This window comes from Mesonia maritima, assembly GCF_042433895.1.
GTDB lineage: Bacteria > Bacteroidota > Bacteroidia > Flavobacteriales > Flavobacteriaceae > Mesonia > Mesonia maritima.
Genome location: NZ_JBHLUA010000012.1, coordinates 115,343 through 931,547, shown reverse-complemented (window position 1 = coordinate 931,547; position 816,205 = coordinate 115,343). Strand labels below are relative to the sequence as shown.

755 protein-coding genes, 9 tRNA genes and 1 pseudogene (1 of these 765 only partly in view) are annotated in these 816,205 nt (G+C 34.0%); 385 read left to right on the top strand and 380 right to left on the bottom strand.

The features are described 5' to 3' along the window. The 34 genes from ACFFGL_RS11095 to ACFFGL_RS10930 form a co-directional block, all read right to left on the bottom strand. Positions 1–8,957, bottom strand: an 8,957-nt coding sequence (locus ACFFGL_RS11095) for a DUF6443 domain-containing protein (protein ID WP_378928449.1), incomplete at its 3' end; no start/stop codon positions are given. A gap of 114 nt (positions 8,958–9,071) precedes the next feature. Further along, on the bottom strand, positions 9,072–9,830 hold the full coding sequence (locus tag ACFFGL_RS11090; RefSeq protein ID WP_309726026.1) for a hypothetical protein: 759 nt from the start codon (positions 9,828–9,830) through the stop codon (positions 9,072–9,074). 4 nt (positions 9,831–9,834) lie between these two features. Further along, the gene (locus ACFFGL_RS11085; RefSeq protein ID WP_309726028.1) at positions 9,835–11,559 is read right to left on the bottom strand and encodes a hypothetical protein; all 1,725 of its coding nucleotides are present in this window, start codon (positions 11,557–11,559) and stop codon (positions 9,835–9,837) included. Positions 11,560–11,741: 182 nt separating this feature from the next. Beyond that, positions 11,742–12,368, bottom strand: coding sequence for a hypothetical protein (locus tag ACFFGL_RS11080; protein ID WP_309726030.1), 627 nt, complete (start codon positions 12,366–12,368; stop codon positions 11,742–11,744). 26 nt (positions 12,369–12,394) lie between these two features. Then, on the bottom strand, positions 12,395–13,261 hold the full coding sequence (locus ACFFGL_RS11075) for a cadherin repeat domain-containing protein (protein WP_309726032.1): 867 nt from the start codon (positions 13,259–13,261) through the stop codon (positions 12,395–12,397). A gap of 29 nt (positions 13,262–13,290) precedes the next feature. Further along, positions 13,291–15,186: a T9SS type A sorting domain-containing protein gene (locus ACFFGL_RS11070; RefSeq protein WP_309726034.1), complete on the bottom strand. Its 1,896-nt coding sequence runs from the start codon at positions 15,184–15,186 to the stop codon at positions 13,291–13,293. 7 nt (positions 15,187–15,193) lie between these two features. Next, positions 15,194–20,230 (bottom strand): PKD domain-containing protein, encoded by a 5,037-nt coding sequence (locus ACFFGL_RS11065; protein ID WP_309726036.1) that lies wholly within the window; start codon positions 20,228–20,230, stop codon positions 15,194–15,196. A gap of 39 nt (positions 20,231–20,269) precedes the next feature. After that, entirely contained in the window at positions 20,270–25,783 is a 5,514-nt protein-coding gene (locus ACFFGL_RS11060; protein WP_309726038.1) for a hypothetical protein, read from the bottom strand. A 5-nt stretch (positions 25,784–25,788) separates the two neighbouring features. After that, positions 25,789–26,415 carry a hypothetical protein gene (locus ACFFGL_RS11055; RefSeq protein ID WP_309726040.1) on the bottom strand — a complete coding sequence of 209 codons (627 nt, stop codon included), beginning with the start codon at positions 26,413–26,415 and terminating at the stop codon, positions 25,789–25,791. 24 nt (positions 26,416–26,439) lie between these two features. Beyond that, entirely contained in the window at positions 26,440–26,952 is a 513-nt protein-coding gene (locus ACFFGL_RS11050) for an OmpH family outer membrane protein (protein WP_309726042.1), read from the bottom strand. Positions 26,953–27,501: 549 nt separating this feature from the next. After that, positions 27,502–27,969 carry a hypothetical protein gene (locus tag ACFFGL_RS11045; protein WP_309726044.1) on the bottom strand — a complete coding sequence of 156 codons (468 nt, stop codon included), beginning with the start codon at positions 27,967–27,969 and terminating at the stop codon, positions 27,502–27,504. Continuing rightward, on the bottom strand, positions 27,962–28,924 hold the full coding sequence (locus tag ACFFGL_RS11040; RefSeq protein WP_309726046.1) for a phage tail protein: 963 nt from the start codon (positions 28,922–28,924) through the stop codon (positions 27,962–27,964). Before ACFFGL_RS11040 ends, ACFFGL_RS11045 begins: the two co-directional genes overlap by 8 nt. Then, positions 28,908–29,435, bottom strand: a complete 528-nt coding sequence (locus tag ACFFGL_RS11035) for a hypothetical protein (RefSeq protein ID WP_309726048.1) — start codon at positions 29,433–29,435, stop codon at positions 28,908–28,910. The genes ACFFGL_RS11040 and ACFFGL_RS11035 overlap by 17 nt, the downstream gene beginning before the upstream one ends. Continuing rightward, entirely contained in the window at positions 29,436–30,656 is a 1,221-nt protein-coding gene (locus ACFFGL_RS11030) for a hypothetical protein (protein WP_309726050.1), read from the bottom strand. It abuts the gene before it with no gap. Continuing rightward, a complete protein-coding gene (locus ACFFGL_RS11025) occupies positions 30,625–32,538 on the bottom strand; it encodes a type II secretion system protein GspD (RefSeq protein ID WP_309726052.1) in 1,914 nt (637 codons plus the stop codon). Before ACFFGL_RS11025 ends, ACFFGL_RS11030 begins: the two co-directional genes overlap by 32 nt. Beyond that, positions 32,531–33,925 (bottom strand): GspE/PulE family protein, encoded by a 1,395-nt coding sequence (locus ACFFGL_RS11020; protein ID WP_309726053.1) that lies wholly within the window; start codon positions 33,923–33,925, stop codon positions 32,531–32,533. The genes ACFFGL_RS11025 and ACFFGL_RS11020 overlap by 8 nt, the downstream gene beginning before the upstream one ends. Before the next feature lie 3 nt (positions 33,926–33,928). Then, complete coding sequence (locus ACFFGL_RS11015; RefSeq protein WP_309726055.1) at positions 33,929–34,429, bottom strand: hypothetical protein; 501 nt, start codon at positions 34,427–34,429, stop codon at positions 33,929–33,931. A 1-nt stretch (position 34,430) separates the two neighbouring features. Next, a complete protein-coding gene (locus ACFFGL_RS11010) occupies positions 34,431–34,865 on the bottom strand; it encodes a type IV pilin protein (protein WP_309726057.1) in 435 nt (144 codons plus the stop codon). A gap of 32 nt (positions 34,866–34,897) precedes the next feature. Beyond that, positions 34,898–36,037, bottom strand: a complete 1,140-nt coding sequence (locus ACFFGL_RS11005; RefSeq protein ID WP_309726059.1) for a type II secretion system F family protein — start codon at positions 36,035–36,037, stop codon at positions 34,898–34,900. Between the two features lie 3 nt (positions 36,038–36,040). Beyond that, positions 36,041–36,418: a hypothetical protein gene (locus tag ACFFGL_RS11000; protein WP_309726061.1), complete on the bottom strand. Its 378-nt coding sequence runs from the start codon at positions 36,416–36,418 to the stop codon at positions 36,041–36,043. Positions 36,419–36,500: 82 nt separating this feature from the next. Further along, entirely contained in the window at positions 36,501–36,854 is a 354-nt protein-coding gene (locus tag ACFFGL_RS10995; RefSeq protein WP_309726063.1) for a hypothetical protein, read from the bottom strand. Further along, positions 36,851–37,927, bottom strand: a complete 1,077-nt coding sequence (locus ACFFGL_RS10990; RefSeq protein ID WP_309726065.1) for a hypothetical protein — start codon at positions 37,925–37,927, stop codon at positions 36,851–36,853. The genes ACFFGL_RS10995 and ACFFGL_RS10990 overlap by 4 nt, the downstream gene beginning before the upstream one ends. A gap of 2,139 nt (positions 37,928–40,066) precedes the next feature. Continuing rightward, positions 40,067–41,011 (bottom strand): hypothetical protein, encoded by a 945-nt coding sequence (locus ACFFGL_RS10985; protein ID WP_309726067.1) that lies wholly within the window; start codon positions 41,009–41,011, stop codon positions 40,067–40,069. Further along, a complete protein-coding gene (locus tag ACFFGL_RS10980; protein WP_309726069.1) occupies positions 41,004–44,300 on the bottom strand; it encodes a hypothetical protein in 3,297 nt (1,098 codons plus the stop codon). The genes ACFFGL_RS10985 and ACFFGL_RS10980 overlap by 8 nt, the downstream gene beginning before the upstream one ends. Next, positions 44,290–44,970, bottom strand: a complete 681-nt coding sequence (locus tag ACFFGL_RS10975; protein ID WP_309726071.1) for a condensin complex protein MksE — start codon at positions 44,968–44,970, stop codon at positions 44,290–44,292. The genes ACFFGL_RS10980 and ACFFGL_RS10975 overlap by 11 nt, the downstream gene beginning before the upstream one ends. Continuing rightward, positions 44,943–46,262: a hypothetical protein gene (locus ACFFGL_RS10970; RefSeq protein WP_309726072.1), complete on the bottom strand. Its 1,320-nt coding sequence runs from the start codon at positions 46,260–46,262 to the stop codon at positions 44,943–44,945. Before ACFFGL_RS10970 ends, ACFFGL_RS10975 begins: the two co-directional genes overlap by 28 nt. A 12-nt stretch (positions 46,263–46,274) precedes the next feature. Next, positions 46,275–48,086 carry an ATP-dependent helicase gene (locus ACFFGL_RS10965; protein WP_309726074.1) on the bottom strand — a complete coding sequence of 604 codons (1,812 nt, stop codon included), beginning with the start codon at positions 48,084–48,086 and terminating at the stop codon, positions 46,275–46,277. 1 nt (position 48,087) lies between these two features. After that, positions 48,088–50,172 (bottom strand): ATP-dependent nuclease, encoded by a 2,085-nt coding sequence (locus tag ACFFGL_RS10960; RefSeq protein WP_309726076.1) that lies wholly within the window; start codon positions 50,170–50,172, stop codon positions 48,088–48,090. Between the two features lie 227 nt (positions 50,173–50,399). After that, the gene (locus ACFFGL_RS10955) at positions 50,400–50,888 is read right to left on the bottom strand and encodes a hypothetical protein (protein WP_309726078.1); all 489 of its coding nucleotides are present in this window, start codon (positions 50,886–50,888) and stop codon (positions 50,400–50,402) included. Positions 50,889–51,042: 154 nt separating this feature from the next. Then, positions 51,043–51,285, bottom strand: coding sequence for a helix-turn-helix domain-containing protein (locus ACFFGL_RS10950; RefSeq protein ID WP_309726080.1), 243 nt, complete (start codon positions 51,283–51,285; stop codon positions 51,043–51,045). 205 nt (positions 51,286–51,490) lie between these two features. Beyond that, positions 51,491–51,883: a hypothetical protein gene (locus ACFFGL_RS10945; RefSeq protein WP_309726082.1), complete on the bottom strand. Its 393-nt coding sequence runs from the start codon at positions 51,881–51,883 to the stop codon at positions 51,491–51,493. A 1-nt stretch (position 51,884) separates the two neighbouring features. Next, a complete protein-coding gene (locus ACFFGL_RS10940) occupies positions 51,885–52,760 on the bottom strand; it encodes a relaxase/mobilization nuclease domain-containing protein (RefSeq protein WP_309726084.1) in 876 nt (291 codons plus the stop codon). Then, positions 52,732–53,067, bottom strand: coding sequence for a plasmid mobilization protein (locus ACFFGL_RS10935; protein ID WP_309726086.1), 336 nt, complete (start codon positions 53,065–53,067; stop codon positions 52,732–52,734). Before ACFFGL_RS10935 ends, ACFFGL_RS10940 begins: the two co-directional genes overlap by 29 nt. A 319-nt stretch (positions 53,068–53,386) precedes the next feature. Then, entirely contained in the window at positions 53,387–53,677 is a 291-nt protein-coding gene (locus ACFFGL_RS10930; RefSeq protein WP_309726088.1) for a helix-turn-helix domain-containing protein, read from the bottom strand. A 319-nt stretch (positions 53,678–53,996) separates the two neighbouring features. On the opposite strand from ACFFGL_RS10930, the gene ACFFGL_RS10925 reads away from it, so the two are divergent. The 4 genes from ACFFGL_RS10925 (at position 53,997) to ACFFGL_RS10910 (ending at position 56,331) form a co-directional block, all read left to right on the top strand. Next, the gene (locus ACFFGL_RS10925; RefSeq protein WP_309726090.1) at positions 53,997–54,743 is read left to right on the top strand and encodes a hypothetical protein; all 747 of its coding nucleotides are present in this window, start codon (positions 53,997–53,999) and stop codon (positions 54,741–54,743) included. 3 nt (positions 54,744–54,746) lie between these two features. Continuing rightward, entirely contained in the window at positions 54,747–55,241 is a 495-nt protein-coding gene (locus ACFFGL_RS10920; protein ID WP_309726092.1) for a hypothetical protein, read from the top strand. A 4-nt stretch (positions 55,242–55,245) separates the two neighbouring features. Continuing rightward, positions 55,246–55,797: a hypothetical protein gene (locus ACFFGL_RS10915; protein ID WP_309726094.1), complete on the top strand. Its 552-nt coding sequence runs from the start codon at positions 55,246–55,248 to the stop codon at positions 55,795–55,797. 75 nt (positions 55,798–55,872) lie between these two features. Then, positions 55,873–56,331: a hypothetical protein gene (locus ACFFGL_RS10910; protein WP_309726096.1), complete on the top strand. Its 459-nt coding sequence runs from the start codon at positions 55,873–55,875 to the stop codon at positions 56,329–56,331. Between the two features lie 88 nt (positions 56,332–56,419). On the opposite strand, the gene ACFFGL_RS10905 is transcribed toward ACFFGL_RS10910, so the two are convergent. Then, on the bottom strand, positions 56,420–56,992 hold the full coding sequence (locus tag ACFFGL_RS10905) for a GIY-YIG nuclease family protein (protein WP_309726098.1): 573 nt from the start codon (positions 56,990–56,992) through the stop codon (positions 56,420–56,422). Positions 56,993–57,186: 194 nt separating this feature from the next. Further along, on the bottom strand, positions 57,187–57,741 hold the full coding sequence (locus tag ACFFGL_RS10900) for a hypothetical protein (RefSeq protein ID WP_309726100.1): 555 nt from the start codon (positions 57,739–57,741) through the stop codon (positions 57,187–57,189). A 57-nt stretch (positions 57,742–57,798) separates the two neighbouring features. Between ACFFGL_RS10900 and ACFFGL_RS10895 the strand changes: the two genes are divergently transcribed. Then, the gene (locus ACFFGL_RS10895; protein WP_309726101.1) at positions 57,799–58,026 is read left to right on the top strand and encodes a helix-turn-helix domain-containing protein; all 228 of its coding nucleotides are present in this window, start codon (positions 57,799–57,801) and stop codon (positions 58,024–58,026) included. Between the two features lie 345 nt (positions 58,027–58,371). On the opposite strand, the gene ACFFGL_RS10890 is transcribed toward ACFFGL_RS10895, so the two are convergent. From ACFFGL_RS10890 to ACFFGL_RS10870, 5 genes are all read right to left on the bottom strand, one after another. After that, a tRNA-Asp gene (locus ACFFGL_RS10890) sits at positions 58,372–58,445 on the bottom strand. 86 nt (positions 58,446–58,531) lie between these two features. After that, entirely contained in the window at positions 58,532–59,461 is a 930-nt protein-coding gene (locus ACFFGL_RS10885) for a DUF58 domain-containing protein (RefSeq protein WP_309726103.1), read from the bottom strand. A gap of 94 nt (positions 59,462–59,555) precedes the next feature. After that, positions 59,556–59,873 carry a thioredoxin gene (gene trxA / locus ACFFGL_RS10880; RefSeq protein ID WP_309726105.1) on the bottom strand — a complete coding sequence of 106 codons (318 nt, stop codon included), beginning with the start codon at positions 59,871–59,873 and terminating at the stop codon, positions 59,556–59,558. Positions 59,874–60,069: 196 nt separating this feature from the next. Next, entirely contained in the window at positions 60,070–64,458 is a 4,389-nt protein-coding gene (dnaE, locus tag ACFFGL_RS10875; RefSeq protein WP_309726107.1) for a DNA polymerase III subunit alpha, read from the bottom strand. A gap of 238 nt (positions 64,459–64,696) precedes the next feature. After that, the gene (locus tag ACFFGL_RS10870) at positions 64,697–65,704 is read right to left on the bottom strand and encodes a DUF6252 family protein (protein WP_309726110.1); all 1,008 of its coding nucleotides are present in this window, start codon (positions 65,702–65,704) and stop codon (positions 64,697–64,699) included. A gap of 143 nt (positions 65,705–65,847) precedes the next feature. Here ACFFGL_RS10870 and ACFFGL_RS10865 point away from each other — a divergent pair, with 143 nt between their 5' ends. The 3 genes from ACFFGL_RS10865 (at position 65,848) to ACFFGL_RS10855 (ending at position 67,737) form a co-directional block, all read left to right on the top strand. After that, the gene (locus ACFFGL_RS10865; RefSeq protein WP_309726112.1) at positions 65,848–66,417 is read left to right on the top strand and encodes a 30S ribosomal protein S16; all 570 of its coding nucleotides are present in this window, start codon (positions 65,848–65,850) and stop codon (positions 66,415–66,417) included. A gap of 16 nt (positions 66,418–66,433) precedes the next feature. After that, entirely contained in the window at positions 66,434–66,958 is a 525-nt protein-coding gene (gene rimM, locus ACFFGL_RS10860; protein ID WP_309726114.1) for a ribosome maturation factor RimM, read from the top strand. 65 nt (positions 66,959–67,023) lie between these two features. Continuing rightward, complete coding sequence (locus ACFFGL_RS10855) at positions 67,024–67,737, top strand: tRNA1(Val) (adenine(37)-N6)-methyltransferase (protein ID WP_309726117.1); 714 nt, start codon at positions 67,024–67,026, stop codon at positions 67,735–67,737. Here the strand turns inward: ACFFGL_RS10855 and ACFFGL_RS10850 are convergent. Beyond that, positions 67,734–68,138 (bottom strand): hypothetical protein, encoded by a 405-nt coding sequence (locus ACFFGL_RS10850; RefSeq protein WP_309726119.1) that lies wholly within the window; start codon positions 68,136–68,138, stop codon positions 67,734–67,736. The genes ACFFGL_RS10855 and ACFFGL_RS10850 overlap by 4 nt on opposite strands. Before the next feature lie 187 nt (positions 68,139–68,325). Between ACFFGL_RS10850 and ACFFGL_RS10845 the strand changes: the two genes are divergently transcribed. The 4 genes from ACFFGL_RS10845 to ACFFGL_RS10830 all read left to right on the top strand — a co-directional run bounded on the left by ACFFGL_RS10845 (position 68,326) and on the right by ACFFGL_RS10830 (position 72,180). Then, the gene (locus ACFFGL_RS10845; protein WP_309726121.1) at positions 68,326–69,504 is read left to right on the top strand and encodes an acyl-CoA dehydrogenase family protein; all 1,179 of its coding nucleotides are present in this window, start codon (positions 68,326–68,328) and stop codon (positions 69,502–69,504) included. Positions 69,505–69,883: 379 nt separating this feature from the next. After that, entirely contained in the window at positions 69,884–70,666 is a 783-nt protein-coding gene (locus tag ACFFGL_RS10840) for a DUF3050 domain-containing protein (RefSeq protein WP_309726123.1), read from the top strand. After that, positions 70,659–71,024, top strand: a complete 366-nt coding sequence (locus ACFFGL_RS10835; protein ID WP_309726125.1) for a hypothetical protein — start codon at positions 70,659–70,661, stop codon at positions 71,022–71,024. The genes ACFFGL_RS10840 and ACFFGL_RS10835 overlap by 8 nt, the downstream gene beginning before the upstream one ends. 106 nt (positions 71,025–71,130) lie before the next feature. Beyond that, the gene (locus tag ACFFGL_RS10830; RefSeq protein WP_309726127.1) at positions 71,131–72,180 is read left to right on the top strand and encodes a transporter; all 1,050 of its coding nucleotides are present in this window, start codon (positions 71,131–71,133) and stop codon (positions 72,178–72,180) included. A 60-nt stretch (positions 72,181–72,240) separates the two neighbouring features. Here the strand turns inward: ACFFGL_RS10830 and ACFFGL_RS10825 are convergent, their stop codons facing one another. The 9 genes from ACFFGL_RS10825 to ACFFGL_RS10785 all read right to left on the bottom strand — a co-directional run bounded on the left by ACFFGL_RS10825 (position 72,241) and on the right by ACFFGL_RS10785 (position 78,819). Beyond that, positions 72,241–72,573: a 2Fe-2S iron-sulfur cluster-binding family protein gene (locus ACFFGL_RS10825; RefSeq protein WP_309726129.1), complete on the bottom strand. Its 333-nt coding sequence runs from the start codon at positions 72,571–72,573 to the stop codon at positions 72,241–72,243. 7 nt (positions 72,574–72,580) lie between these two features. Further along, entirely contained in the window at positions 72,581–73,642 is a 1,062-nt protein-coding gene (locus ACFFGL_RS10820) for an NAD(P)/FAD-dependent oxidoreductase (RefSeq protein WP_309726131.1), read from the bottom strand. Between the two features lie 87 nt (positions 73,643–73,729). Continuing rightward, positions 73,730–73,981 carry a NifU family protein gene (locus tag ACFFGL_RS10815; protein WP_309726133.1) on the bottom strand — a complete coding sequence of 84 codons (252 nt, stop codon included), beginning with the start codon at positions 73,979–73,981 and terminating at the stop codon, positions 73,730–73,732. A 5-nt stretch (positions 73,982–73,986) separates the two neighbouring features. Next, entirely contained in the window at positions 73,987–75,123 is a 1,137-nt protein-coding gene (locus ACFFGL_RS10810; RefSeq protein ID WP_309726135.1) for an Mrp/NBP35 family ATP-binding protein, read from the bottom strand. Between the two features lie 164 nt (positions 75,124–75,287). Next, on the bottom strand, positions 75,288–75,620 hold the full coding sequence (locus tag ACFFGL_RS10805; protein WP_309726137.1) for an MGMT family protein: 333 nt from the start codon (positions 75,618–75,620) through the stop codon (positions 75,288–75,290). After that, the gene (locus ACFFGL_RS10800; protein ID WP_309726139.1) at positions 75,613–76,242 is read right to left on the bottom strand and encodes a LysE family translocator; all 630 of its coding nucleotides are present in this window, start codon (positions 76,240–76,242) and stop codon (positions 75,613–75,615) included. Before ACFFGL_RS10800 ends, ACFFGL_RS10805 begins: the two co-directional genes overlap by 8 nt. Before the next feature lie 9 nt (positions 76,243–76,251). Beyond that, on the bottom strand, positions 76,252–76,926 hold the full coding sequence (trmB, locus tag ACFFGL_RS10795; protein ID WP_309726141.1) for a tRNA (guanosine(46)-N7)-methyltransferase TrmB: 675 nt from the start codon (positions 76,924–76,926) through the stop codon (positions 76,252–76,254). Between the two features lie 94 nt (positions 76,927–77,020). Beyond that, the gene (locus tag ACFFGL_RS10790) at positions 77,021–78,136 is read right to left on the bottom strand and encodes a sensor histidine kinase (protein ID WP_309726142.1); all 1,116 of its coding nucleotides are present in this window, start codon (positions 78,134–78,136) and stop codon (positions 77,021–77,023) included. Further along, positions 78,136–78,819, bottom strand: coding sequence for a response regulator transcription factor (locus ACFFGL_RS10785; RefSeq protein WP_309726145.1), 684 nt, complete (start codon positions 78,817–78,819; stop codon positions 78,136–78,138). Before ACFFGL_RS10785 ends, ACFFGL_RS10790 begins: the two co-directional genes overlap by 1 nt. A gap of 191 nt (positions 78,820–79,010) precedes the next feature. Here ACFFGL_RS10785 and ACFFGL_RS10780 point away from each other — a divergent pair, with 191 nt between their 5' ends. From ACFFGL_RS10780 to ACFFGL_RS10765, 4 genes are all read left to right on the top strand, one after another. Next, positions 79,011–81,806 (top strand): TonB-dependent receptor, encoded by a 2,796-nt coding sequence (locus tag ACFFGL_RS10780; protein WP_309726147.1) that lies wholly within the window; start codon positions 79,011–79,013, stop codon positions 81,804–81,806. A gap of 41 nt (positions 81,807–81,847) precedes the next feature. Next, positions 81,848–83,764, top strand: a complete 1,917-nt coding sequence (locus ACFFGL_RS10775) for a hypothetical protein (RefSeq protein WP_309726149.1) — start codon at positions 81,848–81,850, stop codon at positions 83,762–83,764. A gap of 159 nt (positions 83,765–83,923) precedes the next feature. Beyond that, the gene (locus ACFFGL_RS10770; RefSeq protein WP_309726151.1) at positions 83,924–85,624 is read left to right on the top strand and encodes a T9SS type A sorting domain-containing protein; all 1,701 of its coding nucleotides are present in this window, start codon (positions 83,924–83,926) and stop codon (positions 85,622–85,624) included. Positions 85,625–85,708: 84 nt separating this feature from the next. Next, positions 85,709–86,686: a LuxE/PaaK family acyltransferase gene (locus ACFFGL_RS10765; protein WP_309726153.1), complete on the top strand. Its 978-nt coding sequence runs from the start codon at positions 85,709–85,711 to the stop codon at positions 86,684–86,686. Between the two features lie 160 nt (positions 86,687–86,846). Here the strand turns inward: ACFFGL_RS10765 and tyrS are convergent, their stop codons facing one another. Continuing rightward, entirely contained in the window at positions 86,847–88,142 is a 1,296-nt protein-coding gene (tyrS, locus tag ACFFGL_RS10760; RefSeq protein WP_309726154.1) for a tyrosine--tRNA ligase, read from the bottom strand. A gap of 81 nt (positions 88,143–88,223) precedes the next feature. Between tyrS and ACFFGL_RS10755 the strand changes: the two genes are divergently transcribed. Continuing rightward, on the top strand, positions 88,224–89,234 hold the full coding sequence (locus ACFFGL_RS10755) for an SDR family oxidoreductase (protein WP_309726156.1): 1,011 nt from the start codon (positions 88,224–88,226) through the stop codon (positions 89,232–89,234). Here the strand turns inward: ACFFGL_RS10755 and ACFFGL_RS10750 are convergent. From ACFFGL_RS10750 to ACFFGL_RS10740, 3 genes are read right to left on the bottom strand one after another with little or no spacing between them, the layout of a single operon-like run. Then, positions 89,231–89,692 (bottom strand): DUF4296 domain-containing protein, encoded by a 462-nt coding sequence (locus tag ACFFGL_RS10750; RefSeq protein ID WP_309726158.1) that lies wholly within the window; start codon positions 89,690–89,692, stop codon positions 89,231–89,233. The two genes, ACFFGL_RS10755 and ACFFGL_RS10750, sit on opposite strands and share 4 nt — an antisense overlap. A gap of 1 nt (position 89,693) precedes the next feature. Further along, complete coding sequence (locus tag ACFFGL_RS10745; protein WP_309726159.1) at positions 89,694–91,034, bottom strand: dihydroorotase; 1,341 nt, start codon at positions 91,032–91,034, stop codon at positions 89,694–89,696. Positions 91,035–91,046: 12 nt separating this feature from the next. Continuing rightward, positions 91,047–91,781: a polyprenol monophosphomannose synthase gene (locus ACFFGL_RS10740; protein ID WP_309726161.1), complete on the bottom strand. Its 735-nt coding sequence runs from the start codon at positions 91,779–91,781 to the stop codon at positions 91,047–91,049. A 55-nt stretch (positions 91,782–91,836) separates the two neighbouring features. Between ACFFGL_RS10740 and ACFFGL_RS10735 the strand changes: the two genes are divergently transcribed. After that, on the top strand, positions 91,837–92,538 hold the full coding sequence (locus ACFFGL_RS10735) for a DUF4271 domain-containing protein (RefSeq protein ID WP_374708743.1): 702 nt from the start codon (positions 91,837–91,839) through the stop codon (positions 92,536–92,538). Between the two features lie 32 nt (positions 92,539–92,570). After that, positions 92,571–93,317: a uroporphyrinogen-III synthase gene (locus ACFFGL_RS10730; RefSeq protein WP_309726163.1), complete on the top strand. Its 747-nt coding sequence runs from the start codon at positions 92,571–92,573 to the stop codon at positions 93,315–93,317. 75 nt (positions 93,318–93,392) lie between these two features. Here ACFFGL_RS10730 and pckA read toward each other — a convergent pair whose 3' ends face one another. Then, positions 93,393–94,991 carry a phosphoenolpyruvate carboxykinase (ATP) gene (pckA, locus tag ACFFGL_RS10725; protein WP_309726165.1) on the bottom strand — a complete coding sequence of 533 codons (1,599 nt, stop codon included), beginning with the start codon at positions 94,989–94,991 and terminating at the stop codon, positions 93,393–93,395. Positions 94,992–95,066: 75 nt separating this feature from the next. Further along, positions 95,067–95,456, bottom strand: coding sequence for a DUF423 domain-containing protein (locus tag ACFFGL_RS10720; protein ID WP_309726167.1), 390 nt, complete (start codon positions 95,454–95,456; stop codon positions 95,067–95,069). Positions 95,457–95,528: 72 nt separating this feature from the next. Here ACFFGL_RS10720 and ACFFGL_RS10715 point away from each other — a divergent pair, with 72 nt between their 5' ends. Next, the gene (locus ACFFGL_RS10715) at positions 95,529–96,899 is read left to right on the top strand and encodes a saccharopine dehydrogenase family protein (RefSeq protein ID WP_309726169.1); all 1,371 of its coding nucleotides are present in this window, start codon (positions 95,529–95,531) and stop codon (positions 96,897–96,899) included. Between the two features lie 71 nt (positions 96,900–96,970). Here the strand turns inward: ACFFGL_RS10715 and ACFFGL_RS10710 are convergent, their stop codons facing one another. Together ACFFGL_RS10710 and ACFFGL_RS10705 are read right to left on the bottom strand one after the other, a co-directional pair. Then, positions 96,971–97,663, bottom strand: a complete 693-nt coding sequence (locus ACFFGL_RS10710) for a zinc metallopeptidase (protein WP_309726171.1) — start codon at positions 97,661–97,663, stop codon at positions 96,971–96,973. A gap of 237 nt (positions 97,664–97,900) precedes the next feature. Next, positions 97,901–100,924: a leucine--tRNA ligase gene (locus ACFFGL_RS10705; protein ID WP_309726173.1), complete on the bottom strand. Its 3,024-nt coding sequence runs from the start codon at positions 100,922–100,924 to the stop codon at positions 97,901–97,903. A gap of 142 nt (positions 100,925–101,066) precedes the next feature. Between ACFFGL_RS10705 and ACFFGL_RS10700 the strand changes: the two genes are divergently transcribed. From ACFFGL_RS10700 to truB, 4 genes are all read left to right on the top strand, one after another. Further along, entirely contained in the window at positions 101,067–101,945 is an 879-nt protein-coding gene (locus ACFFGL_RS10700; RefSeq protein ID WP_309726175.1) for a cell division protein FtsX, read from the top strand. A 33-nt stretch (positions 101,946–101,978) separates the two neighbouring features. Then, complete coding sequence (locus ACFFGL_RS10695; RefSeq protein ID WP_309726177.1) at positions 101,979–102,248, top strand: DUF3098 domain-containing protein; 270 nt, start codon at positions 101,979–101,981, stop codon at positions 102,246–102,248. Further along, entirely contained in the window at positions 102,248–103,036 is a 789-nt protein-coding gene (locus ACFFGL_RS10690; protein WP_309726178.1) for an undecaprenyl-diphosphate phosphatase, read from the top strand. Before ACFFGL_RS10695 ends, ACFFGL_RS10690 begins: the two co-directional genes overlap by 1 nt. Positions 103,037–103,218: 182 nt before the next feature. After that, the gene (gene truB, locus ACFFGL_RS10685; RefSeq protein ID WP_309726181.1) at positions 103,219–103,923 is read left to right on the top strand and encodes a tRNA pseudouridine(55) synthase TruB; all 705 of its coding nucleotides are present in this window, start codon (positions 103,219–103,221) and stop codon (positions 103,921–103,923) included. A 14-nt stretch (positions 103,924–103,937) separates the two neighbouring features. Here the strand turns inward: truB and ACFFGL_RS10680 are convergent, their stop codons facing one another. The 3 genes from ACFFGL_RS10680 to ACFFGL_RS10670 all read right to left on the bottom strand — a co-directional run bounded on the left by ACFFGL_RS10680 (position 103,938) and on the right by ACFFGL_RS10670 (position 105,434). Then, positions 103,938–104,135 carry a hypothetical protein gene (locus tag ACFFGL_RS10680; RefSeq protein WP_309726183.1) on the bottom strand — a complete coding sequence of 66 codons (198 nt, stop codon included), beginning with the start codon at positions 104,133–104,135 and terminating at the stop codon, positions 103,938–103,940. A gap of 74 nt (positions 104,136–104,209) precedes the next feature. Beyond that, on the bottom strand, positions 104,210–104,767 hold the full coding sequence (locus ACFFGL_RS10675; protein ID WP_309726185.1) for a hypothetical protein: 558 nt from the start codon (positions 104,765–104,767) through the stop codon (positions 104,210–104,212). A 37-nt stretch (positions 104,768–104,804) separates the two neighbouring features. Next, the gene (locus ACFFGL_RS10670; protein ID WP_309726187.1) at positions 104,805–105,434 is read right to left on the bottom strand and encodes a thioredoxin family protein; all 630 of its coding nucleotides are present in this window, start codon (positions 105,432–105,434) and stop codon (positions 104,805–104,807) included. Between the two features lie 73 nt (positions 105,435–105,507). Here ACFFGL_RS10670 and ACFFGL_RS10665 point away from each other — a divergent pair, with 73 nt between their 5' ends. Genes ACFFGL_RS10665 through ACFFGL_RS10655 form a run of 3 tightly spaced genes read left to right on the top strand, consistent with a single transcriptional unit; the run spans position 105,508 to position 107,368 of the window. Continuing rightward, positions 105,508–106,074: a DNA-3-methyladenine glycosylase I gene (locus ACFFGL_RS10665; protein WP_309726189.1), complete on the top strand. Its 567-nt coding sequence runs from the start codon at positions 105,508–105,510 to the stop codon at positions 106,072–106,074. A 15-nt stretch (positions 106,075–106,089) separates the two neighbouring features. Continuing rightward, positions 106,090–106,674: a hypothetical protein gene (locus ACFFGL_RS10660; protein WP_309726191.1), complete on the top strand. Its 585-nt coding sequence runs from the start codon at positions 106,090–106,092 to the stop codon at positions 106,672–106,674. Next, positions 106,655–107,368, top strand: a complete 714-nt coding sequence (locus ACFFGL_RS10655; protein ID WP_309726192.1) for a DUF2490 domain-containing protein — start codon at positions 106,655–106,657, stop codon at positions 107,366–107,368. Before ACFFGL_RS10660 ends, ACFFGL_RS10655 begins: the two co-directional genes overlap by 20 nt. A 2-nt stretch (positions 107,369–107,370) precedes the next feature. On the opposite strand, the gene aat is transcribed toward ACFFGL_RS10655, so the two are convergent. The 3 genes from aat to ACFFGL_RS10640 form a co-directional block, all read right to left on the bottom strand. Then, positions 107,371–108,009 (bottom strand): leucyl/phenylalanyl-tRNA--protein transferase, encoded by a 639-nt coding sequence (aat, locus tag ACFFGL_RS10650; RefSeq protein WP_309726194.1) that lies wholly within the window; start codon positions 108,007–108,009, stop codon positions 107,371–107,373. Positions 108,010–108,219: 210 nt separating this feature from the next. Continuing rightward, the gene (locus ACFFGL_RS10645) at positions 108,220–108,597 is read right to left on the bottom strand and encodes a DUF3127 domain-containing protein (protein ID WP_309726196.1); all 378 of its coding nucleotides are present in this window, start codon (positions 108,595–108,597) and stop codon (positions 108,220–108,222) included. A gap of 18 nt (positions 108,598–108,615) precedes the next feature. Then, positions 108,616–109,488: a flavin reductase family protein gene (locus ACFFGL_RS10640; RefSeq protein ID WP_309726197.1), complete on the bottom strand. Its 873-nt coding sequence runs from the start codon at positions 109,486–109,488 to the stop codon at positions 108,616–108,618. A 111-nt stretch (positions 109,489–109,599) separates the two neighbouring features. Between ACFFGL_RS10640 and ACFFGL_RS10635 the strand changes: the two genes are divergently transcribed. Further along, positions 109,600–110,751, top strand: coding sequence for a sensor histidine kinase (locus ACFFGL_RS10635; protein ID WP_309726199.1), 1,152 nt, complete (start codon positions 109,600–109,602; stop codon positions 110,749–110,751). Here the strand turns inward: ACFFGL_RS10635 and ACFFGL_RS10630 are convergent. The 3 genes from ACFFGL_RS10630 to ACFFGL_RS10620 are packed head-to-tail and all read right to left on the bottom strand — an operon-like array spanning position 110,748 to position 114,437. Beyond that, positions 110,748–111,137: an HIT family protein gene (locus tag ACFFGL_RS10630; protein WP_309726201.1), complete on the bottom strand. Its 390-nt coding sequence runs from the start codon at positions 111,135–111,137 to the stop codon at positions 110,748–110,750. The two genes, ACFFGL_RS10635 and ACFFGL_RS10630, sit on opposite strands and share 4 nt — an antisense overlap. A 43-nt stretch (positions 111,138–111,180) precedes the next feature. Beyond that, a complete protein-coding gene (locus tag ACFFGL_RS10625) occupies positions 111,181–112,287 on the bottom strand; it encodes an ABC transporter permease (RefSeq protein WP_309726203.1) in 1,107 nt (368 codons plus the stop codon). Between the two features lie 5 nt (positions 112,288–112,292). Beyond that, on the bottom strand, positions 112,293–114,437 hold the full coding sequence (locus ACFFGL_RS10620; protein WP_309726205.1) for a carboxy terminal-processing peptidase: 2,145 nt from the start codon (positions 114,435–114,437) through the stop codon (positions 112,293–112,295). A gap of 233 nt (positions 114,438–114,670) precedes the next feature. On the opposite strand from ACFFGL_RS10620, the gene surE reads away from it, so the two are divergent. The 5 genes from surE to ACFFGL_RS10595 are packed head-to-tail and all read left to right on the top strand — an operon-like array spanning position 114,671 to position 119,426. Next, positions 114,671–115,453: a 5'/3'-nucleotidase SurE gene (surE, locus tag ACFFGL_RS10615; RefSeq protein ID WP_309726207.1), complete on the top strand. Its 783-nt coding sequence runs from the start codon at positions 114,671–114,673 to the stop codon at positions 115,451–115,453. Continuing rightward, positions 115,446–115,736 carry a hypothetical protein gene (locus tag ACFFGL_RS10610; RefSeq protein ID WP_309726208.1) on the top strand — a complete coding sequence of 97 codons (291 nt, stop codon included), beginning with the start codon at positions 115,446–115,448 and terminating at the stop codon, positions 115,734–115,736. The genes surE and ACFFGL_RS10610 overlap by 8 nt, the downstream gene beginning before the upstream one ends. Before the next feature lie 6 nt (positions 115,737–115,742). Next, entirely contained in the window at positions 115,743–116,855 is a 1,113-nt protein-coding gene (lpxB, locus tag ACFFGL_RS10605) for a lipid-A-disaccharide synthase (protein WP_309726211.1), read from the top strand. 16 nt (positions 116,856–116,871) lie between these two features. Further along, complete coding sequence (locus tag ACFFGL_RS10600) at positions 116,872–117,369, top strand: C40 family peptidase (RefSeq protein WP_309726213.1); 498 nt, start codon at positions 116,872–116,874, stop codon at positions 117,367–117,369. Between the two features lie 29 nt (positions 117,370–117,398). Then, complete coding sequence (locus ACFFGL_RS10595; RefSeq protein WP_309726215.1) at positions 117,399–119,426, top strand: ComEC/Rec2 family competence protein; 2,028 nt, start codon at positions 117,399–117,401, stop codon at positions 119,424–119,426. 22 nt (positions 119,427–119,448) lie between these two features. Here the strand turns inward: ACFFGL_RS10595 and ACFFGL_RS10590 are convergent, their stop codons facing one another. Genes ACFFGL_RS10590 through ACFFGL_RS10575 form a run of 4 tightly spaced genes read right to left on the bottom strand, consistent with a single transcriptional unit; the run spans position 119,449 to position 125,588 of the window. Continuing rightward, entirely contained in the window at positions 119,449–119,994 is a 546-nt protein-coding gene (locus ACFFGL_RS10590) for a thioredoxin family protein (RefSeq protein ID WP_309726217.1), read from the bottom strand. 50 nt (positions 119,995–120,044) lie between these two features. Further along, positions 120,045–121,820, bottom strand: coding sequence for a peptide MFS transporter (locus ACFFGL_RS10585; RefSeq protein WP_309726219.1), 1,776 nt, complete (start codon positions 121,818–121,820; stop codon positions 120,045–120,047). Positions 121,821–121,837: 17 nt separating this feature from the next. After that, on the bottom strand, positions 121,838–123,403 hold the full coding sequence (locus tag ACFFGL_RS10580; RefSeq protein WP_309726221.1) for a peptide MFS transporter: 1,566 nt from the start codon (positions 123,401–123,403) through the stop codon (positions 121,838–121,840). A gap of 7 nt (positions 123,404–123,410) precedes the next feature. After that, entirely contained in the window at positions 123,411–125,588 is a 2,178-nt protein-coding gene (locus tag ACFFGL_RS10575) for a S9 family peptidase (protein ID WP_309726223.1), read from the bottom strand. A gap of 179 nt (positions 125,589–125,767) precedes the next feature. Here ACFFGL_RS10575 and ACFFGL_RS10570 point away from each other — a divergent pair, with 179 nt between their 5' ends. Beyond that, entirely contained in the window at positions 125,768–127,072 is a 1,305-nt protein-coding gene (locus ACFFGL_RS10570; RefSeq protein ID WP_309726225.1) for a hydroxymethylglutaryl-CoA reductase, degradative, read from the top strand. Further along, on the top strand, positions 127,065–127,982 hold the full coding sequence (locus ACFFGL_RS10565) for a GYDIA family GHMP kinase (protein ID WP_309726227.1): 918 nt from the start codon (positions 127,065–127,067) through the stop codon (positions 127,980–127,982). Before ACFFGL_RS10570 ends, ACFFGL_RS10565 begins: the two co-directional genes overlap by 8 nt. A gap of 65 nt (positions 127,983–128,047) precedes the next feature. On the opposite strand, the gene ACFFGL_RS10560 is transcribed toward ACFFGL_RS10565, so the two are convergent. The 8 genes from ACFFGL_RS10560 to ACFFGL_RS10525 all read right to left on the bottom strand — a co-directional run bounded on the left by ACFFGL_RS10560 (position 128,048) and on the right by ACFFGL_RS10525 (position 136,589). Further along, entirely contained in the window at positions 128,048–130,168 is a 2,121-nt protein-coding gene (locus tag ACFFGL_RS10560; RefSeq protein WP_309726229.1) for a SurA N-terminal domain-containing protein, read from the bottom strand. A 100-nt stretch (positions 130,169–130,268) separates the two neighbouring features. After that, positions 130,269–131,123, bottom strand: coding sequence for a hypothetical protein (locus ACFFGL_RS10555; RefSeq protein WP_309726231.1), 855 nt, complete (start codon positions 131,121–131,123; stop codon positions 130,269–130,271). Positions 131,124–131,164: 41 nt separating this feature from the next. Beyond that, entirely contained in the window at positions 131,165–132,454 is a 1,290-nt protein-coding gene (locus ACFFGL_RS10550; protein WP_309726233.1) for a hemolysin family protein, read from the bottom strand. After that, on the bottom strand, positions 132,454–132,645 hold the full coding sequence (locus ACFFGL_RS10545; protein WP_309726235.1) for a hypothetical protein: 192 nt from the start codon (positions 132,643–132,645) through the stop codon (positions 132,454–132,456). The genes ACFFGL_RS10550 and ACFFGL_RS10545 overlap by 1 nt, the downstream gene beginning before the upstream one ends. Next, complete coding sequence (lptC, locus tag ACFFGL_RS10540; protein WP_309726237.1) at positions 132,645–133,211, bottom strand: LPS export ABC transporter periplasmic protein LptC; 567 nt, start codon at positions 133,209–133,211, stop codon at positions 132,645–132,647. Before lptC ends, ACFFGL_RS10545 begins: the two co-directional genes overlap by 1 nt. A 3-nt stretch (positions 133,212–133,214) precedes the next feature. After that, on the bottom strand, positions 133,215–134,603 hold the full coding sequence (locus ACFFGL_RS10535; protein WP_309726238.1) for a hypothetical protein: 1,389 nt from the start codon (positions 134,601–134,603) through the stop codon (positions 133,215–133,217). A gap of 19 nt (positions 134,604–134,622) precedes the next feature. Then, positions 134,623–135,861 carry an OmpP1/FadL family transporter gene (locus ACFFGL_RS10530; protein WP_309726241.1) on the bottom strand — a complete coding sequence of 413 codons (1,239 nt, stop codon included), beginning with the start codon at positions 135,859–135,861 and terminating at the stop codon, positions 134,623–134,625. Continuing rightward, a complete protein-coding gene (locus tag ACFFGL_RS10525) occupies positions 135,861–136,589 on the bottom strand; it encodes a type III pantothenate kinase (RefSeq protein WP_309726243.1) in 729 nt (242 codons plus the stop codon). The genes ACFFGL_RS10530 and ACFFGL_RS10525 overlap by 1 nt, the downstream gene beginning before the upstream one ends. Positions 136,590–136,690: 101 nt before the next feature. Between ACFFGL_RS10525 and ACFFGL_RS10520 the strand changes: the two genes are divergently transcribed. Then, a tRNA-Phe gene (locus ACFFGL_RS10520) sits at positions 136,691–136,763 on the top strand. Between the two features lie 147 nt (positions 136,764–136,910). Here the strand turns inward: ACFFGL_RS10520 and ACFFGL_RS10515 are convergent. Then, a complete protein-coding gene (locus tag ACFFGL_RS10515) occupies positions 136,911–140,237 on the bottom strand; it encodes a LamG-like jellyroll fold domain-containing protein (protein WP_309726245.1) in 3,327 nt (1,108 codons plus the stop codon). A 292-nt stretch (positions 140,238–140,529) separates the two neighbouring features. Beyond that, on the bottom strand, positions 140,530–142,533 hold the full coding sequence (locus ACFFGL_RS10510) for a cytochrome-c peroxidase (protein WP_309726246.1): 2,004 nt from the start codon (positions 142,531–142,533) through the stop codon (positions 140,530–140,532). A 230-nt stretch (positions 142,534–142,763) separates the two neighbouring features. Between ACFFGL_RS10510 and ACFFGL_RS10505 the strand changes: the two genes are divergently transcribed. From ACFFGL_RS10505 to ACFFGL_RS10490, 4 genes and pseudogenes are all read left to right on the top strand, one after another. Beyond that, positions 142,764–143,177 carry a response regulator gene (locus tag ACFFGL_RS10505; RefSeq protein WP_309727147.1) on the top strand — a complete coding sequence of 138 codons (414 nt, stop codon included), beginning with the start codon at positions 142,764–142,766 and terminating at the stop codon, positions 143,175–143,177. Positions 143,178–143,287: 110 nt separating this feature from the next. Further along, positions 143,288–143,587, top strand: a pseudogene (locus tag ACFFGL_RS10500) (ATP-binding protein); the annotation flags it as partial. A gap of 6 nt (positions 143,588–143,593) precedes the next feature. After that, positions 143,594–143,914: an Hpt domain-containing protein gene (locus tag ACFFGL_RS10495; protein WP_309726248.1), complete on the top strand. Its 321-nt coding sequence runs from the start codon at positions 143,594–143,596 to the stop codon at positions 143,912–143,914. A 339-nt stretch (positions 143,915–144,253) separates the two neighbouring features. Beyond that, complete coding sequence (locus ACFFGL_RS10490; RefSeq protein ID WP_309726250.1) at positions 144,254–145,096, top strand: universal stress protein; 843 nt, start codon at positions 144,254–144,256, stop codon at positions 145,094–145,096. Between the two features lie 53 nt (positions 145,097–145,149). On the opposite strand, the gene ACFFGL_RS10485 is transcribed toward ACFFGL_RS10490, so the two are convergent. Next, entirely contained in the window at positions 145,150–145,500 is a 351-nt protein-coding gene (locus ACFFGL_RS10485) for a toxin-antitoxin system YwqK family antitoxin (protein WP_309726252.1), read from the bottom strand. Between the two features lie 215 nt (positions 145,501–145,715). Here ACFFGL_RS10485 and aspS point away from each other — a divergent pair, with 215 nt between their 5' ends. From aspS to ACFFGL_RS10455, 6 genes are all read left to right on the top strand, one after another. After that, positions 145,716–147,461, top strand: coding sequence for an aspartate--tRNA ligase (gene aspS / locus ACFFGL_RS10480; protein WP_309726254.1), 1,746 nt, complete (start codon positions 145,716–145,718; stop codon positions 147,459–147,461). A 63-nt stretch (positions 147,462–147,524) separates the two neighbouring features. Further along, positions 147,525–149,297 (top strand): chloride channel protein, encoded by a 1,773-nt coding sequence (locus ACFFGL_RS10475; protein ID WP_309726255.1) that lies wholly within the window; start codon positions 147,525–147,527, stop codon positions 149,295–149,297. 13 nt (positions 149,298–149,310) lie between these two features. After that, positions 149,311–149,556 (top strand): hypothetical protein, encoded by a 246-nt coding sequence (locus ACFFGL_RS10470; protein WP_309726257.1) that lies wholly within the window; start codon positions 149,311–149,313, stop codon positions 149,554–149,556. A 106-nt stretch (positions 149,557–149,662) separates the two neighbouring features. Further along, complete coding sequence (locus ACFFGL_RS10465; RefSeq protein ID WP_309726259.1) at positions 149,663–149,857, top strand: cold-shock protein; 195 nt, start codon at positions 149,663–149,665, stop codon at positions 149,855–149,857. A 337-nt stretch (positions 149,858–150,194) separates the two neighbouring features. Then, entirely contained in the window at positions 150,195–152,519 is a 2,325-nt protein-coding gene (locus ACFFGL_RS10460) for a M20/M25/M40 family metallo-hydrolase (RefSeq protein ID WP_309726261.1), read from the top strand. Beyond that, entirely contained in the window at positions 152,516–153,322 is an 807-nt protein-coding gene (locus ACFFGL_RS10455; RefSeq protein ID WP_309726262.1) for an NAD(P)-binding domain-containing protein, read from the top strand. The genes ACFFGL_RS10460 and ACFFGL_RS10455 overlap by 4 nt, the downstream gene beginning before the upstream one ends. 259 nt (positions 153,323–153,581) lie before the next feature. Here the strand turns inward: ACFFGL_RS10455 and ACFFGL_RS10450 are convergent, their stop codons facing one another. The 3 genes from ACFFGL_RS10450 to ACFFGL_RS10440 all read right to left on the bottom strand — a co-directional run bounded on the left by ACFFGL_RS10450 (position 153,582) and on the right by ACFFGL_RS10440 (position 156,820). Continuing rightward, entirely contained in the window at positions 153,582–155,651 is a 2,070-nt protein-coding gene (locus tag ACFFGL_RS10450) for a M13 family metallopeptidase (RefSeq protein WP_309726264.1), read from the bottom strand. A gap of 64 nt (positions 155,652–155,715) precedes the next feature. Beyond that, complete coding sequence (locus ACFFGL_RS10445; protein WP_309726266.1) at positions 155,716–156,198, bottom strand: nuclear transport factor 2 family protein; 483 nt, start codon at positions 156,196–156,198, stop codon at positions 155,716–155,718. A gap of 1 nt (position 156,199) precedes the next feature. Next, on the bottom strand, positions 156,200–156,820 hold the full coding sequence (locus ACFFGL_RS10440) for a hypothetical protein (protein ID WP_309726268.1): 621 nt from the start codon (positions 156,818–156,820) through the stop codon (positions 156,200–156,202). Between the two features lie 134 nt (positions 156,821–156,954). On the opposite strand from ACFFGL_RS10440, the gene ACFFGL_RS10435 reads away from it, so the two are divergent. After that, positions 156,955–157,905, top strand: a complete 951-nt coding sequence (locus tag ACFFGL_RS10435) for an NAD-dependent epimerase/dehydratase family protein (RefSeq protein ID WP_309726270.1) — start codon at positions 156,955–156,957, stop codon at positions 157,903–157,905. A gap of 156 nt (positions 157,906–158,061) precedes the next feature. Here ACFFGL_RS10435 and ACFFGL_RS10430 read toward each other — a convergent pair whose 3' ends face one another. From ACFFGL_RS10430 to ACFFGL_RS10420, 3 genes are read right to left on the bottom strand one after another with little or no spacing between them, the layout of a single operon-like run. Further along, on the bottom strand, positions 158,062–158,436 hold the full coding sequence (locus ACFFGL_RS10430; RefSeq protein WP_309726272.1) for a response regulator: 375 nt from the start codon (positions 158,434–158,436) through the stop codon (positions 158,062–158,064). A gap of 7 nt (positions 158,437–158,443) precedes the next feature. Further along, positions 158,444–160,468, bottom strand: coding sequence for a PAS domain S-box protein (locus tag ACFFGL_RS10425; protein WP_309726274.1), 2,025 nt, complete (start codon positions 160,466–160,468; stop codon positions 158,444–158,446). Further along, positions 160,428–160,763 (bottom strand): hypothetical protein, encoded by a 336-nt coding sequence (locus ACFFGL_RS10420; protein WP_309726276.1) that lies wholly within the window; start codon positions 160,761–160,763, stop codon positions 160,428–160,430. The genes ACFFGL_RS10425 and ACFFGL_RS10420 overlap by 41 nt, the downstream gene beginning before the upstream one ends. 120 nt (positions 160,764–160,883) lie before the next feature. On the opposite strand from ACFFGL_RS10420, the gene ACFFGL_RS10415 reads away from it, so the two are divergent. The 6 genes from ACFFGL_RS10415 to arsM all read left to right on the top strand — a co-directional run bounded on the left by ACFFGL_RS10415 (position 160,884) and on the right by arsM (position 165,246). Then, complete coding sequence (locus ACFFGL_RS10415; RefSeq protein WP_309726278.1) at positions 160,884–161,219, top strand: arsenosugar biosynthesis-associated peroxidase-like protein; 336 nt, start codon at positions 160,884–160,886, stop codon at positions 161,217–161,219. Positions 161,220–161,298: 79 nt separating this feature from the next. Next, on the top strand, positions 161,299–162,357 hold the full coding sequence (arsS, locus tag ACFFGL_RS10410; RefSeq protein ID WP_309726280.1) for an arsenosugar biosynthesis radical SAM (seleno)protein ArsS: 1,059 nt from the start codon (positions 161,299–161,301) through the stop codon (positions 162,355–162,357). Positions 162,358–162,374: 17 nt separating this feature from the next. Then, positions 162,375–162,857, top strand: coding sequence for a rhodanese-like domain-containing protein (locus ACFFGL_RS10405; RefSeq protein ID WP_378928403.1), 483 nt, complete (start codon positions 162,375–162,377; stop codon positions 162,855–162,857). Further along, positions 162,858–163,466 (top strand): TIGR04282 family arsenosugar biosynthesis glycosyltransferase, encoded by a 609-nt coding sequence (locus ACFFGL_RS10400; protein ID WP_309726286.1) that lies wholly within the window; start codon positions 162,858–162,860, stop codon positions 163,464–163,466. Beyond that, on the top strand, positions 163,463–164,281 hold the full coding sequence (locus tag ACFFGL_RS10395) for a purine-nucleoside phosphorylase (RefSeq protein WP_309726288.1): 819 nt from the start codon (positions 163,463–163,465) through the stop codon (positions 164,279–164,281). Before ACFFGL_RS10400 ends, ACFFGL_RS10395 begins: the two co-directional genes overlap by 4 nt. After that, positions 164,278–165,246, top strand: coding sequence for an arsenosugar biosynthesis arsenite methyltransferase ArsM (arsM, locus tag ACFFGL_RS10390; RefSeq protein WP_309726289.1), 969 nt, complete (start codon positions 164,278–164,280; stop codon positions 165,244–165,246). The genes ACFFGL_RS10395 and arsM overlap by 4 nt, the downstream gene beginning before the upstream one ends. A gap of 160 nt (positions 165,247–165,406) precedes the next feature. On the opposite strand, the gene greA is transcribed toward arsM, so the two are convergent. Next, entirely contained in the window at positions 165,407–165,883 is a 477-nt protein-coding gene (gene greA, locus ACFFGL_RS10385) for a transcription elongation factor GreA (protein ID WP_309726291.1), read from the bottom strand. 117 nt (positions 165,884–166,000) lie between these two features. Here greA and ACFFGL_RS10380 point away from each other — a divergent pair, with 117 nt between their 5' ends. Next, on the top strand, positions 166,001–166,432 hold the full coding sequence (locus ACFFGL_RS10380; protein WP_309726293.1) for a hypothetical protein: 432 nt from the start codon (positions 166,001–166,003) through the stop codon (positions 166,430–166,432). 3 nt (positions 166,433–166,435) lie between these two features. Here ACFFGL_RS10380 and ACFFGL_RS10375 read toward each other — a convergent pair whose 3' ends face one another. The 4 genes from ACFFGL_RS10375 to ACFFGL_RS10360 all read right to left on the bottom strand — a co-directional run bounded on the left by ACFFGL_RS10375 (position 166,436) and on the right by ACFFGL_RS10360 (position 171,735). Continuing rightward, positions 166,436–167,443: an MBL fold metallo-hydrolase gene (locus tag ACFFGL_RS10375; protein ID WP_309726295.1), complete on the bottom strand. Its 1,008-nt coding sequence runs from the start codon at positions 167,441–167,443 to the stop codon at positions 166,436–166,438. Between the two features lie 9 nt (positions 167,444–167,452). Further along, positions 167,453–168,355 (bottom strand): helix-turn-helix domain-containing protein, encoded by a 903-nt coding sequence (locus ACFFGL_RS10370; protein ID WP_309726296.1) that lies wholly within the window; start codon positions 168,353–168,355, stop codon positions 167,453–167,455. 72 nt (positions 168,356–168,427) lie between these two features. Next, on the bottom strand, positions 168,428–169,186 hold the full coding sequence (locus ACFFGL_RS10365) for an SDR family NAD(P)-dependent oxidoreductase (protein WP_309726298.1): 759 nt from the start codon (positions 169,184–169,186) through the stop codon (positions 168,428–168,430). Between the two features lie 149 nt (positions 169,187–169,335). Continuing rightward, the gene (locus ACFFGL_RS10360; protein ID WP_309726300.1) at positions 169,336–171,735 is read right to left on the bottom strand and encodes a TonB-dependent receptor; all 2,400 of its coding nucleotides are present in this window, start codon (positions 171,733–171,735) and stop codon (positions 169,336–169,338) included. Positions 171,736–172,027: 292 nt separating this feature from the next. Between ACFFGL_RS10360 and ACFFGL_RS10355 the strand changes: the two genes are divergently transcribed. After that, on the top strand, positions 172,028–174,604 hold the full coding sequence (locus ACFFGL_RS10355; protein WP_309726302.1) for a hybrid sensor histidine kinase/response regulator: 2,577 nt from the start codon (positions 172,028–172,030) through the stop codon (positions 174,602–174,604). Positions 174,605–174,753: 149 nt separating this feature from the next. Here the strand turns inward: ACFFGL_RS10355 and ACFFGL_RS10350 are convergent, their stop codons facing one another. The 8 genes from ACFFGL_RS10350 to ACFFGL_RS10315 all read right to left on the bottom strand — a co-directional run bounded on the left by ACFFGL_RS10350 (position 174,754) and on the right by ACFFGL_RS10315 (position 180,681). Further along, complete coding sequence (locus ACFFGL_RS10350; RefSeq protein WP_309726304.1) at positions 174,754–176,097, bottom strand: sigma-54-dependent transcriptional regulator; 1,344 nt, start codon at positions 176,095–176,097, stop codon at positions 174,754–174,756. Positions 176,098–176,221: 124 nt separating this feature from the next. Further along, positions 176,222–176,533, bottom strand: a complete 312-nt coding sequence (locus tag ACFFGL_RS10345) for a hypothetical protein (protein WP_309726306.1) — start codon at positions 176,531–176,533, stop codon at positions 176,222–176,224. Positions 176,534–176,723: 190 nt separating this feature from the next. Next, on the bottom strand, positions 176,724–177,128 hold the full coding sequence (gene arfB, locus ACFFGL_RS10340) for an alternative ribosome rescue aminoacyl-tRNA hydrolase ArfB (RefSeq protein WP_309726308.1): 405 nt from the start codon (positions 177,126–177,128) through the stop codon (positions 176,724–176,726). After that, positions 177,125–178,630 (bottom strand): DUF4301 family protein, encoded by a 1,506-nt coding sequence (locus tag ACFFGL_RS10335; RefSeq protein WP_309726310.1) that lies wholly within the window; start codon positions 178,628–178,630, stop codon positions 177,125–177,127. The genes arfB and ACFFGL_RS10335 overlap by 4 nt, the downstream gene beginning before the upstream one ends. After that, on the bottom strand, positions 178,627–179,199 hold the full coding sequence (locus tag ACFFGL_RS10330; RefSeq protein WP_309726312.1) for an ATP-binding protein: 573 nt from the start codon (positions 179,197–179,199) through the stop codon (positions 178,627–178,629). The genes ACFFGL_RS10335 and ACFFGL_RS10330 overlap by 4 nt, the downstream gene beginning before the upstream one ends. After that, complete coding sequence (gene pnuC, locus ACFFGL_RS10325; RefSeq protein ID WP_309726314.1) at positions 179,160–179,792, bottom strand: nicotinamide riboside transporter PnuC; 633 nt, start codon at positions 179,790–179,792, stop codon at positions 179,160–179,162. The genes ACFFGL_RS10330 and pnuC overlap by 40 nt, the downstream gene beginning before the upstream one ends. Then, a complete protein-coding gene (locus ACFFGL_RS10320; RefSeq protein WP_309726316.1) occupies positions 179,776–180,036 on the bottom strand; it encodes a thiamine-binding protein in 261 nt (86 codons plus the stop codon). The genes pnuC and ACFFGL_RS10320 overlap by 17 nt, the downstream gene beginning before the upstream one ends. A 3-nt stretch (positions 180,037–180,039) precedes the next feature. Further along, positions 180,040–180,681: a 4'-phosphopantetheinyl transferase family protein gene (locus ACFFGL_RS10315; RefSeq protein ID WP_309726318.1), complete on the bottom strand. Its 642-nt coding sequence runs from the start codon at positions 180,679–180,681 to the stop codon at positions 180,040–180,042. Between the two features lie 63 nt (positions 180,682–180,744). Here ACFFGL_RS10315 and ahcY point away from each other — a divergent pair, with 63 nt between their 5' ends. Next, a complete protein-coding gene (ahcY, locus tag ACFFGL_RS10310; protein WP_309726321.1) occupies positions 180,745–182,061 on the top strand; it encodes an adenosylhomocysteinase in 1,317 nt (438 codons plus the stop codon). 149 nt (positions 182,062–182,210) lie between these two features. Here the strand turns inward: ahcY and rpmA are convergent, their stop codons facing one another. From rpmA to ACFFGL_RS10295, 3 genes are all read right to left on the bottom strand, one after another. Beyond that, entirely contained in the window at positions 182,211–182,471 is a 261-nt protein-coding gene (gene rpmA / locus ACFFGL_RS10305) for a 50S ribosomal protein L27 (protein WP_309726323.1), read from the bottom strand. A gap of 27 nt (positions 182,472–182,498) precedes the next feature. Beyond that, complete coding sequence (gene rplU, locus ACFFGL_RS10300; protein ID WP_309726325.1) at positions 182,499–182,996, bottom strand: 50S ribosomal protein L21; 498 nt, start codon at positions 182,994–182,996, stop codon at positions 182,499–182,501. Between the two features lie 105 nt (positions 182,997–183,101). Then, the gene (locus ACFFGL_RS10295; protein WP_309726327.1) at positions 183,102–183,584 is read right to left on the bottom strand and encodes a DUF4199 domain-containing protein; all 483 of its coding nucleotides are present in this window, start codon (positions 183,582–183,584) and stop codon (positions 183,102–183,104) included. A 183-nt stretch (positions 183,585–183,767) separates the two neighbouring features. On the opposite strand from ACFFGL_RS10295, the gene ACFFGL_RS10290 reads away from it, so the two are divergent. Then, positions 183,768–185,093 (top strand): M16 family metallopeptidase, encoded by a 1,326-nt coding sequence (locus ACFFGL_RS10290; protein ID WP_309726329.1) that lies wholly within the window; start codon positions 183,768–183,770, stop codon positions 185,091–185,093. A 20-nt stretch (positions 185,094–185,113) separates the two neighbouring features. Next, positions 185,114–187,180: a M16 family metallopeptidase gene (locus ACFFGL_RS10285; RefSeq protein WP_309726332.1), complete on the top strand. Its 2,067-nt coding sequence runs from the start codon at positions 185,114–185,116 to the stop codon at positions 187,178–187,180. Between the two features lie 75 nt (positions 187,181–187,255). On the opposite strand, the gene ACFFGL_RS10280 is transcribed toward ACFFGL_RS10285, so the two are convergent. The 6 genes from ACFFGL_RS10280 to mutY all read right to left on the bottom strand — a co-directional run bounded on the left by ACFFGL_RS10280 (position 187,256) and on the right by mutY (position 192,214). Continuing rightward, positions 187,256–187,621 (bottom strand): hypothetical protein, encoded by a 366-nt coding sequence (locus ACFFGL_RS10280; protein WP_309726334.1) that lies wholly within the window; start codon positions 187,619–187,621, stop codon positions 187,256–187,258. Between the two features lie 71 nt (positions 187,622–187,692). Next, entirely contained in the window at positions 187,693–188,592 is a 900-nt protein-coding gene (locus ACFFGL_RS10275) for a DMT family transporter (RefSeq protein ID WP_309726335.1), read from the bottom strand. Positions 188,593–188,670: 78 nt separating this feature from the next. After that, the gene (gldD, locus tag ACFFGL_RS10270; protein WP_309726337.1) at positions 188,671–189,282 is read right to left on the bottom strand and encodes a gliding motility lipoprotein GldD; all 612 of its coding nucleotides are present in this window, start codon (positions 189,280–189,282) and stop codon (positions 188,671–188,673) included. Further along, on the bottom strand, positions 189,279–190,613 hold the full coding sequence (locus tag ACFFGL_RS10265; RefSeq protein WP_309726339.1) for a gliding motility-associated protein GldE: 1,335 nt from the start codon (positions 190,611–190,613) through the stop codon (positions 189,279–189,281). The genes gldD and ACFFGL_RS10265 overlap by 4 nt, the downstream gene beginning before the upstream one ends. Positions 190,614–190,632: 19 nt before the next feature. Next, complete coding sequence (locus ACFFGL_RS10260; RefSeq protein ID WP_309726341.1) at positions 190,633–191,112, bottom strand: single-stranded DNA-binding protein; 480 nt, start codon at positions 191,110–191,112, stop codon at positions 190,633–190,635. A 40-nt stretch (positions 191,113–191,152) separates the two neighbouring features. Further along, the gene (gene mutY, locus ACFFGL_RS10255) at positions 191,153–192,214 is read right to left on the bottom strand and encodes an A/G-specific adenine glycosylase (protein ID WP_309726342.1); all 1,062 of its coding nucleotides are present in this window, start codon (positions 192,212–192,214) and stop codon (positions 191,153–191,155) included. A gap of 136 nt (positions 192,215–192,350) precedes the next feature. On the opposite strand from mutY, the gene ACFFGL_RS10250 reads away from it, so the two are divergent. From ACFFGL_RS10250 to ACFFGL_RS10240, 3 genes are all read left to right on the top strand, one after another. Further along, positions 192,351–192,641, top strand: a complete 291-nt coding sequence (locus ACFFGL_RS10250) for an HU family DNA-binding protein (RefSeq protein ID WP_309726343.1) — start codon at positions 192,351–192,353, stop codon at positions 192,639–192,641. Positions 192,642–192,927: 286 nt separating this feature from the next. After that, complete coding sequence (locus tag ACFFGL_RS10245; protein ID WP_309726344.1) at positions 192,928–194,466, top strand: Rne/Rng family ribonuclease; 1,539 nt, start codon at positions 192,928–192,930, stop codon at positions 194,464–194,466. Positions 194,467–194,622: 156 nt separating this feature from the next. Next, a complete protein-coding gene (locus ACFFGL_RS10240) occupies positions 194,623–195,057 on the top strand; it encodes a regulatory protein RecX (protein WP_309726345.1) in 435 nt (144 codons plus the stop codon). A 1-nt stretch (position 195,058) separates the two neighbouring features. Here ACFFGL_RS10240 and ACFFGL_RS10235 read toward each other — a convergent pair whose 3' ends face one another. From ACFFGL_RS10235 to ACFFGL_RS10150, 18 genes are all read right to left on the bottom strand, one after another. Continuing rightward, positions 195,059–196,252: a PepSY-associated TM helix domain-containing protein gene (locus ACFFGL_RS10235; RefSeq protein WP_309726347.1), complete on the bottom strand. Its 1,194-nt coding sequence runs from the start codon at positions 196,250–196,252 to the stop codon at positions 195,059–195,061. Between the two features lie 57 nt (positions 196,253–196,309). Then, positions 196,310–197,533 carry a DUF4374 domain-containing protein gene (locus ACFFGL_RS10230; RefSeq protein ID WP_309726349.1) on the bottom strand — a complete coding sequence of 408 codons (1,224 nt, stop codon included), beginning with the start codon at positions 197,531–197,533 and terminating at the stop codon, positions 196,310–196,312. Between the two features lie 55 nt (positions 197,534–197,588). After that, positions 197,589–199,919: a TonB-dependent receptor gene (locus tag ACFFGL_RS10225; protein WP_309726351.1), complete on the bottom strand. Its 2,331-nt coding sequence runs from the start codon at positions 199,917–199,919 to the stop codon at positions 197,589–197,591. A 196-nt stretch (positions 199,920–200,115) separates the two neighbouring features. Then, the gene (locus tag ACFFGL_RS10220; protein ID WP_374708748.1) at positions 200,116–200,997 is read right to left on the bottom strand and encodes a cupin-like domain-containing protein; all 882 of its coding nucleotides are present in this window, start codon (positions 200,995–200,997) and stop codon (positions 200,116–200,118) included. 8 nt (positions 200,998–201,005) lie between these two features. Then, positions 201,006–201,860, bottom strand: a complete 855-nt coding sequence (locus tag ACFFGL_RS10215; protein WP_309726355.1) for a cupin-like domain-containing protein — start codon at positions 201,858–201,860, stop codon at positions 201,006–201,008. A 19-nt stretch (positions 201,861–201,879) separates the two neighbouring features. Beyond that, the gene (gene bioB / locus ACFFGL_RS10210) at positions 201,880–202,974 is read right to left on the bottom strand and encodes a biotin synthase BioB (protein WP_309726357.1); all 1,095 of its coding nucleotides are present in this window, start codon (positions 202,972–202,974) and stop codon (positions 201,880–201,882) included. An 87-nt stretch (positions 202,975–203,061) separates the two neighbouring features. Next, a complete protein-coding gene (locus ACFFGL_RS10205; RefSeq protein WP_309726359.1) occupies positions 203,062–204,225 on the bottom strand; it encodes a beta-ketoacyl synthase N-terminal-like domain-containing protein in 1,164 nt (387 codons plus the stop codon). A 239-nt stretch (positions 204,226–204,464) separates the two neighbouring features. Then, the gene (bioA, locus tag ACFFGL_RS10200) at positions 204,465–205,730 is read right to left on the bottom strand and encodes an adenosylmethionine--8-amino-7-oxononanoate transaminase (protein WP_309726361.1); all 1,266 of its coding nucleotides are present in this window, start codon (positions 205,728–205,730) and stop codon (positions 204,465–204,467) included. Next, complete coding sequence (gene bioD / locus ACFFGL_RS10195) at positions 205,730–206,350, bottom strand: dethiobiotin synthase (RefSeq protein ID WP_309726363.1); 621 nt, start codon at positions 206,348–206,350, stop codon at positions 205,730–205,732. Before bioD ends, bioA begins: the two co-directional genes overlap by 1 nt. Continuing rightward, entirely contained in the window at positions 206,347–206,760 is a 414-nt protein-coding gene (locus ACFFGL_RS10190) for a putative signal transducing protein (RefSeq protein ID WP_309726365.1), read from the bottom strand. The genes bioD and ACFFGL_RS10190 overlap by 4 nt, the downstream gene beginning before the upstream one ends. Next, a complete protein-coding gene (locus ACFFGL_RS10185) occupies positions 206,757–207,899 on the bottom strand; it encodes an aminotransferase class I/II-fold pyridoxal phosphate-dependent enzyme (RefSeq protein WP_309726367.1) in 1,143 nt (380 codons plus the stop codon). Before ACFFGL_RS10185 ends, ACFFGL_RS10190 begins: the two co-directional genes overlap by 4 nt. 3 nt (positions 207,900–207,902) lie before the next feature. Next, on the bottom strand, positions 207,903–208,310 hold the full coding sequence (mnhG, locus tag ACFFGL_RS10180; protein ID WP_309726369.1) for a monovalent cation/H(+) antiporter subunit G: 408 nt from the start codon (positions 208,308–208,310) through the stop codon (positions 207,903–207,905). Then, complete coding sequence (locus ACFFGL_RS10175) at positions 208,303–208,605, bottom strand: cation:proton antiporter (RefSeq protein ID WP_309726371.1); 303 nt, start codon at positions 208,603–208,605, stop codon at positions 208,303–208,305. The genes mnhG and ACFFGL_RS10175 overlap by 8 nt, the downstream gene beginning before the upstream one ends. Next, a complete protein-coding gene (locus ACFFGL_RS10170) occupies positions 208,602–209,072 on the bottom strand; it encodes a Na+/H+ antiporter subunit E (protein ID WP_309726373.1) in 471 nt (156 codons plus the stop codon). The genes ACFFGL_RS10175 and ACFFGL_RS10170 overlap by 4 nt, the downstream gene beginning before the upstream one ends. A 4-nt stretch (positions 209,073–209,076) precedes the next feature. Next, the gene (locus tag ACFFGL_RS10165) at positions 209,077–210,588 is read right to left on the bottom strand and encodes a proton-conducting transporter transmembrane domain-containing protein (protein WP_309726375.1); all 1,512 of its coding nucleotides are present in this window, start codon (positions 210,586–210,588) and stop codon (positions 209,077–209,079) included. Beyond that, the gene (locus ACFFGL_RS10160; RefSeq protein ID WP_309726377.1) at positions 210,585–210,938 is read right to left on the bottom strand and encodes a Na+/H+ antiporter subunit C; all 354 of its coding nucleotides are present in this window, start codon (positions 210,936–210,938) and stop codon (positions 210,585–210,587) included. The genes ACFFGL_RS10165 and ACFFGL_RS10160 overlap by 4 nt, the downstream gene beginning before the upstream one ends. Positions 210,939–210,940: 2 nt before the next feature. After that, complete coding sequence (locus ACFFGL_RS10155) at positions 210,941–211,354, bottom strand: Na+/H+ antiporter subunit B (RefSeq protein WP_309726378.1); 414 nt, start codon at positions 211,352–211,354, stop codon at positions 210,941–210,943. 12 nt (positions 211,355–211,366) lie between these two features. Then, positions 211,367–213,679, bottom strand: coding sequence for a putative monovalent cation/H+ antiporter subunit A (locus ACFFGL_RS10150; protein WP_309726381.1), 2,313 nt, complete (start codon positions 213,677–213,679; stop codon positions 211,367–211,369). Between the two features lie 185 nt (positions 213,680–213,864). Here ACFFGL_RS10150 and ACFFGL_RS10145 point away from each other — a divergent pair, with 185 nt between their 5' ends. From ACFFGL_RS10145 to ACFFGL_RS10120, 6 genes are all read left to right on the top strand, one after another. After that, positions 213,865–214,419, top strand: coding sequence for a DUF2975 domain-containing protein (locus tag ACFFGL_RS10145; RefSeq protein WP_309726383.1), 555 nt, complete (start codon positions 213,865–213,867; stop codon positions 214,417–214,419). A 1-nt stretch (position 214,420) separates the two neighbouring features. Continuing rightward, entirely contained in the window at positions 214,421–214,927 is a 507-nt protein-coding gene (locus ACFFGL_RS10140) for a DUF2975 domain-containing protein (protein ID WP_309726385.1), read from the top strand. A 2-nt stretch (positions 214,928–214,929) separates the two neighbouring features. Next, a complete protein-coding gene (locus tag ACFFGL_RS10135; RefSeq protein WP_309726386.1) occupies positions 214,930–215,136 on the top strand; it encodes a helix-turn-helix domain-containing protein in 207 nt (68 codons plus the stop codon). Between the two features lie 34 nt (positions 215,137–215,170). Beyond that, positions 215,171–216,115 carry a DUF4421 family protein gene (locus ACFFGL_RS10130; RefSeq protein ID WP_309726388.1) on the top strand — a complete coding sequence of 315 codons (945 nt, stop codon included), beginning with the start codon at positions 215,171–215,173 and terminating at the stop codon, positions 216,113–216,115. A 19-nt stretch (positions 216,116–216,134) separates the two neighbouring features. Then, positions 216,135–216,890 carry a DUF4974 domain-containing protein gene (locus ACFFGL_RS10125; RefSeq protein WP_309726391.1) on the top strand — a complete coding sequence of 252 codons (756 nt, stop codon included), beginning with the start codon at positions 216,135–216,137 and terminating at the stop codon, positions 216,888–216,890. 87 nt (positions 216,891–216,977) lie between these two features. Beyond that, a complete protein-coding gene (locus tag ACFFGL_RS10120) occupies positions 216,978–217,886 on the top strand; it encodes a hypothetical protein (RefSeq protein WP_309726393.1) in 909 nt (302 codons plus the stop codon). A 54-nt stretch (positions 217,887–217,940) separates the two neighbouring features. Here ACFFGL_RS10120 and ACFFGL_RS10115 read toward each other — a convergent pair whose 3' ends face one another. The 5 genes from ACFFGL_RS10115 to ACFFGL_RS10095 form a co-directional block, all read right to left on the bottom strand. Further along, on the bottom strand, positions 217,941–218,219 hold the full coding sequence (locus ACFFGL_RS10115; protein ID WP_309726395.1) for a hypothetical protein: 279 nt from the start codon (positions 218,217–218,219) through the stop codon (positions 217,941–217,943). 74 nt (positions 218,220–218,293) lie between these two features. Next, the gene (gene atpD / locus ACFFGL_RS10110; RefSeq protein WP_309726397.1) at positions 218,294–219,805 is read right to left on the bottom strand and encodes a F0F1 ATP synthase subunit beta; all 1,512 of its coding nucleotides are present in this window, start codon (positions 219,803–219,805) and stop codon (positions 218,294–218,296) included. A 126-nt stretch (positions 219,806–219,931) separates the two neighbouring features. Further along, entirely contained in the window at positions 219,932–221,779 is a 1,848-nt protein-coding gene (gene glmS, locus ACFFGL_RS10105) for a glutamine--fructose-6-phosphate transaminase (isomerizing) (RefSeq protein ID WP_309726399.1), read from the bottom strand. Positions 221,780–221,781: 2 nt separating this feature from the next. After that, complete coding sequence (locus ACFFGL_RS10100; protein ID WP_309726401.1) at positions 221,782–223,338, bottom strand: DUF4270 domain-containing protein; 1,557 nt, start codon at positions 223,336–223,338, stop codon at positions 221,782–221,784. Next, positions 223,319–224,143, bottom strand: coding sequence for a glycogen/starch synthase (locus ACFFGL_RS10095; RefSeq protein WP_309726403.1), 825 nt, complete (start codon positions 224,141–224,143; stop codon positions 223,319–223,321). Before ACFFGL_RS10095 ends, ACFFGL_RS10100 begins: the two co-directional genes overlap by 20 nt. Here ACFFGL_RS10095 and panC point away from each other — a divergent pair. The 6 genes from panC to ACFFGL_RS10065 are packed head-to-tail and all read left to right on the top strand — an operon-like array spanning position 224,127 to position 230,151. Beyond that, on the top strand, positions 224,127–225,107 hold the full coding sequence (gene panC, locus ACFFGL_RS10090) for a pantoate--beta-alanine ligase (protein ID WP_309726405.1): 981 nt from the start codon (positions 224,127–224,129) through the stop codon (positions 225,105–225,107). The two genes, ACFFGL_RS10095 and panC, sit on opposite strands and share 17 nt — an antisense overlap. A 16-nt stretch (positions 225,108–225,123) precedes the next feature. After that, positions 225,124–225,471 carry an aspartate 1-decarboxylase gene (gene panD, locus ACFFGL_RS10085; protein ID WP_309726407.1) on the top strand — a complete coding sequence of 116 codons (348 nt, stop codon included), beginning with the start codon at positions 225,124–225,126 and terminating at the stop codon, positions 225,469–225,471. 2 nt (positions 225,472–225,473) lie between these two features. Beyond that, positions 225,474–226,442 (top strand): lysylphosphatidylglycerol synthase transmembrane domain-containing protein, encoded by a 969-nt coding sequence (locus tag ACFFGL_RS10080; RefSeq protein ID WP_309726409.1) that lies wholly within the window; start codon positions 225,474–225,476, stop codon positions 226,440–226,442. 39 nt (positions 226,443–226,481) lie between these two features. Further along, complete coding sequence (locus ACFFGL_RS10075; protein ID WP_309726411.1) at positions 226,482–227,624, top strand: alpha/beta hydrolase; 1,143 nt, start codon at positions 226,482–226,484, stop codon at positions 227,622–227,624. A 3-nt stretch (positions 227,625–227,627) separates the two neighbouring features. Then, positions 227,628–228,989, top strand: coding sequence for a DNA repair protein RadA (gene radA, locus ACFFGL_RS10070; protein ID WP_309726413.1), 1,362 nt, complete (start codon positions 227,628–227,630; stop codon positions 228,987–228,989). Positions 228,990–229,020: 31 nt separating this feature from the next. Then, a complete protein-coding gene (locus ACFFGL_RS10065; protein ID WP_309726415.1) occupies positions 229,021–230,151 on the top strand; it encodes a M23 family metallopeptidase in 1,131 nt (376 codons plus the stop codon). A gap of 108 nt (positions 230,152–230,259) precedes the next feature. Here ACFFGL_RS10065 and ACFFGL_RS10060 read toward each other — a convergent pair whose 3' ends face one another. Further along, complete coding sequence (locus ACFFGL_RS10060; RefSeq protein WP_309726417.1) at positions 230,260–231,198, bottom strand: OmpA/MotB family protein; 939 nt, start codon at positions 231,196–231,198, stop codon at positions 230,260–230,262. A gap of 11 nt (positions 231,199–231,209) precedes the next feature. Continuing rightward, positions 231,210–231,974: an exodeoxyribonuclease III gene (locus tag ACFFGL_RS10055; RefSeq protein WP_309727148.1), complete on the bottom strand. Its 765-nt coding sequence runs from the start codon at positions 231,972–231,974 to the stop codon at positions 231,210–231,212. A gap of 128 nt (positions 231,975–232,102) precedes the next feature. On the opposite strand from ACFFGL_RS10055, the gene ACFFGL_RS10050 reads away from it, so the two are divergent. The 3 genes from ACFFGL_RS10050 to ACFFGL_RS10040 all read left to right on the top strand — a co-directional run bounded on the left by ACFFGL_RS10050 (position 232,103) and on the right by ACFFGL_RS10040 (position 239,135). Continuing rightward, positions 232,103–235,513, top strand: coding sequence for a hypothetical protein (locus ACFFGL_RS10050; RefSeq protein ID WP_374708744.1), 3,411 nt, complete (start codon positions 232,103–232,105; stop codon positions 235,511–235,513). A 72-nt stretch (positions 235,514–235,585) separates the two neighbouring features. Beyond that, positions 235,586–236,362, top strand: a complete 777-nt coding sequence (locus ACFFGL_RS10045; protein ID WP_309726420.1) for a LamG domain-containing protein — start codon at positions 235,586–235,588, stop codon at positions 236,360–236,362. Between the two features lie 121 nt (positions 236,363–236,483). Further along, on the top strand, positions 236,484–239,135 hold the full coding sequence (locus tag ACFFGL_RS10040; protein ID WP_309726422.1) for a BspA family leucine-rich repeat surface protein: 2,652 nt from the start codon (positions 236,484–236,486) through the stop codon (positions 239,133–239,135). Positions 239,136–239,188: 53 nt separating this feature from the next. Here the strand turns inward: ACFFGL_RS10040 and ACFFGL_RS10035 are convergent, their stop codons facing one another. From ACFFGL_RS10035 to ACFFGL_RS10025, 3 genes are read right to left on the bottom strand one after another with little or no spacing between them, the layout of a single operon-like run. Continuing rightward, positions 239,189–239,419: a hypothetical protein gene (locus ACFFGL_RS10035; RefSeq protein ID WP_309726424.1), complete on the bottom strand. Its 231-nt coding sequence runs from the start codon at positions 239,417–239,419 to the stop codon at positions 239,189–239,191. A gap of 6 nt (positions 239,420–239,425) precedes the next feature. Then, positions 239,426–240,970 (bottom strand): glycine--tRNA ligase, encoded by a 1,545-nt coding sequence (locus tag ACFFGL_RS10030; RefSeq protein ID WP_309726426.1) that lies wholly within the window; start codon positions 240,968–240,970, stop codon positions 239,426–239,428. 48 nt (positions 240,971–241,018) lie between these two features. Further along, positions 241,019–241,900, bottom strand: a complete 882-nt coding sequence (locus ACFFGL_RS10025; protein ID WP_309726428.1) for a hypothetical protein — start codon at positions 241,898–241,900, stop codon at positions 241,019–241,021. Between the two features lie 62 nt (positions 241,901–241,962). Between ACFFGL_RS10025 and ACFFGL_RS10020 the strand changes: the two genes are divergently transcribed. From ACFFGL_RS10020 to ACFFGL_RS09970, 11 genes are all read left to right on the top strand, one after another. After that, positions 241,963–242,643 (top strand): ComF family protein, encoded by a 681-nt coding sequence (locus tag ACFFGL_RS10020; protein ID WP_309726431.1) that lies wholly within the window; start codon positions 241,963–241,965, stop codon positions 242,641–242,643. A gap of 41 nt (positions 242,644–242,684) precedes the next feature. Then, positions 242,685–244,298 carry an Ig-like domain-containing protein gene (locus ACFFGL_RS10015; RefSeq protein WP_309726433.1) on the top strand — a complete coding sequence of 538 codons (1,614 nt, stop codon included), beginning with the start codon at positions 242,685–242,687 and terminating at the stop codon, positions 244,296–244,298. A gap of 397 nt (positions 244,299–244,695) precedes the next feature. Continuing rightward, positions 244,696–248,709 carry a two-component regulator propeller domain-containing protein gene (locus ACFFGL_RS10010; protein ID WP_309726434.1) on the top strand — a complete coding sequence of 1,338 codons (4,014 nt, stop codon included), beginning with the start codon at positions 244,696–244,698 and terminating at the stop codon, positions 248,707–248,709. 641 nt (positions 248,710–249,350) lie between these two features. Beyond that, complete coding sequence (locus ACFFGL_RS10005) at positions 249,351–250,670, top strand: T9SS type A sorting domain-containing protein (RefSeq protein WP_309726436.1); 1,320 nt, start codon at positions 249,351–249,353, stop codon at positions 250,668–250,670. A gap of 161 nt (positions 250,671–250,831) precedes the next feature. Then, positions 250,832–251,344 carry a hypothetical protein gene (locus ACFFGL_RS10000; RefSeq protein WP_309726438.1) on the top strand — a complete coding sequence of 171 codons (513 nt, stop codon included), beginning with the start codon at positions 250,832–250,834 and terminating at the stop codon, positions 251,342–251,344. A gap of 579 nt (positions 251,345–251,923) precedes the next feature. Then, positions 251,924–253,138: a T9SS type A sorting domain-containing protein gene (locus ACFFGL_RS09995; protein WP_309726440.1), complete on the top strand. Its 1,215-nt coding sequence runs from the start codon at positions 251,924–251,926 to the stop codon at positions 253,136–253,138. 49 nt (positions 253,139–253,187) lie between these two features. Further along, on the top strand, positions 253,188–254,453 hold the full coding sequence (locus ACFFGL_RS09990; protein WP_309726442.1) for a T9SS type A sorting domain-containing protein: 1,266 nt from the start codon (positions 253,188–253,190) through the stop codon (positions 254,451–254,453). 44 nt (positions 254,454–254,497) lie between these two features. After that, complete coding sequence (locus ACFFGL_RS09985; protein WP_309726444.1) at positions 254,498–255,040, top strand: hypothetical protein; 543 nt, start codon at positions 254,498–254,500, stop codon at positions 255,038–255,040. Between the two features lie 142 nt (positions 255,041–255,182). After that, positions 255,183–255,587, top strand: coding sequence for an outer membrane protein (locus tag ACFFGL_RS09980; RefSeq protein ID WP_378928495.1), 405 nt, complete (start codon positions 255,183–255,185; stop codon positions 255,585–255,587). Positions 255,588–255,648: 61 nt separating this feature from the next. Beyond that, positions 255,649–256,215: a hypothetical protein gene (locus tag ACFFGL_RS09975; protein WP_309726445.1), complete on the top strand. Its 567-nt coding sequence runs from the start codon at positions 255,649–255,651 to the stop codon at positions 256,213–256,215. A gap of 84 nt (positions 256,216–256,299) precedes the next feature. Further along, on the top strand, positions 256,300–257,475 hold the full coding sequence (locus ACFFGL_RS09970; protein WP_309726446.1) for a hypothetical protein: 1,176 nt from the start codon (positions 256,300–256,302) through the stop codon (positions 257,473–257,475). Between the two features lie 439 nt (positions 257,476–257,914). Here the strand turns inward: ACFFGL_RS09970 and ACFFGL_RS09965 are convergent, their stop codons facing one another. Beyond that, the gene (locus tag ACFFGL_RS09965) at positions 257,915–258,691 is read right to left on the bottom strand and encodes an amidohydrolase (protein ID WP_309726448.1); all 777 of its coding nucleotides are present in this window, start codon (positions 258,689–258,691) and stop codon (positions 257,915–257,917) included. 316 nt (positions 258,692–259,007) lie between these two features. On the opposite strand from ACFFGL_RS09965, the gene ACFFGL_RS09960 reads away from it, so the two are divergent. The 3 genes from ACFFGL_RS09960 to ACFFGL_RS09950 all read left to right on the top strand — a co-directional run bounded on the left by ACFFGL_RS09960 (position 259,008) and on the right by ACFFGL_RS09950 (position 261,204). Further along, the gene (locus ACFFGL_RS09960; RefSeq protein ID WP_309726450.1) at positions 259,008–259,739 is read left to right on the top strand and encodes a ferritin-like domain-containing protein; all 732 of its coding nucleotides are present in this window, start codon (positions 259,008–259,010) and stop codon (positions 259,737–259,739) included. Between the two features lie 42 nt (positions 259,740–259,781). Beyond that, the gene (locus ACFFGL_RS09955; RefSeq protein ID WP_309726452.1) at positions 259,782–260,627 is read left to right on the top strand and encodes a ferritin-like domain-containing protein; all 846 of its coding nucleotides are present in this window, start codon (positions 259,782–259,784) and stop codon (positions 260,625–260,627) included. A 112-nt stretch (positions 260,628–260,739) separates the two neighbouring features. Next, complete coding sequence (locus ACFFGL_RS09950) at positions 260,740–261,204, top strand: CBS domain-containing protein (RefSeq protein WP_309726454.1); 465 nt, start codon at positions 260,740–260,742, stop codon at positions 261,202–261,204. On the opposite strand, the gene ACFFGL_RS09945 is transcribed toward ACFFGL_RS09950, so the two are convergent. Together ACFFGL_RS09945 and metG are read right to left on the bottom strand one after the other, a co-directional pair. After that, a complete protein-coding gene (locus ACFFGL_RS09945) occupies positions 261,201–262,103 on the bottom strand; it encodes a histone deacetylase family protein (RefSeq protein WP_309726456.1) in 903 nt (300 codons plus the stop codon). The two genes, ACFFGL_RS09950 and ACFFGL_RS09945, sit on opposite strands and share 4 nt — an antisense overlap. A 10-nt stretch (positions 262,104–262,113) precedes the next feature. After that, positions 262,114–264,174 carry a methionine--tRNA ligase gene (gene metG / locus ACFFGL_RS09940; protein ID WP_309726458.1) on the bottom strand — a complete coding sequence of 687 codons (2,061 nt, stop codon included), beginning with the start codon at positions 264,172–264,174 and terminating at the stop codon, positions 262,114–262,116. Between the two features lie 99 nt (positions 264,175–264,273). Between metG and ACFFGL_RS09935 the strand changes: the two genes are divergently transcribed. Next, on the top strand, positions 264,274–265,173 hold the full coding sequence (locus ACFFGL_RS09935; protein WP_309726460.1) for a S66 peptidase family protein: 900 nt from the start codon (positions 264,274–264,276) through the stop codon (positions 265,171–265,173). 11 nt (positions 265,174–265,184) lie between these two features. Further along, positions 265,185–265,544 (top strand): YraN family protein, encoded by a 360-nt coding sequence (locus ACFFGL_RS09930; RefSeq protein WP_309726462.1) that lies wholly within the window; start codon positions 265,185–265,187, stop codon positions 265,542–265,544. On the opposite strand, the gene ACFFGL_RS09925 is transcribed toward ACFFGL_RS09930, so the two are convergent. Together ACFFGL_RS09925 and mfd are read right to left on the bottom strand one after the other, a co-directional pair. After that, positions 265,533–266,177, bottom strand: coding sequence for a helix-turn-helix domain-containing protein (locus tag ACFFGL_RS09925; RefSeq protein WP_309726464.1), 645 nt, complete (start codon positions 266,175–266,177; stop codon positions 265,533–265,535). The genes ACFFGL_RS09930 and ACFFGL_RS09925 overlap by 12 nt on opposite strands. A gap of 87 nt (positions 266,178–266,264) precedes the next feature. Continuing rightward, positions 266,265–269,648 (bottom strand): transcription-repair coupling factor, encoded by a 3,384-nt coding sequence (gene mfd / locus ACFFGL_RS09920; protein ID WP_309727150.1) that lies wholly within the window; start codon positions 269,646–269,648, stop codon positions 266,265–266,267. Between the two features lie 109 nt (positions 269,649–269,757). Between mfd and ACFFGL_RS09915 the strand changes: the two genes are divergently transcribed. The 3 genes from ACFFGL_RS09915 to ACFFGL_RS09905 are packed head-to-tail and all read left to right on the top strand — an operon-like array spanning position 269,758 to position 272,312. Further along, positions 269,758–270,153, top strand: coding sequence for a DoxX family protein (locus ACFFGL_RS09915; RefSeq protein WP_309726466.1), 396 nt, complete (start codon positions 269,758–269,760; stop codon positions 270,151–270,153). A gap of 3 nt (positions 270,154–270,156) precedes the next feature. Then, a complete protein-coding gene (locus ACFFGL_RS09910) occupies positions 270,157–270,933 on the top strand; it encodes an SDR family NAD(P)-dependent oxidoreductase (RefSeq protein ID WP_309726468.1) in 777 nt (258 codons plus the stop codon). Positions 270,934–270,956: 23 nt separating this feature from the next. Continuing rightward, the gene (locus tag ACFFGL_RS09905; RefSeq protein WP_309726469.1) at positions 270,957–272,312 is read left to right on the top strand and encodes a dihydrolipoyl dehydrogenase family protein; all 1,356 of its coding nucleotides are present in this window, start codon (positions 270,957–270,959) and stop codon (positions 272,310–272,312) included. Positions 272,313–272,473: 161 nt separating this feature from the next. Here ACFFGL_RS09905 and ACFFGL_RS09900 read toward each other — a convergent pair whose 3' ends face one another. The 10 genes from ACFFGL_RS09900 to ACFFGL_RS09855 form a co-directional block, all read right to left on the bottom strand. Further along, on the bottom strand, positions 272,474–273,259 hold the full coding sequence (locus tag ACFFGL_RS09900; protein ID WP_309726471.1) for a tryptophan-rich sensory protein: 786 nt from the start codon (positions 273,257–273,259) through the stop codon (positions 272,474–272,476). Positions 273,260–273,268: 9 nt separating this feature from the next. After that, positions 273,269–273,907, bottom strand: coding sequence for a ligase-associated DNA damage response endonuclease PdeM (gene pdeM, locus ACFFGL_RS09895; protein WP_309726473.1), 639 nt, complete (start codon positions 273,905–273,907; stop codon positions 273,269–273,271). Between the two features lie 8 nt (positions 273,908–273,915). Further along, positions 273,916–274,377 (bottom strand): protease complex subunit PrcB family protein, encoded by a 462-nt coding sequence (locus ACFFGL_RS09890; protein ID WP_309726475.1) that lies wholly within the window; start codon positions 274,375–274,377, stop codon positions 273,916–273,918. 85 nt (positions 274,378–274,462) lie between these two features. After that, positions 274,463–276,937, bottom strand: a complete 2,475-nt coding sequence (locus ACFFGL_RS09885) for a ligase-associated DNA damage response DEXH box helicase (RefSeq protein ID WP_309726477.1) — start codon at positions 276,935–276,937, stop codon at positions 274,463–274,465. Positions 276,938–276,940: 3 nt separating this feature from the next. Further along, positions 276,941–278,536 (bottom strand): ATP-dependent DNA ligase, encoded by a 1,596-nt coding sequence (locus ACFFGL_RS09880; protein WP_309726479.1) that lies wholly within the window; start codon positions 278,534–278,536, stop codon positions 276,941–276,943. Next, the gene (locus tag ACFFGL_RS09875; RefSeq protein ID WP_309726481.1) at positions 278,537–279,556 is read right to left on the bottom strand and encodes a ligase-associated DNA damage response exonuclease; all 1,020 of its coding nucleotides are present in this window, start codon (positions 279,554–279,556) and stop codon (positions 278,537–278,539) included. It abuts the gene before it with no gap. A 203-nt stretch (positions 279,557–279,759) separates the two neighbouring features. After that, positions 279,760–280,476: a DNA repair protein RecO gene (gene recO, locus ACFFGL_RS09870; RefSeq protein WP_309726483.1), complete on the bottom strand. Its 717-nt coding sequence runs from the start codon at positions 280,474–280,476 to the stop codon at positions 279,760–279,762. Then, a complete protein-coding gene (porZ, locus tag ACFFGL_RS09865) occupies positions 280,476–282,773 on the bottom strand; it encodes a type IX secretion system anionic LPS delivery protein PorZ (protein WP_309726485.1) in 2,298 nt (765 codons plus the stop codon). The genes recO and porZ overlap by 1 nt, the downstream gene beginning before the upstream one ends. Positions 282,774–282,931: 158 nt before the next feature. Next, entirely contained in the window at positions 282,932–284,275 is a 1,344-nt protein-coding gene (gene gdhA, locus ACFFGL_RS09860; protein ID WP_309726487.1) for an NADP-specific glutamate dehydrogenase, read from the bottom strand. A gap of 183 nt (positions 284,276–284,458) precedes the next feature. After that, on the bottom strand, positions 284,459–285,601 hold the full coding sequence (locus ACFFGL_RS09855) for a cystathionine gamma-synthase (protein WP_309726489.1): 1,143 nt from the start codon (positions 285,599–285,601) through the stop codon (positions 284,459–284,461). A 94-nt stretch (positions 285,602–285,695) separates the two neighbouring features. Between ACFFGL_RS09855 and ACFFGL_RS09850 the strand changes: the two genes are divergently transcribed. Continuing rightward, the gene (locus tag ACFFGL_RS09850) at positions 285,696–286,496 is read left to right on the top strand and encodes a DUF3298 and DUF4163 domain-containing protein (protein ID WP_309726491.1); all 801 of its coding nucleotides are present in this window, start codon (positions 285,696–285,698) and stop codon (positions 286,494–286,496) included. Positions 286,497–286,549: 53 nt separating this feature from the next. Then, positions 286,550–286,903: an arsenate reductase family protein gene (locus ACFFGL_RS09845; protein ID WP_309726493.1), complete on the top strand. Its 354-nt coding sequence runs from the start codon at positions 286,550–286,552 to the stop codon at positions 286,901–286,903. On the opposite strand, the gene ACFFGL_RS09840 is transcribed toward ACFFGL_RS09845, so the two are convergent. Then, entirely contained in the window at positions 286,904–287,383 is a 480-nt protein-coding gene (locus ACFFGL_RS09840) for an acyl-CoA thioesterase (protein ID WP_309726495.1), read from the bottom strand. A gap of 135 nt (positions 287,384–287,518) precedes the next feature. Here ACFFGL_RS09840 and ACFFGL_RS09835 point away from each other — a divergent pair, with 135 nt between their 5' ends. The 5 genes from ACFFGL_RS09835 (at position 287,519) to ACFFGL_RS09815 (ending at position 291,693) form a co-directional block, all read left to right on the top strand. Next, positions 287,519–288,385 (top strand): YicC/YloC family endoribonuclease, encoded by an 867-nt coding sequence (locus ACFFGL_RS09835; protein WP_309726497.1) that lies wholly within the window; start codon positions 287,519–287,521, stop codon positions 288,383–288,385. Next, positions 288,385–288,957, top strand: coding sequence for a guanylate kinase (gene gmk / locus ACFFGL_RS09830; protein WP_309726499.1), 573 nt, complete (start codon positions 288,385–288,387; stop codon positions 288,955–288,957). Before ACFFGL_RS09835 ends, gmk begins: the two co-directional genes overlap by 1 nt. A 6-nt stretch (positions 288,958–288,963) precedes the next feature. Next, the gene (gene nadD / locus ACFFGL_RS09825; protein WP_309726501.1) at positions 288,964–289,551 is read left to right on the top strand and encodes a nicotinate (nicotinamide) nucleotide adenylyltransferase; all 588 of its coding nucleotides are present in this window, start codon (positions 288,964–288,966) and stop codon (positions 289,549–289,551) included. A gap of 219 nt (positions 289,552–289,770) precedes the next feature. After that, positions 289,771–290,775, top strand: coding sequence for an NAD(P)H-dependent glycerol-3-phosphate dehydrogenase (locus tag ACFFGL_RS09820; protein WP_309726503.1), 1,005 nt, complete (start codon positions 289,771–289,773; stop codon positions 290,773–290,775). A 21-nt stretch (positions 290,776–290,796) separates the two neighbouring features. After that, positions 290,797–291,693 carry a DMT family transporter gene (locus tag ACFFGL_RS09815; RefSeq protein ID WP_309726505.1) on the top strand — a complete coding sequence of 299 codons (897 nt, stop codon included), beginning with the start codon at positions 290,797–290,799 and terminating at the stop codon, positions 291,691–291,693. 17 nt (positions 291,694–291,710) lie between these two features. Here ACFFGL_RS09815 and ACFFGL_RS09810 read toward each other — a convergent pair whose 3' ends face one another. The 9 genes from ACFFGL_RS09810 to ACFFGL_RS09770 form a co-directional block, all read right to left on the bottom strand. Further along, positions 291,711–292,151, bottom strand: a complete 441-nt coding sequence (locus ACFFGL_RS09810) for a DinB family protein (protein WP_309726507.1) — start codon at positions 292,149–292,151, stop codon at positions 291,711–291,713. 42 nt (positions 292,152–292,193) lie between these two features. Next, entirely contained in the window at positions 292,194–292,589 is a 396-nt protein-coding gene (locus ACFFGL_RS09805) for a hypothetical protein (RefSeq protein ID WP_309726509.1), read from the bottom strand. A 3-nt stretch (positions 292,590–292,592) separates the two neighbouring features. Beyond that, positions 292,593–292,763, bottom strand: a complete 171-nt coding sequence (locus tag ACFFGL_RS09800) for a hypothetical protein (RefSeq protein ID WP_309726510.1) — start codon at positions 292,761–292,763, stop codon at positions 292,593–292,595. Continuing rightward, complete coding sequence (gene pheS / locus ACFFGL_RS09795; RefSeq protein WP_309726512.1) at positions 292,764–293,786, bottom strand: phenylalanine--tRNA ligase subunit alpha; 1,023 nt, start codon at positions 293,784–293,786, stop codon at positions 292,764–292,766. Positions 293,787–293,848: 62 nt separating this feature from the next. Continuing rightward, positions 293,849–295,021: a PepSY-associated TM helix domain-containing protein gene (locus ACFFGL_RS09790; protein WP_309726514.1), complete on the bottom strand. Its 1,173-nt coding sequence runs from the start codon at positions 295,019–295,021 to the stop codon at positions 293,849–293,851. A 52-nt stretch (positions 295,022–295,073) separates the two neighbouring features. After that, the gene (locus ACFFGL_RS09785; RefSeq protein WP_309726516.1) at positions 295,074–296,273 is read right to left on the bottom strand and encodes a DUF4374 domain-containing protein; all 1,200 of its coding nucleotides are present in this window, start codon (positions 296,271–296,273) and stop codon (positions 295,074–295,076) included. 71 nt (positions 296,274–296,344) lie between these two features. Continuing rightward, positions 296,345–298,675 (bottom strand): TonB-dependent receptor, encoded by a 2,331-nt coding sequence (locus ACFFGL_RS09780; RefSeq protein WP_378928364.1) that lies wholly within the window; start codon positions 298,673–298,675, stop codon positions 296,345–296,347. 129 nt (positions 298,676–298,804) lie between these two features. After that, complete coding sequence (locus ACFFGL_RS09775; protein ID WP_309726521.1) at positions 298,805–299,482, bottom strand: hypothetical protein; 678 nt, start codon at positions 299,480–299,482, stop codon at positions 298,805–298,807. After that, positions 299,479–299,841 carry a hypothetical protein gene (locus ACFFGL_RS09770; RefSeq protein ID WP_309726523.1) on the bottom strand — a complete coding sequence of 121 codons (363 nt, stop codon included), beginning with the start codon at positions 299,839–299,841 and terminating at the stop codon, positions 299,479–299,481. Before ACFFGL_RS09770 ends, ACFFGL_RS09775 begins: the two co-directional genes overlap by 4 nt. A gap of 49 nt (positions 299,842–299,890) precedes the next feature. Between ACFFGL_RS09770 and ACFFGL_RS09765 the strand changes: the two genes are divergently transcribed. Next, complete coding sequence (locus ACFFGL_RS09765) at positions 299,891–300,403, top strand: CvpA family protein (RefSeq protein WP_309726525.1); 513 nt, start codon at positions 299,891–299,893, stop codon at positions 300,401–300,403. Between the two features lie 43 nt (positions 300,404–300,446). Here the strand turns inward: ACFFGL_RS09765 and can are convergent, their stop codons facing one another. The 12 genes from can to ACFFGL_RS09705 form a co-directional block, all read right to left on the bottom strand. Beyond that, positions 300,447–301,085, bottom strand: a complete 639-nt coding sequence (gene can / locus ACFFGL_RS09760; RefSeq protein WP_309726527.1) for a carbonate dehydratase — start codon at positions 301,083–301,085, stop codon at positions 300,447–300,449. 12 nt (positions 301,086–301,097) lie between these two features. After that, entirely contained in the window at positions 301,098–302,678 is a 1,581-nt protein-coding gene (locus tag ACFFGL_RS09755; protein WP_309726528.1) for a SulP family inorganic anion transporter, read from the bottom strand. A gap of 86 nt (positions 302,679–302,764) precedes the next feature. Continuing rightward, positions 302,765–303,067 carry a hypothetical protein gene (locus ACFFGL_RS09750; RefSeq protein ID WP_309726530.1) on the bottom strand — a complete coding sequence of 101 codons (303 nt, stop codon included), beginning with the start codon at positions 303,065–303,067 and terminating at the stop codon, positions 302,765–302,767. Positions 303,068–303,135: 68 nt separating this feature from the next. Beyond that, entirely contained in the window at positions 303,136–303,888 is a 753-nt protein-coding gene (locus ACFFGL_RS09745; RefSeq protein WP_309726532.1) for a tetratricopeptide repeat protein, read from the bottom strand. A 2-nt stretch (positions 303,889–303,890) separates the two neighbouring features. Continuing rightward, positions 303,891–305,657, bottom strand: a complete 1,767-nt coding sequence (locus ACFFGL_RS09740) for a BatD family protein (protein ID WP_309726534.1) — start codon at positions 305,655–305,657, stop codon at positions 303,891–303,893. Beyond that, the gene (locus ACFFGL_RS09735; protein ID WP_309726535.1) at positions 305,658–306,533 is read right to left on the bottom strand and encodes a tetratricopeptide repeat protein; all 876 of its coding nucleotides are present in this window, start codon (positions 306,531–306,533) and stop codon (positions 305,658–305,660) included. It abuts the gene before it with no gap. After that, positions 306,508–307,557 (bottom strand): VWA domain-containing protein, encoded by a 1,050-nt coding sequence (locus ACFFGL_RS09730; protein WP_309726537.1) that lies wholly within the window; start codon positions 307,555–307,557, stop codon positions 306,508–306,510. The genes ACFFGL_RS09735 and ACFFGL_RS09730 overlap by 26 nt, the downstream gene beginning before the upstream one ends. Further along, entirely contained in the window at positions 307,558–308,568 is a 1,011-nt protein-coding gene (locus ACFFGL_RS09725) for a vWA domain-containing protein (RefSeq protein WP_309726539.1), read from the bottom strand. Continuing rightward, positions 308,568–310,211, bottom strand: a complete 1,644-nt coding sequence (locus ACFFGL_RS09720; protein WP_309726540.1) for a DUF4381 domain-containing protein — start codon at positions 310,209–310,211, stop codon at positions 308,568–308,570. The genes ACFFGL_RS09725 and ACFFGL_RS09720 overlap by 1 nt, the downstream gene beginning before the upstream one ends. 1 nt (position 310,212) lies before the next feature. Continuing rightward, entirely contained in the window at positions 310,213–311,079 is an 867-nt protein-coding gene (locus ACFFGL_RS09715; protein WP_309726542.1) for a DUF58 domain-containing protein, read from the bottom strand. 80 nt (positions 311,080–311,159) lie between these two features. Further along, positions 311,160–312,164 (bottom strand): AAA family ATPase, encoded by a 1,005-nt coding sequence (locus ACFFGL_RS09710; protein WP_309726544.1) that lies wholly within the window; start codon positions 312,162–312,164, stop codon positions 311,160–311,162. A gap of 134 nt (positions 312,165–312,298) precedes the next feature. Further along, complete coding sequence (locus ACFFGL_RS09705; RefSeq protein WP_309726546.1) at positions 312,299–313,099, bottom strand: DUF4382 domain-containing protein; 801 nt, start codon at positions 313,097–313,099, stop codon at positions 312,299–312,301. Between the two features lie 192 nt (positions 313,100–313,291). Between ACFFGL_RS09705 and ACFFGL_RS09700 the strand changes: the two genes are divergently transcribed. From ACFFGL_RS09700 to ACFFGL_RS09685, 4 genes are all read left to right on the top strand, one after another. Next, positions 313,292–314,044 carry an SDR family NAD(P)-dependent oxidoreductase gene (locus tag ACFFGL_RS09700; protein ID WP_309726547.1) on the top strand — a complete coding sequence of 251 codons (753 nt, stop codon included), beginning with the start codon at positions 313,292–313,294 and terminating at the stop codon, positions 314,042–314,044. A 6-nt stretch (positions 314,045–314,050) separates the two neighbouring features. After that, positions 314,051–315,184 (top strand): ATP-binding protein, encoded by a 1,134-nt coding sequence (locus tag ACFFGL_RS09695; RefSeq protein WP_309726549.1) that lies wholly within the window; start codon positions 314,051–314,053, stop codon positions 315,182–315,184. An 89-nt stretch (positions 315,185–315,273) separates the two neighbouring features. Then, positions 315,274–315,999 (top strand): metallophosphoesterase family protein, encoded by a 726-nt coding sequence (locus ACFFGL_RS09690; RefSeq protein WP_309726551.1) that lies wholly within the window; start codon positions 315,274–315,276, stop codon positions 315,997–315,999. A gap of 29 nt (positions 316,000–316,028) precedes the next feature. After that, entirely contained in the window at positions 316,029–316,592 is a 564-nt protein-coding gene (locus ACFFGL_RS09685; RefSeq protein ID WP_309726553.1) for an autotransporter domain-containing protein, read from the top strand. Between the two features lie 65 nt (positions 316,593–316,657). Here the strand turns inward: ACFFGL_RS09685 and amaB are convergent, their stop codons facing one another. Next, entirely contained in the window at positions 316,658–318,211 is a 1,554-nt protein-coding gene (gene amaB, locus ACFFGL_RS09680; RefSeq protein WP_309726555.1) for an L-piperidine-6-carboxylate dehydrogenase, read from the bottom strand. 61 nt (positions 318,212–318,272) lie between these two features. Continuing rightward, positions 318,273–318,815, bottom strand: coding sequence for a 3-hydroxyanthranilate 3,4-dioxygenase (locus tag ACFFGL_RS09675; RefSeq protein ID WP_309726557.1), 543 nt, complete (start codon positions 318,813–318,815; stop codon positions 318,273–318,275). A 213-nt stretch (positions 318,816–319,028) separates the two neighbouring features. Here ACFFGL_RS09675 and ACFFGL_RS09670 point away from each other — a divergent pair, with 213 nt between their 5' ends. From ACFFGL_RS09670 to ACFFGL_RS09645, 6 genes are all read left to right on the top strand, one after another. Continuing rightward, positions 319,029–320,084, top strand: coding sequence for an isoaspartyl peptidase/L-asparaginase family protein (locus ACFFGL_RS09670; protein ID WP_309726558.1), 1,056 nt, complete (start codon positions 319,029–319,031; stop codon positions 320,082–320,084). A gap of 105 nt (positions 320,085–320,189) precedes the next feature. Next, positions 320,190–320,678 (top strand): GbsR/MarR family transcriptional regulator, encoded by a 489-nt coding sequence (locus ACFFGL_RS09665; RefSeq protein ID WP_309726560.1) that lies wholly within the window; start codon positions 320,190–320,192, stop codon positions 320,676–320,678. Positions 320,679–320,688: 10 nt separating this feature from the next. Further along, positions 320,689–321,822: an efflux RND transporter periplasmic adaptor subunit gene (locus tag ACFFGL_RS09660; protein ID WP_309726562.1), complete on the top strand. Its 1,134-nt coding sequence runs from the start codon at positions 320,689–320,691 to the stop codon at positions 321,820–321,822. A 26-nt stretch (positions 321,823–321,848) separates the two neighbouring features. After that, positions 321,849–324,983: an efflux RND transporter permease subunit gene (locus ACFFGL_RS09655; RefSeq protein WP_309726564.1), complete on the top strand. Its 3,135-nt coding sequence runs from the start codon at positions 321,849–321,851 to the stop codon at positions 324,981–324,983. A 10-nt stretch (positions 324,984–324,993) separates the two neighbouring features. Then, positions 324,994–326,394: a TolC family protein gene (locus ACFFGL_RS09650; RefSeq protein WP_309726565.1), complete on the top strand. Its 1,401-nt coding sequence runs from the start codon at positions 324,994–324,996 to the stop codon at positions 326,392–326,394. A gap of 112 nt (positions 326,395–326,506) precedes the next feature. After that, positions 326,507–327,337, top strand: a complete 831-nt coding sequence (locus tag ACFFGL_RS09645) for a phosphatase PAP2 family protein (RefSeq protein ID WP_309726567.1) — start codon at positions 326,507–326,509, stop codon at positions 327,335–327,337. 86 nt (positions 327,338–327,423) lie between these two features. Here ACFFGL_RS09645 and ACFFGL_RS09640 read toward each other — a convergent pair whose 3' ends face one another. From ACFFGL_RS09640 to ACFFGL_RS09590, 11 genes are all read right to left on the bottom strand, one after another. Then, complete coding sequence (locus ACFFGL_RS09640; RefSeq protein WP_309726569.1) at positions 327,424–327,897, bottom strand: CYTH domain-containing protein; 474 nt, start codon at positions 327,895–327,897, stop codon at positions 327,424–327,426. Positions 327,898–327,933: 36 nt separating this feature from the next. Beyond that, positions 327,934–329,397: an MltF family protein gene (locus tag ACFFGL_RS09635; protein ID WP_309726571.1), complete on the bottom strand. Its 1,464-nt coding sequence runs from the start codon at positions 329,395–329,397 to the stop codon at positions 327,934–327,936. A gap of 80 nt (positions 329,398–329,477) precedes the next feature. Continuing rightward, entirely contained in the window at positions 329,478–330,152 is a 675-nt protein-coding gene (locus ACFFGL_RS09630; protein ID WP_309726573.1) for an NAD(P)H-binding protein, read from the bottom strand. Between the two features lie 59 nt (positions 330,153–330,211). Further along, positions 330,212–331,282 (bottom strand): PA0069 family radical SAM protein, encoded by a 1,071-nt coding sequence (locus ACFFGL_RS09625; RefSeq protein WP_309726575.1) that lies wholly within the window; start codon positions 331,280–331,282, stop codon positions 330,212–330,214. A 76-nt stretch (positions 331,283–331,358) separates the two neighbouring features. Then, positions 331,359–332,906: a hypothetical protein gene (locus ACFFGL_RS09620; RefSeq protein WP_309726576.1), complete on the bottom strand. Its 1,548-nt coding sequence runs from the start codon at positions 332,904–332,906 to the stop codon at positions 331,359–331,361. Positions 332,907–332,979: 73 nt separating this feature from the next. Beyond that, a complete protein-coding gene (locus ACFFGL_RS09615) occupies positions 332,980–333,762 on the bottom strand; it encodes an enoyl-CoA hydratase/isomerase family protein (RefSeq protein WP_309726578.1) in 783 nt (260 codons plus the stop codon). Then, complete coding sequence (locus ACFFGL_RS09610) at positions 333,759–335,219, bottom strand: sensor histidine kinase (protein WP_309726580.1); 1,461 nt, start codon at positions 335,217–335,219, stop codon at positions 333,759–333,761. The genes ACFFGL_RS09615 and ACFFGL_RS09610 overlap by 4 nt, the downstream gene beginning before the upstream one ends. 55 nt (positions 335,220–335,274) lie before the next feature. Then, positions 335,275–335,814, bottom strand: coding sequence for a CopD family protein (locus ACFFGL_RS09605; RefSeq protein WP_309726581.1), 540 nt, complete (start codon positions 335,812–335,814; stop codon positions 335,275–335,277). Positions 335,815–335,827: 13 nt separating this feature from the next. Next, positions 335,828–337,204, bottom strand: a complete 1,377-nt coding sequence (locus tag ACFFGL_RS09600) for an MATE family efflux transporter (RefSeq protein WP_309726583.1) — start codon at positions 337,202–337,204, stop codon at positions 335,828–335,830. A 1-nt stretch (position 337,205) separates the two neighbouring features. After that, entirely contained in the window at positions 337,206–338,240 is a 1,035-nt protein-coding gene (gene hemH / locus ACFFGL_RS09595) for a ferrochelatase (protein WP_309726585.1), read from the bottom strand. Positions 338,241–338,317: 77 nt separating this feature from the next. Then, a complete protein-coding gene (locus ACFFGL_RS09590) occupies positions 338,318–339,214 on the bottom strand; it encodes a helix-turn-helix domain-containing protein (RefSeq protein WP_309726587.1) in 897 nt (298 codons plus the stop codon). A gap of 207 nt (positions 339,215–339,421) precedes the next feature. Between ACFFGL_RS09590 and hemA the strand changes: the two genes are divergently transcribed. The 18 genes from hemA (at position 339,422) to ACFFGL_RS09500 (ending at position 356,077) form a co-directional block, all read left to right on the top strand. Next, a complete protein-coding gene (gene hemA / locus ACFFGL_RS09585) occupies positions 339,422–340,678 on the top strand; it encodes a glutamyl-tRNA reductase (protein WP_309726589.1) in 1,257 nt (418 codons plus the stop codon). Further along, positions 340,679–341,596 carry a hydroxymethylbilane synthase gene (gene hemC / locus ACFFGL_RS09580; RefSeq protein WP_309726591.1) on the top strand — a complete coding sequence of 306 codons (918 nt, stop codon included), beginning with the start codon at positions 340,679–340,681 and terminating at the stop codon, positions 341,594–341,596. Then, complete coding sequence (locus ACFFGL_RS09575) at positions 341,596–343,341, top strand: TrkH family potassium uptake protein (RefSeq protein ID WP_309726592.1); 1,746 nt, start codon at positions 341,596–341,598, stop codon at positions 343,339–343,341. Before hemC ends, ACFFGL_RS09575 begins: the two co-directional genes overlap by 1 nt. Positions 343,342–343,349: 8 nt before the next feature. After that, entirely contained in the window at positions 343,350–344,054 is a 705-nt protein-coding gene (locus tag ACFFGL_RS09570) for a potassium channel family protein (protein WP_309726594.1), read from the top strand. Next, positions 344,032–344,682, top strand: coding sequence for a uroporphyrinogen-III synthase (locus ACFFGL_RS09565; protein ID WP_309726596.1), 651 nt, complete (start codon positions 344,032–344,034; stop codon positions 344,680–344,682). The genes ACFFGL_RS09570 and ACFFGL_RS09565 overlap by 23 nt, the downstream gene beginning before the upstream one ends. Next, positions 344,675–345,703: a uroporphyrinogen decarboxylase gene (gene hemE, locus ACFFGL_RS09560; RefSeq protein ID WP_309726599.1), complete on the top strand. Its 1,029-nt coding sequence runs from the start codon at positions 344,675–344,677 to the stop codon at positions 345,701–345,703. Before ACFFGL_RS09565 ends, hemE begins: the two co-directional genes overlap by 8 nt. Continuing rightward, positions 345,704–346,195, top strand: a complete 492-nt coding sequence (locus tag ACFFGL_RS09555) for a DUF6973 domain-containing protein (RefSeq protein ID WP_309726601.1) — start codon at positions 345,704–345,706, stop codon at positions 346,193–346,195. Further along, the gene (gene hemF / locus ACFFGL_RS09550) at positions 346,185–347,087 is read left to right on the top strand and encodes an oxygen-dependent coproporphyrinogen oxidase (RefSeq protein WP_309726603.1); all 903 of its coding nucleotides are present in this window, start codon (positions 346,185–346,187) and stop codon (positions 347,085–347,087) included. The genes ACFFGL_RS09555 and hemF overlap by 11 nt, the downstream gene beginning before the upstream one ends. Before the next feature lie 51 nt (positions 347,088–347,138). Then, positions 347,139–347,492: a four helix bundle protein gene (locus ACFFGL_RS09545; RefSeq protein ID WP_309726605.1), complete on the top strand. Its 354-nt coding sequence runs from the start codon at positions 347,139–347,141 to the stop codon at positions 347,490–347,492. A 34-nt stretch (positions 347,493–347,526) separates the two neighbouring features. After that, a complete protein-coding gene (gene hemB, locus ACFFGL_RS09540; RefSeq protein WP_309726607.1) occupies positions 347,527–348,516 on the top strand; it encodes a porphobilinogen synthase in 990 nt (329 codons plus the stop codon). A 111-nt stretch (positions 348,517–348,627) separates the two neighbouring features. Beyond that, positions 348,628–348,918, top strand: a complete 291-nt coding sequence (locus ACFFGL_RS09535) for a hypothetical protein (RefSeq protein ID WP_309726609.1) — start codon at positions 348,628–348,630, stop codon at positions 348,916–348,918. Between the two features lie 135 nt (positions 348,919–349,053). Continuing rightward, positions 349,054–349,506, top strand: a complete 453-nt coding sequence (locus ACFFGL_RS09530) for a hypothetical protein (RefSeq protein ID WP_309726611.1) — start codon at positions 349,054–349,056, stop codon at positions 349,504–349,506. Between the two features lie 251 nt (positions 349,507–349,757). Further along, complete coding sequence (locus tag ACFFGL_RS09525; protein WP_309726612.1) at positions 349,758–350,882, top strand: hemolysin family protein; 1,125 nt, start codon at positions 349,758–349,760, stop codon at positions 350,880–350,882. Further along, the gene (locus ACFFGL_RS09520; RefSeq protein WP_309726614.1) at positions 350,863–351,342 is read left to right on the top strand and encodes a methylated-DNA--[protein]-cysteine S-methyltransferase; all 480 of its coding nucleotides are present in this window, start codon (positions 350,863–350,865) and stop codon (positions 351,340–351,342) included. The genes ACFFGL_RS09525 and ACFFGL_RS09520 overlap by 20 nt, the downstream gene beginning before the upstream one ends. A gap of 41 nt (positions 351,343–351,383) precedes the next feature. Next, positions 351,384–352,523 (top strand): serine hydrolase domain-containing protein, encoded by a 1,140-nt coding sequence (locus ACFFGL_RS09515; protein ID WP_309726616.1) that lies wholly within the window; start codon positions 351,384–351,386, stop codon positions 352,521–352,523. Positions 352,524–352,756: 233 nt separating this feature from the next. Continuing rightward, complete coding sequence (locus tag ACFFGL_RS09510) at positions 352,757–353,470, top strand: 3'-5' exonuclease (protein ID WP_309726618.1); 714 nt, start codon at positions 352,757–352,759, stop codon at positions 353,468–353,470. Continuing rightward, a complete protein-coding gene (locus ACFFGL_RS09505) occupies positions 353,471–355,141 on the top strand; it encodes an ABC transporter ATP-binding protein (protein WP_309726619.1) in 1,671 nt (556 codons plus the stop codon). Between the two features lie 54 nt (positions 355,142–355,195). After that, on the top strand, positions 355,196–356,077 hold the full coding sequence (locus ACFFGL_RS09500; protein WP_309726621.1) for a sterol desaturase family protein: 882 nt from the start codon (positions 355,196–355,198) through the stop codon (positions 356,075–356,077). A gap of 125 nt (positions 356,078–356,202) precedes the next feature. Here ACFFGL_RS09500 and ACFFGL_RS09495 read toward each other — a convergent pair whose 3' ends face one another. From ACFFGL_RS09495 to trhO, 7 genes are all read right to left on the bottom strand, one after another. Beyond that, positions 356,203–356,859: a CoA transferase subunit B gene (locus ACFFGL_RS09495; RefSeq protein WP_309726623.1), complete on the bottom strand. Its 657-nt coding sequence runs from the start codon at positions 356,857–356,859 to the stop codon at positions 356,203–356,205. Positions 356,860–356,862: 3 nt separating this feature from the next. After that, positions 356,863–357,564 carry a CoA transferase subunit A gene (locus tag ACFFGL_RS09490; RefSeq protein ID WP_309726625.1) on the bottom strand — a complete coding sequence of 234 codons (702 nt, stop codon included), beginning with the start codon at positions 357,562–357,564 and terminating at the stop codon, positions 356,863–356,865. Between the two features lie 113 nt (positions 357,565–357,677). Then, positions 357,678–360,020: a penicillin-binding protein 1A gene (locus ACFFGL_RS09485; RefSeq protein ID WP_309726627.1), complete on the bottom strand. Its 2,343-nt coding sequence runs from the start codon at positions 360,018–360,020 to the stop codon at positions 357,678–357,680. 11 nt (positions 360,021–360,031) lie between these two features. Continuing rightward, on the bottom strand, positions 360,032–360,517 hold the full coding sequence (locus ACFFGL_RS09480; protein ID WP_309726629.1) for a gliding motility lipoprotein GldH: 486 nt from the start codon (positions 360,515–360,517) through the stop codon (positions 360,032–360,034). Continuing rightward, positions 360,510–361,676: a PSP1 domain-containing protein gene (locus tag ACFFGL_RS09475; RefSeq protein ID WP_309726631.1), complete on the bottom strand. Its 1,167-nt coding sequence runs from the start codon at positions 361,674–361,676 to the stop codon at positions 360,510–360,512. Before ACFFGL_RS09475 ends, ACFFGL_RS09480 begins: the two co-directional genes overlap by 8 nt. Before the next feature lie 144 nt (positions 361,677–361,820). Further along, positions 361,821–362,153: a hypothetical protein gene (locus ACFFGL_RS09470; RefSeq protein ID WP_309726633.1), complete on the bottom strand. Its 333-nt coding sequence runs from the start codon at positions 362,151–362,153 to the stop codon at positions 361,821–361,823. Positions 362,154–362,169: 16 nt separating this feature from the next. After that, complete coding sequence (gene trhO / locus ACFFGL_RS09465) at positions 362,170–363,201, bottom strand: oxygen-dependent tRNA uridine(34) hydroxylase TrhO (RefSeq protein ID WP_309726635.1); 1,032 nt, start codon at positions 363,199–363,201, stop codon at positions 362,170–362,172. 365 nt (positions 363,202–363,566) lie between these two features. On the opposite strand from trhO, the gene recA reads away from it, so the two are divergent. From recA to ACFFGL_RS09445, 4 genes are all read left to right on the top strand, one after another. Then, positions 363,567–364,580, top strand: coding sequence for a recombinase RecA (gene recA / locus ACFFGL_RS09460; RefSeq protein WP_309726637.1), 1,014 nt, complete (start codon positions 363,567–363,569; stop codon positions 364,578–364,580). Between the two features lie 140 nt (positions 364,581–364,720). Next, positions 364,721–365,140 carry a hypothetical protein gene (locus ACFFGL_RS09455; protein ID WP_309726639.1) on the top strand — a complete coding sequence of 140 codons (420 nt, stop codon included), beginning with the start codon at positions 364,721–364,723 and terminating at the stop codon, positions 365,138–365,140. Between the two features lie 15 nt (positions 365,141–365,155). Beyond that, positions 365,156–365,707, top strand: a complete 552-nt coding sequence (locus tag ACFFGL_RS09450; RefSeq protein WP_309726642.1) for an RNA polymerase sigma factor — start codon at positions 365,156–365,158, stop codon at positions 365,705–365,707. Further along, the gene (locus tag ACFFGL_RS09445) at positions 365,704–367,176 is read left to right on the top strand and encodes a hypothetical protein (protein WP_309726644.1); all 1,473 of its coding nucleotides are present in this window, start codon (positions 365,704–365,706) and stop codon (positions 367,174–367,176) included. The genes ACFFGL_RS09450 and ACFFGL_RS09445 overlap by 4 nt, the downstream gene beginning before the upstream one ends. 53 nt (positions 367,177–367,229) lie before the next feature. On the opposite strand, the gene ACFFGL_RS09440 is transcribed toward ACFFGL_RS09445, so the two are convergent. Further along, positions 367,230–367,967 (bottom strand): lysophospholipid acyltransferase family protein, encoded by a 738-nt coding sequence (locus tag ACFFGL_RS09440; RefSeq protein ID WP_309726646.1) that lies wholly within the window; start codon positions 367,965–367,967, stop codon positions 367,230–367,232. Between the two features lie 171 nt (positions 367,968–368,138). Between ACFFGL_RS09440 and trpS the strand changes: the two genes are divergently transcribed. After that, a complete protein-coding gene (gene trpS, locus ACFFGL_RS09435; RefSeq protein ID WP_309726648.1) occupies positions 368,139–369,107 on the top strand; it encodes a tryptophan--tRNA ligase in 969 nt (322 codons plus the stop codon). Between the two features lie 52 nt (positions 369,108–369,159). On the opposite strand, the gene ACFFGL_RS09430 is transcribed toward trpS, so the two are convergent. Genes ACFFGL_RS09430 through dprA form a run of 3 tightly spaced genes read right to left on the bottom strand, consistent with a single transcriptional unit; the run spans position 369,160 to position 371,360 of the window. Continuing rightward, on the bottom strand, positions 369,160–369,756 hold the full coding sequence (locus ACFFGL_RS09430) for a hypothetical protein (RefSeq protein ID WP_309726650.1): 597 nt from the start codon (positions 369,754–369,756) through the stop codon (positions 369,160–369,162). 6 nt (positions 369,757–369,762) lie between these two features. Beyond that, the gene (locus tag ACFFGL_RS09425; RefSeq protein WP_309726652.1) at positions 369,763–370,215 is read right to left on the bottom strand and encodes a hypothetical protein; all 453 of its coding nucleotides are present in this window, start codon (positions 370,213–370,215) and stop codon (positions 369,763–369,765) included. Positions 370,216–370,262: 47 nt separating this feature from the next. Next, positions 370,263–371,360 carry a DNA-processing protein DprA gene (gene dprA, locus ACFFGL_RS09420; RefSeq protein ID WP_309726654.1) on the bottom strand — a complete coding sequence of 366 codons (1,098 nt, stop codon included), beginning with the start codon at positions 371,358–371,360 and terminating at the stop codon, positions 370,263–370,265. Between the two features lie 94 nt (positions 371,361–371,454). Between dprA and ACFFGL_RS09415 the strand changes: the two genes are divergently transcribed. From ACFFGL_RS09415 to ACFFGL_RS09390, 6 genes are all read left to right on the top strand, one after another. Then, positions 371,455–372,438 carry an HU domain-containing protein gene (locus tag ACFFGL_RS09415; RefSeq protein WP_309726655.1) on the top strand — a complete coding sequence of 328 codons (984 nt, stop codon included), beginning with the start codon at positions 371,455–371,457 and terminating at the stop codon, positions 372,436–372,438. A 100-nt stretch (positions 372,439–372,538) separates the two neighbouring features. Further along, positions 372,539–373,051 (top strand): acyl-CoA thioesterase, encoded by a 513-nt coding sequence (locus ACFFGL_RS09410; RefSeq protein WP_309727151.1) that lies wholly within the window; start codon positions 372,539–372,541, stop codon positions 373,049–373,051. A gap of 14 nt (positions 373,052–373,065) precedes the next feature. After that, positions 373,066–374,400: an MATE family efflux transporter gene (locus ACFFGL_RS09405; RefSeq protein WP_309726657.1), complete on the top strand. Its 1,335-nt coding sequence runs from the start codon at positions 373,066–373,068 to the stop codon at positions 374,398–374,400. 92 nt (positions 374,401–374,492) lie between these two features. Continuing rightward, positions 374,493–375,608, top strand: coding sequence for a vWA domain-containing protein (locus ACFFGL_RS09400; RefSeq protein ID WP_309726658.1), 1,116 nt, complete (start codon positions 374,493–374,495; stop codon positions 375,606–375,608). A 15-nt stretch (positions 375,609–375,623) separates the two neighbouring features. Then, entirely contained in the window at positions 375,624–377,087 is a 1,464-nt protein-coding gene (locus ACFFGL_RS09395) for a magnesium chelatase (protein ID WP_309726660.1), read from the top strand. A 97-nt stretch (positions 377,088–377,184) separates the two neighbouring features. Further along, complete coding sequence (locus ACFFGL_RS09390) at positions 377,185–377,403, top strand: hypothetical protein (RefSeq protein WP_309726662.1); 219 nt, start codon at positions 377,185–377,187, stop codon at positions 377,401–377,403. Here ACFFGL_RS09390 and ACFFGL_RS09385 read toward each other — a convergent pair. Beyond that, on the bottom strand, positions 377,400–378,041 hold the full coding sequence (locus ACFFGL_RS09385) for a 2OG-Fe(II) oxygenase (RefSeq protein WP_309726663.1): 642 nt from the start codon (positions 378,039–378,041) through the stop codon (positions 377,400–377,402). The genes ACFFGL_RS09390 and ACFFGL_RS09385 overlap by 4 nt on opposite strands. 248 nt (positions 378,042–378,289) lie before the next feature. On the opposite strand from ACFFGL_RS09385, the gene ACFFGL_RS09380 reads away from it, so the two are divergent. After that, positions 378,290–378,739, top strand: a complete 450-nt coding sequence (locus tag ACFFGL_RS09380; RefSeq protein WP_309726665.1) for a 6-pyruvoyl trahydropterin synthase family protein — start codon at positions 378,290–378,292, stop codon at positions 378,737–378,739. 147 nt (positions 378,740–378,886) lie between these two features. After that, positions 378,887–379,639, top strand: a complete 753-nt coding sequence (locus tag ACFFGL_RS09375; protein ID WP_309726666.1) for a UDP-2,3-diacylglucosamine diphosphatase — start codon at positions 378,887–378,889, stop codon at positions 379,637–379,639. Positions 379,640–379,706: 67 nt separating this feature from the next. Here ACFFGL_RS09375 and ACFFGL_RS09370 read toward each other — a convergent pair whose 3' ends face one another. From ACFFGL_RS09370 to ACFFGL_RS09350, 5 genes are all read right to left on the bottom strand, one after another. Further along, positions 379,707–380,471 (bottom strand): lipocalin family protein, encoded by a 765-nt coding sequence (locus ACFFGL_RS09370; protein WP_309726668.1) that lies wholly within the window; start codon positions 380,469–380,471, stop codon positions 379,707–379,709. Between the two features lie 143 nt (positions 380,472–380,614). Further along, positions 380,615–380,953, bottom strand: coding sequence for a DUF6686 family protein (locus ACFFGL_RS09365; RefSeq protein ID WP_309726670.1), 339 nt, complete (start codon positions 380,951–380,953; stop codon positions 380,615–380,617). Between the two features lie 58 nt (positions 380,954–381,011). Continuing rightward, positions 381,012–381,215, bottom strand: coding sequence for a hypothetical protein (locus ACFFGL_RS09360; protein WP_309726671.1), 204 nt, complete (start codon positions 381,213–381,215; stop codon positions 381,012–381,014). A gap of 271 nt (positions 381,216–381,486) precedes the next feature. After that, positions 381,487–383,178, bottom strand: coding sequence for a single-stranded-DNA-specific exonuclease RecJ (gene recJ, locus ACFFGL_RS09355; RefSeq protein ID WP_309726673.1), 1,692 nt, complete (start codon positions 383,176–383,178; stop codon positions 381,487–381,489). Between the two features lie 4 nt (positions 383,179–383,182). Further along, entirely contained in the window at positions 383,183–385,105 is a 1,923-nt protein-coding gene (locus tag ACFFGL_RS09350) for an AAA family ATPase (protein ID WP_309726675.1), read from the bottom strand. 136 nt (positions 385,106–385,241) lie between these two features. Between ACFFGL_RS09350 and ACFFGL_RS09345 the strand changes: the two genes are divergently transcribed. Beyond that, a complete protein-coding gene (locus tag ACFFGL_RS09345; RefSeq protein WP_309726676.1) occupies positions 385,242–385,646 on the top strand; it encodes a hypothetical protein in 405 nt (134 codons plus the stop codon). Between the two features lie 191 nt (positions 385,647–385,837). After that, the gene (locus tag ACFFGL_RS09340; RefSeq protein ID WP_309726677.1) at positions 385,838–386,233 is read left to right on the top strand and encodes an ankyrin repeat domain-containing protein; all 396 of its coding nucleotides are present in this window, start codon (positions 385,838–385,840) and stop codon (positions 386,231–386,233) included. A gap of 54 nt (positions 386,234–386,287) precedes the next feature. Here the strand turns inward: ACFFGL_RS09340 and rsmI are convergent, their stop codons facing one another. Beyond that, positions 386,288–386,959: a 16S rRNA (cytidine(1402)-2'-O)-methyltransferase gene (rsmI, locus tag ACFFGL_RS09335; RefSeq protein WP_309726678.1), complete on the bottom strand. Its 672-nt coding sequence runs from the start codon at positions 386,957–386,959 to the stop codon at positions 386,288–386,290. Next, a complete protein-coding gene (locus ACFFGL_RS09330; protein WP_309726679.1) occupies positions 386,959–387,990 on the bottom strand; it encodes a hypothetical protein in 1,032 nt (343 codons plus the stop codon). The genes rsmI and ACFFGL_RS09330 overlap by 1 nt, the downstream gene beginning before the upstream one ends. A 101-nt stretch (positions 387,991–388,091) precedes the next feature. Between ACFFGL_RS09330 and ACFFGL_RS09325 the strand changes: the two genes are divergently transcribed. The 8 genes from ACFFGL_RS09325 (at position 388,092) to ACFFGL_RS09290 (ending at position 397,405) form a co-directional block, all read left to right on the top strand. After that, entirely contained in the window at positions 388,092–388,727 is a 636-nt protein-coding gene (locus tag ACFFGL_RS09325) for a thymidine kinase (protein WP_309726680.1), read from the top strand. 3 nt (positions 388,728–388,730) lie between these two features. Next, on the top strand, positions 388,731–389,837 hold the full coding sequence (gene alr / locus ACFFGL_RS09320; RefSeq protein ID WP_309726681.1) for an alanine racemase: 1,107 nt from the start codon (positions 388,731–388,733) through the stop codon (positions 389,835–389,837). Between the two features lie 46 nt (positions 389,838–389,883). Further along, positions 389,884–390,312 (top strand): large conductance mechanosensitive channel protein MscL, encoded by a 429-nt coding sequence (mscL, locus tag ACFFGL_RS09315; RefSeq protein WP_309726682.1) that lies wholly within the window; start codon positions 389,884–389,886, stop codon positions 390,310–390,312. 178 nt (positions 390,313–390,490) lie between these two features. Continuing rightward, positions 390,491–391,477, top strand: a complete 987-nt coding sequence (locus ACFFGL_RS09310) for an aspartate-semialdehyde dehydrogenase (RefSeq protein WP_309726683.1) — start codon at positions 390,491–390,493, stop codon at positions 391,475–391,477. 154 nt (positions 391,478–391,631) lie between these two features. Then, positions 391,632–391,898, top strand: coding sequence for a hypothetical protein (locus ACFFGL_RS09305; RefSeq protein WP_309726684.1), 267 nt, complete (start codon positions 391,632–391,634; stop codon positions 391,896–391,898). Positions 391,899–392,103: 205 nt separating this feature from the next. Then, complete coding sequence (locus tag ACFFGL_RS09300; protein WP_309726685.1) at positions 392,104–394,509, top strand: TonB-dependent receptor; 2,406 nt, start codon at positions 392,104–392,106, stop codon at positions 394,507–394,509. 17 nt (positions 394,510–394,526) lie between these two features. Beyond that, on the top strand, positions 394,527–395,096 hold the full coding sequence (locus ACFFGL_RS09295; RefSeq protein ID WP_309726686.1) for a hypothetical protein: 570 nt from the start codon (positions 394,527–394,529) through the stop codon (positions 395,094–395,096). 152 nt (positions 395,097–395,248) lie between these two features. Then, complete coding sequence (locus ACFFGL_RS09290; RefSeq protein WP_309726688.1) at positions 395,249–397,405, top strand: prolyl oligopeptidase family serine peptidase; 2,157 nt, start codon at positions 395,249–395,251, stop codon at positions 397,403–397,405. 152 nt (positions 397,406–397,557) lie between these two features. Here the strand turns inward: ACFFGL_RS09290 and ACFFGL_RS09285 are convergent, their stop codons facing one another. Together ACFFGL_RS09285 and ACFFGL_RS09280 are read right to left on the bottom strand one after the other, a co-directional pair. Continuing rightward, positions 397,558–398,475: a M28 family metallopeptidase gene (locus ACFFGL_RS09285; RefSeq protein ID WP_309726689.1), complete on the bottom strand. Its 918-nt coding sequence runs from the start codon at positions 398,473–398,475 to the stop codon at positions 397,558–397,560. 2 nt (positions 398,476–398,477) lie between these two features. Beyond that, on the bottom strand, positions 398,478–399,110 hold the full coding sequence (locus tag ACFFGL_RS09280) for a hypothetical protein (RefSeq protein WP_309726691.1): 633 nt from the start codon (positions 399,108–399,110) through the stop codon (positions 398,478–398,480). Between the two features lie 96 nt (positions 399,111–399,206). Here ACFFGL_RS09280 and ACFFGL_RS09275 point away from each other — a divergent pair, with 96 nt between their 5' ends. After that, positions 399,207–400,172, top strand: a complete 966-nt coding sequence (locus ACFFGL_RS09275) for an ABC transporter ATP-binding protein (protein WP_309726693.1) — start codon at positions 399,207–399,209, stop codon at positions 400,170–400,172. A gap of 2 nt (positions 400,173–400,174) precedes the next feature. Here the strand turns inward: ACFFGL_RS09275 and ACFFGL_RS09270 are convergent, their stop codons facing one another. The 8 genes from ACFFGL_RS09270 to pdxA form a co-directional block, all read right to left on the bottom strand. Continuing rightward, a complete protein-coding gene (locus tag ACFFGL_RS09270) occupies positions 400,175–400,627 on the bottom strand; it encodes a transcription elongation factor (RefSeq protein WP_309726695.1) in 453 nt (150 codons plus the stop codon). After that, positions 400,614–401,318, bottom strand: a complete 705-nt coding sequence (gene mtgA, locus ACFFGL_RS09265; RefSeq protein ID WP_309726697.1) for a monofunctional biosynthetic peptidoglycan transglycosylase — start codon at positions 401,316–401,318, stop codon at positions 400,614–400,616. Before mtgA ends, ACFFGL_RS09270 begins: the two co-directional genes overlap by 14 nt. A gap of 57 nt (positions 401,319–401,375) precedes the next feature. After that, entirely contained in the window at positions 401,376–402,734 is a 1,359-nt protein-coding gene (gene accC, locus ACFFGL_RS09260; RefSeq protein WP_309726699.1) for an acetyl-CoA carboxylase biotin carboxylase subunit, read from the bottom strand. Between the two features lie 88 nt (positions 402,735–402,822). Beyond that, positions 402,823–403,335: an acetyl-CoA carboxylase biotin carboxyl carrier protein gene (gene accB / locus ACFFGL_RS09255; protein WP_309726701.1), complete on the bottom strand. Its 513-nt coding sequence runs from the start codon at positions 403,333–403,335 to the stop codon at positions 402,823–402,825. Positions 403,336–403,358: 23 nt separating this feature from the next. Continuing rightward, a complete protein-coding gene (locus tag ACFFGL_RS09250) occupies positions 403,359–404,354 on the bottom strand; it encodes a beta-ketoacyl-ACP synthase III (protein ID WP_309726703.1) in 996 nt (331 codons plus the stop codon). A gap of 213 nt (positions 404,355–404,567) precedes the next feature. Further along, a complete protein-coding gene (gene rpmF, locus ACFFGL_RS09245; protein WP_309726705.1) occupies positions 404,568–404,765 on the bottom strand; it encodes a 50S ribosomal protein L32 in 198 nt (65 codons plus the stop codon). A gap of 12 nt (positions 404,766–404,777) precedes the next feature. Beyond that, on the bottom strand, positions 404,778–405,320 hold the full coding sequence (locus ACFFGL_RS09240; protein WP_309726707.1) for a YceD family protein: 543 nt from the start codon (positions 405,318–405,320) through the stop codon (positions 404,778–404,780). Between the two features lie 71 nt (positions 405,321–405,391). Beyond that, entirely contained in the window at positions 405,392–406,441 is a 1,050-nt protein-coding gene (pdxA, locus tag ACFFGL_RS09235; protein ID WP_309726709.1) for a 4-hydroxythreonine-4-phosphate dehydrogenase PdxA, read from the bottom strand. A gap of 166 nt (positions 406,442–406,607) precedes the next feature. On the opposite strand from pdxA, the gene ACFFGL_RS09230 reads away from it, so the two are divergent. Then, positions 406,608–407,207: a riboflavin synthase gene (locus ACFFGL_RS09230; protein ID WP_309726711.1), complete on the top strand. Its 600-nt coding sequence runs from the start codon at positions 406,608–406,610 to the stop codon at positions 407,205–407,207. Positions 407,208–407,312: 105 nt separating this feature from the next. Here ACFFGL_RS09230 and ACFFGL_RS09225 read toward each other — a convergent pair. Then, positions 407,313–407,386: transfer RNA gene (locus ACFFGL_RS09225), tRNA-Ile, on the bottom strand. 54 nt (positions 407,387–407,440) lie between these two features. Next, positions 407,441–407,845 carry a methylmalonyl-CoA epimerase gene (gene mce, locus ACFFGL_RS09220; RefSeq protein ID WP_309726713.1) on the bottom strand — a complete coding sequence of 135 codons (405 nt, stop codon included), beginning with the start codon at positions 407,843–407,845 and terminating at the stop codon, positions 407,441–407,443. Between the two features lie 105 nt (positions 407,846–407,950). Here mce and rbfA point away from each other — a divergent pair, with 105 nt between their 5' ends. Beyond that, entirely contained in the window at positions 407,951–408,346 is a 396-nt protein-coding gene (gene rbfA, locus ACFFGL_RS09215) for a 30S ribosome-binding factor RbfA (RefSeq protein ID WP_309726715.1), read from the top strand. A 1-nt stretch (position 408,347) separates the two neighbouring features. Continuing rightward, on the top strand, positions 408,348–409,550 hold the full coding sequence (locus tag ACFFGL_RS09210) for an ABC transporter permease (protein ID WP_309726717.1): 1,203 nt from the start codon (positions 408,348–408,350) through the stop codon (positions 409,548–409,550). A gap of 34 nt (positions 409,551–409,584) precedes the next feature. Here ACFFGL_RS09210 and dusB read toward each other — a convergent pair whose 3' ends face one another. Then, on the bottom strand, positions 409,585–410,580 hold the full coding sequence (gene dusB / locus ACFFGL_RS09205) for a tRNA dihydrouridine synthase DusB (RefSeq protein ID WP_309726719.1): 996 nt from the start codon (positions 410,578–410,580) through the stop codon (positions 409,585–409,587). Positions 410,581–410,625: 45 nt separating this feature from the next. Next, on the bottom strand, positions 410,626–413,040 hold the full coding sequence (locus ACFFGL_RS09200; RefSeq protein WP_309726721.1) for an outer membrane beta-barrel family protein: 2,415 nt from the start codon (positions 413,038–413,040) through the stop codon (positions 410,626–410,628). A gap of 178 nt (positions 413,041–413,218) precedes the next feature. Between ACFFGL_RS09200 and lepA the strand changes: the two genes are divergently transcribed. Next, positions 413,219–415,015 carry a translation elongation factor 4 gene (gene lepA / locus ACFFGL_RS09195; RefSeq protein ID WP_309726723.1) on the top strand — a complete coding sequence of 599 codons (1,797 nt, stop codon included), beginning with the start codon at positions 413,219–413,221 and terminating at the stop codon, positions 415,013–415,015. Between the two features lie 64 nt (positions 415,016–415,079). Here lepA and ACFFGL_RS09190 read toward each other — a convergent pair whose 3' ends face one another. After that, entirely contained in the window at positions 415,080–415,355 is a 276-nt protein-coding gene (locus ACFFGL_RS09190) for a hypothetical protein (RefSeq protein ID WP_309726725.1), read from the bottom strand. 129 nt (positions 415,356–415,484) lie between these two features. On the opposite strand from ACFFGL_RS09190, the gene ACFFGL_RS09185 reads away from it, so the two are divergent. Further along, complete coding sequence (locus ACFFGL_RS09185; protein WP_309726727.1) at positions 415,485–416,246, top strand: YebC/PmpR family DNA-binding transcriptional regulator; 762 nt, start codon at positions 415,485–415,487, stop codon at positions 416,244–416,246. On the opposite strand, the gene ACFFGL_RS09180 is transcribed toward ACFFGL_RS09185, so the two are convergent. Then, positions 416,243–418,138: a cation:proton antiporter gene (locus tag ACFFGL_RS09180; RefSeq protein ID WP_309726728.1), complete on the bottom strand. Its 1,896-nt coding sequence runs from the start codon at positions 418,136–418,138 to the stop codon at positions 416,243–416,245. The two genes, ACFFGL_RS09185 and ACFFGL_RS09180, sit on opposite strands and share 4 nt — an antisense overlap. 176 nt (positions 418,139–418,314) lie before the next feature. On the opposite strand from ACFFGL_RS09180, the gene ACFFGL_RS09175 reads away from it, so the two are divergent. The 10 genes from ACFFGL_RS09175 (at position 418,315) to ACFFGL_RS09130 (ending at position 427,978) form a co-directional block, all read left to right on the top strand. After that, positions 418,315–419,178 carry an MBL fold metallo-hydrolase gene (locus tag ACFFGL_RS09175; RefSeq protein WP_309726730.1) on the top strand — a complete coding sequence of 288 codons (864 nt, stop codon included), beginning with the start codon at positions 418,315–418,317 and terminating at the stop codon, positions 419,176–419,178. A 9-nt stretch (positions 419,179–419,187) separates the two neighbouring features. Then, positions 419,188–420,858: a S8 family serine peptidase gene (locus tag ACFFGL_RS09170; RefSeq protein WP_309726732.1), complete on the top strand. Its 1,671-nt coding sequence runs from the start codon at positions 419,188–419,190 to the stop codon at positions 420,856–420,858. Positions 420,859–420,863: 5 nt separating this feature from the next. After that, positions 420,864–422,735, top strand: coding sequence for a M1 family metallopeptidase (locus ACFFGL_RS09165; protein ID WP_374708745.1), 1,872 nt, complete (start codon positions 420,864–420,866; stop codon positions 422,733–422,735). A gap of 63 nt (positions 422,736–422,798) precedes the next feature. Then, on the top strand, positions 422,799–423,167 hold the full coding sequence (rnpA, locus tag ACFFGL_RS09160; protein WP_309726734.1) for a ribonuclease P protein component: 369 nt from the start codon (positions 422,799–422,801) through the stop codon (positions 423,165–423,167). A gap of 5 nt (positions 423,168–423,172) precedes the next feature. After that, the gene (locus ACFFGL_RS09155; protein WP_309726735.1) at positions 423,173–424,795 is read left to right on the top strand and encodes a S41 family peptidase; all 1,623 of its coding nucleotides are present in this window, start codon (positions 423,173–423,175) and stop codon (positions 424,793–424,795) included. A gap of 7 nt (positions 424,796–424,802) precedes the next feature. Beyond that, positions 424,803–425,003 (top strand): hypothetical protein, encoded by a 201-nt coding sequence (locus tag ACFFGL_RS09150; protein ID WP_309726737.1) that lies wholly within the window; start codon positions 424,803–424,805, stop codon positions 425,001–425,003. Next, on the top strand, positions 424,981–425,463 hold the full coding sequence (locus tag ACFFGL_RS09145; RefSeq protein ID WP_309726738.1) for a nucleotidyl transferase AbiEii/AbiGii toxin family protein: 483 nt from the start codon (positions 424,981–424,983) through the stop codon (positions 425,461–425,463). Before ACFFGL_RS09150 ends, ACFFGL_RS09145 begins: the two co-directional genes overlap by 23 nt. After that, positions 425,459–426,277: a DUF1853 family protein gene (locus tag ACFFGL_RS09140; protein WP_378928492.1), complete on the top strand. Its 819-nt coding sequence runs from the start codon at positions 425,459–425,461 to the stop codon at positions 426,275–426,277. The genes ACFFGL_RS09145 and ACFFGL_RS09140 overlap by 5 nt, the downstream gene beginning before the upstream one ends. Before the next feature lie 98 nt (positions 426,278–426,375). Continuing rightward, entirely contained in the window at positions 426,376–427,191 is an 816-nt protein-coding gene (locus ACFFGL_RS09135) for a DUF547 domain-containing protein (RefSeq protein WP_309726740.1), read from the top strand. A 115-nt stretch (positions 427,192–427,306) separates the two neighbouring features. Next, positions 427,307–427,978: a TIGR04283 family arsenosugar biosynthesis glycosyltransferase gene (locus ACFFGL_RS09130; protein ID WP_309726742.1), complete on the top strand. Its 672-nt coding sequence runs from the start codon at positions 427,307–427,309 to the stop codon at positions 427,976–427,978. A gap of 75 nt (positions 427,979–428,053) precedes the next feature. On the opposite strand, the gene ACFFGL_RS09125 is transcribed toward ACFFGL_RS09130, so the two are convergent. The 5 genes from ACFFGL_RS09125 to ACFFGL_RS09105 all read right to left on the bottom strand — a co-directional run bounded on the left by ACFFGL_RS09125 (position 428,054) and on the right by ACFFGL_RS09105 (position 432,638). Beyond that, complete coding sequence (locus ACFFGL_RS09125) at positions 428,054–429,592, bottom strand: SulP family inorganic anion transporter (RefSeq protein WP_309726743.1); 1,539 nt, start codon at positions 429,590–429,592, stop codon at positions 428,054–428,056. A gap of 301 nt (positions 429,593–429,893) precedes the next feature. Next, positions 429,894–430,334 (bottom strand): GNAT family N-acetyltransferase, encoded by a 441-nt coding sequence (locus tag ACFFGL_RS09120; protein WP_309726745.1) that lies wholly within the window; start codon positions 430,332–430,334, stop codon positions 429,894–429,896. A 12-nt stretch (positions 430,335–430,346) separates the two neighbouring features. Continuing rightward, entirely contained in the window at positions 430,347–431,264 is a 918-nt protein-coding gene (locus ACFFGL_RS09115; protein WP_309726746.1) for a cation diffusion facilitator family transporter, read from the bottom strand. 11 nt (positions 431,265–431,275) lie between these two features. Then, complete coding sequence (gene rpiB / locus ACFFGL_RS09110) at positions 431,276–431,707, bottom strand: ribose 5-phosphate isomerase B (RefSeq protein WP_309726748.1); 432 nt, start codon at positions 431,705–431,707, stop codon at positions 431,276–431,278. Between the two features lie 769 nt (positions 431,708–432,476). Continuing rightward, complete coding sequence (locus tag ACFFGL_RS09105) at positions 432,477–432,638, bottom strand: hypothetical protein (RefSeq protein ID WP_309726750.1); 162 nt, start codon at positions 432,636–432,638, stop codon at positions 432,477–432,479. Between the two features lie 231 nt (positions 432,639–432,869). On the opposite strand from ACFFGL_RS09105, the gene rnr reads away from it, so the two are divergent. The 3 genes from rnr to ACFFGL_RS09090 are packed head-to-tail and all read left to right on the top strand — an operon-like array spanning position 432,870 to position 436,484. After that, positions 432,870–435,071, top strand: a complete 2,202-nt coding sequence (rnr, locus tag ACFFGL_RS09100) for a ribonuclease R (RefSeq protein WP_309727154.1) — start codon at positions 432,870–432,872, stop codon at positions 435,069–435,071. Between the two features lie 2 nt (positions 435,072–435,073). Beyond that, a complete protein-coding gene (locus tag ACFFGL_RS09095) occupies positions 435,074–435,751 on the top strand; it encodes a head GIN domain-containing protein (protein ID WP_309726752.1) in 678 nt (225 codons plus the stop codon). Between the two features lie 46 nt (positions 435,752–435,797). After that, entirely contained in the window at positions 435,798–436,484 is a 687-nt protein-coding gene (locus ACFFGL_RS09090; protein ID WP_309726754.1) for a LysE family translocator, read from the top strand. Between the two features lie 131 nt (positions 436,485–436,615). On the opposite strand, the gene ACFFGL_RS09085 is transcribed toward ACFFGL_RS09090, so the two are convergent. The 4 genes from ACFFGL_RS09085 to ACFFGL_RS09070 form a co-directional block, all read right to left on the bottom strand. Further along, positions 436,616–436,686 (bottom strand) — tRNA-Cys (locus ACFFGL_RS09085). Between the two features lie 52 nt (positions 436,687–436,738). After that, the gene (gene folB / locus ACFFGL_RS09080; protein WP_309726756.1) at positions 436,739–437,095 is read right to left on the bottom strand and encodes a dihydroneopterin aldolase; all 357 of its coding nucleotides are present in this window, start codon (positions 437,093–437,095) and stop codon (positions 436,739–436,741) included. A gap of 27 nt (positions 437,096–437,122) precedes the next feature. Beyond that, positions 437,123–437,893 carry a hypothetical protein gene (locus tag ACFFGL_RS09075; protein WP_309726758.1) on the bottom strand — a complete coding sequence of 257 codons (771 nt, stop codon included), beginning with the start codon at positions 437,891–437,893 and terminating at the stop codon, positions 437,123–437,125. Continuing rightward, positions 437,880–439,175, bottom strand: coding sequence for an APC family permease (locus ACFFGL_RS09070; RefSeq protein WP_309726760.1), 1,296 nt, complete (start codon positions 439,173–439,175; stop codon positions 437,880–437,882). The genes ACFFGL_RS09075 and ACFFGL_RS09070 overlap by 14 nt, the downstream gene beginning before the upstream one ends. A gap of 165 nt (positions 439,176–439,340) precedes the next feature. Here ACFFGL_RS09070 and ACFFGL_RS09065 point away from each other — a divergent pair, with 165 nt between their 5' ends. From ACFFGL_RS09065 to ACFFGL_RS09045, 5 genes are all read left to right on the top strand, one after another. After that, positions 439,341–441,017: a glutamine--tRNA ligase/YqeY domain fusion protein gene (locus tag ACFFGL_RS09065; protein ID WP_309726762.1), complete on the top strand. Its 1,677-nt coding sequence runs from the start codon at positions 439,341–439,343 to the stop codon at positions 441,015–441,017. Between the two features lie 106 nt (positions 441,018–441,123). Next, positions 441,124–441,498, top strand: coding sequence for a YtxH domain-containing protein (locus ACFFGL_RS09060; protein WP_309726763.1), 375 nt, complete (start codon positions 441,124–441,126; stop codon positions 441,496–441,498). Between the two features lie 10 nt (positions 441,499–441,508). After that, complete coding sequence (locus tag ACFFGL_RS09055; RefSeq protein ID WP_309726764.1) at positions 441,509–441,907, top strand: phage holin family protein; 399 nt, start codon at positions 441,509–441,511, stop codon at positions 441,905–441,907. 11 nt (positions 441,908–441,918) lie between these two features. After that, positions 441,919–442,149 carry a DUF6327 family protein gene (locus ACFFGL_RS09050; RefSeq protein WP_309726765.1) on the top strand — a complete coding sequence of 77 codons (231 nt, stop codon included), beginning with the start codon at positions 441,919–441,921 and terminating at the stop codon, positions 442,147–442,149. Between the two features lie 149 nt (positions 442,150–442,298). Beyond that, the gene (locus ACFFGL_RS09045; protein ID WP_309726766.1) at positions 442,299–445,139 is read left to right on the top strand and encodes a M16 family metallopeptidase; all 2,841 of its coding nucleotides are present in this window, start codon (positions 442,299–442,301) and stop codon (positions 445,137–445,139) included. 68 nt (positions 445,140–445,207) lie between these two features. Here the strand turns inward: ACFFGL_RS09045 and ACFFGL_RS09040 are convergent, their stop codons facing one another. Both ACFFGL_RS09040 and gltX read right to left on the bottom strand, forming a co-directional pair. Further along, positions 445,208–446,212 carry an SPFH domain-containing protein gene (locus tag ACFFGL_RS09040; RefSeq protein ID WP_309726767.1) on the bottom strand — a complete coding sequence of 335 codons (1,005 nt, stop codon included), beginning with the start codon at positions 446,210–446,212 and terminating at the stop codon, positions 445,208–445,210. A gap of 119 nt (positions 446,213–446,331) precedes the next feature. Continuing rightward, positions 446,332–447,852 (bottom strand): glutamate--tRNA ligase, encoded by a 1,521-nt coding sequence (gltX, locus tag ACFFGL_RS09035; RefSeq protein WP_309726768.1) that lies wholly within the window; start codon positions 447,850–447,852, stop codon positions 446,332–446,334. 125 nt (positions 447,853–447,977) lie between these two features. Between gltX and ACFFGL_RS09030 the strand changes: the two genes are divergently transcribed. The 7 genes from ACFFGL_RS09030 to ACFFGL_RS09000 all read left to right on the top strand — a co-directional run bounded on the left by ACFFGL_RS09030 (position 447,978) and on the right by ACFFGL_RS09000 (position 456,707). Beyond that, on the top strand, positions 447,978–448,703 hold the full coding sequence (locus ACFFGL_RS09030; protein WP_309726769.1) for a class I SAM-dependent methyltransferase: 726 nt from the start codon (positions 447,978–447,980) through the stop codon (positions 448,701–448,703). 163 nt (positions 448,704–448,866) lie between these two features. After that, positions 448,867–452,316, top strand: a complete 3,450-nt coding sequence (locus ACFFGL_RS09025; RefSeq protein ID WP_309726771.1) for a DUF4175 family protein — start codon at positions 448,867–448,869, stop codon at positions 452,314–452,316. Next, complete coding sequence (gene ybeY / locus ACFFGL_RS09020) at positions 452,309–452,728, top strand: rRNA maturation RNase YbeY (RefSeq protein ID WP_309726773.1); 420 nt, start codon at positions 452,309–452,311, stop codon at positions 452,726–452,728. The genes ACFFGL_RS09025 and ybeY overlap by 8 nt, the downstream gene beginning before the upstream one ends. A 10-nt stretch (positions 452,729–452,738) precedes the next feature. Then, on the top strand, positions 452,739–454,610 hold the full coding sequence (gene mnmG / locus ACFFGL_RS09015) for a tRNA uridine-5-carboxymethylaminomethyl(34) synthesis enzyme MnmG (RefSeq protein WP_309726775.1): 1,872 nt from the start codon (positions 452,739–452,741) through the stop codon (positions 454,608–454,610). 31 nt (positions 454,611–454,641) lie between these two features. Then, positions 454,642–455,181: a hypothetical protein gene (locus ACFFGL_RS09010; RefSeq protein ID WP_309726777.1), complete on the top strand. Its 540-nt coding sequence runs from the start codon at positions 454,642–454,644 to the stop codon at positions 455,179–455,181. Then, positions 455,174–456,025 (top strand): class I SAM-dependent methyltransferase, encoded by an 852-nt coding sequence (locus ACFFGL_RS09005; RefSeq protein WP_309726779.1) that lies wholly within the window; start codon positions 455,174–455,176, stop codon positions 456,023–456,025. Before ACFFGL_RS09010 ends, ACFFGL_RS09005 begins: the two co-directional genes overlap by 8 nt. A gap of 181 nt (positions 456,026–456,206) precedes the next feature. Beyond that, positions 456,207–456,707 carry an OmpH family outer membrane protein gene (locus tag ACFFGL_RS09000; protein ID WP_309726781.1) on the top strand — a complete coding sequence of 167 codons (501 nt, stop codon included), beginning with the start codon at positions 456,207–456,209 and terminating at the stop codon, positions 456,705–456,707. A gap of 52 nt (positions 456,708–456,759) precedes the next feature. On the opposite strand, the gene ACFFGL_RS08995 is transcribed toward ACFFGL_RS09000, so the two are convergent. After that, positions 456,760–457,908 carry a DNA polymerase III subunit gene (locus tag ACFFGL_RS08995; protein ID WP_309726782.1) on the bottom strand — a complete coding sequence of 383 codons (1,149 nt, stop codon included), beginning with the start codon at positions 457,906–457,908 and terminating at the stop codon, positions 456,760–456,762. A 90-nt stretch (positions 457,909–457,998) separates the two neighbouring features. Here ACFFGL_RS08995 and ACFFGL_RS08990 point away from each other — a divergent pair, with 90 nt between their 5' ends. Genes ACFFGL_RS08990 through ACFFGL_RS08980 form a run of 3 tightly spaced genes read left to right on the top strand, consistent with a single transcriptional unit; the run spans position 457,999 to position 461,773 of the window. Next, the gene (locus ACFFGL_RS08990) at positions 457,999–459,180 is read left to right on the top strand and encodes a phosphoglycerate kinase (protein ID WP_374708746.1); all 1,182 of its coding nucleotides are present in this window, start codon (positions 457,999–458,001) and stop codon (positions 459,178–459,180) included. Between the two features lie 43 nt (positions 459,181–459,223). Continuing rightward, on the top strand, positions 459,224–460,777 hold the full coding sequence (locus ACFFGL_RS08985; protein WP_309726784.1) for a lytic transglycosylase domain-containing protein: 1,554 nt from the start codon (positions 459,224–459,226) through the stop codon (positions 460,775–460,777). 21 nt (positions 460,778–460,798) lie between these two features. Next, entirely contained in the window at positions 460,799–461,773 is a 975-nt protein-coding gene (locus ACFFGL_RS08980; protein WP_309726786.1) for a DUF4837 family protein, read from the top strand. 79 nt (positions 461,774–461,852) lie between these two features. Here ACFFGL_RS08980 and ACFFGL_RS08975 read toward each other — a convergent pair whose 3' ends face one another. After that, the gene (locus ACFFGL_RS08975) at positions 461,853–462,050 is read right to left on the bottom strand and encodes a twin-arginine translocase TatA/TatE family subunit (RefSeq protein ID WP_309726788.1); all 198 of its coding nucleotides are present in this window, start codon (positions 462,048–462,050) and stop codon (positions 461,853–461,855) included. 117 nt (positions 462,051–462,167) lie between these two features. Between ACFFGL_RS08975 and ACFFGL_RS08970 the strand changes: the two genes are divergently transcribed. From ACFFGL_RS08970 to purD, 17 genes are all read left to right on the top strand, one after another. Further along, a complete protein-coding gene (locus ACFFGL_RS08970; protein ID WP_309726790.1) occupies positions 462,168–463,046 on the top strand; it encodes a M23 family metallopeptidase in 879 nt (292 codons plus the stop codon). 6 nt (positions 463,047–463,052) lie between these two features. Next, positions 463,053–464,543: a GH3 auxin-responsive promoter family protein gene (locus ACFFGL_RS08965; protein WP_309726792.1), complete on the top strand. Its 1,491-nt coding sequence runs from the start codon at positions 463,053–463,055 to the stop codon at positions 464,541–464,543. Positions 464,544–464,555: 12 nt separating this feature from the next. Then, positions 464,556–466,235 (top strand): DUF6909 family protein, encoded by a 1,680-nt coding sequence (locus ACFFGL_RS08960; RefSeq protein ID WP_309726794.1) that lies wholly within the window; start codon positions 464,556–464,558, stop codon positions 466,233–466,235. Further along, positions 466,232–467,215, top strand: a complete 984-nt coding sequence (locus ACFFGL_RS08955; RefSeq protein WP_309726796.1) for a hypothetical protein — start codon at positions 466,232–466,234, stop codon at positions 467,213–467,215. Before ACFFGL_RS08960 ends, ACFFGL_RS08955 begins: the two co-directional genes overlap by 4 nt. Before the next feature lie 199 nt (positions 467,216–467,414). Continuing rightward, positions 467,415–468,173: a 3'(2'),5'-bisphosphate nucleotidase CysQ gene (gene cysQ, locus ACFFGL_RS08950; protein WP_309726798.1), complete on the top strand. Its 759-nt coding sequence runs from the start codon at positions 467,415–467,417 to the stop codon at positions 468,171–468,173. A 75-nt stretch (positions 468,174–468,248) separates the two neighbouring features. Further along, positions 468,249–469,793: a D-glucuronyl C5-epimerase family protein gene (locus tag ACFFGL_RS08945; protein WP_309726799.1), complete on the top strand. Its 1,545-nt coding sequence runs from the start codon at positions 468,249–468,251 to the stop codon at positions 469,791–469,793. A 60-nt stretch (positions 469,794–469,853) separates the two neighbouring features. After that, the gene (locus ACFFGL_RS08940) at positions 469,854–471,170 is read left to right on the top strand and encodes a flippase (protein ID WP_309726800.1); all 1,317 of its coding nucleotides are present in this window, start codon (positions 469,854–469,856) and stop codon (positions 471,168–471,170) included. A 243-nt stretch (positions 471,171–471,413) separates the two neighbouring features. Continuing rightward, entirely contained in the window at positions 471,414–472,610 is a 1,197-nt protein-coding gene (locus ACFFGL_RS08935; protein ID WP_309726801.1) for an oligosaccharide repeat unit polymerase, read from the top strand. Further along, positions 472,600–473,664: a glycosyltransferase family 4 protein gene (locus ACFFGL_RS08930; protein WP_378928311.1), complete on the top strand. Its 1,065-nt coding sequence runs from the start codon at positions 472,600–472,602 to the stop codon at positions 473,662–473,664. Before ACFFGL_RS08935 ends, ACFFGL_RS08930 begins: the two co-directional genes overlap by 11 nt. After that, positions 473,651–474,163, top strand: coding sequence for an acyltransferase (locus ACFFGL_RS08925; RefSeq protein ID WP_309726802.1), 513 nt, complete (start codon positions 473,651–473,653; stop codon positions 474,161–474,163). The genes ACFFGL_RS08930 and ACFFGL_RS08925 overlap by 14 nt, the downstream gene beginning before the upstream one ends. A gap of 1 nt (position 474,164) precedes the next feature. After that, the gene (locus tag ACFFGL_RS08920) at positions 474,165–475,013 is read left to right on the top strand and encodes a sialate O-acetylesterase (RefSeq protein ID WP_309726803.1); all 849 of its coding nucleotides are present in this window, start codon (positions 474,165–474,167) and stop codon (positions 475,011–475,013) included. A 3-nt stretch (positions 475,014–475,016) separates the two neighbouring features. Further along, on the top strand, positions 475,017–476,270 hold the full coding sequence (locus ACFFGL_RS08915; protein WP_309726804.1) for an O-antigen ligase family protein: 1,254 nt from the start codon (positions 475,017–475,019) through the stop codon (positions 476,268–476,270). Next, positions 476,251–477,399 carry a hypothetical protein gene (locus ACFFGL_RS08910; RefSeq protein WP_378928308.1) on the top strand — a complete coding sequence of 383 codons (1,149 nt, stop codon included), beginning with the start codon at positions 476,251–476,253 and terminating at the stop codon, positions 477,397–477,399. Before ACFFGL_RS08915 ends, ACFFGL_RS08910 begins: the two co-directional genes overlap by 20 nt. 88 nt (positions 477,400–477,487) lie before the next feature. After that, a complete protein-coding gene (locus ACFFGL_RS08905; protein ID WP_309726806.1) occupies positions 477,488–478,186 on the top strand; it encodes a WecB/TagA/CpsF family glycosyltransferase in 699 nt (232 codons plus the stop codon). An 84-nt stretch (positions 478,187–478,270) separates the two neighbouring features. Next, entirely contained in the window at positions 478,271–479,260 is a 990-nt protein-coding gene (locus tag ACFFGL_RS08900) for a UDP-glucuronic acid decarboxylase family protein (protein WP_309726807.1), read from the top strand. A 2-nt stretch (positions 479,261–479,262) separates the two neighbouring features. Continuing rightward, complete coding sequence (locus tag ACFFGL_RS08895; protein WP_309726808.1) at positions 479,263–480,618, top strand: undecaprenyl-phosphate glucose phosphotransferase; 1,356 nt, start codon at positions 479,263–479,265, stop codon at positions 480,616–480,618. A gap of 267 nt (positions 480,619–480,885) precedes the next feature. Beyond that, positions 480,886–482,160 (top strand): phosphoribosylamine--glycine ligase, encoded by a 1,275-nt coding sequence (gene purD, locus ACFFGL_RS08890; protein ID WP_309726809.1) that lies wholly within the window; start codon positions 480,886–480,888, stop codon positions 482,158–482,160. A gap of 3 nt (positions 482,161–482,163) precedes the next feature. Here purD and ACFFGL_RS08885 read toward each other — a convergent pair whose 3' ends face one another. Continuing rightward, positions 482,164–482,394, bottom strand: a complete 231-nt coding sequence (locus ACFFGL_RS08885; protein WP_309726810.1) for a DUF6341 family protein — start codon at positions 482,392–482,394, stop codon at positions 482,164–482,166. Between the two features lie 171 nt (positions 482,395–482,565). Here ACFFGL_RS08885 and ACFFGL_RS08880 point away from each other — a divergent pair, with 171 nt between their 5' ends. The 6 genes from ACFFGL_RS08880 (at position 482,566) to ACFFGL_RS08855 (ending at position 487,165) form a co-directional block, all read left to right on the top strand. Further along, the gene (locus ACFFGL_RS08880; protein WP_309726811.1) at positions 482,566–483,489 is read left to right on the top strand and encodes a DUF6427 family protein; all 924 of its coding nucleotides are present in this window, start codon (positions 482,566–482,568) and stop codon (positions 483,487–483,489) included. Continuing rightward, positions 483,486–484,127, top strand: a complete 642-nt coding sequence (locus tag ACFFGL_RS08875; RefSeq protein WP_309726812.1) for a hypothetical protein — start codon at positions 483,486–483,488, stop codon at positions 484,125–484,127. Before ACFFGL_RS08880 ends, ACFFGL_RS08875 begins: the two co-directional genes overlap by 4 nt. Continuing rightward, positions 484,124–485,122 (top strand): DNA adenine methylase, encoded by a 999-nt coding sequence (locus ACFFGL_RS08870; RefSeq protein ID WP_309726813.1) that lies wholly within the window; start codon positions 484,124–484,126, stop codon positions 485,120–485,122. Before ACFFGL_RS08875 ends, ACFFGL_RS08870 begins: the two co-directional genes overlap by 4 nt. Positions 485,123–485,127: 5 nt before the next feature. Beyond that, positions 485,128–485,736, top strand: coding sequence for a DUF4254 domain-containing protein (locus tag ACFFGL_RS08865; protein ID WP_309726814.1), 609 nt, complete (start codon positions 485,128–485,130; stop codon positions 485,734–485,736). Positions 485,737–485,891: 155 nt separating this feature from the next. Beyond that, on the top strand, positions 485,892–486,983 hold the full coding sequence (locus tag ACFFGL_RS08860) for a glycosyltransferase family 9 protein (protein ID WP_309726815.1): 1,092 nt from the start codon (positions 485,892–485,894) through the stop codon (positions 486,981–486,983). After that, positions 486,983–487,165, top strand: coding sequence for a hypothetical protein (locus tag ACFFGL_RS08855; protein ID WP_309726816.1), 183 nt, complete (start codon positions 486,983–486,985; stop codon positions 487,163–487,165). The genes ACFFGL_RS08860 and ACFFGL_RS08855 overlap by 1 nt, the downstream gene beginning before the upstream one ends. Before the next feature lie 244 nt (positions 487,166–487,409). On the opposite strand, the gene ACFFGL_RS08850 is transcribed toward ACFFGL_RS08855, so the two are convergent. Beyond that, entirely contained in the window at positions 487,410–488,462 is a 1,053-nt protein-coding gene (locus ACFFGL_RS08850) for a ferredoxin--NADP reductase (protein ID WP_309726817.1), read from the bottom strand. A gap of 170 nt (positions 488,463–488,632) precedes the next feature. Between ACFFGL_RS08850 and ACFFGL_RS08845 the strand changes: the two genes are divergently transcribed. The 24 genes from ACFFGL_RS08845 (at position 488,633) to ACFFGL_RS08730 (ending at position 509,760) form a co-directional block, all read left to right on the top strand. Then, the gene (locus ACFFGL_RS08845; protein ID WP_309726818.1) at positions 488,633–488,971 is read left to right on the top strand and encodes a PadR family transcriptional regulator; all 339 of its coding nucleotides are present in this window, start codon (positions 488,633–488,635) and stop codon (positions 488,969–488,971) included. After that, positions 488,968–489,582, top strand: a complete 615-nt coding sequence (locus tag ACFFGL_RS08840) for a hypothetical protein (protein WP_309726819.1) — start codon at positions 488,968–488,970, stop codon at positions 489,580–489,582. The genes ACFFGL_RS08845 and ACFFGL_RS08840 overlap by 4 nt, the downstream gene beginning before the upstream one ends. Then, positions 489,579–490,199, top strand: a complete 621-nt coding sequence (locus ACFFGL_RS08835; RefSeq protein ID WP_309726820.1) for a hypothetical protein — start codon at positions 489,579–489,581, stop codon at positions 490,197–490,199. Before ACFFGL_RS08840 ends, ACFFGL_RS08835 begins: the two co-directional genes overlap by 4 nt. Continuing rightward, on the top strand, positions 490,196–490,888 hold the full coding sequence (locus tag ACFFGL_RS08830; protein WP_309726821.1) for a hypothetical protein: 693 nt from the start codon (positions 490,196–490,198) through the stop codon (positions 490,886–490,888). The genes ACFFGL_RS08835 and ACFFGL_RS08830 overlap by 4 nt, the downstream gene beginning before the upstream one ends. Next, positions 490,888–491,595: a hypothetical protein gene (locus ACFFGL_RS08825; protein WP_309726822.1), complete on the top strand. Its 708-nt coding sequence runs from the start codon at positions 490,888–490,890 to the stop codon at positions 491,593–491,595. Before ACFFGL_RS08830 ends, ACFFGL_RS08825 begins: the two co-directional genes overlap by 1 nt. A gap of 31 nt (positions 491,596–491,626) precedes the next feature. Then, positions 491,627–492,256: an outer membrane beta-barrel protein gene (locus ACFFGL_RS08820; RefSeq protein WP_309726823.1), complete on the top strand. Its 630-nt coding sequence runs from the start codon at positions 491,627–491,629 to the stop codon at positions 492,254–492,256. 59 nt (positions 492,257–492,315) lie between these two features. Further along, a complete protein-coding gene (locus ACFFGL_RS08815; protein ID WP_309726824.1) occupies positions 492,316–493,788 on the top strand; it encodes a DUF5687 family protein in 1,473 nt (490 codons plus the stop codon). 21 nt (positions 493,789–493,809) lie between these two features. Continuing rightward, positions 493,810–494,505 carry an ABC transporter ATP-binding protein gene (locus ACFFGL_RS08810; RefSeq protein ID WP_309726825.1) on the top strand — a complete coding sequence of 232 codons (696 nt, stop codon included), beginning with the start codon at positions 493,810–493,812 and terminating at the stop codon, positions 494,503–494,505. A gap of 184 nt (positions 494,506–494,689) precedes the next feature. Next, the gene (gene porW / locus ACFFGL_RS08805; RefSeq protein WP_309726826.1) at positions 494,690–497,212 is read left to right on the top strand and encodes a type IX secretion system periplasmic lipoprotein PorW/SprE; all 2,523 of its coding nucleotides are present in this window, start codon (positions 494,690–494,692) and stop codon (positions 497,210–497,212) included. 14 nt (positions 497,213–497,226) lie between these two features. After that, a complete protein-coding gene (locus ACFFGL_RS08800) occupies positions 497,227–497,646 on the top strand; it encodes a bactofilin family protein (RefSeq protein WP_309726827.1) in 420 nt (139 codons plus the stop codon). Continuing rightward, the gene (locus ACFFGL_RS08795) at positions 497,603–497,836 is read left to right on the top strand and encodes an AtpZ/AtpI family protein (protein ID WP_309726828.1); all 234 of its coding nucleotides are present in this window, start codon (positions 497,603–497,605) and stop codon (positions 497,834–497,836) included. Before ACFFGL_RS08800 ends, ACFFGL_RS08795 begins: the two co-directional genes overlap by 44 nt. Next, a complete protein-coding gene (locus tag ACFFGL_RS08790) occupies positions 497,836–498,234 on the top strand; it encodes a DUF6168 family protein (RefSeq protein WP_309726829.1) in 399 nt (132 codons plus the stop codon). Before ACFFGL_RS08795 ends, ACFFGL_RS08790 begins: the two co-directional genes overlap by 1 nt. Positions 498,235–498,342: 108 nt before the next feature. Continuing rightward, the gene (gene atpB / locus ACFFGL_RS08785; protein WP_309726830.1) at positions 498,343–499,455 is read left to right on the top strand and encodes a F0F1 ATP synthase subunit A; all 1,113 of its coding nucleotides are present in this window, start codon (positions 498,343–498,345) and stop codon (positions 499,453–499,455) included. 23 nt (positions 499,456–499,478) lie between these two features. Further along, positions 499,479–499,676, top strand: a complete 198-nt coding sequence (gene atpE / locus ACFFGL_RS08780) for an ATP synthase F0 subunit C (RefSeq protein WP_121666151.1) — start codon at positions 499,479–499,481, stop codon at positions 499,674–499,676. A gap of 92 nt (positions 499,677–499,768) precedes the next feature. After that, a complete protein-coding gene (locus ACFFGL_RS08775) occupies positions 499,769–500,269 on the top strand; it encodes a F0F1 ATP synthase subunit B (RefSeq protein WP_309726831.1) in 501 nt (166 codons plus the stop codon). A 2-nt stretch (positions 500,270–500,271) separates the two neighbouring features. Further along, a complete protein-coding gene (atpH, locus tag ACFFGL_RS08770) occupies positions 500,272–500,817 on the top strand; it encodes an ATP synthase F1 subunit delta (protein ID WP_309726832.1) in 546 nt (181 codons plus the stop codon). Positions 500,818–500,866: 49 nt separating this feature from the next. After that, positions 500,867–502,447, top strand: a complete 1,581-nt coding sequence (gene atpA / locus ACFFGL_RS08765; protein ID WP_309726833.1) for a F0F1 ATP synthase subunit alpha — start codon at positions 500,867–500,869, stop codon at positions 502,445–502,447. A 61-nt stretch (positions 502,448–502,508) separates the two neighbouring features. Beyond that, positions 502,509–503,372: an ATP synthase F1 subunit gamma gene (atpG, locus tag ACFFGL_RS08760; protein WP_309726834.1), complete on the top strand. Its 864-nt coding sequence runs from the start codon at positions 502,509–502,511 to the stop codon at positions 503,370–503,372. Positions 503,373–503,463: 91 nt separating this feature from the next. Beyond that, positions 503,464–504,891, top strand: coding sequence for an oligosaccharide flippase family protein (locus ACFFGL_RS08755; protein ID WP_309726835.1), 1,428 nt, complete (start codon positions 503,464–503,466; stop codon positions 504,889–504,891). A 4-nt stretch (positions 504,892–504,895) separates the two neighbouring features. Continuing rightward, positions 504,896–505,327: a dUTP diphosphatase gene (gene dut, locus ACFFGL_RS08750; protein WP_309726836.1), complete on the top strand. Its 432-nt coding sequence runs from the start codon at positions 504,896–504,898 to the stop codon at positions 505,325–505,327. 28 nt (positions 505,328–505,355) lie between these two features. Continuing rightward, a complete protein-coding gene (locus ACFFGL_RS08745) occupies positions 505,356–506,369 on the top strand; it encodes a sugar phosphate nucleotidyltransferase (RefSeq protein ID WP_309726837.1) in 1,014 nt (337 codons plus the stop codon). Between the two features lie 7 nt (positions 506,370–506,376). Beyond that, positions 506,377–507,753, top strand: coding sequence for a tetratricopeptide repeat protein (locus ACFFGL_RS08740; RefSeq protein WP_309726838.1), 1,377 nt, complete (start codon positions 506,377–506,379; stop codon positions 507,751–507,753). A gap of 4 nt (positions 507,754–507,757) precedes the next feature. After that, the gene (locus ACFFGL_RS08735) at positions 507,758–508,540 is read left to right on the top strand and encodes a DUF4292 domain-containing protein (RefSeq protein ID WP_309726839.1); all 783 of its coding nucleotides are present in this window, start codon (positions 507,758–507,760) and stop codon (positions 508,538–508,540) included. Next, complete coding sequence (locus tag ACFFGL_RS08730) at positions 508,537–509,760, top strand: murein hydrolase activator EnvC family protein (protein WP_309726840.1); 1,224 nt, start codon at positions 508,537–508,539, stop codon at positions 509,758–509,760. Before ACFFGL_RS08735 ends, ACFFGL_RS08730 begins: the two co-directional genes overlap by 4 nt. Here ACFFGL_RS08730 and ACFFGL_RS08725 read toward each other — a convergent pair whose 3' ends face one another. After that, positions 509,761–510,981, bottom strand: coding sequence for a hypothetical protein (locus tag ACFFGL_RS08725; protein WP_309726841.1), 1,221 nt, complete (start codon positions 510,979–510,981; stop codon positions 509,761–509,763). A gap of 116 nt (positions 510,982–511,097) precedes the next feature. Between ACFFGL_RS08725 and ACFFGL_RS08720 the strand changes: the two genes are divergently transcribed. Then, positions 511,098–511,925, top strand: coding sequence for an alpha/beta fold hydrolase (locus tag ACFFGL_RS08720; RefSeq protein ID WP_309726842.1), 828 nt, complete (start codon positions 511,098–511,100; stop codon positions 511,923–511,925). 54 nt (positions 511,926–511,979) lie between these two features. Here ACFFGL_RS08720 and ACFFGL_RS08715 read toward each other — a convergent pair. The 8 genes from ACFFGL_RS08715 to ACFFGL_RS08680 all read right to left on the bottom strand — a co-directional run bounded on the left by ACFFGL_RS08715 (position 511,980) and on the right by ACFFGL_RS08680 (position 524,127). Continuing rightward, positions 511,980–512,053: transfer RNA gene (locus ACFFGL_RS08715), tRNA-Ala, on the bottom strand. A 55-nt stretch (positions 512,054–512,108) separates the two neighbouring features. Continuing rightward, on the bottom strand, positions 512,109–513,560 hold the full coding sequence (locus ACFFGL_RS08710; RefSeq protein WP_309726843.1) for a potassium/proton antiporter: 1,452 nt from the start codon (positions 513,558–513,560) through the stop codon (positions 512,109–512,111). A 31-nt stretch (positions 513,561–513,591) separates the two neighbouring features. After that, positions 513,592–514,533: an NADP-dependent oxidoreductase gene (locus ACFFGL_RS08705; protein ID WP_309726844.1), complete on the bottom strand. Its 942-nt coding sequence runs from the start codon at positions 514,531–514,533 to the stop codon at positions 513,592–513,594. A 9-nt stretch (positions 514,534–514,542) separates the two neighbouring features. Further along, the gene (locus ACFFGL_RS08700; protein WP_309726845.1) at positions 514,543–515,385 is read right to left on the bottom strand and encodes an alpha/beta hydrolase family protein; all 843 of its coding nucleotides are present in this window, start codon (positions 515,383–515,385) and stop codon (positions 514,543–514,545) included. 2 nt (positions 515,386–515,387) lie between these two features. Then, complete coding sequence (locus ACFFGL_RS08695; protein WP_309726846.1) at positions 515,388–518,114, bottom strand: PD-(D/E)XK nuclease family protein; 2,727 nt, start codon at positions 518,112–518,114, stop codon at positions 515,388–515,390. 69 nt (positions 518,115–518,183) lie between these two features. Next, the gene (locus tag ACFFGL_RS08690; protein WP_309726847.1) at positions 518,184–519,554 is read right to left on the bottom strand and encodes an OmpA family protein; all 1,371 of its coding nucleotides are present in this window, start codon (positions 519,552–519,554) and stop codon (positions 518,184–518,186) included. 117 nt (positions 519,555–519,671) lie between these two features. After that, a complete protein-coding gene (gene kbl, locus ACFFGL_RS08685) occupies positions 519,672–520,868 on the bottom strand; it encodes a glycine C-acetyltransferase (protein ID WP_309726848.1) in 1,197 nt (398 codons plus the stop codon). 31 nt (positions 520,869–520,899) lie between these two features. Next, a complete protein-coding gene (locus ACFFGL_RS08680) occupies positions 520,900–524,127 on the bottom strand; it encodes a UvrD-helicase domain-containing protein (protein ID WP_309726849.1) in 3,228 nt (1,075 codons plus the stop codon). A gap of 102 nt (positions 524,128–524,229) precedes the next feature. Between ACFFGL_RS08680 and ACFFGL_RS08675 the strand changes: the two genes are divergently transcribed. Further along, positions 524,230–524,838, top strand: coding sequence for a superoxide dismutase (locus tag ACFFGL_RS08675; protein WP_309726850.1), 609 nt, complete (start codon positions 524,230–524,232; stop codon positions 524,836–524,838). 226 nt (positions 524,839–525,064) lie between these two features. Here the strand turns inward: ACFFGL_RS08675 and ACFFGL_RS08670 are convergent, their stop codons facing one another. After that, the gene (locus tag ACFFGL_RS08670; RefSeq protein ID WP_309727157.1) at positions 525,065–526,963 is read right to left on the bottom strand and encodes an amidophosphoribosyltransferase; all 1,899 of its coding nucleotides are present in this window, start codon (positions 526,961–526,963) and stop codon (positions 525,065–525,067) included. A gap of 60 nt (positions 526,964–527,023) precedes the next feature. After that, a complete protein-coding gene (locus tag ACFFGL_RS08665; protein ID WP_309726851.1) occupies positions 527,024–527,950 on the bottom strand; it encodes a PfkB family carbohydrate kinase in 927 nt (308 codons plus the stop codon). Between the two features lie 585 nt (positions 527,951–528,535). Between ACFFGL_RS08665 and ACFFGL_RS08660 the strand changes: the two genes are divergently transcribed. Further along, positions 528,536–528,670 (top strand): hypothetical protein, encoded by a 135-nt coding sequence (locus ACFFGL_RS08660; protein WP_309726852.1) that lies wholly within the window; start codon positions 528,536–528,538, stop codon positions 528,668–528,670. Next, positions 528,667–529,248: a hypothetical protein gene (locus ACFFGL_RS08655; protein WP_309726853.1), complete on the top strand. Its 582-nt coding sequence runs from the start codon at positions 528,667–528,669 to the stop codon at positions 529,246–529,248. The genes ACFFGL_RS08660 and ACFFGL_RS08655 overlap by 4 nt, the downstream gene beginning before the upstream one ends. A 405-nt stretch (positions 529,249–529,653) precedes the next feature. Here ACFFGL_RS08655 and ACFFGL_RS08650 read toward each other — a convergent pair whose 3' ends face one another. Next, the gene (locus ACFFGL_RS08650) at positions 529,654–530,295 is read right to left on the bottom strand and encodes a ribonuclease H family protein (RefSeq protein ID WP_309726854.1); all 642 of its coding nucleotides are present in this window, start codon (positions 530,293–530,295) and stop codon (positions 529,654–529,656) included. Next, the gene (gene purN / locus ACFFGL_RS08645) at positions 530,295–530,897 is read right to left on the bottom strand and encodes a phosphoribosylglycinamide formyltransferase (protein ID WP_378928292.1); all 603 of its coding nucleotides are present in this window, start codon (positions 530,895–530,897) and stop codon (positions 530,295–530,297) included. The genes ACFFGL_RS08650 and purN overlap by 1 nt, the downstream gene beginning before the upstream one ends. 142 nt (positions 530,898–531,039) lie before the next feature. Here purN and ACFFGL_RS08640 point away from each other — a divergent pair, with 142 nt between their 5' ends. From ACFFGL_RS08640 to ACFFGL_RS08615, 6 genes are all read left to right on the top strand, one after another. Continuing rightward, positions 531,040–531,276, top strand: a complete 237-nt coding sequence (locus ACFFGL_RS08640) for an acyl carrier protein (RefSeq protein WP_093141106.1) — start codon at positions 531,040–531,042, stop codon at positions 531,274–531,276. Positions 531,277–531,288: 12 nt separating this feature from the next. Beyond that, positions 531,289–532,542 carry a beta-ketoacyl-ACP synthase II gene (gene fabF / locus ACFFGL_RS08635; RefSeq protein ID WP_309726856.1) on the top strand — a complete coding sequence of 418 codons (1,254 nt, stop codon included), beginning with the start codon at positions 531,289–531,291 and terminating at the stop codon, positions 532,540–532,542. 11 nt (positions 532,543–532,553) lie between these two features. Beyond that, positions 532,554–533,291 (top strand): ribonuclease III, encoded by a 738-nt coding sequence (rnc, locus tag ACFFGL_RS08630; protein WP_309726857.1) that lies wholly within the window; start codon positions 532,554–532,556, stop codon positions 533,289–533,291. 89 nt (positions 533,292–533,380) lie between these two features. Next, complete coding sequence (locus ACFFGL_RS08625; RefSeq protein WP_309726858.1) at positions 533,381–533,863, top strand: IPExxxVDY family protein; 483 nt, start codon at positions 533,381–533,383, stop codon at positions 533,861–533,863. Next, positions 533,863–535,293: a pyruvate kinase gene (gene pyk, locus ACFFGL_RS08620; RefSeq protein ID WP_309726859.1), complete on the top strand. Its 1,431-nt coding sequence runs from the start codon at positions 533,863–533,865 to the stop codon at positions 535,291–535,293. Before ACFFGL_RS08625 ends, pyk begins: the two co-directional genes overlap by 1 nt. 203 nt (positions 535,294–535,496) lie before the next feature. Next, positions 535,497–535,988 (top strand): hypothetical protein, encoded by a 492-nt coding sequence (locus tag ACFFGL_RS08615; protein ID WP_309726860.1) that lies wholly within the window; start codon positions 535,497–535,499, stop codon positions 535,986–535,988. Here ACFFGL_RS08615 and dinB read toward each other — a convergent pair. From dinB to ACFFGL_RS08590, 5 genes are all read right to left on the bottom strand, one after another. After that, positions 535,967–537,064 carry a DNA polymerase IV gene (gene dinB, locus ACFFGL_RS08610; protein ID WP_309726861.1) on the bottom strand — a complete coding sequence of 366 codons (1,098 nt, stop codon included), beginning with the start codon at positions 537,062–537,064 and terminating at the stop codon, positions 535,967–535,969. The genes ACFFGL_RS08615 and dinB overlap by 22 nt on opposite strands. A 65-nt stretch (positions 537,065–537,129) precedes the next feature. Then, a complete protein-coding gene (locus ACFFGL_RS08605) occupies positions 537,130–537,786 on the bottom strand; it encodes an HD domain-containing protein (RefSeq protein ID WP_309726862.1) in 657 nt (218 codons plus the stop codon). Between the two features lie 79 nt (positions 537,787–537,865). Continuing rightward, entirely contained in the window at positions 537,866–538,858 is a 993-nt protein-coding gene (locus ACFFGL_RS08600) for an acyl-ACP desaturase (protein ID WP_309726863.1), read from the bottom strand. A 3-nt stretch (positions 538,859–538,861) separates the two neighbouring features. Continuing rightward, complete coding sequence (locus tag ACFFGL_RS08595) at positions 538,862–539,605, bottom strand: lysophospholipid acyltransferase family protein (protein WP_309726864.1); 744 nt, start codon at positions 539,603–539,605, stop codon at positions 538,862–538,864. A gap of 148 nt (positions 539,606–539,753) precedes the next feature. Further along, complete coding sequence (locus ACFFGL_RS08590; protein ID WP_309726865.1) at positions 539,754–540,164, bottom strand: BrxA/BrxB family bacilliredoxin; 411 nt, start codon at positions 540,162–540,164, stop codon at positions 539,754–539,756. 215 nt (positions 540,165–540,379) lie between these two features. Between ACFFGL_RS08590 and ACFFGL_RS08585 the strand changes: the two genes are divergently transcribed. Then, on the top strand, positions 540,380–541,123 hold the full coding sequence (locus tag ACFFGL_RS08585; protein ID WP_309726866.1) for a TerB family tellurite resistance protein: 744 nt from the start codon (positions 540,380–540,382) through the stop codon (positions 541,121–541,123). Positions 541,124–541,255: 132 nt separating this feature from the next. Here ACFFGL_RS08585 and ACFFGL_RS08580 read toward each other — a convergent pair whose 3' ends face one another. Together ACFFGL_RS08580 and ACFFGL_RS08575 are read right to left on the bottom strand one after the other, a co-directional pair. Beyond that, positions 541,256–541,720 carry a thioredoxin family protein gene (locus tag ACFFGL_RS08580; RefSeq protein WP_309726867.1) on the bottom strand — a complete coding sequence of 155 codons (465 nt, stop codon included), beginning with the start codon at positions 541,718–541,720 and terminating at the stop codon, positions 541,256–541,258. A 3-nt stretch (positions 541,721–541,723) separates the two neighbouring features. After that, the gene (locus ACFFGL_RS08575) at positions 541,724–544,072 is read right to left on the bottom strand and encodes a TonB-dependent receptor (protein WP_309726868.1); all 2,349 of its coding nucleotides are present in this window, start codon (positions 544,070–544,072) and stop codon (positions 541,724–541,726) included. A gap of 92 nt (positions 544,073–544,164) precedes the next feature. Between ACFFGL_RS08575 and ACFFGL_RS08570 the strand changes: the two genes are divergently transcribed. From ACFFGL_RS08570 to ACFFGL_RS08560, 3 genes are read left to right on the top strand one after another with little or no spacing between them, the layout of a single operon-like run. Next, positions 544,165–544,821 (top strand): metal-dependent transcriptional regulator, encoded by a 657-nt coding sequence (locus ACFFGL_RS08570; protein ID WP_309726869.1) that lies wholly within the window; start codon positions 544,165–544,167, stop codon positions 544,819–544,821. Position 544,822: 1 nt separating this feature from the next. Beyond that, positions 544,823–545,647, top strand: coding sequence for a ZIP family metal transporter (locus tag ACFFGL_RS08565; protein ID WP_309726870.1), 825 nt, complete (start codon positions 544,823–544,825; stop codon positions 545,645–545,647). A 17-nt stretch (positions 545,648–545,664) separates the two neighbouring features. Beyond that, positions 545,665–546,105, top strand: a complete 441-nt coding sequence (locus ACFFGL_RS08560) for a hypothetical protein (RefSeq protein ID WP_309726871.1) — start codon at positions 545,665–545,667, stop codon at positions 546,103–546,105. Here ACFFGL_RS08560 and ACFFGL_RS08555 read toward each other — a convergent pair. From ACFFGL_RS08555 to ACFFGL_RS08540, 4 genes are all read right to left on the bottom strand, one after another. Beyond that, positions 546,102–546,242 (bottom strand): FeoB-associated Cys-rich membrane protein, encoded by a 141-nt coding sequence (locus ACFFGL_RS08555; RefSeq protein WP_309726872.1) that lies wholly within the window; start codon positions 546,240–546,242, stop codon positions 546,102–546,104. The genes ACFFGL_RS08560 and ACFFGL_RS08555 overlap by 4 nt on opposite strands. Before the next feature lie 6 nt (positions 546,243–546,248). Then, positions 546,249–548,348, bottom strand: coding sequence for a ferrous iron transport protein B (gene feoB / locus ACFFGL_RS08550; RefSeq protein ID WP_309726873.1), 2,100 nt, complete (start codon positions 548,346–548,348; stop codon positions 546,249–546,251). A 2-nt stretch (positions 548,349–548,350) separates the two neighbouring features. Beyond that, positions 548,351–548,581 carry a FeoA family protein gene (locus ACFFGL_RS08545; RefSeq protein ID WP_309726874.1) on the bottom strand — a complete coding sequence of 77 codons (231 nt, stop codon included), beginning with the start codon at positions 548,579–548,581 and terminating at the stop codon, positions 548,351–548,353. A gap of 76 nt (positions 548,582–548,657) precedes the next feature. Then, positions 548,658–549,335: an SCO family protein gene (locus ACFFGL_RS08540; protein WP_309726875.1), complete on the bottom strand. Its 678-nt coding sequence runs from the start codon at positions 549,333–549,335 to the stop codon at positions 548,658–548,660. Positions 549,336–549,496: 161 nt separating this feature from the next. On the opposite strand from ACFFGL_RS08540, the gene rseP reads away from it, so the two are divergent. The 11 genes from rseP to ACFFGL_RS08485 all read left to right on the top strand — a co-directional run bounded on the left by rseP (position 549,497) and on the right by ACFFGL_RS08485 (position 563,292). Then, complete coding sequence (rseP, locus tag ACFFGL_RS08535; RefSeq protein WP_309726876.1) at positions 549,497–550,834, top strand: RIP metalloprotease RseP; 1,338 nt, start codon at positions 549,497–549,499, stop codon at positions 550,832–550,834. 84 nt (positions 550,835–550,918) lie between these two features. Then, positions 550,919–550,992, top strand: a tRNA-Asn gene (locus ACFFGL_RS08530). Positions 550,993–551,237: 245 nt separating this feature from the next. Continuing rightward, on the top strand, positions 551,238–552,434 hold the full coding sequence (locus ACFFGL_RS08525) for a site-specific integrase (protein ID WP_309726877.1): 1,197 nt from the start codon (positions 551,238–551,240) through the stop codon (positions 552,432–552,434). Between the two features lie 52 nt (positions 552,435–552,486). Then, a complete protein-coding gene (locus ACFFGL_RS08520; protein ID WP_309726878.1) occupies positions 552,487–554,970 on the top strand; it encodes a DEAD/DEAH box helicase in 2,484 nt (827 codons plus the stop codon). Between the two features lie 397 nt (positions 554,971–555,367). Next, positions 555,368–556,237, top strand: a complete 870-nt coding sequence (locus tag ACFFGL_RS08515) for an AAA family ATPase (RefSeq protein ID WP_309726879.1) — start codon at positions 555,368–555,370, stop codon at positions 556,235–556,237. Further along, positions 556,212–557,213, top strand: coding sequence for a DUF3871 family protein (locus tag ACFFGL_RS08510; protein ID WP_309726880.1), 1,002 nt, complete (start codon positions 556,212–556,214; stop codon positions 557,211–557,213). Before ACFFGL_RS08515 ends, ACFFGL_RS08510 begins: the two co-directional genes overlap by 26 nt. Positions 557,214–557,323: 110 nt before the next feature. Then, the gene (gene dndC, locus ACFFGL_RS08505) at positions 557,324–558,688 is read left to right on the top strand and encodes a DNA phosphorothioation system sulfurtransferase DndC (protein ID WP_309726881.1); all 1,365 of its coding nucleotides are present in this window, start codon (positions 557,324–557,326) and stop codon (positions 558,686–558,688) included. Next, positions 558,685–560,769: a DNA sulfur modification protein DndD gene (dndD, locus tag ACFFGL_RS08500; RefSeq protein WP_309726882.1), complete on the top strand. Its 2,085-nt coding sequence runs from the start codon at positions 558,685–558,687 to the stop codon at positions 560,767–560,769. The genes dndC and dndD overlap by 4 nt, the downstream gene beginning before the upstream one ends. After that, positions 560,753–561,145 carry a DndE family protein gene (locus ACFFGL_RS08495; RefSeq protein ID WP_309726883.1) on the top strand — a complete coding sequence of 131 codons (393 nt, stop codon included), beginning with the start codon at positions 560,753–560,755 and terminating at the stop codon, positions 561,143–561,145. The genes dndD and ACFFGL_RS08495 overlap by 17 nt, the downstream gene beginning before the upstream one ends. Before the next feature lies 1 nt (position 561,146). After that, positions 561,147–562,823, top strand: a complete 1,677-nt coding sequence (locus ACFFGL_RS08490) for an ATP-binding protein (RefSeq protein ID WP_309726884.1) — start codon at positions 561,147–561,149, stop codon at positions 562,821–562,823. Continuing rightward, positions 562,810–563,292 (top strand): hypothetical protein, encoded by a 483-nt coding sequence (locus ACFFGL_RS08485; RefSeq protein ID WP_309726885.1) that lies wholly within the window; start codon positions 562,810–562,812, stop codon positions 563,290–563,292. The genes ACFFGL_RS08490 and ACFFGL_RS08485 overlap by 14 nt, the downstream gene beginning before the upstream one ends. Before the next feature lie 24 nt (positions 563,293–563,316). On the opposite strand, the gene ACFFGL_RS08480 is transcribed toward ACFFGL_RS08485, so the two are convergent. Genes ACFFGL_RS08480 through ACFFGL_RS08460 form a run of 5 tightly spaced genes read right to left on the bottom strand, consistent with a single transcriptional unit; the run spans position 563,317 to position 569,181 of the window. Further along, positions 563,317–564,096 carry a hypothetical protein gene (locus ACFFGL_RS08480; RefSeq protein ID WP_309726886.1) on the bottom strand — a complete coding sequence of 260 codons (780 nt, stop codon included), beginning with the start codon at positions 564,094–564,096 and terminating at the stop codon, positions 563,317–563,319. After that, on the bottom strand, positions 564,080–564,571 hold the full coding sequence (locus ACFFGL_RS08475) for a hypothetical protein (protein WP_309726887.1): 492 nt from the start codon (positions 564,569–564,571) through the stop codon (positions 564,080–564,082). The genes ACFFGL_RS08480 and ACFFGL_RS08475 overlap by 17 nt, the downstream gene beginning before the upstream one ends. Continuing rightward, positions 564,571–566,760: an ATP-binding protein gene (locus ACFFGL_RS08470; protein WP_309726888.1), complete on the bottom strand. Its 2,190-nt coding sequence runs from the start codon at positions 566,758–566,760 to the stop codon at positions 564,571–564,573. The genes ACFFGL_RS08475 and ACFFGL_RS08470 overlap by 1 nt, the downstream gene beginning before the upstream one ends. Position 566,761: 1 nt before the next feature. Then, positions 566,762–566,977, bottom strand: coding sequence for a hypothetical protein (locus tag ACFFGL_RS08465; protein ID WP_309726889.1), 216 nt, complete (start codon positions 566,975–566,977; stop codon positions 566,762–566,764). A 2-nt stretch (positions 566,978–566,979) separates the two neighbouring features. Continuing rightward, a complete protein-coding gene (locus tag ACFFGL_RS08460; RefSeq protein WP_309726890.1) occupies positions 566,980–569,181 on the bottom strand; it encodes a DEAD/DEAH box helicase family protein in 2,202 nt (733 codons plus the stop codon). Between the two features lie 300 nt (positions 569,182–569,481). Here ACFFGL_RS08460 and ACFFGL_RS08455 point away from each other — a divergent pair, with 300 nt between their 5' ends. The 3 genes from ACFFGL_RS08455 (at position 569,482) to ACFFGL_RS08445 (ending at position 571,407) form a co-directional block, all read left to right on the top strand. Then, positions 569,482–569,874, top strand: a complete 393-nt coding sequence (locus tag ACFFGL_RS08455) for a hypothetical protein (RefSeq protein ID WP_309726891.1) — start codon at positions 569,482–569,484, stop codon at positions 569,872–569,874. Between the two features lie 91 nt (positions 569,875–569,965). Next, on the top strand, positions 569,966–570,400 hold the full coding sequence (locus ACFFGL_RS08450; protein ID WP_309726892.1) for a JAB domain-containing protein: 435 nt from the start codon (positions 569,966–569,968) through the stop codon (positions 570,398–570,400). A gap of 242 nt (positions 570,401–570,642) precedes the next feature. Next, entirely contained in the window at positions 570,643–571,407 is a 765-nt protein-coding gene (locus tag ACFFGL_RS08445; protein ID WP_309726893.1) for a hypothetical protein, read from the top strand. Here the strand turns inward: ACFFGL_RS08445 and ACFFGL_RS08440 are convergent. Further along, a complete protein-coding gene (locus ACFFGL_RS08440; protein WP_309726894.1) occupies positions 571,404–571,619 on the bottom strand; it encodes a helix-turn-helix domain-containing protein in 216 nt (71 codons plus the stop codon). The genes ACFFGL_RS08445 and ACFFGL_RS08440 overlap by 4 nt on opposite strands. Before the next feature lie 75 nt (positions 571,620–571,694). Between ACFFGL_RS08440 and ACFFGL_RS08435 the strand changes: the two genes are divergently transcribed. The 6 genes from ACFFGL_RS08435 to ACFFGL_RS08410 all read left to right on the top strand — a co-directional run bounded on the left by ACFFGL_RS08435 (position 571,695) and on the right by ACFFGL_RS08410 (position 574,874). Continuing rightward, positions 571,695–572,177, top strand: a complete 483-nt coding sequence (locus tag ACFFGL_RS08435) for a hypothetical protein (RefSeq protein WP_309726895.1) — start codon at positions 571,695–571,697, stop codon at positions 572,175–572,177. Next, positions 572,165–572,644: a hypothetical protein gene (locus ACFFGL_RS08430; RefSeq protein WP_378928279.1), complete on the top strand. Its 480-nt coding sequence runs from the start codon at positions 572,165–572,167 to the stop codon at positions 572,642–572,644. The genes ACFFGL_RS08435 and ACFFGL_RS08430 overlap by 13 nt, the downstream gene beginning before the upstream one ends. A gap of 25 nt (positions 572,645–572,669) precedes the next feature. After that, positions 572,670–573,116 (top strand): hypothetical protein, encoded by a 447-nt coding sequence (locus tag ACFFGL_RS08425; RefSeq protein ID WP_309726897.1) that lies wholly within the window; start codon positions 572,670–572,672, stop codon positions 573,114–573,116. A 10-nt stretch (positions 573,117–573,126) separates the two neighbouring features. Further along, complete coding sequence (locus tag ACFFGL_RS08420) at positions 573,127–573,534, top strand: hypothetical protein (RefSeq protein ID WP_309726898.1); 408 nt, start codon at positions 573,127–573,129, stop codon at positions 573,532–573,534. A gap of 62 nt (positions 573,535–573,596) precedes the next feature. Further along, on the top strand, positions 573,597–573,980 hold the full coding sequence (locus ACFFGL_RS08415; RefSeq protein ID WP_309726899.1) for a hypothetical protein: 384 nt from the start codon (positions 573,597–573,599) through the stop codon (positions 573,978–573,980). Positions 573,981–574,232: 252 nt separating this feature from the next. Continuing rightward, entirely contained in the window at positions 574,233–574,874 is a 642-nt protein-coding gene (locus ACFFGL_RS08410) for an SDR family oxidoreductase (RefSeq protein WP_309726900.1), read from the top strand. A 54-nt stretch (positions 574,875–574,928) separates the two neighbouring features. On the opposite strand, the gene ACFFGL_RS08405 is transcribed toward ACFFGL_RS08410, so the two are convergent. The 8 genes from ACFFGL_RS08405 to serS form a co-directional block, all read right to left on the bottom strand. After that, positions 574,929–575,315: a VOC family protein gene (locus ACFFGL_RS08405; protein ID WP_309726901.1), complete on the bottom strand. Its 387-nt coding sequence runs from the start codon at positions 575,313–575,315 to the stop codon at positions 574,929–574,931. Between the two features lie 6 nt (positions 575,316–575,321). Further along, positions 575,322–576,269: a 2-hydroxyacid dehydrogenase gene (locus tag ACFFGL_RS08400; protein WP_309726902.1), complete on the bottom strand. Its 948-nt coding sequence runs from the start codon at positions 576,267–576,269 to the stop codon at positions 575,322–575,324. Between the two features lie 2 nt (positions 576,270–576,271). Then, positions 576,272–576,670, bottom strand: coding sequence for an acyl-CoA thioesterase (locus tag ACFFGL_RS08395; RefSeq protein ID WP_309726903.1), 399 nt, complete (start codon positions 576,668–576,670; stop codon positions 576,272–576,274). A gap of 256 nt (positions 576,671–576,926) precedes the next feature. After that, a complete protein-coding gene (mgtE, locus tag ACFFGL_RS08390) occupies positions 576,927–578,279 on the bottom strand; it encodes a magnesium transporter (RefSeq protein ID WP_309726904.1) in 1,353 nt (450 codons plus the stop codon). Next, positions 578,263–579,129 (bottom strand): 16S rRNA (adenine(1518)-N(6)/adenine(1519)-N(6))-dimethyltransferase RsmA, encoded by an 867-nt coding sequence (gene rsmA / locus ACFFGL_RS08385; RefSeq protein ID WP_309726905.1) that lies wholly within the window; start codon positions 579,127–579,129, stop codon positions 578,263–578,265. Before rsmA ends, mgtE begins: the two co-directional genes overlap by 17 nt. Further along, positions 579,122–579,433: a DUF4286 family protein gene (locus tag ACFFGL_RS08380; RefSeq protein ID WP_309726906.1), complete on the bottom strand. Its 312-nt coding sequence runs from the start codon at positions 579,431–579,433 to the stop codon at positions 579,122–579,124. The genes rsmA and ACFFGL_RS08380 overlap by 8 nt, the downstream gene beginning before the upstream one ends. 57 nt (positions 579,434–579,490) lie before the next feature. Beyond that, positions 579,491–581,275: a tetratricopeptide repeat protein gene (locus ACFFGL_RS08375; protein ID WP_309726907.1), complete on the bottom strand. Its 1,785-nt coding sequence runs from the start codon at positions 581,273–581,275 to the stop codon at positions 579,491–579,493. A 48-nt stretch (positions 581,276–581,323) separates the two neighbouring features. Next, on the bottom strand, positions 581,324–582,595 hold the full coding sequence (serS, locus tag ACFFGL_RS08370; RefSeq protein WP_309726908.1) for a serine--tRNA ligase: 1,272 nt from the start codon (positions 582,593–582,595) through the stop codon (positions 581,324–581,326). Between the two features lie 275 nt (positions 582,596–582,870). Between serS and ACFFGL_RS08365 the strand changes: the two genes are divergently transcribed. Then, positions 582,871–583,434 carry a helix-turn-helix domain-containing protein gene (locus ACFFGL_RS08365; protein WP_309726909.1) on the top strand — a complete coding sequence of 188 codons (564 nt, stop codon included), beginning with the start codon at positions 582,871–582,873 and terminating at the stop codon, positions 583,432–583,434. Positions 583,435–583,438: 4 nt separating this feature from the next. On the opposite strand, the gene ACFFGL_RS08360 is transcribed toward ACFFGL_RS08365, so the two are convergent. From ACFFGL_RS08360 to ACFFGL_RS08340, 5 genes are all read right to left on the bottom strand, one after another. Further along, the gene (locus ACFFGL_RS08360) at positions 583,439–584,767 is read right to left on the bottom strand and encodes an HTTM domain-containing protein (RefSeq protein WP_309726910.1); all 1,329 of its coding nucleotides are present in this window, start codon (positions 584,765–584,767) and stop codon (positions 583,439–583,441) included. A gap of 6 nt (positions 584,768–584,773) precedes the next feature. Continuing rightward, the gene (locus tag ACFFGL_RS08355) at positions 584,774–585,694 is read right to left on the bottom strand and encodes a bifunctional riboflavin kinase/FAD synthetase (protein ID WP_309726911.1); all 921 of its coding nucleotides are present in this window, start codon (positions 585,692–585,694) and stop codon (positions 584,774–584,776) included. An 18-nt stretch (positions 585,695–585,712) separates the two neighbouring features. Continuing rightward, the gene (gene pth / locus ACFFGL_RS08350; RefSeq protein WP_309726912.1) at positions 585,713–586,342 is read right to left on the bottom strand and encodes an aminoacyl-tRNA hydrolase; all 630 of its coding nucleotides are present in this window, start codon (positions 586,340–586,342) and stop codon (positions 585,713–585,715) included. A 74-nt stretch (positions 586,343–586,416) separates the two neighbouring features. Beyond that, positions 586,417–587,067: a 50S ribosomal protein L25/general stress protein Ctc gene (locus ACFFGL_RS08345; protein ID WP_309726913.1), complete on the bottom strand. Its 651-nt coding sequence runs from the start codon at positions 587,065–587,067 to the stop codon at positions 586,417–586,419. A 29-nt stretch (positions 587,068–587,096) separates the two neighbouring features. Next, the gene (locus tag ACFFGL_RS08340) at positions 587,097–588,038 is read right to left on the bottom strand and encodes a ribose-phosphate pyrophosphokinase (protein ID WP_309726914.1); all 942 of its coding nucleotides are present in this window, start codon (positions 588,036–588,038) and stop codon (positions 587,097–587,099) included. Positions 588,039–588,251: 213 nt separating this feature from the next. On the opposite strand from ACFFGL_RS08340, the gene ACFFGL_RS08335 reads away from it, so the two are divergent. From ACFFGL_RS08335 to ACFFGL_RS08295, 9 genes are all read left to right on the top strand, one after another. Next, positions 588,252–588,333: transfer RNA gene (locus ACFFGL_RS08335), tRNA-Leu, on the top strand. A 363-nt stretch (positions 588,334–588,696) separates the two neighbouring features. Further along, positions 588,697–590,484 (top strand): ParB/RepB/Spo0J family partition protein, encoded by a 1,788-nt coding sequence (locus tag ACFFGL_RS08330; protein WP_228249775.1) that lies wholly within the window; start codon positions 588,697–588,699, stop codon positions 590,482–590,484. Between the two features lie 111 nt (positions 590,485–590,595). After that, positions 590,596–592,335, top strand: a complete 1,740-nt coding sequence (locus ACFFGL_RS08325; RefSeq protein ID WP_228249774.1) for a hypothetical protein — start codon at positions 590,596–590,598, stop codon at positions 592,333–592,335. Between the two features lie 734 nt (positions 592,336–593,069). Beyond that, a complete protein-coding gene (locus ACFFGL_RS08320; protein WP_228249773.1) occupies positions 593,070–593,414 on the top strand; it encodes a single-stranded DNA-binding protein in 345 nt (114 codons plus the stop codon). A 75-nt stretch (positions 593,415–593,489) separates the two neighbouring features. Then, on the top strand, positions 593,490–593,870 hold the full coding sequence (locus tag ACFFGL_RS08315) for a DUF6876 family protein (RefSeq protein ID WP_228249772.1): 381 nt from the start codon (positions 593,490–593,492) through the stop codon (positions 593,868–593,870). Positions 593,871–593,881: 11 nt separating this feature from the next. After that, the gene (locus ACFFGL_RS08310; protein WP_072316413.1) at positions 593,882–594,079 is read left to right on the top strand and encodes a hypothetical protein; all 198 of its coding nucleotides are present in this window, start codon (positions 593,882–593,884) and stop codon (positions 594,077–594,079) included. A gap of 445 nt (positions 594,080–594,524) precedes the next feature. Continuing rightward, positions 594,525–594,923, top strand: a complete 399-nt coding sequence (locus tag ACFFGL_RS08305) for a BfmA/BtgA family mobilization protein (protein WP_228249771.1) — start codon at positions 594,525–594,527, stop codon at positions 594,921–594,923. Between the two features lie 37 nt (positions 594,924–594,960). Continuing rightward, positions 594,961–595,992, top strand: coding sequence for a MobB family relaxase (gene mobB / locus ACFFGL_RS08300; protein WP_228249770.1), 1,032 nt, complete (start codon positions 594,961–594,963; stop codon positions 595,990–595,992). Between the two features lie 4 nt (positions 595,993–595,996). Next, a complete protein-coding gene (locus tag ACFFGL_RS08295) occupies positions 595,997–597,577 on the top strand; it encodes a type IV secretory system conjugative DNA transfer family protein (RefSeq protein WP_228249769.1) in 1,581 nt (526 codons plus the stop codon). Between the two features lie 2 nt (positions 597,578–597,579). On the opposite strand, the gene ACFFGL_RS08290 is transcribed toward ACFFGL_RS08295, so the two are convergent. Continuing rightward, positions 597,580–598,980, bottom strand: coding sequence for a hypothetical protein (locus ACFFGL_RS08290; protein ID WP_228249768.1), 1,401 nt, complete (start codon positions 598,978–598,980; stop codon positions 597,580–597,582). A gap of 54 nt (positions 598,981–599,034) precedes the next feature. Here ACFFGL_RS08290 and ACFFGL_RS08285 point away from each other — a divergent pair, with 54 nt between their 5' ends. Genes ACFFGL_RS08285 through ACFFGL_RS08275 form a run of 3 tightly spaced genes read left to right on the top strand, consistent with a single transcriptional unit; the run spans position 599,035 to position 604,606 of the window. Further along, complete coding sequence (locus tag ACFFGL_RS08285; RefSeq protein ID WP_228249767.1) at positions 599,035–599,322, top strand: helix-turn-helix domain-containing protein; 288 nt, start codon at positions 599,035–599,037, stop codon at positions 599,320–599,322. A gap of 5 nt (positions 599,323–599,327) precedes the next feature. Next, positions 599,328–600,578 carry a type II toxin-antitoxin system HipA family toxin gene (locus ACFFGL_RS08280; protein ID WP_228249766.1) on the top strand — a complete coding sequence of 417 codons (1,251 nt, stop codon included), beginning with the start codon at positions 599,328–599,330 and terminating at the stop codon, positions 600,576–600,578. A 14-nt stretch (positions 600,579–600,592) separates the two neighbouring features. Then, positions 600,593–604,606: a hypothetical protein gene (locus ACFFGL_RS08275; protein WP_228249765.1), complete on the top strand. Its 4,014-nt coding sequence runs from the start codon at positions 600,593–600,595 to the stop codon at positions 604,604–604,606. 423 nt (positions 604,607–605,029) lie between these two features. Here the strand turns inward: ACFFGL_RS08275 and ACFFGL_RS08270 are convergent, their stop codons facing one another. The 9 genes from ACFFGL_RS08270 to ACFFGL_RS08230 are packed head-to-tail and all read right to left on the bottom strand — an operon-like array spanning position 605,030 to position 612,243. Continuing rightward, a complete protein-coding gene (locus tag ACFFGL_RS08270) occupies positions 605,030–605,395 on the bottom strand; it encodes a hypothetical protein (RefSeq protein ID WP_228249764.1) in 366 nt (121 codons plus the stop codon). A gap of 7 nt (positions 605,396–605,402) precedes the next feature. Continuing rightward, positions 605,403–606,242, bottom strand: a complete 840-nt coding sequence (locus ACFFGL_RS08265) for a DUF4138 domain-containing protein (RefSeq protein WP_228249763.1) — start codon at positions 606,240–606,242, stop codon at positions 605,403–605,405. A 31-nt stretch (positions 606,243–606,273) separates the two neighbouring features. After that, complete coding sequence (traM, locus tag ACFFGL_RS08260; RefSeq protein WP_228249762.1) at positions 606,274–607,203, bottom strand: conjugative transposon protein TraM; 930 nt, start codon at positions 607,201–607,203, stop codon at positions 606,274–606,276. Further along, positions 607,184–607,807, bottom strand: a complete 624-nt coding sequence (locus ACFFGL_RS08255) for a conjugal transfer protein TraK (protein WP_228249761.1) — start codon at positions 607,805–607,807, stop codon at positions 607,184–607,186. The genes traM and ACFFGL_RS08255 overlap by 20 nt, the downstream gene beginning before the upstream one ends. 11 nt (positions 607,808–607,818) lie before the next feature. Continuing rightward, the gene (locus ACFFGL_RS08250) at positions 607,819–608,661 is read right to left on the bottom strand and encodes a hypothetical protein (RefSeq protein ID WP_228249760.1); all 843 of its coding nucleotides are present in this window, start codon (positions 608,659–608,661) and stop codon (positions 607,819–607,821) included. Between the two features lie 2 nt (positions 608,662–608,663). Then, positions 608,664–609,239: a conjugal transfer protein gene (locus ACFFGL_RS08245; protein WP_228249759.1), complete on the bottom strand. Its 576-nt coding sequence runs from the start codon at positions 609,237–609,239 to the stop codon at positions 608,664–608,666. A gap of 4 nt (positions 609,240–609,243) precedes the next feature. After that, complete coding sequence (locus ACFFGL_RS08240) at positions 609,244–611,646, bottom strand: TraG family conjugative transposon ATPase (RefSeq protein ID WP_228249758.1); 2,403 nt, start codon at positions 611,644–611,646, stop codon at positions 609,244–609,246. Continuing rightward, entirely contained in the window at positions 611,633–611,917 is a 285-nt protein-coding gene (locus tag ACFFGL_RS08235; protein ID WP_228249757.1) for a hypothetical protein, read from the bottom strand. The genes ACFFGL_RS08240 and ACFFGL_RS08235 overlap by 14 nt, the downstream gene beginning before the upstream one ends. 38 nt (positions 611,918–611,955) lie before the next feature. Further along, on the bottom strand, positions 611,956–612,243 hold the full coding sequence (locus tag ACFFGL_RS08230; RefSeq protein ID WP_031428457.1) for a hypothetical protein: 288 nt from the start codon (positions 612,241–612,243) through the stop codon (positions 611,956–611,958). A gap of 189 nt (positions 612,244–612,432) precedes the next feature. Between ACFFGL_RS08230 and ACFFGL_RS08225 the strand changes: the two genes are divergently transcribed. After that, positions 612,433–613,092, top strand: a complete 660-nt coding sequence (locus ACFFGL_RS08225; RefSeq protein ID WP_121665210.1) for an N-acetylmuramoyl-L-alanine amidase family protein — start codon at positions 612,433–612,435, stop codon at positions 613,090–613,092. A 129-nt stretch (positions 613,093–613,221) separates the two neighbouring features. Here ACFFGL_RS08225 and ACFFGL_RS08220 read toward each other — a convergent pair whose 3' ends face one another. Further along, positions 613,222–614,265, bottom strand: coding sequence for a PepSY-associated TM helix domain-containing protein (locus ACFFGL_RS08220; RefSeq protein WP_121665209.1), 1,044 nt, complete (start codon positions 614,263–614,265; stop codon positions 613,222–613,224). Between the two features lie 12 nt (positions 614,266–614,277). Continuing rightward, positions 614,278–616,629 (bottom strand): TonB-dependent receptor, encoded by a 2,352-nt coding sequence (locus ACFFGL_RS08215; protein WP_121665208.1) that lies wholly within the window; start codon positions 616,627–616,629, stop codon positions 614,278–614,280. Between the two features lie 185 nt (positions 616,630–616,814). Between ACFFGL_RS08215 and ACFFGL_RS08210 the strand changes: the two genes are divergently transcribed. From ACFFGL_RS08210 to ACFFGL_RS08195, 4 genes are read left to right on the top strand one after another with little or no spacing between them, the layout of a single operon-like run. Further along, positions 616,815–617,189 (top strand): ArsR/SmtB family transcription factor, encoded by a 375-nt coding sequence (locus tag ACFFGL_RS08210; protein ID WP_121665207.1) that lies wholly within the window; start codon positions 616,815–616,817, stop codon positions 617,187–617,189. Continuing rightward, positions 617,186–617,788, top strand: coding sequence for a mercuric transport protein MerTP (gene merTP / locus ACFFGL_RS08205; protein ID WP_121665206.1), 603 nt, complete (start codon positions 617,186–617,188; stop codon positions 617,786–617,788). The genes ACFFGL_RS08210 and merTP overlap by 4 nt, the downstream gene beginning before the upstream one ends. A 1-nt stretch (position 617,789) precedes the next feature. Further along, on the top strand, positions 617,790–619,136 hold the full coding sequence (locus ACFFGL_RS08200; RefSeq protein ID WP_228249755.1) for a dihydrolipoyl dehydrogenase family protein: 1,347 nt from the start codon (positions 617,790–617,792) through the stop codon (positions 619,134–619,136). 12 nt (positions 619,137–619,148) lie between these two features. Next, a complete protein-coding gene (locus ACFFGL_RS08195) occupies positions 619,149–619,355 on the top strand; it encodes a DpnI domain-containing protein (protein WP_228249754.1) in 207 nt (68 codons plus the stop codon). A gap of 75 nt (positions 619,356–619,430) precedes the next feature. On the opposite strand, the gene ACFFGL_RS08190 is transcribed toward ACFFGL_RS08195, so the two are convergent. The 33 genes from ACFFGL_RS08190 to ACFFGL_RS08030 form a co-directional block, all read right to left on the bottom strand. Beyond that, a complete protein-coding gene (locus ACFFGL_RS08190) occupies positions 619,431–620,093 on the bottom strand; it encodes a P-loop NTPase family protein (protein WP_228249753.1) in 663 nt (220 codons plus the stop codon). Then, on the bottom strand, positions 620,077–620,829 hold the full coding sequence (locus ACFFGL_RS08185) for a hypothetical protein (protein WP_228249752.1): 753 nt from the start codon (positions 620,827–620,829) through the stop codon (positions 620,077–620,079). The genes ACFFGL_RS08190 and ACFFGL_RS08185 overlap by 17 nt, the downstream gene beginning before the upstream one ends. Positions 620,830–620,832: 3 nt before the next feature. Further along, positions 620,833–621,117: a helix-turn-helix domain-containing protein gene (locus ACFFGL_RS08180; RefSeq protein WP_228249751.1), complete on the bottom strand. Its 285-nt coding sequence runs from the start codon at positions 621,115–621,117 to the stop codon at positions 620,833–620,835. A gap of 297 nt (positions 621,118–621,414) precedes the next feature. Continuing rightward, on the bottom strand, positions 621,415–622,263 hold the full coding sequence (locus ACFFGL_RS08175) for an RteC domain-containing protein (RefSeq protein WP_309726915.1): 849 nt from the start codon (positions 622,261–622,263) through the stop codon (positions 621,415–621,417). 170 nt (positions 622,264–622,433) lie between these two features. Next, positions 622,434–623,357 (bottom strand): LuxR C-terminal-related transcriptional regulator, encoded by a 924-nt coding sequence (locus ACFFGL_RS08170; RefSeq protein WP_309726916.1) that lies wholly within the window; start codon positions 623,355–623,357, stop codon positions 622,434–622,436. A gap of 8 nt (positions 623,358–623,365) precedes the next feature. Then, on the bottom strand, positions 623,366–623,845 hold the full coding sequence (locus tag ACFFGL_RS08165; RefSeq protein WP_228249748.1) for an asparaginase domain-containing protein: 480 nt from the start codon (positions 623,843–623,845) through the stop codon (positions 623,366–623,368). Positions 623,846–623,880: 35 nt separating this feature from the next. Then, positions 623,881–624,048, bottom strand: a complete 168-nt coding sequence (locus tag ACFFGL_RS08160) for a hypothetical protein (RefSeq protein ID WP_228249747.1) — start codon at positions 624,046–624,048, stop codon at positions 623,881–623,883. Between the two features lie 271 nt (positions 624,049–624,319). Then, complete coding sequence (locus ACFFGL_RS08155; RefSeq protein WP_228249746.1) at positions 624,320–625,138, bottom strand: universal stress protein; 819 nt, start codon at positions 625,136–625,138, stop codon at positions 624,320–624,322. 55 nt (positions 625,139–625,193) lie between these two features. Further along, positions 625,194–625,550, bottom strand: a complete 357-nt coding sequence (locus ACFFGL_RS08150; protein ID WP_228249745.1) for a SpoIIAA family protein — start codon at positions 625,548–625,550, stop codon at positions 625,194–625,196. 22 nt (positions 625,551–625,572) lie between these two features. Beyond that, positions 625,573–625,749, bottom strand: a complete 177-nt coding sequence (locus ACFFGL_RS08145; protein WP_228249744.1) for a hypothetical protein — start codon at positions 625,747–625,749, stop codon at positions 625,573–625,575. Positions 625,750–625,758: 9 nt separating this feature from the next. Then, positions 625,759–627,075 (bottom strand): APC family permease, encoded by a 1,317-nt coding sequence (locus ACFFGL_RS08140; RefSeq protein ID WP_228249743.1) that lies wholly within the window; start codon positions 627,073–627,075, stop codon positions 625,759–625,761. Between the two features lie 3 nt (positions 627,076–627,078). After that, entirely contained in the window at positions 627,079–627,258 is a 180-nt protein-coding gene (locus tag ACFFGL_RS08135) for a hypothetical protein (RefSeq protein ID WP_228249742.1), read from the bottom strand. Positions 627,259–627,261: 3 nt separating this feature from the next. Continuing rightward, on the bottom strand, positions 627,262–628,260 hold the full coding sequence (locus ACFFGL_RS08130; protein WP_228249741.1) for a sodium:calcium antiporter: 999 nt from the start codon (positions 628,258–628,260) through the stop codon (positions 627,262–627,264). A 54-nt stretch (positions 628,261–628,314) separates the two neighbouring features. Further along, the gene (locus ACFFGL_RS08125) at positions 628,315–628,944 is read right to left on the bottom strand and encodes a lipoprotein signal peptidase (RefSeq protein ID WP_317206070.1); all 630 of its coding nucleotides are present in this window, start codon (positions 628,942–628,944) and stop codon (positions 628,315–628,317) included. Positions 628,945–628,987: 43 nt separating this feature from the next. Beyond that, the gene (locus ACFFGL_RS08120) at positions 628,988–629,779 is read right to left on the bottom strand and encodes a cation transporter (protein ID WP_228249740.1); all 792 of its coding nucleotides are present in this window, start codon (positions 629,777–629,779) and stop codon (positions 628,988–628,990) included. A 78-nt stretch (positions 629,780–629,857) separates the two neighbouring features. Then, positions 629,858–631,246 (bottom strand): Na+/H+ antiporter NhaA, encoded by a 1,389-nt coding sequence (gene nhaA, locus ACFFGL_RS08115; RefSeq protein ID WP_228249739.1) that lies wholly within the window; start codon positions 631,244–631,246, stop codon positions 629,858–629,860. Between the two features lie 39 nt (positions 631,247–631,285). Next, positions 631,286–632,689 carry a dihydrolipoyl dehydrogenase gene (lpdA, locus tag ACFFGL_RS08110; protein WP_228249738.1) on the bottom strand — a complete coding sequence of 468 codons (1,404 nt, stop codon included), beginning with the start codon at positions 632,687–632,689 and terminating at the stop codon, positions 631,286–631,288. Positions 632,690–632,859: 170 nt separating this feature from the next. Then, positions 632,860–633,438, bottom strand: a complete 579-nt coding sequence (locus ACFFGL_RS08105) for a DUF305 domain-containing protein (RefSeq protein ID WP_013073449.1) — start codon at positions 633,436–633,438, stop codon at positions 632,860–632,862. A 179-nt stretch (positions 633,439–633,617) separates the two neighbouring features. Further along, complete coding sequence (locus ACFFGL_RS08100) at positions 633,618–634,265, bottom strand: DUF2231 domain-containing protein (protein WP_228249737.1); 648 nt, start codon at positions 634,263–634,265, stop codon at positions 633,618–633,620. A 195-nt stretch (positions 634,266–634,460) separates the two neighbouring features. Continuing rightward, a complete protein-coding gene (locus ACFFGL_RS08095) occupies positions 634,461–636,890 on the bottom strand; it encodes a multicopper oxidase domain-containing protein (RefSeq protein WP_228249736.1) in 2,430 nt (809 codons plus the stop codon). A 134-nt stretch (positions 636,891–637,024) separates the two neighbouring features. After that, a complete protein-coding gene (locus ACFFGL_RS08090) occupies positions 637,025–639,013 on the bottom strand; it encodes a heavy metal translocating P-type ATPase (protein ID WP_228249804.1) in 1,989 nt (662 codons plus the stop codon). Positions 639,014–639,035: 22 nt separating this feature from the next. Then, positions 639,036–639,395 (bottom strand): SpoIIAA family protein, encoded by a 360-nt coding sequence (locus tag ACFFGL_RS08085; RefSeq protein WP_228249735.1) that lies wholly within the window; start codon positions 639,393–639,395, stop codon positions 639,036–639,038. Positions 639,396–639,530: 135 nt separating this feature from the next. Further along, a complete protein-coding gene (locus tag ACFFGL_RS08080) occupies positions 639,531–639,971 on the bottom strand; it encodes an MgtC/SapB family protein (protein WP_228249734.1) in 441 nt (146 codons plus the stop codon). Position 639,972: 1 nt separating this feature from the next. After that, positions 639,973–640,863 (bottom strand): bestrophin family protein, encoded by an 891-nt coding sequence (locus ACFFGL_RS08075; protein WP_013073455.1) that lies wholly within the window; start codon positions 640,861–640,863, stop codon positions 639,973–639,975. 17 nt (positions 640,864–640,880) lie between these two features. Continuing rightward, positions 640,881–641,423: a hypothetical protein gene (locus ACFFGL_RS08070; protein WP_013073456.1), complete on the bottom strand. Its 543-nt coding sequence runs from the start codon at positions 641,421–641,423 to the stop codon at positions 640,881–640,883. Beyond that, positions 641,424–641,699, bottom strand: a complete 276-nt coding sequence (locus ACFFGL_RS08065; protein ID WP_041579171.1) for a zinc ribbon domain-containing protein — start codon at positions 641,697–641,699, stop codon at positions 641,424–641,426. Positions 641,700–641,748: 49 nt separating this feature from the next. Further along, positions 641,749–642,108 carry a SpoIIAA family protein gene (locus ACFFGL_RS08060; RefSeq protein ID WP_228249733.1) on the bottom strand — a complete coding sequence of 120 codons (360 nt, stop codon included), beginning with the start codon at positions 642,106–642,108 and terminating at the stop codon, positions 641,749–641,751. A 633-nt stretch (positions 642,109–642,741) separates the two neighbouring features. Then, positions 642,742–643,218 carry a Fur family transcriptional regulator gene (locus ACFFGL_RS08055; RefSeq protein WP_228249732.1) on the bottom strand — a complete coding sequence of 159 codons (477 nt, stop codon included), beginning with the start codon at positions 643,216–643,218 and terminating at the stop codon, positions 642,742–642,744. A 9-nt stretch (positions 643,219–643,227) separates the two neighbouring features. Then, the gene (locus tag ACFFGL_RS08050) at positions 643,228–643,644 is read right to left on the bottom strand and encodes a Fur family transcriptional regulator (RefSeq protein WP_309726918.1); all 417 of its coding nucleotides are present in this window, start codon (positions 643,642–643,644) and stop codon (positions 643,228–643,230) included. A 1-nt stretch (position 643,645) separates the two neighbouring features. Next, positions 643,646–643,993 carry a P-II family nitrogen regulator gene (locus ACFFGL_RS08045; RefSeq protein WP_228249730.1) on the bottom strand — a complete coding sequence of 116 codons (348 nt, stop codon included), beginning with the start codon at positions 643,991–643,993 and terminating at the stop codon, positions 643,646–643,648. Positions 643,994–644,085: 92 nt separating this feature from the next. Next, positions 644,086–645,321: an efflux RND transporter periplasmic adaptor subunit gene (locus tag ACFFGL_RS08040; protein WP_228249729.1), complete on the bottom strand. Its 1,236-nt coding sequence runs from the start codon at positions 645,319–645,321 to the stop codon at positions 644,086–644,088. 21 nt (positions 645,322–645,342) lie between these two features. Further along, on the bottom strand, positions 645,343–649,776 hold the full coding sequence (locus ACFFGL_RS08035) for a CusA/CzcA family heavy metal efflux RND transporter (RefSeq protein WP_228249728.1): 4,434 nt from the start codon (positions 649,774–649,776) through the stop codon (positions 645,343–645,345). Positions 649,777–649,912: 136 nt separating this feature from the next. Further along, the gene (locus tag ACFFGL_RS08030; protein WP_228249727.1) at positions 649,913–650,308 is read right to left on the bottom strand and encodes a hypothetical protein; all 396 of its coding nucleotides are present in this window, start codon (positions 650,306–650,308) and stop codon (positions 649,913–649,915) included. Between the two features lie 121 nt (positions 650,309–650,429). Between ACFFGL_RS08030 and ACFFGL_RS08025 the strand changes: the two genes are divergently transcribed. The 16 genes from ACFFGL_RS08025 to ACFFGL_RS07950 all read left to right on the top strand — a co-directional run bounded on the left by ACFFGL_RS08025 (position 650,430) and on the right by ACFFGL_RS07950 (position 667,922). Next, a complete protein-coding gene (locus ACFFGL_RS08025) occupies positions 650,430–650,846 on the top strand; it encodes an HYC_CC_PP family protein (RefSeq protein ID WP_228249726.1) in 417 nt (138 codons plus the stop codon). A gap of 142 nt (positions 650,847–650,988) precedes the next feature. Beyond that, on the top strand, positions 650,989–654,774 hold the full coding sequence (locus tag ACFFGL_RS08020; protein ID WP_228249725.1) for an efflux RND transporter permease subunit: 3,786 nt from the start codon (positions 650,989–650,991) through the stop codon (positions 654,772–654,774). Further along, positions 654,771–655,988: a TolC family protein gene (locus tag ACFFGL_RS08015; RefSeq protein ID WP_228249724.1), complete on the top strand. Its 1,218-nt coding sequence runs from the start codon at positions 654,771–654,773 to the stop codon at positions 655,986–655,988. Before ACFFGL_RS08020 ends, ACFFGL_RS08015 begins: the two co-directional genes overlap by 4 nt. Positions 655,989–655,990: 2 nt before the next feature. Beyond that, complete coding sequence (locus tag ACFFGL_RS08010; RefSeq protein ID WP_228249723.1) at positions 655,991–656,554, top strand: helix-turn-helix domain-containing protein; 564 nt, start codon at positions 655,991–655,993, stop codon at positions 656,552–656,554. Positions 656,555–656,621: 67 nt separating this feature from the next. Further along, on the top strand, positions 656,622–658,985 hold the full coding sequence (locus ACFFGL_RS08005; RefSeq protein WP_309726919.1) for a multicopper oxidase domain-containing protein: 2,364 nt from the start codon (positions 656,622–656,624) through the stop codon (positions 658,983–658,985). Positions 658,986–658,996: 11 nt separating this feature from the next. Beyond that, on the top strand, positions 658,997–659,185 hold the full coding sequence (locus ACFFGL_RS08000) for an SHOCT domain-containing protein (protein WP_228249722.1): 189 nt from the start codon (positions 658,997–658,999) through the stop codon (positions 659,183–659,185). A 78-nt stretch (positions 659,186–659,263) separates the two neighbouring features. Then, a complete protein-coding gene (locus ACFFGL_RS07995) occupies positions 659,264–659,584 on the top strand; it encodes a four-helix bundle copper-binding protein (RefSeq protein ID WP_309726920.1) in 321 nt (106 codons plus the stop codon). Positions 659,585–659,650: 66 nt separating this feature from the next. After that, positions 659,651–660,187, top strand: coding sequence for a DUF3347 domain-containing protein (locus ACFFGL_RS07990; protein ID WP_228249720.1), 537 nt, complete (start codon positions 659,651–659,653; stop codon positions 660,185–660,187). Between the two features lie 26 nt (positions 660,188–660,213). Next, positions 660,214–660,819 carry a DUF3347 domain-containing protein gene (locus ACFFGL_RS07985; RefSeq protein ID WP_228249719.1) on the top strand — a complete coding sequence of 202 codons (606 nt, stop codon included), beginning with the start codon at positions 660,214–660,216 and terminating at the stop codon, positions 660,817–660,819. After that, positions 660,820–661,272, top strand: coding sequence for a heme-binding domain-containing protein (locus ACFFGL_RS07980; RefSeq protein WP_228249718.1), 453 nt, complete (start codon positions 660,820–660,822; stop codon positions 661,270–661,272). Between the two features lie 194 nt (positions 661,273–661,466). Further along, on the top strand, positions 661,467–661,607 hold the full coding sequence (locus ACFFGL_RS07975; RefSeq protein WP_228249717.1) for a hypothetical protein: 141 nt from the start codon (positions 661,467–661,469) through the stop codon (positions 661,605–661,607). A 2-nt stretch (positions 661,608–661,609) separates the two neighbouring features. Then, the gene (locus ACFFGL_RS07970) at positions 661,610–662,836 is read left to right on the top strand and encodes a permease (RefSeq protein ID WP_228249716.1); all 1,227 of its coding nucleotides are present in this window, start codon (positions 661,610–661,612) and stop codon (positions 662,834–662,836) included. A 3-nt stretch (positions 662,837–662,839) separates the two neighbouring features. After that, the gene (locus ACFFGL_RS07965; protein WP_228249715.1) at positions 662,840–665,347 is read left to right on the top strand and encodes a heavy metal translocating P-type ATPase; all 2,508 of its coding nucleotides are present in this window, start codon (positions 662,840–662,842) and stop codon (positions 665,345–665,347) included. 17 nt (positions 665,348–665,364) lie between these two features. Then, the gene (locus ACFFGL_RS07960; RefSeq protein WP_228249714.1) at positions 665,365–665,859 is read left to right on the top strand and encodes a DUF305 domain-containing protein; all 495 of its coding nucleotides are present in this window, start codon (positions 665,365–665,367) and stop codon (positions 665,857–665,859) included. Between the two features lie 61 nt (positions 665,860–665,920). Then, positions 665,921–667,690 carry an efflux RND transporter periplasmic adaptor subunit gene (locus ACFFGL_RS07955; protein WP_228249713.1) on the top strand — a complete coding sequence of 590 codons (1,770 nt, stop codon included), beginning with the start codon at positions 665,921–665,923 and terminating at the stop codon, positions 667,688–667,690. Positions 667,691–667,751: 61 nt separating this feature from the next. Then, on the top strand, positions 667,752–667,922 hold the full coding sequence (locus tag ACFFGL_RS07950; RefSeq protein ID WP_228249712.1) for a hypothetical protein: 171 nt from the start codon (positions 667,752–667,754) through the stop codon (positions 667,920–667,922). Between the two features lie 3 nt (positions 667,923–667,925). Here the strand turns inward: ACFFGL_RS07950 and ACFFGL_RS07945 are convergent, their stop codons facing one another. Continuing rightward, positions 667,926–669,137, bottom strand: coding sequence for a site-specific integrase (locus ACFFGL_RS07945; protein ID WP_228249711.1), 1,212 nt, complete (start codon positions 669,135–669,137; stop codon positions 667,926–667,928). A 124-nt stretch (positions 669,138–669,261) separates the two neighbouring features. Here ACFFGL_RS07945 and ACFFGL_RS07940 point away from each other — a divergent pair. Then, positions 669,262–669,341: transfer RNA gene (locus ACFFGL_RS07940), tRNA-Leu, on the top strand. Between the two features lie 611 nt (positions 669,342–669,952). Here the strand turns inward: ACFFGL_RS07940 and ACFFGL_RS07935 are convergent. The 4 genes from ACFFGL_RS07935 to ACFFGL_RS07920 all read right to left on the bottom strand — a co-directional run bounded on the left by ACFFGL_RS07935 (position 669,953) and on the right by ACFFGL_RS07920 (position 673,389). After that, positions 669,953–670,375 (bottom strand): putative periplasmic lipoprotein, encoded by a 423-nt coding sequence (locus ACFFGL_RS07935; protein WP_309726921.1) that lies wholly within the window; start codon positions 670,373–670,375, stop codon positions 669,953–669,955. Between the two features lie 371 nt (positions 670,376–670,746). Beyond that, positions 670,747–671,178, bottom strand: a complete 432-nt coding sequence (locus ACFFGL_RS07930) for a hypothetical protein (protein ID WP_309726922.1) — start codon at positions 671,176–671,178, stop codon at positions 670,747–670,749. A gap of 185 nt (positions 671,179–671,363) precedes the next feature. Beyond that, positions 671,364–671,819, bottom strand: a complete 456-nt coding sequence (locus ACFFGL_RS07925; protein ID WP_309726923.1) for a hypothetical protein — start codon at positions 671,817–671,819, stop codon at positions 671,364–671,366. Then, complete coding sequence (locus tag ACFFGL_RS07920; RefSeq protein ID WP_309726924.1) at positions 671,809–673,389, bottom strand: hypothetical protein; 1,581 nt, start codon at positions 673,387–673,389, stop codon at positions 671,809–671,811. Before ACFFGL_RS07920 ends, ACFFGL_RS07925 begins: the two co-directional genes overlap by 11 nt. Positions 673,390–673,876: 487 nt before the next feature. Here ACFFGL_RS07920 and ACFFGL_RS07915 point away from each other — a divergent pair, with 487 nt between their 5' ends. From ACFFGL_RS07915 to ACFFGL_RS07885, 7 genes are all read left to right on the top strand, one after another. Next, a complete protein-coding gene (locus ACFFGL_RS07915; RefSeq protein WP_309726925.1) occupies positions 673,877–674,974 on the top strand; it encodes an adenylate/guanylate cyclase domain-containing protein in 1,098 nt (365 codons plus the stop codon). A 99-nt stretch (positions 674,975–675,073) separates the two neighbouring features. After that, positions 675,074–675,889 carry a DUF4349 domain-containing protein gene (locus ACFFGL_RS07910; RefSeq protein WP_309726926.1) on the top strand — a complete coding sequence of 272 codons (816 nt, stop codon included), beginning with the start codon at positions 675,074–675,076 and terminating at the stop codon, positions 675,887–675,889. Positions 675,890–675,929: 40 nt separating this feature from the next. Then, the gene (locus ACFFGL_RS07905) at positions 675,930–676,865 is read left to right on the top strand and encodes an endonuclease/exonuclease/phosphatase family protein (protein WP_309726927.1); all 936 of its coding nucleotides are present in this window, start codon (positions 675,930–675,932) and stop codon (positions 676,863–676,865) included. A gap of 81 nt (positions 676,866–676,946) precedes the next feature. Further along, complete coding sequence (locus ACFFGL_RS07900; RefSeq protein ID WP_309726928.1) at positions 676,947–677,135, top strand: hypothetical protein; 189 nt, start codon at positions 676,947–676,949, stop codon at positions 677,133–677,135. Positions 677,136–677,236: 101 nt separating this feature from the next. Then, positions 677,237–677,821: a HupE/UreJ family protein gene (locus ACFFGL_RS07895; RefSeq protein WP_309726929.1), complete on the top strand. Its 585-nt coding sequence runs from the start codon at positions 677,237–677,239 to the stop codon at positions 677,819–677,821. Positions 677,822–677,876: 55 nt separating this feature from the next. Further along, positions 677,877–678,311 (top strand): deoxycytidylate deaminase, encoded by a 435-nt coding sequence (locus tag ACFFGL_RS07890; RefSeq protein WP_309726930.1) that lies wholly within the window; start codon positions 677,877–677,879, stop codon positions 678,309–678,311. After that, complete coding sequence (locus ACFFGL_RS07885) at positions 678,308–679,900, top strand: S41 family peptidase (protein ID WP_309726931.1); 1,593 nt, start codon at positions 678,308–678,310, stop codon at positions 679,898–679,900. The genes ACFFGL_RS07890 and ACFFGL_RS07885 overlap by 4 nt, the downstream gene beginning before the upstream one ends. Here ACFFGL_RS07885 and ACFFGL_RS07880 read toward each other — a convergent pair. Both ACFFGL_RS07880 and ACFFGL_RS07875 read right to left on the bottom strand, forming a co-directional pair. Further along, the gene (locus tag ACFFGL_RS07880; RefSeq protein WP_309726932.1) at positions 679,897–680,094 is read right to left on the bottom strand and encodes a hypothetical protein; all 198 of its coding nucleotides are present in this window, start codon (positions 680,092–680,094) and stop codon (positions 679,897–679,899) included. The genes ACFFGL_RS07885 and ACFFGL_RS07880 overlap by 4 nt on opposite strands. A gap of 5 nt (positions 680,095–680,099) precedes the next feature. Then, complete coding sequence (locus ACFFGL_RS07875) at positions 680,100–680,675, bottom strand: MarC family protein (RefSeq protein WP_309726933.1); 576 nt, start codon at positions 680,673–680,675, stop codon at positions 680,100–680,102. A 145-nt stretch (positions 680,676–680,820) separates the two neighbouring features. Between ACFFGL_RS07875 and ACFFGL_RS07870 the strand changes: the two genes are divergently transcribed. The 6 genes from ACFFGL_RS07870 (at position 680,821) to ACFFGL_RS07845 (ending at position 689,895) form a co-directional block, all read left to right on the top strand. After that, on the top strand, positions 680,821–681,393 hold the full coding sequence (locus ACFFGL_RS07870; protein WP_309726934.1) for a DUF3109 family protein: 573 nt from the start codon (positions 680,821–680,823) through the stop codon (positions 681,391–681,393). A gap of 267 nt (positions 681,394–681,660) precedes the next feature. Continuing rightward, on the top strand, positions 681,661–682,638 hold the full coding sequence (locus tag ACFFGL_RS07865) for a ribonucleotide-diphosphate reductase subunit beta (protein ID WP_309726935.1): 978 nt from the start codon (positions 681,661–681,663) through the stop codon (positions 682,636–682,638). Between the two features lie 145 nt (positions 682,639–682,783). Next, a complete protein-coding gene (locus ACFFGL_RS07860) occupies positions 682,784–685,249 on the top strand; it encodes a ribonucleoside-diphosphate reductase subunit alpha (protein WP_309726936.1) in 2,466 nt (821 codons plus the stop codon). Between the two features lie 87 nt (positions 685,250–685,336). Then, positions 685,337–686,683: a deoxyguanosinetriphosphate triphosphohydrolase gene (locus tag ACFFGL_RS07855; protein WP_309726937.1), complete on the top strand. Its 1,347-nt coding sequence runs from the start codon at positions 685,337–685,339 to the stop codon at positions 686,681–686,683. Between the two features lie 138 nt (positions 686,684–686,821). Beyond that, on the top strand, positions 686,822–689,440 hold the full coding sequence (locus ACFFGL_RS07850; protein ID WP_309726938.1) for a T9SS-dependent M36 family metallopeptidase: 2,619 nt from the start codon (positions 686,822–686,824) through the stop codon (positions 689,438–689,440). Then, positions 689,437–689,895 carry a hypothetical protein gene (locus tag ACFFGL_RS07845; protein ID WP_309726939.1) on the top strand — a complete coding sequence of 153 codons (459 nt, stop codon included), beginning with the start codon at positions 689,437–689,439 and terminating at the stop codon, positions 689,893–689,895. The genes ACFFGL_RS07850 and ACFFGL_RS07845 overlap by 4 nt, the downstream gene beginning before the upstream one ends. Before the next feature lie 5 nt (positions 689,896–689,900). On the opposite strand, the gene dxs is transcribed toward ACFFGL_RS07845, so the two are convergent. Then, a complete protein-coding gene (gene dxs / locus ACFFGL_RS07840; RefSeq protein ID WP_309726940.1) occupies positions 689,901–691,670 on the bottom strand; it encodes a 1-deoxy-D-xylulose-5-phosphate synthase in 1,770 nt (589 codons plus the stop codon). 40 nt (positions 691,671–691,710) lie between these two features. Here dxs and ACFFGL_RS07835 point away from each other — a divergent pair, with 40 nt between their 5' ends. Next, complete coding sequence (locus ACFFGL_RS07835; RefSeq protein ID WP_309726941.1) at positions 691,711–692,151, top strand: nucleoside deaminase; 441 nt, start codon at positions 691,711–691,713, stop codon at positions 692,149–692,151. On the opposite strand, the gene ACFFGL_RS07830 is transcribed toward ACFFGL_RS07835, so the two are convergent. After that, on the bottom strand, positions 692,148–693,200 hold the full coding sequence (locus ACFFGL_RS07830; RefSeq protein ID WP_309726942.1) for a carboxypeptidase-like regulatory domain-containing protein: 1,053 nt from the start codon (positions 693,198–693,200) through the stop codon (positions 692,148–692,150). The two genes, ACFFGL_RS07835 and ACFFGL_RS07830, sit on opposite strands and share 4 nt — an antisense overlap. Positions 693,201–693,267: 67 nt before the next feature. Between ACFFGL_RS07830 and ACFFGL_RS07825 the strand changes: the two genes are divergently transcribed. After that, a complete protein-coding gene (locus ACFFGL_RS07825; protein WP_309726943.1) occupies positions 693,268–693,564 on the top strand; it encodes a Bor family protein in 297 nt (98 codons plus the stop codon). 52 nt (positions 693,565–693,616) lie between these two features. Next, a complete protein-coding gene (locus tag ACFFGL_RS07820; protein WP_309726944.1) occupies positions 693,617–693,814 on the top strand; it encodes a hypothetical protein in 198 nt (65 codons plus the stop codon). A 72-nt stretch (positions 693,815–693,886) separates the two neighbouring features. Here ACFFGL_RS07820 and ACFFGL_RS07815 read toward each other — a convergent pair whose 3' ends face one another. Genes ACFFGL_RS07815 through ACFFGL_RS07805 form a run of 3 tightly spaced genes read right to left on the bottom strand, consistent with a single transcriptional unit; the run spans position 693,887 to position 697,477 of the window. Beyond that, positions 693,887–695,701: a lysophospholipid acyltransferase family protein gene (locus ACFFGL_RS07815; RefSeq protein ID WP_309726945.1), complete on the bottom strand. Its 1,815-nt coding sequence runs from the start codon at positions 695,699–695,701 to the stop codon at positions 693,887–693,889. Between the two features lie 43 nt (positions 695,702–695,744). Then, positions 695,745–696,998 carry an aspartate kinase gene (locus ACFFGL_RS07810; RefSeq protein ID WP_309726946.1) on the bottom strand — a complete coding sequence of 418 codons (1,254 nt, stop codon included), beginning with the start codon at positions 696,996–696,998 and terminating at the stop codon, positions 695,745–695,747. Beyond that, a complete protein-coding gene (locus ACFFGL_RS07805) occupies positions 696,995–697,477 on the bottom strand; it encodes a GNAT family N-acetyltransferase (RefSeq protein WP_309726947.1) in 483 nt (160 codons plus the stop codon). Before ACFFGL_RS07805 ends, ACFFGL_RS07810 begins: the two co-directional genes overlap by 4 nt. A gap of 77 nt (positions 697,478–697,554) precedes the next feature. Here ACFFGL_RS07805 and fbp point away from each other — a divergent pair, with 77 nt between their 5' ends. Next, a complete protein-coding gene (gene fbp, locus ACFFGL_RS07800) occupies positions 697,555–698,565 on the top strand; it encodes a class 1 fructose-bisphosphatase (RefSeq protein ID WP_309726948.1) in 1,011 nt (336 codons plus the stop codon). A 147-nt stretch (positions 698,566–698,712) separates the two neighbouring features. On the opposite strand, the gene ACFFGL_RS07795 is transcribed toward fbp, so the two are convergent. Continuing rightward, positions 698,713–699,138, bottom strand: a complete 426-nt coding sequence (locus ACFFGL_RS07795) for a tellurite resistance TerB family protein (protein ID WP_309726949.1) — start codon at positions 699,136–699,138, stop codon at positions 698,713–698,715. A gap of 59 nt (positions 699,139–699,197) precedes the next feature. Then, complete coding sequence (locus ACFFGL_RS07790; RefSeq protein ID WP_309726950.1) at positions 699,198–700,361, bottom strand: T9SS type A sorting domain-containing protein; 1,164 nt, start codon at positions 700,359–700,361, stop codon at positions 699,198–699,200. Between the two features lie 184 nt (positions 700,362–700,545). On the opposite strand from ACFFGL_RS07790, the gene ileS reads away from it, so the two are divergent. Genes ileS through ACFFGL_RS07765 form a run of 5 tightly spaced genes read left to right on the top strand, consistent with a single transcriptional unit; the run spans position 700,546 to position 706,260 of the window. Further along, a complete protein-coding gene (gene ileS / locus ACFFGL_RS07785) occupies positions 700,546–703,953 on the top strand; it encodes an isoleucine--tRNA ligase (protein ID WP_309726951.1) in 3,408 nt (1,135 codons plus the stop codon). 3 nt (positions 703,954–703,956) lie between these two features. After that, complete coding sequence (locus tag ACFFGL_RS07780; RefSeq protein ID WP_309726952.1) at positions 703,957–704,346, top strand: TraR/DksA family transcriptional regulator; 390 nt, start codon at positions 703,957–703,959, stop codon at positions 704,344–704,346. Between the two features lie 50 nt (positions 704,347–704,396). After that, the gene (locus ACFFGL_RS07775) at positions 704,397–705,032 is read left to right on the top strand and encodes a hypothetical protein (protein WP_309726953.1); all 636 of its coding nucleotides are present in this window, start codon (positions 704,397–704,399) and stop codon (positions 705,030–705,032) included. Positions 705,033–705,065: 33 nt separating this feature from the next. Continuing rightward, positions 705,066–705,686 carry a lipoprotein signal peptidase gene (locus ACFFGL_RS07770; protein WP_309726954.1) on the top strand — a complete coding sequence of 207 codons (621 nt, stop codon included), beginning with the start codon at positions 705,066–705,068 and terminating at the stop codon, positions 705,684–705,686. A gap of 40 nt (positions 705,687–705,726) precedes the next feature. Beyond that, on the top strand, positions 705,727–706,260 hold the full coding sequence (locus ACFFGL_RS07765; RefSeq protein WP_309726955.1) for a hypothetical protein: 534 nt from the start codon (positions 705,727–705,729) through the stop codon (positions 706,258–706,260). Here the strand turns inward: ACFFGL_RS07765 and ACFFGL_RS07760 are convergent. The 4 genes from ACFFGL_RS07760 to ACFFGL_RS07745 are packed head-to-tail and all read right to left on the bottom strand — an operon-like array spanning position 706,257 to position 709,093. Next, positions 706,257–706,817, bottom strand: a complete 561-nt coding sequence (locus ACFFGL_RS07760) for a 5-formyltetrahydrofolate cyclo-ligase (protein ID WP_309726956.1) — start codon at positions 706,815–706,817, stop codon at positions 706,257–706,259. The two genes, ACFFGL_RS07765 and ACFFGL_RS07760, sit on opposite strands and share 4 nt — an antisense overlap. Before the next feature lie 2 nt (positions 706,818–706,819). After that, entirely contained in the window at positions 706,820–707,788 is a 969-nt protein-coding gene (locus ACFFGL_RS07755; RefSeq protein WP_309726957.1) for a succinylglutamate desuccinylase/aspartoacylase family protein, read from the bottom strand. A gap of 2 nt (positions 707,789–707,790) precedes the next feature. Further along, complete coding sequence (gene rimK, locus ACFFGL_RS07750; RefSeq protein WP_309726958.1) at positions 707,791–708,663, bottom strand: 30S ribosomal protein S6--L-glutamate ligase; 873 nt, start codon at positions 708,661–708,663, stop codon at positions 707,791–707,793. 4 nt (positions 708,664–708,667) lie between these two features. Continuing rightward, positions 708,668–709,093, bottom strand: a complete 426-nt coding sequence (locus tag ACFFGL_RS07745; RefSeq protein WP_309726959.1) for an ATP-dependent zinc protease family protein — start codon at positions 709,091–709,093, stop codon at positions 708,668–708,670. Between the two features lie 158 nt (positions 709,094–709,251). Here ACFFGL_RS07745 and uvrC point away from each other — a divergent pair, with 158 nt between their 5' ends. From uvrC to ACFFGL_RS07700, 9 genes are all read left to right on the top strand, one after another. Next, the gene (gene uvrC / locus ACFFGL_RS07740) at positions 709,252–711,048 is read left to right on the top strand and encodes an excinuclease ABC subunit UvrC (protein ID WP_309726960.1); all 1,797 of its coding nucleotides are present in this window, start codon (positions 709,252–709,254) and stop codon (positions 711,046–711,048) included. Beyond that, positions 711,049–713,295, top strand: coding sequence for a patatin-like phospholipase family protein (locus ACFFGL_RS07735; RefSeq protein ID WP_309726961.1), 2,247 nt, complete (start codon positions 711,049–711,051; stop codon positions 713,293–713,295). Positions 713,296–713,379: 84 nt separating this feature from the next. Next, positions 713,380–714,543, top strand: coding sequence for a homogentisate 1,2-dioxygenase (locus ACFFGL_RS07730; protein WP_309726962.1), 1,164 nt, complete (start codon positions 713,380–713,382; stop codon positions 714,541–714,543). A 116-nt stretch (positions 714,544–714,659) separates the two neighbouring features. After that, positions 714,660–715,823, top strand: coding sequence for a 4-hydroxyphenylpyruvate dioxygenase (gene hppD, locus ACFFGL_RS07725; protein WP_309726963.1), 1,164 nt, complete (start codon positions 714,660–714,662; stop codon positions 715,821–715,823). Between the two features lie 308 nt (positions 715,824–716,131). Continuing rightward, positions 716,132–716,911 carry a DUF3108 domain-containing protein gene (locus tag ACFFGL_RS07720; protein ID WP_309726964.1) on the top strand — a complete coding sequence of 260 codons (780 nt, stop codon included), beginning with the start codon at positions 716,132–716,134 and terminating at the stop codon, positions 716,909–716,911. Between the two features lie 148 nt (positions 716,912–717,059). Continuing rightward, on the top strand, positions 717,060–718,301 hold the full coding sequence (locus ACFFGL_RS07715; RefSeq protein WP_309726965.1) for a peptidoglycan DD-metalloendopeptidase family protein: 1,242 nt from the start codon (positions 717,060–717,062) through the stop codon (positions 718,299–718,301). Between the two features lie 147 nt (positions 718,302–718,448). Continuing rightward, entirely contained in the window at positions 718,449–721,094 is a 2,646-nt protein-coding gene (locus ACFFGL_RS07710; protein WP_309726966.1) for a TonB-dependent receptor, read from the top strand. A gap of 90 nt (positions 721,095–721,184) precedes the next feature. Then, positions 721,185–721,625 carry a hypothetical protein gene (locus ACFFGL_RS07705; protein ID WP_374708749.1) on the top strand — a complete coding sequence of 147 codons (441 nt, stop codon included), beginning with the start codon at positions 721,185–721,187 and terminating at the stop codon, positions 721,623–721,625. A gap of 77 nt (positions 721,626–721,702) precedes the next feature. Beyond that, positions 721,703–722,224 (top strand): hypothetical protein, encoded by a 522-nt coding sequence (locus tag ACFFGL_RS07700; protein WP_309726968.1) that lies wholly within the window; start codon positions 721,703–721,705, stop codon positions 722,222–722,224. A gap of 62 nt (positions 722,225–722,286) precedes the next feature. Here the strand turns inward: ACFFGL_RS07700 and ACFFGL_RS07695 are convergent, their stop codons facing one another. Further along, complete coding sequence (locus ACFFGL_RS07695) at positions 722,287–723,342, bottom strand: endonuclease/exonuclease/phosphatase family protein (RefSeq protein ID WP_309726969.1); 1,056 nt, start codon at positions 723,340–723,342, stop codon at positions 722,287–722,289. Between the two features lie 121 nt (positions 723,343–723,463). On the opposite strand from ACFFGL_RS07695, the gene ACFFGL_RS07690 reads away from it, so the two are divergent. Both ACFFGL_RS07690 and ACFFGL_RS07685 read left to right on the top strand, forming a co-directional pair. After that, positions 723,464–726,268, top strand: coding sequence for a carboxypeptidase-like regulatory domain-containing protein (locus ACFFGL_RS07690; RefSeq protein ID WP_309726970.1), 2,805 nt, complete (start codon positions 723,464–723,466; stop codon positions 726,266–726,268). 20 nt (positions 726,269–726,288) lie between these two features. Further along, positions 726,289–728,181, top strand: a complete 1,893-nt coding sequence (locus tag ACFFGL_RS07685) for a DUF5689 domain-containing protein (protein WP_309726971.1) — start codon at positions 726,289–726,291, stop codon at positions 728,179–728,181. A 72-nt stretch (positions 728,182–728,253) separates the two neighbouring features. Here ACFFGL_RS07685 and hflX read toward each other — a convergent pair whose 3' ends face one another. From hflX to ACFFGL_RS07660, 5 genes are all read right to left on the bottom strand, one after another. Continuing rightward, positions 728,254–729,486, bottom strand: a complete 1,233-nt coding sequence (gene hflX / locus ACFFGL_RS07680) for a GTPase HflX (protein ID WP_309726972.1) — start codon at positions 729,484–729,486, stop codon at positions 728,254–728,256. Positions 729,487–729,549: 63 nt separating this feature from the next. Further along, positions 729,550–730,695 carry a methionine aminotransferase gene (locus ACFFGL_RS07675; RefSeq protein ID WP_309726973.1) on the bottom strand — a complete coding sequence of 382 codons (1,146 nt, stop codon included), beginning with the start codon at positions 730,693–730,695 and terminating at the stop codon, positions 729,550–729,552. 85 nt (positions 730,696–730,780) lie between these two features. Beyond that, the gene (locus tag ACFFGL_RS07670) at positions 730,781–731,527 is read right to left on the bottom strand and encodes a succinate dehydrogenase/fumarate reductase iron-sulfur subunit (protein WP_309726974.1); all 747 of its coding nucleotides are present in this window, start codon (positions 731,525–731,527) and stop codon (positions 730,781–730,783) included. 54 nt (positions 731,528–731,581) lie between these two features. Beyond that, on the bottom strand, positions 731,582–733,585 hold the full coding sequence (locus ACFFGL_RS07665; RefSeq protein WP_309726975.1) for a fumarate reductase/succinate dehydrogenase flavoprotein subunit: 2,004 nt from the start codon (positions 733,583–733,585) through the stop codon (positions 731,582–731,584). Between the two features lie 12 nt (positions 733,586–733,597). Beyond that, positions 733,598–734,266: a succinate dehydrogenase cytochrome b subunit gene (locus tag ACFFGL_RS07660; RefSeq protein ID WP_309726976.1), complete on the bottom strand. Its 669-nt coding sequence runs from the start codon at positions 734,264–734,266 to the stop codon at positions 733,598–733,600. A 199-nt stretch (positions 734,267–734,465) separates the two neighbouring features. Between ACFFGL_RS07660 and ACFFGL_RS07655 the strand changes: the two genes are divergently transcribed. Genes ACFFGL_RS07655 through ACFFGL_RS07645 form a run of 3 tightly spaced genes read left to right on the top strand, consistent with a single transcriptional unit; the run spans position 734,466 to position 737,782 of the window. After that, a complete protein-coding gene (locus ACFFGL_RS07655) occupies positions 734,466–735,758 on the top strand; it encodes an aminopeptidase P N-terminal domain-containing protein (protein WP_309726977.1) in 1,293 nt (430 codons plus the stop codon). Positions 735,759–735,760: 2 nt separating this feature from the next. Then, positions 735,761–736,969, top strand: coding sequence for an Nramp family divalent metal transporter (locus ACFFGL_RS07650; RefSeq protein ID WP_309726978.1), 1,209 nt, complete (start codon positions 735,761–735,763; stop codon positions 736,967–736,969). Between the two features lie 39 nt (positions 736,970–737,008). Next, on the top strand, positions 737,009–737,782 hold the full coding sequence (locus ACFFGL_RS07645; RefSeq protein ID WP_309726979.1) for an alpha/beta fold hydrolase: 774 nt from the start codon (positions 737,009–737,011) through the stop codon (positions 737,780–737,782). Positions 737,783–737,826: 44 nt separating this feature from the next. On the opposite strand, the gene ACFFGL_RS07640 is transcribed toward ACFFGL_RS07645, so the two are convergent. After that, positions 737,827–739,143, bottom strand: coding sequence for an aspartate kinase (locus ACFFGL_RS07640; RefSeq protein WP_309726980.1), 1,317 nt, complete (start codon positions 739,141–739,143; stop codon positions 737,827–737,829). Between the two features lie 98 nt (positions 739,144–739,241). On the opposite strand from ACFFGL_RS07640, the gene ACFFGL_RS07635 reads away from it, so the two are divergent. Beyond that, the gene (locus ACFFGL_RS07635; protein WP_309726981.1) at positions 739,242–739,898 is read left to right on the top strand and encodes a hypothetical protein; all 657 of its coding nucleotides are present in this window, start codon (positions 739,242–739,244) and stop codon (positions 739,896–739,898) included. 29 nt (positions 739,899–739,927) lie between these two features. On the opposite strand, the gene thiL is transcribed toward ACFFGL_RS07635, so the two are convergent. After that, positions 739,928–740,986, bottom strand: a complete 1,059-nt coding sequence (gene thiL, locus ACFFGL_RS07630; protein ID WP_309726982.1) for a thiamine-phosphate kinase — start codon at positions 740,984–740,986, stop codon at positions 739,928–739,930. A gap of 237 nt (positions 740,987–741,223) precedes the next feature. Between thiL and ACFFGL_RS07625 the strand changes: the two genes are divergently transcribed. The 14 genes from ACFFGL_RS07625 to ACFFGL_RS07560 all read left to right on the top strand — a co-directional run bounded on the left by ACFFGL_RS07625 (position 741,224) and on the right by ACFFGL_RS07560 (position 750,642). After that, entirely contained in the window at positions 741,224–741,553 is a 330-nt protein-coding gene (locus ACFFGL_RS07625; protein ID WP_309726983.1) for a HesB/IscA family protein, read from the top strand. Between the two features lie 38 nt (positions 741,554–741,591). Then, positions 741,592–741,747 carry a four helix bundle protein gene (locus ACFFGL_RS07620; protein WP_309726984.1) on the top strand — a complete coding sequence of 52 codons (156 nt, stop codon included), beginning with the start codon at positions 741,592–741,594 and terminating at the stop codon, positions 741,745–741,747. A 49-nt stretch (positions 741,748–741,796) separates the two neighbouring features. Next, the gene (locus ACFFGL_RS07615) at positions 741,797–741,961 is read left to right on the top strand and encodes a four helix bundle protein (RefSeq protein ID WP_309726985.1); all 165 of its coding nucleotides are present in this window, start codon (positions 741,797–741,799) and stop codon (positions 741,959–741,961) included. A gap of 38 nt (positions 741,962–741,999) precedes the next feature. Beyond that, complete coding sequence (gene sufB / locus ACFFGL_RS07610) at positions 742,000–743,445, top strand: Fe-S cluster assembly protein SufB (RefSeq protein ID WP_309726986.1); 1,446 nt, start codon at positions 742,000–742,002, stop codon at positions 743,443–743,445. Between the two features lie 39 nt (positions 743,446–743,484). Continuing rightward, entirely contained in the window at positions 743,485–743,916 is a 432-nt protein-coding gene (locus tag ACFFGL_RS07605) for a hypothetical protein (RefSeq protein WP_309726987.1), read from the top strand. A gap of 10 nt (positions 743,917–743,926) precedes the next feature. After that, the gene (gene sufC, locus ACFFGL_RS07600; RefSeq protein WP_309726988.1) at positions 743,927–744,682 is read left to right on the top strand and encodes a Fe-S cluster assembly ATPase SufC; all 756 of its coding nucleotides are present in this window, start codon (positions 743,927–743,929) and stop codon (positions 744,680–744,682) included. A 33-nt stretch (positions 744,683–744,715) separates the two neighbouring features. Further along, positions 744,716–746,032: a Fe-S cluster assembly protein SufD gene (sufD, locus tag ACFFGL_RS07595; RefSeq protein ID WP_309726989.1), complete on the top strand. Its 1,317-nt coding sequence runs from the start codon at positions 744,716–744,718 to the stop codon at positions 746,030–746,032. 4 nt (positions 746,033–746,036) lie between these two features. Further along, the gene (locus tag ACFFGL_RS07590) at positions 746,037–746,681 is read left to right on the top strand and encodes an outer membrane beta-barrel protein (protein WP_309726990.1); all 645 of its coding nucleotides are present in this window, start codon (positions 746,037–746,039) and stop codon (positions 746,679–746,681) included. A gap of 3 nt (positions 746,682–746,684) precedes the next feature. After that, positions 746,685–747,911: an aminotransferase class V-fold PLP-dependent enzyme gene (locus ACFFGL_RS07585; protein ID WP_309726991.1), complete on the top strand. Its 1,227-nt coding sequence runs from the start codon at positions 746,685–746,687 to the stop codon at positions 747,909–747,911. Further along, positions 747,908–748,321: an META domain-containing protein gene (locus tag ACFFGL_RS07580; protein ID WP_309726992.1), complete on the top strand. Its 414-nt coding sequence runs from the start codon at positions 747,908–747,910 to the stop codon at positions 748,319–748,321. The genes ACFFGL_RS07585 and ACFFGL_RS07580 overlap by 4 nt, the downstream gene beginning before the upstream one ends. A gap of 3 nt (positions 748,322–748,324) precedes the next feature. Beyond that, positions 748,325–748,750 carry a SufE family protein gene (locus ACFFGL_RS07575; protein WP_309726993.1) on the top strand — a complete coding sequence of 142 codons (426 nt, stop codon included), beginning with the start codon at positions 748,325–748,327 and terminating at the stop codon, positions 748,748–748,750. A gap of 12 nt (positions 748,751–748,762) precedes the next feature. Beyond that, positions 748,763–749,089, top strand: a complete 327-nt coding sequence (locus ACFFGL_RS07570) for an SUF system Fe-S cluster assembly protein (protein ID WP_309726994.1) — start codon at positions 748,763–748,765, stop codon at positions 749,087–749,089. A 9-nt stretch (positions 749,090–749,098) separates the two neighbouring features. Further along, the gene (locus tag ACFFGL_RS07565; protein ID WP_309726995.1) at positions 749,099–749,605 is read left to right on the top strand and encodes a DUF2480 family protein; all 507 of its coding nucleotides are present in this window, start codon (positions 749,099–749,101) and stop codon (positions 749,603–749,605) included. A gap of 95 nt (positions 749,606–749,700) precedes the next feature. After that, complete coding sequence (locus ACFFGL_RS07560) at positions 749,701–750,642, top strand: DUF3078 domain-containing protein (protein ID WP_309726996.1); 942 nt, start codon at positions 749,701–749,703, stop codon at positions 750,640–750,642. A gap of 61 nt (positions 750,643–750,703) precedes the next feature. Here ACFFGL_RS07560 and ACFFGL_RS07555 read toward each other — a convergent pair whose 3' ends face one another. Genes ACFFGL_RS07555 through ACFFGL_RS07540 form a run of 4 tightly spaced genes read right to left on the bottom strand, consistent with a single transcriptional unit; the run spans position 750,704 to position 757,321 of the window. Next, positions 750,704–754,177, bottom strand: a complete 3,474-nt coding sequence (locus ACFFGL_RS07555) for an efflux RND transporter permease subunit (protein WP_309726997.1) — start codon at positions 754,175–754,177, stop codon at positions 750,704–750,706. Between the two features lie 3 nt (positions 754,178–754,180). Continuing rightward, positions 754,181–755,341 (bottom strand): efflux RND transporter periplasmic adaptor subunit, encoded by a 1,161-nt coding sequence (locus tag ACFFGL_RS07550; protein WP_309726998.1) that lies wholly within the window; start codon positions 755,339–755,341, stop codon positions 754,181–754,183. Between the two features lie 10 nt (positions 755,342–755,351). Beyond that, positions 755,352–756,719, bottom strand: coding sequence for a TolC family protein (locus ACFFGL_RS07545; RefSeq protein ID WP_309726999.1), 1,368 nt, complete (start codon positions 756,717–756,719; stop codon positions 755,352–755,354). Continuing rightward, positions 756,716–757,321, bottom strand: a complete 606-nt coding sequence (locus tag ACFFGL_RS07540; protein ID WP_309727000.1) for a TetR/AcrR family transcriptional regulator — start codon at positions 757,319–757,321, stop codon at positions 756,716–756,718. Before ACFFGL_RS07540 ends, ACFFGL_RS07545 begins: the two co-directional genes overlap by 4 nt. 134 nt (positions 757,322–757,455) lie before the next feature. Here ACFFGL_RS07540 and ACFFGL_RS07535 point away from each other — a divergent pair, with 134 nt between their 5' ends. From ACFFGL_RS07535 to odhB, 3 genes are all read left to right on the top strand, one after another. Further along, complete coding sequence (locus ACFFGL_RS07535) at positions 757,456–758,430, top strand: polyprenyl synthetase family protein (protein ID WP_309727001.1); 975 nt, start codon at positions 757,456–757,458, stop codon at positions 758,428–758,430. A gap of 124 nt (positions 758,431–758,554) precedes the next feature. Beyond that, a complete protein-coding gene (locus ACFFGL_RS07530; RefSeq protein ID WP_309727002.1) occupies positions 758,555–761,344 on the top strand; it encodes a 2-oxoglutarate dehydrogenase E1 component in 2,790 nt (929 codons plus the stop codon). A 30-nt stretch (positions 761,345–761,374) separates the two neighbouring features. Further along, entirely contained in the window at positions 761,375–762,667 is a 1,293-nt protein-coding gene (gene odhB / locus ACFFGL_RS07525; protein WP_309727003.1) for a 2-oxoglutarate dehydrogenase complex dihydrolipoyllysine-residue succinyltransferase, read from the top strand. 103 nt (positions 762,668–762,770) lie between these two features. Here the strand turns inward: odhB and ACFFGL_RS07520 are convergent, their stop codons facing one another. Next, complete coding sequence (locus ACFFGL_RS07520; RefSeq protein ID WP_309727004.1) at positions 762,771–763,208, bottom strand: retropepsin-like aspartic protease; 438 nt, start codon at positions 763,206–763,208, stop codon at positions 762,771–762,773. Positions 763,209–763,350: 142 nt separating this feature from the next. Here ACFFGL_RS07520 and ACFFGL_RS07515 point away from each other — a divergent pair, with 142 nt between their 5' ends. The 8 genes from ACFFGL_RS07515 to ACFFGL_RS07480 all read left to right on the top strand — a co-directional run bounded on the left by ACFFGL_RS07515 (position 763,351) and on the right by ACFFGL_RS07480 (position 768,578). Next, positions 763,351–764,121, top strand: a complete 771-nt coding sequence (locus ACFFGL_RS07515; RefSeq protein ID WP_309727005.1) for a TatD family hydrolase — start codon at positions 763,351–763,353, stop codon at positions 764,119–764,121. Further along, on the top strand, positions 764,118–765,146 hold the full coding sequence (locus ACFFGL_RS07510) for an asparaginase (RefSeq protein WP_309727006.1): 1,029 nt from the start codon (positions 764,118–764,120) through the stop codon (positions 765,144–765,146). Before ACFFGL_RS07515 ends, ACFFGL_RS07510 begins: the two co-directional genes overlap by 4 nt. A gap of 73 nt (positions 765,147–765,219) precedes the next feature. Beyond that, positions 765,220–765,307: transfer RNA gene (locus tag ACFFGL_RS07505), tRNA-Ser, on the top strand. Positions 765,308–765,382: 75 nt separating this feature from the next. Beyond that, positions 765,383–766,180: a MotA/TolQ/ExbB proton channel family protein gene (locus ACFFGL_RS07500; protein WP_309727007.1), complete on the top strand. Its 798-nt coding sequence runs from the start codon at positions 765,383–765,385 to the stop codon at positions 766,178–766,180. Between the two features lie 22 nt (positions 766,181–766,202). Continuing rightward, the gene (locus ACFFGL_RS07495) at positions 766,203–766,643 is read left to right on the top strand and encodes a hypothetical protein (RefSeq protein ID WP_309727008.1); all 441 of its coding nucleotides are present in this window, start codon (positions 766,203–766,205) and stop codon (positions 766,641–766,643) included. A 2-nt stretch (positions 766,644–766,645) separates the two neighbouring features. Then, entirely contained in the window at positions 766,646–767,260 is a 615-nt protein-coding gene (locus tag ACFFGL_RS07490) for an ExbD/TolR family protein (RefSeq protein ID WP_309727009.1), read from the top strand. Positions 767,261–767,282: 22 nt separating this feature from the next. Continuing rightward, positions 767,283–767,765: an ExbD/TolR family protein gene (locus tag ACFFGL_RS07485; RefSeq protein ID WP_309727010.1), complete on the top strand. Its 483-nt coding sequence runs from the start codon at positions 767,283–767,285 to the stop codon at positions 767,763–767,765. Positions 767,766–767,849: 84 nt separating this feature from the next. Then, positions 767,850–768,578 carry a porin family protein gene (locus ACFFGL_RS07480; RefSeq protein ID WP_309727011.1) on the top strand — a complete coding sequence of 243 codons (729 nt, stop codon included), beginning with the start codon at positions 767,850–767,852 and terminating at the stop codon, positions 768,576–768,578. Here ACFFGL_RS07480 and ACFFGL_RS07475 read toward each other — a convergent pair. Next, the gene (locus ACFFGL_RS07475) at positions 768,575–769,189 is read right to left on the bottom strand and encodes a hypothetical protein (RefSeq protein ID WP_309727012.1); all 615 of its coding nucleotides are present in this window, start codon (positions 769,187–769,189) and stop codon (positions 768,575–768,577) included. The genes ACFFGL_RS07480 and ACFFGL_RS07475 overlap by 4 nt on opposite strands. After that, complete coding sequence (gene rpoN, locus ACFFGL_RS07470; RefSeq protein WP_309727013.1) at positions 769,190–770,647, bottom strand: RNA polymerase factor sigma-54; 1,458 nt, start codon at positions 770,645–770,647, stop codon at positions 769,190–769,192. A gap of 147 nt (positions 770,648–770,794) precedes the next feature. Here rpoN and ACFFGL_RS07465 point away from each other — a divergent pair, with 147 nt between their 5' ends. Next, the gene (locus ACFFGL_RS07465) at positions 770,795–771,706 is read left to right on the top strand and encodes a carboxypeptidase-like regulatory domain-containing protein (RefSeq protein ID WP_309727014.1); all 912 of its coding nucleotides are present in this window, start codon (positions 770,795–770,797) and stop codon (positions 771,704–771,706) included. Positions 771,707–771,726: 20 nt separating this feature from the next. Here the strand turns inward: ACFFGL_RS07465 and ACFFGL_RS07460 are convergent, their stop codons facing one another. The 3 genes from ACFFGL_RS07460 to ACFFGL_RS07450 all read right to left on the bottom strand — a co-directional run bounded on the left by ACFFGL_RS07460 (position 771,727) and on the right by ACFFGL_RS07450 (position 774,830). Further along, entirely contained in the window at positions 771,727–772,569 is an 843-nt protein-coding gene (locus tag ACFFGL_RS07460; RefSeq protein ID WP_309727015.1) for an RluA family pseudouridine synthase, read from the bottom strand. Positions 772,570–772,652: 83 nt separating this feature from the next. Beyond that, a complete protein-coding gene (gene asnS / locus ACFFGL_RS07455) occupies positions 772,653–774,095 on the bottom strand; it encodes an asparagine--tRNA ligase (protein WP_309727016.1) in 1,443 nt (480 codons plus the stop codon). A 93-nt stretch (positions 774,096–774,188) separates the two neighbouring features. Further along, positions 774,189–774,830, bottom strand: a complete 642-nt coding sequence (locus ACFFGL_RS07450) for a hypothetical protein (RefSeq protein ID WP_309727017.1) — start codon at positions 774,828–774,830, stop codon at positions 774,189–774,191. Positions 774,831–774,868: 38 nt separating this feature from the next. Between ACFFGL_RS07450 and ACFFGL_RS07445 the strand changes: the two genes are divergently transcribed. Both ACFFGL_RS07445 and ACFFGL_RS07440 read left to right on the top strand, forming a co-directional pair. Further along, positions 774,869–775,468: a hypothetical protein gene (locus ACFFGL_RS07445; protein WP_309727018.1), complete on the top strand. Its 600-nt coding sequence runs from the start codon at positions 774,869–774,871 to the stop codon at positions 775,466–775,468. An 82-nt stretch (positions 775,469–775,550) separates the two neighbouring features. Further along, a complete protein-coding gene (locus ACFFGL_RS07440) occupies positions 775,551–776,084 on the top strand; it encodes a hypothetical protein (RefSeq protein ID WP_309727019.1) in 534 nt (177 codons plus the stop codon). An 80-nt stretch (positions 776,085–776,164) separates the two neighbouring features. Here the strand turns inward: ACFFGL_RS07440 and ACFFGL_RS07435 are convergent, their stop codons facing one another. From ACFFGL_RS07435 to rplM, 12 genes are all read right to left on the bottom strand, one after another. Further along, the gene (locus ACFFGL_RS07435) at positions 776,165–778,555 is read right to left on the bottom strand and encodes an efflux RND transporter permease subunit (protein ID WP_309727020.1); all 2,391 of its coding nucleotides are present in this window, start codon (positions 778,553–778,555) and stop codon (positions 776,165–776,167) included. Positions 778,556–778,615: 60 nt separating this feature from the next. Further along, positions 778,616–781,063 carry a DUF5686 and carboxypeptidase-like regulatory domain-containing protein gene (locus ACFFGL_RS07430; protein WP_309727021.1) on the bottom strand — a complete coding sequence of 816 codons (2,448 nt, stop codon included), beginning with the start codon at positions 781,061–781,063 and terminating at the stop codon, positions 778,616–778,618. A gap of 174 nt (positions 781,064–781,237) precedes the next feature. After that, positions 781,238–781,795 carry a ribosome recycling factor gene (frr, locus tag ACFFGL_RS07425; RefSeq protein WP_309727022.1) on the bottom strand — a complete coding sequence of 186 codons (558 nt, stop codon included), beginning with the start codon at positions 781,793–781,795 and terminating at the stop codon, positions 781,238–781,240. Between the two features lie 35 nt (positions 781,796–781,830). Continuing rightward, entirely contained in the window at positions 781,831–782,538 is a 708-nt protein-coding gene (gene pyrH, locus ACFFGL_RS07420; protein WP_309727023.1) for a UMP kinase, read from the bottom strand. A 109-nt stretch (positions 782,539–782,647) separates the two neighbouring features. Then, on the bottom strand, positions 782,648–786,304 hold the full coding sequence (locus ACFFGL_RS07415; RefSeq protein ID WP_309727024.1) for an ABC transporter permease/M1 family aminopeptidase: 3,657 nt from the start codon (positions 786,302–786,304) through the stop codon (positions 782,648–782,650). Positions 786,305–786,308: 4 nt separating this feature from the next. Beyond that, complete coding sequence (locus ACFFGL_RS07410) at positions 786,309–787,202, bottom strand: ABC transporter ATP-binding protein (protein WP_309727158.1); 894 nt, start codon at positions 787,200–787,202, stop codon at positions 786,309–786,311. Between the two features lie 204 nt (positions 787,203–787,406). After that, positions 787,407–788,342, bottom strand: coding sequence for a hypothetical protein (locus tag ACFFGL_RS07405; protein ID WP_309727025.1), 936 nt, complete (start codon positions 788,340–788,342; stop codon positions 787,407–787,409). Between the two features lie 293 nt (positions 788,343–788,635). After that, the gene (locus ACFFGL_RS07400) at positions 788,636–789,136 is read right to left on the bottom strand and encodes a hypothetical protein (protein ID WP_309727026.1); all 501 of its coding nucleotides are present in this window, start codon (positions 789,134–789,136) and stop codon (positions 788,636–788,638) included. A 121-nt stretch (positions 789,137–789,257) separates the two neighbouring features. Further along, positions 789,258–790,085: a translation elongation factor Ts gene (gene tsf, locus ACFFGL_RS07395; protein ID WP_309727027.1), complete on the bottom strand. Its 828-nt coding sequence runs from the start codon at positions 790,083–790,085 to the stop codon at positions 789,258–789,260. 100 nt (positions 790,086–790,185) lie between these two features. Further along, the gene (gene rpsB / locus ACFFGL_RS07390; protein WP_309727028.1) at positions 790,186–791,103 is read right to left on the bottom strand and encodes a 30S ribosomal protein S2; all 918 of its coding nucleotides are present in this window, start codon (positions 791,101–791,103) and stop codon (positions 790,186–790,188) included. 164 nt (positions 791,104–791,267) lie between these two features. Beyond that, positions 791,268–791,654 carry a 30S ribosomal protein S9 gene (gene rpsI / locus ACFFGL_RS07385; RefSeq protein ID WP_309727029.1) on the bottom strand — a complete coding sequence of 129 codons (387 nt, stop codon included), beginning with the start codon at positions 791,652–791,654 and terminating at the stop codon, positions 791,268–791,270. Further along, the gene (gene rplM, locus ACFFGL_RS07380; protein WP_309727030.1) at positions 791,655–792,110 is read right to left on the bottom strand and encodes a 50S ribosomal protein L13; all 456 of its coding nucleotides are present in this window, start codon (positions 792,108–792,110) and stop codon (positions 791,655–791,657) included. 252 nt (positions 792,111–792,362) lie between these two features. Here rplM and ACFFGL_RS07375 point away from each other — a divergent pair, with 252 nt between their 5' ends. Next, positions 792,363–793,550, top strand: a complete 1,188-nt coding sequence (locus ACFFGL_RS07375; RefSeq protein ID WP_309727031.1) for a hypothetical protein — start codon at positions 792,363–792,365, stop codon at positions 793,548–793,550. Positions 793,551–793,906: 356 nt separating this feature from the next. Here the strand turns inward: ACFFGL_RS07375 and ACFFGL_RS07370 are convergent, their stop codons facing one another. Then, positions 793,907–794,644, bottom strand: coding sequence for a DoxX family protein (locus ACFFGL_RS07370; protein ID WP_309727032.1), 738 nt, complete (start codon positions 794,642–794,644; stop codon positions 793,907–793,909). Positions 794,645–795,277: 633 nt separating this feature from the next. Here ACFFGL_RS07370 and ACFFGL_RS07365 point away from each other — a divergent pair. The 13 genes from ACFFGL_RS07365 to ACFFGL_RS07305 all read left to right on the top strand — a co-directional run bounded on the left by ACFFGL_RS07365 (position 795,278) and on the right by ACFFGL_RS07305 (position 808,317). Further along, entirely contained in the window at positions 795,278–796,114 is an 837-nt protein-coding gene (locus ACFFGL_RS07365) for a methyltransferase domain-containing protein (protein ID WP_309727033.1), read from the top strand. A gap of 266 nt (positions 796,115–796,380) precedes the next feature. Next, the gene (locus ACFFGL_RS07360; RefSeq protein ID WP_309727034.1) at positions 796,381–796,902 is read left to right on the top strand and encodes a hypothetical protein; all 522 of its coding nucleotides are present in this window, start codon (positions 796,381–796,383) and stop codon (positions 796,900–796,902) included. A gap of 119 nt (positions 796,903–797,021) precedes the next feature. Then, the gene (locus tag ACFFGL_RS07355) at positions 797,022–797,714 is read left to right on the top strand and encodes a tetratricopeptide repeat protein (RefSeq protein WP_309727035.1); all 693 of its coding nucleotides are present in this window, start codon (positions 797,022–797,024) and stop codon (positions 797,712–797,714) included. A 285-nt stretch (positions 797,715–797,999) separates the two neighbouring features. Continuing rightward, positions 798,000–799,385: an FG-GAP-like repeat-containing protein gene (locus ACFFGL_RS07350; protein WP_309727036.1), complete on the top strand. Its 1,386-nt coding sequence runs from the start codon at positions 798,000–798,002 to the stop codon at positions 799,383–799,385. Positions 799,386–799,891: 506 nt separating this feature from the next. Further along, a complete protein-coding gene (gene map, locus ACFFGL_RS07345; protein WP_309727037.1) occupies positions 799,892–800,656 on the top strand; it encodes a type I methionyl aminopeptidase in 765 nt (254 codons plus the stop codon). 135 nt (positions 800,657–800,791) lie between these two features. After that, the gene (locus ACFFGL_RS07340; RefSeq protein ID WP_309727038.1) at positions 800,792–801,628 is read left to right on the top strand and encodes a class I SAM-dependent methyltransferase; all 837 of its coding nucleotides are present in this window, start codon (positions 800,792–800,794) and stop codon (positions 801,626–801,628) included. Positions 801,629–801,777: 149 nt separating this feature from the next. After that, positions 801,778–802,302 carry a hypothetical protein gene (locus ACFFGL_RS07335; protein ID WP_309727039.1) on the top strand — a complete coding sequence of 175 codons (525 nt, stop codon included), beginning with the start codon at positions 801,778–801,780 and terminating at the stop codon, positions 802,300–802,302. A gap of 152 nt (positions 802,303–802,454) precedes the next feature. After that, entirely contained in the window at positions 802,455–803,111 is a 657-nt protein-coding gene (locus tag ACFFGL_RS07330) for a class I SAM-dependent methyltransferase (protein ID WP_309727040.1), read from the top strand. Positions 803,112–803,371: 260 nt separating this feature from the next. Beyond that, a complete protein-coding gene (locus ACFFGL_RS07325) occupies positions 803,372–804,961 on the top strand; it encodes a S41 family peptidase (RefSeq protein ID WP_309727041.1) in 1,590 nt (529 codons plus the stop codon). A 768-nt stretch (positions 804,962–805,729) separates the two neighbouring features. Continuing rightward, a complete protein-coding gene (locus ACFFGL_RS07320; protein ID WP_309727042.1) occupies positions 805,730–806,167 on the top strand; it encodes a hypothetical protein in 438 nt (145 codons plus the stop codon). Positions 806,168–806,296: 129 nt separating this feature from the next. Beyond that, entirely contained in the window at positions 806,297–807,211 is a 915-nt protein-coding gene (locus ACFFGL_RS07315) for a hypothetical protein (RefSeq protein ID WP_309727043.1), read from the top strand. A 38-nt stretch (positions 807,212–807,249) separates the two neighbouring features. Next, the gene (locus tag ACFFGL_RS07310) at positions 807,250–807,663 is read left to right on the top strand and encodes a cytochrome c oxidase assembly factor Coa1 family protein (RefSeq protein WP_309727044.1); all 414 of its coding nucleotides are present in this window, start codon (positions 807,250–807,252) and stop codon (positions 807,661–807,663) included. Positions 807,664–808,050: 387 nt separating this feature from the next. Continuing rightward, on the top strand, positions 808,051–808,317 hold the full coding sequence (locus ACFFGL_RS07305) for a hypothetical protein (RefSeq protein WP_309727045.1): 267 nt from the start codon (positions 808,051–808,053) through the stop codon (positions 808,315–808,317). 139 nt (positions 808,318–808,456) lie between these two features. Here the strand turns inward: ACFFGL_RS07305 and polA are convergent, their stop codons facing one another. After that, complete coding sequence (gene polA, locus ACFFGL_RS07300; protein ID WP_309727046.1) at positions 808,457–811,300, bottom strand: DNA polymerase I; 2,844 nt, start codon at positions 811,298–811,300, stop codon at positions 808,457–808,459. 191 nt (positions 811,301–811,491) lie between these two features. On the opposite strand from polA, the gene ACFFGL_RS07295 reads away from it, so the two are divergent. Both ACFFGL_RS07295 and ACFFGL_RS07290 read left to right on the top strand, forming a co-directional pair. After that, positions 811,492–812,715, top strand: coding sequence for a metallophosphoesterase (locus ACFFGL_RS07295; protein ID WP_309727047.1), 1,224 nt, complete (start codon positions 811,492–811,494; stop codon positions 812,713–812,715). Between the two features lie 63 nt (positions 812,716–812,778). Then, the gene (locus tag ACFFGL_RS07290; RefSeq protein ID WP_309727048.1) at positions 812,779–813,078 is read left to right on the top strand and encodes a thioredoxin family protein; all 300 of its coding nucleotides are present in this window, start codon (positions 812,779–812,781) and stop codon (positions 813,076–813,078) included. 23 nt (positions 813,079–813,101) lie between these two features. Here ACFFGL_RS07290 and ACFFGL_RS07285 read toward each other — a convergent pair whose 3' ends face one another. The 3 genes from ACFFGL_RS07285 to ACFFGL_RS07275 form a co-directional block, all read right to left on the bottom strand. Continuing rightward, positions 813,102–814,088, bottom strand: a complete 987-nt coding sequence (locus ACFFGL_RS07285) for a response regulator transcription factor (RefSeq protein WP_309727049.1) — start codon at positions 814,086–814,088, stop codon at positions 813,102–813,104. Positions 814,089–814,090: 2 nt separating this feature from the next. Beyond that, positions 814,091–814,510 carry a hypothetical protein gene (locus tag ACFFGL_RS07280; RefSeq protein WP_309727050.1) on the bottom strand — a complete coding sequence of 140 codons (420 nt, stop codon included), beginning with the start codon at positions 814,508–814,510 and terminating at the stop codon, positions 814,091–814,093. Positions 814,511–814,732: 222 nt separating this feature from the next. Further along, positions 814,733–816,205: the end of a DUF2723 domain-containing protein gene (locus tag ACFFGL_RS07275; RefSeq protein WP_309727051.1), read on the bottom strand. The gene runs 1,857 nt beyond the window's last position; only the last 1,473 of its 3,330 coding nucleotides appear in the window; its start codon lies off the right edge, out of view; it ends in the stop codon at positions 814,733–814,735.

The window sequence follows — 816,205 nt, the reverse complement described above, 5'->3', positions numbered from 1 at the left end:
AAGCCGTACCGGTAGTCCGGAGTGTTTGCATGGCGTCCTGGTAGGAGCATCCCGAAAGGATAGTAATCATTATAGGCTTTAACATCTGGGTTAAAATATCTCAAAGAACCTGATGATGCTAATTTAGGTATTTTTTTATCACTTACAACACTTAATACATTTCCAAGATGATTAGTAAGCTCATAACGTTTATCACCTGCCTTACGACGGTAAATTCTTTTACCTAAACGAGATGGAAATGGTGAAACTATCCAAGGATCTAAAGTTCCTACAAATTCCATGACGTTACCTCGCTCACTACGCGGAAATCCATCTCCTTCTCTTAAAGACCAATGGTCCTCGATGGTATTATATTCAGTAGTAAGACGATAGTGCAAGTCTTCTATTGCGAATGTGCTATGGGTATCTCCTAAAGTAGATAGCTTATAGGGATCTATAGCTTGGTTGCCTGTTTCTGTTATTTTTTTAGTAATTGAAAGACTTTCTTCTGGTAAATACTCCCGTTCATTAACTACCATAATCATATCTTCATTTTCAGGTGTATAGAGTGTCTCTAAGTGAAACCGTATACCTTTAGTTAGCATCTCCGTTTCAGAAAAACCACTAATATGAGGCAAAAACTCAGTATGTACCTCAATGGTTTCTCTATCTTTTTGAACAGATCGTGTAACTACATAAGGACGATAATCATTTCCAGTATTTTTAATATATAGTTCTAGTTCATTTCCTTGAATCTCTTCTCTTTCAGATATACTACTGAAAAATAAATTTCCTATCTGTATAGAATCATTTACTTGTAATGATTCTGTTAGTATAATATTACAATCTAATATATAATTAGCATTGGTTAATTGTGGCTCTCTTTCAAATGCAGCAGTAAACCATTCCCCTTTTAAGTTACTACCAACTTTCACATTAAAGTCTCCACTACGAATTATAATATCAGGCAGTATCTTCCCTATTCCATTAATGTGCTTTTGCTCTATACCTAAACGACTACTACCAAAAATATGGTGTTCTCTTGTATGCAAAGAGGTAAGACTGTAATTTCGTGAACTTTCATCTCTTTCTGATTCTGTCTCCAAAATACTCAGTACATTACCTTGTGCATCACGAGCATAGACTGTTCCTTTGGCTATTTCTTCAGTAGGATTAATTGTTCGTTTAGACACCCGATTACCCAGGCCATCATAAGTAAATTCTATAATTTCTTCTAAATTATCAAAGTTCATAGAACCGTACTTTAACACTCGTTTCACTTTACCATCCACACGCCACTCAATTCGTTGTCTCTCTGTACGATCTGTTGTAAGCTGCCCGATACGGTCATAAATATAATTATGACTCTGTATATCGGCAGAATTATATCCAACTCCTATTTCTGATTCTTGATCATCTATATCATTAGGAAAGGCACCATCGCCTATATTATCGTTTACCAATGTAAGTTGGTTATTATCCTCTTTGTAATGATATGAAAACGCATCCATTTCTATAGGATTACTCGAAGGATTTTGGGAGTTAAATACATTTCGAACCAAATCCTGTAAATTTCCATTACGATCATAATCATAAGAAGAATTGTAACTATCATAACTTATTGATGAGTTTTTGATAGCAATCGAATTCATTTTCTTAATACGATTTAATTGATCGTATTCATAATGGTTAAATTGTGTATTTAACAAGTTATCTTCACTTTCTCTCAAACTTGTAACCATTTGTTTGATATTCCCGTTATAAAGGTCTGCGGGATTTTGCGGAAAATTATCAGAAGCCCCAAAGGCGTTATTTATCATCCCTGAGTTTCTGGCGTTGTAATCACCATCAAAATAACCAAGTGAATACGAAAAAGCATCCCGAGCTACCATTTGGTTACCGCCACTATCACCATCATTACCTACATCATGACTTATAGGATCCGTTAGGTATTCCCCGTTAACGGTTTTTAGCCAACCCTGAAGTGTGTAAACATAATCCACCCCTTGAACTTGCCTCTCACCTAATACCATACGTCCTAAGGGACCATGCTCATAATAATTATAATCAGCATCTTTTTCCCAAATTACACCATCAGATGAAGTTTCTACTCCGGTAATACGATTATCGGCATCATAATCATACCGATGAATAAACTGATCATTCTTGCCTTTTTGATAAATTACCTGTTTTACATTTCCACTGATTAAATCATAGTCATAATTTACACGTTTTAAATGGCGGGTGCTATTATTGTTTCCTTTTAAATCCGGGTAATAGTTAACCATTTCTTTTACGTTACCATGGATGTCATAACAATAATAAATAGCATTATCAAAAGTGGTTGTTAAAAATTGCAAAGGGGTTATTTGGTCGTAATACAGTATTCCTGACACCCTATTCCGTAGGTTTTTTCGATCACAATTTTCAAAAATACAATTTCGTCGATACATAAAGGTGGAACATGGGCTGGGTGCAGGACGGTCATAATAAGTCTTGGTAACTTCTTTTCGAGTATAACTCCCTTGAAAGTCATTAAGAAGCTCTCCTGTAGATACATACTCTAAACGGCCATCATTTGTGATATCATAACGATTATTTGGAGGACGTATTTCACCAGCCTCTACAATACGACCTAAGTTATCGTAACGCGTATAGCTAAAACCTTCCGTGATTTTATATACAGTAAAATTAGGGTCATAAGCTTGAAAAACAGGCTTCTTAAGAACAGTTGCTGCTCTATATAGAGAAAAATCCATCCTTATAGGTTCATTAAATTTCCTTTCCTCAAGTTCAACAATAGGATTCCCTCCATTAAGGTACATACTTACATAACCATTGGCACGCTCTATAGCAATGGTATCACCTACCCTAAATCGTATCGCTTCATGTGTCCTTTCCCCATGGTCCAAAAATTCTAAGTATGTTTCACCACCTTCGGCACGACAATAAACGGCATACGATATATCTTGATAAGGCCTTTCCGGATTTATTACTTTATTGGAAGCGTATGAAATCCCTATATAACCTTCAAAATTTTCAACCATCCGCTCATCAGCAACAAATGAAAGACGACCGTTACCTTCTAATACATCACTACCATAAGCCCCGTGCCAACCATTAATATTTTTTACAATACTATTTTCAGTATCAAGAAATGTGTATGTCCCAGGGCTTTCTTCCGCAAATAGTAATTTAATCCAAAAATTTCGCTGATTATCATTTTGAGAAGCTATTATTCGCCCCAAATCATCATAAGCAAAACGCACTCTACCTCCATCAGGAGTAACTTGCTCCACCAATTGATTAAGAGAATTATAACGATACTGTGTTTCCATCGTATGATCAGGTAAGGCATTTGAGCTAGTGGTATTATTATTCCTTGCTTGTATAATCTGGTTTTGCACTCCGCCATCTAATTGGCTTTTTTCAAAACGTGATACTCCTTGGGGAGGAACAGTTTGATTAAGGTTCCCTGCCTGATCGTAATGGTATAAAGTATATTGATATTCCTTATCATCATAAGCCATCTCCAAAGTTTCTTGAACAGAAGACATAGCCGATGCTATGTAATCTTGCTTAAATTCTTCTTTTAATTTATCAATGTACGCACTATAAGCATCTTCCGCATAAGCACCTGTAACGTTAAATACAAACTCTTGACAATTGTTTAAATCATCTTCAAGAGGTTCTACATAGTGAGGAATCATAGGAGCTGGCACACAAATATTAAGTTGTTCATTCAGGTAGATTTCCACAAACTCCGGCCAAGATATTTGCCCTTCAGTAGTTACATATAATTCATACTCATCGATGACCGTAGGGTAATCGTTATACCCATAATTAAGTCCTGTTGCTCCAAACTCCCCAATACTTATAAAATAATCATCCGTTACATCCTGAACATTAAACTTAGTTAAGTAGTAAAGATAACCGTCAGTAATATAAGCAAAATTCATATTGCAAAAATACTTCTCTTCCAACGGATCAGGAATAGTTGTATAGTCATTTATACTACTAATTCCATTAACATAGTCCTGATATTTATCTGTACAGGAAATAGGAGCTACAGTCTGTGTAATACAAGCTGAACTGGAGTTAAAACAAGGCTCATAATCACATTCTAGAATAGTAACCTGCCAAGAATTTTTAGTGTTAAATCCAGTAACCTGTACGGTCATATAGGGCGTATCACTATTTTTCACAAAGGATAACGTCCCTGTATTGCTACAACCTGAGGTCGGAATAGGATAGGGATCAAAATAATTTGAGCCAGTTGCATTATAATTCACCGATTGCCCGGTAGGCTCAAAATTACTGGTTTGAGGGTTCCAATCATATTCATTTACATTAATCGAACCATAAGTATCTAATTGATCAAGAAGGCTACAGTCATCGCTAACAAAATAAGAGTCATCTTTCTTTTCTTCATCAAAGAAAACTTCAAACCTATCTGGATGAAAAACCCCGTCGTACGATAATTCAATAGTATTCCCCACATCATATCCAATATATACATCAAACTTATAGATACCTTTGGCATCATTTGCAAAAATAATATTATTACCACTTTCACAAGAATACAATGTATTTAAGTACTCACAATTTTCCTCTCCACCGGGTATATCAGAGTCATCAATAATTTCTCCAGGACCTGTATGTCCTCCGGAAGCAAGTCCACATTCCCCAACCCGGGCGATGGTGGTTCCCTGTAAAACGATTTCGGAAAAACCAGGCTGTATAGCACCTGACTGTAAATTCCGAACACGGGCCTTGACCATGAAATCATAGGTCAGGGCAACATTATCATAAGAACCGGGTATGTAATATACTTCCCGCATTTGGTCGATAATCCAACCATTACTATTTCCGTAATCGTTCCAAGTATAAGGTCCCGATAATATTAATTCCACCACATCATTTAAACTAGGGTTTTGAAAACCTATTGATAATAATTGTCCTGATGCATTTGTATTTACCTGGAGAGGACCAGAGTTAGGAAATACTCCCCCAAAGTCTTCAAATAAGTCCGGGCTAAAATAATATCCGGTAAAGGCAAAATTGGTATTGACAAAATTATAGAAGGAATTTCCTGATGTCGGAGGAATCGTGGCTAGCCCATTTAAAAAGAGTTCCATATCCCTAGCCATTGGACATTGCCCGGTACTGGTATAATGTGTATAATCCACCTGACTTTCTAAATCATCTGCTATGGTTTCATTATCATCCTCCGAATTATATAGAAAATCTATGGGAATATATCGTTTTTTCTTTTCGTTATATATATCAGCATTAGCATAATCACAAAGCTCTGTCGTAGGATTAATAGAATTTATGTAATTATCTATGGCTCCTTTAGCTTCATATGGTTGAATGACATCAGTAAGTTCCTCGGGAGAGGTTTCAACCTCAATACATTCATTATACCCTCCTTGCTCCATCGCATAAATGTTAAGCATAATGTATTGTACTTTTTGTTTTAAGGACAAGTAATTGCTCACATAAAACCTCCAAAAAGCCTCCTGTTGCTCTTCGGTTAACTGATCAATGTTATTGAACACTTGACCTGCAGAGGGAGGGGTACAGTTGAAATCTATACTATTACAAGCTACACTGATATAGCCTAATTGCCCAATCGTTTTATCAGAACCATCATACCCATTTCCTGCACCACTGCCCGAATAACCGCAAGAAGGTGAACCTGCCGCTAAAGCTTCACGCATAATACAATATTTCCAACCGCTATTGCCATTCGCCCCTGTAGGATCATCAGGATGATTGTTATTGGGATAAAAATAAGGATCTTCATGCAGGATACTAACAGTTGAATTGAAAAAGCCGATATCTTTAGCCTCCTGATAGGTAATATCTTGTAAAAACAGATCATATCCATCAGTATTCATCGTTGCACTTACAGAATTACCGCTATCAGGATCAGTATAATTTAAAACACTACTTAAACTACATAGCTCTTTAGAATATTCATAATAATGATATTCCGGGTGATAAATAACCAAGGATTCAGCCCAATGGTTTTCCCATACGCTTAGAAAATCATCAACATTTTCTAAAAATTGAGGCTCTACAAGCCATATTTGACTATCTTCAGTCCCTTCAACAGTTGCTCCATTTTGGATGGGCGGATCATATTCTTCATTAGTTATATCTATCAACTCAACTTCCACTTTTGCTACACTTCCATCTGTGTTATAATAATGTCCACTCCCCGGGGTATCATATAGATAATGGGAAGGGTTACGCCAATTCGGTTCTATATTAGAGTTATGGTAAAAGAGAGAGTTATTTTCATTAAACACGTTAGTCTCTGCTGCATCAACTTCCGTTACTGTTATCGGGTTACCATCTTCATCGACTACTTCATACGAAACACCATACTGTCCATTAGGCTGCATATCCGACAACATAAATGATAGCCCATTTGTACAAGAAGTAGTTTCAAAATTATCTGAACCATCAAAACTTACCCCGTCGACACTGCACGGCGCCATACAAATAGCTTTTAGTTCCTTCCATTGACTCTTCAATACAGATTCAATCAACTCCTGTTCTGTCTGATCCAGTTCAGACCACTCGGGATAGCCTGTATAATTTGCTCCTGTATGCAGTTGAATATAATCACTTTCCGTTGGCAATGGGTCTGTATTGGGGTTACCATTAACTAATGAATACAAACATTCTTCACAAGTATTAAAGCATCCTGAATCATCAATATCAAGATCCAAATCAATAAGGCAGCTGGCTTCTGCTGTGATTTTTTCAATATAATCGTCAGCAAAGTAATCTAGCGCTTCTTTATTAATTTCAAGTTTTTTTGTGATTCCAAAATTGCCAATATCAAATAACGGTAATCCGGTTTCTGCACCTATCGTTTTTGAAAACAAATGTGATGGGGAAGTTGGTATTAAGCTAAAAGGTGTCCCTGAGGCTGGTGGAGTGTAATTCCCAACAGTTATGGTCTCCGAACCACCGGGTACAAGTGAAGAATCACAAGGATCCGTAATGTTCAAAACCAAATCAAATACGTATGGATAACCTTCTCCAGAAGGAAGGCAGTTATTTCCATAGGCTTGGTCAGGCAAGGTTACGTCATAATCAAACTCATACTGTGTATTGTCAGCAACGCACACTTTTTGAGCTTCATAACGCCATTCATCTGTTAATGCCCCGTAATTACCCGTACTGTATGGATAATTTGTTGAGGAGTTTTGTCCAGGATCATTATTGAGCAAATTGACCGTAAAACGTTTATGAAGATTACTGTTAGACTCATCTTCAAGCCCTATAAGCATTTCTGGGTTATCTCCAGCGAGGGCAGTTGCTATGGTTTTTCCATGAGGATCAATATAGCTAACACTTACTTGCCCATTGGGATCAACCACCACATTTTTTTTATAGTGTTCTGCAAGCCCAACACTATATCCAAAAAGGCGATCGAGTTCTACCTGTTCCGGTGTGGCATAATAGTATTTCATTTCATGTCCTGACCCCAATTGATGATGGTAGCCCACACCACTTTTCCGGGAAATACGACCCGTATTATCCGGAGTATATTCTATTTGGGAAAAAGGAAATGCTTGCTCCCCATTACCCGGGTCTACAGCAGAAGGGGTCAAATCATTATAATCCCCGGTAGAATAATTCGGAGAATAATACTTTCCTGTTCCGGTTTCGGTACTTAAGCCCACAAGGTCAGGATCACATTCTTCTTCTTGATCCCAGTCAAAATCATAATGGCTATATCCAATAGTTGAATTCACATCAGAACTTTGATTAAAGTTGGGGTAATATCTAATTTCATTGTCTCCAGCGGGAACAGGGAGAATTTCTACCGCCGGACGTCCTTGGTTATCGTAAACGACTTCGCCTACAATAGCATTATCATCACTGTTGATTTTCGTCACGGTTTGCCGGTTACGAAGTGTTCCGTCAAAATAACTAACCACATCTTTTCGTTTTCCCTCTTCTGCATAACTTGCTTGAAATTGCCAGTTCTTACGGGGTTCTGTGTTTGATAGTGCAATATAGGTCCAATGACTGACTTTACTTGAATTTGATCCTTGGGAAGACCATGGGCCAAACCTTTTTACTGAAGTATTGCTCAAATGTACCCCAACCGGTCGTAACCGGTACACTAAGTAACCATTCGCATAAATATTTGGTATCCTATATTCAGTTTCTTTAGTATTGATACGTGTACTGTTCTGTCTAAATTCGTTGGTCGTTAAAGATATACTGTTTGCAGGTCGTGCTGAAGTTGACTGTGGATCACTATTATAATTATCAACCCAAGTCCATTCCACATCATAACTCAATGCGCCAGGGCTTGTCCCCCAATTCAGTTTAATTTCCTCGTCTACAAATGAACTCGATACACTAACTGGATTTTGGGAAAGTACATAAAAACGATTAACCCGAATACCCGTTTCCATCATTATATTTAAAGGGGTTCCGCTATATGTTTGTTGAGAATCCATATTCTCATAAGACACATCAGTAATGTACACATGAGCTCCCCTATAATTGGTGATTTCATATAATGCCAAATCAATAAATTCCCCTCCTGAACTATGAGGGTTGTATTCTACAGTTAACTTTCTGGTATGGGGAGAAGTTGTGGGTTGACCGTTAAACAATAAAGGAGCCACTGAAAGTTCAACTGTATAGGTATACCAAATATCCTGAGGAGGCTCGTTATGATCTACCCATATTTTTATATACGAATTTCCTTCAAGGGTTACGTGCCCTGATTGTGCATTTTCAGGATCATTGATTGTCAACAATTGATTACCGCTATGTACCGCATCTATTTGCGTAGCGTTGTACTCATTCTTGTCTAAAAAAAGCTCATTCTTCTGCCCTTTTGCCTCAAAAAAGACAAAAAGACATAGAATTATCAATACTACTAAATTATATTTTAAAGTAGTTATTTTTTTAAATTGGTTGGAAAAGTGAATCATGTTGATATATTTAAGTTCAACAATTTTGTTTGGTTATATATTATAAAACTAGGTGTAACCCCTTTCATGTTATTTTACTTTTTAAGCTACGTCATTCTATTTTTCAAATTCCTATCAACTTTTATTGTAAAACTCATAGGTCTTATATGTTTCTACCGGCTCAATATTTTCTTTTCGAATGCTTATATAAGTACTTATCTGTGGATGGTTATCTATTTTCTTTTTCTCACTTGTAAATTCCTTTATGGCTATTTCAAGAAATTTTCGTTCTGATGTTAGTTTTCCTTGTTCATCCCTTATATTTCCGGGAGCTACTAATTCCACAACCTGTTTTTCAACCTCATATGATCCTTTATCAAAATAAAAAGTTACCGAAGCATAAGGAAGTTGTGTGTATTTTGGAGCTATCAGTTTACAGGCCCATACTGTTCCTTCGTCTGATATTTCACGGTCTGCAAAAAACTTTAAATAGCTTTTCATATCTAGTGGATTATTTTCCAATCCTGCATTTGAAAGGGGCAAGTACTCCATGGCTTTTTCTTCATGGTTGACTTTTAAATAATATTTACTAGAAGTAATGAACTCTGTATTGTGTATTTTCAGGTACATATTCTGATATCCTTTAATTAACACCCCTTTATAACGCTCTATTTCAACGGGGTCTTCGGGACTGCGATAAAGCTTATATTGCAACATAGCTTTAAAAACCGGATGATTTTCATAAAAAGATTGTGACTTTTCCAATAGCTGTGTGACTTTCGGCAAATTCCCCTGAGCTGTCACTCCCTGCATATTAAGCATAAAAGCAAAGGTTAAAGCCATTTTATAAACCTTTGAATCTTTTTCTATTAAAAATCTAAAAAATAAAATCATCTAATTAATTTTGTATATTACTTAATTCCGAATTTCCTGAACGGGTTTCTTGTATAGTGTAAATTCCTCTCTCTGTTTCCTTTTTAATACGTATCAATCCACCCTCTTTATCATATTCGTAAAAAGTAGCATAATTATTTTCATCCAACTCGGCCATTAACTGTTGGGTTTGCTGGTCATATACAAACGATTTTAAATTACTGTTAAATGGGTGTATACGTATATCGTCAAAATAAGCCTCAACTCCATTTTCACCACTATTAACAAGATTTATTGCTATCCTATCTGTGTTTGAAGGAACCCTAAACTCCCCTACAATCCTTTGCCAACCATCTATTATATCTCCAGAAGGTCGAAATTTGATAGAATTAGAAAATGGAAAATCCACTCTCTCAAAACCTAAGCGTATATAAGTATCTTCATAAGATAAAGGAGGGGTGTTGTGCTCTTCCAACACCCACCCGCTTACTACATAACGCTCTCCGGGCACAGGGGTAAAAGAATCGCAGTCTTCGCATATACAAGGACATTCTTCTATAGTAATATCCCGGGTATAGGTAATGGCATTACAATTTGGATTATCATTACCCGCCAATGGTATAGTTACCTCAATAGTATAATCCCCAGGTTGCGAAAAGTTATGCGTTATGGAAGCAGCCGTCCCCGAGGCTTCTACGCTACTTCCACTAAGTATCCTCCATTGAGGTAAATCTTCTCCATAATAATCTTGAGTTGCACTAAAGGTAATATCTACTTCGGCACAAAAACCTTCTCCATAAGTATTAGCGGTTATGGCACTGTCTATTTCCGAACAAAGACCTTCAAAGAAAGCATAACCGTAATGTCCTGTCCGCGTACAATCTGCCACTTCAACCACTAATGTAATTTCATCACCTACAGAAACAAAATCAAATAAATCAATAGTATTGATGGAAGCTGGTTTATAACATATACTACCAGTGCAATTTATTCCCTCAAACCCAGCAGTAGCCTCAAATACAGAACAATCAATTTTAATCCCATTTTGATTTAAAATATACATCCTAAAATAAGGTTGCTCCTCTTTACAATGCCCAGGATCTTGTAAAGCTACAGCATAGCGATATGATAACAAACGATTTCCTTCAGTTACAGTGATATTTTTTTCTATCCTTTCTACCCACGCTCCTGCAACTCTATTGCCAATTCGAATCATGCTAGGTCCAAACTCATCTAAATTAAGATTCCCTATATCCCCATTATACATATCAGGGTTATTATCATATGGAATATCAAAAACCATAGACCCTCCTATACCACTTCCAAAATTCATACAGTTTGCTCCATTAAAGTTGGGTTCTCCATCTGAGTTACATTCACAAGTTTGACTATTACATTGAGCTGAAGGCCTTTCAACTCTTTTATAACACCATTCATTATTGAAGCCATCACTAAAATCAATGTTCCCGCAACCTGTCGAAGTAACAGGATCAGGTAAAGGATCTTGTAGCTCTAGATAATGTGCTGCTGTCAATGACTCCCGGTAAAGGGTCATTTTTTTATGTAAGTCAGCTTCTTTCACCCCATCGCTTAAAAACATTTCGCGGACTTTTTCCCGGTCAAAACTTATTTCTTCGTCGGAGTATACTTGGGCAGAAAGACTCTCGGGAGTAAGACTTAAAGTACCTTGAAGAAGCAAGGCTATAAACAACAGTTGTTGAATAAATGATTTTAATTTGGATATATCCATTTTTGGTCTTTTTTATGGTTAATTATATACCTTATTTTATTGTTTAACGATTTATTTACGAGTCTCTTCTGTATTATTCCCTGTTACCCTCATAAAGTAAACTCCAAGAGGCAACTCTTAATCTTTTGTGAGAAAAAAAGAACAATTTTCAATAATTGCGATGGCTTTATTTTTGCAAATCTTTATTCTGCACAATTTTTGTTATATATCTGTACAAGTTTTGGAAGCGTTAACAGCTTTAAGTCTTTTTTGATATACCTCATTGCAGGCTCACAGTCCTTAAAATATTTTTTGGACCTGCGTTTATATTTAGGACCTAAGCCAGTTCCTGATTTATGTATTATATAAGGCTCTTTATTGTCCTCCTGAACATAATATGAAAATATAGCATTACTTAAACTACCTTCGTTCTTAATCAGCAAACTACATTTATCATTTTCTATTACATAAAACTCTTGATACTTACGTTTTATCTTTATATATCTAATTCCTGAATAATTTGCTATTTTTTTGTTGCCGACAAACAACTCCCCTTGGGTATGTATAACTTTAATATCATCGATGTTCACGGCATTAGTTTTATCGAGGTATTCCTGTTTTTGTTTCTTACTGCGAATTCCAAAAAGAGAAAAACCTTTTGATTCTACCTTTTCTTTATAATATCTTAATTGTTCATTTTCTACTAAAAAATTACCGTCAGCAACTTCAAGTCTATCTCCATTTTTCATTTCTATAACGCCATATTGACTGTACGTACTAAGGCTTAAAAAAAAGACTATTAGTGATGCATATATTTTAATTAATTTCATTCGTTTAATTTTTGTTGTTAGTTAGTTTAGTTTTCAGTAAACCCAAAAGTTATATAAGGCATTATGATACCCGGGAATTCCATATTAGAATCAAAATAGGGCGTACTGACAATGGTAAAACCTCCTTCTGTAAACGGAAAATTTATAGATGTATCATCACTTTCAATTACAGGACCTATCTTCTCAGACCCAGTTGTGGCATTATTGCTTATTCTTTGTATAGTATATTTTTCATTTGCATTTATTGATACCGGAGTTATGCTAACATAATCTTGTACAGTTGTAGAGAATGTATGATTATTGTCATATAGAATATTTCCAGATGAATCAAGAATTCTAATTTGATATGCAAAATTGCTTGCTCCTTGATAGCCAATGCTACAAATTTCTCCATCTATATCCATTTTGAAGGTATAATCGTGAGTAATTAAATCAAGAGTATTTTCAAAGCTAAAATTGTCATTGGACACTAGATTTTGAAATAAGTTTTCAGTTTCAGCTTGAGATTGCTCACATTCGCTGGGTACATTAATAAGGTTGATTAAAATATTAGAGTTTGCCGTTGTTCCATTATTCTCAACTTGAGCAATAGCAGTTAAAGTAGGGTTACTATCAAAGTCAAATAACGATGCATCATTAACCGATAATTCTCCTGTATCTTCATTAATATTAAATGCTCCATCAGGGTTTTCTTCAATTAATGAAAATACAAGTTCACCTTGATTTGTGCTTGCTGTAATAGAGCCCAAGACTTGGTTAGCCTCTGGATTCTCATTTATTGTAGTTTCAAAATCTTCTACTGAAATTTCAATACTTTGATTGGTTGTATCATCATCACTGCTACAGGAAAATAAAAATGCTGTAATTAAGATAAGTGTAATTGTTTTTTTCATCTTTAGGTTAATTTTGGTAAGTTGTTTTTTTATTCTTTGATTACTTTAAAAGTTTGTTGATGACCTGAAGTGGAAATCCTTATAAAATATATCCCGGCAGGTAAAGCGGTTAAATCCAATACAGTGGAGTTCGCGCCCTTTTCAACGGATTGCCCAGATAAGGATATCCGTCCTGTAACATCATATACTTTTATATCATTTATAATCCCATCTATGTCTATATGCAATTCCCCTTTTGTAGGGTTGGGCCATAGCTTTATCTCGGTGTCTGCTGCTTTTTTAACTGCCATCCATTCATCTTCACAGCTCACTCCATCCTTGCCCAACTTCGCGATAAAAAAATCACTGGGGTTGGGACTCCTTTTGTCCATTTGAGGCACTACGGGATGGTTATCAAACAACCAAGGGCTTGTCATATAGCCCCCGACAACAACATTTCCTAGCTTATCCACGGCAAGCGCCGTGATTTCATCGTCATCGCCATACCCAGGCCCCAAGATATCGTAAATGTGTAAGGCTTCGCCTGTTGTCGTGTCCAAGTGGATTACTGCGGGATCAGCTCCATGTCCCGAAGGACGATTAAAATAAACATCGTCCCAATAATGTCCCCCGCCTCCAAAAGTACCATACCCCTGCCCTAGAAAAACTCCGTCTTCCCCTACGGCAATGCTTTCCCCTGCACGATTAGCCTCAGCAGGGTAACTTACCCAAAGTATTTGTCCATTATTATCAAATTTCATGCAAAAAGGGCCTCCTGTACCTGTTTCAAAAGCATGTCCTGCAAATTCGCAGTAATCATCAATTGCATCTCCTCCAAAATAAGAACCCACCACATAAACACTTCCGGAATCATCTATAGTTATATCCCTTAACCGAGGCCAGTTATTGTATATACCATTATGTTCATGCCACCAGGACACATTCCCGGTATCCCTATCAAAGGTGGCTAAATAATAAAGCCCAGTTACTTCTTGTCCGTCTATAATAGCTAAATTCCCTGGCGATCCAAAAGTACCCGCCACTATGTAATATCGTTCATATACAGGATCGTAAGTAAACCCTATTCTTCGGTTTGAAAAATAGGATATACCACCATGCATATCCATATCAAAACGGGTATAGCCCAAAAAGTTCCCGTTTTTGTCATAGCGTATTACTCCGACATCCCCGACTTGGGTTCCCGTTGGGGGGAAGTAATTGTCCTGAGCCACTATTGCCCCATTTTCCAAATTGGCATTGGGGGCAAGCACCACCATCCAATGAACTGTCCCATCCGGCTCCACATAAATCTCTCCGCTTGTTGCAGATTCTGGATCAACTGCACTGGTTTGAGGTTCTTTTAACCATTGAAAATTCCCTAAAGTGTCATATTTTACCAAAGAAAGGCTTTTTTCGCTTACTTCACTTTTAATACTGTCCTGATCATAATGTAGAGGGGTTCCTGTAGTACTTTGACGTACATTACCTGCTATGTAGACTCCTCCGTTAGCATCTACTCCTAATCCTTCAGCATAAATATCTCCACTCCCTCCTATACTTTTGTGCCAACGGAAGGTTCCATTACAGGTCGTGGAAACCAAATAGATACTCCGGTCGGTTCCAGAATCATTTCCATAAGTGGGAATAACAATCGTATCATTAGGAGTGTTTCCAAAAGTAGGATCCGTACCAGGAGAAGTTTCCCTTCCTATCTGGGCAACATAATAATAGTTGTTATGATCGTCAATTGAAATGTTATAAACCTTTTGGGCATGGTCGCTCCCGGTACTATTGTGAAGTGCCCTGCTACCCCCACCCCGGGTCGCCCAAGACCATTCGTAATCACCCTGTTGAGCAGAAAGGCCTTGAGGAAAGAGTAATACTGTTAATATTGAAATTAACGTTATTAGCAAACGTAATCTATTAAGGGGTGCTGTAAAGTCCATAGTTCAATTATTTCTTGATTAATAATTCTTGGGTTTTATACCCGTCCTTACTTTGCAACAGTACAATATAGGTGCCTGAGGAAAGACCGGAAAGGTCTATATCTACTTGTCCTTTATTATTGCTTACCTCTACTTTTCTTAAGGCTACACCTTTCAAGTTATACAGGGTTGCTGTTCCTCTCGAAACCGAAAGCTTCCCTAAATCATAATGCACTGTTGTTATGCGATCTGCCGGATTAGGGGATAAAGAAAATACTGATTCTACCCGTGTATTCTTAGGCATTCTTGGCAATGGTGCCGGAGGGAAATTCAATGTTTTCGATTGTTGGCAAAAAAGCTGTCCGCTGCGAAGCAACTGAACAGAAAGATTAGAAGAACCTCCTGAAAAGCCTGTATTGGGAATAAAATCTACCATAAATACCTGTGTTTGACCCCCTCCCAGTGTAATACTACCCGGAATATAGACTCCATCCGGCGAGTTTAACTGAAACGTTAGAGGGAAAGGATAGGGGTTGTTCAAAATAAGATGAACATTGTAAGACAAGAAAGGGTAATTATCTCCAGAATGAATATCCTCAACCCTTATTTCAAGTTCTTGTTCACAAGGTTCACAACCAGCCCCTGATGCATAAGAAACATTTAAAGGATCGCTGATTTGCTCACAAACGGTACCAAATAAATTTGTATCTAATTGCAATTGTAAATCTCCAATTGGATAGATATCTTCAGGGGGAACCATACCACTTCCAGAAGTACCGCTAGAATTCCATAACCACGCATAAGCATGAAAATCAGGTAGCGGGCCTATTACGTAGGAGGTATTAAGTTTTTCTCTTTCACAAGCCTCAATACAACCAGTTGGGAAAACCCACAAATGCTCGTCCGGGAACTGAGGTACCTGTATTTCCTTTGTAGTACTACACCCGTTTTCATTGATGTAAGTAACCCCTAATCTTCCACTACGATATATAGTGGTTTGTATACCTGCATCCCCATTCGTCCAACTATACGCACCATTAGAATCTGGATTGGTTATGGTCATGGTCACTTCAAAAGGATCACAGGCTACCTGAAACGCTACTTCTACACCAACTCCTCCGGGTTCAGGAGTCGGGAACACTTCTACTGTAAAATCCGTTTCGTTGGGGCAATCCCCCCCAACCTCTAAGGTATAAGTATAAACTCCAGTATTAGTGGGTGTTTCTTCTATTTCCAACGGAGTATTGACACTCCAAGGGGTAATCGAACTTCCATTGCGTAACCAACGTCGAGGGACTCCCTCATTGCTGGTAAACCCATTTAGTAAGTACGTTTCCCCTTCACAAACTTGACTAGGCCCGCTGATCAACACTTCTGAAGGACTTGTAAAACTTACTGAAACGGGCTCTTCCAACCAAGCTGAACAACCATCACTATCCGTGAGCCATAAATTGTACAGACCTGGAACAGTCGTTTGATAGGTGGGGCTGGTTGCCCCCGTAATTTCATCGCCATTAAACACCCATTGATAAGCAACCGGAAGATCACCTCCACCTTGAGGATCATAATCATACGATAATGTTACGGTTTCTCCTTTACAAACCGATCCTTCATGCCCCGTGATATCACCTATAAAGTTAGGTGCATTTACAGTTATTGGTTTAATAAATTCAGCAGAACATCCCCAAGGATCGGTAACGACAAGAGAAATAAGTGTAAGAGGAGATTCACCTAAAGTTACTTCTACCTGTTCCCTAGTATCTGTCGTTCCGTTAAACTCCCAAAGATAAGTGTCGCCTGGATTGGTATTGTCTGGAACCAAGTTAAAAGGTTCTCCTTTGCAAACCTCTGAAGGGATACTAAATTCTGCTGTAGGTGATGTCAAGTCTACCGATATTAAATTGGAGGTACAGCTGGGAAAATTACTCGCATTGTTGCCTATTTCCAACTGAAAGGTGTGAGAACCGGGAGGTACGTTGACTGTAATTTCATCTTCATAATTTGAAAAAGAAGTAGCTCCACTATCTACATAAAAAATGGTTTCATCAGGCGCATGTCCTGACACATAGGGAGAATCGTTATGGAGTGTAACATCATATCCTCCAATAATAGTATTACACGATATACTATAATCCAATTGAACCTGATGTGCCACCAATACGGATTCAGAAGCTCTTTTATTCCCACAATTCCATGATGCAAGTGCAGTGATTGAATAATTGCCAGGAAGACTAGACTCAAAAATAGCAGTATTTCCCGAAGAAGATACAAAATCAAGTCCTGAGCCAGGTTCCACACTCCAACTTATTTGATTGGGTAGCGAGGAATAACTAAAATTTACTTCTACGGTATCACAATCTACCCAGGAGGTACTATCAATTTCAATTGATTCATTACAAGAAGATGTTCCTCCGCCACATCCAAGTTTTCTAATACTATAAACAGAAGATGTATCTGAACATCCATTGGCACCAATAGCTTTTACTGTATAATTCCCAAATTGAGTAACCTGATAGGTTACTCCAGTACCTACAGGGGTTGCCCCCCCATTGCGATACCACTCCCAATTACCTACATTCACAATCCCACCAGTTTCAGTTGCCGTAAGTATCAAATTAGAGGGTATGTCAGATTCTTCACAATAGGTTACTGTTGGATCACTAGCCGATATTGTAGCCACCGGAGTAGGAATAACAGTAATTTGATGACTTTCAAAAGCCACATTTGTACATCCATCAGGTCCTTCAAGGGTAAGAGTCATATTGTAGTTGGTAGGTCCATTAACAATATTATCATAAGACAGATTTTGAAAAGTCCACTGAAAAGCTCCAGTAGAAGCAGGGTTCGTAAAAACTTGCCCATTACCAAAATCTAAAGTAGCCTCTTCAAAAGAACCAAGTTGCTGACTTCCGATATTAGCACTAAAATTAATCATGAAATTTTTACCAGCACAAATCTGAGAAGGTGGATTCCAACTAATAGTTGGAGAACCAGTTTTTTCGATTTCATAAGCATTAATATCAAACCATTCCCCACACCTTTGAACTCTCAACGTCAAAAACCCCGTAGTCGTTCCTTGTGATATTTCATGTATATTAACCAATACTTCAGGGGTATCCTGTCCTTGAACAATACTACCGAAATTTGAAGGATTAAAACCCCATTCGTATATATCTCCTTCCAACTCGTCAACCCTAAAATTGGCTTCCGTACTGGTACAAAAAGTAGTGGTATTAAGAACATTTCCAGAAATAGGCTCATAGTGTTCAATTTCCGTGTTCACCTCTATTAAAGGGAGGATACCAGAAACCAAAGGCGCTGATGGACAAAAAGGATTATTTTTCATAATGTACTGTACTGAAACAGTATAATTCCCAGAAGGATTACTGTCAAAAACAACCTCTGTTTCATCTCCTGTAGGGTTTCCGGTTATTTCTCCATTTTCAATCCCCCACTCTATAATATAGTCCTCTGGATTTACACCTGAATCTGTATTGGTAAACCCTATAGTATAAGTCATTCCCGGGCATACCTCCTCCGGTAAATCAAAATCTCCCTGAGGAGTAGACGGTGGATCTTGTACTAAAATAGTATAGGCTTCACCGGGACATCGGCTAGGATGATTAGCTATTAATAGATAATTACCGGGATTAGAGAAAGAAAAGATAAAATCTGCTCCGGTTTGTGTAGTTAGTACTTGCCCTGCATTGTTTTTTAATGTCCATTGTGTATTGGATAAAGGGTCAACAGTACTATATTCTACTTCTTCTTCTATACATATCTGTTTAGGTCCAGTAATTTCATGAGGTTCTCCTAATAGGTTTATAATAATTTCCCCGACCCCACTACATTGCTTCAACGTATTGTTATAAATTGCCTTAAGCGTAAATTGTCCTAAAGGTAAATTTGCATTTGGTGTAACTAATATTTCATTTCGTTGGTTACTATAAGTAAGGTATTGACTGTAATCAGCACCGCCCATATCAGTCAACACCCATTCAACCTCGGTAGTGGGCCACTTAGGAATACTATAACGATGTTGATTATCCCTACATATGGTTGGATCTCCCTGAATAGGAATTTTTTCTAATATAACCGGTACTTTTGCCTTGGTTGGTGTGGGGCATACTCCTGGGCATTCTTCTATTAAGTTAACCCAGCCAAACCCTGTGTGAGGATCGACGTCGTCCCATTGTACTTCAATAGACGGAGAACCTTGTCCGCTTAAAATAGTACCACCTTCTATCTCCCAACTAAAATTATCACAACCTTCCGATATTGCTTCATAACGTTCCACACTATTTTCACAAGTAACCGTCGGACAAGAAATTTCTGGAGGTGCTCCCCAATCCTTTACTGTTATTTTTATTTCATAAATATCAAAACAATTACATTCATTCCAAACCTTAAGTTTCACGGTATAAGTACCTGCTCCTGTATAAGTGTGTACCGGCTCAAAGGCAGTTGAAGTATTTCCATCACCAAAGTCCCAATGAAAGGCTACTAATTGTCCTCCAGAATTAGGGTAGGAAAGATTGGTAAAAAAGACCTCTTGGTTTACACAAGCATTTGCGTTATCAGGTTGAGGAGGTATCATAAATTTTGCCGTAGGTTTATCCAAAGTCTCTACACAGAGACCTCCCTCTACAACAGTACCATCATTCATCGTAACTGCCATGTGTACCATTGCATTAGCCCCAGCATTATTCCAATCAACGTCTATACCGAGCCCTCCAGGTTGTGTGGTGTAATTACCTCCTATTACAGACCAGTCCACAGATGAGATATTTCCCACATCACTCCCTGACACCCAATAGTGAGCTTCTGCCCCTTCACAGACACGGATACAATCAGTTTCTTCCAAATCTTCTAAAAGGCTTAGGTTTTCTCCCTCTTTCCTGTCATCATAAATAGAGCAGGCAGTTTGGTTCTCCCAACCAAGTTTAACATCATATTGTTGTTGTGCAAACAGGTTCGCCGGTTTTAAGCCAACTCCCCCTTGTAATATTAAGGCTATCAACAAAAACCTTTTTAGGAAAACGCGGATGTACTTTTTTGTTTTCATGTTCTTTGATTTTATAATTGGTTTAAATTAGATAATTTGTTATTCTGCAGGAGGTCCTACTGGACTACACTCCTCAAGGTTCTTTTTTATTTTTATATTACTTCCTGGACCAACTTTAATACTCTTAATGCCTGTATGCGATCGTTCAGTTGAGAGCTGTACCCCTGAGGCATCATGAAATCCAAAATGTGATTCTTCCTGACCGGTTGTTTCTTCATCGTAGTCTTCAAAACCATCATACCCCATCTCTGCATAACTACTATTGGAAGAAACTGCTACAGGAAGTGTATAACCATAACCATATTGTGCTGCAGAATAACGCCCCAAGGCATCCCTGTTCTCCAATTCTACACCAAAAGGACTGTATTGAGTAACTTCACTAGCATATGTCCATTTCTCTTCAGCATCAGGACTTTTTACCCACGCATCATTATCATAAACATAATAAGGTGTAAACTCATTGAAAAAGCCTTGATTCCTTACTCCTAAACCATCTCCTAAATTTCTACCTGTCAAGTAGGTATAAGAACGTACAGGCTTATAATCTCCCTTTATATTATAAATATATGGGTTGAGGCAAAGTTTATCCACATCATATATTTCATTTCCTTCAATATCACGTAAAAAACGATTTTTCGGGATATTAGCTTCACATTGTGAAGACCAGAAATCTGTATACTCTACCGCTGAAGCATTGACAACCCTAGGATTATCCGATACCGTTTCATTCATTTCAAAATCTTCTTTGCTTATTTGATTATCAGCAATTGGGTTTTTCATCAGTGTAACAGACGCCATAGAGGCACTTTGTATGTTTCGGAAACCGGATCGGTCAATATAAAAGTTCAAGGTGCTACTTTGATCAACAATTTCACCATTCCTATCCATTAGTTGTATTGCATTCTGTTGGGCATTAAAACCAACAACCCAGAACCTATCTATTCCATGAGGAAAGAAAGATTGTGCCACAAGCTCATCCCCTTCGGTAAAAATTTCCCGGAGATTGGAATACCCGGAAAGCTGATAATAAGATCCACTTTTTTGCAGTGTTCCCTTTATCCCGACATTATTGGTAGCTAACCCCATCCCCGGATTAGCCCAATAAGCTGGAAAATTAAGATTGTAATAGTTGTCTTTATATTCATTTGTTGTTTCAGTCAACAATACTTCGCCTGTTTGTGCATCCCAGGCCAAGTTTTTTGTAGAAACCCTTGCTCCAAGGTCATATGCGATTTTTTCAGTCATAATTCCTGTACGGTGAATTACTTTTGTGGTTGTTGCTGTTCTTAGAATATTTGTATGTTCTGCTGATTGAGGGATTGTACTGGGAACTACCCATACCGGAGGTATAAAAGGAACTGGTATGGCTACAACATTCCCTTGCATTCCAGACATATTGGTATAGGTATAGTTTTCATAAAAATCATTGACCACATCATAATGTACCCCCACTTCCCTGTCATTGATAACCTCTCCATTTTTAGTTATCATAGGGACATAATTATTCAGGTTTCCATTGGGGTTAACACTATATTTATATTCTGCTCCCGATATAAATTCTCCCAATTCACTATAGACCGACTGTCGTTTTTCTTTTCCGTTCATATCATTGGTCTGTACGACAAATCCTTGGGACAAGGTAAGTTCAGTATTAACTTTTACATTCAACCCTAAAAGTGAGCTCAACCCTTGTCCTATAACATCATTATCATTGGAATAAAAATTTCCCGGACCATCCAGTTCCGTATAATCCGCAATTGTTGGGAAATCTTTAGAAGTATAGAATTCGGTAACTACTTTACCCGTAGCATGCTTTTTAACTTTTAGTGTTTGTCCCCCTTCTTGCTTAACCCTTGACAAATTCTTAACACTAACACGAGAGTATGTCACTGTTGGAGAGGGGAAGAAAGATTCTCCAAAAGGTTTTTCTTTATAATTGACCTCACGCGGAGCCACCAAACTTTCATCTTTATTATAGAAAGGCTCTACAAACGGGTTCTCTTTACTCATGTTAGGTTCATAGGTAGCCACTCCCGAAGAACTACTGTCTTCCAAATTATATGAATATTCTTGCCCATAAAATTGTTTGTACCCCTCATTTGTAGAATACATCATCTTGTCCCAATTATCGTGCATTTCTATCTTTTGCACGCGTACACCGCCCCCCAATTTCCTATCGTTAGGTTCTAAAAGCCTAATCCATGATTTCTCAGGGACATATCGTTTTGCTATACGGCGTTGGTTTCGCAATTTGGCATTAGGTCCTCTAATAATTTCATCAATGGCTCCAAAATCCGATTTCAGTTGATTCATTATACTTTTTATAGACGTATTGGTGTATAAAGGCAGCCCATATACTTTTCGAGATAAGTACTTTTGCCCAAAATACCACCCTGCCTTGGAAATAGGGTTGACATTTTTCCCACCATTTATACCTCCCTCCAAATCGGAAAACTTCATAGGAATAGCTCCATAAAACTTTCCGTTACTAGCAAATGTTTTTAAAGAAAGTCCAGTATCTATTTTAAAATAGCCTTCAACATAATCAAAATCGTTGGGACTGTTTGAAGTATTACTTGCCTCTTTTGACATATTGAGTAGAAAACGAAAATAAATAGGCTTGTTATAATGTTCCCTAAGATATTTTTCCTTAAACTCGGCTTCTGATAGGGTACTGCTTTCCGGCAATTCAACAATTAAATATTTCGCATCATTTGAAAAGTTGCCGTGATTGTACAACAAATCGTCCCCCAAGTCAGCTGACCCGGGATTCTCACCCTCCCTTGCGACACCTGCTATTTTAAACATGCGCATCGGTTTCTTGTCCTGTACAAACTGATAATCATCTGTCTCATAGGTAAGGTCTATTCTACCTCCAGAAGGAAGATCTATGGATGTCAATGACCAAGCAGAGGCATATTGATCCTGAAGTTCTTTATCATCTTGCTGGACAAAAGGAAATTCCTGAGGGGAAAGTGGATTATTAAATATGTTATAATTATCTGCTTCATTCGGCTTATAATTTCCCCATATATCATAGGCTTTTAATGAGTAGTCTGGATTTAAACCTTCATAATTAAATTTATAAGGGGTATATTTTCCCATATAAGAGTCTTTATAGGTAAAGTAGAGACTCTTTAAGGTTAGTTTCCCTCCTTGTGAGCTATTGGGCACACCGGGACAAAGACTGTAATCATATTCAAAATGGGCAACTTTGATAGCTCGTTTAGCTAATGTACCTGTAGGAACAGTTTCCAAATTCCCATAATCAGACACGAGTTGATTAAATTCCTGTTTAGTATACAGGAATATCTTATCAATATTTTTCATATGCTTGTTTCCCCCTCCCGATTCTTTTCCATCAAGTCTGTCCTCTAACCTGAAATAAGCAACATGTGTTTTAGTTTCAATCGTATGGACATACTTCAACTCTTTCGTACCAGAAACAACAGAAGCCTTATCGTCTTTGGGGTTTGAATTTAACCCTTGATTGTATGAAGCTTTTCCGCTTTGATAGGGAATATTCCAATTATAGTTCTGATGCACAGTTTGGTAATTAAATTTAGTATAAGCCCCTAAGTCATCATCTGAAATTCCGTTTCCGGTTAAATCTTCATAATCTGCAGAAAGAATTCCTGTAAGTAAATAAGTATGTGCATAAGCCGGGGTTTTAATACTGTTAAAATAATGATCTACCCCATTACCATTCCCTATGATGTTATCTTGGTTATTATATGATATTGTTCCTTCATCAGGATGGTCAGGAGTCCCTTCAATGGCAAAAGTTTCTTCTTCTTTTTTTGTGTTATATACAGTTTCTCCATACAAGTATGTTGCCCCATTCGTCTGCATGATTTTATACCCCGCTATATGGTGGTTTTTTGCCAAAGAATGACTATTGTTTTCATTGATAAAAGGGTCATGTCCGGCTTCTCCAAATTGCACTGGTATTACCGACGTATTTCTAAGTTCCCGTTCTTCCCTTTTAATTGGCTCATTAATATTTATTTGTTGGTAACTTGGTGTCCCTAATGGAACATTGGGTGATTGCTCTTTTGCATAATAGATGTTTTCAGCATACCTTCCTGGAGCATGTGGCGTACCTCCAATACCTATTCGGACAGGTTTATTTCCTCCTAAACGATTGTCCAGTAAGTCAGCCTCGGGGTCTACAGTATATTCTCCAATTGTTTTGTAATATACCTGTTCGTATTCCAATGGAGTTGATTCCTCATCCGTTTCTGAGAAATATGAAGCTACTGGTGTTTTCCATTTTCCCGTTTGTGCAAACCCATCTGCCAAAGTTACATCCAACCCAACATGCCAGCCTGCACCCCCTTCTGCTTCCCCTCCAAAGCTATCACTACCACTTTGGTCTTGAACAAACTGGCTAAATACATGACCAACTTGTCCTCGAAAAGGGCGAAACATTCCTCCAATACCCTGTCCTTGAATTTGGTATATATCGTAAGTATAATTGGTAGGGGAAAGTGATAATGTATTTTTACTGATAACATCTTCCTTTTCCCTATTAAAGTCCAAAATTGCATTTTCAGGGGCTAGGTGTGTATTGTTATACCCAAAAGCTCTAGAATGGTTAACCCCATCTTTTATTTTTTGGGTAATACCAAACCCCGTAATACCAACCTCTGCATCAACCCCCCATGCATCCAACCCGAGCGAAACAGCAAAAGATAGATTGGAGTTTTTGTATGCGACTCGCTTTGCCGGCGTGAACGTATTGTTAACAAAAGAAATAGAGCCTTTTCCTCCTTGCGACCAATTAATCGTGTTTTTAATTTTTTTATCTGAGTTACTAAAGTTAACCCCCGAATTCATATTGAAAGATGTTAACCCCTGCCTTGAATTATACCCTACCCCAATTCCTGCCGATAGTCCTGTATTGAATTGATCATCATTACTAAGATCCTTACTGCTCAAACTAACCGAAGGACTTGCCGTAACACCGCTTGCGGTAGATGACGATAAACTGGCTCCTACACTTACATGATCTGTCAAGGCATAAGATACCCCATAAGAAGGTTGGAATCCAAGCCCTGTATAATTATTGTGTTGAACAGTTAATCCTGCAGAAACACCAAGTCCCATATCACCTAAACCAAAAAACTGAGGGTTAATATTAAAAGCTACCCCAACTGTCTTGTTTTCTTTCATATGATTTTTATATACCATTTCATCTCCCTTAAAATCATCAGGAACTCCTCTAACATCCCTGGTAATTTGACCAACATTCAAATTCCATCCCAATCCAACCCAAGATGCCTCCTGATCCATACCAACTCCAGAATCATAGGCCAAGTTTAACGGATAGCCCCCTACATCCATAACTGGTATATTATAATTAAAATCACCTGACGATAGATTTACCATGTCCGAGGTTCCTATAGGTGTAAAGGAATTGAACTCTGGTTGTGATGGCCCTCCTGTCAATGCATACATCTGTGTAGGCTGTACGACAGAAATAACCATTTGAATAGCTAAATAACTTGCAATAATCTTTGAAATTCGGCTGGTTCGAATCTTTTGTATCATCTTTATTATGTTTTTATGGGGTTTTCATCAAACTTAAATTTAAACAATCCATTATTATACAAATTGTCCTTATATAGTAATTGAATGTATTCGTCCTTTTCTACATTTCCGAAATAAAGTAGTATCCGGGTAAAAGGACTAATCTTAAAATGGCGTTCGAAATGAACACCACTACAGGGAATTGTGTCCCCTTTACTCGTTACTATTGCAAAGTCCTTATGAATGGTTGAAGACATATACATTACCGACTTTTGATAACTAAGCATGGTATAACGGTTTTCCAATAAGTCTTCTTCATCAGTATGCTCAAATTCGAACTCAATGATTCTTTCATTTTGATGGGCACGTAACAACGAATCAAGTGAAGACAAATCATTTTTTTCTCTATTTTTAAAAAAGTAGTAGGCCAATGGCACCTCTGTAGCTTTGTATTGAATGTCATTCACAAAGTGTGCAATGCTTTTTGATTTCCACCCATCTCCTTTTAAATGATAAAATTTATAGTCCTCATTCGCTGTCACCATTTGATTTTTCCGATCTGATTTACACGACACCAACACTATAACAGCTAACCATAATAGTCCGTTACCTATTATAAGCCTTAATTTTATATACTGATAATTATTATTCATATCTACAATACACTTCTTTTTGAATCAATTTGAATTTCCTTCATACCTATCGTTTGCGAACTTTATAAAAGCTTTTGTAACATCTAGTTTTTTTGCTGCATGCATAATGTTTCCATCCCCCCTTGTCCCTAGAATTAATTGATAATCATTCTGCTCACCAAACTCACGCATATAGGCATTAAGCCTATTCCAGACCTGTGCATTAACCTCTTTGGTATAACGCCTATTCATCTCATTCAATCGGTTGTTTTCCTTTATGAATTGTTTTTTCAAATCATCTCCGGAGGTAGCAGTAGATGCTTTTTTATTTAATAACGAAGCAAGACTATCTACATACTTTTTTTGATGTTTTAGCTGAGTATTACGGGATTTACTTAAGTCTTTGAACAAGTTAAATTCAGAAAAAACAATAGCATTGTCAACATATACCAACTTGGCATTATTTTTATCTGACAGTAAAAAAAACAAGAATACAGTAACTATTAATAGAGCAGAAAACCCTACTATATAAAAAAGAGATTTTTTAGAAGTTATCAATTTATTGATTTTTTAAGGTTATTTAGTTATATCCAAAAGCTATTTATCGGCACATATACCGACAAAATACCTCTTAATGACTTTCTTTTTTACTCACACTTTAGCTACAACAATCACTAGACATCTAAAAAACAATGATTATTTAACCAAAAACTTCACTTAGAGTAATCCAATAAAATTTTCCTCTTTAAATCAACTTTTAAACTTCTTGCCAAAGAATTGAGGTTAACAAAAAAATCATTTGCGACAGTGTAGTTTTCCTTTTTACAATATGTAAACAATCACTATATCGCTTGTTCCTTTCCCTCATTTTTTTAAACCGGCAGACAACATATTCTTTCTTCTGAAGAATTTTTATTTAACAACTATTAAATAAAAGTTCAAGACCGTTAAAATGGCTTTACAAATCGATGTTTATATACGATTTATCTATAAACAACAATACTAAAATATAAAACAATGTTAAAAATAACAAATTTTTAATCATGGTTTTTTTACTTATATTAAAAAATAAATTGTACACACCTCAAAACAAGACATTTAAATCGATTATTTTTTAACAAAAAAACGTTTTTCTTTATTTCTTAATACATAGATTGTATCTTCTGAGATATTTTTAACGAATAAGCCATAATTTTTATCCCCTTTTCGGATACGGACAATCTTACTGTCAATGGACAAAATCACTAGTGGTTTTTTATACTTTTCCCCCTGTACATATCCTAAATACTGGATTTCTGGCCATAGAGTTCTCTTTTTTTTCTTAACTTGTTGATCACGCTTCTTTTTAGGAGTAGATCGTTTTACATTTTTATAGGTATCTAAAAACGGATCTCTCTTTAAAATTGAGAGCTGAAAGGAATCCCGTTTGGTCGTTATTAACTCGTTTGAATATGACCCTGTGTTTAAAGTTACATTGGAAGAATCTTTCCGAACTACAAAAAATTTATATATGATAAGTGACCAAATAACAGTCAACACTATTATAAGAATTATATTTAATGTCCGTTTATTCACCGATTATGAATTTACCATTTTGATCAAAACCTCCAATGTTTCCAGCTTCATCTTCTCCTCTAACCCTCCAGTAATAGCTTCCGGAGTTCTCAAATGTTAGGTTTATTGAAGTAGGGGTAATCACATCCGAAATTATAATTGTTTGGAAATCTTGATCCGATGCAATCTCATAAAAACTTGAAACCGAAGAAACCACATTTCCAGGATCCGCTCCAAAAGTCCATGAAAATGAAATATCTTCACCTACTTCAAATTCCTCATCAAGATCAGGAGAAACAAGTGATGGCACAAGAGGTGCTTCGGTATCTATAAAAAAACCTCTCGAAAAAAAGTTGGTTTCACTGGTTTCATTGACAGCTTTTACCTGCCATTTATACTGGGCATCACTATCAATTACCACAGCATCTAATTCTAACGAGGTTGATTGTATTTCTTCCTCTAGGAATACCGTAATATCACCAGACCCGGTAACCTTTATTAGTTCAAACGTATAAGATATTGCACTTGGAATCGGATTCCATGTAAAAATAATTGTAGTATTATTAGTATAAATATTATCTGAAGGACTGGTTAGTATTAAGGTTTGGTTTGATAAGTTATCAGAAGGGGTTACTGTGAAAACCACAGGAAAAGTATAGGGGGTTTCATAAGCAAAGTTTTGTCCTTTTATCCTCCATTGATATGATCCTTCAATCAAAACTTCTGTAAATGGGTAAGTACTTACCGTAGTGTCCGTTACTAAATTGCTTTCCCGATACACCTGAACTCTGTAGCTATCTGCTCCTTCCAACCCCTCCCACAAAAACTGCACTGTATTTCCGGCAATGGAGTCTCCTTCTTTAGGGTTTAAGGTTATTATCTGATTATTCTGTATATCCTCTTCAAGGATATCATCACATGAATAGCCTAGACAGGCAATCATACTCATCAACAGTATCTTATTTATTTTTTTCATAGTTTTGAAATATAATATCATTGAACAATTCTTTCTTCATGCTTCTTGCCTCTTTTTTTACATAAAACTTAAGTGATGCTATACGTGCATGATCAAAACGCACATCAAATGCATATACTGCTTCGAGCAATTCCTGAAAACCTCCCTTTATCGTAACTTTATTTGAATAAATTGTAAAATATTCATCTCTGGAAACATGTGTATTGCCTATATTAGATAGGGTTACATTAAGTTTATTTTTCGACAGAAAGTTTAAAATCTCATTCTGTACAATTTCGGGTTTTTTTACTTTTTTACCAATGACAGCATCCAATGTTTTCAATTCATCCTTCAAGTATAATAATTCATTGTGAGCCTGATCCGTCCCCGCTATATTTTCCTTGGATTCCGAATAAAAGCTAACGGTTTCTATAGCTGTTTTAAAAGAACGTTTATAAGCTGTAATACCTAAAATAACGGCAATTAATATTACGGCATAAAATTTTTTCTTATTTGGAATATTCTCAAACATCTATAAAAAAAGGTTTAGGGTAAAAAAATAGTTGCTATTTTTATAGGTATATGAGTAAATTTCTGCTTTTTCAACCCAAGTCAGGGCCTCAATAATTGTCAACCAGTTATTTGCACTCCTATTAGTTGGTGCTAACCCCTTTATAACAATTTGGTTTGGCTTTATATTTATTTTCTTTTTTGCATCTATATTACCTTCAATCGGAAATACACTTAATTGCTCCAAAACAATATCATTTGGTATAGTTTTCATTAGGTCAGCCACATAGAAACTAATAAAGTTTGCTGATCCCAAACTGGAATTTTTAATTATGTTTTCTTTATATCTTTTATCCTTTTTCAATTTTATGAGTTGATCAGAGACCTGATTTTTTAACGTGAGTTCTTGTTGTATTTCAGCATTTTTTCCTGCATAAATAACGGTAATGGTATAACTTACCATCAATAATGTCAAAAAAACACCTAAAACAGTACCCCCAAAAAGTTTAAATGCTTTTCCGTAAGTAAATTCTTCATGGAGTTCTCTGGTTATTGCTTCATAGTTTGTAGAGCACCCTGTTTTATTCAAATATTGCATAAACCCAGAAAATGCAATAAGACAGTTTCCTACTATTTTCTCATCCCCAACCTCTAATTCAGGGGCAGGGCTAAAGTTATCATTTTTATGTATGGTTATGTTATTTGTTTCAAGGTGATAGTTCAGGTATGGTGTTTCTATGATTTCTATGTTTTTCAACAAGGAATCATAAACATCCAGTATAAATGGACCAATGAATGTATCGATAACCTGTAGCTTCTTTTCTTTTAAGTCAGTCAAAAGCACATCGAGTTCTCCTTTTCGGGTTACCGATACCAGAATATTTCCTTCATTTTGCTTTTCAAAAATATAAAATTCATCAGGATCTTTATCAAACAATACCTCTTTCAAGTAATTCGGTTGGTCAAGAACCTTTTTAGAAACTATTTTTGTTCCTGTTACCGATAGGACCACAGGGATTTTTTTATTTATTTTCTTTTCTAATACTTCATAAGACGACGCTTCTTGTTGATTTTTAATTTTAACCGTGCCTTTACTTTTATAAAGGTGAACTAGGTTATAGAACAACCGTTCTTTACCAATATGGATATGCAATGCATAAAATTCTTTTACAAAATAGGTATGTATAAAGTTCACAAACATCTCTTCTATATCAATAAATAATAGTCGGTTTAATAAAAACATGCAGTTTTGATTTTGACCGGGACTTGCCTTTACTGCTAAAAAACCATTTAATAATCGGTATTCTCGCCAATAAGGGTGTTCCGGTACCTGTATCCTGCTTATCAAGTTCATCCAGACCTCCTAATAAAATCATCTCATTATTTTTCACCCTGACCAACGACTGAAATTGTTGTGTCGCCCTATCAGGCGGGGCATTTTCTCCAGATCGACCTGTAAACGCACTTTTTTCTACATTGATAGTTAATGTAACTTGTTCATCTTTGGAAACACTAGGTTTGATAATTACACTTAAGTTAGCCTCAGTTGGTTTCCATTGACCAGACTGAAGTATATTGTCCGTAATTCCGGTATTAATCAATCGGTTAGTTTGCTCAAAATAATAACTTGTTTGCCCTATGGATACACTAGCTTCATGACCGTTTAACGTTGCTATCTTAGGGGTTGACTGGAGGTTAATAATGGAATTGCTCTCCATGGCTGATAAATTGGCATAAAAATTCTCTGAAACTTTGCCCAGATTGAAAATACCAAATCCATTAAAACCGTCAATTAAATCGTTGACGGATGCCGAATTTAAAGTCACATCTGTTGTAGGAAACAACACTCCTTCGGTTTTTACCTCTTTGCCATCCTCTCCTAGAATTGCCCGAAGACCTGTCTGCACATCATGTGATTTTTGATATTGTACGATAAGTACTTCTATTTGAATCAATGGGACTATTTTGTCTATCTCCCTGATATATTCTTTCAATTCTATGATTTTAGGAGCTGATCCCGATACGATCAAACCATTTAGCTCTACTACTTCTTTTACCTCAACATTTTCCGTTAATGCCTGGGGGAGTGTAGGCAATACTGTTTCCAGTGTTCTGTTTTCTAGTTGAATTAATTCCGTAGCCCTTAAACCCTCTGTATTTTGCTCCCCAATTAGATATAGGTCTTTTACTTTTTTATAGGTATATTTTTTACCTTTAAAAATATGACTTAATAAATTGTCAAACGTTATTTGATTGGCAAACAAGGTTGTTGTTTCATCACCCGGTTTATTATACATAAAATAGCTCACTCCCAACAAGTCTGCTGCTTGCATAATAATGCTGGTAAGATCTGATTCATAAGCTTTAATATTCAGGTAACCATTATCATTCCGTGTAACTTCAAGTATTCCTGAATTTGGCGTCATAGGAATATTGCCCTTTCCATTAGTGTTTATTTCTTGCCTACCTATTTTATCGTTCAACACGTCTTTTTCAAGAAAATAAAAGCCATTATCATTTTGGGTAACTGTTAATTGGTTGGATTTGGCCATCATTTCCAATACTTGGTCAAAGGGTCGGTTAAGAATATATGCAGAAACTTTCATATCCTTAACATCCGAAGCCAAAACAATATTTTTATTGGACAACTCAGTTATCTTTGCCGCAACTCTGGGCAATGAATCGTTTTTAAGTTTTACAGATAAAAAATCATTTTGGGAGTTATAGTTAATATCAATAGGCTCCGGTAGTTTTGGAGGCGCTTCAACTTCAACTTTCTCTTTTTTATTAAAGACAATAATATTATTTAAAAACTCAACTTCCAATTCATATTTCTGAATTAGAAATAAAAAAACATCTTTAACCTCTACATCATAAAAATTATTATTGATGATTTGGTTAAGCTTATTATCTACGCTGACATTCAATTGATGTTCATCTGCTATAGAGGCGATAAAATCATATAAAGTAAGTCCAGAAATATCAATCCTAACCTGTTCGGTTAAGCCCTTTTGGGAATTTGACAGTTCAATTAATTTATTTTCAATTGTTTTTATTCTTTCTGTTTGCGAAAAAACAAGTGTTGAAAAAAACAAGAACAATATTAGAAACGTTGGTTTAGTCATTTAATTGGGTATCTTCGATTAAAATAGAATAAACTTCTTCATATGTTGTAATTCCATCTTCAATTAACTTAAAGGCTTTATCTTTCAATGTATCATAGTTCAATTTTTGCTTACCTTCTTTTATAATGTCCACTACCTTTTGTGTTACAGGAATCAATTCATAAATAGCAATACGTCCTTTGTAGCCTGTATGGAAACAGCGATCACAACCTACAGGAAGGTAATGATACTTTAGTGCTGTTAATTTTTTAAATTTTTCAACATCGATTGTTTCTTTTACTTTACAATAATCACAAAGTTTCCTTACCAACCGTTGAGCGACTGAAACACGTAATGTTTCTGCTATTAAAAAAGAGGGAACCCCCATGTCAACAAGCCTTGAAATAGTGCCCAATGCCGAATTAGTATGTATGGTAGATAAAACAAGATGCCCTGTCAGGCTTGCCCTTATAGCCATTTGGGCAGTTTTTTCATCTCGTATTTCTCCAACCATTATGATATCGGGGTCCTGTCTTAAAAATGTTTTAAGAGCACTCGAAAACGTTAGGCCTACTCCTTCATTTAATTGCACCTGATTTATTCCCTCTAATGTATATTCAATAGGGTCTTCAATGGTAAGTATATTGGTATTTATTTTGTTCAATAGTTTTAATGTGGCGTAAAGGGTAGTCGTCTTTCCTGATCCTGTAGGCCCACTTATTAACACAATTCCTTTTGATGCATTAACCCCTTCCATATAAGCATCTTTTTCCTTTTCATTCATTCCCAACACATCTATGCTTAAATTAGTGGTATCCCTGCCCAAAATACGCATCACAATTTTTTCTCCATAAAGTGTAGGTAAAATCGACACCCTAATATCAAAATTGTCATAATGGATTCGTCCGTCTTGAGGCAGTCTTTTTTCAGTTATATTTAGTTTAGATTTTATTTTAATCTTATTGACAAGCTCTGGATAATCCTCTTTTTTTACTTTATAACGTTCTATTAACTTGCCATCAATCCTAAACCGGATTCTAGCCATATCCTTAAATGATTCAAAATGTATATCACTACTCCCTGTTGACTTAGCATCCCAAATTAGGTTTTCTAAAAAATCATTCCCGAGTTCAAAATCAGCTCCTTGGGCTTTGCTTCCCCCAGACCGATAATGCTTTGACAAAGCTTTATTGATTATATCATCATTAACCGGTTCAAATTCAATTTGATTTCCAAGAATCAGTTCCAACTCTTCGGGGGAGAGGGATGAATAAGTGCTTTGTTTTGCATATAAGTGAAGGGTACCTTTTTTAATTTCTTTAGGAACAACCCCATAATGATAGGCTATATTTGCCGGGACTAATTGCTGGCATTCGGTGGTCAGTTCTATCTCCTTATAAATGTCCAAAAGTTAAACCATTAAAAAGTTAAATTTATAAAATATTTCTTTCCCTAAACCCCATGAAACTATCTTCAGTAACATAAGTAAACAGGCTAGAATTCCTGCCAGTGGGATTAACCTTTGCTTCACATACTCTTTAAAAACCAACGAAAATAAAATTGCCAAAATCATTCCGGTAATAAAAAAAAGAATATAGCTATGTAAACCAAATAATGGTGTAATCGCAGCAAAAAACAATATATCCCCAAGACCTATGTGGTGACTAAAAGGGTCTATTATTTTTTTTTGTCTTATTGAAATATAACTCCATACCCCCCCCGTGACAACAACAACGAATAGAAATGGCCGTAAAAAGGCTAACAACTCTTTGTCAGTTATCCAAACCAATCCCAAGGCTACAAAAAAAATCCCAACAATCAGAAGGACATGAATTTCCCTATACTTAAAATCTTGATATACAATACCCCCTAACAAAACCAATAATAGTATATTTAATATCAAAAGTTCCATATCAATCTTTTACCACCTCTTTTAAAAGTTTGTTCTCATCTATTTCCCAAACATTAAATATACCATCCCCATCAAAATCCGATAGAGCAGTCGCTTTGGCTTTAAAACTATTGGTTTCGGCCTCAATAATTTCAATTCGATATACGGCCTGCCCTCCCTCTTCTATAGTTAAGGCAGGTTCAAATCCCAAGTCCTCAAAACTTGACGTATATTTTGAATATCGGTAAAAATGGCTTTTTTGCAAAGCATGTAGGTGATTGAGCATAGTTTGTGCTTCAATGGCTTTTGCTTGGCTGATAACTGATGTTTGATTGGGTAATACCATTAAAATCAAAATACCAATGATACATAATACCACTAAGATTTCTGTCATGGAATAAGCCTTTAAATAAAGTTTACGAAGCTTTCTATTTTTACAATTTAATCTTTTAAACATGACTTATATTTATTTTGAATTAATACTCTGAACTAATTTCCTCCAATTACTTCACTTAAATCAAACATCGGAGCATACATAGATATCATAATAACACCAACAATTCCACCAATTATTAAAATCAACAATGGCTCGATAACCGTCCCCATCACTTTTGTTTTATGGCTGACTTCCTCATCAAAATGATTAGCTAACCTGAGAAACATTGCATCCAACTGGTTTACCTGCTCGGCAACTTTTACCATAGAAATCAGGTTAGAGTCAAAAATATAAAATTTTGTTAATGAATTTCCAAAAGTTTGTCCTTTTTCAATGTCATATGCTATTTTATCAAGTGCTATTTCTATCGGATAAAAGCCTATCATCTTTTTTACTAAGTGTAATGATTCGACCAAAGAAGTTTTAGATACGAGCAAAAGTGCCATCGATTGACAAAAACGGGTAAGGTAAATCTCTTTTACAAGCTTTCCGAAAAAAGGAATTTTTAATACAACTCTTGAAGTAATCTTCTTATACATATTTTTATTCCTAACATATCGGTATAAGATAAACAATAAAAATAATGTAAGGATGAAAAATATAAAAAAGGTATTGAAATTATCTGATAAATAAATCACCGTTTTTGTTAGTGACGGCAATTCCTTGTCAAATTGGTTAAATACTGATTCAAATAATGGTACTACATAAGTCAACATAAAGTACAGCGTTCCGAAGGTCAGTACTAAAATAAATATTGGATAAGCAAGTATAGAAATGATTTGTTTTTTCAATTTAACTTTTCTTTCAAAATATTTCTGCAGCTCTTCGAGAGTAACATCCAACATTCGGGTTTCTTCTCCGATCTTTACACTAAAAATTTCATAGGAGGAAAATTGTTTAGTGACGCTCATAGCTTCATAAAAAGCTTTTCCTTTGACCACTTGTTGTAATAATGTATCGATAACCCCTCTTATAAAAGTGTTTTTTTGCTGCTCCTTAACAATTATAAGTGCTCCTTCAAAATCAATTCCAGCTTTTAAAAGTATACTTAAGTCTTTATAGATAAAGGTCTTCTTTTTATCACTTAGTTTTTTTGATAACGTCAATGACTTTTGCCAAAACCCCGTATTTTTCTTTTTAAAAGAAGGTTTCTTTTTATCTTTATTTTGTATGTAACTGACATCTATACCCACAAATCAATTATTCAAAAAGTTGGAGTAATAATTTTTATAAACGTATAATGGTGCGCTTTCACCATACAGTAGTGCTGAAATTTGCATTTCATCAACTAGTCTTAAACCATCACTATGTTTTTTCTGACCATTAACATAGCTCAATTGAACATCATTTGCCAGAATGGTGTCTTTGCTTACCAAAGACTCCCTAATCAGGTAATGCCCATCATATCTATATTCTACATTTCTCCCATCATAAAAATACACCTTAACTTTACTGTTACTAAAAGCCTTTACTTTTTCTGATATATAGAAATCCTCTTCAAGGGTTGTTTTAAAACTATTTAGTTTAAAATTTTCAGCTTCGGTCCTTACATATGTTTTTAAGTTATGTTCCATATAGCTATACGTTAAATAAACCACTGATACAATTATACCTATTAAAACCATGGTTATGACCGTCTCTAATATGGTATATGCTTTAATCATTAATTTTATGGTTCATTAAAAGTTCATATGTATATTTCTTATGTGCTGTCTTCACTAAAAAAGATATTTTTGAAAGCTTGAGGTTTTCTTGATAATCCTCTACTGTTTTTTCAATCGTATATGTTCCATATTCTTTATAGAAAGGAGCAATATCATTATTCATCCGAGTTTCATGAAGAAGTTCTGTTATTCTCCGCTGGATTATATATTTTTTAACTGGAGGGTCTCCATCGATTATATTCATGTAAACCATGGTTGCGGTAAGTATACAAATACTGATGATTACCATGGCAATAACCGATTCCGCAATTGAAGATGCTGTTAAGCTATATTTAGTAAATCTCATATTTTTTTTACAAAAAGTATTTCTTCTGAATCAAGAGGTTGGAAAAAAGAATCTTGAAAAAAAGAACCCGGCACCTTATCAACCAGTATATGTCCGTTGTATATCAAATTTTTATATGCTGTTGTAGTCGTTTTATGTACTAATGCTGAAGCAAAAACACTTCCGTTCACAATACCATAGAGAGATAATGTTCCATCACAATAAACCTCACCGGTCAACTCAGCTTTCTCCTTAATAAGAATCGTATTTTGTTTTTCCAAAGACAGCCCACCACCCTGCATAAAAACCAAACCTGAAAAAACAGATTCTCCCTCAAAAATTATGGATTTTTCCATAATATGGTTTGAACCAACAGTAATAATAGACGGATATTTTAAAACTACCTGAGGTTCAACTATTACTCCTTTAGAAGCAAAGACTTGTGCACTACCTTCAAAACCATTTTGAAAAATTATTTTTGGGGCTTCGAGAATAACATCCTCTAATATTACCGACGAAGAAATAATCAAGGTATCTTGGGATGTGACCATAATATTCCCTTTAAGCTTTAGGTTTTCCAACTTGGTATTGACTTCTATAACTTTTGTAATTTCATTAAATCCATTGATTACGCTATGTTCATTAATTTCATTAATATCTAATAGTTCATAATTTTCAGGGTATCCTATAGTCAACTCAGAGTGTTTCGGAAATACTTTCTGAGAATTGAAGACACTTCCGTTATGAATAGGCTTTTCAAAACTATTATTATCAATAGTAATTGTTTTCAAACCTTTTTTTGGAATAAAAATATCTCCATTGATGCGAGTTCCCCCTGAAATTTTAAAATCTTCATCATTATCCCTTAAATATAATGCAGGTGTATTCTTATTTCGTTTATTAGCCACAAGGAAATCTTGTCGTATACTATCCTTTTTAAGCGATGAAATTATTGTCAGTTTATCAAAAAAACCCCATTTTTCCTTCACAAAAACAGTTTCTATTTTTTCATTTGGAAACAAACGTATTTGTTTATATGATTTCAAATTTTCAAAATTCGCTTTGGCATAAGATGCAGCAGATTCATTATGCATAATTAATTTTTTCCTTAAATCAAAATAATTATTCAACTCAAGACTAAAGGAAAAAATCTGCATGATTATATAACAAAATATACCTACTAAGAGAAAAATAAACACTGCATATGCCAAGGACGCTGCTTTCAACATAACTTTAACTGTAAAACATTTATCAACATTAAAAATGTTGTTTTAATTAAATCACACAGACCTAACTTATTTCAACTTATAATCATTAGCTATACTATAAATAATTATGAACAATTTTATTACTGAGAATAACTACTAGAATTCAACTTTATAAATGTACAAAATAAATTTTACCCCCAGCAAACTAAAACCGTTAAGCATACAAAAAAACTTCACATTAATCCGTATTGCGGGGCGAGCTATCACATAGGACCGATTTCATACAAAATTAATATGATCTTCAGGCGACAACTTGTTATCGTTTAATTTGTTTTTTTAATCCAATTATCCATGCATATATTTATTATTGTACATTTAATAATACAGTTTTATTTGCTTGTCATTACGTATAGGTCTAATTCATTTTTAAGCGGATTTAGATTGTTTTTTTAGTATTTGATATTTGCCAAAATTTTTGAAGAAAAGCATTATCAATCGCCATTCAAAAAACTCACCCTCTCAACCACTAATTTGAGTAGGTTAAAGTTAAAACTTTAACTTTAAATCTGCGCGACCTCACCTTTCTTTTTTCTTTTAAAGCTTTTGAAACCACTTCTGTTTTAAAAGAAAATATATTTTTTCAGTGTCATATTCTCAAATTTATTATTTAGACTAATGGCTTATTTTTTGAGTATCTAAATCTATAATACCCTCTAGCCATCAAGCAAGCAAAGCTGCACTAGATAATGTACCGAGTTTTAGAAAGTTAAGTATTCGTATGCAGTGAATAGCTAACTGGAGTTAGAATTTAGAAAACCTCATCTTATTCTTTTGAATACGGAGAAATAAAAAGATCATTTACACCACTAAGCTTACCAAGAAACTCAAAAGTAAAACCAAAAAATACACAATCACATTATCTTTCACCACTGATGAGACATTAATAAACTTCACACTTCAATAAAATAGAAGTCCTAAGAAGTGGTTACAACCTATCAGGAACTGAGGAATTATTTTAAGTCAGTTTCTCAATATCTATAAAAAAAGATCAGACTATAAATAAGTCCTACTTCCAGTTATTTCAACTTACACATTTTACAGGACAGTATTGTAAGGGTTAAGCTTTTAAATCTATTTTCAACCTCAAATCGTTGCTTATTTATTTCTAAATTCAAAGTCAGTGTGCAACTCTATTAAATAGTTTAAAGCTTGATCTTTTTTAAACTTATGATCCAAACTCATAAATTGAGTCAATATCCCCTTATGCTTTCTTAAATAAAATATAATGATACCTCAAGACTTCTTCTTAGATTTAATAATCTAATTCATCGTCATTGAACTACCTGGGTCATCCCAACCTAATTCAATTTCTTTTCTTAAGTCTTTTATGACTTTTTCACGATAGATGCTGTGAAGTTTTAGGGCATCCCGTATTACCTCGCTACTGTTTTGTGATATTCTCCGAAAGCAACTTGCTTAGAGATATGTTCTTCTTGTTTTTTTGTGAAACTTATTTGCATACTAAAATAATTTTAATTCTTAAAAAAGTAGTTTTTAATTTATCCCTTTTATTTAAAAATACGCTTCAAAAAATAGATAATTAATATAGATTTTTTCTAAAAATATCAATGACAGAGCTTATCACTTGCGTCTTGAGTCTTAAATCTTTTGAAATTAAATCTTTTTTGTCGCTTGTTCAACAGGCATAATGTCAAGTGTTAAACTACCAAAAAATAGTCAATGTCTGTAAAAATTGAGGATTATTCTAGGTCAATTCATAAAGATCTAAAAAAAACTGAATTAAATTAAACAAAATAACAGTTTTTAAAATATTTAAAAGCGGGTGTTATAATTAGTAGATACACCAAGCTTAAGATCTCTGGTGCCGCGAGGCATGAGATTTCTCGCTTCTCTCCCACACAAATGAACAAACTAATTATTTACCTATAAGCAAAGTTAGCTTTTCGTGGTTTAGATTTATACTAAACATGTGCTATGTTTTTTTTGAAGTAATAATATTACCTTTTATTTTTGGATAATTTCTAAAATCATTGAGTGCAAATCATTAGATTCTTCTTCAATCCATTCTTCATTTTGAATTAAGTCCTTTATGAGTAATAACTCTTTTTTAGAAAAAATTTCCGCTTTTAAACCAGATGTTTTTTTTGTTAAATCCCAATGGCTATAGTGATAATCAATATAGGTACTTATTCTTTTATACTGTTCATTTGGATATAATAGCTGAATATCTTTGTTCCGCTCTTTAAGTTTAGCCTTTATTCTCGAATAAATTTGTAAACCAGCTAAATCCCAATCACAAGAATAATAGATTGGCTTTGAAAGTTCGAATTCATCTATATCATCAATAATGGCTATGTTATTTCCGCCAACGTACCACAATTTAGTTTGTGTTTCTTTGGCAATCCAAGGTTGCTTTAGAAATGATTTATTTTCGCACATTATGACAGCTTTAGGGTGGGTGTTATCGATTACCAATCGCCACTGGTTTTCTTTTTTATCTAGCGGAAATTGTGAGATATCCAAAATTTTAAAAACTGCTTTTCTTACACTCGTTCTATTTTTAAGATATTTTGAGGTGTCAAAAAACTCATTTGAGAAGTCTTCGATATTTGTTGGATTGCTCTTTAGTTCTGCTTTGTTTTCTGCAATTAGCATTAGGGTTTTTATGTCCTCAATTGTAAAAGCTTTGTTGGCGGTTGGCTTAATATCATTATCTATTAGAAACTTCTTAGCTTCTTCAAAGGATTTCTTGAATTCTTTTTCGTAGAACGTCTCAAATTTATCAGTAGAAACAATAACTTTTATGTTGTCTGGCTTTAAGTCTAGGATGCCTTTGTCGTGTATAAGGTAGTTGATGTAAGGATGGCCTTGAACTAAAGCCCTAGTTCTTTTATGCCGATACAGATCATCGAGAGCTTTTAATTCTTTCCAAGTAATATTTTTATTCATTATTTGATAGTGATTCTATGTATTGGTCAATGTCTTCAGTCACTTCATCAGAGAATATGCCGAGAGGTGGAACGAAGCTGTCAACATTTGCTAAATTGTTCTCGTTCATAATGTAGATATATTGATCGCTTTCCGTTATTTCGCCTGCGGTCTCAATTGCCATTGTAATAATTTGATATTTTTCTTTTTTTGCAAGTTCGTGTAGCATATCGTAATTACTTCCTAAACCTTCAGCTTCGTCAATTGGCATAATTTTTAATCCTTTTTTACCTTTTTCTTCAATTAATGACAATCTGGCTAGGCACAATAAAGCATTCGCCGCATATGTTTGACCGCTACTACCAGAATTAACCTCTTCGTTTCCGAGTTTTAACTCAAACACTAAATCAAAATAAGATTTTGGGTTCATTAAGTCTTCCGGTTCAACTTTGGTACTACCTCCAAGTTTTTGAAACGCTTTAATCATCATTTCGTTAATGTCAATTTCTTCTCGAAGTTCACTAAATAGACCTGTGTAATTCAGTTGATTATGCAGTTGTTTTCTAAACGTAGTAAGCCAGTTCTCCGGATAATGAATTGATTTTTTAGAAGTCAGTGATGCCTTATTTCCGCCAGTGATTCCTCTGTTTCCCTTTTTGAGATAGTTATCAATTTCATTAATTTTGGTAAGGTATCCTGTATAAACTTTATAGACATCATTAAATATGCTTCCCAATATTTCTACTTTTCTAGAACCAATTTCTTGAATATCCTGTGTCAGTTTGCTTAACCTTTCAACAATATCATTTTCAATTAAATTTTCATCAACTTTGGTAGTAGGAAATACAGTCGGTAAGAGATAATTTGCCAATTGCCCTATTGAAGCCGTTTCGTCATACGGAAGGTCTTCGGTTATAATCTTTAGGTATTGAATATATGCTTGTTGTGCACTATTAGCTTTTGTCTGCATAGAGCTATTACCGCCATCATCAGGGTTTGCAACTTCATCAATATTTTCATCAAACTTAATGGCTGATCTAAAAAGTTGTTCATTTAATTCTTTGGTTTCCTCTATTTGATCTTGTGCTAATGTGAGTTGTTCTTCCTTCTGCTGTGTATCTCTTTCCAGGTCCTTGATAGAATTTGAAACCTGATGCTTTAAGTCATACAGTTTCTGTTGATTAATAATGTCTTGGGTATGCGTTTTGAAAAATAAATTTTTATCAAAGTTCTTTTCTTTTAGGCTTTTTTCTTGTTCTGCCAGATGTTGTTCTTCAGATACAATTTTTTCCTCTAATAGTTCAGCATCAATAGAAGTCTCATCTTTAAAAAGTTCGGCCTGTAGTTGTTTAATTCTTTTCTGGTGGTTTTCTAGTAGGCTCTTTCTACTTGTAAATTCCTCATATTCCTTTTGTAATGAATTATATTGCTTGATGATGTTATTTTTGTCTTTGTATGCCCGCATATGAAGTTTAAAAGAATCTTCTGTAAGGCTTTTTATGCTACCGTCAATTTTGAAATTAAGTAATTCGTCTTTTCTTTTAAAAAGTCCAATGTGTTTTTCAAGATTACTGTACCCAAATAATGTTTTTTTAAGATGTTCTTCATTTTTCTTCTTAGCTATAACTCTGGACAATTTTTTTTGAACACCTTCTTTTAGTTTTGATAAGGATTTTATAATTTCATTTGGGTCTTCGACATTTAGAACTTGATGTTCTGAATACGTTATAAACTCATACACTCCATCCAGATTGAGCCAAAAACCGTGTTCGCTTTTATCCTTGATATTTGAATTTATATTGTGAAAAAGTTGTTCTGGAAAAGGGACATATCTATTGGAGTTTTCTTCTGAAGTTTTGATTTTACCATATTTTTGAAAGTAGGTTAAAACACTTTCAAGTATATGTGAGAGGGGAAATTCAAGATTATCTATAGCCCAATAGACCAAAGATTCAGAGTTGTTCAGGTCTGAAAATCTTGACAATGTTTGCAATTCATTTATTTCTTTTTCTAATTCCTCAATTTTTTTGGGATATGCTTTGCTTTCTTTATTGTAGTCAATTAACCAGTTGGATGTTTTAAAGACATCTAGAATATTATGAGCAGAAAGATAATCTGTGAATTCTTGTAAGGCTGATTTATTATTATCCTCTGCTCGTTGCGATGAAAACCATTCATTCACTTTTTCAATATCATTATCGTTGGAAACAAGCCATTTTTCTGCGACTTCAATTTGCTTTTTAGTATTGCTTATATATAAAAACTTGGTTTCAATGTCACTTTTGGAATCATCTTTCTTGGTTAATTGGGTAACTTTTTTCTTAGTATCCAACAGCTCTTTAAGGCTTTCTATTTTTAGTTTCAAAAATTCATTGTTGACAAATTGTAGTTCATTCTTTTTGAGATTTAGCTTCTCATCTATTTTGAGTTTATTGGCAGTTGTTTTCTTCTTAAAACTGTTCCAGTAACTGAATTTTTTTATTAGGTATTGCGCATAGACGGTTTTGTAGTTTTTTTGCTTTTCAAGTAAAGTTTTCAGTAAAACTTGCTTGTTATTTATTAGTTCTATTTCTTCAGAATACCTTTTGTGTTCGTGGAAGTCATTACTTATATTTTCAACTTCTTCATTGTACTTTTCAATTATTGCGTTTTTTTCGTCATCACCGAAAAGGAATTTTTTTAAATCCTCTGATTCTGTTTTAAAACCTTTTCCCCTTGAAAAAGACCTTAAGATATTTGCATATGTTTTGAGAGTTTCATCTTTAGTTAAATCTAAAGACAGGATTGAATTTTCATATATGATTTGATGGTAGTGCTTTCTTCTAAAAGATTTTATTCTGGCAAATTCAACCCTATCACAAAGATTCTTAAGTGTGTCAATCTTGTTGCCTATCAACAAATCCTTATTAAGGATAGGTTTGCTTAAAGTAGTTAAATTATCCCAATCATAGCCGTTTTGAATAATGAACATTTCAGCTGCATTACTCGTCCCTTCAATATAAACTCCAATGACAATGTATTTTTTTGGACTAATCTCAATATTCAGAAAAATATATCCTCTAGACGTTGAATGACCTTTTTGGGAAATCAACATTCCTTTGACATCTCTTTGCTTATTGCCTTCGGTCGCAGACTTAAATTCACTTGAACCAACAAGAACCAATTGTATCATATCTGCTATCATACTCTTTCCACTACCACTTTCTCCACTAAAGTCTGTTCTGTATGGGTGGAAAAGATAATCAGCATTAAAGTGCTGCTTAACCCCTATTGTAGATAAGCTATATATGCGTGGGTAATTATTCTGCATCTTTCATTTCCTTTATTAAATCATCAATACTTTCAATTTGCGGTTGGTAATTAATGCGCAAGCGTTCAAAGGATGGCATTACTTTAAATTTATCCTTCTCGTCCTCTTTTTCCCACATTAACCAGCCCAAATCCCCGAATTTTTCAAAAGACTTGGTAATTACTGTTTCAAATCTTTGGTCACTCAAATCTGTACTTTTATCGGAAGAATTATCGTTAATTAACTTTCTTAATGCATTTTTCTGTTCTTCATATTCTTCATATAATAAAGTAGTAAATTCAGATACGCTGTCCAGTTCGATGTTTCCGTCTAGCTTATACATTTTTAAGAACAACATTCCTATAATAATATATTCACTTTTTAAGTAATCTCGATTTTCAGAGGGCACTTTGCCTTTGCCATCTTCATTGAAGTTTAAATAGTAATAATTGTTAAAATCAGAACCTTCTTTTATAAGATTTAAGTTGAAAAAGTCTTTATAATAATCTTTAAGGGATTCGTAGTTCTCGGACTCGTTTAAAAACCTATATAGGTTCACATTTAAGGGGTATTCCCTTTGAATATGGATGCCACTTCTAAGCGTATAATCAAGCTTAGCGAAAATGCCTTTTGCCCTCTTATTGTTCAAAAAACTATACGTTTCTATTTTTTCTGAATTGTCATCTGCCATAAGGATATTCCTTTTTTTGCGGTATTGTGTATTGGTTCTTTTATGATATCTATGTTAAATTTATTTCTATATGTATTGTTCTTTCTTATAATATTATGGGCTGTTTTAACAGCGATTGTGAGTTGGTCTTCTTCTATAACTTTAAAGAAAAAAGGGGTAAATTCGAGAATACATATTGTTTCCAATTCTTTAAATGCCAAATTAGTCCAGTAACGTATCCTCTCTTTGTCCCGTTTCCATTTTAAGGTCTTTTTCAATAGTTCTTTTCTTTTATTGATATTGACCGTTCTCTCAATCACTTCGACAGGTAGTTTCGGGCTTATTTCCCTTATGGATATTACATTGAATCTAAGGTTGTGAGTTGTGGACTTCACAGCTAATTTGGAAAGATTATTAGGAAGCTGGATTTTTTTTGAGCTTCCTTCTCTAATTACAACTGATTGTTGTAGCAGGTAGTCAATAAATTTGTTTGTTTTTCTATCAAAATTCTTTTTGTTAAAATCATAAATGAATTCTCTAATTCGCGGCTTTATTTTTTCGATTCTTTTGCTTACTTGCTCTAACTGGCTTCTAGAATTATCGTGAAAATTTTGAACCCTATGAATATTTGAGATATAATTTTGCCCTTTGTTTTCTTCAAGAAGACCTAGTAAGAGGTCATCAATGTCATAGGAAATCTGAAATGCATTTCTTAGCTCAGAAGCTTGTTCCTTAATTACTTCTAAACGTATTTCAATACCTTTAAGAATATCGAGTACACCTTGGTCTTCAGAATTAATTCCTGTTTTAAAAGCCTTTACAGATTCATTAACCTGTTGATCTAATATTTCTATTTGCGAAGTAAGTTCGGGAAGTCTAATCTCAAAATGGTCTTCAATCCATTCATTAAAGTCTCTATTTTGCTCAATGTTTTCAGTGAGACTTTTGTGCAATTCAGCAAAGAACCGTTTAATTTTTGCTGGATTGTACTTTTCGATTAATCGCTTTTCTATATTCTGACAAAGCTCTAATCCGTATTTTTTAAACTGATAGGTTTTCTTAGTAGCATTTCGCCATAGGAAAGATTCTTGAAACCTTAGAATTATAGCATTATTTCTATTGTATTCTGTTCTTGGACTCTCATTGCCCTGGTCTTTAAAGACCTTGGTAATAGTTGATATTATATTTTCTTCTGTAAAGTCTTTATCCTTATATTTTGCATATAGAGACAAAAGAATCAATCCTTCATTTTTTTCTGGGATTAATTTTTCATATTGGTCTTTTGCTTCTCTATATAAATTGAAACTATCCATCCATTAAGCGATTTAAGGATTACCAATAGTTGAAACATTATTTTCTCCAAACCAACTTCTTATAGCTTTCATTGCTTGGGTTTCCATTTCGGATAATCCCAGAACAACTAATTTTTCCTTAGCCCTTGAACAAGAGACATAAAATAAATTTTTAGAGCGAAGCTTTCTCTCCGGTTTCTCCTCTGTATTATTGAAAAAGTTTTGAAAGTTATACATCTGCTTCCAAGAAGTATCATCAATTATTACGAGAACATTTCTATATTCTTCTCCTTTTGTACCATGCTTTGTTGAAAATACATTTTCGTTTTGTGAATGTTTAAATAAGTTTATTACTTCCTTGTACTGAAGTGAAATTAGAGTGTTAAAAAAGGCTGTGTCCTTAATTATTTTCTTTTTTTCATCTTCATCGTTGATGTCATCTAAATTAATTTTAGCTTTCTCAATGAGTTTTTTTGTACCTTGATTAAAAACTATGAGACCTTTGGATTCAACAAAATCTAATACGTCTTTTACTGTTTTGGACTTTCTTATTTTTATTAACTCATCAATCTTATCAGTTATTTCTTTTTTATCTTTATGATGTTTTAGGTTTGTTGATAAGGCACTATTTTTTTTCAAAAAAGAAATTAAATTCCCATAATCTCTTTTCTGATAGAATTTAATCAGATTCTCAATGCCTATTTCTCGTTCTATTGAAGTTTTTTTATCTATCGTTCCAACAAATAAAGTTGTTAAAGGATGGTCTCTTTTTAGTAATTTGTCGTTAGCCATTTGACCATATCTTTTAGAATAAACCTTATATAATTTGCCAAAGCCTCCTCTTTGAGAAACTCTACTATTAGCAATTATTAATATTTTATCATCACTATTTTTTCCAAAGTTCCACCCCTTATCTTCAAGCGTTTTTTTTACAAAATCATAGTTACTGTTCTTAATTGGAATTAATGATTTCTCATAATCAGTAATTTTTTGTTTATCTGCTCTAGGGGGGTAATTTTCACAGTTTATAAACTCAACACTTCCTAAAACAGTATCTTTACTTTCAGGAATTTCTTGTTTTATATTATCCCTTACATTGTTAAGCAGTTTTATTACTTCTTCGGAACTTCTATAATTTTCTTGTTTAGTAATTAAGGTAATTTTATCCTTATCCACATATTCCTGCAAAGAGCCAATACCCGTATCATAAATTTTTTGATAGGAATCGCCATAAAATCCAATTATCAGCCTGTCTTTATTTCGTTCTAACAAATAGTCAATTAATGAAATAACTGTATCTTCCGCAGTATCTTGATATTCGTCGATAAAGATATACGGGTATTTTGCAGCAATTATCGATGTGAGTAATTCATTTGCCCTAAACATTTTTTTAGACAGTAATATTAAATCATCATGTCCTACTTTTCCTTGTTCAAAATCACTAAAAACCCAATCATCGTATTCAACTGTATCAATTTCTTCCTGTAAATCTAGTAATGCAATTTTGTGAGGTTTTTCGTTATGCCTGTCTGTGTTAACATTATCAAATTCTATAACTAATTGTTTATTAAACGATTTTATACAATCCCAAAGAAACTCATGAATAGTTGATACAATAACTAAAGGGTTGTTTTGAATTCTTTCTATAATTTGATTTTTAGCGACATTTGTATATGTAATACAAACAATTTTTTGATTGTTATATTTCAGAGTTTTAGATTTACTTTGAAGTAAGTAATTTAATGTTTGAATTAATGCGTATGTTTTCCCAGAACCTGCACCTGCTTCCAACACAAAGCTATTCCTATCTATAATTAGCTGTTTAATTTTTTCGAATACTTCCATATCACTCCTCCTCATTAGAAATTACTGCTTCAACAGGTTCTTCTAGCTTTATTGGTTTTGCTAGCCACATTAGTCCTTCAGAAATATATTGGGGAACATTCCAGTTGCCATATTTATCTTCTGGAAAAGACATTAAATCAAAAGTAAAATTAGTTTTAGCACTTGAAGTTACAGGTGCCAAATCATATGCTGTTTCAGTATCTAATTTATCCAAACCTTTACTCATAAAAAGAGAAAATTCTTTTGCTGGTTTAAAGCTCGCATCATCAGGTTGAGGTTTTTTTGTCTTAAGAAAATCTAGATTAGCAATTATAAAAGCTTCTTCTAAACTTCTACCTATTTTACCATTCTCTTCTATTTGATATGCAACCCTTATTATTCTAGAGTCTATTTTATCTTTATCAGTAGTTTCAATTAATTCTGTTATAGTTGACTTTTTTGGCAACCAGTTTTTTAGCGTTTGATTAGAAGTCAATTCTCCATTCTTTCCGCTATTTACAGCACATTTTTCTCCGTTTACACTATCTATAGAATCAATATCTGTGATTATTAAGGTTTTTAAATTTAGGAACTCTAGTATTTCTTTAAATTTATGAGTATAAGCACCTCCTACTTCTAATATGCTAACATATTCTGTTACTAAATCAGGAACTACTTTTCTAATCATTTGCGGTAATAACATTCTTTCAGTAGTACCTTCTACAATTATAACTTTATCAGAAAAGAATAAATCTGATTTATGCAAGGTTAAATACTGGCGCAGAAATCGAGCAGTTTTTTTTTCCTCGGCTAATTCTAAAGTATTAAAGTCTTTAACTACAATTGTGTCATTAACTCTATTGAAATATCTTACACGTTTAAATCCTTTCTCTTTATCAATACCAGCTTCCGATAATATATGAGATGAATGAGAGGTAATAATTAGTTGCACAAAAATCCCATCTCTTTGAGCATCATTCACAATACCTTTGATTTGACTTATAAATACTTGCTGCATTTGAGGGTGCATATGGGCTTCTGGTTCTTCTATTAAAACCGTTAGAAATTCTGAAACTTTCTCTTCGTTTGAGTTTCTAAAATGTTCAATAAAACTGGCCAATTCTAAAACCATAAATATTAAGTTGCTGTAGCCTAGCCCGTTATAGCTTTCTGGCAAGTCTATTTCTTCTTGTTTGTAGTAATACTTAATATTATTTTTCATTACCGATTCAGAGTCAAATTCAGAAGCAATGGAAATTTTAGGAATCGTAATTGGCGTTTTAGCTCCAAACCTTTGCAGATCCTTTAGAATTTTATCTAGAACAGCATCATATTTTTCTTTTAATGTCTTTGAAATCTCTTTCAAAGAATTCTCTACTTCTTTAACATTATCATCAGTTCTGTCTCTTTCGTTATAATATTTTGAAAAACCTACCGCTAAAGTTTTATTACTATCAGACTTTTTATCATCTAATATTCTCATTGCTTTTATCTCCTGAAATAAGACTATTTTTTTAATCTTTTCTCTAAAACCTATATCTATTTCACGTATATATTCGGAATTAATATCTTTGGCAAAGCACTTTACTTTAAATTTTGATTTTATATTATCTTTTAAATACTTAAGGATATCTATTGTTTTATCTTCTCGGTTATGGAATGCTTCCAATAAACCAATAGAATTAATAGATTCAAATGAAAGTAAAACACAACCATCATTTCTGCTTTCATCCAAATCTGTAATGAACTCACTTAAATTAATTAGAGAATCTTTTAATTTATCATATTCAAACTCGATTTGTAATTGAATTTTTGGGAAAACTTTTCGAATGGCTTTTTCTATCTTTTCTTTTTCTCTTTCTAAAATGTCTGGATTTAGAGTTTTTTTATACTCGGAGTAAAGTCTTTTAAATTCACTGTAAGATGATTGAGAAAAATCTTCAAAAGACAATTTATCTTCGGAAGAAAGAAAAACTTTGATAACTTCTAATAATGATGTTTTTCCTGTATTATTCCTACCAACAACTAAGGTAATATCTTTTTCTAAATTAATAGATACATCTGATAGTAGTCTAAAATTGCGGACTTTTATGTTTTGAATTCTCATAATAATTAGAAATAAAAAGGAAATGAAATATGATTAGCTATTAAGTTTATAATGCTTATAGTTATTTTAGCACTCTAATATACAAATTATATAGTTGAACGATTACGGTTTTATATAACATCTTTTTGCGGGCTAATTATAACCCAAGAGATAATATTAGTGACTTTGGTATTGTTCTCTTTTCTTCTTGCGGTTACAAAGCCTAATTTGATTTTGCACTCTATTATTTATAATGCTTTTTCGCACAGTTTTAGCAATATCGCTTTTTCTTCAGTTGTTAGTATTTTAGCACGACGTTCTTTCTCTTTTTTTGAAATATGATTACCAACATAAGGGTTTAGTAAAATAGATTTTGATTTATCCAATTTGACCTGAACAATTCTATTTAATTCTCTTTCAAGTTCGTTTATCTTTTCTCGATCTCTTATCCGCAATTCTTTTTTTGAATCATATTTATCGAAATGGCAATAAAAATATTCATAATCATAATTTTCTGTATTGGAAATTGAATTTCTAATTTGAGAATGAACTTTATTGTAAGAAAAATGATTTCCTACTCTCGAAATTACAGGATTACAACCGTCTCGATTATCTCCTACTTTTCCTACATAAAAATAGTTTCGCTTATCCTTCTTTTTTGGTTTTGCGACAAAAATATATACTGCCCAATTTCTTTTAGTTGAGTGTCCAGGTATTTTGAAATATCCTAATTCCATATTGTTTTAAAAATTATAAATGAACACGTATATCATAATAGTCAAACAACAACTAGTAGATATTGCTATCAAATTTATATAACTAACTAAAAAGAAATTTATATTAAAATTGTAAGAATAGCATCTAAAAATCACTACAACTTTTTCTTAAAAGTTATTTATCAAATGACAAAAGTTCAGATGTGCTTATTTCAAAAGCATCAGCGATTCTTTTCATCATTGAAATTTTCATTTCTTGTTTTCCTAACTCGTATTTTCTAAGATTTTGAGCGTCGATATCAGCTTTAAATGCTATTCTCTCAATACTTAAGCCTTTCTCTTTTCTTAAAGCTCTAATATGTTTTCCGAACTCTATACAGAAAAGAGGTATTTCTTTTTTTTGTTTACGCTTTGACATAGTTCAAATAGGCATGCAAGCGGTCTTTTTCAACGAATTGAAAATAGCAGGTTGTTTTCTCAAGCTTTTTTATGTATTTACTCATATATCAAAAACAATCAAGCTGAGTGCTATTTATGAAAAAAGGGTTAGACTCTAAATAAAATCCAACCCCTGTTATTTTTTCAAACACTTTATGTGATAGTATCCTAATAAAATTATTGAGTCATATATGCCTCCAACCAAGAATAACTCCCACTATACTAAAAAGGATAATATAAAAAAGATACACAGCTCTTTTATAGGAAAGAGGGTCGAGTGTAATATGTCTTATACATTCAATTTCTGTGGGAATTTTACTTAAATAATGCTCCACACTACTATTATAATTATTCATTTCTTGGAGGTGACTTTTCATTAGTATACTGTGTGATTTCAAAACTTCAACGTGATTTACTAAATCTTCATAAACCTTATGAGAGACTTCTTTCATTTCACCTGTTATCTCGTTTAATTCCTTATTATCCTTTAGCAATTCTTTTTTCTCCTTTTCTTCCTGTTGCAAATAATCAATTAGTAAACTTAATTTTTGTTCGATATTTTTGATTTCTTTTTCCATATTAGAGAGTTTTTCCTTTACGTTTATTTTTTTTCTTTTTCTTTTTTCGGTTTAATTCTTCTTGTTCTTCGTGATATTGTGTTTGTTGAGAAGTTAAAAGCTCTTCTGCAGTCCCCAGAACTGTTTCTGTTAGATCTTTTAAACTCCTACTGGGCTCAATTAGATAATAAGAGTTTGAAATGTTTTGCTGATTTAAACTTAGCCGATCCTTAATACCTTGTAGACTGTATTCTCTCGCTATAGCGCTTCCTTTAACTTTTGCTCCGTTTGTCTTATTTATAAAAGAGATTCCTCTCCCCGTAAGTACTTTGTAATTTTTTTCAGACATCTTTCTTTTAAAACTTTTCAAATCCATACAATCCTGTAAAGCTTGCTCTATAAGAGTTTTCAATTCACTTTTCATTTCATTTTTATTTTCCCCTTTGATATTTGAAAGTTGTTGCAAACCATATTTTTTTTCCAATTTTCTACAGGTTTCCAGAGAACGCATTCCCGTACGAGTTGTTCCCAAAGCTTTTCCATCTCTCGTAATTCTATTGAGAGCAATATGTATATGTTTATGGTTCTGCGTGTCGGGATGGCGAATAGCTATCCATTGTTCAGCTTTTCCTTCAAAAAAACTTTCTATAAAATCACGACAAATCGTATCAAGTTTTTCATTATGAATTTTGTCCTTATTACCAAATGAAAGAATGATATGAAAGTTTTGTTTTTTACATCTTGAATTAAAAGATTGCCTTTTTTTAAATTCGTTGGAAATGTATTTAGGGGTAGAAATTGGCAAGACTTCATTGCTATCCATTACTAAATGTTTCTTATTAGTAAGGTAATTCATTAAGCCAGAAATGCTATGATTGAGTTTCACTTTTGCGATCATAATACTGATTGATTTTCTGTACGAGCTGTAACAGTTCATTAATTATTTCTTGAATTTTGAATTGTTCAGAAAGCTGAAATTTCTTCTTATATTTAATCAGCATCCAAAGGTTTCTTCCAATTATTGAAAGTTCGTTTTTTAGCTTTTCTGCTTGTTCATCTGGCTCCCATTTGATAGGAATGGGTTTGTTTAAAGTAGCTGAAATTACTACCTGTGTGATAGAGGTTTCATACTTTTTAGCTTTCATTTCAATGGCGGTTTTTTCAATTGCCGTCAGGCGTAATTGTATTCGATGATTTTTTTTCATTTGTATGAGCGTTAGCGAATAATCTTAGTTTTTGTACTCACGTTAGGGAGTGCAAAAACACCACTTGCTGCAACTAAAAGTTGCCCAAGCTTTATAAAAGCTTGTTTATTCCCTTTTTGTTTAAATAAAGTCCATTTTCGAAAACAAAATTCTTATTAGAACTTTTACCAAAGAGGTCCATAAAATTTTAAAAGGGAAAATTTATCAATGATTATTCAAGAGATTTTAAAATCGTAATTTTAGGTGCTATCTTCTTCTTTAAAAATTCAGTTTAAAAAAGTTTTCTGAATTTGCTTCTGAATAACAAAAGGGAAATAAATCACCTTTTTGAATCTATCATTTTATCGACATCGTCAGCTTTAAAGTAAACCCGACCTTCGATTCGAATAGGATGTAAAATTCCCTTTTTCTCCCACGCGTAAATGGTAGGTCGACTGGTTTTAAAAATTTTTAAAACTCGTGACATAGTGTAAAGTTTTTCCTTTTCCTCTTTTTGCGTTTTTTCTTCGCTCGATAATTTTTCAAATCGCATTTGTAATTCTTCATACCGTGTGAGTGGTATAAATTCCTGCATTCCTTTTTCCGTAACAAGCATTAATTTAGGTTTCATAATTCAAAATAATTTAATGTTAACTGATGTCAAATGTAGGAGCAAGTAATAGTGAAGAACAAATGTTAGGGAATTGTAAATTTCAATTCCCTAACATTTGGGTTTTTAAAATATTCGTGAGAAAAGCTATACCAAGGCTTCAACAATCTTATTCAGCTTAATTTCAAAAAAATATTAAAGATTTTTTTTTAAAATTAACATTTATTTATATGTTTGAATAAAATACAATTAATTGACATTCAAATATTAATAATATGTGTATTAAAGTAAAACTTAAACATATTATTGCTAAAAAATTATAAACAAAATAGTTGTTAAAATGAAAAATTACATCCCAAAAATTAAATTTAATCCTAAAGAAAAACCTAAAATTCTTCATCTCGATTCCATACGGCCAACAGGACCTTTTGGTCCTCAAAAAATTAAGTCTATCCTTTCTTTTATGGGTGCTCAAGATATGATTTGGAATGGAGTTACATTATGGGAAAGGAATGAGTTAACTCACTTCGATATCGCTTGTCTTCATTTCTTCTACCAAGTATTAGATCATTCTTCAGATTATGAGGAAGTTCTTTTAGAGAGTCTAAAAAATGAAAATAATCCTTTCTCTCAAAGAGGTAAAAGTGAAACCTATCAAGCGGTAGTTGATGAATTACTTATAGATCCTATAACAGGAATTAGACGATTCCAATTTGGTAATTATTTAAGTAGATATTTATCGCATACAGTATTTAGGCAAATAAATGATAAAGATGTGTCTTCATTTCTACAAGAAGGGAAAAATAGAAAAAGAAATTTCACTACTCATTATTTCGAATCGTATAATAATTGTGATGAGTATCATACCAAAATTTCGGACGAAGAATCACTTTTTTTAATTGAACTATTTCGAAAAAGATTTAATTATAAATCCACCTACTTACAAGAGTTAATGGTAGGGTTGGAGCTACAAGAAAGACCCAATTTATATAGAAAGAACTTAAATTTATATGCTAATGCTACTCAAGCAATTATCCAAAATGGGATGACTCAAAAATTAAATCAAAATAAAGGACCAAAATTATAATTCATGAAAACAGAAATTCAAAAACAAAAAGAAGAAGACGAGCTTAGAAAAACAATGTCACGAACATTAAATAATGAATCGGTCTGTTATTCTTTCAATGAAATGTTTGAGGCTCATGGGGAAGCTATTCGAATAATATATTTAAAAAAAATACTTCCAAAAAAATTAAGGATTTCTGCTCGAAAGGCAATAATCGTTTATTTAGAAAGAAAATTTGGAGAGAATTATCTCCGTTCTGATTTTACGTTAGATGAATTGATACGAAAAGTTAAGGTGCAGTATGACCTTACCGCGGCAGATAAAAGAAAGCTGAGGTACGTTGAACACGTCCATCCAACTTTTCCGTGTAATTTTTTTAAAGACGATATGAGGTCATTGAACGGTTATCATAAGGCTATTTGTGATATTATGATTTTAAAAATCGAACTGGAACTAGAAAGAAATGTATACAGATCAATAAATCAAATTGAAAAAGAAATCAAACAGTACAGAAATTAAACTTATGGATAAATCAATAAACAGGATAGATAAAAATGTAGAGTTGTTAATACAACGTTTACATCAAAATGATGCGATTATGCAGGAAGTAAGTGACTCTTTTAAAGGTGTCGACGTCAAGGAATTAAACAATCAACTAAAAAAATACAATGAAAATGTTATAAATGACCAAAATTTTTATGAGGAACTTTTAGAATTACAAGAGACTAATTTTGAGAAGCATAAAAAGCTAAAAAATTCTCTTCAACAACATATTGCAAATATACCTGAAATACCAAGTAAGGTACGCTATACTAGAGAAACTATTTTTGATAGAGATTCAAAAAAGAATTTAAAAAATATTTTATACTCAATTTCTATTACTACTATCATCGTGTTTTATGGTTTTAAATTTATTGAGCAAGCAAGTATAAATGGTAAGTATCAAATAGCATATGAACAACTTTATCATCATTCTTCTGAGGAAAAGCAAAATAAATTAAAAAATCGTTTAGTAGAAGCTGAAAATAAACATAGCTGGTATGAGAAAGCTCTCATTTATATCGAGAACTGGTAATTTTATTTTACATAATAGCGTTATTTATTTGCCGTACTATTCAAAAGTTTTACCTTGACAAAAAATTAGTTAGCTATGTTTACAGATGCAGAAATAGATTGGTTATACCGCGAATATCTTGACAATTATGAAGAACACGAAGATTATTACCAATTAGAAGAATATGCCGGTACAGATCTTTACCGGTATATTTTAAGTTATTTAAATAGCACTCATCCCAAGTGGAACACCAACAGTGAACTTGGTCGGTGTGCCGCAGCCGGTGTATTAAGCTTAATGATCAATTTATCTGAATATAAAGAAAAATATTCCCGAAGTGAATTGGAACAGGAAATAGAGTGTGAATATGAATCAATGAAGAGCTTTCATCAAAAGTGTTTTATCGATGAATGTTTAGAAAAAATAAGTAGGATTGAAGAAGAAAGCAAACACGTCCAGGGGCGTGATCCTATTGAAATTAATACCGACCAGTTTATTGAAAAAGCGAAGGAAAAGGTAATTTACAATTTTGAAGAACCTTTTCTAGCTCTTTAGATTATTTTCATAGGGTTACCTAAACTAATCAAAAAAGAAAGATGATCAATTCTTTTTTATGCTTCATTAAGCAAGTGGAATGAATGCTTTATATTTTAAAAAAATGCTGATAATCTTGGATTGGTTTATCTTTCCGATCAAAACCATTTCTGACTGCGTATTCGTATATAGCCTGATTATATATTTCTACTGCATTTAAATCGTTTTCGTTGCAATACTCAACAAGATCTTCTGCGAGTACACGAGAAAGTGATTTTAAGGTAAAATCTATAGGAAAATAAACTTTAGGGAGCTTATGATTATAAAACCCACAAGTATCAATTCCTTTGTAAATTTTATATTTCATTCCATAATCTTTCTGATCACTTATATATTGTAAGATTAAATTAAGGCAATTGTCTTGCCTGAACTCCTGCTTTCCTGCAAAATCAAAATCTTTGTTGAAATGATACTTAAAATCTAGGGTAATTTCTAAAAGATTTCTTTCTAATAATGTAATTTTTCTTTTACTAGAATTGGTGACTATCCTAGATTGATAATAATCAACATTAAATCCGGTCTTTTTTTCGATTTGAGATATTCGATAAATAAGGTTGGTAGTGACTCCGATTTTTATTTTTGTATGTTTTTTAAATTTTAGGATATAAAGTAATGTGCTCATGCTGGCGATTTTAAGGATTTATTATTTAAAAAGCGTGGAACTGAACTTGCTAATTCCAGAGGTATCGCCAGACACCTATCACTAAACAAGCACAGCCCACGCCATTTTGTAAGCTATCTATCTTGAATTTAATGATTAAATACTGGCGATATTCCGGAATCAATTCAAAATAAGACGCTATGTTATTTTAATTATTAATTCCAATCCACAGATATGTTTCTAATTTCGATTTTATATGTTTCTCGATCTCTATTTCCTCTTAAATTCAGTAAATAATAATTCAATTCTATATAGGATAATTGAGTGGTACCGGGAAGAACATTTTGAAATTCAATTTGCCCTTGAACTGGCACGCTAGTCGGTACTTTTACGCTCATCACTCCCCTATGAATCTGGTTCGGAGAATTAGGGAAAGTGGCCGATTTAAATTCAATTCCTTCCCCTAGAACATTATATGCTATGGGTTTTCCAGAGCCCACATGAAGATCAAACTCTTTATTTATAAGTTCGTGTTTTATTAAAAACTTGAGCGTGATAGTTTGTGAATCTGTAGACCCGGTTAAAGAAATAATTTTAAAATCTAAATCATCATTGCTGTTAACTATTTCTATATCTCCATTGACATTTAAGAGCTTGCAAGTGGAGTTAATCTCCTGTAAATATTCAATTTCGTTTTGTAGTTCTTCAGTGTTTTGAGCGTTTAGTAAAAAGCAAGCGCACAAAAAGACGGGTATAAAAATTCTCTTCATATAAATGACTTTTTTGTCATTACAAATATTAATAAAAATTTCCATTTTCCCAAATCAATGGGAGAACGTATTAAAAATATTGAGCTACTTGAAAAAATTGCTTTAAAGATTAAAGCATTACGAAATGAAAAAGGGCTAACCCAAGAAGATGTCTATAATGATCTCGGCATCCACATTGCCAGAATTGAAGCTAACAGGTCCAATATCACAGTTAGTACGCTTGCAGAAATCTGTAAGTATTTTTCTATTTCTTTGAAGGATCTTTTCGGGGAAATTGAAAACTAATATTCAAGTAAATAGATTAGGTAAAACTTGTATTAATAATTTACTGTTTTTACCATTTCCAATATATTCTCTTTTTTTTTACTCCTCTTATTCCAAACTTTGATAATTTACTTTTAAACAAACTAGTCTTTACTAGTTATATTTTCTGATTTCTTAAATGAATTTGAGGTCGAATTATTTAAAATTGCCGCACGTTTGCCGCACAAATAAAAAAAGCCTCTCCCTCTTACAGGAAAAGCTCTTCACCGGTTTAACCTACTTAAACCTTATGCCAAGCTTGGCTTGACACACAACACAACTTCGTAAAAAAAGCCTCAATTTTACAATTGAAGCTTTTTTATTTTGCGGTCTGGACGAGACTCGAACTCGCGACCTCCTGCGTGACAGGCAGGCATTCTAACCAACTGAACTACCAGACCGTTGCGTAATTGCGAGGGCAAATATACAAGAGTTTATAGTTTCCACAAATATTTTTTTCGCTTTTTTTCAAGTATTTTTTTCACCTTTACACAAACTTTTGACGTTCAATTAAATAAGTAGTTAAAATTTTATTGAAATTCTCGTGAATATCTACCGGCACGTACTTAATACCATATTGCATGCAACGCATTTTAAGTTCTGCAAAGTATTTTTTTATCTCTTTTTGATAATTCTCTTTCACATTATCGGCGTATAGGTTTATACTTTCGCCGGTTTCCACATCAATGTAGCGTTTGGGGGTATTTTCAAAATTGAAATTAAGTTCTCGTTTACTATCATAGGTATGAAAGAGAACCATTTCATGTTTATTGTATTTTAAATGTCGTAGAGCTTCAATTAAACGATCTTCCTCTTCTGAAGCTTGAAACATATCGGTAAATAAAAAGATTAACGAACGCCGCTTTATTTTTTCAGCAATTTGGTGTAAAAACGTGTAGGTTTCAGTAGTTTGTCGTTTAGGTGAATTACGTACAACATCTTCCAATTTTTTCAAAATCATTTGGTGATGACGTTCGCTTCCCTTTTCAGGTGCGTAATAATCATATTTATCGCTGTAAATACTTATTCCTACCGCATCGCGCTGTTTCTTTAAAATTTGCATAAGCGAGGCAGCAGCTAAAGCGGTAAATCCAATTTTATTCAAGTTATCTATGGATTGTTTTTGAAGTTCAGGATAATGCATCGACGAAGAATTATCTACAATAATGTGACAACGCAAATTAGTTTCTTCCTCATAGCGTTTGGTATATAATTTATCGGTTTTCGCATATAATTTCCAATCGATATGCTTGGTACTTTCACCATTATTGTAACTTTTATGCTCGGCGAATTCTGCAGAAAACCCGTGAAACGGACTTTTATGCAAACCAGAAATTAAACCTTCAACTACATTTTGCGCCAGATGCTCAATATTTGTAAAACCATCGCTTTTATTTACTTCTTCTCTTAACTTCATTTTTCAAAATTCTAAAACCAACGTTAAAGGTACTAAAATAAAAAAAGGTTTGACGCGAACGCCAAACCTTCAAGTTATTCAGTTTAAAAATATTTTATAGCAATTCGTCGATTGCTTTTGTATAAGCGTCTTTAGGAGAAACTCCAACTTGACGCCCTACCAATTCTCCATCATTAAAAATTAACACGGTAGGAATATTTCTAACACCATATTTTGCAGCAAATTCTTGGTTTGCGTCTACATCTAGCTTACCAACTACCGCTTTCCCATCATATTCCTTACTAATTTCGTCAATAATCGGTCCAACCATTCTACAAGGTCCGCACCAAGCAGCCCAAAAATCTACCAATACCGGTTTATCACTATTTAACACTTGCTCTTCAAATGTTGCGTCTGTTATTTCTAATGCCATAATTTTTAGTTTTTTAATATCACAAAAATAGATAAAATTTTTTAGTTGTGAGTAGCCATTTATATTGCATTAACCTATATAAAAATCGACTTACTTTATACGGGCGTTTCCTTCGCGCTGCTTCGGTCGGGCTATCCGCTTTTACGCTTCGTCCTTTCAGTCCTGCAGGGTAACCGCTTCTATCCCTAACGCAAAATTAACTTACCTTGTAATGCAATTGCTGACTTTCTAATTCATCCAAAAGTTCTTGAGAAATTTTCACTTTTTGTTTTCTACTCGGCATATGAAGTTTTATACGATCTTTTAATTCATACACTACAAAATTCAGCATATGATCGCCGGGATGAATTCTAAATAAATCCTGCAAACCATCAATATGCTTATCCTGTAAATCATCAATATCCAGCTGAATAGTCAATTTTTTAGCATAGGTTTCCATCACATCTTGCAACTGCTTAAACGAATTAAACTGAATCCGTGGATCACTTTTTCTACCGGTTTCTTTATTTGTCCAGCCTTCTTTTACAAAGACTTTCATATGAATAAAATTATTCGGCATTAAAAAGTGGCGATGTTTTAGATAATCTTCGCCAAAAATTTTAAAATCATACGATTCATTATAATCTTCCACCGTAAAAATTGCCCAACCTTTTCCAGTTTTACTAACCCGATGTTGAACATCACTAATTACACCACCTAAAGACAATTCTTTATTTAAATGATTTTCTAACTGACTAAAATCTGCTAACGTGCTGTTGCAAAAATATTTCATTTCCGCTTTAAAATCGTCTAGCGGATGACCGGAAATATAAATCCCAACCACTTCGCGTTCTTTACGAAGTTTTTCCATTGTTGCCCATTCATCACAAGGCGGAACTTGCGGCTCCGGAATTTGCACTTCGCTCGCTTCACCAAACAAACTAACTTGCGAAGAATTTTGACTCTCCTGAAATTTAGAAGCAAATTTTATAACCTTTTCTAGAAAAGTAATTCCGTCGCCTTCTTCGTGAAAATATTGTGCTCTATGTGTTGGCTGAAAACTATCGAAACCGCCTGCTAATGCTAAATTCTCAAAAGCTTTTTTATTAGCTGCTCGTAAATCGATACGTTTTGCCATATCAAAAATAGAACGGTAATGGCCGTCTTTTTTTCGGTGTTCTACAATAGTACGAACCGCGCCGCCACCAACTCCTTTAATCGCTCCCATTCCAAAGCGAACCGCGTTATTCTTATTTACCGAAAATTTATAGTACGATTCGTTTACGTCGGGTCCCAGTACCGGTAATTTCATCCGTTTACATTCTTCCATAAAAAATGTAACGTTCTTAATATTATTCATATTATTAGATAATACTGCTGCCATATATTCTGCCGGATAATGGGCTTTTAAATAGGCAGTTTGGTAAGCAATCCAAGCATAACAGGTAGAATGTGATTTATTAAAAGCATAACTCGCAAACGCTTCCCAATCTTTCCAAATTTTCTCTAGAGTTTCCCTTGCATGTCCTTTAGCTTCTCCTCCATTTAAAAATTTTGGTTTTAAAGTTTCCAATAAAGCAAAAATCTTTTTCCCCATCGCTTTTCGCAGCATATCGGCTTCACCTTTAGAGAAACCTGCTAATTTCTGAGAAAGCAGCATTACTTGCTCTTGGTAAACGGTGATTCCGTAAGTTTCCTGAAGATATTCTTCCATATCTTCAAGATCATAAGTGATTTCTTCTTTCCCGTGTTTTCTAGCGATAAAACTAGGAATATACTCCATGGGTCCCGGTCTGTACAAAGCATTCATGGCAATTAAATCTTCAAAAACAGTCGGTTTTAACGCCTGCATATGTTTTTGCATTCCTGGCGATTCATACTGAAAAATACCAACCGTTTCGCCGCGCTGGAAAAGTTCGTATGTTTTTTCATCATCAAGTGGAAAACTTTCAGGGTCTAAGTCGATATCGTGTCTTCCTTTTACAATTTTCACGGTATCTTTTATGAGCGTTAATGTTTTTAAGCCCAAAAAGTCCATTTTTAATAATCCGGCGTTTTCTACTACCGAGTTATCAAATTGCGTAACGTACAAATCTGAATCTTTCGCCACCGAGACCGGAACGTAATTAGTGATATCACTTGGTGTAATAATTACACCGCAAGCGTGAATTCCGGTATTTCTTACCGAACCTTCGAGAATTCGAGCTTGGTTTACGGTTTGCGCTTCTAAATCGTCTCCTTCTGAAATATTCAGTAATTCATTAACTTTATCTACTTCTTCACTTCTGAATTTTGCTTTGATTCCTTTTTCGTCTAAGGCGAAAATTTTATGCAATTTCGACATATCGGGAATCAACTTCGCGATACGATCGGCTTCATTTAGAGGCAAATCCAATACTCTGGCGGTATCTCGAATAGAAGATTTTGCCGCCATTGTTCCGTAAGTAATAATTTGCGCTACTTGATTTGCCCCATATTTTTGAATTACATAATCCATTACCCGACTTCTTCCTTCATCATCGAAATCGATATCGATATCGGGCATACTAACACGATCGGGATTTAGAAAACGCTCAAAAAGCAAATCGTATTTTATAGGGTCAATATTGGTGATTTTTAAGCAATAGGCTACCGCACTTCCCGCTGCCGAACCTCGACCCGGCCCTACGGAAACATCCATATTTCGAGCTTCGCGAATAAAATCTTCTACAATTAAGAAATACCCCGGATATCCTGTATTTTCGATAACGGAAAGTTCGAAATTTAAACGTTCAGCAATCGCATCAGTTATTTCGCCGTAGCGTTCTTCTGCTCCTTTAAAGGTTAAATGTTTTAGATAAGCATTTTCGCCTCGTTTTCCGCCATCTTTTTCATCTTCTTCATTTTTAAATTCTTCAGGAATTGTAAATGCTGGTAACAAAACATCTCTAGCAAGTTCAAAAGGTTCAACTTTATTTACTATTTCCTGAATATTAGAAATAGCTTCGGGCAAGTCCTTAAACAAGCCTTTCATTTCATCTGAAGATTTAAAGTAATATTCTTGATTTGGCAAACCGTAGCGATAACCTCTACCTCTACCGATTGGCGTAGATTGCTTTTCACCGTCTTTTATACACAATAAAATATCATGCGCATTCGCATCTTCTTTGGTAGCATAATATGTATTGTTACTGGCAATTATTTTTACATCGTACGTTTTTGCTAACCGGACTAAGGCTTCATTTACTCGATCTTCATCTTCTTGACCGTGACGCATTAATTCAATATAAAAATCGTCTTGAAAGGTTTCTTTCCACCACAAAAGTGCTTCTTCTGCTTGGTTTTCTCCGACATTTAAAATTTTACTCGGTATTTCTCCGTACAAATTTCCGGAAAGCACAATAATGTCTTCTTTATATTTTTGAATGACTTCTTTATCGATTCTGGGAACGTAATAAAATCCGTTGGTATAAGCGATGGAAGACATCTTCGCTAAATTATGGTAGCCTTTTTTATTTTTTGCAAGTAATACAATTTGGTATCCGTTGTCTTTTCTAGATTTATCGGTATGATTTTCACAAACAAAAAATTCGCATCCAAGAATTGGAGTTAGTGGTTTCTCTGAAAAATTTTCTCCGTTATCTTCAGCTTCTTTTTTACGTTCAGCAAGACTTTTATTGTATTTGCTAACTTCTGTAACAAAATGAAAAGCACCCATCATATTCGCATGATCGGTTAGAGCAACTGCCGGCATTTTTTCTTTTGCAGCTATTTTTACCAGATCGGGAACGCTAATGGTTGATTGTAGTATTGAAAATTGACTATGATTATGTAAATGCGCAAATTCTTGTTCTTCTAGAACTTCTATATTTTCCTGAATTTCTTCTTCGGAAATATCTTGCTCGGGTGTTTTTTTGGCTAATTGCGCACGAATTTTATCGGAAGCTTTCTTAAGATTGATATGTTTTAAGCCGATAAGTTGAATGGGCTGTGGATTTTCTTCCGAAAAATTTTCAAAATAATCGGGAGAAACGTCTAATTCTTCAGCGGTAAAAATGCGTTGACGAATTAATTCTAAAAAACAGCGTGTGGTTGCCTCTACATCGGCTGTGGCATTATGCGCTTCAGCAAAAGGTTCGTTAAATAATTTTTCGTGTAATTCTGTTAAGGTTGGTAATTTAAATTTTCCTCCTCTACCACCGGGAATTTGACATAATTGCGCAGTTTTTTCGGTACACGTATCTAGAACTGGTAATTCTGAAAGCTGATTTTCAACGGATTCTCGATAGAATTCGGCACCCATTATATTGATATCAAAACCAACATTTTGCCCGACAATAAATTTGGTTTTCGCTAAAGCTTCTTTAAATCTTTGTAATCCTTCGGCTAAAGAAATTCCTTCTTGTTCTGCTAATTCTGTAGAAATTCCATGAATTCTTTCAGCATCATACGGAATATTAAAGCCTTCAGGTTTTATGAGAAAATCTTCGTGCTCAATTAAACGACCCATTTCGTCATGCAACTGCCAGGCGATTTGTATAGCTCTGGGCCAATTTTCAGAATCGCTGATTGGCGCATCCCAACGCTTTGGTAATCCGGTAGTTTCGGTATCGAAAATTAGGTACATAGGTTTTATTTTTATAGCAGAATAGAACGTCTAAAATTAGAAAAAGATAAGAGTTTTAGAAAGCAAAGTTATCAACAAAAAAAACCATCTAGAAAAATCTAGATGGTTTTTGCAACACCTCTAAAATTTGGGGCAAAAGAGGTCAATTTTTAAAAAACGTGCCACTAAATACTTTATTGTGTGAAATAAAAAGACTTCAGTAAAAAACTGAAGTCTTTTTATATAAGATATTTTTCTTTTAGAATGTTAGGTCGAATGTTCCGTTGGTTAGCTCTAAATCGCCTCCATCGTTATTTGAAACTGTTCCATAGAAAGTTGCCATTAAACTTCCACTTGTATTTGTAGTTACATCACTTGTAAATGGAGTCGGCGCACCTGATGGTGTATAAACCGAAGTAAGTTTAATTTCAAAATTTTGTATCATATCTGCTCCAGTAGCGTTTTCATCTATTTCAAAATAAATAGTATAATCATTTGGTGCAGAGGTTTCGCCAGTTATTTTATAAACTCCTGTATCTAATACTACGCTTACTTCATCGAAGTCGATTGGTAAGTTTCCTGCGGTTACCGTAATATTTCCCTGTGCATTATTTCCAGGGCAATCTAATCCATCAAGAATTGCTTGCAAGCTTCCATCGTCATCGCCACAAGCTTCAATTTCATCTTCCAAGGCATTTTGGTAAGCTAAACAAGCAGCTTCAAAATTGCCGGAATCATTTGGGTCTGCGTCTTCGTAAGCTTGCTTTGCTTCTGCTGAAGTTGCTTGCGCTTCCACACAAGTTGCACCAACATTTATAGCGCCTGGATTGGTTAAAGGAATTTCAAAAAAGAAACCTTTATTGAAATTTAACGTATCCTCTTCGGTATCTTGAACTGCATCAAAATAAAACTCTCCAGAAAGTTTCCCTTGTTGAATTTTAGTGATTTGAATTTGGCCCATTCCATTAACTCCCGTAGTATAGAAATTTCCTTCTAAGGTTTGAAAAGTTGCTTCATTAGCGCTACCGCTACCTAAAGTATACGAGCCTATCTCTACTGAAGAAGTTTTTAAAGTTATGGTTTCAGAATCTGTTGCACCAGTAAAAGAAACCGATCCGTCGTCATTTATTGTTGCAGAGGTATTTTTGGTTCTAAAAAATTCACCATTTACTTCACCTTGAATACTTGGCGCATTGGTTTCAATTTCATCACTACAACTTCCTAGGGTTGATATTGCTACAAGAGCTAAAAGAAAAATTTTTTTCATAAGTTTCGGGATATCTTCACTATTTTTTCCATTACAAATGTAAAAGAAAAAATAATAATCTTTTTATTATAGATAAAAAAATATATACTATCTTTGCAGACTTATTAATAATCGGGGTCGGGAACCCCAAAATTTAATTTATTATGCCTGTAAAAATTAGATTACAAAGACACGGTAAAAAAGGAAAACCTTTTTTCTGGATTGTTGCCGCAGATGCGCGTGCAAAAAGAGATGGTAAATTCTTAGAGAAATTAGGAATTTACAATCCAACTACCAATCCTGCTACTATTCAACTTGATGTGGATAGTTCAGTAAAGTGGTTACAAAATGGAGCGCAGCCAACAGATACGGCTCGTAACATTCTTTCTTATAAAGGCGCTTTAATGAAAAATCACTTGGCCGGAGGTGTTCGTAAAGGAGCATTAACCGAAGAACAAGCCGAGGAAAAATTTAAAGCTTGGTTAGAAGAAAAAGAATCTAAAATTAACGCTAAGCGTGAAAACCTTAGCAAAGCTGAAGAAGAAGAAAGAGCAAAAGCTCTAGCTGCTGAAAAAGAAGTAAACGCTAAACGTGAAGCTGAATATAAAGCTGCACAACAAGAAGCAGAAGCTGCTGCGGTAACCGAAGAAGGTGAACCAGAAGCGAATGCTGAAAAAGAAGTAGATACTGAAACTGCAGACGAAGCTAAAGCAGAAGACAAAAAGTCTAACTAATTAAATTTTTCTAACGATGCGCAAAGAAGATTGTTTCTATCTTGGTAAAATCGTTAGTAAATTCAGCTTTAAAGGAGAGTTGCTTATCAAATTAGATACCGACGATCCTGAACATTATTTAGAAATGGAATCAGTTTTTGTTGATTATAACAAAAATTTGGTTCCATTTTTTATTGAAAAAAGCTCGCTTCAACGAAGTGAATTATTACGAGTTAAATTTGAAGACGTCGAAAATGAAGAAGATGCTGACGATCTTTTAAAGTGTGAAGTTTACCTTCCTTTATCTGAACTTCCGCCGCTTGGCGAAAATCAATTTTATTTTCATGAAATTATAGGTTTCGAAGTAATTGATCTCTCTTTTGGAAAAGTGGGTAAAATTACCGGAATTAATGATTCTTCCCCCCAAGCTTTATTTGAAATAGAACATCAGGATAAACAAGTTTTAATTCCTGTGAATGATGATTTTATTGATCATCTTGAAAAAGAAAATAAAAAAATTTTTACCAACGTTCCTGAAGGATTAATTGAAATGTACCTTTAGCCATCAATTATTTTTCGCAACTTCTTACCTGAAATTTCACTAATTTTCTTTATTACAATTTCCTTATGGCAAAACCTTTCCATTTTAAAGAATTTTCCATTCAGCAAGATCGTTGTGCGATGAAAATTGGCACCGACGGTGTTTTGCTTGGTGCTTGGACTTCGCTTGAAGGAAAACCAAATTCCATTCTTGATATTGGGGCAGGAACCGGAGTTATAGCCTTAATGATGGCACAACGCTCTTCAGCAGAACTTATTGATGCTATAGAGATTGATGAAAATGCATACGAACAATGCGTAGAAAATTTTGAAGAAAGCATTTGGAATGACCGCTTATTTTGTTATCACGCCAGTTTGGAAGAATTTGTAGAGGAAATTGATGAAACATATGATGTAATTATTAGCAACCCGCCATTTCACGAAGAGAATTATCAAACTCCAGATACGCAACGAAACAAAGCTCGCTTTACTGATTCACTACCAACTGAAGAATTATTAAAAAGTAGTGCAAAACTGTTAGCAAACAACGGAATATTAGCGATTATTATTCCACATCAACACGAAGAAAAATTCCTAAAAGAAGCTAAAAAACATAACTTATTTCCACAACAAATTACCCACATTAAAGGAAATGAAACCTCTCCAATTAAAAGAAGTTTACTGCAATTAGGAAAGAAAAAGCAAGAGTCAAAAAGCTCAACTTTAGTATTAGAAAAAGAACGCAACATTTATACCGAGGAATACCAAGCTTTAGTCCGCGACTTCTATCTCAATCTTTAAAAAATAGCCGTTAAATCGTTATAAACTTTCTGAATAAATCCCGGTTTTTTCGATTTGCTTAAATCAATTACCAAACCGCTCCATTTTTGTTGAAATTCTTCATCTGTAAGCTGAAAAGTTTTTCCTTCAGCAGTTGTAAACTCAATAAAAGATTCTTTTCGACAACCAAATACTAAGCGGTATGCGCCATCAATTAAAACATCGGCTATAAAACTTCCGGTAAGTAAATTAACTTGGCTATTCGGTAGTTTTTTAATGTTATTGTTCATTTTAAACATAGAAAGTGTATCTATCATCGCCATAAAGCCAGGATAATTTGAGTTTTTGCAATAACTTTCTCTAAGTTCACTAAGAAATTCTTTCCTTAGTTGTTTATCTTTAATTGTTTTTGGGGAAAACATATTAAATTATTTTAAGGTTGTTAATATTAAATTAAGAAATATCTAAAGTAAATCATTTTATTTCTTTCTCATTTCGTTTAAGTGTGTTTTTTTATAGACAAAATACATTTATTAAAACTCCTAAAAAGAATTTGATTCTCAAGCCGCTTTCTGTAACTTTACTTTTGAATTTGAAAAACAACACTTAATGAAAACCGACTTATTTCAAGCCCCGGATTATTATAATATAGACGATCTCTTAAACGAAGAACACCTCATGGTTCGCAATGCTGCGCGCGATTGGGTAAAACGTGAAATTTCCCCAATTATTGAAGATGCGGCACAAAAAGCTGAATTTCCTAAATCTATAATTAAAGGTTTAGCAGAAATTGGTGCATTCGGGCCTTATATTCCTGAAGAATATGGCGGTGCCGGACTCGACCAAATTTCTTATGGATTAATTATGCAAGAAATTGAACGTGGCGATAGCGGGGTTCGCTCTACAGCCTCTGTACAATCTTCTTTAGTAATGTATCCTATTTGGAAATACGGAACCGAAGAACAACGCAAAAAATATTTACCAAAATTAGCGACGGGCGAATTTATGGGAAGTTTTGGCTTAACCGAACCTGATCACGGATCGAATCCCGGCGGAATGACCACTAATTTTAAAGATAAAGGCGATCATTATGTATTGAATGGAGCAAAAATGTGGATTTCAAATTCGCCCTTTTGTGACATCGCCGTAGTTTGGGCAAAAAATGAAGAGGGAAGAATTCACGGATTAATCGTAGAACGCGGTATGGAAGGTTTTACTACTCCTGAAACGCATAATAAATGGTCGTTAAGAGCTTCGGCAACCGGAGAATTAATTTTTCAAGATGTAAAAGTTCCAAAAGAAAATCTGCTTCCAAATAAAAGTGGACTCGGAGCGCCACTTGGCTGTTTAGATTCGGCTCGTTACGGAATTTCTTGGGGTGCGATTGGTGCTGCGATGGATTGCTATGACACGGCTTTACGTTATGCAAAAGAACGTATTCAATTTGATAAACCAATTGCAGGATATCAACTTCAGCAGAAAAAATTAGCTGAAATGATTACTGAAATTACCAAAGCGCAATTATTAGCCTTTCGTTTAGGACAATTAAAAAATGAAGGGAAAGCCACTACAGCACAAATTTCGATGGCAAAACGAAATAATGTAGATATGGCGATAAAAATTGCTCGTGAAGCACGACAAATTTTAGGTGGAATGGGAATTACTGGAGAATACAGTATTATGCGCCATATGATGAATTTAGAAAGTGTAATTACTTATGAAGGTACACACGATATTCATTTACTAATTACTGGTGCAGACATTACCGGAATTCCGGCATTTAAATAAATTAATTACAAAAAATATCAAAAAAGGGCAGCGTTTACAGCGTTTGCCCTTTTTATATTTTTCACAACAACTTTTTTTGAGTTTTACTTTTTTCTTAGGAAAAACGCCTTCTACCCGTAAATAATCTACCGATTTTTTAATAAACTAACTCGAAGCAAGTCCACAAAGTATTCATTAGAAATAAATTTTTAATTTCAAGCTAGCCTACGAAGTATTAAAACCTTTGGCGTTGCCAATAAAATATGAGAATATCACAAACCATTCTTAAAGTTAAGGATAGATTTTTATAATTTCATCTTTTCTGACTTATGAAAGCGTTAAATTTTAGGCATTGCTTTAATTTACAAGTATTAGCACTTATTTTTGCACAAAAAATTTAATGCGTTTAGAAAATATTCATCAAGCTACCGAAGATCAACGAAATGCTTTACTCAAACATTCGCTCTATGAAAAAATTCAAAATCCGCGTGATTTGCAAATTTTTATGGAACATCACGTATTTGCAGTTTGGGATTTTATGTCGTTGCTGAAAGCGCTTCAAATTAAATTAACCAATACAGAATTGCCGTGGTTTCCTGTAGGAAATCCTGAAGTTCGTTATTTAATTAATGAAATTGTATTAGCTGAAGAAACCGATCTTAATTATTTTGGAAACCGCCAAAGTCATTTCGAAATGTATCTTGACGCGATGAAAAAAAGCGGATCAAACTTAAATCGCATTGAAGATTTTATTCAGCAAATTGAACACGGAACTGATATTTATTTGGTAATTGCTTCGAGTGAGCTCCCAATAAATGTGAAAAAATTTCTCAGTTTCACCTTCGATATTGTGTATTCAAATAAACCACATCAAATTGCAGCGGCATTCACTTACGGTCGAGAAAATTTAATTCCTGCAATGTTTTCTTCTATCATTGAAAAAATTCAGCAAAACTTTCCTGAAGAAGATTTAACGCTGTTTAAATATTATTTTGATCGTCATATTGAATTAGATGAAGATGAACACGGACCGATGGCTTTAAAAATGGTTGAAGAACTTTGCGGAAATGATGACCAAAAATGGAATGAAGCTGAAGAAATTTCACAACAGGCGTTAAACCAACGTATTTTATTGTGGAACGGAATTGAAGATGAAATCAATAAAAACCACGTAATTGCCTAAACTCAGTAGTTTATTTCTTTGCAGTTTATACCTGGTAGCGATGCTTCGACCGGCAGAACCTGTATTAGACTACCTTATTAATTATGATTATATTTCGAAGGTTTTATGTATTAATAAAGACAAACCCAAATTAAATTGTAACGGAAAATGTTACTTAATGCGTCAATTAAAAAAGCAGCAAGATTCTGAAACTCCAAAAAACCGCATTCAATTAGAAAATTATCCAATTGGTTTTATTGAAATACTTCAACTTTCTCCGCAAAATTTTATAGTCGAAGAAAAATCATTTCAATCGCATTACTTTAATTTCTATAGCTACTTAGCTGATTTATCTTTTTTTCATCCACCAAGTGTATAAAATATTTCGTTTTTAGAATAAATATTTTTTGCTCCAATCTTGAGCAAAATTCACATCCTTTAAATGGATGCAATTCAACTTATATAAATATTTACACACTTTTATCATGAAAAAATTTTTAAGTGCATGGCTTTTCATGCTCAGCTTTATAGGGTTTTCACAAGAAAATTCCACTTCACATTCAGATGATTTATGGACTTCTAGCAGGCCTGACGGTCACGCGCCAATTGGTGTAATGGGCGATCATTATCATCATAAAGGAGAATTTATGTTTTCCTATCGTTTTATGACTATGCAAATGAAAGATTTACGTTATCAAGATGAAGACGTGAGCAAAGATTTTGTTTATAATAATTATATGGTCACCCCGCAAAAAATGTTAATGAATATGCATATGTTAGGAGCGATGTACGCACCTTCTGACAAGTTAACGCTTATGGCGATGGGCAATTATATAAGTAATGATATGGATTTGCAAATGCAAATGACCAATAATATGGGAATGAACATGCGAAGTGATTTTACCACAAATTCAAACGGGTTTGGAGATGTTTCACTTTCTGCATTGTATCGTATTTTCAATAAAAATCAGCATAGTTTACATACGCAAGTCGGCGTTATTTTACCAACCGGATCTATTGAAAAGAAAGATGAAACGGCGATGTCTAACGAAAATAAGGTTATTCTACCTTATCCTATGCAAATCGGTAGTGGTTCATTTAGCACGCAATTAGGTTTAACCTATTTATGGCAAAAAGAAATGATTTCGGGCGGTATTCAAGGAAAAACTATGCTTCGCTTGAATGATAATAAAAATGATTATCGTTTAGGAAATCAATATAATGCTACCTCTTGGTTAGCACTAAAAGCAAGTGAATATTTAAGTTTCTCTGTACGAGGCGAAGTTTCATATACCGATGATATAAGTGGTAGGAATGAAGTTTTAAACCCGATGATGGTTACTACAGTGAACCCGAAAAATTACGGCGGATTTATTGCGAATTATGCGATAGGAGTAAACTTTTTAATTCCACAAAACGCATTAAAAAATTTACGCTTTGCTGCTGAAATAATTTTACCGGCTTATCAAGAACCAAATGGAATTCAACTAAAACAAAATTATACGTTGACTTTTGGAACTCAATATTCTTTTTAAGCCTTTACTAAAAAAAACCTCATCAAAATTGATGAGGTTTTTATTCAATATCTATTTTAATTACGATTCAGGAGCAAGTTTTACTACCAAACCTTCTAAGTCTTCTGTGATAGGAATTTGACATCCTAAACGGCTATTATCTTCTACATAAAACGCTTCAGCTAGCATGGCTTCTTCATCCATTTCCATTTCAGGTAATTCGTTTTCAGAAAGAATGTAACATTGGCAAGATGCACACATGGCCATTCCGCCACAAACGCCAATCGTTCCTTCCGGAGCTAACTCGAAAGAGCGTACAATTTCCATTAAATTCATTGCCATATCGGTTGGCGCTTGAACTTTATGCGTTTCGCCTTCACGATCGATAATTGTAATGTTAACTTCGTTCTCCATAGAAAAATTAATCAATCGCTTTAACAATAGCTTTTGGCGCTTCTTTTTTACTTCCGTCGAAACCAGTAACACCACCAACTGTAGTATATTTCATCACGTATTTCTTATCAGGGAAAATACGTTTGTAAGCACTTTGACACATTAAGGTTGCTTCGTGGAAACCACAAAGAATTAATTTTAATTTCCCCGGATAAGTGTTTACATCTCCAATGGCGTAAATTCCTGGAATATTGGTTTGATAATCTAAGGTATTATCAACTTTTATCGCGTTTTTTTCAATTTCTAATCCCCAATCGGCAATAGGTCCCAGTTTTGGAGAAAGCCCGAATAACGGAATAAAATGATCGACTTCTAATTCTATTTCTTCAGAAGCTTCATTATTTTTTCGAATTAATACCGACTCTAAATGCCCATTCCCGTTTAATTGATCGATTTCAGCAGGGGTAATTAAATTTATTTTTCCGAGATCTTTAAGTTCTTTAACCTTATCTACAGAATCTAACGCTCCTCTAAATTCATTTCTTCGGTGAACTAAGGTAACTTGCGAAGCGACATCAGCTAAGAAAATGCTCCAATCGAGTGCAGAATCACCGCCGCCGGCAATTACTACTTTTTTATTTCGATAAACTTCAGGATCTTTAATCATATAAGAAACACCGTGGTCTTCGAAATTTGCAATATTATCAATAGGCGGTTTTCGTGGTTCAAAACTTCCTAAACCACCAGCAATTGCTACTACCGGCGCATGATGTTTTGTTCCTTTATTTGTAGTGACGATAAAGGTATCGTCTTCTAATTTTTCAATCGTTTCTGCTCTTTCGCCTAATGTAAAACCTGGTTCAAATGGTTTAATTTGTTCCATTAAATTATCTACCAAATCTCCGGCTAACACTTCGGGAAAAGCGGGAATATCGTAAATGGGTTTTTTAGGGTAAATCTCTGCACATTGTCCGCCGGGTTGGGGCAACGCATCGATAAGGTGACATTTTAGTTTTAATAATCCTGCTTCAAAAACGGTAAACAGTCCTGTAGGACCGGCACCGATTATCAATATATCTGTTTTAATCATACCTAATTATTCGTCTATAAAAACAACAGTAAAATTAACTTTTTTAGTGCTAGTTAAAAATGACATTTGTCAACTTTCAGCAATAAATTAGCTTTCAATATTTACCACTTTTTGAATTTGCGGTGCATATTTTTTTATGGTCATTTCTACGCCAGATTTAAGCGTCATTTGGTTAACGCTACATCCTACGCAAGCTCCTTCTAATTGAACTTTTACGATATTGGTTTCCTCGTCTATTTCAATAAGCGAAATATCGCCGCCATCGCCGCGTAAAAAAGGTCTAATTTCTTCTAAGGCCTTCTCTACGTTATTTTTCAGTTCTTTATTCACTGTTGTCATAAGCTTTATTTTTTAACGGCACTACATCCTGCCATTGTAGTTATTTTTATTGCCTCGGTAGGCGGCAAGCTTTTATTTCTATCTACGGTTTCTTGCACCACATTTCTGGTAATTTCTGTTAATGCTTTAGCAATTGGCGTATTTTCTTGTAAAGCTGCGGGACGACCAATATCACCCGATTCTCTAATACTTTGCACCAATGGTAATTCTCCTAAAAATGGAATCTCTAAATCTTCTGAAAGTCGTTTAGCTCCTTTTTCACCGAAAATGTAGTATTTGTTATCCGGTAATTCTGCCGGCGTAAAATAGGCCATATTTTCAATTATTCCGATAATTGGTACATTTATACTTTCTTGTCTAAACATCGCTACTCCTTTTTTAGCATCGGCTAACGCTACATTTTGTGGCGTACTTACAATCACAGAACCTGTAATTGGAAGCGATTGCATGATGGAAAGGTGAATATCTCCGGTTCCCGGTGGAAGATCGACCAATAGAAAATCTAACTCACCCCAATCGGCATCAAAAATCATTTGGTTTAACGCTTTCGCTGCCATTGGTCCACGCCAAATTACCGCTTGATTTGGTTTCGTAAAAAAGCCAATCGATAAAATCTTTACTCCATAGTTTTCGATCGGTTTCATTTTAGATTTTCCGTCAACTGTAACGGATAAAGGTCTTTCACGCTCAACATCAAACATCATGGTTGCAGACGGTCCGTAAATATCGGCATCAAGCAAACCAACTTTAAAACCCATTTGTGATAAACTTACCGCTAAATTTGCCGTTACAGTAGATTTACCGACACCTCCTTTTCCAGAAGCTACGGCAATAATATTCTTTATTCCCGGAATTGGTTTTCCTTTAATTTCTGGAGCTTTATCTTTCTTTGGAGCGTCGACTTTAATATTAACTTTTACTTTAGCTTTTTTGTAAACATGTTCATGAATTGCCTTCATCACATCAACTTCAGCTCGTTTTTTAATATGTAAAGCAGGCGTTGCTAATTGTAAATCGACTACAACCTCATCACCAAAAGTGACAATATTTTTTACCACGCCACTTTCTACCATATTTTGACCTTCTCCAGATACGCTAATGGTTCCGAGTGCTTTGCGGATTTCATTTTTATCTAATTTCATCTATGCTATTTTTAATAATTGCTCAGCTAGAGCTTGTCATTTTTTGATATGCCAATTCTCTTACTTAGAATTATTCTAAAATGCAAATATAAGAGTTAAGTATGTAATTAAGAAGGGGATTAATTGAATTTATTGATAGCTGAAAAAGGCTTTCTAATATTAAGCTAGTCTTCTAAAATTGGTGGCTTCCAGAAATGTTTTTCAAAATCTTGAACCGTATTATTTCTCACCTCTATTCCTTCACTTTCTAAAAGCTGTTGCATCAAGTTTGTACCAGAAAAGTGGTGCTTTCCTGTTAAAATACCATTTCTATTCACCACACGATGCGCCGGAACATCTTCTAGATTAGCAGCGTTATTCATAGCATAACCAACCATTCGTGCACTTTTGGCAGAACCTATCGCTTTTGCAATTGTTCCATAAGTGGTTACTTTTCCGTAAGGAATATTGCGAGTAACTTGGTAAACTTTTTCGAAGAAATTATCATTTTTAGCCATTACAATAAATCCTGATAAGGGTAATAATTACCAGTAAGAGCATTAAACCAGCCATAAAATAATTCGAATATTTTGAAAAACGATTGGTGTGCTTTTCAATTTTCAGAAATGAAAGCACATAAATATAGAGTGTAGAAAATGTACCTAAAGCGGCGGCTAATGAAAAAATAATAACGCTTATAATATCATAATTAATATCTCCTTTCGCGTTAAAAGCAGTACTGATTACTACAAAATAAGGAACAGGAAAAACATTTAGCAATGCAATAGTAATACCGGTAAAAAAGTTTTTAGCTGAATTTCCTTTAGAAACTTTGTGCTTGTTTTTTTTATTTTTTCTTGCCGCAATAAAGAAATAAACACTTAAAATGAGAAATACAACTAAACCGGTTCGCAGTAAAATATTTCTAACATAAGGATGATTAAAAATATATTTTGCCATTAAAATAGCAATACAAGCTTGGCAAAATACAATTAACGAAGCTCCTAAAGCCACCCAAATTCCACTCTTTTTTCCTTTTTGAACGCAGGTTTTTGCAACAGTCATATTCACTAAACCCGGTGGAAAAACGCCGATTAATGCTGCAAAAAATGTAAAGAAAAAGAGTTTAGTTTCTTCCAAGAGCCTCCGTTATTTTACCCTAAATTGAATATAGGTTATTTTCTTATTTTGTTCAAGATACTGATTTTCGTAGAAAGTTTGAATACCTACCACTTCTTTTGGTGAATAATCGTTTTTATAAACATCGTGATTGGCATGTAAAATTTCATGACCTTCACCGTGTAACAAACCTAAAGTATAACCGTGCATAAATTCGCTATCGGTTTTTAAGTTTATGGTTCCTTCCAGGGTTAGAATTTTTTTGTATTTCTGAAGAAACTCAGTATTAGTTAAGCGATGTTTGGTACGTTTATATTTTATTTGCGGATCCGGAAAGGTAATCCAAATTTCATCGATTTCATTTTCAGCAAAAATCTGATCGATTAATTCAATTTGCGTACGAAGAAAACCGACATTCGGCATGTTTTCTTCTAAAGCAGTTTTTGCACCACGCCAAAATCGAGCGCCTTTAATATCGATTCCCAAGAAATTTTTATGCGGAAACATTTCAGCTAAACCGATGCTATATTCTCCTTTTCCGCAGCCTAATTCTAAAACAATTGGATTGTTATTTTTAAAAAAGTCTTGCGCCCATTTTCCTTTTAATGGAAATTTTTCTTCTACAATTTCTTTTCGTGAAGGTTGAATGACATTTTCAAAGGTTTCATTTTCTTTGAAACGTTTTAACTTATTTTTACTTCCCACGGCTTAACTTTAATATTTCGGTAAAATTAATTAAAATACTAAAGCTTGAAAATAAACCTACCGAGAATAGGGAAATTTTATTTTACAGCGCTCGCTAGAAGAATTTTAGGGAAGAATTATTTTTCTTAGTGGTTTCTTTTGGCTGTTCTTTGGGTTTGTCTTTGCTTTTTTCTTCTTTTTCTATCGTGAAAGAAAATTCGCTTCCGACGCCAAAATCGCTTTCTACATAAATTTTTTCATTATGCGCTTCAATAATATGTTTTACAATCGATAAGCCTAATCCGGAACCGCCTTCTTTTCGAGAGCCACTTTTATCTACACGGTAAAAACGTTCGAAAAGTCGGGGAATATTTTTTTGTTCAATTCCTTCGCCATTATCCGTAACGCGAACAATTACTTTATTTTTTATTAAATCTTCAATACTAATTTCTGTAGTTCCGTCACGTTTTCCGTATTTAATGGAATTTACCACCAAATTGGTAAGCACTTGTTGTATTCTATCTTTATCGGCATGCACCCAAATTGGCGTTGGATAATCGGTATCGAAGGTTAAGGAAATATTTTTTTTTGCGGCTTTCATTTCGAATAAATCAAAGACACTTTGAATTAAATCTACAATATTAAAACGTTCTTTATGGAGGTGAAGATCGCCGGTTTCCAGTTTAGTAATCATATCGAGATCGCGCACAATATAAATTAAGCGTTCTACGCCTTTACTGGCTCTATTGAGGTATTTTTCGCGAACGGCTTTATCTTTAATTGCGCCATCTAAAAGCGTTAAAATATAACCTTGAACGGTAAAAAGTGGGGTTTTTAATTCGTGAGAGACATTCCCCATGAATTCTTTTCGGTAATTTTCTCGAATTCGTAAGGCTTCTATTTCTAGTTTTTTTCCTTCAGCAAATTTTTCTACCTCTTTGGTTAAGGTTGCCATATCGGTAGTGATTTGATCTTGTTTTAAAGAGGAAGATTCGAGTAGTGAGACTTTATCATAAACCGCCTTTACGCGTTTATAAATAAAATGTTCAATACGAAGCTGAATGATTAAAAAAGCAAATACGTAACAAACAGCTGAAAAAATTAAAAGGTGATTCCAATTAAGGTTACCCGATAAATGTTGGTAAACCGCTACACTCGTACTTACAAATATTGTAATGAATAAAGAGGTGTAAAATGCAAATTTATATGATCGTTTAAATTCCTTCGCCATTAAATTACAAACTTATAGCCTACTCCTTTTACGGTTTTAAATTTATCGTCTCCTATTTTCTCACGAAGTTTTCTAATATGAACATCGATTGTTCTTCCACCAACGACTACTTCATTTCCCCACACATTATTTAAAATATCTTCTCGTTTAAATACTTTACCGGGTTGCGAGGCTAACAACGAAAGTAATTCAAATTCTTTACGCGGAAGAATTATCTCAGACTTCCCATTCAGAATCTTATATTCATCTCTATTAATGGTAAGATCGCCTATTTTTACAATATTTTCTTCAGCTTCTTCAGATTTTAACCGTCTTAACAGCGCTTTTACCTTACTCAATAATACTTTTGGTTTAATAGGTTTGGTAATATAATCGTCTGCGCCGGCATCGAAACCTGCTACTTGTGAATAATCTTCACCTCTTGCGGTTAAAAACGTAATGAGTGTATTTTCTAAACTCGGAATTTTTCTAATTTGTTCGCAAGCTTCAATACCATCCATTTCTGGCATCATTACATCTAATATAATAAGGTCTGGCGTTTTTTTCTTCGCCATCTTTACGGCCTGTACTCCGTTTTCGGCAGTTACTACTTGGTATCCTTCCGCAGTAAGATTGTACCCGATAATTTCTAAGATGTCCGGTTCGTCATCAACTAAAAGAATAGTAATGTCTTTAGTTTTCATAGTAATATGGTATTAATTTTTTGCGTGGTAAAAGTAAAGATAATATTAAAAAACCGAAGTTAACAAATCTGAAATACAGATAACATTCGTAACGTTTTCATAACAATAAAGGCAGGTACACTTAACGACCTCGTAACATCTATTGCATCCTTGTTAGCTTCCTTTGCAACGAAAAGAAAGTGACCAAACAAATGAAATTTTTAACCCTATTATTTTTAAGCATGTTAGCCACAGTTTCTTACAGTCAAGAAACCGGCTCTATTAAAGGCTCCTTATCAGATAAGGAAACCGACAATCAACCTTTACCGTTTGCCAACGTTGTCATAAAAGGCACAAGTAAAGGAACAACCACAGATTTTGACGGACTCTATGAAATTAATAATGTAGAGCCAGGAACGTACACTATTGTATTCAGTTTTGTTGGATACGAAACTAAAGAAATTCCTAACGTGGCAATTAAAGCCAACCAAACCACTACCGTGAATGGAAGTTTAGGAAGTAGTGCCGCAGCGTTAGACGCGGTAATGATTAAAGCTGTTGGAAGAAAAGATTCTGAAGTTGCCCTGCTCTTACAACAAAAAGATGCGGTAGATATTAAGGAAAGTATCGGCTCCCAAGAATTAGCCAAAATGGGAGTTAGCGATGCTGCTACAGCAACTAGTAAAATTTCTGGAGTTTCAGCAAGTGAAGGCTCTGGAGAAGTATATGTTAGAGGTTTAGGAGATCGTTACCTTTATACTACTTTAAATGGTTTGCCAATACCTTCTGATGATATTGAAAATAAGAATATAGATTTAGAGTTATTCCCGACCAGAGTGGTAGAAAGTGTTTCTATTAGCAAAACTTATTCTGCAAGTACTTCTGCAGATCAGGCTTCCGGTAATGTAAATATTGATTCTCGGTCGCTAACCGGAACCGAAGAATTAAATATTAGCACGCGATTAGGAATAAACACCAATGCAATGCAAGACGGAGTGCGTGATAATTTTAAACGTTCTCCAAATTCTGAAGATATGTCTTTTGGTTTTTATTCAAAGAATTTATCTTCTAAAAGAGCTTTAACTGAACAAACTTGGAACGCTCAAACTACTACCTTACCTATAAATTACCGCCACACCTTTAGAGCGGGTAAAAAATTAGGAGAGAATTTTAAAGTTTTCTTGACCGGATCTCAAACGAGCAATTACGAGTACCAAAGTGGTTTATTTCAGCAATATCAAAACAATTATTTAGATGATTATTTTAATGATATTGAGCGTTTTAAGAAAACTATAAATACTACCGGACTTATAGATTTAGGCTACAAATTTAATAGTAAAAATAACATTCGAGCTTTAAGCCTTTTTATTAATAAAGTAACTGACGAGGTTTATGAAGCGGGAAGAAACGGAGAGGGTTTTGTTTTTGAAGAAACCGATACCGATGAAGGACTTTCGCAATTTGTAAGAGACCAAAATATTAAGCAAACTCGCTTATGGGTAAACCAATTACTTGGGGAGCACAAAATTGGAGAATCAAACAACTTGGAATGGGGAATCGGATATAACCTTGTAAATGCAGATGAACCAAATCGTATCCGTAATGAAATTAACTTCAATGAGCAAGAAATCGAATTGGCGAGAATGGGCGGATATCAGCAACGAAAATCTTTGCAATATATCGATGACACTGAGTATAATGGACGTTTAAGTGATGAATTCAAAATTATAAACAAAGACTCATTAGGTTTATCTATAAAAGTAGGAGGAAATTATAGAAACAAGGAAAGAGACTTTAAATCACAATTTTTCGGTCTTTCTGAAACAGAAAAAGGATTTTTAAATCCGGCTTCATTAGACAATCTTTCATCAGTATTGACTCAAGAAAATATTGACAATGGCTACTTAATGCTGAATGAGCAAGGCGGAATCCCCGATACTTATAATGCAGTTTTAGAATCAAGAGGTGCATTTTTAACAACAAACTTTAAATTAAACAGATTCAATTTTAATGTAGGAGCACGTTTTCAAAAAGATAATATCGATGTAAAATACGATGTAGGAAATGCTCCAGGTGGTCGTAAAGGAGAAGTAAATAAAGTTTACGATAACATTTATCCAAGCTTAAATGTAAAATATTCTTTAAACGAAGAAAACAACTTTAGACTAGCGGGAAGTAAAACTATCACCTTACCGGAATTTAAAGAATTTGCACCGTTTGAATATGTAGACCCTACCGGTTTAGTAACAAGAGGTAATAGAGAGCTAGAAGCAAGTACAGCTTATAACTTAGATTTAAAATGGGAATTTTTCCCTACCAGTAACGAGCTTATTTCTTTAACCGGTTTTTATAAATTAATTGAAGAACCAATTAACAAAGCGCAAACCAGAAGTGCTTCGGGAGTGTTTTCTTATTTCAACTCAAGTAATGAAGGTAAAATCTATGGTTTAGAATTAGAAGCTAACATCAATATTTTAGAAGCAAATGTCGAGACTGAAGAAGGAATAAATTTAGATTTTGGAGCCAATGTTACTCGGATGTGGCATACACAAGATTTAAAAGAATTCACCAATGAACAAGGACGTGTAGTTAACACCTTCCGTTACAACAATAAAAAAGATGTTGGTCTTCAAGGAGCTTCAGATTGGATTTTAAATGCCTCTTTAAACTTTTCAACAAGTTGGGAAAATCCTTTTATAGCAAACCTTTCTGCTAATTATGCTTCAGATAAAATATTTGCACTGGGTCGAGCACCACTAGATCAAGAACAAAGTGATGTACTATATAACGATTCTATTATTGAAAAAGGCTTTGTGGTTTTAAACCTAACTATCACACAAGATCTAAGTGAAAATTGGACCTTAAGATTTACAGGTAAAAATTTATTAAACCCAGAAATAGAACGTACACAAAATGTTCGTCCAGCAGGAGGAACACAACGAACTGAAACGGTAAGCTCATATACGCGTGGAGCGGTTTTATCACTAGGCGTGAGCTACAATTTATAAACAAGAACCTTTTAATCAATTTTAATTTTAAATCAAAAACAATGAAAAAATCAATTAAAAACTTATCAGTTTTATTTTCGATTTTGTTATTAGCGGTTTTCGCAACTAGCTGTAACAATGATGACGATTCTTCATCAGACGATGATACTCCAATCGCAGAATCTGAACTTAACGGGTCTATCACAGAGGATATGACTTTAGACGCAGGAACAAATTACCAATTAACAGGTATTTTTAGCGTAGAGCCAGGAGCTAAATTAACCATTCCTGCAGGAACTCAAATTACTACCGAAACTGGAACAGATGTTTATATGGTTGTACAACAAGGTGCAAAAATCGATATCCAAGGAACAGCTTCTTCGCCAGTAAGAATGGCACCAGAAGGTAGTGGAACTTGGGGTGGTTTAGTTATCTTAGGTGAAGGTAAAACTACTGCCGGAGTAGATGCAACTGCTGAAGTTGGTGGTTTAATTTACGGTGGTAATAATAATGCAGATAACTCTGGATCAATTAAATATTTAGTTATCGAGCAGTCTGGAGCTCAAATTAACTCTGAGTCTCAGTACAACGGACTTACACTTTACTCTGTAGGATCTGAAACCGTAATTGAAAACATCGCGATTTTAAACGGTCAAGATGATGGTATCGAATTTTTCGGAGGTGCTGCAAACGCAACCAACGTTTACGTTGAAAACTTAGAAGATGACGCTATCGACTGGACAGAAGGATGGGAAGGAACATTAACAAACACGTATGTTCTTCACTCAATCGAAGGTTTCTCTACAGCTATAGAAGCTGATGGAACTAACAACAACCCAACCATTACAAACTTTACTGCTGTTTCTCAAACAGGTGGAACTGCATTACAATTTAAAGCTCAGTCTGGTGCAACAATCACTGGTTTATCTTTAAACGGATATGAGACTGCTTTAGATATGGCAAATGATGGTCCTCTAACTAACATCTCTATCAATGGTGAAGTTGCAGATCTTGATGCTACCTACACTGGTCCATCTACAGTTTCTCTTTCTGATTTTGATTGGATTGCAAATGCAAATATTGATAATATTTTAAATGGTGAAATTACTTCAGACGTAGAGTTAGATCCTTCTATAACTTATAGTTTACCTGGTATTCTTAGTGTTGAAGAAGGTGCAAGCTTAACAATTCCTGCAGGAACTAAAATTGTTACCGGAACTGGAACTGATGTTTATATTGCGGTTCAAAAAGGAGGACAAATTTTTATTGAAGGTACTGCTAGCAACCCAGTTGAAATGGGTCCTGATTCAAATGGAGTTTGGGGTGGTTTACTTCTTTTAGGAGAAGGTGTAACTACTGCGGGTGTAAACGCAACTGCTGAAGTTGGTGGTTTAATCTATGGTGGTGATAATAATGATGATAGTTCAGGATCTATTGAGTACTTAATCATTAAAAAATCTGGAGCTCAAATTAACTCAGAATCACAGTATAATGGTCTTACTTTATACGCTGTTGGAGCTAACACAACTATCGAGAACATCGCAATTATCGATGGTCAAGATGACGGTATCGAATTCTTCGGAGGTGCTGCAAATGCAACCAACGTTTACGTTGAAAACTTAGAAGATGACGCTATCGACTGGACAGAAGGATGGGAAGGAACATTAACAAACACGTATGTTCTTCACACTGAACCTGGGTTCTCAACTGCATTAGAGGCTGATGGAACTAATAACAATCCTAAAATTGTAAACTTTACTGCCATTTCTCAAGAAGGAGGAACTGCTTTACAGTTTAAAGCGCAGTCTGGAGCTACAATTACCGGACTTTCTTTAAGTGGTTACGAGACCTCTATTGATATGGCAAACGACGGTCCACTTTCAAACATATCAATTGATGGTAACATCGCAGATCCTACTTTAACTTATGAAGTAGCAGCAACTGTAGATGTAAACGATTTTAGCTGGGCAACAAACTAAAATTTAAAATCGTAATCATTTAGAATAGGTTGTTCTTTTTAGAACAGCCTATTTTTTTTGTGTATTATCAAAAAGTTAAGTCCCTAATATTTAAGAAATGCTATTTAAAAACACATCCCAAATGTTTATATTTGCATTATTAAATAAATAAAAATTGTTATGAAAAAAATTACGTTTTCAATTTTAATCTGTTTAATAAGCACTTTATCCTTCGGACAAGTGGTTATTAATGAGTTAGACTCAGACCAAACGGGTACAGATAATGCTGAATTTATTGAACTTAAAACTACAAATCCTAATACTTCATTAGATGGTTATGTCGTAGTATTATATAATGGAAGTAGTGATGAAAGTTATGCAGCATATGATTTAGATGGATATACTACAGATAGTAACGGGTTATTTATATTAGGTAATGGGACTATTGCAAACCCTGACATAAGCTTAGGCACATTACAAAACGGTGCAGATGCTGTAGCTATTTATTCTGGAGATGATACAGACTTTCCTAATGATACTCCTGTTACATCTACAAACTTAATTGATGCTTTGGTTTATGGAACTAGTGATAGTGACGATACAGAGTTACTTACTGGACTTAATCAAACTGTTCAATACGATGAGAATATTAATGGAAATAAAGATACCGAATCAATTCAAAGAGGAACTGGAGGTACATTTTGTGTGGGAAACCCTACTCCAGATGCAATGAATATTAACTGTTCTACAGTTTGTCCATTAAATATTACAATAGATAATGTTATCTGCGAGAGTATTTCAAGCGGTACAGACACTTATTCAGTTACTGCTTCATTTACTGGCGGAGGAACCGAAACATATTCTTATACATTTAGTGCCGGAAATTTAGATATGGTAAATTCTAATGATCCAAGTACAGATACTTCTGGACAAATTATTATTACAGGAATCCCTGAGGGAACCGATTTAGACTACACTATAACTAGCACTACTTGCAATATATCAGATAATATTACTTCTCCAAGTTGCCAGCCCGCTGTTCAAGTTTCTGACATCTCTGAATTGAGACTAGGTACAGTAGGTAACACTTACACCCTTACCGGAGAAGCAGTTATAACTTTCCAAAGAGAAACACGTAACCAAAAATATATCGAAGATAATTCAGCAGCAATTTTAATTGATGATGATGCAGGTATAATTACAACGACGTATAATGTAGGTGATGGAATTACAGGTATTACAGGAGAATTATCAGAATACAATGGCGTGCTTCAATTTGTACCGGAATCTGATCCTGGAGCTACTACTTCCACAGGAAATACTATAACTCCACAAATTATTACTCTTGCTGATTTCAACAACAATCCTAATGACTATGAATCTGAAGTAATTACTTTCCAAAATATCACTATTGCCGATATTACTGATGGAAACGGAACTTTTCAAGGTGGCGAAAGTTATGACATCTCAAATGGTAGCGAAACTTCCATTTTAAGAACAAATTTCTTTGATGCTGATTATATTGGAAACCAAATTCCTACAGGAACTATTAATCTTGTTGGTTTAGGAGCTGAATTTAATGGAACTGCACAAATTTATCCTCGTAATAGCAATGATATTGATGCAAATTTAGCAGTTGAAAATGCAACAATTTCTGAGTTTTCATTATATCCAAACCCAACTTCAACTGGAACGGTTCAAATAAAAACTGCGAAGAATACAGAAGCTGAAGTTGCTATCTTCAATATTTTAGGACAAAAAGTATTGGCTCAAAAATTAACTTCAAACGCTGTAAATGTTTCCACTTTACAAAGCGGAGTTTATTTAGTAAAAGTTATTCAAGACGGTAAAGCCACTACTAAAAAGCTTATCATCGAGTAATTTCTAAGAAAATTTACTATAAAAGCATCTCTTTCTAGAGGTGCTTTTTTTATTTTAATACTTTTGCGATATATATTTTCTTGAATGAATACTACTAACCTATTCTCTATTTCAAACGATAAAGATTTTGAAGAAAAAGCACTGGAAATTTTTCGTTTTCAATATAAAAATAATGAAACATACCAACGCTTTTCTTCGCTTCTTCATCGCAATCCAAAAAATGTAAAATGTCTTGAAGAAATTCCTTTTTTACCTATCGAGTTCTTCAAATCACACCAAATTTTATCTTCAAAAGAAAATATATCAGAAATATTTACGAGTAGTGGAACCACAGGTCAACAGCCAAGCAAACACTTGGTGACCGATATTGAAATTTATAAGAAAAGTTTTCGCACCGCATTCAAGCACTTTTATGGCGAAATAGAAAATTATTGTGTTCTTGCTTTACTTCCGTCCTATTTAGAACGAAAAGGCTCTTCACTCATTTATATGGCGCAAGATTTTATTGAAAAAAGTCGCTATCCCGAAAGCGGATTTTACCTAAATAATTTAAATGAATTAGCAGAAACCGTAAAAAAATTAGATGCTGAAGGAAAAAAAATACTTCTGCTCGGTGTTTCATTTGCGCTTTTAGATTTAATTGAAAAAAGCCAATTCAACTTAAAAAATACGATTGTCATGGAGACTGGCGGAATGAAAGGCAAAAGAAAAGAAATGATTCGCGAAGAATTGCACGCGCATTTAAAAAAGGGATTTGGATTAGATAAAATTCACAGCGAATATGGAATGACAGAATTACTTTCGCAAGCCTATTCCAAAGGCGATGGAATTTTCGAATGTCCACCACAAATGAAATTACTTATTAGAGATCCGGAAGATCCGCTTACCATTTTACCAAAACAAAAAAACGGCGGCATTAACGTAATCGATTTTGCAAATATAAATTCTTGCAGTTTTATTGCCACACAAGATTTAGGAAAACAAATAGCAGAAAATAAATTTGAAATTTTAGGTAGATTCGACCACAGCGATATTAGAGGTTGCAACTTAATGGCCTTGTAAAACCTTACGATTGTTATTCTTATGTTAAGATTATAAAAAAATGTAATAAATAGGGAACTTATACGTCTTATATAATGCTAAGATGAAGTTTTTTCATAATAGATTGGTTAGTTAGTTGGAGAATCCCGAGCTTTTTGCTCGGGTTCTCCTTTTTTTGGTCTTAGCTTATTTTAATAATATATGTATTTTTCTTCCCTTTATTTAAAATAATATATTTTCCATTTATTAAATCACTTTCAGTAATTGTATAGTCTTCTTTTACTTTTTCTTTATTAACTGAAACTGAATTTGCTTTTAAAGCTCTCCTCGCTTCACCATTACTTGGTAGAAAATTGGTTTCAGCAGAAAGCGCTGCAATCATATCTAAGCCTTCATCAACTTTTTCTTTGCTGATTTCTGCTTGAGGGACACCTTCAAAAACATCTAAAAAAGTTTTTTCGTCTAATTTCTTTAAATCTTCCGCAGTACTTTTTCCAAATAACACCTCCGATGCTTGTATCGCATTTTCTAAATCTTCTTTAGAATGTACCATTGTGGTAATTTCTTCAGCTAATTTTTTCTGAAGAATACGTAAATGTGGCTCCGCTTGATGTTCCTTTATCAAGTTTTCAATGGTTTCTTTTTCTAAAAAAGTAAAGATTTTAATATACTTTTCAGCATCTTCATCGCTTGTATTTAACCAATACTGGTAAAATTTGTAAGGCGAAGTTCGCTCTTTATCTAACCAAACATTTCCGCCTTCGGTTTTCCCGAATTTACTTCCATCGGCTTTGGTAATTAACGGACAAGTTAACGCGTAACCTTTTCCATTTCCAATTCTTCTAATTAATTCGGTTCCGGTAGTAATGTTTCCCCATTGGTCGCTTCCGCCCATTTGCAGCGTACAATTATGCGCTTTAAAGAGGTGTAAAAAATCATAACCTTGCACTAATTGATAAGTGAATTCAGTAAAACTCATTCCTTCTTTTGCTTCTGAAGAAAGGCGTTTTTTAACCGAATCTTTCGCCATCATATAATTCACGGTAATGTGCTTTCCAACATCTCGAATAAATTCTAAGAATGAAAAATCTTTCATCCAATCGTAGTTATTAACCAACACAGCCGCATTTTCATCTTTATTTGAAAAATCTAAAAATTTAGATAACTGTTTTTTAATTCCGTCTTGATTTTTCTTCAGAGATTTTTCATCTAATAAATTTCGCTCATTAGACTTTCCTGAGGGATCGCCAATCATTCCTGTTGCTCCACCAACCAAGGCATAAGGTTTATGTCCGCAACGCTGATAATGTGCCAAAAGCATTATCGGAACTAAACTTCCGATATGTAAAGAATCTGAAGTTGGATCGAACCCAATATAAGCCGATCGCATTTCTTCTTGCAAATGCTCTTCCGTTCCAGGCATTACATCATGTAACATTCCTCTCCACGTTAATTCTTCTACAAAATTTTTGGCCATTTTTCTAAATTTAATTTTAAACGAAAAGCAAAGATAGTAGAAATGAAAAATTTTCGATAGAGAAATACCTATATTTACGCTATGATTTTAGTAACGGGAGCTACAGGTTTAGTCGGTTCGCATTTATTGGCGAAATTAGTGCTGGAAGAAACGCCAATTCGAGCTTTATACAGAAGTGAAGAAAAAATTTCGCTTGCCAAAAAAGTATTAGCAACTTACTTTAAAGAAAAAACCGAAAAATATTTTTCTAAAATTGAATGGTTTAAAGCTGATATTACCGATATTCCTACTTTAACCGATGCTTTTAAAGGAATTTCTTACGTTTACCATTGCGCCGGTTTAATTTCTTATGATGTTCGCGATTATAAAAAACTTCGGAAAATAAATATTGAAGGAACCGCAAATGTGGTAAATATTGCACTTTCAAAAAATATAAAAAAGCTCTGCCACGTAAGTTCTATCGCCTCGTTGGGAGACGAAATTGGAACAAAAAAAATTACTGAAAACTCGCCTAGAATTAATGAGAATTTTCACGATAATTATTCCATTACAAAATACGGTGGCGAAATGGAAGTTTGGCGCGCTTCACAAGAAGGTTTAAGCGTTGTAATTGTAAATCCCGGTGTAATTATTGGCAACGGATTTTGGGATGCTGGCAGCGGATTGCTTTTTAAAAAAGTAGCCAATGGTTTACGTTATCATTTTCCGCTTACTACAGGTTTTGTTGGTGTAGAAGATGTAGTTAATATTATGCGGAAATTAATGCAAAGCGACCTTCAGAATGAACGTTTTATTATAATTAGCGAAAATTTATCGTTTAAAGAAGTTTTGCAACAAATTGCAGTAAGCATTCATAAACCGAAACCTACCAAACGCTTACACTCATGGATGGTTTTTCTAGGATGGATTTTTCAATCGCTGGGTAAATTTTTCTTCAACACTAAAAAAGAGCTTACTTCGCGTTCCATAAAAGCCATTTCCTCGCGTTCTTACTATTCTAATGAGAAAGTGAAAGAGAAATTAAATTACGAATTTCAACCGATTGAAAAGGTTATTCAAAAAACAGGAAAAGAATTTATCAGCGAAAATTAACTTTCATCTGAAATATTCTGAACGCTTTCCTTTAATTTAAGTTGAAGTGCATTTTTAATACTGTCTTGCTCTTTTTTTGCTTGAATGCTGTCTGTTTTTTCAGTACGTTCTGCATTCATAATCGAATCGAAATGATCTTTTTCTTTTTCTAAACGCTCTTTAACTTCATCGTAAATTGCTTCGTTTACTTTAAAATCTTCAGCGTAATAAGCCATACTTTGGGCAAGTTGCAAACTATCGATTTTATATTTTTCAAAAATCAACTCCTTTGCGTCCACTTCACGTTTATTGAATTCTCGCGTGCTGTAATTTTTTGTGGCTTCAAGTTTAGTGAGATCAAAAAGTACATCAACCATTTTTTTCTTTTCAATTAGGTTTTCGGGTTTTTCGGCGGTTTCCACATCTTGGCATGCCGTAAAACTCAACACTAATAGTAGTATGAAAAAAAATTGCTTCATGTTAACGGTTAAAAGTTAATTGTTCAGCGTTTTTAACATCTAATACTTTAAAGTTTTTGTATACCAATTTTCCGTTAACAAACGTGTGCGTAATTCTAGATTTAAACGTGGTTTTTTCAAAAGGAGACCAACCACATTTGTATAAAATATTATCTTTTTGAACGGTCCACGGCGCGTTTAAATCAACTAAAACAAGATCTGCTTTGTATCCTTTTTTAATGTAACCGCGTTTTTCTATTTGAAATAAAATCGCGGGATTATGACACATTTTTTCTACAATTTTTTCCAAACTTATTTTATCTCGATGATAAAATTCTAGCATCGCCGGAAGCGCGTGTTGCACTAATGGTCCGCCACTTGGAGCTTTTGTATATACGTTTTGTTTTTCTTCTTTTGTATGTGGCGCGTGATCTGTCGCTATTACATCTATTTTATTATCGATTACTCCTTTTAGCAAGGCGTCTTGATCTTTTTTGGTTTTTACCGCAGGATTCCATTTTATAAACGTTCCTTTTTCGTGGTACATTTCATCATTAAACCATAAGTGATGAATGCAAACTTCGGCGGTAATTTTTTTATCTTTTAAAGGTTTTTTAGAATCGAATAGACTTAATTCTTTTGCTGTAGAAATATGAAAAACATGCAAACGTGCTCCTGTTTTTTTAGCAAGTGCTACCGCTTTTGAAGATGACAAATAACAAGCTTCTTCGCTTCTTATTTTCGGGTGAAATTCTACCGGAATATTATCGCCATATTCTTTTTTGTATTCAGCTAAATTTTTCTGAATAGTTTCCTCGTCTTCACAATGCGCGACCACCATTACTGGCGAATTTTTAAAAATCTGTTCTAAAACCTTTTCATCATCGACAAGCATATTTCCTGTAGAAGAACCTAAAAATAATTTTAAAGCCGCTGTAGTTTTAGGATCTACTTTTTTAATTTCTTCTAAATTATCGTTTGTTCCGCCGAACATAAACGAAAAATTAGCGTAAGAAACTTTTTTTGCTAAATCGAATTTTTCCTGAAGTTTTTCAATTGTGGTAGTTTGCGGATTGGTATTTGGCATTTCTATAAAAGAAGTAATACCGCCAGCAACCGCAGCTTTTGAACCTGAGGCAATATCTTCTTTATGCGTAAGACCCGGTTCTCTAAAATGTACTTGATCGTCTATAATTCCCGGAAGTAGATGTTGACCTTCTGCATCTATAATTTGAACATCTTGAGATTTTGCGCTAATCATATCTGCAACATCAACAATTAAATCGTCTTCAATGTAAACATCGCCATTGGTAACTTTCCCTTCGTTTACGATTTTCGCATTTTTAATTAAAATCTTCTTCATTTACGTACTTCTTTATTCTTTTACCTCTTTCCCTATCAGGCTTTTTAATTTCATTTTTATTACACCAAAAACAGCTTCAGCAATAATATTACTACTTAGCTTCGATTTTCCGCGTGTTCGGTCTGTAAAAATTACCGGAACTTCTGTGATTTTAAATCCTAATAAATAGGCTTTAAATTTCATTTCTATTTGAAAAGCATAACCTATAAATTGGATGCTATTTAAATCTATTTTTTCTAATACTTTTCGATGGTAACAAACAAAACCTGCTGTAGTGTCTTGAATATCCATCTGCGTTATGGCGCGAACGTATTTTGATGCCAACCAGGACATTAATACACGATTCATTGGCCAATTTATTACATTTACACCCGTAATATAGCGTGAACCGATGCTAACGTCTGCCCCATTTTTTTTACAAGCGTTGTATAACCGAATTAAATCGTTCGGGTTGTGGGAAAAATCTGCATCCATTTCGAAAATATAGGTGTAATCGCGGTTTAATGCCCATTTAAAACCATGAATATAGGCAGTTCCTAAACCTGATTTATTTTTTCGAACTTCAAGATGTAATTTTTCTTTATACGTTTCTTGTAATTCTGTAACTTTTTCTGCTGTTCCGTCGGGTGAATTGTCATCGACTACTAAAAGGTGAAAGAGATGTTTTTGCGAAAAAACATTTCGGATAATTCGCTCTATATTCTCAATCTCGTTATATGTAGGTATAATAACAAGTCGTTTCGACATTCAGCTTTTTTGACACAAATGTAACTATTTTTAAGGTCTCGTATTCCATGTTTTTGTGCTATTTAATCCTTACCTTTGTGAAAAATGCAGATCATCGATATTGGAGGCAATTGGTCGAAATATTTTATCTAATGATTGGATTACAATTTTATTTCTTGTAATCCTTTTATTGCTAGTATTTTCTAAGCAATTTTTTGGAGAACGGTTTTATGATTTTTCCCGAATTTTATATTCAAATAAATATTTTACGTCGAATAAAAAATCGCTTCGTGTTCTTAATTTTTTCAGCTTTCAACTCTTTTTAGTCCATGCTTTACTTATAAGTTTGGGGCTATTTATTCTTATTTCTCAATCGAATTTTATTGAAACGACTTCAGCTAATTGGATATTATTTATTCAAATTTTTGTGCTTTATTCCCTTTTTATAAGTTCAAAATATTTTATTGAAAAAATAATAGGAACCATATTTTCTATCGAAAAACTCCTCGACAATTACCTTTTTTATAAAATTACATATAAAAATTTCCTTTCATTAAGCCTACTTCCTTTTTTAATTTTAAGCGTATATTCGTTTAACTTTCCTACACTATGGCTTATCATTATTGGCGGTTTATTAATTTTTGCCCATCTATTTATATTATTCAGTTATTATAAAAAACAGCAAAAAATAGTTTTAATGCATTGGTTTTATTTTATTTTGTACCTTTGCACACTTGAAATCGCACCCTATTTCATTTTATATAAAGTGATTACATAGTTGAACGCGATTTACTATAAAAAAGTGTGTATATGAAAGTGAAAACAATTTTAATTTCTCAGCCAGAGCCAAAGGTTGAAAACTCTCCTTATTTTGAATTAGAAGAAAAACAAAAAGTTAAGATTGATTTTATTCCTTTTATTCATGTTGAAGGGGTTTCTTCTAAAGAGGTAAGACAACAAAAAGTAGATTTATCACAATACAATGCTATTATTTTAACCAGCAGAAATGCGGTAGATCATTTTTTTAGAATTGCTGAAGAAATGCGTTATAAAGTACCCGATTCTTTAAAATATTTCTGCCAGAGTGAAGCGGTGGCTTACTATTTACAGAAATATGTGGTATATCGTAAACGAAAAATTTACGTAGGGAAACGAACATTTCCCGATTTAATTCCATTGATAAAAAAATACAAGAACGAGAAATTTTTACTTCCATCTTCAGACATGTTAAAACCAGCTATTCCAAAGCAGTTGGATAAAGCAGGAATTAATTGGAAACGAGCAGTTTTTTACAAAACGGTTGTAAGTGATCTTTCAGATTTAAAAGAAGTTTTTTATGACATTGTAGTATTTTTTAGTCCTAGCGGAATAAAATCATTATTTGAAAATTTCCCAGACTTCGAACAGAAAAATACCCGCATTGCTGTATTTGGAAATTCAACTATAAAAGCAGCAAAAGAACACGGTTTAACCGTAAACATTAAAGCGCCAACGCCAGATACACCTTCGATGACAATGGCGTTAGAAAAGTATATTAAAGCACAAAACAAAAAATAATATTGAAAAAAATTACATTATAAAAAAAGCCGATAAAAATTTATCGGCTTTTTTTATTCTTCTATTCTGAAGGAATTATTTTATTGGTCCACCCGCTAAAATTTCATCGTTCGCATACGATTCAAATTTTTTGAAGTTATCGTTAAAGAAACTCGCAAGTGTTTCCGCTTTTTTATCATAAGCAGTAGAATCGCTCCATGTGTTTCTAGGGTTTAAAACCTCTTTTGGAACATCTGGACACTCTTCTGGCATTTCTAAACCAAAAATATCATGCTTTTTAAAACTTACATTGGCTAATTTTCCGTCTAAAGCTGCTGTAATCATCGCTCTGGTAAATTTCAGTTTCATTCTAGAACCAGTTCCATAAGGACCGCCAGTCCAGCCTGTATTCACTAGCCAAACATTTACACCATTTTCTTTCATTTTTTTACTCAACATTTCAGCATAACGTGTAGGATGCAACGGCATAAATGGCGCTCCAAAACAAGCTGAGAAACTTGGTAAAGGCTCATCGATTCCTGCTTCTGTTCCAGCTACTTTTGCGGTATAACCGCTTATAAAATGGTATGCTGCTTGACCTGGCGTTAGTTTACTAATTGGAGGTAATACTCCAAAAGCATCGGCTGTTAAGAAAAATATATTCTTCGGATTTTCACCGATAGAAGGTTGTTGAATATCTTTAATATGGTAAATTGGATAACTTACACGTGTATTTTGAGTAATCGAAATATCATCAAAATCTATATCTCCGTTTTCATCTAAAACCACATTTTCTAAAATTGCCCCCGGTTTAATTGCATTAAAAATATCGGGTTCATTTTCTTTAGAAAGATTAATAACTTTTGCGTAACAACCGCCTTCAAAATTGAAAACTTTATTTTCTTTTGTCCATCCGTGCTCATCATCTCCAATTAATTTTCGAGCAGGATCGGCTGAAAGTGTGGTTTTTCCAGTGCCTGACAAACCAAAGAAAATCGCCGTATCTCCTTTTTTACCAATATTTGCTGAGCAGTGCATTGGCAAAGTTTTTTTATCGACAGGTAAAATAAAGTTAAGCGCAGAAAAAATTCCTTTTTTAATTTCTCCTGTATAACCTGTCCCGCCAATAAGTGCAATTTTTTTACCGAAATTTAAAATTGCAAAGTTATGCTGGCGTGTTCCATCTTCTTCAGGGTTTGCTTTAAATCCTGGAGCATTAATTACTAACCAATCTTCTTCAAAATTTTCTAATTCATCTTCGGTAGGTCTTAAAAACATATTATGAGCAAACATATTACTCCAAGGATATTCATTGACTACACGAATATTTAAACGGTACGCAGGATCTGCACAAGCGTAAGCATCGCGTACAAAAACTTCTTTTTCAGAAAGGTAATCGGTTACCTTTTTATATAGTTTATCGAATTTATCTTGTTCAAAAGGAATATTTATATTTCCCCACCAAACTTCATCTTTCGTTACTTCATCTTTTACAATAAAACGGTCTTGTGGCGATCTTCCTGTAAATTCTCCTGTTTTTATAGCTAAAGCTCCAGAACTGGTTTCAACTCCCTGACCCTTTTCAATAGTAATATTGTGAAGTTCTTCAGATGATAATTGATAATGAACAGTTGCGTTATTTATTCCGTAATCTGATAGCGATAACGTGTTTGTGGTTTGATTATTTGAAACCATATAAAATTTGAATTGTTGTGTTTGTAAAGCAAAAATATAAATAATAGCAAAGAAATAACGTATTCTACTTTGTTTTTATTTCTTTTTTAGTTTGGCAACCTTCACAATTAACAAAAACCAAGCAAAAATTAGTAGAAATCCGCCAATTGGAGTTAAAAACCCAATTGTTTTAAAATCAAAACTGCTTAGAGCATTAGTCGATAAAAAATAGATGGAACCCGAGAATAAAATTGTTCCGCTTAATAATAAATAAAAAAGAATATTTTTCGCTTTTGTAGTCAGAAATTTAAAACTCCCTAATAGTAAAGCGAATAAAGCATGGTAAAATTGATACCGAACTCCTACCTCAAAGGTGTTTATTGATTTTTCATTTATAAGTTGTGCTAAACCATGCGACCCGAATGCCCCTAAAATAATAGCAATAAAACCACTTACACTTCCTAAAATTAACAACTTTTGATGCATAATATATTTTTATAAACGATAATAAATTAAGTACTTTGAAGGTACACAAGCAAATTTAAGTTATTAATTTATATGAGAAATATTTTAATTATCGGAGCCGGAAAATCTACCTCAGCTCTTATTAAATACCTAAAAGAAAAAAGTGAAGCCGAAGATCTACAAATTACTATTGGAGATCTTAAGTTAGAAAACGCGCAAAAATTTGCCGGCGATCATAAACGAACCAAAGCCATAGCGCTTGATATTTTTAAAGATGAAGAGCGGCAAGCTGCTATAAAAAAAGCCGACATCGTTATTTCTATGCTTCCCGCGAGATTCCATATTGAAGTAGCGCGCGATTGTGTAAACTTCAATAAAAATATGGTGACCGCTTCGTATGTGAGCGACGAGATGCAAGCGCTCGATGAAAAAGTGAAAGAAAAAGGACTAACCTTTATGAACGAAATTGGCGTAGATCCTGGCATTGACCATATGAGTGCCATGCAAGTGATCGATAGAATTCGTGATAAAGGTGGAAAAATGCTTCTTTTTGAATCTTTTACCGGAGGATTGGTTGCACCAGAAAGCGACACCAATTTATGGAATTATAAATTCACTTGGAACCCGAGAAACGTAGTAGTTGCCGGGCAAGGCGGCGCTGCAGAATTTATTCAGGAAGGACAATATAAATACATTCCCTATCACCGATTATTTAGAAGAACAGAATTTTTAGAAATAGAAGGTTACGGTAAGTTTGAAGGCTTAGCTAACAGGAATTCCTTAAAATACCGAAGCGTTTATGGTCTGGAAGATGTAAAAACACTTTACCGTGGAACACTAAGAAGAATTGGTTTCAGCAAAGCCTGGAATATGTTTGTGCAACTCGGGATGACAGACGACACCTACACGATGCAAAATTCTGAAAATATGAGTTATCGGGAATTTGTAAATTCATTTTTACCGTATTCTCCAACCGATTCTGTGGAACTGAAAATGCGTCATAGTTTAAAAATTGATCAAGATGATTTAATGTGGAATAAGCTGGAAGAATTAGATATTTTTAATCCGAATAAAAAAATCGGACTTAAAAACGCAACGCCGGCGCAAGCGCTTCAGAAAATTTTAGAAGAAAAGTGGACACTCGCTCCCGATGATAAAGATATGATTGTAATGTATCATAAATTCGGCTACGAATTAAACGGAGAGAAAAAACAAATCGATTCGACAATGGTTCATATTGGTGAAGATCAAACCTATACCGCTATGGCAAAAACTGTAGGTCTTCCGGTGGCAATCGCTACCATAAAAATATTGAATAAAGAAATTACCTCACCAGGCGTTTTACGACCTATTCATAAAGAAGTTTATACGCCTATTTTAAAAGAACTTGCCGAAAACGGTATTGAGTTTAAAGAGAAAGAGCGTGAATACTTAGGCTATAATATAGATAATGTAGTCGGCTAATTTTCAAAAAATGGCTATAAAAAACCTCGTAAGTTTATTACGAGGTTTTTTATTTTACAAAGCTATTATTTTTAGTCTCTTCCTAAGAAAATACTGATAAAATATAGTAACGTTGCTAATGAACCAATTGCAGCAACTACATAAGTTCTTGCCGCCCATTTTAATGCATCTTCCGAACCTTTATATTCTTCTGGAGTCACAATATTTTCAGTTTTTAACCAAGCCAGCGCGCGATTACTCGCATCATATTCTACCGGAAGCGTAATAAAACTGAACAACGTTCCCATCCCGAACATAATAATTCCGGCTAATAACACCATTTGACCAACACCAACGGAAAACATTACCATTAAAAGCAATCCGCCCATAATGACAAACTGACTAAAACGTGAAGCAACACTCACTACCGGTACCAATGTACTTCGCATTTTTAACCAACCGTAAGCTTTGGCGTGTTGAACCGCGTGACCACATTCGTGCGCTGCAACAGCCGCTGCAGCAGCATTTCGATGGTTGTACACTGATTCACTTAAATTAATTGTTTTTTTAGTCGGGTGGTAATGATCGGTTAATTGTCCCGGCGTTGAAATTACTTTTACATCGGTAATTCCGTGGTCTGCCAACATTTTTTCGGCGACTTCTTTTCCGCTCATTCCGTTTTGCAAATGAACTTTCGAGTATTTTTTAAATTTACTTTTTAGCTTGTGGCTTACATACCAACTTGCGAGCATAATTAGCCCAATAAGCAAATAATATCCCATCATAATTTTTAATCTTTAAATCGTATAGTTGAATTGTATAAATCAAAAACCTCGCCATTTTGACAAGGTTTTATAAAGCGGTTATTTTGTCATTCTTTAGAATCTAGATCGCTATGCTGTTAGATATGAGAATTTAGATTAAATCGACGTAATTTTTCAAAATTATTGACTTAGATTTTATCTTCCCTTAATAGAATTTCCATTCTCCTTTCTCTTACAGCAAAGCGGTGTTACTTCTTATTATCCAACAATATTTACAATTTTACCAGGAACGATGATTACTTTTTTCGGTTCGCGGCCGTTGAGTTGTTTTTGGGTACGCTCATCTTCCATCACTATTTTTTCTATTTCATCTTTTGATAGGTCTAACGACAAATCAAGTGTAAAACGCATTTTTCCATTAAAGGAAATCGGGTAAGTTTTCGTGCTTTCTACCAAATGTTTTTCTTCAAATTTCGGAAAATCAGCAGTAGCAATACTTTCTGAATGCCCTAATTTACTCCACAATTCTTCCGCAATGTGGGGCGCATAAGGCGAAATTAAAACAGCCAAAGATTCTAAAATTTCTCGGCTGTTACATTTTTGCGCAGCTAATTCGTTCACACAAATCATAAAGGTTGATACCGAAGTATTAAAACTGAATTCTTCAATATCTTCAGTTACTTTTTTGATGGTTTTATGCAGTGTTTTTAAGGAATCTTTGGAAGCTGCTTCTTCTGAAACCGAAAATTCTTCTCCGTTATGGTAAAGTTTCCACAGCTTTTTCAAGAAATTATAAACACCCGTAATTCCTGCAGTATTCCAAGGTTTTGCTTGCTCTAGCGGACCTAAAAACATTTCGTACATCCGCAAAGTATCGGCGCCATATTCATTACAAATATCATCGGGATTAACGACATTGAATTTTGACTTCGACATTTTTTCAACTTCGCGACCGACTATATATTTATCATCCTCGTTGGTAATAAATTTAGCATCTTTAAATTCTGGACGCCAATTTTTAAAACCATCAGTATCTAATTCGTTAGAAGTATTCACTAAGGAAACAGCGGCGTGGATTGGGGTTAAATTTGAGTGAATATTTAAATCTATTTTAATAGAATTTTTAGCTAATTCATTTTTTATAAAATCAATTTTATTATCTAAAAAATTATTAATTGCATCAATAGTGGCTAAACCTGATTTTTCAAATTCCTCCTTGAATGTTTTAGATAAAAACAAGTTTGGGTCATTTAATTCCCTAAAAATAAAATTTTCTGTCTTTTCTATATTTAAAATATCTTCTTTTGGAATATTATTTTTTGATTCAAATTGAAAATCAATTCTATAAACAAAAGCACTTTCCCCTAAAATCATCCCTTGGTTGATAAGTTTTTTAAAGGGTTCTTCTACGGGTACCAAGCCGCGATCTTTTAAAAACTTGGTCCAAAAACGCGCGTATAATAAGTGGCCGGTTGCGTGCTCGCTTCCGCCTAAATATAAATCTACATTTTCCCAATACTTCATCGCTTCCACGGAAGCAAAAACTTCATCGCGCTTTTCATCTTCCATATACCGGAAAAAATACCAAGAACTTCCCGCCCAGCCCGGCATCGTGTTCAATTCTAACGGAAATACCGTTTTATCATCGATTAAATTATTGCTTACTACTTCATTTTTTTCGGAATCCCACGCCCAAACATCGGCTCTTCCTAATGGCGGTTCGCCTTCTTCGGTCGGTAAATACTTTTCGACTTCCGGTAATTGGAGCGGTAAATACTTTTCATCGATCATTTTTGGCATTCCGTTTACGTAATATACCGGAAACGGTTCGCCCCAATAACGCTGGCGACTAAAAACCGCATCTCGTAATCTATAATTGGTTTTTCCTTTTCCTTGACCGATTTTTTCTAATTCGAAAATCGCTCGTTTCAAGGCCTTTTTATACGGCAGGTCATTTAAGAAATCTGAATTTGTGAGTTTTGTATCGTCTTTTTCTGAATAAGCTTCTTCAGAAATATCAACATCTTTAAAAATATTTTTTATGGGAATATTAAAATGTTTCGCAAAATCATAATCGCGCTGATCGCCACACGGAACAGCCATAACCGCGCCAGTTCCGTAGCTGGCTAAAACGTAATCGCCAATCCAAATTGGGACGGGTTCTTTGGTGAATGGATGCTCGGCATAGGCTCCGGTAAATACTCCAGAAATGGTTTTTACATCAGCCATTCGTTCGCGCTCGCTACGTTTAGCAGTCGCTTCAATATAAGCTTCTACCGCTTCTTTTTGCTCGGGTGTGGTGATTTTTGAAACCAATTCATGTTCGGGCGCTAAGGTCATAAAGGTCACGCCAAAAATAGTATCGGGACGGGTCGTAAACACTTCAATTGTATCTTGATGATCGTTCACCTTAAAAGTTACCGACGCTCCGACAGATTTCCCAATCCAGTTACGTTGACTTTCCTTTAAACTTTCGGTCCAATCAATATCATTTAACCCTTGAAGCAAACGCTCTGCATAGGCAGAAATTCGCATACTCCATTGCTTCATTTTTTTTCGAACCACAGGGTAACCGCCACGTTCAGAAACGCCGTTTACAATTTCATCGTTCGCTAAAACAGTTCCTAATTGCGGACACCAATTCACTTCGGTTTCAGCTAAATAGGTTAAGCGATATTTTAGTAAAATTTCTTGTTGTTCTTTTTCTGAAAAAGCTTTCCAATCTTCCGCAGAAAATTCAGTAACATCCTCATCGCAAGCGGCTTTTACTTGGCTGTTTCCTTCCGAATTAAATAGTTCAACTAAATCAGCAATCGGTTTGGCTTTTCCTTCCGCAGCATCATACCAACTTTCAAAAAGCTGAATGAATATCCATTGCGTCCATTTGTAATAATTCGGATCGCTGGTGCGCACTTCTCGGCTCCAATCAAATGAAAATCCTATTTTATCAAGTTGCTCGCGATAGCGTTTAATATTGGTTTTTGTGGTAATTGCCGGATGTTGACCGGTTTGTATCGCGTATTGTTCTGCGGGCAATCCAAACGAATCGTACCCTTGCGGATGCAATACATTAAAACCTTGATGTCTTTTGTAACGCGCTACAATATCGCTGGCAATATAACCGAGCGGATGACCAACATGCAAGCCGGCTCCCGATGGATACGGAAACATATCGAGTACATAAAATTTCTCTTTATCGCTTTTATTAGAGGCTTTAAAAGTTTGGTTTTCTGCCCAATATTTTTGCCATTTGGCTTCTATCTGCTTAAAATTGTAGCTCATTTTCTGTATTTTTCGTAGTTACGAATGCTGAAATTTGATTCGCAAAAGTACTATTAATGTACGAAAGTGAAAAGTTTAGACGTTTTAAAGAAAAGAGTTCCGATTACTTTATTATTTTTACAAAAAATCACACGCGCTTTTTATGAGTTCTTCTTTTGAGAGATATCAGAAAAGACGGTTAATTTCGTCTTATTTTTCGGTTGTTATTAGTATTTCGCTCGTCCTTTTTTTATTAGGATTGCTAGGGCTTTTGGTGTTGAATACCAAAAAAGTTGCCGATCATTTTAAGGAGCAAATCGCTTTAACCATTTATTTAAAAGACACCGCGAAAGAAGTAGAAATTAATCAGCTTCAAAAAAGTTTAGCCTTAGCCGAATATACCAAAAGCACCAATTTTGTATCTAAAGAGGAAGCTGCCAAAGCGCACAGCGAAGAAATTGGCGAAGATTTTATGGACTTTTTAGGCTATAATCCGTTACAAAATTCAATCGATGTTTATTTTAATGCCGATTATGTTTCTGAAGTTCAGATAGCAGAAATTTCGCGTGATTTAACCGAAAAAAATTTTATAGATGAAGTAGTTTACGATAAACCGCTCATTGCTTTATTAAATGATAACGTAAAACGGATTAGTTTTTGGATTCTCGTAGTAAGCGGAATTTTCACGTTTATCGCCGTTCTATTAATCAACAGTTCCATTCGACTTTCGGTTTATTCTAAACGATTTACTATTAAAACCATGCAAATGGTTGGCGCTACAAAAGGTTTTATTAGACGCCCTTTTATTTGGAAAAGTATAAAATTAGGAATGATTGGCGCAATTCTCGCTTTATGCGGAATGGCCGGCGTTTTATATTACATCAATAAAAGTTTCCCAGAACTTAATTTATTAAGTAATCAAGTGCTGCTTGCTAGTTTGTTTGGAGCCGTTTTCTTACTCGGAATTATTATTTCTTGGTTAAGTACTTTTTTCGCCACCCAACGCTTTTTAAATTTGCAAACCGATGAACTTTACTATTAAATTATAGCTTTTATTACTTTTGAAAAAACAATTATGGGAGAACAAAAACGACGAGAAGAATTAAAACAAAAGCAAGAACCTTATTTTATTTTCGAGAGAAAAAATTTTAAAGTAATGCTTATCGGGTTAGCCGTAATTGCGTTAGGATTTATTTTAATGGCCGGCGGGGGAAGCGACGACCCCGAAGTATTTAACCCTGCAATTTATAACTGGCGAAGAATTAGACTTGCACCAATGCTTGTTCTAATTGGTTTCGGAATTGAAGTTTACGCCATTCTCTTAAATCCCGGTAAGAAAAAATAATGGATAGTTTAGACGCCCTATTATTGGGAATTATTCAAGGATTAACCGAATTTCTACCCGTTTCTTCCAGCGGTCATTTAGAATTAGGAAAAGCCATTTTAGGCGACACCAGCGTTCCTGAAGAATCGCTACTTTTTACCGTAGTTATGCATTTTGCCACCGCATTAAGCACGATCGTTATTTTCAGAAAAGATATTTGGAAAATCTTAAGCGGCTTGTTTCAATTTAAATGGAATGAAGAAACCAAATTTTCGCTAAAAATCATCATTTCCATGATTCCCGCAGCTTTAATCGGGGTATTATTTGAAGACGAATTAGAGCAACTTTTCGGTGGTAGCGTTCTATTAGTCGGTTTTATGCTCGTAATCACCGCATTATTACTTTGGTTAGCCGACAAAGCTAAAAACACCGAAAAAAAAGTAAGTTACTCCAACGCCTTTGTAATTGGTATTTCGCAAGCCATTGCACTTTTACCAGGAATTTCGCGAAGTGGCGCTACAATTTCAACTTCTGTTTTACTAGGTAACGACAAAACCAAAGCCGCCCGATTTTCATTTTTAATGGTTGTTCCGCTTATTTTAGGAAAAATCGCAAAAGATCTGTTAAGTGGAGAGTTAACGCATTCAGGAAATAATTCAGCACTTATTATCGGTTTTATCGCTGCATTTATTTCAGGACTTTTTGCATGTACGTGGATGATTTCACTGGTTAAAAAAAGTAAACTTCGCTATTTTGCTATCTATTGTTTAATTGTAGGAATTGTGGCCATTGCAGTAAGTTATAGCTAAGACTTGGGCATTCCCTACATTCCATTTCGGGTCGGGCTATTCGCTATATCTTTTTTATTTGTAAACACTTTTCGACTCCATAGAAAAGACAAATAAAAAAGGATGCCGCTACTATCCCTAACGCAAAAAATCATTTTGTAAATAAACCTGAAAACTTCATCTTTGAAACGAAATTTTAAACTATGACTCACTTTACCGCAGAAGATTTTAAAAACGGACAAATTCTCGTATTCGATAAACCTTTAGAATGGACTTCCTTTCAATTGGTAAATAAAGTACGTTGGTTAATTAAAAAAAACTGCGGAATCAAGAAAATAAAAGTAGGTCACGCAGGAACTTTAGATCCGTTAGCAACTGGCGTTTTAGTGATTTGCACAGGAAAATTCACTAAAAAAATTCCCGAACTTCAAGGGCAAGAAAAAGAATATACCGGAACATTTACTTTTGGCGGGACGACGCCATCTTACGATTTAGAAACCGAAGTCGACAAAACTTTTCCTACAGAACATTTAACTGAAGAAAAATTAAAAAAAGCCAGTGAAAAATTCACAGGCGAAATTGAACAATATCCGCCCGTTTTTTCCGCTTTAAAAAAGGACGGAAAACGTTTGTATGAATATGCCCGAAAAGGCGAAGAGGTAAAAATAGATCCGAGAAAAGTTACGATTTCTTCTTTTGAATTAACCCAAATTCGTCTTCCAAAAGTTGATTTTAAAGTGACTTGTAGCAAGGGAACTTACATAAGAAGTCTTGCTCACGATTTTGGAAAAGCAGTAGAAAGTGGCGCTCATTTATCTGCTTTACGCCGCACAAAAAGTGGCGATTTTCATATTGAAAACGCTTTAGATTTAGATACGTTTATAAGCAAACTTCCGAAGAAAGAATAGTTTAAAATTCCTATTTACTCAGAAATCTGCTTTAAAGATTTTGTTTTCAAGAAAAAGACAGCCATTAGTAGAAGTCCAATTCCAACTCCCATAGAAAGTCCTTTTTCTAGATCGGTTAACTTTAAAAAGTGAGCAGAAATTTGTGAGAGTGCCACCACACTTAAACCGCTTAGCAACAAAATAAAAGATTTCTTTTTAGTTCGTGAATTCATAAGATACTATTTTCAGTATAAGTATAAAAATGAAAAATTTGTTACTATTTTCCACCTAAACTTTCTAATCGATCTTAAAAACGTTTTCCTATAGAAACTCCAACACGTGGGAAAACTTCAATATCATGACTGTCGCCAAATAATCTTCCCGCGCCGGCATATATTTCACCTACATAATTGTTTCGCGTCATTAATTTGAAACCAACTGCAGCACCTAATCCAAAATTAGTAGATTCATCATCTACTTCATAACGTATATAAGAATAGTCACCATCTTCATAATAAGTATAGTAATATTCATCATAAATATCACGATAATGAACTACTGCTGCATTTCCTTCAATAAAAAATCCTGCGTTTGGTTTTTTACCAAAAAATAATCGGTAATAAGCTGTACCAATAAAACGGAGCGATAAATCTTCTGGGGTATCTAAAGCAGCTCCTATTGAAAGCCCAACACTTGTATTGTCTTCCAGAAAATATTCATAAGAAATTTCGGGAATTCCAACAACTGACATCGCTAAATTTATTTTAACCTCTTGATTTCCGTTAGCGATAGAATCGGTTTCATTTTGAGCCGAAGCAACGGAATAAAACATTACCCCAATTGCAAGTAAAAACAGTTTTTTCATGTTGTAGTTTGATAGTTGTTTTTTGGAAGATACCGCTTTAACCAAAAGGTTGCGCCTCCGTATATAAAATTTTTGTAATATCTTCTACAACTGTCTTTCCTTTATCTTTATTGTACCATAGCTGTAATTCTTCTTTAAAATCGGCATCTAAACTTCCGTGGTCTTTTTTGTATTTTTCTACCATTTTTGTAGCAGCTGAAGGTCGCGGACCCCAATCGGCTATAATTTTTTCTTCCGCTAAATCAATCATAATTAATTTCGGAATAGATTTTCCACCATTGGTGAGAAACTCATTCATTAATTTTTCGTGTTCGTCGCGCAACACAATTCTTAAATCAATATTTTTATTGAAAGAAGCCATTTTTTGTAGCACCGGTAAGATATGCGCGGCATCGCCACACCAACCTTCAGAAATCACCAACCAACCCATTTTTTTAGGAAAAGCTTCAATTTTTTCTTTTGCTTCTGGTGAAATTTTTAAAGTTTTCTCCCAACGTTTCATTCTACGTTGGTTTAACGACGAATACATGGTTAATTGTTCGCTTTGGTTGGCGCCGGTAGATTTATTTTCAGCTAAAAGAGAATCGATTAGATTTTTATATTCATCATACCGCATTGCTTGCTGAAATTCTTCCAGCACAAGTTGAATTAAAGAAACTGTTTCCATAAGGTTAATTTACTGCAAAGTGCCTAAAAATGGTTTAAAAACTTCCTACTTTAGATTCAAATATAAAATAAAAATGAAGAAGAAAAGATGCGGTTGGTGCGAAGGTGATAAACTTTATGAAACTTATCATGATGAAGAATGGGGAGTTCCGGTTTACGATGATAAAACCTTGTTTGAATTTTTACTGCTCGAAACTTTTCAAGCCGGTTTAAGTTGGATAACTATTTTACGAAAACGCGAGAATTTTAAAACCGCTTTTAATGATTTCAACCATGAAAAAATAGCCAATTATTCTGAAGAAAAAATTCAGGAATTACTAAATAATGAAGGAATTATCAGAAACAAATTAAAAGTAAGATCGGCCGTTACCAATGCGCAAGCTTTTATGAAAATTCAAAAAGAATTTGGCACTTTCAGCAATTATATTTGGGATTTTGTAGATGGAAAACCCATACAAAATAATATTACCGATTATAAAAAAGCACCATCAACTTCTGCCTTAAGCGACAAGATTAGTAAAGACTTAAAAAAACGCGGATTTAAATTTGTTGGATCTACTGTAATCTACGCGCATATGCAAGCTACCGGAATGGTAAACGATCATGAAGTTTCCTGTTTTCGCCACTCAGAATTAGCTTAAAGTTATTTAATAGTTATGAAAAAGTTATTTTTTATACTGCTAATTTTAAATAGTTTGAGTACTATTGCACAGCAAAAAAAATCGGAAAAAGAAGAACGAATTTCTAAAGATGAAATGCCTGAAAAAGCAATTCAATTTTTTAATGAAGTTCTTTTTGAGGAAACAAATACCTATCGGTTTTATTTTGAAACAGATGGCAAGCGAAAAAGTTATGAAACCAAGTTTAAGAAAAACAAAGTTGGTTATAGCATAGAATTTGGCGAAGATGGAAATTTACAAGATGTTGAAGTAACTGTTCCGTTAAAAAAATTGAATGCTGAAGTTAAAAAAAGAATAGAAAAATTTTTTAATGAACAGTATTCAGGGTTTAGAATTGAAAAAGTTCAGTTGCAATATCTTCATCAACAAAGTAAAAATGCTCAGGAAACTTATTCACGCGCCTCGAATATTTTTCAAAATAAACCCGATAATTACGAGATTGTTGCCAAAGTGAAAATTGATGGTAATAGAAAACATCTCGAAGTTTTGTTTGACGCTTCCGGTAATTTCATAAAAAAGCGAGAAATAGCGGAAAACTCTTATGATTATCTTATTTTCTAAAAAATTTAGATTTTTATTTTTCTTTCTAATCCTACTATTTGGAAAGCTTTCAGCTCAAGAAAATTTTAATGGATTTATAAATCCGGCAATCTCTGTAAGCATAAAAAATGAAACTCCTTGGTCGTATACTTTTGGTATCGCACGACGCGATATTGTTTTTACAGACATTGAAAATAAACGTAATTTTAGTGAAGAAGTAAAGTTTGAAGGACAATTTTTAGAACTTAATCATTTTACGAGTAGAAAAGTAGGTTTTTACGGAAAAGTGAGTGCGGGAATTCGCTATCGTTTTATTGAAACTTTTACCGGAAAACAAAATGAAACCCGTTTTATTGAACAATACGCCTACGGAAAAAAACTAAACCGATTTAAAATTGCACATCGGTTACGATTAGCACAACGTTTTCGGGAAAAAACTACCTTTAGAACGCGTTATAGATTTTCTGTTGAATTTCCTTTAAATGGTGATAATGTGGATGCTAAAGAATTTTTATTAGTAACCTCAGCCGAAGGTGTTTGGGAATTCGGAAAAGATGAACTCCCAAATTTTGGTGTTCGTTACAGTAATTATATTGGCTATAAAATTTTTGACAACGCGGTTATTAATTTAGGACTCGAATATCGTTACCGTAATTTTACCCAAAATCCTTACACGCAATTATTTTTAATTAGCGCATTAAAAGTTTCACTTTAAAACTAGGTTAAATAACTTAAAAAAGCTTCTCGACTTATTTCTTTTGCGCCTAAACTCGCCAAATGTTTCGTGTAAACTTGGCAATCGATAAGTTTTATATCTTCCTTTTTTAACTTATTTACTAAGGAAATAAAACCATATTTTGAAGCATTACTCACTTTTGTAAACATACTTTCGCCGCAAAAAAGTCGTTTTTCTTTCAGGTAAATTCCATATAAACCGCCAACCAGTTTTTTATTCTGCCAGACTTCTACAGAAGTTGCAAATCCTTTTTTATGAAGTTGAATATATGCTGAAATCATTTCTAAAGTTATCCACGTATCATCTTGTCCTTCTCGTTTTATTTCAGCACAATTTTTAATTACTTCTTCAAAATTCTGATTGTAAGTAATTTGAAAAAAATCCTTTTTAAAAAGCTTTTTCATACTTTTTGAAACCTTTAAATCTTCAGGAAAAAGAACCATTCGCGGATCTGGACTCCACCATAAAATTGGCTGATCTTTTTCATACCACGGAAAAATACCTTTTTGATAAGCCGCTAATAATCGTTCGGTAGATAAATTTCCGCCAACGGCTAAAAGCCCTTCCGCTTCAGCTAAAGATGGATCTGGGAAATCTTCAAAAGGTTGTAAAAAGTGCATTTATCTGATAAGTAAGCATTTATAATAAAAATAGAACTGAATTAGATTGGATATTAAAAATAATTTAATGACCTTTGAGTTACCCTTTTAAGATAACTATTTGTTCATCATTGCTTTTTTTTGAATTATTATAAAGGGTTAACTAAACACCACAATACGAAAATCCGACCCAGCCAGGTCGGATTTTTATTTATTATTGTTAATTTTCCTTTAAAAAGGTAAATCGTCGTGATCTTCTTCATTAAAATCTGAAGCCGGCTCAAATTGATCTGCAGCTGGTGGCGGTGGCGTATTTCCTTGTGAAGAATTAGGTTGTAAATTTTCGATTCTCCAACCTTGAATTGAATTAAAATATTTTGTTTCTCCTTGCGGACTTACCCATTCTCTTCCGCGTAAATTAATACCGATCTTTACCGGTTGCCCGACTTGGTAATTATTCAGCAAGTCACATTTATCTTGAATAAATTCTACCAAAATATGTTGCGGATATTGCTCTTCGGTAGTAACTACCATTTCGCGCTTTCTAAAACCGTTATTTCCAAAAGTTTTAGTTTCATCTATTTTTTTAATCTTTCCTTGTAACTCCATAATTCTATTCTTTTCTACCTATTTTTTTGCTAATAATAATTTCCAAGCGCTATCGACATCGTCTTTTTTCAAGTATTCTTGAGCGATGGCGTGAATTTTATCGTTAGAACTTTCTCTTATAAAATCTTCTAATTTATTCTCACTGATGTAACTTTTCACTTCATCAGCTTCCGGTTGTTTTTCAACATTTCCTAATTTCCCGAGATCGTTTCCGGTTAAAATATTGCTTTTTTTAATTGAAGTTGGAATGCTGTCAATTCCCATTCCCATAGAAGAAATCGGTTTTGGCACTTCAAACATTCCCATATTAGCACGAGAATACCAACTTCCGCCCATTCTAGCGACTTGATCTAATTTTTGTTGATCAATTTTCTTATTTTCATCTAAAACGGCTTCATTAATGTGCATTTTTATCACTTCACAAACCACTAAACTTCCCGCTCCGCCATCGTCGCCTAATGATACGATTTTTGTCACTTTACATTCAAATTGAACCGGAGATTCTGCCACACGAAATGGTTTAACTAAATCTGATTTTTGCATGGTTAATCCCGCTTTCTCAAATTCATTTACACCATCGCCATATTCGGTACTGGAAAGTGACATTTGCTGTACAATCTCATAATTTACCACATTAATTACTACTTCTTTTGTGGCTTGCACATTTTGTAGCGTATGCTTTTCTGAATTATCACGAATTCTTCTTACCGGAGAAAAAACTACAACCGGCGGTTTTGCGCTAAACATATTAAAGAAACTGAAAGGCGAAAGATTAGGCTCTCCTTTTTCATTAATTGTACTTGCAAAAGCAATTGGTCTTGGGCCAATACTACTTACCATTAAACCGTAAAGTTTTTGGGTAGGAATTTCTTTAGGATCTATTGAATACATTAAATTTTAATTTTCACAAAGATAACTATTAAGATAAGGAATGAAAAGTTAGAATTCGAGAATATTTTAAACCAAAAATATTTATCTTTAAACTCAATTTTATTCCAGCCTATGATTTTTAGTGGAGAGCGAAAATTTACCCGATGGTTTATACTTTTAGCCTCGCTCAGCATTGTAATTTTATTTTTATGGAATATCACAATTTTCTTCAGTAGAATAAAACAAGAAGAGCGTGATAAAATGGAAATCTGGGTGAGCGCGTATTCTGAAGTTGTCGGTAAAAGTCTAGACGATGATTTTAGCGAAGTAGCCATAACCGTTCTCGAGCGTAACACTACTACACCAATGATTGTTTACACGGTAAAAAACGATACGTACGATACGAGAAATATACCGAATGTAGAAAGCCAAGAGGAAATAAAAAAACTTGCACAAGAATTTGAATCGGAATATAAACCGATACCCATAACCATAACCGATGGCGAAGAATTACTAATGGTTATTTATTACGGAAATTCTAATCTTCTCAACAAACTAAAATATTTTCCGGTTGGTGTAGCAATCGTTGTTTTACTTTTTATTTTGATTCTGTATTATTTTTATGAGACTACAAAATCTAATGAGCAAAGCAAGCTTTGGGCAGGAATGGCTAAAGAAACGGCGCATCAAATAGGAACGCCGCTTTCTTCTTTAGTGGGTTGGACTGAAATTTTAAAAACTGAAAAAGTTGACCCCTCTTATATTATTGAAATTGAAAAAGATGTCGATCGCTTAAAAACCATTACCGAACGTTTTTCAAAAATAGGCTCTTTACCAACGTTAGAAAAAGTAAATTTAACCGAAGCCACCCAAAATTCTTACGATTACCTTTGTTCTCGAACTTCTAAACTTATTAATTTTTCAATTAATTTACCCGACGAACCCATTTTTGTTCAACTAAACGAACAACTTTTTAGTTGGACCGTGGAAAATCTGGTGAAAAATGCGATTGACGCTTTACGCGGAAAGGGTGACCTGAAAATTGATATTACACAAGACTCGAAAAATGCTTACGTTCATATTAGCGATACCGGAAAAGGAATTCCAAAAGGAAAATTCAAAAAAATATTTGAACCCGGTTATACTACCAAAAAAAGAGGTTGGGGTTTAGGTCTATCTTTAGCAAAACGAATTATTGAAGAATACCACGATGGGAAAATTCGGGTATTAAAAAGTGAATTAAACGAAGGCACAACTTTCGAAATTCAATTGAAAAAAGCTTAAAAATTTGCTTTAATTTCTTCAGCCAACGATTTAAATTCTTCTTCGGTTAATTTTACTTTATGCTGAAAAGTAGCGTCTTTCATTTCATTTAACGGAATTAAATGAACGTGAACGTGCGGAACTTCTAAGCCAATCACCGACATTCCAATTCTTTTGCAAGAAACCGTTTTTCTTAAGGCCAAGGCTACTTTACGAGAAAAAAGCATTAATTCTTGGTATTCTTTTTCAGATAAATCAAACAATTTATTTTCTTCTTTTTTAGGAATACAAAGCGTATGACCTTTCGCATTCGGATTGATATCTAAAAACGCTAAAAAATTATCATTTTCTGCTACTTTATAAGCAGGTAAATCGCCATTAATGATTTTTGTAAATATAGTTGCCATAATTTTTTTGATTTAGTTGAAATATATAAAAATAATTGAAAAATCACTTTACATCTAACGCATCTCTTAACGCGTTTCCGATAAGCATAAAAGCCATAACTAGACTCATAATCGCTAAGCCGGGTACAATTGCCAAATAAGCTTTTCCTAAAATAATATAACTGTAATGATCTTTTATCATTGAACCCCAACTTGGCATCGGCGGTTGCGCTCCTATTCCTAAAAAACTCAACCCACTTTCAATTAAAATAGCTGCGGCAAAATTTGCTGCAGAAATTACAATAACCGGCGCCATAATATTTGGTAAAATATGATTTTTTATTATTCTGAAATTTTTAAAGCCTAATGCTCTCGCAGCGGTAACGTATTGCATTTCTTTCACACTTTTTACTTGCCCGCGAACTACACGCGCAACTTCAACCCACATCGTTAAACCAACGGCTATAAAAACTTGCCAAAATCCTTTTCCTAAGGCTAGCGTAATGGCTATCACTAAAAGTAAAGTAGGAATTGACCACGTAACATTAATTAACCACATAATTGCGGCATCTATTTTTCCACCAAAATAACCGGCCAAAGCACCGAGAGAAATCCCGATGATAAGCGAAATAAAAACAGCCACAAACCCGATGGAAAGTGAAATTCGGGTTCCTATTAATACACGACTTAGTAAATCTCTTCCGTATTTATCTGTTCCTAATAGAAAGGTTTTCGATTGTATATATTTTTTTTCAATTTCTTTTATTGATAGTTTCGTCGGAAATGTTTTACTAACAACAAATTCTTTTGCTAAGGCTTGTTCTCTGTCTCCTGAATATGGAATTACGCTTAACGTGTCTGTTTTAAATTTATAGGATGAAATAGGAATTTCTGTACCTGAATTTTGCTCACCAAAAAACCACTCTTTAAACAAGTTTTCTTCTGAAATTTGTCCGGGAATTTTTAGCATTTCAACTTGAAAACCGGGTGGTTTTGAATGAATCGATAAATGCATCTGGTTTGCATTTTCTGAATCATCGGGTGCAATTAAATAAGCGAAAATTGCTAGAAGTGTACATAAAATGATGAATATAAAACTCAAAACGCCCCAAGTATTCTTTTTGAATTTTTGGAGCGCTAATTGAGCTAATGAATTTGTCTGTTGACGCATTCAGCTTACTTTTTTATATCTGCCATTTCTGACCTTCTAATATTGTTCTGTTTTAAATCTTCAAGCACGTTTACAGCTTCTTCAACGTACACATCTTTACTTAAACTTTTATGCCATCTCGAACGTTTTTCAGCTAACGTGGTATCTGTTTCGAACATTTCTTCTTCGTAAGGTAAAGAGGTAAAAGTTAAATCTGTGGTGTAATCTTGAATGGCATCGAAACGTTTTGCTTGCTTTTCATCTTCAGTAATTTTCTGCTTGTAATCCTCATAATTAAGCGAATATACATTTTCTTCACGTTGTTCTTTTATCCATTTCGCACTTTCATCGATCAACTTTAATTGTTCGCTTTTTTGCATGCGCTGTTTACTGCTTTCAATAGTTTTTCCGAAGTCTATATACCCATCCCATTTTTCATAATCTGCCGGCTCAATTTGATCCCAAGGCAATGGATTTTGCATATCACGTTCGCCAATATCAATATAACTATAACGATCTGGCACGACTACATCGCTCTCAACTCCTTTTAATTGCGTTGAACCACCATTTACACGGTAAAATTTTTGTGTTGTAATTTTTAACGCACCCATATCTCCAAAATCGCTGTTACGCATCCAACGGTTTAAATCCACTACATTTTGAACAGTTCCTTTTCCGTAGGTTTGTTTGCTTCCGATAATAATCGCGCGCTCATAATCTTGCATTGCCGCTGCTAAAATTTCTGATGCCGAAGCTGAAAGTTCATTTACCAGAATTACTAACGGACCGTCCCATAAAATAGAATCGTCTTTATCGTGAAGTACTTCTCGTTCATTATCGCCAGAGCGAACTTGCACAATCGGTCCTTCTTCAATAAACATTCCCGCAATATCGACCACGGTAGAAAGTGAACCACCACCATTATTTCTTAAATCGATAACCAATCCGTCCATATTTTGTTTTTTAAGACGAATAATTTCTTTTTTAATGTCTGAAGCCGCGTTTCTATTGCTGGCATCTTCCATATCGAAATAAAACTTCGGTAGATTTATTAACCCGTATTTACGATCATTTTTTTCTACCATTGTACTTTTTGCGTAGGTTTCTTCAATTTCTACGACATCTCTAACAATGGTTATATTTTCTACTGTTCCATCAACTTTTTTAACGGTTAAGGTTACTTTCGTTCCTTTTGGACCTTTTATTAAATCAACCGCATCATCTATTGGCATTCCCACAATGTTTACGGGTTCTGCTTCATCTTCTTGCTTTACTTTTTGAATAAGATCGCCAACTTCTAATTCTTCTCCACGCCAAGCGGGACCGCCGGAAATAATTTCAACAATTTTAATATTGTCCATTTTTTTCTGTAAACGCGCTCCAATTCCTTCTAAACTTCCACGCATTTGAATGTCGAAACGTTCTTTATCACGCGGAGCAAAATAAAACGTATGCGGATCGAATTCTTCTACAATTGAATTTACATAAATTGAAAACCAATCTTTTTTATCTAGATCGTCAAAAATATCGAAGGCTTCGTTAAGTGAATTTTTAGTGGTTTCACGTGCTTTTTTCTCTAATTCTTTATCTGAAAGTGGCGTATAATTTTCATCTTCTTCCACTTTCATTTTTTCTTCTTCCTTTAAATCATGATAATTTCCGAGCGCTGTAAACTTTAATTGTTGACGCCATCTCTCTTTTAAATCTTTTTTAGAGGAAGCATACGGAATGTTATCGTAATCGGTATTGATGGTTTCTTTTTCAGAAAAATCGAATGGTTTTTCTAGGATTTCTTCATAAAATCCTTTTGCTTCAGTAATTCTCTTTAGCAAACGTTCGTGGGTTAAATTGAAAAAGGCAATTTTATGCTCGTTGATTTCTTCATCAATTTTATCTTCATATTTACTGAAATCTTTCATATCGCTTTCTAGAAAATAACGCTTTCTAGGATCGAGGCCCAGTAAATAATCGTCGTAAACCGCTTTGGAAAAAGAATCGTCAATTTCTTTAGGATCGTAATGACCTCTACTTAATACAAACGAAATTAATTCAATTAAAACTTCATCTTTATCTGATGACGGATCGGTATCTATTTTTTTATTAGTTGTAAAACTGCAAGAAGCAACGGCTAATAACAATCCTAATAAAAATATTTTAAAATTCTTTTTCATAAACCACTTAAATTTCATGTTCATTCACTTACATACATTAAAAATTATGCCAACCTTTTATGTTTGAATTCTTCTATTAACATAGAGAAAAACTAGCAAAGCTTAAAAATAGTATTTTTTTTAAACCTAATTTCATAAAATAAGCATAATGCGGTCAGTTTTCAGAAGAAAAAATATACAGCCTTATTTTGAGCTTTTAAATATGTATTTTAGTGGCGTTAAAAAAAGAAACTATGGCAAAAAAGAAACCGCTCATTTTAGTGACTAATGACGATGGAATTACAGCTCCGGGAATTCGGCATTTAATAAAAATCATGAAACAATTGGGCGATGTTGTTGTGGTCGCTCCCGATAGTCCGCAAAGCGGAATGGGACATGCGATTACCATAAATGACAATCTTTATTGTGACCCTGTAAAGTTAAAAGCAACCGAAAAACACCAAGAATTTAGTTGCTCGGGAACACCGGCAGATTGTGTAAAAATTGCAAAACAAGAAATTTTACATCGAAAACCCGACCTTTGTGTGAGCGGAATTAATCACGGCTCGAATTCTTCTATTAACGTAATTTATTCAGGAACGATGAGCGCCGCCGTAGAAGCAGGAACAGAAGGAATTCCCGCGATTGGTTTTTCTCTTTTAGATTATTCGCTTACTGCAGATTTTGAACCGACTTCTAAATTCGTAAAGCAAATCACGAAAAATGTGTTAGAAAACGGACTTCCTAGTGGAGTTGTTCTAAACGTAAATATTCCTAAACTTTCAGCAAAAGAGATTAAAGGAATTAAAGTTTGCCGACAAGCCAAAGCACATTGGGTAGAAGAATTTGATAAACGCACCAATCCGCAAGGAAGAGATTATTATTGGTTAACCGGAGAATTTATAAATGAAGATAAAGGCGAAGATACCGATGAATGGGCGTTAAAAGAAGGTTTTGTTTCTGTAGTTCCCGTTCAATTCGATCTTACCGCTCATCACGCCATTAAAGAATTAAACACTTGGAATTTAAATGATTAAGAAAGAAATACTTATCGGTTTTTTAATAGGAATTTTATCTACTTGCGGGGGTTTATTTTTATATATCACCGCATTTTCTGAATACGATTTTTCAAAAACCCTAGAACTGGCAAGACGTGAAGACCGTTTGGGTCATTTATTATCATTAGGCGCAATTTTAAATTTTTTACCTTTTTTTGTTTTCCTCAAGAAAAAGCAAATTTACAGGAGTCGCGGCGTTTTGCTAGCAACTTTAATTGTAGCTATTGCCATAATTTTTATTACGATAGATAGTTTTAAATAAATTCAAATGAAATATTACTTAATCGCAGGCGAAGCATCGGGAGATTTACACGCGGCAAATCTAATGAAAGCTTTACAGAAAGAAGATCCTGAAGCCGATTTTAGATTTTGGGGAGGCGATTTAATGCAGCAAGTTGGCGGAACTTTAGTAAAACATTACCGCGAATTAGCATTTATGGGGTTTGTTGAGGTTGCTGTGAACTTAAAAACTATTCTGAATAATATTAAATTCTGTAAAAAAGATATCGCTAAATACAAACCTGATGTAATTATTTTTATTGACTATCCTGGTTTCAATTTTAGGATCGCAAAATGGGCTCGAACCGAAGGTTTTAAAACGCATTATTATATTTCACCACAAATTTGGGCGTGGAAAGAAAACAGAATAAAAGCCATAAAACGTGATGTAGATGAACTTTACGTAATCCTTCCGTTTGAAAAAGATTTTTACGAGAAAAAACACGATTTTCCTGTTCATTTTGTAGGTCATCCATTACTAGATGCTATTCAACAACGAAAAGATATTAGTTTTCAAGAATTTATAAGCGAAAATAAACTTTCACAAAAACCGATTATCGCGTTACTCCCCGGAAGCCGGAAACAAGAAATCAGTAAAATGTTGAAAACCATGCTAAAAATGGTTGAAAAATTTCCTGATTATCAATTTGTGATTGCTGGAGCGCCAAGTCAAGATCGCTCTTTTTATGAACCTTATTTGCATAAAAAGAATGTCTTTTTGAGTATGAACAAAACCTACGATTTACTGAGTGTCGCCACCGCAGCTTTGGTAACTTCAGGAACCGCGACCCTAGAAACCGCTCTTTTTAAAGTTCCAGAAGTGGTTTGTTATAAAGGAAGTACTATTTCTTATGAAATCGCAAAACGAATTATAAATCTGGATTATATTTCGCTGGTAAATTTAATTATGGACAAAGAAGTCGTGAAAGAATTAATTCAGCATGAATTTAACGCGAAAAATTTAGAGCAATCGCTGCGGAATATTTTAAATGAAGAAAACCGAAAAAAACTACTTCAAGAATATGATTTATTAGCGCAAAAACTCGGCGGAAGTGGCGCCAGTGAAAAAACCGCACAATTAATTGTCAATAAAATTCGTTAGAAAAGAAAACCAACCTATGAAAAAAATCCTTTTCCTTTTAATTTTAGCTATTTCTCTTGTTTCCTGTGGAGCTTCCAAACGGAATTCTTCAGGCGTTAAAAAAAGTTCCTCGTATAGATATGATCCTGTTCCGGCGGCGAGTAAAGTTGCTGATTATGCTTTAACTTTTGAAGGAACAAAATACAAATACGGCGGAACGACCAGAAAAGGAATGGATTGTTCAGGTTTAATTTATGTTTCTTTTCAGGAAGAAAACATTCAGCTACCAAGAACTTCTCGTGCAATGTCTAAAGAAGGAAGAAGATTACGTGTAAATGAAATTAACGTTGGCGATTTGCTTTTTTTTCAAACTAATAAAAGTAGAAGAGTAATTAATCACGTAGGTTTGGTGGTACAACTGGTTCCCGGTGAAGTTAATTTTATTCATTCTACAACTTCTAGCGGCGTAATTGTTTCGTCATTAAACAATCCGTATTGGAATAAAGCCTTTGTCATGGCGCGTCGTATTTTTTAAGTTCTTATTATTTTCTGTAACTTTATACAATGAGGTTATGGAATAATCCCGTACTCTTACTTACTATTTCTTTTTGTATCGGTATTGTTTTTGGCAAGTATTTTATAGTAACAGATTTGCCGATTTATGTCTGGATAGTGAGTTTTTCACTCTTTATTTTCCTTTACGGAAGAGCACGATTTTTATGGTTTCAAGATTCCTTTTTCTCCATCTTCGCTTTATTAGTCTTTATAGTTTTGGGAATGTTTTGTTTTCAACTTCATCAACCTGAAAACACAAAAAATCATTACTTAAATTATGAAAAAAATAAAGCAAATTTTCGTGTAGTAATTGAAGAAAAACTCAACGAAAATCATTTTTTCGATAATTATATAGCTGAAATTACTCAAATTGATTCGGTAAAAAGTGAAGGGAAAATTTTACTAAGTCTTGAAAATGACACCTTACCAAATTATGCAAAAGTTGGCGATGAAATTTTACTTCGTGATAGTTTAGAAAGCATTTATTCTGCTAAAAACCCGTATCAATTCAGCTATAAAAAATTTATGATGAATCGCGGAATTTATCGACAAATCACTATTTCGCCACAAAGAATACTAAAAATTGACCATCAAGCTAACTTTTATACCAAAGCTGCTAAGCTGAAAAAGACGTTAGAAGTTTCACTATCTAAAAATGGATTTAAACCGAAAGAAATTCATTTAATGCAAGCGCTTTTACTAGGCAATAAAAATGCTTTAGCAAATGAAACCTATGAAAAATTTACTGAAGCCGGCGTGGTTCATATTTTGGCAGTTTCTGGATTGCATATTGGAATTTTGCTTGGGCTGCTTTATTATATTTTTTATCCACTTCGGAAATTTCGTTTCGGAAAATATTTTAGTGCTTTTATAATTATTAGTTTACTGTGGAGTTACGCGTTTCTCGTTGGTTTCACACCTTCTGTTTTGCGAGCTGTCACTATGTTTTCGTGTTTAAGTATTGGTTTATTACTAAAACGAAGAACAGGAACATTAACAATGCTCTGTCTTTCTGCTTTAATTTTATTATTGATTAATCCGAATTTGCTATTTGAAGTTGGATTTCAATTAAGTTATTGCGCGGTTTTAGCAATTATTTGTTTTCAGCCTTACTTTTTTAGACCCTTTAAACATACGCACAAAATTATTCGGTTTTTTGGAAACATTGCGAGTGTTACTTTTGCTGCACAATTAGGTGTTTTCCCGTTAAGTATTTATTATTTTCATCAATTTCCGGGTTTGTTTTTTCTTACTAATATTTTAGTTGTCCCAGCTTTAGGTATAATTTTAGGCTTAGGGTTATTGATTATTTTTCTGAGTTCGGTTAATTTTCTACCCGATTTAGTGAGAGAAATTTATCAATTTATTCTTCATCAATTACTTTTTATAATCAATTGGGTTGCTAGCCAAAAAGCTTTTCTTATTGAACATATTTATTTTCCGGTACCGTATGTAATTTTTGGTTATGCCCTATTAATCACGTTGTTTTTTACTTTACGAATGAAAAAGAAAAGATTGGTAGTTTCCTTATTAATATTGTTCATTTCTTTTCAGCTTTATTATATTTTTTCGCATCAACAAGAAAAAGAAAATCAATCTTTCACTGTTTTTCATATTTCAAAAGGGACTTTACTCGGCTTTCAGGAACAATCGACTTATAAATTTTATTCAGATTCTATTGGTAAAATAAAAGCTCCAAGAATTGTAGAAAACCTCGAAAATAATATTCCGCTTCAAAAAATTTCTACAGAAGACACCCTAAAAAATTGGTATAATTTCTACGGAAATTCATTGCTAATTATTGACCAAAACGGAATTTTTGACTTGCCTTCTTCCGCCTCTGTAGATTATGTGTTGCTAAACGATTCTCCTAAAATAAATTTAGTACGCGTTCTCAATAAACTTCAACCAAAAAAAATTATAGTTGATGGCAGCAATTACCATAGCTATGTAAAAAGATGGAGCGAAACCTGTGCGCAAAAAAAAGTCCCTTTTCACTATACAGGTAAAAAGGGAGCTTTCACTCTTGATTATTGAACATCTTAGCACATTTTCAACATCAATTGTTACTAAAAGTATTTTTGAAATTATTTTGATATTCTTTCCACGCTTCTTGTGTGGTTAAGTCTTTGTAATCATCATTAGCAATCATCTTCAAATAAATTTCCAATTGCTTTGGCGTATGATAACCGGTTACCGGCGAGATTATTTCTGATTCTTCATCGAAGAAAACCATACTCGGATAAGCTCTAATTTTTAATGCATGGGCAAATAAATGCTGACTGTTTCTGCCTTTCTTATTCGCTTTATGATTAGGATTTGTATAGGTAAAATCTTTGTAAGTCACTTCTTCGGTTCCTTCCGCATTAAATTTTACCGCATAAAAATGTTTATTGATGTATTTTGCTACATCTTCATTTTGAAAAGTGTTTTTATCCAGTAATTTGCACGGGCCACACCATTCGGTATAAACATCTACAAAAATCTTTTTTGGATTTTCTTTTTGCGCTTCTAAGGCTTCGTTCATAGTCATCCAATTAATTTTCTGTGCGGAAACTCCTACAGATAAAAGGATAGCTATAAAAAAAATCAGTTGTTTTTTCATAATAAATAATTATCAAAAAGCATTCCAAAGCTTTAATTAAACCCTAAAGCTTATTTTACGCCGTGCATTAACTTTTTCAGTAACGGATTTAAAACCGCTACTATAATTCCTGCTACCACAGGAATTATGGTAAAGATTAAAAAGAAAGTAGACAAATTGTATTCTTCTTTAATTTGATCTACCATTCCTCCTAGGGAACCGGCTAATTTATTTCCGATAGCGATGGCTAAATACCACATTCCAAACATTAACGCGATCATTCGCGCAGGAACTAATTTACTAACATAGGAAAGTCCTACAGGTGATAAACAAAGCTCTCCCAATGTGTGGAATAAATATGCTAGAATTAGCCAAATCATACTCACTTTTACACCAGGATTAATACCGTCTGAACCATAGGCCAAAAACGCGAATCCTACTCCAACAAGTACAAGACCAATTCCATATTTTAAAGCTGCAGAAGGATTGTATTTACTTTCCCACCATTTTGAAAACATGGAAGCAAATGTGATAATGAAGAAAGAGTTTAGAATACTAAACCATGAAACGGTAATTTCAATAGAATCTGAAGAAAATTCACGAGCTAACATCCAAATCACTAACCCCCAAACTCCTAAAAAGCAAACCATTAAAACAATATTAGAGCCTAAAACTTTCTTATGAGTTTGTTTCCATAACAGAATTAAAACCCATGTAATTATTCCTAGCGGAATTACCGTAAGTAAAGTATTAATGATATTGTAAATTAAAGCGGAATTTCCTTCAAGCGTTCGGTCTACATAATCTCTTGCAAAAAGGACTAAAGATGAAGCAGCTTGCTCAAAACACAAAAAGAAAATTACCGTAAAAAATGCGAAAATTACGACTGCAATCATTCGGTCACGTACAACTTTTGTATAACGCGAAATTCTTGAAACAATTAAAATCAAAAATAATACTAATCCAATTATAGCAATACCGATAGGTCCCGTAATAGAATCTGCACCAAGTTCAAATGGCATTTTTTCAGGAAGAAGATTTACATCTCCTATTTTTGAAGTCGGGTCGTTTATTAAATATAAAAATCCTATTACGGCACTTACGATAATTAGTATTTTATCGAACATCGTAAAAGGATTTGGTTTGTAGTCTTTCTTTTCTTCTTCAGAAATTTCAACTTCTCTCCCTTTCTCAGGAACACCGCCTATTTTTCCGAAAAGCGGTTTCGCTAACCAAAACTGAAGTGTTCCTAAAAGCATAAAAATTCCAGCAAGACCAAAGCCCCAGCTCCAACCTAATTTTTCAGCTAAATATCCACATAACATCATTCCGAAGAAAGCCCCCGCATTTACACCCATATAAAATATGGTATACGCACCATCTTTCTTTTCCGGAAGGTATTTATACATTTCAGAAATAATAGAAGTAATGTTGGGTTTGAAAAAACCTGTACCAAGAATTAAAAATCCTAAGCCTACATATAACATAATTTCGGTTTCTACAGCCATAGCCGCATGACCTAGCGTCATTAAAACCGCTCCAACTACTACAGCCCAACGATAACCGATTAATCTATCGGCGATAATTCCTCCTAAGATGGGTGTTAAATATAGCATTCCCGCGTAGGTTCCATATAAAGCTCCTGCATTTTCGGTAGACCAACCCCAACCTGGAAAATCTACTCCTACAATTGCCATCGTAAGAAAGTTGACTAATAAAACGCGCATTCCGTAGAATGAAAAACGCTCCCACATTTCTGTGAAAAATAATACAAATAGCCCGGCGGGATGACCTAAAACTTTACTTTTAAATAAATTATCGTGTTCGGTAGATGTTATTGATGCCATTTTATTCTTATAAAAATTTAAACGTTTTCTTCTAATTCGTATGGTTCGTTATCTTGAACGTCTTGCAGTTTGCGCTCGTTATCTTCAGCACCGTGCGTAAGTCGTTTTAAGGGTTTAGTTAATAAAACGAAGATTATTCCAATTACAATAGTGAAAATTAAAATTCCGAGGAAAACTGAATATTCACCAAAATCTGAAGCGGACTCTCCTACAATTCCGGCTACTTTACTTCCTAAACCGGTGGCGGCAAAATAGATACCCATCATTAACGAAGCATATTTTACCGGTGCTAATTTTGTAATAAAAGAAAGTGCTACCGGTGAAAGGCATAATTCCCCAATTGTGTGGAATAAATAAGCTAATACTAACCAAAGCATACTTGAACTACCTGATTTTTGAAATTCCATTGCGGCAAAAACCATAAATAAGAAACCAAAGCCCATAATTATAATACCTGATGCCATTTTGAAAATGGAAGAAGCTTCTTTTCCTTTTAGTTTTCGCTTTGCCCAATAATTCGCTACTATTGTGGCGAAAATAATAATGAAACCGGCATTTAAACTCTGGAACATCATAGTTGGAACGGTCCAACCAAATAAGTTTCTATCCGTTTTAGAATCGGTGTATAAATTCATTAATCCACCGGCTTGCTCAAAAGCACCCCAGAAAATAATCACCATAATAAATGACAAGAGTAATACTATAAATCGATCTTTATAAACTTGTGTGTTTAATTCTTTGTAAATCATCATCATTAATGCAACGATAGAGGTTAAGAATAAGAATAATAAACCATAACCCCATTCTAAATAATACCAACCAATGAATGATGCAACCACTAACAGTAAAGCAATAATTAATTGCTTAGGAGATTTAAATAATTCAGCATATAATTTTCCATAGGAAACTTCATCTGAAGCTTCTGTATCAGATTTATCCAAATTCCCTACGTATTTTAAATGTTTGTATCCAGCTAAATAAACGATTAAACCTAAAAGCATTGCTACTCCAGCCATAGCAAAACCTGCGTGCCAACCCCATTCTGCTACTACAAACCCGACTAATAATGTTGCTAGCAAAGAGCCTAAATTAATTCCGATATAGAAAACACTAAATCCTTTATCACGACGGATATCGCCTTGCGCATACAAACCACCAACCATAGTAGAAATGTTTGGTTTTAACATTCCAACGCCTAATACCACTAATCCCAAACCGGTATAAAATGCCCATAAATCTTCAATAGCCAAAACACCGTGACCGGCACATAAAATGAGCGCACCAATTAATACAGATTTTTTCTGCCCTAATAATTTATCGGCAATCATTCCGCCGGGAATGGAAAGCACATACACCAACATCGTGTACCAGCCGTAGAGTTCTAAAGCGTGTTCTTCAGACCATCCTAAACCAATTCCGCGAGGATCGGTTCCTAACGTGGAAGTTGTCATATAAAGAACTAATAAAGCTCGCATCCCGTAGTAGGAAAAACGTTCCCACATCTCGGTAAAAAATAGGATATACAATCCTATAGGATGCCCGAATAATTGCTTTTGATTTTGAAGTTGCGCTGTAGATGCCATATTATTTCTATAAGTTTTCTTTAATGAAGTTGGTCATTTTCGTGTAAAGGTGAAGTCTGGTATTTCCACCATAAATTCCATGATTTTTATCAGGGTAAATTGCCCAATCAAATTGTTTATTCGCTTGAATTAACGCCTCTACCATTTGCATGGTATTTTGTACGTGAACATTATCATCTCCACCGCCATGAATTAGTAAAAAATCACCTTTTAATCCGTTTACGTGTGTAATTGGAGAATTTTCATCATATCCTGTTGGATTTTCTTGGGGTGTTGTCATATAACGCTCAGTATAAATGGTATCATAAAAACGCCAACTCGTAACCGGTGCCACAGCAATTGCCATACTAAAAGTATCATTAGCCTGAAAAATTGCATTAGAAGCCATAAAGCCACCAAAACTCCAGCCCCAAATTCCTATTCTTTCTGAATCTATATAATCTCGATCACCTAATTTTTTAGCGGCGGCCACTTGATCTTCTAACTCATATTTCCCTAATTCTTTCTGCGTAACTTTTTTAAATTCTGAACCTTTAAAACCTGTTCCGCGACCGTCAATACAAGCTATAATGTAACCTTGTTGCGCTAATAATTGATACCAATAATCATTGGTGTTAAAAAATGAATTGGAAACTTCTTGTGATCCCGGTCCTGAATATTGATACATTAAAAGCGGATATTTTTTATTCGGATCGAAATTAGCCGGTTTAATTATCCACATATTCAATTCATTTCCATTGATATTAATGGAAGAAATTTCTTTTTTTGAAAAGTTATAAGGTTCTAATTGCTTTAACAGAGCTGAATTATCTTTAATTTCTCGTACTAATTTTCCGTTTCTAGCGTCGTGCAAAGTAAATTCGTAAGGAGTGGTAGAACTTGTATAAGTATTTATAAAGTAAGTGAAGTCAGCACTAAAGTCTGCACTATTTGTCCCTCGTTTTTGAGTTAATTGCGCTTTATTTTTTCCGTTGGCTCTAATTGAAAATATATCACGATTTATGCTTCCATTTTCGGTACTCTGAAAATAAATTCTACCGGTTTTCGGGTCGAAGCCATAATAATCGGTCACTTCCCATTGACCGCGCGTTACTTGATCTAATAATTTTCCATTTTTATCATAATGATAAATATGATTCCAACCATCTTTTTCACTCGTCCAAATAAAACTATTATCATTTAAAAATGTTAAGTTATCGGTAATATCGATATAAGCTGGATCGGTTTCATTTAAAATTATATTGCTGCTATTTTCTTCAGCATTTACAATAATTAAGTCTAAATTATTTTGATGACGATTTAACGCTTGAACACTCAACAAATTTTCATTATTCGTCCATTTAATTCTAGGCAAATATTCATAATCATTTTTGAAATCAACTTCTGAAGTTTTTTCTGTTTGTAAATTGTAAATATGTAAACTTATCTCAGAGTTTTTTTCACCAGCTTTTGGATATTTAAACACATATTGCGAGGGATATAATTGCTCGCCGTAAGTTCCGTACATATCCATAGAAAATTCAGGGACTTGAGTTTCATCGAAACGTAAATAAGCTATTTTATCTCCGGTTTTATTCCACTCATATGCTTGTACAAAAGCAAATTCTTCTTCGTAAACCCAATCGGTAATCCCGTTTATAATTTTATTAATTTTTCCATCTGTGGTAATTTGCGTTACTTTTCCGCTCGCAATATTTTTGACATAAATATTATTTTCGAATACATAAGCAACTTTTGATGCATCGGGAGAAAACGTAGGTTCTTGAATTTTTTCTTCGGAAACTTGATCTAATTTTCCAGTTTCCAAATTATATACATAATAAATTCCGCGTGTAGATCTACGGTAAATCGATTCCATATCGGTAGAAAGCAATGCTTTACTTTCATCTTCACTTAATTGATAAGCCTGAAAATAAGGCAAACCATCAATATTTTTAGAATTAATAAGTGTTCTTACCTTGTCACCGGTTTTATAACTATAAACATCAACCTTCATCGCTTTTTCACTACGATCGTAATTTTGTACAATATATTCGGTTCCGTTTTTTAGCGATTGTAAAGATTCTAAGCGCTCTTGTCGAAAGGTTCCACTCCAAATTTCTTCTAGTGTAATTTCTTTATTTTGAGCAGTTAAGAGATTAGTAGCTGTTAGAAAAACAGCTAAGGCAATTATTTTAAGTTTCATAAATATTGGAAAATCAAATTTTGAATGTCAAGTTTACTAAAAAATCAGCAAAAAAGCAGTAGCCGAGGTGTTAAATACTAAGATTTTGTTAATCTTTTCTCGATTCACTTCCGCAAATTCTATAGTAAATCAATTCCAGTAATTGTATATTTGTCACCAAACATAAGATTTCATCGAACATGACGCAAATTTCCGGTTTTTCTAAATTCAGCAAAGAAGAAAAAATTAATTGGCTCGCTACTAACTATTTCAGCCATCCGCAAAAAGCTACAGAAACCCTCAAACTTTATTGGAACAAAGATGTAAAATTACAGCGTTTACACGATGAATTTACCGAAAATACGCTTTCGAATTATTATTTACCATTTGGCGTTGCACCCAATTTTTTAATTAATGAAAAAACCTACGCAATCCCAATGGCGATTGAAGAAAGTTCTGTAATTGCCGCGGCAAGCAAAGCTGCTAAATTTTGGCGCGAACGTGGCGGATTTAAAGCTGAAGTTTTAAATACGAAAAAAGTCGGTCAAGTTCATTTCACTTATCCTGGAGAGACTAAAAAATTAAACGAGTTTTTTGAAAAATCGAAAAAACAATTGTTAGCTTCTACCGATGAAATTACCGAAAATATGCGCAAACGCGGCGGTGGAATTTTATCTATTCAACTGCGAGACAAAACCGATTCTTTAGCCAATTATTACCAATTGCATTGCGAGTTTGAAACTTTAGATGCGATGGGCGCAAATTTTATAAATTCTTGCTTAGAACAAATTTCTGAAAGCTTTCAAGATTTAGCTTCAGCACATTTTTCAGAAGAAAATAATCCGGAAGTAATTATGAGTATTCTCTCTAATTATGTTCCCGATTGTTTGGTGCGCGCCGAAGTTTCTTGTCCTGTGAGCGATTTGATGAAAGACGAAAAAGAAGCCAATCAATTTGCTGAAAAGTTTGTGGAAGCAGTTGAAATTGCTAAAATTGAGCCTTACCGAGCTGTTACACATAACAAAGGAATTATGAACGGAGTCGATGCAGTTGTGCTTGCTACCGGAAACGATTTTAGAGCTGTTGAAGCTTGTGTTCACGCGCACGCTTCGCGAAATGGCACTTATAAAAGTTTAACCACAGCTTCGATAGAAAATGGAATTTTTAAATTTTCAATTGAAATTCCACTAGCTTTAGGAACCGTTGGCGGATTAACGAGTTTACATCCATTAGTAAAACTCGCGCTGGAAATGTTAGGAAATCCTTCAGCTAAAGAATTGATGAAAATTACAGCTGTTGCCGGACTTGCACAAAATTTCGCTGCTATTAAATCGCTTGTGACCACGGGAATTCAAGAAGGACATATGAAAATGCACTTAATGAATATTTTAAATCAATTTAATGCTTCTATAGAAGAACGATCGCACGTAATCGAGCATTTTAAATCAAATACTGTTTCTCATAGCGCGGTAGTACGCGTTTTAGAACAACTTCGGAATGGATAAACATTTTTACAGTCCGGGAAAATTATTATTAAGCGGCGAATATTTGGTATTAGACGGCGCAAAAGCCTTGGCGGTTCCCACAAAATTCGGTCAGCATTTAACTATTAGCAAAACTAATTTGTCACATTTTTCTTGGATAAGTAGAACAAATACCGATAAAATTTGGTTTGAAGCGGAATTTAAAATTGAAAATAATTCCATTCAACTAAAAAATCTGGTTACTGGTGAAAAATCGATTGCTGATCGATTATTGAAAATTTTACAGGAAATTGAAAAACTTCAACCTGATTTTCTGCAAAACGGAATTAAACTTGAAACGAAATTAGAATTTCCGCAACATTGGGGTTTGGGTTCATCTTCAACCTTAATTGCAAATCTAGCCGAATGGGCTAAAATTGATCCGTATAAACTACTGAAACAGACTTTTGGGGGAAGTGGTTACGATATTGCTTGCGCGCAACACAAAACGCCTTTACTTTTTGAATTGAAAGATGAAAAGCCGCTGGTAAAAGAAGTAAATTTTTCTCCAGAATTTTCTTCAGAATTATTTTTTGTTCATTTAAACAAAAAGCAAAATAGCCGAGATTCTATTCAACATTATCGAAAACAAAGTTTAACTGATAAAAAAGAATATGTAAAAAAAGTCTCGTTACTTACGGAAGAAATTTTAGCAAGCAAAACCCTATCGGAATTTGAAAATTTATTAAAAACGCACGAACAATTGCTTTCTAAAATTTTAAATACACCAACAATTCAAGAACAACTTTTTACTGATTACAACAGGCAATTAAAAAGTCTTGGCGGTTGGGGCGGCGATTTTATTTTAGCCACCGGCGGAAAGAAAGAACAAACTTATTTTCAAGAAAAAGGCTTTTCAACGATTTTATCTTGGGAAGAAATGGTTTTATAGTTTCAAACTAATCAAAAAAAAGCGACTCCTTTACGAGTCGCTTTTTTTATATGCTATATTATTTTCTAGTAGAATTTTACGCGATTATCTTCGATATCAGCGCTATTTTTTAAGGCTGAAGTTAAACGTTGAACCGCTTTTGCTGAACGTTGTTTTGTTTCCTGTTCTGCAATTCCGCGATAGTTTGGTAAAGGTGTCGCTTCTGTTTTACGAAGCAATTCTACTACATAAACTCCTTTTTTCCCTTCAATTGGTTCGCTTACCGCTCCTTTTTCAAGTGAAAAAGCTGCACCAACTACTTTTGGCTCTCTTGTAGCTCCAGGCAAGGTTGGGTTTTTCATATTTACCGCACTTGCTGTTTGTACTTGTACATTTTGACTCTGAGCAATTTCAGCTAACGAATTTCCTGAGATTTTTTCTTTAAGCATTTTCGCTTTCTTCTCGTTTCTAATAATTGGCGAAACAATTGGAGAAGCTTCTTCAACACTCATTAATCCTTTTTTATTCTTGGCAGTAACTTGCGCTACAACGTAACCAGAAGGAATGTCGAAACGTTTAATGTTTCCAACTTCAGTTTCTTCGTTAAATGCCCATTGCACGATCTGACGTTGATTTCCTACACCAGGAATATTTTCTTGCATGCTTTTTACGCCTTTTACCGGACGTGCTTCAAGATTTTTCTCTTCAGCGATTTTAGTGAAATCTCCATCGTTTGCAGCGATTTCAAATTTAGTAGTTTCAGTATATAAATCGCTTGTAGTTTTTTCTGAAGGTTCGATTTGTTTTGCTAACGTCGCTACTTTTACAGCGCGTTCTTTCTCGGTTACTTCTTCAATTGAAAAAATGTAATAACCCATTTCACTTTCCACTACATCTTTACTTCCTTCTTCGTTGCTAAATAAATAGTTGATTACTTCATTATCTTGGTTGACTTGATTGTACATAATCCAATCTAAATCGCCTCCTTTTTCTTTGGTAGAAGTATCGGCTGAATATTCTTTTGCAAATTCTGCGAATTTATCAGCGTCTTTTTTGATTACAGTTAATAAGCTATCGGCTAATTGTTTTGCTTCTTCTTTTGTTCTGGTAACTTCTTGGTCGACTCCCGCATCTGCGAAAGTGATTAAAATGTCTTTTGCTTTTACAGAATCAGCTACTTGTTTTACGGCAGTTACTTTAGAAACTTTCCAGAATCCGTTTTCTTTATACGGACCAAAAGTTTCCCCTTCATTTAAATTGAAAATTTGTTCTGAATTTTCTTTTGGCAAGTCACTTTTAAAAACAAAACGCTCTTGCGATGGCATATCTGAATTTTCAACTAAAAAGGCTTGCATATCTGATGTGTTTTTGAAGCCTTGCAAGGTGTCGTTCATTTTAGAAACTTCGTTGTAACTAACACGACTATTCATTAATTTGTTTAATTCTTCTTTTGTCGCTTCTTCGTCTTCTACGGAAGCTTTTTCTTCAAAATATACATACTGAATGTCTCTTGATTCTTCAGCTTGGTATTTTTCTTTATGATTCTTAATGTATTCTTTTACTTCACCTTTTGTAACTTCTACATCTTTTATAGAACTGTACGGAAGTAATACATATTTAAGATCGATGGTGTTATTTTCTAATTGGTAAGCCGCTTCACCTTCAGCTAAAGTAGCACCAACACCGGCTTTTACTAAATTATAATAAATATTTGCTTTGGCTTGTTCCGCTATATTTTCTTCAACATTAATCCATTGGCGATACGCTTCTGGAGAAGTAGATTTTAAATTGGCAATATATTCTCGCATTCTGTTAATGTCGAACATTCCGGCTTCATTAGTGAAATTAGGATTTCCGGCAAATTGTTGTCTTAATACAGCATTAATTTGTTCTTGACCTACTTCTAAGCCTAATTCTTCAAATTGCTCGTTTAATAAAGCTTGACGAACGCTGGAATTCCAGACTTGATTTACGGCTTGTGTAGTGGTCATATTTCCACGTGCGTTACGTTGATAGTTTTCAACTTGACGTGCAAAATCTTCGCGCTCAATTTCTTCACCATTTACAGTGGCGATAACATTTTGAGATTTTTGTGAGGAAAAACCGCCACTTCTAATCACATCTGCTAACACGAAAGAGAATAACGCTAACGCGATAATGATAATTAAAAAAACTGAACGTTCTCTAATTTTATTTAATACTGCCATTTTATTTGAATTTATCTAAATATAGTGGGCGAAAATAAGATAAATCCTTAAATTATAAAACTATTTTAAAAGAAAACCGCTTATTAAAAAGCGGTTAGAATTATTGCTCATAAATTAATTGCATTAAAGGCAATGTTTCTAAATCTTGATCTATATCATACATACCCTCATTATAATAATCTTCATGTAACAAGTAGAGGTTTGGATGATTTTTTTTATGATCCATTTTAACTCTTATCCCCCAATCTATCACTTTAAAGCCAAAAGCAATATATTCATATTCTTCTAAGTTTGGTTTAACTTTATCAGACAGATCTACATTCTCCCATTTCCCAAATTTTTTAGGGATTTTATAAATAATACGTTCTGTTAGCAAATTGTTTTTTTTCGGGATAACACTATAGGTATTAAAACCAATTAGTAAAACCTCTATTCGTTTTCCCCCACTAATATTAAATGGAAAACCGTTTTTAAAAGCGAACCGCATCCCTTTAATATTCTTAAAATCATTTATTTGATTATTTTTAAAGGAGATTAAAATTTGGCAATCACAATAAAAACCAAGATTATTAAAAAAAAAAGGTGTTTTATGGGGTCCTATTTGATGTTGTTCTTTTTCTTTTACACTTAATACAACTTCATCAATCGCTAAATCTTGATTTAAATAAATAGTATTATTTGCAAAGTTTTCTTCAGTAAGTTTTATTTCATAAAATGAATAGGACGCTTTAATGGAATCGGCTTTTTTATACAATTGAGAAGGCAGATATATGTCTGCCTTCTTATTACTGTAATAAGTTAAGCTATCGCCTTTTTGATAAAAATTAAATTTTATTTTATAGTTTTTAATGAATTCTTGCTGGGAATTTTTTACGTAAAAAAGTATAGTGTCTTGAGCGAATACAAAAGAACTGGAAATAAATAAAAAAAATGATACTAGAAATAATCTTCTCATAAAAAACAAGTTAACAATTAAAATTGAAGTTTATAGAAAACTTAATCTTCTTCGACAACTTCAATTTGCACCAATTCAATTTTGGTGTTGGAAACTTCTAGAATTTCAATCTTAAAACCGTTAATGTGAACTTGACCGCCTTGTTCGGGAATTTCTTCGGTATGATGCATAATTAAACCTCCAAGCGTTTCGTAGTTTTCTTCTTCAGGAAGGTTTAATTTATAATTTTCATTAATATAATCTACTTCCACTCGACCGGAAAAACGGTATTTTCCTGGGCTTATTTCTTCTTCAATTAATACAATCGGGTCGTGTTCGTCTTCAATTTCACCAAATAATTCTTCTACGATATCTTCTACGGTCATCATTCCGCTGGTTCCACCGTATTCGTCGATTACCACTGCGATACTTTTTCGCTTTTTGGTAAGCAAATTCAGCACATCTTTAATGAGCATGGTTTCGGGAACATAAACCACCGGAAGCATAATCGATTTAATAGTTTTCGGATTTCTGAATAAATCGAATGAATGTACATAACCAATAATATCGTCGTTGGTTTCTTTATAAACCAGAATTTTTGAAAGTCCGGTTTCGGTAAATAAATGCACTAAATTTTTTGGTGATTCTGAACTATCGACCGCAATAATTTCGGTTCTAGGAATCATGACTTCACGCGATTTCACTTCAGAAAAATCTAATGCGTTTTTAAAAATTTGTATTTCAGAATCGATGTCTTCGTGTTCTTCTACCGTTTCCATTTGTTCGGTAATGTAATTTCCTAATTCAACTTTACTAAAAGCGAGTTGAACTTCGTCTCCTTCGGTTTTAAAAAATACTTTGAGTACTAAATCTGAAATCCAGATAATAAATGCGGAAATAAAACTGAAAAGTAAATAGAAAATATAGGCCGGAACGGCAAAAGCTTTCAGTAAAGAGTTGGCATAAATCTGAAAAAAAACTTTTGGGAGAAATTCTGCCGTTAGTAAAATAATAAGCGTAGAAATTAAGGTTTGGGTAAGAATTAACCCATCGGTAACCCAATAATTAATAAAACTATTGTCGATGGAACCCATTCCGGTAAGCCAATTTACCAACAAATCGCCCATAAAAAACCCGTAAATAACAAGTGCAATATTGTTACCTACAAGCATTGTGGCAATAAATTTAGAAGGTTTTCGGGTAAGTTTATCTAAAATTTTAGCAAGAAAATCGCCTTGCTTTTTTTCAATTTCAATGTGGATTTTATTGGAAGATACGTAAGCGATTTCCATCCCGGAGAAAAACGCTGACAAGATAAGAGAACAAATGATAATAATTATATCAACCTCCATTATTCCTGATTATTTTGCTCCATCTTTTTCCTAAACCGTCGTTTAAAGAAAAACATAAAAATAGCAACCGCTACAAATGCCATAAAAATATAAGCTCTTCCTTGCGATTCGTCCCAAATTCTATAAGCTTCTACTGCAAAAAAAGCAGCGACTACAAGATATGCGTATTCAAAAATTTTAAAAACTTTCATTATTTTTCACTTTCATCGATGTATTGAATACCTACGTTTGATCTTGAAATAAATTTATCAAATTTTTCATTAGCATCAAAACCTTCGCCTTTATTTAAAGCGCCGTTATTCAATTTAATATTATAGTTTATGTCTGAAAAAACCCAATTTTCATTTTGATCCCAATACAATTGGTCTGCGTTTAAAACCGTACTATCGCTAGTTGTAATTTTTACATTCCCTTGTAAATCTATTAAACCGGTAGTTGAATATACAATTCCATAATCTGCTACGATGGTACTTTTCTGATTTTTTTCGTTGAAGAAATCTACCTCTAATCCGTCGGGGAATTCGCGATAAGGAAATTTTTTATGTGTATAATCTAATAATCTTGGACTTCGTAAATTTGCTTTTACCGCGCCACTATCAGTATAAAAAAGATTAATACCTTCTCCGCTAGTTTGCGGTTTTTCGAAACCTTTTTCCCATTTTCTAACGGTGTTTAAACGATCTTGGCATGAAAAAAGCATTGTTGTTAGCAATAAAACAACAATGCTTTTTAAAATATGTTGATATGTGTTATTCATAAATTATAACGAAGGTACGCGAACGCTTTCACCTATCCAACAACCAATATTAATTGTTGAACCAACCTCTACATCTTCTTGGAAAATATCGGTTTTTTGTGGAGCTCTTCCCATATAACTATTTACAGCAGCATCTGCTGAAGACTGAATTGATGGATCTACTCTTCCTGCTCTACGTGCATATTCTGCCGCTAACCAATATACGGCTCTCTTATTGAAAACATTATCTCCACAATCGTTAGCGCTTTTTGCATACATATCTGCAATTTGCAAATAGGCGCTTCCTTTAGAAGGTTGACTGCTTAAAGCTTTTCTATAAAAACTTCTCGCAGTTGAATAACTTCCTTTTCTCTTGTAATTATTCGCGATCATATTGTAAACTCTCGCTTTGTCGATTGGATTTTCTTCTAAATCTGCCGATTGATTGTAATATTCTAAGGCTTTAGAATAGTTGTTATCTTTTTCAGCAAGCTGACCTAAATATAAAGCTGATTTTGCTGAAGGTTGTTTTTGGTGCAACGCTTCTACTAACTTAAAGAATAATGGATCTTCTGTACAATCTTTAGCTGAAAGTCTACCAGCGGCTCTTTTTAACCATTCAACGTTTTCTTTGTTTTCTTCAAACTCACCGTTATAGAGTGGAATTAAATTTTCGCAATCTGCACGTTGTCCTAACAATCCGTTAATTCCGGCTTTAATTTTACTGAAATTGGTTAAGTAAATTTCAGAGTTTTTCAAAATGCGTTCTTCATCTGAATTTAATTTATCACCATCTTCTTGTTTTTTGATTAATGGTGCAGCTTCTTCGGCACGACGAATCTCTTCTTCTTCAATTTTTTCGATTAATTCATCATACTTCATAAATACCACTTGAAGATCTTTTTTCCCAGCATCTTGAAGATCGATCAACACATTAAAATAGGTATATAAAGCTCGCGGACTGTTAAAGGATTTTTTATCGGCTTCCCACGCTTTTTCAAAAGCATCATATTGCTCTTCCTTATCGCCAAGATTGTTATCGTATTTTACTTGAGCGATATCTGCATAAACTCCTCCTTTTGGAGTTTTTGTAGGAAAATTTTCTAATCGTTTTTGGTAATTTTCTATTAATGCTTGTGCGTATTCTTTCTGCTTTTCAGTATTTCCAGCTTCTTCAGCATCTTCAATAAAGCTTTTTAGCATACGCTCTCCATATTGGTAGATTACAATATTAGAGTCCTCACAATTTTCAATAAGTTTATTATAGTAAGGTTGAGCAGATTTATAATCTTTTATTTTCGCACTTTGAGAAAACAAAGCAAGATTTCTCCCACAATCTGCCTCTTGAGCATTACTCAAATTTGTGCTGAAAAAAGCTCCAATAAGCGCTATTAATAAAAAGTTAGTTTTCATAGTTGATTTTATAAATAAATTAGTTAAACTTTCTTTCTTGAAACCATTTATCGTTAAATGATAAACTGATAAAAATATTTAGGAAGTCTTCTTGCACTAATCCTGCTGAAGTTGTACCTCTTTGTCCGTACTCTACACCAACATTGACATTGCTTAACAATCTTCCCGCCGGTAATCCAGCTCCAAAAGATATGCCAAACTCATTTATCTCTTCATTATTGAGGACAATCCCCGTCTCTTGATAGCGCATTCCTGCTCGAAAAGTAATGCGATTAAAATAACTTGTAATATCGTTATAATCGTTTACATAATAACCACCAAGTCGATAGGTTGCAGCATTTTCAAACGTAACATTATCCAGCGTAAACGAACGATTTGAATAATCGCTAGCCGTAATTTGCTGATATTCTAAACCAGCAAACCAATGTCTTTTTTCACCGATACCGGCTCCAACTCTTAATTGAGAAGGCAAGGTTAAATCGGTAGTAGGAATGTCTATATCTTTTATATTTATTTCTTCTTCAATTCCATTGTTATATCTTACAGAAGAAAGTATTCGTTTATTTTCTGAAGTTAGATTTGCCGATGGGCGATAACTAGCTGAAGAGGTTAATTGAAGTTTTTCTGAAATGGGTTGCTCATATTGCGCTCCTAAATTAAAGGTAAATCCACTTAAATCGGAGCGGTTATCTTCTCTTGTTCCGTATTGAATTCCTTGCTGAAAAAAGAGATTTTTATTTTGAATATTTCCGAAGTTATAGCTTCCTTCAATTCCGACTCTAAAATTATCGGTTACGCGATAACCTGCTGAAAGAAATAATTTATTCACGCCACCTCTACCTGAATATTCGCTATAAGTAGTTGTGGTTTCTTCACTTAACTTATAACCAACAGAAGTATAAGGAATAATCCCTAAACCAAAACCTAATCTTCCTGTAGGAATTCCGATAGCTAAGTAATCTAAGGATGTATTGGTAATGTCATCACTTGAAGTGCTATTTTCAATTGAAGTTCTATTGTGCGTTGCTCCTAACGTATAGGTGGTTAATTGCAATGCTCCATAACCAGCAGGATTTTGCAGGTTTACGTGAATACTGTCTGAAAGGATACTTAAACCTCCCATCATTCTATTTTCTGCGGTTCCTTTAAATTTGGGCAAACCAATTCCGAAATAAGAATAGGGTGAGGAAATAATTTCTTGCGCGTTTCCAACAACTGAACACAATAGAACAGCTATTACTACTAGTTTTTTAATCATCAAATTTTATTAAATTCTAAAATCGTATTCAATCCTTTTAACAGAAAATTTTCGGGGGCAAATATGCTATTTTTTAAACTCTTAGACAACAATTCGCTGTCACCACCGGTCAAAATTACTGTTAAATCTTTATAATCTTGCTTGTAAAGATCAATAAAACCATCTATTTCTAGCGGAACTCCTTTCAAGACTCCTATTTTCATGTTTTGCCTTGTAGTCTTGCCGGTTAATTCTGTTTCATTTTCATCAGTTGTCTTAATTAACGGGAGTTTTGCGGTAAAATTATGCATTGCTTTAAATCGCATTTCTATTCCCGGGGAAATCGCTCCGCCGTGATATTTATTATTTTCTAAAAAATCATAGGTTATGCAAGTGCCTGCATCTATAATTAATATATTTTTATTTGGAAAAAGTTTTACCGCAGCGGCTGCCAATGCTAGTCGGTCTTTTCCTAGCGTTTCTGGTGTTTCATATAAATTTAAAAAAGGAAAAGAAAGTGTATGATCTAATATTATTAAATTGATATTTTTTCTTAAAAATGCTAATTCGTCTGCTGGAATAGTTTTTACACTCGAAATAATTCCGTGCTCAATTTTATGTGTTTTTAAAATTTCTTGAATTTTTTCCATCAATTTTTCATCTTCAAAAACGGCACGACTAACAATTTCATCTTTCTGAAAAACAGCAAGTTTAATAAAAGTATTTCCGATATCGATAACTAAATTCATTGTTAGAATTATTTATTTCAGCATACAAATAACGCATTTTTTTTATTTTTGTTTGTGCAATTGTAAAAATGAATATATATTTGCAACCGCTTTATAGCACTGGTGCCTTAGCTCAGTTGGTAGAGCAAAGGACTGAAAATCCTTGTGTCCCTGGTTCGATTCCTGGAGGCACCACCGCAAAACCTCGATCTTACGATCGGGGTTTTTTGTTTTCAGAAAGACTTCGTTAATTTTTTACTGTTGCATTTTTGAAGCCAAAAACCGAATAATAAAAAAAGGCAGGAAATATTTCCTGCCTTTTTATTAGAGTTTGAAAAATTATTAATTAGAACGAATCACTTTAAAAATTTTCATTCTATCCTCTTGTTTTACCTTTATGATGAGTAAACTGTTATTGGATAAAGCAGCTGATAAATCTATGCTTACCTGAGTGTCGTTTTTGGTAGTTGATTTAATATTATATTTTCTACCCAGTACATCGTAAACTTCAAAAGAAATATTTTTTGAATTATCTAGTCCTTGAATTGTAACGTTTCCAGAAGTTGGATTAGGAAAAAGTTTTACTGAATTTAATTGTTTCAATTCAGTAGAAAGAGAAGTATCTCCCCAAGCTAAATAATAAAAACCTTCTTCAACATCTATATTATTAAAAGAAACTTCGTTTCCGTTTAATGTTCCTTGGGCTGCAATTTCAAAATCGTCTGTAAGATTCTCCCTTTTTAATAAATAAAAATCTTGATAATTTGCGAGAATTGTAGCATAATCAGTTAAAGCGTCTTCTAAATTTATTTTAAAAGATGCAAATGGAAGATTTAGCGGACTCATTTGCCAACCGCCTTTTAAGTAATTAAAATCGGTATAATCTCCAGGAACTAAATCTGTTTCAGTATTCGCGTTTTTACCAATAACTAAATTATTTATGTAACTTGAAATTGCGTTCGTAGGTGCTAAACCGTTATTTTCTACTGTATTATTTTTACTCCACTGCCCGATGACTTTAGTTTTAAAATCATCTTCAAGCTCACAAACCGGAGAAGTTGCCGCTATTAAACTTCCACCGTCTAACGTAATATCATAGGTTTCAGTTCCTTTGCTGAATAAAATTGAAGTATCTACGGTTGAAATTTCAAAGTCATAATAGAGCGCTAAATCTGCTTCGGTTCCCGTAAGTGGATAATGCATATTTTCTTGAATTTCTGCTGGAGTTAACGCGCGTTTCCAGATTCTTAATTCATCGATTTCAGCATTTACATCACTTCCGTAAGAAGGACTATCGCCAATCCCTAAGCCCCAAGGATTTGGAACATATTGCTCGAATGAATTTTCTGCGACAAATTCTCCGTTTAAATAATACTTTATGAAGCCGTTTTTAGTTGCTGTAACCGTAACGTGATTCCATTCGCCTATATTCCATACATCACCTTGGTTTGAAATCGCATTCCAATTAGAAGTATTTGTTCCTGCAACGATGTTTAATTTATTGCTATCGGGAAACTCAAAAGATAAACCGGTAGTGTTATTATTAATTCGACCGTTACTTGCTAAAATTTTATAGTTATTGCCAGGATCTGCATTTAATTTCGCCCAAAATTGAATTGTAAAGTCTTCAGCTAAAATTGGGTTCAACATTGTTCCTTCAATTGCCATATTTTGACTTCCCGGCATTTTTAATACTTCTCCTCTTGAAGAAACAACCTCAGCTTCCTGCAAGATTTCTTCATCAGAAATTAGTCGCGCATATAGATTTACATTATCTAAAAGTCCGTCAAGATTATCTCCTATTTTTATAGCATCTAAAGATTCTTCTGAAGAAGCTACATCATTCCAACTTTCAATTAAAAATCCGTTATAATAAAGTGATAAAACGCGCTTTACATTATCATATTTCCAAACGATGAAAGACCATTTATTTGGCGAAAACTGAAATTCACTCACTTTAAATTCTTGCGTGCTATGATTTAAGTAATAAAAATAACCCAAGTCTGAAACTCCTAATGAAAATCCTTTATTATTCTCTTCATTAGATAAAAAAGTGATGTTTTGGTTAAGACTTTCCGGTTTTACCCAATAGGTTAATGAAAATGATTTATCATGTAGTTTCAAACTTTGTGCTGAAGGAATCTCTAAACTTGTATTACTTGAAAAACGGATAGCTGAATTTGCCTCTCCATTTCTATCTTCTTCTAATGTAAAATTACTGGCATTTACGGTATGATTATAAAGTGAAGTATCTTCAACTGAATTATCTATCGGTAAAGCTAAATTATGCGCATCAGAATTTTGGCTGGTTAACATGTCTTGATGAATAATTTCTTCAAAATAAGGATTCCCGTCTAATCCAACATATTCTACTTTCATTCTACGATCGTCTTCATCTCCATAAACATTTACACGAAGATAGGTTTGTTTTACACCGGTAAGAATGTGGCTGGTTCCGTAATTAATATTGTAATTTCCGTTACCCACATCTGAATTTAAATTTCCGGAAAGCACATCGATTAATGGATAATTTACATCACCGTCGCGAACCATAAATTTTTGTTCGTGAATATCTGCACTAAAAGAAATTACGCCATTAATATTATTTTGTTTGATGTAATCTATCAATTCATCTGCTTGAGAGGTGTTACAGAAATTTCTTCCGCCGCAATTATTTTCAAACGAAGGAGTTCCGTTAATTAAAACTTTAAAATTTGCGGTAGAATTCGCTAATTCATTTTTCAACCAAGCTAATTGATCGGGTCCTAAATGTTGTTGTGTTCCATCTCTATAACTACGGTTATCTAATAAGAAAAATTCAACATCTTTATATTTGTATGAAGAATACAAACCTTGTCCTTCTGGCGTACTTTTATATTCCGGATTTGGCCACCAATCCATAAAAATATCACGCATCTCATCAATTGTAGGCATATTTTTATCGAATTCATTCGGACCTAAATCGTGGTTGTCTGTAATTGCTAATTGCGGCATGGCAACGGTTAAACTGTCATGATAATTTCTTTGAAAAACGTAACGACTAAAAGCATTGTCTTTATTTGCCCAGTCATCTTCTCCGTTTGGACATTGACCCATCGCGTGCTGAAGACCTAATAAATAAGTAGCGTCTCCTAACCAAATCATCATATCGCTTCCTTCTTCTGCCATTTTATTAAACATTGTTGGGCTCCCGTTAAAATGAAATGTGGATTCCGGCTGATCTATACATCTGCTTAAATCGTAAATTCTTCCGCAGCCACCTGATAAAAATTCAAAATCATCGATTGTATTTTGAGCATTTTTTATAGAAGTCACCCTATCATTTACAGGCGAATTATCGGCAAGTAATTTTGCGGTATACGTATCGCCTTGGGTTAAACCGGTAAATTCATACGATCTCAAGTTATACCCTAAACGCGTATCGCTGTTATAAACCGTACCGCTAATTTCTGTTGCGGGGGAGTTATCATTTGTGAATGAAAGTTCTAAAGAATTGTTGGTATTGGTATTGCTTTTTGTAAGTACCCAAACGCGTACAGAATTATTATAAACAGGGCTAAACATCGGTCCGTAGACTATAGAATCTCCGGGAATAGTAGTTTGTGAGTACAATGATAAACTTCCGTAAAGCGAAATCATTATACTTAAGAAAAATAACTTTGTTTTCATAGGTGCAATTATTAGTGGTTTTTGAAATATTTTTTGCAAAAATAATTGCGATATGCAGTAGAATTGAATTTGGCTATTTAAGCTTTAATTACGAAAAGGTTACTTAGTTTACCCTATGCTTAACTTAATGTTAGCTCCTATTTTAGAGCACCTTTCCTGCATAACAAAAAAACTTTTTAAAGCTCATTTTTCAGAAATATTCCTAACAAATTTTAAGAAATCACTAGAAAATAAAGCAAAATCAAGATTTGAATGAGAATTATTTAATTAACAATTCACTAACAATCACAAATTAAAAGGAATTATTTTTTCCTATATTATCGGTGAGTGACTTCATAAAAGAAATTAGCGCTTCTTTTTCTTCTTCGGTTAAATTTAAAGCTGAGGGTGAGAGTGTTTGCTGCGGAAGTTCATAAGAAAGACCAATTCCTGCAGCGCCGCCTTTATCATAAAAATCGATTACTTGTTCTAGATTTTCATAAGCGCCATTATGAAAATAAGGCGCGGTTAAAGCTACATTTCTTACACTTGACGTTTTAAACGAGTGTTTATAAATTTCTTGGGCTTCGGGATAAATTCCGTTATTGAATCTTCCTAAATCATCATCGATTTTATAGGTGTTCGGTTGTTCTAAAACACCTAGAACTTCGCTTTCATTTTCTTGGTAAAGCGGCGGAACCAATCCGCTAAAAGTTGGCGGAAAATGACAAGTTGCGCAATTGGCTTTTCCCATAAAGAGATTAAACCCTTTTTTTACTTCAGCATTTATTTCGGCAACTTCGTTACGCATATATTTATCGAATTCGCTATTAAAAGATCGTAAGGATAAAACGTAAGAAGATAATGCTTTTGCAAATGAATAACGGGTAATTTTTTCTTGCTGAAAAGTATTTTTAAAAGTGTTTTCATATTCTTTATTAATATTCAATTTTTCGATAATTTCTGAAAAACTGGTATCAAATTCTAAGTGACTTTCAATAACATGTTCTGCTTGTTCTTCTAAATCTCGTGCGCGCAAATCATAAAAATAACGATCGGCAAAAACTGCATTAATTAAACTGGGCGAATTTCTTAACACGGTTTTTCCTTTTGCGCTGGCTAAAGATTTTGCTTTTCCGTCGGTAAAAGCTAATTCTGGTTGGTGACAACTTGCGCAACTTATCTTGCCTGAATTACTTAAAATTTTATCGAAAAATAGTTTTTCACCAAGGTTTTGTAAATCTTTAGAATCTTCGTTTTCTTTTAATAAACTATAATAGTAGGGATTTAAAAAATCTTCAGAAAAAATAGAAACGCTAGAAGAATTCCAAGAGGCTTTTTTACCATAAACCGCGGCGGTAGAACGCAAATTTAATTCGATTTGAATTGACATAAATTCAGCATATAACGGATCGATATATTTTTTAATAAACGTTAATCTATCGAATGTAGAAAATTCATGATCATCTTCTAAAAATTGAATGCTTTCTTCTAATTTTCTACGAATATTTTTTGATTTTTTTGGCGGTAATTTTTCTAAAAAGGGATTCAGAAAAAATTGAATTCCGTTGAGTGCAAATTTACTTTCCTCAACTCCGGATAATGAACCCGGCGTGTCGAAACCGGTAATTCCTAAACTTGTAATTTGTATTAATTCTAGGCGTAAGGCTTCAAAAATTTCGAAATCATAAAAATACGTTCTGCTTGAAATTGCTTTTTTTACGGGCTGAAAATATTCTTGCAAATGTTGAGCTAACTGCAAAATTTCTTCTTTCTTGTTAGTTGCTTCTTCAGAAAAAAGAAGTTCATCTAACACTTGAAGCCCTTTAGGATTTATCACTTTTGGTTCGCCTTTATAATGCTCAGTATCTAATAAATCTAGCGGAAGACTTTTTTTATATTCGGTGGCATTCATTACATAATAGCCTTTTTCTTTGTATTTTTCATCTACAGGAAAAGGATCTAAATGCCGTAAAGGAGCGCCGTTTAAGTAAGCTTTTACGTGTTCGGGATAATAAAAAGTAAGAATAGCTTCTATTTTTTTATAAGAAATTCTGGTTTGATGAAGTTGATTTTTTACTGCGTTTAACGAAGCGGAAGCATTTTTATATTTTTCTGAAATTAGAACGAGTTCATCAATTTCTGTAGAAAGTTCATCAACTTTTTTTTCAATTAAAATTTTAAAATTTTCAGTCTCTATTGGTAATTCTTTATAAGTAGAATCATTATTTTTAGCGTTTAGAAAAGCAAGAATAAAAAATAGACTAAGTGAAAATATAAACGTAAAAAATAATTTATTTGATGTTTTTTTTACCATTTCTGAAAATTCTAAATCTTGCGAATGTAATTATTCAACATTACTGCCATATAATTTAAAGATTAAGAAAAAGTCAAGTTAATTTTCAGCAATAGAAAATATTTGAATATATTATTAACGGTTTAACTTTGTCTTCTAAACATTGGTCGACACAAATAAGTATTCTACCGAATTTATAAATACATTTTAAAAATTAATTACAATTTTATATGATAAAGGTAGAAGAAGCTATGAAAAATAAACTGAAAATATTACTTATTGAGGATGATATGATTGAGATTATGAAACTCAATCGCACCATTACTTCTTCACAAATGCCTCACGAAATTATTGAAGCAAAAAATGGTGAAGATGCCTTAAACCTCCTGAAAAATAATAAACCTTTACCCGATATTATCTTACTGGATTTAAATATGCCAAAAATGAACGGCATAGAGTTTCTAAAGATTTTAAAAGAAGATGCTATTCTAAAATATTTACCCACTATTGTGCTAACAACTTCCGCTAATCAAAAAGATATTTTAGCGTGTTATGAAATTGGCATAGCTGGTTATATTATTAAGCCTTTAAAATATGAAGATTACGTAACTAAACTAAAAGCGCTATTGGAATATTGGAGTTTAAACGAACTAATTAAAGGCTAAAAAATAGAGAAATTAGACATTGGTTGATAAGTACCGCTCCAAACTTTAATTGAAAAGGAAATAAAATAGGCTCTAATCGATTATTCAACAACTAAAACGCACTATATTTTTCTGTAAAAAACAACGGCATTGGTATTGCAAAAGAACATTTTGAAAAAATAGTTAGTTCCTTACGAAAGCATGAAAAATCTACAGGAATAGGATTTATCATTGTTCAAAAAGTAGTGCAACTGTATAATAGCAAGGTTTGGTTAGAAATTAAAGAAGGTATAGGGACGACTTTTTTCTTCAATATCAAAAAAATAAATAAAGCATTAATTTTTTTAATAGCTAAAGAAGTAGTAAATTTTATACACGAAAGATTTTTTAAAAACGATTCGTATAGAAATTTTCAAAATTCACTTCGCTAAAAAGCTATGAAAGAACAACCAAATCTATCTTCAATAAAAGAACTATCTGGTGGAGATACAGATTTTGAAAGTTTACTCATCAATATTATAAAAAAAGAACTGCCAGAAGAAATAGAAACCTACCACAACAACCTATCTTCTAAAAATTATCAACTAGCAGCAGATAATGTTCATAAACTTAAACATAAGATTAGTGCGCTAGGCTTAGAAGCAAGTTATTACCTTGCAACTGACTACGAAAATGAGTTGAGAGAAAACAATCTTTCAAAAAAATATGATTTCGAAGAAGTTTTGGAAGCGATGACAAACTTTGTAAATAAACTATGACTGTGTATTACCGCTGTTTTTTTTATTTAAAAAAAAATAAAATATTAAATCGACGAAAGTAAATTTTACAATTCACCGAACTTAACTTTCCAATCATCGATAGCTCTCTGCGAGTAATCTAATTAAATAAATCTCAACGCTAAAACATTCTATATTTGATATACCTAAGTGGTAGTAAAACGTAAAAGTTTACTCTACCCGAACTTTACCCCAATTCGAAAGTCGGTTTGCTTTATGCAGACCGGCTTTTTAATTTTCCATAACAGGATAATTTTATTTTTTTCGGAAATTAGTTTTAAATGCTTTACTTTTAATAGGAATTAAAATTGATTTTTGAAGATGAAAAAAATTCTGCTTCCAACCGATTTTTCTGATAATGCATTCAACGCAATTGAATACGCTTTGCAACTTTTTGAAAAAGAAGAATGCACTTTTTATTTGCTAAATGTTTATACACCTATAGTTTATGATACGGAATATATTGGCTATTCTTCCATAAATCCCGGATTAGATGAAATTTATAAGAATAATTCTGCCGTAGGTTTACAAAAATTAGAGAAAAAAATTAAGCAAACATTCAGCAATAAGTTGCACCATTTCAAACAAATTTCATCTTTTAATCTTTTAACTGATGAAATTAATGAGCAAGTTGAAAATGAGCATATCGATTTAATTATAATGGGAACGCAAGGCGCTACAGGAGCCAAAGAAGTGTTATTCGGTTCTACAACGATACGTGTTATTCATCGTGCAAAAATTCCAGTGTTAGCCATTCCGTCAGATTATGTTTTTAAAGGAATTCAAGAAATTTTATTTCCAACCGATTATGAAATCGATTATAATACTTCTCAGCTTCGGTGGCTAAATTATCTTTCTACAAAAGAAAATTCAGCTTTACATGTAATTCACGCTTCAGAAAAAGACTTTTTATCTTCTGAACAAAAGAAAAAGAAAGCACAATTAGAAGAGAAATTAGAAAGTAAGAATCATAAATTTAAAATCGTAGAAGGAAATAATATTCCAAAACTTATTTATGAATACGAGAAAAAAAACGCTATCGATTTATTAGCAATGGTAAATAACAAACATTCTTTTTTCGAAAATTTATTTTTCAAACAAGTAATCGATGAAATTGGTTTTCACACCAAAGTTCCTTTTTTGGTAATCCCTTCACAATCCTAAAATAAAAAAGCACCGAAAATTCGGTGCTTTTTCATATTAACTATAAATTTCAATTATTCATTGCTCACTACCACATTAGAGTTTTTCCAAGTAGTAACTTCAGCAATACTATTGCTAGAGTAATCAACCTCGGTTAATTGATCTTCTTTCCAGAAAAACCATTTTCCGGTTTTCTCTCCATTATTATATTCACCAAGGGCAACTTTTTTTCCTTCTTTATTATACATAACCCACTGACCATCAAGTTTTCCGTTTTTATACGTTCCTTCTTGTTGAATTGTTCCGTTATCATGAAAGAAAGTTCCTTTAACTACATCTCCATTCTGTTCAAATTTCGGCTCTACTTCTTGCGCAAATAGTGCTCCAGTGCACACAAATGCTGCTATCATCAATATCTTTTTCATAACTCTTTTTTAATGTTTACCTAACAAATATACAATTTATTTTACATTAAATCAATATTTACGTAACATTAACTTAACATTAGAAGTTTAAATTTCTAACTTCAAGTTATTTAGGAAGATAAAAAAATCTAAAAACAGCCTCAATTTTATTCCAATAATAATAGTCCAAAATATGATAACTTCTTACTTTTGCATTCAAATTTCAAGAAAATAGCATGTATAGAAGTCACACAAACGGAGAATTAAGAATAAATCATTCCGAACAAGAAGTTACACTTTCAGGTTGGGTACAAAAAATACGCGATAAAGGATTCATGATTTGGGTAGATCTACGCGATCGCTACGGAATTACGCAACTTATTTTCGATGAAGAGCGCACTCCCGCTGCTGTGATGGAACAAGCAAAAAATTTAGGTAGAGAATTTGTTATACAAATAAAAGGAAAAGTAATAGAGCGTGAATCTAAAAATACCAATATTCCAACTGGAGAAATTGAAATTTTAGTGAGCGATTTAACTGTGCTAAATGAAGCCAAACTTCCCCCTTTTACCATTGAAGATAAAACCGATGGCGGTGAAGATTTACGCATGAAATACCGCTATTTAGATATCCGAAGAAACCCGATTAAAGACAAATTAATTTTTCGCCACAAAGTAAGTATTGCGGTTAGAAACTACCTTTCTAATCAAGATTTTGTTGAAGTTGAAACTCCATATTTAATTAAATCTACACCGGAAGGCGCAAGAGATTTTGTGGTTCCCAGCAGAATGAATGAAGGGCAATTTTACGCACTTCCTCAGTCTCCACAAACATTTAAGCAATTACTCATGGTTGGCGGAATGGATAAATATTTTCAAATTGTAAAATGTTTCCGTGATGAAGATTTACGTGCCGACAGACAACCGGAATTTACGCAAATAGATTGTGAAATGGCTTTTGTAGAACAAGAAGATATTTTACAAACTTTCGAAGGTTTAACGCGACATTTGCTAAAAGAAATAAAAGGAGTTGAAGTTGAAGATTTCCCTCGAATGACTTATGACGAGGCGATGCGTTTATACGGAAATGATAAACCCGATATTCGCTTCGGAATGAAATTTGGCGAATTAAACGATTTCACCCAACACCGCGATTTTAAAGTTTTTAATGAAGCAGAATTAGTGGTAGGAATTGCCATTCCCGGTGGCGCAAGTTATAGCCGAAAAGAAATCGACAAATTAATCGATTGGGTTAAACGCCCACAAGTTGGTGCATTAGGAATGGTATACGCAAAATATAATGAAGATGGTACTTTTAAATCTTCCGTAGATAAATTTTACGAAGAAGAAGATCTAAAAAAATGGGCAGAAAAAACCGAGGCAAAACCTGGTGATTTAATTTGTATTTTAAGTGGCGAAACCCAAAAAGTACGTGCGCAATTAAGCGCGTTTAGAATGGAAATGGGCGCCCAATTAGGTTTACGAAAAGCAGATGAATTCGCTCCGCTTTGGGTAATCGATTTTCCCCTATTAGAATGGGACGAAGAAACGGAACGTTATCACGCAATGCACCATCCGTTCACTTCCCCTAAAAAAGAACAAATTCCGTTATTGGCGACCAATCCTAAAGAAGTTAAAGCCAATGCTTACGATTTGGTTTTAAACGGAAATGAAATTGGCGGTGGTTCAATTAGAATTCACGATAAAGAAACCCAAGCGAAAATGTTCGATTACTTAGGTTTTTCTAAAGAAGAAGCCGAAGCTCAATTTGGATTTTTAATGGATGCGTTTCAATATGGAGCGCCTCCACACGGCGGACTTGCTTTTGGGTTAGATCGATTGGTTGCAATTTTAGGCGGACAAGAAAGTATTCGAGATTTTATCGCCTTTCCAAAAAACAATGCTGGCCGCGACGTAATGATCGATGCGCCTGCGCCGATAGATGATGAACAGTTAAAAGAGCTTCATCTTAAATTAAATTAATAATCAAAAAATCCTGCTTAACCACAGGATTTTTTTAGCACTCTAAAGAATTGAGGTTAGAAAATGCTTAAGAAAAAAACACCTTTTACTCGTTTTTTAATCTGGAGATATAAACATATTTCCAATAAAAATTTCGTTTTTATCCTTAGTGTAATTGTAGGATTATTGGCCGGGTTAGCTTCAGTAATTCTTAAAAACATTACGCATTTTATAACCAAAGCTTTTGAAAAAGGAAGTATTCATTCTTACCATATTTACCTGTATTTTATTTTTCCTTTTATAGGTTTACTATTGGTTTTATTAGTTAAGAAATTTATTCTCAGGCGCGATGTTGGTCACGGAATCCCGATGGCGCTTTTTTCCATTTCTAAAAAAGAAGGTAAAATGGCGCGAAGAAATATGATTTCTTCTTTGCTCACTGCGCCGCTTACAGTAGGTTTTGGAGGTTCAGTTGGATTGGAAGGCCCATCGGTAGCCACGGGAGCATCGTTTGGAGCCAATATTGGGCAATTATTTCATATGAAAGCGCAAACAAGAAAATTACTGTTGGTTTGTGCCGCCGCAGGTTCACTTTCAGCAATTTTTAAAGCACCAATTGCTGCGATTCTTTTTGCGATTGAAGTTTTCAGTTTAGATTTAACGTTTGCTTCGCTTTTACCGCTATTGTTAGCATCAATTTCAGCAGTAGTCACACGAATGCTATTTATTGGAGAACAATATATTGTTGATTTTCATGACATTCAGAAATTCGACATTAAAAATATTTTATTTTATTCAATCTTAGGAATTATTACCGCTATTGTTTCGCTGTATTTTTCTAAAGTTTATTTTACTACAGAACATTATTTTAAACGAATAAAAAACGATTATTTAAAAATTACGATTGCAGGTTTTATAATTGGCGTACTTACATTTTTAGTTCCGCCGCTTTACGGAGAAGGTTTTACGTTTATGAACAACCTTATTTCTCAAAATTATACGACTGCTTTCGATGCGTTTTTATTTAAAGATTCCATCGGAAATCCTTGGGTGGTTATTTCTTTAATTATCGGCTTAATTTTATTAAAGCCCATTGCGACTTCTGTGACCTTAAGCGGTGGCGGCGTTGGTGGCGTTTTTGCTCCTGTCCTTTTTCTTGGCGCGGTAAGCGGAAGTTTTTTCGTGAATATTTGTCGCCAACTTGGTTTCGAACTTTCCAATAGTAATTTTACGCTAGTAGGAATGGCAGGTTTAATGGCAGGCGTTTTACAAGCTCCCTTAACCGCGATATTTTTAATTGCTGAAATTACCGGCGGTTACGCGTTATTTATTCCATTGATGATTACCGTAGCAATTTCCTTTTTAATTACTAAAGCACGCGTTGATTATAATATTTACACCAAAGAATTAAAAGAAAATAATGAGCTGATTACTCACGATAAAGATCACGCGGTTTTAACCTTACTGAAATTGGACCGAATTATAGAGCAAAACTTTATTTCGCTAAAACCTGAAATGTCTCTTAAGGAAATGTTGCATAATGCGGTCGCAAAATCAAAACGGAATCTTTTTCCCGTAATAAACGATGAAGAAGAATTGGTAGGCGTAATTACCTTAGATGATATTAGAGAAATTATGTTCGATACGACGTTACACGATTCGGTTTTGGTAGAATTTTTGATGCATGATGCACCAGACTATATTTATTACGGAAAAGATAATATGCAACAGGTGATGGCAAAATTTCAAAATACCAGTGCTTGGAATTTACCGGTTATTAAAAACGGAAAATATATCGGTTTTGTTTCAAAATCGAAAATGCTCACCGCATATCGCAGAAAATTAATAACTTACTAAGAATTAAATTATCATGGTAAAAAAAATATTAATCATATTACTCATTAGCATTGTTGCGGCAGTAGCGGTTGGTTTTTATTTCAGAATTTTTGAAGAAAACGAACCTACCGGAGATAAAATTATTGGTATTGCCGTGTTAGCCAGCTGTTTCATTATGATGCCTATTTTTTTATATCATCGTTGGAAAGGAAAAAAATTAAAAGATTACACGTTAAGCCCAGAAAATCTTAACAAAATGAAAGAAAAAGGAATTGATTAAATTCTTATTTTCAATAATTTGAATAAAAATTTACATTATTTTTACTTTCAGTTACATTTTTTAATTGTACGTTTGTGCTTTATTAATATTATTATTTTTTATTACAATGGAAGGTACAGTTAAATTTTTCAATGAATCAAAAGGTTATGGATTCATTACCAACGACGAAACAGGTCAAGACATCTTTGTTCACGTTACAGGATTAAATGGAGAACAAATCAATGAGGGAGATCACGTAGAGTACGTTGAATCTGAAGGAAGAAAAGGAATGACTGCGACAGAAGTTCGCTTAGTTCAATAATATATAATTATTATTTAATTTTCTGAGCACCACAAACGTGGTGCTTTTTTCATGCCTAAAACTTTCTTCTTTACTTTTTTTAATTTTTAGTATCTTTAGTTATGCGAGATCATAGGTTAAAAAAGGTGAAGAATTCAAAAGAAAGTAGATGTAAAAAATTCAGCAGTATTTTTTTTAGGAATATTTTGCTACTCAACTTTCCTAACTATAAATCTTTAAGAAGCTATTGCTTTCAATATCTTCCTTCTTTTTATAATTTAAAAACTTCCCACGTAAAGTTTTCTACTCAACTATTAACTTTAGACTTCACTAGATTTTCTACAATTAATCTTTAACTATGCGGAATTTCATCATTAAAAGTGGCGTTTTAGCAGCAATTGCTCTACTTGTTTACATAAGTTTTAATAGCATTATGCCACAAGTAAATAATTATCAAGAAAGTTTACCTTCGGGTTTTTCGATGGAAAAGGCTTTTTTGCATGTTCAAAATATTAGTCAGAAACCCCATTCCGTAGGAACCGCAGAACATAGTAAAGTCAGAAATTATATCGTAAAAGAATTACAAGAATTAGGCTTACAAGTACAAACACAAAAAGGATATCATTTAAGTAAAGAAGGAACATTTACTGCTCCAGAAAATATTATTACAAAAATTGAAGGCAGCAAACCGAAACCTAAAAGTGATTTACTAATTCTTACGCATTACGACAGCGCAGTTCATTCTTCTCCCGGCGCAAGCGATGCCGCTTCTGGCGTTGCCACTATTTTAGAAAGTTTACGCGTATTTCTGGGAAATAATACTTCGCACAAAAACAATATTATTATTTGCTTTACCGATGCGGAAGAAATTGGTTTAAATGGCGCCGGCCTTTTTGTAGCTGAACATCCTTGGGCAGAAAATATTGGCTTGGTCTTAAATTTTGAAGCCAGAGGAAGCGGCGGACCTTCAAACACCATTTTAGAAACAAATTCGGGGAACACCAAATTAATTAAAGCTTTCGCTGAAGCAAATCCGCGTTTTCCCAATGCGACTTCGTTAATGTATAGCGTTTATAAAAAACTTCCTAACGACACCGATGCGACAGTTTTTAGAGAAGAAAAAGATATTCCGAGTTTCTTTTTTGCATTTATAGACGATCATTTTGATTATCACACCGCGAACGATACGCCCGAAAATTTAGATGCAAATTCACTTGCGCATCAAGCCACTTATTTAACAGCGCTTTTGCCTTATTTTGGTAATAAACATTTAACTACTTTAGCTTCAGTAGAAGAAAGTGTTTATTTTAATTTTCCGCTTTTAGATTTAGTGCATTATCCGTTTTCGTGGATTTTTCCGATGCTAATTTTAGCCTGGATTTTCTTTATTGGGTTAATTATTTATGGATTTAGAAAGCGGAGATTAACTTTAAAAGATAGTTTAAAAAGCTTTTTACCTTTTCTCGGTTCACTAATTATTAGTGGAATTATTGCTTTTTTCAGCTGGAGTATTCTTAAAAATTTATATCCTGAATATCAAGAAAATTTAAATGGATTCACTTATAACGGGCATTTTTATATTGGGACTTTTGTCTTTTTAAGTCTGGCGATCACGTTTCTTTTCTACGGAAAAAAAGTTGAAAAAGAACGCCTTCCTAATTTACTAATCGCGCCATTATTCATTTGGTTATTAATCAACACCGGAATTGCGATTGCTTTAAAAGGTGCGGCTTATTTCATTATTCCTTTATTTTTTATAATGATCGGGTTTTTCTTGATGATTAAAAAAGTGAACGCCTGGTTTGGTATTCAACTGATTTTTGCCATTCCTGCAATTTTTATTTTTTCACCGCTCATACAATTTTTTCCGGTCGGTTTAGGTTTAAAAATGCTGGTTATTTCCGCAGTTTTTACGGTTTTACTAGTAGGTTTATTACTTCCGATTTTTGCTTTTTATAAACGTAAATATTTGCTCTCGATTTTTTGCTTCCTTTTTAGTGGCTTATTTTTTATACTCGCGCATACAAACGCAAGTTTTTCTGAAGAAAACCCAAAACCTAATAGTTTGCTTTATGTGCTTGATGTTGATAAGCAAACCGCTACTTGGAATACTTACGATCATCAATTAGATGAATGGACAAAAGAATTTATTTCAGCTGAAGATTCAACCTCAACAAAAGCTATTTTTCATAGTAAATACGGAAATCAATTTACTTATTCAGCTAAAGCGCCAGTAGAAGCGATTCCTGCGGCAGATTATTTTGTGGAATTAGATTCTACAGTGGTGGAAAAAAACCGCTTTACGATAAAAATTCTTCCGTTAAGAACTATCAACAGATTGGAAATTTTTGCAGATAAAAATTATAATTTTTCTAATCTTTCAGTAAACGGAAAAACCCCGCTTCCTTTAGATAAAGAAAAGCAACATTATTTTTACGAAAACAGAACGAATAATAAATTGTTGACGTATTACGCTGTAGATCGCGATACGCTTCGCTTAAGTTTTTTTGTTGATAAAAACACTTTTCCGGTATTGAAAATTTACGAAGCGAGTAATAATCTTTTGGAAAATGAATGGATAGATATTCCTAAACGATCGAAAGCGATGATGCCAAAACCTTTTGTATTGAACGACGCGATTATCACCAAACAAACAATCGATACCAAAAAAGAATTAAAATGAAAACTATTGGCATTTTAGGATGCGGTTGGTTAGGATTTCCCTTAGCCAAAAAATTAATCGCAGAAGGTTATAATGTAAATGGAAGTACAACTTCTGCTGAAAAAATTACTGATTTAGCTGAAGAAAAAATAAACCCATTTTTAATAAAACTTACTGAAGAAAAAGTTGAAGGGAAAATTGAAGAATTCCTTGAAAATGTAGCAATATTAATCATTGATATTCCACCGGGTTTACGAAAAAATCCTGAGGAGAATTTTGAGCAAAAAATTAAAAATTTATTTCCTTATTTGGAAAGATCATCGCTTGAAAAAATGTTTTTTGTAAGCTCGACTTCTGTTTTTCAGGATGAATTTCCTTTTCCTGCCTATACAGAAAAAAGCAAACCAAACGGAACCACAGAAAATGCGAAACAACTTATCGCCACTGAAAACCTATTTCAGAAAAGTGCGGTTTTTTCTTCAACCATAATTCGATTTGGCGGATTGATTGGTGAAAATAGACATCCGGTTCATTTTTTAGCAGGTAGAACTTCTTTAAAAAATCCAAAAGCGCCGATAAATCTTATTCATCAAAAGGATTGTATTTCGCTTATTTTTCAATTAATTCAGCAACAAAATTTACCGAAAATTGTTCACGGCGTTTTTCCTTTCCATCCTTCAAAAAAAGAATATTATCAACAAAAAGCTACCGAATACAAATTAGAAATACCTCAATTTCTAAACGATTCTTCTTCAAAAGGGAAAATTATTTCCAGCGAAAAAACACGTGAATTATTGAAGTTTAATTTTTCAATTCAGCCTTGAAGTTAAGCGTAAGTTTGTTTGTGAATTCATTAGACTTTTTTGATTCTTAGATTTTAAAATCTTACAATATTTTTCTATCAACCTGAACTTGATTAACTCCGTTGAATCTTCGATTTCAGGGTCTCATCACTACTTATTAATAATTAAATGAGATTCTGAGATAAATTCAGAATAACTTTTTTTTATCTTCTTAAAAAGTTTCGACATAAAAAAAGCTGCCTTAAAAAAGACAGCTTTTATAAAAATAAGTTTACATATTTTACCAAATAGACACACGATCTTTTGGTGCAACATACATAGAATCTCCTTCCTTAATGTCGAATGCTTCATAAAACGCATCGATATTTTGTAATGGAACATATGCTCTAATCATTCCCGGAGAATGTGGATCTGTTTTTATTTTAGAACGCAAAGCTTCATCTCTCATTTTGGTTCTCCAAACGGTTGCCCAAGACATAAAGAAACGTTGTTCTGGAGTGAAACCGTCGATGTTTTCTGGTCTTCCGTGTTCTTTGTAATATTTTTGCAATCCGTCGTAAGCGGCTAAAACACCACCTAAATCGCCAATATTTTCACCTAAGGTAAATTTACCGTTAATATAAACGCTATCTAAAACCTCAACATCGCTGTATTGTTCAGCAAGTTTATCTCCACGTTCGGTGAATTTTTCAAGATCTTCTTCGGTCCACCAATTGTTTAAGTTTCCATCAGCATCAAAACGCGCTCCGCTATCATCAAAAGCGTGTGAAATTTCGTGACCGATCACCGCTCCAATTCCGCCGTAATTTACAGCTGCGTCAGCTTTATAATTGTAAAATGGTGGTTGAAGAATTGCCGCAGGAAATACAATTTCATTGTTAAACGGATTGAAATACGCATTTACGGTTTGTGGCGACATTCCCCATTCTTTTTTATCTACCGGCTCGTTAATTTTAGAAAGGTTATCGCGATAACTCCATTCTGAAACGGCTACCATATTATCGTAATAGCTTTTATCGTTACTTACCGCAAGTTCTGAATAATCTTCCCATTCGTCTGGATAACCGATTTTAACGGTGAATTTATCTAATTTTTCAATCGCTTTTTGCTTGGTAGTGTCGCTCATCCATTCTAGTTTTTCAATTCTATCTTGGTAAGCTTCAATAATATTCGCGATCATTTCTTCTGCTTTTTGCTTTGCTTCTGCCGGAAATTTTTCGTCTACATATAATTTTCCTAAAGCTTCGCCTACGCTTCCGTTCACAGTTGAAAGTGCGCGTTCTTTTGCTGGAAGTTGCTTTTTAGCGCCGTTTAAAGTTTTGCTGTAAAAATCCCAATTGGCTTTTTCAATTTCAGTAGTTAATTCGCCTGCGGAATTATTTAAGGTTGACCAACGCATCACGGTTTTCCAATCTTGTACGTTTCCTTCAGCAAATACTTTTTGCAACTCTTTCATATATTTTGGCTGCATTACTAAAACGGTGTCTAATTTTTTATCGACACCTAATTGATTAATCCATTGTTTCCAATCGATAGCAGGAACCATTTTTTGTAATTCTTCTAAAGAACGAGGATTATTGAAATTTCTAAAATCTCTACTCGCAACTTTATCTAAACGTGGTTCTGCCAAGCGTGTTTCTAAAGCTAAAATAGTTTTGGCTTGTTTCTTCGCTTCTGCTTCACTATCACCCAGAAATTGTAACATTCTTGTGATATGATCTACATATTGCTGTCTGATTTTTTCAGATTCTGCATCATCTTTGGTGTAATAATCACGATCTGGAAGTCCTAAACCACCAGGTGTAATGTAAGCGGAATTCATATCACTATTGGTAGGATTTGAAAACGCGGCTAACCCAAAAAACGGATCTGAAATAGTAGCTGGATTTTTGGCGATTACTTCTTGTAAATCTTTTACGTTTTTGATGTTGTTAATTTTTTCTAACGCTGGCTGTAAAGGTTTAATTCCCGCTTCGTTTCTAGCCATCGTGTCTAATTCGGCTTCAAATAGATAAATAGCTTTCGCTTGATCTGTATTTTTATCATATTTTCCGCTTTGTTTAGCCTTGTCGATGATCGTTAATACATCATCATCTGTGCTTTTTCTCAACACCTGAAAACCTCCCCAAGACGTTCTGTCTTCAGGAATTTCGGTTTGTTTCATCCAATTACCGTTTACGTAATTGTAAAAGTCATTTTTTGGACTTACCGTGGTATCCATATATTCAATATCGATTCCCGGCGTGCGTTCTTCTTCGGCTTTTGCCATTTCCTTTTTATCATCTTTACAGGCTACCAACGCAAGGGAAGCAGCTGCAAAGAATACGGTTTGTTTAAAATTAATTTTCATACTAAAATTTATAATTGATGTTTATTGGTTATTTATTTCTATAGTTTGTTACACTTTTATCGTGTTATTTTGAGTTTTGCTGAATAAATTTCTCTTCGAAATTCTTTTTTAGATTGGTGACAGCTTCAACATTTTCATTAGGAATACTAATGGAAAGTACATAATGAGCGATCATCCAATTACCATTGACTAATTTTAAAATGCCTGAACCTCGACATAAGCCCATTTGGGTTTGCAAAAGTTCATCGAACCACACGATTTTAGCATTTTTTGAGTTATAGATATTTCTATCGATTGCTGTAAAACTCCACGCTTTTCCTTTATCAAAATAAGGTTTTGAAAAATTTTTGAAAGCCTCTATGCTCCAATATTCCGTCGGGTCGGTTCCTATAAAAATCGCATCTTTTGTAAAGTAAGAAAAATATTCTTCGAAATTTGCTTCCGCAGCGGCATTGTGCCAATTTTCAAGTCTTTCTTCAATTTCTTTCTCTTGCGCTTGAAAAGTGATTGAACTTAAAAAGAGTAAAAAAAATAATACTTTTTTCATGCTATTGTGTGCTTACTGGAGTTTTTGTTGAATTTTCAGAAGTACTATTTGAAGGATTTTCGGTTGAATCTACTTGAATAGCTTGCTCAAATTCAGATTCTATTTCTTCTAAAGTTTCTATGTAAACTTCATTTAATTGAATTTTTAAATCCCCAAAAGCTTTGTGTAAATCGTTTACCAAGGTATCGATCGTTTTCGTTTTTATTCTTGGATTTTCAACTTTTTGACGTAAGACTTCTGCTTTGGTTAGTAATACATTTATACGAACTCTCACCGGTTTTACATCAAAATTTCCAGGAATTGAAGCTTTTAAATTTACTACCGATTCAACTAAATTATTGCTGTTATTAATAACTTCTTGAAAGGTTACGTTATCAAAATTTTCAATTTCGTTTTTTAACGTCAAGTAAGCGCTCCAATTGTTTGTAGCTTCTTTAGCAGCGGGCAGAAGTGTTATTTTTCGGTCTTTATCTATAGTAATAATTTGAGAAAGTGCCTCTGCATTTTGCTCTTGATAAGACTTTTCTTTAACCTCAGTAGTTTCCTTTTCTTTACATGATAACATCATCATAAATCCGCAAACTAAAAATATACTGTATTTCAATAAATTAGGTTTCTTCATGACAGAAAAATAAGGGGAAATATACGATAAATCAATTATTTTTTACCGGAAATTTGATTTTGTTATGATCTATAAAAATTGTTCTTTTGAACCTTGTTTTAGTAGGCATTACAAATTTAGAAAATTTAAAGACTATGGCATTAAAAACCTTGATAATTGGCGCATGTGGCCAAATTGGAACCGAATTAACCTTAAAGCTGCGTGAAAAATATGGAGAAGACAACGTAATTGCCGTAGATATTCGCGAAGGTAATGAAGAACTTATGCAATCTGGCCCTTTTGAAATCGCCGATGCAACCGATTACAAAGCCATAGAAGATATTGTAATGCATTATGAGATTGACGAAGTTTACCTTATGGCTGCAATGTTAAGCGCAACAGCAGAAAAATTCCCAATGCGCGGTTGGCATTTAAATATGGATTCACTTTTTAATGTCTTAAACCTTGCAAAAGACAAGAAAATAAATAAAGTTTTTTGGCCTTCGAGCATTGCAGTTTTCGGGCCAAGTACTCCAAAAAACCAAACTCCGCAAACTACCGTGATGGAACCAACCACGGTTTACGGAATTAGCAAACAATCTGGCGAACGTTGGTGCGAATATTATCATAAAAAATTTGGTGTAGATGTTAGAAGTATTCGTTATCCTGGTTTAATAAGTTATAAAACCGCTCCAGGTGGCGGGACCACAGATTATGCGGTAGAGATTTTTCATGAAGCTTTAGCAGTAAAAAAATATACTTCTTTTTTAAGTGAAGAAACTGCTTTACCAATGATGTTTATGGATGACGCGATTAGAGCAACCATTCAACTAATGGAAACTCCTGCGGAAAATCTTAAAATTCGCTCTTCTTATAATTTAGGCGGAATTAGTTTTACCCCAAAACAACTTGCTGAAAGTATTAAAGAAGAAATTCCGGAATTCACTATTGATTATAACCCGGATTTTAGACAAGATATTGCTGAAACGTGGCCATCGAGTATCGATGACTCGCAGGCTAGAAAAGATTGGAATTGGAAACACGAATATAATCTTTCGAAAATGACAAAAGCAATGTTAGCGGGTTTACAAAAAAAATTAAACTAAAAAAAGCGCTGTTCTAAAAAAGACTTTGTTAATTTGAATTCATTCCGGTTAGCAAAGTCTTTTTTAATAAATATTGTGAATTTTTAAAATTGAAGATTAATGTGAAGTTAACTAAATTGAGAATTATATTTTTCAATCAATTTTAAACTACCACTTTTATACAGCTGTTGCCAAATCTTTAATTTTTTCCTTGGTAATTGGTTTGGTTAAATATCCTTGCACTATTTTAAATTGATTTGCTTTTTCTCGATCTGCTTTAGAAATGGAAGAAGTAGCAATATAAATTTTATGTTTTTGATCTCCAATTTGCTGCAATTTTTCATATTCCTGAATAAATTGCCAACCATCCATATTGGGCATATTCAAATCCAATAAAATAATTGTACAACAAATCCCTTTATTTTTGAAGGTGGTTATCGCTTCTAAACCGTCTTCAAATAAATTTACAATAAAATTTTTATCAACACTTTTAATGGTTTTTTTTACCAAAAACTGATAAATTTTGTCGTCATCGATTACACAGAATTCCATTTTTCGCTTATTTAAAATATAATGTAAAGGTGCTTCCTTTACCAACTTCACTTTCCACGCTTACTTTTCCGCCTAAAACTTCTAATTGACTTTTACTCATAAAAAGTCCCATTCCTCTAGAGTCGGGATGATCGGTAAAGGTTTTATACATTCCGAAGAGTTTTTCTCCATATTTTGAAAGGTCAATTCCAATCCCATTATCTTGTATACTTAACTTTTTCAACTCTTCTTCTATCTCGAAACGAATGGTTATTTCTGGAATTCTCTCTGGATGCCTATATCGAATTGCATTTGAAATAAAGTTAAGCAAAATACTTTCAAAATATGCAGGGTTAAAATTAATTTTTGCTTCTTCAGGAATTGCTAAGGTTATTTTTACTTTTTTTGATCGTATTTGGCTGCTTAAAACGCTTAACACACGATCAACATATTTTTTAACTAAAAGTGGTTCTGTAGAGATCGTGGTATTTTTCTGAATATTTACCACATCGTTTAGATCGTATAAAGTTTCGTCTAGCGATTTTGAGACTGAAGTTAGCATATTCAGCATTTCTTTTTGTTCTTCATCTACAGAAGTACTTCCTAATAAATTTAATAAAGCTTGGATATTGCTGGAATGCGACCGTAAATTGTGAGAGATAATATAAGAGAAATTTAGCAAACGTTTGTTTTGTTCAAGCACTAATTTGTAGGAATGGTTTAATTCTTTTTCTGCCCGTTTTTCTTTACTTACGTCTAATAAACTCCCTTTTAATTTGATTACTTTTCCTTTTTCATTGATTTCACTTTCTACGTGCGCTAAAATATAAATGATTCCTCCATTTGTATTATGAATTCTAACTTCATAAGGTTTTAAGGTATCACCTTCTAATAATCGTTTTGTATATCGCTTGTATTTTTTTAAATCTTTCGGATAGACATGCGACAACACCAAAGAAGATCCTAATTCTTGATCTTTTGAAACTCCAAAAATTTCATACATTCTAGCTGACCATGTAATTTCATCGGTTTCTACATTCCATTCCCAATAAGCAAGTTTAGAAACTCGAATTGCCATTTCCATTCTCGTTTTTAACTCTTTTAAATGTTGCCTGGTTTTTTTCTTTTCGGTAATATCTTCAACAATGGTAATGTAACTTAGTCCTTTTTTACTACTAAAAGGGGAATTGGTGAGCCTAACATAAATAGGCATTCCATCATTTCGTATCAGTTTAACTTCTACTTTTTGATGCTCAAGTAAATTTTTATCTAAAGCAGCATCGCCTTCAATAAACTCAAAGAAGTTTCTCTCTTTCAATTCTGAAGCGGTGAGCATTAATTTATCGCAAAAACGCTTATTTACCTCGATAAATTTTCCGTGATCTGCTGTTAAATGAACAATTCCCAAACCGGCTTGATCGAAAATGGCTTTAAATTTTAATTCTGAAGTAAGAAGTTTACCGGTTTGCACTTCTACTAATTGTTGAAGTTCGCCGGGTCGTTTAAAAACCAAAACTGTAATGGTTGCACAAACACAGGCGAGTAAAAATCCTAAAATTAAAACAGGTAAAGTGGCGTTAAAAGCTTCGTGTTCGTTTAAAGAACTTATATAAATATTCCAATCGCCATCTTCTATGGTTATTTTTTCAGTTTCAGCTAAGTTTATATCTTCAGCACCTTCTAAGAAAAACTCTTCTTTTCCTGAAACCGGATTCACTTTAGAAAGTTGAAATCGATAATTTTCTTCAAAATTACTTATTCCTGAATTCCTAATTAAGCGTTCTAGTTTTATAATAACTCCAGAAAAACCCCAAAATTCATTTTCAATAAAAACCGGCAACCTTCCTACAATTCCAACCCCGCCTTGTTTAAGCTGTAAAGGTCCTGCAAAATATATCTTATGTCTTTCTATGGCTTTTAAGGCCTCTTTACTTGTCGTTGCGGAATTTAAGACATCAAGATTTAAAGCTGCTTTGTTTTCTTCAAAAGGATAAACATATTTTATAACTCCATTAGGTACTAATTGAACGCCGAACGCCATCGATAACTTCATTAGATTCCATTATTTTTTGCGCGACCGTTTCAAATTTTTTTGGTTTTTTATCATCACCAATAGTTAGGGCGAGCGTTATGGTAGAAATATAACTGCTTTTAAGCGATTGCTCGATATTCTGCTGAACTATTTGTAAAGTTCTAATTTTCCCATCTTCCTCTTCTTCTTTAGCAAGGGAAAATTCTTTTTTCGCAATAATTGAACTTAAAATAAATACGAAAAAAAATACAATAAACCCTGAATAATAAGGATGGTGTACAAACCACGTAATTGGACCTTTAGTATTTTTTTTCATGCGTTGCTTAAAAGTGTTAATTTACTAAAAAAGTCCTAATTCAAGTTAACTCAATAAAAAATAGCCTGAATTTTCTAATTTATATTGATGAATGCTTACATTTAACTAAAAAGAAATTGTATGGCTAAATCTTATTACGATCCGACAGACTTAAGAAAGTTTGGTGAAATCACAGAATGGAGCGAAGAACTCGGTGAAAAATTTTTTGATTACTACGGGAAAGTTTTTGAAGAAGGCGCACTTTCTGCTCGAGAGAAATCACTTATCGCTTTAGCTGTTTCCCATGTGGTAAAATGTCCTTATTGCATTGATGCTTATACCAAAGACGGTTTACAACGCGGAATTACAAAAGAAGAAATGATGGAAGCCGTTCACGCAGGAGCAGCTATAGAAAGCGGTGCCACGCTTGTGCACGGCGTACAAATGATGAATAAATACAAAAAGCTTTCGATGTAAAGTCATTACATCCAAAACGCTAAAATTATCGTTATATATTATTGAAAGCTTTTTTTCAATCGATAACTCCTGAATTTTCATGAAGACAAAAAAATCGTTACACGCCAGAAAAAGTGAACTTTCCAATCCGGTGAAACAGTTAGAGTTTCTTAGTAATGGGTTGTTTGCCGAAGGCGATCTTCCAACGTTTAAAGAAAAATTATCGAAAACAAATGATGATCCTTTGCAACCTAAAAAACTGGAAATTCTTCAGCTAAATTTAGGGTATATGTGTAATCAAACATGTTCGCATTGCCACGTAGACGCTGGTCCAGATCGTAAAGAAATTATGACCGTCGATACAATGAAAGATTGCCTAAAAGCCATTGAACAAACCGGCGCACATACCTTAGATTTAACGGGTGGCGCTCCAGAAATGAATCCGAATTTTAGATGGTTTGTAGAAGAAGCTTCAAAAGTGGGGATTAAAGATTTTATTGTTCGCTCTAACCTGACCATTATTATGGCGAATAAAAAATATAACGATTTACCTGAATTTTTTAAAAAGCATAATGTTCACGTAGTGTCTTCGCTTCCGTTTTATAAACGCGAAAAAACCGATAAACAACGTGGAAAAGGAGTTTTTGATAGTTCTATAAAAGCCCTAAAAATGCTAAATGAAGTAGGTTACGGAAAAGAAGCCAGCGGATTAAAACTCGATTTAGTTTATAATCCTTCCGGCGCTTTTTTACCGACCAATCAAGAAGCGATGGAAAAAGATTTTAAGGAGGCACTTTGGGAAGATTTCAATATCGAATTCAACAATCTTTTTGCAATTACCAATTTACCCATTAGCCGATTTTTAGAATTTTTAATCGCTTCAGAAAATTACGAAGATTATATGTACGCGCTTGTCGATGCCTACAATCCGGCAGCGGTAAAAAATGTAATGTGTAGAAATACGCTTTCCGTAAGTTGGGATGGTTATTTATACGATTGTGACTTTAACCAAATGCTAGAATTAAAAGTGAATAGCAAGATAAAGCACATCAGCAATTATAACGAAGAAGAATTAACAAACAGAAATATTGTAATTTCACAACATTGCTATGGTTGTACCGCCGGTGCCGGAAGCAGTTGTCAAGGAAGCGTCGCGTGATGAAAAAAATACTACTTATGCTTTCATTTTTACCTTTTATAAGTTGTGCGCAACACAGCAACTTAAAAGAATTACTCGAAAGTAAAAATTCGGGTTCGGTGCCTTATATTTCTGTGGAACAGTTACAAATGGAAAGTAAAAATAACGCCCCTTTAGTTATTTTAGACGCACGTGAAGCGGAAGAATATCAAGTTAGTCATCTTCAAAACGCAAAATTCGTAGGTTACAAAAATTTCTCTGCTGAAAAAATTACAAAACAAATCCCTGATAAAAATACGCCAATTGTGGTGTATTGTTCATTAGGTGTTCGTTCAGAGAATATTGGCGAAAAACTTCAGAAAGCCGGATATACGAATGTGAAAAATTTATACGGTGGCATTTTTGAATGGAAAAAGAAAGGCTATTTGGTGGTTGATTCCGAAGAAAAAGAAACCGAAAAAGTACACGCTTTCAATAAAAAATGGGGGAAATGGTTAACAAACGCTGAAAAAGTTTATTAAATGAACTGCAAAAAACTCCTACTCATTTTTACTAAAAACCCGGAATTGGGCAAATGTAAAACGCGTTTAGCAAAAACCATTGGCGATGAAGCTGCGCTTAAAATTTATCGCTATTTATTACAACATACCGCAAAAATCACACAATCGCTTTCAGTCGATAAAAGAGTTTATTATTCCAATAAAATTCTTAAAAATGATAATTTTTCAGCTGAACTTTTCGATAAAAAAGTTCAACAAGGAAAGGATTTAGGAGAAAAAATGGCGAATGCTTTTCGAGAAGGTTTTCAAGACGGTTATGAAGATATTGTAATTGTAGGAAGCGATTTGTTTGAACTTTCGCAAACCGATATCGAAGAAGCATTTTCAGCTTTAACGACCAGCGATGTTGTTCTTGGTCCCGCAAAAGATGGCGGTTATTATTTATTAGGAATGAAAACTTTTCTTCCTGAATTATTTCAGCAAAAAAAATGGAGTACTTCGCATGTTTTAAAAGATACGCTTGCCGATTTGCAGGATAAAAACGTAACTTTAATTTCCGAAAAAAACGATATAGACGAATATAAAGACATGGAAAATATTCCTGTTTTACAACAACTTTTAAATTCATGAGATACATAGAACAAACCGTAAAATATTTACGCACCAAAGGTTTTGAAGACCCCGAAGTAGGAATTATTCTTGGCACCGGACTTGGGAAATTACTAGAAGAAGTAAAAATTTTAGCCGATGTAAGTTACAATCACATTCCGAATTTCCCGACCGCGACTGTAGAATTTCATAAAGGACATTTAATTTTTGGTGAATTAGGAGGCAAAAAAGTAGTGATCATGCAAGGTCGTTTCCATTTATATGAAGGGTATGGTTTTCAAGATGTTACATTTCCAGTGCGAATTATGCATCGTCTAGGAATTAAAAAACTCTTGGTTTCTAACGCTGCAGGTGCTATAAATCCAGATTTTAAAAAAGGAGAATTAATGCTTATTGACGATCATATTAATTTACAAGGCGGTTCGCCCTTGGCGTTTAAAGGAGTTTCGCAATTCGGTGAACGTTTTGTAGATATGAGCGCACCGTATGATGAAAAAATAAATAGCAAAATTGAAAAAATTGCGAAGGAAAATAACATCAATTTACACAAAGGCGTTTACGCTTCCGTTGTTGGACCACAATTAGAAACTCGCGCCGAATATCGTTATTTAAAAATTATTGGTGCCGATTCTGTTGGAATGAGTACCGTTCCTGAAGTAATTGTTGCCAATCACCTCAACCTTCCGGTAGCTGCCGTTTCTGTTTTAACAGACGAATGCGACCCCGATAATTTGCAACCGGTGGATGTAAAAGAAATTATCGCGATGGCAGAACAAGCCGAACCGCAAATGATAACACTTTTTAAAGAATTAATTAAAGCCGTAGAAGTAGCATGAGTTATTTAGAAACTACCAAGAATGTCTATAAAGATGCAGCCTTAACACCTGATGTTGGCTTGTGTTGCACCACAAATCCTGTTTGGGAATTACCGGGATTAAAAATTCCGAAAATTATGCAGGAAATGAATTACGGTTGTGGAAGTACTGTTCATGCCCGAGATTTGGTGAATAACCCTAAAACCTTATACGTTGGTGTTGGCGGCGGAATGGAACTTTTACAATTCGCCTATTTTTCAAGACAAAAAAATGGAGTAATCGGGATTGATGTGGTTGATGAAATGCTAGAAGCTTCCCGAAAGAATTTTAAAGACGCAGAAAAAGTGAATCCGTGGTTTAAAAGTGATTTTGTTGATTTAAGAAAAGGCGATGCGCTTCACCTTCCGGTGGAAGATAATTCGATTGATGTTGCCGCTCAAAACTGCTTATTCAATATTTTTAAAACCAAAGAATTGAAAAAAGCCATTGCAGAAATGTACCGTGTTTTAAAACCACACGGAAGATTGGTAATGAGCGACCCAATTTGTGAACAAGAAATGAACGAAAATTTACGCAATGATGAAAGGTTACGCGCCTTATGTTTAAGCGGAAGTTTACCCCTCGCTGAATACGTAAAAATGCTAACCGATGCCGGTTTCGGAACTATAGAAATTAGAGCAAAAAAACCGTACAGAATCTTAGATCCTAAAAATTACCCCACAGAAGAGTTAATTTATATCGAAAGTATTGAAGTTGCCGCCATTAAAGACCCAATGCCGGAAGATGGTCCGTGTGTTTTTACCGGAAAAGCAGCAATTTATTTTGGAGAGGAAGATTATTTTGATGATAAAAAAGGACACGTTTTGTTAAAAAACCAACCCCTTGCCGTTTGCGATAAAACTGCTGAAGCTTTAACCAATTTAAATAGGAATGATATTTTTATAAGCGAATCTACCTATCATTATGATGGCGGCGGTTGCTGTTAAAAATAAAACGTGATGTTGAATTTATTTCAGCATTTCATCTACCAAATCATTAATCAATAGTATCAACTGAAATCTATGATTCAATGTATTTTAATCAAATTCAGGTTAAAAAAAAGCCTTTTCGAATGAAAAGGCTTTTTCATTTACTTTTCTTATAAAATTACTCTCTCGTAATTTCTAGAATCTCAAAAGTCATTGTTCCGTTAGGCACTTGAATATCGGCTTTATCACCTACTTTTTTTCCTAATAATCCTTTTCCGATAGGAGAATCTACCGAGATCTTGCCCGATTTTAAATCGGCTTCACTTTGCGCAACCAATTTATATTTTACTTCCATCCCGTTGCTCAAATTCTTTATTTTCACATTGCTATGAATTAATACTTTTGAGGTATCTAATTGTGATTCGTCGATAACGCGTGCGTTTGCTACAACTTCTTCCAGTTTAGAAATTTTCATTTCTAATAATCCTTGTGCTTCTTTGGCAGCATCGTATTCGGCATTTTCACTTAAATCTCCTTTATCTCGAGCATCGGCTATGGCTTGCGAAGCTCTTGGGCGCTCCACATCTTTAAGCTGATTTAATTCGGCTTTTAATTTTTGTAATCCTTCTGCAGTATAATAAGATACTTTACTCATGACTTCTTCGTTTATATATACAAAAAGAATCCCACTTGCATGGGATTCAGCTAAAACAAATATAATAAATTTTAGCAAGCTTAACAATCATGTTATCTTGCAGCTCAAATTTTTATGATGAAAAAAATAATTTTCAGTTTTTTGGTTCTTGCGCTTTGTTTAAGTTGCAGTAAAGATGATAATCGAAAAGATAATCCGTATTTATTTGATTTGAATTTCAGCGTAGTAGTTGATTTAAGTTTACCACAATACAACGGTTTAAATTTTCCTTCAAATCCGGTTTATATAGGAAATTATGGTCACGGAGGAATTATAATTATGAATACCGGGTCTAATTATGTTGCTTTTGACGCAGCAGATCCGAATCACGTTCCTAAAAATTGCTCTACGTTAGAAATTGATGGTTTAGAAGGAACTTGCCAATGTGAAGATCATAATAAATACAATTTAATTACCGGGCAGTTTGTAGAGGGTGAAAATTTGGAATATACATTATATGCTTACCGCGTAACCGATAACGGAAATGGAACCTTAACGGTTAGTAACTAACAATCAATCTAAATTTTCCCACCATTTAGTTGTTGGATAATTTTCACCGAGTACCAAGGGTTCGCCAACTCTAGGAGTAGCTAGTTGTATTTCAGAATTTTCAGTTGCCTTTAGTAATCGTTCGATGGGTTCTTTCCAAGGGTGATGTGCCAGAGCAAATTTTGCCCAATGGACCGGGAGAATATATTTAGCTTGAAGTGTTTCTGCTATTTTTAACAACTCTTTCGGGAAGGTATGAATATGAGGCCAGTATTCACCGTATTGCCCACATTCTAAAATAGCTAAATCAAACTGACCAAAGGCATCACCAATTTGCTGAAAATGATTACCAAAACCGGAATCTCCACCTAAAAAAAATCGGTATCCGAACATTTCTAAAACATAAGAAGACCAAAGTGAAGCATTTCTTTTTAAACCTCTCCCTGAAAAATGTCTTGCCGGAGTGGCCGTAATCTGAAATTCTGAAGAAATTTCTGCACGCTCGCCCCAATCGAGTTCTGTTATTTTCTCTGAAGAAATTCCGTAGCTCAACAAATCTTTTTTTACTCCTTTTGGAACTATATAGTTCTTGGTTTTTGCTGCTAAGCTTTTCAGGCTTTTCTTATCTAAATGATCGTAATGATTATGGGTTTGAATATGATAATCGATGATAGGCATGTCTTCTACTCCGTAATTATTAGCTCCGGCAAAAGATTTGATCATGAACGGAAAAGGAGAAGCATACCCGCAAAACACCGGATCTACTAAAATATTGATTTTTCTATATCGAATTAAATAAGAAGAATGTCCAAACCATACGATAGTAGGTTTCTCAAAAGCTAGGTTAATCAAATCGGTTTTGACTATCGGAATTTCCGAACTTGGTTGTACATTTTTCGGCTTTGAAAATTGCTTCTTTAAAATTTTAAAGACTGAAGCTTCTTCCGCCATTTGTGGGGTTTCTTCTATGTTTTGAAATACTCCATCTTTGACTACAGAAGAAGTTATATTAGGGTTTTTTATTATTTTCATGGAATGGTTTTAAACATTTCGAAATCCGTTAGGAGTTAGTTTTTCATTCTTCTTAAAGAATTTGATGAAGTAAGAAGGGTCTTCAAAACCTAAACTCCAAGAAATTTCTGCAATCGTCCAGTTGGTGTGTTTTAGCAATGCCCTGGCTTCTAACACGAAGCGTTCAGCAATCAGTTGTGAAGTGGTTTTACCGGTCGTATTCTTTAAAACCTTATTGAGATAATTGCTATGAATATTTAATTGCTTCGCAAAATCACCGGGCGTTCTTAAATTTATTTTCTGTTGAATGGATTCTATAGGAAACTGACGTTCTAACAATTCTGCAAATAGAGAAGTAATCCTTTCGGAAGCATTAGAAATAGTTTTGTCTTCACTTTCAAGTTTTGCCGGACGCATTTTTAAAGCGGTATGAATCAATTCAAAAACCAAATTTCGCAATACATCATATTTATAGACATATTCAGAATTTATTTCGGCAAACATATTTTTATAAATCTGTTGAATTTGCAAGAACTCTTCATCGCTCAACGAGAGTATGGGTGTGCCATTGGTTTGAAATAAGGGATAATCTTTAAAATTACCGAAATCCTCAAAAAAAGTTTCCGTAAATACACAAAAAGCTCCGGTTTTATCTTCGGAAAGCGGTTCCCAATTATAAGGAATTTGTGGGTTGGCAAAGAGCAACATATTATCTTTAACCTTTAGGGTTCTATCGGCGTAATGCACCGTGTTTTCACCAGAAATAAGGCTTATTTTGTAATAATCTTTTCGACTATAGGGCATCGCTTTAGAAGTTCCAAAATAGTCGTTTAGATTAAAAACATTAAACTCACCAATCTTTTTTAAAAAATCACTTGGTAAAATTCCTAGTTTTTTTCTGTAAAATTCTTCTAAGCTGGTCGTCTTTTCCATCATTATAAATTTAGACTTAAAGGAAAAACCCACAAAGTAAATTGTGGGTTTATTATAAAAATTGATGAGCGATTAAATGTTTTGCCCGCCGGAAACCTCTATACGTTGGCCGTTAATCCATTTTGCATCTTCGGTACAAAGAAAGGTAACGACTCCACCGATATCATCCGGTTGACCTACTCTACCAAGTGGAATTTGACTACTGACTATTTTGTTTACTTCTTCATTATCTCTTACTAAACCACCCCCAAAATCGGTTTCAATAGCTCCCGGAGCAATCACATTAGAACGAATACCACGTTCTCCTAATTCTTTTGCTTGATAACGGGTAAGTGATTCCACTGCGGCTTTCATCGCTCCGTAAGCACTGTAACCGGGCATGGTAAATCGAGCCAATCCGGAAGAAATATTTACAATTCCACCCTCATTATTGAGTATAGGCAGTAATTGCTGTGTTAGAAAGAAAACGCCTTTCAGGTGAATATTAACAAGTTTATCGAATGTATCTTCAGAAGTTTCTACAAAGGCTTCATTGATTCCCACTCCGGCATTATTGACTAAAAAATCAATTTTTTTCGTATTAAATTCTTCTGAAAGTACCCTTTTTAGTTTTTCTTGAAAATTGAGAAAACCTGATGTATTTGAAGAATCTAACTGAATTGCTGCTGCCTTTTGCCCCTTACCTTTTATTGCAGAAACCACTTGATGGGCTTCTTCTTTATGCTGATGATAGGTTAGGATAACATCTAAACCTTTTTCAGCTATTTTTAGAGCCATATTTTTTCCTAATCCACGACTTCCACCGGTAATTAAAACTAATTTGTTATTCATTTTTTTCTTATTTTTTATTACGGTACAAAAGTATGATGGAGACGCTAGGTTGGTATAGTGCTATTCAAACCAAGGATGGTAAAATTCAAACAAAAAAGGCTTTCCGTTTCCAGAAAGCCTTTGCGTAAATAGGTTAGTTAGTTATTAATTTAAAACTTCAATGTCGCGCCTACTAAATAATTTCGAGTGGCTTGTGGATAATAACCTGCTCCACCAAGGGTTTGAATACTTCCATTATCATTTTCTACATCATAGGTATAGAAATATCCGTTAGAAATATATTCTACATCAAAAATATTATTTATTAACCCTGTAAATACAATTTCTTCAAAAAGAGGGGCGTCTGCCCACACATATTGAATATTGAAATTATTTATAAAATAAGCGTCTAATTTAGAGCCTTCTAATTCTAAATTGCTCATATATTGTTCTCCTACATATTTTGATAATAAATTAAGCTGAAAGTTTTTTACCGGCGAAACCCGAATCATATTTCCTGCAACGATGGCAGGAGAAAATGAAATATCGGTATTGCCGAAATTTTGCTGACTTCCGTTATAAAAAGCTACAAAGTCTTTGTTTTTATTTTGACTTACTGTAATATTTGGGCGAATTGCCAACCATTTATTCACCGCAATAGTCGCGTCTACTTCTAAACCTAAACGATAGCTTTCTCCACTGTTTTTTCGAATAGCAGCTCCTTCTTCATCGATCTCTCCGGTTAATACCAACTGATCTTTATAATTCATAAAATACAGGTTGGTATTTACTTGCGTTTTTTTAGATTTAAAACGCCAACCTAATTCATAATCTACTAATTGTTCTTCGGTAGGTGTTTTTTCTCCATTCTCAAAAGCATCTTCATAATCTGACCGTGAAGGTTCGCGATGAGCGACCGCTACTGAACCATATAATTGGTTTTTTTGATTAATTTGATAGGTTAAACCACCTTTTGGGTTGAAGAAAGAAAAATCGGCATCAATAGGAAAGTTTGCCACTTCCTGTGTCGGTCCATTTGCTTCGTAATTAATTGTTCTTAATTGTAAATCTCCGAAAGCAGCTAATTTATCAGTAATGGAAACCGTTGCTTTTCCGTAAATATTAAAATCGGTTTTTACAGCATTATTTTCATAAAACGGTTCATAAGGATCGTTATTTCTAGCAAAACGCGTGTAAATTACTTCTCCAAAATGATCGCCATCATAACGATTCCAGCCTCCGCCAAGAATTAAATCTAGAGCATTATCTTGATAATTTGCACTAAACGTTGTCCCGTAGAAATGATTATCTAACCAACTGGTATTTACTAAATCTGAGGTGGTTATTTCTTCTCCATTCGCCATAAATGGTTCTAAACCAAATTCTGAAAAATCGGCATCTTCTTCATATTCTTCATAGTAACCTTTCCCTCGTGTATAATGAAAAGCTAAGTTAGATGACCAGTTTTTATTATAGGTTTGATTCCATAAAAGCTGATAATGATCTTGTTGATAATTATCGGTTTGGTTATCATAAAACTGTTCGTTGCCTTCTTCATCAAAGTAAATTCCGGCAGGATTATATCTTCTCCCTCTTTCATTAATGGTCGATTGCTCCACACCATACCAAGCTTGATAGGTTCGTTCTTTTCCACCGAACATTAAAGCTTTCACTAGCGTTCCCTCATTTACATAAGTTCCTTGTAAAAAATAGGATTTTAATTCAGATTCTGCTCGATCGATATATCCATCGCTTTTGATTTGTGAAGCACGACCTGCAAATTCCCAATGGTCATTGAACAAACCTGTACTAAATTTCGCGGTATGTTTACGCGTATTGTAAGAACCGTAACTGTTCGCAACTTCAGCATACGCTTCTTCGCGATAACGATCGGTTAAAATATTAATACTTGCACCAAATGCTCCCGCCCCGTTAGTAGAAGTTCCTACTCCTCGTTGCAATTGCAGATTTTGGGTAGAAGAAGCTAAATCACCTAGATTTACCCAAAAACTTCCCTGGCTTTCAGCATCATTATAAGGGACACCGTTTATAGTTACGTTGGTTCTTGTCGCATCGCTACCTCTCACACGAATTGCAGTATAACCTACGCCATTTCCGGCATCGGTTGTAGTGACGGTTGAAGGCATATATTGCATAAGCACGGGAATATCTTGCCCTAAGTTGCGCTCTTCGATTTCATCATTTGTTAAATTGCTGTAGGTAATAGGTGAATCGGCATCTACTCGAATGGAGGATAAAAACACTTCATCTAATCGTTCTTTAACGTCGGTTAAATCTACATTTAGTGTTTGGTTCTCAGTTAAATTTACTTCAATGGTTTTACTGTTTCCGTACGAGAATTTAATTTGATAATTTCCTGCAGGAAGTTCTAATTGGTACTTCCCGTCTAAATCGGTAATTGTACCGTCTCCGGTTTCTTGAACTAGAACGTTTACACCGGGTAAACTTTCTTGATTGCTGGTTACTTCTCCTTTTAAAATAAATTGTTCTTGGGCTATAGAATACCAACTACAAAGTAAGAAGCTTGCGAAAAATAATACGTTTTTCATCCGTAATAAAAATTTTACGAATAAAAGGGGCGATTATTCTTGGTTTACAAATTAATTAAAATAAAAAATCCTGATACAAACTTCGCTTAAAGTTTAGATCAGGAGTACATACACAGAAAGTCGCTAGCAAACTTTCTATATTCCCTTGGCAGCATTACCCGCCCAGGTTCTTTGGGTATGATCTCAGCCTTTCGGCACCCCTTTGAGATTTGCGGCAAAGCTAATTCTTATTTTTTAATTTACAATAATTTTAAGGGCTTTTATGAGCAAGCATATTTAAATTTGAAGTATCGTGAAAAGCACTAAGCAATCTATAACCTTTAAAGTATTGACCGGCTATATTTTATTGTCGGCCATAGCGGTACTTACCGTTTGGTTTGTATATAATAAAATTATAAACTTATCTGAAGCTAACACGATCGGAAATGAAAATAATAAGCGCTTACTCTTAGTAAGTGAAGCTGTAACGAACCTTTACGTCGCAGAAGGAATTAGCAGAAATATTATTCAAAATGAACGATCAGAAGATCTTTCTAAATTTAATGCGCAATTAGATACCATCTCTTTTATTGTCGATTCTTTAAAACACACCTATTCTAACGATGAAATTATTCCTGAATTAGACAGTATAAATGAATTGCTGAATCTAAAAAAACAAAACTTAATAGATTTATTAGCGCTACGGAAGCAAAACAGCACGAATAATTATTATGATCGCGTGCTCACAGAACTCGAAAAAACCAATTACCTTTTTGAAGACGATAATTACAATGAACGCTTAAAAGAGTATAAGCCTTATATTAGAAAAGTATTGGTGAAATATTTAGAATATGCCAAAGAAGATAACGCAAATACATTAACACAACAATCTGCCGATTCGCTTATTAATTCGATGAAGACAGTACTTACCAGACTAGAAACCGAAGAACGTTTATACCAACAAAATGTAATTAATAAAGAAAATGCGCTGTTAGAAAATGACAGAAACCTTTCAGCTCAACTGCGAAATCTACGTGCCGAAATTGAACAAGAAGAAGTACAAAAATCGGTTAGTCAAGTTGCAAAATCCAGAGCAATTATAGAAGATACCTCCAATTTAATTATTGTATTAGGAATTGCCTGCATGCTCATTATTTTATTATTTGTGGTCTTAGTTTTAAAAGACACCAATAGAAGTCAGCGCTATCGTACCGAATTAGAAAAAGCAAAATTGTATGCAGAAACCTTATTAAAACAACGGGAACAATTTACAGCCACAATTACACACGATCTCAGAACTCCTCTAAATACCATTTCGGGATATTCAGATTTATTAACTAAAACCGAACTTACCGAAAAACAGGCTCATTACTTAGATCAGCTTAAAAAATCTTCAGTTTATATCTTGCATCTGGTAAACGATTTATTAGATTTTTCCAAACTGGAAGCCGGCAAAATGGCAATAGAAAAATTACCCTTTAATCCTAAAAATGTAATCTACGAAAGTATAAATGGCGTAATACCGAGTGAGGATAACAAAGAGCTGGAGTTAAAAATTACAATAGCTGAAGATTTAGACCAAAATTTTTTAAGTGATCCTTTTCGGATTCAACAAATTTTAACCAATTTAATTGGAAATGCATACAAATTCACCTCCCAGGGTTTTCTTAAGATTGAAGCAAGCTTAGAAAATCTTCCTATAAAAAATAAACTCCCTCAAAATACGTCCAAAAACTCTCCAACAACAAAAGAGTATGCGAATATAAACACAAAACATACAACATTTAAATCTGGATCATCGAGTAAAATACCTCAAGTCAAGCCTCAGGATGTTAAACCCTTTGGCGGTGCCAATAAAACATTAAAAATTAGTATTGAAGATTCCGGGATTGGAATCACCCCAAAACAACAAAAAATTATTTTCGATGAATTCTCTCAGGCAAAATCTTCTATCGAAAAACAATACGGAGGTTCTGGCCTAGGTTTAGCAATTACCAAACGCCTGGTTTTATTATTAAATGGAAAAATTTACTTAGAAAGTGAAGTAGAAAAAGGAAGTAAATTTACGGTTGAAATTCCCATAGAAAATGCCAAGCAAACCTTTTCAACCCAAACAAAACATTTTCATTTAAAAAACGGAAAAAATAAAACTATTCTCATTGTTGAAGATGAACCTGCTCAATTAGCGTTGACCACTGAGATTTTAAAGCAAAATCAATTAAGTTTTGAAACCGCCACAAACGGAAAAGAGGCGCTTAAAAAATTAAAAAAACAACGGTTCGATCTTATTCTTTCTGATATTCAAATGCCAGAAATGAACGGTTTTCAATTTATTAGAAAACTTAAAGCTAACCCGAAAACTAATAAAATTCCGGTAATTGCACTTTCGGGAAGAAAAGAAATAAACCAAGAAATTTATACTGAAAAAGGCTTTGAAACAAACCTTATAAAACCTTTTCATACAAATGAACTTTTACAAGTAATCGCTGAAATTTTAAAGCTAACAATTGAAGAGCAAAACCCAACTACTTCAACCGCTAATGCTACAACCCAAATTTACAGTGTAGAAGATTTAAAGATTTTTACCGGCGAAGATGAAACCGCTCTAAATCTTATTATTACTACATTTATAGAAAACACAACTACAAATGTAGCGGACTTACAAAAAGCGGTGAATGAGGAAAACAACCCACAAATTGCTTTTTTAGCCCATAAAATGCTACCTATGCTTCGCCAACTGAAAGCAAATAATGTAGTAAAATACCTAGCTGATTTAGAGCAACAAAATGAGTTGAATCTTTCTTCTAATGAAGTAAGAAAACGTACTCAACAAGCTTTAAAAAATATTGAGGTTTTACTACAGAAATTAAAACAAGATTTTAAAGTTTAGAATATCCGTAATAGATGATAATGAAGTCTCGTCACCCTGAACTTGATTCAGGGTCTCATCTCAAAATTTTGTTTTTCAATGCAGTATGAGATTCCGGATCAAGTCCGGAATGACGAAAAGACCAAGTATTGCAAATTGCGGATAATCAATTAAAGTTTAATATTGTACTGTTTTAATTTGTTATAAAGTGTTTTGCGGTCTATAGCTAATATTCTCGCGGCTTTACTTTTATTCCCGCCGGCTTTTTCAATAGCGTCTCTAATGAGTTCTTCCTCATTTTTATTTTTAAACAAGCTATAGTTTTTTTCTTCTTCAAGATTTTCCTCTAACAAATGCGCAGGTAAAACTTTTTTCTGAATTAATTTTTCTTCACTTAATAAAACCGCTCGTTTAATTACATTTTGCATTTCTCGCAAATTTCCCGGCCAAGAATATTGACTAAAAATTTCACTAGTTTCATCTGAAAATCCTACACTATTTTTTTCCAATTCCTTATTAGCTTTTTCAAGAAAATAATCGGCAAAAATCATTAAATCTGCTTTCCGATTTCGCAAAGGTGGAACCTGAATGCTAAATTCATTTAACCGATGATAAAGATCTTCTCTAAATTCACCATTTTCAACAGCTTTCTTTAAATCTTCATTGGTTGCTGCAATTACCCGAATATCAACCTCAATTTCAGTATTGCTTCCCACCGGTTTAATTTTTCTCTCCTGCAATGCACGTAAGAGTTGAACTTGTAATTCGTAACTTAAATTCCCAATTTCATCTAAGAATAAAGTCCCGCCATTTGCCGCTTCAAAATGTCCGGTTTTATCGTTTACCGCGCCGGTAAAAGAACCTTTTATATGACCGAAAAATTCACTCGAAGCAATCTCTTTAGGAATCGCACCACAATCTACGGCCACAAAGGCTTTTCCAGCGCGTTTACTTTGATCATGAATATTTTTAGCAACGTATTCTTTACCGGTTCCGCTTTCCCCAATAATTAATACAGACATATTGGTAGGTGCGACCAATTTAATATAATCGTTTAATTTTTGAGAAGCATCACTTATTCCGCTTACATAACTAGAGTTACCTTTCTTATTCTCTGAAGTTTTTTCTTTTTTTGGTGTAGGTGTTTTTTCTTCTCCATCTGAAAGAGCAAGTTGCATAGTTTGCAACATTTTTTCAGGATTTACCGGTTTCGATATATAATCGAACGCTCCATTTTTAATAGCATCCACCGCTAAATTCACTTCAGCGTAACTCGTCATTAGAATTACTTTTGTATGCGGGTGATTTTGTTTTAATTCTTCTAGAATAATATGTCCGTCTTGATCTGGTAAACGAACATCTGTTAATACCAAATCGAATTCTTTGTTGCTAATTTTTGAAAATGCTTTTTTTGCGGAATGGGCAACTTCAACTTGAAAATTTTTCTTTATAAGAAATGTTTCTAACATTTTGCAAAATGCAATATCGTCTTCTACCAATAAAACTTTAGGCATCAATAAAACTAGTTTTTACAAAATTAATCATTAAGTAGGCCTTCAGCTTTAAAAAATATCATAAAAAAAGAGGCCTATCGCTAAACCTCTTCTAAACTGACCGATATCAATTTAAGGAACTAACTTATTTTTTAATCCATTCACCTTTTGCATTCGCATAAACGGTTTTAGCTTCAGAAGCGCCTTCCATTTTCAGCATTAACTTATATTCCTTTTGATCGTTCATAAAAGCTTTAGCAATAGAAGCACCTTTAAAATCTTTTTCTACTGCTGAAGTTACAGCTTCTGGTAATTGACTTGCTTTAATTTCTTTAAATCCATCTTGCGTGGCCATTTCTACTTCCACAGTTTCTTGAGCTTGTGCACTTTGAGCGTTCATGTTTCCTGCAGTTAATACCATTGCTGCAGCAGCAGCTGTCATCAATAAATTTTTCATAGTTTAAATTTTATTTGTTGTTGTTACTTAAAGTCAATAACTATATAGAAAGTATGATGCCAACTAAAAATATTCAATATAATATACTTATTATCAATTATTTAAATAATATATTCGGATTCAATGGTTTTGTAGAATCTTTAATTTCCCACACCACAAGTGTAGAAAAATTACACACATTTTTAAAAACTTATAGAAGTGGATTTTTGCGGTTTGCCTTTTTATCGGCTTGACGCTTTTTATTTTGAAGTCTTTTTAATTTTGATTTTTTTGAAGGTTTTGTTTTTTTGCGCTTTCGCGGAATTTTTAATCCATCTTCTAAAAGTCGCAAAAAGCGGGTTTGAACAATTTCTTTATTTTTATGTTGACTCCGCGTATGGTCTGAAGAAAGTTGTAAAATCCCTTCTTTGGTAATTCTGTTTTTTAATTTTTGCTGAAGACGTTCTTTTTCTTCTTCAGAAAATAAAGCAGATTGAGATAAGTTCCATTCTAATAAAATTTTTGTGCTGGTTTTATTCGCGTGTTGGCCGCCGGGACCGCCGCTTAAAACCGCTTTAAAATTTAGTTCAGCCAGAAGTTGATCTTTATTTTTCATCTCTGATGACTTGGCTTTAAAAGATCGTTCACCGTTTTTACAGGATTAAACGTATGACTGGGAACTTCAACAAAAATCGTATTCCATTTTGCCATTGCTCCATTCCAAAGTCCCGGTAATTCTAAGGCTTTTATTTTTTTTCCGTCTATTGATTTTTCTGAAATAAAGCCTTGTTCCGGAGCTGAAAATTCATTTAAATCGAATTTCTCTCCTTTATAATTTTTTATTCCGCATACTAAATCTACCGGATTAAAATGGGTTGCTTTTTCTTGAATTTCGGCTTGTTTAGGATTATTTAAATCCATTTGCGCGCTTTCTACAATTTGAAGACTAATTTTTCCATCTTCACCTTTTATCCAAAACGGTCCGCCACCTGGAGCGCCTTCATTTTTAACCATTCCGCAAATGCGAATAGGTTTATTCAAATGATTTTTTATCGCTTCAGCAGAATTAAATTGCTTGATAAAACCGAATTTATTTTTTACAAACTTCCGAGCTTTATCGGCTAATTCTTCAGAAAAGCCATCTTTATCCAGTTCAGTTAAAAGTTGAAAAATTTCATGTTGTGTTTGTAGTAAAAATCCCGCAAGCATTTTTTTATAATTCGCTATTTCGGGTAAAAATTTTCTTTTTACCACATTATCGATATTTTTAATAAAAATGATATCCGCTTCAACTTTATTTAGGTTTTGCAATAATGCGCCGTGACCGGCTGGACGAAAAACCAGCTGATTATTTGTATGGCGAAATGGCGTATTATCTAAATTTACGGCAATTGTGTTGGTACTTTTTTGCTGAAAAGAATAATCGACCTCAAACGCACAATTATTTTCTTGTTCTAACTGATTTTTTTGTGTTTCAAAAGCGTGTTGAAATTTTGGTAAATGTTCTTCTGTTACTGTAAAATGTAGTCTTGCTTTTCCGTTGGTTTCGGCGTAAATAGCGCTTTCATAGAAATGTTCTATAAAAGGTGAAGTTGTAGAATCTTTATGTTTATGAAAAGGAATTAGTCCTTTTGGGAGCTTTCCAAAATTTAATTTTTCTGTTGAAAGAAGTGTTTCTAAATATAAAAGATCGGTTGGCTTCGATTCGTTTGTAGGAAGATTTTCTAAAACTTTTTCGTGAAAAGGTAGTTTCTCTTTATTTTCTAGAAGTTGTTTTACCTCAGCATATTTGGGTTTATCAAGTATTTTTTGAAATGGTTTCTTTTCCGAAGTTAATTCTTCTAAAAAATTAAATACTTTTTTAAACATTCTGGTAGCCGCGCCACTAGCCGGAACAAATTTTACAAGTTTTAATTCTTTTTTTTCACTATCGAAATACGATATGAATTTTTCCTTTTCTTCTTCAGTAATTGAAATGATACCGTTTTTTAAAGTAGCCGAAATAATTAAATTTATGGGCGGAATTCCACTTTTAAAGGTTTCTAACTGATTTAAAAGTTGTGTGGTAGTTAGGTTTTCTTCGTTTATCTGCTTCTGGTCTTTTTCTGTAAAATTCATGCGTTTTCGTTCTTCAATAGCTTATCAATTACATTTACAGCTTTTTTTAATCGTTCTTCTAAAGTTCCATTTATAATTACGTAAGGAAGATTTTTTTGTTTTAATATTTCTTTAAAATGAACGAACATTTCTTCACGTTCATGCGGTTTATCACGTAAATCGTCTTCTTCCCAAGGGACGTCTATATAGGTTAAAAGATATAAATTGTATTTGTGTTTACCAATATACTTTTTTAAAGTTTCATTTTCAAAATTTTTATAATACACTTTTCCGTATGCATAAGTTTGCAGCACGTTTGTATCGCAAAAAAGGACTTTATTAGCGGTTTTGCTTAGTTTATTTTCAGCAGAAATTTGTCCTTTCGCAATAGGAATTAAATCTTCTTGAGCACAAATCTCATTACATTCATCGTATTTTTTTTGCAAATATTCTCGTGCGAATTCTGGCACCCAATTGGTTTGGTAATGTTCTGCCAGTTTTTTTGCTAAAGAGGTTTTTCCGGTTGATTCTGGACCAAACAGTACAATTTTTAAACAGTCTGCAGGTTTTTGTTCAAGAGTTTTTTCCATGAATAGTATCCGTAAATTGCAATAATTGTCATAATTAAATAAAGAATAGCGCTAAAAATTAAGCCTTTGTAAATGTAAAGTGGTACAGAAATAAAATCGCCCACAATCCAAAGCAGCCAATTTTCAATTTTCTTTTTTGCCATGAACCACATTCCTACAAAGAATATTCCCGTGGTTAGAATATCGGTATAAGAGACCCAGTTTTCCCATTTATCAAAAAATTCATACACAAGACTTACACCCAACATTGTGCCGAAAAAAATTCCTACGGCTTTCAATTGTTCTTCTCTGGTTGTTCTTGTAATTGGCGTGTAATGGTTTTTATCTACTTTTCGACTCCAAATATACCAACCGTAAATACTCATAATTACGTAATAGGCATTTATAATCATATCGCCTAATAAGCCATAAAAAATAAGAATGTAAACGGCTATTGCCGTACCTATCAAACCGGTAGGATAGACTAAAATATTATTTCGTTTTGAAAAAACTACGCTTAAAATCGCGAAGAAAACTCCTATGAGTTCTAATACTACAATATGTGTTGGAGTTCCGTCGTATTGCGAAAAAAGCCAATCAAAAATTTGGTTCATAATCGCTTCGGTCAGATTTTACGATTTTTATGTATAGAAGTCCGCGTTCAACTGACTCTAGGGCAAGTTTCATTTCTTTGGTGAGCATCTTCATCACTTTTTCATAATCACCATAAACTTGCGTACTCAACGGATTTTCTTTTACTGTAAATCCTGAATTTCTTAACGATTTAATGAAATTTATAATTGCAGGTTCGTAATTATCCTGAATTGGCGTAAAGGTTAATTCAACTGAAATATTCATTATTTAAAATTTGTTTTTTTCGGTTTGAACGTAAACGCACGTAAAGCCTTCAAACTCTAAGTAGTTTATATGATAATTGCTCTTTTTTCCTTGGAAATTCACTACTGCGGAAGTCTGGTTTTCTTCAAAATTAAAATCTTTCACGTTTATATGATGAAGAAATAACAAACCGGGAATACCTAATAATTTATAAATCGACTCTTTCGCGCCCCAAACAATCGTGAGTTTTCTAATTAACGCTTCCTCATTCGCCAGGGTGTGATATTCTTCTAACGGCGTAAATTTATGCGCAATTTTAAGAATTTTCTCCCGTTGTTTTTCAATATCAATTCCAATAGGTTTTTTGCTGATGATAATTCCGGTAAACTCAAAAGAATGTGTAATCGAAATATAATTATCGTCTCTTAAATGCGGCTTTCCTTGCTCATCGTAATACAAATCGCTATCGGTATAACCAGCTTCTGCCATTAAATGCCGAATGCTCATAAAACCTCTTCGGTGCAAATCAGATTTCATGCTATCAACGCGTTGTTGGCAATGCTCGGTTAATTTCACATCGTTACACAACCATTGATAAGATTCTTCTATCTTCCAAATGAGGACTTTAGTAGCTTCATCAACTGTTATTGTTTTGTAAAGAGCCATAAGGTTTAATAGATATTACGTATTTTTGCACTTAAAGAATTGCTTAACGACAAATATAAGAATATGAGTACGAAAACAGTGCCTTACACGGCGTATAAAGTAAAAGATATTTCCTTAGCAGATTGGGGAAGAAAAGAAATTGAGCTAGCTGAAGCTGAAATGCCGGGCTTAATGTCACTTCGTGAAGAATATAAAGAAGAGCAACCTTTAAAAGGTGCAAGAATTGCCGGTTGTTTACATATGACAGTACAAACCGCAGTTTTAATTGAAACGTTAGTTTCGCTTGGCGCAGAAGTTACGTGGAGTTCTTGTAATATTTTCTCTACCCAAGATCACGCAGCAGCAGCAATTGCAGCAGCGGGAATTCCGGTTTATGCTTGGAAAGGAATGAACGAAGAAGAATTTAACTGGTGTATAGAACAAACTTTATTTTTTGGGGAAGAACGCAAACCTTTAAATATGATTCTTGATGACGGCGGCGATTTAACTAACATGGTATTAGATGAATATCCTGAATTAGCCAAAGCTATTAAAGGCCTTTCTGAGGAAACGACCACTGGAGTTCACCGTTTATACGAACGTATGAAGAACGGAACGCTTCCAATGCCGGCAATTAACGTAAACGATTCGGTTACCAAATCTAAATTCGATAATAAATACGGATGCCGCGAAAGTGCAGTTGATGCTATTAGACGTGCAACTGATGTTATGCTTGCCGGAAAACGCGTAGTAGTTTGCGGTTATGGCGATGTTGGAAAAGGTACGGCGCAGTCTTTTAAAGGCGCAGGTTCTATTGTTACGGTTACAGAAATCGATCCTATTTGTGCGTTACAAGCTGCCATGGACGGATTTGAAGTGAAAAAATTAGAAACCGTTTTACCAAAAGCTGATATTGTAATCACCACGACTGGAAATAAAGATATTGTTCGAGGAGAACATTTTGAAGCCATGAAAGACAAAACGATTGTGTGTAACATCGGTCATTTTGATAATGAGATAGCAGTTTCTTGGTTAAATGAAAACTACGGCGATACTAAAGATGAAATAAAACCGCAAGTTGATAAATATACAATCAACGGGAAAGATATTATTCTTTTAGCTGAAGGAAGATTAGTAAACTTAGGTTGTGCAACAGGTCACCCGAGTTTTGTAATGAGTAATTCATTTACTAATCAAACCTTAGCGCAAATTGAGTTATGGAATCGTTCTGAGAATTATAAAAATGAAGTGTATATGTTACCTAAACATTTAGATGAAAAAGTGGCTAAACTTCATTTAGAAAAAATTGGTGTAGAGCTAACCGAATTAAACGAAGAACAAGCTAAATATATTGGAGTTGAAGTAAACGGACCTTTTAAACCGGAATATTACCGTTACTAAGTTTTTTCAATAAATTATTTTCATATAAAAAATCCCTTTTCAATTAAATTGAGAAGGGATTTTGTTTTTTTGAAGTTTCAAAAAAAATGTGCGAAAAAAAAGCCTTTAGAAAATTCTAAAGGCTTTTTAAATTCTTAAAAGAAAAAAAATTAAGCTTCAAACGGTTCAATAGAAACGTAAGATTTGTTATTTCTCTTTTTAGTAAATTTTACAAGACCGTCTACTTTGGCATGTAATGTATGATCTTTACCTGCATACACATTCTCACCTGGATTATGTGCAGTACCTCTTTGTCTTACAATGATGTTTCCTGCAACAGCAGCTTGACCACCAAAAATCTTAACGCCTAATCGTTTCGATTCTGACTCTCTACCGTTTTTAGAACTACCGACTCCTTTTTTATGTGCCATCTTCTATAAGTTTTTAGTAGGTTAATATTATTTGCTTAAAGCTTCGATTAACTCAGCTTTTTTCATTGAAGAATAACCTTCAAGTCCTTTTTCTTTCGCCATTTCTTTAAGCTCTGCTACAGTGTGCTTGCTTAAATCTTCATTTGAAGAAGACTCTTTTGTCTCTTTTTTGGTTTCAGATTTTTTGTTTTCAGAAGAAGATTTCTTTCCTCCTTCAACATTAATGTCACCAATAACAATTTCTGTTAATGATTGACGGTGACCGTTCTTAACGCGGTAACCTTTACGTCTTTTCTTTTTAAAGATAATTACTTTATCTCCTTTTAAGTGACGTGTAATTTTTGCTCCAACAAGAGCTCCTTCTATAACCGGGGCGCCTAAAGTAACGTTATCTCCGTCTCCGGTAAGAAGAACTTTATCAAAAGATAAACTATCACCTTCTTTACCATCTAAACGGTTAACGAAAACCTTTTGGTCTTTCGCAACTTTAAATTGCTGCCCTGCTATCTCTACAATTGCGTACATAGCGTAACGTTTAGTTAAAATTAATTATTCAAAAATGAGTGCAAATATAACTCTAAATAATTAAACAACAAACGTTTCAAAAAATATTTACTTTTATTTTGCGTCTTAGCTAGACTTCTCTTCAGAAAAGGTGTGCTTTTTCCCCGCTTTTGTGTTCCAACTGTCTTTAAATAATTGCATAAAAGATAAAGTTAATACTAGCGTTGTAGCAAATCCCATTACGGCTACCACAAATAGCAATAAACCTAAACCGGTGCTGTAGTCTGCCTCCCAATTATTCAATAAATCATTTGCAAAATCGTTATCAATATTACTTGCATAAATCCCGAAGAAAACTGTAAAAATTAGGGTAGCAAGAAAACCGGTTGTTAATCCCGTCATAAACCCTTTTTGGTATTTAAATTTTTCCTTTTTATGTGCGCGATAACTTTTAATCGCATAATAAATTCCCACTCCTGTAATTAAACCATTTACTAAACTGAAAATAGGTTTAGTATGCAATCCTACGGCAGATAAGAGTAAAAAGTAAATGATTAATAGGATACTTATACCAAAACCATATCGTAAAGAAATTGCTTTATTTTTCATAATATTTTGTTTTTTCTCATGTAAATTTCATAAAAAATACTCAAAACAAATAATAAGAGCTTGTTAATTTTACTTAAAATATAATGAGAAGCCTGTCTTTCAGCTAAAATAAATGAAGGAAGTTTGTAACAATTCAGTATTTTTGAAGTCAAATATCTTGAAACAACTAAATAATTTTTAAAAATGATTAAAAAAATTAGCTCAGCGGCCATTGCTCTGTTTTTTTCTTTCGCAGCTTTCGCGCAAGAAGTAGAATTTACAGAGTATGATTTAGATAATGGCCTTCACGTAATTTTACATGAAGACGACACCGCACCGGTAGTTACTGTTGGTGTAATGTACCACGTAGGTGCAAAAGATGAAGAAGAAGGAAGAACAGGTTTTGCACATTTCTTCGAACATTTACTTTTTGAAGGAACTGAAAATATAGAGCGTGGAGAATGGTTTAATATTGTTGCCGCCAATGGTGGAAGCAATAACGCAAACACTACTCAAGACAGAACGTATTATTATGAAACTTTTCCTTCAAATAAACTAGAATTAGGTTTATGGATGGAATCTGAACGTATGATGCATCCTGTAATTAACCAAATTGGAGTAGACACTCAGAATGAAGTTGTTAAAGAGGAAAAAAGAACTCGAATAGACAACGCTCCTTACGGTAAAATTATTTACAGTACAGGAATTAGTCCGTATATGTTCGACAAGCATCCTTACAAAAATTCTGTAATCGGAACGATGGAAGATTTAGATGCAGCGCAGTTAAATGAATTTAAAGCTTTCTTTAGCAAATACTACGGCCCGAATAATGCGACTCTTGTAGTAGCTGGAAATATCGACAAAAACGAGACCAAAGAAATGATTAAAGATTACTTTGGACCTATAAAAGCAAAACCAGAAGTTACGCGTGTAGATATTCAAGAAAAGCCAATTCAAGAAACAATTACCGCAACTGAATATGATGACAATATTCAAATCCCTGCAAAACTATTTGTTTACAGAACTCCTGGAATGGCAGAGCGCGATGCTTACGTACTTGATATGATCTCTTCTATTTTAACCGATGGAAAAAGCTCTCGTATGTATAAAAAAATGGTAGATGAAGACAAAGAAGCTTTACAAGTTTTAGCATTTAACCGTTCACAAGAAGATTACGGTTTATATGTGATTGGTGCATTGGCAATGGGAGAAACTAAATTAGAAACTCTTGCTAATTCAATGGATAACCAAATCGATAGACTTCAAAACGAATTAATTTCAGAAGAAGAATATCAAAAACTTCAGAACAATTTTGAAAATAGATTTGTAAACTCTAACAGTAGCGTTCAAGGTATTGCAGCTTCTTTAGCAACTTACAACATGCTTTACGGAAATACAGATTTAATTAACGATGAAATCGAAATTTACCGAAGCATCACTAGAGAAGAAATTAAAGAAGTGGCTAATAAATATTTAAATGAAAACCAACGTTTAAGTTTAGATTATTTACCAACTCCTGAAAATAAATAACAACAACAAAATAATTATATATGAAAACTAAAATAGTTTCACTATTCATACTATGCTTAATGGTTATGGGAGCTCAAGCTCAAATAGACCGTTCTAAGCAACCAGAACCGGGTCCCGCGCCTAAAATTAATTTAGGAAAACCAAGATCATTTACCTTAAATAACGGACTAAAAGTTATGGTGGTAGAAAACCATAAACTTCCACGCGTAAGAGCAAGTTTAGTTATTGATAACAAACCTCATTCTGAAGGCGACAAACAAGGTGTAAAATCACTTTACAGCGCAATGATGGGTAACGGAACTGAGAAAATGACAAAAGATGAATTTAACCAACGAGTTGACTTTTTAGGAGCAAATGTTGGTTACGGTTCAGAAATGGCATACGCTAGTTCACTTTCTAAATTTTTTCCTGAAGTTTTCGGTTTAATGGCACAAGGGCTTTTACAACCAAAATTCACACAAGAAGAATTTGAAACACAAAAAGACCGTTTAATCGAAGGGTTAAAATCAAACGAAAAAAGTGCAGGAGCTATTGCTAGCAATGTTAGTGGAGCCTTAGCGTTTGGTAAAAACCACCCTTACGGGGAATTTGAAACTGAAGAAACCGTTGAACGTGTAACTTTAGAAGATGTAAAAACTTATTACCATAATTTCATTTCACCTAAAAATGCATATTTGGTAATTTTAGGAGATATAGATTACAGCGATGTAAAAAAATTAGCTAAAAAAGAATTAGGAGATTGGTCTGCAGACGTTCCACCTTCAGCTAGTTTACCAACTGTTACACCGGCGCAATACACACAAATCGACTTTATTGATGTTCCAAACGCAGTTCAGAGTGAATTAAGATTACAAAACACCGTAGATCTTGAAATGAAAGATGAAGATTACTTCCCTGTTTTAGTAGCGAACCAAATTTTAGGAGGTAGCTTCGGAAGTTATTTAAATATGAACTTACGTGAAGAGCACGGTTATACATACGGAGCAAGATCATATACCGGAGCAGATAAATATGCAAGTCGTTTTCAAGCTTCTGCAAGTGTTAGAAACGCGGTAACCGATAGCGCTGTTGTTGAATCTTTAAAAGAAATTAACCGTATTCGAAACGAAAAAGTTTCTTACGAAGATCTAAGCAATGCTAAAAATAAATTTGCCGGAGATTTCGTATTGCGTTTAGAAGATCCTTCTACGATTGCAGATTATGCGTTAAACATTGAAACCAATGATTTAGATGATGATTTCTATGAGAAATTTCTTCAGAAAATAAACGCGGTAACACCGGAAGATATTCAGCGAGTTGCTAAAAAATACTTCAAAACCGATAAAATGCAAATTGTTGTTGCAGGAAAAGGAAGCGAAGTTGCCGATAACTTAGAAAATGTAACGGTAAATGGAAAGAAAATTCCTGTACGTTATTATGATAAAAAAGGAAATTTAGTTGAAAAACCTGAATACAGCAAAGCTGTTCCAGAAGGTGTAAGTGTTGAAACAGTTTATAACGATTACATTAAAGCTATCGGTGGAAAAAAAGCAATAAGCGATGTTAATTCTGTAATGATGCAAGGAAGCGCTACTGTTCAAGGAATGCCATTAACCCTTACAATGAAAGAAACTAAAGATGGAAAATCATCTCAAGTAACGAAAATGAATGGCATGACGATGAGTAAACAGGTTTTTGATGGTAAAACTGGTTATGCAGAAGCACAAGGACAAAAAATGGATTATACCGAAGAGCAAATTGCTGAAGCGAAGAAAAATGCTGGTTTATTTCCAGAACTAGAAACCCCAAAAGATGCAACTCTTACTGGTATTGAAAAAGTTGATGGAAAAGATGCTTATGCAGTTTCAACTTCAGAAAATAGTAAATCTTATTATAGCGTAGAAAGCGGTTTGAAACTTCAAGAAAGCAATACTGTTTCTCAAGGTGGGCAAACTATGACCACTTCAACTAAATATGATAATTATAAAGAAGTAAAAGGGGTTAAATTTCCACATACAGTAATTCAGTCTTTTGGCCCTCAAGAAATTAAAGTTGACATGACTGAAATTAAAGTTAATGAAGGCGTTAGCGACGCTGATTTCCAATAAAATTTCATTCTAATAACAAAAAAGCCGGTTTATAAAAACCGGCTTTTTTTATTTTATAATTTTCGAAAAGATATTTTAAATCGATATATTTCCGATTGAAAATGGAACGTTAGCATCTGAATAATTTCTTACAAATCCATAATTATTCGTTTCTAAATCTTGGACTGAACTTTTAGTACTTCCTTTAAAACCATCGTTACAATCTACTTTTAGATTCAATCTTTCAATTTTTCCGTTTTTAAAAAATCTACTTTCTGAAAAGTCTACCATAATATTTTTTTCAGTTTTAAATTCAGAAGCGATTTTGGTTAATTCTTTTTCAGTTGTATTTTCCGTTATAAGTAAATACACTTTTCCAGAATCCGTTGAGTATTTGGTTGACTTCTCTTCAGCACAACTCATCAAGAAAATGCTCATTAATAGTAAAATTATCTTTTTCATCAGTTAATTTTTTAATTGATTGTTATGGAAGTATCTATGACGAAGTAAATAAAAAGAAATCAAAACTTAAATTATGCACTTTTACGCTTAGCGGACTTCGGCTTCCTATTCGCAAAATAAACACCTAATAAAATTACTAATCCAGATAAAGCTTGCAACCAATTAAATAATTCGCCATCTAAAATTCCCCAGGTTAAAGCCACCACTGGAATTAAATAGGTTACTGAAGTTGAAAAAACCGGTGTCGAAATTTGCACCATTCTATTAAATAAAAGTTTTGCTATTCCTGTTCCAACTACCGCGAGAATAGCAATGTAACCAATTGACAATTGGGTGGTTTCATTTTGAAGTCTTTCCGCAGTAAAAAAATCGCTTTGCCATAAAATAACCACAGAAGGAAGCATCAGAATTAAAAAACAACCCACCGTTAAACTCAATACGGGAACTTCTTGCAAATAGCGTTTAATAATATGCACATTAAACGCATACATTGTCGTAGCGACTAACGGCAATAAAGCATACCAATAATTCTGGTTTTCATTAATACTCGCGCCGGCAAGAATTAACGAAACAGAACCCACCAACCCAATAATTACGCCTAAGGTTTGATTTGAAGTAGCTGAAATTTTAAAGAAAACAACACCAATAAGCAGCGCTAAAATAGGAACTGTAGAATTTAATATAGAAACAATTGCGCTGTCGACTTCCATTTCCGCGAAAGCAAAAAGAAAAGCAGGAAAAAAACTTCCTAAAAATGCAGAAACGGCAATCCATTTCCATTGTGGTTTTTTAATTTTTCGAACACTTCGAGGACCGATTATGAATAAGAAAATCCCGGCTAAAAAAGTTCGCAACGCACCTAATTGAATTGGCGTTAAACCCACCAATCCCTTTTTTATGAGAATAAATGAACTTCCCCAAACTAAGGCTAACGAGATTAAGTAAACCCATTTTAAATGTTGCTGCTTCATCGAAATTTCGCTTTTTAAAGCTGCAAAATTCCGATTAAAATTCGAATTGAACGAATGGAACTATAAATCTTTAGGAGATTATTTCCACTCTACTGTTTCCATTAAATGCCGAATATCTTTTTGAAGATAAGCTGCCGCGGGAACAATAGAATCGAAATTTGGTTTTGCCCGAAAATAAATAGAACCGGTTAAAAAATGATCCGTACTATCAGTTAAATAAAATTGTGCTTGCGAAGCCGCGTCGCCTTTTACTTCATAAAACGTTCCGTAGGTTTTGTGTTTATCATTTATGTAGGTGTCGCCTTCAATTTCATCAGCTTTTATGGTGTGCTCTAACGGAAGTTTTTGCGCATCTATCAATAGTTTTTTCAAATTATCGCGCACCGGTTGGTAGGTTATAAAAATAGTTCCTTTCATATCGGGATATTCAATATCTATCCAACACGGATTTCCAGAACGTGCCGGTTTTACAACTGAATTTCTATTTACCTGAAACGTGTAAGGGCAATTAGAGCTTACTTTGTCATATTCCGCTTCAGGATATTCCAACGCCAAATATGCTTTTGGTTTAGGTTTTACAGCTTCTTCACAAGAAAAAAGAAAAAACAATACAAAAACGGCTAAAAAACTGTTTCGTTTTGAAGCAAATTTAGGTGTAGTTAAATCTCGTTTTTCGAGTAAATTTTTCATGTATTAATGCTGAATTTTACTTGTTTTATACGCTTATCGTCGATTACTTCTATGGTAAACGTATAATTTTCTACTTGTATTGTTTCATTTTTCTGCGGAAAGCCTCCGGAAATTTCTAATAAAAATCCGGCTAAAGTTTCGGCTTCGCCTTTTTGATCTTCAAATAACTGAATTTGATCTTCTTCAATTTTGGTGACTTTATAAAAATCTTTTAACGATGTTTTTCCTTCAAAAACAAAAGTATTTTCATCGAGCTTAGAGAACACTAAATCCTCATCATCAAACTCATCGCTTATATCGCCTACAATTTCTTCAATAATATCTTCCAAGGAAATTAATCCGCAAGTTCCACCATATTCATCGACTACAATTGCTAAGTGATTTTTTTTGATTTTAAAATCGTTCAGCAAATCGTCTAATTTTTTATTTTCCGGCACAAAATAAGGTTCGCGCAAAAGCGATTTCCATTCAAAATTTTTCTCTTCTAAATACGGAAGCAAATCTTTGATGTACAAAATACCTTGAATATTATCGACACTTTCTTCATAAACCGGAATCCGGGAATAACCGTGCTCGACAACTGCTTCTAAAACCGTAGCGTAACTTTCAGTAATGTTTAATGCAAAAATATCCATCCGCGGACGCATAACTTGCTTTGTTTCTGTATTTCCGAATGAAACGATTCCTTTTAATATTTTCTGTTCTTCTTTTGTAGTGTCTTCTTCACTGGTTAATTCCAAAGCTTGTGAGAGTTGATCGACAGAAAGATTAGATTTTTGTTTTCCTAATCGATTATGAATTAAAACGGTTACAAAACGCATCGGCAAACTAATTCCGCTTAAAGCTTTATCTAAAAAACCGAGCGGATACGCCATAAAATGTGAAAACAGTACTTTATTTCTACTGGCGTAAATTTTAGGAAGAATCTCACCAAACAATAGAATCAAAAAAGTAGCGACACCAACTTTCAATAAAAAAACGACATCTAAACTGAAATAATATAAATTGAGTTGTGTATCTATAGCTTCGAACCATTGATCAGAAAGGGATTCGAATAATAAAACCACGGCGATATTCACAAAATTATTAGCGACTAAAATGGTAGCTAATAATTTTTTGGGTCGGTCTAATAACCGAATTAAAATTTGCTGTTTTGAAGAAACTTTACCGTCTTCTACCTGAAAATCTGCCGGCGTGAGCGAAAAAAGCGCTACTTCTGAACCAGAGATTAACGCGGAAAAAATTAACAGCACCATTAGCATTACTATACCTACGATTTGATAGTAACTAAAGGCTAAAAAAATTAGTAAACTGGAAGGATCTGGGTCCAAAGGTTGGCGTTTTTGTTAACTAAAATGGAAGGTCGTCTTCCTCTTCTTCATTAAATGATGTAGGCGCAGAAGGATTTTGCATTTCCGGCTTTTGAGATTGCGCAGGTTTTCCTCCTTGAGCATTTCCTGGAGCCATTCCACCGCCCGTATTACTTTGTTCTTTTGGTGTTAAAAACGTAAATTCTAAACACTGAATTTCGGTTGAATAACGGTCCATTCCTTTATCGTCTGTCCATTTTCGGGTTTTAATTCTACCTTCAATATAAACTTTATCCCCTTTAGAAAGGTATTTTTCGCAAACTTCAGCAGCTTTATTTCTAACTACAATATTGTGCCATTCGGTATTACTAACCCGTTCTCCTGTAGTTTTATTTACATAATCTTCATTTGTGGCAAGTGGAAATCTACCAATACAACCGCCACCTTCAAAATAATGCATTTTAACTTCGTCTCCCGTATGCCCGATAAGCATAACTTTATTTAGTGTTCCTGATGCCATAACTTTATAATTCTTGTGTAGTAAATGTAAGGAAAAAGAATTATTTGCTAAAATGGAATGCTTCAATAAATTTTTCTAGCAAAACCGGAACCGCAAAAGTTTCGATGGTAGAAAATTGGGTAGCGATTATGGGCTTTTCAAAAGCGACCGGAAAATCTTCAACTGAAATAATCCAAAATTTTGCAAATAATTTCTGGTGCGAAAGTACATGTTTTATCGGTTTATTATTGTACAATCGAATATTTTTAAAATTCTTACCCACGAGTTTTTCTACCTCGGGATGGTTTGTAAAGGCTTCTTTTTGAATTTCTTCTGAGGTTTCTAGGAGTGGGAATTCGTATAAATTCTTCCAAATTCCTTTTCCTGTTCTTTTCTGAAGTAAGGTTTCATCATTCTTTTTAAAAACCAAATAATTAAAATGTCGTGTAGTTACTTTAGTTTTTTTTAATTTAACGGGAAGTGAAGCTGTTTTTCCTTGCTGAAAAGCCACACAATTTTTCTGAAACGGACACGATTCGCATAACGGATTTTTTGGTTTGCAATGCAACGCGCCAAATTCCATTAAGGCTTGGTTGTAATGTTTCGGGTCTTTTTTATAGAGCATTTCTTGCGCCAAAGCTTTAAACTGTTTTACACCTTCAGTAGAATTTATTGGAGTTTCTACACCAAAATAACGCGCTAAAACCCGATAAACATTGCCATCGACAACCGCGACTGGTTCGTCATAACAAATGGAAGCAATCGCAGCAGCGGTATAATCGCCAACGCCTTTTAATTTTTTTAAGTCTTTATAATTATCGGGGAAAATTCCGTTTAATTCTTCGGCTACATATTTTGCGGTGAAATGTAAATTTCGAGCGCGAGAATAATAACCCAAACCTTGCCACAATTTTAAAACGTGTTCTTCTTTCGCGTTAGCGAGATCGAAAACTGTCGGAAAATGTGCTATAAATTTTTCATAATAAGGTAATCCTTGCGCAATTCTTGTTTGTTGAAGCATAATTTCGCTTAGCCAAATGTTATAAGGATTGCTTGTTTCGCGCCACGGAAGGCTTCTTGAATTCAGTAAGTACCAGTTTAACAACGTTTTATGAAAATCCATAGAAATAACTCTTAATTTGCAATAATAAAAGTTTATTGCGTTACTATTTAAAGGATTAGGCTTGATTTATTGAATTTTAAATTAGTATATTTGCCCCCTTGAAAATATAAACCCTATATAATAAAAAAATTGTAAGATGACGAAAGCAGATATCGTAGCAAACATTTCAGATAAACTAGGAATGGAAAAGGCAGACGTACAAGCTACTATTGAAACCTTTATGGAGGAAGTGAAAAATTCTTTAGAAAGTGGAGACAATGTTTACTTAAGAGGATTTGGAAGTTTTATTATCAAAACACGTGCTGAGAAAACGGGAAGAAACATCTCTAAAAATACAACTATAAAAATACCTGCTCACAATATACCGGCTTTCAAACCTGCTAAAGTATTTGTAGAAGGTGTGAAGACAAACGTAGAAGTAAAGTAACTTAAAATATTTATTAATTTTAAACTCATAATTTATGCCAAGTGGTAAAAAAAGAAAAAGACATAAGGTAGCAACGCACAAGCGTAAAAAAAGAAGAAGAGCTAACCGTCACAAGAAAAAGTAGTTTTCACACTACTTTTTTTAGTTAAAATGTTCATTGACAACGAAGTTTTTTAAAAAAACTTCTTCAGGATTTTTAAATTAAAAACCCTGTGATAAATTTTGTTTAATCCATCTGTACTTACCTTTTGTGGGTATAGATAAAAATCTAATTAGCAGGAATGATATGAATAAAGAATTAATTATTAGATCAAATTCCGATGCTGTTGATTTTGCCTTATTAAAAGATGGAAAACTAATAGAATTACATAAAGAAAACGATAACAGTAATTTTGCCGTTGGTGATATATTTCTCGCCAAAATAAGAAAAGCTGTTCCCGGGTTAAATGCCGCATTTGTAAATGTTGGCTATGAAAAAGATGGTTTTTTACACTATCACGACCTAGGACCAAAAGTATCGACTTTATTAAAATTCGTAAAACGTGTAAGCACAGGTAAACTAAAGGATTTTTCTTTAAAAGATTATCCTTTTGAAAAAGAAATTGATAAAGACGGAAGTATAACCGATGTCTTAAAATCAAATCAATCGCTATTAGTACAAATAGTAAAAGAACCTATTTCAACAAAAGGGCCTAGAATAAGCAGCGAACTTTCGTTTGCAGGAAGATACATCGTGCTTGTTCCTTTTTCTGAACGCATCTCGATTTCTCAAAAAATTGAAGATAAAAAAGAAAAAGAACGTCTTAAGAGATTGGTAAAAAGTATTAAACCTAAAGGGTTTGGCATTATTGTTCGTACAGTAGCAAAAGGCAAAAAAGTAGCAGAGCTGGACAAAGACTTACAAAACTTGATGAGTCGTTGGACAGGAATGTGTAAAAAACTGAATAAGGCTCAACATCCGGCGAAAGTATTAGGAGAACTAAACAGAGCAAGCTCACTTTTAAGAGATATGTTCAACGATAGTTTCACTTCTATTTGTACCGATGATGACGCCCTTTATTCTCAAATTAAAGACTACGTGAGTGAAATTTCACCAGAAAAAGAGTCTATTGTAAAAAAATATCAGTCTAAAGTCCCAATTTTTGAAAAATTTGGAGTAGAACGGCAAATAAAAACCGCTTTCGGTAAAACAGTTTCTATGAGTAAAGGCGCCTATTTGGTGATCGAACACACAGAAGCAATGCATGTTATCGATGTAAATAGCGGAAATCGCAGCAATAAAGCTAAAAATCAAGAAGAAACCGCTCTAGAAGTGAACTTGATTAGCGCTTCTGAAGTAGCTCGACAATTACGATTGCGAGATATGGGCGGAATTATTGTAGTCGATTTTATCGATATGAACGATGCCGAAAATAGAAAAAAGCTTTATAACCACCTTCGCGACGAAATGAGCGACGATCGTGCCAAGCATAAAATTCTACCGCCTACAAAATTCGGACTGATTCAAATTACCAGACAGCGTGTAAGACCGGAAATGAATATTAAAACAAGGGAAGAAAATCCCAATGGAGACGGAGAAATCGAAGCTCCAATTGTTGTAATAAATAAAATAAACGCCGACTTACAAAAACTTATTAAAAAAGACTACAAAAAGCTGTCCATTAGTGCACACCCTTTTGTAGCTGCCTTTTTAACAAGAGGCATTCCATCACCCAGAAGTAAATGGTTTTTCGATCATAAACGTTGGGTAAAAGTATTACCTAGAGATGCTTACACGTATCTTGAATATCACTTTCACGATAAAGATGGTGAAGTGATTATTTAAAATTTAATAAACCCCATTTAGGATGTTCTAAATGGGGTTTTCTTTTTTACTTTTACTTTAGAAGTGAAATTTTAATTTTCTTCGTTTTATCTGAATAGGATTTACTTTACTTTGAACACACATAAAACATATACGTTACAAGAAGCGACCGCCAAAATGATGAAATTTTGCGCCTATCGCGAACGTTGCCATAAAGAAATTGAACAAAAACTCATAGAAATGCATATGATTCCTGAAGCGCGACAAGAAATTATTTATAAATTAATTACAGATGATTTTTTAAATGAAGAACGCTTCGCAAAAAGTTTTGCCCGTGGAAAATTCAATATAAAAAAATGGGGGAAAGTCAGAATTAAACGAGAATTAAAACTAAGAGAAATATCTCAATTCAATATAAATAGTGCGCTAAAAGAAATTTCTGAAAAAGATTATCTTCAAACTTTTCATCAACTTGCAGAAAAACGTTGGAATTTTATTAAAGAAAAATCGATTATAAAAAAGAAAAAAAAGCTAGCCGATTATTTATTCTATAGAGGGTGGGAATCGCACTTAGTTTATGAAAAAATTCATGAATTGGCTTCTTCAAACTAATTTAAGAATGTTTCTTTTTTGTTTTTTTCTTTTTATTTAGCCAAACTAAAAAACCGGTAATTGGTAAGCTTGCGCAAATTAAACTAATAAAAAATGCTAAGATTTTACCTGGTAAACCTAAGGCCGCGCCAATATGCATATCATAATTTAAGGAAACTAATTGATCTGCAAAATCTGCTTCTTCAAAACGAGAACCTTTAACTTCAAATTGTTCTAGCGTATATTGATCGTAAAAATATTCATTTTTATTGTAAAATGAACCGTGATCTTGGTAAGCAACTATTTCAATGGCGTCGTCTTCATCTCTAATCGTAGGCGACATATACATTCCTTGAACATTTGGTTCTTGGGCGATAGTTCTGTACCAAGCACGATCTAACACCGAAATAGTATCATTTTCAATTAAATTCTTTTGAGCAATATCTGAATGTGGATGATGATGTTCTGGTTTTTCTTCTCCGCCGGAAGTAACATAATATAAAGAATCTTCAAACCATTCGAAACTCCAAACTAAACCAGTTATTCCAATTACAAAAGCAAAAAGTAAACTGTAAAATCCTAAGACATTGTGTAGATCATAATTTATGCGTTTAAAAGTTCCGCGCCATTTTATATTGAAACTTTTTTTTCGGTTGCTTTTCTTCCAGTTTTTAGGCCACCACATTACCAAACCGCTAATCAATAAAAACACAAAAATTAGTGTCGCAACTCCTACAATTGGTCTGCCTATTTCGTAAGGCAACCACAAAGCTCGGTGACCATCGATTATAAAACGGAAAAAATCGAAATTTCCATCTCCAACGAGTTGTTGTTTTTTTATGAATTCGCCGGTATATGGGTTTAAGAAAACTGCCGTAAAATGTCGTTTTCCATTAACGCGTTCGCTAAAACCAACTGCTGCAGCTCCTTCTTTATTGCTATAAGTTAAACCAGAAGGTTCTACAATTGGCATGTAAACTTTTGCAGTATCTACTAACTGACTTGGCGGCACAAATTGTTTATTTTGTACCTCAACAAAACGCCAAGGTTCTAACGCGTCTTTTATTTCTTGCTGAAAAACATAAATACAACCGGTAAGGCTGACAATAAAAATAATTATACCAGAAAATAATCCTAGCCATAAATGTAGCCAGTCATTCAGTTTTCTAACTGAACTTTTTTTAGATTTTTTCTTGTTATTTTTTGTCTTCTTCATAAGAAATAAAAAAACCGGCTTGCAAACTTAAACAAGCCGGTAATCTTTAAGTGAATTTTATAATTTAAAAATACCCGCGGTAAAATTCGCTTCTACTTTCGCTCCTTTTTCAGCTTGAAGGGTTTCGGTATTTATTTTATAAATATAATTTCCATCGTCTGTAATTGGAATACAAGTATAAATAGTATTCCCTTCTTGAAGTGCTACTAATCTTCTTCCTAAACCTAGATGTTCTGGGATATTAGCAATAGTTTGGATGGTTTTCGCTTCTAAATTTATTACAGCAGATTGTGATGGTCCGTCCATCCATCTGTCTTGTTGACTTCTTTCTGCGGTATTAATTTCCGCATAAGCTTTTCCGTTTTCTAAATATTTTAAACGAACTACGTTTCCACCACCGCTTGCACTTTCAACATCGAAAAAGTAATCTTGGTCAAAATCTGTTTCACCGCTATTAATTTTTAAGATTCCGCTTGGTTTAGTAGATTGACTAAATCCGTTTGCTGGATTTGAATGAGAAATCGCATAAATATTTCCATCTTCATCTTTTATTAATCCTGATTTCACAAGAAATCCACCAATCGGTCCTACGCGATCGTCGGTAATTACTTTTTGAAATTCTAATTCAGGATAAGAAAAAACAGCTACTTCAGCTTGATCTGTATAATCTGTTGCATAAGAATCTGGATCACTAATATAATAACTTAAGAATAAATGGCCGTCGGCAACTACCATTCCTGAATAAGAAGGTCCTGTTAACGAAGTAAATTCTGAAACTTGTACGTTTTTAGTTTCTGTGGTATTAAGTGAGTTTTTATTGAATTTACGAAACGTGATTATATCTGATGCATTATCCATACTTATAGAAACCAATGTATTATTATCTGCTTTAATAATATCTTCTAATTGTTGGCTAAAAGAAACATCGCCTATCTTCACTAAATAATCTGAATCATCAATTGTTCTTTTTCGCATTCCTGCAACATTTACATCATCTAAACCACCGATGCTGTAAATCGTTTCTTCAATTTGTGTAAAATCGAAATAACCGGGTTGTTCTATTCCAGTACCTTCAGCACTTAATGTTCCTTCCATTATATTTTCAAAAGGAACGGTGTAATACGTATAATTATCATCACTTCCTTGGTAAGATAAGGATAAAACATACGGTTTATCTTGAGCTATGATTTTTTCAAGAACCTCTGGTTCATCTGAGGTGTTATCATCATCGCTACTACAAGCTGTAAAAGAAAGTATTCCTACAAAGCTTAAAAAAGCCAAGCTTATTTTTTTAAAAGAATTTGTTGAAAACATATGAACTATTTATTTATAATTATTAATTGATTGCGTATCTAAATTTTACGTAGAAAGCTCTACCCGGTTTTTGTAATCTGAATTTATCATACAAAACAGCATCGGTTAGGTTTCTACATTCTATGCCAATATTATATTTATTTTGCTGAAAGCTATAGACCAACTCCAGATCGTGAGAACTTTGTTGCGGAATAATAGCTTTATTGTCTCTGCTCCCAAATCTTGCCCAGCTGAAGAAAAACTCTTCCACGTAATTGTATCGATACGTGAATTGAAGCTGAGAATTTTCGACACCAACATCTTTAAACCTTAAACCGGCAGTGGCATTTCCAAATAAATAAGGCTTGTTAGGAACTCTCGCTCCTTTCAGAAAATTTTCTTGATAGCCGGAAAATTCACTATAAATTTTATCGGCTTGATCGGTTATGTTTTGATACGTTACGTTGGCTCCGATATTAAATAGTTCTTTCCAGCTATAATTAACGCTTCCTTCTACCCCAACGGTTCTTGCTTTATTTAAATTTCTACTGGTCGATTCGATTCCTTGAACGGTTTCATAAATTAAATTTTTTGAATCTCGATAAATGAAATTTCCTTCTATACCAAGTTGGTGAATTGTATTAAAGGTTTGGTTGTAATTTAATCCAACATTATAATTATTACTTTCCTCAGGTTTTAAAGCCAAATTAGGTTGTGTATTTAAACCATCACCTAAAATTTCGGTTGGTGTTGGTAATCTATAAGCGCGTTCAAAAGATGCTTTTACTTGTAAAGTCGGCAAAATAAAATAAGAGCTGGCAATTCCGTAGCCGTAATTATCTTTGTTGGCTGTAGAAGTTCCTTCTAAATCTTCGTTAAAACTTTCGACTTTTAAAAAATAGGCTTTTCCGAAAAGGGTAGTGCTCCATTTTTTATCATAGTCGAATTTATAAGCGAAGCCTGCAATATTCTTATTCACTTTACTTGAAAACTGATAGCGCAGTCTATCCGGGTTAATTTCATCTCCAGATTCTCTTTTGAAGTTTTGCAACGAATAATTTAATACTACTGAATGTTGATTATTGAATAAATAACTGGTGTTAAACTGCGTAGAAAATTCAGTATTATCGAATGTAAGCAATCTTCTTTCTCCCGATTCCGCATCGGTTTCCGAAGGAATTTCATTTTCAGCAGGTGTAAGAACTTCTCCGTACCAATTAAATTTTTTACCCGTTAAGGTATCAATCGTTTTTTGTTCAATTATACTGTAAGCGCTATTTAAACTCACATCTAAACCTTCCAGAAAAAGATCTCGTTTTGTATATTTTAAAGTTGGAATAAAAGAACTGCTTTCTCTCACGACTCCGCCATAGGGAAGATTCATGGTTTGCCCATTTTGAATTTGATTATCATCTCCGGAAGCAATGATTCCGACTAATAATTGATCTGCAAACGAAGTGTTTACCCAACCTGTTTCAAAATTAGCGGTTAAGGAACGATAACGATCGTGAAACCTTCTAACTTCTACGCCTTTTTCAACAACAGTTCCGTTATAATCTCTAATATCGGCGATAACATCATAATCATTATCAGAATAATTATAGTTTAAATTTCCTCGAACCGTAAATCCATTTTTCTTTACAAACGAACCATTTACGGAAGCTCGATGCGTATTAAATGAACCAACTGAATAAGAAGCATCTAAAAAATCTATTTTTTGATTGGTAATAATATTTACCGCTCCGCCTAAAGCATCAGTTCCCAACCAAACAGGAACAACGCCTTTGTAAACATCTATTCGCTCTATAGAATTCACCGGAATACTCGCTAAATTGAAGGAAGAGCCAAAATTATCCATCGGAATTCCGTTGAGAAAAAACTTTACTTGATCTCCTGAAAAACCGTTTAAAGAAAAATCTAAATCTGAACCTAAACCACCATCCTGTAAAATTCGAACTCCCGGCACGCGATTTAAAACTTGTTTAGCATCTGATGTAGTGTTGTAAAATTCTTTAGCGGAAACAGAAGTAACCGCATAGGATTGCTCATTTATTTTACGAATAGCCGATTTCCCTTCTAATTTTACGCTTCCCATTTCAAAAGGTGCGTCTTCTAACTTAAAGTTTAGCGTTAATTGTTCGCCCTTTTTTATATCAATTTCCTTCTGAATGGTTTTAAAACCTAAAAAACTCACTTTAAGCGTATGTTTTCCTGAAGAAATATTATTGATGCTATAAAATCCGTTTGAATTGGTAACTACGCCTCTATTCTCGCCTTCCAAAATAACATTCACACCTTCTAATGCTTTTCCGGAAACGGTTAGGATTTCTCCTGAAACACGAGTATTTTCAAAGTTTTGAGAAAATAAATTCACCGAACAGATCACAAAAAGTGAAAAGCAAAAAAACTTATATAAAGAATTCGAATGCGGCAAAATTTAGATTTATTTAGATTTATTTTAAACTGCCGCAAAAATAATACAAAATTAGATCTAGCGAAACTTATTTAGACTAATTCTATACGATTAATGTTAATTTTTGATTAGAGAATTGTTAGGTAAAATATTCCTATTAAAAAGGAAGCTTGTTTTTCTGATGCGTCTTTTTATAAGCCATTTCATCTTTATAATCTATCCACGCTTGTCCTTTTAATTTTCGCATTAAATTATCATAATGGCGCATTACAAAAACGTTATAAGCTGCTTTTGCCAAATGTTTGGGCTTTTTAGGAATTGAACGTAAGCTCATAGAAAAACCTGCCGTTTTATAATGCATATAATGCCAATAGCCTTCCGGCATATAAAGCGCTTCTCCATGAGATAAATCTGCGACAAAACCTTTTGCTTTTTTTAACGCCGGCCATTTTTCTAAATCTGGATTCGAAAAATCGATATCTTCTCTAGAAATTAATGCATGCGGAACTTTATAAAGATATTTAGATTCTGAAGGCGGATAAATTAAACAGCGTTTTTTTCCGTGGAAATGAAAATGCATAATATTCGCATAATCAATATCATAATGCATAAATACTTTTGAATCTTCACCGCCAAAAAATAAAAATGGAAGTTGCTTCAGAAATTTTAAACCAATATCGGGATAGCTAAAATCGTTCTGAAGCGAAGGAACTTCTTTTAGCAAACTATATAAAAAAATTCGGTAATTAGTCGGTTCGTTTTTTAAAAGATGAATGTATTCTTCCATCTTCATTTTTGCGTGTGGCTCGTTAAATTTATATTCTGAAGAAGCCGGACGATCGTCAAAAAGCGGAACGGTTTTATCTCCTGTAACTTCGGCTATATAATCTAAATTCCATTTGTCGTAAGCGTCCCAATCTTTAGTTAACTCTTCAATTACCAAAGGTTTTTGAGGCTTTACATAATTTTCTATAAAATCTTTTTTACTAATAGTTTTTACGCGTGGAATTTCTTCAGCATATAATCCATTAACTTTCATCATTCAATCTATATATTTTTATGCGTACGCTTTACTGCTAACTTATTTTTATAATCAACCCAACGTTGTCCGCGTAATTTTCTCATTAAATTATCAAAACTCATCATAAAAACAATATTTTTAAACACTTTTGTGAGTTTTGAAAAACTTCTGGGTAAGGCGCGAAGTGTCATTGAAATACTCGGACTTACATAACGAATATAATGCCAATACCCGCTAGGAATATACAAAGTTTCTCCAGCCTTTAGCCGAACTTTATAACCTTCTAACTTTTTTAAAGCGGGATATTTTTTAAAATCTGGGTTATCCATTTCAATTTCTTCAATCGTCACTATTGAAAAAGGAACGTGATAAAGGTATTTTTTTTGATCGTGAGGAAAGAGTATAACTTCCTTTTCACCGTATAGGTTGAAATGCATATTTTCAGCAAGATCAACATCGTAATGAGTTAACACTCTGGCTCCTTCACCACCAAAAAACAACACCGGTAATTTCTTAAAGAATTTTAAACCAATATCGGGATAACTAAAATCTTCTGTTAGTTTGGGACACTTCTGTAAAACATTGAAAAAGAAAATACGAAGATCTGTAGGACCTTTTTTTAACAACTGAATATATTCCCGCATCGGTAAACGTTTTGCCGGTTTTCGGGAATTCTCGTTTCCTTTTGCGGGTTCGCTATCGTAAAGCGGAACTACTACGTTGCCAACTTCTTCAGCAAAATAATTTAAATTCCATTTTTTTCTTGCCGGCCAGTCTTCAGAAAGCTTTGTTAAAACTAAGGGTTTCTGCTTTTTTACATAATTAGTAATAAATTCAGTTCCCGTAATTTTATCTCTATAATCTATCTCCTTCAACTTCATTTCGCACCCAAAATTATACCTAAGCTTTCGCTTTCTTTCTTTTTTCTTGAGCCTCTACGTTTTTTTCAATTTTATGCCCTGGACGCGACCATTTTGGTTTTTCTCCCAATGATTGATGAACCGAATCTGCTGCTTCTACACTTTTTCGTTGACTGTGTTTTTCGAATGGTTTTTGAACATCTAAACCTAATTCTTTAAAAAGTTGCATATCTTCAGTAACATCGGGATTTGGAGTGGTTAATAATTTGTCGCCCGCAAAAATTGAATTTGCTCCCGCGAAAAAACACATCGCTTGTCCTTCTTTACTCATATCGGTTCTACCCGCAGATAAACGAACTTGCGTTTGTGGCATTACAATTCTGGTAGTTGCTACCATTCTTACCATTTCCCAAATAGAAACTTTTTGTTGCTCTTCCATTGGTGTTCCTTCTACCGGAACTAAAGCATTAATTGGAACTGATTCCGGTTGCGGATTTAATCTTGCTAAAGCAACTAACATTCCTGCACGATCTTCTTCTTTTTCGCCCATTCCTATAATTCCACCACTACAAACGGTAACATTAGTTTTGCGTACGTTATTTAAGGTTTCTAGACGATCTTCGTAACCGCGTGTAGAAATAACCTCTTTGTAATATTCTTCTGAAGTATCTAAATTATGGTTGTATGCGTATAATCCAGCTTCTTCTAATCGTTTTGCTTGATTTTCTGTCACCATTCCTAATGTACAGCAAACTTCCATATCAAGTTTATTGATGGTTCGCACCATTTCTAACACATTATCGAATTCTGGTCCGTCTTTTACATTTCGCCAAGCCGCACCCATACAAACACGAGAACTCCCGGAAGCTTTTGCCCGTAATGCTTGTGCTTTTACTTGCTGAACACTCATTAAATCATTTCCTTCGATATCGGTATGATATCGTGCTGCTTGCGGACAATAACCGCAATCTTCGGGACATCCGCCGGTTTTTATAGAGAGTAAGGTTGAAACTTGAACCGTATTTGGATTATGATATTTTCGATGAACTGTTGCTGCTTCATACAATAATTCCATTAAAGGTTTATTGTAAATTTCAGTGATTTCTTCTTGAGTCCAGTGGTGTTTAATTTCCATATTCTTTATCGCTTAGATTTCAAAAATAGTAAAAGCTCGTTTACCTTACGGCCTATTCAAGAAAGTTTTTAAACTTCTAGTGTAAATTTATGAGTTTATTGAAATAATTATACTTACCGCATTACCGCCAAAACCTACGGCATTTACCATAATCGATTTTAGAGTAGGTGGAATCGATTTATTTTTATAAAAAGGATTTTCAATAAATTGTTGATTCTTCAGCATTAAAATTGCCATTTCTAAACTCATCGCCCCGGAAGCTCCAAATGTATGACCAATTAAAAATTTATTTGAAGTTAATGCCGGAAGCTCTTTTGGAAATATTTTTTGTAAAGCTGCTAATTCAGAAGTGTCTCCTTTTATTGTACCCGGTGCATGAAGTACAACTGCGTCTACCATTTCAAGATTTGCTTTGTTCAAAGCCATTTTCATTGAAGTTTGTAAACATTCTGCATCTGAAGAGATTGAAACGCTATGTTTTAATTTTTCTGAACCAAATCCATAACCAATTATTTTGATTCCTTTTTCATTCTTTTCGGCTTTTTCTAGACAAAAACTTGCGGCAGCTTCTCCTAAAATCATCGTGTTTCTAGCTTTCGAAAAATCCATGCTTTTATTCGGAAACGAATTTTCATCGGTTGGTGCATAAAGTTTCAAGGCTTTCATTTGCGCGATGGTAAATGGCGTTAAAGGCGCTTCTGAACCACCGACTAGAAATTTATCACTCATTCCGCTTTCTAACCAAGCAATGGCGTTTAAGATTCCGTGGAAAGCTGTAGAACATGTGATAGAATGACTTAACGCAACTCCATCGATTCCTAAATCTTGCATTACCCACGAAGAAATATTTCCTAAAGTAGTTGTGGGCGAGGCTAAAGTTGAAGATTTTTCGGTAGTTAAAAATTCTTGATAATATTTTTCAAAAAGTTGGGTTGCGCCACGAGAAGAGCCAATATTTACACCGATTGTTTCTTTTTCCCAATCTGCATTTTTAACTGCTTTTCTACCTGAAAAAATTGCATTCAAAACACTTCGGTCTAGTTGACTGTATTTTTGATTTTCAATTTTTAAAGCTTCTATTTTCTCCTCTTCTTCATTTGCAAGTTTACTCACATAAACTTCTTCATGCTGAAAAGGTATTTTTTTAAATAGCGGTTTTCCCTTTACATAATTATTCCAAACTACTTCTTCTGAAGAACCTAAAGCAGAAATTGAAGCATGCGAAACAATGGAAATAGGATTAATTGACATCGGGGCAAGTTTCTGCAAATATCTAAAACTTATTTCTATAAAAAAACTCCGGTTAGTACCGGAGCTTTTCAGAAAAATCAGGATACCCCATTCCTGATTTTCAATAACCCTTCATATTTAAAATATGATATTACTAATATCTTAAAAAATTACACATAAACGAAGTAAATAGCTAAAAAATTATTAAAAATTTAATTTTAGAATCAAAAATAAAGCTCTTTAACGTCTTAATTTGCTTTTTATAGCGCGTCTAATACTTCTGTAATTGACTTATATATTTTAGATAATTCTTCTTTTGAAATAATATAAGGCGGAACGATATAAATAGTTTTTCCAAGTGGACGAAGGTAAATTCCTTTCTTCAAAAAAGACTTAAAAATGTTATCGCGCGTACTTCCGTAGCGCTCCATTTCAATATTTAAATCAATCGCGAAAATTACCCCTAAATTTCTTGTTTCAGCTACTTTTGGATGTAAATTTAGCGTTCGCTCAAACTCTGTATTCGCATTATTTATTAATTGAATAGACTGTTGAATTTCCTTCGATTTTAATAATTTTACCCCAGCCAAAGCAGCGGCACAAGCTAATGGATTTGCCGTATAGGTATGACCATGAAATAAACCTTTTGCCAATTCATCATCATAAAAAGCATTGTAAATTTCTAATGAACATGAAGTTGCACCCATCGGTAATAAACCCGCGGTTAATGCTTTAGACATGCAAATGACATCAGGCTGAATGGTTAAATAGTCTGAAGCAAAATTTTTACCTGTTTTTCCAAAACCTGTCATTACCTCATCGGCTACCAACACAATATTTCGGCTTTTGCAAAATCGTAAAATTTCGTTTAAGCCTTCCCCATCGTGCATTTTCATTGCTGCGGCACCTTGCACTAAAGGTTCATAAATAAATCCGGCCAACGGCGTTTCTTCATGAATTTTCTTTAATTGTTGAAGAATTTCTTTTGTATTATTTCCGTTAGGAACCGGAATACGCTTTACTTTTATAAAATGTTCTTCAAAAGCGCCATTATAAACCGAAAGTCCCGAAACCGACATCGCTCCAAACGTATCGCCATGAAAACCTTCTTCAAAAGCGAGCATTACTTTTCTATCATTCCCTTGGTTAAAATGATATTGCAACGCCATTTTTATACCGACTTCTGTTGCGGTAGATCCATTATCGTTAAAAAAGATCTTTTCTTGTTCGCTCGGTAAAATGGAAATTAAAGCTTCCGATAATTCTACCGCAGGTTTGTGCGTGAATCCTGAAAACACAATTTGATCTAACTGATCCATTTGCGCTTTCACTTTTTCTAAAATAAAATCGTTGCAATGCCCATAAACCGAAGTATACCAAGAGCTAATCGCGTCTATATATTCATTTCCTTCTTCATCGGTTAAATAAACTCCTTTCGCTTTTTTAATTCCAATAATTTCTTTCTGAAGTTTATGTTGCGTTAGCGGATGCCAAATATGTTTTTGATCTCTTTGTGTTAAACTCATTACAAGGATTTTAATTTTTTCTGAAACAATTGCGCGTATTCCTTTACTACATTTTCATCAAAATAAGGTTCGTTTTCAATTCTTCCTAAAATGCGAACGCCGCTCAGTTTTTCGATAATTTCTTCGGTAGATTTATGTTCATCACCGCTAAAAATAATTCCGCTACAGCTTAAACCACGATTTTTTAAGGCTTCAATACTTAAAAGTGTATGATTTATACTTCCCAAATAATGACGCGAAACGAGAATTATCTTGTCTTCCGGCTGAATTAAATCAATAATTGTTTCTGAATTATTTATAGGAACCAACAAACCTCCGGCGCCTTCAATTACTAAATCATTTTCTGTAATCGGGCGCTTTATTTTATTCGCTTTTATGGAAACTTTGTCAATTTCCGCAGCAGCATGCGGACTCATAGGCGTTTTTAACTGAAATGAATTTGGGTGAAAAACCGTTTTTTGATTAGTCACTAATTTTTTCAGTTTATGCGTATCAGAATTTTGTAAATCTCCTGCTTGAATCGGTTTAAAATAATCGGCTTCTAAAGCTTCGGTAATTATTGTTGAAACAAGGGTTTTTCCAACTTCAGTTCCTATTCCTGAAACAAATATGCTTTTCATTTTAGATTAAATTTTTTATGGCAATTTTCGCAATGATACTTATACGAAACGCTAATGGGCAAAACAACAAAAAATAAGCAAAGTAAGAAGGAGAAAAACGAACGAAAATCGTTAATAGTTGTATAATATCTAATTTTGTGGCTTTGGCAATTTGGGCAAATTAACGCTTCGCCGTTATCATCTACCGAGAAACTAGAAATATTGGCTAAAACTTCTTCAGCTAAGATTTTATCTTCTTTCCAAACTTGCAGCTTCACTCCACCAATTGCGTTGCTAATTAACGGATCGGTATCGATTATATATTCATCAGCTAAAAAAGTTTCTATATTTTCTGCCACTAAACGTCCTTTGATAATTTGCGCTTCAGAAGAATACTGGAAACGCGCAACGGTTACTAATTTTTCTTTCATAATTGCTCTTTTAATAACGTTAGGGCTACTTTTATTTCTTCTTTTGAATTATAAGTGTGAATGCAAAAACGCAAACGTTCTTTTCCTTTGGGAACGGTAGGCGATAAAATGGCTTTCACCTGAAAATTTTGAGTTAAAAATGTTGAAGATAGTTCTTTTACGCGCTCATTTCCCAAAATAATACACGATTGAATTGCAGAATCGCTGGAAATGAAATAGTTATTCAGCTGAAAATCGTTCACTAATTTTTTAAAAAACTGAATATTTTCAACGAGTTTATTTTTTGCTGAAGAAGTTTCTAATGCTTGATAAGCTACCAAAATTGAAGCCAATGAATGTGGTGGCAAAGCAGTAGTGTAAATAAAACTCCGCGCAAAATTCACTAAAAATTCTTTTAAAGTTGAATTTCCTAAAATTGCAGCTCCGTGAACGCCCATCGCTTTCCCGAAGGTTACAATTCTGGCAAAAATTTTATGTTCTAAATGTTGGTTTTGCGCCAAACCTTCGCCATTTTTCCCGATTACGCCCAATGCGTGCGCTTCATCTAAAATTAAAAAGCAATTATTTTTTTCGCTTATAGAAATTAATTTTTTCAAATCAGGTTGGTCGCCATCCATTGAAAAAACACTTTCTGTTACAATGAAAATTTGCTGAAAATGCGGTTGGTGTTTTTCAATTTTTTCGGCTAAATCATTTAAATCGTTATGGTTGAATTTTAAGCTTTTCGCAAAACTCATTTTAATTCCGTCGCGAATAGAAGCGTGCGAAAATTCATCGAAAAAAACTAAATCATTGCGCTGCGGAACCGATGAAAGCAAGCCAATATTTGCATCGTACCCGGAATTAAAAAGTAAAGCAGTTTCAGCTTTATGAAATGTTGCTATTTTTTCTTCAGTTTGAAAAGTAAGCGCTGAAGTTCCTGAAATTAAGCGGGAACCTGTCGCCCCGTTTTGAGTATTTTTATAACGCTGAAGTAAATTTGATGTTTCCTGAAAAATTTTTTCAGATTTCGCAAAACCCAAATAATCGTTAGAGGAAAAATCGATTTGCGCTGAGGAAAATTCAGTAAGTGTACGAAAAGAATTGGTTTGTTTTCTTTCGGCTATTTTTTTTAGAATTCCTGCTGGATTTTGTGGCACAAATTAATTATTGTGTTGGTTTTTTCGTTCTTTTTCTTCTTCTTCGGTTTCACCTTCAAAACCGCTGGTTAAGGTATGTGAGTTTTCTTTATACATTCCTTTCAACTCATCTAAAACCGAATTTTTCCACATTCCAACTCCTAAAAAATAGGAAGTCCTCCCAATTAAATGTCCGCCAACAGGCGCGGTTAGAATGATAAAAAGAATAATGGCTAATACGCGCGAGGTGACCGAAAGATCATCGAAATAAATGGCAGCACTCGCCAAAATTAAACCTACACCAAGCGTCACGGCTTTTGTAGTTACTGAAATTCGTAAATAAGTATCGGGCATTCTTACAAAACCTACCGCGGCAAGTAAAATAAAAATGGCTCCGAAAGTGGATAGTATTATGATTGCAATATCACTCATTTTTTTTCTTTTTGTCTTTGCGTTGCGCTTTCATTCGTTTTTCAAGATAATAGGAAAATGCGACCGTACTTAAAAAAGCGATTAATCCTAAAATCATGGCAATATCTAAAAAAGTAGATTGATCGTAAACAATACTGTATAAAGCAATTAGCGTAATACCAATAGTAATAAGTAAATCTAACGCTACTACTCTATCGGCAATACTTGGCCCGATTACAAATCGGTAAAATACCAGCAGAACCGAAACGGCTAAAATGGGCAATATGATGTAATATAAATATTCTTCTACGGTCATCTTAAAATTTCAAGTAATCTTCGTTCAAATCCGTTTTTTATATCGCTAATAAATTCTTCTTTATCGCTAATGTACATTGCATGTACGTACAAAACTTTACGATCTTCAGAAACATCTAGACTTAACGTTCCAGGTGTTAACGTAATTAAATTTGCCAATAAGCTAATTTCTAAATTTGTTTCGGCTTCCAAAGGAACTTTAATAATCCCGGGCGTCATATAGAATTTTTTGGTAACCACATCAAAAGCGACTTGCAAGTTGGCTTTAATTAATTCAAAAAGGAAAAAGAAAATAAAGGCAACTAATTTCGGAATTATCTTAAAGTATTTTGCATCGCCACGCGTAATTACAAAAAGGATAATGAAACTGAGAATAAACCCAAACACATAATTAGAGAACTGAAAATCTCCTGTTATGGCTACCCAAATAAAGGTAAGTAATATGTTTGATAAAAATCTATTCTTCATCGTCTTAACTTTTTGGCATTACTGCCTTAATATATTGCCCGCTATCGAGTAATTCTGAAGATATTCTACTTGATAATTGCTGAATATGTTCTGCACCAAACCCAATGTATAACGACACTAAAGTAAGAAATACTAGCGGCGCAATAAACTGAACTCGTCGCAAGGTTGTCATATCTTTAAAATACAAAAAGTGTTGTCTTTTTGGAATTTCTAAAGGCTTTTTCCAAAAAACTTCACTCCAAACTTTGGCGATAACAAGCAAGGTTAATAAACTCGCAAAAATTATTCCGCCAATTATCACATAATTATCGGTTTTAAAACCGGCTATAATTAAGGAAATTTTCGGCCAAAATCCTGAAAGTGGCGGCACACCAATTAACGAGAAAAACGGAATAATCATAAGCAAACTAAGTTTCGGGTATTCTTCATATAAACCACCTAAAGTTTTCATATTAATCGTTCCTTTTATACGGTAAATTACACCACTGATCATAAATAAATTTGTCTTCACCACGATATCGTGAATAAGATAAAAAATCGCGCCGGCAATTGCAGCTTCCGTAAACATTCCTAAACCGGCAATCATAAAACCGATGTGACAAATAATTAGGTAGGAAAAAACTTTGCGTACATTTTTCTGAACCAAGGCGCCTATTGCACCGCTAAATAATGTTAATACCGCAATGATCAACAATATATCATCCAATAAAACATCCTCTAAAAATATTAAGGTAAAAATTCTAATAAGTGCATAAACACCAACTTTGGTAAGTAAACCCCCAAAAATTGCTGAAACTGCCGAAGGTGGCGTATGATAAGAAGCCGGTAACCAGAAATATAAAGGAAAAACAGCCGATTTAATTCCGAAGCCGATTAAAAATAAAATCGCGGCAACTTCTACCAAGCCTCTATTTTCCAATTTCGGAACAATTACCGCTAAATCTGCCATATTTAATGAACCGGTTAAACCGTACATCACTGCAATTGCGGTTAAGAATATAATGGAAGCCAGAATATTTAAGGTAAAATATTTTACCGCTCCTTCAATTTGAGGTTTTTCTCCTCCTAACGTAATGAGCACAAAAGAACTGATGATAATAATTTCAAACCAAACGTATAAATTGAAAATATCTCCGGTTAAAAAAGCCCCGATTAACCCTAAAAGTAAAAAATGAAAAATCGGGAAATACCCAAATCGTAATCGCGCAGGAATCACGGAAGCCGAAGAATAACTAGAAACCGCTAATCCAGAAATTGATGTTAATAAAACCAATGTTGCTGCAAGCGTATCAGCGACAAAAGTAATTCCGAAAGGCGCTTCCCAACTTGCTGCTTGAACGGTTTGCGTTCCTTGTGTCCAAACTTGATAAAATAAAATTCCCGAAAGTATTAAACCAACAACGCTACCACAAATACTAATTACGCGTTGCAAATCTATTCTTCGCCACGCAAACATGAGAATTATGCTCAGTAAAAGCTGAAATAATAGTGGATATAATAATAATTGTTGCATCATACTTCTTCGTCGGTTGCGTTCATTTCATCAATATCATCGGTATTCACTACTTTATAGGCTCTTTTCACCAAAATAATAGCAAAAGATTGAAGCCCGAAACTAATTACAATTGCGGTTAAAATTAGCGCCTGCGGAACAGGATCTGCATAGATTTCTGAAAATATTTTCGTCTCTTCAGGAATAATTGGTGGATGCCCTTTTGTAATTCTTCCTAAAAGAAAAATAAGCAAATTCGCACCATTACTAATAATAATTAAACCGATAATTAATTTTACTAAACTTCTACGTAAAATCATATACAGTCCTGCTGCATATAAAACCCCGGTCATTATTGCTAAAAGTATTTCCATAGTTAAGCTGACTCTGAGATTGTAAAAATTATAGTTAAGGTTACGCCTTGTACAACCAAATAAACCCCGATATCAAAAAACAATGCTGTCCCTATTTTACCAATTACAGGTAACGGATGATGAAGCCAAAGTCCTGTCATAAAAGGTTCATCGAAACCGATTACCGGAAGCAAACCGCTGAAAAATGAAAGCGCTAAACCTACTGGCATTAAATATCCAGGATGAAATTTCAGTAATTTTTTCGTGTCTTTTAATCCGTTGGCAAAAGCGTGTAAAACAAAAGCGATGGAAGCAATTAATCCGCCTACAAATCCGCCGCCGGGCAAATAATGACCGCGTAACAGAATGAATATTGAAAATAATAACAATATTGGGAGTAAATAATTTGATGCCGTACGTAATATAATTGTTTTCATCTTCTTTCTGCTTTATCGTTGGCCTCTTTCTGTTGATTTTAATCGCAATTTCAGTAAGCCAAAAACACCAATTGCTGCAATGGCTAATACTGAAATTTCTACCATTGTATCTGCTCCTCTAAAATCAACTAAAATTACATTCACTACATTTTTTCCGTGCGCTTCAAGGTAAGCGTTCTTCGCATAGAATTCACTTATTTCTTCATTTACAGGTTGCGCTAAAACTTCTAAAGCTAAAATGGAAATTAATCCGCCAAAAGCTATGGAAAGAATTCCATCTCTAATCCTGTTTTTATAATCTGATAATACTAAATACTTCGGAAGCCTATACAGCACCAATACAAATAAAATTACCGTAAGCGTATCGATCGCGAATTGCGTCATCGCCAAATCTGGCGCACTATAAAACACAAAAAGCAAACAAATGGAATATCCTATTACGCCCATCGCGGCAACAGCGGCTAATCTTGACTTTGTAAATACTGTAAAAATTATGGCAAAAAACATAATCCCTAAAACAATTCCTTCGTAAATCGTAAGTTTTGAAAAGGAAGCATAATCAATTTTATAAGTAGTATTCTGTAAAAGTGTCCAACTGACTAAAACTACCAGAAAAACAATTATTGTGGAAACATAATTTCGCAAATAACCATTCTGAAATGTATTGGTCCAAAAACTTGAGAATTTTTCAAATAAACTATTGAATTGTTCTAAAATATTCTTTGGCGAAATAAATTCTAACGAATTAATAAATCGTTCTAATTTTTGCGAAGGTTTCAGTAAAAAATACATCGCCACGCCCGAACCAATTGTAAGGGCACTTAAAGCTAAAATTGGCGTAAAACCATGCCAAAGTTTTAAATGAATTTCTTCCGTAGGTAAATTTAATGAAGCCACAATTGGTTTTATTAAAGCACCTTCAATTAAAACCGGAAATAAACCGAATAAAATACCAAGCGAACCTAATAAAACCGGTGGAAACCAAATAAAGAAATTAGGATAAGTTGTTTCTTTATATTCTTCCGGTAATTTTCCGAAGAAAGGTTTAATTCCTGCTACATAACCCGCGTACGAAATAAAAACGTTAGTTATTAAAGCCAAAGCGGTAAGAAGTACAACTGAATTTTCGAAATGCAGCGTCCCTTCATAAATTAAATCTTTCCCGATAAAACCAATACTCGACGGAATTCCCGCATTAGAAAGTGCGGCTAAAAAACCTGCGATAGCTACTGGAAGCATTACTTTTCGTAACCCGCGAAGTTTGGTAACATCTCTTGTTTTTGTGCCTAAATCTATAGCGCCGGTAATTAAAAATAAAGTCGCTTTATAAAGTGCGTGAACCAGAATAAAAACCGCTGCCGCTAATAGGGAAGCTTCGGTTCCTAAACCGATTAAAAACACCAAAATTCCTAAAGCTGAAATGGTTGAATAGGCTAAAATCCCTTTTAAATCGGTTCTAAAAATCGTATGAACTGCGGAATAAAGCATAGTGATTCCACCGACAATTATGAGTGAGGTATTCCAAAATGATTCTCCGCCTAAAACCGGCGTTAATCTTAATAATAAATAAATTCCCGCTTTTACCATTGTGGCGGAATGCAAATACGTAGAAACCGGTGTTGGCGCTTTCATCGCGCCGGGTAACCAAAAATGAAAAGGAAATTGCGCAGATTTGGTAAATGCGGCTCCAAAAATTAAAGCGACCGCTAAAATATAATATTCGCTTCCGGTGATGACGGAAGGGTTTTGCATCATTTCAGTAATGGAATACGTGCCGGAAATATTTCCTAAAATTAAAGCGCCGGCAAGCAACAATAACCCGCCGATTCCTGTTATTCCTAAAGCGGTTAAAGCTGATTTTCGAGAAGCTTCATTTGTATTGTTAAAACCGATCAGAAAAAATGAACTAATACTGGTTAACTCCCAAAAAACAAAGAGCGAAATTAAATTATCTGACAATACCAAACCGAGCATTGCCGCCATAAATGCACTTAAATAACCGTAAAAACGATCGAGAAATTTATGGGTTTTTAAATAAGCTGAAGTATAGGCGAAAACCAGAAAGCCAATTCCGGTAATCATTAAGCAAAATAACAATGCTAGTCCGTCTAACGTAAAAGTAAGGTTTACACCAAACGACGGAATCCATTCGTAATTTCGAATAATTGTTTTTCCTTCAGAAATTTCACCAATAAATTGCGCAAAATAAATGAACAAGCCTAACGGAATAATACTCGGGATGAGTGAAAATTTACCTTTCACAAATCGCCCAAGAAAAACCAATAAAATTGAAAAGAGAAATCCCGTTAATATGGCTGTTAGCATGCTTTTTTAAAATCTGAACTACAAATATAAAAGTATTATTTGAAGTGACTCAGATTCTACCGATTATCGCTTATAGGTTTAACAAGATGATAACATTCTTTCATTTTCAATTTTTTACTAATAATTATTGTTATTCAATAATTTTAAATACATTTGTTATCGAAAAACAATAATTAATTTTCAATATGAAGGTTTTACATATTCTTCGGTTTTTAATTAGTCTGCTGTTTACAATGTATAGTTTAACCTATATTGGGCTTTTTCTAATTTGTAATTATATTATTTTTATTAAGCACGAAATTCCAGAATTTTTGAATTTAAAAATTAACAGAGTTACTATTATCAATACCAGCGAAATTTCTGAACCCGGAAAGGTTGCATCTTTTTTTATTAGCTATTTTATTATTCTAGCCTTAACGTTAGGTAGTTTATTTTTCCTCAAAAAATTTGTGTACGATATTAAACCAAGACGTGTTTTCACATCAAAACAAACATTTTACTTAAAGCGAATAGGACAATGTATTATTGGTGCAACCGTAACTAAATTTTTATTTTCAATCTTTTACAGCATATTTTTCAATAATGTAAATAAAGATTTCAACGCTGAATTTGGTTTAGAAGCGACTGACTTATTTGGTAATGAATATTATATTATCGGTGTCGGTTTATTTTTCCTGTTCCTTTCAAAATTATTCAGTATCGCGCAACGTCAAAAAGAAGAAAACGAATTAACTATTTAAGATGAAATATATTCTAAAAACTTTAATTGATTTCCTGTTTTATTTATTAGGATTAGGAATTTTATTAGCAATCGGTGTGTTTTTTATTAGTTTATTTAATTTGGATTTTAAATGGTTGCTATTACTTGGCTCTTCAACAGAAGCTACAACACCAATAACTGTTTCTGTCACCATCTTGAATTATTCAATTTCAATAATATTTTTCTTTGGCGTGGGTTATTTACGTGAAGCTGTAAAAGCGTTTATGGAGAAAAAAATATTTCAACTAAAAACGGTTTCATATTTTAAACGTTCAGGAATTTATTTATCAATCTGTGCAACTTTAGGTTTTATTTCCCGTTCGTTAGCTATTATTTATTTAAGAATTGACAATAATAAAACGGATTATGGGTTAGGTTATTCCAGTTTACTTATTTTTATGCTCATTTGCGGCTTATGCTTCATTTTAATAAGTCAGATTTTAAAGGAATCGGTAGCTATAAAAGAGGAAAATGATTTAACGATTTAAAAATGAGTATTTACATTAACCTCGATAAAGTAATGGAAGAACGCGAAATGAAATCGCATGAATTAGCGGAAAAAATAGGAATTACGCGCGCCAATCTTTCCATTTTAAAAACCGGAAAAGCAAAAGCGGTACGTTTTTCAACGTTAGAGGCAATTTGCGAAGTGTTAGATTGCCAACCCGGAGATATTCTAGAATACCGCGCCGATTAACACCATAAAATAATCAATTTTACTAGTTCAGTATATGAAACAATTTTTTTCGGTTACAATCTTTTTATTGACGAGCTTTTGTATTGCACAAACCGACACCATCCCTCAAGCGGCTTATAAGGTTTATCCTAAAAAATTATCGGTCGATATTTTTACGCTCAGCAGATCGAATGAATTTGAACTTTACAACGAAACAAAAGACGATCGCTTAGATTTAATTCCGAATAGAAAAACTTCGCTGGGTTTTTCTGCCAATTATGACATTTTAAGTTTCGGCTTTAGTTTTGCGCCGCGCTTTTTTACGGAAAATAAAGATAATAAAGAGTCTACCTTGTATTCATTTTCCACCGCGCTTATGCCGGGACAATGGATTCATGAATTGCAAGTATTCTACCAAAAAGGAATGACGCTTTACCCTAAAACTTCTCCTGAAGTTTATATTCCTGATGTGAAAAGTTTTAAAATTGGCGGAAAATCATCGTATATTTTTAATCCGAATTTTTCTTATCGGGCGCGCTATTTCGGAAATCAGCGACAGCTTCAAAATGCGGGAAGTTTAATTCCGTCACTGCTTTACAATTACACTTCGCTTCAAAATATAGATGAATTACCGTATAATACAAAATCGAAAGTTATTAATATTGCGATCGCTCCGGCGTATTATTATAATTGGGTTATCGAGGATCATTTTCTAGTTTCTGGCGGACTTTCTGTTGGTTTGGGAATGACGCAAACCTTAGCTGAAGGAAATAATATTACAAGTTTATTAACGACCAGCACCGTCGATCTTTCGTTAGGTTATCATACCGATACGTTTTACGGCGGAATTATTTCTAAAGGTACTTTACAGAAAAGACCAAATAGCGCCAACGTAATTGCCAACGATACCACGCGTTATATTTCATTTATTGTCGGCTACCGTTTTAACGCTCCAAAAGCCTTAAAAAAATTTGTACAGAATTTAAAAGAGAAGTTGTAGTTATTTAAAAATTATTTCGATGAAAAAAATCCAATATCCATTTATATTTTTTCTGAGTTTACTTATAATTTTCACTACGATTTCTTGTAATCAAGCGGTAAAAAAAGGAAAGAGTAAACTGATTGTTGAACAGAATGAGAAAAACTATAATTTTAAAATTGAAGAATCTTGTCTAAAATTAAATCCTGAAAATGAAATACAATGTTCAAATTATTACACCTACTCCAGTAATTCTGAAACAGGTTTTCAAATAAATGCAGGAAAACTGAAAAGAGTTATTTCAGCCTTAACCGAAATTGATGAAATAAATATCAATATTGAAGCCGACACCACTTATGGAAATTTCTTTAATATATATTATAACGGAAAAATTACTTTAGAAAATAATAAGCTTATTTTAAATAAACTATTGGATTATTATAAGTTAAAAATAATTCCTACTGAGAAAAATGTAGAAATCTTTAGGTTAAGTATTATCGAGCCAACAAAACTTAAAGCTATTCATAAAGACAAATCTAGCTCCATAAAGTCAAGTACTAAACAAGTTGAAAATAATATCACTTTTAAAAATGTCTCTCTAAAAGTTCTCGCCAAACAACTTCAAGATATTTACAACCAACGTTTTGAATACATTGATTCAAGTAATAAAAGGTATAATTTAGAAGTAGAAATGAAAAATGATTTGAATGAAACATTAAACTATTTGGAAAACGAATATGGTATTGGCTTTTCGAAAAAAGAGATAAATCGTATTATTTATAGAGTAATTAAATAATAATTTAAGTAAATTTAATATTCTTAAGAGTTTGGTTTACTAATTCATAAAAAATTTGTTATATTTAATATGTAATCAAAATATATTATGACATCAAGATATTTTTCTATACTATTATTACTTACCTCTTTAATTTTATTTTCGTGTAGTAAAGATGAAAATATCGAAGTTATTGAAGAAGAAAGTATAGATCAACCTAAGAATGATGACAATAATGATGATTCAAATGATGAGCCTCCTGCTCCTAATTCACTAAAAACTTTTACTATTGATGTAAATGGCAATCTACACACTTTCTATTTTAATTATGAAAACAATCAAATTGATAAGTTAGCTTATAAAGACGAAGCTGGAGAAATTACATATTATTCATTTGAGTATAACAGTTTTGATAAAATAAGTAAAACTATTAAGTATAACTCAAACTCTAATAATTCTTCTTCTGTAGATTTTGATAATCAAAATAATTTTAATAATCAAGAAGATTCCATAATGCATTTTTATCGTTCCAATAACAGCTTAAAGGAAATAGAAACTTGGGATTATGGTTTCAATTGGGGTTATGCCTATAACAGTGACGGCTTAGTTAGTCGCATTCAATCCACTGGTATGATTCCAGTTACTAATATTTTTTACGATGAAAATAATAAAATAGAAAAATTGAAAACATATCCCGAAAATACTGATTGGATAGTTTATATAGATTATTTTGAATTTGATGATAACAAAAATCCTTTCTACAAGTTATTTGATGAAATTGGTTTGGTTATAGATAAAGATATTTCTATTTCAAATAGATACTTGAGAGAACTTATTATATCCGATTTGGTATGCATAAGCCCTTATAATGTTTCTGAAAAAACAGAAGACTTGAAACCTGGTCCACCAACCTATATAGTAGAATACAGTTATAACGATGATAATTTCCCATTAGAAGCAGTATATTATAATAATTCAACTGTTGTGAAGTATACTATAACGTATGATTATTACTAAAAAAGCGCATTCTTTTGTAAGAATGCGCTTTTTTATATTATTTTTTTAGAAAAATTAATCTGCTAAAATAACCGCTTTATTGTTTTTCATTTCCAGAACGCCACCTTTTATGTGTAAGTGATATTTGTTATCAGCTTGTTTTGTAAACTGATTTTGAACATCTTCTTCAATAGTAAAGCTTCCTTCAATTTTCACATCACCTTCTTCTAAAACAGAAACAATCGGTTCGTGATTATTTAGCATCTGAAATTCTCCTTCTACTCCCGGAACAGTCACCGAAACTACTTCAGCACTTAATAATACTTTTTCTGGAGTTACAATTTCTAAATACATAGTTTTTTAGTTTGCAGTTTGCAGTTTACAGTATAAAGTCAAAGAGACCAAAACTGAATGTACTGCTAACTAATTTACGATTCAGCTAACATTTTTTCACCTGCTTCAATAGCATCATCGATACTACCTTTCAAGTTAAATGCAGCTTCTGGAAGATGATCTAATTCACCATCCATAATCATATTAAATCCTTTAATTGTATCTTTAATATCTACCAATACTCCTTTAAGACCTGTAAACTGTTCTGCTACGTGGAAAGGTTGTGATAAGAAACGTTGTACACGTCTAGCTCTACCAACCGCTAATTTATCTTCTTCAGATAATTCTTCCATACCAAGAATTGCAATAATATCTTGTAATTCTTTATAACGTTGTAATAACTCTTTTACACGTTGTGCACAATTATAATGATCGGCTCCTAAAATATCTGCTGTTAAAATTCTTGATGAAGATTCTAATGGATCTACAGCAGGGTAAATACCAAGTTCAGCAATTTTACGAGACAATACCGTTGTAGCATCTAAGTGGGCAAAAGTTGTTGCCGGTGCCGGGTCAGTTAAATCATCTGCCGGTACATAAACCGCCTGAACCGATGTAATTGATCCTTTTTTAGTTGAAGTAATACGTTCCTGCATTGCACCCATTTCTGTTGCTAATGTTGGTTGGTAACCTACCGCAGATGGCATACGACCTAAAAGAGCCGAAACCTCTGAACCTGCCTGTGTAAAACGGAAAATATTATCAACAAAGAAAAGTACATCTTTTCCTTGACCATCTCCTGCTCCATCACGGAAATATTCTGCAATTGTTAATCCTGAGAGCGCCACACGAGCACGTGCTCCAGGCGGTTCATTCATCTGTCCGAATACGAAAGTTGCTTTCGATTCTTTCATTGCGTTTTTATCTACCTTTTGTAGATCCCATCCTCCTTCTTCCATAGAATGCATAAAGTCATCTCCGTATTTAATAATACCAGACTCAAGCATCTCTCTCAAAAGGTCATTTCCTTCACGTGTACGTTCTCCAACTCCAGCAAATACTGAAAGTCCACCGTGACCTTTTGCAATATTATTAATTAACTCTTGAATAAGTACAGTTTTACCAACACCAGCACCACCAAAAAGTCCAATTTTACCACCTTTTGCATAAGGCTCGATCAAATCGATTACCTTAATACCGGTAAATAAAACTTCAGTTGAAACTGAAAGATCTTCGAATTTTGGAGCTTCACGGTGAATAGACATTCCGTCTTTTCCGGTTTTTGGTAATTCTCCCATACCATCGATAGCGTCTCCAGTTACATTGAAAAGACGTCCGTAAACATCGTCTCCGATTGGCATTTGAATTGGGTTTCCGGTTGCAATTACTTCTGTTCCACGACTTAGTCCGTCGGCAGAATCCATAGCAATTGTTCTCACGGTATTTTCACCAATATGTGTTTGAACTTCAAGAACTAATTTTGATCCGTCTTTCTTTGTAATTTCTAAGGAATCGTAAATCTTTGGTAATTCAGCGTTCTCTGTGTTAAACTCAACGTCAACAACAGGACCGATAATTTGAGCAACTTTACCTGTAACTTTAGACATTATCTAATTCTTTAATTTATAGTTTGTAATGCGAAAAAATGTCTTTGCATTTTCCGGCTGCAAAGATAGCTAAATTTTATGATATCTTATACCTGTATTTTCGAAAATTAATTTGTTCTGAAAAAATTATTCTACCGTCACTGATTTCGCTAAGTTTCGAGGCTGATCTACATTTTTCCCTAACATCACAGCGATATGGTAAGAAAGTAACTGTAAAGGAATTGTAGTTAATAGCGGTGTAAACGCTTCAGTACTATCTGGAATTTCAATTACATAATCTGCTAGTTCCCGAACATTTTCATCTCCTTCGGTTACAATACCGATAATTTTTCCTTTACGTGATTTTATTTCCTGAATATTACTGACTACTTTATCGTAATGTCCCTTTTTAGTAGCAATAACAACTACCGGCATTTGTTCATCGATTAAAGCAATAGGACCGTGTTTCATTTCTGCTGCCGGGTAACCTTCAGCATGAATATAGGAAATCTCTTTCAATTTTAAAGCGCCTTCTAAAGCAACCGGGAAATTGAAACCTCTTCCTAAATATAAAAAGTTTGCCGATTCTTTATATTTTTCAGCTACAGCTTTAATATGTTCATTAGACTCTAAAGCTTTTGTGATTTTATCGGGAATAATTTCTAATTCCTGTAAGTAATAATGAAAATCGGTATTATTTATAGTTCCTTTTGCTTTTGCTAATTTTAAAGCAATTAAACTTAATACTGTAATTTGCGTAGTGAATGCTTTTGTGGAAGCCACACCAATTTCTGGACCGGCGTGCGTATAAGCTCCCGCATGAGTTTCTCGAGAAATTGAAGAACCTACCACGTTACAAACCCCAAAAACAAACGCGCCTTTTTGCTTTGCTAACTTGATAGCCGCCATTGTATCTGCAGTTTCACCAGATTGAGAAATCGCAATTAGAACATCATCTTTGTCGATTACAGGATTTCGATACCTGAATTCTGAAGCGTATTCAACTTCAACAGGAATTCTTGCTAAATCTTCAAAAATATATTCTGCCACTAAACCGGCGTGCCAAGAAGTTCCGCAAGCTACAATGACAATTCGCTTGGCGTTTAAGAATTTTTCTAAATTATCATCGACTCCCGCCATTTTTATGAGACCTTGCTCTACCAACATTCTTCCGCGATAGGTATCGGTAATGGCTTTTGGTTGCTCATAAATTTCCTTCAGCATAAAGTGATCGAATCCGTTTTTTTCGATCTGTTCTAAATTCAATTGTAGTTTTTGAATATAGGGCGCAACTAATTTATCATTCTGAATTTCTCTAACTTTTACATCTTTCCCTCTGCGAACGACAGCCATTTCTCCATCTTCCAAATAAATAGCATCTGTAGTATATTCAATGAAAGGCGAAGCGTCTGAGGCTATAAAAAATTCATCATCACCTATTCCTATAGCTAATGGACTTCCTAATCGAGCTACAACAATTTCATCGGGTTTTGTTTTATCGAAAACGGCAATAGCATAAGCGCCAACAGTTTGATTTAAAGCGATTTGAACAGCTTTACCTAATTTAACGTCTTCTTGTTTTTTTACGTCTTCAATTAAATTAACCAATACTTCTGTATCGGTTTCTGAAGTAAACGTATAACCACGTTGAATTAATTCCTTTTTAATTGTTCCATAATTTTCTATAATTCCGTTATGAATAATAACAAGATTTCCAGAATTAGAATAATGTGGATGAGAATTTACATCATTAGGAACGCCGTGCGTTGCCCAACGCGTATGACCAATCCCTACTTTTCCTTTGGTAGATATTTCGTTTTCTAAACGCGTTTTAAGATCTTTTACTTTTCCTTTAGTTTTACTGATGTTCAGTTCTTTTCCGTCATAAAGTGCAATCCCAGCACTGTCGTAACCTCTATATTCTAAACGTTGTAAACCTTTTAAAATGATGGGATAAGCGTCTCTATGCCCAATATATCCTACAATTCCACACATAATTATTCTGGTTCAGTATAAAAAATATTCAACTTTAATCGTTTTGTATTATTGGGGGTATTTGTATCGTATAACACAGTTCCTTCTTGGGAAATAGCAGCTGAAGAAGGAGCTACTTCAATATTCTCTTCATCCTCTACTTCAACATTTATCTGACTCGCAATATTAACATTTTGAGAAGCCACCACTGCTAATCTGGTATTAGTTGAATCTTTATTGATAATATTATTGATGTAATCGGTAATTCTTAACTTATAATATCGGTTACCATTTTTATCGGTAGATAATTTCCCTAAATGATTGAGTCGGGAAGTTGTTCCGTTTTCAGTCGCGCTTATATCGTTAACAAAATCGTCTAACACTCTACCGTTTTTCACATCGTAGATAAATAATCGTTCCGGTTCGTGATTTCCTTCAGGAACTATATTTTCTTCCACATAAAACGTTAGGTTGGCTTCATTTACCAACCAATTTAAATCGCGAATAGAATCTAATTGTTGTTGATTGGTGAATAAATCGATAACAGCAAGCGAACCTTCACCTCCTTTGACGTATAAATTTTCCTCAGAGGGTAACTCCTCATATTCATTATTGTAAACATTCACAATATTTGGCGAAAAACTTAATCGATATGTGCTCCTTAATTCATTTTCTTCACCATTTATATCCTGAATAGTGGTTTTGTAATATAATGCAATATTGGCTCTATTTTCTAAACTTTGATTTTCTGAAGAAGGTGAATTTAAATTTAATAAAATTCCTAAGCCTTGCTGAATATTTTCATCGGTTTTAAAATAAAGCCCTCTAAAATAATTTCTGAAATTCTCTTGACTTAATAACAGTGCAGTTCCAGAACGATTTATAATCTTTTCTTGAAAAAACTCTGTAGGTAATGCAATACGAAGTCGTGGACTTGAACGAATGGTATCGATTTCATCATCATTCAACTCATATGTAATCACTTCTTTTGCTGAAGGTCTAAAATTATTAACCTCAACAAGTGGTGTAGTTTCTATAAAAGATTCAAATTGATCCATTTGATCTGAATAATAAAACTGTGTTTCATAATTATTACTCGGATCTGTACTTCTTAACGAATAATTAGATTCGTAGATGGAGAAGTTAATTGGGTCATTTCCAAAAATTGAATCTAATTCATATTCAATTCCTTCTTGGCTTTGTGATAATGCTGTTGCAAAATACGGAATGGTTAAAATAACGCTGTCTAATTGCGCATCATCACCAAAATCGGGATTGGTTTGCTCTAAACTTAATTGCGTTAAAATATTTGCGGTGGTTTTTCCGTAAACAGGGTCGTTAAAAACGCCAAGATTATGACCTGGCAAACGGTTGGTCTGAATTCTATTTATTTTTCTGCTGTAGGCATCAAGTTCGACTTTCTCAAACAAGCGTGCATTAAAATTATTATTGCTAACAATATTACTTCCTACTTCACTAAAATCATCTTCACACGAGGTGAAAGAAATTATTGCAATTAGTGCAATTGCAAAAAATTTCACTGCCTTGTTTATGTTCATGCTATTCGCTTTCTTTTTCATTTAAAACTTTTTCCAAGTAAAATTCTTGGTAAGCTTGTGCAAATTCTTCTTTTGATTTAAAATCAAGAACCGGTTTATCTAAAGACTCCAAGTATGTGTCTAATGTTTCAGGGATTTCTGCACTTCCTTTTATAACCGCATCAGAATTATCTATAGCAGTTTTCATTAAGCCTTCATAAGTTGGGGTTTGAAGATGCTCCACATTTTCATCTGAAAGACCATCGAACAATACTTTTTTGTACATATCTTCAGCAAGCGTGTTTTCAAAACCTTTGCTGTAAACTGAGGTTACAATTTTCGATTTGTTGAATAACGGCTCATTTCCATAATAATTGCGTAAATAAAGCGGCAATAATGAAGCTAACCAACCGTGCACGTGAATTATATCGGGCGACCAATTTAATTTTTTTACGGTTTCAATAACTCCTTTTGCAAAAAATATGGCGCGCTCATCGTTATCTTCAAATAAATTTCCTTCTTCATCGCTAAACGTTGCTTTTCGCTTAAAATAATCTTCATTATCGATGAAGTAAACTTGCATTCGCTCTTTAGGAATTGAAGCAACTTTTATAATCAACGGCATATCAAGATCATTTATCACTAAATTCATTCCTGATAACCGAATTACTTCGTGCAATTGATGACGTCTTTCATTAATATTCCCAAAACGAGGCATAAAAATACGTATCTGCCCGCCTTGACTATTTACCATTCTTGGTGCTTCAAAAGACATAGATGATATTTCAGTTTCTGGGAGGTACGGGATTACCTCAGAAGATACGTACAAAATGCGCTTATCTTTCATAAATGTTTTACTCTTTGTATTAACGATTAACGATAAAAAACAGGCAAAATTACAAAAATTTATGCAGTTTGCCAGTAATATATTAGTTTTGCACGACTTAAATTTACAACTAGTGCAGGTATTTCATCATAAAAAGGAGCTCAATTCCTTTATAGAAAATCATAAAAAAACTGGCGAGAACGTTGGTATGGTTCCAACTATGGGAGCTTTACACGAAGGACATTTGTCTTTAATCAGCCTAGCTCAGAAATCTTGCGCTTTAGTAGTTGTAAGCATTTTTGTAAACCCTACACAATTTAATAACCCCGAAGATTTAGAAAAATACCCTCGTACATTAAAAGATGATTTAGCTTTGCTGAAGAAAAGTTTTGATAATTGCATCATTTTTGCGCCTGAGGTTCAAGAAATTTATAATGATTCCATAACTTCTGAACATTTTGAATTTGGCGAAATTGCCTCTAAAATGGAGGGAAAATACAGAGCCGGACATTTTGACGGCGTTGGCACAATTCTAAAACGATTATTTGAATTCGTAAAACCCGACAAAGCTTTTTTCGGTTTAAAAGATTATCAACAATATTTAATCGTAAAAAAACTCGTAGAAATTACCCAGCAGAATGTGGAAATCATTGGTTGCCCTATAAATCGAGAAGCAAGCGGTTTGGCCAGAAGTTCAAGAAATAAACAATTATCTGAAGAAGCTCAAACACAAGCTTCTCTCATTTATAAAATCTTACAAGAAGTAAAAAGTGAATTTGGCACAAAATCTGTAGCAGATATAAAGAAAGGGGTAAAAAATGAATTCGAAAAAAATCCTATTTTAAAGTTGGAATATTTTGAAATTTCTGATGCCGATGATCTCGAACCCATTTCAAATAAAAACACACAAAATAAATCCCGTGCATTTATTGCGGCATACGCAAATAATGTAAGGTTAATCGATAATATCGCACTAAATTATTAAAGTTTATAGAAAAACTATGCAAATACACGTTGTAAAGTCTAAAATTCATCGCGTAAAAGTGACCGGAGCAGATCTAAATTATATTGGTAGCATTACGATTGATGAAGATTTAATGGAAGCAGCCAACATTATTGAAGGTGAAAAAATTCAAATTGTTAATAACAACAATGGCGAACGCTTAGAAACATACGTTATTCCCGGGCCGAGAAAAAGCGGAGAAATTACCCTTAACGGCGCTGCAGCAAGAAAAGTTGCAAAAGGTGATATTCTCATTTTAATCACCTACGCAATGATGAGCGTAGAAGAAGCCAAAGCTTTTAAACCTGCGTTGGTATTTCCAAACGATGAAAACCGCTTACAATAATCTTGAAGAAAAAAAAAGGCATAAAAATTTTAAAAACCTTACTTCCATTAGCGCTGGGAGTTTTTTTAATCTTCTATTCCGTAAATAGCGCCACACCTGCTGAACGCGAAAAATTAATAAATAATATTTTAGAAGCCGATCCCATTTGGTTGGTTTTATCAGCCTTCTGCGGAATTTTATCGCATCTCTCACGGGCTTATCGTTGGAAATATTTATTAGCGCCAATGGGCTACAAATTGCGACTTCACAATAGCTTCATGGCTGTTATGGCGGGTTATTTAGCAAATTTAGGAATACCTAGATCGGGTGAAGTTTTACGTGGTGCGACTATTGCAAATTATGAAGATATTCCGTTTGAAAAGACTTTTGGAACCATTATTTCCGAACGCGTAGCAGATTTAATTATGCTCCTTATCATTTTAGGAATTACCATTTTTTTTCAAGCCAATACAATTCTCCCTTATTTTCAATCGCATAACATCAATCCATTTTTCACCATTATAATTCTACTGATTTTAATTGTATTCGGAATCATTTTTTTAAAAATTATTCAGCGTTCCTCCAATCCCTTTTTAATGAAAGTTAAAACCTTCGGAAAAGGTATTTTAGAAGGAATGAAAAGCATTTTAAAAATGAAAAATACGTTTGCTTTTTTAGCTCATACTATTTTCATTTGGGCAATGTATATTCTGATGTTTTATTTAGTGAAATTTGCAGTTCCCGGCACCACAGATTTATCGTTAGATGCTATTTTGGTAGCTTTTGTTATTGGTTCATTTGCAATTTCAGTAACCAATGGCGGAATTGGTATTTACCCTATCGCGATAGGTGCGGTTTTATTACTTTTCGGAATTCCTAAAGAAGACGGTGAAGCTTTCGGCTGGGTAATTTGGGGAACGCAAACGCTGCTAAACCTTGTTATTGGAGGTTTATCGATGATTTTTCTTCCGCTGGTGAATCCAAAAAAGTGATTTTTTTTGTTATCTTTCCATTTCTAAATTTTCTTAGCTATGAAAAAGTTAACGCTACTATTCCTGTTTATTTCCACAAGCATTTTTGCACAAACAGAATATAAAGTTCTTCAATCTGAAACACTTCAAGACAGTCGTCAAATAAAAATACAACTTCCTAGAAATTATAATAACAATACAGAAAAATCCTATCCCGTTTTTATTGTGTTAGACGGCGATTATTTATTTGAACCCGTGGCTGGAAATGTAGATTATTATAGTTATTGGGAAGATATGCCAGAATCGATTGTAGTTGGCGTTAACGAAGTAGGAAAGCGAAGAAAAGATACCGAATATGATAAAGAAACTTTCTTACCTACCAAACAAGGAGCAGAATTTTTCGAATTCATTGGGTTGGAATTACTTCCTTTAATCGACAAAAATTACCGAACCGCAAAATTCGCAATTATTGTGGGGCACGATCTTACCGCGAGTTTTATGAATTATTATTTATTAAAAGAAGATCCGCTTTTTAAAGGCTATATTAATTTAAGTCCAGATTACGCACCAAACTTAAAAGAGCGTGTAGCCGATGCGTTAAATGCTTCAGAATCTAAAACTTGGTATTATTTAGCCACTTCTACAGACGATGTGGAAAGTTTAAATGAAAGCAACAAACAAATGAATGAGCTGCTGAAAACCATAGACAATGAAAAATTCTATTATTATTTTGATAATTTCGAAGAAGCCACGCATTATTCGCTCGTAGGAAGAGGAATCCCAAAAGCCATCGAGAGTATTTTTTCAATTTACCGCCCGATAAATCAAAAAGAATATGAAGATCAAGTGCTAACAACTAAAGGAACTTATTATGAATATTTAGTAGATAAATATGAAACCGTTTCAGAACTTTACGGGCTAGATATTCAGGTTCGCATAAACGATTTTATATACATTGCAGATGCCATTGAAATAAGTAAAGAATGGGACCAATACAAAGATTTGGGGAAACTCGCCAACGATGAACATCCCAACAAAATGCTCGGCAGTTATTTTTTAGCGCGTTATTATGAAGAAACCGGCAATGCAAAAAAAGCAATGAAAGAGTACCAAAATGCCTTTGCCCTAGAAGAAGCTTCTTACCTTACCAAAGACATGATGCTAAAAAGAATTGAACAAATTAAACAAGACTTCGGATACTAATTTATGGCGAAAACAAAAACGACTTTTTATTGTCAAAACTGCGGCGCGCAACATTCAAAATGGCAAGGACAATGTTCTTCTTGCAAACAATGGAATACGTTAGTTGAAGAAGTTATTCAAAAAAAAGATACCAAAGATTGGAAAACCGAACAATCGCCTGTAAAACGAACGCCAAAACCAACGCTAGTAAACGAAATAAAATACGAACAAGAAGCACGATTAAACACAAATAATAACGAATTAAATCGTGTTTTAGGCGGCGGAATTGTCCCGGGTTCCTTAACTTTATTAGGTGGTGAACCGGGAATCGGAAAAAGTACGTTATTGCTTCAAATTTCATTGAATTTAAATTATCGAACCTTATACGTTTCCGGAGAAGAAAGTCAGCAACAAATAAAAATGCGTGCGGAACGGATTAATCCAAATCCTGCAAATTGCTACATTTTAACAGAAACTAAAACACAAAATATTTTCAGGCAAGTTGAAAAATTAGAGCCTGAAATAATTATTATTGATTCCATCCAAACACTTCATAGCGATTTCATTGAAAGTTCCCCGGGAAGCATTTCGCAAATTCGCGAATGTACTTCAGAACTTATAAAATTCGCCAAGGAAACGCACGTTCCTGTTTTATTAATAGGGCATATAACCAAAGAAGGAAGCATCGCCGGACCAAAAGTTTTAGAACATATGGTCGATACGGTTTTACAATTTGAAGGCGATAGAAATCACGTGTATCGAATTTTACGCGCACATAAAAATCGTTTTGGCTCTACGCACGAATTGGGCATTTACGAAATGCAAGGCGAAGGTTTGCGAGAAGTTACCAATCCGTCAGAAATATTAATTTCCAAAAATGATGAAGATCTCAGCGGAACCGCAATTGCCTCAACTTTAGAAGGAATGCGACCGTTAATGATCGAAATTCAAGCTTTGGTAAGTACCGCAGTTTACGGAACTCCACAACGCTCCACAACCGGTTACAATGCCAAACGCCTAAATATGATTTTGGCGGTTTTAGAAAAAAGAGCCGGATTTCGTTTAGGCGCAAAAGATGTTTTCTTAAATATTACCGGCGGAATTTCGGTAGACGATCCCGCAATTGATCTAGCCGTTGTCGCTGCTATTCTTTCTTCCAATGAAGATATTGCCATTGCACGCGATATTTGTTTTGCGGCAGAAGTTGGTCTTGCAGGAGAAATTAGACCGGTACCAAAAGCTGAACAACGAATTTTAGAAGCTGAAAAATTAGGATTCGCTACAATTATTATTTCCAAACAAAGTAAAATTACGAAGGGAAATTTTTCAATCAACGTGCAGAAAGTATCTAGAATTGAAGAAGTAGTAGAATATTTATTCGGTTAAATTGGCATAATTCGTGAATTAATTTCTTTTGATGAAAAAGAAAAATATTTTACCCTTTTTGGTACTTTTCAGCATTATTGTAATAAGCTGTTCAAAATTAAATTCTGTTACCGATGCGATCACAAATCCAAACGCTAGAAAAATTTATAGCCGCGAATTTAAAGATCGGCAACCGGTTTTTGATAGATGGAAAGAAAATTTTGAAAATGCCAAACAAGATAGTCTTCAAATAAATTTACCTTATGCTGAAAAAGGGACTTTTTTTCCGCATCTAGCGCAAGTTTATAGCTATACTTTTAACCTTCAAAAAGGCACAATTTTTACTGCTGAAATTGAAAAAGATTCTAGCAACCAACGCATTTTTATTGATTTATTTGGAGAAAGAGATTCCACTTTCTTTCAGATAAAGAGTAACGAAATTTCACAAGATAAATTAAGTTTTACTCCGAATAAAGATGGAAATTATAAAATAATAATTCAACCTGAAATTGCTGCTCATTCCAATTTTTTCATCTCTTTTTTCACAAAGCCGACTTATTATTTTCCGGTAGCAGGAAAAGGGAATTCTGCTATTCAAAGTTTTTGGGGAAATGCTAGAGATGGAGGAAAAAGAAGTCACGAAGGAATAGATATTTTTGCTGAAAAAGGAACACCGGTTGTAGCAGCGGTAAACGGTAGAATTAGCAGAACGGGAAACCGTGGTCTCGACGGAAAACAGGTTTGGTTACGTGCAGGTTTGTTTGGGAATTCTTTATATTACGCTCATTTAGATAGCATAATTGCAAAACCAAATGACAACGTAAAAATTGGCGATACATTAGGTTTAGTGGGAAATACCGGAAATGCAAAAACTACTCCGCCACATTTACATTTTGGGATTTACAGAATTGGTGCAAAAAATCCGTTACCTTACATCTTTAAAACTGAAAAAGTAACACCTGAATCGTTCGTGCAAAATTTTACTTCCACATTTATAGTCATAAAAACTTTGAAAGCGAACTTGCGAGAAGGCCCTTCTACTTCTTTTAAAAAAGTTGGAGAATTAACCCAAAATGATACGCTTCAATTATTAGGAGAATTCAGAGAGTGGCTTCACGTAAAAACTTTTAAAAATCAACAACAAGCTTTTATTCATGAGTCGTTGGTAAAAATGCTAGAATAATTTTATGCGCCAGGGATGGAAGCGGCATCCTTTTATGTAGCAAAGCGAAATAAAAGATATAGCGGACAGCCCGACCCCGCTTTTTTGCGGGGTGGTGTACAAAAATTTTTAGCTGTCTTCTAACAAACGGCTTACTTCATCTAATTTTGGCGTAAGAACTACCTCTATTCTTCGGTTTTTTGCTTTTCCTTCCGGACTATTATTACTGGCGATTGGCGCATATTCTCCACGTCCAGCCGCAGTTAAACGAGTGGGATCGATATTTGCATTTTCTTGTAAGAGATGAACTATGGAAGTGGCTCTTTTAGTTGAAAGATCCCAATTATCTTGTAAAGCTCCGCTTCCGCCGTACGGAACATTATCGGTATGACCTTCAATTAAAACACTGATATCTGGGTTTTGCGCTAACACCAATCCTAATTGTTTTACAGCTTGTTTACCTTGGCTTCCAACTGCCCAACTTCCGGAATCGAAGAGTAATTTATTTTCCATGGAAACATAAACTTTGCCATTTCTTCTTTCTACGGTTAAGCCTTTCCCTTCAAAATTTGTAAGTGCTGCAGAGACACTATTTTTTAAAGTTTGCATTTTTTCTTCTTTAGCGGCTATCATATTTTCAAGCTCTTTTATTCGTGAGGATCTTTCAGCCAACTCCTTTCGTTCATTTCTCAATAAATTTTGTTTTTCCTCCAACTCTTCAATTAGCATTCTATTTCGTTTAGAATTTTCTAACAGAGTGGACGAACTTTTATCTTCTAAAGCATCATATGATTGTTGTAATTTTTCATAAGATTCTTCTATCTGAGCAATTTTGCTTTCTAATAATTCTTTTTCTCTATTCTGTTCTTGAAATTCTCTTGATATTTCTGTAGAACTAGCGTTAATTTCTTCTAATTTTTCCTCACAATTATTTGCTTTAGAAGCTATTTGTTCATTTTGTTGCTCTAATTGTTTATATTGTTGCTCTAATTCGTTAAACTTTTTTGCTGGAACACAAGCTGTTAAAACGCTAATAAGCAGAATTACTAAAATGGATATTTTTTTCATACTTTTTATTTTTAAATATTTATTTCTAATAAAATGGGACAATGGTCGCTATGATAAGCTTCCGATAATATAACGGCTCTTTCAATTCTTTTGTGTATTGGCTCAGACACCATTTGGTAATCAATACGCCAACCTTTATTATTGGCTCTCGCGTTTGCTCGGTAACTCCACCAAGAATATTCTACAGCTTCAGTATTTAAATGACGAAAGGAATCTACAAATCCGCTGTCTAGAAAACCACTTAGCCATTCACGTTCCACCGGTAAAAAACCTGAAACATTTTTTAAACGCACAGGATCATGAATATCAATTGGTTCATGACAAATATTATAATCGCCACAAACCACCAAATTAGGAATTTCTTCAGTTAAATTATCAATATACTGCTGAAATTCATCCATGTATTGTAATTTAAATTCCAGTCGATTTATATTGGTTCCCGAAGGCAAATACAAACTCATTACGGAAATATCATCAAAATCGGCACGAATATTTCTTCCTTCAGCATCCATATAATCTATTCCAGTTCCGTAACTTACTTTATTCGGTTCAACTTTACTTAAAATCGCAACGCCGCTGTAGCCTTTTTTTTGTGCCGGATACCAATAGCAATATTTATAGCCTAACTCGTGAAAAACAGCTTCGTCAAACTGATCTGGATTTGCTTTAATTTCCTGCAAACACAACACATCTGGATTGGCTTGCGACAGCCACGTGAGAAAATCTTTACGAAGTGCAGCTCGAATTCCGTTTACATTATATGAAATGATTACCATTGCGTAGTTTTGAAACAAAAATATAATTTTTCAGTTAGGAAACTAGCTTCAAAGAAAATTTAGCGACCAACACAATTAAAAGCACATTTTTGAAATAATATTTTTAAAATGATTTAGTTTTACTCATAATGCGAAGTCTAATTTTTTTCTTACTCTTTTTAAGCAGCGGGCTTTTGCTGAAAGCGCAAGAAACTCCTATGAATGCTCCGCAGAAAAAATTAGCCGTTCGCGATACCATTAAAATTGATTCTGTAAGTATTCGAGCCGATGGATTTCAGCTTTATTCGAAAGAAGGAAAAGTAATAGATTCTACACAATACCAAGTGAATTTTGCTGAAAGTTATTTAATTCTGAACGATTCCACGAAAAATAAACTCGATTCCATTGCGGTTTATTACCGAAAATATCCTGAATTTTTAACCAAAAAATATTATCAATTCGATCCTTCTATAATTGCTGAAGGGAACCGCACACAACGCATTTACAAATTAGGACAACCAAGCAACGTACGTTCGTTTACACCTTTTGACGGATTAAATACCAGCGGAAGCATTTCCCGTGGAATTACCGCCGGAACCAATCAAAATACAGTTCTCGATTCTGAATTGGACTTACAAATTTCAGGAAAAATATCGCCAAAAGTAAGTTTACGAGCTTCCATTCAAGATTCAAACATTCCAATTCAAGAGAGTGGTTATTCGCAAAATTTAGATGAATTCGACCAAGTTTTTATCGAATTATATGGTAAAAATTGGAACATTCGCGCCGGCGATGTCGATCTTATTCAAGATGACTCTTATTTTGCTAGTTTCACAAAAAAAGTACAAGGTTTATCGGTTGGCGCAACGCTAAATCCCGAGGGAAATAGAACCCAGGTTTATGCCGCCGGAGCGCTAGTTCGCGGGGTTTTTACGCGAAATCAATTTCAGGCGCAAGAAGGAAATCAAGGTCCGTATAAACTTACCGGTCCGAATGGCGAATTATTTGTGTTAATTGTTTCCGGAAGTGAATCGGTTTTTGTGAACGGAATTCGTGTAGAACGTGGTGAAAATGAAGATTATATCATCGATTATAATGCGGGAGAAATTATTTTTAATTCTACTTTTCCGATTACTTCAGAAATGAGAATTACGGTAGAATTTCAATATGCCGACAGAAATTATTCGCGAATTGTAGCTACCGGCGGCGGAAAATATTATGGCGAAAAACTACAATTAGGCGCGTTTGTGTATTCTGAAAATGATTTGCGAAATCAACCGCTTCAGCAAAATTTAAGTGAACAACAACAGCAAATTCTTTCTGAAGCCGGCGACAATGAAAGTGAGATGATTGCTCCAAGCGCGGTTCCCGATACGTTTGATGAGAATAAAGTTTTATACCGAAAAGAAATTCAAAATGGTGAAGAAATTTTTGTGTATTCTACCAATCCTGATGATGAACTTTTTAATGTAAAATTCAGTTTAGTTGGTGAAAATCAAGGAAATTATGTGTTAACTAACGCTACTTCAATTTCAAAAATTTATGAATATGTCGCGCCAGTTAACGGAATTCCGCAGGGAAATTATGCGCCGATCACGCAACTTTTCTCACCTAAAAAATTACAAGTTGCCGTTGTAAATGGCGCTTACAAACCAAGCGAAAAAACGCAAGTAGATTTTGAATTCGCGGGAAGTAAAAATGATGAGAATTTATATTCAGATTTAGATGACGATGATAACGATGGCTTTGCGGGAAGAATTGCTGCAAAACAAAATTTATTCACTTCTGAAGAACAAACGAAACTCAACGCTTTTGGCCGCGTAAATTACATTCAAGAACGCTACCAAAGTATCGAACGTTTGTACAATGTAGAATTTAACCGCGATTGGAATTTAACAAATCCTGAAGGAAACCAAAGTTTTGTAGATGCGGGATTAGAATATGTAAGTCCTACAAACGGCGCGGCGACTTATAGTTTTCAGAAATTAGATTATAGCGACAATTACAGCGGCGCGAGACAATTGTTACAATCGAATGTAAAATTCGGAAAATTGGCAGTTCAATTAAACGGAAGTTTTTTAAAAAGTGATGCTGAAATTTTTGATTCTGAATTTCTCCGGCTTTCAACAAATACCGTTTACGATTTTGGGAAAGTGTGGGCAGGAACACGAATTGCCTTAGAAGATAATGAACAAATTGATAACGAAACCGAAGAACTCACCGGAATTAGTCAGCGCTTTAATAGTTATGAAGTTTACACCGGAATTGGCGACAGTACTGATGTTTACGCTGAAATTGGCTATCGTTACCGCGTGAATGACAGTTTACGAAATTCAGCTTTGCAGCGCGTGAGCAATTCAGATAATTATTATTTACGCTCGCAATTGATAAATTCAGAAAAGACAAAACTTTCGGTTTTTGCGAATTATCGAAAACTGGATAATGAAGAAGAAGGCGTGGAAGATGAACACTCGCTGAATTCCCGCGTTTTATACAATCAGTTTTTATTTGATCGTATTTTAAACTTAAATACCGCTTATGAAACCAATAGCGGAACGCTTCCGCAACAAGAATTTACGTATGTGGAAGTGAACGCCGGCGAAGGACAATATACGTGGAATGATTATAATAATAATGGCGTTCAGGAATTAGAAGAGTTTGAAATTGCGCCATATCCCGATCAGGCAAAATATGTTCGTATGTTGTTGCCGAACCAGATTTTTGTAAAAACGCATCAGAATAAATTCAGTCAAATTATCAGTTTAAATTTTCAGCAATGGAGCGATGAGAAAGGCACGAAAGGGTTTCTATCACATTTTTACAACCAAACTTCGTATTTAATTGACCGAAAAATAGAACGCGAAGGCGATAATTTTGATTTAAATCCGTTTAACGATGACGGAAAAGAATTGGCGGCGAACCTCAACTTTAGAAATACCATTTTTTTTAACCGCGGAAAACAGCGTTACACCACTTCGTACAGTTATATTTCTACGCGGAATAAAAATTTACTTTCCACCGGATTGCAAGAAAACACTTTGCAAAGTCATCAAATTACATTTAACCATAAATTTGAAAAAAGTTGGTTAATTACCTTAAAAAATCATTACACGGAAAACGAAAGCCTTTCTGAAAATTTTGAAAACCGAAACTATAAAATTGAAGGATTTCTGGCAAACCCTGAACTTTCGTATTTACTTTCACAAAGTACGCGTTTTGATGTTTTTTATCAATTTCAAGAACACAGCAATTTATTAGGCGATCGCGAAGAATTAGATCAGCATAAAATTGGAGCTTCATTTACGTTTAATAACGCACAAAAATATTCTTTCAATGGTGAGTTTAATTACATTTATAACGATTTTACCGGAAGTGCATTTTCACCCGTAGCTTACCAAATGTTGCAAGGTTTACAGCCTGAAAAAAACTTTACGTGGACACTTTTAGCCCAAAAAAAACTGACAAATTACCTGGATTTAAATTTATCCTATTTTGGCAGAAAAAGTGAAAATTCTAATACTATTCACACCGGAAGTGTACAATTGCGAGCTTATTTTTAAAAATTATATTAAAGAGTAGGGTTTTTATATTTTAAGTTGTTATATATTTAGATAACCAAATCTCATTAAATTATGAAGAATTCAACTATCCTTTCTGCTATTTTATTTTGTTTTTTTATTTTAACATCTTGCTCAGATGACGAAAAGAATGAAGAAATTAATGAAATAAATCCATTGATTTGCATTCCAGCTAATCTACAGAGTAATACGATTGCTTTTTATCCATTTTCTAATGGTAGCTTAAATGATGGTGTAAATTCTAATATTTTGACTAACACAACATCTGCACATTCTTCATCTGATAGAAATTCTAATCAAAATTGTGCATTTGAGTTTGATTCTTCTTCAAATGATTTTGTTTCAACAACTAATACTAATTTTTTAAATAATCTATCTGAATTCTCAGTTTCACTTTGGTTTAAACCAAACCAACCTGGTGACGGAAATTATCACGTGCTTTTAAGTAGAGATGATGGGTTGCACTGCCCAGACACCAATGGACAGTGGTCTTTAGGACTTTATGATGGTAACCAACCTGTTTTTGGTTACCTTAATGCTGTATGGGATTTTTCTTGGAAATATAATATCGATTACAATAATTGGCATCATTTAGTAGCCACATATAATCAAGTAAATAACTCGTTAAGCATTTATAGAAATGGTATTCTTAGAAATTCTAAAACTGGAATTGAAACAGGCTGTGGAACAACCCCAACAGTTCAAGACATTGGAGATTTAATAATTGGTAAATTTTTTGATGGCAAGATTGATGACATTATAATTTTCAATAAAGAATTAAATCAATCACAAATTACAGCATTATTTGAAATGGATCCTTGTTGCCAATAAACTGTTTACAACCTCACAATTAATAAAACATAAAAATTTTAGCTTGTTACAAGACTGAAAACAATTTATCATTTCACGTAACTTGTAGTATAAAATCACGACAACCAAATCTCATTAAATTATGAAAAACATATACCTATTTATTCTTTTCGTTTTTATTTCTTTCTACACAACCGCACAAAACCAAGATTTTATTACTACTTGGGAAGTTACTTCAAGTGATTTGAGTATTACGATACCCACTCATCCCGGATCAACTTATAATTATACCGTAGATTTTGGCGATGGCACAATTTTAAATAATCAATCTGGTAATACAACATATACCTACGCCAATGCTGGAATTTATACCGTTAGCATTTCTGGGACTTTCCCAAGAATTTATTTTAATTATGGCGGTGATTTAAATAAAATAAAGTCAATTGAACAATGGGGAGATATAGAATGGAAATCAATGAGAAATGCTTTTAGCAAATGCAAAAATCTAAATATAAATGCTATAGACGCTCCAGACTTAACACTAGTAACAGATATGGGTTCTATGTTTGCAGAAGCTTCAAATTTTAATAGTAATAATTCGATTACAACTTGGAACGTCTCTAATGTTATAAACATGGAAGCTCTATTTCTTCAGACAACAGCATTTAATCAGTCACTTAATAATTGGAATGTTTCTAATGTAACTAATATGAGTATGATGTTTGCCTTTTGCAGTTCTTTTAACCAACCCTTAAATAATTGGAATGTTTCTAATGTAACAACTATTGATCACATGTTTATGAACGCAAGTTCATTTAACCAAGATTTAAATAATTGGGATGTGTCCAATGTTACAGATATGCGATACCTTTTTGAAGGTGCGAGTTCATTTAATCAACCACTTGCTAATTGGGATGTTTCGAGTGTAAATAAAATGACATCTATGTTCAAGCAAGCTAGTTCTTTTAATCAGCCTTTAAATAATTGGAATATCTCTACTCAAAATCTAGTTCAATTCTTAGATAATTCTGGGATGGATATAAATAATTATGATAATTTTTTATCTCATTTAGTTACTTTAGGCTTACAGCAAGGTATCTTAGGCGCAAACGGTTTAGAATATTGCAATTTTTCTACGAGAGATTATATAGAAAAAAATCTAGGTTGGGCAGTCAAAGGAGATTACCCATTTCTAAACTGTAATTCAATTGTGGGGGAAATAACCTATGATGAAAACAATAATGGCTGCGATCCAGCAGACCAAGGAGTTTCAGGTTTTATGATTAACGCCAATGACGGTACAAATGATTTAAAAACCTATTCGAGTAATGGCAGCTATACTTTAGGAACAATTGGAACGAACTTTACCGTTTCAGTAATAAATTATCCTAGCTACTATTCTGTAAGTCCGGCAAGCCAGAGCGTCACTTTCACTTCTTCTTCTACCGAAGTGATCGATTTTTGCGTTACTGCCAATCAAAGTATCGAAGATTTAAATATTACTCTATTACCTATTAGTGAAGCGCGTCCCGGTTTTGAAGCTGATTATCAATTAGTAGTAGAAAATTTAGGAACTCAAACTATACCAAACGCAACGGTAACCGTAGATTTTGATGACGCCATGCAAAGCTTTGTTAGTGCCAGTGTAACGCCAACTTCTACCACCGCAAATCAATTAACCTTTGACGTTAATAATTTACACCCGCTTACCAATCAAAAAATTGATTTTACCCAACAAACTTTTCAGCCGCCTACGGTAAATGGAGATGATATTTTAAGTTTTACTGCCACAGTAACGCCTAATACAAACGATAATACGCCAACTGATAACGTATTCAATTTTGATCAAGTGGTTGTAAATTCTTATGACCCTAACGACAAACAAGTATTACAGGGTGAAGAAATTTATGAGGAAGAGACCGATGAATATTTAGATTACCTTATCCGTTTTCAAAATACAGGAACAGCAAGTGCCATTAATGTTCGAATTTTAGATACACTTCATCCAAAATTAGATTACAGTACCTTAAAACCGGTAAGTGCAAGTCATAATTACCACATTGAAATTACAGATGAAAACCAAGTGGAGTTTATTTTTGACGGAATTAATTTACCTGATGAAAACACTAACGAGCCTGCAAGTCACGGATTTGTGGCTTATAAAATTAAACCGAAAAACGATGTGACGGTTGGTGACTTTATAGAAGGCGACGCGCGTATTTATTTTGATTTTAACGCGCCTATCATAACTAATATGACTTCAACTGAAATTATAGATAATATCATTTTGCCACCAACGGTTGATTTTATAGGAGATAAAACAAATATTGATAAAGATGTAGCTGTAAGTTTTACTGATTTAAGTTCAAATAGTCCTACTAGCTGGGAATGGACGTTTGATGGAGGAACACCAAACACATCTTCACAACAAAACCCTACAGTAACTTACCAACAAGAAGGTACATATTCTGTAACTCTTAAAGCAACTAATACGGGTGGTTCAAACATTTTAACAAAATCAAATTATATTGAAGTCAAGCAATTAAGTGTAAAAACAGAATTAAATAAACAAATCACAATATATCCAAATCCAACTAAAAATATTCTAAATATAGAAATAAAGAATCATCAAGAGATTGAAAAAATAAAAGTTTACAATATTGAAGGTGTAACATTGCAGATCATTCAAGAAAACCGAAAACAATTAAATGTAGAGAATTTAAGTGCAGGAATTTATTTTATTAAAATCACTACAGATCGAGGCGTCGTAACAAAACGCTTAATAAAGGAATAAACTAACTTTTAAATAAGACTAGAAAAAAAGCACCGAATTAAACGGTGCTTTTTTTATTTATTCTTCTGTAATTTCAATTCTAATTCCTGAATTTTAGCATTTTTCTCTCTTACCAAAATTCGGTGGTGTCGGAGTTCTGTGATAAAATAAATGATCACAAAAATATTTTGTAAATCCATCGAAATATATTTCTCACCTAACGGAAAGAGACGTGCTATCCATAAAATCATAAAGATTGAAATAGCACTAACGCTTATATATTTCCATAGTTTTTTATTCTTCAAAAAAATCTATTTTCCTTTTTGAAGCCAAGTTTTAAAATCTACTTCTTTGGCAATTATATTTTTTAATTCTGAAATAGGAACTCGTTTTTGTTCCATCGTGTCTCGATGACGAATCGTTACTTGATTATCTTCTTTTGTTTCATGATCTATCGTAATACAAAATGGCGTTCCTGCGGCATCTTGTCTTCTGTAGCGTCTTCCTACCGCATCTTTTTCGTCATACGTAATATTAAAATCCCATTGTAAATCTTCTACGATTTGCTGAGCGATTTCAGGTAAACCATCCTTTTTCACTAATGGAAAAATTGCAGCTTTGTAAGGCGCTAAAATTGCCGGTAATTTTAAAACCGTTCTCGAACTTCCATCTTCTAATTCTTCATCTTTTAACGAGCTAGAAAAAACTGCTAAAAACATACGATCTAAACCTATGGAGGTTTCAATTACATAAGGCACATAATTTTTATTCATTTCAGGATCGAAAAACTGCAATTTCTTACCAGAATGTTTTTCGTGTGCTTTTAAATCGAAATCGGTTCTCGAATGAATCCCTTCTAATTCTTTAAATCCGAAAGGAAAATTAAATTCGATATCGGTTGCGGCGTTCGCATAATGCGCCATTTTTTCATGATCGTGGAAACGATAATTTTCTTCCCCTAAACCTAAAGAAGCATGCCAATTTTGACGTGTTTCTTTCCAATGTTCAAACCATTTTAATTCTTCTCCGGGGCGAACAAAAAATTGCATTTCCATTTGTTCAAATTCTCGCTGACGGAAGATAAATTGTCTCGCTACAATTTCATTTCTGAAGGCTTTTCCTATTTGAGCGATTCCGAAAGGAATTTTCATTCGCCCGGTTTTTTGTACGTTGGCAAAGTTTACAAAAATACCTTGAGCGGTTTCGGGACGCAAATACAAATCTGTTGCGCTATCCGCTGAAGCGCCTAATTTTGTACCGAACATTAAATTGAATTGCTTCACATCGGTCCAGTTTTTTGATCCACTTTCGGGACAAGCAATTCCTAATTCTTCGATTAATGCTTTTACATCGGCTAAATTCTCTTCAGTTAACGATTTTGCCAAACGCTCCAGAATTTCTTTTTCTTCTTTTTTATAGCGGATTACACGCGGATTGGTGGTAATAAATTCTTCTTCATCGAATTTATCGCCAAAACGTTTACGAGCTTTTGCAATTTCTTTTTGCGCCTTTTGATTTATTTTTTCAGCATGATCTTCAACTAAAACATCGGCGCGATAGCGTTTTTTAGAATCTTTATTGTCAATTAACGGATCGTTAAAAGCATCGACGTGACCGGAAGCTTTCCACGTGGTTGGATGCATTAAAATTGCAGCATCTAAGCCCACAATATTTTGGTGCAATTGCACCATGCTTTTCCACCAATATTCTTTAATATTTTTTTTGAGTTCGGCTCCGTTTTGTCCGTAATCGTAAACCGCGCTTAAACCGTCATAAATTTCTGAAGATGAAAAAATATAACCGTATTCTTTTGCGTGCGCTATTACTTGCTTAAAAGTGTCGTCTTGTTTTGCCATAGGGCAAAAATAAAAAACGCTTTTGATTAAATGGAAATGCTGCTGAAATTATTTTAGTTTAAAACTTGTGGATCCAATTAAGGTCGCACCATCGAAAACATTTACTACATAACGACCTTCGGTTAAACCTTTTTCTGAAACTTCTACCAACATACAAATATCTAGTTCTTCATTTTGGTAATCTATTGTATTTAACGAACTGTAACGAAGTGTTTTTTCTTTAAACTGAATATTTTTCTTTAAGCCTAACAAATTATTTTTCGGGTTAATTACTTGAATAAATAATTGTCGTTCACCTGGTTCTATAATTGGGTTTTCATTAATAGTGAAACAAACTTGTAATTGTTCTGCACGTTTGGCTCTTGTTACTTCAACAGCTTCTTTATTATTTCGTAAAACTACCGCGTGACCTGTAATTGATGAAATTTGTAGAATAGAGGTTTTTTTAACTTTTTCAGCTAATTGTTTATTTTCAACATTCACCGAATCCATCATTTTTTTATTTTGCTCTAACATGGTAGAAGTACTGTCTATTTCTTGGCGAAGCGTATTATTTTCATGAGAAAGACTATCGACTACATCGCTTAAGCGCTCTTTTTCAAGTTTTAGTAATTCTACTTGCACTCTGTATTTTCGTAAAGTTGTAGCGCTAATATCCATCTTTTTTAGACTATCTACCAAAACCGATATGCGTTCTTGCTCCGCTTTTAAATCGTCTTTTAAAGATGAATTTTCATTCATTAAATTTTGGTAATCATCTTTTAACTGCTGTAATTCTTTTTGCAATTGTTCATTTTCACGATGAACAATACTGCTGTTTTCCTTATTATCTTTATAAAAATTAAGTGTAAAAATACCCAGACCAATTAGGCAAATACACAAAATAGCTATTAAAACTTTGAGAACCTTATTATTCTTTTTTTCACTCATAGAGAATGGCTTAACATGATATTTTTGTACCTTCAAATATCATTGTCTAACTTCTTTCATTTGTGTTAACTGATTTATTCAATCTATTTTTCCCAAAAACTTGTGCCGTTTGTAGAGAAAATCTTATTTCTGAAGAAGCGGTAATTTGTACTTCTTGCCTTCATCAGTTACCACTTACAAATTATCATTTATATAACGAAAATACGGTAAAAAAAGTTTTCTACGGAAGAGTTTCTGTAGTAAATGCAACTTCATTTCTGTATTTCTATAAAAATAGCATTACCCAAACGTTAATTCACGCGCTTAAGTATAAGGGAGTTGAAGAAATTAGTGCGTTTCTAGGAAGTTGGTATGTCGAAAAATTAAATGAAACTTCTTGGGTTACTGATATTGATGCGATTGTTCCGGTTCCGCTTCATAAAAAGCGCCTGCGAAAACGAGGTTACAACCAAGTGGAAGGTTTTGGAAAGGCGCTTGCAACTCATTTTTCACTTCCGTATACCAATGATGTTTTAATAAAAACTTCAGCAACCCGAACGCAAGTTTTTAAAAGTAGATTGGCGCGCTCGAATATTCAAACGCACAATTTCGCTCTAAAAAACAAACAAAAGTTAGCAGGAAAACATATTTTACTAGTCGACGATATTGTAACTACAGGAGCAACTTTAGAGACTTGCGCTAATTTATTAACAGAAATTCCCGATGTAAAAATCAGTTTTGCTACGATGGCAATTACGATCTAGTAAAAAAAATTGTTTCTTTGTGTAAAATTTTCAGCTAAAGAATGTTTAAACGCTTTTTACTATTTTTTTGTTTTATCCTTTTGGCCAGCAATTTGTATAATTGTGCCAAAAGAGGAATGCCAACCGGTGGCGAGATCGATACAATTCCGCCAGTATTTATTCGTTCTAATCCCGAAAATTTTTCGACTAATTTCAATGCGAAAGAAATTAGAATTTACTTTGATGAATACATTAAACTTGACAATCCGCAAAAGCAAATTATTGTTTCTCCGCCGTTAGATCCAAAACCCGAAATTTCTCCGTTAGGCGGTGCGAGTAAATACATTCGCGTTCGCATAAGTGATACATTAAAAGAAAACACCACGTATTCAATTAATTTTGGAAATAGTATTGTGGATAATAATGAAGGAAATCCTTTTCAGTTTTTTCGATACGTTTTTTCTACCGGTGATTATATCGATTCACTAGCGCTTCGCGGAACAGCCACAAATTCCTTAAAACGCGTTATTGAAGAAGATATTTCGGTGCTACTTTACGAAGTAGATTCAACTTATACCGATTCGCTAATTTACAAAGAACCACCAACTTATATTGCTTATACAAAAGATAGCACACATACGTTTTCTGTTGAAAATATGAGAGCGGGAACCTATCAAATTGTAGCGTTGAAAGACAATAACAACAATTATAAATATGAACCCGGAAGTGACAAAATCGGTTTCAAGAAAGAATATATAACACTTCCTACGGAAGAAAATATTGACCTGAAGATTTTTAAGGAAATCTTAGATTTTGAAGTAAAACGACCCAAACAACTTTCTAAACATCATTATATTTTTGGTTTTGAAGGTGAAGTTGATAGTACCGAAATTAAATTAATCTCAGATAAACCCAACGATTACGAATACCGAATTTTTAAAGATTCAGAAAAAGATACGCTACATTATTGGTTTAAACCGAAATTAGAAAATGATAGTTTGGTTTTCGAAATTCAGAAAAAAACATATCGCGACACGCTAGTTTCTAAACATCGAGATATGGAAGCTGATTCATTAGAAATAAAAGTGAACCCAACTTCCAGTTTAGGCTTTAACAAAAATGTAGAAATACGCGCGAATATTCCGCTGGAAAAAATCGATACTTCTAAAATTTCGTTACTTGATAAAGATTTTTTAGCGGTTCGTTTTACAACGCATCATGAGAAATTTAAAAACATGTATAGTATTGTTTTTGAAAAAGAAGAACAACAAAAATACAAGTTAAAAATGCTACCCGGTTCAATTACCGATTTCTACGGAAATACGAACGACACCTTAGCATATACCTTAAACACAAAAGCGTATTCAGATCTAGGGAACTTAAAATTTACTGTTCAAAATATTGAATCGTATCCGGTAATTGTTCAATTAATTACTGAACAAGATGAAGTTTACCGCGAGCAAATTCACCATGAAAGTGATGGAAATAGTTTTGATTTTCGGTATTTAGAACCTAACACGTATTATGTTCGTGTAATTTACGATACGAATAATAATGGAATTTGGGATACCGGAAGTTTTTTAGAAAAACGCCAACCGGAAAAAGTTTTCTATTATCCAAAAAGTTTTACCATCCGACCAAATTGGGATTTTACCGAAACTTTTATTTTAAAGTAAAAATTGAAATAAATATGGAATATTCGGTTAAATCGAACACCCATTCTTTATGCAGAAAAAAAATGAGCAATGTAAATAAAGTGCCAAAAATCGTTTCATTTGCGGATTAAATCAGAGATTCTTTTTTAATTTTTCACATACAGATTCTTCTTCTAAGATTAATGAGGTGTGCTAAATGTATCGCTCGATCTAAAATGGTATCGGGTTTGTCCAAATACAGGAGAGCTTTTGCTTAATTTGTAAAGATGGACCCAGACTTTCAGCATTTCTCTAAAAAGCACATTTTTTTGTTAACTTTGACAACTATCTTATTAGAATCTGTTGCCTCTATCGAAAAAAAGGGCAAGAATATTCTTTAAGGGTGAGCATTAACAGTCCCTAAATTAAACTTTAGTTTTTGAGAAAAACGGCGCATTTTATTTTATTTTTGGCAGTAATGTATGGATGTTGCATGCCGTTGTTTTCCCAAGAAAGGGTGTCTCGTGTTTATACGCCAAACGACGGTTTGCCCGGGGCATACATTGAACATATCGACCAAGATTCGAAAGGCTATATTTGGTTTAGCGGTGATGGCAGTATGAGCCGGTATAACGGACATGAGTTTAAAAATTACATTGGAGGCAAAGACCTTACGGGAAAACGGATATTTGATAGTTACGAAATGCCTAATGGAGAACTCTATGTTATTGCAGGGTCTACAATTGACGCCATAAAAAAAGACGGCAGGGTAAGAAAAGGTGTCATTCAGAATGCTCCCCCTATGTATGAATTTTACCCACAAGAAGATGGCAGTGTTTATGCTACTTCCGGAGGAAACCTCGGCTTGTTTGAGCTTAAAAAAGACACCCTTGTCCGTTGGAGCCAAACAGGAAAAATACCGGAAGAGGAGGTTTACTTTCCCAATGCTTACCTTAGGTTGTCCGATTCCCTCCACTTGGTGGGCGGGCAATTTTATAGTAGCGAAAACAAGGAAAAACACTCCATTTACCCAAGTTTACTGTTACTGAACAATAAGGGCGACACCTTGGCCTATGACGACAAAAACCAGTCTAAACTCGTACAGCGTTTATACAAAGACCAACAAGACCGTATTTGGGTCTGTGGCAGTGAGGGGTTACACCTATTTAACCCCAATGTGACCATGGAAACTTCTCCAGAGGACGTGTATTTACCCCTACCGCCCGAGTTTGATCGTTCGGAACTTACTGATGTCTATATTATCGATATGCTACAAGACCGCAACGGCAATTATTGGTTTGCCACAAAAAAGGGGTTGGTAAAAGTAGGACCAAAAAATCACTTTTTTGTTTACGGACGCAAAGAAGGATTGCCCTCTAGCGTGGTTATCGCTTTGTGTGAAGACCGAGAAGGAAATATATGGACCGCTACCTCTGATGGAGCTGCAAAAATATCTTTGGGCGGGAACCATTTCTATTTAACAAAAAAAGACGGCTTGTACAGCAACTTTATTATAGATTTGTTACCGGAGGGCAACGGGTTGCTCTATGTTTCCACTACGAAAGGGGACAAAGGGGCGGTGCAGCAACTGGAGTTGAGCTCTGGGAAATTCAAAACCTGTATAGAGGGTTCAGGGACTTATAACCTGATAAAACCTGGTGACGGAAAGGTCTATCTCTTCAAAGAGAAAGGAAAGACTAAACAGCAACAGCTTTTTGAATTTGATACCCAAACAGGCCGCGTGGGACATAAGGTTTTTGATCTGAAAAAAGATTGGGTATACAAAACAGCCATAGCGGCAGACGGCAAAGGCCACTTCTTTACCGGATCAACCGAGCTGCAAGTGATACCTCTTTATAACGAAATGCAATACCCACTTAAAGTACCTTCTTTACAAGGGAAAATAAGCCACATTAAATTTGATTCACAAGGCCGGCTTTGGGTGGGTAATCCATACAAGCAGTTGTTCCGTCTAACACTTTCTTATAAAGATAATGGTACCGTTAAAGTGGAGAAGGTCGATGATTTTAGTCACCTTATAAAAGAATATATTATAGAAGCTCTTTTCTTTGACCAAAAAAACACACTCTGGATAGGTACCAAATCAGGCGATTTGTTGCATATCGAGAAATCGGACAGGTATAAAGAAGCTGTTGTCTACCCCAGTCTAACGGTTGGTTATGGGGAATCAAGCCAACTCAATGAAGATAGTAACGGCGTGATTTGGAATACCTCCTCCACCGGGCTGTACAAGTACGTTCCCCGGCAAAATAAAACAAGTAGAAAGGGACAAGCCACCTATCGATTTTTTGATTTTGGAAAAGCAAATACACTTAGCAATTGGGTGAGCACCCCGGTATTTCAAACCGGAAATAACGAATATTATGCTGGCACCCAAAACGGCTTGCTCTTTTTTAAAGACAGCCAAACAGATACCTTGCCCCCGCCACGAGTAACCCTTACGCAAGCTTCGGTAAACGACAGTTTGTTTTATGGCTTTGGAGAAGAAAAGCACACCTTAAAAGACCACCAAAACAACTTGCATATTGTGTTTTCGGCCCTTTCGTTTACAGATGAAGACGCAGTGCAGTACAGTTACCGGTTGGTAAGTAGTCATACAAAGAAAAACGCTTTTGGTTGGAGTGCTCCGTCCAGCCAAAACATAGTAAACTTTGCCAACTTGCAGCCCGACAATTATATTTTTGAGGTACGTGCCTTAGGCCTTAACGGAAAATGGGGGCGTCCTTCCATAGCCACTTTTAGCATTGCCCCGCCTTGGTATAAAACGTGGTGGTTTGCCCTGCTTTGTATTTTGGCTGTTGCCTTGGCCGTTTACAGTATTTTTAAAATGCGTTTGCGGAGCATAAACCGCCGGAGAACCAACCAAAAACTGCGGGAAATGGACTCCTTTAAGTCGCGTTTTTTCGCTAATATTTCACATGAGTTCCGCACACCGCTTACTTTGATAACCGCCCCGGTGGAAAAATACCTGAGCCAACCCAACCTCCCGGCCGAACAGAAAAAAGACTTGACCACCATAAACCAAAACGCAGACCGCCTTTTGGGCTTGGTCGATCAGTTGCTCGATTTATCGAAGCTGGAGTCAGGACACAAAAAATTGCAAGTAGAACAAGGTAATTTGTACCGTTTGATGCAACAGTTGGCCGATGCATTTTGGTATCAAGCAGAACAAAAACAGATTGATTATTCTGTGGAATTGGAAGAAACCAATGTGGTTTGGTTTGACCGTGACATTGTGGAAAAATCCATCATCAACCTGTTAGGCAATGCCTTTAAATATACCCCCAAGGGTGGAAGTGTCGTTTTTTCTTCGGAACGGAAAAACGGAACTTTTGAACTGTCAATAGAAAATACCGCCCTTCATTTTTCAGAAGAAAAAAAGAAACAGCTTTTTAACCGTTTTCACCAAGAAGACGACAATGCCGACGGCACGGGCATAGGTTTGGCCTTGGTAAAGGAGTTGATCACACTTTCTCACGGCACTATTTCTGTGACCAATGTCGGAACTGACAGGATATGTTTCACCCTTTCTTTTCCTATTGAAGAAAAGGCTTATGCCCCTGAAGAACGTATTGAAAAAAGCACGGAAACGCTTCCGGAAATAGAAGTGAAGCGCATGAAGGGAATATCGGTAGAAGAGAGAACGGCCGCTAAAAAACCGTCCCAAAAACTGGACGAAGACAGTCGTATATTACTAGTGGTAGAAGATAATGCTGAGCTGCGGGCTTATTTGTGCGATATTTTTTCAGACGCTTTTGCCGTGATTGAAGCCCAAGACGGGGAAGAAGGTTGGGAAAAGGCCTTGAAATGGGTGCCCGATATGGTTATTTCAGACGTGATGATGCCCAAAAAGACCGGATTGGAACTCTGCGATGACCTCAAAACCGACCCCCGAACCAGCCATATTCCCATAGTGTTGCTCACGGCCAAAAGTGGTGAGGAAAATCAAAATACCGGACTGCAAACCGGAGCCGACGACTACATTACCAAACCATTTAAGACCAAACACCTCAAGCAGAAGGTGCAAAACATTATTGCCACGCGGCAACGTTTGCGCGAACGTTATCGCCAAGAAATAGTGCTGATGCCCAAAGACTTGGCCTTTTCTTCAACAGACGAGAGTTTTCTTACAGAGATACAGGACGTATTGGAAAAGGAACTCACCTCACCCAATTTTGGTCCTGATGCATTTGGTAAGGAATTGGGAATGAGCCGTATGCAGTTGCACCGCAAACTCAAGTCACTTACAGGGGATTCTACTTCGGCTTTTATCCGTAACCAACGATTAAAGCTTGCCGCCAAGCTGTTGAAAAAGTCTGATACCAATATAGCGCAGGTGGGTTATGCTGTGGGCTTTAGTTCACCTTCCTACTTTTCACGTTCCTTTAAAAAGGTTTACGGGCAGAGCCCGAAGGAATTTTCCGGGCGGTAAACAACTTTATGGTTTACCATTAATAATGAGTTACGGGTTGTGGGTTTTGGTATTTCAGGTCTTACCTTCCGCGCTCTCAGCACCAATAACCATAGCGCATTTTTCTTCTATCTAAGTGTCCTGCATTCTCATTTTCATCCTTTTTTAACCATTGACGTAGCGATAAAAGCCAAATGATTTTATCTATCTCATTTTCAATATATTAACATTCATTATGTTACAATACTACACGTATTTGTTACAATAGTGAAGGCATTTAAAAAAAAGTGCAAGTATCTGTTACAATAGTGAAAGCCTTCCGCCTCGGCACACTACTATTTTTGGAACCACAAACGCAAAGGGAATCCTAAATTTTGAAAAAACACAAGTGCAAAAAAAAATCAGAAATCTCTTTAGGTCACCTTCAGGAGCAGGACATTTATATCAATGTGGATTATATAGAGAAAGGGGATCACAAATTGAACATAGTACATAAAAACAAGGTGGTAGCGCAGGTATCTTTTCACATAAAATAAAGTGGATTTTCCCTATCGTACTGACTAGTCATTGAGGTATGGCTTAAAAATATTTGAAAAACAGAAAAACCAATAACCAACAAACAATTTAATAATTAAAACACAATAAACTTTTAAAACCTAAACATGATGAAACTTAAAAAGTACCCCACAACAACAATAATAAATACCCCTTATGGCAAAATCAAACAAATAGGGCTTGTCTTATGGGCACTTGTTTTTACTATAACGCTTTCTGCTCAAGATGTGTATGTGGCCGGTTATGACAATTATGGTTCATCCGATATTGCTCAAATTTGGGAAGGAGATGGCACCACGGAAAACCTTACCAGTGGAAACGAAACTGCGAGGGCCACGGACATATTTATCTATGAGGGCGACCAATATGTTTCAGGATATGAAGATGACGGTAATCATTACGTTGCCAAAATCTGGAAAAATGGAACGCCACAAGACCTTACCGACGGATCTCAAAGAGCTTATGCCCAATCTGTATTTGTTGCTGATGGTGATGTATATGTGGCAGGATATGAGGACAACGGAACAAACGATGTTGCCAAACTATGGAAAAACGGGAACCCACAAAACCTGACCGATGGATCTCAAAATGCACATGCCGAATCTGTATTTGTTGCTGATGGTAATGTATATGTCATTGGTACTGAATATGATTACAGTGTGGATGGCAATTATGTGGATGCTGTTGCTAAAATCTGGAAAAACGGTACCGCACAAGACCTTACTGACGGCACCAATTATGCTTACATCGAATCTGTATTTGTTAACAATGGGGATGTGTATGCCGCTGGCCGGGAATCCAACGGCACCAATTATATCGCCAAACTATGGAAAAATGGGAACCCGCAAAACCTGACCGACGGATCTTCACGGGCTTCTGCCAATTCCGTATTTATTAACAATGGTGATGTGTACGTGGTAGGCTATGACGGAGACGATCCCATGCTTTGGAAAAATGGCGTAGGCGAAATCCTAAATACCAATAGTGCTTTTGACGGAGCAAGGGCCTATTCAGTATATGTTTCAGGGAATGATGTCTATGTGGCAGGGACCTCATCTGCCAGTAATGGTTCTCAAAATTGTAGTTTCGCTACGTTTTGGAAAAATGGATATATTGATTTTATCAGTCAAGCTTGCCCAGATAACACGGCAATGTATTCCGTAGTTGTGGACGATGGCCAGTTGGGCGTTGACACTGTTTCAGGCTTGCAAAACAACCTTGCCCTGTACCCCAACCCGGTACAGGACGTGCTGTACATCAATGTCCAAGAGCCTACTGGCTTACAACTGTATAACTTACAAGGTCAATTACTGCAAGAAATAGAAGCCGGGCAAAATACCCAAATAAATATGAGCGGCTTGGCCGCGGGCGTTTATTTTATAAAGGACCTAAACGGAGGTACCAGCCACAAAGTGGTAAAAGAATAAGAATAAAGAGGATTGGCCATTTTTGGGGAAAGATAGCAGATGGTAGGGAACCCTGCCGTACCAGATTATCAGGCGGTAAGGCTCAAAACCCCTATCGTTGCTACTTTTCTCAAAGATCACTACTGAATAAATACGCAATACGAATTCATAAAACCAATATCATGGCATTAGACAATTTAATAAGCATCAGCTTTACCGAAGCAGAACTGGACCAAATAAACCAGAGCATTGCCCAGCTCAATCAGGCACTGGAAGGCAAGGTGGTCAACCTCACGCCTGAAGAGCGACAACAATACGGCTCTGTGGCCGACCGAAATAAAATACTGGTCAACAAGTGCAAGGACTATATGGAGCAAGCTCCGGAGACCCTGCCCGGCACGGTGGACAAAGCTGAGTTTGATGCCGATTATGTGGCACGCAAGCAATTGGAAAGCCCTTTTCGCGCACTCAACCGCATTGCAGAAAAATTGAGCGATACCAAGATATTGTTGGATCACGACAATTTTCACAACGCCATAGCCTATTACCGGTATATAAAATACCTGGCAGGGCAAAACGAACCCGGTACCACCAGTATATACCAAGACCTGAAAAAGCACTACCAAAACACCGGTACTGCCAACCGTGGCGACGATAAGCCTACGGAAGAAGACACTGAAAACGAGACCTTATAACCAAACACATAGCGTTCTTTTTCAGCAGATAAATAAGTTGTAAACATAGTTTAACAAAATGATGACTTTACCTAAAATAACAGCCCAGCTGCCCTTCAACAGAGGGCAAGCAGGCCTTTCCAACCGCATGCAGGCAGTAGGACAACCCATTATGGGCAGTTCAAGAATAGAGGGCAGGCGGTTCACAAAAACCTACCACCGGTCAACCAACGGTCTAGAAGCCTTACTGACAGTGCCTTTGGACAGTTGTATAACCTACCGGGGGCGGTTGGGGACCACCCTTACCCAGGTAAAAAACCTCACGGAAGGAGATGGCGAAGCGCCTAAAGGAAGCTTGCCCAACTGCCTGCAGTCACTTGCAGGACAGCCGTTAGGCAGTATTATAAGGGCCTCTAAGGGTAAAACGACCTGCTGATGCCCCGTTCCGAAATATTCAATGGGACATTTTGGATCCCTACCGCAAGAAAACAAGGAACAATGAATACCGAAAAGCAGAAAATGAACAATTAACTATTGAACAATAATAAACATAATTAAAACATGCCTTTCCCCAAGCTTTAGCATTAAAAACAAACAACAATGAAAACAAGTACAAAACAATACAGAATTTTACTGGTAAGCTTCTTTATAGGCTTATGTAGCACCGTCTTGACCGCCCAAGACATCTATGTAGCCGGCAACGAATATCAAGGAGCTGCCAAACTATGGACAAACGGCACTCCGCAAGACCTGACCGATGGTGTCAATTTTGGCAACGCTTGGTCCGTATTTGTTGATGACGGCGATGTATATGTAGCAGGTACTGAAGAAAATAATACGGGGATAAGAGTAGCCAAACTCTGGATAAACGGTACCCCACAAAGCTTAACCGATGGGACTCTAAATGCGGAAGCCCGTTCTGTCTTTGTATATAACGGTAATATATATGTCGCTGGAGATGAGTCCGGTACCGCAAAACTCTGGACAAACGGCACTCCACAAGACCTAACCGATGGTGCCACTTATGGCAGGGCTTCTTCCGTATATGTAGATAACGGCGATATCTATGTAGCAGGAAAAGAAGGGGATATTGCCAAAGTATGGAAAAATGGCAGCCCACAAGACCTGACCGATGGTACTCAAAGTGCTGAAGCCCTTTCTGTTTTTGTGGATAACGGTGATGTATATGTGGCAGGAAAGGAATTCAATGGCACAAATAATATAGCCAAACTATGGACAAACGGCACCCCGCAAGACCTGACCGATGGTACCGATGATGCCTATGCCAAATCTGTCTATGTTGCTAACGGCAATGTATATGTTGCAGGAAATGAATTTAACAACGGGACAGGAAAAGCCAAACTCTGGAAAAACGATAACCCACAAAGCCTAATACTTGATAATCAAGGAAGTAGTGATGCAAAATCTGTCGTTGTATATAACAGCGATGTCTATGTAGCAGGAGAAGAAGGGAATCTTGTTAAAGTATGGATAAACGGCACCCCACAAACCATAAGTGATGGCTCTACTTATGCCTATGCCTACTCTGTATTTGTAACCAATAGTTTAGGCGTGTCAGATATGACAGAAAATCATTTTACCCTGTACCCCAATCCGGTACAGGACATCTTGCACGTAGAGATCCCATTGGGCAATATCCAAAAAACAAGCCTCTTTTCCATCACCGGCCAACGCCTAAAAACCTGGAAAGGAAAAACCGATGTCAATTTATCACAATTTGCCCCCGGAAGTTATTTTGTAAAAATCACCGCACAAGATGGCAAAACCGTGGTAAAGCAAGTGGTTAAGAAATAAGGATAAAAAAACAACATTCAATTTCCAACAGTCTAAAAACCAAAAAACAATGAAAACAACTACAAAACAATACAGAATTTTACTGGTAAGCCTGCTTATAGGTTTATGTAGCACCGTCTTGAACGCTCAAGATGTATATGTAGCCGGGTATGAAAACAATGGAACAAATGATGTAGCCATGCTATGGAAAAATGGAACGCCACAAACCCTTAGCGATGGTACAAACTCTGCTACTGCCCGGTCAGTATTTGTTTCCGGCAGTGATGTCTATGTGGCGGGCTATGAAGACAATGGTACAAATTATGTAGCTACGCTGTGGAAAAACGGAACGCCACAAACTCTTACCGATGGTACAAACCAGGCCACTGCCCAATCGGTATTCGTTTCCGGCAGTGATGTCTATGTGGCGGGATTGGAATCGAATGGTACAAATTTAGTAGCTACGCTTTGGAAAAACGGGACACCACAATATCTTACCAATGGTGCAAACGACGCTCAAGCCATTTCGGTATTTGTTTATGGCAGCGATGTATATGTGGCCGGGTATGAAGACAATGGTAGCAGTTATGTGGCCATGTTATGGAAGAACGGGACACCACAAGGTATTACCGATGGTACAAACGGTGCCGTTGCCCAGTCGGTATTTGTTTCCGGTAATGATGTATATGTGTCTGGCAATGAGTATAATGGCACTCATGATGTAGCTAAAATATGGAAAAACGGCACCCCACAAATCCTGACCGATAGCACTAACAATGGTGTTGCTCCGTCAGTATTCGTTTCCGGCAGTGATGTGTATGCGGCAGGCTATGAAACGGACTACTCAGATTATGTCGCCAAGTTATGGAAAAACGGTATGCCGCAGTCCTTGAACCTTGGATCGAACAATTCTTCTACCATTTCGGTCTATGTTTCCGGGAGCGATGTGTATTTGGCTGGTTATGAAAGTAACGGCACAAATGATGTAGCTACGCTGTGGAAAAACGGAATCCCACAAGACCTGACCAACGGTTCTAACAATGCTGCTGCAGCTTCGGTATTTGTGGATGATGGGCAGCTGGGTACTGAAGAAATCATAGCAACCCCCCAAAACAACATAACCCTGTACCCTAACCCCACACAAGATATCTTGCACGTAAAAACTAAAGATGACAACATTCAAAAAATCGACCTCTTTTCCATGACCGGCCAGCGTTTAAAAAGCTGGGAAGGGAAATCTGAAATCAATATGGCTCAGTTTTCACCTGGAAGTTATTTTGTAAAGATCACCACAGGCATGGAACAAACCGTGGTCAAACAGATTGTCAAAAAGTAATTAAAAAAAAGGAAGCCTTGACAAAGCTTTATAAACTAGAAACCATGAAAAAAACAATTGTCTTTTTTGTTATTATACTGGCTGTTTTAGCGTGTAAAAATTCAGAAAAATCCTCTACAGAGGAGATGCAAGAGGTAGAAATGACTGCCCACAGCAAAGTAAATCAATCCCCTTGCGAGTTGCTGACTGATGCTGAAATAAAAAAAGCATTGGCCATTCCTGCAGATGCCGAAACGAGCAAGGTTAAAAAAAACACCACATACCCTGCCTGTTTTTACAAATGGGAATCCATAACGTTCCCTTATGAAGTCTTTAATCGCCACATGACCAATCGACCTGCTGAAATGAGCATTGTATGGGCCATTAACGTAAATAAGAAACTGTACAAGCAATCCATCGCTGTTTATAAGGATGGCGAAGCGATTGATAACGTGGGCGAGATGGCAATCTGGAGTGAAAAAATGGGTCAAATTACCTTTTTAAAAGGTGGAAATTTAATTCATGTGAAAGCAGAAATCTCTGCTGACAACGCTTTTAATAAAGCTAAATCCATTAAAGTGGCCAAGCTTTTTGCCAACAAACTCTAACTTAATTTTTAAACTAAATATAAACTCTATTATGAAAACAAAAAAATTATTTTTAGCCACCCTATTATTTTTTGCAGGCTTAATGGTCTCGCAGGCGCAAATCGATACCCGTATTGGTGCTGAACTTGCCTAAGGTACCGAAATTGAAAACGTTGGTATTGGTGCCAACGCAGAGTTTGGCGTGCTCGATAACCTCAGTATTTCGCCAAGTTTTATATACTACTTACCTAAAGAAGAAAGCTTTATTACGGTAAACTGGTGGGAAATCAACGGAAATGTAAACTATTACTTTATCCAGGACGAGGATTTTCACCTGTACGGATTGGGAGGTTTAAATTATACCAATGTGAGCGTAGATGCAGACCTAGACCTTGGTGAGCTGGGCAATTATTCCAGTGATGCTTCCGATGGAAGGTTTGGCCTTAACCTGGGCGCTGGCGCCAATCTGGACTTGGGCAGTAACATTATGCCTTTCGCAGAATTGAAGTATGTGATTATAGACGGCTGCCAGCACGAGCTGTCCGCCGGTGTAAAATTCAATATTTAAAAACAATACAATTAGGATCATTGAACTCCCCTAAAAACTATTAAAAATCCAAAATTATATTATGAAAACTTTAAAATCAACACTTATGGCCCTTTTGGTAATAAGTGTATTCTCATGCAGTAAAGATGATGACGGCCCAAACCCTGATAATCCTGACGATAATGGGGAAAGCTCGTACACCATAACGGTAAACGGTACAGAATATTCCAATTCTTGGGATTCAGAAGGAGATTCTGGAGGTCAATCATTGTTCAGTACCTATACTGAAAACAGTGCTGGAAATAAAGCATTGTCATTATTTCTTTCTGATGAAGAAAATACAGTTGCGATAGAAGCTGACTTAACATTAAAGAATAATGGTCAACCCTATCAGATATCAAATTCCCCTGAAGGATGGGACGAAGATTCAGAATTTTCTTCCGTAATAATATTAATAGGTGATAAAGATTATGGAGGGGTGTCGGGCACGGTCACAATAGCCAATTTAAAAACGAAAAATATAACCGGGGAAGCCGGAACTGCAACGTACGATTTGGAATTGGAAGGCAGTTTTGATGACCTCAACTCGGAAGAAGAGGGGGTTCAAGTTACGGTCACCTTTCATATTCAACCCAATCATATTGAATAGTTAAAAAAACAAGATTATTTAACTCTCCTAATAATATTTAAAAAATTCAAAATTATGAAAACAATACAATTAACATTCAAAACAATGCTATTCCTGCTACTCGCAGGTTCGACTTTAATAAGTTGTAGTAAAGATGACAGCCCCGGCGAAGACCCCATAATGGAACCCATGGTCTTGGAATGCAATTCTTTTAAAAACAATAACCCAGATGTTATTTCTGTACTAGAAAACAGGGGTGACGGGGTAGATTATATTATTGACTGTGTAATCTCTGTTGAGATTGATTTAGTAATAGAACCAGGAGTAGTAATTGAATTTACAGAGGCAACAGGAATGAAGATTAAAGAAGACGGTTCTGTAAATGCTGTTGGAACATTGGGACAAAAAATAAAATTTACCGGCGCTTCTAAAGTAAAAGGGTCTTGGAAAGGAATTATTTCTGAAAGTCAAAGTGTAAAAAATCGCTTTGAACAAGTCGATATTTTCTACGCTGGGGATAGCGGTTTAAGTGGCAATAACGAAGTGGGAAGCTTGATTTTAGACCCCGGTGCTTATTTTAGACTAAAATTCGTAAACATTCAGCACAGCACAAGTTATGGTATTACTGCAACGTGGTATGATTATGATGTGGAAATGAATGACTGCGTAGTTAATGACAGTGATTTGCCCATTTATGCTACAGCGAATCTTGCCAGTCATATTGTCGGTGGAAACTTTACGGGAAACACAACAAATGCCATCCGCTTAAAAAGTGATGCAGGACCTAGAAAAATTAGCACTCCGCAAACCTGGACAGCCTTAAGCGTACCCTATAGAATGGCCAATACCTTAGTAATCGAAGACGGTGCAATTTTAACAATACAGCCTGGTGTTATAGTCGAATTTGAAGATACCAAGGGAATCACTATTGATAAGAGCTTTGATGATGGAAGTGCCCTAAAGGCAGAAGGAGCTCCAGATAATCCTATTGTTTTTACCGGTGTTACCAAAACTCCAGGCGCTTGGAGTGCAATTTCCATACGTCGAACCTCTTCCGTACAAAATATAATAGACAATGTTATAATTGAATATGCTGGTGGTTCTGGTTCTGGTGGTGGTATTGAGATGTGGGTAGATCCAGTATTAACAGTTACCAACACAACCTTCAAAGATATTAGTGCTTGCGCGTTGTATAACCGTTATGGGTCAACAAATCCAAATCTTACAGAAAGCAATAATTCTACAGAAAATGTAAGTGGAGGATATATGTGCAATGGATGAAAATAACTAAAACTCAAAACAGTATTGTAGACGATAATATGCAAAAGGTCTTCATGATCAATCAGAATAAAATAATTTGACCTTGGACGGAACCCCAAAATTATTCTCTTTTGATGTAGTAGTCAATCCCTATAATCATTAATATTATAGATAAATAAAAAATTCCATTAAATTTTTCCCCTATACCAATTTCAAATGAAGTTGGTGTAGGTTTTTTATAAAGAAAAACTCTACACTAAGTTTATCTAATTCTTTTGATTTATCTTATTACATCAAATTATTAAAAATACTTGTATAGTTTTGAGAAAACAAGATTGTGCATATGTATCAAGAAAAACCAAAAATACTGAAAATCAAAACAATAAACACAGCCCATCGGTCTATAATTATTTATACAAAAGTTTTACTATTCGCCCAAATTGGGATTTTACCGAAACTTTTATTTTAAAGTAAATTCATCTCGATCTCTTAAAAACCCAAATTTTTCTCGTGTTTGCTGTAAATTAGTTTTACTTAAAGTGATTGTTTCAGAAAAAATAGCTTCATAATTTTTGGTCGATTGGTGTTTACCTAACATATCATAAACAGCCGAATGACCAGAATACGCGTGACCATTACCATCTTCTCCTATTCTGTTTACACCAATTACGTAACTCATATTTTCAATCGAACGCGCACGTAAAAGCGCATCCCAAGCAAAGGTTCGTTTGGCCGGCCAATTGGCTACATAAATTAGCAAATCGTAATCTTCAGTATTTCTTGACCAAACTGGAAAACGTAAATCATAACAAATTAAAGGACAGATTTTAAAACCTTTATAGTCTACAATTAATTTTTCTTTTCCCGAACTATATGTGTGTTGTTCTCCCGCTAGGGTAAAAAGATGTTTTTTATCGTAAAATTTATAAGAACCATCGGGGAAGATAAAATACAAGCGATTGTAATAGTTGCTATTCTCTTTAATTATTAAACTTCCCGTAAGGGCGATGTTTTTGGAAATAGCAGTTTCACACATCCAAGAAAAAGATTCTCCATCGGTATTTTCGGCGAGCTTTTCAGCATTCATTGAAAAACCGGTAGAAAACATTTCTGGGAGAATAATTAAACCTGTCGGTTGATCTAACTCTTCTATTTTTTGAGTAAACATCTGCAAGTTAGCAGAAGCGTCTTCCCAAAATAATTCTGTTTGAATAAGGCTTACACGTAATTCTTCCATACTTAAAACTACAATTTTCTAGTAGAATAAAAACATTCTTTACAAATATTTCTATTCGGTTCGAAGTTTTATGTTATACCCATTTTATTTTTCAAAACGTAAACTAATATTAGGATTTACATAAAATCCAATAATGTTGATTTCTCAAAAAAATAATTTAACAATTGTTAATTTATTTAAAATGAAAATTATAAAATGCTAAATATTTAAATTATTAACTCTTTTTAACATGGCATAACAAATATTTAACCCTTCAACGAAAACCATATTTAGATTCTCTGCGTAGATTTCCTGTAGATCAACAAAACTTAGTATTATGAAAAACAAAAAAATTAAAGTAGAGGAAGCTGTTTCTCAAGGAAATAGCCGGAGAAGATTTCTAAAAATGAGTGGACTCGCAGTCGCGGGTACGGGTTTTCTCTTAAGTTGTAGTGAAGATGACGATTTTAGAGATCCCACTCCAGATCCAGATACGTTCGATTTAGGAGCTGGGGATTTAGGCGTTTTAAATTATGCGTACGCCTTAGAGCAATTAGAAGCGGAATTTTATACTCGTGTGCTTAACGGCAGTTATTGGTCCGGAGCTTCAATGGAAGAAAAAACTATTCTTAAAGATCTTTATAACCACGAAGTAAATCATAGAGAATTTTTTAAAGCAGCATTGACAGCAAATTTCGATGCTAATGTTATTTTACCTGCAGAATTAGAATTCGATTTTTCAAGTGTAGATTTTAATAACAGAAACTCTGTATTAACTACTGCTCAAACCTTAGAAGATACTGGTGTAAAAGCTTATAATGGAGCTGGAAAATTAATTGAAACAGCTGCATATTTAGTTATTGCGGGTAAAATTGTTTCAGTAGAAGCAAGACATGCTGCTGCAATCCGAAGCATTAGAGGTGGCGATATGGATAATTTTAAATTATTCGCGGGAGATGATATTATTGATACTGAAACAGGATTAGATGGCGCAGAAAACCCATCTGTAATTATTCAAGCTGCAGGTGGATTTATCAAAACTCCATTCACTGCAAATGAATTGCCATAAGATTAGGCAATTAATTAAATCTTTAACTTTAAAAAAAACATTATGAGTATTATAAAATTTTTAGATGAATTTACTTCAGAAAATCTGAATAAAAAGACATCATCCAGAAGAGACGCTTTAGGAACATTTAGTAATTTAGGTAAAAAAGCAGCATTAGCTTCAATTCCTTTTGGATTAGCTTCTATGTCTAATAAGGCAAAAGCTGCAACTATGTTTCAAACTAATGATGCTGTCGGTGCATTACAATTAGCATTAACCTTAGAATATTTAGAAGCTGACTTTTATTTAAAAGCACTTAATTCAAACGTATTAGATGAAGATACTTCAGGTAAAGCAAATGCAATATATGAGCAAATTTCTATGCACGAATCTGCTCACGTTACACTATTAGAAGATACATTAATGAGTTTAGGAGAAACTCCAGTTGATGAACCCACATTTGATTTTACGGTAGGTGGTACTTTTGATCCATTTAACGAAAATGGTGCAGGTCAAGCAACTGCTTACGCTCAACTTTTAGCATTAGCACAAGCTTTTGAAGATACAGGTGTAAGAGCTTATAAAGGACAAGCTGGAGCTTTAATGGGTAATGATCAATTACTTACTGCTGCTTTACAAATTCACTCCGTTGAAGCACGTCACGCTTCAGAAATTAGAAGACTAAGAGGTCTTCAAGGATGGATTACGAGAGATAACAGAGGGCCAAATATGCCACCACAAACTCAAGCTGTTTATAATGGTGAAGAAAACTTAACTCAAGGTGGAGTTGATGTATCTACATTAGGTGACGGCGATCCTTTTTCAATTGATGCATCTACACAAGCGTACGACGAAATTTTAACGGGATCTGAAGCAGAAACAATTGCTAGTTTGTTTATTCAATCCTAATAATTAACTGCTAATTATATATTCAAAAAGCGTTCTTGTTATCGAGAACGCTTTTTTATTTCTAAAATAAATATAAAATACTTATATTTAATAAGTTATAAAATTTTCAATTATGGGTATTAAAAGCTTCCAAGGAAAACGAATTACAGAAGACACATTGTCTGAAAATATAAAAGTTGAAGATTTTATGACCCGAGATATATTTGTTTTTAAAAAAGGACAACCTATTCTGGAAGTTATGGAAAATTTGATAAAAAACAGAATTTCTGGTGGGCCGGTCGTCAATGATAAAAATGAACTAATCGGAATTATTTCTGAAGGCGATTGTATTAAACAAATTTCAGAATCACGCTATTACAATCAACCTATGGAGAATATGAAAGTTGAAGATTATATGGCAACTTCGGTGGAAACGGTTGCTCCCGATATGCATTTATTTGATGTTGCAAATAAATTTTTAAGTCTACGAAAAAGAAGGTTTCCGGTTTGTGATCAAGGAAAATTGGTTGGACTAATCAGTCAAAAAAATATTTTAAAAGCTGCTTTAGAATTGCAAGGCTATAATTGGAAAAGCTAAAAATAAATTTCTTGCGCTAACCGATATGTATTTGCGTGTGCTTCAACAATATGTTTTATTTCTTCAGAATAACCGCCACCCATACTACATTCAACTGGTAAATTTTGATTTTTCAAGGTTTCTAAAACAAAACGATCTCTTTTTTTGCAGCCTTCAATACTTAAACTCAATTTCCCTAATTTATCCGTAGCCAATACATCTACACCACTTAAATAAAAAACAAAATCAGGCTTTACTTTTTCTATTAAATCGGGTAATATATTTTTCAAAATTTTAAGATATTCTTTATCATTCGTTTCATTAGGTAAAGCAATATCTAAATCTGATTTTTCCTTTTTAAATGGAAAGTTTTTTTCACCGTGCATTGAGAATGTAAATACAGAATCATCATCGGAAAAAATTTCTGCCGTTCCATTGCCTTGATGCACATCTAAATCGACAATTAAAATTTTCTCGGCTAATTTTTTTTGCTGAAGATAACGCGCTGCAATGGCTTGATCGTTCAACATACAAAAACCTTCGCCGCGATTAGAATAAGCGTGATGCGTTCCGCCGGCGATATTCATCGCGATTCCATATTCTAAGGCAAATTTTGCAGCCTGAATGGTTCCGCCGGCAATTAATCGTTCACGATAAACCAACTCGCGCGAAAGTGGAAAACCGGTTCTTCTTATTTCTTTCTGACTTAGTTTTAAATTCAGGAAATCATAATAATACTCAGCATCGTGAACGGCTAAAATATATTTATCATTCGGAATTTCAGGTTCAAAAAAATTTTCTTCACTACAAGTTCCTTCATGTAATAATTGCTGCGGAAGCAACTCATACTTTTCCATTGGGAAACGATGTTTGGGCGGTAACGGATAAACGTAACTTGAGTCGAAAGCGATTTTGAGCATAGCAAAATTCTTAACTAATCACCGTTCCACTTTTCACATTGTTTTCATCTGGATTGACGAACACTAATTTTCCTTCAGCATTTTCGGTCATTAAAATCATTCCTTCGCTTAAAGTTCCGCGCAATTTTATCGGTTTTAAATTAGCGACCACGCTCACTTTTTTACCTACAATTTCTTCGGGCTTAAAATGTTCTGCAATACCTGAAACGATGGTTCTTTTATCAATTCCCGTATCTACCTTTAAGATCAATAATTTTTTCGCTTTCGGCATTTTTTCAGCTTCAATAATAGTTCCGACACGTAAATCGAGTTTGGTAAAATCATCAAATTCAATCAATTCTTTCTGCGGAATTACTTCTTCAGCTTCCGTGTTATTTGCTTTTTTAGTAGCTTCTAATTTATCGAGTTGTTTTTGAATTTCTTCATCTTCAACTTTCGCAAATAGTAATTCTGCTTTACCAATTTGGTGACTTTCTTTTAGTAAAGCTTTTTCAGTAGAAATATCGTCCCAAGAATACACAGTCTCACCTAAATTTAAAATTTTGCTCAATTTTTTTGAAGTAAATGGCAAAAATGGTTCGCTTAAGGTTGCCAAAGCCGAAGCAATTTGAAGCGCGACATACATCACAGTTTTCGTGCGCTCTTTATCAGTTTTAAAGGTTTTCCACGGTTCTTCATCGGCTAAATATTTATTTCCTAAACGCGCCACATTCATCATTTCGGCTTGGGCTTCACGGAATCTATATTTTTCAATAGAGCTTGAAATTACCGCCGGATAAGCTTTTAATTCAGCTAAAGTTTGCTCATCTATTTCGTTTAAATCCGCTGGAACAGGAATTTTTCCGTCATAATATTTATTCGTCAGCACCACAACTCTGTTGATGAAATTGCCGAAAATGGCGACTAATTCGCTATTATTTCTTTGCTGAAAATCTTTCCACGTAAAATCATTATCTTTTGTTTCCGGTGCATTTGCCGTTAATACATAACGCAACACGTCTTCTTTACCTGGGAAATCTTCTAAATATTCGTTCAACCAAACCGCCCAATTTCTAGAAGTTGATAATTTATTTCCTTCTAAATTTAAAAATTCGTTCGCAGGAACATTATCGGGTAAAATGTAACTTCCTTCGGCTTTTAACATTACCGGAAAAATAATACAGTGAAATACGATATTGTCTTTCCCGATAAAATGAACCAACTTGGTGTCTTCATCTTTCCAGTATTTTTCCCAATCGGTATTTTTGCGTTCTGCCCATTCTTTTGTTGCTGAAATATAACCGATCGGAGCATCAAACCAAACGTAAAGTACTTTTCCATCGCCACCTTCAACCGGAACAGGAATACCCCAATCTAGATCGCGGGTTACCGCACGCGGGCGTAATCCATCGTCTATCCACGATTTGCATTGCCCGTAAACATTAGGTTTCCAATCTTTTTTATGCTCTTTTAAAATCCATTCTTTTAACCAAGGTTCGTATTCATCTAAAGGTAAAAACCAGTGGCGTGTTTCTTTTAACACCGGTTTTGCACCTGTAATTGCCGATTTCGGATTTATTAGATCGGTGGCATTATGCGAGGTTCCACATTTTTCACATTGGTCGCCGTAACTTTCTTCAAAACCACATTTTGGGCAAGTTCCTACCACAAAACGATCGGCTAAAAATTGTTTTGCTTCTTCATCATATAATTGGTCGGTGACTTCTTCAATAAACTTTCCTTCTTCATATAATTTCTTAAAAAAAGCTGAAGCCGTTTTATGGTGCGTTTCTGAAGAAGTACGCGAATAATTATCGAAATTTATCCCGAATTCTTGAAAAGATTTTCTGATAATTCCATCGTATTTGTCAACAATATCTTGCGGCGTAACGCCTTCCTTTTTTGCTTTAATTGTAATGGGTACACCGTGTTCATCGCTTCCGCAAACAAAAACTACGTCTTTTCCCATTTTCTTTAGGTAACGTGTATAAATATCAGCAGGAACGTAAACGCCTGCTAAATGCCCGATATGAATTGGACCGTTAGTATACGGTAAAGCCGCGGTAATTGTATATCTTTTTGGTGTACTCATTTCTTAAATTTTAAGGCGTAAAGGTAAGAAAATGGGAAGATTTTAGCGCGATTTAATGTGAAGGGATTTTTGTACTTTTAAAAAAACAGTTTAGTTTCTATGAAAAAGCCAACTAGCTTAAAAAAAAATGATAAAGTAGCCATTTTAGCTACAGCACGAAAAGTTAAAAAAGAAGAATTACAACCTGCAATAAAATTGTTAGAAAGCTGGAATTTAATTTCGGTAATTGGTTCTAGCATTGGCTTAGAAGAACATCAATTTGCCGGAAATGATGAAGAACGTGCAGACGATTTTCAGCAACAGTTAGACAATCCGGAAATTAAAGCGATTTGGTGCGCAAAAGGCGGTTATGGAACCGTTCGCATTTTAGATAAAATAGACTTTTCAGCATTCAAGAAAAATCCGAAATGGATTATTGGCTATAGTGATGTTACGGCTTTACATTCGCACATTCACAACTTCGAGATTGCTACACTTCATGCGCAAATGTGTTTAGGTTTAGATACCAAATCTAAAGCAAGCCGAGAAAGCTTGAGAAAAGCACTTTTTGGAGAAAAAATTCAGTATAATTTTAAAGCTTCAAAATTGAATAGGTTAGGAAAAGCTAAAGGTAAAATTATTGGTGGAAATTTATCGGTTCTCTATTCCCTCTGCGGAAGTAATTCCGCTCTCAAAACTGATGGAAAAATTCTTTTTCTAGAAGATCTCGACGAATATTTATATCATATCGATAGAATGATGCAAAACTTAAAACGCAACGGAATGTTAGAAAATCTTGCCGGTTTAATTATTGGCGGAATGAGCGATATGAATGATAATGAAATCCCATTCGGAAAAACTGCGGAAGAGATAATTGCTCAAACTGTAGCTAACTATAATTTCCCTGTAGCGTTTAATTTTCCGGCGGGTCATATTGAAAATAACCAAGCAATTATTTTAGGAAAAGAAATCGAATTAATAGTTTCAGAAGAAGAATCAATAGTAAATTATATTGATTAAAATTGTTTTGAATGGCGCAACACAACGAACTTGGTAAAAAAGGAGAACAATTAGCGGTAGATTTTCTACAGCAAAAAGGATACAATATTTTAGAACGTAATTTTCGATATCAAAAAGCGGAAGTTGACCTTATTGCGCAAAAGGATGACACGATTTGCGCGGTAGAAGTAAAAACCCGAAGTACGCCTGAATTTGGCAATCCACAAGATTTTGTAAAACCTCAACAAATTCAACGTCTTATTACCGCAATGGATTTTTATATTCAACAAAATGGATTAAATGCTGAAGTCCGTTTTGATATTGTCGCGATCATTAAAAATAAACTCGGAACTCGTATTGAACATCTAGAAGATGCTTTTTTATTTTTTTAAGAAACTTATCGCAGGAAAATAATTTACATCTTTCTTTTTACTTATTCTAATTGTATTATAAATAGCAAAGAAAATTATATAAGCATATAAAAACGCACCGAAAATATATAAATACAAGAAAACTCCAAATGGATCCACACCTTTAATAAACCCACTAGCGCCGTAAGAATCTACTTCCCAGTTTTCCATTTTCAGCAGAATGAAAATTAAAGAACTTAAACAAGTAAAAATAAAAAGAAGAGAGATTGTTAACTGAAAATTTAAAATTTTCTTTCCTTCTTTAGCTATTTTTTTAGATTCATTTTTTTTAGTGATCCATAAAATCCAAGGAACCAAAATATTTATAAACGGAAATATTAAAACACTTATTGGCGCTAAATGTAAAGCCAATAAATATCCTGAATAGATTTCTTCTGGTTTTGCTGAAGTATTTTTTTCTTCAATTAAATCTTTAATTTCAACTTCTAATGCTTCAGCTAACAACCGCAACGTTTCTCCTCTAGCTTTAGAATTTCCTTGTTCTATTCGCTGAATGGTTCGTAAACCTAAACCGGATTTTTGAGCTAATTTTTCTTGCGAATAACCTTTTTCATTTCTTAATCGCTTAATTTTTTTAGCTTCTAATTGTGGCATTTTTTATGGATTAATTTCTATGACAAACCTAAGGAGAATCAACTAAAAAAATTACGCCATCCTAACGCCAAACTTACGTCTTTCAGATTACTGAGCTATTTCTTTTTCAACTTTCGTGCGAAAATCCAAGGGTTTTAAAACTTTTAAAGCTTTTTCAACTGAAGTGATTTTATCAAAAGTTAGTAAAAGTCTTAAACCGTTACGGGTTTGTTTTTCTTTCATTTTACAAGATTGCGGATGACTTTGCACGTATTGTAAAACTTTAGTAAAGGTTTGTGTTTGATAAAATCTAGATTGCTGATCTGCAATAAAATAGCCTACAAATTTTCCTTTTTTCAAAATTACCCGTTCCAATCCAATGGCTGAAGCAATCCATTTTATTCTCACGCTGTTTAACAAATCGATTGCTTGGGTTGGTAAATCGCCAAACCTATCGGTTAATTCTGCTTCAAATTTTTGCAATTCTTCTTCCGAAGAAAGATTGTTGAGTTTTGTATATAAATTTAAGCGTTCGGTAATATTATTGATGTAATCATCAGGGAATAAAATCTCGAAATCGGTATCGATTTGTGTTTCTTTTACAAATACTTTTTCTTCAACATTTTCTTGATCGGCGTAGAGTTCTTTAAATTCATTCTCCTTTAATTCCTCAATCGCTTCACTTAAAATTTTCTGATACGTATCGAAACCTATTTCATTTATAAATCCGCTTTGTTCGCCGCCTAATAAATCTCCCGCACCACGAATTTCTAAATCTTTCATCGCGATATTGAAACCACTTCCTAATTCTGAAAATTGTTCTAAAGCGGTAATTCTTTTTCGCGCATCGTCGGTCATTGCAGAATAGGGTGGCGTGATAAAATAACAAAATGCTTTTTTGTTGCTTCGTCCAACTCTTCCGCGCATCTGGTGTAAATCTGATAAGCCAAAGTTATTCGCATTATTTATAAAAATAGTGTTAGCGTTGGTTACATCAAGTCCGCTTTCAATAATTGTAGTTGAAACCAGCACGTCAAATTCATTATTCATAAAACTGAGCATTAATTTCTCGAGTTTTTTTCCTTCCATTTGTCCGTGACCAATTCCTATTCTAGCATCGGGAACCAAACGTTGAATCATTCCGGCGACTTCCTTAATATTTTCAATTCTATTATGAATAAAAAATACTTGTCCACCACGCTGAATTTCATATGAAACCGCATCGCGAATACTATCTTCAGAAAAACGAATTACATGGCTTTCGATTGGATAACGATTTGGCGGCGGCGTAGTAATAGTCGATAAATCGCGCGCTGCCATTAAACTGAATTGAAGCGTTCTCGGAATTGGAGTTGCTGTTAAGGTTAGCGTATCTACATTTTCCTTAATCGTTTTCAATTTATCTTTTACAGCGACACCAAATTTCTGTTCTTCATCAACAATTAGTAAACCCAAATCTTTAAACTTTACCGCTTTATTTACCAATTGATGTGTTCCGATAATAATATCTACACGCCCGTTTTCTAAATCTGCTAAAGTTTCGCGGCGTTCTTTTGCAGTTCTAAATCGGTTGAGGTAATCTATCGTGACCGGAAAATCTTTTAATCGCTCAGAAAATGTTTGGTGATGCTGAAATGCTAAAATAGTTGTCGGCACCAACACCGCTACTTGTTTTCCATTATCAACCGCTTTAAAAGCCGCACGAATGGCAACTTCTGTCTTTCCGAAACCAACATCACCACAAACCAAACGATCCATCGGGCGTTCATTTTCCATATCTTCTTTTACCGCTTGTGTCGCCGTGCTTTGGTCTGGCGTATCTTCATAAATAAAAGAAGCTTCTAATTCGTGCTGCAAATACGTATCGGGACCGTAAGCGAAACCTTTTTGCAAACGACGCTTGGCGTATAATTCAATTAAATTATAAGCAATATGTTTTACGCGCGCTTTGGTTTTCTTTTTAAGCGATTTCCAGGCATTGCTACCGAGTTTATAGATTTTTGGAGCTTTCCCGTCTTTTCCGTTATACTTCGTGATTTTATGAAGCGAATGAATACTGAGGTATAAAATATCGCGTTCGCCATAAATCAATTTTATCGCTTCTTGCTGTTTTCCTTCAACATCAATTTTTTGAAGTCCGCCAAACTTTCCAATTCCATGGTCAATATGCGTTACATAATCGCCAACTTCTAAATTAGTGAGTTCTTTTAAAGTTATCGCTTGTTTTTTAGCGTACCCATTTTTAAGATGAAATTTATGATAACGCTCAAAAATTTGATGATCGGTATAACAAACTAATTTCGCGTCTTCATCAATAAAACCTTGAAACATAGAAAACACCACAGTTTGGTATTTTACTTCTTGTTCCTGATCATCAAAAATATCGTGAAAGCGTTTTGCTTGTTGTTCGCTTACGCAAGCAATATAATTGGTGTAACCTTTTTGATTATTTTCAATTAAATTCTGAATTAATAAATCGAATTGTTTATTGAATGAAGGTTGTGGTTTTGCTTGGTAGGCAATACTTTTAGAAGGATTTAAAAAAGCTTGGTTGCCTAATTCTACCGTAGAAAAATCTAAAAGTTGTTTTCTAATTAACGAAGAATCGCAAAATAATTCTTTCGGTTCACTTTGTTTTACTTCTGAAGAAAGTTGTGCAAAAGCTTCTTCCGCTTTTTTAAATAATTTATCGAGTTGAGCCGAAAATAAATCGAGATTTTTAATAAAAACCACTGTTTTTGAAGCGATGTATTTTAAAAAACTCTCCCGAATTTCATCTAAATGCTTATTCTCAACATTCGGCATCACCGAAATTTTCTTGACTTTATCGGTAGAAAGTTGGGTTTCTACATCGAAACTTCGAATGCTGTCTACTTCATCACCAAAAAATTCAATTCGATACGGTTCATCATTACTAAACGAAAACACGTCGATTATTCCACCGCGAACAGAAAATTCACCTGGTTCAGTTACAAAATCTACGCGTTTAAATTTATATTCAAATAAAACTTCGTTTACAAAATCGATGGAAAGTTGATCGTTCAACGCGATTTTCAACGTACTTCTGTCAAGCTCTTTCCGGGTAACCACTTTTTCAAAAAGTGCATCGGGATATGTAACAATTATTGCTGGTTTTTTTCGGGAATTTATCCGATTTAAAACCTCAGCCCGAAGCAACACATTCGCATTATCGGTTTCTTCAATTTGATAAGGTCTGCGATAACTGCCGGGATAAAACAACACATTTTTTTCTCCGATAAGTTGCTCTAAATCGTTTAAATAATAAGCCGCTTCTTCTTTGTCATTAAAAATTAACAAATACGGTTTGTCACTTTCTTTAAAAGCGTTGGCTAATACAAAAGAAAGCGAAGAACCAATTAAGCCTTTTAGGTGAATTTTTAAACGATCTTCTTTAGATTGGGCAATAGCGTTTTGCAATTCCTGCTGCTGCGGGAGCTGTGCAAAGCTTTGGGCGATAACTGTTTTACTCATTGCCGCAAAGATAAAATCTTTCATTTATAAAATTTACTCCCAATCATTTTTTATCATTTCCATAACATAGAAACCGTAGGTAGTTGGTTAATTTCATACAAAAATTTAAATGTCTAATCACCAACTTGCCTTTTTACTCGCCAGGATTACCTTAGGAATCAACTTTTTCCTGCATGGTTTGATACGTATTCCAAAGTTGGAAAAATTTGTAAGCGGAATTGCAGAAGGTTTTCAAGAAAGTATGCTGCCACAATTTCTAGTAGAAATGTTTGCATACGGAATTCCTTTCATCGAAATTATTTTAGGATTTCTCTTAGTTTTCGGAATTGTATCTCGAAAATCACTCTGTGCAAGTGCTGTTTTCATCATAATTTTAATTAGTGGTTGCGCATTAAAAGAAGATTGGAATGCAGTGGCGACACAAATGCTATACGCTTTATTCATTTTTTTCTTACTGAAAAATCTAGAGTCTGAAGTTTGGGCAATTGGTAAAAAAGAAAAATAAATCATGGATTTACAACTGAAAAATAAAAAAGTTTTCATCTCCGGTTCAACTAAAGGAATTGGTTTTGCAGCTGCAAAAATAATTGCAAGAGAAGGCGCAGAAGTTATTATAAACGGAAGTTCGCAAGATTCCGTAAACGAGGCATTAGCTAAGTTGAAAAAAGAAACCGAAAACAAAAAAATTAGCGGAATTCCGTGTGATTTCTCAAAAACTGAAGAAATTAAGTCCCTTATAAAAAAACTTGGTAGCGTAGATGTTTTAGTCAACAATGTTGGGATTTTTAAAAACAAAGATTTTTTTGATACCACCGATGAAGACTGGCAAAATTTTTACAATTTAAATGTAATGAGCGCAGTTCGATTAAGTCGCGCGTTAATGCCAAAAATGCTAGAAAATAATTGGGGGCGAATCCTGTTTATTTCCAGTGAAAGTGCGTTAAATATTCCTGTAGAAATGATTCACTACGGAATGACAAAAACTGCTTTATTATCAATTTCCAGAGGCTTGGCAGAACTTACAAAAAGTTCTAATGTAACCGTAAACAGTATTCTTCCCGGCCCGACAAAAACGGAAGGCTTGGTGAGTCAAATTCCCGATGATAAATCGTTTGAAGAATTTGAAAAAGAATTTTTTAAAAACGATCGCCCAACTTCCATTTTACAACGTTTTGCCGATCCTGACGAAGTCGCCCAATTAATCGCTTATGTTTCTAGTCCGCTATCTTCGGCTACTAATGGCGCGAGTTTACGCGTAGAAGGTGGCGTGGTAAAACATATTTAATAATTCAACTGAAAAATAAAATTATGGCTTTTAAAGAATTTGATGTTTTTGTAATCGGAACTGGAACAGCAGGAAAAAGTGTCGCCAAATCTTGCATTGCTGAAGGAATGAGCGTTGCGATTGCCGATAATCGAGAATTTGGTGGAACGTGTGCGAATAGAGGTTGCGATCCAAAAAAAGTTTTAGTCGGATTGACAGAAATTTTAGACCGTTCACAAAAAATGCTCGGGCACGGAATTACAAAAATGCCAGAGTTCAGTTGGGAAGAATTGCAAAATTTTAAAAAAACTTTTGTGGATGCAGTTCCCGCGGCGACCGAAAAAGATTTGAAAAAATTAGGGATTGAAATGTATCATCAATCGCCTAAATTTCTTGACAAAAACACACTTTCTGTAGAAGGAAAAACGGTAAAAGCGAAAAAAATTGTAATCGCTACCGGAAATAAAGCCTTAGAACTTAAAATTCCCGGCGCCGAACATTTAAAGATAAGTGATGATTTTCTGAGCCTTGAAAAACTTCCCGAAACAATGCTATTTATTGGCGCTGGTTATATTGGGATGGAATTTGCTCATATCGCGGCGCGATGTGGAGTAAAAGTAACTTTAGTTGATGCCAAACCGAGACCGCTTACTAATTTCGATGAAGCTATGGTAAAACATATTGTAACTGCTTCCGAGGAAATTGGAATCGATTTTATTTTTAATGCGAAAGCAGCTTCCGTAGAAAAACTTCAGAAAAATTATCGTCTAACAGCTAATCAAGAAGGAAAAGAAATTTCAGTTAAAGCTGAAATGATTTTTAATACCGCCGGGCGCATTCCTTCCATCGAAGATTTAGATCTTGAAAAAGGAAATGTTGCTTTTACTAAAAAAGGAATTTCAGTAAACGAAAAATTGCAAAATACAACTAATGAAAGCGTTTTTGCTTGTGGTGATGTTTCCGATAGCAAAGGTTTACCGTTAACGCCACTTTCTTCACAAGAAGCGCGCGTGGTAACTTCGCAATTATTAGACAAACAGGAAAAGGAAGAAGCAATTTACCCGCCGCAACCTTCTGTGGTTTTTACACTTCCAAACTTAGCTTCCGTAGGACTTTCAGAAAAAGAAGCAAGAGAAAAAGGCTATGAAATTATAGTTGAAGAAAAATTGGTACCGAAATGGTTTAATGCAAAACGCATTAACGCGAAAATTTATGCTTATAAAACGATTGTCGATAAAAAAACAGGATTAATTCTCGGCGCGCATTTAGTCGGTCCAGAAGCTTCTGAAATTATAAATATGTTTGTGATGGCAATTTGTGGAAAATTAACGTGCGAAAATCTAAAAAAAATGATTTTTGCTTACCCAACTTGGGGAAATGATATTAAAGGAATGGTTTAGTTAGAATTGAGTAATGAGATATGAGTACTGAGATTTATAAAATAGATACTTGAATGTAGATTTTCAAAATTCGAAAATGTACAAGAACCTTTTACATTACCAAATCACCTAAACTCTAATCTCTAACAGGCGAAGCCGATCTAATTACTAAATTCTAACTACTATTTCATCAATCGATACATTGGGTTTTGTTTTCGATTTTTAAAACCGTGATAAGCTGCGTAAATTCCTATTAAAATTGCTCCTATTAATGCTGAATAAGCTATTTCTGAAATTTCTCTGGAATGACGAATATAAATCGCGATTAATGCCCAAATACCAACTGCAGCAAATTCGCGCATATTTCGTTTATAGATCATAAAAATATTCAGAAGTGTAGCTATAAAAATCATTACGATTGTCCATTGAGTTTCTGAAAAAAAAGCGCCGTCCCAATTCAATTTTACTAAATAAGCAGAAATATTTGCAATCGTCGCTACAGCAATCCAACCGGAATATAAACAAATTGGCCACCAACTTGAGGCAATTACTCGAAATGGCGCATCCCAGCGTTCCATATTGGTGTTTAGAATAATTTTTATTAATGAAACTAAAATAAGTAGCATACAGATTACTGAAAGTCCGGTGTATTCAAAATACCAAGCAAAAATCCAGCTCATATTGGCAAGATTTGCTAAGGAAAACCAATACTTTGTTTGCACTAAAAATTCAGTATATTTTTTAGAACCAAACGCTTGATATAGTTGATAACCGGAAAAAATTAGTAGCGAAAGATAAATTAATCCCCAAATTGCAAAAGCGTACCCTTCAGGCGTGAATAAGGAATTATATTTAGCGCTTAGGGAAATCATCGAATTTCCATTCAAATTTACAGCTTGCGCATAATAGGTTACTGCAATCGCGCCAATTACAGAACTGAAATTTAAAATAGCAAAACGTTTTTCCATAGTTACAAATTAATTTATAGCGATAACTTCAGTAGGTGTACAAACAAAAATTTTATCTTGAGGTTCTGGCTGAACCCAGTAATTTCCTGTAAATTCTCCAAAAGCCGGTAAGACAAGTTGATTTTCGGTTTTATAAAAACAACGTAATTTTAAAACTTGTTTTCCTCTTCCCAATAATTTGAAACCGGGATGTAAATGACCGCAAATCGTGAAATAGCCTTCGCGTTCTTCAGGGTGATGCGTAAGTAAAAAATTATTTAATATTAATTCTTTTTGAGTTTTTATACCGAGTTCTTGGTAATTCAACGGAGAAATTATATCGTGATTTCCTTCAATTAAAATAATTTCAGCAGTTTGTTTTTTTACCCATTGTTGAAATAATTTCCACTCATAATTTAAGGTTGAATGAAAAAGATCACCCAAAAATATTATTTTTTCAGGGTGATCCTTTTTGATAACTTCAGTAAGTTTTTCAAAATTTTTTTGAATGGAATTGGCTGGAATCGCGCTTCCATATTTTCTAAAATGACCAACTTTTCCTAGATGAACATCAGCTATTAATAGAATTTTTTTCGCTTTCCAAAAAACTGTTCCAAAAGGATGAAATTCAACTTCTTCCGTCTTTAGAAATACATCTAAAGTTTCCATGAATTTGGTTACATTTCAGCATTTTTAAACACAACTTTTTTATCGGTTTTAGGCATTTTCGCTAAATAATAAGGTTGTGTCATTACGCTTGTCGCCATTCCATCAGGATGTTTTTCACTCACCATTAATTGAACTTCATTATCGATTGTTTTTACATCGCTAACCCAAATTGAATGCCCGCCGGTATTCATTACTTTATCAAAAACAGCAACGACCATTTCTTTTGAAAAATCGATATCGTTGGTTTTAAAATTCTTTGACATATTGTTAACCGAATTCATTTTTCTCACTAAACTATTCCATTCGGCTTCGGAAGTAATGATGCGTTGTTGCGCTTCAATTCCTTCTTCTCCAGCTCCGGTTAAAACCCCTTTAGAAATTTCGGTTAATGAATCTGAATTAAAATTTTTCATAGAATTACAGCTCATTAAGCTGATGGATAATACGATTAATGCAAATAATTTTTTCATAGATTGTTAATTTATTCGGAAATATAGCAAGAACCGCGCGAAAAATAATGCGCTCTTAGTTTTTCTTAACTTTTTAAAAGGAATTTTATTTGTTTAGATATTTCAACATACGCTGAATGCGGTCTTCTAATTTTTCTGAAGAGAGCTTTTCGCGTAAACGATCGGTAATGATAGGAAAGGAAAATGGGGTTGGTTTCTCACAGGGTTTCCAAACGATTTTTTGCTCATGAATTCGTTCTAAAGCGAGTCGCAATCTACCTTCTTCTAATTGATGTTCGAAGGTTTCTCGAAACGCTTGCTGAAACAATAAATTATCATCTTCGTAGTCTCTAAATACATCGAATAACAATTGGGAACTCGATTGTAAGTGCTTATTCTTAATGAGTTTGTTTGGATAACCCGTAAATACTAAACCCGCAACCACGGCGATGTCCCGAAACTTTCGACGTGCCATTTCCGAAGCATTTAAACTTTTGTAGAGATCGTCCATGAGAAATGCTGCGGAAAACAAATCGTTATCAAACACTTGTTGCATATTTATTTCTTGGTCTGAAAGTAGCTCAAAACCATAATCGTTAAACGCAATGCTGAAGGAAATTGGCGACAACAAACTAATGCGATACGCTAACAAACTACCTAAAGCTTCGTGCACAAAACGACCCTCAAACGGATAAAAAATGGCGTGGTAACCTTCGCGGGTTTTAAAGGTTTCGATAAGAAATTCATCTTGCTTTGGGATGATCGATTCTAATTGCTGACGCTCTAAAATAGGTTGAAGTGCTGTTAACTCGGCACTTTTCTTTTTCGAATTAGAACCGATACTTTCTGCGGCTTCGTATAATTCTTCCCGAAGCAACTCACTCATTTGTGCGGAAAAGGTCATTCGGCCACCCATCCAACTCGGCACTTTTGCCGTTTTCTTTTTCGACTTTCTTACTAAAACTTGCATTCCTTTAATTCTGGAAAGCTCTAGATTTCTGCCGGCAAACGTAAACACGTCTCCAGGTTTTAATTTAGAAACAAACCACTCTTCTATCGTGCCAATATAGCCTCCTTTTACATATTTTACGGTAAGCATCGCATCGCTTACAATTGTCCCAATTTGCAAACGATGGCGCATCGCAACGCCACGATGATTGACTTTAAACTTGCCATCGTCTTCAATTTCTACTTTTTTATATTCGTCGTAGGTTTGCAGACTTTGACTTCCTTTGGTGATGAAATTTAAGCACCAACGCCATTCTTCATCCGTTAAGCCTTGAAAACAAAACGTTGACTTGATTTCAGGATAAATTTCTTTTGGATAAAACCCATCGGAAACCGCTAAAGTGGTGAGGTATTGCACCAACACATCAAAACTTTGCAAGTAGGGAATTCGATCTTCTACCGCTTTTTTCTCAACCGCTTTCTGTAAAGCAGAAGCTTCGATGAGTTCGATAGCATGCGTTGGTAAAAAATAGATTCGGCTGGCTTTTCCGGGTTGGTGACCGCTTCTTCCTGCACGTTGTAAAAAACGGGCTACGCCTTTTGGGCCGCCAATTTGAATAATGGTTTCTACTGGTGCAAAATCGACTCCTAAGTCTAAACTCGAAGTACAAATCACTGCTTTTAAACTTTCATTTCTAATCGCTTGCTCCACCCAAAGTCGAGTTTCTTTATTAATGCTTCCGTGATGCATCGCTACTTCTCCGGCAAACTCAGGGTATTTTTGCATCAGTTTTTGAAACCACAATTCGCATTGCGAACGCGTATTGGTAAAGACTAAAGTAGTTTTTGAATTATTCAGAATAGGAACTACTTCGTCTAACAAATGTAAGCCCAAATGACCTCGCCATGGAAATTTCTCCATGGACTCAGGAATTATCGATTTGACTTCTATTTGCTTCTGAATGTTGGCTTTGATTAATTCTGAATGTTGAAGTGCTTCACTTTCCGGCCCCAATAAAACTTCTTGCGCTTGCTGAAGATTACCAATGGTTGCTGAAATACCCCAAATCTTTAAGTTTTTGGAAACTGTTTTTAAACGAGAAAGTGCTAATTCGGTTTGTACGCCTCGTTTACTTCCTAACAATTCGTGCCACTCATCGACAATGATTGCATTTAGATTTTTAAAAAGCTTTGGATAGTTTTTAGAGGAAAGCAGTAAATGCAAACTCTCCGGCGTGGTAATTAATAAATCGGGCATCGCCTTTTTTTGTGTCGCACGTTCTTTTTGAGAAGTATCGCCCGTGCGAATACCGACGGTTAAACCCGATTCGGTTTCTTCAGCAAAACGAGAAGCCGCTTGTGCGATTTCAACAGAAAGTGCTCGAAGTGGCGTGATCCAAATGGCTTTTAAGCCTTTTTGGTGGTTAGTTTTATAATCTGGATTTTTCTTTAGGTATTCTAAAACGATCGGCACCCAAAGCGCATAGGTTTTTCCACTTCCGGTGGGCGCGTTTAAGAGTCCGTTTTTCCCTTTAAGATAAGTATCCCAAGTTTTTTTCTGAAATGGAAAAGGATTCCAACCTTGCTGGGCAAACCAATGTTCTGCAATCGCTAAAAGCTCTTTTTTATTCATATTTTACTTCGGAATTAATGCTTTTAAATCTTCTAAGGTATTCGCCTCTCCAATCTTCTTATCTTGACGCCAGCGTAAAATTCGAGGAAATCGGGTAGCAACTCCGCTTTTATGTCGGCTTGATTCGGCAATTCCTTCAAAAGCAATTTCAAAAACATGATGGGGTGTCACGCTTCGTACAGGACCAAAACGTTCTAGGGTGTTTTTTTTGATCCATGCATCTACTTTTCGAAATTCGGCATCGGTAAGACCTGAATAGGCTTTGGCAAAGGTTACCAATTCTCCTTTGTCTTCGTCCCAAAGCCCGAACGTATAATCGGTAAATAAATTACTGCGTCTTCCGTGACCACGCATGGCATAGGTTAACACTGCGTCGATGGTGAGCGGATCGACTTTCCACTTCCACCAATCGCCTTTTTTTCTACCGACGAGGTAAGGCGAATCCCAACGCTTCAGCATTAATCCTTCCGACTTTACTTCTCGCGATCGTTCGCGTTCTTTAGCGACCTCATCCCAAGTTTGAAAAGAAATCGTAGATGATAAATGTAGCGGAATTTCTACGGAAGCTACTTCAGCAAAAATTTGTTCTAAAATCTCACGACGCTTTTCGTAGGCTTTTTCTCGGATATCTTCACCTTTCCACTCTAGAATATCGTAAGCTTTTAAAATGACCGGAGTTTTTTCTAAGAGTTTTTTAGTAATATTTTTTCGGCCAATTCGGGTTTGTAAATCTTTAAACGTTCCGATTTCGTTCTTCGGAAATGGTAAAATCTCTCCGTCGATCACCGTCCCATCTGGAATTACATTGATAAATTTTTCAAATTCCGGATATTTATCGGTGACCAATTCTTCACCTCGACTCCACACAAACAATTCTCCGTTTCTAATGATGACTTGCGAACGAATTCCATCCCATTTATGCTCTGCCGCCCATTCTTTCACATCACCCAAACTTTCGGGTTCGTCTTCAATCGCATAAGCCAAATAAAACGGATAGGGTTTAGAAAGGTAATCTTCCGGTTTTTCCTCCAGCACTAAATCGGTAAAAGTAGTAGTTGCAGGATCCCAATTTCCCATGAGTTTATAGGCGAGAATATCTTCATCAATTTCGGTGGCTTTCGATAAAGCCCGCGTCATTAATTTCTGACTTACGCCAATGCGAAAACTACCGGTAATGAGTTTGGTAAATACAAAACGTTCGTAATAATTTAAGCTGAACCAATTCTCGTATAAATATTCTTTTTTCTCTTCTTCTGAACGTGCTTTTAGTTCAATAATTTCTTGCAGGAACTGGTTTAAACTTTTCTCTGAAGATTCTTCTGAAGGCGGAATCACGAGGGCAATCGTTTCAGCTAAATCACCAACAATATGATACGACTCTTCGAACAACCATAACGGAATTTTAGAAAATTCTGATGCCCACTCGCGCATTAATCTTGTATTTACCGGTCTTGGTGGACGCCGATGCGAAAGAATAGCGATGGTCCAGACTTTATCTTTATCGCTTGCGGTTTTAAAGTAATGTGCAAGCGCTTCAACTTTGAGCGTGGTTTTGTTGGTACTATCTAAGGTTCGTATGAGTTCTGCGAATTGCTTCATTTAACTTTCCTGCTTTTCTTTGCTATTCTGTTCGGCATTTTCTTCTTCATATTGCGTTTGCTCGGTTCTAGCATCGTAACCTTGTTCAGCTAAAAAGCGAGAAAAAATATCGGTATACCCGTGCGTACAAATTACTTTTTCTGCTCCTGTGGCTTTGATAGAACTAAGCAAACCTTGCCAATCGCAATGATCGGAAAGCACAAAACCTTTATCGATGGCTCGACGACGACGTGCACCACGAAACGTCATCCAACCGCTGGCAGAAGCTGTAACGTAAGGCACCATTTTCTTGATCCAAGGAGAACCGTGTGTGCTTGGCGGCGCAATCACAATGTTGCCTTTTATATCTTCTTTTTTGGTATCTCTTGTAATTTTTTCGGTAGGTGGTAAATCGGCAATTTCACGAACCACTTCCGTCATATTTTCGACGGCTCCGTGGGTGTAAATTTTACCGATGGAAGTGTCTAAATGTTTAAGTAAGCGTTGTGCTTTGCCTAAGGAATAACCAAACAGAATCGAGGTTCTACCATCGTCTTGATTTTGTTGCCACCAATTATTAATGTCGTTAAAAACCTGTTGCTGCGGAAGCCATTTAAATGCAGGTAACCCAAACGTACATTCGGTAATAAACGTATGGCATTTTACTACTTCATAAGGAACCGCTAAACCATCGTCTTCGGTTTTATAATCGCCGGTAAACACCCAAACTTCTCCTCTATGTTCTACACGAATTTGCGATGATCCAATTATATGCCCGGCAGGGTGAAATGAAAATTTGACCCCGTTAATGGTGAAAGTTTCGTTCCAAGCTTTGCCAGTAACTGAAATTTCGCCTAAGCGATGTTTGATAATCGGTACGTTGGTATGATGCGTAATGTATTGCTGATGCCCCCCACGGGAATGATCGGCGTGACCGTGGGAGATGATGGCTTTTTTGACCGGTTTCCACGGGTCTAGATAGACATCGGCGGCTTCGCAATAAATTCCTTTTTGATTAAAAACGAGTAAGGGTGTTTTCATAAGAATTGAATTTACTAAAAAGCAATCTTGAATATTGAAAACAGCTTAAATCTTAGCGGAATTTTAAGAGGTGTTGTGGGAAGGATTACCCACAAATCTTTAAAAAGTGATTACGTCAATATTCTCTATTGAAGGCTTTATTGGAACTTTTTTGAGATTCCTGCCTACGCAGGAATGTAACGCCCCGAAGGGACACCACCAAATTAAAATAGTTGATGTAAAATATCTAACGAGCGTGGTTTTTTAAACCCGTGTAAATGCAACTCGAAATAGAGAATGAGCATTTCTAGAAAGTTTTTTCGTTTGGATTGGTTGAGTTTAATTGTTGAAGATTCTTCGTAATTTATCTGTAAAAATTGTTTAAGTAATTCTGAATTTTCATTTTGAATGCAATACTTGTTGGTGTCGTCTAATTGATATTCACCGTCAAGCAAATTAAAATAGGGTAAATCTGGATCATATTGATGAGGGTAAAAGCCTAAAAACGAACTGAGTTTCACCATAAATAGCAAGTGAAAATTAGCATAATTTTCGTTTTTATCTAACCAAAGAAAGGAGTTTTCTAAGAACTGAAAAAGGGCTGCATTCTGCTCTTCTTCTTGAATGGCTTGGTTTAAAACTTCTGCTAAAAACATGGCAATAGAAGACTTGTAAATATTTGCGGTTAGAGTTTGATAAGCCGGATTTACTTTGGCTTCTCGAATGCTTTCTAAGGTGCCTTTATCTTTATGGTTTGCTTCTAAGTCTAATAACGTAAGTGGCTGGAACATGGAGGCACGAAGTTTTCCTTTTTTCGATTTTAGCACGCCTCGAACTAGGTAAGATTTGAGTCCGCTACTTTGAGTGTATGCCTTTACTATTAAATCTGCTTCACGATAGCGAAGGGAATGAATGATGATTGCTCTTGTTTTTACTAGCATTAACGAATGACCATAATTTTAGTAACCTTAGTTTCTAATTGATCTGCTGAAGTGATTAACACCATATACACTCCAGAAGCTACTTTGTGCTTTCCAAAAGCGCGCGTATCCCATTGTATGCTTCCTCCTTGGGAAACTTCTTCGTAAACCAAATTTCCTTCGATATCAGTAATTTTCACATTGGCATTTTCCATCAGTCCATCGATAGTAACCATTCCTGAATAATTTGGCCGTACTGGATTTGGGAAAGCGCGAACGTTTTCTAAAGTTTCTTGGGAGCTTGTGGCAGTACCGTTGAAAGCTAGTAGACCTTTATCGGTTCCAATATAAACTTTACCTGAATTTTCGTCTATGGAAATATCGGTAATTGTATTGGAAGGTAATGGTGAATTTGATTTTGTAAACTGATAAATAGTTTCTTGACCGTTGGCCGATAAATAAAAAGCTCCTGCATTTGTGGCAACCCATTTATTATTATTACCATCTACGGTAATGGCTAAAATACTTATTTCTGCTAAAAGTTCTTGGGCCACGCCATCATCATCCCGAATAATTATTTCGTTTGTTTGAAGGTTTGGATCAGTAAACACCCCTGCAGGATTAAATAAAACACGCAAACCTCTTAGCGTCCCAACCCAAAGTTGATTGTTGTTATCAAAGGTTAAGGCAGTAACATAATTATCTGGTAGATTTCCAACTTCCTCACCCTGAACAGTAACAAAAGTATTTGTAGAAGGATTATAACCGACGATACCGCTGCTGTAACTTCCGAAGAAAATATTGTTTCCACTATCAATTACTAATTCTGTAAAACCTAAATTATCACCTATTGGATCGGGAACTGCACTAGTTACATCGAAGGTTTGAAGTTGATTGTTTTCTACATCTAACTTAAACAATCCTTTTTCTACTCTAGACGCATTTCCCCATAAATTTCCTTCTCTATCGAAAGCAGCACCATTAACTCTTACATCATTAATTACAGAAGGTGCATTTGGATCTTCTACACTTTCAAATGAAGAATTAAGAGCATCGTAACGAGCCACTACTTCTTCGTTTTGTAATTCAATTAAACCATCAAAAAAAGAGCTTAAAAAAACTTGATCAGTTTGATTCGGGTTTATTGTTGCCTTAGCGATAGAACGCGCATTTAATTGACTATAGGGAATATTTGACCACCCGATATTTTCCAGAAAATGACTTACTCCGAAACTTTTTAAACCGGGATTGTAAGGATTAAAAAACAGATCGTAATCTCCATACGTTACCCAAAGTTCATTGGGAATGGATTCTAAATCGAAAACATCATTTCTTAAAGGACCGTCTGGACTTAAATAATTAAAATTAAATGGATTTGTAGTAGTGGTTTTTAATAAACCTGCTTGATTATCACCAATAAAAATTTCATCTAAAAAAATTAAGGCTGAAGTATAATTTACATTAACACCTGAAGGTTTTCCTACACTTGCTACAGGATTTAAAACTTGATCATAAACTCTTACACGATTTACCAAACCAACTACAAGACGGTCATCACTTACTCGAAGATCTCTCACCGATTGCTCGAATTGTATTTCTGAAATTAAACTATTTTGCTGCAATCGTTGTAAATTATTATTTTCGTCTACAGCGTAGAGTGAATTTGCCAAACTTACTACGCCTAAAAATGTACCCGATGAAATAGTTTGCCAAACATTGAAATCAATTAAATTTGGGTTATTTATTCCGGCAAATTTAATTCCGTTTTCTTCGGTTGCAGCATATATAAAATTCTGATAAACGGTTATTTGATTAACTTTAAGTCTACTACCTCCATCTCCGATAAAATAAGTATCTCCAAACTCTCGGTTTGCTAAGTTATATTCTGAAATACCGAAGTCTGTGGAAATAAGCAACCGATCGTTATATTCATAAAAATGGTTTATTCTCTTTTCAGGTGGAGGAATTGTTTGCTTCTCGAAAATATCGATAACTTTTAATACTTTTTTTTCGTTTGAATCATATATATCGATAAGTCCGTTTTCGTAACCTACAATGAGTAAATTATAACCGCTAGAATAATGAATACTCGAAATATTTTCTCCTGAAAGTCCATTTATCGAAGAAATTTTTTCAACTTCACCCGAATTCCGTTGGTAAGTGAAGACCGCATTTTGAGCTGCAGCGAACACTTTTCCATTTCCGTAGGCTAAATCTTGAATTTGATTATAAGAAAATAAATCTTCCCAATTATCACTAAAATCTTGCGCGAACACAAAAATTGGACATAGAAAAAAAAGTGTAAGTATATATTTCATATAAATTTATCTATTCCTATTAACTAAATTGGAAATAATTTATTGCTTTTTAACTATCTACAAAGATAACCTAAACTATAAAATGATAAAAACCCTCAATGAAGAGGGTTTTTACTTTTCGTTCTGTCTTGGTTTTTTCACCACGACTAAATTTTAAATTATACAGCTCCTTGAGCAATCATCGCATCCGCAACTTTTACAAAACCAGCAATGTTTGCACCTTTTACGTAATCTACGTAACCATTTTTATCGGTTCCGTATTTTACGCAAGCTTCATGAATATCGTGCATAATGGTAAATAATTTTTTATCTACTTCTTCTGATGACCAACCTAAACGAAGTGAGTTTTGTGACATCTCTAAACCTGAAGTTGCTACACCACCCGCGTTTGAAGCTTTTCCTGGAGAAAATAAGATTTTCTTTTCGTGGAAAACCTCAATTGCTTCAGGAGTACAAGGCATATTTGCACCTTCCCCAACAGCGATACATCCATTTTTCACTAATGCTTTTGCATCGTCTTCCATTAACTCGTTTTGAGTCGCGCAAGGTAATGCTACATCACATTTTTCGTTCCAAGGGGTTTTTCCTTCAGTATATTTTGCGTTAGGATATTCGTCTAAATATTCTTTTATACGACCTCTTTTTTCATTTTTCAGCTCCATTACAAAAGCCAGTTTCTTCTCATCAATTCCTTCTTCATCATAAATATAACCTGAAGAATCTGAAAGCGTAACTACTTTTCCTCCTAATTGTGTAACTTTTTCAGCTGCATATTGCGCAACATTTCCAGAACCTGAAATAACTACCGTTTTTCCTTCAAAAGTTTCACCTTTAGTTTTTAGCATACTTTGTGCAAAATATACATTTCCGTAACCGGTTGCTTCAGGGCGAATTAAAGAACCACCGTAAGAAAGTCCTTTTCCTGTTAAAATTCCTGAGAATTCATTTTGCAATCTTTTATATTGGCCGAATAAGAAACCTATTTCACGGGCTCCAACACCAATATCTCCCGCAGGAACGTCTGTATTAGCACCAATGTGTTTAGACAATTCTGTCATAAAACTTTGGCAAAAACGCATTACTTCGTTATCAGATTTTCCTTTCGGATCGAAATCTGAACCTCCTTTACCACCGCCCATTGGTAACGTAGTTAAGCTATTTTTGAAAACTTGCTCGAAAGCTAAGAATTTTAAAATACTTAAATTTACGGAAGGGTGAAAACGCAATCCACCTTTATAAGGACCGATGGCAGAATTCATTTGAACACGAAAACCACGGTTAATTTGAATTTCACCGTTATCGTCTGTCCAAGGGACTCTAAACATAATTACACGTTCAGGCTCTACCATTCGCTCTAATAATTTAGCGTTTTGGTATTTTTTATTTTCTTCAATAAATGGAATTACAGCTTCTGCAACTTCTCTTACAGCCTGCATAAATTCAGGCTCATTTGAGTTTCTTTTAGAAACTGAATCCAAAAAATCTTTTACACTTTTTTCCATAATTTATTGTAAAATGTGTTTTTAATAAATCAAAAGTAAATTACTTATGCAAATATATATTTTATAAAACGAAGCAGCATTTATTTTTTAGTATTCTTATAAATTTTAAGTTTTTTTAAGGATTTATGAAAACAAAAAAAGCTTCAGTATTAAACTGAAGCTTTTCATTAAACTTATTTTATTTTATGAAAGTGCTTGTTTTAAATCTTCAATTAAATCTTCTTCATCTTCAACACCAACACTTAAACGAATTAATGAATCTAATACGCCCGTTTTCTGACGTTCTTCTACAGGAATTGAAGCGTGTGTCATACTTGCCGGATGACCCGCCAACGATTCTACACCTCCTAAAGATTCTGCTAAAGTGAAAACTTTTAATTTTTCAACAAAACTTACTGCTTCAGAAAGGTTATCATTTTTAGTGGTGAAAGAAACCATTCCGCCAAAATCTTTCATTTGTTTTTTGGCAATTTCATGATTAGGGTGACTTTCTAAACCTGGCCAATAAACTTTATCAACTTTAGGATGATTATTTAAAAATTCGGCAACGGCTTTTCCATTTTCGCAATGGCGCTGAACGCGTAAATGAAGCGTTTTAATTCCGCGAAGCACTAAAAAACTGTCCTGTGGTCCGGCTACGCCACCACTTGCGTTTTGAATAAAATATAATTTTTCAGCCAACGCATCGTCTTTTACAACTAAAGCACCCATCACTACATCACTATGACCGCCTAAATATTTAGTGGCACTATGCATTACTAAATCTGCTCCTAAATCTAGCGGTTGTTGCAAATAAGGCGTTGCAAAAGTATTGTCGACTCCTAACAATACATTGTGCTTTTTAGCAATTTTAGAAACTGCTTCAATATCGATAATATTCATCATTGGGTTGGTTGGCGTTTCAACCCAAATTAATTTTGTATTGTCTGTAATATGTTTTTCAATTTCTTCAGCATTATTCATTCCTATAAAATTGAACTTAATTCCGAAATTTTGAAAAATACTTGTGAATAATCGATAAGTTCCACCATATAAATCGTTGGTTGAAACTATTTCATCTCCAGGTTTTAACAATTTTAAAACCGCATCTATTGCCGCAAGACCGGAAGCAAAAGCTAACCCGTGTTTTCCATTTTCTATACTTGCCAACGAATTTTCTAAAGCCGAACGTGTTGGATTTCCACTTCTGGAATACTCAAAACCTTTGTGACCGCCGGGAGTTGACTGAGAATATGTTGAGGTTTGATATATTGGTGGCATTACAGAACCGTATGCCGGATCTATATTTTCTTGACCACCATGAATAGTTTTCGTGTTAAACTTCATAATTTTTATTTAAGGATTTTAGCAAATGTAGCATTCGCTTTGGGCATAAACAAAATACATATTATCTTTAATGGCAGTTTAACATGAAAAAGAAATGAAAAAAATAATTGTATTACTGGGAATTATACTCGCGACTACCAGTTGTTTAGATGATAAAAAAGAAGATAAATCGAACGACCAAAAAATCACTGAACCTATAGAAGAATCGCTAGATTTTATTACGGTAGCCATCGATGGAAAAGATTTTGAAACTTGTGAAGAAAAAGATTGCCCTCGCGTTCAAGTGAGTTACTTAAAAGCTGAAAATAAGCCGGCGATTGCCGAAAAAATTAATTCGGTAAACGAAAATAACCTCATCAAAATTTTTAGTTCGCCGGAAGAAGAAAAACCTTCTCCCGATAATTTGCAAGATGCGGTAAAGAATTTTGTAGATGATTATTTTTCGTTTAAAAAAGAATTTCCTGAAAGTCCGGCAGAATATGAAGCGGAAGTTTCGCAAAACATTCGTTTTAGAAATGATTCGTTAATTGTAGTTGAAACCTCTTTCTATTTATTCACCGGCGGCGCTCACGGTTACGGTGCTACGCGTTATCAGCATTTTAACGCAAAAACCGGTGAAGCATTAGCACAAGCTGATTTAATTTCAGATAAAACGGCATTTACTAATTATGCTGAAAAAAAGTTCAGAAAAAAGTTTAATATTCCAATGAATTCTCCCATTAACAGTACCGGATTTTTCTTTGAAAATAACACCTTTACGCTTCCAGAAAATATGGCTTTTACCAACGATAGTATTCATTTTGTCTACAATCGTTACGAAGCTGCAAGTTATGCTGAAGGCGAATTGCAACTTTCTTTACCGAAAAGCGAAGTGAAAAATTGGGTTAATTATTAGTCAGAATTCAAAAAAATAGATTTTCAACTGAATAAAATTAAAAAAAGAAACTCTTGAAAAAAGTATTTTACCTTTCTACCTGCGATACCTGCAAACGTATTTTAAAAGAAATAGATTTACCGGAAGACCTAGAAAAACAGGACATAAAAAAAGAACCGTTAACTGAAAATCAACTCAAAAAATTACACGAAAAAACAAATAGTTACGAAGCGCTTTTTAATAAACGCGCGCAACTTTATAAAAAGCGTGATTTAAAAAACAAAAACCTTTCTGAAAAAGATTACAAAACATTATTGCTAGAACATTATACTTTTTTAAAACGTCCCGTTTTTCTGTTTGAAGACAAAATCTTTGTAGGAAACAGTAAAAAAACCGTGCAAGAAATCAAAAATTATTTAGCTGAATAATTACAATTTTAAATCTTCCGGTTTTACATTGTATTTTCTTGTGTCTTCTTTGGTAAGAACTTTAAAATCTTCCGTTTTATCGAGATGTTCTAAATTCTGAAGTAATTTTTCAGGAAGATCGATTAATTTTCTCGTTTCTAAATCGATCCACGAACCCATCATTTCGCAACGCGCGCAATTTTTTCCGTTATGGTCGTAAATATTATGGAGAAATTCGAAAAACATTCCGTTTTCAGAAAGTCCTTTTAACTCTAAGGAAACTTTTACTGGTTTTTCAGCTAATATTTCTTTAAAATAATAAATATGTTCGTAAAAAACTACCGGACCAATATTATGTTTCGAAAGCTCTTTTTGCCCAAAACCGTTTTCAATTAAATAGCTCATTCGCGTGTGACTCATAAAATTCAGGTAAGATGAATTCGCCAAATGTCTATTTGCATCTATATCGCTCCAACGGATTTCAAATTCTTTTAAATACATTTCTTTTTTCAGTAAAAATAAAAATAATTATTATGCAAGCATAGCAAAAGAATCACAATTTCTAATTTCCGTGACCTGAAAATTCTAGCGAAATAATTTTCCGTAAATTTGCGCAACTTTTAATATAAAGAAAAGATGATCCAGTCGATGACAGGTTTCGGAAAGCATATTGTTGAGCTTCCGAATAAAAAAATTACCATTGAAATTAAATCGCTTAACAGCAAAAATTTAGATTTAAATGCGCGAATGCCATCGCAGTACCGCGAAAAAGAATTACAGCTTCGTAATTTAATTTCAAAAAATATGGTTCGCGGAAAAGTTGATTTTTCGTTATATGTAGAAATTACTGGTGAAGAAACTTCAGCTTCAGTAAACGCGCCTGTTGTCAAGAAATATATGGAACAATTAAAAGCGATTCCTGAAACCGGAAGAAAAGATGATGTTGAATTGCTAAAAATGGCCATTCGTTTGCCTGATGCTTTGCAAACCGAACGCGATGAGATTGATGAAGATGAGTTTAAAACCATAGAAAACGGCGTAGAAAAAGCCTTAGTTGAAATAAACCAATACCGCTCTGATGAAGGAAACGCATTAGAAAAAGATTTTAGAGCACGCATCGAAAATTTAAAAGCACTTTTAGAAGAAGTAATTCAACTAGATCCAGAGCGAATTGAAGGTGTAAAAGAGCGTTTACAAAAAGCAATTTCTGAGCTTAAAGAAAATGTAGATGAAAATCGTTTTGAACAAGAATTGATTTATTACCTTGAAAAATATGACATTACCGAAGAAAAAATTCGCTTAGAAAATCATTTAGACTATTTTGAAGAAAGCCTAAATTCTGAAGATTCTAATGGAAAAAAACTTGGTTTTATCGGGCAAGAAATCGGTCGGGAAATTAACACGATCGGAAGCAAATCCAATTACGCGCCAATGCAAAAAGTAGTGGTTCAAATGAAAGATGAGCTTGAAAAAATTAAAGAACAATTGCTAAACGTTTTATAATGATTGAAGGAAAATTAATTGTATTCTCAGCGCCGTCAGGATCAGGAAAAACCACGATTGTTCAGCATTTATTAAAGCAACCCGATCTTAACCTCGATTTTTCAATTTCGGCGACTTCAAGAGAACCAAGAGGCGATGAAGTGGATGGCGAAGATTATTATTTTATGTCGCTTAAAGAATTTAAACAGCACATAAAAAATGATGATTTCTTAGAATGGGAAGAAGTTTATCGCGATAATTTTTACGGCACGCTAAAAAGTGAAGTAGAACGCATTTGGGCGAGCGGAAAACACGTAGTTTTTGATATTGACGTAGTTGGCGGCTTAGATATAAAACACATTTATCCAGAACGAACCTTAGCTGTTTTTGTAGAGCCACCAAGTATTGAGGAATTAAAAATAAGACTCAAAAAACGAAAGACAGAAACCGCCGATAGAATTAACATGCGTGTTGCAAAAGCTTCTATTGAAATGGCAACCGCGCCACAATTCGATTTTATTATTGTAAACAACGATTTACAAAAAGCCCTAGATGAAGCGCACACGTTGGTAAAAAACTTTATTCAACAATAATTTGTTTTGAAAAAAAAAGTAGGTCTTTATTTCGGTACGTTTAATCCAATTCATATTGGGCATTTGGTAATTGCTAATCATATGGCAGAATTTACTGCTTTAGATGAAGTTTGGTTAGTCGTTACGCCGCACAACCCGTTTAAGAAAAAAAGTTCATTATTAGAAGATTATCATCGGTACGAATTGGTTTATCGTGCTACTGAAAGTTTCGATCATATTAAACCGTCGAATATAGAGTTTAAACTTCCGCAACCCAATTATACGGTAAATACGCTGGTTCATTTAGAAGAAAAATATCCTGAGTTAGATTTCGCTTTAATTATGGGTGAAGACAATTTAAACACGCTTCATAAATGGAAAAATAATGAAGTAATTCTAGATCGGCATGAAATTTTTGTCTATCCGCGAATTACAAAAAGTAAAAAAGAATCGCCCTTACGAAACCACGAAAAAGTACATTTAATCGACGCTCCTGTAATGGAAATTTCTTCCACCTTTATAAGAAAAGCCATTAAAAACGGAAAAGATATTCGTCCGTTATTGCCCACAAAAGCTTGGGAATATATCGATGAAATGAATTTTTATCGTTCATAATTCAACTCAAAACTTACAAAAGCCGCTTTACTGAATTAGTTTCAGTAAAACGGCTCTTAACTAAATAACCAACCAAAAAATCTATACTACTAACGCAATCCTTTCGATTTAAATTGTATTGGTTTCGCGCTAAAAATGTTAAAGTTACCCGGACTTCTTCATAACTCTTTATAGACGTGCCTTAAAATTTATGTATTTTTGAAAAATAAAAATCCAACTATGGAAAATACCCCAACATTTGCGGTTATTGGCGGAGGAAGCTGGGCGACAGCAATTGTAAAAATGCTCTGTGAAAATTTAGATCACGTGCATTGGTATATGCGAAATGAAATCGCACTTGAACATATTCGAAAAGAAGACCATAACCCGAATTATTTAAGTTCTGTAGAGTTCGATGTAAATCAATTAAAGCTTACCAGTAATATTGATGAAGCGGTAAGCGCTGCAGATATTATTATTTTCGCTATTCCTTCAGCATTTCTTAAAAGTGAATTAGATAAATTAAGTATTCCGCTAAAAGACAAAATTATTTTTAGCGCAATAAAAGGAATTGTTCCCGAAACCAGTCTCATTGTAGGCGAACATTTTAATGAACATTACGAAATTCCATTTGAAAATATTGGCGTAATTACCGGACCTTGCCACGCAGAAGAAGTTGCACTCGAACGTCTTTCTTACATTACAATTGCCTGTGCAAATGAAGATAACGCGAAATTATTAGTGAAATATTTAAACAGCGATTATATAAAATGTAAAACCAGTGAAGATATTATCGGAACTGAACACGCCGCGATGCTTAAAAATATTTATGCCATTGCAGCCGGAATTGCCCACGGATTGGGTTATGGTGATAATTTCCAGAGTGTATTAATGAGTAACGCCATTCGCGAAATGAAACGCTACATTAAAAAAACCTATAAGATGAAACGAAACATTAACGATTCAGCTTATTTAGGCGATTTATTAGTAACCGGATATTCCGTTTTTAGTCGAAATAGAATGTTCGGAAATATGATCGGAAAAGGCTATACTGTAAAAAGCGCAAAAATGGAAATGAGCATGGTTGCTGAAGGTTATTACGCTGCAAAAAGCGCTTATGAAATCAATAAAGCAAAGAAGAAGAAAAAAGCGAAAACCCCCATTATAAATGCAGTTTACAGTATTTTATATGAAAATAAAAATCCTAAAAAAGTATTTTTAAAACTTACCGACAAGCTCGACTAATCATCTTTATATTTTAATTTTTTGAAAAACTCAGCTTTAAAAGGAGGAATTTTAGTCGCACTTGGCGCATCTTGCTACGGAGTATTAACCACGTTTGTAAAATTAGCCTATCAGGAAAATTTTACGCCGTACGAAGTTACCTTTGCACAATTATTATTAGGCTATTTAGGATTAGTCGTTTTAGATTTCGCATTAAAAAGAGGTTCTTCAGCAAAAAGAAAAGTAAAACCGACTCGAAAAAATATTATTCAATTAATTTTAGCCGGAACTTCGCTGGGTTTAACCAGCATTTTTTATTATTTAGCAGTACAATTTATTAGCGTTTCCATTGGAATTGTTTTACTCATGCAAAGCGTTTGGATGGGCGTTGTATTAGATGCAATATTATCTAAAAAATTTCCTACACTTTTAAAATCGATTTCCGTTTTAATTATTATTAGCGGAACTCTTTTAGCAACCAACGTTTTCTTTGAACAAATTACCTTAGATTTAACCGGCGTCTTACTCGGTTTGTTGGCGGCTGCTTCTTATACCGTAACCATTTATACTTCAAATCGAGTGGCGTTAAATTTATCATCTATTAGTAGAAGTAAATGGATGATGCTCGGCGGATTATTAATTGTAGTTTTATTAACCACCCATAATTTAGTTGAACAATTTAATGCTGAAATTTTTCTAAAATGGGGACCAATTTTAGCATTACTCGGCGCGGTTTTACCGCCAATTTTACTCACTTCAGGAATGCCAAAAATAAATGTAGGTTTAGGAGTAATTATTACGGCAATTGAACTTCCCGTTGCAGTTTTAATGGCGTATTTTATATTAGATGAACGTGTAGTTTTTTCGCAATGGATCGGAATTCTATTAATTCTTCTTTCAATTGTAGTAATGAACTTGCGGAAAGTAAAAAAAGGTTAACTGAAATTGTACTGAAACTATCGTTTATAAAAAATATAATCGGTTACAATGGGTTCTATTCCGCTTTGTCTAAAATCTGAAATTATTTGTCCTTTATGATGACTAAAATGATTGGCAATATGAAAAAGTACCTCTTGAATAGAATTGCTGAATTCACTTCCTTTTGAATTAGCATAGATTATTTTTTCTTCTAAACGTCGTTCTTCTAAAATTTGAAGTGTTTCTTCATAATTCTTACGATCCAAATGTTTACATTTTTCTAACGTGTGTTCTTCATGAACGCCGAATTTTTCTTTATCTGTAATTCTAGCGTTCCAGATTTGATGCGCGTTTAAACAATGGGAAAAAAGTGGAAGCGTTCGTTCGGGAAATTCATTTTTATGTGTTTGAAGTTGCTCAATTAACTTCTGATTAAAATGATGATGATATTCAAAAATATCTTTAAAAAACGTCTTCATTTTTTCAATTTTAAAATGTTTTAGACTAGTTTTTAAAAACTATTAATCAGCTAAAATTCCTTCTTCTTTCATCAACGGGATTTTACCTTGAGCTGATTCTTTTATGGTATTTTTCTTGAACACAAAGGTTTTATGAAACATTGTATTTTCAGCAAAATAGGAGACCGAAAATTCATTATTCAGCTTAAAAATTTCCGGTTGAAGCAATTCTACTTTCGCAAAGGATTTTGCCGGTAAAATTTTTAAACTATGCCGCATCGTAGAAGTAACATCTTTTTTATTTGAACCTGAAGAAACAATTAATACTGTTTCGATAGCAAAATTGTTTTCATTCAGAATATATACATTCCAATCGTGTGTTCTAAAATCTTTATTCCATTCACGAACCGCGGCTAAATAAACGCCTTTTACTTCAGGAATTTTAATATCTTTTTTCAAAATTTAATCGTTTAAGCGATGTTTAATTTTAAAATAAATTACAGATAAAATTATTGCGGCAACCGCTAACAAAATTAATCCGATCGTAATTTTTAATAAAGCGATGATAAAGGTTACGTAAATAATGACGCCCAATACAATAATTGCTAATACAAAAAAGCCAAATTTTTTCATCTATAATACAGATTTAAATTGTTTTAAAAAGCGTACATCATTTTCGTAAAACATTCTAATATCGCCAATTTGATAGAGCAACATCGCAATACGTTCGATTCCCATTCCGAATGCGAAACCGGAATATTCATTTGGGTCGATATTACAATTTTTTAGCACGTTAGGATCTACCATTCCGCAGCCCATAATTTCTAACCAACCGGTTCCTTTGGTAATTCTGTAATCGGTTTCGGTTTCCAGTCCCCAATAAATATCTACTTCGGCACTTGGCTCTGTAAATGGAAAATAAGAAGGCCGAAGTCTTATTTTAGATTTACCAAAAAGTTGCTTGGTGAAATACAATAAGGTTTGCTTTAAATCTGCAAACGAAACACCTTTATCAATATATAAACCTTCTACCTGGTGAAAAATACAGTGTGAACGCGCAGAAATAGCTTCATTTCTGAAAACCCTACCTGGTGAAATAGTTCTAATGGGCGGCTTATTGTTTTCCATATATCGCACCTGAACACTAGAAGTGTGTGTTCTTAATAAAATTTCTTCCGGATCGGTTTGAATAAAAAACGTATCCTGCATATCACGAGCGGGATGATACTCCGGAAGGTTTAAGGCTGTAAAGTTATGCCAATCGTCTTCCATTTCAGGACCTTCAGAAACATTGAAGCCGATATTAGAAAAAATTTCAATAATCTGATTTTTAACGATAGATATAGGATGGCGCGAACCGATTTCTATAGGTTCTCCAGGGCGGGAAAGATCGCCGTAAATTCCTTTTTCTTCTTGCTTGCTTTCTAAATCACTTTTAAGCTGATCAACTTTTTCTTGTGCGACGGTTTTTAACTGATTAATGCTTTGCCCGAATTCTTTTTTTTCTTCGTTCGGTACATTTTTAAATTCAGCAAAAAACTCGTTTAAAATTCCTTTTTTTCCTAAAAATTTAATTCTGAATTGTTCTATTTCTTCGGCTTTATCGGCTGTAAAACTTTCAACTTCAACTATATAATTCTTAATCTTTTCGATCATGATTCGCTTCTATTAAAAGGGCAAAGTTAAGAAAAAATAGAGGTTATCTAATAAAATAAGAATTAAGGTAATGGAAATTTTAATCCTTTCCATTTATTACCTTTTTTCCACCATATAATAAACCCGGTAATTGGTAAGCTGGTAGCCACAATGCAAACTAAAAAAGCAATAATTTTGGTAGTAATACCTCCTATAGCTCCTACGTGTAGATCATAATTTAGACGCATAAGTTGATCTCCTCCATTTGCTTTTTCTAAAGTAGGCTCTACTTTTATAGCTCTTAATGAATTTTGTTCGTAATGTATGGTTGCCGTTTGCCATCTACTTTGCATACTAGGGTTTATACCAATACTCCAAACTCCATTTTTTCCGTATGGATATTTTACATTAATTTTATTATGCTTAGGATCTACTTTATTAATTACATTGTTAAATAGCACATCTTCATCTTTTTGAGTGTACTTTGCTACGGCAGTAGTATCTGAAAAGAATCTTTCCCTAGTGAACTCTTCCCCTCCTGAGGCAGTCCAATAACTAAAGTCCCTAAACCAACTCATTCCATAAACCATTCCGGTTAAGCCAAAAATCAAGGCTATAAGTAACGTATAAAAGCCTAACACATTATGAAGATCGTAATTAAGACGTTTGAATTTTGCTTTCCATTTTATTTTAAAGCTTGCATTCTTGGTAGCCTTTGTCCATTTTTTTGGCCACCATAGCACTAATCCGGTAAGTAAGGTAATTACAAAAATTAATGTAGCATAGGCAACCAAAGGTTTACCAATATTTCTAGGCAACCAAAAATTATAATGGCCTTCTAATACAAACCTCCAAAAATCGTTATTTAAATACCTATTATGTAAAATCTTGCCTGTGTAAGGGTTTACATAAACGACTTGGTAATTAGACCTGTCTGCGTAATAAGGAACTTCTACACTTTTATCTTCTCCTCTATAAAAAACACCCCATACTGAAGTAAAACCATATTTTTCTTTTACTGTTTCGCTTAATATAGAAGGGGGCAAAAATTCTTTGCTTTCTGGTACTTCTACTGTTTGATAAGGTTCAAAGATTAATTTTAATTCTCTTTCGAAAACCAAGATGGTAGCTGTTAAGCTAACAATGACTACAACTATACCAGAAATTAACCCTAGCCACAAATGTAACCAAGCAGATAACCTATAAAAATAGGACTTGTTTTTCTTTTTCTTATTTTTGGATGATTTAGATGCCATAAAAAAAGTAACCTGAACGGTTTACATTCAGGTTACTAAAGTTTAATGATTTTTATTCTTCTACCGGAGATAGTTTGCTGATTGCAGTTATATTGCCAGCTTCTACTTTTAAGCCTCTGTTAGCTGATGCATTTGCTATATTAATATTATATACATAATTACCGCTTTCTGTATTTACGCCAACGTGTACTGTTGATCCATCTTCTGAAGTATAATTTGTACTTGTTATAGAAGAAATTTCATTAGCATTTGGCAAACCGGTTATCCAAGTAAAACTCTTGGCATAAACATCTACAACAGCTAACTTATTACCTGAGGAATAAGCTCCTTTATCTTCTTTTGACCTCATCATCACCACAAATTTACCATTAGATGCATAATGCTGAGAAGCTATATAGTAACCATTAGAAGCTTCTTCTAAATTAAAGAAATAAGATTCATCAAATTCCATTGTCGATGGATTAATTTTAGTGATCGCAGAAGGTTTTGAAGAGGTAAATTCATCATTTAACGTGGCCACAGAAGAAGAAAATCCATACACCTCTCCATTATCTGTCACTTCCAATCCACTATTAAAATAACGTCCTAGAAAACTTGTACGATCATCTTCTATCACTTTCTCTAAACTCATAGAAGGGTAAGAATAAACCGCTACCCATGCTTGATCGGGATATTCTGTTCCCCAAGCATCATTACAACAAGCTTTCATAGACATAAATGGAGCATAAACCTTATCGCCTACCTGTGTCATCCAAGTAAAAAAAGCTTGTTCTCCTTCTGGAGCCAACTCTGCTGTATTAATTTGGCCTTCAGCATCGAATGTAAATGTATTGGTATTTAAGCTATACCATTCTGCTGAAGGATTATCTGAGCTTCTAGAAACTCTTGCCATTAAAACGTCGTCATTTACATTGGTAAATGTTTGAACCGTTTCAGAAGGTAGGCTAGGAGATTTAGTTAGTGACATGTCACTTTCTAACTGATAGTTATTGACTGCTCCAGGATCACCTTGCCCATATAATAAACTAAAAAATTTATTATTATTAGTGATGTAATAACGATAAGTACCATCTTGTTCTATACCGTTACCCAACAAAGTAGTTTTACCTTCCATTAGTGTTTCAACATTTAGCACATAATCTGCTACCCCTTCACTTTCCTTTGGTGTAGCGGTAATTATATATTCTCCTTTGGCAACATAGTTTTCACCTCCAGTCTTTGGGCCATCATCTTCAGAACAACTAAAACTCAATGTAGAAATAACTAACATTGCAAAAGCATACAAATTGAATTTTCTCATAATAATATTTATTAATTTAAGGGTTATAGTGTATATCTAATTTTCGCAGAAAAACTTCTTCCCGGTTTTTGCAAACTAAAATTATCGTAAAGAAGCGCGTCAAAAATATTTCGACATTCTAGGGTAAACTGTAAATGGTCCATGGTCAAACTTGCATTGAAACCATGAGCAATTTGTTCTGGCACTCCGTACTTTCCTTGACTTTGATCTCCAGCTTCAGGCCAGTAAAGGTAAAATGCATGCACATAAAGAAAATCGTACCCTAGACTTAATATTTGGTTTTCACCAAAAGCATTATGAATGTTATAGGTTGCATTGGCATTTCCATAGGTAAAAGGCATATTAGGGATTCTTGACCTATAGAAAATACTTTCGGGATTATTATTTCTTAATTCTTGATGAGTGATGTTGGCTGTTAGATTAAGTTTATTTTTATAACTATAACGTAACTGAACCTCTAAGCCATAGTTATTCATAGCTTGAACATTCTCATTTACATTTTCAGATTGATTAATGGCCAGACGTTTTCTTATAAAATCTTTAGCATCTCTCGCAAAAATATTGGCTTCTAAATTAAGTAAATGATCTTTGAAAACTTTCACCCAATACGAACCTCCTAAATTATAATTATGGCTTTTTTCTGGTTTTAAATCTATATTTCCTTGAATGATATTCGCATCACCAAATAATTCTATAGCTGAGGGCAATCTATAACTCTTCTCATAAGAGGCTTTAATTTGTGTATTATCATTAAAGAAGTAAGTTATCGCCGCCCCATAACCAAAATAATTCCCAGTTCGATCCATTTTTTCGTAATATGTACTTTCACTATTACTTTTTACCCGACGCTCAGAATAATCAATTACTTGATTATAATTTTTAAGGAAACCTAACATATTCCAATCACCACCTTCATAAGTGTAAGAAAGACCTGATATATTTTTATTAGTCTTTTGAGGTTGATCAAAATTAATATCGTTTTCTTCATTTAAAAGATTTTCCTGCTTTCGGTTAAAGGTGGTATACACGTTATTGATAGCTACCTTATGATTTTTATTAATTTCATAATCTGCAGAAAAAGTTGCAATCCCATTATTATCCTTTAATTGAAGATGCTGATAATTTAGCTCTCCCCCTCTACTGGTAAGGATATATTCACCTAACCAATTGTAACGTCGTGAAAGGGTATCAATGTATTTTTCTTTTCCTAAATTATAATTGGCATTTCCTTTCACATCTAGCCCCGGTGTTATAAAATTTTGTTTTTTATAACTTATCGAAGGCATAATAGTACTTCCCTGACTATGCCTACCGCCATATACTGCTATTTGTCTGGCTCCAGTTTGTATTTCTTTATAATTTTGACCAAGTGTAATCCCAAAAAGCAATTCATCTGCAAAACTTTTATTAATTATACCTAATTTCCCTATAAATGTTTCGTTGTGATATTTATCATTAAACCTTTTAACTTTTTTCTTTTCAAAACCTTCTCCATTTTGATTAACTTCTGCTAAAACTTTATAATCATTATCGGAAAAATTCTGAAAAGCGTTTATATGAATAATAAAACCTGAAGCGGCCACATGGGTAGCCAAGATATTAGTTCGATGAGTATTAAAAGATCCGTAAGAATAAGAAAGATCTAAATTATCTTTCTCATAAGTATTAGTTACAATATTTATAGCTCCACCTAAAGCATCAGCCCCCAAATTAATAGGGACTACTCCTTTATAAACCTCTATTCTATCTGCCAATCCAACAGGAATATTGTTGATTTGAAAGGAACTTCCAAAATGCTCCATTGGAATTCCATCTATAAAAAGTTTGACTTGATTTCCTCTAAATCCATTCATAGAAAGATTCATATCAGAACCAACCCCCCCATTTTCCCGAATCCTAATTCCTGAAACCCGATCTAATGCGTGACCTACATCCAAAGTGGTTTTGTGTAATTTTTTTGCATCTATTACATCAACATTATAGGCTAATGCTTCAATTTTCTGTATTTTGCTTTTTGCAGAAATGGTAACTTCATCAAGATCATAGCCGGTTTTCAGTTCAACTTCTTTAGTTATCTTATTGTTGGGTTGTAAGTTTATTTTTTCAGAATAGGTTTCAAAACCTACGTATGATATCTCTAATGTATAAGTGCCTTTAAAGTTTCCTTTAAGACTAAATTTTCCTTCATCATTAGTTACAGTTCCTCTAGCTATTTCTTTAAGACCAACACTCGCTCCTAGTATAGGAACTTGATTTTCATCTACAACTTTTCCTGACACTATTGAAGATTGTCCAGAAACAAATGAAAAAACAAATAATGACAATGATAAAATGAAAAGTGATTTATAGTGCATTTAATAAATTAACCTTATTAAGACTTATTTTAAATTAAATGCAAATATAATTAGAGGTCAAAGTTTAACAAGATTAATTCTAAATAACTTTAATCGTATTTTTAAATGATAATAAAGAAAATTATAATTTTATCTGATACTCTTTTTAATTAAAAAAATATAATTCATTAGAAAGAAAACCGCGATTGCTCCGAAGCTATGCCAAAGCCAATGCGTTCCCATCTCTAATAAATCTAATCTTTTATCGAGAATTCTAAAAAGTATGGCGAGACTGAAAGCACTAACAGCGTAAAGAATTTGACTTCCGTTTTTAAAGTTGGTTTTTATCAGGTAAATAACCAACGGAAGTAACAAGCCTAACGCGGTAGCTATATAACCGATAGATATTTTCAATTTAGCCGGCCAATTAATGAATCGAACGCCGAAAACAAGTACTAAAACTAAGAGTAAAAGCCATATTTTTTGAAGCCAATTATTACCGTCTTTTAAAGTGAAATAGATAGAAACGGCTAGACAAAGTAGAATTATTGGAACCCAATCCATTAACAACCAAATTTCGTGACTTCTTGTAGCGTGATAAATTGTTCCCCCTATAAAACCGATTGACAAAACAGGAAGCGCACCCGCCAAAAAACTGTGCTTTTTGTAATCTTTATAAACTTTTAAAGAAAAATAAATTATAATCGCCAGAAACAGAAAATTGCTTAACGTATTAAACGGTTCTACCGGAAATCTACCTTCCACGGTTTCCTTGTAAATAGGTCCGCTATCATTAGGGAAGTTCAATAAAATGCTTAACACATTCATTCAGCAGTAATGTAATTTTTTTCTAAAAAGTATTCTACAATTGCTTCTTTCATCATTACTGCTTGCTCGCCGGCTTTTAAAGTTGGTAATTTTTCAACAATATTATAATGCGGCCAACCGTCTGCATCAATATAATCGAACTTATAATAACCGTAAGGTTCTAGTAATCTGCAAATAGCGATGTGCATTAAATCGATTTTATGATCTTTTTTAAATCGTCGATGCAATTGTCCCAATTCTTGCACGCCAATTAAATAAATTATCGCGTCTAGTTCTAGCGTTTCTCCATCTGCAAATTGGTTAGATAGTTTTTGTTGAACTTCTTCCCACTGTAGTTTCAATTTTTCATCTCTTGCCATAACTGCAAAGATAATTAACTTCTCTTTCTAATTTAATTATATTTGATTTATGAATGTAATTGATATTGTTTTAGGCATTTTACTCCTGTTTGGTTTGGTACGCGGTTTTATGAAAGGTTTTATTGTAGAACTCGCTTCGCTCATCGCGCTTTTTGCAGGAATTTACGGGGCGATTCATTTTTCATATTTCGCTATAAATTATTTAGCTGAATGGGTTTCGTGGGAACAAGAATACATTCAATTAGCGGCTTTTGCCATTACTTTTTTAGTGATTGTAATAATCATTTTAATTCTCGGGAAAATTCTTACCAAATTAGCTGGCGTTATCGCTTTAGGAATTGTAAATCGAATTCTCGGCGGAATTTTTGGCGTTGTAAAAGTCGCTTTTATTATAAGCGTAATTCTAATGTTTTGGGAAGGTTTTAATAAAGACGGAAAATATATAGCTGAAGAAAAATTAGAAAATTCAATTTTATATAATCCGGTAAAAAAAATAGCTCCGTTAGTTTTACCAACTATTTTAGAAGAACTCGACGAGCGAGATTTAAATTTTGAAGAATAAAAAAAGCCGGATAATTCCGGCTTTTTATGATATATAAATGAAATTAAAATTTTAACTGGTAAACTTCATCTAACTCGTCATTACTGCTCAGGTTTACATTCAAATCGTTTACAATTCCTGTACCGATACCGTACGCCCAACCGTGAACGGTAAGATTTTGATTGTTTTTCCAAGCATTTTGAACAATAGAAGTTTCAGCTAAATCGAACACTTGTTCAATAACATTTAATTCTACAAACTTATCCCAGCGTTTATCTTCATCTTCAATTTTATCAAGCTCCTCTTTATGAATTTTATAGACATCTTTTATATGACGAATCCAGTTATCTATTAAACCGATAGATTGATTTCCCATAGCTGCTTTTATACCGCCACAGCCATAATGTCCACAAACAATAATATGTTCAATTTTTAATGCGTTTACTGCATAATCGAGTACGCTTAACATATTCATATCGGTATGAACCACCATATTGGCAATATTTCTGTGTACAAAAACTTCACCGGGATCTGCACCAATAATTTCATTTGCCGGAACGCGACTATCGGCGCAACCAATCCAAAGTAATGGTGGGTGTTGCCCTTTTTCTAAACGTTTAAAAAAATTAGGATCGTCATTTAATTTAGATTTTACCCAATTTTTATTGTTGTCTAAAATCTTTTTATAAAAATCTTTACTCATAATTTTTAAGTTTTAAGCCGTTATTTTCTTCTCTTTTTCAAAAAATTTCTTGTAACTATCGGGGTTTTCTTCGGTTCCGCGTTCAGAAATAATTTTTATGGTAATATTACGATCTTTTGCACGAACAGAAAACTCATCTAATATTTCAATAATGTCGTAATCTAAATTTTTGGTTTTTCTTACGTCTAATTCTAAAAACGCGTTATCTGGTAAGTTATGAAGTTCCCGAGAAATTGCTCCTTTATTTAGAAAAGTTACTTCTTCAGCTAAAGTCATTTTAAATTTATTATCGTCTACATCGTAGCCTTCTTTATGAAGAAAATGCGAGTTTTTATAACTATTCAATAAAATTACAACAATTCCTACAGCAAGTCCTAACCCGATTCCAATTAATAAATCGGTAAACACAATTCCTATAATAGTAACAATAAAAGGAATAAACTGACTATATCCTAAACTAAACATTTGCTTGAATAACGAAGGTTTTGCAAGTTTATAACCCACCATTAATAAAATAGCAGCTAACACTGCAAGCGGAATTTTATTCAATAAAACAGGAATGGTAATTACAGAAAGTAATATTAAAAAGCCGTGAAATATGGCTGAAAATTTTGTTTTTCCTCCCGATTGAATATTTGCTGAACTTCTTACAATTACTTGCGTGATAGGTAAACCACCAATAAAACCCGAAATAATATTTCCTGTTCCTTGAGCAAATAATTCTCTATTGGTTGGGGTTACTCTTTTCTGCGGGTCTAATTTATCTGTTGCTTCTACACATAATAAGGTTTCTAAACTCGCCACAATGGCAATGGTAAAACCAATTACCCAAACTTGTGGATTGGTAATCGCTGAAAAATTAGGAAAACTAAATTGCCCAATAAAATCTGTTGCACTTTCCGGTACAGGAACTTGAACCAAATGAGCGGCAGCAATAGCAAAAGTTTCATGATCTGTCATAAAAATTTGATATAAAACTCCAAAAATTACGGCAACCAAAGGTCCTGGAATTATAGTGAAAATCTTATGTTTTTTTGATAATACTTTCTCCCATAACAGAAGAATCGCTAAAGCTACTAGGGTTACGGTAATGGCTCCGGGAGAAATATAGTCGAGCATATTTACAAGTTCGGTAAATGTATTTTCTCCATCGGCTTGCGAAAAATCTAAATCGCCTTCGTAATCTTTATCGTAACCAAAAGCATGTGGAATTTGTTTTAAAAAGATAATAATCCCAATTCCAGCCAGCATTCCTTTAATGACGGATGATGGAAAATAATAACCGATTACACCGGCTTTTAAAACACCTAAAAGAATTTGTAAGGCTCCGCCAATTACAACGGCAACTAAAAAATTCTCGAAACCTAAGCTCGCAATTGCGCCAAGAACAATAACAGCTAAGCCAGCTGCCGGACCGCTTACCCCTAATTGTGAACTACTAATGGAACCTACCACGATACCACCAATAATACCAGCGATTAAACCAGAGAAAAGTGGGGCGCCACTAGCGAGTGCAATTCCTAAACATAACGGAAGTGCAACAAAAAAAACAACAATACTTGCGGGTAAGTCTTTATTCAAATATTTAAACATAGAAACTTTATTTTGAAATTTAGAAAACAGATCAACACCTACTTTTTTAAGTAGTTATAAGTTGATTTTAGAAAAATGTAAGAGTTCTATGCTAGTTCTGGAGGCGGTAACAGCAAATCAAAATAAATGATTTCATCGCTGAAAAAATAAAAAGGAATAAATGACTTTTTTAAGATGGAACGAAAAACAAAAATATTTTCTCCTTCATAAAACAATTTCCAAACCCCTTCTGCGGTATCACTTTCGTCGCTATTAGAATTGTGCTCTTCTTCTTCAGAAAAATTGAAAACATAAGAAATATCTACGTTCTGCTTAATTAATGTAACCGTTGTAGGTATAATTAAAAAAGCAACAAATAATAAAAGAAAAGATATTGCTAATTTTTTCAAAATAAATTCTTTAAAATGTAAAAGTAAATTAAAATGAGGAGGAAAATAAAAATAAAGCAACAAATCTGCTAAAGCTTTTTCAAAGCGTTTTCTTTAATCCAGCCTTGTGTTCCGTCGGCTAATTCAATTTTTAGATATCCGCTAAAATCTTCTATAATTTTCACTTTTGTACCTTCATGTAATTGAAAAGCTTCATCTGCTCTTGCATTTGGTTCATTCTGGACGCTAACTTCTTCTTGGAAAATTATTCCTGCTTGATTGTTTTGCTGAATTTTATATTGCTGAAATGCAAAAATTACGCTACAAATACACAAAATTAAACTCACTAAACTTATACTGAAAAATATTCGCTTTTTTAAAGTAGCAACCGAAAAATAATAAACAAGAAAAAGTACCACAAAACCTATTGAAAATACTATAGAAAGCCACGCCCACGTATTAAAATTATACGTAGAAATTAAATTATTTACCATTTTTGCCAATCCGGTTTTTGGCACTTCCTCAATCGCGTCGATTTTCATGTTTTCGGCAAACTCCAAATTATTTTTTATATCGGCATCGTTCGGGTTTAACTGTAAAGCTTTCTCGTAATAATAAATACTTGGCGCGATATGATTTAGCTTATAATGTGCATTTGCCAAATTGTAATATAAAGAAGCCGAAACTTTCTCTTCTTTTAAAATTTGCTCGTAGCTTGAAATTGCAGCGTCATAATTTCCATCGTTGTATTGTGCGGTAGCTTTTTCAAATAAAGCATCGGCATTTTGTGCGGAAATAATTCCGAAGAAAAAAAATACAAAAATGTAGATTAAATTTTTCATACTTAAATTTGCTTATCTAATCCTGCAATTACTGAAACGGCTTTGTCATAATCTTGTTGCATACTGGTTTTTGATGCCGGGGTATAGCGTGCAAATTCACAACTTTCTAACAACTGAATAAAAGCTAAGTTATTTTCTGAACTCGCCCCGCGATTATCTAATAAATCTTTTATTTTTTCTTTGCTCATCTCTCCGGTTTTAATGGAAAGTTTTGCTTTTAAATAATTATGTAAAGCGCGTTCTAACGAATCGTAAAAACGTTGTTGATCTCCTAAATTTTTCTTCGCTTCAGATAAATATTTTTTAGCAAGTTTATCGGCTTTTCTCAGTTTTCTACCTTCAACATCATTGGCGCGTGCTTCACGTTTTTTTCCGAAGAGAATTGCTAATGGAATTGCTAAAAACGGAACTAATAATAAAACCCAAAACAACACGCTTTTAAAAAATGGTACTTCATTTTTCTCCTGTAAATCTGGCGATAATTTTAAATAGCGAAACTGTTTTTTCTCGGTCGGTACATTTTGTTTAACAACGCCGTTTTCTGTAGATGAACTCGCACTAGCAACTTGTGTAGGACCGTTTTCTACATTAATTAATAATTCATCTGAACGAAGGGTTTTATAGCTTTCTGAATTTACATCGAAATAGGAAAAAACCACTGGCGAAATCGGGTATTTCCCTTTCAGTTGTGGAACAATTGTGTACGTATCGGTAATGCTACCGTACATTCCGTTCGCATTTGTTTTTACATTTTCTAGGTGTTCCGGTTCATAAACTTCTAACGAACCGGGCGTTTCCAATTTTGGAAGTTGAAACAATTTTAAATTTCCGTTACCCGAAACGCGTACTGTTGCTTCTAACGATTCGGTAGCATCTAAACTTGTTTTATTGGTATTTACTGAAAATTGAAAACTTCCTACCGCGCCGGTAAATGTTGCTGGTTTTCCTTCGGTTGGAAGTGGTTTTACCTGAATTTTTCGGCTATCGGCAGCGATAGTTTTCTGCACGGTTTCTGAAAGTCTTCTTCCAAAAATATCTCTTCTATCGGAAGGAACTTGCACAGAGACATTCAGCGTAAGCGGTTCAATAATTAATTCACCCGTTTTTTGTGGATATAAAACGGTTTTTTGTAGAGTTACATACCGATATTCTTCGCCTTTATAGGTTCCGTTTTTTACTTGTAAACGACCAATATCTATATTTTGATTCCAAAAATCTGTAAATTTCGGACTGTCGATGGGTCGCCAATCACTTACATCTATTCGCGGACTTACATAGAGTTTATATTCAACTAAAATTCCTTCGTTTAAATAAGGATTTGATTTTGAAACTTCAGCAACTAAATGAATATTATCTGAAGCTATTAATTCTGAATTATTCCCATCGGTTGGTTTATCTACCGCGGTGGTAACTTCAACTTGTAAAGGCGTAGTTTTGTAGATCTCGCCTTTAATTAAAATTTCGGCTTGCCCGATAGTGAAAGTTCCGCGACTAGTTGGTTGAAGAAAATAACTATATTTTTTCTGATAGGTTTTTTTTCCGTTTAAATAACTATAACTTATCGATTGGTTTGGACCGCCAACGACGGTAAAATTTTTAAAATCTGGCGGATTAAAATTATCCCCATCTTCATTCATCGTAAAATCTACCCGAAGACGCTCGTTAATACCAAGTTTTGTTCGGCTAAGTTCGGCTTCAAACTGAACTTGGCTTAAGGCACTTGCGGAGACAAAAAAACTTAATAAAAATACAAGAATGTTATTTTTCATTTACCAATCTTTTTCAGTCGTTCTTTTTTGTCCTTTTTCTTTTTTGGCGTTTATTTTATCTTGAATCTTTTTCTCTTGATTTTCCATCGCCTCTAAGAGGTTTTTAATTTGCTGCTTAGAAAGTTTTCCTTCAGCAGGTTGTTGTTGCTGATTTTTTTCAGCATTATTTTCATCGCCTTTTTCTTGTTTTGGCTGTTGCTGATCTTTCTTTTGTTGATCGCCTTCATCTTTTTTCTGATCTCCTTTCTTCTCGTCTTTATTCTGGCTTTGATCGTCTTTATTATCTTTTTTATTTTGTTCGTTTTCACCGCCATCTTTTTCATTCTTATCTTCGTTCTCCTTCTTATCGTTCTTCTGATCTTGGTTTTTATCGTCTTTATTATCTTTATTTTGCTGCTGTTCTTTTTTCAATTTTTCTTTCGCTAAGGCGAAATTATAGCGTGTTTCCTCATCGGTTGGGTCGTTTCGTAAAGCATTTTTATAAGCTTCTACCGCTAAAGCATATTTTTTTTCTTTCATAAACGCGTTTCCTTGATTATGATAGGCTTTATGTTTTAGGGTTTTGTCTTCAGAAAGGACAGAAGATTGATGCAAACGTTGCACCGCAGAAACAGATTTTTCTTTATTGTAATACAAATTACCTAAATTATAACGAGCCTCTGCATTGTCTTTATCTTTCGCAATGGCTTCTCTGTATTTTGCTTCTGCTTTCGGAAAATTATTTTCGGCTAATGCTTCTTCAGCTTCTGCCATAAAAACCTTGGCTTCTTCAACGTTATCTTGTGCTTTAAGCTGAAATGTTGAACAAACAATTATCGCTACTATTATTTTCTGAAAAAAATGCTTCATATTAAACGTCATCTTCTTTCTTTTCATTGAATAAATTTAAGCGTTTTACCCACGAGGTTTTTCGCTCTAATAAGAACACTTCTAATACAATAAAAAGTATGCCAAACCCTAAAAACCATTGAAATTGATCTTTATAATCGGCAAATTGCTTGGTTTCGAAGTCTGCTTTTTCGATGTTTTGCAGTATTTCTGTCACTTTTTCGGTCACCTGTTTTGTATTGCTGCCATCGATATATTCGCCATCGGTTTCTTCGGCAATTTCTTTTAGGGTTTCTTTATTCAGTTTAGTGATAACCGTTTCGCCATTATTGTCTTTTTTATATTGCTGGGTAACACCATTTCGTTTTATAGGAATTGGACCTCCTTTTTCTAAACCTACGCCAATCGTAAAAATTCTAATTCCGTTATCGGCAGCTTCTTCAGCAATATCTTCGAGATTTCCGCCGTGGTCTTCACCATCACTAATTAAAAATAATATGCGATTGGTTTGCGAATCGTCATTATAATAGGTTTTTGCGAGTTCTATAGCTTCGTTTATCGCGGTTCCTTGACTGGAAACCATATCGGTATTCATACTTTGCAAAAATAATTTGGCAGAACCGTAATCTGTAGTAATGGGTAACTGCGGAAAAGCGCTTCCTGCGTAAGCAATTATCCCGATTCTATCGCTTGCCAAATTGTTGATGATTTGGGTAACTAATTGTTTCGATTTTTCTAATCGGTTTGGCGCTATATCTTCAGCCAGCATACTTTTTGAAACGTCCATCGCAAAAACAATATCGACTCCGGAACGTTTTACGGTTTCCATTTTTGAACCGATTTTAGGATTTACCAACGCCATAATTAAACAGCTAAAACCTAAGAGTAGTAAAATGAGTTTTACCCAAGCTTTAAAAGTAGATTTATTAGGACTAAGTTTTGCTAGCAAATCGGGTTCTGCAAATTTTTGCTGAGCTCTTTTTTTCCATAACAACATTCCTACGAAAATCAAAATGATTAGCGGAATGATGATGAATAGCCAAAAATATATTTTTTCTTCGAGTACTAGCATTTATACAAAACTTCTAAAAATTGTGTAACGCAATGTAATTTCTATCAAGAGTAATAATCCGGCTAAAATTGCTAAGGGTTTGTATTTTTCTTGATAGTTGTAATATTTAAATTCTTCTATTTCGGTTTTTTCAAGTTTATTGATTTCTTCATAAATAGCTTCTAATTTATTTTTATCGGTAGCTCGAAAATATTTTCCGCCGGTACGCGAGGCTATTTGTTTAAGTAATTCTTCATCAATTTCTACTTGAATTCTTCCGTAGCGAAAATTTCCAGAAGGTGTTATTGCTACAGGACTTAGCGCAACTCCGTTAGTTCCTAAACCGATCGTGTAAGATTTTATATCGTATTCCATCGCTAAATCCATTGCAATTTGCGGATCGATAGTTCCTGCATTATTTACGCCGTCTGTTAGCAAAATAATTACTTTACTTTTTGCTTTGCTGTCTTTTAATCTATTTACAGAAGTAGCTAAACCCATACCGATTGCGGTTCCGCTTTCCATAATATTGTTGAATTCAACATCATTTAACGCGTTTAGAATAATGGATTTATCGCTTGTTATTGGGGTTTTGGTATAACTTTCTCCGGCGAATAAAACCAAGCCGAAACGATCATTTGGACGATCTTTAATAAATTCTGAAGCGACCTCTTTTAACGCTTCTAACCGATTTGGTTCTAAATCTTTTGCCAACATACTCGCCGAAACATCGATTGCCATAACAATGTCGATTCCTTGCGTTTTATTGGTTTTTGTAGAAACATCTACGGTTTGGGGTCTTGCCATTGCCACAATTAAAAATGAAAGTGCGATTAAACGAACTACAAATAAAAGTGGTTTTAATTTAGGTAGAATTCCTTGTTTAATTTTGAAGCCTTTTAAACTTGAAATGCTTACTTCCGGACTTTGCTTTTTCCTTTTAAAAAAATACCAGACAAGCAAAAGCGGAAGTAATAAAAACAACCAAAACCATTGTGGATTTTCAAATGTTATGTTGCTAAAATCGAACATTAGTTTTCTTTGTTAAATTGAATAGAATTAATAATTCTGCCGGTTATTTCTTCAGCGTATTTATCGCCTTTGTTATAAATTACCGTAACTTGTTCTAAACCTTGATTTTCAACCAAATTAATGATCACATAACTTTTTTCTTGATCTTGCTTGGTTATTGGATTTTTGTAAACCGCGCTTCCAAATATTTTTAAGCCTTCTTCTCCGGTTACGGTAGTGAATTTCTCATCTTTCATAAGAATATTTCGCGCGCCGTTTTTCTCCATTTCTTGTTGAATTCCATCAACCGTTTTATTTAAATCGAATTGTACTTGAGGTGGAATTGGCGTTGTTGAAACCATCACATGAAAATCTCCAAATAACGGTCCGTAAGAAAATACTTCAGCAGTTAAATTTTCTTGTCCTACTGAAAATGCTAACGAATCTTTATTTCTAACTAAAACTTCTGGTGTGGTAACCGTAATTGGCGGCGTTCCATATTCACTTTCTATCCAATCACCTTTTAATAATTCTTTTGTTGGCGTTCCGAGTAATTGATCTTTTGCCATTTCATAACCTTTCACCCCTACAAAAATGACTAAAGCCAACACAATTGCAGCAAGACCTCCAATTATGGAAACGATAATTACACGCTTACGTTTTCTTTTACGTTTTTCTTCTAAATAAGCTTCATTTTGAAGCAATTCTTCTTCCGTAGGTTCTGGAACAGCAGTTTTAAACGCGTCAATATCTTGCTGAACGGCTTTACGATCTTCTTTCGCTGTTAATCTATCAGGTTTTATACCGGCGAATTTTGCTAAATCGGCTCGTTTTAAAATCGATTCAAGATTTGTAATTACCGATTCTTCTACTTCAATTTTATGCTGATTTTTTAAATCTTTTAAAAGCAGAATTAATTCGCTTGTCGTGCTTTCTAACGCGCGATCATCAATTTTTTTATCAAGATAACGTCGTACAGCATCGGTTAAATTGGAATAATATGTTTTTACATCGCCACTTTCTAAAATGTTACTTTCATCTAATTTTTTTAGGGTTAACATTGCTTTTTCATACGGCGGAATTTCTTTTTTCGCTTCTTCTCGTTTCTTTTTCTGCTTCAGAATAAACCAAATTAATGCCGCTAAAACTAGAATTCCTCCTAAAAGCCACCAAACCCAAGAGGGAATTGAAAATGGTTTTTCAACTTCTACCGATGGTTTTATTGGGTAAAGCGCTTGTTTAGTAGTATCAACCGCAACGGTTCTCACTTCAAGCTTTAAAGAATCGGTAAAAAAGGGAGAATTATTAATTAAAATTTGCTGTCGTGGAATGGTATAATGACCAGAATCGAATTGCGTTAACGCATATTCTTTCACTAATTGAAAGCGTTTTTTCACGCTTAACGTATCAACATCTGTGGAAGAAACCATTTCTAAAGGCATAAACGTTTGCCCTTCAGGAAATAAAACAGTATCGGTAGAGTCGGCTTCAACATTAATTTTATAGGAAATCTGCTCTCCTATTTTCATAGAAGTGGAATCGATAGAAGCTTTTACTTGTTGAGCAAAAGTTGAAGAATGCGTAAAGAATAAAAATAAAAGTACCACTATTCCGATATAAAACCGACAACTTTTTAAAATGGAACTTGTGCTTTTTCTTCTCATGTTATCCGCGTTGTTTAAAATAACCTAATAATTTTTTCACGTAACTTTCTCCAACACTCGTATTTATGGTTCCTGCACCGCTTAGTCTAAACGTGTTATTAAAATACGCCGCTCGAGAAATATAATATTTAGCGTAATTATTTCTTACACTTTTTGAAGAAGTATTTACTAACATTGTTTCGCCGGTTTCAGCATCTTTCATATTTACCATTCCGACATTTGGCATTTCTTTTTCGCGTTCATCGTAAATTCTAATTCCGGTGACGTCGTGTTTATTTCCTAAAATTTTCAGGGTTTTTTCATACTCATCGGTCATAAAATCTGAAAGAATAAAGACAATCGCTTTTTTCTTCATCATATTCTGTAAAAACTTCAAGGCAGCGGTTAAATCGGTTTGTTTATTTTCGGGCTGAAATTCCAGTAATTCCCGAATAATTCGCAACACGTGTGAGCGTCCTTTTTTTGGTGGGATAAATAATTCTACTTTATCTGAAAAGAGTAAAAGTCCGATTTTATCGTTATTTTGAGTTGCGGAAAAAGCCAAGGTTGCCGAAATTTCAGCAATAATATCTTTTTTAAAACTTTGCGTGGTACCAAAAAATTCTGAACCTGAAATATCGACCACCAACATCATAGTAAGTTCGCGTTCTTCTTCAAAAACTTTTACAAAAGGTTCGTTATAACGCGCGGTAACATTCCAATCGATACTTCTAACGTCGTCTCCAAATTGATATTGGCGTACTTCGCTAAAGGTCATTCCGCGACCTTTAAAGGTAGAATGGTATTCCCCGCCAAAAACATGATTGCTTAAGCGACGGGTTTTTATTTCAATTTTACGTACTTTTTTGAGTAACTCTTTTGTATCCATTTAATTGCAAACAGTTTTCAAAAAACATTAGCAGAAAGATTTCATTTTGACTGTTTACTGCCACTACAGGTAATTATTTTTTATGGCACTTCAATTTCATTCACGATTTTACCGATAATATCTTCGGAAGTGACATTTTCGGCTTCAGCTTCATAGGTAATTCCTATTCTATGACGAAGCACATCTAGAACAACCGCCCGAACATCTTCTGGAATTACGTAACCTCTTCTCTTTATAAAAGCGTAACATTTTGCTGAAGTGGCTAAATTAATACTTCCACGAGGAGAAGCACCAAACGAAATTAAAGGTTTTAATTTTTCTAATTTATATTTTTCTGGATAACGTGTGGCGAAAATAATATCGAGAATATATTTTTCAATTTTCTCATCCATATAAACATCGCGAACCGCGCTTTGTGCTCTTAAAATTTGCTCGATGGAAACTACGGGATTCACTTTATCAAAACTTCCTTTTAAATTCGCGCGCATTACCAATTGTTCTTCATTCATTTTCGGGTAATCGATTACTGTTTTCAGCATAAATCGATCGACTTGCGCTTCTGGTAACGGGTAAGTTCCTTCTTGTTCTACCGGGTTTTGGGTTGCCATTACTAAAAATGGCTTATCTAGCGTGAATGTTTGTTCGCCAATGGTAACTTGCTTTTCTTGCATTGCTTCCAGCAAAGCAGATTGTACTTTTGCCGGAGCTCTGTTAATTTCATCTGCCAATACAAAGTTTGCGAAAATCGGTCCTTTTTTTATACTGAAATCATTCACCTTCATATTATAGATCATCGTACCAACAACATCTGCTGGAAGTAAATCTGGCGTAAATTGTATTCTACTAAAGGAACCCTGAACTGCTTTGGAAAGTGTGTTAATCGCTAAGGTTTTTGCCAAACCGGGAACTCCTTCGAGAAGAATATGACCTTGCCCTAAAAGTCCTATTAGAAGGCGTTCGATCATATGTTTTTGCCCAACGATAACTTTATTCATTTCGTTGGTAAGTAAGTCTACAAAAGCACTTTCTTTTTCAATTTTTTCATTTAATCCTGCAATATCTACTGAGGTTGTGGTTTCTTCCATAGTTAACTTATCATTTGGCTTTTCACTAACGGTGCAAATTGTAAAAATATTGGCTGAATCCCTGTTAACAATATCTTAAAACTAATTAAGGCGGTAATTTACCGCCTTAATTCTTTAAAAATCTATTTAAATTCTTATTCGAACGAGATTTCTCCTACTGTAGTAGTTTCGCCATTTACAACCTCTACATCTGTAAGGGTTTGAATTTCAAGATCTAAATTCGCATCCGGCTGAATAGTTAACGTATAGGTTCCTTCTGGAACACCGTTTAATTCAAATTCTCCTTCAGAATTACTATATGTAGAAATTTCATTAGTATCGTTTTCTGCAGTAATTAATGCTGATAAATTTAATGGTAAAATTGAACCAGCGATTCTACCAGTTTCTGCTACGGCATTAATTCTAATAACAGGTTTTAAAGAATAACCACCATTTCCTTGTGTTACAATTGATTTTTCTACATCAAAATCTAGTATATATTCGTACACAATTCCTTCTTCTAACGTGGTGTTTAAATTTAATTTTAAACCTGACTGTTGTGCACTAGGAGTTGAAAGCGGAAAAGTTTCTCCATCAACTACAATCGTGTTATCATCTCCTAAAATTAATCGGATTTGAGAAACATTTCCTGCAGGAATTTCTTCTTCGTCGGTTAAAACAACACTCGCTCCGCCAGTTAATTCTAATAAATCATAAATTCCCGCGTTTACTTCTCCAAAAGCAACTTCATTTTCTTCTCCACTATATTTAATAACAATATCTTCTACATCAATATTCACCTCATCATAATCTCCAGGCGCATCGACCATTTTTAAACTCATTTTCGCTTTTCCTTGATTACTAGATGAATTTGAGTCATCATCATCACTACAAGCACTAAATGCGATTAAACTTACTAAAAGAACTGCTAAAAATTTAAAATTCATTTTTTTCATATCCACTTTTTTATATTATTAATTCGGCTATTTTACCAAGTTTATCGATAAACTTCAAAATCATTAACTTTATTTAACGGGTTGCTTAACTTTCAGTTAACATTCAAAATTTATTCTTCAATTAGAAAAAGTAATCTATTTACAATGCTCAAATTTTAGTAGTTTTATCATAGTTCAAAAAAAATACTATAGATGAATAAAATAGTTTTAATAACGGGTGCCACAAGCGGAATTGGAAAAGCTACAGCCGTTCGTCTGGCTAAAGAAAGTTTCAATTTAATTTTATGCGGAAGAAGAGAAAATCGCTTAGCGGAACTTAAAAGTGAACTTTCAAATTTTACTGAAATCCACACCTTAACTTTTGATGTTAGAAATCAAGCCGAAATTACCAAAGCGATAGAAAGTTTGCCGGAAAACTTTAAGCAAATCGATATTCTAATTAATAACGCCGGAAATGCACACGGACTCGATTTCATTCAAGATGGAAATACGGAAGATTGGGATGCAATGCTCGATATTAACGTGAAAGGTTTACTTTATATGAGCAAAGCTATTTTACCGGAAATGGTTTCTCGCGGAAATGGACATATTATAAATATTGGTTCAACCGCAGGAAAAGAAGTTTACCCAAAAGGGAATGTATATTGCGCCAGTAAACATGCGGTAGACGCCATTAATCAAGGAATGCGAATGGATTTAAACGGAACCGGTGTAAAAGTTGGCGCTATAAACCCAGGTTTGGTAGAAACCGAGTTCAGCGAAGTACGTTTTAAAGGTGATACTGAAAAAGCCAAAAAAGTTTATCAAGGTTTTCAAGCCTTAAAACCTGAAGATATTGCCGATATTATTCATTTTGTACTTACGCGCCCTTATCATGTAAATATTGCCGATTTAATGGTAATGTGTACCGCGCAAGCTTCTTCTACGATTGTCGATAAAAAATAAATTCTAATGATTAATAAACGCTTGCTCATAAAAAATTTACTGGCTCATAATGCTGAGAACAGTTTTTATGACAAAAAGCGAAAAATTAATATTGGTGAAAAAGAAGGTAAAGCTAAACTTTTAAAACACATTTGTGCGCTTTCTAACAGCAATCCCAAAAACAACAGCTACATTGTGATTGGTGTTGAGGATGAAGATAACAGTATTGTTGGTGTCGATTTTTTTGATGATAGTAAAATTCAGAATCTTATTAATGCTTATTTAACGAATCCACCGCTGGTAACGTATGAGAATGTTTTATTTCCGCATTTACCTAACGGAAAAGTGGTCGGTTTGGTAAGCATTCGCCCAAATGAAGGAAAAATTTGTTCGCTTCGGAAAAATATCTGGAAATATTACGGCGGCATGGTTTTCTTTAGAGACGGAAGCATTAGCATGCCAAAAGCGTTTGATATTGAATTGAAAGATATAAATTCTGAAATCGTTAAAGCCATCGAAAGTCATTCGCAAAACACGATAAAATATACGTTGGATGGTGTTTTTGATTTTATGAAAAAAAGCAAAGATTACCAGCCAACGTATAAAGTTTTTAAGGAATATTTTGTGGTTTGTTGGGCAGGAAAAGCAAAAGAAATTGAAGAAAACACTTATTTATCGCGCGTAAATATTGAGTTGATTAACGAGCAGGTAAAACTTTTTTATTCAGATTTAGATGAAATTAGTATTGCTTACGATGAAGACAGCTTTAAAATTATTGAATACGTTCATTTAGGTTTATATGAAAGCTATAAATATTATCCGCTAGAAGAAGTTACCTTTCATTTTAAAAATAATATGAGTTATGAAATTGAGAGCGAAATGGTTTTTCATCCGCCAGAATTTCCTAAAGAAACCTTATATCATATTTTCAATAACAATAATAGCATTATAAAAAAGCTGAAAAATAAAGAACCGTTAACGCCAATACAAGAAAAAGATCTTTCTAAGCTTCCCGCAACGTATTTGCTTTGTCACCTCAACGGATTTACAGATGCAATAGAAAAGTTGGAAGAAGCCAAACCTTATCTAAAAAATTATCCTGAAGTTTATTCTCGTTATAAAGAAAGCGTACGAATTTTACGGAAAGTTCGATATAACTAATGAGAAAAAAACAAGCTATTAAAGTTTCCCAAAAACCATGGCTTGCTTTTAAATTTTCTTTATTTTCGGATATCGAGAGCGTATAATTTATGAAAACATTTGCAATAGGAGATATTCACGGCGGATTAAAAGCCTTAAAACAAGCATTGAAAAAAGCAAACGTAAAAAATGAAGACACCTTAATTTTTTTAGGCGATTATGTAGATGGTTGGAGCGATTCCGCGAATGTAGTTTCTTATTTAATTGAACTCGCCAAAGAAAAAACCTGCATTTTTATTCGGGGAAATCACGACGATTTAGTTCAACATTGGCTCGAAACCGAAGAAATGAACGACAAATGGCTTCAGCACGGTGGCCAATCCAGCATAGACGCCTACCGAAAATTATCTTCAGAAGAAATTGAAAATCATCTCCATTTTTATCGCGAAATGGTAAATTATTATATCGATAATAATAACCGACTTTTTCTTCACGCCGGATTTGCTAATATGCACGGACCCGAACAGGAATACAACGATTACACTTTTTATTGGGATCGAACTTTGTGGGAAATGGCACTCTCGTTAGATAAGAATTTAAAAAAAGACGATCTATTTTTTCCGAAACGCTTACAACTTTTCGATGAAATATTTATCGGTCACACTCCAACTACACGAATCAATAAAACCGAACCTGTAAATGCTGCAAATGTTTGGAACGTCGATACCGGCGCAGCTTTTAAAGGCCCACTTTCTATTATAAATGTTGATTCAAAAGAAATTTTCCAGAGCGATCCCGTTTATAAATTATATGCTGAAGAAGCAGGCAGAAATTAATACTTATCTTTGTTAAAAAACTAACTATAATGAAAAAGACACTATTTGCAGCAATTATTGCACTTTTTAGCTTGCAACAAAATTTTGCACAAGAAAGCTTTCCTAAAAATGAAGTAAAACTAAATATTGCAAATACTATAGCAATTGCTTCCGTTGAAGTTGGCTATGAACGTTTTATCGGTTTTAATCAATCTATTGGAGCTGAGATTTTAATTAACGATCGTATAAATTATCATAGCGAATCGGGTTCCCGAAAATTTAATACCAATAGCGTAAAATTAGGCTACAATTTTTACTTCGGAAAAGAAACCGCAGGTTCTGGAATTTATGCAAATATTTTTGCGAAATACCGTTTCGGTGATTTTGAACAAAATGGAACTCTAGAAGTAAATGGAAACTCACAAACCGTAAAAGTTGAAACCGATATGAATACCTTTATGGTTGGAATTGGCGCTGGTTACAAATGGAATTTTAATGATAAATTTATTATCGCGCCTTATGTAAATATCGCAAGAAACTTCAGCGAAGAAGTGAAAGAACGCTTTTCAGCAATTGAATTTAATGCCGGTTTAAGCGTTGGTTACCGTTTCTAAAATTATATAAAAAACAAAAAACCCGCTGAAGTTCAGCGGGTTTTTTTATACTTAAAATTTAATTTTTATAAATCAAATTTAATTCCTTGTGCCAATGGCAATTCTGTAGTATAGTTAATGGTATTGGTTTGTCTACGCATATAGATTTTCCAAGCATCAGAGCCGGATTCGCGTCCACCGCCGGTTTCTTTTTCACCGCCAAATGCTCCGCCAATCTCTGCACCTGAAGTACCAATATTTACGTTCGCGATTCCGCAGTCAGAACCTTCAACAGATAAGAAGCGCTCTGCTTCTCTTAAATTATTAGTCATAATTGCAGAAGATAAACCTTGTTTTACCCCGTTTTGTAAATCTAAAGCGTTTTCTAAATCACCTTTATATTTCATGATATATAAAACTGGAGCAAAAGTTTCGTGCTGAACGATTTCAAAATGGTTTTCAGCTTCAGCAATCGCAGGTTTCACGTAGCAACCGCTTTCGTAACCTTCGCCTTCTAGAACGCCACCTTCAACTAAAATTTTTCCGCCTTCTTCAACTACTTTATCAAGCGCGTGTTGGTAATTTTTTACCGCATCTTTATCGATTAACGGACCAACATGATTATTTTCATCTAATGGATTTCCAATACGTAATTGTTTGTAAGCATCTACAATAGAATCTTTTACTTTATCGTAAACATCTTCGTGAACAATTAATCGACGCGTAGATGTACAACGTTGTCCACAAGTTCCTACTGCTCCAAATACAGCACCAATTACCGTATTTTTAATATTAGCGTCTGGCGTTACAATAATCGCATTGTTTCCGCCTAACTCTAATAATGATTTTCCTAAACGTGCTGCCACAGCTTGCGCAACAATTTTACCCATTCTAATTGAGCCTGTTGCTGAAACTAATGGTACACGCTCATCGTGCGTCATCATTTCTCCTACTTTGTAATCACCAGTTATTAAGCAAGAAATTCCTTCTGGAAGTCCATTTTCAGAAAATACTCGCGCCGCGATATTTTGGCAAGCTACGGAAGTTAATGGTGTTTTTTCTGAACCTTTCCAGATACAAGCATCTCCACAAGCCCAAGCTAAAGCTGTATTCCAAGACCAAACCGCTACCGGGAAGTTAAATGCTGAAATAATTCCGACAACACCAAGTGGATGATATTGTTCATACATTCTATGTCCTGGACGTTCAGAATGCATGGTTAATCCGTGTAACTGACGAGAAAGACCAACTGCAAAATCGCAGATGTCAATCATTTCTTGTACTTCACCTAGACCTTCTTGGTAAGATTTTCCCATTTCAAAAGAAACCAATTTCCCAAGTGGTTCTTTTAAGCGTCTTAATTCATCATTAAATTGACGAATTACCTCTCCACGTTGCGGAGCCGGCATTGTTCGCCATTCTTTAAAACCGTTAGAAGCGGTGGTAATTACTTTTTCGTAATCTTCTTTAGTCGTTGCTTTTACTTTTCCGATTAACGAACCATCTACCGGTGAATACGATTCGATAATTTCACCATTACTGAAAAAATCTTTTCCAGTAGAAGTTCCATTATTAATATCTGTTAAGCCTAAATCTTTTAGGGCTTTATCAATTCCAAAATCTTTTGCGATTTTACTCATTAGAGTTGTGGTTTTTAAAATTTATTGTTTCAGTTTTTGCGAAAATAACAAAAATAAAGCGTTATTCCTCATCTGCTATAAAACGTTCGTCAACCGGCATTACTGTTCCACAATTATCACACGTTCGCAACTCTTTGCTGCTGTAAAATTCTTTAAAGTGTTTTAAAAAGTCTTTTTCGATATCTTCTAATGGAAAATATACTTCATATAATTTATGGTTACAATTATCGCAGAACCAAAGTAAACCGTCTTTACCAGGTAAATCTTTTCGCTTTCTTTCGATTACCAAACCGATAGAACCTTCCTTTCTTGCGGGTGAATGTGGAACTTTTGCTGGATGTAAATACATATCTCCCGGACCTAATTTCATGGTTTTCTTTTCTCCATTTTCTTGGATATGAACTTCAATATTTCCTTCTAATTGATAGAATAATTCTTCGGTTTCATTATAATGATAATCTTTCCGAGCATTAGGCCCTCCTACAATCATCACAATATAATCGCCAGCATCTTTATATAAATTTTTATTCCCCACAGGTGGTTTTAAAGTATCGCGGTTTTCCTCTATCCATTTATTTAAATTGAAAGGTTTTGCTATAGCCATAATTTTATTTTTTAGGAGTATAAATTTAATGGTTTTAAAAGTAATTATCTATAATTTATAGTCTTTTTTAGGCTGTCTATTCGAGACGGACTCTCTCAATTGCTTTTTTTATTCTAACAAAAGCACAAATCTGAAACAAGTTTCGCTTAAGCCTAGCTCCCTTGTACCAAATGCTATTAAAATTATTATCTTCGTTAGAAAGCTCATTATCTTATGAAAAAAATATGTTTCCTGTTAAGTATTTTATTATTCAATATAAGTTGTAATTATAAAGTTGATGATTCCTCTGAAACGAATAAGAAAACTTCAGATTCACTTCAGCAAACTCCAAAAGCACCCTTTGGAATTGTAATTCACGGCGGCGCAGGATACATAAAAAAGGGAAACTTATCTGATTCACTTGAAAATGCTTATCGCGAAAAACTAAAAGAAGCAATAACTACTGGGAATGAGATTTTAAAAAATGGCGGTTCTTCAATAGAAGCTGTAAAACGAAGTATTAATGTGATGGAAGATTCACCGTTGTTTAATTCAGGAAAAGGAGCTGTGCTAACTCACGAAGAAAAACCGGAACTTGACGCTTCAATTATGGATGGAAAAACTTTAAATGCCGGTGGAATCGCAGGTGTTTCTACCGTAAAAAACCCCATTAATTTAGCCTACGAAGTGATGGAGCATTCCGACCACGTACTTCTTGCTAGAGAAGGTGCTGAAGCTTTTGCTAAAACAAGAAATTTAGAAATTGTTGAACCTTCTTATTTTATTACCGATAAACAGCTTCAAAATATTAAACGTATAAAAAATGAAAACGCAAATAAAGAAGCAGCATTTTACAATAGTGATATTAATGGTGAAAAATTTGGAACTGTAGGCTGCGTTGCGCTTGATAAAAACGGAAATTTAGCTGCCGGAACTTCTACGGGCGGAACAGCAAATAAAAAATGGGGCCGCATTGGAGATTCACCGATTATTGGTGCCGGAACCTACGCAAATAATAAAACTTGCGCGGTTTCGGGAACAGGTTGGGGCGAATATTATATTCGTGGCGTTGTAGCTTACGATATTTCAGCTTTAATGGAATATAAAGGTTTATCTTTAGAAAAAGCAACTAAAGAAGTTATTCAAAAGAAACAACCTGAGCTTGGCGGAAATGGTGGTATTATCGCTATAGATCATTTAGGAAATATTTCTATGGAATTCAATACTCCTGGAATGTTTCGTGCAAGTTTTGTAAACGATAGTTTAACTATTGGGATGTATAGAGAATAGTATACCCTAAGAGTCTTATCAATTTTTTTAACAACAATTTAAGTTTCTTTAGTTCGGTTAGTTCCGAACTTAATGTATTTTTGCGCTCTAAATTTAAAGCAAGATATGGATTGTTGTTCTCCAGAAAAACGAAAACTTATTGAAGAAATTGGCTTGCATTTTGAAAAAAATCATCAATTAGCTCCATTGGCTGCAAGAATTTATGCCATGATGATTCTTTCTCCAGCCGATGGCCACACGTTTGATGAAATACTTTCTACTACCCAAGCCAGTAAAAGTTCGGTTTCTACGCAACTTAATTTGTTACTTCAAATAAAAAAAGTTGAATATTTTACAAAATCGGGCGACCGCAAAAGATATTTTAGAGCTAATAAAATGTATCTAAAATCTACTTTACAAGAATATCTTGAAAGCATTTCTAAAGAAATTCAACTTATAGAAAAAATTGTAGACTTCAATTCTAAATACAACAAAGAAAAATTTGAAAGCAACGGACAAATAGCTTTGCTCTTTAAAGATTATTTAAAATGCCAAAAAGAAAATATTAAGAATACCATTAAAAAAATGTCAACTATTAAAAATATCAACTCATAATTATAACTCGATGAAAAAATTATTCAATTATATAGCTATTATTTTGGGAGTCTTACTTCTTAGCTCTTGTGGTGACAATAAAGGAGGTCAAAACGCCCAGGCTGCAAACGCTCCACAAGCAAAACCTTATCCGGTAATTGAAGTTCCTACCAAAACGGTCACCGCTTATACTTCTTATCCCGTAAGTATTGAAGGAATTGTGAATAGTGAAGTTCGCGCTAAAGTATCAGGATATATTACTGATGTTTTAGTAGACGAAGGACAAAAAGTAAGCAAAGGCCAAACACTTTTTAAACTCGAAACACAATCACTCAACCAAGACGCGCAAGCTGCAAAAGCTAACGTAAATGCGGCGCAAGTTGAAGTAAATAAATTAAAACCTTTAGTTGAAAAAGATATTATTAGCGAAGTTCAATTAGAAACCGCAAAAGCCAAATTAGAACAAGCAAAAAGTAGCTACAATGGTATTCAAGCTAATATTGGCTACGCAAATATTAAAAGTCCGGTAGATGGTTATGTAGGTTCTATCCGATTGAGAGAAGGCGCTTTGGTAAGTCCCACAAGTCAGCAACCGCTTACTACAGTTAGTGATATTAGTAAAGTTTACGCTTATTTTTCGATGAACGAAACCGATTATTTGGATTTTATTCAGAATAAAGACGGAAAAAATCTGCAAGAGCGTATTGAAGCGATGCCGAAAGTAAAACTAGAATTAGCAAACGGCTCCACATACGAACAAGAAGGACAAATTGAAACCATTAATTCACAAATCAATGAGAATACAGGATCAATTTCATTCCGAGCCGTTTTTGATAACCCATCAAGAATTTTAACCAACGGAAACAGCGGTCGTGTTTTAATCCCGAATACATTTGAAAACGCCGTGGTAATTCCGCAAGCTTCTACATTTGAGCGCCAAGGAAATATTTTGGTGATGAAAGTTGGGAAAGATAATAAAGTTACTTCTTCTGCAATTCAAACAAAAGCGAAAGTTGATAATTTATATGTAGTCGAATCGGGTGTAGAAAAAGGAGAAAAAATCGTTGCGAAAGGCGTTAATAAAATTCGCCCAAATACTGAAATAAAACCGCAACCCACCGAATTCGATAGTATCTCAAAACCAATTGAAAAAGTATTTAAATAAAATTCGCTGAAGAAACAGAAAAAATCATGCTAAAAACATTTATAGAACGGCCCGTACTTTCTACGGTAGTTTCCATTATTATCGTTATTCTTGGTGTACTCGGGCTTACTAATTTACCCATCACGCAATATCCAGATATTGCGCCACCAACTATTACGGTAAGCACAACTTATCCGGGGGCCAATGCCGAAACGGTTTTAGAAAGTGTAATTATTCCTATTGAAGAACAAATCAATGGAGTTGAGGGAATGACCTATTTAACCTCAACTGCCACTAATAACGGAACAGCAGAAATCACCGTGTTTTTCGATCAAGAAGTAGATCCCGACATTGCGGCGGTAAACGTTCAGAATCGTGTGGCGAGAGCAAATCCGCTCCTTCCGCAAGAAGTAAAACAAACTGGGGTTACCACACAAAAACAGCAAACAAGCGCGTTAATGTTCTTATCGTTTTATAGTACAAACGATGATTATGACGATACGTTTATTCAGAATTACTTAAAAATTAATGTAATACCTGAACTTCAACGGGTTAACGGAGTTGGAAATGTAAATGTCTTTGGTGGAAAAGATTATGCGATGCGCATTTGGCTTCAACCTGAAAAATTAGCGGCGTATAATTTAGTTCCTTCTGATGTTATCGGTGCGCTAAATGAACAAAGTTTAGAAGCCGCAGCCGGAGCATTAGGTGAAAATAATGGTGAAGCATTCTCTTACATTATTAAATACAGCGGACGCTTTAAAACCGAAAAACAATACAGCGATATTGTTATAAAAGCTTTAGGAAATGGCGAATATTTACGTTTACAAGACGTAGCAAGAATAGAACTTGATGCCCAATCGTATAGCGGCGGATCGATGACGAAAGGACACCCAGCGGTGAATATGGGTATTTTTCAGACTAAAGGATCTAACGCGCGAGAAATTATTCAAACCATTAAAGAGCGCTTAGAAGAAATTGACAAAGATTTACCGGAAGGAATAGAAATTTATATTCCTTATGATACCAACAACTTCTTGAATGCTTCAATTAATAAAGTAGTTCACACCTTAATTGAAGCGTTTATTCTCGTATTTATTGTAGTATTTATTTTCTTACAAGATTTTAGATCTACCTTAATTCCCGCTATTGCGGTTCCGGTTTCAATTATTGGGACATTCTTTTTCTTAAACCTTTTTGGATATTCAATTAACCTGCTTACACTTTTTGCTCTCGTACTCGCTATTGGGATTGTGGTAGATGATGCCATTGTTGTAGTTGAAGCAGTTCACGCGAAAATTGATGAAGGCGCCAAAGACGCTAAAAAAGCTACCTTAGACGCAATGCACGAAATCTCTGGTGCAATCGTTTCCATTACGCTGGTAATGGCAGCAGTATTTATTCCGGTAACTTTCATTAAAGGGCCAACTGGAGTATTTTATGAGCAATTCGGGATAACATTAATAGTTGCGATTATCATTTCCGCGGTAAACGCACTAACCTTAAGTCCGGCGCTTTGTGCATTATTTTTAAAAACACACGATGATAAAGAAAATTCTAAGAAAAATTACTTACAGAAATTTTATGCGGCGTTCAATCGTGGATTTAAAGCAACGATTTACCGCTATGGTCAATCCTTAGGATTTTTATATAAAAATAAATGGATTACCGTGTTGATTCTCGTTTTAGCCGGTGTAGGAATTTGGTGGTCATCTTCTACCGTTCCTACCGGATTTGTGCCTGATGAAGATCGCGGGTTAGTTTTTGTAAACGTAGAGTTACCTGCCGGAGCTTCTGTAGATAGAACTACGAAAGTAAACGAAGAACTTTATAATAAAGTAAAAGATTTACCCGGCGTTGAAGGAATGTCGGTTATTCACGGAAGAAGTTTATTAAGTGGCGCCGGAAGTAACTACGGATTAGGATTTATTAAACTGAAAGATTGGGAAGAACGCGATTCTGATGAACTTTCGGTTCAAGCCATTACCGGAAAATTATTTGGTATTGCCGCGACAATTCCTGAAGCGAATATTATTTTCTTCGCACCACCGAGTATTCCAGGTTTTGGTAACTCTTCCGGTTTCGAAGTAAATTTATTAGATCGGTCGGGTTCTAGTTTTTCTGAGTTAGATGAAGTAAATCAAGAATTTATTCAGAAGCTAACACAACGTCCTGAAATTCAGTATGCGCAATCATCATTCAATACAAATTATCCGCAATTTGAAATTAACTTAAACGTTCCGCTAGCTAAAGAAAAAGGCGTTTCAGTAAGTGAAATATTTTCAACCTTACAAGGGTATATCGGTGGAGTTTACGCAGCAGATTTTGCCCGCTTCGGAAAACAATATCGTGTTTATGTTCAAGCTTTACCACAAGATCGTGCCGTAAAAAGTGACTTAAATAAATTATATGTTCGTACCGAAAGTGGGGAAATGGCACCGATTACGCAGTTTGTGAATTTAAAACGCGTTTACGGTCCGCAATCGGTAACACGTTTCAATTTATTTAATTCAACTAAACTAACAGGCGCAACAAATCCTGGTTATAGTTCGGGAGACGCAATTAACGCAGTAGAAGAAGTTGCCAGCACTTTACCTGAGAGTTATAGCACCGCTTACTCCGGTTTAACTCGAGAAGAAGTAAAAGCAGGAAACCAAACCACAATGATTTTCATTTTAAGTATTGTGTTTGTGTATTTCTTATTAGCGGCGCAATATGAAAGTTACCTATTACCATTGTCGGTATTATTATCACTTCCATTAGGAGTTTTTGGTGCCTATATAACCACAAAATTTGCTGGACTTCAGAATAACATTTATTTCCAAATTGCCTTAATTATGTTATTAGGTTTATTGGCGAAGAATGCGATTCTAATCGTAGAATTTGCGATACAACGTCGAAAACAAGGGGAATCTATTGTTGATTCTGCAATTAATGGTGCAAAAGCACGTTTACGACCTATTTTAATGACTTCTTTCGCTTTTATTTTAGGATTAATGCCGCTTGTTTTGGCAAATGGTGTTGGAGCTGCCGGAAACAGGTCGATTGGTACAGGTGCTGCCGGAGGTTTATTAATTGGAACCATTACCGGAGTTTTTGTAATCCCGATGTTATTTATTCTGTTTCAATGGTTACAAGAGAAAATAGGGAAAAAACCGGAAGCCGTTCAACAAAATGCTTAAAAAGAAATTCATGAAAACTCTATATAAATTAAAATACCTCGCTATTACGATTGCTTTTTTAAGCTTACAATCGTGTTTTGTAGCCAAAGATTACGAACGACCAATAGTTGTAGAAGAAGAAAATTTTAGAACTGATAAGCTCCCGCAAGATAGTTTAACAATGGCAACCGTTTCTTGGCGCGAAATTTTTACCGATCCTGTTTTACAAGACTATATTGAAGAAGGATTAGAGAATAATATTGATATTCGCGTGGCCTTGCAACAAATCCTTTCCGCGGAAGCCTATTTAAAACAAGGTAAAGCCGGGTATTTTCCGAGTCTAACCGGAAATGCTTCGTGGACACATCAAGAACTTTCAAAAAACAGTCAGTTTGGTTCATTCTTTAATAGTGCGATTGACCAATATGAAGTAACCGCAGATTTATCTTGGGAAGCTGATATTTGGGGAAAAATAAGAAGTCAAAAACGTGCTTTTGGTGCTCGTTATTTACAAAGTGTTGCGGCACATAAAGCAGTAAAAACACGCTTAATTTCAAATATTGCTTCAACATATTATCAATTATTAGCAGTTGATGAACAAATAAAAATTACTCAACGAACTATTGATAATCGTGAAAGTAGTATTGAAACTACTGAAGCCTTAAAAGATGCTGGAAATGTTACTGAAGTTGGCGTTAAACAAACCGAAGCCCAACTCTATACCGCTCAAGCTATTTTAGTCGATTTAAAAAAACAAGCGCGTTTATTAGAAAATACAATGTCTATCTTATTAGGCGAATCTCCTATGGAAATTCCGCGAAGCGAATTGGAAAATCAAAATATTACTACGGAATTAAATACCGGAGTTCCTGCGCAATTATTGAGCAATCGACCTGATGTTTTAGCAGCAGAATATAAGTTTAGAAATTCTTTTGAAATGACCAATGTAGCACGAAGTAATTTTTACCCATCACTTACGTTAACGGCGAGCGGAGGTTTTCAGAGTTTAGAATTCGATAAATTATTTAACGCGAATTCACTTTTTGCAACTGTGGTAGGCGGATTAACACAGCCTATTTTTCAGCGAAGACAAATTAGAACGCAATTTGAAGTCGCCAAAAGTGAACAAGAACAAGCGAGATTACAGTTTAAACAAGCAATTTTAACCGCCAGCAAAGAAGTTTCTGATGCAATGTACAGCTATAATGCGGCGACCGAAAAAATTGAATTAAAAGAGAAAGAATTTAATGCATACCAAACGGCAACCGATTATTCCGAAGAATTACTCGATAACGGATTGGCGAATTATTTAGAAGTTTTACGTTCGCGTGAAAATGCACTGAATTCGCAATTAGATTTAATTAATGCAAAATACAATCAACTTGACGCTTTAGTTAGTTTATATGAAGCTTTAGGCGGCGGTTGGCAATAATTTTTTTCATAGTTTGTAATGTTTGATTGATTGTAAGAACCGTTTCATAAGAAATTATGGAGCGGTTTTTATTTTAATTTTTAAGGAGCATTAAAGCTTTAAAATATATAAAATGAAAAAGATAATTTTATTTCTATTTCTAATTTTCCCCTCACTTACATTTAGCCAAAATAAACCTAAAGACAGTCTCCCAACTACCTGGGAACTGCTAAAGTATGACGGCACAAGTGCTTTTAAAGGTTTAACAACAACATATACCCAGCCTTTAAAATGGGAAAAAGACGATTTTTTAACTGCCGGAACCATAGTTTTAGGAACGGGAGCACTTTATATTTTTGATGAAGAGGCCAATCGATGGTTTGAAAATCAAGAACCTCACATTCCCGGTATTATTAAAGATTTTGGTTGGTACTATGGAAGTCCACAAAATCATTTTGCAATAAATGGAGCTGTATACTTATATGGTTTATTTACAAAAAACGAAAAAATAAGAAAAACCGGTGTTTTGCTTATCTCTGCTGCATCTACTGCTGGACTTATTCAAACAATTTCAAAAACAGCCATAGGAAGAGCACGTCCCGGAACCGATGCAGGAAAAGGTTCTTTTAAACCATTTAGTAAAAAAGGCGGCTTTCATAGCTTTCCTTCGGGTCACACTATTCTTTCTTTTACCACAGCTTATGCTATCGGAAAACAATTTAAAAACCCATTTGTAAAAGCAGGTATTTATGGTTTGGGAATGATTGCTCCAATATCAAGACTTTGGGCAGGCGCACATTGGTTAACTGATGTAGGACTTAGTATGGCACTAAGTATTTTAGTGGTAGATACAATAGATAATTATCTTAATGAAGAAAGAGATTATGGAAATCCCCATAAAACTAAAATCAGTTGGAAATTTCAAGTAGGTTTAGGACAGTTTGGACTTATAGGAACATTTTAATGACTGTATAATTTTTAATTATGATCTTTTAAATCATTTCGCAAGATGTACAAAGTATAATTTCCTACCTTAATACAAATATTTTTTTACACTTCCCAGTTTTTATAGGGATGATTAATTAAAGAAGAATTGTAATATTTTTTTTCTCTGGTAACTTCTTCGCCAATCCAATCAGGAAGTATTACATTTTCATTTTCGTTTTTTAATTCTACTTCTGCGATTGTTAGACCCTCATTTTCCGCATAAAATTCATCAACTTCAAATACATGTTTGCCCGATTTTACCAAAAAGCGAGTTTTTTCAATTTTTCCGGGCTCACAAAGTTTCAATAATTCTTTTGCATCGTTTACTTCAATTTGTTTTTCCCATTCAAATCGTGTTAAGCCGTTTGCTGAAGATTTTCCTTTTACGGTAATTAGAGCTTCATTGTTTTTTATACGAATTCGCGTGGTGCGTTCTGGATGAGAATTTAAATAAGCTTGCTGAATATTAATTTGCTGAAAAGCTTCTTTTTTATACTTTTCTGAAGTCACTAAAAACTTCCGTTCTATTTCTTGCATTTCAATTTTTCAATAAAAATAAGTCGATTTCTGAAATTATTCAGTAGAATTCGCTAACGGAATCAATTTTTTGTAATGATTGTAACGCAAAAAGATTTCTTTTACATACAAAAATGGCTCTCTGCCCCGAACAAAACCGTATTTTACTTCCGGTCGACTAAAAAATTCGCGCGAACTTAATTTCAGCATATAATCTTCTACATTATCATCCCAACGATAAGGGTTTTCTCCTGCAGCTTTCGTTAAACGTTGCGCATCTCTAACGTGACCTAAACCACAATTATATGCTGCCAACGTAAATTTTATTTTCTGAATACTATCTTTTACCTTACTGAATTTTTCTCGCATTTGTTTTAAATAAATGGTTCCGGCTTTTAAATTTTCAGAAGGGTTTGTAATATCATTTACCCCTAAATCTTTTGCAGTAGCGGGCATTATTTGCATTAAACCATTTGCGCCAGCCCAAGAACTATCGGAAGGTTGAAAACGTGATTCTTGGTAAATTTGCGAACTCAATAAACGCCAATCCCAATTTAAACGTGTGGCATTTTTTTTAATTATGGGGTCGTAAACACTAATTTTTCCTTGATTTTTGCTATAAAGTTCACTCTTAATTCTTCTTCTATACGATTTTTTGTTTTTAAAATATTTATTGTAAACAATATAGTAAAAGTCTTTCTTCTTAATTGTTTTAATCCATTTATTGACAGCTTCTAAAAATTCGGGAGAATTCTTTCGAACCGCCCAGGCCACGCGTTGAGAAAAACTAATTTCTGTATCGATATCTAAAATAGGATTGTAGGTTTGGTTAATTGCCGCAATATTATAATCGGCAACCGTATATTCAATTTTACCATCGACCACCATTTTAATAATTTCATCGGTCGTTTTATCGCCCGAAACCGGTTCAATATTTATGTATCCGCCAATTTCTTGCATTAAATTTTTTAATCGCGCATTATATGACGAATTTTTTCTCACGTGAACAGTTTCACCAATTAATTCAATCGGATCACTAATTAATTGTTTTTTGATTTTATAAAGCGGTAATTTTCGCCAATTTTTTGGACGACGTTGTACCAAAACTTGATGCGTTAAATAATGATAATCGGTAAAAGCAATTATATCTTTTCTAGGTTCGGTAATCGATAAACCATAGGCAATTAAATCGCCTTCGCCGCTATTCAGCATATCGAAAAGTTCATCGATATTTTTAGCGACTTTTATATCTAATTCCAATTCTAAATGTTCTGCCAATTTTTTTACCAATTCATACTCAAAACCCATTGGTTTTCCGCGGTATAAAAAATAACTTGTTGAATTATAAATAGTAATTACGGTGAGTTTCCCATCTTCTTTTATTTCTGAAAGATCTCGGTTTACGGTAGGTTCAGTTTCTATTACTTTTTCTTCGGAAATATTTTCAGCATCATCTGAACAACCAAAAAGCAAAAGTATAACGGAAAAGAGAAAATAAAAATGTTTGTAGTTTTTTACCATATATTGAAATTAATCGTCATTTTTAACTGACTGATTATCTACAATATATGAAATTTAAAATAAATGCTATTTCAGGGTTTTTACGGACGGGCTTCTTTTGCTATTTTTTTAATGGTTTCAGATTCAATGATTTTAGCTGAATAAGGTTTTAACAAAAGTATTTTCATGGCAATCGCTATAGTCGCTGCGGGAATAGATCTGAATTTTTTTAACGGTCCAAGCATTATAAAATTAGCAAGTTTAATTACTTGTTTCCAAGCGAATTCAAACGGACGTTTTTCTTCTCGTTCTCCCGAAATTAGCGAAGGTCGCAAAATATAAGTTTCCGGTATATTTTGCTGAAGCACCGCATTTTCCATTTCACCTTTTGTTTTGTTATAGAAAAATTTACTTTCGGCATTTGCGCCAAGTGCAGAAACCACAATAAATGTAGAAATTGAATTTTCTTTCGCAAGTTTAGCCGCGGTAACAGGAATTCCAAAATCTACCTTTTTATACGTTTCATTATTTGGCGTCTTTTTTTGTGTACTACCGATACAACAGAAAACCACATCGCCCTTAAAAAGATATTTATAGTTTTCTAATTCAAATAAATAGATAAGGTGTTCTTCAATTTTTGGATTAGATAATTTTACACTGCTACGGGAGAAAAGAATTATTTTATTGAAACGTTCATCTTTTAAAAGTTCTTGAAGCAACAAACCGCCGGTAAGTCCGGTAGCTCCTAAAATGATCGCTGTTTTTTTCTTTTCCATTGCAAAATTTTCTACCTATAAAAATACGATACTTTAAATTTTAGTAAGATAAGAATCTATTAAAATAATTTATACTGGGGATTTTTTAACTGAAGAAAATGTGAATTATCTAACGGAAGAATTGACGTTTTTTTCAAAAATTTTTGCCTAGCGATGGTGAATTGTTGGGCAATTTGTTTAGCGAATTCTCCTTCGCCTTTCATACGCGTTCCAAAACGGCTATCGTTTAAATTTCCGCCGTGGCAAGCTTCTATTTGGTGCAAGACTTTTTCGGCGCGATCGGGCATGGTTTTTTCTATCCAATCTTTAAAAATTTCAGCTATCGCTCCGTTTAAACGCACAATAGTATACCCGACGGAAATTGCACCGAGTTCACTTACTTTTTTTACCAAAGGAAAAATTTCATGACTGTTAATTGATGGAATTATGGGCGCCATCATTACATTTACCGGAATATTATTTGCTGATAAAGTTTCTACAACGTTTAATCTTTTTTTGATGGTCGCCGTTCTGGGTTCTAAAATTCTTCGGGTTTCTTCAGAAAGGGATGTAATCGAAATATTTACCCGAATTAAATTGAATTTTGCCAGTTCTTTTAAAATATCTAAATCGCGAAGAATTAAAGCATTTTTGGTAATAATTCCTGTTGGGTGTTTATACTTGAGCATAATTTCTAAACACTTTCTCGTAATCTGAAGCTTTTTTTCAATCGGTTGATAACAATCTGTATTTCCAGAAAAAATGATGGTATCGCCTTGCCAATTTTTACTGTTTAGTTTTTTTTCTAACAATTGCGGCGCGTTTTTCTTCACTAGAATTTGTTGCTCGAAATCTTGCCCCGCGGAATAGCCCCAATATTCATGAGAATTTCGGGCGTAACAATAAATACAACCGTGTTCGCAACCTTGATATGGATTTGCGGAAAATCCCATCCCAACATCGGGACTATTTACTTTATTGACAAAGGTTTTTGGAAAAACTTCTTGAAAATGGGTTTTGTCATCTACTGCTTTTTCGCCTTCTTTATGGCAATATTCCAAAAATTCATCTTCTTGAATATGCTCTAATTCAAAGAATTTATTGGCAACATTTTTTTGCGCTCCTCTTCCTTTTTGATAAAATTTTTCCATAAAAAAAACTTTGACTCTTTTCAGAATCAAAGTTATTTATATTTTGGACAAATTCCTATTTTATGGATATTTTCCTTTAAAGACTCAATTTTATGATTTGAGTTTTTAACCTTTTGCTTCCTTCAAGTATAATTGTTTTTACATCTTTATCTGTAACTCCGCTCAAAGGTTTCGTACAAAGTGGAGTGATATCTTCATCTAAAATTGTTTGATAGTTTAATTCTCCTTGAGCGTTTAAAGCGATTTTATATAAATTCATTCTTTTAGGATTCGTACTTTTTAATTCAATTCTTTCCTCAAAATCATCAAATTCGCGTGCGTTTACAAATAGATTTATTTCTTCGTTTTTAAGCAACGTTAAAAAGGAAAAAAAATGGTAATCTTTTCTTGAGGTGCTTTGCCTTTTATAAATATTTCTCCACCATTTCATTTCACCGGATGCATCAATTTTCGCACAGATTATATTATTAAAATGATATATATTTCTCGTATTACTTGTTCTATTTGGTCCGTAGTTTGGAGCTTCAATAAAACAAAATTCTTCAGCAGTAAAAATTAAGTCATTTTTATCGGTTAAGTAAATTCCTTTTAAAAGTAAGTTTTCAAAATCTCGATTAGGATTTTCATTTTTATTTACTAAAAACTCGGTAGAAAATTTATTGTAGGTATTTGCTTTTAGGTTTAATTTATTTGGATCGATATTAAAATAAGCGATACCCGACACTTTTTCATTGTTTTTTTCTGAATAAACTCCGGCCAATACAAGTTGGTCATTTTTTAAAAGCATTTCTAAGGAAGAGATAAATTTATCTTCCGTTTTCAATGAAAGTTTTTCTTCTGAATTTTCATCAATCTTATAAAGCTGAAATGAATAATTAGGTTTTCCATTCTTTTTTTCTTTTAGACTATTATTGTGAAAAAGTTTTCCTAGAATGTAGATCGTACCATTGTTTTCATTTAAAATAGAAGAATTATATTCAAAAAATTTGTCTTTGGTTTCTAAAGCTAAAGAATGCTCATAAACTTCTTGAAAATCTGTAGTATAAACTTTAATTAAATGCGTTGCTTTTTTTTCAACATTCACATCAAAAACAAAAGAAATATAGTTCTTATTATCTGAAATATTCACCTCAGTTCCAGAAGGCAAATCGATATTATTTTCGTTTAAAATATGAGTTGGAACAATATTTTCTCTGGGAATTGAAAATAAATTTTTAGAAGTAAATTCAAGCTTATTTTTATTTGAACTTAAGATATTGTAATGAATTTGATTAACATTTGAGCTGTTATCGTAAAATGATTCAATAAGATAAACTTTCTTATCTTTTACGAACATTTCTTTAATTTTACGACGCTTTTCAACTTTAATACTAGCTGAACTCACTAATTTTAGATCGGTATTATAATATTCTACCACGTAAAGTTTAGGCAGCTGGTCTAATTCGTCATAAAATAGTCTTGTTAAAACAATTCTGCCTTCACTGTCGTTATCATAAAATAGTATTCTAGAATCTCTTCCTTTATCTTTAAATATTTCACTTTTTTTTATTTCTACTGAATTATTTTGTGCGTAACTCGTAAAAATATTCACTAAAATGAGTAAAGTGAGTAGCTGTAATTTCATATCAGTTTAATTTAAAAATTGAAAATAAAAAAGTCCGGCTTAAAACCGGACTTTAATTTATATTATAATATTTTTATTTATTCGGGAATTCGGGCTTTCGCTTGTTTAAAAAAGCTGAAGTTCCTTCTTTAAAATCTTCGGTTCCAAAACTTTTTCCGAAGCCTTCAATTTCTTTATCAAAACCATTTACGCCATCTTCATAATTCGCATTTATCGCATCGATGGCTTGTGAAATTGCAACCATTGAATTTTTCATGATTTTTCCGGCAATTTTTTCAGCAAATTCTAATAATTCTTCAAGCGGTGTTACGTGATTTACCAAACCGTATTGTAACGCTTGATTGGCATCGATCATTCCGGCAGTCATAATCATTTCCATCGCGCGTCCTTTTCCTACCAATTGTGGTAAGCGTTGCGTTCCGCCATAACCAGGAATTACACCAAGCGAAGTTTCAGGAAGTCCCAATTTTGCATTTTCGCTGGCAATTCTAAAATGTGCCGCCATCGCCAATTCTAATCCGCCACCAAGCGCAAAACCATTAACTGCAGCAATTACCGGTTTTTTAAAGTTCGCGATCATATCAAACACTTCTTTGTGACCTTTTGCGGAAAGATCTTTTCCTTCTTCAACTGAATAATCTGCGAATTCTGAAATATCTGCTCCTGCTACAAAAGCCTTTTCGCCTGTTCCGGTTACAATAATCACTTTCACGTCTTCATCTTGCTCTAATTTAGCAAATGCTTGACGAATTTCGCCTAAGGTCTCGCGGTTAAGCGCGTTTAATTTCTTTGGTCTATTGATGGTTACTTGAGCAATTCCATCATTATTTTCGACTAATAAATTGTTATAACTCATACGTTTTGTTTTGGAAATTTTACGATAAAAGTAGTTCCTTTTCCTTCTTCTGAAGTAAATGTAATACTACCATTATACGCTTCAATTATTGTTTTTATAATTCCTAACCCAAGTCCCATTCCACTGGATTTTGTGGTAAACTTCGGTTCAAAAATACGATCTTTATTTTCTTCTGAAATACCAATTCCGTTATCTTTAATGTAAATGCACACATTTTTTTCATCTACTCCAACGTGTACAGAAATTTCTGGATTTGCTTCGTTTTCTGAAGCTTGTATCGCATTTTTCACCAAATTGGTAACCACGCGAATTAATTGCGTTCGATCGAATTTTGCAAAAATTTCTTCTTTTTCAGTTGTAAATGAAATATGAGATTCATTAAAAATATCCAATGCAAGTTTTACAATTTTTGGCACATTTAGCATTTCATTTTGCTGTGCCGGCATTTTCGCGAAATTAGAAAAAGCTGAAGCTATAGAACTCATCGTATCTATTTGCTGAATTAGCGAACGGCTAAAATCTTTTATTTTACTTTCAATTTCAGGATCGTTCGCATCGAAACGGCGCTCGAAACTTTGTACGCTTAAACGCATTGGCGTTAACGGATTTTTAATTTCGTGCGCTACTTGTTTTGCCATTTCTCGCCACGCTTGTTCTCGTTCGCTCGTTGCAAGTTTTACAGCGCTTTCCTCTAATTCGTCGATCATTGAATTGTAGGCTTTTACCAACGAGCGAATTTCTTCAGAAGCATCTTGAATAATTATTTTTTTATTTTTTCGATCTAATCTCGTGGCATGAATTTTTTCGCTAACAGCTTTTAAACTTTTTGTAATATATTTTGAAAGGAAATAGGAAAGTACAATTGCCGCCAACATCATTAAAATATAAACTTGCCCAAGAATCGATAAAAAATCGCGAAGTTGTTTATCTATAAACCCATCATCTTCAATATGCGGAAGATTTAAAATGGCCAAAGGTTTAAAATAATTATCGGTAATATAGGTGTAAGACGATTGGTAATCTTCTTCCTTTTCTCCAAAATGATATTTTACAAATCGTTTGTCTTTAGAATTCCGTAGTCCTTCGAGCGCGTAATCAGGCATTTTTGTACTCGCGGTATCTCTAAAAAAAGTAGCTTTTGAAGATTTTAAAAGTTTTCCGTTAAGATCGTAGATATTTATTTCGGTATTATGAATATTTTTCAGTTCATAAATTTTATCTCTGAAAATTAGCGGAATGTACTTTGTATCAACCGGATAAGTGGTCGTTTTGATTTCGTAATTAATACTAGCGCGAATAGAAGCTTCTTTACGTTTTAATTTGTCTTTTTGATACGCTCTCGCTTCATCTTTATATTGATAAATGGTAACGCCGGCAATTAAAATAGAAGCGCCCAACACCAAAAAAATCATGCTAAAAAAAATGCGGGTTCGTAAAGAGCGTTTAAAAAGCTTCATTTTAATTTACTAATTTGTCAAATTTGCTTGATAGCTTCATCAAATTTTGAACCGTTTATTTTTTCTCGCGAATACGTTTGTAAATTTTAAAACCGAGCATTAATAAAATACCCAATACAAAAATTCCTGCAACGCCAAATATCCAATTAATTGAGTTTTTTAAAATTACTAAAAATACAACCGAAAAGAGAATTAAAGTAGAACCTTCGTTAAATAATCGCATCTGATTAGAAGTCCATTTCACGATATCATGCTGTAATTCTTTAAAAATTAAATGGCATTTAAAATGATAGATAAATAGTAATAGTACAAAAGCAAGTTTTACGTGCATCCAACCTTGTTGTAGCCAAACGGGTTGCAAAATCAATAAAACGATGGCAAAAATAGTAGCTAAAATTGCTGAAGGCCAAGTAATGATAAACCATAAACGCTTCGCCATGATTTTAAGTTGTTTTCCTAAAATTTCTTTTTCAGGAGAAGGTTTTTGAGCGGCTTCAATTTGATAAACAAATAAACGCGGAATGTAAAATAAACCGGCAAACCATGTAATGACAAAAATTAAATGAAGTGATTTTATGTAATTATAATATTCCATAACAAAACTGAAGTTACTTATATTTTGTGTTTACCGTAGTCATTTCAGAAGGTTTTAAATGTAACCGAATTTCCCGATTTAAGAAAATTCCTGTAACAATTGTTGAAATCACATCGGCTAGCGGAAAGGAAATCCAAACGCCAAATTCTCCAAAATAGTTCGGTAAAATTAAAATCAACGGAATAAAAAAGAATCCCTGTCTTGTTAAGGTTAATAACAAGGCGGGAACAGCTTTTCCGATCGCTTGAAAATAAGCCGAACCAATTAGTTGCAGCGAAATAATAGGAATTGCGGCAAAAACCCAACGCATCGCTGGCGGCGTTTCACTTATAATCCGTTCGTCTTTTGTAAAAACTGAAACAATTGCTTCAGGAAAAATCATAATAATTGAGAACACAACTAAAGCCAACAAACACGCGCCAATAATTGCTTTATTAATACTTTCGCGAACGCGTTCCGGTTTTTTTGCACCATAATTATAACCCGCAATTGGCAAAAAACCTTGGGTAACGCCCAAAACTGGAAAAAGCGCAAACATTAACATTCTGGCAATTATCGCATAAATGGTGACCGAAGTTTCTCCGCCAAGATCAAACAAAATATTATTCATTAATAAGTACGTCACACTTACTACAGCTTGTCGCGCTAAGGTTACAAAACCCAACGCGCCAATTTCTTTTAAAATAGGAAGATCGATCCCGAAATGTTTAAAATTGATTTTTAATTCTGAATAATCAGAAAGAAAAAACCATAAAATATATAGAAAACAAAGAATGTACGAACCTGTTGAAGCCCAAGCCGCACCAGTCATTCCCATATCGAGTACATTTATCAAAAAATAATCGCCTACTAAATTTCCTACGGAAGGAATTACCATAGCAACCATTCCGAATTTTGGTTTTCCTTCAGCTCTAATTACATTGTTTCCCATCATCGCCAAAGCCAAAATCGGGACGCCGTATAATACGATTCTGTAATAAATTTTAGCAGGCTCAAATATTTCACCTTTTCCGCCGAAAACAGGAATAATATCGTCTATAAAAATTAACCCGATAATCATTAAAGAAACGCAACATAAAACCGTAATCGTAATTTGGTTTCCGAAAGTTTTTAATGCTTTTTCATAATCATCTGCTCCTAAAGCTCTCGAAATAATAGATGAACCGCCAATACCAATCGCCATTCCTAACGCGGCAATAAAAAATGAAACCGGTAAAACCACATTAATCGCGGCAATTGCGGTTGGACCAATCCAGTTTCCTACAAAAATGGTGTCGACTAAAATGTTGAGCGACATCACTAAAATTCCGATAGAAGCCGGAACAGATTGTTTCAACAACAATTTCCCGATAGGTTCGTTTCCGAGTGCGGCGGAGTTAACTTTTGCCATTTTATGCGTTTGCCGTTTCCGGTTGTTTTGCCCATTCGTCTATCCAACGGCTTAACGTTTTTACCCAATCTTCACGATCGTTTAAACACGGAATTACTGTAAATTCTTCACCACCAACTTCTTCAAAAATTTCTCTTCCTTCATTTCCTAATTCATCTAGCGTTTCTAAACAATCGGAAACAAAAGCAGGAGAAACAATCGCCATTTTTTTCATTCCGTTTAAACCGAATTTTTCAATCGTTCTATCGGTGTAAGGTTTTAACCACGGGTCGAATCCTAATCTAGATTGAAAGGAAGTACTATACGTTCCTTCTTTTAACTGAAGTGTTTTTGCTACCAATCGCGTAGTTTCTAAACATTGATGACGGTAACAAAATTGATGCGCCGGCGATGGGGTTTGACAACAACTTCCATCGATTTTGCAATGTGAATTGGTTATATCACTTTTTTTAATGTGTCGTTCTGGTACGCCGTGATAACTGAATAATAAATGCTCGTAATCTAAATTTTCTAATTTCTCACCAATACTTCTAGAAAGTACATTAATATAATCTGGATGATTATAAAATGGCGGCATGGTAGTAAATTTTATCTGCGGAAAAAATTCTTGTTGCAATTGTTCGGCTAAAACCAAAATGGTTTCGGTTGTTGCCATTGCAAATTGCGGATATAGCGGAAGCAACAAAACTTCATCTACTCCTTTATCTACCAATTCTTGCAAACCAGATTTTATAGAAGGTTCGCCATAACGCATCGATAACGCTATAGGAACACTAGTAAAACTATCTATTTTCTTTTGTAATCGTTCAGAAAGTACAATAAGTGGTGAGCCTTCTTCCCACCAAATTCGTTGGTAAGCTTCTGCCGATTTTTTTGGACGTGTATTTAGTACAATTCCTTTTACAATAAAGGCGCGTAATAACCACGGAACGTCGATTACGCGTTCGTCCATCAAAAATTGATCGAGGTATTTTTTTACATCTTTAGGATCGGTACTTTTTGGAGAACCCAAATTGACGAGTAAAACTCCTTTCATATTCATTTTTTTTCAAAGGTAAAGCAAATCGCGAAACCCACATTTTATGAGTGTATTTTATTCTTATAAAACGATAATTAAATCAAATTTATAGACTGAATATATCTTTTTGGCGTGGTTCCAAATTTCTTTTTAAATGCAGCTATAAAATGACTCGCTGTGCTGTAACCTACTCTTAAACCAACTTCGTTTACATTATGTTGTCCGGTTTCTAAAAGTTTTCTGGCATAATCCATTTTATAATCGAATAAAAAACCGAAAACCGTATCGCCGTAGATTTCTTTAAATCCTTCTTTCAGCTTTTTTAAACTTAAGCCAATTTCATCTGAAAGTTCTTGCAGCGTTGGTGGTTCTGCCATTCGATTTAAAATTATTTCTTTAGCTTTTCTAATTCTTCGCACATTATCTTCATCTACTAAAAAAGGGCATTGTTCTACATCGGCTTCTTCTGGACGATTAAAATACAAGCCGATAAGTTCGTAAGCTTTTCCTTTTAAATAAATTTTCTTAACCGACGGGTGTAAATTAAAATTTAAAATCTGACTTAAAACTACCGCCATCGACGGGCTAATATTCAATTCTTGATAATATTTTTTATCGCGGTTGTCTTCCTTTAGAAAATCAATATAATTGGCTTCCTCAGAAAAAAGTCCGTGGAATTTTTTAATGGAAACAAAGACCGAAACCAACCAAGATTTTGAAGAAACCTCAACATTTAAAGGCAATTCTTGTGTAGGGTTATAAAGTAACAAGGCTTTTTCATCTGCTAAATTTAAAGCGTACCGACCTTCGTTAAAATTGAATTTCGCACTTCCTTTTACACAAAAATGAAATTGAATAAAATTTCGATGCACATCGCGTTCGGTTTTCTGAACGCTATCTGTCTCATTTTTATAGGTTAAGATTTTAAAACCTTCTTCAATATCAACTACATGAAATGAACTTTCAGCGTTGTTTTTTTCGGTAGTTTTCATCCGTTTCAATTTTAATTTTATTTAGAATGGTTCTAAAGTAAAGAAGCCAAACTGCCTAATTTTACTGTAAATTTAAGCTAAATATGCTAATTATAATATCATAATTAGCAAAATAACTTATAACGACACTAAAAGTTCTTTTAGCGTTACTTTTATAAAACCAATCGTTTTAAATTTGTTCCGAATTATTTTGGACTAAATTCTTCCATGAAGAACTACAACATATCAAAACACAATTCATTTTACGCTATTGGTCTTAACTATCAAAAGGCAGATGCCGATACTCGCGGACATTTTAGTTTAGATGAAGAACAAAAAAAAGCGCTTATTCTAGATGCAAAATCTGACGGAATAGACGCTATTTTGGTAACTTCTACTTGCAATCGTACCGAAATATACGGGTTTGCGCAACATCCTTTTCAACTTATAAAATTATTGTGTCAACATACACGCGGAACGGTCGAAGAATTTGAAAAAGTGGCTTACGTTTATAAAAATCAAGAAGCGATTGGTCATATTTTTAAAGTCGGAACCGGCTTAGACAGCCAGATTTTAGGTGATTTTGAAATTATAAGCCAGTTAAAATACGCGTTTATCCTTTCTAAAAATAAAGAAATGACCAATCCGTTTCTAGAACGTTTGGTGAATTCTGTAATTCAGGCGAGCAAGCGTATAAAAAATGAAACCGGAATTTCTTCAGGAGCGACCTCAGTTTCTTTTGCTTCGGTTCAATATATTTTAAATGAAGTTGAAGATGTTTCGAACAAGAAAATTTTACTTTTCGGAACTGGAAAAATAGGAAGAAATACTTGTGAAAATTTGGTGAAACATACCAAAAACGATCACATTACGCTTATAAACCGAACCAAAGGGAAAGCGGAAAAAGTTGCTGGAAAATTCAATTTAATTGTAAAAGATCACGCCGAATTACAAGCAGAAATTAGAGATACCGATATTTTAATTGTCGCTACAGGAGCTCAAAATCCGACGATTTCTAAAGAACTTATTTATTCCAAAAAAAATCTCTTAATCTTAGATCTTTCGATTCCAAAAAATGTTGCCGATGATGTTGTCGATTTAGAAAATGTAACGGTGCTGCATTTAGATCATCTTTCAAAAATGACTGATGAAACCTTAGCAAATCGAAAGAAATTTATTCCAGAAGCAGAAGCAATTATTGCTGAAGTTCGTAAAGATTTTAACGCTTGGCTGGAAACACGAAAATTTGCACCAACCATAAAAGCATTGAAAAAGAAACTTCGCACGATGAAAGATGCCGAGTTAGATTTTCAACGAAAAAAAATTGCTGATTTTAATAACGAACATGCCGAAATTGTAAGCAATCGTATTATTCAAAAAATCATGAATCAGTTTGCAAATCATCTTCGCGACGATTCAAATACTACCGATGAAAGTCTAGAACTTATTCAAAAAGTTTTTCAACTGGAAGATACCCGAAATTAAATGGCTAAAATTATTCGCATAGGAACCCGCGATAGCGAATTGGCGTTATGGCAAGCTAATACTGTAAAAAATAAACTAGAAAATTTAGGCTATAAAACCGAATTAATTCCAGTAAAATCTACCGGTGATCTTAACTTAGATCAACCGCTTTATGAAATGGGAATTACCGGAATTTTCACCAAAACTTTAGATGTAGCGATGATCAAAAATAAAATTGACATCGCAGTACATTCTATGAAAGACGTACCAACTGCTTTACCTAAAGGAATTGTAGAAGCGGCCGTTTTACCCAGAGCCAATACGCTTGATATTTTAATTCATAAAGGAACCGATTTTTTAAACGAAGAAAACGGTATTATCGCAACCGGAAGTTTACGCCGAAAAGCGCAATGGCTGCATAAATATCCGGCACATTCCGTCGTGAATTTACGTGGAAATGTAAATACGCGAATGCAAAAATTAAACGATAATAATTGGAACGGAGCTATTTTTGCAGCGGCAGGTTTAGAACGTATTCACTTAAAACCTGAGAACTTTATCGATTTAGATTGGATGATTCCTGCGCCGGCGCAAGGCGCAATGTTAGTTGTTGCAAATGAAGATGATAATTTCTCTAGAAAAGCTTTGGTACATTTAAATGATGAAGAAACTTCTATTTGCGTTCATATAGAACGTGAGTTTTTAAAAGTGTTAGAAGGCGGTTGTACCGCGCCAATTGGAGCTTTAGCCACAGTTGAAAACGATGAAGTATCGTTTCACGGAGCCTTATTCAGTTTAGATGGAACACAGAAATTTGAAGAAAAAAGCACTTTTTCCTTAAAAAATTACAAAAATAAAGGGCGAGAAGCTGCAAATTCTATACTTTCAAAGGGTGGAAAAAAATTGATGGATTCCATCAAAGCTAAATTGAATAGTTAATGCCTAATAAGTTAACGCAATCCAATATTATTCTTTGGTTTTTAGACCTCTTTTTATTGGCGTTTTTAATATTTGATTTTGGCTTCCACAGTTTTAAAGATTTTCGACTTTATAAACTAATTGCCTTACCGCTTTTATTAATTGCTCTTATCGGTTTCAATTTTTATAAATTCAAATCGTTTAGAAATACTACTAAAGTTAAACGGACTTCACGTTTTAATCTTATAATTCTTATTACGCTCATTGTTTTAGAGCTTATTTTAATTTTTCTGAATTACTCACATTCCTTTGCCGAAACCTTTTTTCAGCAACGTTATGTCATAGAATATGGATTACTGGTTTACTTTTTTATTCGGCTTACATTATTAGTTCGAAGAATTTATGACCTCTATTTTAATCCGGCAATATTATTTGTAGGAAGTTTCGCTGTAATTGCGCTCTGCGGAACTTTTTTATTGATGCTTCCAGCGGCAACCGTTAACGGGATTTCGTTTGTTGACGCTTTATTTACCTCAACCAGCGCTGTTGCAGTAACCGGTTTAATCGTGCTCGATACCGCGAAAGATTTCACACCTTTCGGCCAAACAATTATTATGGTTTTGTTTCAGCTTGGCGGGTTGGGAATGTTAACTTTTACTTCCTTTTTTGCCTATTTTTTTAAAAGTGGCGCTTCCTTTAAAGAAAGCCTTTTTATGAAAGATATTTTGGGGCATGAAAAACTAAGTAGTATTATGCAAACCGCAATGCGAATAGTAGTGTTTTCTCTAATTGTTGAAGCAATCGGCGCGTTGCTTATTTATTCATCTTTACAAGGAGTAGAGAGTTTTAAAGACCGGAGCTTTTTTGCTGTTTTTCACGCGATTTCAGCATATTGTAACGCTGGATTTTCCACGTCTTCCACAGGATTATATGCTGAAGGTTTACGGTTTAATTATTATATGCAATGGGTAGTGATGATTTTAATTATTTTTGGCGGTTTAGGCTATACTATTGCTTCTAATTTTATTCAATATGCAAAACAATTTTTTCTGAATATTTTCAACTTGCATAAGAAAAAGTTTTTATCGCGAATGATTACCTTAAATACAAAAATTGTAATCTATACCACTATCATTTTAATTACTGCGGGAACGGTTTTCTTTCTTTTTTCTGAACAGGAAACCAACCTTGTGGAACATTCGACCGTTTTCGGAAAGTTTACTACTGCCATGTTTTCTTCAGTAACAACAAGAACAGCAGGTTTTAACACAGCAGACATGAATAATTTTACGCTTCCCGGTATTTTATTTATGATGTTTTTAATGTGGATTGGAGCTTCACCAGCGTCAACCGGTGGGGGAATAAAAACCACTACTTTTGCGCTTGCTACCTTAAACGTGTTTTCAATCGCAAGAGATAAACCTAATATTGAAATAGGAACACGCAGAGTAGCAAAAGAAGCTGTTCAGCGAGCATTTGCAATTATTTCCATTTCCTTAGCTTCTATTAGTACCGGTATTTTGTTGCTTATAATTTTTAATCCCAACTTGGCGTTAGTCGATATTGCTTTTGAAGTTTTTTCAGCTTACAGCACCGTCGGTTTATCTCTCGGAATAACACCCGAACTTAGTGAAGCAAGTAAATATGTTGTTGTATTTTTAATGTTCTTTGGAAGAATAGGTTTAATCAATTTAATGATCGGTATTCTAAAAAGTGTAAATACCAAAGAATACACCTATCCAAAAGAAAATATTTTAATTAACTAAGCTGAATTATGAAAATTGTCGTCATAGGTCTCGGAAATTTTGGAATGTCGTTAGCGGTTCATCTTGCCGACTCGGGTAATGAAGTTATTGCTGCCGATAACAACCTCGAAAAAATCGAGCTTATAAAAGAAAAAGTATCGCACGCTGTTTCAATGGATGCAACCAATGAAAATGCTTATCATTCTTTACCGCTTAAAAATACCGATGTTGTGATCGTGGCAATTGGCGAACATGAAGGTGCCGCGTTAATGAGTACTGCGATTGTAAAAAAAATAACTGAAGCCCGTATAATTACACGTTCGGCTTCTGCCATCCAAGATACAATTTTAGAAGCGATGGATGTCGACCAGATTATTCATCCTGAACAAGAATACGCTGAAAGATTAACTAAAAAAATCAATCTAAAAGGAAGTATTGATAATTTTGAAATCGACGACGATTATTTAGTTTCTGAAGTATCGGTTTGTGATTCTTTAATAGGAAAAAAATTGATAGAATCTAATTTCCGTGAAAAATATAAATTGAACATCATTACCATTCTGCGGAAAAAAGAATACACCAATCTTATTGGAAGAAAATCTGAAAAACAAGAAGTTATCGGAATGCCAAAACCAGATACCGTTTTTCAAAAAAGAGACGTTTTAGTAGTTTTCGGAAAAAATAGTGACATCGAAAAATATTTAAAAAATCATGCCAACCGTTCTGACAACTAAAAAACTTGAAAAAAATCAAACCGAATTATTACTCAATGCCAACATTAGCATTGTAGAATATAATGCGATCAAGATTTTTTTTGCTCAGAATTTATCGCTGCCAAAAAGTGTAGAAAATGCTATTATTACCAGTAAAAATGCGTGGAAAGCGATTCAACATAACACTACTATTAAAAATGCATTTGTAGTTGGCAGTAAAACCGCAAAACTATTAACCGATCATAACATACAAATTCTTGAAAAAGCCGAAAATGCTCAAGAACTTGCTGAAAAAATTATAGAAAAACATTCAGAAAAATCCTTTACTTTTTTCTGCGGAAACAAACGACGAAACGAGCTTCCGCAACAACTTCAGCAAAACAATATTAAAGTTGAAGAAATTGAAGTATATAAAACAGAACTCAACCCGAAAAAATTTCAACAAGAATTCGACGGCATTTTATTTTTTAGTCCAAGTGCTGTGCAAAGTTTTACTAAGCAAAATTCAATGAAAAGTTCAACCGCTTTTTGTATTGGTAAAACTACCGCTAGCGAAGCAAAAAAACATACAAATAAAATTATAATTGCAAATCAACCCACGGTCGAAAATGTAATCGTACAAGTGGTAAAAAAATATAGAAATGATTAAAAACGATTTATTTTTAAAAGCCCTAAAAGGCGAAGTCGTAGAACGTCCACCGGTTTGGATGATGCGTCAAGCAGGACGTTACCTACCCGATTTTATGAAACTGAAAGAAAAATACGATTTCTTTACACGTTGCAGAACTCCGGAATTAGCTACAGAAATTACGGTAATGCCAATTCATCAAGTCGGCACCGATGCGGCTATTTTATTCAGCGATATTCTCGTCGTTCCGCAAGCAATGGGAATTGAAATTGAAATGAAACCCGGCGTTGGTCCTTTTTTACCAGATCCTATTCGTACACCTGTTCAAGTAAATGATATTCGAATTCCTGACGTGTATGAAGAATTAGGCTATGTTTACGAAGCAATAAAAATGACTAAAAAAGAATTGAACGATGAAGTTCCACTAATTGGTTTTGCCGGTTCTCCGTGGACAATTCTTTGTTATTTAGTGCAAGGTCAAGGTTCTAAAAACTTTGACAAAGCCAAAGAATTTTGCTTTAAACGCCCAATGGCTGCGCATATTTTATTACAGAAAATTACAGACACCACAATTGCTTATTTAAAAGGAAAAGTAGAAGCCGGCGTAGATGCCGTTCAACTTTTCGATTCTTGGGGCGGAATGCTTTCGCCAACCGATTATCAAGAATTTTCGTGGAAATATATGCAACAAATTATCGATGCGTTAAAAGATGAAGTTCCGGTAATTGCTTTCGGAAAAGGTTGTTGGTTTGCTCTAAAAGAAATGAGCGAATCTGGCGCTTCGGCACTAGGTGTAGATTGGACGTGTTCCGCTAGAAATGCACGCTATTTAAGTGGCGGAAACATCACCTTGCAAGGTAATTTTGATCCTTCTCGTTTATTTTCACCACCTCGAGAAATAAAATCGATGGTGCACCAAATGATCGATGAATTTGGGAAAGACCGTTACATTGTAAATTTAGGGCACGGAATTTTACCTAATATTCCGGTAGAAAATGCAAAAGCTTTTGTAGATGCGGTTAAAGAGTGGCAACCTCGATAAATGAAAATCTGGGAGACTATAAAGCGTTTTAAATTAAAACAACTTTTTGTTTTATCGAAAACGCTTTTAAAAAATCCCTTTTATATTTTGCCAACCTATAAAGCCACAAAAGAAACGCTAAAAATTTGTGATGAAAAATTTGGCAAATCGCATCATAAAAACAACAAAGCCAACGCTTTTCGGCATGCGTTATGGAATTTTTTAATTGCTGAAAAATGTTTCGGAAGAAATAATTCTGTAGAAAAGTCAATAAATTGGACGATAAAAATTACCGATTTACACGAAAAACTTTCACCAAATCAAACTTTAGCCAAAACAATGGATTTGCACAATAATAAAATTGGAAGAAAACTTTTTCAGCAAAAAATAAGTAAAGAAAAAATTATTCCTGCTTTAGAAAAATATATGAAAAATTCCTTAAAAATTTCAACTGAAAAAGAAGCTCAAGTGAACCCGAGTAACCTGATTTATATTGAAAATGATGAAAGATAAATTTTACGCATATATACAAAATTTACAAGATCGTATTTGTACTAAACTGGAAGAAATAGACGGAAAATCTAAATTTCAAGAAGATCTTTGGGAACGTGAAGAAGGCGGCGGCGGAAGAACCCGCGTTATTGAAAATGGAAATGTTTTTGAAAAAGGCGGCGTTAATATTTCGGCAGTTCACGGTCCATTAGCACCGGCGATGCAAAAATATTTTCAGGTTGGCGATGTTAATTTTTTCGCCTGCGGATTAAGTTTAGTTATTCATCCAAAAAGTCCAATGGTTCCTACTGTTCACGCAAATTGGCGCTATTTTGAAATGTATGATAAAGAAGGAAATGTGATCGATCAGTGGTTTGGCGGCGGACAAGATTTAACGCCTTATTATTTAGTTGAAGAAGACGCGAAACATTTTCATCAAGTTTCCAAAAATGCGTGTGATGAACATGACAAAGCTTTCTATTCTGAATATAAAAAGAAATGCGACGAATATTTTTGGAATGCGCATCGTGATGAAGCTCGCGGAATTGGCGGTTTGTTCTTTGATTATTTAAAAGCTTCAGAAGAAAAAACTATTGAAGATTGGTATAATTTTGTAACCGAAGTTGGCGACAGTTTTTTAGAAGCTTATGTTCCTATTGTTGAAAAACGAAAAAATTCAACTTTTACTGAAGTGCAAAAAAACTGGCAAGAAATTAGAAGAGGTCGCTATGTGGAATTCAATTTAGTGCATGATAAAGGCACTTTATTCGGCTTAAAAACCAACGGAAGAATAGAAAGTATTCTTATGAGTTTACCACCAAAAGTTCAATGGCAATATGATCATCATCCCGAAAAAGGAAGTGAAGAAGAAAAGTTGGTAGATGTGCTGAAAAATCCCAAAGATTGGGTTTGAAGTAGCTTTCAGCAATTGGCTTTAAGCTATTAGCTAAAAAAGAAAGTACTAATGAGGAATTATAAAAATTATTTAGTTTGGAAAAAAGGACATCAACTAACACTCGATATTTATAAACTAACAAATAATTTTCCTAAAGAAGAGCTATTCAATTTAGTAAGTCAAATGAAAAGGTCTTCTAGTTCAATTCCAACAAATATTGCTGAAGGCTGCGGAAGAAAATCAGAAAAAGATTTTACCAGATTTCTTTATATTGCTTTTGGTTCTGCTAATGAATTAGAATACCAACTTATACTTAGCATCGATCTTGGATTTATCAATCAAAAAATCGGAAATAAATTTCTTTCAGAAATAGAAGAAATTAAAAAAATGCTAAACGCTTTAATACAAAAAATAACAAGCTAAAAGCTCATTGCTAATAGCTAAACGCTAAAATACTATGTTCCCATTAAATAGAAATAGAAGATTACGCACCAATGAAGCGATGAGAAGTTTGGTGAGAGAAAATTTTTTAACACCAAACGATTTTCAAGCGCCACTTTTTATCGTGGAAGGAAAAAATAAAAAAGAAGAAATCGCATCAATGCCGGGTTATTATAGATTCAGTTTAGATTTGCTTCAGGAAGAAGTAAAAGAATTATGGAGTCTCGGCATAAAATCGGTGTTGCTTTTTGTAAAAGTTGAAGAAAACTTAAAAGATAATCAAGGTAAAGAAGCCGTAAATCCTGACGGGTTAATGCAACGCGCCATAAAAACAGTAAAAGATGCTGTTCCTGAAATGGTGGTAATGACCGATGTGGCTTTAGATCCGTATTCAATGTATGGTCACGATGGAATTATTGAAAACGGAAAAATATTAAATGACGAATCTGTTCAAGCTTTGGCGCAAATGGCACTTTCGCATGCAAAAGCAGGAGCCGATTTGGTAGCACCAAGCGATATGATGGATGGCAGAATTTTAATTATGCGTCAGTTATTAGAACAAGAAGGTTTTATCAACACTGGAATTATGAGTTACAGCGCAAAATACGCTTCCGCTTTTTACGGTCCGTTTCGCGATGCCTTAGATTCTGCTCCGGTAGATGCGCAAAATATTCCGAAGGATAAAAAAACCTACCAAATGGATCCGGCAAATCGTGATGAAGCAATTAAAGAAACCTTGATGGATATTGAAGAAGGCGCCGATATTGTGATGATAAAACCGGGTTTGTGTTATTTAGATATTGTACGCGATATAAAAAATACGGTAAATGTGCCAATATCGGTTTATCAAGTAAGCGGCGAGTATGCAATGATTAAAGCCGCTTCAGAAAAAGGTTGGTTAGATCACGATACTGTTGTTTTAGAGCAACTTACTGCCATAAAAAGAGCGGGAGCTGACTTTGTAGCTACTTATTTTGCAAAACATGCTGCCAAATTAATTTCGTGATGAAATTGGCATTAAATTAGCTATACTTTTTTCAAGTTATTTTGTAAAGTGAAACCGTCAATTTTTAAGAAGCTATTTCTTTTTCTAACGCTTAGCGTTTGTTTGTCGTCGATGGCGAACAACACGCTTATTGCTACAGAAAATTTGTACGATACCAATCGGCAAAAACATGAGGTAGCCGTTTCGCATTTTCAGCAAACACTTTTTGTAGAAGAATTTTCAGTTAATTTTTCCTGGGCTGAAAATTCTTCTGATGCTCCAATTAATTTTCACTTTACAAAACCAACGCAATTTTATTTCGCTGCTGAAGTATTTTCAGCTAAAATTGTCGAACATTATTTTTTACCCGATCAGCGAAATTTAATTCTTCAGCAACTTTTTCCTTTTCATTTCTTTTTCTGAAACGATTTAATTTTTTAGTCAACTGCTGGAAACGTGTCAATCTTAGTTTTCAGCACAAATTCAAAAAATTAAATTAATCACAAACAGTGTTTTACAAACATAGTACGTTAAAACCTGCTATAAAATATTCAGAAAATGGACCTATCAACAAGTTTAATGGGAATTGGCTTTTTAGCATTATTTATGGCGCCAATTCTTATGGTTATTAATAACCAATACAAAAAAACCAGACAGTTAAAAAAACAACTTTCAGAAGTTGCGAAAGAAAAACAATTGGAATTGTTAGTGATAGAAATTACCCACCGAATCGTTATTGGCTTAGATCAACAAAAAAAGGAATTGGTTTTTGCTCCGATTACTTCAGATAAATTAGCTTTCGAACATATTAATTTAAAAGATTTAACGGGCGAAGAACTTTTAATTTCTGAAACAAAACAAGATGGAATTACAGAAATTAGACTTCATATAAGCGAAAATAACACGAACCACGATTTGATTTTTTATAACGACTCCACCGACATTGGCGTAGATGCTTTAGCGAGTAAACTCACCGCCAAAAAGTGGGAAAAATTAGTCGCTTTAAATTAAACCTTAACAACCCTGATTAATTTACAATCAGGGTTTTTTATTGGCGCCACCAAAGGATTTAATTCCCAGAGGCTTGCCTCAAAATTGTAAGGGTTTTTCTGTAGAATATCTCGTAGGCTTTCGCGAGGTAGTTGATTAAATGATTTCGAAGCAATTAAATCTCGATTGTTGAGTAAAATTTAATTTCTTTTTAAGTAGGTGGCTTTTTTTAAATTTTTACCTTGTAAAAAATTAACCAAACGGCATAACAAATGACCTTATTAATAGTTTACGCGCTCCTTTCAATTTTTACTTCATTTTTATGTTCAGTTTTAGAAGCCGCGTTGCTAAGCTTTACGCCAACCTTCATCCGAATAAAATTGAAAGAAGGAAAATCGTACGCAAAAACATTAAACAATTTCAAAAAAGATATCGACAAACCGCTTATTGCAATTTTAACGCTAAATACTGTTGCTCATACCGTAGGAGCAATTTTAGTAGGTGTTCAAGCTGAAAAAACCTTTGGAAGCGGAAATAATTCTGTTGGAATTGTGTCTGCAGTAATGACAGTTTTAATATTGGTTGTTTCAGAAATTATTCCAAAAACAATTGGCGCGACTTATTGGAAATCCCTCGGAAGCTTTACCGCACGTTTTCTTCGGTTAATTATTTTTCCGTTACGTTATACCGGAATTTTATGGCTAATGATGTTAACCACACGATTGGTGGGAAAATCTGCTCACAACCCGCAAATGAGTAGAGAAGAATTTATGGCAATTACCGATGCTGCAGAGAAAGAAGGCGTTTTTAAAGAAAATGAAACTGCCTTTATTAAAAATTTATTGGTTTTTAAATCGGTCCTGGCAAAAGATATTATGACGCCGTTTTCGGTAGCCGTAATTGAAGACGAATCGATTACAATTGAACATTTTTTAGAAACGCATAAGAATTTAAAATTCTCTCGAATTCCTATTTACAAGCAAAAACCCAATAACATTAGCGGTTTTATTTTAAAAGACGATGTGCTTGAAGAAATGATAAATGAAAAAGGAAAACAACCGCTTTCCAGTTTAAAAAGAGAATTACTCATTACGCATTCTTCTACGCCAATTCCGCGTTTATTTGAATTTTTTGTTGAAAAAAGAGCGCATTTAGCTGTAGTAACCGACGAATTTGGAAATACGGTAGGCTTAATTACCATGGAAGATATTATTGAAACCTTGCTTGGTTTAGAAATTATGGACGAAAGCGATAGCATTGAAGATATGCAAAAACTCGCCCGTAAAAATTGGGAGCGTCGCGCAAAACGCCTCGGAATTATTTCTCACGAAGAAAAAAAGAAAGACGAACCAAGTCCCGAAGATACTTCTGAAACCGATGAAGAAAACCACGCTTAAAACTCCGCTTGGAATTGCAAAAATTGAAGGAGACGAAAACGGAATTTCAAAAATAACTATTCTCGACAACGAAAATCTTGAAGAAAATATTGACGAAATTCCAGCTGTTCTTCAAGCTTGTGTAGAGCAATTAACCGCGTATTTCGAAGGAAAACTTCAAGAATTTAATTTAAAATTAAATCCGCAAGGAACCGAATTTCAAAAAAAAGTTTGGAAAACACTTCAAGAAATTCCTTTCGGGGAAACCACTTCTTATTTAGCACTTTCGAAAAAATTAGGTAATATAAAAGCAATTCGCGCAGTTGCAGCTGCAAATGGAAAAAATCCGTTATGGATAGTTATTCCTTGTCATCGTGTAATTGGTAGCGACGGTTCCTTAATAGGTTATGCGGGGGGTTTATGGCGAAAAGAATATTTGTTAGAACTCGAAAATCCTTCTGCTCAACAACGGCTTTTTTAAATTAGAAATTATTACCTTAGAAAGATAATCGTGCTTTATTGATGAAAATTTTCAAAAAAATTGTTCTTAGTCTTGTTTTATTTTTTGGACTAGGAATCGCTTTACTCTATATTTTTGATGCTGAATATATTCTCCGCGGGGTAAGAATTATATATTTTAAAGGTCACACATCGGTTTATATAAATGACTATCCGTATTTCGACAACCGCAAAATTGAAAACGGAAAACCGCAAAACTGGGCTATTCATAAAAATTATAATAATGTTTCTGCTACTGAAAAATTACAAAAAACGAATAATAGATTAGGAACGGTCGCTTTTTTAATCATCAAAAACGATAGCATTTGGTACGAAAATTACGCTGAAGATTATGAGAAAACGTCTAAAACAAATTCATTTTCCATGGCAAAAAGTATCACTTCCGCCTTATTAGGAAAAGCTATTCAAGACGGTTATATAAAAAGTTTAGACCAACCCGTAGCCGATTTCTTTCCGCAGTTCGATAAGCGTTTAACCGTTGGCGATCTTTCTTCAATGGCAAGTGGCTTAAATTGGGACGAAAATTATTACAATCCTTTTTCTATGACTGCGCGCGCCTATTTAGACGATGATTTGCGTGAACTTTTACTCAGTTTAAAAGTCGTAGAAAAACCCGGCGAAGAATTTAAATATTTAAGCGGAAACACGGCTTTATTAGCTATGGTTATTGAAAAAGCTACCGAGAAAAAATTATCCAATTATTTAAGTGAAAGTTTTTGGAAACCTTTAGGAATGCAAACCGCCGCGCTTTGGCAATTAGACAGCAAAAAAAGCGGATTGGAGAAATCCTATTGTTGCATTTCATCTAACGCTCGCGATTTTGCAAAATTCGGAAAACTATATAGCAACTTCGGAAATTGGAACGGCAAACAATTACTCGATTCCGCTTTTGTAAAAAAATCAATAGAACCGCGTTTTAAAGACAGTCCGCAATATGGTTATGGTTTTTGGTTAAGCGATTTTAAAGGAAAAAAAATATTTTCAATGCGAGGCATTTTAGGTCAATATGTAATGAGCATTCCCGAAGATGATATTATCATTGTTCGGCTTGGCCATCATCGCGAACCGCATCCCGAAGGAAAAACTTTCCCCGCAGATTTTTACACTTATATTGAAGAAAGTTATAAAATGCTGGATAATTAGGACTTTCCCCCGAAAAAACGGGGTAGGGCTATTCGCTATATCTTTTTCATTTTTTAGAAAAGTAAACTACTTAGGGGCAACCCAAAAGGCATTCGTTAGAAAGAAATTTTCAATTTCGAGGCGAGCCTTCGGAGTATTAAACCCTTTGGCGGTGCCAATAAAAAAGAATGTCGCTGCTATCCCTAACACATTTGCCTTATAAATTTGTATTTTAGAGTTCTATAATTTCACCTATGCTCAAAAAAATAAAACTGGAAAATATTCTCTTTCTCGATATAGAAACCGTTCCCGAATTTTCTTCATATGAAGAAATGAGCGAGGTAAAAAAATCGCTTTGGGAAACAAAATCTGCATATCAACGCAAAGAAGATTTTACTGCAAAAGAATTTTACGATCGAGCAGGAATTTGGGCAGAATTCGGTAAAATTGTTTGTATTTCTGTGGGTTATTTTACTTTTAAAGGCGACATCAGAAATTTTAGAACTACCACTTTTTACGGAGAAGAAGCAAAATTGCTTAAAGAATTCAAAAATCTTTTAACCAGTTATTTTAATAGACCACAACATTTACTTTGTGCGCATAACGGCAAAGAATTCGACTTTCCTTACATTGCCAGAAGAATGCTCATTAACGGAATAGAATTGCCTTTTAAGCTCGATTTATTCGGCAAAAAACCGTGGGAAGTTCCGCACCTCGATACGCTAGAATTATGGAAATTTGGCGATTATAAACATTTCACTTCCTTAAAATTAATGACCAATGTGCTACAAATTCCTTCTCCAAAAGATGACATCGATGGTAGCCAAGTGCGTGATGTTTTTTATGAAGAAAAAAATATTGATAGAATAATTACCTATTGCGAAAAAGACGTGGTAGCGATTGCCCAAATATTCTTACGTTTACGACAAGAAGAATTATTAGACGATTCTGAAATAATTTCAGTATAAATGGAAAAATTGCTTCAAATACAACATTTATCAGTTTCTTTTGAAGAGAGAAAAGTGCTAAAAGACATTAATTTTTCACTTCAAAAAAATGAAATTTTAGGAATTGTAGGTGAATCTGGTTCTGGAAAGTCGTTAACCACACTTTCTATTTTAGGTTTACTTCCGAAAGCGGCAAAAATTGATGAAGGCAAAATTCTATTTGAAGAAAAAAACCTCCTCACTTTTTCTGAAAAACAATTCCGAAAAATCCGAGGCAATAAAATCTCGATGATTTTTCAAGAACCCATGAGTTCATTAAACCCGTCTATGAAATGTGGTCCTCAAGTTGTAGAAATTCTTTTAGAACATACCGATTTATCTAAAAATGAAGCGAAAAAAGAATGTTTAAGCTTATTTGAAAAAGTAAAATTACCCGAACCAAGCGAATTATTTAACGCATATCCGCATCAAATAAGTGGCGGACAAAAACAGCGCGTGATGATTGCAATGGCAATTGCGTGTAAACCTAATATTTTAATAGCCGATGAACCAACAACCGCACTCGACGTAACGGTACAAAAAGAAATATTATTGCTGTTAAAATCCATTCAGCAGGAAACAGAAATGAGTATCATTTTTATCTCACATGATTTGGCGCTAGTTTCAGAAATTTCAGATCGAGTTGCGGTAATGTTTCAGGGAGAAATTGTCGAGCAAAATTCAGTTGAACAATTATTTCATCATCCACAAAAAACCTATACCAAAGCGCTTTTAGCCTCAAAACCTTCAACAAAAGAACGTGTAAAAACATTACCGACGGTCAAAAATTTTATGGAAAATTCCACTTCTTTTGAAGTAGAATCACTTGAAGAACGAAAAAAACGTCACGATAAAATTTATAGTAAAAAGCCTTTATTAGAAGTTAAAAATGTCGCAAAAGAATTTGTGAGCGATGCCGGAATTTTCAAGAAAAATAGGGTTGTAAAAGCTGTAAACGATGTTAGTTTTAAAATATTTGAAGGCGAAACGCTAGGTTTGGTTGGCGAATCGGGTTGCGGAAAATCTACTCTAGGAAATGTAATATTGCAACTTGATAAAGCAAGCAGCGGTTCGGTTTTTTATAAAGGAGATGATATTATCAACCTTGGCAAAAAACAACTTCGAGAACTGCGGAAAGAAATTCAGTTAATTTTTCAAGATCCATTTTCTTCGTTAAACCCAAGAATTCCTGTTGGAAAAGCAATTATGGAACCGATGGAAGTCCATAAATTGTATAAAAACTCGAAAGAAAGAAAGCAAAAAACCATTGAATTATTACAACGAGTTGGTTTAACCGAAGAGCATTTTTATCGCTATCCGCACGAATTTAGTGGTGGACAACGCCAACGTATTGGAATTGCAAGAACTATTGCCGTTGAGCCTAAACTGATTGTTTGTGACGAGTCGGTTTCGGCTTTAGATATTTCAGTGCAAGCGCAAGTATTGAATTTGCTGAATGAACTAAAAGAAAAATTCGGTTTTACCTATATTTTTATCTCACACGATTTAGCGGTTGTAAAATATATGGCCGATCAATTATTGGTAATGAACAAAGGTGAAATTGTTGAACACGGCGATGCCGATGAAGTTTATGCCAACCCTCAAAAAAAATACACAAAAAAATTAATTGACGCGATTCCAAAAGGTATTTAAAATTTAACTCTCAGGATTTTTAAGGCTGTAATTTTCTTTTATATTATTTAACATATGAAAGAAAAAATAACATTGGATGATGTACTTTCTAATGCACCAGATTTAATTCTATATGCCGCGCCCCTAATGATTGGGCTAGCTTTATTGGAGTTTTATTTCAGCTGGAAACAAAAAAAGAAACTATATGAAAGAAAAGATTTTTTTGCTTCCTTAACGATTGGATTAGTTTCTGTATTTCAAAATTTGCTTATTAAATCACTTTTGTTCGGGTTTGTAATTTGGGTTTATAACATTGTCCCGTGGAGTATTCCGGTAAATTGGTGGACTTCTATTATTTGTTTTTTCGCTTTAGATTTTTGTCGGTATTGGGCGCATAGAATGGGACACGAAACCAGTTTATTTTGGGCAACCCACGTAACGCATCATAATTCTGAAAAATATAATTTATCTACTTCGTTTCGCCTTTCTTGGACGCAACAATTAAAAGTGGTGTTTTTTCTACCGATTAGTTTAATGGGTTTTCATCCGGTTGTTTTTTTTATTTGTCATCAAATTGCGGTATTATATCAATTCTGGATTCATACGGAATACATTCGGAAACTTCCAAAATGGATAAACTTTTTGTTTGTCACGCCTTCTCATCATCGGGTTCATCATGGAAAAAACGCACATTATTTAGATAAGAATTACGGTTCTACTTTTATTATTTGGGATCGAATTTTTGGAACGTTTCAGCCAGAAGATGAACAGGCGATTTATGGTATTTTAGATCAACCGAAACATCATAATCCTATAAAATTAGTTTTTCACGTGTGGGGAGACATTTTTAGAAGTATGAAAAAAACAAAAAATCCGATAAAAGCTGTTCTTCTTTTATTTCAATCTCCGGATTTATTATATAAAAATGAAAAACTACTTAAGAATGAAAGAAAGTAGCCGTGATTTGCGAAAGCGATAGTAGCGGCATCCTTTTTTAATTTTTTGAGAAAAAATTAAAAAAGATATAGCGGATAGCGCGGTCCCGATTTTTCTATAAAAAATCGGGATTCGCCCTAACTATTTTATAATTTCATTTCTGGAATTTCTCCTTCTACGATAAGTTTTCCTTCGGTGGCTTTTTCGATTTCTTCGACACTTACGCCTGGGGCGCGTTCGATTAATTTAAAGCCTTCTTCGGTTACATTTAACACCGCTAAATTGGTGACAATGGTTGTAACACAACCGACACCGGTTAGGGGAAGCGAGCATTTTTTAAGCAGTTTAGATTTTCCTGCTTTGTTGGTATGCATCATTGCTACAATAATATTTTCGGCAGAAGCGACCAAATCCATCGCACCGCCCATACCTTTTACCATTTTTCCAGGAATTTTCCAGTTGGCAATGTCACCGTTTTCGGCTACTTCCATCGCGCCAAGAATGGTAAGATCTACGTGTTTACCGCGAATCATTCCAAAACTTGTAGCGGAATCGAAAAAACTTGCGCCTGGTAAGGCGGTAATGGTTTGTTTTCCGGCATTAATTAAGTCGGCATCTTCTTCGCCTTCAAAAGGGAAAGGTCCCATTCCTAAAATTCCGTTTTCACTCTGAAATTCTACTTCTATATCGTCTCGCACAAAATTGGCTACAAGCGTTGGAATACCTATTCCTAAATTTACGTAATAGCCGTCTTTTACTTCTTTGGCAATGCGTTGTGCAATTCCGTTTTTATCTAAAGCCATAGTTTATTTTTTTGGTCGAACTGTTCGTTGCTCAATTCTTTTTTCGTAATCTTTTCCTTGGAAAATTCGTTGTACAAAAATTCCCGGAATGTGAATTTGATTAGGGTCTAGCTCACCAGCAGGAACTAATTCTTCTACCTCAACTACGGTTACTTTTGCAGCTCCACACATATTGGGGTTGAAGTTTCTTGCGGTTCCTTTAAAAATTAAGTTTCCGGCTTCGTCACCTTTCCAAGCTTTTACAAATGCAAAATCTGCTTTGTAAGCTTCTTCTAACACGTACATTTTATCTTCAAATTTACGCGTTTCTTTGTTTAGGGAAACTTCGGTTCCATAGCCTGCTGGTGTGTAAATTGCCGGAAAACCTTGTTGTGCAGCTAAACATTTTGCAGCCAAAGTCCCTTGCGGTGTTAGCTCTACTTCTAATTCACCACTTAACATTTGGCGTTCAAACTCAGCGTTTTCACCAACATAAGAAGAGACCATTTTTTTTATTTGGTTTTTCTTCAGCAATAAACCTAATCCGAAATCGTCTACACCTGCGTTATTAGAAATGCAAGTGATATCTTTAATATTTCTTTTTACCAATTCTGAGATAGCATTTTCGGGAATTCCGCAGAGACCGAAACCGCCTAACATAAATGTCATGCTGTCTTCGACACCTTCTAATGCTTCTTGAACATTATTAACTGTTTTTCTAATCATGAGATTCCTAAATTTTATGGAAAAATACGAAAATTCTAAGATTAGGACAATTAAAAAAGCCCTTCAGAAATTTGTACTTTTCTGAAGGGCTTTCAAAATTAATTTTCTAAAAGTTAAAAATCTAACTCATCTGGAAATTCCTCATTCGAGTCATTCGTATCATTTTTTTCACCGGAAGGATTTGTACCATCGCAATCTACTTGAATACTTAAATCTTCAGGACGTTCAAAATCTTCCTTTGAAACATTCAGTTCTTTATCGGCATAGAGTTTTTTCATATAAATTCCCCAAATAGGAAGCGCCATTGTTGCTCCTTGTCCATACGTAATACTTGGAAAATGAACAGAACGTTCCTCACCACCAACCCAAACACCAGTTGTTAAATTAGGAACCATTCCCATAAACCAACCGTCACTTTGATTCTGTGTAGTTCCAGTTTTTCCAGCAATCGGATTTTTAAAATCATATGGATAACCAGTTACCGCTTTTTTATAATGTGGCGCGTTTACTGCCCAAGTAGTACGTAAACGCTGTCCAGAACCGTATTGCGTAACACCTTCCATTAATTTTACGGTGACGTAAGCAGCTTCTTCACTCATTACATCTTTACTTTCTGGAACATGTTGATACAAAATTGTTCCGTTTTTGTCTTCAATTCGTGTAACGATAACCGGTTTTACATAAATTCCTTTATTGGCGAACGTACTGTAAGCTGAAACCATTTCGAATACACTTAAATCTACCGAACCTAAAGCAATTGCAGCTACAGGTTCAATTTCAGAAGTATCGACACCGAGTTTTTTTAATAAATCGATTACAGGTTCTGGACCAGTTTTATCCATTAATCGTGCACTAATTGTGTTTAATGAATTTGCCAAGGCTGCTTTCAAGGTTACCATTCCGCCATATTTTCCGCCGGAATTTTTTGGTGTCCAATCTTCAGAAACACCATGTTTACCTTTGGGAATAGTATGTGGCGAATTTGGTAATTGATAACAAGGCGAAAGATGTAGTTGGTCAATTGCGGTTGCGTATAAAAATGGTTTAAACGTCGAACCTACTTGCCTTCTGGCTTGTTTTACGTGTTCGTATTTAAAATGTTTAAAATTTATACCGCCAACCCAAGCTTTTACTTCACCGGTTTGTGGTTCCATCGACATCATTCCGGAGTTTAAAAATGATTTATAGTAAAATATGGAATCCCTTGGCGTCATTACCGTATCGATATCGGTTTCATTTTCCCAAGAAAAAATGCGCATTTCACGTTTTTTATCGAACGAAGCTTTAATTTCTTTTTCTGAAAAGCCTTTCGCTTTCATTTCTTTCCAACGTCCACTATTTTTCATAGCTCGTGAAATAATTCGATCTATTTCTTCTGTGGTTACTCCTCTAAAAGGTGCCGTTTTATTTTTTTCATTTTGACGATTAAATTCTTTCTGTAAATGCGCCATATGCATTTTTACCGCGTCTTCTGCGTGCTTTTGCATTCTAGAATCGATACTGGTATAAACTTTTAATCCGTCGCGATAAATATTATATTCTTCACCATCGGGTTTTGGGTTTTTATCTATCCAATCTTTTAAGAAACCTTGTAGATAAGCTCTAAAATACGTCGCCATTCCTTCGTCGTGACCTTCAGGACTGTAATCTATTTTTAATGGTAATTGCTGTAACGAGTCTTCTTCTGATTTTGTAAGAAAACCGTTCTTTTCCATTTGGCTTAACACCACGTTTCTTCGATCTAATGAATTTTGTTTAAATTCTTCCTTTCTTGGATTATAAAGCATCGGGTTTTTAAGCATCGCTACCAATACTGCTGCTTCTTCCGTTTTTAGATCTTTTGGTTCTTTTGAAAAATAAATACGTGAAGCTGACCGAATCCCTACGGCTTGATAAACAAAATCATATTTGTTCAAATACATCGTAATGATTTCTTCTTTCGTGTATTGACGTTCTAAGCGTACAGAAATCACCCACTCTTTTATTTTCTGAATGACAGCTTCGGCTAAATTGCTTGAACGTACTTTAGTGAAAAGTTGTTTTGCTAATTGTTGGGTAATGGTGCTGGCCCCTCCTTTTTGCGCCATGTAAGCAACCGCACGCAAGGTTCCGCGAGGGTCTATTCCCGAATGTTCATAAAATCTCTCATCTTCAGTAGCGACTAAAGCATTTATTAAATTTTCAGGTAAATCTTCATATTTTACAGGCGTCCTGTTTTCGTTATAATATTTCCCGAGTGTTTTCCCATCGGAAGAAAAAACTTCTGTAGCTAAATTAGTTTCAGGATTTTCCAGCTGATCGAAGGTTGGCATTTCACCAAACGCACCCCAACCGGCTAGTAGAAATAAAAATATTACTGCTAAAATTCCTGCCGCAAATAAGCCCCAAAACCACGCTATATATTTTCTATAGGATGATTTTTTTTTCGTTGATTTTGATTTTTTTTGTGAACTCACGTATAAAACTATTAGTTTACTTTCTCTATTCTAAAACCGACTTCGGTTATTCCTTCTAATTTTTCAATTGGATCTATTTTTCCGTTTTTGCGCATCGCTTGCTGAATATCGACTTGATAAACGCCTTCTTCAGTAAATTGAACCTTTTCTTTATACCACAATTTATTTTCTTTTACTTCTCCAAATCCTGAGCCCATAAATTTTCCATCGGGATAAGCCATTTCATACTCTAAAGTATCGGTTATTATTTTTCCGTTGGGAAAATTCATAGAGGTGATTAAGAAAAGATTATTGTAGTTAAAATCGCTATTATTTCTAATGTTTATAAATAAATTGTACGATTTTAATGTATCTAAGTCTTTCACCTGAAAATTTACAATAGAATCTTTATGCCAGCTTTTACCAACGCTTTTATATTCATCAAAAACTTGTTTTGAGTCGCACGAAGTCATTAAAAAACAAATTGAAAGCAATAAAAATACCAAAAATTTATGCATTGTTTTTAGGCCTTTTTTTTCGTGGTTTCTTTCGTTTATTTCTTCGCTTTTTGTTTTGCCCTTTGGTGGGTTTATCAAAACGTGTTAAACTGTCTTGACCTACAACGTTTCCGAAGTCAACTTTATTTTCCTTTTCAAGTTCTACTGAAAATTCTTCTAAACTGGCAACAGGCTTTTTGTTTTTAGCGGCTTCGAGTATTTTTTTAACCTGATCTGTTTTCAGTTCGTGCCAATTCATCCATTCACCTTCATAAGCATACCACAATGAACCTTTAAAAATATCAATTTTTTGACAAACTGCTGTTCCTTTTTGGGTTTGAAGTTTGGTGTCTTGCTTTGGAAATTCTTTAAGTGCGTCTAAATACGAATCGAGTTCATAATTTAAACAGCATTTTAATTTTCCACATTGTCCGGCTAATTTCTGCGGATTCAAGGAAAGTTGCTGATAACGCGCTGCTGATGTGGTTACCGATCTAAAATCTGTTAACCAAGTTGAACAGCATAATTCTCTTCCGCAAGAACCAATTCCGCCCAAACGAGCGGCTTCTTGACGAAAGCCGATTTGCTTCATTTCGATACGGGTTTTAAATTCGTAAGCAAATTCTTTAATAAGCTGTCTAAAATCTACACGATCTTCAGCAGTATAATAAAAGGTAGCTTTTGAGCCGTCGCCTTGAAATTCTATATCGCTAATTTTCATTCGCAGGTTTAATCGAATAGCAATTTCTCGCGCGCGTTTTTTTATTTGTTCTTCACGATTTCTAGCTTCGGTCCAAACATCAATATCTTTTTGTGAAGCTTTTCTATAGATTTTTAGAACTTCATCACTATCTTCTTTAACGCGTTTTTTCCGCATTTGCACTTTCACCAATTCGCCGGTAAGACTAACTTGACCAACATCATGACCTGGTGAAGCTTCTGTAGCGACAACATCGCCAATTTGAAGACTTAAATTATCTACATTTTTATAAAAGTGTTTTCTTCCATTTTTAAAACGGACTTCTACACAGTTAAAAACAGCTTGTCCGTTTGGCAAACTCATATTTGAAAGCCAATCGAAAACTGAGAGTTTATTACAACTGTCGGTTCCGCAAGAACCGTTATTTTTACATCCTTTTGGCTGACCGTCTTTACCGGTCGAGCAACTTCCACACGCCATATTTAATTATATCTTGAAACCTCTATTCTGAAAAAAACAAGGTTGAACATTAGTATTTTTTTAAAAGGTAAAGATACCAATTTATTATGAGCAAGCATGAAGTTTTCTAAATGTTGAAGTCTTTAGAAAGTTTATTTTCAATTTCTACAAAATTGACCAGATATTACAAAGCAATAATAAAGACGTAATTATAATAAAGCCCAAACTAATTGAACCTAGTTTTTTATTTCTATAAACATAGCTAAATAAGGCTATTGAAATTAAAAGAAGTAGAATGGTTATTCCAGTAGCTAAACCAGCGTGACGTAAAAATTCGGGAAATAAATTGAAATAAGCTGTCTTGGCATCTTTAAATGAATCGTGCCGCTTAAAAATTAAAATCCACAGAATAAATTCTAGCAGCGCTACAACTGAAAATACTGAAGAAATTCCTAAATAAATTTTTTCTTTTAAAGAAGTTTCGTCAGTATTATTCATATTTTGAATTTATATATCACGCCTTAAATTTCAGCACTTCAGATCTTCCTTTTTTGAAGATTTTATTGCTGTTATGTTTACCGCGACGAAGTGCTTTTTGTTCTTCATAAGGTAACGCATGAATTTCTTTACAATGATCTGAACAACAATTATCCATTTTTTCGGCACATTCTTCACATTGAATAAACAATAAATGGCAAGCCTCATTTGCACAATTTACGTGCGTGTCACAAGCTTTGCCGCATTGGTGACAATGCGCGATCACATCATCAGAAATTTTTTCAGCTCGACGGTGATCGAACACGAAATTTTTACCGATAAATTTATTTTCGAGTTTTAAATTTTCAACTTGACGCGCGTATTCAATTATTCCGCCTTCTAATTGAAATACATTTTTAAATCCACGATGTTTATAATAAGCACTGGCTTTTTCGCATCGAATTCCACCGGTACAATACATCACCAAATTTTTGTCTTCTTTATGTTCTTTTAAATCTTCTTCAATTATTGGTAAAGAATCTCTAAAGGTATCTACATCGGGTGTAATTGCTCCTTGAAAATGACCAATTTCACTTTCGTAATGGTTTCGCATATCTACTAAAACCGTATTGGGGTCGTTCAATAAATCGTTGAATTTTTTCGCATCAACGTGAACACCTTTTTGGGTAACATCAAACGTATCATCATCAAGACCGTCGGCTACAATTTTATCACGAACTTTTATTTTCAGTTTTAAAAATGATTTTACATCGTGTTCAATAGCAATATTCAACCGAACGCCTTCTAGAAAATAAATTTCATCAATAAATTTTTTAAATTCGTTAAAGCGCTTCGCCGGGACGGAAAGTTGTGCATTAATTCCTTCGTGGGCTACATAAATTCTACCCAAGACTTCTAAAGCGTCCCAAGCGACAAATAAATGATTTCTGAAAAGTTCTGGATTGCCAATTTTGGCGTACTGATAAAAAGAAAGCGTGAGTCGGTCTTCGCCGGCTTCATCTAATAATTGCGCTCTCTCTTGTGCACTTAATTTATTGTACAGTTGCATGCTATACTAATTTAAAGTTTTACAAAAGTTTGAGTTTGCAAAGATACTATAAAAATACAAAAAAGCCCGTGAAACTTGTTCCGGGCTTTTTTGTGAATGGCTAATTCATTATTTTACTTATTATTTTAATTGCTTAAAAAAGTAAAACAACGTCAGCCACCATCAATTTTACAAGCGCTTGTGTAAGCAATTGTAATTAAAGTGGTTCCATTAAAAATAATATTCTTTTTCAGAAACCTCATCTATCTTTTTCTAGCTTTATAAGTAGATACAAAAAATTTAAAAAGGTTGCGTAGAGCATTGTGATGCACAAAAACTTATAGTACCTTAGCGGTTCTTCAAGAACATTATAGGAGCTAAGAAATATGAGTAAAGACAACGAAAAAGAAGCAAAAATGAAGGCGTTAAAATTAACGCTAGATAAATTAGATAAAACTTACGGAAAAGGAACGGTCATGAAAATGAGCGATCAAGCTGTACAAGATGTAGATGCAATTTCATCTGGATCGTTAGGTTTAGATTTGGCATTAGGTGTTGGCGGTTACCCACGAGGACGTGTAATTGAAATTTACGGACCAGAATCTTCAGGAAAAACAACATTAACTTTGCATGCTATTGCAGAAGCTCAAAAAGCTGGAGGAATAGCAGCTTTTATTGATGCGGAACATGCTTTTGATCGTTTTTATGCTGAAAAATTAGGCGTTGATATTGAAAATTTAATCATCTCACAACCGGATCACGGAGAACAAGCTTTAGAAATTGCAGATAATTTAATTCGCTCTGGTGCAATTGATATTATTGTAGTCGATTCTGTTGCGGCTTTAACACCAAAAAGTGAAATTGAAGGTGAAATGGGCGATTCTAAAATGGGATTACACGCCCGATTAATGTCGCAAGCACTTCGAAAATTAACCGCTTCAATTAGTAAAACCCATTGTACGGTAATTTTTATTAACCAACTTCGAGAGAAAATTGGCGTTATGTTCGGGAACCCTGAAACAACTACCGGTGGAAATGCATTAAAATTCTACGCTTCGGTTCGTCTCGATATTCGTCGTTCAACCCAAATTAAAGACAGTAATAGCGATGTAAAAGGAAATAAAACGCGAGTAAAAGTGGTAAAAAACAAAGTAGCACCGCCTTTTAAAACTGCAGAATTCGACATTATGTATGGCGAAGGAATTTCTAAAGTTGGTGAAGTTATTGATGTTGGTGTAGATTACGAAATTATTAAAAAAGCCGGTTCTTGGTTTAGTTATGAAGATACTAAATTAGGACAAGGTAGAGATGCCGTAAAAACTTTACTAAAAGACAATCCAGATTTAATGGAAGAATTAGAAACTAAAATTACTGAAGCCATAAAAATTGCGACTTCTTAATTTATTCAATATAAAAATTTTTAAAAATCCTACCTTAATTATTCGGTAGGATTTTTTTTGTTTTAACGCAACCTTCTCTACTATTTTTCATCTACCTTAAAATATAAAAGCTTAATTATCAAAAGTTAAGCAAAAAGAAGATGAAAAAGATTAATTTTATTTGTGTAGGAATACTGCTTTTCCTAGCAGGATGCAGTCTAGATGATGAGAATAATTATAATTTTAGATACGATTTGGTTGCTATAGATTCTGTGACAATTCCAGACACGTTAGTTTATTTAAAAAATTATGAATTTCAAATAAATTATAGTCAACCAAATACCTGTTATTTTTTTGAAGGATTTGATAAAACCGAAAATAAAAATACAGTAACAATTGCCGTCATAAATAGTGTTATCTTAGATGAAAATTGCGATTCGCTAACCCATAAAAAAATCAGCAAAAAATTGCTTTTTTCAGCAGCGCGAAACGATTTTTATCTCTTTAAATTTTGGCGAGGAGAAAATGAAAATGGAGAAGCTACCTATCTCGAAAAAAAGGTTCCGGTAGTAAGTGAGTAATTAAAAAATAAGTATTTGAGTATTGAGCAACTCATAAAACAATGTAAACAGCAAGATTTAAAATCTCAAGAGCAACTCTACCGATTATTTTCGGGGAAGCTCTTTGCGGTCTGTTTAAAATATTCGCGCAATTATCACGAAGCCGAAGATAATTTGCAAGATGCATTTTTAATCATTTTCGATAAAATCGCTCAATTTAAAGGAAAAGGTTCTTTTGAAGGTTGGTTAAAACGAATTGTAATTAACACCGCTCTTCAACGCTATCGTAAAGGTCCGCAGGTTTTTGAAATTATTCACGAAGAAAATATTGAAGAACCCGAAATTGAAATAGACGAAGAAGAATTTTCACTGAAATTTCTTCTCGAAATTATACAAGAATTACCCGATCGTTACCGAATGGTTTTTAACCTCTACGCTTTAGACGGGTTTTCTCACAAAGAAATTGCCGAAATGATGCAAATTTCGGTTGGCACTTCAAAATCTAACCTCGCACGAGCCAGGCAGATTTTAAAAGAAAAAATAGCCGAAAAAAAAAGTATGAATAGCGTGACAAGATTTGTAAAATGAAAGAGAAAAAATACATAGACCGAATATTTCAGGAAAAGTTTAAAGACTTTGAAGCTAATCCTGATGAAAAAGTGTGGAATAACATTAAAGAAAAATTACAGGAAAAGAAGAAAAAACGTCCGGTTATTATTCCGCTTTGGTATAAAATCGGTGGAGTTGCCGCTGTATTAATTGGAATACTTTTAGTAAGCAATGCACTTTTCTTTTCCGTTGAAAATGAACCTAACATTGTAAATTCTTCAGAGGAAAAAATTGAAAAAAACACGAATTCCACCGAAGAATCTTTTTCTAAAACTGAAACTAAAAATACGATAAATTCAACTTCAAATTCTTCCGGAATTACTTATCAAGATAACGAGGGAGAAGAAATTATTTCAACTGAAAAAGAAAATGAAAACATTCAAAATAAAAAATCTGTTTCAGAAAAATCTATAGTTTCTTCTAAAGAAAATACTTCAACAAAACCACAAGAAAAAAATTATACTAACCAAACTAATTCTACTAAAAATCGTTCAGGGATTGCGTCGGTTAATTCTTCAGCAAACCAGAAAAATAATACCACAGAAAATGGTAAAATAAATTCACCTTCTAATTCTAATTCAACTGAAGAAATGCTTCAAAATGAATTAAAAAGCAATTCCGATTTGCTAAGTCTTTCTCAATTAGAAGCGGAAAATATGTTGCCAGCTAAAAAACGCTCGTTACTCGATGAAGTAGAAGAAATGAATAAGGAAAAAGATATAGAAAGTGATGATGCAGATCTCGCAAAATGGGCAGTAAAACCTAATATTTCTCCAATTTATTACGGAAGTTTAAACGGCGGAAATACGATAGACGCTCAATTTGCAGATAACAGTTCAGAAGGCGAAGTTACGATGGCTTACGGTGTAAATTTTGCTTATGCTATTTCTGAAAAATTTAAAGTTCGTTCTGGAATTAGCAAAGTGAATATGAGTTATAACACGAATGATATTGTTTTCACTTCGTCGCTCAACGCAATGAGTTTAGATGGTTTAAAAGGAAATGAAAGCAATAAAAATATTTTGGTGTTAGATCAAAAAGAAATTAGTGGTCCTCCAGAATTTAAAGGTAGGGGAACTCCGTTTACCACAGGAACAATCAACCAGCGCTTAGGTTTTTTAGAAATTCCACTGGAAATGGAATATACTTTACTTAATAAACGTTTTAATATTAATGTTATCGGCGGAGCAAGCACATTAGTGTTAAGCGAAAATACAATCGCTATAAATTCTGCTGAAGGAAGTACGGCGTTAGGCGAAGCAAATAATTTAAACAATGTAAGTTTTAGTACGAATGTTGGCCTGGGTTTTGGATATGAGTTAAGCAAAAAATTAGATTTTAATTTAGAGCCTACATTTAAATACCAAATCAATACTTTTTCGAAAAACACCAATGGTTTTATGCCTTATTTCTTTGGTGTTTACACCGGTTTTAATTTTAAGTTTTAAGCCTGTTTTTAGTTGATTGAAGCAATGATGAACCGAAAGCCATCTAAATTTATTTAGGTGGCTTTTTTTAATTCATTTAATAATACGGTGTGAACTTGTTCTCGTAATCCCTTTTTATCGTGTTGTGTTAAATTTTCAGTACTTATAAAGCGTAGAATTTTTGCACGCATTTTACCTGGAGAAGCTAAGAGAAAATTATATGAAAATCGCTTTTTATTATCAAAAAAAACAAGCGGAACAATCGGAATTTGATGATCTATCGCTAAACGAAAAGCACCATCTTTAAAATTATCGAGCAAAATATTTTCATCATCAGGAACGCCACCTTCCGGGAAAATACAAATACTAACGCCTTGACTTAATCGTCGTTGCGCTTGCTGAAAAACCGCATTTCTACTTTTTACATTATTTCTATCTACCAAAATGCAGGTTCGCTTGTAAAAAAAACCGAATATCGGAAATCTTGCCAGTTCTCTTTTTCCTACAAAAACAAATGGATTTCTAATGCAATACAACATTAACATAATGTCTGTCATAGATGTATGATTGGCGACAAACATATAGCTTTTCCCCTTTACCGGTTTTTCGATAGTTTTTAAAACGGGATAAAAACCCATACCAAAAAGCACGATTTTCGCCCAAATTCTTGCCAAGAAAAAAAAAGCATCATAATATTTCTCTCTTGAAGTGGTTATCAACAAAAAAGGGAACATAATTATAATGGGGACGCTAATTAAGATATAAAACCAGATGCGCCACAAGGCTATTAAAATTATTTTGAATAATTTCATAAGCTCCAAAAATAAGAAATTGTACCGAGTCAATTCTATAAAAAATATACCTTTACAAAAATTTACAACCTCAGGATAAGTCCGCGAGATGTAAATCGGACAAACGTTTAATAATTTCGAGGCAAAACTTGGGGTATTATACCCTTTGGCGGTGCCAATAAAATTTTACTTATGGCTAGAATTTTAACTGGAATACAAAGTACCGGAACTCCACATTTAGGAAACTTACTGGGAGCTATTATTCCTGCTATTGAAATGGCAAACGATTCTAAAAACGAATCGTATTTATTTATTGCAAATTTGCACACCTTAACGCAAATTAAAGATGCTACTATTTTAAAAGAAAACACCTATTCTGTAGCCGCAACTTGGCTTGCGTTTGGGTTAGATATTCAACAAACGGTTTTTTATCGCCAAAGCGATATTCCACAGGTAACTGAACTTTCATGGTATTTAAGTTGTTTTTTTCCGTACCAACGTTTAACCTTAGCTCATTCTTTTAAAGATAAAGCCGATCGATTAGCCGATGTGAATTCTGGACTTTTCACCTATCCGATGTTAATGGCTGCAGATATATTATTGTATGATGCAGAATTTGTTCCGGTAGGGAAAGATCAATTACAACATATTGAAATGACGCGAGATGTAGCTTCAAGATTTCACACGCAAATAGGCGAAACCTTTGTCATGCCGGAAGCTAAAATTGAAGAAAACACTAAGTATATTCCTGGAACTGACGGTGAAAAAATGAGTAAATCGAGAGGAAATTACATCAATTTGTTTACTACCGATAAAAAATTGCGCAAACAAGTGATGTCAATTCAAACCGATAGTACGCCATTGGAAGAACCTAAAAACCCTGATACTTGTAACGTATTTAACCTTTATAAAGTAATCGCTTCCGCAGAAGAAACTGCAGAAATGAGAAAAAAATATGAAGTGGGAAATTACGGTTACGGCCACGCAAAACAAGCTTTATATGAATTGATAGTTGAAAAATATAGCGAGCAGCGTGAAAAATATAATTATTATATGAATAACCTCAACGAGATTGATGCCGCGCTTGAAAAAGGAGCTGAAAAAGCAAAAGAAACAGCCAATGATGTTTTAGAAAGAGTTAGAAAAAAATTAGGTTATTAAAATAAAAAAGCTGAATGTGAAAATTCAGCTTTTTTTGTGCTTATAAATAATTCTAAAAAGTATAACCAATTCTGAAATAAAGCTTTAATGCAATTATATTTTCAGCCTCTTGAATGAAAAAGGAATTGTTATTTTTAAAAACATGTATTAGTCCTATACCTGTAGCAGCTTCCAATGTAAAATGACTCCAATAAGTTCTGCGTATTCCCCAAGTGGGAATAATTCTTACTTGATCACGAATTTCAACATCTTCACCACTATTAAAAACGGTAAACAAATTCGGATTATAACTTGTTTCTAAACTTAAAAAATTACCCGAATTTTTAGCAATATTTTTGTCCTTTTCAACTCTCTTTTCCAAGTTGTAATACCATCTAGGTTCAACCGTGATAACAGGAGTAAGTCCAAAAGTGAGGTTATCTTGATCGAAAAATAAATTTTCGTCTAAATAAACATCGAACCCAATTTCAGTTCGCAAAGAAATACTATTAGATAAACCTAATTCATGATTGGCCCAAATTCCTAAAAGGCCGGTTTGAACATTAAATATAGACTTCTCGACACTTGCTGTTGAAGATTGAGTTTCATTTTGAGCATTCAAATTTGAGCTTAATATAGCTATGGTAAAAAGTAATAGTAATTTTTTCATAACTAATTATTGCTTTTTAAAGGTTTCTACACCCAAGAATTCTTCTTCATAGGTAACTTCTAATGTTTCTTCATCTACAAAATCATAAGTGAAAGTTCGTGTGGTAAGAGCACTCTCATCCTCAGAATTTACTTCGATAAATATTTGTTTTTCCTTTTCATTTAAAAATTCCCAAGTTCCAATTAATAGTATTTCTTCACATTCTGAAGCTTCATCTCCATAAGCTAAAGTATATTCCATATAATTTTCTTCTCCAAAATTAAAAGTAGTGAGACGCTCACAATCTTCAATACCGTATGGCTCGCGATCACTTAATGCCCAAGTACCCAATAGTTTTTCCTCTTCAGATAAAGATTCCTCTGGATTTTCTACGTTCGTGTTATCGGTTGCATCATCGCTACTACAGGATAATAACATACCTATAAAAAGAAAAAGACTTAGTTTTAAAAAAGTTTTCATAATTGTTTTATTTTATTGCGGTAAAACTACAAATTCTTTACTATTTACTATATAACTTCATATATTTTTCCAGGTAAAGGACGAATAAGATTATTCAGTTCTAAGTTTAATAAAAGTGGTACTAATTTAAAGGTGGGAATTTCTACTCGATGAGAAAGTTCATCTAATTCTGTTTTACCTTGTTGAAGCGTTGCTAAAATTTTTTCTTCCTCTTCAGTTAAGTTTACAAATAATTCGGGAGCTTTTTTTGTAGGTTTCGATTCTAAATCCCAGTTCAGCAAATAAATTAAATCTTCAGCACAGGTTAACATATGCGCTTGCTGACTTTTAATTAAATTATTACAACCTTTGCTAAACTTATCGGTAGTTCTTCCTGGAACTGCAAAAACTTCTCGATTATAAGAATTTGCAATATCTGCCGTAACTAACGAACCGCCTTTTTCAGCACTTTCAATTACGATCGTCGCTTCACTCAACCCAGCAATTATGCGGTTTCGTTTTAAAAAATTCTTTCTATCGAAATTTGAATCGCTCCAAAAATCAGTTATAAATCCGCCATAATCAAGTACTTCATCTTGATATTTTGCGTGTGTTTTCGGATAAATTTGATTTAATCCGTGTGCTAAACACCCTACAGTTTGTAAATTATTTTTTAGAGCTGCTTTGTGCGCACAAATATCTACACCGTAAGCAAATCCGGAAATTATTACAGGATTTAGTGGAGCGAGTTTTTCAATTAATTCTTCGCAAAATGCAAGACCTTGATTTGTAGCTTTTCTCGTACCAACAATACTTATTAAACGCTTATTTTCAAGATGAATATTTCCTCTTTGAAAAAGTAAAATTGGCGCATCTATGCAATGTTTTAAATTTTCAGGATAATTAGAATCTTTAAAGTAACGTACTTCTATATTATTTGAAGTAATAAATTCCAATTCCTCTTTCGCTTCTTCCTTATGGTTTGGGTTGTGTAAATCGCTAATTTTAAACTTGCCAATTCCCTCAATAGCTAGTAATTCTTCAGGTTTAGCATTAAAAATTTTTTCAGCAGAACCGAAAACACGTAATAATTTTTTTGCTGAAATATCTCCAAGATTGCGCACACGCTGAAGTGTTAAAAGCGCAAGTAATTCATCTGTAGTCATATAAAAAGGATTGCTTAAAAATACAGAAAAGATTTGTTAATAAATTCGAGAATACAACTTTTCTACTAGCCGAAAAAAAACTACTTTTGTTTATATGAGGATAGAAAATTACATTAAAGATTTATTATATCGTCACGAATGTGTCGTCATTCCTGACTTTGGCGCATTTCTAACACAAAGAAAACCAGCACAAATTCATGAAACTACGCATGCATTTTATCCTCCTAAAAAACACCTCGGTTTCAATAATAAATTGACTGAAAACGACGGAATTTTAATTAATTACCTCAGTAAAGCTGAAGAAATTTCCTACCAAGAAGCGATGCAACAAGTTGCAAGTTTTGTAGCGCAATTAAAAACTTCGTTACGTGAAATCGGCAAGATAGAATTTGAAGCTATTGGAACGTTTTATTTAGAAAAAGAAGAAATTATTTTTCAACCTTCCTATCATCATAATTATTTATTGGAAGCTTTTGGAACCGAAATGTATACCGCTTCTAAAATTGAACGATCGGTAAAAACCGCCGAAGAAAAACCTGCTGAAACGGTTTCTACAAAAGTTGAAGAAAAAGAAATTCCTGTTAAAAAACTCCCAGAAGAAAAACGAACAATTCCTATTTGGCGATACGCCGCTGTCGGAATTATTGCTATTGGCGTTTCAGGTTTAGTAGCTGCAAATTGGTATAGTAACGATGTGAAAAATCATAATTTAGCCGAACAACAAAAAGCTGAAAAGAAAGTTGAACAAACCATTCAGCAAGCAACTTTCGCCATCGACAATCCGTTGCCAGAAGTTACATTCAAAGTTCATACCCAAAAAGGAAATTATCATATTGTAGCAGGTGCTTTTCGCTTAAAAGAAAATGCAGAGAAAAAATTAAAGCAACTTCGTGAGCAAGGTTTTCCGGCAAGAGAAATAGGTGTAAATAAGTACGGTTTACACCAAGTAATTTACAATACTTTTGAAAGTCGCACAGAAGCTTTACAGGCTTTACGAACCATTAAAAATCAAGAAAACCAAAATGCTTGGTTGCTAGTAAAAAGTCTTGAAGCAAATTCTCAAAACCACGAAAAATAATTTTTTGGTTCAAAAAAAGTGAGCTTGAATCACAATTATCGAGTAAAAGAACTTTAAGCTTCTATTAACGTTACAAATCTTACCTTTGCCAAAAAAACAAATGGAAGCAAAATCGCCAACAGATTCACGAACTATTCTCACCGATTTAGTTTTACCAAGTGAAACCAACCCACTAAACAATCTTTTTGGAGGCGAATTATTAGCACGGATGGATCGTGCCGCAAGTATTGCCGCAAGACGCCACAGCAGAAGAATTGTAGTAACCGCTTCTGTAAATCACGTAGCTTTTAAACGAATGATTCCCTTAGGAAGTGTAGTAACCGTAGAAGCTAATATTTCCCGCGCGTTTAAAAGTTCTATGGAAGTAGTGATTGATGTTTGGGTAGAAGATCGTGAAAGTGGTTTACGCAATAAAGCGAATGATGCAATTTATACGTTTGTAGCTGTAGACGATAGCGGTTCCCCGGTTCCGGTTCCACCAATAAAACCTGAAACTAAAGAAGAGCAAGATCGCTATGATGCTGCACTTCGAAGAAAACAATTAAGTTTAGTACTTGCCGGAAAATTAAAACCTAGTGAAGCAACCGAACTCAAAGCTTTATTTGAAGATTAAAAAAGCCATTTCCTATGGCCAACACACCTAAAGTTTCTTTTCAAGAAATTAATAAAATTGCGATTCCTGCCATTATCGCAGGAATTGCAGAACCGCTAATCTCTTTAACCGATATTGCGGTTATTGGGAATGTCGAAAAAAATTCAGTTGAAGCATTAGCGGCAGCGGGAATTGTGGGTTCGTTTTTATCGGCAATTATTTGGATTGTAGCACAAACCAAAACGGCAATTTCAGCAATTGTTTCTCAACATTTTGGCGCCAACAGAATTCACGCGGTAAAAACCTTAATTCCGCAGGCTATTTTTTTCAATTTATTATTGAGTTTCGCTATTTACGGTATCACAGCTTTTTTTGCTGAAAGTATTTTTAGCGCTTATAATGCGGAAGGATTAATTCTCGATTACACTGAAGAATATTACACGATTCGTGCGGTAGGCTATCCCTTAACGTTGGTGACTTTTGCCATCTTCGGAATTTTTAGAGGACTACAGAATACACTTTGGGCAATGAAAGCCAGTTTAGCCGGAGCGGTTGTAAATGTCAGCTTAGATTATTTATTAGTTTATGGAATAGAGGGTTTTATTCCACCGATGCATTTAGCCGGAGCAGCTTATGCAAGTGTCGCCGCCCAAGCTACAATGTTGGTTATCGCTTTATATTTTTTCTTTAAAAAAACACCTTTTCACTTAAAGTTGAGTTTCAATATAAACCCACGAATGAAACCACTTTTATTGATGGCGGCTAATCTTTTTATACGTACCGCCGCACTAAATTTTGCCATTTATTTAGCAAACGCTTATGCCACAGATTACGGAAAAAGTTACATCGCCGCTCAAAGTATTTTAATGAATATCTGGCTGTTTTTCTCCTTTTTTATTGATGGATATGCAAATGCCGGAAACGCGATTGGCGGAAAATTATTAGGCGCAAAAGATTACGTTCGTTTATGGAATTTAAGTAAAGACATTAGTAAATATGCGGTTTATATTGCGCTCATTCTCATGGCGATCTGCGGAATTTTTTACACGCAAATAGGCGAAATTTTTAATAAAGACGCGGTTGTTCTTTCCTTATTCAGTTCTGTTTTTTGGGTTGTTTTGGCAATGCAACCAATTAATGCGATCGCGTTTATGTTCGATGGAATTTTTAAAGGTTTGGGAGAAGCAAAATATTTACGGAATGTATTACTTATTGCTACATTTTTAGGTTTTACGCCAACCTTACTCATCGCCGATTATTTTGGGTTAAAACTTTACGCGATTTGGCTCGGTTTTTTTGTATGGATGCTTATAAGAAGCTCAACATTGGTGATCAAATTCCGAAGAAAATATTTACAGAAAGAAGTCTAATTTTTCCTAAACATTAGTTTCAGTTTAACATCTGTATCATTTCTAATCTTTCCAAAATACCGTATTTTTAAAGATAAATTTAGGAGAATGCTATGAATGATGTTCGCAAAGGATTTATTTTCAAAAATTATGAAGCGCCTTACCAAAGTCCGTTTGATAAATTATTTGAAATTTTTAAAGAATTAATCACGTTTACTTCCGGCGATTTCGATGAAGCAATCGACTGGTTGCGCCAATTAGATAAAGAATATAAATTAACTACCGAAGATTATACAATTGATGATTTTATAGAAGATTTAAAGAAGAAAGGGTATATTCAAGAACGCATAAAACCCGACGGAAAAGGCGGCATGGCAATTACTTCAAAAACAGAACAAGCTATTCGTCAACGTGCTTTGAATCAAATTTTCGGAAAAATGCGCAAAGGAAATCCCGGAAATCATAAAACCAAGATCAAAGGAAATTCTGATGATACAACTGGTGAATTCAGAAATTATCAATACGGCGATTCAGTTGAAAAAATTTCAGTGACTGAAAGTTTAAAAAACGCGCAAATTAACCACGGAATTGGCAATTTCAATTTAACTGAAGATGATTTAGTTGTAGAAGATAGCCAATATAAAGCGCAAATGAGTACCGTCTTAATGATCGATATTAGCCACAGCATGATTTTGTACGGTGAAGATAGAATTACCCCGGCAAAAAAAGTAGCGATGGCGTTGGCAGAACTCATAATCACGCGCTACCCAAAAGACACCCTTGATGTAATTGTCTTCGGAAATGATGCGTGGCCCATTAAAATTAAAGATTTACCCTATTTGCAAGTCGGTCCGTTTCACACCAATACGGTCGCCGGGTTGCAATTGGCGATGGATATTCTTCGAAGAAAACGAAATGCCAACAAACAAATTTTTATGATTACCGACGGAAAACCGAGTTGCTTGCGTTTACGCGATGGCACGTATTACAAAAATTCAATGGGATTAGATCCGCATATTACGCATAAATGTTACAATATGGCGGCTCAAGCACGAAAATTAAATATTCCAATTACCACATTTATGATCGCTTCCGATCCTTATTTGCAACAATTTGTTGAAAATTTTTCAGAATCCAATCAAGGAAAAGCGTATTACACCGGATTAGATGGATTAGGAGAAATGATTTTTGAAGATTACGAAGCCAACCGAAAAAAAAGAATACGATAAAATAGAAAAAATACTATGAATTTAACTGATATAAAAACCTTTGGCGAACTCAAAAAAACGGGTTATAAATCGCGCGGAATTAAAGAAGAACTCCGAGAAAATTTACTTGAAAAAATTAAAAAAAAGGAAACTGTTTTTAAAGGTGTTCATGGTTACGAACACAGCGTAATTCCCGAATTAGAACGCGCTATACTTTCGAAACATAATATTAATTTACTCGGTTTACGCGGACAAGCAAAAACCAGATTAGCACGCTTAATGGTTCAATTATTAGATGAATATATTCCTGTAGTGGAAGGTTCAGAAATTAATGACGATCCGTTTCATCCAATTTCTCGTTTTGCAAAAGAGCTCATTGCAGAAAAAGGAGACGAAACACCAATTTCTTGGTTACATCGTGACGAACGTTTTTCAGAAAAATTAGCGACACCAGATGTTACGGTAGCCGATTTAATTGGTGATGTGGACCCGATAAAAGCGGCAAACTTAAAATTGAGTTATGCAGATGATCGCGTTATTCATTTTGGAATGATTCCGCGAGCAAATCGCTGTATTTTCGTCATTAATGAATTACCCGATTTACAAGCTCGAATTCAAGTGGCATTATTCAATATTTTACAAGAAGGTGACATTCAAATTCGTGGTTTTAAATTACGAATGCCGCTTGATTTACAATTTATTTTTACCGCAAATCCTGAAGATTACACCAATCGCGGAAGCATTGTTACGCCTTTAAAAGATAGAATTGGGTCGCAAATTTTAACCCACTATCCTACTTCAATTGAAATTGCTAAAACCATTACCGAACAAGAGGCAAATTTAGAAGCCGAACAAAAAAATCACGTAAAAGTTCCAGAATTGGCAAAAGATTTACTGGAACAAATAAGTTTTGAAGCGCGAGAAAGTGAATATGTAGATATTAAAAGTGGAATTAGTGCGCGAATGAGTATTACCGCTTTTCAAAATTTATTAAGCACTGCCGAACGTAGAGCTTTACAAAATGGCGATGAAAATACGATACTTCGGTTTGGCGATTTTATGGGCGTAATCCCGTCGATTACCGGAAAAGTTGAATTGCTTTATGAAGGGGAACAAGAAGGTGCGGCTTTTGTAGCGCAACAACTGATTGAAAATTCGGTGAAAACTATCTTTCCGCAGTTATTTCCGAAGATTGAAAAACTTCAGAAAGAAAACGAAGAAAATCCGTATGATGAAATTACCGCATGGTTTTTTGAGTCTAGCGGCGTAGAATTAGCCGATAATTTAACGGAAAAAGAATACAAAAAAACACTCGACGAAATAGAACCTCTTAGAAATTTAGTGGAAAAATATCAACCCGATTTAAGTGAAAACGAACGTTATTTTGTAATGGAATTCGCACTCTGGGGATTGGCAGCTTTTAATAAATTAAGCAAACATCGTTTTAATGAAGGTTTACAATTTAGAGATTTGTACGGAAGTTACATCAATAACTTATAGAAAATCAGAAGTTTGAATAAATTTTTGAGTTAAAAATCTCTGAAAATACCTGTTGTTTTTAAAATTAAGGTTATCTTTTAAGTTAAAACCAACAGGTATGTTTTCAGCATTACTTCAAACCGAAATTCCACAGCCAGCACAAACTGAACCAGACCAAGAATATGGCATTTATTCATTTCAAGATTTTATAATCGCCAATTGGGGTTACATTACAATTGTGCTAATTCTTGCTATAATTGTACTTATGTATGGAAGACATAAAAAACGAGAACGTAAAAAGCATTTTGAAGAATATCAACGGCAAAAAGAAAACTAGCGCGTTTTTAACCAACCAGTAATACTTAATCGCCGATCTTTTTTAACCGGTTTTACTTCGTGCTCTAAAAACTGACTTTCAAAAATAACAACTCTTCCCGGTAGCGGATAAATAACTTCTTCAGTTTCATTTTCTTTGTAAATTACCAATTCGCCACCGTTGCTTTTTTGCCAACATTCATCGTTTAAATAACAAACTATAGAAAGTTTTCTTCTTCCATCATTTTGAAACGTATCTAAATGGCGTTTGTAAAACGTACCTTCTGGATAAACTGCATAATGGAATTCTTTATGCAAAATTCCCATAAAACAGGTTCTGTTTAAATACGCTACCAAATCGTTTATTTTATTGAAGAAAAGCTTTTCCAATTCACTCTGTTCAGCTTCATTTATCCATAAAATAAAATCGCCACGAATCGATTTTTCTATCGATTCATTTACTTTATTTCCAATCGCAGATTTTTTAAAACGATCTTCTTCGTATTTATCCAGTAGCGTTGCGCGTAATAAATCAACTTCTTCCGAAGAAAAAAATTCATCTACAATCGAAAATTTTTGTGCAGACAGATTTTCAATAATCTGCTCGTACTGCTCGTTTACCTTGAAATCGAGCTGTTCGAAAAGTTCTAAACTATCCACTTTATCATTAAAAAAGCGCGGCAAATTTAGTCTTTAAATCCAAATAAAAAACAGGTTTTAAAAATAATTTTATAAATTTTCATCACTATCGAAAATACATTCAACTAAACTTTAATGTGTAACTTTGCAACAGATTTTTAAAACATCAGAAAAGTGGATATATTAAAATTTTTAAGCGGCCCGGGATTATTTTTAGTCCTCGCTGTGGTACTCATAGCCGTGGTTTTGTATAAAAAATTAAAAAAATAATGAGCAATATTCGCATCACCAAACAATTTAATTTTGAAACCGGTCACGCGCTTTACGGCTACGACGGAAAATGCAGAAATGTTCACGGCCATAGCTACAAACTTAGCGTAACCGTTATCGGGAAACCCATTAAAGATAGCGATAACGTAAAATTCGGAATGGTTATCGATTTTGGAGATCTCAAAAAAATTGTAAAAGAAGAAATTGTCGATAAATTCGATCACGCCACGGTTTTCAATAAAAACACACCGCATGTAGAACTTGCCAATGAACTTGAAAAACGGGGCCATAACGTGATTTTGGTAGATTATCAGCCTACGAGCGAACAAATGGTGATCGATTTTTCAGAAAAAATAAAAACCCGATTGCCCAAAAATATTCAACTTCATTCTTTAAAACTTCAAGAAACAGAAACCAGTTTTGCTGAATGGTACGCTAGTGATAATTAAGGCGTTTCCCTTTCGGGTCGGGCTTTCACAACTCGCTTTTTTAAATTTCAGTTAAAGCAGAAATTAAAAAAGAGCTCAAACAAGCGTTCAATCCCTAACGCAAATCCTTCCGCAGAAATAATTATATTTGATTTTATAAATTAGTTTATGCAAATTCCATCTGGAAAAAAAGTCTATTTCTCTAGCGATAATCATTTAGGCGCACCAACAAATGCTTTAAGCAAACCGCGTGAAGAAAAATTTGTAAAATGGCTCGATGAAGTGCAACAAGACGCCGCCGCAATTTTCCTTTTAGGCGATTTATTCGATTTTTGGTTTGAATATAAACACGTAGTTCCTAAAGGATTTGTTCGCGTTTTAGGAAAAATCGCCGAAATAAAAGACAGCGGAATCCCAATTTATTTTTTTGTAGGAAACCATGATTTATGGATGGACGATTATTTTGAAAAAGAGCTGAATATTCCTGTTTATCACAAACCGCAAGAATTTACTTTTAATGAAAAGAAATTTCTAATCGGTCACGGCGATGGTTTAGGTCCCGGCGATAAAGGGTATAAACGGATGAAAAAAGTTTTTACCAATCCGTTTTCAAAATGGTTATACCGTTGGTTGCATCCCGATATTGGCGTTCCATTGGCTAAACATTTATCGGTAAAAAACAAACTGATTTCCGGCGACGAAGATGCTAAATTTTTAGGTGAAGAAAATGAATGGCTCGCACAATACGCGAAACGAAAATTAGAAACAAAACACTACGATTATTTTGTGTTTGGGCATCGACATTTGCCCATGAAAATTGAAGTTGGTAAAAATTCTACCTATTTTAATTTAGGCGATTGGATTTCACATTATACCTACGGTGTTTTCAATGGTGAAAATTTTAGTTTAGAAGAATACTGAATCAATATAAAAGAGAAAAGACCAATTATATAATTGGTCTTTTCTCTTTTATCAATTTATTTTAATACTATAATTCTTTTCTTAAAACCAGTATTTGTTCTGGATCATCTAGTGAAATAACCAGCTCTCGCTCATTTAAAAGAAGTATATCATAAGAATATGTTTCATCCTCAAATCCCATCACAAGTTGGTCATCTCCTTCAAAGGAATAATAAAATGAAGTGTTTACATCTTCAATGCAATCACCCTTATTATTTTTAACGTAGTAAATATGGGTTCCGGATTCATCTTCTGGATTTGAAAATTGAAAATAACTATATTTATCACACTCACTCAACGAGGTTTGCTCCTCGTCTTCGTATAATATCCAAGCAGTAATAAACCATTTCCCTTCTATTACTTCCTCGCGCGATCCTTGACGTGTAGTAAAATATGCTACAGGACTTGAAGTACTATTTCCATCACTATCTTTTGCTATAACTTTCCAATAATATTTAGTGTTGAAATATAAATCTTCTTGTAATGTAAATGAGGTGGTAGCGATATCTTCGCCTATCTTTGTAGTAGGTGGATTAGATTTTCCTACATAAAGATTATACACCACATTTTCACTATCAGAGTCAATAGCTGATTCCCATATAAAACTAGGCCTCAACTCCACATCTGTTGCACCGGATGCAGCAGAAACTAAACTGAAGGCTTCTGGTGGGTAGTTTCGGGGTGAGTGGTTTCGGGAAACTTCTGGTTGTGAATCATCTGTAGTGCAACCAACCAATAAAACAATAGAAAAAACTAGAAAAATGAATCTAGCATTAAAAAAGATTTGCTTCATTATAATTAAAATTTTAAGGTGACTTTAAGAAAATTAATATTAAGTAAATATATATAATTTATTGAAATTCAAAACTATATTTTATATGTTAAAATTTAATATAGCAAATTGAAAACCATCTGCTTTAAATAGTTACTAGAATATTAATTCGCACAATTTTTTAAGTAATTACGTTTTTCGAGTTTAAAAATTGTTCCACCTAAAAGTTCGTTTATTTCTTCGAGTTCTTCTCGATTAACTGCTAAATCTATTTTTCGTGAAGGGGTTTTTAATAATAGCGAACGACATTTCCTTGAAGTTTTACAGTTCGCACAACATTGCTGATTTACTGTTTCTAAAACATTATTTTGAAAATCTTTTAATTCTTGAAGACTTAAATAAAATCCGGTATTTCGAAATACTACCTGGATTTTATCTCGTTTGTTTTTCCAAAAAAAAGCTAATCCAAAATTATTACGGTAAATAAAAGCAATGTCTTCCATCAATGGTTTTAATTTACCATCAAAGATATTAATTATTTAGAATAGTTCTAAACAAAAATCAGCTTTCTTTTTGTTGTTCTTTTCCGCCAATATATTTCCCAATAAAAAAAGCGCACATTAATGGAATTAAGATAAATGCTTTATAATCCTCAAGCCAATTAAAATGTATCGCTATAATTCCAAAAACCGCCATTCCTAAAATTGCTAAAAAATTATGTAAGGGTAAAAATCGTTTATTGGTTAAAGTAGATATATATTTCATCAGTAAAGGTTTAGATTTTTAAAAATAAGAAAATTAAAATCTTATCACAAACCTGCTTTTTTGCAAAAGGGATAGCAGCGGAAATCCTTTTTTATTTTTGGCTTTTAAAAATAAAAAAGATTGAAGTGAATAGCCCGACCTGAGCTTGATAAAGCGAAAGGTTTTGCCAGAGTAAACAACTTCAAGCTGAGTCCAAGATGTATCTGGTAAAAAAAATTTCAATTTCAACTTAAATCTCAAAATATTTTACCCTTTGGCGGCGCCAATTAAATTAGCGAATATCACGGAGTTTAAGTTGAAGGGAAACATTTCCATTCCATTCATTTTCATCGATAGAATAAACGGCGCTGAACGATTTTTTTTCCATCACAACATCTAGTTTTTCTCCTAGATTAAACCCAATCGCACCGATAAAATTTTTATCGGGAAGTTGCTGAACAGTACATTTTAGATGTTTATTTTCTTGCCCGACCGCTTTTGCAAAACCGGTATCGGTTAAGTTTTCGGTTAAAAAAATTGGGGTCATATTTCCGGGTCCGAAGGGAGCAAATTGTTTTAAAATGCGATAAAATTTTGGAGTGATTTCGTTTAAATCTAATTCCGCATCTACTGGAATTTCGGGGGTTAGTAAATTTTTATCGATTGTGGCGGCGACCACTTCTTCAAACTTTTGTTTGAAATTTTCGTATTGATCTTCGTGCAGCGTGAGTCCGGCAGCGTATTTGTGACCACCGAATTGCTCGATATAATCGGCACAAGCTTCGAGTGCATTATAAACATCGAAACCTTTTACAGAACGTGCTGAAGCTGCCAATTTTTCGCCGCTTTTGGTAAATACCAAGGTTGGTCGGTAATAGGTTTCGGTAAGACGAGAAGCTACAATCCCGATAACTCCTTTATGCCAATTTTCTTGATACACAACGGTTGTGGAGCGTTTTTGCTCATTGGCATTTTCGATATTCGCGAGTGCTTCTTCGGTAATGAGTTTATCGGTATCGCGTCTTGCACCATTAAATTCTTCAATTTCACTTGCGTATTCTTGAGCGAGGTTGTCGTTTTCTTCGGTTAATAATTGTACGGCATGTAAACCATGTTTCATTCTTCCAGCGGCGTTTATACGTGGTGCGATGATAAAAACTACATCGGTTATCGTAAGCATTTCTTTTTTTACTTGATTTAAAATTGCCTGAAATCCTTTCCGCGGAAGCGTATTAATTACGTGTAAACCGTGGTAAGCTAATACTCGATTTTCACCGGTTATGGGAACAATATCGGCACCAATTGCAGTGGCGACTAAATCTAAATACGGAAGTAAGGTTTCTACGGAATTTCCACGTTTTTGCTCGATTCCTTGAATTAATTTAAAACCAACTCCGCAACCGCATAATTCTTTATAAGGATATTCGCAATCTTCCCGTTTTGGGTCTAAAACGGCAAAAGCTTTTGGAATTTCTTTTCCAGGTCGGTGATGATCGCAAATGATAAAATCGATTCCTTTTTCTTTAGCATAAGCGACTTTTTCGGTTGCTTTTATTCCGCAGTCCAAGGCAATAATGAGTGAAATATCGTTATCTGCTGCGTAATCTATTCCAGCAAAAGAAATTCCGTAACCTTCAGCATAACGATCAGGAATATAAGTGGCGATTTGTGGCGTTCGTGTTTTTAAATAGGAACTCATTAAAGCGACACTTGTGGTTCCGTCCACATCATAATCGCCATAGACTAAAATATTTTCTTGCGTTGAAATCGCTTTTTCTATTCTATTAACGGCTTCAGCTAAATCTTTCATCAAGAATGGGTCGTGTAAATCTTCTAAATTGGGACGAAAGAATTTTTTTGCTTCTTCGAAAGTTTCGATTCCACGTTGAACCAATAAACTGGCAATTGCTTTTTCTACGCCTAAACTCTTTTGAAGTTGAGTTACTTTTTCTGAATCGGGTTTAGGTTTTAGAGTCCAGCGCATGGTTTTATTTTTGTGCAATTACAAAAGAATATAATTCAGATACAATTGTATCTAAAATTTTATTTTCTTCAATTAAACTACTATAGCTATAGTCATTTTTAATTATAAAGTTGCATAATTTAATTTTGTATTCCGCTTTTAGAGTTCCTGATTCTGCCCTAAATTTTTTCTGATACTTTTGTTGAATAGAATATTTTTTAAATAGTTCTTTATAGAAATCTCCTAATCTAATATCTAAATAATTGTCCCTTTCGATTTTTATATGTTTAATTTTCTCAATTTCACCTTCTCCAATAAGTTCTTTAGCAAAATCTAATATTACTTTTGATGGAAGTAAATTTTCTATTTCAACGACTTCTGTATTTTGATATTTAAAATGATCATTTTCTTTAGATAATTTTTCTAACTCTTTTCGCCGTTTTCCTTTTTTGGTTCTACCACTTGCATTATCATTATCTGCTAACAAATAAATATGATTAGAGAGCGCAAATGAGTTTATTTCATTTCTAACAACTTCATCATCGTCATCTTTAAATTTCTCGTCAAATAAATAGTGAGCAATTAAATTTCCGCCATATTCAAAAAAGGCAAAATCAATATCTTCGAGAAGTTTAGTGGTCTTTTTACTTTGTGAATACTTATCTAAGAAATAAGAAAGATAATAGCGATCTGTTGGTCCTTCAACCCAAATAGATGAATTTGAAATTAAAACACTTGCATTACTCACCCCTAAAATATCAAGTGTATTTTTAGAAGGTTTCTTTAAATAGTCAATTGAAATCGTTTGATCTTCATTTTTTTCAAATTGAAAAATTGAAATACTATCATTTCTTATAGAGTCGTCTAAAAAATGATTAGAATGTGTAGTGATGAAAAACTGTAAATTCTTACTTTTTAAGTACTCATCTTGAAGTAAAGTTCTTAGAAAAATCTTTTGAAAACCGGGATGTAAATGATTTTCAGGTTCATCTATAAAAATCCAAGTATTTTCATTAGCCGTATAAATAGGAAACATTAGAAGAATAATAGATTGCAAACCATCCCCCAAATTAAATAGCTTTCTTTCTTCATCATCAATATCAAAATAAATTTCATTTGAGTTTTCAGAAGAAGCAGTAATTTCTACAGATTTTTGATTAAAGAAATTTTGTGATAAAAATCTTTCAAACTCTTTTTTCTTCTTTCTACTGCTTTTTATAGAACCTTGCAATCGGCGAATATCTGAATACAAACTTAATCCTGTAAAAACATTATCTTCTATTTCATAATTTTCTTTAAGTATTTGCTGATATGTTTCAGATCTTAAACTATCGTTTGAATTTGCATATCTTAGAACAGGAATATAAATTTTATTATTTTGCTTAAGATTTTCATTAATAAATACATCAGTAAAAAATATCTTTAATCTATCAATTAAATTTTTCATTTCTACTTTTGTCTTCTCTTTAAAATATCTCTTAGTAGAATTGAATTGAAGTTCTATTACATTAAGTCGATTATTTATTTCAGAATAATCAAATTTTTGAGAAGTGAAGTTCAATATATCAACCTTTTTATTTATACCAACTAATACAATAAGTTCATTAATTTTTTGAAAAGGTTTTTGTAAATATCGATCTTGATTTTGACTAATATACTCTAAACTTTCCTTAATTTTTTTGAACTGTAGGGTTAACGAATCATCATTTTTAAAAACCTCAATTCTACTTTTATCAATCTTAAAAATTCCTCTTAAGAATCTACTTTTTCCAGAATTATTAGCTCCTATAAAAAAATTAATTGAGGAGATATCTCTCAGATATAGAGAATGATAATTATTTTCTTCCTTTTGATCAGGAATAAACGGAGATTCGTTTAAAATATATTCTGTCGAATTAAATTCCGAAGGAAGATCTAGTTTATCTGCAAAGCTAATTGATAAATTCATAAAATAATTTAATGTCTAAATTACAAATTTCAACGTTGCTGAATTATTGTTTTTCATTCTTATTTTAGTTTCTAATATTAATTTCACTTGATTTTCAAGAGTTAGTTAAATACCTTTCCATTTTTAATCTTATTTTATGGAAAAGAAAGAACTAAAATTTAAACACAAAAACACCTTACAACATCTTCTCTTTCTTTTATTGGGAATTCTTTTTATAATTATTGGTTTTGTAGCGTATTATTCTACAAAAGATTTCTATTATTTCTATTTAATCGCGCTTGCCAATATTGCATTAATATATGTTTTAATTTCTTCGCAAATAAAAAAACATTCTGTGGTTTATGATGCTGTTTTCGTGAAATACAGATTAGCCGATCAACCTATACAACGCATAAAAATTGATGAACTTTTAGAAATTAACACAAAAGAAGAACACATAATTATTACCCTTACTTCTCATAACAAAATAGAAGTCGATTTAAGTGAATATACCGAAAATTCCCGCTTAAAGTTTAAAGAACTTTTAGAACAACTCAGTTAATTTATTTAAAGTAATTCAACAAAAATATAGAAGCTTTTTATCCTTTCCAGGTTCACTATTCAACGTTAACTTCATAAATAATTGATGATATTTTAAAATTAATTTGAAAATCGTGTAACATTTTCAGTTTACATTAGTCTATTATATACAAGTAAACTATTCATTACTAATTAATTAAAAAACTACTCATCATGAAAAAAACATTTTTAACCGTAGCGCTTTCGTTTTTATTTGCTGCTACTTACGCAAATTGCAACCCTGTTGTTGCAAATTCTGATCTTTCAAATTCTTCTTTAGTTGAAGATGTAGCCCTTAATTCTTTCTGCAAATCTGTTATGAAAGGAGATGTGGAAATGGTAAAACAACTTTTAAAATTAGGAGAAGACGTAAACGCGAAATCCTTAGGAAGAACGCCAGCAATGTATGCTGCACGTTACAACAGAGCCGAAATTCTTCAACTTTTAATTGATAATGGCGCAGATCTTTCTATAAAATCTACTAAAGAAAAACTTACAGCAAGAGATTTTGCAGAGCAATCTAAAGCAAAAGAAGCTTTAGCAGTAATCGATGCTGCTGAAATGAAATAGTATTTTTTTAAATCATCACAAAAAAAGTGACTTATTGAAAAAAATGAGTCACTTTTATTTTTTCCCATCTACAATTATTACTAGTTCTCCCTTTGGGGCTTTTTTTTGAAAATGATTTTCAACTTCTTTTAGGCTTCCGCGAATCGTTTCTTCATGCATTTTAGAAATTTCACGCGAAACAGAAATTTGTCGCTCTTCTCCAAAATATTTAGAAAAATGTCCTAAGGTTTTCAGCAATTTATGCGGCGATTCATAAAAAATCATCGTGCGCATTTCTTCAGCTAAAAATTCCAAGCGCGTTTGGCGTCCTTTTTTTACGGGTAAAAACCCTTCAAATATAAATTTATCATTGGGTAAACCACTATTTACCAACGCTGGAACAAAAGCTGTCGCGCCCGGTAAACAATCGACTTCTATATTATTTTCTACACAAGCTCTAGTGAGTAAAAAACCGGGATCAGAAATTGCAGGAGTTCCTGCATCACTAATTAAAGCTGCAGTTTCTCCATTTTGAATTCGCTTAATAATTAAATCAACCGTTTTATGCTCATTATGCATATGATGGCTGTGCATTTGCGTGGTTATTTCAAAATGTTTTAGCAATTTGCCACTGGTTCTAGTATCTTCAGCTAAAATAAAATCTACTTCTTTTAAAACGTTTACAGCTCTAAAAGTCATATCCTCTAAATTACCGATTGGTGTTGGGACAATAAACAATTTTCCCATTAGTCAAATCGGTTTTCGATAGCTTGTAAAAATCGGTTTTCATATTCCTCTTTTCCTTCCCAATTATTGTAATCGGGTTTTATTTGTTGCTGAATAAATCGCTGTGCTTCCGCGAAATTTTCAATGGTATTTAATTGTGAAAGTACGCGATTATAATCTGCCGCATTTCCATCAAATAAATGTTTTATATACGCTAAGCGGTCGTTTAAACCTATGTTAATTCCTTTTTTTAAGCGATCATTTAGCGAGCGTTTATGTTCGCCTAAATCATTGGTTTTCTTTGAAGAATTCTTAGGTTCAAATTCCGGTGTTTCAGGATAAAATAATTCTTCTTGTTTTGGTGACTCTTCCTTTTGAGTTGATTTATTTTCTTCTTCTGAAAATTTTTCTTGCTCTTTTTCAGTTGAAGTTTTTTCAGCTGAATCTTCTTCAGGAGAAGGTTTGGGTTTTTTAGCAACCGGCTCAAATTGTGGCAATTCATCGTAATGAACACCTAAATCTCGCAATTCATCTTTTGTTTTTTCTTTTTTCTGCGGAAGAATTTCCTCTAAAACCTCATCAACTTCCTGCGATTCTGGAAACATTTGCGCCACAATATCTTTAATTTTTTCGGTGTTTGGCTCTGTAATCGCTTCTTCGTTATGTTCTAAACCATCGGGACGATGATTTTTTTCTTTAATTTCCTTAATCATTTCCATCGGCATTTCTGCCACAATACTTTTAATTAATTCAGTATTGGGTTGAATAAGTTGTTCGGTGTTATGTTCGGTTCCGTCTGGACGCTCTTTTTTTGCGACTGGTTTTTCTTCCGAAGTTTTTTCAGTAGAATTTTCACTCAACGCTTCCTCGATTTGTTTTTTACCAATACTTGGTTGCGGACCCGAAAAGTGTTTTTCAGCAAAAGATAAAACCGATAATTTTTCATATAAAACACCAGTAACGGCTTTTAATTCGTGCACATCGGCTTTATTTTTTAACTGTAAAATTCGGTGCGCGATGCTTAATAATTCTCCTTCCAACGACTTCTTCATAACTTTATGCTTTACTTTTTTGGGGCGGTTGTATTTTTAGTAAATTTATCTCACATTTAATGTAACAGGAAAATTCCTGTTTTAGTGCTGAAAATTACAAAATGTTTCTCGAAAATACAGTAAATCACGAAGAGCAATTTGGTTGGATTGAAGTTATTTGCGGAAGTATGTTTTCCGGCAAAACCGAAGAACTCATCCGCCGCCTAAAGCGCGCGCAATTTGCCAAGCAAAAAGTGGAAATTTTTAAACCTGCGCTCGATAAGCGTTACGATGAAGAAATGGTGGTTTCTCATGATGCTAACGAAATTCGCTCGACACCTGTTCCCGCCGCTGCTAATATTAGATTATTAGCAGACGATTGCGACGTTATTGGCGTAGACGAAGCGCAATTTTTTGATGAAGAAATAGTAACGGTTTGCAACGATTTGGCCAATAAAGGCGTTCGTGTAATTGTTGCCGGTCTCGATATGGATTTTAAAGGAAACCCGTTTGGACCGATGCCCAACTTAATGGCAACTGCAGAATATGTTACGAAAGTTCACGCGGTTTGTACGCGAACTGGAAATTTAGCACAGTATAGTTTTAGAAAATCAGCGAATAAAGATTTGGTTTTATTGGGCGAAACCGAAGAATATGAACCTTTAAGTCGTGCAGCGTATTACAAAGCGATGCTGAATGAAAAGGTTCGAAAAATTGAAGTTAACGGAATTGAAGAAATTGCGAAGAAGAAAGAATAATGTATGGCACAAATTCACGAAACTACACTAGAAATAGATCTAAAAGCGCTTGCGCATAACTACAATTATTTAAGTTCAAAACTTTCTTCAGCAACTAAAAAACTTGGTGTGGTTAAAGCATTTGCCTATGGAAGTGATTCGGTAGAAATCGCTAAAAAATTGGAAGAATTAGAAATCGATTTTTTTGCCGTCGCGTATACCCAAGAAGGAATTACCTTGCGAAAAGGCGGAATTCGAAAACCTATTTTAGTACTTCATCCGCAATCTACCAATTTCGATGAAATTATTCAGCATTGTTTAACGCCAAGTATTTACAGCAAATTTGTACTTGAGCATTTTATCGCTTCCGCGGAAGCGCATAAACAAAACCATTATCCTATTCATTTAAAACTGAATACCGGTTTAAATCGATTAGGTTTCGATCCTGATGAGGTAAATTATATTCTTCAGCAATTAAAGAATACTTCTAGTGTAAAAGTTGAAGGAATTTTTTCGCATCTCGCCGCAAGTGAAGATCCAAATGAAAAAGATTTTACGCACTACCAAATTGAAACCTATAAAAAAGTAAGCGAAGAAATTATCGAAGCATTAAACTATAAACCTATTCGGCATTTATGCAATACTTCAGGAATCATAAATTATCCCGAAGCACATTTTGAGATGGTGAGAACCGGAATTGGATTATATGGTTTTGGAAATTCTGCTGAAGAAGACAAAAAATTAATTCCCGTAGCTTCTTTAAAAACTATCGTTTCGCAAATTCATCATTTAAAAAAAGGAGAAACAGTTGGTTACAACCGAAAATTTAAAGCTGAAAAAGACACAAAAACGGCGACGCTTCCCCTTGGTCACGCCGATGGAATTAATAGAATTTACGGCATGCAAAAAACAAATGTTGAAGTAAACGGAAAACTCGCTCCAATAATTGGCAATGTTTGTATGGATATGTTAATGATCGATATTACTGGAATAGATTGCAAAGAGGGCGACGAGGTTATTCTCTTCGGAAAAGAAAAAAGCGCGGAAAATTTTGCCAATAACGCGGGTACTATTTCTTATGAGTTAATTACTTCTATCTCACAACGCGTAAAAAGAAAATTCATATATTAATTTTTAAGCTATATTTATCGGGTTAATTTATTTAAAACCCATTAATATGGCATTTTTTAAAGATTTTAAAACCTTTCTTATGAAAGGTGATATTGTCGCGCTGGCTACAGCGGTAGTTATTGGCGCAGCATTCAAAACCATTATCGATTCGCTTGTAAAAGATGTAATAACACCAATTATTGGCGTCCTCACTGGCGGAACCGATTTTACCAAAAAATTTATTTCTTTAGACGGCGAACATTACGCTTCGCTTGAAGTTGCACGGGAAGCGAAAGCGGCAGTACTTACCTACGGAAATTTAATTCAAGCGATTATAAATTTCATTATTATTGGTTTATTTATATTTTTGTTTTTAAGAGCTTACGAAAAAACCAAGAAAAAAGAAGATCCAAAACCGGTTGCAGCGCCAAAAGGACCAACACAAGAAGAATTACTTACTGAAATTAGAGACGAATTAAAACGTCAAAACTCATAAAGATTTGTAGTAACCGCTACACTATTCAATTTTAATCACAAAACTCCGCTTAAAAGGCGGAGTATTTTTTTGTTTATCAATTAAAAATCAAACCCTAGATTAAATATCTCTTCTATCTTTGTGATTTAACCTTAATAAGTTTTTTTAAATAATAATTAATTTTTAGATCTCAGTAACAATGAAAGTAGCTGTTGTTGGAGCCACCGGAATGGTTGGCCAAGTAATGCTAAATGTATTAGCAGAAAGAAATTTCCCTTTAACTGAATTAATTCCTGTAGCTTCAGAAAAATCTGTAGGAAAAGAAATTGAATTCAACGGAAAAAAATATAAAGTCGTAAGTCTTGAAACTGCAGTAAAACGAAAACCTGAGATCGCTTTATTTTCTGCCGGAGGAGAAACTTCTTTAGAATGGGCGCCAAAATTTGCCGAAGTCGGTACTACGGTAATCGACAATTCTTCCGCTTGGCGAATGGATAAAACAAAAAAATTAATTGTTCCGGAAATTAACGCTGCTAGTTTAACTAAAGACGATAAAATTATAGCCAATCCAAATTGTTCTACCATTCAATTAGTAATGGCTTTAAAACCGCTTCACGATAAATTCAAAATAAAACGGGTAATTGTTTCCACGTATCAATCGATTACGGGAACCGGTGTAAAAGCAGTTCGCCAATTGGAAAGTGAATATAATAATGAACAAGCTGAAATGGCTTATCCATATCCTATTCATAAAAATGCGCTTCCACATTGCGATGTTTTTTTAGAGAACGATTACACGAAAGAAGAAATGAAACTCACGCATGAAACTAAAAAGATTTTAAATGACGATTCTGTATTGGTTTCGGCAACAGCGGTAAGAATTCCGGTAGTTGGCGGTCATAGCGAATCGGTAAATATTGAGTTTGAAAAGGATTTTGAAATTAATGAAATAAAACAAATTTTAAAAGATTTCTCTGGAATTACCTTACAAGATAATCCCACGGTAAATGTTTACCCAATGCCAATTTATGCGGAAGGAAAAAATGATGTTTTTGTAGGTAGAATACGAAAAGATCATTCTCATCCGCGTGCTTTAAATATGTGGATTGTAGCTGATAATTTACGAAAAGGCGCTGCTACAAATGCCATCCAAATTGCTGAATATTTAATTCACAAAAAAGATTAACTTTTTGATTTACATTCAGTAAAAGATCATACATTCTAAATAAGACCTCAACCAAATTTTATTTTTTTTAACAGCCAGTTGAGGTTTTATTTTTTAGGTTTGTAGCATGATTTTGTCTCAACGCATAAAAAATAACTTATCAATAGTTTTTCTATTGACTTTTATTTTTATAAAAGTTGGGTCTTTACATAGTCTTGCACATAGTGATGATATTAAAAACGCAAATGACTGTGTTTGGTGTCATCTTTCGGGAACCGATAGCAATACGCCTATAATTTCGGCAGAAACCGATTACGAAATTACGCCGATTATTATTCCTGAAATTACTAGAGAAGTACAATTAAGCTATCATTCGGTAGCTTCTTCTAAGACACCTGTTTGTCTTATCTTTAATAAACCTCCTCCTTTTTATACAGTTTAATTTTAATTGATTTTTTCTTAGTTAACTCTTTTTTCAAAAGGCTTTCAGCTATGATTTTTTTCTATAGAAACTTTTTAAATGAAGTTGTTATAGCATCTTATCTATAATTCTAGAAACGAAGCAAAAAATCAAACTTTACTTATTCTTTTTCAGCAATATAAAATGTATTCCTGAAAAATAATCTTAACTGTATAAAATTCAAAAAATGAAAACTTTTTGGACGGTTATCTTCTTGATAACGCTTAGTTTTTGGGTACAATCGCAAAATTGTTCCTACACCTTAAAAGGAAAAGTGGTCGATTTTCATAATGGAGATCCGCTAATTTATGCTACCATTCAAGTAATTGATAGCGAGATTGAAGTCTATTCAGATTTCGATGGAAACTTCGAAATTAACAACTTATGTAAAGGAAAAATTGAATTAAAAATCACCCATCCAGATTGTCAAGATTTAGTTTATCCCATCTTAATTGAAGGCGATACATTCGAGAAAATAAAGCTAGAACATCATTTAGAAGATTTAGGAGAAATACTCATTACCGGCAAAAAGCGATTACAAAAATCAAAAACCGGACAAGAAGAAACGCTTAAATCGAAAACACTAGAAAAGTATAGTTCTTCCAGTATAGGCGATGCCTTAAAAGAACTAAGTGGAGTTTCAACCTTAAATACAGGAAATAGCGTAGTAAAACCTGTAATTCAAGGTTTACACAGCAGTCGGGTTTTAATGATGAATCACGGCGTACGGATGCAAGACCAAGAATGGGGCGCAGAACACGCACCAAATATCGATTTAAATTCTGCTGAAAGTATTACCGTGGTAAAAGGAGCATCTGCGCTTCAATATGGCGGCGACGCCATTGGCGGTGCGGTAATTGTCGAGCCAGAAAAAATTCCGGTAAAAGATTCGCTCTTTGGAAAAACAATTCTTTCGGGTTCTACTAATGGTCGCGGAGGTTCCGTTACTACTAGCCTTACAAAAAGTTATGAAAGCGGTTGGTACGGAAATGTTCAAGGAACTTTCAAAAAATTTGGTGATTACAAAGCTCCAGATTACGTGCTTTCAAATAGTGGAAATGAAGAAAAAGATGTTTCACTACGTTTTGGGTTGAATAAATTCTCTTCTGGTTTCGATGTTTTTTACAGTTATTACAATACTGAAATCGGTATTCTACGCTCTTCACATATTGGAAATGTAAACGATCTAATTAGAGCCATAAATAGTAGAGAACCGCAAGTAGTAAAGGATTTTACTTACAATATTAACCCACCGAAACAAGATGTTGAACACCATTTAGCAAGAGTAAAATATTACAAGCGTTTCGAGGAATTAGGAAAATTAAATATTCAATACGATTACCAATTGAATAATCGCTTAGAATATGATTTTCGTAGAGGAGATGATAAAGGCAGACCCTCGGTAGATTTAGAATTACAAACACACACGCTTTCAACAAATTTTAAATTTGATGCAAAAAATGAATATCAATTTAACGTTGGACTTAATGGAAATTATCAGGTAAATTTTCCCGATCCCGCTACTGAGGTTAAACGGTTAATCCCGGATTATGAGCAATACAAATTTGGAGTTTTTGCAACCGGCGAATATAAAATTAATAATGATTGGTTAGCTGAAGCTGGTCTTCGTTACGATTATACTCGTTTAAATGCTGAAAAATTTTATTTTAAAACTCGTTGGGAAGAACTCAACTACAATGAAGATTTTTCAGATATTGTAGTTTATGAAGAAGGAAATCAGCTTTTTACCAAACCAGAATTCAATTTTAATAACTTTTCTGCCACTGGAGGATTGCGGTATACGTTTAATCAATTTAGCTTAAACGGAAATTACGCGTTAGCCAGTCGAGCGCCAAATCCTTCAGAATTATTTGCCGATGGTTTACATCATTCTGCGGCGGTTATTGAATTGGGAGACATAAGATTTAATTCTGAAACTTCGCATAAATTCAGTTTAAATTTCAGTAAAGATGAAGGGAATTTCAATTTTACAATTTCTCCATTCTACAACTATATCGAAGATTTTTTACTCATGGAACCTTCTGGCGTAGATGAAACCATTCGAGGTGCTTTTCCTATTTGGAAATATAAACAAGTAAATGCACGAATGTTTGGAGTAGACCTTAATTGGAATTACAGAATTTCTTCAAATTTTAATTACTTCGGAAAATTTGCTTATGTAAACGGCAGAGACACCAAAAACAATAGCGCTCTTATTAATATGCCGCCAGCAAATTTATCGAACAGCATTCGTTTTCAACAAACCGATTGGCATAATCTACAATTAAGTATAACGGGCGATTTTGTTGCTCGTCAAAAAAATTATCCTGACAATAATTTTTACTACGATGTACTGGAAAATGGCGAATACCAAAGTACTTTGGTAGATATTAGTACGCCGCCAGATCAGTATTTCTTATTAGGTTTTGATGCAAGTACGACTTTTCATCCTTTTAAAAAAGGAAGTATGGAAGTTAGTTTTTACATCAATAACCTACTCAATACTTCTTACCGCGATTATCTAAACAGATTGCGTTATTACGCAGATAACCTCGGAAGAAATTTCATGTTACAACTTAAATTCAATTACTAATTTTAAAATATATAAAAATGAAAAATTTAAAATTCATGGCTTTATTTTTAGCCGCAGTACCATTTATAAGTTCTTGTTCTGATGATGACGATGGTTCACCAGAAATTATCAACGAAGAAGAAGTTATTACCGATGTTTCCTTAACTTTTACAAATGAAAGTGGAGATGAAACTACCTATACCTATACCGATCCGCAATATAGAGACGAAAATTATGTAGCGCCAACAATTCAATTAACAAGCGGAGAAACCTATCAAGTTGAAGCAAATTTCTATAATAACTCCAATCCAAACGATCCAGAAGTTATTACCGAAGAAATTATGGAAGAAAGAGACGATCACTTTTTAACCTATGATTTTGTGGATGCCGAAATAAATTTAACAAGAACAGATGGTGAACAATCAACAGATAGCGATGGCATAAAAATTGGACTTTCTACGCAATGGATTGCTGGAAGTGCAGAAAATGGTGAAGTAGTAGTGAGTTTAATTCACCAGCCTACTGAAAAAATCACCAATCCTGCGGAAGGTTCTTTTACAGGAGGTGAAACCGACGCACAAGTAACGTTCGCTTTAGAAATTCAATAAATTGTTACTTCAGCAATAAGCTGAAAAAATAAAACCTCGAAATCGAGTAAAAATAATTGTCAGGATAAAAGAAATCTCACTTGCTTAGTGAGGTTTTCTTTTTTAACACAAAATTATTTTAAGTAAATTTGAAACTATTCAATCCTTCAACTATGAAAAAATTTATTCTTCCATTTATTATATTGTCTTTAATCGCTTGTAAAGAAGATAAAGGCCAAAAAAAAGAAACTCAAAAAAATAAAATTGCCTTGAATTATCCCAAAACTAAAAAAGTCGATACAGTAAACACTTATTTTGGAACCAAAGTAAAAGACCCTTATCGCTGGTTAGAAAACGATAGAAGCAAAGAAACCGAAGCTTGGGTAAAAGCCGAAAATGAAGTGACATTCGACTATTTATCGCAAATTCCATATCGCGATACACTAAAAAACCGACTTTCAGAATTATGGAATTACGAAAAAGTGGGCGCTCCGTTTAAAGAAGGCGATTACACCTATTTCAGTAAAAATGATGGTTTACAAAATCAATATGTAATTTATCGCTACAAAACAGGCGAAGATCCTTCAACCGCTGAAGTATTTCTAGATCCAAACAAATTTAGCGAGGATGGAACGACTTCGCTTGGCGGAATGAGTTTCTCTAAAGATGGAAATACCTTAGCCTATTCAATTTCTGAAGGCGGAAGCGATTGGCGAAAAGTGATGGTGATGAATGCTGAGACCAAAGAAATTATTGAAGACACCTTGGTTGATATCAAGTTCAGTGGATTATCATGGAAAAGTAACGAAGGTTTTTTCTACTCGAGCTACGACAAACCCGAAGGAAGCGAATTGTCTGCAAAAACCGATCAGCATAAACTATTTTACCACAAATTAGGAACTCCGCAAAAAGAAGACAAACTTATTTTTGGCGGAACCGAAGCTGAAAAACACCGTTACGTCGGCGGAAATGTTTCCGAAGATAATCGCTTTTTAACCATTACGGCAAGCACATCAACTTCAGGGAATAAATTATTTTTAAAAGATTTATCTCAACCCAACAGCGAATTAAAAACAATTATCGGAAATACCGAAACCGACACGTATCTTATCGAAAATAAAGGCAGCAAATTATTTTTAGTGACAAACCACAATGCACCAAATAAGAAAATTGTTACCGTAGATGCTAAAAATCCTGCTCCCGAAAATTGGGAAGATTTTATTTCGGAAACCGAAAATGTTTTAAGTCCCTCAACCGGTGGCGGTTATTTTTTTACCGAATATATGAAAGATGCCGTTTCCATCGTAAAACAATATGATTATGAAGGAAATTTAGTTCGCGAAGTAGATTTACCTGGAATTGGCAGCGTTGGCGGATTTGGTACCAAACAAGAAGAAAAAGAATTGTATTATTCGTTTACCAATTACATCACGCCTGGAAGCATTTATAAATACGATATTGAAAAAGGAACTTCTGAACTTTACCGTAAACCGAAAATTGATTTTAATACGGAAGCATACGAAAGCAAACAGGTTTTTTATACTTCTAAAGACGGTACTAAAATCCCGATGATTATCACCCATAAAAAAGGAATTGAACTCAACGGAAAAAACCCAACAATTCTTTATGGTTATGGCGGATTCAATATTAGTTTAACGCCATCGTTCAGTATTGCAAATGCGGTTTGGATGGAACAAGGCGGAATTTACGCTGTCCCCAATCTTCGTGGTGGTGGCGAATACGGAAAAAAATGGCACGACGCTGGAATCAAACAAAAAAAACAAAACGTCTTTGACGATTTTATTGCTGCAGCAGAATATTTAATTGAAAATAATTATACTTCTAGTGATTATTTAGCTATTCGTGGTGGTTCGAACGGCGGATTGTTAGTTGGCGCTACAATGACGCAGCGACCAGCGTTAATGAAAGTTGCTTTACCTGCAGTTGGCGTTTTAGATATGTTACGTTATCATACGTTTACCGCAGGAGCAGGTTGGGCTTACGATTATGGAACTGCCGAAGATTCTAAAGAAATGTTTGAATATTTATACAATTATTCGCCGGCACACAATGTAGAAAAAGGAACAAAATATCCAGCAACCTTAATTACAACTGGAGATCATGACGATCGTGTTGTTCCCGCGCATAGTTTTAAGTTTGCAGCAGAATTACAAGAAAAACAAGCCGGAGAAAACCCTGTGTTGATTAGAAATGAAACCAATGCAGGTCACGGCGCCGGAACTCCGGTTAGTAAAACAATCGAGCAATACGCCGATATTTATGGCTTTACTTTATGGAATATGGATTTTAAAAATCTGCCAAAAAAATAAAATTTCAAAATTGAAATAGAAAGCTGTTTGAAAATTAGTACAATTTGTCATTCTGAATTTATTTCAGGTTCTCATTCTATTATTTTATTAAGTATAATGAGAACCTGAATCAAGTTCAAGTTGACGAAAACAAACTTTTTAGACAGCTTTTTTTAATCCTGGGGAATAAATTTTAGCTTCCATTCTGAAGTTGCGATTTCCATAATCGCTTGATAAATATAATTCGCTACATTTACTTCCCCTGAAATATTGAGCGTTTCAATCGTGTCAGTTGGTTTGTGGTAGTTTTCATTTCCACCAGTGTGAATTCCGAGCACTGAAATTCCTTTTTTATAAAACGAAACGTGATCGGATCCGTCAACTGAACCTGCGTGAACAACCGGATTTACATGATTCGGTTTCCCTAGCTTTTTCATCAATTTTTCTCCTCCGGGAAAAGTTCCTGCGCCGCCCATATAAACATGCGATTTTTCATTCAGGCTTCCCAACATATCCATATTGATCATTAATTTGATATTTTTTATGGGAACAATCGGGTTTTCAACAAAAAACTGACTTCCTAATAAACCTTGTTCTTCTGCTCCAAAAGCGATAAAAATTACGCTTCGTTTTATTTCATTTTTATGTGCTACAATTTTTTCAGCTATTTCTAGCAAAGCTGCTGTTCCACTTGCGTTATCATCGGCGCCGTGGTAAATACTATCGCGTTTTTTTCCTAAATGATCGTAATGCGCACCAAGAATAATTACTTCCTTTTTTAAAATGGAATCTTTCCCTTCTAGTAAACCTAATACATTCCACGTGGTTACGCTAGTGGTATCTTTTCGTAATTTTGCTTCAAATTCTTGAATTAGCGTAGGAATATTGTTCGATTTAAAATCGTTTACCAAATAATTTACCACTTGTTGATTTGCTTTGGTTCCCGGAAATCTTCCTGCTAAAGAATCTGCGGTTAAAAACTGAATATGACTTTCTAATTCCTTTTCAGTTATTGCTTCTTGCGAAAATCCTTCCGCGAAAACGCAGAAAAATATCAGAAAAAATAAAGCTAAATTTTTTATGATATCCATTTTTATTTGAAGTCAATTTCAAAATTGTCGATTTTTTTATCGTGGTAATACAGCTCAAAATTCGGCTTTTTCTGATCCATTATAACCAAAAAATACATAGTAGCCGTAAACTTTTTAAAAGGCGTGGGTGTATAATATGTTACGCTTTTTCTTGGGTTCCGTTTGTTCCCGAAATTAATTGGAATTTCTACATTTTTGTATCCCGAAATACTATAGTCTTCGAAAGAATCATAAATATCTGGATCATAATCTGGAATACTTTTATATTCTTCTCCATTCTCTTTTAAGATTTCTTCTTTTAAAACACGATTAGTTCGCTCATTAGGAACAAAAATTGTAATTGGGAGGTAGCCGCCATATTCTACAAAACGATACCGCAGTTTATTAACCGTATCTACTAGAGAAAACCCATTTGAGTCTACCGGCTTTTTGTCTAAGGCTTTAACTTTACATTTAACCATAATTTTGGCTAACCGATCATCTCGTGTTCTTGTAGTAGAGTTTAAATTAAAACTAGTTGAAACTTCTCGTGCTTTTTTAAATTCTATAGAATAATCTTTAGATAAATTTTCTTGAGCAGAGCAAAGTGTTGGAAAGACAACAATAAAAATTAAAATAAAATAAAAATTTTTCATGAGACTTCTTTTAAACATCATAAATTAAACGTTCAATTTACTAATTTTTATTCCATCTAAAAATTATCATCTATTTTTGAAGTTAAACCTATCATTATGCTTCAGGTACTAAACATAAGCTTCGGTTACTCCCAAAAAACCACCTTACATCATATCGATTTTTCTATAAAAAAAGGAGAACACGCGTGTATAATTGGTGAAAGCGGTTGCGGAAAAAGTACTTTATTAAAAGCTATTTACGGTTTATTAGATCTTGATGAAGGTGAAATTTTGTGGCAAAATGAAAAAGTTTTAGGTCCGGCTTTTAATTTAGTTCCGGGACATCAAAAAATGAAATATTTAGCGCAAGAATTTGATTTAATGCCGTTTACTTCAGTAAAAGAAAACATTGAAAAATTTTTAAGCAGACAACACCAAAACAAAAATAATAAACGCACAAAAGAATTATTGGAAGTAATTGATATGAAAGCTTTTGCTGATAAAAAAGTGAAACTTTTAAGCGGCGGACAAAAACAGCGCGTAGCTTTAGCACAAGTTTTGGCGAAAGAACCTGAACTTCTTTTGTTAGACGAGCCTTTTAATTTCATCGATAATTTTAGAAAAAATAAACTACGCCGAAATTTGTTTACTTATCTCAAAAAGCAAAAGATTTCTTGCATTTTCGCAACGCATGATAGTACTGATATGCTCGCTTTTTCAGATAAAACACTGGTGATGAAAAATGGTAAAATTGTAGCTGAAAACACGCCAGAGAAATTATATGATTTTCCGCCTTCTTATTATGTAGCTTCTCTTTTTAATGAAGTTAATGCTTTGGAAGCTCAACTTTTTGGAATTGAAAAAGGAACGGTTTTAATTTATCCTTCAGAAATAAAAGTCGCAAAAAAGGGATTAAAAGCAAGTGTAAAAAAAACTTATTTCAACGGGAATAATTATTTTATTGAAGCAATTTTAGAAAAGAATGAAGAAAAAATACTATTTACACACCAGGAATTTATTTCAGCAAAACCCAGTGTTTATCTAGATATTTCTAAAGAATTAATTAAGAAAAGAAGAGTTTAATTTTATTGAACTTCTCTAATTAAAATCTCTTTTTGCTGAAAAGAAAACGAGTCACCTTCAGTTTTATCTAACATATTTTTTGCAATAGGAGAATTCGCCCCAATCGCAAAATAAATTTCATTTTCAACCTCTAATTTTCTTACTGAAATACAAATAAGATAATTTGCAGCAGTTGTTTTCACTAAACTTCCCAGTTGAATTTTTCCCGATTCTTTTCGCTGAATAGCAAGTTCTAAGATTTCTTCTTGTTCTTTAAATTGCTTTAACTGACCGGAAAGCTGATTAATTTCAGCATTAATCATTTCTCGGGAAGTTTCATATTTATCGCCAGCGCTACTTTTGATTTCGTTTGCTAAGGCTTCATCTAAATCGTTTAACGAGCTTTTAATTCTATTGATTCGCTCTTTTAAATAATCGCGACATTTTTCAAAAAGAATGCTTTTATTTTTTTTCAATTTTCTTTTCTTTTACTTCAAAAATTAAAGGTCCGTAATAATTCATTTGCTTCAAAATCCAACTTTTTCTACGTTGAATATAAGGCGTTGGCGGGTTTGCACGATAATCTCTAGGATTGGGTAAAATTGCGGCAAGCGCGGCAGCTTCAGAAGAACTTAATTGCGAAGCTTTTTTCTTAAACCAAAATTGCGAAGCGGCTTCTGCACCGTAAATTCCGTTACCCATTTCGATACTGTTCAGATAAACTTCTAAAATGCGTTCTTTCGTCCAAATAGTTTCAATTAAAAAAGTGAAATACACTTCTAAGCCTTTTCTAAGCCAATTTCTTCCTGGCCAAAGAAAAACATTTTTTGCTGTTTGTTGACTAATAGTGCTCGCTCCGCGAATTCGTTTTCCTTTTTTATTATTTTCAATCGCTTTTTCGATGGCTTCAAAATCAAATCCGTTGTGGTGAATAAAATTTTGATCTTCACTACAAATTACGGCTTTTTGAAGATGAGGTGAAATATTCTCTATCGGTTCCCAATCGTGTTTCCAGCCATTATTTTCTTCGGAAGAATTTTCTTTATACCGAATGACCATTAAAGGCGTAATAGGTACTGGAACCCATTTAAATATGACCACAGATAGAATGGAAAGTATAAAAAACCAACCTACCAGTTTAAATAAAAATTTGAATAGTTTCTTCACCGAAATAATTTGAAGTGTAATATAAAAAAACCCCGATTAAAATCGAGGTTTTTCTTTTTAAGGATGTTCCTTATATTTTTCATCCATCTTAAAATCTTCCATAAATTTGGTGGTATAATTTCCAGAAATATAATCTGGATGATCCATCAATTGTCTATGGAATGGGATGGTTGTTTTCACACCTTCGATTACAAATTCATCTAAGGCACGTTTCATTTTATTAATTGCTTCTTCTCTAGTTTGTGCAGTAGTAATTAATTTCGCGATCATAGAATCATAATTTGGCGGAATTAAATAACCACTATAAACGTGTGTATCAATTCTAACTCCGTGGCCACCCGGCGCATGTAAATTACCAATTACTCCCGGTGAAGGTCTAAAATTATTGTAAGGATCTTCAGCATTAATTCTACATTCTATCGAATGCAATTGTGGGAAATAATTTTTTCCTGAAATTGGAACACCGGCTGCAACTAAAATTTGCTCTCTAATTAAGTCATAATCAATTACTTGCTCCGTAATAGGATGTTCTACTTGAATTCGGGTATTCATTTCCATGAAGTAGAAATTACGGTGCTTATCTACTAAGAATTCTACCGTTCCCGCTCCTTCATATTGAATATATTCTGCAGCTTTTACTGCAGCTTCTCCCATTTTTTTACGTAATGCGTCGGTCATAAATGGAGAAGGTGTTTCTTCTGTTAATTTTTGATGACGACGTTGAATTGAACAATCTCTTTCTGACAAATGGCAAGCTTTACCTCTACTGTCTCCTACGATTTGAATTTCGATATGGCGTGGCTCTTCAATTAGCTTTTCCATATACATGCCATCATTTCCGAAAGCAGCACCAGCTTCTTGACGGGCAGATTCCCAAGCAGGTTCAAGATCTTCTTCTTTCCAAACTGCTCTCATTCCTTTACCGCCACCACCGGCTGTAGCTTTTAACATAACGGGATAACCCATTTCTTTTGCTACTTTTTTACATTCAGCGAAATCTTCTAAAATTCCGTCGGAACCAGGAATACAAGGAACGCCTGCAGCTTGCATAGTTGCTCTTGCTGAAGCTTTATCTCCCATTTTGTCGATCATTTCTGGAGAAGCTCCGATAAATTTAATATCGTGCTCTTGACAAATTTTCGAGAATTTAGAGTTTTCAGATAAAAATCCGTAGCCAGGATGAATAGCATCGGCATTGGTGATTTCAGCAGCTGAAATTATATTTGGTATTTTTAGATAAGATTCACTACTTGGCGCAGGACCTATACAAACAGCTTCGTCTGCAAAACGAACATGCAAACTATCTGCATCTGCTTTGGAATAAACCGCCACCGTTTGAATGCCCATTTCTTTACAGGTTCTAATTACACGTAGTGCAATTTCACCTCTATTGGCAATTAGTATTTTTTTAAACATCGTGTGAAATTTTAAATTTTAAATCTTGAATTTTAACCTGTTTTTATATAATAAAAAGGAATATTTAAAAACGTCTGTTTAAAATTTCTTATGATGGATCTACCAAAAATAATGGTTGATCGAATTCTACCGGAGAAGAATCGTCTACTAAAACTTTTACGATTTTTCCGCTAACTTCACTTTCAATCTCATTGAAAAGTTTCATCGCTTCAATTACGCAAAGTACTTCTCCTTCTTTTACTGAATCTCCCACTTCAACAAAAGCAGGTTTATCTGGAGAAGGTTTACGATAGAAAGTACCAATAATCGGAGATTTAACAGTTACATATTTAGAATCGTCTGTTTCGCTAGTTTCTTTCTTTTCTTCTCCACCTGAAGATTGTTGTTGCTGTTGAGCAGCTTGTTGTTGTGGTTGTTGCATTTGTTGCGTCGGCATTTGCTGCTGCATTCCGCCCATTGGTACTTGTTGTACAATAGTGGTTTCTTTTTCTTCTGAGGAAGTTTTGATGGTGATTTTTATATCGTCCATTTCTAACTTCACTTCACTAGCTCCTGATTTAGCTACAAATTTTATTAAATTTTGAATTTCCTTTAATTCCATAATTATAAGGTGTTTTTCGTTTGTTAGGAGTTATAGGCCCATTTTAAATAAATTGAACCCCAGGTGAATCCGCCTCCGAAGGAAGCAAAAATAAGATTATCGCCCTTTTTAAATTGTTTTTCGAAATCGCTTAAAAGCAATGGAAGCGTTGCTGAAGTTGTATTTCCATAACGCTGTATATTCATTAATACTTTGGAATTTTCCAGATTCATTCGATTGGCTGTAGCATCGATTATTCTTTTATTTGCTTGATGAGCAACCAACCAATTTACATCGTCTGAAGAAAGGTTGTTTCTTTTCATTATCTTTTCGCTCACCTCAGCCATATTAGAAACTGCAAATTTGAAAACTGTTTTCCCATCTTGTTGTACAAAATGTTGTTTTTTATCTACCGTTTCATGACTTGCGGGAAGTAACGAACCACCAGCATCAATTTTTAAAAATTCTCTCCCAATCCCATCACTTCTTAAATACTCATCTTGCACGCCGTTTCCTTCTTCATTAGGTTCAAAAAGCGCAGCTCCGGCACCGTCTCCAAAAATGATACAAGTTGCTCTGTCTTCATAATTAATAATAGAAGACATTTTATCTGAACCGACTACCAATACTTTTTTATACCTTCCAGACTCTATATAACTAGCTGCGGTTGACATTCCATAAAGAAAACTGGAACAGGCGGCTTGTAAATCGTATGCAAACGCATTTACTGCTCCTATTTGGCTAGCAAGATATACTCCTGAAGATGCTACGGGCATATCGGGAGTTACGGTTGCAAAAATTACTAAGTCTATTTCAGCGGGATCAAGGTTTCTTTTCTCAATAAGATTTTGAGCAGCTCTAATTCCTAAATAAGAAGAGCCTTTATCGGGATCTTTAAGTATTCGCCTTTCTTTTATACCGGTGCGAGTGGTTATCCATTCATCATTTGTATCTACCAACTCTTCTAACATTTTGTTAGTTAAGATGTCGTCTGGCACATAAGATCCTACAGCGGTTATTGCTGCTTTTATTTTGTTCATAAAAAACGATTTATTACACAAAAGTAGGCTCTTTCCTACAAAATAATCTTGTGAAACTACAAAATTTCACGAAATATGGGGTGCAAATTAAGATGTTTTTAGGACTTAATCAACTTAATGCAGTTTTCATTTTAAAATAAGGGGGATTTTATTGTAAAATGAAAAAACTCTCATCGATTATGATGAGAGTTTTAAGTAAACTTACTTATAATTTTAAGCTTCTACTTCTTCAGTATTGTCAATTAAAACTTGACCTCTGTAGTATAATTTTCCTTCATGCCAGTGTGCTCTGTGAAAAAGGTGAGCTTCTCCTGTAGTAGGATCTTTGGCGATTTGAGGAGCAGTTGCTTTGTAATGCGTTCTTCTCTTATCTCTTCTAGTCTTCGATATCTTTCTCTTAGGATGTGCCATAACTATGTGTTATTATTTATTGTCGTTTAATAGTTTTTTTAATTCGTTCCAACGAGGATCTATTTCTTCATCGCTGTCTTTTTCTTCTTTTTGTTTAGGGGCTAGTTCTTCTAGCTTATCGAGTACTTCTGAATTTAAAGTGCCATCTTCTACTCCAGGATGTATCCTTTTGTAAGGAACTGAAAGAATAATGGCCTCGTAAATGTATTGCTCTACTTGAATTTTATATTCACCATGAGGAATGATTAATAATTCTTCATTCTCATCATTGTATTCATCTCCAAATTTAATTACAATAGAAAGTTCGCCATTTATAGGTTGATCGTAAGGTTCGTTTGTAACATCACAATTGACGTTTACAAATCCTTCTACCTTAAAATCGAGCTCTAACATGGTAGGCTTTTTTTCTAACGTAAGCTCGGCTTTTACATTTACATTATTAAACTCGTTATACTCAAATAACTCAAAGAACGTATTATCTATTTGATAATCATACTGGTGCCTCCCTACTTTTAATCCAACAAATTGGATTTCATACGCTTTAAACTTCTTCATCACATCGGCAGTTTAGGGCGTGCAAATATATAAAATATAATGAATTAACTATATTTATTAACAAAAAATGTTTACAATTTTTTTGATTGCTTTTTTAGCGGGTTACTGGTAAGTGCTAAATATTCTTTTCGGTTTTTAAAAATTTCAATCGCTGAAAAAACGGCTTCTTTAAATGAATGAAAGTCTGCTTCTCCTTTTCCAGCTATTTCGTAAGCGGTTCCGTGATCGGGTGAGGTTCTTATTCTATTTAAACCTGCAGTGTAATTTACACCTTTACCAAATGAAAGTGTTTTAAAAGGAATTAAGCCTTGATCATGATAGGCTGCAATTACAGCATCAAAATTTTTATAGTTTTTGCTTCCGAAGAAACTATCGGCAGAATAGGGACCGAAAACTAATTTTCCCTTTTCACTTATTTTCTGAATTGTGGGTTTTAAGATTTCTTCATCTTCTTTTCCTATTACTCCACTATCGCCACTATGCGGATTGATTCCTAAAATAGCGATCTTCGGTTTTTGAACTTTAAAGTCTTTTTTTAGGGTTTCTTCAATTATAGTGACTTTTCTTGTGATGAGTTCTGGAGTAATGACATTAGCAATTTCTTTTACCGGAACGTGATCTGTTAACAAACCTACTTTTAATTGTTCCCCAACCATGAGCATAAGACTATTTCCTTCTAATTCTTTTGCTAAATAATCGGTATGACCCGGGAAATTAAATTTTTCAGATTGAATTACATTTTTATTAATTGGCGCGGTGACCAACACATCTATTTTATTTTCTCTTAAAGCTTGTGTAGCTGCTTCTAAAGATTTAAATGCGTATTCGCCTATTTTTTTATCTTCTTTTCCGAAGTTTACTTTTACATTTTCTTTCCAAGTATTTACCACGTTAAACTTTCCGTCGATGGCTTTATCTGCGCTATCGATTCCTTGAAAATTCAAACTTAATTTATAGTGTTTTTTAAAAAACGTAAGCAGTTTATTGTTGGCAAAAACTATGGGCGTGCAAAAATCTAGCATTCGGGAATCTTCGAAGGTTTTTAAAACTACTTCACTTCCTATTCCGTTTAAATCGCCAATGCTAATTCCGACGCGTATTTTTTCTTGTTCCTTTTTCATTTTATTTTTTCTTTTACCAGCTTCCATATAATATATAAATTTTTATACAGCCTTCTGCTTTTAAGCGTTGGTTTTTTAATTAACGCACGAAGTTTATCGAAAGCGCCATAAACATAAAATAATAGCTATTTTTGCCTGTACAAATGTAATTAAATAATTGGCAACTATGTTTACCGGAATTGTTGAAGAGATTGGAAAAGTAATAGAACTTAATAGAGAAGGTGAGAATTTACATCTTACAATTGCAGCTGATTTTACTTCGGAATTAAAAATAGATCAGAGTGTGGCGCATAATGGCGTTTGCCTAACCGTGGTAGAAATTCAAGATAACTCTTTTACTGTAACCGCGATTGATGAAACGCTACAAAAAACCAATTTAGGGAAACTAAAACTGAAGGATTCTATTAATTTAGAACGTGGAATGAAAATGAACGCCCGATTAGATGGTCACATTGTACAAGGTCACGTAGACCAAACAGCGATTTGTAAGAAAATTGAAAAAAAGGATGGAAGCTATATTTTTACGTTTTCTTATGATGAAAGTTTACAAAATGTTACTATTGAAAAAGGTTCAATTACGGTAAATGGCGTAAGTTTAACCGTTGTTAATAGTAAGTTGAATGAATTTAGCGTGGCTATAATTCCGTATACTTATGAACACACTACTTTCCAATTTTTAAAGGAAGGTGACACCGTTAATCTAGAGTTTGATGTCATTGGAAAATATGTAAAACGCTTACTAGAAGTGCAAAATAAAGCTGAATAATTTTTCTATTTACATTTAGTAAAGTAAAATGAATAGTGCTAATAAATTTTCAGCTCCATAAAAATTAAACAAAAAACCCAACACGATCTGTGTTGGGTTTTTATGTGGTCCCACCTGGGCTCGAACCAGGGACCCCTTGATTATGAGTCAAGTGCTCTAACCAGCTGAGCTATAGGACCCGGAATGGTTGGCAAAAATATACATTTGATTTTTAGGAGACAACTATTTTTTCCTTAAATTTTAATCTCTTCGCAAAGTTCTACCAATACGCCATGAGAAGATTTTGGATGTAAAAAAGCAACACGCTTATTATCAGCTCCTTTTTTAGGCGTTTCATTTAAAACCTGAAATCCTTTTTCTTTTAATTCTTTAATTTCTTTTTCAATATCATCTACCGCGAAAGCAATATGATGAATTCCTTCGCCTTTTTTTTCTATAAATTTCGCAATGGGACTTTCAGGATTTGTAGCCGCTAATAATTCAATTTTACTTTCTCCCGCTTTAAAAAAAGAAGTGATCACACCTTCACTCTCTACTCCTTCTTCTTTATAAGGTTCTTCATTTAATAACTGACTGTAAAGTTTATTGGCTTCCTCTAAATTTTTAACCGCGATGCCTAAATGTTCAATTTTTTTCATACCTAAATTTAATAAAGAATTTTAAAGTGCACTTTAATTGTAAGAAATTTTCTATTTTATGAACTACAAAAATACCATAACTTTTAAAAACGCTATTTTTGCGCTATGGAAGAAACAAACAGACAGAAAAAAATTGGCGGGGTTTTACAAAAAGATCTTACCGATGTGATACAAGAAGAACTTAGAAAAGCAGGAGAAAATCGCGTAATCGTGTCGGTTTCTAAAGTTCGCGTTACTACCGATCTTTCGATTGCAAAGGCTTATATAAGTATTTTTCCGAATGAAAAAGCGAAGCCAATTTTAGAAGAATTAAAGACGATGAAATCGCAATTGAAACATCAAATTGCTTTAAGAACTAAAAATCAGTTACGAAAAATGCCCGATCTTTCTTTATTTCTAGACGATTCTTTAGAACATATCGATTCGATTGAAAAAGCCGTGAAAGGCAATTCAGATCCTATTAAAAATCCAGATTTATTAGATAAACGTAAAAAATCGTAGGTTGAATTTTTCGTATTATATCGCCAAACGCTATTTATTTACCAAGAGTAAAAACAACGCTATTAATATTATTACCATAATTGCGAGCGTTGGAGTTTTTGCGGGTGCGTTAGCTTTATTTATCGTTCTTTCCGGTTTTTCGGGCCTAAAAGAATTCAGCCTTTCTTTTTCAAATGAATTTGATCCTGATTTAAAAATTCTTCCCGCAAGTGGAAAAACATTTAGTTTTACTGCTGAAGAGGAAAAAAAATTTACTGAAATTTCCGGTATTGCGAATTATTCCAAAGTTATTGAAGAACGAGTTTTACTAAATTTTAAGAATAAAAATCTTCCCGCAATTATAAAAGGAATCGACCGTAATTACTTAAATGTAAATCACATCGATAGTTCATTAGTTGCCGGAACTTGGTTAAATCAATCTGAAAATCAAGTTGTTATTGGCAGTAATATTTCGCGAAAACTTTCACTCGGTGTGATGGATTATAGCGGAATGCTAAAAATTATGGTTCCACGACCAGGAAAAGGACAAATTACCGACCCCACACAAGCGTTTAATACCAAAAATGCGATGGTTATTGGCGTTTATAATATAAATGAAGATCTAAATGCGAAATATATTTTTGCTCCATTTTCACTCGCACAAGATTTACTGGAAATTCAACCGAATAAAGTTTCGACTATAGAAATTCAACTTACCAATGCTGAAGCTGAAAGTAAAGTAAAAGAGGAATTAAAGAATTTATTCGGAAATGAAAATATCGTTCTAAAAAATAGAATTCAGCTGAACGATAAACTTTATAAAATGCTGAACACTGAAAATTTAGCGGTTTACCTCATTTTCACTTTAGTTTTAATTATTGCATTATTTAATGTTGGCGGCGCCATTGTGATGGCAATTTTAGACAAACAACATAATATTAAAACCTTGTTTAATCTTGGTGCCACAGGAAGAGAAATTAAACGCGTTTTCTTTTTGCAAGGTTCACTACTTACTTTTATTGGCGGAATTTTAGGCTTATGCATCGGATTTATAATTGTGCTATTACAACTGAAATTCGATTTGGTTATGATAACCCCAACGCTTGCTTATCCTGTAAAAATTGAAGTTGAAAATTTAATCGTAGTGTTTTTTACCATTATGATCTTAGGCGTAACCGCTTCTTATATTGGCGCCACTCGCGTGGGAAAAGTATTACGGGATTAATTTATTTTCCTTAATTCCGCAATAAAAAACTTACTTACCGCGTAAACACAAAATCATCAAACTCCTGCTCTACCTCATCAAAAGCGGCAAAAACATCGGCAGCATCGTCGCTGGTAACCATTTTCATTCGGTATTCTTTAAAATGTGGAATTCCTTTAAAGTAATTGGTGTAATGACGACGCGTTTCAAAAACACCCAACTTCTCCCCTTTCCAATCAATTGCCATTTGTAAATGACGTCTGGCAGCATCTACACGTTCTAACATTGTTGGGGGATCTAAATGTTCTCCGGTTTCAAAATAATGTTTTACTTCTCTAAAAAACCACGGGTAACCAATACTTGCTCTACCAATCATCGCGCCATCTAAACCATATTTATCACGCATTTCTAAGGCGCGTTCCGGCGAATCTACATCGCCGTTTCCAAACACCGGAATATGCATCCGCGGATTATTTTTTACTTCAGCAATCGGTTTCCAGTCGGCTTCACCTTTATACATTTGAGCTCGGGTTCTGCCATGAATTGAAATTGCTTGACAGCCTACATCTTGTAAACGTTCGGCTACTTCTACAATTTTTATAGAATCGTGATCCCAACCTAATCGGGTTTTTACGGTTACCGGAAGTTTAGTATGTTTTACCATGGCTTCCGTTAAAGAAACCATTAAATCGATATCTTTTAAAATTCCGGCTCCAGCTCCTTTAGAAACTACTTTTTTTACGGGACATCCAAAATTAATATCGATAATATCTGGACCTGATTTTTCTACAATTTCTACCGACTCGAGCATAGATTCTAGATTGGCTCCGAATATCTGAATTCCCACAGGTCGTTCTTTTTCATAGATATCTAATTTCATGACGCTTTTTGCCGCATCACGAATTAATCCTTCCGAAGAAATAAATTCAGTATACATTATATCGGCGCCTTGTTCTTTACACAGGGCTCTAAATGGCGGGTCGCTCACATCTTCCATTGGTGCTAACAACAACGGAAAATCTCCTACATCTATATTTCCTATTTTTGCCAAATCGGTTTGTTTTAAGGCGCAAAATTAATAAATAAACAGGAAATATTAATTTAAACGTTCTTCTTCTTGAATATTAATAGATTTTTTATTGTTACTAAGGTTAAAATTACCAAGGTTATACGTTAGTCCTAACCGAATGTAACGGTTTTCAGGTTGAGCAAAATAACCATTGTCTTGATTTAAGTAATTAGAGCGCAACCAAGAAGATCGCTGATTGAGAATATCTGCAAGGTGAAGCGAGACTTCTCCTCTTCCTTTCCACAAGGTTTTTCTTAGCCCGGCAGAAAGGGTAATCATTTCATCAATTTGGTAGGAGCCGCGAATGAAAGAAGAAATGTATAAAAAATTTAAATCTGCAGAAAAAGTTCTGTCTTTTGATAGTTGAATTGAATTATAAATGGAAGCATAAAATCCATCGGTTTGGTTGGTAACATTTTGATTGTTGCTTTCTAAAGCAATAAAAGTTTCTTCTTCATGATAAACCGATAAAATGGCTTGAGAATACCACCCTTTTTTTATTGAACGACTATGGAAAAGTTCGATTCCATAAGAATTACTTTCTAAAACGTTGGCGTAAATAGAGCGCAAATAACGTTTTTCATTATTCTGAAAAACTAGTTGACTGGCGTTTCTTCCGTTATCACGATAATAAACATCTAGAAAATATGCGTTTTTAAAAGAATAATTTAAATTGAAATTATTACTAATAGATGCCACCAAATTTGGGTTTCCGGTTTGGTAATTGTTTTCATTTAAAAAGTACCGAAACGGATTTAAACTGTTGTAACGCGGTCGTGCAATTTTGCGATGATAACTTAGTGAGAAACTGTGATTTTTTTCAGGTTTATAGGTCGTTTCCATACTAGGGAATAATTCTGTATACGTTCTAGTATTGTTATAATTCTCGGTATAAGAAACGCCTGTTCGCTTTGTATTTTCTACTCGTAAACCTAATGCTAAATTAAATTTTTTCCATTTGCGTTCTGTTTCTCCGTAAAAAGCAACTACAGTTTCATCATAATCAAATCTGTTAAAATTATTGATGTCATTAAAGCTCGGTGCTTCTGAATTTACATCGAAAAAATTCAGTGTGCTATTAGAGTTTATTCTAGAAACTTTTGTTCCGCTATTAAATTCGAACTCACCAAAAAAAGTTTCAAAATCAAGCTGAAACGCATATATCTGTATATGCTGATGATTTCTATTAGAAAAGGAGTTCTGATTTAGTAAAGTATTATTAGGAGATAAATAAGTTGTTTCAACATATTGAGTTTCATGTTCATCGTAATATGTTAAATGCGTAGTTAATGATAAAAGTGTTTTCTCTTTCTTAAATTTATGCTCGAAACGAAGATTAGTAGAAGAGTTTAATAAATCTTTTTCTAAGAAATTATTAGTGCTAAATAAAGAATCTAATTTATTTTCATTACTAAAAACCTTTGTTTTTACATCATTTTTCACATCACTATTGGGAGAAAATAATAAAGTGTTGTTTAAGCTTAAGGTGTTGTTACTATCAAACTCATAGTCCATGATTATGTGCGCATTTTGAGCGTTACTATTTTCGGTTTTATTGAAATCGGTTTGCCATTTTTCCAATAACATTTTATCCATCGAAAAATAGTTAATATAACTGCTATCGTTTTTAAATTTCTTTTGAGGATTTACACTATAATTTACAAAAAAATTGAACTTTTTAGTGCGTAAATAATGACTTGTCCCTATTTGGTATTTGGCGTAAACTCCTTGGGTGTAATTTTTATAAATGCTTCCTTTATAGGTAGGAATTAAAACTTTTGAAGTAATTATATTAATAATCGATCCATCTTCAGCATCATATTTAGCCGAGGGATTTTCAATAACTTCAATAGTTTTTATATTTTCTGCTGAATAGCTTTCTAAAAGTTGCTTTCGTTCTGAAGAAGATAAATATACTTTTTGGTTGTTTATATAAATTGTCGCGTTCCTGTTTTTAATAAGCAAGTTGTCGGAAATTACAATCACTCCTGGCGTTTGTTTAAGTAAATTCCACGTATTTCCTGAAGATAAACTGGTGTTTTCAACTTCAAAAATTAATTTTCCGTTTTCTTTCCTTATTTCCGGCTGATTGATTTCAATTTCCACCTCAGCTAAACGCGAGTGTTTTGCAATGAGCATAATATCTTTTAAAACCAAATGATCTTTTACGGTAAATTTTAATTCGTGGGTTTTATAACCCATATAACTTAGCGATACCGTGTAATCATCTTCAGGGATATTACTAAACTGAAAACTGCCGTCATCTTCAGAAACTGTTCCGTCAACAAAAGAAGAATCACTTTCTTTAAATAAAGAAAGATTTACATAAGACAGCCCTCTAGAATTTTCATCTAAAACTTTTCCTGAAACATTAAACTGAGAAAAAGCAAGATTTGAAAAGCAAAAACCAATACTTAATATGAGAAAATGAACTCCTTTCAATATTTCAAATGTTGCTGGCGTAGTTAACTAAATAATATTGCAATATAGGATAAACTTCATAAATAGAAGAAGGATATTTCATTTTCAAAAAACTATATTTGCAACAAATTCTCTTGTTGAGGTCTTATAAAGAGTACTTTATCTTACCTTAACTAATATAAATGAAGTTGAGACTTATATGAAGCATATTCGAAATTTTTGCATAATTGCCCATATTGACCACGGTAAAAGTACCTTAGCCGACCGATTGTTAGATTTTACCGGCTCGGTTACTGAACGTGAAAAACAAGAACAACTCTTGGATAGTATGGATTTAGAACGTGAACGTGGTATTACCATAAAAAGTCACGCCATACAAATGAATTTCCCTTATAACGGTGAAGAATATGTTTTAAATTTAATTGATACTCCGGGTCACGTCGATTTTTCTTATGAAGTTTCTAGATCAATCGCTGCATGTGAAGGAGCTTTATTAGTTGTCGACGCTGCACAAAGTATTCAAGCACAAACTATTTCTAACTTATATCTTGCGTTAGAAAATGATTTAGAAATTATTCCCGTTTTAAATAAAATCGATTTACCTAGCGCAAATCCTGAAGAAGTTACCGATGATATTGTAGATCTTTTAGGATGCGATCCCGATGAAATTATTCCTGCCAGTGCAAAAACCGGATTAGGAATAGAAGAAATTTTAAAAGCAATTATTGAACGTGTTCCTGCACCAACTGGTAAAGTTGATGCTCCACTTCGCGCTCTAATATTCGATTCTGTCTATAATCCATTTCGTGGCGTAGAAACTTTTTTTAGAGTTATAAACGGAAGTATAAAAAAAGGACAAAAGATTAAATTTGTAAACACCGGAAAAAATTATTTTGCCGATGAAGTTGGAACATTAAGACTGAAACAATTTCCGCAGAAAGAAATTAAAACCGGCGATGTAGGTTATCTCATCACTGGAATTAAGGACGCGAGAGAAGTAAAAGTAGGAGATACGATTACCGATGCTGAAAATCCAACTACTGAAGCCGTGGCAGGATTCGAAGATGTAAAACCGATGGTTTTTGCCGGTATTTATCCGGTAGATACCGAAGATTATGAAGAACTTCGTTCGTGTATGGAAAAACTTCAGTTAAACGATGCTTCGTTGGTTTTTCAACCGGAAAGTTCTGCGGCTCTAGGCTTTGGTTTTCGTTGTGGTTTCTTAGGAATGTTACATTTAGAAATAATACAAGAACGTTTAGAGCGTGAATTCGATATGACGGTGATTACTACTGTTCCTAACGTTTCTTATTACGCGTATTCCAACAAAGAACCCAATGAAATTATTTTAGTAAATAATCCTACCGATTTACCCGAACCTTCAAAATTAGATCGTGTAGAAGAACCTTTTATTAAAGCTACCATTATTACGAAAGCAGATTTTGTTGGTCCTGTAATGTCACTTTGTATTGAAAAACGAGGTGAAATTGTAAATCAGACTTACTTAACGCCAGAGCGTGTGGAGCTTACATTTAATATGCCTTTAGCTGAAATTGTCTTTGATTTTTACGATCGTTTAAAAACCGTTTCTAAAGGTTACGCTTCTTTTGATTACGCACCAATCGGTATGAAAGCCTCCAAACTTGTAAAAGTTGATGTACTTTTAAACGGAAACACCGTAGATGCACTTTCTGCTTTACTTCACGTGGATAATGCATATGATATCGGAAAAAGAATGTGCGAAAAATTGAAAGAATTAATTCCACGTCAACAGTTTGATATTCCTATTCAAGCAGCAATTGGAGCTAAAATTATTGCTCGTGAAACTGTAAAAGCTTTACGAAAGGACGTAACCGCTAAATGTTATGGTGGTGATATTTCTCGTAAACGTAAACTTTTGGAAAAACAGAAAAAAGGTAAAAAACGAATGCGAGCTGTAGGAAATGTAGAAATACCGCAAGAAGCATTTATGGCTGTTCTAAAGCTAAATGATTAAATAAAAAAGCTCTTGAAAATTTCAAGAGCTTTTTTATTATTAGGAATTATCCTAATCCAGTTAATTATTCTTCTCCTTCACTTCCGCCTTCATCTTCACCACCGCTAGAACATTCTACTGTCTGGGCAGTTTGTGCATTTGGGCAAAGCGTTTCCGCATAAGCTTCAGCAGCAGAATTCAATCGCTGGCAATTTGAACTTGTAGGGTCGTTAGAATAGGCTTCTAAAGCCAAGGCATATGCTTGAGCAATATTTTCACAACTAGTACCGCCTTCATCTTCAGAACAAGAAGCAATTAATACTACTGAAAATATCGTTAGTGATAATAAATATTTTTTCATAATAGGATTTTATCAATATTCAGCAATATATATTTTTTAATAGTTATTTCAAAAAAACTTAAAAAATGCTTTTTCTGAAATATCAATTTTTATTAGCTTGTATTTACATTTTTTAAAAATCAATTTATTTTGGCAGGACATAGTAAATGGGCAAATATAAAACATCGAAAAGGAGCTCAAGACAAAAAAAGAGCTAAACAATTTACCCGAGCAATTAAAGATATTACTGTTGCGGTGAAAGAAGGCGGAGGTCCCGATGCAGATTCAAACCCAACACTTCGTAATGCAATTGCTAATGCGAAAGGTGTAAATATGCCTAAAGACACCATAGAAAGAGCTATTAAAAAAGCAAGTGGCGCTGACGCTGAAAATTATGAATCGGTTACTTTTGAAGGTTACGGACCAAACGGAATTGCAATTTATGTGGAATGTACCACCGATAATACGAATAGAACGGTAGCGTCGGTACGATCAATTTTTTCAAAAAATGGTGGAAATTTAGGAACTAATGGATCTTTAGAGTTTTTATTCGACAGAAAAGGAGTTTTTGCGATTGAAAAGGAAAAGTTGGAAATTTCTATTGAAGAATTAGAATTGAAACTTATCGAGGCTGGAGCAGAAGATTTTGAAAATGAAGAAGAACTGCTCACTATTTATACCGATTTTACTGATTTTGGTAAAATGGCTGAGGCGTTGGAAAACTTAAATATTGAAGTTAAAAATTCTGAATTACAACGAATACCTTTAAATACTACCGAACTATCTTTAGAAGACGCAAAAAAAATTGTAGCCTTAATCGATAAGTTTGAAGATGATGATGATGTGCAAAATGTATTTCACACCTTAGCATTAACACCTGAATTATTGAAAGCTATTGAAGAGGAAGATTAATTATTTTCTTCCTCTTGTTTTTTATCGTCTTCTTCAACTGTATTTTCTAAATCAGTTTCTTCTTCGGTTTCTTCTAATTCCAACGTTTTTCCTAAATAAACTAACATACAGCCTTCTTCTATTTCAACATCTTGACTGTTAGAGGGAATAATACTTAAATCTCCTTCGTTATTTTTTACGAATAAAGGAATAATTTCAGGATCGGTTTTAGTAATTTCAATTAATCCGCCGTAATGTTCTTGCGAATTAATTCTTATCTCCTGAATTACTGGATATTTTCGAGCAACTTCAGTTAATTTTATATAATCATCGGTGTGTGAAAATAAACCTTCTTTTGGGTTATTTTCAGGATCCGACATTTCATCAGAAGAAACCACTCTAAACGAACCGTTTTCACCAAAATGTTTCTGAAATTTCTCGATCGCCATATTATTAATTTCAGAATTTCCGGTAAGTGCCATTAAATACCCTACATCATTCAATTCAATATTATTTATTAACTCATCTTCATAAACACTTCCTTCAATAGCTTCAAGTCCTAATTCTTTTGCTTTTCTCACATTGGTTCGGTTATTATCTACTAAAACAACGTGACGATTATTTTTCTTCAAATAAGTAGCAATTAAACGTGAAATTGATGAAGCGCCAATAATTAAAATTCCTTCGGAATGTTTTAAAAATACACCGACAAATTGTGCAAAAAATCTTGCCGTTGTAGCGTTTAAAAGTACCGTTCCTAAAACTACCATAAAAACTAATGGTGTAATATATTCTGCACCTTCTATACCTTGACTTGCTAATTTTAAACCAAATAGAGAAGCGATACCAGCGGCTACGATTCCACGTGGACCTACCCAACTTATAAATAATTTTTCGTTGAATTTGAGTGATGAATTTATACTACTTACAAACACACCTAAAGGACGAACTAAAAATACAACTACGGTAAATAATAAAAGTGCGTTCCAATTATAAACCAGTAGCAAGTCATCAATATTTATATTAGCTGCAAGAAGAATAAATAAAATTGAAATTAATAATACACTCAATGATTCTTTAAAATAAAGGAGTTCTTTAATATTGGGTAGATTAATATTCCCTAGAACCATTCCCATCACAACTACCGCTAATAATCCGCTTTCGTGTGCGAATAAATCGGCCAATACAAAAACTCCCAGAACAGTTGCTAACGTAAAAACATTTAATAAATAATGCGGAATAATATTTTTCTTTATACATAAAGCTAAACCGTGGGCAAAGGTAAAACCAAACGTAAAACCGAATAGCACAATTTTTCCAAAACCAATTAAAGCCGTTTCTGTAAATTCTTTTCCTTCACCGGCGCTAATAAATTCAAAAACTAATACCGCGACTAATGCGCCAATAGGATCGATTAAAATTCCTTCCCATTTCAAAATTGCCGAAACATCCTTTTTCAACGGAATATTCCGTAAAATAGGAGTAATTACAGTCGGTCCGGTTACAATTATTAAAGCCGCAAAAAGAAAGGAAATTTGCCAAGAGAGGTCAAAAATAAAATGAGCAGCTATTCCTGCACCAATAAAGGTTACAATTACAGCAACCGTAATTAATTTTACGATAACAGGACCAACATTTAAAACTTCGCCTCGTCGCAGGGTTAATCCGCCTTCAAAAAGAATAATACTAATTGCTAACGAAACAAAATAAAACAGACTTTCCCCGGGAAATAATCCTGAATCTCCATTCCAAATAGGTTCAATTAATTTTCCGCCGTCTGCGGTAAAGAGTGTGGCAATAGGGCCTACCGCTAATCCAATAAGAATAAGCGGTAAAATAGCGGGGATTTTAAATTTCCATGCAACCCACTGTGCTAAAATCCCTAAAATTATAATTCCGGCAAGTTCTAACATCAATTGTAAATTTACTGCAAAATAACTTTTTTTGCACAAATAAAACCTATTTCGTACAATGGTTTCTTTAAAATAACTTCTCAGTTACAAACTATTGTTAAAACCTTATAAAGCACAAGTTAAAAAAATTCATTTTCATAATTTGCGATGTTTTCAAGTAACCAAAAATCAATTTTATGAAATTACATCCCATTGAAGCAGGAAATTTTAAATTAGATGGAGGCGCGATGTTTGGAGTAGTTCCTAAATCCTTATGGAGTCGAACTAATCCTTCCGATAATAACAATATGATTGATATTGCTGCAAGGTGTTTATTAATTGAAGAAGGCGATAAGTTAATTTTAATTGATAATGGTCTTGGCGATAAGCAAAGCGAAAAATTTTTCAAACACTATTACCGTTGGGGCGATCATTCCCTTGATAAATCATTACAAGAAAAAGGATTTCATCGTGATGATATTACCGATGTTTTTCTAACCCATTTGCATTTTGATCATTGTGGCGGAAGTATTCAATGGAATAAAGACCGAACCGGTTACGAACCGGCATTCAAAAATGCTAAATTTTGGACCAATGAAGAACATTGGGATTGGGCGCTGCAACCCAACGCGAGAGAAAAAGCGTCATTTTTAAAAGAAAATTTAATCCCGATGGAAGAAAGCGGACAATTAAATTTTCTCGATAGAAATGAAAAAGGATCTAATTTCTACGATTATTTTAATTTTGGCGTACTCTTTGTCGATGGTCACACCGATAAACAAATGATACCGCATATTAGTTATCAAGGTAAAACAATCGTTTTTATGGCAGATTTGTTACCAACTGCCGGTCACGTCCCGTTGCCGTATGTAATGGGTTACGATACGCGACCTTTATTAACGTTAGCTGAAAAACGTGCTTTTCTAGACAAAGCTGCAGAAGAAGGATTCTATTTGTTTTTAGAACACGATGCACATAATGAAATTATTACGCTTAAACATACCGAAAAAGGCGTAAGACACGATAAAACCTATACATTTAACGAAGTTTTTAATTCATAACAAAACCCAATGAAAAGAAGATTTATTAAACCAACATTCGCTGCTTTAATTGCAGCTGTTTTTGCCACCTCTTGTGGAACTACCGGGCCAACAATTACTTCAACGCCCATCGAAAATATCGATCAGCAACCCCTAAAAAATTCAGAATTAAGTGAAACCGAACTTAAAGGTTGGGGTGGTGCCGATTTAAAGAAAGACACCATTCCCGGAATGAGCGTTCAAAAAGCTTATGATGAAATTATTAAAGATTACAAAGGAAAAACCGTAATCGTTGGTGTTGTAGATAGCGGAGTTGATATTGAACATGAAGATTTAAAAAGCAACATTTGGACAAATGAAGATGAAATTCCAGGAAACGGAATAGATGACGACAAAAATGGTTATGTAGATGATATTCACGGCTGGAATTTCTTGGGCGATGCAGTAGGAGAAAACATGCAGTTCGTTAGAATTCTTAAAGATTTAAAACCTAAATATGAAGGAAAATCTGCTTCAGAAATAAGTGAAGCCAATAAAGAAGAATACGAATTATACACTAAGGCTCAAGAAGAATACAACAAAGAGTATAATGAGATTTTAAAAAATAAAAATTATTATGCGCAATTACAGCAACAGCTGGAAATGGCGCAAAACACCGTTAGCCAAAAATTGGGTAAAGAAAACTTTACAAAAGAAGAGCTTGCAAAAATGGAAGCCGATACTGAAAAACTTCAGCAATCGAAAGCATTTTTAATGCAGCTTTTTAATAATACCGATGATTTAGCTGAAGTTGACGAACAACTTACCGGTGGAATTGAATATTTTCAAGGGAGATTAGATACGCATCTTAATATGGATTTCAACGGAAGAAAAACCGGTGATGACGTAAACGATTTAACCGATACAGATTACGGAAATAACGATGTAGACGGTCCAGATCCTAAAAAAGAAGATGCAAAACATGGTACGCACGTAGCCGGAATTATCGGCGCGGTTCGTAATAACGGAATTGGAATGAACGGTGTTGCCGATAATGTAAAAATTATGGCGGTTAGAGCAGTTCCAGATGGTGATGAATATGATAAAGATATCGCTTTGGGTATTCGTTATGCGGTAGATAATGGTGCAAAAGTAATTAATACCAGTTTCGGGAAATATTTTTCTACACATCCAGAATGGGTGATCGACGCGATAAAATACGCTGCTAAAAAAGATGTTTTAATTGTAAATGCAGCTGGAAACGACGGTTTAGATTTAGATTCTAGTCGAGTTTATCCTAATGATCAAGATCCTGTGAATATCGAAGAAGTGGCAGATAATTTCTTAACCGTTGGTGCTTCAAACTACGAATACGGTTCAGGTCTTGTAGCTAGTTTTTCTAACTACGGAAGAACAAATGTAGATGTATTTGCACCAGGAACTAAAATTTGGTCAACTACACCTTTAGACAGTTATGAATATTTACAAGGAACTTCCATGGCTTCTCCGGCAGTAGCAGGAGTTGCAGCTGTAATTCGTTCATATTATCCAAAATTAAGTGCAGCTGAAGTAAAAGATATCATCATTAAAAGTGGATTAACTTCTTCTGCTGATGTTATCGTGGGCGGAGATCCGGAAGACGTAAGACCATTTACTGAATTATCAACTTCAGGAAGAATGGTAAACCTTTATAATGCCTTAATTATGGCAAGCAAAATGTAATTTTTATGAAGTTTATTAAAAACACATTTCTTTTTATTACCCTCATTTCAGTTGTTTCTTGCGGAACAACTGAAATGTCTACTAAAATTTCAGCAAAATCATCAAATTCTACTTATTGGCAACAACATGTAGATTACACGATGGATGTTGATGTTAATGCAAAAGATTACCAATATACCGGAACGCAAGAGCTGGTTTATACTAACAATAGTCCCGATACGTTAACGCAAGTTTTCTATCATTTATATTTTAATGCTTTTCAACCGGGAAGTGAAATGGATGTAAGATCTAGAACTATTCAAGATCCAGATAGTCGTGTTGGTGATAGAATTAGTAAACTTTCTGCAGATGAAATCGGTTATTTAAACGTCAATAAACTTACGCAAGATAATACTGATTTAGATTATAAAATAATTGGTACAATTCTTCAAGTTGAATTAGACGAACCTATTTTACCGGGAAAGAAAACTACGTTTAAGATGAATTTTGAAGGGCAAGTTCCTGTACAAATTCGTCGTTCTGGAAGAAATAATGAAGAAGGCGTCGCTTTATCGATGACGCAATGGTATCCTAAATTAGCTGAATACGATTTCGAAGGTTGGCACGCAGATGCTTACATCGGAAGAGAATTTCACGGCGTTTGGGGAGATTTTGATGTAAAAATAACAATCGATAAAGATTATGTTCTCGGCGGAAGCGGTTATTTACAAAACCCAAACGAAATCGGGCATAACTACCAAGATAAAGGAAAAGAAATAAACCCAACAGGTGAAAAACTAACGTGGCATTTTAAAGCACCTAATGTACACGATTTTACCTGGGCTGCAGATCCCGATTTTGTACATGATAAACGCGTAGCAAAAGACGGAACTATTCTTCATTTTTTATATAAAGATAATCCTGCTTACGATAGTGAAAATAATTTCACCGAAAATTGGAAAAAACTACCCGAAAAAACCGAAGAATTATTACTTTATTATAACAAACATATTGGTCCGTATCCTTACGATCAATATTCTGTAATTCAAGGTGGCGACGGCGGAATGGAATATGCAATGTGTACTTTAATTACCGGAAATCGTAGCTTCGGAAGTTTAGTTGGCGTAACCGCTCACGAATTTGCACATTCTTGGTTTCAGTTTTTATTAGCTACAAATGAAGCACAACACGAATGGATGGATGAAGGTTTTACAACCTATATTTCAACCTTAGCTGAAGAAGAAGTGATGAATAATTCTAGTGAACATCCACTTTCAAATTCCTACCGAGGTTATTACTATATGGCAAATTCGGGAAAAGAACAGCCACAATCTACACACGCAGATCGGTATGAAACGAATCAAAATTACGGAATTACAGCTTATGCAAAAGGTTCTGTTTTTCTAAGACAGTTAGAATATTTAATCGGAAAAGAAAATGTGGATAAAACCTTAAAGCGTTATTATAACGAATGGAAATTTAAGCATCCAACGCCAAATGATTTTATTCGCGTAGCCGAAAAAGTTTCTGGAGCACAACTTTCTTGGTATTTAAACGATTGGACTAAAACTACCAACACGATAGATTACGCAATTCAAGAAGTAACTTCAGAAGGAAATAACACCAAAATTACGTTAGAGCGAAAAGGCTTAATGCCAATGCCAATTGATTTAAAAGTGACATATAGCAACGGCGAATCTGAAAATTTTTATATTCCATTGCGAATGATGTATTGGCAAAAGCCAACTTCAGCTGAAAAATTAAGTGATTGGCCGTGGGCAAATCCTACAAAAACGATAACTTTATTAGCCGACAAAGAGAATATTTCGAAAATTGAAATCGATCCTTCTCAAAAAATGGCAGATGTAAATCGAGAAAACAACGTTTACACAAAATAAGTATAGATTTAAAAAAATTCTAAACCCCGCAAATTTGCGGGGTTTTTTTATATTTACATTCTTATGAACCAAAGCTTCGGAAGAAAAGAAAAGCTAAAAAGCAAAATTTTTATCGGGAAATTATTTTCCGAAGGAAAAACGCTAAAAAAATTTCCCTTAAAATTAATTTATACTGAAATTGAAACTTCAGAAAACCTAAATCAAATTGGTGTTTCCGTTCCGAAGAAAAATTTTAAACTCGCTGTAAAACGAAATTATTTAAAACGTTTACTACGAGAATCTTATCGAAAAAATAAGTATATTGTTTCTAGTTCAGAAAAACAATTTGCGATGATGTTTATCTATCTCGGAAAAGAGACCTTAGAACTTTCTGTTATAGAAGAACAAATGCAGAAATTGTTAGCAGAATTTGTTACCAAAGAAAAATTATAATGAAGATGAAGAAGCGAATTTTACTCCCTATTCTTGCCGTAGGAATATTTTTTACCACCACAAGCTACAAGTCAGATTTTTTTGAAATTGCCAAGCAAATAGAGATTTTCACTACATTGTTTAAAGAGTTAAACATGAATTATGTAGATGAAACCAATCCGGCAGAATTAATGGATACCGCGATTACGGCGATGCTGGAAGATTTAGATCCGTATACAAAATTTTGGAACGAACAAGAAGTTGAACAAGCGCGCATTCAAAATTCTGGCGATTATACCGGAATTGGCGCTTCTATTGAAACCCGAGAACATAAAATTACTATTATTGAACCCTATAAAGGTTATCCTGCCGATAAAGCCGGTTTAAACGCGGGAGATGAAATTATAAAAATTGGCGATATCGATGTTTCAGATTTCCAAGATGATGCGGGAGAGCTTTTAAAAGGCGCTCCGGGGACTTCCGTAGAAATTACGTTTAAAAGACAAGGGAAAGTTCAAAAAACAACACTTAAACGTGAAGCGGTAGAATTGCACGCGGTTCCGTTTTACAAATTAATGAACAAAAATATCGGTTATATTGTCCTTTCAAAATTCAATAGAAAAGCTTCTAGTGAAGTCGCAAAAGCATTACAAGAATTAAAAGCAGAAGGTGCCACAAAAATCGTGTTAGATCTACGTGGGAACCCCGGCGGTTTACTTTCAGAAGCAGTAAATGTGACTAACATTTTTGTACCGAAAGGTGAAACTATTGTAACCACAAAATCGGTTATCGATAAATACAATAAAGCATACCAAACGCAACGTGACGCAATCGATACACAAATTCCGTTAGCAGTTTTAATTAATGGAAGAAGTGCTTCAGCGAGTGAAATTGTTTCGGGAAGTTTACAAGATTTAGACCGTGCGGTAATTATTGGAGCGAGAAGTTTTGGAAAAGGCTTGGTTCAACGTCCAAAAAAATTAACCTACGGAACTCAACTAAAAGTTACCATTTCACGCTATTATACGCCAAGCGGAAGATGCATTCAGGCGTTAGATTATTGGCATCGTGATGAAAAAGGAAATGCCACCAGAACACGCGAAGAAGATTATAATGAATTTACCACTAAAAACGGAAGAAAAGTTTACGATGGCGGCGGAATTTTACCTGATATTCAACTGGAAACTTCAGCGTATAGCGGAATTACAAATGCGTTGTTAGAACAAAATGCTATTTTCGATTTTGCAACAAAGTATTATTACAACCATGAAATTAAAAAGTTAGAAGAATTTAATTTTACGGATGCTGACTACAATAACTTTAAAGATTTCTTGAAAAAAACAGATTTTAATTACCAAACCAAAACGGAGAAGGAATTAAAAAATGCTCTTGAAATTGCCAAAGATGAAGGCTTTAAAGAAGTAATTCAAAAGGAATATAAAGATTTATTAGCTTCTATTGAAAAAGCTAAAGAAGAAGATTTAGAAGAGAAAAAACCTGAAATTGAACGTTTACTTATCGATGAAATCTTAAAACGTTATTTTTACGAAGAAGGTTTATACACGTATTATTTAACGCACAATCCTGAAATTTTGAAAGCGCGTGATATTCTGAATAATTCAAATGAATATCAACAAATTTTAAAGTAATTTAAAAATGAAGGTTTCTTTTACAACTAAAGCGGAAAGTAATAAAATGCAACAAACGGATTTTTTAAAATTAAGTCCGTCAGAACGATTTTATGCTTTTTTAGAACTAAGTTATCGGCTAAAAGATTTTCCTAAAAAAAATAAGCAACTTGAAAAAGGAGAGAATTTTATAATTCAAATTTCCAATGCAAAAAGACTGGAAAAATAAAATAAATACTTTTATTGAACTTTGCCACAAAAACAACGTAAGAATGTTAATGGTTGGTGGCGGAGCGGTTAATTTTCATGGCTATCAAAGACATTCTGCCGATGTAGATTTTTGGATTGAAACTTCTGAAAATAATTTTCAAAAATTATTAAAAGTTTTCCGTGCTATGAATTATGAGCTCGATGATTTTCCTTTAGAAGTAAAAAACAAGCACAAAAATATTTCGGTTAAATTCTCACCAGAAGATTTAAATTTAGAATTAATCACAAATTTTTCTTCTTTTAAAACCTTTGAAGAAGCTTATAAAAATAGTGAAAAAGTAGAAATTGAAGGTCATCAACTTTTAAAATGGCGCGTGCTTTCCTATGAAGATTTAATTGAAAGTAAATTACGGGCAAAAAGACCGAAAGATCTATTAGATGTTCAACAACTTCAAGAAATAAAAAAGAGAAAAGATTAGGTCTATTCAGCAACAATATCAAGGTTTTTTAAATACGAAATCGCTGTGGAAAGGAAAATTATTTGATTTATCCTCGTTTGAAATTCCCACACAAAAAACACAGGATTCACTTCCCGAAAATTTTAAACTTCCGGAAAGTTTAGTGTTAGGAAAACGAGCCGAACGATTTTTTGAAATCGCTATAAATCAAGACGAAGATTATAAATTTCTTGCCGGAAATCTTCAAATAATTCATGAAAAACAAACCCTGGGTGAATTCGATTTTTTTCTGAAAGAAAAGGCTTCTAACCAAATTTTTCACGTTGAATTAGTTTACAAATTTTATGTCTACGATCCTGATTTTGAAAATGAACTAGACTGCTGGATTGGCCCGAATAGAAAAGATAGTTTGATTCGGAAAATTAAGCGGTTAAAAGAACACCAATTGCCGTTACTTTTTCGGGAAGAAAGTTCAGATTCGCTGAAAAAATTTCAATTAAATCCTGAAAGTATACAGCAAAAAGTCTGTTTTAAAGCGAATTTATTTATTCCAAAGCGATTTCAACATCAAACTTTTTTGCATATTAATAACGATTGTATTGTTGGTTTTTGGATTCATTCAAACGAATTTACAAAAGCTGAATATGGATCTTTTCAATTTTATTCTCCCAAAAAGAAAAATTGGCCAATTGAACCAGAACAAAACCAAACTTGGAAAAATTTTGATGAAATAAATTCAGAAATCGAATATCTTTTTCAACATAAAAAAGCCGCTTTACTTTGGATGAAAAAAGACACGCAAACGTTTGAACGTTTTTTTGTGGTTTGGTGGTAATTTTCTTTCTTCCAATATTACAGACTATAAGTTTAAAAATAACTTCAACTTTTTTTCGTATTTTTTCGTAGGTATTTAAAACCAAAAGTGTGTTTGCTATGAAAAATTTAAATGTTCAATTTAAACCTTTATTTACGCTACTTTTTTTATCGAATTTTATTTTTATAATAGCTTGTGGACAAACGGCAAAAAGCACACAAAACCTTAAGATTTCTCAATCACAAGTAGATCCTTTTCAACTTTCCAAGAATTTTTTCTATGCGGTAAAAGAAGGAAAAAATGCCGAAAAATATGTTATGCAATTAGCGAATTTACCCAAAGAAACGCTGAAAAAAACTTTAAATACCGATACGAAGAAAAAAGCGTTTTGGCTAAATATTTACAATACGTATGTACAATATTTATTGAAGAAAAATCCTGATTTATACAAAAATAGATCTGACTTTTTTAAAGATGAATTATTTACCATTGTGGGCGAAAAATTAAGCCTCGATGATATTGAACACGGTTTTATTCGGAATTCGCGCGTAAAATTATCATATGGGCATTTAAAAGATCCGTTTGCTTCAAAATTTGAAAAAACCTTCCGCGTGAGCGAAGTAGATTGGCGCATTCATTTTGCATTGAATTGTGGTGCTAAAAGCTGTCCGCCAGTCTATTTTTATGAAGTAAATTCGTTGGATGAACAATTAGAAAAATCGGCAAAAAATTACCTCAGCAAAGAAGTGAATTACAAAAAAGCAGAAGAAAAAGTTTTTGTTCCACGTTTAATGGATTGGTTTCGGGCAGATTTTAATGGAAAAGATGGTGTGATAAAAATTTTAAAAAATTATAAGTTAATTCCGCAATCTTCAGATCCTGATGTAGAGTTTCTTGATTATAATTGGGAATTAGATTTAGATAATTACCGATAATTTTTATAAAACAGATTAAAAATCACATAGAGGATTTTGTATTTCCTATTTAGAAAATTCACTTAATAAATAAAAAATGGCTGAAAAACTAGCTTAAATTTTCAAATTTCAATCGATGACCATTAGCATTATTATTCCCATAATTAATGAAGAAGAGAACCTTAAAATTCTTTTACCGCATTTAGTGGAAAGTAAAGCAAAAGAAATAATTATTGTGGATGGTGGAAGTAAAGATGAAAGTAAAAAAATAGCAAAATCTTTTGGCGCTTTAGTGTTCGATTCGGCTAAAAGTAGAGCAAAACAAATGAATCTTGGCGCGAAAAAAGCTTCTGGCGATATTCTCTATTTTGTGCACGCAGATAGCATTCCGCCTAAAAATTTTGATGACGCTATTTTAAAGGAAATTAAAAATGTTCCTTTTGGTTGTTTCCGCTCGTTATTCAATACGAATAATAAATTCTTACTGCTGAATAGTTACTTTTCCCGCTATAAAGGAATGATGTTTCGCGGCGGCGGACAAACCTTGTGGATTACTAAAAATTTCTTTGAGAAACTCAACGGTTATGATGAATCGCTAAAACTGATGGAAGAATATGATTTTATAAAACGCGCTTCAAAAATAGCGGATTATAAGGTTATTCAAGAAGATGTTTTAGTAAGTACCCGAACCTATGATAAAAATGGAAATTTTAAAACACAATTGGTTTACGCGCTAATTATGTTTGGTTTTTTCCGCGGCATTGAAAAAGAAAAATTACTAAAATTCGGGAAACGTTGGTTAAGTTAAATGTGAATCGATATTTTTTATAAAAACAGCCGAAAAAATAAATTTTTCGGCTGTTTCAATTAGATAATTCTACATTTAATAACTATCTGAAACTACTTTATAGGTAGGATCTTCAATTATATTTACATCTATAATTTTATCAGCATTGTGTAATAATCTTCTACAATCTGAACTAAGATGTTTCAAATGAATTTTTTTACCTTCTTTTTGGTAACGTTCTGTAATTTTATTTACTGCATCAATCGCACTCATATCGGTAATTTTACTTTCAGCAAAATCTATAACTACTTCTTCAGGATCGTTTTCTACATCAAATTTTTCAGCAAAAGCAGCTGTTGAACCGAAAAATAGCGGTCCGTATAATTCATAGTATTTAACGCCGTTTTCATCAATTCTTTTTCTTGCACGAATTCGTTTTGCACTTTCCCAAGCAAAAACTAAAGCCGAAATAATTACACCAATTAAAACTGCTAAAGCTAAATTATGCATTACAATTGTAATAATTGTAACGACTAACATAACAAAAATATCATGTTTTGGCATTTTTGTGAATGCTCTAAAGCTTGTCCACTCGAACGTACCAATAGCTACCATAATCATTACACCAGTTAAAGCTGCCATTGGTAATAATTCAATTACCGGAGCACCAACCAAAATAATAACCAAAATAGTTAACGCTGCAATAATTCCTGATAATCTTGCTCTAGAACCTGAGGATAAGTTTACCAAAGTTTGTGCAAGCATTGGGCAGCCTCCCATTCCGTAAAAAAATCCGTTAGCAATATTTGCAGTTCCTTGTGCTAGACATTCTCGGTTACTATTTCCTTTAGTTTTTGTAATTTCATCAACTAAATTTAAAGTCAATAAACCTTCTGTTAAACCAACCGCTGCCATTATTAATCCGTAAGGAAGAATAATTTGTAAAGTTTCTAACGTAAACGGAATCTCAGGAATATGAAAAGGAGGTAACGTACCACTTACCGAAGCAATATCTACTACTTGTTTTGTATCTATATCGAACCCAAGAACAATTCCAAAAACTACCAAAATTGCTACTAATGAAGCCGGAATAGCTTTAGTAAATTTTGGAAGAATTAATATAATAGCAATTGTTAAAGCGACCAAACTAGCCATTATTAAAAATGGCATTCCAGTGATCCAAGAAACTTCGCCATTAATGACCGTTTTAAATTGTTCTAATTGCGCCATAAAAATTATGACTGCCAAACCATTTACAAAACCAAACATAACCGGTTGCGGGACTAAACGAATAAATTTACCAAGCTTAAAAACTCCTACAATTAACTGAATGACTCCCGCTAAAGCAACAGCAGCAAAAACGTAATCTAAACCGTGTGAATTCATTAAAGCAATTAATACGACTACAGTGGCACCTGCTCCACCAGAAACTAAACCAGGTCTACCACCAAAAATAGCAGTAATTAAACCCATAATAAAAGCTCCATATAAACCTACAAGTGGAGGAAATCCTGCGAGAATAGCAAAAGATAATGATTCAGGAATCATTGTCATAGCTACGGTGAGACCTGCGAGAATCTCAGTCTTATAATTTACTTTTTGATTAAAATCGAAAAGGTTAAATACTTTTTTCATAAAAAGTTGAATGTTAAAAAGTGAGTGCTTTCAGTATACCGAAAGCGAGAATTTTTTTATTGAAATATATTCTTTCCTGAAATTGAAAAGATAAAAGTGCTTTACATGGAAGATAATTCCGCTATGGCGGCGTAAGTTTGAAGTTATATGTGATAAGATTCTTTTTCATAAGAGCGCGCAAAACTATTCATAAAAAGACATTTGCACAAACAATTTAGATGATAATCGAAATTTAAAATACTTGTAAGTCAAATGGTTTCTTTTAAAATGAAGCGTGAGGTGGAAATGAAATGCTGAAAATTTATTTTTTTATCATCGCGATATGCGGAATGCCATCTTCTAAATAACCTTCACCAATTTGCTTAAAATTATGTGTTTCGTAGAATTTAGTGAGGTATTGTTGCGCAGATAATTTTATGTGAGAAGTAGTAAATTTTTTATGAATAGCTTGAATAGAAGCTTCTAAAATTTGGTGTCCTAATTTATTTTTTCGTTCATTTTCTTGAACCACTACGCGACCAATGGCGGCTTCTTCAAAATAAATTCCGGGAGCAAAACAGCGTGTGTAAGCCACAATTTTATCAGATTTTTTTCCGATTATATGAAGCGCTTCTTGGTCTTTTCCGTCGATATCTTGATAAACGCAATCTTGCTCTACCACAAAAACTTCTGAACGTAATTGTAAAATTTGATATAATTCAGTTAAAGTTAATTCTTCAAATTTTTTAATGGAAATTTTCAATAGAAAATAGATTTAATCTTGAACAATAATGGCTTTACTATCGGGTTTATTAAATTCTGGTTGAATGTTAATATGGTTAATCCCGAATTCTTTTTGAATTACTTTTTCAATTTTCTCTAATATTAAATCGAATTCAGACAAGGTAATATTTTCATGAAAATCCATATGTGCTTCCAGATGAACTTCATCTTCATTGAGTTGCCAAATATGAATGTGATGGATATTTTTTACCTTTTCAATTTTACAGACTTTTTCAACTATATCTTGAATCGTAATTTCATTGGGCGTAAAAAGCATTAAAACCCTAAAAGAAGATTTTAGCAAATCGAAACCTACAATTATTAAATAAATGGCGATTCCTGCAGTTAAAAGACTATCTACCCAATAAATTTGATAGAATTTCATTAATAAACCACCAATTAAAACTGCTACGGAAGCTAACATATCGGTTAATAAATGTAAATATGCAGAGCGCATATTCATATTGGTTTTGCTGTCTTTTTTCATAAGCAAGACACTAAAACCATTTCCGGCGATGGCTAATAAAGCCAGCCAAATTACCATTTCAGAATTTATAGCTTGCGGCTCTAAAAAACGTTCGACCGCTTCTTTTATTAATAAAATTGCAATGACAATTAGGGAAGCCGCGTTTACAAAGGCTGCAATAATTTCGGCGCGTTTATAACCAAAAGTTTTACTGACTGAAGCATCTTTTCCTGCCATTTTATTGGCAATAAAACTAATAATGAGTGAAAGTACATCACTAAAATTATGCAACGCATCAGAAAGTAATGATAAACTTCCGCTTATTAAACCGCCAATTACTTGGGCTAGCGTAATAACGATATTTAGAAAAATGGAAAAAAGTAAGTTTTTCCCATTTACCGGCGTATGTGAATGGTTGTGATTATGGCTGTGTGAAGAACCCATACATTATTAACTTATTGACAGGCTATTTTTTCGACTCTGCGTTGGTGTCTTCCGCCTTCAAATTTTGTATTTAAAAATATTTTTACCATCTCTAAAGCTTGATGTTCTGAAGTAAATCTTGCGGGAATACTTAAAATATTTGCGTCGTTATGTTCTCGCGCTAACGTGGCAATTTCTGACGTCCAACATAAAGCAGCACGAACATTTTGATGTTTATTAGCCGTCATTGCAGCACCGTTACCGCTCCCACAGATAATGATTCCTAATTCAACTTTTTTATCCTCTACATCTTTTGCAACCGGATGTACAAAATCTGGATAATCTACACTTTCTTCAGCGTCTGTTCCGTAATTAGAAATTTCTATACCTTGGGATTGTAAATAATCTACAATCGTTTTTTTATACGAAGTTCCGGCGTGATCATTACCAATAGCTATTTTCATGAGTCCTTTTTAAGAATTTTTACAAAGGTAAACAAAGCCTTTTTAACTCCAATTTATTGCTTGTTAATTAAAATTCACAATGCGTTATTTTATAAGCCTTTAGAATTAAACACTAATTGTGAATAAGTTTAGGTTACTTTTTATAAGCTTTTTTTGCAATTCAATTAAAAAAATCAATAAGGACGAAATTCTTAGATTTCAAAATTGAGTTGTTAGTTTTTCTCGAAAAGTTATGAAGAGGTAAAATTGAATTATTAACAACAAAAATTGAAGCTTAAAATTAACCTTAAGTCTTGTAAACTATTTTCAACAAATGTTAACAACATATTAAAATTCCTTAGTTTTCAAGCCTTTAAAATTAACAATCCAAAGTATTATATGTTTACAGAATATCAATTTCAACTTTACCTAATTTAAATCTGATAAAATATACCGCTATTCACAAGCAATCATAATCATCATTTATTTTTTTAAATTTAAAGAAAGAAGAAATATAATCATGTATACTGTTAACAAGTCTGATTGTATTTTGAATTTTATTTGAAAGTTCTCTTTAATTATTTTTGAATTAAATTCTGAAGATTGAAATACTGCCTAACTTTTAAACTAGCGTAGAAAACTTAGGAAATTCTATAATTAGAAGAGTCAGAAATTAACTTTTATGAAACTGAAAAAAATGATTGCAGGTTTCCTAAATAAAAATCTTTAAAGAATAAATAGAAATAGGGAAGGTTTCTATTAGAAAAAAATCAAAAAGTAAAGCTAAAAATTAAGCAAGCTCACTTAATTTTACGAGACTTATAGCAGTTTGTCTTTTAATTTCATCATCAAACGAGTGATTTAAACTGAAATTAATAATGTAAATAACCGTCACTACTCCTAATAAAAAGATAAGAATAAATAAAAATTGAAGTTTACGTGGTTTAAACATGGTTATTTTGTAAAAATAATTTTATAATAATCAAATTACATTACCAAAAATAATAAATTTTAAATAATATTTAACAAATTAAGGTAAAATTAATTTTAAGTATTCATTAAATCTGATGAAGAGCACTTTTTAAAAAACGAAATGTTAAAAGCTGACTTAACAAAACTTTAATTAGAAAGATATTGAATGTCGAATTTAAACTGTAATTTTAAAAGCAATAGAATTCAATACATGACAAAACGAAAAAAGAAAAATAAAGGCAATCAAAAGATTGAAAATCTTTCAAAACAAATACTCACTATTTTAAGAAAAAATGCTTCTGAAGCATTGAATTATAAACAAATTGCTGCAAAATTAAACGTAGATGATGCGAATAGCAGAAATCAAATTATTCGAAAATTAGCACATCTTGCCGGCAAAAAACAAATCATTGAAACCGATCGCGGTAAATTTCAAATCAATGAAAAACGAGATTATTATGAGGGCTTTCTCGAAATCACTTCAAAAAAAGACGGTTATGTAATTGTAGATGGGTTAGAAGAAGATATTTTTATTCCAAATAAAAATTTAAACAAAGCTTTTCACGGCGATTTTGTACAAGTTTATGTCTATAAACGCCGTAGAAGACGTAACAATGAAGGTGAAATTACCCAAGTTTTAGAACGTAAGAAAACTACATTTGTTGGCGTTTTACAATTGCAACAAAACTTCGGGTTTGTAGAAGTGAAAAGCGGAAAAATGTATACCGATATTTTTGTGCCGAAAAACAAAACCATGAAAGCCGAAGATAATACGGTGGTTTTAGTTGAAGTAGAAGATTGGCCGGACGACGCCGATTCACCTTTCGGAAAAGTAATTGAAATTTTAGGAAAACCCGGTGAACACGAAACCGTGATGCAATCTATTTTGGTTGAAAACGGTTTACCGCACGATTTTCCAAAAGAAGTAGAAGAATTTGCAGATCAAATCGATACATCCATTCAAGAAAGTGAAATCCAAAAGCGTCGTGATATGCGCGAAACGCTCACGTTTACGATAGATCCTAAAGATGCGAAAGATTTTGATGATGCGTTGAGTTTTAAAATTCTTGAAAACGGAAATTATGAAATCGGAATTCACATTGCCGATGTTTCGCATTATTTACAACCGGGAACCATTCTCGATGAAGAAGCTTACGAACGCGCAACTTCAATATATTTAGTAGATCGCGTGGTACCAATGTTACCAGAAGTTTTATCCAATAACGCGTGTTCACTTCGCCCAAATGAAGAAAAATATACCTTTTCTGCTGTTTTTGAAATGAATAAAAAAGCGGAAGTTGTAAACCAATGGTTTGGTAGAACGGTAACTTATAGCGATGCGCGATTTGCTTACGAAGAAGCACAACATATAATTGAAACAAAAGCAGGCGATATACCAAGTGATATTTCCATTACCGATAAAATGTACACTACCGCACCAGAAATTGTAGATGCGGTTTTAACCTTAGATAGTTTAGCGAAAAAAATGCGTGCAAAACGCATGAGTCAAGGAGCAATTTCTTTTGATAAAGTTGAAGTAAAATTCAATTTAAATGAAGAAAACGAGCCTATTGGTGTTTATTTTAAAACATCAAAAGACGCCAATAAACTCATCGAGGAATTTATGTTGTTAGCCAACAGAAAAGTTTCAGAATTTGTCGGAAAAAAAGAACCGAAGAAAACATTTGTTTACCGTTGTCACGACGAACCGGATGATGAAAAATTAAATTCCCTTCAAAATATTGTATCGCAATTCGGGCATTCCATTAATTTAAAAGATAAAAAAAGTATTAATTCTTCTTTAAATAGATTATTAAAGGATGTTGAAGGAAAAAAAGAACAAAATTTAGTCGATACCCTAACTATTCGCACCATGAGTAAAGCCTATTACAGTACGAATAATATTGGGCATTACGGGTTAGCATTCGATTATTATTCGCATTTCACCTCGCCAATTAGACGTTATCCGGATGTAATGGTTCATCGTTTGTTACAAGCCTATTTAGAAGGTAAAGATTCTGCCAATCAAGATGATTATGAAGAAAAAAGTGCGCATTGCAGCGATATGGAAAATTTTGCAACCAATGCAGAGCGCGATTCTATAAAATATATGCAAGTAAAATTCATGAAAGATCATGAAAACGAGCAGTTTTTAGGTGTAATTTCTGGCGTAACCGAATGGGGAATTTACATTGAAATTGAACAAAATAAATGCGAAGGAATGGTTCGTTTACGAGATATTAAAGAAGATCACTTCGATTTTGACCAAGAACAATATGCAATTGTGGGTAGAAATACACATAAAACGTATCAACTTGGCGATGAAGTTTATGTAACTGTAAAAAATGCCGATTTGGTAAAACGCCATTTAGATTTTAATTTAATAGGCACAAAAGCTGAAGTAGAAATGTAATTATGAAAACCTATATTTTATTAGTTATCAGTTTATTATCGTTGCAAGCGTTTGCACAAGAAATTGAAATTAAAATCGAAGAAGATTTTAATGAAATAAAAATATTCAATAAGATTAATGCAACTTTAATTCCTTCCACCGAAAATAAAATTATTGCCAAAGGTGTAGAAAAGGAAGAAGTAGAAGCAAAAGTGCATGGAAATGTTCTGAAGATTAAATCTGAACTCGATAATATTTGGAGTGAAGATGACACGCAAGTAGAAATTTACTATAAATCTTTTGAAATTTTAGATATAAACGAAGGCGCTGAAGTCGATGCTTCTAAAATTATAAAACAAGAAAATTTAACTGTTTCAGCACAAGAAGGAAGCAGAATTGCGTTAGAAATAGAAGTTAAAAACCTAAAAGTAAAAATTTATACCGGCGGATCAATTTATTTATATGGTAAAGCAGACCAACAAGAAGTTTCTATAAAAGCTGGTGGCGAATATGAAGGCAAAGAATTAATAACGCAATCTACCAATGTAAAAGTAAGTGCCGGTGGCGATGCTGAAGTAAATGCAAGTGAAAGTTGCAATGCAAAAGTTAGTGCTGGCGGTTCTATTTATGTGTATGGAAATCCTTCAGAACTCAATCAAAAAACTACCTTCGGAGGGAAAATTGTAAAAAAAGAAGAATAGCGTTTACAATTTGTTAACTTTGTATGTATAAAAGTAGTTTAACTTCATGGTTCAAGATATTTTTGCAGCGATTCCTTTAGGCTTATTTCTTGCTTTTTTATTAGGACCTGTATTTTTTGTTTTACTAGAAACTGCCGCAATTAAAGGATTTAGAGCGGCAATTTTTTTTGATATAGGTGTAATTCTTTCCGATGTAATTTTTTTACTCATCGCTTATTTTAGTACCAGTAAACTTTTAAACAGCATAAAAGACGATCCTGGTTTGTTCATTTTCGGTGGGTGTATATTAGCCACATACGGGATTGTTACCTTCATAAAAGAAAAAAAAGTTATTCCGCATCCCGAAGATTCTGAAGTTCGTAAATTAAAGAAAAGCGATTTCGTAGGTTTAGTGGTTAAAGGTTTTCTACTGAATTTTGTAAATATTGGCGTACTAGGTTTTTGGCTTGGTTTAATAATTGTCTTTGGACCTACGATGGATATGGATCCTGAGCGTTTATTGGTATTCTTTACTTCAGTAATAATTACTTATTTTATTATTGATATTCTAAAAATACTTCTAGCGAAAAAACTAAATCATAAATTAACACCTAATCGCATTTATCGCCTTAAAAAGGGAATTAGCATTTTAATTGTATTCTTTGGCGTTATATTAATTAGCAGAGGTTTATTTCCTTCAGAAATGGATAGTATCGAAAACGAAGTAGAAAATATAATGCCAGGAAAGGAATAGTAAATGACTTCGAGGAAATTCCAAAAGTTATTTCTTAGAAACAAATTTTTAATTTCTAGACAAGTCGCCATTAATAAAAACCCTTTGGTGGTAAAAATAAAAAAAGCTTCCATAATTGGAAGCTTTTTCTGAGGTGCCGAGCGGATTCGAACCGCTGTAGATGGTGTTGCAGACCACTGCCTAGCCACTCGGCCACGGCACCCTGTTAAATACTAGGAATGCAAATGTAATAATTTTTAATTCATTCAAGCAAATTATTGTTGCTTAGAAAGTACAATTGTTACGTTTTCAACGTCGCCGCCCAAAGGAGGATTAATTTTTGAAACTTCAACTGTCGCTTTTTCAACATTTTGCAATTCTTTAAAGATTCTATCTAAAATTCGTTGGGCAACGTGTTCTAATAATTTAGAACGAATATCCATTTCTTCTTTTACAATCTTGTTTAAATGCACGTAATCTACCGTATCTTTTAACTCATCACTTTTAGCTGAAAGACTTAAGTCGGCTTCAATTTGTAAATCTATTCGGTAATCGCTACCAATTTTTCCTTCTTCAGTTAAACACCCGTGATGCGCGTAAGAACGAATGTTATTCAATTTAATAATTCCCACAATAAAATTTTTTACGAAGATAGTTTTTTAAAACTTTTTCTTTTTTGTTTTTCCTGTAATAACTTCCAACTTATCAAGGTAATGATGTTGATTTCCGATAACAAAAAAGGTATACAAATATTCCGGTTTCAATTGAAGTGAAGTAGCAGCAGTAGAAATTTTATTTCCTTTTAAATTCCATTTAAATTCTTGGTCGAATGCTGTAAAAGCAACATCTTTAGCGAGCATCGGGTAAGATAAAGTCGATAAGGAAGTTGTTTCATTTTTATCGGTTTCAATTGCTTTTGCTGAAATTTCTGAAACTCCTGCTGCAAGATGAATCCATCGCACTTTTGCTTCATTTTTAGCACATTCAAATTCATCGTTTAAAACTTTTAGCTGCGGAAGAAATCCGTTAGCCGAATGTGTTTCTTCACCTTCCACAATGCTATGTAATTTTTTACTGGTGGTTTCTACGTTTACAGATTGGTTTTCTTTTGGAATTCCATACAGAATTAAACTATAATTTCCTTTTTCTCCAATCCCTATTTTTTTCTTTAATAGTAGGTTATTATTACGTTTAACTTCAACTTTATAAATGCCGGGAGTTAATTTTTCGTATGCTGTTAATGCTGAATATGGTAAAGTTTTGTTTAATTCATCTTTATTATTTTTAGAAAGCGTTATTTCCACTTCATCGGAAGTCATTAAAAATTGACCTATTCGCAAATTAGCTTCGTGTGGAGCATTTTTTTGACAAGCTTGAAAAAAGAAAAAGCTCGCCAAAATGAAAACGATATGAAAATTACTTCTCTTCATTTTTTGATTTTTGTTTGGTTTTTTCTTTTTGTTTCAAGACATAAGGTCTTCCTAGAATAATAAGTAAAACAATGGCCAAAATTCCGCCAAGTGCAATAGGTTTAGAAATTATTAATCTAAAAATAAGCGCGCCGCCAACCAAACAGCCAATGATAATTCCGAGTAGAGGAATCCACTTTTTTTTGTTCAGTTCGCGATAAGCAATCCAATTCACAATTCCGAAGGTAAATAAGAACGCTAAACTTGCCGCTTCAACCAAGGATGAAAGACTGCCGATAATGGCTAAAATTCCTGCTAAAACGCCCAATAAAATAATAGATCTATCGGGAACATCATTTTTATTGGTATGATCGAACCAGCTCGGTAATTCACTTTGCGAAGCAATACGTTTCGATAAATTTGCGGTAGAAAATAAAGTTGAATTAATTGCGGCTGCTGTTGCAAAACCGGCGGCAATCGTCATAATGATAAGTCCGGTTTTACCAAATGCGCTTTCTGCGGAAATTGATAAGGCAATTTCTTTAAAACTAATCATAGAAGTTGCTCCGCCAATCATGGTAGCACCAACGGAAACAATTACGTATAAAAACACGACAAAAATTACAGCGCTTAGTAATACGGGCATGAATTTTTTTTCAGGATTTTTAATTTTATCATATTCATAAGTAAGTAATTGGAAACCTTCGTAAGCCATAAAAATTGCAGCTCCACCAAATAAACTAGACCAAATGGGTCGAGGTTCAATTCCTGCGACTAATTGCGTGCTATTCCATTGGGTTAATCCGTAAACTCCTAAAGCAAGTAAGACTAATAAATTTACTGAAACAATTAAAATTTCAACTTTTGTTAGTTTTCCAACGCCAGCTAAATTTAGTAAAATAAGCAGAATTATAATTCCGGCAGCAAGTAATCGCATTAATAAAGGATCTCCGTGAAACGCAAAGGAAAGATAATGTCCAAATGCATAAGCGTACACAGAAATAGTTAATACGTAGCCTAAAATTAATAGCCAAGATAAATTCCCTGCCATTTTTTTATCGTTCACTTTTTCAAGAAAGACAAAAGCGCCGCCTTCTTCGTGAAATTTGTTGGTTAAAAAAACATAACTATATGCTGAAGGAATGGCGATTAAACCTGTGAGAACAAAAGATAACCACGTCCATTGAGCGGATACCGCAATTACAACACCTAAAACGGTATAAATTCCGCCACCAACCATTCCACCGGCAGCTAATGCCCAAACAGAAAGAGAATCTAATTTTCCGTCTGATTTTTTTCCCATCTGTAAAGATTTAATTATTGAATAATACGACGATTAAAGGTATTCATTTTAAAATTTTCAAAAGTAAACTCAACTAATTTTATAGGTATTTTAACCCTTTTCTTAAAGTTTGTATTGGTGCGTTTTAATTTTTGATAACTTTGCTACTTATCATTTTTAAAGGTTATGACAGAAGAAAAAAAATCATTGAATTTTATAGAGCAAATCATAGAAGAAGATTTAAAAAACGGATATAAGAAGGAAGACCTAAAATTTCGTTTTCCACCCGAACCAAACGGTTATCTTCATATTGGTCACGCTTCTTCAATTAATTTAAATTTTGGGTTAGGTTTGCGTTATAATGCGCCCGTAAATCTACGTTTCGATGATACCAATCCAATTAAAGAAGAACAAGAATTTGTAGATTCAATTAAGCGTGATGTAGAATGGTTAGGATTTAAATGGGAAAAAGAATGCTACGCTTCCGATTATTTTCAACAATTATATGATTGGGCTGTAGAAATGATTAAAAATGGCGATGCTTATGTAGATAGTCAAACTTCAGAAGCTATTGCCAATCAAAAAGGAACGCCAACTGAAGCCGGAAAAGCAAGTCCTTATAGAAATCGCTCTGTGGAAGAAAACCTGTCACTTTTTGAAGCGATGAAAAATGGCGAAACCCCTGAAGGAAAAGATGTATTGCGAGCTAAAATAGATATGGCTTCTCCAAATATGCTTATGCGCGACCCGATAATGTATCGTTGCGTTCATAAACAACATCATAGAACAAAAGATAAATGGAAAATTTACCCAATGTACGATTGGGCTCACGGTGAAAGTGATTTTATTGAAAGTATTTCGCATTCATTTTGTACGTTAGAATTTCTTCCGCATAGAGAATTATACAATTGGTTTGTAAATAAAGTAAGCAAACCCGGAGATTTTCAACCGAAACAACGCGAATTTGCTCGTAGAAATTTAAGCCATACGGTAGTTAGTAAGCGAAAACTAGCACAACTTGTTGAAAAAAATATAGTAGAATCTTGGGACGATCCTAGAATGCCTACTATTTCAGGTTTACGAAGAAGAGGTTACACGCCAACTTCTATTCGGAAATTTGCTGAATCGATTGGAGTAGGGAAGCGTGAAAATATGATCGATCTTTCACATTTAGAATTTTGCGCACGAGAAGATTTAAATAAAACAGCACCGCGTGTAATGGGTGTTTTAGATCCATTAAAAATTGTAATTACCAATTACGAGAAAGACGAAGAATGGCTAGAAGCAGAAAATAATCCTGAAGATGAATCCGCAGGAAATCGTCAAGTTCCATTCTCTAAAGAACTTTATATTGAACAAGAAGATTTTAAGGAAGAAGCAAACCGAAAATTTTTCCGTTTAAAATTAGGAAAAGAAGTCCGTTTAAAAAACGCGTATATTATTAAAGCAGAAAGCGTTGTAAAAGATGAAATGGGCAATATTTTAGAAGTTCATTGTACTTACGATCCTAAAAGTAAAAGTGGAAGCGGAACTGAAGAATCGCAACGTAAAGTAAAAGGAACCTTGCATTGGGTTTCTATAAAACACGCGGTACCATCAGAAGTAAGGTTATACGATCGTTTATTTAGCGTAGAAGCGCCAGATGCCGACAAAGAAAAAGATTATTTAGAATTTATAAATCCAGATTCTTTACAAACCATAACTGGTTATGTAGAGCCAAGTTTAAAAGAATCAAAAGAATTAGATCAGTTTCAGTTTCAGCGAATAGGATATTTCTGTGTAGATAAAACAAGTACTCCCGAAAAGCCTGTTTTTAATAGAACAGTAACGCTTCGCGATTCTTGGGCTAAACAATCAAATTAAGAATAATTTAGCATTGTGTTTCAAGATATTAACCGGTTATTAACAGCGAAAATTAATGATCTCTTGTACATTTGATTAAAATTAACCATTAAAATAGATTTGAATCATGGCGAATACAGGAAACACAATTTTAGCACTTTTAACCGGAGCAGCAATTGGAGCAGGAATCGGACTTCTTTACGCTCCCGATAAAGGAGAAAATACTAGAAAAAAGCTAAATAAAGAGGCAAGTAAAGCAAAAGGTAGATTAGATAAGCAAGTAAAAGAAACTACTTCTAATTTAAATAAGTCAGCTCAAAAAGCTAAACTGGATTTTGAAAAGAAACTAGATTCAACTTTATCTTCAGCAAGCTATAAAGCAGATGATATTTTAGTGGCAATGGAAGGAAAACTTGAAGAGTTGCGAAAAAAAAACGCTAAATTCCACGCAGAAGCTAAAAAAGAAGAAGTAAAAGACAAAGCTAAACAATCTTTAGCCTAAGCAATAGTTTATGGCATTTACAAAACTAACCGATCATATAGACGGTCTTAGCAACGATATTCAAGCATATTTAGAAAGTATGCTTGAATATTACAAGCTAGACGCATTTAAGAAAATTACAAAAGTTACTTCCTTGCTCGTAAAATTACTTGTTATCGGAAGTATCTTTCTTTTTTTCTTAGGTTTTATTTCAGTCGGTTTGGCTATTTTAATAGGAAATGCAATCGGAAGTTTGAGCAGTGGTTTTTTTATTGTCGGCGGAATTTATTTAATCGCTTTTATTTTGTTTATGGTTTTCGGAAAACCACTTATCGATAAATTTATCCTGCAAAAGTTCTCAAGGCTGTATTTTAATTCTAACGATTTAGAAGACGTCCTAGATGAACCGCTGGAAGACGAAACCGCTTAAAAAGAAATTTTATGAAAGTCTATAATTCTTACGATGAAATAAACCACGATCTTAAAGTTCTTAAGCTTCAAACGAATATAAATAGAGAAAAAATTAAAAGAGAAATTCATTACATAAAAGAAGATCTCTCACCGGTAAGTTTAGCAGCCGGAGTAGCTACTTCTATAGCAAAGAAAGCTTTTATTTTAAAAGCCGTAAGTAAGCTTATAGGAATTCAAAAAGCTAAAATAGTCAACAAATAAATTTATTGTATATTTTATTCTGAATCCGTTTTTGAAGTTCAAAAACGGATTTTTTTATTTCCGAAAATCGTTAAAGCCAACAAAATAATTGTCGGTTTTATATATAAATTATATTTTTAAACTTTCTTAACATTTCTAACAAAAACAATATGAAATTAAACCAAGTAAGTCTTATTGCTGCGGTTGCCTTAGCATTGTTTCCTTTAAAAGAAGGAATTGCTCAACAATCTAACGACAATCCTGCAGACCTATCCAAAGAAATTCCTTTTAATCCTGAAGTAAAAAAAGGAGTTTTAGATAATGGGTTAACCTACTACATTAAAAACAACGGTAAACCCGAAGATAAAGTAGAACTTCGTTTAGTGGTAAATGCGGGTTCTATTTTAGAAACCGAAGATCAGCGTGGGCTCGCGCACTTTATGGAGCACATGAATTTTAACGGTACTAAAAATTTCGAGAAAAACGAATTAGTAGATTATTTGCAAAGCATCGGTGTAAAATTTGGTGCGCATTTAAACGCGTATACTAGTTTCGATGAAACCGTTTACATTCTTCCTATTCCGAGTGATGATCCCGAAAAATTAGAACAAGGTTTCCAAATTATCGAAGATTGGGCGCATAACGCTTTATTAAGAGGAGAAGATATCGACGAAGAACGCGGTGTAGTATTAGAAGAATACCGTTTAGGCCAAGGTGCAAGCCAACGTATGCTTGCTGAATATTTACCAAAAGTTGTAAATGGTTCAAAATACGCAGACCGTTTACCTATCGGAACAAAAGAAAATCTAGAAAACTTCGATTATGAAGATATTAGAAGTTTTTATAACGATTGGTATCGCCCGAATTTAATGGCGGTAATTGCAGTTGGTGACGTAGATGTAGAAACCTTAGAGCAAAAAATTAAGGATCATTTTGCAGGTTTAGAAAATCCCAAAAATCCAAAAGAGCGTAAAAGTTTCTCAATTCCAAATCACGAAGAAACCCTTATCGCAATAGAATCTGACGAAGAAGCTTCTTCAGCGCGTGTTCAGGTTTTATTTAAAGATGAAGGTGAAACAAAAGAAGACGAAACTTTAGGAGAGTACAGAAAATCGATTGTGGAGTCTTTATTTTCTCAAATGATTAATAATCGTTTAGACGAATTAAGAAATAGTCCAAATCCTCCATTCGTATTTGGTGCAAGTTACCACGGCGGAACATGGGCAAGAACCAAAGAAGCTTACCAATCGTTCGCTATGACAGACGCAAATAAACTTTTAGATGCGTTAGAAGCACTTTTAAAAGAAAATGAGCGTGTAGAACGCTATGGTTTTTACGAAGGCGAATTAGAGCGTGCAAAAAGCGATCTTTTATCTCGCTTAGAAAAATCTTATAATGACCGTGATAAAACCGAATCTAACCGAATTGTAGGCGAATACGTTCGTAATTTCTTAGAAGATGAACCAATGCCTGGAATTGAGTGGGAATATAACTTTCATGAACAGCAATTACCAACAATTCAAATAGAAGAGGTAAATAAATTAATAGACGATTATATTAAAGATGAAAATCGTGTAGTGGTAATTACCGGTCCTGAAAAAGAAGGAGTTAAAAAAGTAACAGAAGCTGAGGTTAGAGAATTATTAAAAAATGTTGAAGAAGCAGAAATTGAACCTTACAAAGATGAAGCAGTAGCAGAATCTTTAATTACCGATATGCCAAAAAAAGGAAATATCGTAAAAACTACTTCAAACGAAAAATTAGGAACTACAACGTTAACCTTAAGTAATGGTGCAAAAGTAACCTATAAAAATACCGATTTTAAAAACGATGAAATTTTGTTTGAAGCCTTTAGTTATGGGGGAACTTCTCTTTATTCAACTGAAGATTATAGAGCCACTGCTTTTGCAAATGGCGGTTTAGATGAAGCCGGTGTAAACGGTTTCGATAAAGTAGCCCTAAACAAAATGCTTTCTGGTAAAATTGTTTCCGTGAGACCTTATATTAGTACTTATAGCGAAGGTTTTTCAGGAAGTGCTTCTCCTAAAAATTTAGAAGAATTATTTCAACTTACGCATTTATATTTTACAGATTTAAACAAAGATGAAGAAGCCTACGAATCGTTCGTAAATAAACAAAAAGCCTTTTTAGGAAATATGTTGGCAAATCCGCAAGTTTATTTTCAAATAGAAATGGGCGAATTTATGTATGGCGATAGTCCGCGTTATATGGGTTTCCCAACGCCAGAAAAAATGGATGCTGCAGATTATGATTTAGCGTACAAAAAATACCAAGAACGTTTTGAAGATGCTGGAGATTTCCACTTCTATTTTGTAGGAAACATAGACGAAGCAAAATTAAAAGACTATGCTGAAACTTATTTAGCGAGTTTACCGGGTAAAAATTCAGATGAAGAATATGAAGTGGATGATTTTAGACCGTTAACCGGTTCGCACAAAAAAGTAGTTGAAAAAGGAAAAGATCCTAAAAGCTCGGTTAGAATTACCTACCAAGGTGAAACTAAATACGACAAAAAAGAAGCTTTTGCTTTAAAAACCTTAGGCGAAATTTTATCGATTAAATTAATTGAAAAATTACGTGAAGAAGAAGGTGGCGTTTATGGAGTAGGAGCAAGAGGAAACATTAGCAAAACACCTTACGGTTGGTATTCATTCACTATTAGTTTCCCTTGTGGACCAGAAAATGTTGACAAACTGAAAAAAGCAGCTATTAAAGAAGTTGAAAAATTAGTTGAAGAAGGACCAACTGAAAAAGATTTAGCGAAAGTAAAAGAATCGCAAATTTTAGACAGAAAAGAAGAATTAAAGGAAAATAAATTCTGGATCAACACTTTAAAAGATGCTGATTACGAAAATGAAAACGCAGAAAATGTGTTAGAATTTGAAAAAAGCGTAAACAGTTTATCAACTAAATACTTACAAAAAGTAGCTAAAAAATATTTAACCGACGGTTATATTTTAGGAATTCATAATCCTGAAGCTACTGAGTAATTCAGCCAAATATTATTTCATAAAAAAGACCGCTTTTTAGGCGGTCTTTTTTTATAATTAAAGTTTGTTTACTCCTCACTTCTATATTCCGGATCGTTATCATCAGGATTTTGTTTTGGTGGAGTAGGTTTATTGCGTTTTTTAGGGGTAATTCCTTTTAGCTTATTTTGCTTTTTCATCTCTTCGCCAATTTGGTTCGACGCCGTAAATGAAGCAATCATATTATTTAACATATCACTTCCGGCTTGGGGTGAATTTGGTAAAAGAATTAAATTACTATTAGTTTCTTCACCAATCGATTGTAAGGTATCGTAATGTTGCGTTACTACAATTAATGCTGAAGCTTCTTGCGAGTTAATTCCAACATTATTCAACACATCTACAGATTCTTCTAAACCGCGTGCAATTTCGCGACGTTGGTCGGCAATACCTTGCCCTTGCAAACGTTTACTTTCCGCTTCAGCTCTGGCTTTAGCAACAATTTTTATACGTTCTGCTTCAGCTTCAAATTCTGCGGCAACTTTTTCACGTTCCGAAGCATTAATTCTGTTCATCGCTGCTTTTACTTGAACATCTGGATCAATATCGGTTACCAAGGTTTTAATAATATCGTAACCATAATCAATCATCGCGTCGTTCAATTCAGCTTTTACAGCATTTGCAATATCATCTTTCCGTTCAAAAACATTGTCTAATTTCATTTTAGGAACTTCAGCACGAACCACATCAAAAACATAAGAAGTGATTTGATCTTGCGGGTTTTCAAGTTTGTAAAACGCATCGTATATTTTAGCTTGTAACACTTTAAATTGTACTGAAATTTTTAAACGAACAAACACGTCGTCTTTCGTTTTGGTTTCCACAATTACATCTAACTGTTGAATACGTAAATTAATGCGTCCCGCGATACGATCTACCAGCGGAATTTTAAGATGTAAGCCAGAATTGCGAATGCTTTGAAATTTTCCGAAACGTTCTACCACTGCAGCAGTTTGTTGTTTTACGGTAAAAATTCCGGTTACAAGAATAATTAAACCTAAAAAGATTATAAATCCGAATAAAAAATAGCCCATAAATTTTGTTTTAGTTGATGCCTAAAGATACTATAAAACCACGGAAGTTTATAAACAAAAAAACCTTCAACGATAATTGAAGGTTTTCAGTAAATAATTAAAAAGATTTTTGAAGAATACTAAGAAAGTGTTTCAATAGCAAAATCTATACGTTTTATAGCTTCTTTTTTACCGATGGATGAAATGATATGAAATAAATCGGGACCTTTCATTTCGCCAACCATTGTTAAACGTAGTGGTTGCATAACTTTTCCAAAACCAATTTCTTGGTCGGTAATCCATTTTTTTATGTTTTCCTGAAGCGTTTCTTGCGAAAAATCTTCGGTTCCTTCTAAAAGAACTTTAATATTTTCCATAATTTCTGAAGTTCCTTCTTTCCAAGCTTTTTTGGCTGCTTTTTCATCGAAAGTTGTGGGTTTTACAAAATAAAACGAACTTAATTCCCAAAAATCATTTACAAATGTCGCGCGTTCTTTAATGGTTTTTATAACCTCTTCAACATAATGCGAACTGGCTTCAATTCCTTTTTCTTTTAAAATAAGTTGATATTGTGAAGCTAATTCAAAATCGCTACGCGTTTGCAAATAATGATGTTGAAACCATTTTGTTTTTTCAGGATCAAATTTTGCACCTCCTTTAGAAACGTGTTCTAGGCTAAAGGCTTCAATTAATTCATCTAACGAATAAATTTCTTTTTCTGAACCTTCACCTTCATTCCAACCTAAAAATGCTAGCATATTCATTACCGCTTCCGGTAAATAACCTTCTTCACGATAACCGGAAGCAATATCTCCACTATTAGGATCTTTCCATTCTAACGGGAAAACAGGAAAGCCCATTTTATCGCCATCACGTTTGCTCAATTTTCCTTTTCCGGTGGGTTTTAAAATTAACGGCAAATGTGCAAATTTTGGTGTTTCCCAACCAAAAGCTTTGTATAATAAAACATGCAACGGCATACTCGGTAACCATTCTTCACCACGAATAACGTGTGAAATTTTCATTAAATGGTCATCTACAATATTTGCCAAATGATAGGTTGGCATTCCGTCGCTTTTAAACAAAACTTTATCGTCTAAAATATTGGTATCAATATCGATTTCACCGCGAATCTCATCATACATTTTTAAAGCTTCATTTTCGGGCGATTTAAACCGAATTACATAAGGTTCTTTATCAGCCAATTTTTTTTGAACTTCTTCTTTGCTTAAGGCTAATGAGTTTGAAAGCTTTAAACGGTTATGCCAATTGTAAATAAATGTTTTGCCTTTGGCTTCATGATTTTTTCTATGCGTTGTTAATTCTTCAGCAGTATCAAAAGCGTAATACGCATTTCCTGACTCTAATAATTTATCAGCATATTTGGCGTATAAATCTTTACGTTCACTTTGGCGGTAAGGTCCAACGTCTCCGGGTTTTCCTGGTCCTTCATCAAAAGGAATATTACACCAATTTAACGTTTCAACTATATAATCTTCGGCTCCTTTTACATAACGGGTTTGGTCGGTATCTTCAATTCTTACAATAAAATCACCTTCATTTTTCTTAGCAAATAGATAATTAAAAAGTGCAGTTCTTACCCCTCCAATATGTAACGGTCCTGTAGGACTAGGTGCAAATCTTACTCTTACTTTAGACATTCCTTTTAAATTTTTGTGCAAAGATACAATGAATGTTAGCGAAAATTCAAATGATGTAAAAAAGTTGAGTTAAAAGGAAAATAGAATGTTGTATTTTCGTATTCTTAAAGGCTATATATTTTATTATGCTAATCGAATTTAGAAATAAAAAAGCTTTTCCCGGTTGGGAATTAGCTCCCCAATTTTTGAGTAATTTAATTACTTCGTATAAAATAAAAAATGTATTGGAAATTGGTTCTGGTGCTAATCCTACACTCGATGCTGAAACAATTTTGTCATTGGGAATCAATTATACCACTAACGATTTATCAGCAGAAGAATTAAAAAAAGCTCCGAAAGAATTTGCCACTTGGAAAGCCGATTTATGTAATAGTGAAGATATTAAAAATCATTCAAAAAAATATGACTTAATATTTAGCCGAATGGTAAACGAGCATATAGAAAACGGTGAACAGTATTATAAAAATATTTTTCATTTACTGGAACCTGGTGGAATTACTGCTCATTGTTTCTCTACCTTATATGCTTTTCCGTTCTTGGTGAATAGAATTTTACCAGAAAATCTTTCCGATAAATTGCTCGATATTTTTAATCCCAGAGACCGACACCAACATGAAAAATTTCCTGCTTATTACAGTTGGAGTAGAGGACCTTCTAAAAAATCAATCAAAAAGTTTCAATCCATTGGATTTGAAGTGATAGAGTATGTGGGTTATTTTGGTCATAGTTATTATAGAAAAAGACTTCCTTTTTTGCATAGTTTAGAGCAGCGTAAAGCAAATTACTTAGTTAAAAACCCTATTTCTTCCCTTACAAGTTATGCGCATGTTATTCTTAAAAAGCCAAAATAGAAGTTATCATTCTCATTTATTTCTAACTATCAATACACAAATTACATCGTGAAAATATAATTGGTAGGAAATTTGATTATTCTTAAACTTTAACCCATTTTAAGCACAATTAGAGTAAAAATTTTTATTGTACTTTTAAAGGTTAAAGAAAATTCAGTAGAATATGAGTAATTACGAGCAAATTATTAAAAAGCTAGAAGCTTTTATTAAACGTTTTTATACAAACGAATTAATAAAAGGAGCAATTCTATTCTTTGCCACCGGCTTACTCTATTTTTTGCTTACTGTTTCTTTTGAATATTTCTTTTGGTTAAGAAGTAGCGCAAGAACCGTTTTATTTTGGCTATTTATAGTTGTAGAAATTGCACTTTTTGCACGTTTTATTTTATATCCGTTAGCAAAATTATTTAAACTTTCTAAAGGAATCGACTATTATCAAGCGTCTTCTATTATCGGGAAACACTTTCCTGAAGTGAGCGACAAATTACTGAATGTTATTCAATTAAAAGAAAATTCGCGAACTCAAGAATCTGATTTATTATTAGCGAGTATCGAGCAGAAATCGATAGAATTAAAACCGGTTCCTTTTCAAATTGCGGTGAATTTTAAGAGTAACTTAAAGTATGTAAAATACGCTGCAATTCCTTTACTAATTGTCATTGCAATTTATATTTCAGGCAATAGTTCGCTTTTTTCTGAAGGATATACGCGCGTTGTAAATTATGAAACCGAATATGAACCGCCGGCGCCATTTCAATTTACAATTCAAAATAAAAGTTTAGAGGCTAACGAGAATGAAAATTTTACCGTTCAGGTAGAAGCCAGCGGAAAAGTGATTCCCGATGATGCTAAAATTCACGTAAACGGAAATGAATATTTGCTTACCAAAATTGCGTCTGGCGTGTTCGAATATAATTTTAATAAGTTAAAAACGAATGCTGAATTTTATTTTTCAGCAAATGAGGTTCGTTCAAAAAATTATGAGTTGATCGTTACGAAAGTTCCAACGCTGTTGAATTTTGAAATGTTTTTAGATTACCCGAATTATTTAAACAAGCAAGATGAAATAATAAAAGGAACTGGAAACGCCACAATTCCTGAGGGGACTAAGGTAAATTGGAATTTAGAAACCCAATCCACCAAAAATATTCAATTGCAATGGAACGATAGTTTAATCGCTTTTGAGAAATCTGAAAATAGGTTTAATTATTCCTTACCGGTTTATCGAAGTCAATATTATAGTCTTTCTACTTCTAATGAAAATTTAAAGGATTATGAGAAATTATCGTATTCATTCACGATAATTAGAGATGAATATCCTGAAATTTCCGTTGAAATGAAAAAAGATACCGTAGCGGAAGATCAATTATATTTCCGTGGAAGTGTTTCTGATGATAACGGTTTAACCAATTTAAAATTGATTTATTATCCTGTTGATGATAAAAAGGAAACTTCAACACAGCGACTTTCTATCGCCAACGGTAATTTTGATGAATTTTTATACAGTTTCCCCAATACTTTAAATTTAAAAGAAGGAATTGCTTATGAATTATTTTTTCAAGTTGCCGATAATGATGGAGTAAACGGATCAAAAACAAGCAACAGTTCTAAATTTATTTTTAGAAAGCGTACCGAAGATGAAGAAAAAGACCGCAACCTTAATCAGCAAAATGAAATGATCGAGGGAATGAATAAGTCGCTTGAAAAAATGAAAGATTCTAATGAAGAGTTAGAACAAATCGACAGACTTCAGAAAGAAAAGAATCAACTAAATTATAATGATCAGAAAAAATTAGAAAGTTTCATTAAGCGTCAACAACAGCAAGAAAAAATGATGAAACAATATTCTAAAAAAATGAAAAAGAATTTAGAAGATTTTCAATCGCAAGATAAAAATGATTCGTTCAAAAAAGAATTAGAAGAACGCTTAGAGCGAAACGAAAAAGAGTTAGAAAAAAACGAAGAACTTTTAAAGGAATTAGAAAAATACAATGAAAAAATTTCTAAGGAAGAATTAAGTAAAAAACTTGAAAAACTTTCTAAACAAAACACTACACAACAAAAAAATCTTGAACAACTCTTAGAATTAACCAAGCGATATTATGTGCAAGAAAAGCAGCAAAAATTGGCTTCAGATCTAGAAAAACTTTCAAAAAAGCAAGAAGAATTAAGTAAAAAAGAAGAAGAGAATACAAGTGATGCTCAGAAAGAAATGAATAAAGAATTTGAAGAACTTTCTAAAGAAATGGATAGTCTTCAAAAGGAAAATAAAAATTTGAAGCAACCCATGGAATTGGGTATGGAAAAGAAAGATCAAGAAGCTGTAAAAAAAGATCAATCTGAAGCGACAGATAATTTAGAAAAACAAGAACAAGGGGAAAACGAGGAAAACAACAGTGAGCAAAAAAGTGAAAATTCTCCACAATCTTCCTCACAACACAAACAACAAGCACAAAAAAAGCAAAAATCTGCTGCACAAAAAATGAAACAAATGAGTTCCCAAATGCAGCAAATGATGATTCAGTCAAGTGGTGAACAACAAGCCGAAGACGCAGAAATGTTACGCCAAATTTTAGACAACCTTATTACTTTTTCTTTTCAGCAAGAAGATTTAATGCAAGAATTTAATCAGTTATCAGATAATCATCCAATTTTTGGAAAAAAACTGCGATACCAAAATGTCTTGAGAGAAAATTTTGAGCATATCGATGATAGTTTATTTGCGCTAGCATTGCGAAATCCTATTATTTCAGATCAAATCACAAAAAAAATTACCGATGTCGAATTCAATATTGATAAATCTTTAGAGCGATTAGCTCAAAATGATATCAGAACTGGAGTTGCGAGTCAGCAATATACCTTAACCGGGGCGAATGATCTTGCTAATATGTTAGGTGACGCGTTAAATCAAATGCAAATGAGTATGCAAAGTTCAAGTGGTCAAGGTCAAGGTAAACAAGGAAAATCTGGTCAAAGTCAAGGAACCGGTTTTCAGTTACCTGATATTATTAAAAAGCAAGGCGAATTGAATTCTAAAATGCAAAATGGACAAAAACCTGGTCAAAAACCCGGAAATAAATCAGGTCAACAACAAGGTGAAAGTGGTAATCCACAAGCTGGTAAAGAAGGTAAATCTGGCGAAGGTGGTTCTTCAGGCAATCAAGGTGAAGGTCAAAAAGGACAAGGAAACGATGGTGAAAAACAAAGCGAACGTTTGTATGAAATTTATCAAGAACAACAACGACTCAGAATGCAATTAGAAGATTTAATTCAGCGTGAAAGTTTAGGTAGTGATGCTAAAAATCTCTCTAAAAGTATGGATCAAGTGGAGCAAGAACTCTTAGAAAATGGCTTTAACCGACAAACTGAAGAGCGAATGATGAATATTCAGCATCAATTAATGAAGCTGAAAGACGCTAATTTAAAGCAAGGTAAAGACAATAAAAGGCAATCTCAAACAAATGAAAATGAGTTTGTTAATGATGTAAATGAAACTTACAACAAAGCCAAAGATTATTTTAATTCTACTGAAATATTAAATAGACAAAGCTTACCTTTGCGCCAAAATTACAAAGAACTAGTTGAAGAATATTTTAAGCAAAAGAATGATTAATTTTTTCTCCGAAATCAATTTTAAATTACCAAATTCTAAAGACTATGAAATTTGGCTACAAAGTGTTTTAGAAAGTGAAAAAAAGCGAATAGGAGAGCTTAATTATATTTTTTGTGATGACGAATATTTACATGAGATTAATCTAAAATATTTGAATCACGATACGTATACCGATATCATCAGTTTCGATTATTCTGAAGTTGATAAAATAAGTGGTGATATTTTCATTAGCATTGAGCGTGTAAAAGAAAATGCTGAAAAATTTCAAGTAAATTTTAATACCGAACTACAACGAGTGATAGTTCATGGCGTTCTTCATTTTATCGGTTATAAAGACCATACCAATGAAGAAAAGAAAAAAATGAGAACAAAAGAAGAAGAAAAAATAGAAATGTTCCACGTGGAACAATAAGTAGATTTTTATGTTTGAAAAGGAATATGATGTTATTGTAGTTGGTGGAGGTCACGCAGGAAGTGAAGCCGCTGCCGCTGCTGCAAATATGGGAAGTAAAACCTTATTGGTAACCATGAATTTACAAAATATTGCACAAATGTCTTGTAATCCCGCTATGGGAGGAATTGCAAAAGGTCAAATTATCCGTGAAATTGATGCAATGGGTGGTTATAGCGGAATTGTAAGTGATACCAGTGCTATTCAATTTAAAATGCTAAATAAATCTAAGGGACCTGCAATGTGGAGTCCTCGGGTACAAAGCGACCGGATGCGTTTTGCGGAAGATTGGCGTTTAATGCTTGAAAAAACCGAAAATTTAGATTTTTATCAAGAAATGGTTGCCGGCATTTTAACTGAAAATGGCAAAATTTGTGGTGTAAAAACCTCTTTGGGGTTAGAAATAAAATCCAAAGCTGTTATCTTAACCAATGGAACTTTTTTAAATGGTTTAATTCATATCGGTGAAAAGAATTTTGGAGGAGGTCGTTCTGGAGAAAGAGCTGCAACCGGAATTACAGCAGATTTAGTTGAATTAGGTTTTGAATCTGGAAGAATGAAAACCGGAACACCGCCGCGTGTTGATGGTAGATCATTAGATTTTTCAAAAATGATCGAACAACCTGGAGATGAAGTGCCAGGTAAATTTTCATATTTAGACCAAACAAGACCACTAACGAAACAGCGTTCTTGTCATATGACGTATACTTCGCCTGAAGTTCATAATTTATTAAAAGAAGGATTCGATCGCTCACCAATGTTTAATGGTCGAATCGATAGTGTCGGTCCGCGATACTGTCCAAGTATAGAAGATAAAATTAATCGTTTTGCAGATAAAGATCGTCATCAATTATTTGTTGAACCTGAAGGTTGGAATACGGTAGAATACTATGTAAACGGTTTTTCTACAAGTTTACCCGAAGATGTTCAATTTAGAGCATTAAAATCTGTAGCTGGTTTTGAAAATGTGAAATTTTTTAGACCAGGTTATGCTATCGAGTATGATTATTTTCCACCAACGCAATTAAAACATACCTTAGAAACAAAACTTGTTGAAGGCTTATACTTTGCTGGTCAAATAAATGGGACTACAGGATATGAAGAGGCAGCTTGTCAAGGATTAATGGCAGGAATAAATGCAGCTTTAAAGATTCAAGAAAAAGAAGAATTTATTTTAAGCAGAGATGAAGCTTATATAGGCGTTTTAATCGATGATCTAATTACAAAGGGTACAGAAGAGCCTTATCGAATGTTTACTTCAAGAGCGGAGTACAGAACGCTTTTAAGACAAGATAATGCAGATTTTAGATTAACTGAAAAAAGTTATGAACTTGGTCTTGCTTCAAAAGAACGTTTAAATAAAATGTTAGAAAAACAGGAAGCTTCAGAAAGATTTGTAAATTTCTTTAAGGAAACGAGTGTTTCACCTGAAGAAATTAATCCAATTTTGGAAAACAATAATTCTGCTAAAGTAAAACAAAGTGGAAAAATGTTTAAAATTTTCGCTCGCCCCAATATTTCTATGGATGATATTAGAAAGGTTGAAAGTGTAGAAGAATTTATTCAAGAAAATAAATTTGATACGGAAGTATTAGAGCAGACCGAAATTCAGGTAAAATATTCGGGTTACATCGATAAAGAAAAAAATAATGCTGATAAATTACATCGTTTAGAAGGATTAAAAATTCCTGAAAATTTTGACTACTCAGGCTTACAATCGATGTCGTTAGAAGCTAGAGAGAAGTTAAATAAAATTCAACCAAGAACAGTTTCTCAAGCATCACGAGTTAGCGGTGTAAGCCCGAGTGATATTTCCGTTTTACTAGTTTACATGGGAAGATAAATAAATTGTTCCACGTGGAACATTACTATTTATGAAAAAAGTATTTCTCTTATTTGTGCTTGTTATTTTGCAATCTTGCATTCCAATACATACAGCAAAGCGGATTCCTTCTTATGAAATTTCAGATGCAGAGAATACTAAAAACACCTATGTAGATCTTTCAACTTACACATTTCAATACGAAGGTGAATACCATAATTTCCGTAATATTATTAGACGCTTTTTTGATCTTCAGGATGATGTAAATGTTTATAATTTTGAAACGGAAGCTTTAATTGAAGGAAGAAAAGTGAAGGTTTATATAAGCGAAGATTCCGATGTGGATCGCTATATAAATTTATTAGGATTTCTTATTCATCAGAATGATGACGATAATAATGAAACCCAACGTGAAAAAGAAGATCGAGAAAGAAGAGAAGAAGCTTCAGAAAAATCTAGAGCAATTAAGTATTTAAATATTCAAATTATGGATCAAGATGGTTCAGATCTTTTAGCAGACGATGGTTTATTAAAAACCATTGCAATACAAAAATTAAAACAATTTCAACGAAAGATTAATAACGATGAGTGAAGATAATCCCGGTGAATATTTTTTAACCTGTAGAGATTATACCGTTTCCGGAAAAGAATTTGATCTTTATTGGAACGAAGAAAAAGATATTTTAAAAACTTTTCCTGAACCTTCATCTACAGAATTACCATCGTATTATAAAAGCGAAGATTACATTTCTCATACAGATTCTTCCAAATCTATTACCGATAAAATTTATCAGAAAGTAAAAAATCACATGCTTTCTTTTAAATTGAAATTAATTGAAAATTATTTTACTTCGCCAAAAATTTTGGATGTTGGAGCGGGAACTGGAGATTTTCTTAAAGCTGCAAAAGATAAAAATTGGGAGGTTAGTGGAGTAGAACCGAATTCACAGGCTCGAAATTTGGCTTCAAAAAAAGGAATAGATTTATCGGCTTCCTTAGATAATTTTGGAAATAAAAAATTTGATGTAATTACACTTTGGCATGTTTTAGAGCATCTTTCTGATTTAGAAAATAAAATTGAAAATTTTTATTCCTTACTTCAAGATGAAGGAATAATTTTAATTGCTGTTCCTAATTTTAAAAGCTATGATGCGAGATATTATAAAAAATATTGGGCAGCTTACGATGTACCAAGACATCTTTGGCATTTTTCAGAAGAAGGAATTAAACGAATTTTTTCTAACTATAATTTTAAACTTATAGAAACAAAACCTTTAATTTTCGATTCGTTTTATGTTAGTTTGCTTTCAGAAAAATATAAAGCTGGTAGAACGAATTATTTAAATGCTTTTATACGTGGATTAGTAAGTAATCTAAAAGCAAGAAAGAATAACGAATATTCCTCAAAAATTTATATTTTTCAAAGAAATAATTAATTTTAGCCCTTATAAGAGCGTTTTAGCTATGTCTTGAATAAATTCATTGTTTTTTCTTTTTAATTGGCTTAAATAAGTTAAAACAATAGCGAATAAAATAGATTAAAACTATCTAATAATTAGAATCAATAAAATTAAATTATAACATTAATTTCAACCTAATTTTATAAACTTTTCAGTTATGAAAAAAATACTAATTGTACTTTCAATTACGTTTTTAGCTTCTTGTAATAATAACAAAATGGCTTATGTAGATAACACCGTTTTAATTAAAGAATATAAAAACATGAAATCTACCGAAGAGCGTTTCAAGAAAAAATCTGAAGCCTTACAGAACGAGCTAGATTCTATTGCGAGAGATTTTCAGCAAGAAGTAGATAATTACAAAATGGCTTCGGAAGAAATGACCGAAAAAGAGCGACAAAAAAAGGAAACACAACTTATGCAACGCCAACAGCAATTACAGCGTCAACAACAAGCTAAAAGTCAGCGTTTGCGTGAAGAAAGCGATCAAGTAATCGATAGTTTAATTGATGAAGTTCGCGATTTTGTTTCAAACTATGGAGAAGAGCATAATTACACATTTATTTTGGGTTCAAATGAATCTGCAAATATTATGTATGCTGAAAAAGGGAAAGATATTACGCAAGACGTTTTAAAAGAATTGAACGCGGAAGAATAATTATAATTGAAATAAAATAAATTAAAATCCGGCTAAACCTAGTCGGATTTTTTTATGCCTTCTTATGAAGTAAGCGCGTTAATTTTATAGATAAATCGGTCAAAATTAATTTTGCATTCCCATTACGTTCAATATGAAAAATAGCTTTTTCTAACTCTTCAGTAATCGGTAAAATATTACTTCCGTGAATAAACGGAGCAAATTTTTTCAGTTCAAAACCCTTGGTTTGGGGTTCTAAAAAAACCAAATTTTCAGCTTTATAATTGGTCAACAAGGCTTGACGAAAAAAATCGATACAATAATGAAGAAATTTCTTCTGCGTTTCTCTTCCGGTAGCCGAAATTTCTTCGCCCCATTTAATTAACTCTCGAATAGAACTTTTATTTCCTTTTGCTTTAAAAGCAGTTCGTACCCAAGTAATAAACCAACGCTCAAATTGTTCTTCGCTTTCATCGCGATCTAGAATTTCGAGCGCTTTTGTATAATTTCCATCAGCTCGATGCGCAATTTTTTTCGCTTCCAATTCGCTAATATTCTTTTTCAGAAGCGCATCTTCAATAACTTCTTCTCCCAAAGGTGGAAAATGCAAAACTTGACACCGCGATCGAATAGTTTGTAGAATTTGTTCCTCTTCTTCGGTAATTAAAAGAAAAAGCGTTTTGGTTGGTGGTTCTTCAATTAATTTTAAAAGTTTATTAGCTGCAGAAATATTCATTTTTTCGGCGCACCAAATCAGCATCACTTTAAAACCACCTTCGTAAGATTTTAAAGAAAGCGATTTTACAATTTCTTGCGCTTCGTCAACACCAATTTTTCCTTGTTTATTTTCAATTCCTAAGGTTTGGTACCAATCAAAAAGATTTCCGTAAGGATGCTGCTGAATAAATTCTCGCCATTCCTCTAAAAACTGACCCGAAACCGGATGCTTTTTTACCTTATCATTTGTGGCTACCGGAAAAGCAAAATGCAAATCGGGATGACTCAGTTTCGAAAATTTTAGGTTACAACTTTCATTTCCCGTAGTATTTTCACCTTCAGTATTTTTACACAAAATATATTGCGCGTAAGCAATTGCCATTGGTAAAGTTCCGCTACCGTGCGGACCTACAAAAAGTTGCGCGTGCGGTATTCTACCACGATCTGCACTATTGGTAAGATGATTTTTAAGATGCGTTAAGCCTAAAATTTCAGAAAATAACATAGACGACGAAATTAGCTATTTTTAATTTATTTGAAAGCCGAGTGTGCTTAAAAACTAGAAATAATTAAATTTGACAAAAACGCAAAAATCATGACAATCGAAAACCATAATTTCAAAGACGAAAAAACCTTAATACGAGTAGATTTTAATGTTCCGCTGAACGATAATTTTGAAGTCACCGATACCACAAGAATTGAAGCCGCCAAACCCACTATTACTAAAATTTTAGAAGATGGCGGTTCGGTGATTTTAATGTCGCATTTAGGAAGACCCGAAGGAAAAGAAGAAAAATATTCACTGAAACATATCGTCTCTAAAGTATCTGAAATTATTGGCGTTCAAGTAAAATTTGTAGAAGATTGCGTGGGAAATGAAGTTGAAGAAGCTGCTAAAAATTTAGAAAACGGAGAAGTTTTATTACTCGAAAATCTTCGTTTTCATAAAGAAGAAAAAGCCGGCGATAAAGAATTTGCAAAAAAATTAGCCAATCTTGCCGATTGTTATGTAAACGATGCTTTTGGAACAGCACATCGAGCTCACGCCTCAACAACTGTAGTAGCGCAATTTTTTGAAAATAAATTTTTTGGCTATTTGCTGGCCAAAGAAATTAAAAGTTTAGAGAAAGTTTTAAATTCTTCAGATAAAGTTACCGCAATTCTTGGCGGCGCTAAAGTTTCTTCCAAAATTACGGTTATCGAAAATATTCTCGATAAGATCGACCATTTAATTATTGGCGGCGGAATGACCTTTACTTTTATAAAAGCCCAAGGCGGAAAAGTGGGCAATTCTTTAGTCGAAGACGATAAATTAGAGTTAGCCTTAGAAATTCTGAAAAAAGCGAAAGCTAAAAATGTCGAAGTTCATTTACCGGTCGATGCCTTAATAGCTTCTGAATTTTCTAATGATGCGGAAACCAAATTAGCTGAAATTAATGAAATTCCTGAAGGTTGGATGGGATTAGATGTCGGTCCAAAAACCTTAGAATTATTCGATAAAGTAGTTGAAAATTCAAATACCATTTTATGGAACGGACCATTAGGTGTTTTTGAAATGGAAAAATTTGCCAAAGGAACGATCGCGTTAGGAAATTCTATTGCTAAAGCAACTAAAAATGGTGCTTTTTCTCTTGTTGGTGGAGGCGATAGCGTTGCTGCGGTTAAAAAATTCGGTTTTGAAAACAAAGTAAGTTACGTTTCTACCGGTGGCGGAGCAATGCTAGAAATGCTCGAAGGAAAAACTTTACCTGGAATTGCGGCTATAAAAAACGATTAGGCATTATATTTGATACTAAATGTTAATAAAATTAACAACGTTTATGAAGAAACTCTTTTTCCTACTTTTAACTTTATGTTCAACCTTTGCGGGAATGGCCCAGAAATCTTTGGAGCAAACCCAAAAAAAGGATTCCATTAATAAGTTTTTAAGTGAAGCGAAACCAGATTTTAAATCCATAAATCCGGCTCCCAAACTTGTAGATGATTCGCTTGCGATTGAATTTATGGATTATCAACACGCTGCAAAAATCGATTCACTTTGGAAAAAAGAACTTCTTAATTCAGACTTGTATACCAAAATGCAGGAAGCTTTGGTTAATGCTGCTTTAAGTGATTCCGTAATTAAAAAAGAGGTTTCTACCGATACCCTAAAAGCGCGTTTGCAAAGAATGAACGCAAAAACGCCATTTAATATTGAGTATAATTCTTCCTTAGAAAGCGTTATTAATTATTATTTAAAGCGTAATCGGGAATCGATGGAACGTTTATTGGCATTGAGCTATTATTATTTCCCAATGTTTGAACAAAAGTTAGATCAGTACGACATTCCTTTGGAAATGAAATATTTAGCGATTGTGGAATCAGCGTTAAATCCGCGTGCTAAATCTCGAGTCGGCGCTACCGGATTATGGCAATTTATGTTTTCAACAGGAAAAATGCATGGTTTAGATGTAAGTAGTTATGTAGATGAACGTATGGATCCTGTTTTAGCCACCGAAGCCGCGTGTAAATATCTTTCAAATTTATATGGAATGTTTAACGATTGGGATTTGGCGTTAGCTTCCTACAATTCGGGTCCTGGAAATGTTTCAAAAGCAATTCGTAGAAGTGGCGGAAATACAGATTATTGGGAATTAAGACGTTATTTACCTCGTGAAACTGCGGGTTATGTTCCGGCGTTTATCGCCACAATGTATATTTTTGAATATGCCGATGAGCACGGTTTTAAACCTTATAAACCTGAAGTAACCTATTACGAAACCGATACTATTCATATAAAACAACTTTTAAAATTTGAACAGATTTCAAAAGTTACCGGCGTAGATGAAGAACTTATTTCTTTTCTGAACCCAAGCTATAAATTAAATATTATTCCTTATTTAAAAGACGAATCCTATTATGTAAGATTGCCTTTAAAAGCAACAGGTTTATTTGTGGCTAACGAAGCTGAAATTTATGGTTACGCGACGAAAAAATTAGAAGAAGAAAAAGAAAGTTTACCGCGTTATGTTGAAGCCGATGCAAAAATTAGATATCGCGTAAGAAGAGGCGATTATTTAGGAAGAATTGCCGAGCGATATGGCGTTGGCGTAAGTAAAATTAGACATTGGAATAATTTAAGAAGCAATAATATTCGCGTTGGGCAATATTTAACCATTTACCCTAGAAAACCGGCTAGTCAAGTTTCCATAACTTCTTCAGAAAAAAGTGAGAAAAAGCCGAACGAAGAATATTATGTAGTTCGAAAAGGAGATTCATTGTGGAGCATTTCTAAAAAATTCCCCGGAATTACCGTTCAGAATATTCAAAAATGGAATGATATTAGCGGTAATGCTTTAAAACCGGGTATGAAACTCAAACTTTCAAAAAGTTAATAGAATTTCCGAAACTATATTATGAAAAAAATCATCGCACTTTTAGCTGTTGTAGCTTTATTTTCAGCCTGTAAAGACTCAAAAAAAGATCAGGTTATTTTAACTACTTCTTCAGGGAGGTTAAACCATCTTTCTGTAATTTTAGATAATGATCTTTGGCAAGGAGAAATTGGCGAAGAACTTAGAGAAAAACTCGCGGCACCGGTAGAGGGTTTGCCGCAACAGGAACCTTTATTTACCATTAGTCACATTCCAACGAGCGCTTTTGATGGATTTGTACGAAATAACAGAACTTTTTTAAAAGTTCAAAAACGCCAAGAACCCTCTTTTAAAATCGTAAGAGATTCTTTTGCACGACCACAAACCGGGATTTTTATTTCAGGTCCTTCAACAGAGTCAATTATAAATATCATTGAAGAAAAAAAGCCGAAAATTATAAATGCTTTAAAAAATACTGAATTAAGAGAACAACAACGCCGCATTTCAAAATCCTTAAAAAACGATAAATTTTTAGAAGAAAAAATGGGAGTTTCGTTGAAGTTTCCCACGGCTTATCGTTATGCGAAAAAAGATGACGATTTTTTCTGGATCCGAAAAGATATTCCCAACGGGAGTATGGAAATTTTGGTTTATGAAGTTCCATTTAGTATGATAGAAAGTGACACCAATACCATTGGCAACATTATTAAAATGCGCGATTCTATTGGTAAAGCAAGAGTTCCAGGTCCCACAGAAGGAACGTATTTAAGAACAGAAGAAGCTTATGCACCTTATTTATTTGAATCTAAAATCGATGGAAAATTTGCTTACGAAACCAAAGGAACTTGGGAAGTAAAAGACGCATTTATGGCTGGACCTTTTATTAATTACGCGGTGAAAGACGAAAAAAATAATCGGTATGTGGTTTTAGAAGGTTTTGTTTTTAAACCTTCAGCAACAAAAAGAGATCATATGTTCGAGCTGGAATCGATTTTAAAATCTGCTAAAATTAATTAGCTAAAAGATTATAGAAAATAAAAAAACCCGAACAGAAATGTTCGGGTTTTACTATTTTTAAAAGCAATCAAAAAATAAATTATTGCTTATTTTCTTCAACTTTTTTATCGGTCTGTGGTTCTTCATCTTCTTTAGAAGCATCTTTAAACTCTTTAATTCCGCTCCCTAATCCTTTCATTAATTCTGGAATCTTTTTTCCTCCAAATAATAAAAGAACAACAATTGCAATGATTACCCATTGCCACATGCCGATCACTAAAAAAATACCTAATGACATAACTTTCTTTTTTGTGTAAAACAAATTTAGTAATTAATATCTAAAGTTTGCGTTAACATGCTAATAAATCGAAAACAATAATAGATTATCCTATATTTGTAGCGTAAGTAGGTTATTATGGCAGAAAAGCAAAAAGATAAAAAACGCTTAGCAAAAAAGCTCTTGCATAAGTACAGATTAGTTATTTTAAATGAAGACACCTTTGAAGAGCGTTTCGCATTTAAATTAACGCGTTTAAATGTTTTTGTAACCGTTGGTTTATCGGTAATTGTATTAATCGCGCTTACAACTTTATTAATTGCGTTTACACCTTTACGGGAATATATTCCAGGTTATGCTTCCACCGCTTTACGTGAAAGAGCTACAAGTTTGGTGTATAAAACAGATTCGCTTCAGCAAGTTATTCAGCGCAAAAACGATTATTTTAATTCCATTAGAAAAGTTTTAAGTGGCGATATTGCTGCCACAGAGATTGAAGATCCCGATTCGTTAGAGTATTCTGAAAATAATGAGAGTTTACCTTCATCGGTAAATTTAAATCCTTCGAAAGCCGATTCAATTTTGCGGGAAAAAGTTGATCAAGAAGATAAATATAATGTTTTTGATGTCGCGGTTTCTCGGTTAGATTTTAAATTATTTTCGCCGCTTAAAGGTGAAATTTCCGAACCTTATAATGTGGAAGAAAAGCATTTTGCGGTAGATATTGTAACCGCTGAAAACACGCCGGTAAAAGCCACAGCAGATGGAACGGTAATTTTTGCTGAATGGACTTCAGAAACAGGTTATGTTATCATTTTAGAACACAGTTACGGTTTAATTTCGGTGTATAAACATAATGCGTCACTTACCAAAGAACAAGGCGAATTGGTAAAAGCAGGCGAAGTAATTGCGATGGTTGGCTCAACCGGAGAATATACGACCGGTCCGCATCTTCATTTTGAATTATGGAGCGATGGTTATCCGGTAAATCCTACAGAATTTTTAGAGTTTGAATAAGTAAGTATGTCGGTAAAATCTATTTCAGCTAAATTGTTCGCTAAAATCGTAAATGCTCAGATTCAAAAATGGGCTAAAAATCCGGTGGAAGCACAAGAAAAAGTTTTAAAAAATCTTATTGAAACTGCAAAAAATACGCAATTTGGGAAAGATCATAATTTTCAGCAAATTAAAAACGCACAAGATTTTTTAAAAAATATTCCTGTTAGAGATTATGAAGATTTAAAACCTTATATCGACCAAGTAGTGGAAGGAAAAGAAAATATTCTCTGGCCGGGAAAACCATTATATTTTGCTAAAACCTCAGGAACTACAAGCGGTGCGAAATATATTCCGCTTACAAAAGAATCGATGCCAAGTCATATTAATGGTGCGCGAAATGCAATTTTAAGTTACATCGCCGAAACCGGGAAAGCAGATTTTGTAGATGGAAAAATGATTTTCCTACAAGGAAGTCCGGAGATGAAAACCACTAATGGTATAAAAACAGGAAGACTTTCGGGAATTGTTGCGCACTATGTTCCGTCGTATCTTCAGAAAAATAGATTACCAAGTTGGGAAACCAATAAAATAGAAGATTGGGAAGAAAAAGTTGACGCAATTATTGAAGAAACTTTGCCGGAAAATATGACGGTTATTAGCGGAATTCCGTCTTGGGTGCAAATGTATTTTGAACGCATACAAGAGAAAACCGATAAAAAAATAGGTGAGGTTTTCCCCAATTTTAATCTCTTTATCTATGGTGGCGTTAATTTTGAACCTTACCGAAATAAATTTGAAGAATTAATAGGAAGAAAAATCCCGAGTATAGAATTATTTCCAGCTTCAGAAGGCTTTTTTGCTTTTCAAGATTCTCAATATGAAAAAGGAATGTTGTTGCGTTTAAACGCGGGAATCTTTTATGAATTTATAAAAGCCGACGATTTTTTTGAAGAAAACCCCAGAAGATTCACGATTGGCGAAGTAGAAAAAAGTATAAATTACGTGATGATTATTTCTACAAATGCAGGTTTATGGGGTTATAATGTTGGCGATACCGTTATGTTTACCTCGCTAAAACCTTATCGTGTAATCGTTTCCGGTAGAATAAAACATTTTACTTCAGCCTTTGGAGAACACGTAATTGCTAAAGAAGTAGAGCACGCTATGCAAGAAGTTTCCATAGCTTTAAACATTCAAATAAACGAATTTACAGTTGCTCCGCAAACAAATCCGCAGCAAGGTTTACCATATCACGAATGGTTTATAGAATTTGAAAAAACCCCCGAAAATTTAAATACCTTTGCAGAACAATTAGATCTTGCTATGCAGAATCAAAATAGCTATTATGAAGATTTAATTGAAGGAAATATTTTACGGAGATTGGTTATAAATCCTATCCCAAAAGGAGGATTTAAAAACTATATGAAATCGATAGGGAAATTGGGCGGTCAAAATAAATTACCAAGACTTTCTAATGATCGTAAAATAGCTTCGGCTCTTGAAAAATTAAAATAGGCGAGTTGACGTATGAACAATTTTAAAAATCAAGGAAGAAATAGAGCGCAAGAAAGTTCTAATGCAATCGAGCGGTTGTACATTACGATGCGTCATTTATTTAACCGTGGTTTTTATAAACCGATGGGCGTTTCCGGGGAAACTTTACGCGAAGCCTTACTTATTTTACGTCCCGAAATTTATGGAACCGTAGCTGATGAAAAAGTTGAATTACACGGTCTTCTTTATGTAATCGACCGTTTACCCATCGGAATCGAAGAATGCAGATTTATAAATTTAACCAGTGACGAAGGTTACGGAAATTCACATTTTAAACCCATCGTTCCGCCAAAGCGAAGAAGAAATTGCTACCGAATAGATGAGGAGCAAATGAATATTGAAATTACCCGCGGAAGATCTGAAATTTACGATATTCTCACGCACTTAACGTTCTTATTTATTGAATCGCACAAAATAATGCGTCGCGTAATTATTGACGAAGAAGGTAATGTGACACGCGATTGGCAAAAACTGGAAGCTGCTGTTGTCAAAAAAGAATTAACCCAAGCTGAACGTGAAATTGCATTAACACATACTGCAAATATTTTAGGAAGAACCTTTCAAGAAGTTTCAAGCGTATATCCGCTTTTCAGCAGACCGAATAACAACGAACGTTTTTTACAACTTATTTATCATTTAGGTCGATTAGCGATCGATGAAGCAATTCAAAACAATAAAAGAATCGTCACGTTTAGTCCGGTTTTAAGAGAACGACTCGGTCATCATATTCATGGAGAAATTTGGGCCGATAAGATTAAACAAACCTTAGCAGAAAAAGGACTTTTAAATCGGAAAATTCATATTATTAGCGCAAACATGCATAGTGTTATGAACACGCTTTACGCGCCTTTAGCCTTAAAAACTGAATTGAAAAAGAAATCAATTCATACCATTTACGAAGAATTAAGTGACAGCGCCAACGGAAATTTACGCATGAAAGTTCAGAAAAAAGCGCTAGATTCAGGAATGACGTATTTGGAAGATCATAGCGGAACGAATATAAACGTTCAGATTTTTGATACTGCTAAGTTAAATCATACTGAAGAAAGATTTCAAGTTGAAGAGGAAACCGCTCCGGTTTTGGTAGTGATGGATTATGCATTTGGAGAACAAGCCTACGAAACGATGGATGAGCTTTTAAAACCCTATGAAACGCTAGAAAAGAAAGTTCATTTAGAAGTTGATTCGATTTCTATTATGGGAAAAGCCGGAATTTTAGAAGGAAAAAAAGGCGATATTATGATCCCAAATGCCCATTTATTTGAAGGAACTGCCGATAATTATCCGTTTAAAAACAAATTGAAGAAAAAACACCTTTCCGGTCATGGAATTCAAGTGTATGATGGCGCGATGATTACGGTTTTAGGAACTTCGCTTCAGAATAAAGATATTTTACGCTTTTTTCATGATTCCACTTGGAATGTAATCGGCTTAGAAATGGAAGGTGCACATTATCAGAAAGCCATTCAAGCAGCCTCTAAATTACGCGGAAATATAAAACCGAAAGTAAAAGTAAGATATGCGTATTATGCAAGTGATAATCCTTTAGAAACAGGAAGTACATTAGCCTCAGGCGGTTTAGGAACAGCAGGTGTAAAACCCACCTATTTAATTACAGAGAAAATTTTAGAACAAATATTCACAAAAGAATGAGTACAAGAAATAACGGAGCTAACCACAGCGAAGAAGTTGATTTATATAGCTTGATTAACTTAATAAAAAGAGCTTTTGAAAAGATTGGGTTAATCTTTTTAAGATTTTTGAACTTTCTGATTAGAAATATAATAGTTATTGCATTACTTATTATTATTGGTTTAGCGCTCGCTTATTTTACAAAAGGAGAGAAAGGACGGCTTTATCAAACTGAAATAATAGTTGCTACAAATTTCGATGGAAGCGTATATTTAAAAAAATCGTTAGATGAAGCACGTTTTAAATTATTTTCAAGAAATGAAGAGTTTTTAAATAAAACAGCACTTTCAGAAGATATCGACAAAATTGCTTCCCTAAAAGTTGAACCGATTTATCGTATGAATGAATACACCAATGAACAGTACAATTTCATGCGGTATTTTGAGGAAACAAAATTTTTAGATGATGAAGAAAAGGCAGAAGCTTTTAAAAATAATACCACTCGATATAAGGTTACTTTAGTTCATTATCTTCCACTAGATTCTTCTAATGTTTTAGAAAAAATAATAGGTTATGTTAGAGATAATAGCTTTTATACACAATTATACGATGAATATCATCAAGATGTGGAAATGATGTTGCATAGCAATATTTATATGATGAAGCAATTAGATAGTTTGGTGGCTAATTATTCTAAAGGCATGACCCTTAAGAAAAGTAGAGGACAGAATACTGACTATTTTAATTCTGAAAATTTTATAGACCTTGGAGTCGTGTTGGAATCTCGACAACTTATTCAACGTGATATAAAAAACCTTAGGGAAGAGAAAATTGCTTCAAGTGAATTTCTTAGAATAATAGATAAAGGTGGTGTTTCAAACTACTCAGGTCGAAACATTTTTACTAACCCTATGATTTTATACCCAATATTATTAGTTAGCGGTTATTTTATTTTATTATTACTTTTTATAGCGGTAAATAAAGCTAGAAAATTAGATTAACCTTTAGAAAAATTACAGAAACTTTAGGATATAAAATTTTAGACTAGAAGTAAAGTTTAGTAGAATTGTAGACTTACTTATCTAATTTTAAAGTAAGAATCAATTTCTATATATCTAAGTTCAATTGTGTCCCTCAGCAATTCATAATATAGAAGGATGAAACAAAATAATAAAATCATCAAAAAAACACACTATTGCTATGGATTTAAATGAATATTTACCCTTAATGATTGACGCTAGTAGAGATGCCGGTATCGAAATTATGGAAGTTTATAATTCCGAAAATTTCGATGTAGAACAAAAGAATGATCATTCGCCTTTAACTAGAGCTGATAAATTAGCAAACGAAGCTATTTTAGAAAAACTTAGAGAAACAGATTTCCCTGTTCTTTCAGAAGAAGGCAAACAAGTAAGTTATGAAGAACGAAAAAAATGGGAATATTTTTGGATGATCGATCCACTTGACGGTACAAAAGAATTTATTAAACAAAATGATGAATTCACCGTAAACATTGCTCTTATACATAAAAACGAACCTATTTTAGGAGTGGTTTACGCTCCGGCGCTCGATAAATTATATTACGGTGGAAAAGGAATAGGCGCGTTTAAATCTGAAAATATGGATCCTCAGGTAGAGTTAAAACTTATAAAACACGAAAAAGGTCCTACAAAAATAGTAGCTTCAAGATCACATTTAAATAAAGAAACTGAAGAGTTTATAGCGAAATATAAAAATGCTGAAACCTTGTCAATGGGAAGTTCATTAAAGTTTATGCTTCTTGCCGATAGTGATGCAGATATTTACCCAAGATTTTCCCCAACTATGGAGTGGGATACCGCTGCGGCACACGCAATTCTTAGAGGGTTAGATTTAGACGTGATAGATATAGAAAACGATAGACCCTTACGTTATAATAAAGAAAATCTTTTAAACCCTAATTTTTTGGTAGAGAGGTAATTTATTGAGAATGATAAAAAATAATATTAAAAACTCCTATTGTTAGGGTTTTTTTTAATTTTGTAAAAACTTCTCATGAAATACCTACTAAACTTTTGCTTTGTTCTATTAGTATTTACTGCTTGTAATCAGAACGAAAATTCAGAATCTAAAAAGAAATCAATTAGTACCAATCAAGTAGTTTCAGATAATAAAAAAAAGAAACGCGAAAATGTAATCAATGATGATTTTGAAAACACATTTGCTCCAAATCAATTAAAATTAAATGGTGAAACTATAGATTTTAAAAAGGATTTAGAATTTAAGCAATTTAATAATAATACATCTACTTTTTATATTGGAACTAATATAGCATCAGACAAAGATTTACAATTAGATGAAAATGGCGTTTCTAGGCAAAATGGGGAGTATCACCCAACACACATTGCCAAAGTTGCACTTAAAGCAATTAATCATTTTAAATTAACAAAATCCACAAGATCTTTAAAAATTTTTAATGATCAAGTAAGGTGGGCTCTAAATAATTTTCATGAAAATGAATATTACGGTTTTTGGTCATTCTCATTTGATATACCTTTATATAAACTAGAAAAAGGTTGGGTATCTGTTTTTAGTCAGGGGTTAATGCTGAATGTTTTATTGGAAGCTTATAAAAATGATGCAAAACCCATTTATTTAGAGAAAATTCAAAAAGCACTAAAAGCTTATCTTGTCCCAATTGAAAATGGAGGGTTTTATAGAGAATGGAAAAAAGGTGAAGCTTGGTATGAAGAATATAACACTAAAAATCCATCGCGTGTTTTAAATGGTACTATTTATGGCCTAGAAGGTGTTTATAATGTTTATCAGGAATTTAAAATTCCTCTCGCAAAAGAAATCTTAGAAGCTTGCACTAAAACATTAGCTAATCATATCAAAGATTATAATGCAGTTTATACTTCTAGATATAGTTTAGCTGATTGGAAAAATGAATTATCACAAGAACATTATCATGAAGGACATGTTATACAATTATTGTGGCTTTACAAAATCACTGAAAATTCAATTTTTAAAGATTATGCAAAAAAATTTTTTGAAAATGACAGATATAATTTTTTAACAAATACAATTTACAAAACTAGTTCAAAATTAAAATCAATTTCAGCTTCTTTCTGTATAGATTGCGAAAAATTTGGGACAGATAATTTAGTAAATGATATATGGGCTTATGGTAATTATTGGAGTTCGCATAAAAAAGCAGATTTAACGATTGAGTTTGATGAAAAAAAAGAAGCCTTTAGCGGTCTAACTCTTTACCATGCTTCTGAGCAAAGCACAAAGGTGAATTTTACTCTTTATCAATTTAATTCTGAAAAAAACTCGTGGGACTATGTACAGAATTTTGACGTAAAAAATTTGAAAGATAATATTAGCGGTTATAATAAAACTGGAAAGTATGAAACCTTTATAAAACATTATAAAATTTTTGAACCTATAAACTCCCAAAAAATTAAAATAACTTTTGAGGCGAATAATAAAAATATAATTGCCTTGAGGAATATTAATTTTGTTTATAATAGAGATAAAGAATTTGGGAATATCTTAAAACAAGTTGAAAAAAGATTTAATAAAAGATATTAAAACCTATTTTAAGCTAAAATAAATGTATTATTGGTAATAAACATTTAAGTTTAACCTACGTTGAAAAAAAGAATTGCTAAACTCATAAAAAATCCAGATTCTGAAAAGAAGGATATTCTAAAAAAAGGAACTTCTTATCTTTTCTTTAAAGGAGGCGGAATGCTTGGCGGTTATTTATTTACCTATCTTATAGCTCAAAAATATGGCGCTTCGGTAAATGGACTTGTAATGCTGAGCTTTTCCATTTTTGTATTTGCAAGTATGGTAAGTAGGCTTGGTGCCGATGTTAATTTAGTGAAATTTTATGCAGATGAAGATAACTGGAAAGAAAATCCAGGTATATTCTATAAGGTTTTACTTAAAACTATTTTATTTTCCGGCTTATTATCTTTCATAATATATTTATTCAAAGATATTTTTGTAATATCTATATTTAAAAAACCAAGACTGGATCCTTACTTAACTTGGATTATTTTAACCATTCCTTTTTGGGTTATCGTTTCACTGTGTGCAAATACACTTCGGGCCAAAGGATTAAACAATTGGTATGCATTTCTTAGTAATACAGGGCGGTTTTTATTCGCTTCAATACTTTTAGTTCTCTTTAGCTATTTTTCTTTTGACTTTCTAAATGCATTAAAAGCTCATTTTTACGGAATATTATTTTTGGCCATATTGGGTTTAGCAGTCGTTATTTATAACTTTAAAAATGTTTCTGTACGATCTAAAACAAATTCTTGGCATTTTCTTAAAGAATCTTTCCCTATGATGCTATCTTCTACTATAATAGTTTTACTTGGGTGGATGGATACTTTTATACTAGGAATTTATGAAACGGATGACGCGGTTGGGGTTTACGGAGTAGCGTTAAAAATAGCCGCAATTACCAGTTTTTCCTTAGAAGCTTTAAATTCGGTTTTGGCACCAAAAATTTCAAATTTGTATAAAAAAGGTGATAAAGCTTCTTACAAGAAACTAATTCGGTTTTCAACAAACTTGAATTTTATTATCACTATTCTTATTGTCGGAATAATTATAGTTTTCAACAAATGGTTACTAGGTATTTTTGGCGATGAATTTAAAACAGGAACCACCGCACTTGTAATTCTATCGATAATTTATATTGTTAATAGTGCTTCAGGTTCTGTTGGTATTGTGATGCAAATGACAGGTTACCAAAAACAGTATAGAAATATTGCATTTATAGCATTAATGATAAATCTTTTGCTGAATTTTAGTTTGATCCCCATTTATGGAATTAGTGGAGCTGCAATAGCTTCGGTCATAAGCCTTTCCTTTTTAAATATTACGGGAGCTGTTTTTTTAAAAAAGAAAGAAAACTTAGTTACTTATTTTAATCCATTAAATAATAATTAAAGGATTTTATAATTTGAATTAATGTGGTAATTTAAAACTCTGTTTACTCTTTTATTTTGAAGGATTGTAAACCCTGGAAATTATTTTCCACGTAAGAAGCCTATTATATTTGTAATTTTGTATTTAAGTAGGTTTATAGACCATATTGATAAAGAATTATTTCTAACAATTCTTTCTGGAAAATCTAAATAAACATCTGATCTCACGAATAAATTGAATTAATTTTTCAAATAGAAATATAAAATGATTAAACCTTTACCTTTTCTTAGAATTTTTATCAGTTTATTTTTACTAATAAATTTACTAGGTATTATAAACTTTAGTTTCTATGAAACGAGATTGGAGGTAAAAAGTCTTATTTATTTATTAGCAACTGGGTTAACAGGTATATTATTTGGAAATTTATTTATTAGGTTTTTAAAATTACCTATTTCTGAGAGTAAAGGTGTTTTTAAGAGCAATTTATTCCTAATAATTTATTATTTATCAAACTTTTTATCGATTACTTTAATTACGATTACTCATATTTTAAATAAAGGTATTATAATAATGCAAGGTGATAAAAGGTTTATTACCTTTTCTTATACAAATTTATTTATATATACTGCAATTATCACTACAATTGTATATAGTGCAATATTATTACAGGAGAAGCTTAGGTTCACTAAGCGTTTTTTATTTTTTTTATTTTTACAATCCTTATTTGTATTATCAATGGGGTACCGCTCCCCGTTAATTATTTTAATAGGAGGTGTGGTAATTGTTTTTTTAATTATCGATAACGGATATTTCAATAATATAAAAAAATTTTTTACGCCCGATAAACTGCTAATTTTAATAGTAGCTTTTACAACAATGTCTGCAATTTCTTATTATAGAGTATCACAACAATATGACCCAAATAAATTCTTTAAAAATATAGACTTTAATAATCTTGAAGATAAGCCATATTTAAAACCTATTATGCCAACTTTAGCAGTTTTTAGATACGATCAACAGGTTATATTAAAACTGATTGAAGAAACTGAAAATAATCACTTATTTGGAAAGTTAGCTATTACAAATTTTTTGACAATACTACCAGGTAAGCAATTGGGGGTTCGAAATAAAATTGGAGAAATTGTTGATGCTCGAAAGTTACCAGATGGTACGCCTTGGAGTATTACTCCAACTCTACAAGGGGCTTTATTTGTAGACGGAGGTTATATTGCTGTATATATAGGTTTTTTTATAGTTGGTTTTTTTGCTGAATTTTTAAAAAAATTAATGGTTTCAAAAAAAGATCCTTTTACAATAACAATATATAGCCTATTTATAATAAATACACTGATGTTAATACATACGGGTTATTATGATTTACTTTTCTTTATTTTATTAGTTCTAATTATTCTATTAAAATTCATAACCTATAGAATCAATTTTAAAATTCATGAAAATTAAGCTCATTTCAAATATGTATCCCTCTAAAGAGGATTTGTTATTCGGCGTCTTTGTAAAAAAGACCGTTAAAAACTTGACACAACTAGGGGCGATCTTTACTAAAGAAATAGTGATTAAGGGAAAAAGGAATAATTTTTTTAAAAAGATTTTTGCATATTTCAATTATTATTTTAAAGCAATTAAAAATATTTTCTCCAAAGATGAAGATGTTATTTACGTTCACTTTTTAACGCATAACATTCCTGTTCTTCTTTTCTATTTGAAATTTAGGAAAACACCCATAGTTTTAAATTTACACGGCTCAGATATAAATAAAGTAAAGGAAAGCTCATTTACCGATAAAATTCAAGGAAAAATACTGAATAAAGTCACTCAAATTATTGTCCCTTCGATGTATTTTAAAGAAGTACTTAGAAAGCGTTATCAACTAAAAACCCCAATTTATATATATCCTTCCGGAGGAATAAATACTGAACTTTTTAAACCTGCTAGCCTTAAGCAAAATGAAAACTTTATAATCTCATTTGTTTCTAGAATCGATAAAGGTAAAGGATGGAAAACTTTTTTAACACTGGTAGAAAAAATGAATCAATCCGGAATAGAAACAGAAGCCCTAATTGCTGGTGACGGAAAAGAAAAAGAAGTACTATTAGAAGCAATTAAAAATCATCCCTATAAAAATCAAATTACTTATCTCGGATTTCAAGAAAAAGAAAAATTAGCAAATATATATCAACAATCCGATGCCTTTATTTTTGCAACTGAATTACCCGAAAGTTTAGGGTTGGTAGGTTTAGAGGCAATGGCATGTGGAAGTATAGTGTTTGCAAGAAAAATTGGAGGTCCAGCTTATTATATAAATAATAATGAAAATGGCTTTTTATTTCTTGATGATGATGATCTTTTTAGTCGAATTACCGAATTCTACAATACTTCTTCAGAAAGAAAAAATAACCTTAAAAAAAACGCAATTACTACCGCTATAAAATACAACTCAAAAGAAGTATCTTTAAATTTGTATAAAAATTTTACAAGAATACATGAACAAAATTAAACTTATCATATACTATTTGATAATTTCAAAACTGCCCCATTCTCGTTTTTTAAGTGTATGTGCTAAAATAAGAGTTTGGTATGCAGCTAGAATTTTAAAAATTATGAAGTTTGATAAGAAGAGTAAACTTGAAAATAATGTATACCTTTCCGATGGTAAAGGAATAGAAATCGGTGAAAATTGTCGTATTAATGAAAACGTTTTTATTCAGGAAGCAGTAATAGGAGATAATGTATTAATTGCACCGAATGTTAGTATATTGAGTGTGGCTCATAAACATGATAATATTCAGCTTCCTATTATTGAACAAGGTAATTATCCTAATCAGCCGCCAAAGATTAAAGATGGTGTTTGGTTAGGACGCAATGTAATTGTAATGCCTGGAGTAACTATCGGTGAAGGAGCAATTGTAGGCGCAGGTGCAGTTGTAACAAAAAATGTTGAAGCTTATACCATTGTAGGTGGCGTTCCTGCAAAATTTATAAAGAAAAGAAATTAATATGAAAAAAATTCTACTACTCTTCTTATTAATATCGGTTTTCATTGGATGCAAAAAGGAGGAAGTAAAACTTTTTTTAGTTGCAGGACAACGCAATGCTATGGGAGTCGGAGACTCTCTTACTTCTGTTTATAAATCTAATAGACCTTGTTTTGAATATAATTCTTTATCCAATGAATACGAGATATTAAAAGATCCAATTGGGCAAAACCACTTGCATTTTCAGACAGCAAAATCAGGTAGCTTTTTGCCCGCCTTCGGCTACACTTATAATGAAATTTCTAATAAGAAAGTCTATATAGTACAATGTGCCAAAGGAGGCAGCAGTTTAACAGCACAAGCTGAAATAAAAAACTGGGGTAATTGGAGCGCAACAGGAAACTTATTTCAATCTTCTGTAAAAAAAGCTAAACAAGCATTAAAAAAAATAAATGAAGAAAATCAAGATAATTCCTTAAACGAAAAAATTAAATTGAGCGCCATTCTTTGGTCACAAGGAGAAAACGATGGGCAAGCAGTTGCGAGAAATCAAATTAGCATTCAGCAATATAAAACCGCTTTAAGAGAGCTTATTAAAAAATACCAAAATACTTTTGGAGAATCAGTACCTTTTATAATAATAGAAACCGGTACACATCGAGACTCTCTTAATAATGTTGGTTATACTAAAATAAGGTTGGCTCAACAAGATATAGCGAAAGAATTAGAGAATGTTTTTATAGGATATTCTGAAACAGCTTCTTTTCAAGAAAAGGGATGGTTAAAAGATCCGGTGCATTATAATCAAACTGCTCTTAATGATATAGGAACTAAACTTGCTTATTTTTATAAAAATTTAGAAAAGGAATAAATTTTGAAATTTACTTTCCCATATTTAAGGCAATTAACGATCATTAGCATTTTTGTGGCTACCTTTTTTTTGCCGTTAAAAACCTCCATTAGTAATATTGGATTAATAGGTGTAATTATAAGCACCTTAATAGCTTTTCTTACAAAAGGAATATCGACTGAAAATAAATTCAGTTCTTTTATATTTTATTCCCCTACGGTTTTTTTCATTCCACTTATTTGGGGCATAACCTATAGCTTTTCAAAAGAAGAAGCATTTAGTGAAATGACTAAATATATTTTTTTAGCACTAGTTCCTCTATTTATTTTTCGGAAAGATATTAGCACAGCGTATTATAAAAAATATGCTTCGTATGGAATTTTAATAGGTTCTATTGCCAGTACATTTATACTTTCTAGTATAAATATTTATAATTTTTCCCAAACAACTTATCCATTTCATTGGCTTTTAAACAATACGTTTACAGGCTTTAATTTTCTTTCTCCTTTTGAAAATCTCCATCCTATTTATGTAGGAATGTATTATAATATTGCTATTGCAGTTTTGCTATTTAGTATTGTAAAATTGAATAATTTTATCAGAATATTCTTAGCTCTAATATTAATAATCGGAATTTTATTTCTAGCTTCCAGAATTACATACTTAATATTATTTTTAATTATTGGGTTGTATTTAATTCATAATCTTTCATTTAAAATCTTCTCATTATTAGTAACAGTTGCTATTATTATTGGTGCGCTAAGTTTTTCCACCTTTCAAAAAACCTATGTATATCATAAATTAGTTACCGGGACTATATTCGATTTAAACGATAATATAGGAGAATATAATACGAATAATACCTTTAAAGTTGATTCACGTTATTCTCGTTGGAAAGTAGCCCTTGAGTTGATTGAAGAAAAACCATTGCTAGGTTACGGAGGAGGAACAGAAAATGAAATGCTCCTTAAAAAGTACAAAGAGTATAATATGAAAAATTCTATTGAAAGGCGCTATAACGCACACAATCAGTTTTTAGGATTTTTTCTAAGGTTTGGAGTTTTAGGCTTTGTACTTTTATTAGTTTATTTTATAAGTAATACGATAACGGCAATAAAATATCAACACCTGCTTTTTCTTGCCTTTCTTACTATTTTATTTTGGAGTTTTATGGTTGAAAACATTATGGATCGAAACATGGGAATTAACTTTGTAGCCTTGTTTGGAACTCTTTTTTATGCTGAATTTTTAACGGCCAATGAAAAGAAACATGTTTAAGTTATTGCGCAATATTCCCAACTCAACTTTTCTTTCAATTTTTTTAATTGTATTCTTTGTGGTTGAAGCTATAAATAAAATTCAAGCAGGAATATGGCATACTCATTTTGATATTCAAAAATATATTAAACTTTTCAGCCTTGTTTTTATGCTAGGGTATTTAACGCTCTATCACGGAAAACGATTACTATACTTAATTGGTATTACATTAATATTTTGTATAGGGCAGTTTTTTATAGAAGAAGATGGTTTTAGTTACTTATCTATTGTCGGCTTTTCTAGATACCTTCTATTTATAACTATTGTCATTTTTTTTTCAGAATTCGCTCAAAAGAAAATTCCCAATTTTCCAATCAAAATTTTTCACATTTTTATACTTATAAATAGTATCATAATTATACTATCATTTTTATTCAATATTGAACTTTTTCGAACATATGCCGGAGAAAGATTTGGATTTAATGGTCTGTTTATGACCTCGTCTAACACAACTTATTTTTATTTAATTACTTTTCTTTGCTTTTTTAATCGCTATAGAAGAGAAGTTTTTAGTAAACCCTTATTTTGGATAGCAGTGACTGCAGGATGTTTAGTAGGAACAAAATCTATTTATTTAGCTTTAATGATTTTGTTTTTTTTAGCAATTCTTTTTTTTATCAGAAATAATCGCACAAAATATATCTTTCTTATTTCGTTGTTTTTAATAGGAAGTGTGGGACTTTATTTTTTCTTTTCTACAAAAGTATTTTCTACTATTGTAAATGAAAACGGTTGGCTTACCGCCATTCTTTCTACACGCAATCAATTATTAGTAGACGAAACAATCCCATTTGTACAGAAAAATTGGAATGTACTTAATTATTTATTCGGTGGCCTGGCAAATCCTTTTTTAAGGCCACAATTAGAACTCTTAGATTTACTGCTCTTTTTTGGTATACTCGGCGGAGCATTCTACATCTATACTTTTGCAAAATTTTATTTCAACTTTTCCATTCAAAAATTATTTCCAGTTTTCACCTTAGCTTTGCTATTTCTAGTGACTTTAATTTCAGGAAATTTTTTCTATAATGCTACAGTTCCTATTTATTTAATCATTTTAAAATATTCTTTATTGAAGTTTAAAAAGTAGTGCTATAAAAAAACTATTCCATTACTTTTGTATTTTTTATATGCAGCAGTCAATATCCATTCTAAACACCAAAATTCATAACCTAAGCATGCAAGAAACATTGCAATTAATTTCGCAATGTATCGAGCAGAAAAGGCAAATTCACCATACAGTAGTAAATGCCGGTAAAATTGTAGCGCTTCAAAAAGATGAAGAATTACGCCAAAGTGTAAATGAAGCCGATCTAATTAATGCCGATGGGCAAGCGGTAATTTGGGCGTCTAAAATATTAGATAAACCTTTAAAAGAACGCGTTGCGGGGATCGATTTGTTTACCAATTTATTGAGTTTAGCCAAGCAAAAAAATTACAAAGTATATTTGCTGGGAGCCAAACAAGAAGTACTCGATGAACTTCTACAAGTAATCGATTTAACTTACGGAAAAGAAATAATAGCCGGTTACCATCATGGTTATTTTTCAAAAGAAGAAGAACCCACTATTGTAGAAAATATTTCAAAAAGCGGCGCAAATATGTTATTTGTAGCAATGAGTTCACCTAAAAAAGAAATATTTTTGCATCAATATAAAAATCCATTAAAATCAGTTAACTTTATTATGGGTGTTGGCGGCAGTTTCGATGTTATTTCAGGAAAAACAAAACGCGCTCCACTCTGGATGCAAACTGCCGGGTTAGAATGGTTTTATAGATTTATTCAAGAACCACGCAGAATGTGGAAAAGATACCTCGTAGGAAACACGAAGTTTATATCTTTGGTGCTGAAAGAAAAACTATCAAAAACCAAGTAGTTTTAAAAGGTAAGAATGAACTTTTTTACGCTTCCGCGGAAATTGGAACAAATAAAATTACACTAGATAGAAGAAGCAAATAAAATGGCAAAACGAATTCTAATTACGGGAGCAGCAGGATTTTTAGGATCTCATCTTTGCGATAAATTTATTGCTGAAGGTTACCAAGTCATCGGGATGGATAATTTAATAACCGGCGATAAAAAAAATATAGAACATTTATTTCAACATAAATCTTTTCAGTTTTTTCATCACGATGTAACCACGTTTGTTCACGTTCCCGGAAAGTTAGATTACATTCTTCATTTTGCTTCGCCGGCAAGTCCAATAGATTATCTTAAAATCCCTATTCAAACCTTAAAAGTTGGTTCATTAGGGACACATAATTTATTAGGATTGGCAAAAGAAAAAAACGCCCGAATTTTAATCGCCAGTACTTCAGAAGTTTATGGAGATCCTCAAGTTCATCCACAAGACGAAAATTATTACGGAAATGTAAACACCATTGGTCCGCGAGGAGTTTATGATGAAGCCAAACGTTTTCAAGAATCAATTACAATGGCTTATCATCGGTTTCACGGGTTAGAAACACGTATTGCCAGAATTTTTAATACCTATGGACCAAGAATGCGCTTAAACGATGGAAGAGTAATTCCCGCCTTCATCGGACAAGCTTTACGGGGAGAAGACTTAACGGTTTTTGGCGATGGTTCTCAAACGCGATCTTTTTGTTATATCGACGATCAAATTGAAGGAATTTACAGACTCTTGCTAAGCGATTATCAATATCCGGTGAATATTGGGAATCCCGAAGAAATAAGCATTCTAGATTTTGCTGAAGAAATTATTTCGTTAACCGCAACACATCAAAAAATTGTGTATAAAGAATTGCCTAAAGACGATCCTTTACAACGGCAACCCGATATTTCACGCGCAAAAGAAATTTTAAATTGGGAACCAAAAGTTAAGAGAGCCGAAGGGATGAAAAAAACTTACGACTATTTTAAAGGACTCTCGCTAGAAGAATTAGAGAAAAAGGAACACAAAGATTTTAAAGAGCATATCAGAAAATAAGTATGATACACAAACAAGGCAGATATTCTAGTTACTTGCGCCCAATGGCTTATCTTATCGATTTAGCCATTATTTTATTGTTTGCCTTGCAGTTTCAATTTCAGCTGGTCGATTATTTTAACTATGTCATTTATATTTCCATCGGCTGGTTATTGCTTTCTATAAAATCTAATTTTTATGAAATTTACCGCTTCACAAAAGCCATTCGAATCGTTTCGCTTACCTTATTACAAGCACTTTTATTCGGATTAATCGTGTTTGCTTTTTTTGGAATTTTTAGCGAATTAAGTCGACCGTATACGCGTATTCTTTTATACATCACCAAAGTCTTTTCGTTTATTTTAATCGCAAAACTGAGTATTTTTTACTTGCTTAAAAAATACAGAACCGCACTTGGCGGAAATTACCGAACTACCGTAATCATTGGGAAAAACAGTAAAACCAGAATTTTAAAAGAATTTTTTACAAAAAATCACGAATACGGGTATCAATGCAAGAAAATTTTCAGTCTTTCAACTTCTAACGAAGTTCAATTAGAAGATTGTTTTGAATATATTCTACAAAACAATATCGATGAGATTTACTGTTCTGTAGCCGAATTAGATAATGAGCAAGTAAATCAATTAATCGATTTTGCAGATAATAATTTAAAGGTTTTAAAATTCTTACCCGATAATAAAGACATTTACACCAAACAACTTAAGTTAGAATATTACGGCTATTTGCCTATTCTTTCCTTAAGAAATATTCCTATAGAAGATCCGTTAAATCAATTTATAAAAAGAGCATTCGACATTTTATTATCACTCTTTGTAATTGTATTCTTATTATCTTGGTTAACCCCAATTTTAGCAATTTTCATAAAACTTGAATCAAAAGGACCAGTGTTTTTCCGTCAAAAACGTAACGGACTCGATTACAAAGAATTTTATTGCTACAAATACCGCTCTATGAGAGTCAATAAAAAGGCAGATCTAGAGCAAGCAACAAAAAATGATAAGCGAATAACCAAAGTCGGAAAATTCATTAGAAAAACCAGTATGGATGAACTTCCGCAATTCATTAACGTTTTGTTAGGCGATATGTCGGTTGTTGGTCCGCGGCCGCATATGGTAAGTCACACGCATATGTACGCCGAACGAATCGATAAATTTATGGTGCGTCACTTTATAAAACCTGGAATTACCGGTCTAGCGCAAACTAGCGGATTTAGAGGTGAAGTTGAAACCGATTTCGATATCATTAGCCGAGTGAAATACGATATTTTTTACCTTGAAAATTGGTCATTGCTGTTAGATGTCAAAATAATTTTTCAGACGGTTTACAACGCTTTAAAAGGTGAAGATAAAGCTTATTAATTTTTATTGCAGTTTTACTTTATGTAAATGCCGATTTTACTAAGTTGAAAAAAGTGTTTTCAGATTCTACCAATCAAATCTTTTTTCTAAATATAGGATTATATGTTTTAAAAAATCGGATATCAAAACCTGTAAAATAATTTTTTCTCACGATAACTATTTCAATCAGAATTAAACCGTTTAAGATTTTCCGTTATTTTTTCTAAAAAATTAGGGCTTCAACCTACAAACAATTATTTTTGAAACTTCAATTTAAAAATAATCTCCATGAATATTCTTGTTTTAGGCTCTGGCGGAAGAGAACACACATTTGCTTATAAACTTGCAAACAGTAAAAAATGCGATCAATTGTATGTTGCGCCCGGAAATGCAGGAACTTCGCGACTTGCAGAAAACCTTTCCCTTAATCCTAAAAATTTTGAAGAAGTAAAACAAACCGTTCTTCAAAAAGATATTCAAATGGTTGTTGTAGGTCCAGAAGATCCTTTAGTTGAAGGGATTTACGATTTTTTTAGAGACGATAAAGAACTTCAAAATGTAAAACTAATCGGGCCATCAAAACGTGGTGCTTTGCTTGAAGGAAGTAAAGAACGCGCCAAAGAATTTATGGCGATGCACAATATCCCAACAGCTGCCTATGAAAGTTTTAAAGCTGAAAGTTTAGAAGCCGGAAAGAAATTCTTAGAAACCTTAAAGCCACCTTATGTTCTAAAAGCCGATGGTTTAGCGGCGGGAAAAGGCGTGTTGATTTTAAATGATTTAGCTGAAGCAAAACAAGAGCTCGAAAATATGCTTAGCAATCAAAAATTTGGTGCAGCGAGCGAAACCGTAGTAATCGAAGAATTTTTAGACGGAATTGAATTAAGCGTTTTTGTGTTAACCGACGGAAAAAATTATTTAACGCTTCCTACCGCTAAAGATTACAAACGAATTGGCGAAGGCGATACAGGCTTAAACACAGGCGGAATGGGAGCAATTTCTCCGGTTCCTTTTGCAGATCAAGAATTTATGCAAAAAGTGGAAGAACGCATTATAAAACCTACCGTAAACGGACTTCAAAAGGAAGAAATCGATTATAAAGGTTTTATTTTTATCGGTTTAATAAAAGTAGATGGTGATCCTTATGTAATTGAATATAATGTTCGAATGGGCGATCCGGAAACAGAAGTTGTATTACCGCGCCTAAAAAATGATTTAGTTGAGGTGTTTGAAAAACTAGCCGAACAAAAGCTAGATGAAATTAAGTTAGAAATTGATGAACGTGCTGCAGCAACAATTATGGCAGTTTCGGGCGGTTATCCAGAAGCTTACGAAAAAGGAAAAGAAATAACCGGTTACAATACAATTGAAGATTCAATGGTTTTTCACGCGGGAACCAAAGAAGAAAACGGAAAAGTGGTTACTAGTGGAGGTCGTGTAATTGCAATTACTTCCTTTGGAAAAGATTTCAATGAGGCACTAAAAAAATCTTATCAAAATATAGAAAAACTACATTTTGATAAGATGTATTATCGTAAGGATCTAGGAAAAGACTTGAACTAAAAATTAGTTCCAGTACTTTCCGTAATATTTTTCTTGACGCTCGTGCTCTTCATCAGCATACGTGCGTAATTGTTTTACCCAGTAAGAAAACGCAACTATCCCGATTAGGATAAAAATTATATTTACAGCATTTGCGGCAAACCAGCTCTCGAGTTCTAGTTCGCGAAGTGCGTCGTAAGGTATAAATAATACATCTTCAAATAAGGACTGTATAAGTTCTAAAAAATCTTTCATGAGTATGAAGGTTGTTATTTTGGTAGCACAAAAATAAGTAAATTTTTTTCATTTCGACTTCATCTTTTAAAGATGATAAAATTTTCTCTTCTTTCTCTTGGCAAAACCTAATTTAGTATTGTATATTTTCACAAAGAAAACTTTGTAAAAGTACGCAACAAATAAACACTCATGCTTACCAACTTTTTTAAGCGATCTAAGCCTATTCAATTTTTATTGGTAGGAATTTATATGAGTGTTTTTTTCATTATCGCTAATTTTTTTAATTCATCTGAAAATCTTTCTACGCTAGAAATTTTAAAGAATATTGGTTTTTTAATTGTCTATTTGGCGTCGATGAGTATTATAAATTTTTTGGTAAAACGAAGTGGTGTTACCAAAAAAAATACTTTTACCATTATACTTTTTGCCGTTTTTACACTTAGTTTTTTTCCTGTGCTGCGAGCAAATTACAGTTTATTAAGTGCATTTTTTCTGTTGTTGGGTTTACGGCGAATTATAAATTTAAAAACCGGAATTAATTATCCGCAGAAAATTTTTGATGCTACTTTATGGATTAGTATTGCGTCGCTTTTCTATTTTCCGTGTGTTTGTTTTTTAATTCTTCCTTATTTAGGAATTTTATTTTATACGCCAGAAAAGCTAAAATACTGGCTGATTCCCATTGTCGCTTTATTTACAGTAGTCATTCTTAATTTTTCTTTTCAGCTCTTGGTCGATGATCAAATTAGTATTTCAAAATATATTTTTTCACCCAATTATGATTTCGATCTTTATCGGAAAAATTCAATTTTATTTCCTTTAAGCGTGCTTTTAGCTTTTTCATTTTGGGTTCTTTTCAATTATTTTAAGAGAATTCAGAATTCAATAAAAAGGCAGAAAAAAGGTTTATATCTTATTCTATTCACCTGGATCATTTCAATATTTATTATTGTTATAAGCCCTACAAAAACGGGTGGCGAACTTATATTTTATAGCATTCCGGTAAGTATAATGGGCGCAAGCTATTTTGAACAAAAAGGCGAAAAGTGGTTAAAAGAAATTTTATTACTTACCTTAGTTCTCATTACATTTATTATTCCTTTTTTAATTTGAATTATTCCCTAGAACGTATTGAAAACGAACTTAAAAAACGACTTCCATATGCTTATAATTGGGGAAGAAAACAAAATGATGAATGGGATAACTACACTAATTTTATTTACGATTATTTAGAATGGGAAGCTGTGGTAACCGCTATGAAAGCCACTGCAGAAGCCTATAACCTAGATAAACGAGAATTATTTAATTATGCCGCAAATCGCTGGTTTAATTTTTGGAGCGCTATTGCGGTGGAACAAATTTTTACTGAAATTGAAGGAATAACCCCTGCGCTAAATTCAAAAAACCGATTAATAGATTTTAATCTCTTCGGAATTAATTTCGACCACAAAACCTCAAAATTCCCTAAAAAATTTCAGCAAACAATTTATTACGCGCAAACCCATGAAGAAGAATTATTATATTGGTTATTTAAAAACCAAAGTCAACAACAGCGCAAACATTTAGCCAACAGATTATTTATAATTGTCTATGCAGAAAACGGCGAACATTGGAAATTAAAAGCAGAAATTAGCTGGCTAAAACAAGTCATTTTAAAATATGTCGCTACCTTTGATGCTTCAAAGTTAAAAAAGCTGGAATTCCAAAACCAACAATCCGCTTTAGCAGCAATAATTTGGGCAACTAAATGAATTACATCGGTTCTAAAAACAAACTTTCAGAGTGGATTAAAACAACGGTAGAAAATAAAATTTCCATGCTGTTAAGCGAAGTTGTTTTTTGCGATCTTTTTGCAGGAACCGGAATTGTTGGCAGAAAATTTAAACCCTTTGTAAAGCAAGTTATTGCCAACGATGTAGAATATTACAGTTATATTTTGCTGAAAAATTACATTGGCAATCATCAAGAAATATCTTCCGCAGCAAATTATATTCAACAGCTGAATGAATTAAACGGAAAAAAAGGATTTATCGCTGAAGAATACGGCGAAAACGGAAAAGCCAACCGACTTTTTTTTTCTGAAGAAAACGCTCAAAAAATAGATGCGTGTCGCCAACAAATTGAACGTTGGAAAAGTGAGCATGAAATTTCAGCAAACACGTATTATTTTCTACTTGCTTCCTTATTAGAAAGTGCCGATAAAATTGCGAATACGGCTTCGGTTTACGGCGCGTTTTTAAAAAAAATAAAAACTTCGGCTTCAAAAAAAATGATTATAAAACCCGCAGAATTTTCACTTACAAAAAATAATCATCAAGTTTTTCAGCAAGACGGGAATAAATTAATTCAGCAAATAAAAGGCGATGTTTTATATTTAGATCCGCCTTATAATGCGAGACAATACGGGGCAAATTATCATTTACTGAATACTATCGCAAAATATGATACCTTTGTACCAAAGGGAAAAACAGGCTTACCCGATTATTATAAATCGGTTTATTGCAAGAAAAATGAAGTTGCAAAAGCTTTTGAAAAATTACTGGAAAACGCGCAATTTTCATATATTTTCCTGAGTTACAATAACGAAGGTTTAATGCCGCCCGAAACGATAAAAAAAATCATGCAACGCTACGGAAAGTATAGTTTGCAAACAAAAGAATATCAGCGTTTTAAAGCAGATAAAACAGAAAATAGAAATCATACGGCAAATGCCACAGTAGAATATTTACACATTTTAGAAAAATAAAGACTATGTTTTCAGACAAAGCCAACAAAATATTTCAAGAAGTCATTAAAAAATACCACGAAATCAATACGGTAGATCAACTTTTTAAAAATCCATATAACGATCAAGAGCAATTAATCGAGCATTTGTTATACAGAAAATGTTGGATAGATACCGTACAATGGCATTATGAAGATATTATTCGTGATCCTGAAATCGATCCGGTTTCTGCCTTAAAATTAAAGCGCCAAATCGATGCTTCTAACCAAGATAGAACCGATATGGTAGAATATATCGACAGCTATTTTCTCGATAAATTTAAAGATGTTGTGCCCAAAGATAATGCGACAATTAATACTGAAAGTCCGGCTTGGGGAATCGATCGTTTATCGATTTTAGCCTTAAAAATTTACCATATGAATGAAGAAGCAAACCGCGAAGATGCTTCTCAAAAACATAAAATGGCTTGCCAAGCGAAACTAGATATTCTACTGGAACAACGCGTAGATCTATCCACAGCGATTAATCAATTATTAGAAGATATAGAAAACGGCGATAAATACATGAAAGTCTATAAACAGATGAAAATGTATAATGATGAAGAATTAAACCCCGTACTGCGGAATAAAAAATAGAACAGAAATAAATAGCTTATTTCTGAAAAGTTTTTAAGAGAGTGTCATTCTGAATTTATTTCAGAATCTCATAACAATTATTGTTAAATGATGATGAGAACCTGAAACAAGCTCAGGTTGACGAAATCAATTTTTCGTTCAGTATTAACAAAATAATGAAAAAAGCTTTTAAAAGAAATTCTATTTCTTCCCCTTTGGGAGAAACTCCGAAGGCAGAGAAGTATTTACATATTTTAGTAATTCGGTTATCGGCGATGGGCGATGTAGCCATGTGCGTTCCGGTTTTACGCAGGTTGGTGAAACAATATCCTAATCTGAAAATTACGGTGTTAACCAAAGCTTTTTTCACTCCTTTTTTTGATGATATTTCGAATGTTGAAGTTCTCGTAGCCGATGTAAAAAATGAGCACAAAGGTTTTTTTGGTTTAGCAAAACTCGCTTTTCAACTTCGGAAAAATAATTTTGATGCTGTAGCCGATTTACACCATGTTTTACGTACCAAAATTCTGCGTTTTTTCTTCTTTTTCTTCGGAATAAAATGGAAAACAATCGATAAAGGTCGTGCTGAAAAAAAGGAATTAACGCGCTTAGAACCCAAAATAATTCAGCCTTTAAAAACAACGCATCAACGTTATGCAGAAGTTTTTTCAAGTTTAGGTTTTCCGGTAGATTTAACTCAAAAAGTAGAAGTTCCTAATTATCCAATTCCTAAAAAAGCACAAGAAATTTTAGGAAAAACACCGCGAAAATGGGTAGGAATTGCTCCATTTGCCGCACATGAAGCAAAAATGTATCCCTTAGATTTAATGGAAAAAGTCATTGCCGAAATCGATAAAAGTGAGGCTTATGAAATTATCTTGTTTGGCGGCGGAAAAAAAGAAACCGAAATTTTAAATAATCTGGCTTCAAAATATAAAAACGTAGAAAATTTAGCCGGAAAACTCAGTTTTAAAGAAGAATTGCACGTAATTTCTAATTTAGATGCGATGATTTCTATGGACAGCGGGAATGGACATATGGCGGCGCTTTTTCAAATTCCGGTAATTACAATTTGGGGTGCGACGCATCCTTTTGCAGGTTTTGCGCCTTTTCAGCAACCACAAGAAAATCAATTGCTTCCCGATTTAAAAAAATATCCCTTATTACCCACTTCAATTTACGGGAATAAAAAAGTTGAAGGTTATCACGAAGTAATGCGAAGTATAAATCCGCAACAAATTGTACATCAACTTAAAAAAATTGCATAATGAATTTTAGTTCAACTTCTTGGTTAACCTATACAATTTTGGCGTTGGTCGCAGTTTATGTAATTGTACGATTAATTCAATTTAAAACGCTAGATGGCAACCAAAAACGTCGCTTGTATTTAATGATTTTATTATTGGCAGTTTACCTTGGGGCAAAATTATTTGAACTCTTTTCTAATTAATTTTTCTTTAAAATATTTAAATCTAGTATTTTTGAATTATGAGTTTCTTAAAACAAATAAGCACATCTTTTAAAGATAAAAAGTGGAGTGATTTAATAAATGCATTGACGCTGATTATATATAGCTGCTTTATACTAACACCATCAGAAGGAATTTTTTTCTGGTTTTTATTTTTTGCAGGTTTCGTGTGGTTGGGTATTTTTATTTATAAACGCGTATTAATAGCAGAAAAGCAGCGAAACCTCTAGACGTCGTCGTAATCTATTTTTATAGTTGGCGTTGTAGGATGCGCTTGACAAGTTAAGGTTAACCCTTCTTCAATTTCTTCATCGGTTAAAATTTGATTTTTTGCCATTTCAGCTTTTCCTTCGGTAATTTTAGCTATACACGAACTACAAATTCCGCCTTGGCAAGAATAGGGCGCGTCTAAATCTTTTTCGAGAACCGCATCGAGAATGGTCGATTTTTGATCCATTTCAAACGTAGTTTCTTCATCATCTACAATTACGGTAATTTGGGTTTTTCCTTCTAAAACTGCATCAATTTCGCCTTCTTCAGTAGAGTTGAATAATTCAAAGTGAATTTTATTTTCAGGAATGCTATTTTCTTGTAAAACTTCGCTTACTAGATCTATCATTTGTTCGGGTCCGCAGATATAAAAAGCTTCAAATTTGTGGCCTTTAAAACGGTTTTTTAAAATATAATTTACCGTGCTGCGCTCTATTCTTCCAAAAAAAGATTTTTCTTCTTTTGCTTTACTGTAAACAAATTCAGCAAAAAAGCGATCTGGAAATTGCGATTGTAATTCTAATAATTCTTTAAAAAATATGGTTTCTTCGGGTGATTTATTTCCGTAAACCAACACAAATTTGCTGTGTTTTTCTTCGTGAAGTGCAGTTTTTATAATCGATAAAACCGGTGTAATTCCGCTTCCGGCAGCAAAAGCAGCATAATTATGATGCGCAGAATCTGCAACCGGTGTAAAAGTGAATTTTCCTTCCGGCGGAAATACTTTTAGCGTATCGCCAATTTGTAATTTATTATTAGCAAAGGCAGAAAATAAGCCACCATCAACTTCTTTAACGGTCACTTTTAACTCGCCGCTTTTTGGGGTCGAGCAAAGGGAATAGGAACGGCGAATTTCTTTTCCATCAAATTCCTTTTTAATCGTGATGTACTGCCCGGCGGTAAATTCAAAATCTGGCGTTAAACTCTTAGGAAGATCAAAAACCAAGCTTACTGCTTTTGGTGTTTCTCTGATGATATCTTTTATAGCGAGTTGATGAAAATTCTGCATCGAAAAAATTTTTCCGCAAAAATACAAAGTAAGAGATTATTTTAAAGCTTTTCTATTGAAATTGTTCTGTTAGATTCTATAATCGATTTCGATTTTATAGGAAAAAAGATACCTAAGATTTTTATGCATAAGAAAATTAGGTATATTTGTATTGAATTAATTCTGTGAGAATGTCGAATGCAAAATTATATAAAGGAAGTTTAACTACCATCATTTTAAAGCTTTTAGCGGAAGGTGATAAAATGTACGGCTATGAAATTACGCAAAAGGTAAAGAAGATGACGCAAGGTGAATTAAAAATTACCGAAGGCGCTTTGTATCCGGCTTTGCACAAATTAGAAGCCGACGGGTTGTTAGATGTTGAGGTAAAAAAAGTGGATAATCGCTTGCGAAAATATTATAAGCTTACTGAAAAAGGCACGAAAGAAAGCGTAAATAAATTGGAAGAATTAGAGCGTTTTATTGAAACTATTCAAGGAATTGTAAACCCAAAACCGAGTTTAGGATGAGAACGTTAAGTGCAGAAAATATTCAGTTTATCCAGAATTATTTAAAAAATTCTGATGTCGTTTTTATTGATGTACGTTTAGAAATGACCGATCACGTAGCGAGTGCAATTGAAGAAAAACTCAATAAAAATCCTGAGCTAGAATTTTACGATGCGTTTAAAACGTATATGCTTCAGCATAAAAAAGAATTGCTAAAAAGTACTTCAAAACACCGATGGGATTTAGATAAAAAAGCCTTAAGAATTATTGGTAAAAATATGTTTCATCCTTTAATTGCGGGATTATTTTTTCTGTTTTTGGGAGTTTTTTATATAGTGGGTTTTCCGGAAAATAGTTTTGAATTTTTGTGGATACCAGCTTCATTAATTAGTTCAGTTTATATTCTCCCGTTGATTATTTATCGTTATCTAAAAATCTCTTTTGTTCACCATTTAGTTCTTTTAGTTCATTGGATTAATTATGTTATAGTTCAATTATTTCTACGAGCAAATACAGAAAATGAACTTCTTTTTAACTCCATAATAATCATAACATTTTGGTTTAACCTGAGTGCTATTAAAACGCTTATTGAAAGTTTTCGCTATTATAAAACAAAATTTAAGAAAGCATGAAAAAGTTAAGTTCAGAAAATATTCAGTTTATACGGAATTATTTAAAAAATTCTGACGTAGAATATGATGATGTTTTAGCTGAAATGACCGATCACATAGCAAGCGAAATAGAAATGCGTTTAGAAAGTGAAAACGAACTTTTCTATGATGTGTTTAAAAATTATATGGTTCAGCATAAAAAAGCGTTGTTAGAAAATATTAGTGAGTTCCGAAAAAAAGCATTTAAGAGAGTAGTTATTTTACTACTAAAAAACTTATTAAGCCCTATAGTTTTACTTTCTAGTTTTATGTTAGGATTGATCTTTAAATTTTTTCCTTTTTCATTAGCTGAAAATCTGATGACTATTTTATTAGTAATTATGTCTATTGAAGTTTTATTGTTTTTTATGTTTCAATGGAAGGCACAAAGTAGGAAGAGGACTAAATATTCTTGTTTAGTAAATCTAGCATTAATAATAGGTTGGTTTAATCAATGTTATTTGGTTTTTTTTCATAAAGTTTCGTTGGAAAATGCTGCCTTTATTTTGTTAATGATTTTTGTGGTGCTAAATGCTTCATTTCTGGTTACTTCTATACAATTAGCAAAGTATTATCGTAAAAATTATCAGGTGTCATGAAAAAAGTAAGCAAGCAACAAATTGATCGGTTATACGAATTTACGCGGCAACATTATGTTGAATATTACGATGTACAAACCGAATTGGTAGATCATTTAGCGAACGCGATTGAAGAACATTGGGAAGAAAACGCTGATCAAGATTTTGAAGAGTTGCTTCACAGAGAATTTAAAAAATTCGGGATTTTTGGATTTACCGGTTTGGTAGAAAAGAAAGAATACGCCTTACAAAAAAATTATAATAGTATAGTCTGGAAGAAAATAAAATCCTTTTTACTCTTACCAAAAGTGATAATTGCAACATTCATACTTTTTGTAATTCACTTTTTATTATTGAAATACAAGTTTTCAGAAATTATTTTCCACACGTTATATCTGGTGATTTTTCTATCCGGAATTGTTGCAGCAATTATCAGAAATTGGAAACATAAACGACAATTAAAAAAAGAAGGAAAAATGAAATTGTTGGTTAACAAGGTAATTTATAGAATGCGCAGCGGCGTTTCATTCTGTTATTTTCCTTATGCATTTTTCCCAGTTTTAGATATATTACCGCCTACAATTTTACTTCCCCTTTCATCGTTTTATTTTACTTATCTTTTAATTGCTTTATATGTCTGTATTATAGAGATGCCAGCTATTGAAAATGAACTTATGGAGAAGGCTTATAAAAATCTGAATTTAATATAATGAAGAAAGTAAGCAAACAACAAATCGATCGGTTATACGAATTTACGCGGCAACATTATGTTGAATATTACGATGTGCAAACCGAATTGGTAGATCATTTAGCGAACGCGATTGAAGAACATTGGGAAGAAAACCCTGATCAAGATTTTGAAGAATTACTCCAAAAAGAATTTAAGAAATTCGGTGTTTTCGGCTTTATGGAAGTAGTTGAAAAACGCCAGAACGCGATGACCAAAAAATACTATAAAATGATCTTGGAAGAAGCCAAAAACTTTTTAAAACTTCCAAGAGTGATCTTCAGTGCTGTATTGGGTTGGGCTTGTTTTTTTGTTATTTCAGAATGGAAATACGGGATTATTTCGTTAGCAATTCTTTTTTTGGCGCTTTTAATCTCAACAGGAATTAAGTTTGGTATAAAAATGCGCAAACGTCGGAAGCAAGTTAAAGCCGGAAACAAAAAAATGTTTTTACTGGAAGATACTATTATGACTTCGGGTGGTCTTTTTCAAATATTCTTTTTACCATTTTACTTTATTAATTTCGGAGATTTTTTTGAAATTAAAGAAGCAATCAGTTTTCAAGGGCAAATATTTTTAACCTTTGTTTTTACGGCAGAATTTTTATTACTCCATATTTCAGTATTTGTTATTCCCTCCAGAAAAGAAGAAATTCTAAAAAAAGCATATCCGGAAATGGAATTATCCTAATTTAACACTTCATCTTTTTAAAAAAACACGAATGAAAAAAATTACCCTATTCAAAAACGCACACCTTTATACTATTATTTTTTGCTTAACCTGTAGTTTCTCTTTTGCTCAAGATTTTTCTTATGGATTTTTATTAGGAGGTGTAGTAAAAGATATTACAAGTACAAATGAAGGTTTTAAAACGTATAGCTCTAAAACATGGCCGCAGGTAACAAAATTTCCATTAAACATCGGGTTTTATGGTGATTATAAATTTTCAGAAAAAGTAGGTTTACTTGCTAACGTTTTTTATTCAGAAACCGCAGATGGATACGAAAACTACACTTCACGAAAAGCAAGTATAAACCTACAGCCGCTTATAAAGTTTGATGTTAGTGGAGAGTACAATAAAGGCTTTTATATGCTTGCCGGAGCAAGAAGTACGTTTATTTTAAACAGAGATTTAGAAAACAATTGGAAACCAGACGAGCGAGATGAGGTGATCAGCGATTTTTATAAGCCTTTTAATTTTGGTGTAAATCTTGGTTTCGGTTTTTCTATTGGTAAATATATAGGCTTTCAAGTGATTGGGGATTATGGCTTTGCAATGTTAGAGGAATATAAGACCAATACTATTGGTGCTTATGGAAATGTTTATTTAAAACTGGATCAACTATTTTAAGAAAGCTTGTAACAAAATTTTAAAAACATATACTAACCCGATAACTTAATCAAACTTTTATGTTTAAACGTTTTTTATCACTGGAGTGGAAACAGTTTTCGCGTTCTTCCTATTTTCAGAAAGGCATTGCTATTAAAATACTTTTAATTTTAGCCGCGCTTTATTTTGGCGGTTGTTTTTTAGTATTAGGAACCAGCGCATTTTTTATTTTAGAAGACACTTTTCCGAAAGAAGATCCCGTAACTATTGTAAATAATTATTTAATTTTTTGGTTTTTAATCGACATAGCGTATCGGTATTTTATGCAACAATTGCCGGTGATGAATATAAAACCTTATATGATTATTCCAATAAAAAGAAAGACGGTTATTCATTTTTTATTGGGTAAAACCACTGTTTCATTTTTTAACTTTTTACCGCTGTTTTTCTTTTTACCCTTTACTATTGTTTTATTGGTTCAAGGCTATAATCCGTTAAATGTTGTGGCTTGGTTTTTTTCTATGTTATTTTTTACTTTATCGATAAACTACCTTAATTTTTTACTGAATAAAAACGATAAGATTTTCTATACAATCTTAACGCTTTTAGTGGCAGGAGTTGCTGTAGAATTTTATGATATTTATCCGCTAGCAGAAAAAGCCGGGATATTTTTCAATACCATTTATCAAAAACCTTATGCTATTTTAATTCCATTATTGCTGATGGTTTTATTATACCGAAGAACCTATAGTTTTATTAGAAAAGGCTTTTATCTCGATGCTGAAATTTCTAAAAAAACCGAAACCGTAAAAACTTCAGAATTAAATTGGCTAAATCGTTTCGGTAGAATAGCACCATTTCTCAAAAATGACGTGCGGTTAATTCTACGGAATAAACGTCCAAAACAAGTGCTTTTCATGTCATTTTTATTTCTTTTTTATGGCTTAATTTTTTATACAAATGATTCTTATAATAGTATGCCGGCATTTTTAGCTTTTGCCTCTATGTTTGTAACCGGCGGGTTTTTAATGTCATTTGGACAATTAGTTCCATCTTGGGATAGCGAATATTATAAACTTTTAATGAGTCAAAATATCCCTTACCGAGAATATTTAGAATCCAAATGGTCGCTTATGGTTGTAGCTGTATTGGTTTCTTTTGTATTAAGCACACCCTACATTTATTTTGGATGGGATATTTTTGGGATGATCGCAGCCGGAGCTTTATTTAACGTCGGTTTAAATTCTTTTATCACACTTTACGGCGGTGTTTTAAATCGTGTTCCAATGGAATTAAACGTAAAAGCAAAAGCTTTTAGCAATACACAAGGTTTCAACCCTACACAATTACTTATCGCATTGCCTAAAATTTTCGGGCCAATGCTTATTTTTTACCTTCCTTATAAACTGATCAATTTTGAAGCCGGACTTATTTTCTTAGCGTTAAGCGGACTTGCAGGAATTGTCTTTAAAAACTTTTTCCTGAATAAAATTGAAAAGATTTATCAAAAAAATAAATACAAAACCATTGCAGCTTTTGATGAAAAAGCCTAATTCAACTTCAATTAAACATCTATGATTCACGTAAATAATCTCAGCAAATCTTATAACGGAACTACGGTTCTTCACATAAACGATTTAGAAATCCCAAAAGGACAAAGTTTCGGTTTAGTAGGAAATAACGGCGCTGGAAAAACTACTTTTTTTAGTTTGTTGTTAGACCTTATTCAACCTTCTTCAGGAAATATAACCAATAATGAAGTCATTGTAAATGAAAGCGAAGCGTGGAAACCGTTTACCTCTTCGTTTATAGATGAAAGTTTTTTAATCGGTTACCTTACTGCGGAAGAATACTTTTACTTTATTGGTGAATTGCGCGGTCAAAACAAAGCCGATGTAGATAAATTGTTGGCGAACTTTGAAGATTTTTTCCACGGAGAGATTCTTCAGCAAAAAAAATATTTAAGAGATTTATCGAAAGGAAATCAGAAAAAAGCGGGAATTGTCGCGGCATTAATCGGTAATCCAGAAGTAATAATTTTAGATGAACCTTTTGCAAATTTAGACCCGACCACTCAAATTCGGTTAAAGCAAATTATTAAAGAACTTGCTGAAGAAAAAAATATTACAATTTTAATTTCAAGTCACGATTTAATTCACGTTACCGAAGTTTGCGAACGAATTGTAGTGCTCGATAAAGGCGAAACCGTAAAAGATATTAAAACCAGCGAGGCGACATTACAAGAATTAGAAACTTATTTTTCAAGATAAAATTAGAAAATCGTAGGTGTAAACTTGTGATTTTCTAGCTTTTTTTAAGCGCTTTTTCTCAAAAGAAATGTATTTTTACCCGCAGCCATACTAAAAATAGGATTGCGCAGTTATTCTTGATAAGAAGTTTTTAATGAATTTGAAGAATTACAAATCAACTATTTATACTAAAATACTATTGCTTTTGCTAGCAATACTATCGCTTGCCGCTTGTTCACGAAAGAAAAATAAGTGGGTAAATCGTAATTTTCATGCGATGGGCGCTTATTATAATATTATTTATAACGGGCAATTGGCGTTAGATGAAGGAAAAGCAGAGTTAGAGCAGAATTACCGCGACAATTATTGGGAAATTCTTCCGGTAGAGCGCATGCAAATTACCAAAAAAGATCCTACCGATACCACGCAGCAAAACCCAAAATTTAAACGTGCCGAAGAAAAAGCGACCAAAGCAATTCAGAAACACAATATGCTAATTGCGGGAACCGAGTACAATCCGCAAATGGATAAAGCCTTTATTTTATTAGGAAAGTCGCGCTATTACGATCAACGTTTTTTTCCGGCCTTAGAAGCTTTTAATTACGTACTTACCAATTATCCGAAAAGTGACCAATTAATTACCGCAAAAATATGGCGTGAAAAAACCTATATGCGGATGGATAATAATGAGTTGGCGTTGGAAAATCTTCAGAAATTATTCAAAGAAAAATTAGATTTTGAAGAAAAAGATTATGTAGAAGCCAACGCTGCAATGGCACAAGCCTATTTAAATTTAGGTGAAATGGAAAAAGCGCTTCCATCGATAGACACAGCGATAAAATATACCGATTCTCACGAACAAGAAGGAAGATTACTATTTATTCGAGGTCAGATTTACGAGCGTTTAAATCAATTAGACAGCGCAAATGCTTCTTTTGATCGAGTTATTGAACTCAATAGAAAATCGCCACGCGTTTATATGATTAACGCTTATATGCAAAAGGCGAAAAATTTTGATATCGATGAAGGCGATCATCTTGCGTTTTTAGAGTTGATGGAAGAAATGCAAGAAAATCGTGAAAACCGACCGTTCTTAGATATTATTTATTACCAATTTGCGCAGTATTATAATAAAACCGATACGATTCCAAAAGCGGTAACCTATTACAATAAATCGTTACGAACCGATACGCAAGACGAATATTTACGTTCTCGAAATTATTTAACCCTCGGAAATATAAATTTCGATTTAGCTGAATACAAAGAAGCCGGCGCATATTACGATAGCACGCTTACCAATTTAGCTGAAAATACCCGAGAATACAGAGCTATAAAAAAGAAACGCGAAAATTTAGATGATGTGATTCTTTATGAAGAAATCGCACAAAAAAATGATAGTATTCTTCAATTGGTTGCACTTCCTAAAGCAGAACAAGAAGCCTATTTTCAGCAATATGCCGATAGCTTAAAAGCCATTGCGATTGAAGAAGCGAAAAAAGCCGATAAGGGCGTAGCGCAAAATACGGGTTCAGGAAATTTATTCGGTAAACAGCAAAGTCAAGTTGGAAGTCAACAATCTGCGGGCGATTTTTATTTTTACGATAAAACGCAAGCCGATTATGGCGAGCAACAATTCAAATCGGTTTGGGGCGATATTGAGCTTACCGATGATTGGCGTTACGATCCGCAAACTAAAAATGGTGGCGATGCTGAAGCAGCGGAAGTAGAAAATGATTTATTTGCGCAAATAGAACAAGATCCAAAATACGATCCGCAAACGTATATCGCAAAATTACCAACCGACCAAAAATTAATCGACAGCTTATCTGATGAGCGAAATTTTGCCTACTATCAATTAGGGATTATTTATAAAGAAAAATTTAAAGAATACGATCTAGCTTCCGATAAACTTGAAGCTTTATTAACGCATAACCCAGAAGAGCGTTTGGTACTTCCTTCAAAATATAATTTGTATAAAATTTATTCAACTACAGGAAATACCGCAAAAGCAGAACAGTGGAAACAAGATATTTTAACCAATCACCCTGATTCGCGCTACGCCACAATTTTGAAAAATCCCCGTGGTTTATTAAATGAAGAAGATAGTCCAGAAGCAGTTTATACTTCAGTTTATAGAAAATATCAAGCTGAAAAATACAAAGAAGTTATAGACGACAGTAAACGTTACATTACAGAATTCACCGGAATGGATATCGTTCCGAAGTTTGAATTATTAAAAGCCACAGCAGAAGGAAAATATTACGGTTTTCAAGCCTATAAAGATGGGTTAAATTATGTGGCTTTAAATTACCCGCAGAGTGAAGAAGGAAAACGCGCAGAAGAAATTGTATCGACCGCGCTTCCAGATTTAGAAAATAGTCAATTTAAACCCGATACGCCGGAAGATAGTTACAAACTTATTTATCCGTTTGCTTCAGAAAAAACAGAAGAAGTTCAAGCTTTAAAAGAAAAAATTGAAAAAGCTTTAGTTGAATTGAAATTCGAGAATTTACGTGTTTCGGTAGATTTTTATAATCCGGAAACCACATTTGTAACTATTCACGGGTTAAGCAGTAAAATGGGCGCAATTGGCTTTGGAGATAAGTTAAAGGAAGAGGAAGATTACGAAATAACCCACGAAAGTTTTGGAATTTCCTCTTCAAATTATGAAATTATACAAGTACACAAAAATTTAGATACGTACTTAGAACAGAATAGCAGTAATTAAAATTAGATTTCCGCATGTTTTCAGAAAACAAAAAAAATCGCCAATCAGGAGAAGCTAGTAAAGAACAAAATAAAATTGCTCAAGGAACCGTAATTACCGGCGATCTTGAAGCAACCGGAAGTTTTAGGATTGAAGGAACAATTGAAGGAAACCTTAAAACACCCGGAAAAGTTGTAGTAGGAAAAACCGGATTTATTAATGGTGAAATTGAATGTGAATATGCCGATTTTGAAGGAAAATTTTCAGGGAAATTAAAAGTAAAAGAAACCTTAACCTTACGCAATTCTGCTCATATTGAAGGCGAAGTTATTACCGGAAAACTTGCTGTAGAACCTGGTGCTACTTTCAATGCGACTTGCGAAATGAAAGGCGGTGTAAAATCGCTAAAAGATGAACGAAGATCAAAAAAACAACAAGCAGAAAAAACCGCTTAAAAACTGGGCGATTTTTTCCGGTATTGCCATTCAAATGTGTGCTACAATCTTGCTTTTTGCTTGGGGCGGACAAAAATTAGATGAAAAATATCCATCCGATAACAAGTGGTTTACCATTGCGGGTGTAGTTCTTGGCGTGAGTATTTCCTTATACGCAGTTTTAAAACAACTCAAAAGATTCAATAGTTAATGAAGATAAAATCTACTATCTTCCAATTTTTACTTATTCTTTTATGTAGCGTCGGTCCGCTTTATTTTTTGCACAAGTATTTTGTGCAAGAATATTACAGCGCTTCTTCGTTAGCTTTATTAAATTTCAGTTATAAGTTTAATGTCGGGATTACTTTTCTTTTTACAATTACTATAATTCTATTAAGTAAAAAGTTTAAAGATCAGTTGGGTTTTATTTTTATGATAGGTGGTTTTCTAAAAATTGCCCTCTTTTTAATTTGGAAACAAACCACTTCTATACAAATTGAAAAAGCAGAATATTTGCATTTTTTTATTCCCTATTTTATTTGCCTAATTGTTGAAATTTTCTATGTGAGTAAAATTTTGAAGAAGATTAATTATCAGGAAGACAATTAATTAGGCGTCTTTTCAATAAAAAAAAACTTATTAACCAATTCGTGTTATTTTTTAATATTTAATTATGTACATTTGCACCGAAATTTAAAGACTGAAATTTTACCTGAAATGCAAAAGGGAAACATAGTTAAGATTTTATTATTCTGTTTAGTTGCGTTAATTTCTTTTTCTGGAAATGCAAACGACCCACAAAAACATCAAGCAGAAGGTGAGACGCCTCACATCGATACCAAAACCGAAGTTCAGAATTATATCGATCATCACTTGCAAGATGCTTACGATTTTACATTATGGACCGATAGTGAAACTGGAGAGCATGTTGGTTTTCCGTTACCGGTAATTTTAATTGATGAAGGTTTGAAAATTTTCTCTTCATCTCGTTTTCACCACGGAGAAAGTGTTGCTGAAGTTGAAGGTAATTATTATAAAATTTACCATAATACAATATACAAAACAAACGCTGCTGGCGATTTAAGTTTTGATGAAGAGCATCACCCTACAAATGATAAACCGCTAGATTTTTCAATCACTAAAAACGTATTTACAATTTTACTTACATGTATATTATTGTTTTTATTGTTTGGTTCATTAGCGAGGTCATATAGACATAAAGAAATTCCTACCGGAATAGGTAGAGTTTTAGAACCATTAGTTTTATATGTTCGTGACGATATTGCAATTCCTAACATTGGGGAGAAAAAATACAGAAGATTTATGGGCTTTTTATTAACCGTATTCTTCTTCGTATGGATTCTCAATTTATTAGGAATGACTCCACTTGGAGTAAACGTTACTGGTAATATTGCAATTACAGCTTGTTTGGCATTATTTACCTATTTAATTACTCAATTTAGCGGAACAAAAGATTATTGGAAACATATTTTCTGGATGCCAGGTGTGCCAATCCTTATGAAAATTATTCTTATTCCAATAGAATTATTAGGAACCTTAACAAAGCCATTTGCACTTATGGTACGTTTGTTTGCTAATATTACCGCTGGTCACGTTGTAATTATGAGCTTAATTGCATTGATATTTGTTACTGATAATTTAGTAATGGATGGGCCTATTTCAATCTTTTTGACATTATTTATTTCAGTTATAGAATTGTTAGTCGCCTTTTTACAGGCATATATATTTACTATGTTATCTGCGTTATTCATAGGTCTTGCAGTAGAAGAGCACGATCACGAACATCCAGAAACAAACGAAATTGTTTAATTATTAATTATAAATTTTAGATTATGGAAACTTTAGATCTAGCAATGGTTGGAGCTGGCTTAATTGTGATTGGTGCAGGACTTGGTCTTGGAAAAATCGGTGGTTCAGCTATGGAAGCAATCGCACGTCAACCAGAAGCATCTGGGAAAGTTCAAACCGCGATGATTATTATCGCTGCGTTATTGGAAGGTTTAGCATTTGCTGCTTTAATCCTTGCATAAGAATTAAACAAAAACAAAACCCTGTAGCGGTTGGCTACAGGGAATTGTTTTTAAAAAATTTATAATTATCTAGTTAAGAAAGTAATTTACTGATGGAAAAGTTAATTCAAGATTTTGCATACGGACTGTTTTTCTGGCAAGCATTAATATTATTAGTATTAATATTTTTACTTAGAAAATACGCTTGGAAACCCGTATTAGATTCATTGAACAAGCGTGAAGAAGGTATTAAAGACGCATTACAATCGGCAGAAAGTGCACGAAAGGAAATGGAAAACCTTCAAGCTAACAATGAAAAATTATTAAAAGAAGCTCGTGAAGAGCGCGATAGTATAATTAAAGAAGCTAGACAGATAAAAGAAAAAATGATTTCTGATGCCTCTACTGAAGCACAAGAAAAAGCAAATTCTATTATCATAAAAGCGCAAGAAACTATTAAAACGGAAAAGCAAGCCGCTTTAGCTGAAATAAAAGCACAAGTAGCAAACCTTTCTATTGAAATAGCAGAAAAAGTTGTACAAAGAGAGTTAGATAATAAAGAAGACCAAATGAAACTGGTCGACGGAATGCTTGATAACGTTAAGTTAAACTAACTATGGCAAATACTAGAGCAGCAAATCGTTACGCAAAAGCTTTGCTTGATCTCGCTAAAGAGAAAAAGCAAACTGAAGAGGTTTTTGCTGATATGAAATTAATTCATAATACTATTAAAAATAGTAAAGACTTGCGTAGCGTATTAAAAAGTCCGGTAATTAAACCTTCTGCAAAACATAATGTTGTAAAAGCAATTTTTGCTGAAGTAAACCCGATATCTCAAAGTCTTTTTAATATATTAATTCAAAATAATAGAATTGCCATTCTTGAAACAGTAGTAAAAAGTTATGTAAATCAATACAATGAATTGATGAATATAAAAGCTGCTACCGTTACCACAGCTGAAGCTTTAACCCCAGAAATGGAAGCAAAAGTTTTAGCGAAAGTAAAAGACTTAACAGGAAGTAAGGCAACGTTAAAAAATATAGTTGATAAAACTATTCTTGGCGGATTTATTTTACGAATAGGAGATGTTCAATATGATGCAAGCGTTTCAGGTAAATTAAATGCATTAAGAAATAAATTTAAGAATAACGCATACGTTTAAATTTTAATAAAAACGACACGATAAATGTGTCACTTTATAATAACTAATTATGGCAGAAGTGAATCCTGCTGAAGTTTCAGCAATTTTAAAGCAACAACTATCAGGTTTTGAAGCTAAAGCTTCATTAGACGAAGTAGGTACAGTATTAAGTGTAGGAGATGGTATCGCAAGTGTTTACGGTCTTTCTAACGCAGAGTACGGAGAACTAGTTGAATTTGAAGGTGGTCTTCAAGGAATGGTTCTTAACCTAGAAGAAGACAATGTTGGCGTTGTATTGTTAGGACCTTCAAAGAATATTAGCGAAGGAGATACTGTAAAACGTACGCAACAAATTGCTTCTATTAATGTAGGAGAAGGAATTGTTGGACGTGTTGTAAATACATTAGGTCAACCAATTGATGGGAAAGGACCTATTTCTGGTGAAACAATTGCAATGCCTTTAGAGCGAAAAGCTCCAGGGGTTATTTATCGTGAGCCAGTTGCAGAACCACTTCAAACAGGAATTAAATCTATTGATGCTTTAGTACCAGTAGGAAGAGGACAGCGTGAATTAGTAATTGGTGACCGCCAAACCGGAAAAACAACGGTTTGTATTGATACCATTCTTAATCAAAAAGAATTTTACGATAGAGGAGAGCCTGTTTACTGTATTTACGTAGCAATTGGACAAAAAGCTTCTACCGTAGCTGGAATTGCAAAAACATTAGAAGATAAAGGAGCATTAGCATATACCACAATTGTAGCGGCAAATGCATCAGATCCTGCACCAATGCAAGTTTACGCACCTTTCGCAGGAGCGGCAATTGGTGAATTTTTTAGAGATACAGGAAGACCTGCTTTAATTATTTATGATGATTTATCGAAACAAGCGGTAGCTTATCGTGAGGTTTCATTATTATTACGTCGTCCACCGGGTCGTGAAGCTTATCCTGGAGATGTATTTTACTTACACTCAAGATTATTAGAGCGTTCTGCAAAAGTTATTAATGACAATGAGATCGCGAAGAATATGAACGATCTTCCAGATTCATTAAAAGATAAAGTAAAAGGTGGCGGTTCGTTAACGGCTTTACCAATTATCGAAACACAGGCAGGAGACGTTTCAGCATATATTCCAACCAACGTAATTTCGATTACTGATGGTCAGATTTTCTTAACTTCAGATTTATTTAACTCAGGTGTTCGTCCGGCGATTAACGTAGGTATTTCGGTATCACGTGTTGGAGGTTCAGCTCAGATTAAATCAATGAAAAAAGTTGCCGGTACCTTAAAATTAGACCAAGCACAATTCCGTGAATTAGAAGCATTCGCGAAATTTGGTTCAGATTTAGATGCGGCTACGTTAAGTACTATTGAAAAAGGAAAACGTAACGTTGAAATTTTAAAACAAGCACAAAACGATCCGTATCCGGTAGAAAACCAAATCGCGATCGTTTATGCAGGTTCTAAAAACTTATTAAAAGAAGTTCCTGTAGAGAAAGTAAAAGAATTTGAAATAGATTATTTAGAATACTTAAACGCGAAGCATAGAGATACGTTAGATACTTTAAAATCTGGTAAATTAACCGACGAGAGTTTAGAAGTATTAACAAATGCCGCAAAAGAGATTTCAGCAAAGTATAAAAAATAGGTTTGAGAGGTGAGTATTGAGTTTTGCTCAATACTCATTCTAACCGCTCATTACTAATAGAATGGCAAATTTAAAAGAATTACGAAGCAGAATTACCTCGGTTTCTTCAACGATGCAGATTACCAGCGCCATGAAAATGGTATCGGCTGCAAAGTTGAGTAGAGCGCAAGATGCGATTACTGCTATGCGTCCTTATTCTGAAAAACTTAGTGAGCTTCTTCAGAATTTAAGCGCCACTTTAGAAGAAGGAAGTGAAAGTAAATTTGCAGAACAACGCGAAGTAAATAATGTACTTGTTGTAGCAATTTCTTCTAATCGTGGTTTAGCAGGTGCTTTTAACACCAATATTATTAAAGGAGTTAAAAGTGTAGTTAACAATCGTTTTGAAGGAAAAAACATTCAGCTTTATACATTAGGAAAAAAAGCGAATGATATTTTAAAAAAGAATTTCACTATTGCTAAAAATAATAATGAAATTTTTGATAAGCTTGAATTTGATGAAGTTGCAGAGATTGCTGAAGAAATTATGCAAGCTTTTGTAGAAGGAAAATACGATAAAGTGATGTTGGTTTATAACAGCTTTAGAAATGCCGCTACGCAAATTGTTACCACAGAGCAGTTTTTACCAATTGTTCCTACCGAACCAGAAGAAAACGAAGTAACTTTAGATTACCAATTTGAACCTGAAAAAGATCAAATTGTAAAAGAGTTAATTCCTAAATCTTTGAAAATTCAATTGTTTAAAGCTTTAAGAGATTCTTTTGCTTCTGAACACGGTGCGCGTATGACAGCAATGCACAAAGCAACCGATAACGCTACCGAATTAAGAGATGATTTAAAACTTCAGTATAACAAAGCTCGTCAAGCATCGATTACCAACGAAATTTTAGAAATTGTTGGTGGTGCTGAAGCGTTGAATAATTAACATTATTGTTCAATAAAATAATTTAAAAAGCCTTACAATTTGTAGGGCTTTTTTTTGTTGTGTACTTTTATAATCTAATCACGAAAATAGATTGGCAGCACTAAAAAAATTCTTCAGAGACACGGTTATTTATGGTTTAGCAACTGTGTTGCCTAGATTGATGAATATTATCTTGGTGCGTTTACATACTGATACTTTAGAGCGAGCAAGCTATTCAGACAACACATATTTTTATGTTTATGCAGCTTTTTTTAACGTGCTATTGACCTATGGAATGGAAACCGCTTTTTTTCGATTTTTTAGTAAATCGGAAAAGAAAGATTCGGTTTTTTCCACTGCATTTATCAGTATTTGTACTTCTACAATTGTCTTAATTGGTATAGCCTTTTTGTTTAATGATGAAATCGCTTCCTTTGTAAACTTAAAATTACACTATTTTAACCTCTTAATCTCTTTACTCGCTTTAGATACCTTGGTTGTTATTCCATTTGCTTATCTGCGAGCCACTGGAAGACCACTAAAATTTATGAGCATAAAGCTGGTAAATTTAGCCATTTATGTAGGCTTAAACTTTTTCTTTCTTTGGTTTATTCCTACCTATAACATTTCCTTTACTTTTTATCAGCCTACAGATTTGGTGCAGTATATTTTTATTTCTAATCTAGCCGCTAGCTTAGTAACATTTTTACTTTTATTGCCTTACTTCTTTAGATTAAAAATACAATTTGATACTGAAATTTTTAAACAGTTATTTAATTATGGCTGGCCAGTTATGGTTGCAGGGTTGGCGTATGTGGTTAATGAAAATTTTGATAAATGGCTGTTGCCTGAAATGCTTAATAAAGATATTAACGGAGCCTATAGTGCGTGTTACAAAATAGCAGTATTTATGACCATTTTTATACAGGGCTTTCGCTTAGGCGCCGAACCTTTCTTTTTTAATCACGCGGCAGAAAAAAATGCAAAAGAAACCTATGCGTTTATCATGAAATATTTCGTGATTTTAGGAAGCTTAATACTTATCGCTATTAGTATTTACTTGGACTTTTTTAAACAATTGTTAGTAGACAACCCGGATTATTGGATCGCTATTAATATAGTTCCCATAGTTTTGTTGGCTAATTTGTGTTTAGGAATTTATTTTAACCTTGCAATTTGGTATAAACTGACCGATAAAACACGTTACGGAATGTATATTTCTGTAATTGGAGCCATAGTAACAATTGCTTTTAATTACTTCATGATTCCTAAGTTAGGTTTTATGGCTTCCGCTTGGGCTACATTAATTGCGTATGTGGTAATGATGGGAATTTCGTATGGATTAGGAAGAAAACATTATCCGGTTCCCTACCCTGTAAAAAGCATTCTGGTGTATTTAAGTATTGCTATTTTTATGAGCTTTTTTTCCTACTATCAACTTGACAACAATTTAGTGATTGGAACTGTCTTTCTTTTTATATTTTTGGGAATAATCTATCTGAAGGAAAGAAAAGAAATTATCCAATTATTACAATCTTAGAAAAATGAATATAAAAATCATTAATAAATCCAAGCACGATTTGCCTTCTTATGAAACCGTAGCTTCCGCAGGAATGGATCTTCGTGCAAATTTAGAAGATAAAATTATTTTAAGTCCGTTAGACCGAATTATTGTAAAAACCGGACTTTTTATAGAACTCCCGGTAGGTTTTGAAGCACAAGTTAGACCCAGAAGTGGTTTGGCAGCAAAAAAAGGAATTACCGTCTTAAACGCGCCTGGCACGATTGATGCCGATTATCGTGGAGAAATTGGTGTAATTTTAGTGAACCTCTCTAAAGAAGCATTTACTATAAACGATGGCGAACGTATTGCGCAACTGGTAATTGCAAAACACGAACGTGCAGAATGGACAGAAGTTGAAAAATTAGAAGAAACCGCTCGAGGTGAAGGCGGTTTTGGGAGTACCGGAAAATAACTACCAAAAAAATAAAATTGCTAATTATATGAAAATTATAGTTCCAATGGCAGGTCGTGGTTCGCGACTTCGTCCACATACGTTAACCGTTCCGAAACCTTTAATTCCAATTGCTGGAAAACCGATTGTTCAACGTCTTGTTGAAGATATCGCAAAAGTGTTAGAAGAAAAAGTAGATGAAGTTGCTTTTGTAATCGGTAAAGATTTCGGGGAAGAGGTAGAAAAAAATCTTACCAAAATAGCTGAAAATTTAGGTGCAAAAGCCAGCATTTATATTCAAGATCAACCTTTGGGAACCGGTCACGCAATTATGTGCGCCAAAGATTCTTTAGAAGGTCCGGCGGTAATCGCTTATGCTGACACACTATTCAAGGCAGATTTCACGTTAGATACTTCATCAGATGGAGTTATTTGGGTTAAACAAGTTGAAAACCCAAGTGCTTATGGTGTCGTGAAATTAAACGATAAAAATCAGATTACCGATTTGGTGGAAAAGCCGAAAGATAAAGTTTCAGATTTAGCCGTCATCGGGATTTATTATTTTAAAGATGTAAATATTTTAAAAGAACAACTCCAAGAAGTGTTAGATGAAAATTTATTGCGCGGCGGTGAATATCAAATCAATGACGGAATTGAAAAAATGAAGCAGAAAAATTACATTTTCACTCCTGGAAAAGTTGATGAGTGGATGGACTGCGGAAATAAAAACGTGACAGTAGAAACTAACGGAAGAGTCTTAAACTTTTTACAAGAAGAAAATTCAGAAAAGCTCGTTTCAGCATCTGTAGAATTAAAAAACAGCAAAATTATAGAACCGTGTTATATTGGTGAAAATGTGGTTTTAGAAAATTCAACTGTTGGCCCGCATGTTTCTATCGGTAATAATTCTGAAGTAAAAAATTCAACTATAGAAAATAGTTTAATTCAAGAAAACAGCTTGGTTCAAAATGCAAAATTAAATAATGCAATGATCGGAAATCATGCTAAATTTGATGGAAAGTTTACCGAAATCAGTATTGGCGATTATTCCGTATTAGAGTAAAATAAATTTGAAAATACACAGGTTTTACATACACTTTTTTTTCCTATTCGGAATAATTTTTATTCCGCAACACGCGTTTTCTCAAAAGGAAAATGACACACTTGCTATTGCCAAAGGTGAAGTAAATCAAGACGATTTAGGAAATGTAACCGATAAGTTTCAAGAATATTTTTTTGAAGCGCTCAAGCAAAAAGCCATCGAAAATTATGAAAAAGCAATTTCAGCTTTAAAACAATGTGAAAAATTGCGACCCAATGAACCGGTGGTTTGGTTTGAATTAGGGAAAAATTATAAAGCGCTAAAAGATTTTACAAATGCTGAAGAATATTTTAAGCAAACCTTAGCAGAAAAACCGAAAGATCAACAAGTTTTAGTTGAATTATTCGATGTGTATTTTCAAACACAAAATTACACTTCAGCTATTGAAATCGCGAAAAAACTAACCGCTTTCGAGGTAAATTATTATGAAGATTTAGCCAATCTTTACATGTTAACCAAATCGTATACTAAAGCTTTGGAAGCGCTCGATGTAATTGATGCAAAACAAGGCGCGAGTGAATATCGTGACGATTTAAGACGAAAAATTTATCTTGAATCTGATGATAAAAACGGGCAAGTTGCTTATTTGGAAGATAAAATTGAAACCGATCCCGACAATAAACAAAATTACCTGAATCTCATTTATTTTTACAGCGAAACCGGTGCGATTAAAAAAGCTTATGAAGTCGCTCAAAAATTACGTGAAATTTATCCTGATGCCGCCGAAGCCCATTTAGCTTTGTACAAAATTTATATTGAAGAAGGCGAGTTGGAAAAAGCGGTAGAATCCATGAAAATAGTGCTGAATAGCGAAATGATTTCCGAAGATATTAAGCAAAAAGTGATAAAAGATTTTACTCAATTTGTACAAAAAAATCCACAATTCGAAAATCAATTAGTAAGTGTTTTAGGCGAAGAATTAAATTATGGAGAACAATCGAATAAACAATTAGGCGAATATTATATCGGAAACGATAATTCTAAAGCAATTTCGTATTTAAAAAAAGCGCTCGATGAAAATCCATCAGATTTTGAAGTGATAAAAAAGCTATTATTACTTCAAATAAAAGAAAAACAATTTGAAGATGCACTTGCTTTAAGTGACCGAACGCTGGCGGTTTTTCCCACCCAGCCTATAATTTACTTATTGCAAGGTGTTTCTTTCAATGAAACCGAACAATTTAAAAAAGCGGAAGAAAGCTTGTTAACCGGTTTAGATTTTTTAATTGAAAACCCACAAATGGAAGCCGATTTTTATCAGCAATTAATCATCGCTTATAATGCACTGGGAAACCAAGAAAAATTAAAAAAATACCAAGAAAAAGCTGCAACACTGAAAAAATAAAGCATTGAAAAGACAATTAGTAAAATATATAGGAATAATATTTTTCACCTTAGCCGTGATTGCTTGCGGAAGTAAAAAAGCCGTTACAAGATCGATAGAAAGCGATGCAGATGCTGCAACTTTAATTAAAAAGCACAATGCTTCAGAAGTAGATTTTAAGACCTTAGAAGCGCGCTTACGCGGAAGTTATGTAACCGAGGAAGAACAACAATCTATTTCGGTAAGTATGCGAATGGAAAAAGATAAAGTAATTTGGTTAAGTGCAAAATTAGCCGGAATTATTCCGCTAGCGAAAGTAAAAATTACCCCAAATCGCGTGCAATATTATGAAAAGATAAATGGAACGTATTTCGATGGCGATTTCAGTTTATTAAGTAAGTGGTTAGGCACAGATCTCGATTTTAAAAAGGTTCAGAATTTATTAATCGGTCAAGCAATTTATAATTTAAATGCAGAACCTTACAAGGTTGAAAATACCGATCAAGGTGTTCGGTTGGCTTCAAAAAATAATTCAGAAGTGGCAAAATTTATATTATTAAATCCTGTAAATTTTCGTGTAAAAGCTCAACAATTAGTGCGAGAAAAGGAAAACCAAAGCGTTACGGTTTCTTATCCAGAATATGAAGATTTTGAAGGGAAACAATTTCCGAAAGAAATTAATATAGCCGTAAACGAAAAGGCGAAAAACACCAATATTACAATTAGTTATAGAAGTTTAAGTTTTAATGAACCGGTAAGTTTTCCTTTTGAAATTCCTTCAGGTTACGATGAAATGATTATTGAATGAGAATTATAAAATCTATATACGCGCTATTTTTTCTATTCTTTTTAGCAACTAGTTTTGCTGGTTTTTCCCAAAGTAAAGAGCGAGAAAAACTCGAGCAACAACGCTTAGAATTACGTGCGCAAATTCAGCAAATCAATAAATTATTAACCAACACGCGCCAGCGGGAAAAATCTGTTTTAACAGAAGTTGAAGATTTAGATCATCGCATTAGAACCACCGAAAGTTTAATAAAAGTCACCAACCAAGAAGCGAATTTATTAACGCGCGAAATCAATGAAAATTTAAACAAAATACAGAAGCTTCGGAAAGATTTAGAAAAGCTGAAAGAAGATTATGCGAAAATGATTCAGAAATCATATAAAAGTAAATCGAAGCAAAGTAGAATTATGTTTTTATTTTCTTCAGAAAGCTTTTTGCAAGCTTATAAACGTTTGCAGTATATGAAACAATATACCAACTACCGAAAAGAACAAGGGGAAGAAATTAAACGCCAAACGCTTCTTTTGCAACAATTAAATAAAGACTTGGTCGAACAGCGTAAAGCGAAAGAACAATTATTAGCTGAAAATAGAGAAACACGCGAAAAATTACGAAAAGATAAAGAGCAACAGAAAGCATTAATTGCTTCTATTCAGCAGAAAGAAGGTCAAATAAAAAATGAACTTCAGCAAAAGCAAAAAGAAGTTTCAAAAATTGATGCGCAGATCGAAAAATTAATTCGCGAGGCAATTGCCGCGGAAAATAAAAAGAAAGGATCTACTTCTACTAGTAAGTTTGAATTAACTCCTGAAGCGAAAGCTTTAGCCGCAAATTTTACAGCAAATAAAGGAAAATTACCTTGGCCCGTTAAATCGGGATTAGTAGCAATGAAATATGGTAGAAATCCGCATCCTATTGTTAAAACACTTTCTATACAAAGTAATGGTGTTCGTATTGAAACAAATGAAAAAGAGCCTGTACGTGTTGTTTTTGAAGGAACAGTTTTTAAAATTCAAGCTATTCCGGGAGCAAATAAGGCAATTTTAGTTCGTCACGGAGATTATATTACCGTTTATAATAATTTAGCTGAAATTGATGTTGAAGTTGGCGATAAGCTTTCTACTAATCAAATAATAGGAAGAGTAGGTCGACACACTTCTACTGGAAGACCTACCCTAACTTTTTTAATTTATAAAAACACTCAAACTTTAGATCCGGCATTATGGATTTATAAAATGTAATTATGGGCAAGTAGGAGGTAAAAATTCCAATACCTCGCAACAATCAGGATTATCATTAATACAAACCTTGATATAATCTTCTTGTAACCCGCTTAATTCAAAATTAGGTAAGGTTAAGGGTAAATCATTTAAATTATAATTTCCAACGAATTCATCGTTTCGCACATACAGATCAAACGAACTATTTCCTGCATTTTGATGATTAAAATCGATGGTTAATTCATAGGTGTTGTCTCCATTACAATTGCCCGGCGTTGCGGTTAAATCAGTAATTTCACATTCGTTTTCTTCTAGACAATTTGGCGGAGTAAATTCGATTACTTGGCAACAATCGGGATTGTCGTTAATACAAACTTTAATATAATCATCATCTAAACCGCTAGTTTCAAAATTTGGTAAGGTTAGCGGTAAATCATCTAAGCTGTAATATCCAATTGATTCATCATTTCTAACATATAAATCAAAAGATTGATTGGTTGCATTTTGATGATTAAAATCGATCGTCAATTCATAGGTATTATCACCAATACAATTGCCCGGCGTTGCGGTTAAATCAGTAATTTCACATTCGTTTTCTTCTAGACAACTTGGCGGAGTAAATTCGATTACTTGGCAACAATCGGGATTATCGTTAATACAAACTTTAATATAGTCATCATCTAAACCGCTAGTTTCAAAATTTGGTAAGGTTAGCGGTAAATCATCTAAGCTGTAATATCCAATTGATTCATCGTTTCTAACATATAAATCAAAAGATGGATTGGTTACATTTTGATGATTAAAATCTATCGTCAATTCATAGGTATTGTCTCCATTACAATCTCCTGTGGTTGCGGTTAAATCAGTAATTCCACAATCATTTTCTTCTAAACAACTTGGCGGTGTAAATTCAATTACTTGACAACAATCGGGATTGTCGTTAATACAAACTTTAATATAATCATCATCTAAACTACTAGTTTCAAAGTTTGGCAAAGTAAGGGGTAAATCGTTTAAGTTATAATTTCCAATCAATTCATCGTTTCTAATATATAAATCAAAAGATTGGCTCGTTGCATTTTGATGGTCAAAATCGATGGTTAATTCATAGGTATTATCGCCGTTACAATCTCCAGGAGTTGCGGTTAGATTTGTGATCTCACAATTTTCAATGGAATCTGTTTCATTATCGCAGCTTACGAAACCCAGAGCAAACACAAGTAGTATAATTAATTTTTTCATAAAATATTATTTTATTAATTCATTAGCTAACATAACCTTAAGAAGTGATGTTATTGATCTGTTAAGCACTTTTGAATTACTTTTTAAATCTGTTATCTTACCCATAAAACAATCTTATGCCATTTATTACTACTGAAAAAGAGAAAAAAGTTGACATCTATTACGAAGATTTCGGAAAAGGACAACCCGTGATTTTAATTCATGGTTGGCCGTTAAGCCATAAATCGTGGGAAGGTCAGGTCGCCACATTAGTAGACGCCGGTTATCGAGTAATTTCTTATGATAGAAGAGGTTTCGGATCATCTTCGGCTCCGTGGGGAGATTACGATTATTCAACCCTTGCGCAGGATCTAAGAAAATTAATTCTTGAACTCGACCTTAACGATTGTATTATTGTTGGATTTTCGATGGGTGGAGGAGAAGTAGTTCGTTACTTTACCGATTACGGAAATGATCGTATTGCAAAAGCCGCTTTAATTAGTTCAATTATTCCACTAGTGAAGAAAAAGGACGATAACCCAAAAGGTGTTCCTGAGGAAGATTTACAGGATATTATGAAATCACTAAAGAGTAACCGAATAGGTTTTCTAAAAGAATTTCACAAAAATTTCTATAATTATGATGAAATGAAGAACAAAATGAGCGAAGCCCAATTAGATTACGATTGGTCAATCGCTTCTCACGCTTCACCAATTGCAACTATAAAATGTGCAGAAGCTTGGGCGGAAACCGATTTTCGAGAAGAATTAAAAAATGTAAACGTTCCAACTTTAATTGTACACGGCGCTGCAGATAATATTGTTCCAATTGAAAGTGCAGGAGATCAAGCTGCAAAAGGAATTAAAGATAATACCTACGAAGTTTTCTCTGATGGTCCGCACGGATTAAATGTGACACATAAAGTAAATTTAAACGAAAAATTGCTTCATTTTTTTAAGAAATAAAAAGCTAGGAAATATAAATGAAAAAGCCCGAAATATTTTTTCGGGCTTTTTTTGTGGAGAATATCGGAGTCGAACCGATGACCTTTTGGCTGCCAGCCAAACGCTCTAGCCAGCTGAGCTAATCCCCCAACGTTCAGCTAAAATAGGTATAATTTTAGAATTGAAATTAAATTTTTTGTATTTCTAACCGAATTTTTTAGCTACAATATCTAAATCTTTACTTTTAGCTGAGATTAATTGCAAAGTATCACCAACTTGAAGTTTGGTGCTACCTTCCGGAACAAAATATTTATTATTCCTAATAATCATTACAATTAATGTGTTCTTCGGTAGTTTTAATTGATATAGCTTTTTATTAACCGCTAAACTATTTTCAGTTAAAATAATTTCTGCAGTTTCCGTTTTTGTTTCATCAGAAAAAGCAAAAGAACTGGCCTTTTTTAAGGATTTTGTATTTTTATCTTCTACCCCTAGCCATTTTGCCATTTTAATAATTGTAGTTCCTTGTAACATAATAGAAACCAAGGTTACGATAAAAACGATATTAAAAATTAAATCTGCTTTTTCTAGACCCGCTACCATCGGAAAAGTTGCAAATACAATAGGAACAGCGCCTCGTAAACCAACCCATGAAATAAATAATTTATTTTTTACAGGAACTTTAAAAAAGGCTAAACTAATGAAAACACTTAGCGGTCTAGCCACGAGAATTAAAAATAAAGCAATAAATAATCCTGTTAATGCAACTGGAATAATATGCGATGGAAAAACCAGTAAACCGAGGGTTAAGAAGAGAATTATTTGCATTAGCCATGCGAAACCATCAAAAAATTCTCTTAAGGAATTCTTTCTAATTAATTTACTATTTCCTAATAAAACTGAAGAAATATAAACCGCAAGAAACCCGTTTCCACTGAGAACTTCTGTAAGGGAATAAATTATAAAACTTAATGAAATTCCTAATACGGGATACAATCCTTCAAAATCTAGGGCGATTCGGTTAATTAATAATTTACTTAATTTTCCTAATCCAAATCCTAAAACTGCTCCAATACTAATTTGAAGTACTAACTCTAGAATAGAATCTATTACATTAAATTCATTTACTAAAACTATTCCTGTCAATAAAGTGGTTAAAAAGTACGCCATTGGGTCGTTACTTCCACTTTCTAATTCTAAGAGAGGTCTAATTCCGCCTTTTAAATTTACGTTGTTAGAACGTAAAATTGAAAAAACCGCAGCAGCATCTGTAGAAGAAATAATAGCTCCCAATAAAAAAGATTCTGCTAGGGTGAAATCTAACAAATAGTAGGTGAAAATACCTACGGTTCCTGCAGTAATAAAAACCCCTAATGTTGCTAAAATTCCACCTTTGTAAAGAACGGGTTTTACAGCATTCCACCGGGTGTCTAATCCGCCGGAAAATAAAATTACATTTAATGCAATTATTCCTACAAATTGAGCTGCAAGCGGACTGTCAAAATTAATTCCTAATAATCCTTCTGAGCCGGCTAACATTCCCACAGCTAAGAAGAGCACTAAGGTAGGTACACCAAATCTGTACGAGGTTTTACCTGCCAAAATACTTATGAGCAATAAAAATGAACCAATAAGAATGATGAAGGCTAAATTCACTTGAGGTTGGTTTTACCGGAGTAAAGTTAATCTAAAATGTAATTACAATTTTTCCCTTAGTATTACCTTTTTCTATGGATTGATGTGCTTTTTTAATTTCAGAAAAATCATAGCGTTCAGAAATATGTGGTTTCACTTTTTCACTTTTCAGTAAAATGCTAATTTCTTCCAAATCTTTTTTGGTGGGTTTCACTTTAAAAGCTACACCTTTACAACCTTTTGCAGCTGCTTTTTCTTCTACGCCGTCATTTGTGGCGGTAGGAATACAAATAATTATTCCACCTTTTTTTAAGGTTTTTAAAGATCGGTCAATATAATCTCCGCCAATTAAATCGAACACAACATCTACGTTAGCAACTTCTTCTTCAAAATTGGTTTTTTTATAATCGACGTGTTTATCGACACCAAGTGATTTTAAAAATTCACTTTTTTCTGCGGAAGCTGTCGCAATTACTTCAGCACCAAAATGTTTAGCAAATTGAACACCAAAATGTCCCACGCCGCCACCTGCTGCGTGAATTAATACGCGTGATTTTTCGGTTAATTTGCCTTCATACTTTAAAGCTTGATATGCGGTTAAAGCAGCTAATGGAATTCCGCCGGCTTCATTTTTATTTAAATTCTGCGGAAGTTTTACCAAATCTTCTGGTTTTGCAACTACATATTCAGCATAAGTTTTACCGAAATCTGGAAAATTAATCATTCCAAAAACGTTATCATTCAACGAAAAATCTTTGACTTCTTTTCCTTTTTCTACAACTGTTCCGCATAAATCCCAACCTAAAATACTCGGTTTGTCGGCTAATAATTTTTCAGTAAAACGGTTTCCTTTTCGTGTTTTAATTTCAATAGGATTAATACCTACCGAAGCGGTTTTAATTAAAACTGCTTTAGCTGAAGGAATTGGTTTTTCAATTTCTTCAACACTTAATTCTTCAACGCCACCGGCTTTTTTTAAAATAATAGCTTTCATACGTGTAATTTATGCTTTTAAAAATGCTTTGGTTTCTTTACAAACTTCAGTTAAATCTTGAGATAATTGTGAGGAATTCCAAGGGTGTTTTGTATTAAAAACATGATTACTTTTTTCTAAAAAATAAGTTTTACTTCTGGGATTCCATTGGTGTAATTTATCGGCTTCACTAATGGAAACCGAAGAATCTCCTTTTGCATGAATTATAAGCTGCGGAATTTCTAATTTTTTTACTGCATTTTGAATCGACAAGCGCTCTTTATTGGCTTGAAAATTTTCATAAAACTGAATATAATGCGGCATTTTTTGCTTTGTTCTACCGTTTTCTATGTAATAAACCTTGTCTTTTTTCCATTTTTCTAAGGCTTCTCCTTCTGGAAAACGCGAGGCAAAATCTGAAACGCCAGCCCAAGTCACTACTTTTTTAACCGTTTTATTTTCGGCTGCTTTTAGCAAAACAATTCCGCCGCCACGGCTGTGACCAATTAAATTGAGCTTTCGAACATCGGCGTCTGAAGAAAATTCTTTAGTAGTAATAATCCAATCGATAACGGTTTGCAAATCATCTAATTGTTTGGTGTAATTATCGTTTCCAAAAGCCTCTAAATCTGGAAAATCTATCGGTTCTTCAGGTGTTCCGCCATTGTGCGAAAAATTAAATTTTATAAAGAAAAAGTCTTCTTGCGCAAAGCGTTCTGCTACTAAATTCCACGCGCCCCAATCTTTAAAACCTTTGTAACCGTGACAAAAAATAACGATAGGTTTGGGTTTATGCGTGGGCTGATAATATACATCGGTAACAATAGGTTTATTATGTTTCCCTTTTAAGGTGAAATTTTTTTCTTTTATCATAATCACACTTCTTTTTCTGTAAATGGAATGTTCGGGTCAAAAATTTCGAGAATTAATTTTTCAATTTCAATATGAAATTTTTGAAGCGTTTTTTCATCAATTAACTGATTTTTTCCTGCCGAAATATCGGTGAATTTAAGATACGATTTTTTTAAGTTTTTAAACGAAATAATTCCGGCTTGTGCAGAATTAATCGGTGTTTTTTTATGAATCATATATGCATAACATAAAACTTGAAATGCCTTACTGAATTTATAATCGTTGGTTAATTGTTCCCAATTTTTTAGGTTTAAATCGGGCTGATCTACTTTTCCCGTTTTATAATCGATAATGCGTAAATTTTCATCTAATTGATCTACGCGATCCACTTTTCCGCCGATATAAATTGGAAAATCTAAGTTCTCAATTTCGAGTTTTGCTTTTAATTTATTTTCAATTTGAATAATTTGAAGCGAATGTTGCTCGAGTGTTTTTAATTCTTGCTGTAAAAAATTTGAAATATAACGCTTGGCGATTTCAAAAACGATGAGGTTTTTGCCTTGGTTTATGGGTGCTTGTTTATAGGTTTTTTGAAACTCTTTTACAATTTGTTGGTTGGCTTCAGTTTGCATTTTTTTCAGAATAGCAGCATCAATATTTTTACCTTCATAAGGTTTGTAGAGATGTTCTAAGGTGTCGTGAACTACGGTTCCTAAGGTATTTGCAGCAATCGATTCTTCAACTTCTTCGGTATCGCGAATTCCTAACACATAATTTTTGTAAAAATCGAGTGGATTTCTAATGTAGCTTGTTAATGCTGAAGGAGAAAAACCATATTTGGCTAAGTTTTTAAGTTTTTCTAAAACCTCCGGTGTTTTGTCAATTTGTTTTAAATCGCGCTTCGTAGTATGAACATTAGGATTTATTTGATGAAAAGTTAGCGTATGTTTTGGCTGTTTTTCTATTTGAAGTTGTGTTATAAATCGGCTTTGTTCGCCTGCTTGAAATCCGCTTTGGTCGTTATTATATAATAAATGTACTTCTTTGGCACGTTGCAATAATCTGTAGAAATGATATGCGTAAACCGCGTCTTTTTCTTTATAAGTCGGCAGTTGATATTCCTTCTTTAAATCATATGGAATAAAGGAATTATTGCTTTTTCCTGCCGGAAGCAAACCTTCGTTAACCGAGCTAATAATCACGCGTTCGTAATCTAAGACACGCGTTTCTAGCATTCCCATAATCTGTAAACCATCGAACGGCGAACCGCTAAAATCTAAGGATTCGGTACTTAAGGTATCTTTATAAATTTTATGAAGCGCTTGAATGGAATTTATGGGGTTATTTTCAGCTAATAAATTCTGGATTTTTTTGAATAGTTTATTGAAATGAAATAAATATTCGATTTCTAAAGAGGAAGCTTGCTGTAATTCTTCCTTTAAAATTAATGTAATTTTTTCGAGCGCTTTTAAAAAATTAGTGACATTATCTTTATAATTTGTAAAACAATTTTTTAAAAGCTCGACTTTGTCTTCTGAAATAATTGATTGAAGTAGATGAAGAGAAATAAACACCTGATTTTCTTCGGCTATTTTTTGCTGAAGAATATGCGAGGTTTCCCCTAAATAATTAATCACAAACGGATGATTTAAAATATCCATCACCGGTTTGTAATAATATTTTTCAGTCTTTTCTTCCTGAATCACAAACAGACTTTCGAATAATGATGCTAAAGGCGTTTCGGCTAAAGGTAAACCCATGGTGATATTCGCCTTTTCTACATTTGCCGGTAATGAGTTTAACAACGGAAGTAACAAAGCTTCATCATTTAAAGCAATTGCCGTGTTGGTCAACTCTTCAGCTGAATAATTTTTAAGTAAATTTCCTATGTGTTTGGCTTGTCCTATATTTTTTGGAATTCCGTAAACTTCAATAGTTTTTTCTGCGGAATAATTGTCAGCAATCCAATTAAATATTTTTTTATTTTCGTTAAAAACAGGCCAGTTTTCTTTGTATTGTCTCAAAAATAAAGATGCATCATGCGCTTTATCTTGAAAGAAAACTTTGTCAATATCCCAAAAAACTTCGCCTTTGTTTTTTTCTATTACGTGTTGAATAATTTTTTGCTCGGCATTATTAAGCGCGTTGAAACCAATAAAAATAAATTGTCGATCTTCAGTTGCTAAATACTCTTCAATCTTAATTGAAGCTTCCCGATAAATTAAACCTTGATAAGCTTCGTTTTCAGCGAGTAATTTTTCTGTGTAATGTTTATAATATTCAGGTAATTTATGCCAGAACTTTAAATAATTTTGAATTAATTCTGTTTGCTCATCTGGGTAAGACCAATGGTTGAGATCTTGAATTTTTGATAAATAGGAGAAAAAATCTTGTGAATCTATGAGGTAACGATCAATTTCATTGAAATCGTAAATAAGCGTTTGCGCCCAAGCATAAAAAGTTTCAAAATCTTCTTTATCATTTTTATCTGTGAGAGAGCTATAGGTTTCATAAAACTTAAAGAGTGAATTGGTATTATCTAAGGGTTTTAAGTTGGTAATATCTACAATAAATTCTTCGATGCTGAGAACCGTAGGTGCAAAAATGGTTTCTGTTACTTTTTGCTTAATTTCATTTTTTAAGAATCCACCTGCTCTTTTACTGGGCAAAATAAAAACCAGCTGAGATAAATCGGCAGAATTTTGTTCTAAAATTTTCGAAAGAGTTTCTTCAATAAAAGTCTTTATCATAAGAGTAAAAATAAAAAACGCCTCAACAAAGTGAGGCGTTTTTTCTAAAATTTAGAGTGAAATTATTATTTAGTCTCTATTTTTTTCAAGAGAAACTTCAACTCTTCTGTTTTTCTGTCTTCCAGCTTCAGTTTTATTGGTAGCGATTGGTCTTGTTTCACCGTAACCTTCAGAAGTTACTCTGTCGGTATCAATATTTTCTTTATTTACTAAGTAATCACGTACTGAAGCAGCTCTTTCTTTCGAAAGTTTCAAGTTATATGAATCACTTCCACTACTATCTGTATGACCTTCGATGTGGAATACAGTATTTGGATATTCGTCCATAATTTCAGCGATAGATTCTAAAGCATCATAAGATTCTGTACGAATTGTTGCTTTATTAAGATCGAATAAGATTGTTTTAGAATACTCGTTCAATTCGTTAATAATTTCAACAGTCACCTCAGGACATCCGTTGTTTGCTTTTGTACCTGCAACATCTGGACACTGGTCATCTTTATCTAAAACGCCATCGTTATCTCTATCTTCGTAAGGACAACCGTCGTTTTCTCTAGGACCTGCTTCATTAGGACAGTTATCATCACCATCTTTAATTCCGTCACCGTCAGAATCTGGACAACCGTTCATAGATTCTAAACCAGCAACTGTTGGGCAATCATCGTCTGGATCTGCGATTCCGTCACCATCGGTATCAGGACAACCGTTAAATTCAGCTGGACCAGCTTGATCTGGACAAGCATCTTCTTTATCTGGGATTCCATCACCGTCAGAATCTGGGCAACCATTAAATTCTGCTAAACCAGGAGTTTCAGGACATTCATCTTCATCATCATAGATTCCATCCCCGTCAGTATCCGTTCCACCGAAAGCGATTTTAATTCCTGCAACGTGTTGAAAATGACGAAAACCACCTTCATTTTTATCATCTAAAGAATGTTTGTAAGTAGATTGAAGGTTAAAAGCAATATTATCGGTAAACCAGAAATTAAAACCAAGTGTTCCGTTTACTGTTCCGTTACCTTCTTCATCAACCCATGTGTAACCTCCACCAACTCCAAGAAATGGATCAAACCATCCTTCTTCATTAATGAATTGTCTAAAACTGTAGTTTACGGCTCCATCAATTGCATAATAGGTTAAATCATCTACAGGTTGTTTATCAATGTTGTCTAATCTGTTAATAGATCCCGCTAACTCTGCAGAAAAGCCTGCTCCAACGTATCTCCCAACAGAGATTCTAGATACAGAAGGAAGGATGTTCCAATTATCTACATTAAAAAATTCTTGGAATTTGTGATCTTCATTTGCAGGATAACTATCTACTGCATTTGTTCCGATACTTACCGTCCAAGGATTATTTTCATCTTGTGCACTTACTGTATTTGTAAGACCAAAGATGAACAAAGAAGCTAATAATAATCTGCTAAGATGTTTCATATTCTTAAGTTTAAATTAAGTGTTAATTAAAGCAAAAGTAAACCGTTAAGGAGTATTAACAAAACTAAATGTAATAAAATTTTCTTAACAGTCTTTGTTATCCCCTATTATTGCTACTTATATTACTCCGAGTTCTTTTCCTATTTTAATAAATGCGTTAATTGCTTGATCTAAATGATCTTTAGTGTGAGCTGCGGAAAGCTGCACGCGAATTCTGGCTTTACCTTTAGGGACTACAGGATAAAAGAACCCAATAACGTAAATACCTTCTTCTAATAATTTATTAGACATTTGTTGAGATAATTTAGCATCATATAGCATAACGGGGACAATAGCAGAATCTCCATCGATAATATCGAAACCAGCTTCCTTCATTCTTTTCTTGAAATAATTTGTGTTTTCTTCTAATTGATCCCTAAGCTTTGTGTCTTTAGAGAGCATATCGAAAACCTTTATTGACGCGCCAACAATTGCAGGAGCCAAGGAATTAGAAAATAAATAAGGTCTTGATCGTTGGCGAAGCATATCAATAATTTCTTTTTTACCGGTGGTATAACCTCCCATTGCACCGCCTAAGGCTTTCCCGAGTGTTCCTGTAATAATATCTATTCGATCTAAAACGCCTTTTTCTTCTAAGGTTCCTCTTCCGGTTTCACCGATAAATCCTGTAGCGTGACATTCGTCTATCATTACCATCGCGTCATACTTTTCAGCTAAATCGCAAATTTTATCAAGTGGTGCTAAAAGTCCGTCCATAGAGAAAACACCATCGGTAACAATAATTTTAAAACGCGCGTTACTTTCGTTTGCGGCTTTTAATTGTTTTTCCAGATCTTCCATATTGTTATTTTCATAACGATAACGGGCAGCTTTACACAAACGAACGCCATCAATAATGGAAGCGTGATTTAACGAATCTGAAATAATTGCATCTTCTTTGGTAAAAAGTGGTTCAAAAATTCCGCCATTGGCATCGAAAGCCGCAGCATAAAGAATAGTATCTTCCGTTTGGTAAAAATCGGCTATTTTTTGTTCTAACGTTTTATGAATGTCTTGCGTGCCACAGATAAAACGAACGCTGCTCATTCCAAAACCATGCGAATCCATCGTGTCTTTTGCCGCTTGAATAACTTCTGGATGAGAAGAAAGTCCTAAATAATTGTTGGCACAGAAATTTATAACTTCTTGCCCCGTATTAATTTTAATTACCGCGTCTTGTGGCGAAGTAATTATACGCTCTTTTTTATAAAGCCCTTCTTCTTCAATATTTTTTAATTCTTCTTGTAGATGATTTTTTAATTTATCGCTATACATAAAGTTTATTTTTTATTAGTTGAACACAAAATTAAACATTCTTCACCGTAACCTCATCATTTAAATAAACCAATAGTTTTTTGGTTACGGTATAATTCATTTCTGAAATCGCTTCAGCATAAGAATTTATTTGGTTTACGTGATTTTCAGAGAAATTACCAGTTTTATAATCTATAATTATGGCGTTGGTTTTTAGTAAACACAAGCGGTCTAAACGAATAAAGTTTCCCTTGTTTAAGATTTCTTTTTCATTAAAAATTTCATATTTATCGGTAAAATATTCTTCGAGTTGGGAATGATTCACGACGTTCTCAATTAATTTTTTGAAATTTTGTTTTTCTTCAGTGCTTATAAAACCTTCTAAAATGAATTTTTCCAGAACTTCTGAAACATCATTTTTTGTTATTATTTGCTGAAGTATTTCATGAACCAATTCTCCACGATTTATAGCTTCTTCTTGTCGGGTTTGCCATAAACTTCCCGATTTGGTAATGATACTTAAATTATGATCTGCCGGAGAAGTCGATACAAAAGTTGAATTTTTTTCTTTTTCTAGTTCAATTTTTTCTTCGGAATTGTTTTCAGTTAAATTTCCGAATTCATATTCGGTTTTTTCAGTTTTCCAAAGCTGTTGCGTTTTTAAATAATTAATGACAAGTCCCGAAAACGTATTTATTTTTTCTTCTCCTTTTCTATCTAAATCTAGTTTGGAAATAATGTAAAGTTGCTTTTCAGCTCTGGTTAACGCGACGTATAAAACATTTAATGCGTCTAATTCATTCTGAAATAAAAGTTCTTGATAAGCCGCCGAACTATTTTCAGAATAATGCAACATTTTTTTCTGTGCCGCTAAATATGCCAACGGAATTTCATTGGGTTTTTCTTCCAACGGAATCCATAAATTATCTAATCGCGTATCGCTTAACGATTGGTTGGCAAACGGATAAATTACAATCGGAAATTCTAAACCTTTCGATTTATGAATCGTCATAATTTGTACCGCGTTTTCACCTTCTGGCACTACAATACTAAGTTTGTCTTTTTTCTGTTCCCAATACTCTAAAAAGCCCGAAAGTCCGCTGCTAAATTTCTGCGTAAATTCATAAATAACGTCTAAGAAAAACTGCAAATACGCGTTTGCTTTTGCGGTTAGCGAGAAACTTCTAATAATATATTCTACCGCGTCGTAAAGTGGTAAACGTTGTAAAATCGCTAAGCTGAAATAAATACTTTGCGCAGTAAATTGATCGAAAAATGCTTGCTCATTTGCCGCTAATCGAGCTTCAAAAAAAGTAAAATGATTTTCGGTAGTCGAAAAATTTTCAAAAATGAAATCTAAAACTTCAAATTTAATATTTGCATCGTTTGGGCGAACAGAAAATTGCAACAGCGAAACTATAAAATGAACGCTCGGCGATTGGTTAATCAACAAGGTTTCAGAAGAAATAATAGGGATCTCGTGTTCATTTAAATAATTGGCAATTGCGATTCCTTCCTCTTTTTTTCGGACTAAAATGCAAATATCTTTTTTAAAATAGCCTTTTTCTTCAACGTTTAAAATCGTTTCAAGTACTTGCTGCGGATAAACTTCCAGTTCTTCCTCTTTATTTGTAGCTTCAATAAAATTCAAATTCACATAACCTGAACTTGATTTAATAATTTCTTGATTGGCTTGCTGAAATAAATATTGATAGGGTTCGAAACTTAAAAATTGTGAAACATGCTTAAAAAAATTATTGTTGAACGCCACAATTTCTTTACTACTTCTGTAATTTGCCGGTAATTTTATAATTTCTTGCTGAATAGAAAACGGATTTACTTCTTGGCTTAACGCCATAAATTGTTCTGCTTTTCCGCCGCGCCAACGATAAATTGATTGTTTTGCATCGCCAACCAAACTTAAACTTCCCGTGGCTGAAGCCAAGCTATTGTCGATTAACGGAATTAAATTTTTCCATTGCAAAAGCGAAGTATCCTGAAATTCATCTATAAAATAATGTTTATAGCGCTCGCCTAAACGTTCGTAAATAAATGGCGCCGGTTGATTTTGAATGCTTTTACTAATTTTAGTATTGAATTCTGAAATTAATAAAAGATTGCGTTCCTTTTTAATAAATTCAACTTCTTGATTTATCGCGGTGAGCAACGAAAGCGGCGTAATTTTTTTCTGAATTTGCTTTATAAAATCTATTTTATAGAATAAACGCTCACTTTGAAAATACAATTCCGCTATTTCCGGTTGAAATTTATCGATTAGTGTTTTTTCTTCTTCTGGTGCTTTTTTAGGATAAAGTGGTTCAGAAGAAATCGTTTCTTGCCATTTAGCGGTAGTTTTAAAAACGGCGGTAATTTCTTTTTCCAGAAGATGTTTAAAATGCTTCGGAATAGAACCTCTCGTAAAACTTGTTGGCGCTATAGAATGAGTTTCAAGAATATTGAAAAACGTTTCGCCGAGCTGCTGAATTTCCGCTACTGCTTTTTTTCGTTCCGTTTTAAGTTCTTCCGCGAAAGCGTTAAAATCTTCTAAGGTTTTATTCCGTAGAACTTGTAAAGCGGTTAAATTATTTTCGTTCACCAATAATTTTGCGACTTCAAATAAATCACGAGAAATATCCCAACTTTTATCATCATCGGCTTTAGAAATAGCAAAATCTATTAAAATATTGGTAAGCGTTTTGTTTTCTCCGGCTTTCGCAATTAAGCGGTCAACAGCCTCTTGTAAAACCGTTTCGGTATCGAGTTCGACTTCAAAATTTACGGGAATTCCTAAATCTTTAGCAAAAGTTCGTAAAATTCTGTGGGTAAAACCATCGATAGTAGAAATTTCAAAAGCCGCGTAATTATGGAGCAAACTTTTTAAAATTCGCTGTGATTTTTGCTGAATTTCTGTTGAATCTAATCCCGTTTTCTTTTCAACTTCTTGTAAAATATTTTTGTATTCTTCCGGAATTGTTTCCGCGGTAAATGCCGTAATCGTATTTATAATTCTAGATTTCATCTCATTCACCGCTTTGTTGGTAAACGTGATCGCCAAAATATTTTTATAGGCGTCTTTCTGAGAACTTTTTAATAAAATGGAAAGGTAATTTGAGACAAGCGTAAATGTTTTTCCGCTACCTGCAGAAGCGTCGTAAACTGTAAAAGGAGAAAGTTGGTTCAAGTTGAATTTTTGTCTAAAATAATTATTGTTTACCGCGAACGCAAATTCTCCTAAAGAATAGTTTAGCTCTATTTGGTATAAAAAATTAAAATAAAGCAAAACAGGCTTTTAAGTATTTTATAACATTTAATTATTTCACATGTATCGTTTAATAATTATTTTTGATGGAGATTAATATTAACACGAAAAAAACTATTCATTATGGCTTTTGAACAACCAAAATTAAAATACGCATTCGATGCACTAGAACCAAGTATTGATAAAGAAACAATGGAAGTGCATTACGGTAAACACCACGCCGGATATACAAAAAAATTGAATAATGCAATCGATGGAACTGATCTTGACGGAAAAAACATCGAAAACATATTAATGAACTTAGATATGTCTAACTCTGCAGTTCGAAATAATGGTGGTGGTTTTTATAATCACAACTTATTTTGGGAAGTAATGTCGCCAAACGGTGGTGGAAAACCAACTGGAGATTTAGCAGCAGCAATCGATGATAAATTCGGTTCTTTTGAAGCTTTTAAAGAAGAATTTGCAAAAGCAGCTGCAGGACAATTTGGTTCTGGATGGGCTTGGCTTTGCGTTCACGAAGGTGGAAAAGTTGAAATTTGCTCTACACCAAACCAAGATAATCCATTAATGCCAGGAGTTGGTTGCGGTGGTCATCCAATCTTAGGATTAGATGTTTGGGAACACGCCTATTATTTAAAATACCAGAATAAACGTCCAGATTACATTAACGCATTTTTTGATGTAATTAACTGGGAAGAAGTTTCAGCAAAATATGCTAAAGCAAAGTAATTAGCATAATTCTATAAAAACAAAAAGCGGAAGATTAACTTCCGCTTTTTTTTATGTTTTTATGAAATAAAAAAGGCGGTTTTGAAAACCACCCTTTTTGCCCCAAATTTTACCATAAACTTAACCTATTTAGATTATGGAGTTATAAATATATCATATTTTTATTGGTTTGTGAAAATAATTACCATTTTTTATTAAAATCGATAATTATTTTGCTTAATTTATACTAATAAGCGCGTGCTTTGTTTCCTTCATAAAAGTTTATAAAAGCTCGGTTTACCACTCGGTTTCCTCCCGGCGTTGGGTAATCACCGGTAAAATACCAATCTCCTAAATTATGCGGACAAGCTTTGTGTAATTTATCTACTGTTTGGTAAATTACTTTTACATCGGCGTTTATAGTCTCGTCGCTTAATAATTCAGCAATTTTATCTGAAATTTGTTCGTCTGTAAATGGCGCGTAAATTTCTTTTACGAAGTTGTAAACCTCGGTATCCTTTAAATCAACTTGCGCTTTACATTTTTCATAAACCTCTTTTACTACATCGTAATTTCCGTTTTCCTTTAAAAGTTCTAATGCGGCTTTAAAAGCTACAAAATCTTCTAAACGAGCCATATCGATTCCATAGCAATCTGGATAACGAATTTGTGGAGCTGAAGAAACTACGACTATTTTCTTTGGTCCTAAACGGTCCATCATTTTTAAGATACTCTTTTTGAGTGTTGTTCCGCGTACAATAGAATCGTCTATAATTACCAAATTATCTTCTGGTTTTACAACGCCGTAAGTAACATCGTAAACGTGCGCGACTAAATCGTCTCTACTACTATCTTCGGTAATGAAAGTTCTAAGTTTAGCATCTTTTATCGCGATTTTTTCGGTACGTAATCGATGCGATAAAATTTCAGTTAATCGTTCATCTGTTAAAGTGTCGCGTTCTTTTAAAATCGCTTGATTTTTCTGTCGGTTTAATTCATCTTGTGCTGCTTCAACCATTCCGTAGAAAGAAGTTTCCGCAGTATTCGGAATAAAAGAAAAAACTGAATTAATCGTATCATGATCGATTGCTTTTAAAACATCAGGCATAATATATTTTCCCAATTGCTTTCGTTCTTCATAGATTTCTGCATCGCTTCCGCGGGAAAAATAAATCCGTTCGAATGAACACGCTTTACGTTCTAAAGGTTCAATAATTTTTTTAATGGTAGTGGTGCCGTTTTTCTTGGTAATTAATGCGTGACCTGGCGGAAGTTCGGTAACTTCATCAAAAGGAACATTAAACACGGTTTGAATTACAGGTCGTTCTGAAGCGACAACTACAACTTCATCATCTTTATAGTAATATGCTGGACGAATTCCTGCAGGATCGCGTAAGACGAATGAATCTCCGTGACCCATTAAACCTGCCATTGCGTAACCGCCATCCCAATCTTTAGAAGATTTTTTAAGAATTTTTGCGACATTCAGCATTTCGGCAATATGCGGTGATGCTTCTCTTTTACTGTAACCTTGTTTTTTTAATTTTTTATAAAGTTTACGAACTTCGGAATCTAAAAAGTGACCGATTTTTTCCATTACGGTAACCGTATCGGCGCGTTCTTTTGGATGCTGACCGAGTTCTACCAAATTATCGAATAATTTGAAAACATTAGTCATATTAAAATTACCCGCTAAAATAAGGTTTCTGTGCATCCAATTGTTTTGACGCAAAAATGGATGCACGCTTTCGATGCTGTTTTTACCAAATGTTCCGTAACGAACGTGGCCTAAAAATAATTCACCTATATAAGGAATATTTTTTTTCTGCGCTTCGACATCTTCAGCATATTCAGGATTCAATTTTAGTTCTTCATTAATGCGGTCATTAATTTGAGCAAAAATATCTTGAATAGGTTGCGCTTGGTTAGAACGCACGCGGCTAATGTAACGTTCGCCGGGTAAAGTATCTAATTTAATGCTGGCTAAACCGGCGCCGTCTTGACCACGGTTGTGCTGTTTTTCCATCATTAAATACATTTTGTTTAGCCCGTAAAAAGCGGTTCCGTATTTTTCCTTGTAATATTCAAGGGGTTTTAAAAGTCTAATTTGCGCTATCCCGCATTCGTGTTTTAAAGCGTCGCTCATAATACTTGTTAGGGTGTTTGTTGCTACAAAAAAAGCCCCGTAAAAACAGGGCATAATTTTTTATTGGGTTAAATCGATTTTAAACTGCGTTAGCGATTTAAAAACTTTTAATCTTTTTTCAATTTCTTCATCGGTTAAATCGAGCATGCGTTCGGTGCCGAATTTTTCTACACAAAATGATGCTAAATTTGAGCCGTAAATAATAGCGTTTTTCATATTCTTAAACGAATAATCTCCGGTTTTTGCTAAATATCCTGAAAAACCTCCGGCAAAAGTATCGCCAGCTCCGGTTGGGTCAAAAACTTCTTCTAGCGGTAAAGCAGGAGCAAAGAACATTTCATTTTCATGGAACAATAAAGCGCCATGTTCTCCTTTTTTAATCACCACATATTTTGGGCCTATTTCTTGAATTTTTCGAGCAGCTTTCACTAATGAATATTCACCGGAAAGTTGTCTTGCTTCTTCGTCATTAATCGTAATTACATCAACTTTTTCAATAACCGTTTTTAAATCTTCCAGCGTATTGTCCATCCAAAAATTCATCGTGTCTAAAGCGATAAGCTTTGGGTTTTCAATTTGCTCGATTACGCTTAACTGAATAAGTGGATGCAAATTTCCTAACATCACAACTTCAGCGTTTTTATAACTTTCTGGGACTTTCGGCTGAAAATCTGCTAATACATTTAGTTGGGTGTCTAATGTATCGCGTGTGTTCATATCGTTATGATAGCGACCGCTCCAAAAAAAAGTTTTTCCGTCTTTTACGATTTCTAAACCTTCTAAATTTACATTGCGATCTTTTAAAATATTGAAATATTTATCCGGGAAATCATTTCCAACTACGGAAACAATAGCACTATCGATTCCAAATTTTTCGGCTGCAAGAGCGATATAGGTTCCGGCGCCTCCCAAAATTTTATCGGTTTTGCCAAAAGGTGTTTCAATGGCATCAAAAGCTACGGTTCCTACGATTAATAATTTACTCATTTATATTTTACTTTGCTGCAAATATAACACGATTAAACTAATATTTTATGGTGAATGTGCTTGGTCTTTATTTTATCGGATTCCTTACAAGCTTAGACAATTATTTATAGAAACTATTATGGTTATCTTAACTGAAAAAATATGAAGAAGGATTTTTCTACTTCAACTAAATTACTGTAAATTCAATTAGTTACTTTTAAATGTTTTTCTCTTTGTAAGAAAATGAAGTAAAGCTGAAAATTTTAATGATGAAACCTTTTTATTACTATATTCTTGGTTCGCTTATTATATCGACTGCATTATTTTTTACGCAAGGTACTTTTCGACTTTCTCTACAAATTATTGGACTTGTTTTAATTGTATTGGGTTTTTATAAATATTTTAAGCGGTAGCTCTATTTCCGTCCAAAATCTGCAAGCGTTTTTTCATTTCTAAAAAAGCATTATGATTTGTTACATACATAAAAAATAGTTGAAAGCCTACTAATTAATTTTTTTTTTATTTCTTTTTTAAACATTTATTTGTAACCGTATTCGGCCAATACAATGTAAGTGTTTGATATTTAAAATTTTAATTAATAAAAAAATGAAAAAATTATTTACAATACCGTTTGCTATGTTTATAGCAAGTTTAGTTTTAGTTTCTTGTAGTAAGGATTTTAATGACGAATATGATATTGAGTCAGATTCTAAAATAGAAAAAATCAGCCTAGAAATGTGACTAATTCCGTTGAACTTGAAATTAATGAAGATCTTCAAAATAATCCTAACTTTCAAGAATTGATAACTGAAACAGAAGACTTTTACTGTTTGCTGCATGTTAAACTAATAGAAAATGCTAATATTAATGAAGATCTTGGTTTTGCAACAATTGAAGAAGTTGAGATTGAATCAGTTTTATCATATTTAGAAATATCGGAAGAATATGATAGTTATCTTTCAGCTTTTTCAAGTTTTAGCGCAGAAATAAGAAGTAGTTTAGGCCAAGAACTTGAAGTTCTAACACAAGAAGAGATAGCCTATAATTTTGAAGCAGCTTTGGAAGATAATATTTCATTATGTGATGATGGTAATGAAACACAAGATGTGTGTGACGATCAATTTCAGATAGATATGAAAAATATACATGATTCATATGATGCAGCTGTATCTTCTTGCACTGCTGTTATACTTTCTGGAAAAAGTATTAATATTGCGTGTTATGGTGTTGCATTTAGCAAAATGACATTGGAAACAGGTTTAGCTATTGATAGACATACTTGCTGTAAACAAAATCAAAGCGATAGTTGTGCAGGATAATTATTTATTTTTAATAATTATAATCTCAATCTTATTTTATTCATATAAATTTTGGATAGATAATAAAGCGGTTATTAAAAATATAAAGTTAGGTAAATTATTATATATTATTCAGTTAATACCTGGGATAGTAATAATTTATTTAATTTTAGCTGATAAACTTGAATGGATATATATATTATATCTTTTACCACTAATTTTATTAAGCATGTGGTTTAGATTTCAGTTTTATAAATTAAAAAATAATACTATAAAGGATTATGTTTATTTATTTATTTTCTATTTAATTATTCCAATACTTGTTCTTTATTATTTATTTTTTAAAAACCAAACCTTGTAAATAGTTTACAAGGTTTTTTTAATATATGGTAATCTAATAAATTTTAAACAACATCAACCATAACTCTATTTCCGCCCAAAATCTGCTGGGATTTCTCCCCAGCGTTTGGTTTCCCATTTTAAAATGGGGGTAGAAAATGTGTTTTCATGTAACCATTTTTCAGCTCTGGCTAAAAATTCAAATAAATCTTTATTTTTAGCAGAAGGCTTTAATTTGGTGTTGCACTTTTTTTTGTAAATCCACCCGATCGCAATTTTAGAATCCGAATAAATTACGCGCTTACTTTTTTTATTTTTCAGTAAGGCTAATCCGTGAACCAGCGCTAAAAACTCGCCAATATTATTGGTTCCTTGCGCAAACGGACCTTGATGAAATAATTGTTTTTTCGTCTGTGTATCAACGCCGCGATATTCCATTTTTCCGGGATTTCCGCTAGAAGCCGCATCTACCGCGATGGAATTAAAATTAACTTCCTTTTTCAGCAGTTCTAATTGCGCCGCAGAAGTATAGGAGGTTTTTTTTGAAGACGATTTCCGGTAATCATTAAAACTTTTATTGAAAGCAATTTTCGCTTCTTTTAAGGAAGAAAACGATTTATATTGCGCGCCTTGGTATCCTTCAACCTCTTTTTTACAGGATTTCCAGGTTTCGTAAATTCCAGGTTGGTGACCTTTCCAAACTACATAGAACTTTTGCGGTTTAGCCATTACTCTTTATCGGTTAAGAGTTTTTCAATAACCTCAGGAAAATGTTTGTGCTCTAAAGTTTTTATTTTTTTCTTAACAGAATCTAAATCATCAGAAGGTTCAATTTTTACTGAAAATTGTTCAATCAGTTCACCTTCATCATATTTTTCGTTTACATAATGAATACTAATACCGGTTTCAGTTTCATTATTTTCTAATACCGCTTTATGAACATTGTTGCCGTACATTCCTTTTCCGCCATATTTTGGTAAAAGTGCCGGGTGAATATTAATAATTTTATTCGGGAACTCTTCAATTATTTTTTCAGGTAGTATCCAAAGAAATCCTGCCAATACAATTAAATCCGGATTAATATCTTGTAATAAATGAAAAACCTCATTAGTATGATAAAGTGCCGCACGATCGAAGTGTAAAGCGTTAATTTCCAGATCGTGAGCAGTTTTTAGAACCTTCGCGCGAATGTTGTTTGAAAGAACATGTGTAACTTTTATATTATTTTGCTTCGAAAAATATTGAATTATATTTTTAGCATTAGTACCTTCGCCAGACGCAAAGATTACAATATTCTTCTGAGAGGGAGTTTGTTGTGCTTTCAAAACCATTAAAATTAACAATTATTAAGGTGTAAAAATAGTTACTTAGTTTAAAAATATGTAAATTGACGCACATTTTTAGCATTAAAACTTGTTTTAAACTAAAGTTTTTTATTTTTGCCACTTAATCAAATTTAAAAATTAAAAGATTATGTCAGACATTGCATCAAGAGTAAAAGCAATTATCGTTGATAAATTAGGAGTTGACGAAAACGAAGTAGTAAATGAAGCTAGTTTCACAAACGATTTAGGTGCGGATTCTTTGGATACCGTAGAATTAATTATGGAATTCGAAAAAGAATTTGATATTCAAATTCCAGACGATCAAGCAGAAAACATTGCAACTGTAGGCCAAGCGATTTCTTACATCGAAGAAGCAAAAAAATAATAAGCGATAACTATGGAGTTAAAGCGAGTAGTAGTTACAGGTTTAGGTGCATTAACCCCAATTGGGAACAATATTGAAGAATATTGGGACGGATTGGTAAATGGAAAAAGTGGGAGTGCTCCCATTACCTATTTTGATACCGAAAAATTTAAAACGAAGTTCGCTTGCGAAATTAAAAACTTCAACTTTAACGACTATTTCGACCGCAAAGAAATTCGCCGTCTCGATAAATTCGCACAGTATGCTTTAGTTTCTTCAGATGAAGCGATTAAAGATTCAGGAATTAATCTTGATACTGTAGACAAATATCGAGTAGGAGTAATTTGGGGCGCCGGAATTGGAGGCTTGGAAACTTTTCAAGAAGAAGTGAAAAATTTCGCAAATGGAGACGGAACTCCTCGTTTTAACCCGTTCTTTATTCCAAAAATGATTGCTGATATTGCTCCGGGTAATATCTCAATCAAACACGGATTTATGGGGCCAAACTACACCACGGTTTCAGCTTGTGCTTCTTCAGCAAACGCCATGATCGATGCTTTAAACTATATTCGTTTAGGATATAGCGACGTAATCGTTACCGGCGGAAGTGAAGCAGCAGTTACACAAGCAGGAATGGGAGGTTTTAACGCTATGCATGCGCTATCGACCAGAAATGAAGATCCAGCAACCGCATCAAGACCTTTTGATGCTACCCGAGACGGTTTCGTATTAGGGGAAGGTTCAGGAGCTTTAATTTTGGAAGAATACGAACATGCAAAAGCAAGAGGAGCAAAAATCTATGCGGAAGTTTTAGGAGGCGGAATGTCTTCTGATGCTTACCATATGACTGCACCTCATCCCGATGGAACTGGCGTAGTTGCCGTAATGGAAAATTGCTTAAAGAATGCCGGTTTAAAACCAGAAGATGTTGATGCGATTAACACGCATGGAACTTCAACACCGTTAGGTGATGTAGCTGAATTAAAAGCTATTTCTAACGTTTTTGGAGAACACGCAAAATCCATCAATATTAATTCTACAAAATCGATGACCGGTCATTTATTAGGTGCGGCAGGAGCTGTAGAAGCAATTGCTTCAATTTTAGCGATGAAAAACAGCATCGTTCCGCCAACCATAAATCACGAAGTTAACGATGAAAATATTGATCCTTCATTAAATTTAACGCTAAATAAAGCACAAAAACGAGAAGTAAATGTTGCTATGAGTAACACTTTTGGTTTTGGTGGTCATAATGCCTGTGTTTTATTTAAAAAGCTAAATGAATAATTGTTCAGTTAATGAATGTTATTCGAAATATATTAAACTCTCGTTCTGAAAAGGACGGGAGTTTTTTTTCTTCAATTCAGCGAGTTATTGGTTTTAAACCAAAAAATATAAAACATTACGAGCGTGCTTTTATTCATCGTTCGCTCAACAAAAAAGATAAGGAAGGAAACGATTTAAATTATGAGCGTCTAGAATTTTTGGGTGATGCGATGTTAGGTTCTGTTATTGCGGCATATTTATTTAATAAAGTGCCGGGTGGAAATGAAGGTTATCTTACCAAAATGCGTTCAAAGGTGGTAAGTAGAAAACACCTTAATGAGCTTGGTAAAGATCTCTATTTAATTCGATTTGTAGAAAGTAATATTCCCTCAGAACAATTTGGTGTTAATATCCATGGAAATTTATTTGAATCGTTAATCGGAGCGATTTACCTTGATAGAGGCTACAAATATTGTGAAAAATTCATTCAGCAACGCGTAATCGAGCCTTACGTAGATATCGAACAGCTGGAAGGAAAAGTAATAAGCTACAAAAGTTTATTTATTGAATGGTGCCAAAAAGCTAAAAAAGATTTTTCCTATGAAGTTTACGAAGATACCGGTAAAGATGAAATAAAACATTTTGCCGTAAAACTTTGGGTAGGCGAAAATGTAGTTGCAAAAGCTAGAGCGACTTCAAAGAAAAAAGCAGAAGAAAAAGCTTCAAAAAGAGCCTATTATGCTTTTCAGCGGATTATAGATAAAGCTTAACTTTCCTATTAGAATTCATTATTTTTTAACTTCCGGTAACCTCCTTTCCGCTTAACTTGTACTATCTTTATCTTGTGAATGGAAAAGATATGGCAGTAAATAAATTAATGCTAGATGGTTTTGCTGAAGATGATTACAAATTAATTGCAATTCATTCTTCAATAGAAGCTTATAAGCTAGCTTTTTTTTTGAATAAAACCTTATCCATAAAACTAGAGCGGGAGGTTTATGATGTAGATTTTTCACATAAAGAAGGAATTGCTTATTACCAATTATTTAGTTACTTAAACGAAAATTTATGCTGTAATTATTATTTAGTAAGTAATAAATATAAATTAAATCCTGAAGAAGTAATCGTAAGTAATGGTTTATTCCCAGAAGAAGGAAAAGTAAACACCAATTTAATTTACGAATATAAAAGTGTCGATTTTTTTCTGAAAATAGAAGACGATACCGACAGCGTGAGTCTAAAAAAATTACTTATAAATATCAATAAAATTCAACAAGTAGTTACCGCTTATAGCATAGAAGTAAGTACTTTAAAATCGAATAAAAATTTAATTTTCAACTAATGCAAAGTTTAAAGAAAACGAAAATAGTAGCAACACTTGGTCCGGCGACAAGCAGTAGAGCAGTCTTAAAAAAAATGCTTGAAAGCGGTGTAAATATTTTCAGAATTAATTTTTCACATGCCCAATACAGCGATGTGATTGAAAGAATAAAAACCATTCGAGAATTAAATGAAAAATACGGTTTCAACGCCGGAATTTTAGCCGATTTACAAGGTCCTAAATTGAGAGTTGGGATAATGAAAGAAGAAGTCGTTGTTAATCGCGGCGATAAAATAACCTTTGTAACCGGAGAAGAATTTAAAGGAACTTCGACTCATATTTATATGAATTATGAAAGTTTTGCACGCGATGTAAAACCGAAAGAAAAAATTCTTTTAGATGACGGAAAACTCATTTTTGAAGTCATTAAAACCAATCAGAAAAATGAAGTAGAAGCCAAAGTTTTACAGGGCGGACCTTTACGTTCCCGAAAAGGTGTAAATCTTCCCAACACCAATATTTCGCTTCCCGCGCTAACCGAAAAAGACGTAAAAGACGCACATTTTGCTATTGAGCAAGAAGTCGATTGGATGGCACTTTCCTTTGTTCGTCACGCCGAAGATTTACAAGAACTTCAGCAAATAATTAAAGAAAAAAGCGCCCATAAAATTCCCATTATTGCAAAAATTGAAAAACCCGAAGGCGTAAAAAATATCGATAAAATTGTAGCTTATTGCGATGGTTTAATGGTAGCAAGAGGAGATTTGGGTGTAGAAATTCCGGCGCATGAAGTTCCCTTAATTCAGAAAGAATTAGTCTTAAAAGCAAAACGCGCTAGAATTCCCGTAATTATCGCTACCCAAATGATGGAAACGATGATTAACAGCCTTACGCCAACAAGAGCTGAAGTCAACGATGTTGCAAATTCTGTAATGGACGGCGCCGACGCTGTAATGCTTAGTGGAGAAACTTCTGTGGGGAAAAACCCGGTTGAGGTTATCAAGAAAATGACTCAAATCATTAAAAGTGTAGAACATTCAAGCCTCATTAATGTGCCGCATGAACCGCCGCATATTCGTACCAAACGCTATATTACCAAATCGGTTTGTTATCACGCCGCCGTGATGGCCAATGAAATTAAAGCAAAAGTAATTTGTACGCTCACCAATAGTGGTTACACCGCGTTTCAAATTTCAGCATGGCGACCAGAATCTTACATTTTAGCATTCACTTCTAATCGTAAAATTCTTACACAATTAAGTCTTTTGTGGGGCGTAAATGCTTATTATTACGATAAATTCGTGAGTACAGACGATACTGTAGAAGATGTCAATAGAATTGCAAAAGAAAAGAAATACGTAAAAAAAGACGATTTTATCATTAACCTCGCGGCAATGCCAATAGACGAAAAAGGAATGGTAAACACTTTAAGAATTTCAGAAATTAAGTAAACTACCGCTTGGGAATTCCACGAAGCACTGGTTAGAAATGAATTTTTAATTTCAAAATAAGTCTCGGGTATTAAATCCTTTGGCGGTTCTAATAAATTTTTGGGCGTTGCGAGTTTTCGCTGGAAAACTCGCCGCGCTTTCACTACTCACTTTTTGGTTTGACCACAAAAAGAGTTCAAACAAACCGTTCAATCGCTAACGCAATGAAAAGGAAGCTCATTACAATTTCAGTTATTCAAATCCTGTTAATTTCGGGACTTTACTTTTTATTAAGCTATTTTATTTCAGACGATTCCGTAGTTGCTTCACTTCTAAGAGGAGCATTATTTGGACTTATTTATTTTTTCGTGTTTCCCAAAGCATATCAACTTTTTTTATGGGTAAAAAAACCAAAATACTATAAGCTTGAAGAAAATGAACAGCTAAATTTTAAAACTGATGTTTACATTATTGGTGCTATGGCGCCAGAAAAAGTAATTTTAAGCATTACCAATCAGAATTTAATTTATAGAATATATAGAGAGGACAAAATTATTTCATTGGAAGAGATAAACAACATCAAATTTAAACCCGACGAAATTACTTTCTATTATAATTACGGTACCAAAAAAACACATCTTAATTTTATAACCGATGAAGCTGAAGAAATTCTAAAAAATTTACCGCTTTCAATTCAAAAATCAAATTTAAGCTGAACGTAAATTTCGTCATCATTTTGATTTTTCTCTTCTTTTTTACCTTTATCTGTATTTAAATTTGATAAGGAAATACCCAGCAATCTAACCGAATTTTTCATTTTTTCTTGGTAAAGTAAATCTTTAGCGATTTCTAAAATTAAAGCTTTGGTAGAAATAAAATAAGCCAACGTTTTACTACGCGTTTGAATGCTAAAATCGCTGTATTTTATTTTTAAAGTTACTGTTTTTCCAGCCACTTTATTTTTTGTTAGCCGCCGTTCAATTTCTTCAGCAATATCGTTTAGGCGATCCATCATAAAAATTTCAGAAGAAATATTTTCAGCAAAAGTACGTTCGGCGCCTAATGATTTTCGAATTCTATGTGGTTTTACTTCGCTTAAATGAATACCACGAACTACGTTATAATAATGCGTTCCGCTTTTTCCGAAATTTTCAACTAAAAACTCTAAGCTTTTTTGCTTTAAATTGTAACCGGTAAAAATTCCGAAACGGTACATTTTTTCAGCGGTAACTTTACCTACGCCGTGAAATTTTCGAATTTCCAATCCTTGCAAAAAAGTTTCCACTTCTTCTGGATAAACCGTTTTTTGTCCGTTGGGTTTGTTATAATCGCTAGCAATTTTAGCGACAAATTTATTAATCGAGATTCCCGCAGAAGCGTTTAAACCGGTTTTCTCTTTAATTTTTGCTCTAATTTCTTCAGCAATTAAAGTTGCGCTGGGATTTCCTTTTTTGTTTTCGGTAACATCTAAATAGGCTTCATCGAGCGAAAGCGGTTCGACCAAATCGGTATATTCAAAAAATATTTTTCGGATCTGTTGAGAAATTTCACGATATCGATCGAATCTGGTTTTCACAAAAATAAGATGCGGACAAAGTCTTTGGGCAATTGCTCCGCTCATCGCACTTTTCACGCCAAATTTTCGAGCTTCATAACTTGCGGCACTTACAACGCCTCGTTTTGAACGGCCGCCAACGGCGATAGCTTTTCCGCGTAATTCGGGATTGTCTAATTGTTCTACCGATGCGTAAAAAGCATCCATATCGATATGAATTATTTTTCGGGCGTTCATAGCCTCACAAAGGTAGAATTTATTCTTGCGATTTTAAATTCAGCAGGTTGGTTATAAAAGATATTTTATATTTCTCCATTCCATTCAGCATAAAATTGATCAAGAAAATCTTCCATAAATTTGTGACGTTTTTCAGCTAATTTCTTTCCGGTTTCGGTATTCATTCTGTCTTTTAAAAGCAGAAGTTTTTCGTAGAAATGATTTATAGTTGGGTTTAAGGATTTTTTATATTCCTCTTTGTTCATATTTAATTTCGGTTGAATTTCGGGATCGTAAATTTTTCTGTTTTTGTAACCTCCGTAATTAAACGTTCTAGCAATCCCGATCGCCCCGATTGCATCAAGCCGATCTGCATCTTGTACAATTTCTAATTCTTTTGAGCGAAAGGTAACTTCTGTATTTCCACCTTTAAAGGAAACATTTTCAATAATTTTTACAATATGATTAATCGATTTTTCATTCAGAGCGAGCGTTTCTAAAAATTCTTTTGCTTTCTGTGGACCGATTTTTTCATCGCCGTTATGAAATTTAGAATCCGCAATATCGTGTAATAATGAAGCTAAAGAAACAATTTCTAAATCTGTGTTTTCTGTTTTTGCGATAAGCAATGCGTTTTTGTAAACACGTTCGATATGAAACCAATCGTGACCGCCTTCAGCATCTTTTAATTCTTTTTTTACAAATGCTTTTGTTGCGAGAATATGTTTACTTTCAAAATTCATAGGTTGTTATTTTTAAACCATATATAAACAAAAATTCCCGTAAAAGCACTTTACGGGAATTAATATTATGAGTGGTATTTTACTTAGTTAGGGCAGGATTTACCCATTTAAAATGTGTTATTTTTTGTGAAATTTTAATTCGTTGGTTTACGCGTTCCATTCTTGCAGGAAGTTTCATTACAAAATCACGTGCTTTTTCAGCTTCATCGGTTAGTCCTTCAATTTTATCGATTTCCCAACGTTTAATTAAGCGCTTCATAATATCTACATAATCTTGTCCTGTGTAAACGCCTATTCTTTGTGCGGCTTGTGAAAACTCATCGAAAGCTGCTCCTAAACTATCGCCAGATTCTCTTAAAAACATAGCCGGCATTACAATTTTGTGCTTCATCATATCTTTAAAAGCGATCATCATATTGCTCGGGTCGATTTTAAAAATCTCGTGAACAAATGTGCTGTAAGCATTAAAGTGACGCATTTCATCTCCAGAAATAATTTTGCACATTTTTGCGAGCGATTTATTTCCGTAGTTACGCGCTAATTTTGCTACGCGATTATGCGAAATATAAGTCGCTAATTCTTGAAAACTCGTATATACAAAGTTTTTATACGGGTCTCTATCGGTACCAATATCAAAACCGTCGTTTATTAAATGATGTGTAGTTCGTTCAACTTCAATCATATCTACTCTTCCAGATAGATATAAATACTTATTTAACGTGTCGCCATGACGATTTTCTTCTCCGGTCCAATATCTTACCCATTTAGACCAAGGTGTTCCACCATCGTGTTGATTAATTCCTTCTACATCCATTAACCAAGATTCATAGGTTGGAAGTGCTTCTTCGGTTACGGTGTCGCCAACCAAAACTACCCAAAAATCATACGGTAATTCTTTTGCCAATTCACGAAGTTCGGTCACTTCATCAAAAAAACTTTCTTTTTGTGAGTTGGGTAAAAAATCTGTAGGCTGCCAAATCTCATCTACCGGAATCAAAAAGTCGTCAATAAAACCATTGACTTTTGGTTCCAGTTGTTGCATTACTTCTAATCGAACATTTTTTTGTGGCATAAGTTATTTTTTAGGAAGATGTATATCTCTTGTAATTTCGTTTTCTATTTTGTCTACTAACGTTTCAACATCGTGTTCTTGTACTAAAATTGGAGCTTGTACTTTAAAATTAATATGAACTCCAACTGATAAGGGAAAAGAACCTTTTTTTGTTAGTTTCCAAGAGTTATTAATTGTAATCGGTACAATTACAGCTTCAGGACAATATTTAAACAGCATTTTTAATCCGTTAGGAGAGAAGCGTTTTGGCATTCCGTCGCGGCTTCGTGTTCCTTCAGGAAAAATTACTGCAGAACGTTTAGTTGTGTTCAAATATCGTGCAAATCTCTTAATTTCCGGTAAGGATTGTCGTGGGTTTTTTCTATCGATTAAAATTGAACCGCCGTGACGAAGGTTATATGAAACACTTGGAATACCTTTTCCGAGTTCTTTTTTACTGATAAATTTAGGATGTAATTTCCGAAGAAACCATATAATTGGCGGGATATCGTACGGACTTTGGTGATTGGCTACAATAATATGCGGAATGTTTTCAGTTAAAGGAAAATCATTCGTAAAAGTAATGCGCGTTCCTAAAATATGTAAACAGCCCATAAGGCCAAGATTTAGAAAATCAACACTTTTTTTGTGCGCTTGGTAACCAAAAACGTTAAAGCAAATCCACTGGATAGGATGAAAAATCACGAGTGTTAAACCAAAAAACAGGTAATAAAGAACAGAAAGAGGGTATGAAATAATCTTCTTCATTCAATTTTAATTGAAAAGGCAAAAATAAATCTAAAAAACTTGTAAATGCTACTATTTAGGTAAAACAAATATGCAAGCATAATAAATTGAAATGAAAAAAGCCGTTTAACAGTAAACGGCTTTTTAAGAGCTGTACTAAAACTAAATCTTAGCAGTGTTCGTTATAACCATCTTTTAAATTCTCTGCAATCATTTCAGCAGGTCTACCTTCAATATGGTGGCGTTCTAACATATGAACCAATTCTCCATCTTTAAAAAGAGCCATTGAAGGCGAACTTGGAGGAAAAGGAACCATATGCGCTCGAGCTTTATCGGTAGCTTCTTTATCAACTCCGGCAAAAACCGTTACTAAATGATCTGGTTTTTTTGTGTTATCTAAAGACATTCTAGCGCCCGGGCGTGCATTTGCTGCCGCACAACCACAAACCGAGTTTACCACAACAAGTGTTGTTCCGGCTTGGTTTACAGCTAAATCTACTTCTTCTCCGTTTTGTAATTCTTTAAATCCAATAGCGGTCAATTCTTCGCGCATGGGTTTTACTAATTCTGGTGGATACATATTGTGTTTTGTTTTTGTAATAAATTTTATGCAAAGATACCAAATAAGTTATAGTTGCTTCAATTCTACTAGTTTTAAGTCTATAAAGCTTTTTTATAGTAGTATAACTTAAAATATGTCGGTTAAGTTTTACAATAATTACAGAGAATAATCGTAGATAATAAAGTAGCGAAACCTTTTTGAAGGTTTTATATTTGCAATTCAATAAAGAAATTATGATAAAATGGATCGCCGCAGTTGTCGGATTGATTTATATGCGAATTCCCGGTGCGTTTATCGGCTTTTTCCTCGGGAGCGTTATAGAAGTACTTTTTAGAAGAAATGGAGCTACCTCAAGTAACGACGTTTTTCAAATGTTTCAGCAAAAAGAACGCGTTTCTCCGGGAGATTTCGAATTAAATTTACTCTCACTTTGCTCAATTGTAATTAAAGCCGATGGCAGCGTAAGTCAAGGAGAATTAGATTACGTAAGAAGTTATTTTGTAAGAGCCTACGGAAAAGAAAGAGCAAACGCCACCTTTAGAACTTTTAATGATGTCGTTAAAAACCGCCAAATAGATTCCGGTAGAATTTGTGCCTATTTACATATGCGAACTACGTATGAAGTTCGGCTGCAAATTCTTCATTTTCTCTTCGGAATTGCGCAAGCCGACGGTAGCGTAGATGAAGATGAACTTCGAGAACTTTCTAAAATTGCCGGGCATTTGCGTTTAAACCGAAGCGATTTTGAGAGCATAAAAGCCATGTTCTTTAAATCGGCAGACAAAGCCTATAAAATTCTGGAAATTGACGAAGACGTTTCTGATGCTGAGGTGAAAAAAGCCTATCGAAAAATGGCAAAAAAATACCATCCCGATAAGTTAGAACATATGGATGAAGCCTACAAAAAAGGAGCGCAAGAAAAATTTACCCAAGTTCAATCCGCTTACGAACAAATTCAAAAAGAACGCGGATTTTAATTGGCGCCGCCAAAAGGATATAATATTGATAAGACAAATTTATAAGGGCGTTCCCTTCGGGCGGGCTTTTCACTGCAATCTTTGGCTCATAAAATCGCCAAAGGATTTCCATTACAATCCCTAACGCGAAAATCAGTCGGTTAATAAAGCAAGTAAATCTTTAGAAGTGAGGTAGTGAAAAATTCTTTTTTCAACCTTAAAATTTTCATCCAACACCAAAATTACCGGAACGCTAAATGCTTTATTTTTTCTACTTCCTAATAATAAAGCCAATTCGTGATACGCAATTCTGCCTTCATTTTTGTTTTTAAAAATTTGCCCGTCAAATAAAATCGGTTCTTTAGTTTCAGCATTTAATTTAACTGCATAATATTTTTCAGCTAACTGATTTTTCACAGCTTCATTTTTAAACGCATTCCAATCCATTTTTTTGCAATACATACACCAATCTGTAAAAAAATAAATAAAAGTTTTTTGGGGCTTTTCGTTCAGTTTAACTTCTAATTCTTCAAAAGTTAACCACGAAATTTCCTTCGCTTCTTGTGCTTGAGAAGCGAAGGAGATGAATAAACAAAAGTAGATCAACCCTTTTTTCATTACTTAGTTATGAAGATTTCCAAATTTTATTCCGAAGAAAAAAGTACGAGGTCTTGATGGACCGTAAATGTAATCTGAATCGCGTTGCGGTCCGGTATCAAAATCATCTTGATAACTATTAAAAATATTCTGAATTCCACCGCTAAACGTCATTTGAAAGCGCTCGGTAAAATCGATATGATGACTCAATTTTAGATTAATATTATAAAACGGATCGCTTTCATTTAACCGAAGAAACCCATCAGCATTTATTACTTTCGGAACAATCATTCTTCCTGTATATGTTCCGGTAAGCGATACAGCGGTTTCTTCAGTAAAATTATAAGTAGAATTTAAATAGCCGTAAAGATTAGGGTTTCGTACAAATTCATCTGTAAAAATATTTTCATCTTCCGCTTCAGCTTCATATAAAAGTTGTGATTTTTTATACTTCGAATTTTGAAAAGTTCCGCCCACTTGAAAGGTGAAATCTGAAGAAGGTGAAAGTCCGATTTCAAGATTTAAGCCGCTAACATAAGCGCCATTTCCATTCTTCACTTCTTGCAAAATTGAGCCGTTTGGCAAACTCGCTCCTGTACTTATAGTTGTAAACGGATTTTGTAAATCTGTATAAAAACCTTCGAGTAAAAAATTGGTTTGTAAGTTTGAAAAATCTTTTGAGAAATTCAGCGAAGCCGTATAAGCGTTAGAATATTCGGTTTCTAAATTTTCAGAAAGAATGACAAAACGCGGTTCGCCGCCAACCGACGAAATATGCAAATCTTCATTAAAAGCTTGTGGAGCGCGAAAACCGCGTGCATAACCACCACGAAATTGCCAGTTTTTAATAAAATTATATAAAACCGTAAAGCGTGGACTAAAAACGGCTTGATCAATTTGCGCTTTTCTAGAAATTTCTTGAATGGCGTAAGTTCCAGAAACCGAAACATAATCGAATCTGCTGCCGATTAAAGCGGTAAATTTTTTAATCGGTTTCCATTCATATTGAGCAAAGGTTCCAAGACTATGAACTTCTTGATTTGTCGATCGATTATAGCCCGGAATATTATCTTCCACTTTATTCAAATTATATTCTGCGCCAACGGTAATTATATTTTGATTAGTAAAATTCCGTGTAAATTGACTACCTGTTAGCAGTGCAAAATCATCGGTTTTTCCGTACGCATTTGAAGCTAAAATAGAATCTTGACGTGTTCTTCCGCCACCTAAACCGCCATAATAACTTTTTCTATCGGTATATTGTGTTGAGGTATAAACTGAAAATTGATTTGTTGCGGCTTCATTTTGCAAATCGTAAGTAAGTCCGCCGATATAAGTATTATGGTCTAATTTTTCGGTAATCTCAGTTAAATGTGGTGCTAATTCTAATTGATTTCCACCACGACGATATTCTTCTAAAGCTGTAAAATCGAGTGTAATTTTACTTTTTTCTGAAGGTTTTAAAAAAGCTTTAGCTCCTAAAGTAGTATTATTTAATTCGGTAATTTCTGTAAATCCGTCTTTGTTCGCATCATAAGAATCACGATTTCTTCGCATTCCGAAAACGGTAATTCCTTGGTTAAGATCTTCACTCACTACAGAAGCGTTTAAATTTAAGGTTCTGTCGGCCACCTTCCCGGCAATCAATCCTAAATTTCCTCCTATTTCCCAAGAATTTAAAACAGGATCTTTGGTAATAATATTTATAGTTCCTGCAATTGCGTTAGAACCGTATAAAGCAGAACCGCCGCTTCTAATGACTTCAATACGATCTAAAATGGAAGTAGGAATTTGCTCTAAACCATAAACACTGTTTAACGCACTAAAAACCGCTCGGCTATTAATTAGAACTTGTGTGTAACTTCCATCTAAACCATTTATCCGAACTTGCGTGAAACCGCAATTTTGACAATTTGTTTCTACACGAACGCCCGGTTGAAAATTTAAGCTTTCTGCTACCGAAATAGATTGGGTTGCATTAAATAATTTTTTGCTCAATACATTTACAACTACCGGAGTTTCAGTTTTATTTACCCGATTTCTGGTGGCGCTAATCACAACTTGATCTAAGCCGAGCATATCTTCCTTCAGCGAAAGATTAAGTGGTTTATTTTTATAATCTAGCGCATGTATAGTTTTTACTAATGTTTTGTAACCTACCGCTTGAATGGTGATTTCAATTGTTTCTTTGGGAACGCTTAAAGAATATTCGCCGTCGATATTTGCTGAAGTTCCTAAACTCGATTCAGCTATAAAAATATTTGCAAACGGAACTGGTTTTCCTTCCGCCAATATATTGCCGTGTAGCTCTATTTTTTCTTGCGCAAAAGAAGAAATGGGAAATATTAAGAATATAAAGATGAATCTACACATTAAATTTTATTAGTTTAAATATAAATTTAGACAAATCTAAAAATTGTTTTTAAATAAAAAAAATGTATTTTTGTTTAGGCTAAAAAATTGTAATGACATTATCTGAAGAAAACTATTTAAAAGCGGTATATCATTTAGAATCAACTTTTTCGGAAGGCGTTCCTACCAATGCGATAGCTGAAGAAATGCAAACAAAACCTTCTTCAGCAACCGATATGGTAAAGCGTTTAGCGGAAAAAGAACTTATCGCTTATAAACCTTATCAAGGAGCAAAGCTGACTAAAAGAGGAAAAAATCATGCGATAAAAGTAATTCGTAAACATCGGTTATGGGAAAGTTTTTTGGTTGAGAAACTCAATTTTTCTTGGGATGAAGTACACGAAATCGCTGAACAACTAGAACATATTAAATCTGAAAAATTAATTTACGAACTCGATAAGTTTTTAGGATATCCTAAAACCGATCCGCACGGCGATCCAATTCCTGATGAAGAAGGAAATATTGAACTCATTCAAAAACAAGTCTTAGCTGAAATGGAAAAAGGCGAAGAAGGAATTTGCGTAGGTGTTAACGATTCCTCTTCCGCATTTCTTCAATATCTCGACAAAAACAATATTTCCTTAGGAAAAAAAATAAAAGTAATTGATAAAGAAGAATTTGATAATTCTTTGGTAATTACAGTGAATGAAGAAAATATTACCATTTCCAGTTTAGCTGCTAATAATCTTTATATAAAAAAATATAAGTAATATGCTTACAGAAATTGTAGATTATTTTGAAACCTTAGACCCTGTTTTGGCGGCGTTTTACGCTACACTTTTTACTTGGGGAGTCACAGCTTTGGGAGCTTCATTGGTTTTTCTATTTAAAGGAATGAATCGTGCGCTTTTTGACGGGATGTTAGGTTTTACAGGTGGAGTAATGGTCGCAGCAAGTTTTTGGAGCTTATTGGCACCAGGAATAGAAATGAGTCCCGGCGAAGGTTTTGTAAAAGTGATTCCGGCAGTAGTCGGGTTTTTGGCAGGTGCCTTATTTCTCTTCGGATTAGATAAAATTTTACCGCATTTACACGTCAATTTTAAAATGGACGAAAAGGAAGGAATTAAAACACCGTGGCACAAATCTATTTTGTTAACCTTAGCGATAACCTTGCATAATATTCCTGAAGGATTAGCCGTTGGCGTTTTATTTGGAGGAGTTGCCGCTGGTTTTGATGGTGCAACAATTGGTGGCGCTGTAGCTTTAGCTATTGGAATTGGATTACAGAATTTTCCAGAAGGGTTTGCCGTAGCAATGCCTTTACGACGACAAGGTTTAAGCCGATGGAAAAGTTTTAATTACGGTCAACTTTCAGCAATTGTAGAACCGGTAGCTGCAGTAATTGGAGCTTGGGCGGTAATGACTTTTCAACCGATTCTTCCGTATGCGCTTTGTTTTGCAGCGGGTGCGATGATTTTTGTGGTAGTTGAAGAAGTTATTCCCGAATCGCAACAAAGTAAATATACCGATATTTCTACGCTTGGTTTTATCGGTGGTTTTATGATTATGATGACCTTAGATGTTGGGTTGGGATAAAATTTCTATATTTAAGTATGAAAAATATAATCTTTATTTGTGTACTGTTTTTTAGCTTTTTCTTCGGAAATGCACAAAACAAAAATGAGCAAACTAAAACGGAAGAAAAAGTTTACACACCCATTATTGTCGCAAAACTTCCTGAAGGAAAATCATATTTCTATAAAAATTATTGCTTGAATTTTGAAAAAGTGGTGGAAGATTCACGATGCCCAAGTGATGTAACTTGCGTTTGGCAAGGAGAAGCTAAAATAAAAATGTCGTTGGATAAAAATGAAGAATTAGTTGAAGAAAAAATAATAGTATTAACCAATCCTGAAGGAGAAGGCGCAACATTTACCTTAGGAAAGGAAACCTTTAAAATTTATGGTTTAAAACCTTACCCGACTACAGCATTAAAAAATAGTGGTGATCTTAATTATTATCTTCAACTAGAAGTGTTAGAGCAAGAGAATTAATGGCAACCACAATCTGATTTTCCGCAGATACTTTTATTTCCATCACCAGATTTTTGTGGCGTTTTCCAAAAGAATTTTTTAATTAAAAATCCTACTGCGGTTAAAAATGTTATCCAAACTAATATTTCCTGTATCATCATCATTTATTTTAAAAGTTGAAATGCAGTAAATGCAGCTATATAAGCAATTCCAGACATAATAACTAATTGTAAAATTGGCCATTTCCAAGAATTGGTTTCCTTTTTTACAATGGCAAGTGTACTCATACATTGCATCGCAAAAGCATAGAAAAGCAATAAACTAATTCCGCTGGCGAAATTAAATAACGGTCCGCCAAGAATCGGGTTAACTTCAGCAGCCATTCGATTTTTTATTGTTTTTTCTTCGTCGCTTCCTACGCTATAAATTGTAGCTAAGGTCCCTACAAAAACTTCTCTCGCTGCAAAAGAACTTACAATTGCTATACCAATTTTCCAATCGTAGCCTAAAGGTTGAACAATGGGTTCAATTCCTTTTCCCATCATCCCGATATAGCTATTTTCTAATTTAACGGAAGCTACGTGATTTTCAAAATCTTCAGAAGATAAATTTTCTCCATAACGTTCGGTTACAATTTCTTCTGCTTGATTAAATTTTTCAGTAGGGCCATAACTTGCCAACACCCAAAGAATAATGGAGATAGCTAAAATTATTTTTCCGGCTCCAAAGACAAATGATTTTGTTTTTTCAACAACATTAATTCCTACATTTTTGATCATCGGTAATTTGTAGTCGGGCATTTCGATAACGAAATAGGTCTTGCTTTTTATTTTCAAAATTTTATTTAGCAGCCAAGCTGAAAAAACAGACATTCCGAAACCTAATAAATACAGTAGCATTAAGGTGATTCCCTGTAAATTAAATATTCTCAAAAAGCGTTCGTCGGGAATTACTAAAGCGATAATAATTAAATAAACCGGCAATCGTGCGGAACACGTGGTAAATGGAACTACTAAAATGGTGATTAAGCGTTCTTTCCAATCTTCGATATTTCGGGTTGCCATAACGGCTGGAATTGCACAAGCTGTTCCTGAAACTAGTGGAACGACACTTTTACCACTTAAACCAAAACGACGCATAATGCGATCCATTAAAAATACTACGCGACTCATATAACCGCTTTCTTCCAGTAAAGAAATAAAGAGAAATAGAAATGCGATTTGTGGAATAAAAATGACAATTCCGCCCAAACCGGGAATAATTCCTTCCGCAATTAAATTGGTGAATACTCCACTAGGAAGCACATTTTTTGTCCATTCACTTAACGCAGCAAATGTATTGTCGATAAAATCCATCGGGTAGCTCGACCAATCGTAAATGGCTTGAAAAATAAGGAGCATTATTCCGAAGAAAATTAAATAACCCCAAACTTTGTGGGTGAGAATTCGGTCTAAACGCGAACGTAAATCTTTTGCCGCATTAATATCAACTTTTAAGGTTTCTTTTAAAACGCCATTTATAAATTGATACCTTACAATAGTTTCTTTCTGCTGAAGACGTTTGAGATCGCTTTTCTCTTTTGTACTGAAACTTTTTTGATTTTCAACTTTATTCCGGTTAAGATTTCCGAAGTTAACATCTTGTGTAATCACCAACCAAAGTTTATATAGTGATTGGTTTGGAAATGCTTTGCGTAAACTGTCGAAATATTCAGGATCTATCGAAGAAGCGTTTAAACATGGCTCTTTTGAGATTGTTCCGTATTGGGTAATGAGTTCTTTAAGCGCGGGAATTCCTATTTTTTTTCTAGCACTTACTAGCGCGATTTTTGTTTTAAGGCGTTTTTCTAATAATTCAATATCAAGAGAAATTCCTTTTCTTTCCATTCTATCGGCCATATTTACGACTAAAATGGTGGGAATTCCTAAATCTTTAATTTGTGTAAAAAGAAGTAGGTTTCGTTTTAGGTTTTCAACATCGCTTACAACAACCGCGACATCGGGGTAATCTTTGTCATTTTTATTCAGTAATAATTCGATGACTAAATTTTCATCTAACGAAGAAGCGTTTAAACTGTAAGTTCCCGGTAAGTCAATAATGTGTGCTTTTAAACCGCGTGGAAGTTTACAGATTCCTTCCTTTTTTTCTACCGTAATGCCAGGGTAGTTACCAACTTGTTGATTTAAACCGGTTAAGTGATTAAAAACGGAGGTTTTTCCTGTGTTGGGGTTTCCTATAAGTGCGACATTGATTTGTTTCGCCATAATTACTGTACCACTTCAATTTCAATCTGTGCTGCTGTTTCTTTTCTGATGGCTAAATGACTTCCGTTGATGTTTAAATATAAAGGATCTCTAAACGGTGCAATTTGAACCAATTCTACTTCATTGCCGGGTAAACAACCCATTTCCAGTAGCTTTAGCGGAACACTTTCGTTTGTAAACGTTTTAATAATTCCGCGTTGACCTCTTCTTAAATCTGCGATTGTAACTTTCAAGATTTATTTAGATTGAATTTAAACAACGCAAAAGTAACGGAAAAAAATGGTTTAGAAAAACCGCCAACGTTAAAAGCTAGCGCTTTTCTTGAATTTGCTTTAGAATTTGAATATCGTCTAAAAGATCATCGATCGCATCGGGATTTGTTCCGTCGTAAAACCCTCTAATTTGTCGGTCTTTATCTACAAGCACAAAATTTTCTGTATGAATCATGTCATACTTTCCGCCGTTTCCTTGTGATTTTGTAGCGAGATAAGATTTTCGTGCTAAATCGTAAATTTGTTTTTTGTCGCCGGTTACTAAATTCCATTTTTTATCATTTACGCCTTTTTTTTCAGCATAGCGTTTTAATTGCGCAACGCTATCAATTTCTGGAGTTACAGTATGAGAAAGCAATAACACTTCATCGTCATTTTTTAGTTCTTCTTGAATTTTCACCATATGATCGGTCATAATCGGGCAAATCGATTGGCAAGTGGTAAAAAAGAAATCGGCTACGTAAATTTTATTTTTATAATCGTTTTGCGTGATGGTATCTCCGTTTTGATTTACCAATTTAAAGTCGGCTATTTTATGATATTTTCTAATGTATTGCACTGTAGAATCTACCAATTCTTTTTGAACCATATCGGGTTGATAAACCGGTAGTGAAGGTTCGGGTTTTAATAATTGATAGATAATGGAAATAATAATAAGAGAAAGCACAAGTAAAACAATTCCGAAGAATTTGTATTTCGCAAAAAATTTCAGCATAAAACAAGGAAATAGTTTGGTGCAAAAGTACAACCTAAACTTTTTAATTTCAGCTAAAACACGTTAAAAAATTGACCGTTAGAAAGGAGTGAACGATTATTTTTTTGTAAGCGAATTTAAAAGGTTACTTTTGTGCGATTTTTATTTAGAATATACAGACTATGAGTCCATTTGTTATAAAAGCAATTCAATTATTTTTAAGCCTTTCCATTTTAATCGTATTGCACGAGTTGGGGCATTTTATTCCGGCAAAATTATTTAAAACTCGTGTAGAAAAATTCTTTCTCTTTTTCGACGTAAAATTTGCTTTATTTAAGAAAAAAATAGGCGAAACCGTTTACGGAATAGGTTGGTTACCTTTAGGGGGTTACGTGAAAATTTCTGGGATGATCGACGAAAGTATGGATAAAGAGCAAATGGCTCAACCACCTCAACCTTGGGAATTTAGAAGTAAACCGGCTTGGCAACGTTTAATAATTATGTTAGGCGGTGTAACGGTAAATATTATTTTAGGATTTCTAATTTATATGATGGTGCTTTTTGTTTGGGGAAGTTCTAAAATTACAAACGATGAGATCCCGAATGGTTTAGCAGTTTCAGAGAACGTTCAGCAATACGGGTTTCAAGACGGCGATCGCATAACAAAAATTAATGGAGAAGAATTGGAAAATATTTTAACCATTAATGGGCACTTAAAAATTAACCGAGAATTGATGATGCGTGATGTTGAAAGTGTTCAGGTTCTTCATCAGAATGGCAAATCTGAAACGCTCACTATTCCAGAAGATATAGGTGATCAATTATTTGAAGCAGATGACATGTTTCCGTTCGGGTTTAATTACGAACCGGTAATTGATAGTGTGATTCCAAATTCCAGAGCCGAGAAAACCGGAATTAAAAAAGGCGATAGATTTCTTTCGGTAAACGGAAAAAATATCGAGTACTGGAATGATTTTAAAAAATACGCTACCGCGCATAAAGATGAAACCTTAAAGGTTGAAGTCGAAAATAATGGTGAAACAAGAATGGTTACCATTACGCCTTCAGAAAAAGAAAAAAATATTGGTGCTTTTACCGCACTAGATTTCGATATTGCTACGCAAGAATATTCTTTAGGTGAAAGTGTTTCAGCAGGGTTTAGTTTTGCCTATTGGACGTTGCACGATTATATAGCGCAATTTAAATATGTATTTACCCAAAAAGGAGCAACGCAAGTTGGTGGGTTTGGAGCGATAGGAAATATGTTTCCCGACGCTTGGAATTGGGAAGCCTTTTGGATGACAACGGCGCTTATCTCAATTATTTTAGCGTTTATGAATATTTTACCGATTCCTGCTTTAGATGGCGGTCACGTAATGTTTTTACTCTATGAAATGATTACGGGCAGAAAACCGAACGAAAAGTTTATGGAGTACGCGCAAATGGTTGGGTTCTTCATTCTCATTGCTTTAGTGTTATTTGCTAACGGAAACGATATTTATCGCTGGTTATTTGAGTAAAAAATTTAAAAAAATGTTTTGGCAATTTAAAAAAACATTTATATTTGCATCCGCTTAGCAATACAACCGCTAGGTTTCATAAATTCCTCAGTAGCTCAGTTGGTTAGAGCATCTGACTGTTAATCAGAGGGTCGTTGGTTCGAGCCCAACCTGAGGAGCAAAGTTCATAAAACCAGTCTTTTTTAAGGCTGGTTTTTTTGTTTTCTCTTTATCTTAAAGTACTGAAAATCAATGCTTTGATTTAGTTTTTCTTACTCCTGTGTGGCTAAGTAAGAAAATGGAATAATATGATTAATTGAATTCTCAGGTATACATTTAGGTATACCAAAAAAAATCTCAGGTATACCATTTTTGAAATTGCAAAATTCTGATTTAGAAGCTCTTATTTCTAATATCATTTATTATGTATGATGACAGAATTCTAATCTTATTTTATTTACAAAAAGCTAGGATTAATAAGAGAAAACAATGTCCAATAATTTGCAGGATAACTTATAACAAAAAAAGAAAACAGTTCTCAACAGGTTTATTTATTGAACCTACAAATTGGGATCCAAATGCACAAACTACTTCCAATAGTCAGCTTAATGACCAACTTGAAATTATAAGTTCTGAAATTAGGTCTAGCTACTTAAAATTGAAAATTTCAGGAGATGTATATTCAGTAGATGATATTTATAAAGAATTTAAAGGAGAAACTACTGAAACAAATTTTGGTGTTATTGAATATTATGAAACAATTTTATCTAAAAAAAATAAGCTTATTGGTAAAGAAATTAAACAAGCTACTTGGAATAAGTTCTACTATATTTTTAATGACCTAAAGCAGTTTATAAAATGGAAATTCAACAAGAAGGATTATTTACTTAGAGATTTGAATATGAATTTTATAGAAGAATTTGAATACTTTCTAATCACAGAAAAAGACAATAAGCAAATCACGGCTAATAAAGTCCTCCAAAGGTTTAAAAGTGTGATTAGAAATGCTGTAGGTGAGAATCATTTAGATAAAGATCCTTTTTATAACCATAAAGCTAAGCGTGTAAAAAAGAAAGTAGTTTATCTTACTAGAGATGAGTTGAACAAATTGGAAAATAAATCAATTTCTCAAGAGAGACTAAGCAATACAAGAGATTGTTTTGTGTTTTGTTGCTATACAGGCTTAGCATATAAAGAAATGGCTAATTTAAAAACGCAGCATATAACCAAAGGATTTGATAATATGTTATGGATTCAGATGACTAGGGAAAAAACAGATAAATTAATTTCTATTCCTGTTTTACCAAAAGCTTTAGAAATTATAAAAAAATACGAAGATAGAAATGACAAATGTGTTCTTCCAGTGGTAAGTAACCAAAGGTTTAATTCTTACTTAAAAGAAATAGCCACTATAGTTGGGATAGATAAAAATTTAACCCATCATATGGCTAGAAAAACCTTTGCTTCTACTGTATTACTATACAATGATGTGCCTATGGAAATAGTATCAGAATTGTTAGGACACAGTAGTATAAAAATCACTGAATCACACTATGGTAAAATAGTACAAAAGAAAGTGAGTGAACATATTTCTAAGCTTAGTAAAAAGCTAGGCTATTAATTTTTCAATATTAAACTGTGTTATATTATTTTTATAGCACAGTTTTTACATTATGATTATAGAAAATTCACCTTTTGAAGATTATCCAATTGAATTTAAAGAAATAAATCCTTCAGATTTTCACTCCGAGGCTGAAAATGGAATCAATTCATTTAATATAGAAAATAATGGAAGTAAAGCCATTATAGAGACTAATGCAGAAGGTTATATAAATGATGCTTTCCAAGAAGCAATTAATTTAGATAGGAAAAATACTGTTGTGGTAAATGCAGCTGTAGGTCAAGGAAAATCTACAGCTATTATTAATACTTTAAAAAAGTATTATGAGAAGATGCGTAATGGAGAGGATAAATACCTTATGATTGTAGCTTCACCATTCGTGAGTTTAGTAAAGCAATATGTAAATGAGATTGAAAAAGCAGGTATCCCTGCAAATGAAATATATAATTATAATAAGCTAGGTAGGGATAGAGAAAATTATAGGACTAGGTGTGTGCAGGTGGTAACAGTAAATACATTATTGGGAAACCCAGGAGAAGATGGATTTAAAAATTCTGATGTAAAAAGGAAATACCTAAATGAGCTTGTAAGTGACGCAAAAAGATATGAAAAAAAAGTAATTTTTATTTATGATGAAGTACATGATTCATACCATAATTTTAAAAGTGAATTCATTTACAATCTATGGAAATGGAGGGAGGTTATACACAAAAATTTTATTCTTAGTGCCACTTATAATGAAGCGTCTAAAGTAGTAATTAAATATCTAGCCGAATTAACTGAAAATAGACTATTACTCATAGAATCAAAAAGGAAAAGGAGGGAAAAACAAAGTGAATTGTTCCTACATTTTTCCAATTCATATCGCTTTACTAGTCATATGGATGAACTTCAAGATTTGATTGAAGATTTATTAAATAGAGAAAGGAATATTGATATTTTATCATACTCAAAATCTCTTGCAAAAGACATATTAAATCCAAAGGAAAAGTTAGGTAAACTATTGATTGATAGATTTGGCGAATTGAATGACTGTACGTCTCAACTTATAATGAATAACCGAAATGAAAATGAAGAGCCAAAAAACCAATTTGATAATAACAAGTGTAATGTAGGAACTAATTTCAAAACAGGAGTAAGTATCAAAAAAAGCAATCACTCTTATATAATAATATTACCACCTAGATTTACGAGAGATTTTTTTAGAAATAAATTTGGTATTTTTTCAGGAGGCATAAATTCTGTAATTCAAGCTCTTGCAAGGCAAAGAAGACCAGGAGAAATCCATTTGATTTTAGCTAAACCAGATAAATTTAATTTTGAAAGTTTACCTTTTTCTAATTGGACGCAAGATCAAATGTTGTTTTTTGCTAGAATATATAAATATGTTCAATACAGTAAAGAACCTCCAAATGGGCTTGTAAAATATTTCAAGATAAATAGGCAAAATGAATTGATTAAAGATTTTTATCAGAATGAATTACTTGAGAATGTGAAAAATGAAATAAACTTCATTTCAGAAAAGAATAGAAGTAATTTACCAAAACTGCAATATCCTACATATGATGAATTTCTGTTGGAAAAGGGAGAAGATTATTTAGCAAATAACTATCAATTTTTTGGTGAAGACATTAGTAGTTATATAACTTATGCAGCTCTAACCAATCAATTTTCAAATTGTAAACTTAGTTTTATTGGTAATAAAATAACCTTGTATTTTAGAAAGGAAACTATTTTAGAAGATTTGAGTAAATTTTACAGGGATTATGTAGATGAGTACTATTCTAGGCACTTTACAAATTTCAATTTTTTCTATCTGGATTTAAGAACAAGAATATTTAAAGACTTTGGGCTGAGATATCTTCATTTTGTTAATAGTGCCAATGGTACTGAAGAAAAATGGAAACCTCTCAGATCATATCAAATCAAATGGTTTGAAATAGGATTGATTCTTTTTGCTTCAAAAGTTTACTTTTTATCTAAAGAAGTAGGAGATGGTTATTCTAGATCAGAATATTTTTTAGACTCTATCAATGCTTCTAACAATTTTAATCTTGACGAGTTAGAAGATAATGATACAAATAGACCTATCATCAACAGAATTAAATTGTATAGAAACTTATCATATTTTAGAAATCTAATAAGTTCCAAAATCCAACCATATACAAATAGGAATGAAGACTATTTGTTTTTACCTCAAAATTACTTTGCTGGATTCTTTAGTGAAGATGATATTTCTAAGTTTAGGGAGATAGAAAGCTTATTGGAGTCAGATAAGCTATTAGATAATAATGTTTTTGAATTTAAAAGAAGGCTTTCAAAAAATACTGAACTTAAAAGAATAAAAGCATTTTATAAAATACTGCTTGAAGATTTTGTTGAATACGAAGATGATACTTCTAAAATTAACTTTGCAGGAGCAAGAAGAATTGTATTGAAAGTAAAAAGTTCAAAGTTTAAGCTACATTTATCAAAATCAATAAATTTAGTGGAGCCTGCTGAGTATGTCAATGAAGAGCAAATACCTATAATTTAAAATCCTATTTTTTCAGAAACGTCCAAAGTTGGTATTACTATATATTATTGATGCCAGTTTTGGACTTTTTTTTGCTTTCTAAAGTTTAGCTAAGTTAGATAAATATTCAAGAAATAACACATATCTTAAGAACCTAGCTACACTTGTATTTTATTCAGATAAATATATAAGGGGTTCTTTTAAAATCTCCCCAATCCTAAAAATCTAAGATTTAACAACGCAGGAACTCTGGACGAGGACTACTCTGTAGTAACTTATCAAATAACTATTGATATACACAAAGTTACTATTTTTTTCGCACATTTTCAAGTGTTTACATCAAGTTATAGCTAATAGCCATTTCTTGTTTTTACTCTAAATTTTAACATTTTTCTAATCATTTTAAAACTTAAATATTATGCAATTAAGAAAATCAGAACGCAAAAAAGCCAAGATTAAGTTGGCTCTTCAAGGAGCTGCTGGTTCAGGAAAAACCTACAGTAGTTTATTATTAGCACAAGGATTAGTTAATAAGGATTTATCTAAAGTAGCTATTATAGATACTGAAAATGGTTCAGCAGATTTATATGCTCATTTGGGTAATTATAATGTACTTACTTTAGAGCCACCTTATACCCCAGAAAAGTACATTAAAGCTATAGATGTTTGTTTACAAGCTGAAATGAAAGTAATAATTATTGATAGCATTTCACATTGCTGGGATTACCTTATAGATTACCACGCAAGTTTAGCAGGAAATAGTTTTGCTAATTGGTCTAAAGTAATGCCTTTACAGAAAGCCTTTGTAAATAAAATGCTACAATGTGATGCTCATTTAATAGCCACAATGCGAACTAAGCAAGACTATGTTTTAAATCAGAAAGATGGAAAATATATTCCTGAAAAAGTAGGTTTAAAAGCTGTTCAAAAAGATGGAGTGGATTATGAATTTACAATAGTATTTGATTTAGATATCAAACATTATGCTACTTCTTCAAAAGATAGAACAGGCTTATTTATGGGTAAACCTGAATTTACTATTAATGCAGCTACTGGTAAAAAGATCCTAGAATGGTGTAATAGTGGAACTAATCTAGAAGAAGCTAGAGCCAAAATAAAACAGTGTAAAGACATTGAACTTTTAAGGCAATTATACATTCATTACAAACCTTGGCGTGAACTTTTAGAGTACGACTTTAAGACGCAAAAAGATGCGCTACAATCAAAAGAATTATTAACTAATCCTAAAAACTTTAGTCAAAATGGAACTACAACAAGTAAACAATAATACAGTTACTAATATTATTAATTCAACTAGTTTACATACGAAAGCTTTACCAGAATTTAAAGTAAAGCCTTTTGTAGAAGCTAATACAGTAGAAACTAGTTTAAATCATTTAAAAAATGATTGTATTATTCCTGTATTTAGTAAGGATAATGAAAAAACTATAGCTCATCAGGAATTTATTGAAGTTGCACAACAATGTGCACAAAAAGCTTTTCCAAATGAAACTATTCAACCTCCTGAAATAAGGGTTTCACATCAAATTAAGGGTAGAGTGCCTTCAGCTATTCATAAACCTGCAAAGGAGCTACTAGATGAAGAAAGAACAGTTTATTATGAAAGGATGGCTTTTATTATTAGAATCCCATCTATAACTTCTACAATAGGAGGAAATGAGATTGCTTTAACCCTTGGAGGTGTGAGGGCTTATAATCAAGAGAATTTATACAGTAGGAAGACATATGAGAAGTTTAAATTCTTTATAGGATACCAAAACCTGATTTGTTGTAACTTATGTGTTTCAAGTGATGGTTATGTAGAAGAACTGAAAGCTGATAGTTATGAAAATATTTTAGCAAAACTTTCTAAGGTATTGGAGAATTATAATGCTGAACAACACCTATATAAATTAAAGCAGTTAACAAACTATAATTTGACTGAGCACCAGTTTGCTCAACTCATTGGTAGAGCCAGATTATATAATTATTTACCAAAAAAGGTGAAACTAGAAATTCCTAGTCTACTATTAAATGATGGACAAATCTCTACAGTAGCTAGTGACTACTACAAAGATGATTCATTTTGTAAAAATGAAGATGGGAATATTAATTTATGGAAAGTGTATAACCTCTTTACACAGGCTAATAAGAGTAGTTATATTGATACTTTCCTGACTAGAAATGTGAATGCTTTTGAATTTTCAAAAGGACTCACTAAGGCTCTCAATGGTAGTGAAAATTATCATTGGTTTTTGAGTTGAAGGATGCCCGGCTTCTTAATTAGAAGTCGGGTTATTTAGGTGTTAATAATTAAAGAATAGAATTTCAAGTAACTAAAAAATATATTTTATATTAATAGTAAATTTGTAATATGGGCAAAATTAGAAATAAGAGAGTAGAGAATATTATATCTGAGCTTATAGATCAATATGCTTATGCAGATAAGTCTGATAGACCTTGGATAATTGGCTTTAGTGGGGGGAAGGATTCTACAGTATTACTAACTTTAGTATGGATAGCTTTAAAAAGATTTAGGGAAGAAAACCCTTATCCGTATCAGTTAAGAAGACCTGTTTATGTTGTTTGCAATGACACAATGGTGGAAAACCCTGTTATTTCTTCCTATACAGATGATGTTTTAAGTAAAATTGAAAAAGAAGCTAGAAACCAGAATTTACCAATATTTGTAAAAAGGACAACTCCTAAGCTTGAGGAATCTTTTTGGATAAATGTATTAGGAAAGGGTTATCCAGTTCCTAATAATACATTTAGGTGGTGTACAGATAAATTGAAAATTAGACCAACTTCGAATTTTCTTCTAGAGCAACTAGACGAAAGAGGTGAAGCTATAGTTTTATTAGGAACAAGGTATGAAGAGAGTGCCACAAGAGAGCGCTCAATGAGAAAGCGTGAAATAAAAGGTAAAAGACTTTCCAAGCATAATACTTCACCTAATACTTATGTGTATGCTCCAATTAAGGAATTAATGGTTGAAGAAATATGGTATATTATAAATGCTGTTAAATCCCCTTGGGGTTTTGATAATTCAATATTATTTAAAATTTACTCTGATGCAAGTGCAGATGATTATGAATGTCCTACTGTGGTTACTAATAAAGAACATAAGTCTTGTGGGCAAAGTAGATTTGGATGTTGGACTTGTACTGTAGTGAAGAAGGATAAATCTATGTCTGGTTTAATTGAGAATGGTCAAGAATGGATGCTCCCTCTTTTAAACTTCAGAAATAGTCTTGTAGAGAATAGAAATATTAGTGAAAACAGAATGGCTACCAGAAGAAATGGTATGCCTGCTGTCACTGAGGACGGACATAACCAAGGGAATTATACACCTGAATATAGATCCAAAACTTTAAAGGAACTTTTAGAAATCCAGAAACTCGTACAAAAAGATAAACCTCATATCAATTTAATTACTAATCAAGAATTAATAGCTATTCAAGTTATATGGAATAGAGATATGATTTTTGATAAAACAGTAGGTCAAATCTATAGAGAGGTATTTAATAAAGATATTGATACTAATAATATTAAATCTTTAGATGATACAGAGAGAAGGATTTTAAAAGAAATTTGCGGAGAAGAAGTATCTTACTATAATTTAATAGATAATCTAATTTCTCTGCAAGAAACCAAAACATTAATGATTTCTAAGTATGGACTTCATAATGATATTGAGAATAGAATTGAAAATTTCGTGAAAGAACTGGAACAATGAAAATTGATGAAATAAAATTAAAGAATTTTAGGATTTATAAGGGTTCTAATGAAATTAACTTAAGGAATAAAAAAAATAAAAATATAAGTCTTATTGCAGGTAAGAATGGTTTTGGTAAAACTACTTTTCTTACTTCTTTAATCTGGTGTTTCTATGGTAAGCTAATGGCTCAAGTAGAAGATAAGTATAAACAAGATATACGAAATGCTGGAGGTTATGATGCATATTTAAATACTTTATTAAATAGAACTGTAAGAGATCAAGATTCAGAACATTTGTTATCTGTTGAAATCATTCTAGAAGATCTTTTAATACCTTCTATTCCTTGTAAAACTGTTAGTATAAAGAGAAGTTATAATTTTGATTCAGGTAAAGAAGATATAAATATTCTTATTGATGGTGATGAAAATGAGCTTACAAAATCTGTGGGTTATGAAGTTTTTATTAATGATTTCATATTACCAAGAGAGATAGCAAAATTCTTCTTTTTTGATGCAGAAAAAATAGTTTCATTAGCTGAAGCAAAGTCTAAGAATGAGTTGAGAAGTTTAAGTAGAGCTTATTCTGAAGTATTAGGTATTAAGAAGTATGAAGAACTCAAAAAAAACCTAGAGTCTTTATTAATTAAACTGAAAAGACGAGGAGTTTCAGAATTACAGCAAGAGAAATTGACTGAACTTTTAGATGCTGAAAGTGAATTAGAAAAAAGTATTGCTCACAATGAAGACAAGCAGTTAGATATAGATAAACAAATCTCTTTACTAAATGCTAAAAGTGATAGTTTACAAGAAAAGCTAATTCGGGAAGGAAACTCAATTACCTTAGAGCAGTTAAAGGAATTAAAAATTAGAAGAGATGAATTAAAAGAGAATTCTAAGAATATCAAATCTAGCTTAAAAGATCTTTTAGATTTAGCTCCTTTAGTTATAGCTGGTAAGCATTTAAAAAACCTAAAACAACAATTAGATAGGGAGAGCAATGAGCTGTATGGTGCTTTAAATGATAAATTACTCCATAAGGAGTTAGAAGCATTTTCTCAAAATTTACTAAAAGGTCTTAATTCCTTGAACTTAAATGCTTCTGCAAAGAAAAATATTGAGCAGAAAGTTGAAGAAACTTTAAAGCAGCGTACTACTCAAAAAGAGAGTGATTTTAGTGGAGAAATTCTTTTAGAATTTTCAGAAGAAAAATATAGGGAGTTTGAAGCTATATTGGCGAATATTAAAACCACTTTTCTTTCCCAATTTAATTCAATAGTTCAAGAAGAAAGAACTAACAAAGCTTTATTGAGTAGAACTAATGGTAAAATTAAGCAAGCAGAAGCTAGAAAAGATAACCATTTAGCTAAGCAGTTTAGAGAAGAAAAGGTTCAAGCAGATAAAAAAGTACGAGAGTTTGAAGAAGAGAAAAATAAACTTTCTGAAGAACTGGGAGCTTTAAAGATGAAATTAGCTTCTCATAAAAAAGTTAGAGTTGAATATGAGAAGAACTTTAATCTTGTTGAAACAGATAAGAAAAAATACAAAGTCACTCAAGAACTGTTAACTAAAATAAATAATCTTATTATCAAGATTAAAGAAGAGAAAAAATACTCTCTTCAAAAATCAATTTCTCTTGGGTTGAATAAGTTAATGCATAAGAAGCAATTTATTCATAATGTGAGAGTGAATATTATTGAAGATGTAATGGATATAGATCTTTTAGATCTAAATGGGAATATTATAGATAAAGACTCTCTTTCTAAAGGAGAGCAACAGCTTTATGCAACAGCTTTATTAAAAGCTTTAGTTGATGAGTCTGGTATTAAATTTCCTGTATTTATTGATAGTCCATTACAGAAGTTTGATAAATACCATTCTCAAAATATCATTCAGGAGTTTTATCCATCTATTTCAGAACAAGTGGTTTTATTTCCCTTGTTGGAAAAAGAACTTTCTGAAAAAGAGTATGAATTATTAAAACCAAACCTAGGAAAAACATTTTTAATAGAAAATGAAGGAGGAGCTTCAAACCTTAAAGCTTTACCTGTAAATAATTTGTTTAAAGAATTTAAGAAAGAAAAAAATGTTTACACATATTAAAACAAGTAAAGAAAACAGAGAGGTAGTAGCTCATTTAACTAGAAAATTGAATCTAGGTACGGAAAATATAATTTCTAGAATAGCATTGACTTATTCTTTATCTAAAGACAGAAAATTGAACTTAAAAGATATTCAAAACTCTGGAGGTAAAGGATATTCTAAGTCAGTGCTTTTTGGAGATTACTTAGATTATTATGTAGGAATGGTGGCTTTACATTACAATATTCATATTACAGATAAAGACTTAGCTAAATATGTCAAAATGCATATTGATGATGGGTTACAGCTATTAGATGAGGAAATAAGTACTAATTCTAATCTGGATGGATTTGAGTTTTTAGCTGATAAGATTGAAAAAAATTTAATTAACATATAATATGAGCAATTTCGAACCTTTAAATATTAATGCGGATAGAATTTGTGAAGCAATATCTAAGATAGGATATAAGCCTAGCTCTGCAATACTTGATATAGTTGATAATTCTGTTATGGCTAATGCAGATAATATAACAATAGAACTTCATATTAAGGATGGTAAAACCTTAAATAACATTCAAAATATTGAAAAAATTAGAATAATTGATGATGGTACAGGTATGGATGTGGAAGCTATTAAAAAAGCACTTGAATTAGGTTCTGATGTTCAGTACTCTAAAAATAGCTTATCTAAATATGGACTTGGGCTTAAATCAGCTGGTTTTTCCTTGGGGAATAGGGTGGAAGTTGCTAGTAAGCAAGGAAATTTTATTTCAGATACTTTTTTCTTAGATAGAAATATAATCAGAGATAAAAATGAATTTGGATATTCAACTACTGCTTTAAGTGAAAAGATTAAGGAGAAATTGGTGGAGTACGAATCTGGAACTATTGTTACAATAAGTGATATAATTTATACATCCAGAGTTTCAGCTAATAAAATTATAAAAGATATTACTGAAAAAGCAGGAGTTAGTTATAATGAGTACCTATCTAAAAATGGGAGAAATTTTAAGGTGAAAATTGTAAAGTCAAAGGAGGAAAATGAAAGTATTGAAAAGGAAAAGAATATTATTCCTAAAGATATTTTATTTTGGGAAGAGTGTTACGAATCCTTTCAAAAAGAAAGTTATGACTGTAAAAAACCTTGTAAAGCTTTAGATTCTGAATTTGAGAATCCACTAAATCCCGAAGGAGAAAACATAAAAATTCAAGTTGCTATATTTCCAAAGGATAGCATGAAGAATTTTATTGGCTTTGATGAAAAAGAGCAAAAAGACATAAAAAAATACGAGATAGGTCAAAAAAATGCTGGATTTTATTTTTACAGGAATGGAAGATTAATAAAATGGGGTGAAAAACTATTTCTAGGACGTGGGGAACTAGGTTTTAGAGCTAAAATTTTATTTAAGAGTGAGCACGATGATTTATTTGATGTTGATGTTTCTAAGCAACATTTGACAATTTCAGAAGAAGTTGAAAAAATTTTAATGACTTTAGTCAATATTTCAAGAGGTCAGTCTAAAGATTTATTTAAAAGGTGTGATGATCTTTTGAGAACATCAAGAAATACAGGTAAAGAGGGATCAGAATTCAATGTGAAGAATTCGGTATTGGAGGAAGAAGAAGAAGAAGGAGTAGGTATAGATCTCAGGCAAGTTCAAGATAGAAAAGAACTATTGGAATTTAATTCCGATAAACTGAAATTAGAGGATGATGCAAAATATGAAGATGAAGATGATAAGGAAGCTTTTAGAAGAGTTAGATATTGGGATCACGGCAGAAATTTATGGGAAAGTGCAACAGATAGATTAGAGGGCACCTATGTGCTAATAAATAGATTACATCCTTTTTATGATTTGGTGTTAAGTAAGCTTGAAAAAGGTTCTCCTGAAAGACAATCTTTAGAAGCATTATTCCACGCTCTGGCAGTTGGTGAAAATCAAACAATTCAAAAATTTCAAGATATAGACGCAAAAGTAGCTGTCGAGGTATTTAGCAAATTCTCTAGGTCATCTTCTCATCAAATTGATAATTGGGTTAATAATAATTGGTCTTTATTTGATGATGAAGATTAAAGGATTTAACAATTATGATTTAGAGGGTTGTTTCGTATATTTTATTTTTTCGAGGGAATTACTTTATATTGGAGAAACTCAGAAAATCACATTTTCGCGATGGATTCAGCATTTCTATAAATCTGGAACCTTTACTAAAAAAGTAAAACTTTTTGGAGATTCAAATCTTGATTATTTTAGTAGAGTCAATCTTTTATCAGTAGAGTTAACTGACTTAAGATTAGATTTTCCAGAAATGAGATGGAAAACATTAACTCAGGCTATAGAGCACTCTGTTCACATAGAATTATCTAAATCTCAAAGTGATTTAATTAAGTCTTATTATGATAAGTATGAGCCAGAGATAAATAGATTTCAAATAGTTTCAGACACTAGTAAGACCTGCCCTAGAGGAATTCCAACTAGTGAATGGGAGTATGCAAATAATTATGCAAAGAAAATATTGAAAGAAGTTTACCACTATATTTAACAAGATTAATCTTTATTAAAACTCTTATTTAAGCGACTTTTTATTAATTTCTTTCATATGCAAGTTCTCAAGTATAAACTCAACAGGGAATAAATCATCACCGTAATCATCCAGATCAATATTTGTAAACATATTATTTAGAAACGAATAGACCGTACTCCCTTTGTCTGAAATTAATATTAAACTTTGAATGTGGAAAAGAACAATCCTAGTACTACAGTTAATAAGCTTTACTAGCCCGACTGGATTTTTAAAGTTAAAATTATATTCAATGTCTTCGGGAAACTCTAAGTCTCCGTGAGCAAATTTGTTTCTAATATTATAAATTATCTTTATTTTATCTTTAGGAACTTGTTTTTTATATTCCAATAGCTCATTTTCCAAGCAATAATTGAAAAAAAAAGAAAATCTTTGTTCAAACACATCATAATCTTTGATTGGTAATTCATCTAAGTTTGCCAGCTCTTTAATACAAAGATTAATTTTTCCATTTTTTTTAATTTGATTTTTAGAATATCTTCTAGTGAGTAAATTTTCAAAGCCACCCCAAACATAGTTAAATACAGTGAGTTGGTTGATATATAATTGGCTTATATTTCCTTTAGCTACATCATATTCATATGCGGGTCTACACCATTCTTTACTATCAGTTTTGTCGAATCTATTCCAACTAAAATCAACCTTTTTAATTCCTGAAGCAATCATTAGCCAATTATGTAAATCTTCATATCCTAATTGATTTATTATTATAGCTAAATCTGCACTATGCTCATGAATACACTTATATTTAGTTTTTTTTGACATCTTTATACAAATCAATAAACATATAATGAGAGCTATCTAACTCTCCTTTTTCCCAAAGCTCCTCTAAGTATTCTAAGCCACCATTGGAATATTCTTCAATAAGGGAAACTACTTTAGAAATAACATTAGAAAGTTCACTCTCCTCTAGATCCTCTAATTCATTCCAATCTATAGCTAGTTCATCAGTTTTTGTAAAAATGACCATTAATAAAAAATCAACTAAAGAAGAATCTCTTTTCCATTTTCCAATTTCAATAAAATCTTTTGTAAGATCTCTAGGTGGTAGAGGTAACCTTTTTTTATTTTTTATACCTAACATCATTGCATAAATATAAATCTCATAATAAGGTCCAAACCTACTATAATCTACTGTTTTACTCCCTTTTTCAGAAAACGCATCTAAGACAGGTATTCTACTTTTCGCGTATCTAGGTCTCTTTAATAATAAATTGCTTCTAAATTCTTGACTATTCATTATTTTCTTCTTTCAATTTTAGTGGTTCTTTCTATTTGTGCTAATTCACCATCTACTTCATTTAGATAGAAAGTTTGGATATTTTCATCTTTAACTAATTTAGCTCCTAAGTCAGTTAACTTACTTTCAGAATCTTTGTCATATAAATCTTTAACCAATATGATACTTTGCGGAAATACATTAGGTATAGCTTCAAAGAACCCTTTATTAAATGCTTTACCAAATGCAGATAAAGGGGCATCTGCAAGTAATGGATAATTATAGTTAGAAGTATTAGCTGAAATAATAGCCATAACTACAGCAAACTTTTTCATTCTTTGAAATCCCTCAGAAGCACCAGAAACTTCATTTCCTGCTTCATCTATATAATCTAAAGAAATACCTCCAGAAGGAGATTTATCAAAGTTTAAAACACCTCCTTTAATATCATTATATTTGATTAAATTCTGGAAATGCTCATTGGCGTGATTTTCTAGTAAACTAACCATTTTATCAAACACCCTTTCTTTAGCTTTGTTAGTAGCTTCTACTAAATCCTGTGCAATTTCATAGTTTGCAGAGTAACCTTCAGGAATATCTTTAGGTCTTAAACTGGTGATTTCTTTTTCTGTAGCAAGTAATTGGGCTTTTAATTCTTTAAGGGTGTTCTCTAATCTCTCTATTTTAGTAGAAGCTTGTGCCATTCTATTTGATGAGCCCTTGTATTGATTTATTATATTTCTAGGATCAGAATCTTCATCTTGATTACTAGTCACTAATAAGTCTTTTCTTTGAGATTTTAAAGCCTTGACTTCTGAACTTAATTTATCCAATCTTTTTTTAAGTTCTAATTCTCTTTCTTTAGTCCTTAAAACACTTTGAGGAATAGAATCAAATTTATTTAAGAAAGGTGAAGCATTTAACTGAAGTCTACTAAAAAAGTCTTCTAAATCATTCTTTACAAATTGCTTTTTAGAACTAGACTCATTAGGTCTATTTTTTAGCTTTAATAAATGATTATAGGGCTCACTTCCTTTTGGCGCGTCTGTTCCACAGACATAACAATGTTCTTTGTCAATCATTTGCTGAAGAGTAACAGCATCTGGTGAATTGGAAGGAAGTATTGTAAAATAATCATTTGGACTTTCAGCAACCTGTAATAGAGTTCTTTTCTCATATCGGGCAGCCCGAAAAGTGCTAATTTTATTTTTAAAATCTTCAACTACATTTTCAAATCCTAAAGTGATCCAAGAAAAATTACCATCAAAAAACCTATTATTAATACCTTCTAAAAATCTTTGATATTCATCACTTGCTGATTTTAGTGTTTTATTCTTAATAGATATTTTTTCATCTAGTTCTTTCCTTTTTGAAGCATTTGCGTATTTAGCATCTAATAGCTCATATTCTTCCTGAGCTTTAGTGTATAACTCTTTTTGAATTTCTAGTTTCTCATTTTCCTGATTAATAGAATTCTTTAGTTCCTCTCTTTTCTTTAAGGCATCTTCCAATCTCTCATTATGAGATTCTTTTTGTTTAGTTTGTTTATTAAGATCTTTATAGGCTTTAGCTTCAATGTCTTCAACTATTTTAGCAATATCTTCATATTTACTAATGTTGGTTAAAGTTCTTACCGCATCTTCAATACTAGATTTTTTCGTAAAATCTATCATTTTATCAACTTCTTCTCCTTGGAAAAAAGAATATTGCCTAAGAGTTGGTAATATGAGTTGATTGATTATTCTATGTTTTTCATCTGCATCATATACAGGCTTATATTTTGGTAGAATATGGTCTGTTTTATCAATCTCAATGTCATTCATTACAACTTGCCAACTCTCATTATCTGAAATTTTTTCTCCAATCCGAGTTGCAGTAAATGATTTTACTATTTGAAATTTATATCTACCAGTAGAATATTCTATTTTTATACCTGTTTCAACATTTTCACCTATTTCTGTTTCATTTTTAGCTTTATCTGAAATAATTTTTACAGCAAAATCTTTTACTGCTTTTCTTTTTTTATCATCTGAGTCTAGAACATCATCATAAAAAAGCCAAAGAAATGCATTGAAAAATTTAGACTTTCCAGCACCATTGTCTGCTACTATAATATTAACACCTTCTTTAAACTCATATTCAGTTTGATCATAATCCCCATAATAGTTAAAGAAATTTTTAAATGATAGACTATTTATAATTGATGCCATACTAACCTATGTTATGAGTTTTCTTTATTTTTTTATATATCATTGAAGAACTTAAATGATTATCATTTTCATTGATAATAGTAGATAGCACTTCAACTATATTGCTATGGTATGGAGGGTTTGTAGTTAATTCTGTTAGTTTTTCGTCAGTAATACTGTATTTATCCATAATTTCTGGATCAGAGAGAATTTCTCTTAAAATGTCATTTCTTTCCATATTTATAAGTCTTGTATAATGGTATCTAAATCTAGATTATATTTTTTACATACTTCTTCCAGTGCATCTTTAGAATCATAAAAATTTAGAGATAAACTAGAGAAATATGCAACTCTGGTTAATTCATTTTTTACTAAGCTTTTTTCAATAGAAAATAATTCGTTATTATACTCATTAAGTTTAGGTATTACAACCATATCGTATATAGTTGAATATCTTTTATTTGTATGTTTTCTTAACAATCTACCTCTTCTCTGTATAAATTGTCGGGGGTTTCCTGTACTACTAGCAAAAATTCCTATTTCTGCTCTAGGTACATCTACACCTTCATCAAGCATTTTCATAGCCATAAGAATCTCTATTTTTCCTTCTTCAAAACCTCTTAAAATCTCATCTAGATTATTATCTAAGGAAGTATAAGAATTCATTTTGGTAGAAGGGAAATCAGTACTAACTTTCTTCAAATATTCATTTAAGATTCTAGTTTGATCACCCTCATCATTTACATAATTACCTTCAGGAATATAGGCAAAAATATATTTGCATTTATTTTCTTTTTTTAATTTTCCTACTATTTCACTAAATAAAGATAATTTGTTGAAAGCCTTATGAATTATATTTTTTCTTTTTAAAAGTAGAATTTCAACAATTGGATCATCTCTAAATTTACCATTTTCAAAATCAAAATACTTTAATAGTTGTTTTGATATGGCTGAATATTCTTGAAACTCATTCTCAGTTAGTTCAACTATCATTGGATAATACTTGTAACCAGTTAAATAACCATATTCCAGAGCTTTTTCCATTCCAAAGCTATATGTATATGGAGGAGAATCTTTGAAAAAACTATCTAAAGCAAGAGTTCCTTCTGGATCATAAACTCTTTTTGGGGTGGCAGAAAGTCCTATTTTCTTAGCTACTGAAACTTGACTTAGTTTAGATTTGATATTATTTGCCCCCATATTATGAGCCTCATCAGCAATTAATAAAAATTCACTTTGAATTTTAGAAAATTGTCTCTGGAATCTATCTAAGACAAAACTACCATAAGTTGATATAATAATTAAATTCTCTTTTAGTCCCCAATTAAAATTACTACAATAATTAGCAAAATCTTTCTCCCATTTGTTGCCACCTCCAACTTTGAGAATAATATTGAAATTAAAAGATTTGACTTCTTCTTCCCATTGATTGAGTAAGGCAATAGAGGGTACTAAAATAATAGCTTTATATGAAGCTTCTTCTTGGTAAATGTTTAATAAGCAATTAAGTGAGGTAATTGTTTTTCCTGTACCAGTAGCCATAGCAAATACACCAGAGTAACTATTACTTTTCCAAGCTTCAAAAGCCTCTTTTTGATATTCTCTAGGACCTTCAGGATAAGGAAACTTTGGAGTATTTTGTATCATTTCAATTTTTTCCTCAAACCTTTCTTTCTTTTGTCTTAATATTGTTTTTACTTTCAAGCTATAAGAAGAGTTGTCAAGTCTTAATGAATCATCCAATAGATCTGAAATGTCCTTATTTTTACCAATTGAATTTATTACCACTTCAATATTCTCTTTGTCTAAATATTCATAGCTAGAATGAGTTTTAGTAAATATTTTTTCAAAATTTTCTTTTTCTACTTCAATTCTATTTTTACTTACTTTTCCATTCCAAGGTGTTTCTACTTGAAAACTTTCCGAATTTTTTAATAAAGCTGGTAAGGTGAAATTTATACTCCCTTCAGTTAATATATAGTCTCTACCATCATAAAGCAGCATTTTTTTACAATGAGCTAAGTTTATCTTATTAAATTTTACTGGAATAATTTCTAATCTACCTTGCTTAAGTAGATATTTAAGACAATCAAAAAAATGAATTCCTTCTGGGCTTAAATTTTTTTCTATTTTATCTAAATCAGAAAAAATATCAATGATTTTGTCTTCATTTTCCAACTTTACATCATTAATTAAATTTTCGTAATCAGAAAAACTATAAATGTGATTAGTTATTAACCTCATTCTACCACCATTATATAAAAACTCTGCAAAACTTTTAGATAATACCTTGATAGCATTTGTACTAAAATAACCTAATAATAAATCTATGTTTTTAGCTAAAGGGAATGAACTTTCATAAAATTCAATAGGTATAGAGTCCGAATCAGAACTATATCTGTAAGTTGATGGAAATTTTATTTCTTTAAAGTGATTCTTCATTTAGTTCTTAAATAGTTTAACTATTCAAGTTATAATTATTAATTTGTGGAGTATTAAGTCATAAAAATAAGTTTTTTATATAACTAGAGATAAATTTTTTATAAAAAATTTTTGACAAACCTTTTCTCTTACTCAATCCACCCTACACAAAGTACCCCCACTTATTTCTGGTGGGAAACTCCCCCGTGCCTTTTATATATGAAAAACTTTTTTTCAGAGGAATATAAAAACTTAGGTGATAGCAAGTTTTTAGCTCTAGAGCTTTTCTAGGCACAGCATTCAACTCAAAAATTAATTAAAATGGTAAGAATTATTAACTATCTAAAAAGACAATCTGAGGATGGAAAGGAATTTTATGTTCTTGAAATTTCAGGAGGAATTGAAATGGTAAAAAGCCAAGAAACTGGACAATACTATGCAACCTCAAAGAAAACTACACTTCCTTCTACTTTTGATGAGCAAACTTGTAAAGCTTTAATAGGCACAGAAATGCCTGGTAAAGTTGAAAGACAAGAAGTAGAACCATATACTTACATAGTTAAAGAAACAGGAGAAGAGCTAATTCTGCATCACAGGTGGGTTTATGTAGATGAGAATCCAAATACTCAACAAGAATCTGCTAAGTCAGATAAATTAGAAGCTGATGCAAATGCATTTTCTACTAATGGGCATTATGTAGAAGTAGAAGCTTAACTTTAAGATCAAACTTTAAAATAAATGTCCAACTCTCGTAATGCTATTATATATAGATACGAGTTTTGGACATTTTAAATTTATAGCAATTATGAAAATTTCAGAAATTAATGTATCCTATGTAAATGAGCACAGTGGAACTATAAAAGTATCTAGTAGTAGAAGTGCATATAATCTAGCTCTAAAAAACTGGAATGAGGATACTATAGAGCTTCAAGAAGAAGTCAAAATAATATTATTAAATAGAGCAAATGGATTGGTGGGAATTTATAGCTTATCTAAAGGAGGAGTATCAGCGTCTATTGTAGATATTAAATTAATTCTTAGTGTAGCTTTAAAAGCTGTAGCCTCTAATATGATTATTGTACATAATCACCCCAGTGGAAATTTAAAACCAAGTGAAACTGATATTAAGTTAACCCATAGATTAAAAAAGGCAGCTAAAACAGTTGAAATTAGCCTTCTAGATCATTTAATCATTTCGAAAGAAGGTTACTATAGCTTAGTAGATGAAGGAGATTTATAATAATTTTAAACCTTTTATTTTTCTAAGCTATGTATGTGTAAATATGTATGAAATTATATTATAATGATGGTTATTTGCTATTCTGAAAAAAATACAGATATAGTACTATAGCCATTTTTTTAATTAATAAGTTATTTTTATAACTTTTCTTGAACTAGTAGTCCTTAGTAAGTTTTTTTTAATGAAAAATGGGGCTTAGAAGAGTACATCTAACTAATAGCTTTTTTTTATATATTTGATATATGCCAAAAGCCATAGTTAGAAAATCTACACTAAAAAAAATGACTGGCTCCATACACGCAGGAATGATATGGGGAGTAAGAAATAATATTCTTAAACAAGAATCTACTTTTGAAAATTTGTTTGAAAATTATAATATTTCCTATGATGATTTGATGTTTTACTTCAATATTTATAAGCCAGGATTTTTATACCCTTATAAGCATAAGCCTGATGCATACAATAGAATTCAAAAAGGTTATGATGGGCAATATTACCATTATTTCATTGACTGTAAAAAAATGCCAAGAAGTATAGATGAATACATTATACCTACTGAAATTCAAAAAATAAATGATTTTGAGTTAACTAAAGCTTATATTGAATGGTTTGAAAACCATAGTAAATTTTCTGATCCTCATAATCCTTTACAAGCAATTGAAATATATAATAATAGCTTTGCTAGCAAATATGATTTAAAATTTATTGATAAAGAAAAGTTTGAAGGGTCTAATTTTTTAACAAGTGAGAGAATTGAGTACACATTTATTGAGCAAAATTTTCATTCAATAAGATATAATAAAAAATTAAGTGAAATTATAAAAAAGCCAAATGGAATAGGCTATAACATAGATAGAAGGTATGAAATTATAGAGCTTTTTTTTGAATATTTTAGATGGTTTCATTATGGTAATAAATCTGTGAAAGATAATATCATATTGGATGACTTGGGTTTGAAAGTATGTCCAGTATGTAATACAAGGCTATTTCCTAAATTCAAAACCTAAAAAATTTCTTTTAACTCCACTTCTAAAGCTTCAGCTATTCTATAAAGAGTGTAGAGGGTAGGGTTTGTTCTTCCTGATTCTATTCTAGAAACATTGGTAGTATCAAATTCTCCCTCAATTTTTCCTGCCAAGTCTACTTGTGTAAGTCCTTTCTGTTCTCTTAACTGTTGAATTCTTTTACCTGTAATTCGCAGTAGTTCTGACTTTTCCATACTTGACATTTTTGACAAGTCAAGAAATGGGTTATATTTGTTTTGTTTAATGCCATATATGGCAATATTTTTATTATGAAAGAGTATGTATTTTCTCCTAGACAATTTAATGCAGATCAAATACCTGAAGATAAGTTAGAACAAATTAAAGATGTTCATAATAGGATAGCAAGTAAGCTTGATAATGAATTGGGTAGAACAGCTACATTTCAAGATTTTGTAAATGATAAAATTGAAAAAACTTCTTATGAGAATGCAGATAAGATGTTCGAAGCATATAAGTTTGCTTGGAGTGCTATAGGTAGAGATACTAAAAACTCTGCTCAAGTATATGATAACACTTTTAATCCTACTACATTATCCAAATCTCATAAGAAAACTAATGAAAACTCAAACTCAACTCGGGACAAATCATTTTATACATTTTTATATGTAGTATTTGGGGTAGCCTTTTTAATTTTCATCTACAGATTAGGAGAATTACCTTTTATTGTAATAGGATTCTTTGGCTTATTTGCATTATTATATATTGGAGATAAAGAGGGATGGGGAAAATAATAGAAATAAAAAATTTAAGTAAGTGGATTGAGTTTCATAATAAGAAATTTGAGAAGTCCATTTTAATATCCAAATGTTATAAATGGACTAGATGGCAAGAAGATAACTCAATTCATATTTTTCCTTGTGTATGCCCTACTAGAAATACAGAATGCATTTTTATGGAAACTTATTATGAAGTACAAAAGATACATAAATTAATCCAGAGAGAACAAGAGTATATAGAGGCTTTAGAACAATATAATAAAATTAAGCATAACAAAAATGCAGTATTTGAGTGGGTTAAAAACAATGAAAAGTTAGGTGTGGAATTACTTCATTTTAGCTCAATTATTAAAATAAAAATCCAGCAAGAGCCTTATGAGTTGAAACAAGTTGGTTTGGCAGAAAATGAGTTGCAATACCTTTTAAAATTCAAAGAAATATTCACTGAATATTACTATTCAGAAGAATATGAAAATTATTAAATACTAATCTTATAAAACTTAAATTATGAAAAAAATATGTTTAACTATGCTATTGTTCTTAGTAGCAACTTTTTGTTATTCTCAAGAAAAACTAGGAAGGGAAGAGTTAGATATTAGTTCTGGCTATTTTATAGGAAATAAAGAAGTTCCTAAAAGGGAATTTAAAAATGTGTTATCCACAAATGAAAAGGCTTATAAAGAATTTAAAAGAGGTAAGTTTTATAATACTACTGGTATAATAGTAGGAACTGCATCTACAGTATATCTCGGGATAACTATTGGCAGTGGAGAGGACGTAGAAACTGAAGAATATGTTGGAGGGGGGTTAGGCTTGCTAGGGGGACTTCTATTAATAATTGGAGGTAAGTCTTTAATTAACAAATCAGTTGAAACTTATAACAGTAGTCTAGAAGAGGTGACATTTCAATTAGGTGCCACTAAAGATGGAATTGGATTAACAGTAAATTTTTAAAATTTAAATTATGAAAAGAATTACTTGTTTACTACTAGTTACATTTACTGTGTTTACAATTTCTTGTTCTAGTGATGATAATAGCTCAAATGTTGAAACCCTGGATGAAATAAACCAAACTGAATGGGAGTACGAAGAAGAAAATAGAGGTTATTATATATATTTTGATATAGCTAATAATGTAAGAATTAGTCATCCTTATTATGACCCTAATTCAGGTGAGTTTTACAATGAAGATATAGAAGGGGAGTTTACATATGAAAAACCAACTGTAACTATGAGTTTTTATGGTCAGTGTAATAATAGTGGTTTTGTTTTTTCAAGTTGTGATGTAATAGGAACAATTAAAGGAAATACTTTAACAGTAGATGACAATGGAACTAAATATAAGTTTACAAATATGTATCCTGAAGAATAATAAACCTAAAATTTAAATATTAACCACCTATAATTTAGGTGGTTTTTTTATACCCAATAATTATGGAAATAGATTTTATTCCTTTTAAAATAGGAATGCAATATGAAAATTGGGAGTTTGATTTAGAACCTATAAAATTCGCAAAATATTTTGATAAATATAAGTACATAAAAAGCAATTACTCAAAACTATTAGATATAAATGTAAATTCAATATATCTATTTTTTAACCTAGATATATTATTCCGAGTAGAAATAATTATGGACATAAATTTTGTTCTAGGATTCCATAATTTGGTTCAAAAATTAAACTTTCACTTTAAAACAGACGGAATACTGAATAAAATTACAGAAGAAGTATTTGAAAAAAAATGGAAAGGAGAAAGTTCAAACTTGTATTTACAATACTATTTTAAAACAAAAATCATTAAATTAGTACTGTATTAAACTATTTATTTAACCAAATAAGAGATACAAATTGCATTTTGTGATGAAAATCCTGAGTAAAATATTCAATTATAGCTTTTTAAATGGGTTTTTTATAGCCCAACCTGAGGAGCAAAAATTATAAAACCAGTCTTTTTTAAGGCTGGTTTTTTTGTTTTCTTCTAATTATTAACCTGTTAATCCTTTGTTATTTAAGGATTTTTTGAGAAAAGTTCCAAGCTTCATTCCTTAACTTTAAAGAAAAAGTTAATCATGGAAAAAATATTAGTAGCCGGAGCAAACGGAACAACAGGAAGAGAAGTAATAGAAATTTTGCAAAATCATCAAAGTTTTGAGCCCGTCGCGATGGTTAGAAAAGAAGAGCAACAAGCACTTTTTGAAAATAAAGATGTAAAAACCGTTTTAGCCGATTTAGAAGGAGATTTAACCGAAGCGGTTAAAGGGATCGATCGAGTGATTTTCGCAGCAGGTTCCGGAGGGAATACAAGCGACCAAAAAACTATAGATGTTGATGAAAAAGGTGCTATTAATTTAATTGATAGAAGTAAAGCAGCTGGCGTTCGAAAATTCGTCATGCTAAGCGCTATGGGAACTGACAAGCCAAGCGAAAATCCAGATTTGGAACAATACCTACGTTCTAAAAAAACAGCCGACGATCATTTAAAAGCAAGCTTTTTAGATTATAGTATTGTGAAACCCGGAAGATTAACCAATGGAGAAAAGACTAACCGGATAAAAGCTAAAACGCGCTTAAATGAATACGGAGAAATTTCACGAAAAGATGTGGCGCAAGTTCTTGTAGATTGTTTGCCGCCAAATATGCTTCAGAATAAAGATTTTGAAATTTTATCGGGCGATAAAGCTATTGAAATTGCCTTATCTGAAGTAAAATAAATTCCTGTTTTGAATAAAAAATTAAAAACCTCGCAATTTAGCGAGGTTTTTTTGTTACTGAAAAGCCTCGTCTTTCGGTTCCCAAAGTTCAATTTTATTTCCTTCAGGATCTAAAATCCAACCAAATTTTCCGTATTCAAATTCTTGCATTTCCCCAACAATCTCTACACCTTCTTCTTTTAAAATGTTCAGTAATTCTGCTAAATTTTCTACACGAAAATTCATCATAAATTTCTTGTCTGAAGGCTTAAAATAGTCGGTATCTTCGCTAAACGGACTCCATTGTGTGGAGCAATTTTTTCCATTTTCATCTTTCCACCAAAAGGTTTTTCCGTATTCATCGGTTCCTAAACCTAAATGTTTATCGTACCATTCTTTTACGGCTTTCGGGTTTTTACTTTTAAAGAAAAAACCGCCCAAACCGGTTACTCTTTTTTTCATAAAATCTTATGTATTTACAAATTTCACTTTAATTTTATCGACAATGGTTTGCGCGAGTTTTTCTTTGCTTTCTATAGTCCAGCCTGCAATATGTGGGGAAAGCAATACATTTTCAGCTTCAATTAAATACTGAAAAGCTTCCGGCATTTCTTTTTTAGAAGTGAATAAATTTTCGAACGATGTTTTCTCATATTCCAACACATCGAGTCCGGCGCCTAAAATTTTTCCACTTTTTAAAGCTTCAACTAAATCATTGGTAACTACACTTTTTCCTCTTCCTGTATTGATAAACCAAAACGATTTTTTAAAAGAATTTATAAAAGTTGAATTAACCATATTTTTGGTTTTCTCGGTCAATGGGGTATGTAAACTAACAATGTCTACTTTTTGCTGAAATTCATCTAACGAAACTTGTTTTGCATCTTCATTTGCTACATTTTCTTGAATATCATAACTCAAAACTTCGCAGTCAAAACCGCGTAATTTTTTGGCAAAAGCTTTTCCCATATTTCCGTAACCAATAATTCCTATAGTTTTTCCATCTAGTTCATAACCGCGATTTTCTTCGCGTTTCCAAATTCCATTTCGCACTTCTTGGTCGGCTTTTCGTAATTTATTTAGCAAACCTAATAGCATGGCTAGCGCGTGTTCGCCAACTGCATTTCTATTTCCTTCGGGCGCAGAAAATAATTTTATTCCTTGTTTTTCAGCAAAATCAGTATCGATATTTTCAAGTCCGGCACCTAAGCGACCGATGAATTTTAAATTTTTTGCAGCTTCTAAAAATTCTTTATCCAGCGTGAATCGGCTTCTAATAATTACACCGTCATAATTCGCAATTTTTTCTTCAATAGTTTCTTTGGAAGAAGTATAATCTTCATGATTTTCGAACCCGAGTTCGGTTAATTGCTGAATTAATAACGGATGATTGCTGTCGAGGTGAAGAATTTTCATAATTATTCAAAATAAGGTTGTGTAATTTCAGGCGTTATTCGAGTAGGTTTTTGCGTTTTTAAGTCGATTAAACACCAAGTAGTTTTTGCTTTTACCACCATTTTATTATCGCTTTCGCGGAATATTTCTGTGCAACGTTGACTTTTAATATTTCCATAGTTTTCGATCCACGTTTTTAGAATCAATTTTTCGCCTTTAAAAGAAGGGCGTTTATATTCAATAAAATGATCTAAAACAACCCAACCGACTTTGTTTCTAATTTCTTCTGAAGTTTTGGTTTTCCAGTGTTTTTCCGCTACATCTTGAATCCATTGCACGTAAGTCACATTATTCACGTGATTTAATTGGTCAATTGCCGATTCGGGAATCGTAATGGTGTATTGAAATGAAATAGGTTTCATAAACGCACTTTAGCTTCAAAGATACTTATATTCTCAATTTATTGGCACCGCCAAAAGGTTTAATACTCCTAGGCGTGCCTCGAAACTGAAAATTTGCTTCTAACCAATGCCTTGCGGGCTTGCCCCGAGGTAGTTTACTTGAAATGAAAATTACCGAATGCGTTTTGCGTGAGCGATAATAGCGGCATCCTTTTTTATGTTTTGAAAACGTAAAAAAGATATAGCGGATAGCGCGGCCGTTAGGCACGCCCAAAATTTAAAATCCTAAAATAAGTTTAGCGATAGAAAAATAAATAAGGATTCCGCAAATATCGTTACTTGTGGTAATAAACGGTCCGGTTGCCATCGCGGGATCGATGCCTTGTTTATCTAAAATAATTGGGACGAAGGTACCAATAAGTGAAGCAGTAATGATTACTGAAATTAGTGAAATACCAACGGTTAACCCAAAATCGAAATCGAGGTCGAGGAGAAGCATTCCGCCGGCAATAAGCAAAACCGAAAGCACAAAACCGTTAAAAAGACTTAGTAAAACTTCTTTTATTAAACGGTTTAAGAGTGAACCTTTTAGACTTTTATTGGCTAAACCTTGCAATACAATTGCTGAAGATTGTACGCCCACATTTCCTGCCATCGCCGCGATTAGCGGAACAAAGAAAAATAAAGCCGCGTGTTTTTGCATTGCAGAATCGAAGGTTTCTAACACACTTACACTTATAAAACCACCAAGCAAAGCTAAAATTAGCCACGGTAAACGAGCGCGCGTAAGTTGCCAAACGCTATCGTCTGCTTCTACGCCTTCAGAAATACCGGCGGCCATTTGGTAATCTTTTTCGGCTTCTTCGCGAATAAAATCTACAATATCATCAATTGTAATTCTGCCGACAAGTTTGCCCATTTCATTAACTACGGGAATCGCTTCGAGGTCGTATTTTTGCATAATTCTGGCGACTTCTTCGCCTTCGGTATGCACATTTACATAATCTACTTTATCGATATAAATATCACTAATTTGCGCTGAACTTGGCGCGGTAAGTAAATCTTTTAAAGAGAGTCTTCCTTTTAATCTATTTTTATTATCAACCACATAAATGGAATGCACGCGACGCACATTTTCGGCTTGTTCACGCATTTCGCTCATACAACCGGTAACACTCCAATTTTCGTTAACTTTTACGAGCTCTTTCGCCATTAAACCACCCGCAGAATCTTCATCGTAACGCAATAATTCTACAATATTATCGGCGTGCTCTTCGTCTTCGATATGCGAAATTACCCGTTCTTTAATTTCTGGGGAAAGTTCAGCGACAATATCGGCGGCATCATCGGTATCCATCTCTTCGATTTCTTCCGCGATTTCTTTTGCCGTAAGATTATTTAAAACTTTTTCCCGATCGTCTTCGTCGAGTTCCATAAGAACTTCGGCGGTTTTATCGCTTCCGAGAAGTTTAATAACGTAGGTCGCATCGTCTAGCGAAAGTTCATCGAGAATTTCAGCAATATCGGCGTGGTGAAGGTCTTCTAAATGTAAAAGGAGTTGCTTGTTGTTTTTTTCTTCAACAAGTTGCTCTATTTCTTCGATAAATTCCCTACTAATCTGAAATTGCATCGTTCGCTATCTTTTGGGTAAGTTGGGTAAATTCGGCAACCGATAATTGTTCAGGTCGCTGCCCAAAGATACTATCTTCTTTTAATTCTGCACTAAGGTTGAAGGTTTTTAAACTGTTTCTTAACGTTTTTCGTCGTTGTTGAAAAGCGGTTTTTACCACTCTGAAAAATAGTTTCTCGTCACATTCTAACGAAAAATTTTCTTTTCTCATTAGCCGAAGTACACCGCTATCTACTTTTGGCGGCGGATTAAAAACGCTTGGCGGAACGGTAAATAAATATTCGGCTTCGTAAAAAGCTTGCGTTAATACCGAAAGAATTCCGTAGGTTTTACTACCGGGTTTTTCACAAATACGTTTGGCGACTTCTTTTTGAAACATTCCTGTAAATTCAGGAATTTGTTGACGATTTTCTAAGGTTTTAAAAACGATTTGTGTAGAAATATTGTACGGAAAATTCCCTGTAATGGCGAATTGTTCTTCACCGAAAAGTTGGCTTAAATCGAATTTTAAAAAATCGGCTTCTAAAACTTGAAATCCTTTATTGGCTTTAATTTCTGGATGATCGAGTTCAAAATTTGTGTTTAAATATTCAATAGATTCAGTGTCTAAATCCATCGCGAAAACCTTTAACGCTTTTTGTAAAAGATATTTAGTTAAGACGCCGGTTCCGGGACCGATTTCTAAAACTTGATTATAGCCGTTTAGCGTGAGTGTTTCGCCAATTTTTTGGGCGATGTTTTCATCTTTTAAAAAATGTTGCCCTAAATGTTTTTTAGCTTGTACTTGTGATGCTAACTTTTCATTTTTCGCTGAAAACTTAGTTGATTTTTTCTTGTAGTTTTTACTCATGTTCGCTTACAATCTCCAATTCGGTTCTAAAAGCGACAAACTTATCTTTAAAACGTGCAGATTTTTGTCGTAACATATCTGCGTCTTCTTCATAATAACGTTCCAGCATTTTTTTACTTTCGGTAGTATATTGTACAGAATACGTAATTCCGCCCATTTGCTCTTGAACTAAAACGCGCGTCATTAAGGCTTTTGTAAATTTTTTAGTAGCGAGCATATCGGGAATGTGTTCTGTTTTCATCCAGTTTAACCACTCGTCGTGTGCTTCTTCAGTAATATTTATCGTGACATTATAAATGTACATACGTTTCTTTTTTGAAAATTTATTTTTGGGAAGCTAATTTAGATGTTGCGATTAATTTTATTCAATAGCGTCGCCGCGCAAACTTCGGTATTTTTTTCTAGCTTCCACAAAATAAATACTATCGGCAAAATTAAAGATAATTTGCTCATACTGCTTTTTAGCTTCTTCGGGTTGATTTAAATAATTTTGATAAAGTTCAGCTAAAAAATAATGCGCATCATCGGCTAAAATATCTTCCCCGTAAAATTCAATAATCGTTAAGTAAATTTTTTCCGCTTGTTGGAAATTTTCTTGTTCTTGTAAGAGTTGCGCTTTTCTAAAAAGGGCTTCATCTTCAATTTTTTCGCCTTTATGTTTCGCTAAAATAGTGTCTAAAACCGCTAATGATTTAGTGTCTTTTTGTTGAAATTTATATAAATCGGCTTTGGCAAAAAGTTTTAAAGCAGTTTGTGTAGAATCTTCTTGCGAGTTGTCTGAAATTAATAAATTCAATTGCATTGCATCGTTTGCAATAAGTTGAGAAGTAGAAGTTTTTAAAATTTTAAGCTGTGTTTGCGACCAATCGAAATCGCCTTTATAATAACTTGTTTTGGCAACTTTAAAACGCGCTTCTTGGGCAATTTCGGTATTTTCAACTAGTTTTTGTACTTGACTGTAATAAATTAAAGCTTGATTAAATTTCTCCTCTAACACCAAAATATCTGCCAATACCATTTTCACGCTGGCTTCTTGAAAACGATTCAGGTTTTTATTCAGTAAATTGTTTAATTGTTCCTTAGCCGTCTCTTTTTCGTTTGTGTGAAAGGCTAAAAATTTAGCATACTGAATTTGAAGTTGCAGTGTTTCTTTTTCTTTCCCTAATTTTTCGAAAATTTGCTGAAAATCATCTTTTATGGCTTGCGATTTTTCGCCGTTAAAATGATCTATTTTTATTTGCATAAGGTATTGATGCGCATTAATAATATCGCGTTGAAGCGTAGCGTTTTCAATAACATACGTTAAAATTTCTTGCGCATCTTCGGTTTCATTTTCTTCCGCGGCAATTAAACCGAGATCGATAATTTGCTGTAGGCGTTTTTCAGGCGAACGTTGATAAATTGCTTTTTCTTGAATAAAAGCTTTTTTAAAATCATTTTGCTGGGTAAAAAGCCAACTTAACAGCTCATTGTAAAGAATATCTGGGTTTTGCTGAATTTTTTTCAGCAGTAATTTTCTTAGAATTTGATTGGCATTATTTTCTGAGTCTTCAGTTATATAAGCAGAAAAATTACGATTAACCGCGTAACGATACTCCGGTTTTTGCTCAATTAGTTCAATATAGCTATTAAACATTTTTTCAATATGACCCTGTTCGCCATAAATTCTAGCCAATTGAACGGTAAGACTAGGGTTTGCACGAGCGCTTAATGAAATTTCATAGGCTTCTACCGCTTCATCTAGTAAGCTATATTTCTGAAAAGCATTCCCAATAGCGTACGCATAATTGGGTTGTTCTTTAATTTTATCGATCGCTTTTTGATAATATTCTTGTGCTTTTTCCGGTTCTTGTTGAAGTTGATAATTATAACCCAATTCTACCCATAAATTTGGATAAATTGAAATTTGTTTTTCATTTTTCAGTAGCATTTGTTCTACTTCATCATATTCTTCTAATTCTTGCATTGAAGAAATTAGACCGTAAACCACTTGAAGATTACGTGGGTTTTCTTGGTAAAGTTTTTTGTAAATCGTTTTGGCTTTTTCGTATTCGCCTTGGTCAAAATAATTTTGCGCCAATTCATGCGATTGCGAAAAGGCACTAAGACTTACAAAAATGAAAAATAAAGTTATAAAAAAACGCATCTTGCTAAGATAACAAAATGCGTTTTGAAATAGTATATTTTTCAAGAATTAATCAATGATATCAAAACCGGTATAGGGAATTAAAACTTCCGGAATTTTGATTCCTTCTTCAGTTTGATAATTTTCTAAAATTCCGGCAAGTACGCGTGGTAAGGCCAATGAACTTCCATTTAACGTATGCACTAATTCTTTTTTGCCTTCTTTATTTTTATAGCGAACTTTTAAACGATTCGCCTGAAAAGTTTCAAAATTTGAGACTGAAGAAATTTCCAGCCAACGATCTTGCGCGGTAGAAAAAACTTCAAAATCGTAGGTTAGGGCAGAAGTGAAGCCTAAATCGCCGCCGCATAATCGTAAAACACGATACGGTAATTTTAATTCACGTAAAATATTTTTTACGTGTTCTACCATATTATCTAAGGTTTGGTAAGAATCTTCCGGTTTTACGAGATTTACCAATTCAACTTTATCAAATTGATGTAAACGATTTAACCCACGAACGTGCGCGCCATAAGAGCCGGCTTCTCTTCTAAAACAAGGCGTAAAAGCGGTACAACGAATCGGTAGATCTTTTTCGGTTAACAAATCGTCGCGAAACATATTGGTAAGCGGAACTTCTGAGGTCGGAATTAAATACAAATCATCATTTTGAATATGATACATTTGTCCTTCTTTATCGGGTAATTGCCCGGTGCCAAAACCTGAAGCTTCGTTTACTACTAGCGGAACTTGATATTCGGTATAACCGGCTTCAATATTTTTATCGAGAAAATAGGTAATTAACGCGCGTTGTAATCGTGCTCCTTTTCCTTTATAAACCGGAAATCCTGCTCCGGTGATTTTATTTCCCAGATCAAAATTAATGAGGTCATATTTTTTGGCTAATTCCCAATGCGGTAAACTTCCTTCAGCTAAAACGGGAATATCACCTTCCTTAAAAATTTCTTCGTTATCATCTTCTGAAACTCCTGCCGGAACCGATTCGTGTGGAACGTTAGGAATTGTGTAAAGGATTTGATTTATTTTTTTTTCCGCCTGCTGAAGTTCTTCTGATAATTTTTTAGAGTTTTCTTTTAAACTTCCGGTTTGCGCTTTTACTTTGTTGGCTTTTTCGTGCTCGCCAGATTTAAAAAGCATCCCGATTTCTTTGGAAAGTTTATTAGATTCTGCTAAGGTGTTATCTAATTCGGTTTGCGTAGCGCGACGGGTTTCGTCGAGTTGAAGCACTTGTTCAAAAAGTTCTTCAGCTTGAAAGTTTCGCTTTTTCAAAGCAGCAATAAAGCTTTCTTTGTGTTCTCTAATTTGAGCGACTTGCAACATCGGTTTTTAGTTTTGAGGTAAAATTACTTTTTTCAGAAAATATAAACTTCAAAGTTAATTAATCTCTATTTGTTTCAGGTAAAAAAAATCGACAACTTTAGGAATCTACACTTCATAATTTATATCTTCTTTTATCTACTTAAAATTAATTCATACTTTTTAAAAGCTTTGATTTTTATTGATTTTGACACGAATGTCATAAAAATGTCACACTAAAACCGTTAGATAAAGTTACGGGTTGTGCTAGTTTTGTGTCTTCAAAAAAATAAAATAGTATGGAAAAAATAGGTGAAAAAATTAAACAGATTAGAACGCAAAAAGGATTGTCTCAAGAATTACTGGCTGAAGAAGCGAAAGTGAATTTAAGAACGATTCAGCGAATTGAAAATAATGAAAGCGAGCCGAGAGGAAAAACTTTAAATTTAATTTGTGATGCCTTGAAAGTAAATGTTGAAGATATTGTTGAATATGGTAAAAAAACAGATCAAACTTTTTTAGTTGTTCTTCACCTTTCCGTGCTTTCTTTTTTAGTTATTCCTTTAGGAAATATTCTTATCCCGTTAATTTTATGGGTAAATAAAAAGGATAAAATTATCGGATTAAAAGAAGCGGGAGCAAATCTGCTTAACTTTCAAATATTTTGGTGCATCGTTACTTATTGCTTATTTATAGGTTATGCTTTTTTAAAAATTATGCATATTTCCGGTTTCACTATATTGATTTATTCAGCAATGTTTCTGGTTTTAATAAATATTATATTATCTGTGCTTTTTGCTATAATAAGCAGAAAAAAGATGTCTAAAAATCTTTATCCAACTATAGTGAAGTTAATTAAATAGAAGTTTATTTTTTAGATTTTTCTAAATTAGAAGGTAAAATCCAGTCGTTATGGGAAAAATAATTCCATTCGGCTTTTGCCATATCAACATTCGGGTCAATTAAGGGTTGAGATGGTCTATTATTTACCCGAACTTTTGCATTTACATAAATTGAAATATCTTCTCCTTTTTCTTCGTATTCTTTTTTGAGCCGTTGGCAAAATTGCCAAATTACATCTGGTTTTGTAGAAACGATGCCCATTTGTTTTTTCGATAAATAATTCCGTTTAGGAACAATTATCTTTTTTCCAGTGTTATTATCTACGATCGTGAATGTGCTGTGTCCACTTTTGGAACGCAACATCATTCGCCAACTTAATCGGTGACCTTCTTCTGTCCATAAAACGTTATCAGGAATAAACCAATGGCGAAGTGGAAGGCAAAGTTGAAGTAAAAACCAAATGACAAAAAAACTTACTAAAGCAGGTTTGTAGTTCGGAACTGTAACTTCTTCAAGTTCGTAAAATTTCTTTTTCGGTAAAAAACGTTGCTGAATACTTTTCGCCGGAAAGAAAAACAAACAAAATGCTAGTGATAAATAAGGGAAAATTCCTATTTGAAAAACAATGCTATTAAAAAGATGAAAGAAAATTGCAGCGATAAAAATGGGTTTTCGCGTTGGTTTCCACAATAAACAAGGAACCACAATTAAATCGAAAATTAACCCGAAATACGTAATTACGCCGGGAACCCAATCGTTCTGTAAAAAATCGCCAATAAGCCAATAATCCTGTTTGCTTTTCATTAATAAAGCCGGTACCGTTCCATCGAGCCAATCGGGATAAAGTTTCGCTACCGAGGCATACGTATAAACGATCCACAATTGTAGGATGATGAAAATGTTAACCCAATTAGGCATCGAGAATTTTTTTAATGCCGGTTTTTGCTTTACATCAACTGAAAAATAGCGATGCGCAGGAACAATTAGCATAAAAATGCAAATGAGAATCAATAAATAATAATGGTTATTATAACTCGATTTTTGCATAAAATACACACAAGACCACATGAGCGTGTAACTTGCCATGCTAAATCTGTATTTATAGCCGAGGGTAACAAAAACGCCAAATAGACCCATTACGGCGTAATAATAATACATTCCGTTACCGGGAAGCGGTTGTAAAAAATCGAGCCCGATAAAATTGAAGGTAAACGTAGGTTCAATTAAGGTTCTTCTAATCCAGCCGGTGAAAATTGCGCCCCAGGCTTCAATCGTGATGAGTAAACCAAAACAAACGCGAAAAACAATTAACGCGCTACTATCTACTTGTTTGAACAACCATTTTTGAAGCATTGCGTTTTAGGTTGATTTGTGTTTTTTAAGGTAATTAAAACTGTATTCTTCATCTTCTTTCATCGCCGAAATTAATTCATCTACATCATTAAAATTCTGCTCATCGCGAATTCGGGTAATTAAGTTGATGCTTATTTCTTTTCCGTAGAGATTTTTATCTAAATCGAAAAAATAGGTTTCGATGGTTTGTTCTTTTCCGCCAACGGTTGGATTGGTTCCAATATTCATCATTCCGTAATATTTTTTCTTGTCAATTACAGAACTTACCACATAAACGCCGCCTTTAGGAATAAGTTTATACTCTTCTTCAATTTGTAAATTTGCGGTAGGATAGCCTAATTGTTTTCCTAAACCTTTTCCTTTTACAATCTTTCCGGTAAGCATAAACGGTTCACTTAAATAAGTGTTTGCCTTTTCTAATTCACCATTTTCCAAGGCTTTTCTAATTTTAGTTGAACTTACGGCGACTTCTTCGATATCTTCTTTAGAGATTTCTTCTACTTCAAAATGAAATTGTTTACCTAGTTTTCGAAGATCTTGAATATCGGCGGTTCTATTTCTTCCGAAGCGATGATCGTAACCAATAATTACGCGTTTTGCTTGCAATTTTTTTACTAAAATAGATTGCACATATTCTTGCGCGGTTAGGCGAGAAAATTCTTTGGTGAACGGATAAACCACTATTTCTTCGACGCCGGCTTTTTTTAAAATTTTCTTGCGCTCTTCAATAGTATTAATCAGTTTAATTTTACTTTCTTGCTGAAGAACCATTCTTGGATGCGGAAAAAATGTGAGTACAGTTGCTTTTAAATGATTTTTTTTACCAGAATCTACCAAACGTTTAATTATTTTCCGGTGACCCACGTGAACGCCATCGAACGTGCCAATGGTAATTACTGCCCCTTTTTTCTGAAGAAATTCTTCCATATTAAAAATACTGCCGGTTTATTTTCCGTTAAAATTATTCATGGTATTCGAAACGCCCGCGGTACCAAACGATTTAATTAGTTCTATAGCTTTATCTAAACGTTCGGGCATTTGTTTTTTTTCATCTTCGCTCCATTCACCTAAAACATAATTAATTTGATTTCCTTTGGAGAATTCATCGCTAATCCCAAACCGAAATCGATTATATTTATTCGTATTGAGTTGTTGCTGAATATCTTTTAGTCCGTTATGGCCGCCGTCACTTCCTTTGGTTTTTAATCGAATAGTTCCGAAAGGTAAATTTAAATCGTCTGTAATGATTAAAAGATTTTCTAACGGAATTTTTTCTTTGGTTAACCAATAATTAACAGCTTTTCCACTTAAATTCATAAAAGTGCTTGGCTTGAGTAAAATAAACTTTCGTCCTTTGTATTTAAATTCGGCTCTGTCGCCTAGTTTAACGGTTTCAAAAGTTAGGGTTTCTTTTTCAGCTAAATAATCTAAAATTTTGAAGCCAATATTGTGTCGCGTGTTATGGTATTTAGGTCCAATATTACCTAAACCTACCACTAAAAATTTTTTCATGGAGTTGTCGCTTTCCTGATCTTTCTTTTTCTTACTTAAAATTCTACCGAAGAATGATAGCATTGTCTAGTTTTCAGTAAAAATAAAAAAAGCATCCCAATTAAAGGATGCTTTTTTATATAAGAGATAAAATGATTCTATCCGTCGTTAGAAGCAGCCGCAGCTCCTTCGTCATGAACTTCTGTTGCAGGTACATCTCCAGCATCTACTTCATCTTCGTCTTCATCATCGGTAGTAACAATATTACGCGATGTTCTAACTTGACAAATTACCGTGTTATCTGGGTGTAAAATATTGTAATCATCACTTTTTACAGCGGTTACATATAATTTGTTACCAATTTTAAGCGGTGTTACGTCTGCTACAATATAATCTGGCAATTTGTTTGCAAGACCTCTTACTTTCATACGACGTAAGTTGAAACGTAAAACTCCACCATTTTTAACACCTTTTGGCACGCCTTCTGAGTGAACAGGAATTTCCATGGTGATTTCTTGATCATCATCGAATTCATAGAAATCCATGTGTAAAATAGCGTCTGTTACCGGGTGAAATTGAATGTCTTGGAGGACAGCGTTCACTTTTGTTCCGTCTTCTAATTCAAGAATTACCGTATGCACATCTGGTGTGTAGATAAGACTGTTGAAAGACACTTCTGGTGCTGAAAAGTGCAATGGGTTTTCTCCTCCGTATAATACGCAAGGAACCTCTCCAGCATTACGTAAGGCTTTTGTTGATTTCTTGCCTACGCTTTCTCTTTTAGATCCTTTGATCGTAATTGACTTCATTTCTAAAAAATATTAATTAATAAAATAGTTTACATTAAAAATTTTGAACTGATTGATTTATTTTCGTGCACGCTTTTCATTACGTCAGCGAACAGTTCTGCGCACGAAACGACTTTTATTTTTTTCGATTCTTGTTTTAAGGGAATAGAATCGGTTACGATTAATTGTTGCAGTTTAGAATTTTCTATTTTTTCGTATGCATTTCCTGATAATACCGGGTGCGTACAAATAGCGCGAACACTTTTTGCGCCTTTTTCCATCATTACATCTGCTGCTCTGGTTAACGTACCTGCGGTATCCACCATATCGTCAACTAAAATAACGTTCTTTCCTTTAACATCACCAATTAATTCCATATGAGAAATCACATTGGCTTTAGCGCGTTGTTTATAACAAATTACTACATCGCTCTCTAAGACTTTAGAATACGCATAGGCTCTTTTTGAACCACCCATATCGGGTGATGCCATGGTGAGATTATCTAAACCTAAAGCTTTTAAATGTGGTAAAAATATTGTGGAAGCAAATAAATGATCTACCGGGCGTTCAAAAAACCCTTGGATTTGATCGGCATGTAAATCCATGGTGATAATTCTTGTAGCTCCTGCAGTTTCCAGCATTTTTGCTATTAATTTTGCAGCAATTGGTACACGCGGTTTATCTTTTCTATCTTGACGTGCCCAACCAAAATAAGGCATTACTGCTGTAATGTGTCTTGCTGAAGCTCTTTTTGCAGCGTCTAACATGAGTAGCATTTCCATTAAATGGTCGCTTCCCGGATGAGTAGAACCAATTAAAAATACACGTGCTCCACGAATAGATTGTTCAAACGAAGGTTGAAATTCACCATCACTATAGGTTGAAGTAATTACATTTCCCAATGGGATTCCGTAAGCCTTTGCAATATTTTCCGCAAGTTCTGTACTTTGTGAACAAGCAAAAATTTGTGCTTCTGTAATTCCTTTAACCATAATAAGATACGCTTCTAAAAAATTATTTTATATGCCTCTTTTAACAAGCTGCAAATTTAGGAATTTATTTGAAGCTAAAAAGTAATATTTTCACTATTTTTCCGCAAAGATGTAAAATTATTTTATAATTTTGCAATCCAAATTTGCTCGAGTGGCGGAACTGGTAGACGCGCTGGATTCAAAATCCAAATTTGAAATCGCGCAGAATTAAAGGCCGAAGTGGTGGAATGGTAGACACGATGGATTCAAAATCCATTGCTGATAAGGCGTGAGGGTTCGAGTCCCTCCTTCGGTACTAAAAAAGCTGAGATGAAAATCTCGGCTTTTTTTATGACTTGGTACAACATAGGTACAACATCTTGCTATTTTGAAGTCAACATTTTTATTGATGTTAAATTCTTCTATTTGTTTTTAAATCCTATGAATTTACAATCAAAATAATAAAATTTATCTAATCACGACCTTACTTCTTCGTAAGGGGAGTTTATTATCATACAATATACCCGCAAGGTAAACTCGTAAAATACTTCCATCAAAAGACTACGGCATAAAGCCAACGCTTCTTCGACTACTCATTTATTCCGTTTCCTTTTGAGCCAAGATTTTATCTTCCGTTTGGTTTCTGCTCAAATATTGTTTAATCAAAAATTTGAGTATTATGACAACAAAAGCGAGTGCCACAAAGAAGGGCAGTAGAGCTAAATCTACCGCCAAGAAAGAAGTAAACGGAAAGAAATCATCCGTACTTCAAATTCAGAACTTACCATTAGGCAACATCAAGCCTGACCCAGAACAACCAAGAAAGACTTTCAACAAAGATGCATTACAGCAACTTTCTGAGAGTATCGAAAATCACGGTGTAATACAGCCAATCACAGTAAGGCAATTAAATGGCCATTACATCATAGTGATGGGCGAACGCCGATATCGTGCAAGCAAGCTGGCCGGAAAAACGACTATCCCCTGTATCGTTAGGACTTATGAGAACAATGATGTCCTTGAATTTCAAATCATCGAGAACCTACAACGACAGGATGTAGAACCAACCGAGGAAGCTGAGGCAATTGCCTATCTAAGCGAAAAATATGCGCCAACAGAAATTGCCAAACGATTAGGTAGAACGGATAACTTTATCAGACAACGCCTAAAATTGGCAGGTTTGATAGAGGGTTTCAAACACTTTGTTCGCAATGGCGAAATGACGATTTCGTTAGGTGTTGGTGTCGCACTTTTTGCACCAGAAGAACAACAGATGATGTTGGAAACGATGGGCGAAGACTTTAATGCCCACCAAATAAACAGGATGATTAAGGATCAGACCTATGACTTGGAAAAAGCATCTTTCGATGTAGCGGATAAGAAGTTAGTGCCGAAAGCTGGGTCTTGTGTAGAATGTCCGTCTAATGCCACCAATCAAGGAAATCTGTTCGGCGAGGGTAAAATGGTCTGCACAAAATCAGCTTGTTTTGAAACGAAGAAAAACAAATCGTTCTTGAACTTGATTGAAAAATCCAAGAAAGAAAATATCCTATTGATTCCTGAAATACGACAGTACTGGGCAGATGACGAAAACAACCAGCTCATTATTTCACAGTTGGAAAAGAACGGTTTGAAGGTCTATTTGCTGGATGATGTTGAAATCATTGAAAATCCATTTGAGCCCACAATCGAAGCCATCAAAAAAGAGTACCAACATTACGATTATTCCGAAGATGAACTAAAAGCTGAGCTTAAGGAAGCCATTGAGAACTACGAAGAAGAATTGAAAAATTACAATTCGGCAACTGACAACGGATTTGTAAAAGGTATCGTATTCCATCCTGAAACCTACCAAAACAAGGAAGTGTTTGTCAAGATAATCGAGAAATCAAAAGATAAATCGAGCGAGTATTCAGAACCATTGGCCAACAGAAAAATGGCAGATTGTACACCCGAAGAACAAATCGTGAAAATCAACGAAAGGGAAATCCGCAAGAAGCACATCGAGAACAACAAGCAATTTGAAGAAGTTGTTGAAATGATACGAGAGACCGAATACATCAATTCGAAGAAGACACTTTCGACAGATGAAATGGTGGCATTCTCGATATCGCTCTTTGAAAATAATGTGGACTATATGAGCCAACAAAAGTATTTCTCAAAGTTCTTGGGCAACACGTCCAAGATGACCAAAGTTAAAATGGTCGAGAATTTCAAGAAGAATTTCAAAAAGGAAATCTTTCACAAGCTGATACGCTATATGCTTACAAAACAAGTGCATTTTGGCGAAAGCAATCACGTCAATAATTTGACGAATATTTCATTCTACAATGCAATGCAAGGATATTACAAATCCAAGATTGCCGATATTGAGAAGGAATATGCTGAAAAGAGAGACAAACGTGAAGTACGTTTGAAAGAGCGTATCACAGTTCTTGAAAAGAAAATTCAGGAACTCAACGATTAGCTTTTGTTGTTTGAAGAAGGGTCGGCATTCGTGCTGGCCCTTTTTCTTTTCATAACTCACCTGTTCTATTTATTAATGTTATATTAACTATGTTATTAAATTAATGAAAATATGAAAATTAAACTCGGCGTTACATTTGAAGCTTGTTTCCCTGAGGAAGAGCGAAAATCTTTAGATGAATATCTGAGTGGGATAAGTCGCGAGACTTTGCTAAAAACAGGGTCTCACTTTCTTGGTTTTGATACGGAAAAATCTAAGTACAGCAATGTTGTCGCTTTTATGAATATGTTCTTTTCGCAGAGGAATCAAGATTTTGCTCAAGACGCATATCAAAATTTAGTGAACTATGTGGCACAGGCAGAATACGATATAGGTGATTATGAAATTCCATACGTTGGCAGTAGTCTTTTGTTTTTTGAATATGTTTTTGATAATGTTTCCGAAGATATTGAAACAGAAAAAACCAACGAGGAAATGGAACGCGATATGTTTAAAGCGTACCTACATCTCAACCAAGTTGCATTTACCGATAGAGGTATTGCGCAAAGTGAGGCCGATGAAAAATCTGGTATAAAATTTACACCTGCACAGGCTTTGCTTATGTTGCAATTTCATAATTTTGATTTTATAAATTACAGAACTGACAAGGTGTTTACGTGTCAGTTCTTACGTGCCTTATCCTATTTTGAATTTCTTTCTGGTATTGAGCGATGTAAACCTTTACTAATAGCCTTTTACGAACACTATGGTGTTGAAAATTATAATGAATACTTGCGACGTCTTCTCGGTATAACTTATTCGGTTTTAATGAAAGATAAAGAGGCCCATACAGAAATCCATCTTGAAGACCCAGCCCACGAAGATTTTATAGATAAACACATTTTGTCGTCAGAAGAGATAGCAGAAGAACTTGATTTCGTGACTTTGAGGAGTAAACCGCTTTACAAAGTAGAGGACTTGAAATATCGTATTATTTCACCACTTTTTGTAATCGAGATGATTTATAATGGCCTGTATTTTCGATTAAAACTAATCAATGATGAACTTCCGGATGAACAAAGGGTAAAAGGGCTATACGGACTTAAAACTTATGAATATAGCGAGCAATACGCTCTCGATACCTTGCTGAGTGAAATTTTTGGAAATCGATACGTTCAAAAATCAGGAAAAGAGCTTGACGAGTTGATGGATGGTGCGCCTGACTACTATATCAGAAACGGAAAACGAGCAATGCTATTTGAATCTAAGGATATTTTGATATCGAAAGAATCAAAAACAAGTCCAGATTATACTGTGCTTGAAGAAGAATTCAGATTAAAGTTATTTGAAAACGAAAAGGGCAAACCAAAAGCTGTTAGACAGCTTACAGCAAATATTGAAACTCTACTTAAAGGTGAAGCAACCTATGACCCGAAGTTTCCATTAAAAAAAGGAATTATCAGACCTGTATTGGTCGTGCATTACAGAATGTTCAATACAGCGGGCACAAACAGTATAGTTAATAGTTGGTTCAAGGATGAGCTTACTAAGTTGGAGGAAAGTGGCCTGGATATTTCCAGAGTTCAAGATTTGGTCATTATAGATATTGATACCTTAATGTTCAATAAAGAAGCTCTTCAATCCAAAAAAATAAAATTATGGGATGTACTAATGGAATACCAAGAAGATTATCTAAGGTTTGAATTGTCGAAAGCCAAACCAAAACCACAATCTGAAGAAGAGGGAATTGCTATGCTAAAATCATCATACAAACCTTTTTCATTCTTTTTAGATAACAAGGTCGAAACAGCAAAGCTCACCAGAACACCAAAAGAATTATTGGATAGAGCAGCACTACTTTTTCCAGAGTAAAACATCTGTATCCCATTCAGCACATTCCCCTACATTCCACGCCTACCTGCTGAAAAAGGCAGGCAACCACTTCATTTCGGGAAAAGAGCTTCCCTACAAAAATCTTGGACACCGCACCCGATTTCTACTTTCCATTCCGCTAACCCTGCCCGCTGCACCGGGAAGGGACGTTGCATTCCCAATCCGAAATAGGGTACGAAGTCCGCTTTTCATCGGAAAGCCATCACTTCAATTTTCTTAACAGGATTTTCGGCGCGGTCTTCTTGATCCCTCACTCGAAAATCCCTAAAAACCAAACCGCTGTCTTACACATTTTAAGGGGTTTATAATGGATAAAGCCTGTGTTGTTTTTCGGGGCGTCGAAAAACAGGCACGCCATAACCAATTCTACACCTGCCCGTCCGGTCAGGTGGGTTAAACCCAGCCACTCATTTCGCTTAACTGTCGGTACGCTCAAATCGTAACCGGATTTAAAAGAATTGCTAATGCCCTTATGGAACTTGTCAAGACTGTACAAAGTTTTAGTGAAAAATAAGGTTTCTACTTCCTTGAAATTCCGAGGAATTTACTACGTCGCAAACACACCTGATTTATTCCCTAAAAGTCTTGACAAAACCCACTCTATCCATTGTGCGATGCACGAAAGAAAAGAACAAACACCCCTTAAAATTTAATCTGAATTGAAAAGGGAAATATTAATCAAGCCTGTAAAAGGCATTTAAAACCATTTAGTTATGAGTACTATTAGAAATCACGTACAGTTGATTGGAAACGTTGGACAAGAGCCAACCATTACGAACCTTGAAAGCGGTAAGAAAGTAGCCCGCTTCTCACTCGCTACAAACGAGTACTACAAAGACAGCAAAGGCGAAAAGCAAACCGACACCAACTGGCATACCGTTGTGGCTTGGGGCAAGACCGCTGAAATCGTTGAGAAATATGTTGAAAAAGGCAAGGAAGTAGGAATCACGGGAAAACTAAAGACCCGAACCTACACCACGGACGATGGAAACCAACGCTATGTTACCGAAGTCGTAGCCGATGAAATCCTTTTGCTTGGAAACAAAAGCGACAAGTAATTCAAAAATAAAGAGGGCGTAACCGTCAAAAGATGCGCCCTCTTTTCATTATTCAAATCTTAAAAATTTTAAACAATGAAAGCACAAGTTAACGAAATTAAAGAGCGGTTGCAATATTTTAATGGAACAGAAATGTTCTATCAAATCCCGCTATTGAAAACACGATTTACTGACGGTTTGAAATATTTATCAGAAGTTGCCGAATGTTTTTGGCTCATAACGGATGCTTCGGTAATTGCTAAAAGTCTGATGAACCGAAGCGAATTTATCACAATCGATTTTAAAAGATTGCCCGAAGAAAAACAGGATTATTTGGGTTACGAAGCCGAGATAATTTACAGTGATGGCAACGATACCATTTTGGAAAAACACGGCTATCGTGCCACCGATTTTCCACTCGATGAACTGCGGTTGTTTTTTGTAAATGATACGCTGATGCTACCAAGTGAATATTAAAACCTATCGCTATGGTATATCTTAATTTTACAGACTTGAGCGAGGAAGCTCAAAACCGACTTTTGGAAACGTCCAAAGAAGATGTGAAACGAAAATTTGGCGATAGCATCCGCAAATACGTTAAAGAAAATTATGGCTGTTTTGAAACGATGATTGAAGAAGAAGCACTTCGGAATTTATATTCTTACACCTATGTATTTAATATATGAAATTTTGAAACAATAAGGTAAACGCCTCTGAATTTTCAGAGGTGTTTTTGTGTGTAATTAAACCTACATCAAGAAAAAATCACTATCTTTATTTCGCTGAAATGCAGCATTACAAATTAAAGTAAGGTTATCCAATTTTCGACTTTCGCCGATACTCTTACACATCGAAAAATAACATATCGGAAATTCATTTTCCCTGAAAATGGCAATCGGCTTTTTTGCCGAATTGTATGGATTTTTGTCACGCTTGCGCGTGACGAAAAGGAATAGCAAGAGGGTAACGGGCTGCACCACGTTACATATTCTATTTTCGTTTTAATCTATTGATTTTTAATAAGTTAAAATCAATCAGGATTTAAAAATTCCAACAATTTGCGTCAAATGGTCTTGGAACACCAGTAAATAGGGATGGATTTACGTCAAATCTTTAAAAAAGCGAAAGGAAATGGATTCATTCATCACTATCAGGTTCAAACGAAAAACTGCCAAGCGGTTTCAGGAATTTTCCAAAATGCACTTTAAAACGCACACCGAAGCGATGGAAAGCATCCTTGATTTCTTTCTCTATAACGAGATTTCCCCAAAGGAAAAATTAGGACCAACCGGACGTACTATTGAGGCTAAGCTCTTGAAAAGAATCAACGCTGTAATTGCCATAATGCGTGATGTAGAAAAGACCCAAACCAAGCCCACGGTCGCAATGTTGCAATCCCTTTTTGTGATGGACGAACCCAAAAAGAAACCACTCATTTTGGAAAAGAAATATGCCGAAGAAAAGAAAGAAGTACGCTTTCGCGAAATCGAGTCTACGAGATTCACGAACGAAGAGAGAGCGAAGCGGTAAAAGCCAAATCTAAAAAACGAACTCTAATATTCGAGCTATGTACATCACAATAACACCTCAAAAAATGGGCGGTAACTTTTCCAAAAGTTCAGCAGATTTTGTGGGTTATTTAGAGAAAGAAAACCAAGGTTTGGAACAACAGGATATGGAACATTTTTTCAATCAATACGGCGATGAGATTTCTGCTGAGGAAGTCATTAAGGAAATCGATGGGAATACCGCAAAACTGGAAAAACACGAACCAAGATTCTACTCAATTACCGTGAGTCCTTCAAAATATGAATTGCGAAAACTTCAGAACAGTAGCGAAGATTTAAAACGATACACCAGAGAGCTGATGAAAGATTATGTGGCTTCATTCAATAGGGAAATCAAAGGGCGACCGGTAAACATCGATGATATAAAGTACTATGCAAAAATAGAGCATCAACGCACCTTTAAGGGAATAGATTTTCAGGTAAAGGAAAATCAACCCTTTGCAACAAAAATACTTCAGCTGAAAACTGAAATCCGAAACGTTCAGGAAGGACGAGCTGAAGGAAATATTAAAAGGATGAAAAAGCAAATCGCCAAACTGGAACGCCAGGCACCACACCAACAAAACGGAAAACGGATTGTCCAGGGAATGCAAAAAGATGGAAACCAAAGCCACATCCATATTATCGTGAGCCGAAAGGATGCATCCAACAGATTCAGCTTGTCGCCCGGAAGCAAATACAGAGCATCCGACGTGAAGTTAAATGGGGAAACCGTAAAACGTGGATTTGACCGAGATAAATTCTTTGAAAGAGCAGAAAAAACATTCGATAAGACTTTCGGCTATAAACGAAACTTTGCTGAGACCTACAAAGCCCGAAAGGATTTTGTGAAGAATCCCAATCTTTATTTCGCTGCCTTGATGAAATTGCCAGCCAACGAAAAGGCATTGGCGTTTAAAATGATAGCAAAAACAGGATTGCCGATAGCGCCAAATATTCCAGTTAGTCAAACACAGATTGCACTTCGGATTCTTAAACGGTTAAGGCGTGGTGCTGAAATAGCGATTAAATCAAGTTCCATAGGAATCTAAAATTATGCAGATTGACAATTTCATAACGATACTTTCAATTATTGGTCTGGCCAGTATCGTTTTCTATGGGATGTTTCGGGTAAGTAGGTACGCATTCATCGTTAATTTTCTGGTGCTTGGTGCGATGGTGTTTTACTTAAACGAGGAAAATGCATTGACTCTTATTGCCCTCTATCTGGTTTGCCCTCTCATATTAATTAACATAGGAATGTACGTGTTCCTTCACAAAACGGATAAACCGATAAATGGCGATAGCAAATATCAGGTCAGCTTTGACACCACCAAAGGAAATTTCAAATTGGATAACATCAAACGTGGTGCATCCATCATCGGTTCTGCCGGAAGTGGAAAGACCGAAAGCGTTGTGTATGGATTTCTGAAACACTTCCGGAAAGAGAACTTTTGTGGAATTATCCACGATTACAAGGATTTTGAACTGACCGAAATGGCGTACCCGCTTTTCAAGGATAATGATATTCCGTTTAAGGTCATTTCCTTTGATAAAATCATCCACAGGGTAAATCCTATCGCACCACGGTATTTAGAGAACGAGGAAAGCGTAAACGAAGTGTCAAGGGTATTAATAGAAAACCTTTTAGAGCAAAGAGAAAGTGGTACAACTGGCACGACAAAATTCTTTAACGATGCAGCTGAAGGTTTGATTGGTGGATTGATTTGGAAACTGAAAACCACCTATCCTGAGTTTTGTACCCTTCCACATTTGATTGCCATTTACCAATATCTGGATACGGACAGCCTAATCCAGTTCTTGGAAACCAACACCACATCGAGGGCGATGGCAGATGCTTTTATAAGCGGCAAGGATTCGGATAGGCAGACGGCTGGCGTAAAAAGTACTTTGGCCAATGCCCTGAAACGAATTAGTACACAACGCATTTTTATGGCATTGTCCGCAGATGAAGTGCCGCTCAATATCAATAATGTTCAAAATCCAGCGGTAATTTCTATTGTGAACAACCCAAAATTTGAAACGTCGTATTCGCCAGTAATTGCTACCATTATCCACACCATTACTAAACAAATGAGTGTACGAAATTCAAAACCGTCTTTCTTACTGATGGAAGAAGCACCGACCATCCGTTTGCTGAATATGCACCGCATTCCAGCAACGCTTAGAAGTTATGACATTGCTACGATTTACGTTATGCAGGACAAAATCCAAAACGATATGATGTATGGCGACAAGGCGAGTAAAGCCATATTGAGTAATTTATCCTATCAATTTTTTGGAAAGGTCAACGACCCGGACACCGCTAAATACTATGAGCGCTTTTTTGAGATTATCAAGGATCCTACAAAAAGCATAAGTCGAGGACATAATCTGGATTTTGATACTCGAATAACCACAGGCGAAAAGGAAATTCCTAAGATTAGAGCGGACGTGTTTTTTAGATTGAAACAGGGCGAGTTCATTACCTATGCAGATGGGAAAGATAAAAAGGTACAGTTTAAATTGCAGCAAATCCCGCGTGAGCTTCCCAAGGAATCAAAACAATTTACCGCGGCTGATTTAGAGGCTAATTTTGAGCAGGTTTATGATGAAGTGCGGTCGATATTTAGCTGATGTTATTCTTCCTCGCCTGACCTGTCAAAATTGATGTTACGAATAGATTTGTACGATTTCCAATAATTTTTATCAGTCATCAATCCTGGAATAACATCATCATAGCCAAACTCATAAGGATACTCTTCTAAGAGCTCAGTTTTATATTTAGAAATGTGTTCACCGTAAAACTGAATAATATCCTGATGATTTTTTACGATATCAAAAATGGATTGGGAAAGTAATTTAGCATAACGTTCCTCAGACTTGGACTGTTTGGTGTGGATGATTTCGTTTCGTAGGTTTTCAAGTTCTGTAAAAGACATCCACCAATTTTCTTGACTTGGATCCGGTGTATTTAATATAGGGCGTATTATTTTTTTGAATTTATCACGAAGCGGAAATTTGCGCTCTATGGCTTCTTTAGAGTATATGGTCTTTACGCCATTTGCTTCTGTTTGGTATTCCCATCCAGATGGGATACAGATGTTAGCGAAAGCTTCTAAAGCGGTATAGGCAAAGATTACCGCCTCAATTATTATCTCAAAATAATCATAATATTCTTTTTGGATTTCTAAAGACGGGAAGCTACCTGACCATTGCTTATGACGTGGCAGAATTACTTTGTCATAAAATTCGCGCGCCTGTTTTAAGCATCTTTCAGATATATTAGAATATAGGGCGACGTCATTTGGCTGAATCAACATTGTTTCTAAATGGTCAAAAACAAGTACCCAATTAGAATCAAAGATGAAGCGATGAGTAAAGTTATCCTGATTGAGCATTATATGAGGTTTCTTAACACGCCAATCCCTATCTTTTCTGTAGTTATTAGTAATTTCCTTTCCCACTTCTAGTAAAGGATTGAGAACTTTCCAGCTACCTTCTGAAAAGGTTAAATACTTTTTATTGTTTCTTCTTGAGTATGAATTGTGAATCGTATTTTTCAACTCGCTCTCTTTTTCTTGATGTAGGTGAGCTATTGTCTCAAAAGCTGATGAAAGCATTGATACGTAGTCAATATCCTTAGGTTTTGGATGAAATAGAAATTTTAAGACATACTTGTCTTCAAAGTTAAAATAGAGAGCAAAAGGCGCTAATGTCATACCTTCTATTTGTGACATACTTTTGAAAATATCTAAGAAGGAATCAAATTTTTCAAGAAAATCGGTATATGCCTTCGATGTTTGAATCACCTTGTTTTCAATAAAAGGAACAGAGGCATATATATCAAAAAGTGATGCATTGTAAATCCAGTCTCTGTCTTCAATTTCTATATCATCTGCTGAAACTACATTGGCAGATATTTCAACCGGTGCGTCTAATGTTTTCAAATTTTCAGTTAAGACTTTGTCTATATAAAGTTTGAACTCTGGTCTATCTGCACTAAAAAGTAGGTCTCTATCAAAAATTGTAAAACTCATAATTGTTGCATATTATCAACAAAAATAGTAAATTTGTGGTAAATATGCAACAAAATGAATTCTAAGAAAACAGTTCTATTACCAAAATATCAGAAAGTATTTGAGCAATTAGGCGAGAATATAAAGCTAGCACGAAAGCGAAGAAAGCTCACAGCTGAGCAGGTTTCCGAACGTGCGGGTATTAATCGGACTACATTGTATAGAATAGAAAAAGGCGACCCAGCGGTTGCCATAGGTTCTTATTTTAATATTTTCAGAGTTCTCAACTTGGAAGATGATTTTAAAAAGCTGGCAGTAGATGATGAATTTGGCAGAAAACTTCAAGACCTTGATTTATTATAAGAAAGATGGCAACAGGAAAATTTGACATATATGTTTTTGCTGATTGGGTAGGTCTTAAAGAACCAACACTAATAGGAACTTTATCGGCACATTTTGCCAAGGGAAAAAAAGCATTCAGTTTTGAGTATGATAAAGATTGGTTAAAAACCGATGCACAGAGATTGTTAGACCCAGACATCGATTTTTATTCTGGTCCGCAATATCCAACCAACAAAGAGAATTTCGGAATCTTTTTAGATAGTATGCCTGACACTTGGGGTAAGACTTTAATGAAGCGTAGAGCAGTTCAAGATGCTCGTGCAAATAATGAAAAGGCAAGCACACTTTATGAAATAGATTATTTGCTTGGGGTTTATGATGAAAGCAGAATGGGTGCTTTGCGTTTTAAAACCGAACTGGAAGGTCCTTTTTTAGATAATGATGATAGAACGCCAACACCACCTTGGTCATCATTGGGCGATTTACAAGAAGCCGTCAAACAGTTAGAAAGTGACGAACAAAATGATGATATACGAAAATGGATTGCAGTACTGATTGCGCCAGGTTCTTCATTAGGTGGTGCCAGACCAAAAGCTAACATTTTTGATACCCAAGGAAATCTATGGATTGCCAAATTTCCGTCAAAAACAGATACAGTTGACAAAGCTGCTTGGGAGTTTTTAGCATATCAATTAGCTACTGCAGCGGGTATAGAAATGGCAGATTCTAAAATAGAGAAGATTAGCGGTCAGTATCACACATTCTTAACAAGACGGTTTGATAGGGAAAATGGAAAACGCATTCACTTTGCATCCGCTATGACAATGACCGGAAATACCGAAGATATCATAAAAGAGTCTGCACCTAGTTATCTCGAAATCGTAGAGTTTATAGAAAATTATGGTGCAGATGTAGAAGCCAATTTGCATCAGCTTTGGCGACGCATCGTTTTTAATATAGCCATTTCCAACACCGATGACCATTTGCGAAATCACGGATTTATATTAACTAAAAAAGGTTGGGTTTTATCGCCAGCTTATGACCTAAATCCATCTATAGAAAAAGATGGCTTGTCTCTAAATATCGATATGGATGATAATGGTTTAAACTTTGATTTGGCTAAAAGTGTTGGCGAGTATTTTCGTTTAAGCGAAAGCGAAATGGAAACAATTTTGGATGAAGTGTTTTCCGTTGTAAAGAACTGGAAAGATGCGGCAAACGGGATAGGAATAAAAAATGCCGAAATAGAATTGATGGCTGGAGCTTTTCGAGTTTAATCATTTAATCAAATATGAGTTATTACCAAAAAGAAGAAGCAACAAAAAACCTCGTACAGGCAATACGACATAGTGCAATACGTTCACTTCAATTACATACTCAAAATATTGATTCTGAAACGGCTTGGGATGCTTCATTGTTCTATGCCGAAGTTCTTTGGTACGCTGATTTACCGATACGAACTGTAAGTAGAAAGGTGCTCAACTCAATGTCAAAAGAGTATGGTAAAGTAAATGTACCCATAAACGTCGATTCGATATTTAAGCGTTTTTGGCTTAGAGAGGTTCTGGGAATAATTCAAATTCCCTCAGCCATAAGAAGTATTCTTTTTGATTTCAATAAGTATAGAAATCAATATGACGAGCTTCGGTTTTTAAATTTCACTTACGGAAATGACCCTGAGAGAGTCTGGACAACCGCAGAATTTGAAACGGCTATGGGTGAATATAATAAAGCAGATACACTCGATACCGAATGGCTTTTAGATTCTGGATTCCTTAAAAAATCTAAGGTGAATGACACGTTCACCATTCGCTTTTCCGAGCATTATAACTCACTACTGGATAACTGGAACGATTTTAAATTCCTAACTCATATTCAAGAATACTCTGAAAAATTAAGAAAGAAGCCTATCACAATAAATGTATCGAATTTTGATAGTATTCTAAAGAGTCATTCTAAATGCTACTTACAAACACCAGGACTTAAATATTTTATAGATAAAAAACTGATTGCTAAGGTAGATGACCATTACGTTGTCCAAAACCTTCAGGATACTGATGTGTTAAGACAACAGGCCGAAGACCGGATTGGAGCTTTAATATGGCGAAAAATGGTACATCATAATCAAAACCAGAAACCGGAACAATTGGTGCTGGATTTTTTAGAGAAAATGAGTTCCATATCATATTCAGCAGTATTTGGCAAAAATTCAACTAAAAATGAATGTCAAATATTCGTCAAAGGTGCAATGACTTTAGTTTTGAATGAACGTGACTTGGAAGGACGTGAAAACGAATATGAAAAATGCAGATTGGATGTATCCTTAAGAGGAGCAGGGCTTCATAATAGCGCTACTTTTTCTAAAGACCAAGATCTTGTAAACGCCAAAGATATTACTGACCTATATCTTAGGATGGACCATATGGAGCACTTTGAGCATAATAATATTTTCTTCGACCAATCGAGCAGGAATCAATTGGTTCAGTTAATAGGTTGTATTATTGGGATGGACGAGGCGTTTGCTAAAGTTGATGATAATGGTAAATCTAAAACAGAACATTTTCCATCTGTTAAAAAATTATTGTTGGCGAGCTATGATAAGCCTTTTTTAATCTGGGACATATTTAGTTTACTCAAATGGAGACGGCCAGAAATAATACCCTATCTGCTGACCAATCAAGAGTTTGATGCACTTGCTTTTTTTATGCTTTCTTCATTAGGTGCTCAACATCCATATAAAAATCTTGAATATCAGATGAGAACAAAAATGCTTTTAGAAGCATTTTCACTTTCTATAAATAGTAGATTACAATCTGATGGTAATTCATTACGGCAAAATGCAGTATTTGTTTTTCGTATTTTAAAATGGCTCAACAAGGATAAGTACAGGAAGCGAATGGCAGGCAGAGATGTTGTAAAGGCTATCGAATTTCAAGCCCTTGTGGAAGAACGAGAAAAAGGCTTTTTAAAGATTTTAGAACAGCTTCCGGAAAAAGGCCATTATGTACTTACCAATAGCACCAAGTTGTTTTTACCGAAAGCAATTCCCGAAATTGTAAAGACATTACTTATTCATAAAGAAACGCGTAGTTCAGACAGAGGTGTTTTACAATTTCCCATCTTTAAATTTGATATGCTGAGCTGGCTGTGTTCCTTTTCTTTAAGGAACGAATACTTACCAGAGTTTATAGAAGAAAAAGGACTTGAAAAATTATTGGCCGAAAGTTTTTCAGAATTATATTTAAAGATACTGGAAACCAATGAGCTCAAAAAGTTAGACTATAAAACAGGTGATAAAGTTCTTGTGACCCCAAGCTGGTTAGAAAACCAAGAGCGTATAGAAAAAATCACTTGGTGGCCACTCTTCCTTTCTGTATTTAGAGAAGGAAATTTTAAAGAGCTGCTCGCCCCTCAATTTCATTTTAAAAAGACAGACGACATATACCTAGAGCAGAATCGATTTAACGCTAAAAAACTGAGAACCCATTTTACGATTATCCTTGAAGTTCTAGATAACATTCAAAACAAGTCTACTGAATCTTCAAATTTCAATGGGGACTTGTCAAAATGCAAGCTCATTCTAGAATCTCAGCTCATAGAATTTGTCGAGAAATATGGTGTATTGGCAAACAGATTCAGCGTTAATATTTTTGATAAATCATATGAAAGATTACTACATAATTATAGTGATGAACAACTCTTGCCACGTTTAGTAGAGAAAGCCAATACTTTTGATCAGCCACAACTTTTGTGGGATGCCCTTTCAAAAACAGAAAATCTGTTGCAACTGCTCATATTAGCAGATAACAATCTATCCTCTGGATTCAATGAGTATCTGTTGCAAAAGTTACGTTCAATCGATGTTAAGGCATTTATCACCGAGAATAATTGGGGTGAAGTAGAACATACCATTCAATTGCTTTCAAGAAATGCAGCATTAAGTAACGAGGCAGAAATTGCTTTTAAGTATTGGGATGAAAATGCACCAAAAAAGGGTCTTGGGAATAATTCAGAGAAACGCTTGTTTGATTCAAAATTAATGAAGGCTTTTTTAGATAAAGATGAAAGTGCAATTGATGTAATTGAAGAACCAAAGAGTTATGCTGTTACGCCTTCTGAAATGAAGCCATATGACCAAAAAAGATTTTATACTGCATTGATTCGCTTTGAACAAAAACCAGACAATGCTTATAACATATTCAACGATTTGGTTACAAATTACCCAAGTTATATTTCTCTTGCTCTCAATAGATTTGCAGCAAAAATTACCTGGGCAAAAAATGAAAACAATAAAAGACTTTTTCAAGAAGCACTTCAACAATGGGAAGCCTATGAAAAAGACACTTTGCCTGAGCTACTTGAGTTTGTGAAAGGAAAAATACTTTATAATATCTTGACTGTAAAACTACACCTCAAGGACTACAAAGGTTTTGATAGTGTTTACGCCAAATTGGATAAGGCGAGCGCCCTAATCGTGGATTATGTAGAGCTTAGGGTAATTTCATTACTAGATAGGAAACAAGTTAATGAGGCAAAATTAATAGTTGATGAAGCGATTACGTTTAATACCTACGAAGGAAATAGAGACGAAGTTCTATTAAATCTTCATAATAAACTCAAAAAGAAAACCTCAAGTGCTTACAAGGTCGCCGAAGAGCTGAAAAACCATCTTAGTTCCAAACACTCCCTTACAGAACACCTTAAAGAATCATTTCTAAAACCTGACGATTTTGGAAAAAATGTATCAAAGGAAATCTCCCAATCCATTCACGAATTACTGTCAAAAATTAAAAGCATTGACAAACTCAAAGATGAAAATGCATTCAATGATTTGTTAGAAATATTAGTCAGGACAAATCTGAAAAATTATGGTCTTACGGTAAAAGACCAATCCAGAGGTGGCTATTCTCAAGAAGGTAAAGATGCGGGAGAGCGCGACTTGACCGTTCTTGAAGGCACCCAAGAGTTGGCAATTATTGAACCACTTAATGGTATGGCTAAAAAAGGAGTGCAATCTCATATTTCAAAACTGTTCAATTACACATCCAAGCGGCAATATCTTTTTATCGTGGTATATGATTATGGCGTTTCAAATCGGTTGAATGAGCGATGGAAAAAATACCTTGACGATACGCTACTATCACATACATACCCTAAAGGATATGAACTTATTAATAATTCTATTAATGACATTACCGAGGAACTTGGGTTTAAAAATGACGCTTTAAGGGTTGCAATGACCAATCACGGTACAGATACCGAACTATATCACATCATTGCAAATATCAATTATAAAGCTCAATAGATACCAAGTTATCTTAAAATTAAAGCTGATTTTTGGTACAATATTTGCTTTTAATAAGCTAAAAATAGATAATCATTTACTCTATATAAGTTCTTTAAAATCTTGGTTTAGTAGTGTATTGGGTAAATAGCTTGATGCAAGAAGTTATTGTAAGTCTCGTGTGTAATTCTATAATTAAAAATTTAAGTAGTATGAGATCAATTTTCAATAAAATCGCTGAAGTTTCAAACTTCATATTAATATCAATGATATTAACCGTGTTATTTCTTTTTGGTGGGCAGACCCCTTTATCCAGCAGACTTGTCCAAACAGAAATTTCTTGTTGAGTGCCAACCACTACGAAGCTTGGGGATAAGTTTGAGGTTCGATTCCTCAGTCTGCTGCTATTTCAAAAGCCACCAATGAAGGTGGCTTTTTTACTTTCTACAAAAAAGGCCCTTTCTCTCTCGGTCCTTTGCTAGTCACTTTCCATTGGTTATCCTCTTTGACGAGTTTAAAGATGCCCGATTTTCCATCAAACGATGTTTTATATTTTACCCAGGCAATTTCACCTTCAATAGCCTCATCCAAGATTTCTACTTCGATTTCTTTGTCAGAATCAGGAAGCATATTTTGTACCGTAATCAAACTGGCATATCCTTCTGATGTAGTATGCTTTTTTAAAGCTGACTCATCTTTTGAGAAAAAGCTTTCAGCAACAACTTGCGCTGTTTCGGTGTGAGACATATTGTTATTCTCTGCGCAGGAAACAAACAGAAGTACTAGTGAGCAAAGGACTAATCTTTTCATAATAGTATTAATTTGGGTTATTGACATACCTATGTGCTATTTTCAGTTCAATATTTCGTTCGCCATCTTTCTCGTTCAATTCCAAAATGGCCCTGCGGTCATTAGACAATGAAAATTTGGGCAATACATAAACTAACCTTACCATTTCACCTTCTACAATTTTTGAAGGAAGACGGTGTCTATAAATAGGTTCTTGATATAAACGCTGTAAAGATTTCTTTTTTCCTTTTTGTCGAGTTTCGATGGAAAGGTTCAAGAAATTCAGGTCGTAATCCAAGGTGGAATTATTCTCAATCTGGATAACGAAGTAGAGTTCTTCTTTATCAAAAACAATATTCTCAACACTCAAAACAATGCTTTCGTTTCGCTTTTTAATTCGACCTATACGTTGGTTTCTGTTAAGAAGATAAGAGCAGAATTTTTGATAATAATACGTTCTGTTGTCTATACTTTTTTCAGAAGTTTCAGCCTGAATCGAATCGGTTACGATTGGTCTTTCATTCCCAATACTATTCGACAATGGGATGAAATAATTGAGCTTTGAAAGCTGCTTTTTATACCTTACAATATACGAAAAAATTGAGCCATTTCGGTTGACTACCAGCAAATTACTTTCCTTACCAGGCTTTGCCTGAAGCAGTCCAAAATATTGTTCTTTTTCACGATTGTAGGTAAAGACAAAATTATCTGAACCGGTTATGCCTTGCCGAATAGGTTCTGGAAAGAATAACGCAACATTCTTGGTGTCGTTTGCATAAATGGTGTCCAGTAGGTGTAAAGTTTGTGCGTTTGCTTTCGCGAAAGCAAAACTAATCACAAGAATAGAAATAATGATATGCTTTTTCATAAGAGTTTGTTTTTAAATCCCATTATGGGCTTCATAATTTAGGTTTTAGAATCAATCTGTAATTGTTCAACACAGTAACTTTTACGTTTCGGTTGTTACGTTTAAGTACTTTGGTAATTCCACCTACTTGCGGAACGGTGGGAATGTTGATGTCGCCAATAATGTCATCGAGGACTTCACTGGTGGCTTCGGCCCTAAAGTTGTTTTCCACATAGATGCCCTTGCTACCGTCTTGCAAATCGAAGGCTTTGAGTTTGGTGGGATGATGATTGATATTTTCAATTTCAATCAATGCTCTATTGGGCTGAAAGCTGATAAAACCGAAAATCGGTGTATTTTTTGGCATCAATTTGCCATTTACTGTAGCTGCTTTGGTAAGACGCATCCGTAATCGGGTATTTGCTTGAACAATTTGGTCGCCGTCGACGACCACGTAAATGGTTTCATCTGTATTACCCATAATTGAAACTTCATTGGGTTTGGGCGCAGCGGCAAAGAATAGTTGATGTTCCAAGCCCAGTTCCTTAGCTTCAATTTTTTTTTCTCTTTTAACTTCGGCTGAGTCAACTTCTGTCCTATTCTTAATGGCTGTTTTTCTCTGTCCAATATTTCTGTATGTCTTTTCAGAATACTGAATCTTGCCAGCATCATAAATGCTATCTAGAATGCGTTCTTTTTCCCGTTCCGGCAAATCTTGGTCGTAAAAGCCCAGGGAATCAATTAGTTTTTCATCATAGATGCTTGGTGCATTGGTTTCACGCACTTCCTTTAGGTCGTTAATAGCATCTAGCTTAGACTCGTACTCTTGCTGATTTTCTTCCAATTCTGGAACTAAGGTCTGTTCAAGATTTTCATTTTCATTCTCATCATCGCCCATCACTAAGACGGAATAGGAAATCAGGAAAATAAAAATCACAGCTAAGACTGCTGAAAAGACGATTTTATTTTTTTCTATCTTCATCGTTTAATTTTTTTAAGGTGTTCTCGAAATAGTTTGTAATCAACAATCCGTGTGGATTGTTTGGAAAGTTTCTGTCAACCGTTATGAGGTTTCCGCTGGAAACCAATTCATAGGTATCGATGATTGAACCCCTATTTATTTCAAAAATGGTTGTGGTCGTGAAACTGTAAGTGCCATTGCTTTCTGAAATTCTCGAATCGATACTCAATACTTTCTGCACCAATGAATACTGTAATAATCGGTTATAGACACCATCAGCTTTTTTCTGACGGTATAGATTGTCCACAGAACTATTGCCCAACCAAAGCGCCTTTTCCAAGTTCCGTTCATAATTACTGGCATCGATGTTATAGAAATAAGTGTGGAACAATTCCAGATGTGCCAAAGCTTCGACCCTGAAATTCTCTTTTTGGGTAACGAGCTTCAGCGGAATAATACTGCCATCAGTATTAATCGCAAATGCACTATTGAGGGCCTTTTGATTGGTGTTGAATACCATCCAAAACGAAAAAATGCTTGATAATAACGAACATAAAACGACTGCCAAAACGATAAACCGATTTAATTTTAAGACTTTATAGATATTTTTATAGGGTGTTTTCATTCTGAATTGAATTAGTTGGTAAACAATCTGAGTGTAAAGGAAGTGGCACGTCTATACAATTTGAACTTTAGGAAAACAATAAACCCAACTGAACCTAATTGAACGACAGGTGCAAAAAAGCCCTGGCCTACATCGGTCCCAAAAAGGTTTGTCCAGAAGTTGGTATTGATTTCGGTGTAGAGGGCATTTACAAATACGTTGACCAGAAAAAAAGCCGGAACCAACATATAGACCGCAGCATATAATTTAAAAAAGGTATAAGCAAGCGAACGGAACTTTTCAAATACGGCCAAGCTAATGACCAACGGGAAAAATGCCTGCATTATTCCCAAAAGAAAAAAACGTTCTGCTAAAAAGAGGGGATAGATGAACAAATCCAATATCCAAAGGAATAGGCTAATGATGAATGCAAATATTTTGAAACCATAAAGCGGTGTTACCAAAGCTTCATATAGGAGCGTCATAGCTGCCTGTGCCACTTCGATGATACTTACATCTTCCTCAATAGGGATATCCTGCATCTGCAAAGGCAATAAGGCTGGCGCGGTGCCACGATATTGGGCTTCAATGGAGACCAAAATACTATCAAAGAAACCAAGTACTTGAGTCGAAAAAATAACTAGAAGCACGACCGCAAAATTCTTTGCCAGCTCTCCTGGACTTAATCCCCAAGTGTAACCGTCTTTATCGGCAATACCTTCATTATATTTTTTAAGAATGTTGATCAAGAAAAAAAGTACAGCAAGCGTTTTCATTCCCGCAATGGTATATTGCGAAAAACTGCTGTTCTGTATGGTCTGAAAAACCGTATCGACGTATTCCAGCCCGATCCCTAAGATGATAGTCGCGGTCATACTTAATATTCTGTTTCGCGGTTATTTACTTTATCCTGCATTTTTCTGAAGGAAATTATGTCACGATAGCGTTTGGTTCTTATCGTGATATTTGAAACCATTTCATTCGATTCCTGCTCTTTCATTTTAAGTACTTCGGCACGTTCAGCATCGCTCATTTTCAAATAATCGCTGGATAGAACTTCATCAATGAAGTCCATTGTATCCAGTGAATTTTGGACGATGCCTTCAAATGATTCGGTAACTCGGGCAACTTCTTCGGGTTTGATATAAGGCGAGTTCAAAATATCCTGCAAGTCATTTTGCATTATCTGAATAAGACGCTGATTGTTATCTGCAATCTCCTGTACAGCTTTGAGCTGTCTAACCACGTTAGAAACTTTCTCGATGCTTTCCTTGGCATCTTTCAGAAACTTTACAGATTTGATAAGTTGGCTCGTCTGCTTTGCTGATTCTACTAATGACTTTACCAGACTGATAAAGTTGGTGTTGTCATACACTGGCATTCCCTGACAGGCAGCACGTGCAGGCAATAAAAAGATGAATGCCATTACGATGATTAAGATTTTTGTCTTCATAATATTATGTTTTAGAGGTGAATTCCCTGATTGCTTTTTTCATATCCTGATGCTCGTTGTAAAGCTTCATTATTTCCTCATTTTCCTTACCATCTGTGAGGTAGGCGGCATAGACTTCCTTCGGAACTTCAAGACGGAAAATGTTGCTTTCCTTACCGATTTTGATGAACATTTCCGTGTACTTGCGTGGCCCGGAAAGATTGTTCTTGATAGATTTTAACTGGTTTAAATCGTGCGTTGATAAATTGAGGCGTCTGACTAACTCGGCATAGCCTTTCTCGTTGTTCAGGCTATAGATGACCTGTGTGTTTTCCAAGATGCTCGCTGATGTTGAATTGTTCGGAAGCTGGTTTATTGACTGAAGAATAATACCGATAGCACCATTCTGTTTTCGGATAGCCTGATAGTAGAATTCCACACTTTCCAGTACGTTCTCAAACTTCAGTTGCTTGGCAAACTCATCAAAAAGGATGATGCCCTTTTCGGCCCGGTTCTTCCAAATAGTACGCTGAATTGCCGATTTGATCAATTTCAACATTACCGACAAAATTTCCCTATTGTCCTTGACTTCGTCCAGTTCAAACACTATCAATCGTTTGTCCTCAATTTTATAGGTTTGGTCTTCGCTCACTTCAAATAGAAAACTATATAGACCATCATCAACATACTCCGACATTACGTGTAGAAAACCCGTAACATTGAAGTAGTCAGGATGGATTTTAAGAGTATTCAGAAGGTCTTTCTGATTCCTTTCTATAAAGCTGTAAAAACCATCCAAAGAGTGGTTTTCTGAAGTGCTGTCGTAGTAATGGCGTAATATCTTTTTGACCGAAACCGATTGTGCTTTCGTCACATTTAGATCTGAAGCAAACAATTCAAATAAGAAAACTGACAGGTCTTCCAACCGTTCTGGTGTCAAGTCATTTTGGTTACTTATATAAAATGGGTTGATGCCAAGGTTCTTTCCACTTTCATAGCGCAGTACGGTATATTTTTCTGGGTATAGTTTGGCAAACTTGGTGTAGGATCCTCCGAGGTCTATGATGACCAAGCGGACACCACTTTCAAAATATTGGCGCAGGATGTTGTTGGCCAAGAACGATTTACCCTCGCCCGTAGGTGCGAAGATGGCAAAGTTCCGTGCCTTGATGCGCTTCTTGCGCTCGTCCCAAACATCCTTTAGAACGGGAATGTTGTGTTCACGGTCGTTAAAGATGATTCCGGTTGCATCGGACTTGTAATTGGTATTGTTGATGAACAGGCACAGGGCGTGCTTTAAGTCGGTAACGTATAAATCGTTGTTGGAAAAATTGGATGAAAAACAGCAATAACTGTTCAGTATATAATTCTTTCGTTCTTCGCCTCGTGGATAGTATGGGATGATGTCGAGTTCCTTAAATTCGGTTTTGATTTTTGAGGTAATCTTATCGAGTTCTTTGGCATCTTTAGACCAATACACGATATTGAGATGACCACGAATGATTCTGGCATTATCATCGGCATTGATTTGGTCAAGGATGTGCTGAATCTTCCCAAGCACTACCTTGTTCTGCGACCCGAAGTTTGAACTTTTGTTCAGCTCTTCAATTTTCTTATCCAGAAGCTTACGCCATTTCTGTTTGTCGTCGAGATAGAGAATCTGATTGACGATATGATTTTCGTTAAGCGTAAGCCCTAAACCATCAATAAACCCTTGATGAAACACAAAATCGTCAGAAGTGAATTTCTCATTGGTCTTGCTACTCTGTACACTTTCGCCAAAGCACAGTTCGCTATTGATGGCCAGGGCATCAAAATGGTTTTCGCCAATATTGACGCTTTTTTTATCTAAGATGATGTCGGTATCAAAGCCTTCGTTGAAACCATTGAAATAGCCATTTGTGAGTTGCTGAATCTCTTCCGCTTTAAGCGAAATAAATTCCATTTTTCGGCTATTATTAATGAAGGAAACGGAATCGCTTACCGAGTTTACAAAACTCTTAACATTTTCATCCAGTTCTTGCACAATTCCCTTAGAAACCTTCCGGAAGGGGTTGACATATTTTGAATTATTAAGTGCTTTGTTCTTGGTCAAAATGAAGAACAGATAGCACTTATGTTCTATGTGTCCACGACCTTTAAAATGCTCGTGGGTTGCTTTTTCTAGAAAGGTTTTGTTCGGAAGCTGTTCTGAAGTATAGGATTTCTTCAGGTAGATATCCTGCTTATGAACCACAGTCCCAACAGGCAATGATTTCAGAGCCTGAAACCAAGCTCCGTGCATATCCTCAAAATCCTTTTCGGAAAGGGAATAGATCTCGGGCAAGCTACCTTCGTAGCACAAGACCACATTGCCATTATTGGCAAAAATGATATTGTCTTGAATATCCGCGATGGGTAGGTACGCCGAAAGGTTAATCTTGTTCATAATCGATGCCGGAGTTTCGTTTGTTACTGATGATTTTTGGGAAGGCTTTTGCCATCTGGAAGATTTGTGAATTGTTCGTTATCTGCGTCAAGGCGATATACAAAGCTGAATTAAGAACCAATACACCAATGATGATCCCGAAGCTGAACGAGAAGATGATCACCAACAACGAAGCGAGGATGGAAACCATCATTAGGGCAAACAGGGATATGGGCAGTCCGAAAATGACCGCCCGTTTCCTGATGTTTTTATAGACCTCGAACTTTTTCATAAGTACAGTTGATTACTTTAAAAATGCCTCTTAGAGGCTTAGACTACGATGCCGATTAGGTAAGTAAAGATGCCCACGACCGCGCCGGCAATCAGAACAAATACAAGTACACGGGTAATCCCTTTTTTAAGGTCAGCGTTTTCCCCGAAGAAGTGCCCTGCATTGAAAAGGAAACCGATAAGGAAGATGACCCCAAGGATGATCGGGAAAATGGTTCTGATGGTATTGGAAACATCATCGACCGAATCTTCGATGCCTCCAATTTGGGCAAAAAGCGATGTTGAGAGCAAAGACAAAAAAGTTGCCAGATAGATTGATTTTTTCATAACGGAACAGTTTAAATTTTTGATTCATTTTCGTTAAGGGAAAAATACATATATTTGCTTACAAATAACTGATAATCAAATATTTGTGAATAAAATATTATTTGTATTGAATTGAATTTGGATGGTGTTATTTGATATCAAATTCTATGGATTTCGGATGGTAGGGTGTTGATAACTCGAAAAGTGAAAATGAAAAAAGTGCTCAAAAACGTCAGTTTTGTCTTTTTGCTCCTAAAAATGTGCTTCGTTTTGGGACAAGAACCGGTAACCCAAAAACGAATTGTTATTGATGTTGGGCACGGTGGAAAAGATTCCGGTGCGATAGGGTTAAATGGAATTAAAGAAAACGATGTGGTTCTTGGGATTGCAAAAGAAATATGCATACTGAATAAAATGATTTTCAAAGGCAGGTACGATATTTATTTAACGCGATACGATGACAGATTTATACCGCTTTCAGACAGGAGCCGATTGGCGAAGTCTTTAAACGCCTGTATGTTCGTTTCCCTGCATTGCAATGCTTCCACAAACAATTCCAGAGGAATGGAGGTTTATACCCTGAATTCCTTTTCTGAAGATTCAGAGCCGAACATTAAAAAATCGATTGCCCTGGGGACGGAAATTTTGGGCGAAGCCAAGCTTCATCTTAAAATTGAGGACAGGGGGATGAAATTTGCCAACTTTCAAGTGCTAAGGGAAACAATTGGGCATTGCCCAGCTATTTTGGTTGAATTGGGGTTTCTTACCAATAGCGATGAAAGTGCCTATTTTTTAGAAACCTCAAATGTCAAGGCAACGGCCTTGGCTATTTTGTTGGGAATGGATAACTACTTAAAAATACAACTATGAAAGAATTGTTTCTAAAAGTGATAAGAATTATTCGGGAATTGATATTGACCTATATAATAGTGATTTTGAAATGCCGAAATTAAAATGAGGGATTAATCAGGTACTGCATAAAGTTCATCATTCAATTTCTTAAATGCGACGTAATTTTTTTCGTTTTAACCAGATGAAATAACCAGATATGGATAAAAAAGGACCGGACAGCCCGACGATACAGTACATAACTTTACTGACCCAACCTCCGTATTGACCGAAGTGGAGCGGCAGGATACTACTATTGAACTTAGTAATGAAGTCTGCTTCATTAATCTTATAAATACTTACAACAGCTCCGGTTTTATAATCGACGGAGACCTTATTGTAATATTTACTTAAATAAAACGGATCATTTTTGAAAGTGCCATTAAAAATAATATTCCCTTTTTCTGAAGAGGGCAACCTAATGTAGCTTGCTCTGAAATTAGGATATTCTTTTTCAAGTTTAATTAAAGATGCTTCCAATGATGTTTTTACTATGGGGGGCGAAGGTTCTACACTTTCACTCAATCCTGAATTGACAACTTTATACGCCAAAAAGATCCCCGTGATTGCAATGACGAGATTCAATAACACGGCCCAGACCCCCACATATCGATGAAGGGCAGAATAAAAAGTCCTTTTATTGCTCTTTTTTATTTTAGTTCTAAATAAAAGCGTTTTAACAATCATTTTACGGTAAAGGATGATCCCGGTAAGCAAAGAAAGAAAAAAAGCAATTCCTGCAAAAAGCACCAGAAACCTACCGATAATCCCGGAATACAGGGAATAATGCAGTTTTAAAATCCATTTCGTAAAATGAGTGTTCGCATTTATAACTTTGATAATATTACCTGTACCGGGATTGACAAAAACATATTTTCTAGCTTCCGGTCTCCTTAAATTAAATAGAATAGTTTTGCCCTTCCCGAACTTAATTATCCTGGTGTCCCAATCAGGAAATTTTTCTTGAACTACTGCTGTGGCTTTATCTAACTGTAAATCGGTAGTGTTGTTTTCCACATCGTATTTACTAAAAAGCAGATGGTCTATATCTTCTGTAAAAACCAATACAGAGCCCGTAATGCCCATAACAAATAAAAATGTGCCTGCAATAATTCCGAAATAGGAATGGTATTTTAATAGGACCCTGTTTTTCATATAATCACACTGCTATAAATGTACGGTAAGCGACACATTAAATTGCGTCCCATTGGCCTTTATGTAATTGGAGTCCCTTGCATTCCATTGGGAAATTGGCGGGTAGTAATCTTCATTCAATAAATTTCTGACACCAACGCCTATTTCTGTAGTAGGGGTAAGTTGATAGTTTGTGGTAAGGTTAAATATATTAAAGCTGTTTACCGGGCCTTTACCATACGTATACCCCCCGTTTTCATTTGGTTCAAAGCGATTTCTATCGCCGCTGTAAATATGGGTTAGACGTGCATCAAACTTATTGTTCCATTTGTAGGAAACATAGGAAACAAGCTTTAGTGGTGGGATTCTATCCCCTCCTATAAAAGTGTCATAATCCCCATTATCTTGGGTATCTATTTTACCTTCTGTATAAGAAGCCGAAGTTCCAAAATTGACGTTCCTCAAAAGTTCGGTATCCAAAGAAAGCTCAAATCCGTACACTTTTTCAGGTTGCCTTAATATTTCAAAGGCACCGCTTGGGGTTTCCCTATAAGTAGAACCCAAATCTGAGGTACTGATAAAATATGCACCGCTCAAACTTGTGCTTCCTAAATGGGTATTAAAACCAGCTTCATAATTATTTGCTATCACGGCTTCAGAGTTTATTTGGTTGATAGTATTTTCTGTTGCAGAGCGTAATGTCCTTCCTAAATCTGCAACCGAAAAACTTTGGGAGAAACTAACAAAAGGTTTAAACGCCTGCCATTTGTTATAACGTATCCCCGCATTGAATACCGTGGCATTGTAATTTAATTCTCCCCCTTTAATATCTATCCCGCCACTATTGGGAGTTGTTTCGCCTACATTATACCTGGTAAGTGTGGTATAATCCGGAACCTGAATATTGATATTTTCTAATCTGATCCCTGCCTTTAGGACAAAATTTGTATAAAGTGTTTTTAATTGTGCATAAGGCGCAAAATTTTTCATATCCATTTGCGGCACCCATTTCCTGCCATCAACTAATTCCTGAGAAGTTTTATCATTTAAAATATCAACTCCATAAAGAATATTCCCCGTTACATTACCGAAAGAATACGGGGTTTTAAAGTTTAATCTTGCCCCTTTTTTTGTAGATAATATTGATGATTGTCCGCCATCGAAACCTAAATTGGGATCGTAAAAACTGTCTGTATAACCATAGACCGTTTTAAAATCCTGCAAATAGAGATTTAACCTGAAATCGGAACTCCCAAAAATATCATCGTAATCATAGGTTAATTGTGCATTATGATTGTACCTATTGCCCTGATCTTCCCCCAGGTCTTCCCCAAGGATACCAATGGTTGGGGTTTGGCCATAAATGCCAACCTCGGGAATATAATCGGAATCCTGGTTACTGCTGAAGTAATTGTACATTAACTCAACCCGTTGTTTTTCGGTAATTTGATAATTTAATTTGCCAAATAGGCTGTACTGACTTGTCTCTCCCAAACCATAAAATGGCGACAAAACCGCACCGTTCGCATCTTTATAAACACCTGTTTGCCTAAACCTTCCGCTTGTCACGTATCCCAACTTGCCAAGCTGCCCAGAAAATGTTTGGGTCACGTTGGCCCCTACGGTTTTATCAATATCCGCCAAAGCGCCTTCAGCCCCAATGGAAGTAGTACTTTCCAATTTTTTGGTGGTGTTGGGTTTTTTGGTGATGTAGTTTACAATGCCACCGTCTGCACCATTCCCATATATTGCGGTGGCACCTTTTATCACTTCAATTCTTTCCAAGGTGCTCGGGTCAATGGTATTTACATCCCTTCCTCCTTTACGAAGAGGTGTGGACTGTGGGATTCCGTCAATCAATATAAGCATATTCCTTCCTCTTAGAGTCTGTCCGGTACTGCTTGTTCGGTTAGAACTTAAGGCCAGGCCGGGTACTTCAGTCAGTACATCTGCGACAGAATTACTCGTTTGAGCTAGATTTTCGATTTGGCGAGCGTTCAATACCGAGACGGAAGAAGGCACTTCGTCCAAAGTTTCACGGGTCCTGTTGGAAGTGATTATGACTTCCCCCAACTCTTGGTTTGAGTCCATAAGGGTAAAGTTAAGTGTGATAGCTTTTTGGCTGTTTATCTCTATAAGTTTGTTCTTCGATTTATATCCCAAAAAACTAACCCTGACAGTATAATTGCCATTCTCAATATTTTTAATGGAATATTTTCCCTCAAAATCGGTAATGGTTCCCTTGGATGGGGTTAACATTATATTGGCTCCCATAAGGGGTTCGCCATTTTTATCTTTGACGGTACCCTTTAATGTTGTTTGTGCATATGCAATAGAACTAAATAAACTAAACGTGGCAAATAGTAATTTTAAGTTGAATTTCATTGGTCGATAATTTAATTTTTGCCAAATATAAAAATTATATTTATTTAGACTTATTATAAATTAAGGAATTTTATTTTTATTTTCTCTTATCCCCAGACATCTTATAAAAGGCAATTAAATTGAAAGAATTATAATTTTATTATTTAAGAATTTGCTTAAATAAGAAATAATCGTAATTTTGTTTTATGGAAAATAATTCTTGCATAAGACAACAAGCGGATATTGAACAAATAAACCGTTGCAAAGACACAGTTTCGAAATTAAGTGAATCGTTCGACTATTTAGCGAATGGACTTTCATTGGTCGGAAATAGCGTTCGGCTGAAAATACTTTACCTACTCTTTGAGGAAAAAAGACTTTGTGTTTGTGATTTAAGTGATATTCTCGGAATGAACATTTCTGCTATTTCTCAACATTTAAGGAAAATGAAAGACCGAAATCTATTGGAAACCGATAGAGAAGCCCAAACGATTTTTTACTCACTCACAACTGAATACGAAAAAATGCTAAATCCGTTTTTTGAGATACTTGATAAAAACAAAATTTTAGAAACGATATGAAAAGTGACAACAAATTAATAGGTGCAGGTGTGTTAACTGCAATTACAGCATCATTATGTTGTATTACACCAGTTTTGGCTCTAATCGCAGGAACAAGCGGAATTGCTTCAACATTTTCTTGGATAGAACCTTTTAGACCTTATTTAATCGGACTGACAATTTTAGTTCTGGGTTTTGCTTGGTATCAAAAGCTAAAACCTAAAAAAGAAATTGACTGCGAATGTGAGACGGACGAAAAACCAAAATTTATTCAATCAAAAAAGTTTTTAGGAATTGTAACCGTATTTGCAATTGTGATGTTGGCTTTCCCATACTATTCAGGAATTTTTTACCCAAACACAGAAAAGCAAATAATCGTAGTTGACAAATCGGACATTAAAACAACTGAATTTAAAATCAGCGGAATGACTTGTGCGAGCTGTCAAGAACACGTAAATCACGAAGTAAATAAACTAAATGGAATTGTAAACTCAAAAGCGTCCTACGAAAATGGAAATGCAATCATTGAATTTGACCAAACCAAAACGAACGAAACGGAAATTGAGAAAGCAATTAACTCAACAGGTTATAAAGTAACCGACAAAAAAGAAATCAATTAGTATGAAAGAATATGATGTATTTATAATTGGTTCAGGAATGGCGGGAATGACCATCGCCAACAAATGCGCTTCAAAAGGCCTGAAAGTCGGAATCACAGATGAATTACCGTATGGTGGCACTTGCGCATTGAGAGGTTGTGACCCAAAAAAAGTAATTATTGGCGCTACGGAAGTACGAGACTTTGCTAAAAGGCTTAAAGGTAATGGCATAGATACCATACCTAAAGTCAATTGGAAGGACATAATGGCATTTAAACAATCCTTTGTGGATGAAATGCCACCGAAAATTGAAAAAGGATATAAAAAAAACGGAATAGACACTTATCATAGTTCAGCAAAATTCCTGTCAGAAAACACATTAGAAGTCGGAAATGAGAAGGTAAAAGCCAACAAAATTGTAATCGCATCGGGTTCCAAGCCAAGAGTTTTAGAATTTGAAGGAGGGCACTTTGCCAAATCCAGTACCGATTTCTTGAATTTAGAAAAATTACCAAAATCGGTATTATTTATCGGTGGTGGATATATTGCTTTTGAGTTTGCGCATATAGCAGCTCGATGTGGAGCAGAAGTTACTATTGTTCATCGTGGAGAAAATCCGTTGGGAAATTTTGACCAGGATATTGTAAAACATCTTGTTTCTGCCACAAAAGAGTTAGGCATAAAACTCATTCTTAATACAGAGGTTACCGCTATTGAAAAAGTCGGTAACAAGTATAGAGTGAAAGGTAAATCCGTTGAAAAAACAGAAAATTTTGAAGCAGAAACTGTTTTTAATTCTGCCGGACGACCACCATCAATATTTGATTTGAATTTGGATAAAGCCGACATAGCCTTTACTAAAAAGGGCGTTACGGTAGATAAATATCTTCAAAGTACTTCAAACCCTCATATTTATGCAGCGGGCGATGCCGCTGATTCAAAAGGTTTGCCTTTAACACCCGTTGCAGTTTTAGAAGGTCATACGGTTGCTTCAAATATAATCAAAGGCAATTCTAAAGAAATAAGTTATCCACCAATGCCAACGGTAGTTTTCACTTTGCCAACTATGGCTTCTGTGGGATACACCGAATCGAAAGCGAAAGAGCTGAATTACAACATTCGGATAAATTATAAGGAGGTTGGCAATTGGTTCAATGCCAAACGCTTGAATGTAGAAAAATATGCGTTCAAAACTATAATTGACGCAGAAACTCAAACAATTTTGGGAGCGCATTTAATCGGACCCAATTCAGAAGAAACAATAAATATCTTCGCAATGGCCATAAAAACAAAGATGAAGGTTAATGATATTAGAACAATGATTTTCTCATATCCAACATTGGCTTCGGACATACCACATATGCTTTAATAAGAAAATCGAATGGAAACTATATTAAAATCAGAAATTACCTGTCCAAATTGCGGACATAAAAAAGTAGAAAATATGCCAACAAACGCCTGTCAATTTTTCTACGAGTGTGAGAACTGTAAAACGGTTCTAAAACCAAACGAAGGGGATTGTTGCGTTTTTTGCTCTTACGGAACTGTACCTTGTCCACCGATTCAGGAAGGAAATAGTTGTTGTTGAAAATTTTCCAACCAGCCTTTAGAGCGACATATTTAATAACAGTTTGTGCAACGTATTTATAAAAAGGCACTTTAATCATTTCCTTTTATCCCCGGCCTTCTCGTCAAAAGCAATTAAATTGAACAGTTCCCGCATCCTGCTTCGGACACGGTTCCCATAGCGTTCTTCCAGTTCCCCGGCATTGAGGTTGGTTGTTGCGTGGGTTTTGATCTTGTGTTTGGTTTGTAGATAAAGTTCGTATCGAGATAAAAGAACTTCGCCCATCACGTTCAGATCCTTTCCGTAAAACCTTCCGGCAGGTTCTACGCCCAAGTCGTCAAAACAGAAGAATTTGGTATTTCCATAATCCTCGATGGTCTTAAAACCAAGATGGTTAAAACTGAATGCCACATTCCGGCAAGGGATCATTTCATACGGGCGTTGCAACGGCACTAAATGCCGTAAAAGTTTCATCAAGCTGGTTTTGCCGCATCCCACGGGCCCAGATAGTAAAATGCCCTTTTCAACATCAATCTCATATTTTTGGCAGTTTTCGGTGTCCTTGATGAAGTAGGAACAGAGTTTTAGCAAAATATCCTTGTCCTCGTCGTAGATTTTAAATTTCTTTCCAAAGAGGAGCTTTCCCTTGGCATTCAGGTAAATCAGGATTTTTGGGAAATCGTAAAGCACACATTTCCCATCAAATTTGCCCAGCGAATATTCCACGCCACCTTCGGTTATTTTAGAGGGGTTGTCCATAATCTTTGTTCTTAGTGGTTCGCAAGTTGTCCTGATTTTGGGACGCTCCCTTTTTGTTTGGTTTGTTTTCTTCTTCGAAAAGCTCAGTTCTATCCATCCAGTTTGTGGCCAATGAGCGCCAATCGCGTATCGGTTTTCCGTCGCTTGTTTTCCATTCCCGGTCGGCATAATGCTGGTAGAATTTTTTTGCTTCATCAGCATCAAAATCTTTTTCTTCAAAAAATAAAATAACGGCCTGCCTGCCCTTTGGCTGTTTTATATTGTTTTCTTGTTTGTTATTGTTTGTATTAGATACCAATGCTTGTCCATCTATGGGACGGTCTTGGTACATAACCTGTCCATTTTTGGGATGGTGGTGTCCCTCAAGCGGTACACCTCTGGGATGGTACTGTTCCGCAAGCTGTTCCAATTCGGGATTGTACTGTCCCACAACGGGTTCATCACTTGTCCCGATTATGGCCATCTTGATTTTGCTGCCCTTGTATGGATTGTTGGAAGGAAAATAGGATAGATACTGCCAAGCATCCAAATCGACAATACATCTATGGTATGTTGATTTTGAACCTATCTTGGCACAGCGCATCACATCCCTACGGTTTACGTAAAATTCATCCATAAACCGAGAGCTGTTCCATTCTTGAAACAGCGCCATATACAAACTGATATGGGTAGGGTTTAGGCGATCATCAAAATAGAACTTTTCAAAAGCCGCATTAAGTAGCTTTATATAGTTCATTGCTTAAGAATTTAAACCGTGCTGTACACGGTTGGCTGTCATCACATTTTGAATTTCTTCTGCATCGTAATAGATAATGCCACCAACCTTTGTGTATGGTAATGTGCCATTGATGCGAAGATTTTGCAAAGTGCCTGGACTTACTTGAAGTAAATCCATAACCTCGGAAGATTTGAGGTACTTTTTTAGTTTTCCTTTTGACTGATTGGTAAGTAGTTTTTTGATATCATCGAGCAATTCCAATTTGAATTCCCGAAGATCGTCTGTGGTAATGATACTTGTTGGCATAATAGAACGATTTTAAAGAAAAGGGCAACCAAATTGCTTTAAGCTAATTTGATAGTCCTTCGCAGGATTTGACTTTCGTTCTACAAATTTGGGATGGATTATTGGATTTTGTTCCCCATTAAGACCGTAATACGGTGAAAATTTAACATCTTGAATTTTAATGCGTTTTGATTGGTTTTGAACCTTATATTAAGGTGTAGGTGATTGAAAATACCAACAAATTAAATGAGGCCAGCGAAGAAATAGGATTTCGGTATATAAACCGTAGTACGGTCTTTTTTTAACATTTTTTGAGGATTATTCTTCACTTTTGTTCATTTCAGAAATCAAGGAGGTACTGAGTAAATCCAGAAATAAAGTCCTACTATTTTTTCTGTTTTTTATATCCTGATAGGTTTTGTAGATTTTCTCAGATAGTTTAATGTCGAATATATTCTGAAGCGTATTAGACAATTTGATAATGCTCAAATCATTTTGTTTTGTAATTCCGGCAGCACTTAAAGCATATACAAATTCCACCCAATCTGTATTGGTAAATGGCCAGGGAATTTTTTTGGAGGATACGGTTTTAACATTCTCTCCTTTACAATTATTCTTAAGATTATATAATCTTTCATTCAGATAAAATATTAACAAATTGTAAGCTTTAAATTTTCCTAAAAGCATATCCCTGGGAGTGCAAAACTCAGGATCTTGAAAATAGAATTTCGATGTCGTTATATGGTAGCTGGCCAAATAATCCCGGGTGTAATATTCCTTATCAAAATGGGTCGCTTTTGAATTTACATACTGACCGAAATCTATATTGTATAGAAAGAATCGGTTTAATTTGCTAATTTTCTTTTTTAAAAATTTAAGTTGGGCTTTTTTATCGGCTTTCGGAAACTGTATTTCCAAAGAATGGATTTCTGAAAAATAAATGAGTTGTATCAGCGGGACTTGCTTTATGTTTTTAAAGAAGTCTATTTCTTGCTCTAAGGAATCAAAGTCATTTTCAATGATTTCTTTTTTAAACGAACTAAGTAGATTACGACATATTTCAATAGAACAAAAAGCCCGTTTTAAAATATTATTATTTTTGAGCTTGATTTCGTTCAGTTCTTCCATTAATATGGCTGCTTGTACCTGTAGATCCATCACCATCATTTTAAAGGTTATTTTTAAATTTTTAGGGAACAGTAACCTTTAAATATAAATTTATAACAATTATTTACTAGTAGATTAGTACGTATTTACCTACGAAAAATCCGTATTTTTCTACGGGAATCTGTAAAACTCCCGCATTTTCAAGGATATGAAATGCTACTATCTTATGTCTAATTTTTGAATTTTTTTCGAAAACGAGTTAAAAATTGACGTTTGTTCTTCACTCCCGTTTTCTTGAAGATATTTGAAGCGTGTTTAGATACGGTGCTTTCAGCAATGAATAAATCTTTTGCGATTTCTTTGTAAGTCAAGTTGCTTAAAATGGATAAAGAGACTTCTATTTCACGTCTTGTTAAGTTTTGATAGACGATTCCATTTTTTATTAGATGGTCATTTTGTTTTTCGTTCCAAGAAAAAATTTTATACATTTTAGTTTTATTTTCTAAAAAATAAAGGTGGCTATCTACTTTAATAGCAGTTACGCCATAAAAAGCAAGATTCATTGTGGTAAAAGTTAACCATTGATAATCACCAATAACGGTAAAAATTGGCAATAGTGCTATACAACTTACGCTTAGGACTGAAAATTTATTCCTTATAAGAAAAAAGCGGTTTGGATTTTCGAGGTTTGAAATTCTTTTATAAAAATACCAGAGAAATATAAAAGCCACTACAGATATAGGGATTGTAAAAAAGATGCGAGCCCAATATAGGGAATTGGTAAAAAAGTAAGGAATTAGAAACAATACAATAAAACTGGTACTTGCAAGAATTATCAGGTTTTGTATAGAAAAATGCATTCTAACAACAACAATATCATATTCTTTATACAAGTAATATATTAAATAAATACATAGGGTTATAGCTACACCATAGGTTATAATGTATTGCAGGATAAAGGGTCCTGGGAAATTTTCAAAGGGGAGGAATCCGCCAGTTGCGTTATAAGCTATAAAAAGCAATCCAAGCTTTAAGAACCTGAAATGATTACTTAAAATTTTTTTAGTTGAATGATGATAAAATATCAATAAAACTATAAACGTATCTATGAGCAAATAGAAAAAAGTGGTCCAATGTATAGAAGTGCCAAACATTTAATTATTCATTTTTTTAACATAAATTTGTTGGTTTCTATATTTTTAGTAACATTATTCCCAGGGAAAACAGTACCGTTCATAGCTACGTACACACCAGGCTTTAGAAGTTGTAAAGAGCTGATTGCAAAACCTAAATTGAAGGGGGCATCTGTATTTTTAAAGTGTCCCATAATAAATGAGCCTACGAGAACAATGGTTTTATCAAGTCCTTGTTTTCCAAGATAAGCTGCTGTTTCTTCCATCGTATAGGTTCCGTGGGTTATTAAAATATGATTGGAAGAAGAGGTCTTGATTTTTTCTAAGAGAACTTTCCTGTCTTCCTCTGTTATTGACCGACTATCTTTAGCAAATGCCTTTTCAATGATATATGGTGTCGAAACATTAGCGGAAGCAAGAAATTCCTTAATTACTATTTTACTTTGACTTATCTTATTTTCATAATCCAAGCCTTCAATAGTGCCTCCTGTCGTAAGAATGTGTATCATTTTATAAACTTTATTAGTTTGTAAATCCCCTCAACTCAATGCTTGTGAATATTCCCTTTCAGCACAAAAAAATAGAGCAGAAAGGCGGCAATCACCAAGAGAACAAGGGCAATAATGCCTTTTATTTTATCTTTTTTCGTTATTTTGTTCTTAGCTGGTTTTTGAGCTTTTTTCTTTCTTTTATTTCTTCTACTTTGAGACATCTTGTTTTACTATTTCCAATTCATTTTCTGTAAACGTATCGCGTTGAGGATGGCCAAAAAGGCTACGCCGACATCGGCAAAGACGGCTTCCTGCCTTATTGACATCCATGGACTCCTAAGTATAATACCGCTTTCAACTGCGAATGGCAGGGCGTATTGGTGCAAAAAGTTTCTTTGCTTTTCTAAAGAAATGTCCTTTCAGAAATTTATTTTTGTAGAAAATAAAATTTCAAGGAACAAATAGTGCAAATCATTAATTTGAACTCTATACTTATTTTAAAATTAGTACAGGCACTTCTGATTTGAAAATCATTTTTCTTCTCAAACCAAGTTCAGTAAGTTGTTCTATAAAATTATGTTCCCTGTATAATAGAGCCAAAATATCAATAGCGTTTTCATTTAGAAAATTGGTAATATTCTCTTCAGCTTTCCCTTCGGAAAAAAGGTGAACAGAAATATCTTTCAGATTAAAATTCTCCACATAATGATCCCTGATTTCCTGCTCATTAATATCTTCATCACTCTCTGAAAAATGGAAAATAAAAAGGCTGGCATTAAATGCCCTTAAAAGATCAATAAGAACATTTAATTTACTATCAGGTCTGAGATTATCTGAATCCAAGGCCAAACAAATTCTTTTTATACTAAAGGTTTCTAAATGTTCAGACACAACCAGTACAGGGCAGGAAACATCCTTACTTATTTTCTCACTGGTGGTTCCTGCAACGTAACCTTCTACAGTACCTGCTCCTTCTGTGCCCATAATTATTAGATTTACTTTTTCTTCTATTGCTAATTGTAAAATTATATCAGAAGTTATTCCAGAGGCTATAATACTTTTGTAATTTATTGTGGCAAGACGTGGAAAATTTTCGAGGAATTCAAGCATTTTCTCTTTGTATAATTCCTGGTAAGAACCAAAATTGTCGGATACCGGATAGGCTATAGCGCCATATCCGGCATATTGATAGCCTTGAGAATAGGCATGTACAAAAATGATTTCTGAATTTAAAGATTCGGCCACTTTTGTAGCATACTCCACTCCAGTTTTTGAACTTTGACTAAAATCGATAGGAACTAATATTTTCATGGTTTTCTAATTTAAATTACATATTCAGTTTTTAAGTATTCATTTTAATAAAAAGTCATTTTTTAATCCACTCTTTGGCAATTTCTTTTTCTTCCAGATCGAAATATTTTATTTCTGCATTCGTAAATGGTTTCATAAATTGGGTTATCCAATCCTGCCATTTTTTATTCCCAACCATCGCAATTTTTTCATAATCTTTTGCGTGGGCTGTATCCATTTTCAGGTCTTCCCATAATCCAGGAAAATCCCAACCTGTAAATTCCTCCATCTCAAAATACCAACGAACCTTCATTCCCTTGTCCAATATGGCGTGGATAAGTGGATGGATTTTTTCTATATCTTTTTTATCCAACTTACCCGAAGCTTTTGTGGCAACAATATTTTTTCCTTGTAACTCGATTATTTGTAACATTTTATATAGTTTAAATTAATTATTAACCTCCTAAATCGTAAAACCATTCTTCAGCCTTCACAATAGCCTCTGTAATAGCTTTTTCCTTTGAATAATTTTTCTCCTCAACTAATTTCTTGGCAATTTCCAGGGCTTTTTTCTTAACCTGTGGGTTGAGGGAATCCAGATCATTTTTGAAATCGTCAAACATCCAGTCCATAATACTCGATTAATGGTTAAACAATTCCTTTTCTTTTTCGGGGTCTATCTCTTTTTTTTCCCTTTTATCCAAAAAATAATCCAATATAATACCCACTACAATGGCTCCCGCAAAAGCAGCATAAACCTGCCAATTAAATTGTATGACCAAAGAGAGGCTAATAAGTATTGCCAAAATTGGCAATATTGGCACTTTCCCAACAGATAAAGGAACTTTAAAGGGCCTGTCTTTATCTGGTGCTTTGAAACGCAATACGATAAGGGCAATGTTCACGGCGACAAAAACAAGCAACGCACCCAATGACGACATTCCTGCTACGATTTTAATATCCCCCAACAACATAAATCCTGCAACTGCCGCCATAACCACAATGGTAGTAACCCAGGGTACTTTCTGTGCATTGGTTTTGGTCATTACTTTTGGAAGTTCACCCACGCTTGCCATTCCAAACAGCAACCTGCTGATGGAAATAATACCGCTAAAGGCGGCATTTGCCGTGGCAAAAAGTGCTGCGACCGCCAAGGCAACAGGCAACCAACTGTTGAGATTGGATGCCGCAAGCGACAGTGGCGAATCTATTTTTGCCAGTTCTGACGGGTCGGCAATGTTTAGAACCGTAAAAGCTATGAGCAGATAGATAACGGTGGTAAACACCATTGTCAATAGAAAGGCGCGCGGAATGGTCTTACCAGGGTTTTTCACTTCCGAACCTAATGCTGCCATATGTTCAAAACCTGTATAGACAAAAAACAAGGTTGCTGTTGCCGCCAAAGTTCCGGAAAAGGATTCCACCTTGAAAAACGCTGCCTTAGGCGGTCCTGTTTCGGCAAGCCCGACCGCGATGAGAATAAACAATCCCAACAGCTGTATGCTAACCATAATGATATTGGCGGTGGATGATTTCTTGATGCCTGTAATGCTTATCAACGAAAGCACTATCAGAACGCCGTAACTTATCAATAAGGAAGGTACACTAAAAAAAGTGTTGAAATATCCTGAAAAGGCCAGCAATACAGCGGCTATCGTGGCAGAACTGTGAAAGGCAATCGTCCAGCCTGTGAGAAAGGACGGTATGTCTATCTTTGGAAATGCTTTGCGTACAAAAATGAATTCAGCACCTGCATTGGGATAGGTGGAGGATAATTCTGCGTAGGAAAGTGCTGAAAAACTGGCGGCCACCGCAGCCAAAATAAAACTCAACCATAAGTCATAACCGGCCTGGCCGGCCGCAGCACCTATTACTGTGTAGATCCCTGCACCTACAATGGTACCCACACCGTAAAAGGTTAGGCGAAGCGTACCCAATGATTTTTTTAATTCTGCCATATATTATTTATTTAAGTTTCTCATTTCCATCTCTGCTTTTACAATGCTGCGTTCAAGGGCTTCCTCCCTGGAAAATTGGTTTATTGTATAGTATTTTTCAGCATACTTTACGGCCAATTTGCGGATGTTTTCATCCAGCATGTTCAGCCTCATCGAGTAATCTTTAAAAAGTTCCTTTTTCATCTATCAAAAAAGTTTCAACACGAAAAAAACCATTACCAGTAAATAAGCGATATATGCAGCGTCAAACACAAAAATCTGCCACTTTGCGAAACCGTGCAGTTCATTGCTTTGATGCACAAAAAGTGTGTAAAGCAGCGGCATAAGCCCGACAAAGGCCAGGTTGACCCAGAACAGTTCAAAGTCATCAATGGGGGTGATTACCAGCGCCAGCGGAAAAAATGCCAGCGTCATCGTCACGGCATTGTCTGCAATAACACTGGTGGTGCCCGCTGTAACCTCACCTCCCTTTACCACGCTCCAGGTCTTGAATATTTCCGGGGCGGTGGTCATTAAGCCCGTGATAAAAAGGCCGCCCACGATTTCAGAAATATTTAGGGCAGAAACGATATTTTCGGTCGCCTTCACTATGAAAAAAGCGCCAACTGCTATGGCCAAGGCCCCGGCAATCGATAACCAGACCTGTTTTTTGTTCCATTCTACTTTTTTGCCCTTTTCCTTGCCTTTTACTATGGCGTGGGCCAGGAATGCAATATATGCACCCAGCATAATCCACCCGTCTATTGGTTGTAGCCCGCGCCAGGGCTTTGGCAAGGTCAAAATGGCCACAAGGGCGATAATGCCCAGATAGGGAAGGGAGAGCACAGAAACCGATCGTTTGTTCAATGCCAGAACGTTTTTATCAAGATGCTCTTGATGTTCCTTGTTGTTCTTGAACTGTTTCCTTGAAGCAAAATAAGCTATGGTCACCATCAAGGGAATGGAAATAATATTGGAACCCAACAAATTGCCCAGGCCAATATTGGAAACGTCCCGTGCCGCACTGGTAATGTTAATGGCAACTTCAGGGCTTGCCGTGACAATGGCAAGGAATGCAGCACCTGCAGAAGCGGTAAGTCCCCATTGTTTACGGAGCAACTTTAAAGGGGTCAACAATTGATCTGCACCCCAGTGTGCTGCCCAGGCCGCTAATCCCAATATTATTACCCAAAGCCAGACATTCATTGTATATCGTTGTTTAAAATTATTCTGTTAGTATTAGTATATTCCAAATGTTTACTATTCGAGTTTTTTTGTCTTGTGATATTTTTTATGAAAAATCAAGAGTAAAAGAACTCCCGTACTGATCCAAACATCCGCTGTATTGAATACAGGGTCGAAAAACGTAAAATGTTCCCCGCCCCAAAATGGCAACCATTCCGGAAGCCTGGTGTCTATAATCGGAAAGAACCACATATCGACCACATTACCGTTTAAAAATCCCGAATAACCACCGCCCGACGGGAATATTTCCGCAATATTTTGAAGTGCCGGGTCACTTTTTTCAAAAATCATCCCGTAGAAAGCTCCATCAATCAAATTGCCCAGCGCACCTGCGTATATAAATGCTGCACTGATTAAAAAAAACTTGGCATATCCCTTCTTAATCATCTTATTGATATAAAAGGTTCCCCATATGATTGCTGCCAACCGGAATAAAATTAAAACAACTTTGGCCAGATAACCATCGCCAAACTTGAATCCCCAGGCCATCCCGGAGTTTTCCAAAAAATGTAACCGAAACCAATCCTGGCCAAACACATAATATTCCTCTCCATAATAAAAATTAGTCTTCACATATATTTTTATTGTCTGGTCTATGGCCAACAATAGTAAAATCAGCAGGATTATAGTTCTTTTCTTCATCATTAGTTTGTTGCCATTCGATACTTTTTGATGTTGTACATTCAAATTATTTCGACAATTTTAAAATTCTAATGCCCCCCCGCATCACAAAGGCAAACACAATACCGCCAATGACCAAATCGGGCCATTTACTGTCTAAAAAATAAACCAGCACCCCTGCCAGTATTACCCCGCCGTTCACAATAATGTCGTTTGAGGTAAAGATGGCACTTGCCTGCATATGCGCTTCCTTGCTTTTGGCCTTGTTTATGAGCCATAGGGAAACGAGGTTGCCGATAAGGGCGAAAATGGAAACGATGATCATCCATTGGAACAAAGGGGTTTCGCTACTGCTCAAAAACCTTCTCACGACTTCCGAAAATCCCAGAAGGGCCAACGCCATCTGAAAATAGCCGCTGAATTTCGCCACTTTCTTTTTTCGGGAAATAGCGCCGCCTACGGCAAAAAGGCTCAATGCATATACAATGGAATCGGCCAGCATATCCAGTGAATCGGCAATAAGACCCATCGAGGAAGAAATCCAACCCGTGGTCATTTCGATAACAAAAAAACCAAAATTGATGTACAAAACCCACCAGAGTATCTTCTTTTGTTTGGTCTCGTCTTCGGCAATAGGCGTTTCCGCCTTTTCTGTTCCCAAAAGTTTTTCCCCCAGCTTTAATGCACCCAATTCCACGTTTATTTCTTGGGCATTCCCCTGATGGTACACATCTAATTTCCTATTCGGAATGTCAAAGTCCAGATATTTTATTTGAGGGTTTGACTCCAGTTTCATCCGTATCATCTGCTCTTCCGAGGGACAGTCCATTTTACTTATTATAAAAGTACTTTTTTTCATCTGTTCATTTATATTTCTTTTTAAGGTAGATGTAATTCATCAATGACCATCCCGGTGGGTGTCAAAAAAAATTATTGATCAACTCATATTTCCTCCTTTACCAGTCTTTTCCAGAATTTTGGCATTTTTATTATTTTCTTTTGTTTGTGAGGTTAACAATAAAATAAGTACACCAATTAAGCCGGCAATAAAGGAAGCGATCAAAATGCTTATTTTTGAAACCTTTACCATATCTGGGCTAGAAAAAGCCAGGTTGGTTATGAATAGGGACATGGTAAAACCAATTCCCGCAATCATTCCAACACCAATGATATGTTTCCATTTTAAAGAACTATGAATGGCCGAAACACCTGCCTTCTGTCCAAGCCAGGTAAAAAGACTAATCCCGGCTACTTTTCCTACAGCAAGACCTATGATTATACCTAATCCGAGAGAGCTGGAAACCACCTCGAAAAAACTCACATCTAATTTCACTCCTGCGTTGGCAATCGCAAAAATTGGAATGATAAAAAAGGCATTGAAATCGATAAGGGCATTTTCTAATTTTAGTAAAGGTGGCCTTGAATTTTCCGTGTCAATTTTAATCGCTTTTAGAATTTTACGCTGTTTCATATCTTGAAGAGGATTTTTGGTTTTGAAATTTGTTTCCTCCATTTGAGCCAGGTTATGGGTAGTCCTTTCCTTAAGGTATTTACTATCCAGTTTAGGTTTCACAGGAATAGTAATAGCAAAGAGCACCCCTGCTATGGTAGGATGGACTCCTGAATTAAGGAAAAAGTACCATAAAAGAATTCCACCAATAATATACCATAAAAGGTTTTTTATCCCTACTTTGTTTAAGACCAGTAGTAAAATAAATATCCCCAGGCCACCACTCAGAAAAAACCAGCTTATTTCATTGCTATAGAAAAGAGCTATCACGAGAATGGCACCTAAATCATCTGCTATCGCCAATGCTACCAAAAAAATTTTTAGTTGTGAAGGGATTTTTTTTCCCAATAGTCCAATGATCCCAAGAGAATAAGCTATATCTGTGGCCATAGGTACGCCCCAACCCTTTATATAATCTGTTCCTGAATTCAAACTCGCAAATATCAGTGCAGGGACTATCATACCACCTAATGCTGCCAGCAATGGGGATGATGCTTTTTTAAAGGAAGACAATTCTCCTACCAGGATTTCTCTTTTTAACTCAAGTCCGGCCACTAGAAAGAAAATGGCCATCAGGCCGTCGTTTATCCATTCTTCAATAGTTAGCCCAAAACTAAAATGTTCTGATAACTCAATAAGGATCTCATCTTTTAGGTAATGATGATACATACCTGACCATTCGGAGTTTCCCAAAATAAGTGCGACGATAGTGGCAATAATCAATAAGATTCCCCCTGCCGTTTCCCTATCGAGAAATTTTTTAGCCGTTTCCCTGATATAAGCCAGTGTAGACTGGCTTTTTGCGGATTGATACATAATTACTGTGTTTTATTTGCCAATTCCATTTTTAAAAATCTATATATGCAACGCCCTGTCTTCGGTAGCGGCCAAGCAGGCTTCCTTAAAGGTTTCTGAAAATGTGGGGTGTCCGTGGGACATCCGTGCAATATCTTCTGCCGCTGCCCTGAATTCCATCGCCACGACAGCTTCCGTATAACTATCGGCTATGCGCGGACCTATCATATGAACGCCCAAAATCTCATCGGTTTCCTTGTCTGCAATCACTTTTATAAAGCCATCGGTGTCCATACTTATCTTGGCCCGTGCATTGGCCTTAAAGGGAAACGAGCCCGTTTTTATTGCTCTTCCTGCTTCTTTAAGTTCCTCTTCGGTAAGTCCCACACCGGCTACTTCGGGCTGTGTATAGACAATGTTTGGTATGAGGGAATAATTGATATGCGGCTTTTGTCCTGCAATGCGTTCGGCCACAAAAACACCTTCTTCACTGGCCTTATGGGCGAGCATCGCCCCTCGGACTACATCTCCAATGGCATAGACCCCTTTTACATTGGTCTCCAGGTTATCATCAACTTTTATTTGTCCTTTTTCGTTGGTTTCCACTCTCAGGTTTTCAAGGCCCAAGCCTGATGTAAAAGGTTTTCTTCCGATGGCCATCAGGCAATAGTCTCCTTCCAACTGCATTTCCTTGTCGTCTTTCCTGTTCTGTGCCGTAAGGGTTACCTTATCTTCTGCTGCCACAGCCTTTGTGACCTTGTGTTCCAGATAGAACTCGATATCTTGTTTTCTTAGGGACCTGTACAATTGGTGCCCTACGGATTTGTCCATTGAATAAATAAGCCCATCAAAATACTCTACGATGGAAACCTTTGAACCCAACCTGGCGAAAACCGAACCTATCTCGACCCCAATGACACCACCTCCAACGACCATCAAGTGTTTGGGGATTTCTTTAAGGGCAAGGGCTTCCGTAGAGGAAATAATCCTTTTCTTATCTATTTCTATGTTTGGCAAGGATGCAGGTTTTGAACCGGTGGCGATGACCATCTTATCGGTTTCTATGGTTTGTGTTTTGTCCTCGCCCTTAATTTCAATGGTGTTTTTGTCCTTGATGCTTCCGTGGCCTTCATAAACGGTAACCTTGTTCTTTTTCATCAGGTAGGCTACCCCGTTGATGATTTCCCCCACGACGTCCTGAACCCTTTGGTTCATTTTTATAATATCCACATTCGCTTCCTTGACATCAATACCGAAATCCTCGAATTGGTGTTTGAGCTTGTGGTAATGTTCCGAGGCTTCCAGCCAGGCTTTTGAAGGGATGCAACCCACGTTAAGGCAAGTGCCGCCAAGGGTGCTGTACCTTTCGATTATGGCCACTTTAAAGCCCAGTTGTGCAGCACGTATGGCACACACATAGCCACCCGGACCGGAACCAATAATTGTTAAATCATATTTATCCATTTTTCTGTTTTTTTAAGATCAAATCTTTCCAGCTTCACTCGAATTATTTGCCTTTCTGAAGGGCAGTCTATTTTGATTATTTTCAATATATTTTTTTCAATTTTCCAATTCTTTATACGCCAACAACTTCGCCACCTTGAAGGTAACAACCAATGGAGGGCCTTCGTGCGTTATTCGTATAGATTTTGCGTTTCTTCATCAAGCAAACCTTCAAACTCGGGCACAGGCCTTTTTTTCCTTTCATCTTCTGTTTCTACTACACCATTTTCTCTAATGTCATTGATCAACCACTGCATTTCCATTATTTCCCTGCGTTGGGCTTTGATAATTTCATCAGCCAGTTTCCTTACCCGTATATCCTTAATCTGGGCACGCTCACTTGTAAGAATAGCTATGGAGTGATGCGGAATCATACCTTCCATATAATCAACACCTGTAACAGTAATCTGGCTTCTCACCAGTCCAATGCCCCCGGCAATGAGCAAAATACCCAACGAAATGACGGCGATATTGGCACTACGCTTCTTGTACATATTGAGCATAAACAACAGCATGATGATAATCATGGAACCGGCCATGACCAGCGTCATAAAAAGCCTTGTTTCACTGAACCAGAAATGATCAATGATCTGGTAAGAGTTGGTATACATCAAGAAGAACATTGCTACCATGGCGGTTGCAATCATTGCAAAAAATTTTGCGTAATTTCCTTTTTTCATTTCTTTGTGATTATTTTCTTTTGAGTTCATTTGTTTTTGATTTTTTAATAGGTTTGTACTAATCGTTGACCATTTGGATAATTTGGGACAGCAAGGAATCGGAACCTACCCAAAGTCTACCACAGCAGTGGGTGCTGAGTGGTTACGGCGTCTAATGCCAAAACCAATATGGGCCTCGTGATAATAAATCCTTTTTTCATCCTTTAATTTTAATGTGAATGTTCACTGCTTTCCTTTTGGCCTTCTTCAGTTTCACTACCTAAGTATTTTCCTTGTGGGCCCACACCTTCAATATATACCAGTTGTGAGCCGTAGTGACCCGCCTGGGATACGGAATAGGCCGAAAATGCCATCACCAGCAACACGGCAATCTCGAAACCGCGTCTTAGTTTAAACCAAAACAGGCTTACCAATTTCATTACCGCCGCGACGGCACTTGACCACACGGTCCAGCTGGCATATTTATCGTGTTCTTCCAGTACTTTTTTGGCCATTTCGGTAAGTCCCTCGGTATCAGGATGAACCAAAGTGCCTGCTACATAGGCCCCTATAAATCCAGATCCCACTATTAACAGGATGACCCAATCCATAGTGTGTTTCATAACGAATAGTTGGATCAATTGCAAAATGGCGGCGAACAATAAAAGCACAATGGGAAAATGAACCACCATAGGGTGCAAATTTGGAAATTCATCAAAGTCTGCCTGTACATTCCCTGACTGCATGGCTACAGATGGGACGGTCATTAGTTCGGTGTCATCAACGTTACTGGACTCTAGACCTATAGCATAGGAAGGGGCTACAAACGCGATCACGGCAATTATTGCCAATCTTAAAAAAATGTTCCTAATGTTCATAATTATAGTTTTAATTAATTTCCGTTCAGTTCTTATAGTACAGATAAGTACGGCTGTAATCATGGCATACAGGACAAGATGGAATCCTTTCTTTGGTGCCTTTGTCTTGGGTTTTGTTTGAACCTGTTTTGCAAAAGTCTTTCATCGACTTTCATTTTTATAGATTTTGAGTTATTGATTAATTAATAATTGGTCTTAAAATCTTAATGATAGCCCACCTCCCGCACCAAAGCGGTTATCATAACTGCCCATTAGCGAAAAATTCTTGGATAAGAAATATTCTATACCGGTACTCCAGGTAATTTCTTTTTTAAAATTATCCCCTTGTGGCAACTCATCCACCCATCCAAAATCTGCCTGGTACTCGTAGGTTCCAAACAAGATGGTCCTTGGGAAGATCGATATGGCACGACTCAAACTTATCTGTGGCCGCAACTTACTGTCCATGCGAACATCAAGGGTAAAGAGGTAAGGGGTGAGGTACCGAATCCCGGCAATGGCAGTAGTTGTTATCTCCTCAAGGCTATCCTCCATTCCATTTTCAATATTCACACCACCAAAAACGGTCAAATAATCATATAGATACCTGTCATAAGCCGCTTCTACTTCCATATTTTTGTTCCAGCCGTATTCGGCCCTCAGGGAAAACTGGTTGCGTATGTTTGAACTTACCAGGTTCAATGCGGTCATATTGGAAGCGGCATCCACCATACCCCAAGAGTAGTACTGGTCGGTCTCATCAATAAGTTTGGACACAGGATATTCTTCCAACCTAGGGTCACGTGGCGTACCATAGCTTACTATGCGGGACATACCGCCTACCAGATGGTATAGAATATGGCAATGGAAAAACCAGTCGCCGTATTCATTGCCATAGAATTCAATGGTTACCTTTTGCATAGGGGGTACATTCACCGTGTGTTTTAAGGGGGAATATTCCCCGTTCTCGTTGATGACCCTAAAGAAATGTCCATGCAAATGCATAGGGTGGTGCATCATGGTGAGATTATTGAAGGTAATCCGGGTTACCTCGTCCCCCTTTATCTTTATCTTGTCCGCTTCGGAAAGGGGTACACCGTTCATACTCCAGACATACCGTTGCATATTCCCTGTAAGGTTCAATAGAATTTCTGTTACGGGCACATCGGGATCATAGTTGGTTTTTTCGGGGGCTTTCAAATAATCATAATTGTATTGTGAAAAAAGGCTCATTCCCTGCATATCTCCCGTTTCCCCCATTTTCATTCCACCCATATCAGCCATTTTCATGTCATCCATTCTAGTCTGTCCCTTCCTTTCAGGATCCTTTTCCATACCTGCCCGTCCGGCAGGCGGGTCCATTTTTGCCATTTTGGAATGGTCCATCTGCATGGAATCCTTTTTCATATTGGACTTCTCCCTGTTCATATTGCCCATACCTTCCGATCCGGCATTGGGCGCCATATCGTTCATCCCTTCCATCTGCATGGTACCGTCCATTTGCATTCCCCAATCCTCGGCCATTTTATAGGGATCTACCTTACCGGGCCTAAATTTTAATGCCGGGGCGCCCATTCTCATCTTCATCTTGGCCATTTGCTGCATCATCCCTATTTTATCCGGCTTGGGAACGTCTGCGGCAGCAACGATTGTGCCCTGGCCAAGATAGGCAGTTGCGGTACCGGAACCATCCTGGGCCATAATCTTGAATTCCAACTTGCCAGTTTCCGGTATGGTCACGATAAAATCGTAGGTTTCTGCAACCGCAATAAAGGTTTTGTTCTTTTCTACGGGAACCACATCCTTACCATCGGCTGAAACCAATAGTGGGTCTTCCCCACCAAAGGTCATCCAGAACGAAGTGGATGCAGAACCATCGATAATACGCAGACGTACTTTCTCTCCCGGTTTGAATTCAGGATATTCTACTTTTTGCTCCCCATTGATCAGAAACGCGGGGTAGTAAATGTCTGCTATATCTGCACTTTCCATACGCTGTCTCCAAAAATTAAATTGTGCGCCCAGAGCACCTCTTTTGATGACCTGGTTCAACGGTGTGGCCGTTCCCTTCCTGATGTTGTACCATTCCGTGCCCCGTTTTAAAAACCGCATTACGTCCCTAGGTTTCTCATTGGTCCAGTCTGAAAGCAGCAGTACCAGTTCCTTGTCATACTCCAAATCTGTTTTTTCCTTTGGTTGGATAACAATAGGGCCATAAACACCACTTTGTTCCTGAAGCATGGTATGGGAATGGTACCAGTAGGTGCCATTTTGCTTAATGGCGAATTCATATTTTAAGGTCTTGCCAGGTTCGATAGGTGGCGTGGACAGATAGGGAACGCCATCGTAGAAATTTGGCAACAGAAGGCCGTGCCAGTGTATCGATGATTCCACGCTCATCTCGTTCTTGACATAGATTACGGCGTATTCACCTTCATTAAATTCAAGTGTTGGTCCTGGTATCTGACCATTTATAGTCATTCCCATAACCTCCTTGCCCGCCTTGTTTACAGCTTCTTCCCGCAGTGTAAGGGTATATTCCCTTACGGGCAGGTTATCTACATTGCCTTCTACGGAAGGTTCGGTTTGTGCCTGTAACCCAACGGCAAATAAAAAGGCAAAATAGATAAATAGAGATGTTCTCATTGGTAAATTACTTTTACATTAAACTTTATTTATATGGTTCCTAATTTTCATAATATCCATCTAACCAATAATCAAATAATCTAGATTAACATTCAACCCGAATTTGTCAAAAAATATAGGCTTCTAAATCACTTTTATTTTTTATAAGCCAAAAGCCTTAATGCATTAAAAACCACTACCAACGTAGAGCCTTCGTGAACCGCAACGGCTATGCCGATACTTGCCCAACTCATTATGGTCGCAGGGATTAAAAAGGCAACTACCCCCAAACTTACCCATAAGTTTTGCCTGATGATCGCTTTTGCTTTTCTGCTCAAACCAATGGCAAAGGGAAGGGTTTCCAGTTTATCGGCCATCAGCGCTATATCTGCGGTCTCCAAGGCCACGTCGCTTCCCGCTGCACCCATTGCAATACCAACGGTACTGTTTGCCATTGCAGGCGCATCATTAACCCCATCACCTATCATTGCCAGTTTATTTTCCTGTTCAGCAAGTTTTTTGATGGCCTCCACTTTTTCTTCGGGAAGCAGGCTTCCGCGTGCTTCGGTCAAACCGATTTCCTCGGCTACAGCGTCGGCTACTTTCTGATTGTCGCCGGTAAGCATTATCATTTTCTTGATGCCTATTTCCTTTAGTTGGGCAAGGGTTTCCTTGGCTTTTTCCCGTGGCGTGTCCATCAGCCCGAGCATCCCTATAAATTCATCGCCCCTTTTTATTAGCATCGTGGTCTTTCCTTCCCCTTCAAGTGCTCTTACCTTTTCTGATACATCGCTGGGAACGCCTTTATCAATATCCTCAAAAAGCTCCAGGTTGCCTATGTAAATGGAATTCCCTTGATAGTTTGCCTTTATGCCCTTGCCCTGTACGGCCTCCAAATCATCGGCATCGGGAATTTTGGTGTCTTTCCCGAGCCGTTCCATTCCGTCACGTACAACAGCCTTTGCCAGGGGATGGTCGCTCAGTTCCTCAACAGCAATCGCGATTTCCAACAGTTCCTTTTTATCTATGTTGCCAAAACTTTCGACATCGGTAAGCTTTGGTTTTCCTTCGGTAAGTGTCCCCGTCTTGTCAAAAGCAAGAGCGGTAAGTACCCCTAAGTCTTCTAATGGGCGACCGCCTTTTATCAAAACCCCGCCACGCGCAGCCCTTGCAACGCCACTCAATACCGCAGAAGGTGTAGAGATGGCGAGCGCGCACGGACTGGCTGCCACAAGTACCGCCAGGGAACGGTACAGGCTTTCATTCCACGTTTCATCGATGACCAGAAAAGCAAAATTCAATAGTATGACCAATAAGATTACCGATGGCACGTAGTACCGCTCAAACTTATCGGTCAATAATTGTGTGGGCGATTTTTGGTCCTGAGCCTCCTGTACCATAGTGACCAAGCGGTTGAGGGTAGAATCTTTTGCCTCTTTAATCACCTTTATTTCGAGGGTATTGTTACCATTGATAGTCCCTGAAAATGCACGGTTCTCATCCGGGATATCGCTTTGTGAGGTATACTCCTTATCCGGATTTTCTATTGGTGTTTTATCCACTGGAACGCTTTCCCCGGTAATGGGTGACTGGTCTATACTACTATTGCCCTTTACAATAACACCATCGGCAGAAATCTTGCTGTTGGGGCGTACCACGATGATATCGCCCACCTGGAGCTCTTCAATCTCCACTTCAACAGTATCGCCATCCTTCTTTAGTAGGGCCGTTTTAGGGGCGAGGTCTGTTAAAGCCGCAATAGATTTTTGGGCTTTAGCCATTGCGTAATGTTCTAAGGCATGTCCCAAACTAAACAGGAACAGCAACAGTGCGCCTTCTGCCCATTCGCCCAAATAGGCCGCTCCTGCAGCTGCGACCAGCATCAGAAAATCGATTTCAAATTCGCCTTTGGACACTTTGGTAATGGCCTCCTTTAGGGTAAAAAAACCGCCAAAGAAATAAGCTGCCAGGTAAAGACCAAAAGAGATGTTATCTGAAACCCCTGTGAATTTTTCCAACAGGAATCCTGTAATTAATGTGGCCCCGCTTAAAATCGCAAAATAGAGTTCTGTGTTTTTTCCAAAAATTCCGCCGTGGTCATGATTGTGGCCATCATCTTTGCTGTGTTTGTCCTTTTCTTTCATATTATATTTAGTTTTATTATCGTTAATTAAGATTAATCCATTTTTTGGCTTGTACTTTCTCGGAAATATCAAAAAACTTAACTTCCGAATTGGTAAAAAAATCGGCCGCCTTAGCCGTCCCTTCCTGCCATTTTTTGTTGCCCACAAAGGCCATCTTACCGTAATCATCTAAGTGGGCCAAATCAATCTTTAGGTCTTCCCAAAAACCTTTAAGGTTATATCCTTCAAAATCTTCCATTTCAAAATAGAAATCCACTTTATGGCCTTTTTTTATAATGTTATGGATAAGCGGGTGCATCTTTTCCATATCCTTTTCTGTTAGTTTCCCGCTGATTTTAGCGGCAATAAGGTCCTCGTGTTCTAAGTTTATTACCTGTAACATATTTGTATATCTTTATTTTAAATCTATTTAAAATTTTTGCGCATGGTATATGCAACTAATATGCTTTACACGTCACACTAATTTCCTGATTTCAATTGAACTTATCTATTCATCTTAATTAATAATTCCTGCTTGTTACATCTTATTTCTTCCTTTACCGTACTTTGTTTTAAAAAATGGAAAATGATGCGAAACCAGCAATAGTATAATCAATAGTGTACTGGTTATCCCAATTAAGTACATCCCATATCCTATCGCAATGCCAACACCAGCACTGGCCCATATAGTAGCTGCTGTTGTCAACCCGGATATGGTATTTTTTGAACTGTCCCTAAAAATGATACCCGCTCCCAAAAAACCAATTCCAGAAACAATATTAGCGACAATCCTGGTTTGGTCTGCCACTTCAATATGCGTATTGATGATGGTTAATAGTGCAGCTCCCAAACAAACGGAAGCATAGGTTCTTATGCCAGCGTCGTGACCATGAATTTCACGGTCAAGCCCAATCAAGAAACCCAGCAACAAGGCAACCAATAATCTGGGAATTAGCGTTATTTCAGTTTGCAAATCCATATCATAAAACGTAATATGTTTCAGGTTTCTTTTTCTCGGGGATGTCCTCATCACCTGTCATCTGCTTTAAATTAATTTCTATAGTTTGAGCCAAATCGGTCATTGGTGTGTCCATTGGGTCGTTTTCAAAGGGATCCTGCATTAAAATCGAGGTCTTCTCAATGGCTATAAAGATGATAGGGATAGCGATGGTAAGCCCAATTTCCACAGATAGGTAATTATCAGACAGGCCGAATGGTAGCATTGTGGCAAATACATAAATGATAAGGTGGATTAACAGGCTATGCGCTTTGGGGAAAACCGTATTTTTGATCCTTTCGCATTTGCCCATTGAATCGCAGAGACGCGCAATAGTGCTATCAATTTGTACCTGTTGGAATTTATTGATCACCTTATCGTTAAGGGCTTCTGATAAGGCTTCAGAATGTTTTAATAGAATAGCATTAGGAACATTTTGATCATTAATGTCCTGAATTTTTAAAAAGCCAGCTACCTTAGGGGAAAAATCCACTTTCCTTAATGACTCACCCAGTGCATAGCACCACGTAATTTGTCGTAAAACTATTTCTTTAATCCTAAATTCATACTGACCATCCTGCCGGTCATAAAAGGTTATGCCCTGTCGTACCAAAGTACGGGAGTCGTTGACAATGGCGCCCCAAATAATACGGGCTTCCCACCAGCGTTCATAGGCTTGATTGGTTCTGAAACCTAACAGTAGCGCTACAGCAGTCCCGAAAACACCTGTAACGGCAATAGGGATCGAAATTTTACTCAGAAAACCAAATTGGTCCAAAACACCAATTGCTATAGCATAAAATACAATAAATAAAATATCATATTTAATATATTTAAGAAAGGACCAGATGGATATTCGTTTATTTAAGAGCATTTCATTTGATTATTAAATTACTGGTTGTCCAATTTCAAAACCATTTGGGCAAATTGTACCTCTATGGTGTCATCGATACCCTCTATTATGGAATCCAAACCAGTATTAGAAACCAATAATTGTCCAGTTGCACTTATAAGACACGACATACGTAAACCTTGTTCTATATGAGTGATGGTTGCTTTAAATTGTGATTTAAAGGCTTTTCCTTGATAAGTAACATCTATCAGCCAATTAAAGTTGATAGGGTCGTGCCGTTTTGACAAAAAATCAACAGAAGGCACCGTACCGGTAAACCGAAGCATCAAGGGGTCTTCCTGCCTTTCCAGCATTGCGCTGATTTCAGGGTTGTTGGTCGATAGCGTTTTAAGGTCGAGTACCCCACTGACCACTTTGGAATCATAGTCGAGATATAAGGCCAATTTATGACTTTCTGCCTTAATGGGTAAATTCTCAACCATTGCCATCATCTCAACGTGGCCTTCTTCGGTCCTGTAAATTTTTTGGGCGTTCGCTTTCAGAAAACCAAAAAACAGGATTATTAAAACATAGTATTTCATCTATTGTTTTATTTCAGTACCGCAATTAGGGCAAAATTTTGCCTCGACTGGCACACTCTCGTTACAGTTACTACACTTGGACTTGCCTAAAGGTGAACCGCACTTTTTACAAAAGGCTGCGCTCTCTTCATTTTTCTCACCACAGGCCGTGCAACGAATCATAACCTTTGCATCTGGATTATTTTCCCTATAATCATAACCGCGCTTATTATGATGCCCGCGGGAATGATGGCCTCCATATCCGGAGCCTCTAAATAAATGTTTTAAAAATCCCATATCAATATATTTTTAGTTTATTCTTTTGTTAATCACCAATGCCATGTCATTACTCACTTTCAATCCATATTTTGGCCTCCTGTTTCTCGTCTGGATCGAAATATTTAATTTCGGCATTGCAAAATGGTTTCATAAACTGGGCCGCCCACTTTCGCCATTTTTTTTCCCCTACCAATGCTATTTTTTCGTACTCCTTTTCGTGGCCAACATCTTTAGAGAAATCTTTCCATAGACCTTCTATATGCCAGCCTTGAAAATCGTTCATCTCAAAATACCATCGAACCTTTAATCTTTTTTCAAGAATAATGTGGATAAGCGGATGTATTTTTTCAAAATCGTACTGGTTGAGTTTACCGCTGGCAATTGAGGTAACCACATTTTCTCTTTTTATGTCTGTAATCTGTAACATCTTTTAAAATTAATATTATTGCATTTTTATGTGCAAACATCCATCCCAATTCCTCTGTTCAGGCATTGTTCTCAATTGTACTTTGCCATATCCTTATTTATGCATACCTGTATCTCGGACAGGTTCGACTCAGGTGGAAGTTTATCAACTTTACAGGATGATCTAATCATTCTACTTTTATAATCCTGTTAAACTCAGATATGTTTTTATATTAGCATAAATAATATCCTGAATTTTTCAAATTATAAGTCATAGATATTGACAGTCGTACCGTTCTCTCATTCCCCGGTCCTTTCATTTTTCTGTCGCGGGGCACAATAGGAATCAGGAATATCCATAAAATGAGGATTCTCGACAATTCCCACCATTTCCTCAGCATTTCTCCAAAACACTAATCATACGTACTTTTTAGATTTAAGTGTTATTATTTTATTTATCAATACCAATGCTCTTTGTTCGAGCTTTGCTAATTTTTCCGTTTCAGATTCAAAATTTCGAATATTGGTCTTGCTAAAAGGTAAAAGTATTTGGTAAACTGTTTCTGCTATTTAGCCCCAAAGTCCGTTAAATTTCTTCGGGAAAGGAAATATCCAAACTCTCACCGCTGCTTTATGTCATTATTTTTTTCGGAATTTATAATTTTGTATCATCGTCTAAACTTTTATTAGCAGATGAATGGGTTCTTTTTTTAAATTTCCTTGCTTTTCTACATTTTCCACAGGTTCCCTTTAAAACTAAATTCACATCAATTATTTCGTATTTATCGGGCAGACTATCGTACTGTATTTTATTTGGTAAACAAAAGGTGTTCCCGCAACGTACACAATGAAAATGCAGGTGCAAATCCAAACAGTTTTTATCTGAGTATGCATATTTCGCGATAGCTGATCCATCATCTATTTGATGTATTAAGCCTTTTTCATGGAACAGCTTTATATTCCTATAAATTGTCGTTCTGTCCCCTGTATGGTCACTTTTTTTGATGAGAGCCTTTTCTATTTCACTTAATGTTACAGCATAAAACTTTCTTTTGAGGTATTTATAAATAAATACCCTCATTTTGGTAGGTCTTATCCCGTTGCTTGTAAGTATTTTATTAGCTTTAATCATCTTATAAAATTAAACACCACTACATTTCTCGCATATTCCTTTTACTACCAGATTTACGTTTTCTGGCATGTATCCTTCCGGAAGATTAATATGCGGGATTTTATGGTCGGTCAAACAAACGGTTTCATCACAATACTTACAATGAAAATGGATGTGTAAATCCTGTTCTACTTCACAGTTAGATCGGGTTTCGCAAAGCGCGTATTTAGGTATTCCAGTGCCATCATCTATTTGGTGAACTATACCATTCTTTTCAAAAATCTTTATGGTACGAGATAAGGTGGCTCGATCAGCTTTTACAAAAGCGGTTTCGATCTCTGACAAAGCAATAGCCCGGTTATTTTTGGCCATAAATTTATAAATAAGGGTGCGCATTGCTGTTGGCCTAACTTCATAAGACTCTAAAATTCTTTCTACATCATTCATTTTAGCTTAATTTAGAGTTATTAGTTTTTAATGACTTTCCAGTTTTAATTTGAAAAGCATTTTCTATATCTGACAGATAAATGATACCATCACCGGGTTCTGTTGTTTTGCCGTTTTCAAGAATAATATCAATTGCTATCTGAGACTCCTCATTTTGGCAAACCAATTCTAGTTTAATTACCGGACTATCAGTAACACGAAAATCCAGAGAAGGCGATGCGCCCTTCGCTTTAAAAGCTCCTGTACCTTCCCCTTTCGAGATGGTCATACTCTTAAATCCGTGGTCACTTAGCGCTTCGATTACTTTCTGAGCCCTTTTTGGCTTTATAAATGCTTTTATTTCTTTCATAATTATATTTTAAATTTTCTAATAAGAATGAACCCACTGAAATTTTAATCAAGACAAACAATTATGACAGCGAGTCCATTCTTCTAATTTTTTTAATGCCCGTGGGAAGTTTGGCTCTTCTGCATTTCAGAAACCAGATAATAGGCATTGTTATAGGCAACCATCGTACCTTCCGGCAGTGGTTCCAAAAGTTTTATTTCTACCCAGCCATCTTCGGTAATCCCGGTCCTTACCTGTACTGGTTTAAGTTCCCACTCAGTTTCTCCATCCTCCTGGTGTTTTTGAGCTGTAAAAATATAGGGGTTACCATCTTCTTCAATAATTGCTTCTTCCGGCAGAGCGGTGACAGGTGAAGCACCAGTCCTGATTTTACCCTGTATGTACATTCCGGGAATCAGGTAGTCCTCTTTTTTGTCAATTTCGGCATGTACATGTACTGCTTTCGGGTTTTGTTCAAATTGTTTACCAACCGAATAGATCTCGCCAGTTAGATTGCTGCCGGGGACTGATTCCAGGCTAAAAGAGATTTTTTGTCCCTCTTTTACCTTATAGATATCTTTTTCAAAAACCATTAAATCGGCATGTACATGTTCATTGTCCACTACCATAAACATTCCGGTTTGGGGTTCTACGTATTGTCCCACCTGTACCTTTACTTTTTCAATATATCCTGCAATGGGGCTTACTACCGGAACATACTCATAAAGATCTCCATTCCTTACCTGTGAAGGACTTAAGTTTAATTGTCGAATTTGAGATTCATAGCCAGTTACTTCCCCCTTGACCGATTGGTAGTCTGACCGCGTTTGTTGAAAAGTCTTTCCGGAACCAACTTCCGCTTCATATAAACGTTTTTGTCTGTTAAATTCGTCTTCCAAAAATTGCATTCGGTTAAACGCATTGATGTAGTCTGTCTGAATCCTGGTTAGGTCGGGGTGGGCGAGGTAGGCCAAAACCTGTCCTTTGTTTACCTTATCACCTTCAATAACCTTTATGGATGTTACATTACCTCCAAGGATAGCGGTCACCGTAGCTTCATACTGCGGTGGTACTTCCAACTGCCCGTTGGCTTCCACAAGTCCCGAAAGCGCTTTTTTGGGTAAGGTATCCACCTTTATCCCTAAGCTATTGAATTTTAAGTCGGAAAGGTGCACCGCGCCCATACCTCCTTCTTCTTCGCCCTCCTCGTTGTGACCTTCACCCTCTTCAGTATTCGTAGTTGCAGTATCACGGGAAAGGTCTTCTCCTGTTTCAGAATTTTCTTTACATCCAAAGAAGAGGCTGAGGGTTAAGGCAAGTGTTAAAATATTTATTGATCTTGTATTCATATCGTTTTTATTACTTAGTTTTTAGTTTGAATTTTTCAGGTAATATTCGAGTTGATATCGGCTATCGAGATAATCATTAAAAGCGTTCCAGGAGTTTACTTCAATGCGGATGGCATCCCTTATGTTCTGCAGGAAAGTCACATAATCTATAGCTCCTTCTTTAAAAGCCAGGACAGATCCATTTTGTTGTTCTTTGGCTAAAGGAAGTGCCTCCTCTTTATAATAATTCCAGGAGTTTCGCCATTTAATATATTCTTCCCGCATATTTTTATATGCCGTTTCCAATTCTAGTTTATCCTGATAAAAATTTTGCTCTGCAATCTTGCGATTTACTCTTGCTTCCTGGGTACGGCCCAATTCAGGGCCAAAGAAAAGTGGAATCTGAATCCCTACCTGATACTGGTAAAAACCAGACTGCCCATTGACTTCCTGCCTCGCATACTGTCCCTGGAGTTTGGGCAGGAATTCTGATTTTCGTTCCCTGGTGACCGCTTTCGCCACTTCTACCCTTTGTCCCGATACCTGGAGCAAAGGATGGTTTTCCAGGGATTCCACTAGGAAATTTAGTGGTTTGTCCAGTACTTCGGTAGGCAAATCAGGAACGTTATATAAGGTATCAGATGCAAACCACAAATTTAAGCGCTGCAAAGCTTTTAAGTAATTTCGGTAGGACTGTTCCAATTGAATTTTAACTTCATTTGCCTGGTTTGAGGTAGCAAGATACTCTAATTTAGAGGTGGCTTCGGTCTCGTACCTAATTCTCGCGGCCCTTTCAATATCTTCAAAAATAGAATCCATTTTTTTATAGACCTGATAGGTTCTCTTCTGGGCATAAACTGCAGCCCAGGCCCTACTTACCTCACGTTCTATTCCTAAGCTGTTAAGGTCTAAAGCATTTTCTGCAAGAGCTACCCTTTCTTTTTGCAACTTTAAGCGGGGGACAATTCCGAAGATATCTATGCCCTGTTGCTGAACCCCAACTTTTGTATAGATACCGTCAGATCCATTCCCTACTTCTTCTTTTCCCGTGAAAATTTGGGTATTACCAAAATCATATGCTGTTTTTCGCAAAACCTCCTCACTTTCAATTTCAAGTTGAGCAGCTTTCAATCGTGGATAGTTTTTAATAGCCAACTCTTTGGCTTCTTCCAAACTGATAGTTTGTAAGGTATCCTGAAGTGGATATGCATAAGAAGTTGTATCAGATTGGGCATTAGCAGAAAATGATCCGCTTAATAACAACCCTATCACTAAAATTGTAGCTAATGATCGGGAATTGGAAGAATCAATTTTATTCTGTTCTTTCTTTTCCCTTCTCTTCTCTACAAAAGTATATAGGACGGGGAGAACAACCAGAGTAAGTAAGGTAGCCGTAAGCATTCCCCCAATTACCACTGTAGCCAAAGGTCGTTGAACTTCAGCTCCTGCAGAAGATGAAAATGCCATAGGCAAAAAGCCAAAAATATCTGTTGTTGCTGTTAACATAATAGGTCTTATTCGTTCTTTAGTTCCAGTGAAAATTCTGTCTTTAATACTGGTTACCCCTTCTTCTTTTAGAGAATTGAACCGGTTAATGAGCACCAGGCCATTTAGAACTGCTACACCAAATAGGACAATAAAGCCTACTCCGGCTGAAATGCTAAAAGGCATATCCCTTAACCAAAGGGCAAATATTCCACCAATAGCCGCCAGTGGAATGGCTATGTAGATCATAATGGATTGTGAAAAGGACTGAAGCGCAAAGTATAGCAGTACGAAAATTAAGAACAAAGCAATAGGCACTACAATTTGCAAACGGCCCTTTGCCCGCTGAAGGTTTTCAAATTCGCCGCCATAGGTAATGTAGTAGCCTGGAGGTAAATCTAATTCTTCATCCAGTTTTTGCTGAATATCATTTACCACAGATTCTACATCCCTACCCCGGGCATTTACCCCCACATACGTCCTGCGGAAAGTATTGTCCCTTGATATTTGCATAGGGCCTGGGACATAGCTAATGTCTGCTACTTCCTTGATTGGTACCTGAGTACCATCAGGGAGGTCTATATAAAGTGTCCTTAAATCATCAATGTTTTGGCGGTGAGCCTCATCAAAACGTATTACCATATCAAAACGTTTTTCCCCTTCAAATATGACACCTGCTGTACCTCCGGCAAACGCAGCGCTTATGTAGTCATTAATCTTTTCAATATCCAACCCGTATTGGGCAATTTTATCCCGGTTAAAGCGAACTGTCATCTGCGGAAGACCGGATGTACGTTCAGGGTTTACATCTCCTACCCCGGGAATAGTTTGTATTATTTCAGCCATTTGATTGGCTTTTTCAGCAAGGAGATCAAGATCTTCTCCGTATAATTTTACCGCTACATCTTCCCGGACACCGGTGAGTAATTCATTGAATCGCAGTTCTACCGGCTGACTAAATACAAGGTTCACCCCGGTAAGCTCATCATTGAGTTTTTCTTTTATCTTTTCAATCAATGCTTCTTTGGTATCGGCCGAAGTCCACTTATCCATATCCTTTTCCAATATTATGAACATATCGGCAATATCCATGGGCATGGGGTCGGTAGGAATATCTGCAACCCCAATCCTTGCTACAGCCGTTTTTACTTCGGGGAAATTCTCAAGAAGAACGTCCTCTATTTTTGTTGAAACATCAATTGTTTCACTCAAACCACTTCCGGGCCTAATTAAAGCCTGCATGGCAATATCCCCTTCATCGAGTTGTGGAACGAATTCCCCTCCCATTCTGGAAAAGATAAAACCCGCAATAATAAGCAGTACCACTGCAGAACCAAGTACTATTAATTTCAGTTTTAATGCTCCTTTCAGTAAAGGCATATAAACTTTTTCAATACCCCCAATAATTTTATCGCTTATTCTTTCCAGCCAGCGTTCAAACTTGCCAAACCAGTTTTTCTTATTTTGAATAGGTTTCATAAACAAGGCCGACATCATTGGAACATAAGTCAAACAAAGAAAGATCGCTCCAATCATAGCAAAGCCAAATGTAAATGCCATAGGACGGAACATTTTTCCTTCCACACCTGTAAGGAAAAGTATGGGAGCAAACACTATTAAAATTATAATTTGGCCAAAAAATGCAGAACCCATCATCGTACTTCCTGCATCGTAGGCTACTTCATCCATCTTCGCCTGATTGAATTTCACTTTGCCTGATCGAATACGTTTTTGTATTTCATAAACGGTGCCTTCAATAATAATAACGGCTCCATCGATTATAATTCCGAAGTCAATGGCTCCCAGGCTCATTAAATTTGCCCAAACATTGAATTGTTTCATGAGTATAAAGGCGAATAGTAAGGACAGGGGAATGGTGGTAGCAGTTATCAATCCCCCCCTTAAACTTCCTAAGAGGATAACCAAAGCGAAAATTACAATTAAAGCGCCTTCTATAAGATTTTGGGTTACAGTACTTGTAGTTCTTTCTATCAAAACACTTCTGTCCAGAAAAGGTTCTATTGATAAACCTTCTGGTAATGATTGTTCTACCGTTTCCATTCGATCCTGGACATTTGCAATTACCTTATTAGGATTAGCTCCTTTTAGCATTAAGACCATTCCGCCAACGGCTTCGCGGCCATCCTGGGTAAAAGCCCCATATCGTACCTGACTTCCAAACTGCACATCTTCTGCCGCATCTCCAATTGTAACAGGTACGCTATTTTCGTTCTTAATAACAATAGATTGTATATCATCCAAAGATCTAATTAGGCCTTCTCCTCGGATAAAATTGGCCATGTTGTTTTTTTCGATGTAAGCCCCCCCCGTATTAACATTGTTTTTTTGTAGAGCAGCAAAGACTTGAGAGATAGAGATGTTTAAAGCATTCAGCTTCTCAGGATTAATGGCTATTTCATATTGTTTGATATTACCACCAAAGGAATTAACTTCTACCACACCTTCTACAAGCGTCATTTGACGCTTTACAATCCAATCTTGAATTGTTCTCAGCTCAGTAGGAGAGTAAACCGTATCATATTCTTTTTGAGGTTTGATGGTATATTGATAAATCTCCCCAAGACCAGTAGTAATGGGTCCCATAGATGGACTGCCAAATTTTTCAGGTATTTGGTCCCTAACTTCGTTAAGTTTTTCCTGAACGAGTTGACGGGGCTTGTAAATGCCCATATCGTCCTTAAAAACAATGGTAACTACGGAAAGACCAAACCGGGAAACAGATCGTATTTCTGTAACTCCGGGTAAATTACCCATAGAAAGTTCTACAGGATAGGTAACAAATTGCTCTATATCTTCTGTAGCCAGATTAGGAGATTGGGTAATAACCTGGACCTGGTTATTTGTAATATCTGGCACCGATCCCAGGTTTACGGTAGACATGGACCAAATACCCGTCCCTATAAGCGCCAAGGTAAGTAGTCCAATAATAAATTTATTATTAATGGAAAACGCGATTATTTTATTAATCATATAAATAAAGATTTAATTCAGTTAAAATTCTAGACAGTAATTTTCTGCTTGACAAACTACCATTGGAACCAAGCATCTAGTAGGGGAACCAGATTTTGGTCAAAAAGGGATATAGCTATCCCATAAAAAAACTGAATTATAGCTGAGGAGGGTGGAAGAGTGATTCCAGATATCTGGAACTGAAGTTTATTTTATATAAGTTAGACTGTTTTTTATCTTTAAACTTTAACCGATTGGTTAGAGGCGTATTGTTGTTCGCAATAAATAATAATAAAGGATGACAACATTGATGATGAGAATGGACTGGTATATTCTCTTTATCTGGGTTATTATGATGCCCTTTATCTTTTGCATCATTGTCAATGTAATCTTCAACTACATATTCAAGGAAAGAGTCGCCATAGACTTTATGGTCTTGATAATGGGTAATAATGCTTGAAATTTCTTTAATTGGTCCACAAAAGTCCATATCTATACTAATTCCCTGAAAAAAGAATAATAGCGACATTGATATGGAAAAGAATATTTTCATAAAGCTTTACAAAGATACAAATTAATTGATGCACAGGGTGTGCAAAGATGCTATTGTCTGATTTGTTAAAATTTTTATAAAGTTGATTGTTTATTTTGGTTTTTTATAAATTTGCACTCCTATGAAGTCATTTTTCCATAAAATAGTATCCATAACTTTGGCGAGCTTGGTGTTTTTTGCCACAACCTCGTTTACGGTAGATATGCATTTTTGTGGACAAACTTTGGTTGACTTCTCCTTGATCCATAATGTTAAAACCTGTGGAATGGAAAAACAGCAACCGAAGAAAAATTGTGAATCTGAGGTTTCGAAAAAATCCTGTTGTTCAGATAACCAAATAATGGTTGAAGGGCAGGACAATTTAAAAACTTCATCTAATCAGTTGACTTTTCAGCAACAAGCTTTTGTTGCCACATTTGTTTATACTTATATCAATCTTTTTGATGGGCTGGATAAGAACATCATTCCGTTTAAAGATTATACGCCTCCCTATCTCATAAGGGATGTACAAAAACTACACGAAACGTATTTAATTTGATTTTAGACAGTGCCCGATTCTGATAGCGAATCTGGGAAACTTGCCCTTAGTTTACTACTCTAACGGGCTCATTTTGTTGTGTTTATCTTTCTGATAACCTCAGGATTTTATTCAATGTGTAACTGTTTAATTATCAATAAATATGCTAAATAAAGGCATAAAATTTCTCATAGAAAACAAACTCGTGGCGGTTCTGTTACTCGCCCTTTTTGTAGGTTGGGGTATCGTTAATGCCCCATTTAACTGGAATACCGGGTTTCTCCCTACAGATCCTGTAGCTGTTGATGCCATCCCTGATATTGGTGAGAATCAACAAATTGTATTCACCAAATGGGAGGGTCGCTCGCCACAGGATATAGAAGATCAGATAAGCTATCCACTTACTACTACATTATTGGGTATTCCGGGGGTAAAGACTATCCGTAGTTCTTCAATGTTCGGTTTTTCAAGTATCTATATCATTTTTGAAGAAGATGTGGAATTCTACTGGTCGCGCAGCCGTATTCTCGAAAAACTGAATTCCCTACCCTCTGGATTATTGCCTGAAGGGGTTAATCCTTCATTGGGACCCGATGCCACAGGGCTCGGACAGATTTACTGGTACACTTTAGAAGGACGGGATAAAGACGGCAACGTAACCGGGGGATGGGATTTGCACGAACTAAGGAGTATTCAGGACTATTACGTTAAATATGCACTTTCTTCAGCAAGTGGTGTTTCGGAAGTAGCTTCCATAGGTGGTTTTGTCCAAGAATACCAAATAGATGTAAATCCTGAATTGATGCGCCAATATAATATTGGTTTGTCAGCGATAGTTAAAGCAGTCAAGGAAAGCAATAAAGATATTGGAGCACAAACATTAGAAATTAATCAAGCCGAATATTTGGTGCGTGGGCTAGGGTATGTGAAGTCCATTTCAGATATTGAAAACGCGGTTGTTACTTCTGAAGATTATACTTCGATAAGAATTAAAGACATCGCAAACGTAAGTTTAGGACCCGCACCGCGTCGCGGAATTTTAGATAAAGAAGGGGCTGAAGTAGTCGGTGGGGTTGTTGTTGCCAGATACGGAGCAAACCCAATGGAAGTCATCAATAATGTAAAAGAAAAAATTGATGAACTAAAAGCGGGCCTACCATCCAAAGAACTAGCTGATGGCAGCACTTCGCAATTAACCATTGTCCCTTTTTATGATCGTACTGAACTTATTCAGGAAACACTGGGCACCCTTGACGAAGCTCTAACGCTCGAAATACTTATTACAATTTTTGTAATTATTGTAATGGTATTCAATTTACGAGCTTCTATACTAATCTCTGGATTATTGCCTGTAGCTGTGTTAATGGTCTTTATCGCAATGAAGTTTTTTAATGTGGATGCCAATATTGTGGCGCTATCCGGTATTGCCATTGCCATTGGTACAATGGTAGATGTAGGGGTCATACTTTGTGAAAATATCATCAGGCACCTCGACGAAGAAGAGGAACGCTTTCTCGAAAGAGGAGTAAAACAGCCTATCAATACAGTGGTCTATAACGCCACTGCCGAAGTATCAGGTGCCATACTAACCGCCGTGTTGACTACTATCATCAGCTTTATCCCTGTATTTACTATGATTGGTGCAGAGGGTAAATTATTTCGTCCCCTGGCCTTTACAAAAACAATGGCATTAACAGCTTCAATTATAGTGGCATTATTCTTAATACCTCCTTTTGCAGCATTTTTATTCCGAAGAAAAAGTATTAGAAAAACCAGCGCATATATCATCAACGGGATTTTAATCTTATTGGGTATTACAGCGATAGTCCTGGGGTATTGGTTAGGTCTAATTTTAATTGCTTTTGGAATTACGGCATTTTTAAAAGATGAAAAGATAGCTTCTAGAATTTCAAATACATTTACTTTATCAAACAAACAGGCCAATACTATAAATATTTTTATTTCTGCACTGGCCATAGTCTTTTTGTTAGCCGAATATTGGCGTCCCCTGGGTGTAGATAAAAGTGTTTTCTGGAATTTGTTGTTCGTAGGCTTTATCTGTTTCGGTCTATTAGGAATATTTTGGTTATTCCAGAGTTATTATACACGTATTTTACGCTGGGCACTACGGAACAAAATTTTATTTCTTTCAGTACCAACCGTTATTGTGGTTTTTGGAGTTCTGATTATGCAAAACACCGGAAAAGAATTTATGCCTTCTTTAAATGAAGGGTCTTTTCTTTTGATGCCAACCTCCTTGCCCCACGCAGGTGTTGAAGAAAACAAAAGGGTATTGCAACAATTGGATATGGCGGTTGCTGGCATCCCAGAAATTGAAACTGTAGTAGGTAAATCAGGCCGTACAGAATCAGCTTTAGATCCGGCACCTCTCTCAATGTATGAGAATATTATTCAGTACAAGTCTGAATATATGCTAAACAAAAATGGAAAGCGCCAAAGGTACAAAGTAAATGATGATGGATTATTTGTTCTTAAAGACGGAAAATTAGTAGTTAATCCCAATAGTGAATTAGATGAAGATGGGGATTATTTGGAATCAGAAATAAAAGATCCTTTTCTGGTTGAAAATCAACATCTTATTCCTGACGACGATGGAGAGTTTTATAGAAACTGGCGTCCAGAAATACAGTCACCAGACGATATATGGAATAAGATAGTAGATGCTACTAAATTACCTGGTGTTACCTCTGCCCCCAAGTTACAGCCTATCGAAACCCGTTTGGTAATGTTGCAAACAGGAATGCGTGCCCCGATGGGGATTAAGGTAAAAGGCCAGGATTTACGGGAAATCGAAGCTTTCGGGATGAAACTGGAAGATATTCTCAAACAATCTGAAGGCGTGAAAAAAGAGGCGGTTTTTGCCGATCGTATTGTAGGTAAGCCATACCTTCTTATAGATATTAAAAGGGAACAACTCGCGCGCTACGGGATTTCTATTGAAGATGTACAACGGGTTCTTCAAGTTGCAGTTGGCGGGATGCCGCTCACACAAACGGTGGAAGGTCGCGAACGTTATGGGGTGCGGGTAAGGTACCCTAGGGAACTTCGTGGTAATCCTGATGACATCAAGGACATTTACGTTCCAGTGGAAAAAGGAAGCCCAGTCCCTTTAGGGGAACTTGTGGAAGTTCGTTATGAGCAAGGTCCACAGGTAATTAAAAGTGAAGATACGTTCTTAGTGGGATATGTATTGTTTGATAAACTTGACGGATTTGCCGAGGTTGATGTGGTGGAAAACGCCCAAGCTTTAATCCAGAAAAAAATAGATGATGGGGAATTGACCGTTCCTAAAGGGATCAATTATCAATTTACAGGCACCTACGAAAATCAAATAAGAGCAGAAAAAACGTTGTCAATTGTTGTTCCTTTAGCATTGGCTATTATTTTCTTAATACTGTATTTTCAATTCCGTTCCGTGTCCACTTCATTAATGGTTTTCACAGGTATCGCCGTTGCTTTTGCTGGTGGTTTCCTAATGATTTGGTTTTATGGTCAGGAATGGTTCTTAAACTTCAACTTTTTTGGAGAGAATTTACGCGACCTGTTTCAGATGCATACCATTAATTTAAGTGTAGCGGTCTGGGTAGGCTTCATCGCATTGTTTGGCATTGCTACCGATGATGGGGTGGTAATGGCTACCTACCTTACTCAAACTTTTGACCGTAACAGCCCTGAAAATAAAAAAGAAATAAGGGACTCCATCGTAGAAGCAGGGCAAAAACGTATTCGTCCGTGTTTAATGACCACGGCTACCACAATTCTAGCTCTTTTACCAGTGCTAACCTCTACGGGAAGGGGAAGTGATATAATGATACCAATGGCTATACCGAGTTTCGGCGGAATGCTCATTGCGCTTATCACGCTGTTCGTTGTACCAGTGTTATTCAGTTTAAAAAAGGAATTTCAACTTAAAAGATTGAACAAATGAGATATTTTTTAATCATAGGAATTATTCTATTTACGCTGCCGAGAATGAGTGCACAGCAATTGCAGTCCTATATTCTTGAAGCGGAGACAAACAATCCCGAAATTCAAGCTTTTGAGTTGCGTTATAATATTGCTGAAGAAAAAATAAATGAAGTAAATACCCTGCCAGATACCGAATTTGGAGCCGGTTATTTTGTAAGTGAACCCGAAACGCGTACCGGGGCGCAGCGTGCCCGCTTTTCGGTCAAACAGATGTTGCCTTGGTTCGGAACCATTACTGCCAGGGAAAATTATGCTTCGTCGATGGCCGAAGCAGAATATGTGGAAATGGTCATCGCCAAAAGAAAACTAGCGCTTTCGGTATCACAAGCCTATTATAGACTCTACGGAATAAAAGCAAAACAGAAAGTCTTGGAAAATAATATTCAATTACTCGAAACTTACGAAAGGCTTGCACTTACTTCATTGGAGGTAGGTAATGCTTCGGCGGTAGATGTTTTACGATTACAGATCAGGCAAAATGAACTTCAGCAGCAAAAGGAAATACTTAGAGAAGATTTTATAGCCCAAAAAGTTGAGTTTAATAACTTGTTGAACAAGGAAAAAGCTGCTCCTATAACAGTTGTGGACAGTATGGTTTTACCTATTCAGGAACTATCAGTGTCCAGCCAAGATTTAACTCTTCATCCTGAACTTTTGAAATATGAAAAGTTATATGAATCCATTACCCAATCTGAAGCACTAAACCAAAAAGAAAGCTTGCCCAATCTTGGATTTGGGCTGGATTATATTCCGGTTGAAAAAAGACCTGATATGAATTTTGGTGATAATGGGAAGGATATTTTGATGCCAATGGTCTCTGTATCCATACCTATTTTTAACAATAAATATAATTCACGTACCAGGCAAAACGAGCTTAGACAGCAAGAAATCAATATGCAAAAAGAGGAACGCTTAAACAAACTGGAAACCCTTTTATCACAGGCTGTCCAAAGCCGTAATTCTGCAAGGATAAGTTATGATATTCAGTTGAAAAATTTGGAACAGGCAGAAGATGCAGAAGATATCCTGATCAGGAATTATGAAACAGGAACCATCAATTTTAACGATGTACTGGATATTCAAGAACTACAATTGAAGTTTCAAATAAGCCAGATTGAGTCGATCAAAATGTACTATGTGCAATCGGCGATCATTAACTATTTAATCAATTAAGAATGGAAAAAACATTTTATATAAAAAATATGGTTTGTGACCGTTGCATAAAAGTTTTAAGAAATGAGATACGTGATGAAAACATTAAAGTTTTGACGGTTCGGCTGGGAGAGCTTGCAGTAGATATAAGCTCAGAAAATGAAGTTTCTAAAATTCAAAAAATAGTCGAATCCAATGGTTTTTTTCTTATCGATGATAATAATCTGAAACTGGTGGAACAAACAAAAATAACCTTAATCAGTTTATTTGAACACTTACCGTTAGTGGATAAAAACCTTTCCGAAATAATAACAGATAAGTTAAAGCAGGAATATTCCAAAGTCAGTAAAATATTCTCGTATAATGAAAAAATAACCTTGGAAAAATACTTTATAAAGCTGAAGGTGGAAAAAGCTAAAGAATTAATCCATAATAGAGACTTAAATTTTACCAAAATAAGTAGGCTGTTAAATTATAGCAACTTAACGCATTTAAGCAATCAATTCAAGGCAGAAACAGGGATGAGCCTCACGGAATATAAAGCAATGGAAAAGAACTTTAGAAACCCTTTAGACCAAATTATATAAGTATAAACCATAATTATGTAAAAATTATGTCCTTAAATATCAATATTTTTATGTTAAAATTTCTTTTATGAAAACGCTACTGTCAACATTTTGTGCTATGCTATTTATAGTAACAATTCAAGCGCAAACAGCCAATAAATCTGAAGAAAATATCGACAATTGGCCAGAACGTGTGTATAATTTGACTATTGATTATGAAACAGTCAACTATACTGGAAAAGAGGTAAAGGCGATGACCATTAACGGTGGTATTCCCGGGCCTAACTTAGAATTCACAGAAGGGGAATTTGCCATAATTAATGTAACCAATAATATGGATGAAGAAACATCGGTACATTGGCACGGGTTGATATTGCCGAATTTTTTTGATGGTGTTCCCTATCTTACTACACCTCCCATTCGTCCAGGAGAGACTTTTCAATACAAATTCGCCCTCAAACAATCAGGTACATATTGGTACCATTCCCATACAGGATTACAAGAGCAACGAGGGGTTTATGGCTCTATCCAAATCAATCCTAAGGAAACCGAGTTGGAATATGATAAAGACTTAGTTCTAGTATTATCCGACTGGATGGACGAAAATCCAAAGTCACAATTGAAGAATCTGAAGCGAGGTAATGAATGGTATCTCATCAAAAAAAATCAAGTACAAAGTTGGGATAAGGTTATTGCTAAAGGTGCTACTGGTGCTAAGTTGAAAATGATGTGGCAACGTATGCCCGATATGGCCATCCTTGATAACTACTATGACCTGTTCTTTATAAACGGAAAGGCCGAACAGCAATATCCAGAATTTCAACCTGGAGAAAGGGTACGCTTGCGCTTTGTAAACGCTGCAGCTGCATCCTATTTCTGGCTTACGTTTGGAGGAGAAGACCCATTGTTGGTCTCAGCAGATGGATTGGATGTGGTTCCCGTAAAGAAAAACAAAACCCTTATTGGTGTTGCCGAAACCTATGACTTTATAGTAACGATTCCGGATAACGGAAAACTTGAAATTCGTGCCACATCCCAGGATGGATCGGGGCAGGCTTCTGCCTATTTGGGAACCGGCGAAATTTTACAGGCGCCTATTGTACCGAAACCAGATTTGATTAAGCAGATGAAGGAAATGATGTCAATGGGTATGAAAATGGGTGCGCCTGCCGCAAAATTCAATCCTTCAAAAAATGATTCTATCAAAAAAATGAAGAAATATGCGATGGAGATGGATGGAATGCAAATGGATATGAAAGATGATAAAATGAAGCACGATAAAATGATGAATATGAAGAAGGATTCTAGCAAAATGGACCACGACAAAATGAATCACGGCGATATGCAGATGCAGAATGAAAAAATGGAAATGAAAGACGGGATGAAAATGGGTTATATGGTACCACAAGAAAAAGTGATTGGCGACAATAAGAAAACGGGTGGTAACCCCGAGTTCAATTATAACTATTTAAAAGCTCCCGGAAAGACCGAATTTGAAAATGGAAAACCCATACGCGAAATGCTGTTCAACCTGACCGGAAATATGAACCGTTACGTATGGTCCATCAACGGCGTACCTCTTTCTGAAACTGATAAAATAAAGATTAACCAAGGGGAAGTAGTACGCATCACTTTGAATAATATGACAATGATGCACCACCCAATGCACTTACACGGGCATTTTTTTAGGGTACTAAATGAAAATGGCGAGCGAAGTCCATTAAAACATACAGTAAATGTAGCTCCAATGCAAAAAGTAGTAATTGAATTTGATGCTAATGAAACCGGGGACTGGTTTTTCCATTGCCACATACTTTATCATTTAAATGCGGGAATGGCCAGAGTTTTTAGTTATGATACCCCGCGTGATAAACGATTAAAAGGGTATCCTTTATCAAATTTGACTACTGAGGCAGACCATATGTGGACTTGGGGCGAAGTAACAGCAGCCAGCCATATGACTGAACTGTTCCTAACCGCAACCAATATACGCAATCAGTTTATCGGTAGGGCAGAATATGGATGGAATGAAAACCTTGAAGCCGAAATTACTTATGAACGTTGGCTAAATAGTTACTTTCGGGTGTTTGGTGGGGTAAACCTGGAAAATGAAATGAAAGATAGTCTTGATGAGCTTTCCACCACGGGAGTGGTGGGTGTACGTTACCTTTTGCCTTTACTTATAGATGCTGATTTACGTATAGATAATAAGTTACGTCCACAGATAGGCCTTTCTACTGCTACAATGATCACCCGCCACATTGCGCTGTATGGAGAATATGAATATCAAATGGATTTTGGCTGGGTAAACGATTTTGAAGCAGGGACAAATTTTGAAGAAGAGAATACCTGGCAGGTAGGACTTGAATACGTATTTAGCAGAAACTTTTCCTTAATGGGGAGCTACGATAACCGATTTGGTGTGGGTGGCGGACTTTCCGCAAGGTTTTAAAATTAAATGTTATGATGTACGAATGGGATTGGTTGATTTTACTTGGGGTTATAGTTCTCTGTATTTTTATTTATGCAGGCAGAAAGAAGAAAAAGCGTAAGGAAGCTATTAAAATTTTAGATGAAAGATATGCCAAAGGAGAAATAACAGAGGAAGAGTATAAGAAAAGTAAAAAACTGATTTATAATGGCAAACACTAAGAGCGCAAATATCAAAAACTGTAACCATTTTTTGATTTCAACAAAGTAACCGATTATTAATTTAAATATAGAGAACCTATGAAAAATTCAAAATTGATTGAAGCATTGAACAACTGCGTAGCACATTGCAATTATTGTGCAGATGCCTGTCTGGATGAAGATGACATCAAAATGATGGTAGATTGTATCAGGGCTGACAGGGCTTGCGCTGAAGTATGCAGCAGTACTGCAAAATTGCTTGCCACGAATTATTCAGATGCCCCAGAAATGGTGGAATACTGCCATAAAATTTGTAAAAAATGTGCAGATGAATGTGAAAAACACGATGCCCAGCATTGTAAAGACTGTGCAGAGGCGTGTAGAAAATGTAAAGAAGCTTGTGAAGCGTACCTCGCATAATAAATTTGGAATCCCTCTTCTTATCTTCTTAAGAAGGGGAATTCCTATTAACTATGAAAAAATAAAATGAAAGCGCTATTAAAAACATCATTTATTGCCTTTGTGCTAATTGCATTTATAGGGTGTAAGGAAAAGCAAACGGTAAAAATCGATACACCAGAACAGGTGAAGAAAGAAGAAAAAATGACGGCTGATATTGCAGATCAGGATTTTATAGATGGGATGACCGGTAAAATATGGCATAACTATCTGGAAGTAAAAATGGCATTAACCAATGACGATGTAAGCCAAGTGCAAAATACAGCTAAAAGTATGGCAGCTTCTTTCGGTAAAGAAAGAATGGAAATGAAAGATCTTTCCCAAAAGATGGCAAATACCGATGATCTGGAAAAACAACGCGAACTATTTGCGCAATTTACAAAAAAGGCTGGGCCAATGTTTGAAGATGCACTTTCTGGCGGGACAATCTATAAAAAATTCTGCCCAATGGCCTTTAATAATCAAGGTGCTTATTGGTATGCCGATGTGGAGGAAATCACCAATCCATATTTTGGAAAGAAGATGCTCAAATGCGGATCGGTAAAGAAAACTATTTCAAAATAATTAACTATTAATTAAAATAATTCAAAATGAAAAAAATAAGAAAAACAATAAGTATTATAACAATCGCTGTATTGGCCTTTACTGTAATATCCTGTAAAGATGGAAAAAAGGATGATGCCGCTGCACCAATGTCCAATGAAATGCATCAAGAAGATGGACATAATCACGAAGACTCGAAAAAAATGAGTGCGGATAATTCAGATAAAGGCGAATCCTCTGCAATCATCGAAAATTACCTTAAAATCAAAAACGCTTTGGTAGCCGATAACCAAGAAGATGCCGCTAACGCAGGTGGAATGTTGGTGACTGACTTTGAAGATTTTGATAAGAGTAGTTATTCTTCAGAAGAACAACAGGAATTGAGTGATATTATTGAAGATGCAAAGGAACACGCGGAGCATATTTCAGAAAGCCCTATAGAGCATCAAAGGGAGCATTTTGATATTTTAAGTAAAGATGTAATTGATATGATTGCCATAACTGGTACTGATAAAAAGTTATATCAGGATTTTTGTCCGATGTACAACAACAATAAGGGAGCCCAATGGTTGAGCACTACCGAAGAAATCAAGAACCCATATTTCGGAAGCAAAATGATGGGGTGTGGAAAAGTGCAGAAAGAGATCAATTAATTGAAAGTTTTTAAGACTGTAGCGTGGATCTTATTGATTGCATTTGTAGGGATCCAATTTTTTCCCACGGAGCGTAATCAAAACAAGGCCGAATATGTTACCGATTTTATGCTGGTCAACAAGGTACCGCCAATGGTGCAGAACAAGATAAAGGTGTCTTGCTATGATTGTCATAGCAACAAAACTGAATATCCCTGGTACAATAAAATACAGCCAGTAGCCTGGTTTCTTGAGGACCATATTAAAAATGGCAAAGCCGAATTGAATTTCAATGAATGGGGAGATTATTCCGACCGAAGAAAAAATAGCAAACTACGGTCGATTATCAGTCAGATTGAGGATGATGAAATGCCGTTGGATTCCTACACGTTTATTCATTGGGATGCTAAATTTTCAAAATCGGAAAAAAAGGAAATCATAAAATATATGACCCAGCTTAAAAATAAGCTGTAACATTTGAAATTTAAACGATGTTCAAGAAATGAAATAAATACAATTGTACCCGAAAAAAGAAGAGAAATTTTTTCATTGATTGGTTAATTAGTTAAACTTTTTAGGATATGATAAAAGTCCTGTAAGGGAAAGGTATTCTTAATCTAAATAGCATAAAAAGTTCTTTCCCTTTGCAGGCACAAAAAAGAAAGCCAATGAAAGATTGTTGCAAAACAGGAAATGAAAAAGATCACAAGAAAGGAGGCTTTAAAAAATGGTTCAATTATATCATTTATGGAATCATAGCTATTATAGTAGCTGTAGCATTATGGCTTCAATTAACCGAAAATAAATAATTATGAACGATTTTTTTAAACAATGGGGAGAGGCCGCCTATACCACGGCCGGATTTTTCTGGATGGCATTATGGGCATTTATACTGGGATATATCATAAGTAGTATGATCCAGATTTTTGTTACCGAAAAAAGGATGCAAAAATCAATGGGTGAAAATGAATCCAAAAGTATGCTGCTGGGTACATTCTTCGGTTTTATTAGCAGCTCTTGCAGTTTTGCTGCACTTGCCTCCACAAAATCAATCTTTAAAAAGGGAGCAAGCTTTGTTTCATCTATCGCGTTTCTTTTAGCATCAACGAACTTGGTGATAGAATTGGGAATCATCATTTCCATCTTTTTGGGCTGGCAGTTTGTAGTAGGAGAATATGTAGGTGGAATCCTCTTAATCCTCATTTGCTGGATACTTATTCGCATTATAAATCCAAAAAAACTTATCTCAAAGGCCAGAAAAAATTTAGAAAGTGAAGATGGAGATGATATGGATGATTCCAAAGATTGGAAAAAACAAATTCAAAAGGAGACTAGCTGGGCGAGAGTTGCTAAGAAATACAAGATGGAATGGCAAATGGTATGGAAAGATGTGACCGTAGGCTTTACCATTGCCGGTATCGTGGCTGCCTTCGTTCCTGATTCATTTTTCCAAACGCTTTTTATCAATAGCGGTCAAGGCAACACAGATTTTACTTTTCTCGAAATTCTGGAACATATTATTGTAGGGCCTATTGCCGCATTTTTAACTTTTATAGGTTCGATGGGAAACATTCCCCTGGCGGCATTGTTGTTTGGAAAAGGCGTAAGTTTTGCGGGGGTAATGGCTTTTATTTTTAGTGATTTGGTAGTGTTTCCTGTTTTACGGATTAATGCTAAATACTACGGATGGAAAATGTCGTTGTTCATTCTATTCCTATTATTTACGGCCTTAATAGGTACTTCACTTGCTTTGCATTACAGCTTTGATTTGTTCAGTATTTTACCAGACCCTTCACAAGTAAAAATTCAGGACAGCGAGTTCTTTAAAATAGATTACACGTTCTTTTTGAATCTGGTGTTTTTAGCTATTTCTGGCTATTTGATATACCTCGGTTTCTTCAAAAAGAAAGATGTAGAACATTCTATGAGTGAGATGGCACCTAAAAGTCCATTGTTGGAGAATATTTTAAAATATGCAGCATTTATTTGCTATTTCTGGTTAGCCGGAGGGCTTATTGTCAAATTTTTTATCAAATAAACTATGAAACATACGTATCATATACACGGAATGACCTGCGAAGGTTGTAAAACCCACGTAGAAAATACCCTTGCTAAAATAGAGGGGGTAACTAATGTCACTGTTGATTTGAAACAGGCCGAAGCCGAAATTGAGATGAAATCTCATATTCCTATTGAAAAATTTCAAGATACCTTAGAAAAAGATGGGAGTGGATATTCCATACATATGCCCGGCGACCATCAACATACACCAGCTAAAAAAGAGCAAAAGAAAAAACAAAAAGGGACGGGCACATTCTATTGCCCGATGCACTGCGAAGGTGATAAAACCTACGATGAGCCAGGGAATTGTCCTGTTTGCGGAATGGACTTGGTCGAAGAACAAACGGTTTCCTCAGCTTCTGCATCTACTGAAGAATGGACCTGCCCCATGCACCCCGAAATAGTAAAGGATGAACCGGGAAGCTGTCCTATTTGCGGAATGGATTTAGTGCCAAAACAGCCAGATCTTTCCGCAGAAGAAAAAACCTATAAAAAATTGCTTAAAAAGTTTTGGATTGCTGTGTCCTTTACACTACCAATCTTTTTAATTGCAATGTCTGAAATGCTCACTAACAATCCACTGTATAATATATTGGAATTAAAATACTGGAACTGGATACAATTTGCCCTCTCTATCCCCGTAGTTTTTTATGCCACTTGGATGTTTTTTGAACGCGCCTACCGCAGTATAAAAACGTGGAATCTTAATATGTTCACGCTTATTGGTATTGGTGCTGGTGTGGCTTGGATATTTAGTGTGATTGGTTTGTTAATCCCAGATTTTTTCCCTGATCAGTTCAAAACAGAAGCGGGAACGGTACACGTTTATTTTGAAGCCGCTACGGTTATTTTGACTTTGGTGTTGCTTGGTCAGTTACTTGAAGCCCGTGCCCATAGCAAGACTAATTCTGCCGTAAAAGAACTCTTAAAATTAGCGCCTAACAAAGCTATTAAGGTGGTGGATGGTCAAGAGGAAGAAGTAGCTATCGATAAAATTGAAATTGGGGATATCCTCCGCGTAAAGCCCGGAGAGAAAATTCCTGTGGATGGTATGATTACTGAAGGGGACACTTCAATAGATGAATCTATGATAACGGGAGAACCCATACCCGTCAGCAAATCTAAAGATGATAAAGTAAGTAGCGGTACGATTAACGGTAACCAGTCTTTCTTGATGGAAGCTGAAAAAGTAGGTGCTGACACCTTATTATCGCAAATTATCCAGATGGTGAACGATGCCAGCCGTAGCCGTGCGCCCATACAAAAACTTGCAGATACAGTTTCCGGTTATTTTGTTCCCATTGTGGTATTGATTGCCCTTATTACATTTATTGTATGGGCGATATGGGGACCAGAACCTGCTTATGTGTATGCTTTGGTGAATGCTATTGCCGTTTTGATTATTGCCTGCCCCTGTGCTTTAGGACTCGCCACACCAATGTCTGTAATGGTAGGGGTTGGAAAGGGTGCACAGAATGGTGTATTAATTAAAAATGCCGAAGCCCTTGAGAAAATGGACAAAGTCGATACTTTAATTGTAGATAAAACAGGAACTATTACTGAAGGTAAGCCAACTGTAGAAAAGGTGGGTTCTTTTAATACTAGTTTTAGTCAAGATAAGGTACTTCAATTTATTGTCTCGTTAAATAACCTAAGCGAACATCCATTAGCAGAAGCTACTGTTAACTATGGGAAAGAGCAGAAAACAGAACTTTTAAAAGCTGATGGGTTTAATGCGGTTACTGGTAAAGGAGTCGAAGGAAATGTTAGTGGAAAGAAAACTGTTTTAGGAAATGCCAGAATGATGGAAGAAGTAAATGCAGAACTTTCTAAAACAATGTTAGAAGAAGCCCAAACCTATCAAAAACAAGGGAAAACGGTTTCTTATTTGGCGGTAGAAGGTAAAGCAGTCGGTTATGTGGTTATCGGAGATAAAATCAAAGAAACAAGTGCTAAAGCAATCAAGGAATTACAGAACAACGGTATTGCCGTGATAATGCTTACGGGAGATAATCACGATACTGCACAAGCAGTAGCCGGCGAACTAAATTTAGCTGATTTTAAAGCGGGAATGCTTCCGGAGAACAAACTAGAAGAAGTTGAAAAATTACAGGCCAGAGGGAAGACAGTGGCGATGGCGGGTGACGGTATTAACGATGCTCCTGCTTTGGCTAAAAGCGATGTCGGCATAGCTATGGGAACAGGTACTGATGTAGCAATCGAAAGCGCGGCGATAACTTTGGTTAAAGGTGATTTACACGGAATTGTGAAAGCTCATAACCTGAGCGATGCAGTAATGAAAAACATCAAACAAAACTTATTTTTTGCACTTATTTATAATACGCTCGGAATTCCTGTGGCAGCGGGAGTACTCTACCCAGTGTTTGGCATACTGTTGTCCCCAATGATTGCTGCTCTTGCTATGAGTTTTAGTTCGGTTTCTGTAATCGCAAATGCATTGAGACTAAGAACAAAATCTATCAACTAATCAATAAAATTCAAAAAATGAATTCAAAAGAAAAAAATCAGAATGGAATGAAGAATACTAGCTATGGTAGATTTATGGCAATGTTGGGTCTCTCTTTTATAGCAATGTATGTAACAATGTATATGAATACCTATGAATGGGATCACGTATGGTTTAGTCTTACGAGGTTTTATATGACTTGTTTGGGAATTGCTGCAATGGCAGTAATTATGCTTTCATTAATGTTAGGGATGTATAAAAACCGAAAAAAGAATATTGCCATTTATTGTGGTAGTTTATTGCTTTTTATTAGCGCACTCAGCTTGGTAAGGGCACAAAGTCCAATTATTGGAGATGTGTTATATATGAAAGCAATGATACCTCACCACTCAATTGCTATTTTAACAAGTAAAAGAGCCGATATTCAGGATCCTGAAACAAAAAAACTGGCCAAGGAGATTATAGAAGCGCAGGAACGGGAAATTGCACAGATGAAGAAAATGATTTATAGACTTGAACAAGAAGGGAAATAAATATTACCCTTTAAATTAACTTTCCTCACGTAGCTAATGGTTAGGAACAAAACGAAATAATATGAAAAAGAATTTAATCTATCTTACAATTGCAGTAGGTATTGGTCTAATAGCAGGCTACTTTATTTTCAATGGTTCTGCTGAAGATTCTATAAATAGTAAAAATTCAGCTGAGATGTCTGATGGTCACGATCATTCTGCTGAAACTGCCAATCAAATGTGGACTTGTTCAATGCACCCGCAGATTATGCAGCCCGAACCGGGAGATTGTCCAATTTGCGGGATGGATCTCATACCGGCTGAATCTGGAGCTGATGGTCTTTCTGCAAATGAAATTAAAATGACTAAAAATGCGATGGCATTGGCCAATATTCAAACCAGCACAATTGGAAATTATGAAAGTAAGAACGGGAATGTTACCTCATTATCAGGAAAGATAGTAGAAAATGAAGAAGCAAATTCAGTTCAAGCCAGTTATTTTGATGGAAGGATCGAACGCCTAAATGTAAATTACGAAGGCCAAGAAGTAAAACAGGGACAGCTTCTGGCTACTATATATGCGCCTAAACTGGTAGCGGCACAGCAAGAACTTATTACAGCATCATCTCTTAAGGAAACTCAGGCAGAACTTTATAAAGCTGTAAGAAACAAATTGAAGCTTTGGAAACTTTCGGAAAACCAAATCAACAGTATTGAAGAATCAGGGCAAGTACGTGAAAACTTCCCAATATATGCCACGGTTTCTGGTACAGTTTCTGAAAAAATGGCGGAAGAAGGTGATTACGTAAAACAAGGTCAGCCTATATTGAAACTGAATAACCTAAATACGGTTTGGGCAGAGTTTGATGCCTACGAAAATCAAATTTCGCAATTTGAAAAAGGACAGAAAATAAAGATGATTACCAATGCCTATCCCAATAAAGAATTTGACGCAACAATATCCTTTATTGATCCCATATTAAATACACAAACCAGAATAGTAACGGTAAGAGCTACTATACGGAATAAGGATAATCTACTTAAACCTGGGATGTTTGTCACTGGAAAGGTTAAGGGTGTCGATACTTCCACAGACCAGCAACTTCTTGTACCGGCGTCAGCGGTTATGTGGACCGGAGAGCGCTCTTTGGTATATGTGAAAACCAAAACGGATGAACCTGTATTTGAAATGAGAGAGGTAACCATAGGAAACAGAAATGGAGAAACTTATAGTATTACTAGCGGTCTTAAAAATGGCGACGAAATTGTCACCAATGGTACATTTACAGTAGATGCGGCAGCGCAGTTACAAGATAAAAAATCTATGATGAACCAAAAAAGCGAAACATCATCCACAAAAAAGGAAAATCAAAATAGAATGCTAGAGAATGAAAGAATGGATGTTTCGGCTAAATTTCGGGATCAACTAAAAAAGGTCTTTAACGCTTATATTAGTTTAAAAGATGCTTTAGTAAATGACGATACTCAAAACGCTCAACTAGCTGCTAAACAATTAGAAAAAAATCTAAATGAAGTAAATATGAAGTCGCTTAAAAATGAAAAAGCCCATCAACAATGGATGTCCATTCAAAAGCAACTTAAAACTTCTATTTCGACCATTTCAACCTCTTCGAATATTAAAATACAACGAAATAACTTTAAAAGTCTGTCTGAAAATATGATAAAAAGTGTTCAACTTTTTGGGGTGAATCAAAAGACATATAGTCAATTTTGTCCAATGGCCGATGATAATAATGGAGCATACTGGTTAAGTCTGGATGAAGAAATTCGTAATCCATATTATGGACAAGCAATGTTGACCTGTGGTGAGGTCAGGGATACTATCGATTAACTATCTAAAAGGTTTATAGGACTAAAAAAACATTTTCTAATTAAAATTTAGATATAGATGAATGAGTGAAAACAGAAGAAATAGAAGGAAAAATGAAAGAGAAAATGACAAACAGACTAAGAAAACTTCTGTTACCAAAAAAGATAAAATTTATGGGATCATTGCTATCGTTATTCTTTTTCTTCTGGCTGTTTCTGCAGCAATTTACGCAAGTTTAGCTGGATGGAAATAACTCTTAAAAATTAATTACGCTATCCAAAGCATCATCAGCATCCTTGTGGATGAAGTTGGCTTGATATTTTATAGTAGTGGTTACAGATGAATGTCTATAAAGCTTTTGAAGCATTTTAATCGGAATTTTGTCCTCTGAAATATGACCGAAGCTATGTCGAGCAATATGCATAGTTACTTTTTTGGAAACTTTTGCTTTCTTCGCAACCCCAATCAAATATTTATTGAATTTTTTTGTAGCCGTTTTTGTCTTGGCATATACATCTTTTGCATCTTTGAAATCTGCCTTTTTCATTTCTGGAAAAACAAAATCATCATTGTTCTGTTTTTCAGATTTATAGCATTCCAAGATTGGAAATACTTTTTCGGGTATTTTGAGTGATAGTAATTTGGAATTTTTATTCATACGGTAATGAAGTCTATCATCATAAATATCCGACCATCTAATTTTAAGTAAATCGGCAGCCCTAATTCCCGCAAAATAGAAACTGAATAACCAGACATTACGTGCGTGTGTTTCATTGTTAGTTAGATTTTTAGCAGATTCAAATGCCCTTATATCTTTCTTGGTCAATCCTATTTTTTCAGTTTCAGGAAATTTTATCCTAATCTTACCTGAGCCAAATGGATAAAACTTTCTATCCACAACACCCATTTTTATAGCTCTATTATAAATCGTTCTTATGACCACAAGATTATTAACAATTGACCTATCCGAAAGATTTAATTTCTTCAGATAAATTTTGAATTTTCTTAAAAACGCTTCGTCTATTTCTTGAAAGGTCAGCTGTTTTGTCTTATAAAAGTTAATGACGTGATTTACACGAGCCTTATCTGTTGACAGTTGAGATAGCTTTTTATTTGATTCTAGTTCGGAAAGAAAATCATTTGCGACTTCATAAAAAGTACTTGACTTAGAATCTGAATAAAGAGCTTCTTTAATTTGATTTGCAGAAAAGTCCTTTTTATCGGACTGTAAATCTACAAGTGTTTTGTGAGCCTCTAAAAGTTTTGTGGAAACCAAATTATTTAATCTGTCCGCATTGGTATGGGATTTTCTAACCCGTAAGTTCTTCTTATCCCAATCCTTTAAATCTATATAATGGCCAACATAGTGGTACGTTGAGCGACGATTCTTTGTTATACGGATTGCCAAAGGGTAAAGCCCCTCTTTGTTTGGTTTCTTTCTAACAACTACTTTTGCATTTGAGGCCATACCATTGAATTTTAGAATATAAAGATAATCAATTTTGGTACAACATAGGTACAACATTTATTGATTTTAAACGATATTAAATGAAATCAAATATAATTAAACATTTATTAAACAGTTGATTATAAGTGAAGTTAGTGAAATTTACAGTCAAATACGCTGGATTCAAAATCCAGTTTCTTCGGAAGTGCGGGTTCGATTCCCGCCTCGAGTACAGAAAATGAAAGCCCTTAATAGTAAGGGCTTTTTTGTATAAAAAATTTAAGTTAAGCAAGTTTACCTACTATTTAATAGTAGGTAAACTTGCTTAAAGGTTCCTATCATTATTAGATTTAGAAATCAAAAAGAATAATTTTAACTAATTATCTTTATTTAATTTTTTCTCTATTAATTCAATTTTTTTTCTTAAGTAAAACATATAGCGACGATAAAATTTCACTATAAAAATAAAAATTAATATAATTATTATTATGGTAATAAATTGAGATATTGTAACTAATACTTCTCCGAATAAACTATCTGTATGTTTTTCCATAATATTTAACTAAAATTTAATCTATCGACTCACAAAACCACCATTCTGTATTTCCTGTAATTTCGTTAATCCAAAACTTAAATACATATCTTTGTGTTATGTATAATCCATATCCGCCGATCATTACACTGTAGATACCCAAAAAATTAAGACAGTAAGTTTAGATAACCAAATTTGCGAATATGACAAGAAGAAAATTTACATCGGCTTTCAAAACGAAAGTAGTTTTGGAAATCTTAAAAGAAAGACAAAATCTTGCCGATCCTATCTGGCACAAATACGGTCAAATATCCATTTCAATTTTTTTAATTTCCTGTTTCCCATTTTTAGTTCTATAACTAATAGATAATATTATTCTACCTTTTGTTAAGTCTTCAGTTAAATCTACCACAGTAGGATTATTTAGATCTTTTATAAAATATAGCTTGCTTTCAGAATACTCACCTGTATTTACTATCGAAATTATTAAATCTACTAGGACTTCTCCAGTACCATCAAAGTAGTCTTCGGGGGTGTTTTTTGGATTTGCTTGTTTTAATATTGTTACTTGATTAGAACTAAACTCTTTTGTTATAATATCATTCCAGTAAATATTACTAAATATGTAGTTGGCCTTACTATTAGATTTATCTATAATTGTTTGGCCTGCAGAATTGCAACCATACAATAACATTGAAGCTATTATTAATAATAAGCTATTTTTCATAATACAAATTTTAAGGCTTTCTTGTTGAAATATGGATATGATCTTTATGTCCTCCGATAGGGTGATTATAATACCATGTATCCGTTTCAACTTTATATTTATGTTTAAAATGTGGTCCGAAATTTTCTCTCATGTATTCATATTCATCAAAAGCTTCTTGTAATTTTTTAATTTGATTGTAACAGCAGGTACCAACTATTTTCTTTTATGAAGTCAATAATCTCTTGTTTAAACACTTTGTATTCAGTAGAGGTAAAATTCCACCAAAAAATAAGTTCTAGAGAAGGGTTATCAAAAAAATATTTACAGAACTCAATTGATTTAATAAATAACCTTTATAAGCTTCTTCGGCATCATTTGGATTTTTTAAATTAATCTCTTATAATTTTATTATTCTCAATCTTATCTAACTCATTAATAGAAATCTCATCGCATTTATTTTCTTTTATAGCTCTTTTGATTTTTAACATTAAAGATTTTGAAACATAATAAAACTTTTCTTTAGTTTTTATCTTATAAATATTTTCACTCTTAATTGAACTTGGATTTAAAACATAGCTACCATTAGGTAATCTATCATATAGTTTTTTATCTGTGATCCCTTTTCTTATTTCTTCACAACTGAATAATTTCTCTTGTACCTTATTACAATTTAATAAAGTACAAGAAAAATTTAAAATTAACATTAAGAATTTAATCATAATTATTAATATTATATTATCATTTGGGTCAAATTCAAAATATCCTCCATTAAATAATTCCTCAAAAAGATCTCCTAACTCAAGATTTGGCGACTCTTGCAAATCTCCATCAATCTTAAAAACTTGGTAATACCAATTTATATAACCGAGTAATCAAAAACTAAAGTATATTTAATTGACAAATGAATTTTCAGTAAATTTGATATATCTCATTTTGCATTGCATTATGAATAAGAAATTAGTTCTTCATTACATTAATTTTATATAAATACTAACTTTATATTGAATTAAAATTGAATTAAGTCTACCTCATTCACATTCCACTCATCTTGATTATTCTTATTTAGTTTCGCTTGAATTTCAATATTTTTTGAAACATAAAATAAATTAATATATATTGTATCATTTTGAATAGAATATTTCTTTAAATCAATAAAGTCATATTTTTTTTTAAATCTCTCATCAACATTAACCCATAGCTTATTACTGTTATATTTTGGTGTTTCAGCTTTGGAAAGGGTAATAAATAATTTATTTTCAATATTACAATTAACATTTTCAGTTAATGAAATATGAACTTGCTCTCCTTTTTCAACCTTTGATTTAATATGTGTGTAGATTTTTTTATTAACCAGTATTTTCTCGAGCGCAACTTCTAACATATTACACTCATTGAGATTAGTAAGTGTAGAGCAACAAAAAAATAAAAATACTGAAAATAGAATATGTACTTTATTCATCATTTTTTATTAGGTTAACATAAAACTTTCTTAAACCACTTACATATTCTTTTCCCCAAACCATTAGTTCAAAATAAGTACCATCTTCTGATGTATAAGTTCTTTCATTTTCATTAACTCCTAAGTGAACGTATTCATGTAGTACAGTAGAGATAAAAAACAAGTGTAAATTATTTGATTCTTCGGGTGTCAAGTCACCATTTTCTATTTTATTTACTAAATCTATATCAAGAAAAAGTTTATCCGGTTCATTTGGGTCAAATAATCCAGCAGTAAATTCATCACAAGTAGTACATTCTTCTCCATTGTTAGTGTAATTGTCAAGATCTTGAATATGAATCTCAGGTCCTTCATCCCATTTTAAATCTTCAGCTATTTCTTGTTCAGTTAAACCTGTAATTTCTTCGATTGCATCAACAATTTCCTGATTATCTATTGATTTAGGTATTTGATCAGAAAGATATTGCGTTGTCTCAGGGTAATCATCTTCATAATTACTTCCATCAGGATATTTAAAAAACGGATTTACAGAGATTAAAGTTTCATCATCTGCTGCGTCAATCATTTCTAGCGCAAGCTCCATTGCTTCATGAATAAAATATTCATTATCTTCATCAAAACCATTTTCGTTTAAAAAGTTTTTTATTTCTTCTTTTTGCTCCGAGTTTGCTGGATCTTCCCACCAGTCCTTTAGATTAGCATTGTTTGGTTTGTTTAAATAATTATATTCAAAAAACTTATCTGGAGAAAATAGTGTAAGTGATACCCCTATATTATTTTCTGGGCCTGGTAGATTAGGAAATGCTCTTCCAGGGTCTGTCCCCGGGGGATAGTATTCTCCGCCTCCTATACCGGTAAAGTAACCACCATTGGTAGGCCCACCGTTTACATCTACCGTTGTATAGGCACCCGTTACCGGGTAACTGCCATAAGAGGGGCCTGCATAGGCGGGGTTGGAAGGCGTTCCATAATTGTTCTCTCCGCTTCCCACGGTGGAAGGGTTAATATCTTCAAGCCTATTGGGCGCTCTTTTTACACCGTCAGGGCAGTCTGTTTCCTCAAAATAGTAGCGTGATGCCACAGTTTGCCCGTGTTCATCAACATATTCTGCGCTTTTGTACAAACCGTAACAGTTACCATCTGAATATAAATGGATACCGATTAATTCGTCCCCATGGGTTATTTGGGTATACTCAAGGAGTATATCATTTAAGTAATTGCCCTCTACGTACCCTGAAACTATTTTGTTAAGTTTCCCCTCCGGGCTATTTTTTACATAAAAATTGTAAGCAGTATAGTGTTGGTAAGTAAACTTACCTATCTGAAAAGTATCGAGCTCAAAACCTTTACCCTCCATCCTGCCTATGGCTTCTGACAATTGTGGCTCATCATTATAATCGCTTAGTTTGCCAATTGTAATTTGTACTCCATTTTCACTCAATGTCGAAAAGTTATTTTTTGAAGATATATCTTTCTCTGTTTCAGGTTCACAACTTATCAAAGTAAGTAAAGAGAAATATAGAAACAAGCTAAGAATAGAGTAAACAATTTTATTTATACTTGTTTTTTTCATAATAAGACTATTATTAGATTAAGTTACCTCTCAAATTTAATTAAAAAATTTATATAAAGGCGTACCGGTTATCGGGTATTTTTAGGCTCGGTTAATAATCAAAAAATTCTATAGAAAGTAATTAAAAGTTTGGTGTTGAAGATAATATAGCCGATATTGTTTTTTGAAAGTGTACCTATAACCGCACCTATTTAACATTAAAAAAGTTCAATTTAAAATTTTAATAGCCTGATAATCAGTACCTGTTTTTTATAAAAATAGAGGATCTTTATTCAAAATCCAGTTTCTTCGGAAGTGCGGGTTCGATTCCCGCCTCGAGTACTTGAATTGAAAACTCCTTTTTTTAAAGGGGTTTATTGTTTTATAAACACCGTTAGGCATTTTAACTTTACCGGAAATCACTACTATTTCAAATTGAACGCTTTTTAATTATCTTAGCTATAATTATTGAAATTTTTCAGCGGGTTATTCTTCAGCAAAACGTAAAATGTTTAGTCCTAAATTAAAAAGAAATATTAGTAAAATTGTTCCATTTGGAATTATTTGGCTAACGTTTGGTTTAATTTTTTTATTCGTTGAGTACGCGGCAATACAAGACTGCGCTTATGCTCCAAGCGGTGCAATTTCATTAGATTATAAAGTTTTTGCTTTTGCGATTTTAGCAGTCACTTTTGTAGGTTTTTTTATCGGAATGATAGAAGTTTTGTTCATTAAACGCTTCTTTGCAAAACGTAGTTTACTAACTAAAATGCTCGGTAAATTTTTTATTTACACCCTTTTTCTCTTTTTAATTATTAGTATAACTTATCCTATTGCTGCAAGTATAGAACTTCAGCTTGGTGTTTTCGATCCACGAATTTGGAAGAAATTTTTTGGTTTTATAAATAGCATAACTTTTTTAAGCACCGGTTTTCAAATGCTTATTTCCTTAATTGCTTCGATTTTTTACACCGAAATAAGCGATCATATTGGTCGCGGGGTTTTTATAAATTTTATTACCGGCAAATACCATAAACCCAAGGAAGAGCGAAGAATTTTTATGTTTTTAGATATGAAATCTTCCACATCAATAGCAGAAAAACTTGGTCATCTTAGGTATTTCGATTTGCTTCAATCTTATTATCATATTCTATCGAATGCGTTGGTAGAGTATTATGGCGAAGTTTACCAATATGTTGGAGATGAAATTGTGGTATCATGGAAACTGAAAAAAGGAATAAAAAATAATAATTGTATTGCCTGTTTTTTCGCCATGAAAAAAGACCTCGATGAAAAAAGCGATTGGTTCGAAAAGAAATTTGGCGTTTGCCCGACTTTTAAAGCCGGTTTTCACATCGGAAAAGTTACTACGGGTGAAATAGGAAGTATTAAAAAAGAAATTATTTTCACCAGAGACGTCTTAAATTCTACCGCTAGAATCCAGAGTCTTTGTAATGAATATCGAGTCGATATTTTACTTTCAGAAACATTGGTTAGAATTTTAAACTTAAAAAAATCTTTTCACCTTAAATTCTTAGGGAATAAAAATTTACGTGGTAAAGAGAAACCCATAAAATTATATACACTTTCCAAAAAAGCGATATAAAATTCAATGTAAAAATCACTTATATTCAAAGCCGAAAAGTTTTGGCTTGCTGTTTGTTACTAGATTTTAACAACTAACTTCATTTTTAAATCTAGTCTTATGAAAAAAATTCTAGCAACACTTTCACTTTTAGCGGTTTTGTCGTGTAATTCTTCCTCTGAAAACGATACTAATTTTGAAACTTCTTCATTAAAAGAAACTTCTGCGGTAAGCAACTCAATTATTGAAAAGCCACAAATTCCGAGTAATCGAAAAATAATTTGGAATGCAGACTTAGAATTTCAAGTTGAAAATGTAGATCGTTCCACTCAAAAAATTTCTTCGCTCTGTAAAAAATACAATGGTTTTATTTCTAATATGAAACTAAATAATACCAATTACGAAGTTTCTAATGAAATTACCATACGAATTGACAATAAAGATTTTGAAAATTTAATAAATGAATTAAAAGGTATTTCGGTATTTAACAGGAAAGTGGAAATTAATTCTAACGATGTAACCGAAGAATTTATAGATATTCAAAGTCGATTAGAAACCAAAAAACAAGTTCGAGAACGCTATATTGATATTCTAAAAAACCGAACCGGAGAAATTAAAGATGTTCTTGCTGCTGAAGACGCAATTAGAAAAATCACCGAAGAAATTGAAGCAAAAGAAGGAAAGTTACGCTATCTTAATGATAAAGTAAATTACAGCACGATTAATTTAGAAATATTTCAGAAAGTAGATTTTAAATCGGCTCCCGAGACATTTGAGAAAAGTTTTTTAACCGAAGTAAAAGAATCGCTATCCAATGGATGGGAAATAGTAATCGGTTTTATTTTACTTCTATTAAATATTTGGCCATTACTTTTAATATTAGTTATTTGGTTAGTCTGGAAAAGAAAATGGTTAAAAAGAAAACTGAAAAAATAGAACTCATAAGTTTTTTATTCATTTGTATAAATTAAGGTAAATGAAGAAAACTGCTTTTAAGAAGATTGTATGGTTTTTAGTGACAACTATGCTTCTACTTTCTATTGCGCCAAATATTTTCCCGAACTATTGGTTTATAGATATTTTCGCCAATTTCAAAGTTCAGTATCTCATTTTTTCATTTTTATTATTGGTTATCTGTTCAATTTCGTTAAAACGAAAAATCATTCCGCTGATTTTACTCTTAATAGCCATTACGTGGAATGCGTTTTATATTGTTCCATATTATTTTAATTCTACTGAAGCGAAAAAAACTTCAGCCCAATTTAAGATTTCCAGTATAAATCTTCTTTCCACTAATTCAGAAACAGCTTCAGTGAAAAAATATTTGGAAAAGGAAAACCCCGATATTTTAATTTTATTGGAATTTACTCCGCGTTGGGAAAAAGAATTAAGTTCCATGCTCGAAAATTATTCATATAAACAAATAGTTGCGCAAAATGATAATTTTGGGATTGCGCTTTTAAGCAAATTTAAAATGAAGAGCTCCGTAGATTATTTTCAGCTTAACGATAAACCTTCTATTATAGGAAATATAACTATTCATCAACAAGAATTTTCTGTAATCGCAACGCATCCAGTTCCGCCAGTTAATCAAAGAGAGTTTACCGATCGAAATTTGCAATTAACCAATATTGTAAAAAGAAGAGCGCAATTTTCTGAAAACTTAATTATCGCGGGAGATTTTAATAATTCTTCTTTTTCCACCCATTTTTCTAATCTGTTAAAAGGAGATTTAAAAGATAGTAGAAAAGGTTTTGGGCTTTTACCTTCTTGGCCTGCAAATTTTGGAATTTTACAAACAACCTTAGATCATTTTTTGGTTTCAAAAAACATACAAGTCTTAGATCGCTCAACCGGAGAAAATACAGGTTCAGACCATTTGCCTATAACGATGGTTGTAGGTTTGGAGTAAAAAAATATAAAATATCCCCATAATCGGGTATAGATTTGCGCGTTAAGAAAGAAGAACTTTACCATATAAAATAACAACGATATGGCTAAGTTTTCTGTATATTTATTTTCCTTAATTACAATTGGTTGTAATGTGGTAAATTTTATTTCTACACGTAATTCTATTGAAAAAATTGAAGAATTAACCCCGATAGAAATACAAAATTCTACTTCAGAAAACCATAATTTTCAATCTTTAAATGGAAGATTAAAAATTATGCGTTCGCACTAGTCTATTTATTCTAAAAATATTCCAATCTCGATTATCGAGTAAATTCTAAAAATTTCCATTATATATTGTAAATTCGTGAAACCTATCTCGAAAATTAATATATGGATCAATTCTGGATTTACTTTAAACTTGGACTAACACACGTTTTAGACTGGAACGCTTACGATCACGTACTTTTTTTAACCGTTTTGGTTGCCGCCTATACATTTTATCAATGGAAACAGGTTTTATGGCTGGTAACTTTATTTACAATCGGTCATACGTTATCGCTAATTTTAGCCGCCTACGGAATTGTAAAAGTAGATTCCGGTTGGGTAGAATTTCTAATTCCTATAACAATTTTCATTACCGCGCTCTACAATATTTTTACAGTAGGAAAATCTAACAAAAGAAACGGAATGAACCTCTTGTTTTTTTCCACCTTGTTTTTTGGGGTTATTCACGGATTAGGATTTTCTTCGTATTTTAAATTAATTACCGAAGGAACCAACTCTAAATTATTGCCACTATTAGAATTTGCCTTAGGAATTGAAACCGCCCAAATAATTGTCGTTTTCGTAGTTCTTTTATTAGCTTTTATTTTCCAATCAATTTTTAGATTTTCAAAAAGGGACTGGGTTTTGGTAATTTCATCTATCGTTATCGGGTTAATTATTCCCATGTTAATCGAAAATTATATCTGGTAATAAAAAACGGCATAATAGTTTCTATTGTAAAGCTAGTAAAAAGCAACATTCTTCCATGTCAGCAAAAAAACAACTCAAATTCGATAAAGCTTACCTTCGCATCGCTGCGGAATGGGGAAAACTTTCACATTGTAAACGCCGTCAAGTAGGCGCTTTAATCGTGAAAGACCGAATGATAATTTCAGATGGTTACAACGGAACGCCAAGCGGATTCGAAAATTGTTGTGAAGATGAAGAAGGTCTCACAAAATGGTACGTTCTTCACGCCGAAGCAAATGCAATTCTTAAAGTTGCGGGTTCTACACAATCCTGTAAAAATGCTACATTATACATCACGATGTCGCCTTGTAAAGATTGCAGTAAACTCATTCATCAAGCAGGAATTAAACGATTGGTTTACCAACAAGGTTATAAAGATAATGCAGGCTTGGTTTTTCTTGAAAAAGCAGGAGTAGAAATAGTTCAAATAACAGATCCACGCGAAGAGTGAAAAAATACGCCTCAAAATATTTGCCGCTCATAATTGGTACTGCGTGCGCTGTAGGAATTTTTCTGGGTTCTTCGCTAGACTTTTCAGATTCCTCAGAAAGCTTATTCAATTCAAATCCGAAAAAGGAAAAATTAAACCGATTAATCGACTACATCGATTATGAATATGTAGATGAAGTAAATACCGATAGCATTGTTGACGTTACGGTGAATAATATTTTAAAAAATCTCGATCCGCATTCAACCTATATTCCGAAGCAAAATTATGAAGAAGTAGCTGAAAATATGAAGGGAGATTTCGTGGGTATCGGGATAAGCTTTTACAAAATTAACGATACAATTGCTGTAATTCGTCCGTTGCCCAATAGCCCGAGTGAAAAAGCGGGAATAAAAGCAGGCGATAGAATTTTATATGCCGATGGAATTCCGCTATTCAGTCAAAATATTACAAACGATTCGCTTACGCATATTTTAAAAGGCGAAATAAATTCTAAAGTAAATTTAAAAGTTTGGCGAAAAAACGAAGATGAGTTACTGGAAATTCCTGTTAAACGCAGTATTATCCCAATAAAAAGTGTAGATGCGGCTTATATGCTAACGGCAAATTTGGGTTATGTAAAAGTAAATCGTTTTGCTGAAACTACGTTTGCTGAATTTGAAAAAGCGATTGAAAATTTAATCGATAAAGGCGCTTCAGAATTAGTACTCGATTTACGTGATAATGGTGGCGGATATTTAGATGAAGCAGTAAAGATAGCAGACGAATTTTTGGAAAAAGAAAAACTGATTTTATTCACTAAAAATAAAAACGGAAACATCGAAAAAACGTTCGCTACCAAAAAAGGAAGGTTCGAAAACAGCAAAGTTTACGTGTTAATTAATGAAAATTCAGCTTCAGCTAGTGAAATTGTAGCCGGCGCTTTGCAAGACAACGATGTAGGTATAATTGTAGGTCGCAGATCATACGGAAAAGGTTTGGTGCAACGCGAAATGGAATTGGGAGATGGAAGCGCAGTTCGTTTAACGGTGGCGAGATATTACACTCCAACCGGAAGATCCATTCAAAAACCGTATGATAACGGAAATAAAGCTTATTTTAAAGAATATCAACATCGGTATGAAAATGGCGAATTAACCAATAAAGATAGTATTTCAGTAAACGATTCTTTAAAATATACCACGCCAAAAGGAAAAATAGTCTATGGTGGCGGCGGAATAATTCCTGATATTTTTGTTCCGAAAGATGTAAATTATAAAAGAGAAAGTCTAACTTATATGTTGCGTGGCGGCGTAATGGATCGGTTTATTTTTAATCAGTTGGAAAAAGACCGCGAATTTTATAATAAATTAAGCTTAGAAGAATTTAGTGAGCAAGAAATTATTTCCGAAGAAATTGTACAGGAATTTATTGAGTATTTACGTCAGTTTAATTACGATTACCAGACCGGAAAATACAAAGATTTATTGCAACAATATTTAAAAGCCACCATGGCTGAACAACTTTTTGGAAGTAATGCTTTCGAAAAAATAGTGAATCAAAACGATGCGATGATTCAGAAAGTATTGCAACTAGAAAATCAGGAAAATTAAGCCTTTACCTGATTTTTTATGGTTCTGGAAACTAGCAAAATTAGCATTAGCACAATAACGCAAAGTGCACATAAAATACAGGCAAGTGCAACGCTACTTTCTTTTCCGAAGATGTTATTGTAATCTAAAAGTGTGAAATTATAAATAAGCATTGCTACTGCAGATGCAATTAAAAAATAAATTAAATACTTCATGTAGGCTATTTAAATAGATTTTGAATATTTGCTGTAAACAGCTTTACGGCAATGGCTAGCAAAATTACACCAAAAATTTTACGCACCACACTAATTCCTTGTTTTCCTAAAACGCGCTCAATTCTTCCAGACGATTTTAAAACAAGATAGACAAATATAATATTTATGATGATAGCTACAATAATATTCACAATATGATATTCCGCTCTAAGTGAAAGAATTGAAGTCATTGTTCCCGCTCCTGCAATTAACGGAAAAGCCAACGGCACAACCGCTGCGGTTTCTGGCGCGTCATCTTTATAAAGTTGAATTCCTAAAATCATTTCTATGGCTAGAAAAAATAAAATGAAAGAACCGGCTACGGCAAAAGAATTTACATCAATCCCGATGAGGTTTAAAATTTCTTCTCCTACAAATAAAAAAACGACCATTAAAATGCCGGCCACAATCGAAGCTTTTTCACTTTGAATATGTCCTGCTCGTTTACGTAAGTCAACTATAATAGGAATACTACCAATAATATCAATTACGGCGAACAAGATCATACTTGCCGTCATCATTTCTTTAAAGTTAAAACTCATCACTTTCAATTTTTTAAAAACGCGCGCAAAAGTAATAGATTTTTAGCGGACCTAAAACCGTAATACTGACTATTTTCCTAAAAAAGATAAATATGAATTTGAAGCTAATTATGGTAATCGAAAAAAAACATTCTACCTTTGTAAAATGTTTCAATTAGGAAAAACAATAGTATCAGAAGACATTCTTACCAAAGATTTTGTCTGTAACCTTTCGGCGTGTAAAGGCGCTTGTTGCGTAGAAGGAGAAGCTGGAGCACCGGTAGAAAAGGAAGAAAGCGAAATTTTGAAAGAAGTTTACTCAAAAGTAAAACCTTTTTTACGCAAAGAAGGAATAGAATCTATTGAAAAACAAGGGCTCTATACTGAAAATGATTTCGGTGAATTAGAAACTCCTTTGGTAAACGGAGCAGAATGTGCCTACGTAACATTTGATGATAAAGGAACAGCACTTTGTGGAATTGAAGCTGCTTATCGCGCCGGAGAAATTTCTTGGAAAAAACCTATTTCTTGTGAATTGTATCCAATTCGAATTCAAAAATATTCTCAGTTTTCAGCGGTAAATTATCACCGTTGGCCAATTTGTGATGATGCTTGTAGTTTAGGTAAAGAATTACAAACTCCAATTTACAAATTCGTAAAAGAAGCACTTATTAAAAAGTTTGGCGAAGATTGGTATAATGATTTAGAAAATACTGCGAAATCCATCGTAAAAGACTAAATGCTAAGAACTACTTTAATTTAAAAATCATGAGATTTATTTAAAGCCTTATTTTACAAGGCTTAGTTAACTACGCGTTTTGTAAATTACTAAAAAACAGTAAATTATATTTAAAATCTGCTAAAGCCTTTACCAGCTTGGGTTTAGCTCCCGTGTTAAAAACTTGTTGAAAAACTCAGTGCTTATTTTTATCAAATAGGGTATTAATTTGTGATATTTGTTAGTCCTCAAAGGAAAAGAAATTATAACTCAAAATAAAGAAAAGCGATGGCGCAAGTAGAACCAATTTTACAGGAAAATAAAGATCGATTTGTCATATTTCCAATTCAACACGAAGATATTTGGGAATGGTATAAAAAAATGGAAGCTAGTTTTTGGACGGCGGAAGAAATCGATTTACACCAAGATCTTTCAGATTGGGAAAACAAATTAAATGATGACGAGCGCTATTTCATAAAACACATCTTAGCATTTTTTGCCGCTTCAGATGGAATTGTAAATGAAAATTTAGCTGAAAACTTTGTAAACGAAGTTCAGTATTCTGAAGCAAAATTCTTTTATGGCTTTCAGATTATGATGGAAAATATTCATTCTGAAACCTATTCGTTACTGATTGACACTTATGTAAAAGAAGAAAAAGAGCGTGATCGTTTGTTTAAAGCCATCGAAAACTTTCCCGCGATCAAGAAAAAAGCAGATTGGGCATTAAAGTGGATCGAATCAGATTCTTTTGCAGAACGACTTATTGCATTTGCCGCTGTTGAAGGGATTTTCTTTTCAGGGTCTTTCTGCTCTTTATTTTGGTTGAAGAAAAGAGGAATTATGCCTGGGTTAACTTTTTCAAATGAGTTAATTTCTCGCGATGAAGGCGTTCATTGTGATTTTGCCGTGCATTTGCACAACAATCACTTGGTGAATAAAGTTTCAAAAGAACGTATTCGAGAGATTTTAGTTGATGCCTTAAATATTGAACGTGAGTTTATTACTGAATCTTTGCCGGTAAGCTTAATTGGTATGAACGCGAAATTAATGACACAATACCTTGAGTTTGTAACCGATAGATTATTGGTAGAATTAGAATGCGAAAAAGAATATGGAACCGCGAATCCATTCGACTTTATGGATATGATTAACCTACAAGGAAAAACAAATTTCTTTGAAAAACGCGTAGGTGAATATCAAAAAGCTGGTGTAATGAATAAAGATAAAGAAGACGATAGAATCAGTTTCGATGCCGATTTTTAGTCAGCTTTTCACCCCAATCCTAAATTAAATAACCCGAAATCAACTTAATTTTTTAATAGAATTAAGTTTAGAATAATAAAAAATAAACCTTGCGAGATAGCGGCGAGCAGCCACTTCTTCCGCTTAATTTAAATAGAGTAGCGCTATGTATGTAATCAAAAGAAACGGACAAAAAGAGCCGGTGATGTTCGATAAAATCACCGCCAGAGTTAGAAAATTATGCTATGGTTTAAATCCATTGGTAGAACCTACAAAAGTCGCAATGCGCGTAATCGAAGGTTTGTACGATGGCGTAACAACCAGCGAGCTTGATAATCTTGCCGCAGAAGTTGCCGCAACCATGACAACCACGCATCCCGATTATGCACATTTGGCCGCGAGAATTTCGGTTTCAAACTTGCATAAAAATACCAAGAAAACTTTTTCTGAAGTAATGACCGATTTATATGAATATGTAAATCCGCGTACCGGTGAAAAAGCACCTTTGCTTTCAGATGAAGTTTATAATGTAATTATGGAAAATAAAGATATTCTAGATTCTAGAATTATCTATAACCGCGATTTTGGTTACGATTATTTCGGTTTTAAAACCTTAGAGCGCTCTTACTTATTAAAATTAAACGGAGAAATCGCAGAACGTCCGCAACATATGTTGATGCGTGTTTCCGTAGGAATTCATTTAACCGATATCGATTCAGCGTTAGAAACTTATGAGTTGATGTCTAAAAAATATTTTACACACGCTACACCAACTTTATTTAATTCAGGAACTCCTAAACCGCAAATGTCATCTTGTTTTCTTTTAACCATGAAAGATGATAGTATTGATGGGATTTACGATACCTTAAAACAAACGGCAAAAATATCGCAATCTGCCGGCGGAATTGGTTTGTCTATCCACAACATTCGCGCTACCGGTTCGTATATTTCAGGAACTAACGGAACTTCTAACGGAATTGTACCGATGCTTCGTGTCTATAACGATACCGCACGTTATGTAGATCAAGGTGGAGGAAAACGAAAAGGTTCATTCGCAATGTATGTAGAACCTTGGCATGCTGATATTTTTGATTTCTTAGACTTGAAGAAAAATCACGGAGCCGAAGAGCGTCGCGCAAGAGATTTATTCTATGCGATGTGGATTCCAGATTTATTCATGAAACGAGTAGAAGAAGATTCTACGTGGACGCTAATGTGTCCAAATGAATGCCCAAATTTATTCAACGTTCATGGCGAAGAATTTGAAAAACTTTATACCAAATACGAAGAACAAGGAAAAGGAAGAAAAACTATAAAAGCGCGTGAACTTTGGGAGAAAATTTTAGAATCTCAAATTGAAACCGGAACGCCTTATATGCTGTATAAAGATTCGGCAAACAGAAAATCGAATCAGAAAAATTTAGGAACTATTCGCTCGTCTAATTTATGTACAGAAATTCTGGAATATACCAGTCCAGATGAGGTCGCGGTTTGTAATTTGGCTTCTATTGCTTTACCAATGTTTGTAAAAGATGGCAAATTCGACCACAAAGAATTGTTCAAAATCACTAAGCGCGTTATTAAGAATTTAAATAAGGTAATCGATAGAAATTACTATCCTGTAAAAGAAGCTGAAAATTCTAATTTCCGTCATCGTCCGGTTGGTTTAGGTGTTCAAGGTTTAGCCGATGCGTTTATTAAATTGCGTATGCCATTTACCAGCGATGAAGCAAAACAACTGAACCAAGAAATCTTCGAAACGCTTTATTTTGGTGCCGTAACCGCTTCTATGGAATTGGCAAAAGAAGAAGGTCCTTATTCAACTTATGAAGGTTCACCAATTAGTCAAGGAGAATTCCAATATAATTTATGGGGAATAAAAGATGAAGATTTAAGCGGAAGATGGGATTGGAAAAACTTACGTGAAAAAGTATTGAAAAATGGCGTTCGGAATTCATTATTACTAGCGCCAATGCCAACAGCATCTACTTCACAAATTTTAGGAAACAACGAAGCTTTTGAACCATATACGTCTAACATTTATACAAGACGTGTACTTTCAGGAGAATTTATCGTGGTAAATAAACATTTATTGGAAGATTTAGTGCGTTTAGATTTATGGACCGATGATGTAAAAGATGCGATTATGCGAGCAAACGGATCTGTTCAAGATATTGATGTGATTCCACAGGAATTAAAAGAACTGTATAAAACCGTTTGGGAATTATCGATGAAAGATATTATCGATATGTCGCGTCACCGCGGTTATTTTATCGATCAGTCGCAATCGCTTAACTTATTTATGGAAGGCGCAACGATGGCAAAATTAACATCAATGCATTTCTATGCTTGGAAAAGCGGACTTAAAACGGGAATGTATTACCTGCGCACAAAATCTGCCGTAGATGCTATTAAATTTACGTTGAGCAATGAGAAAAAGGCATCGCCAGAACAGCAAGAAACTGCTGCAAAAGCTGCTGAAAAATTAAAAGCTGAACGTCAAAGAATGCAACAAAAAAGACAAGAACCCGTAACGCCGGAAGGAACTTCGCTTTCACCGGAAGAATTGCGGGAAATCATTAAACAATCTAAAGAATCTGAAGGAGACGATTGTTTAATGTGTGGTTCTTAATTTTGATTTTCAATTAGTTAATAAGAAAGACGGAAGCCTTTAAAAGCTTCCGTTTTTTTATATTTTTATCTTTTCAATTATAATTTTATGAACTGGCACCAATTACTTTCTTTAAAACGCGCGGGAGACACACAAGTTAGACAGCGAAAAAATCAAGACGAAACACGCTTAGGTTTCGAAGTAGATTACGATCGCGTTATTTTTTCTTCCGCATTTAGAAGTCTGCAAGATAAAACCCAAGTAATTCCACTTTCAAAAACCGATTTCGTGCACACGCGATTAACGCACAGTTTAGAGGTTTCGGTTGTGGGACGATCATTGGGAAGAATTGTAGGAAAACAGTTGCTAGAAAAATATCCGGAATTGGCGAAAACGTATGGCTATCAATTTAATGATTTTGGAGCAATTGTCGCAGCAGCAGCTTTGGCGCACGATATTGGAAATCCGCCCTTCGGGCATTCAGGAGAAAAAGCAATTGGCGAATATTTTAAAACCGGAAATGGAAAACGCTTTAAAAATCAATTAACTGAAAAAGAATACCACGATTTAGCGCATTTTGAAGGAAACGCTAACGGATTTAAGTTATTAACTGAAACCAAAAACGGGACAAAAGATGGCTTGCGTCTATCATACGCAACACTTGGCGCTTTTACTAAATATCCAAAAGAATCACTTCCGCATAAACCTTCAAAAAAAATAGGCGATAAAAAATTCGGCTACTTTCAAAGTGAAAAAAATATTTTTGAGGATGTGGCGAAAGAGCTTGGATTATTATCAACCGGAAATGATGGTGATGTTCATTTTAAACGGCATCCACTGGCATTTTTAGTTGAAGCTGCCGATGATATTTGTTATACCATAATTGATTTTGAAGACGGTATAAATCTCGGTTTAATCGAAGAAGAATTCGCCTTAGAATATTTAATAAAACTAGTAAAAAACACCCTTGATATTGAAAAATATCATGCGCTAACCACTAAAAACAGTCGGTTAAGTTATTTACGTTCGTTAGCCATAAATACTTTAATTCAAGAAGCTACACGCGTTTTTATTGAAAACGAAGAAGAAATTTTAAGCGGAGAATTTTCAGTTTCACTGTTAGAAAAATCAAATTTTACCGCTCAAATAGAAGATATTCTCTCCATTAGTCGAAATAAAATTTACCAAAGTAATGAGGTAATGGAAAAAGAAATTGCGGGTTATAAAATAATTTCTACGTTGTTAGACGCTTATACTTCAGCAATAGAACACAAAAAAAACCATAACGCCACAAATTACGATAAGTTAATTATAAATAGCTTATTGAAAGAAAACGAATTTGAAGAAAAATCGACATACGAATGGCTAATTAGTCTTTCAAGTCAAGTAGCTTCCTTAACCGATGGAAACGCATTACGCATTTACAGAAAGTTATCGGGTTTTGATAGTTATTAAATTTAAAGAAAATCTGTAACTTGTTGAAATAAAGTGAATTTGTTCGAGAATCAAACATTGTAGTTTTTAATATTCGATGTTGTAAATAACTAAATGGTTTTGCGGTTTTATAAGCAATGTTTTATTAAAAATAATTCCATGAATAAATATTTGTATTTAATTTTCAGTCTGTTATGTTTTTCTTTTTCAATTGAAGCACAAGAAAATAGTCTACGGTTATTTAAAGAAGTACTCTTAAGAGATGAAGAAAACTTTACTGCCCAAGATATTGAAGCGATAAAATTATCAAGTCAACATACTTCAAAAAACGGAGAGATTACCTATGCTTATTTTCAGCAATATATTAATGAAGAACCCATACTAAATGCGTTAGGGTCCGTAGTTTTGAAAAATGGAAAAATTATTTCTTATCATCAAAAGTTTGTTTCACAAATCAATAAAAAGCTGACAAATTCTTCCATTAAAATTTCTCCTTACGAAGCGCTGGAAATCGCTACTGAAAATTTAAATATAGAATATAGAGGAAATATAGAATTAATAATCGACGATAAGAAAAAACAATATTTTAAAGCACCTTTAATTAGCCAAGCTGAAATTCCTATTGAAAAAGTATATGTTGCAACAGAAGAAAATTTAAAAATAGGATTTAAACTTATTGTAAAAACCAAAAATCATTGGTGGTCTATCGTAATCGATGGATCTTCTCAAAATATAATATGGAAAAATGATTGGGTAACCAGTTGTAATTTTGATTTGTGTGATACTAACACGAATGAAAGTATATTAGAAAAACGTGTTTCTTCAAATTCTGCTCCAAATGCTAGTTACAAAGTTTATCCAATTCCCACAGAATCTCCAAATCATGGAAATAGAATACTAGTAAATTCACCCGAAAACTTGAATGCTTCTCCATTTGGTTGGCATGATGATAATGGAATTGATGGTGAAGAATATACCGATACGCGCGGAAATAATGTTTGGGCTTATGAAAACCGAAATGGTGATAATTCGTTAGGAGAATTTGCTGATGCACAAAATGCGTTAGTTTTTGATTTCTCTTTAGATTTAAACCAAGATCCAATAGCTTATGCTGATGCCGCTACCGTAAATCTTTTTTATTGGAATAATCTCATGCACGACGTTTGGTATGAATATGGTTTTGATGAGGCAAGCGGAAATTTTCAAGCGATAAATTATGGTGGAACTTCTCAGCCAAATTCAGATCAGGTTTTAGCTAGAGCGCAGGACGGGTCAAATTTTGGACCGGGTAATAATGCTACATTTGGAACTCCTCCCGATGGAGAAAGTGGTGTTATGCGAATGTTTACTTGGGGCTCAGAAGATTTCCCTATTTTGTTGAATATTAGTTCTCCGCCTTCGTTGGCTGGAAATTATGAAGCCTTACAAGCAGGATTTGCAGCAGATATACCGAGTAGCGGAATTCAAACTGAGTTAGTGTTAATTGAAGAATCAAATTCATTCACTTCAGATCCTTATGACGCTTGCGAAGTAATCTCAAATACAAACGAATTAAACGGAAATATTGCTGTAATTAGAAGAGGAACGTGTTCGTTTCTTACCAAAATTCAAAAAGCTCAAAATGCAGGTGCTATCGGAGTAATTATTGTAAATAATGTAGGGAGTGATATTATTTATATGCAGAGCAATACCAGTGCTAACATTACTATTCCTGCTATAATGATTTCTCAAGCCGATGGAACTTCATTAATCAACCAGTTAATCAGTGGTGAAAATGTAAATGGATCTTTAGCAAATATCGGTCCTTTTCAGAAGGATGGCGATTTTGATTCAGGAATAATTGCGCACGAATATGGTCATGGAATATCCAATCGATTAACCGGTGGAGCATCAAATTCAGATTGCTTAATGTCTTGTGTTGATTATGATGAAGAAGGAAACTGCATACAAAAGACAGAGCAAATGGGAGAGGGTTGGAGTGATTATTTTGCTTTGGTAATGACTATGAAAGAAAGTGATCAACCCGAAGATCCTAGAGGAATCGCAACTTATGTAACCAACCAACCTACAAACGGAACAGGAATTAGAAACGCACCTTATTCAACAGATTTTTCTGTAAATGATTTCACTTATGGAGATACCAACGATACTTCTCAACTTTCAGCTCCACACGGGGTAGGTTTTGTTTGGGCAACAATGCTTTGGGATTTAACGTGGGCTTTTATAGACGAATATGGTTTTGATGCTGATATTTACAATGGAACTGGCGGAAATAATAAAGTGATGCAATTGGTTATCGACGGACTCAAATTACAATTCTGTAATCCAGGTTTTATAGATGGTCGCGATGCTATTTTACAAGCAGATGTCTTAGAGGATAATGGCGATAATCAATGTCTAATTTGGTCAGTTTTTGCAAAACGCGGTTTAGGATTTAGTGCAACTCAAGGAAGTTCTTTTTCTAGAACAGATCAAATCGAAGCTTTTGATTTGCCACCAACTTCAGTATTAAGTTGTGATTTAAATACTTCCGATAGTAACGGGAGAGAATTTAAGATTTATCCTAATCCTGTTGATGATATTCTTTATATTGAACACGGAAAACAAGAATTTGCGGATATTTCAATTTTTGACATAAATGGAAGATTAATTTATTCGGAAAAAGAAACGAAAATTCAACAAAAAAGTATAGATGTTTCTTCTTTTGAAGCTGGAATATATTTAGTGGAAATTAATTCAAATTCAACAAAAGAAACCTTTAAATTAATAGTTAAATGAATTTCCAATTAAACACTTATATCATCTTAATTTGTCTTACAATTTCTATGATTTCTTGTAAGAATAAGAATTCAAAATCTGAAAAAGAGAATGAAAAGGGGGTAAATTCAGAATTTAAATCTTCCGTTGATGAGGAAAAAATAACGGAACAATTACAAGGAAATTGGAAAGAAACAGAATATCCTTTTCGTAAAGTAGAATTCAAAAAATCAATGGTGAAATTTACAGAAGAAGGAATGGTTGAAGAACCAAGTTTTGAAAAATTTCAAATTTCCACAGAATGTCCATTTGATGTTAGAAATATAAAAAATACTGAAGCAGATGATATCTTTATAGTGTTAGAGAAAAATAATCGTTGTGAAAAATTAAAAATAAGTAATGACTCGTTAATTATTAGTGGTTATAATGTAGCTACAAAAAATAACTACCGAATTTTCTATAAAAAAGAAAAATAAAAGATTTAAGTTAAAACCTCATCCAATGTTTTCTTTATTGCTTTTACTGAAATTCCGGCTAAATTTTGTAACTCTTCAATTGTTCCGTGTTCAATAAATTCATCTGGAATTCCTAGCGGAATTATGGAAGAGTTATAACGATGTTGGTTTGCAAAACTAATGACCGCTTCATTAAAACCCCCTGAAATAGCACCATCTTCAACCGTGATTATTGTAGTGAATTTTTTAAAAACCTGATGTAATCTTTTTTCATCTAAAGGTTTTACAAAACGCATATCAATAATTTCAATGAAGTTTTCAGAGAATTTTTTTGTAGCCTCTTTTACATTTTGAAGCATATTACCGACACTTAAAATAGCAACTTTTTCACCCGACTGAATTTTACGGGAACGACCGATTTCAATTTTCTTAAAGGTTTTTTTCCAATTATTAATATTTCCGCGACCGCGTGGATAACGAATAGCTATAGGATTTTCTAAACCTAAAGAAGCCGTATAAAGAATATTTCGCAATTCAACTTCATCAGCAGGTGTTGCGATAATTAAATTCGGAATGCAACGTAAATATGCAATATCAAAAACGCCTTGATGCGTAGCGCCATCTTCACCAACCAAACCAGCGCGATCGATACAAAAAATTACCGGCAAATTTTGTAAAGCTACATCGTGAATTACTTGATCGTAAGCGCGTTGTAAAAATGTAGAATAAATGGCGCAAAAAACTACTTTTCCTTGGGTTGTCATTCCTGCGGAAAGCGTTACGGCGTGTTGTTCGGCAATACCGACATCAAAAGCGCGATCGGGAAACTCTTCCATCATAAATTTTAAAGAACTTCCGGTTGGCATCGCGGGGGTAATTCCGATAATATTTTTGTTTTCTTTCGCTAATTCAACTAAAGTCAACCCAAAAACATCTTGAAATTTTGGCGGAAGTTTTTCTTCATTTTTCGGAATAACTTCGCCTGTTTCTTTATCAAATTTTCCAGGTGCATGGTATTTTACTTGATCTTCTTCCGCTTTTTGTAAACCTTTTCCTTTTTTGGTAATTACGTGGAGAAATTTTGGTCCTTTTACTTTCTTCAATTTTTCAAAAGCTGAAAAAAGTGAATCAAAATTATGACCGTCAATTGGTCCGGAATAATGAAAATTAAGCGCTTCAATTATATTGGCTTGTTTCGGTTTTTTACCAATTCCGGCTTTCGTTAAATATTCTTTTAACGCGCCAACGCTCGGGTCAATTCCAATAGCGTTATCGTTTAAAATAATCCATAAATCGGTATCGGTTACGCCGGCATGATTTAAGCCTTCAAACGCCATTCCGCTTGCAATCGAAGCGTCGCCAATTACAGCGATGTGTTGTTTTTTTTCTCCATTTAATTTAGAAGCGATTGCCATTCCTAAAGCGGCAGAAATTGAAGTTGAACTGTGACCGACGCCAAAGGTGTCGAATATACTTTCTGTTCTTTTCGGAAAACCGCTTAAGCCATTTAATTTTCGATTGGTATCAAAATTCTGTCTTCTTCCGGTTAAAATTTTATGTCCGTAGGCTTGGTGACCAACATCCCAAACTAATAAGTCTTTTGGCGTATTAAAAAAATAATGCAACGCGATGGTTAATTCAACTACACCTAAACTCGCGCCTAAATGTCCTTCTTTGGTAGCCACAATATCTATTATAAATTCGCGTAACTCTTTAGCGAGTTGTGGAAGTCTTTCCGAAGATATTTTACGTAAATCTTCGGGTGAATTTATGGTATTTAAAATTGAAGTTTCCATACCTTGCAAAGGTAACTTTTGAAATGATATTAGAAACATTATGATAGAAGCTTTTGACGATTCGTATTTTATGAAGAAAGCTTTAGCCGAAGCCAATTTAGCTTTTGAACGTGATGAAATTCCTGTAGGAGCGGTAGTGGTGAGCAATCAATCTATTATTGCACGCGGCCATAATTTAACTGAAATGCTTACCGATGTAACCGCTCATGCCGAAATGCAAACTATTACAGCAGCGGCAAATTATTTAGGGGGAAAGTTTTTACGTGATTGTACAATGTATGTGACGTTAGAACCTTGCCAAATGTGTGCAGGAGCTTTATATTGGAGTCAACTTTCGCGACTAGTAATTGCCGCTCCGGATGAACATCGCGGATATCGAAAAATGGGTGCACAATTACATCCAAAAACGACAGTAGAATTCGGGATTTTGGAAGCGGAGTCTGCTTCGTTATTGAAAGAATTTTTTAAGAAAAAACGTTAATCTGGCGGTTGATAATTTAATGGAAGAAGCGAGGAAACTTTCTGTTTTCCCATTTCTCCACCAAAATAGAATAAAGTTGCCGGATAAAAATTTCCATAATTATCAATGATAAATTTTAAACTATCTTTTTCAGGATAAGTCGATTGAATATACGATTGATTAAAATCTTTGTGCAGAATCGTTAAGCGATTTGTAAGCCAAGTGATTTCCGATTCATTTTCTTTCTGTTCTACTTTTAAAAATTTATAGCGGGGTCTTTCAAAACTTTCATAAAAAATACGGTAGTCGTTTTCTTTCAAATTTTTCTTAGATAACGAGCGCATAAAATGCATAATTGAACCATAATAGGTTTCCTTTCTTCTTTTTATATATCTTCTACGCACTCTCTTTTTAAGTTCTTTAAAATAACTTGAACCTGAATGAAAAAATGCTTTGGGAGTGTAATGTTGTTGACCGCTCTGTAGAATTCTCTCTGCTGAAGTAAATTTTATTGAAAAGTCTTTTAAGGAATATTCTATGATATAGCCTAAATAAGGATTTTCAATTTTAAGAGGTACATCACACCAGGCTTTTAATTCTTTTTTTGAAGGTCTGAATTTTAATCGAATTTTATCTTCGTTTAAAATTTTGCATTCTTTTTCTCGGTAATCTTTTCCTAAAAAATAATCTCTGAAATATTCCAACTTCTTTTCTCTTGACCAAGGATCGGTTTCTAATACTACACCTTCTATGCTTTCGGGCTTTAATTTTAAAGCAATTGTGCCAAAGTCGATTTTTGTTTCTTCAGAAGAAATGGGTAATACTTTTGTTTCGTAACCTAAATATCGAATAATTAAAGGCGCTTGTAAATTTTGTTCGGTTTCCAGTAAAAATTTTCCGTCTGAATTTGTGATCGTTCCTAAACTAGAACCATCTATATAAACGCTAACACCTTCCAAATTCTTATTTGATTCCTCATCAACAATTTTTCCTTTTAGGCTTTGTTGCGCAGTAAGAAGTAAGGATGAAAAAACAAAAAAAACTGTTAAAAATAATTTATGGGTTTTCATTCTGTTTTAAAATATTTCTTATTTTCGGAAGATAAATCTTTTATGTATAATTTTAAAATCAAATTGTATGATTAAAAAAACCACTAAAATGCTAGCAGTTGTTTTTGCAAGTGCATTGTTGCTAACCTCCTGTTATTCGTACACAAGTACTGTTGGAGAAGGAGCTCAAGGAAATAAAGAAGTAACAAAATGGAATCATTACGTAGTGTATGGCTTAGCACCTGTAGGTGTTTCAGATTCTAAAGAAATGGCCGGAGGAGCAGAAAATTATACGGTTCATACCAGACAAACTTTCGTAAACGGATTAGTTTCTTCTTTAACTTTCGGGATGTACACTCCAACTACAACCACGGTTACAAAATAAATTTATTAAAATAGGCTGAAGTAATTTCTTCAGCCTGTTTAATTTAGAGTTTATGAAAAAAGCATTATTTTATTTCTGCGGATTTATCGCAATTATATTGTTCATCAATATTTTGAAAATAGTATTTACCGATTTAAGTAGACTTACTGAGTACGGTTACGGCTATCTTGTTGGGAAAATTATTTTATTTATTGTATTTAGTGGAATAGTTATTTTATTAAAACGAAAAATTGATTTCTCAAGTAAATAAAAACTTAGAAATTTATATTGAAAATAAGAGTAGAAATTTTCCAAAAGAACTTTTATAATCAGGAAAAATTACTTAATCATTTTCGTTATTTTCCATTTTTCGTTCCAATTCTTCTTGAAACTCTTCCATGACGGGTTTTACGGTAGATTCGGGTAAATCTGCAATTCTAATATACATTAATCCGTCAACCGAATTATTAAAAAGCGGATCTACATTAAAAGCCACTACTTTTGCATTTTGCTTAATGTATTTTTTCAGTAAAACAGGCATTCGTAAACTATCGGGTTCTAACTCATCGATTAATTTATCGAACCTATTTAAATCGGCTTTACTTTCATCGAACACAAAATCTTTATCGACATCTTTCAATTTAACTTTGTATTCTTTTTTAGGTCGAACGTATTGCGCAACATAAGGATCGTAGTAATGCGATTTCATAAACTCGATCATCATCGATTTTGAAAATGAAGAAAATTTATTGCTAATACTCACACCGCCAATTAAATATTTATGTTCAGGAAAACGCAACGTACAATGCACAATTCCTTTCCAAAGCAAAAATAATGGCATCGGTTTTTGCTGATATTCTTTTACAATAAATGCACGACCCATTTCTATGGATTCGCTCATAAGTTTATGGAGTTCAGGTTCAAACCTAAATAATTGCTGAAGGTAAAAACCATCGATTCCGTATTGCGGAAAAATTTTAGCACCAAAACCCATTCGGTAAGCGCCCACAATTTTATGCGCTTCGTTATCGTATAAAAACATATGATGATAATAATCATCAAATTCATCAAGATCTGTTGCATTATTGGTTCCTTCGCCAATTGCACGAAAAGTTATTTCGCGAAGTCTACCTATTTCATTCATAATATTGGGAATGAACTCTCGTTCGGCAAGAAAAACTTCGTAATTTTTACTAATTAATAAACGCTTATCGTTTTCGCGGCAAAAATCTACTTCTTCTTGCATTAAATGCTCAGCAGTTTCGCCCACAATTTTTTTAGGGCTCCGCGGAATTTTAATCTGCGTAGGAATATTAAGGTTATTTAGTAAACTTTTTTTATCGAATCCGCTGGAAAGCATATAGGTTTTTTTCCGAAGAAAGAAAGTGAACTCTTCTAAATCTGAATATTCTTCCTGATCTTCAACCGAAATAGGATTTCCTATTCTAACTTTAATTTTCCTGTTCTTTTGCGAAAGCATTTCGCTTGGTAATTTTGCTGTTCGCAGTGTTTCATTTAATTGCGAAAGTTTATAAAACGAAGCGCTATTTTTTCCGTGGAAATAAATAGGAATAACCGGAACTTTAGATTTCTGAATTAATTTCATCGCTTCAGGCAGCCACGGTCTATCGACAATCGTTTTTTCTTCTTTATGCGTAGAAACTTCACCTGCGGGAAAAATTCCTAGCGGATGTTCTTCTTTTAAATGCGCAATGGCACTTTTAATTCCCAACACGCTCGATTTTGCTTCCTTGTGATTTTCAAAAGGATTTACCGGCATAATGTAAGGCTGCAAAGGGTCGAGACGATGCAATAAAAAATTAGCGATTACTTTAAAATCGGGACGCTTTTCAATTAAAATTTTCATCAGTAACATTCCGTCAATTGCGCCAAGCGGATGATTAGAAATGGTAATAAACGCCCCGTTTTTAGGGATTCGCTTTAAATCTTTTTCAGGAATTTCGTAGTTTACTTCTAAATAATCTAGAATTGAATCTAAAAATTCAGGTCCGTCTAAATGTTTGCGGTCGTCGTAAACTTTATTGAAGTGACTCAATTTTGTGATTTGCATTAAGGCAGCACCAAAAGCGGTTCCTAGAAAACCGAATTTTTCTAAATTTAAACCTTTTGCTACTTCTCGAGCCGTTACAAATCCCATCTACTTTTTATACAAATATAGTAAAAACTTGCTTGCAGAAGGGCTAGTCTTTTGTAACCAATTGTACGGTTTCTCGTGTAAGTTGTTTTAAAAGTACGGTTTTGTCTTTTTCTAACTGGTTTATAGCTTCTTGTGTAAAGTGGCGAATGGTGTAAAGCGATACATTTTTATTGAAACTTACCCTAAATTTTGCTTGAAGATGCGCGATTAATTTATCGATATTGTTAAATTTATTATCTACACAAACCGAAAAACTGATTGCGGAATTCTGGATTAAGTCGACTTTTATTTGATATTTATGAAAAAGCGCGAAAATCTCGCTGATGTTTTCTTCCACAAAAAATGAAAAATCTAAAGCTGAAAGTGATAATAAAACCAAGTTCTTCTTCACAATAAAACAAGGAATATGCGGCGTGATTTTAGAACCAATTCCTACAATTGTTCCTTTTTCTGAAGGATTAAAAAAGGATTTTACAAATAATGGAATTCTCTTTTTCTGTAAGGGTTGTAAGGTTTTTGGATGAATAACCGAAGCACCATAAAACGCCAATTCGATTGCTTCTTGATACGAGATTTCTTGTAAAAGTGTAGTTTCTTTAAATTCCCGAGGATCGGCATTTAAAACGCCTTCTACATCTTTCCAAATCGTAACATCTTCTGCATTTAAACAATAGGCGAAAATTCCTGCGGAATAATCGCTTCCTTCTCTTCCAAGCGAAGTGGTGAAATTATGATGATCTGAACCGATAAAACCTTGCGTAATAATTAATTTTTCAGGATTTATTTTTGAAGAAATATTACTTTCCGTTTGCTCCCAATTTACTTTTGCATCGCGATAGGTTGCGTCGGTTTTTATGAGCGTTCGCGCATCTATCCACGTATTTTTTAAGTTCTTTTCAGTTAAATATTCACTTACAATTGTGGTGCTTATTAATTCGCCAAAACAAATTACTTGGTCATAAACATAGTCGTAATTTGGAGATTTATTTCGGTTTAAAAAGCTCTCTAATTCTTCAAAAAAATAATTGATTTTTCTAAAAACTGTTTCTTTGTTTTCCGTAAATAAATCTTCTATTATTTCTTCGTGAAAATGTTTTACCGCTTCAATACTTTTAGAAAGTGCTGCTTTTTGTTCAAAATAATGTTGAATCACTTTTTCTAACGCGTTTGTGGTTTTTCCCATTGCCGAAATAACCACCAGTTTTTGACTTGGTTCGGTTTGGTTTAAAACCTGTAAAACATTTTTAACGCCTTCAGCATTTTTTACAGAAGCTCCTCCGAATTTAAAAATTTTCATGCTTTTCTGTTTAAGTAATTTTTAAATGCTTTTTCTTCAAACTGAACGGTATTCCATTCTTTAAAAACGCTTGCACCAGAATTTTTATAAAAATCTACAGCGTTTTTATTCCAATTTAAAACAACCCATTCTACGCGTTTTACATTATTTTCTACCGCAAATTGTAGCGTTTTTTTATATAAAGCTTTTCCAATTCCCTTTCCTCTAAAGTTTTGCTGAACAATTAAATCTTCTAAATGAACGGTTTTTCCTTTCCACGTAGAATAGCGAAAATAGCATAACGCCATTCCTACAACAGTTTGGTTTATTTCAGCTACAAAACAGGTAAAAAGCGGATTTTCCTGAAAACCATCTTGCAATAAATCTTCTTCTGAAATTTCTACAGCTTCAGGTTCCTTTTCAAAATCGGCCAATTCCTGAATTAGTTTTAAAATGGAAGAGACATCTTCGCGCGTTGTTTTACGTATTTTAAAATCCATACTTTGGGTAGTTTAGTGTCAAAAATAAGCATATCAAGCGCTTTTTTTCTATTTTTGTCGGGAAATATACTTTCATTATGGCAAGAAAAAATCAAACACTCGGTGAGTTTATCATCGAAAATCAATCTGCATTTCCTTATTCTTCAGGTGAACTTTCCCGATTAATTAATTCTATTCGTTTAGCAGCGAAAGTAGTAAATCACGAAGTGAATAAAGCGGGATTGGTAGATATTATAGGTGCTGCAGGAGAAACTAATATTCAAGGAGAGGAGCAACAAAAGCTTGATGTTTATGCCAATGAAAAATTTATTCAAACCCTTACAAATAGAGAAATTGTCTGTGGAATTGCTTCCGAAGAAAACGATGAATTTATTACCATTCAAGGTCAAAATAAAGATCATCAAAATAAATATGTGGTGTTAATGGATCCGCTTGACGGAAGTTCAAACATTGATGTAAATGTTTCCGTCGGGACAATTTTTTCAGTATATAGAAGAGTTACGCCGTTAGGAACTCCTGTAACCGAAGAAGATTTTTTACAACCCGGAAACCAACAAGTTGCCGCGGGTTACGTGGTTTATGGAACTTCAACAATGTTGGTTTACACAACCGGTCACGGTGTAAATGGTTTCACATTAAATCCTGCGATTGGAACCTACTATTTATCGCATCCAAATATGCAATTTCCTGATTCGGGTAGAATTTATTCGATTAATGAAGGAAATTATAATCATTTTCCGCAGGGTGTAAAAGATTATATAAAATATTGCCAAGCTGAAGAAGAAGATAGACCCTATACTTCACGATATATTGGTTCGCTTGTTTCTGACATTCACCGAAATATGATTAAAGGTGGAATTTACATTTACCCGAAAAGTTCTAAATCTTCTAACGGAAAACTTCGACTTTTATATGAATGTAATCCAATGGCGTTTATTGCTGAACAAGCCGGCGGAAAGGCAAGCGATGGTTTTCAACGAATTATGGATATAAAGCCAACCGAGTTACACCAGCGTATTCCTTTTTTCTGCGGAAGTAAAAAAATGGTAGAAAAGGCTGAAGAATTTATGAAAAACGCTCCCGAATAGAGAGCGTTTTTTTGGCGCTGCCAAAGAGTATAATATCCCGAGGTTTGCCTCTAAATAGTTAAATGTTTTTCCAGTCTGTATCTCTTGGACTTACCTTAAGATTTTTGATTGGATAATCGAGATTTTAAATATCTTGGAATTATTAATTTATTTTCTTTCCAATAAGTAAAGGTAATCGTCGAAACTTAATTGGCGACCTAAAATTTTTATAGAACGTTTAATAATCGTTTCAGAATCTTCTGAAGAAAAACCTAGCGCAACTGCATAACGTTTCAATAAAAATTCTTCTTGGGCATCCATGTCATGATCTGCAAAAATAATTGTTAACGCGTCGTATAAACGTTCTAAACGGCGTTCGATAGTATTTGGTGGATTCACCGGAAATTTTTCCGGAGTTTTCATCGTTTGTTTATATTCACTATCGTCGATGTCCAATTTAATAGCCAATCTGCGTAATACTTTTTCTTCTTCCGGATTAATCTCCCCATCCACAGCGGCTAGATTAACAATAGAGGCAAAATGCCCTAAGTTTCTTCGGTGTGTTCCCGAATCAAATAAATCTGAAAATGACATAATTCTATTTTTTTATCATACAAAGATATAGAAAGATGTTTTAAATTTCGGTTTCAAATTTACTCTTTAATCACTTTTTTGATTGTTATATTTCCTTCGGAATAAATTTTAAAAAAATACACGCCGCTTGGCAATTCAGAAACATCAACTTGATTCTTTACACTTTTGAATGTTTTTAGTTGCTTTCCAGAAATATCTATAACCTGAAGTTGATTAATTTGTTGATGATTATTTTCAATAAAAACGGTTTCTTTTGCTGGGTTGGGGTAAATATTTATATCTCTTTTATAACTAAAGCCATCTGTTGATAATAGCGGATCGGAAGAGAAGAATAAATAGTTTTCAGAGGAAGTATCATAAATTCCAAATGTTTGTGGATTCTCCACATCGAGTGTATATTGTAAAGACATTATTTTTTTATTTTGTGCTTGTTCTATTAAAAAACCAAAATAAAGATTTTCTAAAGTAGTTGCATTTGCGGTAGAACATTGATCCGTTCCGTAGGCTAAATTATTGCAATTAATAAAGAAATTATTATTGATATTTTGTAAGCTTGTAAAATCAGCAGTAAGTGTATTGCAAGCAAAAAAAGAAAGTTCTCCACGATAAGAAAAAGATGCTTTTGCATTATTTCCAAAAGCATTACTAATATCGGTAGGACTGTAATAATTGTTATCTATATTCATACTTGCTAAATACCAGAAATCTGTCATCTTACCCCAATAACCGTTATCATTAAATAATTCTCCAAAAGAACCTGAATTTTCGTGAGGAGAATTATGTAAAATAATAGTTTCTCCACTTGTATTATTCAATTCTAAAATGCCAGGAAAAATATTTTGTGTATTTATATTGTAATTAATCGTTTCATTTTCTGAATTTTCAAAAAAATCCTGGACTAAATCTACAAAACTAGTATTCCCAGTTTCAGTGCAATTTGTAGCAGTATTGGTAAAATTTGAACCTTGAAAATTAGAATTATTTGCATCAACATTTATATCGAGTTGAAAATTCCCGCCACAACATAAATCACTCATTAAAATATTATTGCTGAGGTCAAAATCTAATTGAATAGTCATTTCTGGAGAAAATGGTTTATCGGTAGTATTTCCATTAAGTTCATAAGAATGTACATACCAAGTATAATCGTCGATTTCTATAGTTTGACTAGAAGATGAAAAATAGCTTATTGCTATTAAACAGAAGAGTAGAGTTTTTTTCATAATAAAAATTAAGCACATAAAATAAATAACTCTTAAAGATAATGAAAAAATTGAAATAACTTGATAGAAACTTTTATTCCATTTTTAATTTTATTCGTATTTATACGAAGGGTTTTTTGTCTTTTTAATTGAGTGGGTTTGCTAAAAATCCTTAATTTCGCAACTTATTTTCAAAGCGTAGATTATGAGTAGAAAATTTGCTGATTATAAAGGACTTGAACTTCCCGAAATTGCTGAAGAAATTCAAAAATTCTGGGAGGCTGAAAATATTTTTGAAAAAAGTATTGAAACTCGAGACGAAAATAAACCCTTCGTATTTTTTGAAGGACCGCCGTCAGCAAATGGACTTCCGGGTATTCACCACGTAATGGCGCGAACCATTAAAGATATTTTTTGCCGTTATAAAACTCAACAAGGTTTTCAAGTAAAACGTAAAGCCGGTTGGGACACGCACGGACTTCCCGTAGAATTAGGCGTAGAAAAAGAGCTCGGAATTACCAAAGAAGATATCGGAACAAAAATTTCTGTTGAAGAATATAACGACGCTTGTAAAAATGCCGTAATGCGTTATACCGATATTTGGAATAAACTTACCGAAAAAATGGGCTATTGGGTAGATATGGACGATCCATACATTACCTATAAGTCAAAATATATGGAAAGCGTTTGGTGGTTGCTTTCAGAAATCTATAAAAAAGGCTTAATTTATAAAGGCTATACTATTCAGCCGTATTCACCAAAAGCAGGAACCGGTTTAAGCTCGCACGAATTAAACCAACCGGGAACATATCAAGATGTAACCGATACTACCGTAACTGCGCAGTTTAAAACAATTCCGCACAGTTTACCCGATTCACTTGCCGGCGAAAATGGCGATGTTTATTTAATCGCTTGGACAACCACACCGTGGACATTACCAAGTAATACCGCTTTAACCGTCGGACCAAAAATCGATTATGTATTGGTGAAAACGTACAATCAATACACCTTTGAGCCTATAAATATTATCGTAGCTAAAAATTTAGTAGCAAAACAATTCGATAAAAAATATAAAGAAACCGTAAACGAAGATATTTTAAAAGCCTATAAACAAGGCGATAAAAAGATACCTTATTTAATTGATGGCGAATTTAAAGGAAAAGATTTAGTCGGAATTAAATATGAGCAACTCTTACCTTACGCAAAACCTTATAAAAATCCTGAAAACGCCTTTCGCGTAATTGCAGGAGATTTTGTGACTACTGAAGACGGAACAGGAATCGTTCATACCGCGCCAACTTTTGGTGCAGACGATGCTTTAGTAGCAAAACAAGCTACGCCAGAAGTTCCGCCGATGTTGGTTTATGATGAAAACAATAATCTCGTTCCGTTAGTAGATTTACAAGGGAAATTCAGAAAAGAAATGGATGAATTTGCCGGAAAATACGTAAAGAACGAATATTATGATGAAGGCGAAGCACCGGAAAAATCAGTAGATGTAGAAATTGCTATTAAATTAAAAGAAGAAAATAAAGCTTTTAAAGTCGAAAAATACGTTCACAGTTATCCAAATTGCTGGCGAACAGACAAACCAATTTTATATTATCCGTTAGATTCTTGGTTCATAAAAGTAACCGATGTAAAAGATAGAATGCACGAGTTAAACCTCGGAATCAACTGGAAACCGAAATCAACCGGAGAAGGCCGTTTCGGTAATTGGTTAGCCAATGCAAACGACTGGAATTTATCACGCTCACGTTTTTGGGGAATTCCGCTTCCTATCTGGAGAACAGAAGACGGAAAAGAAGAAATTATGATTGGTTCTATTGCTGAATTAAAATCAGAAATGAAAAAGGCAGTAGAAGCCGGGATAATGAAAGTAGATATTTTTGCCGATTTTGAAGTCGATAATATGACTGATGAAAACTACGAAAAAGTAGATCTTCATAAAAATGTGGTCGATAAAATTACCTTGGTTTCTCCTTCCGGAAAACCGATGAAACGCGAAGCAGATTTAATCGATGTTTGGTTCGATTCTGGTTCTATGCCTTACGCGCAATGGCATTATCCGTTCGAGAATAAACACAAAGTTGAACAAAGCGAACGAAAAGCAGATTTTATCGCAGAAGGCGTAGACCAAACTCGTGGTTGGTTTTATACCTTGCACGCGATTGCTACCATGATTTTTGATGATGTAGCGTATAAAAATGTAGTTTCCAATGGATTAGTACTCGATAAACACGGGCAAAAAATGTCGAAACGTTTAGGAAACGCTGTAGATCCTTTCCAAACTTTAGCCGCCTTTGGTCCCGATGCTACGCGTTGGTATATGATTTCGAACGCAAACCCGTGGGATAATTTAAAATTCGATATTGAAGGAATCGGTGAAGTCCGTCGTAAATTCTTTGGAACGTTATATAACACCTATTCGTTCTTTTCACTTTACGCAAATATCGATGAATTTACTTATGCTGAAGATGATATTGCCTTAGAAAAACGTCCTGAAATCGACCGGTGGATTCTTTCAGAATTACATACGCTTATCGGGAAAGTAGAGAAGTTTTATGAAACGTACGAACCCACAAAAGCAGCAAGAGCAATTTCAGAATTTGTTCAGGAAAATTTAAGTAACTGGTTTGTGCGTTTAAGTAGAAGACGTTTCTGGAAAGGAGATTATAAAGAAGATAAAATCTCAGCTTATCAAACCTTATATACGTGTCTGGAAACAGTAGCAAAACTCAGTGCGCCAATCGCTCCATTTTATATGGACCGACTTTACATAGACTTAACGAAAGTTACCAAAAAAGAAACTTCAGAAAGTGTACATTTGGCAAGTTTTCCAACTCAAAATAAAGACTTTATCGATAAAGCTTTAGAACAGAAAATGGAAAAGGCGCAAATTATATCTTCCTTAGTGTTATCGCTTCGGAAAAAAGAAATGATTAAAGTTAGACAACCTTTACAACGCATTATGATTCCGGTGTTAGATGACAAGGTTAGAAATGAAATTGAAGCCGTTTCAGAACTAATAAAATCTGAAGTAAACGTAAAAGAAATCGAGTTAATCGACGACACTTCGGGAATTTTGGTAAAAACCATAAAGCCTAATTTTAAAGTGCTCGGTCCCCGTTTTGGAAAAGAAATGAAATTAGTAGTTGCGGCTATTAATAAACTAGAAGCAAAAGATATTTCCACCATAGAAATTGAAGGAAATATTGATATTGAAATTAACGGAAAAATTACTACTTTGCGCCTCGATGAAGTTGAAATAGCTTCACAAGATATTGAAGGTTGGCTAGTTGCAAGCAATAATGGCCTAACTGTTGCGTTAGATGTTACATTAACAGAAGCGTTAAAACAAGAAGGTATCGCTAGAGAACTTGTAAATAGAATTCAAAACCTGCGTAAAGACAATGATTTTGAAGTAACCGATACCATAGAAGTTAACATACAAAAAGATGGCGTTGTCGAGAACGCTGTTAAAGAAAATTTGACCTATATAAAAAATGAAACGCTAACTGCTAAACTCGACTTAGTAGATAACATAGACAATGGAATTGAAATTAATTTTGATGATGTGAGCACCAAATTGTCTATCACAAAACACAATTAAATTATGGCAGCACAAACGCAAGAGAAAGAAAGATATTCAGATGAAGATTTGGCCGAATTCAAAGCCATTATTCAAGAAAAAATCAGAAAAGCTACCGAACAATTAGAAATGTACAAAAGTGCATATATGAACGATAGTTCGAACGGTACAGACGATACTTCACCAACGTTTAAAGCTTTTGATGAAGGAAGCGAAACAATGAGTAAAGAGGCAAACTCTCAGTTAGCTATTCGTCAAGAAAAATTCATTAGAGACTTAAAAAGTGCTTTAATTAGAATTGAAAATAAAACCTACGGAATTTGCCGTGTAACTGGAAAGCTTATTAAAAAAGAGCGTCTAAAACTGGTTCCGCATGCAACCTTAAGTATTGAAGCGAAAAACCTTCAGAAATAAAAATAAAAACGCTTCTCTGTCGGGAAGCGTTTTTTAACCTTTGTGAAGTCATGAAAAGATTTCACAATTTTTACGCTACTTTTATAATTGCCTTACTTTCTTCAATTTCAGGATTTGGGCAACGAGAAAGCGTACAAATTTTTGAAGCTGAAACCATTTCAGAACTTTACATAAATGCCGATGAGGTTTTTAAAATTACCTTAGAAACCACCCAAACCGATAAAATAAAATTAGCCGTATTTTCTGAAGGAGAATACACGCAACAAATCGGGATAAAAACGGAACAAAAAGGAAATCAACTTCATATTTTTTCAGCATATCCAGAAATTTTAACCAGCGGTTATGATAAACTAAGCGCGCATAAAGTTTTTGCGGTTATACTCCACATTACGCTTCCCAAGCATAAAAAAGTAATTATACAATCTAATATAGCCTCGGTTTACGCCAGCGGAACCTATAACTATTTCGAAACCGAATTAACTTCAGGTAAGTGTAGTTTAACTTCTTTTAGTGGCGAGGCGATTATAAATACCATAAAAGGTGATGTTTTAATTGAAACCAACCAAGCTAATTTAGAAACTTCTTCTACTTACGGAAGTATTAAAACGCCGCCAAAACATCCCGACGGACAAAAAATTTCAGCAAAAAGTATCTACGGAAATATTATTGTTAAGAAAACGCAATAAAAAATGTATTTTTACGCGCAAAATGAAATTTAAATGTCGTTAAAGAAGGCAACTCTATTTATAATTATAATTCTGATTATCGATCAGATTTCAAAATTTTACATTAAAACCAATTTTATTCTCGGTGAAGAAGTAAAAGTATTCGATTGGTTTAGAATACTTTTTGTTGAAAACGAAGGAATGGCTTGGGGTGCAAAAATTCCCGGAGAATACGGAAAACTCACGTTAACCTTATTCCGTTTGGTGGCAATCTGCGGAATTGGATATTGGCTTTGGGATTCCGTAAGAAAAAAGAATTCCAGAATTTTAGTAATTTCTGTAGCGCTTATTTTTGCCGGTGCTTTTGGAAATATAATCGATTCGGTTTTCTATGGATTAATTTTTAACGACAGCCATAATCAAATCGCAAGTTTTTTACCCGAAGCCGGTACTTATGGAAGTTTGTTTCACGGAAAAGTGGTCGATATGCTTTATTTCCCGCTATGGAGTGGTTATTTACCGGAATGGATTCCTATTTGGGGCGGTCAATATTTCACTTTTTTTGAACCGGTTTTTAATATTGCCGATTCTGCCATTACCATTGGCGTAATTTTATTGATTATTTTTAATAAAAAAGCCTTTCCGAAAGAAGAGAAGAAATCAGAAAATATATAACTAGAATTAAAAATGCTTATATTCATAGTATAAATGTATTATGAGTAAGTCTTTAATTATTTTACTAGTATTTTTTGTCTTTAGTTGTAATAAACCAAGAAAGTATAGTCTTTCTAAGAAGGAAAAGGAAATCTTAACTGCAACAATTGATTCAATGTATAAATGGGATCAAGGCATAAGATCTAAAATGTCCGATTTGGATTCAGTTTATGGTCTTAACTCTAATCCTTACGAAGCTTTAAATAATAATGTGTATCGATTTAAGAATGATTCACTTTGGGATATAGCTCATAAAATAGATGAAGAAAATACCAAGAAACTTATTGAAATAACTAAAACTTATGGTTTTCCTAACAATAAAAGGTTAGGGGTTTATAAATCTAAGGCTTATTTGATTTTTGTTCATTCTCCCAAAGAATATTTTTCAGTTATAGATTCTTTAATCAAGGAAGAATTTGAGCAGAATAGGATAAGTGAATATAAAAAGGAATACATTTTTTGGCATACCCAAGGTAGAAACGGAATGCCCCCAATGGCAGGAAAAAAAGATGAAGTTATATTTCTTGATTTCTAAAATCTATAAATCTTCTCAGGAGTTACACAAAAATCGAGTTTAATATCGGTGGGGAAAGTTTTAAAATTTTTCTCTTCAGCTTCAAAAAAAGATAAGCCTATTTTTATGGCTTGCGGTGAGCATTTTTCTAGAAACCGATCGTAAAAACCTTTTCCGTAGCCAATTCGGTGGCCGGTTTTGTCAAAGGCTAAAAGCGGAATAAAAATAACGTCTAATTTTTCAGGTTGAATTTCAATTCCGTTAACGGGTTCGGGAATTCCCCATTCATTATTTTTTATCGCTGTGGAATCGGTTAGTAAAAAATGATTCATTTCTAACGTCTTAAAATCACTTTTAGAAATCACTATATTTTTATCTTTTCCGCTTAAAATATGCAATAAAAATTCAGTATTTATTTCTTGAAGTTTTTCAATACTTAAAAAAATATGGTAAAAAGAATATTGCCAAATGTCGAGCTCTAAGGTTTTATTGGCAATGGCTAAACTTTTTTCATAAATTTCTTCAGCAGAAAGTTGGGCACGTTTTGTTTTATAATTTTTTCGAAGTTCATTTTTCATTCCTAGTTTTTTGATAGGTGAAAAATAGCATCACCTTGATAAACAATTGGCGATTGATTTACATTAATTACATAACCGGTTGCAGTAGCTTTTACTTTATGTCGAAAACTTCCGTAAGGATCGGTGATAATAGCAATATACTCTCCTTTTTCTACGTGTTTTCCAATAGGGATTTTTACGTGAAGCAATCCGCTAAACTTGGCTCGCATCCAAACGGTTTCATTTATAATAATGCTTGGTTTTATAGGTTTTGGAGGTAGAAAATCTTCTCCTAGCATTTGCAAATGATCTAAAAAGCGTAGTGTTCCTTCAACGCCATATTTCGCTATTTCTTTGTTACTGTCTTGCGATTTTCCGCCTTCAAAAAGCAAAAACGGAATATTGAGTTTTGCGCAGGTATCACGATAGGATTTTGAAATATTTTTCGAATAAACCGTAAACGGTGCGTTAAAAATTTCAGCAAGTTTTAAAAGTTGGTTATCTTCGGGTCGAATACGAATTTGTGCTGCGTTAAATCTACTAGAACCGCCGGTATGAAAATCTAAACAGTAATCTGCAGCGGGTAAAATCTCTTCTTTAAATTGATAAGCAATTCTACTGGCTAATGGTCCTTTTTTTGAACCAGGGAACATCCGATTTAAATCTCGGCCATCAGGAAATTCGCGGGTCATATTTAGAAATCCAAAAACATTTACAACGGGAATACAAATAATTGTTCCGCGTTCGGGTTTATTAATTCCTTTTGCAATAATTTGACGTACTATTTCTACGCCATTAATTTCGTCACCATGAATTCCGCCGGTAATTAAAACCGTAGGACCTGGTTTTTTTGAGCGCTCAATTATTATAGGAACTTCTACTGCAGTTGTGGTGTACAATTTTGCAGTATTGAAATTCATTTTAATGCTGGTACCCGGTTTTATTTTTTTATCGAGAAGGGTGAGAACATTATTTTTGTCAATAAATTTCATTATTAAATATTTTTCTCGATATATCTGATAATGGTCTTCGCGATATCTTTTCCGGTAGCTTTTTCAATTCCTTCTAAACCAGGTGAAGAATTTACTTCTAAAATTAAAGGCCCGCGGCTACTTTGTAGTAAATCTACACCGGCTACGCCAAGTCCCATAGCTTTACAGGCTTTTACCGCTGCGATTTCTTCTTCATCGGTTAATTGAATAACTTCAGCAGAACCACCACGATGTAAATTAGAACGAAATTCACCTTCTTTTCCTTGTCTTTTCATTGCGCCAACAACGTGACCATCGACTACAAAAGCACGAATATCGGCGCCTTTTGCTTCTTTTATAAATTCTTGAACAATTACACGTGCTTGTAAACCGTTAAAAGCTTCAATAACCGATTCAGCTGCATTTTTTGTTTCAGCTAAAACTACGCCTAAACCTTGTGTTCCTTCTAATAATTTTATAACAAGTGGAACGCCACCAACTTGTTTTATAACACCTTCTACATCACGAGAATAATTGGTGAAAACGGTCTTTGGTAATCCTATTTTTGCGCGGGAAAGTACTTGTAAACTGCGTAATTTATCGCGACTTCTTACCAAGGCTTCAGAATCTGTAGTGGTAAAAGCGCCCATCATTTCAAATTGTCTTACCACGGCAGTTCCGTAGAAGGTTACGGAAGAACCGATTCTAGGAATGATAGCGTCTACATCTACAATATAACCACCTTTGTAATAAATATTGGGTTTTCTTTTTTCAATAACAATGTCACACTTTAATGGATCTACCACTTCTACAGTATGTTTTCGTTTTGTAGCGGCCTCAACTAAACGTTTGGTGGAATATAAATTTGAGTTTCGAGATAATATTTTAATGTTCATAAGTTTAGCGTTGTTGAGCGTTGAAGGAAAGATCTTTTAATTGTGGATCTACGATGAATTTATTATTTAAAAATTTTCTTCCGATTAAAACGGGATATTTCATTTCTTTTCGGTCGCTCAAAGAAAGTGAAATTTTATAAGTTTTACCGAAAATTTTTATAGTCGATTTTATTTCATAACGTTTTTGAGCAATACCGTTACTGCTGCGCACTTTTATAGTGTTATATTCTTTAAAGATAAAGGATTTATGATTGTAATTTGGATGTTCTTTATCTAAAAATTTACAGTGTAACTCTCCGTTTTCTTCGTGAATATCTTCACAATGAATAGAAGAAGTGTACGCGCCGGTATCAATTTTAATAGCGATTTCCTGTAAATTTAATTGAGGAAATTCTGCTTTGTCAATACGTCCGATAATTTTTTTACTCATACTGCAATATAGTAAAAGCTATGCGTTTATAACAATGTGTTTAAGTTTTGCATAGTAGATTATTCGAAAGTAATAATTTTTTAAATTTTTGGTAGCGAGTTTAAACAATATGAAGCGATAATTTTTTTGAAGTCGCAATAAGTTTTAACTTTGAGGTAATGACAACAACTCCGTTAGAAATTCAATTAAAAACCTTGCCTTCCAGTCCGGGAGTCTATCAATATTACGATAAAAAAGGCAAGATTCTCTATGTTGGTAAAGCAAAGAATTTAAAGAAACGAGTAAGTTCTTATTTCAATAAAAAGCATGATAGCCATCGTATTGGTGTAATGGTAAAAAAAATTCACGAGATAAAACATATTGTCGTGAATTCTGAAACCGACGCCTTATTGCTGGAAAATAATTTAATTAAAAAATACCAGCCGCGCTTTAATGTAATGCTGAAAGATGACAAAACCTACCCATGGATTTGCATTAAAAAAGAACGTTTTCCAAGAGTTTTTATGACGCGTCGTGTTATAAAAGACGGCAGTGAATATTACGGACCGTTTACCAGTGTTAGGACCGTAAAAACTTTGCTCGGTTTAATAAAAGAACTCTATAAATTGCGCACATGTAATTATGATTTATCTGAAGAAAAAATTCAGCACGGAAAATATAAAGTTTGCTTAGAATATCATTTAGGAAATTGCCAAGGACCGTGCGAAGGTTACCAAACTGAACAAGATTATAACAATAATATCGAGCATATTCGGCAAATTGTAAAAGGAAATTTTAAAGATTCACTTTACAAATTTAAAGACCAAATGAAAGCGCACGCCGAAAAAATGGAGTTTGAAGACGCGCAACGAATAAAAGAGAAAGTAGACATTTTAGAGCGCTACCAAGTGAAATCTACCGTAGTAAATCCTAAAATAAATAATGTCGATGTTTTTTCCATTTTAAGTGATGAAAGTTATGGCTATGTAAATTTTTTACAACTTTCGCACGGTTCTATTATTCGGTCGCATACCATCGAGATGAAAAAAAAATTAGACGAAACTGATGAAGAACTGCTCGAACTCGCTATTACTGAAATAAGACAACGTTTCGACTCCAAATCTCCAGAAATTTATGTTCCTTTTAAAGTTGATGCCGGTGAAAATGTAAAAGTTACCATTCCTAAATTGGGTGATAAAAAAGCTATTGTAGATTTATCGCTAAGAAATGCGAAATATTTTAGGCAAGAGCGTTTTAAACAAATGAAGATTGTAGATCCAGATCGACATGTAAATCGTTTAATGGCGCAAATGAAAAAAGATTTACGGTTAAATGAAGAACCCCGACATATTGAGTGTTTCGATAATTCGAATATTCAAGGAACAAATCCCGTTGCGGCTTGTGTGGTTTTTAAAAATGGAAAACCCAGCAAAAAAGATTACCGAAAATTTAATATAAAAACCGTAGAAGGTCCAGACGATTTTGCCTCGATGGAAGAAGTTGTTTTTAGAAGATACCGAAGATTATTAAATGAAGAAGAACCTTTGCCACAACTTATTATTATCGATGGCGGAAAAGGTCAACTCTCTTCCGCAGTAAAAGCTTTAGACGATTTAGGCTTGCGCGGAAAAATAGCTATTATCGGAATTGCAAAAAGATTAGAAGAATTATTTTATCCAGGTGATTCAATTCCGTTATATTTGGACAAGAAATCTGAAACCTTAAAAGTGATTCAACAACTTAGAAATGAAGCGCATCGATTTGGAATAACTTTCCACCGAAATAAAAGAAGCAGCGCAGCTTTGGGAACAGAATTAGAACAAATTTCAGGAATTGGCGAAAAAACCGCTATCGAATTATTAAAACAATTCAGATCGACAAAAAAAATAGCGAAACTCAGTAAAAAAGAGCTTGCCGATGTTATCGGAAATTCAAAAGCAACCTTGGTTTATAATCATTATCATTCCATAGAATAAATGAAGAAAATACTACTTTTCATCTTGCTAATTGGTTTTGGAGTTTTTGCGCAAGAAACGCCCAATAAAGCACGTGATTTAAAAGTAGGTTTGGTATTAAGTGGTGGGGGAGCAAAAGGTTTGGCGCATATTGGCGCGTTAAAAGTAATCGAAAAAGCCGGGATTCGGGTAGATTATATTGGCGGAAGCAGTATGGGTGCCATTATTGGTTCTTTATACGCTGCGGGTTATTCACCGGAAGAACTAGATTCCATTTTTCAGCGAACAAACTTTAATACCTTAATTCAAGACGATTTGCCGCGTGGCGTAAAAACGTTTTATGAAAAAGAAGAATCAGAACGTTATGCTGTAAGTTTACCGTTCGATAAGTTTAAAGTGAGTTTTCCATCTGGACTTTCAAAAGGACAAAATATTTACAATCTTGTTTCGCAGTTAACTTCGCATGTAAACCATATAAATAATTTCGAAAAATTACCCATTCCCTTTTTCTGCATCGGTACCGATATTGAAACCGGAAGAGAAGTAATTTTAAACAGCGGTTCGCTTGCGCAAGCGGTTTCAGCAAGTGGTGCAATTCCATCATTATTTAGTCCCGTTCCTATAAATGGAAGATTAATTACCGATGGTGGCGTTTCAAATAATTATCCTGTAGAAGAATTACGTAAAAGAGGCGTAGATTACATTATTGGGGTTGATGTTCAAGATAGTTTGGTAGACCGAAAAGACTTACAGTCGGCTTTTGAAATTCTAACGCAGGTTAATAATTTTAGAACGATTAGAGACATGCGCGAAAAACGCAAATTAACCGATTTATACATTAATCCCGATATTACCGATTTTTCAATTTTATCGTTTGATAAGGGAAAAGCGATAATCGATTCCGGTGAAGAAGCTGCACTGGAAAAATTGGCAGATTTACAAGCAATCGCGAGTCGACAAAATATAAAAGAAAATCTAAAAGCTGAACGAAAGCGAATTGTAAACGATTCGGTTTACATTAAAAATATCGATATTGCCGGAAACAGTAATTATCCGCGAAGTTATATTCGGGGAAAATTAAAAATACCTACCGATACTAAAATTCCGTATCAAGATTTAAACGTTGGGATTAATAATTTATCGGCAACCGGAAATTTTAAGCGTGTAGAATATAATTTAATTCCTCAAGGAGAAGGCAAAAACGACTTGCAAGTAGTTGTCTATGAAAATAATAATAATACTTTGTTGCGTTTTGCCTTACATTACGATGAACTATACAGAAGTGCGGCTTTACTGAATATTACCCATAAATCACTTTTTTTAACTAATGATATTACTTCTTTTGATGCCATTGTTGGTGATAATTTTCGGTACGATTTTAGTTATTATATCGATAAAGGAAGTTATTGGAGCATCGGCGTAAACTCGAGTGTTAAGCAATTTGAGCACGATGTTGGTTTCGACTTTGTAAAGAAAAATTCTTCACTTCGCGATTATGATGTAAACCAAGTAGAAATAGATTATCTCGATTTCACCAATCAATTTTACGTGCAAACATTTTTGGTAAAAGCATTTCGGTTTGGGTTAGGATTAGAACATAAATACACAAAATTAGAAACAGAAACAATTATAGAAAATAAAGAGAATGAAAATCTTCCTTTTACCGTTTTAGAGCAAAGCAATTTATATAGCACGTATGGTTATTTAGAATTAGATACCTACGATAACGCTTATTTCCCAAGTTCTGGAGCACATTTTAGAGGCGATTTTCACTTGTATTTATTCGATTCGCATTCCTCTTTTAGTTTTTCTGAATTTTCTATTGCCAAAGGTTCCATCGGTTACGCGTTTAGTCCTATTTCAAAATTTTCGGTTAGAACAACCACAGAAACCGGTTTTAGGTTAGGAAATAGCGAAATGAATACGTTAAAATTTTTCTTAGGCGGCTACGGAAATAATTATGTAAATAATATTGAACCGTTTTTCGGCTATAATTTTTTAGATCTTTCTGGTGATAGTTATATCAAAGCTTTAGTAGAAATAGATTATGAAATTTTCAAAAAAAATCATCTTATAGCAAGTTATAATATTGCCAATGTGGAAGACGATCTTTACAAAACCGGAAATTGGTTTAGCACGCCAGACTTTACAGGTTTTGCGATCGGTTACGGTATAGAAACTTTTTTAGGTCCCTTAGAAGGAAAATATTCTTATTCACCCGAACGCGGCGAAAGTGAATGGTATTTAAGCTTAGGCTTTTGGTTTTAATAAGATTTAAGAAAATTTTCATCAAAATTTGTCGATATTTGTAGAAGTATCTATTATTTATTGGCTCATAGAAAAATTATAATTATGCCTTTCTATCATAAACTCGGAAAAATACCCCATAAAAGACACACCGTTTTCAAAAAACCTGACGGAAGTCTTTATTACGAACAACTTTTCGGGACCATTGGTTTCGACGGGATGTCGTCTAATTTATATCACGAACACAGACCAACACAGGTTAAAGAAATAAAAGGAAGTTACAACGTAGCTCCAAAAATAGCGATTGGAAATAATTTAAAAAGTTATCGCTTTAAAGGTTTTAAAATCGTTCCTGCTCCAGATTATTTGGAAAGCAGAAAACCGGTATTAACCAATAGCGATGTTACCATTACGTTAGCAGCACCACAAGAAAGCACAGAAGATTATTTCTATAAAAATTCTGATGCCGATGAATTGCTTTTTATTCATAAAGGAAGCGGTAAATTACGTACACATTTAGGAAATATAGATTTTAAATACGGTGATTATTTATTAATTCCACGCGGAACGATTTATAAGTTAGATTTCGACGATGAAAATAACCGACTTTTCATTGTAGAATCACGCCGACCAATTTACACGCCAAAACGCTATAGAAATCATTTTGGTCAATTGTTAGAACATTCGCCATTTTGTGAACGTGATTTACGAAGACCACACGAATTAGAAACCAACGATGAAAAAGGCGATTTTCTAATTAAAGTAAAAAAGCAAGACGAAATTTTTGATATGGTTTATGCGACACATCCATTCGATGTTGTGGGTTATGACGGCTATAATTTCCCGTATGCATTTTCCATTCACGATTTTGAACCCATTACCGGGAGAATTCACCAACCGCCACCGGTTCATCAAACTTTTGAAACCGATGCGTTCGTGGTTTGTTCATTCTGTCCGCGATTGTACGATTATCATCCCGAAAGTATTCCCGCGCCTTACAATCACAGTAATATAGATAGCGATGAGGTTCTTTATTATGTAGATGGCGATTTTATGAGTAGAAATGATATTGAAGAAGGTCATATTTCATTGCATCCCGCGGGAATTCCTCACGGTCCGCATCCGGGAGCGGTAGAGCGAAGTATCGGTCAGACAAAAACTGAAGAATTAGCCGTAATGGTAGATACTTTTAAACCTTTAAAAGTAACCGAAGACGGAATGAAAATTGCCGATGAGACTTATCATACTTCTTGGTTAGAACACGATTAAGAATAGATTGAATTGAAAAAATTAGTTATTTCAGCACAAATGCGAGCAATGTGGTAACTTTTCAACTAAAAAAAGTCAACCATTAATTAAACGCATAAATTTAAAATTATAAAATCATGAGTAAAGATATAAAATCAGTAGACTACGGATTAGAAAAAATTTTTGAAGGTGCACAAGACTTCTTGCCTTTATTAGGAACAGACTATGTAGAATTTTACGTAGGAAACGCCAAACAAGCGGCCCACTTTTATAAAACCGCATTCGGCTTTCAGTCACATTCATATAAAGGTTTAGAAACTGGAAGTAAAGACACCGTTTCGTATGTATTAAAACAAGATAAAATTAGATTAGTATTAACTACGCCATTAAATTCTAAACACCCGATTAATGACCATATTGTGAAACATGGTGATGGGGTAAAAGTAATTGCACTTTGGGTAGAAGATGCAAAAAAAGCCTGGGAAGAAACAACTTCTCGTGGAGCAAAATCTTTTATGGAACCTAAAGTAGAGAAAGACGAACATGGCGAAGTAGTACGATCAGGAATTTATACTTATGGTGAAACTGTTCACATGTTTGTAGAACGAAAAAACTATAACGGCTCATTTTTACCAGGTTTCGTAGAATGGAAATCTGAATATAATCCAACGCCTACCGGATTAAAATATATTGATCACATGGTAGGAAATGTGGGTTGGAACCAAATGAATACTTGGGTAAAATGGTACGAAGATGTAATGGGATTCGTTAATTTCCTTTCTTTTGATGATAAGCAAATTCATACCGAATACTCAGCTCTAATGAGTAAGGTAATGAGTAATGGAAACGGAAGAATTAAATTCCCGATAAACGAACCAGCTGAAGGAATGAAAAAATCTCAAATTGAAGAATATTTGGATTTTTATGAAGGTTCCGGCGTTCAGCATATTGCAGTAGCTACCGATGATATTATTAAAACAGTAGCCGATTTACGCTCTCGCGGAGTAGAATTTTTATCAACTCCACCAGAAACATATTACAACGAAGTGCCAGAACGATTAGCAGAACACGATCATGAGCTTCGAGAAGATATGGAAAAACTTAAAAAACTTGGAATAATGATCGATGCCGATGAAGAGGGGTATTTATTGCAAATATTCACCAAACCGGTAGAAGATCGTCCAACGTTGTTTTTCGAAATTATTCAACGAATGGGAGCAAGAGGTTTTGGAGCAGGAAACTTTAAAGCCTTATTTGAAGCAATTGAAAGAGAACAAGGTTTACGAGGTACGTTGTCTTAATCCTTAAAATAATTAGAAAATAACCATTGAAAACTATTTTTTGATGAAATATTTTCAGTGAAATGTTAAATATACGTTTTTGCTTGCGAATATTTTAAAGTGAACGTATTTTTGCATCCGCAATTTCGGGGTGGTTACCGAGAGTGCAATTTGAGAAAGTATTTTTTCATAAATTTAAGTTTTAGTTGGTTAATAAGCATAAAACCCTGTCAATTAATTTGATGGGGTTTTGTGTTTTAATACATTTGGAACAGTAATTGTATTTTCATTGCCAACCGCTATAAAACTAGCAGCTTAAATCTATTTATATGAAAAATAAAATTCTAATATACCTGTTATTACTTGTTCCTTTTTTGCAACTTTCTGCGCAACAAAAACAAGCATACAAAGCTGGCGAATGGTTTAAATTCAGAATACATTACGGTTGGTTTAATGCAAGTTTTGCAACTTTAGAAGTAAAAGACGATAGCTTTAATAATACCGATGTTTATCACGTAATCGGTGAAGGAAAATCTACAGGCTTATTGCATTTATTTTTCGAGGTAGACGATAATTACCAAACCTATATTTCTAAAAAAGACAATTTACCAGTAAGGTTTATTCGAAAAATTAATGAAGGCGGTCACAAAAAAAACCGTTATATCGATTTTAACCAAAACCTGCATTCAGCTAAAGTTCATGATTTAAAACACCAAACCATAAAAAGTTATGAAACCAAGCCGAAGGTACAAGATATGCTATCGGTGTTTTACTATTTGCGGAATAAAATAGATGAGAATAATATTAAAGAAGGTGATGAGATTATAGTAGATCTTTTTTTCGATAATGAAAATTATAAATTCAAAACTGTTTTCCTTGGAAGAGAAACACTAAAAACAAAATTCGGAAAAGTAGCCGCTTTAAAATTTAGACCTTACGTGCAAGCCGGAAGAGTTTTTGAAGAAGAAGAAAGCTTAACTTTTTGGGTAAGCGACGATGCTAATAAAATTCCATTAAAAATTGAAGCTGACTTAGCAGTTGGTTCACTTGAAGCAGATTTAGATGCTTTTAAAGGTTTAGCGCATCCATTTAAAATTATTATGGATTAACTAAAATTCAGTTTTCAGTAATTTTAATTGAACTTCAGCATTTTTCAAATCCTTATATCAAGTAAAATAATTAGTGTGAAATTAAGTTGTATAGAAGTTTAGCTTTAAATATTTTTGAAAACCCTTTATTATCCTAAACCCAAACGATTTGAAAAGAATATTCCCCTATTTTTTAGTTATTTTTTGTTCATTCATTTTATTTTCATGTGACGATGAGCCGAAAACAAAACCTATTTCTGAGGTAAAAGCTAAAAAAAAGCCCCCAATTTTAAAAGAATTCGGGTTTTCACTTAATGATTATAAAGTGGTAAAAGATACCATTCGTTTAGGTGATAGTTTCGGTGGAATAATGGACTCAAACGGCGTGAGTCGGGGTAAGGTTTTTCAAATTTCAGAGCAGATTAAAGATATTTTTAATCCGGCGAGAATTGTAGCAGGTAGAGCTTATACCATTTTAAAATCTAAAGACACTTCAGAAACTGTTCAGGCTTTTATTTACCAACAGGACAAAATAAATTATACGGTTATCGATTTGCAAGATAGCGTGGTGGTAAGAAAAGATAAAAAACCAGTTACTATAAAACGAAAAACCGCTAGCGGTGTAATTACTTCGTCTCTTTCTGCAGCGATGGATAATGAAGGATTAAGTATTCTTTTGGCCGATAAAATTGCAGATATTTATCAATGGAAAATAGATTTCTTCAAAATTCAAAAAGGAGATCAATTCAAATTAATCTATAATGAAAAATATATAGATGATACTATTTATGCCGGTTTAGCAAATATTGAAGCGGCGGTTCTTACTCATTACGATAATCCTTATTATGCTTTTCAATTCGGAAAAGATAGTTTAAGCGGTTTTCCAAAATTTTATGATGAAGAAGCACAATCTTTACAAAGTTTCTTCTTAAAAGCACCCTTAAAATTTACCAGAATTTCATCTCGTTATACCAAACGCAGATTTCATCCTGTTCAAAAACGGTGGAAAGCTCATAAAGGAACCGATTATGCTGCACCAACCGGAACTCCAATTTGGACAACCGCAGACGGCGTAGTAATTCGTTCAAGCTATACGCGCGGAAATGGAAATTATGTAAAAGTTCGCCATAACGATAAATACACTACACAATATTTACACATGACGAAACGAAATGTAAAAGTTGGCCAACGTGTAAAACAAGGTGATATCATTGGTTTTGTTGGAAGTACAGGTTTGGCTACCGGACCGCATGTTTGTTATCGCTTTTGGGTTTACGGAAAACAAGTAGATCCCTACAAACAAAATTTACCAAGTTCAGAACCTTTAAAGGAAACGATGAAACCCGAATTTTACAAAACCATAGAACCTTTAAAAAAAGAGCTTGATGATTTAAAGTTTAAGAAAATTTAATATTCCGTTAAGCTCGTAATATTCAGCTAAAGTTTTTTACATAAACGTAACCTAATCAAGGTTTTTTGTTAATGCTTGCTTAAAAGCGCTCTTCGCTTTTTCCAGTTCATTTGTACCTGCAAATCAACATTTATAACAAGCATTAACATGAAAAAATTATTCTTTTTAGTATTGTTTTTTACGGCTAATTTATTGTTAGCGCAAAAAACAGTCACCGGTACACTCAAAGATGTCGAAACCGACACGCCGCTTTTAGGAGCAAATGTCATGGTTGTAGGCACGAGTAACGGAACTACTACCGATTTCGATGGTAAATTTACCTTAGAAGTTGAAGAAGATTCAGGAGAAATAAAAATAAGTTATATAGGTTTTAAACCTATGACTGTAGCTTATTCCATAGAAAATGGAACTACTGCCGATTTAGGAGAAATTATGATGAAACCCGACGCGAACGCTTTGGGTGAAATTGTTGTAATTGGCCGCGGTGTAATCGATTTAGAAGAAGATAGAGAAACACCAATCGCGGTTTCTACCGTAACCCGACAAGAAATTCAAAAAAGAGCGGTTGGTAACGTAGAATTTCCACAGGTTTTAAAAAATACACCTAACGTTTATGTTTCGAATCAATCGGGAGGTTTTGGAGATTCGCAAATGTTTGTAAGAGGTTTTGACCAAACCAATACCGCGTTTCTTTTAAACGGACAGCCAATTAACGGGATGGAAGATGGAAAAATGTATTGGTCAAATTGGGCAGGAATAACCGATATCGCAAACGCGGTTCAAGTTCAACGCGGATTAGGGTCATCTAAATTAGCGATTTCTTCCGTAGGAGGAACTGTAAATATTGTTACCAAAGCTACCAATAGGACAGAAGGTGGTTTTGCAAGATTTTTAGTAGGAAACGGAAGTTATTTAAAAGGAACGGTATCTTACGATACAGGAATGAATGAAAATGGTTGGGGTTTTTCTTTCTTATTAGATTACTGGAAAGCACATAGCAAATACGCGAATGGAACTAAAGGGGAAGGTCAAAATTATTTCTTTTCCGTAGGGAAAAAAGCGGGAGATCATAATTTCAATTTCTTGTTTACAGGGGCTCCGCAGTGGCATGATCAAAATTATTCAAAAGATCGAGAATTATATGATCGTTATGGAATAAAATACAATAATAATTATGGTTTTAGAGATGGTGAATATTTAAGTTTACGAAGAAATTATTACCATAAACCTGTATTAAACTTAAACTGGGATTGGAATATTTCTGAAAAATCCAATTTATCAACTGTAATTTATGCATCTTTCGGTCGTGGTGGCGGAACGGGAGATTATGGAAATGGTCCTGGATATATAGATTATCCGAACGAGTCTGAATTACAAGGTGGAGCGTACGGTCCAAATAAAGGTTTAATCGATTGGGATTATATAGAAAATGTATACAACACTTCTCTAACGCCAGATGCAAACGGAAATCGTTATGCAAGACCTGCCGATTATGAAGGGACGATTTTAAGAGCTTCAGTTAATAATCACGCGTGGTACGGTTCAGTAATTAATTATGAAAATAATATTTCTGAAAATCTTACCTTTAATGTAGGAACAGATATAAGATTTTATAAGGGAGATCACTTTAGACAAATCACTAATTTGTTAGGTTTAGATGGTGTAAGAGAACCATTTGGTGGAAATCCTGAAAACACAGTTAGTACAACTTTTAATCCAGATCCTTGGGCAGCTTTATTTAATTATGCCGAAGAAGAGGAAAGAATTGATTATGATTATTCTGAAAATATAAATTATCAAGGAGGCTTTGGGCAAGTAGAATGGGCAAATGATAAGTTTTCAGTATTTTTTCAAGGTGCATTATCTAATCAATCCTACAAAAGAGAGGATCGCGGTAATTTTGAAGAAACCAAAGAATCGGAAACCGTAAATAAAACTGGATACAATATTAAAGGAGGTGCATCTTGGATGTTTCTTGAAGGACATACCATTTTTGGTAATGCCGGAAAATATTCCAGACAACCTTATTTAGATAATGTTTTCCCAAGCTATGCAGATAATACGCAATTAGCAGATCCTGAAGTGGACAATGAAGAAATTATTGGTTTTGAAGCGGGTTATCGTTTCCAAACAGATGATTTTCAATTAAATTTTAATGCCTATATTACTACTTGGAAAAATAGATTTTTAAGTCAAGGAGGCGTTTACGATCCTAATGGAAATGAACAAAATCCAGAATACAATGATGTAACTTATCTTTATACTGGTATTGGTCAAAGACATAAAGGTCTTGAGTTAGACATGAAATGGAAACCAATGCGCGATTTAATGTTAAGAGGTTACGCTACGATGGGCGAATGGCGTTATATTAATTCTTCTGATTATAGAATTAGAAATAATACTTCAACAACAATTCTTTTAGTGGATGAAGCAGATTTTACAGGAACTAGAATTGGGCAAGCTCCGCAAGCTTCAGCTGGTTTAGGGACTAATTATGATATTATTTCTAATAAACTTTCTGTCTCAGTAGATTGGAATTATTACGCAAACCTTTGGGGAATTGCAGAACCAGAAGATGCACTTATACCTAATTATCAACCCGAAAAATTAAAACCTTATTCGTTATTCGATTTAGGAGCGTATTATAATTTTGATTTCGGTGATAGTAAAATTCAATTAAACGGAAACATTTACAATGTATTAGATCACGAATATATTTCGCAAAAAGACAATTATGGTTATTTCTACGGAAATGGTTTAACGTGGAACGTTGCTGTAAAATATCTTTTCTAAATTAATTAAAATTTTTGAGAAAATCCGCTGTCTTTGATAGCGGATTTTTTTTTGAAAAAGATGTACCTTAGCTTTCAAAAAATAGACTTTATGTATACCGCTTTTTATCATTTACATTCGTTTTGGGCATATTTAGTTGTGTTGGTTGTTTTTTTAGCAACAGTTAATGCAATCATCGGCAGTGTTGCCAAACGATCTTACGGACCCAAAGACTTTAGAATTTCATTATTCGCTTTAATTGTAACACATATTCAATTACTCTTTGGTATTGTTTTATTTTTTATATCTGATAAAATAAGATGGTTCGATGCAGATACAGACGTTTCTTTAATAATGAAAAATGATCTTTTACGTCTTTATAATGTAGAACATCCATTATTAATGATTATTGCAATTGCTCTCATAACAATCGGCTATTCGAAACATAAGAAGAAATCTATTTCGGCTTCAAAATTTAAAACCTTAGCCATTTTTTACACCTTAGCTTTTATAGCTATGCTTGCTATGATTCCTTGGTCGGTTTGGCTTTAAAAATTATTATTAAAATAGCGTCTTTTTAAATAGTTTATCATTAAATTTATAACGCATACCTGTAAAATTTAATGACAATGAAAATTGAATATTTCAAATTAATATTCCTAATACTCTTTTGTTTTTCCATAAATTCTTATTTATATGCTCAGGATAAGAATCTTTTTGCAACTGTTGAAAAGGATGATTATAAAATAGTAGCAGATACCGTTAAATATAAATCATTTCTAAAGAAATATTTTTACCCTAATGAAGAAGATGTTTCATTTGATAAAATAAGTATAAAAAAACAATATACTGTAGGAGAAAGAAAAGAGCTGTATTATTTTATACTTGCAGAGAGTTTTAAATCCAATATAAGATTAGCGTCTTGGTTGGAGAAAGAAGACTCGAAGCTTTATAGAATTACTGAAGCGGATTTGAATAATAAAAATGCAGGTATTACTGTTAGTTATTTAGCCTGCCAAGGACAATCAAGTTGTACACCTAATGTTTCTATTATTGAGGGTGAAAAATATTGGGGCTGTTCAGATCGTGCCGATTTAGCTTGTGGATTTATGGAAGATTGTAAAGCTAGCACAATGATAATTTCAGAATAAAATTATTAATAAAAAAAGCCGCTAGATTCTAGCGGCTTTTTTATCTATTAAAATGAATTCAATTACATTTCTTTAACTAATAAAACATAAACCGGAAAGTGATCACTATATCCTCCGGAAAATCCACCGCCAGAAAAACTTCTGTACGGGTAACCTTTGTAACGTCCTCTTGGGTTTGCTAAATAATTAGGATTAAAAACACCGGCTTTATAGAATCGGTAAGAACTATAATCGTCTTTTAGAAACGGTTCAGATAAAATCATTTGATCGAATAAATCCCAGCTATCACGATAGGCAATTGTTCCAATTCCTTTTTTCTGCATATTTTCCATCGGATTGTATAATTCTTTTAATTTAAGATCGTCTTTTTCAGCTTTTGCACCCAATACATCTTTTACACTAGAATTATAAGGGCCATCATTTAAATCCCCCATTGTTATGATTTTAGCATAAGGATCGTTAGCTTGTAAAGAATCGATTATTTTTTTGTTTAAAGCCGCTGCTTTTTCACGTTTACTTCTACTTGCAGCTTCACCACCACTTCTAGAAGGCCAGTGATTTACAATAAAGTGAATTTCCTCGCCATCTAATAAACCTGAAACCAATAATTGGTCCCGCGTGTAATCTCTATCATCAGGATCATTTTTATCGTATAGAACTAATTCGTGAGAAGAAATATGGATAGGTCTAAATAAATTTTTTCTGTAGAGTAAGCCAACATCAATTCCTCGTTCATCAGGAGAATCAAAATGAACAATACCGTAATCAGCATCTAAAAGCGCGGGTTCATTTACTAAATCTTCTAATACTTTTCTGTTTTCAACTTCACAAACCCCAATCACAGCCGGAGGTTGTTTAGAAACTTTTTTTCCTATTTCAGAAATTACGCGCGCCATATTTTTTAACTTTTTCTTGTATACATCGGCGCGTAATCCTTCAGCCATTTCCATCATTGGGCTTGCTTCATCATATTTATCGGGGTCGTTCACAGTATCAAAAAGATTCTCTAAATTATAAAAAGCAATCGTGTTCACTTTATAGGTTTTTTTCTCTTGGCTAAATGTTAACTGACCAAAAAGAATACAAATCGCTAGGAGTGAATAACTTAATTTTTTCATTTTTGTTAATATTATGTTATCGTAAAGTTTTGGCAAATGCCACGCCAAAAGTAGGTATTGTACTTAAAAAATGTAAATTTGCAGCCGGAAAATAATATTTTCTTAACTCAAACAAGTATTAATGAATAATTTTGAAATGAAAAAAAGAGTTGTTCTTTTTGTATTATTGCTATGCTCAACCGCTGTTTTATTTGCACAAAAAACAAAGGTACAAGGAAAAGTAGTTGATGCTACAACCGATGAAAATTTACCAGATGTTGAAGTTACTATTGAAGAAACTGCTTTTACTGTAAAAACAAATGCAGATGGTAATTTTAACTTCGATGCGTTTTCTGTTCCATTAGGAGAGCAAATTATTTCCTTTGAAAAAGCTGGTTTTATTAAAAAAAGATTTCCAGTAATAATTAACGAAGGAGAAACACTAAACTTAGAATTAATTGAACTAGAAGTTGATATTAATGAAGAAAACTTTCAGATAGGTACGATTAGTTTGTCTGATAATGAGTTAAATAATGAAGAAGGGTCAGCAGATAATTTGTCGGGCTTACTTCAAGCCTCAAAAGATGTTTTCTTAAATGCCGCTTCGTACGATTTTAGTGCTACATTTTTTAACCCAAGAGGATACGATTCTCAAAACGGTAAAGTTTTAATAAACGGTATTGAGATGAATAAAATGTATAACGGAAGACCACAATGGAGTAATTGGGGTGGTCTAAATGATGCTCAGAGAAATCAGGTTTTTTCGATGGGATTATCGGCTAACGACTATAATTTTGGCGATCTTGCCGGAACAACTAATATAATAATGCGTGCTTCTCAATACCAAAAAGGAGGACGTATTTCTTATGCTTCTTCTAATAGAACTTACCGCGGCCGAGTTATGGCTTCTTATAATACTGGCTTGCTTGAAGATGGGTGGGCTTTTAGTTTTTTAGTATCTAGAAGATATGGTGAAGAAGGATATAGAGAAGGTTCTTTATATGACGCAAATTCCTTTTTTGCTTCCGTAGAAAAAAAATTAGGGGAAAACCACAGCTTAAACTTCACTACTTTTTACACGCCTAATAGAAGAGGAAAAACTTCAGCGAATACACAAGAAGTTTATGATTTAAAAGATACAAGATATAATTCATATTGGGGATATCAAGACGGAGAAATAAGAAACTCAAGAGTAAGAGAGATTGAAGAACCGGTATTTATGTTAAATCACTACTGGGATATTACTGAAAAAACACGACTTAATACAAACGTATCTTATCAATTTGGAAAAATAGGAAACAGTCGTTTAGGTTATGATGATGTGTTGAACCCAGATCCAGCTTACTATCAAAAATTACCAAGTTTTGAGTTAGCTCAAGACGGAGGTCCTAATTATGCAGGCGCTTATCTAAACTTAACAGAATTCCAACGAGATGGGCAAATAGATTGGAACTCTTTTTATGAAACAAATACAGATGATAACGGTAATGGTTTAAACTCGAGATATTACCTTTATGAAGATAGAAATGACGATGATAAAGTTACAGCGAATACTATTTTAACTTCAGAAATAAATAGTAATATTACTTTAAATGCAAAATTAAATTACACAAATCTTACTTCACACAATTTTGCTAATATGATAGATTTATTAGGGGGTTCAAGTTATTTAGATATAGATAGCTTTAACGATGTTCCTAATGACTTAAATAATCCAAATCGAATCGTAGGTGAAGATGATACATTCAGATATAACTATAAACTTTATGCAAGTGAATATAATGGTTTTGCACAAGCGCAGTTTAAGTACAATAAAATAGACTTTTACTTAGCTGGAAATTTAGGAAAAACTAATTATCAAAGAGAAGGTTTATATAAAAGTGGAAATTTTAAAGATAATTCATTAGGAAAAAGTGATGAACTCGACTTCACTACTTATGGGCTAAAAGCAGGAGCAACGTATAAACTAACTGGAAGACATTTAATAGATGTCAACACCGCATATTTTATAGATGCTCCAACATTGCGTAATACTTTTTCAAATTCTAGATATAATAACAGTACTGTAAATGGGATTACAGAAGAAAAAGTCAAAAATGTAGATGTAAGTTATATATTCAGATCACCTACAATAAATGCTAGATTGACAGGATATTACACAAAAATTGAAGACGCTTCAGAAATTTCTTTCTTTTTTGCCGATGGGATTGCAAGTTTAGGGAGAGATGAAAATTCAGCTTTTGTTCAAGAAGTATTAACAGGCTTAGACAAGCAACATCTAGGGGTAGAACTAGGTATTGAGGCTCAAATTACCTCAACTATAAAATTAAAAGGGGCAGCAGCATTTGGTCAATATACGTATGCAAATAATCCGAACGTTTACTTAACTTCTGACGACTTTATTTCAATGTCAAAAAATAATGAGTTGATTAACGACAGAGGTGAATATAATTTAGGAAAATCTTACTTAAAAGATTATAAAATCGCAGGAGGTCCGCAGCAAGCTTATCAAATAGGTTTTGAGTATAGAGATCCAGATTACTGGTGGTTTGGGGCAACTTCTAACTTTTTCTCTCATGCATATGTAGATGTTTCTCCAGTTGCAAGAACAAGAAATTTCTATCAAGATGTAGATGGAGCTCCATTTGATAATTATGACCCTGAAGTTGCTAAAGATTTATTAAGGCAAGAACAATTTGGAGATTATATGTTAGTAAATCTAGTTGGCGGAAAATCTTGGAAAGTGGATGACTATTTTATAGGCTTTTTTGCGACAATAAATAACGTATTCGACAAAGAATATAAAACTGGTGGTTATGAACAAGGAAGATATTCGACTTATCAAACATTAACAGAAGACACTAGTAATAGTAAAAGAATATTTGGTCCTAAATATTGGTACGGTTACGGGACAACGTATTATTTAAATGTATATATCAGATTTTAATAAAATAAATTATAATAATTATGAAAATTTCTAAAAATTTCAGGTTTTTAAGCTTCCTATTTATTTTAGGAATAGCGTTTACTTCTTGTGTGCAAGATGACGATTTTCAAACGCCAGAAATCACCTATGAAGAACCAGATGTAAATGTTAATACAACTATTGGTGAAGTAAAAGAATTATATTCAGGAGGGAGTCCGGCCCTTATTACATCAAATGCAAATGGAGACCCTAGTGACCCAATGTGGTTAGAAGGTTATGTGGTTTCTAATGATGAAAAAGGCAACTTTTATAAAACATTAGTTATTCAGGATAAACCAGAAAATCCTGAACACGGTATTTCTATTTCAACAGAAGCGCAAAATATTTTTTCTACCATAACGCCAGGAAGAAAAGTTTATGTTCGTGTAAATGGATTGTCTGTGGGTGAATATGCTGGACTTCCTACAATTGGAACGTTAGAAGGGGGAACTAATATAGGTCGAATGAGCGTTCAAGATTTTGATGATAGAGTCAAAAGATCATTAACTAAAGAGGATATAATTCCAAATAAAATAGAAATCGATTCTCTCTCTAGAAAAAACTTGAATACATTAATAGAACTTGACAGCGTTCAATTTTCTAAAGCTGATATAGGTGAAGTGTATGGACAACTTAATAGTACACAAAGTGTTAATAGAACAATTGAAAATTGTGAGGGCGATGAGATTATTTTAAGAAATAGTGGTTTTGCAAGTTTTTCACAAATTCCTATTCCAGATCAAAGAGGAAATTTAATAGCGGTTTATAGTACTTTTAATACAGATGCTCAATTATTCATAAGGAGTACAGAGGATGTAAACTTTACTAGTCCACGATGTGGTAGTGAACTTGCAGGTTCTATACAAATCCCTTTTACTGAAACCTTTGAAGATCAGTCGGATGGTTCTACATTAAATGTAGAAGGTTGGACTAATTTTAGTGAATCTGGATCTGTTAAGTGGAACGCTTTCGAAGATACAGAAAATAATCCTTCAATGGGTATTGGAGCAATAGCTAGTGCCTTTGAATCAGATAGTGAAGAAAATGTGATGTGGTTAATAACTCCAGGGATGGACTTTGATGCTCAAGATGATGAAGTATTAACTTTCAAAACTTCAAACAGTTATGCTGATGGAAGTGAATTAAAAGTTCTCATTTCAACCGATTGGGACGGTAATCCAGATAATATTACTGCAGCAACTTGGGAAAATTTATCTTCTGCAAATATTGTTAACAATGGAGAGGATTTTAAAAAGGTGATAAATTCTGGAGAAATAAGTTTATCTTCTTACTCAGGAACGGGTTATGTTGCATTTAAATATACTGGAGGAAAAGCCGATGAAATTAATGGAACTTATGAACTAGATGATGTTAGTGTTAGCGTTGGTGGAGGAGGTTCTGAAGAGAATATTATTTTTCAGGATTCTTTTGACACTAATTTTTCTAAATGGTCTACTTACGATGTAGATGGTAATCAAGAATGGGAAATTTCAGACCAGTTTGGAAACCCGGCACCAAGTGCTGTGATGAGTGGTTATGATAATAATGCTAACAACTTAAATGAGGATTGGTTAATTAGTGAAGCAATAGATTTATCAGGAGTATCCTCAGCATTTTTTAGCTTTGATAATGTAAGAAAGTTCAGTGGTAACCCTATAGAGGTTTATTATTCTACAGATTACAATGGAGGTGATCCTAATAGCGATGGAACTTGGCTTCAATTGTCGCCTAATTTAGATACTGATACTTCTAGTTTTGGTAATTGGGTAGATTCTGGAGATTTAGATGTTTCAGCAGCTGCAGGAGGAAATTTATTTGTAGCTTTTAAGTATACTTCTACTACTTCTGCTTCAACTACTATTGAAATTGACAATGTTATTGTAAAAGGTAATTAAATAAAAGGAAAAGGGAGGTATAAATAAAAAAAGCCACTTCAATTGAAGTGGCTTTTTTTATACAAGTAAAAATTAATCTTCATCTTTTAATTCTCCTGTATATTTATCATAATCTGGGTATAAAAAATTATTATATGGAAAGCGAGTAATATGAATTTTTCGAACAGCTTCGTAAACCTTTTTTCTGAAATCTTCCATATTCTCTTTATTAATTGCTGAAATAAACAAAACATCATCTCCCAGTCTATTCATCCAAGTTTGTTTCCACTCTTTTAAAGTGTTATGAGCTGTAGTTTTTTCAGTTACTAGATCATCTTCCTCAATTTTTTCAGGTTTATAGGCGTCGATTTTATTAAAAACCATTAAAGTTGGTTTGTCGCCACCTTCAATTTCATCTAAAATTTGATTCACAGACGCAATATGATCTTCAAAATTAGGATGTGAAATATCTACTACGTGAAGCAACAAATCTGATTCTCTAACTTCATCTAAAGTGGATTTAAAAGATTCTACCAATTGTGTAGGAAGTTTTCTAATAAAACCAACGGTGTCGGTAAGCAACAACGGTAAGTTTCTAATAACTACTTTTCGAACGGTTGTATCTAGTGTTGCGAATAATTTATTTTCAGCAAAAACCTCACTTTTACTAATCACGTTCATCAAGGTAGATTTTCCAACATTGGTGTAACCTACTAAGGCAACACGAACTAATTGACCTCGATTTCCACGCTGAACTTCCATTTGTTTGTCAATGGTTTTCAGTTTTTTCTTGAGTAAAGTGATTTTATCGCGAACAATTCGTCGGTCAGTTTCAATTTCTGTTTCTCCCGGTCCGCGCATTCCAATTCCTCCACGTTGCCTTTCAAGGTGAGTCCATAAACCGGCTAAACGGGGCAATAAATATTCATATTGCGCGAGTTCCACTTGTGTACTCGCATAACTCGTTTTAGCGCGTTGCGCAAAAATATCTAGAATAAGATATGTTCTATCTACAACCTTGCATTTTAAAATGCGCTCGATATTTTTTTGTTGTGCCGGACTTAATTCGTCATCAAAAACAGCCGTATCAATGTCATTGTCTTTAATGAAATTTAGAACCTCTTCCATTTTACCGGTTCCGATAAATGTTTTAGGATTGGGTGTATCGAGTTTTTGAGAGAATCTCTTTATGACCTCTCCACCAGCAGTATAGGTTAAAAACTCCAGTTCATCTAAATATTCTTTAGATTTTTCTTCATCTTGGTATTGGGTAACCACTCCGATTAACACAGAGCGTTCGTAAACTATATTTTCCTTTTCTATCATAGGTTCAACTTAATCATCTCAAAGTTATAAAAGTTGAGGCTCACTTTACAGCAATTTAAGATTTTATATAGAATTTATAATCTCTGCAGCTTTTTTTAAGGTTTCTTCTTTCTTGGCAAAACAAAATCGAAGCATTTTATCATCTTGCTGATTTTTATTAAAAACAGAAACGGGAATGGTAGCTAGCTGCTTTTCTTTAATTAATTCGATAGCGAAATCTGTATCTTGTTTATCGGTGATATTTTTATAAGATGCTGTTTGAAAATAAGTTCCTTTTGAAGGCGTAAAGCTAAAACGAGAATCTTTAATTAATGATAGAAAATAATCTCGCTTATGCTGATAAAATTCAGGTAAATTCAAATAATTATTTTCTTTTTGTAAATATTCGTTTAAAGCAAATTGCATTGGGTGATTCACACAAAAAACATTGTATTGGTGAACTTTCTGAAATTCTTTCATTAATTCTTTTGGCGCTACGCAATAGCCCAACTTCCAACCGGTAACGTGGAAGGTTTTTCCAAAAGAATACGTAATTAGCGAACGTTTTTGCAATTCAGGAAAACGAGCAACGCTTTGATGAGCTTCGTTATCAAAAATGATATGCTCATAAACTTCATCGCTTAATACTAAAATATTCGTATTTCGGGTAATTTTTTCAAGTTGCTGAAGATCATCTTTTTTCAAAATAGTTCCGCTTGGGTTGTGTGGCGTATTTATGATAATCATTTTGGTTTTTTCAGTTACTTTTTCAGTAACTTCTTTCCAATCAATTTTATATTCAGGCGCTTTCATTTGAATAAGAACCGGCTTTCCACCATAAAGTTCAATTGCTGGTTCATAACAATCATATGCAGGTTTAAAAACAATAACTTCATCATCTTTTTTTATAAAAGCTGAAATTGCGGTAAACAAAGCTTGTGTAGCTCCTGCGGTAATAGTGATTTCGTTTTCAGGATTATAACTTGAATTATAAGCCTTTTTCAATTTAGCACACAATGTTTCTCGTAAACTCGGTAAACCTGCTAAGGGCGCATATTGATTTTTATTGGAAGTCATCGCTTTGTAAGCTAATTCTAATAAATGATTATCAGGTGAAAAGTCAGGAAAACCTTGCGAGAGATTAATGGCGTTATAATCTTGTGCCATTTTGCTCATTTTTGTAAATATAGTAGTTCCTAAATTGGGAAGTTTAGACGCTGGATAATTCATATTTTTCGCATTTCTGTGGAAGTTAAAAACAAAAAATCCCAAACTCAAAAAGAATTTGGGATTTTTAGAAATAATTTTTTAAAAGCTATCCTTTAGTAGAAGCTTTTAAATATTCACGATTCATTCGTGCAATATTTTCTAATGAAATTCCTTTAGGACATTCAATTTCACAAGCTCCAGTATTACTACAATTTCCAAAACCTTCTGCATCCATTTGGCGAACCATCGCTTTCACACGTTCTGTTGCTTCAACTTTTCCTTGTGGAAGTAATGCATATTGAGAAACTTTTGCTGAAGTAAATAACATTGCACTCGCGTTTTTACACGCTGCTACACAAGCTCCACAACCAATACAAGTTGCTGCATTAAAAGAATCATCAGCATCGTGTTTGTTTACCGGAAGTGTATTCGCATCAATTGTATTTCCTGAAGTATTTACAGAAACATAACCACCCGCTTGCTGAATTCTATCGAAAGCAGAACGATCTACAATTAAATCTTTTACTACCGGAAAGGCTTTTGCTCGAAAAGGTTCAATATAAATAGTATCACCATCGTTAAATGAACGCATGTGCAATTGACAAGTAGCGATTAATTTATCGGGACCGTGTGGTTCTCCATTAATCTGTAGCGAACAAGAACCACAAATTCCTTCACGACAATCGTGATCAAACTGAATGGTATCTTCTCCTTTAGCTACCAAATCTTCATTGAGTACATCTAGCATTTCTAAAAAAGACATATCGCCTTCTATTCCATCAATCTGGTAGTCAACCATTTTTCCTTTAGCATTGGCATTTTCCTGCCGCCATATTTTTAATGTTAACTTCATATTTTGTAGTTGAAGATTTGACAATTTGAAAGCATAAAACTTTCAATATTCAAATTATTTATAACTTCTTGTTTTTAATTCTATATTATCGAAGATCAAGTCTTCTTTATGTAATTTTGAATCTCGAGGATTACCGGTGTATTCCCACGCTGCTACGTATTTATAATTTTCATCATCACGTAAGGCTTCTCCTTCTTCGGTTTGGTATTCTTCTCTAAAGTGACCTCCACAAGATTCGTTTCTATGTAAAGCATCTTTTGCAAAAAGTTCTCCTAACTCTAAGAAATCTGCAACGCGACCTGCTTTTTCTAGCTCAGCGTTTTTAGAATTTTCGGTTCCCGGAACTTTTACATTCTTCCAAAAATCTTCGCGTAATTCTTTTATTTCGTCTAATGCTTCTTCTAAACCTTTTGCATTTCTAGCCATTCCGCATTTATTCCACATAATTTTACCAAGTTTCTTATGGTAATAATCAACAGAATGTTGACCGCCAGCGTTCATTAAGCGATTAATTTTATCTTTTACCGCTTTTTCAGCTTCGTCAAATTCTGGTGTTTCTGTAGAAATTTTTCCGGTTCTAATATCGTTAGATAAATAATCACCAATCGTATATGGTAAAACAAAATACCCATCGGCTAAACCTTGCATTAAGGCTGAAGCTCCTAATCGGTTAGCACCGTGATCAGAGAAGTTAGCTTCTCCAGCCGCGTAACAACCCGGAATAGTGGTTTGTAAATTATAATCTACCCAAAGGCCGCCCATCGTGTAATGAACTGCAGGGTAAATCATCATTGGCGTTTCATACGGATTTTGATCGACAATTTTTTGATACATATCAAAAAGGTTTCCGTATTTCGCCGCAACCGCTTCTTTTCCTAATTTTATAATTTCTTCTTCTGAAGGGTTTTTATGACCTGCAGTAAAAGCTTTTTCTTTTCCGTAACGTTTTATTGCACTTGCAAAATCTAAGAATACGGCTTCCCCAGTTTTATTTACTCCAAAACCTGCATCGCAACGTTCTTTTGCTGCTCTTGAAGCAACGTCACGTGGTACCAAGTTACCAAAGGCAGGATATCTGCGCTCTAAATAATAATCGCGTTCTTCTTCAGATAATTCGGTAGGTTTTTTCTTTCCTTCTCGAATAGCAATTGCATCTTCTTTTTTCTTCGGTACCCAAATTCTTCCGTCATTACGAAGCGATTCTGACATCAAGGTTAATTTTGATTGATGATCGCCTGAAACCGGAATACAAGTCGGGTGAATTTGCGTATAACAAGGATTGGCAAAATATGCTCCTCTACGGTGCGCTCGCCAAGCTGCCATTACGTTACTTCCCATTGCATTTGTAGAAAGGAAAAATACGTTTCCATAACCACCAGAAGCCAAAACTACTGCGTGAGCAGAATGACGTTCAATCTCTCCGGTTACCATATTTCGAGCGATAATTCCTCTTGCTTTTCCATCAACCAACACTAAATCCATCATTTCGTGACGGTTGAACGATTGAATTTTACCGCGATTGATTTGGCGGTTCATCGCAGAATAAGCTCCTAATAATAATTGTTGTCCGGTTTGTCCTTTTGCGTAAAAAGTACGCGAAACTAACACACCACCAAATGAACGGTTATCTAAATACCCGCCATATTCTCGGGCAAAAGGAACTCCTTGCGCTACACATTGGTCAATAATATTTCCAGAAACTTCAGCAAGTCGATAAACGTTTGCTTCACGAGAGCGGTAATCGCCACCTTTTACAGTATCATAAAATAATCGGTAATCTGAATCACCGTCACCTTGGTAATTTTTTGAAGCGTTTATTCCACCTTGAGCTGCGATAGAGTGAGCACGTCTTGGCGAATCTTGATAGCAAAATGTTTTTACGTTGTAACCTAACTCAGCTAAGGTTGCTGCTGCACTTCCTCCTGCTAAGCCTGTTCCCACTACAATAACATCTATATTACGCTTGTTTGCCGGATTAACCAGGTTAATATTATTTTTATGATTTTTCCACTTTTGGTCAAGTGGTCCTTCTGGTATTTTTGAATCTAAAACTGACATAAATCGTACGTATTATAAGTTATTAATATAGTGAAAAAGCGCTATAAAAATAAATCCTAGTGGAATGATAATTGAATATGCAACCGTAAATCTTCGTAAACCTTTTGAGTATTTGTTGTTCCAACCAATAGATTGAAATGATGAAGAAAACCCGTGGAGTAAGTGAAGCATTAGGAAAATAAATGCAATCACGTATAATCCTGTTCTTATTGGACTTTGAAATTTCATCACTAAATCATCATAATATCTAGAGACATCTGGTTCTACCGGAGAACTTTCAACATATTTATGAATTAATTCGGGTACCCAAAAATCGTAAAAGTGCAATGCTAAAAAAGCTAATACTACTAATCCAGACCAGATCATATTTCTAGACATCCAACTAGAGTTTGCACTTCCTTTAAATTTTATGTAACCGATATCACGCGCATTTCTGTTTTTAATTTCTAACACAAAACCCATAATGAAGTGAAAAACCACTCCAAAAATTAAGACCGGCTGTAAAAGTGCCTGAACAAAAAAGTTAGTTCCCATAAAATGGGATAACTCATTAAAAATCTCCGGACTAATTACCGAGGTTAAGTTAATTGTAAAATGTTGTGCTAAAAAAAGGACTAGAAAAAGGCCAGAAAGCGCCATCGCAAATTTCTTCGCTGTTGAAGATTGTATTAATCCACCCATTGGTTTTGATTATTTTATAGAAATTCTCAACAAAAATACACTTCAAAATAGTTATTCACAAACTTTCCACAGTGTTTAGGAATTATTTAGAATAAGTTTAAGCAAGCAATTTCATTTTACTTTAGTAAAGATTTACGAAGTGAAAAACGAGACGTTCAAACTCAAATTCCTATTTTTGAAAAAATAATAACACGTAATTATGAGATATACACCTATAGATTCCAATTTATTTATAAAAAACCGAAAAAACTTTATGGCGCAAATGCGACCTAATAGTGTAGCGGTTTTTAACTCTAATGATGTTTATCCTATTGGTGCAGATAGTACAATTCCCTTTCAGCAAGACCGAAATATTTATTATTTAAGCGGCGTAGATCAAGAAGAAAGTATTTTGGTTTTATTTCCCGACGCACCAAAAGAAAAGCATCGTGAAATTTTATTTTTAACTGAAACAAACGAACATATCGCTGTTTGGGAAGGTGAAAAATTAACCAAAGAAAAAGCTTACGAAACTTCTGGCGTTAAAACGGTTTATTGGCTAAAAGATTTTCATAAAATCTTCCACGAACTTATGGCGCAAAGTGAAACCGTTTATATTAACACCAACGAGCATTACCGCGCTAATGTAGAAACCGAAACACGAGAAGCGCGTTTCAATAAATGGTTAAAAGAAAGCTATCCTGCACATTCGGTAGCAAAAAGTAATCCTATTTTACAACGCTTACGTTCGGTAAAAGATCCAATAGAATTAGAAGTAATGCAACAAGCTTGTAATATTACTGAAAAAGGATTTCGAAGAGTGCTCGATTTTGTAAAACCCGGCGTTTGGGAATATGAAATTGAAGCAGAATTTATGCATGAATTTTTAAGAAATCGTTCTCGCGGATTTTCATACACGCCAATTGTAGCTTCCGGTCAAAATGCGAATGTGTTGCATTATATCGAAAATAAAATGCAGTGTAAAGAAGGCGAATTAATTTTATTAGATGTTGGAGCAGAATATGCGAATTATTCAAGTGATATGTCACGTACAATTCCGGTTTCAGGAAAATTTACAAAACGTCAAAAGGAAGTTTACAGCAAGATCAACGCTATTAAAAACGAAGCTACAAAAATGTTGGTTCCCGGAACAATGTGGGAAGAATATCATAAAGAAGTAGGTAAAATGGCAACTGCAGCATTTATCGAATTAGGTATTTTAGATAAAGCGGATGTAAAAAATGAAGATCCAGATTGGCCGGCATATAAGAAATATTTTATGCACGGAACTTCGCATAATATTGGTTTAGATACCCATGATTACGGGTTATTACACGAACCAATGAAAGCGAATATGGTTTTCACTGTAGAACCCGGAGTTTATCTTCCTGATGAAGGTTTCGGAATTCGTTTAGAAGATGATGTGGTAATTCAAGAAAAAGGTGAACCTTTTAATTTAATGCGCAATATTCCTATTGAAGCTGATGAAATTGAAGATCTGATGAACAGCTAAAAATGTTCAGGAAATTAAAAGAATTAGGACCGGGAATTTTAGTAGCAGCAGCTTTTATAGGTCCGGGAACAGTAACAACGGCTTCCATTACGGGAGCCGCTACTGGTTATACGCTACTTTGGGCAGTTTTATTTTCGATTATTGCGACAATTTTTTTACAAGAAATGTCGGTTCGTTTGGGCGTTGTTGCAAACTTGGGAGTTGGCGACGCGCTTCGGAAAAAAACACAGCATTCTTTTTGGAGAATTCCGGTTATTCTTTTGGTTATTTCTGCTATTGTAATTGGAAATGCGGCTTATGAAGCTGGTAATATTACAGGAGCGGTTTTAGGTTTTCCTAATTTTTTTTCTTCAACTATTAATCCGCTAGTTTTAATTGTTGCCAGTGTAGCATTTCTCTTATTATTTAGCGGAAAATATAAATTGATTGAAAAAGCGATTCTCGTTTTAGTGAGTATTATGGGAATCGTCTTTTTAATCACTGCAATTTTATTGAAACCTGATTTTCAGCAAGTATTTAAAGGTTTATTTATTCCCTCATTAAGTGAAGATACCGCGTTGTTGGTTGTAGGGATTATTGGAACAACTGTCGTTCCGTATAATTTATTTTTACACGCTTCAACTGCAAAAGAAAAATGGAAAGACAGAAAATCACTTGCGTTCGCACGTTTAGACACAATTCTTTCTATTCTTTTAGGCGGAATAATTACGATGGCGATTTTGATAGTTTCTGCAATTGCGTTTGAAGGTCAAGCGAAAAATATCACCGATATTAATGATTTGGCTTTACAGCTTGAACCACTTTTAGGAAATTGGTCTTCGTATTTTATAGCATTCGGATTTTTAGCTGCAGGAGTTTCTTCAGCAATTACCGCGCCACTTGCTGCTTCTTATGCAACTGCTGAAATTTTAGGTTGGAAACAAGATTTAAAAAGTAAAAAATTACGTTTAGTGTGGATTCCTATTTTATTGTTAGGCGTATTTTTTTCTTCTTTAGGCTACAAACCGACTTCTATTATTTTATTTTCTCAAGTCGCCAATGGTTTATTATTACCAATTATTGCACTTTTTCTCGTGTGGATTGTTAACGATAAAAACCTGCTGAAAAATCACGTAAATAATTTTTGGCTGAATTTAATTAGCGGGATCGTAATTTTAATTTCCATCGGCTTAGGACTAAAAAGTATTCTTTCGGCTTTGGGTTATTTTTAGAACAAAGCAAACTATTCAACTTTATTTTACAAACATTTCATGATAATTTTATACAAACAAAACGAAATTTATTTTGAGGTTTCCGGTGCTGGAAAACCGGTAGTTTTATTGCACGGTTTTTTAGAAAACAGAACGATGTGGAACGATCTTATTGAAGAATTTTCAAATGAATATCAATTTATAAATATCGATTTATTTGGTCATGGAAAAACCGGAAAAGTCGGCTACATTCATTCGATGGAACAAATGGCAGAAGCAGTTAATTTGGTTTTGCAAAAATTAAATATCAACATGGCCACTTTTTTAGGACATTCTATGGGCGGTTATGTTGCTTTAGCTTTCGCGGAACATTTTCCTGATAAAACTGAAAAATTATTGTTGATAAATTCTACTGCTGAAGCCGATAACGAAGAGCGAAAGAAAAATAGAGATCGCGCTAAGCGCTTAATAAAACAAAATAAGGAGGCTTTCGTGAGTATGGCGATAAAAAATTTATTTGCTGAAGAAACCAAGGAAACTTTCCCCGAGGAAATAAAAAAAATGGTATCAGAAGCCAAAGATATTCCAACTGAAAATATTATTGCATCCATAGAAGGTTTAAAGAATCGAAAAGATAGAACCGAAATTCTGAAGAATTATAGCGGTAAAAAAATTTTACTAGCTGGCAAGCACGATCCGGTTGTTCCTTTTGAAAGTGTAGAAAAACTTTCCGCAGAAACCAATTCAGAATTAATTACGTTTCCTAACGGACATATGAGTTGGCTGGAAAATAAAAAGGATTTTTTTAAGGTTTTAGAGGAACTATTAAAATAAAAAACCATCCATCGAAAAAGATGAATGGTTTTTCGGGGCAAAAATTAAACTAGGTTAAGTTTAAAAATATAATCGTTTAACAATTGTAAAGTTTTAGGCTTATCATTTGTGTTTACTAATAGCGAAATGTTGTTATTACTTCCTCCGTAAGCAATCATTCGCACATTAACATCTTGTAGAATTTTAAAAAGTTGCGGCGTAGTTTCATGATGAATAATATTATTGCCAACTAAACAAACAATCGTCTTATTTTCTTCAATTTCAACATAGGCGAATTTTAATAATTCAGTAGTAATTTCCTGTAAATACGTTGGGTTGTCGATGGTTAATGAAACGGCAATTTCTGAAGTAGTAATCATATCGATTGCAGTTTCGTATTTTTCGAATATTTCAAAAATTTTCTTTAAAAAACCATGCGCCAAAAGCATGCGTTCCGATTTTATTTTAATCACCGTAATGCCATCTTTCGCGGCAATTGCTTTAATTCCTTCACCAATAACTTTATTGCAAATTAACGTTCCTTCAGCTTCTGGTAAATTGGTATTTTTTAACCGAACAGGAATTTCTAAATTCCGTACCGGAATTACGGTTTGCGGATGCAATATTTTTGCTCCAAAATAGGCTAATTCCGCAGCTTCATCAAAAGAAAGTTGAGCGATAGAATGTGTGTTTTCAATAAAACGCGGATCGTTGTTATGAAAACCATCAATATCGGTCCAAATCTGAACTTCTTCCGCTCTAATTGCCGCGCCAATAATACTGGCGGTATAATCGCTTCCGCCACGTTTTAAATTGCTAATCGTTCCGTGATTATTAAGGCAAATAAAACCTTGCGTAATATAAATTTCCTGTTCGGGTTTTTCGTTTAAAAGGCGACTAAGATTTTGCTGAATATAAAAATAATCGGGTTCTCCTTCTTTGTCAATTCGCATAAAATCTAACGCTGAAATTAACCGAGATTTTATGCCTTGTTCTTGCAAATATTGATTCACTAAATAGGTTGAAAAAAGCTCGCCTTGCGCTACAATTTCATTGTAATTGTTCAGTTCATTTTCTACCAAATAAATAAGATGATCGGCTAAAGAATAAATATATTTTTCCAGCGCTTCGGTTCTCGTCTTTTCAGTAAGTAAACCTTTGGTGACTTCTAAATATTTATCGGTTAGTTCCTGAATAATTTTTTTACTTTCTTCCTGCTGATTGGTTTTAATAAATTCAGAAATTTCTACTAATTTATTTGTGCTTCCGCTTATAGCAGATAACACTACAATTTTAGATTCTCCGTCGTGAATAATCTCGGTTACTTTTTTAATATTGGAAATCGATCCTACCGAAGTCCCTCCAAACTTTAAAACCTTCATTTATTAATTTTTAAACGAATGTAATTGGCTTTTAAATTATTACCGCATAAATGAATTTATTTTACTAATTTTATACAGAAAGTTAATTATTTAACAAAATGAAAACTGTAGCGCAAAGTGTAGAGCAATTGCTGAAAAGCCGACCGTTTTTAGAAGAAGCACTTCAAGAAAATATTATAAATTATAGTGCGTTAGCTGAGAAATTGCAACCTGAAATAAGTTTGTTGTTGAAAAAATCTGTAAAAACCGGAGCTGTAATGATGGCGTTGCGTCGCTACAAATCGCCTGTTGGTGTAAGTAAAAATTTAAAAATTCAGCAAGCGTTTAAAAATTTGGGTGATATCACGGTGCGTTCAAATATTTCGGCGTTTACATTTCGAAACACCAATACGTTAGTAAATTGCCACGGAAAATTATTAGCTTTTGTTTCCGATAATACACATTTATTTTATGCGTTTACCCGAGGAATTTTAGAAAGCAATATTATGATTTCAGGCGCCGAAGCAGAACGTGTAAATTCTTTTTTTAAAGCTGAAAAATTATTAAATAAGCGCGATAAATTAGCGGCGGTAAGTGTTCAATTACCACAAGACAACTCAAAAGTTGCCGGTTTGTATTATCAATTATTTAAACATTTGGCGTGGAGCAATATTGCCTTATATGAAGTGGTTTCCACAACTAATGAATTTACCGTTTTAGTTGAAGAACCTGTTGTAGAGCAAGCTTTTTCAGTACTAAAAAATTTAAAGAACTAAATCTGTTCAGCTTATATTAAACTGAAAATTTATTCTGAATCGGTTTCATCTTCAAACGAATTCCAACCGCGAGCTTTAATCGGTATTTTTTGATTGGCGCGCGTAATAAGATGCATTCCTTCGTTTTCTTCAGTCATATGACCGATTACGGTTAAATTTGGATTTCCTTTAATTTTATCGAAATCGTCTTGAGAAATTGTAAAAAGCAATTCGTAATCTTCACCGCCGCTTAAAGCGATCATCGTGCTATCGATATTGAATTCTTCACAAACTGAAATTACCGCAGGATCTAACGGAATTTTTTCTTCAAATAAATTTACACCGGTTTTCGAACTTTTACATAAATGAATAATTTCAGAAGAAAGTCCGTCGCTAATATCAATCATAGACGTAGGTTGCACTTCTAAAGCCGTCAATAATTGCGGAATATCTTTTCGAGCTTCCGGTTTTAATTGGCGTTCCACAATATAAGAATAAGGCTCTAAATCGGGTTGCGCATTCGGGTTGACTTTAAATACTTGCTTTTCGCGTTCCAAAACTTGTAATCCCATATAAGCTGCACCTAAATCCCCGGTTACAACTAATAAATCGTTTGGTTTTGCACCGCTACGTTTGGTAATCTTTTTCTTTTCAGCTTTCCCGATCGCGCTAATGCTAATAACTAATCCAGCAGTTGAAGAAGTGGTGTCGCCACCTACTAAATCGACTTTATAATTTTTACAAGCCAAAAGAATTCCAGCGTATAATTCTTCTAAAGCTTCTACAGGAAAACGATTTGAAGCTGCTATGGAAACCGTGATTTGTGTGGCTTCAGCATTCATTGCGTAAACATCAGACAGGTTTACCATAACCGCTTTATAACCTAAATGTTTTAGCGGCATATACGCTAAATCAAAATGAACGCCTTCTACCAGCATATCGGTCGTAAGTACAATTTCTTCATCTTTAAAATGAAGAACGGCGGCATCATCTCCAATTCCTGTTTCAGTAGAATTTTGTTGGAGTTCTACGTAGCGGGTTAGGTGTTCAATTAATCCGAATTCTCCTAATTCAGAAAGATTGGTTTTGCTGTCTTTATTGTCGAACATAGCTTCAATTTAGATTGCAAAATTACAAAGAATTTATGGGGAAAATTCAGCAATTAAAAACTAAAATAAAAGCGGTCTTAAATTCCTAAAAAGTAAAGAAGAATAGGTGCAGGAAGAACTATTTTTTATTGATAATACTTTCTTATAAAAAGATAAGTTAGATATATGTATACATATATGGTATTCACACGACTAAATGGTATATTTGCAAAATAATGACAACTAAGGTTTACTGATATGATAAAGGTAAGTGATACAGCGAAGAAAAAATTAACCGAGTTGATGGCAGACGACGGGTTTAACGTAACCGAAGATTATGTTCGAGTTGGTGTTAAAAGTGGCGGTTGCTCGGGACTTTCGTACGATTTAAAATTTGATAAAGCACAAATAGAAGGCGATAAACTTTTTGAAGACAACCAGGTAAAAATTGTTGTAGATAAACGTAGTTTTCTCTACTTGATCGGCACGACATTAGAATATTCTGGCGGATTAAATGGAAAAGGATTTGTGTTTAACAACCCAAATGCACAACGCACTTGTGGATGTGGTGAGAGTTTCTCACTTTAGGAAGTTGAATGTTAAAAAGTTAGAAAGTGTAAAAGTGAATGGCAAATTTTAATTCTTTTGAAGAAATTATAGCCTGGCAAAAGTCTAGAGAATTAAATTCTGAAATTTACTTTATCACAAACAGAGGAGATTTTGTACAAGATTATGGTTTAAAAAATCAAATAAGAAGAGCTAGTATATCTATTTTCTTCTAATATTGCTGAAGGCTTTGAAAGAGAAACATCAAAAGAATTTATTCGCTTTTTGTACATTTCTAAAGCTTCAGCTGGCGAGTTAAGATCGCAGCTTTATTTAGCTTTCGATTTAAAATATTTATCAAATGAAGAATTTGAGAAGTTAAAGTTTAAAGTAAATGAAGTTTCAAAATTAGTAAGTGGTTTAATAAAATACTTGCTTTCTACTTTATAAACTTTTAAACTTTACAACTGAAATCAAGAAAAACAACTATGGCATATACTGAAGACGATTTAAAAAAAGAACTCGAAACCAAAGAGTATGAGTATGGATTTTATACCGATATAGAATCTGATACTTTACCGAATGGTTTAAATGAAGATATTGTTCGAGCGATTTCTAAGAAAAAAAATGAACCCGAATGGATGACTCAATGGCGTTTGGAAGCCTATAGAATTTGGGAGCAAATGGAAGAGCCGGATTGGGCAAATGTGAATTATCCAAAACCCGATTTTCAGAATATTTCATATTATTCAGCACCGAATAAAAAGCCGAAATATGAGAGTTTAGATGAAGTAGATCCAGAATTGTTAGATACTTTTAAAAAACTCGGAATCTCGTTAGACGAACAAAAAAAATTAGCTGGTGTTGCGGTAGATGTGGTTATGGATTCAGTTTCTGTAACGACAACATTTAAAAAGACTTTAGCTGAAAAAGGAATTATTTTTTGCTCTATTTCTGAAGCAATTCAAGAACATCCTGAATTAGTGAAAAAATATTTAGGAACCGTAGTTCCGAAGAAAGATAATTTTTACGCCGCTTTAAATTCAGCAGTATTTAGTGACGGTTCATTTTGTTATATTCCAAAAGGCGTAAAATGCCCGATGGAACTTTCAACCTATTTTAGAATTAACCAAGCCGGAACCGGTCAATTTGAGCGTACCTTAGTCATTGCTGAAGAAGGAAGTTACGTAAGTTATTTAGAAGGTTGTACTGCACCAATGCGTGATGAAAATCAATTGCACGCGGCTGTGGTAGAATTAATTGCGTTAGATGATGCTGAAATAAAATACAGCACCGTTCAAAACTGGTATCCAGGAAATTCTGAAGGAAAAGGTGGTGTTTTCAATTTTGTAACCAAACGTGGTTTGTGCGAAAAAAACGCAAAAATTAGTTGGACGCAAGTTGAAACCGGAAGTGCCGTTACGTGGAAATATCCAAGTTGTATTTTAAAAGGCGATAATTCAATCGGTGAATTTTATTCTATTGCGGTTACTAATAATTATCAGCAGGCAGATACGGGCACGAAAATGATTCACTTAGGAAAAAATACAAAAAGTACCATTATTTCCAAAGGAATTTCAGCTGGAAAATCACAAAATTCGTATCGCGGTTTAGTTCAAATTAATTCAAGAGCCGAAAACGCCCGGAATTTTTCACAATGTGATTCCTTGCTAATGGGTAACGAATGTGGAGCACACACCTTCCCTTATATTGAAACAAAAAATAAATCAGCCAAAGTAGAGCACGAAGCAACTACCAGTAAAATTGGGGAAGATCAAATTTTTTACTGTAACCAACGCGGAATCGATACCGAAAAAGCAATCGCTTTAATTGTAAATGGATTCAGTAAAGAGGTTTTAAATAAATTGCCGATGGAATTTGCGGTAGAAGCTCAAAAATTATTAGAAATATCCTTAGAAGGTTCAGTAGGGTAAAAACTACCGAACAAGTTTCATATTAAACAAACCAAAATCATGAAAAAACACCTATTAGCGATTGTTGTAGCCACTTTATTTGTGGTAGGTTGTAAAGAAGATTCTAAAGAAAAAGAAGAAAAATCTGCAGAAACTGAACAAACTACTGAAAATAACAAAACGAAAGATTTAACAATTTTAAGTGGCGAGTTTATTTATGTTGAAGAACAAAAAGCAGCGGTTTTAAAAACCAATACCGAAGTTTATGGTGTTGTTTTAGACTCGATGGCAACAAAACTTTCTAAAGAAGTGAATTCGCTAAAAAGGGAAGATTTAGACATGGTTCCGGTAATCATTCAAGGGAAAATAAAACCAAACCCAATGGAAGATGGCTGGAAAGAAGTGGTTGAAATAAAGAAAATTATTAAAGTAATGACGCCGAAAGCAGAACCTGCAATTCGAGTAAAAGGCGACAAAAAGGAAGTAAAGTAAAAAGAAACCTATGCTAAAGATAAAAAACTTACACGCAAGTGTAGAAGATAAAGAAATTTTAAAAGGAATAAATTTAGAAATTAATGCCGGAGAGGTTCACGCGATTATGGGACCAAACGGTTCTGGTAAAAGTACGTTAGCTTCTGTTATTGCCGGAAAAGAAGAGTTTGAAATGACTGAAGGAGAAATCATCATGGAAAATGAAGATATCTCTGAAATGGAAGTTGACGAGCGCGCACACAAAGGAATTTTTCTTTCTATGCAGTATCCGGTAGAAATTCCGGGTGTTTCGGTAACTAACTTTATGAAGACCGCCATAAACGAAACACGAAAAGCGCAAGGTTTAGAAGATATGCCGGCAAAAGAAATGTTACAAAAAATTCGTGAAAAGTCAGAAATGCTGGAAATGGATAGAAAGTTTCTTTCACGTTCGCTAAACGAAGGTTTTTCAGGCGGAGAAAAAAAGCGTAACGAGATTTTTCAAATGGCAATGATGGAACCAAAATTAGCTATTCTCGATGAAACCGATTCTGGTTTAGATATCGATGCGTTACGGGTGGTTTCAGACGGTGTAAATAAATTACGAACAAAAGATAACGCGGTATTGGTAATTACACACTACCAACGTTTATTAAATTACATTGTTCCAGATTATGTACACGTTTTATTAGACGGAAAAATTGTAAAATCCGGCGGAAAAGAACTTGCTCATAAATTAGAAGAGCAGGGGTACGATTGGTTAAAAACCGAAATGAAATCAGTTTAAAACCATTTTGCCTAAATCCTCAAAAAATAAACTATGAGTTTAAAAGATAAATTAATTTCTTCCTTTTTCGCTTTTGAAGAACAAGTAGATGTCGGTAGCGATATTCATACTATTCGAAATAAAGCGCTTAAAAATTTTGAACAAAAAGGGTTTCCTACGCGAAAAGACGAAGCTTGGAAATACACTTCCTTAAATTCAATTTTAAAAGAAGATTACAGTATTTTTCCTAAAAAAGAAAGTACAATCGAATATCGTGATGTAAAAAAATACCTGATTCACGATATCGATGCATATACCATTGTTTTTATCGACGGAATTTATTCTTCACATTTATCACAAACTACGCATGATAAAATAGATGCGTGTTTAATGTCTTCGGCTTTAGACAAACCGAAGTACAAAGACATTATGGAGAAATATTTCAATAAAATAGCTCCTAGCGACGACAGTTTAAATTCGTTGAATACCGCATTTTCTCGTGAAGGTGCTTTTATTTATATTCTAAAAAATACCGTTGCCGATAAACCCATTCAAGTCTTAAACCTTTCTACGGGAAATGAAGCGGCTTTAATGCTTCAGCCAAGAAATTTAATTGTGGTGGGTGAAAATTCGCATGTTCAAATTATTGAGCGTCACCAGAGCTTAACTGAAAATCCGGTGTTTACCAATTCGGTTACTGAAATTTTTGCTGAAAAACGAGCAATGGTCGATTATTATAAAATTCAGAATGATAATATTTCGGCTTCTTTAATCGATAATACGTATGTCGAACAAAAAGACGAAAGTAATTGTTCGGTTCATACTTTTTCTTTCGGCGGAAAATTAACGCGTAATAATCTAAACTTCTATCAAAAAGGAGAACATATCGATTCTACGATGAAAGGCGTGACGATTATTGAAGGAAAACAACACGTAGATCACAATACATTAGTTCATCACGCGCAACCAAATTGCGAAAGCCATCAAGATTATAAAGGAATTTATGACGATAAAGCGGTGGGCGTTTTTAACGGGAAAGTTTACGTAGAGAAAGAGGCGCAAAAAATAAATGCTTACCAAAGCAATAATAATATTTTGGTGAGCGATAAAGCGACGATTAATTCGAAACCGCAATTAGAAATTTTTGCAGACGATGTGCAATGTAGTCACGGTTGTACGATTGGTCAATTAGATGAAGAGGCTTTATTTTATTTAAAATCCAGAGGAATTCCAGCTAAAGAAGCGCGCGCTTTATTAATGTACGCATTTGCGAATAATGTACTTGAAAGTGTGAAAATTCCGGAATTGAAAAAGCGTATCAATAAACTTATCGCGAATAAACTGAATGTAAATTTAGGGTTTGATTTGTAGAGATATGAAGAATTTTGCGTTAAGCTTCCTCTTTTTTTTTCTGTTTTGTAGTCTTGGTTTTGCTCAAAAAATAACCTACGGTTTATCACTTGGAGCAAATTATATTTCAATTGAAACTGATGGCGATGATGAAGGATTATATGCCGGCGATAGTTATTCTCCTTACAACAAAAAAGGATTTCCGGTAAATATTGGTGGTTATTTCGATTATTCTTTTAATGAATCCTTCGGAGTAAAAGCTAATCTTTTTTATAGCAGAAATGTAGATGATTATACTATTTATTTAGGAAATTATAAATCCGAAGAACTAGATTTAATAAAGTCTTCTATCAAGTTTCAACCTTTATTGAAATTTGATGTAAATAAAGAATACGGAAAAGGTTTTTATCTATTAGCGGGTCCTCAACTTTCATTTATTTTAAATGAAGAAGACGCGCGTAATAACTTTGATTTAGAAGAAAACTTTTATAAAACCACGAATATTGGAGCAAATTTAGGATTCGGAGTTCAATTTTCATCTTTAATCGGCGCTGAAATTATTGGTTATTACGGATTGAGCAATTGGATCGATAATGAAAATATCGATACTTCTACTGCGGGAGCTTATTTCAATTTATATATAAATCTAGCATCGCTAATCAACAAATAAATTATGAAAATTAGCACAATGAATATTGAAAAAATAAGAGCCGATTTTCCGATACTTTCACGAAAAGTAAACGGTCATCCGCTCGTGTATTTTGATAATGCCGCAACCTCGCAAACGCCAACCGCGGTGATTGATGCGATAGTTGATTATTATCAGAATTACAATGCCAATATTCATCGTGGTGTTCATACACTTTCGCAAGAAGCAACTGAAGCTTATGAAGAAGCCCGAGAAACTATACGCGCGCATTTTAATGCCCAAAAAAAGGAAGAAATTATTTTTACTGCCGGAACTACACACGGTATTAATTTAATTGCGAATGGTTTTGCTTCCGAAATAAAAAAAGGAGATGAGGTGATTGTGTCCGCTTTAGAACACCATTCCAATATTGTTCCGTGGCAAATGTTGTGCGAGAAAACAGGTGCTAAACTTCGCGTTATCCCGATGACGCAAGAAGGCGAACTTGATATGAAAGCGTTTCATGACTTGCTTTCAGAAAACACAAAATTGGTGTTTGTAAATCATGTTTCCAATGCGTTGGGAACAATAAATCCTATTGAAGAAATTATTCACGCTGCGCATCAAAAAAATGCAGTGGTTTTAATCGATGGTGCCCAAGCTGCGCCCCATATTCAAGCAGATGTTCAGCAATTGGATGTCGATTTTTATGTAGTTTCAGCTCATAAAATGTGTGGACCAACAGGCGTTGGAATGCTCTACGGAAAAGAAAAATGGCTGAATAAACTTCCGCCGTATCAAGGAGGTGGAGAAATGATAAATGAAGTTACATTTGAAAAAACTACTTACGCCGGTTTACCGCATAAATTTGAAGCTGGAACGCCAAATATTTGTGGGGGAATCGCCTTCGGAAAAGCAATCGATTATTTACACGAAATAGGTTTCGAGAATATTGCAGCATATGAACACGAATTATTAACCTACGCGACCGAAAAATTAATGGAGATCGAAGGAATGAAAATCTTCGGAACTTCAGCTAAAAAAACCGCGGTAATTTCGTTTAATATTGAAGGTTTGCATCCTTATGATATTGGTACAATTGTCGACAAATTAGGAATCGCCGTAAGAACTGGTCATCATTGCGCTCAACCAATTATGGATTATTATAAAATTCCCGGGACAGTACGCGCATCTTTTTCATTTTATAATACAAAGGAAGAGATCGATAGTTTTGTAAAAGCTGTAAAACGAGCTAAAATTATGTTATCATGAAATTATTTAGAAAAATAACAATTTTAAGCCTGTTGGTGATTTTTGGAGCTTGCCAAAGCAATGAAAGTAAGATAATCGACAGCGAAATGAATTTTGAAGTGTTGCAAGTAAATCAGCAGCAAGTTGGCGATTCATTAAAAGTCACTTTAAATTTTTCACCGAAAGAAAATAGAATTTCAGGAATAGTTTGCAATTCTTACAGCGGCGAACTGACGATTGAAAAAACCAAAGTTCAAATTAATAAAGTCGTTTCTACCAGAAAAATGTGTGCAAATGGCATGAAAATTGAACACAATTTATTGAGTAACTTTGAAGAAGTTTCGCATTATATGTTCGACGGAAATACGCTTGAATTGAAAAATGATGCCAACAAAACTTTAGTAAAAGCAAGAGTAAAAAAACACGAGTAGATTTTGAGTACAATAAAAGAAACACAAGAAGAAATTATAGATGAATTCGCATTGTTTGATGATTGGATGCAGCGTTATGAGTACATGATTGAACTCGGTAAATCACTTCCTTTAATTGAAGAAAAATATAAAACCGAAGAAAATATCATTAAAGGTTGCCAAAGTAAAGTTTGGGTTCATGCCGATATGGAAGACGGAAAAGTAATTTTTACCGCCGATAGCGATGCAATTATCACCAAAGGAATTATAGCAATTTTAATTCGCGTGTTTTCCAATCAGCCACCAAAAGCTATTTTAGATGCCGATACAGAATTTATAGATGAAATCGGTTTAAAAGAACATCTTTCGCCAACCCGAGCAAATGGTTTGGTGAGTATGATAAAACAATTGAAAATGTATGCGTTGGCATATCAAACCAAAGTGAATTAAAACTGGAAAAAGATGGCAGAACAAAAAATTGATACCAACGAATTAGGAGAAAAAATCGTAAAAGTTCTAAAAACAATTTACGATCCTGAAATACCTGTAGATATTTACGAACTCGGTTTAATTTATGACGTTTTTGTAAATGAAAATTATGATGTAAAAATCTTAATGACCCTTACGACACCAAATTGTCCTGTGGCAGAAAGTCTTCCGCAAGAAGTAGAAGAAAAAGTAAAGTCACTTGATATGGTAAATGATTGTGAGTTGGAACTTACCTTCGATCCGCCGTGGTCACAAGATTTAATGAGTGAAGAAGCGAAACTAGAATTAGGAATGCTGTAATTATATTGTATGGACGAAATTGTAAACAGAGTCGCCAAAAGTAAACTCACCACATTTAATCTCGAAGAATATTATCCAAACGGAGAACGAATACTTTTTGATATTAAAGACTGGCTTTACGAAGGTTTTGTACTCCGCGAAAAAGAATTTCGTCAAGCGATAAAAGAACACGATTGGGCGGTTTACGAAAATAAATTTATTGCGCTAACCTGTACTTCAGACGCAATTGTTCCTGCTTGGGCTTTTATGCTTATTACTACCGAACTTCAACCTTATGCTAAAAAAGTAGTTTTAGGAAATTTAACCGATTTGGAAAATAGTCTTTATCAAGAAATTATCGATCAACTCGATGTTTCAGCATTTAAAGATTTGCCCGTAATTGTAAAAGGTTGCTCTAACAAACCCGTTCCTGAAAATGCTTATATTCAAATTGTTCAAAAACTTCAGCCTGTAGTTAAAAGTCTAATGTTTGGCGAAGCTTGCTCATCAGTCCCGCTCTATAAAAAGAAGCGATAATCAGATAATTCAATTCAGTTTTAATATAACTTTAAGAACCTATTCTTGAAATAAATTAACTTTGTAGGCAATAAATTTTGAAAAATTATTGCTTTATGAAGAAACCAATACTAGGTCTAGCACTTTTTATAGGAATTTGTATGTCTGGCTTTGCGCAAGATAGCGACGAAAACGAAGAGCCAAAAGAAGGTTGGCAGAGTTCAGGAACCTTTTCTCTACTTTTTAATCAAGCTGCTTTTAATGCGGAATGGCAAGGCGGTGGAAGTTCAAATTATGCCGGAAACGCAACCATTAGTTACGATTTAAATTACCGAAAAGACGATTTTACTTGGGATAATAGATTTTTAGGTGATTTTGGTCTTACCAAAACGAAAGGTGATCGCTTCTCACGAAAAACCAATGACCGAATTGAAATAAATTCTGTTGCGGGTTGGCAAATTGAAGAAACCAATTGGTATTATTCTTTCTTTGCAAATTTTAGAAGTCAATTTGCAAAAGGATATGAATATAGTGAAGAAGATGTGTTAGATCCAGATACCGGAGAGGTTATCGATACGCAAACCGTTAGAACAGAAACTACCCATTTTATGTCGCCTGGATATTTACAAATTGGTCCTGGCATTTTATGGAAAAAGAATGAAAATCTTCATGTCAATTTTGCTCCTGCAACAGCTCGATTTATTTTTGTAGACGATCGATTTACCACTGTTCCGGGTTATGTAGACGGTGATTATTTTGGCGTAGATCAAGGTGAAAGTATGCGATTTGAATTTGGTGCTTCTATTGGCGCTTATGCGAAATTCACATTGGTTGAAAATGTAACGATGGAAAATATGCTGAATTTATACTCTAATTATTTAGAAGATCCTCAAAATGTCGATTTAGATTATACCGGAAAAATAAATATGAAGGTGAACGATTATCTTTCAGCTAATTTTATTTTCCAAACTATTTACGATGATAATGCTGTTAGAGCCTTTCAGGTGAGAGAAGTATTAGGCGTTGGTTTTACCTATAAAATAAATCCTGAAGATTAATTTTAGAATAATTTATAATAAAAAGAAAAAGGGCTTTCAATTTTGAAAGCCCTTTTTTATTTTAGGTTTTTGAAACTTGTAAAGGCTTCCCTCTTTTCTTTCTAACTTTAATCTTTCCGCGGTTACTTAAATAGAACATTACCGGAACAACTACTAAGGTTAAGAATGTGGCAAACGTTAACCCGAAAATTACCGTCCACGCTAATGGTCCCCAGAAAATTACGTTATCTCCACCAATATAAATTTTCGGATCGTAATCTATAAATAATGAAAAGAAATCGATATTTAAACCAACCGCTAGCGGTATTAAACCTAAAACGGTGGTAATCGCCGTTAATAAAACCGGACGCAAACGTGATTTTCCACCGGCTACAATTACTTCAAAATATTGCTTTTTCGTTAAGTGGTCTTCTTCTTCTAAACCTAATTCTTCTTTTTTTCTATCGATTAGAATTTGCGTATAATCTATTAACACAATGGCATTGTTTACTACAATTCCTGCGAGGGAGATAATTCCCATCATTGTCATAATAATTACAAAGTCCATTTGGAAAATTACCAATCCTAAGAAAACGCCGCCTAAACTTAATAAGACTGCCATTAAAATAATCAGCGGTTTAGAAATTGAATTAAATTGAGCAACTAAGATGAGTAAAATTCCGCCTAAAGCGATAAGAAGTGCTTTTATTAAGAAATTCATATTCTTTTCTTGCTCTTCTTGTTCACCGGTGAAATTAAAATTGATTCCGGTAGGCGTTTCGTAATTTTTAAGCTCTTTCTGAATTTGACTTACAATTTCATTTCCATTATAGCCTTCTAAAACATTTGAATAAACCGTAATTACACGTTTTAAATCTTTTCGTTTAATTGAACTAAACGTAGCTGTAGGCTTTTTAGTTACCAAAGCTGAAATCGGAACTTGAACTAACTCGCCCGTATTCTGATTTTTAAAGGTAATTGGCTGATTGAAAATCGCATTTTCCTGATAACGGAAGTCTTCATTAAAACGCACATTTATTTCATAATCGTCTTCACCTTCTTTATAGGTAGAAATCTCTTCCCCATAAATCGCACGGCGCAAAGTTTGTCCCACAGAAACGGTTGAAACTCCCAATCTTCCCGCTTTTTGACGATCTACGCGAACATCTAATTCAGGTTTTGCTTTATTTACATCAATTTTAAGTTCTTCAATTCCTTCGATGCTGAGGTCTTTAATAAACGAACGCAATTGTTCAGCTTCAGCTAACATTTTATTGTAGTCTTCACCGCTAACTTCAATATTTATCGGATAACCTGATGGTGGTCCGGCAGCATCTTTTTCAACAATTACTGAAGCTCCGGGAAATCCTTTTACAGCTTCACGAACTTCAGACAAAACAGTACTACTTTTTACGCCTCTTCGCTCGTTAAATTCACGCATGGAAAGGGTAACTTTTCCTTTATGCGGCATTTCATTCTGTTGTCCGCCATCGGTTTGTGGATTTCCGGCTCCTTCACCCACTTGCGAAATAGCAGATTCAACCATATAATTGTAGCCATCTTCGTCTTCATATTTCTTTATGGTTTCGAAAATGCGCTCTTCAATTTTTTTGGTCAGCTCATTGGTTTTTTCAATTGCCGTTCCTTCAGGATATTCAATATAAGTTATAATCTGATTAGGTTGATTTTCAGGAAAGAAAAGTACTTTTGGCTGAACAATACCTACCAAAACAAAACTGAAAAATAAAATTCCCAAAGTTCCGAAGAAAAATAAATAGGCTTTCTTCTTGTGTAGAGCGAATTTTAAGAATCTTTCGTAAAAACTCTCTAATTTCTTTAATGACTTATACTGAAAATAATAAACCGCTTTTTTCAGGAATAATCGGTAAACCCAAACCATTATAATCATAAATAAGGTTAAGTTTCCGAGACCACGAAGTAAACCCGAATCGAATACAAAACCTCCGATTAAAAATAAAACCCCAACAATGGCAAAAATGATACTCAAACGAATTACACGTTTTCTTTTTGCTTCTTTTTCGTTTACTTCCATGTATTGAGAAGTAAGCATGGAATTTATAATTAACGCCACAAATAGGGAAGAGCCTAATACAATTGATAACGTAATAGGGAAAATAACCATGAATTTACCAATGGTTCCTGGCCACAATCCTAATGGAAAAAAGGCCGCCAGTGTAGTTGCGGTAGAAGCAATAATTGGCCACGCAATTTCACCTAGACCTTGTTTGGCAGCTTTAATTCGTGGCATTCCTTCACTCATTAAGGAATAGACGTTTTCAACAACTACAATACCGTTATCTACCAACATTCCAAGTCCCATCACTAAGGCGAAAAGCACCATTGTGTTTAACGTATAGCCTAAACTTGAAAGAACTATAAATGATAAAAACATAGAAAGCGGAATGGCAATTCCCACAAATAGCGCATTTCTAAAGCCTAGGAAAAACATTAAAACGCCCACTACTAAAATTACCCCGAAAATGATGTTGTTCACCAAATCATTTACTTGGTTTTCAGTTTTTATAGATTGATCGTTGGTGAGCGAAATATGCAAATCTTTCGGATAATAATTTTCTTTTTCTTCTTTTACAATTTGCTTAATTTCTTCAACCGCTTCAATCATATTTTTTCCTGCGCGCTTTTTAATATCAAGCATTACTACAGGGTCACCATATTCTCTAGCAAAAGTGGTAGGATCTTTTTCGTGGAAATTAATATCGGCAATATCTTTTAGGTAAACTACACCTTCATCTCGTTTTACCACTACATCGCCTAATTCTTGTGGATTTTCAATTTCACCTAAAACGCGAATGTTCTTTTCTACGCCGTTTTCAGTAATATTTCCACCGGAAATAGTTTTATTCTCTAAACGAACCGAATTAATAATATCATCGAAACTTACTTTTGAAGCGGTCATCTTGTAAACATTAACCGCAATTTCCACTTCCTTTTCTTCCGCTCCGCGAATAGTTGCTTCTTTAATTTGAGGAAGCAATTCTATTTTATCCTGAAGATGTTCCGCGTAATCTTTTAAAGCCTGAACGGTATAATTCCCTGTTAGGTTAACATTTAAAATGGGTTGTTCTTCAGAAATATTTAAATCGAATACGTTGGGTTCTACTTTTGCGCCGTTATCTAAAGTTGGCCAGGTAGTTTCGGCTTTTACCAAATCTACTTTGTCTTTTACTTTTTGTTTGGCGTCGGGAACTTCAATATCTTCTTCAAACTCAACAATTACAATAGAATAATCTTGTAAGGTTGTAGAGGAGATTTCTTTAATTCCGGCGATATCATTAAACTCTTCTTCTAAAGGTTCGGTAATAAATTTTTCGACATCTTCGGCAGAGTTTCCGGGGTTTACAGAACTAACGTAAATCTTGGTTTCTACAATTTCCGGAAAAGCTTCTCGCGGCATACTGTAATAAGAAAGTAAGCCGCCAATTACAACAATGGCGATAATTACGAAAACCGTCATTTTGTTGGTAATTGCCCAAGAAGAAATCGGAAATTCTTTATGTGTGTTTTTAGCTGCCATAGATTATTGCTTAACTTTTACTTCTTGTCCGTCACGAATTGTTCGCGCGCCTTCTACAATAATTTTTTGTCCTTCTTTAAGTCCAGAAAGCACTTCGATTTTACTATTGTATGCCAAACCGGTTTTTAAAACTGCTTTTCGGGCTACATTTACCGTATCATTTTTTGGTTCAATATAATAGGCAATACTTTCGCCTTGTGCGTTTTCTTGAAGAATACTCTGCGGAATTACAATGGTTTTTTCAGCTGTATAATCGTTTAATTTTACGGTAGCAATTAAATTTGGTTTTACAAAACCTTCTGGATTAGGAACAGAAACTTTTACTGAAAAACTTCGGTTATTTGGATTTACGAAATCTGAAACTTGTTCTACTTCTCCTTCAAATTCTTTCCCGATGGAATTAATTTCAACTAAAACCTGGCTTCCTTTGGTTACTTTTCCTAAATAATTTTCAGGAATTTCTGCAGTAATGTACATATCTTTTAAGTTCACCAAACGGAATAATTGATTTTGCCCCGGGTTAACAACTTGACCTTGATCTGAAATAACTTCATCTATTACGCCGCTAAACGGAGCTCTAATAACAGTTTTCGCTAATTGCGCGCGTAGTTGGTCTACCGATTTTTGCATGGCGTTATAATTGGTTTTTGCTTCTAAGAATTGAATTTCTGAACCAATTTTTTTATTCCATAAACGTTCTTGACGTTCGAAAGTGGTTTTTGCTAATGATAATTGCGCTTCAGATTGTGCTAATTGACTTGAAAGTCCGCCGTCATCAATCTTTGCAAGTTTTTGTCCTTTACTTACTCTTTCACCTTCTTTTACATAAATGTTAGACAGAATTCCCGAAAATTCAGGATAAATAATAATATTTTCATCGGTTTCTACATCACCTTGAACTTCTACGTAATGTTTAAAAATAGTATCGTTTAGCGTTTGTACGGTAACTAAAGGATAAGATTTGCTTTTATCTCTTTTTTCAATCTCTTCGTTGAGTTGTTCAATTTTATCTGAAATAGTATTTTGTTGTGTTCGTAATTCAGATTTTTTGGCTCTCATTTCTGATAAGTTTCCTTCAGAAATAATATCTTCAACAGATTTTTCTTTCTTTCCGCAAGAAATTACTGTGATTACAATTAGTAATAAAACTAGGAGTTTTTTCATTGCTGACTATTTAGTTGTTGGTGAAATTAAGGTTTGGTGTGTTTAGTGCGCTTTCTAAAGCTGCTTTCGCGTTTAATAAATCGAGCATCGATTGTAAAAGTTCTTGCTGTGCCGTGTAAAGTTGTGTTTGAGCTTGGCGCAATTCGAAACTTGTGGCAATTCCTTCTGTAAATTTTATTTGATTTTTATTTTCAATTCGATTGGCCAAGTCTAAGTTTTCTTTAGAAGTTCTATATTTTTCTACGGCAAATTGATAATTGTTTTTTGCACGTTTAATTTCTAATCTTATTTGCTCTTTCGCTTGTTCAAATTGTGTGTTCGCTTTATCTAACGCAATTCTGGCTTGTGCTGTTCTCGCGTTTCTTTGAAATGAGCTGAAAATAGGAATATTTAAACTTACACCCCAAATTGACGATTGAAACCAGTCTTGATTATCGTTTAAAAATGTAAATTCTTGGCTGTAACCGCTCGTTCCGTAATTTACAAAAGTGCTTAAGGTTGGAAGCGCTTTACTTTTTTCTAAATTAAGTTCGTGCTCGCGTTGTTCAGTTAAATTTCTGGCGAGTTTATAATCTAAATTATTTTCAATATCGGCCGGTGCGTTTAAAAGTTCTAAACTGATATTTTCTTCGGCTAAAGAATCTAAATCATCGGTAAGAAAAACTTGCTCTTCTAAAGGAATCCCCAATACTAAATTCAGCATTTCTTTCGTGATAGAAATCAAACGTTTAGCGTTTCTTAATTCGTTACTAATTTGTAAATACGTAATTTTTAATTGTTCTACGCTTTCTTCTTCCTGCAAACCATTTTCGAACATTGCTTTAGTATCCTCCAAATTATCTTCTAAAGTGGTTTTGTTTTGTTCTAGAATAGCAGCGCTTTCTTGTGCTAATAGAACATTTCCATAGGCGTCGATCACATTTTCACGAATTTCCAAAGCGGTTTTTTTAGCATTCGTATCAGTATATTCTAAAAATGTTTTAGAAGCGCGAACGGCAACAATATAAGAACCGTCGAATAATAATTGCGAAGCAGTCGCGGTAGCAGACATTTGTTGTTTTGTACCAAAAACCACCGGAATAAAGGTTCCTGGAGGTCCACCGGTAATTTCTGCAGGTAAAAGTTGAACCGGTTGTTTTAAATTATTTTGGTAATCGATATTGGCATTTATCTGCGGAAGACCGTCTGCTGTAGTTTCCCACTTTTTTTTAATCGCAGAAGCAATATCTCTTCGCGCATTTATCGCAGTATAACTGCTATCTAAAGCGAAGTCTATCGCTTCTTCTAAACTCAAGGTATAAGTTTTTTGAGTTTGGTTTTCTTGTGCGTATATCACACCAGAGAAAAATAGTATTAAATAAGTAATACGAAGATTCATGAATTGCATTTTTTAGCTAAATTATTGATATAGGTTAGTCCTTTTTCGGAAACAATTCCGCGTAAATGATAGTCTGAAAAGTTTTTTACAAGAAAAGGGATCGAATATTCTGCAACAGAAAACATATCACTGCTTCTAATTCCTTCGAGTGTCATAAAATAAAATCTGAATACCAGATCGATTTCAATTTCAGGTCGATAATATCCTTCTTTTACACCTCTTTTTAAATTATTAACAACACATTCTTGCATGCGTTCTATTTTTTGCTGTCGAAGTTTTCTTTCTATTTTTGGATAATATTTTTGAAGCTGATATTGTGGTGATGCTTTTTCTTTCTTTAACCGGGATAAAATAAATCGGTGAATATTAAATGATTCATCGATTGGGTTATGTTTTTCAGCAATAATTTCATCAATTCCCTCCGTTATCGTGCAAAATAAATTTGCCGCACAATCTTCTACTAATTTTCCTTTTGTAGAATAATGTGAATAGATCGTTTTCTTGGAAATTCCAAGACTTTCAGCAATGTCATCCATCGTAACGCTTTTGAAGCCCAGTTCTAAAAACAATTCGATAGCTCGTTTTAAAATTTTCTCTTTCATAATCGGCGCAAATGTAAGTAGAAACTTTAAAAACAAAAAAAGTTTCCGTAGTTTTTATCTAAAATTTACATTCCCTTAAAAGAACATTTGAAATCAATTGAATTATGGTATTTTAGCGGAAAATTTTTGTCCCCATGCACGATATCGCATTTTACCGTTCCGCGTTTTTATCGCATATGAAAGAAAAAATTACCGCTAAAGAACCGGCAGGTCTTTATGAACCCATGCTTTATATTCTAAATATTGGTGGAAAACGCTTGCGTCCAGTAATGGTTTTACTTTCAGCAGAAATTTTTGGAAGCTCTTATAAAAATGCGCTCGATGCCGCGTTGGCAATTGAAGTTTTTCATAATTTTTCGTTGGTTCATGATGATATAATGGATGATGCGCCATTAAGAAGAGGAAAAGAAACCGTTCATGAGAAGTGGAATATTAACACCGCAATTCTTTCTGGTGATGCCATGTTGATAAACGCTTACCAATTATTTGAAAATTATGAAGTTCATACGTTTCAGGAAATGGCAAAATTATTTACCAGAACTGCAATTGAAGTCTGTGAAGGACAACAATACGATGTGGATTTTGAAACACGAGAAAATGTGAATATCGATGAATATTTAAAAATGATTCGGTATAAAACAGCGGTTTTGGTCGGTGCATCCTTAGAAATGGGAGCAATTGTTGCTGGTGCTAAAAATTCGTGTAGAAAGCAAATTCACGAATTTGGTTGTTTATTAGGAATTGCATTTCAGCTTCAAGACGATTATTTAGATGCGTTTGGAGATCCTGAAAAATTCGGAAAACAAGTCGGTGGCGATATTATTGAAAACAAGAAAACATTTCTATATTTAAAAGCAATTGAGCAATCTAGTATTGGTGAAGCTCGACAGTTAGAACATTTATATACGATCGATCCGCGTGATGCTTCTCAGAAAATAGAAACCGTGAAAAATATTTTTGAATTAAGCGGCGCGGCAAAAAGTACCCAAAAAGAGATCGAAAAATATACCGAAAAGGCCTTTGCATTGCTTGACGAAATTGCCATTGAAGAGAGTCAAAAAATGATTCTCAGATCATTTGGAGATTCTTTAATGACGCGAACCGTTTAACAAAAAAGGTAAGTAGTTAGAAAATCTTATTCCGTATAAGATAAATTTATCTAATGAGGAGTGCTGTTTTTAGTAAAAATTGTATTTTTGTTTTGTTTAAAAAAACACAACTCTATATTCCTCTATGGATCAATTTTCATTTCTCAATGCGGCACACACCGCTTACTTCGCAGAATTATACGACCAATACCTGCAATACCCTGATAGTGTAGAACCTAGTTGGAGAGCTTTTTTCCAAGGTTTTGATTTTGGAAAAACCCTTTCTGAAGACGAAATATCATCAAATGGTGATGGTTCGCACACATTTAAGGAACCAGGAAACGGTACAGAAGTTAATATTCCAGATAGTGTTTTAAAAGAATTTCAAGTAGTTCAGCTTATCGATGGTTACAGAACACGCGGTCATCTTTTTACGAAAACCAATCCTGTTCGTGAGCGTAGAAAGTATGAACCTACTTTAGCGATCGAAAATTTTGGACTTTCTAAAGAAGATTTAGATACCACTTTTAATGCAGGAGAAATTTTAGGAATTGGTTCTTCAAGCTTAAAAGATATCATTGATCATTTAGAAAGTATTTACTGCGATGCTATTGGAATTGAATATATGTATATTCGTAAACCTGAAGAAATTCAATGGATTCAAAGCCGCTTAAATATAAATGAAAATCATCCACAGTTTGATGAAAATCGAAAAAAACATATTTTAAAGAAATTAAACGAAGCGGTTTCTTTTGAAAGTTTTTTACATACAAAATATGTCGGTCAAAAGCGTTTTTCATTAGAAGGAGGAGAAACTTTAATTCCCGGGTTAGATGCTTTAATTGAGGAAGCTGCTGAAAGAGGAATTCGAGAATTTGTTATGGGAATGGCACATCGTGGTCGTTTAAACACCTTAACCAATATTTTCGGAAAAAGTGCTAAAGATATATTTAGTGAATTCGACGGTAAGGATTATGAACAAGAAGTATTTGACGGTGATGTAAAATATCATTTAGGATGGACTTCTTGCCGAAAAACCGATAGCGGAAAAGAAATTAACTTAAATATCGCGCCAAATCCTTCACACTTAGAAACCGTAGGGCCGGTCGTTCAAGGAATTGCGCGTTCAAAACAAGATAATCATTATCTTGATAATCCTGAACACGTTTTACCAATCGTAGTTCACGGTGATGCTGCAATTGCGGGTCAAGGCGTAGTCTATGAAACCGTGCAAATGGCACAATTAGAAGGTTACAAAACACAGGGAACCATTCATATTGTGGTGAATAACCAAATCGGGTTTACTACAAATTATTTAGATGGTCGTTCTTCTACGTATTGTACAGATGTAGGTAAAGTAACGCTATCTCCGATACTTCACGTAAATGCAGACGATGCCGAAGCAGTAGTTCATGCAATGTTATTCGCTCTAGATTTCAGAATGAAATTTAAGAGAGATGTGTTTATCGATTTATTAGGTTATAGAAAATATGGTCATAACGAAGGTGACGAACCACGTTTTACGCAGCCAAAGCTTTACAAAGCAATTTCTAAGCACGATAATACGCGTGATATTTATGCGAAAAGACTTATTGAAGAAGGTCTTATTGAAAAGGATTACGTCGAAAAATTAGAAAAAGAATACAAAGATAAATTAGAAGAAAACTTAGAAAGTTCTAGAAAGGAAGAAACCACTATCATTACTCCAATTATGCAGGATGAATGGGATGGTTACACTTATGGAACTGAAAGTGATATGATGGAAAACGCAGATACGAGTTTCGATTTAGAAGAGCTTACACGTATTGCGGAAACCATTACTACCCTGCCGGAAGACAAAAAATTTATGCGTAAGATTAAAAAACTTACCGATACGCGTAAAAAAATGTACTTCGACAAAAATAAACTCGATTGGGGGTTAGCTGAATTATTAGCCTACGGAACACTTTTAGCTGAAGGTCATAATGTAAGAATGACTGGACAAGATTGTGAACGCGGTACCTTCTCTCACCGTCACGCTGTTTTAAAAGTTGAAGAAAGCGAAGAAGAAGTAGTTCTTTTAAATAAAATAAAAGAAGATCAAGGTCAATTTTACATTTACAATTCTCTATTATCAGAATATGGCGTTGTAGGTTTTGATTATGGATATGCAATGGCGAGTCCAGATACCTTAACTTTATGGGAAGCACAATTTGGAGATTTCAGTAATGGAGCTCAAATTATGATCGACCAATATATTTCAGCTGCAGAAGATAAATGGAAATTACAAAACGGACTGGTAATGCTTTTACCACACGGCTATGAAGGTCAGGGAGCAGAACATAGTTCCGCTAGAATGGAACGTTATTTACAACTTTGCGCAAAAGATAATATGTATGTGGCAGATATTACAACACCTGCGAACCTATTTCATTTATTACGCAGACAAATAAAGGCATGTTATAGAAAGCCTCTTATTATTTTCACGCCAAAAAGCTTGTTAAGACATCCAAAAGTGGTTTCCACTAAAGAAGAATTAGCTACAGGAAGTTTTCAAACCGTGATAGATGATAGCGAAGCTTCGGTAGAAAAAACAAAAAGTTTAGTATTCTGTACCGGAAAATTCTATTATGATTTAGAAAAGAAAAGAGAAGAATTAGAGCGTGACGACGTAGCTTTAGTAAGAATAGAACAATTATTTCCGTTACCAACCGGTAGAATATCAGAAATAATAAAAAAATACGAAAACGCAGACGATGTGGTTTGGGCGCAAGAAGAACCAAGAAATATGGGCGCTTATAGTCATTTATTATTACATTTAGATGAAGCTAGAAACTTTAGAATTTGCAGTAGAAAATTCTATGGTTCACCGGCCGCAGGAAGCGCAGTTCGATTTAAAAGAAGACACGAGCGTGTAATGGAAAGCGTATTCGATAAAAGCTTAACCGATAACTAGAAATTACGATATACAGAAATAAATAAAATTATGGCTTTAGAAATGAAAGTCCCTTCACCGGGAGAATCTATTACAGAAGTTGAAATTGCAGAATGGTTAGTTCAAGATGGTGATTATGTTGAAAAAGACCAAGCCATTGCAGAAGTAGACAGCGACAAGGCAACTTTAGAACTTCCGGCAGAAGCAAGCGGAATAATTACGCTTAAGGCGGAAGAAGGAGACGCTGTTGCAGTAGGAGAAGTAGTTTGTTTAATCGATACCGAAGCTGAAAAGCCAGGTGGTGACGATAAAAAGGAAGACAAAAAAGAATCTTCTTCAAAAGATAAAAGCGCAGATAAAGACAAAGCTACACACGAAGAAAAAAGTAGCGATGAAAAGCTTGATCCTAATAAAGAAACACCTTCTAAATCTTCTACGCCAGACCAAAAGCAAGATGATAAAAATTATGCATCAGGAACACCTTCTCCTGCAGCAAAAAAGATTTTATCTGAAAAAGAAATTGATGCTAAAGATGTAAAAGGAAGCGGTAAAAACGGTAGAATTACCAAAGAAGATGCGGAAAACGCAAAACCTTCTATGGGCTCTCCAGGGAATGGAAACCGAAGCGAGTCTCGTAAAAAAATGTCGATGCTTCGCCGTAAAGTGGCAGAGCGTTTAGTAAGCGCGAAAAATGAAACCGCGATGCTTACTACGTTTAATGAAGCAGATATGTCGCCGATTTTTGAGCTTCGAAAAAAATACAAAGAAGACTTTAAATCTAAGCATGATGTAAGTTTAGGATTTATGTCTTTCTTTACCAAAGCAGTCATTCGCGCCTTAGATCAATATCCAGCTGTAAACAGTATGATCGATGGAAAAGAAATGATTACTTACGATTATAAAGATATTAGTATAGCTGTTTCAGGACCAAAAGGATTAATGGTTCCTGTAATTAGAAATGCTGAAAACTTAAGTTTCCGAGGAATTGAATCTGAAGTAAAACGTCTTGCTTTAAGAGCTAGAGATGGAAAAATTACCGTCGATGAAATGACTGGTGGAACATTTACTATTTCTAACGGAGGTGTTTTCGGTTCTATGTTATCAACACCAATTATCAATCCACCGCAAAGTGGAATTTTAGGAATGCACAATATTATTGAGCGTCCAGTAGCAATTGATGGAAAAGTGGAAATTCGACCAATGATGTATTTAGCCCTTTCTTACGACCACAGAATTATTGATGGAAAAGAATCAGTAGGTTTCTTAGTGGCTATTAAAGAAGCTTTAGAAAATCCGGAAGAATTACTGATGGATAACGATGTGAAAAAAGCCTTAGAATTATAAATTATTTTTGTAGTATCAAAAAAAGCGACTCCTTATAAAGAGTCGCTTTTTTTATTGGCACCGCCAAAGAGTTTAATACCTCGTGAGCTTTTTATGTAAAATATTATTTTAAATAGACACACTTCCCTTTATAATCAATTACCGCTTTTCCTTTCTTTAGAACGTCAGCACCAATTATTCCGTGAACTGTATTTGCGTCATGATCACTCAAAGCTTGGTTCACGTGACTTAAATCGAAAACCACGAGATCACATTTTTTCTTTTTCCAATTTCCTATTTGCAAGGTGTTTTTTGTGGAAACGCGTGTTAGCATATTTGTTGCGCCGGCTCCGGCAGCTTTTATATCACTATCTTCAGCAAATAAATCAAAATATTTTACCGCATCAGTTCCTACGCAAGAACTAGATGCGCCGGTATCTAAAATAAAACTACCTTCAACGCCGTTTATAGAAGCGGTTAATTCCAAATGGTTTGTTGCTGTAGTTTTCAATTTTATACGTTGAAAACCTTTTTCTAATAAAAAATTCCGTAAAGAAGGCATTAAATTTTTTTCAGCAAAGATAACCTAACATTTTAATTGCGTTTAAATTTTTTAAAACACTGGTAAAAAATAGTGCTTTAACCCATAAAAAGCTTCTGAATTTGCTTCGTTAAAATTCAGCTAGAGTTCTTAGATTTGCAGCATGAAATTAATTGATACACATACGCATTTATATAGTTCAGCTTTCGACGACGATCGCAATGAAGTTGTAGGACGTGCAATTGAAGCAGGAGTAGAACAGTTTTTTTTACCGGCAATAGATTCTGAAACGACAGAAGCAATGTACGCGTTAGAAAAAGCCTATCCCGAGAGAATGTTTTTAATGATGGGACTTCATCCGGTTTCGGTGCAGGAGAATTATGAAGAAGAATTGGCGCACGTAGAAGAGCAACTTGAAAAGCGAAAATTTGTGGCTATTGGAGAAATTGGTATCGATTTGCATTGGGATACTTCAACGCTTTCTATTCAACAGGACGCGTTTCGACGTCAAATAAAATTGGCAAAAAAATATAAACTTCCTATTGTAATTCATTGCCGAAAAGCTTTCGATGAAATCTTTGAAATTTTAGGGGAAGAAAAGTCGCCGGATTTATTCGGGATTTTTCATTGCTTTACCGGAAGTTTAACCCAAGCAAAACAAGCTTTATCATATAATATGAAATTAGGAATTGGTGGTGTGGCGACTTTTAAAAACGGAAAAATAGATCAGTTTTTAGCTGAAATTGATTTGAAAGAAATCGTTTTAGAAACCGATTCGCCTTATTTAGCGCCCAAACCTTTCCGTGGAAAACGAAACGAAAGCAGTTATTTGGTAAAAATTCAAGAAAAATTAGCAGCTATTTACGGAGTTTCTAAAGAAGAAATTGCGAAAGTCACTTCAGCGAATGCTGAAAAAATATTCGTGTTAGCATGAGAAACCATTCCAAAATATTACTGATCTATACCGGCGGAACTATTGGTATGATTAAAGATTTTGAAACTGGAGCATTACGTCCTTTTAATTTTGATGAATTATTACATAGTATTCCGGAATTAAAATTGTTAGATCACGAAATTGAAACAGTAAGTTTTGAGGAGCCGATGGATTCTTCGAATATGAATCCTGAATATTATAAAGAAATTGCCACTATCATCGAAGAAAATTATGAAATCTACGATGGTTTTGTAGTGCTTCACGGAAGTGATACAATGTCTTATTCAGCTTCTGCCTTAAGTTTTATGTTCGAAAATTTAAGCAAACCTATTATTTACACCGGTTCACAATTACCGATTGGAGATTTAAGAACCGATGCAAAAGAAAATTTAATTACTTCAATTCAATTAGCCGGTCTAAAGAAAAACGGAAAGAATGTAATCGCTGAGGTTGGACTCTATTTTGAGTATAAACTTTATCGCGCCAACCGGACTACAAAAATTAATGCAGAACATTTTCAGGCATTCAATTCTTTAAATTATCCGGCTTTGGCAGAATCAGGCGTTCATTTAGAAGTAAATGAACCGATGTTAAAAAAAGCAAACCGAAGAAAAAAATTAATTGTTCACAAAGAATTGGACAATAATATCATGATTTTAAAACTTTTTCCAGGAATTAACGAAAATATAATACACCAGTTAATTTCAACAAAAGGATTAAAAGGAATTATCATGGAAACCTACGGTAGTGGAAATGCGTGTGATGAAGATTGGTTTATAAATTTATTGCAAGAAGCTATGGAAAACGGCATCTTTATTGTAAACGTAACTCAATGTATTGGCGGTAGTGTAGTTATGGGTCATTACGCCACCAGTACGCGTTTGGAGAAAATAGGAGTTATTTCAGGAAAAGATATTACCACAGAATCTGCAGTAGCAAAAATGATGTATTTACTACCTAAAGAATTGTCGCCTAAAGTATTTAAAACTATTTTTGAAACTTCTTTGCGGGGTGAAATGTTATGAAAAATTAACGTCCCATATTTTAAGGACTTATTTTTTTTTTGTTATTTGCCGTCCCTTTAAAAAGTGATAAATTAGAGAGGTGGCCGAGTGGTCGAAGGCGCACGCCTGGAAAGTGTGTATACGTCACAAGCGTATCGAGGGTTCGAATCCCTTCCTCTCTGCTAAAGCATTTTTTATTAACTAAGATTTTTTATATATATTTAACCCTTTAACTAATTAAATTAAGACAAAACGTAATGAAAAGATTATTTTCTATTCTGGTAATCGCTACAATTATGGTCTTCGGAGGCCTTACTGCGAACGCGACAAATAATGCAAATGCGTTTCCATCTGTTGTTACTGCCAATTTTATTCAAGAAGATGAGGAGGCAGCTCCCGCAGATAATGCTGATGAACAACTTAGCTTTCATCAAACCCTTAAAAAACGTTTCATAGAAGGTGGTCCTGTATTTATGGGAATTGTACTTTTATGTTTAATCTTAGGGTTGGCAATTGCCATTGAGCGTATTATTTATTTGAATTTATCTACAACTAATTCAAAAAAATTAGCTCAAAACGTAGAAGATGCACTAAATAGCGGCGGAGTTGAAGCTGCAAAAGAAGTTTGTAGAAATACAAAAGGACCAGTTGCTTCTATTTATTACCAAGGTTTAGATCGTGCTGATGAGAGCATCGAATCTGCTGAAAAAGCTGTGGTAGCTTATGGTGGTGTACAAATGGGGCAACTTGAGAAAAACGTATCTTGGGTTTCTTTATTTATTGCCTTAGCGCCAATGCTTGGGTTTATGGGTACTGTACTTGGTATGATTGAAGCATTCGATAGAATTGAAGCAGCAGGAGATATGCAACCTTCTTTAGTAGCAGGCGGTATTAAAATTGCACTTTTAACAACCGTATTTGGTCTTATTGTAGCAGTTATTCTTCAGATTTTCTATAACTATATCATTGCTAAAATCGACAGTATTGTAAATGATATGGAAGATGCATCAATCACATTGATTGACATTCTTGTAGACTATAAGAAAAGAAGATAATTTATAATTAGATATAACTATTATGACTTTACATAAAGTTTTAAAATATTTAGCAATCGTCATCGGTGTTATCGGTCTCATTCTTCTTGCAAGAATTGTGATCGAAGGTGATGCTGCTATCGAGAGTTCTGCAGATTTGCAGTCTAGTATGATAAATCCGCTTATATACTTAACATATGCGGTGTTTGTTGCTGTAATTATCTTAGTACTTATTTTTGTACTGAAAGATTTATTTACAGGAAATGTAAAAAACACATTGTTATCTATAGGGGTTTTCGCTATTATAATTTTTATCGCTTATTTAATTCCTGGAGATACTACTCCAGTTGAAATGAATAATGGTGAAATGCTATCATCAGGCGGTGTAACCTTAGTGAATATGGGTCTAAGAACATTTTATATTTTGGCTCTAATTGCAGTAGGTGCAATGGTATTCTCAGGAATTAAGAAATTAAGTAAATAATTATGGCAAAAAGATCGGCACCAGAAGTAAATGCAGGTTCAATGGCAGATATTGCCTTCCTACTCTTAATTTTCTTTTTGGTGACAACTACTATTGAAACCGACAAAGGTTTAAATAGTAAATTGCCGCCTATTGAAGAAGAACCACAAGATCCACCACCTGTAAAACAAAAAAATATTTTCCTTGTATTAATTAACGGAGGAAATGAACTTTTTGTAGAAGATGATAAAATGGAATTAACAGAACTTCGTGAATCAGCTATCGAGTTTTTAGATAATGGTGGCGGTTCTGGAAGTGAAGCGTGTGAGTATTGTCAAGGACAAGGAGATCCAGAATCTTCAGATAACCCTGTAAAAGCAATTATTTCATTACAAAATGACCGTGAAACCGATTACAGTATGTATATCGCGGTTCGTAATGAGCTTACAGCAGCGTATAATTTCTTGAGAGATAGAGAAGCGCAACGATTATTTGGAACCTCTTTCAGAAAAATGGAAGAAGATTTTAATAGTCCAGAGTACGATGGTAATAAAGCGCAACTTGAAGAGAATATCAAGGTGATTAGAGAAATGTTTCCTATGAAACTTTCTGAAGCAGAGCCTAAGAAGAGAAATTAATTCAGACTAATAAAAAGAAATTATGTCTAAATTTAAAAAGAAAAAAAGTGGTGAATTACCTGCAATTTCTACGGCATCCTTGCCAGATATTGTATTTATGCTGTTATTCTTTTTTATGGTAGCAACGGTAATGAGAGATACTACTTTAATGATAGAAAACGAACTTCCGTACGCAGATCAAGTTGAAAAATTACAGAAAAAAGACTTGATTATGTATATCTACGCGGGTAAACCTAGTGATCGATATAAAAGTCAATACGGTACAGAATCTAGAATTCAGTTAAATGATAAGTTTGCTAATATTAAAGATATTCAGCAGTTTATTATTGAAGAGCGGGAGTCTAAAAGAGAAGAGTTACAGAGTGAGTTAACAACCGCTTTAAAGATTGATAAGGAAACTAATATGGGATTGGTTTCGGATATTAAATATGAATTAAGAAGAGCAGAAGCTTATCGTGTAAATTACACCACCAAAACGGGTGAAGCTTCACAAAACCTTCAGTAATATTTATTTAATCAGAATAGTTAAAAACATCCAAATAATTTATTTGGATGTTTTTTTATTTTAGATATTTTCTATCTTTTCCGTATGAAAAAGTATATCTGTTTTGCTTTCATTTTTTATTTGAGTTCTCTTCCATGCTTTAGCCAAATAGAAGCTGAAAATGAACAAAATGAATCGATTGTAGTTGGAACAACAAAAATTGACAGTCTCTATCGAGAAGATCAGTTTTATTTAGGATTCACTTTTAATCTACTGGTAAATAAACCAAGAGGAGTTGATCAATCCGGTTTTTCCGGAGGAATGCATTTAGGTTTTATCCGCGATATGCCGATAAATAAAAAGAGAACTTTAGCATTTGGCGCTGGACTGGGAACTTCAATAAACTCATTTGGTTACGATCTTTTGTTGACCAAAGACGCACAAAATACTACTGAATTTCAGGTTATTGATGAAGATATTAATTACGACACAAACCGGCATACCATTTATTTAGCTGAAGTTCCTTTGCAATTCCGTTGGCGTAATTCAACACCGACTTCGCATAAATTTTGGCGAATTTATGCAGGAGTTCGTTTAGGTTATATTTATTATTTTAAAGCAAACTATAAAAATTCAGGTGAACAAATTAAATTAAGAGATATTCCTGAACTTAATAAATGGCGAACCGGACTTACGTTTACGTTTGGCTACAACACATTTAATTTTCACGTGTATTACAGTTTAAATGAATTTTTCGACGGAACAATAAAAAACTCTACTGAAAGCGTGGGTTTAAATACAATTAAAGTAGGTTTTATGTTTTACATTCTTTAATGGTGAATGTTCGGAAGAATTAGCAGCAATAATTGAGGTAAACAACCGCAAAGTAAGCCAAGTAAGATTTCTTTTTGAGTATGTGCTTTTAACGCCAATCGAGAAGAACCTATCCAACCTAACATAAAAATTAAAAAGCCAATTACATAGGTTAAATTTGTACCGTATAAAACACTCAATGAAATTAAAAAAGTGGTGAAACCTGCAGCGCCCATCATATGTAAACTGACTTTTATCTTGAAAACACTAGAAAGAAGCGCAAGTAAACTTGAATATAAAATTCCGCTAAAAAAATAATAGAGTTCAGGATAATTATTATTTCCAACAATAAAGTTTAAAATGGTGATTATGAGCAAGGAAAAGAAAAGTAGCGGTAATCTCCGTTCGTGTGTACTTTTTAAATGAATTGATTTTGTCAAACCTAAATTCTTCAGCAGGAAAAAAAATATAATCGGGATAAAAATAGTAAGAATTAAAATCGCTAAGATTTTCGCTTTCACAATAGGAAGCGGAAAAAAACGTGGACTAATTAAAAAATAGACCAACGTCCCAGCCAACGGCATCCAAAGAGGATGAAAAAGCTGTGAACCGATTTTAAAAAATATTTTCATTTAAATTTCTTTACGAAGCCTCGCTACCGGAATATCAAGTTGTTCACGATATTTTGCAACCGTTCTTCGCGCAATAGGATAGCCTTTTTCCTTTAACACTTTCGATAATTTATCATCGGTTAACGGTTTTCGTTTATCTTCTTCGCCCACGGTAATTTCTAAAATCTTCTTGATTTCCCGTGTGGAAACATCTTCTCCTTGATCGTTTTTCATCGATTCAGAAAAGAATTCTTTAATTAATTTTGTTCCGTAGGGCGTATCTACATATTTGCTGTTGGCCACGCGAGAAACTGTAGAAACATCCATGTCGATTTCTTCGGCGATATCTTTTAAAATCATCGGTTTTAAATCACGCTCATCACCGCTTAAGAAGTATTCGTATTGATGATGCATAATTGCATTCATCGTTACAAAAAGTGTCTCTTGACGTTGTCTAATCGCTTCGATAAACCATTTTGCAGCATCTAACTTTTGCTTTATAAAAAGGACCGCATCTTTTTGCTTTTTGGTTTTCTCTTTCGATTCTTTATAACCTTTCAGCATATTGTTATACTCACGAGAAACATGCATTTCCGGTGCATTTCTTCCGTTTAAAGAGAGTTCTAATTCGCCATCTTTAATTTTTATAGTAAAATCTGGGACCACGTGTTCAACAATACGCGTATTGCCGGAATAAGCACCACCCGGTTTTGGGTTTAAATGCTCAATTTCTTCAATAGCACTTCGCAGCTGATCTTCAGAGATATCGAATTTTGAAAGTAATTTTTGATAATGCTTTTTAGTGAATTGGTCGAAACCATTTTGCATAATATCAATGGCCAATTCCACACTTTCTGTAGGGGTTTTTCTGCGTAGTTGAATTAGCAAACATTCTTGTAAAGAACGCGCACCAACTCCCGCAGGATCTAACTTGTGAACATACTTAAAAATTCGTTCTACCGTTTCCTCATCGGTATATACATTTTGAGTAAATGCCAAATCGTCGACAATATCGGGAACATCTCTTCTTATGTAACCACTTTCATCAACGCTTCCTACAAGGAATTCAGCAATTTTCATCTCATCATCTTTAAAACGAAACGTTTGAAGTTGTGTTTTTAAGAATTGTGAAAAAGATGTTCCGGCAGCGTAAGGCACTTTCTTTTCATCATCATCTTTACTGTAATTATTTGCCTGCAATCGGTAACTCGGAATTTCATCGTCACTTAAATACTCATCAACATTAATATCCGTTTCAATTACTTCGTGATCATCATCGCGCTCATCATTTTTAAATTCCTCGTCAAATTCATTTTCCTCAGATTTTTCTTTTCCACTATCCAATGCAGGATTGTCTTCCAACTCTTGTTTTACACGTTGTTCAAACGCTTGCGTTGGAAGTTGTATAAGCTTCATCAACTGGATTTGTTGGGGTGAAAGCTTTTGTGAAAGTTTAAAATTGAGTTGTTGTTTTAACATATAATTGAAATGTGATTACTACAAAGGTAACGAAAACGGCATAAGACTTGATACAAAAAAATTGTTAACTTATTGAATATGGTTTGTTTTAAACCAATTTTTTGAATAATTATCCGTTATTCTGTAAGTATAACTTTTTCAGAATCCATGAAATTTCTCATCGTATTATTATTTCCATTTGTTTGTGTAGGGCAAAACTTTAATTCTCAGATAAAGGCAAGCAAGAATTCAGAAGTTTTGAGTTATGTAAATATTAGTATTTTAAATAAACGTGTTGGTACGAATACAGATGCCAATGGGGAATTTACTTTGAATTTGAAGAATTTTAAAAAAGATACGTTATTAATTAGCTATTTAGGATATACTTCAATTAAAATTCCGGTAAAAAATATTCTTGCTTATCCTTCAGAATACAAATTGATATACCTTGAAGAGGAAAAAGAAAAAATAGATGAAATTATACTCTCTGTTAAACGGAAAAAGTACGGTTTTTCTCATACAATAGGGGCAAGAAAGAATTGGTTTTCAAGTAGTGTAGGGGTTCAGTTTGGTATGGAACAGACTATTTATTTTGAAAACCCAAAAGAAAAAAAAGGCAAAATTGAAGAAGTTTCATTTTGGGTAAATAAAAAAGATAATCTTTATTCTAATAGCAGGTTAACTTGGTTTAGAATAAAATTTTATGAATATGACTCAACTAAAAATGAACCTGGAAAATTACTTTCTTATGAAGATATTTTATTAAAATCTGTAGAAAATAAAAAGCAAGAATTAAAAGTGAAGCTTAAAAATTACCACATTCCTTTTCCCACAAGTGGAATATGTGTTTCAATAGAAACGGTAAACCCTAATCCAAACCAAAAAAATGATAGTCAGTTTATGACTTATCCCGTTTTAATGTATTCTAGAGAAAAAGAAAACAGATCTTGGCATAATTACCGTGACCAAGGTTGGTATGCAAGAACAAGTCAAGAACGGGTAGAAGGGGTTTGGGCTTGGAGTAAAAAGTTATATTATATAAACCCTACTATAAAAATAAAGTATAAGTATGAAAGATGAACTTAAGCGGTTAAAGGGAATTACTTCAAGAATTTTTCAAACTTTTTAGGCAAATCACTTTTAAAATTCAGCTTTTCCTGAAGTATAGGATGATTAAATTGAAGAGAAAAAGCGGTTAGGTAAATTCCTTGGGCTTTAACTTTAGACCCATATTGCTCATCACCAACGATAGGATGTGCTAAATTACTTAAATGAATCCTTAATTGATGTGTTCTTCCGGTTTTAGGATATAATTCCACTAAACTGAATTCTTGTTCAGTTTTATAAAATTTTTGAAGTTTTTTAAAAACAGTTTCTGCATTTTTACCTTCAATTTCATCCTTAATTTTTCCTTTTTCAGGAAGGTCTCCGCTTACAATTGCCAAATATGATTTCTCAATTTCTTTATTTTCAAAAGTAGCATTTAGTTTAATTTGTGCTTGTTTGGTCTTGGCTATAATCAATAAACCGCTGGTAGGATTGTCTAAACGATGAACAGGTAAAGGGAGTAACAAAGCATCAGGCGTTGTAGATGTTTTCAAATTGAAAGAAAGTGCATTTTCAATAGTTTTAAAGTAGTTTCCGCTGGTTGGATATCCGGCAGGTTTATGGATTACCGCTAAATATTCATCTTCAAAAATTACTTTCAGCTTTAATCGAAATACTTTTTTGGCTTTTTCTTCTTGAAGTAATTGTAACACTTGCCCTTTTTTAATCCAATCACCCGTATTAGCAGGTTTCCCGTCTAAGAGTATTAGATTTTTCTTAATGTTTTTTTTAACGGCGCTGCGGGTAGCCAATGTTTTAAACACTCTTGGAGCGTATTCTTGCATCCTAATGGCTTCCTCAATTTTAGGAACAATATGTTTTTCAATTATTTTCATTTTTCAAACCACCTTTAAATAAAAAGACCTTGTAGGTTTATCGCAATCTACAAGGTCAAAAATATTACTTTTCTAAATATTAATTAAAATTCTGCGTTTTGAGGTGTTCTCGGGTAAGGAATTACATCGCGAATATTGGTCATTCCAGTCGCAAATAAAACTAAACGTTCAAATCCTAAACCAAATCCGCTATGAACGCAAGTTCCGAATTTACGCGTATCTAAATACCACCACAATTCTTTTTCGTCGATGCCTAATTCGTTCATTTTTTGTTGAAGCACTTCTAAACGTTCTTCCCGTTGTGAACCGCCAACAATTTCTCCAATTCCTGGGAATAAAATATCCATAGCGCGAACGGTTTTTTCGTCTTCATTTAAGCGCATATAAAACGCTTTAATGTTTGCTGGATAATCGAATAAAATAACCGGACATTTAAAGTGTTTTTCAACTAAAAAACGTTCGTGTTCACTTTGTAAATCTGCGCCCCATTCCTTAATAATATAATTGAATTTCTTCTTTTTATTCGGTTTTGAATTTTTAAGAATATCGATGGCTTCAGTATAGCTTACACGCTTAAAATTATTTTCGGTAATGAATTTTAATTTTTCCCGTAACTTCATTGGTTGACGCTCACTTTCTGGCTTCGATTTATCTTCCTGAATAATTCTGTTTTCAAGAAAATCAAGATCGTCATCGCAATTCTCTAAAATATAATTCAATACATATTTTATAAAATCTTCCGCGAGATCCATATTTCCGTCAAGGTCGCAAAAAGCAACCTCAGGTTCAATCATCCAAAATTCTGCTAAATGTCGAGAAGTATTTGAGTTTTCAGCTCTAAATGTTGGTCCGAAGGTATACACTTGTCCTAATCCTAACGCGTAAGTTTCGGCTTCTAATTGACCGCTAACGGTAAGGTTTGTTTCTTTTCCGAAGAAATCTTTTTTAAAGTCAATCTCCCCATCTTCGTTTTTAGGCGTGTCTTTTAAATTGAAATTTGTCACTTTAAACATTTCGCCGGCTCCTTCAGCATCACTTCCGGTAATAATTGGCGTGTTTACGTAATTAAATCCGTTTTGCTGAAAATATTGATGTACGGCAAACGAAAGTTTAGAACGCACGCGCATAACCGCGCTAAACGTGTTAGTACGCACGCGTAAATGCGCTTGTTCGCGTAGTTTTTCTAGCGTGTGGCGTTTAGGGGAAAGAATGGTTTTTTTAACCTCCTCTGGATTTGCCTCGCCTAAAATTTTAATTTCTTGCGCTTCAATTTCTACGCGTTGTCCTTTTCCTTCGCTTTCTTTTAGCGTTCCTTTTACTGAAATCGCCGCGCCGACATTAATTTGTTGTAAAACCTCTTCTGGTGTGTTTTCAAAATCTACGACACATTGCAAATTATTGATGGTAGAACCATCGTTTAAAGAAATAAATCGATTACTTCTAAATGCCCGAACCCAACCTTTTACGGTATAGTCTTGTAATAAATGTTCGGTCTTTAATAATTCGGCAATTTTATGGTGTTTCATGAATGACAAAAATTTAAGTCGCAAAGATACTTTTTCTGTAAAAGCTTGGCAAGCGCAAGTTTAATTTAAAGTGCGTTGATTTTCATGAATTTTTCAATTCAATTGATATGAAACTGAAAAATGCGGAAAGCGGATGAAATCTTGAAAAATAACACTGGACTCAAAATCGTTTCGGTTTTCAAAATTTGGAGAACTTGAATGATAGGTGAAAATGTCTTTAAAGAAAATTGAAACCATCCAATTTTCTTTTGGTAGAAAACTGAACCCGGCATCGAGATAGGTTTTTAGATAATTATTAGACCTATTTACTGAAAAATTCATGTTTAAATGATTGAAATTCGCCCCGAGTTCACTTCGTAAATAAAATTGAGGAGTAATTTTTAAAAAGTAATATTGCAGTTGCGCTCCAATTTTATAATTATAAGAAGTATTGTTTTTGTTAAGCGTTTTTTCTTCAAAAGAATCGTACCCAATCCCGATTTGACCACCGATAAATACTCTGTCGGCAATCGCATAATTTAGCTGCGGAATAATTTCTAAGCGTAGTGAATTATTAACCTTTTGGTAATTAATATTTTCGTTATTAATTCTTGCCAACTCCCGATTGTAAAAAGATAAACCAGCTTTAGCTTCTATCCAAAGGGATTTTTTAGATAAAGCTTGGTTTTGTTGAGAGTAACATAAAGTGCTAAATATTAACAGAATAAATAATGATATATTTTTTCTCTTACACATATTTTCTTTAGTTTCGAACAAATCTAAAAATTATTTTTATGAAATCTTATTCTATCTTATTCTATCTTATTCTATTGGTCACATTTAGTTCATGTGAAAGTGAATCAATTTCAAATGAAACTGTTGCTGAAAAACCAATTAAGACTGAAACTACAAACGAAATTGAATTTGAAGGAAATTCAGGCTTAAATAAAACGCAAGGCATTTGTCCTGATGGATATAAATTTGTTTTTGAAATTAATCCATATTTTGAAATTAATCCTCCAGCTGGTAAAGATGAGACTGACGTTGATTGTGGTAGTGGATTTGGTGTTTGTGCTGGCATATCAATAAATGTAGGATGTGAAAAGAGAGGATTGCCTTATTCGCCTATTCTACCCGAATATAATGAAGAAACTGCTACTCTAGTTTATGAGGGTGTTTTAATGGATGATAAATTCTATATGTATGCACCAAGTGAAATTGTAAACCATCCTGATGCAGAACAAGCCAATGATTTTGAAATTTTTTCACTGAAAAATGACATCACTAAAGATGCTTCAGAATTAGGTACTCTGACATTACTTGAAGGAGATTATGAAAAACAAATTACAGAATCAGGAAACTTTTTGTATATTATTGATTACGAATTGAATTAAAAAAAATAATTTAGAAAGGCACATAAAATGTATGTGCCTTTTTAAATTTTAAACTTCCATTACTTTATATAAAAGCATAAATATGAAAAAAAATAATTTACAATTAATAATATTTTTCTTTTTGGTTTCCGGAATTATTTTTTCTCAGGAAACGGATCAAATTAATGTAGAAAATTTTGCAAAAAAAATTTCAAATACAATCAATGTAGATAAATCTCAATTATTTTTTATATCAAAAGAGTCAAAAAAACCTGATAACTTTAAAGAATCTCAAGAAAATGACTTAGGAGTTGTTAATTTTGTCAAAAATAATTCTTGGGTAAGTTGTAAAAATTTAACTCCAATCGATCAGAATTGTAAAATTAGCTCTATAACAAATAAAAATATTGAAGATAAACTACAGGAGCCTAATGTTTTTGATGGAATGGTTATCAAAACACTGAATAGTTCTAAATCTGAGCTTTCTTTTGAAAGTGGTAAAACTTATGCTATTCTTTTATTTTCTTTTAAACTTTCAAGTTTTATTAATTATGGTGATTATTTAGCTAAATTGAAAAAACTAGAAAAAGAATTTGGAATCCCCTATATTGTTATTGCTTCTGATTATGTCGATTGATGATTCTCACTGAATCGCTATTATGATAATTAAGTTTTATAAGTAAATCAATCGATCTTATTTAAAACTATAATCTAAGATTACAACTTCTCATCTTCTTCATCATCGATAATTTGAAGATGTGGTTCTTTTAAGGTTTCCTTATTTGCGATATTTTTCTCTAAGGAAAGCAATAAAGAAGGCAATAAAAGTAAATTCGATAGCATTGCAAAAAGTAGGGTAGAAGAAACCAAACCACCTAGCGCGACAGTTCCACCAAAACTACTAATCATAAATACAGAAAATCCAAAGAACAACACAATAGAAGTATAAAACATACTGACGGAAGTTTCGCGTAAAGCAGGATAAACCGATTTTTTAATTTTCCAATTATGGTGTTTAAGCTCTTGTCTGTATTTTGCTAAAAAGTGAATCGTATCATCTACTGAAATCCCGAAGGCAATGCTGAAAACCAAAATGGTAGAAGGTTTTATGGGAATGCCAAAATAGCCCATCATTCCTGCGGTAATTAACAGCGGTAATAAATTCGGAATAAGTGAAATTATAATCATTTTAAAAGAACGGAACATCCACGCCATAAAAATTGCAATCAGTAAAATAGCTAATGAAAGCGAAATAATTAAGTTTTTCACTAGATAATTGGTTCCTTTTTGAAAAACGAGTGCTTTTCCTGTCATCGTAACTTCATAGCGTTCCGGTGGGAAAATTTTATTAATTTTTGGCCATAGATTAGCTTCAATACGTTCCATTTCATCGGTTCCGATATCTTTCATAAAAAAGGTCATTCGCGCAAATTGACCGGTAGAATCTACAAAAGCATTTAAATCTTGATCTTTACTCGATAAGGTTTTTAGATAGGGAAAAATAAAGTTCTTTTCTTGTGAACTCGGCAATTGAAAATATTTAGGATTCCCGTTATAATAAGCTTGTTTGCTATATTTAACGAGATCTAAGACAGAAATTGGTTTCGAAAGCTCGGGAACGTCGACCAATAATTCTTCGAGTTCTTGCATTCGTTTTAAGGTCGATAATTTTACGACCCCTTTTTCTCGCTTGGTATTAATTAAAATTTCGAGCGGCATTATTCCGTTGAATTCTTCCTCGAAAAATTCAATATCCTGAAAAAATTCCGCTTCTTTAGGCATATCTTCCAATAGACTTCCAGAAACTTTAATGAGGTAAATACCGATCATACTCGCCATTAATAAAACTACGGAAGCTAGGTAAATAGTAATTCTACGATAACGAACGGTGCGTTCAATCCAATTTACGAAACCTTCAATCCACGTTTTACCTAAATGTCGCAAATGTTTTTCTTTAGGCGGCGACATAAAACTGTAAATAATCGGAATAATTAATAAGCTCAGTACAAATATTGCCAGAATATTTATAGAAGCTACAATACCAAATTCTTTCAGCAGCGTACTTTCCGTAATAATAAAGGTAGCAAAACCGGAAGCCGTTGTAATATTAGTCATTAAGGTAGCATTCCCGACTTTGGTGATCACCCGTTGAAGCGATTTTGCTTGATTACCGTGTTTTTTTATTTCCTGTTGGTATTTATTAATGAGGAAAATACAGTTTGGTATCCCGATAACAATAATGAGCGGCGGAATAATAGCGGTTAAAACCGTGATTTCATAATGAAGCAAGCCTAAAAATCCAAAAGCCCACATTACCCCAATAACAACCGTAACCATAGAAATTATGGTAGCTCTTACCGAGCGGAAAAAGAAAAAGAAAATTAGCGAGGTAACCAGTAAAGCTCCACCGACAAACCACTGAATTTCATCAATAATATTTTTTGAATTTAAAGTTCTAATGTACGGCATTCCGGAAACGTGAATTTCTATTCCCGTTTCTGCTTTAAATTCATCTAAAAGTGGTTTTAATTCGTTTAACACGAAAAGTTTTCGCGCTTCGGTATTTACCACTTCTTTGTCCATATAGACAGCGGTTTGTACCGTATTCGTTTTTTTGCTGTAGACCAAACCTTCATAAAAAGGAAGGCTGTCAAAAAGTTCTGTTTCGTAGCCTTTTAAGGATTCGCGCGTAGGCTGTTTTTCTTTTACAATGGGAACCAGTTCAAAACGATTAGGGTCTGAAAATTTTTGCAATTTTTTTAAATTCCCAATGCTTATAGTGTATTGAACTTCAGGATAGGTGTCAAGTTTTTCAGCTAATTCATTCCACGCTCTAAATTTTTTCGGGGTAAATAACGTAGAATCGTTGGTGGCAATGACAATCAGGTTTCCTTCTTCTCCAAATTTTTCAAGAAATTTCTGATACTCTTGATTTACTTCGTGATCGTTAGGTAATAAATTCGCTTCTGTATAAGAAAAGCGCATATTTTTCCACTGAAAACCTAGAAAAACAGTAGCGCCAAGAATTAAAAATAAAATAAGGATACGGTTACGAAGAATAATTCTTGCAACTGTATTCCAGAATCCGAAGCTAAAAAGTTTTGACATTGTTCAAAATTAGGGGCTGCAAAGGTATAAAATGCTATGCAATAACCTATTGAAAAACTACTAAAGCTTGAAATAAAATGTAAACTTTAAAGACATATTATCTTCAATTTCCGGTAAGTGATAAGCGCCGTATCGGTAAGCAAAACTCAAGCCAAAACCGAAAAGAATTTTATTGATCTCGAGACCAGATTCTGAATAACCTTGGTCTAAGGTGTTAAAGGTTAATCCGTAATGTTTTTGTTGATCTGAAAAATTTCCAATAGCGTGTCGCGTAATTAATACCAGTTCCGGATTGCTGAATTTTCCCCAATCCCAAGGACGAAAGTGATGTTTTATTTGAAGCGTTGCTAAACGATCGCTAAAAAATTCACTAAAATACATGGTCTCAAAAGTTCGTCTTCCGGCGACAGAAAAACGTTGCATAAGGTTTTCTTTATTAGGATTGTTTGGGTAAGCGTGAAACGAATGCGTTAGCGGAATATCACCAAACGCGTAATCTCCTTCCAGTAAAAATTCGGTTTTGGTCTGGTTAATCCGGTTAATGGTATAATTCATTTTTAAGCCCAGTTTGGTATATTCAAAATCACCTCCTAAAAAATTATCGAATGCTTGTGTGGCTTGAAAAGAAAATTTTGGATAACCTACATCCAATTCAATATTTTTATCTGGTGATTCCAGATAAGTGCTAAATGGGCTCCAGCGAAAAGAAGCGGTAGCTTCTGTTAAGGAATAATCGCTGTAAAGAATATTGTTATTTCTGAAAGCATAATCTTTGGTTTGTGAAATATCACTTTTTGCCAGCTGAAATTCACTTAATAAATTTGGAGCGAAACGATGCTGTAAACTTGTACGTAAAGTCTGGAATTTATAATAAAAATTAATATTCACTAAACGCGGTTCAAAAAGCGAGTAAATTCTGCGATCGGTTAAATAAAAGAAACTTCCAACTTCATTAATATCATCGGTGTAATTTACATTTAGCCAAGTGTTGGTCGATTTGTTTAATAATAAACCACCGCCAAAACTATATTTTACTTTTTCATCTTTAAATCCATACACTCCATAGCCTTCTAGTCGAAAACGTTCTGATAATTTTTCGTTGGTAATTCCGCCCATCCCTAATCGCAAGCCTTCGTAATCGTTATATTTTACGAGTGTTCGCAAATCAATGTCGATAAAACTGATAGGATAATAACCGATATTAAAATTTTGAATCACCTCAATTCTTCGAGCAATATTTTCAGCTTTTATAATACTATCAACGCGTTTAAACGTAGCGCGATCTCGCTCTGTAAAAGGAAGAGCTCTTTTTTCTTCCCAATAGTTTTCAGTGCGTTTTGTAGCTTCCGGGACTAAGGTTACCGCACTTCTGGTATCGGGAATTTTGACTTTTTCATTAAACTGAATATCCTTATAAATACTTACAGAATTGAGGTAAAGTTCATTTCGGTTGGCGTAATTTTTTTGTTTTTCAGGTAAACTTCCCAAGGAGATACTTCCCCCGAAAATGGAAACTTTTTCTCCGCCTGTTCCCGGTTTTAAGGTGATTGATTGTTCTTTGGGAAACCAAATATTTTCTTCAGGATAATAGGTGAATTCTTGTGTCGCTTTTACATCAACTTCTCCTTTTAATTGACCGACTGCTTTTTGAATTCCGTAGTTTAAAGTATCGATGTATAAAACGCCTTCTAAGCCTGCTACCGATTTGCGTCGTTTTGGTTCAAAATAAATTACAAAAGCCGGTCGTGAAGTAGAAGTGGTATCTAAAACTTGGTAGGTGTAATTTCTAAACGGATGATCGGCTAGCGGACTTGCATAATCGCTTCCGAAGACGGTATATTTTTCATCATACCATGAGCTGGATTGTACTTTTGTAGATAAAAGTTCGTACACTGGATTTTTAAAACCTGCAGTTCTTGTGGCTTCAATAGTTTCTTTTAAGCCTTCTTTTGTTGTGTATTTATAATCGCTTACTTGTTCAGAAAGGTAGCTTCTGCCACGTTTTAAAATCGTTTTAACTTCAGCGTTTGTAGAATCTACATTTACATTGAAGTTACGTTCTTCATCATCGATAATTAACTTGCTATAAGTTTGATATTGATAAGAATTGAATTTTAAATTCGGATCGTTTTGTGGCTTATTCGCTAAAGCTTTATTTATAATTCGAGTAGCAATTTTTTCAGTTGAAGTCACGAGAACGCGATCTAAATCTTCTCTAATGCGTTGAAGTTTTACTAAAATGTCGCTTCTATTTTGAATGGAAACTACTTTTTTCTGAAAACCTACATAAGAAATAATTATTTCAGTAATTTCAGGTTGAATTTGAAGTTGAAATGTTCCGTCGATGTTGGTTAAGGTCGGGTTATTCGCCCCTTTGGTATACACATTTGCATAGGGAAGCGGCTCGCCCGATTCTTGATCAATCACGGTTCCGGTAATTATTTCTTGAGCGAATAAATTGCCGGCAAGAAAGCAAAAGCAAAAAAAGATTACTAAACTTTTAGCCATGATTGGTTAGTTATGAATTATTGTGCAAGAAAGCCAAAAAAAAGCGACCTTAACGTCGCTTTAAATAAATTTTAAGTAAAAAATACTTCAACACAAGCTGTGAAGCCTTAAGAAAAATAAGTTGCAATTTCAAAAGCCTTGAAGTGTTTAATCTTTCTTATTGAATAAAAAACCTTAAACGGTCATGATTTCTTTTTCCTTATGCGCTAAGATACTTTCGATACGATCGATGTATTTATCGGTTAGTTTTTGAATGTCTACTTCTGCGTTTTTCTTTTCGTCTTCAGAAGCATCTTCATTTTTCTTAATCTCGTTATTGGCACTTTTTCGATCGTTTCTAACACCTACTTTTGCATCTTCAGCTTCAGCTTTTGCTTGCTTTGCTAATTCTTTACGACGCTCTTCGGTTAATGGCGGAACGCTAATAATTACACTTTCCCCATTGTTCATTGGATTAAAGCCTAAATTTGCTTGCTGAATTCCCTTTTCAATCTCAGGAATTAATGATTTTTCGAAAGGTTGAATAGAAATAGTTCGTGCATCGGGCGTGTTTACGTTTCCTACTTGATTTAGTGGAGTTTTAGAACCGTAATATTCTACCATTACGCTGCTTACCATATTTGGGTTTGCTTTTCCGGCACGAATTTTCATCAATTCTTTTTCTAAGTGAATGATCGCTTTTTGCATCGATTCATCTGCACTTTCTATGATAAAATTAAGTTCTTCGTTCATAGTCTTTTATTTTAATCTACTCTTAAAATAAGGATTTATAAATTTACTTTTGTTCCAATTTTTTCACCGGAAACTACTTTTAATAAATTTCCTGGTTTATTCATATCAAACACGATAATAGGAAGTTCGTTTTCTTGACTTAGCGTAAAGGCTGTCGTGTCCATCACTTTTAAGCCTTTTCGTAAAACATCGTCGAAACTTATAAAATCGAATTTTGTAGCTGCTCTGTCTTTTTCGGGATCGGCATTGTAAATTCCATCTACACGTGTTCCTTTTAAAATTACATCGGCTTCAATCTCTATGGCGCGTAAAACCGCTGCAGAATCTGTGGTAAAATAAGGATTTCCTGTTCCGCCACCAAAAATAACTACACGTCCTTTTTCCAGGTGGCGCAGCGCTTTTCTTCTTATAAACGGCTCGGCTACTTCATTTATTTTTACGGCAGATTGCAAACGGGTTTCAATTTCTTGGTCTTCACAAGCACTTTGTAAAGCCAGTCCGTTAATTACGGTGGCTAACATTCCCATATGGTCGCCTTGTACGCGATCCATTCCTTTACTGGCGCCGGCAACACCTCTAAAAATATTTCCGCCGCCAATGACGATGGCAACTTCAATTCCTTTATCGATAACCGATTTTATTTCTTTTGCATAATCTGCCAGTCGCTCGGGATCGATACCATATTGGCGATTTCCCATTAATGCTTCTCCAGATAATTTTAAAAGAATTCTTTTGTATTGCATAATTTGTGCTCGTATAAGTTGTGCAAATATAGCGATATTCTGAATTTGAGAAAGTTTTGATTTGAAAATCGCTCATCTTGCTCTTCTATCGCTATATATTGCATTTAAACTACAAGGCTACATCCATTCGGTTATCTTCAGAATTTCTGTCGATTAATTTATTATAAGGGTCTATTCCTACTGAAGTTGGCTTTTGTTCTACTTCAATCGTAAATTCATTATAAATCTCTGTTATTTTACGTTTTTCAAGATAGAGTACTTCTTCATTTCCGTCTTCATCTTCTCCGAAAATACCGACTTCAATATAATCTTTTAACGGTAGTGATTTTACTTCGGCTGTTTCTTTATCATCACTTTCCGGCGTATAAGAAATGCTGCACGATTCATAATTTTCGTACGTTTTATTTCCGTAATCGGTAGTTCGGTATTTAGAAACTTGCGCGTTTATTTTTACTTGGTAATTTCCGTTTTCCAATTCAGTCACTTCATAAGCTAAAACTTTATTGTTGTAAAGTGTTATGGTTTGAATCATATCGTAGACTAAATATTGAAGTGAATCTGGTGTTGCTTTTTTAATGTGTTCGGTAAATTCTAAAGAAGTAGTGTAAGGTGCTTCTTGAAAGCCGACTTCATCAATATAATTTGAAAGCATCTTATTGAATTTTTTTGTACCAATATAATCGCTTAACGCATATAAAACCAGCGAACCTTTATTGTAATGAATGTAAGGCTTGTTTTCATTGTAAAGTAAGGGTTGTTCTTTTTGACTTTCAAAACGACGCCCACTTAAGTATTTATCTAAGGCGTCTTTTAAAAAGCGACGCATTTTTTTCTCTCCGTAACGTTCTTCTAACACTTTTAAAGCAGAATATTCTGATAAACTTTCTGACATTAAGGTAGAGCCTTGAACGTTAGCGCCAATAACTTGATGCGCCCACCATTGGTGTGCAACTTCGTGAGCGGTTACCGTAAATGGGTAATCTACGCCATCGTTTTCTTCTTCAACATTCGCGATAAAACCAATTCCTTCTGAAAAGGGAACCGTGTTGGCAAACGATTGCGCAAAAGAACCATACGTTGATGGAAATTCAAGAATTCGTAATTGCCTAAATTGATACGGACTAAAATTTTCTTGATAATATGAAAGTGCTTTTTTAGCGCCGTCCATCATTCGTTCTAAATTATAATCGTGGGAACGGTGATAGAAAATTTGAATAGTAATGCCTTCGTGCTTTTCTGAAACTACTTCATAATCGGCAGACATAATATTGTAGAAATTCAGCATTTTATCTTCCATTTTATAATGAAAGTAACGACGTCCGTTTTCGGTCCATTCTTTTTGTAAATAACCCGGCGCAATAGCAATTTGCTCAGGATTTGTACTAATGGTAGCTTCAAAATCTATCCAATCTGCTTCTGAAGAAATATAGGTATTTCCTAGCGCGCTAGAATCGTGCGGAGAACTCATGCGCTCTTTATAGGGTAAATCATATTTCTCGCGAATCTTTTCTGAACTGATCTCGTAATTCTCATTATAGCCGAAACTTGGAAACATAGAATTATTCAAAAAAGTACCATTGTATTGAATGGGAGAGTTATCTCTAAACCATGAATTCGATTTATTTTTCATGGTAAAACTAAAACTCATTTCCTCGCCCGGTTGCAGCGGTTTTTTAAACTGAAGCACTTCAAATTTAAAGCGCTCATTTTTTAAACTCACCTCGGTTGGAATACTGAAGTTATACTCAATTAAATCATCATTGGTTTGCAGAAAAATAGAATCGATGGGAGTTTGGGTTTTATTTTTTAACGTAAAGACTCCTTCAACTTTATAATCTCGCATTTCTGGGTAAATTGCCAAATCAATTTTAGAGGCTGTAATTCTCGGTTTATTCATTTTCGCGTAATGCCCGAATTCTTTTTCATATTTTACGCGGCCTTTTTCAATTTCTTTTCCTGAATAGCGTTCATTTTCAATATTATTTACATAATAAATATAACCGCCCAGGCTAAAAAATAGGGCTAAACTGCTAAATAATATAAGTTTTCTTTTGTCTGAAAACCGTTTACGAGCTAATCTAAATCGGTCTTTTATTCCGGTTGTTAAGCCTCGTTGGTAAAAAAGCGAAGCGATAATAAGAAGCGCGATTCCAAATAAACCCCAATAGATTTTATAGATGTAAAATAAAGTTAATCCGTGGCCATAACCATTCATATCAGAATACGAAGTCCCGCTAATTTCATTGAAATTAAAAATGGATTGCTCGATCCCGAAACTGGGGAAAAAACCAAAAAGAATACTTATAGCAAGCAAGGTTACAAACCCAACGATATAGTTTTTGATGAGGCTATGCATAAAAAACGCCAAGAAGGTATAAATAATCCAATTGGGAAAATCGACTAAAAAATAATCGAATAGATAGAGCCCGATTTCAAAATCATAAAAACTATTTATCATTTGAAAAGAAAGACAAACCCCGATGACTGCAAAATAAATTACCCCGATCATTTGTAAAATCGCTAGAAATTTTGACATCATAAAAACCCAAGATGGTTGTGCGGTCGTGTCTATTAACTGATCCATATGTGAAATATTTCCACGATGAATAAGCATTCCTGAAAATAGGAAAATTAAAATCATCATAAACAAGCCAATCCCGCCTTGACTTAGGTTAATCATAATTCGGGTAACAGGTAACGTATCGGTACCTTGAATTTGATATCCCATATTTAAAACCAAGACAACCATTAAAATTCCCACAGCGAAAATGGAAATAAATGCCCAATTTTTGAGAATATACTTTAACTCAAATGAAGCAAATTTCCATACATTTTTAAGCTGACGTGAAAATGAAAAAGTCAAATTTACGGCTGGTGTACGATGAATTTTATATCCGCCGAAATTTCGTTTTGTCGACCGTTTACTTTTCTTTTTAAATAAATTGAAACTAATCGGATTGTGGCTGAATTTAAACGCGCTAAATATTCCGAAGAAAACAAGTAAACTAATCACCGACCATAAAATTCGGTTGTATAAAATATAACCGCTAAACGGAATAAAATTGTTGTTCTGCTCTTCAACCGTCCAATATTCAGTTTCATAACTAATAGCAGAATTTCCTAACGGGTCTAATAACGCAGCGAGTGTTTTCGTGTCTAAATCGCTTAAATAATTGCCTGCCAAACTTTGCAAAACAATGAGTATAAGCACCGTAATGAAACCGATAAAAATATTTCTGGAAAAAGTTACCACGCCAAACACAACCGTTCCAAAAAATAATAAATTGGGAATCACAATTAATGCGAACGGCTGTAAATAATTTAAAATATTAAACTTCAGTAATAGATCTTCATTGGCTCCCGGTAGGTAACAGCCAATAATTAAACCGAGCAATGCAAATAAAACGACTCCTAATGTCATGACAAAACTGCTTAAGAATTTTGCCAGTAAATATTCTGCTTTCGTAAAAGGGTAGGAGAATAGCACTTGGTACATTTCAGACTTGTAGTCTTTATAAATGGAATTCCCCGTAATTGAAGGAAGCAAGAAATAAACCAAATAAGTAAAAACCCCTAATAAACCGGTAATAGAGATAGGTGAATTAATTTTTTTAATTCCGGTAACCGTCACCGTTGTACTATCGAAAACACCTACAGCCGTAGCGGTAAGCAAGATAGAAATAACAAGCATAGCTGCCATATAAATATACCACAACGGACTTTTAAACCAATACGAAATTTCGAACTTAAATATTTTACCAAACATAATTTTACGCGTTTACAGTAGTAGGTTCGTCTTGTTTTAAATGCACAAAATAGACATCATTAAGATCGGGTGTTGCCGCCATAAAATTTTCTGTAGGTTTTGTTTCTGAATATACACGTACGTTTAAACTATTATCATGATTGAAACTGGAAGAAATTACTTGGAAATTTTCAGCTAAAATTTCTTCGCCGTCGCGATCGGTAATGGTAGTCCAAATTTTTCCTTCTAATTGCTGAACCGCTTCTTTAGGAGCCATTTTACTTAAAATCTTTCCGCCGTTTAAAATCGCCATATCGGTGCATAATTCTTTTACATCATCTACAATATGTGTGGATAGAATAACAATGTTGTTTGTTCCGATTTCTCGTAAAACATTTAAGAATCGATGACGCTCTGCCGGATCGAGACCAGCGGTAGGTTCATCTACAATAATTAATTTCGGGTTGTTGAGCAGTAATTGCGCGATACCGAAACGTTGTTTCATTCCACCGGAATATCCTGCCACGTGTTTGTGCTTTACATCGGTAAGGTTGGTAACTTCTAAGGCGTATTCTACCATTTTCTTTTTTTCGGCTGAATTGGATAAGCCTTTTAGATCTGCAAAATAGTTGAGTAATTTTTCGGCAGACATTTTAGAATAGACGCCAAATTGTTGCGGCAAATAGCCAAGTACGCGGCGTAATGCCATTTTTTCTTTTCTAATATTGATATCACTCAAAAATAGTTCTCCAGAATCCGGCTCTTGAAGTGTCGCAATTGTTCGCATTAAGGTAGATTTACCGGCACCGTTAGGGCCTAATAAACCAAACATTCCTGATTTTATTTCGATACTAACATCATCTAAGGCTTTTACACCGTTGGAATAGGTTTTGGAGACATGATTTAATTTGAGTTCTATCATAATATTTTATTTAACCGGTTATAGTGGAAAGGTAATAAAACTACCTTCGCTATTTAAAAGTCTACTTTCTGACTTTTTGTTACAGTTTACTGTAATAAATTTTATTTTATTCTTAATTAGAAGAAAGTTGAATTTACTAAAGTAAAAAAACCGTTCTTATAGCAAGAACGGTTTAGGTATTTAAATAGGTTGTGAAATGTTTTATAATTTTACTTCCGTTGCATAGAGATTAATTGCCGGCGTTATAAGAATACTTTTATGCGGAGTTTTAAACAGGTAATTCGCAAAATCATATTTAACCATAAGATTTGAGTTAAGTAAATAATCAGAATATTTACCTGAATTTGCATCTACAGTCCTAGTATAAAAGTTGTTTTCATTGGACAATTGAAATTTCAACTTTGTTTTGTTTTTATTCTTCGGTGTAAATTTTTGATCATCTTCATTTAAATAGTATAAGAGTTCTAGTGACACAAATAGGGTGGTGTATTCTTCAAATACGATAGGGTCTTTGTGTTTAATCTCAATCCTATTTTTCTGTTTTGGTTGTAGATAAAGAGTATCTGTTGAATAAATCTTTTTATTAAATTGAAGCGTCTGTAAATTATCTACCGGCAAACTTTCTTCCACGTCAAAAAAGTTAATTTTATAGGCTGTTTTATATTTTACTTTATCTACATAAAAAATAGTTTGGTTAATTGTTAAGTCATTATTTTGGTAGTTATGGAAAACAATTCCAAAATTTAGTTTTGATATAAAAGGGACACTTCTTGCATTTCTAATCCTATTGGATTCTCCCAAGACAATATGATCACTTTTTTTTGAGGAGATTACCACCTCATCTAATTGTATGTGCTCTTTGGTTAAATAAACACCTCCATTCAAATTTTCTGTTTCAATAGTATGTGTTTTATAGTCTGTTTTGCTAAACTCTATTTTATCATACTCAAGGTCTTCGGGAATACGCGTGGCTTTATTGTTTTTGGTAACATCCTCGTAAACCACCTTGTTGTCTTTGTAAATTGTAAAAGGCACAGATTCTATGAAATCGTACGTGTCCTTATCGACTACTACAAATTTCTGACTAAAAATATTGAAAGATAAAAGCAGTAAACTATAAAGGATTATATTTTTCATTTATTCTTAGTTAATTTTTCCAACTTATTAGCGTTAACTGACTTTGTAATAATTAAAAAACTAGTAGAGAAGTTTTTGCTACGGCAAAAAATATCAATTAACCTAAAATTAATGAAAATGATTACACAAATAAACTTTTTGTGTATAAAATAATTTTAACTAAGACTAAAAATCGTCATAGAAATTTGAGATCATTTTATATAATGAAAGTTAAAATAAAAATGAGATTTGTATACGCAGGATAAAAGTCGCGATAAAAGCGAAACATGGCTTGAGAACGTAGTTTTTAAATTTTAGTTTTTCATAGGTGCTTCAGAATAAACATCATTCCATTCTGAGATGATTATAATACCGCTAAATTTTTTATTTGAGTTGGTGAAAACTCTTATTTCAGCTGTATTATCTGTTTTTGAAAATTTTGCTTTATATCTAAAGTATTTCGTATTGGTATTATCACCCAAAATTTCTGCTAATTTTAAGGTGTTCATTTTTCCATATACTGCGTTATATTTTTCGCAAGTCTCAATAACTTTATTTCTTTTATGAGTCCATAGATAGACTAATCTCTCTGTTGCGTTTTTATCCGTGAGTTCTGGGAAATTAAAGGTATCGCAATTCGTGAAAGTCTGGTATGCAAATTCATAAGCACTTTTTTTTTCGGTTTTTGAAACTGAATCGATTGCAATTTCATATTTTTTTAAATCGGAATCTTTTGAAGTAGTAGAGTTATTAGTTTTAGAAGATTTACAGCTAAAACAAAAAATCAAAATCAGATTTAGTAGAATATATTTCATCTGGTTTATATTTTTTAGAATAGTATAATGAGTAGAATACTAATACTTATAAAAAAAGTCCAACGCTAAATTAAGTTAGCGTTGGACTTTTAAAAAATTTAATAGGAATAAATTAGTTCTATTATCCTAAAGCAACACGTTCAAAAGCGGTTACTTCAACATCTTTTCCTAAGGAATCTTTCACATGTTGTGCAACAGTTTTCTTGTTGTCTTTAATGAATAATTGATTCACTAAGGTATTGTCTTTAAAGAAACGTTTAATTTTACCTTTAGCAATGTTGTCTAACATATCTTCCGGTTTTCCTTCTTGACGTAATTGATCTTTAGCGATTTCAATTTCTTTATCAATAGTTTCTTGATCTACACCATCTTCGTTTAAAGCAACAGGACTCATTGCTGCAGCTTGCATAGAAACATCTTTAGCAACTTCTTCTGCACCGTCTGCATTCTTCGATAAACCTGTAAGAACAGCAATTTTGTTACCGGCGTGAATATAAGAACCTACAAATGGAGCTTCTAATTTTTTAAACGCACCAATTTCAATTTTCTCACCGATTACTCCGGTTTGTTCCGTTAATTTTTCTTGTACGGTGATTCCTTTAAAATCAGCTGCTAAAAACTCATCTTTAGAAGAGAAGTTTAAGGCTAATTCAGCGAAATCGTTTGCCAATTTAATGAAGTCTTCATTTTTAGCAACGAAATCAGTTTCACAGTTTAAAGAAATGATCGCTCCTTTTGTAGCGTCATCGTTTACTTTTGCAATTGCAGCACCTTCAGAAGATTCTCTGTCTGCACGTTTAGCGGCAATTTTTTGTCCTTTTTTACGAAGAACTTCAATTGCTTTATCGTAATCACCATCAGCTTCTACTAATGCTTTTTTACAATCCATCATACCGGCACCGGTAGACTTTCTTAATTTATTTACTTCAGCAGCAGTTATTTTTGCCATCTTGATTTTGTTTTATAGTTAAAAAAATAAGTCGTTTAGTTGGCTATTTTATAAATAAAAAGAACTAAACGACTTATAATCAATTTTATAAAATTGTTATTTATTTGTTGTCGCTTTCAGGAGATGTTGCCTTATCTAAGGTTTCTTGTTTAGACTCTAACTTTACATCTTTTTTAGCTTCTTTCATCGCTTTTTGATCTTCAGCATCTTTAGAAGGTACTTCTACGTCTTCTTTTTTTGCTTTAGGAGCTTTTTTAGCTTCTTTTTCTGTCGATGAATCGTCTTTTTTAGCCGCTTCTTTCTTCTCTTTTTTCGCTTCTTTATCTGCTTTTCTCTCTGTTAATCCTTCTACAATAGAATCAGAAACGTAAGAAATTACTTTCTTAACAGATTTTGAAGCATCATCATTCGCCGGAATTACATAGTCTACTTCACGTGGGTCAGAATTGGTATCGACCATAGCAAAAATAGGAATGTTTAATTTTTGTGCTTCTTTTACCGCAATGTGTTCACGTGTAATATCAACTATAAATAATGCTCCCGGAAGACGCGTCATATCTGTAATAGAACCTAATTGCTTTTCTAACTTCGCACGCATACGGTCTACTTGTAAACGCTCTTTTTTAGATAAAGAGTTAAAGGTACCGTCTTTTTTCATGCGATCTACCGATGCCATTTTCTTAACAGCTTTACGAATAGTCACAAAGTTAGTTAACATACCTCCTGGCCAACGCTCAGTAATGTAAGGCATGTTTGCTTTAGCTGCTTCTTCAGCAACAATTTCTTTTGCTTGTTTTTTGGTAGCTACAAATAAGATTTTTCTACCACTGGCTGCAATTTTGCTAAGCGCTTCACCAGCTTCTTGCATTTTAGCAGCACTCTTATATAAGTTAATGATGTGAATACCATTACGCTCCATATAAATATAAGGAGCCATATTTGGATTCCATCTTCTTGTGAGGTGACCAAAATGTACACCTGCATCAAGTAATTCTTTTACTTCTACTTTTTTTGCCATTTTTGTAATAGTTTACGTTCTGTTGAGATAGCAATAAATAAGTGGCGTAAAAAACGGCCTTATTTATTTAGATGCTAAACTAACTTCCGGCGGCAGCCGAAATAACAACAAATACTTTTTTAAATTGATTAATAATTTGAAGAAATAAATCTTCAAAAAACAGATTAACGTTTTGAGAATTGGAATTTCTTACGTGCTTTCTTCTGACCGAATTTCTTACGTTCAACCATTCTTGGATCTCTCGTTAATAAACCTTCAGGCTTTAAAGTTGTTCTGTTTTCTTCATCTAACTCGCACATTGCTCTAGCGATAGCAAGACGTACAGCTTCTGCCTGACCGGTAATTCCACCACCTAATACATTTACAGAAATGTCGAAGTTTCCTTCATTTCCTGTAAGCATTAAAGCTTGGTTCACTTTGTATTGAAGTGTTCCTGTGGTAAAATAATCTTTTAGGTCTTTTTTGTTTACAGTAATGTTTCCTTTTCCTTCAGAAAGATAAACACGCGCAACTGCAGTTTTTCTACGACCGATTTTGTGAATTGTCTCCATTTACACAAGTTCGTTTAGGTTAATACTTTTAGGTTTTTGCGCTTCGTGATCGTGTTCCGATCCAGAATAAACCTTTACATTTTTGAAAAGTGCCGCTCCTAATTTGTTTTTAGGAAGCATTCCTTTTACTGATTTTTCGATAAGCCTCGCTGGGTCTTTATCAAATAATTCTTGCGCTGTTAAACTTCTTTGTCCCCCAGGGTAATTGGTGTAACGAAGGTATACTTTGTTATCCCATTTTTTTCCTGTTAAGTTGATTTTTTCAGCATTGATAATAATTACATTATCACCGCAATCAACGTGTGGGGTGTAGTTTGGCTTGTACTTTCCTCTAATAAACTTTGCAGCGATAGAAGCAAGACGGCCAAGCGATTGTCCTTCAGCATCCAACAAAACCCATTCTTTATTAACGGTCTTACTGTTGGCAGATACTGTTTTGTAACTTAATGTGTCCACACTAACTTTTTTTAATAATTAAACATTCCTTTCCTGTTCTCAAGCGAGAAAACAGGGGTGCAAATGTACGATTATTAATTTATTCAGCAAGTGGTCAATGTTAAATTTTTAGGTAATTGTACTCGTTGCCAACTATTTGGAGGTCAATGGTAAATAAAATAAACAGAAGATTGACTCAAATATCGTATTTTAAATTTTTCTGAGCTAGGTTTATTGCTAAAATAAACTTACAAAAAAAACGCATTATACTTGATGATGAAAATAATAACATCCTTAATTTTTCTAATCCTCTCTATTATGGTTATTTCTTGTGAGTCGCCACATAATAGTCCGGAGAACATTTCAGAAGAGGTAATATCGCGAAAAGTTAATACTTCTTATTCATTAGAGGCGATGGGTAGAAGTCAACCGGAAAATGATACGATTTTAAAACGCTTCCAACAGCTGTATGAGAAAACAGCTGTCCATGAGTACGCTAAATTTTGGGTAGATGAAGAAATTAGTAGACCTTATATTTCTTTGTATCGAATCTTAAATGAATATCCTGCCTATACTCCTAATATATTGACAATACAAAAAAAGGAAGCGAATAAATATCTATTAAAGTTTGCGATGATGGCTGTTTATGAAGAAGTCCCATCACTTGATATAATTTATAATATCCTTGTAATAAGAGCCGAAAATGGTCAGTATTATTTCAAAAGCCTTTTTTCCGAAAACCTAGCTCAACTTAACGTTAAAAGGTTTGAAAATATAACCTATTATTTCGATGATGAAGATGATTTCTCAATAGGTCAGGCGAAGCAGCAAGTACAGTTTGAGAATAAGCTTGTGGATTTTCTTGAAGTAAGAAAGTTATATTACAATTATGTAATATTCAATAGCGCATTTGAACTCTATACCTTTTTAGGGTATGATTATCATCAATTAATGTTTTTGTCTGACACTAAGGGCGGGTTATCAATGCCAAGCAAATATTTTGTTTTTAGCGGAAATAATAAAGCCTGCTATCCACACGAAACAGTACACCTCTATGTGGGAGAATATTTTCCGAAGTACCATAATTTAATAGGAGAGGGACTGGCTACTTTTTTAGGAGGATCTAAAGGGATTTCTTATCCCGCTCATTTAGCAAATCTTAAACAATTTATAACTGAAGAGCATATAGATATTTGTGACTATTTAATGCAATTTGAAAAAAGACAAACCGTAATCACCGCAAAGACTTCTTTTAAGTATAGTTTTGGAGCGTTTCTGTGCGATTTGGTTTATCAAAAGAAAGGCAAAGAGGGCTTATTCAAATTATTGAATAGTGGTTGGAATGATGAAGAGCTTTACCAAACTTTAGCGCAATTACTTAATATTAATATAAATGAAATTGATCGCTATGTAAAAAATGAATTGAGCAGTTTCGTGCCAAGTCTTATGTTTAGTGAATAGTTCGCAGGAATTGTTAGATTAGCTTATAGCTAAAAGAACTTCATTAATAAAATTCTTATTTCACAATACTTCCTATGTAGTTATATTCTTGTTCTTACCTCTTTTTAAGGACAGCGATGGAAAAATTTAGGGGCTAAAAAATCTGCGGTTAGTTTTAGGTTTTTAAAAAGTTAAAGAGAATTCAATAGAGGTTCAGACCACGTTTTACAGGGGGATTTGTAGTGTGGCTGTATGAGTACTGTGGAAGTAGTGTGGATTGTATAGGAAGTATCTAGGTGGATGCCGGGTAGAGTTGGTTAGAAAATCGGGGGCGGTAATTTTCTTTTTGGGATTGTAAGAATAACTATAAAAATTGGTTATCGTGGGCTAGGGATATCGTTTGGAGCTATTTCATAATTTTTTAAACAGCTATTTAATGAGTTTCCCTCATTATGTATGCAATCACAAAATTCAGCGCCCGCTGTAGTGCGGTTGGTTCCTATAAATTGTTCGTTACAATACAATTCGGTGTTTCGGGGCATAACCATATACATATTCATTGCCACGGGGATATTTGCAGTAAATACAAAAAGGGAAAAAGCAATTAAGAAAAATTTGAAAGGAAACTTTTTACTATAATGTATAGTCGAGGGAAGCTTAATAGGTTTAGGGGTTTTTAAAGGAAGAATAAACTTTAAACGGTCATAATTCCAGTACAGTAAAAAGATGCAAGATAAGGTCATTAAAGGAGCGGTGATTAAAGAGCCATCAAAGCGTACTGCGCAAGAGAGTATAAAAATATTTAGAATAATAGGAAAATATAAAAGCGTTCCTAAGGTTACAGTACGCGGGATAAGTAGCAATATCGAGGCAATCACTTGTGCTACTCCTACAAAAGTATAGTAATAACCAGTATGCCAAAAAGCAGTTAAATAACTTCCCATTGGGTGAAGGGTCGATAATCCGCTGGCAAATCGTTCATCTACTATTTTAACGTAGCCAGCTGCTATAAATCCCACAGCTAACGCAAACCGATTAAAATATGAAAACCATAATACCCATCGGTTTTGTTTTACTTGAATATAGAATTTTTCGAAACGGTTTAAAAAGCTCATCTGTTAAAGGTTAGTGTGAAATTCTTTCGTGTAAGACGTTGAGTCGTGTTATTTGTTACAGTTGGAAGTAGTTAGCTGTTAGTAGGTAGTGTTTTTTATACAATGGAATGAAGTGATTGCTGGAATGGTAGTGGAAGGAATAGTATCGAGAAGTAATTTTGATTATTGCTGGTCTTGATACGGAGGATTTTTCTATTGCTGAAAAAAGTAACAACAAGATCTAGGCTTACGAAACTATTGCTAAATTGTTTGTTCGAAAGCTAAATTTTTAAACTCACTTCGTTCAAACAGCCTAAAATTTTACGAAGCCGGCTCTTTAAATTTCACGAGCTATTTTCGATAGGCCAGGGAGGGGTAAAATGTTGAATTTTAAATATCTAATGTTTAGAGTATAATGCTTTGTAAATCGAACTGACATTCTTTGGGTGGAGTTGATATAATTTTCACTTTATTATTAGACATTTTAAGGGCTAGAAGCTACAAGTTAAAAAAGTTCAGAAATAAATTGAAATATTAGAATATCTTGAGATAGAATATGGTCATTTTATAGCGCAGTCTTTTATTAAAATATAGTTAAACATTTTTATTGTATTTTGCTCCTAAAATTTAAAACCCCCAAACTTTTCAAAACTAATGAGCAAAAAAGATATCATAGAATACTACAATTATACTTTACCTTTTTATAGAGTATTTTACCATGGGAACACTCACGGAATACATTATGGATATTGGGATTCAGAAACTAAAAATCATAATGAGGCACTTTTAAATACCAACCAATTTTTATCAGAAAAAGCGCTAATTAAATCTGATGATTATATTTTAGATGCTGGTTGTGGTGTTGGCGGTAGTTCAATATGGTTGGCAAAAAATCATAAAGCCCGTGTTGCAGGTATTACCTTAAGTGAGAGACAAGTTAAGGAGGCTGAAAAATTAGCAATTGAAAACAACGTAAGTGATTTAACCAACTTCTATCAAAGGGATTTTTTAGACTCGGGATTTGAAGACGAAACATTTTCTGTAGTTTGGGCAATAGAGAGTGTTTGTTATGCCGAAAACAAAAAAGACTTTCTCCAAGAAGCTTACCGTGTACTCAAGAAAGGCGGGAGGTTAATTATTTGGGATGGTTTTCAATGTCGTAAACCTAAAAATGAAAAGGAGGTTAAGGATTTAAATACCTTTTGTGAAGGTTGGGCACTTCCTAATCTAGCAGATACCTCTGAGTTTAAACAATCGCTTTCAAACACTGGATTTAGAAACATAAGAGAATTTGATGTCTCTAAAGAATCATATCCATCAGCAAAAAAAATCTATAAAATGAGCAAATGGAGTTATCCACTCTCTATTTTTTTTAATAAGCTTAGATTAACACCAAATTTATTAGTTAAAAATAATCTATCGGGAATAGTACAATTCAAACTGATCAAAAATAATTTGGCTAATTTCATGGTATATTACGCCGAAAAATAATGCTTACCTATGAAAATTATTTTTTACTTATAACTAGCTATAATAATTTTAAAGCAGCTAAAACCTTATATAAAAATAGCTAGAGCCTTCGATTGATTTGAAATCCTGATTTCAATCTAACTTCGCCAAATTTTAATTTTCTATATTTATTCTACAAACCTAAACATAGAAAATTAAAATTGGCTTGTGATTTATCTGCAGCTCTTGAGAACTATCGGTTCTGCTTTTTACATACAAGACCGGTGTAAGCCGTTTGAATAAAAAAAATGAAAAAATCAATTCTAAAATTTACATTACTAATTTTAATTCTTTGTAGCTGTCAAACAGAAAAAAAAGCCGGCGAAAAAGACGAATATTTGCGTTGGGTTGGAGATATTCAGCAAAATGACCAAATAGACGAGACAGAATTTAAAGTTTGCAACGGAGATGATAATATTCTACAGTATTTCAATTTAGGAGAAGGACCTGTTTATAGCGGAGAGAAATCTAAAATTTTAAAAACGTTCAAATCAAAATATCAACCAGTACCAGGCAAAACTCAAAATGGACTAATAAGAATACGTTTTATCGTAAACTGTGAAGGAAAAGCAGGAAGATTTAGAGTTTTACAATCAGATTATGATTATCAAGAAAAAGAATTTGATAAAGCAATCGTTTCTCAACTTCTAAACATAACGAGGGAAATAGAAAACTGGGAAGTTTTTAGAAGAAATGAAATCTCAGTTGATTATTATATGTATCTAATATTTAAAATTACAGACGGACAACTAATAGAAATTTTACCTTGATGAAATACTTTTATTTTTTAATAGTACTTTTTTAATTTTCAAATGTACTTGCCCAACCCAATTGCGAAGCTTATAAATATTATGGTGATACCTTAAAGTATGAAGCTTGTAAAAAAGCCATGGAAATTAAAGGCCATTACCAATTCAGTAAAGAATACCAAACCATTTTGGACGAATCAATCGAGATAGATCCGACATTTGATTATGCTTATTGGGCGAAATCTATTGCTTATCTGAAAAGTGGAGATTTTGTGACTTGGAAAAAGCTAATCGATAAAGCAGTTGAGTTAAACCCAAAAGAACATTTAGGATATAGAGGTTGGTGTCGTTATCAATTTTTCAGAGACTACAAAGGAGCAATCAAAGACATCGAAAAGTTAGATAGTTTGGTCGATTATGATATTGGTCAATCTCAAAACGGAACATACCATTTAAACATTGCCAAAGGCTTGTGCTATAAAGCAATTGGAGAAAAAGAAAAGGCAATAGCAATTATAGAAAAGCAAATTAAACTAAACGAAGAAGAGGACTTTGTAGGCGCTTATGATTATCTGCATCTTGGAGTTCTTTATTTAGAAACTGAAAAATTTGAAAAAGCTTTTGAGACATTCAAGAAACAATCAGAAAATAATGAATTAGCAGAAAATCAATATTATTTAGCTTTAACTTATCTACAATTAGGCAAACCTGTCGAAGCTAAATCTTGTTTAGAAAAAGCAAAAGAACTTTACATTGAAGGAAGAAAAATGTCTGATCCATATTCAAATCCGATGGATAAAATATATTTAGAAGATATTGAAAACAAAAAATAACGTTGCTCAAACCAAGATAGATTTAAGCCCTTTTGAGGGTTTCTGTTTTACGATATGATTTCAATTATATGTTGAATTTAGAAGCTTAAAATTAAGTGCAACGTGTTTTATGATGCCTTTTAAAACCAGCTAGACCGATTGAAGGTTTGCCGTTCCGCTTTTAGCACTGCTTTAAACATCTATAAATATTTTTTGAGCTATACAGTCACTTAAACGCAAGGAAGTGAAGAGTTTTTCCTGTTAGTTTTTTTTAGATTGCATCCCATAAAACTTTTTTATTAACTTGTGCAACAAGCAAAAACAGATAAAAAAGAAGAAATGAATATCCCTAAAATTTCAATTTATTTAGTATTTACTATTTCATTCCTATTCACCTCAAAATTATGGGCACAGTTTTCTAATCCAATTCTTATTGAGTCAAACACCGGATTAATAACGAATATCATCACAGCCGATATAAATAACGACGGTTTAGAAGACCTTATAATCACAAAAAAGTTTTCCGCCAATAATCTTATTTCTTACTATTTGAATCAAGGAGATTTCAATTTTGGTCCGGAAATTTCAATTGCCAGCGGTAATAGTCAAGTTACTAATATATCCGTAGGTGATTTCAATAACGATAATTGGTTGGATATTGTTAGTATTGGTGATGCTACAAATTCTGTAACCTTGTATGTGAATAATGCGTTATCATTTTCACCACAAGTACTAGATAGCTTTACTTTTTTCGAAAGTGATATTAGTGTGGCTGATATCGATAATGACAACGACTTAGATATTATTGCTATTGGGGGAACCACTTTTAAGGTATATTATAATGATGGGGTAGCCAATTTTACACCTCAAACTATCCCAGGGCCTTTAGAAGATTTTTTTGATATTACCGTCGCAGATATTGACGCAGATGGTTTTCAAGATGTTATTACCGGTGGAAGTAATGTCTCTGTATATAAAAATAATAGCGGGGTATTGAGCTACGATTCCACTAGAAGTAGTCAGCTCGGCCAAACCACGGGTACTTTTAGTTTATTCTTACGCTTAGCAGATTTAGACAATGATGGCGATGTAGATTTATTGAGGGAAGGAAACAACTCTACCGGGATGGTATGGATGGAAAATGACGGCAATGGAAACTTTTCCAGTTTACAAATTATAGACTCAGCGGTGACGAATATTAGATCTGCTACATTAAATGATTTTGACCATGATAATGATCTTGATTTTATGATTATTCAAAATCAAGATCTATATTTATATACCAATGATGGCTTTGGTAATTTTGACGCCCCAACATTAATTCAGGACGCAGAAACTATAATTAGCGTTATTCATTCGGAGGATATGAATAATGATGGGTTAGCTGATATAATTTGGTCAGCAGATTTATCGGTTCAGGAAAATAATTTAACTTTATCTACTCCCAAGCATTTAGTTACTCCTAATTCAGTAAAAATTTACCCCAATCCCTCCACCGAAAATTTGTTTTTGAAAAGTCCTCAAGATGGAATTTTACATATTTTGAACTTACAAGGTCAATTCATTTATAAAAATTTAGTTCTTAACGAAGGAACCCACCAATTGAATATAGCATTACCTCCTCAGGTATACTTTTTTAGAATAACTTTTAAAACGGGTAAAACCATCACCAAGAAAGTGGTAATCCAGTAAATATACATACCAACGCGCTACCAAAATGACCATAAAAATTGCTTGTACTCATTTACTTCTGAAAATTCTAGCGGAATTTTCAGCTCATTGTGTACCTGAAGTTAAATACTAAAATCCGCACTTAATTTTAAAAAGAATTTCAATGGAGAAATTCTCATAGCAGAAGGAAACCCCATTGTTTTTTTAAAATCCGTTGGAATAGCATCCTATAAAAATAGTGTTGAATTGAAAAAGGAATTAAATATCGAATAACACCTGATTTACCAATAAACTTGGTCTTTATCGTTACTTTTATAAAAAAAGCTTTGGATTAAACACGCTGAATTTTATTCCGGTTTGCGCATACGCATGAGTCAAAAGCTGTAAATTTGTACTTAGTAGGTTTAGAAACTAGCTTTTTACAAGGTTTTGAAAGTCCCCAATCGATTGTGATTTGAGCGGTGGAGATTTTAACGTAGGGAAGTAGTGGGTATAAAAATTTTATAGAGTTAATTAAAAAAATAACAATGTCGATAACAAAAGAATCTGAATTGGTAGGAATGAAAGAGGTTAGTGAAGCGGTGGGAACTACACTAAAATTGATGAGGGAATACGCTAAAATAGGAATGTCAACTAAAGAACTGGATGAATATGGTGGTGATATTTTAAAGCGTTATGGCGCAAAGTCTGCTCCTTTTGAAACCTATGGTTTTCCGGGCTATACGTGTATAAGTGTAAATAATGAAGCTGCTCACGGCGTTCCTTCGGAAAATAAAATTTTAAAAGATGGAGATTTAATAAATATTGATGTGTCCGCAGAATTAAATGGTTTTTGGTCTGATAACGGAGGATCTTTTGTTTTAGGAAATGATATACATAATCACAAACCCTTAGTAGAGACTTCTAAAGCGATTTTAAAAAAAGCAATTGAGACTATTAAAGGAGGAGTGAAAATTTCAGAAATTGGCTACTTAATTGAAACCGAAGCTAAAAAATCAGGCTTTAAAGTGATTAAGAATTTAGCAGGTCACGGCGTGGGAAGAAGTTTACATGAAGCGCCTGAGAATATTTTAAATTACCGTGTTAAGCGAAATAACGAACGGTTTAAGAAAAATACAACGGTAGCTATAGAAACGTTTATTTCAACAAATTCTACTGTTGCTGTTGAACTTCATGATGGTTGGACTTTAGTAGGAAACAAAGGTGGGTATGTAACCCAACATGAACAAACCATACTTGTAACTGATAAACAACCGGTTATTTTAACAGCCGCTAATGAAATTTGGAATTAACTAATGGCTACATCATATTTAGTAATTAAATCTTGGTCTCCGCAGTGATGAGGTGTAGATCCATAATTGAAAATTGGGTATGATATTTATATAAATGCTAAAAAATGACGTTAAGAGCAAACTGATTCAAGAAAAATGGAAAAAGAACAGCATATAAAAATACACGAAACAGCATTTGTTACTTCAACGTTTAGAGCTTTTGATGAAAATTTAAGTCAAGACCATTTTGCCAAATTGTGGGAAAACCTTAAAACAACTAAATGGATTAATGAATACCTTGAATTAGTTTCAGCTGAAGAACCATTTACCCATTGCTTGAGAAATCGCTATTTTTTGGAAACCCTACAAGATTTAATCGAACAACAGGAAATTGAAGTAGTTATAAATTTTGGAAGTGGATTTAGTATGTATCCTTTTCTATTGCATGAAAAAATTATTCATATAGAAATAGACAAGCCTGAAATAGTTGATTATAAAAAGAAAAAAATAGAAGAATGGGAAAATGAACATAAAATCCCAAAAAGGAATATTCATTTTATGGGGGTTGATTTTAGTAAAGATTACCAAAAAGAATTGCTATCTGAAATTCAATCTATAAAGCGAAATAAATCAACTTTTATTCTCATTGAAGGGGTGCTGTTTTTTCTAACTAGAGCAGAAACCAATAAATTATTTGATTTTTTTAATTCTATTCAGGAAAATGGAGATTATCTGGGGAGTGCCTCTTTTCAAGAAACCATAAAAGAAACCCAAGCTTTTGAAAACTTATTGAGGTTTTTTAATCAAAAAGTTTCAAAAACTACTGAAGATGATTACCAAACTATTCAGGATAACTATTACCATTCGATCAAAAATTATAAAGTAATTGATCACCAAGATTATTTTAGTCTTTCAAAAAAATATAAGCACCGCATAAATCAACCTAAGGAATTGATTTTAAATGAAAATTTTTATTTGCTAAAGAAAAATTGATAAGAAACTAGCTCCAGAAAAATATATGTCAAAGAGTTGTATCTTTTCTAAACCAGAATTTTAATATATTTGGCTTGTTTCGAGATTGAAAAAACAACTCAAAATTCCTCTCAACTATTCTTATATAAATCGTTTACTAACATTCGAGTATGAAACTCAAAATTTTAATCATATTACTGATCGGATTGATAATTAGTTGTTCAACAACGAAGACATCATCAATCATTACTGAAAATTATAACAAAGAACAAGACGTAACTACTTTGACTTTAATTCCAAGTGGAAATATTCTGATTCCAGGACAATGGACTAAAACAAAATTTAATGAATTAAGTAAACAACATTTCTTTACAAACAAAGAATCACATTCAATTGCGGTTGCCAAAAATCCTCAAAAAACATATCCATTCTACTCAGAAAATACCTCGAACGAAAAATTTGTTAGAAGTTTTTTTAAGTGGGAAAAAGAATATTATGAGAAACAAGGTTTTAAGATAAACGAAAAAGAATCAGGAGACAATTATGTTATTTGGACCGCAAAAGCTAATAATGTAAATACGATTTTTCTGTATGGAGCAAAAAATAATTTCGCATATAATTTTTCAATTTTAACTGATGATTTGTCTGAAAGTAAGCGAGTTAAATTTCTAAAAGAGTTATTCCAAGAAAATTAATGAGTATCAGCTTTAAAAATATTGACTCTTTAAAAAATGGAACTGAAAGGCAGCAAATTGCTTGGAATGGGATTAAAGAATACAATCCACTTTTGACGGTATAATCGATTTGCCAGAAAGTGAGCTAGATATTAGGTGTTAATTTGAAAATCATGAAAAATCCCTCTAAAAAACCGTGGCCTACGAAAGATGCTATGGCTCAGATTTATGAAAATAATCTCTGGGGCGGTGATCATGCTGAATTTTATTCCGGCTTAGGCTCGCACCATCCAAAAGTTGTAAAATCCTATGTAGAGGTAGTGGCTAGTTTTTTAAAAACTTTTGAAATTCCACCGGCGGTTTGTGATTTGGGCTGTGGAGATTTTAATATAGGGAAAGAGTTGGTAAAATACTCCGAAACCTATAAGGCGATCGATATCGTTCCTGATTTGATAGCTCATAACAAAAAGACATTCAAACAAGAGAAGTTAGAATTTTATACCCTAGATATCGCTAAAGATGAATTACCCTCTGGAGACTGTGCCATTGTAAGGCAAGTGCTTCAACATTTATCGAATAATGAAATAAAAAAAGTAGTTAAAAAACTGTCTAACTATAAGTATATTCTTTTAACTGAACATTTACCGGAAGGTGATTTTGAACCCAATAAAGATATTATTTCGGGGCAAGGCATTCGGTTAAAAAAGCAAAGTGGTGTGAACTTGTTAGCAGCTCCTTTTTATTTTAAGGTGAAAGAAGAAAAACGACTCTTGTCTATAGAATCACCTCGATTTAAAGGAAAATTGGTAACTACTTTATATATTGTCTAAGTAAAAAAGTTGAAAGTTTGAAAATCGGGTTTTCGGGAAAATCTGTTCTTAATACAATTTTAGCTTTATTTCACAAAAAAATCTAACTCGGAGTCGTTTTGTAAAATGAGGAAGGTCTATTAAATTGAGTAATTAATACTCTCTTATATTCATATTAAAATATAAAATTTACTAATGTTAATTTCAATCTATCTATATTTAAAATTTAAAAGACTTTTATGGCTCTAAAAAAAGTAATATTATTCATAATCCTAGGATTGATGAATGTTGATTTTATACATTCCCAACAAAACCTTTCTGAAACGCAAAGATTAGCTTCCTTAGGGAAAATCTATGGTTTTTTAAAATATTACCATCCGGAAGTGGCTAAAGGAAAGTTTAATTGGGATCAAGAATTTTTGGAAAAAATGCCACAAGTTATGAATGCCACAAATAAAGTGTCTCTATCAAAAGTTTACCTCAATTGGATAAATGGTTTAGGGACTATAAAGAAGTGTAGAAGGTGTGATGCAAATGAAAATCATTTTAATAAGAATTTTGATTTATCATGGACCCAAGACACTACACTTTTTACAAATGAACTCGCTTCTAAACTAAAATATATAGAGAAAAACCGTAATCAACAGAAAAACTTTTACGTAACCAACGAGCGTGTTGGGAAAATAAAAGTTACTAATGAGCCTACTTACAATGATTTTGAATTTCCAGATGAAGAATATAGGCTTTTAGGGTTATTTAAATATTGGAATATCATAGAATATTTTTATCCCTATAAATATTTAACCGATCAACCTTGGGATGAAGTTTTGTTAGAAATGATTCCAAAGTATAGAAAAACCTCTAACAAAAAAGATTATCATCTCACTATTGCAGAGCTTATCGCAAAATTAGATGATACCCACGCTCGTATAGGTTTATCTGCAAAAAGATCGAAATACCTTCCGGTTAAGATTTCGCATATAGAAAATAAAGCTGTTATTTCAGGGTTTTATAATGATTCTATTGCACAACAGAATAACCTAAAATTGGGAGATATTATTTTAAAAATTAATGATGTTGAGGTCCAAGCAGAAGTAGAAGAAAATTTAAAATATGTAGCGGGTTCAAATAAAAATGGTAAAATAAAAAATACCTACAATAGAATTTTTAACGGTATAGAAAAATCAGTAGAATTAACGATTAAAAGAAATGATGAAATAGAAGACTTGAGGGTTAATAGATATGATTTTAATGATTTTAACTATGGCAAAGATTCAATAGATATTAAGTCAAAATCAATAAATAATCAGGTTGGTTATATAAATATGGGCACCCTAAAATTTGAAGATGTTGCTGATGTATTTGAATCATTCGAAAATAAAAAAAGCATAATCATCGATTTGAGAAATTATCCGGATTTTATTTATAAATACGTTACTCGATTTTTAAATACAGAAAAAAAAGACTTTAGCAAGTTGTATACGCCCGACATCAATTATCCAAGCAGGTTTACATTTAAAGATAATTTAAAAACGCTTCGCAGTAGAAAAGCTTTTGAAGGAAAAATTATTCTGGTAGTGAATGAGGAAACCGTAAGTAGAGCAGAATTTACAGCTATGGCATTTCAGACTGCCGAGAACGTAATAACCGTTGGAAATCAAACCGCCGGAGCAGATGGAGATGTAGTTGTATTTGAATATTTGGGAGGTTATAAAACGTCTATGTCGGGCAATGGTATCTCATATCCAAATGGAATGGAAACCCAAAGAAAAGGAATAAGGATTGACATAAAAGTCACCCCAACTATCAACGGTTTAAGGCAAGGTCGTGATGAGGTTTTAGAAAAGGCGTTAGAAATCGCTAATCAATAAAAATAGCCTTACATTATATAAAAGCTTCGAGTTTTGCTAAAAATATTTATCTATTTTAGTTTTAAACCTACTTTCAAATAACACGTAGTAATACTTTTATTAGTTTGTTTAAATCTGTAAGTAAGCTAATTATTTTTAAACTTTAAATTATGAAAAATGCGATTACGCTTATGTTAATATAGCGCTCTTTTTTTTCTTATAGTAAAAACGATTTAGCTTTTTTTCTGTTCATAATAAGATTACAATAATCAGCTTTAATTTTTATAGCACGGTTGGATCCATTCCTGATTTTGGAATTCCTATTATTACGTTGGGATTCAGGTAAGAAAAGTTTGTTTACTTCATTCTTTTAATGGTATGCTGATTTTGATTTAAATTTGAGGTAAATAAAAGTTACCTTGTACACTACTGTTATGAGTTGAACTTAGGCTAAATTTCTCTTCCTGCGGGGATAACGGAAAAATTATTGTATATTAATACCTAAGTAAGAAGATTTTTTAGGAAATAAAAATACTGAACCATGCAAACCAAAAAGAAATGGTACAACCGATATATTGTGGGATATTTGTTAATTCTTTTTCCTCCATTAGGGCTTTACGGCCTTTATAAAAGTGAAACTATCCCATTAAAATGGAAAAAAGCAACGTATGCCGCACTTGCTTTTGCTATAGTTTGCGGTATAATACTTTATTCATTATAAACTTATTTAAATACAAGAGTTGGGCGCAACCATTTTGTGAAAATTTCATCTATTAAAAAACTACGATTATGAAAAAAATACTGCTTTTAATAGGTTTCGGAATTACATTTTTAAGTTGTTCTAATGACGACGATAAAAATAACCAAAAGGGAAACTCGAGTACTTGTGATTTTAAAACATTAGTAAGTTCATCACAATATAAAAATGCACCTTCTGATCAATTAGAAATTAACAGTCTGGAAATAAATGACGACTGCTTAAAAATTGAATTTAGATCAGGGGGTTGTGACGGAGATACCTGGGAAGTGAAACTTATCGATTCTGAAGGTGTTTTAGAATCCTACCCGCCGCAACGAAACCTAAGATTATCGTTAAAGAATGAAGAATTATGTGATGCCTATATTACAAAAGAGGTAACTTTCGATATTTCAAATTTACAGGTCGATGGAGACAAAGTGAAGTTGAACATTACCAATTCTGATAAAGATATTTTATACGAATATTAAAACGAAATCTTCTTTAATTTGAAAATCAGGATTGAGTTTAGTTTCAGTTGATTAAAAAATAGAATTATTAAAGTATTTAAGAAAGTTACATTAAGAAATCACAGAATAGTTGGTTTTTGCGAATATTTTGTGATTCAGAAATGTATTTTAATTTTATCGCTAAGCCTTATTTCTTGTAAAGGCGAAGCTGAAAAAAGTAAATCGTCTGAAAGCCAAAATGTTGAAATTATAAAAACCCCGGATTTTGAATTAAGCAAAGCGAATATTCAAAAGGGTTTGTTAATTCTATTTCCTTGTTTTACCTGCAATTCTGAACATACAACCGAAGAATTTAATATCCGTGATCTTGCTTTAAAAAACGGGTTTTCTGTTTTAGCCATGAATTTTAATAAGCATCTCTATTTAACCAAAAATGAAAAGAGACAATTAGCAAATTTATTGCTAAGCACAATTCAAAAAGAAAAATTAGCAACCCAAGAAATTTATATTGGCGGATTCTCAAGCGGAGGAAATATTGCGCTTCTACTCAGTGATTACCTTATAGAAATCAAGAGCAAAATTAAACCAAGAGGTGTTTTTAATGTAGATTCTCCCGTAGATCTTTTAGGGCTTTATACCACCGCTACAAAAAATATTAAACTCGATTATTCTAAAAATTTTGTAGAAGAATCAAGGTGGATAAAAAAGCAGCTCGACAAGAATTTTGGAAATCCTCAAAACGGAATTGAAAACTTTAAAGCACATTCTCCCTTCACTTATAAAACTAAAAATATCACGAATCTAACTCATTTAAAAGACTTAAAAATTCGATTTTACACCGAACCCGATTTAAAATGGTGGAAAAAATATAGAAATAATAATTTTGAAGATTTAAACGCGTTTTATATTCAAAAGTTAGTAACGCAACTGCAAAATGAGTGGGGAAATAAAAACGTGGAACTTATAGAAACAAAAAATAGCGGTTATTTAGCAAATGGAGAACGACACCCACATGCTTGGTCAATTGTCGATAAAAATGAATTGATAAATTGGATGAAAAATTAAGTGCCAACCTCAGAATTTATAATCAAAAAAAGAATGTTATGAAGAAAAATTTTAAATGGATTATTCCGATAATCATTCTATTCGCAATTGTTTTTTATTTATTTTCATCTGCCGGAATGGGAAAAGTCGCAACCGATCTAACGCAAGCTTACGCAGATGAAACGCTTTATCAAAATGCCATCGAAATTGCAAATTCCGATGAAGAAGTAATCCAACGTATCGGTACCATAGAGTCGTTAAATAAAATGACAATTTTAAATGGAGAAGTGAATTATACCAACAATAATAAAACGGTAAATTCCACTATAAAAATTACCGGTGAAAAAGGAAATGCGAAACTAGATATTACCGCTAACCAAAAAGAGGAAAAGTGGGATTACGAAAAAATAAATATTCGCATCAAGCATTCAGATAAAACCACAGAATTAATCGAAATACTTCAAAAGAATTAAAAACTTTATAGGTTGAGAACCCGAATTTAATTTTTTAAATTATTAAGGGTGATTTCTAAGAAAATTTCAAATCTAATGAAAAAAACTATATTTCTTTTAATAGCTTTATTTGTGACCTTTAACGTAATCGGACAGAGATTAACAAATAAAAAAAATACGCAAGAAGTCAATTATTCTGAAAGTACTCCTATAAAAGTTGTTTATAAGGATAGTGTAAAGAATGGTTACCATTAAAATAGAACGGTTGCTGTTTTTGTAAACGGAAATTTTATTGGAAGTGAAAATGTATTACAGGTAATAAATTCAGATAAAATTGAAAGTATAGCGGTAGAAAAGGGATATTTTGAAAAAAATCAAAAAAGATATTATGGAAAACTTCTGGTGAAGATGAAACCAAAATACACTCCTAACTTTATAACATTAAATCAGCTTTTTAAAAAACATTTAGATTTAGATGAAAAACCGATTGTGATTCTGATTAATGATGAAATTATGAGTGAAGACTATAAAGAATTTTTAGTAGATGAAAATTTTATATTAAAAATTATAGTTAACAACCTTACAACCTCTCAAAAAAATACTGAAGTTAACCTAATAAAAATAATTACTAAAACCTCTGAAAAACATACAAAAAGCGAACGAAATACGTATTAAATAAAAGTGTAAGAAATTATTCTATACTTATCTAAATGCTAAAATATTTTTTTACAAACCGAAAATTATATGGCTATGCAAAAAGTGCATTTACGATCTATTAAAAGCTTTTTTTTTCATTTTAATAAGTTACCTAAAATTAATGCGCTTCCAGCCAATTTTGTCCGATTCCTAATTCTACATCTAGCGGTACTTCGAGTTTAAAAGCGTTTTCCATTTCAGATTGAATGATGGGCTTTAATTCTTCCAATTCATCTTTATGAATATCGAATACCAATTCATCATGAACTTGCAACAGCATTTTCGATTTGTAATTTCCGCTTTTCAAGCGTTTCTGAATATTAATCATCGCCACTTTTATAATATCCGCAGCGCTTCCTTGAATAGGCGCATTTACCGCGTTACGCTCAGCGCCGCTTCTAACCACATGGTTTTTAGCATTAATATCTTTTAAGTATCTGCGTCTTCCCATAACCGTAGAAACATAACCGTGTTCACGCGCAAATTCTACTTGTTCATCAATAAAATCACGTAATTTCGGATAAGTTTTGTAATAAGTCTCAATTAATTCTTTCGATTCGGCTCTTGTTAAATCGGTTTGATTGCTTAAGCCGAAAGCAGAAACCCCATAAATAATCCCAAAGTTGACGGTTTTTGCGTTGCTTCGTTGGGCGCGTGTTACTTCATTTATCGGAACGTTAAAAACTTTAGCCGCCGTAGAAGCGTGAATATCTTCACCATCCTGAAAAGCTTTTATCATCGTTTCTTCTTTGCTCAGCGCTGCGATAATACGTAATTCAATCTGCGAATAATCGGCAGCTAACAACACATAATTTTCATCTCTCGGAATAAACGCTTTTCGCACTTCGCGTCCGCGTTCGGTTCTAATCGGGATATTTTGTAAATTCGGATTGTTAGAACTCAATCTTCCTGTAGCTGCAACAGTTTGCATATAATCGGTATGAATTCTACCCGTTTTTTCTTCAATTTGTTCCGGAAGCGCATCTACATAAGTATTTTTCAATTTTACGAGTCCACGCCAGGTAAGTACTTCTTCAATAATTTTATGATCATTGGCAAGATAGGAAAGCACATCTTCGGCAGTAGAATACTGTCCCGTTCTGGTTTTTTTAGGTTTTTCAACAAGCTTTAATTTTCCGAAGAGAATATCGCCTAATTGTTTGGGAGAACCAATATTGAATTCTTCTCCGGCTTCCTCATAAATAGTTTTTTCAAGTTGAAGAATATCTTTTTCCAAAGCATCAGAAAGTTTTTTCAAGAAATCTTTATCCAATCGAATGCCTTCCATTTCCATTTCTGCCAACACGCGAAGCAACGGAATTTCAATTTCATTAAATAATTTCTCGTTATTCGCATCTTTTAATTCATCTGCGAAAAATTGTTTTAATTGAAGCGTAATATCAGCGTCTTCTACGGCGTATTCCGTTTGTTCCTCCACGGAAACTTCCCGCATCGATTTTTGATTTTTACCTTTCTTGCCGATTAATTTTTCAATAGAAACAGGTTGATAATTTAAATAAGTCTCCGATAGTACATCCATATTATGGCGCATATCGGGATTAATAATGTAATGCGCCAACATTGTATCAAACAAATTTCCTTTTACTTCAATCTTGTAATTTGCTAATACTTTAATATCGTATTTTAAATTCTGACCAATTTTTTCTATTTCTTCAGCCTCAAAAAATGGACGCAGCATTTCTACCGTTTCCTGCGCTTTTTCTTCATCTTCAGGAATGGGTAAATAATAGCCTTTTTCTTTTTCCCAACTAAACGCGATGCCCACAAGTTTGGCTTGATGCGTGTTTAAACTTGTTGTTTCGGTATCAAAACAAACCGATTTTTGTTGCATTAATTTTTTTAGGAAAAGCTCAGTTGCCATTCCCGGTTGAACAGTTTGGTAAAGATGCGAAGTGTTCTCGATGGTTTTATAACCTTGAAAATTTTCTGCGGAAACATCTTCGCCCGAAGTATCGTTGCCAAATAACGAAAACTGTCCTGCGCCAGCGGTAGTTTTTTCGGTTTTCTTTTTTGTTGAAGAAGTGGAATTCGTTAAGCCTTTTCCTGAAGATTCTCCTTCATTAAACATTTTCATGAACTGTTCGGTTAAGCGTCGAAACTCTAATTCTTTAAAAATTTCGACTACTTTTTCGGCATCAGGCTTGGAGAGTTCGTAATCTTCTTCGTCAAATTTTACGTCGCATTCGGTAAAAATGGTCGCGAGTTTTTTAGAAAGTCGACCTAATTCAGCATTTTCGATTACTTTTTCTTTCATTTTCCCTTTCAGCTGATCGGTGTTTTCCAATAAGCCTTCCATACTGCCAAATTGTTTAATAAACTTTTTGGCGGTCTTGTCGCCCACGCCTGGAAGTCCCGGGATATTATCAGAAGCATCACCCATCATTCCCAAATAATCGATTACTTGTTCTGGACGCTCTACGCCAAAACGCTTTTGCACTTCTGGAATTCCCCAAATTTCGATGCTATTTCCCATTCTTGCAGGACGGTACATAAAAATATTTTCAGAAACCAATTGTCCAAAATCTTTATCGGGCGTAACCATAAAAACTTGGTAATTTTCTTTTTCGGCTTGTTTGGCTAACGTCCCAATAATATCGTCGGCTTCTAAACCGGAAAGTTCCACACACGGAATGTGCATCGCTTTTAAAATATCTTGAATAATCGGTACCGCTTCGCGAATAGCTTGCGGCGTTTCATCACGATTTGCTTTGTAAGCTTCAAACATTTCGGTGCGTTCTGCGCTTCCGTCTTTGTCGAAACAAACCGCTAAATGATCTGGATTTTCACGTTTTATGACATCAAAAAGGGAATTCATAAATCCCATAATGGCTGAGGTGTCTTGACCTTTCGAGTTAATTCTCGGGTTTTTTATAAGTGCATAATAACCTCTAAAAATAAGTGCGTATGCATCGAGAAGGAAAAGTCGTTTTTGGTTAGCCATTGTTTGTATGTTTTTATGAGATGTGTTTTCAAAATTACGCTTAATTTAAAAAAAATGAGAACAAGTGCTTTATAAAGATTCAGTTTTAAATCAATTCAGGTTATAATTACTTCACTATCAAGTTAAATTATGTAAAAAGGATAGGTGGATTCTCGCAGTTCATTTAGTTTTGCAAGCTGAAAATAGAAGCTATGCGTTGGGCAATTTTTTTTGTAATTTATATAGTAATCGATATTTATGCGTTTCAAGCATTAAAAACGGTTACCAAAATCAGTTGGATTCATTATTTATATCTGGCAATTTCCCTATTAGTTATCGGTAACTTTATTTTTCAATGGGCGCAACCGGGCGAAGGAAGAGTGCTTTCTATTTCTAAAAGCTACGCTTTTGGTTTTTTACTTTCGTTGCTTTCCGCAAAATTAGTGCTTATCGTTTTTATGTTTGGAGAAGATATTGTACGATTAATAATTAGCGGAATTCGAAAGATAAGTCAGCCAAAAGAAGATTTTTCTATCCCTTCAAGAAGAGAGTTTTTAAGTAAAATAGCGTTAGGAATTGCCGCGATTCCGCTTGGTTCTTTACTATATGGAATGTATAAAGGAAAGTACAATTATCAGGTTTTAAAATATGAATTGACTTTTGATGATCTACCCGAAGCTTTTGATGGCTATAAAATAACGCAAATTAGTGACGTTCACAGCGGAAGTTTCGATAATCATAAAGAAATTGAATACGCTGTAAATTTGGTAAATGAACAACAAAGCGATACGATTTTTTTTACCGGCGATTTGGTAAACAATATGGCTACGGAAATGAACGATTGGAAGTCACTTTTCTCCACCCTTTCGGCAAAAGATGGCATATTTTCAATTTTAGGAAATCATGATTATGGTGATTATGTAGATTGGGAAAGTGAAGCCGCAAAAAACCAAAACCTGGAAGATTTAAAAAAACTACAAAGTGAAATGGGTTGGGATTTATTGCTGAATGAACACAGAATTCTTCAAAAGGGAAATGATAAATTAGCCGTAGTTGGTGTCGAAAATTGGGGCTCCGGCGGTTTTGTAAAATATGGTGATGTCGATAAAGCTTCCGAGGGACTTTCAGCTGAAGATTTTAAAATTTTGCTGAGTCACGACCCTTCTTATTGGCAAGAAAAAATTAAAAATGACCCAAAGAAATATCAATTAACGCTTAGTGGTCACACCCACGGAATGCAATTTGGAATTGAAATTCCAGGATGGGTAAAATGGAGTCCTGTAAAATATCGCTATAAAAACTGGGCGGGTATTTATAAAGAATTCGGAAATTATATAAATGTGAATCGAGGTTTCGGTTTTTTGGGTTATCCCGGTAGAGTAGGGATTTGGCCAGAAATATCGGTAATCACCCTTCGCAAAGGAAAGAGTTCTTAACAAACTATTAAATATTTGTAGAAGTAATACAACTTAATTAATTTTAATTACTAAAAATTTCATATGTCTAAATTTGGAGAGTTAATAGATCTTAAAGTTCCGGTGTTGTTAGACTTTTATACTGAATGGAATGACTCTTCAGTAGCGATGCATCCGGTACTTAAAGACGTTGCCGCTGCGGTAGGAGATAAGGCCAAAGTGATTAAGATAGATGTTGAAAAAAACAAACCTTTAGCCGATGCGTTGCGTATAAAAGGTTTACCTACGCTCGTAATTTATAAAGGTGGGGAAATGGTTTGGCGCCAGAGCGGAGAAAACGATGCCAATACCTTGATTCATCTGCTGCAAAAGTTTAGCGAGTAAGATTCTACTTACTTTATTTTACATTATTTTAAATTCATGATATCTTTTCTAGATTTAACTTTTAATTTGCTTAGAATATTACTGACGTGAGTTTTAGTTGTACTTATTCCTATATTAAATTCTTCCGCAATCTCTTTATTTGTAGCTCCTTTTCTTAGCAAGTCGTAAATTTTTCTCTCCTGGACACTAAGTTTTTTTATTCGGTTACTACGTGGTAAATTGACTTTACCCAAAATAAAACCACTAAGTAGTAGCATAGCATAAATAAAAAATGTTGCTGTCTTTGTGCTTTTTTTCTCTTTTTTAATAGGAAGTTTATTTTTAAAATCACGGAAATAATTGTTGTCAGTATCTGACCATTTTTTTAAATAGGATTTATAAAACTTCTTATGTCTACTGTAATTAGACTCAAACGCACTTTTATATAATGCATATAGAGAAGTTAATTGGTTGTCTCTTAAGAGGTTTTTAATGAGTTTATCTTCAATAAACTTTCTCTTAGATGCACCGCTTACAGATGCAATACTATCTTGTTTAAAAACTAAATTTGTGATTTTTTGGAAGTTTACATTTTCTTTATTTGTTCCAAAATCAACTTTTTTAAATGGTGGTTTCGCTTGTGTGGTTTTAAGATTGATTTCGGAGTTTCTGTTAGCAATAAATATTAAGTAGTTTTCATGATTTCCTCCTATGATTATTGAATTTTTAGAGTCTAATTTTTTTGCAATATGTAGTCGGAAAATGTTTTTTTCTTCCGGTAAGTAACTTAAATCAAATTCAAAATGTCCAAGACTATCGATCTTTGATTCAGCCAGAATCATTTTGCTGGACATACTGTGTAATTCTCCAAAATCTCGAATATAAGAAAGATATATGGTAGAAGACCAAGTTGAGTCTAATTGAATATTACCTGTTAGCTTTCCATTACTATTATCTTGTCCGATTGATTTTGAAGAAATTAATAAGGAAGCAATAATTATATTGTAATAAAGTATGAGCTTATAATTCATTATTAATGAAATGTGAAGGTGCTGATTTGAACCATCCCTTTTGCTTTTATTGGGATGATTTTTACTTTCCAGAGACCTTCTTGAGGTTCTATTAAAGATTTAGTTATGTTACCTTCAACTTGTTCAGATACATTCGTGTTTAATTGGTTACCGACAGAGAAATCACCTTGTTTTTTTCCTTTTGAGTCGTAAATTTCAATACTAAGTTGCCCCAAACTCACGCTGGAATGAATCATTAACTCAATTTTTTTAGTTTGATTATCAATTTCAATAGTAATCTCTTGTTCTCTAGTATCTTGCTTGATTTGAATATTTCTTTGCAAGTTAACTTGTGTTGATTGATCTTTATACTGACTTGTTTTATTTTGTGCAATAGTTACAATTGATAATAAGCAAGTAAAAAATAATAAAAGACTTTTCATGTTCATGGCTTTACATTTAATTATTTAACTTTAGTTGTACTATAAAACTACTACTATCTCCTGCTATATTCGAAAAAATAAAGGCTGAAAAAAGAATTACTTCGGAGTGAAAAACGTTTTTAGATACTATTTCAGTTGTTTTAAATCTAAAGCTACAAAAAAACCTGCCAATTTAAGTAATTAGCAGGCTAGGTATTTATAATAAAATAAAGTACTTTCTCTTTAAGGAATAATATCGGTTTGCGACTCCTCTAAATCTACAGTATCATTTGGCATCGAACTTGGTCGCAATAATTCATTACTTAAATTAGGATCAATTTCTTCTTCAGGATTTTGCGTATCGTAGGTTTCTTCTTCCTGATAAAAATGTTTAAACATTCGTAAATAAGAATTAAACTCTTCGGCCTTTTCTTTTACCAATTCTTCATCTTGATGAATAATCAATAAATCGATTAAGCTTCGGTAGCGCTCAATGGCTCTAATAATATCTTCGCCCATTTCATATTGCTTTCGTAAAGGCAATCCACTATAGTAAATTAATTTTTCTTGGTATTTTTTTGCGGTTTGGTTCCATATTTTTCGAGCGGTTTCATCTTCACCGATTTGGTAATAGCCACCAATAAATGGTTCTAAAAGCGTGTAATGCCCAAATTTATCAACCGGCATTTTTTCCATGCCAAGATCTAAAATTTCTTTTGCGCGTATGGTATCTTTTTCAGCTAACAGATTTTCAACTAAACGAGCGAGGTTACCACGATAGGTAATAGAATTTTTACGCGTTTCAGGATCATGGTAAATTTTATCGCTTCCGCTATTTCCCCATTCCCAATTTTTAACGATTTTATACATTTTATCGGTGTCCATTCTTCCCATATCATAAGGAATTCTAGGATCTACTGGTGTTTTTATAGGCACAAGTTTATAGCAAACCCCGTCGAGTTGCAAATAATCTTTCATCCATAAATAATCATCGTCGCCAAAGCTTCCGCCGGTAAAATAAATTGGGCGTTTCCAATCGGTATTTGCCACTACGTCGAGCATTAATAATCTATTTTTTAAGACAATGCCGCCGGTAATTTCAATATCAATATAAGGCACAATTTTATCGCGATCTTTTTCTTTTACAATTCCGCTTTCGATCGCGTTGGTTGCATTCACCGGAATACGAACGTTTTTAGTCGGGAAAGTATTCACCATTTGTCCGCTTTGCGTTTCCGCTTTTGTACTTGGCGCGTCACTTTTTATGTATTTAATCCAATTAGAAATTAACATAGTATCTCTTACCCGCGGATCTTTGTAAAATCTTACAAAATCGTTTGTTCCGTAACTGTAATTTTTATGTTCTAACGAAGTTTTTACGGGTTTACTTTCATAAGCTGCGCGTTTCATTTGGTCGATATACCAAGCAGTAGCGAATAGAGAAGTATTTATAACCCGAACATCTTTTCGGTAGCCTTCCACTTCTTGTGCGTACCAAAGTGCAAAGGTGTCATTATCACCAATGGTGAAAAGAATTCCGTTTTCATCTACTGAATCGAGATACATTTTTGCCATAGATGTCGCTGTATAACGATTAGATCGATCGTGATCGTCCCAATTTTGAGAAACTAAAATTCCTGGAACAGCAATTAAACAGACAACTGTTACTAACGGCGCAACCATTTTTGTAGAAAGTTTCTCCCTTAATAAATCGTA

What these genes read in the sequence shown, in the direction of transcription:
- ACFFGL_RS11090 (WP_309726026.1), bottom strand. Translation starts at nt 9,830, where the DNA reads ATGATTTTATTTTTTAGATTTTTAATAGAAAAAGATTCAAAGGTTTAT.
- ACFFGL_RS11085 (WP_309726028.1), bottom strand. Translation starts at nt 11,559, where the DNA reads ATGGATATATCCAAATTAAAATCATTTATTCAACAACTGTTGTTTATA.
- ACFFGL_RS11080 (WP_309726030.1), bottom strand. Translation starts at nt 12,368, where the DNA reads ATGAAATTAATTAAAATATATGCATCACTAATAGTCTTTTTTTTAAGC.
- ACFFGL_RS11075 (WP_309726032.1), bottom strand. Translation starts at nt 13,261, where the DNA reads ATGAAAAAAACAATTACACTTATCTTAATTACAGCATTTTTATTTTCC.
- ACFFGL_RS11070 (WP_309726034.1), bottom strand. Translation starts at nt 15,186, where the DNA reads ATGGACTTTACAGCACCCCTTAATAGATTACGTTTGCTAATAACGTTA.
- ACFFGL_RS11065 (WP_309726036.1), bottom strand. Translation starts at nt 20,230, where the DNA reads ATGAAAACAAAAAAGTACATCCGCGTTTTCCTAAAAAGGTTTTTGTTG.
- ACFFGL_RS11060 (WP_309726038.1), bottom strand. Translation starts at nt 25,783, where the DNA reads ATGATACAAAAGATTCGAACCAGCCGAATTTCAAAGATTATTGCAAGT.
- ACFFGL_RS11055 (WP_309726040.1), bottom strand. Translation starts at nt 26,415, where the DNA reads ATGAATAATAATTATCAGTATATAAAATTAAGGCTTATAATAGGTAAC.
- ACFFGL_RS11040 (WP_309726046.1), bottom strand. Translation starts at nt 28,924, where the DNA reads ATGAAAAAAATAAATAAGATACTGTTGATGAGTATGATTGCCTGTCTA.
- ACFFGL_RS11035 (WP_309726048.1), bottom strand. Translation starts at nt 29,435, where the DNA reads ATGTTTGAGAATATTCCAAATAAGAAAAAATTTTATGCCGTAATATTA.
- ACFFGL_RS11030 (WP_309726050.1), bottom strand. Translation starts at nt 30,656, where the DNA reads ATGTTTTTATTAAACCGACTATTATTTATTGATATAGAAGAGATGTTT.
- ACFFGL_RS11025 (WP_309726052.1), bottom strand. Translation starts at nt 32,538, where the DNA reads ATGACTAAACCAACGTTTCTAATATTGTTCTTGTTTTTTTCAACACTT.
- ACFFGL_RS11015 (WP_309726055.1), bottom strand. Translation starts at nt 34,429, where the DNA reads ATGGAACTTTTGATATTAAATATACTATTATTGGTTTTGTTAGGGGGT.
- ACFFGL_RS11010 (WP_309726057.1), bottom strand. Translation starts at nt 34,865, where the DNA reads ATGTTTAAAAGATTAAATTGTAAAAATAGAAAGCTTCGTAAACTTTAT.
- ACFFGL_RS11000 (WP_309726061.1), bottom strand. Translation starts at nt 36,418, where the DNA reads ATGGAACATAACTTAAAAACATATGTAAGGACCGAAGCTGAAAATTTT.
- ACFFGL_RS10995 (WP_309726063.1), bottom strand. Translation starts at nt 36,854, where the DNA reads ATGAGATTTACTAAATATAGCTTAACAGCATCTTCAATTGCGGAATCG.
- ACFFGL_RS10990 (WP_309726065.1), bottom strand. Translation starts at nt 37,927, where the DNA reads ATGCATAATGAATCTGCTGCATCTTATGCCAAAGCGAATTTTGAAAAT.
- ACFFGL_RS10985 (WP_309726067.1), bottom strand. Translation starts at nt 41,011, where the DNA reads ATGAATAAAAATATTACTTGGAAAGAATTAAAAGCTCTCGATGATCTG.
- ACFFGL_RS10980 (WP_309726069.1), bottom strand. Translation starts at nt 44,300, where the DNA reads ATGCAGAATAATTACCCACGCATATATAGCTTATCTACAATAGGGGTT.
- ACFFGL_RS10975 (WP_309726071.1), bottom strand. Translation starts at nt 44,970, where the DNA reads ATGGCAGATGACAATTCAGAAAAAATAGAAACGTATAGTTTTTTGAAC.
- ACFFGL_RS10970 (WP_309726072.1), bottom strand. Translation starts at nt 46,262, where the DNA reads ATGGATAGTTTCAATTTATATAGAGAAGCAAAAGACCAATATGAAAAA.
- ACFFGL_RS10965 (WP_309726074.1), bottom strand. Translation starts at nt 48,086, where the DNA reads ATGGAAGTATTCGAAAAAATTAAACAGCTAATTATAGATAGGAATAGC.
- ACFFGL_RS10960 (WP_309726076.1), bottom strand. Translation starts at nt 50,172, where the DNA reads ATGAGAATTCAAAACATAAAAGTCCGCAATTTTAGACTACTATCAGAT.
- ACFFGL_RS10955 (WP_309726078.1), bottom strand. Translation starts at nt 50,888, where the DNA reads ATGGAATTAGGATATTTCAAAATACCTGGACACTCAACTAAAAGAAAT.
- ACFFGL_RS10950 (WP_309726080.1), bottom strand. Translation starts at nt 51,285, where the DNA reads ATGTCAAAGCGTAAACAAAAAAAAGAAATACCTCTTTTCTGTATAGAG.
- ACFFGL_RS10945 (WP_309726082.1), bottom strand. Translation starts at nt 51,883, where the DNA reads ATGGAAAAAGAAATCAAAAATATCGAACAAAAATTAAGTTTACTAATT.
- ACFFGL_RS10940 (WP_309726084.1), bottom strand. Translation starts at nt 52,760, where the DNA reads ATGATCGCAAAAGTGAAACTCAATCATAGCATTTCTGGCTTAATGAAT.
- ACFFGL_RS10935 (WP_309726086.1), bottom strand. Translation starts at nt 53,067, where the DNA reads ATGAAAAAAAATCATCGAATACAATTACGCCTGACGGCAATTGAAAAA.
- ACFFGL_RS10930 (WP_309726088.1), bottom strand. Translation starts at nt 53,677, where the DNA reads ATGAAACCTAAATTAATGCTTGTTACGGAAAAAGGAATGCAGGAATTT.
- ACFFGL_RS10925 (WP_309726090.1), top strand. Translation starts at nt 53,997, where the DNA reads ATGAAAAATTACATCCCAAAAATTAAATTTAATCCTAAAGAAAAACCT.
- ACFFGL_RS10920 (WP_309726092.1), top strand. Translation starts at nt 54,747, where the DNA reads ATGAAAACAGAAATTCAAAAACAAAAAGAAGAAGACGAGCTTAGAAAA.
- ACFFGL_RS10915 (WP_309726094.1), top strand. Translation starts at nt 55,246, where the DNA reads ATGGATAAATCAATAAACAGGATAGATAAAAATGTAGAGTTGTTAATA.
- ACFFGL_RS10910 (WP_309726096.1), top strand. Translation starts at nt 55,873, where the DNA reads ATGTTTACAGATGCAGAAATAGATTGGTTATACCGCGAATATCTTGAC.
- ACFFGL_RS10905 (WP_309726098.1), bottom strand. Translation starts at nt 56,992, where the DNA reads ATGAGCACATTACTTTATATCCTAAAATTTAAAAAACATACAAAAATA.
- ACFFGL_RS10900 (WP_309726100.1), bottom strand. Translation starts at nt 57,741, where the DNA reads ATGAAGAGAATTTTTATACCCGTCTTTTTGTGCGCTTGCTTTTTACTA.
- ACFFGL_RS10895 (WP_309726101.1), top strand. Translation starts at nt 57,799, where the DNA reads ATGGGAGAACGTATTAAAAATATTGAGCTACTTGAAAAAATTGCTTTA.
- ACFFGL_RS10885 (WP_309726103.1), bottom strand. Translation starts at nt 59,461, where the DNA reads ATGAAGTTAAGAGAAGAAGTAAATAAAAGCGATGGTTTTACAAATATT.
- trxA (WP_309726105.1), bottom strand. Translation starts at nt 59,873, where the DNA reads ATGGCATTAGAAATAACAGACGCAACATTTGAAGAGCAAGTGTTAAAT.
- dnaE (WP_309726107.1), bottom strand. Translation starts at nt 64,458, where the DNA reads ATGTACCTAATTTTCGATACCGAAACTACCGGATTACCAAAGCGTTGG.
- ACFFGL_RS10870 (WP_309726110.1), bottom strand. Translation starts at nt 65,704, where the DNA reads ATGAAAAAAATTTTTCTTTTAGCTCTTGTAGCAATATCAACCCTAGGA.
- ACFFGL_RS10865 (WP_309726112.1), top strand. Translation starts at nt 65,848, where the DNA reads ATGCCTGTAAAAATTAGATTACAAAGACACGGTAAAAAAGGAAAACCT.
- rimM (WP_309726114.1), top strand. Translation starts at nt 66,434, where the DNA reads ATGCGCAAAGAAGATTGTTTCTATCTTGGTAAAATCGTTAGTAAATTC.
- ACFFGL_RS10855 (WP_309726117.1), top strand. Translation starts at nt 67,024, where the DNA reads ATGGCAAAACCTTTCCATTTTAAAGAATTTTCCATTCAGCAAGATCGT.
- ACFFGL_RS10850 (WP_309726119.1), bottom strand. Translation starts at nt 68,138, where the DNA reads ATGTTTTCCCCAAAAACAATTAAAGATAAACAACTAAGGAAAGAATTT.
- ACFFGL_RS10845 (WP_309726121.1), top strand. Translation starts at nt 68,326, where the DNA reads ATGAAAACCGACTTATTTCAAGCCCCGGATTATTATAATATAGACGAT.
- ACFFGL_RS10840 (WP_309726123.1), top strand. Translation starts at nt 69,884, where the DNA reads ATGCGTTTAGAAAATATTCATCAAGCTACCGAAGATCAACGAAATGCT.
- ACFFGL_RS10830 (WP_309726127.1), top strand. Translation starts at nt 71,131, where the DNA reads ATGAAAAAATTTTTAAGTGCATGGCTTTTCATGCTCAGCTTTATAGGG.
- ACFFGL_RS10825 (WP_309726129.1), bottom strand. Translation starts at nt 72,573, where the DNA reads ATGGAGAACGAAGTTAACATTACAATTATCGATCGTGAAGGCGAAACG.
- ACFFGL_RS10820 (WP_309726131.1), bottom strand. Translation starts at nt 73,642, where the DNA reads ATGATTAAAACAGATATATTGATAATCGGTGCCGGTCCTACAGGACTG.
- ACFFGL_RS10815 (WP_309726133.1), bottom strand. Translation starts at nt 73,981, where the DNA reads ATGACAACAGTGAATAAAGAACTGAAAAATAACGTAGAGAAGGCCTTA.
- ACFFGL_RS10810 (WP_309726135.1), bottom strand. Translation starts at nt 75,123, where the DNA reads ATGAAATTAGATAAAAATGAAATCCGCAAAGCACTCGGAACCATTAGC.
- ACFFGL_RS10805 (WP_309726137.1), bottom strand. Translation starts at nt 75,620, where the DNA reads ATGGCTAAAAATGATAATTTCTTCGAAAAAGTTTACCAAGTTACTCGC.
- ACFFGL_RS10790 (WP_309726142.1), bottom strand. Translation starts at nt 78,136, where the DNA reads ATGGCGAAGGAATTTAAACGATCATATAAATTTGCATTTTACACCTCT.
- ACFFGL_RS10785 (WP_309726145.1), bottom strand. Translation starts at nt 78,819, where the DNA reads ATGAAAACTAAAGACATTACTATTCTTTTAGTTGATGACGAACCGGAC.
- ACFFGL_RS10780 (WP_309726147.1), top strand. Translation starts at nt 79,011, where the DNA reads ATGAAATTTTTAACCCTATTATTTTTAAGCATGTTAGCCACAGTTTCT.
- ACFFGL_RS10775 (WP_309726149.1), top strand. Translation starts at nt 81,848, where the DNA reads ATGAAAAAATCAATTAAAAACTTATCAGTTTTATTTTCGATTTTGTTA.
- ACFFGL_RS10770 (WP_309726151.1), top strand. Translation starts at nt 83,924, where the DNA reads ATGAAAAAAATTACGTTTTCAATTTTAATCTGTTTAATAAGCACTTTA.
- ACFFGL_RS10765 (WP_309726153.1), top strand. Translation starts at nt 85,709, where the DNA reads ATGAATACTACTAACCTATTCTCTATTTCAAACGATAAAGATTTTGAA.
- tyrS (WP_309726154.1), bottom strand. Translation starts at nt 88,142, where the DNA reads ATGGCCAAAAATTTTGTAGAAGAATTAACGTGGAGAGGAATGTTACAT.
- ACFFGL_RS10755 (WP_309726156.1), top strand. Translation starts at nt 88,224, where the DNA reads ATGATTTTAGTAACGGGAGCTACAGGTTTAGTCGGTTCGCATTTATTG.
- ACFFGL_RS10750 (WP_309726158.1), bottom strand. Translation starts at nt 89,692, where the DNA reads ATGAAGCAATTTTTTTTCATACTACTATTAGTGTTGAGTTTTACGGCA.
- ACFFGL_RS10745 (WP_309726159.1), bottom strand. Translation starts at nt 91,034, where the DNA reads ATGAAGAAGATTTTAATTAAAAATGCGAAAATCGTAAACGAAGGGAAA.
- ACFFGL_RS10740 (WP_309726161.1), bottom strand. Translation starts at nt 91,781, where the DNA reads ATGTCGAAACGACTTGTTATTATACCTACATATAACGAGATTGAGAAT.
- ACFFGL_RS10730 (WP_309726163.1), top strand. Translation starts at nt 92,571, where the DNA reads ATGAAAGTGAAAACAATTTTAATTTCTCAGCCAGAGCCAAAGGTTGAA.
- pckA (WP_309726165.1), bottom strand. Translation starts at nt 94,991, where the DNA reads ATGGTTTCAAATAATCAAACCACAAACACGTTATCGCTATCAGATTAC.
- ACFFGL_RS10720 (WP_309726167.1), bottom strand. Translation starts at nt 95,456, where the DNA reads ATGCATCAAAAGTTGTTAATTTTAGGAAGTGTAAGTGGTTTTATTGCT.
- ACFFGL_RS10715 (WP_309726169.1), top strand. Translation starts at nt 95,529, where the DNA reads ATGAGAAATATTTTAATTATCGGAGCCGGAAAATCTACCTCAGCTCTT.
- ACFFGL_RS10710 (WP_309726171.1), bottom strand. Translation starts at nt 97,663, where the DNA reads ATGATGGGATATTATTTGCTTATTGGGCTAATTATGCTCGCAAGTTGG.
- ACFFGL_RS10705 (WP_309726173.1), bottom strand. Translation starts at nt 100,924, where the DNA reads ATGAGCTACAATTTTAAGCAGATAGAAGCCAAATGGCAAAAATATTGG.
- ACFFGL_RS10700 (WP_309726175.1), top strand. Translation starts at nt 101,067, where the DNA reads ATGAGTTCTTCTTTTGAGAGATATCAGAAAAGACGGTTAATTTCGTCT.
- ACFFGL_RS10695 (WP_309726177.1), top strand. Translation starts at nt 101,979, where the DNA reads ATGGGAGAACAAAAACGACGAGAAGAATTAAAACAAAAGCAAGAACCT.
- ACFFGL_RS10690 (WP_309726178.1), top strand. Translation starts at nt 102,248, where the DNA reads ATGGATAGTTTAGACGCCCTATTATTGGGAATTATTCAAGGATTAACC.
- truB (WP_309726181.1), top strand. Translation starts at nt 103,219, where the DNA reads ATGACTCACTTTACCGCAGAAGATTTTAAAAACGGACAAATTCTCGTA.
- ACFFGL_RS10680 (WP_309726183.1), bottom strand. Translation starts at nt 104,135, where the DNA reads ATGAATTCACGAACTAAAAAGAAATCTTTTATTTTGTTGCTAAGCGGT.
- ACFFGL_RS10675 (WP_309726185.1), bottom strand. Translation starts at nt 104,767, where the DNA reads ATGAAAAAACTGTTTTTACTTGCAATTGGGGTAATGTTTTATTCCGTT.
- ACFFGL_RS10670 (WP_309726187.1), bottom strand. Translation starts at nt 105,434, where the DNA reads ATGGAAACAGTTTCTTTAATTCAACTTGTGCTGGAAGAATTTCAGCAA.
- ACFFGL_RS10665 (WP_309726189.1), top strand. Translation starts at nt 105,508, where the DNA reads ATGAAGAAGAAAAGATGCGGTTGGTGCGAAGGTGATAAACTTTATGAA.
- ACFFGL_RS10660 (WP_309726191.1), top strand. Translation starts at nt 106,090, where the DNA reads ATGAAAAAGTTATTTTTTATACTGCTAATTTTAAATAGTTTGAGTACT.
- ACFFGL_RS10655 (WP_309726192.1), top strand. Translation starts at nt 106,655, where the DNA reads ATGATTATCTTATTTTCTAAAAAATTTAGATTTTTATTTTTCTTTCTA.
- aat (WP_309726194.1), bottom strand. Translation starts at nt 108,009, where the DNA reads ATGCACTTTTTACAACCTTTTGAAGATTTCCCAGATCCATCTTTAGCT.
- ACFFGL_RS10645 (WP_309726196.1), bottom strand. Translation starts at nt 108,597, where the DNA reads ATGGAGTTACAAGGAAAGATTAAAAAAATAGATGAAACTAAAACTTTT.
- ACFFGL_RS10640 (WP_309726197.1), bottom strand. Translation starts at nt 109,488, where the DNA reads ATGTATTCAATAGATCCTAAAGAAATTCCTACCCAAAAACTTTACGGT.
- ACFFGL_RS10635 (WP_309726199.1), top strand. Translation starts at nt 109,600, where the DNA reads ATGATTTTTAGTGGAGAGCGAAAATTTACCCGATGGTTTATACTTTTA.
- ACFFGL_RS10630 (WP_309726201.1), bottom strand. Translation starts at nt 111,137, where the DNA reads ATGGCAACTATATTTACAAAAATCATTAATGGCGATTTACCTGCTTAT.
- ACFFGL_RS10625 (WP_309726203.1), bottom strand. Translation starts at nt 112,287, where the DNA reads ATGCGTCAACAGACAAATTCATTAGCTCAATTAGCGCTCCAAAAATTC.
- ACFFGL_RS10620 (WP_309726205.1), bottom strand. Translation starts at nt 114,437, where the DNA reads ATGAAAAAGAATTTTAAAATATTTTTATTAGGATTGTTATTAGCCGTT.
- surE (WP_309726207.1), top strand. Translation starts at nt 114,671, where the DNA reads ATGGCAAAAAAGAAACCGCTCATTTTAGTGACTAATGACGATGGAATT.
- ACFFGL_RS10610 (WP_309726208.1), top strand. Translation starts at nt 115,446, where the DNA reads ATGATTAAGAAAGAAATACTTATCGGTTTTTTAATAGGAATTTTATCT.
- lpxB (WP_309726211.1), top strand. Translation starts at nt 115,743, where the DNA reads ATGAAATATTACTTAATCGCAGGCGAAGCATCGGGAGATTTACACGCG.
- ACFFGL_RS10600 (WP_309726213.1), top strand. Translation starts at nt 116,872, where the DNA reads ATGAAAAAAATCCTTTTCCTTTTAATTTTAGCTATTTCTCTTGTTTCC.
- ACFFGL_RS10595 (WP_309726215.1), top strand. Translation starts at nt 117,399, where the DNA reads ATGAGGTTATGGAATAATCCCGTACTCTTACTTACTATTTCTTTTTGT.
- ACFFGL_RS10590 (WP_309726217.1), bottom strand. Translation starts at nt 119,994, where the DNA reads ATGAAAAAACAACTGATTTTTTTTATAGCTATCCTTTTATCTGTAGGA.
- ACFFGL_RS10585 (WP_309726219.1), bottom strand. Translation starts at nt 121,820, where the DNA reads ATGGCATCAATAACATCTACCGAACACGATAATTTATTTAAAAGTAAA.
- ACFFGL_RS10580 (WP_309726221.1), bottom strand. Translation starts at nt 123,403, where the DNA reads ATGGCATCTACAGCGCAACTTCAAAATCAAAAGCAATTATTCGGGCAT.
- ACFFGL_RS10575 (WP_309726223.1), bottom strand. Translation starts at nt 125,588, where the DNA reads ATGAAACTTAAAATAATTGCCTTAGCTGTTTTTCTAACAGCTACTAAT.
- ACFFGL_RS10570 (WP_309726225.1), top strand. Translation starts at nt 125,768, where the DNA reads ATGACGCAAATTTCCGGTTTTTCTAAATTCAGCAAAGAAGAAAAAATT.
- ACFFGL_RS10565 (WP_309726227.1), top strand. Translation starts at nt 127,065, where the DNA reads ATGGATAAACATTTTTACAGTCCGGGAAAATTATTATTAAGCGGCGAA.
- ACFFGL_RS10560 (WP_309726229.1), bottom strand. Translation starts at nt 130,168, where the DNA reads ATGGCAGTATTAAATAAAATTAGAGAACGTTCAGTTTTTTTAATTATC.
- ACFFGL_RS10555 (WP_309726231.1), bottom strand. Translation starts at nt 131,123, where the DNA reads ATGAGAAGATTATTTCTAGTATCATTTTTTTTATTTATTTCCAGTTCT.
- ACFFGL_RS10550 (WP_309726233.1), bottom strand. Translation starts at nt 132,454, where the DNA reads ATGGAGGTTGATATAATTATTATCATTTGTTCTCTTATCTTGTCAGCG.
- ACFFGL_RS10545 (WP_309726235.1), bottom strand. Translation starts at nt 132,645, where the DNA reads ATGAAAGTTTTTAAAATTTTTGAATACGCATATCTTGTAGTCGCTGCT.
- lptC (WP_309726237.1), bottom strand. Translation starts at nt 133,211, where the DNA reads ATGAATAACACATATCAACATATTTTAAAAAGCATTGTTGTTTTATTG.
- ACFFGL_RS10535 (WP_309726238.1), bottom strand. Translation starts at nt 134,603, where the DNA reads ATGAAAACTAACTTTTTATTAATAGCGCTTATTGGAGCTTTTTTCAGC.
- ACFFGL_RS10530 (WP_309726241.1), bottom strand. Translation starts at nt 135,861, where the DNA reads ATGATTAAAAAACTAGTAGTAATAGCTGTTCTATTGTGTTCAGTTGTT.
- ACFFGL_RS10525 (WP_309726243.1), bottom strand. Translation starts at nt 136,589, where the DNA reads ATGAATTTAGTTATCGATATCGGAAATACTTTTATTAAACTTGCTGTT.
- ACFFGL_RS10515 (WP_309726245.1), bottom strand. Translation starts at nt 140,237, where the DNA reads ATGAAAACAAAGTTATTTTTCTTAAGTATAATGATTTCGCTTTACGGA.
- ACFFGL_RS10510 (WP_309726246.1), bottom strand. Translation starts at nt 142,533, where the DNA reads ATGGTAAAAAAAACATCAAATAAATTATTTTTTACGTTTATATTTTCA.
- ACFFGL_RS10505 (WP_309727147.1), top strand. Translation starts at nt 142,764, where the DNA reads ATGAAAAATAAACTGAAAATATTACTTATTGAGGATGATATGATTGAG.
- ACFFGL_RS10495 (WP_309726248.1), top strand. Translation starts at nt 143,594, where the DNA reads ATGAAAGAACAACCAAATCTATCTTCAATAAAAGAACTATCTGGTGGA.
- ACFFGL_RS10490 (WP_309726250.1), top strand. Translation starts at nt 144,254, where the DNA reads ATGAAAAAAATTCTGCTTCCAACCGATTTTTCTGATAATGCATTCAAC.
- ACFFGL_RS10485 (WP_309726252.1), bottom strand. Translation starts at nt 145,500, where the DNA reads ATGAAAAAGATATTGATGATAGCAGCATTTGTGTGCACTGGAGCACTA.
- aspS (WP_309726254.1), top strand. Translation starts at nt 145,716, where the DNA reads ATGTATAGAAGTCACACAAACGGAGAATTAAGAATAAATCATTCCGAA.
- ACFFGL_RS10475 (WP_309726255.1), top strand. Translation starts at nt 147,525, where the DNA reads ATGCTTAAGAAAAAAACACCTTTTACTCGTTTTTTAATCTGGAGATAT.
- ACFFGL_RS10470 (WP_309726257.1), top strand. Translation starts at nt 149,311, where the DNA reads ATGGTAAAAAAAATATTAATCATATTACTCATTAGCATTGTTGCGGCA.
- ACFFGL_RS10465 (WP_309726259.1), top strand. Translation starts at nt 149,663, where the DNA reads ATGGAAGGTACAGTTAAATTTTTCAATGAATCAAAAGGTTATGGATTC.
- ACFFGL_RS10460 (WP_309726261.1), top strand. Translation starts at nt 150,195, where the DNA reads ATGCGGAATTTCATCATTAAAAGTGGCGTTTTAGCAGCAATTGCTCTA.
- ACFFGL_RS10455 (WP_309726262.1), top strand. Translation starts at nt 152,516, where the DNA reads ATGAAAACTATTGGCATTTTAGGATGCGGTTGGTTAGGATTTCCCTTA.
- ACFFGL_RS10450 (WP_309726264.1), bottom strand. Translation starts at nt 155,651, where the DNA reads ATGAAAATTAATTTTAAACAAACCGTATTCTTTGCAGCTGCTTCCCTT.
- ACFFGL_RS10445 (WP_309726266.1), bottom strand. Translation starts at nt 156,198, where the DNA reads ATGAAAAAAGTATTATTTTTTTTACTCTTTTTAAGTTCAATCACTTTT.
- ACFFGL_RS10440 (WP_309726268.1), bottom strand. Translation starts at nt 156,820, where the DNA reads ATGAAGAAACCTAATTTATTGAAATACAGTATATTTTTAGTTTGCGGA.
- ACFFGL_RS10435 (WP_309726270.1), top strand. Translation starts at nt 156,955, where the DNA reads ATGGCATTAAAAACCTTGATAATTGGCGCATGTGGCCAAATTGGAACC.
- ACFFGL_RS10430 (WP_309726272.1), bottom strand. Translation starts at nt 158,436, where the DNA reads ATGGAATTCTGTGTAATCGATGACGACAAAATTTATCAGTTTTTGGTA.
- ACFFGL_RS10425 (WP_309726274.1), bottom strand. Translation starts at nt 160,468, where the DNA reads ATGAAGTTATCGATGGCGTTCGGCGTTCAATTAGTACCTAATGGAGTT.
- ACFFGL_RS10420 (WP_309726276.1), bottom strand. Translation starts at nt 160,763, where the DNA reads ATGAAAAAAAATACTAAAGGTCCAATTACGTGGTTTGTACACCATCCT.
- ACFFGL_RS10415 (WP_309726278.1), top strand. Translation starts at nt 160,884, where the DNA reads ATGGCTAAATCTTATTACGATCCGACAGACTTAAGAAAGTTTGGTGAA.
- arsS (WP_309726280.1), top strand. Translation starts at nt 161,299, where the DNA reads ATGAAGACAAAAAAATCGTTACACGCCAGAAAAAGTGAACTTTCCAAT.
- ACFFGL_RS10405 (WP_378928403.1), top strand. Translation starts at nt 162,375, where the DNA reads ATGCTTTCATTTTTACCTTTTATAAGTTGTGCGCAACACAGCAACTTA.
- ACFFGL_RS10400 (WP_309726286.1), top strand. Translation starts at nt 162,858, where the DNA reads ATGAACTGCAAAAAACTCCTACTCATTTTTACTAAAAACCCGGAATTG.
- ACFFGL_RS10395 (WP_309726288.1), top strand. Translation starts at nt 163,463, where the DNA reads ATGAGATACATAGAACAAACCGTAAAATATTTACGCACCAAAGGTTTT.
- arsM (WP_309726289.1), top strand. Translation starts at nt 164,278, where the DNA reads ATGAGTTATTTAGAAACTACCAAGAATGTCTATAAAGATGCAGCCTTA.
- greA (WP_309726291.1), bottom strand. Translation starts at nt 165,883, where the DNA reads ATGAGTAAAGTATCTTATTATACTGCAGAAGGATTACAAAAATTAAAA.
- ACFFGL_RS10380 (WP_309726293.1), top strand. Translation starts at nt 166,001, where the DNA reads ATGAAAAAAATAATTTTCAGTTTTTTGGTTCTTGCGCTTTGTTTAAGT.
- ACFFGL_RS10375 (WP_309726295.1), bottom strand. Translation starts at nt 167,443, where the DNA reads ATGAAAATAATAAAAAACCCTAATATAACTTCTTCTGTAGTCAAAGAT.
- ACFFGL_RS10370 (WP_309726296.1), bottom strand. Translation starts at nt 168,355, where the DNA reads ATGGAAAAGACGACCAGCTTAGAAGAATTTTACAGAAAAAAACTAGGA.
- ACFFGL_RS10365 (WP_309726298.1), bottom strand. Translation starts at nt 169,186, where the DNA reads ATGAATAACAAATTAGTTTTAATTACCGGTGGAAGTCGTGGATTAGGA.
- ACFFGL_RS10360 (WP_309726300.1), bottom strand. Translation starts at nt 171,735, where the DNA reads ATGAAAAACGTATTATTTTTCGCAAGCTTCTTACTTTGTAGTTGGTAT.
- ACFFGL_RS10350 (WP_309726304.1), bottom strand. Translation starts at nt 176,097, where the DNA reads ATGCCTAAAGTTTTATTGGTAGAAGACGATATTGCATTTTGCAAAATG.
- ACFFGL_RS10345 (WP_309726306.1), bottom strand. Translation starts at nt 176,533, where the DNA reads ATGAAAAATTTATTGATGACAGCTGCTGCTGCAGCAATGGTATTAACT.
- arfB (WP_309726308.1), bottom strand. Translation starts at nt 177,128, where the DNA reads ATGAAAAATAAAGATCAACTTCTGGCTGAACTAAATTTTAAAGCGGTT.
- ACFFGL_RS10335 (WP_309726310.1), bottom strand. Translation starts at nt 178,630, where the DNA reads ATGAATTTTACAGAAAAAGACCAGAAGCAGATAAACGAAGAAAACCTA.
- ACFFGL_RS10330 (WP_309726312.1), bottom strand. Translation starts at nt 179,199, where the DNA reads ATGGAAAAAACTCTTGAACAAAAACCTGCAGACTGTTTAAAAATTGTA.
- pnuC (WP_309726314.1), bottom strand. Translation starts at nt 179,792, where the DNA reads ATGAACCAAATTTTTGATTGGCTTTTTTCGCAATACGACGGAACTCCA.
- ACFFGL_RS10320 (WP_309726316.1), bottom strand. Translation starts at nt 180,036, where the DNA reads ATGAATATTTCAGTTGAATTAACCTTTACGCCAATTCAGGATAATTAC.
- ACFFGL_RS10315 (WP_309726318.1), bottom strand. Translation starts at nt 180,681, where the DNA reads ATGGCTCTTTACAAAACAATAACAGTTGATGAAGCTACTAAAGTCCTC.
- ahcY (WP_309726321.1), top strand. Translation starts at nt 180,745, where the DNA reads ATGAGTACGAAAACAGTGCCTTACACGGCGTATAAAGTAAAAGATATT.
- rpmA (WP_309726323.1), bottom strand. Translation starts at nt 182,471, where the DNA reads ATGGCACATAAAAAAGGAGTCGGTAGTTCTAAAAACGGTAGAGAGTCA.
- rplU (WP_309726325.1), bottom strand. Translation starts at nt 182,996, where the DNA reads ATGTACGCAATTGTAGAGATAGCAGGGCAGCAATTTAAAGTTGCGAAA.
- ACFFGL_RS10295 (WP_309726327.1), bottom strand. Translation starts at nt 183,584, where the DNA reads ATGAAAAATAAAGCAATTTCTTTACGATATGGTTTTGGTATAAGTATC.
- ACFFGL_RS10290 (WP_309726329.1), top strand. Translation starts at nt 183,768, where the DNA reads ATGATTAAAAAAATTAGCTCAGCGGCCATTGCTCTGTTTTTTTCTTTC.
- ACFFGL_RS10285 (WP_309726332.1), top strand. Translation starts at nt 185,114, where the DNA reads ATGAAAACTAAAATAGTTTCACTATTCATACTATGCTTAATGGTTATG.
- ACFFGL_RS10280 (WP_309726334.1), bottom strand. Translation starts at nt 187,621, where the DNA reads ATGAAAAAGATAATTTTACTATTAATGAGCATTTTCTTGATGAGTTGT.
- ACFFGL_RS10275 (WP_309726335.1), bottom strand. Translation starts at nt 188,592, where the DNA reads ATGAAGCAGCAACATTTAAAATGGGTTTACTTAATCTCGTTAGCCTTA.
- gldD (WP_309726337.1), bottom strand. Translation starts at nt 189,282, where the DNA reads ATGAAAAATTTACTCGAAAAACGAGATTTAACTACACCTAAATTTGCT.
- ACFFGL_RS10260 (WP_309726341.1), bottom strand. Translation starts at nt 191,112, where the DNA reads ATGGCATCAGGAACACTAAATAAAGTTATGCTTATCGGGCATACGGGA.
- mutY (WP_309726342.1), bottom strand. Translation starts at nt 192,214, where the DNA reads ATGGATTTTCATAAAACGTTGTTAAACTGGTACTTACTGAATTCAAGA.
- ACFFGL_RS10250 (WP_309726343.1), top strand. Translation starts at nt 192,351, where the DNA reads ATGACGAAAGCAGATATCGTAGCAAACATTTCAGATAAACTAGGAATG.
- ACFFGL_RS10245 (WP_309726344.1), top strand. Translation starts at nt 192,928, where the DNA reads ATGAATAAAGAATTAATTATTAGATCAAATTCCGATGCTGTTGATTTT.
- ACFFGL_RS10240 (WP_309726345.1), top strand. Translation starts at nt 194,623, where the DNA reads ATGATGAAATTTTGCGCCTATCGCGAACGTTGCCATAAAGAAATTGAA.
- ACFFGL_RS10235 (WP_309726347.1), bottom strand. Translation starts at nt 196,252, where the DNA reads ATGAAGAAGACAAAAAATAACAAGAAAAAATCTAAAAAAAGTTCAGTT.
- ACFFGL_RS10220 (WP_374708748.1), bottom strand. Translation starts at nt 200,997, where the DNA reads ATGAAAGTTAATGGATTATATGCTGAAGAAATTCCACGCGTAAAAACT.
- ACFFGL_RS10215 (WP_309726355.1), bottom strand. Translation starts at nt 201,860, where the DNA reads ATGAAGTTGAAGGAGATAGATTATAGAGATAAAATTACGGGAACTGAA.
- bioB (WP_309726357.1), bottom strand. Translation starts at nt 202,974, where the DNA reads ATGGAAATTAAACACCACTGGACTCAAGAAGAAATCACTGAAATTTAC.
- ACFFGL_RS10205 (WP_309726359.1), bottom strand. Translation starts at nt 204,225, where the DNA reads ATGTCAATTAATCCTATTTCCATTGTTTCGCATGCTTCAATTTCTGCT.
- bioA (WP_309726361.1), bottom strand. Translation starts at nt 205,730, where the DNA reads ATGAGTTTAACACAAAGAGATCAAAAACATATTTGGCATCCGCTAACG.
- bioD (WP_309726363.1), bottom strand. Translation starts at nt 206,350, where the DNA reads ATGAAAAGCATATTTGTTTCAGGAATAGGAACTGAAGTTGGAAAAACC.
- ACFFGL_RS10190 (WP_309726365.1), bottom strand. Translation starts at nt 206,760, where the DNA reads ATGAAAGAAAAATTAGTAACCGTTGCGCGTTTCCAGTATTCTTCTGAA.
- mnhG (WP_309726369.1), bottom strand. Translation starts at nt 208,310, where the DNA reads ATGAGTGATATTGCAATCATAATACTATCCACTTTCGGAGCCATTTTT.
- ACFFGL_RS10175 (WP_309726371.1), bottom strand. Translation starts at nt 208,605, where the DNA reads ATGACCGTAGAAGAATATTTATATTACATCATATTGCCCATTTTAGCC.
- ACFFGL_RS10170 (WP_309726373.1), bottom strand. Translation starts at nt 209,072, where the DNA reads ATGAAGAATAGATTTTTATCAAACATATTACTTACCTTTATTTGGGTA.
- ACFFGL_RS10165 (WP_309726375.1), bottom strand. Translation starts at nt 210,588, where the DNA reads ATGATGCAACAATTATTATTATATCCACTATTATTTCAGCTTTTACTG.
- ACFFGL_RS10160 (WP_309726377.1), bottom strand. Translation starts at nt 210,938, where the DNA reads ATGGAAATACTTTTAGCAATAATGACCGGGGTTTTATATGCAGCAGGA.
- ACFFGL_RS10155 (WP_309726378.1), bottom strand. Translation starts at nt 211,354, where the DNA reads ATGAAAACAATTATATTACGTACGGCATCAAATTATTTACTCCCAATA.
- ACFFGL_RS10150 (WP_309726381.1), bottom strand. Translation starts at nt 213,679, where the DNA reads ATGCTAACAGCCATATTAACGGGATTTCTCTTTTCAATTTTATTGGTT.
- ACFFGL_RS10145 (WP_309726383.1), top strand. Translation starts at nt 213,865, where the DNA reads ATGAAGGTTTTACATATTCTTCGGTTTTTAATTAGTCTGCTGTTTACA.
- ACFFGL_RS10140 (WP_309726385.1), top strand. Translation starts at nt 214,421, where the DNA reads ATGAAATATATTCTAAAAACTTTAATTGATTTCCTGTTTTATTTATTA.
- ACFFGL_RS10135 (WP_309726386.1), top strand. Translation starts at nt 214,930, where the DNA reads ATGAGTATTTACATTAACCTCGATAAAGTAATGGAAGAACGCGAAATG.
- ACFFGL_RS10130 (WP_309726388.1), top strand. Translation starts at nt 215,171, where the DNA reads ATGAAACAATTTTTTTCGGTTACAATCTTTTTATTGACGAGCTTTTGT.
- ACFFGL_RS10125 (WP_309726391.1), top strand. Translation starts at nt 216,135, where the DNA reads ATGAAAAAAATCCAATATCCATTTATATTTTTTCTGAGTTTACTTATA.
- ACFFGL_RS10120 (WP_309726393.1), top strand. Translation starts at nt 216,978, where the DNA reads ATGACATCAAGATATTTTTCTATACTATTATTACTTACCTCTTTAATT.
- ACFFGL_RS10115 (WP_309726395.1), bottom strand. Translation starts at nt 218,219, where the DNA reads ATGTATTTAGAAATTGTAACTCCAGAAAAAGTATTATTAAGTGCTGAA.
- atpD (WP_309726397.1), bottom strand. Translation starts at nt 219,805, where the DNA reads ATGTCTAAAGTTACAGGTAAAGTTGCTCAAATTATCGGTCCTGTTGTT.
- glmS (WP_309726399.1), bottom strand. Translation starts at nt 221,779, where the DNA reads ATGTGTGGAATTGTAGGATATATTGGGCATAGAGACGCTTATCCCATC.
- ACFFGL_RS10100 (WP_309726401.1), bottom strand. Translation starts at nt 223,338, where the DNA reads ATGAAAAAGAAAGCGAATAGCATGAACATAAACAAGGCAGTGAAATTT.
- panC (WP_309726405.1), top strand. Translation starts at nt 224,127, where the DNA reads ATGCGCTTATCTTTCATAAATGTTTTACTCTTTGTATTAACGATTAAC.
- ACFFGL_RS10095 (WP_309726403.1), bottom strand. Translation starts at nt 224,143, where the DNA reads ATGAAAGATAAGCGCATTTTGTACGTATCTTCTGAGGTAATCCCGTAC.
- panD (WP_309726407.1), top strand. Translation starts at nt 225,124, where the DNA reads ATGCAAATACACGTTGTAAAGTCTAAAATTCATCGCGTAAAAGTGACC.
- ACFFGL_RS10075 (WP_309726411.1), top strand. Translation starts at nt 226,482, where the DNA reads ATGAAAAAGTTAACGCTACTATTCCTGTTTATTTCCACAAGCATTTTT.
- radA (WP_309726413.1), top strand. Translation starts at nt 227,628, where the DNA reads ATGGCGAAAACAAAAACGACTTTTTATTGTCAAAACTGCGGCGCGCAA.
- ACFFGL_RS10065 (WP_309726415.1), top strand. Translation starts at nt 229,021, where the DNA reads ATGAAAAAGAAAAATATTTTACCCTTTTTGGTACTTTTCAGCATTATT.
- ACFFGL_RS10060 (WP_309726417.1), bottom strand. Translation starts at nt 231,198, where the DNA reads ATGAAAAAAATATCCATTTTAGTAATTCTGCTTATTAGCGTTTTAACA.
- ACFFGL_RS10055 (WP_309727148.1), bottom strand. Translation starts at nt 231,974, where the DNA reads ATGGTAATCATTTCATATAATGTAAACGGAATTCGAGCTGCACTTCGT.
- ACFFGL_RS10050 (WP_374708744.1), top strand. Translation starts at nt 232,103, where the DNA reads ATGCGAAGTCTAATTTTTTTCTTACTCTTTTTAAGCAGCGGGCTTTTG.
- ACFFGL_RS10045 (WP_309726420.1), top strand. Translation starts at nt 235,586, where the DNA reads ATGAAGAATTCAACTATCCTTTCTGCTATTTTATTTTGTTTTTTTATT.
- ACFFGL_RS10040 (WP_309726422.1), top strand. Translation starts at nt 236,484, where the DNA reads ATGAAAAACATATACCTATTTATTCTTTTCGTTTTTATTTCTTTCTAC.
- ACFFGL_RS10030 (WP_309726426.1), bottom strand. Translation starts at nt 240,970, where the DNA reads ATGGCAAAACAAGACGACACTTTTAAGCAAGTAATAGCGCACGCAAAA.
- ACFFGL_RS10025 (WP_309726428.1), bottom strand. Translation starts at nt 241,900, where the DNA reads ATGAGTGAAAAAAAGAATAATAAGGTTCTCAAAGTTTTAATAGCTATT.
- ACFFGL_RS10015 (WP_309726433.1), top strand. Translation starts at nt 242,685, where the DNA reads ATGTTTAAACGCTTTTTACTATTTTTTTGTTTTATCCTTTTGGCCAGC.
- ACFFGL_RS10005 (WP_309726436.1), top strand. Translation starts at nt 249,351, where the DNA reads ATGATGAAACTTAAAAAGTACCCCACAACAACAATAATAAATACCCCT.
- ACFFGL_RS10000 (WP_309726438.1), top strand. Translation starts at nt 250,832, where the DNA reads ATGGCATTAGACAATTTAATAAGCATCAGCTTTACCGAAGCAGAACTG.
- ACFFGL_RS09995 (WP_309726440.1), top strand. Translation starts at nt 251,924, where the DNA reads ATGAAAACAAGTACAAAACAATACAGAATTTTACTGGTAAGCTTCTTT.
- ACFFGL_RS09990 (WP_309726442.1), top strand. Translation starts at nt 253,188, where the DNA reads ATGAAAACAACTACAAAACAATACAGAATTTTACTGGTAAGCCTGCTT.
- ACFFGL_RS09985 (WP_309726444.1), top strand. Translation starts at nt 254,498, where the DNA reads ATGAAAAAAACAATTGTCTTTTTTGTTATTATACTGGCTGTTTTAGCG.
- ACFFGL_RS09975 (WP_309726445.1), top strand. Translation starts at nt 255,649, where the DNA reads ATGAAAACTTTAAAATCAACACTTATGGCCCTTTTGGTAATAAGTGTA.
- ACFFGL_RS09970 (WP_309726446.1), top strand. Translation starts at nt 256,300, where the DNA reads ATGCTATTCCTGCTACTCGCAGGTTCGACTTTAATAAGTTGTAGTAAA.
- ACFFGL_RS09965 (WP_309726448.1), bottom strand. Translation starts at nt 258,691, where the DNA reads ATGGAAGAATTACGTGTAAGCCTTATTCAAACAGAATTATTTTGGGAA.
- ACFFGL_RS09960 (WP_309726450.1), top strand. Translation starts at nt 259,008, where the DNA reads ATGAAAAACAAAAAAATTAAAGTAGAGGAAGCTGTTTCTCAAGGAAAT.
- ACFFGL_RS09955 (WP_309726452.1), top strand. Translation starts at nt 259,782, where the DNA reads ATGAGTATTATAAAATTTTTAGATGAATTTACTTCAGAAAATCTGAAT.
- ACFFGL_RS09950 (WP_309726454.1), top strand. Translation starts at nt 260,740, where the DNA reads ATGGGTATTAAAAGCTTCCAAGGAAAACGAATTACAGAAGACACATTG.
- ACFFGL_RS09945 (WP_309726456.1), bottom strand. Translation starts at nt 262,103, where the DNA reads ATGCTCAAAATCGCTTTCGACTCAAGTTACGTTTATCCGTTACCGCCC.
- metG (WP_309726458.1), bottom strand. Translation starts at nt 264,174, where the DNA reads ATGAGTACACCAAAAAGATATACAATTACCGCGGCTTTACCGTATACT.
- ACFFGL_RS09935 (WP_309726460.1), top strand. Translation starts at nt 264,274, where the DNA reads ATGAAAAAGCCAACTAGCTTAAAAAAAAATGATAAAGTAGCCATTTTA.
- ACFFGL_RS09930 (WP_309726462.1), top strand. Translation starts at nt 265,185, where the DNA reads ATGGCGCAACACAACGAACTTGGTAAAAAAGGAGAACAATTAGCGGTA.
- ACFFGL_RS09925 (WP_309726464.1), bottom strand. Translation starts at nt 266,177, where the DNA reads ATGCCACAATTAGAAGCTAAAAAAATTAAGCGATTAAGAAATGAAAAA.
- mfd (WP_309727150.1), bottom strand. Translation starts at nt 269,648, where the DNA reads ATGAGTAAAACAGTTATCGCCCAAAGCTTTGCACAGCTCCCGCAGCAG.
- ACFFGL_RS09915 (WP_309726466.1), top strand. Translation starts at nt 269,758, where the DNA reads ATGTCTAATCACCAACTTGCCTTTTTACTCGCCAGGATTACCTTAGGA.
- ACFFGL_RS09910 (WP_309726468.1), top strand. Translation starts at nt 270,157, where the DNA reads ATGGATTTACAACTGAAAAATAAAAAAGTTTTCATCTCCGGTTCAACT.
- ACFFGL_RS09905 (WP_309726469.1), top strand. Translation starts at nt 270,957, where the DNA reads ATGGCTTTTAAAGAATTTGATGTTTTTGTAATCGGAACTGGAACAGCA.
- ACFFGL_RS09900 (WP_309726471.1), bottom strand. Translation starts at nt 273,259, where the DNA reads ATGGAAAAACGTTTTGCTATTTTAAATTTCAGTTCTGTAATTGGCGCG.
- pdeM (WP_309726473.1), bottom strand. Translation starts at nt 273,907, where the DNA reads ATGGAAACTTTAGATGTATTTCTAAAGACGGAAGAAGTTGAATTTCAT.
- ACFFGL_RS09890 (WP_309726475.1), bottom strand. Translation starts at nt 274,377, where the DNA reads ATGAAAAAATTATTTGCATTAATCGTATTATCCATCAGCTTAATGAGC.
- ACFFGL_RS09885 (WP_309726477.1), bottom strand. Translation starts at nt 276,937, where the DNA reads ATGAATAAAAAAGAGCTTTTAGCGATTGCAGAACATTGGTTTGCCCAG.
- ACFFGL_RS09880 (WP_309726479.1), bottom strand. Translation starts at nt 278,536, where the DNA reads ATGAAGCAATTCGCAGAACTCATACGAACCTTAGATAGTACCAACAAA.
- ACFFGL_RS09875 (WP_309726481.1), bottom strand. Translation starts at nt 279,556, where the DNA reads ATGAAAACACCCTTACTCGTTTTTAATCAAAAAGGAATTTATTGCGAA.
- recO (WP_309726483.1), bottom strand. Translation starts at nt 280,476, where the DNA reads ATGCTAGTAAAAACAAGAGCAATCATCATTCATTCCCTTCGCTATCGT.
- porZ (WP_309726485.1), bottom strand. Translation starts at nt 282,773, where the DNA reads ATGAAATATATACTTACACTTTTTTTTCTATGTCCAATTTTTGTGTTC.
- gdhA (WP_309726487.1), bottom strand. Translation starts at nt 284,275, where the DNA reads ATGGAAAAAAGTGTAAAAGATTTTTTGGATTCAGTTTCTAAAAGAAAC.
- ACFFGL_RS09855 (WP_309726489.1), bottom strand. Translation starts at nt 285,601, where the DNA reads ATGAAGTTTAACACGAAAACTATTCATGGTGGTCAAGAAAATATAGAT.
- ACFFGL_RS09850 (WP_309726491.1), top strand. Translation starts at nt 285,696, where the DNA reads ATGAAAAAAATAATTGTATTACTGGGAATTATACTCGCGACTACCAGT.
- ACFFGL_RS09840 (WP_309726495.1), bottom strand. Translation starts at nt 287,383, where the DNA reads ATGTATTTAAAAGAATTTGAAATCCGTTGGAGCGATATAGATGCAAAT.
- ACFFGL_RS09835 (WP_309726497.1), top strand. Translation starts at nt 287,519, where the DNA reads ATGATCCAGTCGATGACAGGTTTCGGAAAGCATATTGTTGAGCTTCCG.
- gmk (WP_309726499.1), top strand. Translation starts at nt 288,385, where the DNA reads ATGATTGAAGGAAAATTAATTGTATTCTCAGCGCCGTCAGGATCAGGA.
- ACFFGL_RS09820 (WP_309726503.1), top strand. Translation starts at nt 289,771, where the DNA reads ATGGAAAATACCCCAACATTTGCGGTTATTGGCGGAGGAAGCTGGGCG.
- ACFFGL_RS09810 (WP_309726507.1), bottom strand. Translation starts at nt 292,151, where the DNA reads ATGAAGACGTTTTTTAAAGATATTTTTGAATATCATCATCATTTTAAT.
- ACFFGL_RS09800 (WP_309726510.1), bottom strand. Translation starts at nt 292,763, where the DNA reads ATGAAAAAATTTGGCTTTTTTGTATTAGCAATTATTGTATTGGGCGTC.
- pheS (WP_309726512.1), bottom strand. Translation starts at nt 293,786, where the DNA reads ATGATCGAAAAGATTAAGAATTATATAGTTGAAGTTGAAAGTTTTACA.
- ACFFGL_RS09790 (WP_309726514.1), bottom strand. Translation starts at nt 295,021, where the DNA reads ATGGCATCTAAATCATCCAAAAATAAGAAAAAGAAAAACAAGTCCTAT.
- ACFFGL_RS09780 (WP_378928364.1), bottom strand. Translation starts at nt 298,675, where the DNA reads ATGCACTATAAATCACTTTTCATTTTATCATTGTCATTATTTGTTTTT.
- ACFFGL_RS09775 (WP_309726521.1), bottom strand. Translation starts at nt 299,482, where the DNA reads ATGAATGTGTTAAGCATTTTATTGAACTTCCCTAATGATAGCGGACCT.
- ACFFGL_RS09770 (WP_309726523.1), bottom strand. Translation starts at nt 299,841, where the DNA reads ATGGCAAGAGATGAAAAATTGAAACTACAGTGGGAAGAAGTTCAACAA.
- ACFFGL_RS09765 (WP_309726525.1), top strand. Translation starts at nt 299,891, where the DNA reads ATGAATGTAATTGATATTGTTTTAGGCATTTTACTCCTGTTTGGTTTG.
- can (WP_309726527.1), bottom strand. Translation starts at nt 301,085, where the DNA reads ATGAGTAAAGATTTTTATAAAAAGATTTTAGACAACAATAAAAATTGG.
- ACFFGL_RS09755 (WP_309726528.1), bottom strand. Translation starts at nt 302,678, where the DNA reads ATGTTTAAATATTTGAATAAAGACTTACCCGCAAGTATTGTTGTTTTT.
- ACFFGL_RS09745 (WP_309726532.1), bottom strand. Translation starts at nt 303,888, where the DNA reads ATGAAAAATTTAATCTACATTTTTGTATTTTTTTTCTTCGGAATTATT.
- ACFFGL_RS09740 (WP_309726534.1), bottom strand. Translation starts at nt 305,657, where the DNA reads ATGAAAAATAACATTCTTGTATTTTTATTAAGTTTTTTTGTCTCCGCA.
- ACFFGL_RS09735 (WP_309726535.1), bottom strand. Translation starts at nt 306,533, where the DNA reads ATGAAAAGAAAGAAGATGACGTTTAATATGAAGCATTTTTTTCAGAAA.
- ACFFGL_RS09730 (WP_309726537.1), bottom strand. Translation starts at nt 307,557, where the DNA reads ATGCTAGTACTCGAAGAAAAAATATATTTTTGGCTATTCATCATCATT.
- ACFFGL_RS09725 (WP_309726539.1), bottom strand. Translation starts at nt 308,568, where the DNA reads ATGTTCGATTTTAGCAACATAACATTTGAAAATCCACAATGGTTTTGG.
- ACFFGL_RS09720 (WP_309726540.1), bottom strand. Translation starts at nt 310,211, where the DNA reads ATGAGAAGAAAAAGCACAAGTTCCATTTTAAAAAGTTGTCGGTTTTAT.
- ACFFGL_RS09715 (WP_309726542.1), bottom strand. Translation starts at nt 311,079, where the DNA reads ATGGATACAAAAGAGTTACTCAAAAAAGTACGTAAAATTGAAATAAAA.
- ACFFGL_RS09710 (WP_309726544.1), bottom strand. Translation starts at nt 312,164, where the DNA reads ATGGAAGAAACCACAACCTCAGTAGATATTGCAGGATTAAATGAAAAA.
- ACFFGL_RS09705 (WP_309726546.1), bottom strand. Translation starts at nt 313,099, where the DNA reads ATGAAAAAAATGAATTTTAAATTTTTAGCAGTTCTTTTAGTAAGTTTA.
- ACFFGL_RS09700 (WP_309726547.1), top strand. Translation starts at nt 313,292, where the DNA reads ATGAATAAAATAGTTTTAATAACGGGTGCCACAAGCGGAATTGGAAAA.
- ACFFGL_RS09695 (WP_309726549.1), top strand. Translation starts at nt 314,051, where the DNA reads ATGATTAATAAACGCTTGCTCATAAAAAATTTACTGGCTCATAATGCT.
- ACFFGL_RS09690 (WP_309726551.1), top strand. Translation starts at nt 315,274, where the DNA reads ATGAAAACATTTGCAATAGGAGATATTCACGGCGGATTAAAAGCCTTA.
- ACFFGL_RS09685 (WP_309726553.1), top strand. Translation starts at nt 316,029, where the DNA reads ATGAAAAAGACACTATTTGCAGCAATTATTGCACTTTTTAGCTTGCAA.
- amaB (WP_309726555.1), bottom strand. Translation starts at nt 318,211, where the DNA reads ATGAGTAAAATCGCAAAAGATTTTGGAATTGATAAAGCCCTAAAAGAT.
- ACFFGL_RS09675 (WP_309726557.1), bottom strand. Translation starts at nt 318,815, where the DNA reads ATGGCTATAGCAAAACCTTTCAATTTAAATAAATGGATAGAGGAAAAC.
- ACFFGL_RS09670 (WP_309726558.1), top strand. Translation starts at nt 319,029, where the DNA reads ATGAAAAAAATATGTTTCCTGTTAAGTATTTTATTATTCAATATAAGT.
- ACFFGL_RS09665 (WP_309726560.1), top strand. Translation starts at nt 320,190, where the DNA reads ATGGATTGTTGTTCTCCAGAAAAACGAAAACTTATTGAAGAAATTGGC.
- ACFFGL_RS09660 (WP_309726562.1), top strand. Translation starts at nt 320,689, where the DNA reads ATGAAAAAATTATTCAATTATATAGCTATTATTTTGGGAGTCTTACTT.
- ACFFGL_RS09655 (WP_309726564.1), top strand. Translation starts at nt 321,849, where the DNA reads ATGCTAAAAACATTTATAGAACGGCCCGTACTTTCTACGGTAGTTTCC.
- ACFFGL_RS09650 (WP_309726565.1), top strand. Translation starts at nt 324,994, where the DNA reads ATGAAAACTCTATATAAATTAAAATACCTCGCTATTACGATTGCTTTT.
- ACFFGL_RS09645 (WP_309726567.1), top strand. Translation starts at nt 326,507, where the DNA reads ATGAAAAAGATAATTTTATTTCTATTTCTAATTTTCCCCTCACTTACA.
- ACFFGL_RS09640 (WP_309726569.1), bottom strand. Translation starts at nt 327,897, where the DNA reads ATGCAAGAAATAGAACGGAAGTTTTTAGTGACTTCAGAAAAGTATAAA.
- ACFFGL_RS09635 (WP_309726571.1), bottom strand. Translation starts at nt 329,397, where the DNA reads ATGGTAAAAAACTACAAACATTTTTATTTTCTCTTTTCCGTTATACTT.
- ACFFGL_RS09630 (WP_309726573.1), bottom strand. Translation starts at nt 330,152, where the DNA reads ATGGAAAAGAAAAAAACAGCGATCATTTTAGGAGCTACCGGACTTACC.
- ACFFGL_RS09625 (WP_309726575.1), bottom strand. Translation starts at nt 331,282, where the DNA reads ATGGAAAAATTTTATCAAAAAGGAAGAGGAGCGCAAAAAAATGTTGCC.
- ACFFGL_RS09620 (WP_309726576.1), bottom strand. Translation starts at nt 332,906, where the DNA reads ATGAAATTACAGCTACTCACTTTACTCATTTTAGTGAATATTTTTACG.
- ACFFGL_RS09615 (WP_309726578.1), bottom strand. Translation starts at nt 333,762, where the DNA reads ATGAGTTATAACAATTTATTAGTCGAAAATAATGATGGAATTGCTCAA.
- ACFFGL_RS09610 (WP_309726580.1), bottom strand. Translation starts at nt 335,219, where the DNA reads ATGAAGCTTTTTAAACGCTCTTTACGAACCCGCATTTTTTTTAGCATG.
- ACFFGL_RS09605 (WP_309726581.1), bottom strand. Translation starts at nt 335,814, where the DNA reads ATGGAATATTATAATTACATAAAATCACTTCATTTAATTTTTGTCATT.
- ACFFGL_RS09600 (WP_309726583.1), bottom strand. Translation starts at nt 337,204, where the DNA reads ATGGCAAAAGTTAACTCCGCCGCACTCGGAAACGAACCTATCGGGAAA.
- hemH (WP_309726585.1), bottom strand. Translation starts at nt 338,240, where the DNA reads ATGAAAGGAGTTTTACTCGTCAATTTGGGTTCTCCAAAAAGTACCGAT.
- ACFFGL_RS09590 (WP_309726587.1), bottom strand. Translation starts at nt 339,214, where the DNA reads ATGAAAACTACCGAAAAAAACAACGCTGAAAGTTCATTTCATGTAGTT.
- hemA (WP_309726589.1), top strand. Translation starts at nt 339,422, where the DNA reads ATGAAGAACTACAACATATCAAAACACAATTCATTTTACGCTATTGGT.
- hemC (WP_309726591.1), top strand. Translation starts at nt 340,679, where the DNA reads ATGGCTAAAATTATTCGCATAGGAACCCGCGATAGCGAATTGGCGTTA.
- ACFFGL_RS09575 (WP_309726592.1), top strand. Translation starts at nt 341,596, where the DNA reads ATGCCTAATAAGTTAACGCAATCCAATATTATTCTTTGGTTTTTAGAC.
- ACFFGL_RS09570 (WP_309726594.1), top strand. Translation starts at nt 343,350, where the DNA reads ATGAAAATTGTCGTCATAGGTCTCGGAAATTTTGGAATGTCGTTAGCG.
- ACFFGL_RS09565 (WP_309726596.1), top strand. Translation starts at nt 344,032, where the DNA reads ATGCCAACCGTTCTGACAACTAAAAAACTTGAAAAAAATCAAACCGAA.
- hemE (WP_309726599.1), top strand. Translation starts at nt 344,675, where the DNA reads ATGATTAAAAACGATTTATTTTTAAAAGCCCTAAAAGGCGAAGTCGTA.
- ACFFGL_RS09555 (WP_309726601.1), top strand. Translation starts at nt 345,704, where the DNA reads ATGAAAATCTGGGAGACTATAAAGCGTTTTAAATTAAAACAACTTTTT.
- hemF (WP_309726603.1), top strand. Translation starts at nt 346,185, where the DNA reads ATGAAAGATAAATTTTACGCATATATACAAAATTTACAAGATCGTATT.
- ACFFGL_RS09545 (WP_309726605.1), top strand. Translation starts at nt 347,139, where the DNA reads ATGAGGAATTATAAAAATTATTTAGTTTGGAAAAAAGGACATCAACTA.
- hemB (WP_309726607.1), top strand. Translation starts at nt 347,527, where the DNA reads ATGTTCCCATTAAATAGAAATAGAAGATTACGCACCAATGAAGCGATG.
- ACFFGL_RS09535 (WP_309726609.1), top strand. Translation starts at nt 348,628, where the DNA reads ATGGCGAACAACACGCTTATTGCTACAGAAAATTTGTACGATACCAAT.
- ACFFGL_RS09530 (WP_309726611.1), top strand. Translation starts at nt 349,054, where the DNA reads ATGGACCTATCAACAAGTTTAATGGGAATTGGCTTTTTAGCATTATTT.
- ACFFGL_RS09525 (WP_309726612.1), top strand. Translation starts at nt 349,758, where the DNA reads ATGACCTTATTAATAGTTTACGCGCTCCTTTCAATTTTTACTTCATTT.
- ACFFGL_RS09520 (WP_309726614.1), top strand. Translation starts at nt 350,863, where the DNA reads ATGAAGAAAACCACGCTTAAAACTCCGCTTGGAATTGCAAAAATTGAA.
- ACFFGL_RS09515 (WP_309726616.1), top strand. Translation starts at nt 351,384, where the DNA reads ATGAAAATTTTCAAAAAAATTGTTCTTAGTCTTGTTTTATTTTTTGGA.
- ACFFGL_RS09510 (WP_309726618.1), top strand. Translation starts at nt 352,757, where the DNA reads ATGCTCAAAAAAATAAAACTGGAAAATATTCTCTTTCTCGATATAGAA.
- ACFFGL_RS09505 (WP_309726619.1), top strand. Translation starts at nt 353,471, where the DNA reads ATGGAAAAATTGCTTCAAATACAACATTTATCAGTTTCTTTTGAAGAG.
- ACFFGL_RS09500 (WP_309726621.1), top strand. Translation starts at nt 355,196, where the DNA reads ATGAAAGAAAAAATAACATTGGATGATGTACTTTCTAATGCACCAGAT.
- ACFFGL_RS09495 (WP_309726623.1), bottom strand. Translation starts at nt 356,859, where the DNA reads ATGGCTTTAGATAAAAACGGAATTGCACAACGCATTGCCAAAGAAGTA.
- ACFFGL_RS09490 (WP_309726625.1), bottom strand. Translation starts at nt 357,564, where the DNA reads ATGATTAGAAAAACAGTTAATAATGTTCAAGAAGCATTAGAAGGTGTC.
- ACFFGL_RS09480 (WP_309726629.1), bottom strand. Translation starts at nt 360,517, where the DNA reads ATGCATAAATTTTTGGTATTTTTATTGCTTTCAATTTGTTTTTTAATG.
- ACFFGL_RS09475 (WP_309726631.1), bottom strand. Translation starts at nt 361,676, where the DNA reads ATGGCGTGTGGAAGTTGCTCGACCGGTAAAGACGGTCAGCCAAAAGGA.
- ACFFGL_RS09470 (WP_309726633.1), bottom strand. Translation starts at nt 362,153, where the DNA reads ATGAATAATACTGACGAAACTTCTTTAAAAGAAAAAATTTATTTAGGA.
- trhO (WP_309726635.1), bottom strand. Translation starts at nt 363,201, where the DNA reads ATGCAACTGTACAATAAATTAAGTGCACAAGAGAGAGCGCAATTATTA.
- recA (WP_309726637.1), top strand. Translation starts at nt 363,567, where the DNA reads ATGAGTAAAGACAACGAAAAAGAAGCAAAAATGAAGGCGTTAAAATTA.
- ACFFGL_RS09455 (WP_309726639.1), top strand. Translation starts at nt 364,721, where the DNA reads ATGAAAAAGATTAATTTTATTTGTGTAGGAATACTGCTTTTCCTAGCA.
- ACFFGL_RS09445 (WP_309726644.1), top strand. Translation starts at nt 365,704, where the DNA reads ATGAAAGAGAAAAAATACATAGACCGAATATTTCAGGAAAAGTTTAAA.
- ACFFGL_RS09440 (WP_309726646.1), bottom strand. Translation starts at nt 367,967, where the DNA reads ATGAAATTATTCAAAATAATTTTAATAGCCTTGTGGCGCATCTGGTTT.
- trpS (WP_309726648.1), top strand. Translation starts at nt 368,139, where the DNA reads ATGGCTAGAATTTTAACTGGAATACAAAGTACCGGAACTCCACATTTA.
- ACFFGL_RS09430 (WP_309726650.1), bottom strand. Translation starts at nt 369,756, where the DNA reads ATGAAAAAATTACTATTACTTTTTACCATAGCTATATTAAGCTCAAAT.
- ACFFGL_RS09425 (WP_309726652.1), bottom strand. Translation starts at nt 370,215, where the DNA reads ATGAAAACTTTTTTAAAACTAAGTCTTTTTCTTTTTATAGGTATGTTA.
- dprA (WP_309726654.1), bottom strand. Translation starts at nt 371,360, where the DNA reads ATGACTACAGATGAATTACTTGCGCTTTTAACACTTCAGCGTGTGCGC.
- ACFFGL_RS09415 (WP_309726655.1), top strand. Translation starts at nt 371,455, where the DNA reads ATGAGGATAGAAAATTACATTAAAGATTTATTATATCGTCACGAATGT.
- ACFFGL_RS09410 (WP_309727151.1), top strand. Translation starts at nt 372,539, where the DNA reads ATGGAAGCAAAATCGCCAACAGATTCACGAACTATTCTCACCGATTTA.
- ACFFGL_RS09405 (WP_309726657.1), top strand. Translation starts at nt 373,066, where the DNA reads ATGGCCAACACACCTAAAGTTTCTTTTCAAGAAATTAATAAAATTGCG.
- ACFFGL_RS09400 (WP_309726658.1), top strand. Translation starts at nt 374,493, where the DNA reads ATGAATGATGTTCGCAAAGGATTTATTTTCAAAAATTATGAAGCGCCT.
- ACFFGL_RS09395 (WP_309726660.1), top strand. Translation starts at nt 375,624, where the DNA reads ATGAATTTAACTGATATAAAAACCTTTGGCGAACTCAAAAAAACGGGT.
- ACFFGL_RS09390 (WP_309726662.1), top strand. Translation starts at nt 377,185, where the DNA reads ATGTTTTCAGCATTACTTCAAACCGAAATTCCACAGCCAGCACAAACT.
- ACFFGL_RS09380 (WP_309726665.1), top strand. Translation starts at nt 378,290, where the DNA reads ATGAGCAATATTCGCATCACCAAACAATTTAATTTTGAAACCGGTCAC.
- ACFFGL_RS09375 (WP_309726666.1), top strand. Translation starts at nt 378,887, where the DNA reads ATGCAAATTCCATCTGGAAAAAAAGTCTATTTCTCTAGCGATAATCAT.
- ACFFGL_RS09370 (WP_309726668.1), bottom strand. Translation starts at nt 380,471, where the DNA reads ATGAAGCAAATCTTTTTTAATGCTAGATTCATTTTTCTAGTTTTTTCT.
- ACFFGL_RS09365 (WP_309726670.1), bottom strand. Translation starts at nt 380,953, where the DNA reads ATGGAAGACATTGCTTTTATTTACCGTAATAATTTTGGATTAGCTTTT.
- ACFFGL_RS09360 (WP_309726671.1), bottom strand. Translation starts at nt 381,215, where the DNA reads ATGAAATATATATCTACTTTAACCAATAAACGATTTTTACCCTTACAT.
- recJ (WP_309726673.1), bottom strand. Translation starts at nt 383,178, where the DNA reads ATGCGCTGGACTCTAAAACCTAAACCCGATTCAGAAAAAGTAACTCAA.
- ACFFGL_RS09350 (WP_309726675.1), bottom strand. Translation starts at nt 385,105, where the DNA reads ATGAATTTATCAATTAGCTTTGCAGATAAACTAGATCTTCCTTCGGAA.
- ACFFGL_RS09345 (WP_309726676.1), top strand. Translation starts at nt 385,242, where the DNA reads ATGGAAAAGAAAGAACTAAAATTTAAACACAAAAACACCTTACAACAT.
- ACFFGL_RS09340 (WP_309726677.1), top strand. Translation starts at nt 385,838, where the DNA reads ATGAAAAAAACATTTTTAACCGTAGCGCTTTCGTTTTTATTTGCTGCT.
- rsmI (WP_309726678.1), bottom strand. Translation starts at nt 386,959, where the DNA reads ATGGGAAAATTGTTTATTGTCCCAACACCAATCGGTAATTTAGAGGAT.
- ACFFGL_RS09330 (WP_309726679.1), bottom strand. Translation starts at nt 387,990, where the DNA reads ATGAAGAAGTCGTTGGAAGGAGAATTATTAAGCATCGCGCACCGAATT.
- ACFFGL_RS09325 (WP_309726680.1), top strand. Translation starts at nt 388,092, where the DNA reads ATGTTTCTCGAAAATACAGTAAATCACGAAGAGCAATTTGGTTGGATT.
- alr (WP_309726681.1), top strand. Translation starts at nt 388,731, where the DNA reads ATGGCACAAATTCACGAAACTACACTAGAAATAGATCTAAAAGCGCTT.
- mscL (WP_309726682.1), top strand. Translation starts at nt 389,884, where the DNA reads ATGGCATTTTTTAAAGATTTTAAAACCTTTCTTATGAAAGGTGATATT.
- ACFFGL_RS09310 (WP_309726683.1), top strand. Translation starts at nt 390,491, where the DNA reads ATGAAAGTAGCTGTTGTTGGAGCCACCGGAATGGTTGGCCAAGTAATG.
- ACFFGL_RS09300 (WP_309726685.1), top strand. Translation starts at nt 392,104, where the DNA reads ATGAAAACTTTTTGGACGGTTATCTTCTTGATAACGCTTAGTTTTTGG.
- ACFFGL_RS09295 (WP_309726686.1), top strand. Translation starts at nt 394,527, where the DNA reads ATGAAAAATTTAAAATTCATGGCTTTATTTTTAGCCGCAGTACCATTT.
- ACFFGL_RS09290 (WP_309726688.1), top strand. Translation starts at nt 395,249, where the DNA reads ATGAAAAAATTTATTCTTCCATTTATTATATTGTCTTTAATCGCTTGT.
- ACFFGL_RS09285 (WP_309726689.1), bottom strand. Translation starts at nt 398,475, where the DNA reads ATGGATATCATAAAAAATTTAGCTTTATTTTTTCTGATATTTTTCTGC.
- ACFFGL_RS09280 (WP_309726691.1), bottom strand. Translation starts at nt 399,110, where the DNA reads ATGAAAAATTTTTATTTTATTTTAATTTTTATTGTTGTCTTTCCAACA.
- ACFFGL_RS09275 (WP_309726693.1), top strand. Translation starts at nt 399,207, where the DNA reads ATGCTTCAGGTACTAAACATAAGCTTCGGTTACTCCCAAAAAACCACC.
- accC (WP_309726699.1), bottom strand. Translation starts at nt 402,734, where the DNA reads ATGTTTAAAAAAATACTAATTGCCAATAGAGGTGAAATTGCACTACGT.
- accB (WP_309726701.1), bottom strand. Translation starts at nt 403,335, where the DNA reads ATGGAATTAAAGGAAATTCAAAATTTAATAAAATTTGTAGCTAAATCA.
- ACFFGL_RS09250 (WP_309726703.1), bottom strand. Translation starts at nt 404,354, where the DNA reads ATGAACAAAATAAAAGCAGCAATAACCGCTGTAGGATCTTATGTGCCA.
- rpmF (WP_309726705.1), bottom strand. Translation starts at nt 404,765, where the DNA reads ATGGCACATCCTAAGAGAAAGATATCGAAGACTAGAAGAGATAAGAGA.
- ACFFGL_RS09240 (WP_309726707.1), bottom strand. Translation starts at nt 405,320, where the DNA reads ATGAAGAAGTTTAAAGCGTATGAAATCCAATTTGTTGGATTAAAAGTA.
- pdxA (WP_309726709.1), bottom strand. Translation starts at nt 406,441, where the DNA reads ATGAAAAAGGAACAAGAAAAAATACGCGTCGGAATTAGCATTGGCGAT.
- ACFFGL_RS09230 (WP_309726711.1), top strand. Translation starts at nt 406,608, where the DNA reads ATGTTTACCGGAATTGTTGAAGAGATTGGAAAAGTAATAGAACTTAAT.
- mce (WP_309726713.1), bottom strand. Translation starts at nt 407,845, where the DNA reads ATGAAAAAAATTGAACATTTAGGCATCGCGGTTAAAAATTTAGAGGAA.
- rbfA (WP_309726715.1), top strand. Translation starts at nt 407,951, where the DNA reads ATGGAAGAAACAAACAGACAGAAAAAAATTGGCGGGGTTTTACAAAAA.
- lepA (WP_309726723.1), top strand. Translation starts at nt 413,219, where the DNA reads ATGAAGCATATTCGAAATTTTTGCATAATTGCCCATATTGACCACGGT.
- ACFFGL_RS09190 (WP_309726725.1), bottom strand. Translation starts at nt 415,355, where the DNA reads ATGAAAAAATATTTATTATCACTAACGATATTTTCAGTAGTATTAATT.
- ACFFGL_RS09180 (WP_309726728.1), bottom strand. Translation starts at nt 418,138, where the DNA reads ATGTTAGAACTTGCCGGAATTATAATTTTAGGGATTTTAGCACAGTGG.
- ACFFGL_RS09175 (WP_309726730.1), top strand. Translation starts at nt 418,315, where the DNA reads ATGAAATTACATCCCATTGAAGCAGGAAATTTTAAATTAGATGGAGGC.
- ACFFGL_RS09170 (WP_309726732.1), top strand. Translation starts at nt 419,188, where the DNA reads ATGAAAAGAAGATTTATTAAACCAACATTCGCTGCTTTAATTGCAGCT.
- ACFFGL_RS09165 (WP_374708745.1), top strand. Translation starts at nt 420,864, where the DNA reads ATGAAGTTTATTAAAAACACATTTCTTTTTATTACCCTCATTTCAGTT.
- rnpA (WP_309726734.1), top strand. Translation starts at nt 422,799, where the DNA reads ATGAACCAAAGCTTCGGAAGAAAAGAAAAGCTAAAAAGCAAAATTTTT.
- ACFFGL_RS09155 (WP_309726735.1), top strand. Translation starts at nt 423,173, where the DNA reads ATGAAGAAGCGAATTTTACTCCCTATTCTTGCCGTAGGAATATTTTTT.
- ACFFGL_RS09150 (WP_309726737.1), top strand. Translation starts at nt 424,803, where the DNA reads ATGAAGGTTTCTTTTACAACTAAAGCGGAAAGTAATAAAATGCAACAA.
- ACFFGL_RS09145 (WP_309726738.1), top strand. Translation starts at nt 424,981, where the DNA reads ATGCAAAAAGACTGGAAAAATAAAATAAATACTTTTATTGAACTTTGC.
- ACFFGL_RS09135 (WP_309726740.1), top strand. Translation starts at nt 426,376, where the DNA reads ATGAAAAATTTAAATGTTCAATTTAAACCTTTATTTACGCTACTTTTT.
- ACFFGL_RS09130 (WP_309726742.1), top strand. Translation starts at nt 427,307, where the DNA reads ATGACCATTAGCATTATTATTCCCATAATTAATGAAGAAGAGAACCTT.
- ACFFGL_RS09125 (WP_309726743.1), bottom strand. Translation starts at nt 429,592, where the DNA reads ATGAAAAAAGTATTTAACCTTTTCGATTTTAATCAAAAAGTAAATTAT.
- ACFFGL_RS09115 (WP_309726746.1), bottom strand. Translation starts at nt 431,264, where the DNA reads ATGGGTTCTTCACACAGCCATAATCACAACCATTCACATACGCCGGTA.
- rpiB (WP_309726748.1), bottom strand. Translation starts at nt 431,707, where the DNA reads ATGAAAATAGCTATTGGTAATGATCACGCCGGAACTTCGTATAAAAAA.
- ACFFGL_RS09105 (WP_309726750.1), bottom strand. Translation starts at nt 432,638, where the DNA reads ATGTTTAAACCACGTAAACTTCAATTTTTATTTATTCTTATCTTTTTA.
- rnr (WP_309727154.1), top strand. Translation starts at nt 432,870, where the DNA reads ATGACAAAACGAAAAAAGAAAAATAAAGGCAATCAAAAGATTGAAAAT.
- ACFFGL_RS09095 (WP_309726752.1), top strand. Translation starts at nt 435,074, where the DNA reads ATGAAAACCTATATTTTATTAGTTATCAGTTTATTATCGTTGCAAGCG.
- ACFFGL_RS09090 (WP_309726754.1), top strand. Translation starts at nt 435,798, where the DNA reads ATGGTTCAAGATATTTTTGCAGCGATTCCTTTAGGCTTATTTCTTGCT.
- ACFFGL_RS09075 (WP_309726758.1), bottom strand. Translation starts at nt 437,893, where the DNA reads ATGAAGAGAAGTAATTTTCATATCGTTTTCATTTTGGCGAGCTTTTTC.
- ACFFGL_RS09070 (WP_309726760.1), bottom strand. Translation starts at nt 439,175, where the DNA reads ATGGGAAAAAAATCAGACGGAAAATTAGATTCTCTTTCTGTTTGGGCA.
- ACFFGL_RS09065 (WP_309726762.1), top strand. Translation starts at nt 439,341, where the DNA reads ATGACAGAAGAAAAAAAATCATTGAATTTTATAGAGCAAATCATAGAA.
- ACFFGL_RS09060 (WP_309726763.1), top strand. Translation starts at nt 441,124, where the DNA reads ATGGCGAATACAGGAAACACAATTTTAGCACTTTTAACCGGAGCAGCA.
- ACFFGL_RS09055 (WP_309726764.1), top strand. Translation starts at nt 441,509, where the DNA reads ATGGCATTTACAAAACTAACCGATCATATAGACGGTCTTAGCAACGAT.
- ACFFGL_RS09050 (WP_309726765.1), top strand. Translation starts at nt 441,919, where the DNA reads ATGAAAGTCTATAATTCTTACGATGAAATAAACCACGATCTTAAAGTT.
- ACFFGL_RS09045 (WP_309726766.1), top strand. Translation starts at nt 442,299, where the DNA reads ATGAAATTAAACCAAGTAAGTCTTATTGCTGCGGTTGCCTTAGCATTG.
- ACFFGL_RS09040 (WP_309726767.1), bottom strand. Translation starts at nt 446,212, where the DNA reads ATGGGCTATTTTTTATTCGGATTTATAATCTTTTTAGGTTTAATTATT.
- gltX (WP_309726768.1), bottom strand. Translation starts at nt 447,852, where the DNA reads ATGTCTAAAGTAAGAGTAAGATTTGCACCTAGTCCTACAGGACCGTTA.
- ACFFGL_RS09030 (WP_309726769.1), top strand. Translation starts at nt 447,978, where the DNA reads ATGCTAATCGAATTTAGAAATAAAAAAGCTTTTCCCGGTTGGGAATTA.
- ACFFGL_RS09025 (WP_309726771.1), top strand. Translation starts at nt 448,867, where the DNA reads ATGAGTAATTACGAGCAAATTATTAAAAAGCTAGAAGCTTTTATTAAA.
- ybeY (WP_309726773.1), top strand. Translation starts at nt 452,309, where the DNA reads ATGATTAATTTTTTCTCCGAAATCAATTTTAAATTACCAAATTCTAAA.
- mnmG (WP_309726775.1), top strand. Translation starts at nt 452,739, where the DNA reads ATGTTTGAAAAGGAATATGATGTTATTGTAGTTGGTGGAGGTCACGCA.
- ACFFGL_RS09010 (WP_309726777.1), top strand. Translation starts at nt 454,642, where the DNA reads ATGAAAAAAGTATTTCTCTTATTTGTGCTTGTTATTTTGCAATCTTGC.
- ACFFGL_RS09005 (WP_309726779.1), top strand. Translation starts at nt 455,174, where the DNA reads ATGAGTGAAGATAATCCCGGTGAATATTTTTTAACCTGTAGAGATTAT.
- ACFFGL_RS09000 (WP_309726781.1), top strand. Translation starts at nt 456,207, where the DNA reads ATGAAAAAAATACTAATTGTACTTTCAATTACGTTTTTAGCTTCTTGT.
- ACFFGL_RS08995 (WP_309726782.1), bottom strand. Translation starts at nt 457,908, where the DNA reads ATGTTATTTTCTGAAATTTTAGGCTTAACGCATCTTAAAAATCATCTT.
- ACFFGL_RS08990 (WP_374708746.1), top strand. Translation starts at nt 457,999, where the DNA reads ATGACAATCGAAAACCATAATTTCAAAGACGAAAAAACCTTAATACGA.
- ACFFGL_RS08985 (WP_309726784.1), top strand. Translation starts at nt 459,224, where the DNA reads ATGAAGAAACTCTTTTTCCTACTTTTAACTTTATGTTCAACCTTTGCG.
- ACFFGL_RS08980 (WP_309726786.1), top strand. Translation starts at nt 460,799, where the DNA reads ATGAAAAAAATCATCGCACTTTTAGCTGTTGTAGCTTTATTTTCAGCC.
- ACFFGL_RS08975 (WP_309726788.1), bottom strand. Translation starts at nt 462,050, where the DNA reads ATGTCATTAGGTATTTTTTTAGTGATCGGCATGTGGCAATGGGTAATC.
- ACFFGL_RS08970 (WP_309726790.1), top strand. Translation starts at nt 462,168, where the DNA reads ATGGCAGAAAAGCAAAAAGATAAAAAACGCTTAGCAAAAAAGCTCTTG.
- ACFFGL_RS08965 (WP_309726792.1), top strand. Translation starts at nt 463,053, where the DNA reads ATGTCGGTAAAATCTATTTCAGCTAAATTGTTCGCTAAAATCGTAAAT.
- ACFFGL_RS08960 (WP_309726794.1), top strand. Translation starts at nt 464,556, where the DNA reads ATGAACAATTTTAAAAATCAAGGAAGAAATAGAGCGCAAGAAAGTTCT.
- ACFFGL_RS08955 (WP_309726796.1), top strand. Translation starts at nt 466,232, where the DNA reads ATGAGTACAAGAAATAACGGAGCTAACCACAGCGAAGAAGTTGATTTA.
- cysQ (WP_309726798.1), top strand. Translation starts at nt 467,415, where the DNA reads ATGGATTTAAATGAATATTTACCCTTAATGATTGACGCTAGTAGAGAT.
- ACFFGL_RS08945 (WP_309726799.1), top strand. Translation starts at nt 468,249, where the DNA reads ATGAAATACCTACTAAACTTTTGCTTTGTTCTATTAGTATTTACTGCT.
- ACFFGL_RS08935 (WP_309726801.1), top strand. Translation starts at nt 471,414, where the DNA reads ATGATTAAACCTTTACCTTTTCTTAGAATTTTTATCAGTTTATTTTTA.
- ACFFGL_RS08930 (WP_378928311.1), top strand. Translation starts at nt 472,600, where the DNA reads ATGAAAATTAAGCTCATTTCAAATATGTATCCCTCTAAAGAGGATTTG.
- ACFFGL_RS08925 (WP_309726802.1), top strand. Translation starts at nt 473,651, where the DNA reads ATGAACAAAATTAAACTTATCATATACTATTTGATAATTTCAAAACTG.
- ACFFGL_RS08920 (WP_309726803.1), top strand. Translation starts at nt 474,165, where the DNA reads ATGAAAAAAATTCTACTACTCTTCTTATTAATATCGGTTTTCATTGGA.
- ACFFGL_RS08910 (WP_378928308.1), top strand. Translation starts at nt 476,251, where the DNA reads ATGAAAAGAAACATGTTTAAGTTATTGCGCAATATTCCCAACTCAACT.
- ACFFGL_RS08905 (WP_309726806.1), top strand. Translation starts at nt 477,488, where the DNA reads ATGCAAGAAACATTGCAATTAATTTCGCAATGTATCGAGCAGAAAAGG.
- ACFFGL_RS08900 (WP_309726807.1), top strand. Translation starts at nt 478,271, where the DNA reads ATGGCAAAACGAATTCTAATTACGGGAGCAGCAGGATTTTTAGGATCT.
- ACFFGL_RS08895 (WP_309726808.1), top strand. Translation starts at nt 479,263, where the DNA reads ATGATACACAAACAAGGCAGATATTCTAGTTACTTGCGCCCAATGGCT.
- purD (WP_309726809.1), top strand. Translation starts at nt 480,886, where the DNA reads ATGAATATTCTTGTTTTAGGCTCTGGCGGAAGAGAACACACATTTGCT.
- ACFFGL_RS08885 (WP_309726810.1), bottom strand. Translation starts at nt 482,394, where the DNA reads ATGAAAGATTTTTTAGAACTTATACAGTCCTTATTTGAAGATGTATTA.
- ACFFGL_RS08880 (WP_309726811.1), top strand. Translation starts at nt 482,566, where the DNA reads ATGCTTACCAACTTTTTTAAGCGATCTAAGCCTATTCAATTTTTATTG.
- ACFFGL_RS08870 (WP_309726813.1), top strand. Translation starts at nt 484,124, where the DNA reads ATGAATTACATCGGTTCTAAAAACAAACTTTCAGAGTGGATTAAAACA.
- ACFFGL_RS08865 (WP_309726814.1), top strand. Translation starts at nt 485,128, where the DNA reads ATGTTTTCAGACAAAGCCAACAAAATATTTCAAGAAGTCATTAAAAAA.
- ACFFGL_RS08860 (WP_309726815.1), top strand. Translation starts at nt 485,892, where the DNA reads ATGAAAAAAGCTTTTAAAAGAAATTCTATTTCTTCCCCTTTGGGAGAA.
- ACFFGL_RS08855 (WP_309726816.1), top strand. Translation starts at nt 486,983, where the DNA reads ATGAATTTTAGTTCAACTTCTTGGTTAACCTATACAATTTTGGCGTTG.
- ACFFGL_RS08850 (WP_309726817.1), bottom strand. Translation starts at nt 488,462, where the DNA reads ATGCAGAATTTTCATCAACTCGCTATAAAAGATATCATCAGAGAAACA.
- ACFFGL_RS08845 (WP_309726818.1), top strand. Translation starts at nt 488,633, where the DNA reads ATGTCGAATGCAAAATTATATAAAGGAAGTTTAACTACCATCATTTTA.
- ACFFGL_RS08840 (WP_309726819.1), top strand. Translation starts at nt 488,968, where the DNA reads ATGAGAACGTTAAGTGCAGAAAATATTCAGTTTATCCAGAATTATTTA.
- ACFFGL_RS08835 (WP_309726820.1), top strand. Translation starts at nt 489,579, where the DNA reads ATGAAAAAGTTAAGTTCAGAAAATATTCAGTTTATACGGAATTATTTA.
- ACFFGL_RS08830 (WP_309726821.1), top strand. Translation starts at nt 490,196, where the DNA reads ATGAAAAAAGTAAGCAAGCAACAAATTGATCGGTTATACGAATTTACG.
- ACFFGL_RS08825 (WP_309726822.1), top strand. Translation starts at nt 490,888, where the DNA reads ATGAAGAAAGTAAGCAAACAACAAATCGATCGGTTATACGAATTTACG.
- ACFFGL_RS08820 (WP_309726823.1), top strand. Translation starts at nt 491,627, where the DNA reads ATGAAAAAAATTACCCTATTCAAAAACGCACACCTTTATACTATTATT.
- ACFFGL_RS08815 (WP_309726824.1), top strand. Translation starts at nt 492,316, where the DNA reads ATGTTTAAACGTTTTTTATCACTGGAGTGGAAACAGTTTTCGCGTTCT.
- ACFFGL_RS08810 (WP_309726825.1), top strand. Translation starts at nt 493,810, where the DNA reads ATGATTCACGTAAATAATCTCAGCAAATCTTATAACGGAACTACGGTT.
- ACFFGL_RS08800 (WP_309726827.1), top strand. Translation starts at nt 497,227, where the DNA reads ATGTTTTCAGAAAACAAAAAAAATCGCCAATCAGGAGAAGCTAGTAAA.
- ACFFGL_RS08795 (WP_309726828.1), top strand. Translation starts at nt 497,603, where the DNA reads ATGAACGAAGATCAAAAAAACAACAAGCAGAAAAAACCGCTTAAAAAC.
- ACFFGL_RS08790 (WP_309726829.1), top strand. Translation starts at nt 497,836, where the DNA reads ATGAAGATAAAATCTACTATCTTCCAATTTTTACTTATTCTTTTATGT.
- atpB (WP_309726830.1), top strand. Translation starts at nt 498,343, where the DNA reads ATGCAAAAGGGAAACATAGTTAAGATTTTATTATTCTGTTTAGTTGCG.
- atpE (WP_121666151.1), top strand. Translation starts at nt 499,479, where the DNA reads ATGGAAACTTTAGATCTAGCAATGGTTGGAGCTGGCTTAATTGTGATT.
- ACFFGL_RS08775 (WP_309726831.1), top strand. Translation starts at nt 499,769, where the DNA reads ATGGAAAAGTTAATTCAAGATTTTGCATACGGACTGTTTTTCTGGCAA.
- atpH (WP_309726832.1), top strand. Translation starts at nt 500,272, where the DNA reads ATGGCAAATACTAGAGCAGCAAATCGTTACGCAAAAGCTTTGCTTGAT.
- atpA (WP_309726833.1), top strand. Translation starts at nt 500,867, where the DNA reads ATGGCAGAAGTGAATCCTGCTGAAGTTTCAGCAATTTTAAAGCAACAA.
- atpG (WP_309726834.1), top strand. Translation starts at nt 502,509, where the DNA reads ATGGCAAATTTAAAAGAATTACGAAGCAGAATTACCTCGGTTTCTTCA.
- dut (WP_309726836.1), top strand. Translation starts at nt 504,896, where the DNA reads ATGAATATAAAAATCATTAATAAATCCAAGCACGATTTGCCTTCTTAT.
- ACFFGL_RS08745 (WP_309726837.1), top strand. Translation starts at nt 505,356, where the DNA reads ATGAAAATTATAGTTCCAATGGCAGGTCGTGGTTCGCGACTTCGTCCA.
- ACFFGL_RS08730 (WP_309726840.1), top strand. Translation starts at nt 508,537, where the DNA reads ATGAGAATTATAAAATCTATATACGCGCTATTTTTTCTATTCTTTTTA.
- ACFFGL_RS08725 (WP_309726841.1), bottom strand. Translation starts at nt 510,981, where the DNA reads ATGAAAAAATTAATTATACTACTTGTGTTTGCTCTGGGTTTCGTAAGC.
- ACFFGL_RS08720 (WP_309726842.1), top strand. Translation starts at nt 511,098, where the DNA reads ATGCCATTTATTACTACTGAAAAAGAGAAAAAAGTTGACATCTATTAC.
- ACFFGL_RS08705 (WP_309726844.1), bottom strand. Translation starts at nt 514,533, where the DNA reads ATGAAAGCTATTATTTTAAAAAAAGCCGGTGGCGTTGAAGAATTAAGT.
- ACFFGL_RS08700 (WP_309726845.1), bottom strand. Translation starts at nt 515,385, where the DNA reads ATGATAAAAGAAAAAAATTTCACCTTAAAAGGGAAACATAATAAACCT.
- ACFFGL_RS08695 (WP_309726846.1), bottom strand. Translation starts at nt 518,114, where the DNA reads ATGATAAAGACTTTTATTGAAGAAACTCTTTCGAAAATTTTAGAACAA.
- ACFFGL_RS08690 (WP_309726847.1), bottom strand. Translation starts at nt 519,554, where the DNA reads ATGAAACATCTTAGCAGATTATTATTAGCTTCTTTGTTCATCTTTGGT.
- kbl (WP_309726848.1), bottom strand. Translation starts at nt 520,868, where the DNA reads ATGTATAGCGATAAATTAAAAAATCATCTACAAGAAGAATTAAAAAAT.
- ACFFGL_RS08675 (WP_309726850.1), top strand. Translation starts at nt 524,230, where the DNA reads ATGGCTTTTGAACAACCAAAATTAAAATACGCATTCGATGCACTAGAA.
- ACFFGL_RS08670 (WP_309727157.1), bottom strand. Translation starts at nt 526,963, where the DNA reads ATGAGCGACGCTTTAAAACACGAATGCGGGATAGCGCAAATTAGACTT.
- ACFFGL_RS08665 (WP_309726851.1), bottom strand. Translation starts at nt 527,950, where the DNA reads ATGAGTAAATTATTAATCGTAGGAACCGTAGCTTTTGATGCCATTGAA.
- ACFFGL_RS08660 (WP_309726852.1), top strand. Translation starts at nt 528,536, where the DNA reads ATGAAAAAATTATTTACAATACCGTTTGCTATGTTTATAGCAAGTTTA.
- ACFFGL_RS08650 (WP_309726854.1), bottom strand. Translation starts at nt 530,295, where the DNA reads ATGGCTAAACCGCAAAAGTTCTATGTAGTTTGGAAAGGTCACCAACCT.
- purN (WP_378928292.1), bottom strand. Translation starts at nt 530,897, where the DNA reads ATGGTTTTGAAAGCACAACAAACTCCCTCTCAGAAGAATATTGTAATC.
- ACFFGL_RS08640 (WP_093141106.1), top strand. Translation starts at nt 531,040, where the DNA reads ATGTCAGACATTGCATCAAGAGTAAAAGCAATTATCGTTGATAAATTA.
- fabF (WP_309726856.1), top strand. Translation starts at nt 531,289, where the DNA reads ATGGAGTTAAAGCGAGTAGTAGTTACAGGTTTAGGTGCATTAACCCCA.
- rnc (WP_309726857.1), top strand. Translation starts at nt 532,554, where the DNA reads ATGAATGTTATTCGAAATATATTAAACTCTCGTTCTGAAAAGGACGGG.
- ACFFGL_RS08625 (WP_309726858.1), top strand. Translation starts at nt 533,381, where the DNA reads ATGGCAGTAAATAAATTAATGCTAGATGGTTTTGCTGAAGATGATTAC.
- pyk (WP_309726859.1), top strand. Translation starts at nt 533,863, where the DNA reads ATGCAAAGTTTAAAGAAAACGAAAATAGTAGCAACACTTGGTCCGGCG.
- ACFFGL_RS08615 (WP_309726860.1), top strand. Translation starts at nt 535,497, where the DNA reads ATGAAAAGGAAGCTCATTACAATTTCAGTTATTCAAATCCTGTTAATT.
- dinB (WP_309726861.1), bottom strand. Translation starts at nt 537,064, where the DNA reads ATGAACGCCCGAAAAATAATTCATATCGATATGGATGCTTTTTACGCA.
- ACFFGL_RS08605 (WP_309726862.1), bottom strand. Translation starts at nt 537,786, where the DNA reads ATGAATTTTGAAAGTAAACATATTCTCGCAACAAAAGCATTTGTAAAA.
- ACFFGL_RS08600 (WP_309726863.1), bottom strand. Translation starts at nt 538,858, where the DNA reads ATGCCACAAAAAAATGTTCGATTAGAAGTAATGCAACAACTGGAACCA.
- ACFFGL_RS08595 (WP_309726864.1), bottom strand. Translation starts at nt 539,605, where the DNA reads ATGAAGAAGATTATTTCATACCCTCTTTCTGTTCTTTATTACCTGTTT.
- ACFFGL_RS08590 (WP_309726865.1), bottom strand. Translation starts at nt 540,164, where the DNA reads ATGTATCCACCAGAATTAGTAAAACCCATGCGCGAAGAATTGACCGCT.
- ACFFGL_RS08585 (WP_309726866.1), top strand. Translation starts at nt 540,380, where the DNA reads ATGATAAAATGGATCGCCGCAGTTGTCGGATTGATTTATATGCGAATT.
- ACFFGL_RS08580 (WP_309726867.1), bottom strand. Translation starts at nt 541,720, where the DNA reads ATGAAAAAAGGGTTGATCTACTTTTGTTTATTCATCTCCTTCGCTTCT.
- ACFFGL_RS08575 (WP_309726868.1), bottom strand. Translation starts at nt 544,072, where the DNA reads ATGTGTAGATTCATCTTTATATTCTTAATATTTCCCATTTCTTCTTTT.
- ACFFGL_RS08570 (WP_309726869.1), top strand. Translation starts at nt 544,165, where the DNA reads ATGACATTATCTGAAGAAAACTATTTAAAAGCGGTATATCATTTAGAA.
- ACFFGL_RS08565 (WP_309726870.1), top strand. Translation starts at nt 544,823, where the DNA reads ATGCTTACAGAAATTGTAGATTATTTTGAAACCTTAGACCCTGTTTTG.
- ACFFGL_RS08560 (WP_309726871.1), top strand. Translation starts at nt 545,665, where the DNA reads ATGAAAAATATAATCTTTATTTGTGTACTGTTTTTTAGCTTTTTCTTC.
- ACFFGL_RS08555 (WP_309726872.1), bottom strand. Translation starts at nt 546,242, where the DNA reads ATGATACAGGAAATATTAGTTTGGATAACATTTTTAACCGCAGTAGGA.
- feoB (WP_309726873.1), bottom strand. Translation starts at nt 548,348, where the DNA reads ATGGCGAAACAAATCAATGTCGCACTTATAGGAAACCCCAACACAGGA.
- ACFFGL_RS08540 (WP_309726875.1), bottom strand. Translation starts at nt 549,335, where the DNA reads ATGCTGAAATTTTTTGCGAAATACAAATTCTTCGGAATTGTTTTACTT.
- rseP (WP_309726876.1), top strand. Translation starts at nt 549,497, where the DNA reads ATGAGTCCATTTGTTATAAAAGCAATTCAATTATTTTTAAGCCTTTCC.
- ACFFGL_RS08525 (WP_309726877.1), top strand. Translation starts at nt 551,238, where the DNA reads ATGTATGATGACAGAATTCTAATCTTATTTTATTTACAAAAAGCTAGG.
- ACFFGL_RS08520 (WP_309726878.1), top strand. Translation starts at nt 552,487, where the DNA reads ATGATTATAGAAAATTCACCTTTTGAAGATTATCCAATTGAATTTAAA.
- ACFFGL_RS08515 (WP_309726879.1), top strand. Translation starts at nt 555,368, where the DNA reads ATGCAATTAAGAAAATCAGAACGCAAAAAAGCCAAGATTAAGTTGGCT.
- ACFFGL_RS08510 (WP_309726880.1), top strand. Translation starts at nt 556,212, where the DNA reads ATGGAACTACAACAAGTAAACAATAATACAGTTACTAATATTATTAAT.
- dndC (WP_309726881.1), top strand. Translation starts at nt 557,324, where the DNA reads ATGGGCAAAATTAGAAATAAGAGAGTAGAGAATATTATATCTGAGCTT.
- dndD (WP_309726882.1), top strand. Translation starts at nt 558,685, where the DNA reads ATGAAAATTGATGAAATAAAATTAAAGAATTTTAGGATTTATAAGGGT.
- ACFFGL_RS08495 (WP_309726883.1), top strand. Translation starts at nt 560,753, where the DNA reads ATGTTTACACATATTAAAACAAGTAAAGAAAACAGAGAGGTAGTAGCT.
- ACFFGL_RS08490 (WP_309726884.1), top strand. Translation starts at nt 561,147, where the DNA reads ATGAGCAATTTCGAACCTTTAAATATTAATGCGGATAGAATTTGTGAA.
- ACFFGL_RS08485 (WP_309726885.1), top strand. Translation starts at nt 562,810, where the DNA reads ATGATGAAGATTAAAGGATTTAACAATTATGATTTAGAGGGTTGTTTC.
- ACFFGL_RS08480 (WP_309726886.1), bottom strand. Translation starts at nt 564,096, where the DNA reads ATGTCAAAAAAAACTAAATATAAGTGTATTCATGAGCATAGTGCAGAT.
- ACFFGL_RS08475 (WP_309726887.1), bottom strand. Translation starts at nt 564,571, where the DNA reads ATGAATAGTCAAGAATTTAGAAGCAATTTATTATTAAAGAGACCTAGA.
- ACFFGL_RS08470 (WP_309726888.1), bottom strand. Translation starts at nt 566,760, where the DNA reads ATGGCATCAATTATAAATAGTCTATCATTTAAAAATTTCTTTAACTAT.
- ACFFGL_RS08465 (WP_309726889.1), bottom strand. Translation starts at nt 566,977, where the DNA reads ATGGAAAGAAATGACATTTTAAGAGAAATTCTCTCTGATCCAGAAATT.
- ACFFGL_RS08460 (WP_309726890.1), bottom strand. Translation starts at nt 569,181, where the DNA reads ATGAAGAATCACTTTAAAGAAATAAAATTTCCATCAACTTACAGATAT.
- ACFFGL_RS08455 (WP_309726891.1), top strand. Translation starts at nt 569,482, where the DNA reads ATGGTAAGAATTATTAACTATCTAAAAAGACAATCTGAGGATGGAAAG.
- ACFFGL_RS08450 (WP_309726892.1), top strand. Translation starts at nt 569,966, where the DNA reads ATGAAAATTTCAGAAATTAATGTATCCTATGTAAATGAGCACAGTGGA.
- ACFFGL_RS08445 (WP_309726893.1), top strand. Translation starts at nt 570,643, where the DNA reads ATGCCAAAAGCCATAGTTAGAAAATCTACACTAAAAAAAATGACTGGC.
- ACFFGL_RS08440 (WP_309726894.1), bottom strand. Translation starts at nt 571,619, where the DNA reads ATGGAAAAGTCAGAACTACTGCGAATTACAGGTAAAAGAATTCAACAG.
- ACFFGL_RS08435 (WP_309726895.1), top strand. Translation starts at nt 571,695, where the DNA reads ATGAAAGAGTATGTATTTTCTCCTAGACAATTTAATGCAGATCAAATA.
- ACFFGL_RS08430 (WP_378928279.1), top strand. Translation starts at nt 572,165, where the DNA reads ATGGGGAAAATAATAGAAATAAAAAATTTAAGTAAGTGGATTGAGTTT.
- ACFFGL_RS08425 (WP_309726897.1), top strand. Translation starts at nt 572,670, where the DNA reads ATGAAAAAAATATGTTTAACTATGCTATTGTTCTTAGTAGCAACTTTT.
- ACFFGL_RS08420 (WP_309726898.1), top strand. Translation starts at nt 573,127, where the DNA reads ATGAAAAGAATTACTTGTTTACTACTAGTTACATTTACTGTGTTTACA.
- ACFFGL_RS08415 (WP_309726899.1), top strand. Translation starts at nt 573,597, where the DNA reads ATGGAAATAGATTTTATTCCTTTTAAAATAGGAATGCAATATGAAAAT.
- ACFFGL_RS08410 (WP_309726900.1), top strand. Translation starts at nt 574,233, where the DNA reads ATGGAAAAAATATTAGTAGCCGGAGCAAACGGAACAACAGGAAGAGAA.
- ACFFGL_RS08405 (WP_309726901.1), bottom strand. Translation starts at nt 575,315, where the DNA reads ATGAAAAAAAGAGTAACCGGTTTGGGCGGTTTTTTCTTTAAAAGTAAA.
- ACFFGL_RS08400 (WP_309726902.1), bottom strand. Translation starts at nt 576,269, where the DNA reads ATGAAAATTCTTCACCTCGACAGCAATCATCCGTTATTAATTCAGCAA.
- ACFFGL_RS08395 (WP_309726903.1), bottom strand. Translation starts at nt 576,670, where the DNA reads ATGAAACCTATTTCATTTCAATACACCATTACGATTCCCGAATCGGCA.
- mgtE (WP_309726904.1), bottom strand. Translation starts at nt 578,279, where the DNA reads ATGCAATTTCAGATTAGTAGGGAATTTATCGAAGAAATAGAGCAACTT.
- rsmA (WP_309726905.1), bottom strand. Translation starts at nt 579,129, where the DNA reads ATGAGTAAAAACTACAAGAAAAAATCAACTAAGTTTTCAGCGAAAAAT.
- ACFFGL_RS08380 (WP_309726906.1), bottom strand. Translation starts at nt 579,433, where the DNA reads ATGTACATTTATAATGTCACGATAAATATTACTGAAGAAGCACACGAC.
- ACFFGL_RS08375 (WP_309726907.1), bottom strand. Translation starts at nt 581,275, where the DNA reads ATGCGTTTTTTTATAACTTTATTTTTCATTTTTGTAAGTCTTAGTGCC.
- serS (WP_309726908.1), bottom strand. Translation starts at nt 582,595, where the DNA reads ATGTTGCAAGTCGCTCAAATTAGAGAACACAAAGAAAGCTTTATTGCT.
- ACFFGL_RS08365 (WP_309726909.1), top strand. Translation starts at nt 582,871, where the DNA reads ATGGAAAAAATAGGTGAAAAAATTAAACAGATTAGAACGCAAAAAGGA.
- ACFFGL_RS08360 (WP_309726910.1), bottom strand. Translation starts at nt 584,767, where the DNA reads ATGCTTCAAAAATGGTTGTTCAAACAAGTAGATAGTAGCGCGTTAATT.
- ACFFGL_RS08355 (WP_309726911.1), bottom strand. Translation starts at nt 585,694, where the DNA reads ATGGAAGAATTTCTTCAGAAAAAAGGGGCAGTAATTACCATTGGCACG.
- pth (WP_309726912.1), bottom strand. Translation starts at nt 586,342, where the DNA reads ATGCTATCATTCTTCGGTAGAATTTTAAGTAAGAAAAAGAAAGATCAG.
- ACFFGL_RS08345 (WP_309726913.1), bottom strand. Translation starts at nt 587,067, where the DNA reads ATGAAGTCAATTACGATCAAAGGATCTAAAAGAGAAAGCGTAGGCAAG.
- ACFFGL_RS08340 (WP_309726914.1), bottom strand. Translation starts at nt 588,038, where the DNA reads ATGGTTAAAGGAATTACAGAAGCACAAATTTTTGCTTGTTCACAAAGT.
- ACFFGL_RS08330 (WP_228249775.1), top strand. Translation starts at nt 588,697, where the DNA reads ATGACAACAAAAGCGAGTGCCACAAAGAAGGGCAGTAGAGCTAAATCT.
- ACFFGL_RS08325 (WP_228249774.1), top strand. Translation starts at nt 590,596, where the DNA reads ATGAAAATTAAACTCGGCGTTACATTTGAAGCTTGTTTCCCTGAGGAA.
- ACFFGL_RS08320 (WP_228249773.1), top strand. Translation starts at nt 593,070, where the DNA reads ATGAGTACTATTAGAAATCACGTACAGTTGATTGGAAACGTTGGACAA.
- ACFFGL_RS08315 (WP_228249772.1), top strand. Translation starts at nt 593,490, where the DNA reads ATGAAAGCACAAGTTAACGAAATTAAAGAGCGGTTGCAATATTTTAAT.
- ACFFGL_RS08310 (WP_072316413.1), top strand. Translation starts at nt 593,882, where the DNA reads ATGGTATATCTTAATTTTACAGACTTGAGCGAGGAAGCTCAAAACCGA.
- ACFFGL_RS08305 (WP_228249771.1), top strand. Translation starts at nt 594,525, where the DNA reads ATGGATTCATTCATCACTATCAGGTTCAAACGAAAAACTGCCAAGCGG.
- mobB (WP_228249770.1), top strand. Translation starts at nt 594,961, where the DNA reads ATGTACATCACAATAACACCTCAAAAAATGGGCGGTAACTTTTCCAAA.
- ACFFGL_RS08295 (WP_228249769.1), top strand. Translation starts at nt 595,997, where the DNA reads ATGCAGATTGACAATTTCATAACGATACTTTCAATTATTGGTCTGGCC.
- ACFFGL_RS08290 (WP_228249768.1), bottom strand. Translation starts at nt 598,980, where the DNA reads ATGAGTTTTACAATTTTTGATAGAGACCTACTTTTTAGTGCAGATAGA.
- ACFFGL_RS08285 (WP_228249767.1), top strand. Translation starts at nt 599,035, where the DNA reads ATGAATTCTAAGAAAACAGTTCTATTACCAAAATATCAGAAAGTATTT.
- ACFFGL_RS08280 (WP_228249766.1), top strand. Translation starts at nt 599,328, where the DNA reads ATGGCAACAGGAAAATTTGACATATATGTTTTTGCTGATTGGGTAGGT.
- ACFFGL_RS08275 (WP_228249765.1), top strand. Translation starts at nt 600,593, where the DNA reads ATGAGTTATTACCAAAAAGAAGAAGCAACAAAAAACCTCGTACAGGCA.
- ACFFGL_RS08270 (WP_228249764.1), bottom strand. Translation starts at nt 605,395, where the DNA reads ATGAAAAGATTAGTCCTTTGCTCACTAGTACTTCTGTTTGTTTCCTGC.
- ACFFGL_RS08265 (WP_228249763.1), bottom strand. Translation starts at nt 606,242, where the DNA reads ATGAAAAAGCATATCATTATTTCTATTCTTGTGATTAGTTTTGCTTTC.
- traM (WP_228249762.1), bottom strand. Translation starts at nt 607,203, where the DNA reads ATGAAGATAGAAAAAAATAAAATCGTCTTTTCAGCAGTCTTAGCTGTG.
- ACFFGL_RS08255 (WP_228249761.1), bottom strand. Translation starts at nt 607,807, where the DNA reads ATGAAAACACCCTATAAAAATATCTATAAAGTCTTAAAATTAAATCGG.
- ACFFGL_RS08250 (WP_228249760.1), bottom strand. Translation starts at nt 608,661, where the DNA reads ATGACCGCGACTATCATCTTAGGGATCGGGCTGGAATACGTCGATACG.
- ACFFGL_RS08245 (WP_228249759.1), bottom strand. Translation starts at nt 609,239, where the DNA reads ATGAAGACAAAAATCTTAATCATCGTAATGGCATTCATCTTTTTATTG.
- ACFFGL_RS08240 (WP_228249758.1), bottom strand. Translation starts at nt 611,646, where the DNA reads ATGAACAAGATTAACCTTTCGGCGTACCTACCCATCGCGGATATTCAA.
- ACFFGL_RS08235 (WP_228249757.1), bottom strand. Translation starts at nt 611,917, where the DNA reads ATGAAAAAGTTCGAGGTCTATAAAAACATCAGGAAACGGGCGGTCATT.
- ACFFGL_RS08230 (WP_031428457.1), bottom strand. Translation starts at nt 612,243, where the DNA reads ATGAAAAAATCAATCTATCTGGCAACTTTTTTGTCTTTGCTCTCAACA.
- ACFFGL_RS08225 (WP_121665210.1), top strand. Translation starts at nt 612,433, where the DNA reads ATGAAAAAAGTGCTCAAAAACGTCAGTTTTGTCTTTTTGCTCCTAAAA.
- ACFFGL_RS08220 (WP_121665209.1), bottom strand. Translation starts at nt 614,265, where the DNA reads ATGAAAAACAGGGTCCTATTAAAATACCATTCCTATTTCGGAATTATT.
- ACFFGL_RS08215 (WP_121665208.1), bottom strand. Translation starts at nt 616,629, where the DNA reads ATGAAATTCAACTTAAAATTACTATTTGCCACGTTTAGTTTATTTAGT.
- ACFFGL_RS08210 (WP_121665207.1), top strand. Translation starts at nt 616,815, where the DNA reads ATGGAAAATAATTCTTGCATAAGACAACAAGCGGATATTGAACAAATA.
- merTP (WP_121665206.1), top strand. Translation starts at nt 617,186, where the DNA reads ATGAAAAGTGACAACAAATTAATAGGTGCAGGTGTGTTAACTGCAATT.
- ACFFGL_RS08200 (WP_228249755.1), top strand. Translation starts at nt 617,790, where the DNA reads ATGAAAGAATATGATGTATTTATAATTGGTTCAGGAATGGCGGGAATG.
- ACFFGL_RS08195 (WP_228249754.1), top strand. Translation starts at nt 619,149, where the DNA reads ATGGAAACTATATTAAAATCAGAAATTACCTGTCCAAATTGCGGACAT.
- ACFFGL_RS08190 (WP_228249753.1), bottom strand. Translation starts at nt 620,093, where the DNA reads ATGGACAACCCCTCTAAAATAACCGAAGGTGGCGTGGAATATTCGCTG.
- ACFFGL_RS08185 (WP_228249752.1), bottom strand. Translation starts at nt 620,829, where the DNA reads ATGAACTATATAAAGCTACTTAATGCGGCTTTTGAAAAGTTCTATTTT.
- ACFFGL_RS08180 (WP_228249751.1), bottom strand. Translation starts at nt 621,117, where the DNA reads ATGCCAACAAGTATCATTACCACAGACGATCTTCGGGAATTCAAATTG.
- ACFFGL_RS08175 (WP_309726915.1), bottom strand. Translation starts at nt 622,263, where the DNA reads ATGATGGTGATGGATCTACAGGTACAAGCAGCCATATTAATGGAAGAA.
- ACFFGL_RS08170 (WP_309726916.1), bottom strand. Translation starts at nt 623,357, where the DNA reads ATGTTTGGCACTTCTATACATTGGACCACTTTTTTCTATTTGCTCATA.
- ACFFGL_RS08165 (WP_228249748.1), bottom strand. Translation starts at nt 623,845, where the DNA reads ATGATACACATTCTTACGACAGGAGGCACTATTGAAGGCTTGGATTAT.
- ACFFGL_RS08160 (WP_228249747.1), bottom strand. Translation starts at nt 624,048, where the DNA reads ATGTCTCAAAGTAGAAGAAATAAAAGAAAGAAAAAAGCTCAAAAACCA.
- ACFFGL_RS08155 (WP_228249746.1), bottom strand. Translation starts at nt 625,138, where the DNA reads ATGAAAATATTAGTTCCTATCGATTTTAGTCAAAGTTCAAAAACTGGA.
- ACFFGL_RS08150 (WP_228249745.1), bottom strand. Translation starts at nt 625,550, where the DNA reads ATGTTACAAATAATCGAGTTACAAGGAAAAAATATTGTTGCCACAAAA.
- ACFFGL_RS08145 (WP_228249744.1), bottom strand. Translation starts at nt 625,749, where the DNA reads ATGGACTGGATGTTTGACGATTTCAAAAATGATCTGGATTCCCTCAAC.
- ACFFGL_RS08140 (WP_228249743.1), bottom strand. Translation starts at nt 627,075, where the DNA reads ATGGCAGAATTAAAAAAATCATTGGGTACGCTTCGCCTAACCTTTTAC.
- ACFFGL_RS08135 (WP_228249742.1), bottom strand. Translation starts at nt 627,258, where the DNA reads ATGAAAAAGGAACTTTTTAAAGATTACTCGATGAGGCTGAACATGCTG.
- ACFFGL_RS08130 (WP_228249741.1), bottom strand. Translation starts at nt 628,260, where the DNA reads ATGAATGTCTGGCTTTGGGTAATAATATTGGGATTAGCGGCCTGGGCA.
- ACFFGL_RS08125 (WP_317206070.1), bottom strand. Translation starts at nt 628,944, where the DNA reads ATGATGAAGAAAAGAACTATAATCCTGCTGATTTTACTATTGTTGGCC.
- ACFFGL_RS08120 (WP_228249740.1), bottom strand. Translation starts at nt 629,779, where the DNA reads ATGAAAAAAAGTACTTTTATAATAAGTAAAATGGACTGTCCCTCGGAA.
- nhaA (WP_228249739.1), bottom strand. Translation starts at nt 631,246, where the DNA reads ATGTATCAATCCGCAAAAAGCCAGTCTACACTGGCTTATATCAGGGAA.
- lpdA (WP_228249738.1), bottom strand. Translation starts at nt 632,689, where the DNA reads ATGGATAAATATGATTTAACAATTATTGGTTCCGGTCCGGGTGGCTAT.
- ACFFGL_RS08105 (WP_013073449.1), bottom strand. Translation starts at nt 633,438, where the DNA reads ATGAACTCAAAAGAAAATAATCACAAAGAAATGAAAAAAGGAAATTAC.
- ACFFGL_RS08100 (WP_228249737.1), bottom strand. Translation starts at nt 634,265, where the DNA reads ATGAACATTAGGAACATTTTTTTAAGATTGGCAATAATTGCCGTGATC.
- ACFFGL_RS08095 (WP_228249736.1), bottom strand. Translation starts at nt 636,890, where the DNA reads ATGAGAACATCTCTATTTATCTATTTTGCCTTTTTATTTGCCGTTGGG.
- ACFFGL_RS08090 (WP_228249804.1), bottom strand. Translation starts at nt 639,013, where the DNA reads ATGAAAGAAAAGGACAAACACAGCAAAGATGATGGCCACAATCATGAC.
- ACFFGL_RS08085 (WP_228249735.1), bottom strand. Translation starts at nt 639,395, where the DNA reads ATGTTACAGGTAATAAACTTAGAACACGAGGACCTTATTGCCGCTAAA.
- ACFFGL_RS08080 (WP_228249734.1), bottom strand. Translation starts at nt 639,971, where the DNA reads ATGGATTTGCAAACTGAAATAACGCTAATTCCCAGATTATTGGTTGCC.
- ACFFGL_RS08075 (WP_013073455.1), bottom strand. Translation starts at nt 640,863, where the DNA reads ATGCTCTTAAATAAACGAATATCCATCTGGTCCTTTCTTAAATATATT.
- ACFFGL_RS08070 (WP_013073456.1), bottom strand. Translation starts at nt 641,423, where the DNA reads ATGAAATACTATGTTTTAATAATCCTGTTTTTTGGTTTTCTGAAAGCG.
- ACFFGL_RS08065 (WP_041579171.1), bottom strand. Translation starts at nt 641,699, where the DNA reads ATGGGATTTTTAAAACATTTATTTAGAGGCTCCGGATATGGAGGCCAT.
- ACFFGL_RS08060 (WP_228249733.1), bottom strand. Translation starts at nt 642,108, where the DNA reads ATGTTACAGATTACAGACATAAAAAGAGAAAATGTGGTTACCTCAATT.
- ACFFGL_RS08055 (WP_228249732.1), bottom strand. Translation starts at nt 643,218, where the DNA reads ATGATTAAAGCTAATAAAATACTTACAAGCAACGGGATAAGACCTACC.
- ACFFGL_RS08050 (WP_309726918.1), bottom strand. Translation starts at nt 643,644, where the DNA reads ATGAATGATGTAGAAAGAATTTTAGAGTCTTATGAAGTTAGGCCAACA.
- ACFFGL_RS08045 (WP_228249730.1), bottom strand. Translation starts at nt 643,993, where the DNA reads ATGAAAGAAATAAAAGCATTTATAAAGCCAAAAAGGGCTCAGAAAGTA.
- ACFFGL_RS08040 (WP_228249729.1), bottom strand. Translation starts at nt 645,321, where the DNA reads ATGAATACAAGATCAATAAATATTTTAACACTTGCCTTAACCCTCAGC.
- ACFFGL_RS08035 (WP_228249728.1), bottom strand. Translation starts at nt 649,776, where the DNA reads ATGATTAATAAAATAATCGCGTTTTCCATTAATAATAAATTTATTATT.
- ACFFGL_RS08030 (WP_228249727.1), bottom strand. Translation starts at nt 650,308, where the DNA reads ATGAAAATATTCTTTTCCATATCAATGTCGCTATTATTCTTTTTTCAG.
- ACFFGL_RS08025 (WP_228249726.1), top strand. Translation starts at nt 650,430, where the DNA reads ATGAAGTCATTTTTCCATAAAATAGTATCCATAACTTTGGCGAGCTTG.
- ACFFGL_RS08020 (WP_228249725.1), top strand. Translation starts at nt 650,989, where the DNA reads ATGCTAAATAAAGGCATAAAATTTCTCATAGAAAACAAACTCGTGGCG.
- ACFFGL_RS08015 (WP_228249724.1), top strand. Translation starts at nt 654,771, where the DNA reads ATGAGATATTTTTTAATCATAGGAATTATTCTATTTACGCTGCCGAGA.
- ACFFGL_RS08010 (WP_228249723.1), top strand. Translation starts at nt 655,991, where the DNA reads ATGGAAAAAACATTTTATATAAAAAATATGGTTTGTGACCGTTGCATA.
- ACFFGL_RS08005 (WP_309726919.1), top strand. Translation starts at nt 656,622, where the DNA reads ATGAAAACGCTACTGTCAACATTTTGTGCTATGCTATTTATAGTAACA.
- ACFFGL_RS08000 (WP_228249722.1), top strand. Translation starts at nt 658,997, where the DNA reads ATGATGTACGAATGGGATTGGTTGATTTTACTTGGGGTTATAGTTCTC.
- ACFFGL_RS07995 (WP_309726920.1), top strand. Translation starts at nt 659,264, where the DNA reads ATGAAAAATTCAAAATTGATTGAAGCATTGAACAACTGCGTAGCACAT.
- ACFFGL_RS07990 (WP_228249720.1), top strand. Translation starts at nt 659,651, where the DNA reads ATGAAAGCGCTATTAAAAACATCATTTATTGCCTTTGTGCTAATTGCA.
- ACFFGL_RS07985 (WP_228249719.1), top strand. Translation starts at nt 660,214, where the DNA reads ATGAAAAAAATAAGAAAAACAATAAGTATTATAACAATCGCTGTATTG.
- ACFFGL_RS07975 (WP_228249717.1), top strand. Translation starts at nt 661,467, where the DNA reads ATGAAAGATTGTTGCAAAACAGGAAATGAAAAAGATCACAAGAAAGGA.
- ACFFGL_RS07970 (WP_228249716.1), top strand. Translation starts at nt 661,610, where the DNA reads ATGAACGATTTTTTTAAACAATGGGGAGAGGCCGCCTATACCACGGCC.
- ACFFGL_RS07965 (WP_228249715.1), top strand. Translation starts at nt 662,840, where the DNA reads ATGAAACATACGTATCATATACACGGAATGACCTGCGAAGGTTGTAAA.
- ACFFGL_RS07960 (WP_228249714.1), top strand. Translation starts at nt 665,365, where the DNA reads ATGAATTCAAAAGAAAAAAATCAGAATGGAATGAAGAATACTAGCTAT.
- ACFFGL_RS07955 (WP_228249713.1), top strand. Translation starts at nt 665,921, where the DNA reads ATGAAAAAGAATTTAATCTATCTTACAATTGCAGTAGGTATTGGTCTA.
- ACFFGL_RS07950 (WP_228249712.1), top strand. Translation starts at nt 667,752, where the DNA reads ATGAGTGAAAACAGAAGAAATAGAAGGAAAAATGAAAGAGAAAATGAC.
- ACFFGL_RS07945 (WP_228249711.1), bottom strand. Translation starts at nt 669,137, where the DNA reads ATGGCCTCAAATGCAAAAGTAGTTGTTAGAAAGAAACCAAACAAAGAG.
- ACFFGL_RS07935 (WP_309726921.1), bottom strand. Translation starts at nt 670,375, where the DNA reads ATGAAAAATAGCTTATTATTAATAATAGCTTCAATGTTATTGTATGGT.
- ACFFGL_RS07925 (WP_309726923.1), bottom strand. Translation starts at nt 671,819, where the DNA reads ATGATGAATAAAGTACATATTCTATTTTCAGTATTTTTATTTTTTTGT.
- ACFFGL_RS07920 (WP_309726924.1), bottom strand. Translation starts at nt 673,389, where the DNA reads ATGAAAAAAACAAGTATAAATAAAATTGTTTACTCTATTCTTAGCTTG.
- ACFFGL_RS07915 (WP_309726925.1), top strand. Translation starts at nt 673,877, where the DNA reads ATGTTTAGTCCTAAATTAAAAAGAAATATTAGTAAAATTGTTCCATTT.
- ACFFGL_RS07910 (WP_309726926.1), top strand. Translation starts at nt 675,074, where the DNA reads ATGAAAAAAATTCTAGCAACACTTTCACTTTTAGCGGTTTTGTCGTGT.
- ACFFGL_RS07905 (WP_309726927.1), top strand. Translation starts at nt 675,930, where the DNA reads ATGAAGAAAACTGCTTTTAAGAAGATTGTATGGTTTTTAGTGACAACT.
- ACFFGL_RS07900 (WP_309726928.1), top strand. Translation starts at nt 676,947, where the DNA reads ATGGCTAAGTTTTCTGTATATTTATTTTCCTTAATTACAATTGGTTGT.
- ACFFGL_RS07895 (WP_309726929.1), top strand. Translation starts at nt 677,237, where the DNA reads ATGGATCAATTCTGGATTTACTTTAAACTTGGACTAACACACGTTTTA.
- ACFFGL_RS07890 (WP_309726930.1), top strand. Translation starts at nt 677,877, where the DNA reads ATGTCAGCAAAAAAACAACTCAAATTCGATAAAGCTTACCTTCGCATC.
- ACFFGL_RS07880 (WP_309726932.1), bottom strand. Translation starts at nt 680,094, where the DNA reads ATGAAGTATTTAATTTATTTTTTAATTGCATCTGCAGTAGCAATGCTT.
- ACFFGL_RS07875 (WP_309726933.1), bottom strand. Translation starts at nt 680,675, where the DNA reads ATGAGTTTTAACTTTAAAGAAATGATGACGGCAAGTATGATCTTGTTC.
- ACFFGL_RS07870 (WP_309726934.1), top strand. Translation starts at nt 680,821, where the DNA reads ATGTTTCAATTAGGAAAAACAATAGTATCAGAAGACATTCTTACCAAA.
- ACFFGL_RS07865 (WP_309726935.1), top strand. Translation starts at nt 681,661, where the DNA reads ATGGCGCAAGTAGAACCAATTTTACAGGAAAATAAAGATCGATTTGTC.
- ACFFGL_RS07860 (WP_309726936.1), top strand. Translation starts at nt 682,784, where the DNA reads ATGTATGTAATCAAAAGAAACGGACAAAAAGAGCCGGTGATGTTCGAT.
- ACFFGL_RS07855 (WP_309726937.1), top strand. Translation starts at nt 685,337, where the DNA reads ATGAACTGGCACCAATTACTTTCTTTAAAACGCGCGGGAGACACACAA.
- ACFFGL_RS07850 (WP_309726938.1), top strand. Translation starts at nt 686,822, where the DNA reads ATGAATAAATATTTGTATTTAATTTTCAGTCTGTTATGTTTTTCTTTT.
- ACFFGL_RS07845 (WP_309726939.1), top strand. Translation starts at nt 689,437, where the DNA reads ATGAATTTCCAATTAAACACTTATATCATCTTAATTTGTCTTACAATT.
- dxs (WP_309726940.1), bottom strand. Translation starts at nt 691,670, where the DNA reads ATGGAAACTTCAATTTTAAATACCATAAATTCACCCGAAGATTTACGT.
- ACFFGL_RS07835 (WP_309726941.1), top strand. Translation starts at nt 691,711, where the DNA reads ATGATAGAAGCTTTTGACGATTCGTATTTTATGAAGAAAGCTTTAGCC.
- ACFFGL_RS07830 (WP_309726942.1), bottom strand. Translation starts at nt 693,200, where the DNA reads ATGAAAACCCATAAATTATTTTTAACAGTTTTTTTTGTTTTTTCATCC.
- ACFFGL_RS07825 (WP_309726943.1), top strand. Translation starts at nt 693,268, where the DNA reads ATGATTAAAAAAACCACTAAAATGCTAGCAGTTGTTTTTGCAAGTGCA.
- ACFFGL_RS07820 (WP_309726944.1), top strand. Translation starts at nt 693,617, where the DNA reads ATGAAAAAAGCATTATTTTATTTCTGCGGATTTATCGCAATTATATTG.
- ACFFGL_RS07815 (WP_309726945.1), bottom strand. Translation starts at nt 695,701, where the DNA reads ATGGGATTTGTAACGGCTCGAGAAGTAGCAAAAGGTTTAAATTTAGAA.
- ACFFGL_RS07810 (WP_309726946.1), bottom strand. Translation starts at nt 696,998, where the DNA reads ATGAAAATTTTTAAATTCGGAGGAGCTTCTGTAAAAAATGCTGAAGGC.
- ACFFGL_RS07805 (WP_309726947.1), bottom strand. Translation starts at nt 697,477, where the DNA reads ATGGATTTTAAAATACGTAAAACAACGCGCGAAGATGTCTCTTCCATT.
- fbp (WP_309726948.1), top strand. Translation starts at nt 697,555, where the DNA reads ATGGCAAGAAAAAATCAAACACTCGGTGAGTTTATCATCGAAAATCAA.
- ACFFGL_RS07795 (WP_309726949.1), bottom strand. Translation starts at nt 699,138, where the DNA reads ATGTCATTTTCAGATTTATTTGATTCGGGAACACACCGAAGAAACTTA.
- ACFFGL_RS07790 (WP_309726950.1), bottom strand. Translation starts at nt 700,361, where the DNA reads ATGAAAAAAACTCTACTCTTCTGTTTAATAGCAATAAGCTATTTTTCA.
- ileS (WP_309726951.1), top strand. Translation starts at nt 700,546, where the DNA reads ATGAGTAGAAAATTTGCTGATTATAAAGGACTTGAACTTCCCGAAATT.
- ACFFGL_RS07780 (WP_309726952.1), top strand. Translation starts at nt 703,957, where the DNA reads ATGGCAGCACAAACGCAAGAGAAAGAAAGATATTCAGATGAAGATTTG.
- ACFFGL_RS07775 (WP_309726953.1), top strand. Translation starts at nt 704,397, where the DNA reads ATGAAAAGATTTCACAATTTTTACGCTACTTTTATAATTGCCTTACTT.
- ACFFGL_RS07770 (WP_309726954.1), top strand. Translation starts at nt 705,066, where the DNA reads ATGTCGTTAAAGAAGGCAACTCTATTTATAATTATAATTCTGATTATC.
- ACFFGL_RS07765 (WP_309726955.1), top strand. Translation starts at nt 705,727, where the DNA reads ATGAGTAAGTCTTTAATTATTTTACTAGTATTTTTTGTCTTTAGTTGT.
- ACFFGL_RS07760 (WP_309726956.1), bottom strand. Translation starts at nt 706,817, where the DNA reads ATGAAAAATGAACTTCGAAAAAATTATAAAACAAAACGTGCCCAACTT.
- ACFFGL_RS07755 (WP_309726957.1), bottom strand. Translation starts at nt 707,788, where the DNA reads ATGAAATTTATTGACAAAAATAATGTTCTCACCCTTCTCGATAAAAAA.
- rimK (WP_309726958.1), bottom strand. Translation starts at nt 708,663, where the DNA reads ATGAACATTAAAATATTATCTCGAAACTCAAATTTATATTCCACCAAA.
- ACFFGL_RS07745 (WP_309726959.1), bottom strand. Translation starts at nt 709,093, where the DNA reads ATGAGTAAAAAAATTATCGGACGTATTGACAAAGCAGAATTTCCTCAA.
- uvrC (WP_309726960.1), top strand. Translation starts at nt 709,252, where the DNA reads ATGACAACAACTCCGTTAGAAATTCAATTAAAAACCTTGCCTTCCAGT.
- ACFFGL_RS07735 (WP_309726961.1), top strand. Translation starts at nt 711,049, where the DNA reads ATGAAGAAAATACTACTTTTCATCTTGCTAATTGGTTTTGGAGTTTTT.
- ACFFGL_RS07730 (WP_309726962.1), top strand. Translation starts at nt 713,380, where the DNA reads ATGCCTTTCTATCATAAACTCGGAAAAATACCCCATAAAAGACACACC.
- hppD (WP_309726963.1), top strand. Translation starts at nt 714,660, where the DNA reads ATGAGTAAAGATATAAAATCAGTAGACTACGGATTAGAAAAAATTTTT.
- ACFFGL_RS07720 (WP_309726964.1), top strand. Translation starts at nt 716,132, where the DNA reads ATGAAAAATAAAATTCTAATATACCTGTTATTACTTGTTCCTTTTTTG.
- ACFFGL_RS07710 (WP_309726966.1), top strand. Translation starts at nt 718,449, where the DNA reads ATGAAAAAATTATTCTTTTTAGTATTGTTTTTTACGGCTAATTTATTG.
- ACFFGL_RS07705 (WP_374708749.1), top strand. Translation starts at nt 721,185, where the DNA reads ATGTATACCGCTTTTTATCATTTACATTCGTTTTGGGCATATTTAGTT.
- ACFFGL_RS07700 (WP_309726968.1), top strand. Translation starts at nt 721,703, where the DNA reads ATGAAAATTGAATATTTCAAATTAATATTCCTAATACTCTTTTGTTTT.
- ACFFGL_RS07695 (WP_309726969.1), bottom strand. Translation starts at nt 723,342, where the DNA reads ATGAAAAAATTAAGTTATTCACTCCTAGCGATTTGTATTCTTTTTGGT.
- ACFFGL_RS07690 (WP_309726970.1), top strand. Translation starts at nt 723,464, where the DNA reads ATGAATAATTTTGAAATGAAAAAAAGAGTTGTTCTTTTTGTATTATTG.
- ACFFGL_RS07685 (WP_309726971.1), top strand. Translation starts at nt 726,289, where the DNA reads ATGAAAATTTCTAAAAATTTCAGGTTTTTAAGCTTCCTATTTATTTTA.
- hflX (WP_309726972.1), bottom strand. Translation starts at nt 729,486, where the DNA reads ATGATAGAAAAGGAAAATATAGTTTACGAACGCTCTGTGTTAATCGGA.
- ACFFGL_RS07675 (WP_309726973.1), bottom strand. Translation starts at nt 730,695, where the DNA reads ATGAATTATCCAGCGTCTAAACTTCCCAATTTAGGAACTACTATATTT.
- ACFFGL_RS07670 (WP_309726974.1), bottom strand. Translation starts at nt 731,527, where the DNA reads ATGAAGTTAACATTAAAAATATGGCGGCAGGAAAATGCCAATGCTAAA.
- ACFFGL_RS07665 (WP_309726975.1), bottom strand. Translation starts at nt 733,585, where the DNA reads ATGTCAGTTTTAGATTCAAAAATACCAGAAGGACCACTTGACCAAAAG.
- ACFFGL_RS07660 (WP_309726976.1), bottom strand. Translation starts at nt 734,266, where the DNA reads ATGGGTGGATTAATACAATCTTCAACAGCGAAGAAATTTGCGATGGCG.
- ACFFGL_RS07655 (WP_309726977.1), top strand. Translation starts at nt 734,466, where the DNA reads ATGAGATATACACCTATAGATTCCAATTTATTTATAAAAAACCGAAAA.
- ACFFGL_RS07650 (WP_309726978.1), top strand. Translation starts at nt 735,761, where the DNA reads ATGTTCAGGAAATTAAAAGAATTAGGACCGGGAATTTTAGTAGCAGCA.
- ACFFGL_RS07645 (WP_309726979.1), top strand. Translation starts at nt 737,009, where the DNA reads ATGATAATTTTATACAAACAAAACGAAATTTATTTTGAGGTTTCCGGT.
- ACFFGL_RS07640 (WP_309726980.1), bottom strand. Translation starts at nt 739,143, where the DNA reads ATGAAGGTTTTAAAGTTTGGAGGGACTTCGGTAGGATCGATTTCCAAT.
- ACFFGL_RS07635 (WP_309726981.1), top strand. Translation starts at nt 739,242, where the DNA reads ATGAAAACTGTAGCGCAAAGTGTAGAGCAATTGCTGAAAAGCCGACCG.
- thiL (WP_309726982.1), bottom strand. Translation starts at nt 740,986, where the DNA reads ATGTTCGACAATAAAGACAGCAAAACCAATCTTTCTGAATTAGGAGAA.
- ACFFGL_RS07625 (WP_309726983.1), top strand. Translation starts at nt 741,224, where the DNA reads ATGATAAAGGTAAGTGATACAGCGAAGAAAAAATTAACCGAGTTGATG.
- ACFFGL_RS07620 (WP_309726984.1), top strand. Translation starts at nt 741,592, where the DNA reads ATGGCAAATTTTAATTCTTTTGAAGAAATTATAGCCTGGCAAAAGTCT.
- sufB (WP_309726986.1), top strand. Translation starts at nt 742,000, where the DNA reads ATGGCATATACTGAAGACGATTTAAAAAAAGAACTCGAAACCAAAGAG.
- ACFFGL_RS07605 (WP_309726987.1), top strand. Translation starts at nt 743,485, where the DNA reads ATGAAAAAACACCTATTAGCGATTGTTGTAGCCACTTTATTTGTGGTA.
- sufC (WP_309726988.1), top strand. Translation starts at nt 743,927, where the DNA reads ATGCTAAAGATAAAAAACTTACACGCAAGTGTAGAAGATAAAGAAATT.
- sufD (WP_309726989.1), top strand. Translation starts at nt 744,716, where the DNA reads ATGAGTTTAAAAGATAAATTAATTTCTTCCTTTTTCGCTTTTGAAGAA.
- ACFFGL_RS07590 (WP_309726990.1), top strand. Translation starts at nt 746,037, where the DNA reads ATGAAGAATTTTGCGTTAAGCTTCCTCTTTTTTTTTCTGTTTTGTAGT.
- ACFFGL_RS07585 (WP_309726991.1), top strand. Translation starts at nt 746,685, where the DNA reads ATGAAAATTAGCACAATGAATATTGAAAAAATAAGAGCCGATTTTCCG.
- ACFFGL_RS07580 (WP_309726992.1), top strand. Translation starts at nt 747,908, where the DNA reads ATGAAATTATTTAGAAAAATAACAATTTTAAGCCTGTTGGTGATTTTT.
- ACFFGL_RS07570 (WP_309726994.1), top strand. Translation starts at nt 748,763, where the DNA reads ATGGCAGAACAAAAAATTGATACCAACGAATTAGGAGAAAAAATCGTA.
- ACFFGL_RS07565 (WP_309726995.1), top strand. Translation starts at nt 749,099, where the DNA reads ATGGACGAAATTGTAAACAGAGTCGCCAAAAGTAAACTCACCACATTT.
- ACFFGL_RS07560 (WP_309726996.1), top strand. Translation starts at nt 749,701, where the DNA reads ATGAAGAAACCAATACTAGGTCTAGCACTTTTTATAGGAATTTGTATG.
- ACFFGL_RS07555 (WP_309726997.1), bottom strand. Translation starts at nt 754,177, where the DNA reads ATGGCAGCTAAAAACACACATAAAGAATTTCCGATTTCTTCTTGGGCA.
- ACFFGL_RS07550 (WP_309726998.1), bottom strand. Translation starts at nt 755,341, where the DNA reads ATGAAAAAACTCCTAGTTTTATTACTAATTGTAATCACAGTAATTTCT.
- ACFFGL_RS07545 (WP_309726999.1), bottom strand. Translation starts at nt 756,719, where the DNA reads ATGAATCTTCGTATTACTTATTTAATACTATTTTTCTCTGGTGTGATA.
- ACFFGL_RS07540 (WP_309727000.1), bottom strand. Translation starts at nt 757,321, where the DNA reads ATGAAAGAGAAAATTTTAAAACGAGCTATCGAATTGTTTTTAGAACTG.
- ACFFGL_RS07535 (WP_309727001.1), top strand. Translation starts at nt 757,456, where the DNA reads ATGCACGATATCGCATTTTACCGTTCCGCGTTTTTATCGCATATGAAA.
- ACFFGL_RS07530 (WP_309727002.1), top strand. Translation starts at nt 758,555, where the DNA reads ATGGATCAATTTTCATTTCTCAATGCGGCACACACCGCTTACTTCGCA.
- odhB (WP_309727003.1), top strand. Translation starts at nt 761,375, where the DNA reads ATGGCTTTAGAAATGAAAGTCCCTTCACCGGGAGAATCTATTACAGAA.
- ACFFGL_RS07520 (WP_309727004.1), bottom strand. Translation starts at nt 763,208, where the DNA reads ATGCCTTCTTTACGGAATTTTTTATTAGAAAAAGGTTTTCAACGTATA.
- ACFFGL_RS07515 (WP_309727005.1), top strand. Translation starts at nt 763,351, where the DNA reads ATGAAATTAATTGATACACATACGCATTTATATAGTTCAGCTTTCGAC.
- ACFFGL_RS07510 (WP_309727006.1), top strand. Translation starts at nt 764,118, where the DNA reads ATGAGAAACCATTCCAAAATATTACTGATCTATACCGGCGGAACTATT.
- ACFFGL_RS07500 (WP_309727007.1), top strand. Translation starts at nt 765,383, where the DNA reads ATGAAAAGATTATTTTCTATTCTGGTAATCGCTACAATTATGGTCTTC.
- ACFFGL_RS07495 (WP_309727008.1), top strand. Translation starts at nt 766,203, where the DNA reads ATGACTTTACATAAAGTTTTAAAATATTTAGCAATCGTCATCGGTGTT.
- ACFFGL_RS07490 (WP_309727009.1), top strand. Translation starts at nt 766,646, where the DNA reads ATGGCAAAAAGATCGGCACCAGAAGTAAATGCAGGTTCAATGGCAGAT.
- ACFFGL_RS07485 (WP_309727010.1), top strand. Translation starts at nt 767,283, where the DNA reads ATGTCTAAATTTAAAAAGAAAAAAAGTGGTGAATTACCTGCAATTTCT.
- ACFFGL_RS07480 (WP_309727011.1), top strand. Translation starts at nt 767,850, where the DNA reads ATGAAAAAGTATATCTGTTTTGCTTTCATTTTTTATTTGAGTTCTCTT.
- ACFFGL_RS07475 (WP_309727012.1), bottom strand. Translation starts at nt 769,189, where the DNA reads ATGAAAATATTTTTTAAAATCGGTTCACAGCTTTTTCATCCTCTTTGG.
- rpoN (WP_309727013.1), bottom strand. Translation starts at nt 770,647, where the DNA reads ATGTTAAAACAACAACTCAATTTTAAACTTTCACAAAAGCTTTCACCC.
- ACFFGL_RS07465 (WP_309727014.1), top strand. Translation starts at nt 770,795, where the DNA reads ATGAAATTTCTCATCGTATTATTATTTCCATTTGTTTGTGTAGGGCAA.
- ACFFGL_RS07460 (WP_309727015.1), bottom strand. Translation starts at nt 772,569, where the DNA reads ATGAAAATAATTGAAAAACATATTGTTCCTAAAATTGAGGAAGCCATT.
- asnS (WP_309727016.1), bottom strand. Translation starts at nt 774,095, where the DNA reads ATGAAACACCATAAAATTGCCGAATTATTAAAGACCGAACATTTATTA.
- ACFFGL_RS07450 (WP_309727017.1), bottom strand. Translation starts at nt 774,830, where the DNA reads ATGTGTAAGAGAAAAAATATATCATTATTTATTCTGTTAATATTTAGC.
- ACFFGL_RS07445 (WP_309727018.1), top strand. Translation starts at nt 774,869, where the DNA reads ATGAAATCTTATTCTATCTTATTCTATCTTATTCTATTGGTCACATTT.
- ACFFGL_RS07440 (WP_309727019.1), top strand. Translation starts at nt 775,551, where the DNA reads ATGAAAAAAAATAATTTACAATTAATAATATTTTTCTTTTTGGTTTCC.
- ACFFGL_RS07435 (WP_309727020.1), bottom strand. Translation starts at nt 778,555, where the DNA reads ATGTCAAAACTTTTTAGCTTCGGATTCTGGAATACAGTTGCAAGAATT.
- ACFFGL_RS07430 (WP_309727021.1), bottom strand. Translation starts at nt 781,063, where the DNA reads ATGGCTAAAAGTTTAGTAATCTTTTTTTGCTTTTGCTTTCTTGCCGGC.
- frr (WP_309727022.1), bottom strand. Translation starts at nt 781,795, where the DNA reads ATGAACGAAGAACTTAATTTTATCATAGAAAGTGCAGATGAATCGATG.
- pyrH (WP_309727023.1), bottom strand. Translation starts at nt 782,538, where the DNA reads ATGCAATACAAAAGAATTCTTTTAAAATTATCTGGAGAAGCATTAATG.
- ACFFGL_RS07415 (WP_309727024.1), bottom strand. Translation starts at nt 786,304, where the DNA reads ATGTTTGGTAAAATATTTAAGTTCGAAATTTCGTATTGGTTTAAAAGT.
- ACFFGL_RS07405 (WP_309727025.1), bottom strand. Translation starts at nt 788,342, where the DNA reads ATGAAAAATATAATCCTTTATAGTTTACTGCTTTTATCTTTCAATATT.
- ACFFGL_RS07400 (WP_309727026.1), bottom strand. Translation starts at nt 789,136, where the DNA reads ATGAAATATATTCTACTAAATCTGATTTTGATTTTTTGTTTTAGCTGT.
- tsf (WP_309727027.1), bottom strand. Translation starts at nt 790,085, where the DNA reads ATGGCAAAAATAACTGCTGCTGAAGTAAATAAATTAAGAAAGTCTACC.
- rpsB (WP_309727028.1), bottom strand. Translation starts at nt 791,103, where the DNA reads ATGGCAAAAAAAGTAGAAGTAAAAGAATTACTTGATGCAGGTGTACAT.
- rpsI (WP_309727029.1), bottom strand. Translation starts at nt 791,654, where the DNA reads ATGGAGACAATTCACAAAATCGGTCGTAGAAAAACTGCAGTTGCGCGT.
- ACFFGL_RS07375 (WP_309727031.1), top strand. Translation starts at nt 792,363, where the DNA reads ATGATGAAAATAATAACATCCTTAATTTTTCTAATCCTCTCTATTATG.
- ACFFGL_RS07370 (WP_309727032.1), bottom strand. Translation starts at nt 794,644, where the DNA reads ATGAGCTTTTTAAACCGTTTCGAAAAATTCTATATTCAAGTAAAACAA.
- ACFFGL_RS07365 (WP_309727033.1), top strand. Translation starts at nt 795,278, where the DNA reads ATGAGCAAAAAAGATATCATAGAATACTACAATTATACTTTACCTTTT.
- ACFFGL_RS07360 (WP_309727034.1), top strand. Translation starts at nt 796,381, where the DNA reads ATGAAAAAATCAATTCTAAAATTTACATTACTAATTTTAATTCTTTGT.
- ACFFGL_RS07355 (WP_309727035.1), top strand. Translation starts at nt 797,022, where the DNA reads ATGGAAATTAAAGGCCATTACCAATTCAGTAAAGAATACCAAACCATT.
- map (WP_309727037.1), top strand. Translation starts at nt 799,892, where the DNA reads ATGTCGATAACAAAAGAATCTGAATTGGTAGGAATGAAAGAGGTTAGT.
- ACFFGL_RS07340 (WP_309727038.1), top strand. Translation starts at nt 800,792, where the DNA reads ATGGAAAAAGAACAGCATATAAAAATACACGAAACAGCATTTGTTACT.
- ACFFGL_RS07335 (WP_309727039.1), top strand. Translation starts at nt 801,778, where the DNA reads ATGAAACTCAAAATTTTAATCATATTACTGATCGGATTGATAATTAGT.
- ACFFGL_RS07330 (WP_309727040.1), top strand. Translation starts at nt 802,455, where the DNA reads ATGAAAAATCCCTCTAAAAAACCGTGGCCTACGAAAGATGCTATGGCT.
- ACFFGL_RS07325 (WP_309727041.1), top strand. Translation starts at nt 803,372, where the DNA reads ATGAATGTTGATTTTATACATTCCCAACAAAACCTTTCTGAAACGCAA.
- ACFFGL_RS07320 (WP_309727042.1), top strand. Translation starts at nt 805,730, where the DNA reads ATGAAAAAAATACTGCTTTTAATAGGTTTCGGAATTACATTTTTAAGT.
- ACFFGL_RS07310 (WP_309727044.1), top strand. Translation starts at nt 807,250, where the DNA reads ATGAAGAAAAATTTTAAATGGATTATTCCGATAATCATTCTATTCGCA.
- ACFFGL_RS07305 (WP_309727045.1), top strand. Translation starts at nt 808,051, where the DNA reads ATGAAACCAAAATACACTCCTAACTTTATAACATTAAATCAGCTTTTT.
- polA (WP_309727046.1), bottom strand. Translation starts at nt 811,300, where the DNA reads ATGGCTAACCAAAAACGACTTTTCCTTCTCGATGCATACGCACTTATT.
- ACFFGL_RS07295 (WP_309727047.1), top strand. Translation starts at nt 811,492, where the DNA reads ATGCGTTGGGCAATTTTTTTTGTAATTTATATAGTAATCGATATTTAT.
- ACFFGL_RS07290 (WP_309727048.1), top strand. Translation starts at nt 812,779, where the DNA reads ATGTCTAAATTTGGAGAGTTAATAGATCTTAAAGTTCCGGTGTTGTTA.
- ACFFGL_RS07285 (WP_309727049.1), bottom strand. Translation starts at nt 814,088, where the DNA reads ATGAATTATAAGCTCATACTTTATTACAATATAATTATTGCTTCCTTA.
- ACFFGL_RS07280 (WP_309727050.1), bottom strand. Translation starts at nt 814,510, where the DNA reads ATGAAAAGTCTTTTATTATTTTTTACTTGCTTATTATCAATTGTAACT.